Source organism: Aquimarina aggregata, assembly GCF_001632745.1.
Taxonomy (GTDB): domain Bacteria; phylum Bacteroidota; class Bacteroidia; order Flavobacteriales; family Flavobacteriaceae; genus Aquimarina; species Aquimarina aggregata.
In genome coordinates this window covers 1-922,746 of sequence record NZ_LQRT01000002.1, presented here as the reverse complement: position 1 = coordinate 922,746, position 922,746 = coordinate 1, and the positions used below count along the sequence as shown (strand labels likewise).

The 922,746-nt window shown below is 31.6% G+C and carries 835 protein-coding genes, 4 tRNA genes, 1 other RNA gene and 1 pseudogene; 347 read left to right on the top strand and 494 right to left on the bottom strand.

All coding sequences use genetic code 11. The features are described from left to right. The first annotated feature begins 188 nt into the window (after nt 1–188). Nucleotides 189–1,229: a threonine aldolase family protein gene (locus AWE51_RS05830; protein ID WP_066310777.1), complete on the top strand. Its 1,041-nt coding sequence runs from the start codon at nt 189–191 to the stop codon at nt 1,227–1,229. A gap of 41 nt (nt 1,230–1,270) precedes the next feature. Here AWE51_RS05830 and AWE51_RS05825 read toward each other — a convergent pair whose 3' ends face one another. Then, on the bottom strand, nt 1,271–1,591 hold the full coding sequence (locus AWE51_RS05825) for a YegP family protein (RefSeq protein WP_066310776.1): 321 nt from the start codon (nt 1,589–1,591) through the stop codon (nt 1,271–1,273). A gap of 487 nt (nt 1,592–2,078) precedes the next feature. Between AWE51_RS05825 and AWE51_RS05820 the strand changes: the two genes are divergently transcribed. Next, complete coding sequence (locus AWE51_RS05820; protein ID WP_066310774.1) at nt 2,079–3,182, top strand: OmpA family protein; 1,104 nt, start codon at nt 2,079–2,081, stop codon at nt 3,180–3,182. A gap of 49 nt (nt 3,183–3,231) precedes the next feature. Here the strand turns inward: AWE51_RS05820 and AWE51_RS05815 are convergent, their stop codons facing one another. Together AWE51_RS05815 and AWE51_RS05810 are read right to left on the bottom strand one after the other, a co-directional pair. Then, on the bottom strand, nt 3,232–3,678 hold the full coding sequence (locus AWE51_RS05815; RefSeq protein ID WP_066310772.1) for a thioredoxin family protein: 447 nt from the start codon (nt 3,676–3,678) through the stop codon (nt 3,232–3,234). 42 nt (nt 3,679–3,720) lie between these two features. Continuing rightward, nucleotides 3,721–4,047, bottom strand: a complete 327-nt coding sequence (locus tag AWE51_RS05810; RefSeq protein ID WP_066310767.1) for a YbaB/EbfC family nucleoid-associated protein — start codon at nt 4,045–4,047, stop codon at nt 3,721–3,723. A gap of 144 nt (nt 4,048–4,191) precedes the next feature. Between AWE51_RS05810 and AWE51_RS05805 the strand changes: the two genes are divergently transcribed. From AWE51_RS05805 to AWE51_RS05795, 3 genes are all read left to right on the top strand, one after another. Further along, complete coding sequence (locus tag AWE51_RS05805) at nt 4,192–6,327, top strand: S9 family peptidase (protein WP_066310765.1); 2,136 nt, start codon at nt 4,192–4,194, stop codon at nt 6,325–6,327. Between the two features lie 86 nt (nt 6,328–6,413). Further along, nucleotides 6,414–7,454: a PLP-dependent cysteine synthase family protein gene (locus AWE51_RS05800; RefSeq protein WP_066310763.1), complete on the top strand. Its 1,041-nt coding sequence runs from the start codon at nt 6,414–6,416 to the stop codon at nt 7,452–7,454. Nucleotides 7,455–7,728: 274 nt separating this feature from the next. After that, nucleotides 7,729–8,988, top strand: coding sequence for an aminotransferase class I/II-fold pyridoxal phosphate-dependent enzyme (locus tag AWE51_RS05795; RefSeq protein ID WP_066310759.1), 1,260 nt, complete (start codon nt 7,729–7,731; stop codon nt 8,986–8,988). 74 nt (nt 8,989–9,062) lie between these two features. Here AWE51_RS05795 and AWE51_RS05790 read toward each other — a convergent pair whose 3' ends face one another. The 3 genes from AWE51_RS05790 to AWE51_RS05780 form a co-directional block, all read right to left on the bottom strand. Beyond that, nucleotides 9,063–9,281, bottom strand: a complete 219-nt coding sequence (locus AWE51_RS05790) for a hypothetical protein (RefSeq protein WP_066310757.1) — start codon at nt 9,279–9,281, stop codon at nt 9,063–9,065. A gap of 233 nt (nt 9,282–9,514) precedes the next feature. After that, a complete protein-coding gene (locus tag AWE51_RS05785) occupies nt 9,515–10,633 on the bottom strand; it encodes a GTP cyclohydrolase (protein WP_066310754.1) in 1,119 nt (372 codons plus the stop codon). 137 nt (nt 10,634–10,770) lie between these two features. After that, a complete protein-coding gene (locus AWE51_RS05780) occupies nt 10,771–12,441 on the bottom strand; it encodes a transporter (protein WP_157766025.1) in 1,671 nt (556 codons plus the stop codon). A gap of 100 nt (nt 12,442–12,541) precedes the next feature. On the opposite strand from AWE51_RS05780, the gene AWE51_RS05775 reads away from it, so the two are divergent. From AWE51_RS05775 to AWE51_RS05760, 4 genes are read left to right on the top strand one after another with little or no spacing between them, the layout of a single operon-like run. Beyond that, nucleotides 12,542–12,811 carry a DUF4834 family protein gene (locus AWE51_RS05775; protein WP_066310746.1) on the top strand — a complete coding sequence of 90 codons (270 nt, stop codon included), beginning with the start codon at nt 12,542–12,544 and terminating at the stop codon, nt 12,809–12,811. Nucleotides 12,812–12,844: 33 nt separating this feature from the next. After that, nucleotides 12,845–15,286 (top strand): YfhO family protein, encoded by a 2,442-nt coding sequence (locus AWE51_RS05770; RefSeq protein WP_066310737.1) that lies wholly within the window; start codon nt 12,845–12,847, stop codon nt 15,284–15,286. Between the two features lie 9 nt (nt 15,287–15,295). Continuing rightward, nucleotides 15,296–16,579 (top strand): glycosyltransferase family 4 protein, encoded by a 1,284-nt coding sequence (locus tag AWE51_RS05765; RefSeq protein WP_066310735.1) that lies wholly within the window; start codon nt 15,296–15,298, stop codon nt 16,577–16,579. A gap of 46 nt (nt 16,580–16,625) precedes the next feature. Then, complete coding sequence (locus tag AWE51_RS05760; RefSeq protein ID WP_066310732.1) at nt 16,626–18,080, top strand: polysaccharide biosynthesis C-terminal domain-containing protein; 1,455 nt, start codon at nt 16,626–16,628, stop codon at nt 18,078–18,080. Nucleotides 18,081–18,179: 99 nt separating this feature from the next. Here AWE51_RS05760 and AWE51_RS05755 read toward each other — a convergent pair whose 3' ends face one another. Further along, nucleotides 18,180–19,514, bottom strand: coding sequence for a hypothetical protein (locus AWE51_RS05755; protein ID WP_066310723.1), 1,335 nt, complete (start codon nt 19,512–19,514; stop codon nt 18,180–18,182). 323 nt (nt 19,515–19,837) lie between these two features. On the opposite strand from AWE51_RS05755, the gene AWE51_RS05750 reads away from it, so the two are divergent. From AWE51_RS05750 to AWE51_RS05735, 4 genes are all read left to right on the top strand, one after another. Continuing rightward, complete coding sequence (locus AWE51_RS05750; protein ID WP_157766024.1) at nt 19,838–20,428, top strand: hypothetical protein; 591 nt, start codon at nt 19,838–19,840, stop codon at nt 20,426–20,428. 64 nt (nt 20,429–20,492) lie between these two features. Further along, a complete protein-coding gene (locus tag AWE51_RS05745) occupies nt 20,493–21,011 on the top strand; it encodes an RNA polymerase sigma factor (protein WP_066310718.1) in 519 nt (172 codons plus the stop codon). Nucleotides 21,012–21,077: 66 nt separating this feature from the next. Further along, complete coding sequence (locus AWE51_RS05740; RefSeq protein ID WP_066310715.1) at nt 21,078–21,998, top strand: FecR family protein; 921 nt, start codon at nt 21,078–21,080, stop codon at nt 21,996–21,998. Then, nucleotides 21,995–24,667: a TonB-dependent receptor gene (locus AWE51_RS05735; RefSeq protein WP_066310713.1), complete on the top strand. Its 2,673-nt coding sequence runs from the start codon at nt 21,995–21,997 to the stop codon at nt 24,665–24,667. The genes AWE51_RS05740 and AWE51_RS05735 overlap by 4 nt, the downstream gene beginning before the upstream one ends. A gap of 21 nt (nt 24,668–24,688) precedes the next feature. Here the strand turns inward: AWE51_RS05735 and AWE51_RS05730 are convergent, their stop codons facing one another. From AWE51_RS05730 to uvrA (AWE51_RS05715), 4 genes are all read right to left on the bottom strand, one after another. After that, the gene (locus AWE51_RS05730) at nt 24,689–25,783 is read right to left on the bottom strand and encodes an amidohydrolase family protein (RefSeq protein WP_066310712.1); all 1,095 of its coding nucleotides are present in this window, start codon (nt 25,781–25,783) and stop codon (nt 24,689–24,691) included. 234 nt (nt 25,784–26,017) lie between these two features. Next, on the bottom strand, nt 26,018–26,674 hold the full coding sequence (locus AWE51_RS05725; RefSeq protein ID WP_066310710.1) for a hypothetical protein: 657 nt from the start codon (nt 26,672–26,674) through the stop codon (nt 26,018–26,020). Between the two features lie 134 nt (nt 26,675–26,808). Beyond that, on the bottom strand, nt 26,809–27,453 hold the full coding sequence (locus tag AWE51_RS05720; protein ID WP_066310708.1) for a peroxiredoxin-like family protein: 645 nt from the start codon (nt 27,451–27,453) through the stop codon (nt 26,809–26,811). An 83-nt stretch (nt 27,454–27,536) separates the two neighbouring features. After that, on the bottom strand, nt 27,537–30,317 hold the full coding sequence (uvrA, locus tag AWE51_RS05715) for an excinuclease ABC subunit UvrA (protein WP_066310707.1): 2,781 nt from the start codon (nt 30,315–30,317) through the stop codon (nt 27,537–27,539). A gap of 240 nt (nt 30,318–30,557) precedes the next feature. On the opposite strand from uvrA (AWE51_RS05715), the gene AWE51_RS05710 reads away from it, so the two are divergent. Continuing rightward, the gene (locus tag AWE51_RS05710; protein ID WP_066310704.1) at nt 30,558–31,142 is read left to right on the top strand and encodes an RNA polymerase sigma factor; all 585 of its coding nucleotides are present in this window, start codon (nt 30,558–30,560) and stop codon (nt 31,140–31,142) included. A gap of 233 nt (nt 31,143–31,375) precedes the next feature. Here AWE51_RS05710 and AWE51_RS05705 read toward each other — a convergent pair whose 3' ends face one another. Beyond that, complete coding sequence (locus AWE51_RS05705; RefSeq protein ID WP_066310700.1) at nt 31,376–32,044, bottom strand: endonuclease III domain-containing protein; 669 nt, start codon at nt 32,042–32,044, stop codon at nt 31,376–31,378. Between the two features lie 155 nt (nt 32,045–32,199). Here AWE51_RS05705 and bcp point away from each other — a divergent pair, with 155 nt between their 5' ends. After that, a complete protein-coding gene (gene bcp, locus AWE51_RS05700; RefSeq protein WP_066310695.1) occupies nt 32,200–32,649 on the top strand; it encodes a thioredoxin-dependent thiol peroxidase in 450 nt (149 codons plus the stop codon). A gap of 43 nt (nt 32,650–32,692) precedes the next feature. Here bcp and AWE51_RS05695 read toward each other — a convergent pair whose 3' ends face one another. Continuing rightward, nucleotides 32,693–34,141: a nicotinate-nucleotide adenylyltransferase gene (locus tag AWE51_RS05695; RefSeq protein ID WP_066310688.1), complete on the bottom strand. Its 1,449-nt coding sequence runs from the start codon at nt 34,139–34,141 to the stop codon at nt 32,693–32,695. Nucleotides 34,142–34,306: 165 nt separating this feature from the next. Here AWE51_RS05695 and AWE51_RS05690 point away from each other — a divergent pair, with 165 nt between their 5' ends. Together AWE51_RS05690 and AWE51_RS05685 are read left to right on the top strand one after the other, a co-directional pair. Continuing rightward, a complete protein-coding gene (locus AWE51_RS05690; RefSeq protein WP_066310686.1) occupies nt 34,307–35,068 on the top strand; it encodes an MBL fold metallo-hydrolase in 762 nt (253 codons plus the stop codon). A 3-nt stretch (nt 35,069–35,071) separates the two neighbouring features. Further along, entirely contained in the window at nt 35,072–35,569 is a 498-nt protein-coding gene (locus tag AWE51_RS05685; protein ID WP_066310685.1) for a hypothetical protein, read from the top strand. A 98-nt stretch (nt 35,570–35,667) separates the two neighbouring features. Here AWE51_RS05685 and AWE51_RS05680 read toward each other — a convergent pair whose 3' ends face one another. Further along, the gene (locus AWE51_RS05680) at nt 35,668–38,532 is read right to left on the bottom strand and encodes an esterase-like activity of phytase family protein (RefSeq protein WP_066310682.1); all 2,865 of its coding nucleotides are present in this window, start codon (nt 38,530–38,532) and stop codon (nt 35,668–35,670) included. A 320-nt stretch (nt 38,533–38,852) separates the two neighbouring features. Here AWE51_RS05680 and AWE51_RS05675 point away from each other — a divergent pair, with 320 nt between their 5' ends. The 4 genes from AWE51_RS05675 (at nt 38,853) to AWE51_RS05660 (ending at nt 43,620) form a co-directional block, all read left to right on the top strand. Then, nucleotides 38,853–41,258, top strand: coding sequence for a glycoside hydrolase family 31 protein (locus tag AWE51_RS05675; RefSeq protein ID WP_082832320.1), 2,406 nt, complete (start codon nt 38,853–38,855; stop codon nt 41,256–41,258). A gap of 44 nt (nt 41,259–41,302) precedes the next feature. Beyond that, nucleotides 41,303–41,893, top strand: coding sequence for a YdeI/OmpD-associated family protein (locus tag AWE51_RS05670; protein ID WP_066310681.1), 591 nt, complete (start codon nt 41,303–41,305; stop codon nt 41,891–41,893). Nucleotides 41,894–42,002: 109 nt separating this feature from the next. Continuing rightward, nucleotides 42,003–42,479 carry a hypothetical protein gene (locus tag AWE51_RS05665; protein WP_157766023.1) on the top strand — a complete coding sequence of 159 codons (477 nt, stop codon included), beginning with the start codon at nt 42,003–42,005 and terminating at the stop codon, nt 42,477–42,479. A gap of 358 nt (nt 42,480–42,837) precedes the next feature. Beyond that, nucleotides 42,838–43,620, top strand: coding sequence for a hypothetical protein (locus AWE51_RS05660; RefSeq protein ID WP_066310675.1), 783 nt, complete (start codon nt 42,838–42,840; stop codon nt 43,618–43,620). 87 nt (nt 43,621–43,707) lie between these two features. Here AWE51_RS05660 and AWE51_RS05655 read toward each other — a convergent pair whose 3' ends face one another. Further along, nucleotides 43,708–44,904, bottom strand: a complete 1,197-nt coding sequence (locus tag AWE51_RS05655; protein ID WP_066310673.1) for a DUF6786 family protein — start codon at nt 44,902–44,904, stop codon at nt 43,708–43,710. Nucleotides 44,905–45,086: 182 nt separating this feature from the next. Between AWE51_RS05655 and AWE51_RS05650 the strand changes: the two genes are divergently transcribed. Continuing rightward, the gene (locus AWE51_RS05650; protein ID WP_066310670.1) at nt 45,087–45,869 is read left to right on the top strand and encodes a hypothetical protein; all 783 of its coding nucleotides are present in this window, start codon (nt 45,087–45,089) and stop codon (nt 45,867–45,869) included. 14 nt (nt 45,870–45,883) lie between these two features. After that, nucleotides 45,884–46,639: a hypothetical protein gene (locus tag AWE51_RS05645; protein WP_066310668.1), complete on the top strand. Its 756-nt coding sequence runs from the start codon at nt 45,884–45,886 to the stop codon at nt 46,637–46,639. Between the two features lie 73 nt (nt 46,640–46,712). Here AWE51_RS05645 and AWE51_RS05640 read toward each other — a convergent pair whose 3' ends face one another. Next, complete coding sequence (locus AWE51_RS05640; protein ID WP_066310665.1) at nt 46,713–47,372, bottom strand: alpha/beta hydrolase; 660 nt, start codon at nt 47,370–47,372, stop codon at nt 46,713–46,715. A gap of 175 nt (nt 47,373–47,547) precedes the next feature. Between AWE51_RS05640 and AWE51_RS05635 the strand changes: the two genes are divergently transcribed. Further along, complete coding sequence (locus AWE51_RS05635; RefSeq protein WP_066310664.1) at nt 47,548–47,898, top strand: hypothetical protein; 351 nt, start codon at nt 47,548–47,550, stop codon at nt 47,896–47,898. Nucleotides 47,899–47,904: 6 nt separating this feature from the next. On the opposite strand, the gene AWE51_RS05630 is transcribed toward AWE51_RS05635, so the two are convergent. The 3 genes from AWE51_RS05630 to AWE51_RS05620 are packed head-to-tail and all read right to left on the bottom strand — an operon-like array spanning nt 47,905 to nt 51,468. Beyond that, complete coding sequence (locus tag AWE51_RS05630; RefSeq protein ID WP_066310662.1) at nt 47,905–48,234, bottom strand: DUF4870 domain-containing protein; 330 nt, start codon at nt 48,232–48,234, stop codon at nt 47,905–47,907. Nucleotides 48,235–48,292: 58 nt separating this feature from the next. Continuing rightward, nucleotides 48,293–49,546 carry a dihydroorotase gene (locus tag AWE51_RS05625; RefSeq protein ID WP_099098768.1) on the bottom strand — a complete coding sequence of 418 codons (1,254 nt, stop codon included), beginning with the start codon at nt 49,544–49,546 and terminating at the stop codon, nt 48,293–48,295. After that, entirely contained in the window at nt 49,543–51,468 is a 1,926-nt protein-coding gene (locus AWE51_RS05620; protein WP_066310657.1) for a vWA domain-containing protein, read from the bottom strand. The genes AWE51_RS05625 and AWE51_RS05620 overlap by 4 nt, the downstream gene beginning before the upstream one ends. A gap of 478 nt (nt 51,469–51,946) precedes the next feature. Between AWE51_RS05620 and AWE51_RS05615 the strand changes: the two genes are divergently transcribed. The 4 genes from AWE51_RS05615 to AWE51_RS05600 all read left to right on the top strand — a co-directional run bounded on the left by AWE51_RS05615 (nt 51,947) and on the right by AWE51_RS05600 (nt 56,152). Next, nucleotides 51,947–53,089, top strand: coding sequence for a sterol desaturase family protein (locus AWE51_RS05615; RefSeq protein WP_066310654.1), 1,143 nt, complete (start codon nt 51,947–51,949; stop codon nt 53,087–53,089). Between the two features lie 194 nt (nt 53,090–53,283). After that, the gene (locus tag AWE51_RS05610) at nt 53,284–53,985 is read left to right on the top strand and encodes a hypothetical protein (RefSeq protein ID WP_066310647.1); all 702 of its coding nucleotides are present in this window, start codon (nt 53,284–53,286) and stop codon (nt 53,983–53,985) included. Beyond that, nucleotides 53,972–54,730, top strand: coding sequence for a hypothetical protein (locus AWE51_RS05605; RefSeq protein ID WP_066310644.1), 759 nt, complete (start codon nt 53,972–53,974; stop codon nt 54,728–54,730). Before AWE51_RS05610 ends, AWE51_RS05605 begins: the two co-directional genes overlap by 14 nt. Nucleotides 54,731–54,919: 189 nt before the next feature. Then, nucleotides 54,920–56,152, top strand: coding sequence for a DEAD/DEAH box helicase (locus AWE51_RS05600; RefSeq protein WP_066310642.1), 1,233 nt, complete (start codon nt 54,920–54,922; stop codon nt 56,150–56,152). A gap of 3 nt (nt 56,153–56,155) precedes the next feature. Here the strand turns inward: AWE51_RS05600 and AWE51_RS05595 are convergent, their stop codons facing one another. The 3 genes from AWE51_RS05595 to AWE51_RS05585 form a co-directional block, all read right to left on the bottom strand. After that, nucleotides 56,156–56,581 (bottom strand): RDD family protein, encoded by a 426-nt coding sequence (locus tag AWE51_RS05595; RefSeq protein ID WP_066310639.1) that lies wholly within the window; start codon nt 56,579–56,581, stop codon nt 56,156–56,158. Between the two features lie 125 nt (nt 56,582–56,706). Beyond that, entirely contained in the window at nt 56,707–57,255 is a 549-nt protein-coding gene (locus tag AWE51_RS05590; RefSeq protein ID WP_066310636.1) for a porin family protein, read from the bottom strand. A gap of 216 nt (nt 57,256–57,471) precedes the next feature. Continuing rightward, complete coding sequence (locus AWE51_RS05585) at nt 57,472–58,014, bottom strand: porin family protein (RefSeq protein WP_066310633.1); 543 nt, start codon at nt 58,012–58,014, stop codon at nt 57,472–57,474. 229 nt (nt 58,015–58,243) lie between these two features. Between AWE51_RS05585 and AWE51_RS05580 the strand changes: the two genes are divergently transcribed. Continuing rightward, nucleotides 58,244–59,809 carry an NAD(P)/FAD-dependent oxidoreductase gene (locus tag AWE51_RS05580; RefSeq protein ID WP_066310630.1) on the top strand — a complete coding sequence of 522 codons (1,566 nt, stop codon included), beginning with the start codon at nt 58,244–58,246 and terminating at the stop codon, nt 59,807–59,809. Here the strand turns inward: AWE51_RS05580 and AWE51_RS05575 are convergent. Then, nucleotides 59,806–61,014, bottom strand: coding sequence for a GAF domain-containing sensor histidine kinase (locus AWE51_RS05575; RefSeq protein ID WP_066310629.1), 1,209 nt, complete (start codon nt 61,012–61,014; stop codon nt 59,806–59,808). The genes AWE51_RS05580 and AWE51_RS05575 overlap by 4 nt on opposite strands. A gap of 437 nt (nt 61,015–61,451) precedes the next feature. On the opposite strand from AWE51_RS05575, the gene AWE51_RS05570 reads away from it, so the two are divergent. Then, nucleotides 61,452–62,996 carry a PhoX family protein gene (locus AWE51_RS05570; RefSeq protein ID WP_066310628.1) on the top strand — a complete coding sequence of 515 codons (1,545 nt, stop codon included), beginning with the start codon at nt 61,452–61,454 and terminating at the stop codon, nt 62,994–62,996. Nucleotides 62,997–63,077: 81 nt separating this feature from the next. Further along, nucleotides 63,078–64,895 carry a cytochrome c peroxidase gene (locus AWE51_RS05565; protein ID WP_066310625.1) on the top strand — a complete coding sequence of 606 codons (1,818 nt, stop codon included), beginning with the start codon at nt 63,078–63,080 and terminating at the stop codon, nt 64,893–64,895. 19 nt (nt 64,896–64,914) lie between these two features. Here the strand turns inward: AWE51_RS05565 and AWE51_RS05560 are convergent, their stop codons facing one another. The 3 genes from AWE51_RS05560 to AWE51_RS05550 are packed head-to-tail and all read right to left on the bottom strand — an operon-like array spanning nt 64,915 to nt 68,849. Then, nucleotides 64,915–65,688: a TIGR02757 family protein gene (locus AWE51_RS05560; protein WP_066310623.1), complete on the bottom strand. Its 774-nt coding sequence runs from the start codon at nt 65,686–65,688 to the stop codon at nt 64,915–64,917. A gap of 6 nt (nt 65,689–65,694) precedes the next feature. Further along, complete coding sequence (locus AWE51_RS05555) at nt 65,695–66,357, bottom strand: ABC transporter ATP-binding protein (protein ID WP_066310620.1); 663 nt, start codon at nt 66,355–66,357, stop codon at nt 65,695–65,697. A gap of 56 nt (nt 66,358–66,413) precedes the next feature. Beyond that, on the bottom strand, nt 66,414–68,849 hold the full coding sequence (locus AWE51_RS05550) for a DUF5916 domain-containing protein (RefSeq protein WP_066310617.1): 2,436 nt from the start codon (nt 68,847–68,849) through the stop codon (nt 66,414–66,416). Between the two features lie 148 nt (nt 68,850–68,997). On the opposite strand from AWE51_RS05550, the gene msrA reads away from it, so the two are divergent. From msrA to AWE51_RS05535, 3 genes are all read left to right on the top strand, one after another. Then, nucleotides 68,998–69,555 carry a peptide-methionine (S)-S-oxide reductase MsrA gene (gene msrA, locus AWE51_RS05545; RefSeq protein ID WP_066310614.1) on the top strand — a complete coding sequence of 186 codons (558 nt, stop codon included), beginning with the start codon at nt 68,998–69,000 and terminating at the stop codon, nt 69,553–69,555. 5 nt (nt 69,556–69,560) lie between these two features. Continuing rightward, nucleotides 69,561–70,157, top strand: a complete 597-nt coding sequence (folE, locus tag AWE51_RS05540; protein ID WP_066310612.1) for a GTP cyclohydrolase I FolE — start codon at nt 69,561–69,563, stop codon at nt 70,155–70,157. Between the two features lie 64 nt (nt 70,158–70,221). Then, nucleotides 70,222–70,521 (top strand): hypothetical protein, encoded by a 300-nt coding sequence (locus AWE51_RS05535; protein ID WP_066310609.1) that lies wholly within the window; start codon nt 70,222–70,224, stop codon nt 70,519–70,521. A gap of 138 nt (nt 70,522–70,659) precedes the next feature. Here AWE51_RS05535 and AWE51_RS05530 read toward each other — a convergent pair whose 3' ends face one another. From AWE51_RS05530 to AWE51_RS05490, 9 genes are all read right to left on the bottom strand, one after another. Then, nucleotides 70,660–71,910 carry an NHL repeat-containing protein gene (locus AWE51_RS05530; RefSeq protein ID WP_066310606.1) on the bottom strand — a complete coding sequence of 417 codons (1,251 nt, stop codon included), beginning with the start codon at nt 71,908–71,910 and terminating at the stop codon, nt 70,660–70,662. A gap of 312 nt (nt 71,911–72,222) precedes the next feature. Next, a complete protein-coding gene (locus AWE51_RS05525; RefSeq protein WP_066310591.1) occupies nt 72,223–72,420 on the bottom strand; it encodes a hypothetical protein in 198 nt (65 codons plus the stop codon). A gap of 43 nt (nt 72,421–72,463) precedes the next feature. Beyond that, nucleotides 72,464–73,633, bottom strand: coding sequence for a helix-turn-helix domain-containing protein (locus AWE51_RS05520; protein WP_066310586.1), 1,170 nt, complete (start codon nt 73,631–73,633; stop codon nt 72,464–72,466). Nucleotides 73,634–73,779: 146 nt separating this feature from the next. Beyond that, nucleotides 73,780–74,301 carry a DUF6787 family protein gene (locus tag AWE51_RS05515; RefSeq protein WP_066310584.1) on the bottom strand — a complete coding sequence of 174 codons (522 nt, stop codon included), beginning with the start codon at nt 74,299–74,301 and terminating at the stop codon, nt 73,780–73,782. 31 nt (nt 74,302–74,332) lie between these two features. Beyond that, nucleotides 74,333–74,761, bottom strand: a complete 429-nt coding sequence (locus AWE51_RS05510) for a DUF6146 family protein (RefSeq protein WP_066310582.1) — start codon at nt 74,759–74,761, stop codon at nt 74,333–74,335. 72 nt (nt 74,762–74,833) lie between these two features. After that, the gene (locus AWE51_RS05505; RefSeq protein WP_066310575.1) at nt 74,834–75,472 is read right to left on the bottom strand and encodes a DUF937 domain-containing protein; all 639 of its coding nucleotides are present in this window, start codon (nt 75,470–75,472) and stop codon (nt 74,834–74,836) included. Between the two features lie 182 nt (nt 75,473–75,654). Further along, the gene (locus tag AWE51_RS05500) at nt 75,655–76,605 is read right to left on the bottom strand and encodes a D-2-hydroxyacid dehydrogenase (RefSeq protein ID WP_066310572.1); all 951 of its coding nucleotides are present in this window, start codon (nt 76,603–76,605) and stop codon (nt 75,655–75,657) included. A 50-nt stretch (nt 76,606–76,655) separates the two neighbouring features. Beyond that, entirely contained in the window at nt 76,656–77,720 is a 1,065-nt protein-coding gene (serC, locus tag AWE51_RS05495) for a 3-phosphoserine/phosphohydroxythreonine transaminase (protein ID WP_066310570.1), read from the bottom strand. Between the two features lie 125 nt (nt 77,721–77,845). Then, the gene (locus AWE51_RS05490; protein ID WP_066310569.1) at nt 77,846–78,907 is read right to left on the bottom strand and encodes an acyl-CoA reductase; all 1,062 of its coding nucleotides are present in this window, start codon (nt 78,905–78,907) and stop codon (nt 77,846–77,848) included. Between the two features lie 66 nt (nt 78,908–78,973). Here AWE51_RS05490 and AWE51_RS05485 point away from each other — a divergent pair, with 66 nt between their 5' ends. From AWE51_RS05485 to AWE51_RS05470, 4 genes are all read left to right on the top strand, one after another. After that, a complete protein-coding gene (locus AWE51_RS05485; protein ID WP_066310567.1) occupies nt 78,974–79,324 on the top strand; it encodes a 4Fe-4S dicluster domain-containing protein in 351 nt (116 codons plus the stop codon). Between the two features lie 115 nt (nt 79,325–79,439). Further along, entirely contained in the window at nt 79,440–80,060 is a 621-nt protein-coding gene (locus tag AWE51_RS05480; protein WP_066310564.1) for an outer membrane beta-barrel protein, read from the top strand. 100 nt (nt 80,061–80,160) lie between these two features. Continuing rightward, nucleotides 80,161–81,030, top strand: coding sequence for an alpha/beta hydrolase (locus tag AWE51_RS05475; RefSeq protein ID WP_066310563.1), 870 nt, complete (start codon nt 80,161–80,163; stop codon nt 81,028–81,030). After that, a complete protein-coding gene (locus AWE51_RS05470) occupies nt 81,023–81,841 on the top strand; it encodes an alpha/beta hydrolase (protein WP_066310561.1) in 819 nt (272 codons plus the stop codon). Before AWE51_RS05475 ends, AWE51_RS05470 begins: the two co-directional genes overlap by 8 nt. Before the next feature lie 26 nt (nt 81,842–81,867). On the opposite strand, the gene AWE51_RS05465 is transcribed toward AWE51_RS05470, so the two are convergent. After that, complete coding sequence (locus AWE51_RS05465) at nt 81,868–82,215, bottom strand: hypothetical protein (protein WP_317041820.1); 348 nt, start codon at nt 82,213–82,215, stop codon at nt 81,868–81,870. Nucleotides 82,216–83,015: 800 nt separating this feature from the next. Next, nucleotides 83,016–84,716, bottom strand: coding sequence for an alpha-amylase family glycosyl hydrolase (locus tag AWE51_RS05455; protein ID WP_066310554.1), 1,701 nt, complete (start codon nt 84,714–84,716; stop codon nt 83,016–83,018). 261 nt (nt 84,717–84,977) lie between these two features. Here AWE51_RS05455 and menA point away from each other — a divergent pair, with 261 nt between their 5' ends. The 6 genes from menA to AWE51_RS05425 all read left to right on the top strand — a co-directional run bounded on the left by menA (nt 84,978) and on the right by AWE51_RS05425 (nt 91,135). After that, nucleotides 84,978–85,877 carry a 1,4-dihydroxy-2-naphthoate octaprenyltransferase gene (gene menA / locus AWE51_RS05450; protein WP_066310552.1) on the top strand — a complete coding sequence of 300 codons (900 nt, stop codon included), beginning with the start codon at nt 84,978–84,980 and terminating at the stop codon, nt 85,875–85,877. A 58-nt stretch (nt 85,878–85,935) separates the two neighbouring features. Continuing rightward, nucleotides 85,936–86,616 (top strand): metal-dependent hydrolase, encoded by a 681-nt coding sequence (locus AWE51_RS05445; protein ID WP_066310550.1) that lies wholly within the window; start codon nt 85,936–85,938, stop codon nt 86,614–86,616. Continuing rightward, entirely contained in the window at nt 86,617–87,657 is a 1,041-nt protein-coding gene (locus tag AWE51_RS05440) for an o-succinylbenzoate synthase (protein ID WP_066310547.1), read from the top strand. A gap of 12 nt (nt 87,658–87,669) precedes the next feature. Beyond that, the gene (locus tag AWE51_RS05435) at nt 87,670–88,569 is read left to right on the top strand and encodes a CPBP family intramembrane glutamic endopeptidase (protein ID WP_066310540.1); all 900 of its coding nucleotides are present in this window, start codon (nt 87,670–87,672) and stop codon (nt 88,567–88,569) included. A gap of 75 nt (nt 88,570–88,644) precedes the next feature. Beyond that, nucleotides 88,645–89,748: an AMP-binding protein gene (locus tag AWE51_RS05430; RefSeq protein ID WP_232517345.1), complete on the top strand. Its 1,104-nt coding sequence runs from the start codon at nt 88,645–88,647 to the stop codon at nt 89,746–89,748. 70 nt (nt 89,749–89,818) lie between these two features. Then, a complete protein-coding gene (locus AWE51_RS05425; RefSeq protein WP_066310534.1) occupies nt 89,819–91,135 on the top strand; it encodes a M24 family metallopeptidase in 1,317 nt (438 codons plus the stop codon). Nucleotides 91,136–91,207: 72 nt separating this feature from the next. On the opposite strand, the gene AWE51_RS05420 is transcribed toward AWE51_RS05425, so the two are convergent. The 8 genes from AWE51_RS05420 to AWE51_RS05385 all read right to left on the bottom strand — a co-directional run bounded on the left by AWE51_RS05420 (nt 91,208) and on the right by AWE51_RS05385 (nt 98,452). After that, nucleotides 91,208–91,408, bottom strand: a complete 201-nt coding sequence (locus AWE51_RS05420; RefSeq protein ID WP_066310531.1) for a hypothetical protein — start codon at nt 91,406–91,408, stop codon at nt 91,208–91,210. Between the two features lie 162 nt (nt 91,409–91,570). Beyond that, nucleotides 91,571–91,882 (bottom strand): hypothetical protein, encoded by a 312-nt coding sequence (locus AWE51_RS05415; protein ID WP_066310528.1) that lies wholly within the window; start codon nt 91,880–91,882, stop codon nt 91,571–91,573. 57 nt (nt 91,883–91,939) lie between these two features. Further along, a complete protein-coding gene (locus tag AWE51_RS05410) occupies nt 91,940–92,662 on the bottom strand; it encodes a TapB family protein (protein ID WP_157766022.1) in 723 nt (240 codons plus the stop codon). A 4-nt stretch (nt 92,663–92,666) separates the two neighbouring features. Beyond that, nucleotides 92,667–93,368 carry a VWA domain-containing protein gene (locus AWE51_RS05405; RefSeq protein ID WP_066310523.1) on the bottom strand — a complete coding sequence of 234 codons (702 nt, stop codon included), beginning with the start codon at nt 93,366–93,368 and terminating at the stop codon, nt 92,667–92,669. Nucleotides 93,369–93,414: 46 nt separating this feature from the next. Beyond that, nucleotides 93,415–94,044, bottom strand: coding sequence for a hypothetical protein (locus tag AWE51_RS05400; RefSeq protein ID WP_066310522.1), 630 nt, complete (start codon nt 94,042–94,044; stop codon nt 93,415–93,417). Nucleotides 94,045–94,184: 140 nt separating this feature from the next. Continuing rightward, complete coding sequence (locus tag AWE51_RS05395) at nt 94,185–94,934, bottom strand: LytR/AlgR family response regulator transcription factor (protein WP_066310520.1); 750 nt, start codon at nt 94,932–94,934, stop codon at nt 94,185–94,187. Nucleotides 94,935–94,959: 25 nt separating this feature from the next. After that, nucleotides 94,960–96,690 (bottom strand): tetratricopeptide repeat protein, encoded by a 1,731-nt coding sequence (locus tag AWE51_RS05390; protein WP_198403800.1) that lies wholly within the window; start codon nt 96,688–96,690, stop codon nt 94,960–94,962. Between the two features lie 133 nt (nt 96,691–96,823). After that, entirely contained in the window at nt 96,824–98,452 is a 1,629-nt protein-coding gene (locus AWE51_RS05385; RefSeq protein ID WP_066310516.1) for an acyl-CoA carboxylase subunit beta, read from the bottom strand. Nucleotides 98,453–98,693: 241 nt separating this feature from the next. On the opposite strand from AWE51_RS05385, the gene AWE51_RS05380 reads away from it, so the two are divergent. The 7 genes from AWE51_RS05380 to AWE51_RS05350 all read left to right on the top strand — a co-directional run bounded on the left by AWE51_RS05380 (nt 98,694) and on the right by AWE51_RS05350 (nt 105,925). Then, complete coding sequence (locus tag AWE51_RS05380) at nt 98,694–100,130, top strand: DNA/RNA non-specific endonuclease (protein WP_066310511.1); 1,437 nt, start codon at nt 98,694–98,696, stop codon at nt 100,128–100,130. A 304-nt stretch (nt 100,131–100,434) separates the two neighbouring features. Beyond that, nucleotides 100,435–101,892 (top strand): DNA/RNA non-specific endonuclease, encoded by a 1,458-nt coding sequence (locus tag AWE51_RS05375; RefSeq protein WP_066310509.1) that lies wholly within the window; start codon nt 100,435–100,437, stop codon nt 101,890–101,892. 227 nt (nt 101,893–102,119) lie between these two features. Next, entirely contained in the window at nt 102,120–102,302 is a 183-nt protein-coding gene (locus tag AWE51_RS05370) for a CAL67264 family membrane protein (RefSeq protein ID WP_066310506.1), read from the top strand. A gap of 51 nt (nt 102,303–102,353) precedes the next feature. Beyond that, complete coding sequence (ettA, locus tag AWE51_RS05365; protein WP_066310503.1) at nt 102,354–104,045, top strand: energy-dependent translational throttle protein EttA; 1,692 nt, start codon at nt 102,354–102,356, stop codon at nt 104,043–104,045. An 88-nt stretch (nt 104,046–104,133) separates the two neighbouring features. Then, on the top strand, nt 104,134–104,826 hold the full coding sequence (locus AWE51_RS05360; protein ID WP_066310497.1) for an HAD family hydrolase: 693 nt from the start codon (nt 104,134–104,136) through the stop codon (nt 104,824–104,826). Beyond that, entirely contained in the window at nt 104,826–105,455 is a 630-nt protein-coding gene (locus tag AWE51_RS05355) for a chloramphenicol acetyltransferase (RefSeq protein WP_066310495.1), read from the top strand. Before AWE51_RS05360 ends, AWE51_RS05355 begins: the two co-directional genes overlap by 1 nt. Before the next feature lie 8 nt (nt 105,456–105,463). Then, the gene (locus AWE51_RS05350) at nt 105,464–105,925 is read left to right on the top strand and encodes a hypothetical protein (RefSeq protein ID WP_066310492.1); all 462 of its coding nucleotides are present in this window, start codon (nt 105,464–105,466) and stop codon (nt 105,923–105,925) included. Here the strand turns inward: AWE51_RS05350 and AWE51_RS05345 are convergent. After that, nucleotides 105,884–106,513 (bottom strand): pseudouridine synthase, encoded by a 630-nt coding sequence (locus tag AWE51_RS05345; protein WP_066310490.1) that lies wholly within the window; start codon nt 106,511–106,513, stop codon nt 105,884–105,886. The genes AWE51_RS05350 and AWE51_RS05345 overlap by 42 nt on opposite strands. A 301-nt stretch (nt 106,514–106,814) precedes the next feature. Between AWE51_RS05345 and AWE51_RS05340 the strand changes: the two genes are divergently transcribed. Next, nucleotides 106,815–107,258, top strand: a complete 444-nt coding sequence (locus AWE51_RS05340; RefSeq protein ID WP_066310485.1) for a cold-shock protein — start codon at nt 106,815–106,817, stop codon at nt 107,256–107,258. A gap of 67 nt (nt 107,259–107,325) precedes the next feature. Here AWE51_RS05340 and AWE51_RS05335 read toward each other — a convergent pair whose 3' ends face one another. Beyond that, nucleotides 107,326–108,126, bottom strand: a complete 801-nt coding sequence (locus AWE51_RS05335; RefSeq protein WP_066310481.1) for an MBL fold metallo-hydrolase — start codon at nt 108,124–108,126, stop codon at nt 107,326–107,328. Between the two features lie 101 nt (nt 108,127–108,227). Continuing rightward, nucleotides 108,228–108,983: a sulfite exporter TauE/SafE family protein gene (locus AWE51_RS05330; RefSeq protein WP_066310479.1), complete on the bottom strand. Its 756-nt coding sequence runs from the start codon at nt 108,981–108,983 to the stop codon at nt 108,228–108,230. A gap of 125 nt (nt 108,984–109,108) precedes the next feature. Between AWE51_RS05330 and AWE51_RS05325 the strand changes: the two genes are divergently transcribed. Next, nucleotides 109,109–110,869, top strand: coding sequence for a SulP family inorganic anion transporter (locus AWE51_RS05325; protein ID WP_394332230.1), 1,761 nt, complete (start codon nt 109,109–109,111; stop codon nt 110,867–110,869). Nucleotides 110,870–110,885: 16 nt separating this feature from the next. Here the strand turns inward: AWE51_RS05325 and AWE51_RS05320 are convergent, their stop codons facing one another. Further along, entirely contained in the window at nt 110,886–111,851 is a 966-nt protein-coding gene (locus AWE51_RS05320; protein ID WP_066310475.1) for a peptidase associated/transthyretin-like domain-containing protein, read from the bottom strand. Nucleotides 111,852–112,247: 396 nt separating this feature from the next. On the opposite strand from AWE51_RS05320, the gene AWE51_RS05315 reads away from it, so the two are divergent. Further along, complete coding sequence (locus AWE51_RS05315) at nt 112,248–113,078, top strand: DMT family transporter (RefSeq protein WP_232517343.1); 831 nt, start codon at nt 112,248–112,250, stop codon at nt 113,076–113,078. Between the two features lie 4 nt (nt 113,079–113,082). Here AWE51_RS05315 and AWE51_RS05310 read toward each other — a convergent pair whose 3' ends face one another. Then, nucleotides 113,083–113,334 carry a hypothetical protein gene (locus AWE51_RS05310; RefSeq protein WP_066310470.1) on the bottom strand — a complete coding sequence of 84 codons (252 nt, stop codon included), beginning with the start codon at nt 113,332–113,334 and terminating at the stop codon, nt 113,083–113,085. Between the two features lie 266 nt (nt 113,335–113,600). On the opposite strand from AWE51_RS05310, the gene AWE51_RS05305 reads away from it, so the two are divergent. The 3 genes from AWE51_RS05305 to AWE51_RS05295 all read left to right on the top strand — a co-directional run bounded on the left by AWE51_RS05305 (nt 113,601) and on the right by AWE51_RS05295 (nt 116,575). Next, nucleotides 113,601–114,512 (top strand): hypothetical protein, encoded by a 912-nt coding sequence (locus AWE51_RS05305; protein ID WP_066310468.1) that lies wholly within the window; start codon nt 113,601–113,603, stop codon nt 114,510–114,512. Between the two features lie 31 nt (nt 114,513–114,543). Beyond that, entirely contained in the window at nt 114,544–115,830 is a 1,287-nt protein-coding gene (locus AWE51_RS26070) for a nuclear transport factor 2 family protein (protein ID WP_082832319.1), read from the top strand. 118 nt (nt 115,831–115,948) lie between these two features. After that, nucleotides 115,949–116,575, top strand: coding sequence for a DUF6624 domain-containing protein (locus tag AWE51_RS05295; RefSeq protein ID WP_066310467.1), 627 nt, complete (start codon nt 115,949–115,951; stop codon nt 116,573–116,575). 13 nt (nt 116,576–116,588) lie between these two features. On the opposite strand, the gene AWE51_RS05290 is transcribed toward AWE51_RS05295, so the two are convergent. From AWE51_RS05290 to AWE51_RS05270, 5 genes are all read right to left on the bottom strand, one after another. Next, the gene (locus tag AWE51_RS05290; protein ID WP_066310465.1) at nt 116,589–117,302 is read right to left on the bottom strand and encodes a LytR/AlgR family response regulator transcription factor; all 714 of its coding nucleotides are present in this window, start codon (nt 117,300–117,302) and stop codon (nt 116,589–116,591) included. Further along, entirely contained in the window at nt 117,295–118,251 is a 957-nt protein-coding gene (locus tag AWE51_RS05285) for a sensor histidine kinase (RefSeq protein WP_157766021.1), read from the bottom strand. The genes AWE51_RS05290 and AWE51_RS05285 overlap by 8 nt, the downstream gene beginning before the upstream one ends. Before the next feature lie 173 nt (nt 118,252–118,424). Then, entirely contained in the window at nt 118,425–119,117 is a 693-nt protein-coding gene (locus AWE51_RS05280; RefSeq protein ID WP_082832318.1) for an FRG domain-containing protein, read from the bottom strand. A 170-nt stretch (nt 119,118–119,287) separates the two neighbouring features. Next, the gene (locus AWE51_RS05275; RefSeq protein ID WP_066310461.1) at nt 119,288–120,439 is read right to left on the bottom strand and encodes a PQQ-dependent sugar dehydrogenase; all 1,152 of its coding nucleotides are present in this window, start codon (nt 120,437–120,439) and stop codon (nt 119,288–119,290) included. A gap of 77 nt (nt 120,440–120,516) precedes the next feature. Next, nucleotides 120,517–120,957, bottom strand: coding sequence for an SRPBCC family protein (locus AWE51_RS05270; protein ID WP_066310454.1), 441 nt, complete (start codon nt 120,955–120,957; stop codon nt 120,517–120,519). 232 nt (nt 120,958–121,189) lie between these two features. Here AWE51_RS05270 and AWE51_RS05265 point away from each other — a divergent pair, with 232 nt between their 5' ends. The 4 genes from AWE51_RS05265 to AWE51_RS05250 all read left to right on the top strand — a co-directional run bounded on the left by AWE51_RS05265 (nt 121,190) and on the right by AWE51_RS05250 (nt 127,677). Beyond that, nucleotides 121,190–124,024 carry a tetratricopeptide repeat protein gene (locus AWE51_RS05265; RefSeq protein ID WP_082832317.1) on the top strand — a complete coding sequence of 945 codons (2,835 nt, stop codon included), beginning with the start codon at nt 121,190–121,192 and terminating at the stop codon, nt 124,022–124,024. A gap of 146 nt (nt 124,025–124,170) precedes the next feature. Continuing rightward, nucleotides 124,171–124,905 carry a hypothetical protein gene (locus tag AWE51_RS05260; RefSeq protein WP_066310450.1) on the top strand — a complete coding sequence of 245 codons (735 nt, stop codon included), beginning with the start codon at nt 124,171–124,173 and terminating at the stop codon, nt 124,903–124,905. Between the two features lie 273 nt (nt 124,906–125,178). Further along, nucleotides 125,179–126,585: an RICIN domain-containing protein gene (locus AWE51_RS05255; protein WP_066310449.1), complete on the top strand. Its 1,407-nt coding sequence runs from the start codon at nt 125,179–125,181 to the stop codon at nt 126,583–126,585. A 189-nt stretch (nt 126,586–126,774) separates the two neighbouring features. Further along, nucleotides 126,775–127,677, top strand: a complete 903-nt coding sequence (locus AWE51_RS05250; RefSeq protein ID WP_066310447.1) for a hypothetical protein — start codon at nt 126,775–126,777, stop codon at nt 127,675–127,677. 89 nt (nt 127,678–127,766) lie between these two features. Here AWE51_RS05250 and AWE51_RS05245 read toward each other — a convergent pair whose 3' ends face one another. Continuing rightward, nucleotides 127,767–128,540, bottom strand: coding sequence for an SGNH/GDSL hydrolase family protein (locus AWE51_RS05245; protein ID WP_066310444.1), 774 nt, complete (start codon nt 128,538–128,540; stop codon nt 127,767–127,769). A 183-nt stretch (nt 128,541–128,723) separates the two neighbouring features. Between AWE51_RS05245 and AWE51_RS05240 the strand changes: the two genes are divergently transcribed. Next, nucleotides 128,724–129,200: a hypothetical protein gene (locus tag AWE51_RS05240; RefSeq protein WP_066310442.1), complete on the top strand. Its 477-nt coding sequence runs from the start codon at nt 128,724–128,726 to the stop codon at nt 129,198–129,200. A 45-nt stretch (nt 129,201–129,245) separates the two neighbouring features. Here AWE51_RS05240 and AWE51_RS05235 read toward each other — a convergent pair whose 3' ends face one another. Together AWE51_RS05235 and AWE51_RS05230 are read right to left on the bottom strand one after the other, a co-directional pair. After that, on the bottom strand, nt 129,246–130,244 hold the full coding sequence (locus AWE51_RS05235; protein ID WP_066311005.1) for a PorP/SprF family type IX secretion system membrane protein: 999 nt from the start codon (nt 130,242–130,244) through the stop codon (nt 129,246–129,248). A gap of 35 nt (nt 130,245–130,279) precedes the next feature. Beyond that, nucleotides 130,280–134,281 carry a T9SS type B sorting domain-containing protein gene (locus AWE51_RS05230; RefSeq protein ID WP_157766020.1) on the bottom strand — a complete coding sequence of 1,334 codons (4,002 nt, stop codon included), beginning with the start codon at nt 134,279–134,281 and terminating at the stop codon, nt 130,280–130,282. A 252-nt stretch (nt 134,282–134,533) separates the two neighbouring features. Between AWE51_RS05230 and AWE51_RS05225 the strand changes: the two genes are divergently transcribed. The 5 genes from AWE51_RS05225 to AWE51_RS05200 all read left to right on the top strand — a co-directional run bounded on the left by AWE51_RS05225 (nt 134,534) and on the right by AWE51_RS05200 (nt 143,513). Then, nucleotides 134,534–137,389 carry a carboxypeptidase-like regulatory domain-containing protein gene (locus AWE51_RS05225; protein ID WP_066310431.1) on the top strand — a complete coding sequence of 952 codons (2,856 nt, stop codon included), beginning with the start codon at nt 134,534–134,536 and terminating at the stop codon, nt 137,387–137,389. A 4-nt stretch (nt 137,390–137,393) separates the two neighbouring features. Then, entirely contained in the window at nt 137,394–141,971 is a 4,578-nt protein-coding gene (locus AWE51_RS05220) for a TonB-dependent receptor plug domain-containing protein (protein WP_066310428.1), read from the top strand. A gap of 476 nt (nt 141,972–142,447) precedes the next feature. After that, complete coding sequence (locus tag AWE51_RS05210) at nt 142,448–142,678, top strand: hypothetical protein (protein ID WP_066310423.1); 231 nt, start codon at nt 142,448–142,450, stop codon at nt 142,676–142,678. A gap of 282 nt (nt 142,679–142,960) precedes the next feature. Further along, nucleotides 142,961–143,131 (top strand): hypothetical protein, encoded by a 171-nt coding sequence (locus AWE51_RS26860; protein ID WP_198403799.1) that lies wholly within the window; start codon nt 142,961–142,963, stop codon nt 143,129–143,131. Next, entirely contained in the window at nt 143,124–143,513 is a 390-nt protein-coding gene (locus AWE51_RS05200; protein ID WP_066310413.1) for a YchJ family protein, read from the top strand. Before AWE51_RS26860 ends, AWE51_RS05200 begins: the two co-directional genes overlap by 8 nt. Before the next feature lie 4 nt (nt 143,514–143,517). Here the strand turns inward: AWE51_RS05200 and AWE51_RS05195 are convergent, their stop codons facing one another. Both AWE51_RS05195 and AWE51_RS05190 read right to left on the bottom strand, forming a co-directional pair. After that, a complete protein-coding gene (locus tag AWE51_RS05195; protein ID WP_066310411.1) occupies nt 143,518–144,603 on the bottom strand; it encodes an adenylate/guanylate cyclase domain-containing protein in 1,086 nt (361 codons plus the stop codon). A 181-nt stretch (nt 144,604–144,784) separates the two neighbouring features. Further along, on the bottom strand, nt 144,785–145,870 hold the full coding sequence (locus tag AWE51_RS05190; protein ID WP_066310409.1) for an adenylate/guanylate cyclase domain-containing protein: 1,086 nt from the start codon (nt 145,868–145,870) through the stop codon (nt 144,785–144,787). A gap of 188 nt (nt 145,871–146,058) precedes the next feature. Here AWE51_RS05190 and AWE51_RS05185 point away from each other — a divergent pair, with 188 nt between their 5' ends. Further along, on the top strand, nt 146,059–146,637 hold the full coding sequence (locus AWE51_RS05185) for a carboxymuconolactone decarboxylase family protein (RefSeq protein ID WP_066310408.1): 579 nt from the start codon (nt 146,059–146,061) through the stop codon (nt 146,635–146,637). Nucleotides 146,638–146,643: 6 nt separating this feature from the next. On the opposite strand, the gene AWE51_RS05180 is transcribed toward AWE51_RS05185, so the two are convergent. Both AWE51_RS05180 and AWE51_RS05175 read right to left on the bottom strand, forming a co-directional pair. Then, entirely contained in the window at nt 146,644–147,996 is a 1,353-nt protein-coding gene (locus AWE51_RS05180; RefSeq protein ID WP_157766019.1) for a glycoside hydrolase family 113, read from the bottom strand. Between the two features lie 250 nt (nt 147,997–148,246). Then, a complete protein-coding gene (locus AWE51_RS05175; protein WP_066310404.1) occupies nt 148,247–148,981 on the bottom strand; it encodes a hypothetical protein in 735 nt (244 codons plus the stop codon). 438 nt (nt 148,982–149,419) lie between these two features. Between AWE51_RS05175 and AWE51_RS05170 the strand changes: the two genes are divergently transcribed. The 3 genes from AWE51_RS05170 (at nt 149,420) to AWE51_RS05160 (ending at nt 153,688) form a co-directional block, all read left to right on the top strand. Further along, on the top strand, nt 149,420–151,831 hold the full coding sequence (locus AWE51_RS05170; RefSeq protein WP_066310401.1) for a T9SS type A sorting domain-containing protein: 2,412 nt from the start codon (nt 149,420–149,422) through the stop codon (nt 151,829–151,831). 145 nt (nt 151,832–151,976) lie between these two features. After that, nucleotides 151,977–152,885 (top strand): DUF6268 family outer membrane beta-barrel protein, encoded by a 909-nt coding sequence (locus tag AWE51_RS05165; RefSeq protein WP_066310398.1) that lies wholly within the window; start codon nt 151,977–151,979, stop codon nt 152,883–152,885. Between the two features lie 236 nt (nt 152,886–153,121). Then, nucleotides 153,122–153,688 carry a hypothetical protein gene (locus tag AWE51_RS05160; protein WP_066311004.1) on the top strand — a complete coding sequence of 189 codons (567 nt, stop codon included), beginning with the start codon at nt 153,122–153,124 and terminating at the stop codon, nt 153,686–153,688. Here the strand turns inward: AWE51_RS05160 and AWE51_RS05155 are convergent. After that, nucleotides 153,685–154,566, bottom strand: a complete 882-nt coding sequence (locus AWE51_RS05155; RefSeq protein WP_066310395.1) for a pirin family protein — start codon at nt 154,564–154,566, stop codon at nt 153,685–153,687. The genes AWE51_RS05160 and AWE51_RS05155 overlap by 4 nt on opposite strands. Before the next feature lie 646 nt (nt 154,567–155,212). On the opposite strand from AWE51_RS05155, the gene AWE51_RS05150 reads away from it, so the two are divergent. The 7 genes from AWE51_RS05150 to glgB all read left to right on the top strand — a co-directional run bounded on the left by AWE51_RS05150 (nt 155,213) and on the right by glgB (nt 163,499). Continuing rightward, entirely contained in the window at nt 155,213–156,532 is a 1,320-nt protein-coding gene (locus AWE51_RS05150) for a cation:proton antiporter domain-containing protein (RefSeq protein ID WP_066310394.1), read from the top strand. A 3-nt stretch (nt 156,533–156,535) separates the two neighbouring features. Then, nucleotides 156,536–157,240, top strand: coding sequence for a helix-turn-helix transcriptional regulator (locus AWE51_RS05145; RefSeq protein WP_066310390.1), 705 nt, complete (start codon nt 156,536–156,538; stop codon nt 157,238–157,240). Between the two features lie 81 nt (nt 157,241–157,321). Beyond that, entirely contained in the window at nt 157,322–157,714 is a 393-nt protein-coding gene (locus tag AWE51_RS05140; RefSeq protein ID WP_066310388.1) for a hypothetical protein, read from the top strand. 134 nt (nt 157,715–157,848) lie between these two features. Continuing rightward, entirely contained in the window at nt 157,849–158,652 is an 804-nt protein-coding gene (locus AWE51_RS05135) for a DNA alkylation repair protein (protein ID WP_066310387.1), read from the top strand. Nucleotides 158,653–158,845: 193 nt separating this feature from the next. Further along, nucleotides 158,846–160,258 carry a glycogen synthase gene (locus AWE51_RS05130; protein WP_066310385.1) on the top strand — a complete coding sequence of 471 codons (1,413 nt, stop codon included), beginning with the start codon at nt 158,846–158,848 and terminating at the stop codon, nt 160,256–160,258. Between the two features lies 1 nt (nt 160,259). Next, a complete protein-coding gene (locus AWE51_RS05125; protein ID WP_066310383.1) occupies nt 160,260–161,531 on the top strand; it encodes a glucose-1-phosphate adenylyltransferase in 1,272 nt (423 codons plus the stop codon). A gap of 54 nt (nt 161,532–161,585) precedes the next feature. After that, a complete protein-coding gene (gene glgB / locus AWE51_RS05120) occupies nt 161,586–163,499 on the top strand; it encodes a 1,4-alpha-glucan branching protein GlgB (RefSeq protein ID WP_066310378.1) in 1,914 nt (637 codons plus the stop codon). Between the two features lie 101 nt (nt 163,500–163,600). On the opposite strand, the gene AWE51_RS05115 is transcribed toward glgB, so the two are convergent. Further along, complete coding sequence (locus AWE51_RS05115) at nt 163,601–165,400, bottom strand: glycoside hydrolase family 15 protein (protein ID WP_066310373.1); 1,800 nt, start codon at nt 165,398–165,400, stop codon at nt 163,601–163,603. 82 nt (nt 165,401–165,482) lie between these two features. Here AWE51_RS05115 and AWE51_RS05110 point away from each other — a divergent pair, with 82 nt between their 5' ends. Both AWE51_RS05110 and AWE51_RS05105 read left to right on the top strand, forming a co-directional pair. Then, on the top strand, nt 165,483–167,675 hold the full coding sequence (locus AWE51_RS05110; protein ID WP_066310368.1) for a bifunctional alpha,alpha-trehalose-phosphate synthase (UDP-forming)/trehalose-phosphatase: 2,193 nt from the start codon (nt 165,483–165,485) through the stop codon (nt 167,673–167,675). A gap of 368 nt (nt 167,676–168,043) precedes the next feature. Next, the gene (locus AWE51_RS05105) at nt 168,044–170,446 is read left to right on the top strand and encodes a glycoside hydrolase family 31 protein (RefSeq protein WP_066310367.1); all 2,403 of its coding nucleotides are present in this window, start codon (nt 168,044–168,046) and stop codon (nt 170,444–170,446) included. A 6-nt stretch (nt 170,447–170,452) separates the two neighbouring features. On the opposite strand, the gene AWE51_RS05100 is transcribed toward AWE51_RS05105, so the two are convergent. From AWE51_RS05100 to AWE51_RS05085, 4 genes are read right to left on the bottom strand one after another with little or no spacing between them, the layout of a single operon-like run. After that, on the bottom strand, nt 170,453–174,334 hold the full coding sequence (locus tag AWE51_RS05100) for an NACHT and WD repeat domain-containing protein (protein ID WP_066310365.1): 3,882 nt from the start codon (nt 174,332–174,334) through the stop codon (nt 170,453–170,455). Next, nucleotides 174,331–176,115, bottom strand: a complete 1,785-nt coding sequence (locus tag AWE51_RS05095) for a hypothetical protein (RefSeq protein ID WP_066310363.1) — start codon at nt 176,113–176,115, stop codon at nt 174,331–174,333. Before AWE51_RS05095 ends, AWE51_RS05100 begins: the two co-directional genes overlap by 4 nt. Nucleotides 176,116–176,150: 35 nt before the next feature. Next, nucleotides 176,151–176,981, bottom strand: a complete 831-nt coding sequence (locus AWE51_RS05090) for a gasdermin (RefSeq protein ID WP_066310358.1) — start codon at nt 176,979–176,981, stop codon at nt 176,151–176,153. Beyond that, nucleotides 176,962–179,868, bottom strand: coding sequence for a caspase family protein (locus AWE51_RS05085; protein ID WP_066310355.1), 2,907 nt, complete (start codon nt 179,866–179,868; stop codon nt 176,962–176,964). The genes AWE51_RS05090 and AWE51_RS05085 overlap by 20 nt, the downstream gene beginning before the upstream one ends. A 431-nt stretch (nt 179,869–180,299) precedes the next feature. Between AWE51_RS05085 and AWE51_RS05080 the strand changes: the two genes are divergently transcribed. The 14 genes from AWE51_RS05080 (at nt 180,300) to AWE51_RS05015 (ending at nt 191,824) form a co-directional block, all read left to right on the top strand. Continuing rightward, nucleotides 180,300–181,121, top strand: a complete 822-nt coding sequence (locus AWE51_RS05080) for a M48 family metallopeptidase (protein ID WP_198403798.1) — start codon at nt 180,300–180,302, stop codon at nt 181,119–181,121. A gap of 137 nt (nt 181,122–181,258) precedes the next feature. Next, nucleotides 181,259–182,581: an MFS transporter gene (locus AWE51_RS05075; RefSeq protein ID WP_066310353.1), complete on the top strand. Its 1,323-nt coding sequence runs from the start codon at nt 181,259–181,261 to the stop codon at nt 182,579–182,581. 214 nt (nt 182,582–182,795) lie between these two features. After that, nucleotides 182,796–183,284 (top strand): lipocalin family protein, encoded by a 489-nt coding sequence (locus AWE51_RS05070; RefSeq protein ID WP_066310350.1) that lies wholly within the window; start codon nt 182,796–182,798, stop codon nt 183,282–183,284. Nucleotides 183,285–183,303: 19 nt separating this feature from the next. Beyond that, the gene (locus AWE51_RS05065) at nt 183,304–183,996 is read left to right on the top strand and encodes an OmpA family protein (RefSeq protein WP_066310347.1); all 693 of its coding nucleotides are present in this window, start codon (nt 183,304–183,306) and stop codon (nt 183,994–183,996) included. Nucleotides 183,997–184,078: 82 nt separating this feature from the next. Next, nucleotides 184,079–185,212, top strand: coding sequence for an NAD(P)/FAD-dependent oxidoreductase (locus tag AWE51_RS05060; protein WP_066310344.1), 1,134 nt, complete (start codon nt 184,079–184,081; stop codon nt 185,210–185,212). Continuing rightward, entirely contained in the window at nt 185,206–185,928 is a 723-nt protein-coding gene (locus AWE51_RS05055) for a methyltransferase domain-containing protein (RefSeq protein ID WP_066310341.1), read from the top strand. Before AWE51_RS05060 ends, AWE51_RS05055 begins: the two co-directional genes overlap by 7 nt. 12 nt (nt 185,929–185,940) lie before the next feature. Continuing rightward, the gene (locus AWE51_RS05050) at nt 185,941–186,993 is read left to right on the top strand and encodes a type III polyketide synthase (protein ID WP_066310338.1); all 1,053 of its coding nucleotides are present in this window, start codon (nt 185,941–185,943) and stop codon (nt 186,991–186,993) included. A gap of 40 nt (nt 186,994–187,033) precedes the next feature. After that, nucleotides 187,034–187,825: an SDR family oxidoreductase gene (locus tag AWE51_RS05045; RefSeq protein ID WP_066310336.1), complete on the top strand. Its 792-nt coding sequence runs from the start codon at nt 187,034–187,036 to the stop codon at nt 187,823–187,825. Between the two features lie 51 nt (nt 187,826–187,876). Further along, the gene (locus AWE51_RS05040) at nt 187,877–188,368 is read left to right on the top strand and encodes a hypothetical protein (protein ID WP_232517342.1); all 492 of its coding nucleotides are present in this window, start codon (nt 187,877–187,879) and stop codon (nt 188,366–188,368) included. Nucleotides 188,369–188,378: 10 nt separating this feature from the next. Next, entirely contained in the window at nt 188,379–188,816 is a 438-nt protein-coding gene (locus AWE51_RS05035; RefSeq protein WP_066311002.1) for a 3-hydroxyacyl-ACP dehydratase FabZ family protein, read from the top strand. 5 nt (nt 188,817–188,821) lie between these two features. Continuing rightward, nucleotides 188,822–189,721 (top strand): alpha/beta hydrolase, encoded by a 900-nt coding sequence (locus AWE51_RS05030; protein ID WP_066310332.1) that lies wholly within the window; start codon nt 188,822–188,824, stop codon nt 189,719–189,721. Then, nucleotides 189,714–190,988 (top strand): beta-ketoacyl-[acyl-carrier-protein] synthase family protein, encoded by a 1,275-nt coding sequence (locus AWE51_RS05025; RefSeq protein WP_066310329.1) that lies wholly within the window; start codon nt 189,714–189,716, stop codon nt 190,986–190,988. The genes AWE51_RS05030 and AWE51_RS05025 overlap by 8 nt, the downstream gene beginning before the upstream one ends. Before the next feature lie 45 nt (nt 190,989–191,033). After that, entirely contained in the window at nt 191,034–191,288 is a 255-nt protein-coding gene (locus AWE51_RS05020; protein ID WP_066310328.1) for an acyl carrier protein, read from the top strand. Beyond that, the gene (locus AWE51_RS05015) at nt 191,285–191,824 is read left to right on the top strand and encodes a 4'-phosphopantetheinyl transferase superfamily protein (RefSeq protein WP_066310326.1); all 540 of its coding nucleotides are present in this window, start codon (nt 191,285–191,287) and stop codon (nt 191,822–191,824) included. The genes AWE51_RS05020 and AWE51_RS05015 overlap by 4 nt, the downstream gene beginning before the upstream one ends. Before the next feature lie 19 nt (nt 191,825–191,843). Here AWE51_RS05015 and AWE51_RS05010 read toward each other — a convergent pair whose 3' ends face one another. After that, complete coding sequence (locus AWE51_RS05010; RefSeq protein WP_066310320.1) at nt 191,844–192,443, bottom strand: YceI family protein; 600 nt, start codon at nt 192,441–192,443, stop codon at nt 191,844–191,846. 319 nt (nt 192,444–192,762) lie between these two features. On the opposite strand from AWE51_RS05010, the gene AWE51_RS26370 reads away from it, so the two are divergent. The 8 genes from AWE51_RS26370 (at nt 192,763) to AWE51_RS04975 (ending at nt 199,468) form a co-directional block, all read left to right on the top strand. Continuing rightward, nucleotides 192,763–192,933, top strand: a complete 171-nt coding sequence (locus AWE51_RS26370) for a hypothetical protein (RefSeq protein ID WP_157766018.1) — start codon at nt 192,763–192,765, stop codon at nt 192,931–192,933. Nucleotides 192,934–193,129: 196 nt separating this feature from the next. Continuing rightward, entirely contained in the window at nt 193,130–193,537 is a 408-nt protein-coding gene (locus tag AWE51_RS05005; RefSeq protein WP_066310318.1) for a DUF983 domain-containing protein, read from the top strand. Beyond that, complete coding sequence (locus AWE51_RS05000; RefSeq protein WP_066310316.1) at nt 193,530–194,162, top strand: Crp/Fnr family transcriptional regulator; 633 nt, start codon at nt 193,530–193,532, stop codon at nt 194,160–194,162. The genes AWE51_RS05005 and AWE51_RS05000 overlap by 8 nt, the downstream gene beginning before the upstream one ends. Before the next feature lie 73 nt (nt 194,163–194,235). Continuing rightward, on the top strand, nt 194,236–195,966 hold the full coding sequence (locus AWE51_RS04995; RefSeq protein ID WP_066310314.1) for a SulP family inorganic anion transporter: 1,731 nt from the start codon (nt 194,236–194,238) through the stop codon (nt 195,964–195,966). A 72-nt stretch (nt 195,967–196,038) separates the two neighbouring features. After that, nucleotides 196,039–197,451: an MBL fold metallo-hydrolase gene (locus AWE51_RS04990; protein ID WP_066310311.1), complete on the top strand. Its 1,413-nt coding sequence runs from the start codon at nt 196,039–196,041 to the stop codon at nt 197,449–197,451. A 104-nt stretch (nt 197,452–197,555) separates the two neighbouring features. After that, entirely contained in the window at nt 197,556–197,945 is a 390-nt protein-coding gene (locus tag AWE51_RS04985; RefSeq protein ID WP_066310304.1) for a rhodanese-like domain-containing protein, read from the top strand. Nucleotides 197,946–198,033: 88 nt separating this feature from the next. After that, complete coding sequence (locus AWE51_RS04980) at nt 198,034–198,633, top strand: Crp/Fnr family transcriptional regulator (protein ID WP_066310999.1); 600 nt, start codon at nt 198,034–198,036, stop codon at nt 198,631–198,633. A gap of 172 nt (nt 198,634–198,805) precedes the next feature. After that, on the top strand, nt 198,806–199,468 hold the full coding sequence (locus AWE51_RS04975; RefSeq protein ID WP_066310302.1) for a peroxiredoxin: 663 nt from the start codon (nt 198,806–198,808) through the stop codon (nt 199,466–199,468). Between the two features lie 54 nt (nt 199,469–199,522). On the opposite strand, the gene AWE51_RS04970 is transcribed toward AWE51_RS04975, so the two are convergent. Continuing rightward, the gene (locus AWE51_RS04970) at nt 199,523–200,398 is read right to left on the bottom strand and encodes a sterol desaturase family protein (protein WP_066310299.1); all 876 of its coding nucleotides are present in this window, start codon (nt 200,396–200,398) and stop codon (nt 199,523–199,525) included. A 332-nt stretch (nt 200,399–200,730) separates the two neighbouring features. Between AWE51_RS04970 and AWE51_RS04965 the strand changes: the two genes are divergently transcribed. The 5 genes from AWE51_RS04965 to AWE51_RS04945 all read left to right on the top strand — a co-directional run bounded on the left by AWE51_RS04965 (nt 200,731) and on the right by AWE51_RS04945 (nt 205,356). Then, entirely contained in the window at nt 200,731–200,937 is a 207-nt protein-coding gene (locus AWE51_RS04965; protein ID WP_066310297.1) for a YgaP family membrane protein, read from the top strand. 218 nt (nt 200,938–201,155) lie between these two features. After that, a complete protein-coding gene (locus AWE51_RS04960; protein ID WP_066310294.1) occupies nt 201,156–202,217 on the top strand; it encodes a YncE family protein in 1,062 nt (353 codons plus the stop codon). Nucleotides 202,218–202,331: 114 nt separating this feature from the next. After that, entirely contained in the window at nt 202,332–203,246 is a 915-nt protein-coding gene (locus AWE51_RS26065) for a DUF302 domain-containing protein (protein ID WP_082832314.1), read from the top strand. Between the two features lie 271 nt (nt 203,247–203,517). Then, nucleotides 203,518–204,825: an NAD(P)/FAD-dependent oxidoreductase gene (locus AWE51_RS04950; protein ID WP_066310291.1), complete on the top strand. Its 1,308-nt coding sequence runs from the start codon at nt 203,518–203,520 to the stop codon at nt 204,823–204,825. A 69-nt stretch (nt 204,826–204,894) separates the two neighbouring features. Beyond that, the gene (locus AWE51_RS04945; RefSeq protein ID WP_157766017.1) at nt 204,895–205,356 is read left to right on the top strand and encodes a methyltransferase family protein; all 462 of its coding nucleotides are present in this window, start codon (nt 204,895–204,897) and stop codon (nt 205,354–205,356) included. Here the strand turns inward: AWE51_RS04945 and AWE51_RS04940 are convergent. Beyond that, nucleotides 205,348–206,556, bottom strand: coding sequence for a multidrug effflux MFS transporter (locus AWE51_RS04940; protein ID WP_066310287.1), 1,209 nt, complete (start codon nt 206,554–206,556; stop codon nt 205,348–205,350). The genes AWE51_RS04945 and AWE51_RS04940 overlap by 9 nt on opposite strands. A gap of 219 nt (nt 206,557–206,775) precedes the next feature. Between AWE51_RS04940 and AWE51_RS04935 the strand changes: the two genes are divergently transcribed. Both AWE51_RS04935 and AWE51_RS04930 read left to right on the top strand, forming a co-directional pair. Continuing rightward, nucleotides 206,776–207,291 (top strand): hypothetical protein, encoded by a 516-nt coding sequence (locus AWE51_RS04935; RefSeq protein WP_066310284.1) that lies wholly within the window; start codon nt 206,776–206,778, stop codon nt 207,289–207,291. Between the two features lie 102 nt (nt 207,292–207,393). Then, on the top strand, nt 207,394–207,966 hold the full coding sequence (locus AWE51_RS04930) for a DUF4251 domain-containing protein (RefSeq protein ID WP_066310278.1): 573 nt from the start codon (nt 207,394–207,396) through the stop codon (nt 207,964–207,966). Between the two features lie 17 nt (nt 207,967–207,983). Here the strand turns inward: AWE51_RS04930 and AWE51_RS04925 are convergent, their stop codons facing one another. Then, the gene (locus AWE51_RS04925) at nt 207,984–209,102 is read right to left on the bottom strand and encodes a helix-turn-helix domain-containing protein (protein ID WP_066310274.1); all 1,119 of its coding nucleotides are present in this window, start codon (nt 209,100–209,102) and stop codon (nt 207,984–207,986) included. 207 nt (nt 209,103–209,309) lie between these two features. Between AWE51_RS04925 and AWE51_RS04920 the strand changes: the two genes are divergently transcribed. The 4 genes from AWE51_RS04920 to AWE51_RS04905 all read left to right on the top strand — a co-directional run bounded on the left by AWE51_RS04920 (nt 209,310) and on the right by AWE51_RS04905 (nt 216,220). Then, nucleotides 209,310–210,950 (top strand): serine hydrolase domain-containing protein, encoded by a 1,641-nt coding sequence (locus AWE51_RS04920; protein ID WP_066310272.1) that lies wholly within the window; start codon nt 209,310–209,312, stop codon nt 210,948–210,950. 449 nt (nt 210,951–211,399) lie between these two features. Beyond that, a complete protein-coding gene (locus tag AWE51_RS04915) occupies nt 211,400–212,050 on the top strand; it encodes a hypothetical protein (protein WP_066310266.1) in 651 nt (216 codons plus the stop codon). A 5-nt stretch (nt 212,051–212,055) separates the two neighbouring features. Continuing rightward, entirely contained in the window at nt 212,056–212,772 is a 717-nt protein-coding gene (locus tag AWE51_RS04910; RefSeq protein ID WP_066310264.1) for a pentapeptide repeat-containing protein, read from the top strand. A 556-nt stretch (nt 212,773–213,328) separates the two neighbouring features. Further along, a complete protein-coding gene (locus AWE51_RS04905; protein ID WP_066310261.1) occupies nt 213,329–216,220 on the top strand; it encodes an NACHT domain-containing protein in 2,892 nt (963 codons plus the stop codon). A gap of 1,247 nt (nt 216,221–217,467) precedes the next feature. Here the strand turns inward: AWE51_RS04905 and AWE51_RS04900 are convergent. Beyond that, the gene (locus tag AWE51_RS04900) at nt 217,468–218,142 is read right to left on the bottom strand and encodes an NAD(P)H-dependent oxidoreductase (RefSeq protein WP_066310258.1); all 675 of its coding nucleotides are present in this window, start codon (nt 218,140–218,142) and stop codon (nt 217,468–217,470) included. Between the two features lie 220 nt (nt 218,143–218,362). Here AWE51_RS04900 and AWE51_RS04895 point away from each other — a divergent pair, with 220 nt between their 5' ends. Then, on the top strand, nt 218,363–218,707 hold the full coding sequence (locus tag AWE51_RS04895) for a winged helix-turn-helix transcriptional regulator (RefSeq protein WP_066310254.1): 345 nt from the start codon (nt 218,363–218,365) through the stop codon (nt 218,705–218,707). Nucleotides 218,708–219,006: 299 nt separating this feature from the next. Further along, nucleotides 219,007–220,236, top strand: a complete 1,230-nt coding sequence (locus AWE51_RS04890) for a serine hydrolase domain-containing protein (protein WP_066310253.1) — start codon at nt 219,007–219,009, stop codon at nt 220,234–220,236. A 101-nt stretch (nt 220,237–220,337) separates the two neighbouring features. Here AWE51_RS04890 and AWE51_RS04885 read toward each other — a convergent pair whose 3' ends face one another. From AWE51_RS04885 to AWE51_RS04855, 7 genes are all read right to left on the bottom strand, one after another. Further along, nucleotides 220,338–221,150, bottom strand: a complete 813-nt coding sequence (locus AWE51_RS04885; protein WP_066310250.1) for an SDR family NAD(P)-dependent oxidoreductase — start codon at nt 221,148–221,150, stop codon at nt 220,338–220,340. Then, nucleotides 221,143–222,057, bottom strand: a complete 915-nt coding sequence (locus AWE51_RS04880; protein WP_262482899.1) for an LLM class oxidoreductase — start codon at nt 222,055–222,057, stop codon at nt 221,143–221,145. Before AWE51_RS04880 ends, AWE51_RS04885 begins: the two co-directional genes overlap by 8 nt. A gap of 125 nt (nt 222,058–222,182) precedes the next feature. Next, complete coding sequence (locus tag AWE51_RS04875) at nt 222,183–223,028, bottom strand: enoyl-CoA hydratase/isomerase family protein (protein ID WP_066310246.1); 846 nt, start codon at nt 223,026–223,028, stop codon at nt 222,183–222,185. Between the two features lie 133 nt (nt 223,029–223,161). Beyond that, entirely contained in the window at nt 223,162–224,022 is an 861-nt protein-coding gene (locus AWE51_RS04870) for a helix-turn-helix domain-containing protein (RefSeq protein ID WP_066310992.1), read from the bottom strand. A 214-nt stretch (nt 224,023–224,236) separates the two neighbouring features. Continuing rightward, nucleotides 224,237–226,246: a serine hydrolase gene (locus tag AWE51_RS04865; RefSeq protein WP_066310245.1), complete on the bottom strand. Its 2,010-nt coding sequence runs from the start codon at nt 226,244–226,246 to the stop codon at nt 224,237–224,239. A 98-nt stretch (nt 226,247–226,344) separates the two neighbouring features. Then, nucleotides 226,345–227,199 (bottom strand): hypothetical protein, encoded by an 855-nt coding sequence (locus AWE51_RS04860; RefSeq protein WP_066310241.1) that lies wholly within the window; start codon nt 227,197–227,199, stop codon nt 226,345–226,347. Between the two features lie 172 nt (nt 227,200–227,371). Further along, nucleotides 227,372–229,201 carry a serine hydrolase domain-containing protein gene (locus AWE51_RS04855; RefSeq protein WP_066310235.1) on the bottom strand — a complete coding sequence of 610 codons (1,830 nt, stop codon included), beginning with the start codon at nt 229,199–229,201 and terminating at the stop codon, nt 227,372–227,374. A gap of 216 nt (nt 229,202–229,417) precedes the next feature. Here AWE51_RS04855 and AWE51_RS04850 point away from each other — a divergent pair, with 216 nt between their 5' ends. Both AWE51_RS04850 and AWE51_RS04845 read left to right on the top strand, forming a co-directional pair. Next, nucleotides 229,418–230,419, top strand: a complete 1,002-nt coding sequence (locus AWE51_RS04850) for a sensor histidine kinase (protein ID WP_066310232.1) — start codon at nt 229,418–229,420, stop codon at nt 230,417–230,419. Then, nucleotides 230,419–231,114: a LytR/AlgR family response regulator transcription factor gene (locus AWE51_RS04845; protein ID WP_066310229.1), complete on the top strand. Its 696-nt coding sequence runs from the start codon at nt 230,419–230,421 to the stop codon at nt 231,112–231,114. The genes AWE51_RS04850 and AWE51_RS04845 overlap by 1 nt, the downstream gene beginning before the upstream one ends. A 132-nt stretch (nt 231,115–231,246) precedes the next feature. Here AWE51_RS04845 and AWE51_RS04840 read toward each other — a convergent pair whose 3' ends face one another. Together AWE51_RS04840 and AWE51_RS04835 are read right to left on the bottom strand one after the other, a co-directional pair. Then, a complete protein-coding gene (locus AWE51_RS04840) occupies nt 231,247–232,161 on the bottom strand; it encodes a hypothetical protein (protein WP_066310227.1) in 915 nt (304 codons plus the stop codon). 103 nt (nt 232,162–232,264) lie between these two features. Beyond that, nucleotides 232,265–233,326, bottom strand: coding sequence for a helix-turn-helix domain-containing protein (locus tag AWE51_RS04835; protein ID WP_066310224.1), 1,062 nt, complete (start codon nt 233,324–233,326; stop codon nt 232,265–232,267). A 369-nt stretch (nt 233,327–233,695) separates the two neighbouring features. Between AWE51_RS04835 and AWE51_RS04830 the strand changes: the two genes are divergently transcribed. Then, nucleotides 233,696–235,573, top strand: coding sequence for a hypothetical protein (locus tag AWE51_RS04830; protein ID WP_066310222.1), 1,878 nt, complete (start codon nt 233,696–233,698; stop codon nt 235,571–235,573). Between the two features lie 167 nt (nt 235,574–235,740). Here the strand turns inward: AWE51_RS04830 and AWE51_RS04825 are convergent, their stop codons facing one another. Beyond that, nucleotides 235,741–237,333 carry a TAXI family TRAP transporter solute-binding subunit gene (locus AWE51_RS04825; protein WP_066310216.1) on the bottom strand — a complete coding sequence of 531 codons (1,593 nt, stop codon included), beginning with the start codon at nt 237,331–237,333 and terminating at the stop codon, nt 235,741–235,743. Between the two features lie 442 nt (nt 237,334–237,775). Between AWE51_RS04825 and AWE51_RS04820 the strand changes: the two genes are divergently transcribed. From AWE51_RS04820 to AWE51_RS04795, 6 genes are read left to right on the top strand one after another with little or no spacing between them, the layout of a single operon-like run. Beyond that, complete coding sequence (locus tag AWE51_RS04820) at nt 237,776–238,954, top strand: glycosyltransferase family 4 protein (protein WP_066310213.1); 1,179 nt, start codon at nt 237,776–237,778, stop codon at nt 238,952–238,954. Beyond that, on the top strand, nt 238,947–239,822 hold the full coding sequence (locus tag AWE51_RS04815) for a hypothetical protein (RefSeq protein ID WP_066310210.1): 876 nt from the start codon (nt 238,947–238,949) through the stop codon (nt 239,820–239,822). The genes AWE51_RS04820 and AWE51_RS04815 overlap by 8 nt, the downstream gene beginning before the upstream one ends. A gap of 10 nt (nt 239,823–239,832) precedes the next feature. Then, on the top strand, nt 239,833–240,240 hold the full coding sequence (locus AWE51_RS04810; RefSeq protein ID WP_066310207.1) for a hypothetical protein: 408 nt from the start codon (nt 239,833–239,835) through the stop codon (nt 240,238–240,240). A gap of 9 nt (nt 240,241–240,249) precedes the next feature. Then, complete coding sequence (locus AWE51_RS04805) at nt 240,250–241,371, top strand: glycosyltransferase family 4 protein (protein ID WP_066310204.1); 1,122 nt, start codon at nt 240,250–240,252, stop codon at nt 241,369–241,371. After that, a complete protein-coding gene (locus AWE51_RS04800) occupies nt 241,368–241,913 on the top strand; it encodes a hypothetical protein (protein ID WP_066310202.1) in 546 nt (181 codons plus the stop codon). The genes AWE51_RS04805 and AWE51_RS04800 overlap by 4 nt, the downstream gene beginning before the upstream one ends. After that, on the top strand, nt 241,913–242,752 hold the full coding sequence (locus tag AWE51_RS04795) for a hypothetical protein (protein WP_066310201.1): 840 nt from the start codon (nt 241,913–241,915) through the stop codon (nt 242,750–242,752). Before AWE51_RS04800 ends, AWE51_RS04795 begins: the two co-directional genes overlap by 1 nt. A gap of 107 nt (nt 242,753–242,859) precedes the next feature. Here the strand turns inward: AWE51_RS04795 and AWE51_RS04790 are convergent, their stop codons facing one another. The 3 genes from AWE51_RS04790 to AWE51_RS04780 form a co-directional block, all read right to left on the bottom strand. After that, nucleotides 242,860–244,722, bottom strand: coding sequence for a carboxypeptidase-like regulatory domain-containing protein (locus AWE51_RS04790; RefSeq protein ID WP_066310199.1), 1,863 nt, complete (start codon nt 244,720–244,722; stop codon nt 242,860–242,862). A 451-nt stretch (nt 244,723–245,173) separates the two neighbouring features. Then, nucleotides 245,174–246,028 (bottom strand): LamG-like jellyroll fold domain-containing protein, encoded by an 855-nt coding sequence (locus AWE51_RS04785; protein ID WP_082832310.1) that lies wholly within the window; start codon nt 246,026–246,028, stop codon nt 245,174–245,176. A gap of 234 nt (nt 246,029–246,262) precedes the next feature. After that, a complete protein-coding gene (locus tag AWE51_RS04780) occupies nt 246,263–247,666 on the bottom strand; it encodes a serine hydrolase domain-containing protein (RefSeq protein ID WP_066310196.1) in 1,404 nt (467 codons plus the stop codon). A 292-nt stretch (nt 247,667–247,958) separates the two neighbouring features. On the opposite strand from AWE51_RS04780, the gene AWE51_RS04775 reads away from it, so the two are divergent. After that, a complete protein-coding gene (locus AWE51_RS04775; protein ID WP_066310194.1) occupies nt 247,959–249,674 on the top strand; it encodes a helix-turn-helix domain-containing protein in 1,716 nt (571 codons plus the stop codon). Nucleotides 249,675–249,721: 47 nt separating this feature from the next. Here AWE51_RS04775 and AWE51_RS04770 read toward each other — a convergent pair whose 3' ends face one another. The 3 genes from AWE51_RS04770 to AWE51_RS04760 all read right to left on the bottom strand — a co-directional run bounded on the left by AWE51_RS04770 (nt 249,722) and on the right by AWE51_RS04760 (nt 252,823). After that, nucleotides 249,722–250,813 (bottom strand): helix-turn-helix domain-containing protein, encoded by a 1,092-nt coding sequence (locus tag AWE51_RS04770; RefSeq protein ID WP_066310192.1) that lies wholly within the window; start codon nt 250,811–250,813, stop codon nt 249,722–249,724. A 300-nt stretch (nt 250,814–251,113) separates the two neighbouring features. Next, nucleotides 251,114–251,788: a LytR/AlgR family response regulator transcription factor gene (locus AWE51_RS04765; protein WP_066310191.1), complete on the bottom strand. Its 675-nt coding sequence runs from the start codon at nt 251,786–251,788 to the stop codon at nt 251,114–251,116. Between the two features lie 9 nt (nt 251,789–251,797). Next, nucleotides 251,798–252,823, bottom strand: coding sequence for a sensor histidine kinase (locus AWE51_RS04760; RefSeq protein ID WP_066310189.1), 1,026 nt, complete (start codon nt 252,821–252,823; stop codon nt 251,798–251,800). 202 nt (nt 252,824–253,025) lie between these two features. On the opposite strand from AWE51_RS04760, the gene AWE51_RS04755 reads away from it, so the two are divergent. The 3 genes from AWE51_RS04755 (at nt 253,026) to AWE51_RS04745 (ending at nt 255,426) form a co-directional block, all read left to right on the top strand. Beyond that, nucleotides 253,026–253,895, top strand: a complete 870-nt coding sequence (locus AWE51_RS04755) for a hypothetical protein (RefSeq protein ID WP_157766016.1) — start codon at nt 253,026–253,028, stop codon at nt 253,893–253,895. Between the two features lie 85 nt (nt 253,896–253,980). Then, complete coding sequence (locus AWE51_RS04750) at nt 253,981–254,694, top strand: hypothetical protein (protein WP_066310184.1); 714 nt, start codon at nt 253,981–253,983, stop codon at nt 254,692–254,694. A 3-nt stretch (nt 254,695–254,697) separates the two neighbouring features. Next, on the top strand, nt 254,698–255,426 hold the full coding sequence (locus AWE51_RS04745; RefSeq protein ID WP_066310183.1) for a M23 family metallopeptidase: 729 nt from the start codon (nt 254,698–254,700) through the stop codon (nt 255,424–255,426). 51 nt (nt 255,427–255,477) lie between these two features. Here the strand turns inward: AWE51_RS04745 and AWE51_RS04740 are convergent, their stop codons facing one another. The 14 genes from AWE51_RS04740 to AWE51_RS04675 form a co-directional block, all read right to left on the bottom strand. Continuing rightward, nucleotides 255,478–256,179 carry a LytR/AlgR family response regulator transcription factor gene (locus AWE51_RS04740; RefSeq protein ID WP_198403795.1) on the bottom strand — a complete coding sequence of 234 codons (702 nt, stop codon included), beginning with the start codon at nt 256,177–256,179 and terminating at the stop codon, nt 255,478–255,480. Beyond that, complete coding sequence (locus tag AWE51_RS04735; RefSeq protein ID WP_066310179.1) at nt 256,160–257,206, bottom strand: sensor histidine kinase; 1,047 nt, start codon at nt 257,204–257,206, stop codon at nt 256,160–256,162. The genes AWE51_RS04740 and AWE51_RS04735 overlap by 20 nt, the downstream gene beginning before the upstream one ends. A 44-nt stretch (nt 257,207–257,250) precedes the next feature. Further along, the gene (locus AWE51_RS04730; protein WP_066310176.1) at nt 257,251–258,522 is read right to left on the bottom strand and encodes an amidohydrolase family protein; all 1,272 of its coding nucleotides are present in this window, start codon (nt 258,520–258,522) and stop codon (nt 257,251–257,253) included. Between the two features lie 126 nt (nt 258,523–258,648). Continuing rightward, complete coding sequence (locus tag AWE51_RS04725) at nt 258,649–260,094, bottom strand: nicotinate phosphoribosyltransferase (protein WP_066310173.1); 1,446 nt, start codon at nt 260,092–260,094, stop codon at nt 258,649–258,651. Nucleotides 260,095–260,204: 110 nt separating this feature from the next. Then, on the bottom strand, nt 260,205–260,933 hold the full coding sequence (locus tag AWE51_RS04720) for a metallophosphoesterase (protein ID WP_066310170.1): 729 nt from the start codon (nt 260,931–260,933) through the stop codon (nt 260,205–260,207). Beyond that, on the bottom strand, nt 260,930–261,481 hold the full coding sequence (locus tag AWE51_RS04715) for a 2OG-Fe(II) oxygenase (RefSeq protein ID WP_066310988.1): 552 nt from the start codon (nt 261,479–261,481) through the stop codon (nt 260,930–260,932). The genes AWE51_RS04720 and AWE51_RS04715 overlap by 4 nt, the downstream gene beginning before the upstream one ends. Before the next feature lie 4 nt (nt 261,482–261,485). After that, nucleotides 261,486–262,034: an RNA 2'-phosphotransferase gene (locus tag AWE51_RS04710; protein ID WP_066310165.1), complete on the bottom strand. Its 549-nt coding sequence runs from the start codon at nt 262,032–262,034 to the stop codon at nt 261,486–261,488. After that, nucleotides 262,015–262,542, bottom strand: coding sequence for an O-acetyl-ADP-ribose deacetylase (locus AWE51_RS04705; RefSeq protein ID WP_066310162.1), 528 nt, complete (start codon nt 262,540–262,542; stop codon nt 262,015–262,017). The genes AWE51_RS04710 and AWE51_RS04705 overlap by 20 nt, the downstream gene beginning before the upstream one ends. Nucleotides 262,543–262,545: 3 nt before the next feature. Then, complete coding sequence (locus AWE51_RS04700; RefSeq protein WP_066310158.1) at nt 262,546–263,022, bottom strand: macro domain-containing protein; 477 nt, start codon at nt 263,020–263,022, stop codon at nt 262,546–262,548. Continuing rightward, nucleotides 263,019–263,654: a DUF4291 domain-containing protein gene (locus AWE51_RS04695; RefSeq protein ID WP_066310152.1), complete on the bottom strand. Its 636-nt coding sequence runs from the start codon at nt 263,652–263,654 to the stop codon at nt 263,019–263,021. The genes AWE51_RS04700 and AWE51_RS04695 overlap by 4 nt, the downstream gene beginning before the upstream one ends. Nucleotides 263,655–263,659: 5 nt before the next feature. After that, on the bottom strand, nt 263,660–264,205 hold the full coding sequence (locus tag AWE51_RS04690; RefSeq protein WP_066310150.1) for an NADAR family protein: 546 nt from the start codon (nt 264,203–264,205) through the stop codon (nt 263,660–263,662). Further along, the gene (locus tag AWE51_RS04685) at nt 264,202–264,660 is read right to left on the bottom strand and encodes a nucleoside 2-deoxyribosyltransferase domain-containing protein (protein ID WP_066310148.1); all 459 of its coding nucleotides are present in this window, start codon (nt 264,658–264,660) and stop codon (nt 264,202–264,204) included. The genes AWE51_RS04690 and AWE51_RS04685 overlap by 4 nt, the downstream gene beginning before the upstream one ends. Beyond that, on the bottom strand, nt 264,660–265,481 hold the full coding sequence (gene prs / locus AWE51_RS04680; RefSeq protein ID WP_066310145.1) for a ribose-phosphate diphosphokinase: 822 nt from the start codon (nt 265,479–265,481) through the stop codon (nt 264,660–264,662). Before prs ends, AWE51_RS04685 begins: the two co-directional genes overlap by 1 nt. A 213-nt stretch (nt 265,482–265,694) precedes the next feature. Continuing rightward, a complete protein-coding gene (locus AWE51_RS04675; protein WP_066310142.1) occupies nt 265,695–266,375 on the bottom strand; it encodes an NUDIX hydrolase in 681 nt (226 codons plus the stop codon). A gap of 264 nt (nt 266,376–266,639) precedes the next feature. Here AWE51_RS04675 and AWE51_RS04670 point away from each other — a divergent pair, with 264 nt between their 5' ends. The 4 genes from AWE51_RS04670 (at nt 266,640) to AWE51_RS04655 (ending at nt 272,393) form a co-directional block, all read left to right on the top strand. After that, nucleotides 266,640–268,403, top strand: coding sequence for a serine hydrolase (locus AWE51_RS04670; RefSeq protein WP_066310139.1), 1,764 nt, complete (start codon nt 266,640–266,642; stop codon nt 268,401–268,403). 197 nt (nt 268,404–268,600) lie between these two features. Beyond that, the gene (locus AWE51_RS04665) at nt 268,601–269,152 is read left to right on the top strand and encodes a toxin-antitoxin system YwqK family antitoxin (protein WP_066310137.1); all 552 of its coding nucleotides are present in this window, start codon (nt 268,601–268,603) and stop codon (nt 269,150–269,152) included. A gap of 13 nt (nt 269,153–269,165) precedes the next feature. Continuing rightward, nucleotides 269,166–269,795, top strand: coding sequence for an SCO family protein (locus AWE51_RS04660; RefSeq protein WP_232517340.1), 630 nt, complete (start codon nt 269,166–269,168; stop codon nt 269,793–269,795). A 315-nt stretch (nt 269,796–270,110) separates the two neighbouring features. Continuing rightward, a complete protein-coding gene (locus tag AWE51_RS04655) occupies nt 270,111–272,393 on the top strand; it encodes a lytic polysaccharide monooxygenase (protein ID WP_082832309.1) in 2,283 nt (760 codons plus the stop codon). Nucleotides 272,394–272,561: 168 nt separating this feature from the next. Here AWE51_RS04655 and AWE51_RS04650 read toward each other — a convergent pair whose 3' ends face one another. After that, nucleotides 272,562–274,754 carry a T9SS type A sorting domain-containing protein gene (locus tag AWE51_RS04650; RefSeq protein WP_066310133.1) on the bottom strand — a complete coding sequence of 731 codons (2,193 nt, stop codon included), beginning with the start codon at nt 274,752–274,754 and terminating at the stop codon, nt 272,562–272,564. Nucleotides 274,755–275,186: 432 nt separating this feature from the next. Between AWE51_RS04650 and AWE51_RS04645 the strand changes: the two genes are divergently transcribed. The 10 genes from AWE51_RS04645 to AWE51_RS04605 all read left to right on the top strand — a co-directional run bounded on the left by AWE51_RS04645 (nt 275,187) and on the right by AWE51_RS04605 (nt 287,440). After that, a complete protein-coding gene (locus tag AWE51_RS04645) occupies nt 275,187–275,996 on the top strand; it encodes a hypothetical protein (protein WP_066310129.1) in 810 nt (269 codons plus the stop codon). A gap of 7 nt (nt 275,997–276,003) precedes the next feature. Then, complete coding sequence (locus AWE51_RS04640) at nt 276,004–278,169, top strand: NAD(P)-binding protein (protein WP_066310126.1); 2,166 nt, start codon at nt 276,004–276,006, stop codon at nt 278,167–278,169. 606 nt (nt 278,170–278,775) lie between these two features. Then, nucleotides 278,776–278,961: a hypothetical protein gene (locus AWE51_RS04635; protein ID WP_066310123.1), complete on the top strand. Its 186-nt coding sequence runs from the start codon at nt 278,776–278,778 to the stop codon at nt 278,959–278,961. A gap of 346 nt (nt 278,962–279,307) precedes the next feature. Further along, nucleotides 279,308–281,701: a TonB-dependent receptor domain-containing protein gene (locus tag AWE51_RS04630; protein WP_066310117.1), complete on the top strand. Its 2,394-nt coding sequence runs from the start codon at nt 279,308–279,310 to the stop codon at nt 281,699–281,701. Between the two features lie 81 nt (nt 281,702–281,782). After that, nucleotides 281,783–281,929: a hypothetical protein gene (locus AWE51_RS26855; protein ID WP_162900333.1), complete on the top strand. Its 147-nt coding sequence runs from the start codon at nt 281,783–281,785 to the stop codon at nt 281,927–281,929. Nucleotides 281,930–282,051: 122 nt separating this feature from the next. Continuing rightward, complete coding sequence (locus tag AWE51_RS04625) at nt 282,052–283,338, top strand: cupin domain-containing protein (RefSeq protein ID WP_066310114.1); 1,287 nt, start codon at nt 282,052–282,054, stop codon at nt 283,336–283,338. 62 nt (nt 283,339–283,400) lie between these two features. Then, the gene (locus AWE51_RS04620; protein ID WP_066310110.1) at nt 283,401–283,751 is read left to right on the top strand and encodes a hypothetical protein; all 351 of its coding nucleotides are present in this window, start codon (nt 283,401–283,403) and stop codon (nt 283,749–283,751) included. Nucleotides 283,752–283,847: 96 nt separating this feature from the next. Further along, on the top strand, nt 283,848–286,073 hold the full coding sequence (locus tag AWE51_RS04615) for a peptidase domain-containing ABC transporter (protein ID WP_066310108.1): 2,226 nt from the start codon (nt 283,848–283,850) through the stop codon (nt 286,071–286,073). Further along, nucleotides 286,066–286,482, top strand: coding sequence for a hypothetical protein (locus tag AWE51_RS04610; protein WP_066310106.1), 417 nt, complete (start codon nt 286,066–286,068; stop codon nt 286,480–286,482). The genes AWE51_RS04615 and AWE51_RS04610 overlap by 8 nt, the downstream gene beginning before the upstream one ends. Before the next feature lie 58 nt (nt 286,483–286,540). After that, a complete protein-coding gene (locus tag AWE51_RS04605; protein WP_066310104.1) occupies nt 286,541–287,440 on the top strand; it encodes an EamA family transporter in 900 nt (299 codons plus the stop codon). 37 nt (nt 287,441–287,477) lie between these two features. On the opposite strand, the gene AWE51_RS04600 is transcribed toward AWE51_RS04605, so the two are convergent. Then, on the bottom strand, nt 287,478–288,632 hold the full coding sequence (locus tag AWE51_RS04600; RefSeq protein WP_232517339.1) for an MBL fold metallo-hydrolase: 1,155 nt from the start codon (nt 288,630–288,632) through the stop codon (nt 287,478–287,480). Between the two features lie 429 nt (nt 288,633–289,061). Between AWE51_RS04600 and AWE51_RS04595 the strand changes: the two genes are divergently transcribed. The 5 genes from AWE51_RS04595 (at nt 289,062) to AWE51_RS04575 (ending at nt 293,301) form a co-directional block, all read left to right on the top strand. Beyond that, the gene (locus AWE51_RS04595; protein WP_066310102.1) at nt 289,062–289,739 is read left to right on the top strand and encodes a CPBP family intramembrane glutamic endopeptidase; all 678 of its coding nucleotides are present in this window, start codon (nt 289,062–289,064) and stop codon (nt 289,737–289,739) included. A gap of 115 nt (nt 289,740–289,854) precedes the next feature. Continuing rightward, nucleotides 289,855–290,451, top strand: a complete 597-nt coding sequence (locus AWE51_RS04590) for a Crp/Fnr family transcriptional regulator (RefSeq protein WP_066310100.1) — start codon at nt 289,855–289,857, stop codon at nt 290,449–290,451. A gap of 72 nt (nt 290,452–290,523) precedes the next feature. After that, a complete protein-coding gene (locus AWE51_RS04585) occupies nt 290,524–291,903 on the top strand; it encodes a 2OG-Fe(II) oxygenase (RefSeq protein WP_066310098.1) in 1,380 nt (459 codons plus the stop codon). Between the two features lie 20 nt (nt 291,904–291,923). Continuing rightward, nucleotides 291,924–292,520 carry a Crp/Fnr family transcriptional regulator gene (locus AWE51_RS04580; RefSeq protein WP_066310095.1) on the top strand — a complete coding sequence of 199 codons (597 nt, stop codon included), beginning with the start codon at nt 291,924–291,926 and terminating at the stop codon, nt 292,518–292,520. Between the two features lie 55 nt (nt 292,521–292,575). Beyond that, the gene (locus AWE51_RS04575) at nt 292,576–293,301 is read left to right on the top strand and encodes an acyl-CoA desaturase (RefSeq protein ID WP_066310093.1); all 726 of its coding nucleotides are present in this window, start codon (nt 292,576–292,578) and stop codon (nt 293,299–293,301) included. Nucleotides 293,302–293,433: 132 nt separating this feature from the next. Here the strand turns inward: AWE51_RS04575 and AWE51_RS04570 are convergent, their stop codons facing one another. From AWE51_RS04570 to AWE51_RS04540, 7 genes are all read right to left on the bottom strand, one after another. Further along, nucleotides 293,434–294,483, bottom strand: coding sequence for an AraC family transcriptional regulator (locus AWE51_RS04570; protein ID WP_066310090.1), 1,050 nt, complete (start codon nt 294,481–294,483; stop codon nt 293,434–293,436). Nucleotides 294,484–294,582: 99 nt separating this feature from the next. Further along, nucleotides 294,583–295,692: a type 1 glutamine amidotransferase domain-containing protein gene (locus AWE51_RS04565; protein ID WP_066310086.1), complete on the bottom strand. Its 1,110-nt coding sequence runs from the start codon at nt 295,690–295,692 to the stop codon at nt 294,583–294,585. A gap of 159 nt (nt 295,693–295,851) precedes the next feature. Continuing rightward, nucleotides 295,852–296,757, bottom strand: coding sequence for a helix-turn-helix domain-containing protein (locus tag AWE51_RS04560; RefSeq protein ID WP_394332229.1), 906 nt, complete (start codon nt 296,755–296,757; stop codon nt 295,852–295,854). A 100-nt stretch (nt 296,758–296,857) separates the two neighbouring features. Then, complete coding sequence (locus tag AWE51_RS04555; protein WP_066310082.1) at nt 296,858–297,703, bottom strand: SDR family oxidoreductase; 846 nt, start codon at nt 297,701–297,703, stop codon at nt 296,858–296,860. 264 nt (nt 297,704–297,967) lie between these two features. After that, nucleotides 297,968–298,633, bottom strand: a complete 666-nt coding sequence (locus AWE51_RS04550) for a hypothetical protein (RefSeq protein ID WP_066310080.1) — start codon at nt 298,631–298,633, stop codon at nt 297,968–297,970. Continuing rightward, nucleotides 298,630–300,789: an SIR2 family protein gene (locus AWE51_RS04545; protein WP_066310077.1), complete on the bottom strand. Its 2,160-nt coding sequence runs from the start codon at nt 300,787–300,789 to the stop codon at nt 298,630–298,632. The genes AWE51_RS04550 and AWE51_RS04545 overlap by 4 nt, the downstream gene beginning before the upstream one ends. 238 nt (nt 300,790–301,027) lie before the next feature. Next, nucleotides 301,028–302,356: a hypothetical protein gene (locus AWE51_RS04540; protein ID WP_066310074.1), complete on the bottom strand. Its 1,329-nt coding sequence runs from the start codon at nt 302,354–302,356 to the stop codon at nt 301,028–301,030. A gap of 297 nt (nt 302,357–302,653) precedes the next feature. Here AWE51_RS04540 and AWE51_RS04535 point away from each other — a divergent pair, with 297 nt between their 5' ends. Further along, a complete protein-coding gene (locus AWE51_RS04535; protein ID WP_066310073.1) occupies nt 302,654–303,037 on the top strand; it encodes a BlaI/MecI/CopY family transcriptional regulator in 384 nt (127 codons plus the stop codon). Further along, a complete protein-coding gene (locus AWE51_RS04530) occupies nt 303,030–304,394 on the top strand; it encodes a M23/M56 family metallopeptidase (protein WP_066310071.1) in 1,365 nt (454 codons plus the stop codon). Before AWE51_RS04535 ends, AWE51_RS04530 begins: the two co-directional genes overlap by 8 nt. Before the next feature lie 84 nt (nt 304,395–304,478). On the opposite strand, the gene AWE51_RS04525 is transcribed toward AWE51_RS04530, so the two are convergent. The 6 genes from AWE51_RS04525 to AWE51_RS04500 form a co-directional block, all read right to left on the bottom strand. Beyond that, entirely contained in the window at nt 304,479–304,772 is a 294-nt protein-coding gene (locus tag AWE51_RS04525; protein WP_066310069.1) for a putative quinol monooxygenase, read from the bottom strand. 187 nt (nt 304,773–304,959) lie between these two features. Further along, nucleotides 304,960–305,712, bottom strand: coding sequence for a LytR/AlgR family response regulator transcription factor (locus AWE51_RS04520; RefSeq protein WP_066310067.1), 753 nt, complete (start codon nt 305,710–305,712; stop codon nt 304,960–304,962). Beyond that, entirely contained in the window at nt 305,693–306,775 is a 1,083-nt protein-coding gene (locus AWE51_RS04515; RefSeq protein ID WP_232517338.1) for a sensor histidine kinase, read from the bottom strand. The genes AWE51_RS04520 and AWE51_RS04515 overlap by 20 nt, the downstream gene beginning before the upstream one ends. A gap of 10 nt (nt 306,776–306,785) precedes the next feature. Next, nucleotides 306,786–307,586: a hypothetical protein gene (locus AWE51_RS04510; RefSeq protein ID WP_066310062.1), complete on the bottom strand. Its 801-nt coding sequence runs from the start codon at nt 307,584–307,586 to the stop codon at nt 306,786–306,788. Beyond that, complete coding sequence (locus AWE51_RS04505; protein WP_066310059.1) at nt 307,579–308,004, bottom strand: ABA4-like family protein; 426 nt, start codon at nt 308,002–308,004, stop codon at nt 307,579–307,581. Before AWE51_RS04505 ends, AWE51_RS04510 begins: the two co-directional genes overlap by 8 nt. A 183-nt stretch (nt 308,005–308,187) precedes the next feature. Further along, on the bottom strand, nt 308,188–308,403 hold the full coding sequence (locus AWE51_RS04500) for a hypothetical protein (protein WP_066310057.1): 216 nt from the start codon (nt 308,401–308,403) through the stop codon (nt 308,188–308,190). Nucleotides 308,404–308,684: 281 nt separating this feature from the next. Between AWE51_RS04500 and AWE51_RS04495 the strand changes: the two genes are divergently transcribed. After that, the gene (locus AWE51_RS04495) at nt 308,685–310,571 is read left to right on the top strand and encodes a M57 family metalloprotease (protein WP_066310055.1); all 1,887 of its coding nucleotides are present in this window, start codon (nt 308,685–308,687) and stop codon (nt 310,569–310,571) included. A 166-nt stretch (nt 310,572–310,737) separates the two neighbouring features. On the opposite strand, the gene AWE51_RS04490 is transcribed toward AWE51_RS04495, so the two are convergent. Then, complete coding sequence (locus AWE51_RS04490) at nt 310,738–311,304, bottom strand: hypothetical protein (protein WP_066310051.1); 567 nt, start codon at nt 311,302–311,304, stop codon at nt 310,738–310,740. Nucleotides 311,305–311,356: 52 nt separating this feature from the next. Further along, complete coding sequence (locus tag AWE51_RS04485) at nt 311,357–312,100, bottom strand: trypsin-like peptidase domain-containing protein (RefSeq protein ID WP_066310050.1); 744 nt, start codon at nt 312,098–312,100, stop codon at nt 311,357–311,359. A 214-nt stretch (nt 312,101–312,314) separates the two neighbouring features. On the opposite strand from AWE51_RS04485, the gene AWE51_RS04480 reads away from it, so the two are divergent. The 3 genes from AWE51_RS04480 to AWE51_RS04470 all read left to right on the top strand — a co-directional run bounded on the left by AWE51_RS04480 (nt 312,315) and on the right by AWE51_RS04470 (nt 315,063). After that, entirely contained in the window at nt 312,315–313,340 is a 1,026-nt protein-coding gene (locus AWE51_RS04480; RefSeq protein WP_066310047.1) for a sensor histidine kinase, read from the top strand. Between the two features lies 1 nt (nt 313,341). Then, nucleotides 313,342–314,043 carry a LytR/AlgR family response regulator transcription factor gene (locus tag AWE51_RS04475; protein ID WP_066310044.1) on the top strand — a complete coding sequence of 234 codons (702 nt, stop codon included), beginning with the start codon at nt 313,342–313,344 and terminating at the stop codon, nt 314,041–314,043. 147 nt (nt 314,044–314,190) lie between these two features. Further along, entirely contained in the window at nt 314,191–315,063 is an 873-nt protein-coding gene (locus tag AWE51_RS04470) for a tetratricopeptide repeat protein (protein WP_066310042.1), read from the top strand. Nucleotides 315,064–315,114: 51 nt separating this feature from the next. On the opposite strand, the gene AWE51_RS04465 is transcribed toward AWE51_RS04470, so the two are convergent. Further along, a complete protein-coding gene (locus AWE51_RS04465) occupies nt 315,115–315,825 on the bottom strand; it encodes a LytR/AlgR family response regulator transcription factor (protein ID WP_066310040.1) in 711 nt (236 codons plus the stop codon). Then, a complete protein-coding gene (locus AWE51_RS04460; RefSeq protein WP_066310038.1) occupies nt 315,822–316,835 on the bottom strand; it encodes a sensor histidine kinase in 1,014 nt (337 codons plus the stop codon). Before AWE51_RS04460 ends, AWE51_RS04465 begins: the two co-directional genes overlap by 4 nt. A 203-nt stretch (nt 316,836–317,038) precedes the next feature. On the opposite strand from AWE51_RS04460, the gene AWE51_RS04455 reads away from it, so the two are divergent. Then, entirely contained in the window at nt 317,039–317,893 is an 855-nt protein-coding gene (locus AWE51_RS04455; RefSeq protein WP_066310036.1) for a DUF5694 domain-containing protein, read from the top strand. Nucleotides 317,894–317,964: 71 nt separating this feature from the next. On the opposite strand, the gene AWE51_RS04450 is transcribed toward AWE51_RS04455, so the two are convergent. The 7 genes from AWE51_RS04450 to AWE51_RS04425 all read right to left on the bottom strand — a co-directional run bounded on the left by AWE51_RS04450 (nt 317,965) and on the right by AWE51_RS04425 (nt 322,188). Continuing rightward, the gene (locus AWE51_RS04450; protein ID WP_066310034.1) at nt 317,965–318,339 is read right to left on the bottom strand and encodes a DoxX family protein; all 375 of its coding nucleotides are present in this window, start codon (nt 318,337–318,339) and stop codon (nt 317,965–317,967) included. A gap of 38 nt (nt 318,340–318,377) precedes the next feature. Next, nucleotides 318,378–318,770, bottom strand: coding sequence for a hypothetical protein (locus tag AWE51_RS04445; RefSeq protein ID WP_066310032.1), 393 nt, complete (start codon nt 318,768–318,770; stop codon nt 318,378–318,380). Between the two features lie 9 nt (nt 318,771–318,779). Continuing rightward, nucleotides 318,780–319,433, bottom strand: a complete 654-nt coding sequence (locus AWE51_RS04440) for a peroxiredoxin-like family protein (protein ID WP_066310030.1) — start codon at nt 319,431–319,433, stop codon at nt 318,780–318,782. 98 nt (nt 319,434–319,531) lie between these two features. Next, nucleotides 319,532–320,395: a helix-turn-helix domain-containing protein gene (locus tag AWE51_RS04435; RefSeq protein WP_066310028.1), complete on the bottom strand. Its 864-nt coding sequence runs from the start codon at nt 320,393–320,395 to the stop codon at nt 319,532–319,534. Nucleotides 320,396–320,458: 63 nt separating this feature from the next. After that, on the bottom strand, nt 320,459–321,280 hold the full coding sequence (locus tag AWE51_RS04430; RefSeq protein WP_066310022.1) for a GNAT family N-acetyltransferase: 822 nt from the start codon (nt 321,278–321,280) through the stop codon (nt 320,459–320,461). 12 nt (nt 321,281–321,292) lie between these two features. Then, nucleotides 321,293–321,466, bottom strand: coding sequence for a hypothetical protein (locus AWE51_RS26365; protein WP_157766015.1), 174 nt, complete (start codon nt 321,464–321,466; stop codon nt 321,293–321,295). Between the two features lie 11 nt (nt 321,467–321,477). After that, nucleotides 321,478–322,188, bottom strand: coding sequence for an aspartate/glutamate racemase family protein (locus AWE51_RS04425; protein ID WP_066310020.1), 711 nt, complete (start codon nt 322,186–322,188; stop codon nt 321,478–321,480). A 168-nt stretch (nt 322,189–322,356) separates the two neighbouring features. Between AWE51_RS04425 and AWE51_RS04420 the strand changes: the two genes are divergently transcribed. Next, nucleotides 322,357–323,241, top strand: a complete 885-nt coding sequence (locus AWE51_RS04420; protein WP_066310013.1) for a LysR family transcriptional regulator — start codon at nt 322,357–322,359, stop codon at nt 323,239–323,241. 42 nt (nt 323,242–323,283) lie between these two features. On the opposite strand, the gene AWE51_RS04415 is transcribed toward AWE51_RS04420, so the two are convergent. The 13 genes from AWE51_RS04415 to AWE51_RS04355 form a co-directional block, all read right to left on the bottom strand. Further along, nucleotides 323,284–323,622: a hypothetical protein gene (locus AWE51_RS04415; protein ID WP_066310010.1), complete on the bottom strand. Its 339-nt coding sequence runs from the start codon at nt 323,620–323,622 to the stop codon at nt 323,284–323,286. Then, nucleotides 323,619–324,185 carry an RNA polymerase sigma factor gene (locus AWE51_RS04410; protein WP_066310008.1) on the bottom strand — a complete coding sequence of 189 codons (567 nt, stop codon included), beginning with the start codon at nt 324,183–324,185 and terminating at the stop codon, nt 323,619–323,621. The genes AWE51_RS04415 and AWE51_RS04410 overlap by 4 nt, the downstream gene beginning before the upstream one ends. Further along, nucleotides 324,178–324,504 (bottom strand): DUF6249 domain-containing protein, encoded by a 327-nt coding sequence (locus tag AWE51_RS04405; protein ID WP_066310005.1) that lies wholly within the window; start codon nt 324,502–324,504, stop codon nt 324,178–324,180. Before AWE51_RS04405 ends, AWE51_RS04410 begins: the two co-directional genes overlap by 8 nt. 10 nt (nt 324,505–324,514) lie before the next feature. After that, nucleotides 324,515–325,630: a serine hydrolase domain-containing protein gene (locus AWE51_RS04400; protein WP_066309998.1), complete on the bottom strand. Its 1,116-nt coding sequence runs from the start codon at nt 325,628–325,630 to the stop codon at nt 324,515–324,517. Between the two features lie 133 nt (nt 325,631–325,763). Then, the gene (locus AWE51_RS04395) at nt 325,764–326,870 is read right to left on the bottom strand and encodes an alanine racemase (protein ID WP_232517337.1); all 1,107 of its coding nucleotides are present in this window, start codon (nt 326,868–326,870) and stop codon (nt 325,764–325,766) included. 64 nt (nt 326,871–326,934) lie between these two features. Beyond that, on the bottom strand, nt 326,935–327,384 hold the full coding sequence (locus AWE51_RS04390) for a YybH family protein (RefSeq protein ID WP_066309992.1): 450 nt from the start codon (nt 327,382–327,384) through the stop codon (nt 326,935–326,937). A 28-nt stretch (nt 327,385–327,412) separates the two neighbouring features. Next, a complete protein-coding gene (locus AWE51_RS04385) occupies nt 327,413–327,829 on the bottom strand; it encodes a nuclear transport factor 2 family protein (RefSeq protein ID WP_066309987.1) in 417 nt (138 codons plus the stop codon). A gap of 18 nt (nt 327,830–327,847) precedes the next feature. Further along, the gene (locus AWE51_RS04380; protein ID WP_082832308.1) at nt 327,848–328,612 is read right to left on the bottom strand and encodes a type 1 glutamine amidotransferase domain-containing protein; all 765 of its coding nucleotides are present in this window, start codon (nt 328,610–328,612) and stop codon (nt 327,848–327,850) included. Between the two features lie 101 nt (nt 328,613–328,713). Further along, the gene (locus AWE51_RS04375) at nt 328,714–329,760 is read right to left on the bottom strand and encodes a helix-turn-helix domain-containing protein (RefSeq protein ID WP_066309981.1); all 1,047 of its coding nucleotides are present in this window, start codon (nt 329,758–329,760) and stop codon (nt 328,714–328,716) included. 94 nt (nt 329,761–329,854) lie between these two features. Beyond that, the gene (locus tag AWE51_RS04370) at nt 329,855–331,255 is read right to left on the bottom strand and encodes an alpha/beta hydrolase family protein (protein ID WP_066309978.1); all 1,401 of its coding nucleotides are present in this window, start codon (nt 331,253–331,255) and stop codon (nt 329,855–329,857) included. A 93-nt stretch (nt 331,256–331,348) separates the two neighbouring features. Then, nucleotides 331,349–331,963: a hypothetical protein gene (locus AWE51_RS04365; protein ID WP_066309977.1), complete on the bottom strand. Its 615-nt coding sequence runs from the start codon at nt 331,961–331,963 to the stop codon at nt 331,349–331,351. A gap of 4 nt (nt 331,964–331,967) precedes the next feature. Next, a complete protein-coding gene (locus tag AWE51_RS04360) occupies nt 331,968–332,453 on the bottom strand; it encodes an RNA polymerase sigma factor (RefSeq protein ID WP_066309976.1) in 486 nt (161 codons plus the stop codon). A gap of 228 nt (nt 332,454–332,681) precedes the next feature. After that, nucleotides 332,682–333,503, bottom strand: a complete 822-nt coding sequence (locus AWE51_RS04355; protein ID WP_082832307.1) for a universal stress protein — start codon at nt 333,501–333,503, stop codon at nt 332,682–332,684. A 259-nt stretch (nt 333,504–333,762) separates the two neighbouring features. Here AWE51_RS04355 and AWE51_RS04350 point away from each other — a divergent pair, with 259 nt between their 5' ends. Then, complete coding sequence (locus AWE51_RS04350) at nt 333,763–334,647, top strand: hypothetical protein (protein WP_066309972.1); 885 nt, start codon at nt 333,763–333,765, stop codon at nt 334,645–334,647. Nucleotides 334,648–334,694: 47 nt separating this feature from the next. Here AWE51_RS04350 and AWE51_RS04345 read toward each other — a convergent pair whose 3' ends face one another. After that, entirely contained in the window at nt 334,695–335,039 is a 345-nt protein-coding gene (locus tag AWE51_RS04345; RefSeq protein WP_066309970.1) for a hypothetical protein, read from the bottom strand. Nucleotides 335,040–335,414: 375 nt separating this feature from the next. On the opposite strand from AWE51_RS04345, the gene AWE51_RS04340 reads away from it, so the two are divergent. Beyond that, nucleotides 335,415–336,503, top strand: coding sequence for a zinc-dependent metalloprotease family protein (locus AWE51_RS04340; RefSeq protein WP_066309968.1), 1,089 nt, complete (start codon nt 335,415–335,417; stop codon nt 336,501–336,503). 59 nt (nt 336,504–336,562) lie between these two features. Here the strand turns inward: AWE51_RS04340 and AWE51_RS04335 are convergent, their stop codons facing one another. Together AWE51_RS04335 and AWE51_RS04330 are read right to left on the bottom strand one after the other, a co-directional pair. Next, nucleotides 336,563–340,189 (bottom strand): ABC transporter permease/M1 family aminopeptidase, encoded by a 3,627-nt coding sequence (locus tag AWE51_RS04335; RefSeq protein WP_066309966.1) that lies wholly within the window; start codon nt 340,187–340,189, stop codon nt 336,563–336,565. A gap of 64 nt (nt 340,190–340,253) precedes the next feature. Beyond that, complete coding sequence (locus AWE51_RS04330) at nt 340,254–341,132, bottom strand: ABC transporter ATP-binding protein (protein ID WP_066309962.1); 879 nt, start codon at nt 341,130–341,132, stop codon at nt 340,254–340,256. A gap of 206 nt (nt 341,133–341,338) precedes the next feature. Between AWE51_RS04330 and AWE51_RS04325 the strand changes: the two genes are divergently transcribed. From AWE51_RS04325 to AWE51_RS04315, 3 genes are all read left to right on the top strand, one after another. After that, nucleotides 341,339–342,541 carry a sensor histidine kinase gene (locus tag AWE51_RS04325; protein ID WP_232517336.1) on the top strand — a complete coding sequence of 401 codons (1,203 nt, stop codon included), beginning with the start codon at nt 341,339–341,341 and terminating at the stop codon, nt 342,539–342,541. Continuing rightward, on the top strand, nt 342,538–343,242 hold the full coding sequence (locus AWE51_RS04320; RefSeq protein ID WP_066309960.1) for a LytR/AlgR family response regulator transcription factor: 705 nt from the start codon (nt 342,538–342,540) through the stop codon (nt 343,240–343,242). Before AWE51_RS04325 ends, AWE51_RS04320 begins: the two co-directional genes overlap by 4 nt. Nucleotides 343,243–343,362: 120 nt before the next feature. After that, nucleotides 343,363–344,931 carry a M28 family peptidase gene (locus AWE51_RS04315; RefSeq protein ID WP_066309952.1) on the top strand — a complete coding sequence of 523 codons (1,569 nt, stop codon included), beginning with the start codon at nt 343,363–343,365 and terminating at the stop codon, nt 344,929–344,931. A gap of 64 nt (nt 344,932–344,995) precedes the next feature. Here the strand turns inward: AWE51_RS04315 and AWE51_RS04310 are convergent, their stop codons facing one another. Both AWE51_RS04310 and AWE51_RS04305 read right to left on the bottom strand, forming a co-directional pair. Next, on the bottom strand, nt 344,996–345,733 hold the full coding sequence (locus AWE51_RS04310) for a LytR/AlgR family response regulator transcription factor (RefSeq protein ID WP_066309950.1): 738 nt from the start codon (nt 345,731–345,733) through the stop codon (nt 344,996–344,998). Then, on the bottom strand, nt 345,730–346,866 hold the full coding sequence (locus tag AWE51_RS04305) for a sensor histidine kinase (protein WP_066309946.1): 1,137 nt from the start codon (nt 346,864–346,866) through the stop codon (nt 345,730–345,732). The genes AWE51_RS04310 and AWE51_RS04305 overlap by 4 nt, the downstream gene beginning before the upstream one ends. A gap of 254 nt (nt 346,867–347,120) precedes the next feature. Between AWE51_RS04305 and AWE51_RS04300 the strand changes: the two genes are divergently transcribed. Both AWE51_RS04300 and rlmF read left to right on the top strand, forming a co-directional pair. Continuing rightward, a complete protein-coding gene (locus AWE51_RS04300; protein WP_066309944.1) occupies nt 347,121–349,559 on the top strand; it encodes an outer membrane beta-barrel family protein in 2,439 nt (812 codons plus the stop codon). Between the two features lie 88 nt (nt 349,560–349,647). Then, nucleotides 349,648–350,505: a 23S rRNA (adenine(1618)-N(6))-methyltransferase RlmF gene (rlmF, locus tag AWE51_RS04295; RefSeq protein ID WP_066309942.1), complete on the top strand. Its 858-nt coding sequence runs from the start codon at nt 349,648–349,650 to the stop codon at nt 350,503–350,505. A gap of 1 nt (nt 350,506) precedes the next feature. Here rlmF and AWE51_RS04290 read toward each other — a convergent pair whose 3' ends face one another. The 10 genes from AWE51_RS04290 to AWE51_RS04245 form a co-directional block, all read right to left on the bottom strand. Then, nucleotides 350,507–352,060, bottom strand: a complete 1,554-nt coding sequence (locus AWE51_RS04290) for a DEAD/DEAH box helicase (protein WP_066309937.1) — start codon at nt 352,058–352,060, stop codon at nt 350,507–350,509. Between the two features lie 133 nt (nt 352,061–352,193). Further along, the gene (locus tag AWE51_RS04285) at nt 352,194–352,766 is read right to left on the bottom strand and encodes a uracil-DNA glycosylase family protein (protein WP_066309935.1); all 573 of its coding nucleotides are present in this window, start codon (nt 352,764–352,766) and stop codon (nt 352,194–352,196) included. Nucleotides 352,767–352,921: 155 nt separating this feature from the next. Then, nucleotides 352,922–353,974: a helix-turn-helix transcriptional regulator gene (locus AWE51_RS04280; RefSeq protein WP_066309934.1), complete on the bottom strand. Its 1,053-nt coding sequence runs from the start codon at nt 353,972–353,974 to the stop codon at nt 352,922–352,924. A gap of 132 nt (nt 353,975–354,106) precedes the next feature. Continuing rightward, nucleotides 354,107–356,293, bottom strand: coding sequence for a TonB-dependent receptor (locus tag AWE51_RS04275; protein ID WP_066309932.1), 2,187 nt, complete (start codon nt 356,291–356,293; stop codon nt 354,107–354,109). 58 nt (nt 356,294–356,351) lie between these two features. Beyond that, nucleotides 356,352–356,669 (bottom strand): DUF6660 family protein, encoded by a 318-nt coding sequence (locus AWE51_RS04270; RefSeq protein WP_066309929.1) that lies wholly within the window; start codon nt 356,667–356,669, stop codon nt 356,352–356,354. A gap of 89 nt (nt 356,670–356,758) precedes the next feature. Continuing rightward, nucleotides 356,759–356,950 carry a cold-shock protein gene (locus AWE51_RS04265; RefSeq protein WP_066309925.1) on the bottom strand — a complete coding sequence of 64 codons (192 nt, stop codon included), beginning with the start codon at nt 356,948–356,950 and terminating at the stop codon, nt 356,759–356,761. A 95-nt stretch (nt 356,951–357,045) separates the two neighbouring features. Then, nucleotides 357,046–358,356 carry a DEAD/DEAH box helicase gene (locus AWE51_RS04260; protein WP_066309922.1) on the bottom strand — a complete coding sequence of 437 codons (1,311 nt, stop codon included), beginning with the start codon at nt 358,354–358,356 and terminating at the stop codon, nt 357,046–357,048. Nucleotides 358,357–358,379: 23 nt separating this feature from the next. Continuing rightward, on the bottom strand, nt 358,380–359,693 hold the full coding sequence (locus AWE51_RS04255) for a DEAD/DEAH box helicase (protein WP_066309919.1): 1,314 nt from the start codon (nt 359,691–359,693) through the stop codon (nt 358,380–358,382). Nucleotides 359,694–359,747: 54 nt separating this feature from the next. Beyond that, the gene (locus tag AWE51_RS04250) at nt 359,748–360,272 is read right to left on the bottom strand and encodes a GNAT family N-acetyltransferase (RefSeq protein WP_066309917.1); all 525 of its coding nucleotides are present in this window, start codon (nt 360,270–360,272) and stop codon (nt 359,748–359,750) included. A gap of 76 nt (nt 360,273–360,348) precedes the next feature. Next, nucleotides 360,349–360,885, bottom strand: coding sequence for a Crp/Fnr family transcriptional regulator (locus AWE51_RS04245; RefSeq protein WP_066309915.1), 537 nt, complete (start codon nt 360,883–360,885; stop codon nt 360,349–360,351). Nucleotides 360,886–361,496: 611 nt separating this feature from the next. Here AWE51_RS04245 and AWE51_RS26360 point away from each other — a divergent pair. Next, complete coding sequence (locus AWE51_RS26360) at nt 361,497–361,754, top strand: hypothetical protein (RefSeq protein ID WP_147405078.1); 258 nt, start codon at nt 361,497–361,499, stop codon at nt 361,752–361,754. A gap of 23 nt (nt 361,755–361,777) precedes the next feature. Here AWE51_RS26360 and AWE51_RS04240 read toward each other — a convergent pair whose 3' ends face one another. Continuing rightward, nucleotides 361,778–362,518: a toll/interleukin-1 receptor domain-containing protein gene (locus AWE51_RS04240; RefSeq protein ID WP_066309912.1), complete on the bottom strand. Its 741-nt coding sequence runs from the start codon at nt 362,516–362,518 to the stop codon at nt 361,778–361,780. Nucleotides 362,519–362,679: 161 nt separating this feature from the next. Here AWE51_RS04240 and AWE51_RS04235 point away from each other — a divergent pair, with 161 nt between their 5' ends. Beyond that, nucleotides 362,680–363,105, top strand: coding sequence for a DUF4231 domain-containing protein (locus AWE51_RS04235; protein ID WP_066309909.1), 426 nt, complete (start codon nt 362,680–362,682; stop codon nt 363,103–363,105). A gap of 253 nt (nt 363,106–363,358) precedes the next feature. Continuing rightward, complete coding sequence (locus tag AWE51_RS04230) at nt 363,359–364,129, top strand: N-acetylmuramoyl-L-alanine amidase (RefSeq protein ID WP_066309907.1); 771 nt, start codon at nt 363,359–363,361, stop codon at nt 364,127–364,129. A gap of 63 nt (nt 364,130–364,192) precedes the next feature. On the opposite strand, the gene AWE51_RS04225 is transcribed toward AWE51_RS04230, so the two are convergent. The 3 genes from AWE51_RS04225 to AWE51_RS04215 all read right to left on the bottom strand — a co-directional run bounded on the left by AWE51_RS04225 (nt 364,193) and on the right by AWE51_RS04215 (nt 367,736). Then, a complete protein-coding gene (locus AWE51_RS04225) occupies nt 364,193–365,644 on the bottom strand; it encodes a metallophosphoesterase family protein (RefSeq protein ID WP_066309904.1) in 1,452 nt (483 codons plus the stop codon). A 91-nt stretch (nt 365,645–365,735) separates the two neighbouring features. Continuing rightward, complete coding sequence (locus tag AWE51_RS04220; RefSeq protein ID WP_066309902.1) at nt 365,736–367,346, bottom strand: D-arabinono-1,4-lactone oxidase; 1,611 nt, start codon at nt 367,344–367,346, stop codon at nt 365,736–365,738. 6 nt (nt 367,347–367,352) lie between these two features. Next, nucleotides 367,353–367,736 (bottom strand): hypothetical protein, encoded by a 384-nt coding sequence (locus tag AWE51_RS04215; protein ID WP_147405079.1) that lies wholly within the window; start codon nt 367,734–367,736, stop codon nt 367,353–367,355. A gap of 555 nt (nt 367,737–368,291) precedes the next feature. On the opposite strand from AWE51_RS04215, the gene AWE51_RS04210 reads away from it, so the two are divergent. Further along, on the top strand, nt 368,292–369,845 hold the full coding sequence (locus AWE51_RS04210) for a leucine-rich repeat domain-containing protein (protein WP_066309894.1): 1,554 nt from the start codon (nt 368,292–368,294) through the stop codon (nt 369,843–369,845). A gap of 376 nt (nt 369,846–370,221) precedes the next feature. On the opposite strand, the gene AWE51_RS04205 is transcribed toward AWE51_RS04210, so the two are convergent. Beyond that, a complete protein-coding gene (locus AWE51_RS04205) occupies nt 370,222–370,578 on the bottom strand; it encodes a hypothetical protein (protein WP_066309892.1) in 357 nt (118 codons plus the stop codon). 112 nt (nt 370,579–370,690) lie between these two features. Between AWE51_RS04205 and AWE51_RS04200 the strand changes: the two genes are divergently transcribed. Then, nucleotides 370,691–370,900 (top strand): hypothetical protein, encoded by a 210-nt coding sequence (locus tag AWE51_RS04200; RefSeq protein ID WP_066309890.1) that lies wholly within the window; start codon nt 370,691–370,693, stop codon nt 370,898–370,900. A gap of 97 nt (nt 370,901–370,997) precedes the next feature. Here AWE51_RS04200 and AWE51_RS04195 read toward each other — a convergent pair whose 3' ends face one another. Together AWE51_RS04195 and AWE51_RS04190 are read right to left on the bottom strand one after the other, a co-directional pair. Next, the gene (locus AWE51_RS04195) at nt 370,998–372,317 is read right to left on the bottom strand and encodes a S41 family peptidase (RefSeq protein WP_066309887.1); all 1,320 of its coding nucleotides are present in this window, start codon (nt 372,315–372,317) and stop codon (nt 370,998–371,000) included. A gap of 121 nt (nt 372,318–372,438) precedes the next feature. Further along, nucleotides 372,439–373,227, bottom strand: a complete 789-nt coding sequence (locus AWE51_RS04190; protein ID WP_066309885.1) for a helix-turn-helix transcriptional regulator — start codon at nt 373,225–373,227, stop codon at nt 372,439–372,441. Nucleotides 373,228–373,396: 169 nt separating this feature from the next. Here AWE51_RS04190 and AWE51_RS04185 point away from each other — a divergent pair, with 169 nt between their 5' ends. Together AWE51_RS04185 and AWE51_RS04180 are read left to right on the top strand one after the other, a co-directional pair. Further along, nucleotides 373,397–374,506 carry a hypothetical protein gene (locus AWE51_RS04185; RefSeq protein ID WP_066309884.1) on the top strand — a complete coding sequence of 370 codons (1,110 nt, stop codon included), beginning with the start codon at nt 373,397–373,399 and terminating at the stop codon, nt 374,504–374,506. Nucleotides 374,507–374,536: 30 nt separating this feature from the next. Beyond that, the gene (locus tag AWE51_RS04180) at nt 374,537–375,595 is read left to right on the top strand and encodes an Ig-like domain-containing protein (RefSeq protein WP_066309881.1); all 1,059 of its coding nucleotides are present in this window, start codon (nt 374,537–374,539) and stop codon (nt 375,593–375,595) included. Nucleotides 375,596–375,755: 160 nt separating this feature from the next. Here the strand turns inward: AWE51_RS04180 and AWE51_RS04175 are convergent, their stop codons facing one another. Next, entirely contained in the window at nt 375,756–378,977 is a 3,222-nt protein-coding gene (locus AWE51_RS04175) for a M14 family zinc carboxypeptidase (protein ID WP_066309877.1), read from the bottom strand. Between the two features lie 132 nt (nt 378,978–379,109). Next, nucleotides 379,110–380,000 carry a CPBP family intramembrane glutamic endopeptidase gene (locus tag AWE51_RS04170; protein WP_066309874.1) on the bottom strand — a complete coding sequence of 297 codons (891 nt, stop codon included), beginning with the start codon at nt 379,998–380,000 and terminating at the stop codon, nt 379,110–379,112. A 214-nt stretch (nt 380,001–380,214) separates the two neighbouring features. On the opposite strand from AWE51_RS04170, the gene AWE51_RS04165 reads away from it, so the two are divergent. Further along, on the top strand, nt 380,215–381,252 hold the full coding sequence (locus AWE51_RS04165; RefSeq protein WP_066309870.1) for a sensor histidine kinase: 1,038 nt from the start codon (nt 380,215–380,217) through the stop codon (nt 381,250–381,252). Continuing rightward, on the top strand, nt 381,249–381,974 hold the full coding sequence (locus tag AWE51_RS04160) for a LytR/AlgR family response regulator transcription factor (protein WP_066309868.1): 726 nt from the start codon (nt 381,249–381,251) through the stop codon (nt 381,972–381,974). Before AWE51_RS04165 ends, AWE51_RS04160 begins: the two co-directional genes overlap by 4 nt. A 20-nt stretch (nt 381,975–381,994) precedes the next feature. On the opposite strand, the gene AWE51_RS04155 is transcribed toward AWE51_RS04160, so the two are convergent. Continuing rightward, on the bottom strand, nt 381,995–382,759 hold the full coding sequence (locus AWE51_RS04155) for an SDR family NAD(P)-dependent oxidoreductase (protein WP_232517335.1): 765 nt from the start codon (nt 382,757–382,759) through the stop codon (nt 381,995–381,997). A 177-nt stretch (nt 382,760–382,936) separates the two neighbouring features. Between AWE51_RS04155 and AWE51_RS04150 the strand changes: the two genes are divergently transcribed. Then, nucleotides 382,937–384,460: an aldehyde dehydrogenase family protein gene (locus tag AWE51_RS04150; protein WP_066309866.1), complete on the top strand. Its 1,524-nt coding sequence runs from the start codon at nt 382,937–382,939 to the stop codon at nt 384,458–384,460. 12 nt (nt 384,461–384,472) lie between these two features. Next, complete coding sequence (locus tag AWE51_RS04145; protein ID WP_066309864.1) at nt 384,473–384,850, top strand: DUF779 domain-containing protein; 378 nt, start codon at nt 384,473–384,475, stop codon at nt 384,848–384,850. 63 nt (nt 384,851–384,913) lie between these two features. On the opposite strand, the gene AWE51_RS04140 is transcribed toward AWE51_RS04145, so the two are convergent. After that, a complete protein-coding gene (locus AWE51_RS04140) occupies nt 384,914–385,345 on the bottom strand; it encodes a lipocalin-like domain-containing protein (protein WP_066309862.1) in 432 nt (143 codons plus the stop codon). 1,076 nt (nt 385,346–386,421) lie between these two features. Here AWE51_RS04140 and AWE51_RS04130 point away from each other — a divergent pair. Together AWE51_RS04130 and AWE51_RS04125 are read left to right on the top strand one after the other, a co-directional pair. Continuing rightward, nucleotides 386,422–386,847 carry an SRPBCC family protein gene (locus AWE51_RS04130; protein WP_066309857.1) on the top strand — a complete coding sequence of 142 codons (426 nt, stop codon included), beginning with the start codon at nt 386,422–386,424 and terminating at the stop codon, nt 386,845–386,847. After that, on the top strand, nt 386,837–387,160 hold the full coding sequence (locus tag AWE51_RS04125) for an ArsR/SmtB family transcription factor (RefSeq protein WP_066309855.1): 324 nt from the start codon (nt 386,837–386,839) through the stop codon (nt 387,158–387,160). The genes AWE51_RS04130 and AWE51_RS04125 overlap by 11 nt, the downstream gene beginning before the upstream one ends. Before the next feature lie 8 nt (nt 387,161–387,168). On the opposite strand, the gene AWE51_RS04120 is transcribed toward AWE51_RS04125, so the two are convergent. The 28 genes from AWE51_RS04120 to AWE51_RS03985 form a co-directional block, all read right to left on the bottom strand. Beyond that, a complete protein-coding gene (locus AWE51_RS04120) occupies nt 387,169–387,573 on the bottom strand; it encodes a hypothetical protein (RefSeq protein WP_066309850.1) in 405 nt (134 codons plus the stop codon). 156 nt (nt 387,574–387,729) lie between these two features. Beyond that, a complete protein-coding gene (locus tag AWE51_RS04115; RefSeq protein WP_066309847.1) occupies nt 387,730–388,479 on the bottom strand; it encodes a hypothetical protein in 750 nt (249 codons plus the stop codon). Between the two features lie 43 nt (nt 388,480–388,522). Next, the gene (locus AWE51_RS04110) at nt 388,523–388,978 is read right to left on the bottom strand and encodes a hypothetical protein (protein ID WP_066309844.1); all 456 of its coding nucleotides are present in this window, start codon (nt 388,976–388,978) and stop codon (nt 388,523–388,525) included. A gap of 4 nt (nt 388,979–388,982) precedes the next feature. Beyond that, entirely contained in the window at nt 388,983–390,911 is a 1,929-nt protein-coding gene (locus tag AWE51_RS04105) for a hypothetical protein (RefSeq protein ID WP_066309841.1), read from the bottom strand. A 15-nt stretch (nt 390,912–390,926) separates the two neighbouring features. Continuing rightward, complete coding sequence (locus AWE51_RS04100) at nt 390,927–391,334, bottom strand: carbohydrate kinase family protein (RefSeq protein WP_066309838.1); 408 nt, start codon at nt 391,332–391,334, stop codon at nt 390,927–390,929. A gap of 26 nt (nt 391,335–391,360) precedes the next feature. Next, entirely contained in the window at nt 391,361–392,794 is a 1,434-nt protein-coding gene (locus AWE51_RS04095; RefSeq protein ID WP_066309836.1) for a PKD domain-containing protein, read from the bottom strand. 1 nt (nt 392,795) lies between these two features. Beyond that, nucleotides 392,796–394,250: a hypothetical protein gene (locus tag AWE51_RS04090; RefSeq protein ID WP_066309834.1), complete on the bottom strand. Its 1,455-nt coding sequence runs from the start codon at nt 394,248–394,250 to the stop codon at nt 392,796–392,798. Further along, the gene (locus AWE51_RS04085; protein ID WP_066309832.1) at nt 394,247–394,987 is read right to left on the bottom strand and encodes a hypothetical protein; all 741 of its coding nucleotides are present in this window, start codon (nt 394,985–394,987) and stop codon (nt 394,247–394,249) included. Before AWE51_RS04085 ends, AWE51_RS04090 begins: the two co-directional genes overlap by 4 nt. A gap of 4 nt (nt 394,988–394,991) precedes the next feature. After that, nucleotides 394,992–396,041 carry a hypothetical protein gene (locus AWE51_RS04080; RefSeq protein WP_066309829.1) on the bottom strand — a complete coding sequence of 350 codons (1,050 nt, stop codon included), beginning with the start codon at nt 396,039–396,041 and terminating at the stop codon, nt 394,992–394,994. 12 nt (nt 396,042–396,053) lie between these two features. After that, nucleotides 396,054–396,752, bottom strand: a complete 699-nt coding sequence (locus tag AWE51_RS26850) for a hypothetical protein (protein ID WP_066309823.1) — start codon at nt 396,750–396,752, stop codon at nt 396,054–396,056. Further along, nucleotides 396,739–397,032, bottom strand: a complete 294-nt coding sequence (locus AWE51_RS04070) for a hypothetical protein (RefSeq protein WP_066309821.1) — start codon at nt 397,030–397,032, stop codon at nt 396,739–396,741. The genes AWE51_RS26850 and AWE51_RS04070 overlap by 14 nt, the downstream gene beginning before the upstream one ends. A 1-nt stretch (nt 397,033) precedes the next feature. After that, complete coding sequence (locus tag AWE51_RS04065) at nt 397,034–397,282, bottom strand: hypothetical protein (protein ID WP_066309819.1); 249 nt, start codon at nt 397,280–397,282, stop codon at nt 397,034–397,036. 2 nt (nt 397,283–397,284) lie between these two features. Then, nucleotides 397,285–398,016 carry a hypothetical protein gene (locus tag AWE51_RS04060; RefSeq protein WP_066309817.1) on the bottom strand — a complete coding sequence of 244 codons (732 nt, stop codon included), beginning with the start codon at nt 398,014–398,016 and terminating at the stop codon, nt 397,285–397,287. A gap of 12 nt (nt 398,017–398,028) precedes the next feature. Next, on the bottom strand, nt 398,029–399,345 hold the full coding sequence (locus AWE51_RS04055; protein ID WP_066309814.1) for a hypothetical protein: 1,317 nt from the start codon (nt 399,343–399,345) through the stop codon (nt 398,029–398,031). Beyond that, nucleotides 399,338–399,913: a DUF6046 domain-containing protein gene (locus tag AWE51_RS04050; protein WP_066309811.1), complete on the bottom strand. Its 576-nt coding sequence runs from the start codon at nt 399,911–399,913 to the stop codon at nt 399,338–399,340. The genes AWE51_RS04055 and AWE51_RS04050 overlap by 8 nt, the downstream gene beginning before the upstream one ends. A 27-nt stretch (nt 399,914–399,940) precedes the next feature. Next, nucleotides 399,941–400,420, bottom strand: a complete 480-nt coding sequence (locus AWE51_RS04045; RefSeq protein ID WP_066309809.1) for a hypothetical protein — start codon at nt 400,418–400,420, stop codon at nt 399,941–399,943. A gap of 3 nt (nt 400,421–400,423) precedes the next feature. After that, nucleotides 400,424–400,648 carry a hypothetical protein gene (locus tag AWE51_RS04040; protein WP_066309806.1) on the bottom strand — a complete coding sequence of 75 codons (225 nt, stop codon included), beginning with the start codon at nt 400,646–400,648 and terminating at the stop codon, nt 400,424–400,426. Between the two features lie 304 nt (nt 400,649–400,952). Beyond that, the gene (locus AWE51_RS04035; RefSeq protein ID WP_066309803.1) at nt 400,953–401,306 is read right to left on the bottom strand and encodes a hypothetical protein; all 354 of its coding nucleotides are present in this window, start codon (nt 401,304–401,306) and stop codon (nt 400,953–400,955) included. A 57-nt stretch (nt 401,307–401,363) separates the two neighbouring features. Next, nucleotides 401,364–401,978, bottom strand: coding sequence for a hypothetical protein (locus AWE51_RS04030; RefSeq protein WP_066309800.1), 615 nt, complete (start codon nt 401,976–401,978; stop codon nt 401,364–401,366). Nucleotides 401,979–402,006: 28 nt separating this feature from the next. Then, nucleotides 402,007–402,588: a hypothetical protein gene (locus AWE51_RS04025; RefSeq protein ID WP_066309797.1), complete on the bottom strand. Its 582-nt coding sequence runs from the start codon at nt 402,586–402,588 to the stop codon at nt 402,007–402,009. 28 nt (nt 402,589–402,616) lie between these two features. Then, the gene (locus tag AWE51_RS04020; protein WP_066309794.1) at nt 402,617–405,811 is read right to left on the bottom strand and encodes a C40 family peptidase; all 3,195 of its coding nucleotides are present in this window, start codon (nt 405,809–405,811) and stop codon (nt 402,617–402,619) included. 10 nt (nt 405,812–405,821) lie between these two features. Beyond that, nucleotides 405,822–406,439 (bottom strand): imm11 family protein, encoded by a 618-nt coding sequence (locus AWE51_RS04015; RefSeq protein WP_157766013.1) that lies wholly within the window; start codon nt 406,437–406,439, stop codon nt 405,822–405,824. Nucleotides 406,440–406,466: 27 nt separating this feature from the next. Next, the gene (locus AWE51_RS04010) at nt 406,467–408,746 is read right to left on the bottom strand and encodes an AHH domain-containing protein (protein ID WP_066309790.1); all 2,280 of its coding nucleotides are present in this window, start codon (nt 408,744–408,746) and stop codon (nt 406,467–406,469) included. Between the two features lie 7 nt (nt 408,747–408,753). Beyond that, nucleotides 408,754–409,116 (bottom strand): hypothetical protein, encoded by a 363-nt coding sequence (locus AWE51_RS04005; RefSeq protein ID WP_232517334.1) that lies wholly within the window; start codon nt 409,114–409,116, stop codon nt 408,754–408,756. A 72-nt stretch (nt 409,117–409,188) separates the two neighbouring features. Beyond that, nucleotides 409,189–409,614 carry a hypothetical protein gene (locus AWE51_RS04000; protein ID WP_066309787.1) on the bottom strand — a complete coding sequence of 142 codons (426 nt, stop codon included), beginning with the start codon at nt 409,612–409,614 and terminating at the stop codon, nt 409,189–409,191. Between the two features lie 25 nt (nt 409,615–409,639). Then, entirely contained in the window at nt 409,640–410,908 is a 1,269-nt protein-coding gene (locus AWE51_RS03995; protein WP_066309786.1) for a DUF2586 family protein, read from the bottom strand. Between the two features lie 112 nt (nt 410,909–411,020). Continuing rightward, a complete protein-coding gene (locus AWE51_RS03990) occupies nt 411,021–411,200 on the bottom strand; it encodes a hypothetical protein (RefSeq protein ID WP_066309784.1) in 180 nt (59 codons plus the stop codon). Nucleotides 411,201–411,246: 46 nt separating this feature from the next. Next, nucleotides 411,247–411,939 carry a hypothetical protein gene (locus AWE51_RS03985; RefSeq protein WP_157766012.1) on the bottom strand — a complete coding sequence of 231 codons (693 nt, stop codon included), beginning with the start codon at nt 411,937–411,939 and terminating at the stop codon, nt 411,247–411,249. 173 nt (nt 411,940–412,112) lie between these two features. Here AWE51_RS03985 and AWE51_RS03980 point away from each other — a divergent pair, with 173 nt between their 5' ends. Both AWE51_RS03980 and AWE51_RS03975 read left to right on the top strand, forming a co-directional pair. Then, nucleotides 412,113–412,478: a helix-turn-helix domain-containing protein gene (locus AWE51_RS03980; protein WP_066309778.1), complete on the top strand. Its 366-nt coding sequence runs from the start codon at nt 412,113–412,115 to the stop codon at nt 412,476–412,478. 134 nt (nt 412,479–412,612) lie between these two features. After that, a complete protein-coding gene (locus AWE51_RS03975; protein WP_066309775.1) occupies nt 412,613–413,041 on the top strand; it encodes a hypothetical protein in 429 nt (142 codons plus the stop codon). A gap of 47 nt (nt 413,042–413,088) precedes the next feature. Here the strand turns inward: AWE51_RS03975 and AWE51_RS03970 are convergent, their stop codons facing one another. Next, a complete protein-coding gene (locus tag AWE51_RS03970; protein WP_082832306.1) occupies nt 413,089–413,688 on the bottom strand; it encodes a hypothetical protein in 600 nt (199 codons plus the stop codon). A gap of 205 nt (nt 413,689–413,893) precedes the next feature. Here AWE51_RS03970 and AWE51_RS03965 point away from each other — a divergent pair, with 205 nt between their 5' ends. Then, nucleotides 413,894–415,156, top strand: a complete 1,263-nt coding sequence (locus AWE51_RS03965; protein ID WP_066309770.1) for a response regulator — start codon at nt 413,894–413,896, stop codon at nt 415,154–415,156. Nucleotides 415,157–415,163: 7 nt separating this feature from the next. Here the strand turns inward: AWE51_RS03965 and AWE51_RS03960 are convergent, their stop codons facing one another. Next, the gene (locus AWE51_RS03960; RefSeq protein ID WP_198403792.1) at nt 415,164–416,111 is read right to left on the bottom strand and encodes a peptidoglycan DD-metalloendopeptidase family protein; all 948 of its coding nucleotides are present in this window, start codon (nt 416,109–416,111) and stop codon (nt 415,164–415,166) included. 326 nt (nt 416,112–416,437) lie between these two features. Between AWE51_RS03960 and AWE51_RS03955 the strand changes: the two genes are divergently transcribed. Both AWE51_RS03955 and AWE51_RS03950 read left to right on the top strand, forming a co-directional pair. After that, nucleotides 416,438–417,271 (top strand): OmpA/MotB family protein, encoded by an 834-nt coding sequence (locus AWE51_RS03955; RefSeq protein ID WP_066309768.1) that lies wholly within the window; start codon nt 416,438–416,440, stop codon nt 417,269–417,271. 121 nt (nt 417,272–417,392) lie between these two features. Further along, nucleotides 417,393–417,803, top strand: coding sequence for a DUF2541 family protein (locus tag AWE51_RS03950; RefSeq protein WP_066309766.1), 411 nt, complete (start codon nt 417,393–417,395; stop codon nt 417,801–417,803). Between the two features lie 68 nt (nt 417,804–417,871). Here the strand turns inward: AWE51_RS03950 and AWE51_RS03945 are convergent, their stop codons facing one another. Then, entirely contained in the window at nt 417,872–419,089 is a 1,218-nt protein-coding gene (locus tag AWE51_RS03945) for a class I SAM-dependent rRNA methyltransferase (protein ID WP_066309763.1), read from the bottom strand. Between the two features lie 291 nt (nt 419,090–419,380). Here AWE51_RS03945 and AWE51_RS03940 point away from each other — a divergent pair, with 291 nt between their 5' ends. Both AWE51_RS03940 and AWE51_RS03935 read left to right on the top strand, forming a co-directional pair. After that, nucleotides 419,381–419,692: an ArsR/SmtB family transcription factor gene (locus AWE51_RS03940; protein WP_066310970.1), complete on the top strand. Its 312-nt coding sequence runs from the start codon at nt 419,381–419,383 to the stop codon at nt 419,690–419,692. Between the two features lie 37 nt (nt 419,693–419,729). Beyond that, a complete protein-coding gene (locus AWE51_RS03935) occupies nt 419,730–420,515 on the top strand; it encodes a PhzF family phenazine biosynthesis protein (protein ID WP_066309760.1) in 786 nt (261 codons plus the stop codon). 17 nt (nt 420,516–420,532) lie between these two features. Here the strand turns inward: AWE51_RS03935 and AWE51_RS03930 are convergent, their stop codons facing one another. Next, the gene (locus AWE51_RS03930; RefSeq protein ID WP_082832304.1) at nt 420,533–422,047 is read right to left on the bottom strand and encodes a DEAD/DEAH box helicase; all 1,515 of its coding nucleotides are present in this window, start codon (nt 422,045–422,047) and stop codon (nt 420,533–420,535) included. Nucleotides 422,048–422,216: 169 nt separating this feature from the next. On the opposite strand from AWE51_RS03930, the gene AWE51_RS03925 reads away from it, so the two are divergent. The 5 genes from AWE51_RS03925 to lpdA all read left to right on the top strand — a co-directional run bounded on the left by AWE51_RS03925 (nt 422,217) and on the right by lpdA (nt 426,120). Beyond that, nucleotides 422,217–423,086 carry an alpha/beta hydrolase gene (locus AWE51_RS03925; RefSeq protein ID WP_066309757.1) on the top strand — a complete coding sequence of 290 codons (870 nt, stop codon included), beginning with the start codon at nt 422,217–422,219 and terminating at the stop codon, nt 423,084–423,086. Between the two features lie 71 nt (nt 423,087–423,157). Then, the gene (msrB, locus tag AWE51_RS03920) at nt 423,158–423,652 is read left to right on the top strand and encodes a peptide-methionine (R)-S-oxide reductase MsrB (protein WP_066309754.1); all 495 of its coding nucleotides are present in this window, start codon (nt 423,158–423,160) and stop codon (nt 423,650–423,652) included. Further along, nucleotides 423,645–424,040, top strand: coding sequence for a peptide-methionine (R)-S-oxide reductase MsrB (msrB, locus tag AWE51_RS03915; RefSeq protein WP_066309751.1), 396 nt, complete (start codon nt 423,645–423,647; stop codon nt 424,038–424,040). Before msrB (AWE51_RS03920) ends, msrB (AWE51_RS03915) begins: the two co-directional genes overlap by 8 nt. Before the next feature lie 27 nt (nt 424,041–424,067). After that, nucleotides 424,068–424,568 (top strand): hypothetical protein, encoded by a 501-nt coding sequence (locus tag AWE51_RS03910; RefSeq protein ID WP_066309748.1) that lies wholly within the window; start codon nt 424,068–424,070, stop codon nt 424,566–424,568. Between the two features lie 160 nt (nt 424,569–424,728). Further along, the gene (lpdA, locus tag AWE51_RS03905; RefSeq protein ID WP_066309747.1) at nt 424,729–426,120 is read left to right on the top strand and encodes a dihydrolipoyl dehydrogenase; all 1,392 of its coding nucleotides are present in this window, start codon (nt 424,729–424,731) and stop codon (nt 426,118–426,120) included. An 82-nt stretch (nt 426,121–426,202) separates the two neighbouring features. Here the strand turns inward: lpdA and aroQ are convergent, their stop codons facing one another. From aroQ to AWE51_RS03890, 3 genes are all read right to left on the bottom strand, one after another. Then, a complete protein-coding gene (gene aroQ, locus AWE51_RS03900; protein ID WP_066309745.1) occupies nt 426,203–426,625 on the bottom strand; it encodes a type II 3-dehydroquinate dehydratase in 423 nt (140 codons plus the stop codon). Beyond that, a complete protein-coding gene (locus AWE51_RS03895; RefSeq protein ID WP_082832303.1) occupies nt 426,622–427,248 on the bottom strand; it encodes a porin family protein in 627 nt (208 codons plus the stop codon). Before AWE51_RS03895 ends, aroQ begins: the two co-directional genes overlap by 4 nt. A 119-nt stretch (nt 427,249–427,367) precedes the next feature. Continuing rightward, nucleotides 427,368–427,958, bottom strand: coding sequence for a porin family protein (locus AWE51_RS03890; protein WP_066309740.1), 591 nt, complete (start codon nt 427,956–427,958; stop codon nt 427,368–427,370). Nucleotides 427,959–428,255: 297 nt separating this feature from the next. Between AWE51_RS03890 and AWE51_RS03885 the strand changes: the two genes are divergently transcribed. The 4 genes from AWE51_RS03885 (at nt 428,256) to AWE51_RS03870 (ending at nt 431,722) form a co-directional block, all read left to right on the top strand. Then, nucleotides 428,256–428,837 (top strand): outer membrane beta-barrel protein, encoded by a 582-nt coding sequence (locus tag AWE51_RS03885; RefSeq protein ID WP_066309739.1) that lies wholly within the window; start codon nt 428,256–428,258, stop codon nt 428,835–428,837. A gap of 99 nt (nt 428,838–428,936) precedes the next feature. Continuing rightward, nucleotides 428,937–429,833, top strand: a complete 897-nt coding sequence (gene xerD / locus AWE51_RS03880) for a site-specific tyrosine recombinase XerD (RefSeq protein WP_066309736.1) — start codon at nt 428,937–428,939, stop codon at nt 429,831–429,833. Continuing rightward, nucleotides 429,811–430,788, top strand: coding sequence for a hypothetical protein (locus AWE51_RS03875; protein ID WP_157766011.1), 978 nt, complete (start codon nt 429,811–429,813; stop codon nt 430,786–430,788). Before xerD ends, AWE51_RS03875 begins: the two co-directional genes overlap by 23 nt. Then, the gene (locus AWE51_RS03870) at nt 430,781–431,722 is read left to right on the top strand and encodes a leucine-rich repeat domain-containing protein (protein ID WP_066309732.1); all 942 of its coding nucleotides are present in this window, start codon (nt 430,781–430,783) and stop codon (nt 431,720–431,722) included. Before AWE51_RS03875 ends, AWE51_RS03870 begins: the two co-directional genes overlap by 8 nt. Before the next feature lie 64 nt (nt 431,723–431,786). On the opposite strand, the gene AWE51_RS03865 is transcribed toward AWE51_RS03870, so the two are convergent. Beyond that, nucleotides 431,787–432,659: an anti-sigma factor gene (locus AWE51_RS03865; RefSeq protein WP_082832302.1), complete on the bottom strand. Its 873-nt coding sequence runs from the start codon at nt 432,657–432,659 to the stop codon at nt 431,787–431,789. Nucleotides 432,660–432,771: 112 nt separating this feature from the next. Then, nucleotides 432,772–434,307, bottom strand: coding sequence for a bifunctional ADP-dependent NAD(P)H-hydrate dehydratase/NAD(P)H-hydrate epimerase (locus AWE51_RS03860; RefSeq protein WP_066309727.1), 1,536 nt, complete (start codon nt 434,305–434,307; stop codon nt 432,772–432,774). A 339-nt stretch (nt 434,308–434,646) separates the two neighbouring features. Between AWE51_RS03860 and thrA the strand changes: the two genes are divergently transcribed. The 4 genes from thrA to thrC are packed head-to-tail and all read left to right on the top strand — an operon-like array spanning nt 434,647 to nt 439,705. Then, entirely contained in the window at nt 434,647–437,091 is a 2,445-nt protein-coding gene (gene thrA / locus AWE51_RS03855) for a bifunctional aspartate kinase/homoserine dehydrogenase I (protein WP_066309724.1), read from the top strand. A 7-nt stretch (nt 437,092–437,098) separates the two neighbouring features. Beyond that, nucleotides 437,099–438,028 (top strand): homoserine kinase, encoded by a 930-nt coding sequence (locus tag AWE51_RS03850; protein WP_066309722.1) that lies wholly within the window; start codon nt 437,099–437,101, stop codon nt 438,026–438,028. 1 nt (nt 438,029) lies between these two features. Then, on the top strand, nt 438,030–438,392 hold the full coding sequence (locus AWE51_RS03845) for a RidA family protein (protein WP_066309721.1): 363 nt from the start codon (nt 438,030–438,032) through the stop codon (nt 438,390–438,392). A gap of 23 nt (nt 438,393–438,415) precedes the next feature. After that, entirely contained in the window at nt 438,416–439,705 is a 1,290-nt protein-coding gene (thrC, locus tag AWE51_RS03840; RefSeq protein WP_066309713.1) for a threonine synthase, read from the top strand. Between the two features lie 50 nt (nt 439,706–439,755). Here the strand turns inward: thrC and AWE51_RS03835 are convergent, their stop codons facing one another. Continuing rightward, nucleotides 439,756–440,640: a M28 family metallopeptidase gene (locus tag AWE51_RS03835; RefSeq protein WP_066309711.1), complete on the bottom strand. Its 885-nt coding sequence runs from the start codon at nt 440,638–440,640 to the stop codon at nt 439,756–439,758. Nucleotides 440,641–440,736: 96 nt separating this feature from the next. Between AWE51_RS03835 and AWE51_RS03830 the strand changes: the two genes are divergently transcribed. From AWE51_RS03830 to AWE51_RS03815, 4 genes are all read left to right on the top strand, one after another. Next, a complete protein-coding gene (locus tag AWE51_RS03830; protein ID WP_066309708.1) occupies nt 440,737–441,324 on the top strand; it encodes a hypothetical protein in 588 nt (195 codons plus the stop codon). A gap of 90 nt (nt 441,325–441,414) precedes the next feature. Then, nucleotides 441,415–442,446 carry a glutathione synthase gene (gshB, locus tag AWE51_RS03825; RefSeq protein ID WP_082832301.1) on the top strand — a complete coding sequence of 344 codons (1,032 nt, stop codon included), beginning with the start codon at nt 441,415–441,417 and terminating at the stop codon, nt 442,444–442,446. Continuing rightward, the gene (locus AWE51_RS03820) at nt 442,439–443,269 is read left to right on the top strand and encodes an N-formylglutamate amidohydrolase (RefSeq protein WP_066309700.1); all 831 of its coding nucleotides are present in this window, start codon (nt 442,439–442,441) and stop codon (nt 443,267–443,269) included. The genes gshB and AWE51_RS03820 overlap by 8 nt, the downstream gene beginning before the upstream one ends. 66 nt (nt 443,270–443,335) lie before the next feature. Next, nucleotides 443,336–444,493 carry a flavohemoglobin expression-modulating QEGLA motif protein gene (locus AWE51_RS03815; RefSeq protein ID WP_066309694.1) on the top strand — a complete coding sequence of 386 codons (1,158 nt, stop codon included), beginning with the start codon at nt 443,336–443,338 and terminating at the stop codon, nt 444,491–444,493. Nucleotides 444,494–444,500: 7 nt separating this feature from the next. Here the strand turns inward: AWE51_RS03815 and AWE51_RS03810 are convergent, their stop codons facing one another. The 9 genes from AWE51_RS03810 to AWE51_RS03770 all read right to left on the bottom strand — a co-directional run bounded on the left by AWE51_RS03810 (nt 444,501) and on the right by AWE51_RS03770 (nt 458,166). Then, on the bottom strand, nt 444,501–445,079 hold the full coding sequence (locus tag AWE51_RS03810; protein WP_066309692.1) for an NUDIX domain-containing protein: 579 nt from the start codon (nt 445,077–445,079) through the stop codon (nt 444,501–444,503). A gap of 135 nt (nt 445,080–445,214) precedes the next feature. Then, nucleotides 445,215–446,516 (bottom strand): M20/M25/M40 family metallo-hydrolase, encoded by a 1,302-nt coding sequence (locus AWE51_RS03805; RefSeq protein ID WP_066309689.1) that lies wholly within the window; start codon nt 446,514–446,516, stop codon nt 445,215–445,217. 63 nt (nt 446,517–446,579) lie between these two features. After that, a complete protein-coding gene (locus AWE51_RS03800) occupies nt 446,580–449,372 on the bottom strand; it encodes an alpha/beta hydrolase family protein (RefSeq protein ID WP_066309687.1) in 2,793 nt (930 codons plus the stop codon). 192 nt (nt 449,373–449,564) lie between these two features. Next, nucleotides 449,565–450,794 carry an IPT/TIG domain-containing protein gene (locus AWE51_RS03795; protein WP_082832300.1) on the bottom strand — a complete coding sequence of 410 codons (1,230 nt, stop codon included), beginning with the start codon at nt 450,792–450,794 and terminating at the stop codon, nt 449,565–449,567. A gap of 51 nt (nt 450,795–450,845) precedes the next feature. After that, nucleotides 450,846–452,330, bottom strand: coding sequence for a RagB/SusD family nutrient uptake outer membrane protein (locus tag AWE51_RS03790; RefSeq protein WP_066309680.1), 1,485 nt, complete (start codon nt 452,328–452,330; stop codon nt 450,846–450,848). Nucleotides 452,331–452,340: 10 nt separating this feature from the next. After that, nucleotides 452,341–455,862: a SusC/RagA family TonB-linked outer membrane protein gene (locus AWE51_RS03785; RefSeq protein WP_082832299.1), complete on the bottom strand. Its 3,522-nt coding sequence runs from the start codon at nt 455,860–455,862 to the stop codon at nt 452,341–452,343. Nucleotides 455,863–455,948: 86 nt separating this feature from the next. Next, on the bottom strand, nt 455,949–456,926 hold the full coding sequence (locus AWE51_RS03780) for a FecR family protein (RefSeq protein WP_066309679.1): 978 nt from the start codon (nt 456,924–456,926) through the stop codon (nt 455,949–455,951). 75 nt (nt 456,927–457,001) lie between these two features. Continuing rightward, nucleotides 457,002–457,529 (bottom strand): RNA polymerase sigma-70 factor, encoded by a 528-nt coding sequence (locus tag AWE51_RS03775; protein ID WP_066310964.1) that lies wholly within the window; start codon nt 457,527–457,529, stop codon nt 457,002–457,004. Between the two features lie 202 nt (nt 457,530–457,731). After that, complete coding sequence (locus tag AWE51_RS03770) at nt 457,732–458,166, bottom strand: DUF3052 domain-containing protein (RefSeq protein WP_232517333.1); 435 nt, start codon at nt 458,164–458,166, stop codon at nt 457,732–457,734. A 221-nt stretch (nt 458,167–458,387) separates the two neighbouring features. On the opposite strand from AWE51_RS03770, the gene gcvT reads away from it, so the two are divergent. From gcvT to AWE51_RS03755, 3 genes are all read left to right on the top strand, one after another. Beyond that, nucleotides 458,388–459,470: a glycine cleavage system aminomethyltransferase GcvT gene (gene gcvT / locus AWE51_RS03765; protein ID WP_066309675.1), complete on the top strand. Its 1,083-nt coding sequence runs from the start codon at nt 458,388–458,390 to the stop codon at nt 459,468–459,470. A 75-nt stretch (nt 459,471–459,545) separates the two neighbouring features. Then, nucleotides 459,546–460,361 carry a sugar nucleotide-binding protein gene (locus AWE51_RS03760; protein WP_066309672.1) on the top strand — a complete coding sequence of 272 codons (816 nt, stop codon included), beginning with the start codon at nt 459,546–459,548 and terminating at the stop codon, nt 460,359–460,361. 63 nt (nt 460,362–460,424) lie between these two features. Beyond that, a complete protein-coding gene (locus AWE51_RS03755; protein ID WP_066309671.1) occupies nt 460,425–460,838 on the top strand; it encodes a thiol-disulfide oxidoreductase DCC family protein in 414 nt (137 codons plus the stop codon). 21 nt (nt 460,839–460,859) lie between these two features. Here AWE51_RS03755 and AWE51_RS26355 read toward each other — a convergent pair whose 3' ends face one another. Both AWE51_RS26355 and AWE51_RS03750 read right to left on the bottom strand, forming a co-directional pair. Then, nucleotides 460,860–461,000, bottom strand: a complete 141-nt coding sequence (locus AWE51_RS26355; RefSeq protein WP_157766010.1) for a hypothetical protein — start codon at nt 460,998–461,000, stop codon at nt 460,860–460,862. A gap of 318 nt (nt 461,001–461,318) precedes the next feature. After that, the gene (locus AWE51_RS03750; protein ID WP_066309666.1) at nt 461,319–461,507 is read right to left on the bottom strand and encodes a hypothetical protein; all 189 of its coding nucleotides are present in this window, start codon (nt 461,505–461,507) and stop codon (nt 461,319–461,321) included. A 386-nt stretch (nt 461,508–461,893) separates the two neighbouring features. On the opposite strand from AWE51_RS03750, the gene AWE51_RS03745 reads away from it, so the two are divergent. Next, nucleotides 461,894–463,672, top strand: coding sequence for a DUF4139 domain-containing protein (locus tag AWE51_RS03745; protein WP_232517332.1), 1,779 nt, complete (start codon nt 461,894–461,896; stop codon nt 463,670–463,672). Here the strand turns inward: AWE51_RS03745 and AWE51_RS03740 are convergent. After that, nucleotides 463,669–464,073, bottom strand: a complete 405-nt coding sequence (locus tag AWE51_RS03740; protein ID WP_066309661.1) for a hypothetical protein — start codon at nt 464,071–464,073, stop codon at nt 463,669–463,671. The genes AWE51_RS03745 and AWE51_RS03740 overlap by 4 nt on opposite strands. Nucleotides 464,074–464,193: 120 nt before the next feature. After that, the gene (locus AWE51_RS03735; RefSeq protein ID WP_066309659.1) at nt 464,194–465,639 is read right to left on the bottom strand and encodes a pyridoxal phosphate-dependent decarboxylase family protein; all 1,446 of its coding nucleotides are present in this window, start codon (nt 465,637–465,639) and stop codon (nt 464,194–464,196) included. 93 nt (nt 465,640–465,732) lie between these two features. Between AWE51_RS03735 and AWE51_RS03730 the strand changes: the two genes are divergently transcribed. Beyond that, nucleotides 465,733–466,614 carry a LysR substrate-binding domain-containing protein gene (locus AWE51_RS03730; RefSeq protein ID WP_066309657.1) on the top strand — a complete coding sequence of 294 codons (882 nt, stop codon included), beginning with the start codon at nt 465,733–465,735 and terminating at the stop codon, nt 466,612–466,614. On the opposite strand, the gene AWE51_RS03725 is transcribed toward AWE51_RS03730, so the two are convergent. The 6 genes from AWE51_RS03725 to AWE51_RS03700 all read right to left on the bottom strand — a co-directional run bounded on the left by AWE51_RS03725 (nt 466,615) and on the right by AWE51_RS03700 (nt 478,141). Continuing rightward, on the bottom strand, nt 466,615–467,943 hold the full coding sequence (locus AWE51_RS03725) for a dicarboxylate/amino acid:cation symporter (protein WP_066309655.1): 1,329 nt from the start codon (nt 467,941–467,943) through the stop codon (nt 466,615–466,617). Between the two features lie 110 nt (nt 467,944–468,053). Further along, nucleotides 468,054–469,118 carry a chorismate synthase gene (gene aroC, locus AWE51_RS03720; protein ID WP_066309650.1) on the bottom strand — a complete coding sequence of 355 codons (1,065 nt, stop codon included), beginning with the start codon at nt 469,116–469,118 and terminating at the stop codon, nt 468,054–468,056. A 189-nt stretch (nt 469,119–469,307) separates the two neighbouring features. Further along, on the bottom strand, nt 469,308–470,654 hold the full coding sequence (locus tag AWE51_RS03715; RefSeq protein WP_066309648.1) for a GntP family permease: 1,347 nt from the start codon (nt 470,652–470,654) through the stop codon (nt 469,308–469,310). A 6-nt stretch (nt 470,655–470,660) separates the two neighbouring features. Further along, the gene (gene gndA / locus AWE51_RS03710; protein ID WP_066309641.1) at nt 470,661–472,577 is read right to left on the bottom strand and encodes an NADP-dependent phosphogluconate dehydrogenase; all 1,917 of its coding nucleotides are present in this window, start codon (nt 472,575–472,577) and stop codon (nt 470,661–470,663) included. A gap of 5 nt (nt 472,578–472,582) precedes the next feature. Further along, on the bottom strand, nt 472,583–474,871 hold the full coding sequence (gene bglX, locus AWE51_RS03705) for a beta-glucosidase BglX (RefSeq protein WP_232517331.1): 2,289 nt from the start codon (nt 474,869–474,871) through the stop codon (nt 472,583–472,585). Between the two features lie 396 nt (nt 474,872–475,267). Then, nucleotides 475,268–478,141: a T9SS type A sorting domain-containing protein gene (locus tag AWE51_RS03700; RefSeq protein ID WP_066309639.1), complete on the bottom strand. Its 2,874-nt coding sequence runs from the start codon at nt 478,139–478,141 to the stop codon at nt 475,268–475,270. A 430-nt stretch (nt 478,142–478,571) separates the two neighbouring features. Here AWE51_RS03700 and AWE51_RS03695 point away from each other — a divergent pair, with 430 nt between their 5' ends. The 3 genes from AWE51_RS03695 to miaE (AWE51_RS03685) all read left to right on the top strand — a co-directional run bounded on the left by AWE51_RS03695 (nt 478,572) and on the right by miaE (AWE51_RS03685) (nt 481,474). Further along, the gene (locus tag AWE51_RS03695) at nt 478,572–479,426 is read left to right on the top strand and encodes a UDP-2,3-diacylglucosamine diphosphatase (protein WP_066309636.1); all 855 of its coding nucleotides are present in this window, start codon (nt 478,572–478,574) and stop codon (nt 479,424–479,426) included. Between the two features lie 46 nt (nt 479,427–479,472). After that, nucleotides 479,473–480,771: an esterase-like activity of phytase family protein gene (locus tag AWE51_RS03690; protein ID WP_066309634.1), complete on the top strand. Its 1,299-nt coding sequence runs from the start codon at nt 479,473–479,475 to the stop codon at nt 480,769–480,771. Nucleotides 480,772–480,886: 115 nt separating this feature from the next. After that, nucleotides 480,887–481,474 (top strand): tRNA-(ms[2]io[6]A)-hydroxylase, encoded by a 588-nt coding sequence (miaE, locus tag AWE51_RS03685; RefSeq protein ID WP_066309633.1) that lies wholly within the window; start codon nt 480,887–480,889, stop codon nt 481,472–481,474. Here the strand turns inward: miaE (AWE51_RS03685) and AWE51_RS03680 are convergent, their stop codons facing one another. Together AWE51_RS03680 and AWE51_RS03675 are read right to left on the bottom strand one after the other, a co-directional pair. Continuing rightward, entirely contained in the window at nt 481,475–484,405 is a 2,931-nt protein-coding gene (locus AWE51_RS03680; protein WP_066309631.1) for an FAD-binding and (Fe-S)-binding domain-containing protein, read from the bottom strand. Then, nucleotides 484,395–484,880, bottom strand: coding sequence for an Lrp/AsnC family transcriptional regulator (locus AWE51_RS03675; RefSeq protein ID WP_066309628.1), 486 nt, complete (start codon nt 484,878–484,880; stop codon nt 484,395–484,397). The genes AWE51_RS03680 and AWE51_RS03675 overlap by 11 nt, the downstream gene beginning before the upstream one ends. Before the next feature lie 161 nt (nt 484,881–485,041). On the opposite strand from AWE51_RS03675, the gene AWE51_RS03670 reads away from it, so the two are divergent. Both AWE51_RS03670 and AWE51_RS03665 read left to right on the top strand, forming a co-directional pair. Beyond that, nucleotides 485,042–485,854, top strand: a complete 813-nt coding sequence (locus tag AWE51_RS03670; protein WP_066310958.1) for a DUF1338 domain-containing protein — start codon at nt 485,042–485,044, stop codon at nt 485,852–485,854. Between the two features lie 94 nt (nt 485,855–485,948). After that, complete coding sequence (locus AWE51_RS03665) at nt 485,949–486,437, top strand: hypothetical protein (RefSeq protein WP_066309627.1); 489 nt, start codon at nt 485,949–485,951, stop codon at nt 486,435–486,437. Nucleotides 486,438–486,476: 39 nt separating this feature from the next. Here the strand turns inward: AWE51_RS03665 and bshA are convergent, their stop codons facing one another. Both bshA and rnpB read right to left on the bottom strand, forming a co-directional pair. Then, the gene (bshA, locus tag AWE51_RS03660; RefSeq protein ID WP_066309625.1) at nt 486,477–487,604 is read right to left on the bottom strand and encodes an N-acetyl-alpha-D-glucosaminyl L-malate synthase BshA; all 1,128 of its coding nucleotides are present in this window, start codon (nt 487,602–487,604) and stop codon (nt 486,477–486,479) included. 296 nt (nt 487,605–487,900) lie between these two features. Further along, nucleotides 487,901–488,217: RNase P RNA component class A (gene rnpB, locus AWE51_RS03655), an RNA gene on the bottom strand. Nucleotides 488,218–488,330: 113 nt separating this feature from the next. On the opposite strand from rnpB, the gene AWE51_RS03650 reads away from it, so the two are divergent. From AWE51_RS03650 to miaE (AWE51_RS03635), 4 genes are all read left to right on the top strand, one after another. After that, nucleotides 488,331–490,118 (top strand): DNA polymerase III subunit gamma/tau, encoded by a 1,788-nt coding sequence (locus tag AWE51_RS03650; protein WP_066309623.1) that lies wholly within the window; start codon nt 488,331–488,333, stop codon nt 490,116–490,118. 222 nt (nt 490,119–490,340) lie between these two features. Continuing rightward, nucleotides 490,341–490,553: a hypothetical protein gene (locus AWE51_RS03645; RefSeq protein ID WP_118501442.1), complete on the top strand. Its 213-nt coding sequence runs from the start codon at nt 490,341–490,343 to the stop codon at nt 490,551–490,553. Nucleotides 490,554–490,563: 10 nt separating this feature from the next. Further along, nucleotides 490,564–491,253 (top strand): hypothetical protein, encoded by a 690-nt coding sequence (locus tag AWE51_RS03640; RefSeq protein ID WP_157766009.1) that lies wholly within the window; start codon nt 490,564–490,566, stop codon nt 491,251–491,253. Nucleotides 491,254–491,412: 159 nt separating this feature from the next. Further along, nucleotides 491,413–491,994, top strand: a complete 582-nt coding sequence (gene miaE, locus AWE51_RS03635; protein WP_066309616.1) for a tRNA-(ms[2]io[6]A)-hydroxylase — start codon at nt 491,413–491,415, stop codon at nt 491,992–491,994. 51 nt (nt 491,995–492,045) lie between these two features. Here miaE (AWE51_RS03635) and AWE51_RS03630 read toward each other — a convergent pair whose 3' ends face one another. From AWE51_RS03630 to AWE51_RS03605, 6 genes are all read right to left on the bottom strand, one after another. Further along, a complete protein-coding gene (locus tag AWE51_RS03630) occupies nt 492,046–492,771 on the bottom strand; it encodes a DUF6733 family protein (protein ID WP_066309614.1) in 726 nt (241 codons plus the stop codon). Between the two features lie 2 nt (nt 492,772–492,773). Further along, nucleotides 492,774–493,652: an alpha/beta fold hydrolase gene (locus AWE51_RS03625; RefSeq protein WP_066309612.1), complete on the bottom strand. Its 879-nt coding sequence runs from the start codon at nt 493,650–493,652 to the stop codon at nt 492,774–492,776. A gap of 2 nt (nt 493,653–493,654) precedes the next feature. Next, nucleotides 493,655–495,241 (bottom strand): class I adenylate-forming enzyme family protein, encoded by a 1,587-nt coding sequence (locus tag AWE51_RS03620; protein WP_066309602.1) that lies wholly within the window; start codon nt 495,239–495,241, stop codon nt 493,655–493,657. A 150-nt stretch (nt 495,242–495,391) separates the two neighbouring features. After that, nucleotides 495,392–495,670, bottom strand: coding sequence for a phosphopantetheine-binding protein (locus AWE51_RS26845; protein WP_066309599.1), 279 nt, complete (start codon nt 495,668–495,670; stop codon nt 495,392–495,394). A gap of 7 nt (nt 495,671–495,677) precedes the next feature. Continuing rightward, on the bottom strand, nt 495,678–496,955 hold the full coding sequence (locus AWE51_RS03610; RefSeq protein WP_066309596.1) for a type III PLP-dependent enzyme domain-containing protein: 1,278 nt from the start codon (nt 496,953–496,955) through the stop codon (nt 495,678–495,680). A gap of 146 nt (nt 496,956–497,101) precedes the next feature. After that, nucleotides 497,102–497,647 (bottom strand): YybH family protein, encoded by a 546-nt coding sequence (locus AWE51_RS03605; RefSeq protein ID WP_066309590.1) that lies wholly within the window; start codon nt 497,645–497,647, stop codon nt 497,102–497,104. Between the two features lie 254 nt (nt 497,648–497,901). Here AWE51_RS03605 and AWE51_RS03600 point away from each other — a divergent pair, with 254 nt between their 5' ends. Further along, entirely contained in the window at nt 497,902–498,546 is a 645-nt protein-coding gene (locus AWE51_RS03600) for a Crp/Fnr family transcriptional regulator (RefSeq protein WP_066309587.1), read from the top strand. A 25-nt stretch (nt 498,547–498,571) separates the two neighbouring features. Here the strand turns inward: AWE51_RS03600 and AWE51_RS03595 are convergent, their stop codons facing one another. The 4 genes from AWE51_RS03595 to AWE51_RS03580 form a co-directional block, all read right to left on the bottom strand. Beyond that, the gene (locus tag AWE51_RS03595) at nt 498,572–499,135 is read right to left on the bottom strand and encodes a porin family protein (protein WP_066309584.1); all 564 of its coding nucleotides are present in this window, start codon (nt 499,133–499,135) and stop codon (nt 498,572–498,574) included. A gap of 87 nt (nt 499,136–499,222) precedes the next feature. Continuing rightward, nucleotides 499,223–500,122, bottom strand: coding sequence for a Ppx/GppA phosphatase family protein (locus AWE51_RS03590; protein ID WP_066309581.1), 900 nt, complete (start codon nt 500,120–500,122; stop codon nt 499,223–499,225). Nucleotides 500,123–500,127: 5 nt separating this feature from the next. Further along, nucleotides 500,128–502,233 (bottom strand): polyphosphate kinase 1, encoded by a 2,106-nt coding sequence (gene ppk1 / locus AWE51_RS03585; protein WP_066309573.1) that lies wholly within the window; start codon nt 502,231–502,233, stop codon nt 500,128–500,130. Continuing rightward, complete coding sequence (locus AWE51_RS03580) at nt 502,233–502,718, bottom strand: SixA phosphatase family protein (RefSeq protein ID WP_066309569.1); 486 nt, start codon at nt 502,716–502,718, stop codon at nt 502,233–502,235. The genes ppk1 and AWE51_RS03580 overlap by 1 nt, the downstream gene beginning before the upstream one ends. A gap of 384 nt (nt 502,719–503,102) precedes the next feature. Here AWE51_RS03580 and AWE51_RS03570 point away from each other — a divergent pair, with 384 nt between their 5' ends. Then, entirely contained in the window at nt 503,103–505,304 is a 2,202-nt protein-coding gene (locus tag AWE51_RS03570) for an OmpA family protein (protein ID WP_157766008.1), read from the top strand. Nucleotides 505,305–505,350: 46 nt separating this feature from the next. Here the strand turns inward: AWE51_RS03570 and pdxH are convergent, their stop codons facing one another. The 7 genes from pdxH to rpsA form a co-directional block, all read right to left on the bottom strand. After that, nucleotides 505,351–505,998 carry a pyridoxamine 5'-phosphate oxidase gene (pdxH, locus tag AWE51_RS03565; protein ID WP_066309555.1) on the bottom strand — a complete coding sequence of 216 codons (648 nt, stop codon included), beginning with the start codon at nt 505,996–505,998 and terminating at the stop codon, nt 505,351–505,353. A 46-nt stretch (nt 505,999–506,044) separates the two neighbouring features. Beyond that, nucleotides 506,045–506,950 (bottom strand): ribonuclease Z, encoded by a 906-nt coding sequence (locus AWE51_RS03560; RefSeq protein WP_066309552.1) that lies wholly within the window; start codon nt 506,948–506,950, stop codon nt 506,045–506,047. Nucleotides 506,951–507,011: 61 nt separating this feature from the next. Further along, nucleotides 507,012–507,476: a thioredoxin family protein gene (locus AWE51_RS03555; RefSeq protein WP_066309549.1), complete on the bottom strand. Its 465-nt coding sequence runs from the start codon at nt 507,474–507,476 to the stop codon at nt 507,012–507,014. Between the two features lie 45 nt (nt 507,477–507,521). Next, a complete protein-coding gene (locus tag AWE51_RS03550; protein WP_066309546.1) occupies nt 507,522–507,854 on the bottom strand; it encodes a ribonuclease Z in 333 nt (110 codons plus the stop codon). Between the two features lie 4 nt (nt 507,855–507,858). Beyond that, nucleotides 507,859–508,788: an aspartate carbamoyltransferase catalytic subunit gene (locus AWE51_RS03545; protein ID WP_066309543.1), complete on the bottom strand. Its 930-nt coding sequence runs from the start codon at nt 508,786–508,788 to the stop codon at nt 507,859–507,861. Between the two features lie 37 nt (nt 508,789–508,825). After that, nucleotides 508,826–509,365: a bifunctional pyr operon transcriptional regulator/uracil phosphoribosyltransferase PyrR gene (gene pyrR, locus AWE51_RS03540; RefSeq protein ID WP_066309538.1), complete on the bottom strand. Its 540-nt coding sequence runs from the start codon at nt 509,363–509,365 to the stop codon at nt 508,826–508,828. 199 nt (nt 509,366–509,564) lie between these two features. Continuing rightward, nucleotides 509,565–511,388, bottom strand: a complete 1,824-nt coding sequence (rpsA, locus tag AWE51_RS03535) for a 30S ribosomal protein S1 (protein WP_066309536.1) — start codon at nt 511,386–511,388, stop codon at nt 509,565–509,567. Between the two features lie 449 nt (nt 511,389–511,837). On the opposite strand from rpsA, the gene AWE51_RS03530 reads away from it, so the two are divergent. Continuing rightward, on the top strand, nt 511,838–513,016 hold the full coding sequence (locus tag AWE51_RS03530; RefSeq protein WP_066310955.1) for an HYR domain-containing protein: 1,179 nt from the start codon (nt 511,838–511,840) through the stop codon (nt 513,014–513,016). Nucleotides 513,017–513,138: 122 nt separating this feature from the next. Here the strand turns inward: AWE51_RS03530 and AWE51_RS03525 are convergent, their stop codons facing one another. The 13 genes from AWE51_RS03525 to hisG all read right to left on the bottom strand — a co-directional run bounded on the left by AWE51_RS03525 (nt 513,139) and on the right by hisG (nt 527,303). Continuing rightward, nucleotides 513,139–515,238, bottom strand: a complete 2,100-nt coding sequence (locus AWE51_RS03525; protein WP_066309534.1) for an OmpA family protein — start codon at nt 515,236–515,238, stop codon at nt 513,139–513,141. Further along, the gene (locus AWE51_RS03520) at nt 515,239–516,156 is read right to left on the bottom strand and encodes a PorP/SprF family type IX secretion system membrane protein (protein ID WP_066309532.1); all 918 of its coding nucleotides are present in this window, start codon (nt 516,154–516,156) and stop codon (nt 515,239–515,241) included. It lies immediately after the preceding gene. 3 nt (nt 516,157–516,159) lie between these two features. Beyond that, complete coding sequence (locus AWE51_RS03515) at nt 516,160–518,967, bottom strand: gliding motility-associated C-terminal domain-containing protein (protein WP_232517330.1); 2,808 nt, start codon at nt 518,965–518,967, stop codon at nt 516,160–516,162. Between the two features lie 70 nt (nt 518,968–519,037). After that, nucleotides 519,038–519,634 carry a bifunctional phosphoribosyl-AMP cyclohydrolase/phosphoribosyl-ATP diphosphatase HisIE gene (gene hisIE / locus AWE51_RS03510; protein WP_066309529.1) on the bottom strand — a complete coding sequence of 199 codons (597 nt, stop codon included), beginning with the start codon at nt 519,632–519,634 and terminating at the stop codon, nt 519,038–519,040. Nucleotides 519,635–519,718: 84 nt separating this feature from the next. Continuing rightward, a complete protein-coding gene (gene hisF / locus AWE51_RS03505; protein ID WP_066309525.1) occupies nt 519,719–520,474 on the bottom strand; it encodes an imidazole glycerol phosphate synthase subunit HisF in 756 nt (251 codons plus the stop codon). Beyond that, nucleotides 520,474–520,992 carry a DinB family protein gene (locus AWE51_RS03500; RefSeq protein WP_066309522.1) on the bottom strand — a complete coding sequence of 173 codons (519 nt, stop codon included), beginning with the start codon at nt 520,990–520,992 and terminating at the stop codon, nt 520,474–520,476. The genes hisF and AWE51_RS03500 overlap by 1 nt, the downstream gene beginning before the upstream one ends. Before the next feature lie 2 nt (nt 520,993–520,994). Then, on the bottom strand, nt 520,995–521,723 hold the full coding sequence (gene hisA, locus AWE51_RS03495; protein ID WP_066309519.1) for a 1-(5-phosphoribosyl)-5-[(5-phosphoribosylamino)methylideneamino]imidazole-4-carboxamide isomerase: 729 nt from the start codon (nt 521,721–521,723) through the stop codon (nt 520,995–520,997). Continuing rightward, complete coding sequence (hisH, locus tag AWE51_RS03490; protein WP_066309516.1) at nt 521,720–522,301, bottom strand: imidazole glycerol phosphate synthase subunit HisH; 582 nt, start codon at nt 522,299–522,301, stop codon at nt 521,720–521,722. The genes hisA and hisH overlap by 4 nt, the downstream gene beginning before the upstream one ends. A gap of 92 nt (nt 522,302–522,393) precedes the next feature. Continuing rightward, the gene (gene hisB, locus AWE51_RS03485; RefSeq protein ID WP_066310948.1) at nt 522,394–523,530 is read right to left on the bottom strand and encodes a bifunctional histidinol-phosphatase/imidazoleglycerol-phosphate dehydratase HisB; all 1,137 of its coding nucleotides are present in this window, start codon (nt 523,528–523,530) and stop codon (nt 522,394–522,396) included. A gap of 43 nt (nt 523,531–523,573) precedes the next feature. Then, complete coding sequence (gene hisC / locus AWE51_RS03480; RefSeq protein ID WP_066309515.1) at nt 523,574–524,623, bottom strand: histidinol-phosphate transaminase; 1,050 nt, start codon at nt 524,621–524,623, stop codon at nt 523,574–523,576. Nucleotides 524,624–524,660: 37 nt separating this feature from the next. Next, a complete protein-coding gene (hisD, locus tag AWE51_RS03475) occupies nt 524,661–525,950 on the bottom strand; it encodes a histidinol dehydrogenase (RefSeq protein WP_066309513.1) in 1,290 nt (429 codons plus the stop codon). Nucleotides 525,951–526,014: 64 nt separating this feature from the next. Then, nucleotides 526,015–526,434, bottom strand: coding sequence for a GNAT family N-acetyltransferase (locus AWE51_RS03470; protein ID WP_066310946.1), 420 nt, complete (start codon nt 526,432–526,434; stop codon nt 526,015–526,017). Nucleotides 526,435–526,445: 11 nt separating this feature from the next. Then, entirely contained in the window at nt 526,446–527,303 is an 858-nt protein-coding gene (hisG, locus tag AWE51_RS03465) for an ATP phosphoribosyltransferase (RefSeq protein ID WP_066309510.1), read from the bottom strand. 349 nt (nt 527,304–527,652) lie between these two features. Here hisG and AWE51_RS03460 point away from each other — a divergent pair, with 349 nt between their 5' ends. Together AWE51_RS03460 and AWE51_RS03455 are read left to right on the top strand one after the other, a co-directional pair. Further along, a complete protein-coding gene (locus AWE51_RS03460; protein WP_066309508.1) occupies nt 527,653–528,573 on the top strand; it encodes an OmpA family protein in 921 nt (306 codons plus the stop codon). 13 nt (nt 528,574–528,586) lie between these two features. After that, nucleotides 528,587–529,132 carry a hypothetical protein gene (locus AWE51_RS03455; RefSeq protein WP_066309506.1) on the top strand — a complete coding sequence of 182 codons (546 nt, stop codon included), beginning with the start codon at nt 528,587–528,589 and terminating at the stop codon, nt 529,130–529,132. 80 nt (nt 529,133–529,212) lie between these two features. Here the strand turns inward: AWE51_RS03455 and AWE51_RS03450 are convergent, their stop codons facing one another. The 13 genes from AWE51_RS03450 to AWE51_RS03390 all read right to left on the bottom strand — a co-directional run bounded on the left by AWE51_RS03450 (nt 529,213) and on the right by AWE51_RS03390 (nt 547,682). Further along, the gene (locus AWE51_RS03450) at nt 529,213–533,034 is read right to left on the bottom strand and encodes a fibronectin type III domain-containing protein (RefSeq protein ID WP_066309499.1); all 3,822 of its coding nucleotides are present in this window, start codon (nt 533,032–533,034) and stop codon (nt 529,213–529,215) included. Between the two features lie 197 nt (nt 533,035–533,231). After that, on the bottom strand, nt 533,232–534,050 hold the full coding sequence (locus AWE51_RS03445; RefSeq protein WP_066309496.1) for a prohibitin family protein: 819 nt from the start codon (nt 534,048–534,050) through the stop codon (nt 533,232–533,234). Nucleotides 534,051–534,069: 19 nt separating this feature from the next. Then, nucleotides 534,070–536,100 carry a vWA domain-containing protein gene (locus AWE51_RS03440; RefSeq protein ID WP_066309493.1) on the bottom strand — a complete coding sequence of 677 codons (2,031 nt, stop codon included), beginning with the start codon at nt 536,098–536,100 and terminating at the stop codon, nt 534,070–534,072. An 8-nt stretch (nt 536,101–536,108) separates the two neighbouring features. Beyond that, entirely contained in the window at nt 536,109–536,855 is a 747-nt protein-coding gene (gene fabG, locus AWE51_RS03435; RefSeq protein ID WP_066309490.1) for a 3-oxoacyl-[acyl-carrier-protein] reductase, read from the bottom strand. A gap of 125 nt (nt 536,856–536,980) precedes the next feature. After that, nucleotides 536,981–539,962 carry a M16 family metallopeptidase gene (locus AWE51_RS03430; RefSeq protein WP_066309487.1) on the bottom strand — a complete coding sequence of 994 codons (2,982 nt, stop codon included), beginning with the start codon at nt 539,960–539,962 and terminating at the stop codon, nt 536,981–536,983. 165 nt (nt 539,963–540,127) lie between these two features. Then, on the bottom strand, nt 540,128–541,000 hold the full coding sequence (gene sucD / locus AWE51_RS03425; protein WP_066309485.1) for a succinate--CoA ligase subunit alpha: 873 nt from the start codon (nt 540,998–541,000) through the stop codon (nt 540,128–540,130). 101 nt (nt 541,001–541,101) lie between these two features. Next, nucleotides 541,102–541,509 carry a nuclear transport factor 2 family protein gene (locus AWE51_RS03420; RefSeq protein WP_066309484.1) on the bottom strand — a complete coding sequence of 136 codons (408 nt, stop codon included), beginning with the start codon at nt 541,507–541,509 and terminating at the stop codon, nt 541,102–541,104. Next, the gene (locus AWE51_RS03415; protein WP_066309481.1) at nt 541,502–542,440 is read right to left on the bottom strand and encodes a UDP-3-O-(3-hydroxymyristoyl)glucosamine N-acyltransferase; all 939 of its coding nucleotides are present in this window, start codon (nt 542,438–542,440) and stop codon (nt 541,502–541,504) included. Before AWE51_RS03415 ends, AWE51_RS03420 begins: the two co-directional genes overlap by 8 nt. A gap of 140 nt (nt 542,441–542,580) precedes the next feature. Then, nucleotides 542,581–543,147: an elongation factor P gene (gene efp / locus AWE51_RS03410; RefSeq protein WP_066309478.1), complete on the bottom strand. Its 567-nt coding sequence runs from the start codon at nt 543,145–543,147 to the stop codon at nt 542,581–542,583. Nucleotides 543,148–543,196: 49 nt separating this feature from the next. Next, the gene (lpxA, locus tag AWE51_RS03405) at nt 543,197–543,979 is read right to left on the bottom strand and encodes an acyl-ACP--UDP-N-acetylglucosamine O-acyltransferase (protein WP_066309476.1); all 783 of its coding nucleotides are present in this window, start codon (nt 543,977–543,979) and stop codon (nt 543,197–543,199) included. Between the two features lie 24 nt (nt 543,980–544,003). Next, nucleotides 544,004–545,407 (bottom strand): bifunctional UDP-3-O-[3-hydroxymyristoyl] N-acetylglucosamine deacetylase/3-hydroxyacyl-ACP dehydratase, encoded by a 1,404-nt coding sequence (locus AWE51_RS03400; protein ID WP_066309475.1) that lies wholly within the window; start codon nt 545,405–545,407, stop codon nt 544,004–544,006. Continuing rightward, the gene (gene lpxD, locus AWE51_RS03395; protein ID WP_066309474.1) at nt 545,400–546,428 is read right to left on the bottom strand and encodes a UDP-3-O-(3-hydroxymyristoyl)glucosamine N-acyltransferase; all 1,029 of its coding nucleotides are present in this window, start codon (nt 546,426–546,428) and stop codon (nt 545,400–545,402) included. The genes AWE51_RS03400 and lpxD overlap by 8 nt, the downstream gene beginning before the upstream one ends. A gap of 24 nt (nt 546,429–546,452) precedes the next feature. After that, complete coding sequence (locus tag AWE51_RS03390) at nt 546,453–547,682, bottom strand: HD domain-containing protein (RefSeq protein ID WP_066310943.1); 1,230 nt, start codon at nt 547,680–547,682, stop codon at nt 546,453–546,455. Nucleotides 547,683–547,823: 141 nt separating this feature from the next. On the opposite strand from AWE51_RS03390, the gene porX reads away from it, so the two are divergent. From porX to AWE51_RS03370, 4 genes are all read left to right on the top strand, one after another. Beyond that, nucleotides 547,824–549,374: a T9SS response regulator signal transducer PorX gene (gene porX, locus AWE51_RS03385; RefSeq protein ID WP_066309473.1), complete on the top strand. Its 1,551-nt coding sequence runs from the start codon at nt 547,824–547,826 to the stop codon at nt 549,372–549,374. 30 nt (nt 549,375–549,404) lie between these two features. Then, entirely contained in the window at nt 549,405–549,812 is a 408-nt protein-coding gene (gene tsaE, locus AWE51_RS03380; protein WP_066309470.1) for a tRNA (adenosine(37)-N6)-threonylcarbamoyltransferase complex ATPase subunit type 1 TsaE, read from the top strand. Nucleotides 549,813–549,896: 84 nt separating this feature from the next. Further along, nucleotides 549,897–551,102, top strand: a complete 1,206-nt coding sequence (locus AWE51_RS03375; RefSeq protein WP_066309469.1) for an alanine dehydrogenase — start codon at nt 549,897–549,899, stop codon at nt 551,100–551,102. 78 nt (nt 551,103–551,180) lie between these two features. Further along, a complete protein-coding gene (locus AWE51_RS03370; protein ID WP_066309466.1) occupies nt 551,181–551,555 on the top strand; it encodes a DUF4258 domain-containing protein in 375 nt (124 codons plus the stop codon). Between the two features lie 3 nt (nt 551,556–551,558). On the opposite strand, the gene AWE51_RS03365 is transcribed toward AWE51_RS03370, so the two are convergent. From AWE51_RS03365 to AWE51_RS03355, 3 genes are read right to left on the bottom strand one after another with little or no spacing between them, the layout of a single operon-like run. After that, nucleotides 551,559–552,080 carry a GNAT family N-acetyltransferase gene (locus AWE51_RS03365; RefSeq protein WP_066309463.1) on the bottom strand — a complete coding sequence of 174 codons (522 nt, stop codon included), beginning with the start codon at nt 552,078–552,080 and terminating at the stop codon, nt 551,559–551,561. Between the two features lie 3 nt (nt 552,081–552,083). Beyond that, nucleotides 552,084–552,389, bottom strand: coding sequence for a DUF1272 domain-containing protein (locus tag AWE51_RS03360; protein WP_066309460.1), 306 nt, complete (start codon nt 552,387–552,389; stop codon nt 552,084–552,086). Nucleotide 552,390: 1 nt separating this feature from the next. Then, nucleotides 552,391–553,056, bottom strand: coding sequence for a pyridoxamine 5'-phosphate oxidase family protein (locus AWE51_RS03355; protein ID WP_066309458.1), 666 nt, complete (start codon nt 553,054–553,056; stop codon nt 552,391–552,393). Between the two features lie 183 nt (nt 553,057–553,239). Here AWE51_RS03355 and pdxR point away from each other — a divergent pair, with 183 nt between their 5' ends. The 4 genes from pdxR (at nt 553,240) to AWE51_RS03335 (ending at nt 563,272) form a co-directional block, all read left to right on the top strand. Next, nucleotides 553,240–554,727: a MocR-like pyridoxine biosynthesis transcription factor PdxR gene (gene pdxR / locus AWE51_RS03350; RefSeq protein WP_066309456.1), complete on the top strand. Its 1,488-nt coding sequence runs from the start codon at nt 553,240–553,242 to the stop codon at nt 554,725–554,727. A gap of 488 nt (nt 554,728–555,215) precedes the next feature. After that, entirely contained in the window at nt 555,216–558,239 is a 3,024-nt protein-coding gene (locus AWE51_RS03345; RefSeq protein WP_066309455.1) for a SusC/RagA family TonB-linked outer membrane protein, read from the top strand. 17 nt (nt 558,240–558,256) lie between these two features. Then, on the top strand, nt 558,257–559,783 hold the full coding sequence (locus AWE51_RS03340; RefSeq protein WP_066309449.1) for a RagB/SusD family nutrient uptake outer membrane protein: 1,527 nt from the start codon (nt 558,257–558,259) through the stop codon (nt 559,781–559,783). A 123-nt stretch (nt 559,784–559,906) separates the two neighbouring features. Then, nucleotides 559,907–563,272: a VCBS repeat-containing protein gene (locus AWE51_RS03335; protein WP_066309446.1), complete on the top strand. Its 3,366-nt coding sequence runs from the start codon at nt 559,907–559,909 to the stop codon at nt 563,270–563,272. Here AWE51_RS03335 and AWE51_RS03330 read toward each other — a convergent pair. The 4 genes from AWE51_RS03330 to AWE51_RS03315 form a co-directional block, all read right to left on the bottom strand. Next, the gene (locus tag AWE51_RS03330; RefSeq protein ID WP_066309445.1) at nt 563,269–563,667 is read right to left on the bottom strand and encodes a ribosomal maturation YjgA family protein; all 399 of its coding nucleotides are present in this window, start codon (nt 563,665–563,667) and stop codon (nt 563,269–563,271) included. The two genes, AWE51_RS03335 and AWE51_RS03330, sit on opposite strands and share 4 nt — an antisense overlap. Nucleotides 563,668–563,676: 9 nt before the next feature. Beyond that, a complete protein-coding gene (locus tag AWE51_RS03325; RefSeq protein WP_066309442.1) occupies nt 563,677–564,246 on the bottom strand; it encodes a pentapeptide repeat-containing protein in 570 nt (189 codons plus the stop codon). A 72-nt stretch (nt 564,247–564,318) separates the two neighbouring features. Continuing rightward, nucleotides 564,319–564,699, bottom strand: a complete 381-nt coding sequence (locus AWE51_RS03320) for a VOC family protein (protein WP_066309440.1) — start codon at nt 564,697–564,699, stop codon at nt 564,319–564,321. Between the two features lie 18 nt (nt 564,700–564,717). After that, a complete protein-coding gene (locus AWE51_RS03315; protein ID WP_066309437.1) occupies nt 564,718–565,890 on the bottom strand; it encodes a proline dehydrogenase family protein in 1,173 nt (390 codons plus the stop codon). Nucleotides 565,891–566,056: 166 nt separating this feature from the next. On the opposite strand from AWE51_RS03315, the gene aroB reads away from it, so the two are divergent. Then, nucleotides 566,057–567,127, top strand: a complete 1,071-nt coding sequence (gene aroB, locus AWE51_RS03310) for a 3-dehydroquinate synthase (protein WP_066309434.1) — start codon at nt 566,057–566,059, stop codon at nt 567,125–567,127. Between the two features lie 50 nt (nt 567,128–567,177). Beyond that, entirely contained in the window at nt 567,178–567,888 is a 711-nt protein-coding gene (locus AWE51_RS03305; protein WP_066309431.1) for a hypothetical protein, read from the top strand. A 13-nt stretch (nt 567,889–567,901) separates the two neighbouring features. Here AWE51_RS03305 and AWE51_RS03300 read toward each other — a convergent pair whose 3' ends face one another. The 3 genes from AWE51_RS03300 to AWE51_RS03290 all read right to left on the bottom strand — a co-directional run bounded on the left by AWE51_RS03300 (nt 567,902) and on the right by AWE51_RS03290 (nt 571,936). Then, entirely contained in the window at nt 567,902–569,344 is a 1,443-nt protein-coding gene (locus tag AWE51_RS03300; RefSeq protein WP_066309429.1) for an SLC13 family permease, read from the bottom strand. After that, complete coding sequence (locus AWE51_RS03295; RefSeq protein ID WP_066309428.1) at nt 569,341–569,868, bottom strand: hypothetical protein; 528 nt, start codon at nt 569,866–569,868, stop codon at nt 569,341–569,343. The genes AWE51_RS03300 and AWE51_RS03295 overlap by 4 nt, the downstream gene beginning before the upstream one ends. A gap of 118 nt (nt 569,869–569,986) precedes the next feature. Further along, nucleotides 569,987–571,936, bottom strand: coding sequence for a M12 family metallo-peptidase (locus tag AWE51_RS03290; RefSeq protein ID WP_066309426.1), 1,950 nt, complete (start codon nt 571,934–571,936; stop codon nt 569,987–569,989). A gap of 598 nt (nt 571,937–572,534) precedes the next feature. Between AWE51_RS03290 and uvrA (AWE51_RS03280) the strand changes: the two genes are divergently transcribed. From uvrA (AWE51_RS03280) to AWE51_RS03265, 4 genes are all read left to right on the top strand, one after another. After that, a complete protein-coding gene (uvrA, locus tag AWE51_RS03280; RefSeq protein WP_066309417.1) occupies nt 572,535–575,375 on the top strand; it encodes an excinuclease ABC subunit UvrA in 2,841 nt (946 codons plus the stop codon). A 13-nt stretch (nt 575,376–575,388) separates the two neighbouring features. Then, on the top strand, nt 575,389–576,075 hold the full coding sequence (locus AWE51_RS03275; protein ID WP_066309415.1) for an LOG family protein: 687 nt from the start codon (nt 575,389–575,391) through the stop codon (nt 576,073–576,075). 151 nt (nt 576,076–576,226) lie between these two features. Further along, nucleotides 576,227–579,067, top strand: coding sequence for a gluzincin family metallopeptidase (locus tag AWE51_RS03270; protein ID WP_066309412.1), 2,841 nt, complete (start codon nt 576,227–576,229; stop codon nt 579,065–579,067). A 177-nt stretch (nt 579,068–579,244) separates the two neighbouring features. After that, complete coding sequence (locus tag AWE51_RS03265; protein WP_066309408.1) at nt 579,245–581,659, top strand: alpha-ketoacid dehydrogenase subunit alpha/beta; 2,415 nt, start codon at nt 579,245–579,247, stop codon at nt 581,657–581,659. Nucleotide 581,660: 1 nt separating this feature from the next. On the opposite strand, the gene AWE51_RS03260 is transcribed toward AWE51_RS03265, so the two are convergent. Genes AWE51_RS03260 through AWE51_RS03250 form a run of 3 tightly spaced genes read right to left on the bottom strand, consistent with a single transcriptional unit; the run spans nt 581,661 to nt 584,060 of the window. Continuing rightward, the gene (locus AWE51_RS03260; protein WP_066309405.1) at nt 581,661–582,284 is read right to left on the bottom strand and encodes a hypothetical protein; all 624 of its coding nucleotides are present in this window, start codon (nt 582,282–582,284) and stop codon (nt 581,661–581,663) included. 58 nt (nt 582,285–582,342) lie between these two features. Further along, nucleotides 582,343–583,167, bottom strand: a complete 825-nt coding sequence (locus AWE51_RS03255; RefSeq protein WP_066309403.1) for a hypothetical protein — start codon at nt 583,165–583,167, stop codon at nt 582,343–582,345. A gap of 50 nt (nt 583,168–583,217) precedes the next feature. Then, a complete protein-coding gene (locus tag AWE51_RS03250; RefSeq protein WP_198403790.1) occupies nt 583,218–584,060 on the bottom strand; it encodes a 1,4-dihydroxy-2-naphthoyl-CoA synthase in 843 nt (280 codons plus the stop codon). A gap of 170 nt (nt 584,061–584,230) precedes the next feature. Between AWE51_RS03250 and AWE51_RS03245 the strand changes: the two genes are divergently transcribed. After that, nucleotides 584,231–584,671 carry a hypothetical protein gene (locus tag AWE51_RS03245; protein WP_066309401.1) on the top strand — a complete coding sequence of 147 codons (441 nt, stop codon included), beginning with the start codon at nt 584,231–584,233 and terminating at the stop codon, nt 584,669–584,671. A gap of 7 nt (nt 584,672–584,678) precedes the next feature. Here AWE51_RS03245 and AWE51_RS03240 read toward each other — a convergent pair whose 3' ends face one another. From AWE51_RS03240 to AWE51_RS03215, 6 genes are all read right to left on the bottom strand, one after another. Further along, nucleotides 584,679–585,632, bottom strand: coding sequence for an ion transporter (locus AWE51_RS03240; protein WP_066309399.1), 954 nt, complete (start codon nt 585,630–585,632; stop codon nt 584,679–584,681). A 117-nt stretch (nt 585,633–585,749) separates the two neighbouring features. Then, nucleotides 585,750–586,583, bottom strand: coding sequence for a CvfB family protein (locus tag AWE51_RS03235; protein WP_066309396.1), 834 nt, complete (start codon nt 586,581–586,583; stop codon nt 585,750–585,752). 169 nt (nt 586,584–586,752) lie between these two features. Then, nucleotides 586,753–587,094 (bottom strand): DUF2853 family protein, encoded by a 342-nt coding sequence (locus AWE51_RS03230; RefSeq protein WP_066309394.1) that lies wholly within the window; start codon nt 587,092–587,094, stop codon nt 586,753–586,755. A 105-nt stretch (nt 587,095–587,199) separates the two neighbouring features. Continuing rightward, nucleotides 587,200–588,921: a 2-succinyl-5-enolpyruvyl-6-hydroxy-3-cyclohexene-1-carboxylic-acid synthase gene (gene menD / locus AWE51_RS03225; RefSeq protein ID WP_066309390.1), complete on the bottom strand. Its 1,722-nt coding sequence runs from the start codon at nt 588,919–588,921 to the stop codon at nt 587,200–587,202. Nucleotides 588,922–588,976: 55 nt separating this feature from the next. After that, nucleotides 588,977–590,059 carry a chorismate-binding protein gene (locus AWE51_RS03220; RefSeq protein WP_066309387.1) on the bottom strand — a complete coding sequence of 361 codons (1,083 nt, stop codon included), beginning with the start codon at nt 590,057–590,059 and terminating at the stop codon, nt 588,977–588,979. 1 nt (nt 590,060) lies between these two features. Next, a complete protein-coding gene (locus tag AWE51_RS03215) occupies nt 590,061–590,486 on the bottom strand; it encodes a PaaI family thioesterase (RefSeq protein ID WP_066309385.1) in 426 nt (141 codons plus the stop codon). An 88-nt stretch (nt 590,487–590,574) separates the two neighbouring features. Here AWE51_RS03215 and AWE51_RS03210 point away from each other — a divergent pair, with 88 nt between their 5' ends. Genes AWE51_RS03210 through AWE51_RS03200 form a run of 3 tightly spaced genes read left to right on the top strand, consistent with a single transcriptional unit; the run spans nt 590,575 to nt 592,636 of the window. Continuing rightward, nucleotides 590,575–591,138 carry a TetR/AcrR family transcriptional regulator gene (locus tag AWE51_RS03210; RefSeq protein ID WP_066309378.1) on the top strand — a complete coding sequence of 188 codons (564 nt, stop codon included), beginning with the start codon at nt 590,575–590,577 and terminating at the stop codon, nt 591,136–591,138. A 3-nt stretch (nt 591,139–591,141) separates the two neighbouring features. After that, entirely contained in the window at nt 591,142–591,990 is an 849-nt protein-coding gene (locus AWE51_RS03205; RefSeq protein WP_066309377.1) for an alpha/beta hydrolase family protein, read from the top strand. Between the two features lie 16 nt (nt 591,991–592,006). Further along, entirely contained in the window at nt 592,007–592,636 is a 630-nt protein-coding gene (locus AWE51_RS03200; protein ID WP_066309369.1) for an alpha/beta hydrolase, read from the top strand. 32 nt (nt 592,637–592,668) lie between these two features. Here AWE51_RS03200 and AWE51_RS03195 read toward each other — a convergent pair whose 3' ends face one another. From AWE51_RS03195 to AWE51_RS03165, 7 genes are all read right to left on the bottom strand, one after another. Beyond that, nucleotides 592,669–593,832, bottom strand: a complete 1,164-nt coding sequence (locus AWE51_RS03195) for a leucine-rich repeat domain-containing protein (protein ID WP_066309359.1) — start codon at nt 593,830–593,832, stop codon at nt 592,669–592,671. 128 nt (nt 593,833–593,960) lie between these two features. Continuing rightward, nucleotides 593,961–595,076 (bottom strand): helix-turn-helix domain-containing protein, encoded by a 1,116-nt coding sequence (locus AWE51_RS03190; RefSeq protein ID WP_066309356.1) that lies wholly within the window; start codon nt 595,074–595,076, stop codon nt 593,961–593,963. A gap of 22 nt (nt 595,077–595,098) precedes the next feature. After that, entirely contained in the window at nt 595,099–595,479 is a 381-nt protein-coding gene (locus tag AWE51_RS03185; protein ID WP_066309353.1) for a nuclear transport factor 2 family protein, read from the bottom strand. A 65-nt stretch (nt 595,480–595,544) separates the two neighbouring features. Then, nucleotides 595,545–596,057 carry a DinB family protein gene (locus AWE51_RS03180; RefSeq protein ID WP_066309350.1) on the bottom strand — a complete coding sequence of 171 codons (513 nt, stop codon included), beginning with the start codon at nt 596,055–596,057 and terminating at the stop codon, nt 595,545–595,547. 105 nt (nt 596,058–596,162) lie between these two features. Next, on the bottom strand, nt 596,163–598,748 hold the full coding sequence (locus AWE51_RS03175) for a phosphoenolpyruvate carboxylase (RefSeq protein WP_066309349.1): 2,586 nt from the start codon (nt 598,746–598,748) through the stop codon (nt 596,163–596,165). 151 nt (nt 598,749–598,899) lie between these two features. Further along, entirely contained in the window at nt 598,900–599,379 is a 480-nt protein-coding gene (locus AWE51_RS03170) for an Lrp/AsnC family transcriptional regulator (RefSeq protein ID WP_066309347.1), read from the bottom strand. 75 nt (nt 599,380–599,454) lie between these two features. Further along, nucleotides 599,455–600,612 (bottom strand): M14 family zinc carboxypeptidase, encoded by a 1,158-nt coding sequence (locus tag AWE51_RS03165; protein ID WP_066309345.1) that lies wholly within the window; start codon nt 600,610–600,612, stop codon nt 599,455–599,457. Between the two features lie 381 nt (nt 600,613–600,993). Between AWE51_RS03165 and AWE51_RS03160 the strand changes: the two genes are divergently transcribed. From AWE51_RS03160 to AWE51_RS03120, 9 genes are all read left to right on the top strand, one after another. Continuing rightward, nucleotides 600,994–601,470: a helix-turn-helix domain-containing protein gene (locus AWE51_RS03160; protein ID WP_066309343.1), complete on the top strand. Its 477-nt coding sequence runs from the start codon at nt 600,994–600,996 to the stop codon at nt 601,468–601,470. A gap of 70 nt (nt 601,471–601,540) precedes the next feature. Beyond that, nucleotides 601,541–601,918 (top strand): DNA topoisomerase IV, encoded by a 378-nt coding sequence (locus AWE51_RS03155; protein ID WP_066309340.1) that lies wholly within the window; start codon nt 601,541–601,543, stop codon nt 601,916–601,918. Then, entirely contained in the window at nt 601,918–602,724 is an 807-nt protein-coding gene (locus tag AWE51_RS03150; protein ID WP_066309338.1) for a TerC family protein, read from the top strand. The genes AWE51_RS03155 and AWE51_RS03150 overlap by 1 nt, the downstream gene beginning before the upstream one ends. 156 nt (nt 602,725–602,880) lie before the next feature. After that, complete coding sequence (locus AWE51_RS03145) at nt 602,881–603,894, top strand: hypothetical protein (protein ID WP_066309337.1); 1,014 nt, start codon at nt 602,881–602,883, stop codon at nt 603,892–603,894. A 19-nt stretch (nt 603,895–603,913) separates the two neighbouring features. Beyond that, complete coding sequence (gene ribA / locus AWE51_RS03140) at nt 603,914–604,426, top strand: GTP cyclohydrolase II RibA (protein WP_066309335.1); 513 nt, start codon at nt 603,914–603,916, stop codon at nt 604,424–604,426. Nucleotides 604,427–604,573: 147 nt separating this feature from the next. Further along, the gene (locus tag AWE51_RS03135) at nt 604,574–605,014 is read left to right on the top strand and encodes a thioredoxin family protein (protein WP_066309332.1); all 441 of its coding nucleotides are present in this window, start codon (nt 604,574–604,576) and stop codon (nt 605,012–605,014) included. Nucleotides 605,015–605,104: 90 nt separating this feature from the next. Then, entirely contained in the window at nt 605,105–606,001 is an 897-nt protein-coding gene (locus tag AWE51_RS03130) for an FAD:protein FMN transferase (RefSeq protein WP_082832332.1), read from the top strand. Nucleotides 606,002–606,078: 77 nt separating this feature from the next. Continuing rightward, entirely contained in the window at nt 606,079–606,513 is a 435-nt protein-coding gene (locus AWE51_RS03125; protein ID WP_066309327.1) for a lipocalin family protein, read from the top strand. 146 nt (nt 606,514–606,659) lie between these two features. Continuing rightward, on the top strand, nt 606,660–607,238 hold the full coding sequence (locus AWE51_RS03120; RefSeq protein WP_066309324.1) for a PhnA domain-containing protein: 579 nt from the start codon (nt 606,660–606,662) through the stop codon (nt 607,236–607,238). Between the two features lie 76 nt (nt 607,239–607,314). Here AWE51_RS03120 and AWE51_RS03115 read toward each other — a convergent pair whose 3' ends face one another. The 3 genes from AWE51_RS03115 to AWE51_RS03105 are packed head-to-tail and all read right to left on the bottom strand — an operon-like array spanning nt 607,315 to nt 612,746. Next, nucleotides 607,315–609,963: a DNA gyrase/topoisomerase IV subunit A gene (locus AWE51_RS03115; RefSeq protein ID WP_066309317.1), complete on the bottom strand. Its 2,649-nt coding sequence runs from the start codon at nt 609,961–609,963 to the stop codon at nt 607,315–607,317. Between the two features lie 21 nt (nt 609,964–609,984). Beyond that, on the bottom strand, nt 609,985–610,869 hold the full coding sequence (locus tag AWE51_RS03110) for a M48 family metallopeptidase (protein WP_066309308.1): 885 nt from the start codon (nt 610,867–610,869) through the stop codon (nt 609,985–609,987). Nucleotides 610,870–610,883: 14 nt separating this feature from the next. Continuing rightward, on the bottom strand, nt 610,884–612,746 hold the full coding sequence (locus AWE51_RS03105) for a DNA topoisomerase IV subunit B (RefSeq protein WP_066309302.1): 1,863 nt from the start codon (nt 612,744–612,746) through the stop codon (nt 610,884–610,886). A gap of 345 nt (nt 612,747–613,091) precedes the next feature. Between AWE51_RS03105 and ahr the strand changes: the two genes are divergently transcribed. Then, entirely contained in the window at nt 613,092–614,102 is a 1,011-nt protein-coding gene (gene ahr, locus AWE51_RS03100) for an NADPH-dependent aldehyde reductase Ahr (RefSeq protein WP_066309301.1), read from the top strand. A 35-nt stretch (nt 614,103–614,137) separates the two neighbouring features. Continuing rightward, on the top strand, nt 614,138–614,545 hold the full coding sequence (locus AWE51_RS03095; protein WP_066309297.1) for a Dabb family protein: 408 nt from the start codon (nt 614,138–614,140) through the stop codon (nt 614,543–614,545). A 68-nt stretch (nt 614,546–614,613) separates the two neighbouring features. Here AWE51_RS03095 and AWE51_RS03090 read toward each other — a convergent pair whose 3' ends face one another. Further along, entirely contained in the window at nt 614,614–616,491 is a 1,878-nt protein-coding gene (locus AWE51_RS03090; RefSeq protein ID WP_066309290.1) for a M61 family metallopeptidase, read from the bottom strand. Nucleotides 616,492–616,623: 132 nt separating this feature from the next. On the opposite strand from AWE51_RS03090, the gene AWE51_RS03085 reads away from it, so the two are divergent. Then, nucleotides 616,624–617,391 carry an alpha/beta fold hydrolase gene (locus tag AWE51_RS03085; RefSeq protein WP_232517329.1) on the top strand — a complete coding sequence of 256 codons (768 nt, stop codon included), beginning with the start codon at nt 616,624–616,626 and terminating at the stop codon, nt 617,389–617,391. 3 nt (nt 617,392–617,394) lie between these two features. On the opposite strand, the gene AWE51_RS03080 is transcribed toward AWE51_RS03085, so the two are convergent. The 3 genes from AWE51_RS03080 to ychF all read right to left on the bottom strand — a co-directional run bounded on the left by AWE51_RS03080 (nt 617,395) and on the right by ychF (nt 621,866). Further along, complete coding sequence (locus AWE51_RS03080; protein WP_066309288.1) at nt 617,395–619,602, bottom strand: tetratricopeptide repeat-containing hybrid sensor histidine kinase/response regulator; 2,208 nt, start codon at nt 619,600–619,602, stop codon at nt 617,395–617,397. A gap of 155 nt (nt 619,603–619,757) precedes the next feature. Beyond that, nucleotides 619,758–620,654, bottom strand: coding sequence for a DMT family transporter (locus AWE51_RS03075; protein ID WP_066309286.1), 897 nt, complete (start codon nt 620,652–620,654; stop codon nt 619,758–619,760). Between the two features lie 117 nt (nt 620,655–620,771). Beyond that, complete coding sequence (gene ychF, locus AWE51_RS03070) at nt 620,772–621,866, bottom strand: redox-regulated ATPase YchF (protein WP_066310937.1); 1,095 nt, start codon at nt 621,864–621,866, stop codon at nt 620,772–620,774. 209 nt (nt 621,867–622,075) lie between these two features. On the opposite strand from ychF, the gene AWE51_RS03065 reads away from it, so the two are divergent. The 5 genes from AWE51_RS03065 to AWE51_RS03045 all read left to right on the top strand — a co-directional run bounded on the left by AWE51_RS03065 (nt 622,076) and on the right by AWE51_RS03045 (nt 630,213). After that, nucleotides 622,076–622,594: a hypothetical protein gene (locus AWE51_RS03065; protein WP_066309279.1), complete on the top strand. Its 519-nt coding sequence runs from the start codon at nt 622,076–622,078 to the stop codon at nt 622,592–622,594. 163 nt (nt 622,595–622,757) lie between these two features. Beyond that, nucleotides 622,758–625,388: a TonB-dependent receptor gene (locus AWE51_RS03060; RefSeq protein ID WP_066309277.1), complete on the top strand. Its 2,631-nt coding sequence runs from the start codon at nt 622,758–622,760 to the stop codon at nt 625,386–625,388. 256 nt (nt 625,389–625,644) lie between these two features. Then, the gene (locus AWE51_RS03055) at nt 625,645–628,485 is read left to right on the top strand and encodes a TonB-dependent receptor (RefSeq protein ID WP_066309275.1); all 2,841 of its coding nucleotides are present in this window, start codon (nt 625,645–625,647) and stop codon (nt 628,483–628,485) included. Between the two features lie 183 nt (nt 628,486–628,668). After that, complete coding sequence (locus AWE51_RS03050; RefSeq protein WP_066309271.1) at nt 628,669–629,913, top strand: mechanosensitive ion channel family protein; 1,245 nt, start codon at nt 628,669–628,671, stop codon at nt 629,911–629,913. A gap of 27 nt (nt 629,914–629,940) precedes the next feature. Further along, nucleotides 629,941–630,213 (top strand): DUF3817 domain-containing protein, encoded by a 273-nt coding sequence (locus AWE51_RS03045; protein WP_066309269.1) that lies wholly within the window; start codon nt 629,941–629,943, stop codon nt 630,211–630,213. A 48-nt stretch (nt 630,214–630,261) separates the two neighbouring features. Here the strand turns inward: AWE51_RS03045 and AWE51_RS03040 are convergent, their stop codons facing one another. Then, nucleotides 630,262–632,307 (bottom strand): HD family phosphohydrolase, encoded by a 2,046-nt coding sequence (locus AWE51_RS03040; protein WP_066309267.1) that lies wholly within the window; start codon nt 632,305–632,307, stop codon nt 630,262–630,264. Nucleotides 632,308–632,542: 235 nt separating this feature from the next. Between AWE51_RS03040 and AWE51_RS03035 the strand changes: the two genes are divergently transcribed. From AWE51_RS03035 to AWE51_RS03000, 8 genes are all read left to right on the top strand, one after another. After that, nucleotides 632,543–633,721, top strand: a complete 1,179-nt coding sequence (locus tag AWE51_RS03035) for an acetyl-CoA C-acyltransferase (protein WP_066309265.1) — start codon at nt 632,543–632,545, stop codon at nt 633,719–633,721. Nucleotides 633,722–633,782: 61 nt separating this feature from the next. After that, nucleotides 633,783–634,532 (top strand): C40 family peptidase, encoded by a 750-nt coding sequence (locus AWE51_RS03030; RefSeq protein ID WP_066309263.1) that lies wholly within the window; start codon nt 633,783–633,785, stop codon nt 634,530–634,532. A 310-nt stretch (nt 634,533–634,842) separates the two neighbouring features. Beyond that, nucleotides 634,843–636,432 carry a T9SS type A sorting domain-containing protein gene (locus AWE51_RS03025; protein ID WP_066309259.1) on the top strand — a complete coding sequence of 530 codons (1,590 nt, stop codon included), beginning with the start codon at nt 634,843–634,845 and terminating at the stop codon, nt 636,430–636,432. A 662-nt stretch (nt 636,433–637,094) separates the two neighbouring features. After that, nucleotides 637,095–642,521, top strand: a complete 5,427-nt coding sequence (locus tag AWE51_RS26955) for an Ig-like domain-containing protein (RefSeq protein ID WP_066309256.1) — start codon at nt 637,095–637,097, stop codon at nt 642,519–642,521. 109 nt (nt 642,522–642,630) lie between these two features. Then, complete coding sequence (locus AWE51_RS03015) at nt 642,631–643,158, top strand: GNAT family N-acetyltransferase (RefSeq protein WP_066309254.1); 528 nt, start codon at nt 642,631–642,633, stop codon at nt 643,156–643,158. Nucleotides 643,159–643,238: 80 nt separating this feature from the next. Beyond that, nucleotides 643,239–643,820, top strand: a complete 582-nt coding sequence (locus AWE51_RS03010) for a TetR/AcrR family transcriptional regulator (protein WP_066309252.1) — start codon at nt 643,239–643,241, stop codon at nt 643,818–643,820. A gap of 60 nt (nt 643,821–643,880) precedes the next feature. Then, nucleotides 643,881–644,630 carry an SDR family NAD(P)-dependent oxidoreductase gene (locus tag AWE51_RS03005; protein ID WP_066309251.1) on the top strand — a complete coding sequence of 250 codons (750 nt, stop codon included), beginning with the start codon at nt 643,881–643,883 and terminating at the stop codon, nt 644,628–644,630. Between the two features lie 590 nt (nt 644,631–645,220). Further along, nucleotides 645,221–645,973 carry an SDR family NAD(P)-dependent oxidoreductase gene (locus tag AWE51_RS03000; RefSeq protein ID WP_066309247.1) on the top strand — a complete coding sequence of 251 codons (753 nt, stop codon included), beginning with the start codon at nt 645,221–645,223 and terminating at the stop codon, nt 645,971–645,973. Nucleotides 645,974–646,029: 56 nt separating this feature from the next. Here AWE51_RS03000 and AWE51_RS02995 read toward each other — a convergent pair whose 3' ends face one another. The 3 genes from AWE51_RS02995 to AWE51_RS02985 all read right to left on the bottom strand — a co-directional run bounded on the left by AWE51_RS02995 (nt 646,030) and on the right by AWE51_RS02985 (nt 648,158). Next, nucleotides 646,030–646,392, bottom strand: coding sequence for a hypothetical protein (locus AWE51_RS02995; protein WP_147405050.1), 363 nt, complete (start codon nt 646,390–646,392; stop codon nt 646,030–646,032). A gap of 4 nt (nt 646,393–646,396) precedes the next feature. Further along, nucleotides 646,397–647,386 carry a type I glyceraldehyde-3-phosphate dehydrogenase gene (locus tag AWE51_RS02990; RefSeq protein WP_066309240.1) on the bottom strand — a complete coding sequence of 330 codons (990 nt, stop codon included), beginning with the start codon at nt 647,384–647,386 and terminating at the stop codon, nt 646,397–646,399. A gap of 91 nt (nt 647,387–647,477) precedes the next feature. Next, nucleotides 647,478–648,158, bottom strand: a complete 681-nt coding sequence (locus AWE51_RS02985) for a DUF2461 domain-containing protein (RefSeq protein ID WP_066309238.1) — start codon at nt 648,156–648,158, stop codon at nt 647,478–647,480. A 189-nt stretch (nt 648,159–648,347) separates the two neighbouring features. On the opposite strand from AWE51_RS02985, the gene epsC reads away from it, so the two are divergent. The 5 genes from epsC (at nt 648,348) to AWE51_RS02960 (ending at nt 654,169) form a co-directional block, all read left to right on the top strand. Beyond that, nucleotides 648,348–649,139 (top strand): serine O-acetyltransferase EpsC, encoded by a 792-nt coding sequence (gene epsC, locus AWE51_RS02980; protein ID WP_066309236.1) that lies wholly within the window; start codon nt 648,348–648,350, stop codon nt 649,137–649,139. Continuing rightward, entirely contained in the window at nt 649,139–650,023 is an 885-nt protein-coding gene (cysM, locus tag AWE51_RS02975) for a cysteine synthase CysM (RefSeq protein ID WP_066309232.1), read from the top strand. Before epsC ends, cysM begins: the two co-directional genes overlap by 1 nt. Nucleotides 650,024–650,203: 180 nt before the next feature. After that, nucleotides 650,204–650,890: an aquaporin Z gene (gene aqpZ, locus AWE51_RS02970; protein ID WP_066309229.1), complete on the top strand. Its 687-nt coding sequence runs from the start codon at nt 650,204–650,206 to the stop codon at nt 650,888–650,890. 111 nt (nt 650,891–651,001) lie between these two features. Then, nucleotides 651,002–653,113 (top strand): DNA helicase RecQ, encoded by a 2,112-nt coding sequence (recQ, locus tag AWE51_RS02965; protein ID WP_066309226.1) that lies wholly within the window; start codon nt 651,002–651,004, stop codon nt 653,111–653,113. A gap of 15 nt (nt 653,114–653,128) precedes the next feature. Further along, complete coding sequence (locus tag AWE51_RS02960; RefSeq protein WP_066309223.1) at nt 653,129–654,169, top strand: 2-dehydropantoate 2-reductase; 1,041 nt, start codon at nt 653,129–653,131, stop codon at nt 654,167–654,169. Nucleotides 654,170–654,194: 25 nt separating this feature from the next. Here AWE51_RS02960 and AWE51_RS02955 read toward each other — a convergent pair whose 3' ends face one another. From AWE51_RS02955 to AWE51_RS02945, 3 genes are read right to left on the bottom strand one after another with little or no spacing between them, the layout of a single operon-like run. Beyond that, nucleotides 654,195–654,992, bottom strand: a complete 798-nt coding sequence (locus AWE51_RS02955) for an aldose epimerase family protein (RefSeq protein ID WP_066309218.1) — start codon at nt 654,990–654,992, stop codon at nt 654,195–654,197. A gap of 41 nt (nt 654,993–655,033) precedes the next feature. Continuing rightward, the gene (locus tag AWE51_RS02950; protein WP_066309210.1) at nt 655,034–655,675 is read right to left on the bottom strand and encodes an MOSC domain-containing protein; all 642 of its coding nucleotides are present in this window, start codon (nt 655,673–655,675) and stop codon (nt 655,034–655,036) included. A gap of 4 nt (nt 655,676–655,679) precedes the next feature. Continuing rightward, complete coding sequence (locus tag AWE51_RS02945) at nt 655,680–656,465, bottom strand: tRNA pseudouridine synthase A (protein ID WP_066309209.1); 786 nt, start codon at nt 656,463–656,465, stop codon at nt 655,680–655,682. A 149-nt stretch (nt 656,466–656,614) separates the two neighbouring features. Here AWE51_RS02945 and AWE51_RS02940 point away from each other — a divergent pair, with 149 nt between their 5' ends. Both AWE51_RS02940 and AWE51_RS02935 read left to right on the top strand, forming a co-directional pair. Then, complete coding sequence (locus AWE51_RS02940; protein ID WP_066309206.1) at nt 656,615–656,992, top strand: LysM peptidoglycan-binding domain-containing protein; 378 nt, start codon at nt 656,615–656,617, stop codon at nt 656,990–656,992. Between the two features lie 262 nt (nt 656,993–657,254). Further along, nucleotides 657,255–660,575 carry a reprolysin-like metallopeptidase gene (locus AWE51_RS02935; protein WP_082832290.1) on the top strand — a complete coding sequence of 1,107 codons (3,321 nt, stop codon included), beginning with the start codon at nt 657,255–657,257 and terminating at the stop codon, nt 660,573–660,575. 149 nt (nt 660,576–660,724) lie between these two features. On the opposite strand, the gene cmk is transcribed toward AWE51_RS02935, so the two are convergent. After that, the gene (cmk, locus tag AWE51_RS02930) at nt 660,725–661,423 is read right to left on the bottom strand and encodes a (d)CMP kinase (RefSeq protein WP_066309198.1); all 699 of its coding nucleotides are present in this window, start codon (nt 661,421–661,423) and stop codon (nt 660,725–660,727) included. Between the two features lie 327 nt (nt 661,424–661,750). On the opposite strand from cmk, the gene mreB reads away from it, so the two are divergent. Continuing rightward, nucleotides 661,751–662,791 carry a rod shape-determining protein gene (mreB, locus tag AWE51_RS02925; RefSeq protein WP_066309196.1) on the top strand — a complete coding sequence of 347 codons (1,041 nt, stop codon included), beginning with the start codon at nt 661,751–661,753 and terminating at the stop codon, nt 662,789–662,791. 46 nt (nt 662,792–662,837) lie between these two features. Here mreB and lon read toward each other — a convergent pair whose 3' ends face one another. Beyond that, complete coding sequence (lon, locus tag AWE51_RS02920) at nt 662,838–665,288, bottom strand: endopeptidase La (RefSeq protein WP_066309195.1); 2,451 nt, start codon at nt 665,286–665,288, stop codon at nt 662,838–662,840. A gap of 202 nt (nt 665,289–665,490) precedes the next feature. On the opposite strand from lon, the gene AWE51_RS02915 reads away from it, so the two are divergent. The 5 genes from AWE51_RS02915 (at nt 665,491) to AWE51_RS02895 (ending at nt 669,338) form a co-directional block, all read left to right on the top strand. Further along, complete coding sequence (locus tag AWE51_RS02915) at nt 665,491–666,066, top strand: RNA polymerase sigma factor (RefSeq protein WP_232517328.1); 576 nt, start codon at nt 665,491–665,493, stop codon at nt 666,064–666,066. Further along, a complete protein-coding gene (locus tag AWE51_RS02910; RefSeq protein ID WP_066309193.1) occupies nt 666,063–666,623 on the top strand; it encodes a hypothetical protein in 561 nt (186 codons plus the stop codon). Before AWE51_RS02915 ends, AWE51_RS02910 begins: the two co-directional genes overlap by 4 nt. After that, a complete protein-coding gene (locus AWE51_RS02905) occupies nt 666,604–667,695 on the top strand; it encodes a DUF4097 family beta strand repeat-containing protein (protein ID WP_066309191.1) in 1,092 nt (363 codons plus the stop codon). The genes AWE51_RS02910 and AWE51_RS02905 overlap by 20 nt, the downstream gene beginning before the upstream one ends. 29 nt (nt 667,696–667,724) lie before the next feature. Beyond that, the gene (locus tag AWE51_RS02900) at nt 667,725–668,456 is read left to right on the top strand and encodes a head GIN domain-containing protein (RefSeq protein ID WP_066309189.1); all 732 of its coding nucleotides are present in this window, start codon (nt 667,725–667,727) and stop codon (nt 668,454–668,456) included. Between the two features lie 144 nt (nt 668,457–668,600). Further along, on the top strand, nt 668,601–669,338 hold the full coding sequence (locus AWE51_RS02895; RefSeq protein WP_066309187.1) for a tyrosine-protein phosphatase: 738 nt from the start codon (nt 668,601–668,603) through the stop codon (nt 669,336–669,338). Here the strand turns inward: AWE51_RS02895 and AWE51_RS02890 are convergent. The 4 genes from AWE51_RS02890 to AWE51_RS02875 all read right to left on the bottom strand — a co-directional run bounded on the left by AWE51_RS02890 (nt 669,335) and on the right by AWE51_RS02875 (nt 675,642). After that, entirely contained in the window at nt 669,335–671,689 is a 2,355-nt protein-coding gene (locus AWE51_RS02890; protein WP_082832289.1) for a GumC family protein, read from the bottom strand. The genes AWE51_RS02895 and AWE51_RS02890 overlap by 4 nt on opposite strands. 7 nt (nt 671,690–671,696) lie before the next feature. After that, nucleotides 671,697–672,485, bottom strand: a complete 789-nt coding sequence (locus AWE51_RS02885; protein ID WP_066309181.1) for a polysaccharide biosynthesis/export family protein — start codon at nt 672,483–672,485, stop codon at nt 671,697–671,699. An 89-nt stretch (nt 672,486–672,574) separates the two neighbouring features. Further along, nucleotides 672,575–674,512 carry a polysaccharide biosynthesis protein gene (locus tag AWE51_RS02880; protein WP_066309179.1) on the bottom strand — a complete coding sequence of 646 codons (1,938 nt, stop codon included), beginning with the start codon at nt 674,510–674,512 and terminating at the stop codon, nt 672,575–672,577. Then, nucleotides 674,509–675,642 carry a DegT/DnrJ/EryC1/StrS family aminotransferase gene (locus tag AWE51_RS02875; protein WP_066309177.1) on the bottom strand — a complete coding sequence of 378 codons (1,134 nt, stop codon included), beginning with the start codon at nt 675,640–675,642 and terminating at the stop codon, nt 674,509–674,511. Before AWE51_RS02875 ends, AWE51_RS02880 begins: the two co-directional genes overlap by 4 nt. Before the next feature lie 681 nt (nt 675,643–676,323). On the opposite strand from AWE51_RS02875, the gene AWE51_RS02870 reads away from it, so the two are divergent. Together AWE51_RS02870 and AWE51_RS02865 are read left to right on the top strand one after the other, a co-directional pair. Next, complete coding sequence (locus AWE51_RS02870; protein ID WP_066309174.1) at nt 676,324–677,775, top strand: MBOAT family O-acyltransferase; 1,452 nt, start codon at nt 676,324–676,326, stop codon at nt 677,773–677,775. A gap of 16 nt (nt 677,776–677,791) precedes the next feature. Then, the gene (locus tag AWE51_RS02865) at nt 677,792–678,757 is read left to right on the top strand and encodes a hypothetical protein (RefSeq protein ID WP_066309172.1); all 966 of its coding nucleotides are present in this window, start codon (nt 677,792–677,794) and stop codon (nt 678,755–678,757) included. A 30-nt stretch (nt 678,758–678,787) separates the two neighbouring features. On the opposite strand, the gene AWE51_RS02860 is transcribed toward AWE51_RS02865, so the two are convergent. From AWE51_RS02860 to AWE51_RS02805, 12 genes are read right to left on the bottom strand one after another with little or no spacing between them, the layout of a single operon-like run. Then, complete coding sequence (locus AWE51_RS02860) at nt 678,788–679,936, bottom strand: GNAT family N-acetyltransferase (RefSeq protein WP_066309165.1); 1,149 nt, start codon at nt 679,934–679,936, stop codon at nt 678,788–678,790. Beyond that, nucleotides 679,933–681,021, bottom strand: coding sequence for a GNAT family N-acetyltransferase (locus AWE51_RS02855; RefSeq protein WP_066309164.1), 1,089 nt, complete (start codon nt 681,019–681,021; stop codon nt 679,933–679,935). Before AWE51_RS02855 ends, AWE51_RS02860 begins: the two co-directional genes overlap by 4 nt. 38 nt (nt 681,022–681,059) lie before the next feature. Continuing rightward, nucleotides 681,060–682,652, bottom strand: coding sequence for an FAD/NAD(P)-binding protein (locus AWE51_RS02850; protein ID WP_066309161.1), 1,593 nt, complete (start codon nt 682,650–682,652; stop codon nt 681,060–681,062). 5 nt (nt 682,653–682,657) lie between these two features. After that, entirely contained in the window at nt 682,658–683,302 is a 645-nt protein-coding gene (locus AWE51_RS02845) for a NeuD/PglB/VioB family sugar acetyltransferase (protein ID WP_066309159.1), read from the bottom strand. 37 nt (nt 683,303–683,339) lie between these two features. Next, a complete protein-coding gene (locus tag AWE51_RS02840; RefSeq protein ID WP_066309157.1) occupies nt 683,340–683,945 on the bottom strand; it encodes a sugar transferase in 606 nt (201 codons plus the stop codon). 55 nt (nt 683,946–684,000) lie between these two features. Then, nucleotides 684,001–684,243 (bottom strand): acyl carrier protein, encoded by a 243-nt coding sequence (locus AWE51_RS02835; protein ID WP_066309154.1) that lies wholly within the window; start codon nt 684,241–684,243, stop codon nt 684,001–684,003. 10 nt (nt 684,244–684,253) lie between these two features. Beyond that, nucleotides 684,254–685,750: an AMP-binding protein gene (locus AWE51_RS02830; protein WP_066309150.1), complete on the bottom strand. Its 1,497-nt coding sequence runs from the start codon at nt 685,748–685,750 to the stop codon at nt 684,254–684,256. Between the two features lie 23 nt (nt 685,751–685,773). Next, on the bottom strand, nt 685,774–686,883 hold the full coding sequence (locus tag AWE51_RS02825) for a hypothetical protein (RefSeq protein WP_066309149.1): 1,110 nt from the start codon (nt 686,881–686,883) through the stop codon (nt 685,774–685,776). A 21-nt stretch (nt 686,884–686,904) separates the two neighbouring features. Further along, nucleotides 686,905–687,510, bottom strand: coding sequence for a sugar transferase (locus tag AWE51_RS02820; protein WP_066309148.1), 606 nt, complete (start codon nt 687,508–687,510; stop codon nt 686,905–686,907). A gap of 11 nt (nt 687,511–687,521) precedes the next feature. Next, on the bottom strand, nt 687,522–688,829 hold the full coding sequence (locus AWE51_RS02815; protein WP_066309146.1) for a CoF synthetase: 1,308 nt from the start codon (nt 688,827–688,829) through the stop codon (nt 687,522–687,524). 20 nt (nt 688,830–688,849) lie between these two features. After that, nucleotides 688,850–689,902: a sugar-transfer associated ATP-grasp domain-containing protein gene (locus tag AWE51_RS02810; RefSeq protein ID WP_066309144.1), complete on the bottom strand. Its 1,053-nt coding sequence runs from the start codon at nt 689,900–689,902 to the stop codon at nt 688,850–688,852. 21 nt (nt 689,903–689,923) lie between these two features. Continuing rightward, nucleotides 689,924–691,075, bottom strand: a complete 1,152-nt coding sequence (locus AWE51_RS02805) for a glycosyltransferase family 4 protein (protein WP_066309142.1) — start codon at nt 691,073–691,075, stop codon at nt 689,924–689,926. 293 nt (nt 691,076–691,368) lie between these two features. Between AWE51_RS02805 and AWE51_RS02800 the strand changes: the two genes are divergently transcribed. Further along, nucleotides 691,369–693,504: a right-handed parallel beta-helix repeat-containing protein gene (locus tag AWE51_RS02800; RefSeq protein ID WP_066309139.1), complete on the top strand. Its 2,136-nt coding sequence runs from the start codon at nt 691,369–691,371 to the stop codon at nt 693,502–693,504. An 83-nt stretch (nt 693,505–693,587) separates the two neighbouring features. On the opposite strand, the gene AWE51_RS02795 is transcribed toward AWE51_RS02800, so the two are convergent. The 24 genes from AWE51_RS02795 to AWE51_RS02680 form a co-directional block, all read right to left on the bottom strand. Further along, entirely contained in the window at nt 693,588–694,505 is a 918-nt protein-coding gene (locus AWE51_RS02795) for an SGNH/GDSL hydrolase family protein (protein WP_066309135.1), read from the bottom strand. Between the two features lie 3 nt (nt 694,506–694,508). Further along, nucleotides 694,509–695,921, bottom strand: coding sequence for an MBOAT family O-acyltransferase (locus AWE51_RS02790; RefSeq protein WP_066309134.1), 1,413 nt, complete (start codon nt 695,919–695,921; stop codon nt 694,509–694,511). A gap of 7 nt (nt 695,922–695,928) precedes the next feature. Continuing rightward, the gene (locus AWE51_RS02785) at nt 695,929–697,332 is read right to left on the bottom strand and encodes a phenylacetate--CoA ligase family protein (protein ID WP_066309132.1); all 1,404 of its coding nucleotides are present in this window, start codon (nt 697,330–697,332) and stop codon (nt 695,929–695,931) included. Between the two features lie 2 nt (nt 697,333–697,334). Further along, on the bottom strand, nt 697,335–698,468 hold the full coding sequence (locus AWE51_RS02780; protein ID WP_198403789.1) for a glycosyltransferase family 1 protein: 1,134 nt from the start codon (nt 698,466–698,468) through the stop codon (nt 697,335–697,337). A 5-nt stretch (nt 698,469–698,473) separates the two neighbouring features. After that, nucleotides 698,474–699,364 (bottom strand): glycosyltransferase family 2 protein, encoded by an 891-nt coding sequence (locus AWE51_RS02775; protein ID WP_066309128.1) that lies wholly within the window; start codon nt 699,362–699,364, stop codon nt 698,474–698,476. A gap of 21 nt (nt 699,365–699,385) precedes the next feature. Further along, nucleotides 699,386–700,483, bottom strand: a complete 1,098-nt coding sequence (locus tag AWE51_RS02770) for an EpsG family protein (protein WP_066309125.1) — start codon at nt 700,481–700,483, stop codon at nt 699,386–699,388. Nucleotides 700,484–700,523: 40 nt separating this feature from the next. Continuing rightward, entirely contained in the window at nt 700,524–701,450 is a 927-nt protein-coding gene (locus AWE51_RS02765; protein WP_066309118.1) for a hypothetical protein, read from the bottom strand. A gap of 4 nt (nt 701,451–701,454) precedes the next feature. Further along, a complete protein-coding gene (locus AWE51_RS02760; RefSeq protein WP_157766007.1) occupies nt 701,455–702,819 on the bottom strand; it encodes an MBOAT family O-acyltransferase in 1,365 nt (454 codons plus the stop codon). Nucleotides 702,820–702,910: 91 nt separating this feature from the next. Next, entirely contained in the window at nt 702,911–703,150 is a 240-nt protein-coding gene (locus tag AWE51_RS02755; RefSeq protein ID WP_066309113.1) for an acyl carrier protein, read from the bottom strand. A 32-nt stretch (nt 703,151–703,182) separates the two neighbouring features. Next, nucleotides 703,183–704,667 (bottom strand): amino acid adenylation domain-containing protein, encoded by a 1,485-nt coding sequence (locus tag AWE51_RS02750; protein WP_066309107.1) that lies wholly within the window; start codon nt 704,665–704,667, stop codon nt 703,183–703,185. 16 nt (nt 704,668–704,683) lie between these two features. Beyond that, nucleotides 704,684–705,256, bottom strand: a complete 573-nt coding sequence (locus AWE51_RS27165) for a serine O-acetyltransferase (protein ID WP_066309105.1) — start codon at nt 705,254–705,256, stop codon at nt 704,684–704,686. Nucleotides 705,257–705,266: 10 nt separating this feature from the next. Continuing rightward, nucleotides 705,267–706,388: a glycosyltransferase family 4 protein gene (locus tag AWE51_RS02740; protein ID WP_066309103.1), complete on the bottom strand. Its 1,122-nt coding sequence runs from the start codon at nt 706,386–706,388 to the stop codon at nt 705,267–705,269. 1 nt (nt 706,389) lies between these two features. After that, entirely contained in the window at nt 706,390–707,499 is a 1,110-nt protein-coding gene (locus AWE51_RS02735) for a glycosyltransferase family 4 protein (RefSeq protein ID WP_066309101.1), read from the bottom strand. Between the two features lie 2 nt (nt 707,500–707,501). After that, nucleotides 707,502–709,055, bottom strand: coding sequence for a lipopolysaccharide biosynthesis protein (locus AWE51_RS02730; RefSeq protein ID WP_082832287.1), 1,554 nt, complete (start codon nt 709,053–709,055; stop codon nt 707,502–707,504). Nucleotides 709,056–709,083: 28 nt separating this feature from the next. Then, nucleotides 709,084–710,253 carry a glycoside hydrolase family 88 protein gene (locus AWE51_RS02725; RefSeq protein ID WP_066310930.1) on the bottom strand — a complete coding sequence of 390 codons (1,170 nt, stop codon included), beginning with the start codon at nt 710,251–710,253 and terminating at the stop codon, nt 709,084–709,086. A 21-nt stretch (nt 710,254–710,274) separates the two neighbouring features. After that, on the bottom strand, nt 710,275–711,207 hold the full coding sequence (locus AWE51_RS02720; RefSeq protein WP_066309099.1) for a hypothetical protein: 933 nt from the start codon (nt 711,205–711,207) through the stop codon (nt 710,275–710,277). A 1-nt stretch (nt 711,208) separates the two neighbouring features. Further along, a complete protein-coding gene (locus AWE51_RS02715; RefSeq protein ID WP_317041813.1) occupies nt 711,209–712,555 on the bottom strand; it encodes an MBOAT family O-acyltransferase in 1,347 nt (448 codons plus the stop codon). A 117-nt stretch (nt 712,556–712,672) separates the two neighbouring features. Then, nucleotides 712,673–713,866, bottom strand: coding sequence for a polysaccharide pyruvyl transferase family protein (locus AWE51_RS02710; RefSeq protein ID WP_066309092.1), 1,194 nt, complete (start codon nt 713,864–713,866; stop codon nt 712,673–712,675). Between the two features lie 35 nt (nt 713,867–713,901). Next, nucleotides 713,902–714,909, bottom strand: a complete 1,008-nt coding sequence (locus AWE51_RS02705) for a glycosyltransferase family 2 protein (protein ID WP_066309090.1) — start codon at nt 714,907–714,909, stop codon at nt 713,902–713,904. After that, a complete protein-coding gene (locus tag AWE51_RS02700) occupies nt 714,906–716,027 on the bottom strand; it encodes a glycosyltransferase (protein ID WP_157766006.1) in 1,122 nt (373 codons plus the stop codon). The genes AWE51_RS02705 and AWE51_RS02700 overlap by 4 nt, the downstream gene beginning before the upstream one ends. A gap of 23 nt (nt 716,028–716,050) precedes the next feature. Further along, nucleotides 716,051–717,181, bottom strand: a complete 1,131-nt coding sequence (locus AWE51_RS02695; protein ID WP_066309086.1) for a glycosyltransferase — start codon at nt 717,179–717,181, stop codon at nt 716,051–716,053. Between the two features lie 19 nt (nt 717,182–717,200). After that, entirely contained in the window at nt 717,201–718,481 is a 1,281-nt protein-coding gene (locus AWE51_RS02690; RefSeq protein WP_066309083.1) for a nucleotide sugar dehydrogenase, read from the bottom strand. Between the two features lie 33 nt (nt 718,482–718,514). Then, nucleotides 718,515–719,513, bottom strand: a complete 999-nt coding sequence (locus AWE51_RS02685) for an SDR family oxidoreductase (RefSeq protein ID WP_066309082.1) — start codon at nt 719,511–719,513, stop codon at nt 718,515–718,517. 255 nt (nt 719,514–719,768) lie between these two features. Further along, entirely contained in the window at nt 719,769–721,775 is a 2,007-nt protein-coding gene (locus tag AWE51_RS02680) for an alpha-ketoacid dehydrogenase subunit alpha/beta (RefSeq protein ID WP_066309080.1), read from the bottom strand. Between the two features lie 253 nt (nt 721,776–722,028). On the opposite strand from AWE51_RS02680, the gene AWE51_RS02675 reads away from it, so the two are divergent. From AWE51_RS02675 to AWE51_RS02660, 4 genes are read left to right on the top strand one after another with little or no spacing between them, the layout of a single operon-like run. Further along, the gene (locus tag AWE51_RS02675) at nt 722,029–722,979 is read left to right on the top strand and encodes an isopenicillin N synthase family dioxygenase (RefSeq protein ID WP_066309079.1); all 951 of its coding nucleotides are present in this window, start codon (nt 722,029–722,031) and stop codon (nt 722,977–722,979) included. 12 nt (nt 722,980–722,991) lie between these two features. Continuing rightward, nucleotides 722,992–723,321 (top strand): translation initiation factor, encoded by a 330-nt coding sequence (locus tag AWE51_RS02670; protein WP_066309077.1) that lies wholly within the window; start codon nt 722,992–722,994, stop codon nt 723,319–723,321. Between the two features lie 14 nt (nt 723,322–723,335). Then, complete coding sequence (locus tag AWE51_RS02665) at nt 723,336–724,274, top strand: DUF1835 domain-containing protein (protein WP_066309075.1); 939 nt, start codon at nt 723,336–723,338, stop codon at nt 724,272–724,274. Between the two features lies 1 nt (nt 724,275). Further along, a complete protein-coding gene (locus AWE51_RS02660) occupies nt 724,276–725,157 on the top strand; it encodes a nucleoside phosphorylase (protein ID WP_066309073.1) in 882 nt (293 codons plus the stop codon). A 97-nt stretch (nt 725,158–725,254) separates the two neighbouring features. Here AWE51_RS02660 and AWE51_RS26350 read toward each other — a convergent pair whose 3' ends face one another. Further along, a complete protein-coding gene (locus AWE51_RS26350; protein ID WP_157766005.1) occupies nt 725,255–725,401 on the bottom strand; it encodes a hypothetical protein in 147 nt (48 codons plus the stop codon). A 148-nt stretch (nt 725,402–725,549) separates the two neighbouring features. Between AWE51_RS26350 and AWE51_RS02655 the strand changes: the two genes are divergently transcribed. Beyond that, complete coding sequence (locus tag AWE51_RS02655; RefSeq protein ID WP_066309070.1) at nt 725,550–726,401, top strand: substrate-binding domain-containing protein; 852 nt, start codon at nt 725,550–725,552, stop codon at nt 726,399–726,401. A gap of 275 nt (nt 726,402–726,676) precedes the next feature. Beyond that, entirely contained in the window at nt 726,677–726,856 is a 180-nt protein-coding gene (locus AWE51_RS02650; protein WP_066309069.1) for a hypothetical protein, read from the top strand. Here the strand turns inward: AWE51_RS02650 and AWE51_RS02645 are convergent, their stop codons facing one another. Beyond that, nucleotides 726,857–727,522 (bottom strand): uracil-DNA glycosylase, encoded by a 666-nt coding sequence (locus tag AWE51_RS02645; RefSeq protein WP_066309066.1) that lies wholly within the window; start codon nt 727,520–727,522, stop codon nt 726,857–726,859. Between the two features lie 88 nt (nt 727,523–727,610). Between AWE51_RS02645 and AWE51_RS02640 the strand changes: the two genes are divergently transcribed. From AWE51_RS02640 to AWE51_RS02615, 6 genes are all read left to right on the top strand, one after another. Beyond that, nucleotides 727,611–729,782: an endonuclease MutS2 gene (locus tag AWE51_RS02640; RefSeq protein WP_066309065.1), complete on the top strand. Its 2,172-nt coding sequence runs from the start codon at nt 727,611–727,613 to the stop codon at nt 729,780–729,782. A gap of 149 nt (nt 729,783–729,931) precedes the next feature. Continuing rightward, on the top strand, nt 729,932–732,430 hold the full coding sequence (locus tag AWE51_RS02635) for a PIG-L family deacetylase (protein WP_066309064.1): 2,499 nt from the start codon (nt 729,932–729,934) through the stop codon (nt 732,428–732,430). 164 nt (nt 732,431–732,594) lie between these two features. Next, the gene (locus AWE51_RS02630) at nt 732,595–734,292 is read left to right on the top strand and encodes a sodium:solute symporter (RefSeq protein ID WP_066309059.1); all 1,698 of its coding nucleotides are present in this window, start codon (nt 732,595–732,597) and stop codon (nt 734,290–734,292) included. Beyond that, nucleotides 734,282–735,262 carry a Gfo/Idh/MocA family protein gene (locus AWE51_RS02625; protein ID WP_099098759.1) on the top strand — a complete coding sequence of 327 codons (981 nt, stop codon included), beginning with the start codon at nt 734,282–734,284 and terminating at the stop codon, nt 735,260–735,262. The genes AWE51_RS02630 and AWE51_RS02625 overlap by 11 nt, the downstream gene beginning before the upstream one ends. Before the next feature lie 111 nt (nt 735,263–735,373). Continuing rightward, nucleotides 735,374–735,841, top strand: coding sequence for a hypothetical protein (locus AWE51_RS02620; RefSeq protein WP_066309056.1), 468 nt, complete (start codon nt 735,374–735,376; stop codon nt 735,839–735,841). Next, nucleotides 735,831–736,031, top strand: coding sequence for a helix-turn-helix transcriptional regulator (locus AWE51_RS02615; protein WP_066309054.1), 201 nt, complete (start codon nt 735,831–735,833; stop codon nt 736,029–736,031). Before AWE51_RS02620 ends, AWE51_RS02615 begins: the two co-directional genes overlap by 11 nt. A 66-nt stretch (nt 736,032–736,097) precedes the next feature. On the opposite strand, the gene AWE51_RS02610 is transcribed toward AWE51_RS02615, so the two are convergent. After that, nucleotides 736,098–736,940, bottom strand: a complete 843-nt coding sequence (locus AWE51_RS02610) for a DUF2911 domain-containing protein (protein ID WP_066309052.1) — start codon at nt 736,938–736,940, stop codon at nt 736,098–736,100. A gap of 121 nt (nt 736,941–737,061) precedes the next feature. Between AWE51_RS02610 and AWE51_RS02605 the strand changes: the two genes are divergently transcribed. The 6 genes from AWE51_RS02605 to AWE51_RS02575 all read left to right on the top strand — a co-directional run bounded on the left by AWE51_RS02605 (nt 737,062) and on the right by AWE51_RS02575 (nt 741,622). Next, a complete protein-coding gene (locus AWE51_RS02605; protein WP_066309049.1) occupies nt 737,062–737,721 on the top strand; it encodes an MIP/aquaporin family protein in 660 nt (219 codons plus the stop codon). Nucleotides 737,722–738,208: 487 nt separating this feature from the next. Then, nucleotides 738,209–738,565 carry a hypothetical protein gene (locus tag AWE51_RS02595; protein WP_066309044.1) on the top strand — a complete coding sequence of 119 codons (357 nt, stop codon included), beginning with the start codon at nt 738,209–738,211 and terminating at the stop codon, nt 738,563–738,565. A gap of 83 nt (nt 738,566–738,648) precedes the next feature. Further along, a complete protein-coding gene (locus AWE51_RS02590) occupies nt 738,649–739,143 on the top strand; it encodes an SRPBCC family protein (protein WP_066309041.1) in 495 nt (164 codons plus the stop codon). 13 nt (nt 739,144–739,156) lie between these two features. Beyond that, complete coding sequence (locus tag AWE51_RS02585; protein ID WP_066309039.1) at nt 739,157–739,855, top strand: SDR family NAD(P)-dependent oxidoreductase; 699 nt, start codon at nt 739,157–739,159, stop codon at nt 739,853–739,855. A gap of 2 nt (nt 739,856–739,857) precedes the next feature. After that, nucleotides 739,858–741,165, top strand: coding sequence for a cryptochrome/photolyase family protein (locus AWE51_RS02580; protein ID WP_066309038.1), 1,308 nt, complete (start codon nt 739,858–739,860; stop codon nt 741,163–741,165). A 91-nt stretch (nt 741,166–741,256) separates the two neighbouring features. Next, nucleotides 741,257–741,622: a SnoaL-like domain-containing protein gene (locus AWE51_RS02575; RefSeq protein ID WP_066309035.1), complete on the top strand. Its 366-nt coding sequence runs from the start codon at nt 741,257–741,259 to the stop codon at nt 741,620–741,622. A gap of 67 nt (nt 741,623–741,689) precedes the next feature. On the opposite strand, the gene AWE51_RS02570 is transcribed toward AWE51_RS02575, so the two are convergent. Together AWE51_RS02570 and AWE51_RS02565 are read right to left on the bottom strand one after the other, a co-directional pair. After that, on the bottom strand, nt 741,690–742,319 hold the full coding sequence (locus tag AWE51_RS02570; protein WP_066309032.1) for a porin family protein: 630 nt from the start codon (nt 742,317–742,319) through the stop codon (nt 741,690–741,692). 163 nt (nt 742,320–742,482) lie between these two features. Beyond that, nucleotides 742,483–743,367 (bottom strand): LysR family transcriptional regulator, encoded by an 885-nt coding sequence (locus AWE51_RS02565; protein ID WP_066309030.1) that lies wholly within the window; start codon nt 743,365–743,367, stop codon nt 742,483–742,485. Between the two features lie 95 nt (nt 743,368–743,462). Here AWE51_RS02565 and hutH point away from each other — a divergent pair, with 95 nt between their 5' ends. The 6 genes from hutH to AWE51_RS02535 all read left to right on the top strand — a co-directional run bounded on the left by hutH (nt 743,463) and on the right by AWE51_RS02535 (nt 750,894). Continuing rightward, on the top strand, nt 743,463–745,043 hold the full coding sequence (gene hutH, locus AWE51_RS02560) for a histidine ammonia-lyase (RefSeq protein ID WP_066309029.1): 1,581 nt from the start codon (nt 743,463–743,465) through the stop codon (nt 745,041–745,043). Between the two features lie 45 nt (nt 745,044–745,088). Beyond that, on the top strand, nt 745,089–746,336 hold the full coding sequence (gene hutI, locus AWE51_RS02555) for an imidazolonepropionase (RefSeq protein ID WP_066309028.1): 1,248 nt from the start codon (nt 745,089–745,091) through the stop codon (nt 746,334–746,336). A 51-nt stretch (nt 746,337–746,387) separates the two neighbouring features. Beyond that, a complete protein-coding gene (locus AWE51_RS02550; RefSeq protein WP_066309026.1) occupies nt 746,388–748,391 on the top strand; it encodes a urocanate hydratase in 2,004 nt (667 codons plus the stop codon). 14 nt (nt 748,392–748,405) lie between these two features. Continuing rightward, entirely contained in the window at nt 748,406–749,356 is a 951-nt protein-coding gene (hutG, locus tag AWE51_RS02545) for a formimidoylglutamase (RefSeq protein WP_066309024.1), read from the top strand. A gap of 656 nt (nt 749,357–750,012) precedes the next feature. Continuing rightward, nucleotides 750,013–750,489 carry a hypothetical protein gene (locus AWE51_RS02540; RefSeq protein ID WP_066309022.1) on the top strand — a complete coding sequence of 159 codons (477 nt, stop codon included), beginning with the start codon at nt 750,013–750,015 and terminating at the stop codon, nt 750,487–750,489. A 213-nt stretch (nt 750,490–750,702) separates the two neighbouring features. Then, nucleotides 750,703–750,894 carry a cold-shock protein gene (locus tag AWE51_RS02535; RefSeq protein WP_066309019.1) on the top strand — a complete coding sequence of 64 codons (192 nt, stop codon included), beginning with the start codon at nt 750,703–750,705 and terminating at the stop codon, nt 750,892–750,894. A gap of 84 nt (nt 750,895–750,978) precedes the next feature. Here AWE51_RS02535 and AWE51_RS02530 read toward each other — a convergent pair whose 3' ends face one another. The 11 genes from AWE51_RS02530 to AWE51_RS02480 all read right to left on the bottom strand — a co-directional run bounded on the left by AWE51_RS02530 (nt 750,979) and on the right by AWE51_RS02480 (nt 761,642). Continuing rightward, complete coding sequence (locus AWE51_RS02530) at nt 750,979–751,443, bottom strand: MaoC family dehydratase (RefSeq protein ID WP_066309018.1); 465 nt, start codon at nt 751,441–751,443, stop codon at nt 750,979–750,981. Nucleotides 751,444–751,475: 32 nt separating this feature from the next. Beyond that, entirely contained in the window at nt 751,476–752,213 is a 738-nt protein-coding gene (fabG, locus tag AWE51_RS02525; protein ID WP_066309017.1) for a 3-oxoacyl-ACP reductase FabG, read from the bottom strand. 11 nt (nt 752,214–752,224) lie between these two features. Next, nucleotides 752,225–753,202, bottom strand: coding sequence for an NADPH:quinone oxidoreductase family protein (locus AWE51_RS02520; protein ID WP_066309014.1), 978 nt, complete (start codon nt 753,200–753,202; stop codon nt 752,225–752,227). Between the two features lie 88 nt (nt 753,203–753,290). After that, nucleotides 753,291–754,295 (bottom strand): NADP-dependent oxidoreductase, encoded by a 1,005-nt coding sequence (locus AWE51_RS02515; protein ID WP_066309013.1) that lies wholly within the window; start codon nt 754,293–754,295, stop codon nt 753,291–753,293. Between the two features lie 36 nt (nt 754,296–754,331). Next, the gene (locus AWE51_RS02510; RefSeq protein ID WP_066309010.1) at nt 754,332–755,087 is read right to left on the bottom strand and encodes an SDR family NAD(P)-dependent oxidoreductase; all 756 of its coding nucleotides are present in this window, start codon (nt 755,085–755,087) and stop codon (nt 754,332–754,334) included. A gap of 81 nt (nt 755,088–755,168) precedes the next feature. Continuing rightward, nucleotides 755,169–755,804, bottom strand: coding sequence for a transglutaminase-like domain-containing protein (locus AWE51_RS02505; RefSeq protein WP_066309008.1), 636 nt, complete (start codon nt 755,802–755,804; stop codon nt 755,169–755,171). Between the two features lie 20 nt (nt 755,805–755,824). Further along, a complete protein-coding gene (locus AWE51_RS02500; RefSeq protein WP_066310928.1) occupies nt 755,825–756,877 on the bottom strand; it encodes a phosphotransferase family protein in 1,053 nt (350 codons plus the stop codon). A 78-nt stretch (nt 756,878–756,955) separates the two neighbouring features. Continuing rightward, complete coding sequence (locus AWE51_RS02495) at nt 756,956–758,179, bottom strand: acyl-CoA dehydrogenase family protein (protein WP_066309005.1); 1,224 nt, start codon at nt 758,177–758,179, stop codon at nt 756,956–756,958. A 51-nt stretch (nt 758,180–758,230) separates the two neighbouring features. Then, a complete protein-coding gene (locus AWE51_RS02490) occupies nt 758,231–759,007 on the bottom strand; it encodes an SDR family NAD(P)-dependent oxidoreductase (protein ID WP_066308998.1) in 777 nt (258 codons plus the stop codon). A 52-nt stretch (nt 759,008–759,059) separates the two neighbouring features. After that, a complete protein-coding gene (locus AWE51_RS02485; RefSeq protein ID WP_066308997.1) occupies nt 759,060–760,874 on the bottom strand; it encodes an acyl-CoA dehydrogenase in 1,815 nt (604 codons plus the stop codon). Nucleotides 760,875–761,069: 195 nt separating this feature from the next. Continuing rightward, nucleotides 761,070–761,642 carry a Crp/Fnr family transcriptional regulator gene (locus AWE51_RS02480; protein WP_157766004.1) on the bottom strand — a complete coding sequence of 191 codons (573 nt, stop codon included), beginning with the start codon at nt 761,640–761,642 and terminating at the stop codon, nt 761,070–761,072. Nucleotides 761,643–761,901: 259 nt separating this feature from the next. Between AWE51_RS02480 and AWE51_RS02475 the strand changes: the two genes are divergently transcribed. Further along, nucleotides 761,902–763,776 (top strand): sensor histidine kinase, encoded by a 1,875-nt coding sequence (locus AWE51_RS02475; protein ID WP_066308991.1) that lies wholly within the window; start codon nt 761,902–761,904, stop codon nt 763,774–763,776. Nucleotides 763,777–763,794: 18 nt separating this feature from the next. Here AWE51_RS02475 and murA read toward each other — a convergent pair whose 3' ends face one another. The 7 genes from murA to AWE51_RS02440 all read right to left on the bottom strand — a co-directional run bounded on the left by murA (nt 763,795) and on the right by AWE51_RS02440 (nt 770,579). After that, a complete protein-coding gene (gene murA / locus AWE51_RS02470) occupies nt 763,795–765,108 on the bottom strand; it encodes a UDP-N-acetylglucosamine 1-carboxyvinyltransferase (protein WP_066308989.1) in 1,314 nt (437 codons plus the stop codon). A 51-nt stretch (nt 765,109–765,159) separates the two neighbouring features. After that, on the bottom strand, nt 765,160–765,810 hold the full coding sequence (locus tag AWE51_RS02465) for a DUF4290 domain-containing protein (protein WP_066308988.1): 651 nt from the start codon (nt 765,808–765,810) through the stop codon (nt 765,160–765,162). Between the two features lie 106 nt (nt 765,811–765,916). Continuing rightward, nucleotides 765,917–766,201, bottom strand: coding sequence for a DUF493 family protein (locus AWE51_RS02460; RefSeq protein ID WP_066308987.1), 285 nt, complete (start codon nt 766,199–766,201; stop codon nt 765,917–765,919). A gap of 84 nt (nt 766,202–766,285) precedes the next feature. Continuing rightward, entirely contained in the window at nt 766,286–766,900 is a 615-nt protein-coding gene (locus AWE51_RS02455; RefSeq protein ID WP_066308985.1) for a nucleotidyltransferase family protein, read from the bottom strand. Beyond that, the gene (locus AWE51_RS02450; protein WP_066308982.1) at nt 766,878–767,930 is read right to left on the bottom strand and encodes an XdhC family protein; all 1,053 of its coding nucleotides are present in this window, start codon (nt 767,928–767,930) and stop codon (nt 766,878–766,880) included. Before AWE51_RS02450 ends, AWE51_RS02455 begins: the two co-directional genes overlap by 23 nt. Nucleotides 767,931–767,942: 12 nt before the next feature. Then, entirely contained in the window at nt 767,943–770,096 is a 2,154-nt protein-coding gene (locus AWE51_RS02445; RefSeq protein WP_066308980.1) for a xanthine dehydrogenase family protein molybdopterin-binding subunit, read from the bottom strand. A 21-nt stretch (nt 770,097–770,117) separates the two neighbouring features. Then, nucleotides 770,118–770,579: a (2Fe-2S)-binding protein gene (locus tag AWE51_RS02440; protein WP_066308978.1), complete on the bottom strand. Its 462-nt coding sequence runs from the start codon at nt 770,577–770,579 to the stop codon at nt 770,118–770,120. A 174-nt stretch (nt 770,580–770,753) separates the two neighbouring features. On the opposite strand from AWE51_RS02440, the gene AWE51_RS02435 reads away from it, so the two are divergent. The 5 genes from AWE51_RS02435 to AWE51_RS02415 all read left to right on the top strand — a co-directional run bounded on the left by AWE51_RS02435 (nt 770,754) and on the right by AWE51_RS02415 (nt 775,295). After that, a complete protein-coding gene (locus AWE51_RS02435) occupies nt 770,754–771,290 on the top strand; it encodes an AAA family ATPase (protein WP_066308976.1) in 537 nt (178 codons plus the stop codon). Between the two features lie 2 nt (nt 771,291–771,292). Next, nucleotides 771,293–773,200, top strand: a complete 1,908-nt coding sequence (locus tag AWE51_RS02430; protein ID WP_317041810.1) for a RecQ family ATP-dependent DNA helicase — start codon at nt 771,293–771,295, stop codon at nt 773,198–773,200. After that, complete coding sequence (gene fmt, locus AWE51_RS02425) at nt 773,197–774,144, top strand: methionyl-tRNA formyltransferase (protein WP_066308971.1); 948 nt, start codon at nt 773,197–773,199, stop codon at nt 774,142–774,144. The genes AWE51_RS02430 and fmt overlap by 4 nt, the downstream gene beginning before the upstream one ends. A gap of 187 nt (nt 774,145–774,331) precedes the next feature. Continuing rightward, entirely contained in the window at nt 774,332–774,604 is a 273-nt protein-coding gene (locus AWE51_RS02420; protein WP_027391128.1) for an HU family DNA-binding protein, read from the top strand. A gap of 130 nt (nt 774,605–774,734) precedes the next feature. Next, nucleotides 774,735–775,295, top strand: a complete 561-nt coding sequence (locus AWE51_RS02415; protein ID WP_066308968.1) for a YqgE/AlgH family protein — start codon at nt 774,735–774,737, stop codon at nt 775,293–775,295. A gap of 17 nt (nt 775,296–775,312) precedes the next feature. Here the strand turns inward: AWE51_RS02415 and AWE51_RS02410 are convergent, their stop codons facing one another. Then, a complete protein-coding gene (locus AWE51_RS02410; RefSeq protein WP_066308967.1) occupies nt 775,313–776,158 on the bottom strand; it encodes an aminotransferase class IV in 846 nt (281 codons plus the stop codon). Nucleotides 776,159–776,221: 63 nt separating this feature from the next. Further along, nucleotides 776,222–776,614 (bottom strand): START-like domain-containing protein, encoded by a 393-nt coding sequence (locus AWE51_RS02405; protein ID WP_066308965.1) that lies wholly within the window; start codon nt 776,612–776,614, stop codon nt 776,222–776,224. Between the two features lie 201 nt (nt 776,615–776,815). Here AWE51_RS02405 and AWE51_RS02400 point away from each other — a divergent pair. Then, nucleotides 776,816–776,889, top strand: a tRNA-Met gene (locus AWE51_RS02400). Nucleotides 776,890–777,047: 158 nt separating this feature from the next. On the opposite strand, the gene AWE51_RS02395 is transcribed toward AWE51_RS02400, so the two are convergent. Beyond that, on the bottom strand, nt 777,048–778,721 hold the full coding sequence (locus tag AWE51_RS02395) for an endonuclease/exonuclease/phosphatase family protein (protein WP_066308964.1): 1,674 nt from the start codon (nt 778,719–778,721) through the stop codon (nt 777,048–777,050). Between the two features lie 464 nt (nt 778,722–779,185). Between AWE51_RS02395 and AWE51_RS26945 the strand changes: the two genes are divergently transcribed. The 3 genes from AWE51_RS26945 to AWE51_RS02380 all read left to right on the top strand — a co-directional run bounded on the left by AWE51_RS26945 (nt 779,186) and on the right by AWE51_RS02380 (nt 783,115). Next, complete coding sequence (locus AWE51_RS26945) at nt 779,186–779,719, top strand: hypothetical protein (RefSeq protein WP_232517326.1); 534 nt, start codon at nt 779,186–779,188, stop codon at nt 779,717–779,719. A gap of 611 nt (nt 779,720–780,330) precedes the next feature. Further along, entirely contained in the window at nt 780,331–782,103 is a 1,773-nt protein-coding gene (locus tag AWE51_RS26840; RefSeq protein WP_198403788.1) for a DUF7452 domain-containing protein, read from the top strand. Nucleotides 782,104–782,512: 409 nt separating this feature from the next. After that, nucleotides 782,513–783,115, top strand: coding sequence for a short chain dehydrogenase (locus AWE51_RS02380; RefSeq protein ID WP_066308955.1), 603 nt, complete (start codon nt 782,513–782,515; stop codon nt 783,113–783,115). A 67-nt stretch (nt 783,116–783,182) separates the two neighbouring features. Here the strand turns inward: AWE51_RS02380 and AWE51_RS02375 are convergent, their stop codons facing one another. Both AWE51_RS02375 and hisS read right to left on the bottom strand, forming a co-directional pair. Further along, on the bottom strand, nt 783,183–783,686 hold the full coding sequence (locus AWE51_RS02375; protein WP_066308954.1) for a hypothetical protein: 504 nt from the start codon (nt 783,684–783,686) through the stop codon (nt 783,183–783,185). Nucleotides 783,687–783,778: 92 nt separating this feature from the next. Continuing rightward, nucleotides 783,779–785,146: a histidine--tRNA ligase gene (gene hisS / locus AWE51_RS02370; RefSeq protein WP_066308952.1), complete on the bottom strand. Its 1,368-nt coding sequence runs from the start codon at nt 785,144–785,146 to the stop codon at nt 783,779–783,781. A gap of 207 nt (nt 785,147–785,353) precedes the next feature. Here hisS and AWE51_RS02365 point away from each other — a divergent pair, with 207 nt between their 5' ends. After that, nucleotides 785,354–786,589 (top strand): ABC transporter permease, encoded by a 1,236-nt coding sequence (locus AWE51_RS02365; protein ID WP_066308950.1) that lies wholly within the window; start codon nt 785,354–785,356, stop codon nt 786,587–786,589. Between the two features lie 18 nt (nt 786,590–786,607). Here AWE51_RS02365 and AWE51_RS02360 read toward each other — a convergent pair whose 3' ends face one another. Continuing rightward, complete coding sequence (locus AWE51_RS02360; RefSeq protein ID WP_066308947.1) at nt 786,608–787,081, bottom strand: DUF6495 family protein; 474 nt, start codon at nt 787,079–787,081, stop codon at nt 786,608–786,610. Nucleotides 787,082–787,290: 209 nt separating this feature from the next. On the opposite strand from AWE51_RS02360, the gene AWE51_RS02355 reads away from it, so the two are divergent. Then, the gene (locus tag AWE51_RS02355) at nt 787,291–788,532 is read left to right on the top strand and encodes a M20/M25/M40 family metallo-hydrolase (RefSeq protein ID WP_232517325.1); all 1,242 of its coding nucleotides are present in this window, start codon (nt 787,291–787,293) and stop codon (nt 788,530–788,532) included. Nucleotides 788,533–788,607: 75 nt separating this feature from the next. Here AWE51_RS02355 and AWE51_RS02350 read toward each other — a convergent pair whose 3' ends face one another. The 4 genes from AWE51_RS02350 to rpsF all read right to left on the bottom strand — a co-directional run bounded on the left by AWE51_RS02350 (nt 788,608) and on the right by rpsF (nt 793,078). Continuing rightward, nucleotides 788,608–791,838 carry a TonB-dependent receptor gene (locus AWE51_RS02350; protein ID WP_066308941.1) on the bottom strand — a complete coding sequence of 1,077 codons (3,231 nt, stop codon included), beginning with the start codon at nt 791,836–791,838 and terminating at the stop codon, nt 788,608–788,610. Nucleotides 791,839–791,973: 135 nt separating this feature from the next. Then, a complete protein-coding gene (rplI, locus tag AWE51_RS02345) occupies nt 791,974–792,423 on the bottom strand; it encodes a 50S ribosomal protein L9 (protein ID WP_066308938.1) in 450 nt (149 codons plus the stop codon). 16 nt (nt 792,424–792,439) lie between these two features. Then, a complete protein-coding gene (gene rpsR / locus AWE51_RS02340) occupies nt 792,440–792,736 on the bottom strand; it encodes a 30S ribosomal protein S18 (protein WP_066308935.1) in 297 nt (98 codons plus the stop codon). Nucleotides 792,737–792,739: 3 nt separating this feature from the next. Beyond that, nucleotides 792,740–793,078, bottom strand: a complete 339-nt coding sequence (gene rpsF, locus AWE51_RS02335; protein ID WP_066308934.1) for a 30S ribosomal protein S6 — start codon at nt 793,076–793,078, stop codon at nt 792,740–792,742. A 216-nt stretch (nt 793,079–793,294) separates the two neighbouring features. On the opposite strand from rpsF, the gene AWE51_RS02330 reads away from it, so the two are divergent. Together AWE51_RS02330 and AWE51_RS02325 are read left to right on the top strand one after the other, a co-directional pair. Further along, complete coding sequence (locus AWE51_RS02330; protein WP_082832284.1) at nt 793,295–794,005, top strand: LytR/AlgR family response regulator transcription factor; 711 nt, start codon at nt 793,295–793,297, stop codon at nt 794,003–794,005. Between the two features lie 264 nt (nt 794,006–794,269). After that, nucleotides 794,270–794,977: a LytR/AlgR family response regulator transcription factor gene (locus tag AWE51_RS02325; RefSeq protein WP_066308929.1), complete on the top strand. Its 708-nt coding sequence runs from the start codon at nt 794,270–794,272 to the stop codon at nt 794,975–794,977. Here AWE51_RS02325 and priA read toward each other — a convergent pair. From priA to nadC, 7 genes are all read right to left on the bottom strand, one after another. Then, entirely contained in the window at nt 794,974–797,427 is a 2,454-nt protein-coding gene (gene priA, locus AWE51_RS02320) for a replication restart helicase PriA (RefSeq protein WP_066308928.1), read from the bottom strand. The two genes, AWE51_RS02325 and priA, sit on opposite strands and share 4 nt — an antisense overlap. 230 nt (nt 797,428–797,657) lie before the next feature. Continuing rightward, nucleotides 797,658–798,224, bottom strand: a complete 567-nt coding sequence (locus AWE51_RS02315) for a chalcone isomerase family protein (RefSeq protein WP_066308927.1) — start codon at nt 798,222–798,224, stop codon at nt 797,658–797,660. Between the two features lie 108 nt (nt 798,225–798,332). Further along, nucleotides 798,333–798,761, bottom strand: coding sequence for a DUF2147 domain-containing protein (locus tag AWE51_RS02310; RefSeq protein ID WP_066308924.1), 429 nt, complete (start codon nt 798,759–798,761; stop codon nt 798,333–798,335). An 86-nt stretch (nt 798,762–798,847) separates the two neighbouring features. Continuing rightward, nucleotides 798,848–799,408, bottom strand: a complete 561-nt coding sequence (locus AWE51_RS02305; RefSeq protein ID WP_066308923.1) for a chalcone isomerase family protein — start codon at nt 799,406–799,408, stop codon at nt 798,848–798,850. 143 nt (nt 799,409–799,551) lie between these two features. Then, a complete protein-coding gene (locus tag AWE51_RS02300) occupies nt 799,552–800,112 on the bottom strand; it encodes a chalcone isomerase family protein (RefSeq protein WP_066308922.1) in 561 nt (186 codons plus the stop codon). A 31-nt stretch (nt 800,113–800,143) separates the two neighbouring features. Continuing rightward, a complete protein-coding gene (locus tag AWE51_RS02295) occupies nt 800,144–801,067 on the bottom strand; it encodes a YihY/virulence factor BrkB family protein (RefSeq protein WP_066308917.1) in 924 nt (307 codons plus the stop codon). A gap of 10 nt (nt 801,068–801,077) precedes the next feature. After that, the gene (gene nadC / locus AWE51_RS02290) at nt 801,078–801,935 is read right to left on the bottom strand and encodes a carboxylating nicotinate-nucleotide diphosphorylase (RefSeq protein WP_066308914.1); all 858 of its coding nucleotides are present in this window, start codon (nt 801,933–801,935) and stop codon (nt 801,078–801,080) included. A 141-nt stretch (nt 801,936–802,076) separates the two neighbouring features. On the opposite strand from nadC, the gene rlmH reads away from it, so the two are divergent. From rlmH to AWE51_RS02275, 3 genes are all read left to right on the top strand, one after another. Then, entirely contained in the window at nt 802,077–802,550 is a 474-nt protein-coding gene (gene rlmH, locus AWE51_RS02285) for a 23S rRNA (pseudouridine(1915)-N(3))-methyltransferase RlmH (RefSeq protein ID WP_066308910.1), read from the top strand. Nucleotides 802,551–802,613: 63 nt separating this feature from the next. Next, on the top strand, nt 802,614–803,516 hold the full coding sequence (locus AWE51_RS02280; RefSeq protein WP_066308909.1) for a geranylgeranylglycerol-phosphate geranylgeranyltransferase: 903 nt from the start codon (nt 802,614–802,616) through the stop codon (nt 803,514–803,516). Nucleotides 803,517–803,519: 3 nt separating this feature from the next. Continuing rightward, complete coding sequence (locus AWE51_RS02275) at nt 803,520–804,116, top strand: Maf-like protein (RefSeq protein WP_066308907.1); 597 nt, start codon at nt 803,520–803,522, stop codon at nt 804,114–804,116. A gap of 128 nt (nt 804,117–804,244) precedes the next feature. Here AWE51_RS02275 and AWE51_RS02270 read toward each other — a convergent pair whose 3' ends face one another. Continuing rightward, on the bottom strand, nt 804,245–804,958 hold the full coding sequence (locus tag AWE51_RS02270) for a TenA family transcriptional regulator (protein WP_066308905.1): 714 nt from the start codon (nt 804,956–804,958) through the stop codon (nt 804,245–804,247). A gap of 254 nt (nt 804,959–805,212) precedes the next feature. On the opposite strand from AWE51_RS02270, the gene AWE51_RS02265 reads away from it, so the two are divergent. The 5 genes from AWE51_RS02265 (at nt 805,213) to AWE51_RS02245 (ending at nt 808,715) form a co-directional block, all read left to right on the top strand. Further along, nucleotides 805,213–806,148: a septum formation inhibitor Maf gene (locus AWE51_RS02265; protein WP_066308902.1), complete on the top strand. Its 936-nt coding sequence runs from the start codon at nt 805,213–805,215 to the stop codon at nt 806,146–806,148. A 61-nt stretch (nt 806,149–806,209) separates the two neighbouring features. Next, the gene (locus tag AWE51_RS02260; RefSeq protein WP_066308899.1) at nt 806,210–806,500 is read left to right on the top strand and encodes a 4a-hydroxytetrahydrobiopterin dehydratase; all 291 of its coding nucleotides are present in this window, start codon (nt 806,210–806,212) and stop codon (nt 806,498–806,500) included. A gap of 118 nt (nt 806,501–806,618) precedes the next feature. Then, nucleotides 806,619–807,341 (top strand): YebC/PmpR family DNA-binding transcriptional regulator, encoded by a 723-nt coding sequence (locus AWE51_RS02255; protein WP_066308895.1) that lies wholly within the window; start codon nt 806,619–806,621, stop codon nt 807,339–807,341. Nucleotides 807,342–807,606: 265 nt separating this feature from the next. Then, nucleotides 807,607–808,107, top strand: a complete 501-nt coding sequence (locus tag AWE51_RS02250; protein ID WP_147405086.1) for a hypothetical protein — start codon at nt 807,607–807,609, stop codon at nt 808,105–808,107. A gap of 101 nt (nt 808,108–808,208) precedes the next feature. Beyond that, nucleotides 808,209–808,715 carry a hypothetical protein gene (locus AWE51_RS02245; RefSeq protein WP_099098758.1) on the top strand — a complete coding sequence of 169 codons (507 nt, stop codon included), beginning with the start codon at nt 808,209–808,211 and terminating at the stop codon, nt 808,713–808,715. Here AWE51_RS02245 and AWE51_RS02240 read toward each other — a convergent pair. The 4 genes and pseudogenes from AWE51_RS02240 to AWE51_RS02230 all read right to left on the bottom strand — a co-directional run bounded on the left by AWE51_RS02240 (nt 808,712) and on the right by AWE51_RS02230 (nt 812,868). Beyond that, nucleotides 808,712–809,266, bottom strand: a complete 555-nt coding sequence (locus AWE51_RS02240; protein WP_066308890.1) for a 1-acyl-sn-glycerol-3-phosphate acyltransferase — start codon at nt 809,264–809,266, stop codon at nt 808,712–808,714. The genes AWE51_RS02245 and AWE51_RS02240 overlap by 4 nt on opposite strands. Before the next feature lie 23 nt (nt 809,267–809,289). Then, the gene (locus tag AWE51_RS26940; RefSeq protein ID WP_066310923.1) at nt 809,290–810,351 is read right to left on the bottom strand and encodes an iron-containing alcohol dehydrogenase family protein; all 1,062 of its coding nucleotides are present in this window, start codon (nt 810,349–810,351) and stop codon (nt 809,290–809,292) included. A gap of 75 nt (nt 810,352–810,426) precedes the next feature. Next, a pseudogene (kdsB, locus tag AWE51_RS26935) lies at nt 810,427–811,137 on the bottom strand (3-deoxy-manno-octulosonate cytidylyltransferase); the annotation flags it as partial. A 303-nt stretch (nt 811,138–811,440) separates the two neighbouring features. Continuing rightward, on the bottom strand, nt 811,441–812,868 hold the full coding sequence (locus AWE51_RS02230) for an ATP-dependent DNA helicase (protein WP_066308888.1): 1,428 nt from the start codon (nt 812,866–812,868) through the stop codon (nt 811,441–811,443). Between the two features lie 136 nt (nt 812,869–813,004). Between AWE51_RS02230 and AWE51_RS02225 the strand changes: the two genes are divergently transcribed. The 3 genes from AWE51_RS02225 to AWE51_RS02215 are packed head-to-tail and all read left to right on the top strand — an operon-like array spanning nt 813,005 to nt 814,995. Continuing rightward, a complete protein-coding gene (locus AWE51_RS02225) occupies nt 813,005–813,649 on the top strand; it encodes a hypothetical protein (protein WP_066308885.1) in 645 nt (214 codons plus the stop codon). Continuing rightward, entirely contained in the window at nt 813,630–814,457 is an 828-nt protein-coding gene (locus tag AWE51_RS02220; protein ID WP_066308883.1) for a DUF3822 family protein, read from the top strand. The genes AWE51_RS02225 and AWE51_RS02220 overlap by 20 nt, the downstream gene beginning before the upstream one ends. Before the next feature lies 1 nt (nt 814,458). After that, on the top strand, nt 814,459–814,995 hold the full coding sequence (locus AWE51_RS02215; protein WP_066308881.1) for an RsmD family RNA methyltransferase: 537 nt from the start codon (nt 814,459–814,461) through the stop codon (nt 814,993–814,995). Between the two features lie 9 nt (nt 814,996–815,004). Here AWE51_RS02215 and AWE51_RS02210 read toward each other — a convergent pair whose 3' ends face one another. From AWE51_RS02210 to AWE51_RS02170, 9 genes are all read right to left on the bottom strand, one after another. After that, nucleotides 815,005–815,460 carry a hypothetical protein gene (locus tag AWE51_RS02210; protein WP_066308876.1) on the bottom strand — a complete coding sequence of 152 codons (456 nt, stop codon included), beginning with the start codon at nt 815,458–815,460 and terminating at the stop codon, nt 815,005–815,007. A 240-nt stretch (nt 815,461–815,700) separates the two neighbouring features. Then, nucleotides 815,701–816,603, bottom strand: a complete 903-nt coding sequence (locus tag AWE51_RS02205; protein WP_066308874.1) for an aldo/keto reductase — start codon at nt 816,601–816,603, stop codon at nt 815,701–815,703. Nucleotides 816,604–816,646: 43 nt separating this feature from the next. Continuing rightward, on the bottom strand, nt 816,647–819,571 hold the full coding sequence (locus AWE51_RS02200; RefSeq protein WP_232517324.1) for a glycoside hydrolase family 3 N-terminal domain-containing protein: 2,925 nt from the start codon (nt 819,569–819,571) through the stop codon (nt 816,647–816,649). Nucleotides 819,572–819,578: 7 nt separating this feature from the next. Continuing rightward, the gene (locus tag AWE51_RS02195; RefSeq protein WP_066308872.1) at nt 819,579–820,064 is read right to left on the bottom strand and encodes an ABC transporter ATPase; all 486 of its coding nucleotides are present in this window, start codon (nt 820,062–820,064) and stop codon (nt 819,579–819,581) included. Nucleotides 820,065–820,195: 131 nt separating this feature from the next. Next, entirely contained in the window at nt 820,196–820,987 is a 792-nt protein-coding gene (locus tag AWE51_RS02190; RefSeq protein ID WP_066308869.1) for a (Fe-S)-binding protein, read from the bottom strand. A 62-nt stretch (nt 820,988–821,049) separates the two neighbouring features. Further along, on the bottom strand, nt 821,050–821,496 hold the full coding sequence (locus AWE51_RS02185) for an LNS2 domain-containing protein (RefSeq protein WP_066308866.1): 447 nt from the start codon (nt 821,494–821,496) through the stop codon (nt 821,050–821,052). Nucleotides 821,497–821,557: 61 nt separating this feature from the next. Next, the gene (locus AWE51_RS02180) at nt 821,558–822,886 is read right to left on the bottom strand and encodes a (Fe-S)-binding protein (protein ID WP_066308863.1); all 1,329 of its coding nucleotides are present in this window, start codon (nt 822,884–822,886) and stop codon (nt 821,558–821,560) included. A gap of 10 nt (nt 822,887–822,896) precedes the next feature. Then, complete coding sequence (locus tag AWE51_RS02175; RefSeq protein ID WP_066308862.1) at nt 822,897–823,847, bottom strand: MlaD family protein; 951 nt, start codon at nt 823,845–823,847, stop codon at nt 822,897–822,899. Nucleotides 823,848–823,933: 86 nt separating this feature from the next. Beyond that, nucleotides 823,934–825,061 carry an N-acetylmuramoyl-L-alanine amidase family protein gene (locus AWE51_RS02170; protein WP_066308861.1) on the bottom strand — a complete coding sequence of 376 codons (1,128 nt, stop codon included), beginning with the start codon at nt 825,059–825,061 and terminating at the stop codon, nt 823,934–823,936. 202 nt (nt 825,062–825,263) lie between these two features. On the opposite strand from AWE51_RS02170, the gene AWE51_RS02165 reads away from it, so the two are divergent. Together AWE51_RS02165 and AWE51_RS02160 are read left to right on the top strand one after the other, a co-directional pair. Continuing rightward, entirely contained in the window at nt 825,264–828,089 is a 2,826-nt protein-coding gene (locus AWE51_RS02165) for a putative LPS assembly protein LptD (RefSeq protein WP_066308857.1), read from the top strand. A gap of 60 nt (nt 828,090–828,149) precedes the next feature. Further along, nucleotides 828,150–828,530, top strand: coding sequence for a RidA family protein (locus AWE51_RS02160; RefSeq protein WP_066308854.1), 381 nt, complete (start codon nt 828,150–828,152; stop codon nt 828,528–828,530). Between the two features lie 77 nt (nt 828,531–828,607). Here the strand turns inward: AWE51_RS02160 and AWE51_RS02155 are convergent, their stop codons facing one another. Continuing rightward, nucleotides 828,608–829,186: an RDD family protein gene (locus tag AWE51_RS02155; protein ID WP_082832283.1), complete on the bottom strand. Its 579-nt coding sequence runs from the start codon at nt 829,184–829,186 to the stop codon at nt 828,608–828,610. Nucleotides 829,187–829,377: 191 nt separating this feature from the next. Between AWE51_RS02155 and AWE51_RS02150 the strand changes: the two genes are divergently transcribed. Continuing rightward, complete coding sequence (locus AWE51_RS02150; RefSeq protein WP_066308853.1) at nt 829,378–829,662, top strand: hypothetical protein; 285 nt, start codon at nt 829,378–829,380, stop codon at nt 829,660–829,662. A 259-nt stretch (nt 829,663–829,921) separates the two neighbouring features. Here AWE51_RS02150 and AWE51_RS02145 read toward each other — a convergent pair whose 3' ends face one another. The 3 genes from AWE51_RS02145 to AWE51_RS02135 all read right to left on the bottom strand — a co-directional run bounded on the left by AWE51_RS02145 (nt 829,922) and on the right by AWE51_RS02135 (nt 835,753). After that, on the bottom strand, nt 829,922–830,284 hold the full coding sequence (locus AWE51_RS02145) for a methylglyoxal synthase (RefSeq protein ID WP_066308851.1): 363 nt from the start codon (nt 830,282–830,284) through the stop codon (nt 829,922–829,924). A 34-nt stretch (nt 830,285–830,318) separates the two neighbouring features. Then, nucleotides 830,319–831,305, bottom strand: coding sequence for a 6-phosphofructokinase (pfkA, locus tag AWE51_RS02140; RefSeq protein ID WP_066308848.1), 987 nt, complete (start codon nt 831,303–831,305; stop codon nt 830,319–830,321). A gap of 65 nt (nt 831,306–831,370) precedes the next feature. After that, on the bottom strand, nt 831,371–835,753 hold the full coding sequence (locus AWE51_RS02135; protein WP_232517323.1) for a translocation/assembly module TamB domain-containing protein: 4,383 nt from the start codon (nt 835,751–835,753) through the stop codon (nt 831,371–831,373). A 126-nt stretch (nt 835,754–835,879) separates the two neighbouring features. Here AWE51_RS02135 and tsaD point away from each other — a divergent pair, with 126 nt between their 5' ends. Both tsaD and AWE51_RS02125 read left to right on the top strand, forming a co-directional pair. Further along, nucleotides 835,880–836,902: a tRNA (adenosine(37)-N6)-threonylcarbamoyltransferase complex transferase subunit TsaD gene (gene tsaD, locus AWE51_RS02130; RefSeq protein WP_066308845.1), complete on the top strand. Its 1,023-nt coding sequence runs from the start codon at nt 835,880–835,882 to the stop codon at nt 836,900–836,902. Next, on the top strand, nt 836,902–837,606 hold the full coding sequence (locus AWE51_RS02125; RefSeq protein ID WP_066308842.1) for a 16S rRNA (uracil(1498)-N(3))-methyltransferase: 705 nt from the start codon (nt 836,902–836,904) through the stop codon (nt 837,604–837,606). Before tsaD ends, AWE51_RS02125 begins: the two co-directional genes overlap by 1 nt. A 76-nt stretch (nt 837,607–837,682) precedes the next feature. Here AWE51_RS02125 and AWE51_RS02120 read toward each other — a convergent pair whose 3' ends face one another. Continuing rightward, the gene (locus AWE51_RS02120; RefSeq protein ID WP_082832282.1) at nt 837,683–839,368 is read right to left on the bottom strand and encodes a T9SS type A sorting domain-containing protein; all 1,686 of its coding nucleotides are present in this window, start codon (nt 839,366–839,368) and stop codon (nt 837,683–837,685) included. Nucleotides 839,369–839,560: 192 nt separating this feature from the next. Here AWE51_RS02120 and AWE51_RS02115 point away from each other — a divergent pair, with 192 nt between their 5' ends. Continuing rightward, the gene (locus AWE51_RS02115) at nt 839,561–840,718 is read left to right on the top strand and encodes an esterase-like activity of phytase family protein (RefSeq protein WP_082832281.1); all 1,158 of its coding nucleotides are present in this window, start codon (nt 839,561–839,563) and stop codon (nt 840,716–840,718) included. Between the two features lie 23 nt (nt 840,719–840,741). Here the strand turns inward: AWE51_RS02115 and AWE51_RS02110 are convergent, their stop codons facing one another. From AWE51_RS02110 to AWE51_RS02010, 21 genes are all read right to left on the bottom strand, one after another. Beyond that, the gene (locus AWE51_RS02110; RefSeq protein ID WP_066308837.1) at nt 840,742–841,674 is read right to left on the bottom strand and encodes an alpha/beta hydrolase; all 933 of its coding nucleotides are present in this window, start codon (nt 841,672–841,674) and stop codon (nt 840,742–840,744) included. A gap of 29 nt (nt 841,675–841,703) precedes the next feature. Further along, nucleotides 841,704–842,651, bottom strand: coding sequence for a hypothetical protein (locus tag AWE51_RS02105; protein WP_066308831.1), 948 nt, complete (start codon nt 842,649–842,651; stop codon nt 841,704–841,706). Between the two features lie 117 nt (nt 842,652–842,768). Next, the gene (locus AWE51_RS02100; RefSeq protein WP_066308830.1) at nt 842,769–843,287 is read right to left on the bottom strand and encodes a GNAT family N-acetyltransferase; all 519 of its coding nucleotides are present in this window, start codon (nt 843,285–843,287) and stop codon (nt 842,769–842,771) included. A gap of 89 nt (nt 843,288–843,376) precedes the next feature. Beyond that, entirely contained in the window at nt 843,377–843,889 is a 513-nt protein-coding gene (locus AWE51_RS02095) for a GNAT family N-acetyltransferase (protein ID WP_066308829.1), read from the bottom strand. A gap of 89 nt (nt 843,890–843,978) precedes the next feature. Continuing rightward, entirely contained in the window at nt 843,979–846,318 is a 2,340-nt protein-coding gene (locus AWE51_RS02090) for a glycoside hydrolase family 3 N-terminal domain-containing protein (RefSeq protein WP_198403787.1), read from the bottom strand. A gap of 231 nt (nt 846,319–846,549) precedes the next feature. After that, complete coding sequence (locus AWE51_RS02085; protein WP_066308823.1) at nt 846,550–847,212, bottom strand: CPBP family intramembrane glutamic endopeptidase; 663 nt, start codon at nt 847,210–847,212, stop codon at nt 846,550–846,552. A gap of 116 nt (nt 847,213–847,328) precedes the next feature. After that, nucleotides 847,329–848,150, bottom strand: coding sequence for a LytTR family DNA-binding domain-containing protein (locus AWE51_RS02080; protein ID WP_066308818.1), 822 nt, complete (start codon nt 848,148–848,150; stop codon nt 847,329–847,331). A gap of 87 nt (nt 848,151–848,237) precedes the next feature. Beyond that, nucleotides 848,238–848,849, bottom strand: a complete 612-nt coding sequence (locus AWE51_RS02075) for a MarC family protein (protein WP_066308816.1) — start codon at nt 848,847–848,849, stop codon at nt 848,238–848,240. 3 nt (nt 848,850–848,852) lie between these two features. Then, nucleotides 848,853–849,362, bottom strand: a complete 510-nt coding sequence (locus AWE51_RS02070) for a DUF3124 domain-containing protein (RefSeq protein ID WP_066308814.1) — start codon at nt 849,360–849,362, stop codon at nt 848,853–848,855. A 239-nt stretch (nt 849,363–849,601) separates the two neighbouring features. Further along, nucleotides 849,602–850,558 (bottom strand): bifunctional helix-turn-helix transcriptional regulator/GNAT family N-acetyltransferase, encoded by a 957-nt coding sequence (locus tag AWE51_RS02065; RefSeq protein ID WP_066308810.1) that lies wholly within the window; start codon nt 850,556–850,558, stop codon nt 849,602–849,604. Nucleotides 850,559–850,705: 147 nt separating this feature from the next. After that, a complete protein-coding gene (locus tag AWE51_RS02060) occupies nt 850,706–852,580 on the bottom strand; it encodes a sulfatase family protein (protein ID WP_066308805.1) in 1,875 nt (624 codons plus the stop codon). Nucleotides 852,581–852,688: 108 nt separating this feature from the next. After that, on the bottom strand, nt 852,689–853,135 hold the full coding sequence (locus tag AWE51_RS02055) for a GNAT family N-acetyltransferase (protein WP_082832279.1): 447 nt from the start codon (nt 853,133–853,135) through the stop codon (nt 852,689–852,691). 154 nt (nt 853,136–853,289) lie between these two features. Next, nucleotides 853,290–854,327 (bottom strand): alpha/beta hydrolase family protein, encoded by a 1,038-nt coding sequence (locus tag AWE51_RS02050; protein ID WP_066308800.1) that lies wholly within the window; start codon nt 854,325–854,327, stop codon nt 853,290–853,292. A gap of 139 nt (nt 854,328–854,466) precedes the next feature. Then, a complete protein-coding gene (locus AWE51_RS02045) occupies nt 854,467–855,309 on the bottom strand; it encodes an SDR family oxidoreductase (RefSeq protein WP_066308798.1) in 843 nt (280 codons plus the stop codon). A 63-nt stretch (nt 855,310–855,372) separates the two neighbouring features. After that, on the bottom strand, nt 855,373–855,867 hold the full coding sequence (locus AWE51_RS02040; protein ID WP_066308795.1) for an anthrone oxygenase family protein: 495 nt from the start codon (nt 855,865–855,867) through the stop codon (nt 855,373–855,375). A gap of 4 nt (nt 855,868–855,871) precedes the next feature. Then, nucleotides 855,872–856,219 (bottom strand): hypothetical protein, encoded by a 348-nt coding sequence (locus tag AWE51_RS02035; RefSeq protein ID WP_066308792.1) that lies wholly within the window; start codon nt 856,217–856,219, stop codon nt 855,872–855,874. A gap of 95 nt (nt 856,220–856,314) precedes the next feature. Continuing rightward, on the bottom strand, nt 856,315–857,169 hold the full coding sequence (locus AWE51_RS02030; protein ID WP_066308789.1) for a helix-turn-helix domain-containing protein: 855 nt from the start codon (nt 857,167–857,169) through the stop codon (nt 856,315–856,317). A 97-nt stretch (nt 857,170–857,266) separates the two neighbouring features. Further along, a complete protein-coding gene (locus AWE51_RS02025; RefSeq protein ID WP_066308785.1) occupies nt 857,267–858,541 on the bottom strand; it encodes a DoxX family protein in 1,275 nt (424 codons plus the stop codon). Nucleotides 858,542–858,620: 79 nt separating this feature from the next. Then, nucleotides 858,621–859,724, bottom strand: a complete 1,104-nt coding sequence (locus AWE51_RS02020; RefSeq protein ID WP_066308783.1) for a serine hydrolase domain-containing protein — start codon at nt 859,722–859,724, stop codon at nt 858,621–858,623. Nucleotides 859,725–859,726: 2 nt separating this feature from the next. Further along, nucleotides 859,727–860,167: a T6SS immunity protein Tdi1 domain-containing protein gene (locus tag AWE51_RS02015; protein ID WP_066308770.1), complete on the bottom strand. Its 441-nt coding sequence runs from the start codon at nt 860,165–860,167 to the stop codon at nt 859,727–859,729. A gap of 214 nt (nt 860,168–860,381) precedes the next feature. Continuing rightward, nucleotides 860,382–861,101 (bottom strand): DUF1223 domain-containing protein, encoded by a 720-nt coding sequence (locus AWE51_RS02010; RefSeq protein WP_066308768.1) that lies wholly within the window; start codon nt 861,099–861,101, stop codon nt 860,382–860,384. A gap of 46 nt (nt 861,102–861,147) precedes the next feature. On the opposite strand from AWE51_RS02010, the gene AWE51_RS02005 reads away from it, so the two are divergent. Genes AWE51_RS02005 through AWE51_RS01990 form a run of 4 tightly spaced genes read left to right on the top strand, consistent with a single transcriptional unit; the run spans nt 861,148 to nt 864,651 of the window. After that, nucleotides 861,148–861,792 (top strand): DUF4159 domain-containing protein, encoded by a 645-nt coding sequence (locus AWE51_RS02005; protein ID WP_066308765.1) that lies wholly within the window; start codon nt 861,148–861,150, stop codon nt 861,790–861,792. 8 nt (nt 861,793–861,800) lie between these two features. Then, entirely contained in the window at nt 861,801–862,316 is a 516-nt protein-coding gene (locus AWE51_RS02000) for a TrmH family RNA methyltransferase (protein ID WP_066308764.1), read from the top strand. Between the two features lie 54 nt (nt 862,317–862,370). Then, nucleotides 862,371–863,459, top strand: coding sequence for an AI-2E family transporter (locus AWE51_RS01995; protein WP_066308761.1), 1,089 nt, complete (start codon nt 862,371–862,373; stop codon nt 863,457–863,459). A 13-nt stretch (nt 863,460–863,472) separates the two neighbouring features. Next, nucleotides 863,473–864,651, top strand: coding sequence for a THUMP-like domain-containing protein (locus AWE51_RS01990; protein WP_066308759.1), 1,179 nt, complete (start codon nt 863,473–863,475; stop codon nt 864,649–864,651). Between the two features lie 4 nt (nt 864,652–864,655). Here the strand turns inward: AWE51_RS01990 and AWE51_RS01985 are convergent, their stop codons facing one another. The 3 genes from AWE51_RS01985 to AWE51_RS01975 form a co-directional block, all read right to left on the bottom strand. After that, entirely contained in the window at nt 864,656–865,099 is a 444-nt protein-coding gene (locus tag AWE51_RS01985) for a hypothetical protein (RefSeq protein WP_157766003.1), read from the bottom strand. 141 nt (nt 865,100–865,240) lie between these two features. Continuing rightward, the gene (locus AWE51_RS01980; protein ID WP_066308754.1) at nt 865,241–866,248 is read right to left on the bottom strand and encodes a hypothetical protein; all 1,008 of its coding nucleotides are present in this window, start codon (nt 866,246–866,248) and stop codon (nt 865,241–865,243) included. Between the two features lie 84 nt (nt 866,249–866,332). Then, entirely contained in the window at nt 866,333–867,928 is a 1,596-nt protein-coding gene (locus AWE51_RS01975; protein WP_066308747.1) for a hypothetical protein, read from the bottom strand. 260 nt (nt 867,929–868,188) lie between these two features. Here AWE51_RS01975 and AWE51_RS01970 point away from each other — a divergent pair. From AWE51_RS01970 to AWE51_RS01955, 4 genes are all read left to right on the top strand, one after another. Next, nucleotides 868,189–868,272: transfer RNA gene (locus AWE51_RS01970), tRNA-Ser, on the top strand. Between the two features lie 17 nt (nt 868,273–868,289). After that, nucleotides 868,290–868,364: transfer RNA gene (locus AWE51_RS01965), tRNA-Pro, on the top strand. A 15-nt stretch (nt 868,365–868,379) separates the two neighbouring features. Further along, a tRNA-Arg gene (locus AWE51_RS01960) sits at nt 868,380–868,453 on the top strand. A 147-nt stretch (nt 868,454–868,600) separates the two neighbouring features. After that, a complete protein-coding gene (locus AWE51_RS01955) occupies nt 868,601–869,884 on the top strand; it encodes a phage integrase SAM-like domain-containing protein (RefSeq protein WP_066308745.1) in 1,284 nt (427 codons plus the stop codon). 18 nt (nt 869,885–869,902) lie between these two features. Here the strand turns inward: AWE51_RS01955 and AWE51_RS01950 are convergent, their stop codons facing one another. The 6 genes from AWE51_RS01950 to AWE51_RS01925 all read right to left on the bottom strand — a co-directional run bounded on the left by AWE51_RS01950 (nt 869,903) and on the right by AWE51_RS01925 (nt 879,394). After that, nucleotides 869,903–870,571, bottom strand: a complete 669-nt coding sequence (locus tag AWE51_RS01950) for an HNH endonuclease (RefSeq protein WP_066308742.1) — start codon at nt 870,569–870,571, stop codon at nt 869,903–869,905. A gap of 4 nt (nt 870,572–870,575) precedes the next feature. Continuing rightward, complete coding sequence (locus tag AWE51_RS26025; RefSeq protein ID WP_082832277.1) at nt 870,576–871,805, bottom strand: AAA family ATPase; 1,230 nt, start codon at nt 871,803–871,805, stop codon at nt 870,576–870,578. A gap of 140 nt (nt 871,806–871,945) precedes the next feature. Beyond that, entirely contained in the window at nt 871,946–873,706 is a 1,761-nt protein-coding gene (locus AWE51_RS01940; protein WP_066308740.1) for a hypothetical protein, read from the bottom strand. Continuing rightward, nucleotides 873,703–875,631 (bottom strand): BACON domain-containing protein, encoded by a 1,929-nt coding sequence (locus tag AWE51_RS01935; protein ID WP_066308737.1) that lies wholly within the window; start codon nt 875,629–875,631, stop codon nt 873,703–873,705. Before AWE51_RS01935 ends, AWE51_RS01940 begins: the two co-directional genes overlap by 4 nt. Before the next feature lie 3 nt (nt 875,632–875,634). Next, nucleotides 875,635–878,910, bottom strand: coding sequence for a phage tail tape measure protein (locus AWE51_RS01930; RefSeq protein WP_066308733.1), 3,276 nt, complete (start codon nt 878,908–878,910; stop codon nt 875,635–875,637). Beyond that, nucleotides 878,903–879,394 carry a hypothetical protein gene (locus AWE51_RS01925; protein WP_066308732.1) on the bottom strand — a complete coding sequence of 164 codons (492 nt, stop codon included), beginning with the start codon at nt 879,392–879,394 and terminating at the stop codon, nt 878,903–878,905. Before AWE51_RS01925 ends, AWE51_RS01930 begins: the two co-directional genes overlap by 8 nt. Before the next feature lie 155 nt (nt 879,395–879,549). Between AWE51_RS01925 and AWE51_RS01920 the strand changes: the two genes are divergently transcribed. Beyond that, nucleotides 879,550–880,392 carry a hypothetical protein gene (locus tag AWE51_RS01920; RefSeq protein ID WP_066308729.1) on the top strand — a complete coding sequence of 281 codons (843 nt, stop codon included), beginning with the start codon at nt 879,550–879,552 and terminating at the stop codon, nt 880,390–880,392. A 12-nt stretch (nt 880,393–880,404) separates the two neighbouring features. Here the strand turns inward: AWE51_RS01920 and AWE51_RS01915 are convergent, their stop codons facing one another. The 27 genes from AWE51_RS01915 to AWE51_RS01795 all read right to left on the bottom strand — a co-directional run bounded on the left by AWE51_RS01915 (nt 880,405) and on the right by AWE51_RS01795 (nt 899,519). Then, nucleotides 880,405–880,908 carry a hypothetical protein gene (locus AWE51_RS01915; RefSeq protein ID WP_066308728.1) on the bottom strand — a complete coding sequence of 168 codons (504 nt, stop codon included), beginning with the start codon at nt 880,906–880,908 and terminating at the stop codon, nt 880,405–880,407. Continuing rightward, nucleotides 880,901–881,638, bottom strand: coding sequence for a hypothetical protein (locus AWE51_RS01910; protein ID WP_066308727.1), 738 nt, complete (start codon nt 881,636–881,638; stop codon nt 880,901–880,903). Before AWE51_RS01910 ends, AWE51_RS01915 begins: the two co-directional genes overlap by 8 nt. Further along, nucleotides 881,635–882,171: a hypothetical protein gene (locus AWE51_RS01905; protein WP_066308725.1), complete on the bottom strand. Its 537-nt coding sequence runs from the start codon at nt 882,169–882,171 to the stop codon at nt 881,635–881,637. Before AWE51_RS01905 ends, AWE51_RS01910 begins: the two co-directional genes overlap by 4 nt. 130 nt (nt 882,172–882,301) lie before the next feature. Beyond that, complete coding sequence (locus AWE51_RS01900; RefSeq protein WP_066308723.1) at nt 882,302–882,826, bottom strand: hypothetical protein; 525 nt, start codon at nt 882,824–882,826, stop codon at nt 882,302–882,304. Between the two features lie 13 nt (nt 882,827–882,839). Further along, nucleotides 882,840–883,676: a hypothetical protein gene (locus AWE51_RS01895; protein ID WP_066308716.1), complete on the bottom strand. Its 837-nt coding sequence runs from the start codon at nt 883,674–883,676 to the stop codon at nt 882,840–882,842. 40 nt (nt 883,677–883,716) lie between these two features. After that, complete coding sequence (locus AWE51_RS01890; RefSeq protein WP_066308712.1) at nt 883,717–884,655, bottom strand: DUF6712 family protein; 939 nt, start codon at nt 884,653–884,655, stop codon at nt 883,717–883,719. Beyond that, complete coding sequence (locus tag AWE51_RS01885; RefSeq protein WP_066308709.1) at nt 884,652–885,974, bottom strand: hypothetical protein; 1,323 nt, start codon at nt 885,972–885,974, stop codon at nt 884,652–884,654. The genes AWE51_RS01890 and AWE51_RS01885 overlap by 4 nt, the downstream gene beginning before the upstream one ends. Nucleotide 885,975: 1 nt before the next feature. After that, the gene (locus AWE51_RS01880) at nt 885,976–886,320 is read right to left on the bottom strand and encodes a hypothetical protein (RefSeq protein ID WP_066308706.1); all 345 of its coding nucleotides are present in this window, start codon (nt 886,318–886,320) and stop codon (nt 885,976–885,978) included. Nucleotides 886,321–886,568: 248 nt separating this feature from the next. Continuing rightward, a complete protein-coding gene (locus tag AWE51_RS01875) occupies nt 886,569–887,849 on the bottom strand; it encodes a hypothetical protein (protein WP_198403786.1) in 1,281 nt (426 codons plus the stop codon). 250 nt (nt 887,850–888,099) lie between these two features. Continuing rightward, a complete protein-coding gene (locus tag AWE51_RS01870) occupies nt 888,100–888,663 on the bottom strand; it encodes a hypothetical protein (protein WP_066310906.1) in 564 nt (187 codons plus the stop codon). Nucleotides 888,664–888,720: 57 nt separating this feature from the next. Next, a complete protein-coding gene (locus tag AWE51_RS26345; RefSeq protein ID WP_157766002.1) occupies nt 888,721–888,858 on the bottom strand; it encodes a hypothetical protein in 138 nt (45 codons plus the stop codon). A 93-nt stretch (nt 888,859–888,951) separates the two neighbouring features. Beyond that, nucleotides 888,952–889,128 carry a hypothetical protein gene (locus tag AWE51_RS26340; RefSeq protein WP_157766001.1) on the bottom strand — a complete coding sequence of 59 codons (177 nt, stop codon included), beginning with the start codon at nt 889,126–889,128 and terminating at the stop codon, nt 888,952–888,954. Between the two features lie 186 nt (nt 889,129–889,314). Next, on the bottom strand, nt 889,315–889,878 hold the full coding sequence (locus tag AWE51_RS01865; RefSeq protein ID WP_066308699.1) for a hypothetical protein: 564 nt from the start codon (nt 889,876–889,878) through the stop codon (nt 889,315–889,317). Between the two features lie 3 nt (nt 889,879–889,881). Continuing rightward, nucleotides 889,882–890,664 carry a hypothetical protein gene (locus tag AWE51_RS01860; protein WP_066308696.1) on the bottom strand — a complete coding sequence of 261 codons (783 nt, stop codon included), beginning with the start codon at nt 890,662–890,664 and terminating at the stop codon, nt 889,882–889,884. Between the two features lie 14 nt (nt 890,665–890,678). Beyond that, nucleotides 890,679–890,966 carry a hypothetical protein gene (locus tag AWE51_RS01855; protein ID WP_066308694.1) on the bottom strand — a complete coding sequence of 96 codons (288 nt, stop codon included), beginning with the start codon at nt 890,964–890,966 and terminating at the stop codon, nt 890,679–890,681. A gap of 20 nt (nt 890,967–890,986) precedes the next feature. Further along, nucleotides 890,987–891,313, bottom strand: coding sequence for a hypothetical protein (locus tag AWE51_RS01850; protein WP_066308692.1), 327 nt, complete (start codon nt 891,311–891,313; stop codon nt 890,987–890,989). 4 nt (nt 891,314–891,317) lie between these two features. Then, a complete protein-coding gene (locus tag AWE51_RS01845; RefSeq protein ID WP_066308690.1) occupies nt 891,318–891,611 on the bottom strand; it encodes a hypothetical protein in 294 nt (97 codons plus the stop codon). Nucleotides 891,612–891,752: 141 nt separating this feature from the next. Continuing rightward, nucleotides 891,753–892,433, bottom strand: coding sequence for a hypothetical protein (locus AWE51_RS01840; RefSeq protein ID WP_066308686.1), 681 nt, complete (start codon nt 892,431–892,433; stop codon nt 891,753–891,755). Nucleotides 892,434–892,872: 439 nt separating this feature from the next. Then, nucleotides 892,873–893,697: a DNA adenine methylase gene (locus AWE51_RS01835; protein WP_066308683.1), complete on the bottom strand. Its 825-nt coding sequence runs from the start codon at nt 893,695–893,697 to the stop codon at nt 892,873–892,875. 11 nt (nt 893,698–893,708) lie between these two features. Beyond that, nucleotides 893,709–894,440 (bottom strand): hypothetical protein, encoded by a 732-nt coding sequence (locus tag AWE51_RS01830; protein WP_066308681.1) that lies wholly within the window; start codon nt 894,438–894,440, stop codon nt 893,709–893,711. 98 nt (nt 894,441–894,538) lie between these two features. After that, nucleotides 894,539–894,835 (bottom strand): hypothetical protein, encoded by a 297-nt coding sequence (locus tag AWE51_RS01825; RefSeq protein WP_066308680.1) that lies wholly within the window; start codon nt 894,833–894,835, stop codon nt 894,539–894,541. Next, nucleotides 894,813–895,394: a hypothetical protein gene (locus AWE51_RS01820; RefSeq protein ID WP_066308677.1), complete on the bottom strand. Its 582-nt coding sequence runs from the start codon at nt 895,392–895,394 to the stop codon at nt 894,813–894,815. The genes AWE51_RS01825 and AWE51_RS01820 overlap by 23 nt, the downstream gene beginning before the upstream one ends. 2 nt (nt 895,395–895,396) lie before the next feature. Continuing rightward, complete coding sequence (locus AWE51_RS01815) at nt 895,397–895,966, bottom strand: hypothetical protein (protein ID WP_066308675.1); 570 nt, start codon at nt 895,964–895,966, stop codon at nt 895,397–895,399. A gap of 4 nt (nt 895,967–895,970) precedes the next feature. Next, nucleotides 895,971–896,999 carry a hypothetical protein gene (locus tag AWE51_RS01810; protein WP_066308670.1) on the bottom strand — a complete coding sequence of 343 codons (1,029 nt, stop codon included), beginning with the start codon at nt 896,997–896,999 and terminating at the stop codon, nt 895,971–895,973. A 19-nt stretch (nt 897,000–897,018) separates the two neighbouring features. Further along, nucleotides 897,019–898,320 (bottom strand): S49 family peptidase, encoded by a 1,302-nt coding sequence (locus tag AWE51_RS01805; protein ID WP_066308667.1) that lies wholly within the window; start codon nt 898,318–898,320, stop codon nt 897,019–897,021. Nucleotides 898,321–898,384: 64 nt separating this feature from the next. Beyond that, nucleotides 898,385–898,897, bottom strand: a complete 513-nt coding sequence (locus AWE51_RS01800; RefSeq protein ID WP_066308664.1) for a hypothetical protein — start codon at nt 898,895–898,897, stop codon at nt 898,385–898,387. A 139-nt stretch (nt 898,898–899,036) separates the two neighbouring features. Next, entirely contained in the window at nt 899,037–899,519 is a 483-nt protein-coding gene (locus tag AWE51_RS01795; RefSeq protein ID WP_066308661.1) for a hypothetical protein, read from the bottom strand. 119 nt (nt 899,520–899,638) lie between these two features. On the opposite strand from AWE51_RS01795, the gene AWE51_RS01790 reads away from it, so the two are divergent. Then, nucleotides 899,639–899,944: a hypothetical protein gene (locus AWE51_RS01790; protein ID WP_066308660.1), complete on the top strand. Its 306-nt coding sequence runs from the start codon at nt 899,639–899,641 to the stop codon at nt 899,942–899,944. Here AWE51_RS01790 and AWE51_RS01785 read toward each other — a convergent pair. The 17 genes from AWE51_RS01785 to AWE51_RS01700 form a co-directional block, all read right to left on the bottom strand. Continuing rightward, nucleotides 899,927–900,703, bottom strand: coding sequence for an SOS response-associated peptidase (locus tag AWE51_RS01785; protein ID WP_066308658.1), 777 nt, complete (start codon nt 900,701–900,703; stop codon nt 899,927–899,929). The genes AWE51_RS01790 and AWE51_RS01785 overlap by 18 nt on opposite strands. An 11-nt stretch (nt 900,704–900,714) precedes the next feature. Beyond that, a complete protein-coding gene (locus tag AWE51_RS01780) occupies nt 900,715–900,939 on the bottom strand; it encodes a hypothetical protein (RefSeq protein ID WP_066308656.1) in 225 nt (74 codons plus the stop codon). Nucleotides 900,940–901,380: 441 nt separating this feature from the next. Beyond that, the gene (locus AWE51_RS26020; protein WP_082832275.1) at nt 901,381–901,539 is read right to left on the bottom strand and encodes a DUF1737 domain-containing protein; all 159 of its coding nucleotides are present in this window, start codon (nt 901,537–901,539) and stop codon (nt 901,381–901,383) included. Nucleotides 901,540–901,936: 397 nt separating this feature from the next. Beyond that, a complete protein-coding gene (locus AWE51_RS01770; protein ID WP_066308649.1) occupies nt 901,937–902,461 on the bottom strand; it encodes a hypothetical protein in 525 nt (174 codons plus the stop codon). Then, entirely contained in the window at nt 902,448–902,753 is a 306-nt protein-coding gene (locus tag AWE51_RS01765; protein WP_066308647.1) for a hypothetical protein, read from the bottom strand. The genes AWE51_RS01770 and AWE51_RS01765 overlap by 14 nt, the downstream gene beginning before the upstream one ends. Nucleotides 902,754–902,775: 22 nt before the next feature. Next, the gene (locus AWE51_RS01760; protein WP_066308644.1) at nt 902,776–903,636 is read right to left on the bottom strand and encodes a DNA adenine methylase; all 861 of its coding nucleotides are present in this window, start codon (nt 903,634–903,636) and stop codon (nt 902,776–902,778) included. Further along, nucleotides 903,633–903,818 carry a hypothetical protein gene (locus AWE51_RS01755; protein WP_066308641.1) on the bottom strand — a complete coding sequence of 62 codons (186 nt, stop codon included), beginning with the start codon at nt 903,816–903,818 and terminating at the stop codon, nt 903,633–903,635. The genes AWE51_RS01760 and AWE51_RS01755 overlap by 4 nt, the downstream gene beginning before the upstream one ends. 26 nt (nt 903,819–903,844) lie before the next feature. Beyond that, nucleotides 903,845–904,510: a hypothetical protein gene (locus tag AWE51_RS01750; RefSeq protein ID WP_066308639.1), complete on the bottom strand. Its 666-nt coding sequence runs from the start codon at nt 904,508–904,510 to the stop codon at nt 903,845–903,847. A gap of 35 nt (nt 904,511–904,545) precedes the next feature. Then, the gene (locus AWE51_RS01745; RefSeq protein WP_066308636.1) at nt 904,546–904,860 is read right to left on the bottom strand and encodes a hypothetical protein; all 315 of its coding nucleotides are present in this window, start codon (nt 904,858–904,860) and stop codon (nt 904,546–904,548) included. Nucleotides 904,861–904,872: 12 nt separating this feature from the next. Continuing rightward, nucleotides 904,873–905,127, bottom strand: a complete 255-nt coding sequence (locus AWE51_RS01740; RefSeq protein WP_066308630.1) for a hypothetical protein — start codon at nt 905,125–905,127, stop codon at nt 904,873–904,875. Beyond that, nucleotides 905,124–906,455 carry a hypothetical protein gene (locus tag AWE51_RS01735; RefSeq protein WP_157766000.1) on the bottom strand — a complete coding sequence of 444 codons (1,332 nt, stop codon included), beginning with the start codon at nt 906,453–906,455 and terminating at the stop codon, nt 905,124–905,126. The genes AWE51_RS01740 and AWE51_RS01735 overlap by 4 nt, the downstream gene beginning before the upstream one ends. Nucleotides 906,456–906,462: 7 nt before the next feature. Then, nucleotides 906,463–906,849, bottom strand: a complete 387-nt coding sequence (locus AWE51_RS01730; protein ID WP_066308624.1) for a hypothetical protein — start codon at nt 906,847–906,849, stop codon at nt 906,463–906,465. 480 nt (nt 906,850–907,329) lie between these two features. Then, on the bottom strand, nt 907,330–908,397 hold the full coding sequence (locus AWE51_RS01720) for a nucleoid-associated protein (protein ID WP_066308618.1): 1,068 nt from the start codon (nt 908,395–908,397) through the stop codon (nt 907,330–907,332). A gap of 11 nt (nt 908,398–908,408) precedes the next feature. Further along, nucleotides 908,409–908,636, bottom strand: a complete 228-nt coding sequence (locus tag AWE51_RS01715) for a hypothetical protein (RefSeq protein ID WP_066308615.1) — start codon at nt 908,634–908,636, stop codon at nt 908,409–908,411. Nucleotides 908,637–908,757: 121 nt separating this feature from the next. Next, nucleotides 908,758–909,012 (bottom strand): hypothetical protein, encoded by a 255-nt coding sequence (locus tag AWE51_RS01710; RefSeq protein WP_157765999.1) that lies wholly within the window; start codon nt 909,010–909,012, stop codon nt 908,758–908,760. 71 nt (nt 909,013–909,083) lie between these two features. Then, nucleotides 909,084–909,365, bottom strand: coding sequence for a hypothetical protein (locus AWE51_RS01705; RefSeq protein ID WP_066308609.1), 282 nt, complete (start codon nt 909,363–909,365; stop codon nt 909,084–909,086). Continuing rightward, complete coding sequence (locus AWE51_RS01700) at nt 909,362–909,583, bottom strand: hypothetical protein (RefSeq protein WP_157765998.1); 222 nt, start codon at nt 909,581–909,583, stop codon at nt 909,362–909,364. The genes AWE51_RS01705 and AWE51_RS01700 overlap by 4 nt, the downstream gene beginning before the upstream one ends. A gap of 208 nt (nt 909,584–909,791) precedes the next feature. Here AWE51_RS01700 and AWE51_RS01695 point away from each other — a divergent pair, with 208 nt between their 5' ends. Then, nucleotides 909,792–910,202 (top strand): hypothetical protein, encoded by a 411-nt coding sequence (locus AWE51_RS01695; protein WP_066308601.1) that lies wholly within the window; start codon nt 909,792–909,794, stop codon nt 910,200–910,202. On the opposite strand, the gene AWE51_RS01690 is transcribed toward AWE51_RS01695, so the two are convergent. From AWE51_RS01690 to AWE51_RS26335, 3 genes are read right to left on the bottom strand one after another with little or no spacing between them, the layout of a single operon-like run. Then, the gene (locus AWE51_RS01690; RefSeq protein ID WP_066308599.1) at nt 910,203–910,460 is read right to left on the bottom strand and encodes a hypothetical protein; all 258 of its coding nucleotides are present in this window, start codon (nt 910,458–910,460) and stop codon (nt 910,203–910,205) included. After that, nucleotides 910,457–911,245: a hypothetical protein gene (locus tag AWE51_RS01685; protein ID WP_066308594.1), complete on the bottom strand. Its 789-nt coding sequence runs from the start codon at nt 911,243–911,245 to the stop codon at nt 910,457–910,459. Before AWE51_RS01685 ends, AWE51_RS01690 begins: the two co-directional genes overlap by 4 nt. After that, nucleotides 911,223–911,399, bottom strand: a complete 177-nt coding sequence (locus AWE51_RS26335; RefSeq protein WP_157765997.1) for a hypothetical protein — start codon at nt 911,397–911,399, stop codon at nt 911,223–911,225. Before AWE51_RS26335 ends, AWE51_RS01685 begins: the two co-directional genes overlap by 23 nt. Nucleotides 911,400–911,905: 506 nt before the next feature. On the opposite strand from AWE51_RS26335, the gene AWE51_RS01680 reads away from it, so the two are divergent. The 4 genes from AWE51_RS01680 to AWE51_RS01665 all read left to right on the top strand — a co-directional run bounded on the left by AWE51_RS01680 (nt 911,906) and on the right by AWE51_RS01665 (nt 913,944). Next, nucleotides 911,906–912,427: an SHOCT domain-containing protein gene (locus tag AWE51_RS01680; protein ID WP_066308592.1), complete on the top strand. Its 522-nt coding sequence runs from the start codon at nt 911,906–911,908 to the stop codon at nt 912,425–912,427. A gap of 173 nt (nt 912,428–912,600) precedes the next feature. After that, nucleotides 912,601–912,852 (top strand): ribbon-helix-helix domain-containing protein, encoded by a 252-nt coding sequence (locus AWE51_RS01675; RefSeq protein WP_066308589.1) that lies wholly within the window; start codon nt 912,601–912,603, stop codon nt 912,850–912,852. Beyond that, nucleotides 912,839–913,123, top strand: coding sequence for a type II toxin-antitoxin system RelE/ParE family toxin (locus tag AWE51_RS01670; protein ID WP_066308586.1), 285 nt, complete (start codon nt 912,839–912,841; stop codon nt 913,121–913,123). Before AWE51_RS01675 ends, AWE51_RS01670 begins: the two co-directional genes overlap by 14 nt. 293 nt (nt 913,124–913,416) lie before the next feature. Then, entirely contained in the window at nt 913,417–913,944 is a 528-nt protein-coding gene (locus AWE51_RS01665; RefSeq protein WP_066308584.1) for a gamma carbonic anhydrase family protein, read from the top strand. 124 nt (nt 913,945–914,068) lie between these two features. Here AWE51_RS01665 and AWE51_RS01660 read toward each other — a convergent pair whose 3' ends face one another. The 4 genes from AWE51_RS01660 to AWE51_RS01645 form a co-directional block, all read right to left on the bottom strand. Continuing rightward, complete coding sequence (locus AWE51_RS01660) at nt 914,069–916,504, bottom strand: discoidin domain-containing protein (protein ID WP_066308582.1); 2,436 nt, start codon at nt 916,502–916,504, stop codon at nt 914,069–914,071. Between the two features lie 187 nt (nt 916,505–916,691). Then, nucleotides 916,692–918,662, bottom strand: a complete 1,971-nt coding sequence (locus tag AWE51_RS01655) for an OmpA family protein (protein ID WP_232517322.1) — start codon at nt 918,660–918,662, stop codon at nt 916,692–916,694. A 36-nt stretch (nt 918,663–918,698) separates the two neighbouring features. Continuing rightward, nucleotides 918,699–919,655 carry a PorP/SprF family type IX secretion system membrane protein gene (locus AWE51_RS01650; RefSeq protein ID WP_066308576.1) on the bottom strand — a complete coding sequence of 319 codons (957 nt, stop codon included), beginning with the start codon at nt 919,653–919,655 and terminating at the stop codon, nt 918,699–918,701. A 65-nt stretch (nt 919,656–919,720) separates the two neighbouring features. Then, nucleotides 919,721–922,746: gliding motility-associated C-terminal domain-containing protein (locus AWE51_RS01645; protein WP_066308573.1), on the bottom strand; the 3,026-nt coding region annotated here is incomplete at its 5' end.

Here is a 922,746-nt window from a genome sequence, read left to right as displayed (position 1 = left end):
TTCTGTACCAAATAATATTATTTGTAGTCATTTGTTGGCCTTCTCGATGTTGTTTAAAGAAGAACTGTTAATGTTTTTTAAGAAACTTTGATTTTGGATTGCTTTATTTTTTTAATTATAAAAGTAATATTATTTTTATAAGTTCCATGTAACAAACTATAAATCATGTTTTTTAACATTAGTAATAAATGAAAATAGACCTTAGAAGTGATACAGTCACCAAACCAACACCAGAAATGCTTCAAGCAATGATGACTGCTGACGTAGGAGATGATGTATATAAAGAAGATCCAACAGTAAACGCTTTAGAGGAAAAAATTGCGAATATGTTTGGAAAAGAACAAGCGTTGTTTTTTCCGTCAGGTAGTATGGCCAATCAAGCAGCAATTAAACTACATACCCAACCAGGAGAGCAATTAATAGCAGATAAGTATGCGCATGTGTATAATTATGAAGGGGGAGGAGTATCTTTTAATAGTGGAGTTTCTTGTAAACTTTTAGAAGGCAATAGAGGTATGATCACATCATCGCAGGTTGAGGCTGCAATAAACCCTCCTGATTTCTATCATAGCCCTCTAACAAGCCTAGTGTGTATAGAAAATACAACAAACAAAGGAGGGGGAGCATGCTATAATTTTGAAGAAATTAAAAAAATAAAAAAAGTATGTAATAATCACAATCTAGGATATCACCTAGACGGTGCAAGATTATGGAATGCCTTGATTACAAAAGAAGAAAGTGCTGTAGACTATGGAGAAGCTTTTGATACCATATCCGTGTGTTTGAGTAAAGGGTTAGGGGCACCAATTGGATCTGTGTTAATTGGTAATGCAGAAATTATGGAAAATGCCATTCGCGTAAGAAAAATTTTAGGAGGAGGCATGCGGCAAGTAGGGTATTTAGCTGCTGCCGGAATTTATGCATTAGATCATCATTTTGATCGACTTAAAGAAGATCATAGAAGAGCAAAGGAAATAGGAAGCGTTCTTCAAAACTTATCCTTTGTAAAACAGGTCGAACCCATAGATACAAATATTATCATATTTACTATTGATGGTAATGAAGAAAACTTTATATCAGAAATGGAAGCAAAGAATATATACTTTTATGGTATGGGGCAAGGAAAATTAAGATTTGTAACACATTTAGATTATACGCAAGAAATGCATGAGTATTTCTTGAACCTTCTGGCATCTTTTAAACTAAATAAAGCTGTTTATGAACTATAAACAGCTTTATTTATTCTAATTTTTATAAAAACACTTAAAAATTATACTTCCTTAGTTTTTGCATCTGGAGCATTTTCTCTAACAGAATTAATTCCATTTTCCATTCCAGATTCAGAAGAATACATTTGACTGCTTCCTATTACTTGACCGTTACCGGCTTTTAGGTTAAAAAAGAATTTACCATTTTTTGCTGTTTTACGCTCATATCGTCCATCTTCTGAAGCATTTTTCTTTACAGACTCAATACCGTTTTCTGCAGCTGCTTTACTATTATAAACTTCACTACTTAAAATGACTTGACCATTCTTAGCTTTTAATGTGAAATGATAACTAGACCCTTCCTTATTTTTGAGTTCAAACATAGTCTTAATTGTTTTAGTTAATTTTTAGCTTTTGCTAAAATTATAGAATTAAAAGGAAAAAGAAAAATGTATTCCATCAGAAAGGTTACCAATACTCTAAAAAAATCATCTTTTAAATGATAGATACATTATTATGTATTTGTTAAGTCTAAGATTTTATAAAATAATAGTAATTAGAGTTGCAGTCTAAATAAAGCTTTATTTGATGAGTTAAGGATTAGTTTTAAAACAACACAATAAAAAATATTAAAGTTATACTATGGTTTTCCGTAAGGAGAGGACTAGTATTAATTTATAAATTAGTAATTCAAGATACAGAAATTCTGAAATGTGTACTATTCATTTTGACATGGTATTTTATCGAAAAAAGGAACAAATCGTCGAAAATGTTAAAATAATGTGAATGTGAATTATTTATGTTCGCATGGTCAGTCCTTAGTTTTGTATACTATTAATAATTAAATATTTACATTCTAAACCATCAATTATGAATAAAGTTATCTTAGGGGGAGTTCTTATTTTTCTCGGCGCAAACGTATATGCTCAACAAGATTTGCCGCAAAACCCAGAACCAGGGAAATGTTATGTGCGTTGTACAACACCTGATGTATATGAAAATCAGACAGTACAAGTTAAAATTACACCCGAGTATAAGAAATTAAAAACATTTCCGGCAACTTATGAAACCGTTACCGAAAAAGTGATCGTAAAAGAAGCATCAAAAAAACTAACAGTGGTGGCTGCTAAGTACAAAACAGAAACAGTTACATTTATGAAAAAACAGGGGGCTTCTACTTTAAAAGTTATTCCTGCTAAACTGGGTCCAAGTTCAGAAAGTGTAGAAATTAAGCCCGCTTATGCTCAATGGGAACTAGGATCTCCTGCTCCTGATTGTGCATCTAGTAATCCCGATGATTGTAGGTATTGGTGTTATAAAGGTTATCCAGCAGAATTTACTACTATACCAGTAAAGGTCTTAGGTTCGGATGCAACAACAACCAGTTCATCTATTGCAGAACAATCTGCAACATATACAAAAAGAGTATTAGTAGAGCCAGCAAGGGTAATAGAAGAAGAAATTCCTGCAGAGTATGGGACTATTACTAAAACTGTATTGGTAAAAGATGCATACACCGAAGAAGTGATTGTGCCGGCAACATTTAAAGATGTTACTAAAGAAGTATTAACACAAAAAGGTGGTTTGACTACATGGAAAGAAGTAGAATGTTCTCTTGTTGAGTATTCTGCGTTACCTATTAATTGGAACCTAGGAAGCGCAACACTAACTGCACAAGCTAAAAGTATTATTGATACAAGATTAATGCCCGTATTAGCAAATAATCCAGGTGCTAAAATGGAAATTGCGTCTCATACAGATGCAAGAGGTTCAAAATCAAATAACAAAGAACTTTCTGATAGAAGAGCACAATCTGTTGTAAGTTATCTTATTACTAAAGGTATTAATGCTAGTAGATTAGTAGCTAATGGTTATGGCGAAACTAGACTTAAAAATAGATGCGCAGATGGCGTTACTTGTACAGAGAGACAACATGCATCAAACAGAAGAACAGAATTTAGATTAATTCAATAATTCATTTCAATCATAAAAAAAAGCCTGATATCATCTATCAGGCTTTTTTTTATTTGTTATTCTCTAACAATTCAAAATAATATTTTGGATCTCTAAGAGAGCTATATCCAGAGGCTTTATCTAAAACTTTACCTTTATGATTTAGTATATTAACTAAAGGAAATACTTTACCTGGATTATATGTGTCAAGGAGTTTATAGTTTTCTGTTTTTTGATTTTCTGTAAGTAAATCAGCGTTTCGTGGTATATCGATTTTTAGGAATACAAAAGAAGATTTATAAGCATCTAATTTTTCATTTTCAAAAAAATCTTCTTTAAGAAGCATGCAAGGTTTACACCAATCACTACCTGTAAAGTATAAAACAATTGGTCTTTTTTCTTTTTTTGAAATGGTAATGGCTTTTTCAAAATCCGTAGCCCAAAATCCGCTATCTGTTTTTTCCTGAGAAAAACCTAGAAGACTAATAAAACAAAAAATCAAATAAATAGACTTCATATTAGAATATTAAGATTTAGAATACTTGTAAAATACCAAAAACTATTCCATAAAATTACTTAACCCAGGAATATTTGGCATTCCTTCTTTTGCAACAGCTGCTAGTTCAGTTTCATTTACTTTAGTAGCTTTAGCAATAGCTTTATTAAGTGTAATAATTAAGTAGTCTTCTAATTGTTCTTTGTCGTTAAATAACTCATCTGCAATAGTTATACTTTTTACTTCTCTGTTTGCGGTTAGTGTAATTTTTAACAAATTATCAGAACTACTCTCGTCAACTAATACAGTATCTAGACGTTTTTTTGTTTCTTCAACTTTTTGTTGGGTCTCTTTGAGTTTACCCATCATTCCCATCATATCTCCAAACATATCTTTGGTTTTTTAAAATTTACATCAACAAAATTAGTATTTTGGATTTTAATAAACTAATAATATATATGTCTATCAAATGACCATATTTTGAGTTATATTTCGAATAAATATCATGACTAATTAATGAATTAACAGAAATTGATGAAAACTTCGCACATTATATTCTTACTTTCAATTACTTTTGCAACTTCTTGTAAAAATAATACCAGTAAAACCTTGGAAACAAAAACGAAACACCCAATAGCAGATAAGAAACCAACAAATCTAGAAAAACACGATGATGTAAGGGTTGATAATTATTTTTGGTTAAATGATAGAGAAGATCCAGAAGTAATTGATTACTTAGAGCAAGAAAATGAGTATAATGATATAATAACGGGGCATACCAAAGATTTTCAAAAGGATATTTTTGAAGAAATGAAAGGTAGAATTAAAGAAGATGATTCTTCTGTTCCTTATAAACTTAATGGGTATTGGTATATAACAAAATACGAAAAGGGTAAGGATTACCCGATTTACTCAAGAAAAAAAGAAACGTTAGAAGCTTCTGAGGAGATCATATTTGATTGTAACGAAGAGGCAAAGGGGCATAACTATTTTAGAATGGTTGGTTTAAGTGTAAGTCCGGATAATAAACTTGTTGCATTTGGTGTAGACACAGTAAGTAGACGTAAATATACAATACGAATTAAAAACCTGGAAACGGGAGAAATTTATCCTGAAACACTTGAAACTACTTCAGGAGGTAGTACTTGGGCTGCTGATAGTAAAACCTTGTTTTATACTAAGAAAGATGATGAAACACTAAGGTCTGATAGGATTTATAGACATGTTTTAGGTACTAATGTATCAGAAGATGTAGAGATCTATAATGAAAAAGATGATACTTTTTATACGTTTGTATATAAAACCAAGTCTAAAAAATATCTTGTTATCGGTTCGGGAAGTACTCTTACATCAGAATATAGAATTTTGAGAGCAGACGATCCTATGGGAGAATTTAAAATTTTTCAACCAAGACAAAGAGGATTAGAATATGGCATAGCACACTATGATGATCATTTTTATGTGTTAACAAATGCCGACAAAGCTAAAAACTTCAAATTAATGAAAGTCTCTGAGGAGAACACATTAAAAGAAAATTGGAAAGATGTGATACCACATAGAGAAGATGTTCTACTTGAAGATATCGAGATTTTTAAAGAATATTACGTGATTAGTGAACGTAGTAACGGCTTAAACCTCATTAATGTGAAACGTTGGGATAAAAAGGCCGATTACTATTTACCTTTTGATAATGAAACATATACAGCATATGTAAGTACCAATCCTGATTTTGACACAAAAACACTTCGGTATTCTTATAATTCATTAACAACGCCTAACTCTGTTATAGATTTTGATATGGAGACAAAGGCGAAGGATGTCAAAAAAGAACAAGAGGTTTTAGGTGGAAAATTTGATAAAAATAATTACACATCAGATCGAGTATGGGCAACAGCCAAGGATGGTACAAAAGTACCCATGTCTTTGGTATACAAAAAAGGTATTGTAAAAGACGGTAGTAATCCCGTATTGCAATATGCTTATGGTTCATATGGTTCGACAATAGATCCTTATTTTTCTACAGCTAGGTTAAGTCTATTAGATAGAGGTTTTATTTATGCAATTGCACATATTAGAGGAGGAGAGTATCTGGGGAGAGCCTGGTATGAAGAAGGAAAACTCTTTAATAAGAAAAATACATTTACAGATTTTATTGATTGCTCAAAATACTTAATTGCAGAAGGATATACGTCTAAAGATCATCTTTATGCAATGGGGGGATCTGCAGGAGGTCTATTAATGGGAGCAATTGTAAATATTGCTCCGGAATTGTATAATGGTGTTGTAGCCGCTGTTCCATTTGTAGATGTAGTTACAACAATGTTGGATGATAGTATTCCTTTAACAACGGGAGAATATGATGAATGGGGTAATCCAAATGAAAAAGAATACTATGAGTATATGAAATCATATTCTCCATACGATAATGTTGTGGCTCAGGACTATCCAAATATGCTTGTAACTACAGGCTTACATGATTCTCAAGTACAGTATTGGGAGCCAGCAAAATGGGTAGCAAAGTTAAGAGAGTTAAAAACTGATGATAACATATTATTATTACATACCAATATGGAAGCTGGTCATGGTGGAGCATCAGGTAGATTCGAAGCTTTAAAAGAAGTTGCCGAAGAATACGTGTTTTTATTAGATTTAGAAGGTATAAAGAAGTAATTAAAAAAAATAATGTAACTTCGTACCGTTTTTGTAACATTTTGTGGATACTTATTAAATTCTACAAACTTGTTTAATACAACTATATGAGAGAAGAAATAAGGGCTTATAATAATGTTCTGGAGCTTATCGGTGATACACCATTAGTAAAGCTAAACAGAATTATAAAAGGCTTACCGGGTAATTACTATGCCAAAGTAGAATCTTTTAACCCGGGGCACTCTACCAAAGATAGAATTGCACTTTATATTATTGAAGAAGCTGAAAGAAAAGGCATTCTTAAACCCGGTGATACAATAATAGAAACTACTAGTGGTAATACTGGTTTTAGTTTAGCTATGGTAAGTGTTATTAAAGGTTATGATTGTATTCTTGCAGTAAGTTCTAAATCATCAAAGGATAAAATAGCAATGCTCAAGAATATGGGCGCTAAAGTTTATGTGTGCCCTGCACATGTATCGGCAGATGATTCAAGATCTTACTATCAAGTGGCTAAACGATTACATGAAGAAATTAAAGGTTCAGTATACATAAATCAATATTTTAATGAATTAAATATTGATGCGCATTATAATTCTACAGGCCCGGAAATTTGGGAACAAACCAATGGAAAACTAACACATTTCGTAGCTTGTTGTGGAACTGGAGGAACTATTTCTGGTACAGCAAGATTTTTGAAAGAAAAAAATAGTGAAATTCGTGTTTTAGGAGTAGATGCATACGGATCGGTAATTAAAAAATATCATGAGACACGAGAATTTGATGAAAATGAGATCTACCCTTATAGGATAGAAGGACTAGGCAAAAATTTAATTCCTACAGCTACAGATTTTGATGTTATTGACAAATTTGAAAAGGTTAGTGATGAGGATAGTGCACATACAACAAGAGAACTTGCAAAAAAAGAAGGTCTGTTTTTAGGATATACTAGTGGAGCGGCTTTACAAGGCATCAAACAATTCGCAGAGCAAGGAGAATTTGATGAAAACAGTAATGTCATTGTCATTTTACCCGATCATGGTTCTAAATATATGAGTAAAGTATTTAGTGATGAGTGGATGTCCGAACAAGGATTTTTTGATAGCAAGAATGAAATTGATGCACAAAAAGTAGAGTTTATTAAGTAAAACTTCTTTAAAATATAAGATTTATAAGCATCCCAATTCTTTGGGATGCTTTTTTTATAGTTGTTTGATCATCGTAATGTGCTATTTCCCCAATTGTTGGAGTCAATTATATTTACTAAATTACAGGAAATCAATAAAATAATTACTGTAGAATACTTTTGCAAAATTGTGATTTGTTAAAATTAAACTTTGTAAAAGTGAATTTCAATATAATTATGCCATCAAATCAATTTTCCGTATTTTCGCAAACTTATAAGAAACAATTTTTTGATAAATGAGAGATTTATTTGATAAAATTTACAAAGACAAAGGGCCATTAGGAAAGTGGGCAGATAGAGCTGAAGGATATTTTGTTTTTCCTAAGTTAGAAGGTCCAATATCAAATAGAATGAGGTTTCAAGGGAGAGAAGTTATTACCTGGAGTATCAATGACTATTTGGGATTAGCTAATAAAGAAGAAGTACGCAAAGTAGATGCAGAAGCTGCAGCTGCTTACGGTTCTGCATATCCTATGGGAGCAAGAATGATGAGTGGTCATACCGATCTTCATGAACAATTACAGGATGAACTTGCCGAATTTGTAAATAAAGAAGCTTCTTACTTATTAAATTTTGGGTACCAAGGTATGGTGTCAACAATAGATGCCTTGGTTAGCAAAGACGATATTATTGTATATGATGTAGATGCTCATGCATGTATTATTGATGGAGTTAGATTACATCAAGGGCAACGATATACCTATCGACATAATGATATTGAGAGTATAGATAAAAACTTGATGAGAGCCACTAAAATGGCCGAAAAAACTGGAGGAGGAATTTTGTTAATTTCTGAAGGTGTTTTCGGTATGCGTGGAGAGCAAGGTAGGTTAAAAGAAATAGTTGCTTTAAAAGAAAAATATAATTTTAGATTATTTGTAGATGATGCTCATGGTTTTGGAACATTAGGAGCTACAGGAGCAGGAACAGGAGAGGAGCAAGGGGTTCAAGATGACATAGATGTATATTTTGCAACTTTTGCAAAATCTATGGCAAGTACAGGAGCTTTTATAGCAGCAGATCAAGAAATTATAGATTATTTAAAATATAATTTGCGTTCGCAAATGTTTGCAAAATCATTGCAAATGCAACTTGTGGTAGGTGCTCTTAAACGTTTAGATATGTTAAGAACTATGCCTGAGTTAAAAGCAAAACTATGGGAAAATGTTAATGCATTGCAGAATGGATTAAGAGACCGTGGTTTTGATTTAGGAACTACACAAAGTTGTGTTACACCTGTTTATTTAAAAGGAAGTATTCCTGAAGCAATGGCGTTGGTTAAAGATTTGAGAGAGAATCATAGAATTTTTTGTTCTATAGTAGTATATCCTGTTATTCCTAAAGGATTAATCTTATTAAGACTAATCCCTACGGCCTCACATACTATGGAAGATATTGAAGAAACACTTGTTGCTTTTTCTGCGATTCGTGAACGATTAGAAAACGGAACGTACAAACGTATGTCTGCATCTGTTGCTGCTGCGATGGGGGAATAAAGATATTAGGTGAAATCATATATAAAAAAAACCGCTAAAAAACATTTTAGCGGTTTTTTTTATTGGGTCATTTTCTATCTGCAATGTGTGCTAGGACCTTTTACACATTTTCCATTGATACATGTACATCGTCCATCTGCATTTGTTGAACAATCTAATTTAAATGGTCCAACGAAGCAAACAGGACCTTGTGATCCATTATCTGGAAATGTTGCATCACCTCCATGGATATTCTTTTGTTGCCGTTTTGCTAGTTTTTGAACTCCTTGTAATTTTAAAATTTCTTTTAACATTGGAATGGGTTTTAAGATTTATTGCTTTTACGAGACTCTTGGTATTTAAATCTCAATAATTACTTTTTAAATATACTAACATATCTAAATGCACTTTGTTAAATATAAGTTATATAATATGTGTATACTGATAAACTTATAACAAAAAAATAGCGTTCAACTATTCCAATAGAATTTAAGCTAGTTTGTTTTTGAAGTAAAAATAATTGTTGAGAGTAGTTCGAATTTAAAGATTATAAGCTTTTTCTAAAAGTTCTTCTTATCTTATGTTGTTCGTGTTCATAATCGCTCCAAAGTGCCTGAATAGCCTTGTTTTCTTCTAATTCTGGATTTGTTTCTACCATTTCAATTCCATTTCGAAGAAAAGCTTCGTTCATTTCCTTGAAAATAAGAGCGGTAACACCTTTGTTTTGGTACTCAGGATCAATCCCGATAAGATAAAAAGCAGCAGTATCATTTCTGCGTTGTGCTTTTAAGATGTGTAAAAATCTAAGTGGATATACTTTTCCGTTCATTTTTTTCAGAGCCTTAGAAAATGAAGGCATTACAATAGAAAAAGCAATAAGCTTATCGTTTTTGTCAACGATACAGGTAATATATTCAGGATTCAAATAGGGTAGGTATTTCTTCTTATACATGTCTATTTGATACTGTTGTATCGGAACAAAAGTTTGTAAACTACTATATGTTTTATTAAGTAAATCAAACATATCGTCGGCATACTTAAGAATCTCTTTACTTTTCTTAAATTTTAGAAGTTTAAGTTGATAACGTTCCTTAATTACTCTTGAAAATTTAATAACTTTTTCTTTAGTCTGTTTAGGAATCTTAATTTTATACTCTACCCAAGTAGCGGCAGGTTCAAAATTAAGTTGCTCCATATGTTCGGCATAGTAAGGAAAATTATACCAAGTGATCATTGTATTAAGCTCATCAAATCCTTTAATTAGAATCCCAGCTTTATCCATGTTGGAAAACCCAACAGGCCCTTCCATATATTCTAAATTATGCTGGGCTCCGTATTCAGAAACTTTACTTAAGAGTGCTTTGGTGACTTCGATATCGTCAATTACATCAAACCATCCAAAACGTATTTTAGATTTCTTTTGTTCTTTTACCTCTATCCAATTGATAATAGCAGCAATACGACCAACAATATTATTGTCTTTATAGGCTAAAAAATACCTTGCTTCTGCATTTCTAAAGACAGGGTTTTTTTTAGGATTCATTACATCCACCTCTTCTTTAATGATGGATGGAACATAATATGGGGAATTTTTATATAATTCAAAAGGAAACTTAACAAACGTGGTTAAATCTCCTTTAGATGTAATTTCTTTAATCGTAATCATATATCATCTCTAATTCATAGCAAATATATAACCCTTTTATTAAATATTAAGAATGGACACAGATCATTTTGTTAACTATGATCGAGTTTTTGATATAAATATTTCTGAAATTTCTAATTTACACCTTATCAAAATAATTATATGTCGAATTTTTCTAATTCTTTCTCTATTTCACTATCGTCACTTTCTTGCTCTTTCTTTTTGTCTTTTTTGCCTTGAGCTTTACGTTTACTTTCTTCTTTCTTTCGTTTCTTCTCTTCTTTTAAACGTTTTTTATCCTCTTTCTTTCTTCGTTTTTCTTCGTCTTTCTTTTTCTTTTCCTGTTCTTTTTGATACTTATCATACTCGGCATCTACATCGACTTCCTCAGCTTTTTCTACTTCTTTTTTCTCAACTTCTTTCTCTTTTTGTTCTTCGGCATTTAGGTCATTTTCCATTTTTTCAAGCTCCTTGAGTTGTTTGTCTAAATCTTCAAGTTCTTGGTCAACACCTTTGTCTTCTTCCATTTTGTCAAGTTCGGCATCTATATCTTCAATCATTTTAGCCTTTTCTTTTTCGGCTTTTAGTGCCGCTTTTTCAGCAGCTCTAGCTTCTTTAGCTTCACGTTTCAGACGTCTCGCTTCTTCTTTTTTGAATTTTTTACCTTGTTTTTTGTCAACTTTTTCTTGCTCGATACGCTCACGTTCTAATCGTTCGTCTGTTCGTCTTTGATCAAGATCTTGTTCCATTTCATCTCTAAAACTATCATCTTCGAAATCATTGATAAATGATGTTTTTCTAGGTTTAATACTATCATTTTCTTCTTCTCCTTCTTCAAGCTCTCCTTCAAGACCTTCTTCACCTTCTAGTTCTTCTTCATCCTCTTCCTTATCTTTTACACCACCTTCAAGGCCTGGTTGTTCAATAATTTCATCTTTCTTGTGCCAATCAAATCGATAAGATGCTCCAAAGCTACAGGTGAAAATAGAAGGAGTATCTTTAAAATTAAATGCAATATTAGCATCGAATTGTAAATCTTGGTCAAATAAATAGGCACCACCAAGTCTCATGATATTATCACTATAAAAATCACTCTTTTGAACTTCATATTCTATAAAACCGGCCCAAGTCTCATTTATAGTATGCGTAGCGGTTAATATAAGGCCAAAAGCAGGGTTGTCGGTTGTGACTTTATCTACAATAAGATTGGTGACAAAAGCCCAATCTCCACCATAATTTGTAGTCCAGTTATTTTGTGCAGCAATTACAAATTTAGGACTTATTGAGGCGTCACCTGGGAAAGTAAAGGGATTATCAGATGCTATAAAATTTACTCCCGCATACGCAGATACAGCAGGAATTAAAGTTTTCCATCTAAATTTATAGTGTTCTTTCCAACTTTTTAGTTTCTCGTAATTAAGAGAATCATTTTCTTTAGGTCTTTTATAAGGGTCGTAAATGAGATATTTAGCACCAATTGTATTAATCTCAAAATTACTTCTATTTATTTTTTGTTGATTAGCTCCAATAGTTTGCGTTACCCCATCGGCTCTATATCGACCATTTAACCTGATTTCAAGTTGCTCTATAAGAAGGCCATAGCGTACAGAGTAGTCGAAGTTAAAAACATTAGTTTTGGTGTCTAAAATTTTGTGCTTTTCTTTCCCAAAGCCAAAGCCACCTTCTAATTGTAAAACATTATTACCAACCGAAAAAGCCCCTTGTGAAGTACCAGGTCTATTTGAATTAATTTTTTCGGTATATTGTGCGTTAGCCAATACTCCCAATAAAAAAAAGGAGACTAACAGCAGAATAGATTTAGGGCTCATATTCGATATATTTGGTTCAAATATAGCAGATTTTATCATTTTTTTAGGATTGAATGGGGGTAATTGTATATAGAGTTCCTTATTTTTGAAAAAAATTAATATGCAAGAAGCTTCTGTGACAGGGGTGTTAAAGGTAATTTTCATTCTTGTTCTTATATATTATGGACTAAAAGTACTAACGCGTTTATTTGGTCCTGTATTGCTTAGATATGTAACAAAGAAAGCTGGAGAGAAATTTCAACAGCAATTTAACCAGCAAACACCACCACGTCAATCTACAGATGGCGAAGTTACAATTGATAAGAAACCAAAACAAAATTCTTCTAATAAAGATGTAGGAGAATATATCGATTTTGAAGAAATTGATTAATTTGGCGCTTCAATACGTAAACTTGCACAAATCATGTCTCACATCAAAAGAATAGTACCACACATTCTTGTTATTTTAGGTTTTATTATTGCCTCGTTGGCCTATTTCACTCCTGTGCTTAGTGGTAAGATGTTGTACCAAAATGATATTAAGCTGTATGAAGGTATGGCAAAACAACAAAAAGATCATAGGGCATCTACGGGAGAAGAGACATACTGGAATAATTCTGCATTTGGTGGTATGCCAACATATCAAATAGGAGCTCGATTTCCACATGATTATATGGATAAATTAGACCGCTTGATCCGTTTTCTACCAAGACCTGCAGATTATTTATTTTTATACCTAACTTGTTTTTATATTTTAATGCTTGTTATGCGTGTTCCTTGGAAAATAGCAATTTTAGGAGCATTAGCTTTTGGGTTTTCAGCCTATTTAATTATTATCATAGGAGTAGGGCATAATTCTAAGGCACATGCTATAGCATATTTCCCATTGGTGCTTTCAGGTATTTTATTAGTATTTCAAAAACGATATATAGTAGGCTTTTTGTTAACCGCTATAGCCATGGGGCTAGAGATACAAGCCAATCATTATCAAATGACATATTATCTTGGATTATTAACATTAGTGATGGGAATAGTCTATTTTATTGATGCTTTCAAGAAAAAAGAAATTCCGCATTTCTTTAAATCTGTTGGTATATTAGTTGTTGCCGTGGCTTTTGGGTTAGCTACTAACGCAACTACATTATTGTCAACTTCAGAATATGTAGACACTAGTATACGTGGTAAGAACTTATTAGCTGATGAAGGCGCAACTTCGTCTGAGAAAAATGGCTTAGATTATGAGTATATAACTCAATATAGCTATGGAAAATTAGAATCACTTAATCTTTTTGTTCCTAAATTAATGGGACTTGGTCGCGCATCGGATTTAGGTACCGATTCTAAATTTTACCAAGAAATACTGGCATTGGGTCATTCAGTAAAACAAACTGAGTATTATGCGAGTAATACTTTTTTATATTGGGGAGCACAACCTTTTGTAGAAGCACCTCCTTACTTAGGGATTACAGTAGTATTTTTAGCATTATTAGGATTGCTATTGATTAAAGGAAGACTTAGGTGGTGGCTTTTGGCAGGAATGATTTTATCTCTAACATTAAGTTGGGGTAAAAACTTAGAGTTTCTAACACGCTTTTTTATAGATTATGTCCCTCTTTATAATAAATTTAGAGCAGTTTCAAGTATTCAGGTTATTTTAGAATTATTGATTCCTATTGCTGCAGTTCTTGGTATTCATAGTTTTTTTAATGATAAAATTTCATTTGAAGAACGAAAGAAGAAGTTTTTAATTGCCATTGGTACTTTTGGAGGATTGTGTTTGATTTTTTGGCTTTTTGGAGGAAGTTTATTTTCTTTTAAATCTCCTTCAGAATTGCAATTAGCAATAGAGCAACCTGCCATTTTTGATGCGATAAAAGAAGATCGAATAACTATTATGAAAAGTGATAGTTTAAGGTCTCTACTATTTATTATTTTAATTGGAGGAGTGCTATGGTTTACATTAAAGAAAAAGGTTTCTGAAAATATAGCATTGATAGGAATTGGGTTACTAATTTTAATAGACTTAGTTGCGGTAGATAAACGAAGTGTTAATGATGAAGGTTTTATCTCAAAAAGAGAATATAAAAATTATTTTCAAGCGACAGCTGTTGATAAAGAAATATTAAAAGATAAATCATATTATAGGGTTTTAGATCAAGCTCGAGGTTTTAATAATTCACATACGAATTATTTCTTTAATTCTATAAATGGATATACTGCAGTAAGACCAAGAAAAATGGAAGATTTATACTTTGGCCATATTGCAAAAGGTAATTTGGAAGTAATCAATATGCTTAATGTAAAGTATGTGATTCAACAAAACAAAGATCGAAAGTTAGAAGTGCAGCAAAACCCTTCGGCAAATGGAGCAGCTTGGTTCGTAGAAAAATTACAATTTGTAAATGGATATAAAGAAGAATTTGAGTCACTTAATACTATTGATACCAAAAAAACTGCTGTTATTCGAAAAGATTTCCAAAAAGATCTAGAAGGTTATAAACTGGTAAAAGATAGTGTATCCACGGCTGCTATCTCTAAAACTTTACCAGACCATTTAGCATATAATGTGTATGCTGCTAATCCTGGTTTTCTTGTTTTTTCTGAAACTTATTATAAGGATGGGTGGAATGCTTATATAGATGGGGAAATACAAACTATATATCCTGTAAATTATATGCTTAGAGGATTAAAAGTACCTGCAGGGAAACATAACATAGAGTTTAAGTTTGAACCTAAAGTAGTACAAACAGGAAGCGCCATTACTCTTACAAGTTCTATTATTCTTCTCATACTTATTATAGGAGCCTTGTTTTTTCAGTACAAAAAGACAGGTAGTTTATTATCTTTATCACAAGTTGATAAGTAAGATGATAGTTTGAAGGTTTTAATTATTACATATTATTGGCCACCGGCAGGAGGCCCAGGAGTTCAACGCTGGCTTAAATTTGTTAAGTACTTTAGAGAATTTGATATAGAACCAATTGTATATGTACCTGAGAATCCAACATATCCTTTGAATGATGATTCTTTGTTGACCGATATTCCTAAAGATATTACAATAGTTAAACACAAAATATTTGAGCCTTACCGTTTTGCAGAATTTTTTTCAAAAAAAGAAGCTAAAATGATTAGTAAGGGTATTATAACAGCTAAGAAGAAACAGTCATTTATCCAAAGAATATTACTATATATTCGTGGAAACTTTTTTATTCCTGATGCCCGAAAATTCTGGGTAAAACCTTCCGTAAGCTATCTGAAAAATATCATTTTAGAACACGATATTACTACAGTTATAACAACAGGCCCCCCTCATAGTGTACACTTAATAGGTCTTGCGCTGCAAAAACAAATTAAAGTTAAATGGGTTGCAGATTTTAGAGACCCTTGGACGACTATTGGATATCATGATAAGCTTAAATTAACAAATAGATCAATTAAGCGACATAAATTTCTAGAGAAAGAGGTTTTAAAACAAGCAGACAAGATAGTAGTCACTAGTTATACTACAGCAAAAGAGTTTCGTGAGATCACAAGCAAACCGATTGATGTAATTACTAATGGATTTGATATTGAAACTACCTCAGAAGTAATTTTGGATTCAGACTTTACAATATCTCATATCGGTTCATTACTATCTGGACGTAACCCTAAAAATCTATGGAAAGCGTTATATGAACTAACACAAGAAAATAGTTCCTTTGCCGAATTGTTTAAACTACAACTTGTTGGTGCTGTAAGTGATGAAGTGCTGTTAACTATAAAAGAAGCAGGATTATCAGATTTTGTAACTCTAAAAGGATATGTTTCACATAAAGATGCTATTTTAATACAAAGAAGTTCTCAAGTGTTATTACTTATAGAGATTAATAGTGCCGAGACACAATGTATAATTCCGGGTAAATTGTTTGAATATATGGTTTCAAAGAGACCAATAGTTGCGCTTGGTCCAAAAAATGCTGATATCCAAAAGCTTATATCAGAAACAAATTCAGGGTATTTTTTTGAATATCATGAATACGAAGAGCTTAAAAAACAAATCTTAGCGTATTTTAAAATGTTTCAACAAGGTAAATTAACCTCAAATGTTCGTAATATTGATAAGTATAGTCGCAAAGAACTTACAAAAGTAATGGCGGATTTACTTAAAGAATCTAAATAGTAATGTATCAAGTTAAAACTTTTTACATTTATAATTTACTTAATGAATGGGAGTTGTAGTTAATCAATCTATAAAAAATGTAATAATTACTTGTCTGGGCTTTGGTGTGGGTGCAGTAAATACGTTGTTTTTGTTTACCAATTTTATGGATGAGAAGTATTATGGTATGATTACCTACCTGATTTCTGCTTCTAACCTTATATGGCCATTAATGGCTTTTGGAGTGCATAACACACTGATAAAGTTTTTTTCGTCATATATAAATAAGGATCAACAAGACAGGTTTTTGAGTCAAATGTTGTTGCTTCCTTTTTTTATAGCCATTTTTCTGGGACTTTTAGGAATACTGTTTTATAACACTATTCTTAATTTTGTAAGTGATGAAGATGCTATTGCAAAACCATATATATGGACAATTTTTGTTTTAGCTATCGCTATGTCATATTTTGAGGTGTTTTTTGCATGGTGTAAAGTGAAACTTAAAAGTGTCTTTGGAAACTTAATGAAAGAATTATTTGTTAGAGTTTTAACTTTTATTCTTTTGTTCTTTGTCTATTATCAAGTGATAAGTGTAGAGCAATTTATTTATGCTTTAATTACTGTATATGTCTTAAGAATGTTAATCATGATGTTCTATGCTTTGAGTTTGCATTCTGTCACTTTTAAACTTGCTTTACCGAACAATTATATATCGGTGCTAAAGTATTCTTTTCTTATACTTATAGCTGGTTCTGTTGCTTCGATGCTTATAGATCTAGATAAAGTTATGATAAAGCAGTTTCTTGCGATAGAGAATGTGGCTAAATATGGTATTTGTGCATATATAGCCAGTGTTATAATTATTCCTTCTCGTGCGATGCACCAAATAACATATCCGTTAACGGCAAAATTAATTAATGAACGAACTTATGATCAACTAAGAGAATTGTATAAAAAAAGCTCTCTAAATCTTTTAATTATTAGTGGCTTACTATTTATTCTTATTATTTGTAATGTCACCGCTTTATTCAATGTCATTCCTGATAATTATGAATTACTTATTTGGGTAATTATATTGATAGGAAGTTCTAAGTTATTTGATAATTTTTTGGGTAATAATAATTCTATATTATATAATTCTGATCATTATAGACTTGTATTGTATATTGGGGTAGGGATGGCGTTACTATCATTTGTGTTAAATATAGTATGTATTCGACAATTTGGTATAACCGGTGCTGCTATTGCCACTTTTATTGCAGTATTTTGTTATAATGTTGCAAAATTATTGATAGTAAAAAGTAAGTTCAAAATGCATCCGTTTTCAAATCATACTTTTTTCACAGCTTTTATAATTATAGCTTTTGTATTTGCATTTTATTTTTGGGAATTTCATTTTCATCCTATAATAAATATAATTTTAAAAAGTATTCTAATAGGGATTACCTATGGTTTCGTAGTCTATGTTACTAAAATGTCAACAGATTTAAATAAATTGATCAATAACATATTTAAAAGATAGATTATAACCATAAAGAAAATCCCCCGAGGTGCTTAAGCATACAACTCTAGGGGATTTTCCAACTAACCAACCAAAAAATTAAATGTTGTTATATATTTTCTAGCTTCTACTTCTTGATGTACGAGATCTACTTGTACTTGAAGATCTTGCTGATCTATTTGAAGTATTACTTCTTTGTTTATTTGCATTTGATCTAGAAGAACTTGTTCCTCTACTTCTATATTGACTGTTATTAGAACGTTTTGTTACATTACCAGCGTAATTTCTATTTGAAGTTCTAGCTTTTTGTGTCTGACTTCTGCTTGGACTCTGTGACCTTCTAGCTGTTGTACTTCTTGTTCTAGTTGTATTTGGTTTATTATATCCAGAAGATGATGTACTTCTTGGCTTAGACTGTACTCTTGATCTTGCAGGAGAACTTGTTCTGGTTCTAGTATTATTAGAGGTTACAGAACGGGTTCTTGTATAATTTCTTGAGTTATCATTATTAGCCCTACTTCTGGTAGTATTTCTCGTACCATAAGTACCATTGTTACCTCTACTTCTTGTAGTGTTTCTTGATCCATAAGAATTTGATCTACTTGAGTTTCTTGTTCCATAAGCATTGTTTCCTCTACTTCTAGTCGCATTTCCTGATGCATAAGAATTTGATCTACTTCTATATGTCTTACTATAGTTACGATCATTTCTTTGATACATTGCCGCTCTATGATCTCTGTTTCTATAACTAAGATTTCTAGCAGAATTACCTCTATACCCTCTATGGTAACTAGTTACTCTGTTGTACGGTCTGTAATAATCACGACTTCTGTACGGTCTGTTATAGTATCCATTATAATAATTAGATCTATACACACTATATGAACATCTGTAAGGAGAATAATATCTTCTGTATGGTCTATCATATACGATACATCTGCTAACTACAGGTACTGTAAAGTAAGCGTGAAAAGGTCTATAAACGTAATGTCTATTGTAACGATTAATAAACCCAGTACAGTTTAAAAAATTACCATAACGGTTGTAGTGAACATATAAACCTCCAACTCTAGAAATACGACCATAATTGTTATAGTTTATAAATACATCACCTGCCTGTATGATCCTTCCATAATGATCATAAAAAATAGGAGTTTCTTCAACTTGCACAACAGCTCCATAATCATCATATTGTACATAAGCATCATAGTCATAACCAGAATTAAAACTAATATTTACTCCAGGTGTATTTACGCCAACACTAATTCCTCCTCTTCGTCCATTAAGATAGAAATCAAATTGGCCATCTGCATAAATAGAGAAATCAACTCCCCCTTCAGAGAAAATAAATGATTTTCCGTAGTTATACCGAGTATAAGACTCGTTAGTTGTTGATGCATTAGCAGTAAACGTTGCTAATAATAAACCTGTAAAAAGTAAAACAAAATTTTTCATAATTCTTGATTTTAAGTGAGGATATCAATTTGTGATTTGATACTCACTTGTATAATATCAAGCAACGTGCCAAAATTGCTACGCATTAAAAAATAATACTTAAAAAGAGTTGTAAGGAATATTTAAATAGCTGTTAATTAGTTATTTATTGGATTTTTTTAAAAATTTTAGAGTTTTTGCTCTTGACTAAATATGATCTCTAGGATTAAATTAATACCCTTATTTAAAAATATTTGAGCTTTTTTTAAAAATTTGGTAGGGTATTTATTCATTGGTTTGTTTTAGGGGTGTAAAGTTTATTGTGATATAATAAATAGGAGTGTATGAAAAAAATTACGCTAAGTATAATTACAATGTTAATGGTTTTATCGATCAAAGCACAAAATAGAAGTGTTGTAGAATTGGAAAACCGTGAATTTATATCAAAAAATAACATTAAGTTTTCGCCCATTAATGCATTGGTAGGCGAAATAAGTCTTAGTTATGAAAGAGTAATACATCCAAAAAGAACATTGAATTTTACCTTGTCACAAGCGTATACCAAATCTAATTTGGTAACTAATGAAAGAGGTTTTATGTCAGAATATAATGTATTGTTAGAATCTGAAATTAGATTTTACCTTTTAAAAGCGAAGAAAGCACCTCAAGGCTGGTTTGCAGGTGTAGGAGTTTTGAAATTTTATGATTACTTAAAATATAAAGATATCATATTGAAAATAGATAAAACTATTGAAGTTTTTGGAACAGGAGGGTTAGTTATGACTGGGTATCAATGGGTATTTATACAAAGCTTAAAAGGCTTTATTATAGAAGTAGCAGGAGGAATAGATAGTAGAATTTCTATTTCTAAAGTTAAATATAGAGATGAAATAGTTAACCCAAGATTAAAATTCTTAATAGGATATTCTTGGTAATAGTTGTAAATTAATCAAAAGAAATTAGATTTTTACGTAAATATGCACAACTTAAATATTTAAAATGCCAGAAAAAGAGATCAGCGTTTGTGAAGAAAAGGTATATGAACAATTATATAGAGAGCATGCAGAAAAAATATGCTATTACCTTTATTATAAATATGGTGATATGGAAAAAGCACAAGATATAGTTCAGGATAGTTTTGCTAAACTATGGGTGAATTGCTCAAATATTATATTTGGAGCGGCAAAAAGTTTCTTGTATAAAATAGCAAAAAATGCATCTATTAATGCTGTACTTCATCAAAAAACAGTTTTAAAGTATCAATCTATTGAGCAAAAAACATACACTAATGAATCTCCAGAATTTCAAATGGAAGAAAATGAGTTTATGGAGAAGTTAAACAATGCCATTAGTGAATTAAGAGAAGGACAGCGAGAAGTATTTCTTTTAAATCGTATAGAAAAGAAAACGTATAGAGAAATTGCTGAAATGCTAGATATATCAGTAAAAGCTGTAGAAAAAAGAATGCATTTAGCATTAGTGTCATTACGAACAAAATTAAAAACCTCTAACTTATAATTTTATGGTTTTATTAAAAATATACCCCCAAAATAAATCAGTAGACCAATTTTTAAAGAAAAGTTTATGAAAAAAGATATGAATGAAGATGATTTCTTAGGAAGATGGTTGGCAGATGATCTTTCTAGTGAAGAAAAAGATATGTTTGAAGATTCAGACGATTATCTTGCATATAAAGATATTGTAAAAGCTGTAGATCGTTTTGATCGACCCGTATTTGATATTGATAAAGGTTTAAAAAACCAAAAAGAGTTTAATAAGACCTATAAAGAGCCTAATGCACCTAAAGTGATTAAACTAAGAACATGGTTGTATAGTGCTGCTGCCGTTGTGGTTGTTTTATTTGGTTTACGTGTCATGTTTTTTGATGCTTCAGAAATAAGTACTGATATGGCGCAAACAAGAATTATCAATTTACCGGATAATTCTATAGTTACCTTGAATGCTGATTCTGCTATTACATATGATAAAGATACATTTGAAGAAGATAGAGTGCTTACACTAAAAGGAGAGGCATTTTTTGATGTAGCTAAAGGGTCAAAATTTACAGTACAAACTAAAAATGGGAATATAGCTGTTTTGGGTACAGAATTTGATGTCTATGCAAGAGATAAAAAGCTAGAGGTGCATTGTTTCGAAGGAAAAGTTCAGGTGACAAAAGATAAAAGTGTAGTTGTGCTTACTGCAGGTAAAGGAACAAAGTCTAGTGGACAAGAATCGTTACTACTTTTTGATGTTACGAGATTGAAGCCGGATTGGCTAAATGGAACAAGTAGTTTTGATCAAGTTCCTATATCCGAAGTCATACAAGAATTACAAAGACAGTATAATGTTAAAATAAATACTCAGGATATAGACTTAAATCGATTATTTACCGGATTCTTTGGTCATGACGATCTTAAGAAAGCTTTAAAAACTAGTTTTGAACCTATGAATATTCGTTATACCTTTAAAAATAAAAAGACTATAGAGTTACAAAATAAGTGATAGATTTTAAATTCATTTTTTTTTTAATAGTTTTTGGTAAATTTTCTTGTTATGCACAACAGGAGAACAGAAGTATCGATGTCAATAGTGAAGAGTCTATATCAAATCTATTTGAGGCATTTAAAAATCAATATGGATTTAGTTTTTCTTTTGATGTTGAGTTGATTAAAGAGATCAATGTTAAAACAGAAAGAAACAAAATTTCTATAGATCAACTAAAAACGATAATAAAAAAACAAACCAAATTTTTATTACAAGAAGTAGATACATCCAGTTATATCTTGGTTGAAAACCCAACTGTAATAGATGTTTGTGGGGTGGTTATCGACAACACTTCAACATTTGAACTTATACAGGCAGATATCATAAAGAGCAATAAAACAATAGATGTCACCAACGAAAAAGGGATTTTTAAACTACAATTAAAGCCTTGGGACTCTATTGCTATATCATATTTAGGGTATAAGACTAGAAAGATGAGTGTTTCTGATTTTAGATCTGGTGCATGTGATACGATTCGATTAATTCCAGAAATTCAGAGCTTAGACAAAGTAGTTATCCAAGAATATTTAACTACCGGGGTTCAAAAAAATGAAGATGCCTCTATAAATGTATCGACTAAAAAACTTCGTATTTTACCAGGATTAGTAGAACCTGATGTCTTACAGAGTTTACAACTCTTACCTGGCATCAGTAGTCCGTCTGAAGATCCTGCAGGTTTACATATTAGAGGAGGTACACCAGACCAGAATTTAGTATTATGGGATGGTATAAAGATGTATCATAATGGTCACTTGTTTAATCAAATATCCACGTTTAACCCTTTCATTGTTAAAAACGTAACGGTCTATAGAGGAGGTACAAGTGCACGTTATGGAGATCGAATATCGGGTGCCGTAATAATAGAGTCTGATGATGATCTATTTGATCGAGTTAAAGTGGGTGGGGGAGCTAATTTCACTCATGGGGATCTTTTTGCTAAAGTGCCTATATCAGATAAAGTTGGTATCATGCTAGCAGGTCGAAGATCTACTACAGATATATATCAAAATATTACCTACAATAATTTAGTTAGAAAAGTATTTCAAAATACTCGTGGTGATATTCCAGATATTAATGAAGAAGTAATTGATGAAAATGAAACGAGAGAAGATAATTTTTCTTTTTCAGATACTAATTTTAAGTTGATATGGAAACCTGATGACAAGAACGAGGTTAAGTTTAGTACAATATTTGCAGAAAACAGATTAAACAATACGAGAAATACAACAGGGATTACAGCAATTTCAGGAGCAAATTTGGATGAAGTAAATGATATATTTAAGATACGTAATGCAGGTGCTAGTTTTAATTGGGTTAATAAATATTCCACAAATGTAATTCAAAAAGCTAATGTATATTTTTCTTCGTATGATACTAGATATGTGAATACAGCTAGTGGTGTGGATGAAGCTAGTGGTGTGAATACTACTTTTGATTTTTCCGAAAATAACATTGTAAAAGATATAGGGGCAGAGTTTTCTCTTGATATACCTATAGCAAAAAAACATGCTATAGGAGTAGGATATCAATTTGTTTATAATGAAGCAAAGTATAAATTGAAGGAGTTTTTTCTTTCTGAAGATGGGGTTTCGGTAGATCTTGTCGAAAGTGAAAGCGATATTAATGGTAGTGGTAATAACCATACTTTTTATTCGGAGTATACCTATACATCTTCTAAATCATATATCAATCTTGGTATTAGGAATTCATATTTAAGTAATACAGATCAATTTTTTATTGAACCAAGAATTTTTGCTTCAAAAGAAGTTTTTAAAAATTTTAGACTTACAACTTCAGTCGAACTAAAAAATCAACAACTTAACCGTTTTCAAACTTTTGGTACACTCTTAAACGAGGTGAGTAGTTTACCGGTAGCAGATAATGCATGGGTACTATCTGGCAAAATAGGAGATGATTTTGATTTTGAACTCCCTGTTATTAAAAGTAGGCAATTTACTATAGGTTCTTTATATACTTACAAAGGATGGAATTTTGATTTAGAAGCGTATTATAAAAAACTTGTTGATATTACATCAATCAATAATTTTTTTTTAGGTCTAATAGACGATGACAATGAAGTTGATTTTCAAACGGGAAAAGAAGAACGAATAGGTTTTGATCTTTTGATAAAGAAAAGAATTAAAAATTATAGATTCTGGGTAGGCTATTCACTTAGCAAGACTTTAGTTACGTTTCCTGGTATACAAGAAACTTCTTTTCCAGGAAATTTTGATCAACGTCATGTATTTAATATTTCTCAAACTTTAAAATTAAATAAGCTGGAACTTGCTCTAGGGTGGAACTACGCCTCTGGAGTTCCTTTTACAGGACTTATTCGCACTATAGGTGAGGAAGATGGCGTTAGCATAGATTCAAAAGGAATTAATGCTAATAGGTTTAAAGATTATCATAGATTAGATGCATCTGCTTTATATCGTTTTAATTTAAATAAGAAAAAAGATTGGAAAGGTATGGTAGGCTTATCTTTTAGAAATATTTATAACAGAAAAAATATAATTTCCCAAGGATTATCAAGAGATCAAGATGTTGATGGAAACTTTGTGAGAACTTCTCAAAATAGGTCTTTAACATTTACTCCAGATGTCATCATGCGTTTTAATTTTTAAAATTTTTATGTCGTGTTGATTTTACTTCGGAAACAGACTTTTATCTATATTAGGAATTACTTTTAAAGCATTTTGATAGTATAGTTTTTTTAAAACCTGATCGTCAAGATCAAGTCCATACATTTTCCAGAAAGCATGGTACCTTTTATAATAAGGGAAATATTCATCACTAGATTCTAATACTCTAAAATAAGTGTAGTATTCTTTGGGTTTCCATGAATCTTTCCCAAACATTACTCGATCCTGATATTTGGTAAGAAAAGCTTTTGCATTTCTTGGTTGGCGGCCTAATTCGGCTATAACAGCTCCTATTTCGGTATACATATTTGGTATTTCATCCATCAGTTTAGCTAATTTGGCTAGATCATTTCCATACCACCCTAAATGTGCATTAATAAACTTAGTGTTTTTATGTCTTTTAAAAATGTTATGTTGTTCACTAATAATTGTTTCCCAAGATCCCGTAACATTGGCATCTCTTTTTCGCCTTGAGCGTAATTTAAGTTCTAACCAACGTTCATTTTGATTGTCATGGGTATCCCAAAATGGCTTAGGGTCTGCTGCATGAATAAGTACCGGTATACCTAACTCACCACATTTTTCCCAGACGGGACCAATTCTAGGATCATCAATTTTAATACGGTTTCCTTTACTGTCTTTATTATCCATACCTTGACTTTTGTAGATCTTAAGTCCATTGGCACCCATGGCGACATCCTTTTCGATTTGAGTCACTGTTTTCGATGTCCAATCAGGTTCGTCTATACCATTAAGGTTGATGTTTGTGAAAACAATAAAACGATTAGGATGATTGGTTTTTACATTTTCTAAGGATTTTATAAGATGTTCATCAGATCCACGTCCTCTTCCTGAAAGATTCACCATCACTGCCATATTCAATTTATCCATCTCGGATACTACTTCTTGAAGATTCTGAGTAGGCATACTAAATTGATGGTTGTGAACATCAATAAAAGGAAATTTTGCTTTTTTAATTTCGGTACCAGGTACAACTAGGGTAGAAGGTGGGTCATAATCTTCAAACTCCATTTTTTGTGCAGTTGCTTGTAAAGAAAAAAGGATAAGAAGAAGTAAAATTATCTTATAGGACTTCATGTCTTTTAGAATTAACCATTATTTTATAAATATATAATAATGGTTAATTCAAATAGAATCGTTAACAACAATTTATAATGAATTGTATAGAGGCAGTGTATTACCGAGCCACAAAAAGCGATTGAGTCGTAAATATGGTTGAAAAGAGAATATTATAATATCGCAAAATAAAATCCCGTTACCAGGGGATTAGGTAACGGGATTTAAACAACTAACCAACAACTAATTTATGTCTTAATCATTATCATCATGATCGTCATTATGGTGATATCTCTTTTTTCTTTTTCTATCCTTGTAATAATGATCTCTATAAGGTTTTTCAAAACTTCTTGGTTTCCAGTTTTGGTTGTAATACGGAGCATGAGTAATTGTACAACCATTAATTCCACAATATCCACATCCATCATAGTGAACATTACCTTCAACGTGTTTTATAGCGTTGTAGCTATTGTAATAGATATGTAATCCTCCAACCTGATACAACAAACCTCTTCGGTTATATCTTATATTAACACTTCCAATTCTTCGTACTCTATCATATCGGTCATAAGAAATGTAGTTTGACCCTACTTTCTTTAACCTACCATAATAATCATACTGTACAAATCGGTTGTTTGATCTGGAATATCCATAGTAGCCTCCTGGCGTATTAATTGCGCCATGACTACTCCAATTTCTGTAGGGACTGGTTCTTGATCTAAGAATTTTGTAATCAATACCACCTTCTGGATATACAAAGAATTTAATACCACCTTGTATAAAGATGATCGGCTGTGCGTGTTGATAGCGTTTTGTAACCCTATCATGGTGATCTGAATGCTTATGATCGGTTGCTTGTGCAGTTATTCCAGTTAGGAATATCACTGCGAAAAAAAGTACCATTTTTTTCATAACTCAATAATTTATGGGTTAAAAGAAGTTTAAAACTTCTATACCTACTCATTAGCTTTTCGGCTTCCGCTATTGGTGTAGTAGTAACCAAATGGTGTGCCAAAAATTATTGAGTTATGAAATATATTATGTAACTATTTGTTTTTTAAAAACTTAAGTATTTCTTCTGGATCTGCTCTTTCTTTGTAATCTTCTTTAATAAAATCATAAAGTATAGTTCCGTCTTTGTCAATAATGTATGTTGCAGATAGTGGTAGTTCTTGATTTGTGTTTCCATTACTCGAATTTAAATCAATACCAAAACCATTATATACTTCGATTAAGTCTTTTGGTAAGGTGAAAACCAAGTTAAATTTTTTCGCAATTGCATTATTGGTATCAGAAAGAACTTCAAAACTAAGATTATTCTTTTCTGATGTACTTAGAGAGTTATCTGGAGTTTCTGGGCTAATAGCAACTAATGTTGCTCCATTCTTTTCAAATTCTGGTAGTGCTTGTTGTAGAGCTTTTAATTCTAAATTACAATATGGGCACCATCCTCCTCTATAAAAAGACAATACCACTTTATTTTCTAATAGTAATTCTTGTAATGAAATAGTTTTATTAGCTGCATTTGGCAAAGTAACTTCGGGTATTTTATCTCCAGTCTTTAAAGCCTTTTTTACGAGCCCTTCTTCTCTTAAAATAGCTATACCATTATTCATTATGGCATGCGTAGTTTCAGGGTACTTAGTTGCTGATTGTTCTGCTCTAGCTTTTAATTCTTGAGTAAGTGACATTTTTTTGATTTTAAGTTTATTGCCCCTTAGCCGAAAACATGACTTATACATTACATAATAAATGCTATAAAACTGTTAAGTTTTTATAGCTTATCTTTTAAATATTTACCAGTATATGAATCTTTAATTTTAATAAGTTCTTCTGGAGTGCCTTGTGCTAAAATTTTTCCTCCATTTTTTCCTCCTTCTGGCCCTAGATCAATAATGTAATCAGCACATTTAACAAGATCTAGATTATGTTCGATAACTAATATAGAGTGTCCTTTACCTATTAATTCATTAAATGATTTTAGAAGTTTTTTAATATCATGAAAATGCAGTCCAGTTGTAGGTTCATCAAAAATAAAGAGTGCTTTGTCTTTTGTGTTTCCTTTTACTAAAAACGAAGCTAATTTTATACGTTGTGCTTCTCCGCCAGATAGGGTAGAAGAGCTCTGTCCTAATTGCACATAACCTAAGCCAACATCCTGTAAAGGTTGAAGTTTTCTTTGTATTTTGGTTTGATTATGGTCTTTAAAAAAGTCTATAGCATTGTCTATAGTCATTGTAAGAATGTCATGAATATTTTTATCATGAAAAGTAACTTCTAAAACATCTTTTTTAAAACGTTTACCTCCACAGGTTTCACATTCTAAATGTACATCTGCCATAAACTGCATTTCAATAGTTACTTCACCTTCGCCTTTACATGTTTCACATCTTCCTCCGTCTACATTAAATGAAAAATGTTTTGATTTATAATTACGAATACTTGATAATTTTTGATTTGCAAAAAGAGCACGAATATCATCATACGCCTTTATATACGTAACCGGGTTGGAACGTGATGATCTACCTATAGGATTTTGATCTATAAATTCCACATGTTTGATATTGCTGAAATTACCTTTTAGTTCTGTAAACTGTCCAGCTTTTTCTCCATATCCGCCTAGTTCTTTTAAAACAGAAGGATATACAATTTTCTTTACCAAGGTACTTTTACCACTTCCTGATACTCCTGTAATAGCAGTAAACATACCTAACGGAATTTTAACATCTATATTTTTAAGGTTATTCTCTCTTGCTCCTATGATTTCCAAATAATACTTAGACGTTCTACGTGTTTTAGGAATTTCGATTTCTAATTGTCCGTTAAGGTATTTTGCAGTTAACGAATCAGCTTTTAAAATGCTTTCAAAAGTTCCTGTAGCAACAACATGACCACCATAGGTTCCTGCTTCTGGACCGATATCAATAATTTCATCGGCTTCTTTCATAATATCCTCATCATGTTCTACTACAATAACCGTATTACCCAGGTCCCTCAAGGATTGTAGAACTTTGATAAGTTTTTCGGTATCTTTTGGATGCAATCCTATACTTGGTTCATCAAGAATATACATAGATCCAACTAAGCTACTACCCAATGAAGTGGCCAAGTTAATACGTTGAGATTCTCCTCCTGATAATGAATTAGATTTTCGATTAAGCGTTAGATAGTCAAGTCCTACATTTTGTAAAAAAGTTAATCTACTATTTATTTCTTTTAATAAACGTTTGGCAATTTGAGCATCATATTCGTTAAGCGTAATGTTTTTGAAGAAATCTGCTAATTCATTAAGTGGTTTTTCTACTAATTCTGTGAGAGTAGCACCAGAAATTTTTACATTATTGGCTTCTGGCCTCAGTCTTTTCCCCTTACACGTTGCACATCTTGTTTTTCCTCGATAACGAGATAACATGACTCTGTTTTGTATTTTGTATGCTTTAGCTTCTAACTCTGCAAAAAAATCATTAATTCCTTGAAAGTATTCATTTCCGTTCCAGAGTAATTCTTTATCACTTTCGGATAGTTCGAAATAGGGTTTATGGATAGGAAAGTCGAATTTATAAGCGCTATTAACTAGTTGATCTTTATACCACCCCATACTATCTCCACGCCAAGGAAAAACGGCACTCTCATAGATGCTTAATGCTGTGTTCGGAACAACTAAATCTTCGTCAATCCCAATTACATCACCATACCCTTCACATTCAGGACAAGCCCCATAAGGGTTGTTAAAACTAAATAAGTGTACATTAGGTTCAAGAAAAGAAATCCCGTCTAACTCAAACTTATTGCTGAACTGCCTTTTTTCTTGATCAGAAAGACGTTCTATATAACAAGTACCTTTACCTTCAAAAAAAGCAGAATCTACTGCATCAGCGAGACGATTATAAAAATCTTCATCATCTTTTTTTACAATTCGATCTACAACAAGAGCGACACTATCTTTTTCATTGATGTCGGCTTCTTCAATTCTAGATATTACATCATTTATTTTAACACGTGCAAAACCTTGTTGCTGTAAAACTTTCAGCTTTCCCTCTAAAGTTCTACCACTTTCTATAATAATAGGAGCTAGGAGGAGTAACTTTTCGCCTTCTTCAAAGGATTTTACATATTCAATAACATCGGTTACCCTATCTTTTTTAACCTGGTTGCCAGAAATTGGAGAATATGTTCTTCCGATTCGGGCAAAAAGTAACTTTAGATAATCATAAATTTCTGTTGTCGTACCTACGGTTGATCTTGGGTTGGTAGAGTTTACTTTTTGCTCAATAGCAATTGCAGGAGCGATACCTTTTATAAAATCTACTTTCGGCTTATTAAGACGTCCTAAAAACTGCCTAGCATATGATGATAAACTTTCTACATATCTACGTTGTCCTTCTGCATATAAAGTGTCGAATGCTAAGCTTGATTTACCAGAACCTGAAAGTCCTGTAATAACAACTAACTTGTTTCTAGGGATTACAGCGTCCATATCTTTTAGATTATGAAGCTTGGCACCTTTAATAATAATATTGTCTTTAGGATCTAGGGTTGTAATATCTTGAATCATAGTAAAAATGCGGTATGAGCGCAAAGATAATGATTACTAAATAAGTAATGTAACCTATTGATAATGAAAGTTAAGTTAAAAAAATTAACAGAAAATTGTTTGTTTTTCAAGGATAGTTACTATATTAGCCCCTCGTAAGAACCAATTTTAAAAAACCAAACTGCCTATAGCATACTTTTACTTTTTAAGTTTAACATAGCACGAGCCCCAAGCTTGTTTGTACTAAAATTAAGTCGAAGTATGAAAAATTACACACTCACAGACGCAGTTCTGGTGAACAATTACATTAAAGGAGAAGAAAGCGCCCTATCTGTTCTAATCGAACGACATAAGCAACGTATTTACAGTTTTATTTATTCTAAGGTTTTTGATAGAGATGTATCAGAGGATATTTTTCAGGATACTTTTATTAAAGTTATTCGTACTCTAAAAAACGGGAAGTATAATGAAGAAGGTAAATTTTTACCATGGGTAATGCGTATTGCTCACAATTTGGTAATCGATCACTTTAGAAAAGGAAATCGTATGCCTAAGTTTGAAGATAATGGTGAATTCAGTATTTTTTCTGTTATTAGTGATGGAAATTTAAATGCAGAAAGAAGAATCATTAAGGATCAGGTAGAAGAGGATTTACGTAATCTAATACAAGAGTTACCAGAAGATCAAAAAGAGGTTTTGGTAATGCGTATGTACAAAGACATGAGTTTTAAAGAAATTTCTGATAAAACAGGTGTTAGTATTAATACAGCACTAGGAAGAATGAGATATGCTTTAATCAATCTGAGAAAGGTTATAGAAAAAAATAATATAGTTTTAACAAACTAATAACATTTTAATACAATAAAGTATATTAAGCCCCGTTATACTCTTAAATAACACATAAATTTAAGATTCCTAATATGGCAAAATTTTACTTTAAGTCTTCAAAGAAAGAAGAAAATCATTTAGTACCAAATAGAAGAACAATAGACTTTCTTCTAAGCTATTCAAAATCGTTAAAAGTTGTAGAATACAACAACTTGAAATTTGAAACGATTTTAAACTAAACTTATAAAGGCCTATTTTTTAATAGGCCTTTTATTTTTTTTATACTCTTCTAGCACTGTCTTTCTACCTATTGTTTTGGTAATAATATCTTTTTCTAAATCCCATCCTCTTGCAGGAGAATATTCACGACCATACCATATAATTTGAAGATGCAAATCATTCCAAAGTTCTCTTGGAAAAAGCCTTTTAGCATCTTTTTCTGTTTGTGTAACGTTTTTACCATTTGTAAAACCCCAACGGTACATTAACCTATGAATATGAGTATCAACAGGAAAAGCAGGAACACCAAAAGCTTGAGACATAACTACACTTGCGGTTTTATGTCCAACTGCTGGCAACTCTTCTAAAGCTTCGAAACTTTGTGGTACTTCGCCATTATATTTATCTATTAAAATTTGTGATAAACCATGAATACCTTTTGATTTCATAGGACTTAGCCCAACAGGACGAATAATGTCTCGAATTTCTTCAACGGTTAATCTAACCATCGCAAATGGATTGTCTGCTCTGTCAAATAATAAAGGAGTAATTTTATTTACGCGTACATCGGTACTTTGTGCACTCATTAATACGGCTATAAGCAAGGTGTATGGATCTTTATGGTCTAGCGGAATTGGTATTCGGGGATATAGCTCTTGTAATGTTTTGATAGTAAAGTCTATCTTTTCCTGTTTGGTCATATTATGAGAAATAATTTATGCTAAAATATTAAATTATTAAAGGAGTCTAATACGAGATAATCATTAAATTTTTGATAAAACTAAAATCAAATTCCAATTTTTGTTTTATTTTTATCTTCAAATGTTAAACAAAACTTTTTAAATACATTAATATAATGACAACATTAAAAACAGGGGATAAGGCTCCAGAATTTTCTGCAGTAGATCAGGATGGCAATACAATAACGCTTAATGATTATAAAGGAAAGAAATTAGTAGTGTTCTTTTATCCTAAAGCAAGTACCCCTGGGTGTACAGCAGAAGCTTGTAATTTAAGGGATCATTATCAGACTTTTCAAAATCAAGGGTATGAAATTCTTGGAGTAAGTGCTGATAGTGAAAAACGTCAGCAGAATTTTAAAAATAAATATGAATTACCTTATCCATTATTAGCAGATGAGGATAAATCGGTTATTGAAGCTTTTGGTGTATGGGGCCCTAAAAAATTTATGGGGAAAGAGTATGATGGTATTCACCGAACAACATTTGTTATAGATGAAAACGGAATTATTTCAGAAGTAATCTTAAAGGTGAAGACCAAAGAGCACGCTGCTCAGATATTATAAATTTTAAAAACGCCTACAAATACTATTTGTAGGCGTTTTTTTGTTATTCAGCAATCTCTTGGGTTTTATATCCGAAAAAATTATTCGCTTTAATCATTTCGGGAATAAGATCTGGTAATTGCTCTTCCCATCCTGGTTCCATATCTTGAATTTTCTGTAATACCTCTCTAGAAAAGATATCCATAATCGTGGGATCGTAATCTGTAATATCTTGTAGTTTCCCATTGTATTTAAAGAACTTGTATAATTCTTTCATACGTGGGTGTACTTTTAGATTGTCACTATCAGTAAGACTGCCTGTTTTATGATTTTTAAGAGGATATAGATATACTTTTAAATCTTTAAAGAATAATTTGCCAAATGCTTCTAGTATACCACCGCTAAGGTGTCTGTAATACTTTTCATCAAATATATCAACCAAGTTATTTATCCCCATTGCTAAGGCCATTCGTTCTTTGGTATAATTTGAGAAATACTCTACTACTTTGTAATATTCTCTAAAGTTTGAAATCATAACTGTTTGTCCCAAAGAGCACAATAGTCTTGCTCGCGCCATGAAATCTTCTTCATCAATTTCGCCTTCTGCTCTAAGATTAGATAAAGTGATTTCAAAAATCACAACAGTCTTATCCTTTTTTACCTTATTCTCGTTCAAAAACATGTTGAGCGATTTCTTGTAAATATCCATATTAACCTTTGTAACAGGCCTAAAACTTCCTCTTAAGGCTAGAATATTTTTTTTGTATAGTATAGCAGCAGGTAAGATGTTGTTACCATCAGGACCAAACATAACCGCTTCAGTCATACCATTTTTGACTAATTGTAAGCTCATTAGTCGATTATCTACCTTGGTAAATCGAGGTCCAGAAAAATTGATAGTATCAATTTCTATTTGATCTTTATCTAAATGATCATAAAGATATCGTAATAACTTTTTAGGATTATCATATTTGTAATATGCTCCATAAATCAAGTTAACCCCTAAGATACCCAAAGTCATTTGTTGTAATTTGGCATCATTTTCATGGAAACGAATATGGAGTGTGATTTCGTTGTACCCCTCATTAGGCATTGTTTGGTAGCGAATTCCTACCCAGCCATGGCCTTTATATTTTTTTGCAAAATCAATAGTGGCTACTGTGTTTGCATAACTAAAGAAAAGTTTATTAGGATGTTTTTCACGAGTAATTCTTTGTTCAACAAGGCCTACTTCATGTTTTAGCATTTTTTTTAATCTAGCCTCGGTAACATATCGTTTATCATTTTCGATACCATAAATGGCATCACTAAAATCTTTATCATAGGCACTCATTGCTTTTGCAATTGTACCTGATGCACCACCGGCTCTAAAAAAGTTTCTAACAGTTTCTTGGCCGGCGCCAATTTCGGCAAAAGTACCGTAGATGTTTTGGTTAAGGTTTATACGTAAAGCTTTACTCTTTATTGAAGGGACAGATTCAAATTCTTTATCTCCCATTATCGTAATAGGCATAGTAAAAAGGGCTTTTTTTGTTTAACGTAAAGGTAGTAATACCGTAATAATTAAAAAAACTTGGGCGTAATTTTCTATAGTTTATATTATGAATAAATAATAATTAGGAGATTCACATAATTATTGCCAAAAAAATATAATTACATTTGCCATAATCTTAGTCTTATGGATATAACATTTCTTGGTACAGGAACATCACAAGGTATTCCAATAATAGGAAGTACGCACCCTGTTTGTTTAAGTAATGACCCTAGGGATAAACGCCTTCGTGTTTCTGTTTTAATATCTTGGGAGGATTACAATTATGTTATTGATTGTGGTCCAGATTTTAGACAGCAAATGCTCTCTAATAATGTATCGAAAATCGATGGTATTATTTTTACTCATGAGCATGCAGATCATATTATGGGATTAGATGATATACGCCCCTTTTTTTTTAGACAAGGTGATATTCCAGTATTTGCTCATAAAAGAGTGCTTGATTCTCTTAGAATAAAATTTGATTATATTTTTGCATCAGAAAATAAATATCCGGGAGCGCCCAGCGTTGTGGAGCACCAACTAAATAACCAATCCTTTTCGCTGGGCAATCTTGATGTAATGCCAATTAATACAATGCATAATCGTTTGCAAGTATTTGGATTTAGATTTAAAGATTTTGCTTATTTAACAGATGTAAAAACAGTAGAAGATGAGGAAAGAGAAAAACTAAAAAATTTAAAAGTACTAGTGGTCAATGCTTTAAGAATTGAGCCCCATCATTCGCATTTTAATTTAGAAGAAGCATTAGAATTTATAAAAGAAATTAATCCAGAAAAAGCTTATCTCACTCATATAAGCCATATGTTGGGATTTCATGCTGAAGTTGAAAAATTATTGCCAAAAAACGTATTTTTGGCCTATGACAATTTAAAAATTACTATATAAAATATGAAAAGTAAAATTTTTCTATATCTATTTATTTTTACTGCATTATTCGTACTTTTTCAATTCATGAATGCTAAAAAGGCTAAAGAATCTTATGACGCAAAAATTGAAAATTTACAAGCTAAAATCACGACCAAAGAAACAGTTATTGATTCTTTGGTAGAAGTTACTTTGGATCAGACTTATTTTTCTTTAGAAAGTAATGAAGATGCCGCAGCCTATTTTGAAGAATTAGGGTATGAGCCTGGTAAATTGGCATTAACTATAAGTGATCAGATTATTGGTCAAAACAAACCTGGTAAGGATAATCCTATTGTACCTTTTGCAGGTATGGAAGGAAGTATGGCTATTAATAAAGTACGTTTACTAAACCATAGGTGGATAATTGCCGATTTTACAGATGGTGTGTATTGGGGCGAACTTTTTATTTCTTATGAAGTTAGAAAAGATGGAGTTGTTGATTTTGAGGTAGAAAAGTCATTTTTATATCCCAAAGATTAAATTACAATATAATTTATAGATAAATAAAAAGCTGCTTTGTGTAAAAGCAGCTTTTTTTGGTTTGTAAATGTGTTAGGATTGATTAGGCAGTATTTTCTTTATTTTTTAATGAGTTTCTTTTTTGTAAATACTCCATCAATTTCGATAATAGCAATATAAATGCCTTGAGAAACTTTTTGATTTAAGTCGTTTGTAGCATTCCAGATAAAACTTGAAGCATCCGTGCTTTTTTCATGAACCAAAAGCTTTTTAACTACCGCTCCAGAAATATCATAAATCGTTATAGATACATCATTGCCTTTACTAATGTTTGAAAACGTTACCTGTTCATCAAATGTATTTGGATAGGCTTTTATATCATTAACCATTGTCTCATTTTTAATGCCTTTAGGATTTCTCCAACGTCTCCCTAAGGGTTGGTCTAGCCATAAAAGAATAAACTCATTATCATCGGGTAATCCTTTACCAACATGTCTACCCACACTAAATGGATAGTTGTTGTCATTTAATACTCCTATCAAAAATGGATTAAAAACCACGACACTTTCTATAGTCACAAATGGAAATGCAAAGTCTTTTCCGATACCTATATCGCCTTCTAAACCGGGAAGAGAAATTTTACGTCTATCATTTATTTTTAATAAATCAACATTTAGTCTTTTTTCAATTTGTCTTTTATTTTGATCTAATTGGATTTCATATATAGCTTTAAATCCATTTAAATCTCCTTGAGAACCATCACGTTCGATAATTAGACCTCTAGTATTACTAAACATAATGAAATCACCTATGGCACTTGCTTTTTCATTTAATGGATAATCAAATGAATTACCATTATATTTTTTACTTTCCAAGTCAAACTCATGAATTAGTAAACTGTTTGAGCTAGAACCTTCTAATGGTTTTTCTAGTAAAGGAAGAAGTTTTGTGCCATCTGTACTTAATGCCATACCTTCAAAACCACCACTGCTTTTTATACGAAATGGAGTTTCTTGACTTGTATTTCTGTAGGGCCAGTATAAGCCTGCTAACCAAGGCGTATTTTGTCCATTTTGATCTTGTAAATTTGTTCCATCTCCAGCATCTCCAACTTTAGGGAAATCACCAAACAAGCATACTGTTCTAATTTCAGGATACTGTTTATGAGCAATTAATAAGGTTCTAAAGTCAAAACTTTGTATATCTGCACGATCAGTAAGGTTGTTGGCTACGATTACATCTGCAATCGCTTTTGTGAAGGTTTCTGGATCTACAGTTCTATCAGAAAAGATGTCACCGCGATCATCTGTATCTGTTCTTGGGTTTATTTTTGTTTCGATATTAAAACGAACTTTCGAAGCATTTTTCCAGCGTTTAGATGCTTGGTTTGTAGTACTACCTGGTCCATTTTTATAATATTCAATATAAAAAGAAACAAAATCAAACAATTGTTGTAATGATGGCATTACATAAGGATCTATTAATTCGTTCTGTTTTGCAAAAGCAACTGCTACAGGAGATAAAGTTAAATCATTGGTCTGAGCTGGTCTACCGTTTAAGATTTTATCTGCAATGAATGTTTTTTGAATTTGGTCAAAAGTTAAATCTTTTACTAATACTTCGTCATCAAATTCATAGGTGGTTCCATCTGCTTTACGAGTTTTGGACGCTTCTATATGTGGATCATGGTCTAGAATAGGTACACCGTCTAGAGTAATTCCGCAATCAGTTTCAAGGGTAGGCATCAGAAAATCCAGTGCAGCTTCCATTGCTGGTAAGGTGTTTTCTGGACGTAAATTCCTTGAGCCTCTATGTCCTTGAGCATCAAATATATTAACATCAATTAATCCATCCGCGTCTATATAATCCGGTTGTCCGTCTTTGTTTTTGTCAAAATTCTGAACAGCTTCTAATAAGATATCAGGACGATCAGATATAATACCTTGTACACCTAATTCAAGAAGTAAGTTCATATTCTCAAGATCATTTACGGTGTAAACAACGACCTGATGTCCTGTCTTGTTTAAAGAAGAAACATTATGTAGCTCGCTGGAAGCTTTTTTAAGCCCTGCAGGTGGGTTTTCTCTACTGTTAACACTAGTGTTTTCATTATTATCATCTAGCATTACAAACCAAGGAGACATTACAGGTGATTTACTTCCGTTTATTTTAGCATGGGCACGCATGGCATTCATTATTCTAAGTGCACTTGATTCTTCGCTAAATGGGTTTTGTTTGGCTCTAAGTTCTTTTCCTGGGTTTTCATAATCAGGCAGAGGAATAGGAGGATCTAACAAAACTCCATCTTTATCAAAATGTAATAAAAATGGTCCAAATTCATCACCTATCCAATAATCACCATTTTTAGTCCTTTGAACAGATTCTATATCAAAGTCAGCACCAGTCAATACTCTAGACTCGCTAAAGTGATTTGTTATAGCAAATGGTATTAAATTATTTGGATCTCTTAATTCTATAAAGCCTTTGGTTTCAATTGTTCCATTTCCGCTTAAAAAAAAAGTTTTAAATTTTGGTTTAATGCGATACAACCTTAAGTTGTAATCTGATGAATTTTCAATACTACCAAAACCATTGTCAGATAACGCCATAAAGGTACCATCATAATTATTTACTACTGCAGAAAAACCTTGTATAGGTTGTTTGTTTAAAAAAGGAACTGGTTGTTGATTGATTAATCCTGAACCTATGTATTGTCCCGAGGAAGGTCCTTCAGAAAAACTAGCAGCGGGTAGGATAGCTCGTGCTACTAATATATCTCCAAAGTTAAAAAAGGACTTCCCAGTTCCTTTTGGATGTACGGCATTATTAAAATAGGTGTCTTTAGGAATATTGAAATCTAATTTTTCTTCTTTTTTAGAAGAAACTTGGGCGTGGGCCAACTGCACAAAAGTAAATGCTGTGCATATGAGCAAGAATAGCGAAGGGCTGGCTAGTATCTTACCAGAAAAAAAATGACGTTTCATGTGTTATATATTAAGATTTATCAGGTTAATTATACCCTAAAATTAAGGCTATTGTATGACACAATTGTTTAGCTTTTTTAAATAAATTATTAGCTAAATGTTATCTGCTTTATGATTGTGTAATCGACCTGTATTTCAGTAAATTGTAGACTCATTTTTTTACGCAATCGTTGTAGTGATATTTTGTCATTTATAAGCTATCTAAGACATTTTGTTGAAAATTTGATAATTCCACGCTACTATATCTTCCTTTATTATAGTTTTATAGGGATTCTCTTATATTTGATTGCTTTTCAGTAAACATTAAATAGATTACTTTTATGAGAAAGAAGATTAATACCTGTTGTGTTTTATTAACAGTAATAGCGCTGATCATATGTTCTTCTTGTAAAGAGAAATATGAGGGAGAATATCAAGGTTATAAGGTTAATGATAACTCTATCGAAATTTTTAAAGATTCTGGGAGATATCTCATTAAATATTACTCAGATAAGATTGTAGAAACGTCTTTTATTCCGTTAGGAGAGACATTTAACCCCACGTCTCATGCAGTCGTTAAAGAACAATTGAAGACTAAAGTGATTGTGCATGAAAATGATAGCATATTAACTATAGAGTCAAATGGTATTGATATTCATGTTAAAAGAAATCCTTTTGTTATATCGTATACGTATAAAGGAAAGAAACTAATTTCAGAAAATAGAGGATACCAAAAAACAGATTCTACAGAAGTATTAGATTTTATGCTTGATGACACCGAAGTAATTTACGGAGCAGGATCAAGAGTTGTGGGAATGAATAGAAGGGGGAAACGATTACAACTATACAACAAGGCACATTATGGATACGAAACACAATCTGAATTGATGAATTTTACAATGCCATTGGTGTTATCATCCAAAATGTATGCAGTGCATTTTGATAATGCTCCTATAGGGTATTTGGATATAGATAGTAAAGGGGATAATGTTTTACAATATGAAACTATTGGCGGAAGAAAAACATACCAAATAGTTGTAGGTAATGATTGGAGAGATTTAATAGATCAATACACCGATCTTACAGGTAAACAACCATTGCCGCCACTATGGGCTTTTGGTAATTTTGCAAGTAGGTTTGGATATCATTCAGAGAAAGAGACAAGAGAAACAGTTGCCAAATTTACCCAGGATAGTATTCCGTTAGATGCAGTGATACTAGATATTTACTGGTTTGGTAAAGATATCAAAGGACATATGGGGAATCTTGAATTTCTTAAAGATTCGTTCCCTACACCAAAAAAAATGATTCATGATTTTGCTGAACAAGGAGTAAAAACAATATTAATTACGGAACCATTTGTACTAAGTTCTTCTAAAAAATGGGAAGAAGCTGTAGAAAAGAAAGTTTTAGGGAAAGATAGTACTGGTAATCCTTATACGTATGATTTTTATTTTGGAAATACTGGTATTATAGATATTTATGATCCTAAAGGGAAAGAATGGTTTTGGAATGTGTATAAGAAATATACCAAAGATTTTGGAGTCGCCGGTTGGTGGGGTGATTTAGGAGAGCCAGAGGTGCATCCAAAAGATTTGCTGCATGCTACCGGCAAAGCAAATGAAGTTCATAATGTTTATGGTCATGATTGGGCGAGATTAGTACAAGAAGGGTATCAAAAGGATTTTCCAGAACAAAGGCCTTTTATTTTAATGAGAGCAGGATATTCCGGTTCGCAACGTTTTGGTATGATCCCTTGGTCAGGAGACGTAAATAGAAGTTGGGGAGGACTAAAACCGCAAACAGAAATCGCATTGCAAATGGGTATGCAAGGTATGGGATATATGCATTCTGATCTTGGTGGTTTTGCTGGAGGAGAAGTTTTTGACCCGCTATTATATACGCGTTGGTTACAATATGGAGTATTTCAACCTATATTTAGACCTCATGCCCAAGAACATATTGCACCCGAACCTGTTTTTCATGATAAAAACACTAAAGCATTGGCTAAAAAAAGTATAGAGTTAAGGTATAGTTTACTACCATATAATTATACGATCGCCTTTGATAATAATCAAACAGGAATTCCTTTAATGAGACCATTATTTTTTGATGAACCTGAAAATAAAGAACTCTTAGAAACTAGTTTTTCGTATTTATGGGGAGATAATTTTTTAGTAACTCCAGTCGTACAATCAGATATAGTATCTATGGATGTGCCTTTTCCTAAGGGTAGTAATTGGTTTGATTTTTATACCGATAAACAATATGCTGGTGGTGTTTTTAGATCTGTAGAAGTAGTAGAAGACCATATTCCTGTGTTTGTAAAAGGTGGATCTTTTATACCTATGATAAAACCAATTCAAACGACCAAACAGTATACGACTAAAGAGCTAGTTTTACATTACTATCATGACGCTTCTATAACAAACAGTACAGGAAAAATGTATGATGATGATGGTAAGACTCCTAATGCTTTCGAAAAAGGAGCGTATGAAATACTGAATTTTACAAGTAGGTCAACTAAAGATCAATTAACTATTGAACTGTCTGCAGAAAAAGGAGCGTCTTATAATCCTATTGAACGCAGCATTGCAATAAAAATTCATAATATCCAAAGTAAACCAAAGGCTTTATTTATAGCTGGAGAGAATTCTTTGTTTAAATGGAATAAAGATAGTAAGATCTTGATAGCTATCATATCGTGGAAATCTTCAGAAGTTAAAACGGTAGAAATTTCTTTGTAAATTTAACATAATGGTAAATGGTTAAATTTATATGGAGATGAATCATGGAAAAAAATAAATCAGTAGAAGAGTATATTGAGAGAAAAACTGAATGGAAGGACGCTCTTGAATTATTACGTTCTATTATGCTTTCTACAGAAATGAAAGAAACTATTAAATGGGGTAGTCCTGTGTATACTGTTAATGGCAAGAACGTTGTAGGCTTAGCAGCTTTTAAATCTTATGTAGGCATTTGGTTTTATCAAGGTGTGTTTTTAAGTGATAAAGAAAAATTGTTGATCAATGCTCAAGAAGGAAAGACAAAAGGATTGCGACAATGGCGTTTTATTGCTAAAGACGAAATACATCGCGATGTAGTACTTAAGTATGTTAAAGAAGCTATCCAAAATCAAAAGGATAATAAAGAGATACTACCAGAAAAGTCTAAAGTAATTGCAATGCCTTTAGAATTAAATATCTTATTAACTTCGAATAAGGATTTAGAAAAAAGTTTCAAAGAATTGACTCCATTTAAACAAAAAGAGTACATCGAATATATAAGTAATGCAAAAAGAGAAACAACGAGATCTACAAGGTTAAAAAAAATAACTTCGATGATATTAGAAGGTATTGGGTTAAATGATAAATACAGATGATATTTTGAGAATTTTGATCTTCAAAAAGATAATATTAAGACTATTTTGCTGTTGTTTTTTATTGCTGAATAATGCATGCGCTCAAGAAAATCTAAATCCATTAACCGAGTTGCCTCTTCAAATAAAATTAGGAAAAACTACCTATTCAGAAATAAAGGATAAAGGAGATTGTTTTAGAAAAAAAATGATCAATCAAAACGATATCTGTATAACGATGTCTGTTGATATGGATAATGAAAGATACACTCTTAGCTTAGATGATGATCAAAGAGTAAATACTTTATATTTTTCTGACGAAAATAATATTACCAAAGCCTCAATACTACCAAAAAATTGGAAAAACCTCGGTTTGTTTTTAAGAAAAGGAGATAGTGGTAGAGGTACTTCTAAAAAAGATTTTATTACAATTATAAAAAGTCTAGGTATTAAGGATTTTATAGAAAAATGCGAGAAAGAGGATTGTAAATTTATATATGTAAGATTTAAGCTAGATAATGTATACTATAGTGCTATTTTCCGACAATATTCTACATGGGGTTTTGAACCAGGTCTTAAATCATTCTACATTAGCACAGTATCTTATTAATATTTTTTTAATATACCGATAGGCATTGTATTCTTGAACTAAAGGTTTGTTTTGTTTCTAATTAAAAATAGATTAACATTTTATTTGTAGGAAAAAAGCGTACGTTCGCTTTTGGTTCTACTTTGTCTTGAGTAGTGTGAAATTATGGTTAATTTTATGCAGTATTTAGATTACGGTAAATATAATCAAATCCTTATTTTAAATAAGGTTAAAACGTAACTTTGTCATGTAAATGTTAAGATATGATTAACTCCTGTTTTTAATTACGTTGGACCCTTGTTTCGTCATTGTAAACTATTAGATTAGTAGTGTGGTTGTAGGAATTTTGACAACTGCGCACCCAAAATAAAGTTTAAAAATGACAAAAGTAGAACATCACAAAGTGAAAGAGATTAAAGAAAACTCTCTATTCGAAAAAAGAATGTACAATTTATTTAGCGCTTCAATAAGCGATCAGGTTTCTCTACCGGATTTCAGAAAATTATTTTCAAAGTATGAGAAAATGGATGCTTATATTATGAAGAAAAATGGCCAGGATATTGGCATGTCTTATTTTATGCTATGTAAAAACCCAAATCGTAAAAAAGATATATATGTGCGTTTAGGTTTAGGTATTATAGAAGAAGAAAGAGGAAGAGCACATTTTCCTAAAAAAATAATTTTGAAAACAATGCTTAAAACTAAATTTCAAAATTTATTTAAAGACGTTTTTATGGTAGGAATAACAATGAATCCAATTGTGTATTCTGCAACGTGTAAGTATTGGAAATACTCGTATCCAAGTCCTGTATTAGAAAAATCAGCACCTATAAAACAAGCTAAAAATAGAATACTGAGTAGGTTTCATATGAATGAAGTAGCAAACGATGTTATTGGAGTGCCTTTTCGAATCACTGAAGTTGAAAAAGTTAAAAAACAGCTCTCGGTTGTTCAGAGTACTAACCCATATATTAAATTTTTTAATTCTAAAATAGGAAGTGATGAATGCGATAAGGGATTATTAAGTATTGTACCAATTGATACAGCAAATTTATGCATAGCGGCTAAAAGAAAAACAAAAGCGGATATAAAGAAGTTTTATGATAAAGTATTTGAAGAAAAACTGAAACCCATGCTAAAAGAATATAGTGCGGCCGGTTAAATTTTGAATGCTCCAATAATTACCCTTGTTAATTTGTTAATAAATAGCATTCTGTATCTTAATGATGCAGGATGCTATGCCTATTATTTATTTTAAGAAAAGTAACGCCTCTTCTAAATCACAATGCAGTAATTTTTTGCTTATACTATTTAGTTTATGTATTGGGCCTTCAAAATGATACGTATTGTGGATATGGATTATCTGCTCTCCGGTTTTTAATGCTTTTCCCGATGCAGTAGTTTCTAGTTCAAAAAATGTGGATACTCCTTGATTTCCATCATTATTATAAGAGTTGATTACATCCCCACCAAAAAGGATAGGGGAATTTTTTTCTGTACTACTTAAAAATTTTCCAATAGGATTAAAAGAAAATGTTACTATGGTTAATACATTATTTTTTGCATCAAAATTTCCTAGTATTGGAATTACATTCTTAGATTTAACTCCAATTTTACTTCGATAAGAACCATCTGTTTTAAAGTAAATGACTTTATTGTTAATAAAGACTCTGTCATTTCCAAATTCACTTAAGTATTTTTGTACAATTACAGTAGAATCATTAGCAGAAGTATACGGAAAAATACCTACAGATTTTTTATTTCCTTTAAACATTCCTAATACCCAAGGTGCAATTAATCCTTTAGATGCATCCCAATTTTCACCAATATTAGTTATACTATTTTTTGAACCAAAACCAACATATGAAATGGATTTTGGGATTTTAATCTTTAATTGTTCTTCAATTGTTGATTTTGAAAATAATGAAACATAACGCTCTATTTTAATCATAAACGAAGTACCTATATTATTTTTAATTACTGCTTGTTTATTAAATGTTGCTGTCGTATCCGTTTTGTTAATTAAGTCAAAAGCTTCGATTTCCAGGAGTTTGGGGATAGTCCAATTATTTGATTTAATTTCTTTTTGATCATAATATAATGTAAAAGAACTTCCTAAAGGATTTAACCAAAAACGATCCTCTCCGCCATATGATTTTTTAGCAGTAGTAATTGCATTAGATCTAAGAGTATTTTCGTTTAACCACCCATAACTTCTTCCTTTTATGCCTTTTGAAGTACTAGTTAGTACGCGCCCTTGATACTTAGGGCTAACTAATATTTGTGCTTGGTTTTTGGTAAGTACGATACTATTGTTCTCTGATGTTTTTACCAGTTCCACGTCATATCCAAAGGTATTCTTACCATATCCCTGCGCTAGAATTGAATAATTATGGTATACTGAAAATAACAATAAGTTGTATAAAAACAATTTTGATATATACATGAAAGATAAGGTGATTTGTGAAAATGTAAAATACTAAAATAGAATAGATTAATAGTATATGCTAGGTTGTAAAAAACGATTAGTGGTATAAAATGAGTAAAATGTTCTACAAGTACATTATCTTAAATTTTAAATTAGTAGCAATTGAAATTTAGTCATTTCGAAAGTGAAATTTTTAATCTATGAAAAGAATTATTGCCATTTTACCAGACTTCATTTCTATTGGGTTTAATTCATTTTCCTTGAAAACCGAAGAGGAACAGTTTTGGAATTGGTTTATAAAAAACCAAGAAAAATTGTATAGCGATGAAGTACGATCTGATTTGAAAACAAAACTGAATAAAGAGTTATCTAATAGACTTAAACGATTTGGTTCTAGTATAAAGGGAGTTTTAAAAGTAAAAAACACAAACGGAATTAAAGAGTTGATTATATCAGCGCAAGGAGTAGAGGAATTTTTTCCTAAAATTGCTAGATTGGTAAATAATTCTCCAACATTAAACAATTGGAAGTTTACTGCTCTTATACAAAGAACCTCAATAGAATCACTAATTAAATTTAGATATCCTCAGGCCACACATCAAGCTGTGCTAGTTAATAAAAATATTAAATGTAGACCCTTAGATATTGTGTTCGGTTTTGAAGATATACGATTTACGTATACAGAAGTTTCTAATCGGCTAAATTTAGATGTATTTATACCTAGTTATAATGGTGATGAACATAAGTATAGAATTAAAAGACTTTTAGATGATTTATTGGGTGAATATGACTTCGCGATAGAAATAGGTGTTATTAATTGTATTTCGTTAAAAGAAGGGGATGAGGCTATGGGATATCCTATTGGTCATTTAAGAACGGTAGTTGACCAAAGAAAGTTAGAAAGAAAAAAGAGAGATTATCCGCCTGTAATTAATATGGTGAATACACATCCTTTACATAAGGAATGTAAATCTTTTCTGTAGGATTTGTATTTGTTATGAAAAGTAAAATCTGCATACTGGGATTATTTTTTTTACCATTTGTTTTTGGATCATTAAGGGCGCAAACTACTGAAGATCGTTTTTGGAATTGGTTTGTTAAGAATCAAGATGTGTATTATAGTCAGACTTTTAAAAGAGTTGATAATATTTCAGGATATAAAGACTATAATGAAAGAAATAAAAATTATAAAAGGTTATCCGATAAACTTAGTCAAATAGATCCGTATTTGATTCCTGTTTTTCGACCGGTAGACACGAATGGAATTAAGGAATTGTTAATTTCTGCAAATGGGTATAAACCTGCTTTTCCTAAAATAATAAAACTTATTAGAAAATCTCCGAAGCTTAAAAATTGGAAGATTACTGCATTTGAACAGAGAAACTTAAACGATTCTATTAAAGTGGGATATGCCAGTAAAGAACGTGCCGTAGTGGTGATTGACAAAGATACCCTACAAGGTGGGTATATAAGTATACAAATAGGTTATGAGGATGTCTTTTTTAAATATTCGAATCAATCAAAAGAATTGGATTTAAATATCTACGTGCGTAATTATGAAGAAGGTTTGATAAAGCATGGAAGAAAAAATGCAGTTAAAAAGCTTTTAAAAAATTTACTTGGCGAATATGATCTAGAAATGGAGATAGATTGGATTAATTACATCAAATTAGATGAAAATAATATGAATGGACTATATCCAATCATTCGACTCAGAGAATTAATTGACAAAAGAAAATTAGAAAGAAAATGACTATTTAATACTTCGCAGAATTGAGATTAAAATTCGTTGTTCAAAATTAAAAATATTAAATATTGTTCATAAACTAAATTCTTGCGCTTAGCCATTCTTTAAATTGATAAAAATTTTTTGGAGCTACACCATGACCAACAGGAAATTCATTTAAATTAGTAGTTATTCCAAGTTCAGCAAAGCGTATTGGAGCTTTTCTTGCCCAGTCAACAGGTATTACTTGATCAACACTACCGTGTGAGCAGTAGATATTTAGCTTCGCGAAATCATTTTTTTCATAATCTTGTTTTAAAATATCTTCATTTAAATATCCACTTAATGCAATCACATTTTTTATTTTTTCAGGATAAGAAAGAGCGACAGAATAGCTAAGAATGGTACCTTGACTAAATCCTAACAGGGTTACATTTTGAGAATCTAATTGATAAGCCTGTACCGCTTCATCAATAAAACCAGCTATTTTATCTCTAGATTCAATGGCTTGTTTGTCATCACTAAACTTACCTTGGGTATCATCAAAATAGATGGCATACCAGGCATTACCATATGGCTGCATCGGATATGGTGCACGTACTGAAATAATAAAAAGCTCTTCTGGAAGTTCAGGAGCAAAAGAAAAAAGATCGTTTTCATCGCTTCCATAACCATGAAACATAAATAATACAGGAGTTTTTTCTTTTTTGATTGTTGGTTCCTTAATGATATGGTGTAGAGATAGTGTTTTAGTCTGCATTTTTTTTCTTTTTATATCAATCAAATTTGATAAAATCTAGATTGATAAAGCTTGTAATTGTTTAAACTTTTAAATATGAAAAAATGTATTGTTTTTTCTTAAATATAAGTCTAGATTTTGGATTTTATTTCTTAACTTTTAAATACACAAATAAACAATATTTAAGCCACTAATTATGAAAAAAATTACTTATTTATTTTTCTTATTTCTCGTCCATTTTGGTTTTTCTCAAACACAAGAAGATTTCGAAAAAAATATGAAAACTATTGTAGAATCAATGAAAATAGATCAAACTGACAAGATTTTTGATATGTTTTCTGCCGATTTACAAAAAACACTCACCAAGGAAAAACTAAAAGAAATCGTAGGTGCTGCAATCAAAGAATTCGGAAAACCAATAGAATTTGACTTTATGTTAGACGACAATGGATTACGACGTTATCTTATCCAAACAGATAGGGATTCATTTATGCTTGATGTGGCCATGTCGGCGGACCTAAAAATAAATAAGTTACAGATAGAGTAATTTAACTTATTTAATAAAATTAAACCATTGCTGGAAATACTTTCCTAGTATAGGCACTTCTTTTTGTTCTTCTTTTATAGCTGTTATAAGACCATAAACCCATAACACTAAAATAAAAATATAGAATGCAGAGGATATAAGGATAGAATCAAAAATGGTAACCAATGCACCTAATATGTAAAAAGATATGTTTACTCCAAGTGCTTGTCTAATATGAAAGTTAGCGAATAAATTTTTATCATCCTGATTCATAAAATAAGCTATAATAGTACCAATAATAGTAATGTAGGCTACTATAGCAGCTGTTTTTCCTTGTTTTGCGTAGTCAGATTGCATGATTGATGTATTTGCGTTAATATCTAAATTCTTACTTGTATATAGCGCATATGTACTATTACTTAAGGATCATTTTTTTGTTTGCAATAATACCATATGATTGACCTTTTAAAGATTTTCCCAAAAAAGCACTATTTTTTGATGTGGATAAGATGTCCTTTTGATCGAAAATCAGTTCTTTTTTTGGTGAAAATAAAGTCAAATTTGCAGTACTACCTTTATCAATGGTGATATCTTCAATTCCAAAAATTTCTTTACCATTGGTTAGTAAATTTATGCAGGTTTCAATATCAAAGATAGAGTTAAGTACTCCAAAAGAGCTTTCTAAGCCTATTGTTCCGTAGCTGGCACTATCGAATTCTACTTTTTTATGTTCAATATCAATAGGTTGGTGATCACTCGTTACCATATCAATTGTTCCTTCTTGTATTCCCTTATGTAAAGCAGTGATATCTTTTTGCGTTCTTAATGGTGGTTGCACTTTGTAGTTAGCATCAAATTTTACAAGCTCATTATCTGTTAATTTAAGATGATGAGTAGTAACACTACAAGTAACTGCTAATCCTTTTGTTTTAGCTTCTTTAATTAAGGCTACAGATTTGGCCGTAGAAATAGTCGGAATGTGTAATTTCCCTCCGGTATACTCTAATAGAAATAAGTCTCTAGTTACTTGTAATTCTTCTGCAAGAGATGGTATACCTTTAAGACCTAATAGTGTACTTTGTTCTTCTTCATGAACCATTCCTTTTCCTGCTATACTATTATCTTGAGGGAAAGATTGTACTAGTCCATTAAAATTTTGAGCATAAAGTAGTGCTATTTTTAATAAATTAGGATTTGCAATAGCCTTTTTGTAATCACCAAATGCAACAGCACCAGCTTGTTGCATATCATAAAGTTCTGCTAGATCTTTTCCTTCAGATTTTACTGTAAGCGCACCAATCGGGTAAAGATTTACAGCATGTTGTTGTGATTTTACAGTAAGAAACCCAATAGATGCACTAGTATCTGTGATGGGTAACGTATTTGGGTTTAATGCAATACTTGTAAAGCCACTTTTAGCGGCAACATCAAGACCATGTAAAATAGTTTCTCTTTCTTCATAACCAGGTTCTCCGAAACTAACGCTGCTATCAAACCAACCTCGAGATACATGTAAGTCTGCAAGGTTTATTTCTGTAATATTTGGTATTGATTGTAAAGTAGAATCTATATCCGTAATAATACCATCTTCAATAAGAATATCTACTGTTTTATTATTGAAAGGTGATGTAGAATCAATTACAGTAGTAGACTTTAGTAAGATGTTCATTTTAGAAATTTTAATAATAATATTTCGATTAACAGGAATATCAGCGCAAAAATAACAAACCATTTCCAAAGTTCATTAATACTAGTCTCTTCTTTTATTTGATCAAAAAGTTCTGTTACCGAGCTATTTAAAGTATAGTTCTCGTTAGAGCTTAGCGAATAATATTGTAAGTCACTCTCTGAACTATCATAATTATAGCTAACATATTGAATAATTTTATTCTTATCCTGTAAAGAATAAATTCCGGATTTTGCGGGGATATCTTCTGTTGTAATACGCACCTTTGTAGGAAAACTTTGCTGTAACGGGATGCTGTTTTCTTGATCTGAAATCAACGAGATAATGCCATCCTGTCCCAGAGAAATAGGCACATCATAAGAGTTTGAACGACCAATAGTATAAGAGATATCACTTAATTGTAAACTCTGTTTCCCTATATTGTAAAGCGTAGGAACAATTAAAGGAGAATTTTTAAAATTTGAGTTCTTAGTGTTTATTGCAGCTGTAAAAATGTATAATGAATTGGTCTTGTATAAAAATGGACTATTATCTTCAAAAGACAATACAACATTTGTAGCGTTGGCTTGATAATAACTATTTACTTTTGGGTATTGAAAATTTGTTATAGTTTTATCAAAAACTCCTTTATAAAGTGGGTGTGAAAAATTAATTTTTGTAATTTTTTTCTCTTGAACTTTAGGAGCTAAAAGGCTCTGAGCAGAAAACGAATTTATAAATTGCTGATATGATACTAAATCTCCTTCTTCAGAAGGGATAATACATACTGTACCCCCTTGTTCAACAAAAGGTTTTATAGCATTGATTAATGATATCGGAATTTGTTTTACTTCATTAATTATAATAAGATTAGCATCGCTAATATCATTATAATTAAAAGACTCTGTTGCATTACTAACCAAAACAAATTCATCGGTTGTAAAAATGTTTTTTATAAAATTATCATTTTCACCGTTTATGGCTACAACCTTAATCTTTTCAGGTGCATTAATCGTAAAAAACCTAGAATTATCAAATGTAATAGCAGGGTCTTCAAGAGTAACTCGACCATTAATTTTTATACCTTCATCTAAACGAAATTCGGTAGTGGCACTGCCATTTCTAGGAATTGAAACGGCCGTTTTTGCAATTAGCTTATCATCATTATACAGTGCAATTGATGTATTGTCAGCATTAGCATCTGTATCACTTACAAGCACTTTAAGAAAAAGCTCATTATCTGTATTTCGCTGTAAAAATAGACTGTCGATAGAGATATTTTGTTTTGTTACAGGTTTTAACTGTACAAGATTTGTCTGTGAACTTGCATCTGTTGGTAAAGAAAATGGCTCTTCTTTTTGTTGAAAATCAGAAATCATAATAATTCTTTTATTCGTTTCTGATGTCAATCCTAAAGTTTGTTTCGCCTTAAGAAACGCGGCATTATATGGTATTTGATTTGAGCTATATTCTAATTGAAGCAAATCATTTTGAATATCTTTTTTTGTAACATTGGTGAAAGTCTCTGTATTCGTAAAAATAGATACAGTTTCATCTTCGGGGAGCTCACTAAGAATGTCTTGAACAGCTCGTTTAAGTAAAGAACCTTTTGATCCTTTAGCCTGCATACTAAAAGAATTATCAAGGTAAATGGCAGTTTCATTCTTCTTTCCAACAACCTTTTCCGAAGCTAAAAATGGTTGAGCAAAAGCAATAATAATTCCAGTTAATGCTAGCAATCTGGCTAGAAGCGTTAGCCATTTCTTGATCTGTGAACTCTTACGAGTCTGAATTGTAACAGATTTAAGAAATTGAACATTGGTAAAGTCAACTTTTTGAAAACGTCGTAGCTGAAATAAGTGAACTAATATAGGAATGATAAGCGCAAAAAGAGCATAAAGAAATTCTGGGTGTTTAAATTGCATTCTTATAAAGTTAATATATATGATCAGTGTATTAGTTAGTTATAAAATACTGAAAGTAATTCTATAAACAACTAGTAAACGATTTCCTCTAAATTGAGGAATAAACTCGTTTTAGAGTAAAAAGTATATGTAAATATAGAGAAATTAAAGATAGTGACAGCTTAAGGGTATAGTAATTTATTTAGCTTTAAACAAGGTTAAAATAGTATTGCAAAGCGTAACAAAGATTAGAGCAATTATTTGGCTAAAAAAAGTTTTTTTAATTATCTAATAACTAGTTCAATAAAGAGATGAGTGTTTCAGAAACTAACTAATTTAGAAGATGGAAATGATTTAAATTAAACAGATTTTAAAATGTGGATATACAAATGTTTACCAATTTATCAGAAATATAATTAACTTGGTAACTCCATTATTTTTTTAATAATAATGGTATTTGTTTAATAATTAACGAACGTAGTAGTGTAAAGAATAAGAAATGAAAAAACAAAATAAGCGAATGCGAGTAGGAGAAGGAAGAATTAGTGGTGCCATATCAATTTTTCTTGGTTCTTTATCCTTAACTAGTATTTTATGTTTCAAATTTCCAGAACAGTTAACAACACCAGAGTTTCGAGAAGTGTATACTGCAGATATGGTCGAGAATTTAATGTTTGGAGCCATTATAGCGACTTTTCTTTTTGCTTTAGTGAGTATCCTTCTTAATAAAAATAAGAGTAATGCGGTTATAGGTATTATTCTAGGGGTATTAGCTATAGCTGTTGGTGGACTAACTGTTGAAGGAAGAGCCGTAGAAAAAGTAAGTTGGAGTATTGGTTTGGATTGGCTTATTCTAGATCTGTTTATTATGGCATTATTGTTTGTTCCTATAGAATTAGCTTTTCCAAAAAACAAATTGCAATCCAAATTTCATGATGAATGGCGAACTGATCTTATTTATTTTGGAATAAGTCATTTGGCTATTCAATTGTTTGGAGTTTTAACTAAAAAACCTGCTGTAGCCTTTTTTGGATGGATGAACCTGGAGCAGGTACATGAATGGGTTTCTGGATTACCCTTTGTAATTGAGTTGTTTTTGGCTTTACTTGTTACTGACATCTTTCAATATTGGACACATAGATTTTTTCATTCTCATCATTATTTATGGCGATTTCATTCAATACATCATTCAACACAAAATATGGATTGGCTTGCAGGTTCAAGAACTCACTTTATAGATATATTTTTTACACGAAGCATGTCATATATTCCACTTTATGTACTAGGATTTTCAACACTAACATTTAATGTATATATTGTATTTATAGCAATTCATGCAGTTCTGATTCATTCTAATACAAGTATTAATTTTGGTATTTTAAAATATATAATAACAACTCCGCAATATCACCATTGGCATCATTGTGAAGAACCAGAACATTATGGGAATAATTTCGCGGTTGTGTTTCCTTTTATTGATAAAATTTTTGGGACCTATTATTTACCTGGTAAAGAATGGCCCAAGGGTACTGGATTAATTGACGCCTCCTTTCCTAAAGGATTTGTTAAACAATTAGCTTTTCCTTTTACTAAAAGCCCATTTAAAAATGATCTTTTGCCAGAAGAAAAAAGTAAGAGATAGAGGAAATAAATTATTATATAAATAAATGTCTTAAAGGGAGTTTATATAATGATATCATATAAACTACTTCAATATAAACGTTGTTATAGTAACAAATTTGGTATTCTCATGACTGCGTAATTTGTTTTAAGGTAACAAATAGGTCTATAAAGGTACATATATTTAGTATTGCAAATAATTCTTAAAAACTAAAAATGAATGAAAATTTAATAGCCATAGCATTACTCCTGATATATTTTTCACCTGTATTTTACCAATTGATCATAGTTATAAAAGAAAATAAAAAGGGAAATAAAATTCCATTGAAGAAATTTTTCAAGTTTGTCAAGTATAGTTTTTTGATTTTAATTCCTTTGTTCATTGGATTAATAGTTTTAAATAATAATAACTATTTGAATTATGAAAGCCCCTTAACTTTTGATAAATATGATGAAATAACGTTTAAAAATTTTAGGGGTTTAGAATTTTTTAAAAAATCACTATACGGTAACGAAAGGTTTGCTTATGTTGTTACTTCAATTGAAAGTGAAGTCAATGATAATTCTGTAATTGTTCAATCCTTATTTTATCCTTCACGTTCATTTGTTTATAAAAAAAACACTAATAGTAAAGAGCTTTTGAACCATGAAAAATACCATATTAAGATAACGGAATTGTTTGCTCGAAAAGCAAAGAAGAATATATCTAATTTAAGCACTTTTGATAAAGATGTTATAAAGAAAATAATTGAAGACGCAAAAACAAAAGAAAGAATTTTCCAAAAAGAATATGACTATAATACTTTTCACAGTTATGTTTTAAGTGAACAAAAAAGGTATGAGAAAATAGTAGACAGTTCATTAACTTTGCTAAGCAAATATAAAAAACCAAAAATCATAATTAATGATAATAATTAGATACTTCTTTTTAGCATTTCTTTGCTTAACCTTAATTAACTGTAAAACAGAAGATCATAAATTTCCTTTAGACAAAAGATATTGGGATACAAATGATTATAATGATGTAATTATTGAATTAAGATTTGGTTATAAGAAAGATGAAAAGAAACCAACATTTGATAATCCAGAGAAAAGAATGATTGTTCAAAAATTAACGGATGAGCAAAATTTCAAAATAGTACTTGATGATAAAGAATTAGGCATAAAACACAGAAGTAATATTGCCACAGAATTCTTTAATCAGTGGAAGGATATGCATCAAATTTATCAACAGACTGATCGTAAAGATAAATACCTTTACGATATTGAAATGTTAGCTGTTTGGCAATTTGGTTTGGACTTACAATTAGATTATTTTAAACTGGGAAATGATGATATTAAAGAAAGATCAGATGATCCAAATTCGCCAAAAGTGAAAAGTGTTATTAATTCGAATATAGGAACTCTTATTGAGAATTATACAATTTACTTAGATGAAATTAATAATGAAAAAGCTTTTTCTGAAGAAGGAAAGGTAAAGCTTGGAAAAGGAATAGATATTTACTTTTCAGAATTGATTAGAATCTATCCTAATGCAAATTATAGTGGGATAAAAAGGAAAGCAGAATTAATGCTTAAGAAAAGTAAAAATGATAATGTAAAATCATCTTTAATAAAATTAATTAAGTTAATCAATTCTACGAAAAATAAAGACAACACATAATAACCCTTGTGTTGAGTTTATATCTGGTGCTTAGAATTAATTATACTTGTTTTTTGATAATAGTTTTTTAAAATAATCTTTTAGATTAAGTATAAACGATTGTATCCTAAAAATTAACTGTACATTTGCAGGCACATTCAGAAATGGCATTTAAGTAGTTAAGTATTGTTGTTTCTTAAACGATATACTATGTCATTTAATACTTTAGGTTTATCCGAACCCTTGTTACGTGCTGTTCAAAAAAAAGGATATACAACACCTTCTCCGATTCAAGAAAAGGCTATTCCACCAATTTTAGAAAAGAAAGATGTATTGGCGTCTGCCCAAACAGGAACAGGAAAAACAGCAGGATTTACATTACCTGTTTTACAACTGTTATCACAAGGACAACAGCTTAGAAAAAGACCTGTGCGTGCTTTAGTATTAACACCTACTAGAGAATTGGCTGCTCAAATATTAGATAATGTAAGAGCTTATAGTGAGTTTTTAGATGTACGATCAATGGTGATTTTTGGTGGAGTCAATGCTAAACCGCAAATAAGAGGTTTGCGTAATGGTGTGGATCTTTTAGTAGCAACTCCTGGTCGATTATTAGATTTACACTCCCAAAAAGCACTTTCTTTATCTAAAATAGAAGTATTAGTTCTCGATGAAGCTGATCGTATGCTTGATATGGGGTTTCAAAGAGATATCAACAAAATTTTGGGGTTGTTGCCTGAAAGAAGACAGAATCTTTTGTTTTCAGCAACATTTTCTAAAGAAATTAAAAAATTAGCAAACGGAATATTACATCATCCTGTATCTGTAGAAGCGGCTCCGGAAAATACAACCGCAGAAAAGGTAAAACAAAAAATATATAGAGTAGATAAAAGCAAAAAAACAACGCTTATTATCAAATTCATTACAGATGGAAACTGGGAACAGGTACTTGTTTTTACACGAACAAAACACGGTGCTAATCGTCTTACTGAAAAAATGAATAAGAATAATATTTCGGCAGCCGCTATTCATGGTAATAAAAGTCAAGGAGCAAGAACGAAAGCCTTATCAGGATTTAAAAAAGGTACAATACGAGTATTGGTTGCTACAGATATAGCAGCACGAGGATTGGATATCCCTTTGTTACCACATGTTGTAAATTTTGAATTACCTAATATTCCTGAAGATTATGTGCATAGGATCGGTCGAACTGGTAGAGCAGGGGCTAGTGGTGAAGCTATATCCTTGGTTAGCGAGGATGAAGTGGCCTATGTAAAAGGAATAGAAAAACTTTTAGGAGAAAAATTAGAAAATAATGTTGTAGAAGGGTTTGAACCCATTATGAGCGCTAGAGATGTAAAACAAGGCCCTAGAAATAATAACAACAGAAAACCTAAGGCAAAAAACAAATCTAGAAATTATAAAAGAAGATCCGGCAGGTAATTGTTAAGGTTTGCTATTTTGTTTCGCGCTATATACTACAATTGATCCTGCAAATGAATCATGAATAGCTTGTTTTTTTTCGTTACTCGATACAGTTAGTAATGAAATCCAACCCAATAAGGCTTTTACAAGATATCTTAAAATGGCCATGTGAAGTAAGATGTTTTTTTCTGGATTATCTAATTGCTTAACACGAATTCCTATGACTTTATGTCCAATGGTACCTCCAAAAAAGCTGGTAAGTATAGGGTCATACAATCCAAAAATAATAATAAAAGCAATAATTCGGGCACTATCAGGGATATGTTCAAAAGAAGAAAAAATATCAGTTACTACTACCATTAAAATTATTAAAATAATACTATCCACTATAATAGCTTTTACACGATCAAAGATACTAGGGTATTCAGTTTGAGTAATAGTATTCATCTGTAGTGCTTTATAAATTAGTTAAGGTAAGATACCTCTATTTTAATACAATAAAAAATAGAATAACTTTTGATCATATATAAAGAGGAAGCATAACTTCCTCTATATATATTTATACTTTAACATTAGAATATATAGAATCCTACAGATATTTGGAAATTAGAATTTTTTCCATCTCTACCGTTTATTATTTCTGTTAAACCAAGGTTATACCGAGCTTGCATAAAAAAGTCATTATACTCAACACTTCCACCAAAGGCAAACCCAAAATCAAAAGTTTCTGCTTCTAAAAAAGATACATCTTGTAAACCTTCAGTAGCATTTTTAAAACCATCATTAACAATAAAACCAAATTGAGGACCTGTTTCGACGCTAAAAAACTTAGCAAATTTAAGCTTTGCCAAAACTGGAATATTGATATAATCAAGATCGATATCGTCAGTTCCTTGTGCAGAGTACAAAAGTTCAGGTTGAATAGCAAAGGTTTCTAGTATACTCAATTGAAGTACGGTACCCAAATGAAACCCTGTTCTTCCATCTATTTGATCACCTACATCATTACCATTAATGGTTGCTAAATTTATACCGCCTTTGAAACCGAATTTAATGTCTTGTGCTTGGGAGTTAAAAGTAAAACTGATTATAGCAAGTGTTAATAAAAATACCCTTTTCATAATTGTAAATTTAGATTTGTTTGATTCTGTAAGTTATAATAGCTGGAGTAGCCAAAAACTATACCATTACTATAATGATTTTTACGCTATCAAAAATACTCGAGTATATGTTTGATTTATTATTATAATTTTCGAATTAAAACGAATGTCATTTAACTTTTAAGCATAAAAAAAGAGGAAGTAAAACTTCCTCTTTATATAATATAAATAGTATTACTAGAAAATATAATATCCAACAGATACTTGAAAATTAGAGTTTCTACCATCAAAGTCATCCACAACATCAGTAAAACCGTAGTTGTATCTAAGTTGACCAAAGAATCCTCCAAATTCAACACCAGCACCGATAGCAGCACTTAAATCAAAGCTTTTCGCTTCAACACCAGCTTCTACTGATCCTGGAATATCCTCAAATCCATCATTTACGACAAACCCAAATTGCGGACCTGCTTCTACACTAAAAAATTTCGCAAATTTAAGTTTTGCTAAAACAGGGATATTAATGTAATCAATATCAGTATCATCAGTACCTTGAGCAGAGTATAAAAGTTCTGGTTGAATAGCAAATGTCTCTAAAATACTTAATTGAAGTACAGCACCAATATGATATCCCGTTCTTCCATCTATTTGATCAGCTACATCATCTCCATTAATGGTTGCTAAATTGATCCCACCTTTGAAACCAAATTTAATGTCTTGAGCTTGTGAGCTAAAAGTAAAACCGATTACGGCAATTGCTAATAAAAATAGCTTTTTCATAATTGTAAATTTAAGGTTTGTTTAAGTTCAAAGATAGGAAGTAATATCTTAAAAAAAGGTTAAACATCAAAAGAATTGGTTCCTTTGTCGATGTATTTTGGTTGTTTGTCCTTAATGCGATTGGTGAAAGTTAGAGGTGATAATATTGATTTTCAAATAAAATATATGAATTTTTGAAGTAAAGAATATTGTATCTTCGCTCGAAAATTGGAAATAAATACTCGAGTGCATGCAACACGAATTTACCATACAAGTTTCTCCAGAAATTGCAGCAAACCCTGAACAATTAAAAAATGATGTAGCACGTAAGAATGGGATTCCAATAGATGATATTAAACATATTAAAATTGTCAAGCGTTCTATTGATGCAAGACAGCGCAATATTAAGGTTAATTTGAAGCTAAATGTATATGTTCAAGAAGAATATATTTATCGCCCAATAGAGTTACCAGATTACCCAGATGTGTCTAATGCACCAGAAATAGTGATTATAGGCGCAGGTCCAGCAGGTTTGTTTTCTGCATTACAGTGCGTCGAATTAGGTTATAAACCTATCGTTATAGAACGAGGTAAGGATGTTAGAAATAGACGTAGGGATTTAAAAGCTATTAATCAAGACCATATTGTAAACGAAGATTCTAACTATTGTTTTGGAGAAGGAGGAGCGGGAACGTACAGTGATGGAAAATTATATACAAGATCAAAAAAGAGGGGTGATGTACAACGTATACTGAAACTTTTAGTGGGTTTTGGGGCTACAGATCAAATATTAGTAGAAGCGCATCCTCATATCGGAACAAATAAATTGCCAAATATTATTGCCGCCATTCGTGAAAAAATAATAGCGCAAGGAGGAGAAATACATTTTGAGACCCGAGTTACTGATTTTGAAATAAAAAGCTCTAAGATACATGGTGTAACATTGTTAAATGGAGACAAAATAGCCACAAATAGGGTCATATTGGCTACTGGTCACTCTGCAAGAGATATTTTTGAACTCTTATATCATAAAAATATAGAGATTGAGGCAAAACCTTTTGCATTAGGTGTTAGAGTAGAGCATTCTCAAAAACTGATTGATCAAATACAATATAAATGCGAAGATAGAGGTCCATATTTACCTCCTTCTCCTTACAGTATTGTAAAGCAAGTAGATGGTAGAGGAATGTATTCTTTTTGTATGTGCCCTGGGGGCGTAATTGCTGCTTGTGCTACAAGTCCTGGTGAAGTTGTTACCAATGGCTGGTCTCCTTCAAAGAGAGATCAACCAACTTCTAACAGTGGTATTGTAGTTGAGTTACGAGAAGAAGATTTTAAACCTTTTTCTAAATACGGACCTCTAGCGGGAATGTATTTTCAAAAAAGTATAGAACAAAAAGCATGGAGTGTTGGAGGAGAAACACAACGTGTTCCTGCGCAACGCTTAATAGATTTAGTAGAAGGAAGAGTTTCTTCAGACCTTCCAGAAACCTCGTATGCACCTGGGTTAACATCTGCAGATATGGGTATGGTCTTTCCTAAATTTATACATAGTACATTAAAAGAAGGGTTTAAGGCTTTTGGAGATAGTATGAAAGGGTATTTGACCAATGAAGCTGTGGTGCATGCTCCAGAATCTAGAACATCTTCACCAATACGAATTCCTCGGGATTGGCAAACATTAGAACATACTCAAATAAAGGGGTTGTATCCGTGCGGAGAAGGTGCAGGGTATGCCGGTGGTATTATTTCTGCGGCTATTGATGGTGAGAAATGTGCTATAGCTTGTGTTAGATCTATCGAAAAAAAGAATTAATTATATTTTTTAATATAGAAATCAAAGGTAGTTTGAACTTTTTCTGTAGAGGTTACTTTGATTGAACCTCCAAGCTTACCTACAAGCTTTTTAACAGTAGATAACCCTATACCATTACCTTTATTACCACTTCTATCTGTAGTATTAGCGGTGGTAAACAAATCAAAAATAGTATCTAACTTATCATTTGGAATACCCATTCCGTTATCGGTAATTCTAAAAAAATAGAAATTTTCATCTTCATTGGCGTCAATAGATATTTCTATTTGCTCTTTATCATTATACTTAATACTATTAGCGATTAGGTTAAAAAACACTTGTTTCAGTACCAATTTGTTAGATTCAATTATAGTATTGGCAGTTGGAAAATTAATAGTGAAATCTGGTTTAATACTTAAAAGATCTACAATTTCTTGTAAAAGCTCATTCAAATCGAACTTTTCGGGTTTGTTTTGTAATAAGCTATCACTCTCATAATGATCTAGTACATCACTAATGTAACTGCTCATAGAGAACGAAGAAGTTTTTATATAGTCAAAGTATTCAGAACTTTCTTCATCCAGCTTACCGTTAAGGATAAGTTTTAGCAAGTCTGTAGTTGTAATGATATTTGCCAAGGGCATTTTTAAATCATGAGATATTACTCTAGCAAATTCTCTTAAAGAATCATTTCGTTTTTTAAGTTTAGATTGCACTTTTTCTAAATCAGTATTCTTTTTATTTAGTTCAAAAAGCATGACTACTTGATTAGCCAAGGATTTTAACGATTCTAATTGTTTTTTGGATAATGTTTTAGGTTTACTATCAATAACACATAAGGTACCAAGAGCAAAACCATTTTTATCAACTAAAGGAATACCTGCATAGAAGATCACTAGTTTCTCAACCGTAGTCAACGGATTGTTCTTAAAACGATCATCTTTACGAGCATCTTCTACTATTAAGGGATTTTCGGGATCAAGAATGGCGTGCGCGCAAAAAGAAACATCTCTGGGAGTTTCGCAAACATCTAAACCATGTTTAGATTTAAACCATTGTCGATCGCTATCTACTAGAGAAATTAATGCAATCTCTGTATCACACAAAAATGCAGCAAGACTTGTAATCTCATCAAATTCTTTTTCTGATGGAGTATCAAGAATATTTAAAGACCTTAAAGCTTCAAGCCTAAATTCTTCATTTATAGGTATAGTTGCTGATATCATTCTAAATCCAGAGAACTGTTTTTTTGTAATACAATTCTTAATAAAATTAACAAAAATAAGTTACATATTACCAATTAATTAACATTACGTATTAATTTTGTGTGTTAACCGTAAAAAATACAAATAAGCAATCCAAGGTATACCTTGGTTTAGGCATAAATTGTATTATTTCATTTTAAATATGAGTTTGCGTTTGTATAGAACGAATATTTTAAACGAATCGTATTAAATAGACTTTTTATTACTCTTTTAATAGATAAACTATCAGTTGAGTGTGTAAAACCCGTAATTCATAATCATTCTAATTATTAACGATTAGGTAAACATTTAACCTTAAGTTAAGTTTAGGATAACGTAATCAAAATTATCAATTAACAATGTTTCTGAGTGTGAAAGATACTTTTACGAAAAAGTAATAACACATTAAATTTCAGAAAATGAAAATTTCACACAAAACGATTTTTAAAATATTTATGGTATCCATGATTGGGGTATTTTTTATGGCTTGTGACCCAGAAGATGGTAGAGATGGAGTAGATGGTAGAGATGGGGTTGATGGAGTAGATGGAGAAGATGGAGAAGATTTCGAACCTGAACCAACAATGTTTGCTGATAAATCGGCAACAAAACCATTAGTGGCATTGGCGCCTCAGTTTAATTTTGTAGAAGCATATTCATTAATAAGTACACCGGATGTAATTGATGGTAGTTTTCAATTAGCTGGTTCTGCAGATGGAGCTGGTTTTTTGAAAAATGAAAATGGTGGTTATGTATATGTAGTAAACTGTGAGGATAGTTATGCAGTTGCAAGAATTAATCTAGATGAAAATTTAATTCCGACATCAGGAGATTATTTATTAAACTCTGGAGTATCTGATTTTGCAAGACAATGTTCTGGAACGATGTGGGAAAAAGATATTCATGGGGGAACTAAAGATATATTTTTATCAGCTTCAGAAAGTATTAATTATGATGTAAAAGGAATTGACCCATTTATTGTAACTCCTACACCAACAGCAGATTTCGGATTAGATGCTCTTGGAGAATTTTCATGGGAAAATGCAGTTCCTCTTCCGCAAAACTCATATGCAGGAAAAACAGTTATTATAGGCGGAGATGATGATTCAAGTGGATCAGAAGGGCAAGTTACTTTATATTATTCTGAAAACGGAGATGCAGACTTAGACAACGGAAAAATATATGTATTAAGATTGAAACAATTTTCTGATGGAGCCGGTGGAGTGCAAAACGTAACTGCAAATACTATATATAATGAAGGACAACTTGACTTTGGTAGTACCTATGATGTTGAATTTGTAGAGATTCCTAATGGAAAAGATTTAACAAAAGATGAGATGGAAACTGCTTGTACAGGTGTTTTTGCATCTCAGTTTATGAGAGTAGAAGATGTAGACTACCAAAAAGGGAGTGATGCAAATGGTAGAAATGTATTTTTTGCTGTAACTGGTAGAGGTCCAGGTAGAGGAACTTATAATGACTGGGGTACTGTTTACAAATTAGAATTAGACGCAGCTTCTCCATTAACAGGTAAGCTTACTCAAATCATCAGTGGTAATACTGATACTAATAACATGGATGGTAATTTGGCAGCATTGCAAAGCCCTGATAACATTTGTGTTACAGAGAATTTTATATATGTTCAAGAAGATCCTAACTCTTTTGATAGAGGTCATGCAGCTCAGATTTATCAAACAGATATTAATGGTAATAACCCAAGTACTGTATTAGAATTAGTCGTACGTCAGGATTTAGATCCTAATAATAGTACTGGATTTAGCGGAGAATTTGGATCATTAATAGATGTTTCTGATAAAGTTGGTGTTCCAGGAACTTTCTTATTGGCAGTACAACCTCACTATTGGGAAAGTCCAGATTTTATGAATTTAGATGGTCATACTAATAGTGCAAGAGAAGATGATCAAGCGTCTCAAATTGTAATTTTAAAGGGGCTTCCTAGATAATTTTTTTGAATTAGTCATACTTCAAAAGATCTCCATTTTTTTAAATGGAGATTCTTTTATTTATAAAAATGTAGTACCAAAATGTTTAAAATATCAAAACTAATATTAGTTATAGGTAGTTTTTGTATATGTATGTTTTCTTGTAAAAAAGAAGAAAAATATATTGAAAAAACGAGTCTGGATTGGAAGTCAACACAGGATTTTTATTTGCAAAATATCACAAAATCAATAACACATTTAGATGAACTTTTAAGTCATGGCGTAGATGGAGATCAAGCAAAAGAAATCTTTATTCAAGCAAGGATAGCATTTAAAAAAGCAGAACCCTATGCATCTTATCTTAATCCTGCTGTTGGACATAGAGCCAATGGTCCTGCATTACCCGTATATAAAGAAGATAATGGAAAAATTTTAAAACCTGTTGGTTTTCAAAAAATAGAAGAGAGTATCTACGAAGGAGAGGTTAGTAAGGAAGAATTTGAAAGAGAAGTAACTATTACTAAAGGTTTATTAATAAACCTTCAAAAAGGGATTAAAAAAAGAGAATTAAACCCACAACGTTTTTTTGTAGCAACTCATCAACAATTATTTAGGATTATTAGTCTAGGTATATCCGGTTTTGATACCCCTGTTAGTCATTTAGGAATTAATGAAACGATAGTTTCACTTGAGAGTCTTGAGCATGTATATCAAGAAAGTATTGCCTTTTTAATTAAAAAGAAAAACCCAGATTTAGATCAAAAGTTTAAAACTAGTATAGCATCAGCAATACAATTTATTCAAAGAAATACAGATTTTGAAAGTTTTGACAGATATACCTTTATTAGGGATTATATGAATCCTGTAACGCGTAATTGGGTTTCTATAAGAAAAGAAAGCGAACTATGGGAAGGAGTAAATACATTTCCTTTTAATTTTGATGCTCCAACATTTTTTGAAACAGATTCTTTTAATGTTACTTATTTTACACCTGCAACGAATCGCAACCCTTCCGAAAAAAGAATTGAACTTGGTAAAAAGTTATTCTTTGATAAAAATCTTTCTAAAAAAGGCGAGATGGCTTGTGCTACTTGTCATATTCCCGAAAAAGCATATGCAGACGGACTAGTAGTAAATCTAGATAATAATGGAAATAAATTAGTTAGAAATACGCCGACCTTAATAAATACAGTATTTCAAAAAAGTTTCTTTTGGGACGGCAGATCTCCAACCATATTAGATCAGATTTCATCTGTATTTACTAATGATAAAGAGTTTGATGCTGGTGTACATCAATTTTCTGATGCAATTTTACAAGACACCACTTATGTTCGATTGTTTAAAGATGCTTATGGCACGATATCCAATAGAAATACAGATGTGATAAAAGCAATTTCTTCGTATATATCAACATTAAATGGTTTTAACTCTAAGTTTGATAAAAACATGCGAGGAGAAGAAAATACGTTTACAGCAGAAGAAAAACAAGGCTTTAATTTATTTATGGGTAAAGCACTGTGTGCTACTTGTCATTTTGTACCCTTAACCAATGGAACTGTTCCTCCTTTTTTTACAGAAACTGAAAAAGAAGTTATTGGAGTGCCTAATAAAGCTGATAATAAAGAATTAGATAATGATCTAGGATTTTATTGGAAATTTAAAGAAGAACTGCACAGAGGAATGTTTAAGACCCCAACCGTGCGAAATGCAGCACTAACAGCGCCATATATGCATAATGGAGTATATTCTACCTTAGAACAGGTTATGGAATTTTATAATCTTGGAGGTGGTGGTGGAATGGGATTTGATCTAGAACATCAAACATTACCTTTTGATGAGTTAAAACTTACAGATCAAGAATTAAACGCTTTAGTAGCCTATGTAAAGACACTTTCTGATGGTATCTCAGAAACATATTAGTTTGAAGAAAAGTTAATGTCTAAAACTTTTCAAAAACACCTAATCCAAATAAAGCATAATCATACTTTACAGGGTCTATTGGGTCTAATTTTCTGAGATTTTTGTCTAATTCTGCTAGAGCTTTTCCATCGTTTTGTTTTCGTTTAAGTAAACCCAGTTTACGGGCGACATTACCAGAATGTACATCAAGCGGGCAAGATAATTGAGCAGGTGTTAGGGTTTTCCAAATACCTAAATCTACACCTGCACTTGCATCTCGTATCATCCATCTTAGAAACATATTAATACGTTTTGCCGCAGAATTTTTATGTGGATCGCTAACATGTTTTTCTGTTCGTACTTGATGGGGTAGAGAGAAAAACTCTTGTTTAAAACAATGAATAGCGTTCTGAAGATCTTTTTCTGTATTAAATTGATTAAAAAAGGACTCCATATCACCATATTTGGTATACAACTCTTTTAATCCTACAATGAAATAAGACAAATCAATACTGTTAAAAGTTCTATGTACAAAACCTTCTAGGTTTTCAAGGTCTGTTTCTTTATGATTCATGATATAGTCATAAGGACTGTTACCGAGCAGTTTAATGAGTTTATGAGCATTAGTTAATATACTTTTTCGATTGCCCCAAGAAATGGTAGCAGTTAAAAAACCAGAAATTTCGATATCCTCTTTTATTGAAAATAAATGCGGAATCTGAACAGGATCAGATTCTATAAATTTGGGTTGCTCATAAAAAGCAGCTTTTTCGTCTAGAAATTCTTTAAGTTCTTTGCGATTAAGTTTCTTCACTCTAAATTAGTTAATTATCTTTCCATCAACCATCTCAAGCTTTCTATCGGCCATGTCTGCTAACTCTTTATTGTGAGTTACAATCACAAATGTCTGTCCAAACTCATCTCTTAATCTAAAAAATAATTGATGTAAATTTTCTGCAGCTTCACTATCTAAATTTCCAGAAGGTTCGTCAGCAAATATTACTTTGGGGTTATTTATTAAAGCACGAGCAACCGCTACACGCTGTTGTTCACCACCAGATAGCTCACTTGGTTTATGATCGTATCTATGGGATAGTCCTAAGAAATTTAAAAGCTCTTTTGCCCGTTGTTCTGCCTTAATCTTAGGTGTTTTTTTTATAAAAGCTGGTATACAAACATTTTCTAAGGCCGTAAATTCAGGTAACAATTGGTGAAACTGAAAGATAAAACCAAGTCGTTCATTTCTAAACTTCGAAAGTTGTTTTTCAGATAATGAGTTTATATTAGAATCATTAATTTGTAAGTCACTTTCTTTAGCTTCATTGGCACGATCTAACGTTCCTAAAATCTGTAACAACGTAGTTTTTCCTGCACCAGAGGCACCTACAATAGATACGATTTCTCCCTGCTTGATATGAAGATCAACACCCTTTAAGACATGAAGTTCTCCATAATTTTTATGAATATTACTAGCTTTAATCATTTTGTTTTTGAACTTAAAGAAGTGAAAGTAATCAATCTCTATAGAATCCCCAAGTCTTATCCCTTTGAAGAACGTTTTAAGTTATTCACATCCAGAAAATATACGATTCTAAGAGATAATGTATGTCGTATAGACTGGTTAAACAGATTGTCAAGACTTTCAGTGTAATTTAACGTTGATTGTTCATCATCGTTAAAAATCTGATTACGATAGAGTAGGGTGGCCTCACTTCCTGGAGCAAATCTCCAGTTAAAACTTAAATCAAGATTCCAAATATTAAAATTGGTATTTGGATTATCTTCTGAGATATCATAATCTATTTGCGACCTTGTTCCATCAGTATTTAGTCTATAGAATATATTATCGGCATAATCGGCAGTACTCCAAAAGTTTCTGAAACGTAAATTAATGGCCTTATAAGAATCAAAATTATAACTAGCACTTAGAGAGTTTTCAAGAGATACAATATCTCGTTGTCCAAGAAATACATCTGTGCCATCATCATCGATATACCCAAAATTATTTGGTCTATTAAAGTATTCTGATCGCCATATTAATAACAAATTATCAGAAAATCGATATCTAGGTGAAACTTCAACTCTGTATATTTTTTGTCCATCATTAAACCACTGTCTTGTTCCGATACTAATATCATAAGCAAACTTTTTTCTAAAATCAGAAGATACGAATGCTCTACCACCGGCACTAGAATTAAAAGTAACAAATCGTCCTTCTAATCTAGGTTCAAAATAATCTTGAGTTTTGGAATTTAAAGACCCTCTAACACCGAATGCAAATCTTTCTCTAGTAACAAAAAATGAATCGAAACCGACCAGATTTCTAGTTTGAATACTAGGGTCAAACAATCGTTCGTGTCTTGCAAAAACATTAATTCTAAAACGATTAAACTTCCCTGTAGGTTCAAAAATTTGATATGAGGCATTCACTCTAAAATTATTGAAATTATTTCTAAAGTTAACACCAAGGTCATTTATATCATATGTTTTGTCTGCCAGATCGTGTCCAAAACCATATCTAATTTTACCTTTTATACGATCAAAATCGAGTTCTGAAGCAAACCCTCCTATATTTTCTTCAGGTAAGTTAATTTGACTTACAATAGTCCTTCCTGTTAAGCGATAAGAATTAGCTTTATTAGCAAGGTTCCAAACCAATCCAGATACATTAGAATCACGAAATTCACTTCCTTTTCTGATGACACTTGTATTTATAAGTGATATTGATGAATTCTTATTGAATTGTTGATCCAATACCAAAATGTTATAGTTAGCCAAAGGTTCTACGACAGCTTTACGAATATCCCCAGTAATTGTGTCGGTAATATTTACTTCAGTTCTTTCGGTTATCGCATTAAAAACCCCTATTCCTAGGTTACCTTTAGTTCTTCCTGATATTTTGAGAGCATTTAATAAATTTACTTTTGAAGGATTATCTGCGGCTATTTCATTTGTATTTAAATCATCTTCTGATATTGATGTTGAAGGGCCACTACCAACTCTTCTAGAGAAAAAGATATCTCCTTTATTAAATAATTCTGTGCCCTCTGTAAAAAACTGTCGATTTTCTCCAAAAGTTTGTTCAAAAGGTCCAAGGTTAAGTCGTACTTCATCAAACGCTGCCTGACCAAAATCAGGAATAAGTGTTGCATCTAATGTAAAACTATCGCTAAGTCCATATTTAACATCCATACCTGCACTAAAATCAGTTTCTGTTTTTCCATCAAAGTTTGATACTAAACCTTGTACAAAAGGAAAAAATGTAAGCCTAACAGGGGGATCAATATGCTGTACTCCTTTTACTAATCCATTATATTGTGTTCGCTGTCCAACTTTGTTATCAATAAAGTTCCAACTATGTGTTTGATTACGATGCTGTAATCGTCTATAAAAGTTAATACTCCAATCCTGTACGTCAACTTCAGGAAAACGAAGGGCGTTATATGGAATTTTAAACTCTGCATACCAGCCTTTTTCATCAAAAGACACTCGGGCATTAAAAACTACATTATAACTAAAATCTTCATTAAATTGATCGGCTCTGGCATCACCAATTGTACCAGCACTCGTGATAAAAAAACGAGTTTCATTAATACCATCATTATAGGTGTTAATAGCAATACTAAAGAAATCTGCTTGCACAAATATATTATCCCTTTGACTAAATTGGCGTAATACTTTATCCGGTTCATTATCATGGAGATAGGCGGCAAAATAAATAGCTTTATCATCATAAACCATTTTTACCTCGGTTTGCAGTTCTTTAGAAATTTCTCCTTCATTACCTGGTTGCCACATGTTGAAGTCACCAGACGATTCTACAGATTGCCATACAGTATCATCTAATATCCCATCAATTTTTGGAGGAGTATCTATTCTTTTAGCATTAATATTCTTCTTTTCTTGTGCAAAAGAATATATTGTGAAAACCAGTGAAAATAAAATACTAGTTTTGAGGTGTAATTTTATATTCATGAAGCTGTAATAAAAACCTTACTTTTTTAATCCGCTGCAAAACTATGGGTGTAGAGTTAGATGTGGTACTAATGAAAAGTTAAAAAGAATAAAAAGTGTTTAATATATATGTATTTTCGTTCAACAGAAAAATTGTTTTAACATTCTTATGGGAAAAATAAGTCAAGAAATAGCTGTTTTGGCTGGAGGTTGTTTTTGGTGTACTGAAGCAGTTTTTCAACATGTTGAAGGAGTAGAAGAAGTTATTTCGGGTTATACAGGGGGGAATATTAAAAATCCAGCCTATAGAGAAATCACCACAGGTAGAACAGGTCATGCAGAGGCTATAAAACTTATATTTGATCCAGCTATTATTACTTTTAAAGAACTACTTGAAATTTTTTTTACCACACATGACCCGACTACATTAAATCAGCAAGGAGCAGATAAAGGCACACAATATCGTAGTGCTATTTTTTATACAAATGAAATTCAACAAACTACTGCAAACACAGTTATAGAAACCTTAAATAATCAAAATGTGTTTGAGAGTCAAATTGTTACGCAAGTAACAGAATTAGGACCATTTTATAAAGCCGAAGAGTATCATCAAAATTATTACAATCAAAATAGTAGTCAAGGGTATTGCCAATTTGTAATAAACCCAAAACTTAGTAAGTTACAGGAGAAATTTAAGACCAAACTAAAGAAAGAAATACAGAAATAAATACTATGCCATATAGAAACTTTGAAGAATACAATATAAAGGTTACCGATGATGTCAAAGACAAGTTTGAATCTATTATTGAAAACTTGGGTGAAGATACTACAAGAGAAGGAATCGTGAAAACACCAGAACGTGCCGCTAAAGCAATGCAATTTCTTACTCAGGGTTATCATCAAGATCCTGCAGAAATCCTAAGAAGTGCTATGTTTAAAGAAGGATACGATGACATGGTAATAGTTAAAGATATTGAGTTGTATTCATTATGTGAACACCATATGTTACCATTTTTTGGAAAAGCCCATATCGCTTATATACCTGATGGACATATTGTAGGGTTAAGTAAACTGCCAAGAGTTGTAGATGTGTTTGCTAGACGTCTTCAAGTACAAGAAAGATTAACACACGACATTTTAGAATGTATTAATAATACCCTAAAGCCAAAAGGGGTAGCTGTTGTGATTGAAGCTTCACATATGTGTATGATGATGAGAGGGGTTCAAAAACAGAATTCTGTTACTACAACTTCTGGTTTTAGAGGTCAGTTTGAGAAAATTGAAACTAGAACAGAATTTTTAAGATTGATTACATCGGATCTTACATAAATTTTTTGGAATACTCTTTGCTTTATTTATTGTATATTAATCTTAATTGAATTTAACCAAAAATATGGCAGATAAGAAATACAAAAAATTAGCGCTTAGCTTATTGTTTGATGGACTGGGTATGGTAACGTATGTAATCCCAGGCATCGGCGAGTTCGGAGATGTACTCTGGGCACCTTTATCAGGCTGGCTAATGACAAGAATGTATAAAGGTAATATCGGTAAAGCAGCTGGTGTTTTTACATTTGTAGAAGAGGCTTTACCAGGTTTTGATATCGTACCCACTTTTACTATAATGTGGTTGTATACCTATGTGTTAAAAAAGGAAAAAGCAGATAAAATAATTGATATCGATATTTCTTAATGCTACTGCTTTTTTTGTCAATACATAAAATTTTATAGGTTTAGAAAATAGACTTTAGTGTCGTTTCAAAAATTAAAATTACATTATACAAGAAATAAAGACTGCCATAAACGACAGTCTTTATGATCTATTTTTTTATTAGATTCTTTTCATTATTATTTTTCTGATGGCTCCAATTGCGTCTGTTATATATACAATTTTACCATCTGGAGTTGCTTCTATTCCATTTGGGTTTTTAAAGGTGGCTTGAGTTGCAGTTCCATTATTTTGACCTTCTTCACCAGTACCAATAGTATCAATGATATTTCCTTCTAAATCTAATCTAAACACTTTATGCTCCTGCCATCCGGTAATGTGTAAATGGTTATTCGCATATGACATATGACCAATAGAAGCAGGTGTTTTTGCAATTTCAGTTAAGGTATTATCAGTATCAACTAAAAATATTTTTCCGTCTTTAAAATTTGCAATATAAATATTGTCTCTATCTTTATCATAGGTCAAGCCTACAGGTCCATTTAATAATGGACTGGAGATAAATTCTTCGACGGATCCTTCTTTGATTTTGAATATTTTTTGTACTGCAAAAAAAGTATTGTAAATGTCTCCATTATTTGTAATTATAATACCACCTCCACCTACTAAAATTGGATTGTTAATTAAGATAGAATGATTGCCGGATGCATCAATTTTGTTAATGTTTGTACTTTGGAAATTAGTTACATACACTGCATTGTCATCACTTACAGTACAACCAACCGGAAAATTCATAGCATTAGATAGCTCGATGGCATTTCCATTTGTATCGATTTTATAAAGAGTTGATGTATTAAGACTACCTCCATTAACGTATAAATTTAAATCTTTGTCAATTGCAATATCTTCGGTTGCTTTAATAGTTCCAGATTTTAGTTTTAGTGTTGTGACTACTGTTTCGTTTTTAAGTTGAAAGTTTGTTTTACCAGTATGCAATATGGTATTCTGTTTATTGTCACGAATAAGTAGGTGAGGAGTATAGTTGATACCTTCTGTAATAGCAGTTCCTTCACTATCTAATAATATCTCGTCTATGTTTAAGTTTACTATTGCTTCGATTTTTATTTCATACAACGCTTCATCGGTTAATTGCACGGCTTCTGTTTCTGTAATAGATTGATTCTCTTTTGTAAATAAAATATGAAGCGTTTCTATGTCAGATACCCCGTTCGAAACCTGAAACTGAAAACCAATATCCCTACTGTTATTATTATTTGCAATATCATTTACAGTGATTTCTGAGAATTCGATAGTATCTATATCCGTAGAAGGAATTGTTTCATCATCGTTTTTATTGCAGGCTATGAAAATAAAAATGATAAATATTGAAGTAATAATGATTTTAATATTCATTTTATAAAAGTTTAGGTTTTAAAGTAATGATCAACGTGCACGAAGATTTGTTTTGAAAATTCTAAACAAATAAAATAAAGAATTGATTGGGTTGCGGCTCAATTTTAGAAGTTGGTACCCTTTTTAAGAATTAAGTATACGTGTATCTTTTATACCCGTAATAATTACTTCTATTAAGTATAAAAAAATATGTGTTAATGAAGTTCTACCAAAAAAATAATAAGAAGGATTGCGGCGTTGACAGAAATAAAGATTAAAAATATTCTCCCAAAATTAAATTGACAGAATATTTTTAATCTTAAAGGTCATTTTTCAATTTTTGAAAAATGTACAAGTTCCATCTGGTTTGCAAGTACCTTGATAACAATATTGAATGGATCCGTTAGAATAAGCACAACATTTATCTGGTCCAGCACAAAATAATCCGTTTAATCCTGATGCTCCTTTAATGTTTTTTTTAGCATCTCTAGAAAGATGAACAATTCCTTTTAAGTTTAAGATTTCTTTCATTTTTTTATTTTATTGGTTAATACTTAACAAATGAAATAAAAGTTTAATTTAATTTAGACCCGATTTCAGAAGTTGACACTTGTTTTTGGGTCAAAAATTCACTTGGGGTTATAGATGTATGTTTTTTAAAAATTCGATTAAATGAAGTTTTACTATTAAAACCTACATCGTGAGCTATTGCTATAAGGGTCAAGTTTTTATATTCGGGTAAAACAACTCTTTTTTTAAATTCATTTACTCTATATTGATTTATAAAATCATAAAAATTTAAACCTAATTCTTTATTAATTTGGTCTGATAAGGTATGAGAAGGGGCATTCATTAGACTTGCTAAATCATGAAGTTTTAGTTCAGGATTTAAATATGGTTTTTGATTAAGCATAAGATCTAATAATTCATCAAGATGTACTTGTTTTTTAGAAAATTTAAGCTTTGTTACCTTATTTTTCTGAAGTACAAATAATAACCTTTCTGGTTGTTGAATAGTTATTATAGCGATTACAATTAAGAATAGAGAATTTAATATGTGGATATATATTTCTAATTTATATATTTTGATATGATAGTTGTAATCAATGATAAAGAGAGACATATGCGTAATTATACACAGTCCAAAAATGTATGTAATAAGTTTAAAACGACGCAAGTAATTAATAGTGGTATCAGATAAATTATTTTTTAGTGTTTTAATTTTTGTATTTATTAATCTAAATGCTATAAGTACATAAGCTAGCGTAATTGACTTTTTTAACAAAACGCTAATCAATATTGTAAAACTGAGGGTGTAGTTTTCTTGGCTATAGATATACGGAATGGCTTCTATTTTTTGATATGCTGGCAGATTGATATAATCCCAATTTCCTGTAAAAAATAACAAATAAAAGAAAAACGAAAGATGAATAAAGTCATACCACTTCAAACCTCTATCCGGTGAAATTAAAAATAAGGTGTAGAAAAAAAATAATGGTCCAATAAGCCCATTAAAAGAAAAAAATAGAAGAGTGATATGTGCAAATTGATAATATAGTCCAGAAAAAACGATGAAATTCTGAAAAATAATAAGACTTTGTGCCAATAATAACGCAAATAAAAACAGATTGGCTTTTTTAGACCCTTTTCTTAAAAATAATAAGTTTATTGCAATTAGAAATCCTTGAAAGGTACCAATGCCAGTAGCTACAGATGCAAATACATCAGACTGTCCAATTTCCATCTTTTTTAAATTAATATATGACTGACAGGTACTAAGCTATAAAAAAGATAGATTTTTAAAGGAAATAAGACAGGATAAAAAGTAAATATTATGAGATCATTAAAAATATGCCTACTTCAATAAACATACACTATTGATTAGCGGATTTAATCTTTAAGAAATCTAGCAAATCCCATTCTACTCAACATTTTCTTTTCAAAATTCCAGAAAAACTTAAATTGACCAAAGAGCCAACCAACAATTAGCAAAAGTATTTGGTAAATTGGAAAAATCAGCAATATTCTAACAGGCCAATACAACCAACCCGTTGTTGTAGATTTATTAAGACCTATAAAAGAAATTATGGGGTCAGAGATTCGTGCGGCTGTAGAACCTGTAATCGCAAATACCATAAAAATAGCAATTAACTCCCAGCGATATGTAACGACCCATCTAGTTTCGAGTATTTTAAAAAGTTTTAGGGTGATAACCAATAATAAGGAAGCAAAAAATATGGTTAACGCAATAATAGAAATATTGTATATGGTATCAGTTTGAAGATATCCAAATGATTTTAATATAGACTTGCCAATCAAGTAACCCGAAAATAGCAAACTAGTTAACCCAAGAAACGGAAAAAGTAGTTGCCAACCGGATTGTATTTCCCAGCGATCTTTAAATTTTTGCATGCAGCAAAAATACAATTAAAAAATAGTCAAATCAAAATCGACCGCCCCTAGTTGCAATAAATCTTTGTCTATATCGCTGTTCAAAAAAGCGAAAGTAATTAAAGAGTAAATAATTTACTTCATAGCCGTAACTTATGTTTTGTTCGTAATTTATTTGCTGCATATATACGTTTGGATTAAATCTTTGTGGTTGTAAAACACGTTGATTAAATTCAATTACATATTGACGGTTTCTAATTTCTAAAAATCGCTCTCCATAAAAACCTCTAGGAGGTTGAGTGACTAACCATTGAGTGAAACCGGGTTCAATAATAAGAATTTCGTACTCTAGGCTATCATTGGCAATTCGTAAGGTATCTGAAGTAGTATCAATTGAAGCCGTATCCATATCTTTTGTCTTTGTTGTGGCACAACTAGCAATAAATAAAGCAATTATACATGCGTAAATAAGGTATTTCATTATTCCAATTTATTTCAAAATACAAAAAAGCCGAAGAATTACCCTCGGCTTTAACCATTATTTAGGATTGTATTATTTTCCAAAAAGTCCTCCAAGTAGACCTCCAAGTCCGCCTTTTTTCTGTCCACTACCACTTAATAGCATTCCAGCAACATCATCAAGTACGCTACCATCTCCGTCAGCATCAAGAAAAGACTCTATAAGGGATTGTTGCTTAGATCCTTGTCCACCACCAGATAGTGATCCAAGAATATTTGCCAGACCGTTAGAATCGCTTACATTATTTTGGGACGCTTGTTTTCCTAGAACTCCCATAAGAATAGGGGCCGCCACCTTAAGAATTTGACCTACAGAACCTGCATCCATTCCAGCTTTTTGACTTAAAGCATTTTCTACTGCTGGTTGTTTACCACCTAGAATATGCCCAAGAATTCCTGCACCATCATCGGTTACACTTTGATCTACGCCTCCTTCAAATAAGCCACCAAGATTATCTAATATTCCTCCTGAGTGTTTACCTGAGATTGCATTTAATAATCCAGAAGCTCCCTCTGGTGTTGAAGCATTACGTTGCATAGCTCCCATTAGAACAGGCATGGCCATACTTAATAAATTTCCTGTTTTATCGGCTGATTGTCCAGTTTGTGAACTTACACCGCTAATAATCTGCTTACCCATTGGGCTATTTAAAAGATCTAAAATTCCAGACATGTTAGTTGTTTTTAATTAGTACATCTAAATTTACACTTTTATAACTATGATCGAAAGAAAGGAATGGTATTATTTCATAAAATCAAGATGAAATACTTGTTTTGCTGTTAAAATACACAAAGGCACTATTTTCAACAGAAAATAGTGCCTTAAAAGGTAATTTTGATTTTTATATTTTATAATTACTGTAAAATAGTAATTATTTGATCTGCTAGTTCTTGACCAATACGATCTTGGGCTTCTCCCGTTGCCGCACCAATATGTGGGGTTAATGATACTTTAGTATTCATTAACACTTTAATTGCCGGACTAGGTTCATTTTCAAATACATCAAGTCCTGCAAAACTTAATTTCTCTTTTTCTAAGGCATCTACAAGTGCTACTTCATCAACTACACCGCCTCGAGCAGCGTTTATAATCCCAGCACCATCTTTCATTTGTTCTATTTCAGGTTTTCCAATTACATATTCCTTTTGCGCAGGAACATGAAGTGTAAAGAAATCTGCTTTTTTAAGAACTTCTTCTTTAGAAACTGTTTTAATTTTGAAAGTAAGTGATTGTCCGTCAAAAAATTCAACAGGAATCTCAACTTCTTCGATATATGGATCATATGCGATTACATTCATTCCAACACCGATTGCAATTTTTGCTGTTGCCTGCCCAATTCTACCAATACCAATAACACCAAGAGTTTTACCTCTTAATTCTGTACCGCCAGCATATGCCTTCTTTAAGTTTTTAAATTTACTATCTCCTTCTAGTGGCATGTTACGATTAGCGTCATGTAAAAAACGAACACTACCATACAAGTGAGCGAAAACTAATTCGGCTACAGATCCCGAAGAAGCTGCCGGTGTATTGATAACATGTAATCCTTTTTCTCTAGCATAGGCAACATCAATATTATCCATACCTACACCACCACGACCAATAATCTTTAAAGAAGGGCAATTATCAATAATATCTGTTCTTACTTTAGTGGCACTACGTACCAGTAAAACAGAAATTTCATTTTCATTGATATAGTTTACTAACTGATCTTGAGCTACAGTTGTAGTTAAAACTTCAAAACCTTTATTTTCTAATGCGTCAATACCACTTTGAGATACTCCGTCGTTTGCTAATACTTTCATTAGTTTTTATTTTAAATCAATTCTGCAACAAAGCAGAGTTTTATATATTATTACGCTTTTCTTTCTAAATCTCCCATGATATCTACAAGAGCGGCAACGCTTTCCATTGTCATGGCGTTATACATACTTGCTCTATATCCACCAACACTACGATGCCCATTAACACCATTTATACCAGTTTCTTTACACATTGTATCAAATGTTTCTTTTAGATCTTCGTTTACTAGTGTAAAAGTAGCATTCATATTAGAACGATCTTCTGTAGCTGCGAATCCTTTAAATAAAGGGTTTAAATCTATCTCAGAATAAATAAGTTTTGCTTTCTTTTCGTTCAATTCTTCAATAGCCGCAACACCACCTAGTTTTTTAAGCCATCTAAGTGTGAGCATAGATGTATATACTGCAAAAACAGGAGGGGTGTTAAACATACTTGCTTTTCCTAAATGTACTTTATAATCAAGCATAGAAGGAATTTGTCTTTCAACCTTGCCAAGTATATCTTCTTTGATAACCACTAAGGTAGTTCCTGCCGGACCCATATTTTTCTGAGCACCTGCATAGATTAAACTAAATTTTGAAAAATCCAATTGTCGTGAAAAGATATCACTACTCATATCACATACCAGAGGAGCATTAGACGAAGGAAATTCTTTGATCTGTGTTCCAAAAATTGTATTGTTACTTGTACAATGTAAGTAATCCAAATCTGTTGGAATTTCGTATCCTTTTGGTATGTAATTAAAATTAGAATCTTTAGAAGAAGCTATTTCTGCAACTTCTCCAAAGAGTTTTGCCTCTTTAATTGCTTTGTCACTCCAGCTACCAGTATTTATATACCCTGCTTTAGTTTGCAATAAGTTGTAAGCAGCCATCAAAAATTGTGTGCTCGCACCTCCTTGTAAAAATAATGCCTTGTATCCCTTACCCTCAAGGCCCAATAACTCTAAAGCCAGACTTCGGGCTTCTTCCATGATATCAACAAAATCCTTACTACGATGTGAAATTTCAATAATGGAAAGACCGGAGTCATTATAATTTAATACAGCTTGTGAAGCTTCTTTAAATACTTCTTGTGGTAAAATACAGGGTCCAGCGCTAAAATTGTGCTTTTTCATCAGTAGTTTTTATGATTATTTAATATTCCAGTTATATAATTTTTTGACCCATTAAAGTGAGTTAAAAAAACATCACAAAGGTGCTAATAATCTTATACAATTTCATTATCAAAATGATAAATTATTTAGCTAATTTTTGACAAAAATTTAATTATATCGATGCCATCAGCATAATCTGAAAGTTTTGGACATTGTGTTTCTCCAAAATTCACACTATTCTCTATTATATTATCACTAATGATACATTGTATTTTATCTTTATCTAGCTCTAATTTTTCGGTTAGTTCACTTTTAGAATTATATGTTTCATAAAATAATGTAGCTATCGGAGAAGCGTAGCTTTCATCTTCTTTTAACATTAAAAAACCATTTTCAAGAAGCTTATAATTACTCATTAAGTAAACAGCTTTATTATAATCGTAATTATTGGCATATTTAGCACCATTAATAATATCATTGTATGGATATAAAGCTTTAAAAAATTTATCGAAATCATACCCTTCAGGAATCATTAATTTTGAAACACTTCTGCATCCCAAGCCATAGTATCTAAAAATATCTTCTCCTAAACTAGTAAGTTGTGATTCTGTTTCTTTTCCTGTTAGAATTGCTACAGAATTTCGATTTTGACGAATAATATTTGGAACTTTACCAAAATAGTAATCAAAATATCTCGCCGTATTATTACTTCCGGTCGCTATTACTGCATTAAAATCTGTTAATCTCTCTTTGGTAAAAGAGATATACTCTGCAAATCTAGGCTCTATTGCAACTAGATATGAAGCTAAATAAGAAAGCAATTGATCATCATTTGATGATTGTTTAGCTATTATTTTGTGTCCAGAGAGCAATACTGATATAAAGTCATGAAAACCAACCAAAGGGATGTTACCAGCCATTATTACGGCTATAGTTTTTGGATTGTTATGCTCTAAATTGTACACTGAAACCCAATTATGAAGCTTTTCCTTTGTTAGGATATCAGCCCATTGTTGAATTGAAAAAAGAACGTTTTCTACTGTAAACCAACCATTATAATGATGTGCAGACATAATTTTATTGTCCATTCCTTCAAAAAAATCATCATTCTTTAAAACGGTATTAATCTTCTCATTACCAGTAGTTTTAAATTGCTTTAAGAAGTTCCCTAATTCAGAAAAAGCATGGATTCGATCATTTAATAACATTTCTTATTTGTTTATCACTAGTTTACAAGTTATTTTTGTGTTGCAAATTTAGAATAAAAAAGAGCTATGGCAATTATAATAACAGACGAATGTATAAACTGTGGTGCATGTGAACCAGAATGTCCAAATACTGCAATTTATGAGGGGGCAGATGATTGGAGATATTCTGATGGCACAGATTTAGAGGGAGATGTTGTTCTTCCTGGTGGTAAAGGAGTAAATGCAGACGAGGCACAAGAACCTGTAAGTGATGAGCTTTATTATATTGTACCTGATAAGTGTACAGAGTGTAAAGGATTTCATGAGGAACCTCAGTGTGCTGCTGTATGTCCAGTTGATTGTTGTGTACCTGATGAAGATGTTGTTGAAACTGAAGAGTTTTTACTGGAGAAGCAAGCATTTATGCATAAAGAATAAAATATTGTACTGAAGAACATAAAAAACCTATCGTATGATGGGTTTTTTTATGGGCATGTTTTAAATTTTACTATTTTCGTCCTACAAATACAACCTCAAATCTAAACATGATATTATGAAAAAAATAGTTTTTTTTATTTTCTTAACCGCTCTTTGTACATCTTCTTATGCTCAATATCGCTGGGAAGTGTCGGCAGGCCCAACTTTTTCTAGTCTAAGTCTGGATTCTCCTACTGCAGTTTCAGATGGTACGGGAACAGGTTTTTATGTAAATGCTGGCTATGGGTATGTTACAGGAGTAAGGGCTAAAACAAGTTTTGTTTTTTCGCTAGATTTACTTCAAAGAAATACAGAGTTAACAAGTCGTATTGTTGATCCTGAAACAACTTTAGATGTTAAAGTACTACAAATTGGTTTAAACCCAAAATTTAGATATTTATTTGGACAAGGAAAAGATAGGTTCCGTGCTTTTGTAAATGTTGGGCCATCTTTTAGAGTAAATGCAAAATTCGAAATAGGAGATGTAGAACTTGATGATGAACAATTTGAAAAAATTGTTATTGGTGGTGTTTATGGAGCAGGATTTTCGCAGATGGTAGGTGAGATGTTTGATATTATGGCTGAAGTAGGAGTGATGAATGATTTTGTAGACAATCTTGTTGATACGGACAGTAAGTTTTTTGATTACTATGCAAGAGTAGGTGTTCGTTTTAGAATTTACGATGCAAGACGTTAGATAATCATAAAATATAAATTAAGATCCTGCCTTGGCAGGATTTTTTTTATACAATTAACTTTAATTTTTTGTAAATTAGTTACTTACAAAAAGTGAGCGTATGCAAAATTGGGGATACATAGTTGTTATTTTTTTGGTAGCATATCTTATTGCGAGCATAATTTTATATTACTTACAAGAATATTTTATTTTTAAACCCGAAAAGCTAGACAAAGATTTTCAGTTTCATTATAATAATCAAACTGTAAAGGAGTATAACTTAGAAACAAGAGACGGAGCTATAATTAATGGTTTGCATTTTAAAGTAAACAACCCAAAAGGGGTAGTTTTATACTTAAAAGGAAATTCTAAAAGTATAAAAGGTTGGGGCAAGTTTGCAGTAGATTTTACTAGGCATGGATATGATGTTATAATGTTAGATTATCGAGGCTTTGGTAAAAGTACTGGTAGACGTTCTTTTAAGGCTATTAAGAGAGATCTTCAGTTTGTGTATTCCAAGATCAAAGAAAAAGTTAATGAGAAATACATCATTTTATATGGTCGATCTATGGGATCTGGATTTGCAGCAAAATTAGCATCTATCAATAACCCTAAAATGTTGATTCTTGATGCGCCATATTACAGTTTAAATAAAGTAGCAGCAAAGTATATACCTTTTATGCCGATATCCTTAATTATGCGATACCCTATTCCCACGTATAAATGGCTTAAATACGTAAATTGTCCGATTCATATTATTCACGGTACACAGGATAAGTTAATTCCTTTTAAATCCAGTATTAAATTATCTAAAATAAGACCTAAACTTACTCGTTTGTATACGGTAATAGGAGGGGGGCATAAAAATTTAAATAATTTTGAGTCCTATCATAAAATGCTAGGAGAGATTATTAATTCTAAAATGAAACGCCTTAATCTTTCTGATACGAGTATTAGAGTATTACATTCATCTAAAAAATTAAATGCGTAGATTTAAAAAGATAGTATACTGGTTAGTACTTTTATACATAGCTGCTCTTTTAGGGTTGTATTTTTATCAAGAAAAAGTCCTTTTTCAACCCCAGGAGTTACCACAAAATTATACCTATTCATTTAAGAATAATTTTAATGAGTTTTTTTTAACTGCTAAAGATGAAGTAGCTCTTAATGGAATTCATTTTAAAAGTATTTCTCCTAAGGGGGTTGTTTTATATTTCCACGGAAATGCAGGAAATTTAAAAAGATGGGGAGAAATTGTATCACTCTTTGTAGACAAACAATATGATGTGATTATAATGGACTATAGAGGGTACGGTAAAAATAAAAGCACTATTACCGAAAAAAAATTATACACCGATGCTCAATTATTTTATAATTATGCCGCGGAGAAATATTCTGAAAATGATATAATTGTTTATGGACGATCACTTGGAACAGGAATAGCTGTAAAAATAGCTTCAGAAAATCATCCTAGAAATCTAATACTAGAAACACCTTATTATAATCTTAAAGATGTAGCTAAAAACTGGTTTCCATATTTTCCTGTCGGACTACTTTTAAAATATAAGATTCCGTCAAATCGATTTATTCAAAACGTTAGATGCCCAATTGCCATTTATCATGGAACCAATGATAAAGTAGTACCTTACAGTTCGGGAAAATTATTATTTGAAAGTATTCCCGGATCAAGTAAAGAAATGTTCACTATAGCTAATGGATCACATAATAACCTAAATACGTATAATGAATATACAATGACTATTGATAGGGTACTAAATAATCGAATCGGTAAAGGATATTAAAATTTATATTTCTAAAAAAATATAGTTTAATAGGCCATAAGGGCATCTCTATATTCTCTTAAATCAGAAATATTCATTTTATTCTTAACACTTTTAGTTAGGGCTACCATGTATTTAAGGCTTTCTATTGGATCGACTGTTTCTTCCTTTGCGGTAGTAGTACCTTCCTCTTCTTCGTCTATAGGCTCGTCATCTGGTATTGGTATAAGAAAAGAGTCATTTTCTTCAATGTGTTCATACGTATACCTCAGTACCTTCACTACTAGAGGTATTTGTTCTTCTAAAGCATATTCTCTTAACTTTTTTAGATCGTCTATCAATGAATCAGTATTGATTCCGTTTGCATCAAGATCAACTAGGATCTTATCTATCAATTTGATTGCCTTTTTATTTTCCAAAGGAGTAAAATTATGTGGTGTTAAATAATAATCAGTGCAAATTTAATTTTTTCCTGAATTATGTCGCCATCATTATGATTTTTTATTTAAACAAAGTTGTTTTTTTCTGTTTACAATTATTTAACATAATTACGGTTTTTTAAATAATTAACTGATTATCAATTATTTACAACGGTAAAAGGGGTAAAATGGTACTATTCCAGCTAAAGTTTGAGGTAAAACCGTAACCGCATATGCCTCAAACCTCTTTATCTTTGACAGGTATTCCAATTACAATTTTTCCCTTACTTTTTTTGTTTTCCCCAACACTTACCTCCTTAATCCTAAGGAGGTAAGTTCTTCTTTGGACCTTTCGTAATTCTCCTAGAGGAACAACTTATTCTAGAATTTCATAATTTATATTTATAAAAAAACCTTATTTTAAAGGGTGTACAAGCATGTTGTATAAAATTAACAAGTCTGTATCAATGTCGTAATTCATCATCAAAAATGTTATATAGGTAATGAATACCAATTTTAATATTCATATTTATACGCATAAATGCTTTGTAAAAACTTTTCAGTTGTATTGCATTTTTTTTACTTAATTCAAATCTACAGAAATCTAAAATCATATCAATTACGGAAACCCATAAAAATTTTAAAGTTAAAAAGAGTCTAAATAATAATTTACACATTTAATAATTGTTACTCGTACATATGTATGATCTAACAACAAGTAAAACGCCAAAATCTAAGACTTTGGCGTTTTACTAATTCGACATTGTTAGTAATATTTATTTCTTTGCTGCTAATAGTACAATAGTAAAGTCAGAATTAATTGTTACGCTATTTTTGGTTACTATAGCTTCTTCGCCAGAATAGTGATCAACTAATACTGTACCTTCAGGAAAAACAGCATTAATACTTAATGTTTTTTGTCCTTTGGAAAGATCAAGACCTATAATTACTTGATCAGAAATCCCATTTTTATTATAACTTCTTGAAAAAGTATATGGTGATTTAGAGATCATTTTATGTTTTCCAGCGCCAATAGAGGGATGAAGTTTTCTAAATATCCCTAATTTTGACCAGTGATTATATAATTTTTTAGTACTGGCTACGGTAAGTGAATCCCAATTCATATTGGATCTAAGAGTAGCGTCACCTATAGTACCTTCGACAACAAGTGATCTCGCGGTTTCATCACCATAGTACACTTGCGATATTCCAGGTGTTAACAATAGCTTTGTTGCTGATTCATAGGTTTTGGTTCTGTCTTTGTCAAAAGGCGATCCGTCATCATGAGAACTTATGTAATTCATGATACTTTTGCCTACTAGATTAGTGTTTAAAACATCACTATATTTTTTGAACAAACCTTCATAGTCTTTTTGGGCTGCATCATATTTAAATTGAAAATTTATTAAGTTGTTAAATCCGTGAGCAAAGTAATCTACTTTACGATCTCCAAAATCATAATACCTTTTTCCATCTATTCCATATCCATACAATTCTCCTATCATATAAAACTCATTGTCATCTAGAACTTTCTCAGGGTTTTTTGTTTTCCATTCTTTGAAAGCTGATTTTGCTTGATCAGCAAGTACGCTCCAAGCTCCTTCTTCGACATGTTTCACGGTATCGACCCTATATCCATCTATACCTAACTCTCTTATATAATCTGTAAGCCATTTTATAATGTAGTTTTTTGGAGATCTCTTTAAACCTGTTTTCACAAAAAAGACATCTAATTCTGCAAGTTCGATTTCTAATCGCCCTTCTGATTTCCATTTATTTATAAGCATTTCTGGTAATTCGACTTCTTCGTCACTTTCAGTTTTAACATCGGGTAGGTTTTCGACTAAAGTGCAGGTTACTGCAGAAGTATAATCTTTATAGGTGCATTTTGGTGCCGTACGCACCCATTTTTCGGGCCATACAGGATCTTTTTCTGTAACAGGCCCTGTATGATTTAACACAACATCCATTAAGACGCGTATACCATTTTTATGAGCAACTTCTATTAACTTTTTAAGATCTTTATAGGTACCGTAGTTTGGATCCAATTTGGTCCAATCCTTTGCCCAGTACCCATGAAACGCATAAGTATTTCCGGTACCCTCATCAACACTTTCATGAATTTGTTCGACAACAGGGTTAAACCATAATGCATTAATTCCTAAATCATTAAAATAACCGTCTTCTATCTTTTGTATAATCCCTTTTATATCTCCACCTTCAAACCCTCTTAGTTTTCCTGTTTCTTTGGTTCTATCAAGGACACTATCATTTGTTAGATCACCATTATAAAATCTATCTGTTAGAAGAAAGTACACATTGGCGCCTTCCCAAACAAAAGAGTTTTTTATAGCTACGGTTTCGGATTCCTCTTTTTCGGTATCAATTGCCGGAGTTTTGTCTTTTTTTATTTCACTTTTACAAGAAATGGTTATGTATAAAAGTAAAAAAACTGTAGTTTTTAGTAATTTCTTCATAAGAATTTAGTGGTTTGAAATGCTAATCTATAAAAAGTATGGATAAGTTAGAATGATAAGTATATGAGAAATTCGTAAAAATAATTTAGTCGATTACAGTTTTAAAATGTTAGGCATTTCCTAGGAAGGGGTTTTCTATGCCTTAGAAAAGAAGGTGTTTCAAAGAAAGAAATTTATAGTATAAAGTTAAAGTAAAGAATAGATGCAATTTAGTTTTATTTTTTAGTAAAATACTGTTCCTTTGAAGACTAAATTATTGAAATGACTAAAATCAAAGCTTGGGTTTCGGCGGCAAGACTTCGTACCCTTCCTTTATCAATATCGGGAATTATTGTAGGTTCTTCTTTGGGGAATAATGATTTTTTTAATACTAAGATCTTTTGGCTTGCAATTGCAACAACTTTAGGACTTCAGATTTTATCGAATTTTGCAAATGATTATGGAGATGGTGTAAAAGGAACAGATAACGAAGATCGAGTAGGGCCGACTAGAGCATTACAAAGTGGTGTCATTTCCAAAAAAGAAATGTTTAAGGGTATTGTCATAACATCTATTATTGCACTTTTATTTGCTATTACTTTAATTTATGTCTCTTTTGGTGCTGCTCATTTTTTATACTCATTAGTTTTTTTCGTTTTAGGGATTACTGCTATAGCTGCCGCCATTAAATATACCGTAGGTAAAACAGCGTATGGATATCGTGGTTTAGGAGATGTATTTGTATTTATTTTCTTCGGGTTGGTTAGTGTAGTAGGGTGCTATTTTTTATATACAAAAACCCTAAATATATTAGTTGTCCTTCCAGCAATAACTATAGGTTTATTAAGTACTGCAGTCTTAAATCTTAATAATATGAGAGATTATGAAAGTGATAAGAAATCAAATAAAAATACTCTGGTTGTTAAAATAGGAGTAAGCAAAGCAAGAAAATATCACTTTAGTTTGATTGTAGTTGCAATGATTACGATACTTTCTTTTTCTATACTTAAATATAGTTCTCCAATTAATTTATTGTTTCTAGTCGCGTTTATTCCGTTAAGTATTCATCTAAAAAAAGTTAAGGATACAAATGATACCAAATTGTTAGATCCAGAACTAAAAAAAGTGGCTTTAACAACTTTTTTACTAGCGATCCTATTTAGTCTGGGTCAGATTTTATAATTTAGATTAACATAATTTGTAACAAGTCTGTGTTAAAAAAGTTTAAATAGCTTCTCAAATGGAAATCACATTTTACGGTCACAATACATTATTACTAGAAATAGGAGATACTAAGGTACTTATAGATCCATTTATTACAGGAAATCCATTGGCCAAAGATAAAGTGACTCTAGATAGTATTAAAGTAGATTATATTTTGCTCACACATGCGCACCAAGATCATATTTTGGATGTAGAAGAAATAGCAAAACAGAGTAATGCAATTATCGTTTCGAATTATGAAATTGCGACCTATTATCAAAATAAAGGGTTTGAAGTACACCCTATGAATCATGGTGGTAATTGGAATTTTAATTTCGGAAAAGTAAAGTATGTAAATGCGATACACACAAGTAGTTTTCCTGATGGAACTTATGGGGGTCAGCCTGGTGGATTTGTAATTGAAGCCGATTCTAAAACCATTTACATAGCAGGAGATACAGCATTAACAATGGATATGAAACTAATTCCTTTGAGTCATAAGATTGATCTTGCGATATTACCATTAGGAGATAATTTCACAATGGGGGTTGATGATGCTATTATAGCAAGTGACTTTGTTGAGTGTAACAAGGTTTTAGGCGTACATTATGATACATTTGGATTTATTAAAATTGATCATAAAGAGGCAAAACTGAAATTTACAGAAAAGAATAAAGATTTAATATTACTAGAAATAGGAGAGAGTATCAGTTTGTAAATGAAAGCGACTTATCACAAATACATTCTTAATTTCAAAAGACCAAGTGGTACTTCTAGAGGTGTCTTAAAGACTAAAGAAACATGGTTTATTGTTATTTCTAATGACGACACTAAAGGTATAGGAGAATGTGGAATACTAAGAACGCTTAGCATAGATGATCGACCAGATTATGAAAAGAGGTTAAAATGGACATGTGATAATATACATCTAGGAGAAAAAACACTTTGGGAAGCATTAAAAGAGTTTCCTAGTATTCAATTTGGAGTAGAAATGGCTTTTAAATCTTTAAATAGTGAATCTCCATTTCTATTGTTTCCGTCCTTTTTTGTTAAAAATCAAGACTATATACCTATTAATGGATTGATCTGGATGGGAGATAAGGAGTATATGAAAGAACAAATTTCAGATAAACTGAGTCAGGGATTTGATTGTATCAAAATGAAAATAGGTGCCATTGATTTTAAAACAGAATTAAATTTATTAGCTCATATTAGAGAACAATTTTCTGCAAAAGATATAGAATTGCGAGTAGATGCAAATGGAGCTTTTACTGCAAATGATGCCTTAGGTAAATTGGAGCGATTAGCAGACTTTGATTTACATAGTATCGAACAACCTATAAAACAAGGTCAATATCAATCTATGAAAATCTTATGTAGTAAAACTCCTTTACCTATCGCCTTAGATGAAGAATTAATTGGTGTTTTTGATGTAGCAGAAAAAGAAAAATTATTAAGAACCGTACGACCACAATATATTATTTTGAAACCTAGTTTAATTGGTGGTTTTAAAGGAACCAAAGAGTGGATCAATATTGCAGAATCTTTAGGTATTGGTTGGTGGATAACAAGTGCTCTGGAAAGCAATATAGGATTAAATGCCATAGCACAGTTTACATATACACTACAAAGCAAATTGCCCCAAGGATTGGGTACAGGCGGTCTGTATACTAATAATTTTGAGTCCCCGTTAATGGTTCAAAATGGAACCCTAACCTATAATCCAGCATTGGATTGGGTCGTTAAATATTTAAATTAATAAGAAACATATATGTTTATAGAACAAGGAAGAGAAGGAAAATTAGGAATGTGGAAATATATTCCGATACCATTAGGATTTTTTGCACTTATGGCATTTAACTATTTAGTGACTACAATGACAGATATGGATACAAATGCCGCTATGGAACAACAGATTGATCTCATCGGTAAAAAAGGGTTATTCTTGCTTTTATTGGCTCCTTTTGTGGTTTTTTTAGGTGGTTTGTTGTTTTGGGTAAAATTTGTGCATCAACAATCGATAAAATCTCTTACGACGTCTAGAAAGAAAATAGATTGGAAAAGATTTTTTTTCGTTTTTGGTCTTATGGCTGCCTTTATAATTATTTCTATTGGAATTAGTTATTTTGCGAGCCCCGAAGATTTTATAGTAAATTTTGATCCGGTTTCATTTGCGGTACTATTTGTAATGGCTATAATTTTAGTTCCAATACAAACAAGTTTTGAAGAATACCTTTTTAGAGGATACTTGATGCAAGGTTTAGGACTAGCCACAAAAAGTAGAGCAGTAGCTTTAATTGTTACTTCTGTAACCTTTGGTGTAATGCATCTTGGTAATCCAGAAGTAGAAATGCTAGGTCCAATGATCATGGTGTATTATATTGGTACTGGTTTGTTTTTAGGAATAATGACACTTATGGATGAAGGCCTTGAATTAGCTTTAGGGTTTCATGCTGCAAATAATTTGATTACAGCACTGTTAGTTACAGCAAACTGGACGGCCTTTCAAACAGATTCTATTTTGGTTGATATTTCTGATCCCACAGAAAGTGCTGGATATGAGATACTATTTCCTGTATTTGTTATCTTCCCTATATTTTTATTTATCTTATCAAAGAAATATAAATGGACTGGTTGGAAAGACAAGCTTTTTGGTACTGTAAAACAGTAACATATTTATAATATAATTTTTACAGTTTGATAACATAATTATCTGTAATATGGTAGAAATTTGGGTATGCAAATCATGAATACATTTTCTATCCCCGAAATACATGAAGATTTTACGATTAACGGAAAAACTGTAGACGTTGATCGCCTTAAACGTATGTCTCAAAATCTTATTAAAACAGGTGAGGTGTATGAACAAGAAGTAGGACATTTTTTGTTAGAGTGGTTAAATGATAAAGATTATATCGTTGTAAAAACTTCGGGATCTACAGGGAAACCTAAAAAGATTAAAGTATATAAAGCCCATATGGTAAATAGTGCCAAAGCTACTGGTAAGTTTTTTAAAGTAGAAGAAGGAACTACTGCACTTCTTTGTCTATCGGCTAATTACATTGCAGGTAAAATGATGTTGGTAAGAGCATTAGTGCTAGGATGGAAAATTGATATTTTACCTCCTAGAACAAACCCTTTGGATAATGTATACAAGCAATATGATTTTTGTGCAATGGTTCCACTACAATTAGATAACTCGCTTAATAGGCTTCATTTGATTAAGAAGCTTATTGTTGGTGGAGGAACAATTTCAGAGCATTTAAAAACATTAATACAAGGGGTCAAAACCAAAATTTTTGAAACATATGGTATGACCGAAACAGTTTCTCATATTGCAGCTAGAAGGGTAAATTCTAAGAAAAGAGAAAAAAAGAGTATCTACTTTAAAGCATTGCCAAATATTACATTGGGGGTAGATGATAGAAATTGTTTGGTTATTAAGGCTCCATTGTTAAATAAGGAAACTATCATTACAAATGATGTTGTTGAATTAGAGACTTATAAAAGGTTTCTCTGGAAAGGTAGGTATGATAATGTCATTAATAGTGGTGGAATAAAACTCTATCCTGAGCAAATAGAGACCAAATTGCAGCTTCTTATCGGTCATCGTTTTTTTATCGCAAGTATACCTGATGACGCTCTAGGTGATAAAGTTATTTTGATTGTTGAGCGTGACTATGATAAAATTGCAAAATTAGCATTGCAAAACGGTCTTCAAAACCTCAAAAACCTTACTAAATACGAAGTGCCAAAAGACATATATTTTCTCCCACAGTTTATCGAAACAGATAACGGTAAGGTGCAAAGAATAAAAACGCTAGAATTAGTTGTAAATATGAAGCACTAGTTTTAATAGCTGTATCTGTTTTTGTAGTACCTTAGTTTCTTCTTATAATTAATGATTCACAATTGTCAAAATGAAGAGACTACTTATTCTTTTAATGTTTATACAGACTATTTCTAACGCTCAAATCCTTCCACAAAGAGAACGAGCGGCTGTTATTGATATGGTCTTAGAGGATCGATTTAATAATCTTTTACCTCAATTAATGGATCGCACTAACTTTGATATGTGGATCATAATATCAAGAGAGTATAATGAAGACCCGGTGCTTAGAACTATGTTGCCTGCAACATGGTTAAACGCCAGAAGGAGAACCATTCTTGTTTTTTATAGAGATAAATCTAAAAATACAATAGAAAAATTAGCAGTTGCTAGATATAATGTTGGTAAAAATATTGAATCAGCTTGGGATAAAGAAAAGCAACCAAACCAATGGAAGGCTTTAATGCAAATTATTCAAGATAGAAACCCTAATAAAATAGGTATTAACTTTTCTAAAGACTTTGGAATTGTTGATGGTGTTGTAAAGACGGATTATGAAGAATTTATACAAGAATTACCAGAGGTCTATAAAAATAAAGTTACCTCTGCAGAAAAATTAGCCATTGCTTGGATAGAAACTCGTACGTCTCAAGAAATTGAAATTTATAAAGACCTTGTAGACATAACTCATACTATTATTTCTGAAGCCTTTAGTACAGCGGTTATAAGACCAGGAACCACTACAACTGATGATGTAGTTTGGTGGTTACGACAAAAAGTAACTGATATGGGGCTAAAAACATGGTTTCATCCTACGGTTGATATTCAACGAACTGGGGAAGATTTACAAAATCATATTGTTTCTTTTTCGAATAGACCGAAGGATAAGGTGATCCGGCAGGGAGATCTTATTCACTGTGATTTTGGTATTACGTATTTAAGACTAAATACGGATTGTCAGCAACATGCTTATATTCTAAAAAATGGAGAAAACAAACCACCAGTATTTTTGGTTAATGCTTTTAAAGATGGAAACAGAATTCAAGATATTTTTACTGCTAATTTCGAAACTGGTAAGACAGGAAATGAAATATTAATTAAATCATTAGAGCAAGGTAGGGCAGAAGGACTTAAACCTGCCATATATACACATCCTTTAGGTTTATATGGGCACTCATCAGGTCCGACTATAGGAATGTGGGATTCACAAGAAGGTGTGCCCGGTACAGGAGACTATCCTTTGTTTGAAAATACAGTGTATGCTATCGAATTAAATACAACTGTTACTATTCCCGAATGGAAAAAAGATATTCGAATTATGTTAGAAGAAGCAGGGTTCTGGGGAAAAGAAGGGTTTAAATACGTAAATGAAAGACAAACAGATCTAATAACTGTTCCTAAACGATAATACAATTAAAATCAGAGCTAACTTTGCTAAAGTTAGCTCTGATTTTAAAATTCTTACTTTTTGTTGTTTTTTTTAGAATGCACAAAGATCAGGTATATAAAGATCCTCTCCATTATTGTTTACTGTTACACCACAACCACCGCAAGCGCAATCACTATCTCTCCAGCAAGGCTGAAATTGAGGGCAATTGGCAAAAAATCCTGCGTTAATAGCTTTTTGTTCTCCTTTTTTAAGGATAGTAACACTGTCTAAGTTTAAAATGTTCTTAATCATTACATGAAATTTAGATGTTAATTTTGATTAGTTTCCCTTACTAATTTTGAACATACCTAAATATCGTTTTTTTGTTGACCGAAAAATAGTCATTAAGGACACAAGTTGTTATACTTTGTTCTTGACATTTATAAATTTAGACTTCATTTTTACTAACCTAGATTAAATAAATTGTTTGATTAGCAGTACTATACTTATTCCACCAAAAATAATCCCCCAGTATTCCATCTTAATCCAGAATAAACTATGATTTGGCTTTAAAATAATTTCTTGACCAGTATTTTTGTCAATAACAGTTCTACCTTCTGGTTTATTCCATTTTTTACCCATAATCCAACTAAAAATTCCAGCAATAAAAAGTCCAATGACTAATGCATAATCTCCTTGTTCTTTTGGTATGAAATTTAAAAGCACTACATAGACAATGACTAAAATTATAAGAGAAAGGAATCCCCTTCCTGACCATACTATCATATCGTTTTTGTTATTTGTTACTACTATTTGTTTGTTTAATTGAAGATTTCTTTTTTGCTATAGAACTTTTGTGAGTTCGTGGTAACCGATTAGTTTACCTTTTTTGTTATATGATTCTGATCGCACAACCATAACATCATTATAATACCATTCTACTCCTGATCCTCTTATATTTAAAATCCCGAACTTTGATTCAAAATCAAAAGTTACTTTTTTGCACTTATATGTTCCCGCTGGGGTAGTAATTTGTTCTTCTCCTACAATCTCTCTGTTTAAAACATCAAAACTTAGTGTAACCAAAGTAAAGGTATTGTCTTCATTATTGATTTTAATATTTATTGTTCCATCATCAAGATCATCTCCTGGTTTCATTTGATATGGAAATTCAAGTACATCTCCATCAATCTTAATGTTAAGGTTGTTTTTGTTGTGTTCTGATAGTTTATCAAAATCAAAAAACCGCAACATATCTACACTAAACAGGCCATTATTACATTTTACATTGTAATCTGTACTATACTTGTCTTTATTCTTATTATCAACTACTGTTGCTTTGATTACAGCATTAACGATACCATCTGTAGAAGGTGATATAGCTGTAGTTTCGTGGCGAGTGGTACCTTGTAGTTTTCCTTTTTTGTTGTAATCGGTATATTCTAAAACTGCTCCGACTTTCATAAAAGGTACTGCGTTACAGTCTTGTGCTTTTACCTCTGTATAAACAATACATTGCAATAGAAGTAGGAATATTACCGTTTTGATTGTGATCTTGAAATTCATTGTTTTACATTTTGGATGTAATAAATGTCCCATTATTTTCTTGGGCTAATGTGCGCATAAAATTATGATCTGCGTCTTCTCCAAAAGCAATTGTATGAATAATAACATTGTTAGTATTGGTTTTTCGAATTTCTTCTAAAACTGCTTCTGGCCCCCCATTAGGTAACCCATCACTCATTAAAACAATTTCTTGTACTCCTGGTGTTGATATTGCTTCGATTAAACCTTTGGCAGTATTAGTTCCACCGCCGGCTTTAAGGTTTTCAACAAAAATATTAGCAGAAGTTCGGGACATATTACTAGCTACTCGAAGCTCTATAGATTGTTTGGTAACATCATTATTATATGCAAAAACTGTAAATTTCTTACCATCGGGTAACCCTTTAATAGCAGGAATTAATTTTCGTTTTACAGCACCTAATTTAGTTGCTTGTTTGGTTACTTGTTTACCTAGTATATTGCCAATTTTGCCCCCTATGGCATTACTTACTACATTGCCAGCTTTATTACCGGCTTCTCGCATTACCTGATCTTTTATTGATCCTTCATCTATACCTTCCATACTACCTGAAATATCAATAAGATATAAGGTGTTTTTAGTTGAAGTTTCGATACCAAAAAATTGATCTGATTTTTTCATGACATAGCAAGACTGAAACATCATAAATACAGTACAGATTGATAGTAATAATTTTACTTTTTTCATTTCCAAATTTTAAATATAATTTATGTGTAATAGGGGATAGTTTTTATTAGTTTATATCGTTTAGAACTCCTAGTTTTATTTGATCTACTGCTTTTTTTAATTGCTCTACAGGTATACTTTGTCCTTCTAGAGAGACAATAAAACGTTTTGAAATTAAAAGATCGATTTTAGAATTTAGGTCATCACTATAGTCATCTTCTTCTACTTCCTCTATAGCTTTATACCCATTAATTTTAGTTGATTTTTTATAACCTCTTTCACTTTGTTCTTCAAAATCACGAGCAAAACCTAAACGTGCCAGGGTAATCATTGCACTTCCTGTTTCTCCGGCTCCATCCATAATTGATAATGAAATAATATTTCCATTTTCGTTTTCATATTCTGCTTCTGCCATTGCTACATCTGGCATAAATTGATTTCCTATTGTAAAGGTCTTTCTTGTAAATCCAATCAATTCTTCTGATAGCAGGGCTTTCAGTTTTTCGTTAGATATCGGTGTTGCTTTCAGAAGTTTGTCATTTTCTTCTTCTAAATTTTCAACTTCTTTGGCCATTTTATTAAGATCAGAGATTCCTTCAATAGCATCAAGTAATCCAGGCTCTTTGTCTTTGCTTTTATCCTTTCCACAGGAAAAAAATAGCGTTATGAAAATTAGGATTAAGAATATTTTGTTCATTATCTGTTGTATTTTAATAAGTTGTTTAATAGTAGTTCTTAGAACTAAATTAAACCTTAAATGAACAGAAATACGAGTAAATGAGAATTTGGGTAGTAGTTTTTAGGAATACAAGAGTTTTGAATAGAATTTGATAGAACTTATAAATGATTTTCGATGTATTCGATCAAATTTTTTCTTCGACTTTGTGCTACAGGAATAGTGTATTCTTCTTTTAAGACAACTTCTTCATCACGTTTATTAAACGAGGAAACATGACTTAAGTTAATTAAAAAACTTTGATGTACTCTGAAAAAATTATATGGTGTTAACTTTTCATCAAAGGCTTTTAGAGGTTTAGAAATCAATATTTCTTTTCTGTTGTTGAGCAGAAATGTAGTATAATTGTTATCAGATTTTGCATATAAAATATCTTCGGTATTTACAATGTGTATGGTTTCGGTAGTTTTTAGAACAATTTTTTTAGGACCTTCTTTAGTAGAAAAGTTTTGAAGTAACGTTTTTAATTGAATCTGATAATTTTCTTTATGGATATCTTTAGAGACTTTTTCAAGAGCGTTAATCATTTCTTGTTTATCATATGGCTTTAATAAGTAGTCTAAAGCACTAAATTTAAAAGCATCTACGGCATATTTTGCAAAAGAAGTGGTGAATATAATCTTAAATGATATGGTTTCGAACAAGGCAAGGAATTCAAAAGCATTACCATCTGTTAAAAAAACATCGAGTATAATAAAATCAGGTTGTAACTTTTTTATAGCATCAGCAGCATTATGAATACTGTCTGAAGTACCTAGAACGTCTATGTTTTCATATTGTTGAAGTATGTTTATGGCATATTCATATGCTTGAGGGTCATCTTCTACAATAAAACAGCTTATATCGGTCATATGCTAAAAATACGATACTTTGATGTTATTTAGAGGCAAAGCTTAAGGTAACTTTTGTACCACTTTGAGATGGATGTATACTAATATCTCCATTAAACCCTTTTGAGGTTCTATTTAAATTTTCGAGTTGTTCTTTTATAATGGTCATACTCATTGACTTGTGCAGTTTTTTTGATTCCTCACTTTTAACCTCAAATCCTTTTCCATTATCCTTTATAGAAACAAATAATATAGCATTCTCTTTGTAGTAGCTAACCGCAATATTGCCATTAGTAACATTTTTTAACCCATGTAGAACAGCATTTTCTACAAATGGTTGTGTTATTAAAGTAGGTAAGGTGTCAAAATCTTCATCTACTGTATTTTCTACAGTCACTGTATATGAAAATGAATCATTTTGATTTAACTGCTGCAGTTTGAGGTAGGATTCTATTGCTAATTGATCATCTGCAACACTCGTAAAATTATCATCCGATTTTTCTAATACTAGTCGTATGAGCTTAGAATAACTGCTTAAATAAGAACTAGATTTTTCTTTATCATTTTTGTAAATAAAATTTTGAATACTCTGTAGTGCATTAAATAAGAAATGTGGATTTAACTGGGTTTTTCTTAACTTTTGTTGTAGCAATACTGTGTTTAGCTGTTGTTTTGTTTTATAGTTTTGGAAACCAAAATATCCTAGAATTAGAAATAATAAACCAAAAGCAATCAAAACTATTAATAAATACTTTTGCTGAGAAATAGTAAGTGCCTGTAATTCAGTTTTGGTGTCTAGAATATCAATTTGTTGTTGTTTCTTTTCTGACTCAAATTTCTCTGTTAACTCTGCTACTTTTTCTTTTTGTTGTGCATTGTTTATAGAGTCCTTAAGTTGATCCTTTAAATCAGCATATATTATAGCTTTCTTAAAATTATTAATACCTTCATATGATTCTTTTAAATTGTTATATACATAAGATTTTAAAAGACCCTGTGACTTTGGCAAAGCGCTATCTAAATACTTAATAGCTGTTTGATATTGTCCTTTTCTTAAATACGAATGACCTATATTATTATAAGGTAATCCAAGAGAGTGAATAAGATTTAATTCCTTCTTAATGGCAACGGATTTTTTACCATACGTAATGGATAGATCATAATCAAGTTCAGGGTTATTTAGAGCATCTTCACTATAATGTGTAGAAAGATTATTGTAGATAGCTGACAAAGACCTTTTAGATTTATATTTCTCAGCAAGTTGCTCAGCCTCTAATATAGTACTACTAAATTTTTTATAAAGTTTTTGTTCTTTGTATATATTACTTAAGTTGACTAAAATTTGCAGTCGAAGAATTTCGTTAAATTCACTTAACGGTAGTGCTCTTTCAAGGTATGTTGTGGCGTTTTTGAAATTCTTTAAAATTGAATTGATCGTTCCAATATTTGTATATGTATTTACAAGAAGCTTAGAATTATTTACTTTTTCCATAGTTTTTGCCGCTTGCAAATATATATCCAAAGCTTTTTCAAAATCTTGTTTATAATACTGTATAGTGCCCAGATTGTGCAAAGTCTGTCCCTCTATATGTAATGGTAATCTTTTTGTTAGGTTACCTTGAAGTAGTGAGTCAGCTTCGTTAAATCCTTTTTTAAATATAAGAACACTACTTTTTTGTATGTTGGCTTTAGCTAGCAAAGTATCGTTATCGATCTTTTGGGACAGCAATTGGGCTCGATTGGCATAGAAAAAAGAGCTATCTAGATTTTTTTGCATAAAATCTTTCGAGCTTTTTAGATTCTGTTCTATGATATCGATCTTTTCAGAGCTAGATTGAGCGCAAATAGTTAATATATTACCTAACAAGAGGCTAAAAAGAATAGTATAAAAAAATCTCATGCAGTATTTATTATGCTTGTATCACGCCTAAATTAAACTTCTTTTCAATAGGGGAGTGATTGGCAGCTTCGATACCCATAGAAATAACGTTTCTTGTTTCTAACGGGTCAATAATACCATCTGTCCAGATTCGTGCTGCAGCATAATAAGGAGAAATTTGTTTGTCATATCTAGCTTTAATTTTATCAAACAATGCTTTCTCATCTTCTTCTGATAATTTTTCTCCTTTCTTCTTAAGAGAAGCAGTTTCGATTTGTAATAAAACTTTTGCAGCTTGAGCACCACCCATTACAGCTAATTCTGCACTTGGCCATGCATAAATAAGTCTTGGATCATAAGCCTTACCGCACATTGCATAATTACCAGCGCCATAGGAGTTGCCAATTACGATAGTAAATTTAGGCACAACACTATTACTTACAGCATTTACCATTTTTGCACCATCTTTTATAATGCCACCATGTTCACTTTTACTACCTACCATAAACCCGGTAACATCTTGTAGAAATACTAAAGGAATTTTCTTTTGATTGCAATTTGCAATAAAACGAGTGGCTTTGTCGGCAGAGTCAGAATAGATCACACCTCCAAATTGCATTTCTCCTTTTTTAGTTTTTACAATTTTACGTTGATTAGCTACAATACCAACAGCCCAGCCATCTATACGCGCATATCCTGTAATTATACTTTGCCCATAGCCAGCTTTGTACTCTTCAAAATCAGAATCATCTACTAATCGTTTTATGATTTCCATCATGTCATACTGCTCATTTCGAGCTTTGGGTAAAATACCATAAATTTCTTGAGGATCTTCTTTTGGTTTTACAGCTTTAATACGGTTGAATCCAGCTTTATCAAAATCTCCAATTTTCGACATAACATTTTTGATGGTGTCTAATGCATCTTTGTCGTTTTTGGCCTTATAGTCTGTAACACCAGAAATTTCACAATGTGTTGTTGCTCCTCCTAGAGTTTCATTATCAATAGTTTCTCCAATAGCAGCTTTTACCAGATAACTACCGGCAAGAAAAATACTTCCCGTTTTATCAACGATAAGTGCTTCGTCACTCATAATGGGTAAATAAGCACCTCCTGCAACACAACTTCCCATTACAGCAGATATTTGAGTAATCCCCATACTGCTCATAACCGCATTGTTTCTAAAAATTCTACCAAAATGCTCTTTATCAGGGAATATCTCATCTTGCATAGGTAGATATACCCCAGCACTATCAACCAAGTAAATAATCGGTAGTCTGTTTTCAATAGATAACTCCTGCGCTCTTAAATTTTTCTTTCCAGTAATAGGAAACCATGCACCTGCTTTAACAGTGGCATCATTTGCTACAACGATACATTGTTTTCCACTTACATATCCTATTTTAACAACTACACCTCCGCTAGGGCATCCACCATGTTCTTCATACATGTCTTCTCCGGCAAAAGCTCCTATTTCTATAGACTTTGAATCTTTGTCTAATAAATATGAAACTCTTTCTCGAGCAGTCATTTTACCTTTTGCGTGTAGTTTTTCAATTCGTTTTTCGCCACCACCTAATTTAACTTTAGCAAGTCTTTGGCGTAAATCAGATACTAATAACTTATTATGATCTTCGTTTTTATTGAAGTTTATATCCATTTGTATGTATTGTGTGTATTGTCTGCACGAAAATACAAAAAAGGTACAGTATATGAAGTGTGCAAAAAGAATTTAAGTGTCGTGAAACTAATGTTTCCGTAATTTTATTTTATGGTTATTTAATTGTTTGGTTATTAATTATTTAGTAACATTTTTTTGGCAAGTGATTAACATTGTTACGAGGCATTTGGGGTTATTTTGATTTTAATCTTACACAAATCAATAACCTAAAAATTCAACTATGAGACTATTAAATGTCAATTTTATTATTCTTTTTATTGCTACAACACTTCTAATTACATCATGTAATACTAATGATGATGATGTTTATGAACCTATAGTATCTATGCCATTAACAATTAATGGAGAATTAGATGCAGCTACCAATTTTTATGATAATCAAGGCCCTCATGAACACAATTTTTCAGGTAAAAGATCTTCTGGTTTTACAGAAGGGTATGAATCAGGCTCTAAACCAAGATATGCCACAGGAAATGTAACACTTTCTTCTTCTGGAAATTGGACTTTTAGTGATGCTTTGATCGGAACACTTTCTAGAGATAGGAAATTTGGTAGAAAATCTGTTAGAATGAGAAATACAGGTTATGTTGTTATGTCTTTTAATATGGATAATGGGGCGAGAACAGTTCGAGTTCGTCATGCAAAATATGGTAATGATGGTAATTCGTCTTGGAGATTAATAGCGTCTTATGACAATGGAGCTTCATGGTCTTTTGTAGGCACAACGGTTAATACTGCGTCAACTACATTAAATACAGTTTCTTTTGAGGTAAATGAAACTCGTAGTGTACGTTATGGAATTTCCAAAACCTCTGGTGGAAGTAACAGAATTAATATTGATAACTTAGAAATTGTTACAGAAGGTACAGGTGGCGGTGATGGTGATGGTGGTAATAATGGAGGTAGTGGTAGAAATAGTAATATAGCCTTTGGAAATCCTTCAAATGCAAACTCTTCGGCGAACAACTATTTCTTGTCAAAACCAGAGTTCACACTTTCTTATAATAACAATAACGGAACTCCAAACTGGGTGAGTTGGCATTTAAATTCTGATTGGTTAGGAAATAGAGGCCGCTGTAACTGTTTTCAACAAGATAGGTCTTTACCCAGCTCTTTTAATAGAATAACAGAAAATGAGTATAGAGGTTCTGGTTTTCATAGAGGTCATATCTGTCCGTCTGCAGATAGAACGGTTACTGCTCAAGAAAATGAAAACACTTTCTTTATGACAAATATGGCTCCGCAAGCCCCAAGAAATAATACGAGACCATGGGTTGGATTAGAACGATACTTAAGAACTTTGGTTAATAACGGTAACGAAATTCATATCATATCTGGTGTTTCTGGGACTGGTGGTACGGGAAGTAATGGGTTTAGAACAACTTTAAGTAATGGTAGGATAAATGTTCCTGATTCTTTTTGGAAAGTTGCCCTAGTATTGCGAAATGGATCAAATGATATTAATAGAGTAACTACTTCGACTAGAATAATTGCTATAAACGTACCAAATGATCAGAATGTAAGTAGTGACTGGAGACAATACACGACCACAGTGGATGCTATTGAAAGTCTAACAGGTTATGATTTATTTGAAAACATACCTAATGATATCGAAGCTGTTTTAGAAGCAAGATTAGCAAATAGATCTTTTAACTAAACGAATACGCTATTCATATTACGAATACTAGAATATACTCCTTAGATTCGATTTGTATAAAGTAGTATTTTTTTAATAAACCCCGTAATACTATATGATTGTAATTTTATATGATAATCATTGGGTTACGGGTATTTTCATTAATGGTATTATTTTTTGTTCATAGAAATTCGGTTTTATTTGGTGCACCAATAATTAAAGTTTACATATCGAATACTAATCTTTGAAATATTAATTATGCGGATTGAAATACTTTTAAGGTTTTCATAAACACAAACTCAATTATTAATTTAACAATTCAATCATGAGATTTTTTAAAATTAATTTTAAACTCATTTTCCTAATTACAACACTGTTTATTATAAGTTGTGAAACTTATGAGCCAGTCGATGCACCTGTAGAGTTCGTTCCACTAGAATTAAACTCAGAAGTTATCGAGGCAGAAACTAATTATTATGATAATCAAGGCCCACATGAATATAATTTTTCTCCTAAAGTAAGCTCTGGATTTACCGAAGGTTATGAATCGGGAACAAAATTTACATATGCTACACGAGACATAGATTTGACTTCTGGTACTTGGCGTTTTAGCAGTGCTAAAATAGGTACATCATCACGAGATAGAAAATTTGGTAGAAAAGCAGCTCGGTTACGAAACAACGGATATGTGATCATGTCTTTTAATATGGATAATGGTGCAAAAACAGTAAGAATTAGACATGCAAAATATGGTAGCGATGGTAATTCTTCTTGGAGATTAGTAGCTTCTTATGATAACGGTGAGAATTGGTCTTTTGTGGGAGAAACAGTAAACGTAAACTCTACAATATTAAATACAGTATCATTTGAAGTAAATGAAACAAGAAGCGTTCGATATGGTGTTTATAAAAGTTCTGGTGGGCGTAACCGCATAAATATAGATAATATAGAAATAGTTACTGATACTACCGATGGAGGTGGTGATGGTGGCGATGGTGGCGATGGTGGCGACGGCGGAGATGGTGGTGGAGATAATGGAGGTAATGGTAGAAATAGCAACCTTACTTTTGGTAATCCTTCAAATGCAAATACAGATGCAAATAATTATTTTGTAATAAGACCAGAATATACTTTATCATATAATAGCAGTAAAGGAACTCCTAATTGGGTCAGCTGGCATTTAAATAGTGCATGGATCGGAAATAGAGGTAGATGTAATTGTTTTCAGCAAGATACATCATTACCGTCTTCATTCTTTAGTCCTACAGAAAATGATTATCGTGGTTCGGGGTTTCAAAGAGGTCATTTATGCCCATCAGCAGATAGAACTGTTACAGCTCAAGAAAATGAGAATACATTTTTTATGACAAACATGGCACCTCAAGCCAGAGATAATAATACAGGTCCTTGGGTTGATCTTGAAAGGTATTTAAGGTCTTTGGTAAGAAGAGGAAATGAGGTTCATATTATAGCAGGTGTTGCAGGAACTGGGGGAACTGGAACAAGAGGTTTTAGAACAACTACTAGAAATGGTAGAATTAATGTACCAGATTCTTTTTGGAAAGTAGCTTTAATTTTACCAAATGGTTCAAATGATATTAGTAGAGTTACAAACGCTACACGAGTAATAGCTGTTAATATGCCAAATGATCAAGGGATTTCTAGTAATTGGAGAAATTTTAGAACATCTGTAGATGATATTGAAGCGCTAACAGGATATGACCTTTTAGAAAATATACCCGATGCTATTGAAACAGTGATTGAGTCTCGAGTAGGAAATTAATCTATTTCACATTAGATAACTATTTACGATCAAATAAGGATATTCTTAATAGAATATCCTTATTTTTTTTATTAAAAGTTAATTTTAAATCATTGTAATACAGAAGGTAAACAAGAATCGAATCTTAACAACCTTATAAAAAATAATATTTTGATGATAAAATAACGATATTTGCATTTAATTACCCCTAATTTTAAAACTAACCACACTAAACTAAAAAATAATTTATGGGAATGAATAAAAACACAGTATTAGCTTGGGCAACTTTTATAATGATATTGGTAGGCCTCTTGCTTATCGGATTAGGAGCGTTTAGATACCGCGATGTATCTGGTTGGGGTTTTGCAGCTGTTGGATTAGGTTTTTTCGCAAATGCTTGGGTTTTTAATGCTTTAAAAGGAAGAGTATAATTCTTCTAAGTTTCACATCATTTTTATAATATAACAAAAAAATAAGGGCTTATGTCAGATGATAAAAAGGTTATCTTCTCAATGTCAGGAGTTAGCAAAACTTTTAAAACTGCAAATACTCCAGTACTTAAGAATATCTATTTAAGTTTTTTTTATGGAGCAAAAATAGGGATCCTTGGACTTAATGGTTCTGGTAAATCTACGTTATTAAAAATTATAGCAGGAATTGATAAAAACTATCAAGGAGATGTTGTATTTGCACCAGGTTATACCGTAGGGCTTTTAGAACAAGAGCCTCAATTAGACCCAGATAAAACAGTGTTAGAGGTTGTTAAAGAGGGTGTTGCAGAAACGGTAGCAGTACTGGATGAATATAATAAAATCAACGATATGTTTGGTTTGCCAGAGGTATACGAGAATCCTGATAAAATGCAGGAGCTTATGGATAAGCAGGCAAACTTACAAGATCAGATTGATGCAAGTAATGCTTGGGAACTAGACACCAAACTAGAAATAGCAATGGATGCCTTACGTACTCCTGATTCTGATAAAAAAATAAGTGTGCTCTCTGGGGGAGAAAAAAGAAGAGTAGCACTTTGTCGTCTTTTACTAAAAGAACCAGATGTATTGTTATTAGATGAGCCAACCAACCACCTTGATGCAGAATCTGTGCACTGGTTAGAACATCATTTGCAACAATATAAAGGTACTGTTATTGCCGTTACTCACGATCGTTACTTTTTAGATAACGTTGCAGGTTGGATACTAGAATTAGATCGAGGAGAAGGTATACCTTGGAAAGGAAATTATTCGTCATGGTTAGATCAAAAGGCTAAAAAACTGGCTCAGGAACAAAAGCAAGCTTCTAAACGTCAAAAAACATTAGAAAGAGAGCTAGAGTGGGTTCGTATGGCACCAAAAGGACGTCAGGCTAAACAAAAAGCACGTTTAAGTAATTATGATAAATTACTTAGTCAAGATCAAAAACAGGTAGATGAAAAGCTTGAGATTTATATTCCAAATGGACCTAGGTTAGGTACTAATGTTATCGAAGCCACAGGTGTTAGTAAAGCTTTTGGAGATAAGCTGTTATATGAAGATTTAAACTTTAATCTTCCGCAGGCAGGTATTGTTGGAATAATCGGTCCAAATGGAGCTGGTAAAACAACAATATTTAAAATGATTATGGGTGAAGAAAAACCGGATAAAGGAAGTTTTAATGTTGGTGATACTGCAAAAATTGCATACGTAGATCAAAGTCATAGTAATATTGATACTGAAAAAACTATTTGGCAAAACTTTAGTGACGAACAAGAGTTGGTCATGATGGGTGGAAAACAAGTTAATTCCAGAGCATATCTAAGTCGTTTTAATTTTAGCGGTAGTGAGCAGAATAAAAAAGTTTCTATGCTTTCTGGTGGTGAACGTAACCGTTTACATTTAGCTATGACCTTAAAAGAAGAAGGTAATGTATTACTTTTAGATGAGCCAACTAATGATTTAGATGTTAATACGTTAAGGGCTTTGGAAGAAGGTTTAGAGAACTTTGCGGGATGTGCTGTAGTAATTTCTCACGATCGTTGGTTTTTAGACAGGATTTGTACACATATTCTGGCGTTTGAAGGGGATTCTCAAGTATATTTCTTTGAGGGGAGTTTTTCTGATTATGAAGAAAATAAAAAGAAACGTTTAGGTGGTGATTTAATGCCAAAACGTATCAAATATAAGAAACTAGTTAGGTAGTAATTTTGATTAGAATGGTTTGTACATAGTATAGTAATTTATTGTGCTACGACACCCTTTTATATAAATTACTTAGCAATCGTAATATATGCCATTAAGTAAAATTAAAGTCATAGCCTTTGACGCAGATGACACACTTTGGGTAAATGAAACTTTTTTTAGAAAAGCAGAAGAAGAATTTTGCGAACTTTTAGAAGATTTTATGCCTAAAGAGGAAGCTAATAAACTTCTTTTTGATGTTGAAATGAAAAATCTTCCTTTGTATGGTTATGGCATTAAACCTTTTACATTATCATTGATAGAAGCGGCTATTACCATTTCTAATGGTAGTACTACTGTAGACTTAATACAGAAGCTTATCGAAAAAGGTAAACAAATGCTTCAGGAACCTATAGAATTGATAGATGGAATAGATGTTACATTAGATGTACTTTCTAAGAAATACAGATTGGTGATGGCTACTAAAGGGGATTTGTTAGATCAAGAACGAAAACTAATAAACTCAGGATTAGAAAAATATTTTCATCATATCGAAATTGTTTCCGATAAGACCGAAAAACAATATAGTAAGCTAGTCAAGCATTTAGATATTAATGTAGAAGAGTTTTTAATGGTCGGTAATTCATTAAAATCTGATGTTTTACCTGTTTTGAATATTGGGGCACATGCATTTCACATTCCATTTCATACTACTTGGGTGCATGAAATGGTAGAAGAAGAGGTGAGACATCCTAATTTTAAGAGTTTTACAAAAGCAAGTCAACTACTTGACTATTTATAATGAAAACAAAACTAGATCTTAATACCTGGAACCGCAAAGAACATTTCGAGTTCTTTGGCAATTTTGATGAGCCTTTTTTTGGAATTAATACTACGGTAGATTTTACAAAAGGATATCAAAAGATAAAAGATCATGGCTATCCGTATTTTTTGTATTATTTGCATAAGTCGCTTCAGGCAGTTAATGCTATAGAAGCTTTTAAGTATCGTATTGATGGTGATGAAGTATTTATATATGATACTGTGCATGCTTCTGCAACGATAGGAAGGGATGATCATACCTTTGGATTTTCTTTTATCGAATTTAATGAAGATTTTGAACGCTTTATTAAGAATGGTCAAGAAGAAATCGAAGCTGTAAAAAACAGCACAGGTATTCGTCATACTGCTAATGCGAAACGTGTTGATAGTATACACTATTCCTCGATACCTTGGTATACATTTACAGGTTTAACCCATGCTAGACATTTTAAATATAAAGATAGCGTTCCAAAAATCTCTTTTGGAAAATATACCAAAACAGGTGATACATTAAGTTTACCTATAGCAATTTATGTAAATCATGGATTAATGGATGGGTTCCATATTGGACAATATTTAGAAGAGTTTCAACGATTATTAAACGAATAATAATAAAAATGAGTGGTGAAGCAGGAGCTGGCATCAGCTCAAAATATTTTAAAATGTATTTTTCTTCAGGCATGACTGTTAGTGTTGCTATGCCTCCTGATTTAGAAGATCACCCTAATTATATAGAAGATTACTTTAAAGAAGCTAGTAAACCCTTTGAAACAAAGCTAAAAGATGTTCTTCCTAGAGTAGATCAAAGTTTTGAAACATTAATACAGCAGCATGGTTTTCCGATATCTTTATATGATCCTAAAGCTGTATTTGTTGCCGATGCTATTATAGAAGATGTCGATTTAGGTCATGAAAATAAATCAACGCGAAATTTATTAGTAAGTAGTGGGGCAGATGTTAACTTGTCATTTTTTACAAGATCGTTTTCCAAAATAAACTTATCTATAACAATTAATAAACAGATAAAAAGATCAGAGTTAAATACTATTAGAGCTCAAATTATAGAAATATTTGATTGATGTAGGATCTACTTGTTTAACTTCTCCTACGTTCAATGTATCTAATTTTATGTTTCCAACTCGAACGCGAACAAGTCTTAATGTAGGAAACCCAACAGCTGATGTCATTTTACGAACCTGTCTAAATTTGCCTTCTTTTAATGTAATAGAAACCCAACTCGTAGGTCCATGACGATCATCTCTTATTTTTTTTGATCTTTCGGGGAATTTTGGAACCGTATCAAGTTTAACAACCTTGCATGTTTTGGTATTGTATTTTTTACCATCAAAACCTATTTTAACACCATTAGCCATTTCTATAATTGCTTCAGGAGTTATTTCTCCGTCTACTTGCGCATAGTATTCTTTTTCTATAGCGCCACTATTAATGCGGTTGCTTAATTTCCCATCGGTTGTGAGTAATAATAAACCTTCAGATTTTTCATCTAATCTACCAATTGACATTGTGCCTTCTGGAAATTTGTATAACTCGCCTAAAAGTTTTTTAGAACTTTGTTTTTGACCATTGTTTACAAATTGACTTAAGTATCCATAAGGCTTGTATAGTAAGAAATGTTCATGTTCATTCTCTTGGATATTACTATTCATTGAAGATGTTTTAAGGTCAAGTGTTACCAAAGCGAAATTAGAAGTTTATTTCTAAATTTGGGGAAAAATGGTTAATTAACGAAAGAGTTTTCTTAAATTAAAAATGAAAACTTACCTTTGTAGAGATTTCAGTAGATTTTAAAGAAAGAAAACTGTTACCAGTTATTGTAGTGACTAGGTAGATTTTGAGGTAAATCTAAGATATTTAGATTTTCTGATTATTCGTTTAGTATTTCAATGACGGCTTTTGTATTAACATGCAAAAGTTATGAATAAGTAAATAAACTAGTAAAGATAGCGAATGGCAAAATCACAACAGACATTTAGTAAAATTGAAAAAGAAAAAAAGAAATTAAAAAAACGCGAAGAAAAGCAAAAAAAGAAGGCTGAACGCCTTGCTAATTCTAACAAAGGTAATGGGTTAGATAGTATGATTGCTTATGTGGATGAAAATGGTTATTTAACAGATACTCCACCAGACCCAAGAAAAAAGGTGAAAGCTGAAAATATTGAAATCGGCGTTCCAAAAAGAGAGAAAGTAGAATTTGACCCAGTGCGTAAAGGTAAAGTAGCTTTTTTTAACGACTCTAAAGGGTATGGGTTTATTAATGATGAAGAAACTCAAGAGCGTTACTTTGTGCATGTAAATGGATTAACTCAAGAAGTAAAAGAAAATGATAGAGTTAGTTTTGAGTTAGAAAAGGGACAGAAAGGAATGAATGCTGTTCGAGTTAAGAAGATTTAATATAATAGGTATACTACTTCATATATAAAAAAGCCTAGTTAATACTAGGCTTTTTTATATTTTTATTTTAACGCTTGGGGTACCAATCTAGCTGTACTACTTCGATATCAGCATTTTTCGAAACGATTTCTTTAAATTTTGAAACGCTACTAAATCCGTTGGTACCACGATAGTGGTATGGATATACTTGTTTTGGTTTAAAAGCTAATACTGCATCAGCAGCTCTTTCTACAGTCATTGTATACGGTAGGTTCATACAGACAAAAGCTTTATCTATATACTGTAATTTTCGCATTTCAGGAATATCTTCCGTATCTCCGGAAAAATATAAGCGTTCCTTTCCTAAAGTAATTACATACCCATTTCCGCGACCCTTTTTGTGAAATTTTAAAGCTTCTTCACGTAGATTATACATTGGTATAGCCTCTATGGTAATGCCTTCTATCTCTTTGATTTCCCCATTGTTGATAATAACAAGTTGCTCTGTGTAGTTAGCGGGTAGTTTTTCTGCTACGGCCTGCGGAACTATAATTTGAGATTTTGCTAGATCTAGACTATCTAGAGTGTCAATATTCATATGATCACCATGTATATCTGTAATCAAAACTAAATCTGCCGTCTTTTTGCCTGCAAAAGCTTTAGCCCCACCAGTAGGATCAATATAAATGGTTTTTCCTTTCCATTCTAAAATTAATGTAGCATGTTGTATTGGGATAATGGTAATATCACTTTTCTTTTTTTCAATAACTTTTTCAGGTAGGGGATCAGATACTGTCTCTTCGACAACTTCTTTTTCTTCATTTTTTTGAGACTTGCAACTTATAAAAAAAGAGCAAATCAAAATGATAATCAAAACATTACGTTTCATTTTTAGACGATTTTGTGGTTGTATGATTGGTATAAGATAAGAATAATACTGGGTACCCAAAAAGAACTCTATCTATAAATCTGCATTTTCGTATACAAAATTTAATTATCCAACCATAGCTTGATCGCCATAGCGACAACCATAATAACTAAAAAAACTTTTACAAGCCCATCACCTTTTTTTACAGCCCATCTACTTGCGATCCATCCTCCTGTAGCGTTACCTAGTGCAAGGACAATACCGTATAGATAGTTAATCTGTTGGTTATATGCAAAAATGGCCAGTGCTGCTATGGTGTAAATAAAAACTACTAGTACTTTAACAGCGTTAGATTTAACAAGACTTAGGTAGTTTATCGAGGTTAGGGCTAATAAAATAAAAATACCTACTCCAGCTTGGATAAAACCACCATAAATTCCTATAAAGAAAAAAGCTACTATAGATATCCAAAGGTGTTTGCCTTGTATTCTTTCTATTACATCATTAAGTTTTACTTTAGGCTTGAACACCATAAAAAAAACGATAAATACCATTACTATGGCTAAAATCTTATTAAATGTATCTCCTTTAATATCAACAGCGATTTGCGCTCCAATTATAGATCCAATTAAGGCAGATATTCCTAAGTAAACACCAAAAGATGTAGGTTTTATACCTTTACTTTTGAAACCTGCAATAGAGGTAATACATTGAATAAAAATCCCAATACGGTTTGTTCCGTTTGCCACAGCAGGAGGTAACCCCATAAAGATTAGCATGGGTAATGTTAAGAGAGAGCCACCACCAGCGATAGTATTAATAACACCAGCTATAAAACCTATGATAGCTAAAAGAAGAAGGAGTAGTATTTCATTCATTAGATTATTGCTAAAAATGTGGATTTCTGATCAAAAATAGATAAAAGCAAGAAAGGATTCTATGAATATGAAATTCTTTTGGGATAAATTATCAACTGTTGTAGATTTACAGTATTAATCAAACTATTGATAACGTTAAAGCACTACATAAAATAATTCCGTTTTTTCAATTTTTTTCTGATAAGAAGTATACTAAATCTACTTTTTCGTCAGATGTTGTTGCGGGCCTTACAGTTGGGGTGATTCTAATTCCACAAGCCATAGCTTATGCTTTACTAATGGGAGTGCCACCTATTTACGGTCTTTATGCTTGTTTGGTACCGTTAGTTTTATATGCTTTTTTTGGGTCCTCTATGCAGCTAAGTATAGGTCCAGTGGCTATCACAGCAATTTTGGTAATGAGTAGTGTGAGTCAACTTGCAGAACCTTTTAGTGCTAAGTTTGTAGAATTAGCGTTGTTTGCAAGTTTTTTGATTGGAGTACTACAAATTATAATGAGTATTTTGAGGATGGGGTTTCTTGTAAACTTAATCTCTCAACCCGTGATTTCAGGCTTTATATCTGCAGCAGCAATTATAATTATTGTCTCGCAGCTAGAGGAAAGCCTAGGAATTGGGATTCCTAATTTTAAGTATACACATCAAACAGTTTGGTATAGTTTACGTCATTTATCAGAAGTAAACTGGATTACGATATTGATCTGCGTATCTTCCATTATAATTATTGTAGCTTTAAAAAAATGGAAACGCTCTTTTCCCGGAGCACTTACCGTTTTGGTAATCTCTACTTTACTGACTTATTTTTTTAAGCTAAATGAAAATGGAGTATCCATAATTAAAGATGTTCCTAGTGGTCTACCATCTTTCAATATACCCGAAATGGAGTATGCTACTATGATGTCACTTATTCCAGCAGTATTAACAGTTACTTTTATTGGTTATGTTGGTAGTATTGGTATTGCCAAATCTATGGAAATGAAAAATAGAGATCATGTGGTTAGACCAAATCAAGAATTATTTGCATTAGGAATAGCAAAAGTGATCGGTGCCTTTTTTCAGGCAGTACCCTCATCAGGAAGTTATAGTAGAACAGCTATTAATGATGAAGCAGGTGCCAAGACTACTGTGTCTTCTATTATTGCTGCAGTATTAGTATTACTTTCTTTACTGTTTCTAACATCATTTTTTTATTATATTCCTAAAGCTGTATTGGCTGCAATCATACTTGTCTCTGTTTTTGGATTGATAAATTTTAGTGAAGCTAAACATTTGTTTGAACTTAGAAGGCGTGATTTTATCGTTATGATCATTACCTTTTTTGGGACCTTAATCTTTGGTGTTGAAAATGGTATATTTATAGGGGTTATTCTATCATTTGTATTTCTGCAGTACTATAGTTCGCGACCACATATAGCAGAATTAGTAAATATTCCCGGAACTACCTATTATAGAAATATTAATAGGTTTCCAGATGCACTTCAATCTACCGAATATTTAATTATCCGTTTTGATAATCAATTATATTTTGGAAATGCAAGTTTTTTTAAAGATACCATTCAAGAATACATTACAAAACGAAAGCCTGTACCAAAATTTTTGATTTTAGATAATACGAACATGCATGATATAGATAGCACAGGTTTACATGTTTTAGAAGATATTTATCAGTATACGCAGGGGTTAGGAGTTCAGTTGTTAATGGTTGGTACGATCGGTCCTGTAAGAGATTTTCTTAAAAGATCAGGGTTTACTGATAGATTGGGAGTTTCTTATTATTATTTAACAATATCCGATGCTGTGGATTATGCAGAAAACAGAACAATTCATGAAACAAAACATGAGGCAGCAGTACAATTCAATAAAAAAAGAAGGTCATTTTTAGAATAAGATCTTGCAAAACAATTTATTTATCTTCATATAGCCTTAATTTTAGACCCATTCCGTAATTTGTATTATTGCTTTTAATAAGGTTGTTGTTTGTGCTATATTTTCTGTCAAAACGTTGCCAGGTGCGATTTTTGTAAAAAATTCTGCGTGTAAAAGTATGATAGTGATCAAATTTATTTGTGAATGGTAATAAAGGTCTAAATGTAGTTGAAACTTTTACAAGACCTTTTCTAGTTTCTACTTCGTGATATTTTCTTGTTTGTTGAAGTTTACCATTTTTGTCTGCGTATCCTAAAACTTGTACAGAAATAAAGATCCCTTCTTTTGGGATGTACACTTTATATTCTGAAACGTTCAGTTCAAAATTAGATTTATCTTTTTCGGTTATTTTGAATATGATATCTTCATAAGCCAGCCTTTTACCAGGAAACCCTTTTTCATTGGCGTAGAATTGCATTTTAAATAGCGTAGAGAATGGCTGTTCTTTTCCAGAATGCTTATTCGAACTTTCTACTTTAACAGGTAGAAAGACAGAAGATATGCTAGTGGATTTTTCTGATTCTTTAGGAAAAAAGACTGCTATTTCTGATTCTACAGTAGGAAGCCAACATCTAAAATAATCATTATGTACAGTAGAGGCTAGTCTCTTGGTTTTGTATTTTCTTTTCTTTTCGGCGGTAATATATACTTCCTTTAATTCTGCGATATTTTGCTCTAAAAGTATAGTCTTGGGGATCGCATTTGTGGAAATAGTGATCTCTTTATACCCTAATGCAGAAACGTAAAGAGAATCTACTTTCGGATACCATTTTTTATAATACTTAAAACGGCCATCGGCATCCGCAAAGGTTCCGCTTCCGTTACCAAAAGAAATAGTGGCATATGAAACAGGAGTTTTGTTCGCTGCATCGAGTATCGAATATGCCTGCGAATATATAAATTGCGATAAAAAAAGCAGTAGTAGGGCAAACAGCTTTTTCATAGGTGTGATTGGGGATTAAATAACTAATGTACTAAAATAATTTATAATAGAACTATTATCATGCCAAAGAGCACCGTTTACTAGATTTAAGTTTTATGAACTAAATACTTATAGAATAGGAATAAAAAAAACATTCTACTTGTCATTTTTCAAAAACATAAATATCTTATTTTTAATTACTTAAATAAACTTACTTGTAGTTTTTATTTATATTGATAAAATCTATAATATATTATTTTGATATGATACCATTTCGTTGAAGATGATTAAGAAATTAAGGTAAAAAATCAATTATGATAGATTAATACATTGATAATTAAGAAAAATATAAAAAATACATAGGAAGTCAGTTTTAAAGCGTTAATTTTTGATGAAACGCTTATCTTTGGAGCCTTTATGAAAAAGGCGATATACTTTATGCTCTTAAGCGCCGTATGTTTTACGGTAATGAATTTACTGGTAAAGTATTTATCTCATTTTGGAGGAGGAGAATTAGTGTTTTTTAGAGCAATTGGTTCTTTGTTTTTTACAATGAGTTATTTAAGATACCATAAAATTTCAATTTTCGGGAATCAGAAGAAGTTATTAATCTATAGAGGACTGGCAGGGGTTACCTCTATGTGTTTGTTTTTTATGTCTGTAAATTACTTACCAATAGGTTCTGCAGTTTCGTTACGATATATTTCTCCAATTTTTGCTACAATTCTAGCTGTTTTTTTTCTTAGAGAAAAAGTGAAACCTATTCAGTGGTTATTTTTTTTAATGGCGTTCGGGGGAGTTTTAATGATTAAAGGCTTTGACCCTAATATTAATTCATATGGATTACTTCTAATTCTATTTTCTGCTTTATTTAGTGGTGTAGTGTATGTTTTGATAAACAAAATAGGACAAAAAGACCATCCAGTAGTGATCGTCAACTATTTTATGTGGATTTCTGTAATTGTAGGAGGTATACTATCAATATTTAATTGGAAAACACCAATAGGGATAGAGTGGGTTATACTGCTTAGCTTAGGTATTTTTGGATACTTTGGCCAATTATTTATGACAAAAGCATTTCAATCCCAAGCTACCAATAAAATAGTTTCTCTAAAGTATATAGAGGTTATATTTACTATGATAGCAGGGGTATTTTGGTTTTCAGATGTTTATCCAATAATGAGTTTGATAGGTACTCTACTTGTTATCACCGGACTTATACTTAATATTATATATCGCAGTAAATAGTATTCTAGTTAAAATCTTCTGTCATATAATAAATCATTTTTGCCTTATCACTAAAACTATTAATAGTGATAATATCTCCAGTAAGTTTATTGTAAATGACCTCTGCAAATAACAGATCTATATAAAAGATACTATATTGAAAATCACGGTTTTTATCGTCTATTGTAAATAGATGGATACCTCTGTTCCAGATATCATTATACTTCAGGTCTAGTTTTCGAGCGTTGAATTTTCGCTCAAGAGTAGTTTTTTGCATAAGTAGTCAATTTTATATTGGGAATCCTAAATTACGGAAAAACCATAATATATGCAAGTTTTTTTTGTATCTAGTGGTAAGTAGGGGTATTTCTATCACTAACATGATATACTCGATAAAAGGCATGATATCAGGTTTTTACTATATGTCGAGTGAAATATTGTTTATGTAGTATAGTTGAAGTTGTTGAGCAAAAATATTTATTTGGGATACTAGATTATGATACTTTAGATGCTCTAATGAATCTGTTGATTATCTATTAAATTATGAACTCAAATTTTCTGTTTTTTATAAGTTTATTGTTTGTCACTACTGTATTTTCTCAACAAATAACCGATACTCTTTATAATCCAAAGATCTTATCTAAAGCATACCAAGATAACTCTGGCCCTTTATTGTATATAGATGAGGGGCATCATAATTTTCATACCAAAAATAATCGTTTTTCTCCTTTTTCTAAAGTTTTAACCGAAGATGGTTATCGAGTAGTTGGTTTTAATGGGAAGTTTGAAAAGCGAAAGCTAAAAGAAGTAAGAATACTTGTTATTTCTAATGCATTGGCGCCAAATAGTAGACCTCCATTTGTCACACCTACAAAAACTGCTTTTTCTAAGAATGAAATTGAGAATATAGAAGAGTGGGTTTATAAAGGAGGTTCTTTATTTCTTATAGCCGACCATATGCCATTTGCTGGTGCTTCTGCCAATCTTGCTCATATTTTTGGTTTTGAGTTTTATGATGGTTTTGTATTAGACAAAGATGATAACGGAATTTTAGATTTTTCTTTAGAAAACATGATGCTAAATAAAAATAGTATAACCAATGGTCGTAACAATATGGAGACTGTTAGGCATATAAGAACATTTACGGGTCAAGCATTCAAGATTCCTAAAAAGGCATCTTCTATTTTAAATTTGAAAAGAGAATATAAGGTGTTCATGACTGATACAATGTGGAGATTTAATAGTAAAACACCAAAATTTCCGGCTACCAACTTGTCTCAGGGAGCTATTTTAAAACATGGGAAAGGTAGAGTAGCTGTATTTGGAGAAGCAGCTATGTTTACGGCTCAAATTGCAGGAAGAAATAGAATTAAAGTAGGAATGAACTCTGATAAAGCTACCGAAAATTATCAACTACTATTAAATGTAATACACTGGTTAGATCATCTTTATTAATCAAATTATAAGTCAAAAAAAGTATACCTATATGAAACGCATCGTCGATATTACTATATGTTTTGTATTTCTTTTATCACCGTTATCGCATTTTTCGCAATCTAATAATCAAAAAGAAACAATTACAAAATATTTTAGACATTTAAGATATAATCATGTATCGCCTCATGTTCCATTAAAAGGTATTCATGAGATAAGCAAGGAAACAGCTTCTAAAACATCACACTATGTCTTTAAGTATGCTAATTCAAATAAATTAGTAGAGATTGTAAATTATAATTATCATGGCAAGAGACACCATCCTTTAGCGACTATAGGAGCTCACAAAATCGTTTTTAATTATACAGATCATGATGTTACTCGCATTTTTCTAGATATCAACGGAAATCGAATGACAAACGATAGAGCGGTGTATAAAGAAGTATATAAGTTTGATAAAAAGAAATTTATATATGCCCTGGATTTTTATGATTTAGAAGATAAACCTATGGAGTCTAATTGGAACATTACTAAATATAAATGGACGAAAACTAAAAATATGGTAATTGAGCACCGTTATAATTTAAAAGATAAACTGGTTGATATTTCTCCGTATTTTGAATTTGGAATCACTGGTATTGTATATCGTAAAGATGGCTCTCCAAAAATCAATTATAATCTCAATGAAAAGTTAGAAATACGAGAAAACTCAGTTGGAGTTGCATCATACCGAGATACTTATGACAATAATGGTAATCATATCACTTATTCTTATCATAATAAAAAAGGTGAATTAACACTAAATCCTTGGGGATATGCGGTTGCAAAACAAGAGTTTGATGAATTTGGATATCATACAATGCGCTTGCAATATGATGAAAACAATAAATTAATAAAGAAGTTCAAATACCCAAACATAAGAAAAATATCTGTTGCAAGTCCCGCTAGCGTTGAGGATACTCTCGCAATTAAAGAAATGTCATTAGGGTATCTAATTGCTTTGCAGAAACTTAAACCAGAACTCATGAAACGAGTGTTTCATAAAGAATTGGCTAAAAGAACAATAGGGTATGATCGGGATAATAAAAAGCAGATCATACGCGAAACGAGTTATGATCAAATGGTATCATTTGCAGAATCCTGGAACCAATCGGGCACTAAATTTCCGCCTAAACCGAGTAATAATATTAAAATACTTGATATATACGATCATATAGCTACCGTTAAACTTTTTTCAGATAATTGGGTAGAGTATCTGCATTTAACTAAAACAAATGGGCAATGGCAAATCATTAACCTGTTATGGCAAGATAAGAATAGTAGCAGGTATGCAGATTAACACTAGCTAAAATAGCTTAGATGTAATGAGAAAAATAACAATTGAAACGCTCCCCAGATTTTATTAATTCTGTTTAAAATCTAATAATTAACAATCAAAAACGAGTAGAAACAGTACTATGAAAAGAATAATTTACTTAATCATCATTGGAATATTCATCGCGTCCTTCCAAACTAAAGCCCAAGATATACCCCAAATTAAATTAGATTCTTTAAAAATGAAACTGGAAACATTATTTATGAAGGATCAGATTTTTAGAAGGATGTATAAAGATGTTGAGAAAAGGTATGGACAAGAATCTGATGAAATTGAATATTTTTGGGAAGTGGTGGAAAAACAAGATAAAGTTTTAGAAAAAGAAGTTGTCGCCATCATCGAAAAATATGGTTGGTTAGGAATATCTCAAGTAGGTAGACTAGCCAATACTACGATATGGGGAGTCTTGCAACACGGCTCGGTAGCTTCAAAAGAGAAATATGCGCCATTATTAAAAGAATCAGTACTTCTAAAAGAATCACAACCCAAACATTATGCAAGACTAATAGATAGAATGTTAATCAATTCTGATAAGCCCCAACTATACGGAAGTCAGTTTGAATATGGTCTAGATGGTAAAGCTACCTTTTTTCCAATTAAAAATCCAGAGACTGTAAACAAGAGAAGACAGGATTTAGGACTAAACACTATCCAAGAATTTGCAAAACAAAAAGGAATTGAATTAGGAGCGGTGCTAAAGACTAAATAAGGGTATTTGCATATTACCTCCAACCTTTTTTTCCAGTTAGATATATTTTTTTCATAGCATTTTCTCGATAGCTACGTCCGATCGGTATAGAATGTTCTTCAATAGTTAACATATTACCTTCTATTGCGTTTACATATTGATAATTGATAACGAACGATTTATGTATTTGGACAAAATGAGTATCTGGTAATAAGGCTAATACTCCTGAAAGTGTTTGATAGGTTACAAAGGATCTATCTTTTAAAACTACTTTTATATAGTCTTTTAAACTTTCTATAAACAGAATATCTATGTAATGTACTTTGATTTTTTTGTTTTCAACTTTAAAAAAAGCAGCATTTGTATCTTCTATTATTTGTGTCGTAGTATTTGTTCTTTCTTTTATCTTTTCTATTGCCTGTACAAACCTGTAGAAAGGAATGGGTTTAACAAGATAATCTACAGCATTTAACTCAAATCCATCAACTGCATAATGCCTGTGTGCAGTAGTAAAGATGACAGTGGGAGGATGAGAGAGTGCTTTTAAAAAATTGATACCATCCAGCATAGGCATTTGTATATCAAGAAATATCAGGTCGACTGATTCATTATTAAGAAATTTGATTGCAGATAAAGCATCATCAAACCTCCCAACTTCTGCCAAAAAGTCTAATCGTTCAATATAATCAGAGATCACATCCTGTGCCAATGGCTCATCATCAACAATAATACACTTTATCTTATTCATTTAACTCGATGGTTAGATCAGTATAAAACTTTTTTTCTCTTTCTTCTAATTTAAAGATATGCTTTTGGGGATAGATAATTTCTAATCTTTTAGACAAGTTTTTAACACCAATACCATGTTTGTTATCTGACTTAATAGTATTGCCTACAGGGTTTATAGTACTGATGTAGATTTTGTCTTTATCTACTTGTATTCTTATTTTTATATTGATATTTCCTCTTTCATTAAGAGAACAATGTTTAAAAGCATTTTCTGCAAGTGGAATAATAATCATTGGTGGTATCATAACTGTATTAAAATCACCTATCATTTCCAAAGTAAGATCAAGACGGTTTCCAAAACGTAGTTTTTCTAATTCGATATAATCATTAAGATGATGGATTTCTTTTTCTAAAGAAATTTTATCTTCTGTACCATCATATAACATATAAGATAATAAATTAGAAAGCTGCAGTAGCGCTTCTGGTGTTTTTTTAGATCCCTTTAATGCTAGTGAATATAGATTATTAAGTGTGTTAAAAAGAAAATGAGGGTTCATCTGTGACTTTAAGAAATTTAACTCACTAATTTTTTGTTCTTTCTTTATTCGTTCTAAATTCACCTTATCTTGATAATAATCTCTTAAAATTTTAATTGCAGTAGGTGGTCCAAACCATAACAATATACTTCTTGCTAAACTTAATACCCTTGGAAAAGACATGAAATTCTCAGGAAGATCTGTAATCTCAAGAAAAACAGGAAAAACTACATGGTAGTTTAAAAGGCGCACTAGATAGGCATTAAGTAATACAAGTGGAAGGAAAAAAGCAAAGTAATACAAATAGCGTTTTGTAGTAATATATTTAGGCCATAGGTAATACATATGTATGTAGTAGAAGGGAATTTCTAAACCACATCCAAGATAATTAAACAATGCTCTTTTAAACGGAAGACCGTATATGACATCCATTAATACCCAAATAAAAAGATAAAATATCCAAAATATAGTATGTGTTACAACCCTGTTTTTTTGTAATACTTTAATAATCATGTTTGTATTAATGGAAAATAAATAGGTAATATCGTTAATTAAGTTGTCTATTACTAGGCTTTTCTCTAAACGACATGGATTTCTCGATGAAATTAAAACATTTTAGTTTCCAACCATTTCAGGTCTCTAGCAACACCATCTAGGCCTGGATAAATTAATCGCTGATTAATTCCATATTTAAATAATGTCTTTTTAATAGTAGATTTTAGTTGTTTAGGGATGACGACTTTTTTAAGTTTATCATGCTCAAAAGGAGTATCAGGAGTGTTATGAACAGTAAACAATCCTGCTTGATTTTGAATTCTGGCAGAAATATAAGGAGGTCTGTATTTAAATACTTTATCTAACTTATAAGGATTTGTTTTATCAGGTATTTGGATGGTTGAACACCCAGATAGTATATAAATAGCAGCATCGTTAATAGGAGTAGATTCTACAGCAAAATAAGTAGATACTAGTGGGTTATATGTCCAATCTAGTAGGCGAGTGGGTAATCCATAGTGCTGTGCCACAGCTAGCCATTCTAACTCATTATTAGGCTTATGTTCAAGATAAGGGATAGAAGATTCTTTGAACAATTTTATTAGTCGAGCTTCTAAACGCTCTATAGGTTTACCCATAGCAGATTCACAACGCCCCAATGAAGTAATAAGCTCGTATGATGTATTCGAAACGCCCCTGTAAACAAAGTTTTGCCCTGCTTTTTGACTTTCAAAGGCCTCTAATAATTCGTCAAATTTTTTAATCTCTATTATTTCCATAACTAGTTTCCATAAAGGTATCATTTTTTAAGAATTCCGAATATAGATTTTGTATGAAGTTTATGTAGTTTCAGTATTTTTTTTAATAGATTTTATTATCAAATGTGTATAAAAATAATAGCTCCAAGTTTTAACTCAGAGCTATATAAAGTTATATTCATAAACAAGCTTTAATGTTTTATTAAAACTAATTCTTACTCAATTTTATTGATCTCTATAATGCTATGTGTATTGCTGTTATCTTGATAAGAAGTACCGTTTGTGGCAATAAAAACGCGTCCAGAAGGAGAAATAGCGATATCTCTAAGACGCCCGTATTTACGATCAAAAAAGGTTTCTTCGTTTATAACCTCGGTACCATCGGCATTTAATGTAAGTGCAATAACTTGTTGTTCCTTTAATACAGTCATGACCAATTTATTTTTCCATTCAGGAATACGATCACTAGTATAATATATCAAATCCGACGGTGCAATTGTAGGTGTCCAGTTATATATTGATTCAACGGTTGTGGTAGTATTAGCAAAAGCTTCTTCATTGGGAGTATCGATTACTCCACGAATATCAGGCCAACCATAATTTTTACCAGCTTCAATTCGGTTTATTTCGTCATCAGAGCTGGGTCCGTGTTCGGATATATACAAACTACCATTAGGATGAAGGACTAGGCCCTGAGCATTTCTATGGCCATAACTGTAGACATAACTACCTGGCGTTGGATTATCATTTGGGATACTACCATCTAAGTTTAATCTAAGGATCTTACCTGCCAAGGAGCTCATGTCTTGAGAAGAGTTCGCACTACCGGCATCTCCAGTGGTCATGATTAAATGTTCATCTGGCGTAATAAGTAGGCGAGAACCATTATGAATAGAATTTGCAGGAATATTATCCAACAATGTCGTTTCGTTAGAAAGCGCATTGTTTTCAAATCGATATCGAACTAATCTTTCTAGCAAACCGCTTGTGCCGTTATCATATGTATATACTACATAAACAAACGGATTAGTATTAAAATCCGGATGATGTACCATTCCTAATAAACCACTTTCCTGTACTTGAGCGACACTTGTAATTTCCATTACTTCGGTTTGTTTTCCAGAATCGGGATCGATACGACTAATCTTTCCATTTCGTTCTGTTACCCATAAAAAATCGTCAGGTCCCCAAATAAGTTCCCAAGGAACATTTAATGTGTTTATTAATGTGGTAACTGCTTCTACAGGTTCACCACCACCATCTGGGTCTGGGTCTGGATCGGGGTTTGTGCTATTGTCACTATCAGAACAATAAAATAATAGTGATGATATAAATATAATCCCAGTTATTTTAAATATTTTCTTCATGATGCGCTATTTGGTTACGTGAAACTATCTTATAATAACTCAATAGTCTATGAATTTATTTCATAAGAAACCTTGTTTTATTGTTGCTCTGCGAGGGTCTTAAAATTTTTCATCCACCGTTCACCTGGTTTGCGATACATACTAGGAAATAGAATAGCAATGAGTTTGGGCATTACCCAATTAATCCGAGTATATTCAACTTCAGTTTCATACCTCGTTTGTTCATCACTTAAAGCAGTAAATGTTGTTTTCATAGTATTATCCATATGTTTATGGTGATAGAAAGCTTCAAAAGTATGGGGTAAACGATTGGCAATAATGGTTTCTGTTAGTTCCATCTCATGTTTATCACTTTTATAGTACAATTTAGAAACAGTACCATCTTGTCCTTCAGTTCCTTTTATCAATTCTTTTTTCTGAAACCCATCCTGATATTTTACAAGATTTTTAGAATCAGCAAAAAGAGCAGTAACAATTGCCAAGGGTTGATTAATATCTATAGATCCTTTATATTTCATGATAAAGCGATTTACTATTCTATTGCTTAAAATACGGATTTTTAATGTAACTACAATTTTAAAGAATAAAGGACCTCTTTATTTTTATAGATATGATTATACAGTTATCCAATAAAAAAGTAAAATTCTAAATTAGTTCTGCTAGACTATACTTGTTTAGACATATCCTTTTGTCTAAATTTATATGATATAAATAAAGAATGGATTCTTAATTATTTGATACTATTTTCTTATGAAACAAATCCTTTTCTCAATATTTTTGGTATCTCATTCCATATTATTTTCCCAATCAGAAATTGATAGTCTTCTTAATTCGTTATCAACTATGAAAGAAGATACCACAAAAGTAAACAAGTATCTTACCCTATGGGAAAAGTATAAAAGAATAGATCAAAATAGCGCATTAAATTTTGCAATTGAAGCAGAAAAACTATCTAAAAAACTAAAATTTAAAGATGGTCTAGGTGAAGCAAAATATAGAAGAGGTGTAATCTTGAGAGATAAAGGACTAAATGTCGAATCACAGAAGTATTTAGAGGAAGCCTTATCTATATTTTCAGAACTAGATGATCTTCGTACAATAGGTTTTGTGAAAATAGATTTAGGTAAACTTAAGCAAAATCAATCTAAGCATAAAGAAGCATTATCCCTTTATTTAGAAGTTCTTCCGATAGCAAAAAAAAATAACGATAAAAATACAGAGGCGAGAATATACAATTACATTGCGGCCATTTATGCGACTCAAAAACAATATGTCGAGGGAATTAAAAATTATGAACATGCTCTTAAATTAGTAAGAGAAATTAATCATTTACCAGGTATTTCGGCTTGTCTGCTAAATTTAGGGACTGTATACGCTACTATTTTAGAAAATGATAAAGCATTACCTTATTTTAAGGAGTCTTTGGAAATAAAAGAAAGCATAGGAGATAAATTAGGTGCGAGTAGAATTTGGTATAAACTTGCAATGATTTATCTCGAAAAAAAACAATACAATCTAGCAGAAAATAACATTAAAAAAGCCTATGATTTAGTGATTGCGGTAGACCATCCTAACCATTTTTTTGATGTGCAATATGGTATGGCTTTGATTTTCTTAGAAAAAGGAGAGCACAATAGAAGTATTGACATTGCAAAAAAGATTTTATCTAATGCCAAAGCTTCAAAATACACAACACTTTCTATACGAGTTCATAGACTATTACACAAAGCATATAATCAAAAAAAAGAATACGAAAAGGCATACAATTATGCTCTAAAAGTAATTGCTATATCAGATAGTTTATATAATCAAAATATACTTTCTGTTACGAATGATATGGAAGCCAAATATCAAAATGAACAAAAAGCTACAGAAATTGCTTTGTTAGCCTCAGAAAATAAATCAAAAACAATCACTCTTGCAAAACAAAAGAATGAACGTAATGCGATTATTGCTTTTTCTATTATAATACTACTATTGGCTATGTTACTCTTTAGTCAATATCGTCTTAAACAAAAAAGTAACGATAAATTAAAAGAATTAGATCGTTTAAAATCGAATTTTTTTGCTAATATTTCTCATGAGTTTCGAACACCTTTAACACTTATAAAAGGACCCATAGAAAAATTAGAAAAGGATCCTAATACACCATTAAGTATTGAAAGCGTTAAAATGATAAAGCGTAACTCAAATCGATTGCTAAACTTAGTAAATCAATTGTTAGAACTTTCTAAACTAGACGCCGGTAGTTTGAAACTGGAGCTTAAAGAAGGTAATGTTTACAAATGTTTACGCGTTGCAGCTACATCGTTTGATTCTCATGCTGAACAGCGAAATATCTATTTTAAAATAAGTATTCCTGATACTGTTTTATGGGCATTATTTGATAGAGATAAACTCGAAAAAATTATCTACAACCTTTTAAGCAATGCGTTTAAATTTAGTGAGGATAGTTCGGTAATTATCTGCAAAGTAGATTGTATAGATACATCTTTACGAATAGAAGTAATCGATTCTGGTTGTGGTATTGCTAAAGAGAATATACCTTTCATATTTGATCGATTTTATCAAGTAGATAGCAGTACAACCAAAGAAAGAGAAGGATCGGGGATAGGGTTATCATTATCCAAAGACCTAGTTACTTTAATGGGTGGAACTATACTATGTACAAGTGAAATTAATCAAGGGTCTTGCTTTACCGTAACTATTCCTATTCATGAAATTAAAGTGAAAACAAAAATAGATGTAACATCATCAAATGAGATGATCATTACTGATACTAAGATCGAGACATTTGAATTTCACAAACATGATAGTAGAGATATCCCTACAATTCTTGTCATAGAAGATAATTTGGATATGAATGAGTTTATTACACAAGAACTTATTAAGAAATATAAAATTGTACAAGCTACAAATGGCAAAGATGGTTGGCAAAAAGCATTATCTAACCCTCCTGATCTTATTATTACGGACTTAATGATGCCTGGGATCGATGGTATAGAATTATGTGCAAAAGTAAAAACAGAGATACATACAAGTCATATACCTGTAATTATGCTTACCGCAAAAGCAGGATTAGATAATAAAATTGAAGGGCTTGAGACCGGGGCTGATGATTACTTAACAAAACCTTTTGATGTGCATGAATTACAAACCCGAGTAGATAACCTAATTAAACAACGTCAAAAATTAAGACATCTTTTTAGAAATACAACAACGCAGATAGATCCTAAAAAAATAACAGTTACTTCTTTAGATCAGAAATTTTTAGAAGAAGTATTATCTCTATTTGAGGCTAATTTTTCGGATCCAAGTTTTGGTGTTCCCGAAATGCAAAAGGCTTTAGGAATGAGTAAAACTCAGCTGCATTCTAAATTGAAAGCACTTACAAACGAATCTCCAGGGCAATTACTTCGTAATTTCCGCCTTAAAATTGCAGAGCAATTATTATCCCAAAAAGAAGATAATATAACTCAGATTGCGTACAAGGTTGGATTTAACAATCTATCCTATTTTGCTAAATGTTTTAAAGAACGTTACGCTGTTGTTCCTTCAGCATATTATATACATAAAACAAAATAAAACGAATTAATTCTTTAGTAATTAGTGAATTAATTGGTGATTTAGAACTATGTTGTTACAATTTAGAACTCTAGTTGTAGTATAAAGAGTAACAAGATACTAGCTTTGAAGTAAGAAAAAACAAATCAACTTAAATTCTAAATTTTATGTCAATTTTAATATCTCTTAAATCTTCTTTGATAGTACTAACTCTAATTCTCTTAGTTTCTATATTTATATATTCACGAATAAGAAATGCAAAGAAGAAAAAAAACAGAAATACTAATTTCGGAAATGATACCTTGGATTATGATGAAAGCAAGTTTGAACTTATATCTCCCCAAATTCACAATTATCATAATGCTAATGATACTAATGGAGCTGATAAATGGAATAGTGATATAGCCACCTATTTAAAAAATAATGACCTGCAAATACCTGGAACAATATACGAATGGTTTTATAGAATTGCCATTGGTACAGGTGATAAACCAAATGGTGAGAGTAGAGATAATATCAATGCATTTATAAGTTTAAACACAAATAAAGGTACAATATATCACAAAATCAATCTTGAGAACACACATCGAAAGGGAATAGATAATTACTTTATTAAAGTACTATCTGTAGATAAAATAGAATGGGTAGAAATAAAAAGTGCTTTCTTTAAGATAGATGGGGATATAAGGCATCCTGATGACTGGTTTATGGAATCTGTAGATATTTCATTATGCCCATTAGATCAAACACAATCTACTGATAAAAATAGTTACTCTTACATAAAATTAAAACCAAATACATGGTTAGCAGATCAAAGTGATACCATACCCAATAGATATCATACAGGTAACGTTGGTAAGGGTAGATTAACTTTTGTAAATGGTCAGTTTTTCCCTTTGTAAATCATTAATATAAAAGAAGGGATTTTAATATTCCTTTTGAAATTTTAAAATTCTATCCTTGAAACAAAAGCGATAGTGATCAACTATGCATATGTTTTCCTGAAATAATATGGCTTAAATTCTATACACAGTACCCATTTACATTACCCATTAGTATCTAACATAGTAGCCTATTGACTATCATGCTATAGTTAGTGTTGCAAAATAATTAATCAATAAATAAAAGAACTCAAGATGAGTTGAAATATGTACTAATAATCTAAATCAAATATTATGATAAAAATATCTTTAGAAAAAATCAAATGTAATGAGGAAACCAATGAGGTAGGATCAGATGAACCTTATGTTTTAGTAACAGCCGTAGATTATTCAACTACACCTCCTGCTTTTGAAGTAGTTAGATATGGTCCATTTAACGATGTAGATCAAGGAGAAACCCATAAAGTATTGCCTAATTCACCAGTTTTTTGGGGTTTAAATAATAAGGAAGCACAACTTACAAATTCAAACGATGCTGTTTTTATAGTAGCATTGATGGAAAATGATGATGGAGATGCAGAGACTTTGCGGGGAATTGTAAAAGGAATTGTTGCTTCATCTGTCTTAGGAAGCCTTAACTTTAGTCGAGCAGAGAGAGTTTCTAAACTCATAAATGATATTAATTCGGCGACAGGAACACCTACAGGTGCTCCAAATTTTGATGATAGGGTGGGCAAACCTAAAGAATTACGTTTTACAAATCAAGAATTACTATTAGCACACAGTATTTTTAGTATTAAAAAAGAAATGATATTTGTAGGAGATGGAGGGGTATACACATTAACCTTTGAGGCACAAAACCCAAAGAGTGCTATTGGAAATAGAAGTGGATTTAAAATTATACAAGCCAGTAGTAATCGATTTTTTGATGCTCATACATCAGCAGCTAACGATTTTTCTTTAGTCACTCGTACGGCGCAAAACAATAACACACAACTTTGGGGATTAAAATTAGTAGGTGCTGTATATACCATTCAGCAAAAAAGTAATGGTAGATTTATAGATGCCCATGTATCATCAAATAACGATTTTTCTGTCGTTACCCGTACCGCTCAAAATAATGATACGCAACGATGGGTGATTATGCCAAGTACAAATGGTACATCAACTATACAACAATTATATAATGGCCGATTTATAGATGCTCATACATCAGCAGCTAACGATTTTTCTTTAGTCACTCGTACCGCACAAAATAATGATACACAACGGTGGGTCATAAGAAATATAGGTAGTAACAACTATACTATAAAACAAAAAAGTAGTAACAGATTTGTAGATGGGCATGAAGCATCTAGTCATGATTTTTCTGTAGTAACACGCACCGCACAGAGTAACAATACACAACGTTGGATCCTAACTCAAGTAGGAGGTGTATATACTATTCGACAAAAAGCTAATGGGCGGTATGTGGATGCTCATGTATCATCAAACAATGATTTTTCTGTGGTAACACGCACCGCTCAGAATAATGATACACAACGATGGGTAATTATACCAAATATAAATGGTACATCAACTATACAACAATTGTATAATGGTAGGTTTGTAGATGCTCATGTCGTATCTAGTAAAGACTTTTCTATAGTCACACGTACAGCACAAAATAACGATACCCAAAGATGGATTATTACCATATAAAAACTTGGTATTGTAATTAAGACATCTCTCTTCTCGGTGTGGTGTAACAATTATTACATTTTTCAAAAACATATAAAACTATACTGTTTGAGGTTAACCACTCTTAAAACAGAGTTTGTTTTGTTAACAATAACCAGTAACATTTAATTATAACTAATATCAATTCTTTAAATCCAAAAAACAGAAATCATGAAAAAATTATCAATCGCATTATTACACTTTATACTTTTGACAGTAATCATCTCTTGTGAAAAAGATTCTATCGAAAATCAAGAACTTTACGAGTTTAAAAAAGCAAAGGAATCTATAAGTATATCAAATACAATAAAAGCTAATACGGGAAACATATTTGGCGTAAGTCTTAATAAGAAAGATATTTTCAGATACAATAACTCACCTAATAATTGGTCTAAAATTGGCGGAGCTGGTGCAGACTGGGTATGGGCAAATGGGAAATTATATGGGTTGTCATCAAACAAAAGTGGTGTATATGAATATACCGGAGTAGGGCAAAATTGGCGTAAAATAGGTGGACCCGCCAGTAGAATATTTGGAGGTAACTTTTTACTCGCTACAAACCCAAATACTGGCGATATTTATCAATTTAAGAATAACAATTGGTCCAAAATCGGGGGAGCTGGTGCCGATTGGGTTTGGGCTAACGGAAAATTGTATGGACTATCATCTAACAAAAGCGCAGTATATGAATATACTGGATTAGGACAAAACTGGAATAGAGTCGGAGGACCGGCTAGCAGAATATTTGGAGGTGATTTTTTACTTGCTACAAATCCTAATTCTGGGGATATCTATCAATTTAAGAATACTAATTGGACAAAAATTGGTGGACCTGGTGCTGATTGGGTTTGGGCAAATGGAAAACTGTATGGATTATCATCTAATAGAAATGCCGTATATGAATATACTGGTGTAGGTCAAAATTGGAATAGAGTTGGAGGAGCTGCAAGAAGAATATATGGAGGAGTTGTTCTTTGTGCCACAAACCCAAGTTCTGGGGATATCTATCAATTTAAGAATAATGTATGGGCTAAAATTGGAGGGCCAGGAAATAAGTTTATTATAAGAAGATAATTTCTTAGATACTATTAAATCAAAAGGCTGTTTTTTAAAAGACAGTCTTTTTTTATTTAAACAGTTATTATAAGATATACCAATAACGATTAATTGCGGGGTATGACTATTTTCTTAACCACTTCTGTAAAAAATGTAATATCTAAATTATCAAGATACATTAAGTACACCGATTCTCCTTGACTATCATTTGTACTGTATATTCTAGAGAGTGACCCAGGCATCTCTCCTGTAATAGTAGTAGCAAAGGTATAGGCAGATAAAAAAGCACCTAACCTAGAAGGGTGAGTGCCATCAGCATCATACAATTTAATAGTTGGTCGCAATTGCTTCGCTAACTCCCAAGCGCGACCTACAGGAACAATTGTAGCTTCATTTGCAGTAGCTACTTCTTCATATACTTTAGCAATGGTTTCTTGATGTTGCGGAACTTTTTCTCTTGCCCAGGTTTGATATAAATAGGGTTTAGCACCCTTATCTTTAATTAAATCACAAAACAGTTTGGCGTATTTACGAATGCTATCAGATTCATATATCGTCCCTAAGCTCCATTCTTGAAGTACTACAATATCAAATTTATTTTTTTTGATGATCTCTTTCGTTTTTAACCCCCTGTTACCAAGCCAGTGATCTCTTAATTTCGCACCACCAATAACACTTTTCTTAGTAATTAGTTTTGTTTGTAAACTATCCGAAATTATAGATGTGATTTGCGGTATGTTTTCTACATATGTATAACTATTTCCAACAAATAATACTTTAAGTGTCTTTTTTTTGCTTTGTGCCAGTACTGATGAACCAAAACTCAAAAATACTAGTAGTAGGGTGGTAAATATAGAGTTAGATAAGTGACGTATTTTCATTTGTATTTTGATTTGTCTTAATAAAGATAATGTTTGAAATAGCTTAATGTGAGCGTTATAAATATAATACTAATTTTTAGTCGTAAAGAGGTTCCAAAAAAAACAAAAGATTTGCAATACTAACGCAACCTTTTTTAAGGTACATAATCTATATAATATATTGATCGTATTAAAATATACATGATGAGAAAACTTGCTATCTATATATTCATCTTATATTCCTTCTTAAACTGCGGAAATGATAGCACTAAGGATACCTTAGTATCAAATGGAAATATACTAAATGGAAATAGCCGAGATTGTAAAAACATTATTGTAAACGAGTCTTTGTATAGTGCGGCTTTAGTAGATGATTTTAAAATCAATAAAGCCTTAATTGAAGATGATTTTTTAAAACTGGATGTACAGTACGGGGGAGGTTGCGGAACCACAAATTTTGAACTTCTTACGACACATTTGTTTTTAGAATCTGATCCTGTTCAATTAGAGGTAATCGTATCATTTGAGGATAATGATTCTTGCGAAGCTTTAATACAAGAACAAGTTTGTTTTGATCTTTCAGCACTTGCAAAAATTTATAAAGATAGCTATCAAACTAACAGCGGGACTATTATTCTTAGATTTGGTTCCAAAAACTCAAATTTAAGGTATGATTTTTAAAGTCTAAATTATATACTTATTTATTATCAAAATAAGATGTCAAATCTAATTCACAGCAGGACAGTAACAAGCATATCGTTTTTTTCTACAAGAGAAATCAATTCCTAAAGTTATTTGATGAAAGCCTCCGTTATTAAAAGTCACAGGGTTCGATTGATAAGAATAAGTATAGGCAAAAACATACTTGCCATAGTTAACTCCGACAAAAGGAGTGATATAATTTAGTTTTTGTGTTTTCAGTTCAGCACCATCTACAAAATCAATATCATCAAGACTCGTTCTATACGATAGACCTCCCCAGATTTTACCCACACTTACATTGCGATAAAATTTAATATTGAAATCAACAGAGGATTGTTTCACTCCATCTCTATAAGAATAGAGCAAAGAGGGTTCAAAAGACCAGTCTTTATTTCCTCTTTCAAAAACATAACCTACAGACACCAATAAATTTCTGAGGTTAGTTGCGGGTTGTAAATCAGAATTAATCCCAGAGTTTTCTAGAACGTTTTTCATTGTTACATGTGTATAGAAATTATAGAGGTTGTATGACATACCAAAGTCTATATTAAATTCTGCGGAACTTAAGGAACCACTTGATATTAGCGGGTCTCCGTTAGGAATAAAACTACTTTGGTCAAGTCTATACTGTATTACTCCGGCACTTAAGCCAAAGGATAACATATTTAAATCTACTTCACTTCTCGAAAACATCAAATGATGTGCATATGTGAGATAACCTCCTGTTTGAGAAAAGAATCCGTTTTTATCGTTGTATGCTGTTGCCCCTATAGCAGATTGATCATTTATTCTACCATTATATGCTGCCGTAAAAAGCCCAGGAGTATCTTCTTCGCCAACCCAATTTCTTCTGCCTGTTAAGCGTACCTGAGAACACTGTGATGCTCCGGCCATAGAGGGGTGAATAAGATAATAGTTATCTGTAAGGTAATCTGAGTATATAGGTAATCCCTCTTGGGCATAATTACTATGTATAGATACTACTATAAATATACCGATAAGGAGAATGTCTTTAATTTTCATGTGAATACTATTGATATAAAATATTGATGCCACAGTTATCTTTTTAATGTGAAATGACTGCGGTAGGTCTGTGATCCATCTTCGAGTTGAGCAGTAAACCAATAATCTGTAGAGGGTAGTACTTCTCCGTTATAAATTCCATCCCATCCACTACCTTTTGGGTCGAGTTGTTTTAAAAGCTTTCCGTATCTATCGAATATGTAAATAATCATTTCAGGTAAGTTCTCGTCTGCTATCACATTCCATGTGTCATTAAAGCCATCATTATTTGGGGTAAAGAAATTTGGAAAACCAATAACAAAGATATCTTCAGTAAGGGTTCCACAACCGTTTACATCTCTTACAATTACTTGATGAAGACCCAAGGCAACATTTCTAAATACATTATCAGATTGAAATGATCCATTGTCTAAACTAAATTCATGAGCGCCGTCACCAACAACAGTGGCGATAATGTCATTACTCTCTGCAAAAGAACCGGAGGACAATGATAATTCAAGACTTTGAGGGCCTCTAGATGCGTTTATAGTAACACTGGCTGTATCAGAACATGTAGAAACAATATCCGTGTAGGTAACCGTATATGTGCCTGGCAATAGTGTTTCTATTCCCGATGATGTTTGTCCGGGAATTATGGTTCCTTCAAAACTCCACACAAATGTGAAATCAGATGGGTCTAAAAAGGTATCTATAAAAGGAAAATCATTATCAGGTCTAGGAATTCCGTTTTCTGTTACGCATATTACATTTTCATTAGCTAATTCTACTTGAGGAGCAGTTACAATATCAAAAGATACATTAATACGATCGCTAGGACACTTTTCTGTAGTATCAAAAGCTTCTACACTGTAGGTATAATTTCCAACGGCAGTCTCAGTAGGAGTATAGGTAGTTGTATTTTCTGCTAGTAATGTGCCGTCAGGAGCGTACCAATTTGCGGTTTGTCCAGTTAACACTGTCACAGATAATGCAGGATTAGGGCTACCTACACATATTCTTTGATTTGTTGGGCTTGTAGGTTCTGCAATATCTGGACAAGTGCAATCAGGGGCAATTATATCTAAAATATCTTCACATGTAGTATTAGCTGGATTACTAGCGGTGATACTAAAATTTGTACCTGCTGCTATATCCGTAATCCTAGCATTTGCAGCATCTATCGTACCTGCGCTAGGAGGATCAATAGTAATAGTCCAAGTTCCGTTTGTAATAAAAGAAACAGAATAACTATCGCGATCATCAGAACAAGTAGTGCCATCAAAAGCAAGATTGGGAGTAGTTTCTATTGCAACTGTAATGACTGCAGAATCTGGCGTAGGACAGGTTGTTGTAGATACAGTGTAGGTATAATCACCAGCAAGTGTTGTAGGGTCAGACGGATCTATAGTACCTCGATCTGTTGTTCCAAAAGGATTACCGTTAGGATCAGTCCATGAACCTCCCACATCTGGGGTAGTTCCTAAACTATCAAAGAGATCAGAAGTACTATCGGTAGAACAAAAAGAAACTGTATCATCATCACCCGCATTTGCTCCCGTATTAATGGTAACTTCTACGTCTACACTTTGACTACATCCCGTAACACCCAGTGTATAGGTATATGTACCTGATAACGCTCCCATTACTGAAGGGTCTAAAACACCTTGATCTGTTGTTCCAAAAGGATCTCCATTAGGATCTGTCCATGATCCCCCTGGATCTGGTGTTCCTCCAATTCTTGTAAATAAACTAGTAGGTGCTGCGGATATACAGGTATTTAAGGTACCGTCTGTTCCAGACACAGGAACATTTACTATCGACACGGTCACTTCTCCTTTTCTAGGAGGACATGCTCCTATGATGGGTAGAGTATAGGTATATACTCCCGCAACATTGGTTGTTGCACTAAAAGTACCTAACTCTCCACCTGTCAATGCACTTGGTCCTGTCCATGTACCACCAGGTATAGCAGCCAGTTCAAGACTATCAAATAGATTAATAGTAGGAATTCCGCTAGCACAACCACCTGCGGTTTTCTTTTCATCTATTTCTGTAAATGCTTCTCTAAAATCTACATCGTTACCTGGGGGATCGGGAGTGTTTGGGTTATGATTATCAGGTAGATCGGTTGGTAATTCACCACCATCAGTAGGATTTGTTACTGCCGTTGTCGCATCAAGGGGTACCGTATCAAAGGCATTATCTAAACCGTCATTATCTGTATCGCCTCCGGCAGGAACAATATCGGCAATACCATCTTGGTTAAGGTCATGAGCTTCAATGGTATCACTTAAACAATCATCATCAGAGTTTACGTCTAAATAATCTGGTATTGTATCTGCATCAGTATCTACTGGTGATATAGCACCAGTACCCTCATAAGCATCATCAACACCGTTTTTATCAAAGTCATTTCCGCTAGGCGCAATATATGTAGCTGTAGGCTGTCCTTCCATATTGTCTTGTATACCATCATTATCAGAATCGATATCGAGATAATCAGGTACTGTGTCTGTATCACTATTTATGGGCGTTAATTTACCAGCTACGGCAAGTGGTACACCATTTGCATCAACACCAACATCTGCTATTCCGTCTCCATCGGTATCTATAATTCCATCTACGATTCCGTCATTATTTGCATCTAAATCTCCACGACCAGCTTCTACAATATCAAAAATACCATCATTATCACTATCAAGGTCAAGGAAATTTGGAACTTCATCTCTATCAGTATCGCACTCTAGGGGAGCAAAACGAATATTATCAATTCCCATATCATTACCATTAGAACCTTGAAGCTGTTGATTTCGTATTCGTAAGGTTAGAAATGTATTGGTAGGCACCGTAATCTTATCTAGTAAAGTTCTCCAAATATCATCATTGGCCACGCCTAATGCTGCAGAAGTGGTAGTTAATATAGTGGCGCCACTATTTTGATCTATTATTTCGAGATCTAGTGCAGGGACATGTGCACAACCTTGATCACATAGACCTACCATATCAATTCTAAAGTTATATTCTATTCCGGCAGAAATGGGAATATCTTTTAATTCATATAAAACTTGATTTCCAAAGTTAGATGCAATGTTGACTGCTAAAAATCTTCCATTGGTATCACCTCCTCCGTCAGAATGGGGTATTGGATTTTGATCTGTAGTTACAAACCATACATCAAAATTAGCCGAGTTAAACATGTATAAAGATGTAGCTACGTTATAGAAACCATCATCTGGCCAGTTTGGGTTATGTTGATGTCCTATAATATTAGGATCTGTTGTAGGGGTATCTCCTGTACCGAAATCGATATCTACTACAGGGCTTGATTCTGTTAAGGTAGCGGGTGTACAAGCAGCGTTTTCATCTGCATCCAGTATTCCGTCATTGTCATCATCAAGGTCAGTAGCATTGGGAACACCGTCATTATCAAAATCATCATTAAAACATTCTTTAACCACCACACGAGATTCACTATCAGAACATGGGGAAGTAGCAGATACCAGGTATCTATATACTCCAGGTGCATCGGTACCAATAGTAAAAGTACCTCTATCTCCATTGGCTAAAGGGGGATCCCAAGTACCTCCTGTATCAGGGCCACCTTGTAACAAAGTAAAAAGATCAACATCTCCGGTTTTATTACAAAGAAGAAGACTTCCTTCGGTACCAGGATTAGCGGGTTGTTGTACAATAATATCTATAGTCTCTGATAAATTACCGCCAGTACCGCCAAAAGCTTCTACTCTAATAGTTGTATTTGTAAGTAATCTATCGGCTCCAGTAAATTGATGAAAAGTACCTGCATTACCATTTTCACCTTTTATAAACTGACCAGTGGTTACATTAGTCCAATTATATCCAGTAGCTCCATTGGGTGGGGTAATATCTAAGTTAACCTGAATGACATCTCCTCTACAAATCGTATTTGAAGGCGCATCAGAGCTTAATGTTAAAGTCTGTGCAAATAATCCTTTTGACATAGCCAATAGGAAGACTAATATCAAGTATGTTTTTGTGTTCACTATAGTTTGAGTTTGTGTGAGTTTTACTCTTTTCACCTTTTCTTATGTTAGAATAGATTCAATTAAATAAGCCCTTTGAGATCATATTCTATTTATAAAAACAACTAAAACATCAAATATCCTTTTAGAAACTACAAGTATTTTTAATTATATCATTTAAGGGTAAATGATCTTGCGTAAATAATCATGAAAAAATCAGTTCCCTCATTAGAATGTGCGTTTCACTCATTTACTATTTTCGAATTGTTGATACCGTAGTACTTTTAAAACACACTAAAAGGAACGACTATGAAAAATCAACTACTCTTGAGGTATATAGGTATATTGATACTACTGAATTCTCAATGCATATATGCTCAACAAGGAATTGTCTCTGGCACTCTTAAAGATGAAGAAGGGTTACCATTACCAGGAGTTAATATTATAATCAAAGGGACTACAACGGGAACGCAGACAGATTTTGATGGTAATTACAATATATCATGTGCTATCGGAGACGTTTTAACATTTAGCTATGTGGGTTTTGGGCAAAAAGAGATTTTAGTAACTGCTAAAATGTTTGGTGGAAATGATAGTACAGAGATTATCAAAAAGCAAGCCGTAGAACCCATAAAAAGTAAGTCTTACGGGAAAGCGATAACGAATAACCGGACGACCGGTTTTATGATTCCGGATATTGGAAATGATGGTTATACGTATAATAAGGATGGCCCCAACTACTTTAACCATTATAGAATTAAGGATATTGTAGTTGACAATTCTGAAACAAAAGTAAAACTAACTTATTTTACACCTGATATTTTTTATGAAACGGGTTGGAATAGTACTCTTGCAATGCAATTTATTCAAAACAGTAATTTACCTAGACTCCAAAAGGAATTTAGTCAAGGTCAACCTTTTAATAATCAAAATACATTTTTTGGACCAGAAAGCGGGGTTCCATTTTCATACGGACCTAGACTAAGTACTCTAAAATTTGATGGATTAAGTAATCCCTTTGATCAAAATGGAAGGTTAATACCTAATACTAATAATGATGGAGCTATTGTAAACGCATATGATAATGAAATATTAAGAACTGTAGTAAAGACAGGTAATGATTTGTTTTTTAATGTTTCAACACAAAATCATTTTATAGGAATACTTTTTAATAGCAAAAAAAACAGGGATATTTTTAATAGAGAAAATAGTCGATTTGAAAAAGTAACATTAAACTATAATAATGCGAAAAATAGTTCTAAAAAATTAATTTGGGACACGTTTATTACATACACTAACACAATTGATAATCAGCCTAATTTAAATGGATTTTTAAACACATTGTTGCTTAATACATGGGCTACACCAACAAGTTTTGATAGTAAACAAGGTACCATACTACCCGATAATAAACAACGTACGTTTAGTGCAAATAATTTTAATAATCCTAATTGGCTCTTAGAAAATAATAGAAACCGAATAAGAACTAATGATTTTGTTGCCAGTTTACAAAATACTCTGGAGCTCTCAGACAACACTTCTTTATACGCTAATACAAATTATACCAGTACAAAAAATACGCAAGAATTTGGTTTAATACCAGATACTATTGGTTTTTTGGATGGATATGGTAGCACAAAAGATTTTAATAGTGATGCTTTTAATTCGCTGATTAACTTTAAGTTCAATTCAAATGGGAATAAAAATGAATTAGAATTAGAATCGACAGTACAGTATACTTATAATTCTTTAAAGTACTCTTTAAAAGAAGAAACAGGTTTCCCCCCTTTTTCTTTTAATAATCCAAATAGTACGACAATTATTGAAAAAAACGTAGTCAGAAATACGGTACAGTTTACGAATAGTTTGAGTTATTCTTTTTCCGAGTATGAAGCAAAGGCTTCAATAACTCACAATGCAATTACTTCATCGATTCAAAATAATAAATGGTTTTTACCAAGTTTTCAATTTGAAATAGATTTGTCTAACTTTTTAGATAGTTACTGGCTATACGACATAAAACTACATACAAGTACTTCTTTTGAAGCTCAGCAAACACCTTTATATTATGCAAATCAAAGTCATAATAGTTTAGATATTACACCGATTCAAAGTCTTGGCCTGATAGCAAATGATGACTTATTTGTAAGTAATGATATTGAATTAGAAGAAAAAAACAGTTTTACTTTAGGAACTAACCTAGTATTTGAACTTTTTAATAGGCCAGCTACTCTAGAAGCTAATTATTATAATTATAAGCACAAAAAAAGTGTATTTCCGGTTATAAATGAAAACCAATTTCAATTAAAGAATGTAGCAGATATTAATCAATATGGTTTTGAAAGTACGTTTAGTTTTCCAATATATTTTAAGTATAACTTTTCGTATACCCCAAAACTTGTATTTTCTACCTATCGCAATAAAGTATCTAAAATATACGGAAACAATGAAAGAATTCCTATTGCAGGTTTTTCTACAATCTCGAAAAACTTGATTAAAGGGCAACCAGCAGGAGTTTTGGTTGGGTCCGCATATGCCAGAGATAATCAAAATAACATTATTATAGATCAAGATGGATTTCCTTTGATTTCATCTACTCCACAAATTATAGGAGATCCAACTCCAGACTTTAGTCTTGGTTTTTCAAATTCATTTGACTGGGAGAGATTACAATTTAGTTTTCTTATAGATTTTCAGAAAGGAGGAGATGTATGGAATGGCACACAAAATGCACTTAATTACCTGGGAACCTCACAACAATCTGCAGAAGAAAGAGAAATATCACAATTTGTATATGATGGTGTTGATCAACAGGGGCAAATAAATACTATTCCTGTAGATTTTGCCAATCCAGAAAATGATATTCAGGACAATAGGTTTGTGCGATATGGGTTCGAAGGAGTTGCAGAAGAAGCTATAGTAAAAGGAACCTACCTTAATTTAAAATCTATTCAATTATCATATCAATTTAGAAGGGATACTGATAGAGACTTTATACGACTTTTAGATATAGGAATTTATGCCAAAAACATATTTACCTATACAAAATACAGAGGCGCTTCACCTTACAGTAGTCTTTTTGATCACAGTTCAGGTCAACAACTTCAATTTTTTAATACGCCACTAACGAGTGAAGTTGGTCTACAAGTTAAAATCAAAATATAAGCATATGAGAACTATTACAAACAATAAATACATCGTTCTTGTCATACTAATACTAAGCGTTACTTCTGTTTCATTTACTATTTATGATCAAGAACAAAAATTGATTGAAGATATTTATACGCATACCGATCGTTCATTCTATTTTCCAGGAGAAACCATTTGGTTTAAGTCTTATGTTGTGGATACAGATCATAATATAACCACTTTAAGCGATGTCATGTATGCAGAATTAATATCTCCAAAAGGTACAGTGGTTGAGCAGTTAAAAATAAGAATTAATCAAGGTTATGCTTACGGTAACTTTGATACCAAAGAAGAATGGGCAGGGGGGGTGTATACTTTAAAAATGTATACGCATTGGATGAGAAACTATGGGGAAGAGATTTTCTTTACAAAGAAACTTACAATTCAAAAAGTAGTTCAACCCAATGTATTGTTTACTCTTAAATTTGAAAAAGAGGGCTATGGTAAAGGAGCTGAGGTTGTTGCTGATTTTAAGGTCAAAGACTTAAAAAACAAACCGTTATCTAATAAAGAGTTACGATATGAGGTAGCGGTAAAAGGTGAGAAAATTATATCTGATAAATTTAGTACCGATGCAAAAGGAGTTGCAAGACCAAGGTTTATGTTACCTATGGATTTATCTACGGCAGATGTAGTATTTACAGTTTTAATGCCCTATAACGGTACTACAGAATCTATATCCCGAAGTGTTCCTGTCATATTAGATACAATAGATTTACAATTTTTTCCTGAAAGCGGTAATATTATTGCAGGAGCTACCAATCAAGTTGCGTTTAAAGCTTTGAATGAGTTTGGAAAACCAGTTGATTTATCAGGAGAGATTATTGATAGTAATAATGAGATAATTACTCAATTTAAAAGTTATCATGACGGTATGGGTGGTTTTTCATTGTTAGCACAATCAAATGTCAAATATTATGCGCGTATAACCTCACCGTTTACTTCAAAAAAGAAATTGCCTTTACCATTAATTAAAGAAAAAGGAGTAACATTTTCGGCTACTACAGATAGTACATCCACAATACTTAGACTATTTTCTAATATAGACGAAGAGTTACAATTAGAAGTTTCAAATGGATCAAAAAAACTTTTAAATCAATCTATAGCAAAAGGTGAAAAAGTAGTAAAAATATTTACAAAAGATATGCCCATAGGTATAACTCGCTTTACAATTAAAAATCAAAACAAAATCCCAATAGCAGAACGGTTAGTATTTTTAAATAAAGACAGACAACTAAACATAGAGATTAGTACTGATAAAGAAAATTATGAAACTCGAGAAAAAGTTACAGTTCATCTTAAAACAATGGATAAAAAGGGTAAGCCTATTCCATCTAACATTTCATTAGCCGTAGCAGATAATAAATTACTTTCATTTGCAGATGATAAACAAGATAACATATTGTCGTATTTATTAATGTCTTCAGAATTGAAAGGAAAAATTTATAAACCTATTTTTTATTTTGATAAAACAGAACCTAAAGCAACAAAAGCTTTGGATTATGTAATGCAGACACATGGGTGGAGAAATTATTTGACCGAAGCAGTAATCACAAAAAATAATGTAAGATTTTTACCAGAGCAAGAAGATATTCATCGGGGAGTCGTATTAAATAAGTCAGGAAAACCCGTAAAAGCACATTTATTGTTATTTGATGAATCAGGAAATAAGGTGTTAGTCTTTGATACCAATGATAAGGGACAATATCTATGTAAGCTAGGAAAATCAAGAAGTTACACCTTAATAGCCTATACCGATACTAAAGAATCACTTCGTATAGTTGAGACTGCTTCAAAAAGAGGGTATTATGCTTCTAGACATCAAACAAATAATGGTAAAGATACTAGAAGAGTAAAAGCGTTTGTTGGTAATACACTACCAATAAAGAAGCCAATTAAAAAGAAAGCTACGGCTTCTGTAACTTTAGATGAGAGTAGTGCAGCGTTAGAAGAAATTGTTATTGTTGGTTATGGTATCGATCGTAAAAAATCACTTGGTGGTTGTATTTCATATATTAAATCAAATGATATTACAGAAAATTCTAATGTCATTGAACTTTTACAAGGTAATGTAGCCGGTGTTAGTATTGTAAATGCAGATGGTATATATGGCAGTGCACATAAAATTCATATACGAGGAAATGCAACTATATCGGGTAATAATCAACCCCTTTTTGTTATAGATGGTGTTGTTGTTTCTTCAGAATCTATGATGAACATGGATACAGCAAATATTGAGTCTATTACAGTTTTAAAAGATGCTGCCGCTACCTCGCTTTACGGAAGTCCTGGAACTAACGGTGTTGTTATAGTCTCATCTAAAAACAAAAAACACATTTCTAACAGTTGGAAAAAGAAATTAAATAATTCAAGAAGATATAGTAATTATAGTTTTCATAGTATATATAATAACAACTCAATTACATATTATACGCCAAGTCAATTTTATGTTCCGATATATGACAGTGAATTGGTACCTCAAAAACGTACGGATTTTAGAAAAACTATTTATTGGAATCCCGTAGTGCAAACTGATAGTAATGGAGAAGCATCTTTATCATTTTATAATTCTGATGCCATTACTTCTTTTAAAATTACAGCAGAAGGGATTGGATACAATGGACTTGTAGGAAGAAAAGAAAAGGATTATAGCACCAAAAAACTCTTATCTATAGATGTAAAAACACCTAATTATATGGCACTTAATGATACGGTCATATTACCTTTTACGATTAAAAATGAATCTCGTGATACTATAACTACAACTTTAGGGATAATTGTACCAGAAGGAATAGAACATATCGCCTCTGTAGATAACCAAATTAAAATTTATCCAGGAACTGCATTAGTACACGAGGTAAAAGTTCGACCATTTAAGACAATGAAATTGGGGACCATAAGAGCATCAGTCTCTACAGAACAAGGGTATAGTGATATCGTACATAAAGATATATCAGTTATAAGTCCTTATTTCCCAACAGAAACATCAATATCAGGTTCAAAAAATGAATCATTTACTTTTGATGTAAATCATGTTGTTCCCGGGAGTGTTACAGCTAATTTTAAAATATATACGGATATCGTAGGTGATGTTATGAATGGTGTAGAATCTCTAATAAGAGAACCTCATGGATGCTTTGAACAAACATCATCAAGTACATATCCAAATATTTTAGTACTTAAATACCTTCAAGAAACGGGTAAAACTAATCCTGCTATTTCTAAAAAGGCGATGCATTATATACAAGAAGGGTATAAGCGATTAATAAGTTTTGAAACCAAAGAAGGAGGTTTTGAATGGTTTGGACATACACCGCCTCATGAATCATTAACCGCTTATGGGGTGCTGGAATTTACTGAAATGAAAGAGATTTACCCAGAGGTAGATCAGAAAATGATCAATAGAACTGTAGATTGGCTGTTAAGTAGAAGAGATAGTAAAGGAGGGTTTAAAAAAAGTAAAAAAGGATATGATAGCTTTGCAAGTTCTCCTAAAGAAGTAGCCGATGCTTATATCGTGTATGCAATTAGTGAAGCGGTACCTACTGCAGCTATTACTAAAGAATATGATGCGACTTATGCCAAGGCATTACAAACTAATGATACCTATAGAATGGCCTTGTTAGCTCTTTCTAGCTTTAACTTAGGTAAAACAGATAATAGTGCACTACTGCTATCGGCACTACAAGAAAATATAGCAACCCATGGGTTTGATAATTTACCTGTAGAAAATACAATAACAAGATCATATGCCAATTCAAAGAACATAGAGACAGTTGCTTTTACGCTATTGGCACTTATGAGAGATTATAAAAAAAATGAACTTCTTATTACTAAAGGAATTGAATATTTAGTAAGTAAAAGAAAAAATGGGCGTTTTGGAGCTACACAATCTACATCCATAGCGCTTAAAACCTTAATTGAATATACCAAAAGACAGAAGTCAGAAATTATAAATAAAGATCAGACACTAAAGCTCACTATAAACGGTAAAGAATTAGTTAAGAAATTAGAAATAAATGAAAAAGGACAGGTTGTTATACAGAACCTTAATAGCTATATAAAAGAGGGTGAACAGCAAATAGAAGTATATTTTTCTAATCCCAAACAGACGTTTCCGTATGAGATGATTGTAAAATGGGAAAGCACCTTACCAGACACTTCTAATTTATGTAAAATGCAACTAGAAAGCATAATTAAAGATCAGAAATATGCAGTAGGAGATAATGTGAGAATGATAGTACAGGTATCAAATACATCTTCAATAGGAGTGGGGTTGCCAATGGCTATTATAGGAATACCATCAGGAACAACAACGCAACCATGGCAATTAAAGGAATTACTAGAAAAAAAGGAAGTTGCTTATTATGAGATATTTGAAAATTACTTAGTGTTGTATTGGCGAGAATTTGCTGCAAAAGAAACTAAAGCTATTGCATTAGACCTTAAAGCAGATATTGCTGGAGCGTATACCGCACCAGCCAGTACAACATACTTATATTATGAAGATGAATATAAACATTGGATACCAGGAAACACGCTAGAAATTGGGCGTTGATAAGATGCTAGAATAAGTTTGTGTTGTATTAAGTTAATGATGGGAGTATTTCATACTCCCATCATTAACTTAATAATTTTACTTTACGACTATTTCCTTATTATGGTTTCTACATTCTTATTAATAGTTTTTAAGATATCAATACCATTAACGAATGACTCCACATCAAGTATATTATTTTTCGTACCTCTATATTCAAATTCTAATATTCTGCTGAGGTTATATAGAAGAACATCCATAGGTCCTTTTTGTACATTATCATTAATCAAATTATAGTATTCTAATAATTCTATCTCCTTGAATTTCTTTTATAATTAATATTTACTGCTATGCTAGCAAATAAATTATATTAACAATTATACCATCGAATGTGAAACTTTAATTATAGAATCGTTAAAGTGCAGTCTAGTTATACCTAAAGCAGTAAAAGCATCGTTAATTGAATGCTGACTTGCGTAATAAAAATTCCCCTGACAATGATGGTGATTGATGGCATCATCATTGAAACACCCTTGACTACTCTGGTAGTGGAGGGTGTTTTTTATTTATTACTATTCTTTAAGGAAGGAAAAGCATTATTTTGGTATGATAAAACAGGAGGTAAGATTGAGTTTTTTACTAAAGGTGGAAAACATCCAACAAATGGTAAAGTGCTAAGACCGGCTACCCAAAAGATCATTCGTAAATATGTATTTGGAGAAGAATAATCACATATGAATTCTTATAGGAAATTTAAGGAGTATTTCTTATCTTAATTGTATACAAATACAAACCTTAAAACAGCACTTATTATGGAACTTATGGAAATTATAGACAAAGATGAAAAGATACACTACATCAATCCAAGTCACATATCAGCAATTTGTGAGATAGACAATCAATGCAAAATTAATTTAATGGGACAAGATTATATGTTGACCAAAAAATCTATGAAAGAAGTAAAAATTCAACTGATGTCTTTTAGGCATTATTAATAGATATATTTGCATATGGCTAAAAAAGGAAAAGAAAAAAATACGCAGAACAAAGCCAAACATGCTAAGTTGATGAATCGTAAAAAGAATAAGCTACGAAAAGAAAAAGAGACTAGGGCAGCTCGCTTAAAAGAACTAGTGCAAAAAATGAATCAACAACAAGATAAAACTGCTTCTAATGAGTAATTGTTATTGCGGTAGGTCTTTCTCGTATGATTCATGTTGTGGTACAATACATCAAGATATTTCAACAGTAACTACTGCAGAGAATTTAATGCGTTCGCGTTACAGCGCTTTTGTTTTGGCTAATGGGGATTATCTTATGCAAAGTCATCATTCTTCTACTAGACCTTCGTCTAAAGAAAAGAAATCAATTGTACGATGGGCCAAATCAGTACAATGGGTTAAGTTAGAAGTGGTAAGAACTACTTTAGGAAAATCAAATGATACAGAAGGAACTGTTCATTTTAAAGCATTGTATTATGAAAATGGTAGTTTGCAAATGATCGAGGAACATTCCAAATTTGTAAAAGAGCAGGGGTATTGGGTATATTTAGATGCATTGTAATAATCTAGGCTATTTGATTTATAGCATGAATACCTACTTTTTCTTGTTTTCCTTTAAGTAAAACACTACCTAAAAATTGCGACGTTATATGTGCGCTCACTTTTAGATCCTGCATTATCTTTTCTGATATTAAAAAAGGAACTTTATAGGTGTTACATTCGCCTTGTATGCGAGCAGAGGTATTAATCACATCACCATGGTATGCAATTTCTTTCTTAATCACACCTACTTCTGTTACCATTAACTTACCTCCATGAAGTCCCGCTTTAAATTCTGGAATTACACCATATTTATTTTGATAATACTCTGATTTACGTTGTTTTTTCTGTTGAAAAGCAAAAAATAAATCAATACAATTATTATTGGCTAATCCTTTTTTATAGGGCCAGCTCAGTACAACTTCGTCACCTACATATTGATAAATCTCAGCATTAAATTTTGGTACTACAGCATTAAGATCATAAAAACAATCTTGTATAAATTCACTGTATTTATAATGTCCTAAGTTTTCTGCAATAGCAGTAGAGTCTTTTAAATCTAAGAACATAAATATTCTTTTTTCTTCTTGCGGAGTTTTATATTTTCCTAGTAATAGTTTAAGAAATGTACCTTTTCCAAATTTTTCATTTGCCATCTTAATAAAAGAAAACACAAATGAAGCTACTACAATATATAAAATAGCTGTCCAAAATGATTTGTTTTGTGCCCACCATCCAGAATCTGTGTTTACATTGGTGTTGTTGAAATCCGAGAATACATCTGTTACCATGGTAAAAACAAAGATTGTAGTCATGAAATGAAATAAAGTTCTAATAACCACATCATTGGTAAGAGATATTCTTCGGGCGGCAAATGCATCAAAAATAAAGTCTATAGTAGTGTATAAAGCACCGATTAGTATACCGATACTAGTTAATTTTAATAAAGAATATAATATTCCTAGAGTGCCACTATATGAGGTAACAACAGTAAAATGATCTTCTTCATCTATTCCGTAGTATCTTAATATCGAATATAATCCCATGGCTACAGACCAAAAAAGAACTGATTGCGATAGTAGCTGTGTATATTGTTTCAACTTGCGATTCATAATAGTATAGCTTTAATTGATTTACATTGACATCGAATCAAATGATTATCAGATGCTTTCTATACCTAAAACAAACAAACGGAAAAATCCCCTACTTTTTTATTTACATTTTATTTTTTAAAAGAGTTTTTAATTGTGTAAAACATTGAATTTTAATAGCTATTTGTTCTTTTTGAAAGTATTAACGAACCTTGTTAATAGTGTGAATATTCACTTTCTCTTGCTTTCCTTTAAGTAAAACACTTCCCAAGAATTTAGAAGTTAAATGAGTGTTTATTTTTAGATCCTGTAATAGTTTCTCTGAAATTAAGAGTAACACTTTATAGGTGTTACATTCGGCTTGAATACGCGCAGAAGTATTTATCACGTCTCCGTGATAAGCAATTTCTTTTTTTATGACTCCAACTTCAGTAACCATCAATTCTCCACCATGTAATCCTGCTTTAAACTCTGGGATAACACCATACTTATCAAGATAATACTCGGATTTCTTATGTTTCTTTTGTTGAAAAGCAAAAAATAGATCCACACAATTATTGTTAGCAAGTCCCTTTTTGTAAGGCCAACTTAAAACCGCTTCATCACCTACATACTGATAAATTTCGGCATCGTATTTAGGAACTACTTCATTAAGGTCATAAAAGCAATCTTGTATAAATTGACTGTATTTGAAATGCCCAAGATTTTCTGCAATGGTAGTAGAGTCTTTTAAATCCAAAAACATAAAAATTCGTTTTTCTTCTTGTGGCTGCTTGTATTTACCCATAAGCATTTTAAGAAAAACGCCTTTTCCAAACTTCTCTGTAGCGATTTTGATAAAGGAAAAAATAAAAGAAACAAAAACAATATATAATATCGTTGCCCAAAATGATTTGTTTTCTCTCCACCAACCAGCTTCAGTATTTAGATTGATGTCATAAATACTAGAAAACAAATCCATAATAACTGTAAATACAGCAATAGTGGTGATAAAGTAAAAGAAAGTCCTAATTATCAAATCATATACAAGGGATATTCTATTGGAAGCAAAACGATCAAAAACAAAATCTATGGTAGCGTACAAAAAACCTATTAAAGTACCGATACTAGTAAACCCCAGTAAAGCTCGTAAAGTTCCTTGCAGACCACTATACTCTGTTATAACCTGAAATCCTTCTTCTTCCTCAATACCATAATATCTAAATATTGAAAATAACCCCATTACCACAGACCAAAAAAGTACAGATTGCCATAAAAGCTGCAGGTATTGTTTCAACTTACGATTCATGATTGAGTATAACTTTAAGTTCTAAAAATAGAATAGTATTACGGATTAAAGATATAAATATTATCCTAGTATCATAAACTAGAAACCTTTTGAGTATTGCATCTATTTCTTTTATTTTTTTTTCATCCATAGTGACATTGTCGAGATCATTTAGTAACTTGATAACACCAACTTAAAAATATGATACAATGAAAACAATAAGTTCAATTATTGATGATCCAATTACAACTCCCGAATTAGAAAAGACTTTTGAAACTGTTAAAGAAGAACTGGGAGCTCCATTTGTTCCACATTTTTTTCAAGTATGGGGAGACTCACCGATGGCATTACAGGGTATTGTACCACCAATGAAATTTATATTAGGAAGTGGCGAACTCGACCGAAAAGTCAAAGAAATGATTATGATAGCTGTGTCTTCATATAGACATTGTGACTATTGTGAAGCAGCGCATCATGTGTTTTGTTCTAGTATGGGTGCGGTACCTGAACAAATAGATGCTTTAGTGAATACGTATACGTTACCAGAAGATGATAATCCTAAAGACAAAGCAGCCATAGATTTTGCAGTGAAACTTGCAAAAGACTCTAAATCTAGTAGTGAAGCAGATTTTACAAAGCTTAAAGATTTAGGGTATTCTAAATCAGAAATCCTTGAAATCATTGCAATGTCCGGTATGGCAGTTTTTTATAGTCATCTTGCTGATGCAACGAAAATTACGATAGATAAAGGTTTTATTGATGCTTTGTCTAAAAAAGAACTGTCCTGATATATATTATTTACTGTACCATTTTGCAATAGTGTTTTGGGCAGGTTTAAATCTAGGTGAGAAATTAAGACTTTTTGGTGCGCTTTCTTTTGTCGTTCGAGTATCCCACTCCCAAATATATGTTCCGGCGAACCATTCTTTATTCCACAAAGATTCAAATAAGGCTTGATAGGCTAGTTGTTGTGTACGGTCAGATTTTTTTTGGTACAGTATACTAAAATAAGACCCCCATTCCCATGGTTTTATTGTGGCAGATGTTTCACTTTTATAACCTACTTCGGTAAACAGAATAGGTCTTTGATGGTTTCTAGATAAATTCTCTAGTGTCTTGATATGTGTATTCCACCCTTTTTTTATAGATGCTAAATCAGGATTTACTTTTTGCGTTAACGGAAAATAAGCCTGTATACCTATATAATCAAGATCTGACCAAAAGTCAATGATCTCATATTCTCCATCCCAATTTGCAGCATAAGTCAATTTACCAGAATAGATAGCTTTTATTTCTTTGACTAAAGCTTTCCATTGCCTTGGTTGCCGTTCTAACGAAGATTTTAACTCGGTACCAATACAAAATAGTGATGCGCCGCTTTTCTCTGCCATATGTGCATAGTGTAGCATGTTTTTACGATATCTTTCAAACCAAATTTTCCAATCCGAATCAGATGAAAAGTCAATTTCTGATCGCCATCCATCGATTACCCAAAGGTGAGGTTTTAATTGCACATGAATTCCTTTGTTTTGTAGTTGTTGAATAGTATTGATAAAAGTTGAATCTCTTTTAGACCATTGACCAATACTATCTGGCATACTTATTTTTGTGGTATTGTTATCTTTTTGAGAAATAAAAGGTATGACTGCTACCCATTCTATATTATTTTTAACCAATGAGGCAATGGCTTCGGTATTATCAGGTTTCCAGCCAAAAACACTCATTCCTCTATGTTTACCGTCATTTTTATATAAGTTTTTAGAGTGTTCATTAGTGTTTTCGATACTATGATCCCATTGATAAATAAAATCTTCTGAGCTGTTAGTATAAACTATAATTTTGTAAAGACAAACAATAACAAAAATCGGAATTATAACACTATATAAGACTCTTTTTCCCATAATGTGTATTCCTTTTTTATAATAGAGTCTCTTGAAATATCGAATAAGTAAAAAAAGAACGCACAGGACAATGAAAAGTACATGAATGCTGATTAAGAAAGAAGTATAAGCTAAGGCTTCAATAAGGTTCTTAAGTACTGCTTTAAAGGAAATATCAGTGCCTAAAGCGAATAGAAGAGGTACAACAAATACAATCCCCCAAGTAATGATGTATATTATAATTGCAATGACTACTGCTCTTTTCATAGTGTATTATCTAAATACATATGTATTAGAAGTAGAATCACAAAAAATGTTACATTTTTAAACCTAAAATAGACTTATAGAAAGGATAAATAATTTATGTAAGCTAAAGAGGCTGCTTTAGAAAGAAAAATCTCACTTGGTGTAGAGTTAAAGATAATATAATGACTATCAATATTCTCAACTCATTTTAGTGGGATATTTAGTTATGGGTATTCTTTTTAAACAGCCTCAATTCAAATAGTTTTTTTAATTAGAAATTTAATCTTCCGGATTCGTTGGCACTACAGTAAAAATTATCCCAATTGGTACTTTTATCACTATCTAACCATACATTAGGATGTGTCCAAAAACCAGAAGATCCAGTGGTAGCAATGGCTTGATCTTTGGATAATAATTGGCAAATAAATTCTTCGACAAACCATCCATCTGTTCCCTTGAGGTATAATCGACCATTATCGACTTCGACCCATTTTATAGCTCTATCAGGAAAAGAAGCAACAAATAGATAAGCATCATAACCCCCATCTAAATTATCTCCTGCATCGTCCATCTGATTAAATGTAGGTCTGTAAGAGCCAGCACTAGTTGTAAATTGAATATAAGCTCCTCTACACCCAGTTGTCTGGTTATTGATCTTAGTTCCTGTTTTTACCCAGAGGCGATATACCCATTCTGTACCAAATCCTTTTTGATGTTGTAAGGCATTGTTCGTTATATATGTATGTACCGCATTATCAAATTGTAACATTGCCTCTTTTTGAGGAACGTCTTTTTCAAAATGCATTTTTACAACAGGTCTGGTAATTTCCGATTCGATTATATGAAAAGGGTCATCATTGGCACTTGTTGTACTTTTGTAACCTTCTTTTTGTTCTATTTTAAATAAATGGTCTTCTTTATTGATATCGGTTTTTTCATAAGAACCCAAAAAAAGAAACCCAATGACTATGGGTATTATAATCCCTAGATTACTAAATTTCTCCATTTGTTTTAGTTTTAGAGTTAATATACTATTAAATAGGTGTAAGCCATTTAGTTGGTGTTCTTAAGTATTTTTAAACCTGTAGAACATGCTTGAACAAAATTATTTTCTTTAAAAGACTAATAGAAGAGGGATATACCCCGTTTTTTATTTAAATAGCCCCTTTTTAAAGGGGGGAATTTCACCTTTTATTACGTATATTTAATACGGCAAACCTGTAGATTTTAAGTCTAGAGAATTATGTTTTTTTTAGCATTTAAAAAATCTCTTCGGTATGTTTCTTGATGCATTAAGTTTTATGTAATGCCTTTAGTATGATCTAAATAGATCATTGATGTAGTTAAAATATATTGCGTTCAATACGCCAACTTTTGAACAAGGGTACTATAGGATCAGTTTCCTGTAGGACAATTATATATTAATTTTTTAAAACCTATTCTAATGGAAATTAAAACGATTACACAAGTCAAAATGCTTGTGTTAGCAGTTGTTTGTTTCGCTTTTTCGCCAAGCACATTGTTATCACAACAAAATCCAGCAATGACTAAAGCAGCCGAAGATTTACATGCTTATATTAAACATTATAATCAAAGCGCAAATAAGAATACCATTTCTAAACAAAGCACTGCAACAAGTACTACAACTTGGCCAAAAGGAGTAAACCCATTTAATAGTTATTTTGGGGATAATGGAAGTTATAAGGAATGGAGCAATTATTTTTATAATGAAGCTCAAGCGATTAAAGATCGTACCGTTAACAAGAAATTGAGAATGACTGTTATTAATGAGGTCGAGGGTGATAATCAGAGTATAAATGATACCCAAGCTTCGGCCCAAGCTATAGCTAACTTTGGTAGTGGTACTTCAAATAATAATAGAATAAATATAATTGGAGGCTTAACAACACAAACAATTCCTGAGTTAGAAACAAGTATAACTACCGTTGATGAAGATAACGGTGCTATTCCTGTAGCTACATCGTTAGATTTTGATGGGCCGTTTAAAAGTGTTACTGCTACTTCTACCTTTGGAGATGGTCCTCATGGTAGTGCGGGATCAGGATCAGGAGATACAGATTTTTATGAGGTCGATCTAAAGGCTGGAGATCTAATAGAATTTAAAGCATCTGCTAGTGAAGGCTCTATAGTAAACCCCGTTACAGTGCTTTATAATGCAGCAGGACAGATTATTACTTTTGATGTAAGTCCTACACCTGTTACTTCGGTAAACTTTTTAGCTCCTGAAGATGGTTTATATTACTTTGGATTATATGATTTTAATATGTTGATCCAATTAACACCTGCTACCGTTACACCATTTAATTCTGGTGGAGGAGTAGGTATTGGCTTAGAAGGAGATTATGAAGTAGAAGCAAATTATTTTGGACAGACAGAATCTGATTTTTATTCTTTTCAACTCAAAAAAGGAGATGTTTTTGGTATCGCAGTTAATGCCCGATCAAATACAACTGCTAGATTGTTTTTTCCTAACGGAGAACAGGCAATCGGTACAAGTGGTTTCGGAAACAGAGGAGTAGAGGGGTCTCCACTACCTCTTAATGGAGAAACTTCACTTTCATACATTGCTCCAGAAACAGGAACATATAGAATATCTATAAATGGTAATATAGGTATATATGCTGCCGAAATTGTTGCCGCTAGGCCTGGATTAGAAATTAACAAAGGTCAAAAACAGATCATTTATCTAGATTTTACAGGATCTGATTTTAAACAAAGAGACTTCTTTAATGTGCCAGATAGTGTTTCTGTTGGTGATCCCGAGTTAGATAAAGAACGTTTTTTATCTCCTTTTGGAGATTTTCTTGAAAATTGGGGTATAGAAAATAATAGGTTAAATAGAACTCGAATTACTGCTGATATTACTGATGTGGTGAAAGAAAACCTTCAAAGAGATTTAATAGCATCTGGTATTAATTTTAATTTTAATGTAGAAATTGTAAGTGATTATGGTAATGCAATATTAGGAGATAGAATCCCTAAACTTCTTGAAGCTAGGGGAGTACCTTACGGAAGAGTAATTATTGGAGGTACAATTGAAGAATCAGGAATAGGAACCATAGGAATCGCAAACTCTATAGATCCAGGTAACTATAGCCTTACAGATGAAGCTTTAGTATTACTAGATGTCTTAAGTGATGTAAATCCAAATGCAGGAGCTTCTATAAATAATATCCCTAGAGCAGATGGGGTACCAATAGAAGATTTGGTATCACTTGTTGTTGGTAATGTTACCGCACACGAAATAGGGCATTATATAGGTAATTTTCATACTACAGTTACCAATGATGTGTTTTCTATTATGGATGAAGGAGGTAATATTTTGTCCCTCGTAGGTATTGAAGCTGGAGCAGCTTTTGGTGATCCTAGTACGGTAGATGTAGATTTTTCTCAGGATACGTATAGCCTTAGGGAATTATTCGAAGTAGAAGGCGTGGATCTTACAGATGTAAATAGTGCTTTTGCTTTTAGTTTTTTTCCATCATTTTTTAGAGAAAAAGATGTTCTTACGTCAAATATAGATGCCCTAGAAAGTAATGTGTTGGCAAAACTGGATAAACAATTCCCAGCTAAAGTTTCTAGCTATCCAAATCCTCAAAAGAGGATAGAAACTTCTCGTTTGATATTTTCTTCAGAAAAGAGTGGTCCTGCAAAAGTAGTACTCTATAATATTCAGGGTAGTACCGTAGGTACCATATATGATGGTTTCTTAGGTAAAGGAGAAAATAAAGAAATACTTTTAGACCCGACTAGATATAATCTTACTAGAGGAATTTATATATACAAAATACAAACTGCAGAAGGTGAAACAAATCATCAAATCGCAATAAAATAGTGTGTTGTTAATTAGATTTTATTTAAAAGACGCCCTTTGCATACTGCTGGGGCGTTTTATATTTAGAAAAACAGTATTGTAAAGTATAAAAGAATAATTGTATACTTGCTGATATAAAACAAACTATAAATTTATAAAACCTTGTATGATAAACAGATTGTGTACAATTTTCATTGCTTTATTTTTTTCTCAACTATTGGTAGCCCAGGATTATATAGATCTTGTAAAAGTTAATTACGGCTCTATTCTTAATGCTTCTTTTGATAATAGTGATGAAGAGACTAATGTGTCTTTACTAGATATAAATGTAACCTATCCTATAAAAATTAATGATAAATTAGTAATTGTCACAGGAGTCGATTACACCCAACATACCTTAGATTTATTACCAAATGCAGCATCAACAAGTTTAAAAAATATAACGCTTAAAGCAGGGTTTAATATTAAACATAGTGATAAATGGACAGGGACTTATGTGTTTTTACCTAAAATTGCTAGTCAGGATTTACATACAGATGGTGATCATCTATTTTTTGGTGGATTGGCACTTTTAAAATATCAAAAAAATGACCACATGCAATACCGTATTGGTGCATATGCCAGTAGTGAAGGCTTTGGTACTTTTTTAACACCGATTTTAGGCCTTTATCATTTAAGCGAAAATAAAAAATGGGAGGTTTCGGCTAGCTTACCAATTAATGCCGATGTTAATCATCGTTTTAATGACGCTGTAGCTATTGGTTTAGGGTTTCAAGCCTTTGTGCGATCATTTAGTTTAGAACGTCAAGATAATGCACCAAGGTTATATGCGCAAATGTCAAATATAGAGCTGGGGCCTTATGTACAACATAGTTTTTTAGATAATAGCATATTGGTACAATTACAAGGAGGATATTCAACAGCTTCATATGAAGTTTTTCAGGAAAATGATACATTGCCTATTCGTGTTTCGGCATTTGAGTTTGGAGATGATCGTAATCAACTTAATCCAGAAATGACAGGAAACCTTTTTGTAAGAATTGGGGCAACGTATCGCTTTGACCTTAATAAATAAGAGGATCAAAATTAATTGTTATATTACTGCTTGATTCCTTTTAAATGGTTGTGTAGGAATTTCCTCATATTTGTTTATTTTAAATTATGAGAAGGTATAAAAGACTATTTAAATACTATGTGTAAGTTGAATCATATTTGATTTAAAAACGCTCTTCATAATACAATGTTAAAAACTTGTTTTTACTTTTTCAATAAATTGTGATTTCTTTGCCAGCGGGAAAAAAATACAAGACATTGGAACATCAAGAAAAGGAAACTGTTAAGGTATATACGCGCTATAACTTTTTTAATAAGACATATTGTGTGTTTAAAGGTGCGCCATTATGGGAAATTAGAAAAAGAAAACCTAATTACCGAAGTGAATCAGGGAGCACCTATTATTATACAAAACATGGTGTCTATAGAATGTCTAACCATTGGGGAAGAGCAGCAAAATGCCAATGGCGTTTAGTTTCAGATTTTCCTGCAGAGATTGATGATCTAAGACTTGGGTATGCAGATTGGGCAGATTTTAGAGAAAACTTAGACCCGGATATCGATGCTTACTATATTTCTGTAGATTTTGAGACAAAGAAAGTAAGTTATATGCATAAGGATAATCCGGCATATGATAATATAGCTGTATTGCGCTCTGCAGATGCTACCCGTAAGCTTATCAAACAAATAAAAAACCTTTTGGAAAATCATAAATGGGCAAAATATTATGATTATGAAGATCTTGAAGAGTTTAGAGAAGAAGTGGTGACTAGATTAATAAACAGTACAATCTCACTAAACGAATTACGTAGAGAATTGGTTTAAAAACCTATTTCTGGTAAAGGTACATAAGTATCATCTCCTTTAACTATCGGAAATTCGTGATTTTTCCAGCGTTGTTTGGCTGTTTCTATTTTGTCTTTGCTCGTTGAAACAAAATTCCAGTAGATGTGCCGTTCTTCAGGAAATGGTATGCCTCCAAACAATAGAATATGTGTATTAGGTTCTAAAGTTATCGCACAACTATCTTCTGTTTTAGATACTAACATGTTTCCCTTTTCAATACGATCATTACAAGCAACAATAGCGCCTTTTACTATACAGATGCCTATCTCACCTCGCAACTGACCCTTGATTTCTAATTCGTAGGCTGTTTTAGATTTGATTTCAATCATAAATAATTCCGAATGAACAGGTAGAGGAGAGGTTTTACCATAACCTGTGCCCGCAATTAAACGAAACGTAGTTTCTTTATCTTTCCAACTAGGTAAATCCGAAGCATTGATATGATGAAACTCTGGAGCTATATCTTCTAGTTCTTTTGGCAAGGCTACCCATATTTGATACCCATGGGCGATGAATTCAGAACCATCCCTTAGATCATTTGGTGTACGTTCTGTATGAGTAACACCTTTACCGGCTACCATCCAATTTACAGATCCTGGAGAAATACGTTGATGTGTACCAATACTATCTTTATGCATTAGTTCGCCATCAAGCATATATGTTAATGTAGACAGTCCAATATGTGGATGCTGATCTACATCCATGTAATGCCCTTTTTTTATAGTTGTTGGCCCCATATGATCAATAAATATAAAGGGACCTACCATTCTTTTCTTTCTAAAGGGAATCAATCTACCTACTAAAAAGTCACCTATGTCACGACTTCTTTCTTCTATAATTAAACCTTGATTAGACATTATTAGTTTTTTAATACGGCTATTAAAAGTATAGTTTTTTGAGTGAGATTACGTTAAATATTTATTAAGGTGAAATTTTGAAGATGAAACTTGAAAGTAGTCAAACATTTCTAATAGATTTTCGAAGAAAATAAAAAGCGAAATTACTAAGTAGTATTTCGCTTTTTAAATTTTTACTTTCCAAATTAATAATTTGGAATCACTAATTATGTCATTCATTTGTAAAACTTTTTATCGCTGTATTGCATATGCAGACGAAGCTGGAAGAGTTTTTAAAAATTTCATAACTGTTGTTAGATCTAATCTAAAATTTGAGTAAAAGTTTTTCATAATATTTTTTTTTAATCTTATAAAAACAAAGTTATAGAAGAACAGCATCTCTTTTTGGTGATAAAAGTCACCGTAACACGTTAAAAAAGTGTTATTTTTTAATCTTAGTGTAAGGTTTTAATCAGTTCATTATAAGTTAGTTCTTTAGCTTTTTTTCATATTGTTATTTTATTTTTTAAGTCTTAATTTTTTGTTTGCCCTTTGATTGTTGTTGAATAATACCGCATAGCTATATTTTTAAGGTTAAAATAATTTACTATCTTTTCAATCGTTAAAAGATCTATATCAAATAACATAATCAACCTTAAACCTACTCATGGAAATTTTTTCTTCTTATAATGTAATCATTGGGATTTCATTAACTATAATATTATCTTTTATATTTAATGGTGTTGCCAAAAAAACCAATGTACCCGCTGTATTGTTGTTAATTATATTAGGAATAGTTGTACAGTATATTCTTAAAGCGTTTGGTGGTGAGACAACCTTTTTTACGCCTATGCTCGAAGTATTAGGTATTGTTGGTTTGATTATGATTGTATTAGAAGCGGCACTAGAGCTAGAGCTTAAAAGTGATAAATTGATGCCAATTCTTAAGTCTTTAGCAATAGCATTGATAGGGCTAGTTGCATCGACCTTTATTGCAGCGGTAATTCTAAAGGCTTTAGTAAAAGACATGAGTATGCAATCTGCCTGGTTGTATGCAACACCATTATCCATATTATCTAGCGCAATTATTATACCTAGTGTATCAGGTCTTAAAGAAGCTAAAAAGGAGTTTCATATTTATGAAAGTACGTTCTCAGATATTTTAGGAATTATGCTCTTTTATTTTTTAACCGGAAGGTTAAATCCTGCAGAGGATGCAGGGGTAGGAGGCTTTTTTTTAAACCTTATTCTAACAATAGTGATTTCATTGATCGCTAGTTATGCTATTATTTTAATATTCCAAAAAATTAAAAGCCAGGTAAAGTTATTTCTATTAATAGCAGTACTGTTATTACTTTATGCCCTAGGAAAGAAAATGCATTTATCATCTTTAATCATAATTTTAATCTTTGGTTTAGTGATTGCAAATATGAAATTGTTTTTTCAAGGACAACTAAGACAATATTTGGATTTTGAAAAGGCTAAATCTATTTATCATGAGTTACATGTAATTACTGCAGAAACAGCTTTTGTTGTTCGTACGTTGTTCTTTGTTATTTTTGGAATTACAATTGTTTTATCATCGCTGTTAAGTTTAAAAGTGACTTTAATTAGTCTTTTAATATTAATTTCTATTTATGCTATTCGTTATGGTTTACTTCGTCTTTTTTTAGGTAAAGATATTTCGCCACAGGTATTTATAGCACCTAGAGGGTTAATTACAGTGTTATTATTTTATGCAATACCTGCAGAAGCAATGGTAGAAGGTTTTGAACCAGGAATACTATTGTTTGTTATCATAGGAACGAGTCTAATTATGACAGGAGGTATGATTAGAGATAAGAAATTAAATCCACCAGAAGATTTAGAAAGTATTGAATCTAAAGAGGATACAAACGAAGAGACCGAGTATTTTATTAATAATGCAACAGATCTTAGTGAACTTGATGAAACTAAAAGCTCACCAGACGAAAATGAAATAGAGTAAGTAATGAAGCGTTTACATCGATTAACTGCTATATTGGTGAAGTTACAATCAAAAAAAGTGGTTCAAGCAGCAGAACTCGCAGATAAGTTTGAGGTTAGTTTACGAACTATTTATCGGGATATGCAAGCATTAACTGATGCTGGCGTACCAATAGGTGCAGAGGCGGGAACAGGATATTTTCTTGTTGACGGATATTCCTTACCCCCGGTTATGTTTACAGAGAAAGAAGCCAACGCCTTATTAACGGCAGCTAAAATTATTAATACAAATAACGATCAATCCTTAATAAACGAATACAAAGAAGCGATTGATAAGGTTATTGCTGTACTTAAAACTACGCAAAAAGAAAAACTAGAAATTCTCGAGCAAAGAATTTTTACCTATACTAGAACCAAAGATAACCCTAGTAATACCCTATCTGTAATACAGCAAGCAATAACTGATTTTAGAGTTTTAGAAATTCAATATACTGCGGCATCTAAACAATTTACCAAAAGAAGAGTAGAACCACTCGGAGCATATTTTACTAATAACGTATGGGTAATGATCGCGTATTGTAGATTAAGAAAAGATTACCGCGAATTTAGAACCGATCGTATTATTAATCTTATTGAAACTCAAGAATTTTTTCCGCCACAAGCATTTACATTAGAGGATTACTATAAAAGATGGACAGAAATGTATAATTCATCATCTTCTTCTCAATAAAAAATACTACTGACATAAGGTTGTCATAGACAGGTTTTAGTTTTGATGAAAACATAGTTAGCTATGTTAAAATCAATACTCATGAACAAGTTAATTTTAGTAATCATGGTAAACTTATTATTTAATTGTACCACAAAACCTGATCAAAACAATTCGTCAATGAAAACAACACCAAAAGTAGTAGAAGTCGTATTATTTGAAGCCTATCCAGGGTATTCAAAAGAGGATGTAAAAACAGCATTAGCCTCATTAAATGATATTGTGAAATTGTATCATGGATTTGTAGAACGAACAACAGCAAGTAATGGAGATGGTAAATATGTAGATATTGTATATTGGAATGATATGAAATCTGCTAAAGCAGCAGCAGAGGATCTAACCAAAAACCAAGATGCTGCTGCAGTATTTAATATTATAAAGCCAGAATCAATCCAAATGTATCATTTTGATGCCTTTAATCAATTTGAAGAATAAAGGTACACTTAAACTAACACACACTCTCTCTGTAATTAGGAGAGAGTGTTGCAATTTGTAAAATTCATAGTATATGGTGTTCCCTATGATTTAACTACATTTGATACGCCAATATTTGCAATAATAAATCACTTATGATTCCCGAACATATCCAAAATAGAAAAGGAGCTCGTAGTTTTAATAATCTTGATCAAGAGGTCATTGATTATCTTAATCAAGGAAAAATAGAAACTGCAAATCTAATCGAATGGTTAGCTGTTGATCAATTAAAATTAGTAAAATTGATTTTAAAAGATTTAGATAAGAGTCATTGGTATGATAGCTTTTATGAAGCTATTTCGGCACAAAAAAAACCTACAGCAAATACAAATACCAAAATAATTGGACTTACGTTTATGCAATTATCTACTGATCAGTCTATATTTGAGTATCTTTCGAATCATATTTCTGATGTGCCTAGATGTTGGGCAACATATTGGGCTGCAATGCAAGAAACAGAAATTATAAATAGATTAAGGGTAATAGAGCAATACGCTGGTGATTCACATTTTGGAGTTAGAGAAGTTGCAATTTTTGCTACAAAAGACCTTATTATTGATAATTTAGATAAAGCACTTAATTTTTTACTTACTTGGGTTTCAAGTAAAGATGATAATATTCGACGATACGCTATAGAGGTCATAAGACCAATTGGCGTGTGGACAAAAAAAATAGATGATTTGAAAGAAAACCCAGAAAAGGGACTCCCACTTTTAACTGCTCTTCAATCCGATTCATCTAAATATGTAAGAGACTCTGTTGGAAATTGGTTAAACGACGCTAGTAAAACCAGACCAGAATGGGTGCAACAGATTTGCAATGATTGGGAAAAACAATCAGCTACAAAAGAAACTAAATATATCATAAAGAAAGCATTACGTTCTCTTAACAAGGCATAATGTGATTTATTTAATTTTAGCAATATTTCGTGATTTATGCAAAAAGCAAATTTTTTGTGTAATATTTTTATTAAATTTTTATTAAATACCCTTCTTTTTAGGAGAATAAGAGGTTGTTTCTAGGAGCTTTTTTATAGCTTTATGTGATTTTAAAATTCAGATAATAATCGCATAATAGTACACCCCCTTTTTAATGAATATTCTTCACATAAGTATTGAGTGTTACCCCATAGCAAAAGTTGGAGGACTTGCCGATGTAGTAGGTGCTTTACCAAAATATCAAAAAGACCTAGGAAATGATGTACTCGTTATTACACCGTTTCATGATAATCAATTTACAAAGGATGCTACTTTACAAGAAGTATATTCTGGCACAATAGTAGTAGGTAATGATGAACATCGGTATACAATTCATAATCTTGTATCCCCTGATTTAGGTTTTACTGTTAATCTTGTGCACATTCCGGGGTTATTGGATAGAGAACAAGTATATGGTCATAAAGACGAAATAGAGCGTTTTGTGGCTTTTCAAATAGCAGTTTTAGACTGGATAAAAGATAAACAATATATCCCAGATGTTATTCATTGTCATGATCATCATACAGGTTTAATTCCTTTTATGATTAGTCATGCTAACGCCTACTATTATATAAGAGATATCCCGACTGTTTTTACGATACATAATGCACAGTATCAGGGTCAAATACCCTATGATAGATTAAACTATTTACCTGATTTTGATCACTCTAAAATTGGGCTGTTAGATTGGGATAATCAAATTAATCCCTTGGCAACAGGGATAAAAAATTCTTGGAGAGTTACTACTGTTTCTCCAACATACATGAAAGAACTTCAGCAACGTGCAAATGGATTAGAAGGTTTATTAAGAGATGAGAAGAAAAAGTGTATAGGTATTTTAAATGGCATTGATACGGTTACTTGGGACCCAGAAACAGATCCTATGCTTATTAAAAACTATGGTGTTGGTTCTGTAATTTCAGGAAGAAAAGCAAATAAGAAATGGATATGTGAGAGTTTTGGACTATCCTTAGATAAACCTCTTTTTGGGTTTATAGGTAGATTAGTTTCAGAAAAAGGTGCTGATTTATTACCAGATATTATCGAAGAATCGTTAAATACTACAGACGTTAATATTTTTATTCTAGGTTCTGGTAGTCCTGAGACCGAAAATCGTTTAAGGGCTTTAAAAGAAAAATTTCCAGATCGATATCATGCACATATTGGGTATGACGAGAAATTGTCACATATAGTCTATGCTGGAGCGGATTTTTTACTGATGCCATCAAGAGTAGAACCATGTGGACTCAATCAGATGTATGCCTTACGCTATGGGTCGGTGCCAATTGTTAGAAGAACTGGTGGTCTTAAAGACACCATTATAGATATAGGAGAAGGTGGTTTTGGAATCTGTCACGATCAGGTCTTGGTTTGGGATGTTTGTTATTCTATAAAAAGAGCTATTGGATTTTATGAGGACGAAAAAATGTATAAGAAATTACAAAGACAAATCATGAAAATTGATCATTCCTGGAATCGATCAGCACAAGAATATACCAATTTATATATTACCCTTATAAACAACTAAAATGATCAACAAAAAAGTATTAGCAATTATTTTGGGAGGAGGCCAAGGAAGCCGATTATACCCATTGACCGAGAAAAGATCCAAACCTGCAGTTTCTATTGCAGGAAAATATCGATTGGTTGATATTCCTATTTCTAACTGTATTCATTGTGATATTAAAAGAATGTTTGTACTTACACAGTTCAATTCAGCATCTCTAAATAGACATATTAAGAACACCTATGTTTTTAGTAATTTTAGCGATGCTTTTGTTGATATATTGGCTGCAGAACAAACCCCAGACAATAAAACCTGGTTTCAAGGTACCGCAGACGCCGTTAGACAATCAATGCATCACCTTTTAAATCATGAGTTTGAATACGCTTTAATATTATCAGGAGACCAATTGTATAAAATGGATTTTGATGAAATGCTTAAAGAACATATGAGTAAAAATGCAGATATATCGATTGCAACCTTGCCCGTAAATCCAAAAGATGCTACACAATTTGGCATATTAAAGACAGATGACAATAATTTTATATCCTCATTTACAGAAAAACCTAGTTTAGATAAATTACCAGGTTGGGAGTCTGAAGTTGGAGAAGAAATGAAAAAAGAAAATCGACATTATCTAGCTTCAATGGGGATTTATATATTTAATAAACAATTATTAATTGATATACTTTCGAATCCAGATACTATCGATTTTGGTAAAGAAATAATACCAAATTCTATAGAAAAACATAAAGTGTTAGCGTATCAATATGAAGGATACTGGACAGATATTGGTAATGTGTCTGCATTTTTCGAGGCAAACCTTAGCCTTACTGATGACGTTCCACAATTTGATTTATTTAATAAAAGAAGTACGGTACTCACTAGACCAAGAATACTACCACCAGCAAAAATATCTGGAACTACACTAAATAAATCGATGATCGCAGAAGGATGTATTATTAATGCAAAGGAAATTGAAAATTCTGTAATTGGCATTCGATCAAGAATAGGAAAAGATACGGTAGTAAAGAATACTTATATGATAGGAAGTAATTCATATGAGGATCTAAGTGATTTGGATGAAAATCATAGCAAAGGCATTCCAAATACAGGTGTTGGTGATCGATGTAATATTAATAATACGATTATTGACAAAGATGCTAGAATTGGTAATGATGTAGTAATCAATGGAGGTAGTCATTTAGAAGACGCAGAAGAAGAATCCTATGTAATAAAAGATGGAATCGTAGTGATTAAAAGTCGTTCTGTAATTAAAGATGGGTTTAAGTTATAACTTTAAAAGGTTAAATGACTCCTTAGTAAATAACAATTAACCAATAATCTTTGGATGAGTAATGTAGTTGCACACAGTTTATTTTCAGAATTTGATGTTAATCTTTTCAAAGCGGGAAAGCATTATCGATTATACCAAAAATTTGGATCTCATATTATCACGGTAAATGGAATAAAAGGTACTTATTTTGCCGTTTGGGCTCCTTCGGCAAAGTCCGTTTCTGTAATTGGAGATTTTAATTATTGGACCCAAGGCGAACATAATTTAAATGTACGATGGGATGGTTCAGGTATTTGGGAAGGTTTTATTCCAAGTGCTGGAAAGGGAAGCACTTATAAATATAAAATCCAATCACATCATAATGATATTGTTACAGAAAAAGCAGATCCATATGCCAGACGTTGTGAGCATCCGCCAAAAACTGCTTCGGTGGTTTGGGAAGACAACTATCATTGGAAAGATGATGAATGGATGGATAAGCGCAAGCAGCACAATGCAATTGATGCCCCTTTTTCTGTATACGAAGTGCATTTAGGTTCTTGGAAAAAAAAGATAGATGAGAATCGATCGCTTTCCTATTTGGAACTTGCAGATGAATTGGTTGCATATATAAAAAAAATGCAGTTTACTCATGTAGAATTAATGCCTATTATGGAGTATCCTTATGATCCTTCATGGGGGTATCAACTTACAGGGTATTTTGCTCCAACATCACGATTTGGATATCCCGAAGAATTTAAAGTATTAGTGGATACATTACATCAAAACAATATTGGTGTTATTCTAGATTGGGTACCATCTCATTTTCCTGAAGATGCTCATGGGTTAGGGTTTTTTGATGGTTCACACCTTTATGAACATCCCGATAGACGTAAAGGATTTCATCCAGATTGGAACAGTCTGATATTCAATTATGGTCGCAATGAGGTAAAGAGCTTTTTGATTAGTAATGCAATATTCTGGTTAGAGCAGTACCATGCAGATGGATTACGTGTAGATGCGGTGGCTTCAATGCTTTTCTTAGATTATTCCAGAGAAGAAGGAGGGTGGGAACCAAATGAATTTGGAGGAAGAGAAAATCTTGATGCTATTGCTTTTATGAAAGAATTAAATACAGAAGTATATGCCAGTTTTCCAGATGTGCAAACTATTGCCGAAGAATCCACCTCTTTTCCAATGATATCAAAACCAGTACATTTAGGCGGTTTAGGTTTTGGAATGAAGTGGATGATGGGATGGATGCATGACACATTACAATATGTAGCCAAAGAACCTATTTATCGTAGACATCATCAAAATGATCTTACTTTTAGCATGACGTATGCCTTTACCGAAAATTTTATGCTACCATTATCACATGATGAAGTTGTGCATGGTAAAGGAAGTATTATGTCAAGAATGCCTGGTGATGAATGGCAACGTTTTGCTAATTTAAGATTGCTCTACAGTTATATGTTTACACATCCAGGTACCAATTTATTATTTATGGGTGCTGAATTTGGTCAAAATAATGAATGGAATTTCCTTGGCAGTTTGGATTGGCACTTACTGCAGTATGATTATCATAAAGGAGTACAAAATTTGATTATTGACCTTAACATTTTATATAAAAATTATGCGGCATTATATCTGCGACAATTTGATCACGAAGGTTTTGAATGGATAAGCTATGATGATTATGAAAATTCGGTAATAAGCTACATACGGAAAGGAAACGAAGAAGAAGAGTCATTGATTGTAATTTGCAATTTTACACCAGTACCAAGATCTCCTTATCGTTTAGGATTGCCGCATGGTGGAGTCCTGTCGGAAATATTTAATAGTGATGATAAAAAGTATGAGGGTAGTGGTTTAACGACCCAGAAAGAATTGAAGATAGAAAATAAGAATTGGAATGGCCGTTCGAAATCTGTAGAAATTATTGTTCCCCCATTAGGTACTTTGGTGTTTACATTAAAAACAAAGTAAGTAAAGATCAATACATGAATTAGTCATTATTATGAAATTAATAATGACTAATTTATTATAAATAGCTTCAAGAAAATGTTGAAAAAACAGCCTATAGATATTTAGGACAAAATATCTCTAATTTTTTCCTCTTCAGTAATTTTTGATAGATTAATCGCAGTTTCTATCAATGCCAAGTGCGAATAAGCTTGTGGAAAATTACCTAACAAACGTTTTGTTTTAAAGTCTAAATCCTCGCTAAAGAGACCAAGATGATTGCTATAGGATAACAACTTATCAAATTGTTTTATAGCTTTTTGCTCTTCGCCAATTTTATATAAACTATTAATAAACCAAAAGGTACAAATAGTAAAAGAGGATGATGGCAAACCAAAATCATCTTTGTTTTTATAGCGATACAACAAACCATCGTTAGATAGTTCACGTTCAATAGCTTTTACAGTACTTACATATTTTGGGTGTTTAGCATCTATAAAACCATAAGATTCCATCAACAATACAGAAGCATCTAGATCATCAACACCATACGCTTGTGTAAATGCTTGTGCAGAATCGCTCCACGCGTGTTCCATAATATCTTGACGTATAGCTTCTTCTAGTAATTGCCAACGAGCTAATTTTGAGGTTTTGCCCAACATTTTAGCTACTTTAATGGCTTTGTCGACAGCAGTCCAGCATAGTACTTTAGAAAAGGTAAAATGCTGATCTTCAGATCTAAATTCCCAAATACCTTTGTCTGGTTCTTGCCAATGTTTACTCACAACCCAAACAATACCCTTGGTAATACCCCACAGTTCTTCACCATTTTCAATATCATTATTAAAATTTAATAATAACTGATGAATTACATCCATAAGAATCCCATAAATATCATTCTGTTTTTGTTTATACGCAGCATTTCCAATTCGTACAGGACTAGAATTTTCATATCCAGACAAATGATCTAAGGATTCTTCAGTCAATTCCTTCTCTCCATTAATTCCATACATAATCTGAAGTTTCTCATCTTTATCTGTTATCAAATTGATGATAAATTCTAGGTATCGTTTTGCAATATTCTTGTGTCCTAGTTGAGAAATTACTTTAACTACCATAGAAGCATCACGAATCCAACAAAAACGATAATCCCAGTTCCTAACTTCTCCTATAGTTTCAGGTAAAGAAGTAGTAACTGCTGCCAAAATTGCACCCGATCTGTCGTAACTCAACAATTTTAAAGTCATTGCACTTCGGGCTATATAGTTATTATAGCGCTTATAACTAGGTGTACGCTCCATCCAATTCAACCAATATATCTTGGTACGCTCGTATTCTAGTATTGCTTTTTTTAGATTAGGGGTAAATAATTTCTCATTATAGGCTACCTGAAAAAAATGATCCGAAGTTATGGTCAAATCATGTCCTTTAACAATTGCGTCTTTGTCAAAATCTGTATATAAAAATAGGGAGTCAAAAGCTTCATTACTAGTTAGACTCACTACAAAATCATTTTTAATATAAGTAGATGTTTCCCCTTTTGCATATTCTAATTTAGGGTCATAAATAACTTTTAAGCTTGGTTTTCCAGCAACATGTTTGATGTATCTAATAAATTCAGGGGGAGAATGGTAACTTCCGTTTTCTTTATAATATCTAGGCATAAAATCCCTAACCTCAAAAATATCAAGACCATTACTAAAAGTAGTTACCAAAATCACAGTGTTTTCAATATAACTTTGTTTAATGGTATAACTATCATCTACGACAAATCCAAAAGAACCTCCAATCTCTTTGTCAAGCAGCTTACCAAATACTGTTGGGGAATCAAATTGAGGTAAACAACACCAGTCTATTGAACCTTGTTTAGAAACCAAAGCAGCACTCCTACAATTACCTATTATTCCATAATCTAAATTATTCATCAAACTATTTTCTTTTTAAGGGATAACTCACGAATTTTTATTTAAATTAACAAAATCATACCCGTTCAACCAAATTATCTATATGAATAAAACAATAATTGTTTCTAATCGCTTACCGTTACAAGTATCTATAAAGAATAATTCATTAAAAATAATTCCAAGTGTAGGAGGTTTAGCAACCGGAATGAAGTCTGTTCATGCCGAAGGAAATGGAATTTGGATTGGTTGGTCTGGAATTCCGGAAGAAGAACTAGATTCAGCCCTTTCTAAAGAGGTTGCTCAAGAAATACAAAAAGAGAAATGTGTTTCTGTACCCTTATCTATAAAAGATATTGAAGAATATTATGAAGGCTTTAGTAATAAAGCATTATGGCCATTATTTCATTATTTTATGGAATATACAGAATTTAAAGAGCAAGAGTGGGAAGCTTACAAACGTGTAAATCAAAAATTTGCAGAAGTTATATTAGAAAATATTGAAGACGGAGATACTGTTTGGGTACATGATTATCAATTATTATTGTTGCCTCAACTTATTAAGGATAAAAAACCAAATACTACCATAGGTTTCTTTTTACATATTCCTTTTCCATCATATGAGATTTTCAGAACATTTCCTTGGCGTAAAGAAATTCTCACTGGCATGATTGGCGCAGATTTATTAGGTTTTCACACTTACGATTATGAACGACATTTTTTGAGTTCCGTTAAGCGAATTTTAAGATTAGAGGTTAATTTCAATCAAATAAGTTATCAAGATAGACTCATTATGGTAGATTCTTTTCCTATGGGCATCGATTATGACAAGTTCTACAATGCTGCTCTTGAACATAGTAGTACGCCTCAAGAAAACCGAGAATTTTATCAAAGACTGCAGGAACATACATCAGAGGACAAAAAGCTAATTTTATCGATTGATCGAATGGATTATACCAAAGGTATTCCGAATAGAATAAAAGCTTTTGAATATTTTTTAGATAAATTTCCCGAATATAAAGAAAAGGCAAGATTGGTTATGTTGGCTGTACCATCACGTTCTAATGTTCCACAATATCAAAAGTTAAAAAGAGAAACCGATGAATTGGTAGGTCGCATTAACGGTAAATTTGCAACCGTAAGTTGGACACCAATCTGGTATTTTTATAGAGCTTTATCTTTCGACGATCTTATAGATTTATATATATCATCAGATGTGGCTCTTATTACACCTATAAGAGATGGAATGAATCTCGTAGCCAAAGAGTATGTTGCTACAAGAACTAAAAGTGATGGAGTGTTGATTTTAAGTGAAATGGCGGGTGCATCTAAAGAAATGAATGAAGCGTTACTCATCAATCCAAACAGTTTTGAAGACTTTGCTGATAATCTAAAAAGGGCCTTGTGTATGCCATTAGATGAGCAACAAAAACGTATGAAGTTTTTACAAAAACGTTTAAAGCGTTACAATGTCGAGAAATGGGCAAAAGAGTTTTTAGCATCTTTGGAAACCACAAAACAACTTAAAGGAGCAATTATAGCTAAAAAGTTAACTGGGGATTATGAGAAAAAATTATTGAGTGATTATCATCAAAAGAAAAAAAAATTATTGCTTTTGGATTATGATGGTACTCTAGTAGGTTTTAAAGACGATCCTCAAGATGCAAAACCAGATGCTAATCTTTATAATCTTTTGGATAAAATTCAAGAACAAGAAAATACAACAGTAGTACTAATTAGTGGAAGAGATAAAGAAACCTTTAAAAAGTGGTTTGGTCATAAAAATTATGACTTAGTCACCGATCATGGGGTCTGGATATATCAAAACAATGAATGGATAATGCTGGAACGCATTAAGACAGACTGGATGGAAAGTATCAGACCGATTTTGGAAACATTTGTGGATAGAACGCCTGGAACTTTCATAGAAACCAAAAATTATTCGCTGGCATGGCACTATAGAATGGCAGATCCAGAACTTGTTAAAATTCGTACTATAGAGTTAAATACAGTCCTGACCAGTATGGTTGAGAATAATGATTTAATGGTTTTAAAAGGTAATAAGGTCATTGAAATAAAAAGTAGTAATGTTAACAAAGGTAGAGCTATGAGTCGCTTGATAATACAAGAGGATTATGATTTTATGACCGTAATTGGTGATGATTGGACTGATGAGTACATGTTTGAAGAAGCCCCAGAATGGGCTTATACTATTAAAGTAGGGTTTGCTAAAACCAAAGCCATGTATCAGGTTAAAGATCCAGAACAAGTTACAGAATTGCTTACCAAAATGTTGTAAAGTACTATGATGTAGTGTTATTTCGAAGATTACTAATATAATTTTAGAAAATAAACATTGAACTGACTATTTAAATTAAACAAAAATCGTGATTCCTTCTTTGGGAGTTATAATTTTTAAGATCAAATCAAAGCAATACTGCAATTGTGTAAATTAGATATTTTATAATAGAAAATTAACTCATTGTTAATTTATTTTAATTCAAACGTTTTCGTTGATTTTTCTTGATAAATAGTAGTAAAAATGATTTTTAAATTGATTTAGATATTGTTCTTTTACAATAGAAGTATTCTTGATTTTAGTATAAATTATAAGTACTGGACCATGAATAACTTTAATACCTAAGTCTAAATGAAAAAGATAACAATATGATCACTAATACAGAATTAGAGCATAAAGGAAACCTATTTCCAGGTAAAATAACTTCATTTTCTCAACATGTAGATAAAATTAATTTTACAACAGAAAACGGAGTCATTTTACAAATTACAGTTTTAAGAGGTAGTGTATTACGTTTTAGATATGCAACTGATTATAACTTTGAAAAAGATTTTTCTTATGCTATCAGTGAAGATGGAGCAAGAGGATATAGTAAACTTGAAGTAGAAGAACACGACTCCGAATATTCAATTCTTACAGCACGTATTAAAGTAATTGTTAATAAACAAACTCTTAATATAGCGATTTATGATCTAGAAGGAAATGTGATTTGTAAAGACGATTGGGGTTTTCATTGGGAACAGAGTTATGAATACGGTGGTAACATTGTGAAAATGAGTAAATCGGCTCCCCAAGGAGAATGTTACTATGGGTTAGGAGATAAACCTACGCATTTAAACTTAAAAGGAAAGCGATTAGAGAATTGGGCAACAGACCAGTATGCATTTGGTAAAGATCAGGATCCATTATATAAAAGCGTTCCTTTTTATATAGGGATGTATGAAGAAAAAGCATATGGTATTTTCTTTGATAATACATTTAAAACATATTTTGATTTCTGTCATGAAAGGCGAAATGTAACTAGTTTTTGGGCACAAGGAGGAGAAATGAATTACTATTTCTTTTATGGGCCAAATATGCAAGAGGTTGTAACACGATATACAGATCTTACCGGTAAACCCGAACTACCACCACTATGGGCATTGGGATATCACCAATGTAAATGGAGTTATTATCCAGAACAGAAAGTAAAAGAAGTTACGAGTAAGTTCAGAGCGTTAGAAATTCCTTGTGATGCTATCTATTTAGATATTGATTATATGGAAGGCTTTAGATGCTTTACCTGGAATAAAGAGTATTTTCCAGATCCAAAGCGTATGGTTAAAGAACTTGCAGAAGACGGTTTTAAAACTATCGTTATTATAGATCCAGGAATTAAAATTGATGATGAATATTGGGTTTACAAAGAGGCAATAGAAAAAGATTATTTCTGTAAACGTGCTGATGGCCCGTACATGAGAGGAAAAGTATGGCCTGGAGAGTGTTTTTTTCCAGACTTTACAAACCCTGATGTACGAGAATGGTGGGCAGATCTGTTTAAAGAAATTATCGACGAAATAGGAGTGAAGGGAGTTTGGAATGATATGAACGAACCTGCCGTTATGGAAGTTCCAGGAAAAACATTTCCAGATGATGTACGACATAATTATGATGGTAATCCCTGTAGTCACAGAAAAGCTCATAATATTTACGGTACCCAAATGGCAAGAGCTACCTACGAGGGGGTAAAAAAATTCTCGTACCCTAAACGACCATTTATAATTACTAGATCCGCATATTCTGGTGCACAACGTTATACATCCTCATGGACAGGAGATAACGTTGCTACTTGGGAACATCTTTGGATAGCAAATATCCAAGCGCAACGTATGAGTATGAGTGGTATGTCCTTTACAGGTAGTGATATTGGTGGTTTTGCAGAGCATCCAACAGGAGAATTGTATGCTCGTTGGATACAATTGGGAGTTTTTCATCCTTTTTGCCGAACCCATTCTTCTGGAGACCATGGTAATCAAGAACCATGGACTTTTGGAGACGAAGTAGTAGATGTTACTAGAAAATTTGTATCACTACGGTATCAATTATTACCCTATCTATATACGATGTTTTGGGAATATGCTGAAGATGGTATTCCAATGTTAAAACCATTAGTTTTATTTGATCAGGAAGACTGTCAGACACATTATAGAGCGGATGAATTTGTTTTTGGAAATCAAATTTTGGTATGCCCTATACAAGAACCTAATGCTAAAGGAAGAAGAATGTATATACCAAGAGGAAGTTGGTATAATTACTGGACTAGAGAATATGTAAAAGGAGGAATGGAGCAGTGGGTTGATGCCGATTTGGATACGATACCATTATTTGTAAAAGATGGCGCAATTATTCCAAAATATCCAGTACAACAATATGTTGGTGAAAAGAAAATAGAAGAACTAAAATTAGAAGTATACTATAAATTAGGTAATAAAGAAGTATCAAAAGTTTTTGAAGATGCACAAGATGGCTATGATTATGTAAAAGGAAGGTATTGTTTAAGAAACTTCTCTTTTACAGGTAAAGAAAATGAAATTATTATTCAGCAGCATAAAACTGGAACATATGTTACAGAATATGAGGTTTTTAAAATTGAGTTTATAGGACTTCCTTTTGTGATTAAAGAAGTTGAAATAGATAATGTGATTGTTTCTTTAGATAGTATTCAGTTTAATAAAAAAGAACAAACTATAGTAGTTCCAAAAGATTTTACAGAGTTGCATATTATAGCATAATACAAATTATTCAAAGACTTTATCGGGAGTAAAGCTGTATGTTCTAGAGTTTACAATAGAATCAAATTTGGTTAGATTCCATTTTTTGATATTCCCTTTAGTGTCACCAGAAACGATATAACGACCATTAGGAGAAAAGGTAGCGGCAGTAACACCATAATTGTGTCTAATTAGACTCGGTATTTGTGTAAAGTGTTTTTTACCTTTTTCCTTTTTGTAAATTTGTACAGTATTATCACTACTTGCGGTTAATAGTAATTCATCTTTGTAAAAAGCAACATCTTCAATATCACTTGTATGCGCTGTTAACGTATCTAAAGGAATAAAGGTATTATTTTTATTAATTTCCCAAATGATAGCTCTATTGTCTTTGCTTCCAGATACCATATAATTACCACTTTTTGAAAAATCAATATCTATTACTTTGTCTGTATGCGCCAAGATTACATTTGTCTTCTTTTCATCAAAATCATACATATAGATATTATTGTTGTCAGAAGCAATTGCTAAAACTCTCTTATTAGCACCATTGTATCGTATAGAGTTAACCCCTCTAATGGTATCAGAATTTGGTAACACTAAAATTTTATCTTTAGTAATATTGAGACCATTAATGATTTCATGATCACTTCTAAACCTAGAGATATTCTCTTTTATGTTATCGGCATTTATAGAAAGATCACTTTTTAGTCTAGCAATTTGGCTTTCCTTTCTTTTACCATGTACTAAGAGAATTTCATTTTCATTTTTAAAATAAATTTGAGAAATTTCTCCTTTAACTTTATTTGTAGATAGGGCCACAGGAGCGATATTCCATATTTTTATAGTTTGATCTTCACCACTGGTAATCACATAATCATTATCTATAAAAGAAACATTACGTATAGCAGCAGTATGACCAAATAGTTGTTTTAAAAGTCGACCGTTGGCATTCCATAAGGTTGCAGTTTTATCATAACTCCCTACTAATGTTTGGCTATTGTCAATATCAATCGCACTAATAACTTTGTCATCAATAAAGTTTTGTTTGTATAGATATGTAGAATCGGGTCCGTATCGTTCGATTTTACCGTTTAACCCTAATAATATAGACTTATCCTTTAGTACTTTAAAGGTGTAAACAAAGTCGTCTGTAATGTTTTTACTGTCAAGAATATCATCTACAGTATCATTACTTTTGTATAATTTATTGTCACCATATAATGCAAAATAATTTTTATGATCATCAGGAAAGACTTTTATTCTCCGAATTTCTTCGGATAGGACTTTTAGCCGTTTAATAGAATTTCTATTTCCATTATTCATTCTATAGCCTAAATTAACTTGAAACATTTCATTATCAATACCTATTAAAAAAGAATAATTATCTTGATGTTCTATATCTCCTAATTGATTTCCGAAAACAGTAATTTTGGTGCTGCCATTACGATCCAAAATGAAGGGTTTACCTTCTATATTTAGTAATTGCAGGTATATGTTTTCGCCTCCGGCTAATGTCTTTGAAGCTATAAATGTCATTAAATTACCTTCTTCATCAATAAAGGGTTCAAAGGCAATAATGTTATTTTCTTTAAAAATTTCTTTACCTCGATCATTCTTTTTTTTATACAACAAAGATCTGGCTATTAATTTGTTAGATGCTGTTAATGCAAATACGTATAATGTCGAATCATTATACTTGAGTCTTCGGGTTTTTGTTTTTATAATATGGCCTTCTCCAAGAGAAATACTGTTAAAATAGAAGGGTGCTTTTACATAATCTTTAAAAAGGTCATTTTTAAAGTTTCCTAGAAGGTCAAATGCTTTTGGGTCTAAACTATCGATATTTTCTAAAAATATAGCTTCTGATTTTTGAAAATAATTAAAAGAACTTGTTTTGTCTACTTTATATTCTTTAAAGGCTAACCCTGTAAATTTATTAATCTTATCTGTGATTTCTCTTTTGGACTTTTCATTAAACCAATTATTCTTGGCATTTCTAATATCCTTATAATTATATGCAAGAATAATAAGAGAAATTAGCATTAATACAGATATAATTCTGGAGTAATTAAAATATTTTCTAAGTTTTATATTTTGTTTTTCTTTTTCGCGTTTTTCTTTTTCTACCTCAATTATACTTTCGTCAAAAAATTGTTGTTTTAAAATAAACGTGTCTTCATTTTCGTCACTAACTATAAAATCTTTGTATTGCCTAATCCGCATTATCTTTTGAAGATTTAACAAATCTTCTTTTCTTCCGGTATCCTCATATATGGCAAAAGAAGAATCAAAATCTTTTTTGATCAAAGATCTAAAGTCATCTTCGGTTCTTATATTGCTAATCACTTTTGCAATTATATCATGACTTAACTCTGCATAATCTGTGCTAATTTTCTGATCGGTACTTACCTTAAGAATCCCTTTATCGGTCAATTCTTCAATAATCTCAGAAATAGTTTCTTTATATTCTTCTTCATTTATATTTCCCCAAATATCTGTTTGTATATCATTAGATATTTTTTGATCATCAATAACATAGTACTTGTCTTTATTCGTAGTACGAATTGGGACTCTTTTTTTAAGATCATCTCTTGTTTTGAAATGTCTTAAAAATTTAATGACACTATCTTTATGTTCGACTCCATTATTAAGTTTATTGTTGGTGTTTTTTATGATTTTATCGTTTACCTCTCTAATGTAACTTTCTAAAACATACTCTATGGATCCGAACTCCTTTATCTCTTCTTGCTTAAACTCTAATGGTGGATAGTTTTGCGTTTCTTTTGTAAGATTACTATCAAAAGTACGGTCAAAATCTACCTTATACAACCGATCTAAATACACCTGAAGAAAAGGGAGGTGATAACTATAAGTTTCGTTATTTTGAATTTTGATTTGATCAAGGATAAGTGCTATACGCTCTTGTTTTTCTTCTTGGGATAAAAACTGCTCAGAATGATCTTTGTATTGATTGATATTAAATTCTTCAAAAGACTTTTCTATTATATTTTTAACAATCTCTTCATTTGGGTGAGCTAAACGTATTTTTTTATAAAAAATATGTGGCACATACGATTGTAGTTGGTCGATGTGGCCAAAATATTCTTCGCGTAACGAAATGATTATATTAAAAGGTATTTTATAATCAAACACTAGTTTTAAGAATAAACCAAACTTATTGATTTCGTCTTTAGAACCATATACAAATAACTCTTCAAACTGATCAAAAATAATTAAAGGCGAGAATAAGGTATTAGATTCGGACTTGCCGAGATTAATGAAATACTCATAAATAGTGTTAGAAATAGCGTTGATTGCTGTGTTTTTTTCTCTAAGTTTTTCTAATAAAGCTTTTCTTTCACTACTAAATTGTCGTAATCGTTCTTTATATTTTTCTAATATAACTTTAGGATCTTCTTGCGTAGTATCAGATGTTTGATCGATTGATACAATATCTGACTTCTTCTTATTTTGTCTTAACCTTACGGTTTCTTCTTCTACATCAAGCATCATTCCTTCGATATGCTCTATCGATTTTAAAACTCTATTAAGATCATAATGGGCAGTTAGAAAATCATCTATTAATTGCGGTTGACAGCTTTGAGGATCTTTGTTAGTCGTATCAAATTTAAAGAGGTTTTTCTTAATAGACTCAATAATATTATCATCTCTTCTGATACTTATAACCTTTTTTCCCTCACTAATTTTATTTAAGAGACCACAATAGATCAAACTTGTTTTACCAGAACCAGAAGGTCCATGAAGGATCATGATTGAGGAGTCTTTATACAATTCAAAAAGTTCCAGACTTTCCTTATCTCTTCCAAAATAACTATTAATGTCGTTTTTCTTGTAAGAATCTAGAAACTTAAAAGGAGAAAGTTTTTTGGTATTTAGTGAGATCATGAGTAGGAAATTAAATTCTTTATATATTCAAAATGATCTCGTATTTTTTTCTTTTCTTCAATCTCTATGATGTCTTTTTTGCCGTCTTTATATAGGCCTAATATCATGTCTTCATTAAGAGGTACTTCAATTTCTTCGCCTAATTTGTTTTTTTTAGAAGCATCATTTCTATATACTTTTGCATTGATAACTTCTCTATAAATAAGTTTATCTGTTGCTTCAGAATATCTATCAAGATAGTATAACTTTATTTTATCTTTGGCTACCGATGTAGAGTTTACATCGAGATAAAAAGGAGATAAATTTAATTCTCTTTTTGGTTTTCCGTTATTGTTTAAAGTGGTGCATATATATACCGAATGTACATCAATATCTATTGCTCTTTCATTATCGTTTACTTCATGCACAACACTTTTCTTTGTATCTAATGCAGTAGGTCTATTACTTACCGGGTAATAAGACCTATTGATAATATAAGAACGTTGATCATCATATTTAAACTGATTATAGAAAACATCATATATAGATTCTATGGCCAATGATCTTAGGAATTTAAAATTTCTTAAGAATTTTTCAAGGTAAAATTCTGTTTTAATATAGTCATGTTTACTTTTATCGTTATGTTCAAGATATTCAGAAAAGAAATCAGACATTTCTTTAAATAGCGATTGATTTTGTAGGACTGATGTTTTTAATTCTTTCCAAAGGGAGTTATTTTCTAAATACTCGTCTGGAATATTAGTATAAATATAAACTAAGTGTTCGGATATTTTGTCTTGCACATAAGACCCCCATCCAATTTCCAGGTTTTCTCTAAGTATTTCTTTTAACTGATCGGTTAACTTTTCTTTAAATTCGGGACTTTCTTTTGAGATAGACCATATGATAGAGTAAGCCGAAAATTTAAGAAAATTCAAAAACTCTTTAAACATACTTCGTATTACCCAATATCGTTCTTTACTTAGTTTTTGGTAAATACTATTGTTTATATCATCAAAGTCAGAAAGAATTTCTAAATGAATACATAAAAAGTAAGGATAATATTTATAAAGATCTTCACTTAATTTTTCTTCGTTACGTATTTCGTCTATTAATGATTTAAAACGATTTCTAACAGGAAAACTATCGGGATCGGCATAATATGTCAAACGTTGTTCAAAGTCTTTTGCTTCATTGTTGATCTTAAAACTATAATTGTTAACTCTCTTGTCTATTTCATCTGCGGCCATTGGCCCTCTTTCTTGATCGTCAGGATTTTGGTAATGTCCTTGTAAGAAACCTTTTGCTTGCTTAAAAATTTCTGAAATTAAATCGCTGTTTTTTAAGTTATCCTTTTGGTTTAAGAGTAATTCATAAAATCTGGTAGATAAAGTTTTTGCAAAATGATCATACACAGGAGTAGTAGTGCCTATTACTATTGGGACATTATGTAAGGCCTCGACAATTTTTTGGGTAGAACACCCATTTATAAATACAATCTTTAATTTTGGTGAATTGTTTAAAATTTCAATAAGTCCTTTATCGTTAAAAATTTCATCACTAAGTTTAAGAGCTCCATCGGTATCATTATGGTGACCACTAAAATGAAAGATGGTCATATCATTTGTTAGTAATTGTAATTTACTTATAAAACCATCGATACCTTCGTTAGGGATGATTTCTTTATTAAAAACATCATTATTTTGAAGCAAAAGAACATCTATTGCTTTTCGCTCATCATCTAAATAATTTAGTGGTGCCTGAGCATCATTTTCAAATATCCCAACAAAATATTCTTTCATGATTTGTGTGTGTTTTGGTTTAAGAGTTTACTGAGTTAAAATTCTATCAGTAAAGGATTCGCTTGATTTTCATCAAGTATCAATTTAGGAATTTTTATTTGCTTAACATCAGATAAGGGTTTACTATTTACCGATCTAATAGTATCAAGCCATTGTCCTCTAGAGAATTTTCCAGTTTCTGGATCAATATTTATTTCTACACAGGTAAATGCATAAGTTAAAGGTGTTTCTCCTTTAAATTTCACTTCATTTTCAGAAACTTTCTCTATAGTTAATCCCGTTTCTACATTTCCTAAATAATCTTGTATTAACGGAATATTTATTTCGGCACTAGTTTCATTATCCTTGTAAGTGGATAATGAAAAGTCGGTACTCGTTAGAACATCAGTAATTAAGGCGAGTTTAACGTCTTTGTTTTTAGAAATTTCTTCTATAAAAATATTATCTGGATCACCTTTTATATCATTTGCCACTAAGACTTGCCCTAACTCTAGGGTATCCACATATTTACGAATTACATTGCCAAAAGAAAATGATATCTTTCCTGACCCCTTAACCGACGCTCCTATAGCGGCCGGATCTAGTCCAAACGCCTTAATAAAGTTTCCTAATATGTCAAACCCTATCTTGAAATCTATTTTTTTAGTTTTTACGTTAGACACTTGTGAAACCTGAGCTGTATTTATGGTAATGTCATGCTCAAAACCATCTTTTACCAAGAACTTAAATTCTCCTAAATATTTTGGTTTATTATCTTTTATCTCAAGCATACAAAGAGGCTGTATACGCGCTTCTGGTACTCTAACAGGATTAGCGTCAAAAAGATCTCTAATCTGATCGGTGATATTATTTTTGCATATTCTCATGATACTTATATTCTAGTTGATTTATAGCTTCTAAAAATCTATCGCCTACCTTTTTAAACCCATCATCATTTGGATGTATTTCATCATACCATTCATCTTTTTTGACTAAAGTACGCATATCAAGGTATGTAGCGTTTTTGTGTTTTTTGGTAACTCTTTCTAACAGGGCATTAAATTCATCTATAAGATAGTTAATTATGTTGGTTCTATCTTTAATTTTTGTAACTCCTTTTTCTATTAAATACCTATTTACCCAACCGTTTTTAATAGTTTTCTGGCTATGATCTGTTCGTACGTAATCATATCCATGAACAAATACTTGTTTAACATAATCAAATTCATGTATTCTATTAAAAAAGTAGTTATATGTTTCTTCTATATCTTGTGTTTTTTTCTTGTAAAACTCATTTAGATAAGAAGAGGGATCGAGACCAGAAGGCATTTTGTTTTTTAAAATAGCCACAATTGCAGGACCAATAATATCATTACCTCCACCACTTATAAGCACATATTTAGGGCGCTCTTTTTGAATTTCTTTGAGAAGTTGACCACTATGTCTATAATTTTGTATTTCGTCTCCTGCTGCAGCAATACTGCGCAATGGATATTTCTCCATTACATAATCTAGAGTATCTTTAACTAAAAACGGAAATAAAAACCAAGAATCTCCTTCTGCTACTATTATAGGTTGTTTTGGAAATAGTTTTTTTGATTTTTTGTATCGACGATATCTACGTTTATCATCCAGATAATTTCCGAGTTTAAGTTTTAAATTTTCTAAACTTTTACTTTTAATATCTGAAACTTCAGAAACATTAGGAACATCGGAAACTGTATCTACTATAAAACCATTTGATTGTTGTTTGGTATAAATACTATTAATAAATGGCGCAAGTATATCATGATCAGTATACCAGCTTAACTCATTAAGCAATTTTTGGCTGATCCTATTATACGAAGGGTTTATAAGGTTTAAATCTGTAGAATATACATCCCATTTTGGCGATTCTGGAAGAAAATCAGAAATGGCACCATGACCCATTAAATTGCCCAAATGTGTAATAGGTGGAAGCAATCCATTTTGTAACATATCTGGAATCGAAGTAGTTAAATCCTCTTGATCATTTACAATAAATAGATATCGCAACCAATCTTGTTTCCAGTTGTAAATTTCTTTGTATGTATCTAATGACCAACCAGCATAAGGAGCGCTGCGATGTTCATAAAACATTATAGATTGACCAGGTGCCAATTCTTTGGTTAGATTATCTAATGGATCGGCAGAAATGCCTAAATCAGAACTTAGTAACAAAGCTGTGACATAAATAGTTTCTTTTGAAATATTAGAAACATTGATTTGATATTTTTGAAAATATTCGTCCGTTCTAGTTTTTTGATGTTCAATTGTCATAAGATCTAAACCAGTACCTGTTATATCAATCCAAGGCTGAAGGTGATCACTTCTAATCTCTATTTTAATTGGGATTTCATCAAAACCACTATCTGGGTTTTTTAATGTAGAATAATAGTTCCATTTTAATAATGATTTTAGTTGACGCTCTAATGTTTTATAAATTACATCATCTTCAGAATCCAATAAATCAATTTGTTTAGCCAATGGTTGGTAAGGGGTTCCCGGAAGGCTTATATAAACAGTTTGATTAAAAATCGTAAGAAAAAAAGAAGAAGAAATAGAGCTACTAAGTTCAATATTTCCTAGTTCTTTACATAATGAAGTAATAAGAGATTCTGCATTCTGATCCTTATCCAAATTATTAATATAAAGATGTAAAGGAGTATAAGTAGTGGTTGTGTTTACCTGATAGGATTGTTTAAAATCTAATGAAACACCTAATTCTAAAGGATCTTTTATAAGAGCATCTTCAAGTGATACTTCTATGATTTTTGTTGTAAACTCATTGTTTTGATCAATTTTAATAGTGATCTCTGTACCTTTTTTGATGCCAAATAATTGCCCTTTGTTATAATACCACCCCTTTTTATTATTAAAGGTTATCTGGCCATTCTCATTCAAATTCTGTTTAGGATATAGGTTTAACCAAGAAGAATAATGATCGATTTTCCCTTTACCTTGAACACTTATAGTAGGCGTTTGTTTTTTATTGGTAATATCCTTTAAACTTATTTTGGCCCATTTGGTAATATCTAAATAGCTTAATTTATTATTTCTGGCTTTAAGTAATTGTAACAGGTATCGCGTAAAAACTCCACCTTTAGCATCCTCCCATGAAGATTCAGAAGCCATACAGGCAGAAATTGTAATGGCATTTTTATACGGTATTAAAGAAGTCAATTTAGAAGACTTAATACGTTCTTCACTAATTTCTTTGGAGAAAATGAAATTATCATAATCTCTTGATGAAAATATACTATTGATTTTTCTTTGCCTTGAATCATCGTTTTTCTGAAGAGTAAATGATCTGGTAATATCTCCAGAATGACAACAATCAAAAACAGTTATCAAATTAGGATCATTTTTAAATTTTGAAAATAAATACCGTAACTCTTTATCCGCTAATAGGTATGTACCGCTTTTTTCTTCTTCATCTCCATAACAAACGATGCATTCTATAGTTCCCGAATGTGCATCACTAAACCTATTTGAGCTTTGTTCTAGAGCCCCATGACCACTATAATATAAAAACACGACGTCATTATCCGTTGCATTGGCTTGTAAAGTCTGAATGGAATCTACTATATTGCCTTTAGTAGCACTTGAATTAATGAGTTTTTTAATCGAAACATTGTCGTAATTTGATTGCAATGTGTTTAAGTATGACTCAATTTTTGTTACATCACCTACACATTGTTGTAGTGGACTAGTAGTGTATTTATTTATCCCAATAAGTAATGCGTAAAGATTCATGATTGCATATTCTATATGTGTTAATAAACAAGGCTTACTTTTTTATAAAGTAAGTGTATAAATAAATCTTGTAATGTTTTGTAAATAAGAGCTTTAAAATGGGGTGGGTGATGCCTTATTTCTTTAAAAAAATGCTATTTATTTAGTAATCAATTTAAATAGTAATGTGAAATTAACAAAAAATATCATTTTTTGATCAATAAAAACCCCCCAAATAAAAGGGGGTATTTACCCTAGTGAAGTAGTAGTTATACAAATAAATGAAAAATTATACCTATAATTAATTAGAATTAAGGGCTTATATGTGTAGAATAACGATCAAAACGTGATTTCATCGAAAAAAAAGGGATACAAAAAGTGTCAATGGATTATAAGTAACAAGATTTTTGATTATTTTTAACAATCATTATAAAAAATCCTTAACTACGATTATGAATATCAAAAAATCTATTGTGAGCATATGTGTTGCATTACTGTTTATATCATGTGCAACAAACCCTTTTACAGGTAAATCTACGTTGGCTTTAGTTCCAAATTCTCAGATATTACCAATGGCTTTCCAACAGTACAATCAGTTTTTGGGAGAGAATAAAGTGGTAAAAGGTACTTCAGACGCAGAAATGATAACTAGAGTTGGACAAAGAATTTCTAAAGCATCAGAAAGATGGTTAAATGCAAATGGTTATCAGGGGTATCTCAAAGATTATAAATGGGAATACAACTTGGTTGATGATAAAACGGTAAATGCATGGTGTATGCCTGGTGGTAAGATTGTTTTCTATACGGGAATTTTGCCAATTGCAAAGGATGAAACAGGAATTGCTGCCGTTATGGGACACGAAGTTGCTCATGCACTTGCAAATCATGGTCAACAAAGAATGAGTGCTGCTCAAATACAGCAAGTTGCTGGCGTAGCTACGGCGGTCGCGGTAAGTGGAAAAGATGATAAAACACAGCAAATAGTAGGAACAGCTTTTGGATTGGGAAGCCAATTTGGAGTTATGTTACCTTTTAGCAGAAGTCATGAAACTGAAGCCGATCGTATCGGTTTACAACTTATGGCAATAGCAGGTTATAACCCTGATGAAGCTGCTAACCTTTGGAGGCGTATGAAAGCAAATAGTGGTGGGCAAGCTCCACCAGAGTTTATGAGTACACACCCTTCTAGTGATACCCGAATAAATAACCTTACCGCTTGGGCTCCCGCAGCTAGGGCAGAAGCAAAGAAATTTGGCGTAACCACTTTTAAATAATTGTAAAGTTTACGTTCTTAAAAAGATTATACTTATTTTAGAAGCTGTTCTGATTAACATTTCAGGGCAGCTTTTTTATTGAAAAGTAATATGCTTTAAAATCACAATTTATTTTATATAATTTTCACACATACTAAATGAGTAAAATATTACCTAAAGGACATAAGAAGCTATTAAACGCTTGGGCATTTTATGATTGGGCAAATTCAGTTTATAACCTTACGATATCTTCGGCCGTTTTTCCAATTTTCTGGGGAGCTTTGACTATAGTAAGAAATAATGATGGAGATATCATCAATGATACAGTACGCTTTCTAGGGTATGATTTCAATAATGATTCTTTAATAAGCTATGTTACTGCTTTAGCTTTTTTAACGGTATCATTAATAAGTCCATTATTATCCGGTATTGCTGATTATGTTGGAAATAAGAAAAATTTCTTAAAATTCTTTTGTTACTTAGGAGCCCTTTCTTGTATTGGATTGTATTGGTTTAGTTTAGATTTTCTCTGGTTTGGACTATTATGCTACTTTTTGGCTTTAATCGGGTTTTGGGCAAGTTTGGTTTTTTATAATTCTTATTTACCAGATATAGCATTTCCAGAACAACAAGATGCGATAAGTGCCAAAGGATATTCATTAGGATATATAGGAAGTGTTATCTTATTAATTGTAAATTTAATAATGATCCTGAAATTTGATTGGTTTGGTTTTGAAGATGAAGGAGTTCCTACGCGATTATCGTTTGTTATGGTCGGGATATGGTGGATAGGATTTAGTCAATATACGTATTACTATCTCCCAAAAGGAAATAAGAAAGATGTGTTAACCAAGGCTGTTGTGTTTAATGGGTTTAAAGAGCTTAAAATGATATGGCACGCCTTAAAGAGTAATATCCGTTTACGAAGATATCTTAGTGCATTTTTTGTGTATAGCATGGCAGTGCAAACGATTATGCTAATAGCCACATATTTTGGGATAGAAGAACTGGACTGGGGAGATCAAAACCCTACAACAGGTCTTATTATTAGTATATTGCTAATACAGTTAGTTGCAGTTTTAGGTGCATATTTAACTTCAAAAGCTTCTGCAAAATTCGGAAACATACAAACACTAATCACTATTAATTTTATTTGGGTTGCTATATGTATTTATGCATATAGTATTAGTACTCCAAATGAGTTTTATATAACAGCCGCAATTGTAGGTTTAGTAATGGGGGGTATTCAAGCTTTGTCAAGGTCTACCTATTCTAAGTTTTTACCTAAGGATGCAAAAGATACAGCATCTTATTTTAGTTTTTATGATGTTTCAGAAAAAATAGGGATAGTAATTGGTATGTTTTCATATGGAATTATAGCTCAACTTACTGGTAGTGTACGTAATTCAATACTTTTTCTTATTTTATTTTTTGTAGTTGGGCTACTATTACTATTTAGAGTGCCTAGAAGTAATCCTTAAAATAATACTAAATAAATTATATAAATGTAATTACAGTATACATTCATCGTTATTCTATGTATAAAGGTATTGATTAACACTTTATCTTATTTTTCTACCCTTGATCTAATTTTATAAATGTATTTTTTGCAGTTTTTATACAATCATTTTGAAATATAATACTATTGGATACGTTAACGAGATTAGCTATTTTTATAATATAAAACCAACAACAATGAAAAAACTTATGGCAGTGCTGATAGTTGTACTATTAGCTTCGTGTAATGCAACTCAGCAAGCACACAACAAGACAGTAATTTCAGCTAAAAAGACTTTAAAAGGAGAATGGTCATTAGATAAAATCACATACGACCGTTCTGGTATATTTGATGTAAATCTTTATGGTGATGCTTCTGCAGAGTGTTTTACAGGAAGTACTTGGAAATTTATTCCAAATAATAATACAGGTACATACGCGGTAAATCAAAGTAGTTGTACATCTACGGGTGCAAGAAATTTTAGATTTACTATTCCTAAACCTGAAGCGAATGGCGAATATAGTTTTATGTTTAAGCCTATTAATGCAAAAAAGAAAAGTACAAATAATAATGCAGGATATAGAATGGCACTACAACATCTTGATGATGCAACTATGACTTGGGCCATGACTGTGAGCCTAGAAGGGAAGCCTTTTGTAATTACAATGAACTTTAATAAACTATAATAACTCAAATCCATAAATGATGAATACAAATCTTAAAAAAATAACAGTGGCTTTAATGGCAGTTACCCTTTTAACAGGTTGTGATGCTGTTCAAAATGCAAATAATACTCAAAAAGGTGCAGTAATAGGTACAGCTGCTGGAGCAGTATTAGGTGGTATTATAGGTAATAATGTAGGAAAAAGAAACTCTGCGCTAGGTGCCGTATTAGGTGGTGTAGTAGGTGGTGTTGCTGGTGGTGTGATCGGTAAAAAAATGGATAAGCAAGCTCAAAAAATCGAATCAGAGATTCCAGGAGCAGAAGTAACCAGAGTAGGTGAGGGTATCGACGTTGTATTTGATGAAAATAGTGGTGTCTTTTTTGATACTAATAAGTCTAATATCAATGCTAAATCAAAAGCAAATCTAAATAAATTAGCAGGTATATTTAAAGAATACCCAGATACTAATATTATTGTCGAAGGTCATACAGATAGTTCTGGAGATGATGCATATAACATGACATTATCTCAAAAAAGAGCAAATGCAGTATCTGATTATTTGGTTTCTCAAGGTATTAACAAAAGTAGATTGACAATTTATGCCCACGGAGAAACACTTCCTAAATACGATAATGGTACGGCAGAAGGAAGAGCAAAAAATAGAAGAGTAGAATTAGGTATCGTAGCAAACGAGAAAATGAAGAGAGATGCCCAAAACGAAGTTAAACAATAGTTATATTTGTAATGATTTATTAAAAATCCCGACTGTTCTAGTCGGGATTTTTTTATGCCCAAAATTTATGTATCTTCATTAAATGACTACAGAATCATACGTACTAATTATTGGTGGGGGATTAGCCGGTTTAACCAGTGCTATTCATTTAGCTAAAGAAGGTGTTTCAGTCATTTTAATCGAAAAAGATAGTTACCCCAAACATAAAGTGTGCGGGGAGTATATTTCTAACGAAGTATTACCATATTTTAACTACCTTGATATAAACCCTGAAAAGATTGGAGCTGTAGCTATTTCAAAGTTTGTCATTACAACACAATCTGGTAATACAATTAAAAGTAAATTACCATTAGGTGGATTTGGTATTAGTCGATATAGTCTTGACCACTTTTTATGGCAAAAAGCTGCTGCACTAGGAGTAGTATTGATCAATGATCAAGTACTAGATGTGCAATATAAAAATGATCTTTTTCAGGTATATACACAAAATAAAGGACAGTTTACAACTAAATACGTTATTGGGGCGTATGGCAAACGTTCTATTCTGGATAAAACATTAAATAGAGGTTTTAGTACCAAAAAATCACCATGGTTAGCGGTAAAGGGGCATTACAATGCCGATTTTGATGTGGATACCGTTGCTTTGCATAATTTTGAAGGAGGGTATTGTGGTTTGTCAAAAGTCGAAAACAATCGAGTGAATGCCTGTTATTTAGTTAATTACGAGAGTTTTCAGCGTTATAAAGATATTCAGGTTTTTCAAGACGCAGTAATGAAAAAAAATAAACATTTAAATACCTTTTTTAACGAAGCGCAATCAATATTTGATAAACCTATTACCATAAGTCAAATCAATTTTGATAAAAAGAAACCGGTAGAAAATCATGTGTTTATGACAGGTGATGCTGCAGGGCTAATACATCCACTTTGTGGAAACGGTATGGCGATGGCAATTCAAGGCGGACAAATAATATCAAAATTATTAACTGATACCTATTCAAAAAAATTGGAAGTGTCAAGAGCAACCATAGAAGAGATGTATCTAAAAGATTGGAATACAGCTTTTTCAAAACGATTGTATGCAGGTAGAGTGCTGCAGAAGGTACTACTAAATTCAAGCTTGCAAAAAATGTCATATACTATAGCCAATATGGTTCCAGGCATTGTTCCAAAAATCATTAAACAAACCCACGGAGAACCATTAGTCGTATGTTAACTAGCTTAAAATATAGAAGTAACGAAGAAGAACTTATGGATGATCCTGAGATTGATGACATAGCACTAAACACCGCCTTATCAGATATCTCTAGAGTGAATAAAATGCTGGGAGGGAATGCGATTACAATAAAGGCAGTTCATAAATTACTACATGATCAGAATCAGGAAAGAGAGTTTACTATATTGGATTTAGGATGTGGAGATGGAGAAATGCTAAGGGCGATTTCAGATTCATTTAAAATTAAAAAGAAAAGGATACGATTGATAGGGGTAGATTTGAACGAGAAAAGCATATCTTATGCTAGAAAAAAAAGTGCATCATATCCTGAAATTGAATTTTCAACATTAGATCTTCTCGAGATTGATGCTTCAAAGCTTTCATGCGATATCATTATTTGTACATTAACATTACATCATCTAAAGTGTGAAGAGATTAAAAAAGTAATGAAAAAGTCTGTAGAACTTGCTAAAATAGGAATAGTGATCAATGACTTGCAAAGAAGCCCAATAGCGTATTATCTTTTTAAACTCTTTAGTTTCTTTTTTATTAAAGGATATATAGCAAAAAATGACGGTTTAGTCTCTATAAAAAGAGGTTTTAGAAAAAAAGAATTAGTAAACTATGCCAAGGCACTAAGACTAAAACATTATAGAATAGATTGGAAATGGGCTTTTAGGTACAGATGGATCGTAGAAACAGGTCATACAAATTAAAAAGAAAAAATATTGGATGTAAAAATTGCTACGGTAGCTAAACAGTTACCAAAATATGTAAGGGAAACTAAAGAAATATTACCTTTCGTTTCGCAGTGGTTAGATGGTCAAGAAGAACGATTTAAGCGTAAGGTGCTCAAAATTTTTGAAAATGCAGCAGTAGACAAGAGATACGGCATAATGAGTATTGAAGAAGTGTTTAGTGCAACATCTTTTGAACAAAAAAATGATATTTACATTCGAGAGGTTAAAAAACTAGGAACTTCAGTATTAGAAAAAGCCCTTAATAAAGTAAATTGGGACCCAAAATCTCTAGATTATATTATTACGGTAAGTTGTACAGGTATTATGATACCTTCATTAGATGCTTTTATTATTAATGATCTTAATTTAAGACAAGATATTGTAAGACTACCTGTTACCGAGATGGGGTGTGCAGCTGGAGTGTCTGGTATTATTTATGCTAAGAATTTTTTGCAAGCCAATCCAGGAAAAAGAGCAGCCGTGATCGCTGTAGAATCGCCTACAGCAACGTTTCAGTTAGACGATTTTAGTATGACTAATATGGTGAGTGCGGCAATCTTTGGCGATGGTGCAGCGTGCACATTATTATCTTCTGAAGAGGATATCGAAGGACCTAAAATAGTAGGGGATGAGATGTATCATTTTTATGAAGCTACGACAATGATGGGTTTTAAATTGACAAATGGCGGATTACAAATGGTGTTAGATCCAGAAGTACCAGGTAAAATTGCCAATCATTTTCCTAATGTTATTCACCCATTCTTAAAAAAATACAACAGAAGTATTGATGATATTGATCATCTCGTTTTTCATCCAGGAGGAAAAAAAATTGTACAAACTGTAGAAGAATTATTCGGGCATTTGGGTAAAAATATAGACGACACTAAAGCGGTATTAATGGAGTACGGTAATATGAGTAGTGCAACTGTCCTATACGTACTTGAACGATTTATGGATCGTAAGCCTTCAAAAGGAGAAACCGGATTAATGCTAAGTTTTGGACCTGGATTTTCTGCACAACGGATTTTGTTAGAATGGTAGATAAATAGTAATTTCATTTTAGAATATATAAACCTAAATTATGTACAAAGACTTTGCTGATAAAAATGAATGGGCTCTTATACTTGGTGGAAGCAGTGGTTTAGGTCTTGCGACAGGAAAAAAACTGGCAAAACATGGTATGCATATTATCATTGTTCATAGAAATCGAAAAAGTGAAATAAATACCATAAAAAGCGATTTTAAAGAAATTCTTGATCACGGAGTACAATTATTAACATATAATACCGATTTATTAAAACCCGAAAAACAGGCAGAAGTTATAGTCGATATAAAAGAAAAAATAAAAGACGGAAAAATAAAAACTCTGATACATAGCATTGCCAAAGGTAATTTAAAACCTATGGTGAATTCAAAGCACATCTTAAAAAATCATGATTTTCATTTAACAATTGATGCTATGGCTATTAGTCTTTATGATTGGGTAAAATTAGTTTTTGATAAAGATTTATTTGCTAAAGATACTAGGGTTATTTCTTTTACTAGTGAAGGAAATACAAAAGCTTGGGAAAATTATGCAGCTGTTTCTGCTGCCAAAGTAGCTTTAGAAGCGATTACTAGAAGTATAGCCTTAGAGTTTGCTCCATATGGTATTAAAGCCAATTGCTTACAACCTGGTGCAGTAGATACACAATCGTTGCGTATGATTCCTGGTTATGAACAAATTGTAGCACATAGCATTGATCGCAATCCTTTTAATCGTATTACTACAGCTATAGATGTGGCTAATACAGTATATTTATTCTGTAAAGATGAAGCAGCATGGATTAATGGATGTGTAATCCCAGTAAATGGAGGTGAACATTTGAACTAACGATAGTCTAAGTCTAGTAATGACAGTTTTAGAGAATAAAAAATGAAAAAAATGAAAAGTATACTCATCTTACTCTTACCAATACTATTTTATATAGTATCATGTAAAGAGGATAATACCATGGATATAGCAGACAATAACCCGCCAATAACTAATGATAATACTGCAGCAGCTGTAGTTAGTGTTTCTGTGAGTGGAAATGAAAATTCGTACTCTTTCAGTGTTGGGATTAAAAGCCCTGATACAGGATGTAATCAGTATGCTGATTGGTGGGAAGTAATTACAGAGAATGAAACATTGCTATACAGAAGAATTTTGGCGCATAGTCATGTAAATGAACAGCCTTTTGTAAGATCCGGAGGTCCCATTTCGATAACTAAAGATCAAGTGGTAATTATACGAGCGCATATGAATACTAGCGGATATGGAGATAAAGTATTTAAAGGAAGTGTATCTACAGGATTTAAAGAGGAAGATTTAGAAAAAACCTTTGCTAATGCTCTAGAAACAGTTGCACCATTGCCTAGTGGGTGTGCTTTTTAATTTTGGACTTATGACTAAAAAGAATATTGTATCTAAACTACCGTATACGAAACCTTTCTTGTTTGTTGATGAAATTATTGATGTTAATGAAGAACACATTAAAGCACATTATACGTTTTTAGAAGATGAGTTTTTCTATAAAGGTCATTTTAAAGATAATCCAGTTACTCCAGGAGTTATCTTGACAGAATGTATGGCGCAAATTGGTATGGCCTGTCTTGGGATTTATTTGTTAAAAGATTCTTGGGATGATGAAAATTGGCAGGTGGCAATGACCAATAGCCAAGTAGATTTTTATAAGCCCGTTTTTCCTGGAGAAAAAGTAATAGTAACTGCTAATAAAATATATTTTAGATTTAATAAACTAAAATGTGATGTAGTGATGCATAATGCAAATGATACTATTGTAGCAAAAGGAACAGTAGCCGGAATGGCATTTAAAAAATAAAACAAATGAGTTTAGGGTATTCACTAGTAAAACTATTTCTAAAGTTAAAAGGAGAGAAGAAATCATGGTCAGAAGACCCTATAAACTATGTAAAAAAAAGGAAACAAGATATATATAAACCAAGTAGTTTTCTATTATCTGGTTGTAGTTTTAAAACTAAAAAAATAGCCGATAGTTCAGTAACATTTCTTGAGCCTAAACAACTAAAAAGTGATTTTTTGTTAATCTATTGTCATGGTGGAGCATTTGTCTATGGACCAACAAGAGAGAATTGGGTGGCACTAGCTAAAATAGCTAATCAATCTAAAATTTGTGCTTGGATGGTAGACTATCCTAAGGCACCAGAAAATAAAATAGAACATATTACAGATAGTGTGTTCAAAGTATATACAGAAGCTACAAAATCATATGATCCCTCAAAAATAATAGTAATGGGTGATTCTGCTGGTGGAAGTCTTATACTTACACTCGCTCAGCGTCTTGTTAGTGAGGGTAGCACGTTACCAAATAGACTTATCGCAATCACGCCTGTTGTGGATGCTAGCGTCTCTAATGTAGATATTCCTAAAGTTGATCTTATTGATCCTATACTTAGTTTAAAAGGTGTTCGATCTGCAAATCTTATGTGTGTAGGTGAATTACCGTTAAAAACCCCATTAATATCGCCACTCTACGGTGAGTTTAAGGGGTTGCCTAGTATTCATTTGTTTATGGCTACAAATGATATTCTTACTCCTGATCAGGAATTGTTCGTCGAGAAAATACGAAATAGTAATGGAGAGATAGAAGTGATTAGAGGAGAAGGAATGCCTCATGTATGGCCAATTTTACCTTTTATGCCAGAAGCAAAAACAGGATTAAAAAAGATAATATCAATTATAAATTCTGCTGTAGATAATGAATAAAAGGAGAGTTGTAATTACAGGTTTAGGAGTTGTTTCTCCAAATGGAATGACCGTTTCAGAATTTAAAAGTGCGATGTATAATGGTGTAAGCGGTATACGATTTATTGAACAGTTAAAAGAGTTAAAGTTTTCATGTCAAATTGCTGGTTTACCGAATTATAATAAAGATTATTTAAATAATTACTTTACGTCTATTCAACAACGTGGTTTGAATGCTTCTGGTATGGAGTACGGAGTAATTGCTGGTCTAGATGCTTGGAAAGATGCTGGCCTATCTACTAATGATTCGGAAATACCTTTATGGGATGTTGGAGTAATATTTGGTACAGGGATTTTAGGAGTAGATAAGTTTCGAGATGCCATTTATAAAGTAGATGATGGTAACGTTCGACGTTTAGGAAGTACAACAGTAATACAAACAATGGCTAGCGGAATTAGTGCCTTTTTAGGAGGTATGTTAGGTTGTGGAAATGTAGTAACCACAAATTCTTCAGCTTGTAGTACAGGAACAGAAGCTATTTTAATGGCATATGATAGAATTGCTAGTGGTAATGCCGAAATTATTCTTGCCGGTAGTACCAGCGATAGTGGTCCGTATGTTTGGGGTGGATTTGATGCTATGCGTATTTTGCCATATAAATATAATGACAATCCTACAGAAGCTTCTAGACCCATGAGTGCAACTGCTAGCGGTTTTGTTCCCGGTAGTGGAGCAGGGGCATTAGTGGTAGAAAGTCTCGAAAGTGCGCAAAAAAGGGGAGCAAAAATCTATGCAGAAATTTTAGGTGGCCATGTAAATAGTGGTGGACAACGAAATGGAGGTAGTATGACTGCTCCTAATAGTGAGGCGGTGCAATACTGTATTAAAAAAGCTGTACAGAATTCGAATATTGAAGCAAAAGATATAGATCTCATTAATGGTCACCTAACGGCTACAACAAAAGATAGTTCCGAAATCTTGAATTGGTGTGAGGCTTTAGGAGTTAGTACAATAGATTTTCCGTATATAAATTCATTAAAAAGTATGATAGGTCACTGTTTAGCTGCATCTGGTAGCATAGAAAGTGTGGCTACTGTTTTACAACTAAATGAAGGATTTGTTTTTGGAAATATTAATTGCGAAGATCTTCATCCTGATATAAAACCATTGATTGACAGAGATAAAGTACCTACTCAAACTATTGATTTTAATGTAAAAATAGCGGCAAAAGCAAGTTTTGGCTTTGGAGATGTTAATGCGTGCATTATTTTTAAAGAATATAGCTAATTTGCGTCGTCTTATTTTATGAATAAAAAATAGAATATTAATACTATGAATAAAGAAGAATTACTTTCAAAATTAAAAACAATTATAACTCCTTATGTTCAGAATCAAGAAGGGCTCGAAAACCTTACAGAGGATACTGATTTTATACAGGATTTAGAAATCAATTCAGCAAATTTAGTTGATGTGATTCTCGATGTAGAAGATGAGTTTGATATTGAAATTGATAATGAGGCAATGGAAAAAATGTTAACAGTTAAAGCTTCTTTGGTAATTATAGAAGAAAAATTAAATGAAAAATGATCGGTAATGATATTGTAGATCTAGAGTTAGCCAAGAAACAGAGTAATTGGCAACGAAAAGGATGGTTACAAAAAATCTTTACCGAAACTGAACAGCAGCTTATTTTAGATTCATGTAAACCCGAGTTACAAGTTTGGAAATTCTGGAGTATGAAAGAAGCCTGTTATAAAGCACATCAAAGGTGTTTGGCACATTCACCAAGGTATAATCCATTAAGTTTTGAGTGCGCATTAAATGGTCTGATTAGCATTCAAGGAGAACAATATCGATCAATTGTAGAGTCAACAGGGCAGTATGTATATAGTGTTGCAAAGAAAATTCCGCTGCCATATACCTCTAAAATATTTGACACAAAAGTAGACTTGAAAGTTAAGTTGTCAGAATTTGTAACTATGAGTTCAAATAATATTTCTTCTGTACATATTACAAAAGATCAAAATAATATACCCCAATTACTAGTGAACGCTAAAACTATGAAATATCCTTTTTCATTTACCAATCATGGTAAATATGCTGCATTTGCGATTACAATTTAAGAATGATTAAATGGCATTGCTATTTAAGAAAAGGGAAGTGAAATTGTATCTCTAGCTTATTTTTCTCACGCTCATCATGAATGTTAACACCAAAATCACTAGTGTGAATGATCGTATTGCCTAGTAATTTATTATCTCCAAGAGAGAATGTAATGATTACCTCTTTTGATGTTCCCTTAATAGTTAAGGTACCTATAACCTTAAAAGTATTTTCATTAAAAGCTACTACTTGCTTGCTTTGAAAATCGATTTTAGGATACTTTTTTTTATGAAAGAATTTCTGCCACATTAAATGGCCATCTCGTAAAAAGTTATCAGTATCAATCGTTTCAACCAATGCTGTCCCCTTAAAAAAGGCATTATCTACATCATTAGGATTAAAATCAATTCTGAAATCTAATCCGCTGATTGTACCAGACGTATCTTCTTCTGTAAAGACGAATGATATTTTCGCATTTTTTTCATCAAAATCTAATCCTTTAAAATCGTTGATTAAGGTATAATCGGTGTCAGAATAATTAATCTCAATTTGTTGTGCTGTAATTTCAGGATTCAATTGCTGACCAAATCCTAATGTCAAACTACATAAGCAAAATAAAAAACTAAAAGAAAACTTCATAAAAGGGGGTATGTTTAAGTGACAATATAAAAATAATCAATAATCATTCCAAAGGATTAGGATATTTTACCCCTTTTAATACGGGTTAATTAACGCTAATTAACTTTGTTTTAATCTTATGTATTTGATCTGCAACACTTTTAAAGTAATATGTATATGGTTTTGCGCAGATTGTTTTAGACTTTGTAGGATTTAGGATTACATAGATCATAAAATAAATATAAAGTCATATCAACAGATAGTCTAAAATTAAAAAAAGTAATAAATTTAGAATAGGGAAGATTGATAGTCAAGACCAATTAATCTAAAATGTTGAGTTATGAGTAAAGAAAAACCCACCAAAAAAAGAATTTTTGCAGATTTTCAAAATAAGTATAGAAGATCATCAAACTTTGGATATGGATCCAAAAGAGATCGGTTTGCTATAGCCGGTAACGGAGAGTTACTGCCATCAGAAAGAGATGAAAATTCAGAAAATCAAAATCACTAAGTATTGTTTAAAGTTACTTTGTTGTAAATAAATAGCTTTTTTAGTATTGTTTTGGATACTTCAAAACAAATTTCTTATGTGCTTTTTTTAAGTTAAAATCTCTAAGTATGTAACTTTTGTTACTGTACAAAGAGAGTTTCAAGTATACCTTTACATATCTAATTTCAAGCAAAAGTTTTGCTATAACATAATAGATATGATCGGTAAAGGAACTAAACTATATAGTATTTTAAGAATGAAATGTCCCAGATGCCATGAAGGCGATTTTTTTGAAGGACATCCTTATAACTTGTCAACAATGGGTAAGGTTAAAAGTCATTGCCCAAAATGTGATGTAAAGTATTCTATCGAACCTAGTTTTTATCAAGGGTCTTATTATGTTGTCTACAGTTTAGGAGTTGCTTTGTTTATTGGTATTTGGGTATTAAAAGCTATTTTATTTCCCGAAGCCGGTCCAGGGATATTATTGTTATCTATTTTTGGTTCTTTGGTGTTATTATCTCCACTGTTATATGCATTATCAAAAATTATTTGGGCAAACCTTTTCTTTACATATGAAAAAGAAATCACTAACAAAAAGATTGTAAATTCACAAAATGATTAAAGAACTTAAGGATAGCTATGGGCACCTTTTTGAAGATGCCTTACTTGATGAAATCAGTCGTGTTGGAACGTTTAAAGAGGTTCCTGAAGGGTTTAAACTTATGGAGATTGGCCAATATATTAAAGTAATGCCATTGCTGATTAGTGGGGCGATTAAGATACTTAGAAATGATAATGACGGAGATGAATTGTTGTTATACTTTTTAGAACGTGGTGATACTTGTGCTGTAACCCTTAGTTGTTGTCTTGGCGAAACTAAAAGTCAGATACGAGCCATTGCAGAAATGGACACTAAGTTGATTATGATTCCGATAGGAAAAATGGAAGAATGGGCTGCTAAGTATAAAAGTTGGAGACGTTTTGTGTTTCAAAGCTATCATGAGCGCTTACTAGAGATGTTGTCAACCATAGATAGTATTGCTTTTTTAAAAATGGATGAGCGTCTCTTAAAGTACTTAAGGGATAAGGTTAATGTAAATAAAAACAATGTTATTCATAATACCCATCAAGAGATAGCATATGAGTTGCATACTTCTCGCGTTGTGATATCAAGATTATTAAAAAACTTAGAAAATCAAGATAAAATTAAATTACACAGAAACAATATAGAGGTGATTTCAATTTAGTGTCGAGTTTTTGTAACAAATGTTACTGTTGATGCCCTTTGACCGAATTACTTTTGAGAAAGAATAATACACTATGTTGAAACGATTTTTCCCCATTTTTGATTGGCTTTCTACCTATAAAAAAGAATATTTACCTGGTGATCTTTTTGCTGGACTTACGGTTGGGATTATGCTAATTCCTCAAGGTATGGCCTATGCGATGATTGCAGGTTTACCGCCTATTTTTGGATTGTATGCATCATTGATTCCTCAAGTTATATATGCTATAATGGGGACTTCAAGACAACTTGCTGTTGGTCCTGTTGCTATGGATTCGTTACTTGTAGCTTCGGGTTTAGGGGCATTATCTTTATCTGGTATTGATGAGTATGTTTCAATGGCAATATTTTTAGCTCTTTTTATGGGAGCAATTCAGTTGTTTCTTGGTGTATTACGAATGGGGTTTCTTGTAAATTTCCTATCAAAACCTGTCATTAGTGGGTTTACATCGGCAGCGGCTATTATTATTGCGTTAAGTCAGTTAAAACATATTTTGGGAATTGATATAGCTGGGGGTAACCGAATTCAGATTGTTTTCAAAAATACTTTCGATAATATATCCGATATCAATTGGTGCACTCTATGTATTGGATTGGTAGCAATAGTATTGATCAAAGGCATAAAAAAAGTGAAGAAGACTTTTCCTGCGGCTTTGGTTGTCGTGGTCTTAGGGATTGTGTTAATGTACTTTAGTGGTTGGAGTACTATAGGTGTTAAAATAATGGGTGAAATTCCGCAAGGATTACCCAAATTTCAGGTTCCTAATATAGAATTTTCAAGAATTTCAGAACTACTACCTATTGCAATGACTCTAGCACTCATTGCATTTATGGAAGCAATTTCTGTAGCAAAAGCTGTTGCCGAAAAGCATACCGATTATGAATTGGATTCGAATCAAGAATTAATAGCGCTAGGTACTTCTAATATTATAGGTTCCTTATTTCAGTCATATCCAACCACAGGTGGTTTTTCAAGAACAGCAGTTAATGAGCAAGCTGGAGCTAAAACAGGTATAGCTCCAATAATAAGCGCAATAATTGTTGGCTTAACATTACTGTTTCTTACACCTCTCTTTTATTATTTACCTAATGCTGTTTTGGCAGCAATTATTATGGTAGCAGTATTTGGATTAATAGATGTTAAGTATCCTATGCAACTTTTAAAATCAAGAAAAGATGAATTTGCATTATTGCTAATTACCTTTTTAATAACACTAACAGTAGGAATTAAAGAAGGAATTATTTTAGGAGTCTTAATTTCTTTAATAGTTGTTATATATAGAACATCTAAACCTCATATGGCTGTATTGGGTAGAATTGAAGGAACAAATTACTTTAAAAATATAAATCGGTTTAATACAAATGACAAGGAGCGAGAAGATGTTCTTATTGTAAGATTTGATGCGCAGTTATTCTTTGGTAACAAAGATTATTTTAAAAAACGACTTCAGAAGCATATATTGCGCAAAGGATTATCGCTAAGAACTATTATTCTTAATGCCGAAGCAATTAATTATATTGATAGTAGTGCTACTCATATGTTGATGCAATTAATAGATGAATTAAAAGCTAAAAAAATAAGACTTATTATTGCAGGAGCAATCGGACCTACAAGAGATATTATATTTAGTAGTGGTATGATTGATAAAATTGGTTTAAACAACCTTTTTGTTAGAACCTACGAAGCAATGGATGAATTAGACGGGAAAGAAGAGAAAACAAAAATTCAAGAAAAAATCAGCCAACAAACAAAAAGTGCTGTGTAACAATTGTTACTGCACTTCTTTTTAATATAAAATACATTTGTAACTATAATTTAAGTAGTAAAAGAAAACGATATGCAAATAGAACAGATATATACAGGATGTTTAGCACAAGGAGCTTATTATATAGAAAGTCAAGGTGAAGTTGCTATTATAGATCCATTAAGAGAAATTACTCCTTATGTAAATCGTGCAAAACTTGATAATGCCAAAATCAAGTATATTTTTGAGACTCATTTTCATGCTGATTTTGTAAGCGGACATGTTACTTTATCTAAAGAAACTGGTGCTCCCATAATTTATGGACCTAATGCTGAGCCTTCTTTTGATGCTATTATTGCTACAGACGGTCAAGAATTTACAGTTGGAGAGCTTACAATTAAAGTATTACACACTCCAGGGCATACGATGGAAAGTACGTCGTATTTATTAAGAGACCATAATGGGAAAGATCATGCTGTTTTTAGCGGTGACACCTTGTTTTTAGGAGATGTTGGCCGTCCTGATTTAGCACAAAAAGCAGCAGATATGACCCAAGAACAATTGGCCGAAACACTATATGATAGTTTAAGAACCAAAATAATGCCTCTTGGAGATGATGTTATTGTATACCCAGCTCACGGTGCGGGTTCTGCATGCGGAAAAAATCTGAGTAAAGAAACAGTAGGAACTATTGGTGGTCAAAAGGAAACAAATTATGCGCTAAGGGCTAATATGACTAAGCAAGAGTTTGTAAAAGAGGTAACAGATGGGTTATTGCCTCCACCACAATATTTTCCGCTAAATGTAAAAATGAACAAAGAAGGGTATGAAGATATTGATGCAGTAATTAAAAGAGGAACTAGAGCTCTTAGTCCCGAAGCATTTGAGATAGCTGCAAATGAAACCGATGCGTTAATACTGGATGTGCGTAGTCAAGAAGAATTTGCTGAAGGCCATATACCAAGATCAATTTTTATAGGAATCGATGGTGGTTTTGCCCCTTGGGTCGGTGCATTGATAGGAGATGTGCAACAACCCATATTATTGGTAACCCCAGAAGGAAGACAAGAAGAAACAATAACCCGTTTGTCAAGAGTAGGTTTTGATAATACAATAGGATATCTTGAAGGTGGTTTTATGGCTTGGAAAAAAGCGGCAAAAGAGTATGATAGTGTATCATCTATCCCCGCAGCCCGTTTTAAAGAAATTATAGAAAAAGAAGAAACTCCTATTTTTGATGTTCGTAAAAATGGTGAGTTTACATCAGAACATATAGATAAAGCTCATAATACGCCATTAGATTTTATAAATGACCATTTACCAGAGTTTCCATCAGATAAAACCTTTTATGTGCATTGCGCTGGTGGCTACAGAAGTATGATCGCTGCTTCTATTTTAAAAAGCAGAGGAATCCATAATTTAATTGATGTGGCTGGTGGATTTAAGTCTATTAAAGAAGCGGGTATTCCTGTAACAAATTATGTTTGTCCGTCAACATTAAAATAGAATGGTTATACAATAAAAGTGTACAGTTTAGTACTTGTATAATTTCTATAACACTATAAAAAGGAAGTGCTTTCAAAAGCACTTCCTTTTACAATTTTTAAAAAATGATAAAAAGATATTTACCATTCTTCATTTTACTTTTATTTATATGTGCAATTGATGCTCAAGAAGCTCCTAAGGTTTCAATTATTGATATTACAGTTTTTAAGGAAGCTGTTATTGGAAAAGATGTTCAATTAATAGATATTAGAACTTCAAAAGAGTATAGTGCAGGCTATATTGATGATGCCAGAAATATTAGTATTACTGATATAGATAACTTTAATGCCCAATTTAGTAAACTAAACAAAGAAAAACCGGTGTATTTATACTGTTATTCTGGTGTTAGAAGCAATCGTGCTAGTAAAAAGTTGTTAGCTATGGGATTTAAGTATGTTTATGATTTTAAGGGAGGATACAAAGCCTGGAGTAATCAAGTCACTATAGATAAATAAGTATGTTAAACTATTTATTAAATTAGTAAGCTAAAACTATATTTTGATCTCAGAAGCCTTAAATACTTATTTTCCTAAATTGGCAAAAATGCCAAAATTAAAAGAAGAGCTTATAGCCATTAGTAGCATCCATAAATTTGATGCGGGTACTGTAATTCTTAAACAAGGTTCGTATATAAAGGTAATTCCGTTAGTAGTTTCTGGATTAGCAAAAGTGTTTAAAGAAGAACCTGTTAACGGAAACGAGGTATTACTGTATTATATAAAACCAGGAGAAAGTTGTGTAATGTCTGTAACAACCTTAGTAAGAAATGAAACGAGTAGGGTTAAAGCAGTTATAGAAGAAGATTCTGAAGTAGTCATTATACCTGCTGATAAGGCATTAGAAATTGCTAAAAAGTATCCTAAATGGAATGAGTTTATTTATGATTTGTTCAATTTTAAGTTTGAAGAGTTAATTAATGTTATTGAGATACTAACATTCTCAAATAAAGATAAACGACTTCTAGAATACCTTAAGAAAGAAGCTCGTTTAAAAGGAAGTTTTATGTTGCACACTACGCATCAGCATATAGCCTATGATCTTGGTTCGTCAAGAGAGGTCATCTCAAGATTACTAAAAAAACTAGAACAAGACGGTTTAATTACACTTAGACAAGGTGTAATTGAGCTTCTACATACTACCTAAATTGCGATACAGATTGTACTGTTAAACTTTCATTAATAGTATTAGATGAAATTTATTAATCATTTGATAATCAAATGATTAAATGTTTTTATCTGAAGTGATTTTGTTGTGTAACTTAAGTTGCTGATACTATTGATTAGGGAGCTTATCTTAGTTACAAAATCATATAATTATGGAAGTTACCGAACAAAAAATCACCACGATTCCTAGAATAGGAGATATGGCTCCTGATTTTGAAGCCATGACTACAAAAGGCAAAATTAAATTCTCTGAATTTGCAAAAGATAAATGGATTGTCATGTTTTCTCATCCAGCAGATTTCACTCCTGTATGTACTACAGAAATGAGCGGTTTTGCAATTAGAAAAAATGAATTTGATGAGCTAAGTACAGAACTAGTTGGTTTGAGTATTGATAGTATTCATTCACATTTAGGGTGGGTGAACAATGTGAGAGAACATACAGGAGTATATTTTGATTTTCCGATTATTGCGGATATTGATATGAAAGTTTCAAAATTATACGGCATGCTACAGCCAAATGAAAGTGAAACAGCTGCTGTTAGAGCCGTATTCTTTATCGATCCAAAAAAGAAAATTAGGCTTATTATGTATTATCCGCTTAATATCGGTAGAAACATGGATGAAATACTACGCTCTTTAGAAGCTTTACAAATTTCTGATAAGCATAAAGTAGCGATGCCATTAGATTGGAAAAAAGGAGATAAAGTAATCATTCCTCCCCCAAAAACATTAGCAGAGATGGATGCACGAATAAACGATGATACTTGTGAAAAAGTAGATTTTTATTTAGCCAAAAAAGAGTTGTCAAATTAATGGTTTCACAAAGATATGATGGTAGCAGTGCTGCCATCATATTTTTTATATGACTTACTTTTTATCTTTCTTAAAACCGTAGGTCATTTGCCCAATGAAATCTTTAGGAAACTTGTCATCGCCTTCAAACCCTAGATCAATAGTGCCACTATCTTCGGGTATATAGTGTGTTTTAAAAATGTAATCCCATAAACTTAAACTTATTCCGAAATTTACACCGTACTTACCTTCAGGCAGTGTATAAGCGTGATGATATAAGTGCATTACAGGATTGTTAAGTATATATTTTAATGGACCCCAGGTAATTTTAATGTTAGAATGATTAAAATGACCGATAGTAATGGCTAAAAAATGTACGATATAAGCTTGTTCTGGTTCAAAACCACCAAGTATCATCACCGCAAAAGTCTTAAGAGGTTTGTATAATAGGTTTTCCATCCAATGATATCTTAAATGTGCCGCAAATCCCATTTCTTTAACACTATGATGCACTTGATGATAACGCCATAGTATTGGAAACTTATGTAGTAAAATATGTGTAAACCACTGTACGAAGTCTAAAATTATAAAGAAAACAAGTAGTTGAGACCACATAGGCCAATTAGCAATATGGAGTAGGGATAAACTTTTGGTTGTAATCCCAATATCTAAAAAGAAAACGCTAAGTAATTTATAGATTCCGCTAATAGCGATAGAAAATATAAAGAAGTTAAAGAACATATAGAATCCGTCCATCCAAAAATCCTGTCTAAACATAGATTGACGTTTTCGCCATGGGAAAGCCATTTCTAACAACCATACAAACAAAGAAATAATAGTAAGTCCCCAAAAATAATTTTCATAATAGGGTACTTCAAATAGTATAGATTTTAAAGTCCAATCTAAAGTTCCTTGAAAGGCATTAACAAACGCATCTACATACTTTTCCATATAAAACAAAAATACATTTATTCTATTTTGCAACCTGTAACAAAAGTCACAAAACTACAAACAGGTTTAAATACATACATAGTCGACAATAGAATCATACTATTACACGTTGATATAAAGTATCCTTCAATCACTATACAGAATAGATAGTTGTAACATGTGTCACATGATTTGTATAGCTATCATTATATTTTTGTTTAAATAATCGATTAATAATACCGAAATGAAAATCCATAAAGGATTTAAATTACTGATTGTATGCGCTCTTTGTGCTAGCCTAGTCGTCATAGCAATCATAATTATAGATTTTTTTAAACATTAAAAATAAAATTATGAAAAAGAATATGGGCGGCTTAGACCGTATTATTCGGCTGTTTGTTGCTGCTATTGTAGGTGTTCTATATTATACAGGTGTTATTCAAGGTACTTTAGCATATGTACTTTTAGGACTTTCTACAATTTTTGTACTTACCAGCTTTATCAGTTTTTGTCCGCTATATGCATTAGTGGGTCTTAATACTTGTAAGGTTAAGGCTTAATACCAAATTTGGGAAGCTGCCTTAAAAGCAAAACTTCGATATATCTTACTGTATTTAAGTTGGATATAATCGTCAAAATGTGATATATAAACTCAATAGTTAAAGGGTCTAATATGCACAATGAAGTGAACTTTCTAGGCAGCTTTTAAATCTTTGACCTTTTAGGGTCGAAGCCAAAGCAGATTAACTCATGAATTCCAACTTAAATACACACACAAATGAAAAAAATACTCATATTATTAGGAATCACGGCTATAGCATTCACATCTTGTGAAACGGATATAGTGAACTCAGAAAATGAAATACAAAATACAGAAGACGCTTCTTTAAAATTTGGATACTATACAGGCAATGAATATTTTATGGTAGCCAACAGAGGGGCTTCTACAGTTTCTGTTTTTAATGCCAGAACTACAGATTTTGTACAAGATATTGCCTTGCCAGACGAAGGTGCTCAACCTACATATCTTGCTCACAGTCGCATTAACAATAATGTATATGTTGGGGATTTTGCGAATAAAAAAGTGGTATACTATGATGGAGCCTCTTTTGAACAAAAAGGAGAAATTGAAATAGAAGAAGGGGCCTTTCATATGTGGATCAATGATTTTGCAGGACAATTATGGATAAATAATATAGTATCTAAAACTACCTCTGTTATTGATTTAAGATCAAATACGGTAATTAAAAATATTCCCTTACCCACACCAGAACAAATCCCAGGCTTAACAGAAAATGCCGTCCAACACGATGTTACACTTTCACCAAGTGGTTATGCTGCTTATGTAACAGTTTTAGATGGTCCAGATACTAGTTACGTGGTTATGTATAATACACGAACTCTAGAGTATATTAAGCATGAAACAGTAGGAGGTGATGCACATTTACTTCCTGTTGGGACGAAATTATATGTTCCTTCTCAAAATAGTAGTTTACTTACTGTATTTAGCAGATTTAATTTAAATAAACTAGATGAAATTCCTTTTGAATCTACTCATGGTGTAGCAAATAGCCGTCGTTTTGTATTTACTACGGGCATTGCAGATAATAAAATAGGTGTTATAGATCGTTTTAGAAATAAGGTAGTGTCTGAAATTGATACTGATTTTAATACTCCACATAATCTTGCTGTAAATAGACGGGGTACTATTTTATTCTTAGCACATTCTGGAGGTACTGCAACAAAAGTTGTGTTTTATAAGGTAAAGCGCAATGGTAAACTTGAAAAAATATCTGATTTTGATTCAGGATTAAATCCTTTTGGAGTGCTTAGGTATTAAACACCCGCATTAATATATAATACCCATTTGCCATGGTAAATGGGTTTTACGTACTCATCAATCCTTCGCGTTAGTAAAGTATTAACATAACACAAATCATAAAACCCAACTACAATGAAAGCAATTACAATAGTATTAGCCTTTTTAATGATAAGTACTTCATGTAAAGATGATGATGACATGTCACCTGGTACTAATCCACCAGAAGTCTTAGGAATGTCGTTTACACAAAGTTCAATAGTTTTTGATGAGTCGTATACCGCTTTAAAAAGTAGTATCGATGCAAACAATAATATTAATATCATTGCAGAAGTAAATCATACCATGAATGCCACATCGGTAGGATTAACACTTAATCCAACAAGAATAGTGTTTTTTGGAAATCCAGCTCTAGGAACCCCATTAATGCAGCGTAATCAATTAGCGGGTTTGGATTTACCTCAAAAAATATTGGTTTATGAAAATGACCTAAACGAGGTATATTTAGGGTTTAATAATACAGCTTATTTATCTGCAAGACATGGATTAGATAATGTAACTACTTTACCAACAATCGAGGGTGCACTCACTAATTTAAGTACCGGCGCCGCTATGGGAGAATTAATGGCTCCTCAAAATAGCATGCCAGATCAAGGTGAAGGTATTGTTACAAAAACCAGTAACAAAACTTTTGAAGATACGTATGCTAGTTTACAAATGGCAATTGATACAAATCCTAATTTAAGAATTATTGCAGAAGTAAATCATGAAATGAATGCAATGGGAGCGGGAATGGATTTGAATCCTACAAGGCTTATCATTTTTGGAAATCCAAATCTAGGTACACCACTAATGCAAAATTCACAAACAACAGCATTAGACCTACCTCAAAAAATGTTAGTATGGCAGGATGATGCCGATGTAGTTCATGTATCTTATAACGATCCCGCGTATTTAGTAAAAAGGCATGGTATCACCGAGAATGAAAATATACTTAGTACAATCACTATGGCACTAGATAATTTGTCTAACGTGGCTATTATGAATTAAATATTATTGTAATAGGAATAGTAAACCCATTATGTATTTGCTTTTTTAAACTGCAAAGGCACAATGGGTTTACTATTTATTGTGTTTAATAGCTTTCAACCGTTTCTTTCATGACCTTAGGTCTAATTTACTTTTCGATAAATATCTTATTTTTCTTTTGAAAATATGTGTTTATACGTGTAAGAATTATTTTAGACTATGTAACAAAAGTTACAAGAATTGGTGGTGCAATCCAGTAGTTTTATAAAGTTTATCTAAAAAAACAACTTTTATGACTACACATCATCAAGTATTAATAATAGGAGGAGGCACTGCGGGCATTATGGTTTCGGCACAGCTTCTTAAAAAGGATAAGAACCTTGATATTGCAATTATTGAACCTGCAGAAACACATTATTATCAACCCGCATGGACATTGGTGGGTGCAGGAACATTTGATTTTAGTAAAACTGCAAAAACTATGGCATCTGTAATACCACAAGGAGTGCAATGGATTAAAGATTATGCAGTATCATTTGATCCTGATGTAAATACAGTGATCACAAAATCCAAAGGCGATATTACATATGATTATTTAGTGGTAGCACCTGGACTGGTATATGACTTTTCATTAATAGATGGACTAAAAGAAGCTATTGATAAAGGAGTAGTATGCAGTAACTATACTGATCCAAATCACACTTGGGAGGTTGTTAAAAACTTTAAAGGAGGAACGGCATTGTTTACACAGCCAACTACACCTATAAAGTGTGGGGGAGCTCCACAGAAAATTATGTATCTAGCAGAAAATCATTTCAAAAACAAAGGATTGAAAGCTAAAACGGATATTATTTTTGCGACACCAGGTTCTGTGATTTTTGGAGTAAAACCTATTGCAAAAACATTAATGGAAGTGGTAGATCGTAAGGATATAAATGTACGATTTCATCATAAATTAATGCGCATAGATGCTGATAAGAAAATAGCTTGGTATGAATTGGCTAAAACTATAGAAGAGAATAAATGTGTAATTATATCCGATAAAACCGAGGGAAAAATCTTAGACCCATCGGTTCAGCATAATTACAAGAATGTAAAAATGACTATTGAAGGTAATCGTTATGGTATTCATTATGATATGTTGCATCTGGCACCACCATCAGTGGCTCCAAAATTTGTTCAGGATTCATCTTTGGTAAATGATGCCAAATGGTTAGATGTAGATCATCATACCATGCAACACAATACGTATGACAATATTTTTGGATTAGGGGACGTAGCAGGGTTGCCAACAGCAAAAACAGGTGCTGCAATACGTAAACAAGTGCCTATAGTGGTTGATAATATTGCCTTACTCATGAAATATAATAAAATTGGAAACCAATCGTATAACGGATATTCATCTTGTCCTTTAGTAACAGATTATGGAAAAATGGTATTGGCCGAATTTGATTATGATAAAAACTTTATTCCTGATCCTAAGTTAAAACAATTAATGATCAATGACTCATCAAAAGAGCATTGGAGGTTATGGATGCTTAAAAAATATATGTTACCATATTTGTATTGGAACAAAATGCTAAAAGGTCTTAATGTCTGATACCTGTTTCTAAACTTGTGAAAGAGGCATTATCTTAAGTGTTTTGCCTCTTTTATGTATCGTATTGCTATGAAATTAAAGTTAAAAGATTATATGTTTGTTGGTGTTCAAGGAGTGTTATTTCTTATGTATCTCCTTATGCCAAATGTGATACCTTTTACTACAGGGGTATCCTTAGCATTTTTTGGGATATGCCTTGTTAGCATAGGGGTAGTTATCTTAATAATCGCAATGCTGCAGCTACATAGCAGTATTTCTCCTTTTCCTACTCCAAAATCTAATGCTACTTTAATTCAAAACGGAATATTTGCCTATATAAGACATCCTATCTATACAGGGATTTTGTTGAGTACGTTTGGTTATGGTTTATTTGTAGGAAGTTTATTTAAAATACTAGTAATGTTAGCTTTGTACATTCTTTTTCATTTTAAGTCGGTATACGAAGAGAAACGCTTAAGGCTAATGTTTGATCAATACGCCTATTATCAAAAGAAAACAGGAAGGTTTTTTCCGAGGATACGATTACGCTAAGACCTCTTTTTTGGCCGAAGTTTTCAGGTAGTATAAAATTGCCATAGAAAGTACCGCACATACCAAAAAACCAATAAATAAAGGAAGTGTGGAGCTACTCACAAATTTTCCGATATAAATACTGATTGGCACAGCCATGATAGTAGAAACAAATCCCGTTATAGCAGCTCCTATACCAGCAATATGCCCAATAGGTTCCATAGTCATTGCGCGTAAATTTCCGAATAAAAAACCAATAGAAAAGAACTGTAATCCAAAGAATATCAATAAAATAACAATATTTGGATTGGGTGTGTTATAAAACAATATAATGTATGTCAGTGAAATACCAAAAAACGCAAGGAGGGAAGTAGTTATCAATTTTTCCATCCCATACTTTAGTACTAGAGTTCCGTTTAAATAAATGGCACTTCCGATCGAGATAGCTAATAGTCCAAATATATACGGAAATTCATTTTTTAAATGATATTGCTCTTCAAAAATCTGTTGAGAAGCACTTAGGTAAACCATAAAAGAGCCCATGATAAAGCCAGAAATTAAGGTGTATCCAATAGTAGTTTTATGTTTTAGTAATTCTTTTAGGCCGTTACTAAAAATAGAAGGTGTAAATGCGATACGTTTTGAAACCGCTAAGGTTTCTGCTTGTCGTTTCCAAAACCAAGCCGATACCAAGACACTAAACAATAGCTGTACATAAAAAATAGCTTTCCAATCGTAATGATCTAACACAAACTTCCCCATAGCGGGAGCGATAATGGGCACCAAAATAAAAACAACGGTTATAAAAGACATAATTCTAGCCATATAATCACCGCTATAAATATCTCTGATCATAGCAATACTAATAGTTCTGGGTGCAGAAAGACCGATACCTTGTAAAATCCTGCCTACGACCATCATTTCTAAACTGGTAGCAAATACACAAATTAAACTAGCCACAATAAAAAGTGCAAAACCCATATATACCACAGGTTTTCGTCCGATACTATCTGAAATAGGACCAAAAAATAAGGGTCCAATACCTAATCCCAGAAAAATCATGGTAATTAATAATTGATTATCTGCAGGATTTGTGGTGCCTATAGTGATTCCTATAATATCAAGAGCTGGTAATAGAGCGTCTATGGCTAGAGCTACTATAGACATTAGGGATGCCATTAGCGTAATAAATTCGAATTGAGCCAGCTTCTTTTTTAACATCCCGCAAAAGTACACTATTATCTCATATCAATATTTATAGATCTTGTATATTGTTGTAACGTAATGCTCTTTTTTTAAGTCCTTTAGGATAACCAATACTAAAATAGTATGAAAAATGAATATTTTTTAACCAATATCTTTAAAACAAAAAGAGTAAACAAATACTTTTAATTAATTACTTTAACTATTTTATTATTAAGTATTTGTAATAATTATAATTTGTTTTCTCAACAAGAAAATCCGGTTGATAAAGATCCAAAAGTATCAATTTCTGATGCATCCTATGTAGATAAGTTAAACCCTGGGCAATATGCTACATTTACGATGGATTATAAAGTGAATTCTAATTTGTTTTTGACTTTAAGAGGTGAATTAAGATCGCACGGTTTTGTGCAAGTATTTAAAGTACCGCTTATGGCAAAGCAGTATGTCACTAAACAGTTTTATATTTTAGGAGGTGGAGAAGTCGAGATCACTAGAAATTTAGTGGATCCTAGGTTTTTATCTGCTGAGGAAGGAGAAGAATTTGAAAACGCAGAATTAGAGATAGAAAATTCAAGAAATGACAGTCCGAAACCATATTCTGCAGAGATTTATTTTAAATACGGATTTGGATACGAGGTAAATTCTAATTTTTCCTTAGAAGCAACTCAAGAATTGTTTTTTAATAGTGATAATTTTGGTGCTTTTTCAAACCCAAATATGTTTTCTCTAAAAGGTAAGTTTAAGTTCTAAATATCTAAAGGTTATAAGGTTAAATGACTAATTATTAGTTAAATAAAAATATGTGATCTTTGATTTTTGTACATTGTAAACTAGTAGGAAAAATTTATACGTATGAGATTTCTTTTTTTAATCGTTCTAGGAGTGTTGTTTACTGCTTGTGGTAGTACAACATCGACTGTTGTTGATGCCGAGAAAATCAAAGCTTTAGATGCTTTGGTAGCACAAAAGAATTTTGAAATAGTATCAGATTGGGCATATCCATTGGCAAATGCTAATGTTAATGCTGTTGCCATTAGTGGATTATTACCACCGGGAAGTAATGCTAATTCGATTAGTTTGGTAGGAAATCCTAATCATTTAAGAATACATGGAGATAGCGTATCCATTTCTTTACCATATTTTGGAGAACGACAATTACCGGGAAGTTACAATCCCAGAACCATCGGATTTGAGTATGACGGGATTGCAGAACGCCTTAATGTAAAGTATAATGAGAAAAAACAACGCTATCTGATTAATTTCTATATTAAAAACAGAGAAGAATCTTGTAAAGTGATGTTGATACTTTTTCCTGATTTAGAAAGTGATCTAATTATTAATAGCAGCCATCGAACAACAATTAGCTACAGAGGAAATGTATCGCAGCATTCAGAAAATACGACTACCATTACAGAAAATGAATAATTAGACGCTTTAAGTTTTTACGATTTTTCAACCTTTCTGATATATTCTGTAGGTGTAAAATTTGTTATCTCTTTAAACGCTTTATAAAAGGTAGACTTGGAATTGAATCCAACTTCAAATGCAATAGAAATTAATGTAAATTCTTTATGCTTATTTTCATTTATTCTTTGTAAAAAACACTCAACTCGATATTCGTTAACCAGTTCATAAAAAGTTTTTTTGTAGGTATTGTTTAGAACCCACGATAATTTATTGGTAGTAGTATTAATTTCATTTGCTAGAATTGACAAACTCAGTTCTGGTCGGCAATAGCCTTTCTTTTCTTCTAAGAAAGTGTCAATTAGATTTTTAATCTTAATTATTTCTTTTTCATCAAGCTTATTCTTTTTTTTAGATTCGTTTTCCTTGTTTAAAGGAAATCTAATTTTAAATACTTCTGGGTGTTTTAAATTATAAAAACCTACTATATAAATTTGTATACCAAATATTAAGCATGATATATCCCAGATCATTCTGATATCGATTGGTAATTTAACAACAAAGCGTTCAACAATACCTAACAACCAAAAAATCATATAGACCAACAAGCAAACAAGCATGATCTTTATATACTTTATAATGGTTTGATTAAAGGATAGTTCTTGTTCTTCATTCTTCTCATAGTAATTTAGTAATCTATTAGATTTGAATAAATAAGCCGAAATAACAATGAAAAATACGACATCGTTAAAAAACAATAATGTATTAAAATAACGGCTTAAATCCTGTATTGAATCATAAATATAAACATGAAAAAAACAGTATCCTAAATACAATAGTGCTGGCAAATAGTGATAGTATGCTAACTGATAATTTCCATTCTTATAAAAGAGTAAACGCCTAATATAGGTGTAAACTAAAGGGCCAATAAAAAGATAAAAAGTATTAATGATATTACCATACAACCTCAAAAAATCTCTTTCAAATTGATGGCCCATAGCTCTTTCGAATAAAAAGAGACTATAAATTGCCAATAAGTATTGTATAGCTCTGTTTGCTCCTGTATGCTTTTTAGGGATATACTGAATGGCAAAAACCAAAAACACACACTGACCAATAACCAATACCAAAAAAAGCTCATATAGCGATACATTCATGCAATTAGAATTTTAGCATTGCTGCGTTTTAATATAAAAAAAAAGAGTTTACTATTTTTTTATCATTTCAGTTAGTTAGAATCTGATTTTTATTTATGTACGGACTAAAAAAATAGTCTGATACTATAGTTTAGGACATCTAATGACGAAAATGGTTACATCTAATGATAAAAAATAATTTCCTTTACAAGAAACCAAATTACGAATATGAAATCTAATTATTTATTTATCCTTATTACATGTTTATTACTATCATGTAAAAACAGTGGTCAATCAAAATCGAGCAATACATCATCAAACGAAATTGAGAACTTATTTTTTTCAACAGTAGACTTTACAAAAGCTAAAATTTCTTCTGAAGCATATTCAAAAAACTTCGATTTACATAACGACAACTTCCTTAGTATTGTTTTCACCTTAGATAAACCATTGATAAAAAGTCTTCAAGAGTTGGCACCAAACCTGTCTGAAGAAGAATTGTTAAGTAAAGGGAATTTTCAGTTTTCATATTTGATAGATGGAAAATTAATTTATGTAGAAAACTTAAACACTGGAGCTGGACCAAAAACTCGAAAAACAGAGATGCTTAAACAAGTAGTGCCATTAGTAGCACCAGAACGAATCGGTTTTTGGGGCTGGTATATGTGGCAAAGATTTATGAAAGTTAATGGTGGGTTAGATGCGTTTACCGAAGGAAATCACACGTTAAGTATAGAAATAAAACCTTATTTAAAGGATGGTACATTAAAAGTTGGCCCTCTTTTGGCAAAAGGAAGTATTGCGGTAAAAGTGCCTAAAATTTATATAGATGAAAATTTAGTTCCTGTTCAGAAAATACAACCAAATAGTGGTTGGGAAATCGCTAAAGATAATTTTGACAACAATAAAATTGAAGCACTCAATAGAAAAATAGTAGAAGGTAGGTTTGAAGATATTAATAGCATTGTGGTGATAAAAGATGGTAAACTTTTAATAGAAGAATATTTTAACGATGCAACAAGAGATAGTTTACACAACCCTAGGTCGGTAGGAAAATCATTTGCCTCTACAATACTAGGAATTGCTATTAAAGATGAATTTGTAAAAGATGAAAACGCTTTGCTAAAAGATTTTTATGATCTAAAATCATATAAAAATTATAGTGCAAAGAAAGATTCTGTAACATTAAAATCACTTTTAACCATGAGTTCAGGATTCCTTGGTAATGATTGGGATAACGACAGTCCAGGGACAGAAGATAAAATGCAATCTACTGATAACTGGGTGAAGTTTACTTTAGATTTACCCATGCATAAAGACAAAATCATAGGCAAAGACTATAATTACTTTACTGCTGGTTCTAATTTGTTAGGAGATATTATTCATAAATCCGTTCCAAACGGACTTGTTTCTTATGGAGATAAAAAATTATTTGCCCCATTAGGCATTACCGAGTATAAATGGTTTCATACCCCTCAAAATGTTGCATATACAGGCGGTGGTATAGAACTACGAGCTATTGATTTTGCTAAATATGGACAACTTTATAAAAACAAAGGACTTTGGAATGGTAAACAAATCTTAACTAAGGAATGGGTAGAAAAAAGTTTAGCCAAACAAGTATCACAGAATTACGGAGGAATAAAAGGGATGCATTACGGTTACCTTTTCTGGAATAGAGTATATACAGTCAATGATAAAGATTATGAAGTGTCTTTTTGCACGGGTAATGGAGGCAATAAGATTTTTATTTTTAAAGATATTCCTTTTGTTATTGTCATTACGGCTTCGGCGTATAACAAACCTGGATCTCATGCCAATGTTGATAAAATGATGATTGATTATATATTGCCTGCAATACTTAAATAATAATCAATATCACAGTCGAGGTAGCATTAACAGAAAATCATTTCTCATATTTTATCAAAAGTTATGTTCTTTCCAAAAATATTAATATTTACATTACAAGTATATATACTTAAACCAAAGTCTAATAAATTAATTGGAACTAATATGTTAACAATTAATGATGAATCAATTGAAAATGAAAACAATCAAAAAGGAGAAATAAAAAAGGAGACATAAGTGATTTAATCTTAGAGAAGTGGGTAATTTCAGGAGAGTTTATTAAAGAAGGGGTAGATGACATAATGATTATGATACAGTATAGACTTGTTTAGTTAACTTTTTACAGAATAAATTCGTGTATATGTTGTAAATGCTGAGAAAGTGTTTTTGTAATATAAAAAAGGTTCCACATTTTAAATAATTACAAATTGTATATACTAATTTTACTCTAACATACTATTATTATTATTATGAATAACTCTGAGGAAATTAACGCTCTGAAAAAAGAAAATGAGGGTTTAAAAAAAATAATTGCAAAAAGAGAGAAGAAAGAGAGCCAACAAAAAAGTAGAAGGAATTGGTTTTTAAAAAAAATTGCAACACCAATAATTGGGTTTAATCTAAAGAAAAGTATAGTTAATTCAATTGATGAATTTAATGAAAAAAAGGTTTTATCAAAAGATACTCTTGCAGATTTAGGAGCAAATATTATATGGAGAATTACAAGAATAGGAATATTTGCCGTTATTATTGGTGTTTTTCCAACTGTTTTATTTATACAACAGAATAAATTATTAAGAAATCAGAATAAAAAAATAGAACAACAAACAGGTTTATTTGAATCTCAAAATAAATTCATAGAGCAGCAATCGTTTTTATCTGAAGCATCAAGGAGGTCTACACAAATGATTATTCTAGGTGATATTTTAAGTGATCTAAATAAGGAGCTTGAAAACAAAAACAATCTACAAAAAACTCTGTCCAGCACATTAGTTGGAAGGATTATAAGTATCAGCTCTGTAATGAAACCCTACTTATACTTAGAAAATGGAGAATTGATAGATAAACCGTTAAGTCCAGAGAGAGGACAATTATTAATTTCACTAATAGCAGCGATATAGACACGATGTTTTTTAAACGAAAGATACTCAAGAAATGTGACTTTTCTTATGCCGATTTGCAAAATACAACTATACAGAACGCTTATTTAAATGAAGCAAAATTATCAAATTCAAGTTTTAAAGGAGCAAAAATATTTAACTCTGATTTTAAATTTGCTGGATTATCCGGAAGTGATTTTAGTTCTTGTTTGATTTTAGAAAGTAATTTTAAACAATCATTTCTAGCGAATACTACTATAAAAAATTCATTAGTTAGACATTCAAATTTTGATAACGCTGAAATGCTTAGAGCAAATATTTACAAAACAAGTTTTAGGAATTCTAATATTAAAGGTGTGAATTTTAGGAATTCTATTTTATATGATATTGACTTTATATGTGTTGATATAGGAAAATCAATTTATGTTGATTCTAGAAAATCAATTAAAGATTCCGATGATTTTTTTTCCAAGCCTCGTTCTACAAATACAAGTTTTGAAAATGTGAGATATATGAATAAAATAACGGTTGACAGGAAAGATTGGTTGAATTATGCAAAAGATAGCCTTAAAATAAAAGGTCTGGACAATTTAACTATTACTACAAGCATAGGTGATGAAAGTGATAATTTTGGACATATACATGACCACGAAGGGAAAAAGATTGAGATGTTCATTTTAAGTGTTGAGGACTCTTTGGACAATAAAATTAATGATTTATCAAAAGGTTTTTTTGGTAATTAAGTTAAAATTTCTGTTGACCTCATAAAACTTTGGCTAAAGATTGCTCCAGTGGAGGAATTATTATAGCTGCAAGATGATTCGGAACGGATAGTACTATTGATTAAGCAAAACGTTATAAATCGCCAACATACCAGCTCGCTTACAAAATCAAAAGTCTACTAGATTTTCAATCGTTAATAAGTCTAAAGATTCTCAATCGAATATCTATGTAAAATATAAGAGAAAAGTTCTATCCGCCGTTTTACTCATAATAACGTATTTGTACTATAATGTACTTGCGTTATGTCACTTTGCTTTGGGAAAAGAAAAGTTTATTACTTCTACATTTGCTTTAAAAGTTTTCTAACGAAAAGTTCCTTTAAAAAAAGCAATGGAACACTTATTACCCGAAACGACAGTAGGAGAGTAGGGGAATGTGTGTGGAATGGAGTTATTGTCGATAACGTTAAATTAGAGCGAATAAATTATAATTATACTCTTATTTATTACACAAATAAAATTACTTTTATGTAATATTTATTAATTATCAATTAATCTATTTTAACCAAATATCTAAATGGAGTCAGAGAAAAAAATAGAAAAACTAAAAAAATTAAAATTCACAGAATTAGCAGAACTTGTAATTGCGATATTTCAAAAATTAGATTATAAAAATTTAAGTATAAAAAATGAAAGGTGCATTATTGGAGATATCAAAGCAGGAATAACAACCGATAGACACGGTTTATTGTTATTCAAAGATGCATATACTGGTTCGAAAGCTGATCTCACAGAGTTTATAAAAAAAATAACAGATAATGCAGAAAAATATGATTTTCATACTTGTTATATCATTAGTACAATGAATATTTCTCGTGGTTTTAAGCGAAAAGTTAACTTGAAATATAATATTGAGTACGTTGATAGAGATTCATTAATAAAATTGGTAGATGAAAATTTATCAAATTTCTGGAATCACCAAGATATAGAATTACTGGAGTATGAAAAGTATTATTTGGAAAATATAGCTAAGGAAGATGAGCTTAAAAGATTAAAAATTTCGCAAAATACTTATGAAAAATTATTGAATATTTTCATTGAGCCTAGAATTTATCAATTAAAAGAGGATAAAGAATCTAATATGCCAATGCAAATAAAATATGATAGTAAAAAAATATTAAATATAAAGACACCTGCTATAATTTCAGGAGATACAGGAGCTGGGAAATCTACTTTTTTAAAGAAAATAGGTGAGAATTGTATTATTGAGGGTGATAGTAAAGAAAGAAGGAAAATACCAATCTATGTTTCTGCAATAGATTTAATATCTAATGATTACGATATTGAAAAATCTGTCAATGCTATATTAAATGGTTTTTTTAAAGGTAACTATGAAGTTGCATTGGAAACCAGTAATATTTTGATATTAGTAGATTCTATTGACGAATTCGATTTAAAAGTTCAAAAGAAAATAATAGTAGATTTAGAAAATTTATATATAGAAGATAAATTAAACTATTTTGTTGCGACAAGGCATACGGATAGCAGCTTTAATGATTTTATCAATCAAAAAGTTTCATATTTTAATATTGAAAAATTCAATAATCATCAGATAAAAAGCTTTATTACAAGATTTTTTCCTGATAGTTCCTCAAGGGCAGAGAACTTAATTAATGCATTAAAAGAAAATAGAATTTTAGAACGGTTACCGATTACACCATTATCTATTTCTTTGATATCCATTCTATTTGAAGAAAAAAACTTTGAAATTCCAGCAACAATTTCAGATATCTATGATAATTTTAATCAACTTCTTTTAGGTAAAGCAAATGTAGAATCACGTTTCGAATTTATAGATATCAATTTTAAGGAAAGAATACTTTCTCTATATGCTCTAGAAATTATGTCTAGGGAAAATAAAGTTCCTATGAATAAGGATGAGTTTATAGGTTATTTTGAAGAATATTTTTCCAACAAGACACAGCCACTCCCAGAGAATAAGCTCCAAGAGTTTCTATTATACTTAATAGGAAATACAGGAATATTGTTTTTAAAAAATGGAAGCTATGTACAATTTAAGCACGATTCTTTTATGGAATATTATTGTGCAATAGAAATATTCAAACATCAAAGAGAGAAAGAACATTTATTGATTAATAACTTTTTTGATCCAAATTGGCAAAACTCTGCTATATTTTATGGAGGAAAATCAAGAGATATGGCTAAGTTTTTAGAACAAATTACTGATAAAGTAAAAAACGCTAATAATCTCAATAATTACTTTAGTGGAGTTATGGGAATTGGTTATTTGTTACAGGCACTTTACCAAACGGATAATGTTTTAAGAAAAGAATCTTTGCTTGTTGCTTTGAATATAAATATAAAAAGCTATGAAATACTTACCAAAATCGCATCAGATGAACAGGTAGTAACTTTCAAAAATGCAAAGTTGCCTTTTATTGCTATGATTAATCTATTTTTCTTTTTTGAAAACTTCAATTCAATTACAATCAAAACGCCTTTGGAACTAGCTTTTGATGATACATTTAAGCAATATCAAGAAAATTACGACGATTCTACACTAGGATATAAATCTTTAAAATTAGCCTTAACCTTAAATTCTTCTAGAATAAACTCAGATTCGCAATTAGAAAAATTGATATATGATTCTTCGTTTTTAAACAACCCATTACTTAATGTTTTAGCTGATTTAGGAGTCTCATTATTTAAAGGAAGTAATTATAATGATCTTAAAAAAGAGATCGGGAAGCATTTTAAGGGAGATAATAAAGTAGCTTCTTTACTTTTAGATACACCAGCGAAAAAATTACGATTTACTGGGCTTGATCAAATTAGATCTAAAAGAAAAGTAAGTATTTATACTGAGGGAAAAACAGATGCAGAAATAATAGAGCACGCTTTTATGAAATTAACTCAAAACTCTGATCCATATTGGTCAATAAAATCAAGTGGAAATTTGAGTGGAGGAGCTACAGAATTAAATGGATTTTTAATGAAATGTTCACCTAAAGTTGAAGATGATGAAATTGTGATAGGTATATTTGACAATGATGCGAAGGGTATAAGCGAGTTTAAAGGGTTGAAAGAGAATATTTACAAATTAGTAGATGGCTCTAATAGAGTGAAAAAACATATTAATAAAAATATTTATGCTATAAAATTACCTATACCTGGATTTAGAGAGCAGTACGTTATGCAAGATCAAGTTTTTAATTATTTCTGTATTGAACACTATTTTGATGATCAAATCTTAAATCAACAAAAGATGATTAAGCCTACAGTTATTCCAGATATTTTCGAAATAAGTAGCTCAAAAAGTGCAAAAAGTAAGTTTTCTGCATATATCAGAAAGATAAATGATCCTAAGGTATTTAGCAACTTTAGATTTTTATTTCAACAGATAGATTCAATAACGGGAATAGATGAAATAGATTATCAAGATGAATAATAACATTATGTAAAATAGAACCTAAAAATTTAAAAACGGCCTCAGAAAACTTTGGCATAAACAATAGGCAAAGGAGCGTATCTATTTTAGAGGTTTAGTACAAAGGTTTAATCAAAGCTATACATATTGATTCTTGTTGTTAGTAATCTTATGAGTTAGAATGCTTTCTAAAATATAGCGATTGAGCGCCAACGCCACAGGCTCGCTACTCACTAAAAATGTCTCCCAGACATTTTCTTAACGTTCGTCCGTGTTTCCAAAGTTTTATGCAGCCTTGATTTTTTTGTTTAGCTCACAAGGTTAATATTTTTTTAGAGGAGTTCGTGAATCTCCTAAAGTCGATTTCTTTTTGTATCAAGAAAAAAAGATAAGCATTATTAACAGCATGTGCATAGAAATTATCTCGTCAGAGTAATTTTATGCTTATGCGGGAACCTTCACGAGAATCGCGTAAAAACTTTTTTTACGGATGTTTTATCGAATAAGCGATTTATAGGCTACCTAAAAGTGTTTGGTTTTTTTTGGTGCGGGCTATGTGGTTGGATATTGTGTGTAGAGAAAGATGCCATAATTGGTAGCAAACCACATCAACTCGCTAATAATTCAAAAGATTCTCAATCTTTAGAATTATTCCGTACATAACGGCAAATTATAGCTACAATACGTGACAAAAGAAATTATCCATTGGATGATTACTTTTGGTGGCGAGATGATGCGGCTGCGAATGTTTCAGCAATAGTTTTTTTTGGAATTATGATGACCCCAGTAGCTAATATTGCTATGAAATAGAATTATTGTGGGATTATTTTACATAGTATTACATTATAGCTACTAATGTAACGGGCGTGTCGTAAAACGGCTTTGACATAATATCTATCGATATAATACGCTGGCGCGTACTTATATCTGATATTATATCAAATACGTGGTATTCGCCGTTTTGCTTCAATAAATACATTTGTACTATAATTTATATTATGTAAAATAGAATATTTCCAACCACTCCTGCACAACCTTTTCTTTTCAATTTCTTTTCAATATGATTTTAAGTCAAACAAACAACGAATACTTTACTTCTCATATAACTTCATTAGAATTTAATATTTCGCACTACAATCCAGAAAATTTTAAATACGCGATTCTCAGCGATCGACATTTTGCCATAATTTGTACAGAATATTTCTCATAGCTATAAATCGCGTATTTGATACTTAGTTTTAAATTTTATCTAATTTTTATACCATGTTTTATTTCCAGGTAATGATGTCTTCAAAAGCACGTCTAGATTTTGGGAATGCTGGATCTGCTTTTCGGTAACCAAAAGCCAACATAAATGATAATCCGTATTTATCTGTGTCTACATCAAACTTTTCTCTTAATACTGCTTCTGCTTTTTCTTGATGAAAACCTTCTATGGGACAAGAATCAATTCCTGTTAATGCAGCAGCAGTCATCATATTCCCTAAAGCAATATAGGTTTGTTTAGAAGACCAATCGAATAACTTCTTGTCTGTATCTAAATTAAAATCACGGTCCTGAAACTCTCTGTAAAACTTGGAATACGTTTTAATAACATCTTCTGGAAATTGTTTTACATCTTTCATCATATGCCTAATATAATCAGCATCGTGTTTTACCATTGGTGCTTTCATGCTTAAGCCTAATATAAAATGGCTAGCTGTATCTAATTTTAAAGGGGCTCCCCAAGCAACAGGTTTTAATAACTCGCGTAATTCTTTATCCTGAACAACTATAAAATGCCAAGGTTCGAAACCAAAAGAACTTGGTGATAAATTCGCTGTTTTTAGGATAAAATTAATGTCTTCGTCTGATACTGTTTTGGTAGCATCAAATTCTTTGGTTGCATGTCTATAAGTAAATGCATTTAAAATTTCGTCTCTGGTAATATTTGGTATGTTCATTATTAAATGGTATAAGTTTAAAATATTTATACTATCAAAAGTATAGTTAGTTTTGATTTCTTACAATAACTATCAAAAATGATAGTATAAATTCTGAATAAAAAATCCAATTAACCAATTGTATATCAGGTTATTATGAGTATGTTAAATTTACTATAAAAAGTATAGTTGTATTATTTATTATAGTGTTGTAATTTTGTAGCACTCAATACAATATCTTATGTATACATTTAAAGGAAAAGAATATCCATGTTGCGCAAGTCTAACTATGGGCATTATTGGCGGAAAATGGAAAACGGTTATATTATATCATTTAATTGAAGGTCCATTACGCTATAACGAGTTAAGAAAAGAGATGCCAACAGTTACAGAACGTACGTTAAGTTTACAGCTAAAGACGTTAGAAGAAGATGGAATCGTTAAAAGAAAAGTTTATACCTCTAAGCCGCCTTTAAAAGTAGAATATTCGTTAACCGATTTTGGAAAAACCCTAATTCCGGTAATCATATCTATTGCAGATTGGGGTGTTTATGCTGTTGAGAATAAAGGAGAACTGGCAGTATAAAATCATCTAGACCAGAACTATACTATCCCATACCATACATAGTACTCCCCTCCTAACGTTTCTTAGATGATAAGCCGTTCTGTTGCCTCATCATAAAGGAGTTCATAAACCCTCTATTTCGTTTATAAAAGAATAAACAAAATCACTTAGGGCTCTGTCAATATGGAATGTATTGTAAACTTTTTGAGGATAAATTACTCTGTAATTTGATAATAATCAGGATTAGTACGTGCATAAGTGTAACAAAACGACCAAAATTCTATCTTATAGTTTATAAATCAATCAAAAAATCATTAAACATGTCTAATCAACAAAAAACAAAATTGGTACATCTTATGGGTACCATTTTTTTAGCTGCACTATTTTCTATACCGTCTTATGCAGCTTTGCCTACTATAGCTGTAGCTCCTGTGATAACAAAAAAAGACCAACCAACCGATTCATTAGTATATAAACAGTTAGATGATTTGAGTCTAAATCAGTCAAAAACTCGTATGGATAAGGGTGTTATTCGCTCTTTTAATGATCATCTTATTTCTAAATCTGAAATGGATGCTTTTATAAAACAGCAAATGGACTCACTTGATATACCAGGATTGTCTATAGCATTTATTAATGATGATAAAATCGTATATCACAACGCATTAGGTGTTAAAAACAACGAAACCCTAGAAAAAGTAGGCAATGCTACAATTTTTGATGCCGCCTCTATATCTAAAACCGTATTTAGCTTTTTTGTTATGAAAATGGTTGATGACGGTCTTTTGGATTTGGATACACCATTATATACGTATATGGAATATCCAGATATTGCCTATGATGAGCGTTATAAATTAATTACTGCTAGAATGGTGTTATCACATACTAGTGGATTTCCGAATTGGAGATTTTTGGATCAAAATGGAAATTATAACCCCAATGGCAAACTTACCATACAGTTTGAACCAGGAACAAAATTTCAATATTCGGGAGAAGGCTATGAATATCTTGCTAATGTTGTTGCACATCTAAAAGGTGTGGACAAAAATGGATTACAGCGTTTAATTAACACGAGCATTTTTAAACCTCTAGCAATTAAACATACAAGTTTTGTTTGGAACGACTATATAGAAAATCATCGTGCAGATGGTCATTTAAAAGGGAAACCAAATAAAGGATATAGCAGTAACGCCAAAGATCCTAATTTTAAGGCATCGGCTAGTTTACAAACAGAAGCAAAAGAATTCTCAAACTTTTTATTGGCTCTTATGAATGCTAAAATCTTATCAGAAAAAAGCCATCAAGAGCTATTAAAAATACAGTCAAGCTCTGTAGCAACTAAGAAGTCAAAAGCTCGTAAATATGGATTGGGTATTGCTATAGAAGAATCTGATTATGGTACGAATTACTTTCATGGAGGCGATAATTTGAGCAGTACTGCATTATATATGTTTAATAAAGAAAAGAAAGTGGGTTATGTTTTTTTTACCAATTCAGAAAAAAGAAATAGCTTTAATAAAAATCTACGAGACTTTCTTTTAACGAAGTAATTATCTAGATACCTACTTAAAGCTCCAAAGCATGTGTTTATGCTTTGGAGCTTTTAAAGTATTGTTAAGTATGGGCATTACACTCCCCTCCTCTTATCGATTTATGGCTGATTGATTAATTGCTTTGTACGTTCTATTAATTTTGAAATTAAAACGTCATCATAAGCATCTGGATGTGCTTTTGCAAACTCCCCTTTTGGGTTGCCTTTATCGTTATCAAAATAGCGTCCAGTTATGTCATTGTATTCTTCAGAAACAGCTAATTCGTACAGTATATCCGATCCTTTTGTTGCTGGCGACCAGTGCTGGCCATAGGCTTCATTAGCCATGCGTGTATTTAACAAAGAACCTGGGTTAACAGCTAGTACCGAAATATCATGATACTGTTTCGCTAAATCAAAACTCCACATCGTTAATGCCAATTTACTTTGTGCATATGCTTCACTAACAGTATGCATAGCTAACCCGGCTAATGTAGCATCAGTAACATGGGATTGTGCTGCGGAGCTTAAATTAATAATTCTTGGTGTCTCTGATTTTTTTATAATTGAAAGAATCTTATTGGTTAACACATAAGGTGCCAAATAATTTACAACTAATCTAACATCAAATCCTTTAGAACTACTGGTCGAAGTCTTAAATATACCGGCGTTATTAATCAATACATCTAATTTAGGTATTTTATCATTGATCTGAGCTGCCATTTTTTGAACATCATTTAAATCTGAAAAATCAGCAACAAAGCCATCGATTTTCTCGTTGTTTGATAGTTCTTTAATTTCTAAAACTACAGCGTTTAGTTTTTCTTTATTTCTTCCGTGAACATAAATGGTATATCCATCTTTAGCCAGCTTTATGGCTGTTAACTTTCCGATTCCGTCTGTGCTTCCTGTGATTAAAATCGTCTTATTCATCTTGTTTTGTTTGATCTTTTGAATGAAATTCTGGCAATACATTTTTAGAAATTGCTTCTAAAGTTTTCTCTATATTCATCGTGTTAAAACGCAAGTTTAATGCTAAATGATTGACACCAATACTTCGTAATTTATCTAAATAATCGGTTAGATAATTTATTCCTAATCTAAACCCTAACTGAATCGGTTGTGGTTTGGCATTAGGATCTTTTAACACATCTAAATACATGGGTTGCATAAAAGGTTTGTCGTACTCTTGCGTTTCAGCCACCAATTCTCTGTATTGTCTAATTGTATTATTTTGGGTATATAAATCTCTTGGATAATTCATCCAACCATCTGCATTTTTAGCATTCCACTCTAAAGTTTGCCTGCTACTTCCTGTCATTAATAACGGAATTTTATGGGTTGTTGATTTTGGTAACATATCAATATTTCCTTGTAGAACACCGTGGTTCTTTGTTTCATAAATTGGAAAATCATTCTGAAGTTGTCGTATGTAGTTAAATGATTCTTGAAACAGTTCACTCCTATTTTCATAATCGATCCCCATTGCAGGATATTCATCATATCGGTCTCCAGATGCAACTCCTAATACTAATCTTCCATTAGATAATTGGTCTATTGTTGTTGCGGATTTTGCAATATTTAGAGGGTGGTGTAATGGTAAAGCAATACTTGAAACACCTAGGCTTATTTTGGTAGTTTGTCCTGCCAAAAATCCTAAATAAGTAAACGGATCAAAAGTTTGACCTGCATCACCAAATGCGGGAACATGAAACGGAATATCTCTAATCCAGAGTGCTTTAAACCCTAAAGCTTCAATCTGTTTAACACGTTGTACATGATCTTGCATGGTTGGAATTGCGCTTGTCGAATAATTTTCGATAGGCACCACTACACCAATACTCAGTTCATTTTATTTAAAAGCGGAATTATAAGCCTTATTTATCTTTTCAAATTTCATATAACGATACAATAAAAACGGATGTCATAATTTTAAATAGAGCATCCGTTTTGAAAAAAATACTACTAATTAATTTCTTGCAAATCAATTAACATAGATTCCCAATTTTTTTGATTTTCATGATCAAATTGAGCTCCATTTTCATCAGCAATTGTAAAACGTTTAATCGCTGGTGTTTTACTTGTCGCTTGGAATAATTGATAAGCTTCTTCTTTTAAAGCTTCCTTAATAGGCAAATCAATTGAAGCATATACTGCGCGTTTACAAGCAGTAATTGAGTTTGCGGGAAATTTTGAAATACGTTCTGCCAAAGCATCTACATAAGGTCCAATTTTATCTGAATCGAGTGCTTTATTAATTGTACCATATTTTTCAGCTTCATCTGCATCCCAATCTCTGGCTCCTAGAATAATCTCTAGTGCTTTACCAAGGCCTGCTTGTCTAGCCATACGTGATGCACCTCCACCACAAGGTAAAATCCCCATACCGACTTCCATTTGCATGAATTTAGCTTTTCCTCTAGCGGCAAAACGCATATCAAGGGCTAATGCCATTTCGTGCCCGCCACCTCTGGCAAAACCTTCAATTTTAGCTATGGTTGCTTGGGGTACATTGCTTAGTCGCTCTAATACTGACTGTAAGTCTAATAGTTCTACTTCGTTTCTTGGCACTGCTTCGGTAGACATATCTCTAAGTAAATTAGTATCATAATGACATACCCAATAGCCAGGGTTTGAAGATTGAAAAACGACTACCTTAACACTTCTATCTCTCTCTAATCGTAAACATAGACTATTTAAGTCCGCAAGCATCTCCTGTCCTTGTACGTTTACAGGTCCAAAGTTGATATCGATTATTAAAATCCCGCCTTTTTGCTCGGCTGTAAATGTTTGAAAATTTTTATACTCCATGATTTATGGATTTTTAAGTTACTACTGTTTTATTATGTGATAATTACAGTACAAACTTACCTTAGAAACCCAGGGTTTATTTGGTAGAAAACCATGTGTTATTAGTAAAAAAAAAGGTTTGTAATAAGAACCCCTAGACTAAATTAGCTTTAAACTCACTAAGACTAATATTTTTATAGGTTTTAAAGGTTTTATTTAGGTGGCTAGAATCTGTGAAACCAAGTTCTAAAGCAATTTCTGAATCTTGAGAATCGGTATATTTTAATCTAGTTTCAACGAGTTTCAATTTATAGTGAAGAATGTATTTTTTTAATGAAACATCGGTGTGCTTTTTAAAGTACTCACTGATATAATTACTGGCGATATGAAATTCATTTGCCAAATTTTTAGTAGATAACAACTCAGGATTGTAAATATTAGAATGAATGTAGTTTATGATTTGCTGGATTTTTGAAGACTTAACTTCCTTTATCGTTTCTATATTTATATACTGAATATTTCTAGCAATTAAATGAAGTATAACAGATAACGAATTTTCAATGATAAAGATATCAAAAGACTGTCTATTCAGATATTCGTTAGCTACCATATTTACAAGAGAAACTAAATGTTTTCTGTCAGGATCTGATTCAAACTGCATTTCTCTAAGCTGATGGCTTTCACTATTTAAAATTTCTTCAATTTTACGAAACCAATGATTAATGGGTAAACGTGTATTTTGAGAACTAGAGTTTCTAAAAAAACTCTTTAGGAATTTAATAGCAGTAACTGTTGTTGGTGTTTCTGCTTGAATTATGTAAATGTCATCTGGTACAAAAACGAAAATACTGCTTGCCGAATAACTAACTTTTTTACCATTTATTTTTATGGCACCATTCCCTTTTTCAATATATACAATTTCAAAAAAACGTATCGTCGTATATTTACAAAATGTGAAAAATGTTTCCTCTTTATAGTGATGAATTACGATATTTTCGATAATGGTTCTTGGCACACCATAAATATATAACAAAATTCAAATTAGGAAAGATGTTTCTAGACTAAAGCCACTCAACAAACACCCCACTTCACTACTATTCAGGCCTAAGGTTCTGAATGATATGGAGATATACTAAATGTCTCCTGCTTCTTAAAAAAGTAACTGTTTTCTAGCGATGAAAATCATTTAAGTATTACAGGACGATACGTTTTTATTATTGTTTATTTTCTTATTTGATATTCTTAATAAAAGCGGGTAAAATTCGTTCTGCGATTATTTGCAGGGTGCTGTTATCGTTTTCATGAGAAGTAACTACAATTACAAGGTCAAGTTCCTCAATCAAAATGATATATTGACCACCACCACCTTGGGCAGATCTACTGAAATAACTTTTTTTGCCAGATTTTAAATCTGCACTCCACCAGTAATAACCGTATCCCTGATTAGAAACATCTTTACCTCCTCCATAAATATCATCATCACCCGTATATAGAATTTTATATGTTGCTTTGTTTATAAATGCTTCTGGTACGAGCTGTTCTCCATTGTATTTACCTTTGTTAGCGGTCAAAATCCCCCATTTAACCATATTTCGTGATGTCATACTTGTGCCACTTCCTGATCTTGGCAGACCACTGATATCGGTTTTCCAATCATAATTTGTGATGCCCATTTTGTCAAGAAGTTCATTTTTAATGAAGTCTTTGGCAGATCCGGGCACAACGGCATCAAGAACCTGCATCGCCAATACTGGATCAAATTGATATTTAAAACTTTGAGATGTAGCAGTAATAGGTGCACTATGCTCTAGGTAAGCTTGTACTTGGCCCTGACCTTTTAATTGATTTGGGTTTTTCTCGATTTCCTCACTCTGTTTTTTACTAATACGGATACCAGAACGCATAGTCATTGCCTGATGTAATGTGATTTTTTCTACACCTTTAACAAATTTTGTTGGATCCAGATCTTTGAGAAAACTTACAAGGGGTTTGTTTAGATCTTCCATAGACAGATATCCTAATTGAATGGCGCGACCGATCGCTAAACAGGTATACGCTTTAGTGGCCGAAGCTTGGAAATGAGGCAGATTAATACGACCTTTATTATAATAGGATTCAAAAATTAACTTGCCTTTGTGAGCAATAAGAAAGCTGTCAAAAGGATCATGCTTGTTGTCTGCGATCTCCTGTGCCAATTTAAGAATCATCTCTTTATTACCGCCATCTACACCTAATTTACCAATAGGAATACCGTCTTTTATATCTTCTGGTGTTGTACTGATATATGCATTGTTAAGCTGCGGAATTTCCCAGAAAGAAATTTCATTGTTATTACTTGAAACATGACTCATTAAGGATGATAACCAAGCGACACTGCGAACTACTGTCATAGGGAATGCAGTTTGATGAGTACCATCAATCACTTCTCTTAGTACGGATAACCCATCATCTCTTCTATTTTTTAAAAGACTAACAAACTCCTCGATAGGTTCCATCTCTTCTTCTAATGAGCCATATGAAATAAAAACATTGGCATTCAGGCTACTACTTTTATCTGATGCCTTATAAGGTCCGAATTTCGTATTAAGTTCGGTGAGATACTGAACTTCATTTTTAATCGATGGACTGCCAAGAATATAATTATTAAAGGTATCGGGTTGAGTTAACAGTATATAAGCGCCAAATTCCCCACTCATTGAATATCCAAAATACGTACGACTGTTCGGATCAGTTCGATAGGTATTCTCAACATACTTAATTACATCATTGCGAATAAAATCCAAATGTTTATCAGCTTGTCCCAATTGGTATTTTTCTTGAATTTCAGGTTTATTTGATTTACGAAAGCTGTAATCTCGGAACCGACTCACATGCACTCCTATTTCTTTTTTCAGGTTTTCATTTATGTCTTTCTGCCAAGAAATTCCAACTAGAATCACATCTTCTAACATGTATTCTGTTGCTCCAGATAATATTTCGAGATGCCACATAGCGTCTGTATAATATAGAACAGGATAAGTTTTATTATTGTTCTCAGAATAATCTTCAGGCAATTCTATATAAAGTTCATAGTTTCTTTCTGTCGTAGTATCTTTTATTGGAACAACCTGAATATGAGGTGACACCAAGGAAGTTCCTTCTCTATTTGAGGTAAACTCTTTTATACTATTTTCTTGTGCAAAAGTAATATTTGTCAGTATTAGAAATAGTAAAAGGAATAGTCTTGTTTTGTTTATCATAATTTTAATTATGTTTAAATATTTGCTTTGCTATTTCATTTGGTTTTATGACGTGGTTGGTACTCTATTTTTTGAAATAATTGTTTAGTTTTTAAGAATTATTGTTTGGGTCTTAGGTTCTCGATAACCTGAGCATCTACCCAATAAGGGTTTCCAACCAAATATTTACTTCCATCTGCTCTAACTTTTTCATCTCCCTTATAAAAAAACAAGTATTTACCGTCGGGTGTCACTCTAGGGCTCTGGTCATACAATCCTGTGTTTATGGTATCGCCCATATTAATTGCTGCTCCCCATGAACCATCTTTTTGTCGAAAACTAATATAGATATCTGCACCATAATCACCTTCTTTCTCAACATCCCACATTAAATAGGATTCATCTGGAGCGATAAAGGGGTGGGCAACCCATTTTCCGGTATTAATCACTTTATCTACTGGTTTAGGAGCTTCTCGCACACCGTTTATAAGTTGAGAATATTTAAGAACGCCATCCCCTTCTCTAGTATATTCATCAATATAATAAGTTCCTTTATCCGATACCGACAAACCATGAATAGGGATATCTTTAAAAGGATCAAGACTTTTCATTTCTGACCAACCAGGATTGAATTTGTCCCTGTATTTTTCTGTATCTGTTGATAAGACAGATGCACTGCTCCATTTATGATTTTTATATTGCATAATGAACAATGTGCGCTTTTTATATTTTCCACCGTATCTACTAAAATAAAACTCTTTCATATCTGGTGTAAAATCACCACCAAATTCTACATACTCTTCTGTAGAAACAATACCAGGAGCAAATAACTCCGGAATCAGACCTGGGGGTTTTTGGCCAAGGTAGCGATCTTCTAAAGCTGGGAAATCAGGGTCATTTACACTACTTTTTTGAGCAAAAGCATTGTTTAACCAAATAAAAGATGTAAATAATAATATTTTAGTAATTTTCATTGTTTGCGTTTATATACTTGTGTTTGTAATTTTTATAATTCTAACTTACTAGATTGACTTGTTCACTAAAAGAGCTACTTCGTTATATTCTAAATCTGCTACCCTTTTTACATTTCATAATCTTTATCATTATTAATTACTTGATGGTCAGATTAACATATAGGAATTTGATTTATTGATTTTTTTGTAATTCATTAAGCCTGTGCTTGACTTCGTTATTTTTAGGATTTAATTCAAGTGATTTTGAGTAATTTAAAATGGCAAGATCAATTTCTCCTATTTTTTCACAGGCTTTTGCATAACTTTCATATACTTTGAAACTATTTGGATAGAGCATCATATTTAATTTGAAAGTGTTTTGCGATAGTTTCATTCTGTTATCATGGTAAAAATCATACCCTACATCATTAATGTGATCTTCAGTTACTTTAGGGTTATTAGGGTCATGTTCGATTAAAGTTCTATATGCTTTAAATGCATTTTCAAAATCATCTTCAAGAAGGAATTCTACAGGATCTTTTTTATCAGTATCTACCTTGGCAAAAGTTGAAGTTATTGTTCCATCGTCGCGATTAACATAAAGTAACTCGAGCGTTTCATTTTCAGAATTTGGTTTAAATTGTATAAGCCGACTTGAATTTCTTCTAACAAAACTACTATCCGAGACTTTGACTAGTTCTTCAGTTTCTACATCAAGTATATTTTTATAGAATAATAGATTGTCCTTTTCAAAAACTTCTACAGTTGCTACATCAGATTGGTATCTACCAGTAATTTCATCAACTAAAGCTTGCTCAATTTGCATTTTTTCATATATCGGAACATACGCATCCCAATTATACGTTTGGGCTACAGATCGAATCACTTCTGCATTAAACTCTGGAAAAGTAGAGTTAGTCATGACAACCACACCATATCCTTTGTCTCTATGAGCCACAATTTCAGCATAGAAACCTGTGTTCCATCCGTGATGCCTTAAGTAGATTTCTCCCTTTCTATTTAAAAGCTGAAACCCTAATCCCAATGTAAATGACCAAGCAGTATTACTCACTCCATATGGTGTACCCATTAATTCTGTCAGATCTTTTGATAATCCTTTAGTATTCTTACCTTCTAGCGTTTGCTGTACGTTGGTTAGAAATTTTGCGTAATCCTGAGCAGTTGTCCATAATCCAGCAGAAGCCATTGATGGCTGAATCTTTCTTCTACCTTTTACCATAGAACCATCGGTTAAATAACCAGTTGCTGCCTTCGTTAATTGCGCTGTTGTAAGCGATTGGTTAAACGTACTATTGTTCATTTCTAAAGGTTGTAACACGTGTTCGTGCATGATCTCTGGGAATGTTTTTCCTTCAACATCCAGCATCATTTGTTGAATAGGTACATAGCTAGCATATGCAAAACGAACACTTTCACCAGGCTCTTTGTTAGTAGTAATTGGTTCATTTTTAGCTGGATAAGTTCCGTTTAAAATATCTACAAGTGTTGGGGTTTTTTCATTTGCATTATATGATCCGGTTCCACGAGGGTATATTCCGGCAGAATGATTTAAAAGATTTTTTATGGTTACTTTCTTTCCTTTAGTAAATTCATTTTCTGGTACTTTCCAGGATTTTAAGTACCTGTTAATGTTTTCATCTAAGACTACTTTATTTTGTTCAACAAGGCGTAATGCACCGTAGGCTGTTACCGGCATACTAGTTGCCGCTGCCTGGAAAAGGGTTTGCTCTGTAACAGGAACTTTACTTTCCTTATCCATCACACCATACCCCTTTGCCCAGGCAATTTCACTATTATGTATGATTGCAATACTCACACCTGGAATACCATAGTGTTTCATTCGTTCTTCTATAGACCATGTAGAATCACCCTCTATATGCACCCGAGTTGTAAGACCAGTTTCTACCTCTTTAATTATATCAATTTTGGTATCAGTATTTGATTTTTCTGCACATGATTGAAATAGAATTATGGTTAAAAGAACCGAGATACATTTTTTCATACTAATGATTTTTTATAGAATGATTGATTGTTATAAGACTTTACTTTAATTAAATGTTCAATAAAAATATAGCATAATTCATATCATATACCTTAAATTGGATGAAGCCAACAATTAAATGATAAAACCATTTCGTCATTGATATAAGGCTTTGGTAAAGAAATTATGGCGATTTGTATTTATAGGTATTATCTTTATTTTTTAATAAAAGAATTTATGATTAAAAAATCTTTGAAACACGCCATACTCATTAATATAGGAGCTTTCTTGTTGGTTTTTATACTTGAAACATTGAGTAATTTGTTTTTTAGAGATAATTTTGATACTAGTTTTTCTTTTTATGTACATGGACTTAATTATACTGTTATGATAATGGGTTTCATTTGGTTAAATCATTTTGTTCTTATTCCTTATTTCTTAGATAAGAAAAGGTATTTTGCATATGGAATACTACTTATCGGGAGTATGCTTATTTTTTCCTACTTAAGAACGAAAAATTGGTCTGGTACTTCTAAAATATTCTTCTTTCTTCTTTATACAACAGGAGCTGGTATGGCTGTTTTTTTCTTAAGAAGAAATATGATCATCCAAAAAAAAAATGAGGAGAAAGAAAAATTACAAAAAGAGATGGAGCTTAACTATTTGAAGGAGCAGGTGAACCCTCATTTTTTATTTAACTCTTTAAATAGTATTTATTCCCTTTCAAGGCAGCAATCACCAGAAACTTCTGATGTTGTAATGCAGCTATCAGAATTAATGAGATACCAGCTAGAGAGCTCTAAAAAAGATACTGTTTTATTAAAAGAAGAGCTTGAGTTTATAGAAAATTATTTGTTAATTGAAGAAAAAAGATTAAGTAAACGTTGTACTATTGAATTTTTAATTAAGGGAGATGTATTAGAATTAAGTATCGCTCCAATGCTACTTATCCCATTTGTCGAAAATGCTGTGAAACATGGTGCCCAAAGTACGAATGAACAGAGTACAATTGATATTTCTATCACTATAAAAAACACCACCCTTTATGTTTGTGTAGTTAATTCAAAACCCAATATGGTTGCTGCATCAAAAAGAGAAGGAATGGGTCTTGAAAATGTGAGAAGACGTTTAAATCTATTATATCCTAATTCTCACGTATTAGAAATTGATGATATGGAAAAATTATATCGTGTAAATTTATCTATCGATTTAACAGCTTCGATATTAAAAAATAGTTAATGATTAAAATTGGTATCATAGATGATGAAATACTAGCACGTAAAGTGTTAGAAGAGTATTGTGCTAAAATTGATAATTTTGAATTAGTATTAAGTACAGGGAATCCATTGGAATTTATAAATTTTATTCAACAAAATGAAGTTGATCTCATTTTTCTGGATATAGAAATGCCCGAACTTAATGGCATAGAAATTTTGCGTTCTATGATCAATCCGCCTAAAGTTATTTTAACTACGGCTTATTCTGAATATGCATTAGAAAGTTATAACTATGGTGTTATTGATTATTTATTGAAACCTGTAAAAATTGAACGTTTTTTGAAAGCCATAAACAAAGTTTCTGCTTCAAAAATAATACAACCTAAAAAAAATAGTGGTACTAAAGAGCTTCAAATAAAACATGATGGTATGCCTGTTAATATTTCATTTCAATCAATTCTGTATATTCAGAGTTTTGGAAATTATTTAAAAATATTTACAGATTCAAGAATGTACCTGATCTCTGAAACACTGACTAATATCAATACCTTATTATCTGAAAATTTTCAGCGTACACATAAATCATATATTACCAATTTAGATAGAGTCACAAAGGCAACCAGAACATATTTGTTAATAGACAATAACAAAGTACCGGTGAGTGCTACATACAAGATTATTGTTTCTGAAAAATTAGAAGTTTTAGCAAAATCATAAAATGATTTATGTTGATTGTAAGACGCACCACTGATACATGCAATTTGAAAACAAGGTTTTTTAATTTCGGATGAAAAACAAAATTTCATCCGAAATATTTACTTTAATTAAACAAAATTCAAAATACCTTAACTATTCTATTCCAAATGCCTCACTAAGCCCCTGTTTAAAAAAACCAAAAAAAGGTGTATCATGACCTCCGTTTCCTGTTAATATGTTGGCGTTTTTCGACTCTAAAAAGGCAACTTCTTCTGCCGTAAGACTACCTACAGCTTGGTCTGTTGCTCCATAAATGTAAGTTAAGTTGGATAAGTCATTAACAGTATTGAGAAGTTGCGTATATCGATTCATACCTAATCCAGCGGCCAATCTACCGATATTTCTTTCAATCACATCCATACCTGGTTCAGGATCTACTATGGGAGTCACTCCATTTTCAAAAAAACCAAATCTTCCTTCAGAAAGCCCTTGCCAAACAACATCATTTATATCTAATCTTCCTGTAATAATTAGATATTTATCGGCACTATCTATTCCCTTTTTGGCAATAAGTTCTTGTGTGATAAAGGCACCAAATGAAATTCCTAAAACATAAACGGTTCTACCCTGATCTTTAAAATATTTGATAACTTGATATAATGGTTCTATACTTTCGGTATTAAAACTAACGGCTTGAGCTAATGTTATATCATTGCCTTGTAAAATAGTTGGGTTAAGTGTTTGTGCTTGGTGTACATTTACAGTTAAAATATCGGTAGTATTAAAATTTTCAAAAATGTTATCTACTAAATCTGTACCGAGTTCTATATCGGGGCCTGCTTGGGCATTGATTAGAACTGTAGGTGCACTTTCATTTCCTTTAAAATAAATTAAATCCTTAATTTCTTGCGATATTCCAACAGGAGTTACTGGTGTAGGATTTGCAGGTGACTGATCATCATCCTTAGCACAGGAACATATAAAGATTGAAAAAAATGCAATTAGAATTAAATTGGTAACGAAATGATAACAATTAGAAATTTTCATTTTTGAGGATACTCTTTTCATTAATGTATATTTTTTAATTTATTAACGTAAAAGTATAGTTGTCAATTAAATAAAAAAGTCTTTTTAGTGCTGAAGAAGTACTAAAACGATAGTATCATACGAATCAGGACGTTTTTTGAAGTTTTCTAAAAGCTCCAGGGGACATTTTTAAACTCATCTTAAAAGCACTATAGAATGCACTCTTTGATTTAAAACCAACTTCCATACCTATAGCTTCAACAGAATATTTATTAAATACGGGATCATGCAATAGATCTTTAGCTGCTTCAATTCGATACTCATTTACAAATTGGATGATACTTTTATTGATTTCCTGATTTACAATTTGTGATAAGACCCCTTCACTTATTCCTAAGAGAATTGCTAGTTCTAACCTACTTAATAGAGGGTTTTTGTATAACTCCTCCTCTTCCATTAACTGATAAAGTTGAGTAATGATTTTTGAAGTAGTCGCGCTTTTTATTTTCCTATTGATCTTGAGGCTAGATGTCTTTTTTGAAACTAAATACTCATGTATTTCTTCCTTTTGGGCTATTATTTGTAGTTTAAATACTCCATAGTACAAAATCCACCACAAGAATAAAGAAAGCAATATCCATAACATATAAATAGTATATACTGAATTGAATATGTAAAATTCTATTCTAGTAAAAATCCAATTTATAATAATACCTATAATAAAAAGGTTTACTCTTAACAACCAACGTCTTTTATCGTCTGAAATACGAGTAGCATTTTTTATTAATTTTCTTCCCCAAAAAATCAAAAATATATTTAATGCAAAGGATGTTAAATCTTTAATGTAGTATATCAAAATATCAAAAATAGAACCATACAGATCAAGTAAGAACATAGAAATTTCAAGAAGAACAGAACAAACGAAAGGAAGATACATCCATTTATATCTATTGTTATTTAGAAGCTCATGCTTAATTTGAATTATAAAATAGGTGAATAATGTAGCTGCAAATAGCATATCTAGCATGAAAAGGTTTAAAATTTCAAAAGCGATATTATCTATGGTAACCCCAAGCAAATCTAAAAGGATTAAGGTAGCAATTAGGAATAAGGATAGCGAGAGATAGTTATTGGCGCGACTTTTATAAAAAGAAGTCGTAATTAAAGCGATACTTACAAAATATCCCATAATGGCACTTGCAATCATGGCAAAGTTTAGAATTGTTATATCCAATATTTGTGAAATTAATTATAGTAATATTCCCTAGTTATAATATAAACTGATTATTCATTTACAAGAACAAAACTAGTTTTTTCATGGAATTAAACGGTAGTATCCTTAATAAATACTACTAAAGAGTAAACATTTATAGCGTACATATTTAAATTATCAATTGATAATTAGGTGTTCATATAGCGTTTCGCATGTAGTACAATAACTCAAAATATTCCCGTCAAATCCCCATTAAAAAAAGGGGGTTATGTCAAAAAAATACAGTTAAAGGTCTCTTTTTCAAAATGTTGATAGATTATATTTTTGAGAATATTAACAAATTAATCTTAAAAATTATATAAAATGGGGTTTATTCTAAAGGGAAATCTGACGGGGGAAATATGCAAAGATTGTAAAGAACCATTATTTGGTTCTATTGTACGCTTTTACAGAGTAGAGAATCTAGATATTGATGTTGTGACACAAGTATCAGCAAATCCAAAAGATACGTTGCAAATTTTGGGAGAAAAACAAATCAAAGCTAAATCTAAATTATTGTTAGCTGAAGCAGAAATTGATGAAAAAGGAAATTATGAAATCGAATTAAAAGGAAAATATGCTGAATATGATGGACCTATTATGATCGATATTGTAACAAAACGTGTTTATAATCAAAAAAGTAAAGACCGTGATTCTATTCAGTTTACACTTACTACATTACAACCAAGATGGAGACAGACTGAACAGGGGGTTGTATTTTACTGGAAACATTGCATTAACAGTCGTTTTTGGTGTAGAATACGTGAATTATTTGATGCTTGGGTAATTTGCGGAGTATTACTGGATTGTAAAAATGACAATATTCCAATTCCTGGGGTTAAAGTAATTGCAATGGATGATGATTGGATTCATGATGATGAATTGGGATCGGATACTACAAATAGTAACGGACATTTTAGAATAGATTATAGCAGTAAAGATTTTAAACAAACATTTCTTTCTCCTTTGATCAATATAGAAACACCTTTTCCACCTTTTAATAGCGGACCGGATGTATATTTTAAATTAGAATACAATGGTAGTTCTATAGAGTTCGAAAAACCATCTGATAAAAGAAATAATGTGGGGCCATGTCTTTGTGTAAGGCTTTGTTTAGAAGAAATCGTGATTACTGAAATTCCAATTCCAGCATCATTTACCAATATTGGGTTAACCCGAAGAATTAAAATACAAGATGAAATTAATACCGCAAACGGAAAAACATTGCGGGCAGGGTTTAATGAATACGCGTTTTATAATACTATTAACCTTATCGGTACCATTACTCAAAAATTAAATGGCAATCAAATGGAATATATGTTTGAATACCAAGAGGTTGGTGCGCCTAATAATATTCCTATATCAGGAGGTTGGCTTCCTGTAACACCAGATATGATTCCTCCTACAACCATCGGTAATCATATTACCCTTACCGGAGATCCATCAAATCCAGTATTAAAAACACCATATATTACAGATGGAATTGCTCCCGATATTAATTTTAACGGAAATTGGATTCCAGTACCAGAAGAAAGTAATTTTGAGCCACATCAAGATACTACAATTCTTAAACTTAATACTGTTTCGCTAACCAATTTGACATCTTTGAATATGGCATCACCTACATCAGATATTGGTACAGCAACTGTTTCTGCAGGAAGACCACATACCAGAAATCGTTATTTCGCCATTCGAATGAAACAACGTGAATTAAATAATATAGCAACAGAAGTTATAGCTGGAACCTCTAAGCCTATTGCGATTTTTAATGTTGAATATAATAATGTAAATAAACACGGTAATTGGGCACCAGACATAAAAAATAATCAACGTGCTTCTGTTTCGGTCAATATTGATGAAATTGTTTCTGCAACTACTGGTTGTAATAAAATTACTAATGCATTACATGTAAAATATCATGCTAGAAACGAAAACTTGTCTTCTGTATCTCTATCCATAACAGGACCTAAAAAACCAGGTCAAAATTTTGGATTTGCTGCCATACCATTAATGTTGGCACCAGAAACATATGGATCTGCTCAACTTATTAATTTACCAGAATCAAATCCAATTAGTCTATTTGATGTCAATGACTTATTACCTTGTGCATATACTGTACATTTAAGCGCAAAAGTGAAGCTAACAACGGGAGATGGTGAGCCCGGACCAATACAGGATTTTATTTCGTTCTGTAAAGTATAAGTGTATATCAACCAAACTTTAAACTAAAAAGAGGTACTATACTTTTAGTATAGTACCTCTTTATTATATCTTGAATAAATTACTTATAATATTATTAAGCCTAGGTAGTTTTTGAGATATCAGGAATACTGATTATTTCATCTAAATACTTAATTTTATCTAGTTACTTATTTTTTAATTTCGAAAAATTCAGATAATCTTTCATAATCACTACTTTTCAGAAACCCCGCAAAGAAGTAGCTACGTAATTCTTCCAGCTTGATAGTTTCGCCATCGCTTATAGCATGAAATAGCCTTCGGTGTAACCCATTATTGAAATCTTCAACTATTACATGAAATTCCTTTAATAAATCTTTATAATCATTTTCTGTTATTGCTCCTATTTTGTAATCTGAAAATGCATTGTTAATAGTTTGAAGTACTTTTTGAAACCCTAAACAAAGTTCTGATACTCTGTTTAAAGAGTTATTATTTAAAATTGGTGTTTTTATACCCCTAGTTGCATTGGTTATTTCATATTCAAAAGTTAAGTACTCTTGATATATTTCAGTAATTACTCGATAATATTTTGATATTTTCAAGCGTGAAATTGAAGTAATTAAAAATAAAATTATAATAAAAGAAGATATGGAGATTGTTAAACAGAATAAAATAAAACTTTGAAGCAAACTAGTCTTTTCTTTATTGAATTTATCAATTTTTGAGTCAAATTCAATTTCATCAAGTTGACCAATTATATCTTGATCTATTTGTCCAGAAGAAACGGACATTTTAAATGCTGTTTTACCTTTTTGAAGTAATTTAAGTACCTCTATGATTGTATTGTTAGTAATATCCTTTGATGCGATTAGATTTACATAAGACCCTGTTGTAGTTATGACTTTTACATCTTTAAAATTATATTTTCCCTTAAAATCAGCAAATCTTAGATTGAGATTATAAGTAGAATTTACTTTTACTATTAATGCTGGGTCTATACTAATCATACCATAATTGTCATTTTTTACTAGTTCTTTAAACCATGGAATCGGATCTCCAACAAGAGAGAACAAAATATCTATATCTTTTTCTTCCATGAGATGTTTTTTACCATCTTTATTGTTATATGAGTAAAGGGGTTTTGGATCAAAATCTTCAATTGTATTTAAAAAGTATGAAGTTAAAAGCCTTGTTCCACTGCCATGTGGACCACCATTTATTCTCGCATTATTCAAAAATGCTTTTGTAAATATATCTGTTTTAAGCTTTAGAACAGGTTTCTTTGAAGTTGCGGCTATTTTTGAATCAAGTTTACGAACTGATTTTTCAAATGCATCTTTTCTATAGAAAATATGTAATCTTTCTAGATAAAGTGGAGTAATATAATTTGCTTGTGAACGAGAATAATCATTTGGAGGAGCAGTCACTTCGTTCACCAATCCAAAAGAATTAGATCGTGTAATGACTTTATTTAAATTATCTAATGAACCAGCAGTTTCCTTTGACTCTACAATGAAATCATATTCTTTTTTATTCAAAGTTTCTGTTTTCAAATACTCGCCTATTTTAATATAAAAACCGCCAGGAGCACCAGAATAAAACTTGAAGTTTTTACTTTGGCCAAAATACATAGTAAGAAAATTTTCAGCTGGAGCTTTATATTCAAAAGTAAAATGATATATTCCTACTGAAACAAAAATTGCAATGATTTTGATAGCATTACGAAGTTTAAAAAACCTCTTTATAGACTCTAAATTAGTTGGTAAATCAGATAAATTCATAATTAAGAAGTTTAATAATATTAACTATCCTTATCATTTAGTTAATAAAGAAAAAATAATGATTTATATACTTCAGTTGATTTAAAAATCATTCATTAAAGGATGGTTAAAAGTCTTTGTCAATACGAAATAAATTTATTGATATCAGATCTATAATAAAATACCTGTTAGTGGGTATTTATGATGTTTAGTAGATTTTCTTTCCTCACATATTACCACTTCACACCTATTTGATTTTTTGTATACTTGTAGATATGCGTCTCATATAACATGAATTCTATGCCTCATTCTCTCAAGGGTTTGATTCATTTGTATGGATAGTCAATTAATTAAATTCATGTCACAGTCAATTTGCAATTCTAATTGTGTTTTCAGCTTTTCTAATGCATAAAAAAGGAATTAGATGACAAATAGATATTATATTTAAAGCATATATTATAATATGATTACTAAACCCGAGTATGTATATATTGCATTTGATTTATTTCCTTCGCAAAAAGGCGCTGCAACACATATCAACCATTGTTTAAAAGCTTTACAAAACACGTTTAAAACCGGATTACTTATCTGTTTGGGAAATGATGACATGCCTGTTTTTCAATTTGATAAAGAAAGAAATCTTTATGTGTATCGGTGGAAAGAAAAGGTAGTTAATTTTTTAGAACGCACTCAAAAGTTTCAAGCAAGTGTATTAGAAATTTTAAAAATTCCGCTTTGCCAGGCAATTAAACTTATCCATTTTAGAGATATCTGGGGTGGAATTCCGGCGTTAAAAACAGATTTAAATTGTAAAACTGTATTTGAGGTTAATGCGTTTTCGCATATAGAATTGCCAAATCGATATCCCAATATTAGTGAATCGGTATTACAAAAAATTAAAAATTTTGAAGACTATTGTATTACTAAATGTGATGTAATAATAACTCCTTCAAACGTAACCAAACGATTTATTAAGGATCATTTTAAGATTAAGTCATTAAAAATTAATGTGATTCCAAACGGTGTTCAGTATTATGATTCAAATATTTTAGAAACCAAATACGACTCTCCTCACCCCTACATCCTATATTTTGGAGCGTTACAAAAATGGCAAGGCATTAAAACACTTCTAAAGGCCTTAAAAGAAATTGATGATTTAGATATTAGACTACTTATCTGTGCTTCGGTTCCCGAGAAACGTACACTAATTTATCATGATTTAGCCAAAAGTATCGATGTTTACCATAAGGTAGATTGGTTATATGAGCTAGACAAGCAACTACTAGCTTCAAAAATTAAAAACGCTCTACTTACTGTTGCACCACTTTCATCCTGTAATCGAAATATTATACAGGGCTGTAACCCACTTAAAATCTTAGAATCTATGGCATATGCTACACCTGTTATAGCCTCTGATATTCCTGTTGTTCGTGAACTAATAAATGATCATAAAACAGGATATCTAGTACCTTCTGACAGACCAGAATTATTAGGTAGAAAGATCAGAACCTTACTAGAAGTACCTAAAGAATTAAAAAAAGTAGGTTTAAATGGAAAAAAAGAAATTGAAAAAAAATACCTTTGGGATTATCAGGAAGATAAAATGAAGAACATATATAAAACAGTACTTTTACATGATTAGAAAAGCACTACAGCTTGACGGCCAACGGTTTCGTAAAACAAAACAGTTTAAAGCAAAAAGGCCAAGTGAATACTGGTTGCTGTTTTTTAAGAAACATGTATTGTTAAAGGAAAAATGGAAATTTAAAACATTTCATTTATTAGCATTAGTTCCCGTACTTTTGATATTCTTGTTTTATACTACTACGTCAGACAGTGAAACTACAATTGTAGTTGGTTTTATTAGTACGTTTATTACAATAGCGGTATTAACTTTTTTAGCAGGTAGTTCCCCTAAAGCATTTGTTCCTATTGATGAATTTGCTGAGTTGGCTAAATTTATAATTTATACTAAAGGCGATATTTATAAAAACATTATCAGTTTACGTCTAAATGCCGGACAAATTGAAGATGCCGCAAATCTACTTAAACCAGAAGATATAGGATTTAAAAATAGTTCAGGCACCACATATAAACCATATCAATTAGAGCGTTTTTTTACTCAATTTGTATTTAAAGAGGGAAGTTCTTGCATGGTATCTCTTTATCAAATTTCATTACGAGTATCCTCTACAAAACGAAGAAGCAGCGGTAAAGTCAAAACAAAAATAAAGCACAAGCACAAGTTTTTTTATCAATTGATTTTAAAATTAAAAGAATCGGATTACTCGATCTCTGATACCTTTTCAACAGATACCTATGATATAACTGTGAAAAATGAAAATGGCTTCAATTTAGTAAAAGTAAAATGTAAAGAAAAAGTGAGTCAAATTGCTTCAGAAGTAAATAGTGCAAATAAGCACGGTATGTCAATTTATACGAAAATGCTAAAATATCTAGTTCATGAACAAGTACTAGTTCCAAAAAGAAATCAAAAACTAATAAATTAAACACGCGATTATGAATTGTCAACAAAAATCTGGTGTGTTTTTAAATTTAGATTGCAAAAATGCAAAAGCACATACTTGTAATAACTGTAAAAAAGATATTTGCGAAGCACATACACACACACTTGAATCAAAACACCTGTGTGAAGACTGTTATTGGGAAACGTATCTATTTAGTACTAAAAAACGTGATGTTTATGCAGACGATAACTATATAAATGATACTTATGTAAATTATGATAGTACATCACAAACTTCATCACCACCATCAGGTTTTGATGGCGGATTTGGAGGAGGAAGTTTTGGAGGCGGTGGTGCTTCTGGTACTTGGACAGAAGGTGATATGCAAAGTTTGAATGATACAAATACAGGTGACACTTTGGGTATGTTAGGAGCGGATGATACGTTTTTTTATAGTTAATTGAAACGAATGATTATAAGTTGGTTTACCGAAAATTACCCTCCAAATAAAGGAGGTATGTCTAGAAGTTGTGATCGTATTATTGGTAACTTACGCAGGCATCACACGATACATGTGTATCATTTTACAAATAAAAATAAAGCATTTAGTATTGAAGCTCAGGTAAATGGAGAGTATACAGCCATTCCTGTTTTTGAAGACAGCTCACATACACTTAATATGTTATGGGCATTTATTAAGAATAAAACAACAATCTTAGAAAGTGATATTCTAGTTAGTTTTGGTAGTAATTTATGTTTAAAAGGAATGCCACAAATAGCAAACTGGTTGCAAAAACCTGTAGTAACTTGTTTTCGAGGCAACGATTTTGATTCTGCAATTTTTTCTAATAAAAAACAAGATCTGCTTTATGCTATTCAGAATTCAGCAGCAATAGCTTGTGTTACTAAAGAAAAGGTAGACCGCATAAAACATATGAAGCTAAATACTAATGTGTGGTACACACCTAATTCTATTCATATAGAAGATTGGAAAATATTACAATCAGATATTAGATTAGCGGCAAAATACAAGACAGCATTAAATACAGATAAAAAAAATACGGTCATTGGATTAATCGGATTTTTAAAACAAAAAAAAGGAATCGATTTCTTTATTTCTAGTTTACAAAAATCTCAATTTGCAAACACAGTTCATTTGCGTATAGTCGGAGAAATAGAGCCACATATGGAGATGTTATTGATTTCAAAAAATATTGATTATTCTATAATAGTCCCAGAATCTCAGACAGAACTAATAGCCAATTACTTATTGTGTAATTTGATTGCAATTCCTTCAATTTATGATGGTATGCCTAACGTTATTTTCGAGGCAGCAGCATTAGAAATACCTATTTTAGCTTCTAATGCAGGAGGTATTCCTGATATATTAAATCAGGATAATGCGTTTATCTTTGATGTGTTATCAGAAAACTCATTATTAATGGCTTTATCTAATTTTGAAAATAGCTCTAATACTAATTTAGAACTGAAAATTAAACTTTTAAAAAGTAGATTAGAAAAAGAATTTACTCCAGATCAAGAAAGCAAAAAATATTTAGATATATTTAAAAGTATAAAAGAACAAAAATGAAATTTTACACGAAAATAATAAGTCTTTTATTGCTAGTAGTAATTACTGCTGCTTGTAAAAACACAGAAAAAAATACAACAAACCCTAGTACTTCAAATGCTGTGAATCATGATGTAAATTACACATCAAAAATGACTAAGGCTGATAAAAAGAAGTTTTATGATGCTAATAATAACGTAGTTTATGAGATAAAATATAAACCAGATGGTTTTAAATTAAGAACGGCTTCATCTAAACTTTTATGGAAAATAAAATTATATGATGCTAAGATCAAAATTAGTGACAATGAAGAAAATTTGAATCCTTATGAGATCAAACTAGTAAACGATAATACAGCTAAGTTGGTGAAAAATGATACTAAATTGGCAAGGTTAACGTATACTGCATCATCCAATACCCAAACGATAACCTCTACAAATGGATTAGAACCAAAAGAAATAAAGGGAAACTACGCTCCTAGCCTACTAATAAATATGATTTCTGAAATTTCTGAGGATCAAAAAAAGATTATAATTAATGAATTGGTTTTAAAAGGTTTTTAATGCATGTTTTTTATGCACATGGAGGTGGTTTAGGTCATTTAACACGTATTAGTAAGCTTATAAAAATTCTAGAAATTCCAGTTAATGATGTACTCATTATTACTCCATCCACTTTTACTAAGTACTTTAAATCGTATACGTTTGTTAAAATTTTATGGAACGAAACTGTTGCTGAATGGTCAAACACGATAAAAAATACTATTGAATCTTATACTATAACAACCTTTTATGTTGATACTTTTCCGTTTGGTATAAAAGGCGAACTCAGCTCAGTTTACACTGCGTTTCCTAAACTTGAATATGTTTATGTTTCCAGAGTATTAAAATGGCAAAACTATCTAGATGCGATTCCTGTAAAAACTGCAATTAAATTTTCGAAAACAATTATACTAGAAATAATGTATGATGAACATATGATCTGGATAAAAAATAATTCTAAAAAGATTAAACAGATCATGTTACAAAACAAACAAGTTTCTTCTATTTCCTTTCATGATAAACCTTACATTTTAATAGTACATTCTGGAGGAAAAGAAGACGTATTAAAAATTTGTAATCGAGCTAGTAATGATTATCACAATAAACCAGAAATAGTAATGGTAGTTTTTACTCAAGTAGATATTAACATAAAAGATTCTAGAATACTACTACATAAAGATATATATCCCGTTTCTCAATATTTTGAACATGCCGAAAAAATATATACTGCTGCAGGATTTAATAGTATACAAGAATTACAATCATATAATGATAAACATGTTGTAATACCATTAAACAAATTATATGATGATCAGTTTTTTAGATACGAAAACAGATTGAAAAATGATAGATTGCAATAGTTTTAATAAAAAGAGACTTAAAAATGAATATCAAATCCATCTTTAAGCCTCGAGATAATTTAAGTATACTCATACGTATGTGAAATCATACTCATAAAGTTATTGTATTAATAATCCCTATAAATACGAGCTTCACCTTGAATAGTATTTGTAACACCGTTATAATCTACATAATTACCAGAAAAATCAATAGATATATACTGACCGATACCTCCAGGGCCTGGTGTAATGGCTATTAAGTCAAAGGTCATAGGCGTAGCAAGAGCCATAGTTGCACTTGCATTTAAACCATTTACATGGCTTAGATTTTCTATAAACATAGCGTTAGGTCCAGTACCAAATGGATACCCAGTACCTAATGTTAATGTATTACTATATATGTATGTTGTACTTGTGCCATTTGATGCTTGCACAAGCGCACCTGTATTTCTTATAGCACCGAAAGGTTGTAGTAAGTCATACTGATAAGGACCTGTAGTTGTATTTATACGGTATCGTATATACTCACTCGCTAAGCCACCACAAATTACTATGTTTTGAGTATTTGCACCCGGATTTACGGTTGTAGTTGTTGTAGAACCTTGTGCAGTAGATAAGTCTACCGCTGCAATGGTAATATTTGATGGTAAAGTGCAACCAATACCGGCATAGCTATACGTACCCCCAGTTACTGAAATACCCGTAATAAATTGTCCTGATAAAGTATGTGTAAGTGTAACATAACCATTAGTTACAGGTGCAGCAGTACAATCGGTAACGGTTCCCGATAAGTTAAATGATTGAAGAGGATTTGGTGTTATTGGAATTGTAACATTAGTTGTAGTAGTAAATGGTCCAAAAGCAGGATCCAGATATAATACATTTCCACAAATATCAAGTATGGTAATAGTCATTGTTTGATTAGATGGTACTTTTCCGCTTACTAATCCTGTTGCATTTGTAATAGCAAATCGTGTAAACCCACTATATGTAATTTCAACACGCAATCCTGCAAGAGGATTTGAAGTTATGGCATCAATAACAGTAGCTGAAAAATTGACAACTGGAAAAGGAGCATCACAATTCCAGAAAGAGAAATGCGATACTTCTGCAACATAGCGGTTTCCATCTTTATAGGCTATCGCTTCTTCATACCATACTCCTGCATGTTCATTAAAAGACCACATCGGTACTTCGTTTGCAGCAGTGGCTATTTGATCAGGATGTATAGGTAGAATTATTTTTGCAGGGTCAATGATTTGTAGTTTCTCTCCGGATTCTCCTCTTAGTTCTACTTGTACCATACCATAAGAACCGAGAGCAACTTGGTCAAAATCTCTTGTAATACCATATAAATCCCCAGGCATTGTGTTTGCAGTATCTGGATTAAGAGGATTTAGGTAATTAATGCTTACGGCAACTTCACCATTATATGGGTTGCCCGATTCATCAGTAAATCCAGAGTTAAAATATACAACACCTTCACCTTTATCGGATTTAAAACTTACTTTACCTCCTTTTTTTGAGTGTATACGGCCTACTTGATTAAATTTAAACAACTTTATGGTAAAATTGTTTTGGTTACCTCTGTCTAGATCAGGCACCATAACCCTAGATCCTTCGAGATATCCGTCAGCAAAAGCACGTATATACGCAAAATATTGTTGTACTTGAGCGTTTGAAAAGGTTACAATTCCGTTTTCGTCGGTTTCCTTTTCTTGTCCTCCTAGGGTAACTCTTGCTCCTTCTATAGGTTCATTGTTTTCATTTATTATTCTACCTATAAAATTGGCCTTAACAGATTCTCCATTATATTTTTTGGTATACTCGGCCAGAACATGATCTATTTCACTGGGTTCGGATTTTTCATGTGAATAGTTGGCATTTATGTTTTCAGTATTTTCAATTAGATCAGCATCTTTGTCGCAGGCTGTAAAAGAAAAAACGATAACGAGTACATGGAGGATTTGTTTTAATAACACTTTTTTCATGATAATAATATTTAGTTGTTAGTCTTGATAAGTTATTGATTATCAGAAGCGATAACTGGGGGCTTTGAACTTGACTTTCTAAGGAAAACAACTGGAATTTAGTAAGGAATTCACGTATATAGTAAAGACCATTTTACTAGTATTATTATGTATTGAAAAGGTAGTTGTACCTTTTTATTCGACTTTATACCGACTTACAGAAGATTTTGAATATCAATAAAAAAATCCAAAAGTTAAAAAAGTGTTCTTTTATGAAAAGAATGAATAGACATCCAAAAGAACAAACTCTTTAATTTATTCATTTAGGTTTTTAATTTATGAATCGAAGCTCTATTCTTAAATTGACGATGTAGAACTATGGATTTTTGTATATACTACCCTATTTATACAACACGTTTCACGGTACGATACGCTATTTACATCACACCTTTTTAAAATAAGATTATCTATATTACTTGAATAGTGTTTTTATACCATTTTTTAATTCGAAAATGGTTTTTACCTCATTGTTATCTAGAGATTTATCAAAAACAGTAAGCTCATCCATCAAACCAATGTAGCCTAAACCAAGCATGATTTTAGCATTTTCTTCTTCCCATGTAAATGGATCATTAATATCTTTTATCTCACCTATAAATTTACCATTAAGGTATAATTTAAATACAGATTTGGTAGTATTTACTTCTGAAAAAGTAATAGCTATATGAGTCCATTTTTCATTTTCGAAAGGAGGTTGTTTTACCGTAACAGTGCGTTTATTCCACTTGGTGTCATCATTTTTATTTTCTAGATTCCATACATTTAAATCTCCTAATGCACCTAATCTAAATTGCCTTGGATCATGATCTGTAAAATCTACCCATAAGGCCGCATCGTTATATCTAACATCTGTAATACATATTGGGTCGCAATAGCCTGGCGCTAGGTCTTTGTTGGGGTCTAATTGTAACCAAAATGATACAGTACCACTCCATGATGTATTACTATACCGAACATTTTTAGTCGCCTTATAAAAAATGGCTGATTTATTTGCCTTTTTAAAATGAAGAGCATCACCTGTAAGACCTTTGTTTTTGGCTAAAACAACATCTGGGTTATGTAAACCAGGTTTTGCACTATCAGATTTATTATAATTCTCAGCTGTATATATCATCGCATCACCAATAGCGATATCGGCAGATGTTTTTCCATTAAAAGAGCTATAAAAAGTTATGTGGTCTTTTAATTCTTTGTTTTGGGAAAAAGAAATACTAGTAATGAGAAAAAAGAATACTTTCGATATCGATAATAACATATTAATTTTCATGACTTTTGATTAAAGATTTATATTTAAAGTGATCATATTTATAATCATTTTAGTAAAAATCACAAAGTTATGATGAATTAATAGTCTCAAATAGTTTTGAAATTGAGATATATAAAATTATAACTGAAATATTTTCAACTATAAACGTATCTAAACTATTCTTCTAATGTTCTTCACTATATAACATTATTACTGCAATTGTATTAGACTATACTAAATCCTTAATAGTTATATCTATTTATTTTTTAACATAGTAATCTTTTTAATCATCGTTTTTGCATTACCATTTGTTCCTCCTAATTCGACCGCTTTTTTGTAATTTTTTAAAGCTATATCGTATTGTTTTTCTATAAAATAAGTTTCTCCTAGACTATCATATGCATTGGCATGGTTTGGGAATTCTAATATTAATAATTGAAATATTTTTCTTGCATCCTGTATTCTATCAAATTCTAACAGTTCATAACCAAGCTTAGTTAACTCTCTTGGATTATCGAATGTATATTGATTTGCAGTATTACTGTTTTTTAAATTATAATACGCTTTAATACCTAAATCCACATTTTTAACACACTCTTTTTTAATCGCCTCACCTACCGATTTATAAGGTTTGTCTAGCAAAATATTGTGTATTGTGTGAGCTTTAGGTATTACGTTGTTTCCGTTATTAGATAGTAGTATGATCGTTATATTGTTTTTAAAATCATTTAAATAAACAGACTTAAACTTATATGATGTGCCATCGTGTCTTTGAAGTTTCAATTCTTCAAAATACTCTCCGATAGATGCTGTTTTTCCATCCACATATGGATTTTTAAGTAAAGTGTCAAATGATTCTTGTGTTATCAATATATTAGAATTCATGGCATTAATCCATTTATTTAGGTTGTTTATATCTGTCCATAACCAACCACTTATGAACTCTATTTCCGGACATGAAACCTTATTGGCGTCATAACAAGATGTTCTGTTTGGGTACCCTGTTTTTGGGTCAAAAACGACGTTAGTTAACTTTAATGGTCTAATTATATTTTCTGTAACAAAGTCTTCAAATGATAGACCAGTAACACTTTCTATAATTCTTTTTTGTAAAAATACGTTACTGTTGTCGTACAAGAAATCACTTCCAGGTTCAAAAAAAAGGTGATCACTTTTCCGAAGTATCTCCCAAGCAATTTTATCACTTTTTGTTGTTAAAAAATCTATTTTGGCAATACCACTTGTATAGTTTAATAAATGTTTAATCGTTACCTTTTTAGACCAATCGGGTAAGTTTAAGTTAAACTTTGAAATCGTATCATTTATAGTTAACAAACCTCTTTCTTGAAGCATCATTATTGCGACACCATTAAACTCTTTGGCTATTGAACCAATATTAAAAATAGAGGTATCATTAAGTTTAATTTTTTGTGATGCATCTGTATATCCAAAAGATTTTTGATATATAACAGTATCGTTTTTAACAACAAGCACATTACCATTAAACAAATCTCTGTTATAAGATTTTATCATTAAAGAATCTATAGTATCAACGTATTTAAGTTGATTTTTTAAAGTGTTATTTACAGGTTCACAGCTACAAAAAACTGTTATAATCATTCCGAAAATTGTACTTTTAACGATGTTTTTCAAATTCATAAAGAATAGTTTTTTAAATCACTTTTATTTAAACTCAAAACAAACATATTGGGAAATTTGAATTCAAAGCAAGTCAATACTGTCTGTTTTCCACGAAATAAGCCTAGTAAAATTTAGTCAAAACAAATTCTAATAATATTGTAATTAGTTTAATTTCAGTTGTTTGTTTGAAATAAATAAGAATTATTTATCAATAAAGGACACAAGTGGAATCTGTATGCTAATTAATTGCTATTTTTCAGAAAATATTACATTTTCCAATCCATAAATTAATATCCTATTGGTATATAAAATGAGAAAGGTTGCAACTATCATTATTCTTTTCTTGATTATATTGAATTACCAACAAATTCATTCTCAAAAAAGTATTTCTAAAAAATCAACGCATTCTTTGGTATCTGAACGCTATGAAAATCTTTTTCAAATTTTTGAAGATTCTAAGAATGATATTGAAACTGCTGAGCGTTATGCAAAAGCGTTCCTTTTGAAAGCAAAAAAAGAAAACGATACCATTAAAAAGGCAGAAGGATACTATTTATTAGCTAGAATGCTGTGTAGAATTCCGGATTATGATAAAGCATCCATTTATTTAGATTCGAGTATTACTGTTTCAAAAGATAAAAATGACTTTGTTTACCCTGCTAAATCCCATATCCTTAAGGCTAATATTAATGGCTCGCAAAGCAAGTACCAGCAAGTGATGGATGAATTAGGAAAGGCTAATGGGTATATAAATATCACTAATAATGAAGATCAGAAATACGAAATTAAATATCTCTTTTCCTTATTGCAAAAAAACTTAGGGGCCTATGAAAAGAGTATAGAAATTCTTAAAGAAGTTATAGTTTATTATGAAAAAAAATATCTTGTAGATAAAAACTATGAAGATGATTACATATTGTCACTATACGCATACAGCAGTGCCCTCAACTATTTGAAAAGAGCTGACGCTGCAGATGTAATTAATAAAAAAAATACGCGATTAAGCTTAAGAAGTAAAGACAGCATTCTTTATGATAGGATATTATTAGCTTCTGCCATTACGCATTATTTAAAAAAGGAATACAAATCTAGTTTAGATAGCATACAAAAATCGAAAAAAGTAGCTAAAAGTAAAACAAAGCGGATTGGTACCGTGGTTACTACAAACTATTATTTGGGCAACATTTACTTAGAACAAGGAAATAACGAATTAGCCATTAAACATCTTAAAAAAGTAGATTCTCTTGCCTTTTCTGAAAAGTATTTTCCTCCTGGATTAAGAAAGAGTTATGAACTTTTAATTAAATTTTATAAAGATAAAAATGACGCTTCCAAACAATTATTTTATATAGATAGACTATTAATCGCAGATAGTATCATGGATAATGATGTTAAGTATCTATCGCGTGAAATGAATGCAGAATATACTACACCGAATTTAATTTTAGAAAAACAGCGTATTATTGATTCATTAGAAAAGAGTAAAAACAGAACCATATCTGTATTTGTTATTTTATCTATCTGTTTACTCCTGCTTTTTCTATGGAATCGAAAGAAACAAAAATTGTATAAAAAACGTTTTCAAGAACTTCTTGAAAAAACATCATCACCAGAAAATAAAGAGATTTTAATAGAAAATGATCAACCAAAAAATAATACAATCCCAGAAGATGTGGTGCAGGATATTCTTTTAAAATTAGAAAAATTTGAAGCTAAGAAAGGATATTTGAAAAAAAATCTAACCGTAGTAAAATTAGCTAAACAACTGGATACCAATTCTAAGTATTTCTCAAAAGTAATTAATACGTATAAAAACAAGAGTTTTACGAATTACATCAATGAACTACGAATTTATTATGCTATCGAAGAACTAAAGATTAATCCTAAATTTAGGAAATATACGATTAAAGCAATAGCAAATGATATTGGGTTTAATACTACCGAGGCTTTTTCAAAGTCATTTTATAAAATCACAAATATCTTTCCTTCATTCTTTATTAAAGAACTAGAAAAACGAGATCTGTAAAGACCAGTTTATTATAAACGACAAAATTAGTGTTGATATATATATAATTAGGAGGTTTTTTGAAATTTTCTATATGCCCCTGGAGACATTCCTAAACTACTATTAAAGGCATTATAAAAAGCACTCTTTGATTTAAAACCAGATTCCATACCGATAGCTTCGACAGAATATTTATTGAATACAGGATCATGCAATAGTTCTTTTGCCGCTTTGATTCGATATTCGTTTACAAACTGAATAACATTTTTATTGGTTTCCTGATTTATGACTTGTGACAAATCTCTTTCACTCGTTCCTAACCTAGTGGCTATATCTAATCTACTTAAAAGAGGGTTTTTATACAATTCTTCCTCATCCATTAATTCATATAACTTTGAAATTATATTAGAAACAGTAGCTTTGTTTATTTTTCTTTTTGTCGAAGTACTATTTGCTTTTTTAGTTACTAAGTACTTATGTATTTCGTCTTTCTGAACGATTATTTGTAGTTTGAACACTCCATAGTACAATATCCACCACGATAAAAAAGAAAGCGATATCCATAGCAAATTTGAAGTATATTCAGAATCGAAAACGTAGAATTCAATGTTAGATAAAAGCCAACTTAAAATAATGCATATTATAAAAAAATTTAGCCTTAATAACCATCGCTTTTTATCTTCTGAAATGGTATTGGAGTGCTTTACCAATTTTCTACTCCAAAATATTAAAAATACATTGTATATAAACGATGCATTATCCATAACATGAAATATAAGATCATTAAAGACCGAATTATAAATATTAAAAATAGAATCTAAATAGACTATCGTTTCTATAATAAATGAAGCAATAAAAGGAAGATAAAGCCATTTGTACCAACTTTTTTGAAGGTATTTATGTTGAATTTGAATTAGAAAATAAGAAAATAAAGTAACCGCAACTAAATACTCTAATACAGGGTTGTTTAAAAAATCCAAAACAGTGTTTTCGATGTCAAACCACCCTAACAAGGTTAAACTTGTTAGTAAAAATAATGATAGTGAGAGATAATTGTTTGCACGATTCTTATAAAAAGAACTACTAATTAGTGAGATACTCGTAAAATAGCCTATAATTCCACTTGCAATAATGGCAAAATCTAATATGTTATTATTCAATTTTAATAGAAGTTAATTATACTAAATAACTTAACAATAAGTCTAATGTTGCTAAAAAAACAATAAAACCTAGATTCTTGAAAACATTTAGATTAATTATTGATATAAATCTATCAATTTTAGACTTTTAACGACATTTATAAGCTTTTCTTTCTGAGTTTCATCAAAGTAGAATAACTGAAAACTCCGGACAAAGAAATATTGAGATATAAACCAGTTCAATCCAACTATTCACTAAATGTTATTGACTTAAGAATTACTTTCTTACTTAAGGTATTTTACTGTTTTATGAAATTGAATTTAAAAACTATTTAAAACTACTTTTTTCAGTCGAACACTTATAGGAATTTTATACGCTCTTATAATAATTTGGTTTTCTATTATTGTATCTACCTTAAATTTTGATACTATATACGATTTATGAGTTTGTATAAAATCATTATCTGGTAATTGATCTTTAAAACTTTTTAAAGACATATGTGTCACTATAGTTTCAGTTATCGTTACTATTTTAATATAATTCTGCATTGCTTCTGCGAATAAGATATCATTTATCTGAATTTTTTTTAGTTGTTTATCACTTTTCACAAACAATACTTCATGTTCGGGTGTATGAATGTAATAGTTACTGATTTTATTAACAGACTGCAAAAATCGCTCGAATGATATGGGCTTTACTAGATAATCCAAAACATTATAAGTAAAACTTTCTAAGGCGTACTCTTCATAAGCAGTGGTCATAATTACAGTAGGAGAATTTTTTAAACCCTTTAACCATTCAATACCCGATACTATAGGCATATTAATATCCAAAAAAAGTAAATCGATTTGATTATTTTCTAGATAATGATTAGCCTGTAGCACATTTTTACATAGTGCAATCACATTTAAGAACGAAATCTCTTTGCAATATTCGGCAATAGCCTCTCTGGCTATAGGTTCATCATCAATAATTAAACAGTTAATTCGTTTCATTTTAGTGTATTACAAATTAATAGATAACTCTACACTATGATTAGTGTTGTCTTTATTGATTTTTAGTTGATGTGTATTGGGATATAATAACGATAATCGCTTTTGTACATTAACTAACCCAATCCCTCCGGCACTATTTTTATTGATTTGATCATGGCTATTTATAACATTTAGATTAAGCTCCCCTCCTTTTTCCTCAATTTTTATTTTAATTGTATTGGTGGTATTGTCAATGTGATTACTACAATGTTTAAAGGCATTTTCTATAAAAGGAATCAATAGCAAGGGTGCTATTTTTAATGTGGAATCCTCTGATTTAATATCATAATTTAATTGAAGATCCGAGCCTTTACGAGTTTCTTCAATTTTAATGTATTTTAATACATAATCCAGTTCTTTTTCCAATAAAATATGAGCATTACTTTCATATAATTGATAGCGAAGCAAACCCGAAAACTGAAGCAATGTTTGTTTAGCCAAGTCGTCGTTTTTACCAATTAAATGATAAACACTATTAATTCCATTAAATAAAAAGTGAGGATTTAATTGAGCTTTCAAGTATTTTAATTCTGTTTTATAGGTTTCTTCTAAAAGTTTCTGTTTTGCTTTTTCTGATTTTTTGTGTTCTAATTTAAAAATGTAGTAGAACCCAACGATACTATATAATAAATTAATTGCTGTGTTTCCAATAAGACTTCCCACAAACGCATCTTCTATATAGATTTTGTAAATACCTTGAAGGATAGAATCAAAATGGGCCTCGATTACAGAAATTACAATGATTATGGTAAAAGAAATTACATAAAATTTCAGTTTTTTATTTTGTATATATAGTTTTGGGACTAACCAAAAGACTTGTGTGTAAAATAATACGGCATTAAAAAAAAGTCCATAGGCATAGGCATAAGCTAAACTACCAAAAGGAGATATAAAACCATTCCAATCAAGCTCCATTCCAAAGGCAATTAACGCATAATTGAATAGCCAGAACAATAGATGTCTTGCAACAATTAATACTGTATTCGGTCTATTCATTTTTGAGAATTTTAAGCAAAGGAAAGCATAATTTATATATGTTATACTGTTTTTGAACGTTCGTCACTGATTATGCAACGCTTATCAAGTTATTATTTTTACAAACATTTATTTGCATTGTTTTGTTTTCAGATTTTACTCTCAACAAATAAAAAGCTCACGCTAATGTTGTCAAGAGATAATTTAAAAAAACGAGATGGTAATGATAAAAAAAGTAAAATTAATTCTAGTAGTATGTACAACAATCTTTATAAGTTCTTGTGCTAACGATGATGAAAAACCTAATAGCTTAGAGTCAAATGTAGGAATATCACAAGAAATTAAAGATTTAATTGTTTTCGAAGGAGATCAAGATGCACCTATAGTAATCGTTAATGCGCAAGCTGGCGCAGACGATGAGCTGCATAGAGATGATGTTGAAGATATTATTTCAATTTTGGGCGATACAGGGTTTTTAGCAGTAAATGTGCATCAAGCGCAAACCATAAATCCAGATTTAATTAATCGTAGTGATATAACGTTAGATCAGGCCATCAGTATGAATACACAAAGTATAGAAATGCTTTATAAAGTTATTAAATACTTTAAAGATGATGGTAGAACAGTTTATGTTTTTGGAAGCTCATTTGGTGGTTTAGTAACTCAAGGTCTTATTGCTAAAAAAGGAATAGATGTAGCAGATAAATATCTAATTGTGGCAAATAGATTAGATATAGATGATATTATTTGGCAAGGACTAAGTGAAGGAAGGTTTGGTTTTTTTGAAAACGGAATCAATCCTGTGGTCTCTCCAAATCCAGAGGAAAACGTTATCGAACGAAATACTGCCAGAATAATTGCAGGATTTACTATGTATAGATACACAGAACTATTTAAAGATTATAATGACTTATCCAAAATTACATATGTTTATGGAAAAACAGACGAAGTCGTTGGTCGCCTTACACCAGCAGAAATTGAATTTATGGAGTCAAAAAAAATTAGGATTATCGAAGGAAATGGAAATCATGATCAAACAACCAGCGGGGATACTATAATCCCAATCTTTACAGATTTATTTGGGATGAAATAACGATTAACAACAATAGGCTTTATTAAAAAACCATAGATAAATTCCCTATAGTTTTTACAATTTTCTTTTACTTAAGTTACTTTCTATGAAAACAAAACTGTTTTTTTTAATATCAGTTTTTATACTTTCTTATACTACTGTATTTGCCCAAACAAAAATCAATGCTAAAAAAAATAACTTTGAGTTTTTTATAGGTTATAATTCGGGGGCTTTGAAAAATCTAATATTTGCTCCTGTTAGACGCTATGATTATAATGCACTAAGCTATCAATTTGGATATACCCGTATCACTAAAAGAGAAAAACTGTTTGAAGTGCAGTTGAATTATTTGAGTTCAGCATTAGAAACTAATATTATTGCGGAGCCTAACCCCGAATATTCGAAAATTGTATTGAATTTTTCCTCATTAAAACAAATCCATAAAAGCGACAAACTCAAAATTCATGTAGGCTTACAAACCCAAACAAATGTTTCTTCTTATTTTGATTGGAAACAATATGATTTTCAACAAAAACTTGGAATAGCAGGTCGATTTACCTATCTGATAAATGATACACATTCATTATCCTCTAAACTAACATTACCTTTTATCATGTGGAGAACTTCAACTTTTGAAGAAAACCTTTATACTATAAACCGATACCAAAGTGTGTTATGGTCTACCGAATACAAATACAGGATTTCAAAGCATTTAGATTTCAAAGTGAACTATAATTTTAACTATGACAGGCTTCAAATTTCTAATGCATATAGAGAATTACAACATCAGATTAATTTGGGTATTAACTTTAAATTTTAAATTATGAGACTTCTAACATTAGTGATATATTTTGTATTCATTTTAATAATTACATCTTGTACAGATGCTTTAATAGGAGATGAAGGAAAACTAGATGAAGATATTTATCTAAATTATCAAACTGTTACAAGTTTAGAATTACCGTTTGATGAGGAATGGTATGTAGTCAATGGAGGAAAAACGCATGAAGAAGGTGCACATCATTTTACTAGTCGTGGCGGAGGAGAACGGTATGCTATTGATTTTCTTATCGTAGTAGATACCGTATTAAGTAATGGTGCAATAAGAAAGATACATTTTTCAGGAAATTGGAGAAAAAATGAAAATCATTATTGTTTTGGAAAACGTTTAAATGCCCCAGGGAATGGTAAAATTATAGAAGTAGTTAACAACATTGATGATAACCAACCAGGTACTATAAATAGGGATCAGCCTGGTGGTAATTACATTATAATAGATCATTTAAACGGTGAAACTTCAATACTGGCTCACTTAAAAAAAGGGTCAATTATAGTTTCTGTAGGAGACACAGTTGTTAAAGGGCAAGAAGTGGGTAAAGCAGGAAATAGTGGTGCTTCTGATACGCCTCATCTACATTATCAATTACAAGGGACATCTGGTAGATTAGGTGGATTAGGACTTCCTGCACAATTTTTGAATTATTATAAAAATGATATACTTATAGAAAGAGATGAACCAATAAGAGGTCAAGAAGTTAGAAAAAACAATTAAACTATTGTCTTATTTCTAACACATACACTAATTTTTAATCTAATAACATTATCATCGTTCTATGAGTTTATTGCCAATAATAGCTTCATAAACTTGACTTCTAAGGGTTCTGCTTATTTTGATTTTATTTTTACCTAAATAAATAAGATTCCCTTCTAGTTTAGTGATGTGATTATATGCTACCAAATAGTATCGGTGAACTCGTATAAATTTTTCCTTCGGTAATTCTTTTTCTATCTGTTTTAATGATACTAAAGTAAGATATGTACTATCTTTTGTATGAATTTTTATGTAATCTTTTGCGGTTTCTATAAAAGTGATATCATTAATCAAAACTTTGATAATCATCCCATCACATTTGATAAAAATGTGGTTTTTAATTTCTTCTTTTTCTGTTTTTCTGTGATCAATGGCAATTGTTTTATCTACTGCTTTTAGAAATCGACTGTATGAAAATGGTTTTAATAAAAAGTCAACTGCATTTAGTTCGAATCCATCTAAAGCAAATTCGCGATGCGCTGTAGTAAATATTACTTGTGGTGGATTTGAAAGAGCTTTCATAAACTCGATACCAGTCATATCCGGCATCTGAATATCCAAAAATAAAATGTCTATAATATGTTGCTTTACGTACTCTAATGCTTCAATAGCTGAAGAAAAAGACTTAACATGCTCCAAAAATGGAGTTTGCTGTATAAAATCCTCTAGACCATTTCTTGCTAATGGCTCGTCATCAACTATTAAACATTTCATTTTCATTGAGTTGTATTTTTAAATTTACTGTAAATTTATCGCTTTTAGAGACGATGTTAATTAAATGTCTGTTAGGATAAATTAATTCTAATCTTCTTTTAACATTTGATAAACCAATACCTTTATTCTCTTTGTCTGAATTTTCTAAGCTTTTACTCGAAACTGTATTTTCGATTTTAAAATTGAGTATATCTTTGAATTCGATGTTGGCCTGTACACTTATACGATAGCCTTTACTACTCTGTCCGTGTTTAAATGCATTTTCAACAAGAGGCAATAACAACATAGGGGCTATTGTTAATTCTTCTTCACTATCAGGTAAAATACATTCTACAGTAACCAGATCTTCATGCCGTATTCTCTCAATAGCTATATAATTTTTTAAATTCTGAAACTCTCGTTCTAGCCCTATACTTTTTTTGCCATTTTCATACAATTGATGACTCAAAATATCAGAAAATTGAAGCAACATTGTTTTTCCACTTTCTAAATTCTTTCCGAGCATAATATAAATACTGTTTAGAGAGTTAAATAAAAAGTGAGGATTGATTTGATGCTTTAACAAATTCAATTCGGTTTCTAATTGCTTTTGTTCTATTTCTCGTATCGAACGATCCTTTCTGTACCATTCATCTAATAAAAAAAGTGTCATTGATAAACATAAGGATAAAATCACTTCGGTCATTAAAGCTATTTTCCCAGGAAGGCTTGCAAAAAATAATGAAGTAGGTACATAAACATTGATGTTTTTAAAGTAAAAATGCAGGTAATAAGACGAAAACAGCGTAACACTTATAATACTGATTATCAAAAGAACCACATAACTAATGATTCTTTTTTTTAATAGAAATCTAGGCATCAAAAAATATAGATTAAAGTAAACCAAAATAGCATAAGGAATAAATGCGAATAGATTGGTTTCTATATTATCTAATATATCCGCATGGTAATTGAAATCATGAATACTCCACAAAAGAAGAAACAGTATCCAAAAAATACTATGCTTAATTATTTTGCCATATGCCATACATCTATACTTTTGATTTAAAGCTTAATATTATTGACTGAGCATCATTTTAAAATCACTCCCTGTTTTACTCTTGTAATAATACTTTGATGAATATTTGAAATATCCTTTATCGGATTCTTATTCAATACTAAAAAACTAGCTTCATATCCTTCCTTTAATTTTCCGATTTTTCGAAATGGAAAAATTGTATTTGTGGCATTTTCTGTCCACATCTTCAATAGTTCTAGATTGTTAAAGATATTTAATTGGTGCAAAATTTGAAATTCTCCTGATGAATTATCATTGTACATATCTGATCCTAAAGCTAAAGTTACCCCTTCATTTTTTAAAAGTTTTAAGTTAGCAGTAATATTATTTAGCAAATCATTATAATTAGCACTCTTTTTTCTTTTGGTAACTAATGATACTGTGGTTACTACTACAATACCTTTTTCTTTGGCTATAATGACATCTTTTTTATCAAGGGGTTTTCCATTTTTTATTTCTGGAAGGTGAGCAATTTCATCTACACCTGCGTTAACAGCTACATGAAAATCATAAGCTGTTTCGACATGCGCACTTACACGTAAACCTTTATGATGTGCTTTTTCAACAATAGGGATAATTAACTTGGGGTTCAGTCCTTTTCTCCCAAAAAACGCAGGATCATTTTTTCGTTTTTCATATTCTTCAGAATGCAATAGGTTTAGTTTGATAAAATCTGGTAAAAATGACATAATACTATCCCATTTATTTTCTAGATCTGCTTTATTATCAATATTTACATAACCATGAAATTCTATATCTTCAATAGTATTAAACAACCCTTCAAAATAGCCCTTATCCAAGTACTTTTTTCTTAAAGCAACTGGATGACCTCCACTAGCGGTTAAAGGCGCATGAGCTAAACTTATATCGATTCCCTCTGGCTTATTGTAATTAAGCATTAAAGGAGCAATTCTTTTTTTTATTGATGAAAGGTGTTTTACATAAAAGACACCATTATCTAAGTACGAATCGATTCTTTTGTTCAAATCATAAGCACTTTCAAGATTGTGATTATGGGCTTCTGCAAACGGAGGAATTACATATTTTCCAGCTAAATCTATAATGGTATCAATCTTTTTATCAGGACTTTTAAAACGAATAAGACCATCCTGAAGCCAAACTGTTTTATTTTGAAATAAGGTACCATTAAACCATTTTCCTTTTATGAGTTTTATAACCTTAGCATTAAGATTCTTTTTAGCGTATATCGTTTTTTTTATATGGTTTTGAGAATTACAATAACTGCCTAAAAATATAAAAAGGATTAGTATATAATATGATTTCATATATGACAATATTTACGATTGTAATAAAGAAATGATATTTGGTAATGTTATTAAAAACTAATCGCTAGCCTGAGTATAGTAATAGACAGAAAGTATTGCCTGATAGATAAACTAATTCTAAACATTCTAACACTTTAATCGTTCTCTTATTTGTGTTAGATGATCGTCTACAATCAATTTACCATCTATAAAGACCGTTTTTAACAATCCTAAATCCTCTTCTGCTTTAGACACTTGATCTTTAAGGGTTATTTGTCCATCTATTTTGAATAATTGCATTAGTCCTTTAGCAGATTTTTTAGTACCATCATCTGTTATAGGGTCTTTAAATATTTCGCGACCTTCATTATTAACTTCGACATAAGTAGCTTTCATTGCGAATCCAAAAGTATCCCGAGTATTATATTGGTAAGTAAAACTACCAATCCCCAAAACCACATTTGTAGAAGCGAACCCTTTTTGTTTAAGACGTTCACAGATTTGCGTAGCTCTGTCTATTGTTATACTATCACCATAAATTGCTCCAATTTTTGGATTTAGAACTTTGTATCCTTGATTATTTATAGTGCCGCCAAATTCATCCCACAATAATTCTATAACTCCTTTTGATACTATTGGGTTTTCGTGTGCACATCCGCATATGATATCTACGGGGTCTCCAGAATCAGGTCTAATGACTAACTTACCGTCACGTTCTAGAATTTCTTCTTTTAATATTGGTAAATACTCGGTAAGTACCTTCCATAAATCCCAAGTGTCAGAAACTATAGATAGTATACCTGTTGGGTAGGTTTCTAATAATCTTCTAAATGTGCCTATTTCATCATCTTTACTACCAGCACACATTACGCTATGCTCTGTAGCATTTACGCTACCGATCACTAGTTCTTTGGTAACATCTGTATTATAAAAAGTTTCGAATGCTTTAGCTACGGGAAGTGTATCACTGCCAGAAAAAGATAACGCATGCCCCATTCCGCTTAAAATTGCAGATTCGGTTCCAGACATTCCTCTCATAGAGAAGTCATGACCTTGCCAAGTAACAAATTCTAAATTTTCTTTATCTGTTTGAGAAGCAAACTGAGTTAATATCTTTCGGTATTGTTTAGCAATAGTAGCGGAAGTACAGGGTTGCCAGATAACACTTGACAGCAATGTTTCTAAGTAGTTTGTTAACCAAAAGAATTCTGGTTTAGTATTTACTAGGGTAAACATAGGAACTCTAATAGGTACTTCAGTTCCCTCGGGTAGTGCTTTAATTTGAATTGGTAAATAGCCTAAGTCGTGCAATGCTTCTATATGTGATATGTTGTAATCGATACCTAAATAGTTATCTACATATTTTTTATATTCTAGGGTAACTATGTCTTTTGGTTGATTAAAAAAATCTTTATTAAACCGTTTTATTAAATACTCTTTAATAAAATATTGTAATCCAAAAAAGACTACATTATCTATACCTTCTACTCTACTCTTTCTGGGAGTCCAGTTAGAATATACGACTGTCGTTCCTTCTGGGTATTGTTCTTTATGACCTAATTTATAACCGTCTGTTAATAGTAATGGATTCATGTATAGTATATATTGCGTTATTTGTACGCAAATATATAATTCTTCTTTTAAACCAGCACTATATTTTGCGTGTTTTTTACATAAAAATAAGTTCTAACCCTGTAATACCTTTAATTCCTACCTTTTTCTTCTGGGTACAACATGGGTAGCACATCACTTTGCCAATAGTTCTTTGTATCGATATCAAGGATTGTTAGTTTACCTGTAAAAGCAGCTCCTGTATCGATATTCCAGAGTTTATATGCCTTGATTGGGGTGGTTTGATCATAATTTGTAGTGGGTGTATGACCAATATAAATTTCAGAATAATGTTTAAATCTTTCTGGGGGATAAGAATTCAAGGTTTCTTGATTTACCTTAGCAGCAAGCATAGCGGCTTCCCAAAGTGTTCGATCCCAATAATAATTAGATTCATATTCTTCTTTACCTACTCCGTGCATAGATGTAAAACCTGCATGTACAAACAAACGATTATTTTTATCCAAATAATAATCCTGTAAGTTGTTAAAAAATCTTTTGTGTGTGTCTTTGGTTACATAACCTGTACGGATATAACTTTGAATAGTTTCTTGCCCACCATGTGCTAACCAAACAGGATTAGTTGTGCCTCTTTCTAACCATAATCCACACCAAAGGTCATGATTACCTTTTATAAAAACACAGTTATTGGATAGGGATAGTTCTATTAGTTTTTCTATTGTTTCGGCAGATTGACTCCAACCATCTACATAATCTCCTAAGAAAATCAGAGTATCCCTGGAGGTGATTTTGGCTCTATCTAATACTTGAAGTAAAGCTTTATGCCCGCCATGTATATCCCCTATTACAAGCGTTCTCATTGTAATTGATAGATTATATCAGTTCTCAGTACGTATTTAATTCCTGAAATAATTGGTTTGCCTTCATGTCGTAAAGGATGATGAAATAATAAAGCATCGCCAATTTGGGGCTTTATTGTAATTCCTTCTTCAAAATAGGTTTCCCCTCCTTCAAAATCTTCATTTAAATATATCAGAAATGAATAAAAACTACGTTCTTTCGTGTTTCGTTCATATTTACCATCTCTATGCATTTTGAATCTTTCACCATTTTCATATTTGTAAATTCGAAACATCTCATTTATTCCAATAGCTTTATAGCCATCAAAAATCTGTTTTACGTGGGGTTGTATTTGTAGCCAGATCTTTTGTGCTAGATCTATATCTTCAAACAGAATACGCTTATTGTTACGAATACCTTTAAACATAACTTGCTTGCCATCAATATTGACCTTGGCTTCTTTAAAAGAAACTCTTTCTCCTTTCACTATAAAATGATCACACATTTGTTTTGAAAGAAAATTTTTAACCATAAAAATTTCAGGATGTAATTCAATTTTTTTGATCATTCTTTTAATTTTTAAACTCAATATACTCTGGTAAAACATGATCGGTTAACCAAACACCATTATCTGATTGAAAGAATTCTACACCATTTGTATGCATTGCTCCGGACCTTAAAGTAAGAACAATGGGTTTGCCTCTTCTTGATCCTACTTTTAACGCTGTTTCTCTGTCTTGGCTAAGATGTACATGATGTCTACTCATTTTCAATATTCCTTTTTCTTTGATGGCATCTATAAATTTAGCAACAGTACCATGATATAAGAACTCTGGTGGTTGTTTTGGTATATAGCCTAAATTAATGTTTACAGAATGTCCTTGATTTGCTCTAATTTTAGATTGATCATCATTAAAGGCAAATCGTTTTTTATCATTATTCTGAACAATTTCTTTTAATAAATCAATGTCTAAATTAGGGCTATGGTTTTTACTTTTTGATAGTAATTCTGTTACATCGGCCCATCCATTATCATCTAATTGTAATCCTATTTTGGCAGGATTATGTCTTAAAATTAGGCTTAAAAATTTACTTATAGGTTTATGATTTGTTTTCATCATTCTTTATTATTTTTTTATAACACTCGAAATTCTCAAGATCAAAACAAACAAATATGACTTCTTTAAATTTGTAAGCGTCTTTATGATTTCTGACTGTCTGTATAGCAATTCTAGCAGCAAGTTCTTTAGGAAACTTATAGATACCTGTACTGATATTTGGAAAAGCTATGATTTTAATTTCATTTTCTATTGCTAACGCTATAGAATTTGTATAGCAATTAGCCAATAATTGTTCTTTTTCTATACCTCCTTGATTCCAAACAGGGCCAACAGTATGAATCACAAATTGACTTGGCAAATTACCTGCAGTTGTAATAACGGCTTCACCAACCTTACATTTTCCTTGTTTAGAAATAATGGCTCTACAAGCATTCAATATTTCTAATCCTCCTTTACGATGTATAGCACCGTCTACTCCACTACCACCTAATAAAGAAGAATTTGCAGCATTAACTATCGCATCAACTTTTATTGTAGTAATATCGGCTTGAATTATCTTTAATTTCATTTTTTACTCAAAATCATAAACAAAAACGTTTATACCTTTTTGGATTAAGGTTTCTTCAATTATTGGCTCTATTCTTTGCCATTTTCCTCCCGCGAGCCCACATCCTATTCTTGGCATATGTATACTCGCATCTAGCTTTTCTGCTTCTAGGGCTATCTTTTCTAAGCAAGTTTTAACTGCTTCATATCTAATAGGTACACCATTACTACCCGTTTTCACTCCTTGTTGCGCTATCATATTACCTACGTAAATATATTCAGAAACTTTTACGACTTGAATTGCTCCTAATTCAAAATCATTTTTTGCTCTATTACGATGCCATTGTCTATACAATTTCTCTGGTTCGGCCCATCTTTTAGAAATTGCCAAGACAAAACCTTTACCCCAACCCCCCAGATTATTACAAACATGAACTATAATTTTAACTCCTTTAGCTTGAGGTGCTGTAGCATCTCCTTTTAAATAATTAATCCTTTTCATTTCAACATTAAATATTTATTCAAGTCGTCATTCTGAAAAATTAACGGCTTTTCATCAGGAATTAATAACGCTGTTAAATCATTTGATTTTACAAACTCATATTGTTCTTTAACAAATTCTGAAATATCCTCTATCTGGATAATATCATCCTTAGCATAAGATTTTATAAATTCATTTCTTAAACCAATTTGTATAGCTCTACGATCCAATTTAGTTCCATAAGGATCATGATCTGGATCCCATTGTAATCGAACATTAGATTTTTGTATATCTTCTTGCCAAACATTATATGAATCATATAATTCTGGTTTAAAAGAAGAATACACCGCATTTTGTACATAATTTTCGAAAGCTTCCCTTTTAAGGTGTATTGCTAGTACAACTTCTTGTCCTTCTTTTGTTCCCCACCCATTACGAAACATCATCCATAAAAAATTTGGTTTGATCCAAGTCATTCGATTTAAGCTAAATTCACCACCAAAATATTGATTTTTTGCTGCAAAATTCCCAATATCTGGTCGATAAGATTGATAGACTATGATCTTCTCTTCACTATATTGTGCCATTATATGATAACCACTTTGCGGCCAGTCATTTTGTTGTTCTATATATTTTTTTAATTGTAATTTCATTTTACTTATTTTAACTCATCTCTCACTTCCATCAAGGCAAAACCCAGAAGGTTCTTTCCTCTCCATAAATTAGGATTTTGAGCTTTTTCGTTACTCTGCCCCATCCCTATACCCCAAATTCTATCTCTAGGACTAGCTTCTACTAAAATTCTTTTCTTTGTGTTTAATAAGAACTCTTTTAAATCTTCATGTTGAGAAAACTTATATAAGTTCCCTTTTTTTACGATTTCATATTTATGATGATCCCAAATCACTGGATCAAAATTTTTTACTTTTCTACCAAATTGTTTTGCTTCCATAGGATGATTACAAACAATTATTTCTTCCAAAACTTTATGATCTTCAAATAACCGAGCTTTCTCAGCCATCATCCAATGTTCTGCAGTTTTATAGCTGACACTTTCAACTTCAAAAGAAGAAGGCCACCATTGACTAAAACAACTCTTACCAATACTTCCGTCTTTGTTTGGTGTATGTCCCCAAAAGAAAAGGTATTTTAGACTTTTTCCTTTGTTAAATCGTTCTTTTGTATTTTGTAATGAATACTTCATTTCAGTTTCTTTCTAATTTCTTGAACTAAATGTTCTAATTTACTTACTTGTTGTACGTCATAGCGTTCACAAACAATATCCACGTTTCCTTTTCTCCAAAAACCATCAGGGCAGCATACAATAAGTTTTCCACTATTGGCAAACAATCCTAATTCTAGTAAAGATATTGGAGATTTTGCCGATGGATCAAAATACATTATGATCATATCTGCTTGTTCTAATGCTTCTAGTTCCCAAGTTACCTGTTCTTTAAACTGAACATTACTAATTTCTTGTTTCCAACTATTATCCCAACTTGATCGTCTTGGGTTAAATAAGGTTACGTTTTCTTCTGATAATTTTTCAATTATATTATCCTGCCATCGTATAGCTGTATCCCCTTCAATACTACCTGCAAGAAAAACACTGATTTTACCTTCTATGACCAATTTCTCTGTCGCTTGTATTACCTTCATTATAGTACAGGTATTTGAGTTATTACTTCTTGATCAATGTCTTTACACGAATTTGTAGTGTAAATGGCATCAAATTGTTTTCCCAGTTGTTCAAAACCATTGCTAAAGATTCCATGACTTATAGCTAAACTTAGTGTACCTGCATTTTTTTGTTTTAAGGCTTCTGCCAATCCAAGAAAAGTACCTCCCCCATCACATATATCATCAACAATCAAACAGTGCTTTTCTTTAAGATCTTCTTCATATACTCTAAAACCTGATAATCGTCCAGTTTTAACATCTCTTTTTTTAGAACATTCTATGACCTCAATGCCACCAAGATACTCAGATACTTTATAAATCTTTTTTAAAGCTCCTCCATCAGGAGAAACCAAAACTACTTCTTCCTTAATCTCTTTTATGCTTTCTTTTACAAACTCATAATTCGGAATCACTTTTACGTTGTTTAGTAATGCGGGAGTTACTTCAGAGTGTGGATCAAAAATGGTGACCCTATTGTAATTTTGAGTATTGATGATATCTGCATATACTTTAACACTTAATGATTCTCCTGGAACCATAACTCTATCTTGTCTTGCTGCAGGAAAATACGGAATAAAAGCATTGATCACCTTTACATCCATTCTGCGTAACGCGTCTGTAGCTAATAACAATAGGCCTAAATCATTGAATGAGTTAATACGGTGTGTAATTGTAACTGCATCTTCTAAACCTTGTTCTAGAATTTTTATATGTGGTTCCCCCCCTGTAAAGGTAAATGATTCAAAATCTATTGATTTATCATATGGTGCGAACGAAGGATCTAAATGTAAATATTTCATCTGGATTTTTTTATTTCTTAAGTATTGTCAGATAAAATTCGCCATTAATAAATATGGTATTGGTATTTAAATTAGTACTATGGCTCATTTTATTATTGTGTTATTTTTACGCAAATTTATGTTTCAAGAATGAAACCACCAAATATTTTGCGTAAAAAACACATTAAATAAACTAAAACCCTTCGATAATGTTTGTTAGAGCTTTAAAATCAGCTATTTAATATCAAAAAGAAATCCTTCTTTTTTATGTATAAAGTATTGTTTTTTATTAAATTGGAATAAATTAGCTGGTCTACCTCTACCCTCGGATACCTTTTCGTCTAATTCTTCGAGGATATTAAAGCTAAGTATTTTTTTTCTGAAATTTCTACGATCAATTTGTTTCTCAAGAATTGTCATATATAGTTTTTCCAGATCAGAAAATAAGAATTTGTCGTCTAACAGATCAAAACCAATAGGTTCGTATGTTAGTTTATTGCGGAGTCTTTCTTTTGCTTTCTCTAGTATTATTTTATGATCAAATGCTAATTCAGGGAGCTTTTGGATATCAAACCAAGCAACATCTTTAGCGTCGGTATCTGCTTTAATTTCATGATGTTCTGGTTTTACTAAAGCAAAATATGTAATACTAATTACTCTATTTCTAGGATCTCTATTTGGCTGTCCAAATGAATATAACTGTTCCATATAATCAACAGTTACATTAGTCTCTTCTTTCAGTTCACGTTCTACCGCATGTTCTAGACTTTCATCTTCTAAAACCAAACCGCCAGGTAATGCCCAAGAATCTTTAAAAGGATCTATATTTCTTTTAATTAATAATACATTAAGGGATTTGTTCTTATACCCAAAGACTACTGCGTCTACTGCTACTTTAATATTTTGGCGTATCATATACGCAAAACTATGAATTTAACTGAAAAATTGATAACTAAAATGTAAGAAGTTTGTAAAAATAATAATCATGAAATAACTATTATGTATTATGATTAATAGATTTTCTATTATTTGATATCTAATTGGTATGAGTGCAAAAATTAGCAGTATTTTTAATGAAATTGCCTATTAAACTTACAAATGACATCAAGGTGACATCTAAATGTCGTTATAAAAACATGGGCGTGATCGTAACTTTGTAGTATCAAAAAAACGAAAAACATGAAAACCAGTTCAATCGGAAAAAATTTAATCTATCAAAGAAAATTAAAAGGCCTCACACAGGAACAATTGTCTGAAAGTACCCAAGTCACAGTAAGAACCATTCAACGTATAGAAAAAGGGGATGTAAACCCACATCTACAAACAATAAAACTACTAGCTAATGCTTTAGATATAGAAGTTAATGATCTTATTGTTTTAGAAAACCCTAAAGAAGAAGACATACAAAAGAAGTGGCTTATTTTACTACATAGCACACCTTTTTTAGGATTCATTATTCCCCTTTCTAATATTTTACTTCCACTATTTCTATGGATTCATAAAAGAGAAGACAACAGTATTTACGATACGCATGGCAGGAAAATCATTAATTTTCAAATTAGTATGACTTTTCTTTACCTTTTAAGCTTAATTGCTTTAGTAACTATTGAAAAATGGGGATTTTTCCTTTTTATTGCGGTCATTCCATTTGGAATTTTAGTTATGCTTATTAATATCATAAAAGTAACAAGCTCCCAAAAATGCTTTTACCCATTGTCATTTCCATTCATAAGAAAAAAGAAGAAGAATAAATCATCCATATTATCTAGTTTGGTAATTATTGGACTATTATTTTTTACTAGTTGTAATCAAACAAATATCAATACTATAGAACGTTTAGATGGAAGCTATGTTTCTAAAGATTCTTTAACAAAGAAAATAAACCAACTTATAAAAGACGCACAAGTGCATGGAATGGCTGTTACAGTATTTAATCATAAAAAACCTATTTATCAAAATACTTTTGGATACAAAAATGTCCCGAAACAACTTATTCTTACAGATTCTACTAATATCTATGGTGCTTCCTTAAGCAAGGCTGTCTTTGGCTTACTTGTTATGAAATTAGTAGAAAACAATATAATTGATTTAGACATACCCCTTGAATCGTATTTACCAAAGAAAATTTATGAATATGAGCCGCAAACTCGTTGGCACGATAACTATTCAGATTTAAAAACAGATAGTTTATATCATAAAATAACAGCAAGAATGTGTCTAGCACATACCGCTGGGTTTAATAACTGGAGGTTTTTTGAAACTGACAGAAAATTAAGAGTGAATTTTGAACCAGGTTCTAAATATTTCTACAGTGGCGAGGGCTTAGTATATCTACAAGTGGTTATAGAAAAACTAACAAACAAACCTCTTGAGGAACTAGCTCAAGAACTTGTTTTTAAACCTTTAGAAATGAACAATACATCATACCAATGGCAACCAAGATTTATGAATGATTTTGCTCATGGTCATACTACAAAAGGCAAAGTCTATGATAAAGATATTGATAATGAACCCAGATCTGCCAGTACTCTTGAAACCACAGCAAGTGATTATACAAAATTCTTAACGGCTGTGTTGAACAAACAAATTCTAAATACAGAATCTTATAATGAAATGTTTAGCTCTCAAATTAGAATTAGATCTTTGGCACATTTTGGTCCTAATTCTAAAACACCAACCAATAAATATGATGCTATTAACTTGAGTTGTGGGTTAACTTGGCTAAATTTTGATACACCTTACGGTAAAGCTGTGACTAAAGGCGGACATGGTGATGGATTTCAACATTATTCAATTTTATTTCCAGAAGCTGGTAAAGGAATATTGATCATGACTAATAGTGATAACGGAGAAAGTATTTATAAAGAATTATTAGAGATTGCATTAGCGGATATTTATACCCCTTGGGAATGGTCCAATTTTATTTCTTACACCAAAAATTAATGCAACATTCTTTTTATTAGTTCTTAATTTAAGGATGAATACATAAAATGACACCAATTTTTCTTGACAAACATGGGATTTAAATTAACATAAGAAATTATAATTACAAAACCTTGATTCATAAAAAAGTTACAAAACGGTATAATATAAAATTGTATTTTTAGTTTAATAAACCGACTAAAAAACTCAACCTTTTAATGTATCCTATTCTAAAAATAAGATATTTACTTTTTCTTTTTTTTCTTAACGCTTGTGATTCTGAGGTAAATAATCTGAATATCAATGATAAAAATTTGGCTCTAGCTAATGGGGTGATGTATTATAAAAATATGCCCTATTCAGGAACACTTTCTTCTAAAATTGATACACTTATTGTGAATAGAATAACATATTTGAATGGAAAGAAGCATGGTAAAGAACAAAAGTTCTTTTTCAACGGTGAGTTAGCAGCAGTACGCTTTTATACCGACGGTAAAAAATCCGGAACTCATAAAGGATGGTGGGATAATGGACAACTAGAGTTCGTTTATCATTTTGATGATAATGGAAATCAAATCGGAATGCAACAAGAATGGTATAGTAATGGGCAGTTAGCCAAAGAGTTTAACTTTACCAATGGCAAGGAAGATGGCACACAAAAAAAGTGGGATTTTAAAGGTAAAATTATAGCAAATTACCTTGTCATAAATGGTGAACGTTTTGGCTTAATTGGATCTATAAATTGTAAACCTGATAACTATGTTGATTAAAAAAATAAGCATTTTGATAATTTTTTTAGGAAGTTTTTTTATTTCCTGTAAACAAGAAACAACGACTAAAATTGATAAATTACCGTATTATAACACTTCTGACTTTACTCCTACCTGGTTATCAAGCGAAGATGAACTAAAAAAGTTTCACAAGATTCCGAACTTTAAGTTTACAAATCAATTAGGTAACGAGGTAACCAACACTAATTTTAAGGGATATATTTATGTAGCTAATTTCTTTTTTACTACTTGCCCAAGTATTTGTATAAAACTTACTAATAATATGCATATGCTGCAGGATATTTATTCTAAGGATGAAGAAATTAAATTAATTTCTCATACTGTTTTTCCTAGTTATGACACAGTAGAGGTTTTAAAAGAATATGGTGATTTAAGAGATGTAAATCCTAAAAAATGGCACTTGGTGACTGGTGAGAAGGAAAAGATATACAAATTAGCAAGAGAGGCCTATTTTGCTGACGAAATTTATAACGAAACGAATGACGAAAATGGTTTTATACATACCGAAAATTTAATATTAGTAGATAAGGACGGCCATATACGAGGTGTTTATAAAGGTACTTTGCCTGAAGAAATCAAACGTATTGAAAGACATATTGAAATTTTAAAAAAAGAGTCATAGCATATACTACCCTCAAAATATAATTCTTCATTTTTTTGTAAAGAAAAATTCTTTTTCTTCCTGATTATAAGCTAAATAGAAAAACGAATTAGATCATTCTATTAAAAATTTAAGTGTTTTTTTAGTTATCTGTTAAAAAATTACCTTTTTAATAAAGGAGTTTGTACTTTTAAGTTGTTATACTATAATAGGGATTCATGAACCTCTTATTCCCCTAGAAAATTTTGTAGAAAATAATAACCAACTCAATGATTAATACCTTGGTATTGATTGAATTTGATTTTCACACATAATTTTTAACTTAATCTTAGTAGTATGAAAAAAACCGAACTAACTAACAAAACTCAACTTGGGATTATCATCCCATTTAAAAGATGGCTTACTCATATTTTGGTCTGCGTCACCTTTTTATTAGCTCCGATTCAATCCATTTTTACTCATGGTACTGTAACAAACCCACCTAGTCGTGTGTGGATTTGTTTTCAAGAAGATCCGCAAAGCCCTGATTCTCCTGCTTGTGAAGCATCAATTATCGGTTGGGGAACACAGGCATTCTATGACTGGAACGAAGTTGCAAGAATGGATGCGGGTGGCAGACATAGAGAAATTATTGCAGACGGTAATCTAGCCAGTGCAGGACGACCTGATAAATACGGTGGATTAGATCAAGTAAGAAATGATTGGGTTACCACACAGGTTACTCCAGGTCCTTACACCGTTACTTGGACCAATACAGCACCACATCAAACTTTGTATTATGATGTATATATAACAAAAGCAGATTGGACACCAGATCAACCACTTACTTGGGATAGCTTAGAACTTCTAACACGTACAGGCCCAAGGCCGGCTTCGGCAACCGATAATATAGATGTTGTATTACCACAAAGAACAGGTAAACATGTAATCTATAGTATTTGGCAACGCTCACTTACCCCAGAAGCTTTTTATTCTACAAGTGATGTTGATTTTGGAACTACATCATTACCTAATCAACCACCAGTTGCTAAATTTATTACTGATAATGGCCGTTGTGGAGGTCCTGATGTTACTTTTGATGCCTCTGATTCTTCTGATCCAAATGGTGATACATTGACATATACATGGGATTTTGGTGATGGAACTACAGCTCAAGGTGTTAATGTTTCTCATACCTATGCTAGTTTAGATAGCGCTACTGTTACATTAACTGTAAGTGATGGTGAGTTTAGTAGTGGCTCTGTCGAGACGATTAGTCTAGTTGTAGATCCAAATTGTGAAGAAATTCCTTGTCCTTTTGACACTCCATTACAAACAGCGTTACCATCAATAAATGCTTCATTTAGTAACGTATATGTTCTAGGTGGCGGTGGTCCTGATTTAAGCACGGTAACTGACTTTACAATTAACTGGGATGCTATTAATAATGGATTATATCAATTATCCATAAATACGAATAACGGTATACCAAATTGGTGGAATAATTTATTAGAAAGTGCAACATATACTTTTAATGCTGCTAATCCTGAAATTACGCTTACTGGTACTGGTTTTGCAGGTCTAGATGGCACTTATGCTGTAACAATTGATAATGGTAATTTTGTTATGGTTTCGCAAACTGAAGGTTTTACTATTTATTTCAGTACTTCTAGTACAGCCCCTGATTGTGAAGGTGTAACAACTCCTCCTACAAATAGTGCTCCTGTAGCTTCTTTTATTGCTTCTGCTTTAACGGGAACAGACCCATTCGAAGTAAGTTTTGATGCCTCAGGATCTACTGATGCTGATGGAGATCCATTAACATTTAATATTGATTATGGTGATGGAACTTTTGGAAGAGAACCAATATCTACTCATACATATTCTGCAGGAGAATACACTGCAACCCTTACCATAAGTGATGGAAAAGGTGGTGCTGCTACGGCTTCAGTTTCATTAGTAGTTGATGGTGATATTGTAGTAAATCCTCCAAGTGGTGATTGTGCGTTTGAAACACCATTAAGTGCACCTTTAGAAACAATATTCACTTCGTTCAATAATGTTCATGTTTTAGGTACCGGTGGTCCAAATATGGAAAGTGTTACCAAGTTTACTGTAAACTGGGATTTAGCAAACAATGGTTTGTATCAATTTTCATTTGACTTAAATGTAGCACCATGGTATATTAATTTCTCAGAAAATGTTCAAAGTTTTAATGAAGCGAACCCTGGAATTTCTATAACTGGTTCGGGTATAACTGGATTGGATGGAGATTACTTTGCAGCTATTGATAATGGAAACTTTGTATTAGTTGCAGATGGATATAGTATTTATTTTAGCAATACTGAAACAGCTCCTATTTGCGACCCTAAAGTATCAACAGCTAAAGATGATCAAATATCTTTTAAAATGTTCCCTAACCCTGCAGTTGAAAAAATTTCTATACTAAATCAGACAGATTTAAAGGATAATTTAATAACTATTTCAGACCTTACCGGGAAGAAAATAAAATCACAGTTAGTAAAAGAAAGTACAAACACTGTGACTATAGATGTTTCTGGAATTGAAACGGGATTATATTTGGTAAGAATTTTAGATCCTTCAGGATCAAGTCGTACATTAAATCTATTAGTGAATTAGTAAAATCTTGTTTGAAGATAATTCAGACTTGTATTAAATACACAGATTAAAATGTTTCTGTTAAAAAAACAACCTTCTAAAAATTAGAAGGTTGTTTTCTTTTACCATAAATAAAAGATGCTTCAGGTACAAAACCGAAGCATCTTTATAGTATAAATTTATTCTTTTTTAGTTAATGATTAGTTTTTTAACGATTTCCTCACTTCTTTCAGATTTGATTTTTACAATATAAATTCCAGAACTTAGTTCTAAGCTATTGGCAGAGAAATTATTTATTCCAGATTTTAATTTTGTTTCATATTCCTTTTGCCCTAAAGTATTAAATATCTTTACGATCGTATTTTTAGTGTTTTCAGAACTTACATTAAGAGAAAATTGATCATTTGTTGGATTAGGATATAATGTTGCAAAAGAAGATATTTCTTCATCATCTGTACCTAAAATTGGAGTTACCTTACCAAAATCACTAGGTATTTGTGTAATTAAAGCTCCTCCACAAGTACCTTCATAAATTCTAACATTAGAGAATGTAGAGTTATTTCCAGATCCTGCATCGTTATCATTAATAAATACTAATCTGTCCATAGATCCAGTATAGAAGTTTCCAACAGGGATAATGTATTTAGTAGTGCCCGAAGAATAGTTATCATAGTTAGTTACTCCATAATTTTGAGTACCATGTACTTTAAAATAACGAGATGATGTTAACGAATTGTTGTCTTCGAAACCTAATCCATGTATTTCTCCTTGATTTGTGCTACTGAAATCAAATTCAATTACTGTATTTGCGGTAACATCATAATTCATTAAAATGTATTTCCAAGTATTATTTGTTAATGTTAAGGCATTACCATTGTTACCAATAGAGAAATCACCTGCTCTATCTTGAGTAAAAGGATCTATTGTAAAATCGTTAAAATTTAATGCCTCACAAACTGGATCTGGTCCACCCCCTGATCCGTTTTGGATACTTATTGCGTCTATTGCTATATCACTTTGCCATCCACTATTACCAGAACCTGTTACTACATTAAAACGTAATTGCACACTTGCATTTCCTGCGTATGCTGCAAGATCAACATCTGTAGCAATCCAGTTGTTACCTTGTGTTCCATTTTTACTAAAAACAGTTGTCCAAGCACCAGTATTATCTGTTCTGGCTTCAACTTCCAGGCTATTGATTGCACTACCGAACATATGATACTGAAATGTAAGAGTTGGTGTAGTTAAACTAGTAAAGTTTAAACAAGGCGAATTAAGGATAGCGCTTTTGTTAGGAAATCCAGAATTATTTCCTGAAGCTTCTACGTAAACATAAAAATCACCATCAGCTCCATTACTAGGACCCGTTTGACTAGAAGGAGTACCACCAGAATCTCTTGTCCAATTGATATCATCTCCTGAGGTCGCATTAGACCAAGCACCAAGATTAGTTTCAAAACTTTCGTTATACGGGAACGATTCTATAGTAGTAGTACATGCCGTTGGATTTGGATTTGTACCTATTTCTCCATCAATATCAAATCTAGAAAAGAATTTCCATATTTCTTCAGAAGTATTTACATTTCCTCCATTCCAGCTATGTCCTTTACCCTGGACTCTAATAAATTCTGCTGTGACACCATTATCGCCGTTATCCCAAATAGATCGTGTTGATCCACCACCTAATTGAATAACTTCTGGTGTAGCGTCACCATTGTTATTCGCAGACCAGTACTCCATAACATCTTGTATTGGTTCATTAGTTCCATTACCGTTTATAGAAATAGTATTATCTCTAGTCCCCGTAATTTGCAACACAGCAGTTGGATGCTGTGGTTGACATTGATTTCGGTCTATCCATCGTCGTGTCATACTACCTGCTACAGAAGCTACGGCGGCAATTCGTGGACTTAATTCGCAAGCCAGTCTATAACTAAAAAAACCACCATTAGAAAAACCAGTAGCATAAATACGTTTCGGATTGATATTAAACTCGCTTTCAATTTTATCAATTAAAGCATTTGAAAATCCTAAATCATCTTCGTTGCCACCAAAGTTATTGTTTATTGCCCATCCAGCAAGAAAACCTAAACCTTGTGGTGTAACAAAAATAAATTGATTGTCTTCTGCAAGTTGTCTAAAATCGCTCTGGTTATATTGTACGTTAATATTATTTGTAAAACCATGAAAATTCAGAATTAGAGGTGCTGGTTTAGAGGCGTCATAGCTAGCCGGAATGTAAAGACGATATTGTCTTGTTTTTCCATCATGTTGCAATGTTGTATTTATTACTTGTTGGGCATGTATGGCGACAGTAGTAACAAATGTAAAAATCAAAAGCCATAAAGTTTTTTTGGTAAACGTTAGTTGAGTTTTCATTTTAAAGTTTTAAGGGTTAGTGTGAATTTATTTATTTAAACATATTATTCATGCATAGTATTTTTATTTGCAATAATCGAAAAAAAATAGCATATAATACGTTTTTTTTATGAAAAAATGTTAATTTTTTACGAAATTCATTATAATTATCGAATAAAACATATTTGCTCTACTTTTAATATATGAAAACACTTTAGTCAGTTCTTTAATCTTTTTTGTGACTTCTCTTATAAATAAATCTACTTCTACCCTATTTTTTAATATATAAAAACCTGGTTTGATGTCTGTTTTACTACTGTTATTAATTCGATATTTTTTGAAGTATTTATACGAAATTTAAATAGCTATTTTATCTCCTTTCATTGTCATATTTTCTATACTTTTAATGTTTTTCTATAAAAACAGATCGTTTAAAACAATGAAGTCTTTTTAATGAATTCTATATCAACTTTAAAAGAAGAAATAGATTTAATCTGTTCAACCGTAGTAAATTCTCCAGAGGGTAGATTAAACCTAAGAAAGAAGTTTTATCTAAAGTATGGATTCTCTAAACTAGCTAAATATGGTTATGGTCAATCAGAGATAGATTTTATTGAATGGGAAATTAAGAGAGGTGTTCTAAATGATGTCGATGATATTCATAAAAAAGGAAGTGTTTGGTGGAGGAAAATGAATATGCAAATAATTCATGACAGTGAATTTGCTCGATTGCTTTTTGAAACAAATTCAAATTTTAAATCGATTTCGGAGTCCGTTAAAAATTGGTTAAATTATCTTAATAAACCAGATTCAAAATCTTGGTATCAAGCGCATAATGGAAGTATAATCAATGCATGTTTTCAGTTTAGTAAGGAAATTGAAATTGAGTCACATTATGAAAAAATCTTTATTAAGGATGTTTTGATGCGAGTTTTGTTTGCCCAAGCAATGGTTGAAGGAAAAGAATTTGCTTTTGGTAAATTAGGGAAAATTCTTGCTAATCCCATATTACCAGCAGTTAAAATTATAACAAGAAGGCAGAAACTATACCCAATTAGTTATCCGTTAACGCAAGAAAATTATAGTTCTAATGAAGTTTTTTTAGAGCATCATATCAGAACTTTTGTTAATAAATATGTTATTGATAAGAATGAAAAAAAGTTATTCCAGTTTGCTGCAGAACTAATAGGAATTACAGAAAGAACAGAATTTATAATGTATTGGATGTCAATAATAAATCAAGAGTCTGTAGCTCGATTATAAACTTATAATGAAAAAGAAAATAAGTATTTTAGGAGGAGGTATTGCTGGACTAACAAGTGCCTATGAACTAACTAACGAAGACAACTGGCAAGATAAATATGACATTACTATTTATCAAATGGGATGGCGATGTGGAGGAAAAGCTGCTACAGGCTTAGGAAAAAATGGTAGAATAGAAGAAGTTGGAGTTCATATCTTTCAAGGTTGGTATCACAATGCTTTTAGAATGGTTAAAGAAGTTTATAAAGAGATTGAAGAAAATAATTTAGCTCCTGATACCCCATTTAAATCATGGCGGGATGCATTTATTCCTAATCCGTATACTTTTAATACTGAGTATGATAAAAAAAATAAATCCTGGCATAATTGGACCATGGTTTTTCCTAATAATACCTATACTCCAGGTACAGCAATACAAACTGATTTTTTTACCTTAATTAAAGAAGGATTAGGTATTGTAATAGCAACCTTAGTTGGATCACCTTTTCAAAAGAAAAAGAATGGGAAAAAGAAAGTAATTTCTAAAGTACTTCAAAAAATGTTTTTTAAGGTAAATGTGCCTGAAAGAGAAGAAAAGAATCCAGAAAACAAATCTAATACGATTACAAATTACATTTTAGGAAAAGTATCCAAAAGTTTAGAATTGATTATTGTAAAACTGACCACATATCGGTACAGGAAAAATAAATCTATTTTTATTAACCTATTAGTTAAGGTTTATAGAGGATTAAAGAACTTTTTTCAAATAGGAGCCAAACATTGTGGAAACAAAACCAAAAAATTGAGAAGGGTTTTAAGAATGATTGAACTTGGTTTAGTATGTGTAGAAGGCATCTACACAGATGTTTATGATTCAAAAACTGGCATTTACAATTGGGATGCAATTAATGATTATGATTTTCGCGAGTGGTTATGCAAACACGGTGCTTCGAGGGAGTTATTAGAATTCTCAATTGTACGATTTATATATTATGGTACATTTGGTAATGTTTATGGTGGTAACGGCACTATTGAACAAGGTAAGATTGGAGCCGATATAGGTGTAAAAATGGTAACAAAAATATCTAATTATAAAGGATGTTTTGTTTGGTACCTGGCTGCCGGTACAGGAGGCACTTTTTTAGCTCCATTAACATTGGTGTTAAAAAATAGAGGAGTTAAATTTGAATATTTTCATAAGGCTACTAAAATCGCATATTCTGATAACGAAAATATTCAGGAAATTGAAATTGATGTTCAAGTAGATTTAAAAAAAGAAATTTCAGAATATAATCCTTTCATTATTCAAAAAGGAATTCATCAATGGACCTCTGAACCCGATTTAAGCCAAATAGATCCGGTACAAGCAAAACGTATCGAACAAGAAAATATAAATTTAGAATCAAGTTTCTCAGATTGGAAACCTGTGGGTTCTAAAATTCTAAAAAAAGGAAAAGATTTTGACCTAATAATTTTAGCAACCTCAATACAACCCATAAAATATATCGCCAAAGATATTATTTCCAAAAATCTGCAATGGAAAAATATGGTAGATAACATTGCAACTACTCCAACTTTAAATGTTCAATTTTGGCTAAATAAAACTGATAAAGAACTTGGTTTTGATCACGGGCAATGGGGTATGCAAGAAGGACAATATGCCAATACAGTTATTTATGAAGATTATTTATATAGCTGGACATCTATGTCTTATCTCGAAAAGATCGAAAACTGGAAAAATCATGAACCCCATCAAATTTCTTATTGGTGTGGTGTATGGCCAGAAAATACAGGAGTAAAAAATCATGGAATTCCTGCTCTAAAAAATCATACACATAAGTGGATGAACTCTAATATGGAATGGTTTTGGCCAAATGCAATAAAAAATGACGAATTTGATTACAATCTTCTATGTTCGAACAAAGAGACTCTGTCTGAAAAATTTGACGATCAGTTTTTTCAAATCAATGATGACCCTACAATGCAATATGTTTTAGGTAGACCCGGTACTAATCAATTTAGGATCAAATCTGATGAAACGGGATATAAAAACCTTTTTTTTGCAGGTGATTGGACCGATTTTGGTCTTAATGTTGGCTATATGGAAGGTACGGTACAGTCTGGAATTCAATGTGCTAATGGTATAAAAAGACGCTTTTATAATAATATACTTTCTCAACGAAACTTATTATAATAAAAGGTTTAAAGGTATATTCTAAATAGATATGCATCTTTGACATAATCTCCTTCTCCTACTCTACATCTAATTATTTTTATACTCTGCAGTTATGTAAACCCAATTACTCAGAGATATTTGGGGTAATTTATTACTCAATTTACCTACATTTAGTATAGCTCATATTTGGTATATGCTATTATTAAGATTTTTTTAACCATTTTTAATATTTTTTATAAAAAAAATATTTTTCAAAGTTGAAAAATTGAGGTTTGTATTATAGACTAACACTTTTAAAAACTTGTAAAACAATAATTATCAAGTAATTAATGAATAAACAATCAACAGATTTATATTGATTAACCATCATGATTTTACGGGTAAAATCGTGTAAATCAACTTCTCAAAACAAGTTTTTTACTTATAAATAGATAGAACTGTACCAAATTATAATTTGGGTCTTGCTTTTTAGTGCCAAATTATAACTTGGTACTCATCCCTGCACATTCTAAAGTAGTTTTAACATGTGATTATTGAGATATTATCTAAAATGAAACACAAAACATTTATGATAATACAATATGTTTCAATTGAACACTAAATCATTATTAAAACTCTAAAACCATGAAAACCTTCAGTACACCTTCATTATCCTTAAGTGTATCTATAATCGTATTGTTTTTGACCAATAGTAATAACGATACAAAAATCTCCAGAAAAGCTGATATTACGAATTCTGTTAGGGATTTAAAATCACCTATTTTGATTAATAAATCAGAATTAGATATTTCGAAAAATTTTGAAACCTAAAACATAAAATAGCGTGCATCAGCACTTATACATTTAGTATTATACTATAAATACCTAAGCTAAACTTCCCCTAAGAAGGTTTGTCATCTACAAAAAAGACTATAACCTGATTTAAACGCTGACCATTTATATTATTAATAATACGTTTCTTTTTAAATTTTTTAAAAGAAAATAGTCATCTAAAAAACATAGAATATTAGTGTCTTATTGAAATAAATAGATCAATTCAGCATCTTTTAATAAAAACCTTAATACAAATAGAAGTGTTAAATAGCTCCATATAATCAACACTTTTTATTGTCATCAATATTCATTCGAAAATAACTAGTATCCAGAAAAAAAATAAATGAAAAATCTTATTATCGGTTTAATTTTCTTGTTAGGAACTCAAATAATTTTCTCTCAAAATTTTAAGGGTCGCGTTGTCAACTCTTTAAATAAGCCTATTGCCTATAGTAATGTAACGGCACAATATGTTGATAATAATGCACTTATCAAGGGAACAATTACAGATGATGAAGGGCGTTTTTCCTTATTAATTAATGCAGAAAAACCCTTTTACATTACTATAAGCTTCATAGGATACAAAGCATGGGTTTCTCCTAATTTTTATACTACAGGACAAAACTTAGGAGTAATCATTCTTAAAGAAGATAAAACAGAACTAGAAGAAGTCCTTGTTACCGCCAATAAAGAATTGATAATACGAAAAGGGGACAAAATACTAATGAATCTTGGGAGTAATATCCTCACCAAAGGCAAGAATCTAACAGAAATACTAAAATATGCTCCAAATGTTTGGGTCGATCAAAGTAGTAATGAAATCAATTTAAAAGGCGTATCCGCTATTATATTAATCAATGGAAAAAAAACGAATATGTCTAGAGAAAGTTTAATGAACTATCTAAATACATTATCCGAGAAACAACTAAAATCTATTGAAATCATATCTAATCCTTCTGCTAGATATGATGCCGAAGGTCAAGGGGGTATCATTAATATTATTACTAAAACCTCCAATACTAAAGGAGTAAGTGGATCTGTAAATTCGATGTTAAATTTCTCTAAATTATTAAGTTACGGAACTTCATTGCAATTAAACTCTAAAATAACTAAAAAACTATCTCTAAACTCTTATCTGTATTATCAACAAAATGAATATAGAACAGACGAAAATAGAGTCGAAACTATTTCCCTCCCGAAAACTATTTATGAATATGAAAAAATAGACAGTACAAAAAGCATAGATAGACTTGCTAATTTTGATTTACAATACGATTTTTCAGATAATGATCAAGTTATCTTACAATACAGAATCTTTGATAAGGACTTTAATAGATCACAGAATAATGACCTAATAATAACAGATGATCAAGCAATACAATCGAATGGATTATATTCTAATCTTGGAAAAAATAATTCTTCTGCGTTTGGAATTAATTATAACAAAACTATTGATTCTCTAGGGCAAAATTTAAAGACGATTTTTGATTATTATACTTCTGAAAACAGTAGCGACAATGATTATTTAAACCTGTTTTTCGATTCGAATACAGCACTTATAAATTCGAATACTAGAAGATCAAGTGCATTATCATCATTTAATATTATTTCGTCTCAAATAGATTATCAAAAGCCTATTACTAACAAACAAAACTTAGAAATTGGCGCAAAATATGGATATGTCAAAAGTCAAAGTAACTCTATTTTTGAAAATCTAATTAATGGGATATATATAAGAGATGAAAATTTCTCGAATAAGTTTGATTATGACGAACAAATCATTGCACTATACAGTTCTTTTGCTGCAGAAAATATATTCGATTCTAAACTAAACCTACAAATTGGATTTAGGGGTGAATATACCAAAGGAAATGGTGAAATTTTAGCTACAGAGTTTACCTTAAATAAAAATTACTTTGATGTATTTCCTAGCTTATTTATTTCCAAACCATTAAAAGATAAATCAAGTATTGGTTTTTCGATTTCCAGAAGAATAAACAGACCTAATTATAGATTATTCAACCCAACTATTTTTTATCTAACAGATTTTACCTCACAAGTAGGAAACCCAGATCTAAATCCTTCATATACCAATGCTTTAGAGTTAAATTATAATTCGTCTAATTTAAATCTTCAATTATATTTTAATGATATTAAAGGAGAACCACGGGAAATCTTGACACAATTATCCAATACTGAATTACAATATCAATGGAGAAATATCGAAAAAACTTCAATCTATGGTATTTCATTATCATATAATCGTAAACTAACCAATTGGTGGACATTTTTTGCTAGCTCTTCTTGGTACGGCAAGAAATACATTTCTACTTTTGAAGATGCAGTAGAAAATATTGAGACTTCTAAAGGTACAATTCAAACCCGTATAGCTACTGCATTCAAACTTCCATCTCAGATTACTACCGAAATTTCATTTCAATATAACGGTCCTGAAACCTACGGACAATTCGAATCTGGCGAGAATTATGCATTTTATATAGATCTGTCTAAAAAAATCACAAACAGCTTATCTTTTTATCTACAGATAGTCGATCCTTTTGATAGGCTGAGATATCAATTTACAAATACCCAACAAAGAATTCAAACAATACAAAATAGAAACAATTTTAGTAGAGCTCTTAATTTTTCTATACGATATGACTTCTCAAAAGGTAATAAGACCAAAAATGTGAAGTACAATCGGAGTAGTCAAAATGCAAAAAATAGATCTACTTAAAAATATTATTGCGCAGTAATGAGGTGGAATCCGAAAAACCTTAAAAAGAGTAGGAAACAAATTATTTAAATTTTTACTAAAATGAAAAACGTTAAAAAAAGTCCAGCAGAATTTTTAGGAGCTAAAGTACTTTCACCAATGGATCAAGACAAATTAAAAGGTGGGTTCGTTACTCGTACAGGAGGACAGCAACAACAACAGCAACAACAACAGCAAGTTGCTGTTTAAGGCTAGTAAAGAAGAAAGAGAGAGAATTCTCTCTTTCTTCAACTAAAATAGTACAGGTACTAAAATTGAGTGCTTAAAACAATTGCTATAGTACCTGCATATAACGCTAAAATAAATAAATAATGTTAGTTAAAGAAAACATACCAAAACAGCAAGAAAAGTTTGATTCTGATTGGTGGAAAAATACTTTTCTAAAAAACACAGATACGCTTAATAAAACTTCTGTTTTTAGAGATTGTATTTCTAGACAAGAAACAGCGGCTATGCGATTAGAGATCATGGATATTTTAAGAACTCTTTGTGAGTTAAGAACCGATCAATTTGGGTTTCGTGTATTTGTTGAAGGTAAACAATTATATAATAAAGAAATGGATTTGGTTTATGATTCACCTCCTAAAAAAAAGGAAACTATTAATGATTGGACAAAGCGAACTTTTAAGAACAAAAAGTTTGGAATGATTATTAATAGAGGTGAGAAGATAAACAAATTGTTGGCCCAAAGGATCGCGCACAAAATATCTCCCCTATTACCGCAAGTAGGCATCCCATTAATGGGAATTAATTTTACCATATTCATTGGTAATTATGGTTGGACACCATTAGGTATACATACAGATGCTCCAGGAGAGAGCGTTACTCATTTTCATCTTGGTCCTGGTGACAAGACAATGTATACATGGGATAAGAAAACATACGAAAAAAAAGCCGGTGATCATAAGTTTAACAATAAAGATGTAGAACAATACTTACCACTGGCAAATGTTCACCCTTTCAAAGAAGGAGATCTCTATTACATGCCACCAAATGAATATCATATTGGTAAATCAGACGAATTGTCTATGGGGTTAACGATGTGGTTTAATAACCATATGAAAAGGGATTTGGCAAAAAAAATATTACAAGTTATTGTGGATCAATATTTAGACGAATGTACAGAAACAATGCTTCCTGATAAAAGAGAAATAGATGATTTAAGTGCTGCACAACAAGCTATTGAGTTGTTTAAGATACCTCAAGATCTTGCGCAGTTAACATTTAAAGATTTCATACAAGAAACATTTAAAGATTATAGATATTCTATGTATAGTAATTCTGGTTTCTGGACAAGGCCATTTCCGAAAGAAAAAGAGATTGAATATACTAAAAAAGACAGTATCATCCTTGAAAAACCTTTTGAGATCAAGTACTCTGATTCATTAGATAAAGAAAATCTTTTAATTTATGTAAGAGGTACAAAGCTCGTATTTCATAATCATGATGGAATAAAAAAACTAATTAATGAGATCAATAAAGGAGAAGAAATGACCGTAGCTAAAGCGCTTTCCATTTTAGACAAAGATTGGGATGAAAGTATTGGTATATATATCCTTACACTTCTTGATACACATAATGGAATTAAAAAAATATAGCATCATGATATATAATAAATTCATTATTAGCATACCATTTAAACTTTTAAAACTAATAGAATATGGAAAAGAATATTATACCACCAGCACCATTGGCCGAAGCTAACACTACAAAATCAAATATTGTTTATGCTAAATCAAAAACGAATCATTCATATTCATTTTCATGTACATTCGATTCAAAATTTATGGATAGAATAGTAGATATCATCACTAGAGCATATCATGAATACTCAAGTGATTACATAAATGAATACTATATCCAAATACAAGAAAACCAATATTGCTTTACCATTGAGTTAAAAAGTTCTGAATTGAAACTAGACTATAAGTTTGATCATCCTAGTGAAGAAGATCAAAAAGAAATCACATTAAAATTTGATCAAATGGAGGCTTCTATTTTAAAATTATAGAGGTACATAAGTAGATTAATTTACGTTCATTAAGTCTATTTTCAAATCCCTTTTTAATTAAAAAGCATTTTATTTTTTATTCAAAGCACATATCCAATGTTATTTCGACGCAATTTTAAATTCTTACCCCAACATGACCAAATGGATTGTGGTCCGGCATGTTTACAAATGATTGCTAGGTATTACGGTAAGAGATATTCATTACAATACTTAAGAGATCTTTCTTCTCTTACACGTGATGGGGTAAGTTTGCTAGGAATAAGTAAATCGGCAAATGCTATTGGGTTAAAATCAATTACATTACAGATGGGTTTGGAAGACCTCGTGCTCCAGATTAAGTCTCCAGCAATTTTACATTGGAATCAAAACCATTTTGTAGTTCTCTATAAAATAAGAAAGAAAAAGATTTCAAATGAAAATGAATTTATTATAGCCGACCCTGGACATGGTATCATTAAGTTAAGTGAGCATGAATTCAAAAAACAATGGTGTAATGCTAATAATGAAGGGGTTATTTTATATCTAGAAACTACAGATAAGTTTTATAATAAGAAAGCAGTATCAAAAGATACCAATGATAGTTCATCTTTCCTTCTATCATACTTAAAATCATATCAATGGGAAATAACTCAATTATTATTAGGAGTTTTTGGAGGATCTTTAATTACACTAATCTTTCCTTTTTTGACCCAAGCATTAATTGATAGAGGTGTCAAAGATCAAAGTTTAGATATTATAAAAATTATCTTGTTTGGCCAGTTATTTCTTTTTTTAGGCTCTGCGATAATAGAAATTATAAGAAATTGGATTACCCTATATATAGGAAGTCACGTAAATATCAAGATCATTTCCGATTTTTTGATGAAATTAATGAAACTTCCTATTAAGTTTTTTGACACTAAAATGATGGGGGATTTTACGCAGAGAATTAATGATCATGAACGAATTGAAGAATTTCTTACGTCACAAAGTTTACTGACACTTTTTTCACTCATTAATCTTTTAGTATTTCTTGTTGTATTAGGTATTTATGATTTAAAAATTCTTATAACTTTTTCTATACTAACTTCTGTTTCTATTTGCTGGATTTTGATATTTCAAAATAAAAGAAAAATATTGGACTATATTAAATTTCAATGTAAAGCTCTAAACCAAGACTCAGTATACGAATTGATCAATGGGATGCAAGAAATTAAATTAAATAATTTTGAAAATCATAAGCGAAATGAATGGGAAGATCTTCAAGTAAAACTTTATAAAATAAGTACTAGAATATTAAAATTAGATCAATATCAGACAACAGGCTATACTTTTATTAACCATTTTAAAAATATACTAGTTACTTATTTTGCAGCCAAAGAAGTTATTTTAGGAAATTTAAGTTTGGGGGCAATGCTAAGTATAACATATATAATAGGCCAAACGAATTCTCCTTTAAATCAATTAATAGAGTTTATTAGATCCTTTCAAGATGCAAAAATTAGCTTGAATAGACTTAGCGAAGTACATGCTCAAAGAGAAGAAGAGCAAATTGACAATAGTCCACAGATACTAAAAAGTAAAAACTTTGATAATCGATACGGTATTCATTTAGTTAACCTTTCATATTCGTATGATGGAGTTCAACAACAAATTCTCAATAATTTAAATTTGTACATTCCTAAGGGAAAAACTACCGCTATAGTTGGAGCAAGTGGTAGCGGAAAAACAACATTAATAAAACTACTACTTAAGTTTTATACGCCCTCAGAAGGAGATATTTTTATAGATAACAAAGGGTTGAAAAGCATATCTCCTAAAGAATGGAGAAGTAAAATAGGAACTGTTATGCAGGATGGTTTTATTTTCTCGGATACAATAGAAAGAAATATCGCTACAAGTGATGAAGAAATAGATAAAAAACAACTACAATATGCTATAAGAGTAGCAAACTTAACAGAGTTTATTGAAGGATTACCAAACAAGCTAAAAACAAAGATTGGAGCTTCTGGTAACGGAATTAGTGGGGGACAAAAACAACGTATTTTAATTGCACGGGCAGTGTACAAAAATCCAGATTTTATGTTTTTTGATGAGGCGACAAGTGCTTTGGACACAGAAAATGAAAGAATTATTATGAAAAATATAAATTCATTTATTAAAGACCGCACGGCCGTAATAATTGCGCATCGATTAAGTACAGTTAAGGGTGCTGATCAAATAGTTGTTTTGAATAAAGGTAAAATAGTAGAAGTAGGTACACATAAAGACTTAGTTATCAAGCAAGAATACTACTTTAATCTTGTAAAAGATCAACTTGAATTAAATAAACAAAATGTCTAATAGAAAATTTGAAATATTAGTATTAGAAAATCGAAATGGATTATCTAAATATGGGGGGATTATCTCACTGGTTATCATTGGATTATTAGTTTTTGGTATATTTTGGGTGAAAATTCCAGAGTATCAAAAAGTAATAATTACTACTAACAGTGTTGCTAAAGTAACTCTAAATCAAAGTAATATTTCAAAAAAAAGTGGAGATTCTATTGTGGTTAGAAATGATAAACAAGAGTCTAAGGTATTGATTATTGACACGATCAATATCCAGAATGGAAAAACTACTCTTTTTTTTAAACTATTAGATTCGGATCTCGAGACAGCCGCTTATAAGTTAATTGTAAAAGAAGTTTCATTATTCGAAAGCCTTATTTCACCGTTCTTTAAAGCCGAAAATCCTTCTAAGTCTTAGTCTAGATTTATTCGCGATTTTTCATTTATAAAATAGGGTAAAAACTTATATTCGCGCCATGTGGATGTATTTGGGCTTATTGGCGGCACTTTTTTTGGGTTTACACAATTTATGTAAGAAACATGCAGTACAAGGAAATGAGGTTTTTCCTGTACTTTTGGGTACTATTGGATCAGGTTTTTTAGTACTCCTCCCCTTTTTTATAGGTTCACTCTATTTTCCCGAATATACCAAACAAATAGGGTTGTATATTACTAAGATTTCTTGGGCTACTCATGGTTTTATTTTTATTAAATCTATGATTATGGCTGCGTCATGGGTTTTAGCTTATCAGGCATTAAAACACTTACCAATAACTATTGTTACTCCAATACGCTCGGCAGGCCCGTTTTTTACTTTTATTGGTGCTATCTTAATTTACCAAGAAAAACCTAACTCTTTACAATGGATAGGATTTTTTCTTATTATTTTTTCAGTGATACTATATTCTAAAATAGGAAAAAAAGAAGGTATAAACTTTAAGAGAAACAAATGGATATTTGCCATTATTGGTGCTACATTTTTAGGAGCTTCTAGTGGTTTGTATGACAAATTTCTAATTCAAAATTTAGCATTAAATCCACAAACTTTACAATTTTGGTTTTGCACGTATACCGTACTAATTTTGTTTTGTATTCTATGTGTAACATGGTTTCCAAATACCGAAAAAAGAAAAGCTTTTAAATGGCGTTGGACTATTGTAGCAGTTGGTATTTTATTGCAATTAGCAGACTATTTTTATTTTAAAGCTCTGCAAGATCCAGATGCATTAATTATGTTATTATCCGCCATAAAACGAAGCCAAATACTTATTGCGGTCGTTATTGGAGGACTCGTTTTTAAAGAAAAAAATAAACGTAAAAAATTAGTTCCCTTATTCGGTATTATGGTGGGAGTTTTTTTGATTTTGTATTCATAGCAAAATCATAATATCATTTTTTAAAAAATCTTTCGAATTATTCTAAGGTTTGCCACCACTTATCATTAACAGTAGTATCAATAGAATCATTTTCTTTTAAAAAAATTGATTCTCCTATTTTAGGTACAATAATATCTATATTTAATTCTTTTGCTGTTTTGGTAACTCGTTCTATAGGATCTGTCCAAGAATGCATTGCTAGTTTAAATGCTCCCCAATGAATGGGCATAATTTTACGCGCTCTAATATCTAATCCAGCTTGTGCTGTTTCCTCTGGAAACATATGCACATCTGGCCATAGTTCATTATATTGACCACATTCTATCATTGCAAAATCAAAAGGTCCAAATTTTTCACCAATTTCTTTAAAATGATCGTCATAACCACTATCACCACTAAAAAAGATATTTTCATTATCTGATTTTATGATCCAAGAACTCCATAAAGTTTTTGTTCTATCTGTTAACCCCCGACCTGAAAAATGTTGAGCAGGGGTGCAAATAAAACGTAATCCTTCTAAACTTATATCTTGCCACCAGTCTAGTTCAATAATCCTTTCTTTTTCTAATCCCCATTTCTGTAAATGAACACCAACACCTAATGGTGTATAAAACATTTTTACTTTATTTTTTAATTTCTTAATGGATCCATAGTCTAAGTGGTCATAATGATCATGAGAAATAAGCACAGCATCTATTTTTGGAATTTTTTCAATTTCTATAGGTAACTCTTTACTAAAGCGCTTACTACCTAACATAGGATGCGGAGCGGGGACATCTCCAAACATAGGGTCTATTAAAATATTTTTATGATCTATCTGTACTAAAAATGTTGAATGTCCAAACCAAATAAGACGTGTCTTGTCATTATATTCTGCAATATTTGTAGAATCAATTTTGCTTACCGGAAGTTCTTCTTTTGGGATTGTTTTAGGTTGCGGACTAAAATACCCTACTAAGCTTTTACCCATATCACGAAGACTCATATCTAGCTTTACTTTATGTTTATTAACAAATCTATCGTCTTTATAGTTTTCTGAGGTTTTATAAAATGCTTTTTGTTCGTCTGTTGCTTTTCCTCCAAACTCTGGGCTTAAATTAATAAACAATACTATAACTACTATTAATACGGTAATAATGACACCTATACTTATAATCATTCTTTTAAAATATTTTAAAAATTTATTTTTCATTTTTTAAGTATACACTTTAATCTTATATTTTTTGTTTTGACCTAATCATTTCCAATAAAGATTTTTCTATGAACACCTTTATCTTAAAAGAACTGTAAATAATACTATTTTTTCAAGTTTAATGTATGTAATAAAACATTTTGCATCTATTTAACATTAAAAGAATAATTGATTCTTAAAGTTAAGCTTATCATTTTAATTCTTTTAACATTGAGATCTTGCCAATTTATTAAACACTTTAAAGTGATCAACTGGTTTTTTTTAGGTATGTAAAGTTCTATACAGGTGATAAACTTATTTTATCCTTTTGTACTTATTTTCTACAACTATACTCTAGCTATTCATCACTTAAGCTTATTCTCCCATAGTCTAAATAATACTTTAGTATCAAGAAAAAAACATAAACAATATTTACTAATACTTCATAAAATGAAAGACAAAATTTTCACCATATTATCTAAAAAACACATAGTTGTTCTTACAATGTTACTTACCCCTTTGTTTGGTTTTATTGATAGAAATTTAGTTTTCTTTTCGGCATTAGGTGTTGCTTTTTTAATTTTATGGGGAAGTAATTTTAAGTGGTCTGATTTTGGTTTTGGTAAAAGAATAACTACGAATATGACTTTAAAAAGTTTTCTAATTGCCTTATTCCTTGTTTTTATTTTTTATACCATAGAAGCATTCTTAGAAATTTACTTTGGTAAAATTGATATTTCGTCACTTGATGATCTTAGAGGTGATATTGTAAACTATAGTATCACTTTAATTATAGTCTGGATTTTTGCAGCATTTGGAGAAGAATTCTTATTTCGTGGGTATTATATGAAACGATTAGCTATATTATTTGGAAATGGTAATAAAGCTTGGTTATTCTCTGCAATTATTGTTTCAATTTATTTTGGGATATCACATTCGTATCAGGGTTTAGCAGGAATCATAGGAATTACACTATGGCATTTTTGTGTTTCTTTAATTTTTTACAAAGACAAAGAAAATTTGATATCTGCTATATTAATACACGGATTTTATGATACTATAGGTTTGACACTTCTTTTCTTTAGTCAAGAAAGATTAATTTATGATTGGGTGCTACAGTTGGTATAATATAAGATATATAAATTGTAGAATTTTCACTTTATTTAGATAAGATCAACTTTAAATTGTATTAAATTAAGAAGTTCGTAGTTTTGCTATGTTGCATATGAATCCTTTTCTATAAATGAACACTCTACAAGAATATCAAAAATTAACTGATTTTATTTCTAAATGGATAAAACCATCAGACGAAGATCTAGAGCAACTTCATTCAAAACTTGTGATAGAAAACTACGGTAAAGGTGACGTTTTAATAAAACAAGGTCAGATTTGTAGTTCTTTAAAATTTGTGATTTCTGGAGTGTATAGGGTATATCAATTAAATAATGGAAAAGAAATAACAAGTTACTTTAATTATGAATCTCGAAACCCTTTTATAGCCTCATTTGTTAGTCTTCTAAAAGCACAACCCAGCAATGAAATCATCGAATGTATTGTTCCGGGTAAAGTACTATCGATCAAATATTCATATTGGACCGCTCTATACAACATTAGTCAATCTTTTAATACTTTTGGGAGACTGATGGCAGAGTTTAATTATATTCTAGCTATTGAAAGAATAGAATCATTACAATATCTAAGTGCATCAGATAGATACGAAAAATTCATAAAACTATATCCTGATCTTCTTAACATGATTCCGCATCATTATATCTCTTCTTATTTAGGAATTACCCCTGAATCTTTAAGTCGTATTCGAAAAGTAGCATTAAAAAAGTAAATCTTATCATACATCAATGCAAAAGCTTTTCATTTCTAAGAACTTTGATTTTTAGAAATTTAAAACTTATATATGTATACCACTACAAGGATAAATAACTTACCAATCATTGAAATTGAAAACTTTTTGACAGACAAAGAGTTAAATGAAATTTTAAACCCACGAATATTAAATTTTGAAAAAGCAATCAGCCACTATCCCAGTTACTACAGGAATAATGATCGTCTTGTAGAGGATAACCCAGAGTTATCAGAAATGTTGTATGACAAATTAAAGCAACTTGATATCCTTGATAAAGAAACAAAAACAAAAAGTATTGGTCTTAATGAAAAGCTTAGGTTTTGTAAATATCAAAAGGATCAGTTGTTTTCTAAACATCAAGATGGTATTTACTATCCCGATGCTTTTTCTGAATCCAAATTCACTTTCTTACTTTATCTTAATGATAATAAAGGTTTCGAAGGAGGAAACACGGATTTCTACACGCTAAAAACAGATAATAACCCCATCAAAACTATTGTTCCAAAAAAAGGAAAACTAATTGTGTTTGATCATCGACTATGGCATAAGGGAGCACTAGTAACCAAAGGGAACAAATACATACTTAGATCCGATATTATCATTAAAAGACAGACTAAAAACACACATCATGATGGGTATATCTGGAATTTAGTTAAGTTAAATAAAAATCAACTTTTAAGTTGTGGGCGAGACACTTCAATAAAGTTATGGGACACCAATCTTCAATTACAAAAGAGTCTTAAAATACACTCAAAATCAGTTTTAAAAGTGGTACGTCTTACTGCCACCGAGTTTATTTCCTGTTCACGAGATTTTACTTTAAAATGCTGGAGTATATCTGGTCAAATACTAGCCAGCACGACTCTTGACGAAATGATTTTAACTATTAAAATTAACGCAGATAAAAACATCATTGCGGCTGGAACCAGTGGTAAATTATATCTATTAAATACAGCATTGTCTGTAATCAAAACTATAAAAATTCATAAAGGTTGGATTTGGGGATTATCTATTAAAGATAACGATACTGTTCTTACTTGTGGAGAAGATGGAACAGTACATTTTACAAACACAAGGCTAGAAAAAACCACATGTATCTATAAGAACAAACAACCCTTATTTTGTTTAAGCATACTTAGGAAAAATATGATTTTTGTAGGATCCCATGACGGGACTATAATTCAAATTTCTTTAGACACTCAGAACATCTATAAAATAAAAGCTCATGATGATAGTATTAGATCGATTATATATTATGAAAACAGTATTACAAGTTGTGGAGAGGATAACAAAGTAGTAACAGTCGATTTACAATCGTACAAAGTAGAAGAAATATTTAAATCTGATAATTTTGTACAAGATATAATTCGAATAAAAAATATAGTTTATATAGCCGGTTATAATGGAATGATTACAACTAAATCATTGTAAATTGAGTATCTTTCAGCATTATGAACTTAGACCCCAAAACGACCTTAGGATTAGTAAGAAATCATTTGCAACAATTTGCAACCGTATCTGATAAAGATTGGGATTTTTTTTCTTCTAAGCTTATTAAACATGATATTCCTAAAAAAACCGCTTTTTTAAAATTAGGTAAAGTCGAAAATTATATTTCATTTATTATATCTGGATTGGTTCGTTTTTATATACCTAATGCTGACCCTGCTAAAGAAATTACATTTGGATTTTCTTTTAAAGAACAATTCATAAGCGCATATGATTCTTTCTTAAGTCGAAGACCTTCTCTTTATGAATTAGAAACACTTACTCATACTACCATTTTAAGTATAACATACGAGGATTTACAAAAAGTATATCAAACTACCCAAATAGGAAATCTTATAGGAAGACTAACAGCAGAAAGACTTTTTCTTATAAAATCTAAAAGAGAACAAACTTTACTTCAATTTACGGCAAAAGAACGCTATTTAAATCTATTTAAAGATCACCCAGAGGTTATCAAAGAAATCCCATTAAAATATATAAGCTCATATATAGGTGTTACACCACAAGGCTTAAGCCGGATTCGCAAAGAAATTAGTTAACATAGATTCATTGTTATATCTATATTCTAGAAGTAATTTTGCAAAAAAATATGTTATGGCAATATTACTTTTAGTTTTGCTTTTATGGTATTCAGGATTATTTTTTCAGTCTTTTTTTCTTCATAGATATGCTGCTCATCAGGTGTATACTATGTCTAAAAGAACTGAAAAAATCACTTTTTTCCTTACCTGGCTTTGTCAAGGGCCAAGTTATTTAAGTGCTTATGGTTATGGTGTTATGCATAGAATGCATCATGCATATACCGATACCGAAAAAGACCCTCATTCGCCTAAATATGATCATAATTTATTTGCGATGATGTGGAAAACAAAAAATATATACGGAGACATAAACAATAAGCGTATAGAAGTTGATCAAAAATTCACAAAAAATGTCCCACAATGGAAAAATTTTGATCGCTTTGCCAGTTCTCGTGGTTCTCGAATTGCATGGATTGTTATTTACACAATCATATTTGTATTCTTAGTAACAGCTTGGTGGCAATGGCTATTTTTGCCAATATTATTTTTAATGGCCCCAATTCATGGAGTGATTATTAATTGGTTTGGTCATATTTATGGGTATGTAAATTTTAAGACTACCGACACATCAAAAAACCTATTTAGATTTGACTTTTTAATGATGGGTGAAGGATATCATAATAATCACCATAAACATAGTTCTAGAGCCAATTTTGGAGGAATACATTGGTATGAAATAGATGTTACTTACATGATTATGCGTTTCCTTAATAAATTAAATATTATAAAACTTAAATAATGACTTAACTTTTATAATGAAATGAGTCATCATGCTGAATATTGAACCTTCAAAATAGTAACTAATTATACTAGTTTAGTATATAGGTAAGCCATTTTATATACAAGAGAAATCTAATCTAAATTCGTATGATTAGATCTTATTTTTTCGATAAGATGAAGGTGTTAGACCTTCAAATTTTTTAAATGCACTATTAAAAGAAGAAAGACTACTAAAACCAGTGTCAAAAGCAATTGATGAAATAGTATATGCATTATTTTCTGCTTTTGAAAGTAGTACTTTTGCCTCCTGAATTCTGTAAAAATTAATGAAATCATTAAAGTTTCGATTGGCATATTGATTAATAATTAATGAAGTCAATTGAGGGCTTTTTCTAATTATCTTACTTAATTTAACCAAAGAAATATCAGACTCAAGATATAATTTTTCTTTTTCGACATGTTTCAAAATTTCAGTAAATATATATTCATCATCATTTGTTTTAAATACATCACCATCAAGATCCGTAGATTTAAGTACTAAAGCTTTATAACTTAAAAAATAGATTACTAACGAATATACAATTGGTCCTACTATATAAGGAATTGTTTCATCCAAGATATTTATCACATAAGATATCCATATAAATACAAAACCTATTAGTAAAAATTGTAACCATTTTAATATAGCTTTTTGCGATTTTGTTTGTGATTTCTTTGAATATTGTTTTTTTGTTTGGTGTAATACTCTCCAGGCTATACCTATATAAAATGCCAGATGTAGATATATAAAAATAAGTCCACTAGAAAAAATGACAATTACGAATTTACTGTTTTCATACCAGTCTCTGGTAACAAAAAGACTAGCAATAAAAATTAAAATAAAAGGAACAAGTTCTAAAATATAATGTCTTGGAAGTTTAAAGTTAGAACGTGTAATTCCAAAAATGTAAAATTTTAAAAATGGTCCTATTATTAATAAAAATGTTAATCCTAAAAAAATAAATATAGGTTCTAAATCGTCACCAAAATTTAGCATAACAGATTTTCCTATCCTAAAAGCCATAAAGACAAGAATCCATCCCAACAAAAAATTGGTTAAAGACTTCTTGTTTTTGAAAATCATTAGATACAAGGCAAATAGTACTCCATGTAATAATCCAGCACTGCTAATAATAATTAATAAGATATCTAAAAAACTCAAATGACTGTTTTTATGAATAGAAAAAATATGAAGTTTACAAAGAAAGTAGACTACTCCATAAATTGTTGTTTTACTACTATAAAGAAACTACACATATTATTAATACGCAATATCTTTTGTTTTTTTCTTTGCGTAAGCAGTTAAGCCTATAAGGTTGTAAAAACGACTAATATCACCTCTCATCACTCCAACAACACTATGCATGGCAAGAAGTTGTCGGGCTAATGGTTTACGATCTATCTCACAAATTTGTTCAATCAATTGTTTTGCTTTATCTACTCCATGATCTTCATACATCTGCAAAACACGTATTGCATTTTCTTCGGCAGTAATTTCTCTATACTTAGGGGTGTAGCCTAATTGTTTAATCATAGTTTCAGCTAATATCCAAGTTGACCAAGGGTTTTGACCTGTTACTAAATTATTGTCATGACTAATATTTTCTAAATACATTGTTCCTTCATTAAAACGTGCTCCTTTTGCAACTAAGCCATCTTGTAAAAGAAAAGGGAAAATTTCTCTAGCATCCGAAATTAAAAGTAGTTCTTCTTTATTAGTAAAACCACTTACTGTTTTGTTTTCTAACAACGGGCGTCCGTTATCTAAAGTTACATTTACCAAGGCAGCGGGACCATGACAAACAGCTCCTATAACTTTATTGTCCTGGTGTAACTCACGCACTACTTTTTGAATATCCTTATTATTAGGGAAATCAAACATAGCTCCCTTGCCTCCTACAAAAAAAATAGCTTCATATGCTTCTGTATTAACATCTTTTACCGCAATCGTATGTTTGATTTTATGTTGTGCAATACTGTCATTTAGAAATGCAAAATCAAACGCTCCCATATCTTCATCATCAATTACTATAGGCGGTGTTCCCCCAAGTGGACTAGCGATATCAACTTCGAAGCCATTCGCTTCAAAAACATAATATGCCCGGGACAATTCGGTTAATTCGTACCCCGTTTTTTTATCTGTATCCCCCATTTTATCTGTACTGGTTACTATAGCAAGAATTTTTCCTCGTGATGATATTACATTTTGAGATAAATAAGGCAAATCTGAAACTTGTGTCTTGGATACATTGGCATACATCTCTTTTGGAGGTAAAAGACTCATAAACCACCATCCAAATAGTAAAAGTAAGATAACTATACTGGTAACACTTATGAGTATCCATTTTAAGGCTTTATATTTTTTAAACATGACATAAACTTTTATGATTATACCACGAAGTACTATCTAAATGTCCATAAAAACTGACGAAATGATAATTCTGTCAGAGTAAATTATTAATTAAATAGCCTATAATTGATAATTTGATGTGTCAATAAAAAATGTAGTTTTATAATTGCAAAGGTCATTTTAATTAAATGATTTTCTAAAAGCAATGGGAGTAACAGTAGTTTTATTTTTAAACAATTTACTAAATGATGCAGGATACTCAAACCCTAACTCAAAGGCAATTTCACTTATACTAAGTTCTGTGGTTGATAATTTTTCTTTAGCAACTTCAATTAATTTATTATGAATATGTTGTTGGGTACTTTGCCCACTAATTGTTTTTAGCATATTGCTTAAATAGTTAGGAGAAAGGTTTAAATCATTAGCAATTTGTACAACAGTAGGAAACCCATTAATCAGAGTGTTCTTTTTACTAAAATAACTATTCAAAGCTGTTTCTAATTTTACTAGAATTTCGTGATTTGTAATTTTTCTGGTAATAAACTGACGTTGGTAATAACGTTCTGCGTAGTTAAGCAGTAGTTCAATTTGAGAAATAATTATATTTTCACTGAATTTATCAATATTGGATTGATATTCCCTTTTAATATTTTTTAGTAGCTCTACAATAATACTTTCTTCTTTTTTAGAAAGAAAAAGTGCTTCATTGACAGAATAACCGAAGTAATCATAGTTTTTTATCGATTTTGCCAATTGTGTATTCCATAAAAAATCTGGATGGATGAGTAATAACCACCCAGATGCATTTGCTGTTATATTTTGTTGTATTTGAATTGTAAGAACTTGTTTTGGTGCAACAAAGGCTAATACCCCTTCATCAAAATCATATTTTTGTTGCCCATAATTAAACTTTTCATTTACATTCCTCTTTAAGCCAATAGAGTAAAAATCTTGCATCCATTTAATTTCATTAGAATTCGTGGGATAATTGACTTTACTATAATCTACTAAACTAATTAATGGATGTTGTGGTTTAGGCAGATTACTATATCTATGAAATTCACTAAGCGTTTTAAATCGATACATATTTTTCATACTTGAAATTTAATAATCTGTTTTCTTTATACAAAACCATTCTTGTACGATAAATAATTACATTTTAAAATTCTATTATTAGCTACATGCATTAATCTTTAAATCCTGTTGATGTTCCTAATTCTTGATGTGCTTTCATTGCCTTTTGAATGGTCTCTATTTTAAGATTTGCATAATGATAAGCATCTTTTCCCATGAAAAAATGTACAGGTGGGTTTTCTTGTTCACTTAGTTTAATAAGTACTTCGGCTGCCTTTTTTGGATCATTTGGTTGATTTCCATTTATTTCCTTCAGATGTACTTCTTGCATTTCACGAGCCAATTTGTACTCTGTAATTGGCTTAGACGGAGTTTGAATAGATCCCTTAGACAAAAAGTTTGTTCTAAAATAGCCTGGGTAAACTAAAGTAGTATGCACTCCAAAAGGCCTTATTTCTTCAGCTAATGCTTCTGTAAACCCTGCCATCGCAAATTTTGTAGAACAATAAATACCAAATCCTGCAAAGTTACCTGTATAACCACCTACTGATGCAATATTGAAAATATGTCCTGAATGTTGTTTCCGTAAATGAATTGACGCATTCCGGATTACGTTTAGTGAACCATATACATTTACTTTAAAATTGTTTTCAACCTCTTCTTCTGAAAGCTCTTCTAATGTTCCTATTTGACTATAACCAGCATTATTTACAATAACATCAATTTTACCAAAATATCTAATCACAGTATTAATACTGTTTTTTACGTTTTGGTTGTTCGTTAAATCCATCTCTATTGGTAAGAATTTTTTGTTTTCTGTTCCAATTTCCTTAATTAAAGATTCTTTATTTCGTGATGTTGCTGCAACATTAAAACCGTGTTCCAGTAATTTCTTAGTAATTGTTAACCCCAGACCTTTAGACGCTCCAGTAATAAACCACACTTTTGTTGTATTCATAAGTATTTAAATTTATATTCGAATACAAAGGTGGTTTTAAATAAACCTATTCACTTTTCCAAATCTAAGAAAGCCATAGTCAAATCTACTTTTAGGGTACATTACTATTTACAATTTTGCGAGTAATAAATTGACGCTTATAAAAATGGTAACTATAACTTAATGTTAATTATATTAATGAAATAATTATACCTTTACTAGAATCGTCTATAACTGATTTGTTGCATTATACAATATGAAAATGAAATAAGTTTACTTCTAATTTCATATTATTTTGAACCCGTAATTATATATTTTATGAGCACTAATTTTTTTATAGTTGTTTTCGCGAAAGATTATTTGGTATTTCCCATTACTTTTATGTTCAATATCAAATAAGAAACTTTTAATTTTTTTTGGTTTATAATCAGACTTATATACAAAAATTCGTAATCTACCAGAACTAAAAAAATTACCACTATCGGGATGATCATTAAACAATTTCAATAAATCAATTTCTGCATCTTTTTCACTTTCATACTCAAATTCTTTAGTTATTCTTTTGAGAACTCTATGATGCCAATTAGGATGTTTACCGGTACTTAGGTTTTTTCGGGGATGATTTTCAATTGGGATTTCAACATTTTCATGATAAATATCGTAATAATAAAATTTTCCTAATTTAAGTTTTTTTACTCCTAATTTTATATAATTACCATAATATCCTTGTTCTTTAAGATTTTCAATATTATAATCTCTAACCCAAAGGATCAATTCATTTTCTATATTATAAAAAATAGTATTTGGATTACTTGTTTCGAATTTGTTTTTAAAGAACATAAGCTTGCTTATTGCTTCATCATAAGATCGAAATCTATATATACGTGGTATTGTAAACAGTGAACGAATTTCTGGAGTATAAATACTTGGAATTATTTTGTTTATTTTCATTTCTCTTTTTTTTCAATGGTTTTCATAGCTTTAAAGTATTGATGGGGTTTACAATTTGTTAATTTTATTTGTTCTTTGATATGTTGAAAGTTAAAATCATCATTGTTGTTTCTATAAAAAACATAACAGTCTGTTAAGACATTTATCAAATTATAATTACTTTCATTTTTCGATAATAGGTTAGTAGATTCTTTAAGTAATTTTTCAATTAAAAATCTATTATCATTGTTCTCTAGCATTTCTATATATGCTTGATTATTTAATAATATTCCCTTTGCTATTTCATCTTTGTTTGGTAAAACAATACAATTAATTTTTTCATTGACTTTTTTTAAATTGTTTTCTTTTACAAATATCTCTGCATGATAAATATTATTTAAGAATTTATTTACCGAATCTTCTATGTTCGAAAAATGAGAATCTGACTCATTGAGAAAATGCTTAGCTTTACTTATTCGGTCTGTTACTAAAAAATAACACGATTTTATTTGACATATTTTTCCTAGTATTTTAGGTTCATCCATTACTATTTCTATCTCTTTGTCTACTTGATTTAATAGACTCTCTGCATGTTCATAGCGCCCCTTTAATAGATATATAAAACATTTCGTTAGATTACACAATAAGTGATTTCTTTTCCATTTTAAAAATGTATGTTCAAAACTAGCTGTTATTGATAAGAACATAGAATTCTTAATATGTTCTAAAGCTTCATTAAATTCATCTTTGCTAATTAGAATTTCAGCCAAAATTCTTTTTGTTTCTGCTATATCAAATTGTATTTCTTCATTTTTTTGTGGTAACTGTGTGAAATGAGACAATGCAAATTCAAGTAGTTTTTTGGATTCTTTAAGTCTATCTAACTTATAATAGGAAAGCCCTAATTTTTTACCAACTTTGGCTTTCAATTCAGAGGAAATATCAGGTTGGATTATAATTTCATATGCTTCTTCTAATAAGGAGATAGATTTACTAAGTTCCGCTTTAGAAATTCTTTCTTCTGCTTTTAGTGCTAAATCATAAGCCGTTTGCGGATTGTGATCGGGATAATCAACCAATTGATACATAATAAATTTATGTTGTTCTTTGGCTGTATTCAATAAATCTGATCTGTACTTCGCAAAACGTCCATTTTTCTTATTTATCGAATTACATAATGATAGAATAAAGGAGTCTGCATTAAGTTGTAGGTCTGGATCCGAATTGACTATTACGAACGTTTTTAACTTAGGACAATTATTTAGAAACTTAATTGCTTTTTTATCTATATTTTGTTCTCCTAAGTAAGGAATCCAATATAAGTTTCCTCTTATTAAATTTGGATTACTATCGTTCCATTCCTTTAACGTTTGCATTATCATATCATCCCATCCAGAATATCCAATAACTATTAAGCTAGAATCAGAAATATGTTTTTCGAAAGCTTTTTTTAATTCTTGATTATACCATTTTTCAACTTCCTCTTTAGTATTCAATAAATTATAGCCAGTATGTCGACCATGAAGGTGGACTATTTGTGGATAAGAAGGTGACTGCGAAGGTTGTTCACTAGACTCTACTTCTCCAAAAATTCTAGCAGTATGGTTTAGAGAAAGAATTGAGGTCAGAAGTAAATCATCAAAATTAGTTGTATATACGGTATCTCCCCATTTTGGGTAATCTTTAAGTAAACCGGCTAATCCTATATGAGCTACATTAATACCCCTTACACGTTGTATAATACTTGTCAAAAAATAATGATGATCATTTTTATACCTTAATAAATGAGTAAATAGTTTTTGATAGCAATTTGGACTTTCTCTATCAATATTTTCAAAATTTTCTGTTGTCTTTAACCAAGAATATGCTTGATCGATTAATTCGTTATACCTTTTGTTGTTAGTTTTTTTTAATTCGTAATACCAATCTAGATATGATTTCAATTGTTTCTGATCATATCCAAATCCAATTAATTCGTCCTCAAAATCATCCGCTCTAACATCTCCTATATATTCATAAAGAACTATAATATGACTAACTTCTTTAGCCAAAGGAATTCCTGCGCTTTGACTAAAACCAGCGCCAATTAACCAAGTAAACGGAATAGGTGTTTCAGTATTAATATCTCTTTCTATCCTAGAAAGAAATTTTCTTAATTCAAGTAGTTGATAGCCCATTAAAAAGATATTTTTTTTCAACAAAAAACTAGATTACGAGTAGCATAACTACTTAATCTAAAAAATATAAATACAAAAAATGGGATTATTTACTTGAGTACGAAAAGCATAACTAATATAATAAAAATTACCTAACTATCTATAAATGAGAATAAATAAGTAATTCTAAAAGCGGTAATTACACTTTAAAAAAACAAATTATTTGAATTGTTTAATCCTTATTTACTCAAACTATTAACTATCTTGAAGATAATGGAGTGAAAATTGTACCAATTTTCTCAAAATCAAACGCTTTTGATAGAGTAGCAACAAAGAAGGGCCTAGGATTAAAAGCACTATTAGTCACTTCAGCTTGTAAAGTTACACCAGACTTAGGCTCGGTAATCCATGCCCTACCGGAAAAAAATAAATCACTTTGTTGAACCAATATTGAAGAATTTGAATTACTCTTTTCAAAGTCTATAAAATAATTTGAAGCATAACCAACAGAACCATGTACACGAACGCTAATCTGTTTATTTTCTAATGCTAAAAAAATCCCTAACACTCCTAAATTAAATGAATATTCATTAAAAGTATCGTTTCGTGGTGATGGTAAATTTTGTGGACGAGCTGTTTCTTCATTTATATCTCCTATTTTTGGTATAGTATCTAATTTTGGAGATCCAAAGTCACTAATACTTGTTTTTGTTCTTCTATAAATAAACTCAAGAGATGGTGAGTAATATAAATTAAGGGTACTATTAGGTGATTTTTTAGAGGTAATTTTCCATAATGGACTAATATAAGCTCCTAGGTTATCAGAAAAACGAGTACGTCTAATGCTTCTTGTTTCATTAATCACTTGATAAGATGTATCACTAACAGCTTCTACAGCAACAACTCTTTTCAATATACCCGAAGAGTCAATTTGACTTAATGCTCTATTACCATAAAGGCTGAGATAAAATCCAACTTTTTTCTTTAGTGTTTGTTCTGGGCTTTTAAAAATATTAGCCGCAAAAAACAGATCCTTTGCCTGTATACCTTCGACTAAATCAAAATTAGTGCCTATATATCCCAAATATTCATAACCATTAACAATTCTTATTGGCTTTATATTGATTAAAATAGACTCAAAATCACCTATATTCGGTATTTTTGCTATTGAATCTCCTTTGAACAACCTTATGTTTAGTTTAATTGTTCTTGTTCTATCAGACAACGTATCTTTCTTTATTTTAATAAATATTTTTTCTTTTTCTTTTAATTTAGATGCCAAAGTTGGTTTATAATAAATTTCATAATCTTTTGAAGATAATGTTGTTTCGTCATTATCAACTTGAATTATAAGTTTATAATCCTCTTGATTCTTAAGTTCCTTAATATCTGTTCTAAAACTGATTGACTTGATTTGATCTGTTTTTTGTTTTCTAAAAGAATTAGATATTGTGTCAAAACTTATATCTACGTATTCTTGATTATATCCATTAAATGATATTAGTGTTAGTAAACTACAGAAAGTTAATTTACTCAACTCTTTTTTTTGTAATACAATTATTAAAGAAATTGTTTTTTTCAGTTTCATGAGAATGATTTTTAAATTAACATAATTTGTATAGGCATTGTTCTGACGAATTAATATTGTATTTACATGTCTATTTCTATCTGCTAATAATGATTCTAGGGCAGTAATATTTGTCAAAAATCGATAAATCAAACTATGAAAAACATACCCATTTCGGGGTATTTCTTAAATAAACAGTCAAAAACTAATTGATAATAGTTAAATGTTTAGGTAAGTATTAACATTAGTTTATGACTATATTTATAGTTATACAACTATATTTGTAGTCATAACTAAAAACAGTCATACATTTTACCTATGAATGAATTAACAAAAGCAGAAGAACAAGTAATGCAATACGTCTGGAAACTTGAAAAGGCTTTCTTAAAAGATATTGTGGACCAATTTCCTGAGCCGCGTCCTGCATATACAACTATCTCTACAGTGGTAAGAGTTCTTGTTAAAAAAGAATTTTTGGAATTTACCACCTACGGAAAAATACGTGAGTATTATGCTACTATTTCAAAAGATAACTACTTTAAAAGACATATGAAAGAAGTAATCGGGAACTTCTTTAATGGCTCAACAAGTAAGTTTGCATTATTTTTTGCTAATAACGAAGATTTGGATCTAACCGAACTTGAAAACATGAAAATGTTGTTAGAAGATAAGATAGAACAATTAAAATCTAAAGATGACTAACTTATTCTTATATATTATACAAACAGCTTTTATATTTTCTGTATTGTATATATTGTTTGTGTTATTTTTAAAGCAACTAACTTTTCATCATTTAAATAGGATTATACTGTTATTACTGTTGCCTATTTCTCTATTAATTCCATTAACAAAAGGTATATTTCCTTCTAGTTTTTCAGATGTGATTATCGAAGTTCCTCTATTTGATCAGGTAGCAATGATAAATACAGATATTGTTGATATACAGGATATAAAAACTAATGATATAAACTCTTCATTTAATTACTTAGGTATACTCATTACGATCTATTTAATTGTTGTCGCTATCTATTTACTTAGATTTTTCTTAACGGCTAAAAATCTATTTCTTTTAAAGCGAAGGTCTTTTACAAAAAAAGAAAATGGTTATAAACTAGTGATAGCAGATGTAGCAAATATTTTTTCTTATTTCGATTCTATATTTATTCCTAAGCAAAAAATTAAAACTTATGATGAATATGTGTTAGCACATGAAAGGATGCATATTAAATTAAAACATTCTATAGACGTCATAATAACCGAAATTTACATTGCATTTTTTTGGTTTAACCCATTGAGCTATTTATATCGAAAGTCTTTAAAATCTGTACACGAATTTCAAGCAGATAAAGGTGTATTACAAAAAGGAGTAAAAACTTCTGATTATATGCAATTATTAATGCAAACTCTGGAAGTTCAGAAACCCAACAATTTATATAATTATTTTAAACAACCCATTCTAAAACAAAGAGTAATCATGATGACAAAACCAAAGTCCAACAACCTAGCAAAACTTAAGTACAGTATACTTTTACTCATGTGCATATTTTTAATTTCTGCATTTACCAAACCTAATATTTCGAATAAAAATAGTAATGATATAGAGTTTGTAACTATTTTAAATGTTTTAGATGCGTGTGACATCTTAGAAGACGAAACTTTACCTCCCTCTCTATTCCCTGTTCAAAATGGAACAAAAGAAAATATCACATCGCATTTTGGAGTAAAACGAAAGCACCCAAAAATTAATAAAGGTGTTGCTCACGGGGGTATTGATATTAGAGCTACTCCTGGTACTCCTGTTATTGCAACTGCAGATGGTATTATTTCAAAAGCATCTCTTGAGGGTGATTGGGGAAACCTTATAATAATTTCTCATGCAGATGACCATGAAACATGGTATGCACATTTACAAGGATTCAACATCAAGAAAGAACAATCAGTTAAAAAAGGAGATATTATAGGTTATGTTGGAAACACTGGACTTTCTACAGGACCGCATTTACATTATGAAGTAAAATATAAAGGAAAAAGAGTAAATCCTTTGGACTACATTAACTAATAATCTAATGCAGGCAAGAGCACAACAAAATGTACTCTTGCTTGCATTACTTTTTAAAGATTTTACTTAGAGTCCATCTTAAAACTACCCTATTGCGGTCATTTCGTGAAGTGAAAATTCCTCTACAGCACCATCAGTAGCTTTCATATACTCTGCTAAATGTTTATTATTCATATGCTCTTGCCATAATTCACGACTCTCCCAATTTTCATAAAACAAAAACAAATTTTCATTCTCATTATCTTGATGTAAATCATAGTTAATACACCCTTTTTCTGCTTTGGTAATATCTATTAGTTTTAATAATTCAGTTTTTACTAGTTCTCTTTTTTCTGTTTTAGCCCAAATTTTAGCTATAATAGTCAATTGATTACTCATACGTCTTTTTTGATTTTATTTTTTGATAACTTGTTTGTGTTTTGTTTTACAAAGATAACGTAAGTGAATACTATAGAAGACAACTAAAGATATAGACAATAAGAGCATAGTATAAAAAGTCAAACTAAAATTGATAATGAAGCATTTGGATCATTAAAAAGAAGCCTACTTAAGATAGTTACATCATTTATGTATTCATCCATACCTTAAATTCACTTGTCTTTGGCCTACTAACAATAAATTCCTGATCACGAGGGTTTAAAATAGAAAGTTTTACTCTATGGTTAAAATAAGGTTCAATTTTCAGTATTGCTGTTTTAGCAATAATTTGTCCACGATTTATTTTATAAAATTGCGCTGTATCTAATGAAGTATAGAGTTGATCAATGGTCTCATCAATTATGTATCTTTTTTCTTTGGTAATACCGAAAGTCATACTTTCTTCTGAATAAACATATAGTAAATCTGAAATCTTAAGTTGAATAAATCCACTACCCTCTTTAACCAAAATTCCTTCTCGTTTAGGTGTAGTATTCATACTGTTAAGAAGTTGTTTTAAAACATCAGGATTGACAATATTATTACTGTTTGACTTATTAAATTTATGTAGTGCCAACGCCAACTCTTCTTGCTTAATAGGCTTTAGTAAGTAATCAACACTATTAACCTTAAAAGCCTGAATTGCATACTGATCAAAGGCGGTTGTAAAAATAATAGGTGCTTCTATCTCTATTTTTTGAAATACTTCAAAACTTAACCCATCTGCCAACTGAATATCCATAAATATTAGATCCGGTGCAGTATTTTTTTGAAACCACGATACAGTATCCTCAACAGTATCAATAATATCCAAAAGTTGATATTCGAAATTACAAGCTTTTAAAATACTCTGTAGTTGATTTGCCGCTCTAGGCTCATCTTCAATTATTAATACGAGCATAATGATTCTTTTTGTCTGATGAATTTAATAATGGAAGAGAAACCTCAAATCTAGTACCATCATTTTTAACTTTAATAGGGATACTAGAGATTAATTTATACCTTTTTTCAATGTTTTTTAAACCTACTTTTGTTGAAGGTAATTGAGTAGATTTTGACTGAATTTTATTACTAACTACCAAGTGATCATCGATTACTTCTACATGTATAACTAGTGGTTTGGCCTTAGAAATAATGTTATGTTTTATTGCATTTTCTAATAAGAGCTGAAGACTCATCGGTACAATCATCTTATCTAATTTATTATCTGGAATATTCCAGTTTAGTTGTAGGTTGTCTCCAAATCTTTCGGATTGTATATGAATATAGGCTTTCGCAAACTTCAATTCATCTTTTACCAGAGTTAGATTAGCATTTCCAGACTCTAGGATGAATCGATACACATCAGATAGTTTATCTACAAATTGTTTAGCATCTTCTTTAGAGTTTTGATCTATGATATCACGCAACGTATTTAATGTATTAAATAAGAAATGAGGCTGTGCCTGATTTCTAAGTGTATCTAATTGCGCTTGCACAATCACTTGTTTTGCTTGTTCTTCTTCTCTAATTGATTTCTTAAGGCGTATATTATAATAAATAGCCTCATATATCGCCATGGTCATTGTACTAATAATGATAATAGGTAATAGCACTATCGACGAACTTATTGATTTATAGTTTTTACTAAAAATAGAAGATAATATACTATTACCTATAATATCAACTAGTATTACGGTACTTACAATAGCAACAAATAATAAGATAAGTCGCTTAATATCATCATCAAAATTTGGGTATTTTTTTCGCAAAAGAATTATAATAGCTCTAATAATAAACCAATCACAAATAGTAAAAAATAAGGAAACACTCCAGTTAATAAGCGCTTCTATAAATGGAAAGCGAAAAAAAGAATTATTAAAAAGATAATCCGTTATATAGCTAAGTACAAAAACGCCTATGACAAAAAACCAAAAGTCATCAAAACCTAAATATTTTATGCGTTTTTCCTTATTGAATATCATTATATCTTAGTTATAATTTGATAAGTGGCATACCTTGTTTTGCCTGAAGGAATGTAAAAGCGATCCATCCTGCATAGCATAAGCCAAAAACAGTAACAGCCATAATCTGATTTCTATCTTTAGTTTTCCATTTACGAGATAACCATAATGCGAATAACGGAATTATTTGTATGCCATGCAATCCAAAGAAGTGAGCAATCCTAAGATCACCGGCGATCGTGCTCCAATTTACTAATGGTAACCCCGTTCCCCCATCTGCAACCCCAACATTATGGGCCATCTGACTTATCATTTGCCCTCCTACCCAACTTCCAAAAAGAACTACAGACCATCCCATGAATAAAGCAACTCGTATTGATGTAGGAATTTTAACTTTTAACCTGGCAGAATCTATAATAAATAATACCATAATAAGTACATTCACAGCAATTAATAACCCCATTGCAGCAAATAACAACCCATCAAATAGTGTAGATTGGTTGTAGTGAGATTTAACTCCCCTAGCTGCTTGATATAAAATAATTCCTATTTCTAATAATAATGTCCATGAGACAAGGTTATTGATTATATTTTTCTTTCGTGAAGAATAGGGATAAATAGTCATTAGATACCCCACTGTTAAAATATAAATCCCTCCGGAAATAGAAAATTTTAAAGGTTTGACCCAGACGTTTATTCCCATTAAGGTTCTATCATCTATTAAAAGGCCTAATAGACACCCAATAGCGGCAATAAAATGAAATAATACTATACTATATAAAATCGGGCTTTCTTGCCGTACAATACTGAATACTTTTTTGATACTATTCATGTTTTTTTTGTTTTAATGTTTTTAGAATGATAAATAATAGAAAGCCTACTGGGCCGAACATGAATGTTCCAAAAAGACATGGTGCCATTAGCAACTGGTGTATTCCTACTTTTTTATTTTGATCTAACATCCACATCCCAACGATAAGGTCAAACGCTAAATAATGCACCCAGCCTGCCAATACTGCGTTTTCTTCTGTGAACAGAGCCATTACAGATGTTAAACTGCCAAAATCCATCCACCCTCCTATTAGTATTGCTTGAAAAATGTAAATAGCATAAATCACTGACAAAAAAAGTGGGATCACTTTATAATCAATTAAAAACCGTGTTACTTTCCACTTTGGTAAAAAAATCATTAAAACCCACATAGGCATTGCAATCATTCCTACCATTGAAAAAACTTGTGTTGGAGTCATATTAGAAATATTTATTAGCTCGTTTTTTGATTATTGATGACTCAAATATGATATATATAGACAGAAAATGAAATCACTTTATGTTGAATCGTCGTTAATCACAACTGAACTGTCAACATTTGAGTATTAAAACAAAAAAACCACTCCGAAGAGTGGCATATGCTTTATGATCTATGTAAAACTCTATAACGCTATAGGGTCTGATAGGCCCACTGTGACATGGTGACAACAAGCATTCCATGTTGTAGAATAAAAATACCCCGTAGGGCATGCATTTGGGGGAAATCTATCTGATTTATGACATACCAAGTTGTCAGAATTAGGACGAAGCCCTCCATTTATCATTTTTTGTTCTGTTTTGTTTAAAACCGACCCCAATTTTGAAAATTTTTGAAACATATTATATTGTTTTTATTATTAATCTGAATCTAAACTAGTCTGAAAACTAAAACAACTTGGAAATCATATGTTCGGATACCGTATATGTACAAGAAATAGTTAGAAATACTTACCTATTAGTGCATTATCTAATTTTTTTAGAGCTCCAAAAAAAACTATAAAAACAGCTTAACTGAAAAGACAGAAATATTATTTAATTAATAACGATAACATTCACTTTAAAATTTAATTGATACTTAGTTTTACAACTTATAATCTACAACCAATTAAATATAAGTAAAATGAAAATTATCAAATTAACAATCAAACTTTTAATGATAACCTTTATCATTTATTCATGTAGTAAAGATGATTCTTTAGAAGAGTTACGTACGACAAATTCTACTACAGCTGATGAAAACGACCTTTTAATTAAAGAGTATCTATTCAAAAACGGATTAGCCTCTGAAAACGATGACATTTTAATTACTAAGGAAGATATTTTAGCCGGTGATATGGTTTATAGCAGAGCATATTTAGAACTGCAAATGTCTGAACAAAAAAGCAATGAAAAACAATTGGCGTACTTTGATCCATATCGTATGAATTATGGAAATGCTGCAAATATTTTATTTTATAACGGTATACCACAATCTCAACCACAATGGCGTGCAGCATTAGTAAGAGCCGTTAATATCTGGAACGATGCTAACTTATGTTTAAATGTTCGTATATCATTCATTAATTCAAATTCTCCTTTTATCCCTAAAACCAATGTAGTACTTGCTAATCCTGGAAGCTTTTCAAATCCTACTAGTGTAATTGCAGATGCAAGACGTCCAGAAAATGGTAGAGCTGGTAAAAGAATACGAATTAACTTTCAAACTTTTAATGCCTCAAATACTACAGATGAGGCAATGACAAATGTATTGGTTCATGAAATCGGACATGCTATTGGTTTCGGACACACTAGATTAAGTCGAAATGTGGTTACAACAACTCATATACCCGGAACAGCTACAGGTGCATCAGGGGATTTTAGTTCTGTAATGTGGGCAAGCGCTTCGACAAGTACTACAACTGTAAAGCCTTTTTCTAATGGAGACATTATTGCTGCAAGAGCGTTGTATCCTTCAACTGCAATGAATAGACAACAATACAATCTAAGTGGAGCTATTGATCAAATAACACCTGTTGATCATAATGGTGATGGACAAGAAGGATTTACAGTCTATGCTCCATCAGCCCAACGAATTAATTTTTACGATGTGCAAGGCAATGGTTTTGATTTTATTTCTAATTCTAATGCAGGAATTGCTGGTTTTGACTTAAAAAGTGGTAAAGATCGAATTGTAGCTCTAGATTATGATGGTGATCAGGATGATGATCTATGTTTATACAGACCTGGAAACCAGGTGGTATATATAGCTAGATCTAATGGAAACGGAAGCTATACTAATATTGTTGCTAGTCATGGTGGTTTAGCTGGTTTTGATATGAAAAGTAACATAGATAAAGTGGTTTCTTTAGATTATAATGGAGATGGTAAAGATGATTTATGTTTTATTAGACCCGGAAGTCAGGTAGTATATATCGGAAGATCAAATGGAAATGGAACTTTTACTAATGTAGTTGCAAGTCATGGAGGTTTAGCTGGTTTTGATATGAAAAGTGGCTTAGATCAAGTTGTTGCCTTAGATTATAATGGAGACGGTAAAGATGATTTATGTTTTTACAGACCTGGTAGTCAGGTAGTATATATAGGAAGATCAAACGGAAATGGAACTTTTACTAATGTCGTAGCTAGTCATGGCGGTCTGGCTGGTTTTGATATGAAAAGTCGTTTAGATAAAGTTGTTGCATTAGATTATAATGGAGATGGTAAAGATGATTTATGTTTTTATAGACCTGGTAGCCAAGTTGTATATATAGCCAGATCTAATGGAAATGGAACTTTTACTAATATTGTAGCCAGTCATGGTGGTTTAGCTGGATTTGATATGAAAAGCACTATAGATAAAGTTGTCGCTATGGATTATGATAATGATGGTGATGATGATATCTGTTTTATAAGACCAGGAAGCCAAGTTATTTATATAGCAAGATCAAACGGAAACGGAACTTTTACTAATTTGGTAAGTAGTCACGTTGGCGTGGCTTCTAACTATACTGGGAATTGTATCAATTAAGAATTAGTTTCAAAAAAATAAATACAAAAAAAGAGATTGTCCTTATGGGCAATCTCTTTTCTTTTTAGTAAACTACCTCGGGGCAAGCCCGCGAGGCATCGGTTTGAAAATAATTTTGATTTCGAGGCAAGCCTCGGAGCATTTAAATCTCGATTATCGAGTAAAACTAATCTTTCCAGCCCCATGGTGCCTCAGGTATAGTAATAGGATTCTGCAAATCCATAGCTATTTTAAAAACACGTTCTGTACCTAATCTTCTAAGGTTATATGTAAAAACATCTTCATTAATAGTTATCCACCAAATATTAGTAGCTGCATCAGGGATCATAGATTGTGTCTTACTATCTGCAGGAAAAAATTGAACATTGGCTTTTCCTATATTGGTAGAAATCCCTCCATAAAAATTGATTTTATCTTCTTTTCCATCTTCGTGTCTATGATCATGTTTTAAAGAAATACGATCATTTTGATACGTTAATATCCAAGTTCTGGATTTATCATCTCCTACGTAAAAAGGAATTTTAATTTCTGTTTCATTACAAGCACGTAGATGCATCACTAATTTTTTGCCACCGAAAGCTTTATCTTCTTTAGGGAATATCAAAGTTCCTTCATATGCTTTACCACAATGAGTTTGTAATGTATTCCAAAATTGCTTGGCCGGATTTTCTTCTTGTGCACCAACAACTATTGAAAATAAACAAAACCAAATCAAAAACTTAACAGTATGCATTATATCTACCTTTTTCACAACCGAAGAAAGGTACTAATAGTTATCCCAAAAGTTAATGTAATTTAGAAATAAATTGAAAAGCATTATCCAAACTTGTAGCTTGCAGCATAATATTTTTTGTTTCTTCATCTTCTCCACCAGAAGTGACTAAGCCAACAACATATCCCCTCTTGTCAATTATCGGGGACCCGCTTAGTCCTCCTAAACTTTCTGGCCCTTTAACTTGAACAAGGTTATGATAATCACCCTCAGTATTTAAAAATGTATACTCATAAAATCTTTGTTTCCCAATGGTATCGGCATATGACCAACCTACTACGTATAAAGGTTCATCTTTCTTGAGCGGTTTTTTTCTAAATTTTAAGGGTTTATGATTTGTTGTGTTTTTTTTGATCGAAAATACTAACCAATCATTATAGGTATCCCAATTGGTATCCATATAACTCCATGTAAGTGAATCTTTTTTGTTTGTATTTAACAGCTTATCTGTTAAAACATAGGATGAACTATCGTTTTTTGGATGCATTTTCCATTCTTCTAACTCACCCTCAAAATCAACGAATTTCATATTATCAGTTTTAGATATCATTAGAACATGCTTTGCTGTAATGGCATATTCCTTATTATTATGTTGTACTAAAAAGCCATTAGATGCATTAGGATTATTAAACTTAGTATCTATATAAGAGACATTATTAATAAGACCAATAGGTTTTTCTTTTAACCTATTAACAGAAGCACAATTTACAGTAAGGCTAGCTATAAGTATAATTATCAATGTATTCCTAATTCTCATGTTATTTCGTTTTTTGAATAGTTAATCACGATAAACTTAATTGGTAAAACTACTTATATCTTAAAAAATATAAGAAACACAAGTAACCGGATATGTATAAAACGTTTACCATCATTTTTTTGTTTTTTATACGGTTTCTTTTATTCCATATACACTTATGCACTGTACAGTGTTTTATTTACTAAAGTGAAATTAAAATTATTATATTTCATGCATGAGCTTTCATAAAAAAACATTTGGACATATTCTTTTTTGGATTGGGGTTTTACTATTTTATATATTCTCTTCTATGAGTCCAGAATTATTTGGCCAATCTGTAGAAACTACCTTGTTTAGACTTCCGTTATTAATGATTGCTGCATATACCTTTAATTATTGGCAAATTCCATTTTATCTAAAACAAAAAAAATATCTAGTTTTTGGTTTGTCTATGTTTTTTATGATCATAGTGTTGACTATTATCTATCGTATCATAGGGTATTATTATTTGGATAAATATTGTGAAGATGGACCTTATCCTTTAATTAGTTTAGAAGATTTCCCATTTTACATGTTATCCTTTCATTTTCCTGCGCTAATTATGTATTTCTATAAAACGAATAAGGAAAGGGAATTTGAAAAAGAAAAAATGTTTCTGTTAGAGAGTGAAAAAATATCTACAGAACTCAAATACTTAAAAGCACAATTAAATCCTCACTTTTTGTTCAACACATTAAACAACTTATATTCTTATGTAATAACCAAATCTCCAAAAGCACCTGATATGGTATTGCAACTATCAGAGATTTTAGATTATATCTTATATAAAAGTCAACGAGATACTGTGCCTTTACTAGAAGAAATCAATACAATAGAAAATTATATTGCTCTAGAACGTATTAAGTATGAAAAAAGATTAACAGTAAGTTTTAAAAAGGAAATTTTAAATGATCAACAAAAAATTGCACCCCTCTTACTGTTATCTATTGTTGAAAATGCATTTAAACATGGTGTTAGTGGCAACATAATTAAACCAGAAATTAGAATTTCTATTTTACAAACGGCTTCTCATATTCAATTTAAGGTTTGGAATACTAAAACAACTGTATTAGATAGTAATAAAACAGATGATTATAAAAACGGTATTGGACTCACAAACATTAAAAGGCAACTGGACTTGTTGTATACTAATAAACATGAGTTTGAGACAGAAGAGACAAATACTTTTTTTAATTTAAAATTAAAATTAAATACAGAATAATATGGTTAGATGTTTACTTATTGATGATGAATCTCCAGCAATTAGTTTGCTTAAAAATCATATAGAAATGCTAAATGATCTAGAAGTAGTAGGAAGCTGTCATAGTGCTATTGAAGCTTTCGAGATTCTTAAAAAAAAGAGAGTTGATTTGGTTTTTTTGGATATTGAAATGCCCGTTTTAAAAGGGATTGATTTTTTAAAAACACTTAAATCACCGCCAAAAGTTATAATTACTACTGCCTATAGAGAATATGCGTTAGAAGGATATGACCTGGATATTGTAGATTATTTATTAAAACCGATATCATTTGACAGATTTATAAAAGCAGTAGACCGTTACTACGAACGAACACCTGGTGTTTCTACAAATCCGGTTGAATTGACATCAAATGATGCCTTTTTCTTTGTAAATGTAAATAAGAAGCATATTAAGATATGGTATAATGATGTTCTCTATATAGAGAGTTTAAAAGACTATATAAAGATTCATACAACTCATCAAAAAATAGTTGTAAAGAGTAATATCGGCAAAATAGAACCCCAACTTCCTGAAGAACATTTTGTTCGAATACACAGGTCATATATTATAGCAATTGATAAGATTACTGCCTATACTCAAAAAGATATTGAAATAGATAATATCGAAATCCCTATTGGATCTAGTTATGCTGCAAAAGTTTTTGCACTTTTATCGCATACTTAACTATAAATAGCGAGTATTAGTATATAAACAGTATTCTTATATACATTTCTGCCTTCTATCATTGTTTATACATGCATTTTCTACTTTTAAGAAATGACTTTTGTTTCCTTTATAATTTGGCTTTCAAAATAGTTAAAACATATTAATATGAGCCGTATACTACATTTAGTTACTTTAAGTCTTTTACTAGGTTTCTTTTCTTGTCAATCTCAAAAAACAGAACGTCAATTAGAAGATGAATTTGTGCAAAAGTATGCTCCCGAAAATTTAAATACACATGGGTTTACCTTAGCTGTAGATTCAAAAGTTCCGGAAGTACATCAACTTTTTAATGATTTAGAAGCAAATTTCTTTTTCTATGGAGATAAAAAAGAATTCGAAAAAAAAGCAGAAAGAATAATAGAATTAGATCCCAATTATCCCAGTGGTATTTTGATGAAATCATTTTATGTAACTGATACTACAGAATACAAAAATATGGTTACCAAAGCGTATTTATTATCGAAAAAATCAACATTGAAATCAGAACAATATATATTACAAGCAGAATATTCTCTATTAGTTGAAGACGATTATAAAAAAGCACAAAAGTATTTTCAGAAAGTAGTGGATTTATATCCAAAAAGTCCTGCCGCAATATGGTCATTAGGTATGGCATATTATTATAATAAAGAATATGATAAAGCTTTAGAATGTTATCGAAAAAGTACAGAGTTTATTCCTCACCTACCTAAAGGATATGAGTTTATGGCAGCAGTTTATTATCGTAAGAAAAACTATCGTAAAGCTATCGAATATATAGAAAAGGCTAAAAAATATGGAGCAAAACCTCAAAACGACATCTATTTTGCAGAGTTTGAAAGTTTTATTTATTACCGAAATAAACAATTCAAAAAAGCTATGCAATATGTAGAAAAAGTTCGTGAGTATGGAGAAATCTTTAAAAACAGCAAGGATTTAGACAGAGCTTATAACTTATCCAAAGCCAAATTAGATTCTATCAAATTATCAAAATCTTAAACAATTAAGTGATGACTAGTTATAGAAGCTAAATGCTGTAACTAGTTATCACTATAATATATTCTTATCAATTTTCTTAAAAAAATCAGTTTTATAGGTGTTTCCCAAGGGTAACTCGTTTCCATATATCTGCACAGTAGTAGAACTTGTTTTATCGATATGCGCTATAGAAACTACATATGACTTGTGAATTTGAATAAATTTGTGATTGGGTAACGTTTCATATATATGTTTTAAGGTATTATATGTAATTATTTGCTTATTTGTTAAGTGAATTGCTACATAATTTTTTAAACCTTCTATATATAAAATATCATCTACATATACTTTTTCAAGATTGTTTTTACCATCTGTTTTTATAAATACATAATTTGTTGCGGAGGATTCTGTATGTTTAACCTCCGTATGAGGTTTCAATTTTGACACAGCTTTATAAAACCGTTCAAAATCAAAAGGTTTTAATACGTAGTCTATTGCATTTAAATCATAGCTTTCTAAAGCAAATTGGGGGTAAGCTGTAGTAAATATTATTTTGATTTTAGAATCTATAATTTTTGATAATTGAATGCCTGTTAAATTTGGCATTTGAATGTCTAGAAACAACAGATCAACATTTTGCTTTTCCAAAATTTCTAAGACGGCTAAAGAATTTGTAGTTGTAGTGATCAATTCCAAAAAGGAAACTTTAGCTATATGTTTTTCTAAAAGCCTAATTGCAGGTGGTTCATCATCTACTATAATACATTTAATTTTTTCAATCATAAAGGAATTTTAAGATATGTACTAAAATATGGATGATTCGTAGTATAGTTCAAGCTGTAATTACCGTTGAATAATGTCGTTAGTCTTTTTTGAATATTTTTAGTGCCAATTCCCGATTCCATATGTTTATCCGAAGATGTCATTTTATTTTTTGTGGTCAATTCTAGGCTTTTTTTCGTGATATTAATTTCAATTTGCGCTGGAGCTTCTTTATCATTTATAACACCATGTTTAAAAAGGTTTTCTACAAAATGTATTAAAATCAGCGAAGGTATTTGTTGACCTGTAACCTCCCCTTTTAAACTAAAGCTAACAGACAATTCATCCTCATAACGTTTCTCAAAAAAGTGAATATAATCTTTTAAAAATATAATTTCATTTTCTAAGGAAACAAAATCTTGTTGAGATTCATAGGTAACATAACGTAAGAGTTCTGATAATCTGTGGATATCTTTGGCTGTATTAGGTTTATCTTCTATCAATTCTACATAAAAGGCATTTAATGTATTAAATAAAAAGTGAGGGCTTATTTGCGATTTTAATAAATCAAGTTCAGCCCTGCTATGATCCTTTTCTTCGATAAACTTAATAGTCAAATATATTAATGTACTATAAAGAATAGTTGATATTGCATAATATGAATTATCAAAAACATAATAACTTAATTTTCGAGAATCTTCATAATAATTATGCATTCCTGTAAATTGAAATAAAACAATTTCTTGAAGAAAGTATCGTACTCCGGCAAAAAGTAATATCAGTACTAAAAGAGCTATCCCAAATTGGAGAATGCTCTCCTTTTTTAGATATTTAGGACAAGTAATTCTAAAATTAAGAAAATAGATTACTATTGAAGATATATAAAAAGTAACATTTAAAGCTAAATATATTGGTTCAAAGTTTTTTAAAAGGCGTTCTTTTCCTCCTAATACAAAATCTTCAAAATACCCCATTAACAAAAGCACCAAAGCAATTGCTATATGATATAACCATTCTTTTTTTAATTTCATATAGCTAAGTTATTTTTAAAAAATGAATTGAATAGGTTTTAAGGACAAACATATTACTATACATGACAAAACCATAATGACACACAACATAAATATTCGTTTTGTTTACGTCACCTTTTATAAAGTACGTTATATCGTTGGTATTAAAAGTATATAGTCTGTCTATTTACCAAGTAGTTTTGAGGTAAACAATACTATATATTATGAAATACTTATTCTTCTACATCACTTTACTATTAGTTTCTTGTCACCCCAATAAAATCGAAGAAAAATCAGATATTCTTCAAGAATCAAATAAAGATAAGCTACAAGTATTGCTTATTGGTTCAAGCCATTGGAACAATTATCAAAGTGAAGGTCTAGACGTGGTACAAACCAATGAAGTAGATATACTATCTAAACAGTACCAAAATGATTTAGAGCTAATAGTTAGTAAAATCAAAGCTTTCAATCCAGATAAAATTTTCGTGGAAAGAACAATTAATTATCAACCTAAACTAGATTCTTTATACAATTTGTACAAGACAACAAATTGGGGTGACAGAAGGCGAAATGAAATATATCAATTAGGTTTTAGGACAGCCAAAATGTTGGGACATCAAAAAGTATACGGAGTTGACCATAGAAATACGTCGTTTCCTTATGATAGTTTGATAAAAACAATGAAAAAGGCAGGGCAAACAAAACTTATTACAGCTTTTAATGAAGATATCGAACAATATGAAAAAACATTTAATACATTTATTTCTGAAAAGAAATCATTACAAGAAATACTCTATTTCCTTAATGATAAACAACAACGTAAATCTAATTTTGATTGGTATCTAAGTGGTGCAAATAAAGGAGGGGGTATAAATGAAAATGTAGGTTCTTTTCTTACAGCAGAATGGGTGAAAAGAAATATCTATATTTATGGATCAATTCAAAAATATACCGAACCAAAAGATCAACGGATAATGGTTCTCATGGGGGCTGGTCACATAGCAGTTCTCGAAAGTCTAATGTCTCAAAGTAGTTCAATGCAAATAATTGAATTAAAGGATCTTATGAATAATTAGTTAATTTATTAGTTTAAATGTAATTTATATCCTCATCTACTTAAGTTTTTAAATAGATGAGGATAAAAAACCTAGTTAGTTTTTGCTCTGTTTACAAAAACTTTACGTTCATAAATTCTAGAAATTAGTATAGTAACGATTGCAATTATTGAAGGCATCCACTCCCCGTCTCCAATCATTTGATGAGCAAAAAATGCCAAAACAGCATCAAAAAAGAAACCTGCATAAGCCCATTCTTTTAAAAGCGTAACTTTTCTACTTAGAATAGCTATTAATCCTAAAATCTTTGCAATAGCCAAAGGATAAATTAACCATGTAGGAAACCCAAGGTTTTCAAAAAAACCAGAAGCCCTTTCATAATTAAACAAATACATCCCTGCAGAGAAAGAAAATACTAGAGTCATTAACCCTGTAGCAATCCAATATATTATTTTGTTCGTTTTCATTATATTCTATATTTAATTCAAATCTTATTATTCTATTTTTAGTCAATTGCCTGCGAAAAAATCACTTCTCGTGTCACTTGCCAACGATCATCTTGCCAAATAAGATCAATACTAAGTACCAATTTTCGTTCTTCTTCTGTAAGTTTAACTTTTCTTGTAATCAAACAATGAGCAGATGTTTCATTAGCTTCAATATGATTAAATTGAGCCCAAGTATTTAGGGGATCTTCATTATTATCACGTTTTGTTTGAAATAGGCTTTTAAATGCATTTTTATCTGCCATCATTAGTTCTCCTTGTTCATCGATCATAATAACCTGAAGATCTTTATGATAAATCACCTCTAGTTGATCTACATCAAAGCTTGTTCCTGCTTTGATTAAGTTTTCTATAGTTTCTTTTACTGCAATTGTATGTTTATTCTCGTTCATTTTGTTCTTTTATTTGTTTCTATTATTTTTTATAAACTCTATTAATTCTTTGGGTTCTAATCTTGTCATATGGTTTTCTTCGAAGTATCTAAATACAATTTCAAAATCTTTGTTTATTACATAAATTGCTGGTACCGGAAGCTCGAAATTGTAATTATTGTGTCTGGTAGTTAGGTCAATACCAAAGTTGACATATTCTTTTTTTAACGCATCATTTAATGTAAATGCGATTCCCATCGCCTTCATCATAGTAGCATTAATGTCACTTAACACGGGAAAGGATATAGAATTTTTAGTAGAAGTTTCTAATGCAATTTCAGGATTTTCTGGACTAATAGCTATAATATCCGCTCCAGCAGATATGAAATCTTGTCTTAAATTTTGATACGCTCTTAATTCTAAATTACAATATGGGCACCAACCACCACGATAAAAATTTAGAATCAAAAAATCATGATGCATAAACTCACTAAGACTTCTTAAATTGTTATTATTATCTAAGAGCTTAAGGTTTGGAACAATATCCCCTTCTTTAAGGCCTTTTTGCTTGAGTTTACTAGATTTTATCTCTTCGATACCATCCAATAGAACCCGTGCAATTGCTTTAGGTATTTTCTCAAAACCAGTATCGCTTATTTGTGTCAATTGTTGTTTTAATGTCATCTCTTTTTTTTTGATGACGCAAAACTAACCCACAAATAAGGGTCAAGCGTAACCTATCTTAGTTTTAAAATAGTCAATCTATAACCGCAAATATAATTTTAGATTTGTTTTTCGAATCTATTTGGTGTAGTGCCTGTAAATTTTTTGAAGAAACGAATAAAATTAGATGGTTCACGAAAACCCATTCTAAATGCTATTTCTTGAGTAGTATATTTTTTCTCAGAAAGATTACGTTTTATTTCGAGCAGTAACCAATTGTCGATAAAAGCTTTTGCTGTTTTGTTTCCTAATTCTTTGCAAATGTCATTAAGATACTTATAAGATACCCCCATATGCATAGCGTATTCCTTTGCATTATGGTTTTCTTGATAATGCTTGCTTATTAATACTTTAAATTGAATAAAGTCTTTAAATCGCTTACTTTCAAAAGTCTCATGTTGATATACTGTTAGCCTTTTAATCTGTATAAGTAATGAAACAAAAATAGTTCTAACAAAATCCGATTTAAGATTATTATTTGTGCTTTTCTGCACTTGTAACAATAAATCGATAAAAGGAAGAAGGTAAGAAACATTCTCCTGGCCAATAAGTAAATTAGAGGTGTGATATAAATGAAGAAAATGAAAGAGGTTTTTTTCACTTATATTTTCGGTCATAAAGGATTCATCAAATGAGATGATATATCCTTCAACCAAGAGTTCTTTCTTAAAGAAATGAACTTGATCTTTTACCAATGGTATCAATACTCCGGGAGATAAAATATGCTCTTTAAAATCCGCAAAGTGAACACTTCTTCCATTAGTTATGATCATCAATGCATTAAATTTAATTCTATGTGAAGCAAATAAGTCTACGGTATGATCTTGAAAGCGGTCATAAAGTTCTTTAAAAGAAAGAATCTCAAAAGGGATTGGTTGTCTGGCAACTTCTGAATATAGTATGTTTTCTATATGTTCTTCCAATTAATCTTATGAAATAAGTGACTCATTCAAATATACTGTAATGTTAAAGATATACAAGTTCTTTTAAATTCTAAGGTCCATTTCAAATTGATCAATAGTATTAAGTATACCCATACTTTTGATAAAGCTTAGTTTAGAATCTAATGCTTCGTCAACATTATTTATTTTTATGCTATTGGTCATACGTTTAATAGCAGAAAATAGCCTAATCCAATTATCCTTTTGATCTATAAAAACATCAAATTGTGCCAAATATCCATTAGTTGAATTTATTACGAAATAAGCTATTTCATTTTCGTTCATAACAAGACTATAATACTCATAATCTCCTCTTTTTAATGTTTCTATGTGATTATCCCAAGAATACATCTTTTGTGGTATTGTATGCCTATCAAAAAAAGAAACATCTACTTGTTTTAGTTCAAAATCATTTAGTTGATCTTTTAAAAGTAACTCTCCATTATAACATTTGTAGCTTTTACTAATCCTGAACCCAATACGTTTATAGGCTTTTACAGCAATTGTGTTATCCTTAATGACTTCTAAAGAACATTTAGTAACACCATTTTTTTTAAACTTTGGGATAGCATGCTCATATAGTTTGTACACTATACCTTTTCTTCTATACTCTGGAATTATACCTGTACCCGTATTAAAAGCTATCAAATCCTTATCTCGTTTGTCTATAGCATTAATAATAAAACCAACTATTTTATCATTATCAAACATTCCAAAAGATAAATCAAAGCAAACATTAGCCATCTTCCAACGATTTCTATAGTATTGATGATCTTCTGGCATTTTCATATAGTAATTTTCAAATGCTTTTAAAAAACAATTCATCAAAATTTTAAAATCAATAGTATTTAGACTTTTTATGATCATCAGAATAATAGATTATTTATAAAACGTACGTTTTTTATCCTTTGTATTGTTAGCATATGCACAACAATCTGCATATAATAATCCAGACATTCTAGCGATATACTCTCTTAAAAAAGCACATATTACCTTTCTAAGTTTAGTAAAAATACTTGAATATTGCCGTTTTGGTTCTATTATTTTCATCATTATACTTGTGATTAAGTTAAAGAAACTGCCCATTCTACTGCCTTATACGCATGGATTTTGGCGGTATCAAAAGTCGGGATACTTAATGCTTGATCAGCAATTAACATCGGTATTTCTGTACATCCTAAAATAGCACCTTCTGCTCCTTTACCCTTCGAGCCTTCAATAACTTGGCATAAATACTTTTTAGACTTTTCTGTAAATATTCCTTTTACTAATTCATTGTAAATAATGTCATGAATAGTTTGTCTTTCCTGAGTTTCAGGAACCATTACTTCAAGACCGTATTTATCTTCTAAAGTACTAGTATAGAAATCTTTTTCCATCGTATATTTAGTTCCTAAAAGCAGTACTTTTTGCAATTTCTGCTGCTGTATTTTTTCTCCAGTGGCATCTGCAATATGTAGTAAAGGAATCGCTACACTTTCTTTTATTTTATCACTAACCAAATGAATCAAATTGGTACACAATAGTATACTATCAGCTCCTGCTTTTTCTAGTTGCTTAGCACTTTTAGCCATTACAACTCCGATACCTTCCCAATTGTTCGCAAATGTCATTTTTTTGATCTCTTCAAAATTTACAGAAACCATGATGAGTTTTGCAGAATGAGAATCACCCAAAACCTCATTCATTCGTTTATTGATTATTTCATAATACAGTTTAGATGATTCCCAGCTCATTCCACCAATTAATCCTATTGTTTTTGATTGCTTTTTCATACTAAATGGTTTTATAACACATTATTACTATTTGATTTATTGACTTTATACAGTGTAAATTTATTGTAGAATACACGTATAAATCAGATTGATCATTGAGTACTTTTGTAGTTGTGATTGATTTTTTTTCAACTACTGCCAAATCGATTGTATTGTATCTTTGTATTTATGGAATTAAAATATTTTAGACTTATAAAAACGATTGTAGAAGAAGGTAATATAGCTAACTCTTCAGAACGTCTATTTTTAACTCAATCCGCTTTAAGTCATCAATTAAGAGAGCTTGAGGACAGATTAGAGTTTAAAGTTTTTTATCGTTCACGAAATAAATGGCAATTAACAAAAGAAGGACAAGAACTTTATACCTTGGCAAATACTCTGTTTAGTGCTATTGACAAAAGTTTTGATAGGATAAGTCACCTAAATGCAGGATCTAAGGGAAAAATAAAATTAAGTGCAGAGTGTCAATCATTTTTTCATTCTATTCCTAAGTTTATACAAAAAATGGGGATTCTTTATCCTGAAATTGATATAGAATTAAGCCTGGGTGCTACACATCAAACTATTTCGCAAATATTAGCAAATGAGATAGATATTGCTATTGTTACTACTAAACCCATATCAGAAGAATTGTCGAGTACAGAAATATTTAAAGATGAAATTTTTGTATTAATGCACAAAGAGAACCCATTAAGTACTTTACCGTATTTAGAAGCCAGCCATTTTGCTAATGTTCATTTATTAATAAATTCTTTCCCGTTAGAAGGTGTTTTTGTTTATGAAAATTTTTTAAAACCAAACCAAATCAATCCTATCAAAATTTCTGCGATTCCCTTTACTGAAACTTCATTATCTATGGTAAATGCTAATATGGGAATTATTTGCGCACCTAAATGGCAACTAAAACCTTTTAAACTATCTGATGACCTTATTTATAAGCGTATTGGAAAACATGGTTTAAAAAGAAAACATTATGTCGTTGTAAAGCAGGAACAAAGAAGTAAAAAATATATCCATGATTTTCTATCAAACTTTGAAGATGACTTTCTATAAATCCTTAAGAATCTTTATTACTGCTTCTACTTTTTAATTTTATTATTTGTTCAATACAGTTTTCTTAGTACTCAGCTTCACTAAAGTATTAATATAGTACAGAAACACTGTGGTAACTATAAGAAAAATAGGCATTTTAGGGATATTACTGATTGATCCTAAAAATCCATTTTCTACATGAATAAGCTTAAAAAGAATAAACGTTAGAATTAATACCAATGCGGTACAAGCTATAAATACAGTTTTAAACGACCACCAGATTGAAGGTGATTTGGCAGAGTGCTTATCTTCTATAGTTTGCATTAAGTTATTAATAAAATCATCTGATGTATTAATTGTACTTTTCTTAAGCAACTGTCTTAATTTTTCTTCTTCGTTCATAATAAATTTTTTAGATCATTCCCTAATATTTTTTTCAATTCGGCATACATATTCTCTCTTCCTCTATGCAAATCGACTTTAATCTTTGAGCTCTTAAACCCTGTAATATTTTCTATCTCTTTAATACTAGATTCACATAGATAAAAAAGCCTAAGTACTAAAGCCTCATCAGGTCGTAGTTTTTCTAAAGCGAGATTAATATACATTTTTTGATCAGACTCAAGCGTTACATCTTTTCCTTGCGTATCTAGATTTATAGTAATAGCATCTATTGTTACGGTATGTTTTTGCTTTTTTAGCTCATTATAACTCGTATTAACAACAATTCTATACAACCATGTTGAAAATGATGCTTTAAACTTAAAAGTATTTAGTTTAGCATACACTTTAATAAATACCTCTTGTAGTACATCTTCGGCTATTGTTTTATCTTTCAAAATAGAACATGCAAGAGAAAGTGATACATCTTTGTACAAATAGACCAATTGTCTAAATGCAGTTGTATCACCTTCATTTATTTTACGAATTAACTCGTAATCGTATTGTTTCTTAGAATTACTCAAGTTTCTTTCTTATAAAATGAGTAATCACGGATCCTGCAGCTCCAAAAATTAGAATTGTTCCCCAAACCAATAGGTCTGTAGTATCTTCAGATAAATTGAACATCGTAAAAATCGATGATACTAATAAACCAACTCCTAAACCAAAAACAATACATCCAATATCCAAATACTTATACTTAGTATTGTTTTGTTCTAGGTTTATACCTTTATCTATCATTGCTTTTTTTATTAAATAGGTATATCGCGCTATAATAAAAACAACAAGTATGGCTGTTACAGAAAGTAATACTAATCCAAAAAATTCATTTAATTCATTCATATCTATATTTTTAAAAGTGTGTGCCTATAATTTTTTCTAAGGTTTGTAATAACGGAAATAAGTTGTCAGAGTTTGCAAACATTACAAACCCATATTTTTGTTTTGGAATAAACATACTGTAAGCTTGAAAATCATGATTATTACCTGTATGCAGGTGCATTAATCCATTGGGAGTAGGTTTTTGTGCAAATCCCAAACCCCATCCTGTTTGTCCTGTTTCTTTTAAAAGTTTACTTTCTTTTTTAAAATGATTATGTTCTTTAAGCATTTCATCTCTAGTAGATGTTTTAATGTTTTTAGGGTTCATCATTTCGATTAAAAATAAAGCATAGTCTTCTGCATCTGATTGTAAACTATAGCCTGGACCAACTTTTTTATCTCTATGAATTTCTGGATTTACTTTACCTTTCATGTGTCCTTTGGCTACATTCTTTTCAAGAACATCGTTCCATGTATAAAAACTTCTATCCATACCTATCGGATGTGCTACTTCTTTAAGAAATAGACTATCTAGTTTACTTCCCCAACCAATACCCATTTTTGTTCCAAAGGCAGCACCTAAATGTTGGTAAGCCTCGCCTGAATATGAAAAATCAGTACCTGGTTCAAAAGCAATTGTAATAGGTTTTCCTTTTACCCAATTTGGGATCCCTGTGCCATGAGATAATATGATTCTTGGTGTTAATTTTTGATATGCCTCAAAGGATTCTTTAGCAATTACTCCGTCAGGAAAAATAGCCTTAAGATAAGGATATATTGGTTTATCAAGATCCAGATCTCCATTCTCAACCATTTTCATTAAGAAATACGCAAAAAGTGGTTTAGATAAAGAAGCTCCTTCAAAAATCGTATTCTTCGTTACTTGTTCTTTTGTTTTTAAACTCGTTACTCCAAAAGTATTATGATAAACAATATTATGATCATTAATAATTGCTATGGAGAGACCTGGAACTCCAATAGAGTCCATTGCAGATTTAATATACGTATTTAGTGTAGTGATTTTTACATTATCGCCATTAGGAGTTTTTAAAGTCGAAGTAATATTTTGACCTATACATCCACCTATACTAAAGGTAAAAAACAATACAAGATATAGATATTTTGATTTTCTTTTTGATTGATTCATCTTATTAAATTTTAATGTGAGTACTATATTTTTGCGAATTCACATGTATTTGACAAGATGACTTTAAAAAAGGTTACAAAAGTTATGAAATCTCTTAAGATTTGCTTGTTTTATGGGCTTTTGAGAAGTTAAATTAAATTGTGATTTTTCTTTTTCTAGCAGTGATATCCCAACTATCTATCTTTTTTGAGTGTACAATTACAGAGACTTCATCATATAAATTTATTGTTGGACAAATATGATAAGGAACTCCATAAAGAACATCTCCAACTTTTATGTCATTCCAATTTTGCACGCTAAGCACACCATGTTCTTCACTTTGAGATATCAATTCATAATCAAAGAGGTTTAAAAACTTAACTCTACTATCTATAGGATTTTCTGATGCTATTGCTTTATTCCCAAGATCAATAGTAATGACATTCTTTTTAGGTTTTGAGATAACTCTGGTAATTACTAGAGCTGCGTATTTGTACTCTTGTTCTGTAAGTTTTTGGTCATATCCCCAATCCCAAAGTATGCAGGTTCCTGGGCTACAAATTCTATCTTTTTCAGTTAAATGCGAAGTAAAAGAAGGTGTCCCTCCGCTTATTATCTCTATATTGGGATATTTATGTTTAAGGGTTTCAAAAAAGGTGGTAATATTTTTAAACCCTTCTTCTACCCTATCTTTTCGCTGTTTAAAGTCAGGGGTTCTTAAATGTCCATCGTACACATGAAATCCCAAAAAATTCAATGATAAGCATTTATCTATTTGCTCGATAAGATTTTCAAGACCTATACCTATTTCAATACCAGAACGATCCATACCATTATTAATATCGATATAGATATTAATATTAATTGCTTGCTTTACAGCTTCATGATGTAATTTCTTGGCTGAATCAATATTATCTACTATGGTAGAAAATCGGGTATTCTTAAATGTTTTAATTAACTCTATAAAACGCATTACTTTAGATCCTACTAGTTGATGTGCTATCAAAACATGTGTAGCACCTTCAACTGCTGCAATTTCTGCTTCGGCAATAGTTGCTGTTTTAAAACTTTTAATGCCAAGAGTGATCATTTGGCGAATCACTTTTGGCATTTTATTCGTTTTAATATGAGGCATTAACTTAGACAAATCATTATCCACCATAGTAATCATGGTGTTTAAGTTATGCTTTAAATGGTCTTCATATAATACTATAGAGGGAGAATCAATCTCATCGATATTTAAGATGTTATACCATTTCATATTGTTATGCATTTATATTTACCAAAATTGAAATATAAAAATAGTACAATCCTTTATGATATGATTAAATACCGTTCCAAATATCTAAATACATTTTCCAATCATCACCAATCTTTTTCCAAACAATCACATATTTGCCCTTCCAGGAGATTTCTTTATCATTACTTTTTTTGGTTTTACCTTCATAATATCCATAATCATAGGCTGTATCGTCTACAATGGTAATTTCACTAGGTTCAATCTTATGGTATTTAATTTGCACATCTTTTGGCAATTCCCAATATTTTACAATCGATTCTGTACCTTCAATAATTTTACTTTTGCTAGGAAATATTTTAGCGTCTTTAGTGTACGATTTTCCGATCATATCATAATCTGAAGCCATTACATACTTCGAGAAATTTTGAGCATTCTTTAAAATTATATTGATGTCATTTTTATCTCCGTTGTATATCTGACTAAACCCCAGATTATACATTAACATTATGATAAATAAAGTTTGTATTGATTTCATTACTGTTCGTGATTTAAATTTGATGATATTACTTCTTTGATCTATAAAATATTTTGTTGACTATTTTCCACTCTCCATCGATCTTAAGCAAATTCATAAAATCAATAAAGGCAAAAGTATCATAATCGATTCTTAGTTTTGCCTGAGCCGAAGTACCCTCTACATCTATAGAGACCACTTTTGTTTTTCTATTTTGTTTTGGACCCGGCTTTATTGCCTTTTTAAAAAACTCTAGTGCATTTACCTCTTTATACCCCGCATTAGAAATAAATTTCATGGTGGCATCTTTATGAAAAGCTTTCTTCAATGTTTCAAAATCATTGTTTGTTCCCCCTTCTAAATAATAAGATACTGTTGCTTTTACCTGATCATGCTCAGGAGTTTGAGCATAGGTTGCTATTGTACCTAAAATAAAAAGTAGTACTGTAAAAATTGTTTTTTTCATGTCTTAAGTTTTAATGTATTAATTTTCTTGTTTTTTGAGTGTTTCTACTATTTTTTGAGCCACAACAATAGAAGCCGTTGGATCTTGTCCTGTGATTATTCTACCATCAACCTTATGATATGCATCCCAACCATGCTTAGAATAGATAAAATCACCTCCGTTTTGATTTATAGTTTCTTCTATAGAAAATGGAAACTCTTGATAGTATTTTGCGTCTTTATTCTCAAACATATCCGGAAAACCATTTATCTTTTTTCCTTTATAGACATATTCTCCACTGGGGTCTTTTAGATTTATTATTCCTGCAGTACCATGACAAACTGCTGATATAACACCATTGTTTTCATAAATTTTCATGGTAATATCTTGTATTCTTTTATTTTCAGGAACACCAAACATTGCCGCACCACCACCACTATAATATACGGCTTTATATGATGAAACATTAATCATATCTGGTGTAAGTGTATGTTTAAGAAGATTCATAAACTTAGCATCATAAATATACTTTTTCTGGATACTGTCTGAAGTTTTTAAGTAGCCAATAGGAATAGCCCCTCCGTTTGGGCTCACAAAATCAACTTGAAAACCTGCTTTGATAAGCACATCATAAGCCAATACTATTTCTGCAAAATGATTGGCAGTATTCATCTCTGTACTACCATATGTATGTTGATTTGAAGTTACAAATAAAATTTTAGGTTTCTTTGTTGTATTATTTTGAGACATTGTACATCCTGATAATATCAAGATGATGAATACCACAATACAAATATTTCTCATGTGCTACTAATTTTAAAGCAATTTGAAATATCTAATGAAGTTATAGATTTGATGTTATAAAACCGAAGTTCGGATTTATAATTCAGTACCGAATGTCTATACTAGGGATTAGCGTTATTTTTGAATTTTGTTGGTGTAACACCCGTTATCTTTTTAAAAGTAGTAAAGAATGTAGATTTAGAATTGAATCCACATTCATACCCTATAGCCTCGGTTGTATATTTGTTATTTGGATTTAACAACAATCGTTTAGCTTCTTCGATTCTATATTCATTAATAAATACAGAAAAACTTTTGTTTAAATTATCATTTAAAAATTGAGAAAGATAATGTGGAACAATGTTTAATTGACCTGCCACATCATTTAGTTTTAAGTTTGAGTTTTTAAATAGTTCTTTTTCTACAATAATATCATCTAAACGTTTTTGAAGAGATTCCGCTTCACTATTATGAATTTTTTTATTTGCATATTTTATATGTTCTTCAAAAAACAAGAAATTCTTTTTTCGTCTAAAAACCCAAAATAAAACTAAAAGGTAAAATACAAATGAAAAGGAAAAAGCACCAACGATATATGATGTGTATGATCCTATATTATACCCAATCCAAATAATGGTAACTCCGACAAAAATACTGATCATCCAAATTTCGAGATCTTTTATTTTTACATTCTTAGAGACTAGTTTCTTTAAAACATCTTTTAAGCATATCCCTGTTATTACAATATAGATCAACCATTGTAAATAGATTAACCTTACGATTGTGCCAGACCATAGACGTTTATATGACCAATATGGGTATACTAGTCCTAGTATTGTTACTATTAAAATAGCAGGAATAACATGAAACATCCAGCTACTATTTATTTTATTATGCTGTACTATAGCCGTACTATATAAATATAAAAACGGACCTATCAATACGCATGCTGATAATCCTATTTGTATAAAAACTTCTGATAAATTAGGATTAAAATAAAAAAACACTGATTTAATAATACGTATACTAAGCATAAGTAAAAGAGCAGCAAGGAAATAATTGGATATAAGTTTCTTTTTTGAGAAAAACGCAAAATAAATACTTAAAAAAAATCCATTAAAAGCTCCTAACGCACTAAAAAGAAATAGTAATTGCTGTTCTAAATCCATTTAAATTGAAAAGAAGTAAATATATAAAGTATAAATTTATTATTGATATCTATACCCCTTCAATTTTAGTAAAACTATCTCTATTAGAATTATACTATTCTACACGAGTCAAAATCCAATCAGATAATATAGCAAGAGCTTTAGAAGAGAATGTTTCTTCTATTTCTGAGTATTCATTCATATTACCTGTTTTTGCATTTTGAAACAAATGATTTAAACCTTCTAGTTCAATAATTTTAAAATCTTTATTTTTTCCTTTTATCAACGCTTGTCGCAATCCAGCTTGATTTATTTTAGCCGGAACCTGGGTATCAAGACTCCCATTTAAGGATAAAACGGGTATGTTTAATTTTTCGTATTCTACCGCAGGATTATACTCATAAAAATATCGTACCCATTTTGTAGTACGCATGGCTACAAGACTATTTAATATTCTATCTATCTCTATATCGGGAACACTTAGGTTTTTAAGTATTGGCGCAATGGTTTCTTGATAATGTTTTTTTAATTCTAATTTGATAATAGGTATTTTTTTATCCTGTTTTGCTATTTCTATAGCTCGCCTAATTGCCTGTTCATATATTTTTTCATCAAGTACAGGAAATGGTCGTAACGTTTTTGATTGCATTATAGAAAGTTCTGTTCCCGAAATACCTGTACCGGCTAACGATATGATAAAAGCTACATCTTTTGATTTATTAGCTGCTAAAGGTGCTATAATTGCGCCTTCACTATGACCAATAAGTCCTATTGCATTTTTGTCTATATCATTGCGTGATTTCAGATACTTAACAGCACTCAATACATCTGTTGCAAAGTCATATGTTGTTGCTTCTGAATGTATTCCTTTTGACTCTCCAAATCCACGATCATCATATCGTAATACAGCTATTCCTTTTCTTGTTAAGTAATCGGCAAGAATCAAAAATGGTTTATGCTTTGATATGGTTTCATCTCTATCTTGAGGGCCACTTCCACTTATCAAAATTACAACAGGAAATTTTTTATTTCCAAATGGTTTTGTTAACGTACCTGCTAAACGTATTTGATCTTTATTATTTTCGAAATAAACATTTTCTTCTAAATATGGATAGGGTTTGATAGGTTCTTGTGGTCTATTTAATGTATTATTAGTTTTTATTTTATCTCGCTTTAGATTTAATACAAAAGAATTTAGCCCTTCTGTAATCCTTCCTTTGATTTCACTGTAGTTGGTTTTAAAAACTCCTTTATAGAACATTCCAACATTAGAAAAATCAATAATCAGACTATCTCTTTTATAATTTGTTGATTGTGCTTTTATTCCTTTAATTCTTTGAGTCGGAATGTCTATTATCGTGCTATAACTTTGTCCTTCTTTGGTAATTGTAAAAGTGAAATTTATGGTTTTATTTTCTCCTACATTTATCCCTCCGCTCCAGATTCCTTTGATTTCCTGGGAAAATGAAACTAATGAAAAAAATAAGAAAATGATTGTTATATATCTAGTTTTCATACTTATAATTTTAAAAATAGTGTGTAGTGTATCCTGCCAACTTTTTTGGCTATTTTTTAAACTTTATTTTTTGTAGTGATTAAGTTTCTTTTTCTAACTCAAAGTTTTGGGTTCCTGAAGCTCCTCTAGGATTTTTGTTGCAGAAGCAGTTAGTCGTTTGTATTTACCATATCCCCACTTAGAAAAGAAAATTAAAAATAGAGTCATGATAGGGATATACCAGTACAACACTTCAACATTAGTAACAAAAATATCTTCATCTTTAAAAAGTTTTATAATAACGGGAAGACTTACTATCATTAAGATAAAGTTTAGGTATATCCCTAATCGTTGCGAAAACAAAAACTGTTTTCTATTCTTTGCGTACTCTATAAGAGTTTCTTTATACGTATTAGAGATAATATTTATCCGCTTCATAGTATTAATAGATCTTAAAATATAAATAGGTAAAAATATCAAGTAAGCTATAGTAAAAATACCAGATATTAAAAGGTACCATGTGTCTAGTTTTGAAAGTTGAAATAGGATTAAAATAGCCGCTGCAAAGCATATTAATGCTCCCATACCTTCATATTTTGAAATTATTCCTATTTTATTTTTAAATCGTTCTTGCGTCATTTCCATAATAAGTTTGTTTGTTAATTTTTTTTGATTTTCAATTTGATCACTCATTTGGGACCATATTGCTTGCATTTCTTCCAATTCCATATGCTTATTTTTTAATGATGTATGTCTTTAACTTTTCCTTTATTCTTCCCATCCGGGTACCCACATTACTTACTGTTAGTCCTGTAATCTTTGAAATTTCTTCATACTTTTTTCCTTCTAGAAATAAAATGATGATTCCTTTATCTATATCTCCTAAATTTTTTATTTGAGAATACACTATTTTCAGTCGTTCTTCGAGTACAGGATCATAATTCTCTTCTTTTAGAAATACATTGTCCAGAGATATATTATATCCTCTTCTCTTTTCTTTTTTTGAATATAACAACGCCGTATTTAAAGCAATACTATACATCCATGTACTCACTTTAGCATCTCCTCTAAAAGAATCGAACCCTTTCCATAGTTGATAAACAATCTCCTGATATAGATCTTTTTGATCATTACTAGTATGGGTATATACTTTAGTAATCTTATAAATGATCCCTTCATTCTTTTTTATCAATCTAATAAATGTTTCTTCTTTATTCATTAAAAATCAGTTATACTCTATTAGTGTTTGCTAATATTAAAAAAGCACAAAAAATTTAAATTATTTTTTCAGATCATATAAATTAGACCATTACTAGGGTAAAACAAATACAATTTAAATCGTTTTATGTTCAAGTTAGGTATAACACAAATAAAAACACCTTGCTTATTATAAACAAGGTGCTGACAACGTATCAATAATCCAGTATTACGTTTTACTTATTCATGATTATCTCAAAAAAAGTATTGGGATATTTAATTTATTTATTACTCCTTTTATTGGAGTTTCTACCTTACCTAATTTTAATAAAGTACGATCATTTGTAGAATTTCTTGGTATACAAAATAATTGCGTATTCGTTTTAGAGACATAAGAAGCTATAGCATCTAAAGTATTAGCACCTTCAGAAAAAACATAGGATACAACATTTCTTTTATTAGGCAACAATTCATTTTCTGATTCTTTTTTATTACCTATATTAAAAATACGAGTTGGTTTTGTTCCTTTCTGATTTAAATCATTTATAATTTGAAAACCATGTTTTCTCAAAGTTTTACCGTATATCCCTAATGAAATATCCGAATATGAATGAAATCTATAACTTTCTCCTGCTATAAGAATATTGGATGTACTGTGTTTTAAAACAAATTTGGTAATACCGTTACTTAAAAAGTCAATGAATTTGGATTTTCTTTTACCTAAAAGAATAATATCAGGTTGTACTTTATCAATATGTTCTTTAATAGCTATTTTAATATTACCATATGCCATTTGATATTTAATATGGATATGGTTTTTCTTTTCTGCATTAGTAATAATATTTCGTAATCTTAACATTGTATTATGATAATCTTCATGAATCTCGGTGATTGCAGAATATTGATTTTCGTATCTAACTACATCTGTAGGTGCCTTCACATGAAAAACTTCTACATTACCATTAACCACTTCTGCCAATTGTATTGCATTATCTAATGCTACAAGAGAAGCTTTTGATAAATCCATTAATACTAATAAACGATATTTAAAATATGATTGTTTAGTATGCATAGTTATATTCTTTAGGGTGAACGAGCTATTTAAAATAAACAGCACAACTACTTAACAATGAAAGTTATACAACATAAATATAACACTATTACTATCAATATATAATAGTTTAACTTTTGATTAATATAATTCTAACGTATACAGGACTATACCTACAAAACCGGCACTTAACTATTTGTTATAGTATATAAGTGATATGATCTCTTTTTCAGTACAAACCCCTGTAAATTTGTCTATTATATAAAAATAGTAACCAATTATGAAAACTAAATTCTTTACATTAATTTCATTAATAATACTTTTTTATCAAGGTATTGGGCAAGATCACAATACTATAAACTATTTTAACGCTGTACCCCCTCCAAATGATTCTATTGTAATTTTTGCAAAAGGAATTGTTTCATTAGATGACAGATGGGAAGAAAAAATATGTTTTTCACCTGATGGTAAGGAAGTATTTTTTGGAAGACATCCTGATGGAAATAATAATTATTTTAAACCTCGTACCATGTATTCCAAATTCGAAAATTCTAAATGGTCTACTCCAGATACAGCAGTATTTTCAAGAAAAGTAATAGCAGGTTATCCAATATTTAACCCTGATGGAAATATTCTATACATGGAACAACCTATAAAACCTACAAAAAAAGGAGTCACTGGACAAATCGTTTTTTCTAAAAAGAAAAATAACGAATGGTCAACACTAAAAGTGATATCCCCAAATGTAACCGCTAAAGAGGGGTTTGGACTTGCACAAATAACAAAAGATAGTACGTTTTACTTTCATGACAGATTTGATCGTGTGGCATATTCTGCTAAAATTATTAATGGCAAAATAACTGCTCCTAAACCACTCCCCTATATGCTTAATCCAATTGTAGAGTTTTTTGTTTCACCAGATAACGACTACATCATATTTATGCCACTAAATTGGTCAAATCAATTTCATATAACCTTTAAAGTTAAGCACAAATGGTCTATGCCCATTCCTTTTAGTGCATACTTCAAAAAGGAAAAAGGATGGGATATGCGTGGTTATGGCCCCTATGTGTCACCTGATGGTAACTATTTCTTTTTCGGAAAAAAGGGAGATATTTATTGGGTGAAAGCCGATTTTATAGAAGGGTTAAGAAAGAAAATCTAACACGTTACATTTCTAATAAAAAGACACTTAACCTATAAAAAGTGTTTTTAAATTTTTCTTTCTTTAATATCTATTAAGATAAGTCTTTTTTTAAACTGTTTTACTTCTACATCACTCTTAGATGATTTGTCATCTACTTCGATCGTATCAATCTCATAAGTAATTATAAAGGTCTTTCCAATATATTCTTTTTTATTTAGATCATACTTAGAGACTGCCTTTTTACTAACAAAAGTAATTTCCATCACTTTTTCTGTATCTGTAGTCGTAAAATAATAAGCCTTATCTGATTGACCATTAAATTTAACTTCTACTTCTTTGATTTCATTTGCACTAATAGTACTAAAACTAGAAGTTAATACTATGATTAGGGTTAAGAGAATATTTTTCATAATTTAAAAATTGGTATTTCTAAAAAAACAAATTTAACCATTTTTTAAATAAATTCAGCTTAAGTATTCTAACATAGTTTATTCTTATTTTTTAATAAAGCCAGTATTATTATAACAACGATTAGAATTTTAAAATATGATTTTAACTTTTTCTTCGTATTACTTTAACTATGTTATATGCTTAATTCAATATCTTTATACTTATGAAAGGGTTTTTAGTTCCTAAAAAAACCTTTTTTAATCATTCCTACCCCTTTTTAGTATAACGATCGATACTAAAATTCTCATTTAAATTAAAACATACTAGTATAGGAGAATTACTTGTCCCGAACACTCCTTAAATCAAAGTAGGGCGTCATATAAATACTCTTAAAAATGAAACAAGCACTTAAAAACCTGTTTGCATTAGGTTTATTTTTTGTCATTATCCTAACAGGATGTTCAGAAGATAACTTAATAGAAGATGATAATGTAACACAAAATGAAATCCCTACAGAAAATGATTCGGTATTACAAAGTATTCGTAATTGGGGGTTTTCAGAAAATGTTATCGAAGATCTTGGAGATCGTTATTTAGTCGACGGCGATATTACTTTTTACAAAAACAAAAAATATCGTTCTCCTTCGAATACAAATACAAAACAAAGAGAACATCCCAATTCTGTAACAATAAACGACATCAATGTTTATTTAAATCCAGGTATGAATACTGCTTGGAGAAATGCTTCAATTTCTGCAATTGGTCGCTGGAATGCTATTAACTCAAGCTTAAACTTAACAGTTACTACATCTATTGCCAATGCACATATTCAAATTATGTATGATACGCATGATTCAGGGGTTAATTTAGCTAGTAATGTTTTTGGACGCGGTGAATTTCCTGCAGCTAATGGTCTACCAGGTGTTGGAATTTGGATAAATCCAGATTTTAATTCTAATTTGTTTTGTGGAGGACCTATTACTCAAAACATGAGAATTTCTAATGTTCAACATGAACTGGGACATAATTTAGGTATAACACACACTAATCAGTCTTTTGGAACTCTAATTCCCGGAACTCCAAGCACAGATTCACAATCTGTTATGAATGGTGGACAAGCATGCACCATAGATAATTTTAGTTCTGGAGACATAACTGCTATAGAATACTTATTTCCAATTGTTTGGGTTGGTTTACCAAGAGCATACACTAGATTTCCTGACCCAACTATTTGTACCAATGTTTTTGTACAATCAGATCCATATAGACTTCCGGTATCTCCAGGAGCAGACACTTATGAACTTACGTCTAATTCTCCCAATTTGTTTGTTGACACCGTCGTTTTTCCAGGACATGAAATAACAATGATTGCGAATCAACCAGGTAATTATACGATTACACTTAAGACTACAAACCAGTATGGTAGTAGTTTTGCTACAATTTATGTAACAGCAAATCAGTGTGGTGGCGGAATTGGATTTTAGATTATAATCTTAGTATATACCCTGCAGTCAATTAAAATGATTGTAGGGTATATATATCATTATTTTTCGGTTAAATGCATCACATTATCATCTACATTTTTATCTATTAGTATATGTTTAGGATCTATCCCTGCACTTACGGGTTTTTTATCCACTAAAATTTGTAATACTGTATTTCTATTTGTGATTTTATGTTTTTGTAAGTATGTAATTTCCTTATAGCCATTGTCTTCTGTATAAATACCTATATCTATCCAGTCATTAATACCAATCGGAACTTTTATCCCTAAACTATCAACTTTATATTTTTGTGCTTCGATCGTTATATTTACAGCGTATTTTTTATCCGAAACCTTCTTGAAATTGGCTTTCTTTACTCTGTTACTATATAAAGTAACAGTTTCAAAGAGATCATTTATAACATATTGCATACTATCGGGGGTTACTTCCTTAAAATATTTTAATAATTCTAAAGTAGTAGGATAGTTTTTTGTGTTCTTCTTTTTAATCCCTTCAAAACTATCCCAATCTCTTATAAAACGTTTTAAAGCGATATTAACGCTGTCTTCTGTAATATAATCTTGAAAAGCATACATGTTTAAAGCTCCCTTTCCGTAATGGATATATTCTTGCCCAGACTCTACCAAATATAGTGGCATTTCTTGTCCTTTTTCTGCTGCCCTACCTTTTAGATAACGCTTTCTTTCAGTCTCTATAAATTGCCGTACTTTTTCTTCTGGATATTCTTGTTTTAGTACCATTATTGCCGCGTATTGCGCTAGTGTTTCTGAGAGCATTCCTCTTCCTTGTACATCGGCAGGATTAACTTGATGCCCCCACCATTGGTGAGCCATTTCATGAGCAGTAATATAAAAAGGCATATCTACATCTTCTTCATCGTTAATATCCATTATAAATCCAATACTTTCTGAAAAAGGAACAATATTCGGAAATGATTGTGCCCTTTTCTTGTAACTAGTAGATTCTACTATCCGCATTTGTTTGTATTGATATGGACTAAAATGTTTTGTGAAATAATCGAATGACTTTTTCATGCCATTCATCATTCTATTCAAATTATATTCATGACCTTTATGATAATATATTTCAAGATCTACCGCTTCATCTGTATTTAATGAATTCCATTGATCTTTTTTGACTTGATATTCTGCAGAAAGTATCGAATAAAAATTTGACATGGGTTTATCCATTTTATAGTGGTAATATTTGCGATTACCATCTATCCATTCTTTTTGCAGATATCCCGGCGCAACACCAATTTGATCACTTTCGGTACCAATGATAATTTCAAAATTAATTTCTTCGCCATCACCTCCAGACCTACCTTGAAGCAACGCTCTGGAATCGTTTATTTTTGCTCTTCTAATTTTTGGCTTCAGATTATGTTTTTCTCGCTCCTTATCATCATCTAATTCTATGTTATCATTATACCCTATTGTCGGAAAATAAAAATTATTAAAAAAAGTACCATTATAAACAATGTCCGTATTAGATTTCTCTGTGAAACCTTGGTTAACATAATCTTGTTTAAATTTCATTTTAATAGAATCCCCAGGCTTTAAGGGTTTATGAAGTTCGTAAATATGATAACCATATGTTTCATATTTAGTATTAAGATTATACCCACCTTCAAAATCTACATACGTTAAGTTTATTTGTTCTTGAGGTTTTTTTTGAACATGAATTTCATTGATTAAAAGATCATGTGTATTGACTAATATAAAATACCCTTTGGCCTCGAAACTTCTTTTACTTGGATATAAGTCAATTACTAAATTAATGTCGACAATTTTAGGTTGTTTTAAATAAACATATTTTTTTAAGTTTTTTTCGTACTCAGCTCTGTGAATATTCTCTGTAGCTGTAGTTGAATATATATTTAAAATATTAGTATTGTAGAATATATACACTCCAGAGATGCCAAAAACAAGTACACAAATTATAGTTAATATTTTTAGCCGTTTGCTTAATCTTATTTTAACAACCTTACATCTGGATATTATATTTGTTTCAGCTCCACGTATCGAAATTAGTGCTGCAAAAATAAAGAGTACTAAAGAAAATGAAATCCAATATATTTTAAACCAAATAAAAGGTTCAATAAAATGGCCATAACCATTCATATCTGAATATGCACCTAAATCAGAACCTCCAAAAGAATACAACCCATGATCGTAACCTAAAATATTGAGTAAAATTGTCGAAACGAATATAAATGTCACAACTATTATATGTGCCAAAAACTTATGGTTCAAAAGAGCTTGAATTAAGAAACATATAATACTTAGTAGAAAAAGGAAAGGAAAAACTTCGACAAAAAAACCTATAAAATAAAGGTCAAGTTGATAATTATAATATCCTTTTGCAGTTTGAAAAATAATACCAGAGCTTATAATAATAAATATCAATATAGTCGTAGCCGATAAAAGTGCAATAAGCTTAGCCGATAAATTGACAAAGTCTGATATAGGTAAAGTATCTGATATACCATTTATATTATTATCTCTATCCTTCCAAACTAGTTCTCCTGAATAAAATATAATGATGAGCAAAAAAAACAGTACTGTATTTTCTATCAATTCACCAATCACAATATAGGTAGTAGGATAACTATCAACTCCAAAAGAAGTTCCTAAATCAAAAGAACTTAAGAGAATTATCCCCAAAGCACAAAGCACAATTGTCCAAAAAGGAAGGCCTTTAATAATAGATTTAAAGTTAAATAGGGCTTGTGTTAGTAGTTGTGTAGTTTTAAACTTTATACCTTCTGTTGAATTCATAGTTAAAGAAGGAAGTCTAACATTATTATAGTGATCTACTATCTCCTTAGTAACATCTAAAGTGATCAAAGCTTGTTGTTTTTTAATTTTATCACTTATCACTGTAAATTTAAACTTATAATACCCAATAATTAATGATATAATCCCGATAGTTATCCAAAACAAACGATTATACATTAAAATCCCTTCAAATGGTATTACTAATGAATTACGCTCAGCAACACTCCAAAATTGAGTTGTTATACTAATGTTTTGAAAAGTGAATGGGTCAATAAATGCGGTAAATAGATTATAATCTGAATCTTTAGCCAAATTAATAGTAAGCAGATATATCATTAGAAAAAAGATACCTTGGGTATAGACAACAATTAATTTGCGACTTAAAGCCCCGGTTACAAAAAATATAGCTCCTCCAAAAAAAAGTGTAGGTACTACTAAACAAATAAAAGGTTGAAAGTAATGCCAGAAATTAAAGGGTAAAATAGTATTTTGATCTACCCATGGCATAATATCTCCTAAGATCATACCGCCAAGTAATCCACTAAAAATGAAGAGTAAAATTACTAAAGAGCCTAAAAATCTACCTAACAAATAATCCTTTTTATTAATTGGGTTAATGAAAATTAAAGACGCTATACGATGATCAAAATCTCTTAAAGCCGCTACCCCCATAATCATCGAAGTAATCATCATAAAAAGAGCAGAGATAATACCCATAGTTCTTGCAATTACAATAGGTGCATTTCTCTGAATGGGATCCAAATTACCTTCAAAAAGAAAATCTACAGCAATGATTGCATACAAGAAAACAATACCAAAGTATATATAAGTATCTGGTCGTTTAGCTCTGTATTTAAGTTCAAATTTGAATATTTCGTACCACATAAAACTGATTTGTATTTATTAGAAAAGAAGTATTAAAAAAATAGTTTAGAATGCCATTATAAGATTACTCAGTTTTGGCAAAGATTTGTGAGAAATACACGTCGCTTAATTCTGCTTTTATCGGGACAAAGTCATCCTTGGGATCAGTATCGCTTAAAATATGTATGATAGGTTTTCCAGATAACAATTTTTCTGCAATAACATTATACTCCTCTTTATACTGTTTAATTTGTTGTTTTTCTATTGTTTTAGCATATACTTTATCTTGAATATCAGCAATAGTTTTTGACGGACTGCCCTGTAAGAGAACCTTACCTCTATTAATTATTGCCATGTTAGGGCATAACTCTTTGACATCATCTACAATATGTGTAGATAAAATTACGATAGTGTTTTCACCAAGCTCACTTAATAAGTTATAGAAACGATTTCGCTCTGCCGGATCAAGTCCTGCTGTTGGTTCATCTACAATAATCAGTTTTGGATTAGCTAATAATGCTTGCGCAATACCAAAACGTCGCTTCATACCTCCCGAAAATCCTCCTAAATTCTTGTTTCTATCTGTATAAAGGTTTGTTTTATACAATAGTGCCTCTACGATTTCTTTTCGTTCTTTTCTGTTAGAAATACCTTTAAGTACGGCTAGATGTTCTAATAAACTTTTGGCAGACACCCTTGGATACAAGCCAAATTCTTGTGGTAAGTATCCTAAAATTTTACGAACTTCATTTTTTTGAGTTAGTACATTTAATTCTCCAAGGGTGATTAAACCTTGATCTGGTTCTTGTAATGTAGCGATAGTTCTCATTAATGTAGATTTACCAGCACCATTAGGTCCTAATAATCCAAACATACCTACGGGAATAGTTAAGGATACCTTGTCTAAAGCTTTGACACCATTGGCATATGTCTTTGATAGGTTAGAAATTAGCAGACTGTTCATATTTTGATTGATTTTTGTTTTGATCAAACTTATATCTATAATGAGTACTGTCTAAATAATTGTGATTAACTATTTACTAATTAGGATATAAAACAATCTAATGACGAGTAAGTGATTTCATGCCATTTTTATGAACGTTTATACCTAGATATCGTTTGTTTGTCAACTTGTTTGGAAGTACCATTTTTATCAAGTAATATTGAACTATGGCCTTACTAAAAGAAAATTATAATCGCGTTTTTATTACTGTTTTTCTCTTCTTGTTTTTTCTAATAACAGGAGCATTTGCAATCAAATTAAATATAAAATTTGCAGGAACATTGATGATGATGATGGCTATTAGTTTAATTGGCTATTTATTGATATTTTGGTTTTTAACCTATAAAAATTATATCAAAGACTTTGGAAAACTTACTGGTAAGGAAACTAAATGGCTTTCAATTTTAATGGGCATACTCTATCTAATTGGAATTCTTGAAGCCGACCCTACACATGCTCTTATAAGCATATTATTCACTTTAGCACTATTGTCAATAATTGCATTCCTATTTATGTACCATAGAAGTATCAAAAAAGGAAAAAACATCATACGCTCATGGAGTATTTCTAAATTTTCTTTCTGGTCTTTAATAATCCACATAAGCACAGTTTTAGTATTTATTATCTCATATACATTTGAGACAAAGGCCACTTCTGAAGGTAATTTAGTACTCCTGGAAAATGATGAGTTGGTAATGGACCTACTATTTCCTATGATATTCTTTATGATTATTGTGTTTTTTATAAGTTGGTTAATTAGACAAATTAAATCGATAATCGACTTAAAAAATGAAAAGAAAAAAACCGAGTTGTTACATTTAAAAAGTCAAGTAAATCCTCATTTCTTTTTTAATACCTTGAATAATTTATATGGATTGGTTGAAGAAGACAAACAAAAAGCTCAAAAACTGATTCTAAAATTGTCTGACATGATGCGTTATAGTATTTATGAAGGACAACGTGATTTTGTTACACTAGAACAAGAAATAGAGTACCTAAAGAACTATATAGAATTGCATAAAATGCGCTATCATAAACAGACAAAAGTAAATTTTGATTATAATGTAAAAGATAAAACATCTGTTATTATGCCTTTATTATTTATAATACTTTTAGAAAATGCATTTAAACATGGTATTGAAAATCTAAGAAAAGAAGCTTATATCAATATTCAAATCAGTAGCACTTCAAATCAGATAGATTTTAGTATAGAAAATAACTTTGATCCCGCAGAAGTTACTTCTGAAAAAGGAATTGGATTACAAAACTTAAAACGAAGACTTGAACTCGTATATCCCCATAAACATTCCTTATCTTTTACTGTGATTGAAAATTTATACAAAGCACAATTAACATTACAATTAAAATGATCAGATACATAATTATAGATGATGAACACATAGCACATGGTATTATTAAACGTTATTGCGATCTTTTGCCTAACATGAAATTAATGAAGAATTGCTATGATGCTCTTGAAGCTTTTGAATATTTAAGTAAAAATGAGGTAGAATTAATTTTTTTAGATCTTAATATGCCAAAACTAAAAGGTTTCGATTTTCTAAGAACGCTTCCCCACCCTCCAAAAGTTATTGTGACCACAGCATATAGTGAATTTGCTTTAGAAGGATACGAACTTAATATTATAGACTATTTACTTAAGCCCTTTAGTTTTGAACGCTTCTTAAAAGCCATGAATAAGACCATAGGTACTTCTCCAAAAGAAAAAAACTTTGTCACTGCCACAAATACTACAAACTCTACGAGTAAAAGTGTTTTTCTTCGACAGAATAAAAAATACATTCAGATTAGTGTAGATGATATTCAATATATTGAGGCAGCAGGTAATTATGCCAAAGTTATCACAATAGCCGAAACAATAACCATACGTGAAAAAATTTCAGAAATTTTGGTTTTGCTATCAGATGATGATTTTTTACAAGTGCATAAATCCTTTGCTGTTGCTAGAAAACATATTAAAAGTATAGAAGGAAATCGGATTTCTATTGGTGATGCTATTGTGCCTATCGGTAAAATGTATAAAATAAAGGTTATGGAATTACTTAAATAATAATTACGTTATAAGCACATTTTAAATACGGTATTAATTTTTGCAATCGATTAACACAAAGCCATATATTTTCTTGTACTTTTACGACCATACACATTTATTATTTACACATTTTTTATTATGAGAAAATTACTTTCAGGTATTGTAATAGCACTATTTATTGTGGCTTGTGGTACTGCAAAGAAAACAACAAGTCAGGCATCTAAAGAAACGCCAAAAAAAGCAAATGATCCTAAAATTTATGCTAATACAATAACTGCAGAAGATTTAAAAACTGCATTATATACTTATGCTTCTGATGAATTTCAAGGAAGAGAAACAGGAAAACCTGGACAAAAATTAGCAATTAATTTCTTAAAAGATCATTACATTAAATACGGAATCCCGGCAGCAAAAGCAGATGGAAATTACTTTCAAGAAGTTCCTCTTGATATCATAAACACTCCAGATGTAACTTTGACTGTAAATGGTAAAGATTTTAAATATGTTGAAGATTTAGTTTCTGTGGCAACAGCTGGAACGGGGAAGATTACTACAAAAGAAATTGTTTATGCAGGTTTTGGTATCGATGACCCAAAGTATTCTAATTATACTGATATCGATGTAAAAGATAAGGTAGTACTTATAAAATCAGGAGAACCAAAAAACGAGGATGGTACATATACAATTTCTGGTTCTACAGAGGCCTCTAAATGGTCTAATATGAGACAACAGTTTGCAAACAAAAGAGATATTGCAAAAGTTAAAGGAGCTAAAGCCGTTTTATTTTATTACCCAGAAGTATATGATATGGTTGCCAGTCGTTTTGGAAATGCTTCTGGAATCATGTCCCTACCAGGTAAAGTAGAAACTTCATATTTTTTTGTTGTAGGTACTAATCTTGCCAAAAGTTTAGTCAATGATATTGATACAAATGGTAAGAGTAGTATCGTTGCAACCGATATGAGTCTTAACTATAAAAATAATTCTGATAAAATTTCTTCAGAAAATGTAGCTGCATTTATTAAAGGATCAGAAAAGCCTGATGAAATTATTGTTATATCTGCGCACCTAGATCATGAAGGTGTTAAAGATGGAGAAGTATACAATGGTGCCGATGATGATGGTTCTGGTACGGTTGCAGTGGTAGAAATTGCAGAAGCTTTTGCTAAAGCGGTTAAGGATGGTAATGGTCCTAAACGTTCTATCTTATTTTTAAATGTAACAGGAGAAGAAAAAGGATTATTAGGATCACGTCACTATACAGATATTGATCCAATATTTCCTTTAGAAAACACTGTAGCTGATCTAAATATTGATATGATTGGTAGAGTTGATCCAGAACGTAAAAGCGAAAATAGAAACTACGTATATTTAATTGGAAGTGATAAGCTTAGTACAGAACTGCATACAATTTCTGAAGAAATGAATGCGAAATACATGAATATCGAATTGGATTACACTTATAATGATGAAAATGATCCTAACCGTTTTTACTATCGTTCTGATCATTATAATTTTGCCAAAAATAATATTCCAATTATATTTTATTTTAATGGAACACATGCTGACTATCATAAACCAACCGATACTCCAGATAAAATCCAGTATGATTTATTAGAAAACCGAACAAGATTGGTATTTTATACTGCCTGGGAAATAGCAAATCGTGAAAAACGTATTGTTGCAGATAAAGCTGAAGTCAAATAGCAAACAAATTTTATATTTATATACAAAAGAGTTGTGATACTAAAGCAACTCTTTTTGTTGTTATTTATATTGTATTTGTTCCCCCACTCCATAACTTATTTCCCAAAATTTTTGGAAATACCGTTTTCTTATAATTACGACTTACCGGTATTTTAAAAGTTTTAATTTGTATTTCATGGTTTTCTATAGTATCTATTTTTGAAAGAGCAACTATGTAGGATTTATGAACTCTAATAAAATCTGTCGAATTTAATTTTTCTTCGACATTCTTAAGAAACAAAAGGCTTACATATTTCCTTCTATTTGTTTGAATAATAACATAATTCTGCATTGCTTTTACAAACAAAATATCATTTAAATATATTTTTTCATATTTGCCATCACATTTTATAAAAAAACAATCCTCTTCTTCTTTTATTAATTTTTGAGTATTACTATTCTCTGTAAGTTGATGTTGTTTTTTAGCCTTAGTCACTGCAGTAAAAAACCGATTAAAAGTAATTGGCTTTAATAAATAATCTAAAACATCAAGATCAAATCCATCTAACGCATAATTTGGGTATGCTGTAGTTAGAATTGTCATAGGTGTTTTTGATGTCATTTTTAAGAATTCTAGCCCATTCATAATAGGCATTTGTATATCTAAAAAAAGTAAATCGACATCTTCTTGATCTAATACCGTATTAATTTCTAGTGCATTTGTGCAACTTCCTACGCAAGTAAGAAAATCAACTTGATTGATATAATTTATGATACACTCTCTTCCCAAGGGTTCGTCATCTACTACAAGACATTTAATCATGCTGTAATTCTTTTTAGTTGTACATCAGGCTTTACTTGTAAATTTAGTTTTAATTGAACAGCGTAGGCATCTTCATCTTTAGAAATTAATAATGTAAAATTATCCGGATATAAAATATCTAAACGGCGTTGTACATTTTTTAATCCTAAACCACCATACATTTTTTCATTTAATTGATAATCCCGAACATCATAATTTGCGCTGTTAGTGAGATTAAAAATCAATTCGTTACCTAATACGTTAATAGTTAATCTAATCCATTTTTTTAGTTTTTTGTCTTCAGAAAGGTGTTTAAAAGCATTTTCAATAAATGGTATTAAGATGAAAGGCGCGATTACTAAATCTTTATCAAGTGTTTGAGGAAATACCGTTTCCAGATTAAAATTTTCATTTTGCCGTAAACTTTCAAGCTCCATAAAACTTGCTATATAAGAAAGTTCTTTTTCTAAAGGAATAGTACTTGTATTACATTCATATAGCTGATACCGTAGTAAACCAGAAAATTTAACTAATGATTCTGATGCCATTTCTGTGTTTTTATCTATCAATACAAAAATTGAATTAATAGTATTAAACAAAAAATGAGGGTTAAATTGTGATTTTAAAAACTTAAGTTCTGTTTCTAATTTCTCTTTTTCTAATATCTGTTGGCGTTTTTGAGATTCTTGCCAGTTTTTGGCAAGTTTAATACTCATTCCTAGTGTCATAGCAGCCACAGAAGAAGGAAACGCATTTTGTTTAAAAATTGTAACAAATGAAGCTGGATGTATATTAAAAAGTTCATATGTTGATTTTCCTGCAATCCATCCACTTATATAATAGTTCGTACTTATACAAATTGATGTAACAATTATTGTTAAGGTTAATAACCCCACAAATATCAAATATTGGCGTTTTTCTAGATAACGTGGTATCAGAACATACAAACAAAAATAAACTGCAAAAGCCTGAAATATCACGTATCCAAGATATTTCACAATACTATAAGGTTGTTCAAACGTTTCTAAAACTCCCCAAATACTTCCGGTATAAATAGACCACCAAGCAAAATGATATATAGCCCAAAAAGCAATATGATGACCTTTATATTTAGTTATAGTTTCGATTAGGGTTTTTCCTATAAAATCAGACATAGCTCTTTATTGTTATCTACAAAGTACAAATCTTACTACATTCTCTTATAGTTTTTGTGATTAAACTTGATAAGTGGTTGTATTTTATTGACAAAAGGTTAGAATAGCCAAATATCCTATTTTTATTACTGAAATTATTAACTCTAGACCTAATAATGTTTACTAAAAACCCGTTATCAATAATACGATACATCTAAGCATATTGATTTTTTGATGCATATTTTTTTAAAGTAATTGCCTACAAAACAATTCATATGTGCAAAATTTTCTTTACGCTAATTATTTTATTATTTACTTTTTCAAGTCATGGTCAAGTATCAGGCCGTATTCTCAATCAGTCAGAAATGCCAATTCCTTTTGCAAATACTATGTTATTTGCTTCTAACTCCAACACCTTATATAAAGGTACTATTACAAATGATGATGGTAAATTTAAAATTGACGACATTAAACCAGGAACTTACGTACTACAAGTAAGTCTACTCTCTTATCAAACATGGGTATCCAAACCATTCACAGTATCGGATATAGAAAGCATAAAACAATTTCCCACAATAACACTTTTAGAAGAAGCTACTAGTTTAAGTGAAGTGTCTATCGTTGCTAAAAAAAAATTAATTGAACAAACTAAAGAAGGAAATATAATTAACGTACAACAGAGTGTACTAACCAAAGGAAGTAACGCATTACAAGTACTAGAGCGATCTCCGGGAGTGATATTAGATCAAAGAAATAACAATTTTTCTTTGAACGGAAAATCAGGTACGACTATAATGATTAATGGAAAACCAATGCGAATGCCTACTGCAGATCTTATTACTATGCTTAGCGGTATGAATGCCGATAACATAAAATCAATTGAATTGCTCACAAATCCATCTGCTCGGTATGATGTAGATGGTACAGCAGGAATAATAAATATTGTTCTTATAAAAAATGAAACACTAGGCACCCGAGGCACTTTTAATACAACTAGCGGTTATGGCATAGGTCCTAAGCAAACTACTAGTTTTTCTTTACATCATGGTCACAAAAAGTTTAATACATATGCAACGTATTCTTTTTCTTATGATGATACTTTTAGTCAATGGTCCGGTATTGGTTCTACAGAAAATCCCACTTTTGGAGGAACTACTTTTATTTCTTTCTCTAGTAAAACCGAACAATTAAATCGTAGTCATAATGCCACAGCTGGTATTGAATATATTGTTAATGAAAATACATACTTTGGAGCAAACATCTTAGTAAACCATGCAAACCCAACAATAATTACAAATAATCAGGGGTTTTACGATTTTGAAACAGATCCGTATTTAGAAGCTCAAATTTTGTTGCGTGGACAAGGTAAATGGAATAATTTTACAAATTCAGTATTTTTTGAGACTAAGAAAAAAACATCAACCATAGGGCTATCTGCAGATTATATAAGCTATAATAACAAAACACCAAATCTGGTAAAAAGTACATACTTAGATGAAAACGGAGAAGAATTTATCCCTGACAATGATATCTATAATACTGAAAATCGTGGTATCAATGAAACCGATATTAAAATTGGAGTTTTAAAAGCTGATTTTAAAAAGACAATCAATAATAATTTTGATTTAGAAATGGGTATAAAAGGATCCTTATCAAAAACTAAAAATCAAGCCAGAATTGAAATTTTAGAAAATAATGAGTTTATTATCGATGATAGATTTATTAGCAATCGTCAAATTGATGAAACAATAGCTGCAACGTATGGTATTTTAAATCACAAAATCAATACAACAATAACTGCACAATTTGGTATGCGTTATGAATATTGGAAACGTTCTTTTGATGACACTTCTCTGGATCGCAATTTCGGAAAACTATTTCCTTCAGTTTTCCTGACAAAAACCATATCTGATACTCAAAATATTAATTTGGTTTATACAAAACGCATTACACGTCCAAATTATTCTGATTTAGCATCGTATCTAAGTTACAACTCTCCTACTTCGGTTTTTAGTGGGAATCCTCAATTACTTCCTGCAATATCAAACACGGTAAGCTTAAGTTACACATATAAGTCTACTAATTATTCTATTGCATTTACAAATGAAGATAACCCTATTGCTCGTTTTCAAGTAGAAGAAGATCCTATTAGCGATTTAGCAGTTATCGCACCTCAAAATCTGCAATATCAAAATAGTCTTGATTTTCAAATAAATAAACCATTTAAATTTAATAATTGGTTTAATCTAAATTTAAACGGTACAATAGGTCTACGAGAATTTAAAATTTTGCATACTCCTCAACCTTTTACACATGATTACATTCATTTTAATCTAAACGGAAATCAAACTATCAATTTCCCTAAACAACTTTCTTTTGAACTATCAGGGTGGTATACATCAAATCACTTTAACGGAAGCTCTAAAGTTTTTGGCTTTGGTTCATTAAATATGGGGGTAAAAAAAGAATTTAAAAATGGTAGCACTCTGCAGTTCTCAATTACAGATGTTTTAGAAAGTATTACGATTAAATCAAAAATAGGTACTTTAACAACCGAAGCATATAATAATATATTCGATGTTGAGTATTCACCAGAATCAACAAATTCAAGAATTTTTAGACTGAGCTATTCTTATACTTTTGGTAATAAAAAAGTGAGGTCCACTAAACAAAATACGAATGCCAACGAAGAAAAATCACGAATACAAGAATAATCTATAAAGTTATAAAGTAAAACATTGATACTTCAGATTCAATTATAATCACATCTATAACTAGTATCTTTGACTTAAATTTCTAGCTGTGCATCCAAAAAACATCCACAATACACCTTATGACTTTTTAGCATTAATTAAATCTTTGGCTACCTTAGAAAAATTTGTTTTCACTAATAAATTCGGAAACTTGACTTTAGATTTTTCTAATCCCGAAGCTGTTCTTGAGCTCAACAAAGCTATTTTAAAGTATTATTATGCAGTTCATAATTGGGATATACCAAAAGGGTATTTATGCCCTCCTATCCCAGGAAGGATAGATTATATTCATCATATTAATGATCTTTTAGAAACTAATGCGTCCAAAAGTATTAAAGGTTTAGATATTGGCACAGGAGCTAATTGTATTTATCCTATTCTAGCTGCAAAGGTATATAATTGGACTATGGTAGGATCAGACATTAACAAAACTGCTATTGCGGCTGCCAGACAAAATATAGAAACCGATTCTGAATTATCAAAAAAAATCGAAATAAGGTTTCAAGAAAGTAATGCCAATATATTTGATGGTATTATAAAACCTGATGAATATTTTGATTTTACGATTTGTAATCCTCCTTTTCATAAATCAAAAGAAGAGGCACAAAAAGGAACCCTTAAAAAATTACAAAATTTAAAAGGGACCAGTGATTTACAACTTAATTTCGGAGGCCAATCCAACGAACTTTGGTGCAATGGTGGTGAAGCACTCTTTATAAAACGTATGATAAAACAAAGTATAAGCTTTGCAAATCAAGTAGGAGTTTTTACTTGTCTTGTTTCAAAAAAAGAAAATCTACCCAAGATCGAAAAACAATTAAATAAAATAAAGGCAGATCATACAATCATTGAAATGTCACAAGGAAATAAAAAAAGTAGATGCATTACCTGGAAGTTTAAAACCTAGATTAATCTTCTGGCGGTCTACCATGAATTTCTTCAAACAAAGTGTCAAAATCCTCTCTTAAGTAAGCATTAAGTTTTTTTCTGTAATCATCTTTTAACCATGATAAGAAATTGTGGGTACTTTTACTTATACACTTAGCATATTCTTTTATACGATGATCAATGTCTTCTCCCAGCATTTTGGCTAAAGCCAATGCATCATATAAATCTTCGCTATTTTCTACACAAATTTTTGCATGCTGCGCAATAGAACGCTCTAATACAACTTTAGATGATTCTCCCTTCTTAACAGAATCTATATACGTATCCTTAATATCAAAATATACCTCTTCAGAATTAGCAAATTCTGCTCTTAATTCTGCCGGCATTTCATGTTTAAATTTCCCCTCTATCTCCTCATCATTAAGGAGTTTATCCATATAATAGTTTGGAGAATTAAATATCTTTTGCCAATCTAAATCGGCTCCCCAAGGTCCAAAACGATAGAGATTATTTCCTAAATCAATAACAGAAAATTTAGATTTGTTCTTTAAAATTCGGGAACCACGACCAATCATTTGATAATACAGGGTTAGCGATTTTGTAGCTCTATTCAAAATTATAGTATCTACTGTAGGCTCATCAAATCCTGTCGTTAATATACTCACAGAGGTTAAAATGGCATCTGGAGTTTCTTTAAACCATGTTAAGATTTGTTTTCTTTGTTTCTTAGTAGCAGTATTATCTAAATGTGCTATAGGAAAACCTGCTGCTCTAAATGTATCAAAAACATGTAATGATGTATTAATTCCATTATTAAAAATCAACGTCTTTTTTCCTAAAGAGTGTTTTTTGTAGGCATCTAATAACTTGCCTAGCATATCACTATTAGTATATAAATCTTCTGATGATTTTACGGTGTAGTCCCCATTAGAACCAACTTCTAACGAAGTTAATCCCATATTGTATGCAAAAACTTCTGCTCTAGCCAGAAACTCGTTTTCTATTAAAGATTCAATAGTTTCTCCTGTAATAAGTTCATTGTAATTATCCTTCATGGGTAATTTCATATTAGAACTTAAAGGGGTCGCGGTTACTCCTAAAATAAAGGATTTTTCAAAAAACTTAAACAACTTGGTAAAAGAATTATAGTGAGCCTCATCAATTATTACTAGCCCAATATCAGATATATCCAGTTTGTTTTCGTTTAATCTATTGTTTAAAGTTTCAACCATAGCCACAAAACAACTATAGTCTTCTTGATCATCAAGATTTGCCTTACTATCTACAACCTTATTAATTACACCAAATCCCGTAAGCATACTAGAAGTTTGCTTACACAATTCTATACGGTGCGTCATTACCAGGACTTTCTTGTTATGATGCTTAAGATATTGTCGAACAATTTCAGAGAAAATAACTGTCTTACCACCACCTGTAGGTAATTGATATAATAAGTGATAATCTTCTGGAGCATCTTCAAAACTTTTAAAAATTTTGTTTATAGCGCCTTTTTGATAACTATAAAGCTCTTTACCTGTTTTCTTCTCTTGTGGTTCTGTAATTGTCTCCGACATATCCTTTTTCTTTTTTAGGGTTGTAAAATTAAGGCTTTAAAGGCTTTTTAAAAGATTTTTAACGCTAAAAATGCAAATATTTTAATCTTTCTTCCTGTAAAACTCTCTATTTACCCTTTAAAAATGCGGTATATCATAAATTTAGGCTATTAATTTTTTCTTTTAAAACAGGTAACACTTCCTTTCCAAACCATTCATTTTTAGCTTGCCATATATTATTTCTTGGAGACGGATGCGGTAATACAAAATGATCTGGTAGGTATTCTTCAAAATTTTTAACGGTTTCTGTTAGTGTTCTTTTAGATTTCTCTTTGAGATAATAATCTTGAGCATATTTTCCTACCAGTATTGTCAGTTTTACCTCTTTCATCTGATTTAATAGTAAATCATGCCATAATGGAGCACATTCTTTTCTTGGCGGCAAATCTCCTGATTTCCCTCTACCTGGGTAACAAAATCCCATAGGTACCAACCCAACTTTGTCTGCATCATAAAATGTTGTAGTATCTACACCGAGCCAGTTCCTCAAATTTTCTCCACTTTTATCATCCCAAGGCACACCTGTTCTATGTACTACCGTTCCTGGTGCTTGACCGATAATTACTATACTACTCTTTTTGCTTCCCGAGACAATAGGCCTAGGCCCTAATGGCAGATGCTCACTACATACTGTGCATTTATAAATATCATCTAATAATTTCTTCATAAAACTAAGGTAAAAAACTAAAGCATATCAATCAATTACATATCAATATGCTTTAGCAACTATCAAATTAACTATTCTGTATTTATTTTATTAATTCTAATAAATACAATACAAATATGATAATGAATTCATATTTTAAGGCTATAAAAAAGTCTCTATAAATTGTACTTTTCTTTTTTATAGGAAGAAGGTGGTGTACCTACATAATTTGTAAAGAAAGATGTAAAATGATTAGCCTCTTCAAAACCAAGGGTATGTGCTATGTTTTTTACACTTTCATCCTTTTCTAGCATTGTTTTTGCCGACAATATAATTTGTAACCGAATTAATTGTCCTAAAGAAACATTCATTTTTTGCTTTACTTTTTTTGACAAGGCCTTTACACTAAGATTCATCTCATTTGCATAAAAACCTAGAGCGTGTTCTTCTTTGTGAAACAATTGAATAAGCTCTACTAAATCTTGAGAAAAGGTATCACGATTTTTATAATCAAAACTATCTCTAAATTGCTTAGGCGTTTGCCCTATTCTATTTTTGAAATCTCTATTAAAATATGCAGGATCTTTATAACCTTGTTCATAGGCTATTTCTTGAATACTTTTATCTGTAAAGGCTATATCTTTTTGACTTTCTGTAAGTCGCTTATTATTTATTAATTTACTTATAGATATGCCTATCTTATTCTTTACTAGATGCTGTACATTATACTGGGTGTTTACTAAATGATCTACTAAAGATTTTGAATTTATTTGATTTGTAAATTCTGAATCAATAAAATCCTTAACATCAAAAATTACTTGATATTCTTCTTTATTTGCCTGAAAGGGATTTTGCCAATACCATTGTTCTGTAGAAACATCTATTAGATTCGTTAGTTTATCATTAAAAACAGTATTATTTAAGAACGTTTTACAATCTTCACATTCGTTAAAATTGATATACCCCAATGAGATTAGGTGTTTAAATAAAATTCGCACATCTTTTGACTTAAACAATATTTCATCCGGAAAGTCAATAAATCTAACTACAAAATCATCAGACATAAATTTGATATACTGTCCTTTTTCCAGGTAAATTGCCTTATCCTGCCAATCATAGTAATTCTTGAAATCTACTTGAATATTTCCAGTACCCTCTAGAATATGAATTAAAGTGTATTTATTAATAAAATAAACCTTATTGATTTCGGCATTGATCTTATTTACCATTTGAAAAAATTCTTTATACCTATTTTACAAATATAATTATTATGGATAATTATATTAAACTTAGAACCACAATAAGGCCATTTGTTTGACGACCTTATCATGAAGAACTTACTACTATTTATCAAAATTTAATTAGTGACCTTTGTTACCAAATGGTTTTAATATTACACCTAAACTGACTATAAATCCATCGGTTGGAGCATAAATTTCTGTAAATGTAGGGTTATCATTAGGTGGTAATACCAGAGGAGAATATCTACTTTGCCTTCTATCTGTAAAGTTTTCAAAATTAGCAAAAGCGCTACCCCATTTAAAGTTTTTCATAGCTAAAAAACCCATTGTTATAAAATCTGTAGTCTTATCGCTATTAGATAAAATCTGTTTACCAGTATAATATGTTTCAAAACCAAATCTCCACACTGGGGATTCATACATAACAACGCTACCTGCATTATGTCGAGCAGTAAGTGGTTTTTGGGGGTTACCATCTAAATAATTTAATCTAGTATCTATAAGTGCATAATTAAGAAACCATCTAAAATCTTTATATGTAAATTTTATATTGGTCTCTGCTCCTTTGCTTAAAATTTTGCCATCTGCATTTTCAAATGCAAAAAAACCTGTTCCTTCTGTATTTAATATCAGTCCATTATCTATCATTGTTGTATAAAACAATTGGTTTATAGAAAAACCAAGTTCTTCAGTTAATTGAGCTTGATAATTAAAATCCAAATTGATTCCATAAGAACGTTCTGCTTTTAAAGCATCTTTATCAATGGCCAATACATTATTAAAACTAATAAATTCGGCCTCTTCTGTAAAAATATCTGGTATCTTATATCCTAATCCTCCACCGATTCTACTGGAGAAATTAGTTTCTGATTTATATAGTAAAGAAACTCTTGGTAAAGGAAAAAATCCCCAATCAACAGCATAATCTGTTCTTAATCCCGCTTCTATAATCCAGTTTGTAGAAAGATCATAAGTTGTATTGGTAAATACTCCTAAAGTAACATCATCTTGATCTCTTTGTAAAGTGCTATTATCATCTTCATTAAAATTAACAGTATATAAATTTGCACCAAAAATCCAATCTAATGCTCTTTTTTGTGTTCGATAGGTAGCTTCTGTAAAGGTATTTATTTGTTTACCACTAAAATTTAGATCTGGAATGGTTAAATCTCTATCAAAAAAAGAAATACTGTTTTTTATATTTATTGATTTTGTATCATCAATGTTTGAAGTATAGACTGCTTGACTACTTAAACGTTTTGAAATGTTTTCTTCGGTATAACGATTGATTCCGTCTCTTCCATCTTCAATTCTTACAATATCTCCTCCTGTCCTATCATCATAGGTACCATTAAGTCCGAACCAAAAAGTAGTATTCTCAGACGGATAGTAAAATAATTTAGGATTTACAGTAACGGATTTTGTTAATGGTAAATTACTGAAACCATCATCTTCTGGATCGTATGCTTTTTGATAGTTACCAGAACTATACATTGTAAGACCAAATTTTTCATTGCGCTTACTATAAAAAATACTGGCAGTACTTCCAAGTGCTTGTGTTTGGTTTAACATAATGTCTAAGTCCGCTTCATAGTCTGGAGTTTTAGATATTATATTTACTAAACCCGCAATTGCACCTCCACCATAAAGTGTAGATGAACTTCCTTTGATAATTTCAAATTGTTTTAAATCTACCGGAGGGATTTGAAGTATACTTAAACCACTTGAAAAGCCTCCGTACAAAGGAAAACCATCTCTGAGTAATTGGGTATAACGACCATCTAAGCCTTGAATACGAATATTACTATTACCACTACTTAAGGATGTTTGCTGCATTTGTATTCCTGTACTTTCACGCAACACCATAGAGATATTAGTTGGGTTCATCATAATTTTTTCTCCTAGTTCTTCTCCACCTATATATTCTATTCTGGTAGGTATTCTCTTAATGGTTCTTGTACTTCTAGTTGATTGTAAAACAACTTCATCTAGTTCATTACCCTCTGATTTAAGAAAATAAACAAGGTCATCTGTACTTGGTACTTCTATCTTGGTATGTATAGTTGTATATCCTAAAAATGAAATTGTAATAGTATATGTTCCGTGTTCAACATCTTCGAATCTGGCTATACCATCAGCATCAGTAATTACACCCTTATCGATCTTTTTAATATATACCGTTGCTCCTATTAGAGGTTGTTTTTCGTTTTCTGAGTATACTTTTAAACTAACAGTTTCTACCGTTTGCGCATATATTGATATGCATGACAGTATCATGAGCATTATGCTCAAAAATATTTTATTCATTTGTATGTATTAATCTAGTTAAACTAAAATTTGAAGTTTTGGCACATGCCAAAATACGTTAGCTTAACATTTGTGGCGGTTGCCATATATTGGATAGATAAGCAAATGTATATTTAGAGACATATACATTACTAATTTCTGTAGAAATATTAGAAGAAGGTTCTATGTCATAATATTTCGGAGCATCAAAAGTAATTGTAACTCCACAGCAATAACAAATACACATAGATGGACAAGAATCATCTGTATCTTTTGAATGATCATGATTTTTTTCTATAGCCATATCATCCAAATGTTCTTCATTATCTCCATCAGAACATGGTTTCAATGCTAACACTAGCATAAGAATAGACAATATGAATGTAGTTGCTTTCATGTATACTTCAAATATACAATAATACAAAGTTTTGAAAACAAAAAAGCCTATCAAATATTGATAGGCTTTACCAAAGAAATAAGTATATATTAGATAACTTTTACGTTTACTGCGTTTAATCCTTTCTTACCTTCCTTTAGATCAAATTCAACTTCATCACCTTCACGAACTTCATCTATTAATCCAGAAATGTGCACAAAATGCTCTTTGTTTGAACCTTCTTCTGTTATAAAACCAAAACCTTTGGCATCATTGAAGAATTTTACTGTTCCTTTACTCATTGTTATAAATTTAATTTTTAATAATTACTTTAACTATGTCAAATATGATGCCATAAAACTAAAAGCAACAAAATGTCATATTTCACCATATCCAATCATACAATAGCTATTCTTACTTTTTTCTTCTTTAACCTACTGTTATTTAAATTCTTCACCAACTCATCTGCGATTTCTATAGGAACTGCGACGAATGTACAATCTTGCTTTAATTCTATAATTCCTAATTGATCTTTATTGATTTTACCCTGCTTAAAAAACAATCCTGCAATATCACCTTTAGATATTTTATCTTTTCTACCTCCAGAGATAAATAATGTCTGCCAATATTGTGGACTTCTAACCGATTGTCTAGTAACTTTAATTTCTTCAGTATTTTGAATAAATTCTGGTAATCGTTCATCTTGAGCTTTTAATACATATGCTGTTCCTTCTGCATTTACTCTAGCGGTTCTACCGTTTCTATGTGTAAATTCTTCGACCTTTAATGGCAATTGATAGTGAATAATAAACTTTATCTCTGGAATATCAATTCCCCTAGCTGCCAAATCTGTTGCTACTATTATTTGATGAGTACCATTTCTAAACTTTATAAGTGAACGCTCTCTATCTTTTTGCTCCATACCACCATAAAAGCAGCCATGGTTGATCTTATTTTTGAACAAAAAATCGCTTACTACTTTAATAGTGTCTTTTAAATTGCAAAAAACAATTCCTGGTTGATCTCCTAATTCAGATAGTAGGTCTACTAAAGTATTAAGTTTATTTCTTGAAGGAGATACTACAGTTTTTACTTCTAAATTAGAAACCCCTTGATCCAGATAATTGATAACCTCTAGGTGTTCTAATTTTACAAAATCAGGAATATCTATTTCTTGAGTCGCTGATGTCAATATTCTTTTATGAACATTAGGCAATTCATTGATAATACCTCTCATTTCATATTCGAAACCGGTTTCTAAAGACTTATCAAATTCGTCTAAAACCAAGGTTTTTATATTTTCTTTAGAAAAACGTTCTCGTCCAAAATGATCTGCTATTCTACCCGGAGTACCGATAAGAATTGCTGGTGCATGCTTTAGTTCTACTTTATCCTTAGACATAGAACGCCCACCATAAACTGCATTGACCTTAAACCCAGAGCCCATCTCACGTACTACTTGTTCTATTTGAATTGCTAATTCTCTTGAAGGTACCAAAATTAAAGCCTGTATGTCCTGACAATCCGGATCTAAATCGTTTATAACTGGTAATAAAAAGGCCAAAGTTTTACCAGTACCTGTAGGCGACAGTATTATTGTATTTTCATTATTTTTAATAGTAGCTAATGCTTCTTCTTGCATTGGATTTAGATTGTCAATATTCAGTTTATTTAGAATACTATCTTGCCCTTTTATTTGGTTAGCCATTTCTATTGGTGGTATTATTTGATTTAGTTCTTTTTGTCACTAGTATTTTGTTGTGACCAATGGTTCGACAACATTTTCTCTATCAATTCATCTTTAGTAAGGTGATGAAATATTGTTTTTATCTTTTCTTTATACGCACTAGAAAGTTCGCGATTAGGTTTTGTCTTAAATATTCTCTTTGCCCACAAAAGACCATTGTTTTCATCTATACTTTGTTGATCAGCTTTTTTAAAGCTTTTAAAATCAATTCCTAATACATCAGAAAACTCAGCAATATCAACTTCTTCTTCTTCTTGAATCACAGTTAAAGAAATACCCTTAGCTCCTGCCCTAGCAGTTCTTCCACTTCTATGTACATACGTATCATAAACATCTGGCAAATGATAGTTTACTACATAAGACACCTCTTTAACATCAATTCCTCTTGCAGCTAAATCTGTAGCAATTAGTATATTAATATGTCCTTCTCTAAATTGCTCCATAATTCTGTCTCGGATAGGTTGAGATAAACTTCCGTGAAGTGCACCTGATGAAAATTTATGTATCGCAAGATTCTTTGCCAGTTTATTTACTGCAGCTTTAGTTTTGCAAAATATTATTCCACGTTCTCCTTCTTTTGTGTTTAGAAAATGCATTAAAACCTGTAGTTTCTCTATTGGTTTTACAATAACGTATTGATGATCTATACCTTGATGGCCCAATGTTTCCATATTAACACTTACCTGTGTTACATGCTTAGACATATAGTTTTGGACCATTTGCTTAATTGTTCCAGGCATTGTTGCAGTAAACAAAAATGTTCTTCGGTTTTTGGGCAATACCTTAACTATTTCATCTAATCCATCATTTAAAACGCTTATCATTTCATCTGCTTCATCAAGAACCAGATATTTAGTACTATCTAATTGTATAACCTGTCTTTTAATTAAATCGATTAAGCGGCCTGGTGTTGCTACGACAATATGTGTTGTATTAGTTAATCTTTCTATTTGTGGTTTAATAGGTATTCCTCCGCAAATACTTGCTATAGAAATATCTTCAAGATGTGTGGAAAAGGAAAGTAAATTCTCATATATCTGATGACCCAACTCTCTAGTAGGAACTAAAACGACGGCCTGTATTTTAGGATTGGTGATATCGACAAGTTGTAAGAGCGGCAGTCCAAAAGCAGCTGTTTTGCCAGTACCTGTTTTTGCAAGTCCTACAAAATCATTTTTCTCATTTAATAAAACCGAAATTGTTTTTTCTTGTATTTCTGTTGGTGTAGTAAAGTTTAAATCTGCTAAACCTTTTTGTAATAGTGTTGAAATTCCTAGATCGGAAAACTTCTTTGACATAAAATCTTTTATGCAAAGATAGTTCTATAAAACGAAAATATGATTTGATTATGGTTACTTAAAAATTTTTCCATAATAATTTAGATCAACGATCTCTCCTTTGGTAGTTTTATAATCATATCTTATTGTTCCTTCGAGTTCGAAACCACTTTTTAGAGCAACATTTATACTTCTACTATTTCTATTAGATATTCTACATAATAATTTCTTAAACCCATGTTCTTTTACAATTTCATCGATTAAACCTGAAACTGAATTGAAAACAATTCCTTTACCTTCAAAATTACTATCAATAAATGCCCCTAATTCTGCTTTTGGAATACTCCAATCTATATTTTTTACATCTATAAGTCCTATAAACATTTTAGTCTTTTGATCTATAATCATATAAGGAAAGTAGGTTTTTTCTTTTATTTTGGTTTCTATCTCTGCACAATATTCTTTAGTATCTTCTAACGTCAAAGTTCGTGCTACGGTGCCAGCAAAAAAATCCTCCAGTCGATTTCTATTGGTATCAATAAGGTGAAAAAACAAATCGCTATTACTCTTAGTTAGTAATTCTACTTTAAAGTCTTGCATCTTTTTCTTTTGATTTATATATACTATGTTAAGGACAAAAATAATGACATCCTTAACATAAAAAGATTGACTGAAATCAAGATTTTTTAATTCTCGATAATGTCTCTGGAGCCATACGTAGGTATGAGGCAATGTATTTATGCGGAATTTCTTGAAACAACTCAGGCCTTCTATCTAAAATTCTTTGGTATCGTTCTAAAGGAGATTTAATATGAAGATCTATTTCTCTTTCTATTTGTAACTGAATAAGTTCTTCTAAAATCTCATGCCATAATTGTAAATTTTCTGGATTCTTACTCATATATGTCATGAAATCAATTTTGGAAATATAGATTACTCTGGTTTTTTTTATGGCTTGAATTTGTAATATTGAAGACTTAGCAGAAAAAAATGAATCCAATGCAGTAATCAAAGACTTTTTGTATCCGAAGTATAAAATATGCTCTTCATACTCATTCATGAAAAAGACTCTTAAACTACCCTGCAAAACAAAATATAAATTTGTATTAATTGTATTTTCCTTTTTTAAAAATTGGTCACGCTCGATCATAATAGTTTTTGAGAGAATACCATCTTCTTCTAAAATGTTTTTTAATCTTTGAATTGCTGTCATGCTATTTTCTTGATGCTTTAGAGCCAAATAAATGTAATGTTTTTAACAAACATCTCTTTTAATTCACAACTATATTTCTACTATAAAGATTATTATAGAGGCTTTATAAGTAGATCAATCTACAGTATTCTAACTAGAATAAAAAGGGGATATTTCCCTCAATTTTACGGTTTTACCTCATTGTATATGTGAAAAATAAAAAGTAAATTTGCATTGTAACAAATTATAAGAATTATGAACGATTCATTTCTTTACTTTTTTGTTCAATTCTCAATATAGGGACATAGTTTGGTTTCCCTATCTCGGGAAATTGCTCAAAAATTATGTTTTTCAAGTTTTCTAATCTATAGATTCTATGATTAGAATACCCCGCTAAAAAACATATATATTTAAATATAAAAAATGAGTAGCTTTTATTAAGTAAGGCTCATAATTTTAGGATGTTTACTTGCTAATTCTTGATGAAATTCAAGGAAATAGATGCATATTGAAAATACTTTTTATTTATAACTTTTTGCTACTAAAAGTTATTTGTCTAAAAGTCAGTTTATGGCATAAATTTTGGAGTAAAAAATTTAAGTTTATTATATTAATTTATTAATTATTTAATCATGTTCAAACCAAACATACATTTACGACTGAGCACCCCTACTGGTCCGTTGGCAGTAAATCAATCTTTGATTGAACTTTTTCTAAAAACTGTTTATTGGATCACCAGAGATGACGAATCGTATGGAGGAATAACAATAAGAGTTATAAACAATGTAAGAGAAAGTTTAAGAAGTATTGGTTGCCAATTGAGTTCGTATTTGAGTTGGTTTGCTTTATTCCGTCTCGCTCAGGACGTAAAACATGAGTATATAAGGTAAACCAACCAAGTATTTAAATCGAACTATAATAGTGCATGCTCAGAAATAAAATTGTGCCCTAAAGATGTTAGTTTATAATAGGTTATATTACCTTTCTTGCTCTTATCTAATATTTGTAATGCTTCTAATTCGTGTATTACACGAATAACTTCTTTGCGTTTATCTATATTAGACAAGGTATAGATTTCTTTTATTGATAATCCATCTATATTTTCAGTTTTACTAAAAAGAATATTCATAACCTTTACCCTTATGAAAGATGCTTTTAAAACATCTATAGATGTTGGAATATTATGGTTATGTGGCGTTACGGTATCCGAAGATAAAACTCGCTTTACTTCTCTTGTGACTTTAACAAAAAGAGCATCAATCTGTCCCTCATCCATTACAGTTAATGGTTTCGTAGGTGGGTTAATGGTTTGAAACTTAGAGATGGCTTCTATATCTGAAAACATACAATGGCTCACAATGATCGGAAAAATATGAGCTCCTTCTTCTTTAGCCGCAGCCAAAAGGGCTGGCAGCTCTTCATTATTTATAAATTCTGACGATAGAAAATTAGCACTAACCATTAAAATGGCAACTTTAGTAGCACTTATAGCTTTATTTATTTCTGTACGCCACTCTGCTCCTACTTCTATCTTTGAATCTTCCCAAATAGTAAGCTTATACTCACGTTCTAAAAAGCTTAGATGTACTCTTAAATAGTCTAACCATTTAACATCTTTTTTACTATAACTAATAAAAACTCCGTCTCTCTTCATATCGGTTTTAAGGGTTGAAATACAATGAAGGTTAATATTAAGCGAATTAAATAAAAATTACACATAAGTATATACTCTTTATTAAAAAATGTATGTTGAATTTATACTATAACAATTAAGATTACTAAATTTAACTTCAATTTTGACAAAAATAAAAATAGATGCACGAAGATGAATATTTAAAGGAAAGAGTTGAAGTCCAAATACGGTGGTATGACAAAAAAAGTGCAAAAAATAAAAAGCTGCATTTTACAATACAAGGTTGCGTAATAGTTTTTTCTTCTCTTATTCCATTCTTTTCTGGTTTCTCAAAAAATGGGCCCGATTACATAAATTATGTTATTGGTTCTCTTGGTATGTTAGTTGCTATACTTGCAGGAATTTCTGCATTAGTCAAATATCATGAGAAATGGGTTAAGTATCGTACAACATCTGAATCATTAAAACATGAAAAATTCATGTATCTTACCCGCTCTGGACACTATAAAGATGAAAAAAACTACTTTAATGTATTTGTAGGACGTGTTGAAGCTTTAATTAGTTCTGAAAATTCTACATGGAGTGATATCATGAAAGAAGATGTTTAAATACCTGTCTTTTCATTTTTTTTAATAAAAATTTCATACAATAATTTCAGCGGTAACGCTATATTAGCACTAGTATTTTTAGTATATTTATTTAGTAAATTTTTTAAGCTGTGTTCTTTCGAACAAAAAACTCCCCACTATTACTATTTAGATTAGATTTTTTACCTAGTAAACATCTAATAAATTAAAAATCAAAGCTTATTTTCTTAAGTAGCTCTTGATACGTAATTATATAACATTAAATAAAAAGTAAATGAAAGCATCAAGTATTCCAGCGCATGAAAAATCATTTTTAAAAAATGGTAGGGACTCTTTAGAAAAGCAATTTATATTAACTCCCGAATCCATAGCAACTGGTGATGGAGGCACAATGGATTATTTGGATTGCGTGCGAGAAAATAATGATGATTCTTTTTATTATAAAGAGACCGTCACTAAAAATAAAATTGTCTTGCATTTTACTGCTGGTTATCTAAAAGGAGATATGGCCCAACTTACAATGCCTTCTAACCATGTTTCTACTCCTTTTGTAATTGCTCGTGACGGAACCATATTAAAATTATGGTCTTCTGGATTTTGGTCATATCATTTAGGAAGAGGTGCTGTTGGAGGCAATACTATTATGAGTAAGCAAACGATAGGTATAGAGCTTTCTAATATTGGTTTTTTAAGAGAAAACGGCCCAAATCTGGTGTCTTCATATTCAGATTCTGATGTGTATTGCAGTAAACAAGATACGCGTTTTTATACTAAACTTAATACTCCTTTTAGAGGTGAGCAATATTTTGCAACATTCACACAAAATCAATATAAGAGCCTGGCAGTATTATTAAAATATCTAACCAATGCGTATAATATTCCACGTGAGTTTTTACCACCAAATAGAAGATATGAAACTTTAGGCAAAAGTGAAATTGAGAATTTTAATGGTATTGTATCCCATGTAAATTTTAGAAAATCAGGTAAATGGGATATAGGAGAAGCTTTTGATTGGGACAGACTTATTGATGCCGTAAATAACTAAAAAAACACCTATACTTTTTAGTTATATTAAGTATAGGCGTTTAAAATTTAATAGTTTAACATACTATATATTTACTGCATCTGGTACAGACGACCATTTTTTTATTGGTGTTCTGCTAGTATTTGATACTTCATAAAAGGTTTCAAAAAGTTCTTTATTATTAATCTCTAGGATTGCGAAACCGTTTAAAACTCTTAATTTTTGAGTTGGATCAGGATTTGGGGCATTCATAGGGGTATGCGCATAGTATAAAACATCGTCTATTACTTTTCCATCTACATTTAAACCAGAAGCATTACCAAAGGGTATAGCTGCATGGCCACAACAACGAAGTTTGGAAGGATTACCACCTATTGTTTTATAACTATTAGTAATATCAAGATCTTCTTTATAAACAATTCCATTATGAATATGTCCCCAATACCATACATCTGGAGCTGCACCTCCTAGTGCGCCAATAACCTGATCCCATAACGGGTTATTAAGTTCACTGGCATCATATGTGATACCATTGTGATGGGTCATTAGGATCAATTGTTTTTGTTTATTGGCCATTTCGGTCAAAAACTTTATTTGAGAGTTATTCTGTACTTTAGAATTAGTCAACGCCCCTTTTAGGTACAAATTACTCTCATCATAATATGCAGAATCTAAGGCAACAATTATCCAATCATTTATCTCTATGGCAAAATAACTAGTTTCTGATTGTTGTGTTAAAAAAGATGAGCTCAAGGCTTCATTAAAATATCCATTAGCACCATTATACATCTCATGGTTACTATTTAATGTAAATACCTTATTCTTATACTCATCTGGCAACATATTTACAAAGTTTTTTAATTCTTCATTTTCTGTACCAGCATAATAAACATCGCCCAAGTGAATAATGATATCCGGCTGCTTTTCTAAATTTTTAAGGCCATCAATTACCAACTGAGCAGGACAATACTTTTCATTCCCATCTTCCCAAACGCCGGTTCCCCAATCACCTATAACCGCAATAGAAATGTTTGTAGGTAATGGTTCAGAATGAGCCGGTATAATAATATTAGCTTCTTTAAAATCATGAACTCCTTTTGGATCCAAATATTTATACCATAAATAATCCAGAAGTGAAATAAACCACCCTGGATCCAATGCTGCATATTTAGAAATAGCATACAAACTTCCATCTCCACTTAACCAACCTTCATCTTCTATATCTTTGATCAGTTTATCAAAATCAATGCTACTATCTGGCATTTTATACATCCTTTTCAATAAATTTGTTAGAGAAGAAGGAATTTCATGATTAAGCAAATACAGAGCAAATCCATACTCTTTATCATATCTATCTTTTTCTAAAGGAAAATGACGATCATTTAGAGACTTTTCACAACCAATTAGAAATTCCCAAAATTGAGGAATCTTAGAAATAATATCTTTTGATAAATTCTGATCAAAATGTGAAGATAATTTCTTCTCCATTTCTTTTAAAAACTCTTGCTGGTCTTGGCTAAACTTGATTTGATTCATAATTAAAAGGATTTAAAAGTCTGTTATATATAAAATGAATTATTATACTACTGTACGCTTAATTTCCTATTAAAATTACACCTAACCTTTTTTATGTTATCGATGCAATTAGTTCTTCATCTACGACATTGGTGTTTGAGGCATCATATAGCTTTATTGTTTTCAAAAAATCATTAGAAAACACGTTTAACATCTCTTTAGACAACAGGTTTTCTCTGTAATTCTTCCATTCATCAGCTTTGGCGCCATACATGTCTTTTACTAAATTAGGGAATCCCCAATCCGAATTTTTTCCCCAATGTATTGTAAAATCAATACTATTTTGTTGTAATACCTGAATCATTCTGCGCGAGAATTCTTTTAAACTCATTAATTGATTACTTTTTTTCCATAATACGCCATCAATTTCTATCATACAGGTAATCGGGAATTTTGTGAATCCCAGTGTAGCTTCTGTTTTCTTGACAAATCTCATTGCATAAATACCAGGAATGGGACCTTCATTGTTTGTTAAATCAACTAATAATTGCAATGCTTTCTTTGAATCTTTATGATCAACTCCAAAAGAACAGGCAAAAGCTGGTCCTTGGTATGGTGCATCCCAAAAGGTTTCATAAAGTGTTCCTAACGATTCTTCATCTACATCGGGTAAAATTTGTTTTTGTAATCGTTTTATAAACCAAGGTATTTTTTTTGGAAATCGTTCGCTTATTTTTATCAAAAGATGAATTAGATCCTTATAAACTGATTTTTCAATTGTAGTAAAAGGATCAGGGTAATTATTTGTGTACGTCTTTTTATACATAGCCTCAATAACATATGTATCCTCTGACGTATAAGGATTAATAAAAACTTTGTAATGATATGGTCTTTTTCCTCTTCCGTTTGCATCAACTTCGTTATCAATTTTAAAATCTGAGTTTGCAAAATCCATTGTTGTAGCAAGTCTCAAAGCTGTATTCTTATCTATTTTTCTTACATATCTTTTTAATAAAAATTGATCTTCTGCTTCAATGGTTACGCCATGTATAAATCCGAATGAGCCCAATCCTACCAATGCTGCATTAAACAATCCATCATTACGAATAATTCTTGCTTTAATTTTATCTGCAAAGGCATCATTTAAAGCTGGTTTGGTATGTCTTTCTATATATACAATATCTTCAGGCTTAGGCCCTAAAATTAAATTAAGACCAATAACATAGTCCTGAACTGATCCGACATCAAGAGCAGATCCATGAACACCGGTACCAATACAACCCGCAATGGTTTGCCCATTACTTGCACCACTAGTTTTTAAGGATTTGCCATGTGCTCCTAACGCCTGAGAAATTTCTTTTATAGTATTACCACATTCAAAAAAGAATATATTAGATTGTTCATAAACCGTTTGATGATGAAGATCTCTTGAAGAGATTTGTAAATCTAAATTCATAAAAACATTATAGTGCATTCTATCTTTTTGATGTGCTATACTAGACATCGACCAACGCGCTCCATATGCTCTAAAACCCTCATTGTTATCCAATGCATCTTGTAAAAGATGACGAATTTCAGCGGCAGCATCATTATACCTATCAATTTCAGAAGGCATATTAGCTTTTCCTTCTAATTTTGTTTTTTGTAATAGCTTTAATGGAAAAGGGCCATTATTATGTAGTGTATCCCAGTGTGATATGTGATGAGAAGTAGTATTTGCCATAATTTATTAATTTTCTGGTTTCATACAGACGTATTTGATTTTTACTTTTCGCTTGCTTCCAAAGGTTGCGATATATAAAAGAGACCCTCCCAGAGTATTTTTATACTCTACAGAAAATATTTTTCCACTCTCACACCCCAATCTTTGTATTCGCATCGTTGCGTCATCAACAGCCGCTCCGGTTTTTATAACCGTATCAATAACGATGACTCTTTTATCTCTGTAGTAATTCCCCAATCCTTCAGGACATTCAACATCTACCCCGGTTTGACATGGCATTGGCGCACCATTGGTACTAACAAGTCTTACAGAGTAACATGAATTAAATAACAAAATAATACCACAGATTAATAGTATTTTGTGTACTATATTTTTAGAAAATATTGTCATAACAAATATTTTAAACAACTTCATGTTTTTACACATTAAAGCTATTGGTAATCAGATTAATAAAGCTATGAGGGCATTATGACAATTAGAGGAGTTTAAATTTAATTATTATTATTCGAAAATAGAAATAGAATTTTTAAAATTGACCTAATTAAGCTTAACTTATATTTTTCACTTCTTGTTAGGTATAATAAAAACAAGGGTATAGAGAAGTTATAAATAAAATTTAACATACGTATAGTTAAATTAATCACCAAAATAATTGGGGTATATAACTTTTAAAAATTAGGGGTTTTCACCCTTACATTACAATTTTAATCTAATTCCAATTCAACATAATGTTAATCAAACCTAAAATTTGATCATTTAAAAGTAGAAGAATATATTTTTTTATTAACAATTCATATATTTTCTTGATTTTTATATTGCAAAAAATCACGATTAATTATTTCATATCTACCGAAAAATTAAGGGGTTTCGTAATATTGATAGTCTTAAAAATTGCATTTTAACAAAATTTAACTATTTTTGCCTCAACTTAACCTAATTTTTATTATGAGGAGACTTGAATTGGAATCAAGAGATATATTCTCTAAGTCAGCTTTCATACTATTATTTTTATCTGTATTACTTACATCTTGTAGTAGTGGCGGAGATGATACTAGTGGAGAAGAATTAAAAAGTAGTGATAAAAGGATAACGAGCTTTTTATTAGCTACGGCGAACAATGCCACCTTGAGTCAAAATATTACGGGAACAATAAATGAAGATAATAAGACTATTGATTTGGTAGTTCCATTTGGAATTAGTTTAACGTCTTTAGCTCCTAGTATTACGATATCTGATAAAGCTCAGATTTCTCCAGATAGTGGTATGCCAAGGAATTTTGCTTCTCCAGTTACGTTTACAGTAACCGCAGAAGACGGAACCGAAGCAACGTATACTGTTACAATAACGAATGCACAAAATTCTGAAAAAAGAATTACAGCGTTCTCATTTACAGTAGACATGAATCCTTCTGTTAAAGAAGATATAGATGGTACGATAGATGAAAGTAATAAAACTATAACTTTAAATGTGCCATTCGGTGCTGCGATAACGGCACTTATTCCAACAATCGAATTATCAGACGGTGCATCCTCTACTCCATCATCAAATACGGCAATAGATTTTTCGTCTGCAGTAAACTTTGAAGTTAGTGCTCAGGATAATAGTACAACAAGTTATACAGTTACTGTTACGAGAAACGAATCAGATTATGCAACGTTAAAGGCTATATATGATGCTAATCCTGGTAATACATTAAGTTGGGATTTTAATAATTTAGACATTAGCACCTATGAAGGCGTAAATTCTGAAAATGATAGAGTTACTGCATTGACACTTACTGCTAAAGGACTTACTGTTCTTCCTTCGCAAATAGGAGATTTATCAATGTTAAGTTTATTGTATTTGCAAAATAACGGTATAGAGTCCATTCCTGCAGAAATTAGTAATTTATCGCAAACATTAACTCAATTCCTTCTAAGTAATAACCCGCTAAAATCTATACCAGCTCAGATAGGAACACTAACCAATCTAGAATTTTTAGATTTATTTAATACGGATATTACTACGATACCTTCAACTATTGGTAATCTAAATAATCTTATTAGTTTAAATTTAAGTCAGAATTTTGATCTTACAGGTTTACCATCTGAAATAGGTAACTTAGATAATCTTACACGATTAAGTTTAATAGGAGCTAATTATCCTATACCAACAGAAATTGGTAATTTAAGTAATCTTACTTTCTTAAATCTATCCAATGCAGACTTAAGTTCTTTTCCAACACAAGTACTAGGGCTTACAGATCTTACAGAGCTGTATTTGTCTGGAAATACCATTTCAACGGTACCAACTGGAATTGGAAACCTAACGAACTTATCAAAACTATTCTTAGATAGTAATTCATTGACTTCTTTACCTACGCAGATTGCTAACTTATCAAATCTTACAGAACTAAATATTACAAATAATACATCTTTAATAAGTATACCGCAAGTTATTTGTGATTTAGCAGACGCTGATACCACTATCAATAAAGATGCAGCAACCAGTTGTATGTAATAATTTATAGAACAGAAAAATTTAAAACCTCTAGTAAAGAATACTAGAGGTTTTTTTTATAGTTATGTAGAATGTCTCTTTTCTAAATCAGATTGTTCACGCATACTACTCTACAATCCTTAATAATAACAAGGATTTTTTTTAAGGCCTATTTAAACTATCTATGATTTCAAAGGTTAAATGTTTGTATAAATACAAAAATACTGTAATTAACTATCAGAAAAATACCCCATCTCGATGATCCATTTCTGCTTTCTGTTATTATAAACACACGTATAAGTGTACTTTTTTACGATCAAAAAAAAAGAAAGGTCATAAATTAGATTTATGACCTTTCTTAATAACATAGGTTAGTTCAGGGTATTGATAATACTTTTTAGTCTCCCGCTAGAAGAACATAATCATTTGTAACAGGTGATATACTGTAATTTTTCACATTATTCTTTCTTTTTAAATACTTATCAGCTTCTTTAAACGCTGTTTCTAAAGCACTTAATTCTGAATTCTTAGCAACTATTATTGTTTTAGAAATCACACTTCCATTAGTGTATTCAACAGTCATTCTCCATTTCTTAACAGAATGCATGTTTTTATTCTTAGATGATCTGTCATCAGATTTCTTCTTTTTGTCATTCTTTTCATTCTTCTCCTTAATAATACTGTCTCCTGTAAAAGAAGGAGCTGCGTTTCCTAAAGTTGCGCATAAAGCCAAAGTTGCCAATAAAAGTTTCATAGTCGATGATTTGAATTAGTATTTCACGAATATACATATAATGTTTGAATAATCAAATATTTTTTTAATAAAAATTTATTTGTATATTTGATTCCTTTTTACATATTTTACTATGGTTAACAGAAAACTAAAAAAACTCCTTAAAAAAAGTAAAGGAGCAAAAACGGTGTATGGAATTTCAAAAGTTCTTGGCGTTAGTCCGCAAGCGGGAGATTATGTCGTTAAGAAAAAAGACTTGTTAAAAGATTTTGAACGACTACAAAAAATTGCCGATTATATGGATGTGGATATAAAAGATATTATTGATTATAAAGAAAAATAGGCCACACAGGTTGTATACCTATGTGGCCTATTTTTTAAAGCACACTTAAAATGAATAAGTCTCTCGACTTATTTTAAAAAAAAAGCTATAACAGTAATTATTTTATACTCTTCAACATTCTTTTGGCATTACTACCAGTATCACCTTCGGGATCCATCTTAATTGCCTTATTATAATATTTAATTGCCTTTTCTTTATTATTTAATTCTAAATAGCTTTCTGCTAAACTATCCCATGTATTTGCAGAGTCAGGAAACAATATTGTATTTACTTTAAAAATAGTCGAGGCGACTGTAGTCTTTTTTTGTTGAATATAGGCATATCCTAAACTATTTATGCCTCCTTCATCTAGCATATTACTTTTGACTAATACTTCAAATTGTTTTGTTATCTTATCTTCTTTTTCCTTTGTGATTTTTTCTTTTTCTAAAGTCAATAATGCTTTTTCTAAAGGTTTAAACATTGAATCTTTGTATTCCTTAGATTTTATCAAAGCCAATTCTTTGGCTTTTTCCTTAGCATTCTTTGCAGGTATTTTTATATCTGGTTGCACCCCAACACCTTCCCAATTCGTTTTGGTTACAGGATTAATCGTTCTTGCAAATGGGATACCGATAGTATAACCTTTATCAAGTGGAAAACCGCGGGTGGGGTGTGCTCCACCTCCAGTTATCTCACCTATAACCGTAGCTCTACCTCTACTTTGCATGGTATATGAAAAGTCTTCGGCTCCAGAAAAAGTTGATTGGCTAGTTAAAATATATACTGGAACCTTTGGTCTCTTTACCCCTTTTACATCTGTAACCCACATTTCTTCTGAGTGATCGTTTGCTCTAGAATATATAGTGTTTAATAATAATTTTTCGCTAAAAAAATAACTAGACAAGTAATTAACTGTAGTCGGACTACCCCCCGTATTTCTTCTCATATCAATAATGATTGCATCTGCAGCTTCCATAGCTTTCATAGCCACGTCTATCTTAGCCAAGTGTATTTCGGCTCCACCAAAAAAAGCAAGATCAATATAACCAATGTTTGAATCCATTAATTGAAACCCTCTTAGCATCGGTGATCTATAACGAGATAAATAATTTGTAAATGAGTTCTCTTTGTTTTTAGAGGTTCTATCTCTATTCGGAGCGGAAAATCTAAGATGTTTATCCTTCGTTATTTTTCTTAACTCTTTGGTAAGTGAAGTGGCAAAATCTAAAGGTTCTTTATTCTCAAAATATCCTTTTTTGATAAGCTGATTTAAATGTGCATTAGTTTCTTTGGCTTTATCTAAGAAAATATAATTCTCTTCTAATAAACCCTGAACTTGTTTGACTATGTCATTATTAGACTGCGCAAAAAATAATGTTGTTGTGAAAAGAAATGCGATTACTATTATACTTTTCAAATTGACTGTTTGTTTCATGAATTGTGATGAATGATTACTAATATCCTGATATTGAAATCTATTACTTTTATTTGAATTGTAAATTAATAAAGAAAATCAGTTAAAAAATAGGATGAAATTAGCGTATCACAAAAAACTTCTATAAATGTTTAAACTCATTAGGTTTAAATCCCGTGTTTTGTTTAAATATTTTTGAAAAATGGCTTTGATCAGAAAAACCACATAGAAAAGTAATTTCGGTTAAAGATTTATCAGTATGCTTTAAATACAAAATGGCCTTTTCTATTTTAATTCTTCGCATATACTCACCAAAAGAACACTTAAAATATTTTGAAAAGTATTTTGAAATCGTAACCGGGTGCACATTAAGCTCATTAGAGAGTTCATTAAGCGTAATGAATTCATCCCAGCGATCGCATAGTATTTCTCTAATTTTATCCACCCAAGGTGGTCTTTGATTTAAAACGGAATTATAATCAGAAAATAGCGTAAGTAAGGATGTATGTATTGATGCTGCCGAGGAAACATCATTTATATGTAACTCTTTATATATTTTTAATAGCCCAAATTGAACCTCTACATTTTTAACAATCGAATTTTGAAAATCCGAAGTAGAGAGCTCATTTTTCGCAAAGAAATCATCATCAATTTCTATGTTTAAATTTTTTGAAGGAAATGCTGTATGTCTATTACGATGTACAATTTCCTTATCATAAAGCACAATACTACCCGGTAGAATTTGAATATCCTGTCCTTTTCGTGACTCTAAATTTCCCCCTTGTAACACCAAAGAAAGATGATATTTTTCATGAGAATGCCAATCCTCTGATACCGGTTGAAGGTAGTTTACCATAGAAATATCATATTCTCCAAAAGAAAACTGTTCTGTTGTTTTACCTAAAAACTCTTTTGTTTTTAATGCAATCATGTTGATACTTTTCTGGATAGTAATTATAAAACTACTACTATTTTTCAACAAATATAATGCCAGTACTAAGTCTTTGTAAAACCTAACTCATATTGGCATTTTTTTAACTGTGCTCATACTACTTTTTAATTACATTTAGAGCCAATGATCATTCTATAAATCACACATCATGAAAACATTAGTCACTTTAGCGCTTTCTTTGACCCTTTCCTTTTGTATAAATGCAAATGAAAAAAACAGCTCCTTAAAGGCGAATTTTGAAATTGGAAATCCTGAAATCACATCTATAAATGTAATGACATTTGGACCAGAAAACATACTGTTTATTGGGGATAGTAAATCTGCACAAATAATAGCAATTGATGTTAGCAAAGATCCAAAAACAGACAACAGTAAAGTTAAAATTGATCTTCTGGATAAACTCATCGCAGATATGCTAGGTGCAGGAACAGACGAAGTTCAAATTACAGATATGGCTGTAAATCCAGAAAACAATAATATTTACATCTCTGTTCATCATAGTTCTGGTAATGCAGTATTATTTAGAGTCGAAAATAATACTCTAAAAAAAGTGTCGTTAGAGACTATTTCACATAGTAAATTATCATTAACCGATCCCGTTGCTATTGATGCTAAAGATAAAAGAGGTCGAGAACTTCGCAAATGGGCGGTCGCAGAGATGAAATACAATTCGGGTAAAATCTTTTTATCAGGTTTAAGCAATAAAGAATTTGCTTCAACCTTTAGAGCTATTGATTTTCCTTTTAATAACAAACAAAATCAGACATCCTTAGAAATATATCATGCAGCTCATGGGCAATATGAAACCCATGCTCCTATTAAAACATTTATCCCAACAACAGTTAAAGGTAGTAAAGCAATTATTGCAGGGTATACTTGTACCCCATTAGTGGTTTTCCCAATGGATAAGATTAAACCTGGAACCCATAATAAGGGAAGAACAATTGCTGAATTGGGAAATGGAAATACTCCTGTCGACATTATAGAGGTCAAAAATGAAGACAAACGTTATCTTTTGATAGCAAATACCAACAGACCTCTTATGAAATTAGATTTTACTGATCTAGAATCTTACAATGAAGAACTGACTACTCCTGTCACTAAAAAAGGAGCTTCTGCCGGTGTAGCATATGTAAATCTTCCATATGTAAATGTGCAACAGTTAGATACTTTAAAAGATATAGGTTTTTTAATGATTCAAAGAGAATCGAGCGGAAATCTTGCTCTAAAAGTGGGTAGCAATTGGTGGTTCAAGTAGTATTGCCGAAGAGATCAATATTGAGGTATTATGAAGAAAAGTATTATTGTTGTAGTAGTTTGGCTCTTTTCTATACACTTAGGAAATAGCCAAACTGGTACTGACTTTGCTTTTAACAGATATAGTGTTACCGTTAAGCGAAATTTAAATGAATCAAATACATTTAATTTATATCGTGGTCAAATTAGTGTCGAAGAAACTGAGAATGCCAATGCTATACTTGGTGAGGTCATAACTAATGATACCATATTACGCTTTATACCTCTTGTGCCTTTGGGGTTACATCAAGATTATACTGTTATCTACAATAATCATATTACACATTTTTCTTTAGATCTTCCTAAATCTTATGAACTTCAAACAATAACTGATATTTACCCTTCTTCAAAAAAGTTACCTTCAAATGTATTAAAATGGTATATAAAGTTTGCTAATCCCATAAATGAAACTAATGTATACAATCATATACGTATACTAAATCAAGATGGAGATACACTTTCACGCACTTTTCTGAACATAGAAAATGCCCTTGTAAATACCGATGGAAGACTTTTAACCTTGTGGATAGAACCTGGTCGGCAAAAACGTGGGTTGATACCAAATCAACAATTAGGTTCCGTTTTTCAGCCAGGAAAATCATACAAATTAATTGTCCTAAAAACACTAAAAGACAAACAAGGTGTTTCTATGTCTAACGATTTTATACATTCTTTTCAAATTACCGAAGATGATCGCAAAAAACCTGATATTAATTTATGGGAAATAGTATCTCCCGAAACATCTACTAATGATCTTATCATGCATAGTAATGAACCTTTGGATTATGGAAGTGTTTTGGGGAGTATTATCATCTTAGACGCTGATAATAAGGAAGTTTTTGGTAATTGGAAATTTACAAACAATGAAAAAACATTAATTTTTAAGCCTACAGATATTTGGAGTAAAGGAAAGTATCGCATCTTTTTTAATACACGTATAGAAGATCTTGCCGGGAATAATTTAAAACAATTGTTTGATAACAAAATTGATGATAAAGATCAGTTAGTTCATAAAAATACAGAGTACATTTTAGAATTTAATATACATTAAAATCAAAAAGAAGTTGGCCAAAAAGTATCAAGAAATTCGAATTATCAGTCTAAGCCTGTCGAAGACATTTTGAAAATCCTAGTTTTAAAAACTTCGACAGGCACAGTTTGACATAGATACATTATTTTTTGGACAACTTCATTTACTAAATAGATTTCTATTACTTGGTAATAATAAATCCTTTTGTGATGCTTTCTTGTTCGGTATTAATTTCTAAAATATACATTCCCAAAGCTAATCCACTTACATCAATCCTATCTTCTAGTAAGTTACGATTCATCACAGTTTGACCTGTATAACTTATAATTTTGTAAGATATATTTTTAGATGACAATCCACTAATAAATAAGAATCCTTCCTTTACTGGATTTGGATATAAAATTACCTTATTTAAGGTATTTATATCGTTACTTTTTGCCACTGCTGGAGCGCCTATATTTAGAGTATAGTCTTCAACTTCTCCATATGCAAAAGTTTCGCAAGGAGTTGACGCTGCATTATATTTCATAGCGACTCTCATTCTTGTGTTTCCGGATAATGCAGTAGTAGGAACAGTAAAATTATAATCTAGATTTGCATCATTTTGAGTAGAAGCAGATACAATTAGTTCTGTACTTTCAAAAACTCCATTCTGATTATAATCTATCCAAACATTCCAGAATTCATTATAAGTCGTATTGGCAAAACCTACACTAAGTGTTATCGTATTTTCTCCATATGGCAAGTTACCAACTTGGCTAGTAAAATCGGCATATCCAGAATTTGCACCAGTAGTATTAGTTATTCCACCTAAACCTACATAATCTATATATTCAAAGTTTGAATTGTTCCCCTTACTATCACAATATGATATCGTTTGGTCTAATGTTGTTATAGTAACTGTATTACTAGCAGTAGAACTATTTCCGGCCGCATCTTTGGCAACTACAGAAAAAGTATATGATGTATTTGGTGCTAATCCTGTTACAACACTATTCAAATTAACTTCTGTAGTTAATAAAGTTGTTCCTTGGTATATTTCATATCCGGATACTCCCACATTATCTGTAGACGCATTCCATGATAAACTAACTCCAGTTGCGGTTACAGATGATGATACAAGGTTTGTAGGTGCAGTAGGAGCTTCTGTATCTGGAGTTGAAGAAAATATTTTGATATTATCTATAGCCATATCACTTCTAAAACTTGTTCCCGTAGTACCTTTAAATTGTAATTTAATTACAGATCCTGCATATGCTGTAAGATCAATAATGGCTTGATTCCAGGTATTGCCTAGATCTCCACTCTTAGTCCATACCGATGTATATGAAGCACCATCCGTAGTACTTAATAACACCTCCATAGTTCCCATATTTGCACCGTACATATGATAACCAAACTCTAAGGAAACTGAACTAAGTCCGGATAAATCAACACAAGGACTGTTGAGCAATGCTATTTTATTTGGACTTGCATTACCAGAGGCTTCTGTAAATAAATAAAAAGCACCGTCTTGACCATTAGTAGGTCCTGTTGAAGTTGAAGGAGTTCCTCCTGAATCTCTAGTCCAGTTTATATCATCATCTGTGGCATTACTCCATTCACCTAAACCCGATTCGAAACTTTCGGTATAAGGAAAGTTACTAATTCCCGTACAAGCAGGGGTTTGAGTAGTTGTAAAGTTAATAGAATCACTATATGGCGAACTTGTGCCTCCAGCACAATTACTTCTTACCTGTGCTTCATAATTGGTTAACGCAACTAACTCACTAACTACTAACGTATTTGTAGTAGCCGCAACAGTTGTCCAACTAGCTGTACCTATTACTCTATATCGCACATCATATGTCGCTCCTGAAGTTCCTTGCCATGAAAGCAAAGCAGATGTTGATTCTATATTAGAAGCTGCAAGTGATGTTGGCGCACCTCCTCCTATTGGTGTTAATTGAACATTTTTAACAACACTACTATAATCAGAGATTGTCACTCCTGTAAGGGTAACCGATTGATAACATTCTGCTTCATACAAAATATCATATGTTCCTGCTTTTACTGGTCTATAATAATCACCTTCTGGCAATTCTGTTGGCACCCAGGATTCATATCCTTCTTTACCAACAATGGTAATCTTGGCCTGAATAGGTTGATTGCTTATGGCATCTGTAACTACTCCTGTAAGGCCATAGTTTACTTGCTTTAAAAATGCAATGAGTGCATCTTTGTTATAATTCCAAAAATTTACCAGTTGATTAGCAGGAGGTGTTTTAGCATTAGACAATTCAACCGTTAACTCTCTTCCTTTATGATTATAGATTTGATAATCTTGCCTTCCTCCTTGTACTTCATACCAAGCATAACCATTGGTAATACCATTATTTAAATCATCAAAGTAACCATTAGGACTATTTGATTGACATAGGTCTCTGTATTCTTCTGAAACATGTACAAAATAATCTTCATCTGGATGTGCTCCGGCGTATGTATCCCATGGGTAATTAATAAGCTCTATTCCGCCATGAAAATTAGCAGACAATACAAAATGTTTTGAAGCTGCAAAATTCATAAACGCTAATGTTTCTGTTTGGTACGCATTACCATCTGGATTTGCCCCATCATCTGGATCTGGGTAATTTCTATTTAGATCTACATTATTCGCATTACCACGGGTAGCATTTGCAACCGATGTATTATTAGCACTATTTCTAAACGTTCCATCGGGGTTGGCTAAAGGATTAATCCAGACTTCGCTAGTGTCTAAAAGCGTCTTTATCTCAGCATGTCTAGGATGACTTGTATCTTTATATGCAGTTAATAAATAATCAATCAAATCCAACATCATAGGGTAACCTGCTATTTCATCACCGTGCATAGAGGATGTATACATAACTCGTGGTTCTTGCTCATCACTTCCTACATTATCAGAGAGTTTCACAAAAAGTAATGCTTTATCACCTTCTGTTGTAGCGCCTATATTTTCTACTTTACACAAAGTAGGATTGTTAGTAGCAAACTCATTCATCATGGTCACATAATCTGCATAGGTTGGATATGCCGTTAAAGGAAATGTAGCTGCTTTATTACCTAGATCAGAAGTCATTAACCTTTCACCAGTAACATTATCTTTTACAGTAATATTAAAAGGGATTTTTTTCTGTAAAAACGTATTAAATTGTGACTGGGTTGCCATTGCTTTAACCGTTTTGGTATCTTCATCATAGTGAACTATAGATACTTCTTTTGTTATTGTACTAAGTTCTGAGTGATTATCTATTACAAAAGAAAAAATTACTTCTCCTTTTGAATTTAGATACTTATTTGCGAGTTCTACATCATTTTGTTGTGCAAAGAGAGGAATGCTAATGGTAAAAGTTACCAAAAGCATTAACAATAAACTATTTTTCATGGTTTTAAGAGTGGTTTAAATTGAGTTAATATTAGGTTTAGATTTATGTGTAATAAACAGTTAAATCTAAAGATAATATAAAATGATGAACATTTCAATTTAGGTACAATTAAAACGCATAAAACCAATGTATTAATCCTCCAAAACTTTTCCTTTTACATTTCTATAAGATACTAAGTGCTTTTTTTTCTTTGATTTCAAATAGAAAACGATAAAAAGAACAATCAAAGTTATTAATGAGAATATAGAATCTTCTATTCCCATAGCCGAACCTGTTACTATTTCAGATCCACTAAACTCTGCCTTAAACAACACACCAAATTGATCTAGCCCCGTTAGATTACTGCCAAAGATTGGTTGTGCCAAATTCCATCCCAAATGAAATGAAAATGGTAACCATATTCGTTTAGTATAGGTAAACATTATCCCCATTAACAATCCAAATACAATACCACCAATAGATCCTATAACGGCCACATTGGGATTTAGTAAATGTGGAAGTTCAAAAAGTACTCCAGAAACAATAAGAGCGACGGTAGTTCCTTTCCATTGTTCTAAAATTCTATACAAAATCCCTCTAAAAACAAGTTCTTCTAGCATTGCTGCCCCAATTAAAAAAGTAAAGGGAGCTGTTAAAAGATCGAACCCTTCGAAATCTAGAATTTTGTAATTGCCAATACAAAAAAGAAGAAAGAATTCTAGTGCAATTACCCCTAAACCTAACGAAAATCCACCAAATAGCTCAAGAAAGGATGACTTAAAGGATAATTCGGTTACTTCTCTTTTTTCATAATATTTAGTAAAAAAATAATAGGTCAATGTCATTACCAAAGTACCTAGTAATGTCACGAATACCTTAATTAGAGTCTCAGATTGAATAATTGAACTAAAAAAAGGTTTTGTTATATAACTTTTGATTAATCCTGTTGCTGATACAACTATAACCATACTCAAGATAATTCTAAAAATTGGATGATAAATTAGTTTCATTATCATACTGTCTCTATGTTCTAAATGTTCCATAATGTTTGTTATTTTGAAACGAAGAAAAAGAGGTTTGAGACTAGTTCCTACTTTATTTAACCAACCCTATGATTTTAATCCATAATCAAAAATATATTGATTATAAACTATGTTCATGTAGACAAAATCTATGTTTATTGATGAAAATGACATGTTCATTAAATGAATTGTATTTGTATACTTGCTTTTATTATTTTAGATTAGAAATATCACAATGAAGCAAAAAAAGATTAACACTATATCTAAAAAAATTATAGTTCATATTTTAGTTATCCTGACTATTGTACTTATGATTTCTATAATTTATTTCTTAAGTAGCTTAGGTACAGAAAAAGAACTATCCTTTCATATATATTTTTTACAAGCATTGACAGGAATCATTTTGTTTATTTTACCACCAATATATTTTAATATTTACATCTGTATTCCTAAACTATTAATAAAACATAAATATGTTCTTTATGTATTAGCCCTTATTATGGTTATTCTGATTTGGGGATTCATTATTGGTTATATTGAGCCTTGGATTGATACATATTGGTTCGATCAGCCTTCTGAAAAAGCTACATTGCAAAGCGGAATACTAGTAATGGTATTCATTATTGGAATATCAACACTGTTACATTTATCTTTTAGATGGTTTGTGCAACTTTCAAAAGTAAAACAAATAGAAAATGATCGTTTAACTTATGAGTTATCGATGCTTAAAAATCAAATAAAACCCCATTTCTTTTTTAACACCCTAAATAACTTATATGCATTGGCTTTAGAAAAGGCAGAAGAAACTCCCTCTGTTATTTTAAAACTGTCCGAAATGCTACGATATACTATTTATGATTGCAAAGCTGCAAAAGTTTCTCTAGCCAAAGAGGTTTTGTATATTGAAAACTATATAGCTTTACAAACTATAAGACATTACAACAGAGGTAAGATCGTTTTTAATAAATCGATATCTAATCCTTCTATAAAGATAGCTCCAATGATTTTAATTGTATTTATAGAAAATGCGTTTAAACATGGTTATGAAAAAATGGATCAGAATGCTTTTTTAGATGTAACACTAACCACTAGTGAAACTGAGGTTTCATTAATCGTTAAAAACAATTATGACCCCGCTCAATATCAATCTAGCGACGGATTAGGTCTTAATAATGTTAAAAGGAGATTATCATTATTATATCCTAATCAAAATGAATTAAGTCTATCAAACAAAAATAACCAGTATACAGCGGCCTTAAAGATAAATTTATGATGAATTGTATTATTATCGATGATGAACCACTTGCCCATAAGGTGATAAAAAACTATAGTGAGAATCTTTCTTTTCTAAATATTGTGGCAACATTTCATACTGCTGTTGATGCTATCGGTTTTTTGAATGATAATACAATTGATCTGATTTTTCTGGATATTAATATGCCCAAATTAAAAGGATTAGATTTTTTAAGGATACTAGATAACCCTCCTATTATAATTATCACTACCGCGTATCAAGAATTCGCATTAGAAGGATATGAATTAGACGTTTTAGATTACCTATTGAAACCATTTAGTTTTGAACGTTTTGTAAAATCCACAAATAAAGCTCTTCAGCGATATAAAGTTATGAATGCTGCACAAAAATCTCACAATGATAGTGCAGAAAATACAGTTACAAACAAAAGTAGTCCGGAAACTATCTTTATAAAATCAGACAAAAAAACACATCAAATTAGACTTGATAAAATTCTATATCTTGAGAGTTATGGTAGTTACGTAAAGATTCATCTCGAAAATGAGGTTATCGTTACATTAGACCGCTTAAAAAACTTCGAAACATCTCTCCCTAAAGCATACTTTCTAAGAATTCATAAATCATATATAGTGTCAATTGCTAATATTCAAACTATTGAAGGAAATAGACTATTGATTTCTCAAACTTATATTCCAATAGGAAGTGTTTACAAACACAATATAAATCGAATTATAAAATAGTTTAATGTAGGATTATATACTCAACGTATATGGCTTCCTGCATTTACATCAATAGTCGCACCAGTAGCATGATCCATCAATCCACTACACATCATACCTATTAACGGAGATATATCTTTGGGCGTCGTAAGCGTATTTAGAGCGATTTCATCTAATACCTTTTGTTCACCATGATCTGCTATAAATTGTTCTGCCATTTGAGTACGTGTAAATCCTGGGGAAACAATGAAAGATTTGATATTACGTTTACCAAAAGAACGAGCTACACTTCTTGCCAAAGAAACAATCCCACCTTTGGATGCTGCATAAGCTAAATATTCCTCTGTCTCTCCTCTAAAAACTGCCCTACTGCCAATATAAATAAATCTACCTTCTCCATTTTCAAGAAAATGATCTAAACCCAATTTTGTTAATAACCCTACAGAATTTAAATTTACATCCATTGTTCTTCTCCAGGTAGAAAACCATTCGCATGTATCTTCACTGGTAGGATGAGACAAAAACACGCCCGCATTTAGTATAATAACATCTATCTTACCAAAGGATTTTTTTACTTCATTAAATAGGTCACAAACTTCTTGCTCATTTGACAAGTCTGCTTTAAAAGCCTTAGACGCTGTCGTTACATAGGTAGCTACCAAAGCACCTGCAGAAGTTGTATTAGAATTATAGTGTACAGCCACCTTTGCTCCCATTTGCATCAAAAAATCTGCTGTTTCTTTTCCTATTCCATCTGATGCTCCAGTGAGAAGCACAGTTTTATTTTTAAGATCTATATCTATCATCAAAATGCCGTTTATCTATATAAAAATAAGAGAATTTATGCAGAATATTAACATGGTCTTAGTTAAGAAATTTACAAAAATGCACTACCTTAGAGGAAGACCTTTTCTTGTCAACATTTCACTTTTTGACAAAACGTACACACTTCATTTCATAACAAACTTTTAATACTAATTCTTATGAGTATCTCACAAGCATCTCCTAAAAGCAAATTGGAAAAACCAAGTTTTAAGGACAAATACGATAATTATATAGGTGGTAAATGGACATTACCCGTAAAAGGACAATATTTTGACAATATTTCTCCAGTAGACGGAACCAGTTTTACAAAGATTGCTCGTTCTACAAAAGAAGATATTAATTTGGCTATTGATTCTGCATGGAAAGCCGCGCCAGAATGGAATAATTCTTCAGCCACTTTTAGAAGCAATTGTTTATTAAAAATTGCAAATATTATAGAAGAAAACCTAGATACATTAGCTCGTGCTGAAACATGGGATAATGGAAAAGCATTACGCGAAACTTTAGCTGCAGATTTACCCCTAGCGGTTGATCATTTTAGATATTTTGCTGGAGTTATTCGAGCAGAAGAAGGATCTGTTAGTGAACTTGATTCAAATACAGTATCGTTAAATATGCAAGAACCTTTAGGAGTTGTTGGCCAAATTATTCCATGGAATTTCCCTTTATTAATGGCTACATGGAAAATTGCTCCAGCTCTTGCTGCCGGAAATTGCGTTGTATTAAAACCAGCAGAACAAACACCTGTGGGTATAATGATTTTAATGGAATTGATTGAAGGAATACTTCCTGACGGAGTATTAAATGTTGTAAATGGTTTTGGTGTTGAAGCTGGTAAACCATTGGCATCTCATCCAAGAATTAATAAAGTAGCATTTACTGGTGAGACAACTACGGGGCAATTAATAATGCAATACGCTTCTAAAAACATTACCCCAGTAACTCTAGAGCTTGGTGGTAAATCCCCAAATATATTCTTTGAAAGTATTATGACTGCAGATGATGAATATTTTGACAAAGCTATAGAAGGAGCAGTAATGTTTGCTTTAAACCAAGGAGAAGTATGCACTTGTCCTTCTCGAATTTTAATTCAAGAAAATATATACGATGAGTTTATTCAAAGAGTTATTGAAAGAACTGAAGCTATAAAACTAGGACACCCTCTTGATCCGGAAACAATGATGGGAGCTCAAGCATCTAATGATCAATTTGAAAAAGTACTAAATTATATCAATATTGGTAAAGACGAAGGTTGTGAAGTGTTAACTGGCGGTGAAGAAGCATATATCGAAGGGCTTGAAAATGGATACTACGTGAAACCAACATTGTTAAAAGGAAATAATAAAATGCGTGTTTTTCAAGAAGAAATTTTTGGACCAGTAGCCTGTGTTACCACATTTAAAGATGAAGCAGAAGCTATAGAAATTGCCAATGATACTCTTTATGGATTAGGCGCTGGAGTATGGACTAGAGATATGCATCAAGCGTACCAAGTATCTAGAGCTGTTAAAGCAGGTCGTGTATGGGTAAATTGTTATCATAATTATCCTGCACATGCACCGTTTGGCGGATATAAAAAGTCAGGAATTGGTAGAGAGAATCATAAAATGATGCTTAATCATTATAGACAAACTAAAAATATGTTGATCTCATACGACAAAAAATCTCTTGGATTTTTTTAAGGATTATTACCTATGATTAAACGAGTAAAGGTAACACAGGCCGCAAAAGCCGTAATAGATACCCTAAAAAAAGAACACGGAGAGCTTATGTTTCATCAAAGTGGAGGATGCTGTGATGGTTCCTCCCCAATGTGTTTTGAAAAAGGAGAACTTATGATCAATGAAAATGACATTTGGTTAGGAACCATCAACAATTGTGATTTTTATATGTCAAGTGATCAATTTGAGTATTGGAAACATACACAATTAACTGTCGATGTAGTTAAAGGTCGTGGAGCAAGCTTTTCGCTTGAAATTCCTATGGGAATACGATTTATTATTAAATCAAGACTATATACAACAGATGAGATGACAGCCTTAAGCCCGATTCATATCGGAGAGGGGTTTTAAATTGAACGAATAACTTATAAAACTTAAGTAATCTCTATAAATAGAGATTACTTAAGTTAAAATCTATAATCTAGTATAATACGTTTTAATAGATAAAATTTCGTCATCTCTGGACATTCTATTATTATTTTCAAAGACATACGTATACTGAACTGTGGTTCCACTTGAAGGGCCATCTGTAAAAGTTATATCATATACCCCATCACTTATTTTAGTCCATGTTGCATTTCTTACTAAAGCTACTTCACAATTGTTAGTGGACGTACTTATGTCCATAAGAGTGGAAATAAATCTATTATCTGATGTAAACTCTATAGTAGTCGTCTTAAAGCAATCTGAAAGACTCTCTTCCACTCCATCATTAAAACGTTGGTCGATTTGCCATTTACCAATAATAGTATCATTATTAGCTTCACCCGAATCATCATCACTAGAGCTACATGACGCTAGAAGGGTTATTAAACAAATAACAAAGTAATACTTAATATTTTTCATAATTAATAAGGTTAAAAGAGAAATACAAATTTAATCTATTTTTAAGAATAGTAAAATCTAAAATCCTATTCATATTGGTTAAATATGTTAAGAGATCTACTCTTTTCATAGTTTAAAATGTTAATAATTGTTAAAATAGTACCTTTTTATACATAGTACTGTAACGAAATAGATTTATGGGCGTCTAGTAGATATAATAACATAAATAAATAGAAATAATGAGAACACTAAACAACAATCAAATCACTGCAAAAGTAACAACAACAAAAGGATTTATCTGGAACACTAAAAGAAGATACAGATAATTCTAAAACAACAATAAACTAACTTTAAAATAGAAATTATGAGAACTTTAGACAACAATCAAATAACTAAAAAAGCAACAACAACAAAAGGATTTATCTGGAACGCTAAAAGAAGATACAGATAATCTTACTACAACAATAAACTAACTTTAAACCAGAAATTATGAGAACTTTAGACAACAATCAAATAACTAAAAAAGTAGCAACGACAAAAGGATTCATTTGGAATTCTAAAAGAAGATATAAGTAAAATTCAAATACGATTAAATATTAAAAATGAAATTATGAGAACTTTAGATAACAATCAAATTACGGCAAAAGTAACAACAACAAAAGGATATATCTGGAACACCAAAAGGCGTTATAGGTAGTTATAAGTTAAACCATCAAAAAATAAAATTATGAAAGCTTTAAAAAATATTAAAAAGAGATTTAATGTTGCAAAACTCAACCAAAATATACTTTTGGATAGCACATTCACCATCTATAATCATGAACACAAGATTCATAAAAGAATAAAATGTTATGCTTATTAATAAAACAAATGTATGAAAGCCGGGTTCAAATTTAAACTCGGCTTTTTTCTTACCTCTCCTACTCCCATTTTCTAAAGAATTTTTACTCTTCAATTATATTTGTTTTATAAAACGAATATATTACGCAACTAAAAAGTTGCATTTTTTGATTTTCTTCTTATATTTGCAACCATATAGTTGCATATCGATATTCAAATACTATATATTTAATGTTTAACTCATAAATATATCAACAATGAAAGATGTAATTCGAAAAGAACAAATATTTAATCATTCTATTGAAAGTGTATGGAATGCCATTACAAAGCAAGAAGAAATATCTTCATGGTTTATAAAAGCAGATTTTAGAGCCGAAAAAGGATATCAATACACCTTCAATTCTGATGGGGAAAATTGTTCCCCGATAAAAGGTGAAATTAAAGAAGCTAGTCCTTACACGTTAGTTTATACTTGGATAGTTACAGAAAATCCTGTAGAAACTACCGTTAAATGGCTCTTAGAAGAAGTTGAAACTGGAACAAAGTTATCTCTAGAGCATTCTGGAATATCCCAATATAAGGGCGAAACCGCTATTACAATGTTTGATAGTTTTAATGGTGGTTGGAATAATTGTGTTTCGAGTCTTATCACATATCTAAAACAAGCTGTACATGCAGGATAAAATAACAACCATATTAAAAGCAATAGCAGATCCTACCAGACGTGAAATTTTTCATGCTCTGGTAGTAGCCGCTACTGCCTTACCTATTACTCAGATTTCTAATCAATTTGAAATTAGTCGTCAAGGAATTACAAAGCATTTAAAAACTCTTGAAGATGCTGGTTTGGTGGAGATTAACACAAAAGGTAGAGAACGATTTTGTTATGCTAATACAAAACCATTAGCCGAAATAAATAATTGGCTGGCCTTTTACGAAAAATTCTGGGATACTAAGATCAATAGTTTAGAACAACATTTAAATAAAAAAGGGTAACATGATACCTAAGATAATTGTTTCATTACCCATGTTTTTGCCTTTTCAAGATTTTCAAAAGTAAGTATGCCGTCTTGATAAAACATATTTTCTATTCTTACACTTGTTTCTTGAAATCTATTATAGATAACAACGGTAAACACTTTAAGATTAGGAAATACCTCTTTAATTCGAAGGTAATCTGTTGGTTCTGTTGAATACGAATTAACTCTATGCGAGATATATCCAAAAGGACGATCTTCAAAATGCAAATTGGTTAATTTAGACAGTTTTTCAGCTTTATCATAATCAAAACATATACCTTCAGCCACTTCAATAACAAGAAAGTTCTTATAAAAAATGACCTTTCCCATCTCAAGATCATAGGTCTTGATTATATCTTCTCCATCGGTAGTCTTTGGTAATCTAAACATGTAGGGCTTATGAACAGTTGAGTTCTACCAAATATAAGGTTAAATTTTTTTAAATAACAACAATATGTTGAAAAAAACCACAGTATGCACGTACTAAAAATATGGTTTTACCGTTATTGATAACCATAATTTATTGATATTCAAATATTTTTAATACTAAAATGTTCCCTTTACTACTCCAGACATTACCGGTTGGATTGAGATATCAAAAACACTTAAATTAGTAATTATAGCACTACTTGCATTAACAATACCAGATCTATATGCCTCGGTAACAAATAATGTAGAGAATGCTCTATTAGTTGTTCCATCATTACCTACATATATCCTAAAATCTGATGCAGCCCCATTATCTGTTAATGTAACGGTTTGGATATTATTACCACTCTGACTGGTTTTTGTAACAAATGTTTGCACCCACCCATTGGGGTTATTTAAATATCCTGAAACATGATATTCATCCATACCACTAGCATGTGTGTATATTTTAAATTTAATTGAGAAATTTGTTCCTCTAAAAGGGATTTTTATTTCATAATACCCTACTAAACTTTGTTTTAATACCAAACCACTAGAGATGGGAGGGACTTTTTTAATGCCTCCAGAACTATCAACTACTAGATTTTGATCCGAAGAAGAACCATTTGGTATTGATCTCACCCGTAAATTACCACTAATATCTAATGTCGATGACGGTAAATTAGTACCAATACCTACTCTACCATTTGTATATATTGCATCATTAATTGATGATGGTTTTGTGCCGTTTACATTTAACCAATCAGAATCAGAATTTTCAGATATACTATCCTTGTGATTTGGGTAAATATCATTTTTTGTGATTTGTGTCTTACCTAAACCGTAAGTTCCTTTGCCTGTTTTTAAGAAATAACTTTGTAATGCCATAAATACAGCTTTCTTTTTAAGTGTTTTTTCAGAAAATTAAATTTCAACTTCGAATATCTTCATCTGTCAACATAATAGGTTCATTCTCGTTTAGAATTTCGTCAGAAATATCTATTGCTGTTATTGTTTGCAAATCAAATTCGAATATAACCTGTTCATTATCAGACACTACTAAAGGGGGAGCTAGTTTATTAATAGCATCAACAATTGCATCTTCTTCTGTCGGTAAAAGTCTAGACCTTGAATATCGTATAACTCCAAGATTAACCACTCTTATCGTATTGTTTTGGTCGGTATGATCTGATGGTTTAGGAATTGTAAATGAAGAGCCATTTGATAAAGAAATCACCTGATTTCCTAGACGATCGACAACTACATTTGTAACAATAACACCACTATCTACATGATGATAACTATCTATAAAATCACTAAACTGTTGTTCTGTAGGTTTATCTCCTGTCTCAAAATAGGTCTTTAGTACTTCTTTTGGCTGTTTCATATAGCTATCTGATTCTTTCTATATATGTTGCGTAACTATTTCTTCTAAACAATAAACTTTGATTTTGACCATTTGCATTTGTAGAATCATCATAATTTAATGTTAGTTTTATCCTTGGTCTTAGTATTACTTCGGATGGAATTAATGTACCTGTATTTGTTGAATTTCTTAAGACTCCCCCACCTTGCGAAGTTGTAAGTACCCCATCAACTGTTACTTTTCTTTCAAAGGTAAGAGTGTTCCATCCGTTTTGAGGATCTGTAGTAAGCTGACTTACTGCATTGATGACAGTACTAAAATCTATAACTCCTTTTAGACTAGTTCCTTCTATTGAACCAACAAGTGATTCGGTAACGGGATTACTTCCTGCTGTATTAGAAGCAAAAAAACCATTTTGTATGTCTAAGAAATACTCAGTTTTGTATGAAGATGGTGCTATTGTTCCTGTATTTCCGGAAGCTACAAAATTTATATATTCTCCAATAATAGTTATTCTTGATAGACCTCTATTATTAAAAGCTCCTTGTAAACTATTCCTTAAACTAATTTCTGAAGAATCATTTGTATTAGCATTAATATTTATTTGAGAAATACTTGTATAATTATAAACTTTTAAATTAACAAACTGTTGTAAAGAAAGTCTTTCAATTTGATTATCAGAGTTGATCATCAAAACATTATCATTAAAACTTCCTGTATTTAATCGTGTTAATTTTAATTTCTCTATTTCTATTTCTTTAGTACTAAGATCTCCTTGTATAGCATTACCTATATTTAAAGAATTATTGATATTAAAACCACCTATATCAACATTTGCTCCTAAAACTATGTTATTACTTCCGCTACCATCACCTTGTACAGAATTACCGCCGATAATTACATTATTATCACCTTGTACTCTATCTGTTGCAGTTTTAGAACCTATTACAACATTATTGTCTGATCCATTATTTCCATTTGTTCCTAAACCACTAAAAGCTTGAGAACCTAAAATAACATTATCATTACCAACACCATCAAGTATTGAACCTTTGCCTACAACGACATTACGTTCTCCTCTTATTTCTCCTATAGAATCTGGTGTTTCTCTTGTTCCTAAAAGTATGTTTGTAGTATCGGATTGGGCATCTGTTAAATCATTTAATCCTAGTACAGGAGTATTTCCATTTATAAATGATGAAAAATCAACTGTAAAAGTAGAGTTATCATCCCTAGCAAATGTTGCAATTCCTGTATCTGAGTCTACCACACCGCTTGTTAGCCTAGATAAGTTTGTATCATCTATATATAATGATAAATCTTCAGAGTTAATCTCCACACCATCTTTTAATAGTTTGAGTGCGTTTGATTGAATATCGATAGTATATTCTGGTAGTACAGGTAATGCATCTACGTCTTCTCTTTGATATGCTAAGAACCACGTAGTATTATTGGGCATAAAAGATCCTAAGTTATCATAAGCATATGCATTTGCTGGCACATAATCACATCGATACCATACATAATTACCATAAGCTACTTGTGAATCACCTGTTACTTTAAACCTCCTATTTCTTGTTGTAATGGATGAAGATTCTGCTGAATCTTTAATAAATACCGTTGTATTCTTGAAATCTACTGAAATTTTAGAAGTATCAACAAGTAAACGACCGATACCATTAGCTTGATTATAGTACATAGGAAAAGTGCTATAAGAAGCACTATTAGAAAAATCTTCTAATAAGTCATATGTAATCACAACTCTATTATAAAATACTGCTTGTTGTAAATTTTCTACTTTCCTTCTTAAACGTTGATTATCTGTAACCAATTCTTCTAAAAAAGAAAGATCAGGAGTACGATGATTTACATATACATCATCTACATTAATTTGATTATTTCCAAGACCATACGTTCCTTTTCCTGGTTTTAAAAAATAGCTATATGCTTTCATAAACTAAAATGCTTTTTAGGTAAATATTGGTCCATCTCCTTCTCCATCACCTTCTCCAAAACGTCTGACATCAAATTCGAAAATTATATTTTCATCATCAGCCACTACCAATGGGGGATTTAATCTATTAACTGCATTTACTAAGCTGGCTTCGATACTTAATTCTGCTGCGGTAATAGTACCTAAATCAACAATCCTTATTTTATTATTTTGAGAAATATGATCTGTTGGCTTTGTAATTGTTACTACTGTACCATCAGAAAAATTTAAATTTTGATTTCCTTGTGCATCACTTACTACCGAAGTAACAATTGTCCCGCTATCTAAATGATGATAACTATCGATAAGATCACAGAACTGCTGTTCTGTAGGTTTATCACCTGTCTCAAAATACGTTTTAAGGATTTCTTTTGGTTGTTTCATAGACTTACTTATTTAAAAAATAACAACTATTTAATTACATCAATTGGTTGTTGGTTTCTATTTCTTATTATTTCTGCATTATGAACAATAAATCCTTGTATCATATAGTTATCAATGTTTTCAACATCTAAAACTCCTATTTCTAATTTTTTACGAATAGTTTTTTTTGATTCAATCTCCTGTGTTTTACCATCTTTATCAATTAAGAATAACCCGCTTCTAAGTTCAGATGGTTTAACCCATGATACTTCCTTTCCATCTTTACTTACTAAAAGAGGGTGGTCTTTGGTTATATTTAAAACTGTTTCATCAATCATTGTTAATTCGACATAGCTATCAACAGTCTTGACTAACATATCCTTTACTTCTACATCTGTTATCGTAGCTTTTTTAAGCATTCCAGACCATTTAGTATATGTATCACTATTCGCATCAATCCGATTTGGAAAATTATATCCTCTTAACTTATCTCCAACTTTGATATTTTTCAATTTTTTACTTCGCCCATTAGCCAATGTAACATCTGATTCTAAATCAAAGCACCCAACTCCATCATAGTTATCATCATCTTCATTACGCTCCGCTTTTTGACTCCAAATCAAGTTAAAGACTTTATCTTCTGCTTTAAATTCGACAATACCTTTTAAAGGTCCACCTGAATTATTTCTATGGATTCTTACCGTAACTTTTTCATTACCTCTTCCGCTAGAAGGGCTAACACTAGAATTTCCTTTTCCTAATGCATACCACTCGGTATTACTTTTTACATTAACTTCAAAAGTAGTTCCTAAAGAACTGATATTAAGTTTTTCTTTGGGTGAGGTACTAATTTTAATAGCCTCTTTAGGCTTTACATAAATAGTTACATTACTAGCTGCGCTAGCTCCTTCATTATCTGTTGCGGTTAACTTGAAAATATAATTACCTGCCTCTAAATCTTTTACTTTTGTAGATAATTTATTTGGATTTACAATTTTTGCTTTTCCTCCGCTTATTTTAGACCAATTTACCGATACAATTTTACCATCTCTATCTGTTGCTTTACCTAATAATTCGGTCGAATTATTAGGTAAAGCAACGGTTTGTTTTTTTCCAGCATAAACAACCGGTGGAATATTTTTATTCGCTTTATATTCTTTTGATAAATCATCAAACTTTTTTTGTAGTACAGTAGTATTTTCTCCCAACCTTTCTGCCAGAATTAAATCTGAAAGTACTGATGATAATTTTTGCTTAACATTAAGTATCTCGGTTTGTTTTTGAAAAGAATCAATCATATTTTGATCAACAACAAGATCAGAAAGGTTTTCATCCCATTTTGTAAATCCTGTAGCTTTTTCTAAAAGCTCATCATAACGTTCTTTAGTTACTGCTTCAAATCCTTTCGGCAGTTCATTTCCATCAACAAATTCGGATATCGCTTTTAATTGACCTTCAACTATATTTATACCGTATTTCATATCAATTAATAATTTGAATTCTTATTTTAACAAACTGATTTAATCCATGATCACTAACTTCTCTAAAAATAATATCCATACTATTACTTCTTAAATTGTCGAATGTAAGAATTGCATCATTTTCTCTATTAAAATTGCTATTTCCATTAACTTGACCATTACTCTCAATTATTACTATAGGAACATAAGTTCCAAATACACTTTTAGAAAAGTTCACTCTGTAACAAGAGTCTGGGCCATCTAAATGTATAGCAGTAACACCTGACAAATCTCTAGTTACCGTCGTATTGGTCGAACCTATTCCATTTATCAAAAGTTCTCCATAAAGCTTTCTTTGAGCATATGTGGATATTCCTAAGTAATAAGGACTTACTATTTTATTACGATCCGCAAATTCACCATCATCAATTTCATTTCTAGTAGCTATCTCTGCAATACCCGCTCTGGCTGTTGTAGCGGTTGGTGGGGTTAGTATATTTTGACTTGCTACTCCCAAATCACCACTTGAGTTCAATACTAATGGTCTTTCTTGATTTACTGTAACTTGTCTAAGATTACGTAATCTTAAAAAATTATTCTCGGCATCGACATCTAGGTTTCTTACAGGATCAGTTACTTTAACTCCTACTTTTCCATCTGTTTGCACCCTAAACTGTTCTTTCCAAGGTGATTGTCCAGATACAGCTCCTCCAATAGTAAAAACATCTTTAGAGTTCGTTTGCGCATTGTCTCCAATATTTACTCTTAATTCTGTAATGTCAGAAGAGGGAGTATGCTTGCTTATATATACTTCGTCTGTATTAGCGAAAGTACCTCTAAAATATAATCGATTACCTTCTTGATTTGGAACAAATGCTGGTTTATGTTCTCCTAAAACCAATCCACCCGTCATTGGTTTAGACCCATCACGAGGTAAATAATCTTCTTTTATTAAATCAATATCAGCATTAATATTCGAAACATCTGTTGTTAATTCAATAATTGTTTTTAAAGGAATTAGATTTGTAATAATCTTATTCTCAGGACGTGTAGGGCTATTTACATATTGTCCTAACCACTCCTCATACACCCTTTTAGGTTGACCATCAGCGTATTCTAAATACCCATCACCGCTTGTATCGGGTGAACCATCTGGTAGAAATTCAGCTCGAACATCTAAAATTTCTATAGATCTCTTTGCTCCTCCATTAAACTTCAATCGTATTAATTCTGGCTTTGTTACGGTATAAGGGGTGCCAAGCTCTGCATTAATTTCTTCTCTTGTGATTGTCGTAATTATCCAACCGTCATCTGTATCACTAGTCGCCTGTTTGATACGATAATTTTGTGTTGGATCAATTCCCCAATGTGCCATTAGCGCTTCTAACATATCGTTAGCATACGCCCGTTGCAGATGGATTAATGTCTCTTGTTCAAGAGGAAACCCTCCTTTATGTCCAAAATTGACTCTTTTCATTGTTCAATTGTTTTTAATGAAGATTCTTCACTATTCTCATATGTATACCGTCTGGTTTCATAACTTTTTGCAACCAATTTGTAAAAATTAACTACTTTATGAAATTTTGGGGTTTGTATTTTTACTGCATTGGGATGACTTGTATATGGGTGCGCACCTCCGTATATCAACTTATCACTAAGTTTTTCTAACATTTTCTCCTTTTCATTTTCTGGATAATCAGCATCTATAATACCCTGAACTAGATTTTTGTATTCTTCTCTAGTACATAAAACATCTATCGTATCAGGTATATTGATCCTAAAATTGAAATATTCTGTACTACTAAAATCCAAATCGCTAGATAGATATAAAAAGTAACTAAAATCTTTTTGTTCTCCGTCTCTTGTATACGTTATAATTGCCGGTTCACCATTCTCTATTTCATCATGAGTAAATAAGTATTGTACTCTTGGTCTATCTGCATCTTCTATAAATATGAGACCATTATCTGCCTTTTGCTGTGTTTGCATATAGGGCTTATACTCTCGTTCTTTATTGAATAGTTCATTTAGCACTTTTTCGAGATATATCACCTGACCATTATGCTGCATTTTATACAAAGTATCTTCGTAAATACTGGATAAGGGCCTAAGCAATATTTGTAACCATAATGCATGGTTTTTCTTTCTTAAAACGGGCGGCATTAACATGATTAATGTTCTTTGCCAATCTATCTGTGTATATTTTCTTAGCATTATATTACAGATTAAAACTTGGATCGGTTTGTAAGTTGTATGGGAAATAAGTAACAATTATTCCTCCTTTATTATCATCTGCTTCAAAATCTGTATTAAAATAACCCGAAGTTGGTACAAAAAATGCAGTTTCTTTAACACCATCTGTATCATTATAAACGTCAACTCCAGAGGTGTCTAAATCTCGATTATATGGAGCGATTTTTATTGTTCTTAATACCGGCAATCGTACACCTTCTTGTTTTTGTATTTGATCTATTAAAAAGGTAGGTACAAAAGCTCCATTAAATTCAAGAGTTTCGATATAATTTTTGATTGTTTCTTCAACTGGTTTTCTAGATAAATCTTTTACAAGTCTACCTTCATTATCGCCATCTGTATACATAATTAAAGGATCCACATAAACCTCTAGACGTATTCTAATTTTATCTCCTGTTGTGGATACTACTCGGATCTGAGTTCCTGCATCTTTGATTTGATTCATATACGCTTGAAAAATTGTCCTTTCTTGTGTGGTTAAAGCTTTAGGAAGACCATTAATTCGTTTTGCAACCTTCATCGTAACGATACCAACCTGGTTATAATAATATTCGCGAATCAATGATTCTGTATCTTGAGTAGGATTGTTATTAGTTTCATTTTGTTGTCCATCATTTGGAAAAACATCACTAAATAAACGTTCTGAAATCGCACAATGATTTATTATTTTGGCTTCTTCAATACTAGGAATTCCTGTTGTGTCAAATTGAAAATACCCATCTTTCCATATCAAATCTGCACCAGCGATATAATTTAATGCCTGTTCTCTATACCAAGCCAAAGTATGTGGCCTGGATAATAATGCATTGCGCTCTACAATTTTTTCGTGCATCCAAATGGCAGTAGCAACAATATATACCCATAGCCTCCATATTGAAGTTTTTGATGTACTCGTTAATTCACTTTCTAAGGTTTGTTTCTCATTTGGTGTGAGTATTTGTAAAGCATCAAACTGTCCTTCTTTTGCTTTTTGATCTAGTATCTCTTGTTGTATTTCAGCAATGGTACGCGCCATGAATTGTAATTTTTAAGATTCTTGTAGTGCTACAAAAAATTTAACATTAAAGTTTTTTCCTTCTGAAAGTGCTTTGAGAACTTGTGATGAATTAAATACATTAATACTTTCTCTTGTCTTATCAATGGGTATAGAAACCGCTACATTAATAGGAGTTTTTTGACTTGCAGCCAAGATTTCATATGTAGCATTTGCTTCAACAAAAATCGAAAACTCGAGATTATAAGGAGTTATATTATCTCCTTCAAACCTTGAAAAAGTTATTATCTTAGGTAGTTCATCACTACCAACTTTTCTGTAACCTATATTATTTTGCAATAGTTTAAGGCTAATTCCTTCTCCCGAAATCCCCCCAAATCCTTTTATTTCTTGTAATTTTGGTTCTTCCTCATCTGCTGGACAAACAATAAAATCATCTGCAATGATCATGCAACCAATTCCTTCACAATCCTTATCAGGATCTTCTAACAATGCAAATTCTGCATTGGTACCATCGGTTGCCGGCTTAATATTTCTTGCGATATAAAATTCTTGAATTTCTCTTCTGGTAGGTGAACTTATAATTTGCAAATCTTGATATACCGATAAAGACATATCTACTTGATCAATAGTATTATCATCAAGAAGATCAAATAGTCCTTCGATACTACCATACTCTTGGAGTGCCATATCAAAAATACTCTGATTCTCTTGTGGTTTAATAGTTTCCATCGATATGTATATTTTCTAAATTATTTACGTCCAAATCTTTAATAAAGAAATTATCGTATTCTAATTGATTACTAATCTCATTTTCTAGTCGTAAACGAGAAATAATCTCAGGACTTTTAAGATAATCTGTTATACCTACACCGAGAATCGGATGTTCTTTAAAACTACCTTTATGACTAAGTAATAATAGTTCGATATTCTGCTGATCTGTATCGCCTATAGCAAAATCTCCATTTTTAATTACCAAATCTCTATTATTATCAAGTTTAAAATCTTTCATGCTAACTAATTACTGTTGAGTTTGATGTAACGGGAGCTCCGTTATTTCCTAATCCGCTTGATGTTACTTTTAAATTATTTTTAATATGACTTACTACTGCTGTTGCAATTGCACTAGCCATATCATCAATATAGCTGTCAATTTTTGATTGTGCATCACTATTACTAGTTGGAGCACTACCTCCTATATCCACATTGTTTTTTAAAGCAGTTTTTATATCATTTGCTAATAAAGTTGCATTTAAAGGCATAATTATTCCATTATTTCGTTAATTTTTGCGTTGATATCAGCAAGCGCCCCTACATCTGGGCTTACTCCTTGTGCTACTACGATTTTTGATATTTCTGTTATCAAGTCATTAAGTTGATCTTTTAAGTTATTCTCGCCTACCTCTACTTTAAACTTATCTCCCATTGCAAAGTTCAAACCTTTGGCTTCATGATTAAATACAATTGATTCATCTTGTATTACAGCTTGATAACCTTGACCTTCTGAAAAATCAATTTTAACTTCATCTGATGAATACCCTATACTTGATATATCTTTAAACAGCGGAGGTGTATTTGTAATAGGGTTACCCTCAGATTCTAATCTTTTAAACGACAATCTCGATCCATTTCCTCCCGTTTGCATCTGAAAATAGGTGTCATCATCATTGCGTATACGTAAAAATATTTTATCTATTTCAGAATATTGAGAAATAAAGGCACGGGTTTCTGTAGTTTCAATAATTGATGCCAAGACCCAACTACCAACTTTAGGAATACATATAATCCCTTGCTCCTTATCCTGTAAAGATGCTTTTAATCTTACATGTGAGATCTCTGCACCATCTGCTCTCATAACATCTACTGAGTATGCATCTTCATCCTCTGGATGTAATGCATTTTCATCTCTATTTACTCTAATTACTTTGGCGGGATACGTGTGTATTTTTTGCCCTTCAGTAGCTATTTTCTTTATTATGTTTGCGATTTCTGCCATAAATTACTCTTTCTAATCTTCTACTCGTCTACCCACGCTAATTATCTGTCTGTAACCACTAGTACCATAACTTCTCTTTACTTTTTTTACCTGAAAAACTCCATTTTTTTCTTCATCCTCTGCATCTTCAAGTATTATTCTATCTGTTGGCCTCATAAATGGTTCTCCAAAAGTTTCAAAACTACCTGTAAGTCCTGTTTGTTTTTCTTTAGCTAATCGAAAACCAAGAAATGTATTTAATTCTGCCTTTACTCGTTGTTCTTCTTGTTGAAAAAGAGCATCTTGAGTAGGTAGTTCATTTTCATTATCATGTAGCGTGTATGTTTCTATTAATTCTCCATCTCCAGGATCCCCTAATTCAACAAAAATTGGAGTATTAGAATTTATAAAATATTTTTCTGCGCGCATTCTAATGGCAGTAACTTGTTCCCGATTAACCTTAAGTTCATCACGAATAATATTATAAAAGAACCTAAATCTTCCAATTCCTATAAACCCGTCATCACGACTAAAAAAATCTAGAACATCTCGAATTCCTAAAATTGATATTGCTTTATTAAGTAATGCTTGAGGTATCGGTATTTCATCTGATGGGGTATTTTTATAAAGCTCTGTGAAATTCTGTATTTCTTCAATTTTAAAAACATCAGGATTATTAGTAACATGCAACTTACTACAATCATTTTCTAACTTAAAAAATGAATAGATTTTATATTGATCTTTTAAGCATTTTAAATAATTAGCTACAGATGATTTCCTATCGATTATTAATGCACTTAAATTATCTTCAATTTTAAGTTCTTCATAAACAACTCCTAATTCTTGAAGTTTAGTTTCTAAAATCGGTTTGATTTGACTGGGCATTATTGTTTGTGACGGGTTTTGTGAAATCCTATTTTGAGGGTCTTCATTATCCGAAGTACCATCAATAACCATTTTGGTTTTTTTAAGCAGATACATCATATCCTGACATGTAATACATACCGGAGCATCACCTTTTACCTCTGTTATATACCCTCTAAACGCCGGTTTAAAATCACCATTATACCCAAGAAATATTTCTATATAATTATCTTGCTTTAAGTATTCATAAATACTCTGAATTTTTGGACCAATAGGCAACTGTTTTAATACTTCAAACCCAAGTGTACTATTTAATTGATTTACTATTATTTTTTTAGGAATCTTTATAACTGCTGTATCTGTAAAATTATCATATGATGATTCTATCTGAATATCATAAGCATACCCAAACTCATACACCCGATCTGTGGGTATCAATTGGTCATTGGTCTCAAAGACCTTTATTTTACAATTTAGGTTAAGCATTATCCCGAATGATTAGTTCTAATGGTTCATCTGATATTGCCTGAGCTGAAAATTTCTGAATATTTTTAACCCCTTCTATGGATGGGATACTGTATGATTGTATGACAATCTCATGTACCCCTAGTCTATTTAGGATTGCATGAGTGATACGCAAAGAATACGGAGCATTAAGAAATTGTTTTAATAAAAACAGCTTACCTTTTGGGTAATCTTTTGAAAACTCATCATCTGCAATAAGTCCATCTATATTTATTGAAAAATCACCATTAGAAATATGTTCTTTTATAGTATGATTGCGCCCTTCTATTGCAGTAGTTTGAATGTTTTTTGATCTATTAACAGAAATAGTGACTGCATCGATTCTCATAAAAGGAAGTACTAAGTCTCTTTTTATCAGAGGTTCAAAAACCAATGGCGCAAAAACAGGAAGATTAAACTCACCTCCTTTTTTATCTATAATAAAATCTTTAAACTCTGTAACCCCTAGATTTGCTGCTTCATCAACCGCAAAATCTATAAGTCCATCGTATTGATCTAATGCATTTTTTAAATTAATATTAAAACCCATAATATCTTTCTTATCGCTATCTTTTTACTATTGCATCGTATTACCAAATGTTTTTACCAATACATTGGCAATTGCAAATTCTAGTTGTTTGTTTTTGTGATCTTGAAGCCATAATGCTTCTGAAAGTAATTTATAAAACTCATCTACTCCTAAATCATAAGGATCTACATTAAAATAATGTCGTACTAAAGCCGCTGATTTTTTTATTTCATCTTTTCCAGTTTCACTATTGATAGAGATACTTTTATCTGTGATAACTTTTTGTACCAACGATTTACCTGCTGACAACAAAAACTCATCTTCATACTCATTATTTTCTAAAACGCAAGCATTAAACAAGAACTCTAGTGCTTTATACACATCATTCTCTTTCATATCGTTATACGTATCCAGCACCGATAATGTAGGAGTTTTAAAATACGCTACTTCGTCATCATCAGATTGTATCTTTATGATTTGTTTATATTCTTTTTTCCAAAGCAATATTTGATCACTATCTTTTTTCATGAACTACCCTGTTATTGACGTATCTTTTCTGGCTTTAAGTAATTTATCCTCTATAGATTCCTGATCGCTTGCATTTGTAATACTACTCACTATAAAATTGCCTATAGTAATAGTAGGTGCTGTTGTATTTCCGCCTAAAGCATTAAGAATACCAGATGTATCCGGTATTTTAGGGTTTTCATTAAGGTTTAGGCCACCTCCTAAGTTTTTATTTCCTGAATCATTCATAATCAAAAAATTACAATAACTCTATTTTTATAGCACATGATTATGCAATAAACTAGTTACAATACTTCTTAAAAATAGGAAACGCAAATGCTTTACCATGTAAAGAGTATGCATGGTTTTCTGTGTTTGCAGTAAATTTTCTGTAAATAAAAAAAGCTCAGTCTTTTAGGACTAAGCTTTATGCTTATATTTTATATACATATCGTTAACTTGTTCGTAGAAAACCTAACTTATCAAATTAAAAACATACAAGAGATACATAGTTTACTCAGGGCTCAGACGGACATCTAATAATAGTATGAACCTATGGCAATCCAGGGAAACTACCTACAGTTTGTATTTTGATATCTGGAAAACTTTCTGTGACATATACTTTTAAATCGGCTTGATTGGCAAACTCTACAACCTGCCATTCGCCGCATTTATCGGGAAAACTCTCTACAAATTGCACCTTAAGATCAGGAAAACTATTTACAATCTGTACTTTGATATCGGCTTGGTTGGCAAACTCTACAAATTGTATTTTGCCATATAGTTTTTTACCATTAAAGTCGCAAGTATCTAGTTTTTGAGTATTATTTACTTTAAGGTGATTATCTTTTTCCATAGTAAAAGATAACGACATGAATACTACAAATAATATTATAACAGATTTCATAGTAGATGTTTTGAAGTAGTTATATCAATTACCTTGCCATTTGAAGCGTTAAAAAAGTTACAATCCATAACCAACATTTTCAACTTTAATACCATCAATCGGTATCTCAATTATTTTTTCCGTTTTTCTGTCGGCACGCCAAGCTTTATAAATGGTGGTTAGAAATTCCTCATTTTCATCATATTGAGCAATAGCAATAATTTCTTGATCATTTTCGCCATCTTTATAACAAAAATGAATGTATAAACTTTTATCCTTATCAGATAATAATCCGTATTCCTTTCCTGTAAGGTTTAAAGTATCTAAAATTTTATATTGTACATCGGATTCAGACACAAGAGCCTCGTTAAAAATCACAAAACTATCAAGACCTTCTTTTATTTGAACTGTATTGATTGAGTATTCTTTATTATTATATATTTCGCCTACACTAGCTCCTCCTGGACTATAGTAATTTTTGAACTCATTTACATCTTCTATATCACTATATATCCTACCAATTAAATCTTTCTCGACACCTTTTAACTCTTCATTTTTAATAAAAGTATTATTGGCAGAATATATTACCTGAGTATTGCTTTCTTTCTCAAGCGAAATTGAAGTCTGCTTCTTCTCACTTTTACAAGCAATAATAAAAATAAAAAATAGTATACATAAAGAATTAAATTTCATTTGATTTAATATTCAATTTCTTTCAATATTAACCAACTCCTATAAACTTAACAATCTTTATCACACCATTGATTTCTTGTATATTATATATTTCAGTACCTAAGCCGAATTGCACATAATAGCATGAAGAAACATTTTCCATTTCGGTATAAAATATTTGTATATTATCGAAAGTAGAAACATCTTTGAGTTCGCCATTTTCATTAAACACCTCTAATCCGAAAAACTTTTCAAAAGCTTCTGAATCAGAAAATTTATCAATAAAAACAGATTCGTTAGAGATTTCTCCATGAGAGAATATATCTATAGGGAATTTTATTTTTGTAGATAATTCTTTTACATTAGAATTTTCAATATTACTGATAAGATTTCTTATAAAATTTTCTACTCGCTCGTTTTCAGTACTTTCATCGAGACAATTAATATCAGTACTTAAAACATTATTTTTCTCTTTTTTCAAATTAATTTGGGTCTCAATGCTATCATTTTCTGATGATAACCCTTCTTCTCTAATTGGAGTTTTTTTTAAGAATTCTTCTTTATTTGCTTCAGAGTTTTTACAACCAATTACAATTGTCAAAAAACTAATTATTAAAAATGTGCTTCTCATTTTACTTAATTTTCAACTAATTTAATATTTATTTCGTTTTGGGTGCTCCTTTAGCATTCTCTGAAATTATTTTAAATAACTTATTTACTTCATCATCACTTTCATAGTAATCCTTTTTCGTTAACTTATCTATTGATTTTATACTATATTCTATTGGAACAAAAAAACCATTAAAATCTAAACTTCCAGATTTCTTTTTACCAAATGTAGAAAACTTAATAGTATCACCTTGATTACCTCCTAACAAAATATAATCGCCATTTTTATCCAATCCAAATAACATTCCCACATGACCAGATTTTGTATTTGTTCGCCTTGTGTAAACTGTGATCGCACCAAAAATAGGATAAGAAATTCGTTTATAGAGTTTACCTTCATTTTCTACTATATGTTGTGAACGAGTATTATTTGGAATCTTGTAATTAGCTTCTTTAACAACCCATGTAGTAAATGCAGCACACCATTGACCAAAATCATCATTGTCTGGAGAGTATGGATTCCCAGCAGCCTTTAAATACCTATACCCCATAGATAACATTGGCTCTTTTCCTTCATGTGTCCCTAAAGATTTTACTGCTTCTTCAAGTGCTATTTTCATCCAAGGAGATCTAACTAGTAAATCAACTCCTTCTGGTAAAACATCTCCTTCCTTAAAACAAAGTAATATAAATGAATTTTTAATAATTTTTTCTCCCTCTAACGATTCACTACTGAAGTAAAAATACTTGAATTTCTTGTGATTTTCTTCTAAATTTTTAGGTAGAGTTAACTCTAAAATGGCTCTACCATCTGTTCCAACTATTACTTCCTCTGCCAATACTACTTTACTACTATTGGAATAATCTTGTGATGGGACATGGTAAAAGTTCGTTTTTAGTTTTTCTCCTATCATGTTTGGGGCTTCAATAACAGCTTGAATTCTTACTCCATAAGGTACAGCATGTTTTAAAGGGGATATTACTTCTCCTCTATAAGCAAAATATGCCATTGTTATAGATCTTTCTTTAATTACATATATCTTGTTATTAAACCTTACATTACTTTTCTTAAAGGTATATCCAACAGCTTCTATTGTAAAAGATAATAATCCAGCTTCAGAATTTCTAAACTTTACTTTTTCATTAAATAAATTCTCAATACCGAAATCCTCTAAACATACTTCTTCTTTTATACCACCATGATTATCTGTTGTAGTAGTATATGTATACAATAATTTATTACCACTATATAATTTAATTAGTGCTTTTGAATTATGGTAGTAAGGAATTTTTGCAGAAATATAATTTACTTCATCCTTATATCCCGAAGAAGGTTTAATTACCCCTCTACTATCTGTCCATTGCGCTTCAATAATTTCAGGATGAACCACCATTACTGTTGTAGAAGCCTGTTTTTTTCCAAAAATAGGGTCATTTACATATGCAGTAACTTTATACTCTCCTTCTTTAATTCCTTGTGTCTGTTCAACAATAAACTTTTCTCCTTTAAAAGGTTTACCAATTATTGCTTCATTTTTCGTAACAACCCAAGTAATCGCTTCTTTATCTATATGAACGTTTTTACCTAACTTATAAGAAGATGGCACAAAAGCAAGTGTATCTGATGTATTAAAGAGGACAAAATTCTTCTTATTCACCTCTTTAATCGTTCTAATATAATTACCACCAACGGTAAAAGTAGTAGTACTAATTTTTTCTCCAGACTTTGCTACAATTTTATAACAACCTGCTTTATTAAATTTTGTTTTGAGAACCACACCTTCTGTCACCACATCTTTCTCTAATTCTTCATAATTCTTTTGTGCTACGGTATTTTTATAAAACTTTTTCCAAGTGATTGTACTTAAATCTTCCACCTTTCCTACATCTGCTATGGCTTTAAAACTATATTCTTTCTCGTTATTAAATACAATATGTCCTTTGTTTTTTAAACCTTTTACTTTTACCCTCTCAAGCTCTGGTGTTTTAATATGAATAGCAATATAATTGCTTCTTAATTTTAAGTTCTTAGCCTTTTTATATTGTCCTTTTTTATTTTTATATACTGCACTTGATCCATATGCTTCAATAACAAACTCTCCGTACTCTTTAAAAATATAGGTAAAAGTTTTTCCTTCATCTACATGAGTGCTAAGCAATGTGCCATCCTTTTTATATACTTTCCAATTTATATTTACATTATCTCTATTGGCTGTAAATACAATTGGCGTATCTATTAAATGTTTTAATCCTTTTTTATCTTTTGTTACCTTGGATACAGATTTCCCTGTTTCATCTTTAAGTTTACCTAGTCTTACATAAATAGTATCTTTTCCTATCTTAGGATACACGTTTTTAGCAGTAATCTTCTTTAAATCAATAGATAAATTATCAAATTCACTGGGCATTAATAAATCTATGAACAAAAACAATTCCTTATGTTTTTCAAGAATATCTTTAAGAGCAATATTAGAATTATTTAACTTCCATAAAATAGATTCCCAAAAGCTTTTCTTTTTAGGCTCTAATTTTTCATCTGAAATGTACTTCTCTTCGATCTCTTTAATCATTCGCTTACGCAATACTTCTGGCGTTAGCTCTTTTTTAGGTTTTGAAGCAGATATCACTTCTTTATACAACTCTTGAAGACTTAAATTATCAGAATTTTTAACAAATGTATCAAGATCAGTTTCTTTTTTTATTTGCTCAATAATCCCGTTCCATTTGTCAACTTGTGTAGCATCATAATCATCTGAGCTTTCTGTAAGATATTTTTTAGTGATTTTTTGGATCAGCAGCTCTTTATCATTAACAGTAGCTATGTTATTTATGGTTTGATCAGGAGTTATATTGTCAGTAGTAGCTACTGCTGTATCAATACTTTCTATTAAAGACGTCTCTTTAGACTCTTTTGTTATCGAAGATTCTTGAACGTTCTGCACACCAGACGGTGAAACACCTGCAGTACTACCGGTACTCTGCTTGTAAACATTTGTGTTATTATTTTGTTTTGTTGTACCACCAATAGTCCTAGGAATGGTATTGCGATTATTTGCTGTACCACCACTACTCTGATTAGTCAGAAATGCAGTAGTCGTATTTTTATTTTTGACGTGCTTATTTAGCACCTCTTGCATGGCTTGTTGCAGGCGTTGCGCAACATACTCACTAGTTTCGTGTGTAGCTAGTTCTTTGATATCTATATCAAAAGTACCAATGTCTATATTTTTATTAGGCTTGATCACTTACTAAATTTTATCCACTCACTTCTACTTCTTCAAACTCACATCCTTTTATATTTGCTGCTTCTAATGCATTTTTTGCTTGTTCGGACACAAATAACTTTGTTGCACTTTCATCTAACCGAAATAATGGAGGAAAGCCTTTTTTAGGCCATTTCAAAACCAACTTGTCAATATCTCCTACTTCATCTGGATCTAAAAAATCTTCTTCATACTCAGAATTTTCCCTATCAAATACATCCGTATAATCTAATAGCTGAATTGCTATATAATCTTCATTTCTTCTTTGTAAGTCTTCAAGTAATTCACCTTGTTCTATATGGTAGGCTTCCATTTCCTTATGATCAAACATTATAACCGGTATCTCATTATATTTAAAGTCATCTAAATCCTTAAATACCGATAACATTTTTTGACTTAAAATATCTAAATTTAAATCATTATGAGGATAATCTATCATGGGAATTATACTAAAATCTGAGGCAAAACATATTTGGAACGGAAAATCTACTATTTTAATATCCATGGTGTTCAAACGAATATAGTCATCTCCTTCAAAAGGAACATGTATTGCTCCTTCTTGATTCTTCATAAAATCTATATGCCCCCAGGCATCTTTGCTCCTTTTCAATATAAAAGCTTTTTGCTTCATCATACTTTATTCTAATTTTATGCCACTTGGAAGGCCGTTCATCTCTTTCAACAACTTCTTCTCTATACCCTCTAACGAAAGTTTCATTGCTTCCTCTGTAACCGGAGGGATATCTAGTTTTCCGAATTTCTTTATTAATCTTCTTTCATACTCTTCGATAACACCTGTAGTAAGCTTATCCCACTCCTTATGATTTCCTTTATGCAAAGGCAATTTACTAGACATTCCTGTTGGATCTTTTGCAAAATCTTCTACGGTTTCTGCTAAGCTAATACCGTTACCCTTTCTATCCAAATCATATAGATCCTTTTTTCTTGCCAACGTATGTAATTTACTTTTCTGTACAACGTTATCGGCCACTAAATGATGTGCTTGGTGCCCATCTGGCGTACCTAGTATACGTCTAAGTTTACCAGAGACACTTATACGGTTGTTTTTAGGTCCTTTATACTCTATAATTTCTCCTTTATCATTTACCGTAAGTTGAGGCGTATTGGGATTATCTGCATCTAGTCTTTTTATCTGTTTTCCTTTTTTAGTCTTAACAATCTGGTATCCATCAGGAGCTTTTTTAAGATCATTAATCTTTTTATTTAATAAACCAGCTGCTTTTGTATCGGCTATATTTTTTCCTTTGGTACCACTGGTAAAATCATTTGCGACTTTCTTTTTAGGACTTGCTTTAAAATACACATCATAAGTACCAGGCATGCCAATCTCGGGAGGAAAGAAAAATTTTGCACCAGGAAGAGGTTTCGCCAAGAAAAATAAATCTGTTTTAAGTTGACTTAGAGTTGCTCCTACTTCATCAAGTGCGAGGGTTTTTGCTCTTACAAGGTTTAATATGGTTTGCTTTAAAACTCTATTTTTTTCATTATCATCATAATCCCCTTTTCCGTTTTTATTTTTAAACTTTTTGGGGACTTTATCACTTATTTTATCAATAAGTTTTTTATTCATTTTATTAAGTGGCCCTAAAACATCATCTCCCACCTTAGCAATTGTCTTTGCTACTTTGGCAAATTTTCCTAATTTACCCGCCCATTTTGCAGCGTTAGCTGCACCACCAGTAAAAAATGCCAATACTACTTCTAGTAGTACCATGCCTATGATCTTACCGATCACTCTTCCTTTTTCGAAAGCAGATAGTGTACTAAAATTCTGTATTTGTGATATCAATCCACCGCTAATAGCGTCTCCTAATTTTTTAATGTCTTCCCATGATAAACCAATCATCATGGCATACATTTTTTTAAGATCTTCTATAAAAGTGCCTTGCACTAATTTTTTAATCACATCTATTATAGAAGATACCAGATCAACTAAACCAACCAATGCATCCCATATCCCAACTACAAAACCTTCTATGATACCAACAATAACTCCGGCTATACCTGCTGCAACATCTACAATGATCTCACCTACATTGATCATTTCATTAACCAAATCGGGACGTTGAGAGAGCTTGCCTATTTTTGCCAAATACTCGATATAGGCAGCTGTTGGAATACGTAGTACAGTATATAAGGGCACTTGTACAGTTTTATATAATTCTCTAGCTTTTTGAAACCAAGGATCATGTGCATCTATAACACCGCTATGTACTTTTTCAAAGATTCCTTTTTCTTCTTGTTTAAAATAGAGTCCGTGATCATGATCGCTACTTTGATTTAAAAAAATCAAAGCCTCTGCTATAGTTCTTTTGTCTTTACCCCTCTTGAAGTTATAATTGGCAAAATAGGTATTGATAATACTTTCTAATCCTTCTCCTTCTTGTTTGACGTAATGATAGGCCTGTGTAAAATTATCAAGAATTGCATTCTTCTCAAGGATCATGATATGATGGCGTTCTATATGCCCTTGTTTACCATCATTGGTTTGTATAAAAGCCCAACCTTTTGCGTTTTGAGAAGGGCCGATATATAAGATTTCTTCTCCTGGTTTATAAATTGTTGTGGCAATATTAGTTGCGCTGACATTTTTACCACTTCTAGCGGATACATATTCTGTATCATGTGGACTAGCTGTTTTATGAAGGCGTATACCAGAGGAAGCAATAATAAAAGCTCTTGTATTAGTAATAGTTCTAGCTGTAACCACTACTTCGTCGAGCTGCAATGACCATTCGCCATTTAGATACATATATGTTTGTCCTTGTATTTCCCTAGTTTCGAACTCTTCGGGATACATGGGTACCATAACATACTCCAGCTTTCTTTTAAAGTCTTCTACCGCTTCGTCAAGAGTGTTGCCACTTGCCTGGAGTTTGTTAATATATGTTGCCATAAATTGTTTATAAAACCTCTATCTTAACAGGTTTTGGTTGTATAAAATCTGAAAAAGAAGTCGTGATGTTAAGTCGTAGATCGTCATCATCTTCGATATCGGTATCACCTCCTAAATAACAGTTTTTAAACAAGACTTCTAATGCCTTAAATTCGTCCATTTTCGATGCTTGCAGTACCGCTGAACGTATATCTATTGTTGGTTTTCTGAAATATGCAAATAAAGTAGTGCCGTCATCATCTTCTACAGATAATTTAACCACTCTTTTATATTGGTATTTCCAACGCTTTAATTGTGCATCGGTGATATTACCGTCTAATAATGCAACTTGAGCTGCAGTTTCTGTATTTTCCATAGCTTCTAAAAGCATTATGTTAAAAACAAACCCCAAAACAATTAATACCGTCTGGGGTTGTTGTATTCTATATTCTAAAAATTCTTTCTAGTTCCACTCGATATGCGAAACGATCAAATCTATTGAAACTTCAATTTTTGTATCACCCTGACTCATGTTTCGGTTATTAGATTTAAACTCACAATTACGAATAACATGCGTAATTATGGCATTACTTTCATCTAAAAAACTAACTTTTACATCAAAAGGTGGTGAATCCATTAATCGCTGTCCTCTGGGTAATGCTGCTTGTATTGCTTCAACTTCGTAGTTATACAGTGTCATCGACGCATTAGCTTCGTATTTCCCTCTACCTCTATGTACTGGCATATTACCTGCACCATAATGGTTTTCTTTCATTTCTGTATCGTCATAACTAATAGACGTAATCCCGGTAACGATGCGATCTAAAAGATTTACTTCTATAGAGGACCAACTATGTCGTTGGCCGTTTATTAATGGTAAATGTGACATATTTCTTATTTTATACTATTATTATTTATGATGCCGCCGCAGCGTTAATTTGAAATGGGTTCTTAAATCCTAGATCAACTACAATTTTACGTGCCGTTCCTAAAGGCACAATTGCAATCTTTATATTTAACTGAGAATTTGCTAGGATATCCTGATTAGGATCTACAAAAACATCTATATCTGAAGCTTCCTCATTACTTATCATGCGCTCTAATGCCGATCTACAAAGAGTTTCATAACCTTTTACTACAGAAGGAGGTAGTTTACCTGTTTCTGGATCAACCAATACTGGTGAATTAAGTTTTGGAAGTAGTGCTGTCCGTGAAATTCTGGCAGCTTTATTAATTGTTCGATTAGCTTCTATAAAAGCAAAATCGTCTGTTTCTAAAGTGCATGTATGACTGTCATTAAAATAAACTCCAGGAATACCAATATGTTTACGACTAAAAATATATCCAAGATTATTTAAGGTTCCTTGATCACCTTCTGTAGGTAAATCTAAACCTCCGACATAACCTACTGATCTAAAGCCTTCTCCGGTAAGATTAAATTTCTCTATCCAAGCTATATTTTCAGATACTTTTGCTCTTGACACTGCTCCTAACAAAACACCTACCGCTGCCGTATTTTTAAAATTACCACCGGTTTCGTTAGCTTTTTCAGGATCCATAGCAATAGTTACTGATACGTTAGGAGCATTAAGTCCTCTTAAGTTTTCTGCAGTTGCGACACCAGGACCACCATCTACTATTAACTCCCCAAAACCTTTACCTTCTAAAAGGATTTCTAATGGTCTATAATCTGTTTCAAAAGCTTTTCTAGTTATTGTTGCTGCTACACCCACAGCACCAGTAGTTTCTGCAAATGTTGTAGTTAATTTACCAAATGAAACAGCAAGTTGTCTAATTTCTCCGTTTGCTTTTGTCAATAAATTGTCAGTTTGTGCAACTAAATTCTGATAGGTATCCTCAGTGTTATCACCAATAGCAACAGAATTATCAACTCCCATTACTAATAAATCTCCAGAAGGATTAATTCTGAAAAACTGTGCTATTTGATAATAAACAGAACAGCCATTTTTATCTATAGAACTTACAAATCCTGAACCCTCTGCATCTTCTAATGACGCAAATCTATATAAACGTCCTACTTCTATATTTGGGTTTTCACTTTTCTTTGTTCCTGAAGGAGATAAATCAAATAATAGTCCAGAAACCATATCCCTATCAGGAGTCCTACGGCCTAAACCACCAGACAATTTGTTGATAACAACGTCATTTAATAAATTACCCATTATGTATGAATTTAATTTAAGTTTATACTTTATAGTGTTTAACACCTAAAGATAAAATAGCAAACTAAAAAAAATGAAAAACACGTATTACAAAAACAGTAGTTTCAGTAATTTATGCAACTTCAACCAAAATAGGGCTCTGATTTAGTATGTTGTAAATTGTGCGCTCTGATAAAAACAATCGTTCAGAAAGTTCTGCAACAATAAGCTTCATTTGCTTATCTTGATTCTCTAAAACGTAATTTTGAACGTATCTTCTTCTTTTTTCTAGCAAATCATTTTTTCTTTTCATATTTACTTTATTTGTGAGCTTAGTTTTTTAAAAAAATTAATTATGATTAAAGTTCTACATCCTTATTATTCACAATAAGATGTTCTTCTACATTTTTATATACTAATAATTTTTTTCCATTATATTCAACTTCGTTATAATCATCTAAATCGTATCCAATTTCTTTAAGATTCTTTCTTACCAATTCTTTATCTTCATCTATATCATTTTGAACAAAGAATTCATTAGAAATCATCGTATATCGTTTTTTATACTCTTTCTCTATTAGCGTAGTACTATAATTAATTTCCCAGATGTAATAATTGTTTTTTGCCCAGTGATCATCCTCTACAGTATATTGTCCTTCTCGCACTTTTAATGCAGAATTTGTAATCAATGGTATAGTAGTTACACCATTCAAAATATCTTGTTCATTCTTAGTTCTTTCACTTTTATTAGGATGAATTAGAATGGCTTGATCTATTTTACGAGCCAATTCAAAGCTTTCTAAATAATCATTTGCATAGGAAGGCGCTAGTATTACAAAGACACTAAAGTCAACATCGGCTTTATATTCTTTCTCGGAAGAAGTATTCCAGACAATATTATTATACTTAAACAAGATAAGTGGGTATGTAACCCCAGTATCCTCAAAAACATTATCATTAAATAAACGCACAGTATCATTTTGCGTTTGACCCGGATTTATGATCTCATGTATCTTTTTTTTCTTTTGCTCGTAAAATTGCTGTAAGACCATAATTATTGATTTAGTAAATTTAATTTCTTTCTTTTCAGTTCTTTCTTCTTTTGAAAAACCATTATTCAATTTATTTTGTATACATTTATTGTGTAGATAATTACCCCTTAAATATACCAACATATTACCGAATACAAAAACATTTTACAGAATATTGCTGTTAAATAATTATTATGGATTCAATGGATATTCATAAAAGAGTTAAGGAAATAATTGAGGAATTAGACTTGTCGAACAATTCTTTTGCTGCCAAAATTGGCGTTACCAGTACTACTATTGATAGTATTACGGGAGGGCGTTTACAACCAGATGGAAGCAGAAAAAGAACAAAACCTGGATATGATATTTTAAAAAATATTATTGAAATTTTTGATGTAAACCCTTATTATTTATTTGACATGAGCCAACAAATGTTTCGAGACAAAGAATTAGAGAAAATTGATTTATCTGCACTTACAAGTGATCTAGATTTAATAAAAAAGCGTTTAGAAAAACTAGAAAGTACAAAAACTACTAACGGTTCTAGTTTAAAAACTTAATTACAATCTTATTCCTAATTCTACAGTAGTAAGGTCTGATTATTCTGTGAAATTTTATTCATAAAACAGGTGATTTGTATTTTATGAGGTTTCTGGGTATCTTGTTATGACAAACAACTAAATAACAAATTATCATGAAAATCGCCAACAAACCTCCTATTTGGTTCTGGATTATTGCAATTCTTGCCTTACTTTGGAATATAATGGGTGTTCTTGCCTATTTGGCTCAAGCATATATTACAGATGAAGCTATAGCTTCTTTACCAGAAGCAGAACAAAGTTTCTATAATAACATGCCTGCGTGGGTAACTGCTGCCTTTGCCATTGCTGTATTTGCAGGTGCTCTAGGGTGTATTTTATTACTTTTAAGAAAAAAAATAGCATCAATTCTATTTATACTTTCTTTGATCGGTATAGTTATGCAAACAACCTACAATTTCTTTTTACAAGATTTTATTGTTCTGTCAGGAAGTAGAATGGTAATGCCTATACTTGTGTTGCTTGTTGCAATCTTTTTAATCTGGTTTTCAAAAAAAACCACAGTAAAAGCTTGGATTTCATAATTTGCAAAACTATTTAAGAAATACAGGATTATGAGTGATCTTGATAATTATTCTTTTACAACAATCATAGTTGCTTTTACTCCTGTAGTAAGATTCCACTCATTTCCCGTTATTAGGACACCTTGATCATCATAGAGCTGAAATTCTGCAGTATTGGGACCTGATTCTCCTTGATTTAAAGCCTGAATATCTATTTTATTAAATCCTTTGGTCAAATTGATTTTAATACCTTGAAAAGCGCTAGATAGATAAATTTTAGATCTAATCACATCATCATTTATAAAGATGCGTACCTGATCTCCATCTACATGCTCATGATCTCTGTATACAAGATGAACAAATTTGCCTGAACTTTTGAAATCTCCTAGATACTGATCACTTTTAAACTCATCTTTGATAGCTTTATCTTTTTTAAACCACTTAGGCGTAATTTCTGTATTTGGTTTAAAAAAACCATCATCGCCATTCATATTAAAGGGTCTCTTAGGTCTTCCATATTCAGATAATTCTTTCGGAAGGCTATATAGCGTAATTTTACTATCCGATTTAGGTGTTTCTAAACCAGTTGATAAATCAAATTTACTAGCTTTAAGATCACTCTCTCTATCTATTTTAATTGACGAACCCGTTTCCACTTGCCCATTCACAAATGAACAAATACAAATCGAAAAACATAAACAAAACAGTGATCTCATACTCATAAAAACATCAACTAATGTGCCATAAAGATAAATAATATACTATATTATGGCTGTTAATAATATAAAAAAACTTTTTCGGATTTCAATATTTTGGGGAAATCCTCACTACTTACTTATTAGATATACATTATCTTTGTCGTAAAAAGGTTCTATGACTTACTATATCATCGGAGGAATACTTCTATCTATAATTCTCTTTTTGTTGATACAATATTATGGTCTTAAAAAATCACTAAAGAATAAGGATAGAGAGTTAAAGTCTTTACAAAGGGAAACAAAAAAACAAATACATAGACAACAAGACTACATTACTGTCCTTAGTCAAGAATTAAGAACTCCATTATACGGCATTATGGGATTAACAAATCTTATTGCCGAAGAATATCCAGAACTTAAAGATGATAAAAAACTAAAATCTCTGAAATTTTCTGGAGATTACTTATTAAATCTTATTAATAATGTACTTCATATAAATTATTTAGATGTTGAAGGTATTAAGTCCCAAAACAATTTGTTTAACCTTCAGGAAGTGACTCAAAACCTTGTAAATTCATTTAGTTACGCAACAGATAATAGTGATAATACATTGCATTATGATTTCGATCCCGAAATTAATCCAATGGTCATTGGCGATGCTTCTATTCTATCACAAATTTTGATGAATCTTATTAGTAATGCCTTACGATTTACAAAAAATGGAGACGTATATTTTTCTGTACATTTAATTAAAAGTAAACATAACAGTAATAATATCTCTTTTAAGGTTAAACATAATGGGGATGATATTTCTTCAGAAGATCAAAAATCTATATACCAAGAATTTATTAACGTTGAAAGTGCAAAGAAATCTTATTTAGGTACTGGTATTAACTCAAGAATAGTTAAAGGCTTAGTAAATGTGATCAATGGTGATATTATCATTCAAAAAAATGCACAAGAAGGTTCTGAATATGCTCTTGTTTTAGACTTACAGGTACAGGACGATAAAAACGATAATATCGAAGACCATAATAATAGCAATGAGGCTAATACAAATACCAAACGAAAAGCTCTTATAGTAGATGACAATAAACTAAATTTATTAGTAGCCGATAAAATTCTTTCTAAAGAGCATTTTGAGTGTACAACGATCGATAATGGTTTTGATGCTATAGAATTGGTGAGAGAGAATCGATATGATGTTATCCTTATGGATATTAACATGCCTAAATTAAATGGAATTGGTACTACTAAAAGAATAAGAGAATTTAATCTTAAAACTCCTGTTATAGCATTAACAGCTGTTGATATTACTCAATTAAACAGACAAATTATTCACGCAGGTTTAAATGATTATATTCTTAAGCCCTATACCAAAAATCATTTATTAGAAATAATCAATAAACATCTTGAAAATCCAATACTGAATCAATAGTTATTTTTTAATTCACGATAATTTGCTGCCCTATTTTTAAAACGGCATTATATTTTATCGAATTTTTCTTACAAATTTCTGATACAGCTAACCCATGTCTATTAGCTATTCTATGTAATGTATCTCCCTTTTTAACGATGTACGTCTTTTGTTTTTGCTCTTCTTGTATTGTTATATCATCAATAGTTTTATGAACAACAACATTACTTTTACGAGTAGATCTGTGATATCTGGGATTCATCCACTTACGAGTTACATAAAGTATATCTGATCGGATTTTAGCTTCCTTTGTAAATTCAAATAAATATTCGGGATTTACACTTTTTCCGTGATATCTTACTTCTAAATGCAGATGACTCCCTCTAGAGTTACCTGTTATTCCTCCTTTTCCTATAGCCTGCCCTTTTTTGACTTCTTCGTTTTCTTTAACAAGATACTTTGATAAATGTGCATAAACAGTTTCTAATCCATTACGGTGTCTTACAATAACAGTTTTTCCATGTCCCCCATGATAACCAACATAGCGTACTTTACCATCTAATACAGATTTTACACTATCGCCGATATGCAGGTCTATATCTATCCCTTGATGTGGTCTTCCTCTTCTTAATCCATAACGTGAGGTAACCACCATTTTACGATCTACTGGAGAAGAAAAATTTGTAGACTCGAATGCTAATTGAAACGGGTACGTTATCTTTTCTCCGCGATAAGGGTTGAAATTTTGATTATCCCACTTTGCAATAAATTCCTTATTAGAAGGATTTGGAATAACGTATTTTGGTAAGAACTGTTTTTTGTTTTTGTATATCGGAAGATATACAAAAGAACCATTAATAATTAACTCTTTATATTCCTTTACATCAAGTTTTTTTTGTTGACTAAATAAAACTTGTATTGGTATTAAAAAAAATAAAATAATGACAATTAAAGATATTTGCCTCTTACAATTCAAAAACATATTATTAAAAATTTAAGTAGATCTGGGCTGATATCTCTTTTTTACAATATGACCATAAAAATAATACGTTGTTACAATAAAACAATAATTAATTTTAAAAAAAATCTTCGACACAAGTATATCAAAAATCTATACTTTTGATTTACAGTAAATTAGAAAATATATTATATGCAGTACTAACGTAATTATATTGTGGGATATCTATTAAAGTTAAATTTATTAACATTTTTTAAGAAATTGATGTGAAAAAATTAATAGATAGACAAGCAATAAAAAAAATATGCAATAGTTAAAAGAGCATAATAATTAATTGAATAACCATGAAAAAATCATTTGCATTTATTGCACTGTCGGGGGTCATTTTAATGACATCATGTGTATCTAAGAAAAAATATGTAGCTCTAGAACAGCAACTACAGGATACTCAAAGTACACTACAAAGAACAGCTGTAGAAAAAGAAGAGCTAGAAGGTAAATTTGCGAAGATTGAAGCAAGAGTAGCCGATTATAACTCTAAAATTAATTCTTTAAAAGATTCTAATAATGAAAAAATGGTAATGGTAGATGGTATCGCTGCTATTTCTAACAACACCAAAGCTAAAATGGGAGAAACTTTATCAAAAGTTGATCCTCAAAAATTGCAAGGAGCAAAAACTCTTAAGGATTCAATGAATTTAGCAGTATCTCATAATTTAAAAAGTTCATTATCTGATAACCTTAAAGAAGATGAGGATATTTCTATTAATATAGATAATACCGTTGTTATGATTTCTATATCAGATAAAATGCTATTTAACAGTGGAAGCTTTAGAGTTAGTAATAAAGCAGACGACATCTTAAAAAAATTAGCCGATGTAATTAATTCTGAACCAAGTTTAGAAGTAATGGTTGAAGGACATACTGATCCTAGAACTATTAGTACTGCTGTGGTACAAGACAACTGGGATCTTAGTGTTAAAAGAGCAACGTCTATTATAAGAAAATTACAAAATTCTTATAATGTAGATCCTGCTAAATTAATAGCATCTGGTAGAAGTAGTTATAAACCTCTTGTAGAAAATGATACACAAGAAAATATGGCTATAAATAGACGAACAAGAATTGTTTTATTACCAAATATGGACAAATTTTTTGCTATGCTTTCTTCTAACTAGAAGTCACATTTCAAATTATTTTAAAAAAAAGGAAACAAGATTTGTTTCCTTTTTTTTGTTTCTACATTAAACCTTTTATCGCGTTCATAGTCAAAATAGTAAATCAATAAATTTAAAAACTATGAAAGCAATAACATTACAACGAGTATCGGTTACCTCAATTCTATTAGCTTTATTTCTTATTACAAGTAGTTTTAGTTTTACTAAAATTGAATGGGATCACTTAGGTTCTAGAACTGTAAACTATAGATTAGATAAAGATGTAATACATGTAACAGCCAAAAAAGGAGGATTTAAGAAATTAAAGATCAAAGTCACCAATGGGGCTATTAACATGCATAAAATGGTCATTGAATATGGTAATGGCAAAAAAGATATTATACAGCTTAGACATAACTTTTCACGTAGAAGTACCTCTAAAACAATAGATTTAAAGGGAAATAAAAGAGTTATTAAAGATATTACATTCTTTTATGACACAAAGAACCTATCTCGAAAAAGAGCAAAAGTTCATGTTTTTGGAAAACATTAATATAATAAACAGGAAAAGCGAGAACCCCTTAAATAATTCTCGCTTTTTTCATTTTATGATAATATACATCACTTCATTTTATAATATCCACATTTAAGATAAGCTCCCTCCAGAAAACTAATAGGGTGATCAATATCATGAAATGTTTTTTCCAACACATCAAATGCCATCCCCAACTCCAACATACTCGTTTCTGAAATTTCAAAAAAATCATCTGCTGTTACTCTTGATGAACATGATGCTAGTACAAGTGTGCCATTTTTAGATACTAATTTTGATCCTAATTTTGCTAATCTAGCATAACTGTTTTTTGCACCCATAATTTCATTCTCTCGCTTAGCGAAAGATGGTGGATCAATAATTACAATATCAAACTTTTCTTTTCTATTAATCAGATTTTGTAACCCTTCAAATGCATCTGCTACTAAAATCTCATGCTTTCCCTTAGGGTTGTTTAATAAAGCATTTTCTTTTGCCATTTCTAAAGCTTGTTTGCTTATATCTAAACTTACAACTCTTGTAGCTCCTCCTGCAAGTGCATGAACAGAAAAGCCTCCTGCGTACGAAAAAACATCTAATACATGCTTATCTTTTGAAAGCTCTCCTACTCGTTTTCTATTATGCCTATGATCCAAAAAATATCCCGTTTTATGACCTTTAATAACATTCGCAGAGAATAATATTCCGTGTTCTCTAAAAACAACCACTTCGTTTTCTAATTCACCATAAATCACAGAGCCATCTTTTAATCCATAAGATTGATTCTTAGATTGAAGTAAACGACTTAATCTAAGTACGACAGTTTCACAACCAGTAACTTCAATTAAATTAGAAATAATACTATTCAAGTAGGGAAACCAAATATGTGAATATAACTTAACAACTAAAATGGTATCATATATATCCGCAATGCAACCTGGTAAATTATCATTTTCTCCAAAAAGTAATCTATAACTATTGGTATCAGTTTTAAAAAGAGGAATTCTTATACTATAAGCTTCCTTAATCCTTTGTTTAAACCATTCGTCATTAATTTGAGCGGTCTTTTTGAATTGAATAAGTTTAATACGTATAGGAGAATAGGGATCATATAATCCGCAAGCCAAAAAATTATTCTTCCTTACATCGTAAATAATAGCCAAATCTCCTGCTTTTCCCTCAGCACTTTGTTTTGCAATGCTATCTTCAAAAATCCAAGGATGCCCTCTTTTCACCATTTTTTCTGCTACGGGCTTTAGTTTAATGGCTATTCTTTTGGTTTGTATATCGGGAATAATATTAATCATGTGCAAGAATAGTAATAATTTTTCTTCTCTTAAAGCTATATGATTTTAATATTTTATAAGAAACAAAGAGTAGGATTAATCTTAAAGTTAAAAGCACCTATCTCAAGAAGTATCAAGATAGGCGCTCTTATTGTATCGTTAAAACTAAGTCTTGTATTAATCAATTACAACTTTTTACTTAGCTCTTTATATACTAGACGTTTATGTTTTAAATTTGTTACAATAAATCTTAATTATTTTTAAAATTAAATTTTTAACATATTTACATAATTAAATATGTATATTTATTATATGATAAATAAAAGAATACTGGATATTAATAAAGCACTCTCTAATGCTACTAGAATCAATATATTAAAGTGGTTAAAGGATCCCGAAGGTAATTTTCCCCCTCACAAAGATTTAGGGCACTTTAATGATGGGGTTTGTGGGCAAAACATTCAAATAAAATCAGGATTATCTCAACCTACAATTTCCCACTATTTATCTGGTATGCACAGAGCTGGTTTATTAATTAGTACCAGGCACGGAAAGTGGACTTATTTTAAAAGAAACGAAAAAGTAATTAAAGAATATTTAAACACTTTACATCAAGAATTATAAATGACAATAGTTATAACGTTCTGCCAATCTTAATACTATGAAAATACCCATATATCAAATTGACACTTTTACAAAAAAACTTTTTGGCGGTAATCCTGCAGCTATATGTCACCTACCCTATTGGCTTGATGATGAATTATTACAAAATATAGCTATAGAAAACAACTTGGCTGAAACAGGTTTTTTTGTAGAAAAAGAAGAATATTATGAAATAAGATGGTTTATGCCGCATGCAGAAATAGATTTATGTGGGCATGCCACATTAGCATCTGCATATGTTATATTTGAATACATAAATCCAAAACTTAAAAAGATTGTATTTTCATCCCAAAGTGGTGTTTTAAAAGCTAAAAAAGAAGAAAACGGGTCTATTACCCTTGATTTTCCTTCACGACCACCTATACCTGTAACTATACCTGAAGAAATTCATAATGCATTAAGCGCTGAACCTATAGAAGCCTTTGCTGCTAGAGATTTGATAATTACCTTATCTTCTGAAGAAGAAGTAATACTTGAAAAACCCAATTTAAAGCTGCTAAAAAAATTACCCTATTTATGTATTATTATTACCTCAAAAGGAAATAAAGCAGATTTTGTTTCAAGAGTTTTTGATGCTAATGCAGATATTCTTCCAGAAGATCCTGTAACCGGATCTGCCCATTCCTCTTTAGTTCCTTTATGGGCCGCAAAGCTTAACAAGACACAATTGAAAGCTTTTCAATTATCAAAAAGAGGTGGCGAACTGGATTGTAAAATAAAAGGTGACCGCGTGTTTATGAGTGGATATGCAGTACCTTATCTCCTTGGTCAAATTGATATTTAAGTCAGCATCATTTTCTATTAATTATCCATAAATAAATGGTTAATCTTGGTTCTCAATTTTCGTTTATAATCTTCTTCTAACCAATCTCGGTAATTTTTAGTGCTTTTACTAATACAATAAGAGTACCGTCTAACTCTAAATTCTATATCTCTATCTAACAATTTACTAAGAATACGGGCATCAAATACATCTTCACTATTTTCGACACACATTACCGCATGCTGTTCTATAGATTTTTCTAAAACAGTAAGGCTTCTTAAATTAAACCTCTTGGTTTTAGTGTACTCTTCTTCTATATCAAACGTTACATCTTCAGATTTTGCGAATTCTTTACGAATATCTTCTGGCATCACATATTTGAAATTTCTTTCAATCTCTTCATCTCCAACCAAATTATCATAATAAAAATCTGGGGATCTAAATATTGATTGCCAATCTACTTCTGTGTTCCACAATCCAAATCTAGCCGTATTATTACCCATATCGATAATAAAAAACTCTTTCTTAATAGGTAAAATTCTAGATCCTCTTCCGATCATCTGAAAATAAAGAGTTAACGATTTTGTAGCCCTGTTAAGTATGATACTTTCTACAGTAGGTTCATCAAAACCTGTTGTCAAAATACTTACCGAAGTTAAAATAGCATCTTTTGTATGCTTAAACCAATTAAGAATATCTTCTCGTTCTTGTTTACTATTTGTATTATCTAAATGTCTTATGGGGTAGCCAGCCTTCTTAAACGTTTCGTATACATAGACCGATGTATTTATTCCATTATTAAAAATAAGTGTTTTTTTACCCTTTGATCGTTCTTCATAGGCATGTAAAAGTTTATCCTGCATCAACATATTAGTATATAACTCTTCAGATGATTTTACTGTATAATCACCATTCATACCAATTTTTAAAGAAGACAAACCTACATCATAAGTAAATGTTACTGGTTTTGCCAAGAAACCACTTTTTATCAAAGAATTTATAGTATCCCCAACAATTAGTTCATTATAATTATCCTTCATAGGTAATTTCATATTAGAACTAAGCGGGGTTGCAGTAACACCAAGAATAAAGCAATTTTTAAAAAATCTAAACAGTTTTCGAAAAGAATTATAATGGGCTTCATCTATAATTACCATTCCGATATTGTGCAACTCTAACTGATCATCATTAAGCCTATTATTCAATGTTTCGACCATAGCCACAAAACATGTATACTCGTCTTGGTCATTAAGTTCTTTAACAGAACTATTTATGATTTTATTCTTGACCTGAAACTCTGTAAGCATTTTAGAAGTCTGATTGCAGAGCTCTATGCGATGGGTAAGAACGATTACCTTTTTTTTAGTAGTTTCTATATAGCGTCTTACAATCTCTGAAAAAATAACTGTCTTACCTCCTCCTGTTGGAAGTTGATACAACAAATTATAGTTCTTCGGAAACTCCTCAACACGACCAAAAATTTTATCAATATCCCGTTTCTGGTAATCATATAGAACTTTTTGTTCTTTCTTTTCTATTTCTGTGGATGACAATATCGAGGGTTTATAAAAATAAGCTACAAAATTAAACACTTTACAAGGTTATATAAAACAAATGATGGAATATATTTTTTTAATTTTGGGCTTTAAATGTTAATTATTCTTAATTCCTAGAGTAAAAGTTTCTCTTACTTTAGTTTTGAAAATATCTTAACCACTATAAATGAATAAAAAGGATAAAGATTTAATTCCGGTTCAAGCCTTACTTATACCGAAGTCTATATTATATACAGGAAAAATACTTAATTGGATCTCGCCATTTTTAGCTTCAAGATTTGCAGCAAGATTGTTTTTGACACCTTTTGGTTATAAAATGCCCGAAAGAGAAAAAAAAATGTTTGCAGAAGCTCATAAAGAAAAAGTATATATTGATAAAATAAGGAGGAGTGTTGTTGTTTATACTTATGGTACTGCAGAAAAAAAAATACTCCTTAGTCACGGTTGGTCAGGAAGCGGAACCCAACTATCAAAAATAGCAGAACAATTATTAGAAAGAGGATATACTACAGTTAGTTTTGATGCTCCTGCACATGGAAAATCCCCTGGTAAGAGGACCATCATGCCCCATTTTATTGAAACTATTCATCATTTAGAAAAATCACACGGACCTTTTGAAGCCGCTATAGGGCATTCATTAGGCGGAATGTCTCTTCTTAGAGCAACCAAAAATGGATTATCTATCAAAAAATTAGTGATTATAGGCACAGCAAACAGTATAACTGCAATAACTAAAAACTTTGCAAAAAATCTTCAATTAAACAATAAAGTTGGTCAATTATTAAAATCATATTTTGACAAAAGATTTGGTGAAAATCTGGATAATTATTCTGGGGCTACATCTGCAAAAGAAGTAAAAATACCAACATTGGTAATACATGATAAAAATGATGTAGATGTGCACTACAGTGCAGCTCATGAAATAATAAAAGAATTAGAGAACGGACAGTTAATCCTTACAGAACAACTAGGCCATCGCAAAATTTTAGGAGACAAAAAAGTACTAGTTCAAATCCTCAATTTTATTTTGGAATAGTTATTGCTATGTTATACTCAAGGGATTAATACGACTATTAGAAAAACTTTATTAAATTTAATTAAAAAACTATGAAACGTTTTATTCTATTATTTATAGGAGTTCTTGTAATAAGTTGTACAGGTAACGCACAGAAAAAAGAAAAAAAAGAGGAAAAATCCTATGCTGTTTCTAAAACAAACGCAGAATGGAAAAAAATCCTTACCTCAGAGCAGTATTATATTTTGAGACAGGCTGGAACAGAAAGACCTTTTTCTAGTGTCTTAAACAAGCTATATGCCCCAGGTACATTTCATTGTGCAGCGTGTAATACCCCTTTATATCAGAGTGAACATAAATTTGATAGCGGCACAGGATGGCCAAGTTTTGATAGAGCTGTAAAAAATAATGTTGATAAAGATGTTGACTATAAATTAGGATATGCCAGATCAGAATTATTATGCAGTACATGTGGAGGACATTTAGGTCATGTATTTAATGATGGACCAAGAGAAACAACAGGTATGAGACATTGTATTAATGGAGATGCCTTAGTATTTGTTCCAAAAAAAACAACTAATGAGTAACTATCCAATTAAAAAAACTGAGGCTGAATGGAAAAATCAGCTCACAGAAGAAGAATACAGAGTGCTTAGACAAAAAGGTACAGAAAGACCTTTTACAGGCAAATATAATATACATGCAGAAGAAGGAACATACAAATGTATGGGATGTAACACAGCCCTTTTTGAAAGTACTTCTAAATTTGACTCTGGTTGTGGTTGGCCTAGTTTTGATGAATCTATAGAAGGAACTGTAGAATACATCAGGGATACAACACATGGTATGATAAGAACTGAAATATTATGTGCCAATTGTGGAAGCCACTTAGGTCATGTTTTTGATGACGGACCTACAAAGACTGGACAACGATATTGCGTAAACTCTGTAAGTATAGATTTTGACGAAAAATAAATTACTATTAATAAATTATTTACACTTATGAAAAAGATACTCACCCTATTTTGTTTAACTGCATTACTATTAACTTCTTGTAATAATGATGACGATTTTGATAATGACACATTTGCAAGAACATTTGAAGTCACACGGACTTTTAATGCCGCTAATAATTTTGCTGATGAAGCTGTTGTTCCCAATAACGTAGAAGTATTTGATGCTGATGTTGCATTAGTTTTTATTTTAGACCCTATAAGATCTGCCGCAGAAGGAGGTGATGTATGGGAACCTTTACCTAAGACTTTTAATTTTGCACCAGGAGAATTTGCTAGATTCAGTTTCAATTTCATCTTTGATGAACGAACAAATAAGGCTAGTATAGAGTTTGTACTTGAAAGTGATGATTTAACTAGCTTAAATTCGGACATAACTGATAATCAGGTTTTTAGAGTAGTTATAGTACCTTCATCTTTTGCCAGTGATTCAAAAGTAGATTTAAATGATTTAAATGCTGTTAAATCCGCACTGAATTTAGAATTTTAAAAACATTAATTACGCATATACATGCTGTTTAAAAAACGCTATCGAACTGATAGCGTTTTTTTTATTCTATTGCCAAAAATCTAATTGTTAGGGAATATCTAATTCCTTTTTTGGTTCATGAATTATCCTTAAATTCGTGACTTCAAAAAAATCGACATTTATGAGCACATATGATATTATCGTTTTAGGAAGTGGTCCTGGGGGATATGTAACTGCAATTAGAGCATCGCAATTAGGTTTTAAGACTGCAATTGTAGAAAAAGAAAGCTTAGGAGGCGTATGTTTAAATTGGGGGTGCATACCTACAAAAGCATTGTTAAAAAGTGCGCAGGTATTCGAATATTTAAAACATGCATCTGATTATGGATTAACTATAGAAAAATTTGATAAAGATTTTGATGCTGTAGTACAAAGAAGTCGCGGAGTAGCAGATGGAATGAGCAAAGGAGTTCAATTCCTAATGAAAAAAAATAAAATAGATGTAATTGAAGGTTTTGGTAAGTTAAAAGCTAGTGACAAAATAGAGGTTACAGATGCAGACGGAAAATCTTCAGTTTATGAAGCTAAACACATAATTATAGCAACAGGTGCGAGGTCTAGAGAACTTCCTAATTTACCTCAAGATGGTAAAAAAGTTATCGGATACCGTGAAGCCATGACCTTAAAATCACAACCTAAAAAGATGATTGTGGTTGGTTCTGGTGCTATTGGAGTAGAGTTTGCTCATTTTTATAATGCAATGGGTACAGAAGTAACTATTGTAGAATTTTTACCTAATCTAGTACCTCTTGAAGATGAAGAAGTATCAAAACAATTTGGTAGAAATTTCAAGAAAGCAGGTATCAAAGTAATGACTAATTCTTCAGTAGAAAGTGTTGATGTGAGTGGTGATGGTGTAAAAGCTACTGTTAAAACCAAAAAAGGAGAAGAAATCCTTGAAGCTGATATTGTTCTTTCTGCAGTTGGAATCAAAACAAATATTGAAAACATAGGTTTAGAAGAATTAGGAATTGCTACGGATAGAGATAAAATCATTGTTAATGATTGGTATCAAACCAATATTCCAGGTATTTATGCTATAGGAGATGTAGTACCTGGGCCAGCATTAGCTCATGTTGCATCTGCAGAAGGTATTACATGTGTTGAAAAAATTGCTGGTATGCATGTTGAAGCAATAGACTATGGTAATATCCCAGGATGTACCTATGCTTCTCCAGAAATTGCAAGTGTAGGAATGACAGAAAAACAAGCTAAAGAAGCAGGATATGAGCTTAAGATAGGTAAATTTCCTTTTTCAGCATCTGGTAAAGCAAGTGCTGCTGGTACCAAAGATGGTTTTGTTAAAGTTATTTTTGATGCAAAATATGGAGAATGGCTAGGATGCCATATGATCGGAGCTGGTGTTACTGATATGATTGCAGAGGCCGTACTAGGTCGAAAATTAGAAACAACTGGCCATGAAGTGTTAAAAGCTATCCACCCTCACCCAACGATGAGTGAGGCCGTTATGGAAGCTGTTGCCGATGCCTATGACGAAGTAATACATTTATAATAGTATAAGTGTATTTTAAATAAAAAATCACCCCAAAATTCAGAGAATTTTGGGGTGATTTTATTTTTATGTTGAAAAAATACTATGATTTATTCAGAAAACTATGAATTGCTAATTCATAACTCTGTAAACCAAAACCTAATATTACACCATGTGCATTCGGTGAAATATAAGATTGGTGTCTAAACTCTTCTCTACCAAATGTATTAGAAATATGTACCTCAATTACTGGTGTAGTTACTGCTTTAATAGCATCCCCAATACCAATAGACGTATGCGTATACGCTCCCGCATTTAGAATTACCCCATCAAAATCATCATCTGCTTCTTGAATTTTTGTAATTAATTCTCCCTCAATGTTAGATTGAAAATAGGTTAATGAAATATCAGAGAATTTCGCTTGTAATGTTTTAAAAAAATCTTCAAAAGTCTGGTTTCCATATATACCAGGCTCTCTTTTTCCCAACATATTTAAATTTGGGCCATTTAGTATTAATATTTTCATTGTGATATTGGTTCCTGTCTTCTGTTATTCTTTGTTTTAAATAAATAGCCAATAGATAATTGTAGTAATGAATTAGTATTATTAATACCATCTATATTAGATACATTACTAAGCCCTAGCCCATAGTGTAATTGAAAAAACATACCGCTTTCTGCTTTGTACCCTGCTCCTATCATCCAACTAAAATCAACATCATTAAAAGCTTCAAAAAACTCATCTTCGGTATCTTCATCACCTATTGATCTTGAACTACTTGCCAATGTTGATAATCTCGGTCCTGTTTCAAAACTAAACTTTGGTGTGAAATAAAATTTTGTTAATACAGGTAAACTTAAATAATTAAGACTAATTTTATTTTCCTCTCCATTTTCATCAATCGTAAATCCTTGTGCAGAATACAATACTTCTGTTTGAATATAAAATCGCTGAGAGATAGGGAACTCTATTACTGCTCCTAAATGAATTCGTGTTCTTGCATCTGCATTATCAATGTCTCCAGTTAGATTACTATAATTAAGTCCCAGTTTAAAACCTGCTCTAGTATATAATGGATCTTCATCTTGTCCCTGTACATTGAACACAATCATGAATACTGCAAAAAATAGATATATGTATTTTTTCATAATGATAATATATAACTAACCAAAAGTAGTTTTATTTTTTAAAATACTAGAAAATATAGTGTACAAAAAAAGCGTCCGATAAAATGAACGCTTCTTAATATCTGTACTACTAAAATACATTAAAACTTATATCCTACCGATAATTGGATTACAGAGTTTTTAATTTCTTCACTAACCCCATCAATATCATTAATATCTGATAAACCAAGGTTATAACGACCTTCAAAAAATATTCCTGCCGCTAATTGATACCCAAGACCAAAGTTAAGTCCAAAATCTATTCCTTTAATAAACTCATCTGCATCTATTTCCACTTCTACACCGTCTCCTTCTGTTTTAGACTTAGCAGAAGCTAAAAAACCAATTTGAGGACCTGCTTGTAAACTTAACCCTTGAGCAATATAATACTTCGCCATTAATGGAATATTAATATAATTCAAGTTAAGCTTAGAGTCAATACCGCCATCCTCTTCAGAAGAACCCTGAGAAGAATAGAGTATTTCTGGTTGGAAAGCAAATTTTTCAGAAATAGGAATTTCAACAATAGCTCCTAAATGAAAACCCGTTTTACCATCTACATCATCTGTACCATCTCCTGTAATTGTTGCAAAGTTAACCCCTGCCTTGGCTCCAAATCTTATACCCTCTTCTTGGGCAGTAGTTACTAAACTAAAAGAAGCTAATACAGCTACTAATAAAATTTTTTTCATAATGATTGATTTAAAATGAATGTTTATTTATTTGTAATTCATCGATAAAATTATACTTTTTAACGACAAAAACATGTTTTTTATATATTATTTTTGTTATGAATCTAGATACAAATTGATTACCCCTTGTAATACAATACTTTAAAGTTTTAAAAAGAAGTCAAAACCTTAATCTAAAGCATAAAAAAACTAATCTGTTACTAAAAAGAGTACTAAAAACACTTAAAATTGAGAGTATTTTAACTTTTTATACAAGTATATTCTATAGTTTAGTCCCAACTTTAAACAACAATTATTATGAAAAAACTGATTTTAACTGCAATAGCAGTATTGGCTTTTAGTGCTGTACAAGCACAGGACGAAACTACAGAAGGATTTACAAAAGGAGATGCCTTTATTTCAGGCTCTTTTGGTTTTAATTCTTCATCTACAGGTGATGACAAGACTTCGTCATTCTCTGTATCTCCAAGAGTTGGATATTTCGTTTCTGAAAATATTACCGTAGGAGCTAGGATTTCGTATCAAACAATATCTCAAGAAAACGGTGCTATTGACACAGATACAAATACTATTACTGCAGGAGCTTTTGGGAGATATTATTTTACTCCAGCAAGTAAATTTTCAATCTTTGGTGAATTTGGCATTGATTATCAATCAATTAATTTTGATAACGGCACCACTGATTCTACTACAGATGGGTTCGCACTAACATTGCGTCCAGGAGTAAGTTATTTTTTAAATAACAATTTTGCACTAGAAGCAGCTTGGGGAGCTTTATCCTATGCAACAGCTAATCCCGATCAAGGTGAGTCTAGCGATAATTTTTCGATTGGCCTAAACTTAGACAATATTAACTTAGGATTAGTCTATAAATTTTAACTTAGTATCAAATCAGTAATAAAAGCCACCTCAAGAGATCGAGGTGGCTTACTTTTTATATCTTAGTACTAATAATTCTGAAAATCTATTGAAAAGCAGATGAAATGGGAACATGCTATTAAAGATTATATTCACTATTTAAGAATTGAAAGAGGTCTTTCTGAAAATTCTATAATTAATTATCATCTAGATCTTAAACGTTTACTAGGATTTCTTGAGGCTGGTGAGATAGATACTTCTCCTTTACAAATAGAAAAGGAAATATTACAACAGTTCATTTTTGAAACAGCAAAATTAGTAAACGCCCGTTCGCAATCAAGAATTATTTCTGGTTTAAAAAGTTTTTTTAATTACTTAGTTTTTGAAGATTATCGAGAAACAAACCCTATGGAGTTAATAGAATCTCCTAAAATTGGCAGAAAATTACCCGATACTTTATCTGTCGAAGAAATCGATCATATTATTGCGCAAATTGATCTTAGCAAACCAGAAGGTGAACGTAACCGAGGAATTATAGAAACTTTATACGGTTGTGGATTAAGAGTTACAGAACTTATTGAATTAAAATTATCTAATCTATTTTTTGAAGAAGGTTATATAAGTGTTACAGGAAAAGGAGATAAACAAAGGTTTGTTCCTATTGGAGAAACTACACAAAAGTTTATTACCATTTATACTCAGGAAATACGTAACCATATCGACATTAAGAAAGGTTTTGAAGATACCCTATTTCTAAATCGCAGAGGCAGACAACTCACACGAGCCATGATATTTACTATTGTAAAACGACTAGTCGAAAAAGCAGGTATTCATAAACAAGTAAGTCCGCACACCTTTAGACACTCTTTTGCTACCCATCTATTAGAAAACGGTGCGGATTTAAGAGCCATACAACTTATGTTAGGTCACGAAAGTATTACGACTACAGAAATATATATGCATATTGACCGTAGTCATTTAACTCAAGTTATGAATGAATTCCATCCACGAAGATAATATGAAGCACTCATTTGGCATCATAGTAATCTTTCTTATTTTTTTTAATGCCCCTCAACTGTTAGCGCAAAAGTTTAAGGCTAATGGTGGTGTCTTAGTCAAAGCTGAAATTACATTAGGAAATCAAAATCAATGGCTTAAAGTTGGGGTATCTGGTTTAGGAACTTTAAGCTATGGCGATATTGCTTTAGAAAGCGGATTATCTTTGGCTTCTTATGCATTCTTAAAAAGACATACTTTGAAAACAGAGGGATTTGCTTATTACTACGAATTCTTTGGTCTAGCTGGGGTTGGAAAAAACAGTAATTTACTTGGAGCTACTGTATTTAATACAAATACAGCACTTTTATTTAACCCTTTAGGGAAAGGGGGATTTAACGGATTAGGATTTGGGGTTAGCAAAGAGGTATTACCAAATAATTTAAAATCATATGGACTTAAAAGAGGTGCTTTATTAATGAGATTCAGTAATGCAAATCACAATTTCCATTTTGCATTTAGAAATGACTTAAAAATTGGTTTATTCAATGGAGCAGGAACCGATTATGGTGTTACAGGATCTCTAGATCTTGGATTTACTAAAATAAAAGGACCCGAAACTATTTATCAGTTAGGGTTTGGTATAGATCTATTTACCCCCAGACCTGATTATAGTAGATCTCCAAGAAATCCTATAAATTCAGATAATGGTCGCAAAAATGTTTGGTACACCTTACCCCCTATTGTAGATCTCTTTTATGGAAATGTATATGTATATGGTACATACCAAGAAGAATATGTATCAGTACACTCTAAAATAGGATTAAATAGTCAAAAAACGGGAGCTTATATCCAAAATACCTTACATGATGGTTTGGGGCTAAATCCCCGTTTTCCTTGGCAAGTGGAAACAAAAAATAAATTGTACATTGAAATTAGTGGTAATGTATTGAAAAAAGAAGTTTCTAATGAGTAGGAGAAGTTATACATATATTCTAATAGTTACCTTGGCAATCTTTAGTAATAGTTGTTCTACATATACTAATTTTTATAGCCCAACATTCTCTAAAATTGAACAAAACAATATTTCAAAAATACATCGATTAGATTTAAGTAATCAAAATCTAAAATCACTTCCAGAATCCATTAAGAAAATAAAAGATCTTCGAATGCTCGATATAAGTTCTAATCCTGAATTAGATCTACAACAAGTATTCGAACAATTAGCACAATATAATACTATTGAAATTTTAATACTTGATAGTCTAAGTATCGAAAAATTACCAGAGTCTATTAAACAGTTATCGAAACTAAAACAATTATCACTGGCATACAATCCAAAAATTGATCTAGAATATAATTTTGACCTTATTGCCGAATTGCCCATAGAATTTCTTAACCTTAAAGGAAACGAACTTTCTAAGCTCCCTGAAAACATCAAAACTATACCCACCATCAAAGATCTAAATTTATCTTTTAACACGATAAAAACTGCCAGAAACTTTGAATTACTAGGGATGCTTCCTAATTTATATTCTTTATGGTTGGATCACAATCAACTAGATAAGTTACCGCCCGAAATTAGCAAAGTTAATCAGGTTAGATTTCTATATATCGATCATAATCGGTTACAAAAATTACCTAAAGAAATGTCTAAAATGAAAACTTGGGTAATCCATGCAGGGTATAATGAATTCACTCAATTACCAAAAGTATTCACGACTATGAAATCCCTTTTTATGGTCCACATGAATAATAATAAAATTAATACAATCCCAACAGTATATGAAGCCGAAAAGTACTCACTAGCTGGATTAATTTTAGACAATAATCCAATTACAGAAAAAGAAAAAATTAAAGCAAAGAAGTTATTTAAGGGGTTTTTCTTGCTTTCTTTTGAGCAAAAATAAGGTAAAAAAACAGCCTCTCAAAATTCTTATATGAGAGGCCGTTTGTATATATTCTATTGTTTATTTATCTAACAACTCTGCCAAAAGGCACATTATTGTTAGCTGTAAGAGTGTTTATTGCGGGTGCAACATTTTGCTGTGCTGTTCCTGTAAGAGGTTTTATAAAAAAGGGAGTCGCTTGATCATAATCTGGAGATGGCTCTACAGAAATTACTACCATTTTACCTCTCACATCACCATCCTCTGGAAATGTTAACCCTTGTGGTGCACTATTAATAAAATCTTCACCTGGGTAATCAGGAGCATTACCATTACCACTATATGGCGAAGCATCATCAAATGTTGTTTCATCACTAAATGTACCAGTAGAAACAGGAAATGATGTTCCATTTTTTGTTAACACAACCCAACCTTCATATTTCCATCCATCGGCAAGTGGTGGTAAGTCTAAACCTGGAGCTACCTGAATCCCACTTGGGTCTTCAAACCAAATTCCAAATTCATCATTATCCGATACATTATCAGTTGGTGTTGCCATTACAAATTTTCCTGAAACAGAAGAAAAATCGGCCATTACAGTGGTTGAAACTACCTGTGCAACGCTTCCCGTAAAAGTACCTGTTAAAATTCTTGTTTTAGACGGTTTTGGATCAGCATCATTTGGTGCTTCTATCGATAAGAAAAACTCTGTTGCACTCTCTAATGTTGTTGTTACTACTGGAAAAACTGTAGTAGTTCCTACACTAGAAAATTTATTAATCGATACCGGTTCTCCGTCTACCACAAGCCAAGCTTCATAAGACGCTCCCCCTGTTAATGGTTCTAATCCGATTAGTTCAAGAGTCAAATTAGATGTAGGCGGTCCATCATCGCTAGAACATGAGGTTATGAATAGCGATGCAATACTCAGGGCTACTACTAAAATTCTTTTTGTCATCATTTTGTTTTTTCAAGTTATCAATTAAGAATATCAAGGTTACAATAATTAACTCTAAAACAAAGACAAAATTGTATGTTAAAACCACATTCTTTTTACATATAATCTACGTTTAAGATTGTTTTTGAACATTCTGATCAGGGGATCTAAATAGTTCTAGAAAAGCATTTCCAATATTTGAGAGAATATCACTTGCTATTACTGCCTCAAAACCAGATTTTTGGGCAGCCAAATCCCCAGAACTTCCATGAAGATAAACTGCAAAAACAGTAGCATGTAATGGATTATATCCTTGAGATAATAATCCTGTAATCATTCCTGTAAGTACATCTCCGCTCCCTGCAGTAGCCATACCCGGGTTACCTGTACTATTTACATACATAATATCTTGATTAATAGTGATTGTATTGGCTCCTTTTATAACAATTATACAATGATATTTCTTCGAAAACGCTTTCGTCTTTCTTAATTTATCAAAATCATCGTCCCATTTACCAATCAAACGTTCTAACTCTTTAGGATGCGGAGTTAAAATTGTTTGTTTAGGAAGGTGTTCCAAAAATTCTTGATGTTTCGCCAGTATATTTATCCCATCTGCATCGATAACAAGAGGAAAAGTAACATTCTTCAAAAACTCTTCAAAAGCTTTTACGGTCTTTGTGCTAGTTCCAAGCCCGATTCCAATTCCAACCGCTGCTGGTGTGATATCAAGATTAATTTCTGCTAACTCATCATCATCGTCTGTTATAACCATAGCTTCGGGCACAGCCGTTTGTAAAACTTCATAACCACATTCCGGGATATATGCTGTTGCTAAACCTGTTCCTACTTTTAAGGCCGATTTTGTAGCCAACGTAACGCTTCCCATTTTTCCATAGCTACCTCCGATTAAAACACAATGCCCATATGTACCTTTATGACCAAACTTATGTCTGGGACGATATAATGGTAATATTTCATTTTTAGTTATTAATTCTGCTATTCCGGCAGTATTCATAATAAAATTTCTATCAAGGCCAATATCTATTACTTCTACATCATTAGAATAGATTCCTGTTTCTGGTAAAAAGAAAACTAGTTTTGGTAACTGAAATGCTACCGTTACATCGGCAAAAATAACTCCATTCTTATCTTCAGGCCCTTTGTCAGAATATAGACCAGACGGAATATCAATAGACAACTTAAAAGCTCTTGTTTTATTAATATGTTTTATTAAAGAAACTACCCAAGGCACCATAGGTCTATTAAGACCAATCCCAAAGATCGCATCTATAACCATATCTTCATTTTTTATCTTTGGGAAATCATCTTCAGATTTAAGTTGTGTTGGCCATGTTGTAACAATTTCTTTAAGACGATCATAGTTTATCAAAAAATCCTTGGATCGATTATCACTAAAATTAACAATATATGTTTGTACCGTATACCCATGCTGCACCAATAATCTAGAAATTACTAATCCATCTCCCCCATTATTACCAAGACCACAAAAAACATGAATAACAATAGGTGATCCTTGTAATTTCTGATGTATTAAATTAAAAGTTTGTGTGGCAGCTTTTTCCATTAGGTCTAGAGAACTAATCTTCTCTGAAGTAATAGTAGCTTCATCTGCCATTCGCATTTGTTGTGCAGAAAATATTTTCATTTGATTTAATTAGGAATTATATAATGAAATATGAGATAAATTATTGAATTAACAAAAGTTTATACATTGTATTGATTTAATTTTCTCTAAAAATAAAAAATTATACATTTGATCTCAAATCAAGATAAACTAATGTTTAGTACCGTTTTCATCTCGGCTATATTAATCTCTTTAGGAACAGCTATTGTGTCTGGGATTACTTCTATTACGCGTACTACAATTATTATTACCCTTAGGGGTTAATTATTTATATATCACCAAAGAAAGTACGTAGTTTATTAGAATTATAAGCTACCGAAGACAAGTTTATCAATTAATTTATTACTTAAAAAATATATTATGAACGTTCTAAAATTTGGAGGTTCTTCTGTAGCTAATGCTACTACCATAGAGAATGTAATAGAAATTATTAAAGAACAATCTCGGGAAAAAGCACTATTTGTAGTTGTCTCGGCAATGGGTGGTATAACCGACTTGTTATTAAAAGCTGGTGAGGAAGCTTCTACAAATAATGAGAACTATAAAAATACATTAGCAGAAATAGAGAAAAGACATTTAGATACAGTTAAGGCTCTAATTCCAGTGATTAATCAAAGTGCTATAATAAGCAAAGTAAAAGCGCAGCTTAATACTTTAGAATCACTTTGTGAAGGCGTGTATTTATTAAGTGAGTTATCTGATAAAACTGCTGCTGTAATAGCCAGTTTTGGTGAAATGCTTTCATCATATATTATAACCGAAGCCGCGAAAGTAAAAGAATTAGATATTACTTTTAAAGATTCTCGTGAAGTTATTGTAAAAACGGATAGTACTAAAATTGCTATTGATTATAAGGAAACAAATACTAAAATTCTCTCCTTTCATAAGGAAAACACACATAGAATATGTCTTTTTCCTGGTTTTGTAGCCAAAACTCAAGATGGCGAACCTACAACACTAGGAAGAGGTGGATCTGATTTTACGGCAGCCATTTTGGCAGCAGCAATTGATGCTGAACAGTTACAAATTTGGACAGATGTAAGTGGTATGTATACTGCTAATCCGAAATTAGTGAAACAGGCTAAACCTGTATCACATATCTCTTATCAAGAAGCGATGGAGTTATCACATTTTGGAGCTAAAGTAATTTATCCTCCTACAATACATCCAGTATTAGATAAAGATATTCCAATAGTTATTAAAAATACCTTTAAACCATTAGACAAAGGTACAGCTATAACTAGAAAAGTAGACCAGAGACAAAAACCTGTAACCGGAATTACGCATATAGACAATATAGCTATTATTTCTCTTGAAGGTAGTGGTATGGTAGGAATTCCTGGATTTTCTAAACGATTATTCGAAGCTTTATTTCTTGATAATATTAATGTAATTCTGATTACTCAAGCCTCTTCAGAGCATTCTATTTGTTTAGCGATAGAATCTGTTGATGCAGAAAAAGCTAAAAGTATTCTAGATCGTACTTTCGAATTTGAAATTTCTAAAAAGAAGCTAAATCCCGTAAAAATTGAAAATGAGGTAGCTATTGTTGCCCTTGTTGGTGATAACATGTATCATCATCAAGGATTAAGCGGTAAGATGTTTAGTACTTTAGGAAAAAACAATGTCAACATTAGAGCTATTGCACAAGGTGCTTCAGAAAAAAACATATCCGTCGTCATTGAAGAAAAGGATATTAAAAAGGCGCTCAACATATTACATGAACGTTTCTTTGAAGTTAAAACAAAACAACTAAACCTTTTTATTACAGGAGTAGGAAATGTTGGAAGCAAGTTATTAAGTCAATTAGAGCAACAAAATAAATATTTAAAAGAAAAACTTCGATTAAAAATTAGAGTTGTTGGACTCTCTAATTCAAGAAAAATGGCTTTTGATGAAAAAGGAATCGATCTTAATTCTTGGGAAAAATTTCTAGTAGATGGAGAGCCTGCAAATGCTGAGCAATTTTTTAAAACAGCACAAGAAATGAATTTGCGTAATTCTATTTTTGTTGATAATACTGCCAATCCTGATATTGCTAAAATTTATAAACATTATTTAGCAGAAAGCATGGCGGTAGTTACATGCAACAAAATTGCATGTGCCGATGAATATACAAATTATGAAGAACTACAAAGTTTGTCTAGAAAATTTAGTGCTTCATTTTTGTATGAGACGAATGTGGGAGCAGGTCTGCCTATAATTGATACCCTTAATAATCTAATAGCTTCTGGAGATAATGTACATAAAATACAAGCGGTACTTTCTGGAAGTCTTAATTTTGTATTTAACAATTATAAAAAAGGGGTTACTTTTCATGAAATTGTAAAACAAGCTCAACAAGAAGGTTATACAGAGCCTGATCCTAAAATAGACCTTAGTGGTATCGATGTAGCCCGTAAAATTCTTATTCTAGCGAGAGAGAGTGGTAAAATAATGGAGCTTGAAGATATAGAGAACGATTCTTTCCTTCCGCAAGATTGTCTTGATACCACTACAGTTGAAGATTTTTTAAATTCTGTGAAAGAACATGAAAATCATTTTGGTAAAATTTTGGAAGATGCGGAGCAAAAACAATGTCGATTAAAATATGTCGCCCAATACGAAGATGGTAATGCAAAAGTAGGATTACAACATATTCCCGTTGATCACCCATTCTACAACCTAGAAGGAAGCGATAATATTGTTTTATTTTACACTGATAGATATCCAAAACAACCACTAATTGTAAAAGGTGCCGGTGCAGGTGCCGATGTCACTGCTTCAGGTATTTTTGCAGATATCATTAGAATTGGAAAAAAATAGCATACCAATGAATAAAAGTATTAAAATATTTGCTCCTGCTACGGTAGCTAATCTATCTTGTGGATTTGATGTACTTGGATGCTGTTTAGATACAGTTGGAGATGAAATGATTATTTCATTAACATCTAATCCAGAAGTAAAAATCACAAAAATAGATGGGGCTAACCTTCCGTTAGAAACACACAAAAATGTTGCAGGTGTGGCTGTTGAAGCTTTACTTAAAGCTTATAAAAAGGAAATTGGTGTTACCATAGAAATCTATAAAAAAATTAAAGCAGGAAGTGGTATTGGAAGTAGTGCCGCTAGTAGCGCCGGCGCTGTTTGGGCAGTAAATTATTTATTAGATTCTCCTTTTTCATCACAAGAATTAATTGCCTTTGCCATGGAAGGAGAAAAACTCGCGAGTGGAAATGCCCATGCAGATAATGTTGCTCCTGCCCTACTTGGTGGATTTACATTAGTTCGTAGTTATAAGCCTTTAGATGTTATTAAATTAAATACACCAAAAGATTTAATGATTACTGTTATTCATCCACAAATCGAAGTAAAAACTTCTGATTCAAGATCTGTTATCAAACACAACGTATCCCTACAACAAGCTATACAACAATGGGGAAATGTAGGAGGTTTGGTTGCAGGATTATTTACAGAAGATTATGAACTTATAGGTAGAAGTCTTGAAGATGTCATCATTGAACCTTTACGATCTATATTAATTCCCGAATTTACTGCTGTAAAAGAAGCTGCTCTTTCAAGTGGAGCCTTAGGCTGTGGAATTTCTGGATCTGGTCCTTCTATTTTTGCATTAAGCAAAGGAGATAAAACTGCTACCCTTGTTGCAGACGCAATACGTAATGTTTACAGTAAAACGGGTCTCAAATTTGATATTCATATATCTAAAATTAATAATGACGGTATTAAAATAATTGAAGTTTAATATGAAAGAAATTAAAAAAATAGCGACAGGTTCTCCATGGGAAGATATTGTTGGATACTCCAGAGCTATCAAAATTGGCAATACCATAGAAATTTCGGGCACTACAGCTCCAGGAAAAGATGAGTATGAACAAACCATAGAAATCATAAAGATTGCCGAAAAGGCTCTTAATGATCTTGGTGCCGACCTGTCTAATGTCATAAGAACTAGAATTTACTGTACCGATATTTCTAAATGGGAAAATATTGGTAAAGCACATGGAGCGTATTTTGGAGCTATAAAACCCGCTACGGCAATGGTCGAAGTATCCAAATTAATTTCGCCAGAAATTTTAGTTGAAATTGAATTCTCTGCAATAGTATAAACATATAATTCGAATAATTCATAATGCAATATTATAGTTTAAATAATGAAGCCCCTAATGTCTCTTTTTCTGAGGCGGTTATTAAAGGGCTTGCTCCTGATCGAGGATTATATCTTCCTGAACATATTACTCCACTACCAAAATCTTTTTTTGAAAACATCGAAAACCTAGATAATGTAGAAATAGCTTATCAAGCAATTCAGCAATTTGTAGGAGATGAAATCCCAGAAATAGAACTACGGGATATTTTAGAAGATGTTCTTAGCTTTGATTTTCCTGTAATATCCGTTGAGGAAAATATTGGAACTTTAGAGCTTTTTCACGGCCCCACTATGGCATTCAAAGATGTAGGAGCCCGTTTCATGGCACGATGTCTTGGATATTTTAATAAAAACAATGAAAACCATGTTACTGTTTTAGTAGCCACATCTGGTGATACCGGAGGTGCAGTAGCCAATGGATTTTTAGGAGTAAAAGGTGTTGATGTAGTTATCCTATATCCAACCGGTAAAGTCAGTGAGATACAAGAAAAACAACTAACAACATTAGGCCAGAATATTACAGCGCTTGAAGTAGATGGTGTTTTTGACGATTGTCAAGAAATGGTAAAATCGGCATTTCTAGATACTAGTATTACGGATCACAAACAGTTAACATCGGCAAACTCAATCAATGTAGCTAGATGGTTACCACAATTATTTTATTTCTTGTTTGCATACAAACAGATTAAAAACAAAAACAAGAACATTACTTTTTCGGTACCGAGTGGAAATTTTGGTAATATTTGTGCCGGAATTGTTGCCAATAAATTGGGATTACCCGTAAAACATTTTGTAGCAGCAACAAATATTAATGATACCGTTGTTCGATATTTAGAAAGCTCTACATATGAGCCTAAACCTTCTAAAGCTACAATTTCTAACGCTATGGACGTTGGTAACCCTAGTAACTTTATACGTATTCAAAATCTCTTCAATAATGATTTTTCTTCATTAAAAAATAGTTTTTCTGCATATAGCTTTAATGATCAAGAAACTAAAGAAGCAATGAAAGTGATATTTAATGAATCTGGTTATGTTGCAGATCCACATGGTGCTGTAGGATATCTAGGATTAAAAAAGCAATCTTTAGGAGAAGATGATTATGGTATTTTTCTGGAAACTGCCCATCCTGTAAAATTTTTAGATGTTGTAGAAGAAACTTTAGCCACTCAAATAGAAATTCCAGAACGAATTCAAAAAGTAATTGATAAAGAAAAGAAAAGCATTTCTATAGATAGTTATAAAAAACTAAAGGAGTTCTTATTACAATAAGAACTCCTTTTGATATATTATATATAATCTACTAGTAAACCTGATTTATTTTATTGCGATGCTAAAGCCTTCATTACTTTGTAGGTAATATCGGTTGTAGATGCTAAGTATTTAAAATTTACTGTAGTGTATTTATCTTCACTTTGACGAACAAATGGTGAATTATCAGCATTTTTAAGCTCTGCCGTTAATGTTACTGTTTCATAACCAAAGTTAGAAAAGAATCTACTTTCTGGAGTAGCAACAGTTCTTTTATAAATTGGTACTGGAGATTCTATACGATACAAAGATTCTAAACTTAAATTAGATGCTAATAATTCAATCGCTCTATCTTCATCATTATCCCATCCCATATAATCAGCTCTGTGCATTGAATGTATATTAACGCCATCTTTTTGAAGCTTTTTGGTAAACATTCGCGTACCTATCATATTGCTTTTCCAATGGTCAAAGAAAACAACCATGAAATTTTTATTACGATTTTCTAATTCTGCAATTTTTTTTGCCACATAAAATGCTATAGCTACACCTGTTGCGTTATGAACTGCTCCTGGGCTATTTTCGACAGTATCATAATGTGCGCAAATAATAACATATTCATCACTACCATTGGTAGCAGGTATATTTGCAAAGATGTTTGTACCGGCAAATTGATTTCCTTTTTTATCTTGCACATTGTATGAATCTCTCTCTGGTTTTAACCCAGAATCTTTTAATTCATTAAATAAAAAATCTGCTGTAGCTTTTCGTTCTGATTTAGTCGATCTACTCGCTAATTTTTTCTTTCCTTTAATAGGTTCATGTCCTGTTAATTTTGCCACAATATTTCTTTGGACATTAATAATCTCGGCTTCTATTCGATCTTGTTCAGATTGAGCTGGGGCTAACTGAACTATAAAAACGAATGCTAGTAAAATTGTTCTATAATACTTCATTTTGTAGGTTTTGTATTCCGTTTACAGTTGTCAAATTTAGGAAATTTTTATTATATTCTAATTTAGTACTTTTATTTCTAAAATAATACTTCAAAAATGAAATTTGCAAAAACCATACCCTTTTTTATATTCATATTATTATTTTGTCAATGTAGTAATGAGAAATCCTCAAAGAATCGACTAATTGTACCTGAAAATTGGAGAACAGAAGTTCTTGATTTCCCTATAGAATTTGCTCCAAAACTTGATTATACTGGTTTTGAAAATGTTTGTTTTGCACCAGGTTGGGGAACAAAAGGAAGCCCTGAATATTTTTCATGTGCTTTTTTATGGGTTGTAGATGAAAATCCTAAGTTATCAGCAAAAAAATTAGAACTCGAAATAGAAACTTACTTTGACGGCTTAATGCAAGTGGTTTCTTCATCAGATCAAAATACATCTATACAAATTCCTAAATCAAAAGCATTTTTTGAAAAAGTAAAAGATAACTATTATGTAGGTAAGTTGTTAACCTATGATGCATTTACTACCAAAAAAGAGCTAAAACTCAATTTTATAGTAAATACTAATTATTGCGGTGAAGAAAAAAAACATCATGTGTTTTTTAAAATATCTCCACAAGATACTGAGCATCCTATTTGGAAAAAGATGAATACCATAAAAAATAACATTGTTTGCAAATAAACATATAGTCTCATTATAATTTTATTTTGAAGTTTTTTCTTGATTTTCTGATAAAAAACGTAAATTTTTACTCTCTAAAAATAATTTATAATGAATGTATGCTTCTTAATGTACCCTTGGGAAGAAATTAATCCTGAAAAAGACACTTCTTTAACTTTGATTCATGAATTTGCTAAACGAGGTCATGGAGTGGCTATTGCTACTCCTTCCAATTTAACTATTCGAGATAGCGTTACCTATTCTTTTTGTAAAGTAATTAATAGAGTAGAAAAAGTCTCATCTTCAATGAAGTCATTTCATATGAAAACTACATTTAGAGACGAAATGCTACCCTTGGCTGGATTTGATGTGATTATCTTACGAAGTAATCCCCCATTAGATATGATCATGCTTAATTTTTTGGACTCTGTTAAAGATGATGTATTTATTATGAATGATATTGATGGAATCCGTAGATCCAATAACAAACTTTATACTGCGGCTTTTGACGATATTGAAACTCACTTCATTCCAAGCACTCACGTTACTAAAAACAAGGACTATTTAATTAAAATGATTAAAGAATCACCTTCTGATAAAATGATTTTGAAACCTTTGAATGGTTTTGGTGGTTCTGGAGTAATTCTAATTGAAAAAAGAGCTATGACGAGTATTCGTTCTTTACTTGATTTTTATATTGATAATAAAGATGGTACTACAAATTATGTTATTCTTCAAGACTATATAGAAGGTGCGGATCAAGGTGATGTTCGTATTCTTATTCTTAACGGAAAACCAATAGGTGCCATGCGTCGTATTCCAGGAGAAGATGATCATAGATCTAATGTTACCGCAGGAGGCTCTGTGGTAAAACACTCTTTAACAAAACAAGAAAAAGAATTATGTCGAAAAATTGGTCCTAAATTAATAAAAGATGGACTCTATTTTGTTGGTATAGATGTTATTAATGGAATGTTAGTTGAAGTAAACGTTATGAGCCCCGGAGGAATTACATATATCAATAAAAAATACAAAATTAAACTTCAAGAAAAAGTCATTGATTTTATTGAAGACAAAGTAGTACAACGTGTAAGTAGGTTTGACAGAAAGGCCAAACTTAGAAAAACAGTAGACGATGCTTAAGTTATCTATAGACCAGATTGTATCAAAAATAAATAACGAAGAAACATTTCATGCCGTTTCAAACGACTACTCTTTTACTATAAAAATAGATGCATATACTTACTACGTCTGCGCAGCGGTTCATGATGGTCATCAATTTCGTAAAGAATTATGGAGTACCTGTTTACATTCTGAATATGAACGGTGGTATGAAGAAGATCCGTCTACCAAACAAATGATTCAAAATCATCCTATAGTTATTGCCGGATGTGATTCGCGTTTCGAATATGATCTTAATAGAGCTCCAGAAAGTGCTATTTACGAAGATGCTTGGGGTAAAAAACTATGGAGCAAACCTTTGACATCAAGTGTCAAGAGTATTTCTCTTCAAAAACATGACAACTTTTATAAAGTAGTTCATGCCCTAATTTCTAAAATAGAATCTAAACATGGTGCCGCTATTGTTTATGATATACATTCTTATAATTGGAAAAGATGGGATCGTGAAGTACCCGTGATCAATATCGGTACTACCAATATTGATCAAATCAAATATGCTTCATTCGCAAAGTCATGGTGCTCTATGTTATCTCAAATTTGGTTTTCTGATAAAATTAAGACTACATCCGCGATTAATGATACTTTTAAAGGTAATGGGTATTTTCTAAAATACATATCCAAATGTTTTACCAACACCTTAGTGCTAGCAACAGAATTTTCTAAGGTATACTGTGATGAATTAGAATATGTAGTATTTCCTGAGGTTGTATCTGCTATAGAGCGAGGGTTGTTTCAAAAAATTCCAGAACATGCAAAAACATTTTATAGTAAATTTATTGGCTAATTCCTCTTTTTTGGAGTTAGTTTGTATTATTTATCATTAAAGTGATTATAAAACCAACACACTAACATGTACGAAGATGTAGTAGAGATTTATAGTGATCTTTTTGAAATAGATCAAAATCTAAATAGATTGGTTAAGAATATAGAACTTCTTAACTATCTAAATCCATTAAACATAGAGCAAGAAAAAAAGAACTTTTTTGCTTGTAAATACAGAAAGAACCCAACTTTTAAGTACCGTAAAATTAAGTTTAACCCTTATAAATTACAACGATTAATATTTAATCAACGTCTAGAACGAATAAAAGATGATAGCATTCGAAAATTGTATCAAGATATTATATATGAGTATTCTGGGTTAATACAATGCATTGAAACCATCGGAGAGGGTAAGAATTTTTATTATAATTCTCTAAAAGTATTTGGTACTCCTAAAGAACGTGATGTAGAAAATGCCAAATTTATTCTTCATTTTAAAGATGATAAAGAGGGTGATACAATTGGAGAACAATATACCGCATCTGATGCTGAGTCTTACTTTAGAGAATTTAGTGAACGGTATACTTTTAATTTTAAGATTAAAAAGTCTACAAATATTTCTGCTGCTGCTATGGTTCTTAATGCTTCAGAAACATTAGTATTAAAAAAAAATCATACGTTTAGTAGTAATGATTTAATGGTATTGGCAAATCATGAAATTGGAGTACACATGGTAACTACATTTAATGGTAAAAGTCAACCATTAAAAATATTCTCGAATGGATATGTAAACAATACAGAAACTCAGGAAGGTCTTGCGGTATTTAGTGAGTATATGTCTGGTTGCCTTACTCTTAAACGAATGAAAGAACTGGCATATAGAGTAATTGCTGCAGATAGCTTAATTAAAGGATATGATTTTAAGGACACATTTGATCTCTTATACAGTCAGTACAAATTAGATCGTAATACAGCATGGCAAATTACCTTACGTGTGCATAGAGGCGGTGGATTTACAAAAGATTATTTGTACTTAACAGGACTTAAAAAGATATATGATTACTATTATTCTAAACAGGATATGAATATACTGTTAACAGGAAAAGTAACTCTTGAAGATAAAGCAAGCATTCTTAGGCTTCAAGATTTAGGACTAGCCCACAAAAGTTTACATATAAGTGACTCTTTTGATCAAAATTTAAACACCAACACTAAACTAGATTTTATATTAAGAAATTTGAAATAGTATCATTTTACTTTTGTTTCAAATTATTAAGTTTAAACCATTGTAAAGCAATAATTGTTTTAGAATCTACAATTTCAGTACAAAGTAATCGATCTATTTCTGAGGTTGGATATTTACATAGTTGAATATCTTCTCCTTCGTCTTGAAGTCCTCCTCCTTTTGTAACTTGATCGTTTTCAGAAACCTCTGCATAATATAATAACATACGTTCAGTTGATCCTCCGGGAGTAGAATAACATGTTGTAATGTGTTTTAAGTCAGATGATATTTTATAACCTGTTTCTTCTTCTACTTCTCTAATTGCACATTCAACAGGATCTTCTCCTTCTTCTATTCCGCCAGCGGGAATTTCTAAAATCCACCCATCTCCATATTTTACAGTAGGATATCGAAATTGCTTAATAAACAGTAATTGATCTGTATCTCTTTCGTAGATCAAAACTGCTGCAAAATCACCTTTATCAACTAATTCTCGTTCACATTCTAAGGGTTTGTCATTACTAAAACGATCATGGCTAATTATAGCTTTTCTAATCTTAAGAAATCCATCGTGTAGTAATTCTTCATTAAGTACTTCGTATTCCATAAAAATAAAAATAGAGATTATTTTGAGTAATTTTTCAAAACAATCCCTAAAGTTTTGTAAACTTATTTTACAATCATTAAAATATAATAAAATGATATAATCGTTACACAATTCACAAATTAAATATCGATATTTTTAATTTACTATACCAGATTCTGCAAGTGTAATTAACAATGCCATTTTTATATTTTTTGTAGCATCAGGAGTATTCGTCCATGTCTCGTCTAATGCATGTGCTCTTCCGCCCTTTCCTCCTCTACTAATGGTAATTGCAGGTATATTCTTAGCAATGGGAATATTACTATTGGTAGATCCTGTTCTTAATTTAGGTGAAATCCCCAAATATGAAGCAACAGCTATAGAACGTTGTATTAAAGGTAACTTATCCGATAATGTTCCTGAAGGACGATCTCCTATTGGTACCAATTCTAATGTTACTTTATCTTTTATGCCAGAAGCATTATAAGTTACTTCTGCTTTTCTCATACTCGCTTTAAAAATGCCATCAATTTCTAGTAATCGTTCTGGACTTAAAGAACGCATATCAACCTCAGCCCAAGATTCAAAGGGTATTGAATTTACAGATGTCCCACCACCGATGCGACCAATATTAAATGAAGTTTTAGGTCCTTTTTGTGCTACGTACTTTGACGCTTCTTCTACGAAAAGTGTTATCCCTTTTCCTAAAGCATGGTGAGGATTTGCTAATCCAAAAGCTCCCCATGAATGCCCTCCTTTTCCTTTAAAAACAGCCTTATATCGTTTAGAACCTAATCCACCATTAATAATACGCGAAGGACCTCCCCCATCAATAGAGATCCAAGAATCAATTTTAATACTTGATTTTTTACTAAACAGATGCTTAACTCCTCTTAAATCTCCTAATCCTTCTTCTCCAACTGTACCCACAAAAACAATATCCGCATCTGTACTAATTTTTGCTTTGTTCATTCCTTTTAGCACAGCTATCAGCATAGCCATTCCTCTTGTATTATCACCAATACCTGGAGCGGCATATGTTGATCCTTCTATTTTTACAGTTACATCTGTTTCTTCGGGAAATACAGTATCAATATGTGCATCTAGAACTACTGTTCTTTCTCTCTTTTTTCCTTTTCTTAGTGCCAATACATTACCAACAGCATCTATCCAAACACTATCAATTCCTGTTTGAGAAAACAATTCTACAAACCTCTTTGCCCTTTTAGTTTCTTTAAAAGGTGGTGCAGGAATTTCTGTTAGTTCTATCATATTCTTGATAGTTTCTGAATCAGACATATCTATCTCATTAATAGCGATTTGTACAGATTTATCTGTTGTTAGTTTTTTTATTTCTTTAGTGAATTCTTTCGTTGCTATTACTCCATCTTGAGCAAAAGTAGAACCACCCAAGAGTAAAGAAACTCCTAGGATACATCGTAATAAATTTGTGTGCATTTTACTTACTATTAGTGTTTGAGTGAATCAATTATTATTTTTTTAGAAGTATTAGTAGAATAATTACCCCTTATCAAGTCCATAACCAAAGTCTTTACCTTTTTGAATTCTAGGAACCCCTTTATTCATCCATTCTGGTGCAGGTTGATCTTTTAGGTAATGATCAAAAAATTGCATCATTCTAATCGACAAATCTTTTTTATTCTTCACTTTTCTAAGATTATGAGCTTCATCATTATATACTAATAACCAAACTGGTTTTTGTAATCTTCGCATTCCCATAAACATTTCTATACCTTGATAATATGGTACTGCTCCATCTTTATCATTATGCATCATAAGCAATGGTGTCTCAATCTTAGGGATACCAAATAAAGGTGAGTTTTCTATATATAAATCAAAACCTTCCCATAAATTCTTACCTATACGACTTTGTGTTTTTTCATACTGAAAAGCTCTACTAAGTCCTGATTGCCATCGAATCCCACCGTAAGCCGAGGTCATATTACTCACAGGTGCACCGGCCATTGCTGTTTTAAATTTATTAGTAACCGTTATCAAATATGCCACTTGATATCCTCCCCAACTTTGGCCTTGAATAGCCAAATTATTGCTATCAACATAACCCAATTCTTCTACTGCCTCTACTCCAGAAACAATACAATTATATGCACTTGGACCAGGCTTTCCCTCTTTATAAACGATATCAGGAACGAACATGATATAATCATTACTTACCAAATATGCTGCATTTACCGTTGATGCACTGGGTTGTGGAGCATGATGTTTATGATAGGTATCCGATCTTTTTTCATAAAAATAAGTGATCATAGGATATTTTTTTGAAGGATCAAAATCTTGTGGTTTATAAATGATTCCTTCTAATGGTGTTCCATCATAAGCTTTCCAAGAAAAAAGTTCTGCTGTACCCCATTTGAAATTTTCTTGATGTGGATTTATCTGCGTTATCTTTTTAACAGTAGTAAAATCATTTTTAGAAACATGTAAATCCGGATATGTTTTAAAGTTTTCTTTTCTATATGTAAAAACATCAGCATTCTTAGCTTTCTTAAAACTACTTATTAGAAAATCACTTGCTTTTATTTTTTCTACAAGCTTATCTTTTTCTAAAACAAAAACACCTGAGGCCTTAGTGCTCTTATCAAAACTTGTAACCACTAATTTTTTATTGCTATAAGATGCATTATTCTTATTTTCTGAATCTAATCTTTCTGTTCTGTATTCTACATTATTTTTTCTTCCATTCTTAGTAATATTAATTGGCTTTTCTTTTCCGTTTAACGCTATTTTCCAGATATCATATTTATCAAAAACCAAAGCATATCCTTTGCTGTCAAAACCACCAAAACCATATGGTCTTGGTAACATAGGACGATCATTTTCTTCATCATAAAAAGCTACTGGTATTTCTTTGGTAAGATTGGTTTTTGTTAAGGTTTTTAAATCAAGAGAAAACCAATGGCCTGTATTTATGTCAAAATGCAATCCATATTTATAATCAGGTGATAAAAAAGGTTTTAAAGCAGTATTTTTTAATAAAAGACGTTTCTTTCCGGTTTTAGAATCAATAACAAAAAAATCTTTCCATGTAATATCCCAAGAGCGTTGTACATCATAAGGAGAACTTGTGGCCCCAAAAATATAAGGTTGTTCTTTTTTCTTATCAAAAATGAGATCATCGGTATCTTTATCTTGTAAGTGAACATAAGCATTTCTTTCAATATCAAAATATGATATGAAGGCTTTTTTATTTAGCTCTTTAAATTTTGATTTTTGTTCTGGTTGGATCATTTTATCTTTCCAATGCCAGACGTCTACTTGAGGAATTTCTTCTTCTAAAAGAGTCGTATCTTTTCTATATTGCTTCATAGGTCTGGAATAAAAATATAACCTATTACCACTTTCTGAAAAGAAAGGTGTTTGTTGACCACTTAACTCCCAATGGTCATTGAGGTGTTTTACGGAACTGTCTACTATTTTTTTAAGTTGATTATCTTTAAAATAGTATAATTCGTATTTAAGGTATTCTATATTTACAGAATCTTTTATTGCGATAAAAGAAAGTTCAGTACCTGTATCATTCGTAGCTAATTTTTTATAAATGTATTTGCCCTCGTCTATCGTTTCGCTAATTCCCGAAGTCAAATTATATTTATAGATTCCGTTATCTCTAGGAAGCGCTACATTATCTTTTTTAGGTTGTTCTTTACTACTAGTGGTATAATAAAGTTGTTTTCCTTTATTTGATAACACAAAATCTTTTATTTGATATATAGTATCTTTTTTCTTTGTATTTAAAGTATAAACTAAAGCATAGTTTTGCTTAGAAGCCTTTGATTTTATTTTAATCAGTGTATCCTTTTTCTTACTCTTATATTTTTCTATAACTACCCATCCCGAATATTCTTTAGGTAACTTGTATTTTTTTACATTTAGAATAGAGTCATGGATCTTATTGTTTTTTACATCGTAAATAAATAATGCATCCTTAGTTCGATTTGCTTCTTTGAGTTTTTTCTTTTTTTCTTTTCTAGTCTTTTGATAAGCCGGTTTTCTTTTAAAAACTACATATTTTTCGTCGTGGGATATTGAAGTTTCATATCCATTAAAAAAAGTAAATTTCTTTCCACTTATTGTGTTGTAAATCTCAACATATCCATCTCCCATTTTTGTAGAAGTTTTTATAGTTGAAACGACTAATTTGCCTTGTTTAGATATTTTGACATCACTCATGCTTTTCCACAAGTCATAATCATCATGTGTGATCACTTTTTTTTGAGCAAAAGATAGTGTTACACTAAAAAAGAATAGAAAAGTGATTGCTCTATGTATCATTATTAGATTTTTTGGAAAGGAAATTTATAAAATTTCACTTATTAAATTTTCTTTAAAGTTACAAAAGAAAAGAGTACGTAGTTAAATACGTTCAATGTAATGTTGTTTAGTAATTAAGGTTCTTAAAAATCAATCCGGTACCGTATTAAAACTACCGGATTGATTTTGATCTATAGCTGATTCAAATTTATGCTATTTTAGGAAAGTGATAATTAATTCTGGTGCTGCATCACCATCAAAAGTCTCTGCTTCCCTTCCGGCAGATGTAGAAGTAACATTAAGTGATGCACCTGAAGGTTTCATAATAATATTCAAACTATTTCCACTTGTCCAATCACTCCTATTTACAATCTCCTGTATAATCGAAGATATATCCACCGTTTTTTGTGCTTCGGACTTATCTCCTTCGGTTACCCACTCAGGAATATTCCAAACTGCATTTGCCATTGTTAATGTTCTTGCAGATAGATTACCATTAGTATCTGTATATGTGGGTGCATTACCAATATTTTCTCCAAAAATTGTCATCTCCACTGGATCTGATCCATCATTATCGGCAGTAAACTGAATGCTAGCTGAAGATATAACAGCACCATTGGGTATAGCTATTTCATTAAATCGAAGCCCAATATTTGGTAATCCAAAATCCGGGGTACCTGCTCCATCTATTTCACCAATTTCAAGATCTCCACTTCCTAATGACATTTCACCAACTTCATCTCCAATTAAAGCTTCCTCAACATCATCTGAGGATTCATTTATAGGTACTGTTACTGTGACAGCTTCAAGAAGTGTGAAATCAGGGCCTATTACTTCTACTCCCTGAACAGATACTATGATAGGAGCTGTTCCTACTGGTGTTCCAGAAGGAATTGTAAATGTAATCGATGTTGTTGTGGCGGTACTAACAGAAATGTTTTCAGATCCATTAATTTTAACTTTATTCTCACTTGCTAAAGGGCTAAAATTTGTTCCCATAACAACAATTACAGCACCTTCTACTGCACTAGTTTCTGAAACACTTGTTATTGTTGGTGCTGGATAAGTAACGGTAAAATCTGCTCCAGAAGTTTCTTCGCGATTAGTTGTTACCGTAACTACTCCTGTAATTGCTCCACTAGGCACCGTAGCCGTAATTGAATTAGAAGACGAAACAGTAACTACTCCATTAACGACTCCATTAAGCCCTGTAAAAGCTACTACATTATCTTTTGGTGTAGTACTAAAATTGGTTCCTCTGATGGTAATTGTCGATCCAACAAGAGCACTACTGGGCTCAATATTGGTAATAGTAAGAGGATTCACTCTTATCGATGGATCAAATGATGCATCATCATTATCATCACATGACCATAATAAAACACAAGCAACTAAACCTATACACATAGTTGATTTTGTGATAGTCATTATTATATTTTTCATTCTATATATTTTATATTAAAAGATATCTTTTATGCATTGCAATCATTCGACCTAATCATTTTGCTTTAACAATGGATTAGCGTTTATTGCATCTTGAGGGATTAACCATTGCCAACGATCATCTCCTGCAGGTATATCAAGTTCAACAGCTAATGAAGGGATATGATTAGCACCATTTCTGTTAAGAGGTAAGTCCATACGTTTTAAATCGTACCATCTAAAACCTTCTCCCCATAACTCCCATCGTCTTTGTAATAAAATCTCATCTACTAATGCTGTACCAGTATTCGTAGACAACATGTAAGAAGGGTCTCGTACTATTGCATAATTAAACAATACATTAGCAGCCGAAGCATCACCCATTCTGGCTTTAGCCTCTGCTTCGATCAGATACATTTCTGATACTCTCATATAGGGTACATCCATTCTAGAATCATCTGTACCTTCTGCAATAAATTTTTGACTCGTATAAGGTTTAAGAACTCCACCTGGAGGTAATGTTACACCTGCAGGTAAGTTTAAATGTTCTCCTGTTGGATCAAATAATAACTTCCGAATATCTGTATCTGGTATGGCATCATACAAAGTACTATTGATAGCTTTAGGATTTCGTCTTATGTTATTAGAACTAAAATTTCTGGAAATATGGGACCCATAAGAAGAAAAGAATGTAGTTTGATCTTCTTGTATATGACTACCCCACATCCATTCATCACTAGTAAAATCAGAAAAGTTATTAAAATAATCATCTCTAGACATTAATGCATATCCAACTCTTGCTATTTCTGCAAACTGAGCTGCAGTAGCATAATTACCCTGTACAAGCGCTATTCTTGCTTTAAGACCTTGGGCAATACTTTTATCTAAATGTGATTTATTTGGTCTAGTATATCCTTCAAGCGCAATAATTGCATCATCTAAATCCTTATTAACTTGAGTATATACAGCCTCTACTGTTGGGCGTTCTGCTGGTTCCTGATCTACAGTTAAACTAATAGGAATACCCAGTTGAGAATTCGTCTCCCCAGGAACATATCTTTTAGCATATAACTGAACCATTTGAAAATGAGCCCAAGCTCTATAAATTAATGCTTGACCAACTGCTGCATTTCTTTGTTCTATAGGACCAACTGCTTGATCTGCACCATTAATTATAGTATTAGCATTTCTAATTATTCTATAATATACTCTATACGGAAATAAATTATCAGAATCAGAAGCATCCCGATTATCAATCCATTTATAAAAATTAATAAATCTATTATTTCCACGATCAGTCATTACGTAATCCTCTCCTAAAGCTTCGACCTGCATCATAAAAGCTCCGACACCTCCTCTTCTATTACTACCATAAGTAATATATAGTGACCTGTGAATACCATTAACTACCAGAAATAAGTTTTCTGTAGTTTCTGTAGCTGTTTCAGAAGCGATATCCTCAGTAGGTACTTCCTCTAAAAAATCTTTTTCACAAGAATTAAAAAAAACACTTGTGAACACTAAAATTAATAGAATTAATCTGTTATTCGTTTTCATCGTTTTCTTTTTAAAATGTTGCGTTAAATCCTAATGTTACAATTCTGGCAGGTGTAAACCTGTTTGAGGTAGTACCTGCAAACCTTTGTGCAGGTTCTAATCCTTTTCGAGCATTTAATACAAATAAATTTTCTCCGCTCATATATATTCTTGCGCTACTCAATCCTAATCGTTCGGTTAATGTTCGATTAAAATTGTAAGCCAAATTAGCTTGTCTTAAAGCAAGAAAATCTGATTTAACCAACCATCTATCAGAACTGGCTCCAAAATTGCTTAATTGCTCTACATCTAACCTAGGCACATCAGTAATGTCGCCAGGGTTTTGCCAACGATCTCTAATATCTATATGAAATGAATCTCCGAAATCTCCAGAATGTAATAAACTTCGATATGCGCTATCAAAGGTCTCACCCCCTAGTTGGTATGTACATGTAATCCCTAATTCAAAATTTTTATATTTAAAACTATTGGTAAAAGATCCAAAAAGATCAGGAGTTGCAGTACCTACAATATCAAAGAGTGCGTCATTCTGATTTGTTGTAACAATCGTACCGTCTGCGGTAGTTCGTACATCGCTATCCCCTACTGCACCTTTATCAGGATCTAAAATATAAAGAGCAGATCCATCTGCTGGATCTACACCATACCAATCTCTTAGGAAAAACGAAAAAATATCACCGCCTACAAATAGTTTCTTTGTACCATTAATAATCTCTTCTTGCGGTAATTCTGTAATTTCGTTTTTTAAGGTAGATGCATTTACGTTTAAGTCCCAGCTAAAATTAGTAGTTTTAATAATTCCTATATTCAAATCTAATTCTAATCCACTATTTACTAAACTTCCTATATTGTCGGGTCTATCGTCTAAACCATTTTCAAGCTCTAAGGGAACTTCAAAAAGTAAATCTTTAGACTCTCTATTGTAATATTCTAATGTTCCAAAAACTCTATTATTAAACAGACCAAACTCAATTGCAACATCAGATTGTATATTTGTTTCCCAAGTTAAATCAGGATTTCCAGATGCTGAAGCTAGTATTCCTCCTTCAGGTCCGTTATTATTATTTAAACCAAACAATGCTTGACTTATATAAAAACTACCTAATCGGTCATTCCCAACTTCACCATAAGACGCTCTAAGTTTAAGGTTATTAATCCATTCTATAGAATTCATAAACTCTTCTTGATTTAATCTCCATGAGCCCCCAACAGAAAAGAAATCCCCCCATCTATTATTCAGAAATCGCGAAGAAGCGTCTCTTCTATAAGATCCAGAGATGTAATACTTATCATTAAAGTCATATGTAATATTACTAAAATATCCTTCTCTTGTTAATCTTCCTGTATCAGAATTTAAATCTGTCGTTGTCGTAAAGTTAACAAGCTCATCAATTCCTTCTGCAATAACTCCAGTTCTTTGTCCCTCAAAGAAATTATTTTCTTGTTCAAAACTTTCATGTCCTAATAACACGCCTAGAGTGTGTTTGCCAATATCTTTACTATATCTAAGTAATTGATTATAATTTATTGCACTACGAATAGATGTTTGCTTGGTAAGCCTTCCTGCTCCTTGTGCATCTCCAACAATAGGGTTTTCGAATTCTACACCTTCTCTGAAACGTTTATCAAGTGCAGCATTTATAGTAAAAGTAAAATCTTGCAGAAATTTAAATTCTGCGTACACTCTACTATTTAAAGAAAAGATCTCATCTACATCTCTATTCAATAATGTTTCTTGTATTACATTTCTACCTCCTGCACCTGCTCTTGGACTGGTAAAATCATATTGTCTATTTCCTTGGGAATCTAATAAAAACGCTCCGGTAGTTTGATTATGCAAAAAAACGGGATAAATAGGAGCAATAGATCTTGATACATTAAATGGGTTTACACTACCAGTACTAGTACCATCTGAAGCATTATTTGCTGTTGTGGTAGATACAGACAAATTAAGTCCTGTTTTAAACCATTTTTTTAATTGACTATTAACATTTATACGACCTGTGATTCTCTCAAAATCAGTCTTAATAAGGTAACCATCTTCTTTTAAATACCCTATAGAAGCAAAATAGTCTGTTTTTTCTGAAGCTCCGCTATAAGAAAAATTCAGATTGGATCTAAACCCAGTTCTTATTAAAAAATCTTGCCAGTCTAAATCGTCTGTATATAATAATTCTGCTGCAGGATTAAGGCTACCATCGGTCAAAACGATTTGATCATTAGGAACATTAAAAGGGTTGATTCCTAAATTTCCGAAAATTTCATCACTAGCCCTTTGATTAGCTTCGTCAAGAGGAATATTATCTGAAATAGAAAAACTGTTTCGTAATGCTTCCCACATTAATGGATAATACTCTCTGGTACTTACTCTTTCATATTCCTGAATACCTCTAGTGCTAACTCCCTGGCTAACATCGAGTGTAAAAGTATCTTTTCTGCCTTTTTTACCTTTTTTTGTGGTAATTAAAATTACTCCATTTGCAGCTCTACTACCATATAAAGAAGTAGAAGCAGCATCTTTTAATATGGATAAACTTGCAATATCATTTGGGTTTAAATTTGAAAAATCACCTGTAAACTGTACTCCGTCAACTACAATTAAAGGGTCACTTGAAGCATTTACAGAACCGATACCCCTAACTCTAATAGTAGGACTAGAACCTGGCTGTCCATTTGCAGGAGTTAATCGAACTCCCGCTGCGGCGCCATCTAATGCCGTAAGAACATTTGTTACTGGTCGTTCTGTTATTTCTGTAGCCGTAATTTGGGTCACTGACCCTGTATAGGTTGATTTGCGTGCAACACCATATGCTACCACTACTACTTCATCAAGAGTTGATGCATCCTCTTGTAAGGTAATATTTATTGTAGTACTTGTACCAATAATAACTTCTTTAGTAATAAGTCCTATATAAGAAAAAACTAAAACATCTCCTTGGTTAGCTTCCAACTTGTAATTACCATCAAAATCGGTTTGAGTACCATTATTAGTGCCTTTGATAACAACATTAACTCCTGGTAAAGGCACATTATCTTGAGCAGTAACTACCCCACTAACCATATTTTGTAATGCAGCTATATTTTTTTTCTTTTTAGGCTTTTTTAAGTTCGATACCTTTTTTGATTCTTTTTCATCTATAGAATTCAATAACTTCTTTAATACCTGTTCTGACGTTTTTGTGTTTTTTGGAAACAAAACCACTTGATTCTTATAAATTTTGAAATCTATATTAGTTTTAATCAATAGTTTACCAAGTACTTTTTTCAGTTTTTCATTAGTTGCTTTTAATGAAACCTTTTTTGAAATATCTATCAGGTTATTATTATAAAAGAAGCGATATTCACTTTTTTCTTCTATTTCATTGATTGCAATCTGTAAGGTAACTTCTTCTAATGAAACTGAAATATTTTGTGAGTATGTATTAAACGAAAATAGCTTCGAAATAGTAATACATATAAGCAACGAATATATTTTCATAATTCTTATTAGATGTTTTCTGGATAAGAAAACTTCCGAAAAGTTTTTTTTCATAATTTTGTGTGATTTTAATTATTCTTATTCTGAGTCTAATTAAATTGTTTTAAGAAGAGAGTGTTGCAGCACTCTCTTCTTTAGTTTTATTCTGGGTCAAGCATAATTTTATTTTCTTCATATTTATAATTTATAGGTGAGGATATTTTTAATAGCTCTAATACTTCTTCTAATTCCAGGTTATCAAATTCTCCTGTATATTTATACTGAAGGAGAGAATCTGATTGAATAACAAACTCAACATCATACTTTCTATTTAAATCCAGTACTACTTGTTTTAAAGGAGTATTATCAAAAATCAATTTACCATCTTGCCAAGCGACAATACGATTAGAATCTACTTTATCAACTTTAATATTACTCTTTTTCTTATCAAAAACAGCTCTTTCTGAAGGCTCTAAAACTATTGGATTTTGTTCAATATTTTGTTTATGAACCTCTACTTTACCAGTAACTAATGTAGTTTCTATTTTCTCGTCTTTAGGATAAGACTTCACATTAAAAGAGGTTCCTAGCACTTTAATCTTAAGGTTTTCTGCTTCGACTATAAAGGGCTTATTTATATTTCTTTTGATATCAAAAAAAGCTTCTCCTATCAATGTAACTTTTCTTAAACTATCGGTAAACTCTTTAGGGTAAGAAATAGAGCTATTTGCATTAAGAACAATGGTAGATCCATCTGGCAAAATAACAGTCTTAAATCCACCGTGCTCTGTTGATACTGTTCGTGTACCAAACTTTAAATAATTTGTGGTGTTTACAATTAAATCATTGTTAGAAAACGATGAATAAAAATACAGCAGTAAAAACGGCATCATTACTGATGCTACTATAGCTGTATAGTAATACGTTTTCTTCTTCGTTTTCTTGGACGAAAAACGTTGATAAGACTCATTAACATCGGTTGTATTTAATGAATCTAAGGTGGCAGCAACATATTGCGCTTTTAGTAAATTAAATTGTTTTTGATGTTTTTTATCTTTTCGAATCCATTCTATGATGGATTTTTTCTCTTCAGGACTTGCATCTCCTTTAATATATTTCTTAAGGTCTTTGTCTTGCATTAAATATAGTCTTATATATATAAAGACGTATAAAAATGTAACACCCCCTAGTTGCTTTTAATTTTTTTTAAAATATTAAAATAATGATAAGAATTCTTTTAGATGAAATCGCATATGCCTAATAGCTTTTGACATGTGATTTTCTACAGTTTTAATAGAAATATCTAACTCATTAGATATTTCTTTATTCTTTAGACCTTCTATTCTACTTTTTACAAATACTTCTTGGCATTTTTCTGGAAGTAATGAGATACTTGCCTGAATTCTTAGCTCCAATTCCTTTTCTAAAATTGTAGATGTATCTTTATCCGACAAAGCATTATGATTTAAAAATGCCTCAAGTTGAACCATATTATTGGTTCTACTAAGTTTATGTTTTTTGGATCTTAAATAATCCAGACAAGAGTTTTTCGTGATCTTAAATAAGTATCCGTTTATATTAGAAGTAATTTTCTTTCTTTTTTTCCATGCTTTTAAAAACACATCCTGAATAATCTCTTCTGCATCTTCTCTATTTGATATATAACTTTGGGCTAAGTACAATAATTTACTGTAGTATAATTCAAAGACAATTTTAAAGGCCTCTTCGTTACCTTCATTCATTTTTTTGATTAAAAATTCATCTGTTATATGTGATTCCCTCTTCATCATTATTGTAATTCCACAACCAAATATAAATGATTTTTATTTAACTTCATGACAACAAATAATTAACATTAAAACTTTAATTATTATAAAAAAATCGTTTTATTTCTAATTATCTTCTAAGAATTGCTAAAATATAGAGAAGATATATTATTGTACATCATCTATCTTTTGTTCTGTATACAAACTTTAAACCACTCCAATCATCATCGATTGCAGCCACTTTTACATCTACCAATCCAATGTGGATTAAATATTCTCGTATCATATCCCTTTTAAGGTCTGTTACAATTTTTGAACTTCCTTTTGGCCAACTCACCCATAACATACCATGCTTTTTTATGGCAGGTTTGTACTTTGTGACTATGCCACTAAGTTCTATAAATGTGGTACAAAAAAGATGCGCAAAATCTACAGTCTCTTTTCCTAATACATCAGTATTTATAACATTTTCAGGTAAATCTGAAAAAAGATCAAAATAATAATCGGGTTGATTATATAAGGCTATAGTATACCCCTCTTTAATTCCTAATTTTTTTGATAAAGCCGTTCCTGAATATCCTGCTGCCATTACTACTACTATTAATATGTACACAAAGGTTCCTTATAAAATTAACAAAACTTATACATATATCTACTTTTCAAATTGTGTGAAATAGTAAAATAAACAATGTAAATTATGAATTTGATAATTTTAGCAGAAATTGATTTTATAAAACTGACATTTTATTAAGATTATAACAAAAAACCATTGTTTACCAACACAAAGTTTTTTACTTTCGGCCTCACTAAATCATAATATTAAATCATCTAATTATGCAAAATACAGCTTTAACAGAAACTCATATTTCACTTGGCGCAAAAATGGTTCCTTTTGCGGGTTTTAACATGCCTGTTTCATATGAAGGTGTAACTGTAGAACATGAGACGGTACGTAGGGCTGTTGGAGTTTTTGACGTTTCTCATATGGGTGAGTTTTTGATAACAGGTCCTAATGCATTAGACCTTATACAAAAAGTAACTACTAATGATGCGTCTAAATTAACAGAAGGAAAAGCACAATATAGTTGTCTACCAAACGACAAAGGAGGAATCGTAGATGACTTGATTGTATATAAAATAGCGGATGAAAAATACTTATTGGTCGTAAATGCTTCGAATATAAAGAAAGATTGGGATTGGATTAGTAGTCATAATACTATGAATGCAGAAATGCGTGATCTTTCTGACGATTATTCTTTATTGGCAATTCAAGGGCCTCTAGCAGCTAAAGCTATGCAATCGTTAACTTCTGTAGATCTTGAAGGAATGAAGTTCTATACATTCGAAATAGCTGATTTTGCGGGTATTGAACACGTAATTATTTCTGCAACGGGATACACAGGAAGTGGTGGTTTTGAAATCTATTGTAAGAATTCTGAAGTACAACAAATCTGGGATAAGGTATTTGAAGCGGGAGCTGATTTTGGTATAAAACCTATCGGACTTGCAGCTCGAGATACGTTAAGATTAGAAATGGGGTATTGTCTTTATGGAAACGATATTAATGATACAACTTCTCCTATAGAAGCTGGATTAAGTTGGATTACTAAATTTTCTAAAGATTTTATTAATGCCAAGGCATTGGCCGAAGAAAAAGAAAAAGGAGCCAATCGAAAATTAGTGGGTTTTGAACTTGACGAGCGCGGTATTCCCCGTCATGATTATGATATCGTTGATAATCAAGGAAATGCAATAGGAATAGTTACTTCTGGAACAATGTCTCCATCTCTTGGAAAAGGAATCGGATTGGGATACGTTCCTACTGATTTAGCAAAACCAGGTACTAAAATTAATATTCAAGTTCGTAAAAAAGCAATTCCTGCAACAATCGTTAAATTACCCTTTTATAAAGGTTAATTTTTATAATAAAAATAATAATGTTAAGTTTCAAATAGGTTTATTATTTGAAACTTAATTTTTTATAAAACAATTTTGAAAAAAATTCTAATCATAGGAGCTAGTGGTTTTATAGGAAATGCACTCTATAAAGAGTTAAATTCTTATTTTGATACCTATGGCACCTATAGAACAGATAATAAACTACTAGAAAAAAATCAAAAATTCTTTCAGTATGATATGGAACTAGAAGATATTTCTATTCTTCTAGATAATCTGAAACCTACGATAATCATTTCAGCGCTTCGTGGTAATTTTAATTCTCAATTAGATGTTCATCAACGTATTATTAATTGGATAAAGGTTCATAAATGCAAACTCGTATTTGTTTCAAGTGCAAATGTATTTGACTCTTTTAGTAATTATCCATCTTATGAATATGATAAAACATTAAGTGATAGTGTTTATGGCCGGTTTAAGATAAAAATCGAAAACGCCCTTATGCGATTACCTACCAATAAATATGTAATTACTAGAGTACCTATGATTTTCGGAGCAACTACTCCAAGAGTGCAAGAACTTAAAACCTTACACGATCTTAAAGCTCCAATAGAAGTATTTCCTAATGTCATTATTAACGTAACTTCTATTGCTAAATTTACACAACAAATACATTATATCATAAATCGCAATAAAAAAGGAGTATTTCATTTGGGGAGTACAGATCTTATTTATCATTTAGATCTAATTAAAGAAATTTGTGATACACTACAATTAGATGACCCTATATACAAACAAGTCTATGACTCTAATAGTGATCGATATCTTGCGGTATTACCTAAAGACAATAAGCTTCCTAAAAATTTACAGATTACTACTCAAGAAGTAATTGATTCTGTAGTAGTAAATTAACTCATAAGGTTAACAAATTCCTAAATCCTAAACGTAAAAAATTATTCGTTGTATCTTTGTAGTATGATTAACGAAGGCGAAAAAATTATCCTTTTTGACGGTGTTTGTAATTTATGTAATAGTGCTATAAATTTTATCATTAAGAGAGACAAAAAGAGTATCTTTAGATATGCCTCTTTACAAAGTGAAATAGGTAAAAAATTGATTGCAGATAGAAATATTGATATTTCTAAAATAGATTCTATCTTATTAATTGATCCTAAGATTGCCTACTATCATAAATCAACTGCTGCTTTGCATATTGCCAAGGAATTGTCTGGATTATACCCTATACTTTCTGTTTTTCTAATACTACCAAAATTCTTTAGAGATTGGATTTATGATATCGTAGCCAAAAACAGATATAAGTGGTTTGGCAAGAAAGAAAGCTGTATGATTCCGACTGCCGAACTCAAAGCTCTTTTTATAGATCAATAATCAACGTGTCTATTTGTTTTCTTAAATAGCTATATTGTTATCCTTTACCTCTTCTTTTACAACGGCTCTTTTTTCAAGTTTATCCATATTATCCATATGTACATAACTTAAGCAGAATATTGTAAAACATATAAGAACTAAAGGTAATAAAAACTGTTTCATATTATTTTATTTTGGGATTAAAACAAATCAGTATTATAAACCGTAATTAATTTACGGTTTAAATGTAATCTTATAAAGGAGTTTATATAGTAGTCTATTTAGAATTCGTTGACATCCAATTAGAATTCGTTATCCCAATTTAGAATATGTAGTAAAAAATCAATTTAATTTATGACCGTTTTTTAATGTAAAGACGACATTTTTAAATAATAACAGCTACTCTACATATTGTAAAGCAGCTGTTTGGCATTATATCCCTTACTTTCAGTTTTCCCTATATTATACAATTTCTTTAAAGACGGAATCTCTTTTAAATTTTCATTTTGTTTTTGGTAAATCAGATGTCGTATTTACATCTATACTATTTTGTACATTAAGTTCTGTTTGTTGTTTTTTTCTAAGCTCTTTTGATTGAGCATCTAACTTATTTACGTTGTCAACATGTACTATACTAAGACAAACTACTGCAAACGCAATAAGAACTGTGGGTAATAAAAGCCTTTTCATAATCTTGGTATTTTAGTGTGTGATACTAGTGAATACCAAAGGTAGATATAAGCTTAATGTTATATAAGGGGAGTTTAACTGAAAATGAATAGGGGGAAAATCCCCTACTCTAAATATGGTATTTACATATTAAAGTAAATAATCTGTAAAAATAGTTTACTCAATGAAAAGAGTACTTCACTCAATTGACATTGTTTCAAATTAGATACAAACTTATTTTTAGAAAGATTAACCATCCATGCATATTGCAGTATTTATGTGTTTAACGTGGATATAAAACTATTTTGATATGAGAATTTATACATTATTTTTTTTACTATTACTATCATCACTAGTATGCGCAAACACTGGTAAAAAAAACCAAATCATCCGTTAAAGAAGTAACAGTGTATCTTACAGGGGCCCAAATAAAAAGAATTGCTCCAATATCTGTAAAACCTGGAATTAATGAAATTTTATTCGTCGATTTATCTCCAGATATAAAAGAAAATAGCGTTCAAATATCTGGATTAAAAAATACTACAATTCTTTCTACTAATTATAGTATTGATTATCTAACGCATAAAAAAGACTCTGAAGAATTAGAAGCATTAAAAAATAAATTAGATGATTTGTTATTTAAAAAGAATAAAATAGAAAATCTGTTATCCGGATTTTCTCAAGAAAAAAAGATCATTGATAATAATCAAAGGTTAAGCAATGATACAACCCCAATATCTTTATCAAAAATTCAGGAAATATCAACATATTATAGAGAAAGATCTATAATTATACAAAATGAAACATATGCTCTTATTCTAAAAAAAGATAAAATCAATGATCATATACATGACGTACAAAATGAAATTCAAAAGCTCGATGATAATAAACAAAAGAGAGGTCAAATAAAATTAAAACTTGATGCTCCTGTAAATACCAATTTAACCTTAGAAATACGATACACGGTTGATAGTGCAGGATGGTTTCCTATTTACGATATCAAATCAAAAAGTATTGAAGAACCTTTACAAATAGCATATAAAGCTAATGTTTATCAACAAACAGGAACAAATTGGGAAAACATTAATATAATTCTCTCTACAGGAGATCCTAATACTAATAATATCAAACCGGACTTAACTTCTAAATTTTTAAACTTCACATATGGTGGTTATAAAAGAAGAAATAGTACAAATAGATATACCTATAAATACAACCCAACCGTTAAAAATGTTACTGGTATTGTTAGTGATTCTAATGGACAACCATTACCCGGCGTTAATGTTCTTGAAAAAGGCACTTCTAATGGGACACAAACAGATTTTGACGGAAGATACAGTCTTACTATTCAAGGCGGCCGAGAACTTTCATTTTCTTATGTCGGTTTTTCAAACGAGATTATTCCGATACATTCTTCTTTAATACATACAAAACTAGAAGAAAGCACTGCAGAATTAGAAGAAGTAATTATTGCTGGATATGGTACTTCTTCAAGATCAAATAGAAATTCCTACAAAACTAATAGAGAAAAAAAGAAAAAACAAGAATACAATCAAATTGTGGAACAAAAAGAAGAAGGGATCACGAATACAAGGTTTAAAATTAAAAAAAAGTATAATATCCCTTCTAATGCAGATATCACAACATTAACTATAGATAATTTTGTTATAAAAGTTGATTATCAGTATTATGTTGCTCCTGAGCTTAATGAAAATGTATTTTTAACTGCAAAACTAAAAGATTGGGGATATCATAGTCTATTAGCAGGAGAAGCAAATATTTATTTTGAAGGTAATTATGCAGGTAAAACTAATATCGATCCTTCTTCGACTGCCGATAGCTTAACCGTATCTCTAGGTATCGATCAAAATATTATTGTAGAAAGAAAACAACTCAACAATTTTAAAAGTAAATCATTTATCAGCACTAATAGTATATCCAATTATTCTTACAATATTAGTGTCAAAAATAATAAGCAAAATAATATAAAAATTATTGTAGAAGATAGAATTCCTGTTTCTCAAAATAAAGAAATAAAACTAAACAACGAGATTACTCAAGACGCAGCTTACAATTCTAAAACAGGAATTTTAACCTGGAAATTAAATCTAATCCCAAATACAAAACAAGAAAAACAATTCTCTTATCAAGTCAAATATCCAAAAGGCAGGAGGATAAACCTTTAACGTCTAAAAACCACTCTAAAACCATCTCTAAATTGTTCGTTAATGATAAATTCATCATTGGTCATTTCAAAAGTACCTCGATTAATATCATTGACGATCAATTCTTTAATACTTTCTTTATCAACTATTGAATACGAATAAGTCCCTGAAGGTAATATATCACTAATGGTAGTATCGGTGTTATTATTAGTAACAGTGACCGTGTTATTTGTTTCATTAAAATCCCATACTATTGTACCATTGGCAAAATCATGATCTATTCCTGTAAAACCACCAGATATATTTACCAAATTCCATTTTCCATTTAAACCCGAAGCAATTGCGTCGTTAGAATCGTCATCATTACTACAACTAATCATTGATAGTATTAATACCACATAAACACTAAATAAAGGTTTCATATTATTGAATTATTGGTTAATACATTATATAACTACAGATGGCATACCTTTAGTGTTCGTTGCGTGAATAAAGTGTTAAAAAAAACCAAATAATAAGTTATTTATGTGGTTTATTAGATTCTAGATTGACGCTCCTACGTGCTCTATTTCTTCTAAAAGAGCATCAAAGTCCATTTTTGTTGTTAATGGGTTCATAATTGTACATCTTAGATAAAGGTCTCCTTTTATTCGTGTTTGAACAATATAAAACTTACCAGAAGAAATTAGGCTTTCTCTAATTTTAGCGTTAAGAATATTTAAATCGATAGCACTGTTTGTTTCTGGGTTATATCTGAAGTTCACAATATTAGCTTGTGGTTGCATTGCCAACTCAAAATATGAACGTTTCTCGATCATTTTAGCAAACTCATTGGCCATGTCGTATAATCGATCAATATTGTTTTCGAATATTTCCTCTCCATGAGCTTTTAATATGGTATATACTTTAATCGACATCATGAACTTGGTACATTCAAAAGTTCTTTTACCAGAATTATACCATTCTCTTGTTTCTTGAGAATCCCATAAATACTGAGCCTTTTGCTGAAAAGTTTGATATGAATCATTTGCATTTTTAAAGATTAAACCTGTAGTTAATGCCGGTGTCATTAACATTTTATGAAAATCCAATACAACAGAATCCGCTCGTGAAATGCCATTTACCAAATGTTTATAGCGTTTTGAAAATACAACTCCGGCTCCATGTGCCCCATCAACGTGAAACCAAATATTATTTTTTTCTGCAAAATCCGCAAGATTTTCTAGGTTGTCATACGATCCAGTTGCGGTAGAACAAGCAGAACCGATTACAGCTATTACATGAAAACCATTTTTAGTAGCAGTATCAAAAGCTTGATTAAGTAAAGTTGTATCTATCTTAAAATTACTGTCGACGGGTATTTTGATTATTCCATCATTACCAAAACCAAGAATACGAGCTGCTCTATCAACACAGTAATGTGCTTCTTCTGAAACCATAACCGCTAACCTTTCAACATGACCATCTTCCCAAACAGCAGAAGGTGATTTTGCTTTTCTAGCTGCCAATAATGCCGTTAGATTGGCTAGAGTACCTCCAGAAGTTAAAAAGCCAGAAGCCTCGCTAGTGTATCCGATTTTGTTTGCAACAAGATCAGTAATTATCTTTTCAATAGCATTAGATGCCATTCCCATTTCATATACACCTGTTCCATTACTAAGCAAATCCGACATAAGGCCTCCGAGTCCAGAAACCAATGCAGGGACAGATACTTGATGACCAATACATCTAGGATGATGTACGCTTATAGAATGTTCTAGAATATTCTTAAAAACGTCGCTAACCTCTGAATCTGACGATAAATCTTGTTTCCAATACTCTAATTCATCTTCAGGATCTCTATAGGATAATACAGGCTCATTTTTATCATTCTGTACTTTTTCTAGATGATCTGCCAGCAAATCAATCACTTGATGTCCTAGTGTTCTAAAATCATTAGGGTCATACGCTTTTTCTAGTGCATCTTTAGTAGGTATTACGTCTTTCATATTCCAAAAAATTAAGTGATACCTCAAAATTAGTCATCTTTATTAATAATAAAAAATACTTAATTTTGATGAATTAATAACAAAAATGAATTAATGACAATTCAACAGCTAAAAAATGTAATTGTACTGTCCGAGAAATTGAACTTTACTCGTGCTGCCGAAGAGCTAAATATTGTACAACCTGCATTAAGCAGACAAATTAAACAATTAGAAGAGGAAATTGGCATTGTTATCTTTAAAAGAGATAAACGTAATGTAGAGCATACTACAGCCGGCATTTATTTTATAAAAGAAATTAAAAAACTACTTTCTCAATTCGACAGAATTAACGCGCAAAGTGTTCAAATACATAATGGAAAAGCTGGCGAAATACGAATTGGCTTTACGCATTCTATCATGCAAACTATTCTTCCTGAAATTTTAAAAACAATTAATAAAAAAACTCCTGGCATAAAGGCTGTATTAAAAGAAATGAATAATCGCGATCAATATCTCGCTTTACAACAAAATGAATTAGATATTGGTTTTGCCACAAATCCTATGGTTCCATTTAACTTAAAAAGTAAAATTTTACACATTGACAACTTTGTTGTTTTGCTACCTGATCACCATCCTGTTAATGAAAATAATTACATTGACTTTTCTGTTTTTGCGAAAGAAGAGTTCATATTTCCTACTGTATCTGATGGTCCAAATTACGTACACATCTTAGAATCTATTTGTGTCGATGCAGGCTTTACGCCAAAGGTCGTTCATGAAACAGATTCTGCAAGTACAAGTTTTAGACTAATTGAAGCTGGCTTAGGTATAACACTAGAGCCTATTTCTTCATTACACGGACATGAGTTTCCTATAAAGAGTATCGAGTTAAAAAATATTAAACAAAAAGCGAAACTTACTATGATGTGGAATCCCGAAAGGGAATCTGAATACCCAGAACTCTTTGAGCTACTTAAAAATTGGAAAGTAAACTAATTACTTTACAGCATCATAATGATCATCCCATTCTTTAACCTTAGGCTCTCCTAGCTTTCCAACGGATTTTGCAACGATCATAGATACTGTAGCATCACCTGTAACGTTAATAGTAGTACGAAGCATATCCAAAGGTCTATCCACAGCAAAGATTAATGCTAGACCAATAGGTAATTTATCTGAGGGAAAACCTATCGCTTCCAGTACAATAACCAACATTACCATACCTGCTCCAGGTACAGCTGCTGAACCAATCGAAGCCAATAAAGCTGTTAAAACAATAGTTATCTGATTACTAAATGTAAGTCCTTCTGGCCATAAAACCTGCATAATAAATACCGAAGCTACAGCTTGATACAAACTTGTCCCATCCATATTTATGGTCGCTCCTACAGGTAACACAAAACTGGATACTTCTTTATCAACCCCAATATGTTCTTCTACTCTTTCCATCGTTACTGGCAGGGTAGCCGCACTAGAACTTGTCGAAAATGCTAATAATTGTGCTGGACTAATTTGTTTTAAAAACCAAAACGGAGATTTTTTCGTGATTACAGAAACAAGAATACAATAAAATATAATCATCAATGACAATCCAAATACTACAACACCTGCATATCGTAACAGTGCCAATAATATATCTGGGTCATCAGAAGTTACTACCACGTTAGCCAATAATGCAAAAACAGCATAAGGTGCTGATAACATTATCAAATCTACCATTTTTAGTACTACATCGTTAAGGCTATCAAAGAATTTTTTAAGAGGTTCTGATTGTTCAGGTTTTATCAAAAGCATACTTATTCCAAGGAAAATAGCAAAAAAGATAACTTGTAACATCATTTTATTATCGCTCATTGCTTTAATAGCGTTTTGCGGTACCATATCCACTACAAATTGTAAAGGGCCACTTTGTTTTTGTCTACCCGCCTCGGCAATACGTTCTGAAATTTTAGAATTACCAGCATATTCAGTAGTTAACTTTTCAATAGTTTCTGGAGTGATACCATTACCTGGCTTTAAAGCATTAACTAACAATAAACCAATAGTTATTGCAATTACTGTTGTTAGTATGTAAATTACAATAGTTCGACCACCAATTTTTTTAAATTTTGAAATATCTTTTAAATCAGATATACCTTTTATTAGAGATGCCAATATTAAAGGTACTGCTATTAGCTTAAGAAGGTTTACAAAAATAGTACCTAATGGTGCTATCCAATCACCTGTAAACCCCTTACCCCATGAGATTGTTGTCATAATAAATCCAAATACTATACCTAATAGCATTCCGATCATGATTTGCCAATGCAATGCGATTTTTTTCATGTGAATATTTTAAAATTTAAGCCAAACAGCGTCGAAGATATAAATTAAAAACAAAAAAACGGTAACCTATATAAGATTACCATAAAATATTAACTTGTGTTCTTCTTTTTCTATTTCTTAATCGTTCGATTCATCAACCAATAATCAACAAGTACTAGTGCAGCCATAGCTTCAACAATGGGTACCGCTCTTGGCACAACACAAGGGTCGTGTCTACCTTTTCCTTGCATATTTACAATATTACCATCCTTATCTATAGTTTCTTGATCCTGCATTATCGTAGCCACTGGTTTAAAAGCCACATTAAAATAAATATCCATTCCATTAGAAATACCACCTTGAATTCCTCCAGAAAGATTTGTTTTAGTCGTGCCATCAGAATTAAACAAATCATTATGTTCACTACCTTTTAATGCTGCCCCTTCAAAACCACTACCGTATTCAAAACCTTTTACCGCATTGATTGAAAGCATTGCTTTTCCTAATTCTGCATGTAGTTTATCGAAGACAGGTTCTCCTAATCCTATGGGTACTCCTGAGATAGCACAACTTACTACACCTCCCACAGTATCTCCTTCTTTACGGATCTGTTTGATATAAGTTTCCATCTCGTTTGCCTTTTCTGTATCAGGGCAACGTACTATATTACTTTCTGTTAAAGAAAAATCTAACTCTGTATGTGCTTTGTTTAGCTTGATAGCTCCAACACCACTCACATAAGCATTAAAACTAATTTCAGATAACACTTGTTTGGCAACTGCACCTGCTACAACTCTACTGGCTGTTTCTCTTGCAGAAGAACGACCTCCTCCTCTATAATCTCTTACTCCATATTTTTGATCATAAGTATAATCTGCATGCGAAGGCCTATATGAGTCTTTTATATGCGAGTAATCTTTAGATTTTTGATTTGCATTTTTTATCACGAAGCCAATAGGCGTTCCTGTAGTAACTCCTTCAAAAATTCCAGAATAAAACTCTACTGTGTCAGGTTCTTTACGTTGTGTTACAATAGCAGACTGCCCAGGTTTACGACGATCCAGTTCAGTCTGAATAGCCTCTAAATCTAAAGCTACTCCAGACGGGCAACCGTCAATTATACCTCCAATAGCTACTCCATGAGATTCTCCAAAAGTGGTTACTTTAAATAAGTTACCAAATGTATTTCCTGCCATTAAACCTTACTTAATAAATTAAAATAATTTTACGCTAAAATAATTTTTAATCTTCAAAAACAAGGTAGTAATATGATATAAAAAGTAAAGTTTCCTGAATAAAAATTTAAGATTCAGTTAGAAAAACTATTATTTTTTCAGTTTTTACCAGTTCTCCGTTTTGTTTAAAATGTAAGTCTCAAAATATTCTTAAAAAAAATACCATAAAATTAAAGACATTATTACCCCGGTAATTCCAATTAAAGAGGTCATTATTGTCCAGGAACGAAATGTTTGTTTTTCTGTCAATCCTAAATATTGACCTACCAACCAAAAGCCACTATCATTTACATGTGATAAAACTGTGGCTCCAGATGCTATAGAAATTACAAAAAGTGCTATTTGTGCAGCACTAAAATCACCTGCTAGAATTATAGGAGATGCTATACCAGCAGCTGCAATCATAGCTGTAGTTGCAGATCCTTGTAAAACTCTAATCAAAGCCGCTACAATAAAAGCGAATAACAATGGGTGTAAGTAGGCATCTTGTAAAGAAGATGCTAATAATTCACCTGCCTTAGTATCTACCAATATTTGTTTAAAGGCTCCCCCTGCTCCAGTAAGTAAAATTATGGCTCCTGCTGGTTGAAATGATTTTGTTGAAATTTTTAATAATTCATCCCGTGTTGTTCCTCGTTTAATACCTAGCACATACCAGGCTATAAGATTGGCAATGATCAAGGCTGTAAACGGGTGTCCTAATAATGAAATTGCATATACTAAAGACCGCGGAAACATTTCTTTTTCAAACCAATCTCCTAATAATACTGTTTTTAAAACGATTAATAAAATAGGTAACCCTATGATTGTAATTATGGTAATTGGATTAGGGTATGATTCTATTGTTGACGACTTTACTGTTGTTGCTTCGGGTAAAGCAATATTGATTTTATTCGATATATATTTAGCAAATAATGGTCCGCTAACTATTGCAGCAGGTATTCCAGTTATGAAACCTAAAATAATTACCCATCCAAGGTTTGCACCAATAATATCAGCTACTGCTACTGGTCCTGGAGTTGGCGGTATAAAACTATGAGTAATTGCCAAACCAGCTAATAGCGGTATAGCGTATAACAAAACTGATTTTTTAGTCTTTCTTGCAATGGCATAAACCACAGGTACCAATATGATAAAAGCTACATCAAAGAATACCGGAATAGCAATAATAAAACCTGTTATAACCATTGCCCAAGAAGCATTTTTTTCTCCTGCCAATTTTAAAATATATGCTGCCAGTCCCTGTGCTCCACCAGAATGTTCTAGTAAACCCCCGAATAATGCTCCCAATCCTACAACTGTAGCCACAAAACCAAGAGTCCCTCCCATACCGTTCTTAATACTATCCAGAATCATTTCTGGTGATAAACCAGCAACAATTCCAACTAGAATACAGACAATAAGTAGTGCTATAAATGCCTGGATCTTTAATTTTAAAATCATAAAGAGCAAAGCAAAGATGCCTACTCCTACAGCACTTAATAATTGATAATCCATAAAATATTAGCTTTTCCAGTTTGTATGAAAGTATTCATCTATAGGTTTGTCTACCCTTTGATATGTATGTGCTCCAAAGTAATCTCTTTGTGCCTGTATAATATTAGCAGAAGATTGCGAAGATGTGTATGTTAAAAAATAATTAGTAGCAGAAGATAAAACGGGTAATGAACATCCAGCACTAAATCCTTTTGAAACAGTATCTGTAAGTCCGTCTATTGCGCCTTTCATTACTGTAATAATATCAGGTGAAATTAATACTGAAATGTCATTATTTCCTAAAAACGAAATACTAATTTTCTCCATCAAATTACTGCGAATAATACAACCGTTAGTCCAAATTCTAGCAATCTCTGACAAATTAAGATTCCAATTATACTCTAGAGATGCTTGATGCAATAAATCAAATCCTATAGAGTGATTAATAATACTTGCCGCTTGAAAAGCGTTTTTTAAATTTTCTAAAAATACATTCGTATCGTCTATCGTACTCGTAGTAGTCATTTGGTATGCTTCTGCAACTTTTATTCTTTGTGATTTCATGCCAGAAAGATTTCTCGCCATAACAGACTCTGAAATCGTTGATAACGGAACTCCTACATCTAGAGCAGCAATAGTAGACCAACCACCAGTACCTTTCTGTCCAGCTTTATCTAAAATTTTATCGATTAAAAATACATCACCTTCTTTTTTGTAAAGAATATCCTCAGTAATTTCTAGCAAATAACTATCTAAGTCATCTTTTCTCCATGATCCAAAAATAGCAGCTATTTGATCAGGTGTTTTTTTGACAAAAAATCGTAATAAATGATAAATTTCAGCCAACAATTGCATTTCTGCGTATTCTATCCCATTATGCACCATCTTTACATAATGACCAGCTCCTTCTGGGCCAATATAGGTACAGCATGCCTTATCATTTTTATCTTTAGCAGCTATTGCTTCTAAAAATTTTCCTGATTGCTCATATCCCTCTTTTGACCCACCTGGCATTATAGACGGTCCTTTTAATGCTCCTTCTTCTCCTCCAGAGATACCAGTACCTAAAAAGCATATTCCTTTTTTTGATAATTCCTTTTCTCTTCTTAATGTGTCTTTATAATGTGAATTGCCTCCATCTATAAGACAATCTCCATCATTTAAAAAGGGTATGATTGCATCAATTACCATATCGATAGGTTTCCCTGCATTTACCATCATAATAATGGTTCGCGGTTCTGTTAAAGACGAAACAAATTCATTCATATCATCAAAACCCAATACCTCGTGATGTGAAGACTCTTCTTTTACAAAATTCTGCGCAACATCAATCTCTTTGTTTGCAACCTGCCTATTATACACAGATAAACTAAAATTTTTTGATAATAAGTTTTTAGCTAAACTTTTTCCCATTACGCCCAAACCTATTAATCCTAGTTCTGTTTTTTGATTATTCACTTTTGATTTTATTTTCATTATAATTTCTGAAACGCTTTGATTTATATCCACAGTAATTCCTGATTGTGGTTTTTGTAAAGCTTCAAATTGAGACACTAACATTTCTTTCTTAAAAAAATGATCTTTTCTTGCTGCCATTCGATTTGAGATTAAATCATAACTACCATCAAGAAAAATCCACTCTATAAATTGAGGGCTTATCGACTGAAGCTTGTCTCTATACTTCTGCTTTAATGCAGAGCATGCTAGTACTGCTCCCTTTAAATTATGCCAATTTCTAATTTCATTTGCTATTTTTTCAAGCCAAGGGTCTCTATCATCATCATTAAGAGGGAATCCTTTAGACATTTTTTTAATATTCCTTTCCGGATGAAAATCATCTGCATCATAAAACGGAATATTAAAATCTTTAGCTAAATGTTGGCCTATAGTTGATTTTCCACAACCTGATACACCAAATACAATATATACTTTACCCGTACTCAATATGTTTATTCTAAAGTGAATTCAATTTCGTTTGTTTCATCATGAGCATGTTTAGCGACCCATACTTTAAAATCTCCTGATTCTGTAATCCATTTTTTGTCAGGACCATAAAATGATAAATCTTCTGTAGAAAACTGGAAATCTATTGTTTTTGATTCTCCTCCCGCTAATTCTATTTTTTCAAAACGTAATAATTCTTTAATGGGTCTTGTCAAACTTCCTACCATATCTCTAAAATATAGTTGTACTGTTTCTTTAGCTTTTATCTCTCCATTGTTTGTCACTTTTATACTTACAGTAATTGTATCACCCATTTTTGGGGTTTTTGAAGAAATATTTATATCAGAATATGTAAAGTTAGTATAACTTAGGCCGTATCCAAAAGGATATTGAGGCAAATAGCCCGCATCAAGATAATGTGATGTATTACCTAAAGAACTTTGCCATGCTGCAATCGGAATGGAATCCATATGAACAAATTCTTCTGGAATTACTGGACGCCCTGTATTTTTATGATTATAATGCATGGGTATCTGTCCTACTTCTTTTGGCCATGTTACTGGTAATTTGCCCGATGGAGTAACTACACCTGTTATGATATCTTTTAAAGCTGGACCACCCATAGTACCAGGATGCCATGCCATAACAACAGCATCTACTTTGTCTAAAATATTTCCTAAAGTAATCGGTCTTCCTGCCATTATAACCAAAACTATTGGTTTACCTGTTTTTTGAAGCTCATTAATAAGTTCTTCTTGAGCTCCTGGTAAGTTAAGATTAGCTCTACTATGCGCCTCTCCTGATAAAATTGCTTCCTCTCCTGCAAAAAACAAAACTACATCTGATGATCTTGCTATTTGTATTGCTTCTGCAAATTTCTTATTTGATTTATCTCTACTATATGATAATCCATCACTATATAAGATTTTATATGATTCATCTTTCTTAAAGGCATCTAATGGTGTAACGGTATGTTCTTTTTCTCCATCAAAAGTCCACGTTCCTAATTGTTCATGTGGAGCATTGGCTAATGGTCCAATAATAGCTATTTTTTTAGATTTTGATATCGGAAGTATATTGTTGTTATTTTTTAATAATACTGTACTTTCTAAAGCAGCTTCTTTTGCTTTGGATAAATGATGCTCACTATATAATATATCATCTTTAGGATCGAAATACGGATTGTCAAATAATCCTAATCTAAATTTGATTCTAAGAATGTTCTTGACCATTACATCTAATTCGTTTTCAGAAAACTTCTTTTCTTCGATGAGTGTTTTCATATGATCCTGATAAGAGGTACTTGTCATCTCCATATCTAACATTGCATTTGCTGCTTTCTTTGCTGCTTCTTTTTGATCTTTTGCAAAACCATGATTCACCATTTCTATAATTGAGTTCCAATCACTAACGACAAAACCATCAAACCCCCACTTATCTCTTAATATATCTTTTAATATATACTTATTTGCCGAAGCTGGCACACCGTTGAGATCATTAAAGCTTGTCATAAAAGTAGCAGAACCAGCGTCAACAGCTGCTTTAAAAGGCTTTAAATATGTATTATGTAATGAATTTTCATTGATATTAGCAGTATTATAATCTCTACCTCCTTCTGCTGCGCCATATCCTATAAAATGTTTAGCACAAGCAGCTATACTTGTTGGGGAAGATAAATCATCTCCCTGAAAACCATTAATATAAGCTTTTGCCATTATACTAGTTAAATAGGGATCTTCTCCAGCAGATTCTGCGATTCTTCCCCATCTTGGATCTCTCGAAATATCTAACATTGGAGCAAATGTCCAACGTATTCCACTTGTGCTTGCTTCTGTAGCTGCAATCCTAGAGCCTTCTTTTACAATTTGTGGATTGAAAGATGCTGCCTGCCCTAAAGGTATTGGAAAAATTGTCTTAAAACCATGAATTACATCTCTTGCAAATATCAAAGGAATCTTACTTGGACTTTCTTCTACGGCAATGCGTTGTAATTCCTTAGCATCATTTTTATCCATGATATTAAGAAAAGATCCTATTTCACCTTTTCTAACTGCTTCTTTAAGCTCTGACGGTAATTCTTTAACCCTACTAGATTTGCCCCTTTGTGCTGTTTGACCTATTTTTTCTTCTAAAGACATTGAAGCGACAATACTGTCTATTTTTAATTCTAATACGTCTTTCTTTTCAGAACTATCTCTAGGCGTCTTCGTTGAACAACTTGCTATTAAATATGGTACTATAAACACTAAGTATAACCAATTATAACTCTTTCTTTTTTTCAAATTTGTATCCAAAATAGTATGATTAAAGTATTGTTTCTTTACTTTTAAGTAAGAAACTTGTTAAGATTTAAGAGGTGAATTTAGTCATACTTAGGCACAAGTAAAAAACAAAACAATGTCATAAAGTTATTGTTAAGAAAGAATATAGAACTGAAACTTTTAATTGTTTAATTATACTTTCTCTTTTTTAACGTTCTGTCATATTATAATTATGAGCAAATCTTATGGCTTTTACTCCAATATATCAAGACAATAACTTCTATACTCTATTATAATATATATGCAAAAAAGCTTCGAAAAATGATTTCGAAGCTTTTTATTTTTAAACATAGTTGTGACAAACACAAATTATTTAGACTAAATGGGATGTGATAAGTATTTTATCTACTATCCCAAAGAATCTATCATTTATTTTTTTGAAAATCTTAATACATTTTTATTCTGATTTTCTAAAATAGTAACAAAATAAATTCCGGATGTAAGGCTTGAAACATCTATCATCCTCTCTGAAGTATCTACAGATTTTGTTTTGAAATTAACTATTTTACCCGAAATATCTAATATAGATATACGTGCTTGTTTAGAAACACCTGTCAACTTCATCACATCCTTAACCGGATTAGGGTATAATATTGCACTAGTATTAAAAACTGCATCGTCATTACTTAATTTTTCAGGCTGATAGGTAATCACCAATTGCGGAACAGTAGCTGCGTTATTTTCTTTTGAAGCTAATGCAAAATCATTTCCTCCTGTAGTATTAAGTACAAGAGATATAGTGTTTCCTGAAATAGCATTTGCTTGAAGAGTTACAGTTTCGGTAGCACCAATGTTATATGATTTATTTAATGATCCTAACAAAGTTCCCAATGCAGGTTTATTAGCATTAGACAAGTTATTTTCATTCCAATTATTAGAAGTTCCTAAATTAACATTTAGGTTTCCACTTCCTGCATCACCTGCTACTGTAAATTTTAATTTCGCATCTGTAATAGCACCTTTAATACCCGAAATATCAAACATAAGATACCCTACTCTTTTACCATTTTCGATTCTTACAATATTACTATTATAATTAGTAGCACCTTGCAGATATGCATCTTGTACAGGAGATAAAACAGTTGTTTCAGGATTTACCGTTCCTCCTGAAGTTGTACCTGTAATTGTTACCAATTCGGTAGAACCTGGCGATGATCCGCTACAAAGTGCTCGAAATACTAGATCGTAAGATGTATTAGCTTGTAAATTGCTCATTGTAATTTCTGTACTACCTGCTGGTGCTGCAGCAAAACCAAGACCACCAGTGTTGATATCCCCATTAAACCCTCCTTTAGGAAAAGCTCTTAGTTCAAAAGTTCTAGTATCATTAGCCGCATTATCAAAAGAAAGTTTTACTGTAGTATTCGTAACATTAGATACCACTAAACCTGAAGGGGCTACACTACAATCTGCTGTTGATGTATCTTCTACAAGAGATAACAAAATTTTAAATCGATAGTTTCTAGTAAGTGTCGTTATGGTATTTAGACCACCTGTTGGAGCAGTTCCTTCAGAAATATTACCAGAATTACTTGAATCCGGACCACCAGAATACCAAATCTGATCGGCTGGTGCATTACTATCAAAAGGAATAACAGACCCGATGTTTCCACCAGCACCATTAGCATTAGCATCAAGAAAACCAGATGCAATGGTTTCTCCGTTAGCAAGTGTTATTTCTTTCGTAGTTCCTGTGGCAAATGCAAATGAATTTTCTCCTGTATTATATGCATTCGAAGTACGAGCTGTTCCCGCTGCAAGCACAGTAAAATTGTTATCACCATTTACTTTGACAACAAAAGGAGTAACAGGATCACCTTTTCTTCCGGCATGAAATACAAATTTTTCAATTTTTAAAGTTTGTGATGCTCCTGTAGTATTGGTATATGTATCCGTTTCATTAATCACCATATTAGATTTCCAACCATCCAAAGTAGCATTCGTATTAGTAGGGTTACCAATAACAATATCTCCATCCGGTCCAGGAGGTGTAACAACATTTCCATCAGTTTTAGCAATAATTTGTGTATCTGAACCTCCAATTGGACGGATATCTGCTACTACCGAATAGTTCCCAGCGGGAAGAGATTGACCTATTGTAGCCACATACTTATTTTTACCAAATCCTTCTAAAGCATTTATTTTTTTTCTAAATACTTCTCTACCATTAGCATCATTTAAATGGATAACTAAGTCACGATCAAGATTAGCCTTATATTCATATACAATAGTAATTTTTTTAGTTGCTACATTTACAGAAGGATTTCCTACCCATTTTATATCTTCTTTAAAGATGGCAGGTTTTGTAGGTCTATTTGAACCATTTTGAAATTCAGGTTCAAAAATTGGAATTAATCTATAAGATCGAATCCAATCATAGTAAGATGTATTAATAGCATTATTGGCCAATTGCGCATCATTAGGGTATGGCTTTGCCCAATTGTAAGTCTCTGTCACCATATTTATTCCCATTGGTTCTGTAAAAGGAGAATCTACTACATCTCTTCTGATATTAACTGAACCGGCAAAATTATCATCAACATAAAAATCTACTTCTTTATCATTTTTCCAATAGCAACCATAAGTATGAAAATCTTCCCAAGATTCACTGCCGACAAGGTCAGCGTTCGCTTGTTGCCCATTTCCTTCTACCGCATTATTACCTGCAGAGTAAAATTTTTCAGGATCTCCATTACAATTCACATAACGATAATGAGTATTAAAATTCATCTGAGTTCTAAATTTAGAACCTCCATTAAATCTACCACCTATGCTTTCACAAATATCTAACTCCTGGCTCCATTTATCTTTGGCACAATCACCACTGAGTTTAGTAGGTCCAATAATATTTTTTTTGGGATTTGACATCCAAAAAGTAGTCGACATTGATATTCGAGACGCTTTAAATTTACATTCATAATAACCAAAGTAAGCTGTTTTTTCTAGTGATTGCACAGCTCCTCCGCCAATAGTATAAGGCCCATCGCGTCTGGGTAACTTTTTATTTCTTATTTGCATGTTTCCATTTCTTAATGAAATGGTAGAAGGGTCAAATTTTGCAGGAGCACGACCTTTCCAACCCTTAAAAGAGTCTCTCCATTTAGAACGATCAAGTTCGGTACCATTAAATTCATCAGAATATTGATCCCATAATACCCAACGGAAACCTTCTTTAGGTGTGGGAGGTTGTGCAAATGACATAGCCGTCATAAACAAAAATAAAAATGCGATTAAGTTTTTCATAGTGTTAGTGTAAGTTTAAGAGTTAGTGTGTTAAAAATTAAAAAACAATGTGCTTGTCAAACATTATTTAATAGGGTGAAGTTCTGTTTATTGTATACTTATTAGGGTACTATTTATTTCAAAGAAATAATTATAAAGTATGCAGAGAATACTAAATCTTCAATAGTACAACAACCTCACTATCATATTTCCTTTAGAAATTACCACTTTTTTCATTAAAAAAATTAACGTACTGATAATAAATGCGTTAAATTTTTTAAAGAAATAGAATTCTTTATTAATCTTATATCTATCATTTTTTATTCATAACCTCTTTTTAACATTAAAGTAATAGATAAAAGAAATAATTAAGAACAGGTAACAATAACCTGACAATAAGTTAATTATGGATTAAAACATCATATATTAAATTTGTAGGATAAGCTATTCTATGAAAAAGCGTACTGTAGAACTTGTTGTTATTTCAGATGTCCATCTGGGAACATATGGCTGCCAAGCCAAAGAACTTCTAAATTATCTAAATAGTATTAAACCCAAAACATTAATTTTAAATGGTGATATTATTGATATTTGGCAATTTCGAAAACGATATTTTCCAAAATCACATTTAAAAATTATAAAAAAAATTATCGCATTTGCATCAAAAGGAACTGAAGTTATTTATATAACTGGTAATCATGATGAGATGTTACGCAAGTTTAGCGATACTCAAATAGGAGATTTTAAACTAGTAGATAAACTTGTGATAGAATTAGATGGTAAAAAAGCATGGTTTTTTCATGGTGACATATTTGATGCGTCAATTCAAAATGCAAAATGGCTTGCAAAACTTGGCGGTTGGGGCTATGATCTCCTTATTATGCTTAATCAATTGATCAATTGGTTTTTAATACGACTGGGTAAAGAAAAGTTTTCACTTTCAAAAAAAATCAAGAATAGCGTTAAAAAAGCAGTCAAATATATTAATGATTTTGAAGATGTCGCGGCTGAGTTAGCGGTTCAAAACAAATACAGTTATGTTGTTTGTGGGCACATCCATCAACCGCAAATGAGAGAATATACCAATAAAAATGGTTCTTGTCTTTATTTAAACTCTGGTGATTGGATAGAAAACCTTACCGCTTTAGAGTATGATGAGGAAGAGTGGAAATTAGTACACTATGAGAATAAACAAATGGAAGCTTTTGCTGAACAAAATGAGGAATTCGAAATGAATATTGATCTGGAAGGGCTACAAACTTCTTTTATGACAAATCAACTATTAAAACCTTTAAAAAGATCATAACTAAACACAAATACTTCACACCTTATTTAACCAAAACACCAATAACATGCGAATCACAAATAAAGTACTGATCTTTATATCACTGATCTTACTATTTTCTTGTCAATATATTGACGATCACACAGGAAATCCTATTTCTGTACCTCCACAATTGGTACTAGAAGAAAACATACAATACCAATTACCTTTTACGATACTATCCGCTATTGAAAATGATATTGAGATCAGAAATGGAGGTTATGGTTCGGCTGCTACGGCACATCCAAGAAATAAAGGAGAGTTTTATGCGATAACTGATAGAGGGCCAAATACAGACTTTTTAGATGGTAAAAAGTTTCCAGTATCCAGCTATACTCCTAGAATTGGTTTATTCGCTATAACTGCAAAAGCAGAAATCATATTGAAAAAAGAAATCCTTCTAAAAGATCCGGTAGGCACCCCAATTTCTGGTATTCCTAATCCTGAAGGAAAAGGTGCCACCGGTGAAATTCCTTATGATATTAATGGTAATCAATTACCTTTTGATGATTTTGGTCTTGATTCTGAAGGTTTAGTTGCCTTGCGTGACGGAACATTTTGGGTATCCGATGAGTATGGACCTCATATCGTTCACTATTCTGCAGAAGGCATTGAATTAGAGCGTATTTCTCCAATTGGTGTAAATGAAGGAAACGGCGGAAGAAAACTTCCTGCTGTTTTTGCAAAAAGAAGACCAAACCGTGGTATGGAAGGTCTTGCTATTACTCCAAATGAAAAAACACTAGTTGGGATAATGCAATCTACACTGTATAATCCTACACGAATACGAACCGATCTTACTCGTATCATAACTTTTGACCTAGAAACCGGTGAAACTAAACAATATCTATATCGACAAGAAAAAAGCAACCTTTCAAATTCAGAAATTGTGGCGCTATCAAGTTCTGAGTTTTTGGTAGTTGAACGTGACGGCAAGTTTTCTGGAGAAGGACCAGTACAAAAGCATATTTATAAAATCAATATTTCTAATGCAACAGATGTAACCGGAAATGATATTAATGCTGAGTTTGGTTTACTTATCAATACTAAAACACTAGAAGAATCTACTTGGGCCGAAATAGGAAACACTGGTATTAGGCATGTAACAAAGACTTTAGTTGCAGATATTGTAGAAAAAACAGGATATCCTCATGATAAACTTGAGGGTATTTGGTTGATTGATGAACATACGTTAGGTTGTATTAATGATGACGATTTTTCTGTTACCGACGTAAATAATGACGGTATTATAGAACAAAAGATACTACCAAATACAGATCAAAAAATTGATGCAGGTTCATTATACATGATTAAAGCTAATTTTTAGTTCGACAATTTCTTTACACCACATGTCAAAATGGGATATAACGCTATATGTTATATCCCATTACTTTTGAATCGTAATATGTATCTTTGAGACCAATACAAAAAAACTTAATAACATGCTGGGTTTAAAATTAGCAACAGACCCTCGTTGGGCAAAAATTGCAGAATCAAATATTGAAGAAATATTAACTGACCATGCATGGTGCGAACAAAAAGCGGCTACAAATGCAATTACTATAATTACTATGAATTCTGAGCATACAGATTTGGTAACTGATCTTATTGTTTTGGCACAAGAAGAATTACAACATTTTCAAATGGTTCATAATATCATTAAAGAAAGAGGGTATACACTGGGTCGAGAACGAAAGGACAGCTATGTAAATGAGCTTTTTAAATATAAGGTAAGCGGTGGTGATGGTAGCCGTGTTCAAGGTTTGGTGAGACGCTTATTATTCTCTGCTATGATCGAAGCAAGAAGTTGTGAGCGATTCAAACTTCTTTCTGAAAAAATAAAAGATCCCGAATTATCTAAGTTTTATCATGAACTTATGATTAGTGAAGCTGGACATTACACTACATTTATTGGTTTTGCCCGCAAATACGGAAAAGATGTAGATGTCGATAAACAATGGGAAGATTTACTGCAGTTTGAAGGTGAACTCATACAAAGATATGGTACCTCTGAAACCATTCATGGATAATTAAGACTGCTCTTTTAAAGCTTTTCTTAAAATACTAACAGGATGTAATGCCTCTCTTTTTGTACCGTCTTTTATTTGATGTCTACAACTTGTACCCACTGCTGCAATAACAATATCCTTTGCCGTTTTTCGAATTGTCGGAAATAAGGTCTGCTCCCCTATTTGCATACTTATGTCATAATGTTCTTTTTCGTATCCAAAAGAACCTGCCATACCACAACATCCCGATGGAATAATAGTAACTGTAAAATTCTTTGGAAGATTTAGATATGCAAATGTTGTTTGAATATTTGATAGTGCTTTTTGGTGACAATGCCCATGTAATTTTATTCGTATAGTATCTTCTATAAATTGATCTGCATTTATATTTCTATTTGCAATTTCTGTATTCAAAAATTCGTCAATTAAAAATGTATGATCACTTAACTCTTTGGCAAACTCTACATTATCCGCTAACCTAGGATACTCGTCTCTTAATGTCAAAATTGCAGAAGGTTCAAGACCGATCAATGGTGTTTCCTTGGATAAAAGACCATTAAACGCTTTTATATTTTTGTTTGCAATTTTTTTAGCTTGACTTAATAGTCCTTTAGAAATAAAAGCTCGACCACTTTCATCATGATTAATGAGCTTCACTTCATAATTTAGTTTGGTTAGTAGTTCTATTGCATCAATACCTATTGAAGCATCAAGATGATTGGTAAACTCATCAATAAAAAAATAAACCTTTTTGATAGGGTTTTTAGGTGTTATTTTTTTAAGATTAGTTTTACACCAAAAGCGAAGTGATTGTTTACTAAGCAATGGTAAATCACGTTCTTTAGCAATACCTAAAGATGATTTTATAACGCCCGAAGTTACTTTGTTTTTAAAAATAAAATTAGTCAACCCTGGAGTTAATCTCCCCAAATGATTTAATTTATTATTGTACGCAAAGAGCTTAGTTCGTAGAGAAATACCATTTTCTTTTTGGTACTGATATTCAAATTCTGCTTTGAGCGTTGCAATATCAACATTTGATGGGCATTCACTAGAACAACCTTTACAACTTAGGCATAAATCAAATACTTCTTTGAGCTCTTTACTATTAAATTTATTGGTTTCATTTCCATTGGTTAAAAATTCGCGTAATGCGTTTGCTCTTCCTCTGGTTGTATCTTTTTCGTTTTTTGTTGCTCTATAACTTGGACACATTGTTCCTCCAGCTTCCACAGATTTGCGACAATCACCACTGCCATTACATTTTTCTGCAGCCCGTAAAATCCCTAACGAGTCTGTGAAATCTAGAATTGTATTAATCTCCGGTTCTTCTCTATCAATATCATATCTAAGTTTTTGATCCATAGCATAGGCATCTACAATCTTACCTGGATTAAATATATAATTGGGATCAAAAACTTTCTTTATTGTTTCGATGATCTTATAATTCTTATCCCCAATCATAAACGGAATGTATCCAGCTCTTACAATACCATCCCCATGTTCACCACTCATAGAGCCATCATACTTTTTAACTAAAGTAGCTACATCATCGGTTATCTTCTTGAACAAAACCACGTCTTCGCTTTTTTTCAAATCTAAGATTGGTCGTAAATGTAATTCGCCTGCTCCTGCATGCGCATAATAAACGGCTTCTTGATCATGCTTTTTCATTACATCGGTAAATTCTGAAATGTAATTTGCTAAATCTGGTATTGCAACCGCAGTATCCTCTATACAAGCGACAGCCTTTTTATCGCCAACAATATTTCCTAAAAGCCCTAACCCAGCTTTACGTAGCTCTAGTGCCTTGTTAATTTCTGATCCTCTCAAAATAGCGTTGGCATAGCTTAATCCTGAATCTTTTAATGTATCTAACAGTGCATTTTTTTTATGCTCTAAGTTATGTTCATCATTTGCCTTTAATTCTAACATTAAAATGGCTTCTGGATCATCAACAATAAAAAATCTATTTTTTAGCTGTTCAATATTATTCTTAGTGCAATCAAGAATAGTTTTATCCATCATTTCACAAGTAAATAACTCATGTTGCATGACTGGTTCAACTGTTTTCAGACAATCGTTAATACTATTAAAATGAGCAGCTATCATTAGAGTTCGTTCAGGAGGCAATTCATCTAGTTGTAACGTAATTTTGGTTGTAAAAGCCAATGTACCTTCACTTCCCGATAGAAGTTTACACATATTAAACTTTGTATTTTCTTCAGAAAAAACTTCAGAATTAATAAGCTCATCTATTGCATACCCCGTATTTCGACGATGAATCTCTGGTTTGGGAAAATTGGCCTTTATTTGTTCTTGTACTTCTTTTGTAGATAGTTCTGCATATAGTTTATCGTAAATTTTTCCCTCTAAAGTTTCTAATTTGGTTTTTTGTTCAAATTCTTTTTTGGTTATTTCAGAAAAAACAACATCATTACCATCAGACAATATAGTGTGCATTTCTAATACCTTATCCCGAGTTACACCATATTGAATAGAAGTAGTACCACTACTATTATTACCCACCATTCCTCCTATCATGCAACGATTAGAAGTAGAAGTATTTGGTCCAAAAAACAATCCGTGGACTTTTAAAGCCCTATTAAGGTCATCACGTATTACTCCAGGCTCTACGGTTACAGTTTTTTTCTCTGAATCTATAGCTAATATATTAGTGAAATGCTTAGAAACATCAACCACTATACCATCTCCAACACATTGACCTGCTAATGAAGTCCCAGCAGTTCTGGGTATCAATCCTATTTTGTTTTGGTTGGCAAAGGCAATTAAAGTTTTTATATCGTTAGTAGATCTAGGAAATGCCACCGCCATGGGTGTTCTACGATAAACAGACGCATCGGTAGCGTACAATGCCTTCGATAAATTGTCAAATTTAATTTCGCCTACTAAATCATCACTCAATGACTTAAGTGCATTGCTATCTATCATATTTCTCTTTCTTTAACATAGTATCTAATGACACTGGTCTTTTAAAATTAGTATCAAAACATATAAAACTATCAGTTCCTGCCACACCGTCAATTTGATGAACCTGCTCATATAAAATCTCTCGTAAATGTTGATTGTCATATGCAAAAATAAGGATGAAAATTGCATAATTACCCGATACATAATTACATTCTAAAATTTCAGGAATTTCATTTAACCCTTGAACAACTTGTTCTGCATATCTAGCTTCTCTAAGACGAATACCAACATAAGATTTGGTTCTAAAACCAATTTTCTTTTCATTAACTACAAATTCAGCTTGCTCAATAACTCCACGTTGCCTCAGTTTTTTAATTCTTTGATGTACTAAAGAATTAGAAATTTTAAGTTCTTCTGCAATTTGTGAAAACGGTTTTCTTGCATCTTTGCGTATTTGTAATAATATCTGTTGGTCTATATAATCAAAGTGATCCATAAGTATTGAGAATTTTGTGTATCAATCCTAATATTTATTTTTTTAACTAAAAATAAAACTAAATTGACATTAATTTGGGTGTTTATAAATTAAATAACAATTTAATTTTAGTAATTATAGTCAAAACTAATAATTTTGTTTTAAATAAAAACACAACTAAAATGAATTCTACTATTTTTTTTGAAGAATTATGGAAACAATACACTTCAAAAACTCCATCTGCTAAAAAAGTAAAATCATTATTTGAAGCAAAGGGTAATACTATTGTTAATGATCATATTGCTATTCGTACATTTAATGACCCAAGAGTATCAATAGATGTTTTAGCCAAACCTTTTATTGCTATGGGCTATGTATCTAAAGGTGAATATTACTTTGAAGCTAAAAAACTGTATGCACAACATTTTGAACATACAACAGATACTAATGCTCCTAAGATTTTTATAAGTCAATTACTGCTGGAAGAATTCTCTGATGAGTTACAAAATACAGTTCAAACTATTTTAGATACAGTAGATAAAGATATATTCTTACAAGAAGATCTTATTTTAAAAGGCAAAGTGTGGTCTCAGCTTTCTTTTTCTACATATAAGAAGTTATTACAAGAATCAGAATATGCTGCATGGATGTATGTTAATGGATTTTGTTCGAATCATTTTACTGTAGATGTAAATAAACTAGAGACTTTTAATACTCTTATTGAAGTTAATGATTTTCTGAAAGAAAATGGTTTTAAAATGAATTCTTCTGGAGGAGAAATAAAAGGAGATGCCACAGTATTCTTAGAGCAATCTAGTATTTTAGCTGATGTTATTAAGGTAGAATTTAACGAAGGAATTCAAGAAATAACCTCTTGTTATTATGAGTTTGCTTTTCGTCATAAACAGCTTAACGGAGAACTATTTACTGGGTTTATAGCGGGGTCTGCTGACAAAATTTTTGAAAGCACAGATATGGAACTTCAAGGGAAGTAGTTAATCGAAATTAACAAAAGTTTAAGATTACTACTTACAGAATAGAAGAATTGTGACGTTATATTCGAAAACTGAATATAAAAACCTATTTACAATGACGAAACGTTTTTTAATTATTGCGGCTTTTTTATTAGGTGCAATACCAACAATCCAGTCTCAAGAAATATCAAAAAATGCCCTAGGACTTAGACTTGGAGATAATGATGGATTTGGAGCTGAAGTTTCCTATCAAAGAGGACTAAGTGGAAATAATAGATTAGAGTTTGATTTGGGATGGAGAGATTTTGATTTTGCAAATGCTATAAAATTTACAGGACTTTACCATTGGGTTTTTAATCTAGATAAAGGATTTAACTGGTACGTTGGTCCTGGTGGTGGAGTTGGAATAGTAGATTATGATAATGATTTTCCTGGAGATGATAGTAGTGACAGTTTCTTTTTCATTGCCGGAGATATTGGTATAGAATATAATTTTGATATCCCATTACTGCTTTCTCTTGATCTACGACCAGAAATTGGTTTTGGAGACTTTAATGATGATTTAGATTTGGATATTGCCCTAGGTATTCGTTACCAATTTTAAGTATCAAAATACAAACACATAATATTTTAGAAATCGTTCCTAAGATATTGCTAATGCGCTTTCGTATAATGCAATATATTTAGGAACGATTTCATTTACATCAAACTTTTGCGCTTCTGCATACGCTCTTTGTTTAAATTGTTCCAATACTACATCATCTTTTAGGATTTTTATTGCATTTTTAGACATGTCCTGTATATCTCCAACATTACTTAAATACCCCGAAACCCCATGATTATTAACCTCAGGAATTCCACCAGCATTACTTGATATTACAGGTACTTTATTTACCATAGCTTCTAGAGCCGCTAACCCGAAACTCTCTCTTTCTGACGGTAATAAAAACAAATCAGAAAAACATAATATTTTATCTATTTCATTACTATTACCTAAAAAGATCACTTTGTCTTTAATCCCTAATTCTTTGCATTTTTGCTCTGCAGGTTTGCGCTCAGGACCATCTCCTACCATTAGCAACTTAGCAGGCATCTCTTTTTGTATATTATAAAATACATCTACAATATCTGTAATACGCTTTACTGCTCTAAAGTTACTTATATGGGTTACGATTCTTTCTTCTGGTAAAGCCATTACATCTCTTTGACAATCTGTAAAGCTTGTTTTTTGATGTGTTAAATCTATAAAATTGGGGACTACTTTAATTTCATTAGTAATATCAAACAAACGTAAAGTATCATCTTTTAGATTCTGAGAAACAGATGTTACTATATCACTATTATTTATACTAAAAGTTACCGCAGTTTTATAAAATGGATGATTACCTACTAAAGTGATATCTGTACCATGTAGCGTTGTCACCATAGGAACATATATACCTTCTTCTTCTAACATTTTTTTTGCCATATATCCGGCATACGCATGGGGAATTGCATAATGCACATGAAGAACATCTATTTCATATTTTTTAATAGTATCAACTAACTTACTAGACAAAGCTAATTCATAAGGTTGATAATGAAAAAGTGGATAGGTAGGTACATTAACCTCATGAAAATGAATATTAGGGTTTAATAATTCTAACCGAACGGGTTGCTTATATGTTATAAAATGAACTTCATGGTTTAATTTGGCAAGGGCAATTCCTAATTCGGTGGCCACAACTCCACTACCTCCAAAAGTAGGATAACAAACTATAGCAATTTTCATGTATTATCTTTGATTTTTTCCTTTTAGTTAGACGAAACTCATTAGCAAACATTTCTTAATTTATGCTCAATTAATACTTTTAAGAGTTTCTTTCACTACATTTTCTTTTGGGACAAGGTACAAGAAAAATAGTATAGCATTTTGTTAAAGTAGTTGTAAAAAAGCACTTTGTTTTAGAATAGTATTTTGAGAATAAACAATAAAGATTAAAAACACATAAAAGATAAAAGCAATTTTCATTTTCATAATGATTAGTTTATGAAAAACCGCATCAAACAACATCCCAAAATCTAAATAAAAAAAGCAGATCATAAGCCGGATTCTGTTTCCTCGTCGAAACGAATATCCTTATCATTTATCTAGACTAACAATTACTTATTAGCTCAAACCGTCTACCCTCCAACGTTGGGCGCGCAACCCTTAAAGCTGGTTTACATGACGTTGCACCGCATAGAGTTTACCTGGTTTCACTACAGCATTACCTGTACATACTTTCTGCTGCACTTGTCCTATCTCGAGTAATCAAGATGACGGGAGTTACCCGCTATGCTACGCTATGGTGTCCGGACTTTCCTCTTTATATTTTACATAAAGCGATAAGGTGATCTGCTTTTTGCAAAAGTATTACAATTCTAAATTTAGAACTATTTTTTTGCTGTTAATAACTAAATATAAAAAGCGAATACTATAATTTATTATTTCTCTGCAATTTTTAACTTTGCAGTAATGGAGCATTTCATAGTATCAGCACGTAAATACAGACCTCAAACATTTAAAGATGTTGTGGGGCAACAAGCTATTACAAATACATTGCTGAATGCTATTGAAAATAATCACCTAGCACAGGCGCTTCTTTTTACTGGACCACGTGGAGTTGGAAAAACATCTTGTGCCAGAATATTGGCAAAAACCATTAATCAAGATGGAAACGAAGATCCTGATGAGGATTTTGCTTTTAATATTTTTGAATTGGATGCTGCGTCTAACAATTCTGTTGATGATATAAGAAGTCTAATTGATCAGGTACGTATTCCTCCTCAGGTAGGAAAATATAAAGTATATATTATTGATGAGGTGCATATGCTATCACAAGCAGCTTTTAATGCTTTTTTAAAAACATTAGAAGAACCGCCTAAACATGCAATCTTTATATTAGCAACAACCGAGAAGCATAAAATAATACCAACCATCTTATCGCGCTGTCAAATATTTGATTTTAAACGAATAACTGTTACAGACGCTAAAAATCATTTAATCGAGGTCGCCAAACAAGAAGGAATAACTGCAGATGAGGATGCTCTTCAAATTATTGCTCAGAAAGCTGATGGTGCCATGAGAGACGCTTTATCTATTTTTGATAGAGTAGTGAGCTTTAGTGGAAAAAACTTAACGCGACAAGCTGTAACTGAAAACCTAAATGTATTAGATTATGAAACTTATTTCAAAACTACTGATCTAATACTACAAAACAACATTCCTCAATTACTTATTGAGTTTAACGAAATTTTGTCTCTAGGTTTTGATGGACATCATTTTATCGCAGGACTAGCTTCACACTTTAGAGATTTATTAGTTTGTAAAAATCCTGCTACCGTTACACTCTTAGAAGTTGGAGAACAAACAAAAGCAAAGTATCTAACGCAATCTCAAAATGCATCACATCAATTTCTGGTGCAAGGTATAACATTGGCAAATGATTGTGATTTAAAGTATAAAACCAGTCGCAACCAACGACTGCTTGTTGAGCTTTGCCTTATGCAGCTTGCCTCTATCCTACTTCCGGATGGAGAAAAAAAAAATGACAAACCTTACATAATTCCTCCTTCATATTTTAAAGAAAAAGGAATAACTGCTGTCAAAATTTCTTCTGAAGTAAAAGAAAAAGCATTAGAACAGAAAAAAGAAGTTATACAAGAACAACATATTGTTCAAGAAAGTAATGTTGATACACCGACAGCCCCCGCGTCAACAAATCAAGAAGTAATAACAGCCACAAATACTGAAGTCAAAAAACTGGAGACGATAGCAAAAAAAGTTAATATCCTTCAACGTGAGCGCAAGACTTCTGGATTGTCACTAAGCAGTATCAAAAGAAAAAAAGAGCATCAAGAAAATAAAGAAGAAAAAGTAATTGATCCTACAAACCTTCCAAAAGAAGGGTTTACTGAAGAAAAAATGCAAGAAGGATGGGCAGAATATGGTAAAATGCAAGACAAAAAAGGAGAACGTATTATTGGTTCTATGTTTGCCATGAATATTCCAACATTAAACGGAATGGAAATTTGTTTAGAATTACCAAACCAATCTATGAAAGTTGATTTGGAAGCTGCACAATCCGGATTGCTTCAGTATCTATATAAAAAACTAAATAATTATAGCATTACTTTAAAAATTACAGTGAACGAAGAAGCTTCTAAGAAATATGCTTTTACACCACAAGATAAGTATGAAAAGTTAAGAGAGAAAAACCCTCTTATAGATAAACTGCGTAGCGATTTTGATTTAGACATCTAAATTACAGTTTCTCATATTATCATTATTCACTTACTATTTTATTATAGATATACTACTTATAAATGCCAAAATTGCGTTTATTTAAAATTAACTGACTGTTATGGTAAAAACACACAAACGTTACCAATACTACCGTAACTCATTAAAACAAAATGCTTTACGTAAAATTTTAATCAAAAAATTAAGTATCTTAGAATAATAATAACCTATACCACTATTATTATGAAAAAAATATTTTTAATCCTCATGGGAGTAAGCTTTTTTTCTTTGGCTTGCGTCGATAAAAAAGCTGAAGAGGAAAAGAAAAAGGCAGCTGAAGCAGAATTAAATAAACAAGTAGAAGCTGTTGAACAAGAAATTGATAAAGATTTTGAATCCCTTGAAAAAGAAGCGAAAGAAATCGATGATGCTTTAAATGAACTAGACAATCTATAAAATCAAAATCATGAAAATCTTAAAGTATTTATATATAGCCGTGTTGATGATAGGCTTTATCGGGACTGCCCATGCACAAAAACCAAAAGAAGTTGCCAAGCAACGTAAAGAGACCATCAAGCAACAGAAAAAAGAAATGAAGGTCAAGCGTACCGAAATGAAGGAGAAGAAAGAACAAATAAAAGCTAAAAAAACTGAAATAAAAGAAGCCAAAAAAGAGCTTAAAGCAGAAAAGAATGCCATTTTAGGAGAGCACAAAGAAAAAATGAAAGGGATGACTCCCGAAGAAAAAAAGGCTTATCTAAAGGAAAACCCAGATCTAAAACAAAAATTAAGTGCTTTTAAAGAATCAGCAAAAGAAAAAAGAGAAGAGATTAAAGCAAAAAGAATTGAATTCAAAAATGAAAAAGTCAATGCGGTTCAAAATAGAATAGAAAACAAAAAAGAAAGGTTAACCTTTCTAGAAGAGCGAAATAGCAAAGGAACAGATAAAATCGAAAAAACAAAAAACCGATTACTATCACAAAAGGAAGCAGGAGAAATTACAGAAGAAGAATACTCAGAAAAAATGGCCAAATTGACAAAAATTGAAGAAAAATTAAAAAAACACGAGAGCAGGGTTAGCAAAGTAAAATCTGGTATTACCAAAGGAGAAGAAAAATTATTAAAGCTCGATTCTAAAAAAGAAAATAATAATTGATTTACTTATTTAGTAGCATAAGTTATCTATAACTTACCAGACGAATCTATTGATACTGTCGTTTTAATATTTTAACTGGGTAGATTTATTTAACAGTACTTATATCGAGAGTTAACATTAGTTTTAGTTAATTTTACATTGTAATTCAAATAGTAAAAAATGCTCGGTTTAAAACTTCCTACAGACCCACGATGGGTGAATATCGTCGAAAAGAACATTGAAGAAATACTAACCGACCACGCCTATTGTGAGCAAAAGGCAACGTCGACCGCAATATCACTAATTGTAAGCTTTCCAGAATACACCGAATTGGTACAAGAAATGACTAAGCTAGTAAAAGAAGAGATTAGTCATTTTAAAATGGTACATGATAAAATCATCGATCGCGGTTGGATACTTGGGCGAGATCGAAAAGATGAATATGTTTTACAATTGGTTACTTTTTTCCCGAAGGGAGGAAGTAGAACTACGCAACTCGTGCATCGATTACTTTATGCTGCTCTTATTGAAGCAAGAAGCTGTGAGCGCTTTAAGTTATTGTCTGAAGAGTTAGAAGATAAAGAACTTGCCGATTTTTACCGAAGTTTAATGGTTAGTGAAGCCAATCATTATACTATGTTTTTAAACTTTGCCAGACAATATGGTGAACGTCAAGAAGTAGATAAAAAGTGGGAAGAACTACTGGTCTATGAGGCAGAAATCATGAAAGGGTTAAGTAAAAATGAAACCATACATGGATAAGAAAAACACCAAATTATGTACATAATTTGGTGTTTTTAGTTTTACTATAATTTATAGCGGAATAAAAGCTGAAACCTTATAGAATTCATCTGATGTACCTGCGTCAGTATTGAGAGTGGCTCCTGCAGAAATTCTAAATGCAATTCCTTTATCAAATTTTAATTTAACAGAGCCTCCTAACCATTGATATACTAACAAGGGATCTGCATCTTCTTGCCGTGTAATTCCAAATGATTCATAAAAAGCTCCCAAAACAATTCGCTTGTTTACATTTATTCCCGGAGCCATCCAATTCAGTAAATAATCTTTGGTAATGATATCATCATCTTCTCTAATTGACTTGTAATAGGCAATGTAACCTTCAAAGTCTAGTAATCCTTTCTGATAATTAATATAGAGACTTGGCACAACACCTTCTGCTATTTTAGTTCCTGTACTATTTGAAGAAAATTTACCACTTGTAATACCAAAAGATGGATTTACATATAATGAATTATTTAAGAATTTAAACCCTAAACCTACTGAAGTTTCTAATAACAAATCACTCCCTGACTGTAAGTTTCCAAAAGCTGGGTTTGTCCAAAAAATAGTATAAAATGTTATATCATAGTTTTTATTGGTTTCAAAATTACCAAAGAAAATTGGATAAAACCCTGCAACACTATTATGGATAATTTTTGTTGCAAAAGTTGCTTTATTTTCTTCTTCGGTTTCTTGTGCATTTAAGCTACATAGCGTAAGTATGCTTATTAAAATTAGTATTATATACTTTTTCATAATTAAAATTCTATTTGTAAAAATTGTTTGATTAACGTGACTATTTCATTGTGTTTATCTTCTAAATGAAGATGATGACCTCCATCAATCCAATGGACTTCACGATGCTTAAACTCATTGAGTCTTTCATTGAACATTCCATCAGAAAAGAGTCCTTGATTTCCCAAAATTATTAATGTTTCACATGTGATTTCTCGAATAAACAGTTGTGCTTGTACCTCTGTCATTCTATAACATTCTGGTAGTACAATTCGTGGATCATAACGCCAACGATATCCTTTAGGTGTCTTATATAAAGACCGTTCTGTAAGGCACGATGATGACTCATATGAAATTGCTCCTATACTTGTACTCATTCTATCATGTACCGCTTCTTCTTTTGTAGTAAACTGGTGTTCATTAGAAGAAGAAAAACCATATAACTTGGTTTTTTTTGCCATTTTTAACTGCTTTATAGATCTTTTAAAGTTTGAAACAATATTCTCTTGTTCTACTACAAAAGGAGCTCCTAACCCGTCAATAAAAATTAGTTTATCTATTAGGTTAGGCATCGATCCTGCAACTATAGAAGCGATGCCTGTCCCCATAGAATGTGCCAGAATGGTAAACTTTTTCCATCCAAGTATTTCGGTTATATTAATAATATCTCGAGCGTAATCCCACAAATAATATGCGCTGTTCACAGATCTATGATCAGATAAGCCATGGCCCGCTAAATCAATGGCAACCAAATACAAATCAGAAGAAAGTAATGGCCCCAATTTATCAAAGGTGTTAGCGTTATCTAACCAACCATGAATTGCTAATACTGGAGTGCCACTAATATCCCCCCAGGTTTTAGCTTTTAGTCTAAGACCCTCTATATCAAATATTAACTCCATGATTATGTATGTGCTATTTGTGTATTATTAGTAGCAACAGTTTTTAATGCTTGGTCTTTTAGTGCAATAACATTAAATTTACCATTAGGTGTTTTTGGAATTGTTTGGATAATATTCACATACTCTGGAACCTTATACACTTCTAAGTTCTTTGCACATGCAGTTATAATATCGTTTTCTGATATAGATTGTCCTTCATTTAGCACTACGAATGCAAACAATGCTTCTCCATAATCTAAATGTGGAACTCCAGTGACCACAACTGCATTAACTTCTGGTATATTTCCAATATAATCCTCTACTTCTTTAGGGCTTACTTTAATACCTCTTGAGTTAATCATATGATCCATTCTACCCTTAAAATAAAGGTATCCATCAATATCAAATGAGCAAAAATCCCCAGTATACAATACTTTTTCATTTGGATATGCTCCTTGCTTAAGTTTTTCAGCGGTTTTTTCGGGTTTATTCCAATATCCTTGCATAACTGTTGCACCACGTATAACTAGCTGTCCTATCGTATTTGGCGCGATTATCTTATCGTTGTTTTCATCGACCAACCATAATTCAGTATTTGGTATTGCAATACCAATACTATCTGGTTTTAGATCAATATCTTCTGGAGGTAAGTACGTACACCTTTTGCATTCTGTAAGACCATACATCGAGAATATCTGTGCTTTCAGAAAAGAAATTTTTATCATTTCTATATTACTTCTTGTAAGAGCTGCTCCTGTATTTGTAACCAACCTTATACTTGATAAATCTAATTGGTATTTTTTGTTTTGCTCATGCAATAACATTACCATTGTTGGTACTGCTGGCAGTATTGTAATCTTCTCTTTTACTATTTTCTTTAAGAGAAATATAGGCCATGTTGATTCTGTTTCTAGTACCAATGTAGCTCCTCTAGAAATACTCATTATCATTTGATATAAACCATAGTCAAATGACAAAGGCAATGCACACAATACTTTATCTTCTTTTTGATATCCCAAATACGCATTTAGTGAATTTGTAGCCGTAATCATATTTTGATGTGATAACATAACTCCCTTAGGTTCTCCTGTCGAACCAGAAGTATAAATAATTGCAGCTAAGTCAATACTTATCAAGTCTGATTTTCTTAAAGTTTGACCATTTGTTTTTAACACATCATAATAATCCTCAAACAACGCTTCTATAAGTTCGTTTGATTTGTGCGGAACAATAACTTTTTTAAGTCCTGATGAGAGAAATATCTTTTTATTTTTAAGTGAAATTTCATTATTTGTTACTAATACACTTGCTCCAGAATCTTTTAAAATATATTCTATCTTATTTGATTTAAGCTCTACTCCTACAGGAATTACAATTGCTCCTACTTTTAAAATTGCCCAAAACGATATTATTGTTTCAATTGTATTTCCTAATAGTACTACAACCCTATCTCCTCTACTAATCTCTAAATTTTGTAAATAGGCTGCTAATTCATTAGATCGATGTTCTATGTCAGAAAATGTATATGTTTCTCCCGCAGTTTGAACAGCTATACTTTTAGGGTATAGACGTACAGTCTCTGCCAAGAAATTTTGCATTTTTGGTATCATTTTTTAATATTTTTAAATTGATTATTTAACCTCTATGTATATCTCAATAGTTATCGTCAAAATGATGATAACTATTGAGACCATATGTATGAAGAATAAAAGCTTCTAAGATCATTATCTGTTTGTTGTACAGATAAAAAACAGAAGTTATTATGTATTTAATACTGGGATTTTAATGTTCATTTCAGAAAGTACGTACTCAAAAATGGTTTGTAATGTATTAAAATGCCTAGCTTCTATGGTATCGGCATTTACCTCAAAACCAACGATATTATCTTCTAAGTATGTTAGAAAAAACATTGATGAAAGTGAATCTATTCCTAAATCATTTTTAAGATGCGCATCTAATAAGATTTGTTCTTTTGTAATATTTGGAATACTATCTAGTAATCCTTCTTTTATAATATCTAAAATTTTATTTGTATCCATTTTGTAATTAGTTAAGGATTAATTCATTTTTTTTAAAATCAACCATTATTTGTTTATTAATGATATCGTCCGTAGAGTCTTTTGATCTAATCAAATAGGATTCTCCTTGATATAATAATATTTCTGCAGGGTACCCATGACTATGAAAAAGCCCTGGTGAAGATGTAGGTCCATACGCCCCAGATAATTTAACTAATAAGATATCTAATACATTAATTTCTTTAAGTTGGATATTTCGACCAATTATATCATCAGGACTACAAAGAGGTCCAGATACTTGGTACTTATGTTCTTGTGCAGTAGGTAGTGCTGATATGTTTTCCATAGGAAAATTTCTTTTGACCACTCTTCCTGAACCAGCCGCGGCAGAATGACAATTTGTTCCGCCATCGGTTACGGCAAAAATTTTGCCATGATTTGTCTTCATATTATTCACCTGAACAGCCATACATCCTGATGTTCCTATGATGAGCCTTCCAGATTCCATAATAATCCTTGTTTCTGGATATTTCTTATTAAAATTTGTAAAAAGAGGTACCATAAGGTTTCTAAATTCTTGAGTATCTAATTCTTCCTGATTTTGGAAATATGGTACTCCCATTCCTCCTCCTACATCAACCATCGTAAATTTGCAATTATATTTTCGAACTATAGTCTCATATAACTCTAAAATATACTTAGTGTTTTCATACACTGATTTCGCTTCAAGAATGTTTGTACCATTGTATACATGAATTCCTCTTACATTAATATTTGGTGTGTCTAAATACACCTGAAAATTTTCTATAGCATGTTGTTCTTCAATACCAAAATGAGTAGGTCGTCCTCCCATTTTCCAAGGCGAACCTTCTGCAGAAAAGTCTGGATTGATTCGTATCGCTACATTAGCTATAATATCCATTTCTTTTGCAAATGCTGATACTCTCTTTAATTCTATCTCAGATTCAATTACAATAGCAAAAATATTGAGTTCGATTGCTTTTTTAAGTTCATAATCTTTTTTACATGGTCCTAGATATACTATATCTTCTGGTGTAGAGCCAGCCTTAAGAGCAATTTCCATTTCTGTTATAGAACATACTTCGGTACAAGCTCCATTCGACCTTAACAATTTTACTAAAGATACATTTGGGTTTACTTTTAAAGCATAAAACACATCAACACATTCAGGTAAAGCATTGACTAAGTTCTTATAATTTTGTACTAGTTTCTCTCCATCATAAATATAAGATGGTGTGCCAAATTTTTGCACAGCAGATAATATCTCTGAATTATTTTTATTCATTTTTATTAATAATTATTTGCAACCAAATCATTTTTGGGTGCATAAGGGAAGTGCTTTATTACATTATATAAATAAGCACATCTCTGGGGTTATAGGTTTTAATTTAATTTGTCTGTGGTTTTCTTGTTTGAAAAGAAATATGAATTCTATTTATCAGAATTAAACATATCATACTCAATTAACCAGGCTCCATTTTCTTTTTTCCAAAGAATAACATAAGAACCTTCAAAAATTGGTGATTTGTTTGTATTCACGTATCCCAACATATGACACCTTTGAAATGCTACATCCATTTCTCCAAAAAATTGCAGTTCATCTTGAAAGAATTCTACACGATCAACTGATTTTACGCTTAAAGAAAATTCTTTCTCAATCTCTGCTCTACCTAGTCTAGGCTTGGTTCCTGGTTTCATAAATACAGCTCCTGTAGTAGTGTATTCTTCAGAAATTCCTTTGGGATCTTTGTTTACCCATTTAGATTCAAAACGACGATCTGCAATGTCAATCAATTTTGCTTCTTTTAAAAGATCTTTATCAGTTATAGACTTATTACCATAGTAGCTTACTACAGAGTCCTTATAACTAATTTGCGGGTTTTTAGAGTTATTACTTGTGACAAATGACAATAGCAAACATGCTATTGCACAAACAACGAGTAATGGTAATACTTTTTTTAAACTAATTGCCTTCATTTCTTGTGTGAGTTATGAGTTAATAATAATTATTTGTGAAACTCGAAATTATAGTAGGCACCTAATTTTTGATATAAATTTTCTAACATAAAGTCTAGTTTATTTTAATTAAGAAAACAATAGAACGACATAATTACCATAAAAAAAATATGTGTAACTAATAATCAAACGTCAAATTTTATGTTAACATCATATTATTTTAACATTTCAAATGAAATATTACAAAAAACTTAAGAGTAAGATCGTTGTTTTCTATGAGCCTTGAATTATTTAATATTCTTATAAAATCTAAGGAATATAGACGCAGCTATTATTGTGAAAAAGAAATCATTACAGCCTCTGAATACTATGATAAAAAAATCTACCTCATAGAAAACGGGATCGTAAAAATTAGTCGACTCACAGAACAAGGTGAAGAAATGATACTTGTTATATTAACCTCTGGACAAGTTTTCGGCGCCAATCTTATTTTAGAAGAGTTTCACCCTAATTATATTTGCGAATCTTTAAACTCGGAAACGGTATTATGTGAATTTGATATTGAATGTGTAAAAAGAGTTATAGAAAAAGATCAACACACTGAGTTTGATCTATTGTCAATTATAGGAAAACAGTTCTCTGAAATGGAAAGAAGAATAAAAGTTCTTTGTAATAATTCGGCAGAACAAAGACTAGTCGATGTATTAAAAGAATTTAAAGATAAGTTTGATCATTTATCTGATAATGAAGAAAACATTATTATAGATATGCCCTTAAGTCAAGATGAGATATCAAATTATATTCGAACCACCAGAGTTACAACCAATAAATTAATCAATAAGTTAAAAAACAATTTATTGATTGAATACCAGCAAAAAAATATAATGCTTAAAAAAGATTTTTTTAAGCATTATAAGTAATTATAAAAAATCTCTTAAAAGGTTCTTATAGTTTATAACCAAAAGAGAGTTGTATATTTCTTGTATTTCCATCTAAACTAATAGGAAGATCTTCATCATCAAAAACATTTGATAATCCAAAACCATATCGTAAATCAGCGAAAAAGTTTTCTGTTAGGTTCACACCTACACCAGCAACAGCGCTAAAATTAAATGTATTAAAATTAGCTTCACTACCATTATTATCTTCCCACTCCCATATTTTTAACCCAATTTGTGGCCCAATATGTATATTAAATCTAGAACCGAAATTGTATTTAACGAATACAGGTAATTGCAAATAATCTACACGTAATGTTTCATCGTCATTTCCCAAAGAAGAGAATTGAAATTCTGGTTGAATACTAATTTTTTCTGTTATTGGATATTCTGCCAAAAACCCTGCAACTATTCCAAAACGGCTATCTTCTAAAGAATCAGGAATATCATCAGAACTAATAGAACTCAGGTTTGCTCCAAGTCGAATTCCATAACTGGCTTCTTTTTGAGCTTGTAATGTTAAAATTCCAAAAATTAATAAAATCGAAAGACAATGTAATTTTTTATTCATAGCATAAAAATATAGGTTATTGAGTACAATTTAACACAAATTAATGACTTAAAAAATAAAGGAGACATTACGAAGTAGAAATATTTTTTAACGATTATTAAGTTTGTCATTGTAAAGAGACTTAATAATCCCGTCAGACAACCCTATTTTTGGAACATAAATTTCTCTTGCTCTACTCCATTTCATAGCAGAAAGATATATTCTAGTGGCGGGAACAATTACATCGGCTCTATCTTGATTCAAATTTAATTGCCAAATTCTTTCTTCATATGTTAATGAATTCAACAATTTATAATAAGAACTTAAATACAAGAAAGAAAGTGGTTTACCGTTACTTTTTCCACTGTTTTTAAAGATATTATTAATATTACCACCAGATCCTATAAGAGATATTCGAGAATAGTTTGATGTATGTTCATGAATCCATGACTCTACTTCGTTCCAAACATTTTCTGAAACCAATCCATTAAGCAATCTTACAGTTCCCAATTTAAAAGATCTAGATGTTATACTTTTTCCATTATGATATAAAGTAAACTCGGTACTTCCTCCTCCAACATCAACATACAAATAGGTTTCATTTCTATTAATAAGCTCATGAAGATCGGTCATAGCAATAATTGCGGCTTCATCTTTACCATCAATAATATCAATTTGTATTCCTGTCTTTTCTTTGATTAAGGCTACCAGTTCTTTCCCATTTTCTGCTTCTCGCATAGCAGAAGTAGCACAAGCTTTATAGCTTATCACATTATGAGTTTTCATTAAAAGTTGGTATGCTTGCATTGCATCAATCATTCTGGCAATGTTTGCTTCTGATACTTTATTTGATTTAAAAACATCTGCACCTAAACGTATAGGTACGCGAACAAGGCTTGTTTTTTTAAATCTTGTAGTCTGTCCTTCTTCTTCATGGATACTACTAATTAATAATCTTACGGCATTAGAACCAATATCAATGGCTCCATATTTTTCTATAGTCAACAAAATAGTTAGTTTGCAAGTTTTTTTAAATAATAATCATAAGTGGCTATTTGTGATCTAACCTTATCCTTATCGTTTCGAATGTACGCATTATCTTGATCTTTAGAAAGCCTTCTTCCTTTTACATTGTCATTCCAACAAATGTCAAAAGTATCCATAAGTTCTTCCTTAATATCCTTGTCATAAATAGGGCAAGAAATTTCAACTCTTCTATCTAAATTTCTTGTCATCCAATCGGCTGATGAAATATAAACCTTAACGTCACCAGCATTCGTAAAAATAAATAACCTAGGATGTTCTAGAAATTTGTCTACCACGCTTATTGCTCTGATATTTTCACTCATTCCAGGTATTCCCGGAATCAAGCAACAAATCCCTCGTATAATCAAATCTATCTTAACACCCGCTCTACTTGCTTCGTAGAGCTTATCAATCATATCATAATCACTTAAACTATTTAATTTTAGCCTAATACCTGCTGGTTTACCTTCATTTACATTTTTTATTTCTTTATCAATTAATTTGATTAATGAAGATCTAGTATAATGTGGAGAAACTAATAGATGTTTGTATCTGTTTATCTTATAATTGATTTCAAAAAATTTAAAAACCTTATTCGTTTCTTTTAGTATTGATTCATTTGTAGTAAACAATGTATAATCGGTATATATTCTGGCCGTAGATTCATTAAAGTTTCCTGTACTTATAAAACCATATCTTTTTAGTTTACCTTTTTCTTCTCGTTCTATAACACAAGCTTTGCAATGTACTTTTAGTCCTGTAACTCCAAAAATCAAATTAACTCCTTCTCTCTGCATTTTTTCTGCATATCGAATATTTGCAGCTTCATCAAAACGTGCTTGCAGTTCTATTTGAACTGTAACTCTCTTGCTGTTTTTTGCAGCATTGATGAGTGAGCTGGCTATATGGGATATAGAGGCTAATCGATAAATTGTTATTTTAATGCTCTTCACTTTCGGATCAATGGCAGCTTCTCTTAAAAACTTAACTGTATACGAAAAAGTGTGATATGGTGTATATTGCAAAAAGTCTTTTTTTGCGATTTTATCTAAAAGACTACCTTGTAGTGCCAATCCAGGGATAGCTAATGGAGTAATAGGATGGTATATTAAATCCCTATTCCCTAAATCCGGAAAGCTCATATAATCTCGACGGTTATGGTATTTTCCTCCGGGAATTATACTATCTGTATTATCAACTCCCATTTTTTTCATTAAAAAATCAAGAGTATCTTTTTCTATATGCTTATCATAAACAAACCGCACTGGTTCTCCGTCCCTTCTAGACTTTACACTACTAGAAATTTTTTGAATAAAACTTTTACTTAAATCATTATCAAAATCAAGTTGCGCATCTCTCGTAATTTTAATCATATGAGCAGATGCACTTACATAATCAAAAATACTGAAATTGATATGCATACAATATCGTATTAAATCATCGAGGATAATAATGTATTGTTTTCCATCTTTTTTAGGAAGCACAACAAAACGATCTGTATTTTTTGGTATTTCTATTAGTGCATAAATACGTTCCTTTGCTGTTTGTTGTAGAATTTTTGAAATTCTACCTTCTTTAGGAACTTTTTGTTTTAAAACAAGTTTGACCGCTAAATAGGCTACACTATCTTTAAGATGTGGAAATTTATCAAGATCATTTAAAATATAAGTAACCAATGCCGGGCTAACCTTACTAACAAAATAATTACGAATAAATGCGTCTTGATCTTGTGTTACCTGATTTTCATTTATAATAAAAATATCATGTTGCTCTAATTTGTCTTTAATTGTATTAATAGTCTTGAGACTCTCTGCTTGTTGTTTAATAACAATGTTTGTTATTTTTTCCAGTAAATTACTAGCTGTAGTTCCTTTTAGTACATTTTTTCCATCTTTTCCAGCTAAATCAATCCTTTTAATAGTAGCATAACGTACTTTGAAAAATTCATCCAAATTATTCGAGAAAATACCAATAAACCGCAACCTTTCTACTAATGGAACAGTATCATCGGCAGCTTCCTGAAGTACCCTAGCATTAAATTGTAACCAACTTAATTCTCTATTAATATATTGATTAGTACGAGTTTCTGACATTATTTTAAGGATTTTGGGGTAATAATTAATACGGTTTTTCCTACATTTACATTTTTCCAGCTATTTGTATCAAATTCAATACAAACAACACCTGTAGTAGGTAGATTATCAATAACTTCACTACCAAAAAAATTTGCTATTGATGTAAATGCATGATTATGTCCAAAAATCATTAAAGTATCTACTGTATCGTTACAATTTTTTATAACCTCAATCACTTGTCTTCCGTCAAAATCATAAAGATCAGATTCTAAAACCAATATCTCTTTAGGCAAATCGAGATGACTAAGAACTATTTTTGCTGTAGTATGTGCTCTTTCTGCTGGACTGCACAACACCAAATCTACTGGCTTTACCTGTTTTTTCAGGGCTTCTCCCACCAAATCCGCATCCTTTAAGCCTCTTTGATTAAGTGGTCTTTTATCATCTAACACGTCAAATTCCCAAGAAGATTTTGCATGCCTAATCATATATAAAGTTTTCATGAGCTTACTACAATTATTTACTATAAATACGTTATTAATTACAAGTTTAAGAATTCGATTTTACAATTCTTAAATATTAGAATATAAATATGGATTTTATTTATTTTATATACAAAAAAGCACTTAGTGTACGTTTACAATTAAAGTATGTATCGAAATGTTAAAGTAATCTAAAAAAATGCTAAATCAATGAAAATGAACATCATATAGATATGTTTTTAATCGGAAAAAAAAGAGATTATGTCGAAAAACTCTTTTTTTTCTTAAAAAATCAAATGTTAAAATCTAACTTTACATACGGTTTTCCCTCAATTAAAAATGTTTTCCCGGAACATTATGTACACAAATTTATCATAATATTATTAGGGTTAAAAAAAATAAGAAGTGGAAAAAGACATGAATATGAAAGGAAATCTTAGACGATTTCAATACAGAAACCTACTTATCTTGTTATGCGTATTTTGTTCTTCAATGATGCATAGCCAAGTAGAGGTACCCCTAAAGAAACGTACAGAGTTTACTTTTAAAGGGGATTTTAAGTTTGTTTCAAACACTATATTAGGAAAAGTAAGTAACGATGATGGAACTGGTATATTTAATCCTAATAAAAGTTATAACGACGGTGGTTTGAACAATCAATTCCAGATGGGATTTATTGATATAGATAACGATCCTTCTACATTTAATTCTAGTAGTGCTGATTTAGTAATAGATGCCGAATGTAATGCCATTAAACATGTTGGCTTGTATTGGACCGCAGCTTATGCTGATGAGAATAGAGCACATGATATTACCTCAGTAAAAATAAAATACCCTGGTCAAAAATCATACACAACTATAACAGAAGGACAAATCATTCATGATTATTACAATGATGCGGATGCTTTATTTAAGCAATACTCATGTTATAAAGATATTACAAGCGAAGTCTTAAAATTAGATAACCCTCTAGGAACATATACTTTAGCAAATATACCAGCTACGACTTCTGCTGTTAACAATGATCAAACGCTAGGAAATGGTTTAACGGGTGGTTGGACTATGGTCGTTATTTATGAAGATGATACGAAACCAAGAAAAAGATTTTATGTCTATGATGGTTTTGTAAATATTGATTCCAAAGCTAAACCTGTTGCATTTTCATTTGATAATTTCCAAACAATACCTAACGGAAGCGTTCACGGGAGAATTGGTGTAATTGCTTTTGAAGGAGACAAAGGAATTAGAGGAGATCGTTTTCAGGTAATGTCTAATGAGACTAATAAATATAAGAGTCTTGCAGATGGTACTAATCCAATGAATAACTTTTTTAATGCCAATATTACAGAGAATGGTAGAAATGTTAAAACAAGGGTTCCAGCAAGTCAGAATACTTTAGGATATGATGCTGATCTTTTTGATATCAAAAACATAAGAAATAGTATTATTGGAAACAATCAAACTGAAGCTAAATTTAGACTCTCTACAGACAATGATGGATATTCTGTTATGGCTGTAGCCTTTAGTGTAGATATATATGAACCTGCTATACATGTTTTGAAACGATCAAAATATACGGATAATGGCAATTTCATTCATCCTAACGATATTCTAGCTCCTGATCAGGAAATAACATACAAACTTACCGTATATAACGATGGTAATGACAATGCTAAGAATACCATCATTAAAGATATCTTACCTAAAAATGTTATCTTTTCAAGAAAATCCTTAGTACTACCTTCTAAAAAAATTAAGGTAAAATTTGATGAATCTTCAAGAATGCTAACACTATCTATACCTAACAAAATGGTAAAAATTGATAGTGAACCATTCGATATTAGTTACAATGTAATAGTAGATACTACTTGTGAGTCTATTGAATCTATTGATGATATTTTAGTAGTAGATCAACCTGTTACAGCAGAGTTTAATGGTTCACTAAATGAAACTATAAAATACTCTAAAGGTTACAATCACATTAACAAGTGTGATTTACCAGATTATTATCAATTTAAACTAGCAATAGATGTTAGTAATCTCAATTGTCCTTTTGCTAACCGTTTAGTTGAGTTACCTAAAAAGAAGCTCGAAGGTCAAGTTGCACAAGTGCAACCTGGTGATTACGACAATACAAAAAGATCAAATAATTCTGACAGTGGAGGTATTAAACCAAATGATATATTAAAATCCAACAAACCTCCAAAATCATCATTAAATTCTGATATAAAACTTAGTAAAACTATTAATGATCTTATTAATCTGAATGAAATTTATTTTGATTTTGATAAATGGGATATTACTGCTAAAGGATCTAAAGAATTAGACAGAGTTGTGAGTATTATGACCGAGAATTATCCTGAAATGGTTATTAAAATAGAAACACATTCTGATAGTCGTGGTGGTGAGAATTATAATTTAACATTATCTCAAAAACGAGCAGAATCTATTTATAACTATTTAATTGGTAAAAACATTTCTAAGAATAGAATCTTATCATATAGAGGTTTTGGAGAAAGTAGACCTGTTAATGATTGTAAAGATGGACAGGATTGTTCTGAAGACGAATATCAAAAGAATAGACGTTCTAGTTTCGTTATCATGTAATTTGCACTTAAAAATAAAAATTTAAGTATAATCTTACTTTTTTTTATCAAGGTGATAATCTAAAGGATTCCCAGATATTAGCATTTTTTACCGAATAAAGAATACGATCATGTAATCTATTTGGTCTCCCCTGCCAAAATTCGAATGATATTGGCTTAATACAATACCCGCCCCAAAAAGATGGCTTAGGGATTACTATATCTGTGTATTTTTGATCAAGTTCTTTTAATTTTTCTTCTAAAACCTCTCTAGACTCAATAACTTTACTCTGATCAGAAGTCCAAGCTCCTAATTGGCTACCTCTAGGTCTTGAATGAAAATACGTAGTACTCGCCTCTTCCGAAGTTTTGCTTACTACACCTTTAATGATTACTTGTCTTTCTAAATTAGGCCAAAAAAAGGATATACACACATGGTTATTATAAGCCATTGCCTTTCCTTTTTCAGAATTATAATTTGTATAAAAAACAAAACCATTTTTATCAAAATGTTTAAGTAATACAATTCTAGCTTTAGGAAAACCATCTTCGGCAATAGTTGTTAGTGTCATAGCATTAGCTTCATCAACTCCTTCTGATTTATCTGCAGCTTCAAACCAATTATTAAAAAGTGTCAAAGGTGAGTCTGGAAGAATAGATTCTTCTAAAAAATCCTTTTCATATGACTTTCGGTAATTTGTAAGATCCCTATTCATATTAACAAAATAAAACGCAATTTACTTATTTGTTGGAAAGTATTCATTAAAATTCGAAAACTTTACCATCATCTGCCACTTCGGTATTTTCAAAAACTGTTTTGGCTTCTTCTTTAAACAATTCAATATTACCATATCGTGTAGAATAATGTCCTAAAATTAATTTTCCAACTGAAGCTTTTTTTGCTATCGTCGCTGCTTCTATTGCAGAACTATGGCCTGTTACTTCACATAAATGTTTGTGGCTTTCTAAAAAAGTGGATTCATGATATAAAACTGTAGTATCCTTTATGATTTCAATTTTTTCTTCATTATATCTTGTATCACTGCAATATGCATAACTTTGTATTGGGTTTGGGTCGCCTGTTAAATCCTTATTAGACAGCACTGTCCCATCATCTAAAATGACATCTTTCCCCTTTTTTATAGACTTGTAATAAGCTTTATCGATTTGGTATTTACCAACTTGACTCATTAACAATTTTCGATCACCTAATTTTTCCTGAAATAAAAAGCCATTACAATATATTCTATGCTGTAATGGTATTGTCTTAACAATAACTTTTTCATCTTCAAAAACCACTTCGGATTCTGTACTCGTTAATTCATGAAAATGCAAGGGATAATCTGTCCAAGAATTAGATAATTTAAGTTGTAGTGTTATAGCTTCTTTGATTCCTTTTGGGCCATAAATATGAAGCGGTGTATCTCTATTTAACATTCTAAATGTAGAAACTAATCCTACTAGACCAAAAAAATGGTCTCCATGCAAATGCGAAATAAAAACATGTTTTATTCTTGCAAATTTAATTTTATTTCGTCTTAACTCTACTTGTGTACCTTCTCCACAATCAATTAGAAAAATATGGTTATTGATTTCTAAAACTTGAGCACTAGGATTCGTAAATGTTCGTGGCGTTGCAGAATAGCAACCTAAAATTGTAAGTTTCAAATTGTTTTTACTCTTAAATATATTTGTGATCAATATAGTTTAATCCATTATATAAATCAATCTATTCTCCAAAAGCATCAAAGGATGTTAATAAAGAAATATACCCGTGTACATCTAAATCATTTCTATACCCGGTAGCTCCTAAAACCATACCTTCTTTATTTAAAATTAGAATTGCAGGAAAAAGTTTACGCTTATTGTATTGTTTTGCTAGCGCTGCATTTTTTCTTTTCTGATCACTTGAAATAGAAGATTTATTCTTTCTACGTCGAGGAAAATCCGCTTTTAGCCATACATATTTTTGTTTGGCAAATTCTTCAAATTCTTTACTAGAAAGAACATTTCGTTCTAACTTAATACAAGGAGGACACCAGTCGGACCCTGTAAAAAACAAAACAATTTTTTGGTCTTTTTCCTTAGCCAAATCCTTGGCTTCTTCTAAGTCATATTTCCAATCTTGCGCTGCACTATTGTAAGTAAAAAACAAACAAAGAAATATGAATAATAATGGGGCTAGTCTATTCATAGTACTTATGACGTAAAGTATTATTAAAAATTACAAAAAAAACAGTTAAAAACCGAGATCTCTTTCTATTTCTTCCATTTCAACTAAATCATAAGCCTCTTGTAATGTGGGTACTATTGTAATATCACCAGGAACATCATCATATGTTATCTTATTTGTGACGATAACAAAAGAGTGTTTAGATGTTTTATGTTGATTAGAAATTCTCAAAAATTCATTGATATCATCTACTGATATATGATCCAATGAGAACAAGTTGATAATAATATTATCATTTTTTAGGGTGTCATATCTATCTTCAACACCTTTAACAAATTCAACAATAGTAGTTTTTTCTTGTGTAATGATAGTTGTAGCGCCTTCTTTGTTAAAAATCATAGATTTATTGTTTAATTTTTGAAGCTAAAAGATATATTACGGCCATACGCACTGCTACCCCATTTTGTACCTGATCCAAAATAATGGCCTGGTCAGAATCAGCAACATCACTCGTGATTTCAACTCCACGATTGATTGGTCCTGGGTGCATTATTACAATCTCTTTATCTAAACTATTTAATATTTCTTTATTTACACCAAATTGTTGGGTATATTCTCGAGTAGAAGGAAAATAACTAATTTCCATTCTTTCATTTTGTACTCGCAACATATTAGCAATATCACACCAATTTAATGCTTTTTTCAGATTTGTTTCTACTTGAACTCCTAGTTTTTCTATATATTTTGGAATTAAAGTCTTTGGTCCACAGACTTTTACTTCTGCTCCTTGTAGTTTAAGAGCAAAAATATTCGAAAGTGCAACCCTAGAGTGTAAGATATCTCCAACAATTACAACTTTTTTTCCTTTTACCTCTCCTAATCGTTCGCGTATCGAATATGAATCTAACAAAGCTTGTGTGGGATGTTCATGTGCTCCATCACCAGCATTAACTATACTTGCGTTTACATGCTTTGACAAAAAAACACCTGCTCCTGGATTCGGATGTCTCATTACTACCATATCCACCTTCATAGAAAGAATGTTGTTAACAGTATCTATAAGGGTTTCTCCTTTTTTAACGGAAGAAGATGCAGCAGAAAAATTAATCACATCTGCTGAAAGTCTTTTCTCTGCTAATTCAAAAGACAATCTTGTTCTCGTACTATTTTCAAAAAAAAGGTTAGCAATAGTTATATCTCTAAGCGATGGAACTTTTTTGATAGGCCTATTAATTACTTCTTTGAAATGATCTGCTGTTTCAAAAATAAGATTAATATCCTGTTCTTTTAGATACTTAATTCCTAGTAAGTGGTTTACACTTAATTCGCTCATTTTTATACTTAAGTTTACAATGTACTGCCGTACAGGTTTATTTATTAATCAAATACACAGCATCTTCACCTTCATTCTCGTCCCAATGTACTTTTACTTTTTCTTGATTTATTGCATCAACCTGTCGACCTCTATAATTTGGTTGTATTGGCAAATGCCTACTAAATCTTCTATCTATTAATGTTAACAGCTCTATCTCTTGCGGTCTCCCAAAAGATTGCATCGCAGTTAAAGCGGCTCTAATACTTCTTCCTGTATACAAAACATCATCGATAAAGACAATACGCTTATCTTCTACAATAAAATCAATATGTGTTTTATTAGCTTCTAAAATTTTTTCTCCACGTCTAAAATCATCTCTATAAAATGTAATATCAAGATATCCTAATTTCACATCTTTAATTTGATAATCATCTACTAAGATCTCTTTAATTCTATTCGCTAAAAAAATCCCTCTTGGTTGGATACCTATAAGTACTGTATCCTTAAAATGGGTATGACTTTCTATTAATTGACAAGCCAAACGGTGCAGAATAATATCTATTTCTTTTGCACTAAGTAGTAATTTTTGACTCATAATCTCCAAATAGACATTTGGTGTACAAAAGTAATGAAAATTTGTAATTATACCATTTATGATCTGAAATTACTGGAAATAATTATATACATTTTAAACTAATTCGAATGTTATCTCTCATTACTAGAAATTTATATAGCAAAAAAAAGACCGCTCATATAGAGCGGCCTTTACTTATTATCAAAAAGGAAATTAAAATCTACTCTCCTTTTTCCATTTTAGCTTTAAGATCAGCTAATGCATCAATATCACCAAGCGTTGTTTTCTCTGCAGAACTAGTTGCAGCTTTCTTCGCAGCTTGTTTTACAATCTTAGCTTCTTCTTCTTTGAACATAGCTGTATGAGAAGCAACCACTCTTTTGAATTCTTTACTAAATTCAATGATTTGGAATTCTGCTTCATCACCTTTCTTAAGTTTGCTTCCATCCTCTTTTTCAAGATGACGAGAAGGTACAAAAGCAACAATATCTTCGTTAAATTCGATAGTAGCACCTTTATCAACAATCTCAGCAATTGTTGCTGTATGTTTAGTACCTAAACCGAATTCAGCTTCATATTTATCCCAAGGGTTATCTTCTGTTTGCTTATGACCAAGACTAAGTTTACGTCCTTCTACATCAAGCTCAAGAACAACAACATCTAAGGTATCACCAACATTAGTAAAGTCAGACGGGTGTTTAATTTTCTTAGTCCAAGAAAGGTCAGAGATATAAATTAATCCATCTATACCTTCTTCTAATTCTACGAATACACCAAAGTTTGTAAAGTTACGTACGATACCACTGTGTTTAGAACCTACAGGATATTTAGTTGTAATATCTGTCCAAGGATCTGGAGTTAATTGCTTAATACCTAGAGACATTTTACGCTCTTCTCTATCTAAAGTGAGGATTACCGCTTCTACCTCATCACCAACTTTTACGAAATCCTGTGCAGAACGTAAATGCGTAGACCAAGACATTTCAGAAACGTGAATCAATCCTTCAACACCTTCTTCTACTTCAATAAATGCACCGTAATCTGCGATTACAACTACTTTACCTTTAACCTTGTCACCTACTTTAAGCTCGTTATTAAGAGCTTCCCATGGGTGAGGTTTTAATTGTTTAAGACCTAATTGAATACGTGTCTTCGCTTCATCAAAGTCTAAGATTACAACATTCAATTTCTGATCAAGCTCAACAATCTCATTTGGATGATTAATTCTTGACCAAGAAAGATCTGTAATATGAACAAGTCCATCAACTCCTCCAAGATCAACGAATACACCGTAAGAAGTAACATTCTTAACAGTACCTTCTAATACTTGACCTTTTTCTAATTGACCAATAATTTCTTTTTTCTGCTCTTCGATATCTGCTTCGATAAGCGCTTTGTGAGAAACTACAACGTTTTTGAATTCGTGGTTGATTTTCACAACTTTAAATTCCATTGTTTTTCCTACATATGCATCATAATCACGGATAGGTTTAACATCGATTTGAGAACCTGGCAAGAAAGCTTCTATACCAAATACATCTACGATCATACCTCCTTTTGTTCTACATTTTACGAAACCATTTACGATTTCACCTGTATCATGCGCACCATTTACTCTATCCCATGCTTTGATTACACGAGCTTTACGGTGAGATAAGATTAATTGACCTGTAGCATCTTCACGCACATCAATCAATACTTCTACCTTATCACTTACTTTTAGATCAGGGTTGTAACGAAATTCGTTTAATGAAATAACACCTTCACTCTTTGCGTTGATGTCGATGATAGCATCACGATCAGTAATATTAATTACTGTTCCCATTACTACTTCATCATTTAGAGTATCTACAAAGTTTTCTGCAACTAACTTCTCGAATTCTTCTAATTTAGAATCTTCGATAGGATCAATTCCTTCTTCGTAATTGTGCCAGTTAAAATCTTTTAAGAATTGCTCTGGATTTTCTTGTTGAGGAGATACGGCAGGAGCTGCTTTTGTAGCTTCCACTTCTTTAACCTCAGTGTTTTTTGTTTCTTCAGACATTGAAGATAAAATTTGTATCCTGTATCTTATTGAGAATCAAAACGAAATGATACAGAAGCGTTAAATTAAATTATTTTTAATCCTTTTCAAATTCTCTTACTCGTTAAAAAGGAGTGCAAAATTACGATTTAATTCACTAGAAAACAAAGATTGACAAGATATTTTCATATGCCCTACAAGCGTATTTAAATTATTAAAATTGACATAAACCTTGTGCTCTTTCTTATCAAAATTTACAACGTTTGTATTGAAAACCATAAACCAAGATAAATTGATCTATTTAAATTATTAGCAAACAAGGAAATTATAAGCAATTTAAGCAATTAGCCAATGTATTTATGATATTGTATCTACTTAAATAGCGCAATAAAGAACATATGTCATCCGTTAAAAAACATATGTTCTTAAAAACAAACCTTATGCTTTGTAATTTTACACAAAACACCCAGATGAAAAAGAAACCTTCAATAAAATTACTGCTTTTATTACTGATCACTCTAAACACATCAACAACTAGTTGTAGTAATGACAATAACCCAGAAACAGAAGAAGCTGTAGATACCATAAATCCTACTATAGAATGTATTTCAAATATTAATGAAACTGTAGATGCCTCTTCAAATGGTAAAGAAGTAACCTATACCGCCCCTGTAGGTACAGATAACAAACCAGGAGCAATAACAACACAAACAGCGGGATTAGCTTCTGGAGCAATGTTCCCTGTTGGGACCACCACAAATACCTATGAGGTAAAAGATGTTGCTGGTAATACTACATCTTGTAGTTTTGAAGTTATCATAACAAGAAACCAACCCCCATCTAATAATGTTCCATATTTTACAGGGGAAGACCCAGCTCCTTCTGGTAAGTCGTGGAGTAAGGTAGAAAACTTATCTGATGAGTTTAATGATGGTACTTTTGATGAAACTAAATGGTTAAACACAGACCCAAAAAGGTGGATTGGTAGAGCTCCAGGAATTTTTAAACAAAACACGGTAACAGAAACCGATAATAACCTTAAACTAACCGCTTATAAATTAGATACTCCAGAGGTAGTAAATGGCAATACATTTACACATGCAGGCTCTTATATTGGTTCAAAAGTAGCCGCACAAGTTGGATATTATTTCGAATGTAAAATGAAAGCTAACAAAACTTTTATGTCTTCTACCTTTTGGTTAATTAATCATAAAAATGAAGGTACTGGTTGTGATAGAAGAGTTACAGAGTTAGATATTCAGGAATGTGTAGGCCAAGTAACAGCAACTGCCGATTGGGCTCTTAAGTTTGATGAAACTATACACTCCAATACACACAGCAGACAGGCAGATTGTACAGATACGCCAACTGGATCTGTTGGAGGCAATACAGAATTAGGTGGAAAAGCCTGGGCTGATTATCATATCTATGGTGCTTGGTGGAAAAGTCCTACCGAAATAGAATTTTATCTGGATGGCGAAAAAGTATATACCGCTACTCCCAAAGCAAATTTTGATTTACCAATGTATTTAAGAATGGTTGTCGAGACCTATGATTGGAATTCTGTTCCTGCTGATGGAGGTATGACAGGAACTGAAGAACAAAGAACAACTTCTTATGATTGGGTAAGAACTTGGGAGCTAAAATAGAAAGAGCGCCGAAATAGTAATCAATATAAAGGTTTTGCCTTTTTGTAATTTAAATACAATATTATAAGTACAAAAAGGCAAAATTATTTTTTTAGCAAACCTTCAATACTTTTATCAATAATTTAATATTGAATAATCTCAAACTCACTTCTTCTGTTAGTTTGATGTTCTTCTTCGGTGCAGATTTTATCGTCACAGTCTATAATAGGTTGAGATTCTCCAAATCCAATAAATTGCATTCTACGAGCATTAACATATCCTTCTAGAGCTAGATAGTTTCGAGTTGACTCTGCCCTTTTTTCTGACAAAACTTGATTATAAGAATCAGTACCCCTACTATCTGTATGTGAAATAATTTTAATATAAACCGTCTTATACTTCTCTAGCTTACTCGCCAGTTTATCTAAGACTTTTTTAGAATCTGATCTGATATTCCATTTATCATAATCAAAATGTATGGGAGGCATTTTAAAATATAATTTTCCATTTTTCTCGATTACCGGCGGTCCATCTTTATCAGCAAGAAGCATTTCTCTCAGTCTGGTTTTTGAAATTTCTTCTTTATTTCTGGTACTATTCGTTTCTGTTCGAATATCTGTTACATTTATTTTTTCTTTAAAAGATGTACTATCTTTTACTGTTGTATTATTTTCATTTGTGACAGTACTTTCGTCTTGTTTTATTTTCTTTCTATCTAGATAAATCACATACGTAGCCTCATCTTTTTCTTTTATACTAATAGGTTTAGTTTTTGTTCTATACCCTGTTGCTGATGCTTTAAAGTTATATCTCCCAGGAAAAACTCTAATATCAAAACCTGCAATACTGTCTAATTGACTTTCATAAACAATTTTGTTATAATCGTCATAAAGCACAACGTCTGAATCTTTTATGTATTGATCAGATCCATAATCTCTTACTTCAAACCTAACTTTATATTCTCTTGGAAAGATTTCTCCAATTTGTGAAAAAGTATAGATATCATCTCCTACATCTTTACGGTTAGATGCAAAAAATCCATCAGTTTCATTATAGTAGGTCAATGAAAAATCATCAAAACTAGAATTTATAGGCGCTCCTAAGTTTAAAGGTCTAGTTAATCTTTCTTCTTTTAATTCTGATACAAAAATATCCATCATACCCAGTCCTAAATGACCATTTGAAGAAAAGAACAAATTACCTTCATTACTTACATAGGGAAACTGTTCTCTATTTTCTGTATTTATTTCTTCTCCAAGATTAATTGGTTTACTATATGTTCCATCAAGATCGACATCTACATAGTACAAGTCAAAATCACCATAGCCTCCCGGCATATTTGATGAAAAATAAAGCTTAGTACCGTCTGCATTTAAAGATGGATGTTCTATAGAAAAATGTACATCGTTAAAGGGTAATTTTTCTGGTTCACTCCATTCTCCATCAACATTTATCGATTTATATAAGTATATCGCATTTGTATTAATACTATCAAATTTCTTTTTTCCTTTTTCAGAATTACTTTTTGAAAGATAAATGGTTTTACCATCATTTGTAAAACAAAAATTACCTTCATGAAGCTTAGAGTTTATTTCTTTTGAAATTTCTTCAATTTCAGATATTGGATTATTGTCTTTATCCACTACAACTTTATAAATATCTAAAAAAGGTCTATGTGTCCATTTATATTTTTTATCTAATAAACTATGTGGATATCTGTCTGTCGTAAAATAAACTAGACTATCTTTTCTTATCGCACCAAACTCTGAAGCTTTAGAATTAAACCTAACTGGTTTTATTGTATAATCATCATCTTTCAATTTAAAGTCTTCTATTGTAGTGACAGCAGTCGTGCTATCAAATTCTTCTTCAGAATTGAACGATTTGTATTTTTCTAAAAAATTTAAGGACTTTTCGTATTGCCCCAAAGCCGATAGCACTTGATACATCATAAAATTATATTGATTATCATATGATTTATCACGCTCATAAAATTTACCCGAAGTCAAATACTTAAGATATCGATATGCTTCTCTAAACTGAAAAGTATTATAATATGAAGACGTTATGTTTTCTAAAATATGCTTGGTATATCCTTCTTTATTTAACTCTTCTTCATACTGTAGAGCGGCATTTATATAATCTCCTTGATCAAAAAAGCGATCTGCTCTGCTTTTGTTCTGAGCAAAGGTAATTTGTGTAAGTAAAAGTGTTACTGTTAATATTATCTGTGTCTTATTCATCTAGAAAAATCTTGGAGAAGTATGTTTATTACCAAATTTTAAAAGGTCGAAGTTGTATAACAATACAACTTCATGACTTCCATTATTATACCCACTTAAATCACTAACACTAAAGTCATAAGAATATCCTATTTTTAGATTTTGCGTAATATTAAACCCTGCTAGTGCGATAAAAGCATCTGTATAGCGATAAGAAACGCCTAACTCAAATTTATCATAAATCAATGAGTTAAGAGAAAGATCAAAAGTCAAGGGAGAGTCTATCACTTGTTTTACAACGAATGAAGGTTTTAATTTTACTTCACTTACAAAATCAAATACATATCCCGCGACTCCATAAATGTGGGTTTTGGTCTCTGCAACTCCTATACCATCTATATCGACATCGCTAGGTAATAAATTTGGTGAGGATACCCCTGCATAAAAATTGCTCGTAAACAAATACAAGCCTGCTCCTATATTTAACTGAGTTGTCGCCGAATTATCAGAAAAAGCGGGATCATCTGCTACGTCAGATCTTGAAGGATCAATTTTAAAACTATTGATACCAGCTTTTAATCCATAAGATAATTTTATACGATCGGATATCCTTGTAATATATGCAAAATCCATATTTACATAATCATTATTTACAGGAATCGCATCTCCTATCCTATCATTTACATAATTTACACTTAATTCGATTTTTTCGCTTAATGGTATATTTCCAAAAACATTTGCGGTTTGTGGTCCTCCTTCTATCCCTGTCCATTGTCTGCGATACAAAAGTCCGGTAGAAATCAATCCACTTTGTCCTGATGCATATGCTGGATTAACAGTACTCATATTATACATGTATTGAGAATACTGAGGTTCCTGCTGTCCATAAATTGCCGAGCAGAAAACTATTGTTATTATAAAAATTAATTTTATTTTCATCGGTTATCTGCTTAGGTATATACTACCTTGTATTGGTAAGTTATTTTCAAAATTTGGTGTAAAAATATAGAAGTATGTTCCTGACGGAAGGTCATCTCCTAATCGTACGGAAGTATTACTCTCTCCTCTAAACTCTTGTGTATCTCGTCGACCTTCATAAACTAGGCTACCGTATCTATTGAATATCTTTAAATCAAAATCAGGAAATGCTTCGGGTAGATTATACACTTCATCAATTCTTAAATCAAAGGTATCGTTTTGGTTATCGCCATTTGGTGATACCCCATCTTGAAAATCAAGGGTGCATAACTCTCCTGTAGATGATCGCTCTCCTGTATTTAAAATAGTAATAGTGACTCTAAGACGTTCTGACTCACAATTATCTGCATCAACATTAGCAATATAATATACTTGATTGTCCAACAATATAGGATTGTCTACAATAGGAATTTCACTTTCTAACGTATCATACCAATTAAAGTTAAGTACATCTACCTCTACATCGTCTAATCGTTTAGCATCTAGAATACAAAACTCTGGATCTGGAACTACTGGAATTGGTAAATCCACAATTTGAACAGAAACAATTAGTGAAGATTGGTCACAAGGTAATGTATTAGTAACTACATATCTAAAATTATAAATCCCGTTAGTTAAGGTTTCAAACTCTAAAACACCATCAGCACTAAGAGCTCCAGTATTATCTGTATCTTCAAACGTTCCCGTACGCGTTGTATCTCTATCCAGAAGCGAAAACAAATTAACACGGCCATCTAGTTTACAAAAAGTTTCGCTTCGATCCGTACCTATTTCTTCGGGTGTAACTAAAGTAATATTTACTGTGGCTTCATCTGCATCCGGACATCCTGTATTTGCAGGAACTGTATATGTATATATTCCAGGTCCTAAAATAGGTAACATATCATCACTAGCATCAAAAACACCTAAATGATCGGTCGAAATATACCCAAAAGGTCCTGTCCAAATACCTGTTGTATCAGGTTCTCCTTCAAGCAGATCAAAAAGAGTAATCGTTAACTCATCAGAGCATACTGCTGCATCGCTACCCTCTCCTGCATCTGGTAATTTGTCAATTGTAAAATCTAATTTAGAACTCTCTATACATCCTTCGCTTGTCGTTGTTGTATACGTAAAGCTAAAGTCTTGAGAAGTCGTTATCGTTGGAAAAACAAAATTATTATCAATCACATCACCTACAGAATTGGTCCAAACTCCTGTATCAACGATAGGATCTATTCCATTTGTTTCTAATAAGCTTCTAAGGTCTACCGATCCCAGTGATGAACATAAATTAATATCAGATGTATCTTCTCCTGTATAATCGAAAGGCAAAATTTCTATAGTAACTCTAGCTTTAAGGACATCACACGGATTTTGAGAAAATGTTGGATCTCCTGGTGGTGCATATGGATCGCAAATCTGATTTGGCGAAGGGCAATTTATATCTGGTGTGACACCATATTCAAAAGTATAAATCCCTGCAGGAGCAAATGATAGGTTTATAGTTCCCAAATAATAATCAATACTAGGGTTAAAATCTTCTAACCTATCCGGTTGTGGTATAAGTCCCAAATTCGAAGGTCCTGATACTAAACGCCAGTTTACATAAAAACTATCATCATAAACAAAATTAGTAGTACCAGTTCTTGTAAAGTTTAACTGATCAAATAAGTTTAATGTCCCTGCAGCATTTCTGCATACTCTTGGTGTAGGATTTGGTTGACTAAACGGTCTAAGCTGTTCATAAATTGTAAAGCTTACAGTAGTGGTTTGATCCATACAAACTGCAGATCGATCTTCTACAGAATATACAAAATCATACGTTTCACAACCAAACCTTAAGTTATTACCACTATCAATCAAATCATTATATATCGTTCTAAGGTTGATTCTTGAGTCTATTTCATTCTCTATTTCTCCTGTTGGATCTAAATCAGTAAGCCATATCCCCTCTTCATCTTCTTCTCTTAAGTATTGATCATCTCTCAAATCAATCTCTACATCATAAACTCCAGCCAAAATATCATCCTCACATATTTCTGTAGGTTCAGAAATACCAGATTCTACTTGCCTTACCATTGCTATTCTAACTGTTGTTTGTTCTATTCCAGAACAACCTAAAGTACCTGAAACTGTATATGTAAGTTCAAAAACTTCTTGATCCACTAAATCTACAGGATCGTTTGGTATCTCTACAAATAATCTAGACCCCACAACTCCAACAAAATTAGGACTTGTACCATTATAACTCCATACACCATTAAGATGTGGTGAAGGTATTTCACTATTTAAAGCAAACACAGTAAACAGATCAAAACCAAAGATATCCCCATCACACCCCTGTCCATTTACATCTAATGGTGGACCTGATGAGGGTAATGCTACTCCAGAATATGGTCCAAGAATTAACCTTGCTGTTCTAAATGGTTCATCACCACAGCTAGCATTTTTTAATTCGAAAAAATAATCATTTTCGGTACCCAATACTGTAGAATTTTTTAAATCCCACATAGATAAATTACCCGTGGTAGCATCAAACGCTGTATCAAATTTAGGATCTATCATCCAGATCCCATCTGCCGTAGTAGTACCAGTTTCTGTATATAAATTTATAATACCGTCTGGTGCACCATCGGTATTAAAATCAACATTTTCCATATCGCATTGTTCTATGGTAATCAACCCTAGATTACATTGCGAGTATATTTGATTGTAAGACAGCAAAAATGCTATGCATACAATGACTAAAGAATTCCCCAAAATCCCTAGTCGTTTACACTTTGTTTTCAATATATGATGGTTTAGTTATACTAAAAAAATTACTCAATTACATTCTCCAATACACTAATAAAATAATTACTTAAGCTCTAGATTTTAAAACATTAACAATATCATTAAGTTTATATCCTTTTGCTTGTAATAAAATTAAATAGTGAAATAATAAATCTGCACTTTCATTCAAAAAAAGTTCTTCATTATCATCTTTTGCTTCAATTACTACCTCTACTGCTTCTTCACCTACCTTTTGCGCTACCTTATTAATTCCTTTTCGAAACAAAGAAGCTACATAAGATTTAGAATCTTCTTGATTCTTTTTTCTATCTTCTATAACACCTTCTAATTCAGACAAAAAGCCAAAAGATTGATTATTATCTTCATTCCAACATGTATCTGTTCCTGTATGACAAGTTGGACCTTCTGGATTTACAAAAATCAATAGCGTATCATCATCGCAGTCATTCTTAATGTCGACAAGGTTCAATATGTTACCACTTTCTTCCCCTTTTGTCCATAATCTTTTTTTTGACCTGCTATAAAAAGTCACCTTTTTGGTTGTAATTGTCTTATTATATGCCTCTTCATTCATATATCCTAGCATTAGCACATTTTTTGTTGATGCATCTTGAATAATTGCAGGCACTAGTCCATCATTATTTTTATTGAAGTCTATTTTCATCTATTTTTTATTTATCATATTACTTAAGTACTGTATCATTCCTCATTTAACATACATGTACAATACTCTACGGTTTAAAGGGTATTATAATCGTACTGGAATATTTTTATCTTGTAACTCTTTTTTTAAGTCTTGAATTTCAATTTCTTTAAAATGAAAAACACTTGCTGCCAATGCTGCATCTGCTTTTCCTTGTACAAAGGTATCTACAAAATGTTTACTATTTCCTGCTCCACCAGAAGCTATTATAGGAATATTGAGTTCTGATGATAATCTAGCTAGTGCTCTATTGGCAAAACCATCTTTTGTACCATCGTTATCCATAGAAGTAAAAAGAATTTCTCCTGCCCCACGTTGTTCTACTTCTTTTGCCCAATCAAATAAATTGAGTTGTGTTGGAACCTTACCTCCTACTAAATGTACAATCCATTCTCCTTCTATTTGTTTAGCATCAATGGCAACTGTTATACATTGACTACCAAATTTTGCAGCTAAATCATTAATTAACTGAGGGTTTTTAACTGCCGAAGAATTTACTGACACTTTATCCGCTCCATTTTGTAATAAAATATCAACATCTTCTACAGACGAAATCCCACCTCCAACAGTAAAGGGGATATTAACTTTTTCTGCCACTCGAAGCACAAGATTCGCCAATGTTTTACGTCTTTCTTCGGTTGCAGAAATATCTAGAAACACTAGCTCATCTGCTCCTGCTTTTGAATATATATCTGCTAGCTCTACCGGGTCACCAGCATCGCGTAAATCAACAAAGTTCACTCCTTTTACCGTACGACCATTTTTGATATCTAAACACGGTATTATTCTTTTTGTTAGCATTAGCTTTTTTTATTTTTAATACTTAGGTCTATTCCATCGTAAAACCCTAAACTTTTTTTGTCCTTTAATTGCTTTATCCAAAATGCAATTTGCCCGGTATGGTATGAATAATGCTCTGTGACATGTATTAAGATACCAATACCAGAAAATGTAAACCCTTGCACTTCTCTTTTTCTTAATAGCTCTTCTTCTGAAATATTCTGAATAATTTCTTTTGCTCTATATAAAGTAGACTTTAACTTTTCTAAAAGTTGCTCCTTTGAATGTGTTTTCTCTTCGGAGAATTCCTTATCCCGCTCTCTATTATCTTCTAAACCTCCTAAAGAGGCAATAACATATTGAGTTATGTTTCCGCATAAATGAACTATTAGGTGCCCTATACTATTAGAATTAGTATTTGGACGTTTCCAGATATCTTCTTCTGGTAATTGATCAAAACAAAGTGATATCATTCTTGTACTTTCGTTTAAACGATATATAATTTGTTCTTTAAATTCTTTGTTTACCAATTCGCTCATGATTACGCCTTAGATAGAATATAATCTTCTAATTGTTTTAGGCTAATTCTATTCTCGTAAATAGCTTTGCCTATAATTGTTCCTTCACACCCTAGATCTTCCAATTTAGGTAATTCATCAAAGGTAGAAATACCTCCTGAGGCTATCAATTTTAAATCTTTGGTTTCTTTTAGTATCCTTGCATATAGATCAAATGAAGGGCCTTGTAACATCCCATCTTTACTAATATCTGTACAAATCACATACGACACTCCTTCTTTCTGATATTCTTGAATAAATGGGATTAATTCTTTGTCACTTTCTTCTTGCCAACCACTAACGGCAATCTTTTCATGATGTGCGTCTGCTCCTAAAATAATTTTATCTGGTCCAAACTTTTGTATCCATGCTTTAAAAACATCGGGATCCTTAACTGCTATACTTCCGCCAGTAATCTGAGATGCTCCACTTTCAAAAGCAATTCTAAGATCATCATCTGTCTTAAGTCCTCCTCCAAAATCAATTTTTAGAGCAGTTTTTGATGCTATTTGGTCTAAAATTTTATGATTTACTATATGCTTAGATTTAGCACCATCAAGATCTACTAAATGAAGATATGTAATCCCATGTGCTTCAAATTCTTTTGCTATTTCTAACGGGTTTTCATTATATATTTTTTTGGTGTTATAATCTCCTTTAGAGAGTCTTACACATTTTCCGTCTATAATATCAATTGCGGGTATTATTCTCATAACTCTAAGAAGTTTTTTAATATTTTTTCACCAACTACGCTACTTTTTTCTGGGTGAAACTGTGTCCCATAAAAATTATCTTTATGAAAAGCAGTACTATACGCTATCCCATAATCAGTTTTGGCAACAGTATCTTTTGTTAATGGAGCATAATAACTATGTACCAAATAGATATATTCTTTTTCATTAATTCCTTTAAACAAAGGTGAGGTGAGTGATGTTATCTGATTCCATCCTATTTGTGGAACCTTAACCGTAGTATCAAATCGTAAAACATCAACATCAAAGATTCCTAAGCCTGTAGTATCACCTTCTTCTGTATGATTACACATTAATTGCATCCCCAAACATATTCCCAAAACTGGCTGTTTTAATTTTGGAACTAGTGCATCCAATCCTGAGTCTTTTAATTTTTTCATTGCGCTACTTGCTTCTCCCACTCCCGGAAATATAACCTTATCTGCAGATTCTATTTCTTTAGGATCATTACTTAAAATTGCATCATACCCCAATCTTTGAATTGCAAACTTGATTGACTGAATGTTTCCTGCTCCGTAATTTATAATTACAATCTTCATTTTATTATACTTATTGCGTCTTAGCGCTCTACTATTTTTTACTCAATTTTAGTAACAAAAATTAAAGTTTATCAAAAACTTAAATTAATGTACTATAACATTCCCTTCGTACTTGGTAAAATCATTTTATCAGCATCCCGCTTTACAGCCACTTTAATCGCTTTAGCAAAGGCTTTAAAAATAGCTTCAATTTTATGATGCTCATTAGTACCTTCTGCTTTTACATTAAGATTAGCTTTTGCTCCATCTGTAAATGACTTAAAGAAGTGAAAAAACATTTCTGTTGGCATTTTACCAATCATTTCTCTTGTAAATTCTGCTTCCCAAACTAACCAATTTCGTCCTCCAAAATCAATAGCTACTTGGGCCAAGCAGTCATCCATAGGTAAACAAAAACCATAACGCTCTATCCCTAATTTGTTATCCAACGCTGTACTAAAAACCTCTCCAAGGGCGATAGCGGTATCTTCAATAGTATGGTGTTCATCTACTTCTAGATCTCCTTTTACTTTGATCTCTAAATCCATTTGCCCATGTCTAGAAATTTGATCTAACATATGATCAAAAAAATCAAGACCAGTACTAATATTACTTTTACCTGTACCATCTAAATTAAGTTTGATATAAATATCAGTCTCATTTGTTTTTCTAGAAATTTCGGCTACTCGGTCTTTTAATTTTAGAAACTCGTAAATTTTCTGCCAATCATTATTTTCTAAAGCGATATATTTATCTAACTCATCTCGTTTTACTGTAATTTCTCCTGTTCCGAGGTTTGTATTATCGTTTATAAAAATCCCTTTGGCACCTAAATTTTTTGCCAACTCCATATCGGTTAATCGATCTCCTATCACAAAAGAATTCTCTAAATCATATTCTTCAGAAAAGTATGCTGTAAGTAAACCCGTTCCTGGTTTTCTTGTATCTGCATTTTCATGTGGGAATGTTCTATCCAAAAACACTTTATCAAAAACAACACCTTCGTTTTCAAAAGATTTCATTATAAAATTATGAACAGGCCAAAATGTATCTTCCGGAAAAACATCAGTTCCTAAACCATCTTGATTCGTAATCATTACTAATTCATAATCTAATTCTTGGGCGATTTTACCTAAATACGTAAAAGCTTTGGGATAGAATATCATTTTTTCAAATGCATCAATCTGTTCGTCTACGGTTTCCTTGATCATAGTTCCATCACGATCAATGAATAATACTTTCTTTTTCATTTTTAATAATCCATTATACATTCGGGATTTTACCAAAATGTAATTATATGTTTGTTATTATTTTTATTAATCTCTTATTCTCTTCAACTGTACCCACAGTAAAACGCAATGTATTCTCACATAAAGGTTGTGTACTTCTATTTCTTACTACAATACCTTCTTCTAGTAATTGATCATATCGTTTATTAGCATCATCGACTTTGACTAAAATAAAATTAGCATCACTCTTATATACTTTTATCACAAAAGATAATGCAGACAACGTTTTCTCAAGATAAGTTCTTTGCTCTAATATTTCTGACACTTCTTGTTTCACTTGCTCTTGATTTAGAACACGCTCCAAAGCTCTTTGTTGTGTTAACTCATTTACATTATAAGGAGGCTTTATTTTATTCAAAACAGCAATAACATCTTCTGAGCCATAACAAACTCCGAGTCGTATCCCTGCCAATCCATAGGCTTTAGAAAGTGTTTGCGTAACAATAAGGTTTGGATATGATTTTATCTTAACAATCCAAGATTCTTTATCCGAAAAATCGATATACGCTTCATCTATTACTACTAATCCCTTAAAACTTTCTAATATTTCTATTATCGTATTTTCAGGAAAAGAGTTTCCTGTAGGATTGTTGGGAGAACACAGGAAAATAATCTTGGTGTTTACCGTAACTCTATTAAGAATTTCTTCAACATTAGGTTCAAAGTTATCCGAAAGAAGTACTTCTTGTTCTTCAATATTATTAATATTTGCCAATACTTTATACATTCCGTAGGTAGGAGGCAGTGTAATAATATTATCTTTTTTTGGTTCGCAAAATGCTCTGAATAAAAGATCTAATACTTCATCACTTCCATTTCCTAGCAAAATATTTTTAACCGACACTTTTTTTTGTTCTGCTAATACAGCTTTTAGACTTCTTTGTTGAGGATCGGGGTAACGATTTACCCCATTCTCGAATGGATTTTCATTTGCATCCAAAAAAATCATATCAGATCCATCGCTAACGTACTCATCCCTAGCCGAAGAGTATGGTTTTAAACCTTTTACATTTTCACGTATTATTTGGTCTATATTAAAATCTACTTTATTCATTCTTATTTAAGCTTATGTATCTAATACAATTAGAATACTATCCTTTTTTTAAACTCTCTAATCGTAAGGTAACCGCATTTTTATGTGCTTGTAATCCTTCTGCTTCTGCCATTAGTTCGATGGCTGTTCCTATATTTTGAATTCCTTTTGCCGATATTTTCTGAAAGGTCATAGATTTCATAAAACTATCCAAATTTACTCCACTATACTGCTTTGCATATCCATTTGTAGGTAGTGTATGATTTGTCCCAGACGCATAGTCTCCAGCACTTTCTGGTGTATAATCCCCTATAAAAACTGAACCTGCATTTGCAATGTTATTTATATAAAAATCTTCGTTTTTTACACAAACAATAAAATGTTCAGGACCGTATTCATTAATAAGATCAAGGGCCAACTCATCATTCTCTACATATATTAATTTTGAATTTTCTATTGCTATTCTAGCAATATCCTTTCTTGGTAATATTTCTAGTTGTTTTTCAATTTCTTGCTCAACACCGTCTATCATTTTTTTAGATGTTGTTACCATAATCACCTGACTATCTTTACCGTGTTCAGCTTGACTTAATAAATCTGAAGCTACAAAAGCGGCATTTGCATTATCGTCTGCAACGACTAGTAGTTCACTAGGTCCTGCGGGCATATCTATAGCAACACCAAACTTTGTTGCTAACTGCTTTGCAACTGTTACGAACTGATTACCTGGTCCAAATATTTTATATACTTGAGGGATCGATTTTGTACCAAAAGTCATTCCAGCTACAGCTTGAATACCTCCAACTTTACATATTTTTGTTACACCACAAAGATTTGCGGTATATAAAATAGCGGGGTTAATCTTACCTTCTTTGTTAGGTGGAGAACATAATACGATTTCTTGACATCCCGCTAAATTTGCAGGTATAGCTAACATTAAAATCGTAGAAAATAGAGGTGCAGTTCCTCCTGGAATATATAGTCCTACTTTTTGAATAGGTCTTTTTTCCTGCCAACAGGAAACTCCATCAACAGTTTCGACTGAAATTTTACTTGTTTTTTGGGCTGCATGAAAAGTTTCAATATTAGATTTTGCAAGGCCAATTGCTTCTTTTAATTCTTCAGAAATTATATTTTTTGCCTCTTCTATTTCTTCAACTGATACTAAAATTTCGTCTAATAATACGCCATCAAACTTTTGAGTAAACTCATTAATTGCAATATCACCTTCAGATTTAACCTTGTCAAAAACATTGAGTACGGTATTTTCTATATCGGCAACAGTTTGCGTTGGTCTTTTAAGCACTTCTAACCAAGTAGTTTTATCTGGATTGTATATCTTTTTCATATCCTATTCTGCACTGTTAATACCTCTTAATAATCAGAGAATAACAGCTTGTTTTATCTTTAAACTATAATTCTTTTTGAAAATGATATGCTATAATATCATACCCATGATTTTTCCAAAATTTATGCCCCGCTTTATTATCTATATAACAATTTAACTCTGAAGCTACGCACCCTTTAGATTTGGCATATTCAAAAATCCAATTGATTAAAAGCTTACCTATTCCTTTTCCTTGATATTCGGGTAAAATAAAAACATTATCAGGTTCTACATGTTTACCTACGTAATATTTAGTTAAAAACCACATCCCTGAAATCCCTATCAATACTTTATCATCATATACTCCAACACATTCATATCCCTGAATTAACATTTGATCAAGTCTATTTTTTAATGTATCCTCATCTATATTGGGATTAAGTTTTCTTAATAATGGTAAAATACTTTTTATGGCGTCTTTTGGAATAATCTTTATGGTATACATATATTCTACATTTACAGTACCATTTTTTCTATTGGGCAAACTAAAATCCCCTCTGCGCCTTCTTCTTTTAATTCATCAAGAATATCCCAGAATTTATTTTTTTCTACTACTGTATGAATAGAACTCCATCCTTTTTCTGCTAATGGTAATACGGTTGGACTTCTCATTCCAGGTAATATTTTTACAATATTTTCTATCTTATCATTAGGCGCATTAAGTAGTACATATTTAGAGTTTCTAGCTTTTAAAACTGATTTTATTCTAAATTGTAATTTTTCAAGAAGTTTTCTATTTTCTTTCGAAATTTTAGGAGATATTGCCAATACAGCTTCAGAAGTAAGCATGACTTCTACTTCTTTAAGGTTATTCTTAAATAAAGTACTACCACTAGATACGATATCACAAATTGCATCTGCCAAACCTATATTGGGTGCAATTTCAACTGATCCTGATATTTGGTGTAACTCGGCCGAAATTCCTTTTGTTTCTAAATATTCGTTCACTGTATTTGGATATGAGGTAGCAATCCTTTTTCCATCCAAATCTTTAATTGAATTATATTCAAAATCTTTTGGAACAGCAAGTGAAACCTTACACTTAGAAAAATTAAGTCGCTCTGCAATAGCTATATCTTTTCCTTTTTCAATAAGTACATTTTCTCCTATAATAGCTATATCTACTACTCCATCCCTTAAGTATTGCGGAATATCGCCATTTCGTAAAAACATAACTTCCATAGGAAAATTACGGGTCTCTGCTTTTAATTGATCTTTTCCATTATCAATAGAAATACCACAATCTTTAAGAATTTTTACAGAATCCTCATTAAGTCTTCCACTTTTTTGAATAGCAATTTTAATTTTTGACATTCTCTTTTTTGTTGTTGAGTTTGATCAATTTAAAACGGGATAATAACATAAAAAAACCCGCTTGAGTTGCTCAAACGGGTTATTAATATTATTATATAAATTATATACATATCATACCTACCACGCCTGAGCGAAAATATAATGGTGATGATGATGTAGAAATAAGTTTTTCATTGAATTTTTAAATACTCTGCGAATTTATAAAAAATATTTTTTTTAAAAACGTATTTCAGCTTAATTTTTTGCAATTAATCTTTTTTCTGTTATTTATTTTTAGAATTTAAAGTTCATAATAGGTTGATTATAAACATTTTTATAACTTTAAAAGACTAACACTAATCATTAACATATGAAAAACTTTATCTCACTGCTTATTTTTATACTATTTGCGTGGTTAGGAATATGGTGGTATTATTCTTGTAATTGGTGTATAAAAGATACTGGAAAAAGCACTACAGTTAACAAGCAAAAAAATGCCGAAGCTGAGGCTATTGCTAAAAAAGCATATGAAGACAGTATTGCGGCAGCTAACAAAGCTATTGGGCTTTTTGCTAAAGGTAGTGATGGTCAGGATATATTTACATACCCAGAAAATCTTCAAATTAACAACACTAATGGCAATGTTTTTATCCCAAGCAACTTAGGAGGTTTTATTGATCAAGTAGCCTTTTATCTAGGAGAGCATCAAGATCAGGAGCTAGTCATTACAGGATTAGAGAATTCCATAGAAAACAAAAATGAATCAGGACTCGGGATTTCAAGAGCAACGTATATCAAAAATGTTCTGGTAAAAGCCGGAATAAACCAAGATCGCATTGTTGTTAAGACTAAATCTGAAGATTATACCTATAATAATGATGGTATTTACAATGGAGGTATTCTTTTAAATTTTGGAACGTTGGATGAATCACGTCTTGCAGTTGTTGAAAAAAGTGTAGCAAATAGAACTCTATATTCTGGATTTGGTCAAAAAACTTTCAAACCCGATGCTACGCTGGTAAATTATGCTTTAGAACTTAAAAATTACTTAAATAAATATCCTAATAAGAATATTCAAATTATCGGACATACAGATAATGTTGGTAGTAATGAAGCAAATTTATGGTACGGACAAGAAAGAGCAAATAATGTAAAGAAATATCTTATTGCTCAAGGTGTTGAAGAGAATAAGATTAAAGCTTCATCAAAAGGAGAATCTGATCCCATTGCACCAAATGATAGTGATGAAAACAAAGCAAAAAATAGAAGAATAGAAATAATAGTAAACTAAATAAAATACAACTATGTTAGAATTTTTAAACGAAGCAAACTGGTGGTGTCTATTGATATTGTTGATCCTAGCCTTTTTACTAGGTTGGTTTTTATCAAGATGGGCACTAAAGGATAAGTATAGAAAAGAGCTTGATGATTGTAAAAAAGAGAATACTAAGTTAAAAAATGTAAGCAATGCGCATGCAAAAACAACATTTTCAAATCCAACCACACCAGAAACTAGTGCTTCAAACAATGACATAAAAGCGATAAAAACTAGAGATCATGGCGGAATCCCTGTAAGTTCTCAAAAACCAAGTAGCGACAAAAAACCAGAACTTGATTTTACGAGTTTTGGAAAAGCTGATGCCTCTCAAAAAGATGATTTAAAACTAATAAGTGGTGTTGGTCCTTTTATTGAAAATAAACTAAATGGCATCGGTATTTATACCTTTGAACAGATAAGTAAATTCACAAAAAAAGATATTGATACTGTTACAGAACTTATTCAATTTTTCCCTGGACGTATAGAACGGGATAACTGGAAAGATCAAGCAAAAAAACTGATGAAGGAGTAAGCCATTGGATACATTTGGAGTATAAAAAAACCGGACAAATGTCCGGTTTTTTTTATTTTAATATAAATAAGACTGTTATATTAATTTCTCACAAACGCTTTTACGCTTTTTTCAAAATTATCTGTTGTCATTTCCATAAAGTATGTACCTCTCGATAAATCCTGTATGTTAATGCTTCCATCATTTGAAGTTCCATTTCCTACAACTTGCCCTACCATATTCATTATCTTATAAGTTATAGTAGATGACGTCTGAGCTGTAAAATATAATGTATTTCCTGTTGCAGGATTAGGATACACTTTGAAGTTAAATGATAAATTTTGAATTTCATTTAAACCAGCAGTTGTAACATTAGATGTAGTTGTTGTTCCACAAGCACCAAGATTCACCCAACCTGTTGCTGTTCTTTCATATAAGTCTCCTCGAAAAGTAACTCTATCTCCAGCTACATATCCTTGACCAGTACCATTATATGGTGCTACACCTTCACAAATATCTGTAGGAGTACTAGTTCCTCCTGTTGAAAGAGCTATTGTATCTACAGCCATATCACCTTGCCAAGAACTTCCTGAAGTTCCTACGAAACGTAGTTGTACTGAATCACCCACATAACTTGTTAAATCAACATTTGCACTGTTCCATGGTGCACCTTGATCTCCAGATCTACTCCATACTTGAGTCCATGAAGCACCATTATTACTACTTGCTTCTAATTTTAATTCTCCAACAGCATTTCCTGTCATTTGATATCTAAATGTAAAGCTAGCAGCTGTTTCACCTGCTAAGTTAAAACATGGTGAATTTAAGATTGTAGTTTTACTTGGATTATTAGGGTTTGATGTTTCTACATATACATAAAAACTACCTTGATCTGCAGATGATGGCCCTGTACTATTTGATGGGGTACCTCCAGATTGACGAATCCAATCAAAATCATCTCCCGATCCTTGAGTCCAACCTCCTAATCCGCTTTCAAATCCTTCATTATAAGGAAAAGAAGATACTCCTGCTGTACATCCAGAGGTTCCCCCTCCGCCAGCGCTTGCTGTTGTAACAGCAACACTATTACTGTTTCCAGAAGTATTACCTGCTGCATCTGTTGCTCTTACTCTAAAAGTATATGAAGTATTAGCCGTTAGTCCAGATACTGTTGTATTTGTTCCTGTAACAGAACCAAGCACTGCACCATCTTGTAGTACTTCATATCCAGATACTCCAACATTATCGGTTGAAGCCGACCAACTTAAATCTACTGTTGTTTGCGTAGTATTTGACGCTGTTAAATTTGTTGGTGCAGATGGAGCCTGCGTATCAGCAACAGAATTAGATGTAAATGAACCTGTAAACACTCCACGACCATATGTAGAAGCTATAATTTTATTATTATTATCATCTCCATTAACAGCCCAATAATCAAATGATGTTACGCTTGCATCACTCATTCCATTATATGCTTGACTCCAGTTAGGATTAGTTGCATCAAAGTTTTTAGTAACCCATACTCCTAATTGAGTGGCTAATATAACCTCTGTTCTATCTAATGGATTTTGTAAAATATCTCTTACAGGGATATCTGGTAAATCTCCTTCTTTACTAGTCCAGCTTGTACCCCCATTAGAAGTAAGCCAAACACTGGTTACACCATAATTATGTATTGTTACCATGATATCATTTGCAGTAGCTCCTAGTCTAACAGAAGAAACTGAACCTACAAATGGTGTTGTAATTTCTGTCCAATTTGCCGAACCTACTCCTACTCCTGTAAGTCTTAAAAGACCTCCTGCTGCGGTTCCAACGTACCATGTCGCGTTTGCAAATGGAGAAGCAATAAATGCAGTTGGTTTACTTGTTAATAACGCATTAGTAATATTTGCATTACGATTATTTGCAACATCGATTGTTTTAATAGCAAAAGTACTTGTGTTATCTGCATTACGTACCGTAGCATTTGACAATAAATAGTCACGATCACTATCATATCCCATCTGATTCACAAAATCTCCAGAATTTTCTCTTAACAATGTGGTTGCTCCACCTTGACGTCTGCCTCTACCATCCCATGGTAGATTAAATCTATAAATATTGTTATTTGTAAAGGTAGCGGTCATATACTCACCATCTTTATCTACAAAAGTATAGAAACCGTCACCATCAGAAAGTTCTTCAGAACCATTAATTCCTGCGGAAGCGTTTCTAAATGCCTGTGATCCGTTATCCTGTGCTCCAGCAGAGAAAATACCTACAACATCACCAGTACCGTTAGGTCCTATTCCGGCTTTAACATATTGAGTTACATTATAGTTGTTATTTCTAGCACCAAAAACATTTGAACTTGATGCTGTAGATAAACTAGAGGCATAAAATATACCACCATCATTTCCAAAAATTGCCTGATTAGAATTTCCGGGTCTAAAAGTCATTGCATGTTGATCGGCATGAACCAAAGAAACTGGTAAACTAGCTAAACCTGAATTGTTTGACCATTTCGAGATTTGAGACCAAGAATTACCACTATTTGTAGATCTAAAAAGATCAATACCACCTACATATACTATATCATCATTATTAGGATCTGCCTCTATCATTAAATCATAAAACGCTTGTCCTCTTGTAAAATCATTATCAGGAATTCCTGCATCTGCATCATTTGGTAATGCTGTCGCTGTCACGTTTCCAAATTTATTGGTTGTTCTATAGATATGTATAGGATCTGAAACCCCTTGAGTCAGTGCATAAATTTTATTTGCATCAGTAGTAGAAGTTTCTAATTCAACTCTATTTGCATCTGCTAAAACGGTAACCTGAGTCCATGTTGCACCGTTAGTTGAGCTAAATACTCGTCCACCACCATCTCCTCCAATTCCCGGAGTTGTTATAGTACCCATCCATAATGTATTATCTGCTCCAATTTCAAAATCATTTGGAATATATGAATAGTCTGTACCTCTAAAATCAAATCTCATGTTTGTAGATTCAATTCTGTTCCAAGTACTTCCACCATCAATTGAGCGATACAATCCTGCAGTTTGAAAACCTAACCAGTTTGCTGGTCCGGCTGCATCACCATATGAGTGTGCTCCTACTCCAACGAATAATTCTGTACGATTTTGAGCTGTATTATTCCAAGCTACGATGTCATTAACATAAAAAATACCTGAAATAAAAAGGTTATTAGCGTTAAAATTAATGTTTCCGCCACCTGCAGCAGGAATGGTAAGTGCTTGCCAGCTACTACCACCATCTACAGAACGATAAACCCCATTACCTACTACATCACCTGCAGTATACTGCTCTCCGGTTCCCATGTACCAAATATTTGAATTTCGAGGATCCACGGTAAGAGAAGTAACAGATAAATTACCTGGGACATTTTGTACTCTACTCCATTGAGAAGTAGAAGAAGTAATATTATTATTAACCCATAAACCACCACTAACTCCACCAGCATACACTCGTCTATTACTGCTGTCGTTAGGATCAAAAAGGATGGCTCTAGTACGACCACCAATATCATTTGGCCCTCTTTCTATCCAAGGGTTACTTTGAGAATCACCGGGAGCGCTTTTAGCGTTTCCTCTTTTTGATTTCAATTCTTTTTGAAGGTTTTGAATATTTTCTGGTGATGTTTTACCAGTTTGTGGATTAATTGTTAACTCCCACATTTGTTCGAAATATTGTTTAGGAGGGAGTCCTTTAGCTTTTCTTTCTTTTTTAGTAAGTTTAATAGTCTCTTTAAATGGACTATTTGCTAAATGTTCTGAATGTTGCTTTCTTAAGCTAACAATGTCTTCTTGATTGCTACTTTGTTTTTCATCATTTTTATTCCGGGGAGGTAATACTAATAGAGATAAAGTAACCAAGCTTAAGCCCACTATACATGAGCCAACTAATTTTTTAGTCATATTATTAAAGTTGAGTTTGAGGTTTAAAAGTAGTATTTTTATGGTGTTTAACCTATTTTTAACACATTAATACTTAAATTTTAACATTTCAACTATCAAATTAATATTCCCAAAAACCCTCTAAAAATAAGGATTTAAATAAAAAAACTGCTTATTTAATTAAATAAGCAGTTTTGTACTAAAATTGTGTGTAAATTTTATTGATTTCCTAAAATTAGAGGCATCCCATCTTTTCCAGATCCAACAACAATAACTTTTGCATTAGGAGATTTAGAAAGCTCTAATGTAGCTTCAATACCTTTTTCTTTAAGAATTTTATCCGTTAGCGAAGCACTTAAAATTGTATTTGCAGCAGCTTTACCTTCTGCATCAATTCTTTGTCTTTCTGCTTCTTTTTTAGCTTTTTCAATTCTGAATTCATACTCTAAGGATTCTTGTTCTTGTTTTAATTTACGTTCTATCGCTTCTTTTATAGCTATTGGTAAGGTTACATCTCTTACTAAAACAGCGTTTAATTGAACATATTGACCATCTACTTTCTTTTTTGTTTCTTCAAAAATTTCATTTTGTATGGCATCTCTTTTCGTAGAATATAATTGCTCTGGTGTATATCTTCCTACTACACTTCTAGCTACTGCACGAATTTCAGGAACAATAACGATATTAAGGTAGTCTTCACCTTTAGTTTGATGTAGTAAACCTAATTTTTCCATTTTAGGTTGATATAAAACAGATACATCTAAAGATATTTCTAATCCATTAGACGATAATACCTGCATTTTCTTTTCGAAAACTTCTTGTTGTTTAGTATTGTATACATAAACCTTATTCCACGGTGCTATGATATGAAACCCCTCTCCTAGGGCAGGTTCATCCGTTACTACACCTCCGCCAAAGGTTTTAAATAAGACTCCTGCTTCTCCATAACCTATATTAACCGAAGCTTTTGAAATAAAGACAATTAACAATACAATAATAATAAGAATAGGTAATCCTATTTTTGGTAATCTTTCCATAATAATTTTGAGTTTAATTTTAAATAAGTCCGTTATATTTTCTTGCAAACCATTCTATCGCAAGTAACAAAATAACTATTGCTAGAAGATATTTCCAATCTATTAAAGATACTACATTTTCTTTGCTTTTCTGAATCACTTGGTACCGCTGATCTTGTATCAAACTATTCATTAAATCATCTTGCTGATCTAAATAACTTATCTTTCCATTTGTATTAGTAGCAACTTGCTTAAGTTTTGTTACATCAGCATTAAGAAATTGTTGTTCTACATTATACTCTAGTACTGCAAAACTTCCTGATCTTGCTATGTTTTCACCAATAGCGGTCACTGTATATTCGTAATTACCAGTAGATAAATTACTCAAATCAACTTCATATGAGTTGTTTTTAAGAATCATTGGTATTGTTTGTGTAGCTTCTGAATCTGTATTCTTAATAGTAATACGTAAATTACCTCTTCTGTCGAATTCATAGTTCTTGGTGAAGTATTCTGCCTTAATCTTAATATTTGCATTACCATAATAAAAAGATTCTGAAGTTGTATTTAATCTACTTTTTCTCTTACTGGATGCTAAATATTGTACAATTTTCCCAAAAAAATCATCAAAACTTTCAAATCCCTGAGTATTTAGATAATTTTGTGCACGCCAACGCCATATACCTTCTCCAAACAACACCCCTTCACGCACTCCGTTTTCTTCTATCGTAATTAATAAAGGTTCTTGGGTTTCTATATTACTAATTGTTCTAAACAATAATGTGTCAAAATTTACATTAACCTTTATTTCTCCGAAAGCACCAACAAGCGGAGGATAATTTTGAAAACCTATATCATCAAACAAAAATGATCCGTAATTACTATTAAATTTTGGAATGTAATACTCGCTTTGTCCAGTAATTTCTTGTCTATATTTATTCTGTATTCTATTAATAAATCCCCAATCTGTTTTAGCCCCAGTTATTGTAAAATAATTCTTTTTCGAAGCTTTTAATTTATCATACAAATTTTTAAATCTAGCGTTAGGCTGATATAAAACAACTAATTGATAATCTTCTAAAGCCTGTATTTCTGAAGGTCTTTTGATAGTTAAATCACGCCTTTCATTACTTTCAATACTTTTTTTAAATGCGCCCAGATCTGGATGTGAAATATCACTCACTATCAACACATTGGTTTTTTGATCAATAACTTCTACTGCAAAAACTTTACGGTTATTGATTCTATTTTTTTCATTGGCCAACGGAATCAGTTGCGCCGTATATTTTTGTACACCTGCATTATTTGCTGGTAAGCTAAAGTTTATTATTGTAGAATTATTTTCTTCAGAAAATGAAATATCTTGACTATACAAGACACCATTTCCTGATTTAATTTCGAATTTACTCTTTACTTCTTGATTGCCTGAATATGTAAGAATAACTTCTACCGGAAACTTATTTTTTAAATATGCGTACCGATTTACATTTAATTGTTGGATTTTAGTGTCTACGACTGTTGTTGTATCACCAATTACAACTGGGTATACTGCCTGCTTATACTTTTTACTGGTATACTGATAATCTTTGCCATAGGTTTGATTACCATCTGTTAATAATAATGTAGGGGCAATAGTGTTTTTATAAATCTGATTTAAGTCTTCTAATGTTTTTGAAATATTAGTTTGCTTTTCTAAGAAAGAAAAATTCAGACTATCATTTAATTCAGAAGAAAATGTATAATATCTAATATTAAATCTGTTGTTGAGATCTTTATGTTCTTCTAATTGTTGAACAAGTTGACTAACTTCTTGTTCTTGCTTAAGATGTTTGATAGATGCTGAGTTATCTATAGCAACAACTAATGTTGGTTTTTCTGTATAATATGTGTTTTTTTTAAAAGTTGGATTAATCAATAATACTAATAGAGAGAAAACACTTAAAAAACGTAAAAAAGCAAAGAATAGATTCTTCTTTTGTCTATTCTTTGCTTTATACCAATATTGAAACAAGGCTATTACCATTGCTATGATAAAAGCTGCTATAATCAATAAAATAGTTTGTGTTTGCATTCTTAAAATCAAGTAAGCATTCCGCCATCAACAGGAATTACTTGCCCTGTTATATATGCACTTAAATCACTAGCTAAAAATAAACAAGCGTTTGCTATATCTTCTGGAGAACCTCCTCTTTTTAGTGGGATTGCATTTCTCCATCCTTCAACAACTTTTTCATCTAGTTTTGCAGTCATTTCGGTTTCGATAAAACCTGGTGCAACAACATTACTTCTTATATTTCTCGATCCAAGTTCAAGAGCTACCGATTTAGAAAAACCGATAATACCAGCTTTAGAGGCTGCATAGTTAGCTTGCCCAGCATTACCTTTAATACCGACAACAGAGCTCATATTAATAATACTTCCTTTGCGTTGCTTAAGCATAGTTCTCTGTACTGCTTTAGTCATATTAAAAATACTCTTAAGGTTTACCTCTATTACTTTGTCAAAATCTTCTTCGCCCATACGCATTAAAAGATTATCCTTTGTAATACCAGCATTATTTACCAAAATATCAATACTTCCAAAAGTTTCTAATACATCTTTAGCTAGCTCCTGTGCCTGATCATAATTAGCTGCATTACTTTGATAACCTTTTGCCTTGATACCTAAATCATTTAATTCTTTTTCTAATTTTTCTGCAGCTTCTACTGAAGAACTATATGTAAAAGCAACATTGGCCCCGTTTTGTGCAAAAACTTCTGCTATACCCTTTCCTATACCTCTTGTGGCACCTGTGATAATAGCCGTTTTTCCTTGTAAAAGATTCATTCGCCTTAATTATTTTTGTGTTATTTAATGATTAGATCAAATATAAGAATTACAAACTGGTGACCAACAATAAACCCTGTGATTTCTCACAGGGTTTATTACAAAATTTTTCTAAAAATAAAATTTTAAAGCTTAACATCTTTACTTTCTTTTTCATAGTTAAAAAGATAATCTATATCCATCTCTTTAACTTCTCCTAACTTAGACAACGATTTAAAATCTATATCTTTTTTATTACCAATAACTAGAACATTATAATTCTCTCCTTTAATGTTCTTATTAAAGAATAGTTTAAGATCGTCTAGCGTCATGTTTTTAATTGTATTATATATTTCTTCTCTATTATCATTATCGATTCCTCTTTTCTTAAGGCTTTCATAGGTCCAAAAAATACTTGATTTTGTTATTCGCTGAGCTGCAATCTTCTTCAAAGTAGCTGTTTTAGCTTGATTAAATTGCTCTTCTGCTTCTGGCATGTTTGTCATTAACTCCATCATTGCATCTACAGCCTGAGGCATCTTATTTGCTTGTGTACCAATATATGCATATACGACATCTGATTTTCCTTTCTCTGAAGCTTGTGCATATGATGAAAAAGCAGAATATGCCAATGATTTTGATTCTCGAATTTCTTGAAAAACTATCGATGATAATCCTCCACCAAAATAAGTATTAAACAATCTAGAAGCAGCCATTTTTTTAGGATCAAATTCTGCACCTTTGGCTAACAACAACATTTCACTTTGAACCATATCATAATCTACAAAATACACATTACCTCCAGTTTCCTTTTGAATATAGGTTGTCTTTTCAGGGTAATCTTGTAATGATCCATCAACAACATGATGTTTATCTAATGATGCTATTGCTCCATCTAAATCTTTACCATAATAGAATATACGTTGTTTAAAATTACGTAATTCTTTTATTTTACTTACTAAATCCTCTGGATTCATATCTTTTAATTCAGAGATAGAATAAATATTACGCAATCTTGAATTTTCTCCATATTGTCCATAACTCATAAGTCCAGACCACAGTATATTTCCTTTTTGAGTTTTACTATCCTGTCTTCCTTTTAAGATTTTATCTACATATTTATCATATGTTTCTTGATTTGGAACAGCGTTATTCCAAAGATGCTCTAATAAAGTTAAACCTGCGTCAAGATTTTCTTTTAATCCAGAAATACCAACATAAGTTTTATCAGCAGATGCATTTACATTATAGCTAATTCCTATTTTATAAAACTCTTGCTTTAATTGTTCAGGTGTATACTTATCTGTCCCTAGATAATCTAAATATCCTGCTGCTAAAGATACTTTACGATCATGATCTCGTCCCATATCAAAAATAATATTAAGACTAAAAATATCATTGTTTGGGTTTTCTATATAAGAAACCTCTAGGCCGTTACTTGTCTTACTTTCTTTAATTGCCGTTTTATAATCAATAAACTGCGGTGTTAAAGCTACAGGTTCTACCTTATTCAATTCTTTTAGAAAAGCGGACTCTTTTCCTCTATTCAATTCTATTGGCGTGATACCTGGCTTATCTACTTTTACTATATTTTTATCTTCGCCCTTAATCTTATGTACTTCTACGTAATTATTAGCATAAACCTTATTTGCCAAATCAACTACTTGTTGCTTTGTAATTCCTTTCATTTTGTCTAACATTTCTAAACGACTTTTCCAGTCTTGAAAACCTATAAAAGCATTTAGATATGAGTAAGCGGTAGAAGAAGCATTTTCATATTGTTGAATTTGCGATAATCTAAGATCATTAATCACGGCTTCTATTAACCAATCTTCAAACTCTCCTTTTTTTATCTTCTCTACTTGTGCTAATAAAAGTTCTTTAACTTCATCTAAAGTCTGATCTGCTTTTGGCGATCCGTACAAAATATGAAACCCATAATCATTATCAAAATTTGTAAATGATGAAGCATTTTGTACCAATTGTTTTTGGTTAAGATTTAAATCTATCAAACCTGCTTGCGCATTGGCTAACATATAATCAATTAATGTTATCATGATCTCTTGTTCAGATCCTTTTCCTTCTGTTCTAAACGCTACATAAATAGACTCTGCTGTTGGTCCGTAAACTTCTTTTTTAATCGGAGAAGTTATTGGAGCCTCTGCCTTAAATGTTGGATGCTCGACTTCCTTTTTTTCATACCCTCCAAAAGCATCATTAACCTTTTTGATTGTAGTATCAAAATCAATATCCCCTACTAAAATAACTGCCATATTGTTTGGCACATAATACTTGTCAAAATATGCATGAATCGCTTCCATAGAAGGATTCTTTAAATGTTCTGATTTACCAATAGTAGATTGAGTACCATATGGGTGATTAGGAAATAACCCTTCTAGTACTGCAAAGTATTGCTTACGACCATCACTATCTTGGCCTCTATTAAATTCTTCATAAACTGCCTCTAACTCTGTATGAAACAAACGTAGAACCAACTGACTAAATCGTTCACTTTCTACCGTTAACCATTTGTCTAATTCGTTTGTTGGTATTTTATTTACATAAACCGTTTGCTCATTAGATGTAAATGCATTTGTTCCTTCTGCACCTAAGGATGTTAACATTTTGTCATATTCATTGGCAATAGATACCTTTGATGCTTCTTGAGAAACTTCATCAATTTTTTTATAAATCTCTTTTTTCTTCTCTGGATCGGTTTCTTTTTTATGTTCTTCGTATAAATCAGAAATTTGTTTTAAGAACACTTTTTCCTTTTCAAAATCCTGAGTTCCTATCTCATCAGTACCTTTAAAAACCATATGCTCTAAATAATGAGCTAAACCTGTATTATCTGCAGGGTCATAAGTCGAACCAGCTCGCACAGCAATTAATGTTTGAATTTTAGGTTCTTCTTCATTTTGACCTAAATATACTTTCAATCCATTATTTAAAGTATATAAACGTAATCCTGTAGGGTCATTTGTAACCGTCTCATACGTAAATCCTGCTGCGTCTGTATGTTGTTCTACAGCAATTTCTTTAGATTCATTTGTTTTTGATGATGAATCTTTACAATTACTTAGTAGCATTGTCAATGACAACAATAAAAAGGTGTTTAATAATTTCATATGTCCAACTAAATTTATTTTATTTTTTCACAGTGTAAAGAAGTAATATTAATCTGGGAAAGAGTAGAATTATTTTAATTTTTAATAAATTTTTAACATTTGTTTTTTTTCAAAAAAAAACCCCTAAGTACGTAACTTAGAGGTTCTGATATCTTGTTAAAGCTATTATCCAATAACTTCTGCTACTTTTTTTCCTATTTCTGCTGGAGAATCAACAACATGAATACCACATTCTCTCATAATAGCTTTTTTAGCTGCAGCAGTATCTTCGCTACCGCCTACTATTGCTCCTGCATGTCCCATTGTACGTCCTGCTGGTGCAGTTTCACCTGCTATAAACCCAACTATTGGCTTAGTAGTACCGCTTTCTTTTATCCATTTTGCAGCATCGGCTTCAAGCTGTCCACCAATTTCACCAATCATAACAACACATTCTGTTTCAGGGTCATTTACTAAAAGCTCAACTGCTTCTTTTGTTGTAGTACCAATGATAGGATCTCCTCCGATTCCAATTGCAGTAGTAATTCCTAAACCTTGTTTTACAACCTGATCCGCCGCTTCATATGTTAATGTTCCTGATTTAGAAACAATACCAACTCTACCTTTCTTGAATACAAAACCTGGCATAATACCAACTTTTGCTTCTCCAGGTGTAATTACTCCCGGACAGTTAGGTCCAATAAGTCTACATTCTTTACTCTTTATATAATCTGAGGCCTTGATCATATCAGCCACAGGAATACCTTCTGTAATTGTAATAATAACTTTAATACCAGCATCTGCTGCTTCCATTATAGCGTCTGCAGCGAACGCAGGTGGCACAAAAATTATTGTAGTATCAGCACCTACTTCTTTAACAGCATCTTCTACCGTATTGAAAACAGGTTTATCAAGATGTACTTGTCCTCCTTTACCAGGAGTAACTCCACCAACAATATTAGTACCATATTCAATCATTTGCGTAGCATGAAATGTACCTTCACTACCTGTAAATCCTTGAACAATAATTTTTGAATCTTTATTTACTAAAACACTCATTGCGTTATTATTTTTTTAATTTCTTTTAGAGTTTCAAAAGTAAGCTTTTGTATACTATCGTTAAAATGAAAATCAAAAAAAATTTCTTTTAATATTATTTATTATTGAGAAATAAATGACTTCATACTTTCTGGGGTATTATCACCTTGTTGACTAATTTGGTACCCTTTATAAAGTTTACCTTCCTTAAGTTCCCAAATAGCAATAAAATGAGCAATAGCATCCTCTTTATCAGGGTTTTCTATAGTTTTTGCAAAGTATGTATATCGAATTGAAACTTGGTTTTCTTCTGCAATAAGATGACTAATCTCACACCTAAACGTCTCAAACGACACAGCCATGTCGGTAAACATCTTTTTAATATCTTCAAAATTTTTCTTGCTGAACCCAAAGCTACTATTCCAATATAGCTCTATATCAGGATGTAAATACTTCGAAAAAGCTTCAGCGTCGTGTATTAGATCAGCTTCATAAAAAGACTTTACTATATCCTTTCCTGTTTTACCCATTCTCTTTTAATTTTTCTATTAGATCAGGAACTTGCCTTATTGCTGCAATTTCCTTGTATTTTTTCCTAAAATCATCTGCTGGTGTTCCAAAGTAACTTTTATTTCCTGGTAAAGATTTACTTACACCCGATTGGGCCGAAATAATAGCTTTCTTTCCTATAGTTACATCACTGGTGATACCTACTTGTCCCCAAATAGTAACTTCATCCTCAATAACCACACATCCAGCAACACCAACTTGTGATGCAATTAAACATTTTTTACCAACTACAGTATCATGCCCGATATGCACTTGATTATCAATCTTCGTTCCTTCTTTAATTGTAGTATCTCCTGTAACCCCTTTATCAATAGTACATGACGCTCCTAAATCGACATTATTTTCTATAACAACTCTTCCTCCAGAAAGCAACTTATCAAAACCTTCGGGTCTATTTTTATAATAAAATGCATCTCCACCTAGAACCGTTCCTGAGTGGATTGTTACATTATTTCCGATACTTGTATTGTCATATATACTAACATTAGCATGAATAAGGCAATTATCACCAATAGTAACATTATTACCTATAAAGCTTCCTGGTTGTATAATTGTATTTTTTCCAATTTTAGCCGAACTTGAAATTAGACTATTTGATTTTTCAAAAGGTTTGAAATAATTAGTTAATAAATTAAAATCTCTAAAAGGGTCATCAGAAATCAACAAAGCTTTCCCTTCTGGACACTCTACTTTTTTATTAATCAACACGATTGTAGCAGCACATTGTAGAGCCTTATCGTAATATTTAGGGTGATCAACAAATACAATATCTCCAGGAGTAACTACGTGAATCTCATTCATTCCTAGTACAGGAAAATCAGGATCCCCGATGTATTCGCTAGAAATTATAGTCGCTATTTGCTGTAATGTATGTTTTTGCGGAAATCTCATTTGGTTAATTGAAAATATTAATCTTTAGGATTAATACGTTAATTTTTTATGTTTTGCACAAACTTATATTTATAAAACAATAAAACCAAAGGTTTTGCCTTTGGTTTTTAGAGTTATTCTATTTTAATAGTCTATATTAATTATTCTTTAATACGTTCTTTGTAAGTACCTTTTTCTGTTTCAACTTTAATTTTATCCCCTTCATTTATAAATAGAGGTACCATTACTTCTGCTCCTGTTTCTACTGTAGCCGGTTTTGTTGCATTTGTTGCCGTATTTCCTTTTACACCAGGTTCTGTTGCTGTTACTTCAAGAATTACGCTTGCTGGCATTTCTACAGATAATGGCATTTGATCTTCAGAATTGATTATCACGGTAACTACTTCTCCTTCTTTTAATAATCCTGGAGCATCTAAAGAAGACTTTTCTAAAGTAATTTGATTATAATCTTCAGTATTCATGAAGTGATATGTATCTCCTTCGGCATACAAATATTGAAATTTATGTGTTTCAACTCTAACATCTTCAATCTTGTGCCCTGCAGAAAATGTATTATCAACCACTTTTCCTGTAGTAACACTTTTAAGTTTAGTTCTAACAAAAGCAGGTCCTTTTCCTGGTTTCACATGTAAAAACTCAATAATTTTATAAATGTCGTGGTTGTATTTAATACACAATCCATTTCTGATATCACTTGTACTTGCCATTATTCTATTTCTTTATTTTGCTGTTATTATTACTTATCGACTTATTCTCTTAATTTGAAAAATAGCCTTTCATAATTCCTCTTTGAGAATTTTTAATAAATTCTAAAACTTCATCTCGCTCAGGTGTAGCTTCCATTTCTGCTTCGATAATAGCTACTGCTTGAGTGTTATTATAATTTTGTTGATACAAAATTCTATATATGTTCTGTACTTCTCTAATTTTTTCTGTTGTAAATCCTCTTCTTCGTAAACCAATAGAATTAATTCCTACATATGATAATGGTTCACGAGCTGCTTTTACATATGGAGGAACGTCCTTACGAACCAATGACCCACCTGTGACAAAAGCGTGATTTCCTATACTACAAAATTGTTGTACTGCTGCCATACCTGCAAGCACTACATAATCACCTACATTAATATGTCCTGCTAGTGTACTATTATTTGAAAATATACAATTATCCCCAACAATACAATCATGTGCAATATGGCAATAAGCCATGATCCAACAGTTTTTACCAATTTTGGTTTTCATTCTATCGGCTGTACCTCTATTTATAGTGACACATTCACGAATAGTTGTATTGTCTCCTATTTCTGTTATCGTATCTTCGTCATTAAATTTCTTATCCTGAGGTGTTGCAGAAATAACAGCTCCCGGAAAAATACTACAGTTTTTCCCAATACGGGCACCTTCCATAATCGTTACATTAGAGCCTATCCATGTACCCTCTCCTATTACTACATTATTATGAATTGTTGTAAAGGGTTCTATGACAACATTTTTTGCAATTTTTGCTCCCGGATGAACATATGCTAAAGGTTGATTCATTGGTTATGTTTATATTTTATTAATTTATTTTGATTTGACAATTTGTGCCATGAGTTCTGCCTCGGTGACTAATTTACCATTAGCATAGGCAAATGCTTGCATATGACATATACCTCTCCGAATTGGTGTTATTAATTCTAATTTAAAAATCAAAGTATCACCAGGTAATACCTGTTGTTTAAATTTTACCTTATCTATCTTCATGAAATAGGTAAGATAATTTTCTGGATCAGGTACTGTACTTAAAGCTAATATACCCCCTGTTTGTGCCATTGCCTCTACTTGCAATACTCCTGGCATAACGGGTGCTCCAGGAAAATGTCCTACAAAAAAGGGTTCGTTCATGGTTACATTCTTTAAACCAACCACATGTTTATCTGACATCTCTAAAATCCTATCTATTAATAAGAATGGTGATCTATGCGGTAACATATCCATTATCTTATTAATATCCATTAACGGAGGCTTAGAAAGATCAAACTGCGGAACTTTATTCCTTTTTTCAATCTTTATTATTTTTGAAAGTTTCTTGGCAAATTGGGTATTTACAAAATGACCTGGTTTATTTGCTATTATTTTACCTTTAATCCTAGTTCCGATAAGTGCTAAATCACCTATAACATCTAATAACTTATGTCGTGCAGCTTCATTAGGATAATGTAAAGTAAGGTTATCTAAAATACCATTTGGTTTAATTGCTATAGAATCTTTTCCGAAAGCAACTTTAAGTTTTTCCATGGTATTTGGACTTAACTCTTTATCAACATAAACAATGGCATTATTTAAATCGCCTCCTTTTATTAATCCATGCTCTAAAAGCATTTCTAATTCGTGTAAAAAGCTAAATGTTCTTGCATCGGCTATTTCTGTTTTAAAATCAGAAAGTCTTTTTAAAGATGCATTTTGGGTTCCTAAAACTTTAGTCCCAAAATCAACCATTGTAGTTACCTGATATTCTTCTGAAGGCATTACAATAATTTCACTTCCAGACTCTTCATCTGTATATGATATTACATCTTTTACGACATACTCTTCTCTTTCTGCATCTTGCTCGACTATATCTGCTTTTTCTAAGGCCTCGATAAAAAACTTACTAGAACCATCCATAATAGGTGGCTCTGATGCATCTAGCTCTATTAAAAGGTTATCAATTTCTAAACCAACACAGGCAGCCAGAACATGCTCAGATGTTTGGATACTAACCCCATTCTTTTCAAGATTTGTGCCTCTTTGTGTATTTACCACATAATTAGCATCTGCTTCAATGATAGGATTTCCTTCTAAATCAACTCTGCAAAATGCATATCCATGATTTTCGGGTGCAGGTTTAAAAGTTAACGTTACTTCTTTTCCTGTATGTAATCCTACTCCAGTAAGGGTTACTTCCTTTTTAATGGTTCTTTGTTTGCTTACAACAACATCACTCATTATTACTTATCTTTTTCTCTAGTTTGTATACTCTATCTACTATTTTAGGTAGATTTTTAAAATGTACATATGATTTATTGTAATCCGAATATCCTAAAGCAGGAGATCCTTGAATAGCTTCACCATCTTTAATATTTCTTCCAATACCTGATTGTGCTTGTATTCTTACTTTATTGCCTATAGTTAAATGTCCAGCGATACCTACTTGACCTCCAATTAGGCAATACTTACCAATCTTAGTAGATCCAGCAATACCGGTTTGTGCTGCAATAGCAGTGTGTTCTCCTATTTCAACATTATGAGCTATTTGTATCTGGTTATCTAATTTAACGCCTTTACGTATGATAGTAGAACCTAATGTAGCTCTATCTATTGTTGTTCCTGCACCAACATCTACATAATCTTCTATAATAACATTACCTGTCTGCGGAACTTTACTATATTCTCCTTTTTCATTAGGTGTAAATCCAAACCCATCTGCTCCAACTATTGCACCACTATGTACGACGCAACCCTTTCCTATTACAGTTTCTGAATATATTTTTGCTCCTGAAAAAACGACAACATCATCTCCTATTGTAACATTATCACCGATATATACGTTAGGATAAATTTTAGCATTTTGACCAATCTTTACATTTTCTCCTAAATAAGAAAAAGCTCCAAAATATATATTATCACCATAAGAAGCCGTTTCTGAAATAAAGCTAGGTTGTTCTATCCCGCTTTTATTCATCTTAACCATATTATAGTACTCTAATAATTGAGAGAAAGCTTTGTAGGCATCTTCAACTCTAATTAATGTGGTCTTAATACCTGATTCAGCTTCAAAGGATTTATCTACAATAGTAATTGAAGCATCTGTTGAATATATGTACTGAGTATATTTAGGATTGGACAAAAAAGTAAGTGACCCTTTAGTTCCTTCCTCTATTTTAGCTAGCTTAGATACTTCAACGGTCTCATCACCTTCAATTTCACCGTTTAAAATACCCGCAATTTGTGTGGCTGTAAAAATCATTCTAGCAAAAGTATAAAAAATGTGTTAATGTTTGTACTTTGGAGAGCACATAAAATATTTCTTAACAGGTTTTGACAAAGCCTCAAGATTATACTCATCTGTTGCTTCGACGATATCAACAATCTTTCTTGATTTAAAAAGAATATTTATATTCTGTTTATTTTGATGATAAGCTTGATTCGAAATTGTTCCCTCAAAAACAAAATAACGTGCATCTTCATCAGAAATTTGATATTTATCTTTTATTTTTTCAATCTGTTTTTGTTTACTTTCCGTTTTAAAAGGCTTTTTCTTGATTTTTATTTTCAACAAATCTCTCTCTATAATCATTGCTGATAATGTTTTTAATACAAAATCATCAGAATACACCCATTCTTTCATTGCAGAAACTACATCGTAGTCGTCTAACCTTGAAAACAATTCTAGTACTTCTGGTGTAAAATTATCAAATGTAATTCTGTTTTCTAAAAAAAACGATAATGCCTTGCTAGCCGGCAGTTTTACTCCACTATTAACAAGTTCTTTTGCTCTCTGTAAAACTCTTATCAATAAATTCTCGGCTACCAAACTCGTCTTATGCAAGTAAACTTGCCAATACATCAATCTCCTGGCTAATAAAAATTTCTCAACAGAGTAAATTCCTTTTTCTTCAATAACTAATTCATCATTTACAACAGTAATCATAGTGATTAATCGTTCACTATTAATATTACCTTCGGATACTCCTGTATAAAAACTATCTCTTTTTAAATAATCTAATCGATCCATATCCAATTGTCCAGAAATTAACTGATGCAAAAAGTTACGATCGTATTCTCCTTTAAAAATTTGAATAGCAAGCGTTAAACTACCGTTAAATTCTTCATTAATTTTCTCCATAAACATCAGAGAAATTGATTCGTGATTAACTTCGTTTACTATGCTATGTTCCATTGCATGTGAAAAAGGACCATGTCCTATATCATGCAATAAAATTGCTACATATAATGCTTCTTCTTCTTCTTCAGAAATGTTAACCCCCTTAAAACGAAGAACTCTCACTGCTTTCTGCATTAAGTGCATACAACCTAAAGCATGATGAAAACGTGTATGATGTGCCCCAGGGTAGACTAAATACGATAATCCCATTTGAGAGATGCGTCTTAATCTTTGAAAATATTTATGTTCTATAAGATCAAAAATAAGTTCATTAGGTATGGTAATAAAACCGTAAATTGGGTCGTTTAATATTTTTAGCTTATTTCTTTTTTTCAAGTTTACTTTACTTTTACAAAAGCAAATATACATATATGCAGTTCATATAGAACATTTCGAACCAAATTTAAGTCGGCTGGCAATATAAAAACATAGAGATAAGTTATACATTGAATTTTCAGATAATTAAAATTAGAATTAATGAGTAAAATAAAGATCCTTTGGGTAGATGACGAAATTGATTTACTTAAACCACATATATTATTTTTAGAGAAAAAAAACTACGAAGTTACCAAATGTCAAAGTGGAACTGAAGCTATAGAAATTATAGATGACCACAATTTTGATATTATTTTTTTAGATGAAAATATGCCTGGTCTCTCTGGACTAGAGACTTTATCTGAAATTAAGGAAAAGAAAGATAGTATTCCTGTTGTCATGATCACTAAAAGTGAAGAAGAATACATCATGGAAGAAGCTATTGGTAGTAAAATAGCAGATTACCTTATCAAACCCGTAAATCCAAATCAAATATTATTAAGTTTAAAGAAAAACTTAGATAACTCTCGTTTGGTTTCTGAAAAGACCACATCAAACTATCAACAAGAATTTAGAAAAATTGCTATGGATATGGCCATGGTGAATTCTTTTGAAGAGTGGTCAGAATTTTATCAGAGATTATTGTATTGGGAAATGCAATTAGAAGATATCGAAGATACGGGAATGTTTGAAATTTTAGAATCTCAAAAAACAGAAGCAAACTCACAATTCTGTAAATTTATAGACAAAAACTATCCAGATTGGTTTGATGGCAAAAATCATCCTCCTGTAATGTCTCATACATTATTTAAGGAAAAAATAATGCCCGAGATTAGCAAGGATCAACCTACATTACTAGTTGTTATTGATAATCTAAGATATGACCAATGGAAAGCTTTTGAACCCACTGTTAACAACTACTACAAAAAAGAAAGAGAAGAACCATATTACAGTATTTTACCTACAGCAACTCAATATGCTAGAAATGCAATTTTTTCAGGTTTAATGCCATCAGAGATGAAAAAAAGACATCCTGATTTGTGGTTAGATGATACTGATGAAGGTGGTAAAAACATGCATGAAAATGACTTTTTGACTGCACAAATTAAACGTTTGGGCATGAATATCAAACACGAGTATTACAAGATCACTAATGAAAGGTCTGGTAAAACACTAGCTGCAAATTTTAAAGGATTAAAGGACAATGATCTTACGGTAGTAGTTTATAATTTTGTGGATATGCTTTCTCATAGTAAAACCGAAATGGAAGTTATTAAAGAATTAGCTTCTAATGATAAATCATATCGATCTCTTACCCAAAGCTGGTTCAAAAACTCTCCATTATTAGAAATGATACAGCAGGCACAACAAATGGGCTTTAAATTAATCATTACCACTGATCACGGAACTATAAATGTAAAAAACCCTTCTAAAGTCATTGGCGATAAAAACACAAGTTTAAATCTTAGATATAAAACAGGAAAGAGCTTGACCTATGAAAAAAAGGAAGTTTTAGAGGCTACAAATCCAAAAACTGTACATCTTCCGTCAATAAATATGAGCAGTTCTTTTATTTTTGCCAAAGGAGATTATTTCTTTGCCTATCCAAATAACTATAATCATTATGTTAGTTATTATAGAAATACCTACCAGCATGGTGGCGTTTCTTTAGAAGAAATAATTATTCCATTTGTAGTTTTAAATCCAAGATAGTATTTCACTTTCTTGAAGTATACTTAAAAAATGACCATAGAATATACTCTTGAAGATCTTCCTATTGTAGCTAAACAAATATTGACCAATGTAAGTACAAAAATTGTTTTGTTTGATGCTGATATGGGAATGGGAAAAACAACATTGATTAAAGAAATATGTAAACAACTTGGGGTTCAGGATATCATTTCTAGCCCCACATATTCTTTAGTAAATGAATATGATACCGAAACAGGGCCTATTTATCATTTTGATTTTTATAGAATTGAAGATGAAGAAGAAGCATATCATATTGGTTTTGAAGAATATCTAGATAGTAATAATTGGGTTTTTATAGAGTGGCCAGAAAAAGTATCAAACATACTTCCAAAAGACGTTTCTATAGTAAAAATCAACCTTTCGAATAATGACAAAAGAATACTTTTATTAAATAGTTAAAGTAAAACTTGGTTTTTAAAAATTTAATACTATTTGTTTTGTTGGCTTTTTTATTCGTAATTTGAGATACAGAATTTCACACAAATGAGTACATCCAAATCTCCTTTTACCAAAGAACAACTTCTACCACAGGAGGAAATGATTGAAGTTGCGCCTAAAAAAGGAAAATTGTTTATCGGAATCCCAAAAGAGACAAGTTATCAAGAAAAGAGGGTATGCCTTACTCCAGATGCAGTTGCAGCATTAACCGCTCATGGTCATAGAGTTTTATTAGAAACCAATGCAGGCATTGGAGCTAGTTTTACAGACAGAGATTATAGTGAAGCTGGAGCAGAAATCACTAATGATAGAACTAAAGTATTTGGGTGTCCTATTATACTAAAAGTAGAACCGCCGTCTCTGGAAGAACTTGAACATGTAAATCCGCAAACAGTTTTGATATCGGCTTTACAGTTAAAAACACAATCTAAAGAATATTTTCAAGCCTTAGCTAAAAAAAGAATTACTGCCTTAGGTTTTGAATTTATCCGAGATGCAGATGGTGCCTACCCTGCCGTAAGAGCATTAAGTGAGATTGCAGGGACCGCTGCGGTACTAATTGCATCAGAGTTAATGAGTAGCGCTACCACATCTCAAGGATCAGGACTAATGATGGGTAATATTAGTGGTGTACCCCCCGTAGAAGTGGTTATTTTAGGAGCCGGCACAGTTGGTGAGTTTGCTGCTCGTTCTGCAATAGGGTTAGGCGCTAATGTAAAAGTATTTGATAATTCTATTACCAAATTGCGATGTATCCAGACTAATGTAGGAAGACCTTTATTTACCTCTACAATTCAACCTAAAAATCTACTAAAAGCATTACGCAGATGTGATGTGGTTATTGGAGCGGTAAGAGGAAAAAATCGAGCTCCCGTTATCATCACAGAAAACATGGTAGAATGTATGAAAGCTGGTGCAGTTGCAATTGATGTAAGTATTGATATGGGCGGATGTTTTGAAACCAGTGAAGTTACATCTCATGATCACCCTACATTTATTAAACATGGTGTTTTACATTACTGTGTACCCAACATTCCATCGCGATACGCCAGAACATCTTCATTATCCATAAGTAATATTTTTACTCCTTACCTATTACAAATTGGTGACGAAGGAGGTATAGAAAATGCTGTAAGATTTGATCGAGGTTTAAAAAATGGATTATATTTTTATCACGGTATTTTAACCAGTAAACCCATTGCAGATTGGTTTGATTTATCTTACAGAGATATTAATTTATTAATTCTTTAAAAAACCGGATAACTCTATAAAATCCTTATCATTTATTCAATAAACTTTACTTACTTTTGGGCTCATATTTTTTAACATATGAAATTAGCTCATCGTTTATTTTACTACTTAGGTGGATTTGGAATTGGACTTATATTGTTATTTTTCTTTTTAGGAGGCAAAAAAGCATCATGTGACTATGGCCCATCATCAAGAGTTTTAAAAAATATCAGGATAAAAGAGAGAGTCTTTTCGAAAATGGTTCAAAATAGTATTCAAACAAACCAAATTGATACAGCAGATATATCTTATCTTTTACTTGAAGGAGATGTCGATTTTTCAAAAAGTAATACGAAACTGGATTCTTGTAGGACTTATTTTATAGAAGGCCTTGTTAAAGAGAAAATAATATCAATGCTAATTGAAAACTGCGATTCTATTGCTCGAATTAACACTATACAAATCTCAGAGTAATTACTACAGTTTTTTACGCATAGCCCAAAACTCAAAGGTTTCCTCGCCGATAGTAAAATTATGCTCTCCTACCATATCGTAACCTTTGCCTTTATAAAACATTACCGCTTCTTTTTTAATTTTTAAATTAGACAACCACAAATTAGTATACTTTTTTTCTGTTACCGTCTGTATAATACATTCATGAAGTTTACTACCAATACCCTGACCTTCATACCCTTTTAGCAAATAAATGCGATGTAGTTTACATGTGTTTTGATCTTTAATAAATTCTGAAGGCGAGTCCAATTTTAGTTTAGCATACCCAATAGCTTTAGCTCCTATTTTATCATATACTAACCAATATACGTTTTCCTGTTTTGCCAAACTGTTTTTTATTTTTTCGGTAGAAAAAGAAACATTTACATAACTATCAAGATTAGTCTTTTCTTTAAAAAAACCGCCATAAGACTCTATAAAGGTTTCCCTTCCTAAAAGAGAAACTTGCTCAGTATCGTCTATTGTTGCCCGCCTAATTTCAATCATAAATTACCTTTTTCTAGGTGCAATATCGATAAAAAAATCTAATACCTGTTTAAACTTATCTTTAACAATAGGTTTATACACTATTTTAGTAGACACAGGGTACTTTTCTGTACAGTTACCTGTTAAACAATTAACTGGACGTGTAGGTCTCTTCTCAAACCCTCCACCACAATTTGGACAAACATTATGTAAAATGGTATCAACACAATCTTTACAAAACGTGCATTCAAAAGAACAAATCATAGCCTCCGAGCTAGTGTTTGGCAAATCCTTTTTACAATTTTCGCAAACTGGTCTTATTTCTAACATATCAAATTGATTTATTTTTACTTACATAAAGCTTTACAGCTTCTGGTACTTTAACATCAAGAGGTAAATTCGTATCAGAAATAGCGTCATATGCGACTTGTTTTATAGGTACTACTCCTGCCCATATAGGCAAATCATGATCTTCTTGTTCATCATTTACTCCTTCTGCTCTAATTTTGGCTGATGCAGTATTTATTTTTATTTCTAAAACCAAGGTTGCATTAAACTCCTTAGTATTTGGGTGTCTAACATTGTCCCAATGCCCAGGAACCATATGATTTAAAATATAGGCCAAGGCTTCCATTTTTTCATCAGAATCATCAATTTTTCTAACACTACCAAAAATAGAAACTGATCTGTAATTAGCTGAGTGATGAAAAGCAGAACGCGCTAATACTAAACCATCTAAATGTGTTACAGAAACACTTGCTACACCAGCATCTAACAAACTAAGCATCATTCTATTCTTTAGTGATCCATGAATATAAATAACATCACCTTTTCTTGCATAAGCCGTGGGGATTACGATGGCTTGACCTTTATAAACATAGCCTACATGACATAGAAAAGAATCATCTAAAATCGAATTAATTGTATCTATATCATAATTAGCTCTTTTTGGACCTCGCTTTACTTTGTTTAATTCTGAAATTGAATATTCTGCCATAATTATCTATATATTAATGTTTCTTTACAAATAGTTTCTTCTCTTTAAAAGAGAAGAAACTAAATCTCGAAATAATACTAAAGCAATACATCTTAAATAAAACTTGTTTTATTTCTTGTTCAAAAATATTAGTTTTATGGTGTGTTGTAATAATCCAGTTTGTAAATATATAATAGTCCAGTTTTGTTTCCATTTAAAAATAATATCACTTTAGAGCGTAAAAATAATCGCAATCTGTATTTACAAATTTGTGATCAAATTATCGGATTTATAAAATCAGGTCAACTCCCCCCTTCTGCCAAACTACCAAGTTCAAGAAAACTTTCTGAAGATCTTAATGTTCATCGTAAAACAATAATAGCTGCGTATGATGAATTAATTGCCCAAGGATGGGTAGAAACTCTACCTGCAAAAGGAACCTATATTAAAAGCTCTTTACCTGTAATAAAACAACAATCTTTTGGCAAAAACAGCTTACAAACCAACTCTAAAACTAAAAGTAATTTCTCTTTTATACATCGTCCTCATTTAATTCGTAAAGAACAGAAAATTGATTCATTAGAATTAAGAATAGACGATGGAGTACCCGACAATAGATTAGCCCCAATAGAAGAAATTGCTAAAACCTATCGCAATATTACTAAAAGAGCATACTACACAAAGCTCTTAGGGTATGACTCTATATATGGCAATCTTGAACTTAGGAAAACTCTTGTTAACTACTTAAATGAAACACGTGGTTTAAACATTTCTCTAAATAACATATTAATTACTAGAGGAACCCAAATGGGAATGTATTTAGCAGGTCAACTTCTTCTTAATGATACTACAAATAGGATTATAGTAGGAACAACAAATTATATGACATCTGATAACACATTTACTGAAGCTGGTGGCATTATAGAACGTGTACCAGTTGATGAAAATGGATTAGATACGAATGTAATTGAAAATATTTGTGAAAGGAAAAAAATAAAAGCAATTTATGTAACTTCACATCACCACCACCCTACGACAGTTACATTATCTGCAAAAAGAAGGATGCACTTATTACAACTTGCAAAAAAGTACAATTTTGCAATTATTGAAGACGACTATGATTATGATTTTCATTATAGCAACTCCCCCATTCTACCTCTGGCCAGTAATGACAACTATGGAAATGTAATTTATATCGGAGGTTTTACCAAAATAATAGCTCCAGCTATGCGTATCGGATATATGATCGCGCCAAAGGATTTTATCGATGAAGCAGCTAGATTAAGGTGTATAATAGATCGACAAGGAGATATGATTTTAGAACAAACTATGGCACGTATGATTATTTCTGGTGACATTCAAAGACATAGTAAAAAGGCATTAAAAATCTATAAAACACGTAGAGACTTATTTTGTGCTCTTTTAAAAGAAAAATTAGGGAATTATTTCGACTTTCAAATCCCCAAAGGCGGAATGGCTGTTTGGGTATTACTAAATAAAAAATACAATTGGGATACCGTAATTTCAAAAGCCCAACTCTTAAACATTGAGTTTAATGCCGAATGGAAACGCTACGATAATGATAACTCTGGTCATAATGGAATAAGGTTTGGTTTTGCATCTTTAAATGAAGAAGAAATTCATGAAATAATTCATAGACTTACTAAAGTCATGAAATCTATAAATTGTTAGTTTTAGCAAGATATTGCCAAAATAATTATTGCATCAAAAGTGTTTTTTAATTCATTTTTATAATTCAAAATCATTTGTTATAAGTTTCAAACCATATGACACACTTAAGGAAGAGTGCATTGTAAATATTTACATTATTAACCAATGAACATCTTATTAAAGAAAAACACACAAATGAATAGCAACAATAAAGACCATTAGTATACTCAAAATATGTTAGTCGTTAAAAAAATCTTCAAACGATTAGCAAATTTCTTAAAACTTTTACTTTTCTAAAATTTTGAGTATAAAATTTATACAAACTAAGTAATAATAGGTTCTATTTAGTAATACTAACTTGACAACACTTGTTAGTTGTTCTTTGGTAAATGCTTTTGTTAAAAAACATTTAAACATTAATTGACATACAGTGTCGTGATTACTCGAAAACGAATTTTTAGTGAAGGAATGGAATACTTTATTAATTTTTTCAAATTCAAATTATAATCATGAAAGAACAGTCCAGTAAATTATTAAAAAAGTGTTTCATTACCTGTTTACTCACACTAATAATAGGTATATCCGATGCACATGCACAACAAACAATAACAGGTAAAGTTGTAGGCGAAGATGATGTAGGAATTCCTGGGGTAAATATTTTAGTTGAAGGAACATCGACAGGACAAATTACTGATTTTGATGGAAATTTTAGCATTTCTGCCGATACCGGAGATCAACTTATAATATCATATTTGGGGTTTATAACTCAAAAAATAACAATTGGCAATACAACAAACATCAACATTAAATTAATTGCAGATGTGCAATCCTTAGATGATGTTGTTGTTATTGGTTATGGTACTGCAAGAAAAAGTGATCTAACCGGTGCTGTTACACAAGTATCTGCAAAATCCTTTGAAGATCAACCTTTAGCCCGTTTAGAAGAGGCTTTACAAGGTAGAGCCGCAGGTGTTACAGTTGCTAAAGCTAATGGAGCTCCTGGTTCTGCTATTAAAGTAAGGATTCGTGGTGCAAATTCTATTAACCGTAGTAATGATCCACTAATTGTAATAGATGGTTTTATAGGTGGTGATTTAAGTACTTTAAACCCTAACGACATTGCTTCTATAGATGTCTTAAAAGATGCTTCTGCAACTGCTGTATATGGATCTAGAGGGTCTAATGGTGTTGTTTTGATAAGTACTAAAAAAGGTAAAGGAGTCGCAAAAATTGATATAGACTTCTTTACAACGATCTCTGCGGTTCCAGAATTACTTCCAACTTTAGGAGCCGCTGATTTTTCGAGGATAGAAAACAGCAGAAGAATCCGAGGTGGTGGAACAGCAATATTTACCGATGCAGAAATTGCCGGTTTCGAAGCTAATGGAGGAACCAACTATCAAGACGAAATTTTTCAAACAGCTATAAGTCAAAATCTTCAACTATCTGCGAATGGATCTGAAGGAAAAGTTGGATATTTTATATCGGGTAACTACGTTAATCAAGAAGGTGTGGTTATTAATACAAATTATGAACGATATTCGTTGCGATCAAATCTAAATGCAAATATCTCAGATAAATTTAAAATTGGCTTTAATATTTTTGGTAGTCGAACCACAACCATAAATGATTTAAACCAATTTGGGCGATTTCAAGGAAGTGTGGTACTAAATGCGTTGTCATGGGACCCCACTACTCCTATTTTTGACGAAAACGGAAATTACAACAACCTATCCAACCGTAGTCTGGCTTCTTTAAACTATAACCCTGTTGCCAACTTAACACTGGCAAATGTTGAAAATATAAGTGATCGTATTGATGCCAATATAAACCTTAGTTACAATATATTAGAAAATCTAACCTATACATTAATTGCTGGGGTTACTACTTTTAACGGATCTAGTGAAAGTTACAGAACATTTAGAGCTGATCCACCAACTGCTACTTTTGGTAATAACAAAAACACTACACATCAAATCAGTAATATCCTTTCATGGCAGAAAGAATTTGGTAAGCATAATTTAAAAGCGACCGGAGTTTATGAATTTTCAGGAATTCAAAATCGTTTTAATGGCTATACTGCTGCTCGTCTTTTTGTACCAGGTGGATTTTATTTTGCAGAAACCGCTCCTAGTTCTAGTCAAACCGTTTTTAACAATTTTTCAGAAAGAAGTATTCAATCTTTAATGGCACGTAGTGAATACATATACAACGACGCTCTATTTGTAACAGGTACGGTTCGTATGGATGAATCTTCTGTGTTTAGATCAGATAACAGAAGAGGGTATTTCCCTTCAGTGGCTTTAGCATATTCATTCGATAATATGCCATTTATAGAAAACAGTACTATTTTTAGTAATCTAAAATTGAGAGCTGGCTGGGGTCAAGTAGGTAATGAAAACATAGACCCGTACACCACTTTTCCTAATGTACAAAATGCAAACTTCTCTTTTAATGGATCAGATGCTACACCAGGCGTAACACCTGATAGTTTTGGTAATCCAGACCTAAAATGGGAAACTACCACACAAACAAATGTAGGTGTTGATCTTACATTTCTAAAAGGAAGAATCAATTTCTCAATTGATGCATACCAAAAAAATACCACAGACCTACTTTTAGATGATCCGATTATCCCTTCTAATGGTGGTAATGTAACAATTTCAAAAAACATAGGAGAAGTTGAAAATAAAGGAATCGATATTGCTATTGCAGCAGATGTAGTCAATACGGATAATTTTAATTGGAATTCTAATTTTAATCTGTCACATAGTAAAAATGAAGTAACTGACTTAGGTGGACGTGATGAAATCCAAGGAACCTTTGGTAGTATCGATGGACAAGGCCGAATTTGGAATATCATCCAAGTAGGCCAACCACTTGGTCAATTTAATGGAACTACATTTTTAGGTACTTGGAAAACCTCTGAAGCTGCAGAAGCAGCTACTTTTGGGAGAATACCTGGAGATGCTAAATATCTTAGAGATGAAAATGGTGAAATTTTATTTGGAGCTATTGGTAATGGTACTCCAACCTTAACATGGGGATTTAATAATACGATTACTTATAAAAATTGGGATTTAAATGTATTCTTTCAAGGGGTACATAACTTTGATATTCTTAATGCTGTACAAGGTGTTATTGTAGGTAACACTGGAAATCAAAGAAGTTTTTTGGCTCCTGAACAATTAAACCAATGGACTCCACAAAATGAAACTGATATACCCGCAGGAGGTCCAAACGAAGCTGGATCCACTCGTTATGTAGAAAAAGGTGATTTTATAAGACTTAGCAACCTTACTTTGGGATACACTCTTAAAGACGTAAAACACATAAATGCTAATGTGAAATTATACGTGACTGGGCAAAATTTATTCTTAATCACAGATTATACCGGTTATGACCCTGAGCTTACATCTGTACCTGCAGATGATAATGCAGGGAATAAAAGTGTAGATGTCGCTGCTGGTATAAATGCCGGAGCTTATCCCAATCCAAGGTCATTCATTTTTGGAGTAAAAGTAGGATTTTAATACAAAAAACAAATTTTATGAAAACAACATATAACAGAAACCGATATAATATAAGATCCATATTATCTTTTCTGATAATAGCATCTGCTTTTTGCAGCTGTGCGGATTTAGATGAAGACCCAACAATTGCACAATTAGCTCCAGGTGCATACTCCAAAATTCAAGAATTAGAGCTTGGAGTTACTGGGGTACATGCAAAACTAAATGATGCTTCTTGGATGACAACTTTTTATGCTCCAGCTTGGGCTGGAGATGATATTACTACGCATATTGGAAGTAATAAGGCAGAATTTAGAGAATTTGATCAACGATTAGTTTCTCAAGCCAATTCAAGAGTACGAAATAACTGGGAAGCAATTTACAGTACTATTCGTGCAGCAAATACTGTTTTGGCAAATAATGAAGGTTTAGTTCTTACCGAACCAAGTGAAATAGAAACTCAAAATCGACTCATTGCCGAAGTGTATTTTCTAAGAGGTGTAATGTTCTTTCATTTAGCCAGAATTCATGGAAGAATACCTTTACCTATTATTCCAGACCCAGATCAACAATTAGGATTAGCAGAACAGATTGATGTTTATGAACAAATTGAGTCAGATCTTTTAAAAGCCGAAAGTGGATTACCCGATATATATCCAGGAGTAAATGCTGGAGCTCCCAGACCAAACAGCGGTTCTGCAAGAGCATTACTAGCAAGATTATATCTAGATTGGGCAGGATTCCCGGTTAAGGATAATGCCAAATATACTGATGCAGCTTCTAGTGCAAAACAAGTAATTGACAATAGTGCAGCGCATAATTTTACGTTACTTGAAGATTTAGAAGATTTATGGACTTTAGAACATCGATTTAATGACGAAGCGGTTTGGACCATTCCTTATTGCCGAAGTTGTGGTCAACCTAATCGTAAATTCGGAAAGTTAGGTAATCCGTCAGATCTTCAAGGATGGCAAGAAACCTTTGCAGAAATTAGATTTTTTGAAGACTTCCCAGAAGGTGCAAGAAAAGAAGCCACATACAGAACCGAACTTGATTGGAAGAACTTTAGCGATCAACCAACACCGGTTTTTAAGAAAATTGTAGGTCCTATTGACGATATCCCATTATCAGATTTTCAAACTGATAGAAATGACTTCTTTATACGCTATGCCGAAGTTCTTTTAATCTATGCTGAAGCTTCTGCCCGATCAGGAAACATTACTCCAGAATCATGGGAAGCTTTAAATATGATTAGGCGAAGATCTGAAGGGCTTCCTTTTAATATTCCAGATCCATCGGTAGATGTAACTACAGGAGACCTTGCAGAATTAGCATTTACCGAAAGAAAATGGGAGTTTGCTGGTGAATATTTACGCTGGAATGATTTAGTGCGAATGGAACGAGTTGAACAGGCACTCTCGGATCGAGCACCACAAACCTCATTAAATAACAGTGGTGAATTGTTACCCGAACCAAATCCAATAAAAGGATCTCTTGGCACAGATAATTACTTTACTCCTATTCCGCAACGAGAAATAGATCTTAACCCAAGTATAAACAATTAAACAAAAAGAAATACAATAATTTTGAATTAGTTATTTTTAAACACAACGGTAGAGTCTTACGTAACTTTATCGTTGTGTACTTTATATTCCACAATTAAATACGATTCTAGATAACAACAAAGCATGAAAACTTTTGAAATAAAATCATTATTAAGAAATATAAAAAGTATCGGTCTAGTGTTTATAACTACTACGCTCTTTCTTGCTTGTTCAGAATCAAACAATTCTGCCATTTCTAAACATAAAACAGAAACAAAAAAACTCTTTACAGCAATAACGTCTACTATATCAGGTATTGATTTCGAAAATAAATTAATAGAAACATTAGAATCTAATTATTACCAATACATGTATACCTACATTGGTGGAGGTGTTGCGGCGGCAGATTTTAATAATGACGGATTAATGGATTTATTTTTTATTTCTAACACTCATGACAATAAATTATATCTAAATCAAGGTGATTTTCGCTTTAAGGATATTACAAAAAAGGCTGGTATACAAAAAAGAAAAGGTTTCGATTCTGGAGTTGCCGTAGCAGATGTTAATAATGATGGCTTTGTTGATATTTATATTTCTCGGGGTGGTTGGCAAGAAGAGGATAATAAATTTGCCAATATGCTTTATATAAATAATGGTGACCTTACGTTTACAGAAAAAGCTGAAGCTCTTGGTCTGGCAGATAAAAACCGTACAATACAAGCTACTTTTTTTGACTATGACAATGATAATGATCTTGATGTATATATCTCTAATACCCCTGATATTACAAGTAGATCAAAAGTTGTCGATCTAAAAGCTGTTGAAAACGATCCAAAAACATTACAACTTAAAGGAAGTGATAGACTTTATAATAATGATGGAACAGGACATTTTACCGACGTTTCTGAAAAATCAGGACTAGTATATGATATAGGATTTGGTCTTAATCCTCAAGTTGGTGATCTTACTAATGATGGATTATTAGATATCTATGTATGTAATGATTTTAATGTACCAGATTTAGCATATATTAATAATGGAGATGGAACGTTTACAGAATCTAGGGATAAATTATTCAAGCATATGTCCTTTAATAGCATGGGTAGTGATATTGCCGATATTAATAACGATGGATTACCAGATTTAATGACATTAGATATGAATCCAGAAGACTATATTCGGTCAAAAACAACAATGGCAATGACTTCTATTGAAAAATTTGATAAAATGGTTGCCAATGGATATCATCAACAATACATGCACAATATGCTCCAACTTAATAATGGTAATAACTCATTTAGCGAGATTGCCCATATGTCTGGCATAGCAAATACTGATTGGAGTTGGTCCCTATTAGCCGCCGATTTTGATTTAGACGGTTATAAAGATATATACATCACTAATGGAGTTTACAGAGATGTTATAGATAGAGATAAAAACAACGAAATACTCCAGATATTAAGAAAAAATGGTAGAAAACCAACTCAAGAAGACTTCTTCAGTTTTGCAAAAATGCTACCTCAACAAAAACTTACCAATTACTTCTTTAAAAACAAGGGTAATAAAACATTTCAAAATACATCATCAACATGGGTAGATACTACAGCTACATTTTCTAATGGTGCCGTTTATGCCGATTTAGATAATGATGGTGACTTAGATATAGTTGTAAATAATATAAATGATAAAGCCAATATTCTTAAAAATAATGCTATCGAATTACAAAAAGGAAATTTTGTAAAAGTTAGACTAGAGGGACCAAAAAAAAACAACTTTGGTATAGGAACAAAAATTAAAGTATACTTTACAAATAATACAATACAATCTCGTCAATTAATAAATACAAGAGGTTTTCTGTCATCTGTTAGTAATGTTTTACATTTTGGATTTAAAAAACAAGATACAATCTCAAAGATTGAAATCACATGGCCAGACGGAAAACAACATGTGTTACAAAAGGTTTCAAGCAACAAATTAATAACGGCAAAATATGCTAGTGATACCTCACTTCAAGATACATTTACAGAAAAGACAACAACAAAAACAATTTTCAAAAAAACAACTTCAAGATTTGGTCATATTGAAACTGCCTTTAACGATTATGACCTACAGATACTATTACCTCATAAACTCTCTCAAACTGGACCTGCAATAGCAAAATCAGATGTGAATAATGATGGCTACGACGACATTTTTATCGGTGGTGCGCATGGATACGTTGCACAATTACTATTAGGGAATAAATCTGGCGATTTTAAAGCTTATTCAAATTTAGATTTTAAAAAAGATAAACAGCGTGAAGATGTTGGGGCCTGCTTTTTTGATGTAGATAATGACGGAGATCAAGACTTATATGTCGTTAGCGGAAGTTATGAATTTAACAATACTCCAAAACTATTGCAAGACAGATTGTATCTAAACAATGGTGCCGGGCAATTTTCAAAATCAAAAAATCAGTTACCAGAAATGATAACTGCAGGATCAGTTGTTGTTCCTAATGATTATGATAATGATGGTGATATTGATTTATTTGTTGGCGGACGTGTCATACCCGGTAAATATCCCTATGCTCCTTCTAGCTATTTATTAATAAATGATAATGGAAAATTTATTATCCAAACACCAGCTCTAGCGCCTGGCCTACAAGATATAGGTATGGTAACCGATGCCGTTTGGGTAGATATTAATAATGATAAAGCCACTGATTTAGTGGTAACTGGAGAATGGATGGGTATCGAGGTTTTTATCAATAAAGACAACAAATTATTAAAAAGTGATCATTATGAAACACTATCCTCAATAACAGGTTGGTGGAACAAAATAGTAGTTGCTGACATTGATAATGATGGAGATCAAGATATTATAGGTGGTAACCTAGGGTTAAATTATAAATTTCATGCTTCTAAAGAAAAACCTTTTCATGTTTATACACGTGATTTTGATTTTAACGGGAAAGAAGATATCATACTGGCCAAATTTTATAATGAAAAACAAGTGCCTGTTAGAGGGAAAGTTTGTACCGCCCAACAAATACCACATTTAGCAAAAAAAATAACCACGTACAATGAATTTGCAAACAAAGACCTTGGTGGAATTTTAGGTAAAGGTATTACCTCTGCATTACATTATCAAGCTATAGAATTTCGTTCGGGAATATTTAAAAACAACGGCAATGGAGCATTTGAATTTTCTCCACTACCTATCGACGCACAACAATCGCCAATCAATAGTATTTTATTTGACGATTTTGATGGAGATCAAATAAAAGATCTGTTAGTAGCGGGTAATAACTATCAATCAGAAGTAGAGACTACAAGAGCCGATGCAGGGATTGGTTCTTTTTTAAAAGGTAATGGTACAGAACTATTTAGTCCTATTTCTAATCAAAAGTCCGGTTTTTTCACCAATAAAGACACACGACACATGCTGTCTATAAAAAATGAGAAAGGAAAGTTTATAATAGTAGCAAATAATAATGATTTACTAGATATTTTTAAAGCATACTAATCATTTTTTACATCCAAAAATTTACGAAAAGACGAAGTGTTTTCTAGCCATACGATCAATAAAAAGCCTAATGTATATGCCAGTATATCCATCCAAGAAAAGGAGCTTCCGATAACAATTCTAGCTAGTTTTGATTCTTGTAGACCTAAAAAATAGATGACCTTAAAATATTGCATTATTTCGACAAAATAACAGAATAAAAGAACAAACAAAGCTGTCTTTAGTACTGGTAAATTGAAAAAAGTTTTAACCCCATAATATAAAAGGAATACAACCAAAGTATCTCCAAAATATGGTCTTATTATAGCATCATCAATATACATGGCAATGATGATTTCTATCAAAAACACTAAAATGGTTAAAATGAAATACTTTTTATGAAACCTTAACATCATATTACCTTCTTATTCTATATCCAAATCATACTTACTCAGTAATCCTAAGAGACCAAACTTACTAAATTTAGCTTTCTTTAAAATGTTATTATCCGGATCAATACTATAGTTTTTGGCTGTTCTAAAATCTGTTTTTTCAGCATTGGTATTATCAAAAACGGTCTTTGCCATATCACACTGATCAAATACAGCTCCTTTAATATTAGCATTCGTAAAATCAACTTCTTTTAAACTACAGCTTTTAAACATAGTATTCTTCATTTCGAATCCAAAAAAAGATGCATAATCAAGATTACAATGATCAAACACTACCGAAAACATAAATGTATTACATCCACTAAAATCTAAGCCAAGCATTTTACAACCAGAAAACAGAACCTCTTGAAATGAGGTCGCTTTCATCAATATAGATCCAAAATTGCAGTTATTAAATTCACATTCTAAAAAAGTAACAACAGAAATATCAGTGTCAGAAAAATTACAATTTATAAAAGTACAATTGTCATATTCTTTTGACTCTAATTTTTTACCAGAAAAATTTTGACTGTCAAAAGTTTGATCAAGTATTGGATTACTCATATTTCTTATTGATTGTTTCTACCAAAATTTAAAAGTAGCGTATTGTATTTTTATAATCAGAAACATGACTAACTAATTACCAATCCTCCACGGCGGGTTTTTTCTGTTGTCTCCTGCAAAATAAAGGATTACTTGATTTCCATCAGGGTCTTTTAATCTCGCTTCACGCCAAAGCCAAGTTTGATCTTTTGGCAATTGATCAAATACTACTCCATCTTGAGTAAGTCGTTTTACCTCATCATCTAATTTAGATGTTTCAAAATAGATGTATGCTCCCTCTCCTTCAGAAAGTGTTTCTACCAAATGAATAGAAAAAGTTGCGTCTCCTTCTACACATTCAAACCTAGCATAGTGAGGCAACGCTTTAACGATTAAACGCAACCCTAGTTTTTCATAAAAAGAAATAGATTTTTCTATATCTAAGGATGGCACTGTTACTTGATTTAAGTTCATAAAGCCTATACAAGGATTTTATAGTTTTCTACGTTTTTTTTCTTGTGATAAAAGGTTTAACTCACGACTTGTTTGCCCAGCTACAGAAGTATTTTCTTCTGCTCTTCGTATCAAATAAGGCATTACATCTCGTACTGGTCCAAAGGGTAAATATTTTGCTACATTATAGCCTTCTGCTGCTTGATTAAAACTAATATGATCACTCATACCATATAGTTGGCCAAACCAAACTCTAAAATCATCTTTAGCGATAGACAGATCATCCATCAATTGCATGGCTAAATAACTACTATGCTCATTATGTGTACCTATAAAAACTGAAATATCTTCTATATTTTCAAGAATGTATTTCATAGTAGTATTAAAGTTTTCGTCGGTGTGTTCTTTACTTGCACAAATTGGTGTAGGATATCCTTTTTCTTCTGCACGTTCATTTTCTTTTTCCATATAGGCACCTCGCACTATCTTTACTCCTATTTTAAAACCATATACTCTTGCTTCTTCATGCAAACTCTTTAAATACTCTAAACGATCATGTCTGTATAATTGCAATGTATTATAAATAATAGCTTTTTCTGTATTATACTTACGCATCATTTTAGCAACTAAATCATCAGCAGCGTCTTGCATCCAACTTTCTTCTCCATCAATCAATAATGCAACATCACAATCAAACGCTTTTTGACAGACTAGTTCAAAGCGCTTTTCTATACGTTTCCATTGTTGTTGTTCTTCTTTAGTTAAAGCTTCACCTTTTGTTTTCTTTTCGAAAACCGAAAATCGTCCCAAACCTGTTGGTTTAAATACACTAAAAGGCATCGCGTCTTTATGATCTGCAAATTCAATCAATTCTATTGTTTTTAGAAGAACTGCATCAAATTGAGACTCGTCTTCTTTTCCTTCAACAGAATAATCTAAAACCGAACATACTCGTTTTTCGAACATTTTATCTACTACAGGTAAGCAATCTTCTTCACTAACTCCTCCACAGAAATGATCAAATACAGTTGCGCGTATCAATCCTTGTACTGGCAAATGAGCTTTAATAGCAAAATTTGTTACTGCAGTACCGATTCTTACTAATGGTTCATTAGAAATCATTTTAAACAAAAAATATGCTCTTTCTAATTCTGAATCGCTTTTTAACGAAAAAGCTTTTTGTGTATTCTCAAACAAGTTATTGTGACTCATCAAAAAAATAATTTAGATTATCATCAGTTTTATACTAGCATTCCTATAAATATGATCGATTTACAAGAATACTTTGTGTTTATTTTATGATATCTGCAAATATAGAACTTGCGAGTTTATTTTAATCTAAATTCTACTTAATTTCGCTCTCATAATTTAACTACACATGAAGCCCATAGTTTCTAAAGAATCAATAGTATATTTTGGTCAGGAATGTTATACTGCCCTAAACACTTACTTAGAAAAAGCTAACCACTCTAAAATAGCCATTCTCGTTGATAGCAATACTCACGAATATTGTTTGTCATTACTAATGAGTACAATCGAAAAAGAATATGATATAGAGGTTATTGAAATTGAACCTGGCGAAATTCATAAAAATATTGAAACTTGTAGTGGTATTTGGAATGCTCTTTCTGAATTAGGTTTTGATCGTAAGAGTCTTCTAATTAACCTTGGAGGAGGTGTAGTTACTGATCTTGGAGGTTTTATAGCCTGTACATACAAAAGAGGTATTAACTATATCAATATACCAACTACTCTATTGGCCATGGTAGATGCATCTGTTGGAGGTAAAACTGGTGTTGATCTTGGCAATCTTAAAAACATGGTTGGGGTAATTAGTGAATCTGAAATGGTATTAATAGATACAGAATATTTAGGTACGCTCCCCGTAAATCAAATGTGTAGTGGTTTTGCAGAAATGTTGAAACATGGTTTAATTCAAGATCGTGAATATTGGAACAAAATTAGTGATCTCTCTCAATTAGATATTGAAGAATTAGATCAAATGATATATGATTCTGTAGTGATTAAAAATAAAATTGTTACTGAAGACCCTACAGAACAAAATATTAGGAAATACCTTAATTTTGGTCATACTCTTGGGCACGCTATAGAATCTTTTTACCTAACGCATCCAGATAAACCTGTTTTATTGCATGGTGAGGCCATTGCAATTGGTATGATTATGGAAGCCTATATTTCATCCCAGTTACTATCATTAACAGAAGAAGATTTACAACATATTAGCGATGTTATTCTTGCTACATTTCCAAAAATTGATATAGAATCTAAGGATTACCAAGAAATTATGAATCTTTTGATTCATGATAAAAAAAATGAAAAAGGAACCATTTTGTTTGTATTATTAACTTCTATAGGTGCTGCAAAATATAACTGCACTGTTGATGATGATTTGATTTTAAAGTCTTTTGAATATTACAAATCTCTTTAATACAATTTCACTACATTTAGTTTACCATACGAACTTAAATTCGCAACCTCTTGAAAAAGAAATTCTTTAAGCTATTCAAAATATTAGTGTTGGGCATACTAACTTTGATTATTATTGTAGTTGCTTCACTTTATTTTTCTTTGAATGAAAAGATGCCTGAAGGTGAAACAGGTAGTAAAGCAGATCAATTTGCTTTAAAAATACAAGAAGCACTGCACTATCAAGCGTATCAAGATACTGATTACCTGCAGTGGACATTTAGAAACAAGCATCATTACCTCTGGAATAAGCAACAACAAACTGTTCAAGTTAAGTGGGATGACCATACTGTACATCTTAATCTTAATAAACCACAAAAAAGTTATTTAGAAAATAAAAATGTAAACGAAAAAGAAAGAAAAAAAATTCTTTCTACAGCTCTAGCCTATTTTAACAATGATTCTTTTTGGGTAGTTGCTCCTTTTAAACTATTTGATACTGGTGTTACCAGAAAATTAGTAAAGTTAGATAATAATAGCCAAGGCTTACTTATAAACTATAGCTCTGGCGGAACAACCCCTGGAGATTCATATCTTTGGAAAGTTGATCAAAATCACATCCCTACTAGCTACCAAATGTGGGTTTCTATACTACCTATAGGAGGAATAGAAGCTACTTGGAGTGACTGGAAAAAAACAGAAAGTGGTACTTACTTATCGCAACAACATAAATTACTAGGCTTTGGAATTCCTATTAGTAATCTTAGAGCCTGGAACGATTAAGTTTCACATAGTATTAGAAAAATAGTGATACATAAAATTTAAACAACAAAATCAACAATAACACCGAGATCACATTCAAAATAAAGCCAACTTTAACCATTTCTGATACTTTAACATAACCACTTGCAAAAACTATTGCATTGGGTGGTGTAGCCATAGGAAGCATAAATGCACAACTAGCAGCCATAGTAACAGGAATTAACATATGAAGCATTGGTACATTTAAACCTAGTGCAATACCTGCAACAACGGGAACAAATATGGCTACCAAAGCCACATTGCTCATTAACTCGGTCATAAAAAGCATAAAAACAATTAATAATGCCGTGACTACTACTAAACTTAATCCTTTATTTTCTGCTATAGTATTTGCTACTAACTCTATTAAACCTGCATGTGACAATCCGCTTGCTAGAGCTAAACCTCCACCAAATAAGATTAAAATTCCCCATGGCAATTTTTGAGTATCTTTCCATTCTAAAGAAAACTCCCCTTTACTTAATCTAAAAGGAATTACAAACAAAGCAAAAGCTCCCATCATACTTATTCCTGTATCAGAAAGCTTTAAATCAGGAAAAAAACCATTAATTGTCGTTCTAGATATCCAAAGTGCAATTACTACACTAAAAATAACAAGTACTCGACGTTCTTGTTTTGAAATCTTACCTAATTTTTTTAACTCTTCGTTGATTATATTTTGTGAAGCATTAAAACTTTTAATATGATTAGGATAAATCCATTTTACCATCACAAAATAAATAATAGTAATCATCGTCACCGAAAAAGGAAAAGCAAGTAACATCCAATTTAAAAAAGATATTTCTATTTGATATTCGTTTTCAAGAAATCCAACCAACACAGAATTAGGTGGTGTACCTATAATGGTTGCCACTCCACCAACATTGGCAGAAAAAGCAATTCCCAACATTATGCTTAATGCAAAATTTTTATCATTTTTTGTAAACCCATCTTTATCATCAATTAATAACTGTATCACTGATAAAGCAATAGGCAGCATCACTACTGTACATGCTGTATTGCTAATCCACATACTCATAAAAGCAGTAGCTATCATAAAACCAAGAATAACCCGATCAGGGCTTGTTCCGGTAATTTTTATAATGGTTAATGCTATTCTTTTATGAAGGTTTACTTTTTCTAAGGCCAAGGCCATTACAAAACCTCCAAAAAACAAAAATACAATAGGGCTACCATAACTCTGAGATACGGCTTTTAAGTCTAAAACTCCTACTAGAGGGAATAAGATTAATGGTATTAATGCTGTTACAGATATAGAAACAGCTTCTGTTATCCACCAAACTATCATCCAAACAGCAACAGATATAACCTTATCTGCTACTTCTGAGATGAATATAAAAGGTAAGTTGATCAATACCAAAAACAACAGAGGTCCTAGAATTAATCCTATTTTTTTAACAAGAGGGTATTTACTCATTTATTTTTAGAGCTATCCCCAACAAAGTGTTGAGATTTATTCTTAAAAAGCACATTAAATGTAGTCAAACTACCATAAATTCTCGTGATGTATTGTTGCAAGTCTATTTTGTCTTGTTGATCAAGGTTAGAGCTATTAATCTTCTGTTCCATCACTCGAATTCTATCCCTAACCATCACAATTTTATGAAAAAATTTATCAATAGGTAAATCTTTAGAAGTTAAATTCTGATCTCCAGGTTGCATTATTAGCTTACCTCCCTTCCACTTATCCGCGATAGGTACAATTTCTGAAATATCACTATATCGCTTTAAAAGATCTTTTACTACTTTTTCTACTTCATAGAAGCTAACCGTATCGACTTCATCTTCTACTCCATCAATGATTTCAAATTCATCGTCTACATTTACAGTTTCTAATCCATTATCTATAAAAGTTACCCAATACATTTTCGAAGTTACATTGGTTACTACGCCCAATCCAAATTCAGGATGTTTTATTCTGGAGCCTATCCCTAAAATCATAATTATAATTTTTAATCTAAAGTAGTAAGATTCGTAATAATTAGAAAATTAATACTATATAAAAAGGGTGAAGTTATTTACTTCACCCTAGTAGCCTAATTTTATATATACTCGAATATTATTCTATAAAAACTTTTTGAGTAATTATTGTATTAGAATTTGTAATCTGAACAAAATAAACTCCTGTAGCCATATTACTAAGATCAAGTACTTGAACTCCATTTACTTTAGCTTCATTACTTACAGCTGTTGACTGTAAAGTTCTACCGTTAATATCTTTAACCAACACTTTTGACATTTCATCTGCAAATGTCCCCATCGTAATAGTTAATAGGTTTTTTACAGGATTAGGAAACATTGCTATTTCATTCTGCAAACCAGCTACCTGAGGTATAGCGGTATTATTTCTTAATCCATTTATTGTAAATTTCTCCCAAGAACCTATCCTTGTTCGATTACAGGTTATTGGAGCTCCTCCATTCTCAGAAGAAACATACTTTCCATTATTTCCTTTTAGAGCTTTTTTACCTCCACCTGCATCTACTATAGTGAATTTCTCCCAAGAACCTATTCTGGTTCGATTACATGTCATGGGAGCTCCTCCATTTTCAGATGAAACATACCTTCCATTATTTCCTTTTAATGCCACTTGTCCTCCACCCGCGTCGACAACAGTAAATTTTTCAAAAGAACCTACAACTGTCCTATTACATGTCATTGGATTACTTCCATTTTCTGAAGAAATATATCTATTATTATTACCTTGAAAAGTTACTGATCCATCATTACCCGGACCACCATCACAAGTTTGCACACAGCTTTTTGAATTTATAGTTCTTTGAATCAAAGCTTTTGGCTGTGGACCAAAGCCTTTATTAAAATTAATACCAACATTAGTAAGGTGACAATAACTCATAATAGTACCTCCGCCAGATGGTAATCCAGGTCTTGCACAACCGCCTTCTGTTCCATAACAGCCATCGATAGCGGTATTATTATTATTCCACTTACAAGCTTGGGTATGTGGAGATCCTAAATTATGTCCCAATTCGTGAGCAACTACCTCTACAGACCATGAGTATGTAGGTACGTTACTAAAAGATTTTCTAATACCGGAAACTGCATATTTGTAAGAACCACATAACGCATTGACCCAGGCAACACCTCCAGAAAAGTTATAGGTTACAAAATGTCCTAAATCACCATTAAAACTATTTCGATTTCTATAATTTCGATAATTAGTTAACCCATCAAATGGGGCTACACTGGTCCAAGCTTTTACTCCAGAAAGACGAATACTAATATCATCATTTGCATACAATACTGAAACCTGATTAAAAATAGCTTCAATAAAATCTGAAGCCCCCTGTGCACCTCCTTTATCACGAACAATATCATTTGCAATATCGAAGAATATTTTAGGGCATTTTACTGCTGCTTTACCTTGGGTATTATCTTGAAGTTGCTCGCTCTTTTCAGGATTATCTTCTATCCTACAAACAAAATCATTAAGGTGTCTTATGTCCTTATCTTCATAAATGATCTGTTCGTTACTATTTTTAAGCTTACCAATCACTAAATTGCTTGGTTTATCACCAATACTAATAATACCAGATATTTCTTCGCTTAAAAAACTTATAGCAACAACAGAATTAGGTACTCCTTTTACAATACCTCTATAATGTAGTACATTATTATCTGGTGTTACGATTTTACCAGAGGGCATTTCAATAATTTGATAATCATCTGTGGTTATTTTTGTTTTTACAAGTTCTAATAACATTGCTTTCTTTTGGCCAGGAATAGTAAGAGTCATCGCAACAGGAGCTTTAGATTTAAAAGCGGCCTCCTTTCCTTTATCAAAAGAAAAAAGAGTATAGTCTTTTAATTCTGATGGGATTTTAGTTTTTGACTTTTGTTTATTAACTGTCGTAAAAAGGTCTTCGTTTTCAAATACAGTACCATTAGTTTTTTCTTGCTGTATTCTCTCACTAGGATTGTGGGGTTGCTTCTGTGCAAAACCAATTGCCGTTATTAGGGCAAACACAATTGTTAAAATGTTTTTCATCGTTAGAAGTTTTAATTTTGAAGATGAAGAATCTTGATGCATGTAGGCCAAATATGTTATCAAAATCCAAATACTTCAATGAGTTTGTATAACCTTAATTTACAAACTTTTAAACACAACATAGACAACCTTTGTGAACAAATCTAAAGCTGGCAGAAGAGTAGATTTCTTAGCGGTTTTAATAAAAATATAAGCCAAAAAACAGTATTCAAAATCAAAAATAAGAACCTTCTATACTCATGATCTTAAAAAAAAAGTCTTATTTAATTATTCTGAAATGCAAAAAGGCTACTAACTATGGTTCACAAATTGTTAAAAAAAAACAAAAAAAACACCTACAAAAAACTTACATAACATTTTCCGAAAGAAAATTACTACTAAGCATAAGCCTTATAAACAAAGAGGTTTTACCATTATATCCTTAAACAATCGTTATAAAACGACGATAATTTATCAATAAAAAAGTGATGTAAACTTGAATAACTTCAGAAAATACATTTTTATTTCAAAAAATATTCTTTAAATACTAAAACGGAAAGGGTACTCATTTTACAAAACGCTATCAAATACCTACATTTGCAATCTTGGTTAAAATTTTATGGTAGTATCAAAAGAAAATATTGAGGTTTTAGGAGCACGAGTTCACAACTTAAAAAACATAGATGTAACTATACCCCGAGAAAAATTAGTAGTTATTACAGGCTTATCGGGATCTGGTAAATCTTCTCTTGCATTTGATACGATTTATGCAGAAGGACAAAGAAGATATATTGAGACTTTTTCTGCCTATGCACGTCAATTTCTAGGAGGTTTAGAAAGACCTGATGTAGATAAAATAGATGGGCTATCTCCAGTAATCGCTATCGAACAAAAAACTACCAGTAAAAGTCCGAGAAGTACTGTGGGAACAATCACAGAAATATATGATTTTTTAAGGCTGCTCTTTGCAAGAGGAAGTGATGCCTACAGCTATAACACAGGAGAAAAAATGGTGAGTTATAGCGATGATCAAATTAAAGATCTGATTCTAAAAGATTTTAATGGAAAAAAAATCAATATCCTTGCGCCTATTGTACGATCTAGAAAAGGACATTATCGTGAGCTTTTTGAGCAAATTGCAAAACAAGGATTTGTTAAAGTTCGTACCGATGGCGAGATAAAAGATATTACTAAAGGAATGAAACTTGATCGCTACAAAACTCATGATATCGAGATTGTTATAGACAGACTCAAAGTTTCTGAAGATCAAGAGAATTCTAAGCGTTTAATGGAGACCATTAATACGGCTATGTACCATGGTGATGACGTTCTTATGATTATTGAACAAGAATCTCAGGAAGCGCGCTTTTTTAGTAGAAACTTAATGTGTCCTTCAAGTGGGATTTCTTATCCTAACCCAGAACCTAATAATTTTTCATTTAATTCTCCAAAAGGGGCATGTCCAAAATGTAATGGTATAGGTAATCTTTATGAAGTAAATATCAATAAAATTATTCCTGATGATTCAAAATCCATTAAAAGTGGTGGTTTAGCGCCGCAAGGACCTCAAAAAAATAATTGGATTTTTAAACAATTAGAACTCATTGGTCAACGCTTTGACTTTAAACTCAGTGACCCTATTAAAAAAATTCCTAAGGAAGCTATGGAGATTATTCTTCATGGTGGAAAAGAAAAATTTAGTGTTGATAGCAAGACTTTAGGAGTTAAAAGAGAATATAAAATTGATTTCGAAGGTATTGCAACTTTTATAGAAAATACATACAATACCAATGATTCTACTTCTTTAAGAAGATGGGCTAAGGAATTTATGGATAATATTCAATGTCCTGAATGTAATGGATCAAGACTGTGCAAAGAATCTCTGTATTTTAAAGTTAATGAAAAAAATATTGCCGAGTTAGCTTCGATGGATATAAGTGAGTTAACAGATTGGTTTAAAGAACTACCTGTTAAATTAAGTGAAAAGCAAAAGAAAATTTCTGGTGAAATTTTAAAAGAGATTAATGCGAGATTACAGTTTTTGATTGATGTAGGTCTTACCTATTTATCTTTGAATCGAAGTAGTAAATCTCTATCTGGTGGTGAGGCACAGCGTATACGACTTGCAACGCAAATTGGTTCTCAATTGGTAGGTGTACTTTATATATTAGATGAACCTAGTATTGGATTACACCAAAGAGATAATGAAAAACTTATCAATTCTCTTATTCAATTAAGAGATATTGGTAACTCTGTTATTGTGGTAGAGCATGATAAAGACATGATAGAACGTGCAGATCATGTTATAGACATTGGACCACATGCAGGAAAACACGGTGGAGAAATTATTAGTGAAGGAGATCCCTTAGATTTAAAAAAACACGATACCCTAACTGCCGACTATTTAAGCGGAAAAAGAAAAATAGAAGTCCCTACTAAAAGAAGAAAAGGAAATGGTAAAACTATTTCTTTAAAAGGAGCTACAGGAAATAACCTAAAAAATGTTTCTATTACTATTCCTTTAGGAAAAATGATCGCTGTTACTGGAGTATCAGGTAGTGGTAAATCAACTTTAATTAATGAAACATTATACCCCATTCTTAATGCGTACTACTTTAACGGTGTCAAAAAACCAATGCCTTATAAAAGTATAAAAGGGTTAGAACATTCTGATAAAGTTATTGATGTAAATCAATCCCCTATTGGTCGTACTCCAAGATCAAATCCTGCTACTTATACAGGTGTTTTTTCAGAAATCAGAAGTCTATTTGCTAAAACTCCTGAAGCCATGATCCGTGGGTATAAGCCTGGGCGATTTAGTTTTAATGTTCAAGGAGGTAGATGTGAGACCTGTAAAGGTGGCGGATTGCGTGTAATAGAAATGAATTTTTTACCTGATGTATACGTAGAGTGTGAAACCTGCCAAGGTAAACGATTTAATAGAGAAACATTAGAGATAAGATATAAAGGAAAATCTATTTCTGATGTATTAGAAATGACCATAAATGAAGCATGCAACTTCTTTGAACCTATTCCTAAAATTTACCGAAAACTAAAAACTATCCAAAATGTTGGTTTAGGCTATATTACACTAGGACAACAATCAACAACACTATCAGGTGGTGAAGCGCAACGTATTAAATTGGCTACAGAACTATCCAAAAGAGATACCGGAAATACATTTTATATTTTAGATGAACCAACAACAGGGCTTCATTTTGAAGATATTAGAGTATTGATGGAAGTTTTGAATAAATTAGTTGATAAAGGAAATACAGTATTAATTATCGAACATAATCTTGATGTAGTTAAAATGGCTGATTACGTTATTGATATTGGATATGAAGGCGGTAAAAATGGTGGTCAAGTCATTGCAAAAGGTACACCAGAAGAAATTATAAAAGAAAAGAAAAGTTATACCGCGAAGTTCTTAAAGAAAGAACTTGGCATTTTAAATTAAAAGAATAAATTTTATGGAACAACAACATCATAAGGGCTGGAATGAAATAAAAACTAATGACTCTTGGGCTATCTTCAAGATCATGGGGGAATTTGTTAATGGATTTGAGAAAATGAGTAAAATAGGACCTTGTGTATCTATTTTTGGATCCGCTCGTACAAAAACTGATGACAAATACTATCAGTTAGCAGTAGATGTAGCTAAAAATATTGTAGACAATGGCTATGGTGTCATTACTGGTGGTGGACCTGGTATTATGGAAGCCGGAAATAAAGGAGCCCATTTAGGAGGCGGAACCTCTGTAGGATTAAACATAGACTTACCTTTTGAACAACATGACAATCCATATATAGACAGTGATAAAAGTCTTGATTTTGATTACTTCTTTGTACGTAAGGTAATGTTTGTAAAATACTCACAAGGATTTGTAGTAATGCCTGGAGGTTTTGGAACCTTAGATGAATTATTTGAAGCGATGACATTAATACAAACCAAAAAAATAGCAAAATTTCCTATAATTCTTGTAAGCACAGAGTTTTGGGGTGGACTTATTGATTGGGTAAAAAGTACATTACTAAATAAATTTGGAAATATTAGCCCTGGTGATCTTGATCTTATTCATGTCGTAGATACGCCCGAAGAAGTACTTACTATTTTAGATAAGTTCTATGGTGAGTATAATTTAAGTCCAAATTTCTAAGTAATATCTTTGAACTTTAGACAATTATCAAATTCACACAAAATAAAATGCTTAAAACTAACTCAATTTCAGTATCAACCAATTCGTATGATAGCTTAGCGAAAGCTTCTTCTTATCTATTATTAATCAATTTTTCTAATATATAAAAAGAGTGAATCTCGCTAAAATATATTATTCCGTAATTGCATTTTTTATATGCTTTGTTACTCATAGTCAACATAGTATTAAAATTGATGCAAGTCTTGATACCGAAAAAAAGATAGTATCAATTGAGCAAGAAGTTGTATTTACCAATACTTCTGAGCATGTATTAAAAGAAGTGTTTTTTCATGACTGGGCAAATAGTTTTGCAGGTAAAACGACCCCCTTAGGAAAACGATTTTCTGAAGATTTTTTGAAACGATTTTACTTTGCAAAAGATCATGAACGAGGTAGCACAATCATTCAAAAAATTAGCGATAACGCAACTAACGCCTTACAATGGAGTCGACACGAAGGGATAGCCGATATTATCAAAGTAATATGTACTAAACCTTTACTTCCTGGAGAGAGTCAAACATTTATTTTAAAGTATCAGATAAAAATTCCAAGTAGTAAATTTACTCGATATGGGTATCATGACAACGGTAATTTTGATTTAAAGTATTGGTACATTGTTCCTGCCGTATATGACACAAAATGGAATATCTATAGTCATAAAAATCTAGATGATCTTTACATGGAACTAAGTGATTATGAAATCGTTTTTACAGTTCCTGAAGAATACCATGTGGTAAGCGAATTAACTCAGAAAGAAATAGCTAGAAATTTACCTGAAGAAGAAGACCAAAATTTAAAAATTATAACACTTAGTGGCGAGAATCGAGGAGAAATAAATTTACATATAGGGAAACAGCCCAGTTTTTATAGTTTTCCTGCGGGAGATTTTATATTCATTAGCAATATAGACGATAACAATCTAATGCCAAAAATGAAATCTGTGGCTACAGAAAGGATTTTAGATTTCTTAAAGAAAAAACTAGGGCCTTATCCATATAATAAGATTGTTATTTCTGAAAGTGATTATAAAAATAATCCTGTTTATGGCTTAAACCAATTACCTGATTTTTTAAGACCATTTCCCGATGGCTTTCAATATGAAATTAAACAACTCAAAGCCATTACAGAAACGTATTTGGATAAAACATTATTGGTAAACCCCAGGCATGATACATGGATAAAAGATGCTTTACATATTTATCTAATGATCTCGTATACTGAACAGTTTTATCCCGATATGAAAATAATCGGTAAACTAAGCAAGGTTATTGGTATACGCTGGTTTCATATAGCAGATTTAGATTTTAATGATCAATATTTTTTAGCCTATAAAAATATGGCTAGATTATTTTTGGATCAACCCCTGTCGACTCCACAAGATAGCTTAGTAAAGTTCAACAAAAATATTGCTAATGCATACAAAGCTGGTGTAGGATTTAAATATCTAGAAGATTATCTCGAAAATGATAATGTTTTAGATGAGACTATAAAAGAGTTTTATTCCAAAAATGTACTTAAACATACGAGTTCTGAAAAATTTAAAGACATACTTCAATCTATAGCGCAAAAAGACGTAGAATGGTTTTTTAAAGATTTTGTAAACACAAACAAAAAACTGGATTTTAAAATCAAATCTGTAAAAAGAAAAAAAGACTCTTTAGAAGTTACCATAAAGAACAAAAAAGAGAATAGTATGCCTATCTCTTTATATGGATTAAGAAAAAAAGATGTTGTATCCAAAACATGGGTTACGGATATCGTAGGAACTAAAAAAGTCATGATACCTAATGATAACATAACCAAACTAGTATTAGATTATGAGCAAAATGTTCCCGAGATTAATAGAAGAAATAATTATAAAAATTTAAAATGGATACTCAATAAACCTATCCAGTTTAGATTATTAGAAGATGTTGAAGACCCTAGGTATAGCCAAATATTTTTTATTCCTGAGTTTGAATTTAATGTATATGATGGGTTTACTATAGCTTCAAAATTCTACAATAGTACAGTGATAAGACGTAACTTTGAATACAATATATCACCTGCTTATGGATTTAGGTCACAAAAAATACTAGGCTCGGCTGCTTTCTTTTTTAGAAATCAAATAGCAGAACATGGACTATATCAGATTCGTTATGGTGTAAATGGAAGTATGTTTAGCTATGCTCCCGATTTATTATTTAGAAGGTTTTCTACCTCTGTAAGCTTCAATTTTAGACCAAAAGATTTAAGGTCTAATGAAAATCAACGATTAACGATTAGAAATGTAAATGTTTTTAGAGAGAGAGATGAAATAAATCCCGTTGTAACTCCAGATTATAATGTTTTTAATGCCAGATACGGCTATTCAGATTTCAATCTTACTGATTTTTTAGGATACAGTTTAGATTATCAAGTTTCCAAAAATTTCAGTAAACTTTCTACAACAATAAACTATAGAAAATTATTCTTAAACAATAGACAGTTAAACTTACGATTGTTTGCAGGAGCGTTTGTTTTTAATGATACAGAAAAAGATGGTGACTTTTTCAGCTTTGCGCTAGACCGCCCTACAGATTACTTGTTTGATTATAACTATCTAGGAAGAAGTGAAGATACAGGATTTACAAGTCAGCAAATTATTTTAGCAGAAGGTGGATTTAAGTCAAGACTGGATTCCCCGTTCGCAAATCAATGGATTACTACATTTAATGCCAATACGAATATCTGGAATTGGATATATGCATATGGAGATGCCGGTATTGTTAAGAACAGAGGAGAATCTGCCAAATATGTTTATGATGCTGGAGTAAGATTAAGTTTAGTTGCTGATTTTTTTGAACTCTTTTTTCCAGTGGTATCAAACAAAGGATGGGAAATTGCACAACCAAATTATGACGAACAGATAAGATTTATTATTACGTTAAGTCCCGAAACGCTTATTGGACTTTTTACTAGATCATGGTACTAAAAATTGCAAATGTGAAAATTTTGAGCATTTGTTAATCAATACTTAAAATATTACTCAAAAACGATGATTTATCAATAAAAATCCACTTTTGATGTATTATACTCAAAACATTTAAGAGTTTAGCACTTGCAATTGGTCTGTATTTTGACTAAATTTGCAAACCTAAACTTCGTTCGTATGCAACCAGAAATAGTAAGCTCATCTAATATCTCATTTGAAGAATATAGAAATCAAATACTTAAAGATTACAAAATTGCAACTATAAGTAGAGAATGTAGCTTATTAGGCCGAAGAGAAGTACTAACAGGAAAATCAAAATTCGGAATATTCGGAGGCGGTAAAGAATTACCACAATTAGCAATGGCTAGAGTATTTCGCAATGGAGATTTTAGATCAGGGTATTATCGTGATCAAACTTTTATGATGGCCATTGATCAATATACAATTGAGCAATTTTTTGCTGGTCTCTATGCACATACCGATATAAACAAAGAGCCTTTTGCTGCAGGTAGACAAATGGGAGGGCATTTTGCCACGCATAGTCTAAATGAAGATGGCAGCTGGAAAAATCTTACGCAACAAAAAAACTCAAGTTCTGACATCTCCCCCACTGCTGGGCAAATGCCACGATTACTTGGTCTTGCACAGGCATCTAAAGTTTTTAGAAACGAAAAAAGTGTCTCTGATTTTTCTGATTTTTCTGTAAATGGAAATGAAGTAGCTTGGGGAACAATAGGTAACGCAAGTACTAGTGAAGGATTATTTTGGGAAACTGTAAATGCAGGTGGCGTACTACAAGTACCTATGGTTATAAGTATTTGGGATGATGAATACGGTATTTCTGTACATGCTAAACACCAGACTACAAAAGAAAATATTTCTTTAATCCTTGAAGGCTTTAGACGTGATGAAAATCATGAAGGATATGAAATTATAAAAGTTAACGGATGGGACTATGCTGCATTAATGGATGCCTATGAAACCGCTGAAGAGTTAGCTCGTGAAAAACATATTCCTGTAATTATACACGTTAAAGAACTAACTCAACCTCAAGGGCATTCTACTTCTGGATCTCATGAAAGATACAAAAGTGAAGAACGTTTAAATTGGGAAAGAGAGCATGATTGCAATAAGAAATTCAAAGAGTGGATCATCGATCACAATATTGCTACTACAGAAGAGCTTCTAAATATTGAAAAAGAGGCTAAAAAAGCCGTGCGTAAAGGCAAAAACACAGCATGGAACGCATATCTTTCTGAAATTAAAAATGAGCAAACAGAAGCCATTACTCTTCTTAAAGCTGTTGAAGGAATAAGTAAAAATAAAAATTTCATATCCCCACTAATAAGCGTTCTTGAATCAAAAGAAGAGCCTATTAGAAAAGATATACTAGAAGCTACAAGAAAAACACTTCGTTACATCACTAAAGAGAATTTTATAGAAAAAACCAATTTACAAAATTGGATAAATAGTTATATAAAAACTACGCAAGGAAAATATAGCGATCATTTATATAACGATTATGATTCTAAAGTGATAAATATTAACGAGGTTAAACCAGAGTATGACGAAAACTCTGAATTAGTCGACGGAAGAATCATCATTCGTGATAATTTTGACAATATATTTGATAGAGTTCCTGAAACACTAATTTTTGGAGAAGATAGTGGTAAAATCGGAGATGTAAACCAAGGATTAGAAGGGTTACAAGAAAAATTTGGAGAAATTAGAATTTCTGACACTGGTATTCGTGAGGCTACAATAATAGGTCAAGGAATTGGTATGGCCATGAGAGGACTTAGACCCATTGCAGAAATACAATACTTAGACTATATTTTATACTGTATACAGGGACTAAGTGATGATCTTGCAACATTAAGATATAGAACTTTTGCTAAGCAAAAAGCTCCTCTAATTGTTAGAACGAGAGGACATCGATTAGAAGGAATATGGCATTCTGGATCGCAAATGGGAGGACTTATCCATTTATTAAGAGGTATTCATTTACTTGTACCTCGAAATATGACTAAAGCAGCAGGTTTTTACAATACACTATTAGACAGCGATGAACCAGCAATAGTTGTAGAATGTCTTAATGGATATCGTCTTAAAGAAAAAATGCCTGCTAATTTGCCAGAAACAAGAACTCCAATTGGTATCGTTGAAACAATAAAAGAAGGTACCGATATTACTTTAGTTTCATATGGATCTACATTAAGGTTAGTAGAACAGGCTTCAAAAGAGTTATTAGCGGTTGGAATTAATGCCGAAATTATAGATGTTCAATCTTTACTCCCTTTCGATCTTAATCATGATATCGTAAAGAGTGTTGCCAAAACAAATAGAATTTTGGTTATTGACGAAGATGTACCTGGTGGTGCTACTGGTTATATTTTACACAAACTAATCGATGAGCAAAATATATATCAATATCTAGATAGCAAACCTCAAACATTAAGTGCACAGCCACATAGGCCTGCATTTGGTACCGATGGAGATTATTTTAGTAAACCATCTGTAGAAGACATTTTCGAAAAAATATATGATATAATGCATGAGGCTAATCCAGAAAATTATCCAAAACTAAGATAATTTACCGGTAATCCTCTATTCGAATACGTTTACCATCTTTATAAGATATAACGAAGATTCGTTTATCTAATATTCCAGACTGAATCAGTGTTTTTCTGAAATCTTGCGCTTCCGATAACGTTTCAAAAATACCTAAACTCAGTTTGTACAAAGATGCATCACTATACACCAAGGTATTGGTAAATTTCTGAGAAATTGAAGATATTTTCTTATTGTTAGCAGCTTTAATTTGAACAGAAAATACCGTGTCTCTGCTTATTAAACTTCTATAAAGATATAAGTCTTGTATTTCTTTACTCGTAGCTTTTTCCTTTTTAAGGATCTCCAATTCATTTTTTGCAATATTTAACTCATTTTGTAATGCTAAAATTTCTTGGGCATACTTACTATTAGCTTGTGATTTTTTAGAAGTAGATTTATTAGAATAAAAGGCATTTGCTATTAAGAATACTGCTAATAACAAGAAAACAACAGAAAAGGATCCAAATAGTCTATTTGATTTTCTTGTTCTCCTTAACTTTTCTGCTTCTATTTCAAGAAGATCTTCCAATTTTTTTTGTTTTATCTCGGACTTTTCTATCTGATAATGTAATGATAGTAAATCCTCATCTTTAAGAACTTTCATGGTTGGGGGAAATTTATGAAGTTTTATGTTACACTAAAGATTATAAATCATACAACGCTTAAAGGAGTTTTTGTTGAGATATTTTATACACAATATCATTATTGGTTTCTAAGATTAAAACAGGTTGGTCTAAAATAATCTTTTGAAAAGCTTTTAATGGAAATCCATTAGATATTTGATTAATTTTATCAATCTTCACTCTCACTTTATCGTCCAGTTCCAGAATTCTTGATGATGAATTCTTGTTATGAATATAATAATTATTATACAAAAAATACAATGTATCTCCCTTTTTATCAATATCATACTCAGCTTCTCCGTATTCTTTTGCTTTTTTCACAGCTAACCTTCCTTTATAAAACTCTATAAAGTCTACTTCAACAAAAATGGCATCGTTACTTTTAAAAGCCTTTTTAACATAACCGTATTGCCTTTTAAATTTACGCTTTGATTTATTTAGAGAATCCTTATCTGATCCAATACTATCATTAGCTACTACAATTCGCGAACCTGAGCTATCATACATATATACTTCTGAAGAATCCTTAGTACTATTCATTTCTTCAGAGATTCCTTCTTTTAGTTTTTGTACTTCTTGTTGTAATGAATCATTAATCATAAGAAGCTTCTTCATTTCATTAGAGTTTTCAACAGATGGTGCATCTGAAGGAAAAATCATATTATTTTGAATCAAATAAAAACTACCAGCAATCATAAGCAAAATTAGCCCGATTATAAGCACGAAATACATATTTCTAATACGCTTACTCTTCTTTAAATCTTCTGAAATAGACTTAAGACGATCTTCAAATTTTTGCTGCTTAATATCAGTTTTTTCAATCTGATAATGCATTGACAACAGTTCTTCTTCTTTTTTATCCATTTTATAAACAGTTATACTTTTAACAAAAAGTAATTAAAAGCTATTTACAATTAAGGCTGCCACTTTATATCCTTAAAATTAGGTTTTCTTTTTTCTAAAAAAGCATCTCTTCCTTCTTTTGCTTCATCAGTCATATAGGCTAGTCTCGTTGCTTCTCCTGCAAACACTTGCTGTCCGACCATACCATCATCGGTAAGATTCATTGCAAATTTCAACATTTTTATAGAAGTAGGAGATTTTTCTAATATTTCTTGCCCCCACTCATAGGCTGTACTTTCTAGGTCTTTATGAGGGATTACAGCATTAACCATTCCCATTTCATATGCTTCTTGAGCTGAATAATTTCTTCCTAAGAAAAATATTTCACGAGCCTTTTTCTGTCCTACCATTTTTGCTAAATATGCTGACCCATACCCACCGTCAAAGCTAGTTACATCTGCATCTGTCTGCTTAAAAATTGCATGTTCTTTACTAGCAAGAGTAAGATCACAGACAACATGTAAACTATGTCCTCCTCCTACTGCCCATCCAGGTACAACTGCGATCACAACTTTAGGCATAAACCTTATAAGTCTTTGTACTTCTAAAATATTCAATCTATGTCTTCCATCATCTCCAACATACCCCTGATGCCCTCTCGCCTTTTGGTCTCCTCCACTACAAAAACTATATACTCCATCTTTTGTAGATGGCCCTTCTGCAGACAATAAAACAACACCTATTGACGTATCTTCCTGAACATCATAAAAAGCATCATACAATTCACTTGTTGTATTAGGTCTAAAAGCATTTCTAACATTTGGTCTATTAAATGCAATCCGTGCTACACCATTTGCTTTTTTATAGGTTATATCTTTATACTCTTTTACCGTTTTCCAATCTATTGAACTCATTATACTATTATTTTTTCACAATCAAAAATACTACAATATAGCTTACCACACCACATCAATCACAAGGCAAATCTAAGAAAATCATAAAATTTTGTGTTTTTTTAGGTTTACAAAGAAGATTTAGCATAGTTTTTGATATAATTTTATATATTGATAGAATATTTATAATTATGAGAGGTTTTTTAGTTGTACTAATAGGGTGTTTTTGCAGTATTTCTTATGGACAAGAAACAAAGAGTAAATCTATTATTATAGAAATAGAAGATATTCAGTTAGAGAAACTAGGTGCTCCTTTGTCTTTTATAACAGAAAACACTCCCGAAACCAGCAAGTACCAACTACAAAAGGTAGATCTAAGTATTGACCTGCGTGAGCAATATCTTAGAAAAAAGAACAAGGTTACAACAATGTATTTACCAGAAAATAAATTTGTTAATGCTAAATACAATGTAGCAATACCACAACCTCAAACAAAAAGAACATCATTTAGTATATCAGGAAATGGTTACGGTAATTCTAACACCAATTCTAGCGGTATAAAAAATATTGCTTATAAAGATGCTTCCCTATATAGCGGAGCTTTCTGCCCTATTACTGGTTTGGCATATTAATTTTCTTTTAAGACTCACCGTTACTATAATATTTGGCATTTTCTTTTAAACTTGAATTTGATTTTTCTTCATCGTAGAGATGTGTTAATACTCCTAGTTCTTCTTTTATAGAATCAACCTTATCTATTAATAGTTTCATTTCATTTTCGAGATTCGTGCCATTCTCTTCATTCTTACGCTTTACTTTAGCTTTCATTTCTATCTCTGTTTTAGTTTCATCCATTCCGTTCACTATCACTCCAATAAAAAGATTAAGAACCACCATAGTACCTATTAAAACAAAAGATACAAAAAACATGGACGCCAAAATAGGAGAGCTTTTGGGATTGACACATAATGCTTCGTTACCATCATATCCATATGAATCACACCCATACATATTGATATACATGATATCTGTCCAATCTTCTAAAGTAATCACCCTAAAAAGAGACAGTATACTTCTCTGCAAGTTTTCAAAATGAATTGGGTCATTTTCTCCAAATAAGAATACAGCCATAGCACCATATATATAAAACAACATACCTAGCAATAAACTGATATAAGCCATAGATGGTATACTTCTTAATAGTGCACCAACGATTAACTGTAACTCTGAAAGTGCAGTAATTAATTTAAAAACTCTAAGAATTCGAATTAGCCTGAGTACAGGAAGAAACTCTGCATTATCTCCTAAAAATGGCCCAATATAGCAGGCAACAACTATAAAAAAATCAAATAAATTCCAGGGATCTTTAAAATAATTTTGAGGTTGACTTCCTTCTGCTGTAATTTTTATTAGAACTTCAACAGTAAAAATGATTAAAATTATCCAATCAAGTTTATCAATAATAGTTGTCCAGTGCGCAACTTTTTCACCATAAGTTTGTATGCCTACCAAAACTCCGGCAAGTAAAATAACAACAATTATAAAGTTTTGGAACCACTTAGAATCTGCAATTTTTTTGCATAGTAAGACCATTAGAAATAAAAGGTTAAGTTGTTGAAATTATTTAGTTTGAGAATATAAATTTAAAAAAATAAATCATTTATGAATTTATAGTCAACTACTTAAACAAATTTCAGTTCCTTTTATTGCTTATTCTAACAATCGTATTCCATCTTTTTCTATTGAGATTTTTCTAGCTTTATATAGTGTACCAATTGCTTTTTTAAAACTCTTTTTACTCAATTGAAAAACAGCTTCAATATCTTTAGGGTCTGATTTATCATTTAAATCTATAAAACCGCCACTTGACTCTAATTCTTTTAAAATTTGCTGAGCATTAGGCTCAATACCTCTAAATCCGTGTCTTTGAAGGGTAATATCTATTTTTCCATCGGGACGAACCTTTTTTACAAATCCTTTTAACTGATCTCCCACACTTATTTTTTGGAAAATCTCGTCGCTATAGACTAACCCAAGGTATTTTTGGTTTACAATCATATTCCACCCTTGAGGAGAAGGATGAGATGCTATTAGGTCTACCTCGTCAAAAGGTGATAATAATACTAAAGAATTATCAAGAAATTTATTTGTTTTACTAGAAGCAAGCAACCTATTTGTTTCTTGATCTAAATAAACATACACAAGGTACCAACTACCTTTTCGCATCTTTGATGCCTGCTCTTTAAAGGGCACAAAAAGATCTTTTTCTAAACCCCAATCTAAAAACGCCCCAATTTCAGCAACACTAGTACATTTTAAATAAGCAAAAGATTTTACTGTTGCATAGGGTTCTAGTGTAGTAGCTACAATACGTTCAGAACTATCTAAATATACAAATACCTTAATTTCATCTCGAATTTTAAATTCTTCAGGAACATATTTATTAGGCAATAAAACTTCATCTCCTTCTTCATCACAGAGATAAATTCCTTGATCTCTTTCTCTTACTACTTCTAAAGTATTATATACGCCAAGTTTTAGCATTTCTTAAATTTTTGTGCAAAGATACTTTTTTAAAATTATGAATACAGATAAGACTCATGTTTTTAATTTATCCTAAAAATTGATGGAGTAAAAAGAAACCTCGGTAGTTTTATACTACCGAGGTTTCTTTTTCACAATAAATTGCTACAATCTAGGGCACTTATATCCCCTATTTGTATACAGATTCTTTTTTGAAATGTTTTGTCAAAAGATAATAAACAACAGCTCTGTACTTATTGCGGTTAGATTTACCATAAGCATCGATAACTGAAGCAATAGCCTCGTCTAACTTAGCTCCGTCTGCAAGACCTAACTTTTTAATAAGAAAATTTTTCTTTACTGTTTCCAATTCTTTTGGATCACTACCAGATACTGTAGCTGCATCAGCATTATAAATTGATGGTCCGCATCCTATTGTAACTTTAGTTAATAGATCCATATCAGGTGTCTGACCTATTTTATCTTTGATGTCAGCAGCGTACTTAGTGATTAGTTCATCTCTCTTACTCATAAGGTGATTATGTTTTAGGTTATTAGTTAATTATTACTTGTTTATCCAAAGATAGATGAAATATAAATGAATAAATAACTAATAAAGTATATCCAACATTGCTTATTAGATGAAATGCTTAAAATAATCGATTAAAGTACTGTCGTTTTCTTTTCTAGGCGTAAAAATCTCTAATAATTGAGGTACATTATTATTTTGATACAGCAATTGCATCTTTTCTCTAACCTCTTCATTATCGCTTGCGCTATGATATTTAAAACCATACATTTTACATAAATGTATCGCTGTAAGATTATGAGTCGTTTCAAAATATGTACTAAAATTTGTATTTTCTTCTTTCCCAGGCAGTATTCTAAAAATGCCCCCTCCCTGATTATTTATTATAATAATTTTAAAGTTAGAAGGGATGTAATTATTCCATAAAGCATTACTATCATAAAAGAAACTTAAATCCCCAGAAATTAAAGTAGTTGCCCCAGATATTAATGATGCTCCTATAGCTGTCGATGTACTGCCATCGATACCACTAGTACCTCTATTGCAAAATACTTTAAATGACGGTTTTAATGAAAATAACTGGGCATAACGAACAGTTGAGCTATTACTCAATTGTATCATTTGATTCTCTGGAATTTCACTGAATAGTGTTTCAAAAACTTTAAGATCACTAAACACAATATCGTTAAGATATATTTTATGCTTATCTCTTCTTTGATCTCGAATAGAAATCCATTTTGATTTATAAGTACTTTTTATGGGTAATGTATCGGGTAAAAAATCTTTAAAAAAAGAATTAGGTTTTAGTTTTATATGCTCTGTTAAACAAAAATATGTATCAAACGCCTTTTTATCATCTACATGCCAATGTGATTGTGGTTGGTATTTTCTTAAAAAAGCTTTAATACGTTTAGAGACCACCATTCCTCCTATTGTTAATAGAACATCAGGTTGGAGTTCTTCAAACTCTTCTGCCGATAAAGATGTTATTAACTGGTCAATACAATTAATATGACTCGAATGATAAATATTTGATGTAGTTTCTGTTAAAACCAAAACAGAAGGATCTTTTGCTAATAACTCTATCCATTCTAGGTCTACTACCTCTGGCGAGTTAACCCCTATAAGGATCATTTTACGTTTTGATGTGCTCCATAAATCTACCATTTCTAAATGAACATTTTTTGCAATATGATGTTCTGGATATTCAACCGGTATATTTTTAGGAAACACAGAAGGTTTGGTTATTTTATCATACAAAGGTTCATAAAAAGGTACATTAATATGAACAGGTCCCTTTTGCTCAATTGCCTTATTTAAAGCGAGGTTAATCTCTCTCTCGTTATGCTTTTGCGCTTCATGTTGCTTTTGCTGGACTTTAATATCATCAATTTTTTTCTCTGTTACAATCTCTGAGTAAAGATTTGCAGAATACAAAATATGATTTTCGAATACATTTTTTTGTCGTATGGTCTGACCATCCCCTATATCAATGCGTTCTATCGGTCTATCTGCACTTAGCACCACTAAAGGGATATCACTATAAAATGCTTCAGAGATCGCAGGATAATAATTTAACAAAGCACTACCAGATGTACAAACCAATGCTACCGGTTTTTTTATCTGTTGCGCGATTCCTAATGCAAAAAAAGCTGCACAACGTTCATCAACTATACTATAGCATTTCATGTCAGGATGCTCGCTAAAACCTATAGTTAATGGAGCATTTCTTGATCCTGGTGAAATAACAATATGATATATATCTTTAGCCTCACATAAAGAAACAATGGTTTGTGCTAAAGGGATTTTTGAATATAAGCGTGTTTTCATTCGAAAAGCTAAATTACAATATCATACTAATTTACACTAGCGTTTTTGTAGTAATTTACAACAAAACATTTTTCATTGTTTCGGTTTTTCTTACGGTTTCTTCCCATTCTAATTCTGGAATAGAGTCTTTTGTAATTCCTCCTCCTACATAAATACTTGCTTTATTTTCCGAAATAGACATACATCTAAGATTAACATATAAATTTGATTGCATCTCCTCGTTTGAGGCAAAACTAATCTCTCCCAAAAAGCCTGTATAATACTTTCTATCATAACCTTCTTCTTTTAAGATAAAAGACTTGGCATTATCTTTAGGCAATCCACAAACAGCTGGTGTTGGGTGTAACACATTGATAATATTATGAAATTGTGGTATCATTTCATTACTTATACCGCCTTGAATATCTGTTCGCAAATGTAATAATGTACCGGCCTTATGGGTATATCTTTCAGAAGATGAAATATTCTTTATCACTGATGAAAGTTGTTTTAGTACGAAATCAGTAACCATTGCTTGCTCTTCTTTCTCTTTATCCCCCCATTGTACATCTATCGTATCTATATATGGTTGTGTTCCAGCTAAAGCCATTGTGTGAAAGCTCCCTTCTTTAGTTTCAACCAGTGTTTCTGGAGTAGCTCCTAACCAAAGCCCTACTTTAGGATGATACCAACAATACACAAAGGCATTAGGATATTTATTCAACAGTTTAGAAAATACATCTAACAAATTATTATTAGTAAAATCAACTTCTTCTTTACGTGATAGTACTACTTTTTTTAAAATACCGGATTTAATTTCTTGAATACCATTATTTACTAATTTAATGTGCTCTTGTTTAGAAAGATCATTAACTGTTCTATTTTCTCGAAAACTATCAATATTCTCAGGCGCAACTAATTTAGCTAAGGCGCACTGGTAATGTTCACTATTTTTAACAGGAATAAGAATTGATTTTGATTTGTTATCAAATGGTGCAAAAACAAAACCAGAAGTATCATAAGAATCCATTTGATGTAATACATCATTCTTTTGTAAAAGACATTTTAATATATCTTCACCCGGTTTACGATAAACTACAAAAGGTAATTTGTCTTGGTATTGTTTATTGATTTTAGTAAAAACATCCTTTATGTTCATACTATTTTCTTTTTGGAAGTGCTATAGTAGTTAATTTTACAATAGATATTAGATTTTCTTCTTCGTCTCTAATTTTAATATCCCATAATTGAGTCGTTCTTCCTTGATGAACTACCTCTGCGCGAGCAAATACATATCCACTTCTAATACTCTTAACATGATTAGCAGAAATTTCTATTCCCCGAATACTAAACTCTTTACTATTCAGAAACATCTGAGTTGCAGCACTACCAACACTTTCTGCCAAAGCCACCATCGCTCCGCCATGTAACACTCCATCTGGTTGATGCACTCGAGGTGTAACTGGCATTTTTGCTATTAAGTAGTCCTTACCTACTTCGCAAAAAGAAATCTCTAGTGTTTCCATAAGAGTATTTTTACACATTTTTGCGCATTGTTCCAACACTTCTTCTTGTGTTAATTTCATAGTGACATAAAATTTTAAGTAAAAATAAACAATGGCACTAAAATATTCTAACTATATTTATTTATTATTTTAACGAACGTTCAATAAAATGCCATCTATAAAAACATCTAAAGAAGAGTTATTGCAAAAAGTCATACCGGTGCTAAGAGTTAGAGGAGTACACAATAGTAGTTTAAGTGCATTGGCTAAAGCATGTAACATTCAAAAGTCTCATTTTTATTATTACTTCAATAATAAAGAAACACTAATAAAAGAAGTATTAGATACAGTGTACAGTTACTTTAATTACAATTTCTCTCGAATTATCAAGAATGATGAGTTAAGTCTAGATCAAAAACTTCTTAAACTAAAACAATTACTGTATAAAGTATTTAGCATATCCGATGGGGGTTGTATTATGGCAAATACCGCATTAGAGACTATCCATCTTGATCCAATTTATAAAACCGAAATACGTCTTTTCTTTCAAGATTTCATTTCAGGAATACAGGTATTGCTAGAACATCACCATTCTTCAAAAGACTCTTTAGTACTTGCAGAACAAATTGTTCAAGATATTGAAGGTGGTATTTTATTAGTGCAAGTGTATGATGACCAAAAATATTTAAAGAATGCTATTTCCAGAATGGAAAAATTAATACTAAACAAATAATTGATGACAACACATACTATCAACTCTTTTGATAATTATCCAATTGTAGTTCATGAATTTAAACCTCAAACTCCGAATCAAAAAACTGTAGTATTCGCCCCTGCTGTTGCTGTTCCTCAAAAATTTTATTTCAATATGGCTAAATATTTAGCTAACAAGGGATGTAATGTATTTACATTTGATTATCGCAGTATTGGTTATTCACGATCACAAAATATTAAATACCTAAAAGATCATGGTTATTTTTCTTGGGCTTTAGATTTTAAAACCATCTCGAAATATGCAAAAGAAAAATTCCCAAATAATCAACAATACATGATTGGGCATAGTTATGGTGGGAACAGTATTGGTTTTAGTGATGCCCATCAATATTATGACAAATACTTAACAATAGCCTCTCAATTTGGGTATTACAAGCATTTTTCTTTAAAGATGAAATTACTTATTCATCTAAATTTTAGGTTATTCGTACCAATCACGACAACCCTTTTAGGATACTATCCCTCTAATTGGTTTGGGCTAGGAAGTCCACTAACTACAAAAACAGCAAAAGACTGGGCTACATTCTTACTGCATCCTGATTCTATGCTGCATTTTACCAAAGGAAACAACACTACATATTATGAAGACATCAAAGCTCCAATGTTATTGATAAGCATTGAAGATGATCTTTTTGCACCAAAAAAATCAGTTGATATTTTAGGTAAACGGGTATATAACAATGCTAACATCACAAGAAAACACATTACGCCTTCGGATTATAATTTAAAAACTATTGGTCATTTTGATTTTTTTAGAATAAAAAATCAAGATATCTTGTGGCCTCTTATAAACGAATGGTTTCAGTTATAAAATCACAATACTAATTATGCAAAAAGAAGCAACATATCAATCTATTAACACCTATGATACGTTAAACGAATTAACTTCTAAAACAAAAAATGTATGGTTGGTATTTCATGGTATTGGATATCTAAGTCGATATTTTATTCGTTTGTTTGAGAGTTTAGACAAAGAAGAGAATTATATCATTGCACCTCAAGCTCCTTCGAAATATTACAAAGGAGAAGATTACCGACGTGTTGGCGCTAGTTGGCTTACCAAAGAAAATACAAAAACAGAAACCCAGAACGTACTTAATTATATTGATGCTGTTGTAGCTGCCGAAAACATACCAAACACTACAAGGTTTGTTATTTTAGGATATTCGCAAGGTGTTAGTATTGCGAGTCGTTGGATAGCCAGTAGGAGAAAGAACTGCCACGCTATTGTAATGATTTCTGGTGGTTTTCCTCAAGAATTGTCCAAAGACGATTTCACATTTATGTCAACAGATACCAAGGTAACACATATTCTAGGAGAAAAAGATCCTTATTTCGAAATAGAAAAGGTAAATGCCGAGAAAGAACGTGTAAAACAAATCATACCACAAATTGAATTTAGAACTCATTCTGGTGGACATGAATTAGATCCAAAAACACTAGTTAATGTCCTCTGATATATTCGATTATCATTTTTTATATTTTATAATTAATCTTTTAAAACCCTACTAGGCTCTGTCTGAAATATTGAATTTATCTCATAAGCTAAATCTTCTACATTTTTCCCTTCTGATTTCATTTTAGAAATTACTATTTTATTCTTTTTCGCTTTTAACGGATTATTAAACAGCATTACATCTGTAAGATTTGTAAGGTGATATAAAGGCCATAAATTGTTTATATGATTTCCTTCTAATGCCAACCATCTTAAATCCGACATATTTGCTACAGGAAGTAAAGATTTTATTTGATTTCTAGAGATCAATAGTTTTTTCATCTTTACTAAATCAACTAAAGCAGAAATATCTTTCAAACTATTATCTCTAAGATCCAGCCATTCTATACTATCCATATTTTTTATAAAAGATAAATCAATTATACTGCAGTTTTTAAGAGTTAAAACTCCAATATTTTTCAATTTTGATAAAGGAGAAAAATTTTTGATCTCATTATCTTCCAAATTTAATTGTACAACATTAGCTAATAGACTAATAACCTCGATATTTGAAATATAATTGTTTCCAAGAATAAGTATTTCTAGCTTTGATAATTTTGCCAATACGCTTATATCTTTCACTTTATTATTCGGGACCCAGATTCCATGTAAATCTACTAATTCAGATAATGGAGATAAATCTTCTAACATATTAAATGCCATATTAAAATGCGTTAGCTCTTTCCAATTTTCTACAACAGATATATTGCTTATTTTATTAAAATTAAATGTAACTCCCTTTAAATGCACAAGCTTATCTAGTTTTCTTAAGTCATATATTTGATTTCTATCCATTGACAAATTCTCTAAATTAACCAGATTTGAGAGTGATTTTACATCAGACACTAGATTTCCATTTAAGCTAAGTTTTTTAAGACTTTTAAGCTCTTGCAAAGGCTCTAAGTCTTCTATTTTGTTGTTATCTAGATACAATGTTTTCAGGTTTTTAGCATATTCTAATCCTTTAAGGTTTACTATTCCTTTTCCGATAGCTACAAATCGTGTTAAAGATTCAAGATCATCTTTAGTGATATCCCCAGTAGGTTTATCTTGAAATTCTCGGATAGCTTTTTCTAAATAAAAATCTGGAATATCTATTTTTTCTGATTTGCTATATACTGCAGATGATGCAATTAATAGAACTACTAGAAAACTCATTCTTTTTTTAAAACTCATTACTAAACTTATCATAACTATATTATTGGTGAGCAAGCAAAGCTATTTTGATATTAAACAGAATTAAAAAGAATTAGGATGAAATATGTTCCAAAATATAATTTGGAACTTTATTTTTGAGAATTCAATGTTTTAAGGTAAGATTTAGGTGTGTGCGAAGTGAATTTTTGAAAAGCGCGATAAAAAGTTGTTTTAGATTTAAAACCAGAATCTTGTGCTAGAGCCAATAAAGTAAACTGACCGCTTGAGTTAGTATCTAATTTATTTTTCACTTCTTCTATTCGATATTTATTAACAAAATCGTTAAAAGACACTTTAAAATCAGTATTAATGATCTTGGATACAACTCCCGTAGTCGTATCTAAATCTTCTGCCAAAATACGCAAAGAGAGATCCGGATTAAGAAACATTTTCTTAACCTCCATCGCTTCTATAATTTTATTAGAAATCGCATTATCAATTACAGGGTAATTACTTACTATAAATTTTGAATAAGAGGCATACCCAATTACTGATATAACATACACTATTATAGAGTAATATATTTTAATAAGAATAGTAAATGAAATTCCTAATAATTCATCCAAAGGGCTTCCTTTCCAATAACCATAAACTTCTCCTATTACAATGGAAACAAGGTCTAAAATAGCACCTGCCATTAAGAAAAAGAATAAATATTTTAACCATTTATAAAACTGCAACTGGTTCTTAGAAAGCCTATAGTTCTTAGCTTTGTTTATTAATTGATAGGCAAACCAAGTATAGATTAAAAGCATTAACAACAAGGAAACATCATGCGCATATTTAATTTGAAAATAATAAAAAGTTAAAGCCACTGCGCCCTTTGCTTCTAAAGAATGATCAATAGTATTAATCCATAATATGATACTATAAATCCAAAATACGAAAGGAAAAACAAGGTGTTTTAGGTCTGGTATACCTATTTTAAAATCTGAAACAAAAACCGATTTAACATACAAAAACAAAAGAGGAAATACAAAAATAGAAAGACGTACAGGTAAAAACATCAGGTTAGGATTATTTTGAATTATTCCTGAATTACCTAAAAATGTAGGCAAAATTGACAATCCTAATACTCCTAAAATCGAAATCAATAACTTATTTTGAATTTGCTTCCTATTTCTTGTTATAAGTATAAGAAGAATCATTACTATACTTTGAAAAATCCCAAAAAGTAAAAGTACACTTGTTAGTGTCAAATTCATTATCGTATGTAATTGTTATAATTTATTGAACTTTACGCAATTCTTTAAGAACATCTCTACTATGGACTGTGTCGTATATTATCGTAAGTTTCTCTATCTTATTTTCTGAATTTAGCTCAATAATATCCACAACCTTAAATTGTACATTTTCACCAGTCTTTAATTTCCAATCATAATCAAAAAGTAAAGAAATTCTATTTGATTGTTTCTCAAAAAATAATCCATCAAATGTTAATATAGATTCAGTGGTATCTGCAGCTAAAGCTTTATAAAAATCTTTTGCAGGCCTAGTACCATACAATGGTGATACTACAAGACCATCGTCTGTAAATAAATCAACTACCCTGTCTATCTCGCCTTTTTCTAAAAAAGAAAGATATTTTTTAGCTACTTGTTCCTTCATTTTCCAATTTAATTATATTGCACCTCTAAGCTACAAAGCTTAGAGGTACAATTTGATTATTTTTTTTACAAATATCGCTCTTCAATAACCTCAAAATGATGTACTTGATGACCTAAAAGAATATAACCTGCTGCTCTTGCACTCATTGGACTACCACTAGCTTCTCCTATCATTCCTAACATTTCGTCTGTAAAGCTTCTAAATAAAGCAATAGAACTATTACGCATAGCTTCAAAATCAGATAGTATATCTTCTTTACTATAATTGTTAGCATTTGAATACGGTACATAGTTATCCTGATCAAATCCAACAATTGGTGTTTTGTCATTTCTAGCAAAACGCAGTGCACGATACGAGAAAATACGTTCGGTATCAATTAAATGTTGCAACACTTCTGCAACTGACCATTTGCCATCTGCATAAGCATATGACCATTTTTCTAAGGGAATAGCATTAACAAAATCTGTAAATTCTTTTTTACCACTTTGTAGGCCTTCTACAATATCAGCATGTGATGCTTTTGATATGTAAGTACCATAATACGGATTGTATTCTCCTTCTTTTACTTGAGATAACATAAGACAAACTATAATAAAAGTTATTGTAATTAAAAATGAGGTAGAAATTTAACAATTCCTACCTCATTACATTATACTCTTAACAGTACTTTATAATTCTCTTCTTTATGCAGAATTACGACTTGCATTTATATTTCCGAATAATGAGCGTGTTACCATTTTCTCATAAACCTCCAATTCATCAACGTCTACATTTCCTCCTCTTTGGATTTCTTGAATTTTCTTGAGCGCATATTGCTGTATCGTAAGTAATGGCAAAACAATATTTTCTCTAATATCAATCGACGCTTTTCCTGCCGGTTCATTTTGCATTAGCTCAGAATAACCAGTCAACTTAAACAACAATCGTTTTGTCAAAAGGTATTCATCATGAATAATATCCCAAAATGCTCCATATTGCTCATCTTCTTTCATATAAGCGGTTAACTCAAAGAATGATTTTGTAAGACTCATCATACTATTACCAACTAAAGTTCTAAAAAACGGAGAACCTTTGTAAAGTGATATTACTTTATCAAATTCGCCTTTATCTTCATATACCTTTAGAGCTGTTCCTACTCCATAAAATCCAGGAACATTTTGTTTTAACTGACTCCAACTACCCACAAAAGGTATTGCACGTAGATCTCCAAAATCTAGAGTTGCACTTTTACTTCTTTTTGAAGGTCTACTTCCGATATTCGCTTTACCATAGTATTTTAAAGTACTCATATGTTCTAAATACGGTAGAAACTTTGGGTGATTTTTAAAGTCTACATAAGCTTGGTAACTTGTATCTGCCAAGTTCTGCATTGTTTCCTTATTCTCTGCAGAAAACAAATTACCCTCATTATTAGTCAATTCGTTTTCTACACCAGCTCCCAGCAACTGTTCTAAGTTATACTGACAGGAATCTAAAGTTCCAAAATTTGAACTAATAGTTTGCCCTTGTACTGTTAATTGAATTTCTTCATCTTCTACTGTTGGGCCAAGTGAGGCATAGAATTGATTTGTATTTCCTCCTCCTCTTGCCGGTGGTCCTCCTCTACCATCAAAGAACACAACTTTTACATCATATTTTCTAGAAACCTCTGTTAGTGCTTCTTTAGCTTTAAAAATCCCCCAATTTGCCATTAAATATCCACCATCTTTAGTTCCGTCAGAGAATCCAAGCATAATGGTTTGTTTCATCCCACGACGCTTAAGATGTGCCATGTAGACAGGACTACTATACAGTGATTCCATTACTTGATGCGCTACTTGTAAATCAGGTACAGTTTCAAAAAGCGGAATAACATCTACAGTAGGTAACTCCCAATCACAAAGTCTAATTAGAGCAAAAGTTTCCATAACGTTAAGCTCATTTCCGTTATTACTAATAATATAACGGTTTGCAGCACGTTCACCATTCTTTTCCTGAATAGTTTTTATCGCATAAATAGATTCTAATGTAGCTCTAGTAATATCTTCTTCAAAAACCGAAGGGTCTAATTTACCGTTTGCTTTTGATAATATTTCAATTTGTTCTTGATCGGATAAAGACTCATAATTTTCAGGAAAAATATTTAATCCTAAAGCAATACTCTTTCTAACTACATCGGTCAATACTTTATGATGAATTCTTGAGTCTTGACGTATATCAAGAGTAGCAAAATGAAAACCAAAGATTTTTACCTTATTAATCAAATTTTGCAATTCTTCTAAAAACAAAGATTGGTGTTCTGCAATCAATTCTTCTTTTACCTCTAATAAGCCATTCATTAACGTTTCAATTGATAATGGTTCTGCTGTTTTTGCGTAGTAAAAGTTGTCATATAATGCCGTCTCTAAGACTCCTATTTTTTCTTGAAGGTTTCCGAAAGTAATCCTTCTCTTAAGATTTCTAATATCCCTGTAATAGTTGATCAAAACAGTTTTACGTAATCTTTTTGCAACTTTAAGAGTAGTTTCTGTGGTTACAAATGGATTTCCATCACGATCTCCTCCTGGCCAAAACCCTAAATTGATCAAATCATTCTCCATATCCTCACCTTCAAAGATATTTTGTTGAATATAATTGTAAATAGTACCTGCAGAGTGATAAAATACATTTTCTAAATACCAAATCAAACTTACAGCTTCATCATATGGTGTTGGTTTTTCCTTTTTAAAGAATGCGGTTTTACCTAATTGAGCCAATAATTTTTTAATTCTTGCAGAATCATTACCTCGAATTGCTTTATCTAAATCATGAATAATCCCAAGAACAGTTCCTGGATAAAATTGTGTGGGATGCGCCGTTAATGTGGGACGAATTTTAAATCGTCGAAGATATTCTTTAAGTTCTTCTAATTGTCCCTTTGCTTGTGCTTCTTCTTTTATACTTCTTAATGTCCCTCTACCATCCATATTATTTACAACTGGAAAAGCGGCATCTTCTATAGCATCAAACAATACTACTTGACGCTCGATGTATTGTATAAACCTAAACAATAAATCATGTTTTTCTTTCTCAGAAGGATTGTCCTGATACAGGTTAAAAAAGTTTTCTACAATCTCTGTTGGATTTTTGTGGGCATCATAGCCTTTTTCACATACTTCGCTAAATAGTGGCAAAAGTACACCTGTATTTGTAATAGTGTCAAACGGCAAAGTCATGAATATACTATTATAGATCTGATACTTTGCCAGAACATTTTCATTAAAACGTTCTATTTTTGGAATTCTAGCCATTTTTGTGGTGGTAATTGTGGTTTGTGGTTATATTTAAATACATATTACAAGAAATAATATAGCTATCAATTCTTTGTTTGTATTTCTTAAACTTAAAAAAACCCTCTAAGAAACTTTCTTAAAGGGTTTATATTATATCAATAGATACCCTTTACATATCCTGAAAAATAGAATGCATTAAGCGTTTCTTATCATTAATACTTTCTTCTAAAGAAATCATAGTTTCTGTACGATATACTCCATCGATATCATCTAACATAAAAATAATTTCTTTTGCATGATTAGTATCTTTTGCTCTTACTTTACAGAAAATATTAAATTTTCCAGTAGTAATATGAGCAACAGTTACATAAGGTATTTCATTAATTCTTTGTAACACAAACTTAGTTTGTGAAGTATTTTGTAGATATATACCTACATAAGCTATAAATGAATATCCTAATTTTCTGTAATCCAATGTTAATGAAGAGCCTTCAATAATTCCTGCTTCTTCCATTTTTTTAACTCGTACATGCACGGTACCTGCAGAAATCAATAATTTCTTTGCAATATCCGTAAAAGGAGTACGCGTATTTTCAATCAACATATCCAAAATTTGGTGATCTACTTCGTCTAATTTAAATTTTGCCATAGTAATTCATATTATTTTTCCCGATTATTTACATTGCAAAAATAACAGAAAAATAAAGTTTTCATACATTTTATTTCATCTTTTTATCGATTCTATTGAGAATAATTCAGAATCTAAGTAAAATTTTAACAAGTCAATCTCTGGAACTATCTCTACTCTAAGGTTTTCGTTACGTATTGTTCTCTTTTCACCCTTAATTTCTCTGTGTCCGTAAAATTTTCGTAAGTTTTCAATTTTAACAATCTTTGGTACGAATTTCACATTATTTTCAGATAATTTCTCAGTATACTGTACCGCTATATCTACATTCTTGTCTTTTAAAATAACGTCTCTTATAATAACGTCATAGAAGCATTTTCCATTCTCAGGAATCAAAAAATATGCTTTATACTGGTCTCCTGTTATATGATCATAAGTAATACAATGTAAAGAAGTCATTAAAGCATAGAAAATGTATGCTCTAGTCTCTTCTCGGTCATAATCGTTGGGATAATGCCCAGCCTCAAATAAAATAGTTGGTATTCCTATAGACTCTAATGTATCTCCAACACAATTAATATTAAAACCATCATCATATCGTCCTACTTGATCAGGTATACACTCTTGTAACACCGTATTCATTTTGGCTATCACTTGCATCGCTATTTTTCTACTTAACGTTATTGAACGCTCTTTATCGCCTGCAGGGGATAAAAATGATACTGTTGCAGGTAAATTAGTTTCTCCTGCACTAAAAATAGTACGTTGACCATGAAGGTTAAAAGAGAAATCAGGCTTAATAGTAGTTATGAGTTCATGCAAAACAATACTTTCCTTTTGTGTTTTTGTCTGAGCATCTCTATTTAAGTCAACATTATTATAATTAAGTCTGGTATATGCCATTGCACCATCTGGACTTAATATAGGAACAATATATAGAGTACATTCTTTTAATACTGATGTAGCAAATTCGTTTGATGTATCTGTAAGAACATTTAAAAGATCAAAAACAGCTTTTGTAGTTGTACTTTCATTTCCATGCATCTGTGACCAAAACAAAAGTTTCTTGGATCCAGTACCTAATGTTATAAGATGAATAGGAGCATTATTTTCTGAAGTCCCTATTTGTTTTACGCTTGTTTTAGTTGATAATTTATCTAGTAAAGGAGTAATATGATGTAGGTTAATATAACGCCCAAATAAAGATGATTCTTTATGTTTATTAAACAAATTCTGTAATGTACTTATCTTCATAATGTATGTAGTCAAACAACAAAATTAGTATTGTTTATCCAGTATTCATAACAATAAAAGAATAAGTTACAAATGTAACACTAACTATAGTTTACAAATGTAACTACGCTATATTTACATTTGTAAACATTCTGATTTATAGGTTTTGTTTCTAATTGTAAACAGCTTATAAACCCGAATTTCCAAATGTATCTAAATAAATATTAAGATGTTTATTAAATTACTTAATTAACATTCAATACGTTATAAATCAATTATTTAAATATAGTTATTTTAAGTTATAATTTACACTAAAACTTTCTTGATTTACATTTGTAAACCTATTGTTTTACGTAAATTGTTTACATTTGTATTCAAGTTTTAATTAAACAATAGTTTACAATGGTAAACACTACAGACTTTGGAAAAAGAATCCAAAAAATAATGGATCACTATGCTGTATCAGCTTCTTCTTTTGCAGATTATATGGGTGTTGGTAGATCCTCTATTTCACATATTTTATCAGGAAGAAACAAACCAAGCTTAGATTTTGTTATGAAAATAACTGAAGCATATACTGATGTAGATTTACAATGGTTGCTTTATGGAAAAGGTGCGTTTCCAAAATCAGAAGAATCTATTATTGAACAAAAAGAACCGATTATAGAATCCCCTATACAACCAAAAACCTCTACTCTGTTAGATACATCTGATCAAGATTTATTTTCACAATCAGATGTTCCAGAAAAGGAAATATCAATAACCGAATCTCACATAGAACAAATTCCTAAGACTTCAGTAGGAGATACAACAATAGATCGCATTGTCATTTTTTATGTCGATGGAACTTTTAGTTCTTACCAAATGAAAAAAACTTAACAACTTTTTCTCATCTGGCTTTATACTCTCTGGAAATAAATTTATTTTCGTTCTCTAGTTAAATTATCATATGAAGCAAATTGCTTTTATAGGGCTCCTAAGCTTACTTTTTACAAGTTGTTATCAACAAGAACGTAATTGCACCGATTTTAAAACAGGGACATTTGAATTCGAAACTTATCTTAACGGAGAATTAGTCAAGACCACTTTTGTGCGCAATGATACTCTAGAAATAGACTATTTTCAAGGTAAAAGTGATACCTCAAGTATTCGGTGGATTAATCCATGTGAGTATATCGTAAAAAAAATACATCCAAAAAATATGGCTGAAGAAAAGGCGATACATATGAAAATCTTATCAACCGATGATCAAACCTACACTTTTGAATACGGACTTGTAGGAGTAGCTAAAAATAAACAACGTGGAACCGCAAAAAAAATAAAATAATGTTTGAAATTTTCGCATCAGCAGATGCCTGGGTAGCTCTGCTAACATTAACTTTTCTAGAAATCGTTTTGGGTATCGATAATATCATATTTATTTCGATAGCATCCAGCAAGTTACCTCAAAATCAACAAAAAAAAGCTACTAACATAGGACTATTATTAGCCATGGTGATGCGTATTGTTTTACTTTTTGGTATATCATTACTTGTTGCTATGGAAGCTCCGTTTTGGCATATCAATTTGCCATGGATTGAGGCTGGTATTAGCGGACAAGCCCTAATCTTATTTGGAGGAGGTATTTTCCTCTTGTACAAAAGCGTACATGAAATTCATGAAAAAGTAGATGAAAAAGGTGAGGAAGAAAAAGAAATAGCAGCTAAGAGCTCTTCTACGCTCTCAAATGCTATCGTGCAAATTACATTAATTAATGTTGTTTTTTCTTTTGATTCCATACTTACTGCCGTTGGTATGACCAACGGTCTTAGTGAAAATCCAAATGATGCTTTAATATTAATGATTATTGCAGTTGTAGTCTCTGTATTAATTATGATGTTGTTTGCAACACCGGTAGGTCGTTTTGTGAATAAACATCCTTCTGTACAAATTTTAGGGTTATCTTTTTTGATCTTAATTGGGTTTATGTTAATCGCTGAAGCTGCACATCTTGCACATTTACAAATATTTGATAGTAAAGTAGGTACAATACCTAAGGGGTACCTTTACTTTACCATAGCTTTTTCTTTATTTATTGAGTTTTTAAACTTTAAACTGCGTAAAAAAGGAAAGCTTAGTGGACAACAGAATTAAAGCTCAACACATAAAATAGAACATAAAACAGAAAGTTACTTTTATAAGTAGCTTTCTGTTTTTTTTAAATAAAAATGTTACTTCCTAAAGTAACATTTTCTGTACCTAAAACATATACTAGTATAGTATTAACAGAAAAGATTCTAAATTATAAAAATGAAAAAGACCATTTTAACACTAATTAGCGCAACATTAAGTTTTTTAGGGAGCGCACAAATAACAGAATTACCAAACGGCCATGTTGGGATAGGAACTACCGCTCCATCTGAAAAACTAGATGTAAGAGGTATCATTAAAGTCGGAAAAGCTAATAATCAGGATAACAACTCTCCTGGATTAACAGCTGTTAGTAATGATGACTTTCTTTATGATGGAGAATACATTAATCAATATGGTTTTGGATTTCATGGCTTTCAAGACGGCACAACAGGTTTTGTAAACCCTATGAATTCTTATATTTCAGGACATTTTGGTATTGATTTCTTTGCGGCATCGGCAAATAGAATGAGGATTAGTAGAAATGGTAATATCGGGATAGGAACAACAGATACAGATAATGGGTTATTAACCTTAAACGGAACCAACACTAACTTATTACGTCTCGAAAATGATGGTTTAGGCAATGAGGCTACTTTAAGATTTAGATCCAAAAGTAACTCTGGTGGTATGTTGCACTCAGACATATCTCTATATACTACTGCAAATAATCAAGGATATTTAGGTTTCAAAGTTCCACATAATAATACAACCAATTCTGGTTATGATATGATTATTAATCATGAAGGAAATATTGGCATAGGAACAATAAACCCTGGTTCATGGAAACTAGCCGTAAATGGTAAAATAAGAGCTAAAGAAATAAAGGTAGAAACCGGTTGGTCTGATTTTGTGTTTTATGATGACTATAAACTCCCCTCTTTATTAGATGTAGAAAATCATATTAAAGAAAAAGGACATCTTAAAGATATCCCTAGTGCTAAACAAGTAGCAAAAGATGGTATCTTTCTTGGGGAAATGGATAGTAAATTATTACAAAAAATAGAAGAGCTAACCTTATACACCATTCAACAAGAAAAGAAAATCAAAAAACTTGAAGAAGAAAACAAAGAATTAAAATCTTTATCCAACAGACTCACAGAAATAGAAAAAATACTAAATTCAAAAAAATAAGCCGATTAAAAAACATATCATGATTGTAAAAATTGCAGAAGGAAATTTAAAAACAAAATTTGGAGAATATCATGAAATGATGTTTTACGATGGGCAAAAGGAATCTTTTGCCCTCGTGATGGGTGATGTAAAAGATGAAAATGACATTTTATGTCGTGTACACTCCTCTTGCATATTTGGACATCATTTTAATAGTATCGAATGTGATTGTAGAGAGCAAATGGAAATCTCTCAACAACTTATACAAAAAGAAGGCAAAGGAATCGTTATTTGGTTAGACCAAGAGGGTAAAGGTAATGGGCATTATGCTTTGTTAAAAAGTGCAATCTATAAAAAACAAGGAGTTCCTCAAGCAGAGGCCTATGAAGCCGTTGGCTTTAAAAAAGACAATAGAGATTTTAGAAGTGCTGCTGATATTCTAAAAGAAATCGGAGTAAAATCAATTAAAATGCTCACAAACAATCCAAATAAAGTAAACACATTAACTGAACACGGTATTATTGTTACAGGAACACAACCTACGATACTCTAAATTTCAAGTAGGCCTTCTACTCTATTTGGTATAAATATTGTACTTATAGAGTACAAAGATTTTTATCTTTATACTTTAAATTATGTAAGATTGTATAAAAAAAACAGTCTATTTATATAATTATGATCATTTAAAACATCACGCATAATGTATAGATTTTTAATCATAGCCTTGTTATTTACTTTTACAAGCACTACCCTTGAGGCACAAGAATGGACTACTAATTTTGAAAAAGCTAAAATTAATGCTGCTGAACAAAACCGAAATATTATACTTGTTTTTCAAGGCTCTGATTGGTGTGTTCCGTGTATAAAATTAGATCGAGAAATTTTTAATTCTGAAGAGTTTAAATCCTATTCAAAAGATCATTTTATTATGGTACAAGCAGATTTTCCAAGAAAAAAGAAAAATCAATTGGTTCCAGAGCTGCAAGAGCAAAATAATAAATTGGCCGAAAAATATAACAAGAATGGTTTTTTTCCTTTTGTAGTGGTTATGGATAAAAATGGGACTGTACTTGGCGAAACAGGATATAAAAAAACAACACCTTCAGCATACATTAAATTATTAGAATCTTTTAAAAGTTAATTATTGAGAGCTTATACAAGTATTGTTATATTCATTTTTTTGCATGTATTAGGTTTTGCACAGCAAACACACAAACGTACTCTTCTACTTATGGGAAGCCGTTTTGATATTACTGTAGTAGCCCAAGATACAATACAGGCTAATCAATATATAGATATAGCAGTAGCAGAGATTTCGAGAATAGAAAAACTTATTTCTTCCTGGGACCAAAGTTCTCAAACCTCATTAATCAATAAAAATGCTGGTATTCGACCTGTAAAAGTGGATCAAGAGTTATTTGATCTTATTAACCGATCTATAGGTATATCTAAACTTACCGACGGAGCTTTTGATATTACATATGCATCTATGGATAAAATTTGGAAGTTTGATGGCAGTATGACTAAAATGCCTACAGAAGAAAAAATTAAAGCTTCGGTAGCAAAAGTTGGATATCGACATGTTGTTTTGGATAAAGAAAACTCTACTGTTTTCTTGAATAAAAAAGGAATGAAAATTGGTTTTGGAGCAATCGGCAAAGGATATGCCGCTGATAAAGCAAAGGCATTACTTATTCAAAACAAAGTAAGCGCTGGTATTATTAACGCCTCTGGTGATATGAATACTTGGGGAAAACAACCTGATGGTAACGATTGGAAAGTCGCAATCACCAATCCTCTAAATAAAACAAAGGCTTTTGCGCTGCTACCCATTGTAAACGGTGCTGTAGTCACTTCTGGTAATTACGAAAAATTTGTATCTTTTAATACTAAAAGATATTCACACATTATAGACCCTCGAACGGGGTACCCTTCTAGTGGTATTATAAGTGTGACAGTTTTTGCTCCGAAAGCAGAATTAGCCGATGCCCTAGCTACATCAATATTTGTAATGGGAAAAGAAGTTGGTATGAATAGAATAAATCAATTGGCACAGATAGAATGTATAATTATTAGTGATAAAGGAGATATTTATACATCTGATCATATACAAATTGATAATAATTAGTAATTTAGAATTTTAAATTAAACCCCAAATAATAAAGATTGTATTAAATTATTATCTTTATCCAAAACAAATCTAAAATGAAAAGAACCTTAACCTTAAGCTTATTGATAGCTTTTTTTACGTTATCCTTAAGTGCTCAAGACGCCTCGACCCTAGTAGGAAATTGGAAAGAAGACATGAAAAATACTAAGAGTAATCAATTGCTTCATGGTGCTCAATTCAATTTTAAAAGTGATGGAACTTTCAGCAGAATTAAATCTGAAAATTCAAGTTTAGGTACTTGGAGTATTAAAGACAAAACTCTCGTGCTGGAATATAAAGAAAGAACTTCTTCTAAATTACCAAAATTAACTAAAAACAATAGTGATAGCGATAGAATCGAAGTCGATATAATAGAACTATCACCTAGTAAGTTAGTCCTAAAGTACGGAGATAAACCATACACATTAGTAAGAGGAAGTAATACCAGCATTAGCACTGCTGCAAAAGCAAAACCTGAACCACAAAATTAAATCTATAATTTCATATTTAAAATCTTAGTATTTCTAACGGAATACTAAGATTTTTTTTTAGAAATATATTTTTTATTGGAAATTCGCATTTTAAACTAATGTGGATATATTCTAAAGTATAAAACTATACAATTAACCAATATTAAATGAACCTAGAAAGAGAACTACAAAAAAGAAGCGGATCTGTATGTGAATTATCAGGAGTAACTGAAAATTTGAAAATTTATGAAGTGCCCAAATCTCCAGGTACTGGTTTGGATGCGCATATCCTTATTTCTCAAACATGTATAGAACAAATTGAAGACCCTGATGAAGTAGATCCTAATCATTGGCGTTGTCTTAATGATAGTATGTGGAGTGAAGTTCCTGCAGTACAAGTAATGGCTTGGAGAATGCTAAATAGACTACGCGCAGAAAGTTGGCCACAAGATCTACTTGACATGATGTACCTTGATGACGACACTTTAGCATGGGCAAAAGCAACTGGTGACGGGGATGATGATAATGACACTATTAAACATATAGATGCAAACGGTGCTGTTTTACAAGCCGGTGATAGTGTGGTGCTTATTAAAGATTTAAACGTTAAAGGAGCCAATTTTACGGCAAAGCGCGGTACTGCAGTTAGAAATATCTCATTAGTTCATGATAATCCAGAACATATTGAAGGCCGTGTGAGTGGCCAGCACATTGTTATTTTAACCAAATATGTGAAAAAATCGTAAAATACTATTTTAAAAATTCATTAAAAAGCCTGATTACTTAAGTGTAATCAGGCTTTTTTAAATCTATAAATATTATCTAGAACAGACTTCCTTGCTCTCCTTTGTCTTTTTCTGACTCGTCAGAGGTGGCATCGTTTTTTTCTTCTGAAGAAACATTTTCTTCTTCTACAACTTCGATTTCTTCTGCAGGCAGTTCTTCTGGTTCTTCATAAGGCAATGAATCTAATAAATTAACCTGTTTCACTTTGTGTGTTGTTAATTGATTACCTTGCGCCTTTACCCCTTTTATAGCAATAAAATCCTCAAAATTCAATTCTTCGTTAGGTCTTTGATCCTTACCTCTAATTTTTGTAAATACCAATTCGGCTATAGGTTTATAATCTGTTGATACCACTTCCAAAAATGATTTTGGATGTTCTGTAATAAACACTTCTTCTTTTTCTGGATTCTCCATCAAAAATCGCTTGACATAATAGCGTTCCTTCTCCCCATCCCAATAAATTGCAGAAATAGGTTTTTTAGGCTTCCATTTTTCTAGGACAATCATATCAGAACTGAAATGAAGTGTCATTTCTGGTATCAATGTTTTTGCAATACCATTTTGCGTGATTACTAATAAACGATCCTCGCCTCTAAACTCTCCTAAAAGATCACCTCTTCCATCTACATTGAGGCGTTGTACAGAATCATCAAACCATATTTTGCGAGGTTTTAATGTAGAGACTCCTTGTTCTTTTAATTCGATTCTTTTAATATTATACTTTGTAACTATATTCCCTTTAACGCCTCTACCTTTTATAAGTAGATCAGAAAAGTCAAGGTCAAATTTCAGTTTTTTAATACTACCTGCTTGACGTAAGAATATTGAAACAACTTCGGCTTCTCCGTTTGGATTAGCAGAGAAATACGAAATTTTAGAGCCTTTTTTTCCTTGAGCTAAATCATATTCTTTATCTCGAGTGACACTAGTTACTGCAAATCGTTTTACATAAGATGCTCCTCCTTTACCATCTTGATAAATCAGATTATAAATAGTACGCTTATCTTTTTTCTTAAACACAGCTACATGAATAATATCTTTACCAATAAATGTTTTTGCATCTACCTTAGTTATCATTAATTTACCTTCTCTAGTAAAACATATGATATCATCAATATCAGAACAGTCGGTCACATATTCATCTCTTCTTAGAGAAGTTCCTACAAAACCTTCTTCTCGATTTACATACAATTTTGTGTTACGAATAACTACTTTGGTAGCTTCAATATCATCAAAAATTCTAATCTCAGTTTTACGTTCTTTACCTTTTCCATAGGTCGTTTTCAAACGTTTAAAATAATCTATAGCAAACTCTACAAGATGCTCTAAATGATGTTTTACTTGAGCGATATCATCCTCTAAAGCTTCGATTTTTTGCTGTGCTTTATCTATATCAAACTTAGAAATACGCTTAATTCTAATCTCGGTCAAACGAACAATATCCTCTTCTGTAACTGCACGCTTTAAATGTTTGATGTGTGGTTGTAAACCTTTATCAATAGCCTCGATAACTCCTTCCCAAGTATCTACTTCTTCTATATCACGATAGATACGGTTTTCTATAAATATTCTTTCTAAAGATGCAAAATGCCATTGTTCTTGTAATTCATCTAATTGAATCTCTAGTTCCTTTTTTAATAAAGCTAACGTATTATCGGTAGAACGACGTAACATTTCAGAAACACCTATAAAATCAGGCTTGTTATCTTCTATCACACATCCTAATGGCGAAATAGATATCTCACAATTGGTAAATGCATACAGAGCATCTATTGTTTTATCAGGTGAAATTCCCGAAGGTAGATGAATTAATATTTCGACATTTGCAGCCGTATTGTCCTCTATCTTCTTAATTTTTATTTTCCCTTTATCATTCGCTTTAAGAACCGAATCTATCAATGACGTAGTTGTCGTAGAAAACGGAATTTCATTAATTACCAACGTATTTTTGTCAACTTGCGAAATTTTTGCACGTACTCTTACTTTCCCACCGCGATTACCATCATTATAATTTGTAAAATCTGCAATACCAGATGTAGGGAAATCAGGTAAAATAGTAAAGCGTTTTCCTTGTAAATGTTTTATAGAAGCATCTATAAGCTCTATAAAATTATGAGGAAGAATCTTAGTACTTAATCCTACTGCTATCCCTTCTGCACCTTGAGCCAATAGTAGTGGGAATTTTACTGGTAAATTAATAGGTTCTTTCTTTCTTCCATCATAAGACAGTTGCCAATCGGTAACTTTAGGGTTATAAACTACATCTAAAGCAAATTTTGACAACCTAGCTTCGATATATCTTGATGCTGCAGCTCTATCCCCAGTAAGGATATTACCCCAGTTTCCTTGCATATCGATTAACAATTCTTTTTGTCCAACTTGTACCATTGCATCAGCAATACTGGCATCACCATGAGGGTGATATTGCATTGTATGTCCAACAATATTAGCTACTTTATTGTATCTACCATCATCTAAGTCTTTCATAGAATGAAGAATACGCCGTTGTACAGGCTTCAAGCCATCTTCGATTGCAGGTACCGCTCTCTCTAAGATTACATAAGATGCATAATCCAGAAACCAGTCTTTATACATTCCTGTGACTTTGGTAATCACTTCTTGCGGTTGGTGATCTTCTTGAGATGATTCGTGATGTAATTCTTCGTTTTCGTTTTCTTCTGACATGTAATATTACTCTAATTTACATTAAAATTTAGGCATAAATCGTTGGTGATCATCACCTTTACTTTTATTTTCAGTTTTCACTTCTTGCACTTCAGAAGTAGTTTCATTTATTTGTTGAATTTCAGGTTTTGCAGTGTCTATTTTAGTTCTTTTATTATCTGAGTATCGAAAAGAATTAAAATTAACACGCAACATTTCTGGTGTTATTCTTTTTGATAAATGAGGGTGAGTAGACAATTTTTCTGAAAGCCAAACCCAAAAACTATCTGTAATTTCTATTTGTTTTGTATATGCTTTCGTATCCATTTTATTATACAAACGTTTTCCTGAGGCTAAAAGTTTAATACCATCTACAGCACCTCTTGGACTAATTGTATATCCAACACTATCACACGTATATTCACAAGCTCTAGAATACGCTTGAGCCAAAAACGGGACTAGTAATGAAGGAAAAACGTACATCTTTTTATATACATGATTTCGTTTTACATGGCACAGTTCATGAGCAATAATAAATTCTACGATATCCTTTCTACCATCCAATATCACTTCGTACAAATCGCTGTAGATAATCAGATAATTAGCTCCAACAAATTTTGTAGCCATAGCATTTAATAACCCTCCAGATTCTACAATATAAATTTCAGGAGCTTTTTTTATTGCTAATTTTTGACATTGATCAGTAACAATATCATATAAATCAGAAAATTGATCTTTACTCACTCGTACAGCACTTCCTTTTATATATCCTATAAAAAGGCCAGTACTTATTAGTATAAAAATCCCTACAAGTAAAAGATACGGCAAAAACAAAAGACCGGGAATACATAAAAGTATGGTAAATACAATCATTAGATTGTAATAAAACTTTTCTTTCTTGTGTACTTTAACTGTAATTTTTTCCATTCTTATAACGCTACTTATACCCCTTCTTCTTCTATAGTGTCTAATTCAACCTTAAGGTTGTCTATGATAAACTCTTGTCGTTGTGGAGTATTTTTCCCCATATAAAAAGATAATAATTCCTCAATCGTCTTTTCTTTATCCAACATTACAGGATCAAGACGAATATCATCACCAATAAAATGCACAAATTCATCAGGAGATATCTCTCCTAATCCTTTAAATCGAGTAATTTCTGGTTTCCCTGATAGTTTTTGTATCGCGTCTCTTCTTTCCTGTTCTGAATAGCAATAGATTGTTTGTTTTTTATTTCGAACTCTAAACAACGGAGTTTGTAATATAAATAAATGTCCTTCTTTTATTAACTCAGGGAAAAACTGAAGAAAAAAAGTGATTAATAACAATCTAATATGCATCCCATCGACATCGGCATCTGTTGCGATAACAATATTGTTATACCTTAGATCTTCCATTGATTCTTCAATATTCAATGCTGCTTGTAAAAGATTAAATTCTTCATTTTCATACACAATTTTTTTACTCATATTATAGCTATTCAGTGGTTTCCCACGTAAACTAAATACAGCTTGTGTATTTACATCTCTGGACTTGGTTATTGACCCACTTGCAGAATCTCCCTCTGTTATAAACAAAGTACTTTCTAGATTACGATCTTTTTTACTATCGGTAAGATGAATACGACAATCTCTAAGTTTTTTATTATGTAAACTGGCTTTCTTTGCACGTTCGCGAGCAAGTTTACGGATACCAGATAAATCTTTACGTTCTCGTTCTGCTTGTAATATTTTGCGTTGTAAACTTTCTGTTGTATTTGGGTTTTTGTGTAAGAAGTTATCCAGATATTGTTTTACAAAATCATTAATATAGGTTCTTACAGTAGGCAAATCTCCTCCCATATCTGTAGATCCCAATTTAGTTTTGGTCTGACTTTCAAATACAGGTTCCATAACCTTTATACTAATAGCAGACACAATAGATTTACGAATATCACTAGCTTCATAATTTTTACCGTAATATTCTCTTATCGTCTTTACGATAGCTTCTCGAAATGCTGCTTGATGTGTTCCTCCTTGCGTTGTGTGTTGACCATTTACAAAAGAATGGTATTCTTCACTATATTGTGTTTTACTGTGCGTAATAGCGATTTCAATATCATCACCTTTTAAATGTATGATATCATATAATCTATCTTCAACATTAATATTATCAGAAAGTAAATCTCTTAATCCATGCTCTGAAAAATATTTTTCTCCGTTAAATATGATCGTCAGTCCAGGATTAAGATACACATAGTTCTTAAGCATTTTAGCTACATACTCTGTACGATACTTGAAATGTTTAAAAATAGTATTATCTGGCACAAAAGATACTTTAGTACCTCTTCTACGAGAAGTCTCATCTAACGTTTCTTGATTGGTAAGGTTACCTTTTTCGAACTCTGCAGAAGCAGACTTGCCATCTCGGGTAGATTCTACTCTAAAAAATGTAGACAAAGCATTTACCGCCTTTGTACCTACCCCATTAAGTCCTACTGATTTTTTAAATGCTCTGGAATCATATTTACCTCCAGTATTCATTTTAGAAACTACATCAACAACTTTACCCAAAGGAATTCCACGACCGTAATCTCTCACAATCACTTTATCTCCTTGAATAGATATCTCAATAGTCTTACCAGCTCCCATCACATATTCATCGATCGAATTATCTAATACTTCTTTTACAAGAATATAAATCCCATCGTCGGCAGATGATCCATCGCCTAGCTTACCAATATACATCCCCGGTCGCATACGGATATGCTCTTTCCAATCGAGGGATCGTATATTATCTTCGGTATATTTAGTTTCCTTACTCATAAATTTTAGGGTAGAATGCTTGCTAATATAAGATTTCACTATCTAAATTAAAACAGCCTCTCTACAAAGTAATTAACAAATCCATAACGAATTTTGTTGACTATTTGGTATACAAGGAATTGACCAATCATGTATGCACTAATTCTCAATCACAATTAAAAGGATGATAACACTAAGAAATAAGAAAATAATTATATAAAATTGGGTAAGCTTAAGAACAACAAACGAATTACTCGGGTTACTAAATTTTCTTTATAATTTAAAATTGGTATTATGCAATTTCAGAATTTGAAATTTTGTAATTTCAACTAATCAAATAATTAACACCCAAAGTACAAAAATAGTATGGATCCTGTACATGCATTTGCAGCAAAAGAAGTTGGAGGTAAACTAGAGCCTTTTCAATATGATTTATCTAAAATAGGCCTTGAAGAAGTTGATATTAAGGTACATTATTGTGGCATTTGTCACTCTGACCTTAGTATGCTTAATAATGATTGGGGGATTACACAGTTTCCTTTTGTTCCCGGTCATGAAATTGTTGGTGAAGTTACCGCTATAGGAGCTCAAGTAAAGCATATTTCTGTTGGAGATCTTGTAGGTTTAGGATGGTTTTCTGAATCATGTATGTATTGTGACCAATGCATGAATGGTAGTCATAATCTATGCGCTACAAAAGAAGAAACTATAGTTGGCCGTCATGGTGGATTTGCTGATAAAGTACGTTGTCATTGGTCATGGGCCACTGCGCTACCAAAAGGAATTGATCTAAGCAAAGCTGGTCCATTATTATGTGGTGGAATCACGGTTTTTAATCCAATTCTAATGGCTAATGTTAAACCTACAGATAAAGTCGGAGTTATTGGCATTGGAGGGCTTGGTCATATGGCTATAAAATTCTTAAAATATTGGGGATGTGAAGTCACAGCATTTAGCTCAAACCCATCTAAAAAAGATGAAATAATTGCTATGGGAGCTCATTCGGTAATTAACTCTCGAGATACCCTTGAAATGGAAAAAATCAAAGGAACTTTAGATTTTATATTAAATACTACTAATGTAACTTTAGATTGGCCTGGTTATCTTAAAACTTTAGCTCCAAAAGGAACTTTACATACTGTAGGAGCTGTTTTAGAACCTATTGGGGTTCCTGCATTTAGTTTAATTGGAGGCGAAAAATCAGTCTCAGGAAGTCCTTTGGGGAGTCCTGCTTTAACAAGAAAAATGCTCGATTTTTGTATAAGACACAACATCTATCCTATTACACAAGAGTTCCCATTAGAAAAGGTAAATGATGCCATAGAACATCTTAAAACTGGTAAAGCTCGTTATAGAGTAGTATTAAAAGTAATTTAAAAAGTGTTTATTAACTCTAAAAACATAATCGCAATATGAAGTTTAAGCTCGCAATATTGATATGCTTATTTATAAGTTTTTATAGTGTTGCTCAAAATCAAAAAAAACAAGATCACACAAAAATGATAAAAGGAAAATTAATTCATACAGTATTTTTCTGGTTGAACAACCCAGACAACGATAAGGAAAGAAAAACATTTGAACAAGGTGTTTCTAGATTGTTGAACGAGTGCGAACACATTACATCAAGTCATTTAGGAACACCCGCTAAGACAACTAAAAGGCCTGTTATTGACACTTCTTACACTTACTGTATTGTGGTAACATTTGAGTCTATTAAAGAACATGACTTATACCAAGAAGACCCTATTCATTTAAAATTTATTGAAGAAAACAAAAACCTATGGAAAAAAGTTCAGATATATGATTCATCTAGTCTTTAACTTTAGATGTAATACATAAAAAAGGCTTCTGTTTAGAAGCCTTTTTTATGTACTATATTTTTTTGAGATTAATTTTTTAACCACACTTGTTTAAGATCTTCTTGCTCTTTAGAAGGGTTCTCTAATACCACAAGTTTCTTACCTTTAGTATACGATTTAGTAATTTTAGTTTTAATTACTACCTCTTCACCGGCTCTATTCAATTTAACTTCTAGATCATCTCCTTCTTTCCATTGAAAGGTTGCTCCTAAAACCTGATTTACGTTTTTAATAGACAATTTAGTGCCATTAATTTCTATAATATCGTCATTAGCTTTAACTCCGTTATCTGCCCAAAAGCTATTATCCTCAACAGCCTCTGTAAAAAAGATAGATCCAGTAGCTTGATTTCCTGCAAATATTAATTCGCCCGAATTTTGAATATAGTTCGTTTCTATTTTTTCAGCTTTCATTGCCAGACCAACCTTGTTAAAAAACTCATCATAGTTAATAGGTGTATTTCCTTCAACATGAGTTTTCAAAAATTTACCTACAGAAGGATAACTCATTGCTATAATTTCTTCTATTATTTTATCATCTTCAAAAGGTTTGTTTTTTCCGTATTTTGAAGACAATTCTTTCATTAAAGATAAAATCCCTCTATTTCCATCACTAGCCTCGCGCATTAGTATATCAATACACATTCCTATTAACGCTCCTTTCTCATATACATTAGCATAATTTGGAGCATAAGGTTGCTCTAATATATTTTCACTCATTTCAGTAAAACTCATATTATCATCATATGCATTTGCATTTTGAATCTTACCCATCATTTTACTAAAAAAGTCTTCTTCTTCAACCAATCCTTGATTTACCTGAAATAATGATGCAAAATACTCTGTCACACCTTCGTACATCCATAAGTGTTTAGAAAAAGTAGGATCATTATAATCAAAATAATGTACATCTTCAGAATGTACACTAAGAGGGGTTACAATATGAAAAAACTCATGAGAAACTACATCAATCATTGCAGAGGCTAAGGCTTCGTCTTCCATTTGTTCTGGTAATACAACCACAGTAGATGTATGATGTTCTAATGCTCCAAAACCTGTAGGAGAATTTTCTACGCCTTCAGCTAAATATAAATATATATCATATCTTGGAGTGCTATTCACATCTCCTAAATATGCTTTCTGTCCTTTCATCATCTTAAAGACAGTTTCTTTTATTTTTGCTGCAGTATGAACTTTATTAGGAGAATATACACTTAACACTATCTTAATATCACCTACATTAAACTCTTCTACATCAAGCTCTCCGTACATCATTGGGTTATCGGTAATTTCAAAATACCTGCTAGCAAAATACGAATCTGTTGTATTTTGACCATCCTCACTTGTCTCAGAACCTACCTTTTGTAAGGCAGATGTTCTTTGTAACGCTGTAGGAGCCTTAACTTTTAATCCATACTGATTGTTTTTTAAAATATCAAAATAACCAATAAATCCATGTAGGTTCAACACATAGTTTTTTGGATCTATATTTGTTCCAGAAGGAGAAAAAGGAGCACCAATAGTGATATTTTCTATATCATAAGTATCATTTACTTTATATTCTAGTTTATCTAATTGTTTTGCATTCGCAATTAACCATGAATTTTCATCTAATTTTTCGATTTTAAGCTCATTCCCTTCATAATCATAAGCTTTAAAGTCATCTACATATTTCCCGAAATCACTTACAGAATATGTCCCTTGTACTACCTTAGGCAGAAAGTATTTTACCGAGTCTTGAACAAAACGTCCGGGATTTATACTAACAGGAACCTTATCTTCTACAACTTTTGTTAAATCTATTGTCGTGGCAATAGGAAGGTTTGTTGCAATGTCATTCGAAGGATTCTTCACTCCACATCCTACCATCAATAAACCAATTGAAATTTTGGTTACAATTTTTTTCATTTAATCAAATTAAAGTATTTATTAGTGCTAGACGTAAAAAAGACACTAGCGTTACAATTTTCGACATGCAAAATATACAATTTGTATTGACTTTAGCTTATTTTTAGGACTTTTTAATGAAATCACACAAATTTGGATGTTATAATTAACAAACATACGATACGTCTGTCTAAAGACCCTGAATTATTAGATCCTAACAAATCTACAATCATCTTTTTACATGATTCTCTTGGTTGTATTAAACTTTGGAAGGATTTTCCCGAAAAATTAGGCTTAGAAACAGGCTTAAATGTGCTTGCATATGATCGTCAAGGGTATGGTGAGTCATCTCCTTTTACTATTCATGAAAGAAGTACCCATTATTTAAAAAATGAGGCTGAACTATTAGAGAAATTATTGGATCAACTAGGATTAACAGATGTTTTGCTATTTGGACACAGTGATGGAGGTAGTATTGCTATACTTGCTGCTGCATTGTTTCCAAAGAGAATAAAAGGTATTATCACGGAAGGAGCTCATGTATTTGTGGAAAAAGAAACTATTACCGGTATCAAAAAAGCAGTAGAGGCTTATACAAATACCAATCTTAAAGAAAAGCTTATACGATATCACGGAAATAAAACTGATGCCGTTTTTAGAATGTGGACACAAACATGGTTATCTGATAAGTTTCAATCCTGGAATATAGAGTCATATTTAAGTCAGATACAATGCCCATTGTTAATAATTCAAGGAGAAAAAGATGAATATGGCACTTTAGATCAAGTGACATCTATTACTACAAATACTAAGGGTGAATCTACTGCTTTAATACTTCCTAATATTGGGCATACACCACATAAAGAAAACGCTAAATTAGTAATCGCAAAAACCAAAAGTTTTATTCAGGAAGTTTCTTAAATTTTAATATTGAAGGTTTTTAGTAATTATATTTCTTAAGTCATTTTTGTTTAGAGGTTTGTTAATGATATCATTCATTCCAATGGCCAAACACTCTCCTTTTACTTCGCTCAATTCTGAAGCTGTAAGGGCTATTATGGGCGTTTCCTGATCAAACTCTCTAATACGTTTTGTAGCTTCTATACCATTAAGGTAAGGCATATTAAGATCCATAAGGATCAAGTCAAAATCCTCTTTTTTGACCATTTGTAAAGCATTGAACCCGTTTTCTACAATAATACAATCATAACCAATTAAATTTAATAGATTTTTAGTCACTATTTGATTGATCTTATTGTCCTCTGCAACTAAAATTCTGCGATAAGATTGGGCAGTATTAGTATTATCTATATCTAATTGATTGTTGTCGTTTTCGTCTATGACTTCTAGTTCTAAATCAAAATAGAACTTCGTACCTCTTCCCTCTTTACTATCTAAATGAATTTGACTGCCCATAATATCCAATAGATTCTTCACAATAGACAACCCCAAACCAGTACCTTCGGATTTGTTAACTTCTCTTCCGACTTGAGAAAATTTCTCAAAAACAAACTCTTTTTTATCATCTGGAATCCCAACTCCACTATCCTCAACTTCGTATCTAATTATAGTGGTATCTTTTTCAATTGATTTTACTTTGACTCTTAACCATATCGTACCATTCTCTGTAAATTTAGAAGAGTTACCTATCAAATTTATTAATATCTCTGATAACTTTAATGAATCTATATTTACCACTTCTGGCAATTCTTTTTGAATATCCAGAACAAGTTTATTGTTTTTATTTTTTGCTTGATATTCGAATGAATGTAAAAGATTTTGTGACAGTAATGCTAAATTTGTAGGTGTTTTTGCCAGTTCTTCTTTATTTGACTCTATCTTACTTATTTTTAATACTTTATTTATTAAATCAAGTAAATAATCTCCTGAAAATTTTAAAGAATTTAGTAATTTTTTATGCTTTGCCAAGATATCATTATCCTCTAACAATAAAGTAGTAATACCTACTACACCATATAAAGGGGTTCTAAGTTCATGACTCACTGTAGAAATAAATTGAGACTTTACATTAGTAAGTTTTTCGGCTTCAAGTTTTGCCTCAACTAGTTCTTTATTCTTTTGTTGTAGTGTAACATTTAACTTTTGTTTTGATCTATATCCCAGATAAAAGAAAAACACACTTCCTACCAATAAAACGAGACTAATAGATGAAATGATAATAATTAAATTACCTCTTTCTATTTTAGCCAAATATTCTTCTTCTTTTTTAGAATTTTCTATTTCTCTCTTGAACTCATTTAAACTATAATTTACTTTAGCAGTTTCTATTTGTCTTAGCTTTTCTTCATCAAGTAAGTGATCCCTATAATACAAGTGTTTTTTTACGGTATAAAAAGCAGAGTCCTTATGCCCCATTTCTTCAAAAGTATCTGATTTAGCTTTATATGTATTTGATAAAATAGAGTAGATTTCTTTTTCTTCGGCTAATTGAATTACCTCATCAAATAACTTATTTGCCTTTTCATAATTATTCTTATGAGCATAATATTTCCCAAATAAATACTTTATATCATTAATGGCTATAATGCTTACTTCACCAGGATGGTTTTCAATAATATTCTGAGCTTGATTTAAATAAGGGAACGCAAGATCATACTTTTTTTGATCAACATACGCCCATCCTATATTTAATATTGGTGCCATTTTTTTACTTTGATCCTTTAGCTTTTCGGCTATTGCAAGTGACTCATTAAAGTACTTAATACTTTTAGCTAAGTCTTCATAACCATCAGAATACACACCTCCCAATACATTAAGACTATACACTATAGCAATAGTGTCTTTTGTCTTTCTAGCATATTTCAGAGCCTCATTTCCATGAAACTCCATGTTTTTAAAATCATGCACAACTTGATAATTACTGGCCATCATATAATGACCTCTATATTTATAATTATCGTTATTTAATTGGTGTGCAAGATCTATTGTTCTAATAGCGTAATCTAGGGATTTTCGTATTTTGAAAGCAGCACGAAACTTTTTAGATTCAGACATAAAGTGTTGCAGGCTATCGTTAACTGTATTAACCGCCTTATCCTGTCCATAGGTATCCCCAATACCTATTGCTACTAATAATGAATATGTAAGTAATATGATTCTAAAACTTCCCAAACTATGAATTTAAGCTTATTTATTAACCAAAAAACATCATATTTACCCCCAAGTAAATAAGAATATACTACTTTTAAGTATGTAAATTAAGCAAAAAAATATTAAGAATCACTAAAAAAAGTACTGATAGTCTTTGCTTTATAATATTTTCTATGCTATTCTGTTCTCTTAGTCACAATATATATCCCCAAAATAACAACAAGAGTTCCTACAATTTGAATTAATGAAAGATTTTCTCCCAAAAAGAAATATGCCAGAATAATTGTTGAAAACGGCCCTAAACTAGCAATTATAGAAAAATTAGATGCTCCAAGTTTTGCGATTGCTGCAGAGACTAAATACGAGGGGATTATAGTTGAAAAAATTGCCATTGCAATGCATATCAAATATAATTCTAATGGATAACTTAATATGTCTGTTCTATCAAAAATAACGTATTGTAATATTATACACAAAGAAGATACTATCATTGCATATGAAGTAAATACAATTACTCCAAATTTAGGGATCAACCAACCACTTCCAACTATATAAATTGCGTATGTAAGTGCGCTCATAAAAACAAGTATTGCACCCAAATATAAATTACCTGTATTTTCTAATTGAAGTTCTCCCCAAAATGTAATTAAAACACCAATATAAGTAATCAAAATAGCTTGTAATTGCCTATTTGATATCCTTTTGTTTAAAAAAACTTTTGATATAATAATTACTAATGTAGGATACAAGAAAAGTATTATTCTTTCTAGCCCTGCTTTGATATATTGTAAACCTAAAAAATCAAAATAACTTGCAAGATAATAACCAATTATACCAAAAAATAAGATCCATAAATAATCTTTTTTCCTAGCTTCCTGACTGTTTTTTCGTTGCTTAATTAATACTACTCCTATATAAAATGGTAACGAGAACAGCATTCTAAATAATAATAGGTGTTCTGAACTTATATCATACTTATATGCCAATTTTACCAAAACTGCTTTAGCAGAAAATAATACTACTCCTATAATAGCAAATATGATCCCGTAGGATGAAAGTTTTGTATGTTTCATTAATCAAAAATAACAGTATCCCTTTTTTGAAAATAAAGGTTTTATTCAATTTCTACGATGTTCAAAAAAAAACCTCTCTAAATATTTAGAGAGGTTTTTTTGATTCAAATATTTTTGTTATACATTAAATAAGAAATGCATGACATCCCCATCATTAACGATATAACCTTTACCTTCAACTCCTAATTTTCCTGCATCTCTAGCTTTAGCTTCGCTTCCATACTTAACAAAATCATCATATTTTATTACCTCTGCTCGGATAAAGCCCTTTTCAAAATCGGTATGAATAACTCCTGCTGCCTGTGGTGCTGTTGCACCAATAGTAACCGTCCATGCTCGAACTTCTTTTACTCCAGCAGTAAAATATGTTTGTTGATTTAAAAGTTTATAGGCTGCTCTAATTAAAACAGAGGCTCCGGGTTCTTCTAACCCCATATCTTGTAAAAACATCTGGCGCTCTTCATAATCATCTAACTCTGTTATATCTGCTTCGGTTCCTACAGCCAAAACAATGACTTCTGCATTTTCAGACGCTACTGTTTCTTTTACTTTCTCTACATAGTCATTTCCGTCAACAGCCGCATCTTCATCTACATTACATACATAAAGTACTGGCTTATCAGTAATAAATTGTAATGGTTTTACATAATTTACACGATCATCTTCAGAAATATCGATTGCTCTAACAGATGTACCAGCCTCTAATCCATCTTTAAGTTTCAATAAAATGGCTTCTTCTTTTTGAGCCTCTTTATTTCCTGTTTTAGCAGCACGTTTGACTTTATCTAACTTTTTTTCTACACTTTCTAAATCTTTTAGTTGTAGTTCTATATCAATAGTTTCTTTATCTCTAATAGGGTCTATCGAGCCATCTACGTGTACAATATTATCATTATCAAAACAACGTAGTACATGTATAATTGCATCTGTTTCCCTAATGTTTCCTAAAAATTGATTTCCTAAGCCCTCTCCCTTACTAGCTCCTTTTACTAATCCAGCAATATCTACAATATCAACTGTAGCAGGAATTACGCGCTCTGGATCTACTAACTCTTCTAATTTTTCTAATCTTGGATCAGGCACATTTACCACTCCGATATTGGGTTCTATGGTACAAAAAGGAAAATTAGCACTTTGCGCTTTGGCATTAGACAAGCAGTTAAATAATGTTGATTTGCCAACATTTGGTAATCCTACAATTCCGGCTTTCATAATAATTATAATATAATCGAGAAAATTAAAAAATTCTCTAATTTTTAAGAGTGCAAAGATAATAGTATTAATACGTACCAAACAAATACTGGTTCATAAGATTATAGAATAATTGTATAAACTTAAACCCATACCGTTAGATAACGAAAATTATCAATTTTAGCAGTTTCTGTATTTTTTGTAATTTTAAATCCCAATACGTAAACATTATGAAAACCCTAAAAACTCTCACTACACTATTATGCTTCGGTTTTGCTTGTACTGGATTTGCACAATCTGAAGAAACCGATGCTAAAGATAATTTATCGACAGAAACAGTAACCAAAATCATTAGGATAAAAGGAGCTAATGGCGAAGAAAAAGTGATTAAAAAAGAAGAAGTTATTACTAAAAGAAGTAAGATTAAATTTAATCCCGAAGATGAAGATAAAGTAAACCAAACTGCCACCTATTCTGATGCAGAAGTACAGGTTCAGAAATCTAATAGCTCAACAGAGATCGCTAGTTACACCATGATAACCGATGGAAAAGGTTATCGCATGACTTTTCTAAACAAAACAGGAAACCAAGTATCAAAAGTTAGGCCTATTAGTAATAACTATTACATTGTAAATTTAGGAGAAAAAAATAACGGAGTTGGACATTTTGATGCAGACAAAAATTTTATTCTAGAGATGTATGATGCGCAATCAGACGAGATTATGACCACCATCTATAAAGCCAAATAAACTATCTTGTTGTAAACTTCACATCCAAAATACTATAAACTTAAACCAAACATAAATGTTTGGTTTTTTTATGCTCTATAAAAAATAAGTCTCATTTTAAACAAATTAGCCTTGTTTTTGGATATATTTATAGTAACAATCACCACAAAATAAACATACTCACATGAAAAACTTAACACTCATTTTATTTAGTTTATTTACTAGTGTATCCTTTTGTCAACAAATTGTTACTGGTACTGTTACTGATGAATCTGGGGCTCCTCTTCCTTTTGTAAATATTATTGAAAAAGGAACAAGTACAGGAACCACTTCAGACGAACAAGGTAATTATACCATTGCTGTTGATGCAAACGCTACACTTATATTTAGTTTTGTAGGTTTTGAGACACAAGAAATTGTTGTTGGTACCTTAGAAAAAATAGATGTTGTTCTATCTGGAGGAGAAATTCTAAGCACTATTGTTGTTGTTGGCTCCAGAAGTCCTAAACGTACGGCCACTGATACCCCTGTAGCTATAGATATTATTGACATGCAAGAAATTATCACTAAAAGTGGTAAAGTTGAGATTAATGAATTATTACAATACACAGCCCCTTCGTTTAATGCAAATAAACAATCTGGATCAGATGGTGCGGACCATATAGATCCTGCAACACTGCGTGGTCTTGGACCTGATCAAACATTAGTATTAATTAATGGTAAAAGAAGACATTCTTCTTCTCTTATAAATGTATTTGGAACACGAGGTAGAGGAAACTCAGGAACAGACCTTAATGCAATTCCTGCATCGGCAATTAAAAGAATTGAAATACTTAGGGATGGCGCTGCTGCACAATACGGTTCTGATGCCATAGCAGGCGTTATTAACATTGTACTAAAGAACAATGTCAATAAATTAACTGGTAGTATTAGTTACGGAGCATATAATACAAATGCCAAAGGTGATTTTCCCAATGGTACTCCAAATACAGATGGAAATCGTTTGGACACCAATAATGATGGTAACCGATTAGCAGATGATAAAAGTTTTGATGGAGGATCTGTAAAAATCACAGCTAATTACGGGGCTGAAATTGGAGAAGATGGCTTCATTAATTTTACTACAGAATACATAAGTAAAAATAAAACATTGCGTCCAGGTTTTGATTTTAGAAGAGGTTTTGGTGAAGCTGCTATAGATGGATTTAATTTCTTCGCAAATACAGTGATTCCTATATCTAAAAAAACAGAGTTTTACGCGTTTGGAGGAAGAAACTATCGTGACACAGACGCTTTTGCCTTTACTCGTAATGGAGGCGAACGTGTTGTTTCTGAAATTTTCCCTAATGGATTTACTCCTAGAATAACATCAAATATTATTGATAATTCTGTATCTGCCGGGATTAGAACCGAAACAAGTGATAATTGGAAAATAGATATTAATAATACATGGGGTAAAAATAATTTTCATTACTTCATACAAGGAACATTAAATGCATCATTGCTAGCCTCTTCCCCTACAGATTTTGATGCTGGAGGTCATAGTTTAAGTCAAAATACGTTAAGTTTAGATTTTTCTAAGTATTATCCAAATACTTTAAAAGGATTAAATATTGCTTTCGGAGCGGAATATAGAACCGAAAACTTTATAATTTTTGCAGGTGAAGAAGGTTCGTATGCTACATACGATATAAATGGTCGTCCAATTATCGACCCAGCAACACAAGTACAGCCAATATTTACAGATCCAGATTCTGGAGCTACAACACCCAGACCAGGAGGTTCACAAGGGTTCCCAGGTTATAGTCCTGCTAATGAGGTAGATCGTTCTAGGTCAAATATTTCTATCTACACAGATGCAGAATTTGATATTACAGATAGTTTTCTTTTAGGAGCGGCAGCAAGATTTGAGGACTATAGTGATTTTGGTAGTACTATTAACGGTAAACTGTCATTTAGAATTAAAGCAACAGATGATATTAATATACGTGGATCTGTTAGTACAGGGTTTAGAGCTCCTTCTTTAGCGCAGATTTATTACAATTTAAGGTTTACAGATTTTCAAGGTGGTACTGCTTCAGAAACATTATTATCAGCAAATAATAGCCCAGTTACTGCTTCTTTTGGAATTGAAGCATTACAAGAAGAAACCGCAATTAATGCTGCTATTGGTACTACAGCTTCTTTTGGTAAGTTTACTGCAACCATTGATGGATACTTTATCAATGTAAAAGATAGAATCGTATTAACAGGTACTTTTGCGGCGCCTCAAATACCAAATGTAAATGAGGCTCAATTCTTTGCTAACGGAGTAGATACAGAGACTGTGGGTCTTGATATCATATTATCTTGGAAAGAAAGTTACAATTTCGGAAATCTCTCTGCTACACTAGCAGGGAACGTAAACAATATGTACATAAAAAGTGTAAATACAGATTTAGATGAAAGCATATTTTTTGGAGAAAGAGAAAAGGCCTTTTTATTAGCTTCTGCACCAGAAAGCAAATTCTCATTTAATGCCAATTACAGTAAAGATAAATTTAATGCGGGTATTGGATTAACCCGTTTTAGTGAGATTGTTCTTATTGATTTTGCAGATACCGAAGATATCTATGGCGCAAAAATTACTGCAGACCTAAATCTTGGTTATAAACTTTCTGACGCTTTTAAATTAACTATAGGTGGAAACAATATCACTAATGAATATCCTGACCAACAAAATGATGGAGAAACTGAAGCCGGAGGATATTGGGATGCAGTACAAATGGGATTTGGAGGAGCATATTATTATGCCAGGTTAGATTTTAATTTTTAAAAAAATATATTAAGAAACTTATTAAAAGCATTATATCCACCAGATATGATGCTTTTCTTATTTATGAGATTCAAATTATAAAAGATTGGTACGCCAAAAGCCAATTTTTTGAAAAAAATAAAGTAAAAAGTATATTCTGTTAATTATTTCATTTTTTATTTACAGTTATTTAAAAGAAAATTAAAACATCATGTTAAAAAGAAAAACCTTTTAAATATATTTAAGGCAACAATCATCTTAAATTAAAACTTTTTACATGAAAAAACTAACATTCATTTTATTCGTATTATCCGTTTGTTTTGGGTTTTCCCAGCAAACAGTCACTGGTGTCATTAGGGATGCCGACGGTTCTCCTTTACCCGGAGTAAATATTATCGAAAAAGGAACCAGTAATGGAGCTACAACCGATTTTGACGGTAAATATAGCATAGATGTCAGTAACGCAGAAAGCATATTAATCTTTAGTTATGTTGGCTTTAATACTCAAGAAATTTCTGTAAACTCTAAAACCGTAATTGATGTGACATTGGCGAGCGGAGCGCAATTAGAAGAAATTATATTAGTAGGATCCAGAGCATTACCAAGAAGTAATACTACATCGTCTCTTCCTGTTGATGTTTTACCAGCAAATGAATTAGTGTCTACTGGTCAAATTACATTTGACAAAGCATTACAGTATAAAATACCTTCATTTAATACCGTACAAACACCAGTAAATGATGCTACATCATTATTAGACCCATATGAAATTAGAAATATGGGACCAAGTAGAACATTAATTCTGGTTAACGGTAAACGTAAAAATTTAAGTGCATTACTGTACACACAAACTTCTCCTGGTAGAGGTGAAACTGGCGCAGATATCTCTGCAATACCAACAGATGCTATTAAACGTGTTGAAATCTTAAGAGATGGAGCTTCTGCCCAATATGGTTCTGATGCTATTGCAGGAGTTATGAATATTGTTCTTAAAGATAACCCAGAAGAAGGCTCTGTAACTTTTAGATCGGGAATCACTTCTGAAGGAGATGGAGAAACAATAGGTATTAGTTTAAACAATGGTGCTAAAATAGGAGATGACAAAGGATTCTTTAATTACACTATTGATTTCTCTAAAGTAAGTTTAGCAAATCGTCCCGGTGATGTAGATGCCGAAGGTGAATTTTCTGATTTTGGTGGTACACGAGTAGGAGAAAGACTAGAAGACATTCGTGATTTTTTATCTAGACGTCCTGATGCAGGAAACATTAATGGATCTCCTGAAACAGCAGCATCCAAGTTTTTAGTAAATGGAGGGTATGATATCAGCGAAAACACTGAAATCTATATGAATGCGGCTTACGTATATAAAAAGGTAAATAGCTTTGCCAATTTTAGAACTCCATATTGGAGAGATATTCAGGATTTTCCGTATTTAGCAGATTTCTTCCCTAATGGTCCTGGAGGATCTTATGAAGGGTATCTTCCTACTTTTGAAGGAGATCTAAACGATTATAACGCAACAGTAGGATTTAAAACTAAAAAAAATGGTTGGAATTATGATCTTAGTTACACTACTGGTGGAAATACGCAAACCTATTCTGTAAATAATACACATAATGGAAACTCTGTTTTGTCTCCATTAACATGGAATGATGCAAATAATGATGGTATCGTAGATCCTGGAGAAGTCATTGGAGGTGCCGATTTATATAGAGAAAGAAGTCCTATCTCATTTGATCCGGGAGGAACAAGATTTTCGCATAACGTAGGAAATATTGATATTGCAAAATTACTTTCTGATCAAGTTAGTATTGGTTTTGGTGCAGAGTTTAGAAATGAAACTTTTGAAATTATCGAAGGTGATCTGGCATCATATGATGGAGGAGGTTCTGATTCTTTTGCCGGAAATAGACCAGAAAATTCAGGAAAATTTAATCGTTATAATTTTGGTGGTTATTTTGATATTTCTGCTGATATTACTGAAGATTTTTTAGTAAATGGAACTATTAGATTAGAAGACTATAGTGATTTTGGAGAAGCTTTCGTTTGGAAACTAAGTTCTCGTTATAAATTTCTAGAAGATAAATTAACTTTAAGAGCATCTGTATCTACAGGGTTTAGAGCTCCAACATTACATCAAATCTTTACACAAAGAGCACAATTTAGTTTTGTTCCTGGTCAAGGTATACAGGTCGGAGGATTGATTAATAATGTTTCTCCGCAAGCAAGATTATTAGATATTCCACAACTGGATGCAGAAGAATCAACCAATATTACCGTAGGTATTGGGGCTAAGATTAATAGAAATATTAATTTCACCATAGATTACTATAATATTGCCGTAGATGATAGAATTGTTCTTAGTACAGAAATTGGAGCTACAGCGGCCGGAAATACACCTTTGGACGATGTATTAACAGACAATAATTTATCAGATGTAAGTTTCTTTGTAAATGCCATTGATACTAGAACTTCTGGTATAGATCTAGTTGCTAATTACAAAAATATCGAATTAGGAACAGGAAAACTTGGTTTTAGTCTATCTGGTAATTATACATTAGAGAACGAAAGAGATGGGGATGTTAAAAACCCTGCTTTGGTAGCACAAGCTGGTCAGTCTGTAGTTAATGATACTCAAGAAGCCTTATTCTTTACTTCAAGACCCGAATTTAAGGCAATACTAGGAGCCAATTATGATATTGGTAAATTTGGTTTTTCATTAAATAATACGCTATTTGGTCCTACAAAATTTAGAAATCAAGGTTTGCAGGACTTAGAAGGTCTTGTTGGAGGTGATGCAGCAGATAGCGACGGAGGTTCTGATCTTGGAGTTGAGTTTATGACAAAAGTTGTTACCGATTTAGCAATAAACTATAGCGCAACAGACAAATTAACAATTGCATTAAATGTGAATAACATACTAGATGTATTACCAGAATGGGAGTTTGAAGCACTTACACCTACAGGAACAGCAGTACTTAACGATCCTGCAGCCGAAAAAACGGCTTTCAACTTAATTACATTTAATGGGCGATATTCTCAAATGTCGTATGATGGATATCATTTTAGCCAATTAGGTACTATGATTAATTTATCTTTAAATTATAAATTGTAAGTATTAGAAATTATATTTGATTGTCTAATCACCCTATTTATTTTTGATAAATAGGGTGATTTGATTTTAGTAATAGCAAAACCTCTTTTGTAAGAAGAAAAAATGATGTTTTATTTGCTTAATTACCTGTTATACTACTAATTTTGCAAAGCCCAAAAATGGATTCATCGGATATCAATACAAATGAAGGAATTAACTCGTTATTTTTATAACATTTTTATAGACAAAGGTATTTCGAAAGACCTATCAGAATATCTAAATATCCTTATTGGATTATCAATTCTCGTTTTTATTCTTTTCTTTATATATATTATCTTGAAAAGGGTCTTTCTTACTATTTTTAAAAGTTATGCATCAAAATCAAGGAATACTTTTGATGATTTTCTGGTAAAAAATAAGACGTTTGATTACTTAGCACATATTGTACCTCTTTCTTTAACTATTTGGATAGTACCCATGCTATTTATTTCTTTTCCAACAGCAGAGAAATATTTGGAAATTATATTTGACATAATGGTTATTATACTAACCATATGGGTGTTACGAAGTATCCTAAGAACCTTTAGAGATTACCTTAAGTCATTATCTTCATTTAAAGATAAACCTATCGATAGTTATGTTCAAGTGTTTATGATATTTGTTTGGACTATAGGGGGGATATTTATTTTTTCATCGATGACAGGAAAATCAATATGGACTTTTCTAACTGCATTGGGTGCTATGTCGGCTGTAATACTTTTAATCTTTAAAGATACAATCTTGGGCTTTGTAGCTAGTATACAAGTTGCGGTTAACGATACAGTAAGAATTGGTGATTGGATTACAATGGAAAAATATGGAGCAGATGGAGATGTTGTCGAGATTAATTTATCTTCTGTTAAAGTTCAAAATTTTGACAAAACTATTACCACAATACCAACCTATCATCTTACTTCTGAATCTTTCAGGAATTGGCGTGGTATGATGGATTCGGGAGGAAGAAGAATAAAGAGATCTTTACTAATAAAAACAGGAAGTATTTCTTTCTTGTCTAATGATGATATTGAACGATTAAAAAAAGTAACTCTTATTGGTGAGTATCTTGAAAACAAACAACAGGAAATAAGTCTATATAATCAAAATAATAATATCGATAAATCTAATCCTGTAAATGGAAGAAATTTGACGAATATGGGAGTTTTTAGAATTTATGTAGCATCATACCTTGAGAATCATCCATATATCAATAAAGAAATGACCATTATGAGTAGGCAGCTAGCGCCATCTGCTCAAGGTATACCCTTAGAAATCTATGCTTTTAGCAATGATAAAGTTTGGAAAAATTATGAAAACATCATGGCTGATATTTTTGATCATCTGCTCTCTGCAATTCCTTATTTCAATCTTGATGTATTTGAATTAAATTTTGATATAACTAACAAAGAATAATAATTATTTATCTTATAATAATTGCCTATGATTACCAGTTTCAGAATAATTAGCTACCTAGAAGGTATTTCTTACCTCCTAATTTTATTTGTTACCATGCCTTTAAAATACATGTTTGATTCTCCAGAACCCAATAAAGTAATTGGTATGGCTCACGGTTTTTTATTTCTTATATATATTGTGTTTGCATTTCTTGTTAAGCCAGAAAAAAAATGGAACACAAAAACTCTTGCTATAGTATTACTATGTTCAATTATCCCTTTTGGAACCTTTTGGATGGATAAAAAATATTTAAAATAACAGATTTAAAAAAAGACGTTTATAAATCACATAGGATAACATATGATGCTATTCTGGATATTCTATTCGCAAATGATAGATATTGGTTAGTTTACGTTTGAATACCTTTTTAATTTGTTGAATTTCTTTGAAAGTGATATTTGCATTGATAAATTGATCGTCATCCATTTGTTTACTTACAATTTTTTCTACAAAAGAATCTATTAAGCTACTTGTTGGATTTTTTAAACTTTTTGAAGCCGCCTCTACACTATCGCTCATCATTAAAATAGCGGTCTCTTTAGAAAAAGGTTTAGGTCCTGGATACCTAAAATCTTCAATGTTTACATTTTCATTACTTTCTTTCTCTTTTGTATAAAAATAATATACCGTACTAGTACCGTGATGTGTTCTGATAAAATCGATCACACGGTCTGGTAATTTGTATTTTTTCGCAATTTCTATACCTCTAATTACATGATTAATAATAATTCTAGCACTTTCTTTAGGAGATAATACATCATGAGCATTTCCAGACGTAGATTGATTCTCTGTAAAGTAAGTTGGATTTGCCATTTTACCTATATCATGATAAAGAGCTCCTACCCTAACAAGCATAGCATTTGCACCAATTTCATTTGCTGCAGCTTCTGCAATATTAGCTACATTAAGAGAATGGTGGAAAGTTCCAGGCGCTTTATTAGACAATTCTTTTAATAATATTGAATTCGTATCACTAAGCTCTAATAAAGATACATCAGATATTAATCCAAATAATTTTTCATACGCATAAATCAGAGGGTGAACAATTAAAGTCGCAAATCCACTAATAACAAACAAGACCACAGTTATCCAATCAATATTACTTATACTTCCTTCATGAATAATGTGAAATGATATATAAGCAAGGATATAAACTACCGTAATTTGTCCTACCGAAATAAATAAATTTGCTCTTTTAAACGATTCAGAGATAGTAAGTATAGTTACTATTCCCGCAATAATTTGTAAGAACGTATATTCATAACTATTAGGAACTACAAATCCCAAAATCAAAACCGTAACCACATGTGTAAATAAACCCAATCTAGAATCAAAAAAGGCTTTTAACACTAATGGTAATATACATAAAGGAACAACATAGATATAACCAGATCTATATTTTACCACCAAGGTGGTTATCAAAACCATAAAAAGTATATTGAAAAAAATAAAAGTGACCTGAGTATTATTATCATAGATCTCTGTTCTGTATTTTCTAATAAATAATAATAGCATCATTAATGCCAGAGATACCAAAAGACTATACCCTAAAACAATCCAATAAAAATTCTTGTCACTCCAAACCTGAGACTCATACTCTGCCTTTAAAGAACTTAAAATTTGTAATTTATCTCCTTCAACAACTTCTCCTTTAGCTATAATCCTACTATCACGAGATACCCCTCCTCTAGTCGTTAAAACCTTGGCTAGTTCATTTTCTAATGTACTTTCGGTTAATTTATCATTCAACCTAACATTAGGTTTTACCAAATCATAAAACAAGGCCACAAAACCACTTTTAAACTTTGTATATTCACTTTTATCAATTCTTGAATTAATAAGACGGGTTATGGCATTGGGAGTTTGTATTTGACCATATGTAACAGCTTCAGCTTTGTTTCCTTTATTTAAAAATATTTGTCTATTACTACTATAAGAATAGGTTTCTTGCAAAACACCATATCTATATATATCATTTAATAAAATTCTTCCAAAAAGTTTAGCTTGATCACGTGTACTACTTTGATTTAACGTAGGAAGGTTACTTGCAAACATTTCTTCATACAACTCTTTTGCAGTATTCGCAATTATTGTATCATACTCGAAATACGGAATAATATTATCTGTGATTCGTTTTTTCTCATCCTCAATTTCTTCTTCTGTTTTAGCTATTGCAAAATCAAAGGGAGCATACAAGTTTTCATATTGCCATGGTTTCCCTTTGGTAAACTCGTACTTAAAAATTCCTCCTTTAGGGAATAGATACACGATTAGTGCAGTAGTAATTATAAAAAGAAATATCTTATAGATAGTTGATTTTCTTTTATACAGGCTGTCTAAAATTCTTTTCACAAATTGAATCAATTAATTACTCAAAAGTACTAAATCAAAGTTAGATGTATATCGTTAAGAAAGTAACAAACAAAATAACAAGTCAAAAATAGCTTTTAAAATCGTAATTTATTGAAAAGTAACTCGACAACTATAAAATAAAAGTTTGCGGATTCTACTTTGCACTTTCTTATGTTTATCCTGCAAAAAATCCTTAAATTCGCAACAAATAATACACATATCTAAAAAAAATATAATGAGTAAAGAAGTTGTAATTGTTTCTGCTGCAAGAACACCTATAGGAAGCTTTTTAGGAAGTTTATCCACTGTTCCTGCAACCCAACTAGGTGCTACTGCAATTAAAGGTGCATTAGATAAAATAAATCTTGATCCATCGTTAGTTCAAGAAGTGTTTATGGGTAATGTAGTTCAAGCTGGGAATGGTCAAGCACCTGCCAGACAAGCTGCTTTAGCTGCTGGAATAAGCGATACGGTGCCTTGTACTACTGTTAATAAAGTCTGTGCCAGTGGTATGAAAGCCGTTATGCATGCTGCCCAAGCTATTGCCTTGGGGGATGCCGATATTATTGTAGCCGGTGGTATGGAAAATATGAGCTTAATTCCTCATTATGTTAGACTTAGAACAGGTCATAAATTTGGACCTCAAACTTTTGAAGATGGCATGCAAAGAGATGGATTAGTAGATGCTTATGATAATAATGCAATGGGAGTATGTGCCGACTTATGTGCTAATGAATATGAATTTAGCAGAGAAGATCAAGATGCTTATGCAATACAATCATACGAAAGGTCTGCTAAAGCTTGGGCAGAAGGTAAATTTGCTAATGAAGTTGTACCAGTTGCTGTTCCTCAACGTAGAGGCGAACCTATACTGGTAACTGAAGATGAAGAATTCAAAAACGTGAAAATGGAAAAAATACCAGCTTTGCGTCCTGCCTTTAGTAAAGATGGTACTGTTACAGCCGCAAATGCTTCGACTATTAATGATGGAGCAGGCGCAGTAGTTGTAATGAGTGCAGAAAAAGCTAAAGAATTAGGTTTAAAACCTCTTGTAAAAATCAAAAGTTATGCCGATGCTGCTCACGAACCTAAATGGTTTACAACTGCACCTGCGAAAGCTTTACCAAAAGCTATTGATAAGGCAAATATAGCTTTAGAAGATGTAGATTTCTTTGAATTTAATGAAGCATTTTCTGTTGTAGGTTTAGCAAATATGAAAATATTAGGCCTTACAGATAAAAATACCAACGTAAATGGTGGTGCTGTATCTTTAGGACACCCGTTAGGTTGTTCGGGTGTAAGAATATTAATTACATTAATGAACGTTCTAGAACAAAATAATGCTAAAATAGGTGCCGCTGCAATATGTAATGGCGGTGGTGGTGCTTCTGCAATGATTGTAGAACGTGTTTAACTGTACTAAAATCAATATTTAATATCAGCGAAACTTCGTTTAAATTTTCTATATAAAATTCATGCAATACGGTATTTGTAATCTGAGTATTGTCCCATTACGCTTTGAACCAAAAGACACCAGTGAAATGGTTTCTCAAGTATTATATGGTGACCATTTTAAAGTAATAGAACAACGAAAAAAATGGAGTAAAATTCGTCTGGCCTTTGATAAATATGAAGGTTGGATTGATAATAAACAGTATTTGGAAATTTCTGAAACCGATTATAAAAATTTTGATACCCAACATCAAGATTTGGCAGGGGATTTAGTAGAGTTTATTAGTTGCGCAAAAAATCAATTAATGCCCGTACCTTTAGGAGTATCTTTAGGTAGTTTGGATTTTTTAGAACACCAATATGAAGGGCTTAGAATTACAGAAAAACGGACTAAAGATCAGATTGTCGAAACTGCGTTTTTATACTTAAACACTCCCTATCTTTGGGGAGGTAAAACAAATTTTGGTATTGATTGTAGCGGTTTCACTCAAATGGTTTACAAACTTAATGGATATAAATTATTAAGAGATGCGTCTCAACAAGCAACTCAAGGAGAACCTTTAAGTTTTATTGAAGAAAGTGAAGCTGGAGATCTTGCATTTTTCGATAACGAAGAAGGTGCTATTATTCATGTAGGTATTATAATGAAAGATAACTATATTATCCACGCGCATGGTAAAGTGCGTGTGGATCGTATAGATCATACAGGTATTTATAATGCAGAAAGACGTACGCATACACACCAATTAAGAGTAATCAAAAGGATTATCTAATCAAACCTGTTTTTTACAGGTACTACTCCCCTTTTCTTGAATAAACCCTACAATAAATATTTGTAAATAATTTACAATCCGCTCAATGTAAATTGCCAATATCAATTCGTGAAAAGCGATTTATATCCATTTTAAAAGCTCTAATTTAGGAATACACAAAGAGTACATGGAGTACAAATGGTATACATAAAGCACCTACTCTTCTTTTTGCATAACATCTTATTGCAATTACACTTCATGTAATAATACATTTGCAACACCTTTCGAGGTAATAACTACTCAATTAAATTAACTCTTAAAAACACAAATCATGAAATTTAAAACTCTTATTTTTCTAAAGATGATCTTTTTGATCACATTTTCTAGTGCCTTTGCACAACGTCCTAGTTTTAATAAAAACAAAGATATTTTGATCGCTTGTTTTGACATTAGACCTGATCCAGATGATATTCATGCAGTAGCAGCTCTTGGTAGTATGCTTGCACACCAAGATTTAAGTAATGTAAATTATTTTGCCGTTGCTGGTGCTTATGGTAATCAAGGTGGAAGATACCTTCAATCAAATTCACTTTTCAATATGGCTTTTGGAAACAACTGGACCGATGCACATAATAACAGGTCTGCAGCCATAGCAGCCATAACCAATAAAGTAACACCTATCCTCAAAAATGGTGGGAAAGTTTGGGTACAAGAAGGAGGTCAATCAGATGTAACAGCAGATTGGTTAATGCCTTTAATTAACGCCAATAACGGCATCAGTTCTACAACAACTAAAAACAATGTGATTTTAGTTCAACATGATGATGGTTTTAATGAAGGTAAAGCAAATCAATCCAAACTCAGAAATGTAAAAGCAAACACAAGATACTTTCTTCTTGATGATGGAAATGCAGGTTGGAATGACGGATGGGGAGATCATGGACCATGGTCAACACCTATGTATCGAAATCGAAGCAATTCATTTGTTGATCAAGCTAAAAACTCCCCTAATAGTGTAGCCAAAAGACTATGGACAGAAGCTGATCGTATTTTTAACAATTATTTTCCTAATGGATTTCCTCATGACTGGTCATTCTTCTTCACAGATGGTGTTGACTATTCTGATTGTGTTGAAAATTGGTGGATTTTTGAAATAGGTACAAAAGCAGATACTCATGCCAAATTTTGGTCTAGGTACGTAATGAATACTACAGGAAACAATCCAGATCCGGATCCAGATCCTAATCCAAATCAGCAATTTTTTATAGTAAACCGTCAAACGGGGAAAAAATTACAGCCTCAGAATAATTCAGATGCAGTTACATTGATCCAAGTTTCGTCAAATACTACAAGTAATATAGTAAAATGGGAACAAGTAAATACTTCTAATGGTTATTTTTACTTAAAAAATGTAGAAACTGGTAAATACTTTAGACCAGTAGGTAATAATGATGGTTCTGCTCTTGAACAAAGACCTACTAGTTATGGTGGTAACTATACACAATGGAAAAAAGTAAACTCTTCTAATGGATATTTTTACTTACAAAATAGACAAACGAATCACTACTTTAGACCTAGTACTGATGCTAATAATAGTCCTATGGTACAACGTCCAACAACATATTCTGGTAACTATACCCAATGGAAATTTGATGCCGTAGGTTCTAAAAGTAACACTATAGAGTCTAATAAATTAAATTTAACTATATATCCTAATCCTGCAACAAATGAACTACAGGTACTAGGCGCAGATATAGAAAGTAATGTATCTATTAAAGATATTTCTGGAAGAACAGTAATACAGGAAACTACCACAGGAAAAAACATGAAGTTTGATATATCTCATCTTCAAAAAGGTATGTATTTACTAACTGTAAAAAATACTATTGAAAATAAGACTATTAGATTTATTAAAAGATAAATCGTCGTTTAAATATTTAGAAACGCCATGTATTAATACATGGCGTTTTTTTATTAGTTTCTTTCAATCAAAAAAAAAGAGAATTAATATCATTTAACCTCATTTTTCTAATCATTACTTATAATTATTGTACTAAAAAAGAAGGGGCATAATAACATAAATTTTAGTTCTAAAAGGTTCGATAAAATTCAAAATTATAATCATTTTTTCTTGTTTATTGTTCTAATTACAAGCCCCTAAAACCATTTGTTGCAATCCAAATTTTCGATTTAGGATACCCTTATAACAATAACTCATGTTTTAACTACCATTAGTATTCTAATAGTCTTTTTGGTTTTTTGTTTGGTAACATAAATAAGCCAACTTCATAATGATATCAGGGTGTTTCTTATTCTTTACCTAATATAATATTAATACATTTTTCAAATATTTTAGGCTTCAAAAAGGAATTAACACTATTTCTATTCTTAAACAAACTAGGGTACATTTGGGGTACATAGAGTACAAATGGTATACAAAATCATATGTCATTGATTTTTACTTAGTATAGTTCTCCTTTCCTTTTGTACTAGTATATATTTACGCTTGCTTTAGAGCATAACTAAACTCAAAAGCAAAAAAAAACTCATTAACTAAAACTTTTAACTCAACAAACACAAATCATGAAAAAAAGAAAAACCCTATCATCATTATGGGCTATAATGATGATAATGGTCATGTCCTATATGGGGCATGCTCAATCCGTAAATGTCAGCGGAACACTTCAAAAATGGCATAAAGTGGCCGTTTCTCTAACACTACCCGGTGGTAATTTATCAGAATCTGAAGGTACATTTAGAAACACAAGGATGGATGTTATCTTTACCAGTCCAAGCGGAACGACTATTAGAGTACCTGGTTATTTTGCTGCAGATGGTAACGCTGCTAACTCAAATGCTAAACAAGGTAAGGTATATAGAGCATTCTTAAGACCTAATGAAATAGGAAACTGGAGTTATAGAGTACTTTATTATACAGGAAATAACGTTGCAATAGCATCTGTTAATAATTTACCTTCTCCTGTACATAATTTAACAGGAGCTATTAATGGGATTGTCGCTTCTAACAAAACAGCTCCAGATTTAAGAGCAAAAGGCCGTTTAGTGTATAAAACTACTGGTACAGATAGTGAGCGTCGTTATCTTCAATTTTCTGAAACTGGAGAGTATTATCTGAAGCTAGGTCCAGATTCTCCTGAAAACTTCTTAAACTATAACGATTTTGATGCCGACGTTGCAGGGAATATAAACTCTGGATTTACTCCTGAACACCAATTTAATCCACATGCATCAGATTACAACAACACTGACCCTACTTGGGATGGTGGAAAAGGTAAAAACATTATTGGCGCCTTAAATTACCTTAAAAATCAACGAATGAACTCTGTTTCTATGAGTCTTTTTGGGGGTGACGATAAAAATGTATATCCATGGACAACTGCCAATGCTAAATTTGTTTACGATGTATCTAAGTTAGAACAATGGGAAATTGTTTTAAATCATGCTGAGCACAATGGATTATTATTACACTTAAAATTAGCCGAAAATGAAAATTGGGATGCCTTAAATAGTAATCAAATAAAAACATACTACCGTGAAATGATCGCTCGTTTTGGTCATCATTTAGCAGTAGAATGGAACTTCTCTGAAGAATATCGTGGAACCCCTGCAAGTGCTATAGAACGTATTGATTTTATGGCCGCTAATGATCCTTGGCAAAATCATCGTGTGATTCATACCTATCCTGATGAGCATAACAAGTACACAACTTGGTTAAATCTAAATGCTAAATTAACAGGAGCTTCTATTCAAAGTTCTAGCAAAAGTAATTATGCATCTGCTTACAATGGACCTGATGGAATATTAACTTGGATTAACAATTCTAAAAATAATGGAACTCCTTGGGTAGTTGCTTCAGATGAGCAAAATCCTGGAGGAACAGGAATTTTTACGTCACAAAACATTTCGAGTAGTGCTGTTAAAACAGAAGCTAGAACCCGTATTCTTTGGAAAACTATGATAGCCGGTGGACCTGGTGTAATGTGGTATGGCGGTGGACAAGGTGATTTTAAAACGGAAAACTTCAACCGTTTTAATACATTATTTACTTGGTCACGTTATGCCGTAATAGATTTTTTCCAGAATAATAATATTGAATTTTGGAAAACCTCTAATAATGATAATCTAGTATCTGGTTCTGCAAATTGTTTAGCAGAAGCAGGAAGAACGTATGTAATTTATTTAGAAAATGGAGGTTCTACAAACTTGAACTTAAATGGACAATCAGGAGATTTTTCTGTGCAATGGTTCAATCCACGTAGTGGTGGAGCATTATTAAATGGTAATGTAACACGAGTTTCAGGAGGTGGTAACAGAAGTATTGGTAACCCTCCAAATTCGGCTAACTCTGATTGGATAGCCTTAGTAAGACAAAATGGAACAGATCCTGTTTCTGGTGTAAGTATAACACAAGCATCTGTATCTATTAATGTAGGAAGAACATCAAACTTAACAGCTACAGTAAGTCCTTCATCTGCTGCCAATAGAGACGTAACATGGAGCTCTAATAATACAGCAGTAGCAACAGTAAATGCTAATGGAGTTGTGACAGCTATAGCAGAAGGTACTGCAACAATAACAGTGACTACTGTAGACGGTGGTTTTACAGATACTTCTACTGTTACTGTTACTCCTGCACCAGTAGTATCAGGTGCTTGGGTAGAAAATGATGGATATTTGGTAATTGAAACTGAATCACTTGATTTCCCAACAAACTCACTTTGGTCAAAAAAGACAACTGGAGGAAATCAGCCATTAGGTAATGGTTACATGCAATATGATGGTCCAGATCGTCAATTTGTTGACCCACTTCCTGATGGAGTATTAAAGTATAATATCAAAATAAATACTCCCGGTACTTATCAATTTATTTGGCGTACAGGGTACGGTTTCAATTCAACAACTTTTGACGGGGCAAACGACTCTTGGTTAAAAGTAAACGGAACTGATTTTTATGGAACTAAAGGAGGTGCTAAAACCGGAAGTTTAAATGAATGGATGAAAGTATGGGTACAAAAAGATGCCTTTGTGAATGAATGTACAGGAGAACATGCAGGTGTAAATGGATTGACTATTTTTGCCGACTTTGATACACCTGGTTATTATTCGATTGAAGTGGCAGGGCGTTCAAAAGGTCATGTTATCGATAGACTATTCATGTTTCAAGACGGAAAACGTCCTATAGCTTTAAACAATAGTACTCCAGAATCTCCACGAGAAGGTAATACCAATCCTATAGCAGTGACTGGTGTTTCTGTATCACCTGCAACAGTTTCAATTAATGCAGGACAAACTAGTGCTTTAACACCAAACTTTACCCCTTCAAACGCAACGAACAGAGCGGTAACTTGGGAATCAAATAATCCTTCAATTGCTACAGTTAATACTAGCGGTGTAGTTACAGGTGTAGCGGCTGGTAGTGCAATTATTACTGCAACTACAGCCGATGGTGGATTTACTGCTACAAGTACTATTACTGTAGGAGGAGGATCCTCTTGCTCTAATGTAACCCTAGGTGCTGTAAGTGATTTTTCAAACTTTGAACTTCCAGGATTTGCTCCGGGATATGTAGATAACGTTAGAAATGCCTTAGCAATCGATGCTTCTCAATACAAAGATCAGTTTGCTGCTGCTACCACTTCTTTTAGTGGAGAAGCAGGAACTTATGATGTAGTGATTAACACTCTTGCCGAATTAGATGGTGAGAGTACCTATAGAGTATTCATTGATGAAGTATTAATCGGAACATTCCAAAACCCAACTACTACTGTAGATTATTCTCCTGCTAGCCAAACGTTTAGTGGTATTACTGTAGCCAATGAAGCTGTACTTAGAGTAGAATTTAATTCAAACTCTAATGGACAAGTACCAGAAGGAGGAGGATTTGCTTTTTCTAGAGGTCGTTGGACATCATTAGAGTTTAAATGTACTGATAGTACAACTCCAACTGTAGATTGTAGTGCAGCACCAACTGGTTTGGCAGTGTCTAGCGTAACTGATACATCTGTTACATTATCTTTTGATAATACAGCTACAGATACAAGAACTTTTGAGTTAAGAGCATTCCCTGAAGGTGGATTTACAGGAAATATTAATACAGGAGGTGTTGGTTTTGCAGCGGCAGCGGCAGGTAGTTCGAGTGTAACTATGACTGGTTTAGTAGCTGGTACGGCATATGACTTTGTATTTCGTGCTTTATGCCCTGGAGGTACTCCAGGTACAAGTCCTTTAGCTCCAACAGTTGTAGGAACTACTTCTGGAGGAACCACAACAATTGCAGTAACAGGAGTAAATGTTTCTCCTGCAACGGTCACAATTGATGTTGCTCAAACAAGTACTTTGACTGCAACAGTAGCGCCAGTAAACGCTACAAATAAAAATGTAACATGGAGTTCTAGCAACACAAGTATTGCAACAGTTAGTGCCGCTGGTATAGTAACTGGAGTAGCAGCTGGAACAGCTACTATTACTGCAACTACTGCTGATGGTGGATTTACTGCTACAAGTAGTGTTACTGTAAATACTGTTTCTACTCCAAACACTTTTGCTATCCCAGGAACTATTGAAGTAGAAAACTTTGATGCTAAAAGTGGTGATGTAAAAGCCGAAAATACTCCAGGAACAAATGGAGGTCAAAATTTAGGTTTCATTAAAAATAATAATTATACCGAGTATGATATTGATGTAGCCACAACTGGAACCTATACACTTACTGCTTTTACTTCTTCTAACGGTGTTGGAGGTAATATAGTAGCTTCTGTTAAAGGAACTGATCTAGGTACAGTTGCTGTCCCTGTAAATAACGATTGGCACAATTACAGTACTCCTATCACTACTGAAATACAATTAACCGAAGGTACTCAAAGACTTAGATTGACATATACAGGAACTGCAGGTTTCTTATTTAATTTTGAACGAGCTGAGTTTACATTAAATGCTACAACACCAACAGCAGATTGTAGTGCACCACCGGCTAATTTAACAGTATCTAGCACAACAAATACTTCTGCTACTATAGCTTTTGATAATACATCTAATGATACAAGAATAATAGAAGTAAGAGCTTTTAATGAAGGTACTTTTAATGGTGCTTTATCCGGTGCTGTATCGTTTGCTTCTGGAAACAACGGAGCTACTTCTGTAACGATTAATGGTCTTACTGCAGGAACAACATATGATTTTGTTGTTCGTTCATTATGCGGACCTGGTGGAAATGGCCCAAGTGCTACAGCTACCGTTTCAGGAAAAACAACAGGAGGTAATACTTCTACACCAGTAACAGTAGATTTAAACCCAGTAGACGATGCTTATATACAAGCAAGTAATAATTCTACCATAAATAATAATGTGCTTTATGTAGATGGAACAAATCGTGTTTCTTACTTAAAATTTGATGTTTCAGCTATTAGTGGTACTATAGCTTCTGCAAGCTTAAAACTTACAGGAAGTACTGATTCTGGTAATGGAGTAATTGATGTTAACCTAGGAACAAATAGCAATTGGACAGAAACGAATTTAACTTCTGCCAATGCTCCGGGAAAAGGTGTTGCATTAGGTAATGTAAATGGTCCTTTTTCTAAAGATACCGTTAAAGACATTGCACTAACTGGTGTTACTAAAAATGGTAACTTCTTAACCTTAATCGTTAGTCAAGCTAATGGCGCTGATGCTAACTTTAGTTCTTCTGAAGCTGCTACCGGAAAACCGGTTTTAACAATTACGTACAATTCAACAACAGGAGCTAAAGATGAATTAAATGCTAATCTTATAAAGGCGTTCCCTAACCCTGTACATAATGTTTTAAATCTTAGTGGTCTTTCTGAAAAAAGTTTGATAACTATAATAGATTTAAGAGGACAAACAATCTTGAAAGAGAGAACGTCTGCTTCTAAAAATGCGCAATTAGATGTTTCTCAACTTCCTAAAGGAATGTATTTTGTGCAAGTTCAAAACGGTACTAGTAATTTTAACCTTAAAATTTTAAAAGACTAGGACAATTTAATGAAGTCCCATTATAAAACTAAGAGTGACACTTAATCGGTGTCACTCTTTTTTTTGAACATAAATATTATTGTATTTTTAAGAAGTATATTATAAATAGATGAATTTAGAAAAAATAAGATTGACAAAAGTCACATTACAAGATGCTCCAAAATTGCAAAATATTGGGCAACAAACTTTCTATGACACCTATGGCCCACCCCTGAATACAGAAAAAAATATACAAATTTATATACAGAAAAACTTTGAATTAGATCAGCTTAATATTGAACTTCAAAATCCAAACTCTTGTTTTTACTTTGCAAAATTAAATGACCAAGTGGTAGGATATTTGAAATTAAATTGGGGAAATGCACAAACAGAAAAAACAACAGAAAATACACTGGAAATTGAAAGAATTTATGTTGTAAAAGAATATCAAGGAAAAAAGATTGGTAATATATTAATACAAAAATCTATCGAAATTGGTAAATCTAAAAATATCGATTATCTCTGGTTAGGTGTATGGAATAAGAATACAAAAGCAATTAAATTTTATAAGAATAATGGTTTTTTACCCTTTAATAAACATGAGTTTTTATTAGGCACAGAATCACAAGTCGATATTATGATGAAACTATCCTTTTAGTAAATTTAAAAATTTATGATTTTAGTAACAATTGCCTATTCATATTTTGATTATTTTTGAAACGTTCATTTCAGTAAAGAATGCCAAAAGTAGAAACATTTAACAGACAACAAGTATTGCATAATGCAACTGAAGTATTTCATAAAAAGGGATACAACGGTACTTCTATGCAAGATTTGGTCGATGCGACGTCTCTTAATAGATCGAGTATTTATAATTCTTTTGGAAGCAAATTAGGTATTTTTATGGATGTTCTTTCTTATTATCACGCCACTTATAAGCGACAAATAGGAAAAAAGGTAGTTAGTTCTCATAATGCATCAGATACACTTAATGGTATTTTTGACATTTACATTAACGATATTTTAAACGATAACGATGAAAAAGGTTGTTTGATTTTAAATTCTAAATCAGAAATGACAAATCAAGATCTTACTATAAAAGCATTTATAGAAGAAAATCAAGAACAAACACTTGCTTTACTTGAAGACATAGTTTACAATGGTCAAATGGAGAAAATATTTAATAAAAATCAAACTCCCGCACAATATGCATTGTATTTATTTACTGGGATACAAGGCTTTAGAATGACAGGGATATTAAATAAAAATCAAGATGATTTAAAAAATCTTGCACAAACTATTATCAAAGTACTTTATTAATTTTTTTTTAACTTAATTTGAAATGATTGTTTCAAATAAAACTATAAATATCAAAAAACAATGAAAAAATTACAAGACAAAGTTGCCGTAATTACTGGAGCTAACAGTGGAATTGGATTAGCAACAGCCAAATTATACCTAAAAGAAGGTGCTAAAGTTGTACTTTCTGGTAGACGTAAAGAGGCCTTAGATGAAGTTGCTAAAGAATTAGAAGGTGATTTCATAACGGTTACGGCAGACGTATCCCAAGCATCTGATAACAAAAAATTAATAGATGAAGCTACTGCCAAATATGGTAAGATTGATGTGTTATTTCTAAATGCCGGTATCGCTCCCCCTATTCCAACTCATGAAATATCTGAAGAACATTATGATACTTTATTTAACACCAACGTAAAAGGGCCCATTTTGGCAACTAAAGAAGCTTTGCCACATATTAATGATGGTGGAACTATTCTTTTTACCAATTCTGTAGTGCACCAAAAAGGGTTCGATGGATTAGGAGTATATTCTGCTACCAAAGGTGCATTAAGAGCCTACCAAAGAGTGCTTACATCAGAGGTGAAATCAAGAGGAATTAGAGTTAACGCAATCGCTCCAGGGCCTATTGAAACACCTATTTATAGTAAAATGGGATTACCTGAAGATGTAGTTGAAGAAATGGGAAAAGGGTTCGCGCAACAAGTACCATTAGGTCGTTTTGGAACATCAGAAGAAGTAGCTAAGTCAGCACTGTTTTTAGCTTCAGATGATGCTTCATACATTAATGGTGTAGAATTAGAAATAGACGGTGGACTAAGTCAGATTTAAAAATAAGTCCTTTAGAAATAGTAAAAGCTGATTATGAGAATAATCAGCTTTTACTATTTTTTACATCATCACTTTATTCCTATTTTATACAATAACAATAAAACTCACCATAATAGTTTTTTGTATAAAAAACACATTATTCGTATATTACATTCATTAAAATCTATTATTTATATAATTTTTAAGAATTTTTCATCAAATTCCCAAATCCCTCCCATTTGGCATATAACATATTGAAAGTATATTATGGGACACGAAAACGATAATTACAAGTGGTATTCGCAAATAGAATTATCCAAAGATTTATTCAAATTATTTTTTTTCGTTAAAATAAACGAAACTTACTTTTATACTGGTGATACCCCGAAGATCACAAAGAAAGAATAAGTCTAAGACTACTATTTTGGATAAAAAGTACAACTTGTGATTCCAAAAACACTTACTTAAGATAGATAATTCCAAAGTAAACACAATCAATTGCAAATCTATTTTTTTAAGACTCAAATGCGAGTTCTATAAAAACAACTCTATTTAATTGTAATACCAGAAATAATTGCTTCAAATAAAAATTTACAAATAAACCTAATAGAATGAAAAAATTACACAACAAAGTAGCCATCATCACAGGAGCAAATAGTGGAATCGGATTAGCAACAGCCAAACTATATTTAAAAGAGGGTGCCAAGGTCGTACTTTCTGGCAGACGTCAGGAAGCGTTAGATGAAGTAGCCACAGAATTAGAAGGTGATTTTATTACCGTTACTGCAGATGTATCTATAGCAGAGGATAACAAAAGATTAATCAAGGAAGCAACAAATAAATACGGTAACATTGATATTTTGTTTCTTAATGCTGGTGTTGTCTTAGCACCTACTCCAACTCATGAAATTACCGAAAAACATTATGATGAGATATTTAATATTAATGTAAAAGGGCCAATATTAGCAATAAAGGAAGCCTTGCCATATATAAATGATGCAGGAACAATTTTATTTAATAACTCTGTAGTTACACAACGAGGTTTTGATGGCCTTGGAATATATTCTGCAACAAAAGGTGCATTACGTGCCTATCAAAGAGTATTAACATCTGAAGTAAAAACAAGGGGTATTAGAGTAAATTCTATTGCTCCAGGGCCAATCACGACTCCCATTTTTGACAAGATGGGGTTACCCAAAGATACTACTGCAGAAATGGGTAAAGGTTTTGCCCAACGAGTACCATTAGGTCGTTTTGGAACATCAGAAGAAGTAGCTAAGTCTGCTCTTTTTCTAGCTTCGGATGATGCATCTTACATTAATGGTATAGAATTAGAAGTAGACGGAGGATTAAGTCAAATCTAAACTAATTTAGATCTTTTAATAAAAAAGGATGATTTTAAAACAAATCATCCTTTTTTTTATTTACACTTCTTTTTTTTCGGTTTTGGAACGTTTCCTATCAGTTCACTATGTTCTTTTATTAACTCTGAGACTTTAATCATACCTTCTTCAAAATGATCAGAATCTGCGGGTAATAACATCCATGTTTTAGGCCCAAAATCTTTTATAATTCTAACATCCTTAATCTGTTTTTTTAGTTGTTCATGATGTTCCAACTTAGTTGCAATCCATATTCCATTATCATGAGGGTTTTTATCTTTTTCACGTAAAGCGAAAACAATTTTCTCTTCATAATAAAAGGCATCAACTCCAAACATTCTATGATGTCTTAATTGAATTGGGAATAATGCATCTAAAATAAACTCATAAGGATATAGCACCTATCTATAATTCTTTAATTTGTCTTATCATTTGATTGGTAAACCCCCATTCGTTATCATACCAGATCATTATTTTTACCAGGTCACCATCAACTACTCTAGTCATAGATGCGTCTACAGTAGAAGCATAAGGGTTTTGTTGAATATCTGAAGATACAATGGGTTCATAAGTAACATCCAATACATGAAGATATCGATCAGTCTTTGATTCTTTTTCAAGTATCGTGTTAATTTCTTCTGCCGTAGTGTTTCGTTCGGCGATAAATGTCACATCACTTACAGATCCCACAGGAACAGGTGTTCTTATTGCCACACCATCAAATTTACCTTCATATTGTGGTAATGCCTTTGTAGTTGCAATTGCAGCTCCCGTAGAAGTTGGTGTTAAATTAACTGCTCCTGCTCTACCCATTCTAGGGTTCTTTTTAGACGGAGAATCAACTAGAGTTTGTGATGCAGTATACGCATGTATCGTATTTAAAATCGCTTTTTTGACCCCGATAGTTCTTCCTAAAATTTCTACAACAGGACTTATATTATTAGTTGTACAACTTGCACAAGAAAATATTGCTGTTTTACCATCTTCAGTATTTACACCATGCACTACCGTAGGTGTATCCTTGCTTTTGGTTGGTCCCGAAATCACAACATTTGTAGCTCCCGCATGTATATGTTTTTCGGCATCTTCTCTATTTGTAAAAAACCCTGTACTTTCAATTACAATATCAATCTTATTTTCTTTCCATGGCAATTGTTCAGGATCTCTTTGGTTACAATATAAAATCTTCTCATCTCCAATTTGCAGATAAGAATTATCAATACTCACCTCTTTATCATATATGCCATATACGCTATCGTATTTTAATAAATACTGAGCATTTTCGATAGACATGAGATCATTAATTGCTACTACTTGTAATTCTGGATCATCCAGAATTACTTTTAGGGCTGCGCGTCCTATTCTACCAAATCCATTAATAGCTATTCTCTTCATTTTGTTATGTTGATTTATGTGGTTAAAATATTAAACTATAGTCGTAAAAAACATGTAAATATTACTGTTAAAAGAGAATTTTATGTTTTCATCAATCTAGTAACGAAACTCCATTTAAATCTGTAGTAAGTACATCACTCATATAATCAAAATATGGTCTTAATAATTCATAATGATAGATAACTTTTTCGATAAAGTCAGGAGCAAAAACTTCTGCATCGGTAAAATTGTGTTGAACAAAAAATGATTTATTTTTAATTAAATCTATTGCATGATGTTCTTTGTTAAAACCCTTAGGAGCTGTTTTAACTTGATAATCGGTATTAAAACCTCCAAAAGCTCTCTTAAAATCTTTTTGTGATAAAATAGCTCTTATCTCCTGATCATCCATTTCAAATTCTTTTCTTATCCGCAGTAAATCTGCAGGTTGCGGGCTAAAAAAACCTCCTGCCATTAAAGAATTCCCTGGTTCTAATCTTAAATAATATCCACCTCTACGATGCGCACTTGCTCGCATAAAACTTACACTACGATGTACATTATAAGGTGTTTTATCTTTACTAAATCGTATATCTCGATTAATTCGAAAAACCTTTGTTTTTTCTATTTCATCTTTTTCATTTAACCTATCAGCTATAGTAGCATAAAACGCTTTCAATATTTTTTCATTGGCTTGATATTCCTTTTTATTTTCGGTCATCCAATCTCTATGATTATTTTTTTGTAGTTTTTTTAAAAACTCAAATGCTTTTTTAGGTACGGTATTATTCATAAGGTTTACTTTGAACCTAAAAATACTAAAATCTCATAGCAAGATTATAGTTTAACTAAAAATTATGCATAAATCGAAATTTTAGAAGTAGGATGTTATTATTATCTGAAAAATGTAAGGATTTAAGTGTAATTAAGACTTATGTATTCTTAATTCTATATATTTACTAGAGTTTTCAAATAGAACGTAATGACAAAAGAACGAGATCGTATTGTTGCTAAGATCGAAGAACAAAAAAAGAATCCAAACCTAAAGTTAAAACTAAAAGAGAGAACCGAATATTTTACAAATCTACTTTTTTATACCCTATTTGATACCGATACAGAAGTAGCCAAAAATATCGATCTTCTTGAAAAAACTTTTGAAGAACTTATAGATTTAGCATGTTGGGAAACAGAAAAGCCTTGTAGTAAATTATGGCAATCTTATTTGGAAAAACTACCTATTATATTAGAAAAATTAAATCTAGATGCCCAAGCATTTATGAAAAGTGATCCTGCTGCTAATTCTATTGAAGAAATTTATATGGCATATCCAGGATTTTATGCTATTGCAATATATAGGTTAAGTCATGAGCTTTTAAAATTTGGTTTACCTTTAGTTCCCAGATTAATGACCGAATATTCTCATCGTTTAACAGGAACTGATATAAATCCGGGAGCAGAAATTGGAGATTCTTTTTTTATTGATCATGCCACTGGTATTGTAATCGGTGAAACGGTGATCATTAAAAACAATGTAAAAATATATCAAGGTGTTACTCTTGGTGGATTGTATGTTGATAGAAAATTAAGAAATGTAAAACGCCACCCAACTGTAGAAGACAATGTAACTATTTATGCTAATGCCACTATCTTAGGAGGTAGTACAATTATTGGTGAAAATAGCACAATTGGTGGTAACGCATGGATTACCTCATCGGTTCCCGAAAATTCAATCATATCCAACACTTCAGAAATTAAGATCAAAAAAGTAGTATAATGTCAAATAGTATTTTAGACCTTATAGGAAACACGCCTTTGGTCAAGGCTACCTCTTTAATAAAAAATCCTAATGTAACATTATATCTAAAACTAGAAGGACATAATCCTGGAGGAAGCGTAAAAGATCGTGCTGCATATAATATGATCAAATCGGCCTTAGATCGAGGAGATATAGACCGAAACACTAAACTTATTGAGGCAACAAGTGGTAATACAGGTATTGCCTTGGCTATGATTGCTGGTATTTTTAAACTAGACATAGAATTAGTAATGCCAGAAAATTCTACTAAAGAACGTGTACAAACAATGCGTGCTTATGGTGCCAAAGTTACACTTACTTCTTCAGATATAGGTATTGAAGGAGCCCGTGACTATGCTGAAGCTAAAGTCAACAATGAAGGATATATAATGCTTAACCAGTTTGCAAATGATGATAATTGGAAAGCGCATTACAAAACTACAGGACCAGAAATTTGGAGAGATACCAAAGGTGAAATTACTCATTTCGTATCGTCTATGGGAACTACCGGAACAATCATGGGGACTTCGACTTTTTTAAAAGAACAATCAAAAAATGTTCAGATTGTGGGAGTACAACCCACAGATGAGTCAAGAATTCCAGGAATTCGTAAATGGCCCGCAGCGTATTTACCAAAGATTTTTAATCCTGATAAAGTTGACCAAGTTATTGAAGTTAGCCAAGAAGAAGCTACAAAAATGGCCAAACGACTTGCCATAGAAGAGGGTGTTTTCTCAGGTATGAGTAGTGGTGGTTCGGTAACTGCAGCTCTAAAGCTTGCCGAAACTCTTAAAAGCGGTGTTCTCGTAGCCATTATATGTGATCGTGGAGATAGATATTTAAGTTCTGACTTGTTTGAGTAAACTCGATATACTAATTGCTTTCAATCTACAACTTTTCGAATTTCAAAATGTATTTTGTATTTTACTACTAATACTAGTAGATATACTTCAAAAACCTATTCGTAAAAACGCAATATTTTCCTGAGATAACTATATCTATTTAGTAATGGTTATATTTATAATACACTAAAACTAAATAATATGAAAAAATTAATTTCAGAATTTATTGGAACACTTTGGCTGGTATTAGGAGGCTGTGGGAGTGCTGTGTTAGCTGCCGGATATCCTGAATTAGGTATTGGATTTGTTGGCGTTTCTCTTGCCTTTGGTTTAACTGTTCTTACTATGGCATATGCTATAGGACATATTTCAGGGTGCCACCTTAATCCTGCTGTATCTATTGGACTTTGGATAGGTGGACGGTTTGACAAAAAAGAGCTTATTCCATATATTATAGCTCAAGTTTTAGGGGGGATTGCGGGAGCAGGTATTTTATATCTTATTGTAAGTGGAAAATCTGGTTTTGAAATAGGTGGATTTGCTGCAAATGGATATGGAGAGCACTCTCCGGATGGATACTCGATGATATCTGCATTAGTTACCGAAATAGTAATGACTTTTATGTTTTTAATTGTTATTTTGGGAGCTACGCATTCTAAAGCACCAAAGGGTTTTGCTGGTTTATCAATAGGTTTAGGACTAACATTAATTCATCTCATAAGCATTCCTGTAACAAATACTTCTGTAAACCCTGCAAGAAGCACAAGTCAGGCTATTTTTGCCGGAGATTGGGCTTTAGGCCAGTTATGGTTATTTTGGGTGGCTCCAATTATCGGGGCAATTTTAGCCGGATTTATATATAAATATATATCTCCAGAAGAAGCATAAACAAATTCTATTATATAAATAAAGGCAATGGTAATTTTAACCATGCTATTGCCTTTATCAAAACAACAATCAAGGTCTATTTTTTCGTGCTATTTTTGTTCCTTTGCAACTATGCCAGATCAACAACAAATCCTAACAACGTTAAAAGAGTATTTTGGATATGATAGTTTCAGACCATTACAAGAAGAAATTATATCATCTATTTTTAAAAGTAAAGACAATCTAGTTATCATGCCAACTGGAGGCGGTAAGTCTATATGCTATCAACTTCCGGCTCTATTACTTCCTGGGGTTACTTTAGTAATTTCTCCATTAATCGCTTTAATGAAAGATCAAGTAGATGGTTTATCTGCCAATGGTATTAATGCAGCTTTTATCAATAGTAGTCAACACGAAAACGAACAACAAGAAATTTATCAAAAAATTCTAGATAAACAATTAAAGCTTCTATATGTCGCACCAGAAAGTTTAAGTTTTTTAGATACAGTACTATCACAAGTAGTAGTAAGTTTAATAGCAATAGATGAAGCGCATTGTATATCATCTTGGGGGCATGATTTTAGACCAGCATATACGCAATTAGGATACCTTAAAAATAAATTTCCTAAAACTCCTGTAATTGCCTTAACTGCAACTGCTGATAAAGCTACAAGGCAAGATATTTGCAATCAATTAAATATCCCTAATGCTACACAACATCTAGCATCTTTTGATAGAAAAAACCTAAGTCTTGAAGTACGGCCAGGAAATAAACGTATTGAGCAAATTTTAAATTTTCTAGAAGAAAGGCCCAATGAAAGCGGAATTATATATTGCTTAAGTAGGAAAGCAACAGAAACAATAGCCGAAAAATTACAAAATCAAGGATTCAATGCACAAGCATATCATGCAGGTATTGATCACCAAAAAAGGGCAACTGTTCAAGAAAATTTTGTCAATGACTCTCTACAAATCGTTTGCGCAACTATTGCCTTTGGTATGGGAATTGACAAATCCAATGTACGCTGGGTTATTCATTACAATCTACCTAAGAATATCGAAGGTTACTATCAAGAAATAGGTCGAGCTGGTCGTGATGGCTTACCATCTTCTACTCTACTGTTTCATAGCTATGCAGACGTGGTACAACTACAAAAATTTGCAGACATGTCTGGAAATAAAGATGTACAACTTGCAAAACTTGATCGTATGAAACAATATGCTGAATCGTTAAGTTGTCGTCGTAAAATATTATTAAGTTATTTTGGAGAGCTTATCGTTGATGATTGTGGTAATTGCGACGTATGCAAAAATCCGCCAACATTTATTGATGGTACTATACTAGCGCAAAAAGTATTGTCAACTGTAACTAGAATTAAAGAGCAAGAACCAATAGGCACTGTAATTGACGTTTTAAGAGGGGCGCAAAATGCGACTGTATTTGATAAAGGATATCAACATTTAAAAAGTTATAAAATCGGTAATGATATCCCTTGGAAGGATTGGCAGCAGTATATCATACAATTAATAAATCAAGGGTATCTTGAAATTGCATTTCATCAAAATAACAAAATAAAACTTACATCACTTTCGAAAAAAGTGTTATTTGAAAATGAAAAAATAAGTCTTGCTCACCTTAAAGATTTCGAAAAAGCGAAACAGATCATTACTGAGGTTTCATCTAAAACAAAAGCAAACTCGTTATTTGATAAATTACGTGAATTACGCTTAACTCTTGCAAAAGAAGCAGGAATACCTGCATATCAAATTTTTAGTGATGCTACATTAAAAGAGATGGAATTGCACCGACCAATGAGTGATGAAGAATTTATCCAAATTAATGGTGTGGGACGACAAAAAATGCAGAACTATGGATACCAATTTATTAAAGAAATTATAAATTTCTCTTCTACAAAAACTAAAAAAAAGAAAAAGTCTAACAAAGGAAATACACATAAAGAAACATTAAGTTTATATCAAGAAGGGCTCTCTATCGAGGAAATTTCTATTAAGCGACAGCTTGCTACGTCTACTATATTTTCTCACATTATGAAACTTTATAATGAGGGTGAAAATATTGATTTGAAACAGTTTATCAGTAAAACAGATATTAATTCTGTCAAAAATGCCAAACAAGAACTAAATACACCTGAAGGATTAAAACCTTATTTTGAACATTTTGAAGGAGCAATTGATTATAACACTATAAAACTTGCTTTAACTATTTTAGAGAATGAAAATTAAATTAATAATGGACTAATGCAATCACATGTCATTTTTGGAGCAGGGTTAATTGGTAGTTTTATAGGTAGCGTTTTAACTTCTTTAAACATCAAAACTACATTAATTTGTCGTCCATACATTAAAGACAAATTAATTGATGGTGTCTTGCTTACAGACTATTTAGAGCATCAAATTACAGTCGATCGATTGACTTTTTTTGATCCAGAAGATTTAAAATCTAGCACTTTAGACATAAGTCATTGTGATTTTCTTTGGATTACTGTAAAATGTACCGCAATTAAAGAAGTAAGTAAACAAATTGGACCTTTTATAGGCTCTAATACGATAGTATTATGTTGCCAAAATGGTTTAGGGTCTGATGATATTATTAAACAATGTTTTCCTAATACAAATGTACTTAGAGTTATGATTCCTTTTAATATAGCAGAACCAAAACCTGGTCATTTGCATAGAGGATCAGAAGGTTCCCTATTTCTAGAAACTAATAAATCTGTGCATTCAAAAATAATGGACTTAGTAAAAAAATTAGATTCTTCTATAATGCCTGTTAACTATACTCAAGAAATGACTGCTTTACTATGGGCTAAACTTCAATTAAACTTAGGAAACAGTATTAACGCTCTTGCTGATATCCCTGTAAAATCAATGTTAGAAGAAAGGGCTTATCGCATAGTAATCTCCGAATTAATGACAGAACTGCTTTCTGTCACAAAAGCCCTAACAATAAGACTTCCTAAATTAACTGCTGTACATGCACATTATTTACCTTTTGTTTTAAGGTTACCTAATTTTATATTTAATCGAGTTGCCAAAAAAATGTTAGCTATTGATCCTACAGTTAGGACATCAATGTGGTGGGATTTATCACAAGGTAAATTAACAGAGATAGATCATCTTAACGGGGCAATTGTAACAATTGCAAAAAAACTAAATATACCTTGCCCTGCTAATCATTGTATCATCGGTCTCATTAAAAATGCAGAACAACAAAACTCTAAACATCAAAACACCACAATATCCGGCAAAACACTATTAAAACTTGTAAAAGGTCAATAAAAAAGTTTTTTTTATAAACTCTTAATTAAGAACTTAACCTTGGAGTGATCGTTACTTCAAAATTTTTCTGATCATTACTCATAAAATCGAAACCTTTATGTAAATCATTTGTGCTTACGCTATAAGGATAAAAAGTAATAGGCTCTATACAAACCATATTTTTTACTTCTGTCCAGAGCATAATATGTATAAAATTGCTAGTTTTTATATCAACGATAAGTTCACCATTATTTTTAAGGCTTAACTCTTTAGTTTTTTCAACCAAAAGGGCCGAAGAACCAGCATCAAGAATATTTTTTAATGATATATTCTTATTTTTCGTTTTAAACTCAGGATTGGAGCCATTAATTTTAAATGCGGGATGAAAACCTAACATAAATGGCATACCCTCTTCTGATTTTACTTTAAAAGAAACCTTTAAACAATGATCTGTTAGTTCAAAAGTCTTTATAAATTCAAAATCATATGGCCAGTCTAACCATTCTTGAGATGATTTATTCGGGTATTTAGGGTTTTTAACTTTAGTATTTGCTTTATATTTTTTACAAAAAGAAGCTTTATTTTTTTCGGATATAACAGGAATATATTTCATGGCTCGCAAGATCCCATGTTGATCTAATTTCGCCTTTCCTTTTGGTGTAACCACTGTAAAATCATTTTCTTTGGTAGGACCAATAATAGGAAACATTTCAATTTCAGAATTACCCCATCCTGGATCTCCTTTTTGATGTATAATTTCAATATTATAAGCCTTATAACTAACTAATTCACCATCTTGAATTAAAACTGTAATTTTTTCGTTATTGCAATATAATTTAGTCATAATAGACGTATAATATTCTGTTTAAAATTATTTGAAAAAAATTAGGCCAAATGCTTTTTAAAGTACTTTTTATCACCCTCAGCCACTAAGGGATCATTAACTGCTGTTCTTAATATAGTACTATCCGTTTCCTTATTATAATGAAACAATAATGTATTTAATTCTTTTATCGATACGCCATTCTTATTTTCTTCTTCCAATATAAACTCATCTCCAGTCGAAACCTCTCCTGATTTTAGAACTCTAACATATACTCCAGAAAATAATGAATCAATAAATTCTTTGATTATTTTTTGATTCTCAAAACGAACACCCAATTTATAACAGGGTTGTCTTGGTCTTGAAATTTGAACCAAAGCACCTCCAAGTTTGTATACATTTCCGATTTTAATACTACTTTCATCAAATCCCTCAACTGTAAGATTTTCTCCAAACATTCCATAATTCCATTCAAGATCTGGGTATTTTTCTTTCCAATACGGATAATGCTCTACTGAATATAGGTAACAGGCTTTGTCGACTCCTCCATGATATCTCCTATCAATTACATGATCATCTTTTACATCTTCTTTGTCTAAATATATGGATTGATCAACAGGGAATTTATAAATTCCAGTTTGTACATCTTTGCCTCTCCATGAAATGATTTTTGGTTCTGCTATATTTGTAGATATTACTCTCATACTATTATATAAATTCTATGGTGTTTAAAATTAATCCCGACCCAGGAACGATATGTTCTAAGACAATTTCTTCGGCTTCGGGGTTAAGCGTTTTTTTTATGAAATCTAAATTGACTTTTCCTTTTCCTAAATCTAATAACACTCCCATCATTAATCTAATTTGATTTCTTTTAAACCCTTCTCCTTTCACACGTAAAAGATAACTCTCTTTTGGGAAAAAACTAGCAGTATAAACATCATTTTTTGTAATTTCACAAAGTACGATTTCTCCTTCTAAAATAGTATGCGCAGAAGGACGGTGACAATAAGATCTAAAATTATGTTTACCTTCAAACAGTTTGGTCGCCTCCTGCATTATCTCGATATCTAAATCTTCTAAAATGTTATACATAAAAGGAGCAGAAAAAGGATGAAATTTCTCTCCAAAAGAAAACAAATAAATATATTCCTTAATTTTTGGAGATTGAATAATATTAAAATGTTCATCTGTTTCTTCAATCCTCAAACTTCTAATATCCTGAGGTAAATTTTGATTAAACAAGGGATAAAACTCTTCTAAATCTAATGGCTTATGATCTACAAACAATTCTATATACGCTTGATTAGCAGAAACCTTTGCATCTGTTCGTCCAGATGCAAGGACTTTAAAGTCTTTATGCTCTAAGACATAAGCAACTGTTCGCTCTACCATTCTTTGTAATGTATTTACTGTAGGCTGTTTTTGCCATCCGTGATACCTAAACCCTAAATATTGTAATTCAATAAGGTAATAGAACCTTTTTCTAAACATGTAAAAATCTTTAAAATCTGTCCGAATATAGATAAATTATGTATTTCATCGATATTTGATAATTTAATAATCTTACTAATATGTAAAAAAAACATGATTATTCGTTATATTTGGGTAAAACTAATTAATAATTTAAAATCAACTTAGTTATGGTTAAAGCTAAATATCAAGATGTTTTAGATCTAGGCGAAAAATTAAAAATTCAAAATGGTGACGTATCTGAAGATAATGGAACCTTAAAAATAAAAGGTACTGCAGGAACACAATATGAAAAAAACCAGCTTTGGGATAAAATAAAGGAAATAGGTGGTGAATCTCCTTCTGATATTGTAGCAGATATTGATGTAGCAGACAGTTCTGTATTTCACAGACATACTGTTAAAAGTGGAGAATCACTAAGTAAAATAGCTAAGCATTACTATGGAGACCCAATGAAGTATAAAGCTATTTTTGAGGCTAATACTAATATTCTTAAAAATCCAGATGTAATTCACCCTGATCAAGAATTAATTATTCCGAATCTATAAGTACAATCTATAACTATCATTAAAAAGTCGCTTTTTCTAGCGGCTTTTTTTGTTTATAATATCTACATATCCCCTCTATTATTGATCTCATAATTACTTCCTAAGAGAAACCTCTTGAATTACATTATCCCTATTTATTTTCTTATTTTTTTTATAAAAAAGTATTACTAATAACAATAGACAATATAATTGTTAAATAATTCACAGAATATCTGATAATATTTTTACATTTGCAATCGCTAACTCAAATTATTTTTCAATTATGAAAACACAATTATCATTATTTGTGGGCTTATTCATGATAAGCTTTGGGTTCTCTCAAACCAGTTCAAATCCTTGGACAAAGAGAACCACAGTTCCAAAAAGTCTTTCTGTTATAACTACACAAAAAGACTTACCTAGTAAAAACATTTACAGTCTTAATGTAGATGCAATGAAAGAAGCCTTAAAAGGTTCTCAAATTCTAGGAAAATCAAGTGGTATTTCAAATACCATTTTACAATTTCCAAATGTTAACGGTCAAATGGAATCGTTTCGAATCGTTGAAACTCAGGTTTTGGCTCCAGAATTAGCTGCTAGATACCCTGGCATTAAATCATATGCAGGTCAGGCTATGAATGGAGTTGGATCGATAAGATTTAGTCTTTCGCATAAGGGACTAAGTAGTATGCGTCTTTCTGGGGAAGATGGTGCTGTTTTTATCGAGCCATTAACAAAAGACGGCTTATATACCGTGTACAAAAGGTCTGATAAACCATCTATTGGTGGTTTAAAATGTATGGTAGATGAAAAAACGCCTAATTTTACAGGAAAATCTTCATCTAACTTTAAAAATGCAGACGATAGTACTCTAAGAACGTTTAGACTTGCCGTATCTACTAATGGAGAGTATACCCAGTTTCATGGAGGTACGAAAGCTGATGCGATTGCGGCTATAAATACAACAATGACACGTGTTAACGGTGTATTTGAAAATGACTTCGGTGTTACTATGGTCGTTATTGCTAATACTGATGATGTTATTTACACCAATGCAAATACTGATCCTTATTCTAACGGAGGATTTAACAGCCAATTGCAATCAACCTTAACAAGCGTTATCGGTGAGGCAAATTATGATGTAGGTCATTTATTTGCAAAAGCCGGAAACAATGGTAATGCAGGATGTATTGGATGTGTATGTAGAGACGGAGATAAAGGAAGTGCATTTACTTCTAGGGCTAACCCTATTGGGGATCCTTTTGATATCGATTATGTAGCTCATGAATTGGGTCATCAATTTGGAGGTAATCACACTTGGACTCACGGTGGTAATGAAGGAAGAAATGTACAAATGGAACCCGGTAGTGGTTCTACAATTATGGGGTACGCTGGAATTACAGGAGCTACTGATGTACAACAAAATAGTGATCCTTACTTTCATTCGATAAGTATTCAACAAATCACAAACTATGTAAAGTCTACAAGTTGCCAGACGAATACAAATACAGGTAATGCTATTCCAACTGCCAATGCAGGATCAGATTATACTGTGCCAAGAGGAACTGCTTTTGTTTTAACAGGTCAGGGATCTGATGCCAATAGTGGTGATGTATTAACATACTGTTGGGAACAAGTTGATGAAAACAATGCAGCTACAACCTATCCTAGCGTAACAGCTACTTCTGGTGTGGCTTTTAGATCGTTTAATCCTACAACATCTGCTCAACGTTATTTTCCAAGATTAGAAACTATAAAAACAGGAGCAACTTCATGGCAATGGGAAGCAGTTCCTAATGTTACAAGGGCTTTAAATTTTAGACTTACAGTTAGAGATAATAAAGCTGGTGGTGCTGGTAATAATAGTGATAACATGAGAGTAAATGTTACCGCTAATGCCGGTCCATTTGTTGTTAATATACCTAATACTAATGTTAGTTGGCCTGCTGGTTCTACACAAACTGTAACATGGGATGTGGCTGGTACTACTGGAAATGGGGTTAACGCTGCCAATGTTGATATTTTATTATCAACAGATGGAGGTAATACATATCCTATAGCTATAGCTACAGCAGTTACAAACGATGGTTCGCAAAGTATAACAGTACCTAATGCTCAAGGAACACAAAACAGAATTATGGTAAGAGGTTCAGGAAATGTTTTCTTTGATATCTCTAATACTAACTTCGAAATTACTGGCGGTGGAACAGGTGATACAGAGGCTCCTTCTACTCCTGCCGGATTAACAGCTTCAAATGCAACTCAAAATAGTATTGATCTTTCTTGGAGTGCATCAACTGATAATGTTGCAGTAACAGGATACGATGTTTATCAAGGAAATACTGTTGTCGGTACTGTTGCAACGACTTCTTATCAAGCAACAGGATTAGCTGCTGGTACTTCATACTCTTTCAGAGTTAAAGCAAAAGATGCTGCCGGTAATGAATCTGGATTTAGTACTACCGCAACCGAAACAACCTTACCTGGTACTCCAGGAGGTGGATGCACTGGTGGAATATCATCTTTTCCTTATAATGAAGGATTTGAAAATACTTTAGGAGCTTGGACACAAGCTACTAATGATGATATCAACTGGACAATTGATTCTGGCGGAACACCGTCAAACGGAACTGGACCTTCTAGTGCAAGTCAAGGAACATACTATTTATATATTGAAGCTTCTGGGAATGGAAATGGTTATCCTAATAAAAGAGCTATTGTAAACTCTCCATGTTTTGATCTTAATAGTGCTTCACAAGCAACATTTACATTTAAATACCATATGTTTGGTAATAGTATTGGAACTTTAAATCTAGAAGCTAGTAAAGATAATGGTGCTACCTGGACTTCTGTTTGGAACAAATCAGGAAATCAAGGGAATACGTGGCAATCTGCTAGTGTAAATTTGGCATCATATACTGGTTCTGGAGTTCAACTTCGATTTAATGGAGTTACAAGTACATCATGGAGTGGTGATATCACCATAGATGATATTAGTTTAACAACTGGAACAGTTAACCCTCCTTCTTGTACGGATGTTAACTTATCTATTACTTTTGATAACTATCCAGAAGAAACTAGCTGGGAAATTACAAACAGTAGTAATCAAGTAGTTGCTTCAGGTGGAACATATGGTACACAACCTGATGGATCAACTCTAAACGTTACAGAATGTCTTAATGCTGGATCATACACATTTACAATAAGTGATACTTATGGAGATGGTATCTGCTGTTCATTTGGAAATGGTTCATATACCCTTACTAGTGGAAGTACAACTTTAGCATCAGGTGGATCATTTGGAAGAACAGAAGCTACTACATTTAGTATCGGAGGAACATCTAGAGGACCTGAAGTACAAAACTTTGTGACAACTGAACAAGTTACAATGTCTGTATTTCCAAACCCAGTTACTAATGTATTACAGATCGCAACAGTTAAAAACAATGTTAATTTTGCTATTAGAGATATCTTAGGAAGAACTGTTTTACAAGGAGCAGTAGTTAATAAAACTATTGATTTTAGTTCTTTCGAAAAAGGTCTTTATATGGTTACATTAGAAACTCAAGGAAAATCTTCTGTATTCAAAATTGCAAAAGACTAATAATAAATAATGACTTAAACATCTTATCATTGATGTTTGATGAATTGAAAAACCACCAAATTTAGATTTGGTGGTTTTTTTCTATATTATAAACAATGATTCAAACTAAAAGTTCATTTTAAAATTCTCGCAAAACATATACTAAAGTATCATGCATTTTCTATAGCCGTTTGAGCGAGTTTTAATATTTGATCAAATTGTTGTTGTAATGTAAGATTGGAGTTATCTATTTTTATTGCATCACTCGCTTTTCTAAGTGGGGAGTCTTTTCTTGTGCTATCTATATGATCTCTATTAACAACATTCATTAATACATCCTCATACGTAACATTCTCTCCTCTTTCTTTAAGTTCGATATATCTTCGTTCTGCTCTATCCTTAGCGGTTGCTGTCATAAATAATTTAAGTTCTGCATTAGGAAAAACAACTGTACCAATATCTCTTCCGTCCATAACAATTCCCTTGTCTATTCCCATATTGTTTTGCTGTTCTACTAATTTTCTTCTTACCGCAGAAACAGCCGCAATCTTGCTAACGTGCTTAGATACTTTAAGTGTTCGAATTTCTTTCTCAATGTTCTCATTATTAAGTAAAGCTTCTGCCAATCCAGTATCCGGGTTAATTTCAAAATTTATAACAATTTCAGGTAAATCCTTTTCTAATTTCTCTTGATCAAAATGAGATTCATCTATATATCCTTTTCGCATGGCGTATAAAGCAATTGCTCTATACATAGCACCAGTATCTACATATATATAATGTAATTTTTTAGCCAACTGTTTGGCTACTGTACTTTTCCCTGTAGATGAGTGTCCATCTATTGCAATAATTATTTTTTTCTCGCCCAAATTAAAATGTTTTGTATTAACAAGGTATTGTCTTGGTTCAAAAGTAGTCCAAAGTATTTACAAAATATTGTCTCTTTTAAAAAAGTTTTATGAATTCAAAATTAATTAATTCTCGTTTTATACTTTTCTCACCTTATCTATAACCATAGGGTATCGTTGATAATTTAATATAATCTATACAGAAAAATAATATCAAAATACAACTTAATACTAGTACAAAACTATAAAGTGTACAATAATTACACTTTATCGAAGTTATTCTACCTTTAAACCATTGTTTACTTTTTTTACCTAAATCACACATAATTAACCCTAATCCAATACACTATGGGCTTTTTTGATTTTTTAAATGAAAAAATTGCAATAGATCTGGGTACTTCAAATACACTCATCACGCATAGAGGAAAAATTGCTATTGATAATCCTTCAATCATAACTATTCATCAAATCACAGGAAAAATCCTTGCAGTTGGTAAAGAAGCAGGTATGATGCGAGGAAAAATCAATAAAAATATAAAAACTATTTACCCATTTAAAGATGGCGTAATTTCTAATTTAGATGCGACAGATAAAATGCTAAAAACATTTATTAAAAGATTATCTTCTTTTAATGTTTCGGTATTCACATCATCCTACAATATGATTATTTCAATTCCTTGCGGTAGTACTGAAGTTGAAATGAGGGCTGTTCAAGAATCTGCTAAAAGACTTAACGCCAAAAAAGTTTTTCTGATACATGAACCTATTGCTGCGGCAATTGGGGGTGGTATAAATGTTCTTGAACCTAAAGGAAATATGATTGTGGATATTGGTGGTGGAACTACAGAAATTGCTGTAATTTCATTAGGAAAAATTATTAGTGGACAGTCCGTAAAAATAGCAGGAAACACATTTAATGAAGATATTATTCAATATATACGAGAGTATCACAACTTACATATTGGAGAATCAATGGCAGAAAAAATTAAAATTCAAGTTGGTTCTGCTGTAAACTCTTTAGAATCACCTCCAGAAAAGATGAAGGTTGAAGGTCGAGATCTTTTAACAGGGAAACCTAATCAGATAAAAATATCTTATACAGAAATAGAAAAAAGTTTAGACAAATCAATTACACACATCGAAAATGCTTTACTGGAAACTTTATCTGAAATACCTCCTGAAATTTCTGCGGATATTTACAATACTGGTATTTACCTTACTGGTGGAGGATCATTATTAAGAGGGCTTGATCGACGTCTATCTCAAGCTACAGAATTGCCAGTGCACCTTGGTGAAGATCCTTTAGAAACTGTAGTAAAGGGTAGTGATATTGTACTTAAAAATCTTGATAGATATGTTAATGTTCTAGTTACAAAGAAGCGATATTAGTAACTAGATAAAAAAAGCGATACAAATTGTATCGCTTTTTTTATTCTTATAACTTTTTAGCATTCTTAACTTTAGTAGTGGTTAATGCTAATTTTAGAACTTCGCTCATATCTTTTACATAATGAAACGTCAATCCTTTTAAATATTCTTGTTTAATTTCTTTTATATCACGTTCATTATCTGCACACAATAAAATTTCTTTAATATGTGCTCTTTTTGCAGCAAGGATTTTTTCTTTAATCCCTCCTACTGGTAATACTTTACCTCTAAGAGTTATCTCTCCTGTCATTGCTATACTTTTCTTCACTTTACGCTGCGTAAATAAAGACACTAAAGATGTAAGCATTGTTATCCCTGCACTTGGACCATCTTTTGGTGTAGCTCCTTCGGGTACATGTATATGTACATTATATTTATCAAAAATATCAGAATCAACACCTAATTGATCTGCATTTGCCTTAATATATTCCATGGCAATTGTAGCAGATTCTTTCATCACTTTACCTAAGTTACCAGTAATCGTAAGGTTACCTTTTCCTTTAGAAAGTATTGACTCTATAAACAAAATATCTCCACCTACACTTGTCCAGGCCAGACCAGTAACTACTCCAGCTACTTCATTATTCTCATATTTATCTCGTTCTAATTTTGGGCCACCTAGAACTTCGATTATATCGTCATTGCTAATCTTTACATTATACTCCTCTTCCATCGCTATATTCTTCGCAGCATAACGAACCATTTTTGCGATTTGTTTCTCTAAACCACGAACTCCAGATTCTCTTGTATATCCCTCTACAATTTTTTCTAGTTGTGATTTCCCTATCTTAATATGTGATTTATTTAAACCATGCTCTTCGAGTTGTTTAGGTAATAAATGTTGTTTTGCAATTTCAACCTTTTCCTCGATAGTATACCCTGTAACATTAATAATTTCCATACGATCTCTAAGTGCAGGCTGTATACTTGCTAAACTATTAGAAGTAGCAATAAACATAACTTTTGAAAGATCAAATCCCATTTCCAGAAAATTATCATGAAATTCAGAGTTTTGTTCAGGATCTAAAACTTCTAATAAAGCTGAAGAAGGATCACCTTGATTTCCGATAGATAGTTTATCTATCTCATCAAGAACGAATACTGGATTACTTGTCCCTGCTTTTTTAAGGCTTTGTATGATTCTACCAGGCATCGCCCCTATGTACGTCTTTCTATGTCCTCTTATTTCCGACTCATCACGTAACCCCCCTAAAGAGATTCTAACATATTCTCTACCTAAAGCCTCTGCAATTGATTTCCCTAGTGAGGTTTTACCAACTCCCGGAGGTCCATACAAACACAATATTGGTGACTTCATATCATTACGAAGTTTCAAGACTGCCAAATATTCGATAATACGTTTTTTAACTTCGTCTAAGCCATAGTGATCTCTATCTAAGACCTTCATAGCTTGTTTTAAATCAAACTTATCTGTACTAAATTCATTCCAAGGTAAGTCAAGAAATAGATCTAAATAGTTACGTTGTATAGAGTATTCTGCAACTTGGGGATTCATTCGTTGCATTTTAGAAAGCTCTTTATCAAAATGTTTTTTAACTTTCTCGTCCCATTTTTTATCCTTACTTCGCATACGCATCTCTTCCAACTCATCTTCATGAGAAACACCTCCAAGTTCTTCTTGGATAGTTTTCATTTGTTGATGTAAAAAGTATTCGCGTTGCTGTTGGCTCATATCATGCTGAACCTTATTTTGAATATCATTTTTAAGTTCTAATTTCTGGAACTCTTCATTCATATGGCGCAAAGTGGCCAATGCTCTTTCTTTAAGATCGTTTATTTCTAAAAGTTTTTGTTTTTCTTCAACGGGTAGATTTAAATTTGATGAAACAAAATTGATTAGAAAAGAATTACTCTCTATATTTTTAATAGCAAATGAAGCTTCAGAAGGTATAGTAGGACTTTCTTTTATAATTTCTAGGGCAAGATCTTTTATTGAATCGATAATTGCACTAAACTCTTTATTCTCTTTTGCAGGTCTAGCTTCGGGTACATCTATAACCTTAGCTTTTATATAAGGATTTTCTTCTACAACATCATCTATCTTAAACCTCTTTTTTCCTTGTAGTATCACTGTTGTATTACCATCAGGCATCTTAAGTACTCTTAAGATTCTGGCCACAACACCAACCCTATTAATATCATTAAGCACAGGGTTCTCTACTCCTTCTTCTTTCTGAGAAACAACACCAATAGTCTTATTTCCATTATTTGCATCATTCAGAAGCTTTATAGATTTATCTCTACCTGCAGTAATAGGAATTACAACACCAGGAAATAATACAGTATTACGCAAAGGTAATATTGGTAATATTTCTGGTAATTGTTCTTTATCAATTTCTTCTTCATCTTCTGGCGTTAATAAAGGAATTAATTCTGCATCCTCATCTATTCCTTGAAATGACAAATTGTCTAATGTCGTAAACTTAGTTTTGGTCATAAGTATATATCAAAGTCATTTTGTCATTACTACAAAATGACATCTTTTTTTAAAATTAATCTAAAGTACCACAAAACCTTATAAAACCTAGAAAAAAATACGGTTTTTAAGGCTTATTTTCTATGTCTATTTCAATTGTTATGCCATAAACTTCAAAAAAAAAATTAAAAAACTGTAACAAAAGTGATCTATACATATCTTTATGAAAAGTAAATTATTTTTTTTGTCACTAACCAAACTAAATACCGAAGAGCTAATTGCTAAATGTCGCAAGCAGGATCAGAATGCCCAGCTCGAAACATATAATAGATACTATAAAGCTATGTATAATACAGCTTTTAGAATTATTAAGGACACTGCAGAAGCAGAAGATGTTATGCAAGAGGCATTCCTGACAGCATTTACTAAGCTCTCTATGCTTGAAGATGACAAAATGTTTGGTGCATGGTTAAAGAAAATTGTTGTGAACTCTAGCCTTACGGTATCTCGTAAAAAAAGTACGAATAGAGAGGTAACGTTAGAAACAATCGAATATACACTTACCGAGGATAATAGTGTAGGTGTAATAGAGGAAGAATTAACCTCTATAAAAGCAAATACAATAGTAAGCACATTAAATGAGCTTAAAGATAGTTATAGCACAGCACTGTCATTGTATCTTATAGAGGGTTATGATTATGAAGAAATCTGCCAGATTATGAATATATCATATTCTAATTGTCGTACGCTAGTGTCGCGCGCAAAGGAAAGTTTACGACAAAAATTGCAATTTGTATGAAAAAGGATAAAGTAGAAAAGTTATTTGAAGTTATGAAGGATCAATTAGATATACACGAACCTTCGGTTGATCACAGAGATCGATTTTTAGAAAAACTGAAACAACAAAATAAGGTTGTACAGTTACATCCAAAAAAACGAAATTGGTACAAACCCTTATCAATAGCCGCATCTGTAGCACTATTGATAGGAATAATGACAATGTCTTTAAAATTTTCTCCTGAAGAAAAAGCTGATTTAGCTAGTGTTTCTCCACAAATGGAAGAAACTCAAAGTTTTTTTACTGCCGCAATTCAAGTTCAATTAGAAGAAATCGATAAAATTTCTTCTAAAGAGACTAAAAAACTAGTGGTAGATGCTATGCAGCAACTAGAAAAACTTGAATCTGATTATGAAGCATTAAAAGAAGATTTAGTACATAGCGGAAATGATAAACGCGTAATCAGTGCTATGATTAAAAATTTTCAGAAACGTGCTAATTTATTAGAACAAGTACTTCAAAAAATTAACAACATTAACGAATTTAAATCATCAAGAAATGAAAACTTTATACTATAAAATCATATTGTTAATGCTCGTTCCAACTCTGGTACTAGCTAATGATGGAAGATTAAAAGGAAAGTACAATAAAGAAAAAACTTTGAAAAAAGAATTTTCAGTTAATAGTGATGCACTATTAAAAATAAGTAATGATTATGGAAACCTTGATATTACATCATGGGATGAAAATCGTATTGTAATGGAAATCGTTATTAAAGTAAGTGGTAATAATGAAGAAAAAGTTATCAAAAAACTTGAATCTATTGATGTTCAATTCGATTCTTCTGCGCAAATGGTAAGTGCCAAAACAACTTTTAATAAAGACAACTCATCCTGGTGGGATAAATGGTCTAGTGGTTGGAACAATAATTTGAATATGAAAATCAACTACACTATCAAAATGCCTGTTAGTAATGCTGTCGATCTTAATAATGACTATGGCAATATTACACTAAATAAAATCAAAGGAAATGCAAAAATAAATTGTGACTATGGTCAAATTATATTGGGTGAATTGTTAGGTGATGATAATTATATCAATATAGATTACACCAATAACAGTTCTATAAAGTACATGAAATCAGGAAAAATAAATGCTGACTATTCTGATTTTGAGATTGAGAAAAGTGATAAAATAATTCTTAATGCCGACTACACACAATCAAAATTTAAAGCTGTAAAAGATCTAAATTATAATTGTGATTATGGTGGCTTAAGAGTAGAAAACACATCCAAAATTGTTGGGATTTCTGATTATGTTAGCACCAAAATAGGAAATGTATCTAGAGAACTTAATATTAGTTCTGACTATGGTTCCATCAATATTAACTCCTTAAAACAATCCATAAAGAATGTAACCGTAAAAACAGACTACACTAGTGTAGATGTAGGTTATGAAGATGGATGTAATTTTGATTTTATTATTAAAGCTTCATATGGCGGTATTAAAGTTGACGAAGGTTTAACTGTGCAAAAAAAATATGTAAAAGACTCTAAAAAAGACTATCAAGGATATACAGGAACACAAAATAGTGGCAATATCGTAACTATAACATCGAGCTACGGCGGAATTAAACTTAGAAAAAAATAATTAAAAGTAACATTAACAATTCAATCAAAATGAGAAGAGCAGCAATAATTTTAAGCATAGCATTGTGTAGTATTACAACTTTACATGCGCAATGGGGCAACAACAAAAAAGTACAAGGTGACGGTAACGTGGTTACTAAAAACAGAAACATCTCTGAATATGATGCTATTAAACTAAAAGGTAGTTTAGATGTGTCTTTAGTTTCTGGCACCGAAGGAAATATATCTATTCAAGGTGAAAGTAACCTAATCCCTTATATTATAACAGAAGTTGAAGGGAATTCATTAAAGATTTATGTAAAAAAGGGATATTGGCTTAAGCCATCTAGAGGAACAAAACTTGAAGTAACTGTACCTTTTAAGGACTTGAGTAATGTTACCCTATCTGGATCTGGCGATATTTACAGTAAGGATGTTATAAAGGCCACAGACTTTAAAACTGGTATTTCTGGATCTGGAGATGTTAACCTGGTAATTGATGCTGAAAATACAGAAGGTTTCGTTACCGGAAGTGGTGATTTAGTATTAAGCGGTTCATCTACGAGTTTTGATTGCAAGGTTACAGGATCAGGAGATCTTGAAGCGTATAACTTAAAATCTAAAGAAGTAGTTGCTTCTGTAACTGGTTCTGGAGATGTGCAAGTAACGGCAACTGCATCGATTAGAGCTCGAATCACAGGATCAGGAGATATTATGTATAAAGGAAATCCTGAAATAGAAGATAAAAAAGTATCAGGATCTGGAGATATCACTCGACAATAACCCATAAAACAATAAAATAGAAACTGTTTAAGGAAATCCACATCCTTAAACAGTTTTTTTTATGTACATAAATCTCTATTTTTACATAATTATTACAAGTAATACTATAATTTTATAAATAATTCACCCCAAACAACACTTATATTGCCATTTTTATCAAAAAAAGAAATCCCACTTATCGAAATTATTCCTGACGGCTATGTAGATATTCATTCGCATCTTATTCCAGGAATAGATGATGGGGTGAAAACTATATACCAATCAGCATATATTTTAGAACAATTCGGAAAATTAGGAATCAAAAAAGCAATTACTACTCCACATGTAATGCAAGATGTATGGCCAAATTCTACTCAAACAATTTCTGACGGTTTAGAAGATTTACAAACTATTCTTAAACCCTTAAAAGTTTCAATTCATATTGAAGCAAGTGCCGAGTATATGATGGATGATTTATTCTTTCAACGCATTAAAACCAATGATATCTTACCTTTATACAACGATTACATTTTGGTTGAAATGTCTACATTTTCACCTCCGATTAACCTTACCGAAATTCTTTTTGAAATCAAATTGGCAGGGTACACTCCTATATTAGCTCATCCCGAGCGATATGCTTTTTATCATCAAAATGATCTAAAAAAATATAGTGAACTGAAAAAGCAAGGTTTTTTGTTTCAACTTAATCTATTATCGCTATCTGGTTACTATGGAGATAAAGTAAAGGATATTGCTAAAAAACTAATGGAACAAAACTATATTGATTTTACAGGATCAGATATTCATAATTATCATCAATTAGGAATACTAGAAGTAGGTTTTATTCCAAAAGTAGCAGAAAAATTATCTAAACTATTACCTAAAAACAAAGTCTTTGCTTAGGATTTTTTTCCATAACCATATCCATAATTATAACCAGCCTGACTACCAGCAGAATTAAGTAACACAGCAATATTTGGAAGGCGCTTATCTTTATAAAAATTTTGTGGTATTTGTAATAGTTTTTTATCCGAATAATTTTCTCTTACTATATATATACACAGATCAGCAAAATGACCTATTAATAATGTATCAGCTACCAAACTAACTGGTGAGGTATCTACAACTACATAATCATAGTTTTCTTTAAGATATTCAAATATTTCTCCTACCCTATCGTGCATCAATAATTCTGCAGGGTTTGGTGGAATAGCACCCGATGGGATAAAATCGAATGAATTTTCTTCTTTATCTTTATATATAATATCTACAGGACTTAACTCTGTATCCATGATATAGTTCGTTAATCCTTTAGTATTTACACCTTCAGGAAGGTCTACAAATTTATGAAACTTGGGATCTCGCAAATCTGTACCTAAATAGATTACTTTTTTTCCTGTAATAGATAATGTTTTAGTAAGATTTGAAGAAATCATCGTTTTTCCTTCCCCAGAAATTGTAGAGGTCACAAAAATAACTCTTCCCGAAGATTTAGTTGTTCCTGCCATAAGAAAATCAAGATTCGTTCTTAAAATTCTAAAAGCTTCTGCTGCTCCAGATCTCTCATTCTTCGAGATTATAATTTTATTTTTGGCTTTCACTTTAGGTATAGAACCAATGATAGGCATCGAAAGCACCTTTTCTAGATCTTCTCTAGAACTAATTTTTACATTTAATAGATCCGACAAATAAATAGTCATAAATGGAAGTATAAAGCCAAGAAACAAGGCTCCTGCATAAATAATTTTTTTATTTGGCGATACTGGATATGAATTTAATGTAGAAGCTCTATCGATAACTCTAGCACTAGAAACTGTAATATGACTTGTAAGCTCGGCTTCTTCTCTTTTTTGTAAGAGGTACAAATACAGTTGTTCTTTGATTGTTTGTTCTCGTTCTATTACTCTTAAATCTTTTTCTCTTATAGGTGCATTATACAATTTACCACTAAAATATTGATCCTGAGTTCTAAGACTTTTTAATCTAATATCTATAGAGCTTTTTAAACTATTTAAACTACCTATAAGCACTTGTCTTAATCCATCAATTTGTTGATCGATGTTTACAACCACAGGGTTCTGTTCACTAGAGGTTTTTAACAAACGCTTTCTTTGAAGTGTAAGTCCATTATATCGTGTTACTGTATTTGTAATTGAAGCATCTGCAAAACCTAGATTCGCAGGAATTAAATCATATCGCCCATCTTGACTTAGGACAAACCTTCGCATTGATTCGATTAAATTAATCTGCGTGCTTAATTGCGCAATTTCTTGTACATTTCTTGAATCTATATCGGCAACACGTTGCGTTTGGGCATCTACGTCACTTGTTAAACCAAATTTTGATTTATAACCTGCCGCTTCATCATCAACTTCTGATAAATCCCCAGATATAAGGTCTAGACGCTCATTAATGAAATTTGCTGTTCTTGCAGAAATTTGTTTTTTACTTTCTACAGTAGCTATATTATATTCATCTACTAAATTGTTAATAATATCTTTTGCCTTCTCACGAACAGGGTCATTTAAAGATATTCCAACTATAGATGAACCTCTTGCAGGAAATACCGCTAATTTATTTCTGTACGCTTCGACAACAAATTTAACCGGTGTAACTACAATTTTAATAACTTTTCCTGAATGGGTATCCAAGTTATCTACCGAAGGGGTTATTACAACATCTCCTATATTAGTGGTTACAGTATTACCAAAAGAATGATCGCTTAATTTTGTTCCTTCTTTATCTAAAAAAGTAAACGATGTACTTGAATTAATCCTAACATTAAAAGTAGCAGACTTTGTATGTACTATAGAATCATGAGATAGAAAATTAATCTCAATTAATGATTTCGGATAATTTTCAACTTCTAAAATCCTTCCTTCAGAAAAATAACGAACATTAAGCTTTAAATCGTTTACGATATTTGTGATTAATGTTCTAGATTTTAATACTTGAATCTCATTCTCTAATTTACTTTCTTGAGCATTTTGCAGTAAACCTAAATCTTTAAACGCAGCTAATTCAGACCCTGTTACACTTTCATCTTGGGCAATCATTATTGTAGATGAAACATTATATTGAGGGATTGTATAGCGTATTTTCATATACGCTAAGCTTACGAATATCGCGATACAAAGGGCAAACCAGTACCATTTTTTTAGATAGGGTACTAGCATTCCTCTTAAATCAAAACCCAAAGGGGAAGACGATTCAAATGTATTAGTATCAGTAGGTGTATTGGGATTGGAGATCATATTACTTTTATCTTGTGGCAAATGTAACTATAGATAAAGCAAGGCCAACTACACTTATTACAACACCAAGTATATTATTTCGTTGCACAGATTCTTTGACTCTAGCTTTATTCGGTTCAACATAAAGAACATCATTTTGAGCTAAATAGTACACTGGTGATTCAAAAATAGATTTAGAAGTAAGATCTACTCTATTATATGTATTAACTCCATCACTCTCTCTTATGATCATGACATTATTTCTCTTTCCTCTTATCGTCATATCGCCAGCCATTCCGAGAGCTTCTATTAGTGTTACTCTTTCATTAGGTATAGAATATGTTCCTGGACTAGAAACTTCTCCTAGAACTGTAAATTTAAAATTCTTAAGTCTTACGCTTACTATAGGATCTTTGATATAAATTTTTAGTTTTTCCTTAATCATTTCTTTTAGCTCTATACGAGTTAATCCCGAAATTTTCAAGGTTCCTAAGACAGGAAAATCTATATTCCCATCTTCATCAATTAGATAAGTTGGTTCTGGTATAGCTCCCGACCCTGCACTTGCTCCTGCTTCTCCTGTTGGTGTAGCTATTGAGGCTCCTTGCATTAAATTAAAAGGCCTAGCTGCATCCATATCCGTTGCAGAAATAAATATGCTTACAATATCATCTACCTGAAAAATAGGGGTAAAAGAATTACTAGATTTTATTTTTTCTAAGTTTTCAGCATTCTGAAAATAAACTACATCTGTTGGAGTTTTACATGAAAAAAAAGAGATCAATAATACAAAGAATAACAAAAATCTTGATAGCATATGACTAATACATTAAAAGTATACATTATTAATACCGTACAAAGGTATAACTTTATTTAAATTAATAATAGGGGTTTTTCTTTTACGGCTTAAATAAGTACTTTTTCTTTTTTAACAACTTTTGTTGTGTTATTCATCTTATCTATACTCTCAAATGTAGAATTGTTTGATATGTATTCCGGAACAATCTCTTTAAGTTTTCCTACTATTTGATGATCATGATTAAGTAAATTCATAATACATAAATCATCTATTTTATCTTTAATATTTGCACAGTTATTATCTGTGTCATCAAACCTGCTAATCATTATCTTTTTATGATAAGTTGGCAGTGTATTTTCTGTATCAGCTAATAACTCTTCATACAGTTTCTCTCCCGGTCTTAAGCCTGTGATTTTAATATCGATATCATTTGGATAATTTAAACCAGATAATCGTATCATCTTTTTAGCTAAATCAAAAATCTTTACAGATTCACCCATATCAAAAATAAAGATCTCGCCACCATTACCCATGGTTCCAGCTTCGATAACTAATTGTGAAGCTTCAGGAATTGTCATAAAGAAACGAGTTACATCTTTATGCGTTACTGTTAAAGGTCCTCCTTTTTGGATTTGTTTCTTGAATAAAGGAATCACAGAACCATTTGATCCTAAAACATTACCAAATCTAGTTGTTATAAACTTAGTCTTACTTGTTTTATGAAGGCACTTGATATACATCTCTGCAACTCTTTTAGTTGCCCCCATTACATTGGTCGGATTCACTGCCTTATCCGTAGATACAAAAACAAACTTATCAACTCCATACTCAGACGATAAATCAGCTAATCTTCTTGTTCCAAGAACGTTAATTTTGATAGCTTCACAAGGATTTGACTCCATTAAAGGTACATGCTTGTAAGCAGCTGCATGAAAAACCATGTTCGGTCTATATTTCTGGAATATAGTTTCTATTCTTTGATGATCTCTAATATCTGCAACTATCGGTACAAATTTAGTAATTCCTTTGCTTAGTAATTCTTGCTGTAGGTCATATAAAGCGGACTCAGCTTGGTCAACAAGTATTAAATTACTGTAATTATAATAAGATGCTTGACGCACTATTTCACTACCTATAGAACCTGCTGCTCCCGTTATCAAAATTACTTTATCATTAAGCTCTTTCTTAATATTCTGATTTTCCATATTAATAGGAGCTCTTTCTAGTAAATCTTCTATTTGTATCTCTTTAATCTGAGAAACTTTTAATTTACCATCGATCCAATCGTTTACTGCGGGTATAATCTTTACTTTAACTGACAATTTCAGTAAATTATCAGATATTTGTGATAATCTCTTTTTACTAATATGAGGAATTGATACTACAATCTCCTTAATATTATTTTTGGTAATAAAACTTTGTGTAAGTTCTTTAGAAGAATACACTTTTATACCATTTATTGTTTTTCCATTTTTTCTAGAGTTATCATCCACAAACCCAAAAACAGATAATGATCTACTAGAATCATTAGTTATAGCTGCCAAAGTAATCAATCCTGAATCACCAGCACCATAAATTAAAATCCTAGAAGTTTCTCCAATCTTTGATTTAATATAATAATAGCAGTACTTAAATATCAAACGACTTGTAGTTAGTGTAATGATATTTAACATATAGTGTATGCAAATAATTGAAACCGGAATGTTTAACAATTCAGGCACCAATGCAGATCTACTAGATACCATTAAAAATGATGTAAGTGCTATAATCACTGTTACTGAAAGAAACAAATTATAAGCATCTCTCATACCTGTATGTCTAACTACCCCTTTATAAGAACCAACTAGTAAAAAACTTACTGCTGCTAGTCCTGCTACAACTGGTAGTTGATAGATTAGATTACTTGTATCAAACTTTAGTGTAATTCCGAATCGGATCACATATGCCAAGAAAAAATTAAACATAATTATGGCTACATCAATTGCTAGGACTAACCATTTTGAGGCATGCTTGTGCGAATTATTTATAAGGAAATTCTTTATCATTTCAATACTTTTTTAATTACCGATACGATTCTATACAAATCTTCTTCTTCGAGGTTTGAGCCACTAGGCAAACAAAGTCCTCGATCAAATAAATCATCTGAAATTCCATTAAGATAAGTCGCACAATCTGCAAACACAGCTTGTTGATGCATAGGCTTCCATAATGGTCGTGATTCAATGTTCTCATCGGCTAATGATAACCGTATCTTCTCTCTTAGTTCATATGAACTAGTTTCTATACAAGTAAGCCATCTATTGGCAAAATATCCTTGAGGTTCCTCCAAAAACTTTATTTCTGATGAATTTTCAAGGTGTTTTTTATAAAAATCAAAATTTCTTCTTCTATTAGCTACATGGCTATCTAACACTTGCATTTGACCTCTACCTATACCTGCAGTAATGTTACTGATCCTATAGTTATATCCTATTTCAGAATGTTCATAATGCGGAGCGTTGTCTCTTGCTTGTGTTGCTAGAAAGATTGCTTTCTCCCTATGTTTTGGATCTTTAGAAATTAAGGCTCCCCCTCCCGAAGTAGTGATTATCTTATTGCCATTAAACGATAAGATTGCAATATCTCCAAAAGTACCACACTTAACACCGTGATATGTACTTCCAAATGCTTCGGCACTGTCTTCTAGTATAGGGATTCTGTATTCTGAGGCGATACTATGAACAGCTTCTACATTATAAGGCATCCCGTATAAATGTACTGCTACTATAGCTTTTGGTTTTTTACCTTTAGCAATTCTATCTTTTATTGCTATTTCAAGTTGTTCTGCGCAAATATTCCATGTATCCCTTTCGCTATCTATAAAAACCGGCTTGGCTCCAAGATAAACAATTGGATTAGCAGAAGCGGCAAATGTCATACTCTGACATAAAACCTCATCTCCTTCTGAAACTCCTAAAAGTTTCAATCCTAAATGTAGTGCTGCTGTTCCCGAACTTAATGCCGCTACATGGACATCATTACCTAAGTAGGATTGTATATCCTTCTCAAATCCGTCTACGTTTGGCCCTAAGGGCGCTACCCAATTTGTTTCAAAGGCTTTCTTTACGAAATCTTGCTCTGTTCCACCCATATGCGGCGAAGAAAGCCATATCCTTTTTGAATCAATTGCATTCATATTCTCCCATTAAAAATGAACAATAATTCTGGACTGATTATAAATCAACTATTGATATATAATCAAATCCTTCTCATGACAATCTAAATAAAACGCTGGAAGAAGGGGGTAGAAACTTCCTAATTTTTGTATTACTTCTGTACTATTATTTTCCGATAGCTAAAATAGTTTAGTTAAATCAAATATCAACTTAAATCTTACTTTTTTAGACAGAATACTCAAAAAAAACGTTTAACGGCTAAAATTGCAAAAATTACTCAGTATGAATACGTTAAACCCGTAAGAAAAATATTATACCAATAATGAAATTTTACTAGTAATACTACATAAAAAAACACTACAAATTTATTTTTTCTGATTACTAAGGTCTAAAAACATGCTATTATTTTCATGTAATTAGTTGCGATTATAAACCGTCATATTGACATTACAATAATACCCTAATTATCATGGAAAAACCTCAGTTCTATCACTCATATTCAAAGGGGGATTTCCCCCTTTTAAGATTAAACAATCACCCCTTCCTGACTGATTATCAATAAGAAATAAAAATTGAGTAAATAAATTTTGATTTATCTAATTAATTATATAAAATTTATAACTTAAAATTTATAGAATACCTTCAAGTTATACTCGTCTATAAATTCTCTTTACAAATTAGCACAAATCAATTATCTATAAATGGTATTTAATTCTTTAGATTTTTTAATATTCTTACCAATAGTTTTTATATGCTATTGGTTTCTTTTTTCTAAGAAAATTAAAATCCAAAATTCATTCTTACTATTGGCTAGTTATTTGTTTTATGGATTGTGGGATTGGAGGTTTTTATTTCTCATTTTTGCTAGCACATTAGTTGATTTTATTATTGGTCAGGCCATATATAACAGTAACTCGGATAAAAAGAGAAAAACGTGGTTATGGTTTAGTGTTATTTTTAATGTAGGGCTACTTGGCTTTTTTAAATATTATAATTTCTTCATTGATTCATGGGTGGATTTTATTTCTGTTTTTGGATATGACCTTAAGAGTTCTTGGACGCTACAAATTATTTTACCTGTAGGTATTTCTTTTTACACTTTTCAAACCATGTCATACTCTTTAGACATCTTCTATAAGAGATTAAAACCAACAAAAGATTTTATATCATTTGCCACATTTGTAAGTTTTTTCCCCCAGTTAGTGGCAGGACCAATTGAGCGCGCTTCTAATTTATTATCACAAATAACAACTAAAAGAACATTTGATTCTAAACAATGTATTGAAGGTTTAAAGTTAATTCTTTGGGGAATGTTTAAAAAAGTAGTTATTGCAGATTCTATCGCTCCTATCGTTGATGATATATTTGCTAATTATACAGACTATCCTGCTTCTACATTAATTTTAGGAGTATCTCTTTTTAGTTTTCAGGTTTATGGTGATTTTAGTGGATATTCTGATATTGCCATTGGAACTTCTAAGTTATTTGGTATAGAATTAATGTCAAACTTTAAATTCCCTACATTCTCAAGAAATGTTGCAGAGTATTGGCAACGATGGCATGTATCTCTGTCTACATGGTTTAGACATTATATATACATACCCTTAGGGGGAAATAGAGTTGGCAAGATCAAATCTATTAGAAATATTATAATCATCTTCTTGGTAAGTGGATTTTGGCATGGTGCAAACTGGACTTTTATAGTATGGGGAGCAATACACGCTGTTCTATATATCCCTGTATTTTTAATGGGAAGAAACCGAATTTACATGAATACTGTTGTTGCCGAGAATCGATGGTTTCCATCATTGACTGAAATAGCTCAGATCATACTTACATTTTCATTGGTCACATTTTCTAGAGTGTTTTTTAGATCAGAATCTATTACAGATGCCTTTGGCTTTATTAAACAAATAATTTCTAATTTTAATTATGAAAGCTATCAACACCCTTTAGGGTATCGTATGATAGATTATTTTATTTTACTCGGTCTTTTTACAGTATATGAATTTAGAATTAGGAGAGATGAAAGAGCTCCCTTTAAGTTTAATTCGAAGATTGTACGATTTATAACTTATACCCTAGTTATTTTAGGGATGCTATTGTTTTATGACGATCGCATCGACCGATCATTTATTTATTTCCAATTCTAAAAACTATAACCGTTAAATGAAAAAAATAATCATCAAAAGCATTATATACCTTTTTCTAGTAATCATTGTACTAGAAGGTATTGTGCGTGTTTTTCATTTAGGAAAAGATACCCCTACTCGATTTCTAGATTCATACGAAGTTGAAAAATGGGTTCCGAATCAAAACGGTTTTTCGGTAACCGGAAACAGAAGACAAAACTTTTCTGAATATCATATTAATAAATCTGGGTTTAATTCTTACAGAGAATTTATCCCAACTAAAGAAGGTATTGAAATTGCTTTAGTTGGTGATTCTTTTATTGAGGGTTTTCATCAAGACTATTACAATTCTATCGGAAAAAAAATAGAAAAAGAAATCCCTGAAATTGAAGTCTATGAATACGGGTACGCAGGATATGATTTTGCAGATCAGTTACATCTTATCCATTCATACAAACAACAATTTGACCTTATTGATAATGTGATTTTAGGAATTAAGTTTTCTAACGATTTAACTCGAGGTGAATATCAAGTCGCTACCGGGAGATTATCTCTTGAAAGTCCTATAAATAAATTATTAAAGAAAAGTAAATTATTAGTTTACTGCAAGAGTATCGGAATTTTAGACCCTCCTCAAGAATTATTGTATCGTATAAAGACTTTAGCACGACCTAGTCAACCAAAACAATCTATTAGTAAAGAAGAAATACTAAAAATTAAGCAAAAGAAGGAAAAAAAGTATTTAACAAATTTTGAGCACTTAATTTCCAAATATGGTTACGATAAAAAGAGGTACACCCTACTTCTAGATTCAAGAATAACAAGTCCTTTATTTATATCTTATTTACAAAAACATAACTTCGATTATATCGATTTTGCACAACTTTTTGAAAGCTCTAAACACAATACTACTTTAGTATATGATAGACACTGGAACAATCATGGACGAGAGCTTATTGCAAAACTAATAATAGAGCATATTAAGAAAAAAAACAACCCATAATCTGACTTAACAAAAAATAAAGCATCACTCTTAAAAAGCAATTTTTTGCATCTTAGATTTACCTAAAATCAGATATGTTTTCTCTTCTTTTGGCACTTCAACTACGCTTACATCTTTTACATTTTCAATACTAGAATACAAAAAATCAAAAACATTATTTCTCAAGAAGTCATATTCCTTTGTTGTAAAATCAACACTAGGATAATCCTCATTATATTGAATATTCTCTATAGCAGACGCTTTAAAAGTAGGCTCTATTTTATCGCTTTTTTTACGTTTTGATTTGTATTCTTTATACTTAACATAAGCTAGCTTAAAAATAAATTCTTTTACACTCACTTTCATCATCTCTAAACTAGCCTTAAAAGAAGCTATTATTGATTTTTGAGGATAGATTACCTGATGTTCAAAGTTATAAATATGATTACACCATTCTCTTTTATAAGTGAGGTCGCCCATCCCCATTTCATATGAAACATGATCGTTTGCTAAACACCAATCTAATTTTTTATATATCTCTACACTTCCCAAACTAAATTTACCATAGTCAATATCATATGATGAGATAGCACTAAACAATCTCTTTTCAAAATGATGATTCAGCGAAACTACAATGGGAACATTATTTTCTAAAACAACAAATAAAGATGCCTTTTTTTCATTGATCAAGGAAAAATACATCTCTTTGTATCGATCCCATTGCGTAAGAGTCTGACTTACATCATTACGTTGTTCGAATCTTCTAACCAACATCTCGTGCAAGCAATCCATAAAAACATCATACTCTTCTTGTTTTATGTTACCATAATATGTTTTGTAGGAGATATCAAAACAGGTTTCGAGTCTTTTAATTCTTCTTCGGATACCTTTTGCATTACTTCTGAATCTAAATTTTATATATGCGTCTGCACTTTCAAAACCATCTAAAAAGATAGCATATCCTTTAAAAAATTGATCTACTTTTTTTAGTTTGAATAACTCGGTACTATAAATAGGCTTTAAATAATCCGGAATAAAAAAAACTGAATATATTTTATTGAGACCTTTTATCTCATTTTCATCATAATTAGGATTAGCAATAGTATCCCTTTCTTCTGCCCCCTCTATCCCCGAAAAAAGTTTAGGAATCGAACTATTTTCAAAAATTTCAAAAAAATAATCTACATGATCTATTTTCATACACTCATTCTATAATATGGAAAGAAATAAGATTGCAAATCTTCTTTATTTAAGTTTGCATAATCTTTATTAGAACTTAGACATAATTCATCATACACCTTCTTATTAACTACCTTTCTACCTGTATAAAAGATAGCATCTTGGTCTTTTGGGAAAAGTGATTTTTTATTTTTATACAAACCATCACCATCTTTCATACCACCTCCCAGAACATAGTATTTCATTTTATTTTCTATAGCCCATTCAATAACTTTTACCCTTAAAAAATCATTTGGTCTATAACTAAAATATTCTGCGTTTGTACCTCCTAAAAAAGCAAAAAATGTTTCATTATAATTAATAACTAATTCTACAGAAATTGGTATATCATTATAATAAACAATTGGTATCGAAAAATTATTGACGTTAGATAGTATTAAATCTTTGAAATAATCAAAGGAGAAAAAATAAATAGGATCTGCCGAGTTCCGATTCATTGTCTCTACATAAATATCATTGAATATTTTTATGATTTCTTCTGTAATTTCTTCTTTATGATATACTTTAAAAGTTAAATCATAATTTACTGCTTTTCTAAAGTTATTTCTCACTTTTGGTAAAAACGCCGTCCACTGATCTTCAAAGTTCTCTAAAAGACATCCTCTAACATTAGAAAGTGACTTAATAAGCGTTCCTGAATAGCTGCCAGAATTTTCGTTTAGACTAAACCGCACAAATTCTGAGATTACATTATTTTCTGAATACCATTGATCTACACACGCCCAAAAACAAGAAAGATCATCCTCAGTGATAGAATCATCAAATAAAGGTCCACTATAACCATAAGGACTTATTACATCATAGTACGGATAATCTTTTCCCTTAACATTAATTTCTCTAAAGACAAAAGGCATTAAAACGATAGGCTTCTCGTCTTTTTCTAACAAAAAATATTTCAAAGTATCTGATTCTTTTTCAAAATACTTTAAATGCTCTATAGCGTAGTACACGTTATTATTCCATTGTTCTCTTAATAGTGACTTATACTCTAATATATCAGAACTTTCTTCAAGGTTTTTAGTGTGTAGTTTGTAGTTTTGCTTCAATGCTTTTAGGGTATTAGATTAGACATAGGATTTAATTGTTATAGGGGGTGTTTATTCAATTTATTATTGTTAATGAAATAATCATTCATTTTTTTTGACAACACATGTGACAACCATATGATTCTTCCACAATGTTCTAAATGCCAAACAGCTTTTCCTTCAAATATGTTTCCTGCAACTAAAGGTCCAGTTATATGCAAATTTTCAAAAGATTCTAAGGACTCATTTACTTCAAAGCCAATTTTAGAATCATTTGGTTTACAATAGCCTTTTGCTATCATATTCTGTAATAGCTGTGGTATATCTTTTTGCGTTAGGTTTGTACTTCCAACACAGTTAATTACAAGATGTATCACATCATCGTATATTTTCTTTTGACCCGAAGCAGTATCCAAATATTCTAATTGGTATAGGTTTGCGTCGTTTTTAAAAATTGATTCAAACCTACCTGCAATGTGATCAAAATGTTTTTCGTTTTTTAATTCTTCTACAGTTTTTGAGTAGTGAAAACCTGCACATCTTTGTCTTCTTCCAATTTCATTTCCATAAACACAGGCAAATTTCTTGAGTTCTTCTCGATTAAGTTTACCTAGTAAAGCACCAAAAGATTTTGAAATAATTTCTACCGTAGACGCTGCTCCCAAATTAATTTCTTCTGCTTGATCTAAATCTTTAAAAGTAGCATCTGCTATACTTTTTGCAGTGAGATCATTTTTTTCTTTTAATGATTGTAAATTAAAAGGAACATACTCTTTTTTGCGTTCTTTATCTATAACTGCATCAGGCAATAATCCTTGAGTAGAAAGAAATGTAAACTTATTTATATTTTTCTTAATATCATCTAAATCGTTTAATTTGTAGAGCATTTCCAAACCACTAGCATTTGCTCCTACAATTAGAGCGTTAATCTTTTTACTAGATTGTTTCGTAAAAAAAGTATTTATTCTGCTCAGCACTTCACTTAATTCTGGCTCATAAGGTTCATTTACAAAAAGTAAACTCTCTTCTTCTATTATCTTCTCTTGTTTCCAAAGATGATTAACCGGCAAAGAACCTACCGATAGTACTACCTTTTCGGATCGTATAGTTTCGCCATTTTTTAAGCATAGTTTATATTGGTCATTTATTCTTTCAAGATCAACAACTTCTCCAACAATATATTCTACAGCAATTAGTTGTTTTTTCTGAAACTCTTGTAGTCTATTTTTTACTTTTTGATCTATGTATTCTCCAAAAAATCGACGAGGAATAAAAAGGTCTTCCCATTCGTTATTTTCTATTTTTTCTTTATGAGTAGAAATCCAATCTTGTGATAATAATCCACCATCAGTTTTTAAGCGATCTATTAGCCATTTCTTATTTTGATTAAGCCATAGGATAAACTTGCTTAATTCTGGTTCTGGCAAAAAGTTTTTAAGAGAGGTTATAAGGTGAACTGAAAAACCAGACCTTGCACCATAGGGAATACCAGTATGAAATTCTTTATACTTATCAATAATACTGATATTTAACTTTGTTGTTTCTTTATTACTTTCTAAAAGATCTAAAAAATGTAAAATAGTAAACGACGATGAAATACCTGAACCTATAAAGGTAATATCCGATATTTTTATTTTAGTTTCAGACTGCATGAGTACTATGGTTGTTTGGTTTTAATTACTCGAGCTGGATTACCCACTACTGTAGCATATTCTGGAACATCTTTAATGATCACAGTACCTGCTCCTACTAATGTTTCTTTTCCAATCTCTTTTACTCCAGTCATTGCTGTGACTCCCATTCCAATATATGCATTTTCTCTTACATTTATCAAAGCACCTATATTTACTCCAGAAGACATAAAGACTCCATCTTCTAACGTTACATGATGTGCAATAGTACTATCCATATTAATCATAATGTAATTACCGATAGTAGTATGTGGCATAACTATATTACCTGCAAGCATATACACTGCTTCACCTATAGTAACATCTGGCGCAATAGACACTGTGTGGTGTAAAAAACCAGGGATACCATACCCCTCTTTTTTTAAAGTTGATAAATACTCTGCTCTTACAGAGTTAACCCCAATAGGACAATATACATCTTGAATTTTACTTTTGAAGTCTTCTAAAAACAAGTCTTTATATTTACCCAATACAGGGATCCCAATTACTTCTTTATTTTCTAGATCAGGATTATCATCGATAAAGCCAATTATATTTACTCCTGCCTCTTTTAGATAAGAAGCATAAACTTGGCCCTGTGTTCCTGCCCCTATGATTACTGCATTTTTCACTGGTTATAGTTAAGGTTTTAGTGGTTTAATTTATTGGTCAATTATTGCCTGTAAAAGTAGGCATATTTAGATTTTCACCGCTATTAATGTCTTCCTTAAAAAAGACCTTTTTTATGGTTAATAAAATTATTTTAACATCAGTTTTAAAACTAACATTTTCTGTATACCAGACATCTAACTTAAATTTTTGATCCCATGATATGGTATTTCTACCATTTACTTGAGCCCAACCTGTTATACCTGGTCTAACATTATGTCTTTGTTTTTGAAAATCACTATACAAAGGTAAATACTTAATCAACAAAGGCCTAGGACCAATTAAACTCATATCTCCTTTTAATACATTAAAAAGTTGCGGTATCTCATCCAAAGAGTATTTTCTTATAAATTTCCCGACTCTAGTAATTCTTTGTTCAAAGGGTAATAATTCTCCATTCTCATCCTTTTTATCATTCATACTTTTAAACTTCATGATCTTAAAGATTTTTTCATTTTTACCAGGACGAGTTTGAAAAAAGAAAGGTTTTCCATTATTAGTTACGGTTAAAAAAATCATTAAAAACAATAGTATTGGTGAAAGCATTACAATACCAATAAAGCATAATGAAAAATCTAAAAAACGCTTTATAAATGGATTATACATATATTACTAGTTTTCTTCTTAATCTATTATTTTAAAGTCAAAAAAATCAAAATTATTATTCTAACTCTGAAGTTATTGTATTTAAAAGGTCACCTACATTATTCATATTCATCAAGTCCATAAGTTTAAATTTTATATTAAACACTTTCTCAACCTCTGTAATAATCATCATATGGGTTATCGACTCCCAACCATCCACATCATTTGCTGTAGTATCATCTGTAAGTTGAAAGTTTTCATGCTCTAATACAGATACAAAAGCTTCTTTTACTTTAGATAAAATTTCTTCTCTACTCATTGTTATTATTTTAGTTTATATCAAAATATGTTTTCAATTCTTTTCTATTAATTTTTCCATTAATACTATGTGGAAATTCTTTAACAAACCTAGTGTGCCCTGGAATCATATAATCTGGCATTTTTGTTCTCATATAATTAAATATTTCTTCAGTATCAAAAGACTCTCCTTCTATAGCCAATCCTAATTCTGCATTACCCAGGTTATTAGGAATATCTAAAGCCACCATATTAACTTTTTTAGGCGATTTTACTTTTGCATGAAATTCTATTTCTGCTAATTCTACTCTATAACCTCTAATCTTAACTTGAAAATCGGCTCTACCAGCGTATAAGAAGTCTCCATCCTCATCCTTAATACATAAATCTCCGGTCTTATAATATCGTACTTTTACACCATTTTCTTCTCTATTAAAAAAACTAATGGCATTACGCTCTTCATTTTTCCAATACCCAGGAGTAATTTGTGGTCCAGCCAAACATAATTCACCTGTAACTCCAATAGGAACTTCTTGATTCTTATCATCCACAACAAGGTATAAAGTATCCTTTTGCGGAACCCCTATAGCTATAATTCCATTATTGGCTTTTTGATGTGTTTCTTTATGATATGGATAAAAACCACTGTAAACCGTAAACTCTGTTGGCCCATAGTAATTAAATATCTTACAATTTGGTAGGCAATCACTCCATTCTTTTGCTATATCACTATGCAATGCTCCTCCTCCAAAACTACAGTAACGTACATCTGGAGCATTTATCTCGGGAAAGTATGGCCTTAAATAATTAATAATAGACGGAACCATAGTAAGCACCGTTAGCTTTTGCTCTTTAATAAGTTTGAAAATATAGAAGTACTTAATTGTATTTTTTGGTATAGTATAAATACACGCTCCTGCTAATAACGGAAACAAATATGTAACTACAGAAAAATCGAATGTAAGTTCAAACATCTGCAAACATCGATCAGACGGAACTAAATCAAACTCTGGTTCTGCATCAATAGCGTTAACTAATGCATCTACATTATTAAATGTAATAGGCACTCCTTTGGGTTTTCCTGTTGTCCCTGATGTAAACAGAATGTATGCTAATTGATCTCCAGAAAAGTCTTTTACTTCTAGGTTTATTTTAGTATCTACTAAAGTTTTTGTGGCTATTACTGTATGATCTGTATAAATAGAAATATTAGAAGAATCTAGTACGTATTTAGTTTCTGTTGATTCAAAAACCTGAATATTTCGTTCTATTGGTGTTGATGGGTTTACAGGAACATACGCTTTTCCTTCTAACCATAACGCTAATATACCGGCATACGTTTGCAGGTCATCATTAGTTACTAAACCTATTAACTTTTCTTCATCTTCAACCGTACTTACAATTGCAGCTCTAATTTTTGAGATTTCAACAGCAAAATCATTATAGGTATAAAAAACATTATTAATGCACAATACATTATGATCCGAATGTTTCTCTATTGATCGTTGTAGTTCTTTTACAAATTTCATATCGTGGTTAGTTATACTAGTGTTTAATAAAAGTGTCCATCTCTATTTGACATATATGCATTTTCAAAATCTAATTCAGTATTATCATGTGCTAATGCCTTCTTATTAACTTTATGGGTAAAAATGGTACGATATCTCTTCGTTATATTATCCGACAGCTTGGTGTCGTCTGTAAAGATAAAAGTTGCCTTATGAGCATTAAAATTCTGAATTAAAGCATCCACACACAAATCATAATACTGCTCTTCTTTCACTAAAAAATATTTTGCATTAAACTCATTAAAATTTATGATATAAGATAAGAAACCTATTAGCTCTCCATCTTTACTAATTTTAAGGTTATGAATATGTATGTTATCACTAATTCCTGTTTGTAGTGCAGTATAAGGGTGTTTACCCAAAACCGGAACTTGTGTATATTGGTTATTATTAATTTGCCAGTTTACATATTCTTTTGTTTTATAAATCAAATCATCAACACATAATGGCGCTATAAAACTCCATGTTTCATCATCTATTTGAGTAACATAATCATAAGATAAAGATGCCGTTCTTTTCTTTACTTTAGATGTATTAACAAATTTTACAAGGGAACCGACGAAAGCGTCTACTTTATTTAAAACAAACCTAAAAGATTTTAAAAATCGAAATCTACCTATAAGCATAGAAGCGTCTACGCTAAAAAATATAGTATGTCTTAATCTAGAAGTTATTACTGTAAATGGTTGCTTCTCATAAAAAGCATTAACATTTTCTGCATAAGACTTTATAAGCACTCGTTTACCTGTTAAGTTTACTGCTTCATTATAAATATATGTACCAAAAACGGTATCTTTATATGATGAATGTACCCACCAAGATATCATCCAATACACTTTAGTATACTCTTTATCTTGATTTTTGTCTTTTGCTTTTAGAAAGTCAGGGAACATAAAAATGAAAGAAATCATTTTTTCATCTTCGTACCCTAAAACTCCACAATAATCATCATCTTCAATTCTGGTATTAGCAACTAACCAAAGTGCTTTACTTTTGGGTAATGGTGCCAAACCATCTTTCCAATATGTATTTTTTTCAATTCCATCCCTCAACATTTTCTTAGTTAAGGCAATTACTTCCAAATTTTTAGCCATTTATCTTTACCTTGAATATAACTAATTTTTACCGTTAAAATACTCTGATGTAAGTTCTTCAGATAAATTTACATCTTCTTTTTGTATTACTTTTTTTAGAGTTAATCCTATAATTTTAGCATCTAATAAAAAACTACAATTTTCTACATACCACACATCATACTCAAATTTCTTTTTCCAAGTAATAGAATTTCTTCCATTTATTTGAGCCCAACCCGTAATACCAGGTCTAACATCATGACGTTTTTTTTGCGTTGTATTATATATAGGGAGATATTCTATGATTAAAGGTCTAGGTCCTATAAGGGACATTTCTCCTTTCAAAACATTTAATAATTGGGGGATTTCATCTAAAGAAGTCTTTCTTACAAAAGATCCTACTTTAGTTAACCTATCCTTATCTGGCAGCAATTGACCCTTATCATCTACCCTATCATTCATTGTTTTAAATTTTATAATACTAAAAATTTTTTCATTTTTACCTGGCCTTCTTTGCACAAAAAAAGGTTTACCATTATTGGCAATAGCCAGAAAAACAATAAGTAATATAAATATAGGGGAGATCAAAATCAACACAATAAGTGATACACAAAAATCTAGGCTTCTTTTGATAAAAAATTTATACACAATATAGAAAATTAAGAGTTAATCATTTCATTAACCATAACTCTTCTTTTTCCGGACGCAAGTAACGGAATTTCATCAACATATTCTAGAGTTATATTAGCATCTTCGCCCAAATACACTTTAAATTCGTTAAGAAACTCATCTTCTCTAGTAAACTCACCTTCTAAGTTTAGTTTAAAATGATATTTCCCTGTTGCTTTTTGGATAAGCTGACACTGTTTTAATTCTGGGTAATTATTTACTAATAATACCAAGTTTATGGTTATAATTTCGCCTTTGGTATTATAGATAACATCTATTTTTCTTCCACTAACCTGAGTAAAGACGGGCATATTATTTATAGTATCCTTGATACCAATATCACCTGTGTCATATCTAATCATAGGAATACAATAATTATATAAATCTGTAATTACAATTCGTCCTGGTTGACCTTCTTCTACTCTTTTATTGGAGTCTAAAGCTAAAATCTCAACAAAATAACTGGCTTCATTAATTTCAAAATATTTTTTATTTCCTAGCGGCTGCTGTGCAAGAATTCCATTTTCTACATTAGAATACCTTGAAACCACTTCACAATCAAAATATTTTAATATGGTTTCTTTAGTATAATCATTAAGTCTCTCTGACATTGCAATCACAGATTTTAGTTTATTGGGTATTGGTTTGGATTTATGATCATCTAAATACTTACATATTGATTCATATGCCGAAGCATACCCCAACCAACTGTTTGAAGCTTTACTTCTTGATATTTCTTTAATCACATCTTCTTTTACACTATCGTTTTCTAATTCAAATACATCAATAGGATTAATATTTTGAAGTATTTTGGCTACTATACTTTTCTTTTCAAAAGCATTCCATAATCTAAAATAAGTAAGTTTATTGCCTATACTAAACCCTGCTCGTTCTGAAAAGAATATGGTATCTACCATGTTTCTTAGCCTTTTATTTGCATTTTGGTGCACTTTAAAAGGCGTTCCTGTAGAACCACTAGTACTAAAAGTAAATTTAGGTTGATCTATAAATTTTTTAGATTCAAAATTTTCAAAATCATCTCGTATAGTATTTTTATTCACTACTGGAAAATCTTCTATTGAAGTAAAGTTGTTATCTAGCGTTTTATAATTCTCGGTTGACGATACTGCGTGCTCTAGTAACTTTTGAAGGGTGTTTTTTTTATGATCTATCGCTTTTTGAGAGGTTGGATTTTCGATGATAAATTTAATCTCATTGTAGTGCTTTTTCTTTTTACCTCCTTTTAAAGCATCCACAATCCAAAAGGCTTTATTTCTTAATAATTCAAATACTTTCATTATTTACTTCTGCTTTTCCGTTACTTAGCTTCTTCCATAATTTCTTTAAACAATGGGTGTTTTAAATATCCACCATAGGCAATATCAGGAGTAATAAAAGAATTGTTATCATTTCCTTCAATTATCACAGGACCATTACTACCAATAGCAATATCCCAACCTATAATTCGATCCGGAACATAACTAACTGCTTTTTTCACCAATTCACAAGACTCTTTAAAATAAGGTATTTCGTAATTGTCGAATACTACCCCTGTATCCGGGTGTTCTTTAAGTTGTCCTCCCCCATGCTTCATTAATTGATGACTTTTTCCTTTTAAAACACCTTTTTCGAGATCAACCGATAAATAAAATCCACCAACACTACCATTATCTACAAAACTTCCTCCTCTTCCAAATCTCATAAAAGCAGAAAGGATATGAATTTTGTTATTCTTATCTATATAGGTATCAAATCTAATTGTATTTACACTTTGTGCATATATCTTATTTATCAATTCATGCTGATTAACAACCTCTTGATGAATACAATCGTTTTCTAAAATATAAGAACCATATTTTTCAATTTCCTCCTTTAAATTTTGTTTGGTAATCAGAAAAGACCCTATTCCACCCATTTCTGTAATATCTTTTACAAAAACACTTACTTTCCCTGTAGCTTCAAACATTGAATTAAAGTAGGTAAACAAATCACTAGTATTTTGAAGTATACATTCTTCTGATTTTTTAAAAAATCTATTTTTAAAATTATATCCAACCATTAAAGGAACTGGTAATTTGTGTTTTTCCATGTATATGGCAAAAGATAACTTGTTCCTTAATATAGACGCATATTGAAAATGATGCAGGTTTTTAGAAAGCGTAATTTTATCGACTTCTCTACTACTTAAATAATCTTTATAATTTTTATTTTCTTTACGGTACAAAAACTTTCCAAAGTAAAAATTCGGAAATTCGTTTTTTGCTATCCAAAACAAAATTGCTTCTCGAATAATTTGTAAGAACGGTTTACGGTTGGAATCTTTAACAATAACCGACACTCTTTTTTTTAATGATTTCAATTTTGATTTCATACAACACGTTTATAGATATGATCACTTGATAAGTGAGTCATATTCTTTCAATAATTCTTCCCAAACATATTGATTTTTATACCTGTCTGTAATAGAAGCTCTAGAACGAGAAGCAATATCATTTCTCATATTATCATTTTCTACAAGCTTATATAAACTTTCAAACAATATCTCTTCATTTTTAACAGGAACTATTATTCCGTTATCTTTATTTGAAACAATTTCATTACATCCATTGATATCTGTTACAACACTAGCAATTCCCATAGCACCTGCTTGCATAACAACATTTGGAAATCCTTCTCTATAACTTGGGAAACCTAAAATATCTGAAATAGCAAAATATGGTCGCACATCTGTTTGCCAGCCTGCAAAAATAATATTTGAGTTCGTCTTTATTTCTTTTTCTGTCTCTGGCAATAAGGGATCTAGATCATTCTCAAAAATCCCTACTAAAAGTAATTTTACATCATTTCTTGTTTCACATATCCTTTTAAAAGCCGAAACTAATTCATTAATACCTTTATCCTTAACTAATCTACCGACATAAATAATTACTTTATCCTCCGTATTTATTTTTAATTCTTTTCTTAAAGCGAGTTTATCTTCATTACTGTACAAATCAGGATCAAAATGAGAGGTATCTATACCATTTGAGCTTCCATTAGCGATAACTTTAAGTTTTTTAGAAGATGTATATTTATTTTCTAATATAATATCTTTTAACCCAAAAGAATTGGGATAAATCATTGTAGCGCACCAATATGTTAGTTTTTCTACAACATCTAGCAATATTCTTTTGGAGCCTTTAGCTTCTAACAATGGTAATCCTGCAATAGTATGTAAACGATTAGGGACTCTAGCAAGTCTAGCAGCAAACATTGATAAAGTACCTGCTTTAGGTGTATGACTATGAACAATATCAGGTTTTTCTTTCTTAAAAACTTTATACAGTTCCAAAACAGCTTTCAAATCCTGTATCGGTGTTATCTTACGTGTCATTTCGACAGCGATTACTTCTACATTCTCCTCTTCTGCAACTCTATCCAATCTACCTTCTCCCTCACCAGACACTCCAATAATGGTATAATGTTGTGACATGAATTTTAATTGCCCTTTAAGCAATCCACCAAGAGATTTTGGTATTGTGGTGACTCTTATTATTTTATGCATTATGATATGTAGAATTTATCCCTGAAAAATTTAAATGCAAATATAAATATTAGATTCTGTGTTTTATATTAATGTAATTATTTTATTTTAGTCGCGACATAAAAGCAAACAATATCAAAATAAAAACTCGTGAATCATAGGTGTTTTACGGCTTTACCACAGTTCTTTAAGGCTTTAAATATCAATATTTTAAACTTTACAAAAATTTAACATTTTTTTATCGATTGCATGCAATTATTACCGACAAACTACGTTATTTTAGTTATGAATAACCAAAATATAATCCCCCAAAAATGAAAAAGTTACCTTATTATTTAGTGATTTTATGTATCGCTTTCTTTGTTTCCTGCAGCAATGAAAGCTTTGAAGAAGTTGTTCCAGATACTACTGGAACAGACGGTGATAATCCAGATCCTGATACTGATCCAGATCCGGATCCAGACCCTGAAGATCCCGGAAATACAGCTACAGACCCTTGTGATTTTGATTTATCAGATGTTACTTCTGGTAAAACTTATGTAATTAACTGTGTTCTAGATTTAAACAATCAAACAATTAATCTTCCTGATAATGTGACTTTTGAGTTCGATAAAGGAGATATCATTAACGGTACTCTTAATTTTTCGAGTGGTGGAAAAATTGATGGACGATTAATGAGTTCTAAGCTTGACTTAGAAGGTGATGTAACGTTAATTGATCCAACTTTTCAGTTTTTCCCTATACGATGGGAAATTGTTGAAGGTAGAGTCGCACAACCTGTTGCTTTTCAAAACCACAAAAACATTCAAAAAGTTGTGGATTTAGTAAAAAGCTTGGGAGCAGAAACATTCAGTATAAATAAAATGGACGCATTTTTTGATACTGAAGATGTATTTACCAATACAGTTCGACTTCCGTCTAACTTCCACTTTAAGATGTCTGAAAACACACATATGCGTGTTCAACCATCTAATCAAAATTATGCTACCAAATTGTTCATGATACAAAATGCTGAAAATGTAACACTTTCTGGAGGTTTCTTGCATGGCGAAAGAGATACACATACTGGACCTCCAACTGGTTCTGGAACATTGGTAAACATTACCAGTGGTACTAATATACTAGTAGAGAACGTTCACATTAGTGATTCTGGAGTTTCAGGATTAACTATAAACAGTTTTAAATTTGCTACTGATCCAGAATATAGTCCAAGTAGAATGATTCGTATTAGAGGATGTACTTTTGACTCAAATAGAAGAAATAATATGTCTGTAACCGACGGTACGGATATCATTATAGAAAATTGTAAAATCTACAGAGCTGGTATTGATACAGAATTTTCTATAGGTAGTAGACCAAAAATAGGTATCGATGTAGAACCTACAGAATTACAAAGAATCGATGGCGTTATTATACGTAATTGTGAAGAAAAAGAAGGTGCGGGAGCTGCCCTATTAGCAGCTGGTGGAAATAACGTGACTTTTGAAAATAATACTACACAGTCAACAATAGGATGGAACATTGCATCTAATGTAAAAATCCTAAATAACACAATTGATGGTAGTGGTATTGGAGCAGGACTTAAAGATCCTGTAGGAAGACGTACCAGTAAAGGAAATATCATTTCTGGTAATACTGTTAGTAATGCCATAACTGGTATTGCTGCTACAAATGGAGATACTCAAATCTTTAACAATACGTTTATCAATTGTAAAGTAGCAATGATTATAAATGCACTTACTAATGCTGATATATACGAAAACACAATCCGATCTGATAAAGAGTCAAGTTTTGGTTTCACTATCCAAGATTATGCTGATGATGTTGTTTTTAGAGCAAATAAAGTAAATGTGACTGGAAGAGCTATATTTTCAGACTTTCCAAATTTTGATGATGATGAGCTAGATTTTAAGATTAGTTTTATTGATAATACTTTTGAAACTACAAAATTTGCTCTTATTAATGGTACCGTAGGAATGACATTGACTGGAAACTCATTTAATAATGGTGTTAGAATAGACGGTTCTCGAGATATTTTATTTGACAACAATAACGTTGTAAGTGGTCCTCCTTTTAGTATTGAATTATCAAATAGCGAGGTATCTAGAAATGTTACAATATCAAATAATACAATTGAAAATACAGATACTGGTGGAACAGGAAATGGAATTAAAACAAGCTCAAGTAGTGATGTAAGAAATGCTACAGGAATAGTAATAGACAATAATACTATTAAAGTAAGAGGAACCAACAATTGCATAAGAACTACCAAGTTTGATAATATGACAATTACGAATAATAAAAGTGGTAGTGAAGCGCAACCAACTATATTTTTCAGAGGTGATAATAGTGTTATAAGAGATAATGTTGCTACTGCAGGACCAACAGATACGGTTGATGTAGAAGGTAGTAATAATACAGTTTCAAATAACACTACTGCCAATAACTAATAATAAGGTATAATTTTATTAAAAGAAAAGGTCTGGTTTATACCAGACCTTTTCTTTTTCATTTTACTAAGATATTAAGTAATTTATTTTACGATTTTTAGTGCCACATCTCTTGAAAATAATCTAGCACCAGTATCATTAAGGTGTGATGGATCATGGAACAATTCTAGTTTATTAGTAAACTCTTTATGATTAAAATAATTGATTAAAGGAATTTCTTTTTCTTTAGCAATATTTTTGATTTTATTAAAAGAAACATTATTCACATCATCTACCTGATTTAATCTTGGAGAGGTTACAAAAACTAACTTTATATCATTATCAATAGCAGTGGCAATAAATTGGTATAATGCGTTCACAAAGTTATCATCAAGATCTTGTTCTTTATTAGTTTCATTTATTATACTCGAATGCTTTTCAATCTTTCCAAATAAAGGTCTATACCCGAGATAATCTAATTGAGGAGAAGCAAAATATCGTAAAACATGCATTATTGTTGAATTAGTTTGATATGCATTAAAAAACAGCTTTACATCAACTAACTTAGACTCTAACCCTAAAATAGGTCTTAATTCTTGGCGATAATCCGAGTAATAAGGGTGTAAATCGCTAAGTCTATCATACGCTTCTTTTGAGTAATACAGAAAATCTTCATCAATATTTAAAATAATTATTTCAGGTTTAACACGCTTTACAATCATTTGCTGCATTGCTAAATGATACAGTAACTGTTGTCCTTCTGCTCCAGCATTATAGGTCGTTTTATTAAGGTTTTTTTCAAAAACTTCAGGAACATAATGTCGATGTGCATGAGAGCTACCAAAAATTAATACTTGTGCGTTAGTATTCTTAACCGCCTGAATAGATCTTGCATATTTACCTGTTTCTTGACTAAAAAATAATTGTTTAGAAACAATACCCAATCCGAAATCAACAATTAGAAAAATTAAAAGAAATTTACCTAATTTGATCAATGATAACTTATATTCTTTTTTGACCATACTCTAAAATTGAAAGTAAATAAATTGACTTTTACCAAACACCCCAAAATACAATATCATATAGATTAAAACCGCATAACCAAATAATCGAACCGATTCATATTTATTATTAGAAATTGAAAAAGCAGTATTAAAAAACTCTTTTTTCGTTTCAATTACAACTAAAATAGCAATTGCAAGAGTAGCATATAAAGACGCTGTGATATCATCACCACTTCCTATATACAATCTACCTGGAACGGTACAGATTCTTTTAATAATAAAGAATGCATCATTAATAGTATTAGCTCTAAAAAATATCCAGGCAAAATTAATAAGGATAAAAGTGATTCCTATATTTAATATTCCTTTTCTCTTCTTTTTCAAGAATAGGACTTCTAAAATAAGATACACTCCATTTAACCCTCCCCATACTACAAAAGTCCAGTTTGCTCCATGCCATAAACCACTTATTAAAAAGGTAATAAACAGATTAAATAACCATCTTGGTTTTTTAACTCTATTTCCACCTAGTGGGATATAAAGATAATCTCTAAACCATGTTGATAATGAAATGTGCCATCGAGTCCAAAACTCACTTACAGATGCCGAAAAATAAGGACGTTTAAAATTTGTCATTAAATCAAAACCAAAAAGTTTAGAAGTACCTATAGCAATTAAAGAATATCCAGCAAAATCTCCATAAATCTGAAAAGCAAACAATACCGTAGCTGCAATAAAACTTAAACCATCGTGATTATCTATGTTATTATACACGGCATTAACATAAATAGCTGCTCTATCTGCCACTACCAATTTTAAGAAAAATCCCCATATCATTAGTTTGATTCCGTATGAGAAAGTTTTATAGGTGAATTTTCTGGTAGTTAGAAACTGAGGTATAAGATTTGTTGCTCTTTCAATAGGTCCAGCAACTAATTGAGGAAAAAATGAAACAAAAGTTGCAAATGCAATAAAATTACTAGTCGGCTTTAATTTCCCTTTATAAATATCTATCGAGTATGATAACGTCTGAAAAGTATAGAACGAAATACCAACCGGTAAGATCACTTGTAATGTCCAGCTACTTTCTACGGCATACCCTAAAGACGCACAAAGGTCAATCCATGAATCAATGAAAAAATTATAGTATTTAAAAAAACCTAGCATCCCTAAATTAAAAATGATACTTAACCATAACCATTTCTTTTTTGTAGAGGAATCCTTAGATTCGTGTATCTTCAACCCTGCTGTATAATCTATTAAAGTGCTTAATGCAATCAATGATAAAAATCGCCAATCCCACCAACCATAAAACACATAACTAGCTATCAGTAATATTATATTTTGAAATTTTATACTCTTATAGGCAACAAACCAATACAGTATAAAAACAATTGGTAGAAAGAAGAAGAAATCAAAGGAGTTAAAAAGCATAATATGTCTATAATTCTATTTTAAAATTCCTTTTTACAGCATCAAATTTACCATTAGGTCCAAGAGGAATATCTTCTACCGTATTGATCTTGTACAATATATTTTCACCAAGTCTTGTTTTTAAATTATGAACAAGGTTTTTTTTCATAATATCATCGAATTGTTGATCGGCAATTAGATTAACAATTATTTCTTTTGGGCTTTCTTGAATAATCTGACTTTTTACAATCCCTTCTAACCCCTTATAAGCAGTATCCATTCTACCCACATATCCTTTTTCTTCGGTCCAAAGAATATCGTCTTCACGTCCTGTTAGTTTTTCGATTATTGGCATTTCACAACCACAAGTACATTTCTTATTATTTTCTGATAACAAAACTGTATCTTCTATATTATATCTAATTAAAGGTGTCTTAAGGTTTGTAAAACTAGTAACTACTAATTGCGCAACTTCTCCTGCTTTTGCTGTTTCTCCTTTTGTGTTTATAAATTCAAAAACACCCGAATCTAAATTAAGATGCAAATTACCTTCTACACATTCTGTTATAAACGGACTACCTTCACTAGATGCATATTGATTAAAAACATGGCAATTAAATGCCTTTTCAATTTCTAATCTTTGATAATCATACAATGTCTCTGCGGTTACGGCAATTGCTTTGGGTGTAAAACTTAATTTAAGATCGTTTTGATTTATATACCTACTTAATATATAAATTGCAGATGGGTAACCATCTAGCAATATTGGTTTAAACGAATTCAATTTTTTAACGTAATGTCCCAAATTATTATCTGTTAAGTGATATGTGGACATTAGCAACTGACGTTCAAAATAATTATACACCCAAAAAGGTGGTTTTTTAGCATCAGGGCGTACCATTAGTCTTCCTGAAAAACGCACTTGTCTCACTTTTTGGGTATCTAACCCTATTGCTTTATGAAACCTTCTCCATAAAGCAAAAGAGCGATTTATGGATTCAGAATCAAGATAATTTATTGTGGGTGAACCTGATGTGCCACTAGTATATCCAACCCCATCAGTATTTCTGCCTGTATTTACTATTTTATCGGCATTTGTTTTTCTTTCTGATTTTTTAAGAATAGGCATTTTAGCAAGAGCTTCATGTGGATTTTCCTGAATAGTCTTCAAGGTTATTCCTAATTCTTTCATTTTTTCGCTATACCAAGCAGAATGTTCATACGCCTCGGATAACAAAACAACTAATCTTTCTTTCTGATAATTCTTAATTACTTCTGAATCGGCATTCCATAATGCAATATATTCTTCTAAAAAAGCATGAAATTCTTTAGTATATCGTTGTTTTGTGTTCTGAAATGCTTTAATGTTAAGCAATACAAACTTAAAAGGGTATGGTAAATTATTATAGACCTTCTCTTGAAATTTTCCCATAATTAGTTGGCTATTTGTTGGAAATAAAACTCTTCAATTTTTTTTGTATTTGAGATGATATCATAATCACCGTCAATAATTTTTTGTACTTGGTCCTCTTTTTTAAATGTTTTTATTTTAACTATTTGATCTACCCATTGTTTTGTAGTATCATCTATTGGCAGAAATTTGATATTATCTGTTAAATGTACTTCTTTAGTTATCGTATTAGAAGCTAATATCTTTAAACCAGCAGCTTGTGCCTCTATCAAAGTTACAGGTAGTCCTTCATAAAATGAAGGAAAAACAAATACATCTAGCATTTGGCATAATTCGGGAATATCGGTGCGAACACCTAAAAAATGAATTTTGTGTTCGATTTTAAGGTTTTTTGCCATGTTTTCCATTGATGCTCTTAAAGGACCATCACCAATTAAAACCAAACTAACATCAGGTTTCACTTTCAGCAAGTCAGCAAAAACATCTAATAAAAATGCATGGTTTTTTTGACTAACAAAACGCCCTACATGCCCCAAAACCAAATCGTTTTGTAAATCAAACTCTTTTTTATATTTACTTTCTAAAGATTCATTATACCTAAACTTTTCTGTATCTATGGCATTGTTCATTGTCGTAAATGAAGCATTATCAAACAACCAATTACCTGCTTTATCTCCGCAAGAAAAAAGATGTGTAGCATGATTTTTAACCTTCTTTTTCAATTGAAGTTTAACTAGTTTTTTAATAGTCTCTTTAAAATTTTCTTTTGACGATAAGAGTGTTGCCAAAGAAACTTTGTCAATTGCAATATGGGCGTGAGCAATCCGACAGGACACTTCAAATTCTTTAGCGATTTTTAAAGGAAAGCTACTAAAAGTATTTAAATGAGAATGTACTATATCATATTCTGGATGTACTTTAAAAAATGCTCTCAATTCGTTATAATACTTTTTTGGAAAAAAAGGACTTATAGGATCGAATCTGTATATTTTACCCCCAAGACTTTCGATCTCGTCATCGAATGCTGCTTTTTCTTTTCTATGTACTAAAAAATCAAATTGAATTTTACTTCTATCTATTTTTCGATAATAGTTCATGATCATGGACTCTGCACCTCCCCGATTCATTACTGTAAAAACTTGTAGTATTCTGATCATCCCCATTAAAATTCACCTTTTGTTTTATATCTGATGTACAAATTCAATGCTATTCCAAAAGGAATGGCTAAAAATGTTATAAATTTCTTTGGAGATTCTTTAAAAAACAAGCCATTTTTGATAAACATTGAGCTAGAAACGTAATGAATCGCATTTTTAAATTTATCTTTAAAATTCTTAGCCAATTTCATTCTACTCTTTCTAGAAAAAGCAAACCCCCTTGGATGACGTCTATATTGTTTTAACATATTCATACTAGAACCGTCTGTCATATACTCTACAACACATAAAACTTCGTTAAGAGGCAGCAATTTATAGTCTTGATCAATTAGCTGATAAAGATATCCAAGTGGCACAAAACGTTCTCCTTCAAAAATTGGGTAAGCAGGGTACTGCTTAACCACTTCGGTTTTATATACTAATTTTTTATCACCCAAGACTCCATGAGTGTTATAAAGATCATATAGGGTTGTTTCTTTAATATGTTCAGGAATTTTTGTCCCAATCAATTTCCCATCCTGATCTTCATCTAACGCAACTAAACCTGCAAACTTAGGTTCATCTTTTATAAGCTGCCATGAATCTAATATTTTTTGAACTGCACCTTCTGCTATGCTATCGTCACTATCTATACAAACATTAAGTGGTGTCTCTATAAGTCTATATGCTGCATTATGCCCTCCATGCATTCCTAAATTTTCTTGATAATGATATTGAATAGCTATTTTGTTATCTTTTATCCATGACTCAACAAGTTCTTTTGTGTTATCTCCGGATCCATCATCTATAATCAACCAAAGAAAATCCTGATTTGATTGTTGAACTAGGCTTTCATAGCATTTATGTAAGCAATAAGCTCTATTATAAGTTGGCGTAAAAACCGTTAGTGTTTTCATTTTTAGTTATTTAGTTAGTTATTATCCCCAATATAAATAGTACATGAAATAGGTGAATGAAAAATAAACTAGCATTACCAAGCCTATTATAAAATGTTGGTTTTTAAAAAATCGTTGCTTAAGAAAGGGGTAAATTATAACTAATGACATCATAAACCACGATAGATATGCAAACCTATTTGAATAATTAGCTCGAATTACCAGAACCCAAAAGCCATTACAAATCAAGTACGTATTTAAAAGTTGAAAGTAAAAAGGATCTTTAAATTGCTTTTTATATATAAAATACCAACCTGCAAATATTGGAAAGGAACTATAAAATAAAAAGTCCCACCTAAAACCGGTACTAGCAAAGGTACCTGCTTCTGCTTGTGAAGTAAGGTATCCAGAAAGTCTATCATCGCCTCCAAAACCAAGAGAAGCAAAAAGAGAAATAAAAATCCCCCCTAATATTAAAGATGCCGGGATACAAAAAAGCCACCCTTTAAAAAGCACCTTAGGGTTATTATAAAAATAGGTTAGAATAAATGCAAAAATTGGAAGATATAATGTCTTATGAAATACTGTGGCCCACAAAAAGAATAATGCCATTACCACCTTATTTTTTCGATAGCATAACCCCCATAAAAATATAGAAGTAGCTGCTCCGTTACGCATACCATTTACAGAGTAAGTCCAAAAAGAAAAAGAAACAACGAACAAAATAAACGAGTAATACCAATATTTATCAAATAAACTTTTGGATATCTTATACATAGGAAATATGTATATAAAACAAACAATAGTAAAAAATGTATGCGGAGTAACGATAGTGGCTAATGTCTTCATAAACAAATGCCAACCATAATCATTTACTTTTGGTATTTCTGCACCATAACGATATCCATCAAAAGTGACAATATAATTCATCATATCACCAAACGCCATACTTATAGGCCTTTGACCAATATACAATATCAAAGAAATCAGCAATATATATCCCGATACATTTATGAATGCAAGGTTTTTGTTATCATTAATACTTAAAACCCTTGTATGCAACAACGTAAAGAGGACTAAAAATAGGCATAAATTAATATACACCGGATAATACATTTGTGGTGATATTAAAGATCCCATACGCTACTTTTTTTTATTAATACAATAGAATAGAAACGTCTCATTTTAATTTTACAGAATTAAGTATTAAATCACACAATGCTTTAGTAAATTCTTTACCTGCAAACTTATCAATATGATGCCCATCATAAGTGTTATATTCTTTACCAATAGAATTAAAATCGATATACTCAATCTTCTTTGTATCGGCAATAGAATCTACAATATGTCCAAATCTAGGATAGTATTTATCCTCGTTACTTAAAAACTCTTTGCTAATTGGCATTCGAATTAAAAATACATTTCCTCTTTCTTTTAAGCCCGTTATCAAATCTCCTAAACCTTTAATTCTTGTATTGGATAATTTTAAATCTTTAGAATCTTCTAAAAACAAATCTATTTGATTTTTTTTCCAAAGTTTGAAGACCTCTTCATTTTCTGGTAAGTTAGATTCTTCTAATCTTCCATTTTTATATACTGTCGTTTTCTTTTTAAATGCTCCTTTAAAATGAAAAAAAGTTAAGTTTTTTATTAAATATTCATAATTTGGATTAACATCTACAAATTTCATATTATGTGGCGGTTGTCCTTCTTCTCTAAACTCTCCTTTTTCATTGTCATAATCTTTATGAGAAGTCAGCATTTCTGGAGTAATAGAAATAATAAAAATCCCATTTTTAGATGATGAATCTTTTAGTTTGGCAAAAATACTAGCATTATATAAAGGTCCCATAATAGCTTGCCCTATAGTAAAACTGTAATTTAGCATGGGTAGATCGAAGCCTTTACCTTCAAAATATTTATCTATAACTTCTGGATGAATCCCTTGAAAACTTCTAGAATCCCCTATAATCATCGAATTCGTTTTTGGGGTAGTAAACTTCTCATAAAAAAAATCTACATTACCTCCATAATTCATCAATACATAAGTTACAATAGCTAAACTTATTGTAAAGAAAACACCCAATTTTATGATTAATAATTTCATCTGACTAAAATTGAAAATATATAAATGTCTCAGCACTTCTTCCAAAAAACAATATCAATATAAAAATAAAGATATAAGAAAACCATCGTATGTAAATATTGTATTTACTGATCTCAAAATCATGTTTTTTCTCTCGATTTATCCACTCTATACAAACATAGAGAGCGATTAACAACGTTGTAAATAATACTGTACCATTTAACAACGACGTAGGAAAATCAAACAAACTTTTAGAAAAGATCTTCTTCAAGTACTCGAATGCTGTACCTACATTACTAGCTCTAAAAAAAACATCGGTTAGCATAATAAGCACAAACAATGATAACATTTTTAGTAATTCTTTTATTGAGGGCAACCATTTTCCTATAGCCACAATTTCTGATGTATTCATTTTACCTGAATACACTAGCGGTATAAAATAGATACCATGTAAAAAACCATAAACTACAAAAGTCCAATTTGCTCCATGCCAAAATCCTACTAATACAAAAGTTGTAATAATTGAAAGTATAAGTCCTCTTTTTTGCCATCTTCTCCAGGTAAAAGATAATGGCGTAAAAACATAATCCATCATCCAAGTTGTTAATGAAATATGCCATTTTCTCCAAAAATCACTAATATTTGTTGAAAAGAATGGAGTAGAAAAATTACGCATTAACTGAATGCCAAATAATTTGGAGACCCCTATAGCCATATTTGAATATCCTGAAAAATCAGCATATAACTGGATAGCATAAAAGAAAGTCCCTAATATTAATGCGCTACCTGGTTCATTCTCATAATTATTATATATTAAGTTTGCAACAGTAGCACAATTTTCTGCGATAACTATTTTGGCAAACAAACCCCATAGTATTTGTCGTAAACCATCAACAAAGACTGGGTATGAAAATGATCTTTTTTCTTGAAGTTGCGGAATAAATGCTGCTGCTCTCTCTATTGGTCCTGACAGTATTTTTGGAAAAAAAGTTACAAAAATCGAAAAATCAAGAAGATTTTTACTGGGTTCTATTTCTTCATTAAATACATCTATTAAATATCCTAAAGTTTGAAATGTAAAAAAGCTTATTCCTAGTGGTAATAGTATTCTTAGAGCACTGTATTCTGATGTATTTCCGAAAGCACTTAAGAGTTCAAAAAAACCTTCGTAGAAAAAATTAAAATATTTAAAATATAACAGAAGCCCTACATTAAATATCAATCCTAAGTATAAAAAAACACTTCTTTTTCGATCTTCTTCACTTTCATGTATTTTTAATCCTAGAAAAAAATTAAGCAATGTACTTACAACCAACAAGGCTAAAAATCTCCAATCCGCCCAAGCATAAAAAAATACACTTGCTCCCAGCAAAAGAATATTTTGAGACACACAGGATTTTTTTAAGACAAACCAGTATACTAGAAGTACCGGTAGGATAAAAATTACAAAATCAAAAGAATTAAAAACCACTTTGTTTCAGTTATATTTTACTTTGAATTACAGAAATCAAAGATCCCATATTCTTTAATTTATTTAAATCTCTAAGCTTAAAACGAATATTAAAATGCTCTTCAATCTCAGTTATAATCATCATGTGCGATAAAGAATCCCACCCATCTACATCCTTAGCCGTAAGTTCGTCATGCATCTCGAAGTTATTGTGTTCTAATACAGAAACAAGAACATCACTTACTCTTTCTTTTATTATACTACTTTCCATGATATCGTAATGTTACTTTATATATCCTAATTTTAATTAAACATTTCCTTTAGTTTTTTCCTATCTGTTTTTCCATTTGTATTTAATGGAAAACTATCAATGAACCTTATTTGTGTAGGTATCATATATTGTGGCAATCTATTTTTTAGATCCTCTATGAGTTGTTTTGTATCAAAAGCTGTTGATTCTATAACTAATCCTATTTCAGTATTATGAATACTATTTATAAATGCAACAGCTACACTGTTTTTTTTATCTAAAACTGTTTTAGCATGAAATTCTATTTCGGACAATTCGACTCTGAAACCTTGAATTTTTGCTTGAAAATCAACTCTTCCTAAATATAAAATATCCCCTTGATCATCTACAGTACAAAGGTCTCCTGTTCTATAAAACCTAACTTTTTTCCCTTCATGTTCTTTATCAAAGAAAACTTCTTTGTTTTTTTCTTCATTTTTCCAATATCCTGGTGTAAGTTGAGCCCCACTTAAGCAAAGCTCCCCTTTTTCCCCTATTCCTACTTCATTATTATCTTCATCAACAATAATTGTAGTTGTATTCTTCATATCCTTACCAATAGTCAAAACACCATTATAGGTTTTGTTTTCACTATCCCGTTTATAGGTATAATCTGTACAAAAAATCGTGCACTCTGTTGGACCATACACATTTGCAATAGTTGCATTAGGTATGCACTGACTCCACTCTTGAGTAACATCCAAAGGTAATGCTTCTCCGCAAAAAAGACTAAACTTCATCGCCGGACAATTAATTTCATCAAAATAAGGGCGTAAATAATGTAAAATTGAAGGAACCATAAGTGCAAATGTAAGCTCATGATCTTCCATTAATTCAAAGATGTAACTATATTTTATTTCATCTTTTGGTATGGTATAAATACACGCTCCTTTAAGTATGGGAGCTAAATACGACATTACAGATAAATCAAAAGTTAGCTCAAACATCTGCAGACATCTATCTTTATTGGTTATTTCATAACCAAGGTCCCAAAATGCATCTATAAATCCAGATAAATTACCAAAGGTAATAGGTACCCCTTTTGGCGTTCCTGTAGTCCCAGAAGTAAAAAATATATACGCTAATTCATTTGGTCCTATTTGACGAGGTGTTAAGTTAATTTCTGCAATATCTAATGTATTAGATTGGATAGTTTTAAACTGGTCAAAAACTTTATCAGTTGAAGAATCTAAAATCGAATTAATTTCAGCTTGTTTTATAACTGTATGATTTCTACTCTCAGGAAATTCAGGATTTAGCGGAACATAAGCTTTACCTTCTAACCACAAAGCTATAATTGAAGCATATGTCTCGATATCATCATTTGTTATTAAACCTACTGTACTATCATTCTCACTAATATGATCTTGTATGCCTTTTCGAATATTAGAAATCACTTGTGCAAACTCTTTATAGGTGTAAAAAGTATCGCCAAAATAAAAAGCATTCTGGGTATCGTTTTTTTCTATAGCTTCTTGTATGTCTAAAAGTAAGTTCATCACATTTTAATTAGTCTTACACTCGTTTTCCGTCTCTTTTAACAATTTTGGCAGGGTTTCCGACAACAACACAATTATCTGGAATATCTTTTACTACAACCGATCCTGCACCTATGTCACAATTATTTCCTATGGTAATATCACCAATTACAATAGCTCCTGTATAAATTGACACATTATCCCCTATAGTTGGCCTTTTTCCTTTAACAGCTCCAACTGTAACTAAATGATTCACGAAAAAATTTTCTCCTATGTGATCTGCATTTAAAATTGTACTATATGGATGCCCTGTTAAAACCCCACCTCCTAATTTTGTGGTGATGTCAATTTTGAAATACTTTTCTTTTCTACAGTATAAATTAAGTATATGCGCAACAATTCCTCTTGTTCTAAAATAAAAAATAGACCTAAAATCTGTTGAATTAGTCAATAACGTCAATAGTATAGAAACAGAACTTCCTTTAAGGCTCTTTTCCATTTTCCACCTATTTATATCCTTATCTATAATAGCTTTATTACTACTTAGTTTATAAAGAATAATGTGTGGTATCAAAAAAAACTTATATAAATTCGAAATTAATCTTCTCATTTTTTAAATTTTATTTTGTTTTTATTTCTGTAAACATCTTTTCCCAAAGATTCATTACTTCATCTAATTTATACTTAGCAGCATTCTCCCGTGCCTTCTTCCCCATTTCTTTTAACCGTTCATCATCATCTATCAGTATTTGTAATTGATCTGCAAAGACTACATTGTTATATATAGGTATTAATATACCATTCTCTTCATTAATAATATTTCGGGGACCATTAGGGCAGTCGAAAGAAACAATAGGTAAACCACAAGCCTGAGCTTCTAATAATACAAGAGGAAAACATTCATTATGGGAACTCATTGCAAAAATAGAAGATGCTAACATTTTTTCTTGTATTTTATCGGTAGAACCTTTTAATACCACAACCTCTTGCAAACCATAACCCTTAATTTTGTTTTTTAACATTTGCACATAATCCGGCTCACCTTCTCCATAAATATGCAATTGCCAATCTTTATTCTTTTGAAAAAAGATAGACCATATATCAATCAACAGATCATATCCTTTTACGTGTGCTATTCTTCCTGCAGCAATAACAACTTTATTAGATAATGCCGAAATTGTTTTAGGGTAAAACGTTAGTGGGTTAGGAATAACAGTTGTATTATTTGATTTATAATATCCAACCTCGTCCTTATTTAAAACCACTAACTTGTCGTATTTACGCTCTACAAAATCTGCAAATTTTAAAAAGTACTTTTTTTGTAAATTTCGTGGATTCTCCCGATGTACTAATTCTATTGATTTTGAGTAATGAAACTCTTTAACCTTTGGGATTTTTTTATTGATAAACGGAATAAAATAAGTATCCGTACTATGACTACATACAACAACTACCTCTGGATTGATTTTTTTAATCTTTGATTTTAATCTCTTTATATGACCAGGGACTTTTTTTAAATTGACTGGGTGAAAATATGATTTTCGTCTGTTATAATTTACATTAAGATCATAAAACGCAATTGTATCTTCAAAAAAATAACAAGATTCTTTATCTTTTTGTTCTGTAGTAATGATATGAACATCATTGTTTTCGTTCATAGCCAGGTAGTTTGCTTTAATAGAAAGAACTCTTTCAATTCCACCATGCAAATACACCTGATCAATAATGAAAACTATTTTCATTTTACTTATTCTTAATCAAATTAGTAAATAATTCATCCCATTGTTTCGCTATCTTCTCTGGAAGATATTTCTCTATATCTTTTCTAGCATTTTCTCCCATTTTTTTCCTTTTATCACTATCATTTATTAACGATTCTATGCCTTTTGCTAATCCTTTAATATCCCCATTTTCTACTAATATTCCGTTTTTATTATCTGAAATAATATCAGATGGGCCAAATGGACAATCAAATGATACACAAGGTACGCCATATGCCATTGCTTCTATCAAAACCATTCCAAAACCTTCATATCTTGACGGCATAACATAAACTGATGCCTCTTGGTATTGTTTTTCTATAGTCTTTGTAGGAGGAAAAAACGATACGCTTTCGCTTATTTTTAAGGAATCAGCCAATTCCTCTAATTTTTCAGAAGGTTCTATTTTTCCGTAGATATCTAATTGCCAATCTGGATATGTCTTATTCACTATTTCCCATGATTTTAGCAATCGATCATATCCTTTTTGGTAACATTGCTTGCCTACTGCTAATACTTTTTTATTGCTCAAGTTACTAATATTCTTTTCTGGATAAAAAGAGAGTGGATTAGGAATAACTTCGAGGTTTTTTAGATTCCAATCATTGATATTACCATTAGTTAATACAACGAATTTATCAAATCTCTTGGCTAAACTATTCATTAAAGTATTTTTTAGTTTAACTGAAAGTTTTTTAATAAAAGATGCCGATTCACTTTGTAACGCTACATTTTTAGACACATGTCTTTCATATACTTTAGGGCAAGGGTTTTTTATAAGAAGCGGCAAAAAGAATCCTTTCAGTCCATCATCACATACTAAAATCACGTCTGGATTTACCTCTTCAACAATCGCATTAATTTTTTTCTTGTATGTGCTTAAATATTTGATTGGATTGCCCACAACAGCAATGTCATGATACTGTAGTTTAGTACTAAAATCGTAAAAAAGTGCTTCATCTCCTTGATTTAATGTTAGAATATGCACCTTATACCCGTAATGATCTGCTAAATAACTAGCTTTGATAGACAATACTCTTTCTAGTCCACCTGATCCACATATTTGATTGGTTATGTATAGTATCGTCTTCAAAATCAGTTCTTCTTAATTTTCTTTGTTATCGAATAATATGATGCCATGAATGTCTGCGTAACTTTTGCAAACTCTGGAGTTTTTCTATAAAATAGTATGATTATAAGATTAGGAATTAGTAAGCAAAGAATTGCTTTAACTATTAAATTGATCAAAATTGAAAAGTCACAAAAAAGAGCTAGATAATATGTTAGTGCACCAGCAAAACTAATCACGCCAATGTATATTAAAAACTTCTTTAAATATACAATAGGGGGTATTTTTAACCCCAGTTTAAATACAATATATGGATCATACCAAAAATTAGTAACTAATCTAGATAAAGCAGTTGCCAATAAGATCCCTAACAATCCATACCAGTGGCCCAGTGTAAACGAAAAAGCTAGATTAAGGATCGCTGTTAAAATCACTAAATACTTTCCTTCATTAAAATACCCATAGGTAGTTTTAAACGTCCAAATAGCATTTTGCATTCCTACCATAAAAAAATTAATAGCCAACATTACTGCTATAGATAGCGGTAGCGTAAAATCTTCACCAACCCATAGTGTAATAAAATCATTCATTAGGATAATTATACAAATACTACAAAAACCATAAATCCAAAAATTTGCGAGATTTACCATATTAAAAATCTCGTATTGTTTTTCTTGACTTTCTATAGCATTTACTTGTGCAATACTTGCAGAGATATTTGTAAAAACCTGAGATATAAATGTTGACAAAAGGCCTATAAGCATTGTATAATTAGACATATATCCTAATAATACCAATCCCGAAAAATAATTAATAATAATATTATCGGTATTGTTGACCATAACACCACCAACTCTAATTAAAAATGTTGCTTTTGCATTAGAAATGATTTGTGATTTAATAACTTTATCAATCTTTTCCTTTTTAAATTCTTTTAAAAACGGATACATTTTATCTACTATAAAAGATATAGTAACGTTACCTAAAAATTGTAAAATAAGCTGAGTAACCAAGTAATAAATAAAATTCTGGGAAACTACTAATACAATAATCTGTATAATATTTTGAACTATATAAAATGCTGCATAATTAACAGCAACTACATAGTTACGTTGGTCTGCATTAAGCAAAGCTGTTTTGTACGAAAAAAAGTAAGTAGATGCTGTATTAAATAGAAAAAACAAATAAAGCAGTGATAAATCCTCTACAACAGTAACAGGTTTTTCTTCAACAATTTGATTTAAAAAAGGAATGACACATAATCCAATAATAAAAACCGCTAGTCCAATACTTACGTATACCTTTTTATACAACCTCATTATGGTTGCAATAGCCTGCTTGTTTTTCTCTGCAAGAGGTTTGTATAAAGAGTAAACAAAAGCCGTTCCTATACCTAACTCTGTTAAACTTAATATCGAAAGTATACTACTAAAAAGTCCATTTATTCCTAAATACTCAACGGCTAAGTAGTTTATAAAAACTGTTCTGCTCACAAATCCAACCACAGCTTGTAGTAACTGGCCTACAAAGCCAGCGCCTATATTGCGGATTGAATTCATTGTTCGAGAATCAGTATTCATAAAATATCAATTAGTTGATTAACTTTCTCTATTTTTTTGTTGTATTCTCTAATTCGGTTGTTAAACGAATTACTAGTCCTTGTACAAATGGCATTAGATCAAATGTTTCTGCATAAACCCCAATTCCTTTGGTATCTCCTTGACAAAAGTCTACAACTCCATCTCTTCTGGTAACTTTCATAAGGCTTGTAACACAATTATCCGCTGCTTTATAGTATTTCTCTTCTCCTGTTATCTTGTAAGTAGTTAGAAACAACAGCCCAGCGAGTGTTGTTATCGACGAGTCATGTCTGGTTTGAATACTTAATACAGAATGGAAGCTGCCATTTGGTTTCTGGAAATTAATTAAATCTGCTGCAGTTTTAAGAATCAATTCTTTGATATATTCTCTATCAACATGGTCTTCTGGCAATTCTGCGTATGTATCTATAAGCCCAATAATAAACCAACCAGAACCTCTACCCCAACCATAAATACCCAAGGGCATATTTTTTTTAATCTCAAAAGCATGTGCTGGTAAAAAAGGTTTTTTAAGTAGTGCTTTTTCTACATAAGACTTGATTTGTAATATGGCAAGGTCAATATACTTTGGTTCATCAAAATTTTTACCATAAAAAGTAAGGAAAGGACAAATAAAACCTATCGTATCTACAAATCTAATGTCTGGAATAAAATCTCTATAAAAAACCGTTCCGTCATCACCTTTACAGTTTTCGATTAATGTAATAATTTCATCTAAAGCAGGTTTAAGTTCTATAGCATTTTCTGTAGTCTTAGTGAGTGCATAGGCTAATATTGCACCATCTACATGTTGTGGAATATTTTTCCATTTCCTTGTATTTTTATCGATTCTAGCGTCAATAAAATATTTTGTTTGTTCTTCTGCATTATCTGTTAATAAGGCTCCAAATAATACTCCTGCTTCTTGCCATGATTGGATCGTCGTGCTTCTATAAAGTCCTTTGATCATATCCTTAACAACATACCGCTCATTATCGGTTAATTTAACCGTAGGCGTTTTCTTTAACCATTTAAGATTAACTGCCTGTATATTTTTAAGCCAATTGGAGCGATCTGTCCATCTTCCTATTTTTATTCGATAAAAAACACTACGATAATACAAGAATACATCTACTCCTACTATTGTTATAAGCAATAGAGATATTAACACAAAGAAACCACAAATAATATATATCATAATCATTAATTATTCTTTAATCTATTTTCCAAATATTTCTTTTGATATTAAATCCGAAAAATAATCAGATCCAATACCACTTAAATGATGGGGGTCTTTATAATAGTTTTTATCAAGTGCTAATTCTGTATAATCATATACCAAAACTTGATGTTGTACTAACTCTTTTTTTAAGCCTTCGAATTCGTTAAGCATTTTAGTATTAACACAATTCTTGTAATTTGTTTCTAAAGGAGAGGCTATCAGATGTAGCTTAATATTTCTTTTAGAAAGCATATCTTTTATTTTAAAAAGATAAGCAGTTTGTACCTTAGAGTTTTTTTCTTGTCTTCCATACTTCATACAAGCATTCTTAATAATTATATCATTCTCCTTTGCCGTGATTCTACCATACCTTTTGTAGCTACCCACAAAAGGTAGGTCATGAATACTAATTTTCCCTCGAAGATATTTAAGATTAAGTTTCATCGTTTTAAAGCTCGGAAACCCTAATTTCCAAACTAAAAAATTATAGGTATAAAACTCTGATGTTTCAAAATCTTGAGAAGGAGTGTCATCTATTTCAAAAAGCGCATAACGTGTTACAAAAGTTGTATAATTAGTATTACTAGCATCTAGAGTAATGCTATCTTGTCCAACTTGAAAATTATGATATGAAAAACCTAATAAAACGTCTTTTATATTATTCTTATTTTCTAATAAATACTTTAGTTTATAATATGTTAAGCTATAGGGTTCTGATGAATTGGCAATATTGTAAGCATTATTAAACTTGTTAGGATCTAAAGCAACTTCTAGATGAGAATCTCCCAAAATTAAAGTTTCAGTAGTACTTAAATTAATTGCTTTTTTAACAGCCTTTTTAAGGATATAGCCATTAGCTAGTGATATAACGATAATAAATACACCGGTATATAAGGCAAAAACTGCTATTTTTTTTAAAAACAACTTCATATTAAAACTGAAAATAAATAAATTCTGTTTGTTGATTTTCCATATACTTTGTAAATACCAAAATGATGAATAGTATATAAATCACATACCGTATTGGCAGTGCAACTTTATATTTTTTAATTAGTAAAAACGGATTTTGATCATTTTTACTTAACCACTCTAATCCAATTAAAAGTCCTATCCAGATAAACCACATATTGTATGTTGCTTCTCCCACAACACCTATTTCACCAAATGATTTTGTAAACATATATCCTATATACTCAAAGGCACTACCTACAGTTTCTGCTCTAAAAAACACCCAAGCTATGGTAACACTAACAAACGTATACGCCATAGAAAACATATTCTTAAAAGAGGGCAGTAACCCTGTTTGGTCATCAAGGTTATTTCTGTTTAGGTTAAACAAAAACAATGGTATATAAAGCACTGCATGAATAGCTCCCCATACAATGAAAGTCCAGTTAGCACCATGCCAAAAGCCACTTACCAGAAATATAGCTGCTATATTTCGAAGTGTAATCCATTTCCCAAATTTACTTCCTCCAAGTGGTATGTAAAGATAATCTCTAAACCATGTAGATAAAGATATATGCCATTTTCTCCAGAATTCTGCAATATCTCTCGCAAAATATGGCATTTTAAAATTGGTCATTAAATCAAACCCAAACAACCTAGCGGTACCAATAGCAATATCCGAGTAGCCTGAAAAATCTCCATAAATCTGGAATGCAAAACATACAGCTCCTAAAATTAAAGCACTAGAAGATACATCTTGATAGTTCTCAAAAACACTATTAACAACAATAGAACAGTAGTCTGCGATTACTACTTTTTTAAACAATCCCCAAAGAATTAGTTTTAACCCTGAAATGGCTTTATTATAGTCAAATCTTCTTTTTTCATAAAACTGTGGAAGTAAATTAGTTGCTCTCTCAATCGGACCAGCTACTAATTGTGGAAAAAAACTTACAAACGCAAAAAACATGACAGGGTCTTTACAAGGCTCTAACTTTCCTCTGTAAACATCTATCGAATAACTCATTGTCTGAAATGTATAAAAAGATATACCTACAGGCAGTATAATATCCAGAGTTAATGTATCAAATTGATATCCTATACTGTTAAATGCTTCTGAGAATGAATCTGCAAAGAAATTAAAGTATTTAAAGAATCCTAAAAAACCAAGGTTGACCAATAAACTTAGGCCCAACCATCTCTTTTTTTCCTTTTGAGAAGTACTTCTAGATATTTTTAATCCACTGGTATAATCTATAAAAGAACTAAATGCTATAAGAAACAGAAATCGCCAATCCCACCAGCCATAAAAAACATAGCTAATGACCAAAAGATATATATTCTGAGATGCTATTTTTTTAACAAAAATCCCCCAATATAACGCAAAGGAAATTATCAAAAAAATGAAAAAATCTATAGAGTTAAATAACATAAATGAGCTATAACATTATTTGATAAGGTCTGCTATTTCTCTTGCCGCAGGTACTACTCTACCTTTATATTCTGGCATCATTTTAATTAAATGTTCTCTAACATCATTTTCTCTTACAGCAAAAGATTTGAACTGTTTAATCAGATCGTCCTTTTCTTTTAATGACTGTACCGGAAAAACATATCCTTCTTGGGTTCCAAATAAATCATGTGCAATACCTCTAGCTTTAACAGAATATCCAACCACTAATGTAGGAACACATTGAGAGTATGCTGCAATAGATGCATGTGTTCTTGCTGTAATAAGAATGTTACATTTAGAAATCACATACTTAAGTTGCATCGAGTTTAAACTATCGTCTTCCGCGACAAAAACCAATCGACCTGAATCTTTGAATTTATCATACAGTCTTTTTAACGGAATTCTATCATCATTATGATCCCACATTACATGAGGAATAAGCGCTATTTGATGATCTGTTTCATTTATTAAATAATTGACAAGCTCAGTGTAATTTTCGAATGCAGCTCCACCTTTAGTTTCGTATTTCGTAATTAAAGGACTCAAATTAATTCCTATGGTATTTCCTTCTTGAAAACCTTTTGGAAGATCCATTTTTTGAGTTTCTAACAAAAATGCTGGATCTGGGCAAAGTCTTGCTCCTGTTACTCCTTTATCTAATAATGCATTATAGGTAATAGTCTCTCTTGCATATACAAATTTGTATTGTTTTAGATCATTAACCATTCGCTCATCCATAGCATCAGGCTCTATTGAACAACCCCATAAAATAGTATTTGCGCCGTTTTCACGAATATGATTATTCATAAAATAAATATGCTCTGGAGAACCGTAACAATAATTATCACCCCCAATAGATAATGCAAGTGTATTTGGGCCTGCATTTTTAAAAACATTTCGGTACGCTACTCTATCAAAGTAGTCTTTATCTCCTAATAGTTGTCTTTTAAATGTACCGATAATATAGTCCGAAGAAAATTTCGAGTTTAAAGGAACAAGTTCCTCCATTATTTTACATTCTTTATCAAGACCTGCACTTTCATCTTCATACTTTCTTCTTGAGAATAAAATATTCTCTTTAAAAGTATTTGGCATGGCCTCTGACATTATGTTTAGGGTAGATCTTACAATAGCCTCACATCCGTGGTTACCACTCCCTCCATGTGGGTACATAATAAGCTTGTTCATAATAAGTTGTTTAATTGATCGTCTTTATTTTTTATCTATAATAATTTTGTAATAAATAAATAAGGCAAGGATAATTTATGTTTCATTAAAAAAACTATCCAGTTTGCATATTTTTTTGGTTCAATAAAAGTGTAACTTTCTACTAAAGAGGGGGAATTTAATAATTTTTTTAATTTACTTTTCTTTTCGCTAAAACTTAAAGATGAATCTCGAGGGATCGCAGCAAAGTCATTATAACCACAATCAAACATTCTTTGATGCAGTAATGCTTTAAAACGAAGACTATCCATTTGTTTTGTCTTTAAAAAAGTTAAAATTTCAGCATGTAATCTTTCTACAATTTGAAATTTATCGTCTAATCTTTTACTTGATAACGAGTTAGTATTATCTTGAATATAACACCAATATACTTCATTTGTAATAACCACCTTAGATATTAACCTTAAATATTCTAAATTGAATAATAAGTCTTCACCATATGAGAGTGAGATATCAAAGAGTATATCATTTTCAAGTAAAAGCTCTCTTTTAAATAACTTATTCACAGGTCCAAACATCAAGAACTTATCAAATAATTGAAAAAACACATCTTCATCAGGGTGCTTTAAATCAATTATATGATTTCCTGCTTCTTCATAACCTAATTCTTGTAATTCATTATTTAAAGATTTTATTCCACAGATTACAAAGTCAACATCATCTTCCTTTTTTATGCAATTATATAGTACCTCTATATATTTGGGAGTCATAAAATCATCACTATCCAAGAATTGAATAAATTCTCCTTTTGCAGCTTTAAGTCCAGTGTTTCTGGCATTAGAAACACCTCCATTAGGTATATCTATGATTTGAATCCGAGAGTCTTTTTTTGCGAAATTCTCACAGATAGATAAACTCTTATCTTTTGAACCATCATTCACTAAAATTACTTCTAAGTTGTGATATGATTGATTACATATAGAATCTATACATCTATCCAGATATTTTTCTGAATTGTATATCGGTACAATTACACTTATTAAAGGAAGCTCCTGAGTACTCATTCCCATAAAGTTTTTATTTGATGAATAGTTTCTTCGATATCAAAATCTTTACTACGCTTTATACTTTTCTCTTTATAAAACTCGATAAGTGATTGATCGTCCAAAATTTTCTTCAATCCAGAATACAAAGCCTCTTCATTATTTTCGGTAATTAATCCATACACATTATCCCCTAGCAATTCACTCATTCCTGAACAATTGGTTGCTAGTATAGGTTTTTCTAAAATAAGAGCTTCTGTTACTACAGTACTAAAACCTTCTGAACGAGAAGAACAAATAAACATATCTGAAGCTTTAATAAAGGCATATGGGTTTGATTGAAATCCATGAAGCGTTACAATACTATCTAAATTATGTTTTTGAATATATGTTTCTAATAGCTCTCTTTGCGCTCCTTCTCCTAATATCCAAAGTTCAAATTTATACCCTTCATTATTAAGGCGGTTAACGATACTTAATAAACGATCATATCCTTTTTGATCCTCAAGTCTTCCTACTGTGACCAATCGTAAAATTTCTTTTTCTGGAAGAGAAATTTTTTCTTTGGATTTATTTATAATCTTTTTTTGATCAACAGGATTATATCTTACCGTAAGTCTATCTGTAATATCAAATTTTCTTGAAAAAGCATCTTGAACACTTTTGGAAACGCTTACTATATGATCAAATTTCTTATAACAAATTTGTTCTTGTTTTAAATCTTTATAAGCAATATCTGTCCAATGATTGGCTTCTAAATCAATATGTACCCAAGCTATTTTTTTTGATTTAGTATTGGTAGATCCGCTAATTATTTTTGTACTGTATCCCTCTATAAAAGCTACTTCTACGTCATAAGTTCCTTTTACAAACCATTTATAAAACAAAGTAGGAGAAAAATTATGATAAGAAAACGAAATAAACTTATTAAGCATTTTAAAAAGTAGTTTATTTAAAAAATTCTTCTTAGTAAACCCTTGATAAATTGTTCTATACGTTACATCTGAAGGATAAATAGATGCATCAAAAGAATTATTTAAAACACTATACAATGTGATATCGTATTTGTCTTTATCTAATTTGCCTAATAAAGTTTGGAGTACTTTTTCTGCTCCACCTCCATAAAGGCTATTAATCATAAATACTATCTTAATTTTTGAACTCATAACAATTCTTCGATATTATTTACCATAGTTTTAATATTAAAACCTTTACTTCTTTCTTTACTTTTTATGGCATAATGTGTTCTTAATGATTCATCTTCAAGTATTTTTTTTAAATCCACATATAAACTTTGGGTATTATTTTCAGTAATGATACCATATTCATTATCATTTCCTAGTAATTCTTTCATCCCAGAACAATCTGTGGTAATAACAGGTTTTCCTAAAATCAATGCCTCTGTTACTACGGTACTAAATCCTTCTGATCGTGAAGAGCATACAAATACATCTGAATTATTAATAAATGGGTATGGATTCTTTTGAAATCCTTTTAGTTTTACAATATCTTGCAACTTATATTCTTTGATATAATCTTCTAATATTTTCCTTTCTGGTCCCTCCCCTACAATCCACAATTCAAAATCTAAACCATCAGATTTCAATTTAAAAATCACTTCTAACAAGCGATCATATCCTTTCTGCGGTACGAGACGTCCTACAGTAATTAATCTTACCTTATTATTATTTTCATTAAATGATTGTTCTTTTGCCTTGTCAATAATACTCTCTCTATCTATAGGATTATATTTAACAATTAGTTTTTTTGTAATATTAAATTTTTCAGAGAATGCCTTCTGTACGCTCTCTGCTACACTCACAATATGATCATAACAGAGATAGGCATTTTTTTCTTCTTGTAAATTTTTATACTGTGTTTCTGTCCAATTATTAACCTGCAAATCTGTATGAATCCAGGCTATTTTTTTTGATTTTGAATTTGAAGAACCAGCAATAATTTTGGTAGCAAAACCTTCTATAAAGGCTATTTCGATATCAAATTTTTCTTTAAAACAATAGGAATAAGCAGTTTTTGGAGGTAGTTTTCTTATAAGTTTATATTTGAGACCATACCATTTTTTTTGTAATGTTGTTTTATAACTACTTTCTGGAGCCAAAACACTTTTATATGTACAAATGTTGGATAGGTAGTCCTTATACACTCCTATATTGACCAAAGAACATACGGTTATATCATATTTAGATGCATCTAAATTAGCAACGAGATCTGTAAGAACTTTTTCAGCTCCTCCTCCAGAAAGACTTTCTACAAAAAATAAAACTTTTTTCATTTAATAAACAAGAGTCTATTTATAATCTTCCGTGTACCTCTTCTCCTAAAATTCCTTTTACATCATATAAAACACCATTAGGTACTAATAATTCTTGAAGGTCAATATCTAAAAATTCTTTATGTGCTACCGTTAAAACAACCGCATCGAACTTTTTATTTGGCAATTTGGTTGTGGTATCAAGATTATATTCATGGTTTACCTCTTCTGGATTCGCCCATGGATCAAAGACAGTTACATTTGTACCATAACTTTTTAGATTCTCTATAACATCTACTGCCCTAGTATTTCTAACATCTGGACAATTTTCTTTAAAAGTGATTCCTAAAACCAACACATTAGCTTCTTTAATTCTAATATCATGCTGTACCATCAATTTAATAACCTCTGAAGACACATATTGCCCCATACTATCGTTTAATCTTCTTCCTGCTAGAATTATCTCTGGATGATACCCAAATTCTTGAGCACGTTGTGCTAAATAATATGGGTCTACACCTATACAATGACCTCCTACAAGACCAGGCTTAAAAGGAAGAAAGTTCCACTTAGTCCCAGCGGCTTCAAGGACATCATTTGTGTCAATATCCATTAGATTAAAAATCTTAGCTAACTCATTAACAAATGCTATATTGATATCTCTTTGTGAATTTTCTATTACTTTGGCAGCTTCTGCTACTTTTATAGTAGGTGCTAAATGGGTACCTGCCGTAATAACTGAAGCATATAATGCATCAACTTTTTTTCCTATTTCTGGTGTTGACCCCGCTGTAACCTTTAGAATTTTTTCTACAGTATGTTTTTTATCTCCTGGATTAATTCGTTCAGGAGAGTAGCCTGCATAAAAATCTTTATTAAAAGTCAAACCACTAACTTTTTCTAGGACAGGTATACATTCTTCTTCTGTTACCCCAGGATATACTGTAGATTCGTAAATTACAATATCTCCTTTTTTTAAAACCTGCCCAACAGTTTCACTAGATTTATATAATGGTGTAAGGTCTGGCCTGTTATTTTTATCTACTGGAGTAGGAACTGTAACAACAAAATAATTACAATCTTTTATATCTTCTAAATTATTAGAACAAAACAAACCAATAGTATCATTTGCTGAAGTTTTCAAAACTTTTTTTAATACATCGTTTTCTACTTCTAATGTCGCATCTAATCCAGAATTTAATTCGTTAATTCTATTTTCATTTATATCGAATCCTACTACTGAGTATTTAGTTGCAAACAATCTTGCTAGAGGTAATCCTACATATCCTAATCCAATAATGGCAATTTTAATATCCTGCATGTAACCGTATTTATTTTATAAGAAATTTAAAGATTATTTAAGGTTCTCCCAATACCATTTTACTGCTTCTTTTAAACCTGATTTAATATCAAATTCAGGAGCATAACCAAGAAGATTTTTTGCTTTATCAACAGATGCCAATGAATGTGGCACATCTCCCTTACGTTCGGGTCCAAATTTTACATCAACATTTGCAATATCGGCATCATACTCAGACAAATATTCTTTTAACAATGTTGTTAACTCATTTAATGTAGTACGCTCTCCAAAAGCAGTATTATAAACATTGTTTAACGCCTCTGAATTATCAGAAACTATTGCTCTTAGGTTCATTTGGACAACATTATCAATGTATGTAAAATCTCTTGAAAATGATCCATCGCCATTAATCATAGGAGATTCATATTTCATAAATTGCATAACAAACTTTGGAATTACGGCTGCATATGCTCCATTTGGATCTTGTTTACGTCCAAAAACATTAAAATAACGCAGTCCTACAGTATCTAGATCATAGGTTTTTTTAAAATTATCTGCATACAACTCATTTACATATTTCGTTATGGCATAAGGTGATAATGGTTTTCCTATTTTTTCTTCTACTTTAGGCAATGCCTTAGAATCGCCATAGGTCGAAGAGCTAGCAGCATATATAAAACGTTTTACTCCTTTATCTCTAGAAGCCACTAACATATTAAGAAATCCACATACGTTTACATCATTGGAAGTAATAGGGTCATTAATTGATCTTGGCACTGATCCTAATGCTGCTTGGTGTAAAACAAAATCTACATTATCACAAGCATTTAAACAATCATCCAAGTTTCTAATATCACCTTCTAAAAAGGTAAAACTAAAATTACCTTGCAGATCTGCTATGTTCTTTCTGTGACCAGTAGCAAAATTATCAAAACCTACTACAGTACTCCCAATTTCTAAAAGTGCTTCACAAAGATTAGACCCAATAAAACCGGCAGCACCGGTCACAAGTATTTTAGAAGAACTAAGTAGTTCTAGTTGTTTAGCATTCATAAATTATATTTTAACTCCCTGTTTTTAAGTCCCAAAGACTACAATAAATTATAGTCGCCGCGAAATTAAGATTTCCATGACTAACAAACAACATAAGTTAAAGGGGATTTTACCCCTAATTAGAATTCGTTTGGTTTCATATACAAAACGTTGTGCGCAAGAACAAAGAACTGAACACAAAATACTATAAATCAGTATTTTAAATAGAAACGCGTTTTTTATTAACAATAACGTTTTCATAAATTAGAATTAGAATTAGTAAGCGACCAAATTCAATAATTCTTCTTCAAATCTGCGCTTTCCTAAATACTGTTCTTCTAGATTTTTATCAAAAGGGATCGGTGTCTCTAAACTTCCTACTCTCTTGACCGGAGCATCCAAAGAGGTGAAGCAATTTTCCATAATTAATGCAGAAATATCAGAAGCTATACCACCAAATAAAGAATCCTCTTGTAAAATTATGACTTTTCCTGTTTTATTAATTGATCCAAAAATTGCAGTTTCATCTAAAGGTTGTAATGTTCTTAAATCCAAAAGATCAACAGAGATTTGTGGATGTTTATCAAGTATTTCTAATGCCCAATGTATACCTGCACCATAACTAATGATAGTAATATCATCCCCTTTTTTAACTAAAGCAGCTTTTCCCAGAGGTAGATTGTAATATCCCTTTGGAACTTCTTGACGAATAGTCCTGTACAAAGCTTTGTGTTCAAAAAACAATACCGGGTTAGGATCTTCTATAGCAGTGGCAAGAAGCCCTTTTGCATCAACAGGAAATGCAGGATATACGATTTTAAGTCCTGGAGTTTTTGTAAACCAAGCTTCGTTAGTTTGACTATGAAACGGACCTGCGCCTACTCCTGCTCCACAAGGCATTCTGATCACTACATCTGCGGATTGCCCCCATCTATAATTAGATTTTGCTAATAAATTAACTATCGGATTAAATCCTGAAGACACAAAATCTGCAAACTGCATTTCAATTACAGCCTTACTTCCATTTATAGCCAGACCATATCCTGTAGAAACGATTCCAGACTCACAAATAGGCGTATTACGAATACGTTGTTTTCCAAATTGTTTTACAAAACCCTCGGTTATTTTAAAAACACCTCCATATTCTGCAATATCTTGCCCCATAATAACGAGGTTATCAAAACGCATCATTGACTCACCAAGACTATCTGAAATTGCATCAATTAATCTAAGTTCATGAGTCTGATTTGATGCCGGAATATTATAATACTCAAAAGGACTAAAAACATCACCCAGTTCCCTATCTAAATCAACATCAACAGTAGTTTCATTATTTGCCTTTTCCCAATTTGAATCAATTTCTTTTTTTATTTTTTCACGATATTCCTGATCATTTTTTTCTGAAAGAATATCATTATTTAAAAGGTAGTTCTTATAATTCTCAATCGGATCTTTTAACGCCCATTCGGCTATCAATTCATTAGGAACATATTTAGTACCACTAGCTTCTTCATGACCTCTCATTCTAAACGTCTTAAACTCTAGCAAAATTGGTCTGGGATTTAATCGCATGCTTTTGCAAAGTGTATTTACTTGATCAAAGACCTCTATAATATTATTACCATCAATAATATGTGACTCGATACCGTACCCTTTACCTCGGTCTGCAAGGTTTTCACAATTGTACTGTTCTTTGGTAGGTGTCGACAACCCATAACCATTATTCTCAATACAAAATAAAACTGGCAACCCCCATACTGACGCAATATTTAGTGCTTCATGAAAATCACCTTCACTAGTACCTCCTTCTCCTGTAAATACAGCAGTAACCTTTTTATCCTCTCGTAACAAATTACCCAAGGCAATACCGCAAGCTACTCCCATTTGAGGCCCTAAATGAGATATCATCCCTATAGTTTTATATTCTTGAGTACCAAAATGAAACGAGCGATCTCTTCCTTTGGTAAATCCACTTAATTTACCTTGCCATTGTGCAAAAAGACGATAAAGAGGAATATTTCTTGTTGTGAATACACCCAAATTGCGATGCATTGGTAACACATACTCATCTTCATTTAGCGCAGAGGTAACCCCAACAGATATTGCTTCTTGCCCTATACCGCTAAACCATTTAGAAATTTTACCTTGTCTAAGCAATACCAACATTTTTTCTTCTATCAACCTAGGTTTAAGCATTTTCTGATAGAGCGATACTAGTTGATCATTGCTATATTCTTGTCTATTAAAATCTAATTGTATTTTTTCTTTTGAAATATGCTCCATAAGAGAAAGTTAGTTACGTAAATGTAATTATTTTTATTTCAGAACTTATTGCAGTATGTGATTATTATTAAGTAGTTGTTAATTTAACCTAAACAATTCTACGAATTAGTTAAATTTACTATTATTTTCGGATTATAGATTCTGAAATAGTTAATTTGATTGATAACAACTGTTGTTAAATTTTTTGAAGACAATAAAGTATTTTTACACAAAATACACTTATTTTTAGTTCTTCAATATTAAGAATAAACAAATGAATAATATACCAAGTGTTGATTTAGCTGATTTTTTGGCTGATGACCCTTCACGCAAACAGAAATTCGTAAATGAAATAGGAAAAGCCTATGAAGATATTGGTTTTGTTGCTTTAAAAAATCATTTTTTAAGTGACCAACTCGTAGATAACTTATACAATGAAGTTAAAGCTTTTTTTGCATTACCTCTTGAGACTAAAGAAAAGTATGAAATAGAAGGACTCGGTGGTCAACGAGGTTATACTTCATTCGGAAAAGAACATGCCAAAGGAAAAAAAGAAGGTGACCTTAAAGAATTTTGGCATTTTGGCCAAGAAGCTTCTGCAGATGCAAATTTAACAGAAGAATATCCTCCTAATGTTTCTGTAAATGAATTAAAAGATTTTAATGCTACTGGAATGGAAGCATATAGAATGCTTGAAAAAACAGGTATTTACGTCTTACGAGCTTTATCTTTATATATTGGTCTTGATGAACATTATTTTGATCATTGGGCGAGTAATGGTAATAGTATATTACGCCCTATTCATTACCCCCCAATAAAAGAAGAACCAAAAGGAGCCGTTCGGGCTGGTGCTCATGGAGACATCAATCTAATTACTCTTTTAATGGGTGCCTCTACAGGAGGGTTGCAAGTACAACGTAAAGATGGAGAATGGATCGATGCTATTCCGCAAGAAGATGAATTAGTTATTAACGTTGGTGATATGCTAGAGCGTCATACCAATAATAAGCTAAGATCAACAATACACAAAGTAATAAATCCACCAAAAGAACAATGGGGGCAACCTAGATATTCTATTCCTTTCTTTATGCATCCAAGAAGTGATATGAAATTAAACTGCCTTGAGGAATGTATTTCTGAAGAAAACCCTAAGCAATATGATGATATTACTGCTGGAGACTTTTTACATCAACGATTAGTAGAAATTGGGTTAATTAAAAAATAATATATAGTATAGATGGATTTAAAAGATCAATTAAAAAATCTATTCCCCGATCATAAAGAGGAAAAAGAAATTTCAAATGATGACCTACAGGATCAAATTTGGATGCAAGAAGATCCCATTATCTGTAAATACGAAAAACGCAAAGGAAAACCTATTACTATATTAGAAGGATATACTGGTGCAGATGAAGACTTTAAGAAATTAGCTAAAGACCTAAAAACTCGACTTAGCGTTGGTGGAAGTTTTAAAAATGATAGTATAATTATTCAAGGGGATTACAGAAATCAAATCATGGATATTCTTAAAGAAAAAGGTTTTAAAGTTAAACGAGTAGGCGGATAAATACATTTTGAATTTTGGGGGCAAAAACATTACATATTACCAACGGGGATAGTCTTACGGATAGGATAAAGGAACTAAAATTAGTAAAAGGAGATTTTTTTACCTGGCGAGAAATGCTATGTGAAGGCCCTACAATAATAAAAGTAGAGACCGAAGAATCTATCAAAATAAGAGAGAAATTCCTTAAGAAATACTATAGAATAGGCTCTTCAGACTATCAAGAGAAGTTTGTTTCTCAACTGCAAAAAATAGATACACTTTCTCAATATAATGAAATTGTGTTATGGTTTGAGTATGATTTATTTTGCCACATCAATATGATAGCAGCTATCAGTCTTTTATTAAGAAAAGGAATTAACGATACTCCTGTTTATCTTGTTTGTAGTGGTCGTATTGAGCATGAAAAGAAAATGTTTGGGCTTTGTGATTTATCCGAAGCTCAATTAAGAAATCATTACAAAAACAAAATCCTATTAACTAATGATGATCTTGAACTAGCATCACATATATGGACGCTATATTGTGAATCAAAGCCTCAAAAATTGGCTGGACAGATCAAAAAGCATTCTTCTTTTGAATACTTATCCATATGTTTAAGAGCGCATCTACAACGTTTCCCTAATATGCTAACAGGTCTGAATGTACTAGAACATAATATTTTAGAAATGATAGACAATTATCAAATCAAAAACATTAAGCAACTTATGGGATACACCCTAGAGTATCAAGGATATTATGGATACGGAGATATGCAAATGAAACGAGTACTTGCTAGACTTTTTCAATTTTTGGATCAAACAAAAGATAGATTACAATTGTCTGAAAGAGGCAAACTAGCTTTAAAACAAGAGAAAAATTTTTATAATACTCAAATACTAGATTGGCATTATGGAGGCGTAAAAAAATATGATTTCCTTTATAACAATGACACTCACACCTTATTAAAATTATAATATGGCAATAGCCGAATCAGAACTTATTTTAAATGATGATGGTAGTATCTACCATCTACACCTAAAGCCTGAAAACTTAGCACATACAATAATAACTGTTGGGGATCCTGATCGTGTTGATCAGGTTACTCAATATTTTGATCAAGTAGATTTCAAAATTCATAAAAGAGAATTTCACACACAAACAGGAATATATCGAGGAAAAAGAATAACTGTAATCTCTACAGGTATTGGTACAGATAATATCGATATTGTTTTTAATGAATTAGATGCATTAGTTAATATCGATTTTGATACTCGTGAAATAAAGAAAGAACATACTTCACTAAATATTATTAGAATAGGAACATCCGGTACAATACTTCCTGAAATTCCTTTAGATAGTTTTATCGTATCAGAAACGGCCATTGGTTTTGACAGTCTAATGCATTTTTATGATAGCGCGCACATTCAAAAACCTGAAATATCCAAAGCACTTCAAACACATTTAAATTGGGATAAAAACAAATCAGTTCCGTACGCAATTAAATGTAGCACCACTCTTTTAAACCAAATGAATAGCGATTCTGTACAAAAAGGTATTACAGTTACTAATGTTGGTTTCTACGGACCGCAAGGAAGAGTTTTAAGACTAGCATTACAAGATAATTTGTTAAATCAAAAATTACGTTCTTTTGCATTCGATACTCAAAAAATAACCAATCTAGAAATGGAAACTGCCGGTATTTATGGTATGGCAAAAATGCTTGGGCATAAAGCAATATCAATGAACGCAATATTAGCTAACAGGGCAACTGGCGAGTTTAGTACATCACCAAAAAATACTATTGACAAACTCATTACATATACCTTAGAGAAAATCATTTCACCTACAAAATCATAGATAAAAAAAAGGATAGAAATACATTCTATCCCTTTTCAACTCTCAACAATAATAATATCATGAATATTTAAAAACAGTTCTAATTCATTTTTGAGCCTTAACTAAATAATATTTTAAGGCTTATCAATAGATTGGTTAGCAATAACACTGCAATAAAAACAACAATTCCATTTTCTACTGGGTTACTTTTCAACTTTGCAACCTTTACGAATGTGTTTTTATTTCTTAAAAAATCCTTTTTCATAGCAATATTGTTTTATTTTGTGTTAATGCTTTTCAAATGTAATTCTCTTTGAAAGAATTATATTTCAAATATAGAAAAACATTTTACTATTATCGCTAAAAAACACAAATAATCGATAAAATACACAAAAAATTAACAAAACAACATTATGAGTACTGTAAAAATTGGTGGTGTCCCTGAGCATTTTAACCTACCATGGCATCTTACCATAGAAGAAGAAAGCTATTTAAAACATGGTATAGATCTAAATTGGATAGATTTTCCTGGAGGAACTGGGGCTATGTGTGAGGCGCTTAGAAATTCTGAAATAGATATTGCCATTATTCTAACAGAAGGAATCGTAAAAGATATTATTGCTGGTAATCCAAGTAAAATTGTACAAACTTATATTCAAAGCCCTTTAATCTGGGGGATACATGTTGGTTATAAATCAAAATTTCAAAGTATCGATGATTTGATTAATACCAAAGCGGCAATAAGCAGATATGGCTCAGGCTCACATCTCATGTCATATGTAAATGCACAAAATCAAGGTTGGGAAACATCAAATCTTAAATTTGAAGTTATTAAAAATCTTGATGGAGCAATCGAGGCGTTAACTAATGAAAAAGCTGATTATTTTATGTGGGAACATTTTACTACAAAACCATTAGTAGACAACAATACTTTTAGAAGAGTTGGTGATTGCCCTACTCCATGGCCTTGTTTTGTGATTGCTGTTAGAGAAGAGATGTTAACAGAAAAAGCTAACGATATACAAGTAATTCTTGATATTATAAATACAACTACAGCCGATTTTAAAAATATACCAAGTATAGATAGAACATTATCTTATAGGTATGACCAACAGTTAGAAGATATTCAAAAATGGTTGCAATTAACTGAATGGAGTCAATCTCAAATACAAACAAAGACACTTACTAAGGTTCAGGAACAATTATTCGAATTAAAAATTATTGATAAAATAGTGCCTTCAGAGGGATTATGTTACACAATTTAAGTAAAAATAGAGATTAAGGGGTAGGGTATCTTACTGTTTATGTGTTTTATAGTAAAGAATCTTTTAATAAATTAAGATGAACATTATAAATTTATATAAACAACTATACAAAATATTAAGAAATAGTTATTTCTTATGTTTAAATAGACAAAACATATTAACAAACAAAATATTTTTGTACATTTGCCCTTCCTACCCCAGTAAACTAATTATTAACGCATAAGCAACCATATTAAAATAATTGCATCTAATAATTAAACTAACAAATCCTATTTATGATCACATTTTTCTTAATACTAGCCGGTTTAGTATCTTTTAACTTTATTCTTTTAAAGTTTAGTATGCAATCTGTGGATACTAATAAGAAGAAAACAAAAGCCAAAGTACAGATTAATCATATCTCAAACCAAGAGGCTGAAAAAGCAAAGAATGCAGAAATCCCTACTGCTGCTTAATTACCAATTAATATTGGTTTCACCCTTACTTTTAAGATAGTCATTCGTCTTACTAAAATGTTTGTTACCAAACCAATATCCTCTATTTGCACTTAAAGGAGAAGGATGACCACTGGTTAGTACATGATGTTTAGTCTTGTCTATTTTAATTCCTTTTTTCTTTGCAAAACCACCCCAAAGCAAGAAAACTACATTCTCTTTTTTATCAGAAATTACTCTTATTACTTCATCTGTAAATTGTTCCCAACCTCTTTTTTGGTGTGATCCAGCTTGATGAGCCTGTACCGTTAGTGTAGCATTTAACAATAAAACTCCTTGTTTGGCCCAACGTTGTAAATTTCCATTTGAAGGGAAAGGAATACCTAAATCAGTTTCTATCTCTTTAAAAATATTAATTAATGAAGGTGGCATTGCAATGTTCTCATTAACAGAAAAACATAAACCATTAGCCTGTCCTATTCCGTGATAAGGATCCTGACCAATTATAACAACCTTAGTATCATCAAAACTACAATAATCAAATGCGGCAAAAATATCTGCTCCTTTAGGATAGCATGTGTTTTTAGAATATTCTTCTTTTATAAAGTTCGCGAGCTGCTCAAAATATGGTTTTTCAAATTCACTTTTTAATTGTGTTTTCCAACCAACTTCAATATTTACATTCATATAGATATCAAAAATTATCTCAATTGTGTACTTTTGTTTCGTTCAAAATTTGAAGAAAGATAACCCAAAAATAGGGTAAATAAAAAGTATGATTCGTATTTCTAAAAAAACATTAGACGATCTTGAATTTGACACTATACTTGATCACATTGCTGACCTGTGCAACACAGATTTAGGAAAATCAAAGGCAACACTCATAACGCCGTATAGCTCTAAAGAAAAAGTATTGATTGCTTTGCAAGAGGTTTCTGAATATAAATCCTCATCTGCAAATGATGTTCGTATCCCTAATCATGGATTTGATAATATCACTAAGGAAATTCAATTATTAAATATTGAAAACACGTTTCTTGAAGCTTTTAATTTAAAAAAACTTGTTGCCATTAGTAACACTACTAATGAGTTATTAACTTTTTTCAGAAAAAACAATGAACTATATCCCGTTCTATATAATAGTTCAAGCGCAGTGCCTTTTACAAAAGAAATTACCTCTTTAATTGATGCGGTGGTAGATAAGTTTGGAGAAGTAAAAGATAATGCCTCTTCTACTCTACTTCGGCTTAGAAAAGATATCAATATCGTTCAAGGAAAATTAAATGGCAGTTTTGGAAAAGACCTTACGCGGTATAATAATTTAGGATATCTAGATGAAATTAAAGAAAGTGTTGTAGATAATCGTAGAGTCCTAGCTGTTACTGCAATGTATCGTCGCAAGGTTAAAGGTGCGATTATGGGTAGTTCAAAAACTGGAAGTATTGTATATATAGAACCAGAGGCCACATTACAATATAGCAGAGAATTGAGTAACCTTCAGTATGAAGAACGAGAAGAAATTGTAAAAATACTCAAAGATCTTACTAATAAATTAAGACCATTCACAGAGTTATTTCAACAATATCAAGAATATTTAAGTGATATTGATTTGGTTTCGTCCAAATCAAAATATGCGAATCAATTAGATGCTGTACTTCCTAAAATAACTGAAGATAGAGAACTATCTTTTAAAGAAGCCTATCACCCATTATTATTTCTTTCAAATAAAACAAAAGGAGAAAAAACATATCCGCAAACAATAACATTAGGTCAAAACAATAGAATCATTGTGATCTCTGGACCAAACGCAGGTGGAAAAAGTATTACCCTTAAAACCATTGGACTACTGCAAGTAATGTTACAAAGTGGTATGTTAATACCTGTACATGAATATAGTAGAACCTGTTTATTTGACACTATATTAACCGATATTGGAGATAACCAATCTATAGAAAATCACTTAAGTACCTATAGTTATCGTCTCAAAAACATGAATTATTTTTTAAGAAAATGTAATAACAAAACATTGTTTCTTATAGACGAATTTGGTACCGGTAGTGATCCGGAACTGGGAGGTGCATTAGCCGAAGCTTTCTTAGAAGTTTTTTATGAACGTGAATCATTTGGAATTATCACAACGCATTATGCGAACTTAAAAATGCTCGCTAATGAATTGCCAAACATCAGTAATGCGAATATGCTTTTTGATGCAAAAACTCTAGAACCTCTTTTTAAGTTGTATCTAGGAGAAGCTGGTAGTTCTTTCACTTTTGAGGTAGCTCAAAAAAATGGAATACCATATAGTCTTATTAATAAAGCTAAGAAAAAAGTAGAACGAGGAAAGATACGATTCGACAAAAGTATTGCCAACCTTCAAAAAGAAAGATCAAAACTTCAAAAAACTACTGCTGGATTAAAAACAAAAGAACAAAAAGCAGAAGAAGAGAAAGAACGTCTGGAAAAGATTAATGATCGAATGCAAAAGAAGCTAGAAAGTTATCAGGAACTATATGACAGTAATCAACGCATGATTTATTTGGGGCAAAAACTTGATGATATTAGCGAAAAATACTTCAATAATAAAAAGAAACGTGAGTTGATTGATGAATTCATGAAAATTGTGCAAGTAGAAAATTCGAAGCGAAAAAAACAATCTTTTAAACAACGTAATGCAACAAAAGCAAAAGAAAAAAAAGTAGTTGAAGAAGTTGTAAAAAAGGTCAAAGTTATTCGAGAAAAAAAGAAGGAAGAGAAAAAGAAGGAAGAGAAAATAAAAGAAGCCAAACCAAAAGTGACTTTAAAAATTGGTGATAGAGTTCGAATGATTGATGGTAAATCTATAGGAAGTATAGATACTCTTGAAAAAGGAAAAGCTGTTGTTAATTATGGTATTTTTACCACCAATGTTGCCACAGAACAATTAGAATTTGTAGAGCGCCCAAAATAATTTATTCTACTACACAAGAGATCCTTAATATACCAACGCATATGAATTGGTAACAAAGGGCGTCTCTGTTAAAGTATCCTTAAACCATAATTCTGAGAATTTTATCTTTATATATTTGGAACATTACTTAAAAAATTGCTTCCATTATTATGCGAAAATTACTTTTTGTAGTCAGTTTTAGTCTACTAATTCCATGTGTTTCAATAGCACAACAACCCCAAAAACCAAATGCTTCAGAAATTCACCAATCTATAAAGAAATTAAACTTTTTAGGTTCTGTTTTATATGTTGCTGCTCATCCTGATGATGAAAATACAAGGCTTATCTCTTATATGGCTAACCATGTAAAAGCAAGAACAGCCTATCTATCACTTACTCGTGGAGATGGTGGTCAAAATTTAATAGGTCCAGAAATAAGAGAGCTTTTAGGAGTAATAAGAACACAAGAATTATTAGCTGCTCGAAGAACTGATGGAGGTGAACAAATGTTTACGAGAGCAAACGATTTTGGATATTCAAAACATCCTGATGAAACACTTTCTATTTGGGACAAAAAAGAAGTTTTAGGTGACGTCGTTTGGGCTATTCGCAAATTTAGACCAGATGTGATCATTAATAGATTTAATCACAGAACTCCGGGTACGACGCACGGTCATCATACTTCTTCGGCAATGCTTAGTGTAGAAGCATTTGATCTTGTCGGAAATTCATCAATTTATCCTGATCAGCTTAAACATGTGAATGCTTGGCAACCTACCCGTTTATTTTTTAATACCTCATGGTGGTTCTACGGAAGTAGAGAAAATTTTGAAAAAGCAGACAAAACAAACCTATTATCATTTGATACTGGGGTTTATTATCCTTCGTCTGGTCTATCAAATACCGAAATAGCATCATTAAGTAGAAGTCAACATAAATCTCAAGGTTTTGGTAGCACCGGTAGTCGCGGTAAACAAACAGAATACATTGAACTTATTAAAGGACAATTACCAAAAGATAAAACCAATATTTTTGAAGGAATAGATACTTCTTGGAATCGTATTAAAGGTGGTAAAGCTATTGGCGATATTTTATATCAAGTAGAGAAAGGTTTTGATTTTAGAAATCCATCAGCTTCTATACCACAATTAGTTAAGGCTTATAATTTAATTGAACAATTAGAAGATGAGCATTGGAAAACCATTAAATCTAAAGAGATAAAATCTATTATAGCTAGTGCCTCAGGATTATATTTAGAAGCAGTTGCTACTGCTCCCAACATAACTAAAGACGGTGAGGTTACAATTAAAGTAGAAGCTATAAACAGAAGTAACTCTAATATAGTTTTAAAATCCACAAAAATTGATGCTATCAATATTAATGATACTTCTGAAAAAAACTTAACTAATAATACAAGACAAAATTTAGAGTTTAAAGGAAAAATCCCTAACTCTTTAGAATATACAAACCCATATTGGCTTAATAACAAAGGTACCTTAGGAATGTATAAGGTTGAAGATCGCAAATTAATCGGAAAACCCGAAACAGATCATAAAATCAAAGCCACATTCACGGTTGCTGTTGAAGGTGTGATTATACCATTTACTAAAGAAGTTGTTTATAAAACTAATGATCCTGTAAAAGGAGAAGTGTACAAGCCTTTTGAAATTATCCCTGTTGTTTCTGCAGGGATAAAGGATAAAGTAATCATTTATGCAAATGGACTTTCAAAAAAAATACCTATTACTATTAAAGCAGGGAAATCAAACTTAAAAGGTAAAGTTTCACTTGCTCATCCAGATGGTTGGAGTGTATCCCCTAAAACAATTGATATTAATCTAACACAAAAAGGAGAAGAAAAAACAGTAATCTTTACGTTGACTTCTCCAGAGCAGCAAAGCCAAGGATACATATCTCCAATGGTACAAATTGGTGATAAAACATACGCTAAAGAAGTAGTCACTATAGATTATGACCATATACCGTATCAAACAGTTATTCTACCTTCTGAAACCAAAGTAGTACGCTTAGATATCAAAAAGAAAGGTCAAAATATTGGCTATATAGAAGGTGCAGGAGATGTTGTTCCTGAAAGTTTGAAACAAATTGGATATAAAGTAACTACTATAGATCCTGAAACAATAGCTCCTGAAAGTCTTAAAACATATGATGCAATCGTAATAGGTATAAGAGCTTATAATACAATCGAGGCACTTAAGTTTAAACAACAATATCTTTTAGAATACGTAAAAAATGGCGGTAATTTAATTGTACAATACAATACAAGCCATAGATTAAAGGTAAGTGATAATCTTGGTCCATATCCTTTAAAATTATCTAGAGACCGTGTCACAGATGAGAATGCCGAGATTACTTTTTCTGCTCCAGACCATCAAGTATTAAATTCTCCAAATAAAATTACATCAAATGATTTCACAGGATGGGTTCAAGAACGAGGTTTATACTTTCCTAATGAATGGTCAAAAGAATATACAGCAATCTTAGAAGCCAACGACAAAGGAGAATCTAAAAAGAAAGGACCTCTATTAGTTGCCAAGTACGGAAAAGGATATTATGTATATACTGGATTAAGCTTCTTCAGAGAATTTCCTGCTGGAGTTCCCGGGGCTTTTCGTCTTTTTGCAAATATGCTATCTTTAGGAAAATAAAAGGAGCATTCTTATGGAAGAACCAAAAGAAAAATTAGTCTGGAAAAAACTGTATAGTGCTGTATTAATAGCTAATATAGCATACATACTTATATTCTATTTAATTACAAATAGTTATTCTTAACTATCAAATCATTTATTAATAAATATTACATTTTCTGCAAATGCAACTTATAGATTGGATTGTTCTAGGTGGAACCCTTTTGTTTATCGTTTTATATGGAGCGTGGAAGACTAAAGGTAGTGCTACAGTAAAAGATTATATACGTGGTGGTAATGAGGCAAAATGGTGGACAGTAGGACTGTCTGTTATGGCTACCCAAGCTAGTGCTATTACATTTCTCTCTACACCAGGACAAGCATTTCATAGCGGTATGGGGTTTGTTCAATTTTATTTTGGACTTCCTATAGCTATGGTAATCATTTGCCTGGTATTTATTCCATTATACCACAAATTAAAAGTATATACAGCATATGAGTACCTTGAAAGCAGGTTTGATCTAAAAACAAGAACACTTACTGCTATTTTATTTTTGATTCAGCGTGGTTTAGGCGCCGGAATAACAATTTTTGCTCCTGCAATAATATTATCGGCAGTTTTAGGATGGGATCTCACATATTTAAACATTGTTATAGGAATCTTAGTTATAATTTATACTGTTTCTGGCGGAACAAAAGCCGTAAGCGTTACCCAAAAACAACAAATGGCAGTAATATTTGCAGGAATGTTTATTGCTTTTTTCTTGATCATTAGCTATTTGCCAGACGGAGTAACATTCTCCAAAGCACTTGATATTGCAGGTGCAAGCGGCAAAATGAAAGTATTGGATTTCTCTTTTGACCTTACCAATCGATATACAGTTTGGACAGGAATACTAGGAGGCACATTCTTGATGTTATCCTATTTTGGTACTGATCAAAGCCAAGTACAACGATACCTTTCAGGTAAATCTGTTAAAGAAAGTCAACTAGGGTTACTTTTTAATGGATTATTAAAAGTACCAATGCAGTTTTTTATTCTTTTGGTAGGTGTTATGGTGTTTGTGTTTTATCAATTCAATACGGCTCCTTTAAATTTTAATCCAATGGCTGGTGAAGCCATTAAGAAGTCAGAGTATACTCAAGAATATCAAAAACTAGAAAACGAGCTATCACAAATTCAAAATGAGAAAGAAAAACTTATAAATAAGCAAATTAGCGCCAATGATACAGGCAGAAGTGAGATAACTAGTCAATTAAAAACATTAATGGACTCCGAGGTTCAAATTCGTACATCGGCAAAAGAATTAATTAAAAAAGCCGATCCTGACGTAGAAACGAATGATAAAGATTATGTTTTTATACATTTTATCTTAAATAATCTTCCTAAAGGTTTAATAGGATTATTACTCGCTGTTATTTTATCAGCTGCTATGTCCTCAACGGCCTCAGAATTAAATGCTCTGGCATCTACAACGGCTATAGACTTGTATAAGCGAAACGTAAAAGAAGAAAAAAGTGAACAACATTATGTTAATGCATCTAAATTTTTCACATTAATCTGGGGTATTTTAGCAATTTTTGTAGCCTGTTTTGCTAACTTATTTGACAATCTTATTCAATTAGTAAATATTATTGGATCGATTTTTTACGGAAATGTACTTGGCATCTTTTTACTTGCATTCTTTATAAAATTCGTAAAAAGTAATGCCACATTTATAGCTGCACTACTTACTCAAATGATAATCATTTTTGTATGGTGGCAGGACTGGCTTCCTTTTCTATGGCTTAATGCATTAGGTTGCGGAATTGTGATGTTTTTAGCTATCCTGTTACAAGAATTAATACCAACTAAAAATAACCAACCACAACATGAACACTAACAAAACTATTAAATGGGGAATCTTGGGGTGCGGCAATATCGCGCACTACTTTGCTCAAGATTTAGGATCGATACCAAATGCCAAATTACATGCCGTAGCTAGTAGAAATTTACAAAAAGCTAAGGATTTTGGGGAAAAGTATGATGCCCCTCAAGCATACGGAAGTTATGAAGAACTAAGTAAGGATAATGAAATTGATGTGATTTATATAGCTACACCACATGTTTTTCATCATGAAAACACTATCATGTGCCTTAATAACAATAAAGCCGTGCTATGTGAAAAACCATTTGCAATGAATATTTCACAGGTTGAAGAGATGATTTCAATTGCAAAAGAAAAGCAAATTTTTTTAATGGAAGCTCTATGGACCTATTTCCTTCCTCATTATGACCATGTATTAAAACTAATTGGCTCTAAAGAATTTGGAAACGTTAAAACAGTTACTGCGGACTTTGGTTTTGCAGCAACATTTAACCCAGATGGGAGATTATTTAATAAAAAATTGGGTGGTGGTAGTCTATTAGATGTCGGTATATATCCTTTGTTTGCTGCACTAAGTATTTTAGGTTATCCTGATAAAATTGAAGCAAATGCTACATTCGGAAAAACAGGTGTAGACGAAACTTGTACTATGAAGCTTGAGTATAGTAACGGAACTTCGGCTTCATTATTTAGCGCAATTTCAAAAGACACAAACACTGAAGCCATAATTGAATTTGAAAAAGCTACAATCAAAATCAATACACAATTTCATAAACCGTCATCTATTACTATTCTAAAAAATGGAGTTTCCGAATCTTTTGAATTTCCTGTGACAACTAATGGCTATAATTATGAGGCAATCCATGTACAAAACATGTTACTTCAAAATCGTACAGAAAGTACGATAATGACTTTTGATAAAAGTCTTCAACTGATCAAAATGTTAGATACTGTAAGAGAAAAAATCGGATTACAATATTCATAAAGTCTATAAAATAATATACCGAATAGTTCTTTATTCGATAAAATGTAAAATAAACTTTACTTTTTGTAAATTTTACTTTACATTTATAACATCAATTAAAAATCGAACAAGATGAAATATTTAGTATCAAACAAATTCAAAAAACCAGGTTGGCTTCTTTTTGTTACAGGAATTACCTTAGGAATTATTCATTCTGTAAATGATTATGAATCCAATTTACTAATCACGAAAACGGTTTCACTATTTCACTATGAAACCATGTTTCCAAATGAAAATGGAATATTTAGAATAATCGAAAATAGCATTATAGACGAATTAATTACTATAATTATTATTGTAGGTGGATTACTGATAAGTTTTTCTAAAGAAAAGATCGAAGATGAGTTTATATCCAAAGTCAGACTAGACTCCTTAGTTTGGGCGATCTTAGTAAATTATGTCATTTTACTATTCACAACGGTTTTTATATATGATATCAGGTATTTTCATACCATTATCTACAATATGTTTACTCCACTAATCATATTTATACTTCGATTTAATTATGTTGTTTATAAAAAGTCTAATCATGAAGAATAGGATTAAAGTAGAAAGGGCAATATATAATTTAACTCAGGCAGATTTAGCAAAGAAAATCGGAGTTAGTAGACAAACCATTAATGCTATGGAAAAAAACAAATATGTTCCCTCTACAGTATTAGCGCTAAAGCTTTCAAGAGTGTTTAAAAAGAATGTAGAAGATATTTTTTTCTTAGAAGATAGTGACTAAAAACAAAAAAGCGTTCCGTTAGGTGCGGAACGCTTTTTCAAATGATTTGTGTGTGAAAAAGAGTGTCTATTTTGCTCCCCACTCTGAAAGGGAGTCTTTGTTTAACTTTACATAGTCAGCATTTCCTGCTTTCTCTGCTAATGATAACGAAGTTTTTGCAGCTTTTATTGCCCCAGCCTTATCTCCTGTACCCGCATAGATCAAAGATTGTTGTCTATGAAACCAAAATGCAGGATCTTTACGTAGGGATACAGCTTTGTCGATATATTCTTTTGCCTTAGCAAGATCTTTTATCTCTTTATGAAAAACAGCCGCTTGATAATAATCATTCGCAGTTGGACCAGCTAATGCAGTTTCAATACTAGCTATTGCCTTTTCTTTAGAAGGAACTTCTACTGTTATTGAAGCCTCTGTCTCTTCCCAAAAGATATTCAGTAAAGCAGAATCCATTTTAAAATCACTAAACATAATAGTAAAAGTTTCAACTTTAAAAGGTATTTTATTTGACTTAACAGAGAACTTAGCTGCTACTTTAGCGTCATCCCATTCTCTAGGAGTTCCCCAGTTGTTAGCATCTGCATAAAACAATACTTCCCAGTTTTCTTTACCTGGTTTTGTGAAAATTGCATATGTTCCTTTTTTAAGCTCTTTACCACCTACTTTTACATCATCACTAAAAGTAATTTGAGTATTTTTATTTGCTCCAGTTCTCCATAATTTATCGTAAGGAACTAAGTTTCCAAAAATAGTTCTTCCTTTCATACTAGGACGAGAATACTCAACAGTAATATCTGTTAATCCAACAACCTGCTCTATTTTAGAACTAGGACTTGGTTGTGGAGTTTTAACCTGAGCCTCAACACCTAACGATATTAAAGCAACAGAAAGAAATAAGACGATCTTTTTCATTGTGTTTTATTTAGTTTGTTTTGAATTTTTCTGTAACGAAAATAAGAAATACACATACATTAAAAGTTAACAAAACCTTAAAATAAGGAATGGTATATTTGTCAACATATTTCTAAAAAACATGCGTAAATATATTTCAGAAAGTATAGGGACTTTTAGTATGATCTTTTGTGGTACTGGAGCAATGACTATTAATGAAGTCACTGGTGGTGATGTATCCCACGTGGGGATTGCAATTACATGGGGGTTAATTGTTATGGCAATGATTTATGCCTTTGGAGAAATATCAGGAGCACACTTTAATCCGGCTGTTACTATTGCATTTGCTTATGCTAAAAAATTTGAATGGAAAGAAGTTCCTAAATACATTCTAGCCCAATGTATAGGGGCTGTAGCAGCGAGTAGTATTTTACTTTTTCTATTTCCTGATAGTGAATTTTTAGGAGGTACAATACCATCAATAGACAGTTCAAAAGCTTTTGTTCTTGAACTGATACTTACTTACTTTTTAATGGTAGTTATCATAAATGTATCAACAGGCTCGAAAGAAACTGGAACTATGGCTGGTATAGCGATCGGTGGCGTAGTATTGTTAGAAGCTATGTTTGCAGGTCCTGTTACTAATGCATCTATGAATCCTGCGAGATCATTTGCACCCGCTCTTCTCTCAGGCAATTGGCAACATCAATGGTTATATTTTATTGCTCCCGTCATTGGAGCTTTGTTGGCGGTTTTAACTTGTAAACTTGTGAAACCAGATAATTGTTGTGATGATTGTTAATACTATTGATTTCGATTTATTATATTTAAGTATGATTAACCATCTTAAATTATCTAATGGAATTAATATGTATAGATATTGTAGTTTTCCTACTGTTAATTTATGTAAATTATAGAAAATACAGGTTTTCTTCCGATTTTAATATCAAGCAAAATACTGGTTTAGCTACGATTTTTTTTGTTCTTGTTATGTATGGTATAACAATGCCATTCATACCCGCTTTTATACTATTCTCTTTCGATATAAAACCAGATCTCACCATATTATACGATACTTATATACAGTTAAGATTTAAAATATATTGGATACTTGGTGTAGTACAATTGATATACTTATTTATGATTAATTCTAGAATTAAATCAAAACAATTATAAATTTGATTAGAGTGCTAGCATTAAAACTTTAATTTATTTCTTTTTGAGTCGTTCATTTCCAATTTTATTGGTTTTAACATATATTTACCATTGAATTATGAATGGTAGTTTAAATGAGCGAAAAATTTGATAAATTTTATGAATTAGAGTTTTACGATACCTTCGTTGTCGTTACTGTTTATAAAGATGTACTTCTAACATTAGAAAAAGCAAGTAAAATAAGGGAAGAAATCAAATTACACTTCAAATCTCAAGATTTCTTGATGATCACTTATAGAAAATTTCAACATGAAGTTGTCAAAGAAGTTTTTCAGCAAGGACTTCCTCAAAACATGAAAGGGCTTGCTATTGTATCTGAAGAAAAAACAGAGCGTGATATTGCACTTCAGCAACAAAAATTGTTTGATAAATCCTTTGCTTTTTTTAGCACTCTTGAAGAAGCTAAATCTTGGGCAGAAGGTTATTTTTAATTTTAAAAATTATTTTTTGTTTAACAATTATATAGTTATAGTTAAACAAAATAGATGTATTTTTACTTCAAACTTATTAAAGTATGAAGATATATACCTTGAAAGCTAAGCAAAACCTACCAATATCCTTAGATGAGGCTTGGGAATTTCTTTCCGATCCTCGCAATTTAAAAACTATTACTCCTGACTACATGGGGTTCCAAATTTTATCTGGCGCAGATCGAAAAATGTATTCAGGTCAAATCATACAGTATATCGTTACTCCCATCGCAGGAATAAAAAGTAAATGGGTTACAGAGATTACCCATACTAAAGACAAACATTATTTTGTTGATGAACAACGCTTTGGTCCATACGCACTTTGGCACCATAAACACTTTTTAAAAGAAATTCCTGGTGGTGTCGAAATGGAGGACATTATTGATTATAAAGTCCCTTTTGGTATTTTAGGTCAATTAGTACATCCATTTATGGTAAAGCCAAAACTTAAAGAAATTTTTGAATATCGCGAAAAAAAACTAATTGAATTATTTGGAAATCATGAGAGTTCATCAGATAAAAAAATTGAATTTATATAACTATTAAAGATACATGAGAAAAAACATACTACTTATCGGAGGAAGTCATGGTATTGGTTTCGAAATTGCTTTAAAACTTTATAGCGAGCATAATATATATATTGCGTCAAGAACATCAGAGAATCTCGGGAATCTTGAAGTAACACATATTCCTTATGATGTATCCAAAGACGAAATAGATTCCTCTGTATTACCCGAGAGCATTGATGGTTTTGTCTATTGTCCAGGAAGTATTAACCTAAAACCATTTAAAATGCTAACACCAAAAGCATTTGAAGATGATATGCAAATCAACTTTATGTTTTTAGTAAAAATCATTCATCAACTCCTTCCAAAACTTAAAAACTCTGACCAAGCTAGTTTAGTCTTTTTTAGTACAGTTGCTGTTAAAGTGGGTATGCCATTTCATACAAGCGTAGCAGCCGCAAAAGGAGCCATAGAAGGTTTTGCGAAAGCTCTTGCTGCAGAGTATGCGCCTCATTTTAGAGTAAATGTCATTGCTCCTTCACTTACAGATACACCATTGGCTAAAAGATTGTTAGGTAATGAGAAAAAAAGAGATTTGATGAATAGTAGACATCCTATGAAACGTGTGGGGCAAGCAGAAGATATTGCTAACATTGCTACATTTTTATTAAGTGATGAGAGTAGTTGGATCACCGGACAAGTTTTGGGTGTAGATGGTGGTATGTCAACATTAAATATCAATTAATAATGAACAAGAAAATATCTATTTTCTGGTTTAGAAGAGATCTAAGGTTAAATGACAATGTTGGTTTACTAGAAGCCTTAAAAGGTGAATACCCTGTTTTACCTATTTTTATTTTTGACAAAAATATACTGGATCATCTACCAAAAGATGATGCTAGAGTAACATTCATTTTCGAAAGTTTAAATAAGATAGATCAAACATTAAAGAGCAAATATAATAGTACAATACTACAATTGTACGCAAATCCTAAACAAGCCTTTACACATCTTATCTCTCAATTTGATATACAGAAAATATATTCAAATCATGATTATGAACCTTATGCCAAAAATCGCGATACCGAAATTGAACACTTTCTCAAAACGCATCAAATAACCTTTCAAACTTTTAAAGATCAGGTAATCTTTGAAAAAAGTGAAATTGTAAAAAATGACGGGACTCCTTATGTAGTATATACCCCATATAAAAATAAATGGAAAGAAATCTTTAAATCAGATAACATTATATCGCATGACACGAGTAACTATCTAAAAAATTTAATCCAAGATGTCGTAACTCCTAAGGTATCACTTGCCGAAATGGGATTTGAGCAATCATCAATAAAAGTACCTAATTACGATGCATCTCCAGAGGTTATTCAGAATTATGAAAAAACACGTGATTATCCTGCAATTACAAAAGGCACCTCGTTATTAGGGCCACATCTTCGCTTTGGAACAGTAAGTATTAGGGCAATGGTAAGAAAGGCTATAGCAGAAGAAAATGAAGTATTCTGGTCTGAATTAATATGGAGAGAATTTTTTATGCAAATACTTTATCATTTTCCTCATACACAAAATTCATCTTTTAGAGCAAAATATGACCGGATTGAATGGAGAAACAATGAAGAAGAATTTGAGAAATGGAAAAAAGGTGAGACTGGTTATCCATTAGTTGATGCAGGGATGCGACAGCTAAACAAAACTGGTTATATGCATAACAGAGTACGTATGCTAGTTGCCAGTTTTTTGTGCAAACACCTTCTTATAGATTGGCGCTGGGGTGAGGCATACTTTGCAGAAAAACTATTGGATTATGATATGTCTGCGAATGTTGGAAATTGGCAATGGGCCGCTGGCTCTGGAGTAGATGCCGCTCCGTATTTCAGGATTTTTAATCCCACTACACAAATCACTAAGTTTGATAAGGAATTAAAGTATATTTCAACATGGGTAACAGATTTTAATGAACTTACTTATCCGCAACCTATGGTTGAACATAAAATGGCTCGAGAACGCTGTCTCAAAACTTATAAAAATGCTGTAGCTTAAACAATAAATGTGTATCATTTTTTTATCATTCAATTCAAGTTTTTCGTAAATTAATTGCGAAAAGCATTTTATAACCTAAAAATTGAAACCAATGAATACACAACAAGTTGCAAATCGCTTGGTAGAACTTTGCCGTATAGGTGAAAACATGCAAGCTTTAAACGAGTTATACGATCAAAACGTGATTAGCAAAGAAATGCCTGGTTCCCCTAACCCTATTACCAATGGCAAAGAGGCTGTTATTAAAAAAAGTGAAGATTGGTATGCCTCTGTAGAAGAATTTCATGGAGGTGAAATTTCTGATCCGTTAATTGCAGAAAATCATTTTAGTTGCACTATGAAGATGGATTGTACTTTTAAAGGTCAAGGTAGAATGCAAATTGAAGAAGTTGCAGTATATCAAGTTAATAATGGTAAAATAACCGAAGAGCAGTTTTTCTACAATATGCCTAGTTAACAATTAAAAAATAAGCTCCACCATATATATGTATATAGTGGAGCTTATTTTTTAGAATTTTATAAATTTAAAACTTAAATCCAGTAGAAAACTGAAATACGGAGTGTTGTTGAGAAACTTCTAATCCTTCAATATCAAAAACATCAGTAATCCCTAAATTATATCTAGCTTGAATAAAAGCTCCGATCTCTAATTGATACCCTACTCCCAAATTAAATCCAACATCTATACTTGAAGTAATATCTTTAATATCTGTATCCGAAGTTTCAGTGATTCCTCCGTCAAGATTATTTCTACGTTCGAGTACGGCAGAGGTTAAAAAACCTACTTGTGGACCTGCTTCTAAACTAAGACCAGGAACTACATAAAAAGGATAGTATTTCACCATTACAGGAAGATAAATATAATCTAACTTTGTACTTTCTTTTTCAAAATTAACTTCTTCACTTTCTGTTTTAACACCTTGAAAAGTGTATAATAATTCTGGTTGTATTGCTAAAATTTCATTGATAGGAATTTCAGCAGCCAATCCAACATGTACACTTGTTCTTGGGTCTAAATTATCGGTTTCTTCGCCTTTAAAATCGGCTAGGCTAAACCCTACTTTAAAACCTATTTGAAAAGATTCTACCTGAGCACTTACCGAATCAGAAATCAATCCGACAAATAAGGTAATAAAAAACAGCTTTTTTATCATAGTTTATAAATTTGGAGCATTACTATATTAAAGCGACCATTCAATCGTATTTCATAGTAATTTACTAAGAAATAAAAATAAAATGACAGCACCAAAAGTAAACAACACTATCCAGAAATAAAAAAAAATCTAATCATACTAGTACAAATCCAGCAACATCCATTTAAATATTCATCAAATTTAATAGCTGTTGTAATGCTGGATTACGATTATTTTCTTTCCAAATTACTGATAATACTGCTTTTTGCGGAATTTTAGGAATTTCTAAAAATTTAACCCCTAAATCGAACCCATACTGCAACGAACTTGGCACAATCGCAACACCTAAACCACTTTCGACAAGCTTGTATATGGTTTGCCCGTGCACTGATTTATGAGACACCTTTGGTGTAAACCCTTTATCCTCACAAATACTCATAATTTTATCATAGTAAAGAGAACTATATCGAGATGAAAATAAGATGAAATTTTCATGTGATACTTGATCAATACTTTTAAAATTATCTATATTAAGATAATGATCCTCAGGAAGTACCAATGAAAAAGTGTCTTTAAATATCGTTTTCATTTTTAACTCTTTAGAAACCCTTGCCAATCTTACAAAGCCAAGATCTAACTGATCTCTTTCAATAGCTTCAACCTGAAGATAATTAGACATCTCTTCTAAACTAAATTGTATATTAGGGAAGTTTTCGTTTGTTTTAACCAATAATTCAGGGATCACAGTTTGCATTGCCGAACCCAAAAATCCTATACGTACCTCACCATCACTACCTTGATCAATCAAACGAGTTTGTTTTATGGTAAAATCGATATGATTAAAAATGTAATCTAATTCTTTTTTAAGGTATCTACCAGATGCTGTTAAGTCAACATTTCGTTTATCTCTTATAAAAAGTTTTGCTCCTATAATCTCTTCCATCTGTTTAATCTGTCTACTTAATCCAGGTTGAGAAATATATAAACGATCTGCAGCTTTTCTAAAGTGCAGTTCTTCAGCCACGGCCAAAAAATATGTAAAATGTCTTAATTCTAACTGATAACTCATGGTTATTAATTAATGATAATATTAGTATTTCTAATTATTAAAAATACATATTAATTTAGTGCTAACAAATCAATTTAAAATTTCGCACTGAAACAATGTCTAATATGGCCGATCATTTTTTATACGGAGAAGATTATTTAACAGCAGGGATAGCTCTTAAAATAGCTAAAGGAGAAACAAAAGGTATTATTTCAAAAATTTCAAGAGAGAAAATAAAAGAAAGCAGAAAGGTTGTTGAGAATATTGTAGATAAAGGACATCCTGTTTACGGGATTAATACCGGATTTGGCCCCCTTTGTACCACTAAAATTTCTAAAGAAGAAACAAAAATTTTACAAAACAACATTCTTAAAAGTCATAGTGTTGGTGTTGGTGATCCTGTAGATAATGAGATCGCTAAACTTATGATGATTTTAAAAATGCAATCGTTATCTAAAGGATATTCTGGTATTTCAGAAAAAACATTAGATAGAATTCTTTGGCATATTGATAATGATGCCATTCCTATAGTTCCAAGTCAAGGATCGGTTGGTGCATCAGGAGATTTAGCTCCTTTATCGCACTTATTCCTGCCATTAATTGGTTTAGGAAAAGTGGTATACCATAAAAAAATAATTACTACTAAAGAGTTATTTAAGACTACGGGGCTATCACCTCTTGACCTTGGGCCAAAAGAAGGTTTAGCTCTTATTAACGGAACTCAGTTTATTGCTGCTCATGCAGTCCAAATTGTCTCAAAACTTCATAACTGCCTCTCTCAAGCCGATATTATTGGTGCAATGATGATAGAAGGTCTTCAAGGCTCTGTAAAACCGTTTTATAGAGAATTACATAATTTACGCCCTTTTAAGGGCAATATACATGTTGCTTCTAGAATCAAATCGTTATTAAAAGGTTCTGAAATTATGGAAGACCATGTAGATTGTGATCGAGTTCAGGATCCATATTCATTAAGATGCATGCCACAAGTTCATGGAGCATCAAGAAATGCGTGGTTACATCTAAAAGAACTTCTTGAAGTAGAGCTAAACTCTGTCACTGATAATCCTATAATTATTAATGAAGAACTTACTATTAGTGGAGGAAGTTTTCACGGGCAACCCCTTGCTATGGCAATAGATTATGCTTGTCTAGCTGCTTCTGAACTTGGTAACATTTCAGACCGAAGGATATATCTTGCCTTAGAGGGTAATTCTCCTGGAGTTCCTAAACTATTAATGAAAGATACCGGTATTAACTCCGGATACATGATATTGCAATATACTACAGCAGCTTTAGCAAGTGAAAATAAAGGATTATGTTTTCCTTCTAGTGCTGATAGTATACCCACATCTTTAGGTCAAGAAGATCATGTAAGCATGGGATCAATAGGTGGGCGAAAAGCTATAAAAGTTATTGAGAATCTTGAGAAAATACTAGCTATAGAATTATTAACCGCATCTCAAGCTTTTGAATTTAGAAAACCTTTAAAATCAGGAGTTATTGTAGATGAAATACATAAAGCTATTAGAACTAAAGTAGCTTTTGCAGATAAAGACAGAGTATTTGCTCATGATATCGAAGAAGGAATTAATATCATCAAGAATAAAACCATCATAACCATTGTAAATCAAATATCTAAAGAAAAAAATATTTCTGTTGAAACAGAATTTTCTAATGAATTTGAGGTATATTAAAAGAACTCTTTAATAAAGAGATTAGGAATAAATACAATAACTGATATGTCTAAATACAAATTAATAGGTCCAATTTCACAACTTATATCGATGAGAGAATTACCAATAAAAGGTGCTCTCAAAGATGAGAATTTACATATTTTAGAAAATGCAGGAATTCTAATAGAAGATGGGAATATTAAGAATATCGAGACGTATTCGGATTTATTAAACAATTACAAAGCTCTTGATTTAGAGATTATAGAATTAAAAGCAAATTATGTTTGTCTGCCTGGTTTTATAGATGCTCATACTCATATTTGTTATTGTGGTTCGAGAGCAAAAGATTATGCCATGAGAAATTCTGGCAAATCATACCTAGAAATAGCGCAAGCAGGTGGCGGAATATGGGATACAGTAACCCAAACTAGAAAAGCAGAACAGCAAGAGTTAATGTATGGCATTGTAAAAAGAGCAAATACGCATTTAAAAAACGGGGTCACAACCATAGAAGTTAAAAGTGGTTATGGGTTATCTGTTCCTGAGGAGTTAAAAATGTTAAGAGCCATAAAAGAAGCTGAAAGAAACACTGAAGCAGATCTTATCGCTACATGCCTTGCAGGGCATATGTTACCAAAAGATTTTGAGGGAGATCATGAAACATATTTGGATCACATAAGCACTACTCTATTTCCTATTCTTCAAGAAGAAAAACTAACAAATCGGATAGATGCGTTTATAGAGCAAAGCGCTTTCTCCCCTTCTAACATACTTCCCTATTTTGAAAAAGCAAAATCAATGGGATTTGATATTACGGTACACGCAGATCAATTTAGTACAGGAGGTAGTGAAATTGCAGTTAAAATGAATGCCATAAGTGCGGATCATTTAGAAGCTAGTACAGATAACGAGGTAAAAATGTTAGCCAATAGCAATGTCGTTTCTATTGCTTTGCCTGGTGCATCAATTGGATTGGGATGCAGTTTTACTCCTGCAAGAAAAATCTTAGATTCGGGAGGAGCGTTGGCTATAGCTAGTGATTGGAATCCTGGTTCAGCTCCAATGGGAGACCTGCTCACACAAGCATGTATTTTAGGTACTTTTGAAAAGTTATCAAACACAGAGGTATTAGCAGGTATAACCTACAGAGCAGCGGCAGCTCTCAACCTTCAAGACAGAGGCCGATTAATGCCTGGAATGTTAGCAGATTTTAACCTTTTCAAAACAGATCATTATAATGAAATCTTTTATCATCAAGGTAAGCTAGTTCCTTCACAAATATGGAAACAAGGAAACCTGATTTATACCAGTTAACTAAAACTTGTAACTCTTTTATACATCTACTCAAGTACTATAAATTAAAATATGACTTTTAAAGAACAAATACTACAGGGTATCCCCGAAAAATTACCTCCAAAAAAAGCATTAAACCCTGATATAAGTCGTGCTCCAAAACGGAAACAAATTCTTTCAAAAGACGAAAAAAAACTTGCTCTTAGAAATGCGCTTCGTTATTTTCCTGAAGAATGGCATAAAGAACTTGCTGAAGAGTTTTTGGAAGAGTTAAATGTATTAGGGCGCATATATATGTATCGTTTTATGCCCACATACGAAATGTATGCACGTCCAATAGACGAATATCCTTCAAATACCGTACAAGCAGCAGGGATTATGCTAATGATACAAAATAATTTAGATCCTGCAGTTGCACAGCATCCATATGAATTAATTACATATGGAGGTAATGGTAGCGTTTTTCAAAATTGGGCACAGTATAGTATTACCATGAAATATCTTGCCACAATGACAGAAAAACAAACTTTACATATCTATTCAGGGCATCCTATGGGCGTATTTCCATCTTCAAAAGATGCACCAAGAGTGGTAGTCACAAATGGTATGATGATTCCAAATTACTCTTCTCCCGATGATTGGGAAAAATATAATGCACTAGGTGTTACACAGTATGGACAAATGACAGCAGGAAGCTATATGTACATTGGACCACAAGGTATAGTGCATGGAACTACTATAACAGTAATGAATGCATTTAGAAAAACATTACAAACGGATGAATCATGCGCTGGTAAAATATTTTTAACATCAGGTTTGGGAGGAATGAGTGGTGCGCAACCAAAAGCAGGAAATATAGCTGGTTGTATTACCATATGCGCAGAAGTAAATCCTAAAGCTGCACAAAAACGTTATGAACAAGGATGGGTAGATGAAATCATTAGAGATTTAAATATTTTAGTAAGCAGAGTAAAAAAAGCTGTAAGCCAAAAGGAAATAGTATCTATAGCATATCAAGGAAATATTGTAGACGTCTGGGAACGATTTTATGATGAGAATATTTATATAAATATTGGATCTGATCAAACCTCTTTACATAACCCATGGTCTGGAGGATATTATCCAGCTAGCTTAAGTTATGAACAAGCCAATACGATGATAAGTAATGAACCTGAAAAATTCAAATTAGAAGTTCAAAAATCATTACGCCGACATGCTACTGCAATTAATAAACATACTTCTAAAGGTACCTATTTTTTCGATTACGGAAACGCCTTTTTATTAGAAGCTTCAAGAGCTGGAGCAGAAATAATGGCTAAAAATAAAATTGATTTTAAATACCCTTCTTATGTACAAGATATTTTAGGGCCTATGTGCTTTGATTATGGATTTGGGCCATTTAGATGGGTATGTACCTCGGGAAAAGCTGAAGATCTAGATACAACCGATCAGATTGCTTTAGATGTTATGCTGTCTATTAAAATGGACGCTCCAAAAGAGATTCAGCAACAAATGCAAGATAATATCACATGGATAAAAGAAGCAAAACAAAATAAACTTGTTGTTGGTTCACAAGCGCGTATTTTATACGCAGATGCAGAAGGTAGAGTTAAAATCGCATTAGCTTTTAACAACGCTATAAAAGAGGGGTTGATCTCAAAACCTATAGTTTTGGGTAGAGATCACCATGATGTAAGTGGTACAGATTCTCCTTATCGCGAAACAAGTAATATTTATGATGGCAGTAAATTTACTGCAGATATGGCAATTCATAATGTGATTGGCGATAGCTTTAGAGGCGCAACATGGGTCTCTATTCATAATGGTGGCGGTGTTGGTTGGGGAGAAGTAATAAATGGTGGTTTTGGGTTAGTATTAGATGGTTCTAAAGAAGCTTCTGAACGGTTAAAACAAATGTTATTTTATGATGTAAATAATGGAATAGCAAGAAGAAGTTGGGCTAGAAACAAAGAGGCCCTATTCGCTATTAAAAGAGAAATGCAACGTACACCAGAATTGAAAGTAACTATTCCTAAAGAAGTGAATACTGTTATTTTAGATCGGTTATTTAATTAACTTGATATACTCTTATGAAAATAGAAAATTATCAAAAACCAAATACAAAGTTATGGACAGGTAGAATTTCTAAAGACAAGATGTATTTACATGAAAAAATCCAATGTATCCCTCTTGATATAAAACCTCTCAAAATTTCGAAAGAAAAAACATTTGCTTTTTTAGGATATCAGTGTGATGAAGGAGTTCTAAGAAATCAAGGTAGAATTGGCGCTTTTAAAGGTCCAGATATGATTAGAAAAATGTTGGCTCCTCTTGCAAATCATTTTACTGATCAAGTAGAACTTTTGGATGTTGGTAATATTATTTGCCCTACAGGAGATCTTGAAAAAACTCAACAAGAAACATCAATAACAATAGCAAATTTATTGAAGCATCAAATTTTCCCTATTATTTTAGGTGGTGGGCACGACCTCGCTTATGCCCATTATTCTGGTATAAAAAGACAATTACCTCATCAAACGATAGGAATCATAAATTTAGATGCACATTTTGATCTTAGAAAAAAAGTCAACTCGGCAAACTCTGGCACTCCATTTTATCAAATAGCTAGTGAAACTAATAATTTTAATTACCTCTGTCTTGGTATACAAAAAGCTGCAAACAATAAAGAGTTATATAAAACTGCTAATATTCTAAATGTACAATATGTTGAGAATACTGAATTTACTATTGGAAATAAAAAGGAGATAGATTTAATACTTAAAAAATTTATCGAATCAGTTGATTACCTATACTTGACTATTGATCTAGACGGTTTTTCATCTTCTGTAGCACCTGGCGTTAGTGCTCCTTCTCCTACTGGTTTTCTGGTAGATATTGCAATGGATTCTATACACACCGTTTGTAAATCCAATAAACTAATTAGTGTTGATATCGTAGAACTTAATCCCAAATATGATATTGACAATTGTACAGCAAAACTTGCTGCTAGATTAATCTACAATATCATATCTTTTATATAAATACTTTGAAGTAAAAAGGTATTTCTTGATCTTTCCTACTATTTAAGCTTTCATATAGTTTCTTTTTTCAAAAAAAATACCCTTCAAATAGAAAATGAAGGGCTTAAGGGCAAAAACACAAACTCAAGATATTCTAATCATTCTTGAAAATAGTGCCAAAACAAAGTACTACGAGTTTATTCAAGAAAAATCTATTGGTATTATTATTTACGAATTGCATAACTAGATGCTTTAGGTAGTTGTTTCATAAAATTCACAAAGCCTGCGAAATTAAGTCCGAACATGGAGTATAAATTATTCATGATTGTGGGATTTAAAATTAAGTTGCAGCAAATTAACAACTTATCAACAATAAAACAAATAAAATGTTTATTATTTGTTAATAATTTGTTTAAAAGTATTATTTTCACGATATAATGGATATTTTATACATTATTATGAATATTTAACACGTAAAAACCTACTTTAATTGTTAATAACTCAATTTTCGTTAAAAATAATCCAGAAAAGGTCTTCGTACTTCCATAAAATATCCAATACATCTTTGCCTGATATATAAAAGTGAAATTATTGATGATAAGTACGGGTTGAGAAAATCATACATTTTAAATACAATCTACAATAACAAATAAGCTATTCTTACTACATTGCACCTTATGAAAACTGCTACCGTAAGAGAATTAAAAAAAGAACTAGAACATAGTTCACACGAAGAATTAATGGCATTATGTCTTCGTTTATCACGTTTTAAAAAAGAAAATAAAGAATTGCTTACGTATTTATTATTTGAGGCAACAGATGAAGAAGGTTACATTCAAAGCGTAAAACAAGAAATTGATGAGCAGTTTAAACTTATAAACACCACATCTTATCATTATATAAAAAAGAGTGTCCGAAAAATTTTAAGAAATATTAAAAAACATATTAGGTATTCATCTAGTAAAGAAACAGAGGTCGAATTACTTCTCTTTTTTTGTGATACATTAATTCATTACAGACCTTACATAAACAATAACTCTGTTTTAAAAAATATTTATTTTAGAGAACTAACAGCATTAAAAAAGAAAATAACAACTTTACACGAAGATTTACAATTTGATTACTATCAAGAATTGGAAAAGCTTCCGAGTTAAAATCGTTTTTCCTTATCATCTAATTACAGTAAATATCTATCTAATTCGTCTCAATAAATTAATTTTTAATTGATTAATTAATATTTTTTTATACATTTACTTGTAATAAACACTTAAATTTTGTGTTTAGACAACAAGTAAAAGCTATTGATGATGTTGAATTAAATATTTGGTTTTATCTTTAGGTTTTATTAACTAATTTAAATTATAACAATGAGCAAAGGAACAGTAAAATTCTTCAATGACTCCAAAGGTTTTGGATTTATCACTGAAGAAGATTCGAACAAAGAACATTTTGTACACATCTCTGGATTAATTGACGAGATTCGCGAAGGCGACGCAGTAGAGTTTGATTTACAAGAAGGACGAAAAGGATTAAACGCAGTAAATGTAAAAGTAATTTAATATATACTATTTAATTTTTTTTAAAGCATAAAGCCTATACACTTTAGTATAGGCTTTTTATTTTAATAAATTTTGACTTTTATACTATTCAAACATTAATGAAACAAATTCTGCGACACAGGCTGGTTTTTCTGTGTTTTCAATTTCAACAGAACAATTCCAAGTGATTTTCAATCCATTTTTACCATATTCTTCTATTTTAGCAATACTGCTATGTAAACGCACTTTACTATCTACTAATACGGGGTTTGGAAACCTTACTTTGTTTAATCCATAATTCACCCCCATCGTCATACTATCGACAACAATTAAATCCATAAGCATTTTAGAAAGTAAGGATACTGACAAAAAACCATGCGCTATTGGTTTTTTAAATGGTGATTCTTTCTTTATTCTTTCGTGATCCACATGAACCCATTGAAAATCTAGTGTTGCTTCGGCAAAAGCATCAATCATTTTCTGAGTTACTAATAACCAATTTCCTGTAGGAAGTGATTGCCCTTCGTTTGCTCTAAATTCAGAAAAATTTTTACATATTAACTTATCCATAGTATATAAATAAAATTTTTATTTCCTTAAAATTACCTTGATACACCCCCGTCTATTGTTAAACAAATTCCAGAAACAAAAGACGCTTCATCAGACGCTAAGTATAAATAACCGTAGGCTATATCTATTGGTTTAGCAGCTTTCTTAAGAGGTATTTGATTTTTAATTCCATCCAAATGCTCTTGAGGAATCTGTTCTGTCATCTCGGTAAGCGTAAATCCCGGAGCTAGTGCATTAGCTGTAATACCATATTTACCTAACTCTACCGTCCACGTTTTGGACATTGCAATAACGCCGGCTTTAGTAGCTGCATAATTAGTTTGTCCAAAATTTCCTCTTAGACCTACATTTGATGCAGCAGATACGATACGACCATAGCCTTTTTCCTTCATGTATTGCGAAACAACTTGGGTACAAAGAAAAACACCTTTAAGATTTACATCGACTACGGCATCCCATTCTTCTTCGCTCATTTTATGCAAAGTTCTATCTTTTGTAATACCTGCATTATTAATCAATATATCTATTTTACCATACGTATCATTAATTCTCTGTGCTTCTGCATCTATTGCAACTTTATCCGTCACTGAAATATTAGTAAACTCTGCACGTTGACCTTTTTTTACAATAGTATCGGCAACACTTTGCCCTTCTGGCAATACATCCCAAATAATCACAATAGCTCCTTCATGAGCAAATAATTCTGAAACAGCTTTACCTATTCCTCGGGAACCTCCTGTTACAATAGCTACTTTATCTTTTAATCTCATTGTTTATTTTTTTAGGAACATTGTATAACCGCTTTACCTTTTACTTTTCTACTTGCAATATCTTCTAAAGCAACTGAAGCATCTGCTAATGGATATATTTTATGAATATGGGGTTTAAGTTTTCCTTTTCCATACCATTGCATTAATTCCATTGTATTTTCCATATTTTTCTTAGGGGTCTTCATGGCGAAACTTCCCCAAAACACACCTACAATTGCACAACCTTTAAGCAAGGCCAGATTAAGTGGTATTTTAGGAATATCTCCGGCTGCAAACCCAACTACCAAATAACGCCCTTCCCAGGCCATACTTCTAATAGCTGGTTCTGCATAATTACCACCAACAGGATCATATACTACATCAACTCCTTTTCCTTTGGTAAACTCTTTTACTTTTGTTTTTAAATCTTCTTTGGTATAATTAATAATTTCGTCTGCTCCATAAGATTTACATAATTGTAGTTTATCATCTGTAGATGCGGCTGCAATGACTGTGGCTCCCATAAGTTTACCAAGTTCAACGGCTGCTAAACCAACTCCACCAGAAGCCCCTAAAACCAATAATGTTTCTCCTTTCTGAAGTTTTGCTCTATCTTTTAAAGCGTGATAAGAAGTCCCATATGCCATCATAAACGAAGCGGCAATAGGGAATTGCATCATTGGTGGCTTTTGAAAACATGCATTGCCAGGAACCACAACCTCTTGTGCATAACCCCCATGCATTACAAAACCAAATACCTCATCTCCTGGCTTAACATGATTAACCTTTTCTCCAACTTCTTTTACTATGCCTGCAATATCACTACCAGGTGTAAAAGGTAATTGAGGTTTAAACTGATATAATCCTTGGATTATTAGCGTATCCGGAAAATTAACTCCACAAGCTTTTACTTGTACTACAACCTCATTATCTTTAGGTTTAGAACTTTCTACCTCTTCTAAAACCAAAGTAGATGGTGGTCCAAATTCTTTACAAACTATTGCTTTCATATATTATCTTATAATTCTTTAGTATGAAATGGTTTAACATTTTTAAGACTCTTCCTAATTACGTCATCAATACCCATCTTAAGCAGATTTAATCTTCTATCACCTTTAATACTAATTTTCCCATTTTATCTCCAGAAAACAAGCGTAAAAATGTTTCGTGAAAATTTTCGATACCATCATAAACATCCTCTTTACTTTTTAATTTACCTTGAGCCATCCAAGCTCCCATCTCCATTGCTGCTTTACCAAAATCTTTAGTGTAATCTAAAACTACCATTCCTTTCATTGTGGCTCTATTTACTAAAAGAGATAGATAATTTGATGGACCTTTTATTGCAGTTTTATTATTATACTGTGAGATAGCTCCACAAATTACAATACGTGCATGCATACGGAGTCTAGCCAAAGCAGCATCCAGAATTTCTCCACCAACATTATCAAAATAAACATCGATACCTTTTGGACATTCTCTTTTTAGTGCTGCATTAATATCTTCAGATTTATAATCAATTGCACCATCAAAGCCTAACTCATCAATAATATATTTACATTTATTTGCTCCACCTGCAACGCCTATTACTCGACAACCTTTTATTTTTGCTATTTGCCCTACAATACTACCAACAGCACCGGCTGCTCCAGAAACAAGTACAACATCACCTTCTTTAATTTCGCCTACTTGTAGAATCCCAAAATAGGCTGTCATCCCTGGCATTCCCAAAGTACCGATATACATTGGCAAAGGAGCTAGCTTTGGATCTACAGGATACCAATTATCTCCATTTGTTACACTATATTGCTGTACACCACCCCAGCCAGTTACAAAATCACCTTCTTTTAATTTTGGGTGATTGTTTGCTTTTATTACTTTCCCTACTGATCCAGCTCTCATAACATCATTTATTTGAACAGGTTCTATATAAGATTTCCCTTCATTAATCCAACCACGCATTGCAGGGTCTAAAGAAATATAATGTTGTTGAATTAATACTTCACCTTCTTTAGGTTCTGGGATTGGATTTGACTCTAATTGCCATGTAGTAGTATCAGGAATGCCTATTGGACGTTTTTTTAATATGAGTTGTTTATTCATTTTTATTGTTTTAATTGTGTGTAATATGTAAAAAAATTATAAAGAAGTTCCACCATCTAGAGTTATTGTTTGCCCCGTGATGAACTTAGTAGTATCCGATGCCAACCAAACCACTGCCTCTGCTATTTCGTCTGCTTGTCCATAACGTTTCATTGGGATAACACTTTTTAGCATCTGATCCATATCTGGTCTTACTGATAATAGTTTTTCTAATAGGGCAGATTCTGTATATCCAGGACAAACAGCATTAATACGTATATTTTTCGTCGCATATTCTAAAGCTGCAGACTTGGTCATACCAACTACTGCAAATTTACTAGCGCTATATGATAAATTATTAAGCGAAGCTTTTAACCCTGCCAATGATGCAATATTCACAATATTTCCCCCACCTTGTTTCATCATTTGTTGCAATGCCAATTTCATACAATAAAAAACTCCGGTTTGATTTACAGCAATTACGCTATCCCAATCTTCTAATGTATATTCTCCTGTTTTAGCCATATTTCTAGGTCCAATTCCTGCATTGTTAACTATAACATCTAACCTACCAAACTGATCTACCGTTTTAGCGATAAGTTGTTCTACATCTTCAAAATTGGCTACGTTAGCTTCAATGGCAACTGCACTTCCTCCTTCTTTTGTAATCTCTTCAACTACAGTTTGGGCTTTCTGTTTTTTTATATCAGAAACTATAACAGTAGCATTATATTTAGCAAAATGTTTTGCTGTAGCTGCTCCTATTCCAGAACCTGCACCTGTGACAATTACGATCTTATCTTTTACTTCCATCTTATATTCTTTAAATAAAATTTTATTGTTTTAAACAATACTACTGGTTATATACTGTCTTACTTTATTCTTTTTTACTACCTAAAGTATAATCTCTTTTTTTCCTTCAAATTGTTTAACAATATCTGGGTAATGTACGTTTAGGTTTTCCAGAATAAAATCAAAAGGAACATCGTTAAAATGACCATAATCATCTAGATATTCCATAAAAACATTCCCTTCATTATTATATTCTTGAAAAATAGAGTCATTTTCTCCATCAAAGTCTAATGGAGCCACATTACACTTTCTACATAATGCTTTATTAAATGCTGGTGATATTTTAAGCCATTGATCATTCAGTAACACATTAACCATACCATGCGGTGTTAATTCATTTGTTCCGAATTTTTGAATTAATCGTTCAACACCTATATGATTTTTGACTTTAGCCAGGTGAATTCGAGCAGGAATTCCTAATCCTCTTAAGCAAGCAACTAATAAGATAGATTTATCTACGCAATGGCCCTTAGACTTTTTAGCTATAAAACTAGCTTTAAAACACTTTTTAGAAAGGTTAATATGATAAGCATCGTATCGCCAATCATCTCTTATTTTCAGGTATATTTTTATTGCCTTTTCTTTCTCTGTCAATTCTGTTGTATCATATTCTTTGATCAACTTTTGAATCTCTTCTGTTTCATAATCAAAATAATATGTTGGTGTTAAATAATTCATTTTATTCTTATTATATTATTCTAATCTATTTTTTTTGTCTGGATAACTTGTAACGCTACATTACAAAGTAGCTCTGAAGCTTTATTAAGTTCTGCAAAACGAGGGTCAGTCGTCAAACTCTTACTATATCTATAATAAATCTGTTGTGCTATCACCGCTATTTTAAACAATCCAAAAGCGTAATAAAAAATTAAATTATTTACTTTTCTTCCACTTTTTTGTAGGTATAGTTCTACTATTTCACTTCTTCCCGGATTACCTTCCATGATTGTAGGTGAAGGAATCCCTTGTTGTACGAACGCATGATCAGTAGTCATTGTCCAGTATCCTAATGATGTTCCTAGATCCATTAATGGGTCTCCTAAAGTAGCCATTTCCCAATCTAAAACAGCAGTAACATCGTTCCATTGGTCATCTTTAAAGACAATATTATCATATTTAAAATCATTATGAACCAAACTATAATCATATTTCTTCGGTTGATTATCTTGCAACCATCTCATAACCTTTTTTGCAGTTAACACATCTTCTGTAGCCGCTTTGAGGTATTGTTTTCCCCAATTGGTAACTTGTCGTTCTACATACCCTTCTGGTTTTCCTAAATCTATCAATCCGGCTGCTTTATAATCTATAGCATGCAGCTCTACAAATGTATCTAACCACGAATGTGCTATAGTTTTAAAATCTGATGAAGCTATAGTCCTTTTCTTTGCTTCTTTTACATTAAGAATTATGCCATTTACTTTTTCCATAATATAAAATGGGCATCCCAGTATAGTATCGTCTTCGGTATAAGAATACATTTTTGGAACCTTAGGAAATGACCGATATATATTAGACTGCACATTGAATTCTCTTCCCATATCATGCCCTCTTTTTATAGCACCAAAAGGTGGTCTACGCAGCACATATTCTTTGTCCTCTATTTCTAACAAATACGTGAGATTAGAATAACCGTGTGTAAACTGCGTAACCTGCCAATCACTAAGACTATTAGTAATCAAACCTTCTCGTTGAAGAAATATCTTTAATTTCTTTTCATTTAATTCTTCCCCTTTACGTACGTTTTGCATAATTTCTTGCCCTAGAATAACAACCAATACTATAGAATGGTTATTTTAATTTTTATTTCTTATTAAATTCAATGATACTTAGGTTTTATTTTTGGAATAAGCGTTAATAACACTTTTTCCTAATTGATACATATGCACCTCGTCTGGTCCATCTGCCAAACGTAACATTCGTGCTGCTACAAAAAAGTGTGATAATGGGGTATCCGGTCCTACTCCTTTTCCACCATGAATTTGTATAGCTCTGTCGATGACATTTAATGCCATTTTAGGTGCTACAATTTTAATCATAGCTATCAAATCTTTAGAGGCTTTATTACCTTTCTTATCCATTTTATCTGCAGCCGACAAGGTTAACAATCTTGCTTGTTCAATATCACACTGAGACTGAGCTATTTCTTGTCGAATACTACTATAATCTTTAAATGTTTTTCCAAATGCGATACGTTCGGAAGCTCTTTGAGACATCAATTCTAAAGAACGTTGTGACATGCCTATCAAGCGCATACAATGATGAATACGTCCTGGTCCTAAGCGTCCTTGAGCAATTTCAAAACCTCTGCCTTCTCCTAGTATTAAGTTTTCTTTAGGCACCCTTACATTTTCTAATACAATTTCTGCATGCCCTTCTGGAGAGTCATAAAAACCAAAAACTGATAAAGGTCTTATTATTTTTAACCCTGGAGTATCCATAGGAACTAAAACCATACTTTGTTGTTGGTGTCTTGGGGCATTTGGATCTGTTTTACCCATAACAATAGCGATTTTACAATGAGGATCCATTGCTCCAGAGGACCACCATTTTCTGCCATTAATGATATAGTCGTCTCCATCTCTGATTATAGAAGTCTCGATATTTGTTGCATCAGACGAAGCTACTTGAGGTTCAGTCATTAAAAAAGCTGATCTAATATCACCATTCATCAAAGGTTTTAACCATTGTTCTTGTTGTAGAGGCGATCCATATTTTGCCAAAACCTCCATATTTCCAGTATCGGGAGCATTACAATTAAAAACTTCTGAAGACCATAATACTCGCCCCATAATTTCTGCTAATGGAGCATATTCTAGATTTGTAAGACCAGGACTCAATTCACCATAACTCTTATGTAAAAAAAGATTCCATAACTCTGCTTCTTTTGCCTTTTCTTTTAGATCTTCTATTCCTGGCCAACGTTTCCATCTATTTTCTGCGCTGTAATTAAATGTTGTTACATGGTCTTCTATGGGCAATATATGTTCCTCAAAAAAGGTATTTATTTTTTTTTGAAGGGTTATTATTTTTTCTGAGTATTCAAAATTCATTTCTTATATACTTTTAACACCTCATACAGATTTTACTAATCAATGAATAATTTATCCTGCAATCATATATCCGCCATCGGCATTATAAACGCCACCAGTCATATATGCACCTGCTTCTGAAGATAATAAACACACTATCCCTGCCATCTCATCGGGCATTCCCATTCTAGAAGTAGGTAGTGTTTTTTCTATTTTTTGAAGTAATTTTTCATTTTGCCAGAGCGCAGCACTAAATTTGGTTTTTATCAACCCGGGACAAACAACATTTGCTCTTATACCATATTGTCCCCATTCTTTTGCTTGGTTTTTTGTTAACATCAATAATGCAGCCTTACTTGTACTATACAACCCTAATCCTGCTCCTGGGTGTAAAGCTTCTACAGACGCAATATTAATAATACTACCTCCTCCTCTTTCTTTCATTGAAGACAATACTAGATTAGATAACATCCATGGTGCTTTTACATTAACATCCATTATTTTATCAAAAACGCTCTCTTCAGCATCCTCAATAGGGCCATAAATAGGGTTAATTGCCGCATTATTTACCAAAATATCTATGCCACCAAAAAGTGTTATTGTTTTTTCTATAAGACTTTTTCTTTGTTCAGCTTTTCCTATGTGACATGCAATACCAATAGCTTCCCAACCCGCTTTTTTAAATTCTTCTGCCACTTCATCAACTGCATCCTGATTTCTACTACTAATAACTACTTTGGCTCCTTGCTCAGCTAAAGCTTGAGCAATAGCTTTTCCTATTCCTTTACTAGAACCTGTTACAATAGCAACTTTTCCTTCTAAGTTGAATGATTGTTTTATACTACTCATTATAGATAAATATGTTATAATTTTAATTTAATAAGAAAACCGATTCTTTAAATTATCCAAGAAACTCCTTTTCAGTAGCAATCGTAAGCACCTCGTTATCAAAAAGAATCTCTGCAAGACCGGTAGTTTTGGGTAGTTCATATTTGAAATAAAACCTCATCGCATGAATTTTACTTTCATAAAAGTCTTCAGAATGATTTTTTGATCCTGAGATGATGGATTTTTTTGCATTAACAGCAATTTCTAACCATATCCAAGACATCGTTATTGTACTAAAGAATTCCATAAAAGGTGTAGCATCAGAAAGAAAACGTTCAAAATCTCCTTTCTTAGCGTATGCTACTAAGGAGCCTATAACTTTTTGAGTTAGTTGCAACTTTTCTCCAAGTCTATTAGCATATGAACGTATATCATCATATTTTGATGCATCTTGTATAGTTTTCATCACTTCTTCTGTTAAGAGCTGTAAAGCTTTACCATTTTCCATAAGCAATTTTCTTCCTAACAAATCTTGGGACTGTATCCCTGTTGTACCTTCATAAATTGGAAAAATTCGAATGTCTCTATAATACTGTTGTAAAATAAAATCTGTACAAAAACCATATCCACCTAACACTTGTAATCCATTTGAAACAGCTTCTGCGCCCATCTCTGAAGGATAGGTTTTCACCATAGGAATAATTAATTCGAGTAGTAAACTATATTTTTCTATTTCTACTTTATCTTGTAATGTTTCCTTAAGATCAAAATACTTTGAAGCTAATAGTACTAAACTTAAAGAACCTTCTGCCACAACTTTTTGTTGCATCAACATTCTTCGCACATCGGGGTGGTTAATTATTAAGGTTTGTCCTTGTTCTGGATTTTTCTTTCCTGTACTAGTAAGTTTTCTACCTTGCGGACGTTCCTTTGCATATTGTAAAGAAGCTTGATACGCTGCAGTAGCAATTGCCGCAGCACCTCTACCAACAGCTATTCGAGCACCATTCATCATCATAAACATGTATTTAAGTCCTTGATGAGCTTCTCCTACCAACCAGCCATGACAATCGTTTGTATCACCAAATCCCAAGTGAGTAGTACAATATCCTTTTTGTCCTAATTTCTGAAAATCAGCAACTGTAGTAACATCATTAGAAACAAGATCATCTTTATCGTCAAAACGTTTTTTAGGAACTACAAATAAAGATATACCCTTGGTACCTGCAGGTGCACCTTCTATTCTAGCTAATACAAGATGAACAAAGTTATCTGCGTACTGATGATCACCTCCAGAAATAAATATTTTTTGTCCAGAAATTTTATAATACTCACTATCTGTAGGTATTGCTTTTGTTACCACATCAGATAGTGAACTACCTGCTTGTGGTTCTGTTAAACACATAGTTCCTCCCCATTCACCTGAAAGCATTTTAGGAACATATTTGTCATTAAGTTCCTTATTACCGAAATGTACAATTAACTCAGCCGAGCCTATTGTAAGTCCTGCATACCCAGGTAAGTGATTATTTGCAGCATCTTGAATAAAAGCAGATGCAGTATATGCCATCATTGGTAATTGTAATCCACCAGCATCATAATCAAAAGTACCAGAAATTAATCCCATTTCTCCTCCTTTTTTCATCATTACCCCAACTTGCTCATGAACAATTATCTCACCATCTTTATAGTAGGCAGGATGGTCATCCATCTCTTTTATAAAAGGAAACAATTCTCGATCAGAAAAATCCTTTACCGCATCTATAAACAACTCTAAAGACTCTTTATCATGATCAACAAAACGATCTGCATCCAATACTTCTTCTAATTGATGTACATCATACAAAAGGTACTTAAGAGTTTCAATATCTATATATTTATCAGCCATTGTGTGAAGTTTTAAAACATTAAGTAATAATACCTCAATAAAGTACGTAAATATTTAATAGATTCTCATTAAACTAGTTTAATAAATGCCGAAATTTAGATACCATTAACTATTTTTAAATAAGACATACAATAGCTACATAGTTAAACACAACTTACCTGTGCACAATAAACAAAAACGAATTAGTTTGTATTATTAACTCTTACTAAGTCTCTTTTTAATTTTGGATAAGCCTACTGGTGTCAATCCAAGGTACGAAGCTATTAGGTATTGTGGTACTCGTTGAAACAATGAAGGGCGTTTTTCTAACAATTGTAAGTACCTTTCTTGATTAGAAAGGTTTCTTAATTGATTAATTCTTTGAAAATTAATCACAAAAGTTCTCTGCATAGATAATCTTCCAAAACGTTCTAATTGATGAGAATGATCGTATACTTTTTGCTGATCTGATTTTGAAATTGTGTATATAATAGAATCTTCTAGAGCTTCAAGATATGATTCTGAAGGAATATCTTGAATAAAAGCATATAGATCTGTAAAAAAATAGCCTTCAGTAAAAAACTCCATTACTCTTGTTATTCCTTCTTCTACAGTATAATAGGATATACACCCCTTTTGCATAAAGTAAAATTCATTTATACACTGGTTAGGTTTTAGTAATAATTCTCCTTTTTTTATTTTTCTAATTTTGAAAAACTGAAGTCCAAATTCAATATCTGAATCACTTACTTTAGTAAAGGATCTTATTTTTTTCTTTAAGTCTTCCAAGGGATATGATCTTTTTAGCGAAAAAACAAAATATTTGACGATTAGCAAAAAGTAAACCATAAATCTACAACACTCCTCACCTTCTAGTATGTTTTTTTATAAAAATTATTCGCTCTAAATTATAGATAAATTTACGGTTTAACCGTAATTATAATTTATCAATAGTTCGTAGCTTTAAACGACTTAAAAAAACCTAAACACTTACAATTCTGTTATACTTTAAAAAGTAAGCACAATTTTCTTTATAGCTACCATTTATATGGATACATTAAACTTTTATCAAATATCAATATTCTTATTACAAGGTTTAATTGCCGGGGCTATGATACTTACACTATTCAGGTTAAGAGGAATGTTTGGTTTAAGTTTGTTATTTACTTCTCTTGGGCTTTTTCAGTTCATACAGGTTTTTCTAGCAAGTACTTTGTATTTTAAAATCTCTGAGCATTTTTTAGTTTCACCAGGATCTACAGTTTTATTTTCTGCTTCGATGTTTGCTGTGCTATTGATATATATTAAAGAAGATGCAATGACAGCCCGAAAACTTATTTATGCATTGGTTATAGCCAATATTGTACTATGTTTTTTACTGTTATCATTTAGATTAAATATTGAAGGCTCATATAGCTACAATCCATTTGATATTTCAACAGAATTCTTCTACACCAATGTATTTGTTCTATTTATCGGCACAGGTATTCTTTATCTAGATTCTTTATTAATTATTTTTCTGTATGAATTCATATCCAAACGTACCTCGCATTTATTTCTTAGAATTTTAATAACAATGGTATTGGTATTGGCTTTTGATGCAGTAGCTTTTTCTGCTGGTTCTTTTTGGTATTTTGAAGATGTAGGTACTATTCTTTATTCTGGTTTAGTTGCTAAAGTTTTTATGGCAATCTTTTTTAGTGTTTTATTTACTATTTATTTAAAGTTTTTTGAAAAAGAAGTATATCAAACAAACTATTTAACTTTTAAAGATATTTTTTATTCACTTACCTACAAACAAAAGTTTGAAGTTGCCGAAAAAGCAGTACAACTTACAGAAAACAGGTATCATACTTTAACTAACCTTATCCCAGTTGGAGTTTTTATGACTAAAGCTGATGGAAAAACGACTTTTGTTAATGCAAAATGGTGTGACCTTTCTGGATTAACCCAAGAAGAAGCATTAAATGATGGTTGGCTTAATGCTGTGCACCCCGAAGATAGAATACGATTAAAAAAGGGGTGGTATGATGATGCTGAAAAAAGAAAAGATTCGGATGCCGAATATCGTTTTCTAAGAGATGACGGGACCGTAATCTGGGTATTAGGACAGGCTATTCCCGAATACAATGAAAAAAAACAAATTATAGGTTATGTAGGTACTCTAACCGATATTACTAATATTAAACTTTATGAATTAGAATTAAATCGTTTAAAAGAAAAAGCAGAAGAAAGTGACCGCCTTAAATCTGCTTTTCTTGCAAACATGAGTCATGAGATAAGAACACCTATGAATGGTGTTTTGGGATTAGCAGAACTTTTAAAAGAGCCCAAATTAACCGGAGATGAGCAGCATCTATATTTAGACCTTATAAAAGAAAGTGGTGCACGAATGCTTAATATTATTAAGGATATTATTGATATTTCAAAAATCGAAGCTAATCAGGTAAGTATGTTCTCTAACCAGATAAACATAAATGAACAAACAGATTATTTATATAACTTCTTTAAACCAGAAACAGATACTAAGGGGATTACACTAGTATTAGAAAATGGATTACCTACAGAAAAAGCTGTTGTAGAAACTGATAAAGAAAAATTTAATGCTGTATTGACAAATCTTGTGAAAAATGCTATTAAATATACTAATGAAGGAACTATATCTTTTGGATATCATCTAAAGAATGATTTTTTAGAGTTTTACATAAAAGATACGGGTATTGGTATACCTCAAAATAGACAAGATGCCATTTTTGATCGTTTTGTACAAGCCGATATTGAAGATCGATATGCCTTAGAGGGTGCGGGTATAGGTCTTTCTATTGCTAAAGCTTATACAGAAATGTTAAATGGTAAAATCTGGGTCGAAAGTGAAGAAAATAAAGGATCTACATTTTATTTTACCATACCTTACACTATATAAGCTCTTATAGAAATATCACTAATCTTTTCTAACAATTTTAGCACCAATAGCACGTAATCGTTCATCTATATTTTCATACCCTCTGTCAATCTGTTCTATATTATGAATAACCGATGTTCCTTTAGCACTTAATGCTGCGATTAATAATGAAATCCCTGCTCGAATATCGGGAGATACCATTGTCGTAGCTTTTAACGTAGACTTAAAATCATGACCTATTATAGTTGCTCTATGTGGGTCACACAAAATAATTTTTGCTCCCATATCGATAAGTTTGTCTACAAAAAACAAACGACTTTCAAACATTTTTTGATGTACCATTACCTCACCTCTGGCTTGTGTGGCAACCACAAGCACAATACTCAATAAATCCGGAGTAAACCCTGGCCAAGGTGCATCTGCTATGGTCATAAATGAGCCATCGATATAACTTTCTATTTGGTATCCATTTGAATGTGCAGGAATAAAAATATCATCTCCAACTTTTTCTAAAGTTATCCCTAATTTCCTAAATGTATTTGGAATAACACCAAGGTTTTCCCAACTTACATTTTTGATTGTAATCTCACTTTTAGTCATCGCTGCTAGACCAATCCATGAACCTATTTCAATCATATCAGGTAATACACGATGATGACATCCTACTAAACTCTTTACTCCTTCAATGACTAATAAATTAGACCCTACTCCACTAATATTAGCGCCCATAGAGTTTAGCATCTTGCATAATTGCTGCAAATAAGGTTCGCAGGCGGCATTATATATGGTAGTTTTTCCTTTAGCTAATACTGCAGCCATAACAATGTTCGCAGTACCAGTTACAGAAGCTTCATCTAATAACATATACGTTCCTGTCAAACCGTTTGGAGCCTCTACTCCATAAAAACGTTCTTCTTTGTTATATCTAAACGTAGCACCTAGATTAATAAAACCTTCAAAATGTGTATCTAAACGTCTTCTTCCTATTTTATCTCCTCCAGGACGTGGAATATATCCTTTACCAAATCTTGCCAATAATGGACCAACAATCATAATAGATCCTCTAAGGCCACTTCCTTCTTTCTTAAATTGTTCGCTTTCTAAATAATCTAAATCAAGAGCATCACTTTTAAAGGTGTATGTTCCTTTATCAACTTTTTGAATTTTTACTCCTAAATTATTAAGAATACCAATAAGCTTATTAACATCTCTAATATCAGGTATATTAGAAATTGTTATTTCTTCAGGAGTTAATAATACTGCACAAAGAATTTGAAGAGCCTCATTTTTTGCTCCTTGTGGCGTAATCTCACCTTTGAGCTGATGTCCCCCTTCGATCTGAAAAGTCCCCATGTAATTGTTCGTAAGTTAGTCGTTAGTAATCGTGTAGTTGGTGCTTTTTATTTAGTAACGTTTTTTTCCTCTACTTCTATAGTTCTTTTTACCACCAGAATTATTGCTAGAGTGTTTTTTCTTATTGTTTCCTCTTAATAAGTTTGAGGCTTCAATTAGATCTTCTGTACTACCTTTTAGATTAATTTTACCATCACTAAGTTCATACAAGTGATTAAAAATAGCCATATCCTCTACTGTATCTTTATTCCAATTAAGATAACATTTTTTCATATGATTAGCTATAGTAAAAGTCAAAGCTGTCTTTAACTCTCCATCTTCCCAACTATTCGCTACATCTATCATTCTCTTAATATTATTTCCATAAAAACGATATTTTGGAAAATTTTGTGGGTAGTCTAATGGTTCAGGACGTTCTTGAAGTTTTTCTTTAGTTAATACTGGAAATGGAGTATCAACATCAAGTTTGAAATCACTCATAATAAATAGTTGATCCCATAACTTATGTTGAAATTCTGGAACATCACGAAGGTGAGGTTGTAAATTACCCATTACCGCTATGATTGACTTTGCTACTTTATTTCGCTCTTCTTTATCTTCAATAGCAACAGTATGATTTATCATTTTCTGTAAATGACGACCATACTCTGGTATAATAAGTTTTTCTCTTTCTGTATTATATTCTAAATTATCAATTATCATGAAAAAAAATTTAAGTGAAGTATTTGCGACGATTACGTAACAATATCATTCGCTTCGCAAAATACTAAAATAAAACAAGTATGTTATCCTGAGTGGAGAAATTTATTTACAATGATATAACACCTTCAACCTTAACAGCTATTTCTTTATATTTAAGAATCACCTGATCGGGGTTTTTCATTCGCACATTAACAGAAACACTTGTGTATTTACCATTACGTGATTGTTTGGTACTAATTACTGCTCCTAAATTATCAAATATAGTTTCTATTTGCTCTATTTTTGTAACATCGGTAGGGACAATAAACTTATATAAATATGCAGTTGGCCATAAGGCCGTATCTGCTAATTGTAATTTTAATTTTTTATAAAACTCTTCTTGATTTTTCATATATGCTTTAACGCAAATTTCGCACCAAAGATAAGTGATCTTGTTTATAAAATAAAGTTGAAAAGCCAAAGTATTACTTTCTAATTAAGAAAATTTATCTTTAAACAGAGTATCATATTCTTCTATCGTATCAATATCGTTCCCTTTGCCTATTGCCGAGACTTTTTTAACGTTATTAATATGTTTCTTTATAATATATCGAGCCCCAAAATCCTCTTTCAAATTTGTTAATTCATTAAAAATAACACCTGAAAATATGGCAGGAACTCCTATCCTATCTCCGAGATCTGATGCAATTATAGCATGGTTATTCTTTTCAAACTCTAAAATCAAATCATGCAAATATTCCTTTTCAAGTAACGGTTGATCTACCAAAGTAATTAATATCGCATCATAAGATTCATCTTCATTAAGAATCGTATTAACACCAAAACTTATTGTAGTCCCCATACCAGCACTCCAATTAGAATTTTTTAATATAGTGACTTGAAAATGGGCTATTTCTTGATAAACTAAATTATAATTTGCTCCTAAAACGACATAAGTGGATACATTTTCAATTTCCAGAGTTTGCATGATAGCATGACTTATTAAGGTGGTATTTCCCCATCGTAATAATTGTTTTGGAGTCCCCATTCTGCTAGAAGACCCTGCTGCCAAAATAAGGTGAGCAATCTTAGGTTTTATTTGAAAGGACATTTAAATGTTTTCGTTTTACATCATCATGAATAGCCCCTTTCTTGTCCTGTAATGGTATTGGTTTCTGGTTTCTTATTACCGATAGAATTTCTGCTATTATCGCAATTGCTATTTCTTGTGGAGTCTCTGCCCCTAAATTTAATCCTGCTGGACCATGTAAAATATCTAAAAACTCTTCTGAAATCTCTGGGTGGTACTCTATAAATGCTGAAATTAATTTTTCTCTACGTCTAGCAGGACCTAATAAACCTATATAAATTGGATTATACTCTTTTAAAGCCTGTAGATACAATACATCTTTTGCAAAATTATGAGTCATTAAAATAATTGCTGTTTGATCATCAACATGATCAAGCTTTACATCTTCGGGTCCACAATTATGAATTTTATTGGCCCCTGGAAATTCTTTAAGTTGTTTAGGGCTCTGAGGAGTACTAACAACCTCAATTTCCCAACCAGTAACAGAAGCTAGTTGACATAACACTACCGCATCGTGTTCTGCCCCTATAATAATCAAACGAAAACAAGGTTCCATTATTCTTTGAAAACAAGGCAATGCGGTTGTCTGTGGTAAGTTGCTTGAAAAAGAGATTTTCTGCTCTTCTTCAAACTGAATCACAGACCCCATATTTTTATTCGTTTCCGTTTTCGAAAAATACGATGTGATTTCAAAAGGTTTTCTTGAACTTAAATGTTTTTTTATTGAATCAATTACAGTTTCATCAATATCAAAGGGTTCTATAAGTATATATAGAATACCTTCACAACCAAGACGGTATTTACCATCATAGGTCATAATTTTTGGAATTCCAGATTGAAAAACCGATTGTGATTGGCGCAATACTTCTTTCTCTACGCAACCTCCACTAACAGCTCCTTTGGCAACCCCATTTTGTAAAATTAACATACCTACTCCTGGTCTTCTGTATGAAGAACCTTCTACATCAACCACAGTAGCCATAACAGCAAGAATTCCTTGCTGTCTGGCTTTTTCATAAGATGTTATAATTTCTTTAAATTCGTGCGTCATATATACCCAAATCTACCCAAGAGGGGCTTTAGTTTTCATATGTTTAATAAAGGGTTGTTTATACAAACGAATTCCTTTTGCTGCTTTAATAGCATTGGCAACAGCGGCACCTGCTGGCGGCAATGTAGGTTCTCCTAATCCCGTTGGTGCTATATCGCTCTCAATAAAGTGGGTTTCTACTACAGGAGTTTCATTAATTCTTATTAATCGGTATGTGTTAAAATTTACATCCTGAGGCTCTCCATTTTTAAAAGAAAAATCACCATACATAGCATGACCAACACCATCGATGACACCACCTTCTATTTGGTTCTTAGCTCCTAAAGGATTTACAACGATACCACAATCAACAACGCATGTAACCTTTTTTACTACAGGAATATCATTCTCTAGAACCACATCAGCTACTTCGGCAACATGCGTATTATGACAATAATATGCACTAAAACCTTGATAAACCCCTTCTTTAGCATTACCCCATCCTGATTTATCTACAGCAACTTTTATGACTTTTTCTAATCGTTCAGGAGAGTACTGAATACGCTCATCTGTAGTTCCTTTAACCTTTTGTAATAAATCTAAACGAAGCTGAATACGATCTTTTTCTAAGATTTCTGCCACTTCATCAAAGAAACTTTGTTCTGCAAATGACAAGAAATTAGTATATGGGGCTCTCCAGGCACCTGTAGTAATTTTGCTATTATAATTTGCTACATCAACTTGGTAGTTTTCTACTGCACCTGCAGGAAAGAAATTCGGGATTAATCCATACATATTTGAATTAACAGATGCTTCTTTAAGATGATATCCTGTAATTTCGCCATCTTTTATAGAAGCTGCTATTCTATATTTAATTGCCGGTCTATAAATTCCTGCAGACATGTCATCTTCTCGAGAATACACTACTTTTACAGTTTTTTTTGCCAAATTAGAAATCTCTGCAGCTTCCAAAGCAAAATCCCCATACAATCTTCTTCCAAATCCTCCTCCCATTCTTGTCATGTCGACTGAAACTTCTTCTGGTTTTCTATCTAGTAATTCAGCTACTCGTCTTGCCGTTCCTGCTGGAGTTTGAATAGGTCCTACTAAACGAACTTTATCTGTTGTCACATCTGCAAAGAAGTTCATAGGCTCCATACAGTTATGTGGTAAAAATGGAGATTCATATGTTCTTTCTACTATCTGATCTGCTGCTGCAAAGGCTTTTTTAACATCACCATCAGATCTCATAGTGTTAAACTCTGAGCCTCCTAAAAGATCTGTTAAAATCTTATCATGATCTTCAGTATTCTCAAGTTTATCATCAGATGTCCAATTGGCTTTTAGTGCTTTCTTCCCTTTCATAGCTGCCCATGTATTAGTGGCTAAAACAGCTACTTTATCTCCGAATTTAATTACATCTTTTACACCATTAATAGCTCTGGCATCTGTATCATCAAAATCAACAAGTTTATTACCAAAAGCAGGAGGTCTTAATACCACAGCATATGACATACCTTCTTCCTTATAATCTAATCCATACAAAGGTTGACCTGTTGTAATTTTTTCTACATCTACATTACTTGCATCTTTTCCTATTATTTTGAAATCTTTTGGTTCTTTTAACGCTACTTTTTCTGGAACTTCTAAAGCGGCGGCTTCTTTTACAACATCTCCATATCCTAAAGTATCACCATTAGTATTGGTAATTACTCCATTTTCTGTTTTACATTCTGATGGTGCTATTCCCCATCTTGCAGCAGCTGCATTCACCAACATTTGTCTGGCAGTTGCACCGGTTTGACGTAATGGTTCCCATCCATGTCTTATGGATTGACTTCCACCAGCTACTTGACGCGTAAAATTTTTAGTATCTAAAGCCCCTTGTACGACATGCACTTTATCCCATGACACATCAAGTTCTTCTGCAATAAGCATTGGCATAGAAGTTTTGACTCCTTGCCCTATTTCAGGGTTTGGCGAAAAAATTGTAACCATACCATTGTCGGCTATTTTTATAAATGCATTAAAATCATTAAAGTTCAATTTGGCGATATCAACAGGTGGTGCTACTTCAGGTTTACACGCTTGAAAAAGATTAAAACCAATCAACATTCCTCCACCAGCAAGGGTAGATGTTTTTATAAAGGACCTTCTGCTAAAAGAAGGTGAAACACTTTTCTTCATTTTTTGTGAAATTTAAATTGATTAGCTCATTTTACTAGCTGCAAGTTCTACCGCCTTTTCTATTCTATTATACGAAGCGCATCTGCAAATATTCCCACTCATAGCATCTCGAATTTCTGATCTATTAGGGTTCTTTTTTTCATTTAAAAATGCCGTTGCAGACATTATTTGTCCAGCTTGACAGTAACCACATTGTGGCACATCTATTTCTTTCCAAGCTTGTTGTACAGGATGCGTACCATCTTCAGAAATACCTTCAATAGTGGTAATTTCGCTATCTTCTATCATCGATACCTGAAGTAAACAACTTCTAGTAGCAGATCCATCGATATGCACAGTACAAGCACCACATTGACCGATACCACAGCCAAATTTAGTTCCAACCATATCTAAATGATCTCGAAGCACCCATAAAAGAGGGGTATCCTGATCGGCTTCAATGGCATGAGCTTTTCCATTTATTTTTAAATTATAAACTGGCATGAGTTTTGATTTTTTATGTTTAACTAGTCTAAATAAAGCAATTAACCATGAATTGCTACTTAATGTACTAAAAATTCATTTTAATGATTTCAACTTTAACAGACCTTTATAGTTCTATTAATACTATTTTCAAAATCCCTTTATAATTCCGAGATTTGCATTAAAACCATTCTTTTGACAAACAAGAAAATTGTTATTACTGGCGGGCCATCTACAGGTAAAACTACTATTATAAAACATTTAGAAAGCATTGGAGAAAAGTGCCTTCATGAAATATCGCGGCAAGTTACTTTAGAAGCTCAGGAACAAGGGGTTGAACAACTGTTTCTTGAAGATCCAACTTTGTTTAGCAAAAAACTTCTTGAAGGACGTGTTCAACAATTTATCGAAGCTCAAGAACTTATTTCATCACGAATATTTTTAGATAGAGGTATTCCTGATGTACTCGCATACATGAATTATGCTAATGAAATAAATCCTCCTAGTTTCGTAGAAGCCTGTAAAAAACACAAGTATGACACTATCTTTTTGCTTCCCCCTTGGGAAGATATTCATGAAACAGATAATGAACGATATGAAAGTTTTGATCAAGCTTTACAAATACATCATCACCTTTATGAAACGTATACCTCATTTGGATATGATTGTATTGAGGTTCCCTTTGGCAAAGTAGATGATCGTAGTAATTTCATTATAGAAAATGTTTTATAATTTTGATAAACTCACCTCTTCAAATATTAGAGCAGTACTGGAAACATAACAGTTTTAAACCTTTACAGGAAGAAGTAATTAATTCTGTTTTAGAAGCAAATGACACCTTTGCATTATTGCCAACAGGTGGAGGAAAATCTATATGCTTTCAAATACCCGCTCTACTTAAAGAAGGGATTTGTATTGTAATATCACCATTGATTGCCCTTATGCAGGATCAGGTTTCAAACCTCCAGGCAAAAGGAATTAAAGCCATTGCATTACCAAGTGGTATCAAATACTCTGAACTAGATACCTTACTTGACAACTGTATTTATGGAAATTATAAGTTTTTATACCTCTCTCCAGAAAGATTGCAGCAAGACATCGTTAAAGAGCGATTAAAGCAAATGAATATTAATCTTATCGCAGTTGATGAAGCGCATTGTATTTCTCAATGGGGAAACGACTTTCGCCCATCCTATAAAAAAATAAAAATTCTTAAGGATTTAAAACCAACCGCTCCTGTTATAGCATTAACAGCGTCTGCTACATCTCGAGTAGTTGATGATATTATTTCTGAACTAGATCTTTTTCAAACGAAAATATTTAGACAATCTTTTTTTAGATCTAATTTAGGGTATTGGGTTATTAAAGCTGAAGATAAAATATACAAAATAAATCAGATATTAAATAAATACCCCGGAACTTCTATTATTTATGTAAGAAACAGAAAAACAGCAGTAGAACTAAGTGACTTTTTAAACTCTAGCGGGTCCAGTGCTTCATATTATCATGGGGGCGTAGACGCTATAGAAAAAACAAAAAGATTCAAACTATGGCATAAAGAAGAAATTCGTGTTATGGTAGCAACTAGTGCTTTTGGTATGGGAATTGACAAACCCAATGTACGCACTGTAATACATTATAATATCCCAGAAAGTATCGAAAGTTACTTTCAAGAAGCAGGAAGAGCCGGAAGAGATGGCAAAAAGGCCTTTGCGTTTCTTTTAAAAAACGAAACAGATAACAATAGACTGAACAATCAATTTATAAAAGTATTACCAGATACCGATACCGTTAAAATCGTATATAGAAAATTAAGTAATTACTTTCGAATATCTTATGGAGAAGGCGAACAGTCTATCCATGAATTTGATTTCAATACTTTCTGTAAAACATACGATATCAATACACTTGTATCTTATAATGTGTTGCAATTTCTTGACCGTTGTGGAGTTATACGATTCACACAGCGATTCACAAAAAAAAGTAGTCTACAAATACTCACCACTGGGAACCAATTATTAACGTATATAGAGAACAACAAAAATTACGAAATAGTGCTTAAGACTATTTTGAGAACTTATGGAGGTATCTTTGATGAAAAAATTGCTATAAATATCCCTGTTATAGCCTCCAAAGTCAATTTAGATGAAAAAGAAGTGATTATGTTATTACAAAAACTTCATGCTTCTGAATTAGTCGATTTTAACTATAAGCAATATGATGCAGAAATCATCTTTTTGGTTCCGAGAGAAGATGATCATACAATTAATAGAATTAAACATCATTTAACCGAACAGAATAACGAAAAAATTAAAAAGGTAAATGCAATACTCAAATTCTCAGAAAACAATAGTCAATGTAAAAGTGTACAGTTACTAAATTACTTTGGAGAAAAAGAAGCTAAAGAATGTGGTATCTGTAGTTTTTGTAGTAACAAACAAAAAAATCATAAAAAACACGATATAACTAAAATACAAGAAGATATTATAAGGCTTTTACGAGAAAAAAAATTATCTTCAAGAGATTTGATAGCTATGTTAGCTTATCCAGAAGAAATTATTCTCGACGTTTTACGTGAAATGAATGCACATCAAATAATAAAAATAAATCACAACAATAATTACCAACTACTAAAAAAATGAGAGATTTACGAATCATATTCATGGGAACCCCAGATTTTGCTGTCGATACTTTAAAAACTATCGTTGAAAACAAATACAATGTTGTTGGTGTTATAACTGCACCTGATAGGCCTGCTGGCAGAGGTAGAAAATTAAAAGCTTCTGCCGTTAAAGAATATGCATTAACTAAACATCTAAATATATTACAACCAACAAATTTAAAAGATCCTGATTTTATAAAAGAACTAGAAGCTCTTAAACCAAACCTTAATGTAGTTGTAGCGTTTAGAATGCTTCCAAAGATAGTTTGGGATATGCCAGAATATGGCACATTTAACTTACATGCATCTCTGTTGCCAGATTACAGAGGAGCAGCTCCTATAAACTGGGCTGTTATTAATGGAGAACAAAAAACAGGTGTGACTACTTTTTTTATTGATGAAAAAATAGACACAGGTCATATCATTTTACAAAAGGAAGTGGCTATTGATGATAATGATACCGCTGGAGTACTTCATGATAAACTAATGACAGAAGGATCATTACTTGTATTACAAACTTTAGAATTAATTAAAGAAAACACTTTTACTATAAAAGAACAACCTAAAGAAGCCAAGTTTAAAACTGCATACAAATTAAATCGTGAGAATACAAAAATAGATTGGAATGATGATATTAATATCATTAATAACCTTATTCGAGGTTTAAGTCCGTATCCAGCTGCTTGGTGTGAACTACAAAATAATGGTATAACACAAAACATAAAAATATATAATGCAATACCCCTAACGGAAGTTCATAATTTTGAAGTGGGAAAAATTGTGATCGAAGATACTATGATCAAGGTAGCAGTTAACAATGGGTATCTAATTATTACCAAATTACAACTCCCTGGAAAAAAAGCAATGGAAAGTAATGCCCTCTTAAATGGATATACTTTTTACAGAGACGCTAAAATGGTCTGAGGCTAGAGTATAGTTAGGATTTAAAAATCATCAAAAAACTTTATTGTTTATTAACAATCCCCTTGAGTTATCAACAAAACCCTGTATTTACTGGGCTAATCCTTGCACAAATCATAAATCCGTATAAATTTGTAGAGCGTTTAACATAAAGATTGGTTTAACCAACAATTAATTTAAAAACAGAATTATGAACAAAACAGAATTAATCGATGCAATGGCAGCTGATGCTGGAATCACAAAAGCAGCGGCTAAAAAAGCCTTAGAATCTTTTTTAGGAAACGTTGAAGGTAGCCTTAAAAAAGGTGATCGTGTTTCTTTAGTAGGATTCGGATCTTGGTCAGTTTCTAAAAGAGCTGCAAGAGAAGGTAGAAACCCACAAACAGGTAAAACTATCAAAATTGCTGCTAAAAACGTTGTTAAGTTTAAAGCTGGTGCTGATTTATCTAGTTCAGTAAATTAATCAGCTCTTTTCGATATTATTTAAAGCCCTTGATAATCAAGGGCTTTTTTTATTGATTACCAACAAAAACACCAAACAGCTTTGATTATTAGAAATATTTATTTAGCTTTAAGATAATCAAAGCCATCATATGATATCACTTCAACCATCAAAAGGACATCTATTAATTGCCGAACCATCTATAATCGGTGATGTGTCTTTTAATCGCTCTGTAGTACTTCTTGCAGATCATAGCGAACATGGTTCTATTGGTTTTATAATGAATAAACCTCTTGATTATCGATTAGCAGATCTTGTTCCTGAAATTGAATCGGAATTTAAAATTTATAATGGCGGTCCTGTTGAACAGGATAATTTATATTTTATTCATAAAGTTCCTGATCTCATACCAAATAGTGTAGAGATATCTTCAGGAATTTATTGGGGAGGAGATTTTTCTGTTGTTTCTGTACTCATTTCAGAAAACAAAATAACCCCTAATGAAATACGATTTTTCCTAGGGTATTCTGGATGGGACTCTGAACAATTAAATCAAGAGCTTGAAGCCAATTCTTGGGTAATTGTAGAAAATAGTTACAAGAAAAACATATTCGTAAAGTCATATGACACCTTTTGGAAAGAAAAAATGATTGAATTAGGAGGCGACTACTTACTTTGGTCTAATGCTCCAGAAGATCCAACATATAACTAACTACTTATAATATAATTTTACGTATTCAATCTTATTTTGGTATTTAATATACCCAATAATCGTTTGCTTATTTCTACAGTATACTCCTTTTTCCTAAATTTAGTAATAGGTACAATTCCTTGTATTACATTGGTAACAAATAATTCATCTGCCTTTTGCAATTCAAACGGAGAAATTGAGGCTTCTAGTACCTCATAATCTTTTAGTTCTTTAAGTATTCTCAACAATTGTGTTCTTAGTACACCTTTAAGACAACCATCAACTATTGGCGGTGTTTTTATAGTATTTCCTTTTACTAAGAATAAATTTCCATTTAAAGCTTCGATAATCATTTTATTCGAATTCATCAACAAGCAATTGTCAAACTTATTTTCTTTAGCAAATATACCAGCCAAAATATTGGTTATCTTGTTATTAGTTTTTAAGGTAGAAAGTAAATCTGCCGCTACATAATGATCTTTAAAAAGAGTCACTTCACACAAAGTTTCAGGTATATGATAAAAACCAGAATCTAGGGACGATACGGATATAGAGTATTCTACTTCATTTGATTTTGGAGTATATAAACCACCAGAGATCCTATGTACAATAATTTTGATTCTGGCGGCCTTTTTCTCCAGACCACTCTCTTTTATTAATTCTTTAATTTCTTGTTCTAAAAGCTCCGGAGTAAAACGCATGGGTATTTGCATTCTTAATATACGCATTGAGGCCATCAATCTAAAATAATGATCTTCCCAAAATAAAATATCACTGGCATTTACACGTATAGTTTCAAATACAGCATCTCCATATGCATATCCTCTATTTTTATACAAGCTTTCGTCTGTATCTTTTACAAGATTTCCATTAATATTGATCATAAAAAAAGTCCCATAAAATTTGAATTTCTATGGGGAATAAAAAAGTTAATAAAATAAAGGCAATTATGCTGACCCCAATACTTGCTTAAGGTTGCTTATCATATTATCCCACAGCATTTTACTCTCACTCATCTCATCTTCTTCAGAATAATCGGTTACCATTAAAGAAACATCTTTAGTTATTTCGTCAACCTGTATGCGCAATTCAAAAAAGTAATCGTTTCCTTCATCTTCATCTTCGGTCCATCTAAATTTAATACGCTCACCGCTTTTTTTACTTAAAAGTTTTGCTTCCTCTTCAGAATCATCCCAAATAAACGTGAATAATTCACCTCTCGAATTTACATTATCAGCAAACCATTCTGAGAGGCCAGATGGAGTAGATATATATTGATATAATAGTTGCGGCGAAGACTGTACCACAAATTCAAGTTCATATTTTGTTTTTTCAGACATATCATTAATTGTTGGTAAGCCAATATATAGATTAATTGTCGACTTTAAAAGGACAATGAAAAAAAAATTAATTATGCATTATTGTTTGCGGCATTCCATTTTGTTTTTATATTTGCACCCTCTTAAGGAATTCTTCAAAAAGAGTTCTGAAATAATAGAACGAATAAAAAGGTTTTATTGTTTAAAAAATAAGAGAATTAAGGCGAGGTAGCTCAGTTGGTTAGAGCGTCGGATTCATAACCCGGAGGTCGGGGGATCGTGCCCCCCTCTCGCTACATATGAAAGAAAAAGTCGAGATTTACATCTCGACTTTTTTTATTTTAAGATTAGTGATTCTACTATTCTTCAAATTTTTTTGAACAAATATTAATTAAATAGATGTAAAATAGAGATTCTTTGATTTAATGACACACTTTATTTTGTGCTAAAAGCACTATTTTATAAAGATAAATTCTCTATAAATAGTTCCGTACTCATCCGTAAATTGAAATATATAACCACCTTTTGGGAAATCTCTAATCGAGATTTTAGTATTCCTTTCTGCACTAACGTTAACTCTTTTTTTAATTCGGTTCACCATATCTATAATTGTAACTTCTCCCCTTATATTTTCGTTGCGGGAAAAATTAATATTATCCACTGTAGGGTTTGGCCAAACGTTGAAGGAAAGACTTTCATTTGAAAATCTTGCAGTAGTATCAATCGGACCAGTTTTATCTATTGAGTTGTCAACACGAACATCATTATTTATTCCAGTTTTTAGCGTTAAGTCATCAAAATAACCATCATTAGACGTACCGCTATTTCGCTGACTAAATAAACTCACTTTTATTTTACGAGTACCAACGGGAGCTATTCGTTCATCATTTATTTGTTCCCAATTACTACTAGTGTTTCTCCAATCACTGTCATAAGTATCTAATACAATTTCACTATCACTTATATATGCTACTTTAATTCGACTTCTATCGCGACCACGATATGATCTAGTAAAGCCATTAAATAAAAAGGATTGTTTGCCTGCATCGATAGTGGCTCTATATTTTTCGACATCTATATTCTGATAGATTTCACCCGTACCAGAATTACCTAACCAAAAAAAATAGTCTTTATCTTTAGCATCAGGATAGCCACTTTGCCCTCCCTGAACACGTTTACTGGTCCCTGATACTTGGATCCATGCATCAAGATTACTTTGCTCTGCACTACTTTGTTTTATCAAATTCTCACCGTAGCTTATATTCCCTCCATTATCAGGTTTTGGTATTTCATAGAAAACCATCATTGCTCTATGATCACTAGCATAATTATTTAACAATATTTCTGCTTCATCACCAGTTGGTCCATATCGTACGGCCTTTTTAGCGATAACATTTTCTCCTCGATGATAGATAATATCGATTCGATCATAAACCTCATTTGCTGATCTATTAGGAGTCCATGTATTACCAGGATCTAATATTTCATTAGGGTAAACTATGCGCCATGAATCTTTCAGGCCAATACTAGTTGCGCGTTGACTTGTTGGCCAATTTACTTTCATCATATGAATTCCTTCATCTGCTGCACGTTGTGTCCAATCTAAGTGACTAGGTTCATTAAAATCACCAGTAAAAAAAACTGGAGTTCCAGAAGGCACCATTTTTTGTATCTCATTCACTATTTTTATCATTTGAGCCGAACGTGCTCTATTAGCTGAGTTAATAGCTTTTAATTCTGATGTAATTTGACCATCGCGTATATCATATGGCCCATAGGGATATGATGTCAAATGGGCATTAAAAACAAAAACTTCTAATCCCTCTGGTAGTTTTACTTTAACACCATATGTATTGGTAGAAATAATAGGGTAACGAGAAATAATCGCTTCACTCTGACTATTTGTATGATAATAAAACCCTAAAGAGTTAGCCACACTTCGTGCTGCTCCATACGACTCTTGAATTCCAATAATATCTGCATCAGACGATCTAATAACATCAAGTACTGTTCTAGAACTTGTTGTAAATAATTTATTAAAAGTCATTACTTTCAAAGTACTTTGTCCTTGAATTAGGTTAATAACACAAAGTAATACCAGACTTGATAATACGTATTTTCTTTTCATTTTCACTATAATTAATTAGGTTTTAAGCATAACAGTTTCTCTGTTATATCCTAGTGAAAATATTTTATTTTAAACCTAACTATACTAAGTCTCAATTAAACTTCTGTTAAGTTAAAAGTCGGATTGATTTTATCTATTAAATTACATATCAACTCTATATTAAACTTTATTTCTGATCTTATAGTCTTAATCTAAGGAGGTTATTTACTTTGCTTTGATCATCATTTTTTGATGCTATTTTTTTTATCTTTACTTCTCGTTATAATGCTATCAATTATTACCCCATAATTAGCCTAATTTTATAAGTCATTATGTGGTTTTTAATTTCTATTCTTACCTTGGAGCTTTTAGCAGCTATCGCTGGAACGCTTTACATCAGAAAACGTCGTGTTACTAAACGATCTATACGTTATTTAGTCTATTTTTTATGGTTCACAGTTTTTGTTGAATATGTATTTGGTCTGATGCCTTATTACATAGAACATATCCCCTTATTAGTTAACTTAAAAAATGGATTTTTTTCGACCAATGTATGGGTATATAATGTTTACACTATTATAAGTGGCTTGTTCTACATCTATTTTATAGAACAACAAACACATATCCGGTGGATAAAAGGGTTTTTACGAGTATTAATACTACTCTTTATTTGCATTTGTGGTACCCAATTGGTGACGACGGATGGTTTTTTTGTTGAATTTCATAGATTACTTTATGCATACAATATTCTATTTGTTCTGATCGCAGTGATATTACTGCTTTACGATTACATAATGACTGATGAGATTATACCCATTCTTGACATTAGTATATCTGCCAGTATTGGAATATTTGTGTTTCACACTCTAGAGATACCATTAATAGTATATCGTTATATTGATTCGATAAGTGGCAGAGCTGCTTTTATATTATATGGCTTATTATCTGTAGCATGTCTATTTCTATATGGTCTATGTATTATCGGCTTTATATTAGGTTTGAAAAGAAAGGTGGATTGATTTATCAACTAGTCTTATTCATTATAATGTTATCAATAGAGGGTTATATACCCCAGAATCGATCAGGTAAAAGACTGTTACTGTAAATTTTATTACGATAGAATCATCAATGATTACTAGTAACTATCAATATTTAACAATTTATTTAGTTTTTATTTCCTTTAGATTATTATATTTAATTCACTTAACGTCAACCACTTATTACTTACATCATATATCAACCCCGTTTTCAAACATTGATTTGAAAACGGTTTTTTTGTGTGCATTTCGAACATAAAAAAAGGTAAAATGTAGGTATATCACTTAGAACAAAAAAATCAAATAAATACGTGCATTAAAACCCTATGTAAGTAGTATTCCCTCTATCTGAATCCAATGGTAATCAGAGTAAACATCGTATCCCTAATTCATTGGTTGATTTCAATGGCTATTGTCATAATTAAAACCCTAAACCTAGACATTTAAAAATATGGTTTGAAACCAATTCTGAATAACATTTAGTAACACTGCAAATATCATAAACATATTAAGTAATGCACTTACTAAAACAAGTAGATCTTAATACAATAGTAAAGGGGGTAATTATTTTAACTTTTAAAACTTACAATATTATGAAAACAAAAAAAACAAGAATTAACACATTTATAGACTGGACTCGTTATCTAGTTTTTATGATCTTATGTTTTGGATATAATGGATGGAGCCAACCTGATATATTCAAACACATTGCCACCACATCAAATATTAGTGGTAACACTACCACGATAGACAATCCTACAACTAACGGAAAACCGAATGCAAAAGTATTTGTTACTCATGATTATGGTTCTGGTCCATATCACACTTCTCCTATTGGTGTCTATTATTCTGGTGGTAAATGGAAAATTTTCAACCAAGACAGAAGTGCTATGACAAATAATACGAAATTTAATATCCTCGTAGGGCCAGATTCTCCAAGAAGAGCTTTTGTGCATTCAGCCACTTCTTCTAACACTAATAGCCATATTACTACCATTGACCATCCAACTACTAATAATAGACCAGATGCTAAAATTATATTAACACAGCATTGGACAGGAACTTATAACCCCCATTCCTTGGGTGTATATTATGCTAGCGGGAAGTGGAGGATCTTTAATCAAGATTTTGCAAGCATGCCTGTAGGAGCAAAATTTAATATCCTTATCAACAATTCCAGAACCTACGTACACACAGCTTCATCAGCTGGAAACAGTCATATCACAATTTTGGATAATGCTCAAAGTAACAATAAGCCCGGAGCTTTTGTTTTTGTAACCAATAACTGGGGAACTAGTGGTCCTTATAATCCTCATGAAGTTGGAGCATGGTATAACGGCAGTAAATGGACATTATATAATGAGGACACACAACCAATCCCTGCAAATGCAAAATTTAACGTAATAGCTTACAATCCCTCAGCTTCAAACTTGAATGGTCATTTTGAGGGTAATGACAATGGTCATTATTATGTTAGACAGGTCGGAAAAAATATATATTGGTTTGGAGAACACCCCTCGGGTAACTGGGCCAATGTTTTTATAGGAGAAGTTAACGGAACTCAAATTCACGGTGAATTTTATGATGTTCCTAAAGGTCGATTTCAAGGAAGAGGAAAACTCATACTAGAAACTAATGTAAGCGAATCTATAATTTATAAACTTTCTGGTTCTAATTTTGGTGGATCAAGCTGGTCAAAAGAAACGAGACCTTCTAATCTACCAGGTAGTAGAGTTGCAGGTTTTCAATCTAACAGCACCTTAACTGGAAGGTGGCGAGGAAATGATAATGGTTTTTATTATATAAGACAAATCGGCTCTATTGTCGTATGGTATGGCGAACGTAATTTTAGTTCAGGAATACCAACATGGTCTAACATTGCGATAGGATCCCGTTCTGGAAATACAATTAATCTTACTTGGGCAGATGTCCCAAAAGGAAATATTAATAATCATGGAAACCTTACTTTAAGAGTCAACAATATCAATCAACTTTCAAGAACTGCAGGAACAGGAGGCTTTGGGGGATCGTTATGGAATAGAAATAATCGGTCGCTAGTACCTTTATTGGCTAAAAATACTCAGGATATCAAAAGCTCAGTTGAAAAATCATATACCGAATTATCTAATAGCCCTAATCCTTTTTCAGACAAAACAGTTATTAAAATTCCTGATATTGGTACTTATAAAAGTGGAGAACTTTTGGTCGCTAATAGTAAAGGACAAAAAATATTAACTATCCCGATAAGAAAAGATCAGCACGAAGTTTCACTTAAAAAGGAGAATCTAAATCCTGGGGTTTACTTTTACTCATTAATAATAAATGGTAAGATAGTAGGGACACGTAAAATGATTATAATTAATTAGTAGTCTTACCTTTCTCATTGCCTCCTTTACTTTTATATAACAGATAATATAAAAAAAATGAACTATCCAGTACTATTAAATCTGGGTAGTTCATTACCAATCAAAAATAAAAAAAGGTGCAGGTTAGGGCTGCACCGATTAAATCTATATGTTTACGTTAAGGGTTATCCCCTTTTGCAATTTTGACTGGAACAAACTTACGGTAAAACCGTAAATTAACAAAATATTTTGATATTTTTTTTAAAAATATTTTTTTTACGACACTTATTCCTTTGAAAACCAGTTACAATTTCTGTTTTGATAATAATACTAATTCTACCAAATAAAATTCAGATGTAATGATTAACTTAGGTTCTCTTTTTTTTTTTGACAAAACTCTTTTTTAACAACCTAATATTTAAAAAATCATATGAAAATACTAATCATCGGGGGAAACGGTACCATAGGTAAAAAAGTCTCATCATATTTTGCAAAAAAACACGAAATTATTATCGCAGGAAGAAGTAACGGTGATGTAAATGTCGATATTGCCAATAGTGACTCTATAGCGGCAATGTTTGAAAAGCTTGGTAAGGTAGACGCTATACTGTGTATCGCCGGAGAAGCGAAATGGGCTAATTTTAATGAATTAACCGAAGAAGATTATTATATTGGTTTAAGAAGTAAACTAATGGGACAAGTCAATATTGTTCGCATAGGTCAACATTATTTAAATCCAAATGGGTCGATAACCCTTTCTACTGGTATTCTAGCTGATGATCCTGTTGTCAAAACTACTAGTGCTGCAATGGTAAATGGAGGTATCCATAGTTTTGTACAAGCTGTAGCTTTGGAGGTAGAAAACGGAATACGTGTTAATGTTGTTTCTTTAGGAATGGTAGAAGATGCCTATGAAAAATACAAGGATTACTTTCCTGGACATAATCCTGTACCAATGAATAAAGTAGTTAACGCTTATGCAAGAAGTGTAGAAGGAAAAACGAACGGTCAAATTATACGATTTTATGAATAAATCTTTATAAAAAAACCATCTTAAATCTAGATTTAAGATGGTTTTTTTATATTATATCTTTTTAGGGCTACATCTGAGCTGATAACGCATTCATTTGTTTTGATTTTACCTGCATATATTGACTTAACTTCTCTATTTCTTCACCAGGTAGCTTATTTATAAGCAAATCATACTGTTTTGTAAGACTATTACTTGCAGAATTTAACTTAAGAAAAGAGTCCATATCACTTGCTTCGACAGCTTTTTTATAATTTGACATATATTTCTCATAATCCCTTATATACTTTTGAACGTCGGCATTCTTTGTACTTGCAGACGTACCAGGGATTCGAACAAGTTTGGTGCTTTTCTTATTTTTTTTAGCTCCGCTCTTTTTAGAACTTTTTTTCTTTGTTGATTTTTTTTTCTTTTGAGATATTGCTTTTTCTTTTAATGCTTCTTCTGCAGCAATAGCAGTAGAATCTACAGCGGTTTCAACAATGTCAACTTTATCCGATTTAGGGTCTTTCTTACATGAAACGACTATCACCAACATTAAGCACAAAAAAGTAGCAAAAATGTTCTTTTTCATAATTTAAATTTTAAAATAATAAATAGCTATCTAAAAATATCTATCTATAACGATAAGGTTTAGCTTGAAAGTATTAAATTAATAATTTTTTATTACAACAGTGCTTTTAATTCATCAAAATTCATTTCGTTTTGGGTACCCGACTCCATGTTCTTGACAGTAAACGTTTCATTCTTTAATTCAGAATCACCCGCAAGTATAACGTATTTCGCACCTTTTTTATTAGCGTAATTCATTTGCTTTTTCATTTTAGTCGCATCTGGATATAACTCTGCTAATATCCCTTCTTTTCTTAATTTATTAATTGCTTTTAAAGAATATAATGCTTCGGCTTCACCAAAATTAATAAACAACGCCTTTGTTACTGGTGCCACTGTTTCAGGAAATAAATCTAATTCTTCCAGTACTAAATAAATCCTATCTAATCCAAAAGAAACTCCTACTCCACTCACATTTTTTAATCCAAAAATACCTGTAAGATCATCATAACGTCCACCGCCACCGATGGATCCCATTTTTACGTTTTCGGGAGCCGCAACTTCAAAGATAGCTCCGGTATAATAATTTAAGCCTCTTGCCAAAGTAACATCTAAGTCCAAAGTAGCGCATTGTAGAGGAATTGTTTGAATAGCCTTTACGATAAACTCTAATTCTTTTACGCCTTGCATACCTTCTTCAGAAGAATTTAATAAATCTTTTAATTTATTAATTTTTTCTGTTGTATTTCCTTCAAAATTAAAAAGTGGTTGTACTTTAGTTATTGCATCTTCAGAAATCCCTTTAGACAACATCTCTTTCTTAACTCCTTCTTCTCCTATTTTATCAAGCTTATCAAGAGCAACAGTAAAATCTATTAGTTTATCACTGGCTCCAATAACTTCTGCTATACCTGATAATATTTTTCTATTATTCATCTTGATGGTAACTCCATCAAGCTTCAGTTTTGAAAAAACGCTATCATATAATTGAATAAAGTCTACTTCTTGCCATAGAGACTTACTTCCAACTACATCTGCATCACATTGAAAAAATTCTCTAAACCTACCTTTTTGGGGTCTATCGGCACGCCATACAGGCTGGATTTGATATCGCTTAAAAGGAAAGTCAATTTCATTTTGATGTTGTACAACATAACGTGCAAAAGGTACGGTTAGATCATAGCGTAAAGCTTTTTCACTAATTTTACTCGTCATTTTTGTACTATCCTTACTATCGTACAATGCATCATCAACTTTCTTTAAATAATCACCACTATTTAATATTTTAAAAATTAATCGATCACCTTCTTCGCCATATTTGCCCATAAGGGTATCGCTATTTTCAAAACTCGGAGTCTCTATTGGATGAAAACCAAACAATTGAAACTGCTCCTTTATGGTATCAATAATATAATGTCTTTTTGCTACCTCGATAGGTGAAAAATCTCTAGTTCCTTTTGGTATTGAAGGTTTTTGTGCCATTGTATTCTTTTTAATTTAAAGGTTTTTAATTGAACTACTGATTATCAAAAACTTAAATCAGAACAATAAAAATTAAAAACCATTAGGGCTGCAAATATCTAAAAAAACTACAAAGTCATTTCTTCTAAACACAAAAAATCTAGTTTTTTAAGTAACTTTAATTGCTTTTTGTAGTCATATACTAAAAACACATTTTATACACCTACTATGTTTTCACTTCTTAGAGAAAATATTCGTATTGCAATGGACTCTATAAAAGGGCAAGTATTAAGAACCATTCTTACGATTTTAATTATAGCAATAGGTATAACTGCATTAGTAGGTATCTTAACATTTTTAGGCGCTTTAGAAAAAACTATAACAGGTGACTTTGCCTCTATGGGAGCAAATACATTTAATCTGCAACGGTATGAGTTTAATACTCGTAATAATAGGGATAGAGAAAAAATAAATCCTATTATTAACTATAGAAATGTAAGAGCATTTAATGACAAATTTCAATATCCGTTTTCAAAAACGTCAGTATCCTTTACAGGAACCAGAGGAGCTGAAGTAAAATATGAAAATGAAAAAACAGATCCTGAGGCTTCTGTTCTTGGTGTTAACGAGAATTATCTTGAAAACACGGGTACAGAAATTGATAAAGGTCGAAACTTTACGTTTTTCGATATCCAGAATAACAATCATGTCTGTTTAATAGGTTCTGATTTTACAAAAAACTTATTTAAAAACACAAATCCGATAGGAAAGACAATTAGCATTCGCGGTGTGAAATTTAAAGTAATTGGACTTCTAGAAAGTAAAGGAGCGACTTTTAGAAATAATCAAGATTTAAAGGTATTAATTCCTTTACAACTAGCACGGTCTATATTTACCTTACCAAATATAAATTATAACATCAGTGTTAAAGTTGATGATAAACAATTCTTAGAAGGCGCCCAAGATGAAGCCATAGTTACATTTAGAAATATCAGAGGACTTAGTCCTGTTGAAGAAAACAATTTCGGTTTAGAACGTAGTGATGATCTTATCAACAGAATATCGAACATTACTTCGTACCTCTATTACGCAGCATGGATTATAAGTATTATTACAGTTTTTGGATCCTCGATAGCATTAATGAACATTATGCTTGTATCGGTAACAGAGCGTACTCGAGAAATAGGGGTTCGTAAAGCACTAGGCGCTAAAAAACATACTATTTCTGGTCAGTTTTTTCTAGAAACTGTTATCATAGGGCAATTTGGAGGTCTTATAGGTATAATTCTAGGTATTGCAGTTGGTAGTCTTGCTGCATCTATATCAAATTTTGAATTTACCATTCCTTGGCTTGCTATTGTAGCAGCCGTGGTTACCTCATTTTTGACTGCAGTAGTTTCTGGATTGTATCCGGCTGTAAAAGCAGCTAATCAAGATCCTATTGAATCGCTTAGGTACGAATAATAACATTAATTATTCTTTTCAATCTTCGACTAATTTGGCAAAATAATTGAATAATTGACCTTTTGTAATAGAAGCTCCTTTTTGTATTAGTGTAAATTTATCAAGATTTTTATCATCACTATATGCCTTAGAGGCATTATAAAATACGACTTCATCATTCAATAAATTATCACGCAACCAGTCATACCCTGCCTGTGTAGTGACATCTATATCTTCATTATTAATTTTGATAGCAATCAGAAGCATTTCATTATCCTTAAGTTCAAACAAATGAATTTGATCTTTAGAAAAATGCTCAAGATATTGGGCATTGTCTAATACTTTTTCCCAAACTAAATCACTAAAAATATCAATCTCTTCTTCTGCTACATCTGGTTTATTAGCTTTAATATCACTCCATTCATCAGCAGTAATAGATTGAGTAGCTAAGAAATTAATAAACTCTACATGTAGTTCTTCTAACTGTTCTTTTGTTAATCTAGCGTATTTCATTTTCTAAAAAAATTGACCGCAAAAATAACTATAAAATCAGGATTCATAAAACAATTAAGAGGTTCTTATTAAGGTTTACATTGAAAACCAATGATCTTTGCACTTTAAAGTTCTTATCTTTATATTTTACACGCAATACTTTCTTAATTATGACTAGATCAATTAAAATTTCGATCTTATACATCTTTTTATTTTTTCTAATAAATACTATGCAGGCTCAAAAATTATCTAACATTGAAAAGAACATCATCGCATCTGTAGAAACTAATCATAAATCTGCACTATTATTTTTAGAAAAAGTAGTAAATCTTAACAGTGGCACCATGAATCATTTAGGTGTTAAAGAAGTCGGAAATGTTTTTAAAAAGGAATTCGACAATATTGGGCTGGATACGAAATGGATAGAAATGCCTAAAAAAGTAAATCGTGCTGGACATTTATTTGCTAAAACAAAGGGTACAAAAGGAAAAAAAATATTGCTCATTGGTCATCTAGACACTGTTTTTGAAAAAGACAGTCCTTTTCAACAATTTAAAATTGAAGGAGATACTGCTTATGGCCCTGGAGTAAACGACATGAAAGGAGGTAATGTAATTGTATTATATGCGTTAAAGGCATTACACGAAAGTAATTTATTAGAAAATGCTCAAATAACTATTGCATTTACAGGAGACGAAGAAAGTACTGGACAGCCATTAGACATTAGCCGAAAAGATTTAATCGAAGCTGCAAAAAACAATGACATCGCGCTAGGTTTTGAAACGTCAACAGGATTTAATTATGCTACTGTTGCTCGAAGAGGATCTTCTGGATGGAAACTTGAAGTTAAAGGAAAAAGAGCCCATTCTTCAGGTATTTTTAATGAAAATATTGGAGCTGGAGCAATTTTTGAAGCTTCAAGAATTTTAAACTCTTTTTATACAGAAGTTAAAGGAGAAGAATTTTTAACCTTTAATCCCGGGGTAATTTTAGGCGGAACTGATATTGATTTTAATAAAGAATTAAATAAAGGAGAAGCTTTTGGTAAGAACAATGTTGTAGCGCAAACAGTTATAGTAAAAGGAGGATTACGTTTTATATCAGAAGAACAAAAAGAAAATACTCGATCAAAAATGAGTGCCATTGTCGAAAAAAACTTACCTCATACTTCAGCAAAAATAAGTTTTACAGATAGTTATCCCTCTATGCAACCTACCGCAGGAAATCTCAAATTATTAAAAATATTAAATGCTGTTAGTAACGATCTTGATCAAGGAGAAGTAAAAGCTTACGATCCCGGAAAAAGAGGAGCTGCCGACACTTCTTTTGTTGCTGATTATGTAGATTGTCTAGATGGGCTTGGTACCATGGGTAAAGGAGCCCATACACCCAAAGAATCTTTAGATTTAACAACTTTTGAGGCGCTTACAAAACGTACAGCATTATTACTTTACAGACTAATCCAAAATTAAATTTCCAGATATAAAAAATCCATCGCTACAACCATAGCGATGGATTTTATTAAATCAATTACAAAATTTGCCCAATTAATTAAATATATATCGTAATCCAACTTGTGCTTGCCATCTTGAATCAAGACTAAAATCATTTGCAAATGTTTTAGTTTGTGACGGGTCAAAAGTATAGATTGGATTTGTTCTTCCTGGGTCTGCTACTGCATCAAAAGAAACTCCAATAGGTTGATCATTAACAGGGATTTCTATTACTCCCCAATCAGAACTTAATAAGTTTCCAAAATTTAGAATATCCAAACTTAATTGAATCGTGTTGGTTCGTTCTCCCACTTGTATATCATAATCTTGTAGAAATTTAACATCCCATCTTCCTCTCCAAGGACTTAAAATAGCATACTTTTCTGCATAACTACCTCTACGTCCACTTAAATATTCATCTTGCTGAATATATGCTTCATACGCCTGTCTTTGTGTTTGTTGTTCTGCGGCCGTTCCACTAAAATTAAATGTTGCCAAATCGGCTTGTGTAGGAATATAAATCAAATCATTAAGTGGCGAACCGTCTCCGTTTATATCACCAGAGTATGTATATGAGAACCTTCCACCTTGTGCATATTCATAAAAAGCACCGATAGAGGTTCTCCATTGTTTATTTTTACCATAGCTAAAGGATTTATTAAGTTGCCCTACAATTCTATGTTTATCTCCATATCGTGCCGTTGAACTAACAGCCTGGTTCACATTACCTAAAGCCGGATTTCTATCAAATGCATCACTAGAAATTTCTGCATCTAGAGAACTTGCATCTTCAGCTTCTAAGTAATTATAGGCAACACTGGCAAATATACCATTGCTAAAATTCTTTTGTAGTTTAAAAGACCAATTAAAAGAATACCCTACATTAGTATTTGTAAAAACATATGCGTTTGTTGGACCTCCAAATTCATTTACTGCTCTATCAGAAAGTTGATAAATAACCCTATTATCAGCTCCAGTGAGTGTACCAGTAGGAGTTCCTAAACCAAAATTTCTTACCATTTGAGCATTGATATCCTCTGTATAAATTACATCTGTTGATGCTACTATACCATTTTTAAATCTATAATCGATTCCTAAACTATTTCTAAATACCTGTGGAAACTGAAAATCAGGAGCTGAAGTTGTATAAAAAAAGAAATTTGGATTTGCCACTTGGTTTCCTATCCAAACAAAAGGTAAACGCCCTGTAAAAATACCCGTCCCCCCTCTTATTTGAAAAGTTTTATCTCCTTTAACATCATAATTAAAACCAAGTCTAGGAGACACTAATAACCTTCTTGTTGGTAAATCCAAACTATTTAATTGTGTTGGACTACCGTTTTGATCAAAATACGTGATTCCTGGCTGGTAATTACCATCTGGGAACGTTCCCCCTGCTCCTCTTTCAATATTTTCTGCGATCTTATCAACGGTGTCAAAATACAGTGGCTGATCGATTCTTAAACCATAAGTTAGCGTAAACTTATCGTTCATTTTCCATTTATCCTGAGCATAAAAGGCAAGTTGACCAACATTTGTTTCTGCCAAAGCCCAATTTCCTGAGGCATTGTTAGTATCAAAAACGTTTTGAGCATTTGCTAATGCAGCGGCTATAGTTCCATTATTAACAGCATCTTCAAAACTTGTACCTGGATTAGTTGGATCAATCCTCACACTCTGAAAAGCATCAAAAAATGTACTTACAGGACCTTGACCAGCTGCAGGATTTGCTGCTAAATCATATACCCCAAGATTAAAAGAATTATCGAATTCAAATCTCTCGAAACTAGCACCTAAAGTAATTGTATGATTTCCCGTTACAATATTTAAGTTATTTGTAATCTGATATACTTTTTGTTTCAAATTATTATTAATTGAAAAAGGCTCGTGCCCAGCTACGATATATCGAACTCCTTCTTGCTGAATATTAATTGGTGGTGCTGGTGTAGAAAAAGGATCTCGACTGTCATCAAAAGAAGTATAACCTGCCTGAAATTTATTAGATATATTTCCTCCAAAATTAGAATTTAATTCAACTAAAAATGAACTAATCTTATTATTGATTTGATATCCTGAGTTTCTAAATTGCAACGTAGTTAAGTCTGGTCCCCTTCTACCTATTGCTTCTCTATTTGCTGGTAAATCTCTAGACGCATTTAAAAAATTATACACTATAGCCATTCTATGATTATCGTTTATATTCCAATCTAATTTAAGAAGACCCTTGGTAGACTCGGTATCATGAGTATACCCTTCGTATGCACCTGTTTCATATCCTAATGTTCTTAATTGCTCTGATACAAAATCTAAATCTTCAGCAGATACTCTAGATACATTTGCTCCTGTTAATCCTGGTCTAGCGGCTAAAAAATTTGAACCTAAATCTTCACGATCATCTTTTTCAAAATTTCCAAAGATGAAAAGTTTATTCTTAATAATAGGCCCTCCTACACTTACTCCATATTGCGCTTGTGTTAGATCTGGAACAATTATATCATCATCTCCAACTTTATCACCTGTCATATCTTGATTACGATAAAACCCATAAACAGTACCTTTCCATCGATTCGTACCACTTTTAGTTACAGCATTTACCGATGCTCCTGTAAATCCTGCTTGAGTCACATCATAAGGAGCTGTAGCCACTTGTATTTGATCAATTGCATCTAATGAGATTGGCTGGGCATTTGTTTGTCCACCTGGTGTTGCTGCATCTAACCCAAATGGATTATTAAAAATAGATCCATCTAAACTAAAATTATTAAACTGGTCATTTCTTCCTCCAAAAGAACCATTACTGGATGCGGTAGGCTCTAATCTGTAAAAATCAGCTGCTGACCTAGTAATTGTAGGCAGCGATTTTAATTCTCTACTACCAATACTAGTTTCTGCTCCTGTTCTTTCACTACTAAAAGTTGTACTTTTATTTGATGTAATAATAACTTCTTCGAGTTGATTATCATCCTCTTGTAATATTATCTCTGCATTGAAAGTTTGTCCCAATTGCAAAAAAACATCATTTATAACATGTTTTTTAAACCCAACATAGCTTATTGAAATGGTATAAGGTCCACCAACTCTTAAGTTAATTAAATCGAACCGTCCGTCAAAATTAGTTGTCCCACCATAACTTGTTCCTGTAGGTTCATGAAGTGCTGTGATATTTGCCCCTGGTAATAATTGTTTTTCTAAATCATAAACGACACCAGAAATATTAGAGGTAGTGACTTGAGCATTACTAATAATACAAGTCAATACAAAAATTGCCATGAAAATTTTTTTCATTGAATTTGTAAATTTATGTGAATAATGAATTGTGCATATAAAGTAAAATAAAAAAATCGCTCGAATGAGCGATTTTCTTTTATATTATAAAACAGTTATTAACCGTATGATAACTAGTTATTAACCATTTATTAATTATTTCTGAGGAATAACTTCAAAAGCAACAGGAACAACTACTTGTCTATGAAGACGAACAGACGCTTCATATTGTCCTAAACGTTTGATAGTTCCACCAGGTACAGTTATAAATTTCTTTTCTAACTCAACACCTTCTTTACCAAAAGCTTCAGAAACATCTGCGTTAGAAATAGATCCAAATAACTTGTCTCCAGATCCTACTTTAGCGGCAATTTTAAACTCGAATGAACCAAGTTTTTTTGCAACTTTTTCTGCATCTTCTACTTCTTTCTTTTCTTTAAAAGCTCGTTGTTTTAAAGTCTCAGCTAATACTTTTTTCGCAGAAGGAGTAGCTAAAACAGCAGCACCTTGTGGGATTAAATAGTTACGTCCATAACCATTTTTCACTTCTACTACATCGTCTGCAAATCCTAGATTCTCGACGTCTCTCTTTAATATAAGTTCCATAGTGTTATGACGAATTTTATTTTAATAAATCACCAACGTATGGCATTAAAGCTAAATGTCTTGCTCTTTTTACAGCAACACTAACTTTACGTTGATATTTTAATGAAGTTCCTGTAAGACGACGAGGTAACAATTTACCTTGTTCATTTACAAATGCTATTAAGAAATCTGGATCTTTATAATCAATATATTTAATACCAGATTTTTTGAAACGACAATACTTTTTGTTTTTAGTAGTATCTATATTAAGAGGAGTAAGATATCTGATCTCTCCGTCTTTTTTTCCTTTAGCTTGTTGTTCTATAGATGACATATCTTAAGCTTTTTGTTTGTTTCTATTTCTTCTTTTCTCTGCCCAAGCAATAGCGTGTTTATCCAAACGTACAGTAAGGTAACGCATTACTCTTTCATCTCTTCTGTACTCAACTTCTAATGCGTTGATTACTTCACCAGGCACCTGGTATTCAAATAAGTGATAAAAACCACTTTTTTTGTGTTGGATTGCATAAGCAAGCTTTTTAAGCCCCCAATCCTCTTTGGATATCATCTTGGCACCGTTAGAAACAAGAATGTCTTCGTATTTCTTAACTGTTTCCTTTATCTGGTCATCAGATAAAACGGGATTCAAGATGAAAACAGTTTCGTAATGATTCATAAAAATCTATTTTAAATTAAAAATTGGCTGCAAAAGTAATGTTATTTTTTGTAATATTCAAAATGATACGTAAAAGAGTTCTCTATTTTAGCACTGCAAAATCTTCAAAGGCATTCAATTCATCGTTATAAAGCACAATTCATCGATAAAATACACTTTTGCTCATGTTTTAAACAAAAATATCATTACTATTGTATTATCATAAAACCAAATACAATGAAAAAGCCTCAAATAAAATGTGCCGTTGTTGATGATTCCCCTACACAACGTTTAGCAATTACAAATCAAATTAAAAAATATTGTCAATTAGAGCTTGTTGGAGTATGGAACAATGCTATTGAAGCTAAAAATGCTTTACTTGACGTAAAAGCAGATGTTTTATTTCTTGATATAGAAATGCCTGTCTTAAATGGTTTTAAATTTCTTGATGACTTAGAAAACAAACCACATGTTGTTATTGTTACTGGAAAGTCAAAATATGCTCATAAAGCATTTGATTATCACGCTATCGATTTTTTAAAAAAACCACTAAGATCAAATCGTTTTGGAACAGCAATAGAAAAAGTTTTACAAGTTTATAATTCAAAATCGAACATAGAGCCTAATACATATTTTCCTTCAATATTTATTAAAAGTGGCACAAAACAGCATAAAGTGTATCTGAATGATATTTTATATATTTCTGCTATGGGAGACTTTGCAAAAGTTCATTTAGAAGGAAACAATTCATTAGTAATTACAGGAACCATGACATATTTAGAATCATTACTTCCTAATAAAAAATTCTTTAGAGCACACAGATCATTTATTGTAAATCTAGAAAAAATCGAAAACTTTACGACTAGATATATGGAAATCAAAAACGAAACGATACCTATTAGTCGACAAAAAAAACAGGAATTAAAGGACATTTTAAATTTTATGTAATCGGTTTGAACAAAATTCTAATTATATAATGCAAGTATTTTGTTCTTAATTTTGTTAAATAGATTGATTGACAACACGTAACAGCTAAGCTTAAAAATAGCTGTAAAATAGGGAGTTATACCGATTAACCAAGACAAAACACTATTCATAAACAAGGCTACTAGCTCGATGAAACACTAACTTTTATCGACAAAAAACCCAAATTGTTTGTTGGAATAATTTATATTCATTAATATTGTAAATAGAATATATAACACTACACAAGTGGAACAATCTCAATTAAAATGTGCGGTAGTAGATGACTCTCGCCTTCAAAGACTCGCTATAGTCAAACTAATAGATGAACATTCTTCACTAGAATTAGTGGCAGAATGGAATAATGCTATTGAGACTAAGAATGGATTATTAGATACTCAAGTAGATCTTTTATTTCTGGATATTGAAATGCCAATACTTACTGGTTTTGACCTTTTAGATGATTTAGAAAATAAACCTCATATCATTTTTGTTACAGGAAAAACAAAATACGCTTTTAAAGCTTTTGATTATGATGCAGTAGATTACTTAAGAAAACCATTAAAAAAGGATCGTTTCAACGCGGCAGTAGAAAAGGCATTAAGTATGTCTCGTTTAGGGACTGAAAGTGCAGTTGTAGAGGATGATGATTATATATTTGTAAAAAGTAATTTAAAGAAAAGGAAGATTTTTCTTAGTCAATTAAAATATGTCGAGGCTTTAGGTGATTACGTAAAACTTATTATGGAAGAAGGAGATCCAATTGTAGTTTTAGCTACTATGAAATCTTTTGAAGCACAATTACCAAGTGATCGATTCTTAAGAATACACAAGTCTTATATAGTTAACCTTGACAAAGTTGAACGCTACAATAGTCGTAATATAGAAATTGCAGACGAAAAAATACCCCTTAGTAGACATAAAAAACATTCTTTAATAGAAGCGTTAAACAACTAGTAATTATCTACATTTATAATAATTCTTACTCCTGAAAACTCTTTTATAGTTGCAAAAGAAGTATGTATCTTTTTTATAATGTCTTTAGTTTTTGATAAAGATTGTTTTTGTGGTATTTTAATCAATATATTTTTATGATATTGATTTCTTATTCTTGATATTGGAGGAAATTCTGGTCCTAAAACATTTTCATGAAATGAATTTCTAAGAGAACGTGCAAGCCAGTCTATTGCACTATTGACTTTATTATAGTCTTTATGTTTTCCTGTAATTTTTATGATTCTAAAAAAAGGAGGATACTTGTATTGATGTCGTTCTTCTATTTGATCTTTGTACATCCCCTGGAAGTCATTTATTGATACTTGTTGAAGAATTTGATGATACGGATTATATGTTTGAATTAAAACCTTTCCTCTTTTCTTTGTTCTTCCGGCTCGTCCTGCAACTTGTTGCATCAATTGAAAACTGCGCTCATGTGCTCTAAAATCTGGAAAATTAAGCAAATTGTCTGCATTCATTATACCAACAAGAGTTACATTTCTAAAATCCAAACCTTTTGACAACATTTGCGTACCAACTAAAATATCAATTTCTCCTTGTTCAAAACTATTTATGATCTTTTCATAACCATATTTCCCCCTGGTAGTATCTTGATCCATACGACCTATCTTATAATCAGGAAAAAGTTCTTTGAGCTCTTGTTCTATCTGTTCTGTCCCAAAACCTTTAGTCTGTAGTTCTGTACTATTACAAGCCATACATTGCAACAACATTGCCATATTATAACCACAATAATGACACCTTAATTGATTTCTATGATTATGATAGGTAAGACTAACATCACAGTTTGGACATTGTGGAGAATGCCCACATGTGTTACATTCTACAACAGGAGAATATCCTCTTCTATTTTGAAAAAGAATAACCTGTTCTTTTTCTCTCAAAGCATCTTGAATTCCTTCTAATAGTGTATCACTAAAATGCCCTGTCATTTGTTTCTTCTTATACTTCGTCTTTACATCGACTAAATTGATATCTGGCATAAGAACATTACCAAACCTTCTAGTCAGTTTTACTAAACCAAATTTATTCTTTATCGCATTATAATAGGTTTCTAATGAAGGTGTAGCAGACCCCAATAGCACTTTTGCCTTAAACATATGGCCTAATACAATAGCAGTGTCTCTTGCATGATATCTCGGTGCAGGGTCATATTGTTTAAAGGTACTTTCGTGCTCTTCATCAACAATAATGAGACCCAGGTTTGTAAATGGCAGAAATATAGCTGATCTGGCTCCAATAACTATTTGAGCCTTTGATTTAGCACCTTTGACATTATTCCATGCCTCTACTCTTTCGTTTACAGAATACTTAGAATGATACACAGTAAGTTTTTCTCCAAAATATTGTTGCAACCTACTAATAAGCTGAGTTGTCAAACCTATTTCTGGCAATAAATACAAAACCTGTCTACCTTGTTTAATAGTTTCCTCTATAAGTTTTACATATATCTCTGTTTTTCCGGAAGAAGTAACACCGTGTAACAAACAAACATCTTTTGTATTAAAAGACTCTTTTATCTCCTTAAAGGCTATATCTTGATATTCATTAAGCTTTTTACTTTCGTACTGAGTATCGGCTTCATAATGCACTCTATCGGTTTGAACATGATACTCTTCTAGAATATTTTTATCAATTAAAGTCTTTATAACTGCACTGGAGCTATTTGATTTTTTAACAAGTTCAGTTACTTTAATCGGTTTTGAAGTTTGAGCTTCTAAAGTAAATAATTGCATCAATACTTCTCGTTGCTTTGGAGCCCGAGTAAGCGAATCAAGCAATAATTTTAAAGCTTCTTCTTCTTTATACTCTTGATCAAGTTTAATATATCTAACAATCTTTGGTTTATATTGCTCATAAATCTCTTCTTGTACAGTAATTACTTCCTTTTCTAGTAATCTTTTTATAACCGGAAGTACATTTTTCTTACTTACAATATTCATTATTTCCTGAATTCTAAGTAAACTTTGATATTGTAATGCCTCAAAGACTAAGAATTCATCATCTTTTAAAAGAAGTTCATCTACCGTATTGTTCTCGTTTTTAAGAACAATAGTTTCACTTTCGAGCAAGAAAGCGCTTGGTAAGGCAGCTCTCATCACTTCTCCTTTAGTACACATATAATAACTAGAAATCCAAGACCAAAGCTTTAGTTGATCCTTTGTAACAATAGGAGATTCGTCTAAAATATGTTCTATCTCTTTTGCTTCATAAACAATAGGAGGTGTTTGATGCACTACAGTAACCAGAGCAGCATAAATTTTACTTTTTCCAAATTGAACTGCTACTCTCATACCTGGCTTTACAAAAGCTGCTTCACTACTATTTATACTATAAGTAAACTCTTTATCGAGTGGTATAGGAAGAATTACATCTATAAAGTATGACATTAACGAGGTATAAAGAAAAAATAGACTAAACAGGTTCTAGCCTACAAAAATACAAGTTTAGTCTCTAGAAAGTCAAATAATATGTCTAGAAGTCATTTTTAGTTACTTTATTACTGATTTACGCTATTCTAACATAGAAATAAAATAAATAAAGTCTACTCTCATAAAATACGAAAATAGCCTGATCATGATTTGATCAGGCTATTTTCGTATTTTATAAAAATCTATTTTTATTTCGTTTCTCCTAGCATTCCTCCTTTAATTATTTCGCATGCTGGTTCATTTCCAAGCCATATTTTAAATAAAGCGTACTTAAAATCACGGCCTTTAATAAAACCTAGTTCTTCTCCGTTTTTATATGTTTTGATTCCTTTTCCTTTTAGATACACTAAATCATAAAAATCATTAATCTTCATTGGAGAATCAAATAACTTAAGAAAATCTTCGATTCTTACATCTAGACTTTGAGTATTTCCAAACATAGCATCATCAAAACCTTTTCTGAATACTTTTATCATTCTTTCATTAGTAACCTTTTTAGAAGCAATATTTAATCGAATAGCCATTGTTTCATCAGATTCTAATACTTTTTTATCTTCATTATACTTTTGTTGCGTATATAAAGTACCTGCGTAAGTTTTAAATGACAGCACTTTTCTCATACCACCACCATTAAACACTAACTCTTCTCCATCAAAATTCACTTTCTCAGGGACTACAATATCTCCAATTCTAACTTGGGCAGATGCTATTGAACTGAATGTCAATGCAACTATTAGGGTAATTATTTTATTCATGGTTTAGTTTTTTTAAAGTTTAATTATACGTTTAGTTCTATAAAACGCCAAAAACTAACGTTAAAAAGTGTTAAATTTTTAACTCCTCTCTAAAACTGCTATGAAAAACTATACTTTTAACCACTTTTGTGTCCTGTATAAAAAGGCAATATACCCTCTTACATTTAATACTTTAGGGTTATCTTCATCGACCCATATTTTACAACGATACACCTTTCCGTTTTCTGGATCTAAGATAGTACCATCTTCGTATTCATTCCCGTCTTTTTCTAATTCATTGATTATAACCATACCTTCTATTGGTTGATTATGTTCTTCCCCATTACATTCAATACATAATTTACTTCTATCTTCTTCTTTCAATATTCTTTTGATTTTACCATAGAATTTGTCTCCTTCTTTGTAAATCTCTACTATAGATTTTGGTTTTCCTGTAGTATCATCGATAGTTTTCCATTCACCTACAATTTCTTGTTGTGCACTAGCAATACTAGAAATCAATAGTAATAGTGTAAAAAGTGTTTTGAAAATGTTCATGATAAATTGATAATTTGATTAGTGAAATTAAGACTAGAAAAGCTATCTGCGGCTCTGCAGATAGCTTATATATTAATAGAACTAGGTTATTGGATACCTAACATCCCTTTTTTTATACCTTCACTTGCAGGTTCATCTCCAAGCCATATTTTAAACAAAGCATACTTAAAATCACGACCTTTTATGACACCTAATTCTTTCCCGTTTTTAAAAGCTTTTACTCCAACATCTTTTATATAAACTATGTCGAAAATATCATTCTTAACTATAGGTTCGGAAAAAAATTTAATAAACTGATTAATTCTTTTATCTAGAGGTTTCGTATTACCAAAGGTAGCTTTGTGAAAACCATCTCGCACTGCTTTGATCATTTTCTTTTGTGTTACAAAACCAGAAACTATATTTAATTTTATAGCCATCGTTTTATCAGATTCTAAGATCATCTTAGGATCTTTACTTTTACCTTGTAGATATAATCCACCAGCATACAAATCTATCCAAAGCATTTCTCTCATTCCTGCTCCGTTTAATTTTAAATCTGTATCTGCAAAATTTTCCTCATATGGTAAAATTGCTTTACCAACTCTTATTTGTCCAATTGCAGTAAAAGAAAAAAAGGTAATAAGTATTAAAATAATTTTCTTCATGTTAATTAAGGTTTAATTGGGGCTTATTAGATTTTTTTAACATTTTGTTGGCAAACAAATATAAAAAAATATTATGCACGCACAACATTATGACGAATGCCTACCTTAATTTTAACAAAAATACAATTATATTTTATTGATTTCTAATTACCTAGCATTTCTTTCTTAAGTCCCTTATCCGCTGGTTTATTTCCTAACCAAATGTTAAAAAGAGCCACCTTAAAATCTAAACCAGTAACGTATCCTTTTTCTACTCCGTCCTTATAAATAACACTTCCTTTACCTTTTTCATACACAATATCATATACTTGATCAACCTCGATTTCATTATTAATAAAACCGATAAATTTTTCTATTCGTTCTTGATAAGGTGCCAAATTACCATTTGTAGATTTTTCAAAACCTTCTCTTAATGCATTAGCCATTTTATTTGTAGACATTAGCCCTGATAAAATGTGTAGTTTAATAGCCATGGTTTCATCAGCCTCTGCAATTGCACTTGCACTTTTATTTTTCTTATTAAGATATAATCCTCCAGCATAAATATCGATAAAGAGTTTTTCTCTTAATCCTCCTCCATTAAAGACGAGACTTTCTTTATTGAATGTTACATTATTTGGTAAAGTTGCATCCCCAATTTTTACTTGTCCTTGTACGGATATAACCGTTACCAATGCTAAAAATAATACGCTTAGTTTTTTCATACTTAAAATTATCTGTTTGTGTTAAATTAAATTACTTATCAAAATTCTTTCTTAATTGGTTTAATGAGGCATTAAGCTCAAAACCCAACAATAATAGATTGGCATTGAGCCATATATACAGCATTAATATTAATACGGCTCCAATAGATCCATATAATTTATTATAATTTGAAAAATTATCTATATAAATTCCAAATAAATATGTAGTAATAATAATCAAAAAAGTAGTCATAAAAGCACCTGGAGAAAAGAATTTATTATTTCTTCCTTCTGAAGTGCCAAAATAGAATAGTGTCGCTACTATAATAAATATCATAAAAACGAACAACGCGTATTGACCGATTGTTAGCCAAAACAACGTATCATCTACCATTCCTATCTCATTTAAATTATTCACTAAATATGTAAAATACAATGTACCTATTACCGTAACTAACAATAAGGATGCCACGATTATAGATACTCCAAGTGCCACAAGATACTGTCTTACAAAATTTCTATTTAAATTGACGTGATAGGAATACTCAAAACCAGAAAAAACTGCATTTATTCCGTTTGTCATAAATAAGATTGAAAGTATAAATACAGTTGATAACAACCCTCCTCTTGGATTTGAGGCTATATCATTAAAAATCCCAGAAAAAAAAACTGATGTTTGTTTTGGTAATGCTCCATTTATAAACTCGAAAAAATTATTTTCAAAATTATCAATAGGTACATAAGGGATAAGATTTAAAAGAAAAAGCAAAAATGGAAATAATGAAAGAAAGAAACTCCATGAGATAGAACTTGCTCTTGCTGAAAAGGTTCCTTTTATAATTCCGATGACATAGATTTCAATCAAATCATATACCGACAATCCTTCAAAACCAGGAAGAACAAGTTTTTTCCCTAACTTAACCAAAAGATTAATCACAGGAATTTTACTTAACTTATCTTCAATTGCTTTTGACATATATTTTAGCTTATATCGCTTTTAGGCTTAAATCTAAATTATATACAGAGTGAGTTAACGCCCCACTACTTATATAATCAACACCACATTCTGCATATTTTCTAACGGTATCTTCATTAATACCTCCACTAGATTCTGTTAAACAGGTATCACCTATAAGCGCTACAGCCTTTTTAGTATCTTCGTAATTAAAATTATCAATTAATATCCGATATACTCCTGGAGTTTTAAGTATTTCTTTAATTTCATTAAGATCACGGGCTTCTACAATGATTTTAAGATCTAAACTATTATCTAATAAATACTGTTTTGTTTTCTCGATTGCCTTTGTAATACCTCCTGCAAAATCGATATGATTATCTTTTAGCATAATCATATCATAAAGTGCAAATCGATGATTTTCTCCTCCCCCAATTTTTACTGCCCACTTTTCTAATGCACGAATTCCAGGAGTAGTCTTTCGGGTATCCAAAATCTTTGTTCCTGTTCCATCTAACAGTTTTACAAAATGATTTGTTTTTGTAGCTATAGCACTCATTCTTTGCATAGCATTTAAAACTAATCGTTCTGCTTTTAGGATAGATTGTGATTTTCCTGACACATAAAAAGCGATGTCTCCGAATTTCACAGAAGCTCCATCCTGAATTTTAATGTCTATTATCATTTCGGGGTCGACATAATTAAATACCTGTTTTGCAAAATCTACTCCTGCTAAAATTCCATTATCTTTAACCAAAAGTTTTGCTTTTCCAGACACAGAACCAGGAATACATGCCAGCGAGCTATGGTCTCCGTCACCAACATCTTCTCGAATAGCATTGGATATAATCAAATCAATTTCTTTATCAAATTGGGCTTTACTAATCATATTGAATGGTTATTTTTGCTAATGTAAAAAAAAGAAGTCGGAAGTACGAGGTTCGAAGCACAAGGTATTTTTATGAACATAAAAATCAACAAAGTACAATGAAACAACTTTTAAAAAAAATACAATTATTTAGTATAGCACATGACCATTAAATTACTTGCAATAGGTAAAACTGACGATAAACAACTTGAAGAGCTTACTCAAAAGTATATCAAGAGGTTAGGGTTTTATGGTAAATTTATTTTTGAAGTAATTCCCGATCTTAAAAACTCAAAAAACCTTAGTGAAGCTCAGCAAAAAGAAAAGGAAGGTTCTTTAATTTTGAGTAAAGTAGAAAATTCTGATATTTTGGTAGTATTGGATGAAAATGGAAAACAATATGATTCTGTTCAATTTTCTGAAGCCTTACAAAAATATATGAATAGTGGGATTAAACAATTAATTTTTGTAATAGGAGGACCTTATGGATTTAGTCCTGAAGTCTATCAACGTGCTAATAGCAAATTATCACTATCAAAAATGACGTTTTCTCATCAAATGGTTCGTTTATTTTTTGTTGAACAATTATATAGAGGTTTTACAATATTAAAAAATGAACCTTACCATCATCGTTAGACAGTCATTTCTTTACTTAATTTTAATTACTACATTTACCAACCTTAAATATAATCTTACACTATGTTACCTTACCTAAAGCTTATTAAGTTTGACAACCTACTCATTATTGCTTTAGCACAAGTATGTATTAAATATGGGCTTTTTGAGCCTTTTGGTATTGCGATAACACTCAATAGTTTTGGCTTAGCTTTATTAATTGTTTCAAGTATTTCTATTGCTGCTGCAGGTAATATTATTATTGAAATTTACGATCGTGAAAATCTAGGAATAAAAGGCTTGTTATATGGATCAATAACAGAAAAGAGTGCCAATAGATTATTTATTATTTTTAATGTAATTGGAGTTGGTATTGGGTTTTATTTAGCTAACTTGATCAATAAACCAGGCTTTGTTGCTCTTTTTATAATTGTATCGGGAGTATTTTATTTATACGCTTCTTATTTAAAAGAAATAATAGGTCTTAAGAACATTACCTTTAGTTTACTAGCGGGATTAAGTCTAGTGGTAGTTGGGATTTTTGATCTTTTACCTGCTATAACTCCAAAAAATAAAGAATCACAAACTGTACTGTTTTCTATTGTATTAGACTACTCGATCTTTGCTTTTATGATTACTATGCTAAGAGAGTTAATAAAAGACTGTATTCATATAGATCGGGATCATAATAACGAGATAAAAACAATACCAATATTATTAGGTAAAACCAGAACTTCTAAATTAATTGGGGTATTGACAATTTTTCCGATACTTGCTATTGTATATTATATTTATACCTATTTATTTTCTAATAGTACTGCTGTAATTTTAATATTATTTTGCTTGGTTGCTCCTTTGCTATATTTCATGATTAAAAGTTTTTCTGCACAAACAGATAAACAATTTTCACTTTTAAAAAATATCCTAAAAATATTGTTTGTTGTAACTGCCATTTCTCTATTACTTTATCAATTTATATTATTATAAATTATGCTAAAAGATATTTTAAAAGAATACAATATTATTCTTGCCTCGGGATCTCCAAGAAGACAACAGTTTTTCAAAGATTTAGATTTAGATTTTAAAATACAATTAAGAGAAATTAATGAAGTATATCCTGATCATTTAAAAGCAGAAGAAATATCAGATTATCTAGCCGAACTAAAATCAAAAGCTTTTACTGATCTTAACCCTAAAGATCTCCTAATAACTAGTGATACGATTGTTTGGCACAACAATAAAGCTTTGGGGAAACCAAGAGATACAAATGAAGCAAAGGAAATGATTGCCTCATTATCTAATGATACTCATAAGGTTATCACATCTGTGTGTTTTAAAATGGGAAATGAGATCAGAGTTTTACATGATATCACAGAAGTTACTTTTAAGAAATTGAACCAAAAAGAAATCGAGTATTATGTCAACACTCATAAACCCTTAGATAAAGCAGGTGCTTATGGTATACAAGAATGGATTGGCTTTATTGGAATATCAAATATTAAGGGTAGTTATTTTAATGTAATGGGATTACCCACCCATATCGTTTATCAAACCTTAATCGATATTGCCGTAAACAAAAACATTTAATGTTTTTGTATTTTTGTTGATTAAATTAATCACTTAGAGTACTATAGCGTTACTTATTTTTTTGGAAAATTTTTAATCTCTATAATAGGTCTATATATCTCTTTTTTAACAAAACCAGATACAGCATCTTACAATAATTGTGTATTAAATTTTGTTTTGGTCGCGGTCATAAAATTTAGGTATTCATAAGTCATTGCTTTTGTATAAATATCGATTGCAATACTTTCATTTATTACATGCTTTTTTTGGTATTCATTTAGAAAATTTCCCATAGCATAAGCACCTTCAAAATCATCATTTCCTGTAATCCAAGGAGCATAAAGGTTACCTGTTTCTGGTGGTGTTAATTGATTTCCCAGCCATGCCCATAGATATTCGCAAGGTATCATAACTATCAAAGCATAAATTGATTCCATTTGTGATACTACGTTAGATTCATACTCTGCATACTCCTTACAAGCTTTGCTAGGTACAATTCCATTAGCGTCCTTGATATGCCATATATCCGGAAATGTCTTATTATATTTCTGATAGCTTTTGTGTTTTTTTAATAAAAATGCCTGAAGACCAGGGTTGGTTGCTTTTTCTGCGGCTGTTAAGTAATCTTGTTCTCCATTAAAACAATAATATGCATCACTTACATTAAATCCACCATATGTTACTGGATCGAGTGTTCCATCTGCAATTCCTTGAATAAAATCAGTATTTAAGGCATCATCTGCAATTTGCATACAATCATCCCACATTTTCCAGAAAAGGGAATTTGCTGGAGGTGGTGCCGTAGATAATTTATACTCAACTAAAAAGCTTTTATCTAATTCTATTCTTCTGTTGTTTTTCATGATTAAATAATTTTAAAATTCTATTAGTAAAACATATCAAATTATGCAATAACAATACATTATAAATTCATGACCTTATCAATTAACTACTTAATCTATAAGATTAATAGTCTATTGTAAATTAGGGTTTACTCATTAAAAAAAATATTTCATCCTATTTCATTTTATTTTTGGGAACAAAACAATTTTATAAAATGTTAATCGATATTGATAAATTATAGGTTTATTGTAATTTGCATATTAAAATTAATGCTATGAAAAGGTCTATATTATTATTTGGGATTTTAGGATTATTTGTAATTATTGCTTGTAGTAACATAAAAGCCGATAATATCTCAAAAACAGTTATAACAGAAGCCTCTTATACGGATACAGAGTCCAATACACTTTCAGAGGATTTCAAAAAATACTGGTATAATGGCACTGCAGAAATATCATCATATCAATTAGAACAAGCTAGATATGGCGAGATAAGAAAAGGGACATCTGTTCTCATATTTGTTACAGAAGATTTCTTACCTAATGAACAAGTAAAGGCGGATCAAAATAGTTCCAATAATATTCCGGTATTAAAATTAAATGCTACAAAAAAATTTAACACAGGTATTTATCCATATTCGATAATGCAAAGCACATTTTATCCTGTATCAGATAATAGACATGCTATAAAAGTATCTAGCTCAATGCAAGAATGGTGTGGTCATGTTTATGCACAACTAAATAACAGAGATGAATTCGAAATTATGTCACATTCTTATTTTCAAAATGAAGCTGATCAAGAATTTAAAATAGATAAGGCTATCTTAGAAAACGAACTTTGGACAAAAATTAGAATTAATCCAAGTAACTTACCTGTTGGCAACAAAATGATAATTCCGTCTTTAGAGTATTCAAGGTTAAGGCATAAAGAAATAAAACCTTTTAATGCAAAATGTTCATTACAAAAAAACGACGCAACGAGTACTTATACTATAGAATATCCTGAGCTAAAGCGAAGTTTAAGCATAACTTTTACAACTAAGTTTCCTTATGAAATAGAAAGTTGGACAGAAACTTTTAAAAGCGGTTATGGTTCTAATGCAAAAGAATTAATGACCACTGCCACTAAAATAAAACAAATTAAATCTGCTTATTGGGGTAAGAATCGTAATAAAGATGAAGTGCTAAGAACAGAGTTAGGGCTTCAATAACAATTTACAACAAGAACAAGAATTTAGCTTAAAAATATATCCAAGCAAAAAAATAATTACCATGATAAAATTATCTGAATCAGAAATACAGAAGAAACTTAAAGAAGTTGATGGGTGGGAATACAATGAAAATGCACTACATACAACTTTCGAGTTCAACGACTTTAAAGATGCTTTCTCTGTTATGACTCGTATTGCTTTTGAAGCAGAACTCCAACAACATCATCCAGACTGGTCTAATGTATATAATAAATTACAAATTAGTCTTTCTACACATGATGCTGGAGGAATAACAGAAAATGATTTTGTACTTGCAAAAACAATTGATAAGATTATTGAAGGAGATTCATAATCTTACCTTTAATCTAGTACACTATAATTTTTAGAATTTTACGAATCGAAGTCTAACAAACATTTGTCAAAAACTTGGTTTCTACTTATGTTTGTATTTACAATTTAAAATTATCGCAATGGGAAGAGCTTTCGAATTTAGAAAAGCACGTAAGATGAAACGTTGGTCAGCAATGGCTAAAGCGTTCACTAGAATAGGTAAAGATATCGTCATGGCTGTAAAAGAAGGCGGGCCTGATCCAACTTCTAATTCTCGTTTAAGAGCTGTAATACAGAACGCCAAATCTGTAAACATGCCAAAAGACAATATCGAACGTGCAATTAAAAAAGCATCTGATAAAGAACAGGGCGATTACAAAGAAGTACTTTTTGAAGGATACGCACCTCACGGAATTGCAATTCTGGTAGAGACTGCCACAGATAACAATAACAGGACCGTAGCAAATGTTAGATCTTATTTTAATAAATGCGATGGAAATTTAGGAACCTCTGGATCAGTAGAATTTATGTTTGATCATACCTGTAACTTTAGAATTAATGGTGAAGGTCTAGACCCAGAAGAATTAGAATTAGAGTTTATTGATTTTGGAGCAGAAGAGGTATTTCAAGACGATGATGGGATACTAATTTATGCCCCTTTTGAGAGCTTTGGGGCCATTCAAAAGGAACTTGAGAGCCGGGAAATAGAAATTTTATCTTCTGGATTTGAACGCATTCCTCAAGTAACAAAAAAACTAACCCCTGAGCAAGCAGCCGATGTAGAGAAGCTTTTAGAGAAGATCGAAGAAGATGATGATGTACAGAATGTTTATCATACAATGGAAGAATCTTCTTCTGAGTAATGAAATATACCGTTTTAATATATAAAAGAGTTTGATTTTCTTATCAGACTCTTTTTTTATGTGAATTATTCTTTTCAACCTATTCTAATAATTATTATTTTAAATCCTTATTAAGTAATTTCCTTTATTTGAATTGAGCTAAAACTTTACTCATTAGTTTTAATATTGTCATTTATAAATAGTTAAAAAAAAGTTAATAAAATTTTTCATTTTTTTATTTTTTTTCTATTTTCGCTGCAAAATTCATAAAAACCCCGAAATGATTATGAAAAAAATCACCTTCCTATTTTTTCTGACTTCTATGTTAATTTTCCAATCTTGTTCTAGTGATAGTGATGAGGATAGTGGAGCATCATTACCTGATGAAATAACTTATGGTCGTGAAAAAGTTACCATTTCTTCTGCTTTGATTGAAGATTTCGGAAATGGATTTAATGGATATAATTATGACTTCACACTTAAGGGAACTCTTGATGGAAAAGAATATAGTTTTTATGTAGAATTGTACTCTCCTGTAATTGAAAATGACAATCGTTTTAGAAGTGGTATATTCTCTTATAATCCAAATCCTACAGAGCCTGCTTTCTTTTTTGATGATGCCTATATTACTGTTGATGGGCAAAGAGTAAATGTTACTGGAGGAAAAATTACGGTTAATGCAAATAGTGATACAAATTTTGAATTTACTACAGATGTAAGTATCGAAAATGGAAAATCCATGTCGGTTCTCTATGATGGACAATTTACTGTAGTAAGCGGTAGATAGTTTATACCTTATATAAACATAACAAAAAGGACGTATTGATCAATACGTCCTTTTTGTTATGTTTTATTTATATTTCCGACTTATATCTAAAACCTTCACTTATGAAATTATTAGCAACTATAATCTTATTCGTATTTGTATCAGCTAGCACGTATGCCCAAGAAATGGATAACAACAAATTACAAGAAATTATTTATAAAAATGCGGATACTTTAAATGGTGTTTCGGGTAACTGGAAATTTTTGTATAAAGAGGTTCCTATGCTATGTGTTACAGATCAAACCAATAATAGAATGCGTATAATTTCGCCTATTGCCGAATCGAAAAAATTAGATAAAGATCTTTTATTAGATGCTATGACAGCTAATTTTCATTCAGCATTAGATGTTAAATATGCTATTTCAAATGAAATCCTTTGGTCTGTATATATACACCCTTTAAAAGAATTATCTAATGAACAAGTTGAAAACGCGATATCACAAGTATATTATGCTGCTAAGACATTCGGAACAACATTTTCTAGTACCGAATTAATTTTTGGAGGAGGTCAAGTAGAAGAAAAACCTAAGGATGATAAAATAATAGAAGAAAAAACTCGAAAATTTTAATCCACATTAAAACTATATCCAGGTATTTTTCCTTTTACACCTTTGAAAAAGTTATACATGTATTCAAAATCTTTTTCAATACTATTTGTTGGATAAAACGGTTCTGAAATTACATTTTGTTTTTTTCCAAAGTCAAAAGTAATCATAATTATAGGCACTTCTGCTTCTTTAGCAATATGATAAAAACCGGTTTTCCATTCTTTTACTTTCTTCCTAGTTCCTTCTGGAGCAATGGTAAGACGCAATTCTTCTCTTTTTTTAAACAATTCTGCTATTGCTTCAACTTTATTTTGACCAGGTGTTCTATCTAAAGGAATCCCTCCTACTTTTTTAAAATACCAACCCAAAGGCCATTTAAAGAGTTCTTTTTTTCCCAAAAAACTAATTTTAAGATTAACCAATTGTCGGATTAACAAGCCTATATAAAAGTCATGCCAACTCGTATGCGGCACTGCAATAACAACACATTTCTTGATATGGTCGGCATTAAAATCACCAATAATTTTCCAACCTAGTATTTTATAATAGATAAAAGATGATAAACGTTTCATAAAATACTAAGTTGAAAATATATTTATAAAGAACGATAAATTTTCTTTAATACCTCTGCATTAACTTCGGATTTCCAATCTTTACCCAAAGCATTTTCCCATAGTGGTTCTAAACTAAGTGCTACTTCGCACATAGTATCCAACTGTTCTGATGTGATATCAGCACAAACTCCAACAGGCAATGTTATATTATGATATTCTTTCATTTTTTTAAATATCGCAACTCCTTCTGGGTAATATTTTTCTAATTTATCAAATACAATGCAATTTCCAACACCATGTTTTGTTCCTAAAACATATGCCAATCCATAACTCATTGCATGAGCAACACCCACTTGTGAATATGCTATACTCATTCCTCCGTGCCAGGAAGCCATCATTAATTTTGAATCAGCATCTTCTTTTTCTAAATCGTTTTCTAGAAAAATTTCTTTACACAAATCCAATGCTTTCTCACCATAACTTTGGCTAAAAGCATTCAAATATGTACCATTTAACGACTCTACACAATGAATATAACAATCCATACCTGTATAAAACCATTGATTTTTAGGCACATTATTAATTAATTCTGGATCTAAAATAACCTGATCAAATGGTGTAAAATCTGAATTAATACCTAGTTTTCGTTCTGGTCCAGTTAATACGGTAGTTCTAGACACTTCTGCTCCTGTTCCAGATATAGTTGGAATCCCAACATGATAAACAGCTTTGTTCTTAACCAAATCCCATCCTTGGTAATCCGCCGCACTTCCTGGATTGGTTAACATAATAGCTACAGCTTTTGACAAATCAAGTATAGAACCTCCACCAATTCCTATAATACCGCTTGGCGCAAACTGATAGGTACTATTAATTCTATTCACCAATTCATCTACTTGAGATGTTTTGGGTTCTTCTTCAGTTGATACATAAATTATTTCATCCATTGAACGTAATGGAATTCTATCTTCAATAAATGAGATATTATTTTCAAAAACACTATCTATTAAATAGATAAAAGGTGCAATACCATTTCGTACTGGAGAAATTATTTCTCCTATTTGGTCAAAAGCTCCTTTTCCAAATACTACTTTAGGAACCATTGGGAAGTTTTTATGTAAAGTAGTTTGTTTTTTATCGGAAGTAATCAAATAGTTTGTTTCCACTACATTTTCTTTTTTAATTATTTTCTTAGCTCTTTCTAAATCTTCCGGGGTATCAATTTCAACACCTTCGTGTCGAGTTTCAATCATTTTTATATTCTTACCATATTCAAGGTATCTAATACATTCTATTTTTTCAGAAGCTTCCAGTTGTTTCATTGGTAGCTTATAAAAATCCAAAATAGCTTGTTTTCTAAAAGCATAAACTCCTTTATGCTTATGATATGTATAATTTAATTCTTTATCTCTAGGATACGGAATTGGTGATCGTGAAAAATACAATGCATAGTTATTTTCATCTACAATAACCTTTACACTATTAGGATTCATAATATCATTCCAGTCACTAATAGGTGTCATAAGGCTTGCCAAATCGATTTTATCCGAATCATCTTCATAAAATACATTTAAGACTTTTTCAAGGCTTTCTCGATCAGTAAATGGTTCATCTCCTTGAACATTTACCACAATATCCACATCCAAACCTTCAACAGCTTCAGCGATTCTATCACTACCACAACTATGTTCTTTAATACTCATAATTGCTTCTCCACCATTAGAAACTATTTCTTCATAAATAATATCACTATCAGTGACTACATATACTGCATCAAATAATCCAGAATTAATAGTAGCTTCATAAGTTCTTCTGATCACTGTTGTTCCTTCAAGGTCTTGCATTAACTTACCAGGAAACCGCGTTGCAGCGTATCGCGCAGGAATCATTGCGATAATCTTAAGTTCTTTTTTGTTCAATGTTTGTTGCTTTTTGTAATAGCAAAATTAGCTTTTTTAAATCAATTTTCGAGCCAAGCTTTATATTTAGTTATCTATATAAATCTTAAAAAAATCATAAATATCAGCCAAAGAAAAGCTTATCAAATTTTTCTTTGTTTTATTTTACATCGATCTAAGAATAAAGAGCCTTTTATATAAAACACTTCAATAATAAAATACCCTACTATCTACTTAATTCTTTTTTTACCACTTTATATAATCAAATAATTCAATCCGTTAAAATAAAACAACTTAGCTTTCAATAAAAAAATCGTTCTTAAATCCAATAAGATATAATTTCTTTTTGGCTCTAGTTACGGCTGTATAAAGCCAGCGTAAATAGTCTTTATTAATACCATCTGCCAAATAAGGCTGTTCTATAAATACGATATCCCACTGACCACCTTGAGATTTATGGCAAGTTATTGCATACGAAAACTTAACCTGTAGACTATTAAAGTACTTATTATTTTTCACTTTTAAAAATTTCTTATACTTAGATGTTTCATCTTCATAATCCTTCATCACCTCTTGATATAAAGTATTTGATTCTTCATAAGATAATGATGGGGTTTCAGATGTTAATGTCTCGAGAAGTAAAACTGTTTCAAAAGATTTTTGATTTGGATAATCAACCATGCTAATTTTGACCTCTGCGAACCTAAATCCATACAGTTCTTTTATGGCATAAATTTCTAGAATCTTAATGATATCACCATTCGCAATAAATCCAGCTTCGCTTTTGTTATCAAGCCAAAAATAATTATTCTTTACAACCATTAAATAATCTCCTGCAGAAAGTTCCTCTTCTTGAAAAAGAATTCTTGATCTTATTTGTTGGTTATAAATATTCGCTCTTTTATTTGATCGAAGTATAATCACAGATTCTTCATGACCAGAATCTGAGTAAGCTTCATTTAAGGCATCCATAATTTCATGACCATCGATACATCTAATTATATCGGTATATCCTGATATATTAAATTGAAAAGTATCATAAAAACCACCATTAAGCTGCTCTCTTAAATTAGTTGCATTCATTAAGATACCACTATTTTCGGCTTGCCTTACAACTTCGTCTAATTCTATCTGGGTCACATCCTTATTAAAACCCATAGATAGATTATCTGGATTAAGAGCAGGACTGACTTCCAGTTTTACTGGTGGTAATTGTGCTGTATCGCCTATAAAAAGGATTTTGCAATTATATCCTGAGTACACATACATCATCAAATCATCTAACAAAGAGCCATTTTCGAACAATTTACTGTCACTAGGAGTATCAGGAATCATAGATGCTTCGTCAACTATAAAAAGAGTGTCTCTACTTTTATTTTGTTTAAGCTGAAAAGCTAAACCACCGGATTGATTCTTTTTTGGATAATAAATGTTTCGATGGATCGTCTGTGCGTGCTTGCCAGAATAATTGCTAATTACTTTAGCTGCCCTTCCTGTAGGAGCAAGTAATACTGCTTTCAGCTTCGCTTTCCATAAATTCTTAACCAAAGTACCTATTAATGTTGTTTTTCCTGTTCCTGCATAACCCTTAAGAAGAAAAAGAGCATCTTTGGATCCCTCTAAAATGAAATGAGATAACTTCTGAAGTACAACGTCCTGTTTTAGAGTGGGTTCAAAAGGAAAATCTGTTTTCAATAATTCATAAAACTCTTTTTCCTTCATTGATTTATTTTAAATATAAACATCTAACTTAAGTTAATAAATCAAAGATAGGGATGATTTTTTGGCAATAAACTTTTACGATTAAAAAAAAATTGTAGATTTGCGTATACACTAATGTTTAAAGCTAAATCATAAAATGAAAATTGTTATTCAATTAGTTCTTTGGGTAGTTATAGGGTTTTTAGGATACTTGGTATTCAATTCTGTTATGGGACCTGTAAGATTCAACAAAGTAAAAGAAGTAAGATATGCTAAAGTCGTTGAAAATCTTAGAGATATACGTACCGCTCAATTGGCTTATAGATCTATAACTGGAAAATTTGAAAAAAATCCAGAAAAACTCATCACATTTATAGATACCGCTAAATTCACACTAACACAAAGAAGAGATTCTAGTTTTATAAGATTTAATAAAATCCTGAAAATTGACGAACCGAAAGATACTGTTGTTGTTGACACACTAGGGTATGCTTCAGTAAAAGATTCTTTGTTTAAAACTGGTAGTCATAAATCAATGTTGAAAATTCCTATTGCAGGCGTTGATGCAAAATTTGATTTAGATGCTGGTTTTATTAATAAAAATGACCTGAGAATCCCTGTTTTTGAAGCTAAAGTAGCAAAAGACGTACTTCTTCATGATCTTGACAAAGATTTGCTTGCTCAAGAGAAAGAAGTTGTTTCTGTTGATGGTGTTAATGGGGCATTTTTATCTGTTGGATCAATGATTGAAGTAAAAACATCTGGTAACTGGCCAATGACCTATGGTGCAAACGACCAATAATAATATAGATAATACATCTAAAAAATTGTCCATTCAGGTAAGCTTGAATGGACTTTCTTTTTGTACGAGAGACGCTATTGATCATACAATACTAACTGTTGAACAAGAAAATTTTGGAATACAATTAACTCCCGAGCAAATTTTAAATAAAATCAAATATACTTTTGATACAAATTCTAATTTAAAAGAAAACTTCGAAACAGTAGAAGTTATATATCAAAATGATCTTTATACTTTAGTTCCGAAACCTTTATTTGATGAAAATCAAGCAAAGGAATATTTAAATTACACTGTTAAAGTCTTCGATAATGATTTTATAGCATTTGATGAGTTAAATCAACATGATATTATTACAGTCTATATCCCTTATGCAAATATTCACAATTTCTTCTTTGAAACTTTTGGTTCTTTTACATACAAACATTCTACCACCATTTTAACGAATGCTTTGCTCTCACAAGAAAAAAATAGTGATGATATAGCTGTTTTTGCTAATATGAATTCAAAGTCTTTTGATTTATTTGTAATCAATAAAGGACGGTTAATTCTAAGTAATACATATAGTCACGAGACTAAAGAGGATTTTTTATATTATTTGATGTTTGCTACAGAACAATTACAATTAAATCCAGAGGAATATCATTTGGTGTTTCTTGGTGATATAAAGAAAAACAATGATTACCATAACATTGCACATCAATATATAAGAAAAGTTAGTTTTAGCAACCATCTGTTGGATTTAAAACTATCACCAGACATTCGACCTATAGAGCCCCATCAACACTTTGTTTTACTAAGTCTTTTTTAATATGCGTATCATTTCAGGAAAATATAAAGGAAAAATACTTTATGCTCCAAAAAAATTACCTGTTAGGCCTACAACTGATATGGCAAAAGAGGGATTGTTTAATATCTTAAATAATCATTACAATTTTTCTAATTTATCTGTAATTGATTTATTTGCAGGCACAGGTAATATTAGCTATGAATTTGCTTCAAGAGGCACAAAAGATATAACCGCGGTAGATGGGCATTATGCATGTTTGGGGTATATAAAAAATGTTTCTAAAGAACTTAATTTTACTATTGAGACTATCAAGAGTGACGTATATAAGTATCTCGAAAAATCAAGCAGTAAGGCCGATTTAATATTTGCTGATCCTCCTTATGATTTTGAAACAGAAAAATTTTCTAAAATAGCTATTCTCGTATTTGAAAAAAACCTTTTAAAAGACGATGGAGTTTTAATCATAGAACATTCAAAACATACTTCTTTAGAAGAAACTCCACATTTTAGCCATTCGCGAAAATATGGAGGCTCTGTATTTAGTTTTTTCGAAAAGTAATACTAATAATTATTGATTACTCATAACCGAAGTTCTTATAGAGAATTCGTCTATAGTAGTTAGATTACTTAAAGAGTCTATTTGATAAGAAGCATTACTTATGATATCTTCATAAAAAGACAGTACTTTAGCATCAAATCCAGGTGTATCCTCAGCAGTTAGCTTAAAAATATCCATCTGATAAATAAAATTATTTAAAATGTGATGACTTGAGCAAAGCATAGCCTTATAAATATTAAGCTTTGCATTTTCCAACTGTACCTTTTTACTATTTCTACGCATATCGATAAAAAGGAAAACGCAAAAAATTAAAAATGGAAAAATTAGTTCGTCTATCTCTAAATAATCAAAGCTTTTTAAGAAGGTAATGAATTGATCAAATAAATCTAACTCAAGGAGTATTGTCGACACATAAATAAAGGAGGAAAATACTAACCCTAAAAGCGTTAGTTTGTACTTATTCATTTGGTTAGGGGATTATAAAGTTAGGGAGTTGTGATTTGTGAGTTTTACTAGGGTTACGATTTAAATTATTAACAGAAAAAAATATACGTTTAGGGGTCCGACCAAATAAATATAAGCAAAATGACGTATTGGAATATTTATTTTACGAGTATTTTAACATAATTTTTATGATGAAAACCCATAATCTTATTAGTATAATGATTTAGATACTCTTTCTACTTTAAAAACCTTGTTTAAAAATTACGCAACTTCCTCACCTTTAGAAGCTTCCCATATCATAAACCATTCTTCATTTGTAATATCAACTTTTAAGGCCTCTACTGCAGATTGGATTCTATTAATTTTTGTTGATCCAATTATTGGTAAAATACGTGAAGGATGTTTTAAAATCCATGACATTAATATCTGATCCAAGCTGGCATTGTATTTTTCAGACAATTCAACTACAATTCCATTAATTCTCAATACACTTTGATCAAGTTCTTTTGCAAAGAACTTTCCTCCTTCTAAAGTAGAATACCCCATTGGACTTATCTGTTTTGTAATGCATTGGTCTAAAGTTCCATCTTCGAATGGCTCTAAATGTAAAGGAGAAATCTTAATTTGATTTGTTACTAAGGGAATAAAAGCGTTTAACATCTCAAATTGTGAAGGTGTAAAATTAGATACACCAAAATGCAATACTTTACCATCTTCTTTTAATTTCGAAAAGGCTGATATAATCTCTTCTGGGTTCATTAACGGACTTGGCCTATGAACCAATAATAAATCAATATAATCAGTTTCTAAATTCTTTAAAGATTTCTCTACTGATCTAAGTATATAATTTTTATCTAAATCATATGATTTAATGCCATTATCAGGCCTGTTTGGCGTTACTAATTTTATGCCGCATTTGGTAATTAGTTGCATTTTTTGCCGAAGAGCACTTTGGTTTTTTAAAGCATTCCCAAATAGTTCTTCAGTAGTATAGTGACCATATATATCAGCATGATCAAAAGTGGTTACCTCTATATTTAAGCAGTCTTCTATTAGTTTTTGAGTTTGGCTTACAGTTAGATTAGCGCCCCATTCTCCCCAATTCATGCATCCTGCCACTATACGTGAAAATGTTGGGCCTTTTTTCGAAACCTGAATTTTCATATTTAAAGTTTTCAAAAGTTAATGTGTTATACTATAAGGACGATTAATAATCTATTGCATCATAAATCACTCTTTGTATCTCTGATCGAATATCGTTAGAAATCAGTTTACGATTTGCCGAATCAGGAAAAGTACGGTTACTTAGAAATACATAAACAATTTCTTCTTCTGGATCTGCCCAGGTAAAGGTACCTGTAAATCCACTATGACCAAAGCTTGTCTTTGAAATACAGCCACATGTAGGTCCTATATCTCCTAATTGTGGCTTATCAAAGCCCACTCCCCTACGTACATCTCTATTACAATAATAGCACGTATTAAACTCTTCTAAAGTTTGACTTTTAAAATATTGCTTTCCTCCATAGCTACCTCCGTTTAAGTACATTTGCATAATTTTAGCAACATCATTTGCATTAGAAAACAGCCCAGCATGTCCGCCAATTCCACCAAACATAGCGGCTCCTTGATCATGCACATAGCCATGGATAATCTCTTGTCTGAAGGCACCATCATTTTCTGTAGGTACAATTCTCTTTTTCTTAAATTTATTAGATGGCAAATAAGATGTATTGTTAGCACCTAATGATCTGTAAAAATGTTGTTGTGTGAGCGCATCTAACGAGTTTCCGTAATGATTTTCAATATATTTTTTTAATAAGTAATACGGTAAATCACTGTATTTATAACGTAGTCTTTTTCTTAATTCACTATCTCTTATTCTTAAAAATAAAGAATCGCGCATATCACTACGAAAATAAAGGTTCTCTGTTACTCTTATATTAAATTCATCTGAAGATTTAGTCCTATAATATTTTTTATCTGGCTTTTGTGTAACACTATCAAGAGTCTTTAAATAGAAAGGTATCCATGCTCTAAGTTTTGCATAATGAGAAAGCATCGACCTAATCGTAATATCTTTTTTGTTAGAATCTTTAAAAGAAGGTAACATTTCACCAACACGTGTATCCAAGGAAACGATTCCTTTATCTTTCATTTCTATAACAAGTGGTAAAGTGGCTAGTATTTTTGTTAATGATGCTAAATCATATATATCAGTTCCTTTAACTTTTCTTAGCTTATTATAGGTGTGATATCCATAATTTTTATTAAAAACAACTTTTCCTTTTCTTGCGACGATTAATTGCAATCCTGGAGCCATTTTTTCTTTTAATGTACGATCAACTATAGAATCTATTCTTTTTAACTTGTATGAATTCATTCCTACACTTTCTGGCAGGCCATAAGTCAATCTGTTTAATGATCTTGTCTCAATTCCAGTCCCTACCGGAAAATCTTCCCCTAAACTAACAGGAAGCTTTCCTTTTGCCCCTATTCCTCCAAAAAGCATTTGTGCTGCTTTTTCCTGAGAGACTTCACTGTTTTGATATGCCATTAAGATCCCTTCAAAATTTAAAGTCGTCAACATATCCAACATAGCATAGGGTCTCGCAAAAATATTTAACACTGTTGTGTTAAGCCTTGCAATTTCATACAACCAGACTAATTCTTTGTCAGTGAACTTATAATCTTTCCAAGGAGAAGCATTAGATTTATGAAAACCTATTACCACATAATTATAATTACGCAACTGATCGATCATCTCACTTAATTGATTTGCCTTAACCCAGTCGACTTTTGCATACTTATTAAGCTCTTGATAAAAAGCATCTCCAGAATCATCACCCATAGATACGTAGGCAACTTTTTTTAAATCTAGATTTTTGACGGGCATCACAGCTCTATCATTCTTTAAAACTGTTAATGAGTTTTCTACCAAACTATGATGAAGTGTTTTGTTTTTAACACTATTCAATTCTTCATATAAAAAAGCAGTTTCAACGGGCTTATACTTATGAAGTCCCACTTTATATTTGGCTAATAATATTTTTCTAACAGAGTGAGCTAAACGTTCTTCTGTTACAATTTTTGAATAGTAGGCAGAAATTATTTTTTGTGAAGCCAGAGGAACATCTTCTGAAATTAACAGTACGTCGTTACCTGCTAAAAAGGCAGCTAAATCAATTTCTCCGGGGCTTTTAAAATCAGAAGCGCCTTTCATATTTAAAGCATCTGTAAAAATAAGTCCTTCAAAACTTAAGCTATCTTTAAGTAAAGTAGTTACTACCCCTTTAGAAATAGAAGAAGGGTACCCAACTCTAGATTCTAAACTCGGAATATTAAGATGTGCAACCATTACACTTGATAAGCCTTCTTTAATAAGTTGTTTATACGGATATAACTCAATACTATCTATTCTTTGTGCATTAAAATTTATTGTGGGTAAAGTTTTATGAGAATCGCTATCTGTATCACCATGACCAGGAAAATGTTTGGCACTTGCCATAATTCCTTCTTTCTGCATTCCTTTCATAAAGGCTAGTGATTTTTGAGTCACCATTTCTTTACTTTCGCCAAATGAACGATTTCCTATAATTGGGTTTTTAGGATTTGTATTGATGTCTACTACCGGAGCAAAATTTATATGAATTCCAAGGCGTTTACAATGTCTAGCAATTTGTCTGCCAGTTTCTTCAATCAAATCATTATTTTGTATGGCTCCCAAAGTCATATTCCATGGAAAAGCCTGAGTAGAATCTAAACGCATTGCGAGTCCCCACTCTGCATCCATACCAATTAATAAAGGTACTTTAGAAAGCTCTTGATACTCGTTATTTAATTTTGCTTGTCTATTAGGTCCCCCTTTGGAAAAAATTACTCCTCCGATATGATATTCTTCTATGAGTTTTTTTATTTTGTCTGTATCCTTTTTGGGTTTAGAAGAAAACACATCCACCATAAAAAGTTGTCCAACTTTTTCCTTAAGCGTCATTTTACTATACACACTATCCACCCAGCGTCTTTGAGCATCTTCATCTTCAGTAATTAGAGGGTTCTGAAATTGAGAATATGCACTAATCGTGATAAATAAAACAATAAAAGAAATATACTTTTTAATACTATGCCACACGAAAATTTTAGTTTAAAAACCGGTTGTGCCAACTATCTTTTGCTGGGACTTCCCAATTGGTTCGATATTCGGCAATATTAGTCACTAGGTTATTGAAAACGATAGTATTTGGGGATACTGATCTTTTTTTGGCCATCATCTTAAAATCTGATAGCGTTTTATAAGCTACAAATTCTCCTTGTTTAAAGGAAACATTCATCTTATCCATCAAATCAACACTATATAGTTGTTCTAAATCTTGGATAAAATGTACTGAAGCATCTATTGAGCAACCAGTAGCAGGATTAAGTCCTTGATCTAATCCTATTGTTATGAATCTTTTATATTTAATTTCATAACTAGCTTTAAGATCCGAACCATGTGCTGTCCATTGCTCTAAAAATTCGTTTAATTTATTTTTAATTTCTTCCAATTCCTCTTGAGAAAATGATCTATTTGCTTGATAAATCCACACTCTAGATGTTTCAGGAAGTTCATTGAAGTCTACCAACATTACCTATCTTTTTACTTTTTTACTAAAATAGCAAAAACTATTACTATTTCCCTTTAGAATCTATTTAAAAAAAGAGTTAATATGAAAAACATATTAACTCTACTTAAATTGTACTTTATTTGATAAATATATTATAAATCTTGTGCATTAGCTATAAGCTCTGCAACATCCATAACATCAATACTATCTTCTTTTTCTTTATTCTTAACACCATCGGTCATCATAGTGTTACAAAACGGACAACCAGCGGCAATTATATCGGGTTTTGTCTCTAAAGCATCTTCTGTTCTTTCGATATTTACATCTTTATTACCTGGTTCTGGTTCTTTGAACATTTGAGCACCTCCAGCACCACAACATAAACCATTTCGTTTACAGCGTTTCATTTCAATCAACTCAACTTCTAATTTTTTAAGTAAGTCTCTTGGTGCTTCATAAACATTATTTGCTCTACCCAGGTAACATGGATCATGAAAAGTAATTCGTTTCCCTTTAAATTTACCTCCTTCTACAGTTAATCTACCTTCATCTAATAAAGACTTAAGAAATTGGGTATGATGCATAACATCATAATCACCTCCTAAGACTGGATATTCATTTTTTAAGGTATTAAAACAATGAGGGCAGGCTGTTACAACCTTTTTTATTTCATATGCATTCATTACCTCAATATTGGTAACTGCTTGCATTTGAAATAAAAATTCATTTCCAGCTCGTTTTGCAGGATCTCCTGTACAACTTTCTTCTGTTCCTAAAACTGCAAAATCAACATTTGCACTATGAAGTAGTTTTACAAATGCTTTTGTAATCTTTTTCGCCCTATCATCAAAACTACCTGCACAACCTACCCAAAATAGCACTTCGGGTTTTTTACCTTCGGCCATATACTCTGCCATTGTGGGTACTTTTATAGTTTCGCTCATATTTAATACTTTATTTTTCTTAATTCCTTATTTAAAAGAAGGTGGATAGGAAAACCACTTATTTAATCGTGTTTTCCGTCATCAAAAACCTCTATAGTCACCACTCTCTCTACCAATTCTGTAAATTTACCTGTGTATCGAGTTGCTTTTACTAAGTGATTATCAATCCAATGATAATTCCCTCCTCTTGGTTTACCCATTAACAGGCTATGATACTTAAATCCATGTTTATTTAACCAAGATTCTGTTACTCCTCTATGTTCTTCTGTTCGCGATGTAAAGAAACATATGATATGTCCTTCATCAAACCATTTGTTTAATGTTACTAAAGCATCTGGAAATGGTTCACATGTAACCATACGTTCTGGTTCTTCATTCGGTACATCTTCTGTAATTGTACCATCGATATCAATTAAATAATTTTTGATACCTTCTGGAAGTACAGGGCTAATATGCTCTCCTGCCTCTACTTTATCGTGTAGTAATTTTTCTACTTCTTCCTTCTTCATAACTATTATTTCTCTTTAGTTTAAATGGTTAATTGGTTAATTTAAATTAATACGTGATCATTTATTCTTTACTCCAGTTTACTCTATCCATTTGGTTAAATGGCCATGGAGCTCCGTTATTTTCTATATTAGACATCATATTATTTAGATCTGTTGGTGCTGCACTCTCTTCCATTACTAAATAACGTCTCATATCCATAATGATTGACAATGGACTTATGCTTACAGGGCAAGCCTCAACACAAGCGTTACAACTTGTACATGCCCATAGTTCTTCTGTCGAAATATAGTCGTTTAATAATTGTTTACCATCATCGACAAAACTACCATTCTTATCAATATTATCTCCCACTTCTTTAAGACGATCTCTAGTATCCATCATTATTTTACGAGGAGAAAGTTTCTTTCCTGTTTGATTTGCAGGACATTCACTAGTACAACGCCCACACTCGGTACAAGTATAAGCATTAAGTAATTGTGCCCAATTAAGATCCATAACATCCGAAGCTCCAAACTTTTCAGGTTCACCTTCTTCTGCCTGATCTTCTGCAGGAGCTGCAAACGGATCAGCATTAGGATCCATCATTAACATTACTTCTTTGGTAACTGCTTCTAGATTATCTAGTTGCCCTTTGGGTTTTAAATCTCCATAGTATGTATTCGGGAAAGCTAATAAAATATGCAAGTGTTTAGAGAAATATAAATAGTTCAAAAACACTAGGATTCCAAGAATATGCAACCACCAGGCTCCTCTTTCTAAAAGTATAAGGCTTCCTTCTGACATTCCTTCAAAAAGCGGAGAAATAAACTGACTTATTGGATATGATCCTGCGCTGATATAATGCCCAGAACCTAATTCTTGTAACTGTAGATCAGCAGCATTCATAACCAAAAATAAGGTCATTAATACCATTTCGAAATACAAGATAAGATTACCATCATTTTTAGGCCATCCTTTCATCTCGGGGTTCCAAAAACGTTTAAGTTTAATAACATTACGACGTGTCCAAAATAAAATAACTCCTACAAATACTAAAAATGCTAAAATCTCGAATGAGCCAATCAGAAAGTCATAAAGTGGTCCTAAGAATGAAAATATTCTATGCGTACCAAAAATACCATCGATAATAATCTCGAGCACCTCTATATTAATAATAATAAAACCTATGTAAACCACGATATGTAAAATACCTGCTATTGGTCTTCTTACCATTTTAGACTGCCCTAGAGCAATCATAGCCATATTTTTAAATCGCGCTGCTTTATCATCTGACCTATCTACATCTTTACCAAGGCGAATGTTACGAATAACCTTACGGATATTCTTTATAAAATATCCAATCCCAGCCACTAAGGCAATTACAAATAAGATATTAGGTATGTATTGCATAATCTATTAATTAATTTATTGAGTCTGTTGGTTTTTCGTATGGTGCATTTTTCTTTCCAAAAACAGAAATATGAACGTAACGTTTTGGATTTAGTCTTAAGTCCTGAAGTAAAAGCTCTAATTGTTTACTTGTCTTTTCTAAATTATCGTATAATTTATCATCCTTCAACAATTTTCCTGCTGTACCTTTTCCTGACTTTAAATCTTGTGAAATTTTATCAAAATTAACTAAGACAGCTTCCAATTCCTTTCCTATTTTACCAATATTGATATTTGACAATGAATCTGACACTTTATTTAATTTCGTAGAAATTTCATCTGCATTTCTAAATGCATTACTCAATTTATCTTCATTAGCTATCATAAGGTTATTTAACCTTCTTGATGTTCCTTTAAAGTCTTTTACGCTCTCACTTAAATCTTTAAAAATAGTATTAAGGTTATTTTTATTATCTACATTAAGAATACCGTTAACAGATGTCAACAATGTATCTGCATCGGTTATAGCGGCTTCTAACTTTTCTTGTAAAGGTGCTAACTTATCATTTACCAATTCTAACAAACCAGCTTCTACTCTGCCTGGTAACGTATCCCTATCTTTTGCTTCAAGTCCTTTTTCATACTTTGGCATTATTGCTAAAGATTTTCCTCCTATTAAGCCTCCGCCATATACTTTTGCTTCACTATTTTTAGAAAATGAAAAATCATTACCAACTGTAAACTCTACGACCAAATTACCTTCGGTATCAGCAAAATCGATAGATACTACCTGACCAACCACTAAGCCATTTATAGTAACGGGGGAAGATGGTATTAATCCCTCGACATTTTTATAGACTGCATATAATGTTCTATCATTTTCGAGAAGATTTTTCCCTTTTAAAAAGCTATATCCAAAAATCAAAAGTGCTATAGCGCATATCGCTAAAATTCCTGTTTTAACTTCTCGAGTAAATTTCAAAATATATTATGTTTTAGGACACAAATTTAGAATAAAAAAACTTTTCTACTACCTATTCTTTGAGGAATTCTTAGTATTTATTTAGATTAATTAGAAGAAATATTAGCTTTTAGTGCTTCTGTTAAAGGAATTGCTTCATTATTCCGAAAAGCTGCTATAAAACTAGAATCGTATCCTTTTCCTGTTGCAATTTCTTTAAGCTCCTGTATTAGAGTATAGTTAGAGGTACTTCCAAAATAATATTTATACAAGTCCCCAGACTTAATTTTTGACAATTGATCAAGCCCGTTAAAGTTAAAGGGTTGCAACTCTATATCGGTTGAACCGGCAGCAATTTGCACTTTAAAAACAACATCTTCGTACACCTGTCCTCCTTCTATTTTAGGTGTCTTCGTTTCTACTACCTTAGGAGTCTCTGTTTTTGGAACATAATATATAGCATCTAGACTTTCTTTATAATCTATTATAGAGGTTACAATAGATTTTGCCATTTCGGCCTGTCCTTTCTTAGAATTTAAAAATTTACCTTCTTTATTATTGGTTAAAAAACCAAGTTCTATAAGAACACTAGGCATATATGTTTGGTGTAGTACTACAAATCCAGCTTGTTTTACTCCACGACTTTTTCTACTTAATGTCTTTTTAAACCTGTTTTGAACAAAACTGGCGAGTGTAAGGCTTTGGTCCAAATATTCTTCTTGCATTAATGTTAGCCCTATTATAGATTCTGGAGAATTAGGATCAAAACCATCATAATTGGCTTCATAATTATCTTCTAAAAGAATAACTGAATTTTCGTTTTTAGCCACATTAAAGTTTTCATCATTTGCATGCAATCCTAAAACAAATGTTTCTGTACCGTAGGCTTGGGAACGGTGAGAATTGCAATGTACAGAAACAAAAAGATCTGCTCCTGCCTTATTGGCAATACTACCTCGTTCATGCAACTCTATAAAATTATCAGTTTTTCGGGTATATACAACCTTAAACCTAGGGTCTTTTTCTAATGCCTTACCAACAGATAACACTACATTTAAAGAAATAGTTTTTTCTTCATATCCGTTTCCTCTATTACCAGAATCATGTCCCCCATGTCCTGCATCTAAAACTACTACAAATTTCTTTTTTTCTTGTAAAGTTTCGGGATTCTGAAACCCGTATATTATAAAAATTACAACTCCCAGAAAAATACTATATGTTATATTTCGTTTCATCAACTACAAATAATTTACTATAAAATTGAAACATTCCATTTTTGTTCCCGTATTTAATAACAGACATGAAAAAATAATAATTATATGCTTCATAAAAAAGATACTATAACCCAACTATTTAAATGGGTTTTAAAATATCTAAATAACATATTTTTTTATTTTTTTACCAATTACAATCTAGGCATCAAAAATATATGTAATTTTGGCACTTCAAAAACTAAGCCATAGTTTCACAAAAATAGGATTTAAACCATTGCAAACAAAGGTACGACAGATAGTTTATTCACTAAGTTTTTCACTTTTTTGTTTTTGTCAAGTTACTGCACAAGAAACAAATGAGACTACAGAGGTACCTATTCCTGCTGTTAAGGATTCGATTTCGGGGATAACCCCTATAAACAAAAAGGATTCGATAATTACTCAACAAAACGGGATTAAGATTAACCCAGAAAAACTCTTAAGTGAAAAAGCTCAGGATACAACAAAAAAAGACAGTTTAGCTGCAGAATCACAGCTCTTAACGGATAAAGTTGATTACAAATCAACTGATTATATGCGTTTAAGTCGTAGAGAAAACAAAATGTACTTATACAATGAGGCAGAAATCATCTATGGTGATATGCAGATTAATGCTGGATTTATCGTTGTTGATAACGAAAAAAATGAAGTTTATGCTTATGGTATTAAAGATTCTTTAGGCAATTATACACAAACTCCCATATTCAAACAATCACAAAATATAGTAGAACCAGATTCTATTCGATTTAATTTTGATACAGAAAAGGCTTTAATCTATAATTCCAGGACCGAGCAAAATGGTTTTAAAATCAAGAATGAAGTTTCAAAGAGAGAAAATGACTCTGTTGTTTATATGAAAAATGTAAAATTTACAACTTCAGAAAATATAGAAGATCCTGAGTATTATTTCTACGCTAGACGTATCAAATTTGTTCCTAAGAAAAAAATTGTTACGGGATTAGTAAATATGTTTATTGCTGATGTGCCAACTATATTAGGTTTGCCCTTTGGTTATTTCCCGCTTACAGAAGATAGAACATCGGGTTTTATTATCCCTAATCCTGGTGAAGAAAGAAATCGTGGCTATTTTCTACAGAATGGTGGGTATTACTTTGCACTTAGTGATTATGCAGATTTGACACTCCTAGGAGATTATTATACTAATGGGAGTTATACTTTAGCCGTTGAATCAGCATATGCAAAACGATATAAATTTAGAGGAAACTTAAGGTTTAGATACGAAAACAACCTTACAAGTGAAAGAGGTTTTCCCGATTTTGCCCAAAGAACTACTTATAACATACAGTGGACTCATAGCCAAGATGCTAAAGCGAATCCTAATTCTCGTTTTTCTGCTTCTGTAAATTTTGGTAGTAGTGACTTTTTTCAACAATCAACTAATCAACTTAACACGGGTAACTTCTTAAATAACCAGATTAGTTCTTCTATATCATATTCGAAAACTTTTCCTGGAGACCCACAGGTTAATTTTAATGCAGCTGCTACGCATAACTCTAATACAAATACAGGTACTGTAAATATGACTTTACCTAATATTAATGCCAGTGTATCAAGAGTTTTTCCTTTTGCTCCAAAAGTAGGTGTCAAAAAAGGGATTATTCAAAATATTAATACACAATATAATGTTAGAGCAGAAAACAGAATTACTACTACAGATGATGACTTATTCTCAGCTCGAATGTTCGACGAAGCTAGAGCGGGAATACAGCACTCTATACCTATAAGTACAAATTTTAAAATTTTTAGATATATCAGTGCTAGTGCTGGAACAAATTATCAAGAAAATTGGGTCTTTGAAACCATAGATCAAGAATTTGATCCTGAACTTAACAATGGTCAGGGAGGCGTACAAAGAGACACCATAAAAGGCTTTGATTCCTACCGTACATATAATTTTTCTACAAGTCTAGGGACTACTATATATGGTACTTTTAATTTTAAAAAAGGTAAAAAAATAGAGGCTATTAGGCATACCATGAGACCGTCTATAAGCTACAGCATCAATCCTGATTTTGGTCAGTTTTATACATCTTATGAACGACCTATTGAAGATAACCCTACAACTCCAGAAATTGAAACAGGAGTTGAAGATGTAGTGTATTCGAGATTTGAAGGTGGCTTTTTTGGAGCTCCAAGTAACGTATTTTCAAGTAGTATTGGTTTTTCTTTAAGTAATAACTTAGAAATGAAAGTGCGCAGTAAGGATTCTACTGCTCTTGAAGCGAAAAAAGTAACAATATTAAATAATTTAAATATTAGTACGTCGTATAATATAGCTGCTGATACCCTTAATCTAAGTCCTATTGCAATATCAGGAAATATCCCTATTGTCCAGAATAAATTAGACATTAATTTTAATGCTCAGTTAGATCCATATGCCTTAGATAACAATAACCGTAGAATTGATGTTTGGAACATCGATAATGGGGGGAGTTTATTTAGACTTACACGAGCTAGTGCAAACTTTGGATATTCTTTTTCAAGTAAAGATTTTGAAAAAGGAAAATCAAATGAAGACCCCTTAGAAAATCAAAACTTTAGAAACGAAGGTAGGCCTGATAATCTTTTTGGGGGCGTCACAGATTTTGGAGAGAATAGATCATACGATAAGGATAAAAGCAAAGACACTAATCAGGACGTTCAAAATTATAATTACAAAATCCCATGGACCTTGCGGATCTCATATAATGTAAACTACAGTAATAATGCAAGGCAAAATGAAATATCATCGAATTCAGTCATGTTTTCTGGAGATGTAGAACTTGCTCCAAGATGGAGTGTTGGTGTATCATCGGGATATGATTTCAGAAACCCTGGTTTTACTTTTACTAATTTTAGATTTCAAAGAGATCTTGAAAGTTGGGTTATGAATTTTAACTGGATTCCGTTTAGCGAACGTACCTCATGGAATTTCTTTATTGGTATTAAATCTAATGTTTTAAGTGATATCAAATGGGATAAACGACGTGAACCTGATAGACAGTTGTAATAAATTCTATTACAATTTAGATATTTAAAAATTGAATAACACCTTTAATCTCTTCTCATAATGAAAAAAATAATTACCACTGCTAAAGCTCCAGCCCCTATTGGACCTTATAATCAAGCTATATTAAACGGAAATACATTGTATACTTCTGGACAAATTGCAATTAATCCAGACACAGGAGAATTAGTACTTGATGATATTAAAACGGAAGCAGAACAAGTTATGCAGAATCTAAAAGCTATTCTTGATCAAGTTGAAATGACTTTCGAAAATGTAATCAAAACCACAATTTTCTTAAATGACATGAATAACTTTGCTCAAGTAAATGAAGTTTATGGTGGGTATTTTAACGAGGATACTGCCCCTGCAAGAGAAACAGTTGCTGTAGCTGCTTTACCCAAGTTTGTTAATGTTGAGATTTCTGTTATCGCAGTAAAATAGATAGTATTTCTTTTAATATGTAAGACATTACCCTTCTAAAGTATATTTGATTTACTTTAGAAGGATTTATAGTTATATCATTTATTTACAACCTTTGTCTTAGAAAGCGTATCATGCCACCCAGTACCTTCACCTAAAAATGAAAATGCATCAAAAGGGATATAACGACATAGACTTCTTAGTAAAATTGTTCCCGCCTCGGGCACATTTCCTTGCTCATCAACAACTTTAGTCCCTGTAATTATCTTACCCATTGTTCTGCTAGTAGTCATCTCAAAGAACGTATAATATGTTACACCAATTACAAATCCAAATACATAATTTAGTATGGGATTTTCTTGTTCTAATGCATACATGGTTTCCGGTGAGAATAAAGCCAATAAAATTCCTGCAACGAAACTAAAAATAATGATAAATATATAATCAATAATTAAATTAGCAAATCTTTGTCCTTGACTGGCCTCTTTATGATTTAAGGCTCTCTCTAATTCTTGAACTTTTTCTTTTTCTTTAAGGGTTACATCCTCTTCATAATGCTCACAAGTTTCTTGAAAATCTGCTACCGTATTGGTTAATTCGCAAATTACTCCTTGTTTCATATCAAATTTTTGATTTTTACAAACTTTGCAAAACACAAGTTGTTTTTGTCTATTCATAATTGATGGTTTATTTAGTTTTCCTTTTTATTCATGTCAATTGATCAGGAATTGTTACCATCTTATATGACATTTTAAATCTTAGACATCAATTTTAGTTTGACAAATCAGAAAAGTATACCTTATTAATTACTCTTATCTTAGGGTGGGGTATTCTTGTACTTATTTGTTTTAGGAAAAAGGAAGATATTATGAAAACTACGCTTATTTGTGTTTTTACATTTTTTAGTGTGATTATGTGTATTGCGCAAAGTACATCTACCAACTATATTTTTGGGAACTCACAAAACAGCACATATCAAAGTGGTAATTTTATGAGTTTGGCAAACAATCTTAATAACAATACTACTCTAAACTATACTTTTAATAAACCTTTTGTTGTTCGTACTACACAAAATAACTATTATTCCCCCATATTAACAAGACCAATAAAACTAAACTACTCTATAGGATTTAACCTAGCACAACTCACTTAAGTCCTTCATTTTTCTATATAATATCCAATAAGTCAGGAAGCAATGCTTTAAACCCAGGAGCTTATATACTGTTTGATTTAGGTAGAAACAATATATATGATGAATTATCAGCATCAGAAATAGTGGTTGGGAGTTTTATTCAAGTATTAAATATAATAAGTTGTTTTCAAATTTAGGAAGAGTTTTTATGAATTAAGTCCTATGCTTAAATTCAAAATTTCTTTATCATTGTAATGGTTCTATTACTTTAAGTTACCCACTATAAGCCTTTAAGTAATAATTCTGCTGTAGCTGGATTTGTTGCCAATGGCACATTATAAACATCGCAAAGGCGCATTAACATAAAAATATCTGGCTCATGTGGATGCTTAGCTAATGGATCTCTAAAAAAGATAACCATATCAACTTTTTTTTCGGCAACTCCAGAGGCTATTTGTGCATCACCTCCAAGTGGGCCTGACAATAACGCATCAACCTCAAAACCTGCTCTCTTCGCTTTTTCGCCTGTAGTTCCGGTAGAAATTAATTTTATGTTTTTTGAATGTAATATTTCTTGATGTTCATTTAAAAATTGAACCATCTCTGCTTTCTTACCATCATGTGCTATAATTGCAATTGTCATTTCTAACTTTATATTTCTTATTTATAATACCTTCTTATGTCGAAAGAATATCAGATATTCTTAGTAATTCTTTATTAATCCCATGATCTTCTTTTAATCCGGTATCAAAACTAGTAGCTGCTATTTCGTTATTAATTATTCCTACCATTATATTTTTTTCGCCATCTAACAATAACTCAACCGCTTTAACACATAATCTACTAGCTAATGTTCTATCAAAACACGAAGGAGACCCACCTCTTTGCATATGACCTAATACCGTTACTTTTACTTCATAATCCGGTAAATTTTCGGTTACATAATCAGCTAGTTCATACACATTTTTACCTATTTTATCTCCTTCACTTACCACGACAATACTTGATGATTTACCAGAACGTTTACTACGCTTTAAGGATTCTAACAGTCTATCTAATCCCAAATCTTCTTCAGGAATTAAGATTTCCTCTGCTCCTGCTCCGACACCAGTGTTTAACGCAATAAATCCGGCATCTCTACCCATTACTTCAATAAAGAATAATCGATCATGTGAACTTGCTGTATCTCTAATTTTATCTATCGCCTCGATAACTGTATTTAGAGCAGTATCATAACCTATAGTGAAATTTGTTCCTGCAATATCATTATCTATAGTTCCTGGTACTCCTATAACTGGAATATCGTACTCTTCACTAAAAATCTGTCCACCTCTAAATGTACCATCTCCCCCAATTAATACCATTGCATCAACACCAATCTCTTTGAGGTTATCTGCTGCTTTTTTTCTACCTTCTGGAGTTCTAAAATCTTTTGACCTAGCAGATTTTAATATCGTTCCTCCTTGACTAATAATATTACGAACGCTACGTGCATTCATCATACAATAGTCTCCCTCTATCATTCCTTGATAACCTCTGTAAAACCCTATACATTTTACATTGTAATATGCACATGCCCTCGCTACGGCACGTATTGCAGCATTCATACCTGGGGAATCTCCGCCGGATGTCATAACACCGATTGTTGTAATTTCTCTGGCCATGTATTTTTGTTTATTGTCTATTATGTAAAATAGTCGTAGTTTTTCTACTTCACCACTACCTACATTTATTTATTTTTTTCTGTAAAGTTAATAAAATCTGGTTTTTCAATTTTGATTGTATCTTCTGGTTTTGCGATAGAATCTTGAACTTTTTTAGTTTTAAAAATCTTAGTCCATAATTCATTAAAATTATCAAAATCTACCGAGTATGACAAGCCAACTCCTTGTTCATAGATTTGATTTCCTGCACCGATAAATTGAATATCGTTTTGACGATTAAAGACTTTTCCTCTTAACGATCCATCTTCATTAAATAGATATTCTATTTCTACATCTCCTATTACTCCAGAATCATTTGCACCTCCTATAGGTACTCCTACTCGCCCATTTATTAATATTTTATTATTGATTTGTGTCGAAAGTGTTAATCCGAATTGATCTGCATTTTCTTGATCTAATGTTCGAACTCCTTGTACATAATTAAGTCCTACTTGAAATTTATCATCTTCGTCAGAAAAAATACTATTAAAAAGACCCGAAACTCTTTCGGCAGCAATACCACCTGTAATGGCATTGGCATCCAAAGTACCACTGTAAAATTGCCCAGATGATACTAAAGATAATGCTTGCAATTCTTTAGTTGATTGATCACTTAGTCTGTAATCTAATTCACTTTTTGCTACAGAACTAAGGTTAGGAAATTCTATATTAAAATTGATATTAGGTTGAATTAACTCTCCTTGAAGATCTACCACAACTTCTACCGGTATTTTACGGTTTATAGAAGCACTTTCTAACAATATTGCAGGGTTTGCTTCGGTTTTATATACAGCACTAAGGTCTAAAACGGCTCTAGTTGGACTTCCTGACCAGTTTATAGTTCCCCCATCTCGTACTGTAAATAGTTTTTCTACAAATGGTCCATATCTAAAGTTATACGTTCCTTCATATGCCACAAAATCACCCCACATTTTAAACTTTCCATTGGTATTAATTTCAATCAGTAAGGTTCCCGCTCCTCGACCTTTTAATGAGCTTCCTGTATTTTTATCAATTACAATTTCTACTTCTGCGTTATTATTTACATCAAGATCAAAATTAAGTTCTAAACCTTTTACATCTTCTAAGACAATCTCTTTTCCTTCTAATCGGGCTCTTTTCTCCTCTTGACTAAGAAAATGTATGTAGCTATTATCACCAATAGATTCTGTTTCATTTAAAGGTATTTTAAAACTAGTACCTTTTTCTGTGGTAGCATTAACATCAATCACCAAACCGTCTGTAGGGCCTTTTATTTCGGCTTCACCACTTATAAATCCTGTACCATAATATAAGGATTCTTCATCCTCTTCTGTATCTAAAACTAACAACCTATCGTTAGCCAGCAATTTAAGTCCTAACTCCCATTTCGAGAAACGTCGATGGGCTATAAAGCCTGACAAGACACCTTTTGTATCGTATTTTGTATCTGTAATATTAACATTATCAAAATCAAATTTCTGTTTACTAAGTAGGACTTTTGAATCTTCTTCAAAATTAAGATCAACATTTAAATAAGGAACTGTAAGACCCGATTTATTCAAAGTTAGAACACCATCAATATTAGGGTTTTTATAACTACCAGATATTTTTGCTTGTCCAGAAACAAACCCTCTTATATTAGAAACCACTATACCACCTAAAGCACTAAACCCAGAAATATCCACCTCATCTAAGTCAACATCTACTGCTATAGATGAATTTTTATCCGAAACATTTATTAAACCTACTGCAGAAAGGATTTGCTTCTCTTCACTACTTAGTTTAGTATCTATATTATACTTTGTTAAGTCAGAGTTACCATCTACCTTAAGCTGTAACTGTCCTAGTAATGTTTCATTTACAGTTAAATCATTTATAGTAATTTCGGTATTGGGTAAGTACAATGAATTTTCCTGAATGATTGCTAACTCCCCATTTATCTTTCCCTTTAAATTTAAACTATCTATACGCGGAGTCACTTTGTTTAAATCTACATTGTCAAACGTAGCTGTTAGATTTTTGTAATCTTTACCTCTAGTAACTCCATCTATACGTATTGCCTCATCATTATAATCAAGCATTATAGATTGAATACTTATGTTTTTAAAATCATTATCAAAAACGATCTTATTTTTATCTCTACTTTTCTCTCTATTTGCATACCAGGTATACCCTTTATACGTAAAATCAGACTTTCTAAAACCTACAACAGAGTTATTCTCTTCGTTAATTGTATGATAGAACTCAAGATTGAAATTATCATCATTATTTTTACCACCTTTAAATTCTGAGTGAATAAACAAGGTATCTTTTAAAGTCACATTAATTAGACTAAACTCTGATGCATCATAATACTTTGAATCAATACTATCTATTGCCACGTATGTATTAAAAAGAGGGTTTTTATTATCAACTTGCACATCTATATTCTCCATATAGTTATCATATGCAGTAATCGATGGAGATTTAAAAGTAAGCTTAAATTCTGAATCATCACTCTCTACTTTTCCTTTAATAATAGTATTAGGGGCAAATTGTATTTCGGGAAAAAACACACCTATAATTTTATTATAAATACTAAAATTAAATTCCATAAACTCATGATCGGTGATCTCGGTTGCTTCAAAATTAGTATATAAACTACCTATAGAATTTCTAAATAGATCATAGACGTTTTCAAATCTAAAAACACCTTTTACATTTCCTTCGATAATATCTGGGCTATTAATTTTAATTGTCCTTACATTATCCTTATCAAAATCTGAAGTAATATCAAAATCTTCAAAGTAATATCCTGCATTTTGATTTCGATATAATGTTTTTGCAAAAGAAATTGTCCCAAAAGCATCATTTACTCCAGTTCCTTTAATATTCATATATACATCTCCATTAAATACAGAAACACTATCCCTTGTGAAAATATTTAATCTATGGAGATCAACATGATCCACATTTGCTACAAAATCATAATTATTGACTTCTTCTGATAAATCTGCGACGCCCTTAAAATTAAATTGCGCATTAGGGTCTCGAGAGCTCATATCCCCATCAAAAACCCGATCTTTAAGGTTTCCTATTGCTTTTAAATTCGTGTAGGTATATCCATTAAAATCCAGTTTATTGATATCTCCTTCTATTTTGGTATCAAGACTTTCTAAGGTAAAGCCACTCCCGTCAACATGTATATCAAAAGCTGCATTACCTATCGATTCTCGATCAACTAACTGACCAACATTAAAGTTATTAGAGATAATATTTCCGTTATATGTAGCTTTCGTTAAATCATTTAGATTTTCTAATAAAACAAAGGCATTTACTTTTCCTAATTGGGAAAAAAGATTCATATCAACATCAACAGCTTTTCTAGTAACTATAGCATTACCTATAGCCATAACACTTCCAAACTGATGTATTTGTTTTGGTAAAGAGTTTCCTAAAACGTTTGGCAATAGATTTATTAAATCATAATAATTCGTAGTTACATTATCAAAATCGCCATCTAGTTCAAAATTTGTAACATTTGTGACCGCATTTCGAATTCTTATATCTCCTTTAATACTAGATCTATCAAGCCCAGAAATATTGGCATTTAAAACCCTAAAATCATTAAGTGTACCTCTAACAGAAGTGTTTTTGAGTTTGAAATTATGGTTTTTTCCAAATTCTTTGTAAAATGGAATAAGATCATTTGTAGACACTGTAGCTTTATTAAAGATAGCATTGATCTTTACTTTATTAACAAAATCAGACAACCCTCCTGGTTTATATGAGAATTGAATATCTCCTTGAACATTAGAATCTGGAGTTTCTATACTCAGTTCCTGAAAATTCATTTCTTCGGATTTGATAGAAAAGCAAGTTTGTAACTTTGAAATACGTAATCCCCGCTTATCTTTAAATGTTAACGCATTAATATTTAAATATACATCTGCATCATCAACCATAAGGTTATCTGCAGCTAAATTAATTGCGCTATAATTAATTACTTCTGGACTACTTAGATTTTCATCTATAAAATTATATCGCCCTTCATTAATACTAATATGTTTAGTAGTAAGTAAAAACTTCTCTTTTGAAGATGACTTATTGGTACTATTAAATTTACGGATGAAAGTCATAAGATTATCACTACTCTCATCCTTATAAATTTTCATATTAAAAATTAAATCTTCTATTGCAACATCACCAAGTTCTGGTTTGTTATTCGCAATATCGGTTAAACTACCAATAGATGTTGTAATTCCCGAAGCATATAGCAGCGTATCTTGATGATGATCTTTGACAAAAATTTCTTTAAGTCTTACACCTCCTGCATATGTTAATCCAATTCTTCCTATAGCGATGTCAACACCATAATCTTTATTAAGTTTATTTGTGATTTTTTTTCCTAAATATGTTTGCACCGCAGGTACAGAAAATACAATCACTAAAAATGCAAAAAGTGAAAAAAGGACATGAAATACCCTTAACAATATTTTCCTTAATTTTTTGATACGTTTTATTGTTTTAACTTTGTAGACAATATTAACAATTTCTATGCCCTTTTCCTCATAATGGATCAACAAAAAATATACATTTTAGGTATTGAGTCTTCTTGTGATGATACCTCTGCCGCCATATTATGCAACGGAAAAGTTTTATCTAATGTGGTAGCCTCTCAAAAAATACACGAACAATATGGTGGAGTTGTGCCCGAATTAGCTTCTAGAGCTCACCAACAAAACATTGTTCCTGTAATTGATCAAGCTTTAAAACAAGCAGGTATTGACAAAAAACAGTTAGATGGTATTGCCTTTACAAGAGGTCCAGGGCTTATGGGTTCATTACTCGTAGGAACCTCTTTTGCTAAATCATTAGCACTAGCTTTGGATATTCCGCTTATTGATGTAAATCATATGCAAGCACATATTCTTGCACATTTTATTGAAGAAGAAGAATTTGATAAACCCGAGTTTCCCTTTTTGGCAATGACCATTAGTGGAGGTCATACGCAAATCGTTAAAGTAGACAATTACTTTGATATGGAAGTAATTGGAGAAACTCTGGATGATGCCGTGGGAGAAGCCTTTGATAAAAGCGCTAAAATATTTGGACTTCCTTATCCCGGAGGTCCCTTAATTGATAAGTATGCAAAACTTGGTAACCCAAAAGCTTTCTTATTTCCAAAACCTAAAGTAGGAGAACTCAATTTTAGTTTTAGCGGATTAAAGACTTCTGTTCTTTATTTTACCCAGAAGAAATTAAAAGAAAACCCAAATTTTATAGAAGAAAACCTTAATGATATTTGTGCCTCATTACAACATACAATTATTAATATTCTTGTTGATAAGTTGAAAAAAGCTTCAAAACAAACAGGCATAAAACGTATTGCCATTGGTGGTGGAGTATCTGCTAATTCGGGTATTAGAGCTGCACTAAAAGAAGGAGAACATAAATTTGGGTGGAAAACATTTGTTCCTAAATTTGAATATACTACTGATAATGCCGCAATGATAGGAATTGTTGGATATTTGAAGTTTTTGAAAAAAGACTTTACAGACATGAGCGTTGTAGCTAAATCTAGAATAAAATTCTAATGCAACTATTTTATAATGATACCTTAACAGAAACGAGCACTAGCATAAAGTTCTCGCGAGAAGAAAGTAAACACATCTCTAAAGTTCTTCGAAAACAAGAAGGAGATACATTAAATATTACTAATGGCAAAGGTCTTTTGTTTACTGCCAGTATTACTTTCTCTAACCCTTCGCAATGCCATGCGACAATAGATTCGTATACCCTAGAAGCTCGTAAACCATATCGATTACATCTAGTGGTAGCCCCCACCAAAATGAATGATCGATATGAATGGTTTTTAGAAAAAGCTACAGAAATAGGTATTCATGAAATAACTCCGATAATTTGTGACCATAGTGAACGAAAAGTAATCAAACAAGAGCGCTTTGAACGTATTTTACTAAGCGCAATGAAACAATCTTTGCAATGCTACTTACCTAAGCTCAATCCCGCAATATCATTTTCTAATTTTATTAGCACTACTAATCATGATCAATTATACATTGCTCATTGTGAAGAAACAAAAAAACAATCGCTAAAGGATGTCCTTAAACAAGGTTCTAGTTATACTATACTTATCGGTCCAGAAGGAGATTTTTCAACTAAAGAAATCGAATTAGCATTAACGTCTGGATATACGCCTGTTACTTTAGGAGATACTAGACTAAGAACTGAAACAGCAGCTATGGTGGCTACTCATAGTGTAGCTTTTATAAATTCATAGATTATATAATGAGCCACTTTACAAAACTGTATAGTAGCTCATTATTGCTATTTTGAAAATGTGATAATTAATAACCTTATTCTTTAAAGAATTTTTTTACTAAAGTTTCTCCATTTTCTGTTTTTAGTTTAACAATATAAACTCCAGGTTCAAGGGTTTCTGTTGCCACAATTGTTTTTCCCGTTTCGCCTATTTGGATATTTTGGATTACTTCTTTACCCTGAATATCAAAAACTCCACCATAAGTTGTTTTTGATTTTCTTTTAACATCTATAGTAAGAAGGTTTTTGGCAGGGTTTGGAAAAAGCGACACCCCTGATTCTTCATTAATATCCTTGATATCGTCTGTTTTGCCACTAATTGCAATACCACATCGATCTTGCTTGTACTCCATACGAATAACTTTTGGATCAATTTTTCTAAATTCATCTACAAAAATCTGTTCGGCAATTTTAGTCAGGCAAGGCTCATGTTTAAATACTTCTAATTTAATTTCTCTCTCACATTGTGGCGTAGATTTTCCTGTATCTGTTGTTTCTACAAGGTAAATATCTGTAGCTCCTGCTCCTATTGTTGTTGTATATCCTGTAAAAGCAAAACCTTTGTCAAAATCATCTCGTACTAATTCTGTCCCCATTTCCTGACCAGTTCGCCCATAATTATACCCCCATAAGAAATTACCACCTGCATCTGCCTGAAACAATAATGCTTTTCTAGTTGAAGTAAATTGGTCTCCAACTATAGTATAGAGAGGGCTTCCTGTTGCACTTGCTGTTATTTGCAAACTACGACCATATTCGTTTCTCTCTGTACCATACGTTTTCATACCCATAAAATCTCCATTACTTCGTAAATACATTAGAAAAGCATCAAATGAATTATTAATACCAAAACTATTCGTATAGCCAGTTAGCACATAATTACCGTTACGACCTTGCTTTATACAAGTTCCCACATTTAAATAACGTCTCATGGGATCTAACTCTTTTGGATACCCAATAACTCTTTGCCACTCTATATTTAAATCTGGCTTAAGTTTTACTACAAAAATATCTGTTGGTGGGTTAACCAATGTGGCACTACCTCCGCAATCAAAATCTGTACTAGATCCTGTAATAATGTATCCTCCATCACGAGTTTGTTCTATCCATAAGCCACGTTGATCCCCTTTGCCTCCAATAACGGTTGCTCTTGTTAGATTCCCTTGATCATCTGTTCTTACAACGTACATATTTGTTCTTGGTAATGATTGAGAATAACTTCTTGTTTCTCCAACCATAATATAGCCAGGCCTACCATTTTCGTCTTTGATATTTTGTACACAATGCGCTGCATCATATTGATCTCGACCATAAACTTTAGAAAAAACAGGAGCACCATTAACATTAGTTCCTATGAGTAGGGCATCTCCCCCACCAAAACCAAAGCTTCTTGTGATACCAGCGGCTACATAAGCAGCAGGATTATTTGGGCTAAAATTTGTTGATTGCCTTACCGAATTAAAATATTCGAAATCTTGCCCCCCATAAACCCGAGACCAAATTTGATTACCATTTAGATCGGTTTTGACCAAGGTAGCTTCTAGGCTTCCTATGAAGTTTCTTGAAGTATATCCAGCTACTAAATACCCCTTTTCAACCTTTTGTAGTTGAGTTAAAGATCTACCCATTTCAGATTGTTCAGTTCCAAAGGAATGTTGAAACTGTGCTAAACCGATGTTTATCATCAAACAGCAGCTAACACAACATAAAAGTTTTTTCATGATTTTGTGTATTAAATGGTTAATTATAAATTGATTTATGTAACTAAGTACTAGAATATATATGAAAAACAAAAGAGCTAAACAACTGATAAACAAGGGTTAAAAACCTATAACGAAGTAAGGTTTTACTATCGAAATTAAAGACTTAACAAATGCTTAAACCTCTAATTTAAATTATAAATCGATACCTTTATGCCCTCAATTATTACTACAATGTTTAAGACACTCTACATCATTTTCTTCTTGTTACTTTTAAGTTGTTCATCTAATACAAACTCTACTAGTGTAACTAAACCTATAGATCAAGAAAACTCTATTAGTGAGTTAACTTACATAGATGAATTTGTAATACCCAGTCAAGATATAGAAGGTGTTCCTATTGGTGGTTTTTCTGGAATTGATTATCAAAATGGAAAGTGGTATATTATCTGTGATACTTCTATTCCTCCTATTAGATATTACGAAGCTGACATTTCATATAATGAAACTTCTTTTACAAAGGTAGATATTACTAAAATGCATATTATTAATGATGCGACTGGTACTCCACTAACACAAGGTGTAGTAGATCCAGAGAGTATTAGGGTAGACACTAGCTCCAATACGCTTCTTTACACTAGTGAAGGATCTATTAATAATGCTATAGACCCAGCATTAATAGAAATATCTGCTCAAGGAAATCAATTAAGAAGCTTCACCCTTCCTGATAACTTTAGAGCTCAACTTGAAACTGATTCATCGGGTCCAAGACATAATGGTGTTTTAGAAGGTCTTTCGATAAGTTTTGATACTAAAGGATATTGGGTATCTTTTGAATTACCTCTAATAGAGGATGGCCCAGAACCTACAACAACAGATACAGAATCTCCTGTTCGTATTACATTATTCAATAAATCATCTGGAGTTGCAGAACGACAATTTGCTTATGAACTTGACCCTGTAGCAAAAGAGGCTGCATTAGGTACCTCTTTTGAAGTAAATGGTCTTGTAGAAATACTTGAATATGATAAAGACAAATTTTTGGCATTAGAACGTTCTTTTTCTTCTGGATATATAAATGGTGGTAATACTGTTAAAATTTATAAGGTAGACGCTTCAAACGCCACAAATACTATTGATATGAATGCTTTATCTACAGGCTCATATACTAAGGCAACAAAAACATTACTCTTTAATTTTGAAACTATTCGGGGGCAATTAACGAATACTACAGTTGATAATCTTGAAGGGATCACTTTTGGACCAAAATTAGCCGACGGAAGTCGAACATTGGTCATAATCTCGGATAATAATTTCAATACTTTTTTCCCACAACTAAATCAACTTATTGTTTTTAAAGTAACTCCTTAAAAAGAGATAGCGATACTAAATTTTTATTTCAAACTGGTCAGCCATTCATCTAAGCGTGTTGTCCAATTTTGTAAATACCCTTTCCCGATTGCTAATCCGAAACCATGTCCTCCTTTAGGATATATATGCATTTCTGTATAGACTTTTTTTTCGATAAGGGCTGTATAAAAAGAAATGCTATTAAGTGCAGAAACAGCTTTATCATCTGAAGCATGGACTATAAAGGTTGGTGATGTATCCTTATCTACATACAATTCGTTAGAAAAATAGTCCACTAATTCTGGTTTTGGAGAATCTCCTAACAAATTATCCTTAGATCCTTGATGTGTAATATTTTCTTTCATAGAGATAACAGGATATACTAATACCATAAAATTTGGTTTTGCGCTTATTGTGTCTAAAACATCAACTTTTTTATATTCTTTGTTTCTATAATGAGTGCCTAAAGTTGCTGCTAAATGTCCTCCTGCAGAGAACCCCATAACTCCTATTTGGTCTCTATTTATATTCCATTTTTCAGCATTACTTCGAATTATTCTCATTGCCCTTTGCGCATCTTGCAATGGAGCTTTATATCCAACATTAACTGACTTAGACTTTGGTAATCTATACTTGAGTACGAAGGCTGCTATCCCTTTAGAATTTAACCATTTTGCAATATCTGTTCCTTCCCAATCATACGCAAGTCCTCCATACCCTCCTCCAGGACATATCATTATTGCTCTACCAGAAGCATTTTGTTTACTTGGCAAATAAATTTCTAAGGATGGTTTTTGTACTTTTCTAATCCAGAATATGTTACCTTTCTCTCTTGTTTCTACCTCATCAGAGATCAAATAATTGGGTATCAAATCTTGCCAAATAGGCAAAGTATCTTGACTTGAACAAATTGTACTATTCAAGAACAACAAAATACTAAGAGGTACGTAAAAGATATTTCTAAGGATATTATACATTTTTTTATTTTAATTGATCATGTTTAATTTTATAAAGGTTTGCTTCTTATTATTACGTTTTCTAAGCTATCCAATGGTTTTATTTTTTTATTCTCGATTCCACTTTTAATTTGTGAATTTACGATATAGTGATACTTATCATTTCCTATTTCTCCAGTAGTACTGGAATCAAATTCTTTACCCGTATCAAACACCTCAACATTGGTAATCTCTGTAAATTCGTCGTTTACATAAAATTTAGAAATCTTTGTGCTCTGATGTCCTATAAAGTAGTTTTTATAAAATGATAAGCCATCAATAACTTTAGCATTTATATTTGGCGCAACTTTAAGTAAGCTTTGTTCTTTTGTTTGTATATCAATTTTTACAATACCTTCATTAGTGGATACGAACAATAATTGTTTCGGTTGATAAAAAGTAATACCATTAGGAAAACTAAAATTAGTTAACTCTATATAAGGTTCTAATTCTTTTTTGGCAGCATCGAATTTAAACAATCGGGCATTTGCAGTTTCTGTAATAATTACATCGTCATTTGGTAATACAGTCAAATCATTAAAAAAGCTCCTTAGGCTATCCTTTACTATATAATGTTCCTTTTCATTAGTACGAACATTATACCGCATTAAACCTGTCTCCCATCTATCTTGATTTGTTTGATTTACAATAGGTGCTAATGCTAAATTAATCCACAAGTCATGTGATTTCTCGACAAATTCGATACCTATCGGGCTTAAATCCCCAAAAACCTCTTTCGTTATCAGGTCTTTATATGTTCCGTCTGATTGTATCTCTATTATTTTTTGTTTATAAATGGCACCTACATATATTGATTTTGAATTGGTATTATATGCGACACCTTCTGGTATTAAATCTTTATTTAAAAGTATATCTGTTTTTTCTGATGCCTTTGGGGTACATCTACTTAACAAAATAAATACTACCAATATAACAAAGCTATTTATGTACTTTTTCATGACACCTTATTTACTATTATGTATTGTTTTCTGTCTCATAACGAACAAGGTAATAAGTCACAATTAGTGTTTATGTTAATTTTACGGTAATCTTTACTAAAGTAAACCATACCTTATTTATGTTAGTTTTAAACTCATTCTATGCATACCTCTTAATTCATCTTTGAAATGCGCTATTTCTAAACGTGTTTTGCTATGAAATTTAAAACCTATTTTTTTATAAAAACTAATCGCATTGATATTTGTATCTATTACACATAAAAAGAGTACTTTTTTCTGTTTTTTCTTAATCAAGCCTATCAATTCTATCATTACTTTTTTACCAATACCTTTACCACTAAACTTAGGAAGTACATAGATTTTTTCTAATTCGCAATTGTTTAATTCTGATAATTTATAAGATGATTTGTAATTAATTTTAAGAAAGCCAATATTTTCATTTTCAACAATAATAAAGTAATATGCAATAGAAGAATCTATTAACTCTGCGCTTAAACGCTTATCTCCAAACTCTCTTTTTAAATAAAGCGTTAAACCGTTCTCGGTCCAATGATCTGCAAAAACTTGTGTATAGGATTCTTTACAAACTTTTTGTAGCGTTAGAATATCTTGTAATACTGCCTTTTTTAACTTCATATATTTTTAAGTAACTAAGTATTTCGTAACATTTCTATATTTAGAATACTTATGATTTTGTATACAACACATTGGATGAAATAAAATCATTAATCAGAAAACCAATGTTTTCTATCCAACTTATATACTACACATTCGCTTTTTCCAAAAAATCTATTTTCGACATAATGAAACCCGATTTTTTCATAAAAACGAATCGCTTTAGTATTCGATACCAGTGGGTCAATTAAAATTGTATTTACATTATCATTATTAAAACAGTAATCAATCGCTAGTTTCATCATCTGAGTACCATAGCCCTTACCCAAATCTTCTTGTTCTCCTATCCAAATATCTATTGCTCTTTGATTATCGGGAACATCACCCCAATACTGCGAATCTTCTTTCTTTGGATCAATGATTTGAATAAATCCAATAGCCCTTCCGCTTATTTCTGCAATAAACTGTGCTCTCCAATCTGGAAAACGATTAAGTTCATATTCCCAATCCCAATCATCATCTGGGTCAGAATCAATAACATGCTGTTGTTGATCCCAATATTTTACAAGTTCCAGATCTTTGTTTGTTGCTATTCGTAAATTTACTTGTTCATTGGTATTCATAGTATTTTGCCAACGATTTTTATTTTTTACAATATTCTAAAGTACTATAAAACTTAAAATGTATTTATTTTACTAATTTATAAAATTCGTTACTCAATACTATTTTCAGAAAACAGTACATTTCGTTGATTAAGTATTTTTTTATTTCCTTTCAATTCTACTTTTCCAGATAATCTAATATCGGTTGAAGAAGCTCCTATCTTAAACTCGTACATACCAGGTTTAATAATCCATTTGCCATTTGCATAATAGGCCAATTGTTCTGGAGAGACTTTTATTGTAATTTTCTTTTTTTTCTTTTTCTCTATAAACACTCTTACAAATCCTTTTAATTCAATAGGCTCTAATTCCTTAATTTCTTTTGGTGGACTTACATACAATTGTGCAATTTCTGCACCATCAAAATCTCCTAAATTTTCTATTTCGAAGGAAATCGATATTTGCTTCTCTTCGATACTATAACTTTTAGGAATCTTGAGGTCTTTATACTTATATGTGGTATAACTTAATCCATATCCAAAAGGGTACATAGGTTGATCCAATGAATCATACCCTTTACTATACCAAATAGGCGCTTGTTTATTTGTGCGTGGATATGTTAGTGTTAATTTACCAGAGGGGTTTACTTTACCCAAAAGAATATCTGCTAATGCGTTGCCCCCTTCTTCACCTGGGAACCATGCCTGTAAAATAGCAGCACATCCAGATTCTATATTTGTAATAATTTGCGGGCGACCACCAAATAAAACCAAAATTACCGGTTTACCTGTTGCTATTAACTGTTTTACAAAATCTTCCTGTTCTCCTGGCAATCGAATATCTTTGCGATCTCGTCCTTCTCCTACAAGGTATAATTGTTCTCCCATTGCTGCAATAATTACATCGCTATTGACAGAAATTTGAATAGCCCTTGATACATCGGGTTTAGGTAAGTCTTTTATATTTAAATATTCTAAGTTTTTACTTCTTTCATCTCCCAAAGCGTTATCTACTTTTTCTATCTCATCATTCATTGACTTAGTCCAATCACATCCCCTTTCATATGTAATTTCTACTCCTTTTTTTACATTAGCTTTGAGGCCATCGAGTAATGTTACAAGTTTTGGATTTTTAGGATCTACAGGGTATTTCCACCAATAAGCGGCTAATGATTGATAAGAATAGTCACCAAGTAAAGATTGTACTGCTGCAGCATTTGGACCAACAACTGCAATTTTTTTTATATCTGTAGAAATAGGTAGTACACCATTATTTTTTAGCAAGACGATAGATTGACAAGCTGATTCATAGGCTCTTTTGCGGTTTTCTGGCGGATCAAAGTCTATTTTCTTTTCTTCAAAAGGTAGTATTTCATTATTCAATAAACCCAATCGTTCTTTTAAAAGTAACACTCGCTGCACTGCAGTATCTATTGTCTTTTGATCGATCAATCCTTCATCAAGAGCTTCTTTTAAATATGGAAAACTCATTCCGAAAGGTAATTCAACATCTAATCCAGCAGTAATACTTTTAATCGCAGCATCTTTATCGTTTTTAGCATATTTATATTTTGTATATACTTGTTTAACTGACCAAAAATCTGAAATTACAACACCATCAAACCCCAATTTTGTACGTAAAATATCAACCAAAAGTTCTTTGTTTGCAGAACATGGAATCCCTTTAATGGTATGATAACCGGCCATCGCACTTTGGACATTGCCAAATCGTACCGTTGCTTCATGTGGTAATAAAGTCTCTTCAAAAAAAACTTTTTCATTATCTGTACCTCCTGCATAACCAGCAAAATGTTTTGTAGTAGCCGCTACTCCCTTAGAAAGATCTTCTCCTTGCAATCCTTTTACAAAGGCAAGTCCCATTTTTGCAATGAAATATGGTTCTTCCCCAAAACTTTCTTCGATCCGGCCCCAGTGTGAATTTCGACAAATATCAAGCATAGGAGAAAGTGCCTGAGTAGCTCCCACTTTTCTCATAAGTTTTGCAGACATTGCAGTATTCTCTCTTAAAAGATCTGGATTCCATGTGCATCCAATACCTATCTGTTGGGGTAAGGTAGTAGCTCCTTTTGCAGCAAATCCAGAAATTGCCTCTTCATGAAATATGGCTGGTATACCATTTGGAGTCTCATGTATTAAATACTGTTGTAAATCCCATATTACTTTTTTTAGTTCATCGGGGTTTAAATCTGTTGAAGATGAGAATTGTGCCAAATGCCCAATCCCATATGGTATTTTTTTTCTGCAAGAATCTAATGAAAGGCTTTTTCCATCTAATAAATCTCTGAGCCAAGCACCTTGTAACTGAGAAATCTTTTCTTCGGTCGACATTTTAGCAAGTAATAGGTGCCTGTTTTTTTCTTTCTTTGAAATTGTTTCAGAATTAGGTTTTGGTTGACAAGAAATTGAAATAAACAAACCTAAAATGGTCATGAACTTAAATATTTTAATACTAGTGTGAGACATATTGCTCTTTGTTTTTCATAAATTAGTGTGCCTAAATTTATTCTGAAAAACCTACAGACAATACATCAAATGGGTAAAACAATAACATTAACTATCTTTTATAACCTTTATGATTTTACCCATTTGGCATAACCGCTTTTTTTAAGTACCTGATGGCTTAATTTTTAAGCTATTTATTCTTAATTTATTTTTATCATTTCAAATCCAACACTGATAAATTGCAATCAAAGCAATTGTATCAAAAAATCCATGTATAGCAATGTTAAACCATAAATCATAACTACGTTTATAAAAAATTAAAACCAATGTTGACCCTATAATTCCTGTAATTATTTGTCCATTTATCCCCTGATAACCATGTAAATAACCAAACAAGATGCCAAACAATACTATATTAATCGTTAGACTTAATTTACCATCTCCAAAAAACTTTGTGAATTGCTTCATGAAATAGCCTCTCCAAACAATCTCTTCTCCAAACGCGGCAGATATCCATATAAAAGGTAATACACTCAAAGAACCAATAAAGTTTCCCCTAAGCTTATCAAAATTAGAAAAATCAATATAATCACCTGTAAAATGACTCACTCCTGGAATCAAAACAAAATAGTATAGTATAAATAAACCAATAGCTATTAAAGGAGTGTATATTAAAAGTGGAATTACCTTAAATTTATGTTTTTGAAACCCTAGTGACTTAAGCATGCCTTTTTTGAATTCTATGGCACTTGCAATCAAAATAATTATAGCGGCTATGATAGTTTCAAAATAATCAAAGCCTAAAGGCAAAAGCCAAATAAAAAAGACACTAATAATAGCTAGAAGAGGAATAATTTTAGTTCGTAAAGTAATCGTATTCATTTTTTTTGTATTTAAATTTCAAAAACGAAATAACGATCAAACTCCCATAAAATCAACCAAAAACAATACCCTATATCTGAATGGTAGCAAAATTTTGACTGAATAGTCTTGAGAATTTATAGTTTGTGCTCGAACCAATCTATAAATTCTTGTTTCTTATACCTACTAATTATATTTTTTGAGATGTTCTTACCAAAAGTACCTGGTTTAAGACTCACGGATAATTTTCCATTTTCTATCTTTTCAATCTCATCTACAGCACGTGCATGAAGAAATGTTTGCCTATTGGCTCTAAAAAATAACTTTATATTAGTATTACTTTCTATTTCATTTAAAGAAAAATCGGTCGCCAAAGTATCTCCGTTCATTAAAAGAACGTATACAACTTTATCCTCACTAAAAAAATATCCTATTTCTTTGTAGGTGATTAATCTTCTTTTTCCTCCTTTGGTAATACTAAGTTTGCCTTCAATAGTTTCTAATTTATGAAGATCATAAATATCCTGAGCAAACATTACAACAATAAAAATTAAACTTAACATGAGAGTAATTACCAAACCTGTAAGTAAATAATAAAACTGGTAATCGGCGTCTATTATCCAGCCAAAAATATAATATACTGGTATATAAATCAACACAATGTAGCCAAGAGTAGATAACAGAAATAAGCCCAAAACACGAACATTTAGCTGTTTTAGAAAATACTTATTCTTATATCGTTTAAAATTCCTTTCTGCAATTAACATAACTGCCGTACCTATTACCATCGTAGTAATAATTGAATATAAAGGGAAATTATATGAATCGCTAAGTGGAAAATGATCACTTTGCGTTAAATGATTTGCAATTACAGAAATTCCCAGCAAGCCGAGTGCTTTTTGCAAATGAGGTTTTTTAAAACTAAACGTTGTCTTTAAAATATCTCTTAGTATTTTCATTTAAAGAAGGTATTAACAACCTTATTTATTAAACAAGAACTTTATAATTATATTAATTTTTAATGAACCATTTGTGAGTCAAAAAAATCAAGATCCACCAAAATAATTACTAATTCCACTTAATATACTTTGAACAGCATATGAAGCTAGTATTAAACCCATTATTTTACTAATAACAGTAATCCCATAACTACCAATCTTTTCTTGGACCAAATTTGCCCCCAAAAGTATTAAAGTCGTTAAGCTTATTACGATTAATACTAGAAATGTAGTAATGACTTGTTGTTCTATTGAATAAACATGATTATCAGTCAATAAAACTACCGCCATTATCGCTCCGGGAGATGCGATTGAAGGAATGGCAACAGGAAAAATTGTAACATGCTTGTAATCTGTGATTTGACTTTTCTCTTTAGCTGGTTTACCATCTCCAAAAATCATGGTAAGAGCGAATAAAAACAAAATAACTCCACCTGAAATTTGAAAAGCATCAAGAGAAACGGACATGCCTTCCAATATTAATTGTCCTATTACAATAAAAAAAAGTAAAATCATAAATGCAATACTCGAAGCTCTAATTGCGATTTTCTTTTTATGAATTTTATCGAACTCTTTTGTTGCCTCAAGATATACAGGTACAGAACCTAAAGGGTCTATTACAGCTATTAGGAAAAAAAATGTGGTAATAATTTCTGTCATAAATTATTTTATGCGTTTTGCTTGTGTAGTAAATGATAGGCCTTGTTGTCCCATTGTAGAACTCATAACTCCTTCAAATAATGGTTCGGGACAATTTTTAGGGATTTTCCATTCAAATATAAAATTTGAACCAGTGCCTCCCGATATATCTATTTCATCAATTATAATCTCTGTTGTTTCCATTGGTGCCAAATAAATCGGTTCTTCAAAGTATGTTCTTACTACTTTACCGTGAGTGTCAAAATATTGAGCTTTTAAAACAAAAATAGTATCTACTGTACTAGTATTTCTCATACTCGCCATAGCCGTGAGATTATGTTTTGTATCCTCCGTCAAACTATATATCTGCGAATAAATTGAAAGATACGATTTACCAATTTCAAGAGAATCTTTTTCGTTTATAGTCGCTTTTCGTTTTGCCCAGTTTTCTGGATTGATTGAATTTGCTTCTTTTTTTTCGCTACAACTAAAAACTACAATTACTATTAAAAAGATTAGATATCCTTTTTTCATTTCTGATTAACTTTATTAGTACTCAAAATACGTGTTAAAGATAAGTATTGAAAATGAATTTTTGATTTTAAAAATGCATTCAACATAAATCAATTTAACTTTACTAAAATATTGATAAATTAGATTTAATGATTTATTACGATGTGAACCATTACTATTTTGAATTTATAAACAAATTAATTGTAGATAATAAACAGTACTATGTTTTTTTGGTTACCTATGAAATACAAAAATTTTAATTAAATTTCTAACAACAGTTCCATCTGGATATTACATCTTTCATATGGAGTATCTATACCCACAACTTTTTGAAACCCTAGTTTTTCATATAATGATATGGCAGGTTTTAATATTGTATTACTTTCAAGATATATACTTTTGGCTCCCATTGATTTTGCTTTTTCAATGCTAGATTTCCCTAACAGATAGCCAATACCTTTACCCTGTGTTTTAGGAGAAACAGCCATTTTAGCAAGTTCATAATCATACTTTTTATTTTTCATTTTAATCAAAGCACAAACTCCTAGAACATTTTGATCTTGAATTGCAACTAAAATTTTACCTCCACTATCTAAAATATATTTTTGAGGATCATCTAATGCTTTTCTATCGGCATCTTCTATTTTAAAAAAAGTTTTGATCCATTCTTCATTTAGTTCTTTAAATGCAGTGTGATATTTTGATGTGTAATCTATAATTTCTACAGTTGATGACTCTCTAATTTTCTTTTGTTCAATCACACGCTTTAAAAGAGATTTTTCGTTTAATAAGTATTCAAATTCTTGGATAGCTAACCAAATATTATGTGTGGTTTGATTTAATGTAGTTTTAACTGCATTTTCAACATCTTTATATTGTTGTTGTATTTGTATAGACATGTCTATACCCTTAGGAGTTAACACAATGTTGTTTTTACGTTTGTCCAGAGTGTCTTTTTGTTCTAAAACGAGTCCCACTTTAGACATTTCTCTAACAATTTTAATGACAGAGGGGTGCGAATGACCAATTTCATTAGCGATTGCAGTAATTGATTTTCCTGTATTTTGATTAGATAAAAAATAGAAAACAGGAAACCATTTAGGTTTTAATGCGACACCATAAAGATTATAAATTCGTTGGGCATCTTCTGAAACTATAGTACTAAGAGCTCTTAACCTACTTCCTAGAGCCATTTCTCCGATTTTATCAAAATTCATTTTAATATGTATTTAAATACGTAACTAGTTACAAATATATTAAAAATATTACAACACATCTGTAAATTTTGAAATAGGGCTCAGAAAATAGAATGTTCTCTAAGTTTCTCTTTCATTCAACAAAACTACTGATACCTTACATTTAAACTATAATACTTCTAAGTATTCCAATCTACTTTTAACTTCAGAATTTTCGCTTACAACTTCTTCGATATTCTTTAATTGTATATCAAACTTGTAATTATATCGCTTGGATTGCATTACTATAATTGAATTTAATATCAATAGCGCTTCGGCAGGTTTTTTAGAATTATAAAGTGTATTTATCATAACAGCAGAAGGGTTTTCGGCATTAATTATTCCTAAATATTCTGCAGCTCGTACACGATTTAAATTTTCTGGATCATTACTTGCAATTGTTCTTATTATGGACTCTAGAGCGCTAGCATCTTTTTTAAAGTTACTACAAGTAATTAATCCCCAATATCGTTGCCATGGGTCTTTTGAGGTTAGACTATTCATCACCTCTTGTTTTACACTTTCAAATTTTGATAGACATAAGTTTGAAATGTCTATATACTTATGAATCTCTTTTTTGTGCTCTTTTCCGTATTGTACTGGGTTTTCAATTGCTTTTTCAATTAAAAAATGTTCTGGGAAAAATGACAAATCTGGCATTTCTTTCACCCATTTATCAAGACGCTCTCGCAAATCGTTAGAAATAGTATGATATTTTGGTTGTGAAATCAGATTTTTAGTCTCATATGGGTCGGACTCTATATCAAAAAGCATTTCTGGGGTGCGCTCTTTATAAAAAGCAGCTTGTATATCATTTAACTTACCTTCTTCATATAAAGACTGCCATTCTTTAAAGGCTAGTTGTTTATATCTATAATTATTTAAAATACCATCATAATTAAAAGGTTGATAATTTCTGATATATTTATATTTCCCTTTGCGAATTGCACGTACTTGATCATATTTTTCATCAAACCTATCAGCATAACTGTAGGTTTCATCTCTAGTATTTACCTCATCTATGCTAATATTCTTTCCTAAAAAAGCTCTTCCATCAATTTTTTCAGGGATATGTATTCCTGCCAAGTTTAATACTGTTGGCGCTAGATCAATAAAACTAACAAACCCTTTATTGACAATCCCTTTTTCATTGCCAGCTAAATGTTTGTATTTTTCAGGTACATGAACAATAAGAGGCACATGAAGTCCCGTTTCATATAAATATCCTTTACTTCCGGGTAATGCTCCACCGTGATCTCCGAAATAAAATATAAATGTGTTCTCTAATAGTCCATCCTCTTCAAGTGCTTTAACAACCTCACCCACTTTAGTATCCATTTCCTGCATCTTATCGCGATAAAGTGCATTGGTATATCTGAAAATTTTAGTATTTGGATGGTTTGGTTGTACTTTAAATGTATTCTCTCCAGTTTTGGTAGAATTCAACATCATTTCTTCTTTTGTAAAATGCAGACTTCCTTCATGGGTAATACCTATATTATAGACATGAAAAAAGGGTTGTCCTAGTTTTCTGTTTCTCCATGAGGCATTCTTAGAAGAATCATCCCATACACTATCTCCTTTTTTAATATTATAATCTTCTTTGTTATTGTTAGTTGTATAATATCCTGCATTTCTTAAATATGCTGGAAACATCATCAAAGAATCTGGCATGGGAACCATTTTAAGTTTTCTATGATATTGTGCTCCTATTCTTGGTCCATAACTTCCTGTAATTATAGCCGAACGAGCCACACTACAAACCGGGGCATTTGAAAATGCTCTACTATATGTTATGCCATGATTTGCTAATGATTCAATATTAGGAGTCGCAACTCCATTATCATCAAACATCTTTAGATAATGTTTTGAATTGTCTTCTGAGGTTATCCAAACTATATTTGGTTTTTCAATTTTAGTCTTCGTTTTATTACATGAAATAGTAGAAGTTAATAAAACAAGTAGTATTGGTAAGATTAAACATAACCTTTGAAAATATTTCATAATTTGTAATGTTAGCACCATTCTAATTCTTAACCAGTCTATAAACTTGTTACTTGACTATCAAATTATATATCAAGATAGTCGAAGCTAATGATTTTTTTACTCAATTTATAATACCTCTTTATATAGAAGTATTACTTTTTTTCCATATTTATTATCCGAATTGCACCAATTAAGCTTACTAATTATTTCATCAGGCACTTCTTTGTTCTGAAATTTCTTAAATCCAAACTTAGCATAAAAATCATGTAAATTTTCAAAAGGTAAACACCAAATTGCAACTTGTTTAAAAGGTTTTTTGTTACATAGTTCTCTTACTATAGCATCTGCAACACCTAACTTTCTATAATCAGGCAACACATAGATTCCTCCAAGTTCAATATTAGTAGGGTCGATTTTAACTAACCTACCAATTCCTGCATTTTCATTTCCGACTTTGGCTATAATGATAAATTCATTTTCGAAATTAGAACTCACAAAATTGATAGTATTATATTGAGAATTCACCCAATTAATATCTTCTTTTGCTGCTTGTTTTACTGTTATTGCTTTCATAATAAACCATTATACTCATACACAAAATGTATCTACTAAAATAGGGGTACCATATTAATTGAGCAATATATCTAGATATTAAAATTCAATAAAAAAATCGGTTAACTTTTTTATTTGGTTGTAAAAATCTACTCTAGGTTCTAGTGATATTGTTTCACAGCGTATTCTTAAAAAAATCCAAGGCTAACACTAACGTCTCTTCATGTATAGCTTTTCTGCTAACTGTAGGCTTATCAATTGTAATTTCGGGTGCTATTTGTTTTCCAAATTCTGTGGATTCATTTAAAAAAACATAATGTCCTACATCTTTACCAAACAAATGTATTTTACTTGTTTTAATTAAGTCATTATACTTTACTGCATTATTTTTTACAGATGTATTTGCATCACCTTTTCCTGCTACAATAAAAACAGGAGCAGATATTTTATTTGTTTGTTCTTTAGAATGAAATCCAAACCCAATTGCGGGCGCCATTACAAAAAATGCTTTAATCCTATCATCTTTTACATGATCTTTATAGGTATGATATGATGAAACGATTAGGCTATCTGTATCAAAATCTATGATTTCGTCTGTTTTAGGAAACTCAGCAGGCATTTCTCTTTCTGCATCATTTTCATCACCTTTAACTTGTCTATCAACATACCCACCTGCTAATGCAATATTAGTATAGCCGCCTAAGGAAAAACCTACTCCGCCAATTCTTGATGTATCCACTTTTGTACCAATTTCATTATCTTTAAGAACATTTGTGAGAACAAATTGAACATCAATAGCACGTTCCCACCATTTTACAAATTCTCTAGGTATTTTATTAAAAGTAGAGTTTCCATAATGGTCAAGGGAGACCACAATATATCCTTCTTTTACCATTCTTTCGATAAACCATGTTAGCGAAAATCTGTTACCTCCCGTTCCATGCGATACTAAGATTAGTGGAAACTTTTCGTCAGAAATAGTGGCATTGGGTATTGTTTCTATAGTTTTAAAAAGTGCTTTTCTACTTTCTTTTGGTTCTTTTTTGATCACACTATCTAAGGTAGGATACCATATTTCGGTTAATAATGGTCTATCTCTTGATTGATCTATAAAGGTTACTGATTTTTGCCCTATTCTAAAAGGTTTCGTTTTTGATTCAGTGCAGGATACAAATAAGGTTATTATACTTAAAATAAAAAGTGTATTTTTCATCTATTGGTTTGTCAGTTTACCGTAAAAGACAAACCAAATCATAAATTGTTACAGTGTCGCCATAAATTAAAGTATAATCAATACTAATATTTAGAAATCCCTAAGAATAGCTGTATTAACGATTCTTAGGGATGATTAACTATACTGTTTCTTTTAAGCTATTCCAAACGCCTGTAGCTGCAACTTTTTCTGCATATTCGGTAAAACTGATTGGTTTTCTTTTAAGCACTTGTTCTATATCATTTGTTATTTCTGAATTCTTCGGATTCCCCAGTACTTCGGTAAACAAATACTCTATCAGCCAGATAAAGTCTTCTGGCACATTTGCATCTCTCATACCCTGAGAGTATTCTTGTATAGAAATAGGTACAAAAGTTATTGCACGATTACTTGCGTTTGCAATGGTAGCAATAGCTTGCTTAAAGGTCAACAATTCTGGACCAGTTAATTGATAAATTTGCCCATTATGTTTGTCATCTAGAATTGCTTTAACTGCTACTTCTGCAATATCATCGGTATCAACAAATGGAATTTTGACTTCTGCTTGAGGAAGCGCTACAACTCCATCTAAAACTGGATCCAATAAAAAGTTCTCATTAAAATTTTGATTAAACCAACTTGCCCTAACTATGGTATAATCGATTCCCGAATGAATCACTACTTGTTCGCATAATTCTGCTTCCCGCTCTCCTTTTCCTGATAAAAGCACTAGCTTTTTTACTGATGATTTTCTAGCTTGATTAACCAATTCTTCAATTGCTTCTAAAGCACCTGGTACAGCTAAATCTGGTTGGTATGTAATGTATACTTTATCCATACCTGAAAGGGCCTTTGACCAATTTCCTGGTTGGTGCCAGTCAAAAGATGGCTGGGCCGATCTGGAGCCCACTCTTACATTATGACCGCTCTCTTTAAGAAGGTGAACAATTTTTCTTCCTGTTTTTCCTGTTCCTCCTATTACTAAGATGTTTTCTAATTTCATTTTTATTTGCTTTAATATTAATATTTATTTTATACTTATTTGATTTAAAATCTTTTACGACTTTCACTTTATAAACAGCAGTCTTATTAGTAGTAATGAGAACGAGATAAAAGAAGTAAGTGTTCTCACCCAATGCCAACGATTCCAAGGTCTCTCAAAACTTTTACGTAAATCAGATAATTCTAATTCGGTCATTGCTGTTAAAATTGTCTTATCTAAGGTTTCGTTAAGAGGCACATTTTTAAAAACTGTAACCAGACCAATCCCTACAAAAAAGAGAATAGCAGCGCTAAAGAATACCCAAAAGACTGCAGGGTTTTCGTTTCTACTTAAATAAACATTTAAAAAAAGTAGGATGACTGGACCAAAAAACACAATCAAGAAGTTGGGATTAATAATAGCCCTATTCATAGCCTGAAATGATTCTAGAAATGTAAGGTTATCTAATCTCCCTATTCCTGACGTTATCGCATTCGACCATGTAAAGCATAGACCTGCTGTTAATCCTGTTCCTAGAAGACTTAAAAAGAGCACTGTAGATTTTAAAGATAGTTCCATATACTTATTTTTTAGTGGATGTAATCCAGTTAAGTAAATTTTGATATTCTTCGCTGGTAAGTTTGATTTTCTTGCCTTTTGGCATTCTTTTTTTAACAAATACTTGTTTATAGACATCATCTGCCAATGAGTTCATGTTTTCGAGAGTAAATAATCGTCTTCGATTTCGTTTAGCATGACACACGTTGCATTTGTTTTCAAGTATTTGAAAGCTTTTAATTCTAATTGAATCTGCAACGTTTATTTCTGTAGAAGACATCGAAGCATACCCAACATTGCTTACTTGAGAAGTTGTAAACCCAGTATTATGATATAAACTTAATGCTACAATAAATTTTAATAGTACTGCCATCATTCAACATTTTTAATTGTTTGATGTAGCAAATGTCTATAGAAATTGATGCAATAATTTATTCGAAAAGAAGTATGATTTGTTCGAAAAGTTTGTTACTTAATTTGACTAGGTCTATAGCCAAACTTTTTAGCAAAAGCATTAGAAAAAGAACTCAAGCTGTCATATCCAACTTGCCAAGCTGCTTCCTGTACGGTTGCTTTTTTATCACGTATAAGTTTATGAGCATTTGATAAGCGTTCATTTTGAAGATATTTGAACACTGGTACCCCAAAAACTTCTTTAAATTCTTTTTTAAGTTTAGTAGTATTAAGTCCAATTTGTTTAGAAAGTTCTGTAAGTGAAGGAGGGTTTTCTAGGTTTGTCAACAAAATATCCCGTACCTCATTAAGCTTATCTCGATGAGTTGATTTTAATTTAGGTTCTTGCATTAAAGCTAGTTGTCCAAAAAAGTGAGAAAGTAGCGTGGTAATTTGACTCCTAAAAAACATCATCTTCGTTTTACCTTTATATTGATTAGCAAAAATCGAATCTATAATTTGTTCCATCTCTGGTGTCATAAAAAAACTTGGTCCTTCTACATAGTGATCCCTAGGTTTTACTAATTCTGCCAAAAGTTCTCCAAAAATTTCGCCTTCTTGGTTAGGTAAATGATCTAGATTATGTATAGCAGTAGCGACCACTATACATTTTAAGTCTTTATCTGGAGCTATCGTATGTTCAAATTCAACCTTTTCATCTGCGTAAAAAGAAAGCGTTAATCCTTTGGTGTGCTGATATTCTTTTCTTTTTTGTCCATATTTTACTGAAAGATCAACATTACCTGATCCATAAAAAGCAATCGCAATTAACGGTTCTTCAAAATAACAAGAGTCCACCTCTATGGTTTTTGCACTTGCTTCTTCAACAAGAATAATAAAGTCATTGATATGAATAAAATCTCGAGTCATGGAAATGCTTTCAATGCTAAAAATACAAAATGACTTCTTTTTTAGAAATAAAAACTGGCGCTATTATAAAATAATATATATCCTTTATTTTATAAAATTACTTTTCATCTGTAATCCATTGGATTCCATTTTTTGTTAATCGATAATCTTTTAAAGTTTTAACTTTTGTTTTGATCAAAATCGAATCTCCTTTATGAGAACCTTGAAAAACAAACGTCTCACTAGGCAATTCTTTATATCGAAATTTATATATATCATCTAAAGTATCCTTAATAAGTTTGAACATTATAGTTTTCTGAATTGTATCCACACTAAAAGAATAGGTATGTTTTTTATTATTTATACTTATTATTTTGAGTGATTCAGGTCTTCTTGAGTTTCCATTAAATGATATGCTTTTCCATCTATGTCCCATTGAACTAGGTATTGTATCTCCATTAATTTTTTGTACTTCTACATTATGAAAACCAGTCATATAAGAATATTTATTTCTCTTTTGAGAACGAATTCTATTAGAATAGGTAAAAAAACATGAAATAATAAAATACAACAATATAGAGCCTTTAATTAAGTAACCTATTTTCTTGATCTTTTCATTAGAAAATAAAGGCGATTCAATTATGGGGTCTACAGGTTTATTAAATACAAAAAAGTTGAGCAGTCTTTTAATATCATTACTAATTAATAGAATGGTCATTAATAAAAGATGAATAGCAAACATCTTTACTCTAACATCATAACCTATATCTATTATTACTACATTTATCATTGCTATGAACAAAATGAATGCTCCGAGAAAAGTAGATTTTCGAAACAACAACAAAATTCCTCCTATTACTTCAACCCAACCTGTAAACATAGTATATACCTTAGAATGGCTCATGAAAATCCATAAAAAGCCCATTCCTGTATGATCTCCTACCGTTCTTTCGAGTGTATCCAGATCCATTTCTCCAAACTGAAGCATAAAAACCTTTGCCAATCCATAAATTATAAGGGTTAACCCTACATGATACCTAAGAATTGTCCTAGTGAGAGTTTTTAACTTTGAATCATACTTAAATTCAATTTTTGAATCTATATATACCCAAATAGTAGCGCCGAATACTGAAAGTAAAGTTATTAGCAAAAACCTGCTATAGTCATATTTAGAATCAAAACCATTAAGAAGGTATTCTTTATCAAACTCCCAACCAAGAATAAATTCTCCAAACCAAATAGTAATATCTTTCCAAAAAGAAATATCATCTGTATTTAACTCATTAACATACTCAAAACCATAAGGGTATATATAAAATATAAGATATAAAAATATAAATCTAAGAAAAAATTTATTTAAGAAACTCTGCCTAGTTTTTTTTAAATTAATCATTTAACATTTTTAGTTTTTCTACAATAATTTAAAATAAAACCTCTAGTTTGATTATATATCATATATCTGTAAAACATATCTAATACTCCTTTTCGAAATAATCCCATACTTCATTGCCCAACTTTTCGCCATTTTCAGAATTTGTAAAAAGTACATATCCCCATTTTTTTTCTATATCCATTAAATACCAACATGTAAAACCGTCATTGCTGCCACCATGAAAATATGTTGTATTATACGGCTTATCGGCCGTTACAAAACCTAAAGTATAATAAATATTCATCCCAGAGGATAATGTTGATACTGTTGAGTGATGTTTAAACAATTCCTGATAGCTTTCTTCAGATAAAAGCTTCTTGTTCATCGTTGCAATCATCCATTTAGAAAAATCTAATGGTTCAGAATGAATAGATGATGCTGATACGAATTTATCCTTATCTTTTTTATACCAATAATTGTTTTTCCAATCTATCCATTTTTTTTCGTTAGTATAAGGCTCTGCTTTATGTTCATTGACATAAGTAGTTGGAATAAAAGTTGTGTATTTCATCCCTAGAGGTTTTGCAATCTTATTTTGGAAGATTATTTCTAGGCCGTGCCAATCGGTTTTTTCTAAATGCTTCAATACATTTGATAAATATTGATATCCCTCTCCAGAATATTCGTATGCTGTTCCTGGTTCAAATTTAATTTTAAGCTTTTTATCTTCTTCATTTTCTCTCCAATTAGGAAAACCGGACCTATGACTTAATATCATTCTAGCCGTAATCTTTTTATACCTCTCATCGTACTCAATATCTGGATAATTTAAATATTGGAATAATGGTTTATCTAAATCCAATTTACCCTCTTCGACATATTTCATAATAAAAGATGCAAAAACTGATTTAGACATTGATGCTCCTTCAAAAATAGTAGTATTAGTAACTGGTATTTTCTTTTCAAGATTTGCATATCCAAACGTTTGATGATACACCACTTTACTATCATTTATAATCGCAATTGAGAGTCCAGGGATATTTAAGGTATCCATTCTAGATTTGAGAAAAAGACTTATGGTATCTGATGAAATTTCAAATCCTTTTAGATTTTTAATTACATTTTGGTTCTGAGCTATGCAACTTGTAGTTATTAGAACTAAATAAAAAAAGTAAATAAATCTCGATGTTTTGTTTTTTGTCATCTTCATTTTTTTAAATGTTTTACTTCCATTTTTATTTTTTGTCCATCTTTTAAATCTTTAATTTGAAAACCTAAATCTCCACTTAAAGAAATAAGTTTCGAAAAGCTTATCTTCCCAAGATTAGATTTTTCATATTGCCCACCAATTACAGCTGCTAATTTTAGACAATATTTTTGATCATGCTCTAATTCGCCAAGTTGACCTTTTGCTATTTTAACCAAATTAGTCATTTCCCAATCTTCAATAAATTCAGATGCACTGGAAATTTTAATGAATTCAGATTCGTTGTTTGCAACTTTTTCACAGCTAATTTCTTCAGGACAAAGTCTCCAATATTCATTTTTATCAGTTTTGAAAATAATATTTCCAAATTCATTTGTCCGAATTACTTCAATTGCTGTAAATCCTTTCCAATTCCATGAGTTATTTATTTCTGCAATCATATTTTCTAATTAGGCATCTGTAAAAATACATACATTACCATTTGCAAACATATTATTATATTAAAATTATAGATTGTTTTGTTCGAAAAATAATCACTATTAATGTCTTAAAAAAACGAAAAAGAATTCAAGTTTAGATTATTTTAATTAAATAAAAAAAGCCGATCAATTATTTTCGTAATTGATCGGCTTTAAGCAAATGCATATTGTATAACTAGATATCCACTTTTGTAGCTCCTGTAGTTCTTAAAGAAGTATCTTGTGTGTACCCTATAATTGATAATTTATCATTTTTATTAACCCAATTCGGGATTGTAATTGCAACCATCCCATTAGTATCCCTTTTTACTGTTCGGGTTGCCACGATGTTGGTGTTTTTCAATTTTCTATTACGATTCTCTCCTCTAGCTATATTTGTTGTACGTTCAGATACTACTAAAGCTAAAGTAATCGTATTAAAATCAGGCCCATTCACCTGATAATCAAAAGATAGTGAATTTCCGTTTTGCTTTAGATTATTTACGTTTATACTATTTGTTGTTTTGGCTTTTGTATATTTCTTAAGTGCATCACTAGCTTTATAGCGGTTGGATCCTGTAAAATGTTCGCTTCCGTTAACCACTAGCTGTGGAGTATATATAGATCTACTGCGAAATTGTGATCCATAATCTCTTTGGTAATCGCTAAACTCTTGCGTACTAAAAGGGTCTCTCCAGCCCAAACGGTTCCAATAATCAACATGATATGATAAAACAAAAACATTCTGATCCTGATATTCTTCTCTAATTTCATCGAGCAATTCATCTGCCGGAGGACAACTACTACATCCTTGAGATGTAAATAACTCTAACACCACAGCAGTATCATTATTACTTTGTGCACTTAGAGGCAAAGAACAAATGCTTATTAATATCATCAAAAGCTTCTTTTTCATCAACATAATTTTAGTACTTTTAGATTTTATTATTTAGACGTTTTCTATGAGTAAACTTACAGGGTTATTGATTTTACTACTATTATCAAGTACATTGCAAGCGCAGGATATAGCTGTAATACAATATAAAGGTGGTGGTGATTGGTATAGTAATCCTACAGCATTACCCAACCTTATTAAATTTTGTAATCAAAACATAAATACTCGTATTACTGCTAAGCCCAAAACAGTTAAACCAGAAAGTGTAGATATTTTTCAATATCCATATTTACATATGACTGGTCATGGGAATGTTTTTTTTACTGATCAGGATGCAGAAAATCTAAGAAATTATCTTCTTAGTGGTGGTTTTTTGCATATTGATGATAATTACGGGATGGAACCTTATATTAAAAAAGAGTTGGTAAAAGTATTTCCTGATAAAGAATTAAAAGAAATACCAGTATCACATCCTATTTTTTCTTCGAAATATGATTTTCCTGAAGGCTTACCTAAAATTCATGAACATGACGGAAAACGTCCACAAGCATTAGGTATCATACATGAAGATCGTCTTGTATTACTTTTTACTTTTGAAAGTGATCTTGGTGATGGTTGGGAAAACCCAGAAGTACATAATGATCCGGAAGATGTTCGTTTGAAAGCCTTAAAAATGGGAGCGAATATTATTAAGTATGCCTTTGAGAATTAAATTTATACATGAGTGAACAATTACATCATGGTAATCAAATATTTACCAAAAAACAGTTTCCAATAACTTTAATTTGTGATCAAGTAAATTCACCTGCCAACATAGGGAGCTTATTTAGAATTGCAGATAGCTTTGGAATTGAACAAATTTACTTTTGTGGTAACGATATAAAGGTGACTAGCAAACGCATGCAACGAACAGCAAGATCTACTCACGAAATTGTTCCTTATCATAAAGCCGAAAAAACTATTACTATCGTAAAAAATTTAAAGGCTAAAGGGTATACTATAATAGCATTAGAAATTACAGGAAGCAGTATTCCTGTCTCTCTTATAGACGCCAAATTGTCAAAAAAAATAGCAATAGTACTAGGCGAAGAAAATTTTGGAGTATCCGAAGATGTGTTAAACCTTGCAGATCAAAGTATTCATATTAACATGTATGGTAATAATAGTAGTATGAATGTGGCTACAGCTACAGGAATTGCGCTTTATGAAATCACAAAACAAATGCTTACCCCCTAAAAAGCAATAAAACTTTGTAAATTTGAGTATTCATCACTCATAAACGTAAAAAAAATGAATTCTAAAACACTGGCTTATGGCATATTAAGAGCAGTTGCTATCATAGTAGGGATACTAATATTACTATGGTTTTTATATAAAATACAATCTGTTCTTATCTATATTGCCTTTGCTGCAGTAATCTCTCTAATGGGACGACCATTAGTCTCTTTTCTAAAAAGGAAACTTAAGTTTAATAATACACTTGCCGTTGTATTTACCTTATTTATTACTATAGGATTATTCTTCAGCATTTTTATGCTTTTCGTTCCTATCGTTGTAGAGCAAGGACAATTAATAGGAGAAATAGATGTAAATAGACTGGGCGATGATGTAGATCGGTTTAATCAGGAAGTAAGCGATTACTTTAATGTTGAAAAATTAAGCCTTTTAGAACTTATCAAGAAAACAGATCTAATGCAGTTTTTTGATCTAAAAGCTATTCCTGATACTATTAATTCTTTTTTAAGCGGTTTTGGTGCAGTTTTAATAGGTACATTCTCTGTTCTTTTTATCTCGTTTTTCCTACTAAAAGACAGTTTATTACTAGAAAATAGTTTATTGGTTTTTGCTAAAAAAGAAGATGAAAATAAGTTTATGAGAGCATTTACTAAGATCAAGGATTTATTATCTCGTTATTTTGTAGGTCTTCTTCTGCAAGTATCTATTTTATTCATATTATATACTGTTTTACTATTAATTTTTGGCGTTCATAATGCCATCGCCGTAGCATTAATAGCTGCAATTCTTAATCTAATCCCCTATGTTGGACCTTTATTCGGAGCAGTTTTGGTACTAATTTTAGCAGTAACCAGCAACCTAGGATCTGATTTTTCTACCATAATACTACCCAAATTAAGCTATATATTAATTGGGTATTTGATTATACAACTCATTGATAATTTCTTAAATCAACCTTTGATTTTTGGGACAAGTGTAAAATCACATCCTTTAGAAATTTTTCTTGCTATTCTAATTTTTGGTTTATTGTTTGGAATAGGGGGATTAATTGTTGCTGTACCTTTTTACACTGCTATTAAAGTAATTGCAAAAGAATCGCTATCAGAATATAAAATTGTAAAAAAACTTACTAAAGATTTATAAGAAAGTTTCTAGATTGAATTTAAAGGTTTTACATAAAGAAGTGCAACAATTTATTTTTGATAAATCAAATACGTCAATTGATTTAAGCGCCTTGATTTTAAAAGGAAGTCCTTTTGAAGATATTACATCTCAAGAACTTGCACAGCAGATCAGTGGTCGCTTAAAAGCCAAAGAAAAACTACCTACTTGGTCTTCAAAATCTGGAATTTATTATCCTCCAACATTAAATCTAGAGCAGACTTCATCCGAAAAAACTGCGTACTATAAAAGTAAATTAGTTTCTGGTGACACTTTAATCGATCTTACTGGTGGTTTTGGTATTGATGATTACTTTTTTTCTCAACAAATGAAACATGTAATTCATTGTGAATTAAATCCAGAATTAAGTCATATTTCACATCACAATTTCTCTGTCCTAGAAGCCATAAACATAACATCTTCTGTTGGGGACGGATTAGAAACACTATCCACATTAGATACTGTAGATTGGATTTACATTGACCCATCAAGAAGACATGAACACAAAGGTAAAGTTTTCTTTCTTGAAGACTGCATTCCTAATGTACCTGTTAACCTTACGTTTCTTTTTAGTAAAACCAAAAATATAGCCATTAAAACCTCCCCATTATTAGATATTAATAGTGGTTTAAAGTCATTACAATTTGTTAAAGAAATACATGTTATTGCCGTTAATAATGAGGTCAAAGAATTACTTTGGATTTTAGATAGCACTTTTGATGGTGATTGTACAATGATCACAAAAAACATAAAGAAAACTGGCGAAGAAGAGTTTATTTTTCTCTTAAAAGATGAGCCAAAACAATTATTATCTTTAGGAGATCCTGAAACGTATTTATACGAGCCTAATGCTGCTATTTTAAAAAGTAGTGGTTTTTTAAGTATCGCTAGTGCTTTTGGATTAAAAAAGCTTCATCAACATTCGCACCTATATACAGCTGACCATAAAATTGATTTCCCCGGCAGGTGTTTTAAAATTGAATCTATACATCCTTATCAAAAAAAAATACTTGCTAAGTTAGGAATTCAAAAAGCCAATATCACTACCCGTAACTTTCCCGAATCTGTAACTCAAATAAGAAAAAAACTTAAAATTAAGGATGGAGGAGAAAATTATTTATTTTTTACGACGGATATGAATAACAAAAAAATAGTTATTCATTGTAAAAAATGAATCATTAAGACTTAGAAAACACATCAGAGTGCGCTATAAACCCTTCTATATATTCTTTTAAGTACATTGAAGAAATAGATGCTACATTATCAAGTATAAACTTTTTATCCTCTTCAATATTTTTATAATACCCTATTATTTTAGGAGCATTTGATTGAATACTAAGTCGAATCATCCTAAGCTCTATGTTCTTTGGTTCTAAGTCAATAGATTTATCGATCATCTTTTTACCTTTATTAAAATAAGACATTTTATTAAAAGGATTCCAAGAATTGGCAGCCTTTAAAGCTAATGCAGCTCCATGATAACCCTTATAAATAGCACCATCATTTTTTAATGCTTTTTCGGTTAGCTCATAAAATCGCTCTGCATGTTCTGAAGATTGATCACATACTTTATAAGAATCACGTATTTGTTCTACACTAACAATCTCATTAGTAGAATTCATACACAAAATAGAAAATATAAAAATTAAATACTGCATGAAAAAATTATAAAGTTATATTGTCTTAAGAACGGTTTATTTAGAAATAAGTTGCAGGGTTAAGAAGAACTTGAAAAAAAACTCTTAACCCTACTAAAAATGTATCTATTTGATAATTTTAGCGAATCCTTTTATATCTGAATCTGTTAAATTATATGAACCTTCTTCTTTTAGATAGATAATCTCACCTGTTAAGCTATGTATAATAGAAATTATCTTTTTTTGATTAAATTGAGTATGCATTAAGTAATAAAAATCTTCGCCATTAATGATTTTATTGCTTAGTTCTTCATTATCTATAATTTCATATTTATGATTATATTTTCCAAATATATCTTCAGCCGTTCTGGTTTTACCCCAAGTGGCGGCTAATGCATTATATTTCTTTAATATCCATTTAGGTGCATATAATGTCTTTTCTTTTAATTCTTTAATCTTGTCTTCTTTTTTTATCCCATCTTCGATTACTAAATTTTCAGAATTAGACAGTCTTCTATTTAACTCTTGAAAATAATTTTTTATGTACCCCATATTAAAATTATAAAAGCCTGGTTCTTCTCCATATTTTGCATTAATCTTATCCATGCTTCCTATTCGCATTTTGGAACTTATATCCTGACGATATCTAATATTGGGTGTAAAGAATATTTCGGCTACATTAAGATAGTCGTATTTCAATTTTCCTTTTTTTCCTTTTTTGATATTTTCGTAATTTGAAGTCATCATAAATTTAAAAACGATATACTCTCCAACGGTTCTTGTTCCTGGGCCCATAACTCCGCCCGTTTTTTGTTTTGTATATCCATTGTCAATTAATTGAATAATTGAATTACCCTGTGAGATATATTTTTCTAAATTTTCCTTGAATGTATCTTGATCTACAAAAAGAGTTTCATTGAAATTCCAAACTTCAGAAATTAGTGCTTTAAACTTTTCTGCATCCACTACTTTTGGAACTACAAATAATGTTTTTGCACTTTTAACTTTATCAAAAACACCTTGCTTATGTTTTGATACATATAAATTAATAGGGGACTTACTTTTACCAATATTTATTTGCGCGTGCGACGTACCAATACAAGCCAATAATACGGCTATTATAATGTTTTTCATAGTTGATTTTGTTAGTTTTAGAATAAATGAATAGTATCTATACTATTTCACAATGTTTATTTCACGAAGTAAATAAATCCGGATTTATTTTGCTAATGAAATTTTAAGTAATAGGTTATTTTTTTTACCATCAAAAGCCTCAAGAATAATATCTTTATTGGGTAAAAAAGGCGCTTTGGTAAGCTCTAACACATCTAATCTTGCATTTCTTATATCACTTCCTGTTAAGATAGCCTCTTTTGTTGCCTCTCCGGTTGCATCATCAATAATATAAGAAGTTAAATAAATAAACTCTTTTTTTCCATCAAAATATCGCGTAGGAGTTTCTTCAAAAGATCGTTTTAGGTTTGTAAAATCGTCTATAAAAAACAGATAATGTTTACCTGCATTTACAAAATTCATATATGACATACTTCGTTTACCAATAGTTCCTAATTGATATTTTGGTAGTTTATGCATCCATGACATTTGACCTTCTTTTGTTGCTTTAAATGCAAAAATATCTCTGTAGTAGTATTTATATGTAGTTCTTGAACCAGAAGAACTAGAAGTTGTAAAAGCCTCTACAAAACGTTGCTCACTAAATACCGTAACACTGCCGTCACTATTAAATAAAACATCATTAACTCTTAAATCTTCTAAATCTTTTTTATCATTTTCTTTTTGAGTTCCTTCGTTAATACGAGCTTCCCTATTTACTATAAGGGCTTGTATCTTATCATCAGGAATATCACTTTTTATGAGCGTACTTATTGTACCATCATCTGTTAAGCGTGCAGAAAACACTCCAGAAGTTTCGGCTTTATTATCGTTGTTAGCATAAAGTCCTGCTACTCTTACTACTCCACCTTTATCTGCTTCTACTACCCCATCGATAATAGATTTTCCTGGGATATCGATTTTACTTCTAACAATTTCCTTCTGTTTTTCGGTAATCTTAAATACTTCTGTATGATATGTCGACTCTAATTTATTTTTTTCTTCAAGAGATTCATTAAAAATAGAAGCAGTCATATAGAAATCACCTTTATTATCTATCATGAAGTCTTCATTCTGAATCTTATCGGATGCATACGGAAGTATAACTTTTCTTCTCCATAAAAGATTGAGTCCATCACTAAATACAGTAATTCCTATTTTATCCGCTTTACGATCACTTGTTTCTACTCTAAATAGTACTAATAACTTTCTACCATCAGGAGATTTTTTAAATGCAAACTTATTAATCCTTCCTCCTGCATCAAACCCATAAGTACTTTTAAAACCAAAATCTCTATCTATATTCTCCTTATCACTAACTAGTAGTATTGGTTTTTTTGCAATAATTCCCGTTGGAGATATTTTTTGACCATAAGCTCGATCTTTGATGGTATAAAAAACAACTGCATTTTCTCCTAGTTTCATTACGGATTGAAAATTCCCTTTATCTTCTATAACTTGTCGTTTTTTTATATCTTCTTTAAGATCATCAAGGTTATATCTTTGGATCGTCATATTTTTTCTACCTTTCTTAATAGAAACCATCCTATTTCCTGAAGCAATATTATAGGTATTGGAACTTTTGATTCTCTTGTACTTCTCTCCTACTTTAAATGTAAAATCTTCTAATAATACAGGTTTCTGAGCAAAAACAGAAGTTGTAAGAAAAAGCGCTAGTAAGAAAATAAATTTGGGATTCATTTTTGTGTCATTTTTATAAATACTCATAACATCGTATAATAGGTCAATAGTATACAAATATATAAAAAGAGTTTCTTTAGGTAATTTTAGTACAAACTATATACCATAAAAAAAATATGAAAAAACTGATTTTCAACTTTTTAAAAAAAACTTGAAATTAAATAAAAAATAATGCTAAAAAAATGTTGCATTGTAGATACATAAAAGCTACATTTGCATCCGCATTTGAAATATTAATGCGGAGTTCTTAACAAGATTTTGGAGAGGTGCCAGAGTGGTAATGGAGCAGATTGCTAATCTGTCGACGCGCAAGTGTCGCCGGGGTTCGAGTCCCCGTCTCTCCGCATTTTTGTTTTTTTCTCGGGGTGTAGCGTAGCCCGGTTATCGCGCCGCGTTTGGGACGCGGAGGTCGCAGGTTCGAATCCTGCCACCCCGACTACAATAGAGTTACGGGCTCGTAGCTCAGCTGGATAGAGCACCTCCCTTCTAAGGAGGCGGTCATAGGTTCGAATCCTATCGGGCTCACAAGTACAAACCTACTGATTTTCAGTGGGTTTGCTTGTTTTTAGGCAATTCTTAATACACTTCTTTTTATGCGAAATAGTCCAAATTATAGTAATTTATAGTAAAAAATACTAGATTTGTTCGACAATTGTTAGACAATTTAGAATCATGATTGAAGCCAGTATAATTGTAGAGACTAAAAGAAAAACCGCAAAGGGTTACCCTATTAAGATAGAGGTTTATTCTAAAAGGAAATACAAATATATTGGATTAAAAAAATATCAAAATAGTAAAACCCTAAAAATAGATTCTGAAATAGCTAATAGACTATCAAACCTTGAGAAAGAAGTTGAATATTGTAACAAGCTAAACTTAGATCTAGATTCTTCAGTAGAAATTATCCAAAAGGGTCTAAATAATAATCCAGAATTAGAAATTTTTCTACTCAAACAAAGAATACAACAAATACAAAATGATTCGGGTATTAAATTCTTAGAGTTTTTTGATACACGAATTCATGAACTTGAAGAACTATCTAAATCAACTAAGGCTTATAAAGAAACTAGAACACAAGTAAAGTACTTTTTGGAATATGAAAATGAAAAAGATGTACTCATAAATAATATTGATTATGAATGGTTAAATAGTTTCATAAGATTTAAAAAAACTACAACTAAAAAAGGAGCTGGAGGTGTAAATTTTTACCTAAAAAAAATGAGGGCTGTTTATAAAGAAGCTCAGAAAAGAGAATCTTTAAATATCAAAAAGGACAACCCTTTTCTTGGCATCATAAATAACACTACAACAAAAGAAGTTATTGATATTTCTATCGAAGATATAAAAAAACTATTTCCATTATTAGAAGAATACAAGCTTTTTACCGAAGAAGGTGTTAAACTTGATAACAATACAGGAATTACTAAAAAAAATGCTTTATCACGCATTAGAGCTATAGAATTGTGGTTATTTCAAATAGCCCTAGGAGGTTTTGATTTTGCAGACATAACGAATCTAAAATGGAAGAACATTAATAAAACTAGAATATCATTTAAGCGCTATAAAAATAGAAATAAACCAAATGGTGGGCCTACAGTTGATAATCTATTATCTCATTACGCTTTATATGTAATAGAAAAGTACGGAGACAAGACAAATGAGAATATTTTCTCATTCATTCCAAGTTTAGACACAGAACATTATACAGAATTTAGAAATAATATCAGCAAGATTTTAAGTAGAGTATCTGAAAAACTTGAATTTAAAGAAAAAATTAAAACTAAGTCACCAAGGTATATATACCGATCTCTATCCGGAGAGTTATTAATAGACACATTAGTTATTATGCAAATTCAGGGCCATAAACCCGAAGGTGTCACTTATAAATATCAAAGAAAATTACCTTATAACGTAATAGACAAAGAGCATAAAAAGGTATTGCAGATAATATTTTAATTAGTTTTAAATAGATAATTAATCAAAGTATTGTTCAAATCTCTCTTTGAACGCTTCATTTTCTTTGATTATCCCTCTTTTAAAAGATGTGAAATTTGACGATTTCTTAAGATGCCTTTTTATGTTAGCTAAAAAGTATTCTTTATCATCTTCTTCAAAACCCTCTTCATAGTAATCAAGCAAACATTTTTGAAATTCCAATATTTCGCGTAGAACCTTATTTCTTAAATTACTAGCTTCAATCGTTTTTAATTTGGTTGTACCATTAAATACCTCATTTAGTAATTCTACAGTCGTATTTGTTGATAAACGCTCATCTAAAGCTTCTATTCTCACACTCTCTTTTGGAAATGGGAGCATTATAATTTTAATACGATTCTCAATATCTTCGTTTATGTCAGTACAATCTATCATGTCTTCAAAATTATCACGTTTAGTATTATTGCAATGACTACACGACCAAAATAAATTATCCCATGAAAACATTAGGTCTTTATTTCCTCTATGTGGTCTAAAATGCTCGACATTAATAGTTACAGGTTCTTTAAACTCACATATATAGCATTTATTTTTAAAATCCGCTTTTAGTTTTTCTAATACTCCTTCGCACTTATAGTCACCTTGAGATTTTTCTTTTTGCTGCTCCAAACATTCTGGTGCTGGTTGAGATTTTTCAAAATAAATCATATAATTATTTCTTTTTTTTCTTAACGATTTCCTTTAGTTTAATCTCTTGAAGTTTTACCAATAGTTCAGGAGATAAAAATTTTGGTGAATGATCAAAATAATGTCTTAATTCTCTTAAATTTTCTAATTCATTTTCATTTAATTCGGATTTGTCTAATAAAATTTCATACTGAGAAACCTTTGATTTTACTTCATTGGAGTATTTATCAATTCCAAAATAACTTTCTATTAAGGCATCATACGAGTAACTAGTAAGGTCATTAGTAACAAGTCTAAATTCCAAATCACAAATAGTTGCATTTGAAATAGAGGATAAAACAAAAGGGGAGTGAGTAGTTACTATAAATTGAATTCTAGGAAAAAAATCTATTAGAAATGGTAATACAGCTTTCTGTAATTCCACATGTAAATGAGTTTCAATTTCATCAATAATTACAACCCCTTCTAAATCATAAGCTTTACTACCATAACCTTCCATTCTTAAAAGTAATTCTGACACAATACTTATAATTGCCGAATAACCATCTGATAAAGTATTGAAATTAAACGGTTCACCTTGCCCTCCTTCAATAGTATAATTGTACTTTTTTCTATCGAACTTCAATTTCAAATTTTCATCATTGAATAACGTCTTTAATCTATTTTCAAACCTAACAAACCATTCATCGATTTTTAATACCACATCCTTTTCATTATCATCTCTTGCAAATGATCTATCTGCCGTTAGATTAACTATAAACTGTATAAAATCATTATTAACCTTTTCGTGTAATTGATATCTTTTTTTTAGATCTAGTTTTTTAATACCATTTGGGACATCCATCTTTACGTCTCTTTTAGCAGAAAAATATGCTAAAACGAATTCTCCCTTAAAAATTTTTTCTTGAATTTTCTCATAAGTATTTGAAAAATCAATCATAGTTCCACCAAACTCCCTCACATAACTTTCAAATAAAAAAATATCGTTTCCTTTACTAACATTATTAGATTCGAAAAAAGCTTTTTTATCAAAAGATTCTTTGAAATGAATAATTTTTTGAGAATTTGATGGATTTTGGCCTAAAGCATCTAGTCTATGTAGAAATTTTCTCACTTCTAAAAGTAAACTAGTCTTACCACTGCCATTTTTACCAGTAATTATTAAATGTTGTCGTTTATGAGAAGAAAGAGGAATCTTTAGATCATTAACATTTCTTGCAGACAAAACATCTATTTCATTAATAAAATTTTCCATTTATGTTTTTACTTATAACAAACTATATGAAATAAAAGTTATATCATTTAATTTTCATATCTCGTTTAAAAATCCAAATTAAAAAATAATCTTTTAATAAAATTGAGGTTTTCCTTAGTTATGAATTCTAAGTAAAAACATCATAAAACTTCACTCTCGACCCTAACCTCCCAAACATCTCTATCAATCCTACGTTTACTAATTTTTTTGACAAGTTGTTTCTTGTTGTATTTATACCTTCCTTCGTTTGTATTAAGATCCTCATAGATATCACATTTAAACTTATCTTTTATGGTTTCAGAATGTATTCTAAATCGTATCCAGTTTTTCCATAAACGATTATACATACTGATTAACGAAATATCTTGATCATCGATAGAACTTACCGCAACAGGTAAACCATTTTGTAATCCATCATAGAGTAATACTCTAAATTCGCTATTCTCTAATCTTCTCGCGGTAAAAACTTCTCTATTATTTTCTATCTTCATAACAGACACCCCCGTATTAATCGTAACTATGTTTTCTTTTTTTATTTTTGACAAGTCTTTAACAATACCACTTTTATCAACATAAATAGTGTCTTGAGAATCTTTTAGTTCGTACCCCTTATTTTTATTGGATTTCTTACTGTACTTCTCAGCTTCCAAATGCGTTTCATCTCTAAAAGTAGTTTCCAGAAATTTTTGCTCTACGTAATCAATCGTCACCGTATCATATTGAAAATCGATATCCAGATTAAACCAGTTTTTAAGTTTATTTAAAAAAGTAGAAAATGTCATACTTGGCATCACATCTGCCAAAGTAAACGAATCAGGAAATACATTTAATTGCCCGTCATTGGACCAGAAAGTGAAATTATTGTATTTAGACACATCGTCTATTGAAGTAACCTCATTGTAACGCACAATAATCATTTTCAATTCTAGCACTCCAAAATCTTCTACCTTTTCCATATTAATAGTTAGCAACTTATCTAGCCTTTGAAGACTACTTTCATAGACTACTTTTCCCTTAATTGAAATAGTATATTCCCTGACAAACATATCATCTGGTAAGTTCAAATACGCTTTAATGGTATAACTACCCAAAGAATTAATATTGACAACACTTCGAAAAGATGATACTACATTATTTCCTTCAATCACGTTTGTGATAGCTCTACCAAATCTAAAACTTGGTGGTAATGGAGAGAATAACTGTTCAAGAAAAATACCTGTATCCCATATCAACTTACTGTTTAATGGATCACTAAAAAAGTCACCTGCATACGATAATCCAGCATGTTCAAAACCAACCTTAAGAATTTCAAGAATATAGGGGTATGGCGTTATTACGTTTCTATTGTAAATAATTTCTTCATCACCTGTAACAACTCTTGAGTTTCGAACATAGGCGGTACCCGTATATTTATTTAATATTCCTTCAAAATTTTCATAATTTGTTTTTTGGTCAAATTCTTTATCTATGATCATTGGAAAGTTATAGCCTACTTCTGGAAAACCTTTTTCAATTACACTTTTTGCATGCACTTCAATATCTTCCGTACTAATAACGGGGAATGGTAAATCTGATAATTTCGTATCCAACAATGGTATTGTTTGATTTCCGTACACAAAAGATCCAGATAGTCGTTCACCGTCATATTCATCCAATACTAATATTGCAGGGCTAAAACTACCGTCTTGTTGTAAAACACCTTGGTATCTGGTTTCATAATCTGTTATATTATTTTCACTTACAAAACCAAGCTGTAACGCCAATTCATCAGAAATCAATATCGAAAATGGCAATGAATACCCACTAACGAAATAATCAAAAAATAAAGAGTTCTCTTCGACAAAGGTAATTTTATGGTCCGTCAAATCTAATTGCCAATCTTCTGTTATAAATACAATCATCTTTTAGATTTTTCGAAGGTTAGTTTAAATGATTTCTTAAATCTTCTGGTTACATAGTTATTAAAAGAAGTAGTTTTATTAATAACCTCTATCAATTCACCATCAATGAGCAAGAAAATATTTCTTGATTGTAGCAAAGTTTCTAAATACAATACTTCTGCTTGACTATACAACCAACCCGTATCAATATCAAATCCTCCGATAGTATCGGTTTCTAACACTTCTTTAACCAGAGTATTTCTATTTTTATAATATTCTTCTGTGGTATACCCATATTTGTTTCTTGCTCTAATCTGGCCAGTACATTCAAAAGTATCCCAGCATCCCCATTGATTTTCCCAAAAAATAACGCAATGGTCTATTCCTGAAGGTTTAATCTGTACCGTGGTTTCTACTCCAGATACGGAAACTTTAAATTCATCTCCAAGGTTTAGACCTGATATAGAATGAATAGGCAGCAAAACTGAATAGAAATCATTTCTAGTTATAGACACAGGTATACTTTCCTGTACATCTCCACTTATAGTAATAGCATTGGGAACCGTATTCTTTTGTTCTAAAAAGGAATATGACAAAATACCTTGCTTGGTCATGAATACCTTTTCTGGAAGCATGGTCAGTTTATTTGTAGGTGGCGTAATACCTTTAATAAAACGAATGTCGTTTAACTGAACTCCTCTAAGAATGACATCACTATAGATTTTGTTTTCGGTAATATCAAAATCAGTTAACATCGACTTGTAAGGCGCATATACTGTTGAAATAAAAGTACTTGATACATCGGGTGGCGATAACTTACCAATGATCTTTCTGAGTTCTCCACCTATATAGGTTGTACTTATACCTCTAAAAAATGGGATAGCATATTTAAATCTGAACAACTTATTTCTGTTCCCTGCTTTTATTAAAACCGATAGTTGAGAATTACCACCACTTGATACCAATTCTATTTTATTATCATCATCAGTAAAATACAATGTATCCGAATCAAAAAGATTTTCAATAAATTGTGATATATCTACTTTTACAATGACCTTAGATACTATATCACCAAGTTTGAGCACAACCTCAGAAACAAAAACACCTATACCTAATATATCAGCATCGCTATTGATATCGATATCAAAACTTAAAGTATTTTGGTTTCCAGAACTTTGACTAACAGCTATCCATGAAGCTTCGGTTTCAATAGAAAATGGACCAGAGGCATTTACAGAAATGTTTCTGGACGTTGGAAGAAAACCAAATCTTGTATATTCAAAATTGATTTCATTAGGAGTAGTAAAAAGAAAATCCTCACCACCTAACTGACCATCCACTACTAGGGTTACAGGTATAGAAATTGTACCTATACCATCCTGTAGATTTACTAAACCATTATACGTACCAGGTACGAGCCCTTGAACACTCACTCCTACTTCGATAGTAGCATTACCGTTTGCATTATCAGGAGTAACAGTAATCCAAGGCTGATCTTTTGTTACGGTAAAAGGTTTTTCAGATGTTACAGATAAGTTTTGGTTTACAGGTAAAACAGCATTTCCAACTTTATGATAAAAATCAAATTCTAATGGTGTTGCAGCTATTGGTTCTCTAGCTGATAAAATTAAAGAAACATCAAAAGTACCAATAGTATATTCTTCAAATATCAAATCAGGTTCTGGAGGAAATCCAAATCCAACTAATCGTCTACCATAAACAATTATAGTTTCATCATAAGATCCAATGGGTTGTACATTTATATTTACATTAATAGCTATAGACAATGTATCATTAATCCTATCTGATGCTATAGTTAACCAATTTGGTTTTTGAAATGAAATTATATCACCTTCTAATCCCGTTTCTTCTGGTAGATTATATAATAGTATTTGAGGTTCTGGAATTGGATCACCTTTTTTAAAAGTAAAATTGATATCTGCCATGTGTTATTGTCTTTTTGCGTTATTTCGAGAAGTCTCAATTTTTTTCAATCGTTCATCAAATCGTTGTATTTCATCATCTCCAATGAGAGATTTTGCCATCACACCTTCTTCTACTAATCTTGTGAGAACTTCTGTAAGATCTTTCATAACATTTGACGAGTCTTTTTCTTCCACATCAGTAGTACTTTGTTGATCTTCTTGGAAAATTGGCGGTGGTGTGCTCGTAAAACCACCATCGTTAAAACTACCTAGCTTCATTTTTCTTTTTGTCTCCAGATAATCCATTATTTGAGGGATTGCAGGATCGGTACTATTCATTACAAATTCAGGAATTACATATTCATTCGCATGTACAGTTCCTGCAACTTCGTGTCCAGTTTCATCCCTATATCCTAAACCCTCTGTAAAACCACCTTGAGCATAGTTGTTCTTATCTGGCAATGGCGTTGCTAAAATAGTACCAACCTGAAAAGCTCCCATAGCTCCAACGATAGCCGCTGCAATAGACCCCTTGACAGGACCTAACTGAGCATATGATTTAATAATAGCTAATGAAGTATTTACAATCGCGCCCATAATTGCCATTGCCTTTTCTCGCTTCGCCTGCTTATATTCTATTTCAGCTTTCTTTTTAGCTAATTCATCATCTAACTTATTAACTTCTTTGTTATAAGTTTCTTGATCTATTATTCCTGAATCTAGCTGTCTCTTTAAAGATTCTTTCTTTTTATTATTCGATTTCTCAAAGTTTGAAAGTGCTTTTTTTTCATTAGCAGCTAGAAAATCATTATACATTCCCCATGCATTCTGCAAAGCGCCAATTACGGCTTCGGTAGCCGCCAATTTATCTTTTGATGTATCTAAATTGCTAAAAGTATTTTCCCAATCATCAAGAGAAAGCCCAAAAATATCTACACCACCTCCAAGTCCATCGATTTTGGGTTCTTCGGTTTCTTCGCTTTTTATAACACCAATATCAGAGAGCTTTAATTTGACCTCCTCTATTCTTTGTTGTAATAGTTCTTTCTGCTCTTCAGTTAATAATTTATCTGCTAGATTGATCCCTGTGTTTTCTTCGCCATTTAGGACAGAAGTCATTAACTCAATTTGCTTATTTAGAAATTCTCCTTGATGCTCTAATTCTTTAGTTTCAAAGTTTCTATGAAGTGCATTTTTTGCCTCTTGTAAGGTTTTGATCTCTGATAATTCTTTATCTGAAAGTGTACTTTTTAATAATGCCTTGGCTTCTTCTAAACTTTGTATTCCTGCTATCTCATTATTATGATCAGTCTCTCTGAGAATAGCATCCCGGTCATATGACTTTTGAAGTTTATCAAGGTGATCGCGTATCGCTTCATTCTCTATTTTAGCAATATTGGTTTGATGTTGAAGCTGCAACACCTCCAAAGCATTCAGCTCTGTGGATGTCATATCTTTTTTACTCTTCCCAAATAGGCCGGCTTTTTTCAAACGATCCTGAAATGCAGCTTCCTCCTGTTCTAATAATCCTTTACTATTTAGAATTACCAAATTGCGATACTCTCGTTCCTTTTCTAATTTTTTCTGTAGTTCTGCTAATTGTTTTCGAGTTATATGCGATCTTCCGTTTTGTAACTCTTCTTCGGCTTTTTGTTGTGCTTCCAACGCTTCCTTATCGATAAAACCTTGTTTTCTGGATTCAAATTTTAGATCAATCTTTTTTGAAGCTTCTTCCCTTAAGGTCTTAATCTGATCTATAACATTCCCTGTTGAATCTTTTACATTATCCCATGCTTTGCCAACACTCTCTGAATACTTATTTGCAGCCTCTTTTGCTCCTTCAAAATCAAGACTAAAAATTTTATCAAAAACAGACCCTAAATTTGTGGCCGCTCCAACAAGAAGTTTGAAACTATCTATGATATTTAAGAAATTCTGTTTTACAATTTTAGGAAATGCCTGAATAGTGATCATCGCAACCACAAATTGTTTAATCAAAAACTGTGTCCAATCTGTGAATTGAGTTCTTAAAAAAGCAAGGCCTTGGAAAAACATTGTTTTTATCTTCACCCAAAACAATTCAATTTCACTCGCAAAAACTATATAATCATCAGATCGTAAAGCCTCATCTTTTGCCTCTGCTAATTCATGATGTGCATCTGTAGTTTCTTTTAGGGTTTGTTGCAAGGGAGTAAGCACCTTATCCTGCTCCTCTAAAGATTTATTAATAGCTTCAAAAATTTTTAAAGCTCCGCCTGCATCCTCGCCCGCTCCTTTAAACAGATCTGCCGTTAATAATTGTTGTTGCTGAACACTTAAACCATACTTTTTACTTTGATTTACTATATCCTGTAAAGCTTTTTTTGTAGTGACAGTACCATCCCTTATACCCTTAAATAACTTATCGGTGAACTTAGTACCAAAAGCATTATCTATAGCATCTCTAGTCGTATCCGTTTGCTCTGTCATAGCTAAATGGAACTCCTTTAGCGCATCCGGTAGTTTATCCTTAAACACTCCTAAATCATAACCTGTTGCAATGATATTTTTAAACTCAATAACACTATATCCTGCATCTGCTAAAAATGGAGCATACTCATTTAGACTTTCTAAATACTCTTCGTTTGCGACACCTCCTTCTATTAATCCATCCTGTATCGTATCCAATGCTTCTGTCCATCCTATTTTAAATTTCTTAACTAAAACATTTGCTGTTTCTAAAGTCTTTTTATAGTCTTGATCAAAGACCTCGGATATAGCTTCGGCATGTAATCTAACTTCGTGTACTTGATCTCCAACTAAACCGGTTACCTGTTCAGTCAGCTTAGTTGACTCCCGTACAATATTGTTATAATTTATCCACTCCTTAGTGGCTAAACCTATTCCGGCTAATAAAGTAATTGCCGCTCCTATTGGACTGGTAAATAAAGAAAGTGTCGCTTTCCCTACTCCCTTAATACTTGTAGTGATACCATTAAAGCCTGCTTTAATTTCCTGATAATTACCTTTCCTAAACCCAGAAAATAAGGCTCCGATACTATCAGTAAACTCATTGACTACTTCTTCATCAGAGCGCATTTGATCAATAAACTCTTCCTGATCCTTTTTCGCATCATCCATCAAGTTTTTATAAAGTGATAGATTTTTTGCAGCTTGCCTCCAATTATCCGAACCAATAGGACTTTTGTCAAGTTGCCTTTTTGCTTTGAAGTATTCTTTCCTGAAGGTCGCAAACGTATTTTCGACTTCATTACCGTTTACTTTAATTTTAAACCTTAACTCTGGAGCGTTATTATTCATTCGAGGAAAGTGTTATTATGAGGTTATTAAATTTTTCCTGAAAGGATGCCGATCTGGTGTGAACAAGATGTTTTGACAAATAATCTAATACGCCACTATCTTTATAAAGATTCTTAAATATGGATCGATCTCGAACATCGAGAATATGTGTCTTACGATTGGTAAATTCACTCTTAAAGCGGTTGTGCGAAAAACGCACTAAGCCACCATCTCTATTTCCTTTAAAACCATAATGATGCATAAATGCATATTTGTTTGAAGTAGCATCAAGACCCAACAAAACAAAATCCCCCATTTTGGGACGTACTTTTGTGGCTTTAAGCATGGGTCGTATCTTTTTTCCTTGAAAAATGCCCCCTCTGTTTTTAACATCAAATGCTCTATTGATGTTTTTCTGAAGATGCCGTGTTGCTAAACGAGAAGCTTGTCTACCAATTTTAGCTTCTTTTTCTCGAATAATTTTTTGCTGTACCGAATGCGCCATCTTTTTTTATGCAAGATGAACGACTATAGAAATTTAAAAAAGGACATTTAAATTATCGTTTTAAGAAGATTAAAATTCCCCTATATCAATTCATGTTAAAAATTACTAGATTTGTTTCTTACACAAAAAAATGATTAACCCAATATTACCAACACATGGAAAAGATCTGTTTTATTATTATGCCAATAAGTAATCATCCCAATTACTCTGAAGGTCATTTTAAAAGAGTATATAACCATATTATAAAACCAGCCTGTGAAAGAGCGAATTTTCATCCCTTAAGAGCCGATGATATATCAACTACAAATCATATCGCCATAGACATTATCAAAAAAATTATAGAATCAGATATGGCAATTTGCGATCTGAGTTCACAAAATCCAAATGTTTTGTATGAACTTGGTATAAGACAAGCTTTTAATAAACCTGTTGCTTTAATTAAAGACATAAAAACAAAAAGAATTTTCGATATTCAGGGATTTAGAGATCTTGAGTATGATGAAAATTTAAGGATCGATAATGTTGAGGATATAATTGAGGCACTTGCAGAGACTATTACATTGACATATGAAAACCATGAAAATGAAGTAAACTCTCTTGTAAAATTGCTTGGTATAAATTCAGCAGAAATAGGAGAAGGAACTAAGATATCAGCGGAAGGTAAATTAATTTTGAACAATATTAATGCAATGCACAAAAGATTAGGCTTACTTGAAAAGAAAAGTTTACCACGTCAAAATGAAACCGTATCAATTAGCGAAGAAGCTAATGACGATTTTGATGAGGAATATGCCCTTTCACTCAAGGAAATTTCAAATTTACAAAGAGGAGAAATAGTAAGCCATAGGAGATTTGGTATTGGAAAGGTGCTAAAATTAATTGGTAGTCCCAACAATTTGGATGATTTTGGTATTTCAATCGATTTCCCTAAAGTAGGCATAAAAACATTATTAGTAAGATTTTCTAGATTATATAAACAAATAAATTTAGATGAATAATTTTTGTTAAAATTATTCATCTAAATCACTCCAATCATCAATGTTTAGTGTCAATGGCTGTGGGGTTTTAAGGGTAAAAGAAAACTCCATTCCAACTAGACCTCTAGAAGATTTTAAACGAATTTCATTGAACTCTACAGTATTTTGATCAAAATTTTTGTACAACCATTCTGAATCTTCCCTTCTACTGTCATAATATATTCTTGAAACTATTGAAAATCCTATATTCTCACATTCACCAATAACCTGCGACTCCATATCAAAGTCATCTTTCTTGACATCTTTTAATATCGCAAAATGAATTACTCTACCCGCTAAAGTCCTTTGGTTATTACCATTTAGTTGTCCTTCGTATTTAAAAAGCACCATAAGCACTCCTTCGGGACCACATTTTTTATTTAGTTCAATATGTAATTCTTGCTCATTAAAACCTAAAAAAGTATCTACCTTAGAATATGCATCTGCCTTGGCCTGTAAATATCGTTTTACCTTATGATAGTCTAAACTATTATCCATTGTTCCTTTTAAATTCCTGTTGATCCGCTAACTCGTCATTTAATATATTCATGAAGTCATATACATTTGCCTCTTTGGTAGTATATAAATGTCCAAAAGGTTGATTGTCGCTTCTGGCCATATTGAATACAATCTTATCAAAAGAGTTATAACTACTCCCTCCAGACTCTTTTGAATTTTTAAAAACATACGTAAAACTATCAGTCAATAATTTTCTACTTCCCATATACGCCAATACAACTGCTAATTTTTTATCCTTTGGCATTAATTTGACATATATGGAATGTCCCAAATCTTCTCTTGAGAATTCTTGACCTTTTGGCGAATACAGAATAGATACCAATCGATTTAATTCTTTACTATCTCTAGTTCTACACCAACGATAATAAAACACATCTGCTATAGAAAATTGATCAATAGTCAAATTTGACATTCGAGAACTAGGTCCATACAACTTAATAAACCCTAGTTTCAAATACTTTGGAAAATCTGTTCGCCCTATACTTGTATTTAAAAATTCAGTATATCTATAAAGTTCATTAAAAGGAACACGCGCTATTAAATATCGAATCTTAAAATATTTCCACAGACTCTTTTTACCAGTAAACAGTATATAAACCAGACCATGCTTAATTCTTTTATCGGAATACCCACCAAATAATAAGGAAGCTACTTTTGCTAACTGCCAATCATTTAATCCATTCCAATTAGTTGCTATTGTGTAATTCATGTATTAGGTTTTGATGGTTCTTTAAGACCTCTTAAATCGAGGTTAACATTAAACTTTTTAATAGCATCAATGAAACCAACTGGTGGAAATTTACCTTTAGTAATAATGTATGAATTCCAAAAAGCACTACCGGCAGGATACAGGAAAACAGCCAATCGTAGAACAATAATCGTATAATTCTTAACGAATGAATCTCCTTGCACTATATAGTTAATTCCTTCAAATAAAAAACCTACAGTTACTACAAGTCCAACTTTCTTAATTAAACCAATCAGGTTTTCTTTTAATGAAAAGTCTTTTTCAACAAATAAATGCTTTAGTGTTCCTAGTATATGGTCAACTACAATTGCTCCTAAGACAAAAACTACATAAGCTTCATTTTCTAAGGTCCAATTTGTTATTTTTTCAATACCATATGCAAATGGACTTAATGACAAACTAAGCGATAGTAATGATTTTAATTTAGCAATAAGAGTACCTTTATGGATAATCAATAAATGTCTGGTTAGAAATTCTATAATTTTCAAAAACATATTTTTAAGTTTAGTTAGTTTAGATTTTGACTTAGACCACTATTTATTTTAAAAGTTTCTAAAACTGAAACACTATTATTCGTTAGCTTACTTTAAAATCTTTTCATTATTTCTATTCTATTTGGGGTAGCTATTCATTAGTGAGATATGTTCCACAAACTCTTATCCTTCCAAAAGTGAAGTCTATATTTTGAATTCCTGTTACCGCATTTGTCTTATCTAAAAATTGGATAGTTCCATTTTTTCTAATCAACGGAACAAGATTTTCAATACCTGCATATGTAGACCCCCCAAAATTCCCCAATATTCCCATGGTGATATCCCTAGCAGAATATGTAAATCCCCCAAGCGTTAAAACACCATTTGGAGTGCCCGAAAACTCTATAGCACTTAGGAATACATTGAAAAAAACTAAATCCCCAATTTTATATTCAGTAGCCACCGATTTATCGAACGAATAACTGGCACCATTAGCAGTCAATGTTGGCTGAAAAGTTTTACCAATAGGAGGACTCATAAAAAGATCATTCAGCTTATCTGATGGCAAACGTGTTACGCGACCTTTATCATTAATTGTTAAGATTTCATCGGTGATTTCTGCCTCAGGAACATCTCCGATTCCTAAACCTCCTTGATGTAAGGTTATTTTTCCCATTGTTATAAAACTTTTAATTAGTAATGAGTACTGTTTTTTCTGCACTACAACCACTTAAAGTATTAGTTGCCTTTACTGTATACTCCCCTTGTGCAAAAACATTTATAGGGTTTATACCTTCAGAAAATCCAGTCCATGTAAAAACCATATTAGAAGTACTCGAAATTGCTCTTAACGTTACCTGCGAATCGCCACTAATTGTACCGCTTGTTGTTATTGTTAAGTCAGGAGGAATTGAACAATCATAGGTCATAATATCTCCTTCAGTTGTACTCCAGCTTTCTCTTTTTTGGGGATCTCCTGAAATATAAATACCTGGTTTTAAAAAGAATCCGTCACCGGTAAAACCATATCCAAAATCACCAGATTCCCAAATAGTATCATTAATATTTCCGGAGACTTTAAAACGTAAAATCTTACCATGCTTTATTACTTCAATTCCCCCCGTATTACCAATAGCCTCATATATTTCAGTGATTTCTTGTTGCAATCCAGCTATATTTGGAATCGTAAGATTTTGCAAATCTTCTTTGTTCTGCTTAATAAAATCGACAACCTCCTGAAGTTCGTCTAAATTGGTGTCGTCACTAGTAAGTATGGACCATATGTTATCGATAAGATTCTTTAATATTAGACCTTGATTTGCAGATAACCCGGCATTAGCAATCGGAGTTGTTAAATCATCAATAATTCTAGGTACACTAACAAAATCAAGTTTCTTATCAATGGCATCTGCATGATCGTTTACCACTTCTTTAATATGGTTAAAATCTTCAGCAGTAGCTTGTGATACAGCATCAATAATAGGCAGCTTGTTTGTTTTATCCTGATATGTAATTTTCTTTGGCATAGTTCAAAATTGAATATTCATAACATTGTAAAAAAGGACATTAGAGCGCTAACCCAGATTTCAATTTTAAGATGTTACCGGAGGTATTAGAAACATTTGAAATATAATTTGGAAATATCTCTGGGTTTTCCTGTAGTAGCGTTTTTAGTTTTTTTAGATATTCTTCCCCAGCATTCTGTTTCGCTTCTCTAAGTTTTTCTAAACGCTCATCGCTATACTCGCTTGATTTCTCCCATGGTAATTGTTCCCATCTATAGATAGCTGAACTGCCAGTCATAATAAATGCACCAGAATCTACAGATTTAGCAATTGTCAAAGCTACCTCTGCCTTTTGTGCTAATTCCAAAGCACGCATAAGAACAGGTATAACACTCCTTCTTTTTATAAGATCCATAGTCTCTTTGCCTAGCATAGGTAAAAAATACTGTTCTTCTACTTCACGAATAATAGGCTTTAGCGCGATAAAGGTTTTTCTGGAATTACTAATATTAAAGTGTCGCTGAAACTCATCTGTGCGCTTATTAAAATTCTCATCAAAAATGGTAAAGGCTTCGGAATCCCTCCAATCTGGAAATTTATCCAAATACAACTCCATTGCCTTTAATGCATCGTCTAAGGCCTCAAACCCTGCCTGTACATATGTCCGCTGTAAATCTCTACGTGTTGCCCAGTCTACAGCATTAGTATTTTCTAAATCAGTCTGAACTGTTCCATAATTCGTAACATGTACCACTAACTGAGTAAAACCTAAATGAAAAGCTAGATTAGAAGAGGCTTCCGTTAATAATGTTTTTATTTTTAGTATATCGGCATCGGTTATAGCATCCGATAACAACCTATCGTATTCCTTTTGACTAATATTAGGGATGATATATTTCCGTTCTGCCCTTTTAATAAAGGGTTTTACCAAATCAAAATCAAAATTATGAGAAACATTTACATGTTCTTGTAATTCTAAAGTGTCATTTACTAAATTCATACGCCTGTTTGTTGTCCGTTGGGGTTTTTATCCAAGGTGGTTAACATGATATTTTCAAAGCCTGCTTGTAATTCGACATCCCACCCATTCCAATCTTGTAGTAATTCCCATATTTCTAAAGTGGTATCCCTTTTGGTTTTGAACAATGCAGAAAGTATAGAAAAAGCAATACGTTTATCACTACCAGAACCTGAGCCCATATTTCCTCCTGGTACACCCGCGCCAATTAATGAGGCATCCACACCCATAGAAAATAATATTTCAGTATTAGCCGCCGATGCATCAGGCAAATACGAACCATCCTTCATCTTATTATCAATAGCTTCAACCTCTATTCCTTTTTCCCACTTACCATCGGCTGATTGAATCTTTTTTGCATACATACTGCGTCCGGAAGATTTATTACCTGATAAATGATCATCAATGGCTTTTATCGTTTCTTCGCGGATCGTTTTTCGTTTGTCTGCTTTATACTCTTCCCATTCATCACCGTATATCTGTTCGAAATACTCATCTGCGATGTATACTACAAATTTGATATTCAATTGATTTTCAAACAGATGTTTTTTGTATTTAGGTATGGAATTCGACACTTCTAACCATCCGTTATGATAGATAGCATGCCACGTTAGCTTTGGATAATAAGCTTCATCCATCATCCCATAATGAATAGGGAATACAAATTCATATAGCTTTTTTTGTGCGCAATACTCCTTGATTTCTTCCATGCACCACATAGGATCAACGGATGCTATTTTAGATGCTCTGCTAGTTTCCTCATCATCCCAAAGGCTTTTAAAATAAACCCGCTCAGAAAATCCACTACTAGGATTTGCCAACTCCCGACGACCCCAAGCCGTTTTTTGTCTTGTTGCTTTTACAATCTTTTTAAAATCCTTGCTTATAATAAATGAAGGAAAGGCAATGCCAAAAGTCTCTAAGTCCCCAATTGTCTCTATGAAAAACTTATTCAGCTTGTTCCGCTTATAGAATAAATTAAGCTCTGGATGATCTTCTCTATATGAAATTACCTTTTCTCGCTTACCAGTAGTTTCTGACTTTTCATTTTTGTAAAACGTTAATCCATTACCATAATGTGCAGATTTCAATAAATTTAAACCTCCGGAAGCAGCACCATTTAAACGAATGGCATCAATGAATTTTTGAGGATATAAATTATCTTCTCCCCATGGAGCAATTACTCCTTTCTTATATTCTACTTCTCCTTTGGGAACTACCAAAGTAGGTTTGATATGACTATCATTACTAACAAGGGATACCGAAGCATTCCCAAAATAAACACCGTGTGATTGTTTCATACTAATACACTACTTCTATTCCGTTAAACTTTGTGATGGTAAGTACATTCACCTTTACAATACTGTGATCATGCAATTCTATATTTCGAGTATAGTTGTCATGATGGTTTGGCTTTTTACGTTTTCGTGGTTGTTGTTTTTGAGATAATACTTTCTCCCAATTCTTCACCTTACTATTCTCAAGCCTAAAACACAAAATTGCATTATCTGCTTTTAACAACCTACCCCCCATTTTGTTTTGATTGTTCCAAGTTCTCCACTCTAAAGAAAATGGAACCGCTTCGCCATTTTGATCGACTTGTCGCATTTGCTCTAAAACATTTTTGAGAAGTAGTACTTTTTCCATACCACGAAGATCATTTTTAAGCCAATTCTAAAAAAGGACACACCTATTTCGACTTTTTTTTAGGGTGGTTTTCTCATTTTCAAAAAATCAATATTTTGATTATCAATTATTTACACCTAAAAACATTTATAATTTTCTCATTTTGTACACGATAAGCCCGCAGTGCCCTATAGAGAATCTTCACTTTCCCATACTGAAAATGACGGATATATGAATATCCGCCACTGTATATCCAGTAAAAAGAATGCTTAGTTTACAAATAACGGAATGTGCCCACCCCCAGAGGTAAGCTTGTTACTGATGAGTCGCTCGACCTTATCTTTGTACCTCCAGAACAGCGGTAAGTCGAAGGTATCAGATAGGTGCGTTGCATGTTCTTGAGGGATTACCTTGGAGCGTTCGCTCCTCTTATCCTTCTCGATACCTCGCTTACCTTCCTTAGCTGGTGCAGATTCTAAAGAAACAGTAAGATCGTAGGCATTATGCTTATTGATCCCAATCTCTGGTAAACCCTGTGTCCCTCCATGTTTAAGTAGGTAATTAATCACCACAAACTTTTCGTTATGTGGTGGGTCAACCGTGCGCGGAGTCTTAATAATGACCTTCCACCCCGCTAATTTTAATGCATTGATCGCTTGTTGTGCTAAAGTGATACGACTGTTTGGAACCCTGTTGTTACCATTACGATCGTAGTATAGGTAGATAGTTTTGTTTCCATGACTGGAATAATAGGGATGAAACTCTTCATTAATTAAGTCATCAATAATCTTTGGACTCTTTACCCAAAAGGTTTTTAATGCCTTATACTTACCGGCTACATCCTGAGACACCTTCATTGAATTAAATACACCCCAATCAATAGATAGAATCAATGGTTGATTATTTATTCTATCACTGTCTTGCTTGCAATCAAAGGAAGCAGCGCCTCCTTCAACTCCAACACTTTCTAAATAAGAATTATTGAAGTTTTCATAATAATGCTCTTCAGGATCTAATTGAGGATAGAAGCTTTCTAGGTTAAAGTTGGGACGTATGTTTAATATTTCCGCATCATAATGCAATTTGCTAGGAGAGTTATGCAACATCCGAGAAAACCAATCCTTGGTTAGATTCATTGCATTTGCAAAAGCATTAGCTTTTAAAAACAGGTATTCATGAGGTTTTTTGATCTTTTTATTAATGCCTTTATGAGCATCAATAATCTCCTTCTCTTTATTTACAAACCATTTGCCCTCCTGAGTCATCGGTGTTGATGAAGCAAATATTTCTGCGTTAAGGAGTTTACACTTTTCGAATTCTACCTTCTTAGCTCTATTGGTGGTCTGAACATTATTAAACAACTTAACAGGGTCCAATAGCGCAGCCTCATCACCAATAACAATATACGAATTGATCCCTCGACCACTATTTGGATTGTCTAATGATACCAGAATTAAAATAAATCCATTTCTAAAATGAATTACATTTTCCCATTTACTAGGCGACTGAAAAGGCATTGCAAACCCTAGTTTTTTACCATGCCGTCCCACAACATAATCAATACCTTCATAAAGTCCAAACATGGACAATCCTTCTTTGGTAGAAGGCAAGGTTCTTGACAGTATTTGTTGATAGGTTTGCCCCACTAAAACACCTGTTGCACAGGGCAGTTGATAAGCAGCTTCTTTGACTATCCAACCTAAAATAGTGGATTTTCCTGTACCACGCGCCCATTCTAAAAACAAATATTTGATACCAACGCTTAAAGCATCAATAGCAGCCATTTGCGGTCCATTAACATTAACCTTCTTCTTCATTTACCTCCCTGAATTCTATATCCTCAACATTAGGATAAGCATTAAAATCTACTACACCTGTTTTGAACTGCTCGCGCATAATAGAACGCACCTGTTTGTCAATTACGATATTGTAGTGATGCGCTTTAAGTTTACCTTCATCAATATCATCTTCTTTAATATTGAAGTCAAATAGTTCTCTGTAACTATCAAGAATCTTCTTTGCTACTTCGTATTTCTTATCATCAAATGCAGATTTATATAACTCTAGATAATACTCCCTAAGTACTATTTTTTCTGCCTTGATATCGGTTACATCAATATCACCAAATACATACATTGCTTTTTGGTAAATACGATATGCTGTGGCCTGACTGCAATCATATTCTTGTTGTAGATGTTCTATTGTCTGAGCTGGAGTATATCTTTCTTTAAGACGTAAGCTAAAGGCAAAGCGGATCTGTTCTTTTATCTTTTGCTGCTTATTGGTAAGCTCAATAGTATCATCCAGAAAGGATGCTTTTATTTTTTGTAATGGTGAGTCTTGGTTAAACCTAACAATTGACATGTATTGCATTTTGATGCAATGTCAAAAATTTAATGTTTTAGGAAAAGGACAAGAATATTAACAAAGGAATAACCTAGAGCCCACTCCAGTACATTCGGCTGTTTCTCCACCTTTTATTTGTTTGGTTTGTAAGGAACTTAATTTGGTAATTTTAATTTTCTTCAATTCTATCTTTTTGGAATTTATTTTTTTCATTTTAATAATTTTTAAGTTTTGCAATATAAAACTAACAAAACAACAGGTAACTCAATACAAATTAAGAAATTAAAATTCCTTAAACACATCGTTTTATTTAACTTTTGATTTAAAAAGAATAATAGTTAACCCTAAGAAAAACAAAATTGATCCAGAGAAAAGTAAAAAATACAATCCAGGCCAATGAAGTATTTGAAATAATATTCCTAAGCCAAAGAATGCACCTCCCAGAATCGATAATACTATTCCCATAATAACTAATTTATTCATCGTTTATTTAGATTTTAATTTTTTATAAATAACTCTCATTATCGATTCCTTTTTATGAAATTCTTTTCCACATCCTTCACATAAAAGAGGTAAAGGATCTGATACTATTCCAAATTTTTCAGCACATGATTTACAAAATAAAGCCATAGTTTTTTTGAACTTTGTTTATTCACAAGATATAGTTAACTAGTCACATTCTTTTAAATAATACTTAACCACATTTTCGACATTGTATCTTTTAAAATATTTATTGGAAATTTTTTGTAGTAAATCTGGACAGTCCTGAAAATATTTATTGGCAACTCTTTTAAATTTTCTTGAGTAAGTATTGCCTATTCCTAATCTTCTGGCGGTATCTTCTCCCTTTTTTGATATATAGTATATTTTTGCTTTATCACCGAATGAGTTAGGTTGCATTATTAATTCGAGATATAGATTCACTTTATCATTAATAATTACCTGAAGCAACTTAATCTCACCTATAGAACTCCCTCCATCGGTTGCAAGTTTGTATTCAAATGTTCTTTTTGTCTCTTTTTCAAGAAAAGTAATATTTTTTACAGTTTTATAATCATAAATTACTTTTTCTCCATCTTCAGTATTCCTAAAGGATATTTTATTATTTAGTTTTACCCTCCCGTAACCGTTGATTACACTTCCATCTCTTTTTGTAACAACAACCTTCTGTTGAGCAAGCAAACTATTGATTATTAGAAAATTTATGACTATTAATATTATATATTTATCCATCGTTCATTTGAACTTTACAATATTTTGAACTTTGTACAATTTCTGTTTATCCGTTAGAGGAGGCAGATTATTCCAATTAATCATAATTTGATTAAAATCTAGCCTCATATGTTTATTATTTTGATCAAAGAAAAACAAAGTATTCTCTCCATGAGTCCAACAATAAAAATCAACTTTATGTCTTTTACACAACTCTTTAACTTTCAATAACCTTTCTTCCTTTATAATTTGTTCATAAATTAAAAGCGAATCCCTTAGATTTTCAATTAACCAAACTGTAACATCATTTATTTTATCTACAATATAACTAGCATATTTTTCTACCTCTTTAGTAGTTGCTATATAACCTTTATGAACAATTTTGTTTCTAAAATTTTTCATATTCCCATTTTCTCGCCATTCTTTTTTAGCAATCATGAAATAGAGAGTACAAAATGCTCCGTATTGTCGTTCAGACAACCCTAACTCTTTCCAGTATTTTTTTATGTCTTCATACGGAATTTTATAATTAATCAAATTAACTTTTATGAATAATTCAAAAACACGTTCAAGAGCAGCAGAAAAACTTAAAACACTTTCTGATAGGTTTCCCGATACCATTGATTGAATAGCAGAATAATATAAGAACTCGAAACGATAATCCTCTTGAAAACATATCGACACATGTTCTTTACTGCATTTACAAACCGCAATAAAATCATTGTTTATATCTCCTTCAGCCGTTACTGCTGCAACTCCTTTTGTTGGATCCGGGACACAAATAGGACATATAAGTTTATATTTCATCGTTTATTTAAACTTTAATTATAGATAGCTGCTCTCCAATCTAATAAGATTGCAGCTACTTTAAGATTTTTAGAAGGATTTGATAATAATCCAATATCATTTTTTTCAGTTCTATCTAGATATTCGGCAATTTTGATTTGATCAGCATCAGCTTTTACCAATTTGAATACTTGTGGTAAATATCCATGATATTCATCTCTAGCTCCAGGAATATCTTGAACTCCAATTGGATCCCAAACATAATGTAAGATCTCATCACACCTTTTATAAAATTCATTATCTTTTTTATCTCGTAATTTCAAATCAATCGTTTATTTAGACTTTAATCATTTCGAACTTTTCCTTTGTATCCCCATAATTCCTCTTCGCTAATACTTAGAATTATTTTTTTAGAATTACTACAAATGTATCGTACTCTATCTTCTGTTAAATTATTATGACTTGCTATTGCCCTAGTGCTTCTCCAAGCAGCCCCTTTTTTAACCCCATCTTCCGCAGTATGTTCATCAAGCCAAGATTCTACCTTCTTCCTATCTATACGCATAAAAATGTAATTCTTGATTCCTGTAAAAATTGGTATAAAAATAGCGGCTATAATACCTCCTGTTCCCGCTATAATTATACCCTCTTTAATAACTTTAATATCCATTGGTTTATTGAACTTTTTCTGATTCTTCCCTGGAGTCATTGATTACTATAAAATTATTTAAAACTCCTATCGACCTATATACTGTGGGTGTCTTAAAATGTTTTCTCTCTCTATTAATTTCAAAAATCGAAAACAGAAAAAAATTAGCTGTTCTTCCTCCAAATTCTTCAACATAATGTTTTGAATTTCCTTTTGCTATTAGATATTCTTTAAAATCTGAATTATTTGGATTAGTAATAACTACAATTATAAAAACCGTTATAATAATAAGAGTTCTTTTGTTTTTTAATAAATTCATACTTTAATTTTTGCCATAGTTTTCTTATACCCTCTTCTTTCTAAATTGTAGATTTTATATTCTATAGTTTCTTTATATTTCATTTTTTTATCGAACTTTTAACGGTTTGTGTATAGCTCGTTTTTACTGGTAGTTATTGATTCAATATAAATTTTCGTTGAATCCTGTGAACTTCGATATTTGACCTTGGTATTTATTTTTAGTACTACCACCTTTTACTATCTTCTCTTCTTGAACGACAGATCCAATTCGAATATCTACTGAAAATCCAACATCAGCTTTTTCCATAAATTCTTTTTTATTTTCTTTGCTCAAGATAAAGTTATTTTCATAAAGATGTGAATCCTTATTTTTAATTGCTCTATTGTATGCTGACATAGATTCTTCTCCATTTTGTGGGTTAGCGATAAATCTTTCTATATAGTCAATTGTATAATCTAATTCACCAATAAACTGATTTATGTAGAAGCCCATAAAGATTGGTTTTTCAATTTTGTCGTAATATCTGATTTTAAATGCATTTTGTAATATTTCTATGAAAACAGTGTCAAATTCTAAGGTCACGTCATTATTAACTTTAGATAGAAGTTTTTTGAGTGATTCAAATCTGTCTAAATGGTAATTATATTTTTCCTTTTTTTTGAGATTAAATACAATTAGAGCTTTCAGATATTTTTCGACAGAAGTACTCGCAAGTGTTAGTCCTTGAATTATTAAATGGTTATTAAGCAAGAAACGAGCAGCAATATAATCGCGATAACCAAGGTCCATTAGCCAATGTCCTTTATAAAGTCTTTCCGTCCATGAAATTGAATTGTCCATAATATTTTTACTCAAAACTAAAATACAACTGCGTATTCATTTTGCGTACTTTCATTAAATAACTTATTTAAACAGACTACCCCTTACCTAAAGAAATCCTCGGATATGGGGTAGTTTATAAATTTTCATCCATTCTAAATTAGCCAAATAAAATTAAAGAGACTACTTTTCCTTTCGTTTATTTATGCCTTTTAGGAATAGATGTTTATCCTAAATATAAATTTACAAATCAAATTTTAAAAATGAATGTGAAAGAGAGCATCAACAAATAACAGATCATTTCATTTAAGTATTGATTGGTAAACTCAGGGAATGAACCGATTTATTGAACTTAATAGTTTCTACCTTCTCTTTTTTAGTCAAAAACTCAATAAAACCAACATTTTTCTAGTGTTTTACTCGTTTACTCCCAGACCGATATTATCATTGTCTGGTTTCATTATATAGGATAATTTGAAGTTAGCACTTCTACTTTACGTTTCCTCTTTGCTATCTTAGAACCATTACCCGCACATAATGGCTTTTCTATACCTCGAGTATACCAACCATTTTTCTTAATATACTCATCTAAAATCTCACTAGGATAAGTACTTAACAGAAACTTTCCTTCCATATTCGCCAATGCATCTAAATCTCTTCTAAAATGATCATGGGTATAGCCACCGTAATGGCCTTGATTAGAATCTATATATGGAGGATCTGCATATACGAATGTATCTTTTGAATCTCTACTGGAAATCACCTTGCTTGCTTCATTACATTCGACCTGCGTATTGCGCAATCGATTGGTAAGTTCTTCTTTAAAAGCTTCGACCTTATTTGAAATGGTATGTGCTCTCTTTTCTCTATCATAACCCCAATTACCAATTTTACAATTAAAGCCTTGGTTAGTCACTACCCAAAAAGCCCATGCTCGTATGGTTCTATCAAACAAAAGCGGTAATTTATAAATAACTAACGCCTGCTTATAGGTTTCTCTGCTGTGAAGTGTAACTTCAATTTTCTGTCTTAAATTGAAAAAATCATGTTTTAAGACTTCGTAAAAATTAGTGATGTTCCCATTAACATCATTTATTACTTCACATTTAACCGAAGCCTTAGCCCAGAAAACAGCACCTCCTCCAAAAAAGGGTTCTACATAAATCTTATGTTCAGGGATTAACGGAAGAATATGCTTAAGCATTGATTGTTTACCTCCATAATAGCTTATCGGTGTCTTTAATTTTGTGGTACCTGGAAAAACTGTCACATCTTTCTTTTTCATAATTGTGTTTATTATTGATTATTAATTAATGAATTCAATGTTGTGATATCGATGTTAATTTGTGCTATTTTACCTTTTTGATTATCGATACGAGATTGTAAAGCCAACTGTTTTTCTTTTGGTGTATCTACGAGTTTTAACAACCATTTATTCAATGTCTTTTCTCGCTTACTTCTAGATTGATACAAACGCTGTCTGGTTTTTACCTTATCCATAGCCGATAAATTAGCGAAGTCTTTTCCTTTGGGCATTAATTTCTTATGCTCCATATAGTAATCCAATTCTTTCCAAATGGCATCTATTAGCTGTCTTAATTTCATAATCTCAGCGATTAAAACTCGAGCTTTTTCTACATCATCTTCAGCTACTGCATTGAGCTTCTTTTTTAGCACCCAATGCGTATAGAAAGCGTTGTTTTTTTCAATAAAACGTTGCTGTAAATAGGCATCAGGCAACATATGAATTGTGATCTTGGTGTTTGATCTTTTAACCGATGTAATAGCCAAAGCTTTTGTATCTGATACTTTTTTAGAAGTTTGCACCTTTTTTTTAGTAGGAATTGGAACCTCTATATTGGTATTCCTATACTTATTTAACTCATACTTAAGCGCTGCCAAATTTCGTTGATTTTCTTTAGCGCCTTTTAACCTTAAATACATGCGTTGGTTTGCTCCACAAGCAGCTTTAAGTAATACCAACCCTTGTGCATACGTGCCTTTATTTAAAAACCATTGTTCGATCATATTTCAAAAATGCGGTTTTCCTTACCTTAGCAAAAGGACACAAAAAAGCCCTTCTCTATAAAAAGAAGGGCCTTCCGAACATGGCTAAAAAAGAACAATTACAACTCCTTTATTTTTTTCGAGTCTGGTTTAGCAGCTTTTAAAATTGATATTTCTTCCGGACTATTTGCTTTATGTATGAGTTTTATTATTGTTTCTACTTTCTCCTTTGAAAGTAACTCTTCTGCTCCTGGTATCGGTTTGATATATGGGAAATTAATATCCTTGTACCACAATAACGCTTGTTCATCTGTAAATGGCTTGGTAAGATCAATCCTACCAAGCCTTGGATTGATGTAGACATGGGGAATACCTACAACTTTAAAATAAGTATTATGGGGTTGGGGTTGGGTCATCTCCTTTAAGTTTTATATTTCCTTCATAAATTAGAGCTAAACGTCCGTTTGATGTGCTAACCATAATCTGAAATCCAGCATCATCGTCTGGCCCTTTTCCTGTTGTACCTTCACCTGATTCAAAATAAGCAGGGGAAATTGTAGAACCAATCTTTCTCAATCTTCCTTGCTTATCCATTGCAAACATTACTAAAGGAACATTTTTGAAAATATCAACAAAAGAAATATGTTCAGGACTGGTATCTGTCAAAAAGAATTCAAAAGAAGATTTACCCTTTTTATTTCCTTTATTACCACCAAGACTATCTTTAACTTCACCAGTTTCAGTTTGGACCCTTAATTTACTAAAATACCTATCTGCTTTTAATACAATATCCTCAGTTAGAACACTTGCCGTTTTTAAAGAAAAGCCTAAATCCCCAATTTTTGGAGGAAAGACGTCGGCTTCAATATGATCTACAGGAATATAATAGATATTCGTTTCACTTATACCAGAAGTTATATCTTCATTAATGAAGCCTTCTAGGTTTTCCATTGGAATATTATCGAATTCACTCATAACTAATCATTAAATATTTGTTGTACATAGGTGCAGTTTCCAAAAACAAGCTGCTCCATAGCATCCTTATCTTTTAACCACTCTTCTTTTGCTTTTACCTGATTATTAAACCTGAATTTATCAGGAGTAAATTCTGAAAAACAATACTTTCTACCAGAATCATCTTCATAAAAAGTTACAAGTCCGTCTAAAGCTTTTTCTGTATTGAGTGCTTCTGTAATATCCAAAGATTGAGAAGTATCCTCCTCCTGAATATCCGGTTGTTCCTCTCCTATCGATTCATTTGCACTAGGCAACCCTTCCTGTAACCCATTTATATTAGGCGCTTCACTCTCTTCCTTCGAAATTGAATCACCTAACGATTTTGATATCTCTATATTAGGAATCTCACCTTCTTTCTCTAAAGATAAATCGCTAGTATTCAGGTCAATTTCTTCTGAAACTGCTTTATCTTCTTGTGCCTTTTCCTTCTTAGCTTTAGACACTGCTTTTTGTAATTCGTTGTACGCCAAAGACTCGGCATTTTCAATACCGAGTTCTTGAGCGACAACTAATAAATCTTTTTGAGTCATAAAATTAAGGTGTTACTGGGGGAGCTGTTATTTTTTGTTCTCTAGGGAAATACAATTTCATTTGATCCTCATCTCCCAAACCTCTAACAGCACTAGTGAAGTTAGCAACGCACACTGCCTGATTGATAAGAAAATCATATCCTTTCCAAAACTCCATGAACATTTTCACTTTGTAATCTAATACTTGTACGTCCGTGAATTTTGGAGGATTATCAATTACATCGATTAAATTCAAGATGTTACCATCTAAGGTGGCAAACATGATATCATCACTTAACCCTTCATGACCAACAATCTCACGCTTTTTTAAAGGTGATTTTGTCTTATCAGAATCTTTAAATGAAGGATGATGTCCAAATCGATCGAAATAAGCAGTTTCATAACGTTCTAAGTTATTTAGACTCGTATGAATCACCTTAAACTTGTTCTTCATTCCTTTAGGTAACCCACGCTCAAACTTGCGCATTTCATCTATGATGTTATCATCTGTAAATACGTTTAAAGGAATTTTAAACACAGGATTCTCGGCATCAGCCAAAGCATTTTTAACGATTTGCTCTAAACCATTTAAAGAATAACCAAAAGCACCGTGTGCAGCATCAGCATCATAAATACCACCAATGGATAAGTTTTCTAAATCATCCTGAACCTGAGTCAATAACCATTCTGTGATCTTTTTAGCGATCATCTTGTCCGTTGGCTTCTTATCCTCCTCGTACCATTCTGCTAAAAAGCTTGACATTACATCATCAGGTACAAAACCAAAATTTACTTTTTGACGGTAGTTTTTCAGCTCTTTACTCTTGGCTGCAAAAGCACCAAGTTCTTTCCATTCTGCTTTAAAACCTTGCACGACATGTGTCATAATAGAATGTAACACATGGTAAGATCCTTTAATTTTTGTTACTTTTTTACAAAATTTGTCCAAAGTAACTGATGTAGCTCTCGCAAAATCTGCCTTAGCCACATCTTTATTAATTACAGTGTGCTTTTTTAAAGCATCACCGACTAATTCTACACTAATATTTCCCATCGATTATAAAAATTACGAGTTAAATTGAATCCATAATTGCGGTAGACTCACCTTCTCCAGTATCTCTATCCCCTTTAGAAATAACTTTAGTTCCTTCACTACCTGCCTGAGCTCCATACTCTTTTACCTTTGTACCTAATTGGGTTATGGAAGCATTTATATCTTCTCCTGCTTCTAAATCCGCAGTCTCTAAAGCATTACTTACTGAAGTTTCTATAGTTGCTGCTGTAGCTTCTAAAGTGGTAACCTCCTTTGTTTTTTCGTCAACTGCTTCAAGAGCTGTATTTAAAGCACTATCATGACCTTCTAGTTTTTGTTCTAACAATTCTAATTGTGATTGTGTTAGAAATACTCCTTTTTTACCACTTAGAATCTTAGAGGATAATTTTAATTCCTCCTGACCAGTAGCAGCAGCTATCTGACCGTAATTTTTGTTTTCTCCAGACATATCCTGATTATTTTGATTTTGATTATTTTGCTCAGCTAATGCGAATACACGATCAATAGCGTATTGCTTATCTCCAATAACATCTATTAAACCAAGCTCTTTAGCCTGATCCATACTTGAAGTGTGATGGCCATTGAGGTTTTCTTTTATTACTTGCGGCCTATACTCTAATACTTCATTATGAAAAACCTCATTGATCGGATCTAATTCTTCCTTGATCATTGGTTTTAAATCACCTTCTTTAGCTTTTCTGAAGGCGTTATTTTTATGAGTTGATTTTGTTGCATAGACCTCAATAACCTTTGCTCCCATTTTCTCATAATACCCGTCTATATCAAGATATTTGATCATAGTGCCAATACTACCAATGCAATCAGCATGAGAATTAGCTATGATTTCATTAGTGGCAGAAGCAATGTAAAATGCAGCACTACAAATCATACCATCTGTGTAGGCTACTATAGGTTTTTTATAGTTATGCAAATAGTGTGCAAACTCACCTGTTCCTGCAACCTGACCACCTCCCGAATCTATATCAAGTAATACACCTACTACATTTTGATCATCAGACCATTTTTCTAGGATATTCACCATAGACTTTGTGCCCTGCGGTCCGCAAAATTGAGAATACTTTAAGATCGGTCCTTTAATACTCAAAACAGCAACATACTTTTGATCCGTATCAGTTTCCTCTGATACAATACCATCGGTAGACATATACACAAAACCAGTTGGTTTTGTTTTATTGCTTTCTGGTAAATCTCCTTTCTTAAGAATATTGATAAGATATGGAGCTAAAGAATTGGCAAATTGATCTTCGATCATCCATTTGCCAGCAAGTAAAGAATATAGATTGCCTAAATTATTATCCATAAATAGTGTACTCGGTTTTATTCAAGTACAATGATAGTTGCTATCTAAAGGGATAAAAAGGACATCAAAGCGATGTCGCAAGCCATGAAGCAAGGGCTATAGGGTTATAAAAATCAAGAGTGTTAATAGTATTACTAGGTCCATAGGTATCGCCTTTAACCAGTAATTCATGACCTATCAATTGTATGTTATCTGTAGATTCTACATCCTTATATGTAAAGGATAAAGGCTGATCACTATTACCATATACATAAATATGTCCATTAGTGGCTTCAAGACAAGTAATTACCAAAGCATTATCATAACCATTTAGCTGTTTTCTAATGGTATCATTTTGCGCGTTAATATCTAAAGCTATCCTATGGGACCAATATGCGCCAGACTTACCTGTCTTTTGACCTGAAGTAATCTTTACATTTTCAGGTATAACAGATACCTTCATGTACTCCTGAATTCCTTCAATGCCAGAAAATGAATTCTTAAGTACTTCACCTAAAGAAAAAGGAACAGCAGTACTAAATATAAAATGTGCAGTTTTAATTGTTTTTACAAATGGATTATTATTTGTGATTGTCATCTTTTTTAGTTGTTATTTTTATTGGACAATTTGGCTCAAATTCTTGGACAAATCGGCATTTTAAATTTTGAAAATCTTACGGACAATTTGGCTCAAATCGCTGGACAAAATGGTTCTATTATTTTTTGTTACAATATTATTAGGCTGCATTATTATCAGATTCATAATTTATTTTCTTACGTGTAGTTTTTGGATAACTACATTTTCGTTTATAATCTCTATACAAAGAATCATAATTAATGTCGTCCTCAGTGATATCCATTTCGAAAAGACATTGTACCATTGCCGGATATGAATTATCCTTATCTAACTTTCGATTCATGTCCATATGAAAAAAAACTTGTCTTCTAAAAAAACTATCTATGGCCTTATTTAAAGAAACACATTCCTCCCATTCGATAAGGTTACCCAATATTTTTACTTGATAAGCTTTCAATTTTATTGTGTAGATATCATCGCATTTCACAACAACACGTTTTCTATATCCTTTTTTAAACACACTAGTGATAAGCTTTCCAAAGAAATCTTTTTGATTAAAAGTATATGTACTCCCAAAAGTATATTTCAGATACTTTTTGATATGAGAAGAAACAGGTATTTCTTTAGTAATATATACGCTCATATTCATCTAATTTTGACATAAATTTAATAAATAAAATCTATACTTTAAACTAAAATAATAATAAATATTTATAATATTAATATTGGATTTATTCCTATTTTTGTAGGAAATATTCCTAAATGAATTATACTACCGAAACTGTAATTATAGATGAAACTTTCATAGATCTTATGATCGAGCGTTGTTATTCCATTAATGAATCTGTAATTGTTAGGAATTTAGGCGCATGTTATGCCAAACTGCACTATGGAGAATATACCTATAGAAGCACTACTGGGGAATACACAGAAGAAAAAAAACTTATTGAATTAAAATCTATCTTTCACAGGTTAATTAATAGACATCTAAGCTTCGAACATGAAGGGTATAGCTATTGTTTTAGTCGTGGTAGTTGGACTAAAATGAAACTAGAAATCGAAGAATAATCCTAATTCGGGATACTCTACTTTATTAGTTATTTCCTCTCTATTACCCATATACTGCTTACCTCTTAGTCTATCTACAGTTCGATATTCTAATGCACCTGCTGAATATGGTTGTATGAGTTCCTGAATTCCTTTTTGATCTAGGTCATCATTTATTGGTAACAGCCAATTATCTGCTAATTCATCAGGAAGAATGACAGGCATTCTTGACTCTTTTGCTTTGGGATTGTTATGTATTTTAGTCATTAGACTATTAGCAGTTGTGGTAACAATAGAGAATGTATTCATTAACTCTCCTGTTTCTTTATCTAGCCAATCATTCCATAGTCCTGCGACAATAAGAGGCTCTTGATCTTCTCTTGATATGTAAAAAGGAATCGTACTTTTATTAATATGATGATGCTCGTAAAAACCATCTAAATAAATTAAACAGCGTTTACTAGTTGCTGAACTACGAAATGAAGGTTTCTCGAATATGGTCTCACCTCTGGCATTTAAGGTACTATTCCAAGATCTTTGCTTTTGTTCTTCATCTTTTACCCAACTTGGAATAAGTCCCCAGGTAGAAACTGTAGGATAATGTGAATTCTCATTGGTATAAATTAGTAGTTTCTTATGTGAATGTCCCTGCGTATGGTACAAAGGCAAATCTGTTTGAGGCACCAACTTCTCTTCTATTTCCTTAATAGCTTTTTGGTTGCCGTAATGTTTAGCTCTTTTTAATTGAGATTTCAAACTCGTCTTAACATCGTAACACATAGAACAAAGTTTTATTCAGATATTAAACCACCTAACAAATTAACCTTTTGCGAATACCTTTCTATGTACTTTATTCTTCTTTTTAGTACATCGTAAGTAATATTTGTAATAATTGTTAAGTCCTTGTTTGTTGTAAAGATTATTCTGTATTCTCTAATATCACTTATTCCAGCAATAGCATCAGGTCGTACCGAATGTCTGTTACCTTCGATATCTAGTATTTCTATAAATCCCATATGTTTTTGTTTTCCTTTTACAATATACGAATTGGAAATTAAGATTTCTAGAATTTTCTGAGAGATGAAATACTATTAATATTTATTTTTCCTAATGTAGTCGTTTAACCAAAGTCCAAATATCCAGACTATAACAAACACAATTATATGCCACCACTCGAATTGGTAATCACTCATTAAATATGCTATTTATTAGTTTCAAATATAACCATCCTTGGATAATTTATACACTAATGAAACAATTGTCCGAGCTCCGAATCTTTCTTTTAAACGTCTTACTCTATCCTCTATAGAGCGTATATGATTAGGCTTAATTTTCTCTTCTTTTAAATAATTGGAAATTTCCGCTTGTGTTAAACCAATTTTTAACTTATCAAGAATTAATTTTTCAAAAGAGTTTATGGTGTTGTTGTTAATATTCATAATTAATAGTTGGTTATATTATTCCTTTGTGACAGGTTGAAAATACCTGAAACCCAATTCTCCTCCATAGTTTAATACAGTCATACTTCCTGTCGGTTTCCAATCATCATCTAAAAATATATTAACCTTGTCTTCTAATTTACTTTCAGTTTCCGCAGATACTATTCTATACTTCATATAGTGGTTATGCTTTAATTAAATAAGTTGGTTAGGAACAAATGTATTTCAAGTTTCTGTTTTTTTATTACGGGTTACCGCAATACAAAAAAAACCTCCCAATAGTTTGTTGAGAGGTTTTCTCGAGAAGAACAATCTAATAGCAATAGATTACATTTTTAAATTCTTCTTTTCCTTTTTATGGCCAAGGGTAGCAAGCATAACAAAGAGAACATGGCGCCAAGAAAACAGGATAATGAGTTTTCCCACACAAAGCATCTGAATCGACACCCCCGTTAGTTTTTGATTGTTGCTTTTTACTTAGAGTTTTTATTCCCTCAATTTTCAAAATTGATTTCATAATACTTATATTTAATTTTTCCCTACTCTATTCCCTTTTCGGGTTCCGGTTTTATTTCTATACTAGTTTAATATCTTCCTTTATTATTTCAGCAATAAATACAGACCATAATTCATCCCAGAACCTTTGAAAACTAGGCTCTATAGAATAAACCATATCTGGACATTGATCTGTCATATCCATTAGTAAATTGCTTTCATACATCTTATGAATGAATTCGTCTTTGCCGTCACTCAATTCTAAATATGACAACTCCTTTTTTAAGCCATCTTTTAAGTCCTTGTCTTGAGCATAATCATTAACATGCTCTCTTAAACCTTCGATTGTTTTATCTAAATCGAACCATTTATCTGCCCCTACTTTACTAGCGAAATAATCAATGTTTAACTTTTTCAGAAAGTCTTTAAATGGCATTCCGCAGGCACTCCAGTAGTTTTGCCAATTTCCGAAATCAGATGCTATTTGTATTCTTCCCTTATTTCCTGAAGCATCAATAGTAATATCTGCCCAATAAAAACTATCACATCTTATTTTATAACATTCTACTGTCGATTTCGATACTTTATAATCAATACTTTCCATTAGTTTTCAGTTTAATTTTATTAGTTATTTGCTGTAATAAATATTCTGGAATAAAACCGTACGGTTGACCTTCACAATGAGGTATAGTAGGTTGACAAATGAAGTAATACCCTTTCTTGTTTTTCTTTACACTCAAGTAGTATCCAATGTCTTTTAATTTGTTTGGAAGTTCTTTCACAAAAATGGTATCCGATACATGACGGTTATCTTCTGTAAAATTTTTCCTGATCTTGTGTTTTGTATTAGTTTCTTCTAATACTTTAATTGCGTATTCTTTGAATTCTTTTAGCATAGTTTAGTATTTAATAAGTTTATTAAATTGCCTTTTCAAATAAATTTAATTGTGCTTTATGGCTTCTGCTTTCAGGATAGTTAAACCAAATCACTTCCTGAACTTCTGAAGACCTGATATTGTTCTTTTTCTTTGGTAATTTTATTCTAGTCCAATCGCTATACAGTGAGTTCATTAGATCACACGAATACCCGCTAATCATTCCATATCCTTTGGTATTATGTGCTATATCTGCTAGTTTCTTATGATCATCATCGGTAAATTCAAATCGGTAATCATGATAGCTTTTACGGCATTCTTTTGGGTATGGGGGATCGTAGTAAAAAAATGTATATGGAGTATCTGTTTTTTGAATTGCTGTTTGATAGTCTTCATTTAAGATTTGAAATTCATTTCGTAAAGCTTCCGCTACTTCAAATAACTTAGGGATAGCATTATTCCATTTACTTACAGTTTCACCTCCTTTTGCATTGACTTGTGATTTTGCCATATGCCAGCCTTTATTTTTCCGCTGAGCTCCCAATCCATAAAATGATTGACGGACACGCACAAAATAACGTCTTGCATTCTCAATGTTATCTGTGGGGTGATGCGACCAACATTTATCATATTCTTCTTTACTACACGGTGTGAGTAATAACCGTTCGATTAACTGATCGGTTTGATCTCGTAAAACGGTAAAGAAGTTGGTTACTTCTCCGTTAATTTCATTAGCAGTTTTTATAACATTACCTCTATAGTTTAAACTCATTGCAAAAGAGCCTGCAAATACATCTACCAGGTGTTTAAACTCAGCAGGGAAATACGGGTATATTCCATCACAATGGGAGAACTTTCCACCGAAATAATTAAAGGCTATTAATTTTGAATTATTACCACTCATACTGTGTGTTTCTTTTCAATTAGGTAAGAGTTCAATTCTCGAAGTCCATCAAACTCAAATACTTCTTTCTCTTGACTAAACAATACTTCCCACTTTTCGAGTAATGGAGAGTATTGTAAACTGATGATTTCGGTTTCTTTTCTGACTAAAAATCTAATGACATTGTCTACTTCTTGTAACATGTCTTTTGGTTTTAAGAGTTAATAATCTAATCTGGTATTACTTCTTCAAATTCAACTTTGATTTCGGTTAATTTAGGTTTACACTTATGAGCATTAAAGGCATTTTGGTTCTTAAATACCCTTGAACATTCATCGCAACACACTTGGTTTTCTTTCGCTATTTCTTCCTCTAGTTCGCTCTTGGCTTGCTTTATTTCGTTAACCTTTCGCTTTAATTCGCTTAGCTCTTCCTTATGTTCTGCTATTTCTAGCTCTAGATTTTCTTTTTCCAGCTTCCTTTCTTTAGCTTTTTCAGTTTCTTGATATTTTTTCACAAACATTTTAGAAAACACATATTCAACAGTTGCTAAAAGCACAGATAGAAAGATTCTTTTTACATATTCTGACCATGGTAAAAAATCTTCGTTGATTACTTCAAAAACAAACAAGAGCATCACACCGGAACAAACGGCAAATACAATCGGAAAAGCATTGGTTTCAAATAATTTTGCATTAACACTTACAGCTAATAAGGTTAGTGATACAGTAATACCTAATAGTATCGATGCAGCTAGTTTTAATTCAGGTACTGGAATTTTAAATGTCGTATAAAACAATGCAGATAACTTGATAGAAAAAGATATGATCAATAACAACATTGGAATCGTTACCGCATAAATTGAATTCAGGAAATCTTCTACTGGTGTTTTCATAGGTTTAAGGATCTAAAATGTTTATGTACTATTGTTTAAGTCAATTCCTTGTTTAGGAAATTCTTTAGTTGCAATACTACATTCCACTCATATACACCTAAATTTGCATTAAAGTCCTGTAGAAACATCTCGAGATAATATGCTTCGTGGTAGGATAACTTAAAACTCATTTTGTAGTTTGCAGGATGTGTATTTATACTTCTACCTGTAAGTCTTTTAAATACTGGAAGCAATATGCTTCTTGCCACTCTTCTTTGGGTATCCTGTAGTACACTATTATCTTCTAAAGAGGATAAATTCAATAGCACATTAATTTCCAAGGTGTTGATTTTAAGATTGATTTTTTTCATGTGAGTATGGTATTAATTTACACGGACACCTCTTTTATATTTTGCTAGTTCTGCTCCATTAAGTTCGTTGTCATAGATTATCGCTGTTTCAAATTTTGCTTTAAAAGTCCCAGTTAGCATTTTATCTAATCTGCGCATTCCAAGGGCTTTATCTTGTTTAGAGTTTTTGTGTTTTTTATCTAGACTATAAAATGTGTGGACATTACCGTCATTGAAGTACACAATACATTTTGTCAGCGAATTGGTTTTGTCAATGTTTGCTATCATTTTAAATGTTGGATTTGTAAATATTTATGAATTAGATTATGATATTCTCTGTTTAGGTTTTCATCTTTGATCTGTGAAATTCGTTTTTTCTGGATCTCAAAGAGCTGCAGACGTGATTTCTGTTTGTACCTGCCATTACCTTTTCCATAGTCTTCCCATTCTTTTCGAGCCTTTTGAAGTATTAAGTCATTTCGTACAGCTGCCTTCAATGCTTCCTGTTTCACATACCATTTGTAAGTCTTGTTAAAGCCATTTCTATCATTGTTAGGGTTAAAGTATACCTCAGGTACAGGTATCCAACGATGAGGGCTTCTATCTAGCCATTTTGCAACCATGTCAATTCGTTTTTCGAATATTTTCTGACTGTCTTTATAGTCTTTTATCGTTCCTTTTCCTCTGTGTTTAAAATTCTTATATACCGATATCCGTATCAGATTTAGAATTTGTTCATTTTCCACATCTGACAAAATCATTTCTGGATAGAGAATATTCTTAGCATAAAACCAGAATTGCTGTACAAGGCCCAATAAAAAAGACATATCCGGGGTATCACTTTGGCGGGTAACCTTTGGTTTTATCCCCGGATTGCCAAATTTGGAAGAAGCCGAAACTAGTGTATTGGTAGTAGCACCAGTTTCAGAATCAATACTTCCACTCGTTTCTTGATTTTGGCGCAAAATTTCCGCGCCACCCTTAGTTTTTCTATTTTTTTTGTTTGTACTTCCACTCGTGTTCCTGTGGTGTTCTTGTTTTGTCCCTGTACCGAAGGTCACATCGTCGGGAGGAGTCGTCAGACGACGTTCCTTATTATCCACACTGCTATTAATATTCTTTTGTTCTTGTTGTACATGAACTAATGGGTGAAAATTTTTCACTTCTCCCCTATTTTTAATATTTTCAATTGATTTTTTTGATTCTGAAAAATCATAGTTTTGGGTTTGTTTTCCCAATGAAAAAACATCTTCACTAATCAACAATTCGACTCCCATGGCACCGTGATTTATCTCCGCAGTAATGAAACCTGCGCTTTTTAGCCGCTTTTTATGATTCATGATAGTACGGACTGTACACCCTTTTAAAGTTGCCATAGAACTGTTATATGTTCGAAACCCAGGTAGTTCTTCTAATGAATCTCCTAAGGCTAGTGCATTATTTAGTTGCTTGGCGTATAAGCGTGTAATCATTTCCGCTGTAGCCCTATGATTGGCATTTAACTTGCTCTTAAGCTCTATCTGTGATTCATTATGGCTATCGATAAAACTTTTAGTTGCCATAAAAAGCTTTGAGAAATCAAATGTGTGTCGGGGTAATCTCATTGTTTTTGACATAGTAAGCTTATTTAAGTGCATTAGTATCCCATGTTAAACCAGTGAAGTAGCCTTTATTTTGTACATACTCAATAGTATCACTCTTTGATTTTAACATATATATATCTTTAGGAGTTTCGATTGTTAGGATCTGGCCAGTTGTTGTCTTAATCTTCAAAACAAACTTCTGTTGATGACCTTCTAAATAAGTTATAGCCAAGGTTGAATTAGAATTTGACATATGCGTTATTTTAAAGTTTGCATGATGTTTTATATCTGGTTTATACACTACGCAGCCTGTGCGAATCTCCTTATCAGCTAGTACACCATCCATAACAATAAAGACCAAGACTATAAAGGCAGTACAAATTATGGCTATCATTTTTCGATATTCTATTTTGTTCTCCTTTGTCATTGCTTAATGTGTTTGAAAATGTGTTTTGAAATAATTCACTTCATTACTCGTCAGTGCTACTGAACTGATAAGGAATTTATTCCGGACAGTTATATAAGTTTTTGCATTTTGGTTTGTGGTTGAGACTATAATCTTAATCTCGCTCCCGTTGGACCTATAGACAAAAAATACATTATGGTCGATCGCACTGGGCATAATTGCAAATTCTTCTTGATTCATTTCACTTGAGTCTGACATCTTATTTTAAACTCTTGTAAAACTGATCTACCTTATATGCTTTATAGGCTAGTGCTAGCACTAACAAAAAGCTTATGCTTATCATTATCATCATAACAAATAGTTTTAAATTGATTTATAAATTGTAGATGGCTAGGTAGGGTTTGAACCTACACGTATCCGTGCACTGGGGGGTAATATGCATTAGATACTGAGACTTGTTCAATCTCACGCGTCTAACATTTTCGCCACTAGCCTATTATATTATTTCACTTCCTTATTGAAATACACTAAGTAGTAGTACATTTCTTTTTCCTGATCCCACCCTTTCTCAATAAATCGTTCGGCTGATTCAGGGTTTATGAAATCCATTTTAATCTGCACATTAGTATCAAGATTGATAATGCTCTTGATTTTCTTTCTGGCATCGGATACCGCTTTGTCAGCTATTGGAAAGGTTGTTAGATCCTCTATACTATACTTTGGTGCTTTCTCTACTTTGTAGTGTTTGAATTCTGGTACCAAATCAGGATTATCAATTACTTCATTTAAAAAGGCAGATTCTTCAAAATCATCATTAGATGCAAAGTGATTAACCGCACGATTCATAAACATTACCTCTTGCTTTTTATCTTCTGAAGGCAGGACTACATCTTTGGCAAAGTCTTGACAGAATTTTAGATATCGTTTAGTGTAGAAATGATCATCTTCAAATTCTTCTACTCCTAGAAATGAATCTAACCAGTATTTTGTATCATATTTATTCGCATCTATAGACAGTACCTTATAACCTTCTTCTCCTTTGGTATTGAATATTAAACAACCTTTATCCAACCTATTTAAATTAACTCCTTGCTGTAGTAATAGATCAATTGACGATGTGTCATTTACTTTTTCGGGTGAGAATTGTAAAAACTCTTGTTTTATTTCTGATTTGAAAATACCAAGCGCGGAGACTTTTTCATTGTCTATAGTTATATTCTCAAGATAAGCTACATAAATCTCTCCTCCTTTTATATGTGGATGATTGGATTGCTCAAATAAATGCCTAGCAATATCTCTAGATTTTTCATGAACTAGATCTGGATTATCAAAAACAGCTCCAGCAATATTATAGAGTACATTAAACTCCAAGTCAATATCATGCGTGAATTTGAAATAATTTTCTTCCTTCTCTCTAAAGGGCTTAAATAAATACTCCTTTAAAATTGCCGTGAGCTCGTCATTTAAATTATGGCGAAAATCTGAAATAAAAAGACCTCCATTTTTACTCTTGTTCCCGACCATATGAACAGAAAACGACTCTATCTGTGTGTTGTAAAGATTTAGCATGTTCTTTAGAATTAGTTTATGATTTCCGCATTTTCTATAATGTGATTTTGATATAATTCTCTAAATGGAACTACTCTTTGTTCTTCTGGAGAATAATAGCCCATCATCCCGCTAACAAATCGAACTAAACCGTCGAATTCCTTAAACCCAGACTTTTCTGCATTATCCTTTAGTTTAAACTTTAATTTTTGGCCATCTTTTATAAATCGACCTTTCTTGTCTCTGTATGCTAGTTTCATATTAAATTGTTTTAATAAAGAAGAGCGGGAGTAAAAAATGTAAATTGACAACTACTAACCCAAATAACCTCCCGACTCTTCTTTGAAGATTAATACTAAGTATTCCAACCCCTATAGTATTTTAAAAGACCTTTTGTTCTTTTTCGTGATTTAACTCATATGGTGTGATGACTACGGATAACTTCTCAAGTATATTTCCTGTACCGTCATATAGAAACACCACTTTTCTTTGATGACCATCAACAATATCCTCGTCAGGATTAAATACTTCTATATATTGCTGAGAATGGTCCAATAGTTTTTTTCGCTCTACCTTGTATCCTGCTCCAATCAATTGTTTTTCTTGTTTTGCAATTGTTGTTATTGGGACAATCAATGGATCTATATTATCTGAAAGGCTGTTATTTTCTGTCATTATTTTTTGACTTTTGATTATTTCTAAATCTTTCACTTTAACCGCTCTCTTCTCTTTTGTTCTTGCTCTAAGGAATCGGTTATATAACTACCATTTACTGTTGATCTTCGTATTAAACATTTAGGATCATTAAGAATGTTATAAAAAGTAGATTTACTACACCCCATGAATTCTAAGCTTTCTTTCAGGCTAGAAATACCCTTTCTTTTACTCTCCCTCATTTCAGAAGCTATCCTATAAAGCATATCATTAAACACCTGCTTATCAACAATAACAACATCATTTCCATCTATGTTAATCGTTCTTGAGTTCATATTTCAAAAAGCTTGTTTAATTGTTCTATTTGTTCTTTTACAACACTCTCTAGCATCTCAATAACAACTGAATGATATTTCTCTGGAACCGAAAAAAAACCCGAAAACCAATGACTTTTTAAAGTTCCTGGTACTTTTTCTAACCTTATGGCAACCGACTCGATAAACTTCTGTTTATCATATACATTGGCATATAAAGTTTGGATTCTTTCTATCATTTTAATTGACATTATAAAATGACAAAATAGATAGCTCATTAGATTGAGGCTTAACCGTAAGGCAATCACATATTTTATGGATAGATTTCATATATTTGCTTAACTGTTGTTGTTCGACACAACAAATATAGAGAAATACTCTATTTAAAAAAACAAAATATAGAGAATTTACATATTTTAACATTTATAATTAGAGTAAAAGTATATTATGAACGTAAAATCAAGGCTTAAAGAGTATGTGTCTTATAAGAAATTATCTATAAGACAGTTCGAAAATTCTATAAATGCATCAAATAGTTATGTGAATAGTATATCTAGAAGTATTGGAGTGGATAAACTTGAAGCTATAGTAGAGAAATACCCTGATCTTGATTTAAAATGGCTTCTTACAGGCAAAGGAGAAATGTTATCTAGTCAAAACGATCCTTTTATTAGTACAGAGATATTGACTAAGTATTTATTTGAAAATAATGCCGAATTAATAAAAAGCCCAATATTTAGAGAATATATCAATAGCAATATAGATATATTGCAATTAGAGAAAAAACAGCAAGAGTTAGAAGAAAAGAAAAATAGGGTTAAAGAAGCTATGCTAAAGAAATTAAACAATAAACTTTAATTAAATTATCTCTTCACTAATCAAAGAATTATATAGATAATGAATTTCACTAACAGTATAGAGATTTTCAGTGTCCTCAATAATTTCAAGAAAAGCATCCATTTGAGAGTTTTCTTTATCAATTTTTTTAAGGCTTTCTTTAGTCTTTTGCTTTTTTCTGATTATTTCCGTTAGAAGATCATAATCACTAGCGTCTTTCTTTTCTTCGCTGATAAATTTTCTATCAAAAAGCTTTTTAATTATCTTTTTAAAACTCATCGCCCAACTAATTTTGAAAGTTCCTCTTTAGTTTTATCTTCGAACTCAATAATATCATTAATGGTTTCTTCTTCATCAACTTCCATGGCTCGAATTGCAACTTTTTGAAAATGATCATTACGGACGTCCAATATAAAATTAACAGTACTCTTAAGTTTCTCTAATATTGTCTTTTTATATACATAATATAGAAATGAAGAAATAGATATAATGAATGAAACCGTTATTATCATCCAATGATATCTATTTACATTATAATCTACCTGAATAAAAAATGCCCAGTTAATAAAATACAGTGAAACTAACAGAGATATGAAACCACACCCAAATAAAGCCAAAGAAATTGGTTTGTCAATTTTTTTAAGTAAAATAGATGCAAAAATAATTATCAATGAAAGAAATAATATAAAAATAAAAAGACCAATGTTATACATAAAATCTCTCATATTATTAAATCCTAGAACTTTTTGTTCTTCTTTTAAAACTGAAAGTTTCTTATTTTTCTGTACAACTTCATTTTTCTTTTCAATATATTCACTCCCTATTTTACCCAGTTCTGAATCTGGATTAGATTTAGCATAAGTCATTAATTCATTGATCAGCAAAGATCTTTTTTCGTTCCTACTGTCCCTTAATCCATCAACTATAGATTGATCATGAATTATCTCTTGTGTATTTCTGCTAAAATTAATATGCCAAAATGGAGCTGAAGAAAATATAACAGCACCAAATATTAGCAATACAAAATTTTTAATATCTTTTCTAGTCGTCAGTATCCCCTTCATCGAGAGGTCCGCTTCCTGGAGACCCAGCATCCCCTTTATCCGTGCTATAAATTTCTTCAAGTTCGATTCCTGATTGTTCATTGATATCATCATTTTTCTCACAGCTTACAAATGACAATCCTAAAACTATAATTACAAACGCTAACTTATTCATCTTATCTATATTTTGGTTTATTACAAAGTTACTCTGTAAACCGAAAATACTACAAGATTTTACCAAAATATAGCAACTATATAAGTTACAATAGTAGAATTACATCATATAAACGTGTTTATTAATTTCTAAGTTACAAATCTAGTCAATAAAACAGTTTGTTGTAATACGGTTTAACCACAAAAAAAGCTCTAAACCTTTGATTATATTACGGTTTCCCGTAATTCAAGTATAAATACTTTGCTTTATTTTTTGTAAAAAATACTGGGGTAGGAATCGTAAATATAGCAACAAATATTATACCTAATAAGCCAAAATTTATAAAAAATCTACTTAAAAAAATAACTTCCTTAGAATGAAACAATTGAATTCTAAGAATTAAATATCTTATGCTTTTACATATGTTAAACACATAGAATTACTGAGGTTCTTACTGGGTTCTATGAGTAATTATTTGACTAATTTTGATCTATTAACCAATTCAAATATTATTAAATATCTACACTATGAAAAAAATTACATTTCTACTCATTATTGTTTCTTTATTTATTTCAAACATTGGAAATGCACAAAAAAAAGTACAAAAGTTAACAGAATATAAAGCTTCAAACAATGTAACCTATAAAGTAGGTGATAGAATTAAAATGGGACAAGGATCTTCGGCTGATGGAAATTTTGTGTATCTAAAAATGGCTGGTTGGATGGCTGGTTCTCCAGATGCAGTCCCTATTGGTTCTGCTTATGCTAGTATGGAATTAAAAATTAAAAAAATTAAAAGGTACAATCAAAAAATGTTTAAGGGAGTTTACTTTACAATTGGCGGTGGAAATCTTGTTAATTATAATTTAGACATTGAAAATGCTATTTCAACTTGCGAGGTAGAAAACTGTACTAAAAAGACCGAAGCAAAAGTTGTAACTGAAGACAAATATGATCAATTGAAGAAAATAAAGAAATTATTTGATGATGGCATCCTTTCTGAAAATGAGTATAACACAGAAAAGACCAAAATACTATCTAGCAATTAAAGGAATCTAACCTTATTCTTATTAACCACTAATGCGTTAAATGTTCTATTATTTTAAAGAAAACTACTCTTTAACTTTTAAAATATTAATTATAAATTTTACATGTGATGCATATTTGGTGTATATTTACACCTATTTGTTTTTTAAGCTATCTAAAATAAAAATGCATTACCATGAGTAGACAAAGTATCACATTAACAGAACCAAATAACGAGTGGTTAAAAACGCAAGTGGAAAATAAAGAGTATACTAGCAAAAGTGAGTTAATTAATGATTTAATTCGACAAGCGAGAAATCAACAAAGAGAGATTGATTTTGTAAGAGCTAAACTTATTAGAGCAGAACAAAGTGGTTTTACTAATAATACTCCAGACGAAATTCTTAAAAAATCAAAAGAAAGGCTGAGGCAAAATGGGGATCTATAAATTAACAAATGAAGCTGAATCTGATTTAATAAGAATACATCAATATGGAGTTCGTAAGTTCGGAGAAGATCAAGCTGATAAATATTTTTATGCGTTTTTTGAACAATTTGAATTAATAGCAAAACAACCTCATTTGTATCCTTCAGTTGACTATTTTCGTAAAGGATATCGTCGCTGCGTTTGTGGAGTAGACAGTATCTATTACCAAATAAAGCCTGATGTAGTAGAAATAATCGCAATAATTGGAAGACAGGACCTAAAAAGTTTTTAAATATTATAGGTAAAAACCCTGAATTAGATCTAAAATGTTCGACAATTGTTAGAAAATTCAATAAAATTAAAACATAATTAACTGATTATCAAATATAAAATTCCTCCCTTCTAAGGAGGCGGTCATAGGTTCGAATCCTATCGGGCTCACAAAAAGCCATACTAGTTTTAGTATGGCTTTTTTGTTTTTATATAATTCATTATGAAAAGCCCAAATAGTCCTTCAATAATTACTACATTAGAAATAAATCTTCGTAAACATTAAAAGAAGTTCTAGTAATAAAATTAAAAACTATGGTTTACTCTCTAAATGAAGACAAGGTAACGTTAATTGGCAATCATCACTTTATAGCCGATAATGCAACTGTAATTGGAAAAGTATCAATTCAAAACAATTCGAGCGTTTGGTTTGGAGCGGTGATACGCGGTGATGAACAAATACTAATTGGAGAAAACACAAATATTCAAGATGGTGCTGTTTTACATACAGATCCAGGAAATATTATGAAAATAGGTAATGGTGTAACTATTGGTCATAGAGCAGTTGTACACGGTTGTACGATTGGCAATAATACCCTTATAGGGATTAATGCTGTAATTCTTGACAATGTAGAAATTGGCAATAATTGCGTAATCGGAGCAAATTCTTTAGTAAAAGAAGGAACTATTATTCCTGATAACACTATGGTTGTAGGTTCTCCTGCAAAAATCGTAAAAGAATTAAGTACTACTCATGAAAAAATGCTTAAAACTGCTTCTGATATTTATGTTTCTAAAATTGATAAATACACACATGGATTACGGGAGCAAAAATTGAGTTAGTTTAACCTAAATCAAAAAAAGTATATTACCATCTAATATCATTTCTCGGTAGAATTTAATGTTATTAAATTCTACCGAGAAATGATAACTATTATTAGACTTGATTACATATTAATTTAAAGCCTTATTGTTTAACTATTTTTCTAAAAACAGTTTGTTGTTCCCCTTCTAGCTTTATAAGAAAAATTGAACCTTTAAAATACTTTAATGAATCAAATTTCACAAAGTTAGATCCGAAGATTGAATATTCTTGAATCAATTGTCCTGAAATACTAAATATACTTGCTTTATTAAATTTGTGATGTAGTGGTAAACTTAAATGTATCTGATCCAAGAATGGATTTGGGTATATAAATACCCTATCTAATATTGCAAGCTCCTTAACAGGCTCATCATCTAATTCATCTACTATATTATTTTGAGAACTAAAAAATATTGCCTTTGCAGTTGTATTTTCGTATATTCTTATATTTCTAAAAAAGCTTGTATTACCACTACCATTATCTAAATCATTAACGAGAATAAGGTTCATTGCATTTCCTGTATAGTATTGTCCTACAGGTATAATATATCGTTTATAATTATTTGAAGGGTTATAGGTATCAAAACTTCTAATACCCCAATTTTGAGTCCCATGAACCTTAAAAATCCTATTACTACTCAATCCATTATTTTCATCAAAACCGATACCATGAATTTCTCCTTCTACAGTGCTTTTAAACTCAAATTCTATAACTGTATTTGCTGTTATCGAATATGTATTTATTGATCGTTTCCATGTATTATTAACCAAATGAGCTGTGCTACCATTATCTTCTATAAAAAAAGTGCCATCAATATCTTGATTAGCATACGACTGAATACCTGCAGCATTAAAATCTATACAAACCGCACAACCAGTTGGAGGGTTAGAAGTATCAGGAGGGCCAAGAAGTTCTATCTCACTAATTTGAGTCATACTTATGTTTCCCTTATTTTTAGTCGTATTTATACGATAGTAACTATAACTATTTGTATTTATAAAACTCAACATTTTTTTTTCAAATCGATTTACCCAGCTTTGCCCAGACCAACTAGTAATAGTTGTCCAATCGTTTCCATTATTTGACCCCTGTATATTAAAATCCTCGGGGTCTCTATCAGGAACATCATTAGCACTTGTTACCGTAATAGCATTTACGATTACTTCTTCAGGTAATTTAATTTGGATCCAACTAGGGTTTGTTGTACCAGGAACTCCTCCATTATCAAGCCATTTACTCCAATCTACATTTTGAGTTCCACTAACAAATAGATTATCAAAAGCTTTAGTTGCACTTTCTGCATTATTAATTTCTGCTCTAGCTGTAATCACACCTCTTCCTACAGGATTTGTATGATCAACAGTACTAATTGTATTTGTTCTAAAACTCCATACTGGACCTGTTGTAGTTCCAAGTGTATTTACTTCATCTATTCTCCAATAATAAAGCGTATTTGGATTTAAATTCCCTGGATTATAGGATGAATTGGATTGGTTTCCTTTAAAATCTCCAGATCCCAAAGTAGCATTGGTTCCTAAATAAACATTATGCGTATTAGTACCTGATCCTGCAGTCCAACTTAGGGTACTATTTATATTTACATTTGTTGCAGAATTAGCAGGTATTGGAGAGTTTGCAACGCCAGGAACACTGCCAGGAGATACTGCTGTATTAATTGCATTGGCATATGCTGCAACTGCAGAACTATTATCAAAATCATCATAAATCCACATAAATCCCCCTGTAATGCCGCAGTTACTTTGCCACGTGTTCATTCTACTTTCTACCGTAGATGTGCTCGATTGACCAGAACCGCCCCATAAACCAGGATATACCGGAATTCCAAAATCCCATGATGATGAACATGGATTATTACCTCCCCCACCTGCATAACATTGTAAATATGTTCTATCAATATTACCAGGATAACTAGTATTAACTTGATTTACTAGCGTTCTCCAGAAGTTACTATTCGTATAAGGCACAATGGCATTTTTAAAACCTAGCCCTGCAAGCATTTTTGTAAAAGCTACGGCAGATGGCGCATGGTATGTACTTTCATCATCATTATTAAAAGCATCTATTGCTGGGATTGCTGTTTTTAATGCTTCAAAATTCTTATACAAGGTTGTACCTGGTCCAAACCCTTCTGAATTATAAAAGTTTTGTACAGCAGCAAAAGTTCCTGAACCGGCTGCACTTAATCCAAATTCTACTCTAGTAACAGATGTTGGTACTGTTTTTAACATAGCAACATCTGCTGGGAAATTTGGGTATTGCTGATTACCTACATATACTCCATTTTTTACTAAAGGAAATTCACCATTAAAACCTAAATCTCCATTAGCTTCTATATGTATCGTCCAAACTATTACAGTAGTATATCCAGAATTGCGCAGTTCATTAATAGAAATATTTCTATTATTATAAATAGGTCCTCCTGCGTAGATTGCAGACTCTTGTGCCAAGAGTACCATATTTATTGTCGTTAAAAAAAAGCATACTAGTCCTAAGAGAATTTGTGTGTGTGTTTTCATGATATATTTGGTTAATGTTGAGTTATCTTACTAAGATATTGTTTTAAGATAAAACACCTCCATTTTTAACCCACATTTCTGCTGGTAACCAAACTGTTATAATCTAAAACACAAAATCATATTAAAATACACGTGCTTTAAATCATAAGCAGAATTCTTATCTTTTTATATCAGATAGACATTTCATTTAATCAATTAAAATAAACTCGCTACGTCTATTTAATTGATGTTCTTGATCTTCGCATGGTATCGCATTAGCACATTTATTGATTAAATTAGTTTCACCATATCCTCTTCCTGTAACTCTAGAAGGATCTATTTCTCCTTTTTGCAGTATATATTTAACTGTACTTTTTGCTCTCCTTTCACTTAAATACATATTGTAATTATCATCTGCTCGACTATCTGTATGTGATCTTACATCAATCTTAAGTTCTGGATATTCTTTTAACGCAGCGATTATTTTTTGTAGTTCTACCTCTGCATCTGGTCTAATAAAAGACTTATCAAGATCAAAATAGATAGGTTCTAAATCTAATAATAATGCAAGATCATCTCCTTTTTTATATTCTTTTTTATCATCAATACTACCTGTAGAAATTTGTAAGGCCAAATTATGCTCGTACTCAAGAGCATTATTGGTAGAAAGAATTGCTTCTGTTGGGCTGTAAGACGTTTTTGTCGCTCTAACGATATATGAGGTTTCACATTCTAGATCAAACTTATATCTTCCTTTATTATCTGTGGCTACAAGTCCTATTTCTTTGTTATTATCATCCATTAGCATCACTTCTGCATTTGCTAACACCTCTTTTGAAACTGCATCGGTAACAACTCCTGTCACATACTGATTACACTCTGTTATAAGATCTTCGGTTTGCTTAAAGCTATAAATATCATCATTTCCTTTTCCTCCTCTTCTGTTACTTGCAAAATACCCTATCTTAGTATTTTCATTAAGTACAAAAGTAAAATCATCTTCGTCACTATTTACCGGTTTCCCAACATTATATGGTATAGAAAATTCTCCTGTTTCTTCTGGTACACTTACAAATACATCCAATCCCCCTAAACCGATATGTCCATCACTGGCAAAATACAATCGTCCAGAATCACTTATATACGGAAATGTTTCTCTTCCTTCTGTATTAATTTTATCTCCAAGATTTCTTGGAGTTCCAAAAGTGCCATCCTGATTTATTGCTACTTCGTATAAATCAGAAAGTCCCCTACTATCAGCCATATCACTAGCAAAATACAGTTTAGTTCCATCTGCACTTAATGCAGGATGGGCTACCGAATATTCATCACTATTAAAAGGCAATTCTTCGATATCAGTCCATTTATCCTCTTTTAATGTGGCTCTATATATTTTCAAAAGTATTGTTCCTTCTGTATTTGTACCTAACTTTCTTTTGGTATAATTGTTTCTTGTAAAATAAACGGTTTGGCCATCTTTACTGAAAGACGTAGAGGATTCATGAAATTTTGTATTGATCTTTCCTTTCATTTTTTTAGGAGATTGAAGAATTCCGTTAGCTTCAATTATATCCGAAGAAAATAAATCTAAAAAAGGCATCTCATTCCATTCATGTAAAACTTTTGTCATTCCACTACCCGCTCTAGATGAAGCAAAAACTAATTGTCCAAGGTGATTAAAACTTGGTGCATATTCAGAATATTTAGAATTAACACTTAACTTTAAAAGCCTAAATTTTCCAGATTGCATCTCGATAAATTTAAGATAGTCACGAGTATTCATAAAATACTCGGCTCTTTGATCATTACCTGTGATAACATTAAACTTTTCCATTACTTGATCAGCATCATCATATCGCTCTATGCTCTTTAAACTTTGAGAGTATCTAAATAAATATTCAGGATCAATTTCTTCATTATATTTACTAGTAAGTTTTTCGTACCAAGGAACAGCATCTTCTAATTGCGCATTGAAATAATAAGAATCTCCTAATTTTTTGAATAATTCACGTGATTCATATCCACTTTCTGCAACTTGGAGATAAATTTTACGCGCATCTACAAAAGCAAATCGATTAAAGTTTTCATTAGCCTTTTCGAGACGTTTATTCTGAGCATACAAACTACATGAAATGAATATGCATATAGCTGTAAGTATGACGTATTTATTAAAATTCATTTTGATCATATTTTTCACTTTCTTTAGGAACTCCTACTAAAAGAAACGCGGAGTTAGCATTCTATTGTATTTTTTAAAGAGTTCGAATCTTAACATGACTTCGTAACTACCGTCATTAAATTGGGATCTTCCCAACTCTGTAGTTTCTCTATCATAAGCAAACCCAATCATTAAAGCATCAGAAATTTGGAAACCTACCTGACCTGTAACTGCTGCACTCCATCGATATGCAACTCCTAATGTTAATCGTTGGTACAATAAGAAATTGGCAGAAACATCAACCTGCAAAGGAGCCCCAAAAACTAATTTAGTTAATACTGCTGGTTTAAATTTTATATCATTACTAATGTCAAATACATACCCTGTAATACCGTAATAATTAATTCTTTCTTCTGCTAAAAAACTTACAGCATCGCTATCACTACTTGTGGACCCCTCATCAAAATGATCTGTTTCTAACATATTGGGAACACTTAGTCCAAAATAAAACTTATTGGTATGATAATACAATCCAACTCCTACCTGTGGACTAAACTTATTATCAATGTTTGCATTAAACAGGTTATCATTGGCATTAAATTGCCTTAATTCTTGAAAATCAATATTAAGTAAGTGAGCTCCAGCTTTCAAACCGAAACTTAACTTCCCTCGTTCGGAAGTTGGTATCGTATATGAAAAATCAACACTAATATACGTTTCATCTGTAGGCCCAATTTCATCATTGACCACCGATAAACCAAGTCCCATTCGTTCTTCACTTCCTAACGGAGTATTAAGTGTTAATGTCTGTGTTCTTGGAGCACCTTCTAGACCTACCCATTGACTTCTATGCAATCCCATTATACTCATAACACCTCTACTACCAGCATAGGCTGGGTTGACACTAATGGTATTATACATATACTGTGTATATTGAGCATCCTGTTGTGCATAGTTATAATAAAACGCAAAGCTCAAAAGGGCTGTGATAATTTTTGCGTGTAGTTTTTTCATCCGCTCTGATTTACATTTTTGATTAAACCCATAGAGTACGTCTATGGGTACTTTGTTTTTATTAATTATCTATTTATATACAAGTATCCTGCTCTATTTTTACTTTCTCCAGATTGGAGAACATATTCTAAAACATAATAGTAAGTACCAGCTGGTAGTTGATCTTTTTCCTCTACTGTGGTTCTTCCTGTAGAAATACCCTTGAAGAAATTATTGTTCCGGCCATAATTCTTAGACCCATATACTTTTACTCCCCAACGGTTGTATATTTCTAGTGTATTCTCAAGGTTTTCTATTCCTTGAATTACGAAAATATCATTGGATCCATCTCCATTTGGAGTAATTCCTGTATAAACGATGACTCCATCTTCTGCATCGGGATCAACGTTATTTGGTTCAAGGTAATCAGGAGTACCATTACCATCTGTATCTCTAGCGTCTTCTGGATCACCATCCCCGTTAGGGTCTGGAGATTCGTTTTCGGTTAAAATAGTATCATTGTCATCATCTATATCTAAATAATCAGGAGTACCATCACCATCTGTATCTGTATCAGTAGGATCATTATTAACATCATAATCCTCTTCTACTGTATTTACTGTATCACCATCATCATCTATATCTAAATAGTCTGGAGTACCATCATCATCCGTATCTTGAGTATTTCCTGTAGTAGGATCTATATCTCCATCTGGATTAGGGTTTTCATCAAGAGTAGGCACATTGTCACCATCGTCGTCTATGTCTAAGTAATCATCAATACCATCTCCATCGGTATCTTGTGTAACTCCTGTCATAGGGTCTCCGTCTCCATCTGGATTTGGATTTTCTGCGATTGTACTTACACCGTCTCCATCATCGTCAATGTCTAAATAGTTGGGGATTCCATCTCTATCTGTATCATCATCAACCGGATTACTATTAATATTAACATCTTCATGGATTGTATCTACTCCATCATTGTCATCGTCTATATCTCTATAGTCTACTTCATCAACGGTGTCCGTATTTTGTGTATCGTCTGATCCATTATTCAACTCATCATTGGTATCAAAACCATCATTAATATCACTTCCTTCATAATCATCTAACAGTCCATCACCATCTGCATCACCAATATCATTCGCTTCTATGAATCCTGCTTCTGTAGCATCCAAAACACCATCATTATCACTATCAAAATCAATATAATCAGGTTGATCTATTCCATCTGTATTTATTGCAGTAATACCCTGATCACCTGTTCCTTCATACGCATCGTCTAATCCGTCCATATCCAAATCTATACCTGAAGGTGGAACATATCCCACAGTAGGCTGACTCTCAACATTATCCGGGATACCATCATTATCTGAATCAATATCCTGGAAGTTTGGAATACCATCACCATCACTATCATTTTCTCCCGGAGTCCCTTCTGTGTAGGGATTATTATCACCATCTAAATTGGGATCTTCAGCAGTATCCAATATTCCGTCATTATCATCATCTAAATCTAAACTATCAGAAATACCGTCATTATCTAAGTCATCATTATCCAGATAATCTGGAATTGTATCTCCATCTGTATCTACTGCATCATCTGGATTACCATCTGTATTTGGATCTGGTTCTTCATTAATGGTGTCTATACCATCATTATCGTCATCGGTATCTAAATAATCAGGAGTACTATCACCATCTGTATCTTGATCGGTTGGATCATTATCTCCATCATAGTCCTCTTCTACGGTATTTACACTATCTCCATCGTCATCTTCGTCTAAGTAATCAGGAACACCATTACCATCAGTATCTTGAGCATCAGGAATACCATCACCATTAGTATCTGGATTACCATCACCATCTGCATTCGGATTCTCATCTATTGTAGGTATATTATCTCCATCATCATCTGTATCCAGATAATCAGGAATTGTATCATTATCGGTGTCTTGTGTTATTCCTGTATTAGGATCTCCGTCACCGTCTGGATTTGGATTCTCTTCAGAAGTATTTACCCCGTCTCCATCATCGTCGATATCTAGATAATCAGGAATACTATCACCATCACTATCTTGATTGGTTGGATTGTTATCTCCATCATAATCTTCTTCTGCTGTATCTACACCATCGTTATCATCATCAAGATCTCTATAATCTACTTCATCAATAGTGTCTGTATTTTGTGTATCATCTGATCCATTGTTCAATTCATCATTAGGATCAAAACCATCATTAGGATCACTACCTTCATAATCATCTAGTAAACCATCACCATCGGTATCTGTAGTATCATTTGCAAGGTCAAACCCTGCTTCAATAGTATCATTTACACCATCTTGATCACTATCTAAATCAATATAATCTGGTGTATCAACTCCATCTGTATTTTCTGGAATAATTCCTACATCACCGCTTCCTTCATAAGCATCATTAAGACCATCATTATCTGCATCTGCTTCATTAATAAATGTTGAAGGGTCATCTACTAATGGTTGTATATACCCTGCTGTAGATTGTGCTTCTACATTGTCAGGTATTCCATCATTATCTGAATCAATATCTTGGAAGTTTGGAATACCGTCATTATCGCTATCATTTTCTCCTGGCGTTCCTTCTGTATATGGATTATTATCACCATCCAAATTCGGATCTTCGGCAGTATCTAATATTCCATCATTATCATCATCTAAATCTACGCTATCAGGAATACCATCATTATCTAGATCATCAGCATCTCTATAATCTACATCTCCACCTGTTAATGCATCACCATCTGCATCAGGTGTGTCTAGTGACCCATTATTTAGTTCATCATTAGCATCATTATCGTTTATCGTTCCTCCTTCAAAACCATCATCTAATCCATCACCATCTGTATCTGTTCCTATTAAAGTTCCTTGATTGGCTTCTATTACATCTAAAACACCATCACCATCGGCATCGGTATCTATATAATCACCACCACCGGTACCATCGATATCAACAGTATCAGGATCTAATGCAGTACCGTTAGTATCATAAGCATCATTTACTCCATTACCGTCAGTATCTGATTCATCAATTAATGGTGTGGCTGGGTTATCTACAATAGGAGCGATATAACCAA

Bases quoted from the DNA above. Each gene is read 5' to 3' on its own strand.
- AWE51_RS05830 (WP_066310777.1), top strand. From the start codon at position 189: ATGAAAATAGACCTTAGAAGTGATACAGTCACCAAACCAACACCAGAA.
- AWE51_RS05825 (WP_066310776.1), bottom strand. From the start codon at position 1,591: ATGTTTGAACTCAAAAATAAGGAAGGGTCTAGTTATCATTTCACATTA.
- AWE51_RS05820 (WP_066310774.1), top strand. From the start codon at position 2,079: ATGAATAAAGTTATCTTAGGGGGAGTTCTTATTTTTCTCGGCGCAAAC.
- AWE51_RS05815 (WP_066310772.1), bottom strand. From the start codon at position 3,678: ATGAAGTCTATTTATTTGATTTTTTGTTTTATTAGTCTTCTAGGTTTT.
- AWE51_RS05810 (WP_066310767.1), bottom strand. From the start codon at position 4,047: ATGTTTGGAGATATGATGGGAATGATGGGTAAACTCAAAGAGACCCAA.
- AWE51_RS05805 (WP_066310765.1), top strand. From the start codon at position 4,192: ATGAAAACTTCGCACATTATATTCTTACTTTCAATTACTTTTGCAACT.
- AWE51_RS05800 (WP_066310763.1), top strand. From the start codon at position 6,414: ATGAGAGAAGAAATAAGGGCTTATAATAATGTTCTGGAGCTTATCGGT.
- AWE51_RS05795 (WP_066310759.1), top strand. From the start codon at position 7,729: ATGAGAGATTTATTTGATAAAATTTACAAAGACAAAGGGCCATTAGGA.
- AWE51_RS05790 (WP_066310757.1), bottom strand. From the start codon at position 9,281: ATGTTAAAAGAAATTTTAAAATTACAAGGAGTTCAAAAACTAGCAAAA.
- AWE51_RS05785 (WP_066310754.1), bottom strand. From the start codon at position 10,633: ATGATTACGATTAAAGAAATTACATCTAAAGGAGATTTAACCACGTTT.
- AWE51_RS05780 (WP_157766025.1), bottom strand. From the start codon at position 12,441: ATGAGCCCTAAATCTATTCTGCTGTTAGTCTCCTTTTTTTTATTGGGA.
- AWE51_RS05775 (WP_066310746.1), top strand. From the start codon at position 12,542: ATGCAAGAAGCTTCTGTGACAGGGGTGTTAAAGGTAATTTTCATTCTT.
- AWE51_RS05770 (WP_066310737.1), top strand. From the start codon at position 12,845: ATGTCTCACATCAAAAGAATAGTACCACACATTCTTGTTATTTTAGGT.
- AWE51_RS05760 (WP_066310732.1), top strand. From the start codon at position 16,626: ATGGGAGTTGTAGTTAATCAATCTATAAAAAATGTAATAATTACTTGT.
- AWE51_RS05755 (WP_066310723.1), bottom strand. From the start codon at position 19,514: ATGAAAAATTTTGTTTTACTTTTTACAGGTTTATTATTAGCAACGTTT.
- AWE51_RS05750 (WP_157766024.1), top strand. From the start codon at position 19,838: ATGAAAAAAATTACGCTAAGTATAATTACAATGTTAATGGTTTTATCG.
- AWE51_RS05745 (WP_066310718.1), top strand. From the start codon at position 20,493: ATGCCAGAAAAAGAGATCAGCGTTTGTGAAGAAAAGGTATATGAACAA.
- AWE51_RS05740 (WP_066310715.1), top strand. From the start codon at position 21,078: ATGAAAAAAGATATGAATGAAGATGATTTCTTAGGAAGATGGTTGGCA.
- AWE51_RS05730 (WP_066310712.1), bottom strand. From the start codon at position 25,783: ATGAAGTCCTATAAGATAATTTTACTTCTTCTTATCCTTTTTTCTTTA.
- AWE51_RS05725 (WP_066310710.1), bottom strand. From the start codon at position 26,674: ATGAAAAAAATGGTACTTTTTTTCGCAGTGATATTCCTAACTGGAATA.
- AWE51_RS05720 (WP_066310708.1), bottom strand. From the start codon at position 27,453: ATGTCACTTACTCAAGAATTAAAAGCTAGAGCAGAACAATCAGCAACT.
- uvrA (WP_066310707.1), bottom strand. From the start codon at position 30,317: ATGATTCAAGATATTACAACCCTAGATCCTAAAGACAATATTATTATT.
- AWE51_RS05710 (WP_066310704.1), top strand. From the start codon at position 30,558: ATGAAAAATTACACACTCACAGACGCAGTTCTGGTGAACAATTACATT.
- AWE51_RS05705 (WP_066310700.1), bottom strand. From the start codon at position 32,044: ATGACCAAACAGGAAAAGATAGACTTTACTATCAAAACATTACAAGAG.
- bcp (WP_066310695.1), top strand. From the start codon at position 32,200: ATGACAACATTAAAAACAGGGGATAAGGCTCCAGAATTTTCTGCAGTA.
- AWE51_RS05695 (WP_066310688.1), bottom strand. From the start codon at position 34,141: ATGCCTATTACGATAATGGGAGATAAAGAATTTGAATCTGTCCCTTCA.
- AWE51_RS05690 (WP_066310686.1), top strand. From the start codon at position 34,307: ATGGATATAACATTTCTTGGTACAGGAACATCACAAGGTATTCCAATA.
- AWE51_RS05685 (WP_066310685.1), top strand. From the start codon at position 35,072: ATGAAAAGTAAAATTTTTCTATATCTATTTATTTTTACTGCATTATTC.
- AWE51_RS05680 (WP_066310682.1), bottom strand. From the start codon at position 38,532: ATGAAACGTCATTTTTTTTCTGGTAAGATACTAGCCAGCCCTTCGCTA.
- AWE51_RS05675 (WP_082832320.1), top strand. From the start codon at position 38,853: ATGAGAAAGAAGATTAATACCTGTTGTGTTTTATTAACAGTAATAGCG.
- AWE51_RS05670 (WP_066310681.1), top strand. From the start codon at position 41,303: ATGGAAAAAAATAAATCAGTAGAAGAGTATATTGAGAGAAAAACTGAA.
- AWE51_RS05660 (WP_066310675.1), top strand. From the start codon at position 42,838: ATGACAAAAGTAGAACATCACAAAGTGAAAGAGATTAAAGAAAACTCT.
- AWE51_RS05655 (WP_066310673.1), bottom strand. From the start codon at position 44,904: ATGTATATATCAAAATTGTTTTTATACAACTTATTGTTATTTTCAGTA.
- AWE51_RS05650 (WP_066310670.1), top strand. From the start codon at position 45,087: ATGAAAAGAATTATTGCCATTTTACCAGACTTCATTTCTATTGGGTTT.
- AWE51_RS05645 (WP_066310668.1), top strand. From the start codon at position 45,884: ATGAAAAGTAAAATCTGCATACTGGGATTATTTTTTTTACCATTTGTT.
- AWE51_RS05640 (WP_066310665.1), bottom strand. From the start codon at position 47,372: ATGCAGACTAAAACACTATCTCTACACCATATCATTAAGGAACCAACA.
- AWE51_RS05635 (WP_066310664.1), top strand. From the start codon at position 47,548: ATGAAAAAAATTACTTATTTATTTTTCTTATTTCTCGTCCATTTTGGT.
- AWE51_RS05630 (WP_066310662.1), bottom strand. From the start codon at position 48,234: ATGCAATCTGACTACGCAAAACAAGGAAAAACAGCTGCTATAGTAGCC.
- AWE51_RS05625 (WP_099098768.1), bottom strand. From the start codon at position 49,546: ATGAACATCTTACTAAAGTCTACTACTGTAATTGATTCTACATCACCT.
- AWE51_RS05620 (WP_066310657.1), bottom strand. From the start codon at position 51,468: ATGCAATTTAAACACCCAGAATTTCTTTATGCTCTTTTTGCGCTTATC.
- AWE51_RS05615 (WP_066310654.1), top strand. From the start codon at position 51,947: ATGAAAAAACAAAATAAGCGAATGCGAGTAGGAGAAGGAAGAATTAGT.
- AWE51_RS05610 (WP_066310647.1), top strand. From the start codon at position 53,284: ATGAATGAAAATTTAATAGCCATAGCATTACTCCTGATATATTTTTCA.
- AWE51_RS05605 (WP_066310644.1), top strand. From the start codon at position 53,972: ATGATAATAATTAGATACTTCTTTTTAGCATTTCTTTGCTTAACCTTA.
- AWE51_RS05600 (WP_066310642.1), top strand. From the start codon at position 54,920: ATGTCATTTAATACTTTAGGTTTATCCGAACCCTTGTTACGTGCTGTT.
- AWE51_RS05595 (WP_066310639.1), bottom strand. From the start codon at position 56,581: ATGAATACTATTACTCAAACTGAATACCCTAGTATCTTTGATCGTGTA.
- AWE51_RS05590 (WP_066310636.1), bottom strand. From the start codon at position 57,255: ATGAAAAGGGTATTTTTATTAACACTTGCTATAATCAGTTTTACTTTT.
- AWE51_RS05585 (WP_066310633.1), bottom strand. From the start codon at position 58,014: ATGAAAAAGCTATTTTTATTAGCAATTGCCGTAATCGGTTTTACTTTT.
- AWE51_RS05580 (WP_066310630.1), top strand. From the start codon at position 58,244: ATGCAACACGAATTTACCATACAAGTTTCTCCAGAAATTGCAGCAAAC.
- AWE51_RS05575 (WP_066310629.1), bottom strand. From the start codon at position 61,014: ATGATATCAGCAACTATACCTATAAATGAAGAATTTAGGCTTGAAGCT.
- AWE51_RS05570 (WP_066310628.1), top strand. From the start codon at position 61,452: ATGAAAATTTCACACAAAACGATTTTTAAAATATTTATGGTATCCATG.
- AWE51_RS05565 (WP_066310625.1), top strand. From the start codon at position 63,078: ATGTTTAAAATATCAAAACTAATATTAGTTATAGGTAGTTTTTGTATA.
- AWE51_RS05555 (WP_066310620.1), bottom strand. From the start codon at position 66,357: ATGATTAAAGCTAGTAATATTCATAAAAATTATGGAGAACTTCATGTC.
- AWE51_RS05550 (WP_066310617.1), bottom strand. From the start codon at position 68,849: ATGAATATAAAATTACACCTCAAAACTAGTATTTTATTTTCACTGGTT.
- msrA (WP_066310614.1), top strand. From the start codon at position 68,998: ATGGGAAAAATAAGTCAAGAAATAGCTGTTTTGGCTGGAGGTTGTTTT.
- folE (WP_066310612.1), top strand. From the start codon at position 69,561: ATGCCATATAGAAACTTTGAAGAATACAATATAAAGGTTACCGATGAT.
- AWE51_RS05535 (WP_066310609.1), top strand. From the start codon at position 70,222: ATGGCAGATAAGAAATACAAAAAATTAGCGCTTAGCTTATTGTTTGAT.
- AWE51_RS05530 (WP_066310606.1), bottom strand. From the start codon at position 71,910: ATGAATATTAAAATCATTATTACTTCAATATTTATCATTTTTATTTTC.
- AWE51_RS05525 (WP_066310591.1), bottom strand. From the start codon at position 72,420: ATGAAAGAAATCTTAAACTTAAAAGGAATTGTTCATCTTTCTAGAGAT.
- AWE51_RS05520 (WP_066310586.1), bottom strand. From the start codon at position 73,633: ATGGAAATTGGACAGTCTGATGTATTTGCATCTGTAGCTACTGGCATT.
- AWE51_RS05515 (WP_066310584.1), bottom strand. From the start codon at position 74,301: ATGCAAAAATTTAAAGATCGCTGGGAAATACAATCCGGTTGGCAACTA.
- AWE51_RS05510 (WP_066310582.1), bottom strand. From the start codon at position 74,761: ATGAAATACCTTATTTACGCATGTATAATTGCTTTATTTATTGCTAGT.
- AWE51_RS05505 (WP_066310575.1), bottom strand. From the start codon at position 75,472: ATGTCTGGAATTTTAGATCTTTTAAATAGCCCAATGGGTAAGCAGATT.
- AWE51_RS05500 (WP_066310572.1), bottom strand. From the start codon at position 76,605: ATGAAAGTATTAGCAAACGACGGAGTATCTCAAAGTGGTATTGACGCA.
- serC (WP_066310570.1), bottom strand. From the start codon at position 77,720: ATGAAAAAGCACAATTTTAGCGCTGGACCCTGTATTTTACCACAAGAA.
- AWE51_RS05490 (WP_066310569.1), bottom strand. From the start codon at position 78,907: ATGTTATTAAATGATCGAATCCATGCTTTTTCTGAATTAGGGAACTTC.
- AWE51_RS05485 (WP_066310567.1), top strand. From the start codon at position 78,974: ATGGCAATTATAATAACAGACGAATGTATAAACTGTGGTGCATGTGAA.
- AWE51_RS05480 (WP_066310564.1), top strand. From the start codon at position 79,440: ATGAAAAAAATAGTTTTTTTTATTTTCTTAACCGCTCTTTGTACATCT.
- AWE51_RS05475 (WP_066310563.1), top strand. From the start codon at position 80,161: ATGCAAAATTGGGGATACATAGTTGTTATTTTTTTGGTAGCATATCTT.
- AWE51_RS05470 (WP_066310561.1), top strand. From the start codon at position 81,023: ATGCGTAGATTTAAAAAGATAGTATACTGGTTAGTACTTTTATACATA.
- AWE51_RS05455 (WP_066310554.1), bottom strand. From the start codon at position 84,716: ATGAAGAAATTACTAAAAACTACAGTTTTTTTACTTTTATACATAACC.
- menA (WP_066310552.1), top strand. From the start codon at position 84,978: ATGACTAAAATCAAAGCTTGGGTTTCGGCGGCAAGACTTCGTACCCTT.
- AWE51_RS05445 (WP_066310550.1), top strand. From the start codon at position 85,936: ATGGAAATCACATTTTACGGTCACAATACATTATTACTAGAAATAGGA.
- AWE51_RS05440 (WP_066310547.1), top strand. From the start codon at position 86,617: ATGAAAGCGACTTATCACAAATACATTCTTAATTTCAAAAGACCAAGT.
- AWE51_RS05435 (WP_066310540.1), top strand. From the start codon at position 87,670: ATGTTTATAGAACAAGGAAGAGAAGGAAAATTAGGAATGTGGAAATAT.
- AWE51_RS05430 (WP_232517345.1), top strand. From the start codon at position 88,645: ATGAATACATTTTCTATCCCCGAAATACATGAAGATTTTACGATTAAC.
- AWE51_RS05425 (WP_066310534.1), top strand. From the start codon at position 89,819: ATGAAGAGACTACTTATTCTTTTAATGTTTATACAGACTATTTCTAAC.
- AWE51_RS05420 (WP_066310531.1), bottom strand. From the start codon at position 91,408: ATGATTAAGAACATTTTAAACTTAGACAGTGTTACTATCCTTAAAAAA.
- AWE51_RS05415 (WP_066310528.1), bottom strand. From the start codon at position 91,882: ATGATAGTATGGTCAGGAAGGGGATTCCTTTCTCTTATAATTTTAGTC.
- AWE51_RS05410 (WP_157766022.1), bottom strand. From the start codon at position 92,662: ATGAATTTCAAGATCACAATCAAAACGGTAATATTCCTACTTCTATTG.
- AWE51_RS05405 (WP_066310523.1), bottom strand. From the start codon at position 93,368: ATGAAAAAAGTAAAATTATTACTATCAATCTGTACTGTATTTATGATG.
- AWE51_RS05400 (WP_066310522.1), bottom strand. From the start codon at position 94,044: ATGAACAAAATATTCTTAATCCTAATTTTCATAACGCTATTTTTTTCC.
- AWE51_RS05395 (WP_066310520.1), bottom strand. From the start codon at position 94,934: ATGACCGATATAAGCTGTTTTATTGTAGAAGATGACCCTCAAGCATAT.
- AWE51_RS05390 (WP_198403800.1), bottom strand. From the start codon at position 96,690: ATGCAAAAAAATCTAGATAGCTCTTTTTTCTATGCCAATCGAGCCCAA.
- AWE51_RS05385 (WP_066310516.1), bottom strand. From the start codon at position 98,452: ATGGATATAAACTTCAATAAAAACGAAGATCATAATAAGTTATTAGTA.
- AWE51_RS05380 (WP_066310511.1), top strand. From the start codon at position 98,694: ATGAGACTATTAAATGTCAATTTTATTATTCTTTTTATTGCTACAACA.
- AWE51_RS05375 (WP_066310509.1), top strand. From the start codon at position 100,435: ATGAGATTTTTTAAAATTAATTTTAAACTCATTTTCCTAATTACAACA.
- AWE51_RS05370 (WP_066310506.1), top strand. From the start codon at position 102,120: ATGGGAATGAATAAAAACACAGTATTAGCTTGGGCAACTTTTATAATG.
- ettA (WP_066310503.1), top strand. From the start codon at position 102,354: ATGTCAGATGATAAAAAGGTTATCTTCTCAATGTCAGGAGTTAGCAAA.
- AWE51_RS05360 (WP_066310497.1), top strand. From the start codon at position 104,134: ATGCCATTAAGTAAAATTAAAGTCATAGCCTTTGACGCAGATGACACA.
- AWE51_RS05355 (WP_066310495.1), top strand. From the start codon at position 104,826: ATGAAAACAAAACTAGATCTTAATACCTGGAACCGCAAAGAACATTTC.
- AWE51_RS05350 (WP_066310492.1), top strand. From the start codon at position 105,464: ATGAGTGGTGAAGCAGGAGCTGGCATCAGCTCAAAATATTTTAAAATG.
- AWE51_RS05345 (WP_066310490.1), bottom strand. From the start codon at position 106,513: ATGAATAGTAATATCCAAGAGAATGAACATGAACATTTCTTACTATAC.
- AWE51_RS05340 (WP_066310485.1), top strand. From the start codon at position 106,815: ATGGCAAAATCACAACAGACATTTAGTAAAATTGAAAAAGAAAAAAAG.
- AWE51_RS05335 (WP_066310481.1), bottom strand. From the start codon at position 108,126: ATGAAACGTAATGTTTTGATTATCATTTTGATTTGCTCTTTTTTTATA.
- AWE51_RS05330 (WP_066310479.1), bottom strand. From the start codon at position 108,983: ATGAATGAAATACTACTCCTTCTTCTTTTAGCTATCATAGGTTTTATA.
- AWE51_RS05320 (WP_066310475.1), bottom strand. From the start codon at position 111,851: ATGAAAAAGCTGTTTGCCCTACTACTGCTTTTTTTATCGCAATTTATA.
- AWE51_RS05315 (WP_232517343.1), top strand. From the start codon at position 112,248: ATGAAAAAGGCGATATACTTTATGCTCTTAAGCGCCGTATGTTTTACG.
- AWE51_RS05310 (WP_066310470.1), bottom strand. From the start codon at position 113,334: ATGCAAAAAACTACTCTTGAGCGAAAATTCAACGCTCGAAAACTAGAC.
- AWE51_RS05305 (WP_066310468.1), top strand. From the start codon at position 113,601: ATGAACTCAAATTTTCTGTTTTTTATAAGTTTATTGTTTGTCACTACT.
- AWE51_RS26070 (WP_082832319.1), top strand. From the start codon at position 114,544: ATGAAACGCATCGTCGATATTACTATATGTTTTGTATTTCTTTTATCA.
- AWE51_RS05295 (WP_066310467.1), top strand. From the start codon at position 115,949: ATGAAAAGAATAATTTACTTAATCATCATTGGAATATTCATCGCGTCC.
- AWE51_RS05290 (WP_066310465.1), bottom strand. From the start codon at position 117,302: ATGAATAAGATAAAGTGTATTATTGTTGATGATGAGCCATTGGCACAG.
- AWE51_RS05285 (WP_157766021.1), bottom strand. From the start codon at position 118,251: ATGGATGTCATATACGGTCTTCCGTTTAAAAGAGCATTGTTTAATTAT.
- AWE51_RS05280 (WP_082832318.1), bottom strand. From the start codon at position 119,117: ATGATACCTTTATGGAAACTAGTTATGGAAATAATAGAGATTAAAAAA.
- AWE51_RS05275 (WP_066310461.1), bottom strand. From the start codon at position 120,439: ATGAAGAAAATATTTAAAATAACTGGGATTATATTTATATCATCACTA.
- AWE51_RS05270 (WP_066310454.1), bottom strand. From the start codon at position 120,957: ATGAAATATAAAGGATCTATAGATATTAATCAACCCTTGGCAATTGTT.
- AWE51_RS05265 (WP_082832317.1), top strand. From the start codon at position 121,190: ATGAAACAAATCCTTTTCTCAATATTTTTGGTATCTCATTCCATATTA.
- AWE51_RS05260 (WP_066310450.1), top strand. From the start codon at position 124,171: ATGTCAATTTTAATATCTCTTAAATCTTCTTTGATAGTACTAACTCTA.
- AWE51_RS05255 (WP_066310449.1), top strand. From the start codon at position 125,179: ATGATAAAAATATCTTTAGAAAAAATCAAATGTAATGAGGAAACCAAT.
- AWE51_RS05250 (WP_066310447.1), top strand. From the start codon at position 126,775: ATGAAAAAATTATCAATCGCATTATTACACTTTATACTTTTGACAGTA.
- AWE51_RS05245 (WP_066310444.1), bottom strand. From the start codon at position 128,540: ATGAAAATACGTCACTTATCTAACTCTATATTTACCACCCTACTACTA.
- AWE51_RS05240 (WP_066310442.1), top strand. From the start codon at position 128,724: ATGAGAAAACTTGCTATCTATATATTCATCTTATATTCCTTCTTAAAC.
- AWE51_RS05235 (WP_066311005.1), bottom strand. From the start codon at position 130,244: ATGAAAATTAAAGACATTCTCCTTATCGGTATATTTATAGTAGTATCT.
- AWE51_RS05225 (WP_066310431.1), top strand. From the start codon at position 134,534: ATGAAAAATCAACTACTCTTGAGGTATATAGGTATATTGATACTACTG.
- AWE51_RS05220 (WP_066310428.1), top strand. From the start codon at position 137,394: ATGAGAACTATTACAAACAATAAATACATCGTTCTTGTCATACTAATA.
- AWE51_RS05210 (WP_066310423.1), top strand. From the start codon at position 142,448: ATGATGGTGATTGATGGCATCATCATTGAAACACCCTTGACTACTCTG.
- AWE51_RS26860 (WP_198403799.1), top strand. From the start codon at position 142,961: ATGGCTAAAAAAGGAAAAGAAAAAAATACGCAGAACAAAGCCAAACAT.
- AWE51_RS05200 (WP_066310413.1), top strand. From the start codon at position 143,124: ATGAGTAATTGTTATTGCGGTAGGTCTTTCTCGTATGATTCATGTTGT.
- AWE51_RS05195 (WP_066310411.1), bottom strand. From the start codon at position 144,603: ATGAATCGCAAGTTGAAACAATATACACAGCTACTATCGCAATCAGTT.
- AWE51_RS05190 (WP_066310409.1), bottom strand. From the start codon at position 145,870: ATGAATCGTAAGTTGAAACAATACCTGCAGCTTTTATGGCAATCTGTA.
- AWE51_RS05185 (WP_066310408.1), top strand. From the start codon at position 146,059: ATGAAAACAATAAGTTCAATTATTGATGATCCAATTACAACTCCCGAA.
- AWE51_RS05180 (WP_157766019.1), bottom strand. From the start codon at position 147,996: ATGAAAAGAGCAGTAGTCATTGCAATTATAATATACATCATTACTTGG.
- AWE51_RS05175 (WP_066310404.1), bottom strand. From the start codon at position 148,981: ATGGAGAAATTTAGTAATCTAGGGATTATAATACCCATAGTCATTGGG.
- AWE51_RS05170 (WP_066310401.1), top strand. From the start codon at position 149,420: ATGGAAATTAAAACGATTACACAAGTCAAAATGCTTGTGTTAGCAGTT.
- AWE51_RS05165 (WP_066310398.1), top strand. From the start codon at position 151,977: ATGATAAACAGATTGTGTACAATTTTCATTGCTTTATTTTTTTCTCAA.
- AWE51_RS05155 (WP_066310395.1), bottom strand. From the start codon at position 154,566: ATGTCTAATCAAGGTTTAATTATAGAAGAAAGAAGTCGTGACATAGGT.
- AWE51_RS05150 (WP_066310394.1), top strand. From the start codon at position 155,213: ATGGAAATTTTTTCTTCTTATAATGTAATCATTGGGATTTCATTAACT.
- AWE51_RS05145 (WP_066310390.1), top strand. From the start codon at position 156,536: ATGAAGCGTTTACATCGATTAACTGCTATATTGGTGAAGTTACAATCA.
- AWE51_RS05140 (WP_066310388.1), top strand. From the start codon at position 157,322: ATGAACAAGTTAATTTTAGTAATCATGGTAAACTTATTATTTAATTGT.
- AWE51_RS05135 (WP_066310387.1), top strand. From the start codon at position 157,849: ATGATTCCCGAACATATCCAAAATAGAAAAGGAGCTCGTAGTTTTAAT.
- AWE51_RS05130 (WP_066310385.1), top strand. From the start codon at position 158,846: ATGAATATTCTTCACATAAGTATTGAGTGTTACCCCATAGCAAAAGTT.
- AWE51_RS05125 (WP_066310383.1), top strand. From the start codon at position 160,260: ATGATCAACAAAAAAGTATTAGCAATTATTTTGGGAGGAGGCCAAGGA.
- glgB (WP_066310378.1), top strand. From the start codon at position 161,586: ATGAGTAATGTAGTTGCACACAGTTTATTTTCAGAATTTGATGTTAAT.
- AWE51_RS05115 (WP_066310373.1), bottom strand. From the start codon at position 165,400: ATGAATAATTTAGATTATGGAATAATAGGTAATTGTAGGAGTGCTGCT.
- AWE51_RS05110 (WP_066310368.1), top strand. From the start codon at position 165,483: ATGAATAAAACAATAATTGTTTCTAATCGCTTACCGTTACAAGTATCT.
- AWE51_RS05105 (WP_066310367.1), top strand. From the start codon at position 168,044: ATGATCACTAATACAGAATTAGAGCATAAAGGAAACCTATTTCCAGGT.
- AWE51_RS05100 (WP_066310365.1), bottom strand. From the start codon at position 174,334: ATGATCTCACTAAATACCAAAAAACTTTCTCCTTTTAAGTTTCTAGAT.
- AWE51_RS05095 (WP_066310363.1), bottom strand. From the start codon at position 176,115: ATGAAAGAATATTTTGTTGGGATATTTGAAAATGATGCTCAGGCACCA.
- AWE51_RS05090 (WP_066310358.1), bottom strand. From the start codon at position 176,981: ATGAGAATATGCAAAAATAATATCACCGATCAGATTAGAGATCTTTTT.
- AWE51_RS05085 (WP_066310355.1), bottom strand. From the start codon at position 179,868: ATGAATCTTTACGCATTACTTATTGGGATAAATAAATACACTACTAGT.
- AWE51_RS05080 (WP_198403798.1), top strand. From the start codon at position 180,300: ATGAATATCAAAAAATCTATTGTGAGCATATGTGTTGCATTACTGTTT.
- AWE51_RS05075 (WP_066310353.1), top strand. From the start codon at position 181,259: ATGAGTAAAATATTACCTAAAGGACATAAGAAGCTATTAAACGCTTGG.
- AWE51_RS05070 (WP_066310350.1), top strand. From the start codon at position 182,796: ATGAAAAAACTTATGGCAGTGCTGATAGTTGTACTATTAGCTTCGTGT.
- AWE51_RS05065 (WP_066310347.1), top strand. From the start codon at position 183,304: ATGAATACAAATCTTAAAAAAATAACAGTGGCTTTAATGGCAGTTACC.
- AWE51_RS05060 (WP_066310344.1), top strand. From the start codon at position 184,079: ATGACTACAGAATCATACGTACTAATTATTGGTGGGGGATTAGCCGGT.
- AWE51_RS05055 (WP_066310341.1), top strand. From the start codon at position 185,206: ATGTTAACTAGCTTAAAATATAGAAGTAACGAAGAAGAACTTATGGAT.
- AWE51_RS05045 (WP_066310336.1), top strand. From the start codon at position 187,034: ATGTACAAAGACTTTGCTGATAAAAATGAATGGGCTCTTATACTTGGT.
- AWE51_RS05040 (WP_232517342.1), top strand. From the start codon at position 187,877: ATGAAAAGTATACTCATCTTACTCTTACCAATACTATTTTATATAGTA.
- AWE51_RS05035 (WP_066311002.1), top strand. From the start codon at position 188,379: ATGACTAAAAAGAATATTGTATCTAAACTACCGTATACGAAACCTTTC.
- AWE51_RS05030 (WP_066310332.1), top strand. From the start codon at position 188,822: ATGAGTTTAGGGTATTCACTAGTAAAACTATTTCTAAAGTTAAAAGGA.
- AWE51_RS05025 (WP_066310329.1), top strand. From the start codon at position 189,714: ATGAATAAAAGGAGAGTTGTAATTACAGGTTTAGGAGTTGTTTCTCCA.
- AWE51_RS05020 (WP_066310328.1), top strand. From the start codon at position 191,034: ATGAATAAAGAAGAATTACTTTCAAAATTAAAAACAATTATAACTCCT.
- AWE51_RS05015 (WP_066310326.1), top strand. From the start codon at position 191,285: ATGATCGGTAATGATATTGTAGATCTAGAGTTAGCCAAGAAACAGAGT.
- AWE51_RS05010 (WP_066310320.1), bottom strand. From the start codon at position 192,443: ATGAAGTTTTCTTTTAGTTTTTTATTTTGCTTATGTAGTTTGACATTA.
- AWE51_RS26370 (WP_157766018.1), top strand. From the start codon at position 192,763: ATGAGTAAAGAAAAACCCACCAAAAAAAGAATTTTTGCAGATTTTCAA.
- AWE51_RS05005 (WP_066310318.1), top strand. From the start codon at position 193,130: ATGATCGGTAAAGGAACTAAACTATATAGTATTTTAAGAATGAAATGT.
- AWE51_RS05000 (WP_066310316.1), top strand. From the start codon at position 193,530: ATGATTAAAGAACTTAAGGATAGCTATGGGCACCTTTTTGAAGATGCC.
- AWE51_RS04995 (WP_066310314.1), top strand. From the start codon at position 194,236: ATGTTGAAACGATTTTTCCCCATTTTTGATTGGCTTTCTACCTATAAA.
- AWE51_RS04990 (WP_066310311.1), top strand. From the start codon at position 196,039: ATGCAAATAGAACAGATATATACAGGATGTTTAGCACAAGGAGCTTAT.
- AWE51_RS04985 (WP_066310304.1), top strand. From the start codon at position 197,556: ATGATAAAAAGATATTTACCATTCTTCATTTTACTTTTATTTATATGT.
- AWE51_RS04980 (WP_066310999.1), top strand. From the start codon at position 198,034: ATGCCAAAATTAAAAGAAGAGCTTATAGCCATTAGTAGCATCCATAAA.
- AWE51_RS04975 (WP_066310302.1), top strand. From the start codon at position 198,806: ATGGAAGTTACCGAACAAAAAATCACCACGATTCCTAGAATAGGAGAT.
- AWE51_RS04970 (WP_066310299.1), bottom strand. From the start codon at position 200,398: ATGGAAAAGTATGTAGATGCGTTTGTTAATGCCTTTCAAGGAACTTTA.
- AWE51_RS04965 (WP_066310297.1), top strand. From the start codon at position 200,731: ATGAAAAAGAATATGGGCGGCTTAGACCGTATTATTCGGCTGTTTGTT.
- AWE51_RS04960 (WP_066310294.1), top strand. From the start codon at position 201,156: ATGAAAAAAATACTCATATTATTAGGAATCACGGCTATAGCATTCACA.
- AWE51_RS26065 (WP_082832314.1), top strand. From the start codon at position 202,332: ATGAAAGCAATTACAATAGTATTAGCCTTTTTAATGATAAGTACTTCA.
- AWE51_RS04950 (WP_066310291.1), top strand. From the start codon at position 203,518: ATGACTACACATCATCAAGTATTAATAATAGGAGGAGGCACTGCGGGC.
- AWE51_RS04945 (WP_157766017.1), top strand. From the start codon at position 204,895: ATGAAATTAAAGTTAAAAGATTATATGTTTGTTGGTGTTCAAGGAGTG.
- AWE51_RS04940 (WP_066310287.1), bottom strand. From the start codon at position 206,556: ATGTTAAAAAAGAAGCTGGCTCAATTCGAATTTATTACGCTAATGGCA.
- AWE51_RS04930 (WP_066310278.1), top strand. From the start codon at position 207,394: ATGAGATTTCTTTTTTTAATCGTTCTAGGAGTGTTGTTTACTGCTTGT.
- AWE51_RS04925 (WP_066310274.1), bottom strand. From the start codon at position 209,102: ATGAATGTATCGCTATATGAGCTTTTTTTGGTATTGGTTATTGGTCAG.
- AWE51_RS04920 (WP_066310272.1), top strand. From the start codon at position 209,310: ATGAAATCTAATTATTTATTTATCCTTATTACATGTTTATTACTATCA.
- AWE51_RS04915 (WP_066310266.1), top strand. From the start codon at position 211,400: ATGAATAACTCTGAGGAAATTAACGCTCTGAAAAAAGAAAATGAGGGT.
- AWE51_RS04910 (WP_066310264.1), top strand. From the start codon at position 212,056: ATGTTTTTTAAACGAAAGATACTCAAGAAATGTGACTTTTCTTATGCC.
- AWE51_RS04905 (WP_066310261.1), top strand. From the start codon at position 213,329: ATGGAGTCAGAGAAAAAAATAGAAAAACTAAAAAAATTAAAATTCACA.
- AWE51_RS04900 (WP_066310258.1), bottom strand. From the start codon at position 218,142: ATGAACATACCAAATATTACCAGAGACGAAATTTTAAATGCATTTACT.
- AWE51_RS04895 (WP_066310254.1), top strand. From the start codon at position 218,363: ATGTATACATTTAAAGGAAAAGAATATCCATGTTGCGCAAGTCTAACT.
- AWE51_RS04890 (WP_066310253.1), top strand. From the start codon at position 219,007: ATGTCTAATCAACAAAAAACAAAATTGGTACATCTTATGGGTACCATT.
- AWE51_RS04885 (WP_066310250.1), bottom strand. From the start codon at position 221,150: ATGAATAAGACGATTTTAATCACAGGAAGCACAGACGGAATCGGAAAG.
- AWE51_RS04875 (WP_066310246.1), bottom strand. From the start codon at position 223,028: ATGGAGTATAAAAATTTTCAAACATTTACAGCCGAGCAAAAAGGCGGG.
- AWE51_RS04865 (WP_066310245.1), bottom strand. From the start codon at position 226,246: ATGATAAACAAAACAAGACTATTCCTTTTACTATTTCTAATACTGACA.
- AWE51_RS04860 (WP_066310241.1), bottom strand. From the start codon at position 227,199: ATGAAAATTACTAAAATATTATTATTTACATCTTTTATTTGGTTAAAC.
- AWE51_RS04855 (WP_066310235.1), bottom strand. From the start codon at position 229,201: ATGAAAAAATGTATCTCGGTTCTTTTAACCATAATTCTATTTCAATCA.
- AWE51_RS04850 (WP_066310232.1), top strand. From the start codon at position 229,418: ATGATTAAAAAATCTTTGAAACACGCCATACTCATTAATATAGGAGCT.
- AWE51_RS04845 (WP_066310229.1), top strand. From the start codon at position 230,419: ATGATTAAAATTGGTATCATAGATGATGAAATACTAGCACGTAAAGTG.
- AWE51_RS04840 (WP_066310227.1), bottom strand. From the start codon at position 232,161: ATGAAAAGAGTATCCTCAAAAATGAAAATTTCTAATTGTTATCATTTC.
- AWE51_RS04835 (WP_066310224.1), bottom strand. From the start codon at position 233,326: ATGATTGCAAGTGCCATTATGGGATATTTTGTAAGTATCGCTTTAATT.
- AWE51_RS04830 (WP_066310222.1), top strand. From the start codon at position 233,696: ATGGGGTTTATTCTAAAGGGAAATCTGACGGGGGAAATATGCAAAGAT.
- AWE51_RS04825 (WP_066310216.1), bottom strand. From the start codon at position 237,333: ATGAATTTATCTGATTTACCAACTAATTTAGAGTCTATAAAGAGGTTT.
- AWE51_RS04820 (WP_066310213.1), top strand. From the start codon at position 237,776: ATGATTACTAAACCCGAGTATGTATATATTGCATTTGATTTATTTCCT.
- AWE51_RS04815 (WP_066310210.1), top strand. From the start codon at position 238,947: ATGATTAGAAAAGCACTACAGCTTGACGGCCAACGGTTTCGTAAAACA.
- AWE51_RS04810 (WP_066310207.1), top strand. From the start codon at position 239,833: ATGAATTGTCAACAAAAATCTGGTGTGTTTTTAAATTTAGATTGCAAA.
- AWE51_RS04805 (WP_066310204.1), top strand. From the start codon at position 240,250: ATGATTATAAGTTGGTTTACCGAAAATTACCCTCCAAATAAAGGAGGT.
- AWE51_RS04800 (WP_066310202.1), top strand. From the start codon at position 241,368: ATGAAATTTTACACGAAAATAATAAGTCTTTTATTGCTAGTAGTAATT.
- AWE51_RS04795 (WP_066310201.1), top strand. From the start codon at position 241,913: ATGCATGTTTTTTATGCACATGGAGGTGGTTTAGGTCATTTAACACGT.
- AWE51_RS04790 (WP_066310199.1), bottom strand. From the start codon at position 244,722: ATGAAAAAAGTGTTATTAAAACAAATCCTCCATGTACTCGTTATCGTT.
- AWE51_RS04785 (WP_082832310.1), bottom strand. From the start codon at position 246,028: ATGAAAATTAATATGTTATTATCGATATCGAAAGTATTCTTTTTTCTC.
- AWE51_RS04780 (WP_066310196.1), bottom strand. From the start codon at position 247,666: ATGAATTTGAAAAACATCGTTAAAAGTACAATTTTCGGAATGATTATA.
- AWE51_RS04775 (WP_066310194.1), top strand. From the start codon at position 247,959: ATGAGAAAGGTTGCAACTATCATTATTCTTTTCTTGATTATATTGAAT.
- AWE51_RS04765 (WP_066310191.1), bottom strand. From the start codon at position 251,788: ATGAAACGAATTAACTGTTTAATTATTGATGATGAACCTATAGCCAGA.
- AWE51_RS04760 (WP_066310189.1), bottom strand. From the start codon at position 252,823: ATGAATAGACCGAATACAGTATTAATTGTTGCAAGACATCTATTGTTC.
- AWE51_RS04755 (WP_157766016.1), top strand. From the start codon at position 253,026: ATGATAAAAAAAGTAAAATTAATTCTAGTAGTATGTACAACAATCTTT.
- AWE51_RS04750 (WP_066310184.1), top strand. From the start codon at position 253,981: ATGAAAACAAAACTGTTTTTTTTAATATCAGTTTTTATACTTTCTTAT.
- AWE51_RS04745 (WP_066310183.1), top strand. From the start codon at position 254,698: ATGAGACTTCTAACATTAGTGATATATTTTGTATTCATTTTAATAATT.
- AWE51_RS04740 (WP_198403795.1), bottom strand. From the start codon at position 256,179: ATGAAATGTTTAATAGTTGATGACGAGCCATTAGCAAGAAATGGTCTA.
- AWE51_RS04735 (WP_066310179.1), bottom strand. From the start codon at position 257,206: ATGGCATATGGCAAAATAATTAAGCATAGTATTTTTTGGATACTGTTT.
- AWE51_RS04730 (WP_066310176.1), bottom strand. From the start codon at position 258,522: ATGAAATCATATTATATACTAATCCTTTTTATATTTTTAGGCAGTTAT.
- AWE51_RS04725 (WP_066310173.1), bottom strand. From the start codon at position 260,094: ATGAATCCATTACTATTAACAGACGGTTATAAATTAGGTCATAAAGAA.
- AWE51_RS04720 (WP_066310170.1), bottom strand. From the start codon at position 260,933: ATGAGAACGCTTGTAATAGGGGATATACATGGCGGGCATAAAGCTTTA.
- AWE51_RS04715 (WP_066310988.1), bottom strand. From the start codon at position 261,481: ATGATCAAAAAAATTGAATTACATCCTGAAATTTTTATGGTTAAAAAT.
- AWE51_RS04710 (WP_066310165.1), bottom strand. From the start codon at position 262,034: ATGATGAAAACAAATCATAAACCTATAAGTAAATTTTTAAGCCTAATT.
- AWE51_RS04705 (WP_066310162.1), bottom strand. From the start codon at position 262,542: ATGAAATTAAAGATAATTCAAGCCGATATTACTACAATAAAAGTTGAT.
- AWE51_RS04700 (WP_066310158.1), bottom strand. From the start codon at position 263,022: ATGAAAAGGATTAATTATTTAAAAGGAGATGCTACAGCACCTCAAGCT.
- AWE51_RS04695 (WP_066310152.1), bottom strand. From the start codon at position 263,654: ATGAAATTACAATTAAAAAAATATATAGAACAACAAAATGACTGGCCG.
- AWE51_RS04690 (WP_066310150.1), bottom strand. From the start codon at position 264,205: ATGAAGTATTCATTACAAAATACAAAAGAACGATTTAACAAAGGAAAA.
- AWE51_RS04685 (WP_066310148.1), bottom strand. From the start codon at position 264,660: ATGAAGGTAATACAAGCGACAGAGAAATTGGTCATAGAAGGTAAAATC.
- prs (WP_066310145.1), bottom strand. From the start codon at position 265,481: ATGAAATATTTACATTTAGATCCTTCGTTCGCACCATATGATAAATCA.
- AWE51_RS04675 (WP_066310142.1), bottom strand. From the start codon at position 266,375: ATGATACGCCAAAATATTAAAGTAGCAGTAGACGCAGTAGTCTTTGGG.
- AWE51_RS04670 (WP_066310139.1), top strand. From the start codon at position 266,640: ATGAAAACCAGTTCAATCGGAAAAAATTTAATCTATCAAAGAAAATTA.
- AWE51_RS04665 (WP_066310137.1), top strand. From the start codon at position 268,601: ATGTATCCTATTCTAAAAATAAGATATTTACTTTTTCTTTTTTTTCTT.
- AWE51_RS04655 (WP_082832309.1), top strand. From the start codon at position 270,111: ATGAAAAAAACCGAACTAACTAACAAAACTCAACTTGGGATTATCATC.
- AWE51_RS04650 (WP_066310133.1), bottom strand. From the start codon at position 274,754: ATGAAAACTCAACTAACGTTTACCAAAAAAACTTTATGGCTTTTGATT.
- AWE51_RS04645 (WP_066310129.1), top strand. From the start codon at position 275,187: ATGAATTCTATATCAACTTTAAAAGAAGAAATAGATTTAATCTGTTCA.
- AWE51_RS04640 (WP_066310126.1), top strand. From the start codon at position 276,004: ATGAAAAAGAAAATAAGTATTTTAGGAGGAGGTATTGCTGGACTAACA.
- AWE51_RS04635 (WP_066310123.1), top strand. From the start codon at position 278,776: ATGAAAACCTTCAGTACACCTTCATTATCCTTAAGTGTATCTATAATC.
- AWE51_RS04630 (WP_066310117.1), top strand. From the start codon at position 279,308: ATGAAAAATCTTATTATCGGTTTAATTTTCTTGTTAGGAACTCAAATA.
- AWE51_RS26855 (WP_162900333.1), top strand. From the start codon at position 281,783: ATGAAAAACGTTAAAAAAAGTCCAGCAGAATTTTTAGGAGCTAAAGTA.
- AWE51_RS04625 (WP_066310114.1), top strand. From the start codon at position 282,052: ATGTTAGTTAAAGAAAACATACCAAAACAGCAAGAAAAGTTTGATTCT.
- AWE51_RS04620 (WP_066310110.1), top strand. From the start codon at position 283,401: ATGGAAAAGAATATTATACCACCAGCACCATTGGCCGAAGCTAACACT.
- AWE51_RS04615 (WP_066310108.1), top strand. From the start codon at position 283,848: ATGTTATTTCGACGCAATTTTAAATTCTTACCCCAACATGACCAAATG.
- AWE51_RS04610 (WP_066310106.1), top strand. From the start codon at position 286,066: ATGTCTAATAGAAAATTTGAAATATTAGTATTAGAAAATCGAAATGGA.
- AWE51_RS04605 (WP_066310104.1), top strand. From the start codon at position 286,541: ATGTGGATGTATTTGGGCTTATTGGCGGCACTTTTTTTGGGTTTACAC.
- AWE51_RS04600 (WP_232517339.1), bottom strand. From the start codon at position 288,632: ATGAAAAATAAATTTTTAAAATATTTTAAAAGAATGATTATAAGTATA.
- AWE51_RS04595 (WP_066310102.1), top strand. From the start codon at position 289,062: ATGAAAGACAAAATTTTCACCATATTATCTAAAAAACACATAGTTGTT.
- AWE51_RS04590 (WP_066310100.1), top strand. From the start codon at position 289,855: ATGAACACTCTACAAGAATATCAAAAATTAACTGATTTTATTTCTAAA.
- AWE51_RS04585 (WP_066310098.1), top strand. From the start codon at position 290,524: ATGTATACCACTACAAGGATAAATAACTTACCAATCATTGAAATTGAA.
- AWE51_RS04580 (WP_066310095.1), top strand. From the start codon at position 291,924: ATGAACTTAGACCCCAAAACGACCTTAGGATTAGTAAGAAATCATTTG.
- AWE51_RS04575 (WP_066310093.1), top strand. From the start codon at position 292,576: ATGGCAATATTACTTTTAGTTTTGCTTTTATGGTATTCAGGATTATTT.
- AWE51_RS04565 (WP_066310086.1), bottom strand. From the start codon at position 295,692: ATGTTTAAAAAATATAAAGCCTTAAAATGGATACTCATAAGTGTTACC.
- AWE51_RS04560 (WP_394332229.1), bottom strand. From the start codon at position 296,757: ATGTATCGATTTAAAACGCTTAGTGAATTTCATAGATATAGTAATCTG.
- AWE51_RS04555 (WP_066310082.1), bottom strand. From the start codon at position 297,703: ATGAATACAACAAAAGTGTGGTTTATTACTGGAGCGTCTAAAGGTCTG.
- AWE51_RS04550 (WP_066310080.1), bottom strand. From the start codon at position 298,633: ATGAAAATAAACAAAATAATTCCAAGTATTTATACTCCAGAAATTCGT.
- AWE51_RS04545 (WP_066310077.1), bottom strand. From the start codon at position 300,789: ATGGGCTATCAACTACTTGAATTAAGAAAATTTCTTTCTAGGATAGAA.
- AWE51_RS04540 (WP_066310074.1), bottom strand. From the start codon at position 302,356: ATGAAACTGAAAAAAACAATTTCTTTAATAATTGTATTACAAAAAAAA.
- AWE51_RS04535 (WP_066310073.1), top strand. From the start codon at position 302,654: ATGAATGAATTAACAAAAGCAGAAGAACAAGTAATGCAATACGTCTGG.
- AWE51_RS04530 (WP_066310071.1), top strand. From the start codon at position 303,030: ATGACTAACTTATTCTTATATATTATACAAACAGCTTTTATATTTTCT.
- AWE51_RS04525 (WP_066310069.1), bottom strand. From the start codon at position 304,772: ATGAGTAATCAATTGACTATTATAGCTAAAATTTGGGCTAAAACAGAA.
- AWE51_RS04520 (WP_066310067.1), bottom strand. From the start codon at position 305,712: ATGCTCGTATTAATAATTGAAGATGAGCCTAGAGCGGCAAATCAACTA.
- AWE51_RS04515 (WP_232517338.1), bottom strand. From the start codon at position 306,775: ATGATATTCAATAAGGAAAAACGCATAAAATATTTAGGTTTTGATGAC.
- AWE51_RS04510 (WP_066310062.1), bottom strand. From the start codon at position 307,586: ATGAATAGTATCAAAAAAGTATTCAGTATTGTACGGCAAGAAAGCCCG.
- AWE51_RS04505 (WP_066310059.1), bottom strand. From the start codon at position 308,004: ATGACTCCAACACAAGTTTTTTCAATGGTAGGAATGATTGCAATGCCT.
- AWE51_RS04500 (WP_066310057.1), bottom strand. From the start codon at position 308,403: ATGTTTCAAAAATTTTCAAAATTGGGGTCGGTTTTAAACAAAACAGAA.
- AWE51_RS04495 (WP_066310055.1), top strand. From the start codon at position 308,685: ATGAAAATTATCAAATTAACAATCAAACTTTTAATGATAACCTTTATC.
- AWE51_RS04490 (WP_066310051.1), bottom strand. From the start codon at position 311,304: ATGCATACTGTTAAGTTTTTGATTTGGTTTTGTTTATTTTCAATAGTT.
- AWE51_RS04485 (WP_066310050.1), bottom strand. From the start codon at position 312,100: ATGAGAATTAGGAATACATTGATAATTATACTTATAGCTAGCCTTACT.
- AWE51_RS04480 (WP_066310047.1), top strand. From the start codon at position 312,315: ATGAGCTTTCATAAAAAAACATTTGGACATATTCTTTTTTGGATTGGG.
- AWE51_RS04475 (WP_066310044.1), top strand. From the start codon at position 313,342: ATGGTTAGATGTTTACTTATTGATGATGAATCTCCAGCAATTAGTTTG.
- AWE51_RS04470 (WP_066310042.1), top strand. From the start codon at position 314,191: ATGAGCCGTATACTACATTTAGTTACTTTAAGTCTTTTACTAGGTTTC.
- AWE51_RS04465 (WP_066310040.1), bottom strand. From the start codon at position 315,825: ATGATTGAAAAAATTAAATGTATTATAGTAGATGATGAACCACCTGCA.
- AWE51_RS04460 (WP_066310038.1), bottom strand. From the start codon at position 316,835: ATGAAATTAAAAAAAGAATGGTTATATCATATAGCAATTGCTTTGGTG.
- AWE51_RS04455 (WP_066310036.1), top strand. From the start codon at position 317,039: ATGAAATACTTATTCTTCTACATCACTTTACTATTAGTTTCTTGTCAC.
- AWE51_RS04450 (WP_066310034.1), bottom strand. From the start codon at position 318,339: ATGAAAACGAACAAAATAATATATTGGATTGCTACAGGGTTAATGACT.
- AWE51_RS04445 (WP_066310032.1), bottom strand. From the start codon at position 318,770: ATGAACGAGAATAAACATACAATTGCAGTAAAAGAAACTATAGAAAAC.
- AWE51_RS04440 (WP_066310030.1), bottom strand. From the start codon at position 319,433: ATGACATTAAAACAACAATTGACACAAATAAGCGATACTGGTTTTGAG.
- AWE51_RS04430 (WP_066310022.1), bottom strand. From the start codon at position 321,280: ATGATCATAAAAAGTCTAAATACTATTGATTTTAAAATTTTGATGAAT.
- AWE51_RS26365 (WP_157766015.1), bottom strand. From the start codon at position 321,466: ATGATGAAAATAATAGAACCAAAACGGCAATATTCAAGTATTTTTACT.
- AWE51_RS04425 (WP_066310020.1), bottom strand. From the start codon at position 322,188: ATGAAAAAGCAATCAAAAACAATAGGATTAATTGGTGGAATGAGCTGG.
- AWE51_RS04420 (WP_066310013.1), top strand. From the start codon at position 322,357: ATGGAATTAAAATATTTTAGACTTATAAAAACGATTGTAGAAGAAGGT.
- AWE51_RS04415 (WP_066310010.1), bottom strand. From the start codon at position 323,622: ATGAACGAAGAAGAAAAATTAAGACAGTTGCTTAAGAAAAGTACAATT.
- AWE51_RS04405 (WP_066310005.1), bottom strand. From the start codon at position 324,504: ATGAATGAATTAAATGAATTTTTTGGATTAGTATTACTTTCTGTAACA.
- AWE51_RS04400 (WP_066309998.1), bottom strand. From the start codon at position 325,630: ATGAATCAATCAAAAAGAAAATCAAAATATCTATATCTTGTATTGTTT.
- AWE51_RS04395 (WP_232517337.1), bottom strand. From the start codon at position 326,870: ATGAAATGGTATAACATCTTAAATATCGATGAGATTGATTCTCCCTCT.
- AWE51_RS04390 (WP_066309992.1), bottom strand. From the start codon at position 327,384: ATGAAATCAATACAAACTTTATTTATCATAATGTTAATGTATAATCTG.
- AWE51_RS04385 (WP_066309987.1), bottom strand. From the start codon at position 327,829: ATGAAAAAAACAATTTTTACAGTACTACTTTTTATTTTAGGTACAATA.
- AWE51_RS04380 (WP_082832308.1), bottom strand. From the start codon at position 328,612: ATGAGAAATATTTGTATTGTGGTATTCATCATCTTGATATTATCAGGA.
- AWE51_RS04375 (WP_066309981.1), bottom strand. From the start codon at position 329,760: ATGGATTTAGAACAGCAATTACTATTTCTTTTTAGTGCGTTAGGAGCT.
- AWE51_RS04370 (WP_066309978.1), bottom strand. From the start codon at position 331,255: ATGAAAACTAGATATATAACAATCATTTTCTTATTTTTTTCATTAGTT.
- AWE51_RS04365 (WP_066309977.1), bottom strand. From the start codon at position 331,963: ATGGAATTGGAAGAAATGCAAGCAATATGGTCCCAAATGAGTGATCAA.
- AWE51_RS04360 (WP_066309976.1), bottom strand. From the start codon at position 332,453: ATGAATAAAGAAGAAACATTTATTAGATTGATAAAAAAGAATGAAGGG.
- AWE51_RS04355 (WP_082832307.1), bottom strand. From the start codon at position 333,503: ATGCATACTAAACAATCATATTTTAAATATCGTTTATTAGTATTAATG.
- AWE51_RS04350 (WP_066309972.1), top strand. From the start codon at position 333,763: ATGAAAACTAAATTCTTTACATTAATTTCATTAATAATACTTTTTTAT.
- AWE51_RS04345 (WP_066309970.1), bottom strand. From the start codon at position 335,039: ATGAAAAATATTCTCTTAACCCTAATCATAGTATTAACTTCTAGTTTT.
- AWE51_RS04340 (WP_066309968.1), top strand. From the start codon at position 335,415: ATGAAACAAGCACTTAAAAACCTGTTTGCATTAGGTTTATTTTTTGTC.
- AWE51_RS04335 (WP_066309966.1), bottom strand. From the start codon at position 340,189: ATGTGGTACGAAATATTCAAATTTGAACTTAAATACAGAGCTAAACGA.
- AWE51_RS04330 (WP_066309962.1), bottom strand. From the start codon at position 341,132: ATGAACAGTCTGCTAATTTCTAACCTATCAAAGACATATGCCAATGGT.
- AWE51_RS04325 (WP_232517336.1), top strand. From the start codon at position 341,339: ATGGCCTTACTAAAAGAAAATTATAATCGCGTTTTTATTACTGTTTTT.
- AWE51_RS04320 (WP_066309960.1), top strand. From the start codon at position 342,538: ATGATCAGATACATAATTATAGATGATGAACACATAGCACATGGTATT.
- AWE51_RS04315 (WP_066309952.1), top strand. From the start codon at position 343,363: ATGAGAAAATTACTTTCAGGTATTGTAATAGCACTATTTATTGTGGCT.
- AWE51_RS04310 (WP_066309950.1), bottom strand. From the start codon at position 345,733: ATGATTAAATGTCTTGTAGTAGATGACGAACCCTTGGGAAGAGAGTGT.
- AWE51_RS04305 (WP_066309946.1), bottom strand. From the start codon at position 346,866: ATGTCTGATTTTATAGGAAAAACCCTAATCGAAACTATAACTAAATAT.
- AWE51_RS04300 (WP_066309944.1), top strand. From the start codon at position 347,121: ATGTGCAAAATTTTCTTTACGCTAATTATTTTATTATTTACTTTTTCA.
- AWE51_RS04290 (WP_066309937.1), bottom strand. From the start codon at position 352,060: ATGTCGGAGACAATTACAGAACCACAAGAGAAGAAAACAGGTAAAGAG.
- AWE51_RS04285 (WP_066309935.1), bottom strand. From the start codon at position 352,766: ATGAAGAAATTATTAGATGATATTTATAAATGCACAGTATGTAGTGAG.
- AWE51_RS04280 (WP_066309934.1), bottom strand. From the start codon at position 353,974: ATGGTAAATAAGATCAATGCCGAAATCAATAAGGTTTATTTTATTAAT.
- AWE51_RS04275 (WP_066309932.1), bottom strand. From the start codon at position 356,293: ATGAATAAAATATTTTTGAGCATAATGCTCATGATACTGTCATGCATA.
- AWE51_RS04270 (WP_066309929.1), bottom strand. From the start codon at position 356,669: ATGAAAGCAACTACATTCATATTGTCTATTCTTATGCTAGTGTTAGCA.
- AWE51_RS04265 (WP_066309925.1), bottom strand. From the start codon at position 356,950: ATGAGTAAAGGAACAGTAAAATTCTTCAATGATGCCAAAGGTTTTGGT.
- AWE51_RS04260 (WP_066309922.1), bottom strand. From the start codon at position 358,356: ATGGCTAACCAAATAAAAGGGCAAGATAGTATTCTAAATAAACTGAAT.
- AWE51_RS04255 (WP_066309919.1), bottom strand. From the start codon at position 359,693: ATGTCAAAGAAGTTTTCCGATCTAGGAATTTCAACACTATTACAAAAA.
- AWE51_RS04250 (WP_066309917.1), bottom strand. From the start codon at position 360,272: ATGCAAGACTTTAAAGTAGAATTACTAACTAAGAGTAATAGCGATTTG.
- AWE51_RS04245 (WP_066309915.1), bottom strand. From the start codon at position 360,885: ATGACAGCAATTCAAAGATTAAAAAACATTTTAGAAGAAGATGGTATT.
- AWE51_RS26360 (WP_147405078.1), top strand. From the start codon at position 361,497: ATGTTCAAACCAAACATACATTTACGACTGAGCACCCCTACTGGTCCG.
- AWE51_RS04240 (WP_066309912.1), bottom strand. From the start codon at position 362,518: ATGAAGAGAGACGGAGTTTTTATTAGTTATAGTAAAAAAGATGTTAAA.
- AWE51_RS04235 (WP_066309909.1), top strand. From the start codon at position 362,680: ATGCACGAAGATGAATATTTAAAGGAAAGAGTTGAAGTCCAAATACGG.
- AWE51_RS04230 (WP_066309907.1), top strand. From the start codon at position 363,359: ATGAAAGCATCAAGTATTCCAGCGCATGAAAAATCATTTTTAAAAAAT.
- AWE51_RS04225 (WP_066309904.1), bottom strand. From the start codon at position 365,644: ATGAATCAAATCAAGTTTAGCCAAGACCAGCAAGAGTTTTTAAAAGAA.
- AWE51_RS04220 (WP_066309902.1), bottom strand. From the start codon at position 367,346: ATGGCAAATACTACTTCTCATCACATATCACACTGGGATACACTACAT.
- AWE51_RS04215 (WP_147405079.1), bottom strand. From the start codon at position 367,736: ATGACAATATTTTCTAAAAATATAGTACACAAAATACTATTAATCTGT.
- AWE51_RS04210 (WP_066309894.1), top strand. From the start codon at position 368,292: ATGAGGAGACTTGAATTGGAATCAAGAGATATATTCTCTAAGTCAGCT.
- AWE51_RS04205 (WP_066309892.1), bottom strand. From the start codon at position 370,578: ATGAAACTTTTATTGGCAACTTTGGCTTTATGCGCAACTTTAGGAAAC.
- AWE51_RS04200 (WP_066309890.1), top strand. From the start codon at position 370,691: ATGGTTAACAGAAAACTAAAAAAACTCCTTAAAAAAAGTAAAGGAGCA.
- AWE51_RS04195 (WP_066309887.1), bottom strand. From the start codon at position 372,317: ATGAAACAAACAGTCAATTTGAAAAGTATAATAGTAATCGCATTTCTT.
- AWE51_RS04190 (WP_066309885.1), bottom strand. From the start codon at position 373,227: ATGATTGCATTAAAAACAAAAGAGTTTTTAGGTAAAACAACAGAACAG.
- AWE51_RS04185 (WP_066309884.1), top strand. From the start codon at position 373,397: ATGAAAACATTAGTCACTTTAGCGCTTTCTTTGACCCTTTCCTTTTGT.
- AWE51_RS04180 (WP_066309881.1), top strand. From the start codon at position 374,537: ATGAAGAAAAGTATTATTGTTGTAGTAGTTTGGCTCTTTTCTATACAC.
- AWE51_RS04175 (WP_066309877.1), bottom strand. From the start codon at position 378,977: ATGAAAAATAGTTTATTGTTAATGCTTTTGGTAACTTTTACCATTAGC.
- AWE51_RS04170 (WP_066309874.1), bottom strand. From the start codon at position 380,000: ATGGAACATTTAGAACATAGAGACAGTATGATAATGAAACTAATTTAT.
- AWE51_RS04165 (WP_066309870.1), top strand. From the start codon at position 380,215: ATGAAGCAAAAAAAGATTAACACTATATCTAAAAAAATTATAGTTCAT.
- AWE51_RS04160 (WP_066309868.1), top strand. From the start codon at position 381,249: ATGATGAATTGTATTATTATCGATGATGAACCACTTGCCCATAAGGTG.
- AWE51_RS04155 (WP_232517335.1), bottom strand. From the start codon at position 382,759: ATGATAGATATAGATCTTAAAAATAAAACTGTGCTTCTCACTGGAGCA.
- AWE51_RS04150 (WP_066309866.1), top strand. From the start codon at position 382,937: ATGAGTATCTCACAAGCATCTCCTAAAAGCAAATTGGAAAAACCAAGT.
- AWE51_RS04145 (WP_066309864.1), top strand. From the start codon at position 384,473: ATGATTAAACGAGTAAAGGTAACACAGGCCGCAAAAGCCGTAATAGAT.
- AWE51_RS04140 (WP_066309862.1), bottom strand. From the start codon at position 385,345: ATGAAAAATATTAAGTATTACTTTGTTATTTGTTTAATAACCCTTCTA.
- AWE51_RS04130 (WP_066309857.1), top strand. From the start codon at position 386,422: ATGAAAGATGTAATTCGAAAAGAACAAATATTTAATCATTCTATTGAA.
- AWE51_RS04125 (WP_066309855.1), top strand. From the start codon at position 386,837: ATGCAGGATAAAATAACAACCATATTAAAAGCAATAGCAGATCCTACC.
- AWE51_RS04120 (WP_066309850.1), bottom strand. From the start codon at position 387,573: ATGTTTAGATTACCAAAGACTACCGATGGAGAAGATATAATCAAGACC.
- AWE51_RS04115 (WP_066309847.1), bottom strand. From the start codon at position 388,479: ATGGCATTACAAAGTTATTTCTTAAAAACAGGCAAAGGAACTTACGGT.
- AWE51_RS04110 (WP_066309844.1), bottom strand. From the start codon at position 388,978: ATGAAACAGCCAAAAGAAGTACTAAAGACCTATTTTGAGACAGGAGAT.
- AWE51_RS04105 (WP_066309841.1), bottom strand. From the start codon at position 390,911: ATGAAAGCATATAGCTATTTTTTAAAACCAGGAAAAGGAACGTATGGT.
- AWE51_RS04100 (WP_066309838.1), bottom strand. From the start codon at position 391,334: ATGAAACAACCAAAAGAAATCCTTAAAACGTATTTTGAGACAGGTGAT.
- AWE51_RS04095 (WP_066309836.1), bottom strand. From the start codon at position 392,794: ATGAAATACGGTATAAATATAGTTGAAGGTCAATTAAAAGCGATATCC.
- AWE51_RS04090 (WP_066309834.1), bottom strand. From the start codon at position 394,250: ATGAAAAGAGTCAATTTTGGACATAAAGGAGGGTTTCCTCTTGAACAA.
- AWE51_RS04085 (WP_066309832.1), bottom strand. From the start codon at position 394,987: ATGCTAAGAAAATATACACAGATAGATTGGCAAAGAACATTAATCATG.
- AWE51_RS04080 (WP_066309829.1), bottom strand. From the start codon at position 396,041: ATGGCGCGTACCATTGCTGAAATACAACAAGAGATACTAGATCAAAAA.
- AWE51_RS26850 (WP_066309823.1), bottom strand. From the start codon at position 396,752: ATGGAAACTATTAAACCACAAGAGAATCAGAGTATTTTTGATATGGCA.
- AWE51_RS04070 (WP_066309821.1), bottom strand. From the start codon at position 397,032: ATGAAAGATTTTAAACTTGATAATAATAGAGATTTGGTAATTAAAAAT.
- AWE51_RS04065 (WP_066309819.1), bottom strand. From the start codon at position 397,282: ATGCCTTTAAATGCAACTTTATTAGCAAATGATATAAAAACTGCTTTA.
- AWE51_RS04060 (WP_066309817.1), bottom strand. From the start codon at position 398,016: ATGGCAGAAATCGCAAACATAATAAAGAAAATAGCTACTGAAGGGCAA.
- AWE51_RS04055 (WP_066309814.1), bottom strand. From the start codon at position 399,345: ATGCTTAACCTAAATTGTAAAATAAAGGTCTTTGAGACCAATGACCAA.
- AWE51_RS04050 (WP_066309811.1), bottom strand. From the start codon at position 399,913: ATGGGTTTTAATATTAATTTAAAAAATGCATTAGATCAATACGATGGA.
- AWE51_RS04045 (WP_066309809.1), bottom strand. From the start codon at position 400,420: ATGAAAAAAGATAGTGATCAAATATTGCTTTGGAAAAAAGAATATAAA.
- AWE51_RS04040 (WP_066309806.1), bottom strand. From the start codon at position 400,648: ATGAATGATTCAGGAAATAAAAACTTAGGAGGTGGCCTAAACCTTAAT.
- AWE51_RS04035 (WP_066309803.1), bottom strand. From the start codon at position 401,306: ATGAAATCTGTTATAATATTATTTGTAGTATTCATGTCGTTATCTTTT.
- AWE51_RS04030 (WP_066309800.1), bottom strand. From the start codon at position 401,978: ATGAAATTTAATTCTTTATGTATACTATTTTTTATTTTTATTATTGCT.
- AWE51_RS04025 (WP_066309797.1), bottom strand. From the start codon at position 402,588: ATGAGAAGCACATTTTTAATAATTAGTTTTTTGACAATTGTAATTGGT.
- AWE51_RS04010 (WP_066309790.1), bottom strand. From the start codon at position 408,746: ATGGCAACATATATTAACAAACTCCAGGCAAGTGGCAACACTCTTGAC.
- AWE51_RS04005 (WP_232517334.1), bottom strand. From the start codon at position 409,116: ATGCTTTTAGAAGCTATGGAAAATACAGAAACTGCAGCTCAAGTTGCA.
- AWE51_RS04000 (WP_066309787.1), bottom strand. From the start codon at position 409,614: ATGTCACATTTACCATTAATAAACGGCCAACGACATAGTTGGTCCTCT.
- AWE51_RS03995 (WP_066309786.1), bottom strand. From the start codon at position 410,908: ATGGGTAATTTATTAAATGACGTTGTTATCAACAAATTGTCTGGTGGT.
- AWE51_RS03990 (WP_066309784.1), bottom strand. From the start codon at position 411,200: ATGAAAAGAAAAAATGATTTGCTAGAAAAAAGAAGAAGATACGTTCAA.
- AWE51_RS03985 (WP_157766012.1), bottom strand. From the start codon at position 411,939: ATGGTCTTACAGCAATTTTACGAGCAAAAGAAAAAAAAGATACATGAG.
- AWE51_RS03980 (WP_066309778.1), top strand. From the start codon at position 412,113: ATGGATTCAATGGATATTCATAAAAGAGTTAAGGAAATAATTGAGGAA.
- AWE51_RS03975 (WP_066309775.1), top strand. From the start codon at position 412,613: ATGAAAATCGCCAACAAACCTCCTATTTGGTTCTGGATTATTGCAATT.
- AWE51_RS03965 (WP_066309770.1), top strand. From the start codon at position 413,894: ATGACTTACTATATCATCGGAGGAATACTTCTATCTATAATTCTCTTT.
- AWE51_RS03955 (WP_066309768.1), top strand. From the start codon at position 416,438: ATGAAAAAATCATTTGCATTTATTGCACTGTCGGGGGTCATTTTAATG.
- AWE51_RS03950 (WP_066309766.1), top strand. From the start codon at position 417,393: ATGAAAGCAATAACATTACAACGAGTATCGGTTACCTCAATTCTATTA.
- AWE51_RS03945 (WP_066309763.1), bottom strand. From the start codon at position 419,089: ATGATTAATATTATTCCCGATATACAAACCAAAAGAATAGCCATTAAA.
- AWE51_RS03940 (WP_066310970.1), top strand. From the start codon at position 419,381: ATGATAAATAAAAGAATACTGGATATTAATAAAGCACTCTCTAATGCT.
- AWE51_RS03935 (WP_066309760.1), top strand. From the start codon at position 419,730: ATGAAAATACCCATATATCAAATTGACACTTTTACAAAAAAACTTTTT.
- AWE51_RS03925 (WP_066309757.1), top strand. From the start codon at position 422,217: ATGAATAAAAAGGATAAAGATTTAATTCCGGTTCAAGCCTTACTTATA.
- msrB (WP_066309754.1), top strand. From the start codon at position 423,158: ATGAAACGTTTTATTCTATTATTTATAGGAGTTCTTGTAATAAGTTGT.
- msrB (WP_066309751.1), top strand. From the start codon at position 423,645: ATGAGTAACTATCCAATTAAAAAAACTGAGGCTGAATGGAAAAATCAG.
- AWE51_RS03910 (WP_066309748.1), top strand. From the start codon at position 424,068: ATGAAAAAGATACTCACCCTATTTTGTTTAACTGCATTACTATTAACT.
- lpdA (WP_066309747.1), top strand. From the start codon at position 424,729: ATGAGCACATATGATATTATCGTTTTAGGAAGTGGTCCTGGGGGATAT.
- aroQ (WP_066309745.1), bottom strand. From the start codon at position 426,625: ATGAAAATATTAATACTAAATGGCCCAAATTTAAATATGTTGGGAAAA.
- AWE51_RS03895 (WP_082832303.1), bottom strand. From the start codon at position 427,248: ATGAAAAAATACATATATCTATTTTTTGCAGTATTCATGATTGTGTTC.
- AWE51_RS03890 (WP_066309740.1), bottom strand. From the start codon at position 427,958: ATGAAAAAAATTTTATTAGTAGCTGTATTAGCTTCTTTTAGTTTAGTA.
- AWE51_RS03885 (WP_066309739.1), top strand. From the start codon at position 428,256: ATGAAAAAACTGATTTTAACTGCAATAGCAGTATTGGCTTTTAGTGCT.
- xerD (WP_066309736.1), top strand. From the start codon at position 428,937: ATGAAATGGGAACATGCTATTAAAGATTATATTCACTATTTAAGAATT.
- AWE51_RS03875 (WP_157766011.1), top strand. From the start codon at position 429,811: ATGAATTCCATCCACGAAGATAATATGAAGCACTCATTTGGCATCATA.
- AWE51_RS03870 (WP_066309732.1), top strand. From the start codon at position 430,781: ATGAGTAGGAGAAGTTATACATATATTCTAATAGTTACCTTGGCAATC.
- AWE51_RS03865 (WP_082832302.1), bottom strand. From the start codon at position 432,659: ATGACAAAAAGAATTTTAGTAGTAGCCCTGAGTATTGCATCGCTATTC.
- AWE51_RS03860 (WP_066309727.1), bottom strand. From the start codon at position 434,307: ATGAAAATATTTTCTGCACAACAAATGCGAATGGCAGATGAAGCTACT.
- thrA (WP_066309724.1), top strand. From the start codon at position 434,647: ATGAACGTTCTAAAATTTGGAGGTTCTTCTGTAGCTAATGCTACTACC.
- AWE51_RS03850 (WP_066309722.1), top strand. From the start codon at position 437,099: ATGAATAAAAGTATTAAAATATTTGCTCCTGCTACGGTAGCTAATCTA.
- AWE51_RS03845 (WP_066309721.1), top strand. From the start codon at position 438,030: ATGAAAGAAATTAAAAAAATAGCGACAGGTTCTCCATGGGAAGATATT.
- thrC (WP_066309713.1), top strand. From the start codon at position 438,416: ATGCAATATTATAGTTTAAATAATGAAGCCCCTAATGTCTCTTTTTCT.
- AWE51_RS03835 (WP_066309711.1), bottom strand. From the start codon at position 440,640: ATGAAGTATTATAGAACAATTTTACTAGCATTCGTTTTTATAGTTCAG.
- AWE51_RS03830 (WP_066309708.1), top strand. From the start codon at position 440,737: ATGAAATTTGCAAAAACCATACCCTTTTTTATATTCATATTATTATTT.
- gshB (WP_082832301.1), top strand. From the start codon at position 441,415: ATGAATGTATGCTTCTTAATGTACCCTTGGGAAGAAATTAATCCTGAA.
- AWE51_RS03820 (WP_066309700.1), top strand. From the start codon at position 442,439: ATGCTTAAGTTATCTATAGACCAGATTGTATCAAAAATAAATAACGAA.
- AWE51_RS03815 (WP_066309694.1), top strand. From the start codon at position 443,336: ATGTACGAAGATGTAGTAGAGATTTATAGTGATCTTTTTGAAATAGAT.
- AWE51_RS03810 (WP_066309692.1), bottom strand. From the start codon at position 445,079: ATGGAATACGAAGTACTTAATGAAGAATTACTACACGATGGATTTCTT.
- AWE51_RS03805 (WP_066309689.1), bottom strand. From the start codon at position 446,516: ATGCACACAAATTTATTACGATGTATCCTAGGAGTTTCTTTACTCTTG.
- AWE51_RS03800 (WP_066309687.1), bottom strand. From the start codon at position 449,372: ATGATACATAGAGCAATCACTTTTCTATTCTTTTTTAGTGTAACACTA.
- AWE51_RS03795 (WP_082832300.1), bottom strand. From the start codon at position 450,794: ATGAAAAATATAATAATGACTATCACAAAATCAACTATGTGTATAGGT.
- AWE51_RS03790 (WP_066309680.1), bottom strand. From the start codon at position 452,330: ATGAAAACGAATAACAGATTAATTCTATTAATTTTAGTGTTCACAAGT.
- AWE51_RS03785 (WP_082832299.1), bottom strand. From the start codon at position 455,862: ATGAAAAAAAACTTTTCGGAAGTTTTCTTATCCAGAAAACATCTAATA.
- AWE51_RS03780 (WP_066309679.1), bottom strand. From the start codon at position 456,926: ATGCAAGACAAAGACCTTAAGAAATATATTAAAGGAGATGCAAGTCCT.
- AWE51_RS03775 (WP_066310964.1), bottom strand. From the start codon at position 457,529: ATGAATGAAGGTAACGAAGAGGCCTTTAAAATTGTCTTTGAATTATAC.
- gcvT (WP_066309675.1), top strand. From the start codon at position 458,388: ATGCAAAATACAGCTTTAACAGAAACTCATATTTCACTTGGCGCAAAA.
- AWE51_RS03755 (WP_066309671.1), top strand. From the start codon at position 460,425: ATGATTAACGAAGGCGAAAAAATTATCCTTTTTGACGGTGTTTGTAAT.
- AWE51_RS26355 (WP_157766010.1), bottom strand. From the start codon at position 461,000: ATGAAACAGTTTTTATTACCTTTAGTTCTTATATGTTTTACAATATTC.
- AWE51_RS03750 (WP_066309666.1), bottom strand. From the start codon at position 461,507: ATGAAAAGGCTTTTATTACCCACAGTTCTTATTGCGTTTGCAGTAGTT.
- AWE51_RS03740 (WP_066309661.1), bottom strand. From the start codon at position 464,073: ATGAAACCTTTATTTAGTGTTTATGTGGTATTAATACTATCAATGATT.
- AWE51_RS03735 (WP_066309659.1), bottom strand. From the start codon at position 465,639: ATGAAAGACGTAATACCTACTAAAGATGCACTAGAAAAAGCGTATGAC.
- AWE51_RS03730 (WP_066309657.1), top strand. From the start codon at position 465,733: ATGACAATTCAACAGCTAAAAAATGTAATTGTACTGTCCGAGAAATTG.
- AWE51_RS03725 (WP_066309655.1), bottom strand. From the start codon at position 467,943: ATGAAAAAAATCGCATTGCATTGGCAAATCATGATCGGAATGCTATTA.
- aroC (WP_066309650.1), bottom strand. From the start codon at position 469,118: ATGGCAGGAAATACATTTGGTAACTTATTTAAAGTAACCACTTTTGGA.
- AWE51_RS03715 (WP_066309648.1), bottom strand. From the start codon at position 470,654: ATGGATTATCAATTATTAAGTGCTGTAGGAGTAGGCATCTTTGCTTTG.
- AWE51_RS03700 (WP_066309639.1), bottom strand. From the start codon at position 478,141: ATGAAAAACTTAATCGCATTTTTATTTTTGTTTATGACGGCTATGTCA.
- AWE51_RS03695 (WP_066309636.1), top strand. From the start codon at position 478,572: ATGAAAAAGCGTACTGTAGAACTTGTTGTTATTTCAGATGTCCATCTG.
- AWE51_RS03690 (WP_066309634.1), top strand. From the start codon at position 479,473: ATGCGAATCACAAATAAAGTACTGATCTTTATATCACTGATCTTACTA.
- miaE (WP_066309633.1), top strand. From the start codon at position 480,887: ATGCTGGGTTTAAAATTAGCAACAGACCCTCGTTGGGCAAAAATTGCA.
- AWE51_RS03680 (WP_066309631.1), bottom strand. From the start codon at position 484,405: ATGATAGATAGCAATGCACTTAAGTCATTGAGTGATGATTTAGTAGGC.
- AWE51_RS03675 (WP_066309628.1), bottom strand. From the start codon at position 484,880: ATGGATCACTTTGATTATATAGACCAACAGATATTATTACAAATACGC.
- AWE51_RS03670 (WP_066310958.1), top strand. From the start codon at position 485,042: ATGAATTCTACTATTTTTTTTGAAGAATTATGGAAACAATACACTTCA.
- AWE51_RS03665 (WP_066309627.1), top strand. From the start codon at position 485,949: ATGACGAAACGTTTTTTAATTATTGCGGCTTTTTTATTAGGTGCAATA.
- bshA (WP_066309625.1), bottom strand. From the start codon at position 487,604: ATGAAAATTGCTATAGTTTGTTATCCTACTTTTGGAGGTAGTGGAGTT.
- AWE51_RS03650 (WP_066309623.1), top strand. From the start codon at position 488,331: ATGGAGCATTTCATAGTATCAGCACGTAAATACAGACCTCAAACATTT.
- AWE51_RS03645 (WP_118501442.1), top strand. From the start codon at position 490,341: ATGAAAAAAATATTTTTAATCCTCATGGGAGTAAGCTTTTTTTCTTTG.
- AWE51_RS03640 (WP_157766009.1), top strand. From the start codon at position 490,564: ATGAAAATCTTAAAGTATTTATATATAGCCGTGTTGATGATAGGCTTT.
- miaE (WP_066309616.1), top strand. From the start codon at position 491,413: ATGCTCGGTTTAAAACTTCCTACAGACCCACGATGGGTGAATATCGTC.
- AWE51_RS03630 (WP_066309614.1), bottom strand. From the start codon at position 492,771: ATGAAAAAGTATATAATACTAATTTTAATAAGCATACTTACGCTATGT.
- AWE51_RS03625 (WP_066309612.1), bottom strand. From the start codon at position 493,652: ATGGAGTTAATATTTGATATAGAGGGTCTTAGACTAAAAGCTAAAACC.
- AWE51_RS03620 (WP_066309602.1), bottom strand. From the start codon at position 495,241: ATGATACCAAAAATGCAAAATTTCTTGGCAGAGACTGTACGTCTATAC.
- AWE51_RS26845 (WP_066309599.1), bottom strand. From the start codon at position 495,670: ATGGATACAAATAAAATTTTAGATATTATAAAAGAAGGATTACTAGAT.
- AWE51_RS03610 (WP_066309596.1), bottom strand. From the start codon at position 496,955: ATGAATAAAAATAATTCAGAGATATTATCTGCTGTGCAAAAATTTGGC.
- AWE51_RS03605 (WP_066309590.1), bottom strand. From the start codon at position 497,647: ATGAAGGCAATTAGTTTAAAAAAAGTATTACCATTACTCGTTGTTTGT.
- AWE51_RS03600 (WP_066309587.1), top strand. From the start codon at position 497,902: ATGAGCCTTGAATTATTTAATATTCTTATAAAATCTAAGGAATATAGA.
- AWE51_RS03595 (WP_066309584.1), bottom strand. From the start codon at position 499,135: ATGAATAAAAAATTACATTGTCTTTCGATTTTATTAATTTTTGGAATT.
- ppk1 (WP_066309573.1), bottom strand. From the start codon at position 502,233: ATGTCAGAAACTCGTACTAATCAATATATTAATAGAGAATTAAGTTGG.
- AWE51_RS03580 (WP_066309569.1), bottom strand. From the start codon at position 502,718: ATGAAAACTTTATATATGATTAGGCATGCAAAATCTTCTTGGGAATTT.
- pdxH (WP_066309555.1), bottom strand. From the start codon at position 505,998: ATGAATAGGGATCTTACAAATTACCGAAAGTCATATGAAAAGGATTTT.
- AWE51_RS03555 (WP_066309549.1), bottom strand. From the start codon at position 507,476: ATGAATAGACTAGCCCCATTATTATTCATATTTCTTTGTTTGTTTTTT.
- AWE51_RS03550 (WP_066309546.1), bottom strand. From the start codon at position 507,854: ATGATTTTTAACAAAGAAGGCGCTACAACTATCATTACACAAGAAAAA.
- AWE51_RS03545 (WP_066309543.1), bottom strand. From the start codon at position 508,788: ATGAGCGAATTAAGTGTAAACCACTTACTAGGAATTAAGTATCTAAAA.
- pyrR (WP_066309538.1), bottom strand. From the start codon at position 509,365: ATGAGTCAAAAATTACTACTTAGTGCAAAAGAAATAGATATTATTCTG.
- rpsA (WP_066309536.1), bottom strand. From the start codon at position 511,388: ATGTCTGAAGAAACAAAAAACACTGAGGTTAAAGAAGTGGAAGCTACA.
- AWE51_RS03530 (WP_066310955.1), top strand. From the start codon at position 511,838: ATGAAAAAGAAACCTTCAATAAAATTACTGCTTTTATTACTGATCACT.
- AWE51_RS03525 (WP_066309534.1), bottom strand. From the start codon at position 515,238: ATGAATAAGACACAGATAATATTAACAGTAACACTTTTACTTACACAA.
- AWE51_RS03520 (WP_066309532.1), bottom strand. From the start codon at position 516,156: ATGAAAATAAAATTAATTTTTATAATAACAATAGTTTTCTGCTCGGCA.
- hisIE (WP_066309529.1), bottom strand. From the start codon at position 519,634: ATGAAAATAGACTTCAATAAAAATAATGATGGACTAGTGCCTGCAATT.
- hisF (WP_066309525.1), bottom strand. From the start codon at position 520,474: ATGCTAACAAAAAGAATAATACCGTGTTTAGATATCAAAAATGGTCGT.
- AWE51_RS03500 (WP_066309522.1), bottom strand. From the start codon at position 520,992: ATGAGCGAATTGGTAAACAAAGAATTTAAAGAACAAATTATATATCGT.
- hisA (WP_066309519.1), bottom strand. From the start codon at position 521,723: ATGAGAATAATACCCGCAATTGATATTATAGACGGAAAATGTGTAAGA.
- hisH (WP_066309516.1), bottom strand. From the start codon at position 522,301: ATGAAGATTGTAATTATAAATTACGGAGCAGGAAACATTCAGTCAATC.
- hisB (WP_066310948.1), bottom strand. From the start codon at position 523,530: ATGAAAAAGAAAGTATTATTCATTGATCGTGATGGAACTATGATCAAG.
- hisC (WP_066309515.1), bottom strand. From the start codon at position 524,623: ATGAATAAAGTAGATTTTAATATAGACCAAATAATACGTGAAAATGTA.
- hisD (WP_066309513.1), bottom strand. From the start codon at position 525,950: ATGAAAAAGATATACAATCCAGATAAAACTACTTGGTTAGAAGTGCTT.
- AWE51_RS03470 (WP_066310946.1), bottom strand. From the start codon at position 526,434: ATGTATACCATAAAGATTATTCCAAAAGACGCCATAAAAAGTATTTTA.
- hisG (WP_066309510.1), bottom strand. From the start codon at position 527,303: ATGTCAAAAATTAAAATTGCTATTCAAAAAAGTGGAAGACTTAATGAG.
- AWE51_RS03460 (WP_066309508.1), top strand. From the start codon at position 527,653: ATGAAAAACTTTATCTCACTGCTTATTTTTATACTATTTGCGTGGTTA.
- AWE51_RS03455 (WP_066309506.1), top strand. From the start codon at position 528,587: ATGTTAGAATTTTTAAACGAAGCAAACTGGTGGTGTCTATTGATATTG.
- AWE51_RS03450 (WP_066309499.1), bottom strand. From the start codon at position 533,034: ATGACTAAAAAATTAGTTGGCTCATGTATAGTGGGCTTAAGCTTGGTT.
- AWE51_RS03445 (WP_066309496.1), bottom strand. From the start codon at position 534,050: ATGGAAAGATTACCAAAAATAGGATTACCTATTCTTATTATTATTGTA.
- AWE51_RS03440 (WP_066309493.1), bottom strand. From the start codon at position 536,100: ATGCAAACACAAACTATTTTATTGATTATAGCAGCTTTTATCATAGCA.
- fabG (WP_066309490.1), bottom strand. From the start codon at position 536,855: ATGAATCTTTTACAAGGAAAAACGGCTATTATCACAGGTGCCACAAGA.
- AWE51_RS03430 (WP_066309487.1), bottom strand. From the start codon at position 539,962: ATGAAATTATTAAACACCTTTTTATTGTTGTCATTGACAATGCTACTA.
- sucD (WP_066309485.1), bottom strand. From the start codon at position 541,000: ATGAGTGTTTTAGTAAATAAAGATTCAAAAATTATTGTTCAAGGATTT.
- AWE51_RS03420 (WP_066309484.1), bottom strand. From the start codon at position 541,509: ATGGGTAAAACAGGAAAGGATATAGTAAAGTCTTTTTATGAAGCTGAT.
- AWE51_RS03415 (WP_066309481.1), bottom strand. From the start codon at position 542,440: ATGAGATTTCCGCAAAAACATACATTACAGCAAATAGCGACTATAATT.
- efp (WP_066309478.1), bottom strand. From the start codon at position 543,147: ATGGCAAGTACAAGTGATATCAGAAATGGATTGTGTATTAAATACAAC.
- lpxA (WP_066309476.1), bottom strand. From the start codon at position 543,979: ATGAATCAACCTTTAGCATATGTTCATCCGGGAGCAAAAATTGCAAAA.
- AWE51_RS03400 (WP_066309475.1), bottom strand. From the start codon at position 545,407: ATGAGTGATGTTGTTGTAAGCAAACAAAGAACCATTAAAAAGGAAGTA.
- lpxD (WP_066309474.1), bottom strand. From the start codon at position 546,428: ATGATTTTTACAGCCACACAAATTGCGGGTATTTTAAACGGTGAAATT.
- porX (WP_066309473.1), top strand. From the start codon at position 547,824: ATGAGTAAAATAAAGATCCTTTGGGTAGATGACGAAATTGATTTACTT.
- tsaE (WP_066309470.1), top strand. From the start codon at position 549,405: ATGACCATAGAATATACTCTTGAAGATCTTCCTATTGTAGCTAAACAA.
- AWE51_RS03375 (WP_066309469.1), top strand. From the start codon at position 549,897: ATGAGTACATCCAAATCTCCTTTTACCAAAGAACAACTTCTACCACAG.
- AWE51_RS03370 (WP_066309466.1), top strand. From the start codon at position 551,181: ATGAAATTAGCTCATCGTTTATTTTACTACTTAGGTGGATTTGGAATT.
- AWE51_RS03365 (WP_066309463.1), bottom strand. From the start codon at position 552,080: ATGATTGAAATTAGGCGGGCAACAATAGACGATACTGAGCAAGTTTCT.
- AWE51_RS03360 (WP_066309460.1), bottom strand. From the start codon at position 552,389: ATGTTAGAAATAAGACCAGTTTGCGAAAATTGTAAAAAGGATTTGCCA.
- AWE51_RS03355 (WP_066309458.1), bottom strand. From the start codon at position 553,056: ATGGCAGAATATTCAATTTCAGAATTAAACAAAGTAAAGCGAGGTCCA.
- AWE51_RS03345 (WP_066309455.1), top strand. From the start codon at position 555,216: ATGAAAGAACAGTCCAGTAAATTATTAAAAAAGTGTTTCATTACCTGT.
- AWE51_RS03340 (WP_066309449.1), top strand. From the start codon at position 558,257: ATGAAAACAACATATAACAGAAACCGATATAATATAAGATCCATATTA.
- AWE51_RS03335 (WP_066309446.1), top strand. From the start codon at position 559,907: ATGAAAACTTTTGAAATAAAATCATTATTAAGAAATATAAAAAGTATC.
- AWE51_RS03330 (WP_066309445.1), bottom strand. From the start codon at position 563,667: ATGATGTTAAGGTTTCATAAAAAGTATTTCATTTTAACCATTTTAGTG.
- AWE51_RS03325 (WP_066309442.1), bottom strand. From the start codon at position 564,246: ATGAGTAATCCAATACTTGATCAAACTTTTGACAGTCAAAATTTTTCT.
- AWE51_RS03320 (WP_066309440.1), bottom strand. From the start codon at position 564,699: ATGAACTTAAATCAAGTAACAGTGCCATCCTTAGATATAGAAAAATCT.
- AWE51_RS03315 (WP_066309437.1), bottom strand. From the start codon at position 565,890: ATGAGTCACAATAACTTGTTTGAGAATACACAAAAAGCTTTTTCGTTA.
- aroB (WP_066309434.1), top strand. From the start codon at position 566,057: ATGAAGCCCATAGTTTCTAAAGAATCAATAGTATATTTTGGTCAGGAA.
- AWE51_RS03300 (WP_066309429.1), bottom strand. From the start codon at position 569,344: ATGAGTAAATACCCTCTTGTTAAAAAAATAGGATTAATTCTAGGACCT.
- AWE51_RS03295 (WP_066309428.1), bottom strand. From the start codon at position 569,868: ATGATTTTAGGGATAGGCTCCAGAATAAAACATCCTGAATTTGGATTG.
- AWE51_RS03290 (WP_066309426.1), bottom strand. From the start codon at position 571,936: ATGAAAAACATTTTAACAATTGTGTTTGCCCTAATAACGGCAATTGGT.
- uvrA (WP_066309417.1), top strand. From the start codon at position 572,535: ATGGTAGTATCAAAAGAAAATATTGAGGTTTTAGGAGCACGAGTTCAC.
- AWE51_RS03275 (WP_066309415.1), top strand. From the start codon at position 575,389: ATGGAACAACAACATCATAAGGGCTGGAATGAAATAAAAACTAATGAC.
- AWE51_RS03265 (WP_066309408.1), top strand. From the start codon at position 579,245: ATGCAACCAGAAATAGTAAGCTCATCTAATATCTCATTTGAAGAATAT.
- AWE51_RS03260 (WP_066309405.1), bottom strand. From the start codon at position 582,284: ATGAAAGTTCTTAAAGATGAGGATTTACTATCATTACATTATCAGATA.
- AWE51_RS03255 (WP_066309403.1), bottom strand. From the start codon at position 583,167: ATGGATAAAAAAGAAGAAGAACTGTTGTCAATGCATTATCAGATTGAA.
- AWE51_RS03250 (WP_198403790.1), bottom strand. From the start codon at position 584,060: ATGAGTTCAATAGATTGGAAAACGGTAAAAGAGTATAAAGATATAACC.
- AWE51_RS03245 (WP_066309401.1), top strand. From the start codon at position 584,231: ATGAGAGGTTTTTTAGTTGTACTAATAGGGTGTTTTTGCAGTATTTCT.
- AWE51_RS03240 (WP_066309399.1), bottom strand. From the start codon at position 585,632: ATGGTCTTACTATGCAAAAAAATTGCAGATTCTAAGTGGTTCCAAAAC.
- AWE51_RS03235 (WP_066309396.1), bottom strand. From the start codon at position 586,583: ATGCTAAAACTTGGCGTATATAATACTTTAGAAGTAGTAAGAGAAAGA.
- AWE51_RS03230 (WP_066309394.1), bottom strand. From the start codon at position 587,094: ATGAGTAAGAGAGATGAACTAATCACTAAGTACGCTGCTGACATCAAA.
- menD (WP_066309390.1), bottom strand. From the start codon at position 588,921: ATGAAAACACGCTTATATTCAAAAATCCCTTTAGCACAAACCATTGTT.
- AWE51_RS03220 (WP_066309387.1), bottom strand. From the start codon at position 590,059: ATGAACATAAAGGATGTTTTTACTAAAATCAATAAACAATACCAAGAC.
- AWE51_RS03215 (WP_066309385.1), bottom strand. From the start codon at position 590,486: ATGAAATTAACACAAGAAGAAGTGTTGGAACAATGCGCAAAAATGTGT.
- AWE51_RS03210 (WP_066309378.1), top strand. From the start codon at position 590,575: ATGCCATCTATAAAAACATCTAAAGAAGAGTTATTGCAAAAAGTCATA.
- AWE51_RS03205 (WP_066309377.1), top strand. From the start codon at position 591,142: ATGACAACACATACTATCAACTCTTTTGATAATTATCCAATTGTAGTT.
- AWE51_RS03200 (WP_066309369.1), top strand. From the start codon at position 592,007: ATGCAAAAAGAAGCAACATATCAATCTATTAACACCTATGATACGTTA.
- AWE51_RS03195 (WP_066309359.1), bottom strand. From the start codon at position 593,832: ATGAGTTTTCTAGTAGTTCTATTAATTGCATCATCTGCAGTATATAGC.
- AWE51_RS03190 (WP_066309356.1), bottom strand. From the start codon at position 595,076: ATGAATTTGACACTAACAAGTGTACTTTTACTTTTTGGGATTTTTCAA.
- AWE51_RS03185 (WP_066309353.1), bottom strand. From the start codon at position 595,479: ATGAAGGAACAAGTAGCTAAAAAATATCTTTCTTTTTTAGAAAAAGGC.
- AWE51_RS03180 (WP_066309350.1), bottom strand. From the start codon at position 596,057: ATGTTATCTCAAGTAAAAGAAGGAGAATACAATCCGTATTATGGTACT.
- AWE51_RS03175 (WP_066309349.1), bottom strand. From the start codon at position 598,748: ATGGCTAGAATTCCAAAAATAGAACGTTTTAATGAAAATGTTCTGGCA.
- AWE51_RS03170 (WP_066309347.1), bottom strand. From the start codon at position 599,379: ATGGCAAAATTTAAATTAGACGAAGTAGATCACCAAATTTTGGATATG.
- AWE51_RS03165 (WP_066309345.1), bottom strand. From the start codon at position 600,612: ATGAAGATAAGTACATTACAGAATTTGTTTAATAAACATAAAGAATCA.
- AWE51_RS03160 (WP_066309343.1), top strand. From the start codon at position 600,994: ATGGTAAACACTACAGACTTTGGAAAAAGAATCCAAAAAATAATGGAT.
- AWE51_RS03155 (WP_066309340.1), top strand. From the start codon at position 601,541: ATGAAGCAAATTGCTTTTATAGGGCTCCTAAGCTTACTTTTTACAAGT.
- AWE51_RS03150 (WP_066309338.1), top strand. From the start codon at position 601,918: ATGTTTGAAATTTTCGCATCAGCAGATGCCTGGGTAGCTCTGCTAACA.
- AWE51_RS03145 (WP_066309337.1), top strand. From the start codon at position 602,881: ATGAAAAAGACCATTTTAACACTAATTAGCGCAACATTAAGTTTTTTA.
- ribA (WP_066309335.1), top strand. From the start codon at position 603,914: ATGATTGTAAAAATTGCAGAAGGAAATTTAAAAACAAAATTTGGAGAA.
- AWE51_RS03135 (WP_066309332.1), top strand. From the start codon at position 604,574: ATGTATAGATTTTTAATCATAGCCTTGTTATTTACTTTTACAAGCACT.
- AWE51_RS03130 (WP_082832332.1), top strand. From the start codon at position 605,105: ATGGGAAGCCGTTTTGATATTACTGTAGTAGCCCAAGATACAATACAG.
- AWE51_RS03125 (WP_066309327.1), top strand. From the start codon at position 606,079: ATGAAAAGAACCTTAACCTTAAGCTTATTGATAGCTTTTTTTACGTTA.
- AWE51_RS03120 (WP_066309324.1), top strand. From the start codon at position 606,660: ATGAACCTAGAAAGAGAACTACAAAAAAGAAGCGGATCTGTATGTGAA.
- AWE51_RS03115 (WP_066309317.1), bottom strand. From the start codon at position 609,963: ATGTCAGAAGAAAACGAAAACGAAGAATTACATCACGAATCATCTCAA.
- AWE51_RS03110 (WP_066309308.1), bottom strand. From the start codon at position 610,869: ATGGAAAAAATTACAGTTAAAGTACACAAGAAAGAAAAGTTTTATTAC.
- AWE51_RS03105 (WP_066309302.1), bottom strand. From the start codon at position 612,746: ATGAGTAAGGAAACTAAATATACCGAAGATAATATACGATCCCTCGAT.
- ahr (WP_066309301.1), top strand. From the start codon at position 613,092: ATGGATCCTGTACATGCATTTGCAGCAAAAGAAGTTGGAGGTAAACTA.
- AWE51_RS03095 (WP_066309297.1), top strand. From the start codon at position 614,138: ATGAAGTTTAAGCTCGCAATATTGATATGCTTATTTATAAGTTTTTAT.
- AWE51_RS03090 (WP_066309290.1), bottom strand. From the start codon at position 616,491: ATGAAAAAAATTGTAACCAAAATTTCAATTGGTTTATTGATGGTAGGA.
- AWE51_RS03075 (WP_066309286.1), bottom strand. From the start codon at position 620,654: ATGAAACATACAAAACTTTCATCCTACGGGATCATATTTGCTATTATA.
- ychF (WP_066310937.1), bottom strand. From the start codon at position 621,866: ATGAAAGCCGGAATTGTAGGATTACCAAATGTTGGCAAATCAACATTA.
- AWE51_RS03065 (WP_066309279.1), top strand. From the start codon at position 622,076: ATGAAAACCCTAAAAACTCTCACTACACTATTATGCTTCGGTTTTGCT.
- AWE51_RS03060 (WP_066309277.1), top strand. From the start codon at position 622,758: ATGAAAAACTTAACACTCATTTTATTTAGTTTATTTACTAGTGTATCC.
- AWE51_RS03055 (WP_066309275.1), top strand. From the start codon at position 625,645: ATGAAAAAACTAACATTCATTTTATTCGTATTATCCGTTTGTTTTGGG.
- AWE51_RS03050 (WP_066309271.1), top strand. From the start codon at position 628,669: ATGAAGGAATTAACTCGTTATTTTTATAACATTTTTATAGACAAAGGT.
- AWE51_RS03045 (WP_066309269.1), top strand. From the start codon at position 629,941: ATGATTACCAGTTTCAGAATAATTAGCTACCTAGAAGGTATTTCTTAC.
- AWE51_RS03035 (WP_066309265.1), top strand. From the start codon at position 632,543: ATGAGTAAAGAAGTTGTAATTGTTTCTGCTGCAAGAACACCTATAGGA.
- AWE51_RS03030 (WP_066309263.1), top strand. From the start codon at position 633,783: ATGCAATACGGTATTTGTAATCTGAGTATTGTCCCATTACGCTTTGAA.
- AWE51_RS03025 (WP_066309259.1), top strand. From the start codon at position 634,843: ATGAAATTTAAAACTCTTATTTTTCTAAAGATGATCTTTTTGATCACA.
- AWE51_RS26955 (WP_066309256.1), top strand. From the start codon at position 637,095: ATGAAAAAAAGAAAAACCCTATCATCATTATGGGCTATAATGATGATA.
- AWE51_RS03015 (WP_066309254.1), top strand. From the start codon at position 642,631: ATGAATTTAGAAAAAATAAGATTGACAAAAGTCACATTACAAGATGCT.
- AWE51_RS03010 (WP_066309252.1), top strand. From the start codon at position 643,239: ATGCCAAAAGTAGAAACATTTAACAGACAACAAGTATTGCATAATGCA.
- AWE51_RS03005 (WP_066309251.1), top strand. From the start codon at position 643,881: ATGAAAAAATTACAAGACAAAGTTGCCGTAATTACTGGAGCTAACAGT.
- AWE51_RS03000 (WP_066309247.1), top strand. From the start codon at position 645,221: ATGAAAAAATTACACAACAAAGTAGCCATCATCACAGGAGCAAATAGT.
- AWE51_RS02990 (WP_066309240.1), bottom strand. From the start codon at position 647,386: ATGAAGAGAATAGCTATTAATGGATTTGGTAGAATAGGACGCGCAGCC.
- AWE51_RS02985 (WP_066309238.1), bottom strand. From the start codon at position 648,158: ATGAATAATACCGTACCTAAAAAAGCATTTGAGTTTTTAAAAAAACTA.
- epsC (WP_066309236.1), top strand. From the start codon at position 648,348: ATGACAAAAGAACGAGATCGTATTGTTGCTAAGATCGAAGAACAAAAA.
- cysM (WP_066309232.1), top strand. From the start codon at position 649,139: ATGTCAAATAGTATTTTAGACCTTATAGGAAACACGCCTTTGGTCAAG.
- aqpZ (WP_066309229.1), top strand. From the start codon at position 650,204: ATGAAAAAATTAATTTCAGAATTTATTGGAACACTTTGGCTGGTATTA.
- recQ (WP_066309226.1), top strand. From the start codon at position 651,002: ATGCCAGATCAACAACAAATCCTAACAACGTTAAAAGAGTATTTTGGA.
- AWE51_RS02960 (WP_066309223.1), top strand. From the start codon at position 653,129: ATGCAATCACATGTCATTTTTGGAGCAGGGTTAATTGGTAGTTTTATA.
- AWE51_RS02955 (WP_066309218.1), bottom strand. From the start codon at position 654,992: ATGACTAAATTATATTGCAATAACGAAAAAATTACAGTTTTAATTCAA.
- AWE51_RS02950 (WP_066309210.1), bottom strand. From the start codon at position 655,675: ATGAGAGTAATATCTACAAATATAGCAGAACCAAAAATCATTTCATGG.
- AWE51_RS02945 (WP_066309209.1), bottom strand. From the start codon at position 656,465: ATGTTTAGAAAAAGGTTCTATTACCTTATTGAATTACAATATTTAGGG.
- AWE51_RS02940 (WP_066309206.1), top strand. From the start codon at position 656,615: ATGGTTAAAGCTAAATATCAAGATGTTTTAGATCTAGGCGAAAAATTA.
- AWE51_RS02935 (WP_082832290.1), top strand. From the start codon at position 657,255: ATGAAAACACAATTATCATTATTTGTGGGCTTATTCATGATAAGCTTT.
- mreB (WP_066309196.1), top strand. From the start codon at position 661,751: ATGGGCTTTTTTGATTTTTTAAATGAAAAAATTGCAATAGATCTGGGT.
- lon (WP_066309195.1), bottom strand. From the start codon at position 665,288: ATGACCAAAACTAAGTTTACGACATTAGACAATTTGTCATTTCAAGGA.
- AWE51_RS02915 (WP_232517328.1), top strand. From the start codon at position 665,491: ATGAAAAGTAAATTATTTTTTTTGTCACTAACCAAACTAAATACCGAA.
- AWE51_RS02910 (WP_066309193.1), top strand. From the start codon at position 666,063: ATGAAAAAGGATAAAGTAGAAAAGTTATTTGAAGTTATGAAGGATCAA.
- AWE51_RS02905 (WP_066309191.1), top strand. From the start codon at position 666,604: ATGAAAACTTTATACTATAAAATCATATTGTTAATGCTCGTTCCAACT.
- AWE51_RS02900 (WP_066309189.1), top strand. From the start codon at position 667,725: ATGAGAAGAGCAGCAATAATTTTAAGCATAGCATTGTGTAGTATTACA.
- AWE51_RS02890 (WP_082832289.1), bottom strand. From the start codon at position 671,689: ATGATCTCCAATCCCAATACACCTACTGATACTAATACATTTGAATCG.
- AWE51_RS02885 (WP_066309181.1), bottom strand. From the start codon at position 672,485: ATGCTATCAAGATTTTTGTTATTCTTTGTATTATTGATCTCTTTTTTT.
- AWE51_RS02880 (WP_066309179.1), bottom strand. From the start codon at position 674,512: ATGATAAAGAATTTCCTTATAAATAATTCGCACAAGCATGCCTCAAAA.
- AWE51_RS02875 (WP_066309177.1), bottom strand. From the start codon at position 675,642: ATGAATGCAATTGATTCAAAAAGGATATGGCTTTCTTCGCCGCATATG.
- AWE51_RS02870 (WP_066309174.1), top strand. From the start codon at position 676,324: ATGGTATTTAATTCTTTAGATTTTTTAATATTCTTACCAATAGTTTTT.
- AWE51_RS02865 (WP_066309172.1), top strand. From the start codon at position 677,792: ATGAAAAAAATAATCATCAAAAGCATTATATACCTTTTTCTAGTAATC.
- AWE51_RS02860 (WP_066309165.1), bottom strand. From the start codon at position 679,936: ATGAAAATAGATCATGTAGATTATTTTTTTGAAATTTTTGAAAATAGT.
- AWE51_RS02850 (WP_066309161.1), bottom strand. From the start codon at position 682,652: ATGCAGTCTGAAACTAAAATAAAAATATCGGATATTACCTTTATAGGT.
- AWE51_RS02840 (WP_066309157.1), bottom strand. From the start codon at position 683,945: ATGTATAATCCATTTATAAAGCGTTTTTTAGATTTTTCATTATGCTTT.
- AWE51_RS02835 (WP_066309154.1), bottom strand. From the start codon at position 684,243: ATGAGTAGAGAAGAAATTTTATCTAAAGTAAAAGAAGCTTTTGTATCT.
- AWE51_RS02830 (WP_066309150.1), bottom strand. From the start codon at position 685,750: ATGAAATTTGTAAAAGAACTACAACGATCAATAGAGAAACATTCGGAT.
- AWE51_RS02825 (WP_066309149.1), bottom strand. From the start codon at position 686,883: ATGGCTAAAAATTTGGAAGTAATTGCCTTAACTAAGAAAATGTTGAGG.
- AWE51_RS02815 (WP_066309146.1), bottom strand. From the start codon at position 688,829: ATGAAAGTATTTGAATTATTAAGAAATAAAGCCTTTTGGATTGTGGAT.
- AWE51_RS02810 (WP_066309144.1), bottom strand. From the start codon at position 689,902: ATGAAATCAAAATTGAAATCATTAAAAAAAAGAGTGTCGGTTATTGTT.
- AWE51_RS02805 (WP_066309142.1), bottom strand. From the start codon at position 691,075: ATGCATAAAATAATAAGAGTCACCACAATACCAAAATCTCTTGGTGGA.
- AWE51_RS02800 (WP_066309139.1), top strand. From the start codon at position 691,369: ATGAAAAAGTTACCTTATTATTTAGTGATTTTATGTATCGCTTTCTTT.
- AWE51_RS02795 (WP_066309135.1), bottom strand. From the start codon at position 694,505: ATGGTCAAAAAAGAATATAAGTTATCATTGATCAAATTAGGTAAATTT.
- AWE51_RS02790 (WP_066309134.1), bottom strand. From the start codon at position 695,921: ATGCTTTTTAACTCCTTTGATTTCTTCTTCTTTCTACCAATTGTTTTT.
- AWE51_RS02785 (WP_066309132.1), bottom strand. From the start codon at position 697,332: ATGGGAAAATTTCAAGAGAAGGTCTATAATAATTTACCATACCCTTTT.
- AWE51_RS02780 (WP_198403789.1), bottom strand. From the start codon at position 698,468: ATGATCAGAATACTACAAGTTTTTACAGTAATGAATCGGGGAGGTGCA.
- AWE51_RS02775 (WP_066309128.1), bottom strand. From the start codon at position 699,364: ATGAAAACACTAACGGTTTTTACGCCAACTTATAATAGAGCTTATTGC.
- AWE51_RS02770 (WP_066309125.1), bottom strand. From the start codon at position 700,483: ATGGGATCTTTAATATCACCACAAATGTATTATCCGGTGTATATTAAT.
- AWE51_RS02765 (WP_066309118.1), bottom strand. From the start codon at position 701,450: ATGAAATTATTAATCATAAAATTGGGTGTTTTCTTTACAATAAGTTTA.
- AWE51_RS02755 (WP_066309113.1), bottom strand. From the start codon at position 703,150: ATGGAAAGTAGTATAATAAAAGAAAGAGTAAGTGATGTTCTTGTTTCT.
- AWE51_RS02750 (WP_066309107.1), bottom strand. From the start codon at position 704,667: ATGAACTTACTTTTAGACATACAAGAAGCTATAGAAAAAAACGATACC.
- AWE51_RS27165 (WP_066309105.1), bottom strand. From the start codon at position 705,256: ATGAGAAGATTAATTTCGAATTTATATAAGTTTTTTTTGATACCACAC.
- AWE51_RS02740 (WP_066309103.1), bottom strand. From the start codon at position 706,388: ATGAAAATAGTTTTCATTATTGATCAGGTGTATTTGCATGGTGGAATT.
- AWE51_RS02730 (WP_082832287.1), bottom strand. From the start codon at position 709,055: ATGAATACTGATTCTCGAACAATGAATTCAATCCGCAATATAGGCGCT.
- AWE51_RS02725 (WP_066310930.1), bottom strand. From the start codon at position 710,253: ATGATATATATTATTTGTGGTTTCTTTGTGTTAATATCTCTATTGCTT.
- AWE51_RS02720 (WP_066309099.1), bottom strand. From the start codon at position 711,207: ATGAAGTTGTTTTTAAAAAAAATAGCAGTTTTTGCCTTATATACCGGT.
- AWE51_RS02710 (WP_066309092.1), bottom strand. From the start codon at position 713,866: ATGAACAAGCTTATTATGTACCCACATGGAGGGAGTGGTAACCACGGA.
- AWE51_RS02705 (WP_066309090.1), bottom strand. From the start codon at position 714,909: ATGAGTACTCAGGAGCTTCCTTTAATAAGTGTAATTGTACCGATATAC.
- AWE51_RS02700 (WP_157766006.1), bottom strand. From the start codon at position 716,027: ATGATTAATAGCCTTTATGGAGGTGGAGCAGAAAAAGTACTCCAAACT.
- AWE51_RS02695 (WP_066309086.1), bottom strand. From the start codon at position 717,181: ATGAAAAAAGTTTTATTTTTTGTAGAAAGTCTTTCTGGAGGAGGAGCT.
- AWE51_RS02690 (WP_066309083.1), bottom strand. From the start codon at position 718,481: ATGCAGGATATTAAAATTGCCATTATTGGATTAGGATATGTAGGATTA.
- AWE51_RS02685 (WP_066309082.1), bottom strand. From the start codon at position 719,513: ATGAATGCTAAACAACTAGAACTACTTAGTTCTTCTAAAATACTTGTG.
- AWE51_RS02680 (WP_066309080.1), bottom strand. From the start codon at position 721,775: ATGGAGCATATTTCAAAAGAAAAAATACAATTAGATTTTAATAGACAA.
- AWE51_RS02675 (WP_066309079.1), top strand. From the start codon at position 722,029: ATGAATAATATACCAAGTGTTGATTTAGCTGATTTTTTGGCTGATGAC.
- AWE51_RS02670 (WP_066309077.1), top strand. From the start codon at position 722,992: ATGGATTTAAAAGATCAATTAAAAAATCTATTCCCCGATCATAAAGAG.
- AWE51_RS02660 (WP_066309073.1), top strand. From the start codon at position 724,276: ATGGCAATAGCCGAATCAGAACTTATTTTAAATGATGATGGTAGTATC.
- AWE51_RS26350 (WP_157766005.1), bottom strand. From the start codon at position 725,401: ATGAAAAAGGATTTTTTAAGAAATAAAAACACATTCGTAAAGGTTGCA.
- AWE51_RS02655 (WP_066309070.1), top strand. From the start codon at position 725,550: ATGAGTACTGTAAAAATTGGTGGTGTCCCTGAGCATTTTAACCTACCA.
- AWE51_RS02650 (WP_066309069.1), top strand. From the start codon at position 726,677: ATGATCACATTTTTCTTAATACTAGCCGGTTTAGTATCTTTTAACTTT.
- AWE51_RS02645 (WP_066309066.1), bottom strand. From the start codon at position 727,522: ATGAATGTAAATATTGAAGTTGGTTGGAAAACACAATTAAAAAGTGAA.
- AWE51_RS02640 (WP_066309065.1), top strand. From the start codon at position 727,611: ATGATTCGTATTTCTAAAAAAACATTAGACGATCTTGAATTTGACACT.
- AWE51_RS02635 (WP_066309064.1), top strand. From the start codon at position 729,932: ATGCGAAAATTACTTTTTGTAGTCAGTTTTAGTCTACTAATTCCATGT.
- AWE51_RS02630 (WP_066309059.1), top strand. From the start codon at position 732,595: ATGCAACTTATAGATTGGATTGTTCTAGGTGGAACCCTTTTGTTTATC.
- AWE51_RS02625 (WP_099098759.1), top strand. From the start codon at position 734,282: ATGAACACTAACAAAACTATTAAATGGGGAATCTTGGGGTGCGGCAAT.
- AWE51_RS02620 (WP_066309056.1), top strand. From the start codon at position 735,374: ATGAAATATTTAGTATCAAACAAATTCAAAAAACCAGGTTGGCTTCTT.
- AWE51_RS02615 (WP_066309054.1), top strand. From the start codon at position 735,831: ATGAAGAATAGGATTAAAGTAGAAAGGGCAATATATAATTTAACTCAG.
- AWE51_RS02610 (WP_066309052.1), bottom strand. From the start codon at position 736,940: ATGAAAAAGATCGTCTTATTTCTTTCTGTTGCTTTAATATCGTTAGGT.
- AWE51_RS02605 (WP_066309049.1), top strand. From the start codon at position 737,062: ATGCGTAAATATATTTCAGAAAGTATAGGGACTTTTAGTATGATCTTT.
- AWE51_RS02595 (WP_066309044.1), top strand. From the start codon at position 738,209: ATGAGCGAAAAATTTGATAAATTTTATGAATTAGAGTTTTACGATACC.
- AWE51_RS02590 (WP_066309041.1), top strand. From the start codon at position 738,649: ATGAAGATATATACCTTGAAAGCTAAGCAAAACCTACCAATATCCTTA.
- AWE51_RS02585 (WP_066309039.1), top strand. From the start codon at position 739,157: ATGAGAAAAAACATACTACTTATCGGAGGAAGTCATGGTATTGGTTTC.
- AWE51_RS02580 (WP_066309038.1), top strand. From the start codon at position 739,858: ATGAACAAGAAAATATCTATTTTCTGGTTTAGAAGAGATCTAAGGTTA.
- AWE51_RS02575 (WP_066309035.1), top strand. From the start codon at position 741,257: ATGAATACACAACAAGTTGCAAATCGCTTGGTAGAACTTTGCCGTATA.
- AWE51_RS02570 (WP_066309032.1), bottom strand. From the start codon at position 742,319: ATGATAAAAAAGCTGTTTTTTATTACCTTATTTGTCGGATTGATTTCT.
- AWE51_RS02565 (WP_066309030.1), bottom strand. From the start codon at position 743,367: ATGAGTTATCAGTTAGAATTAAGACATTTTACATATTTTTTGGCCGTG.
- hutH (WP_066309029.1), top strand. From the start codon at position 743,463: ATGTCTAATATGGCCGATCATTTTTTATACGGAGAAGATTATTTAACA.
- hutI (WP_066309028.1), top strand. From the start codon at position 745,089: ATGTCTAAATACAAATTAATAGGTCCAATTTCACAACTTATATCGATG.
- AWE51_RS02550 (WP_066309026.1), top strand. From the start codon at position 746,388: ATGACTTTTAAAGAACAAATACTACAGGGTATCCCCGAAAAATTACCT.
- hutG (WP_066309024.1), top strand. From the start codon at position 748,406: ATGAAAATAGAAAATTATCAAAAACCAAATACAAAGTTATGGACAGGT.
- AWE51_RS02540 (WP_066309022.1), top strand. From the start codon at position 750,013: ATGAAAACTGCTACCGTAAGAGAATTAAAAAAAGAACTAGAACATAGT.
- AWE51_RS02535 (WP_066309019.1), top strand. From the start codon at position 750,703: ATGAGCAAAGGAACAGTAAAATTCTTCAATGACTCCAAAGGTTTTGGA.
- AWE51_RS02530 (WP_066309018.1), bottom strand. From the start codon at position 751,443: ATGGATAAGTTAATATGTAAAAATTTTTCTGAATTTAGAGCAAACGAA.
- fabG (WP_066309017.1), bottom strand. From the start codon at position 752,213: ATGAGATTAAAAGATAAAGTAGCTATTGTAACAGGAGGTTCCCGAGGA.
- AWE51_RS02520 (WP_066309014.1), bottom strand. From the start codon at position 753,202: ATGAAAGCAATAGTTTGTAAAGAATTTGGACCACCATCTACTTTGGTT.
- AWE51_RS02515 (WP_066309013.1), bottom strand. From the start codon at position 754,295: ATGAATAAACAACTCATATTAAAAAAACGTCCAATAGGCATTCCTGAT.
- AWE51_RS02510 (WP_066309010.1), bottom strand. From the start codon at position 755,087: ATGGAAGTAAAAGATAAGATCGTAATTGTCACAGGTGCAGGTTCTGGA.
- AWE51_RS02505 (WP_066309008.1), bottom strand. From the start codon at position 755,804: ATGAATTATTTAACACCAACATATTATTTTGATTATGAAACAGAAGAG.
- AWE51_RS02500 (WP_066310928.1), bottom strand. From the start codon at position 756,877: ATGCAAAACGTACGTAAAGGGGAAGAATTAAATGAAAAGAAATTAAAG.
- AWE51_RS02495 (WP_066309005.1), bottom strand. From the start codon at position 758,179: ATGAATTTTGAATACTCAGAAAAAATAATAACCCTTCAAAAAAAAATA.
- AWE51_RS02490 (WP_066308998.1), bottom strand. From the start codon at position 759,007: ATGAGTAGTATAAAACAATCATTCAACTTAGAAGGAAAAGTTGCTATT.
- AWE51_RS02485 (WP_066308997.1), bottom strand. From the start codon at position 760,874: ATGGCTGATAAATATATAGATATTGAAACTCTTAAGTACCTTTTGTAT.
- AWE51_RS02475 (WP_066308991.1), top strand. From the start codon at position 761,902: ATGGATACATTAAACTTTTATCAAATATCAATATTCTTATTACAAGGT.
- murA (WP_066308989.1), bottom strand. From the start codon at position 765,108: ATGGGGACTTTTCAGATCGAAGGGGGACATCAGCTCAAAGGTGAGATT.
- AWE51_RS02465 (WP_066308988.1), bottom strand. From the start codon at position 765,810: ATGATAATTGATAATTTAGAATATAATACAGAAAGAGAAAAACTTATT.
- AWE51_RS02460 (WP_066308987.1), bottom strand. From the start codon at position 766,201: ATGAAAAATCAAGAAGAGTTTTATAAAAAATTAAAATTACAATTAGCA.
- AWE51_RS02455 (WP_066308985.1), bottom strand. From the start codon at position 766,900: ATGTCCTTTCAAATAAAACCTAAGATTGCTCACCTTATTTTGGCAGCA.
- AWE51_RS02450 (WP_066308982.1), bottom strand. From the start codon at position 767,930: ATGACGCACGAATTTAAAGAAATTATAACATCTTATGAAAAAGCCAGA.
- AWE51_RS02445 (WP_066308980.1), bottom strand. From the start codon at position 770,096: ATGAAGAAAAGTGTTTCACCTTCTTTTAGCAGAAGGTCCTTTATAAAA.
- AWE51_RS02440 (WP_066308978.1), bottom strand. From the start codon at position 770,579: ATGCCAGTTTATAATTTAAAAATAAATGGAAAAGCTCATGCCATTGAA.
- fmt (WP_066308971.1), top strand. From the start codon at position 773,197: ATGAGAGATTTACGAATCATATTCATGGGAACCCCAGATTTTGCTGTC.
- AWE51_RS02420 (WP_027391128.1), top strand. From the start codon at position 774,332: ATGAACAAAACAGAATTAATCGATGCAATGGCAGCTGATGCTGGAATC.
- AWE51_RS02415 (WP_066308968.1), top strand. From the start codon at position 774,735: ATGATATCACTTCAACCATCAAAAGGACATCTATTAATTGCCGAACCA.
- AWE51_RS02410 (WP_066308967.1), bottom strand. From the start codon at position 776,158: ATGATCAATATTAATGGAAATCTTGTAAAAGATACAGACGAAAGCTTG.
- AWE51_RS02405 (WP_066308965.1), bottom strand. From the start codon at position 776,614: ATGTCTGAAAAAACAAAATATGAACTTGAATTTGTGGTACAGTCTTCG.
- AWE51_RS02395 (WP_066308964.1), bottom strand. From the start codon at position 778,721: ATGAAAAGAAAATACGTATTATCAAGTCTGGTATTACTTTGTGTTATT.
- AWE51_RS26945 (WP_232517326.1), top strand. From the start codon at position 779,186: ATGCCTTATTACATAGAACATATCCCCTTATTAGTTAACTTAAAAAAT.
- AWE51_RS26840 (WP_198403788.1), top strand. From the start codon at position 780,331: ATGAAAACAAAAAAAACAAGAATTAACACATTTATAGACTGGACTCGT.
- AWE51_RS02380 (WP_066308955.1), top strand. From the start codon at position 782,513: ATGAAAATACTAATCATCGGGGGAAACGGTACCATAGGTAAAAAAGTC.
- AWE51_RS02375 (WP_066308954.1), bottom strand. From the start codon at position 783,686: ATGAAAAAGAACATTTTTGCTACTTTTTTGTGCTTAATGTTGGTGATA.
- hisS (WP_066308952.1), bottom strand. From the start codon at position 785,146: ATGGCACAAAAACCTTCAATACCAAAAGGAACTAGAGATTTTTCACCT.
- AWE51_RS02365 (WP_066308950.1), top strand. From the start codon at position 785,354: ATGTTTTCACTTCTTAGAGAAAATATTCGTATTGCAATGGACTCTATA.
- AWE51_RS02360 (WP_066308947.1), bottom strand. From the start codon at position 787,081: ATGAAATACGCTAGATTAACAAAAGAACAGTTAGAAGAACTACATGTA.
- AWE51_RS02355 (WP_232517325.1), top strand. From the start codon at position 787,291: ATGCAGGCTCAAAAATTATCTAACATTGAAAAGAACATCATCGCATCT.
- AWE51_RS02350 (WP_066308941.1), bottom strand. From the start codon at position 791,838: ATGAAAAAAATTTTCATGGCAATTTTTGTATTGACTTGTATTATTAGT.
- rplI (WP_066308938.1), bottom strand. From the start codon at position 792,423: ATGGAACTTATATTAAAGAGAGACGTCGAGAATCTAGGATTTGCAGAC.
- rpsR (WP_066308935.1), bottom strand. From the start codon at position 792,736: ATGTCATCTATAGAACAACAAGCTAAAGGAAAAAAAGACGGAGAGATC.
- rpsF (WP_066308934.1), bottom strand. From the start codon at position 793,078: ATGAATCATTACGAAACTGTTTTCATCTTGAATCCCGTTTTATCTGAT.
- AWE51_RS02330 (WP_082832284.1), top strand. From the start codon at position 793,295: ATGAAAAAGCCTCAAATAAAATGTGCCGTTGTTGATGATTCCCCTACA.
- priA (WP_066308928.1), bottom strand. From the start codon at position 797,427: ATGTCATACTTTATAGATGTAATTCTTCCTATACCACTCGATAAAGAG.
- AWE51_RS02315 (WP_066308927.1), bottom strand. From the start codon at position 798,224: ATGAATAAAATAATTACCCTAATAGTTGCATTGACATTCAGTTCAATA.
- AWE51_RS02310 (WP_066308924.1), bottom strand. From the start codon at position 798,761: ATGAACATTTTCAAAACACTTTTTACACTATTACTATTGATTTCTAGT.
- AWE51_RS02305 (WP_066308923.1), bottom strand. From the start codon at position 799,408: ATGAAGAAAATTATTTTAATACTTATTACCTTTTTTTCTTTTACTGCA.
- AWE51_RS02300 (WP_066308922.1), bottom strand. From the start codon at position 800,112: ATGAAAAAACTAAGCGTATTATTTTTAGCATTGGTAACGGTTATATCC.
- AWE51_RS02295 (WP_066308917.1), bottom strand. From the start codon at position 801,067: ATGTCAAAAGCAATTGAAGATAAGTTAAGTAAAATTCCTGTGATTAAT.
- nadC (WP_066308914.1), bottom strand. From the start codon at position 801,935: ATGATTAGTAAAGCCCAATTTGATAAAGAAATTGATTTGATTATATCC.
- rlmH (WP_066308910.1), top strand. From the start codon at position 802,077: ATGACCATTAAATTACTTGCAATAGGTAAAACTGACGATAAACAACTT.
- AWE51_RS02280 (WP_066308909.1), top strand. From the start codon at position 802,614: ATGTTACCTTACCTAAAGCTTATTAAGTTTGACAACCTACTCATTATT.
- AWE51_RS02275 (WP_066308907.1), top strand. From the start codon at position 803,520: ATGCTAAAAGATATTTTAAAAGAATACAATATTATTCTTGCCTCGGGA.
- AWE51_RS02270 (WP_066308905.1), bottom strand. From the start codon at position 804,958: ATGAAAAACAACAGAAGAATAGAATTAGATAAAAGCTTTTTAGTTGAG.
- AWE51_RS02265 (WP_066308902.1), top strand. From the start codon at position 805,213: ATGAAAAGGTCTATATTATTATTTGGGATTTTAGGATTATTTGTAATT.
- AWE51_RS02260 (WP_066308899.1), top strand. From the start codon at position 806,210: ATGATAAAATTATCTGAATCAGAAATACAGAAGAAACTTAAAGAAGTT.
- AWE51_RS02255 (WP_066308895.1), top strand. From the start codon at position 806,619: ATGGGAAGAGCTTTCGAATTTAGAAAAGCACGTAAGATGAAACGTTGG.
- AWE51_RS02250 (WP_147405086.1), top strand. From the start codon at position 807,607: ATGAAAAAAATCACCTTCCTATTTTTTCTGACTTCTATGTTAATTTTC.
- AWE51_RS02245 (WP_099098758.1), top strand. From the start codon at position 808,209: ATGAAATTATTAGCAACTATAATCTTATTCGTATTTGTATCAGCTAGC.
- AWE51_RS02240 (WP_066308890.1), bottom strand. From the start codon at position 809,266: ATGAAACGTTTATCATCTTTTATCTATTATAAAATACTAGGTTGGAAA.
- AWE51_RS26940 (WP_066310923.1), bottom strand. From the start codon at position 810,351: ATGGTTCCTAAAGTAGTATTTGGAAAAGGAGCTTTTGACCAAATAGGA.
- AWE51_RS02230 (WP_066308888.1), bottom strand. From the start codon at position 812,868: ATGAAGGAAAAAGAGTTTTATGAATTATTGAAAACAGATTTTCCTTTT.
- AWE51_RS02225 (WP_066308885.1), top strand. From the start codon at position 813,005: ATGAAAATTGTTATTCAATTAGTTCTTTGGGTAGTTATAGGGTTTTTA.
- AWE51_RS02220 (WP_066308883.1), top strand. From the start codon at position 813,630: ATGGTGCAAACGACCAATAATAATATAGATAATACATCTAAAAAATTG.
- AWE51_RS02215 (WP_066308881.1), top strand. From the start codon at position 814,459: ATGCGTATCATTTCAGGAAAATATAAAGGAAAAATACTTTATGCTCCA.
- AWE51_RS02210 (WP_066308876.1), bottom strand. From the start codon at position 815,460: ATGAATAAGTACAAACTAACGCTTTTAGGGTTAGTATTTTCCTCCTTT.
- AWE51_RS02205 (WP_066308874.1), bottom strand. From the start codon at position 816,603: ATGAAAATTCAGGTTTCGAAAAAAGGCCCAACATTTTCACGTATAGTG.
- AWE51_RS02195 (WP_066308872.1), bottom strand. From the start codon at position 820,064: ATGTTGGTAGACTTCAATGAACTTCCTGAAACATCTAGAGTGTGGATT.
- AWE51_RS02190 (WP_066308869.1), bottom strand. From the start codon at position 820,987: ATGAGCGAAACTATAAAAGTACCCACAATGGCAGAGTATATGGCCGAA.
- AWE51_RS02185 (WP_066308866.1), bottom strand. From the start codon at position 821,496: ATGAAGAAGGAAGAAGTAGAAAAATTACTACACGATAAAGTAGAGGCA.
- AWE51_RS02180 (WP_066308863.1), bottom strand. From the start codon at position 822,886: ATGCAATACATACCTAATATCTTATTTGTAATTGCCTTAGTGGCTGGG.
- AWE51_RS02170 (WP_066308861.1), bottom strand. From the start codon at position 825,061: ATGAAACGAAATATAACATATAGTATTTTTCTGGGAGTTGTAATTTTT.
- AWE51_RS02160 (WP_066308854.1), top strand. From the start codon at position 828,150: ATGAAAAAAATAATTACCACTGCTAAAGCTCCAGCCCCTATTGGACCT.
- AWE51_RS02155 (WP_082832283.1), bottom strand. From the start codon at position 829,186: ATGAATAGACAAAAACAACTTGTGTTTTGCAAAGTTTGTAAAAATCAA.
- AWE51_RS02150 (WP_066308853.1), top strand. From the start codon at position 829,378: ATGAAAACTACGCTTATTTGTGTTTTTACATTTTTTAGTGTGATTATG.
- AWE51_RS02145 (WP_066308851.1), bottom strand. From the start codon at position 830,284: ATGACAATTGCAATTATAGCACATGATGGTAAGAAAGCAGAGATGGTT.
- pfkA (WP_066308848.1), bottom strand. From the start codon at position 831,305: ATGGCCAGAGAAATTACAACAATCGGTGTTATGACATCCGGCGGAGAT.
- tsaD (WP_066308845.1), top strand. From the start codon at position 835,880: ATGGATCAACAAAAAATATACATTTTAGGTATTGAGTCTTCTTGTGAT.
- AWE51_RS02125 (WP_066308842.1), top strand. From the start codon at position 836,902: ATGCAACTATTTTATAATGATACCTTAACAGAAACGAGCACTAGCATA.
- AWE51_RS02120 (WP_082832282.1), bottom strand. From the start codon at position 839,368: ATGAAAAAACTTTTATGTTGTGTTAGCTGCTGTTTGATGATAAACATC.
- AWE51_RS02115 (WP_082832281.1), top strand. From the start codon at position 839,561: ATGCCCTCAATTATTACTACAATGTTTAAGACACTCTACATCATTTTC.
- AWE51_RS02110 (WP_066308837.1), bottom strand. From the start codon at position 841,674: ATGTATAATATCCTTAGAAATATCTTTTACGTACCTCTTAGTATTTTG.
- AWE51_RS02105 (WP_066308831.1), bottom strand. From the start codon at position 842,651: ATGAAAAAGTACATAAATAGCTTTGTTATATTGGTAGTATTTATTTTG.
- AWE51_RS02100 (WP_066308830.1), bottom strand. From the start codon at position 843,287: ATGAAGTTAAAAAAGGCAGTATTACAAGATATTCTAACGCTACAAAAA.
- AWE51_RS02095 (WP_066308829.1), bottom strand. From the start codon at position 843,889: ATGAATACCAATGAACAAGTAAATTTACGAATAGCAACAAACAAAGAT.
- AWE51_RS02090 (WP_198403787.1), bottom strand. From the start codon at position 846,318: ATGACCATTTTAGGTTTGTTTATTTCAATTTCTTGTCAACCAAAACCT.
- AWE51_RS02085 (WP_066308823.1), bottom strand. From the start codon at position 847,212: ATGAATACGATTACTTTACGAACTAAAATTATTCCTCTTCTAGCTATT.
- AWE51_RS02080 (WP_066308818.1), bottom strand. From the start codon at position 848,150: ATGAAAATACTAAGAGATATTTTAAAGACAACGTTTAGTTTTAAAAAA.
- AWE51_RS02075 (WP_066308816.1), bottom strand. From the start codon at position 848,849: ATGACAGAAATTATTACCACATTTTTTTTCCTAATAGCTGTAATAGAC.
- AWE51_RS02070 (WP_066308814.1), bottom strand. From the start codon at position 849,362: ATGAAAAAAGGATATCTAATCTTTTTAATAGTAATTGTAGTTTTTAGT.
- AWE51_RS02065 (WP_066308810.1), bottom strand. From the start codon at position 850,558: ATGAATTTTGATAAAATCGGAGAAATGGCTCTAGGAAGTAGGTTAAGA.
- AWE51_RS02060 (WP_066308805.1), bottom strand. From the start codon at position 852,580: ATGAAATATTTTCAAAGGTTATGTTTAATCTTACCAATACTACTTGTT.
- AWE51_RS02055 (WP_082832279.1), bottom strand. From the start codon at position 853,135: ATGAAAGCAATAACAGTAAAACAAGCAGCAAAAGAAGATATTAATTGG.
- AWE51_RS02050 (WP_066308800.1), bottom strand. From the start codon at position 854,327: ATGAAAAATACACTTTTTATTTTAAGTATAATAACCTTATTTGTATCC.
- AWE51_RS02045 (WP_066308798.1), bottom strand. From the start codon at position 855,309: ATGAAATTAGAAAACATCTTAGTAATAGGAGGAACAGGAAAAACAGGA.
- AWE51_RS02040 (WP_066308795.1), bottom strand. From the start codon at position 855,867: ATGGAACTATCTTTAAAATCTACAGTGCTCTTTTTAAGTCTTCTAGGA.
- AWE51_RS02035 (WP_066308792.1), bottom strand. From the start codon at position 856,219: ATGGCAGTACTATTAAAATTTATTGTAGCATTAAGTTTATATCATAAT.
- AWE51_RS02030 (WP_066308789.1), bottom strand. From the start codon at position 857,169: ATGACTCGAGATTTTATTCATATCAATGACTTTATTATTCTTGTTGAA.
- AWE51_RS02025 (WP_066308785.1), bottom strand. From the start codon at position 858,541: ATGATTAATTTAAAAAAAACTAGGCAGAGTTTCTTAAATAAATTTTTT.
- AWE51_RS02020 (WP_066308783.1), bottom strand. From the start codon at position 859,724: ATGACAAAAAACAAAACATCGAGATTTATTTACTTTTTTTATTTAGTT.
- AWE51_RS02015 (WP_066308770.1), bottom strand. From the start codon at position 860,167: ATGATTGCAGAAATAAATAACTCATGGAATTGGAAAGGATTTACAGCA.
- AWE51_RS02010 (WP_066308768.1), bottom strand. From the start codon at position 861,101: ATGAAAAAGAAGCTTTTGATGATATTAATAAGCATTTGTTCTTTGCCT.
- AWE51_RS02005 (WP_066308765.1), top strand. From the start codon at position 861,148: ATGAGTAAACTTACAGGGTTATTGATTTTACTACTATTATCAAGTACA.
- AWE51_RS02000 (WP_066308764.1), top strand. From the start codon at position 861,801: ATGAGTGAACAATTACATCATGGTAATCAAATATTTACCAAAAAACAG.
- AWE51_RS01995 (WP_066308761.1), top strand. From the start codon at position 862,371: ATGAATTCTAAAACACTGGCTTATGGCATATTAAGAGCAGTTGCTATC.
- AWE51_RS01985 (WP_157766003.1), bottom strand. From the start codon at position 865,099: ATGAATTCTACTAATGAGATTGTTAGTGTAGAACAAATACGTGATTCT.
- AWE51_RS01980 (WP_066308754.1), bottom strand. From the start codon at position 866,248: ATGAAAAACATTATAATAGCCGTATTATTGGCTTGTATTGGTACGTCG.
- AWE51_RS01975 (WP_066308747.1), bottom strand. From the start codon at position 867,928: ATGAATCCCAAATTTATTTTCTTACTAGCGCTTTTTCTTACAACTTCT.
- AWE51_RS01955 (WP_066308745.1), top strand. From the start codon at position 868,601: ATGATTGAAGCCAGTATAATTGTAGAGACTAAAAGAAAAACCGCAAAG.
- AWE51_RS01950 (WP_066308742.1), bottom strand. From the start codon at position 870,571: ATGATTTATTTTGAAAAATCTCAACCAGCACCAGAATGTTTGGAGCAG.
- AWE51_RS26025 (WP_082832277.1), bottom strand. From the start codon at position 871,805: ATGGAAAATTTTATTAATGAAATAGATGTTTTGTCTGCAAGAAATGTT.
- AWE51_RS01940 (WP_066308740.1), bottom strand. From the start codon at position 873,706: ATGATTGTATTTATAACAGAAGATTGGCAATTAGATTTGACGGACCAT.
- AWE51_RS01935 (WP_066308737.1), bottom strand. From the start codon at position 875,631: ATGGCAGATATCAATTTTACTTTTAAAAAAGGTGATCCAATTCCAGAA.
- AWE51_RS01930 (WP_066308733.1), bottom strand. From the start codon at position 878,910: ATGAATAATAACGCTCCAGAGTTAAGGTTTAAAATTAAAGTAAACGGT.
- AWE51_RS01925 (WP_066308732.1), bottom strand. From the start codon at position 879,394: ATGGCGCATTCGGTACAGCAAAAAATTATTCGAGAAAAAGAAGCTAAA.
- AWE51_RS01920 (WP_066308729.1), top strand. From the start codon at position 879,550: ATGGAAAAGATCTGTTTTATTATTATGCCAATAAGTAATCATCCCAAT.
- AWE51_RS01915 (WP_066308728.1), bottom strand. From the start codon at position 880,908: ATGGATAATAGTTTAGACTATCATAAGGTAAAACGATATTTACAGGCC.
- AWE51_RS01910 (WP_066308727.1), bottom strand. From the start codon at position 881,638: ATGAATTACACAATAGCAACTAATTGGAATGGATTAAATGATTGGCAG.
- AWE51_RS01905 (WP_066308725.1), bottom strand. From the start codon at position 882,171: ATGTTTTTGAAAATTATAGAATTTCTAACCAGACATTTATTGATTATC.
- AWE51_RS01900 (WP_066308723.1), bottom strand. From the start codon at position 882,826: ATGGGAAAAATAACCTTACATCAAGGAGGTTTAGGAATCGGAGATGTT.
- AWE51_RS01895 (WP_066308716.1), bottom strand. From the start codon at position 883,676: ATGCCAAAGAAAATTACATATCAGGATAAAACAAACAAGCTGCCTATT.
- AWE51_RS01890 (WP_066308712.1), bottom strand. From the start codon at position 884,655: ATGAATTTAGTAAATGACACTTTAGAATTACAAGAACATGTAAATGTT.
- AWE51_RS01885 (WP_066308709.1), bottom strand. From the start codon at position 885,974: ATGAAACAATCACACGGTGTTTATTTTGGGAATGCTTCGGTATCCCTT.
- AWE51_RS01880 (WP_066308706.1), bottom strand. From the start codon at position 886,320: ATGGAAAAAGTACTACTTCTCAAAAATGTTTTAGAGCAAATGCGACAA.
- AWE51_RS01870 (WP_066310906.1), bottom strand. From the start codon at position 888,663: ATGTCAATTGTTAGGTTTAACCAAGACTCACCATTACAAAAAATAAAA.
- AWE51_RS26345 (WP_157766002.1), bottom strand. From the start codon at position 888,858: ATGAAAAAAATAAATTCCAAAAAGATAGAATTGAAGAAAATTAAAATT.
- AWE51_RS26340 (WP_157766001.1), bottom strand. From the start codon at position 889,128: ATGAATAAATTAGTTATTATGGGAATAGTATTATCGATTCTGGGAGGT.
- AWE51_RS01865 (WP_066308699.1), bottom strand. From the start codon at position 889,878: ATGGATAAATATATAATATTAATAGTCATAAATTTTCTAATAATCAAT.
- AWE51_RS01860 (WP_066308696.1), bottom strand. From the start codon at position 890,664: ATGAAATATAAACTTATATGTCCTATTTGTGTCCCGGATCCAACAAAA.
- AWE51_RS01850 (WP_066308692.1), bottom strand. From the start codon at position 891,313: ATGGATATTAAAGTTATTAAAGAGGGTATAATTATAGCGGGAACAGGA.
- AWE51_RS01845 (WP_066308690.1), bottom strand. From the start codon at position 891,611: ATGAATTTATTAAAAAACAAAAGAACTCTTATTATTATAACGGTTTTT.
- AWE51_RS01840 (WP_066308686.1), bottom strand. From the start codon at position 892,433: ATGGACAATTCAATTTCATGGACGGAAAGACTTTATAAAGGACATTGG.
- AWE51_RS01835 (WP_066308683.1), bottom strand. From the start codon at position 893,697: ATGAAAAAGAAAGATGTGACAGTTTTTCCAGGTACCACAAAATTAAAG.
- AWE51_RS01830 (WP_066308681.1), bottom strand. From the start codon at position 894,440: ATGATCGAACAATGGTTTTTAAATAAAGGCACGTATGCACAAGGGTTG.
- AWE51_RS01825 (WP_066308680.1), bottom strand. From the start codon at position 894,835: ATGACCCAACCCCAACCCCATAATACTTATTTTAAAGTTGTAGGTATT.
- AWE51_RS01820 (WP_066308677.1), bottom strand. From the start codon at position 895,394: ATGAGTGAATTCGATAATATTCCAATGGAAAACCTAGAAGGCTTCATT.
- AWE51_RS01815 (WP_066308675.1), bottom strand. From the start codon at position 895,966: ATGACTCAAAAAGATTTATTAGTTGTCGCTCAAGAACTCGGTATTGAA.
- AWE51_RS01810 (WP_066308670.1), bottom strand. From the start codon at position 896,999: ATGGGAAATATTAGTGTAGAATTAGTCGGTGATGCTTTAAAAAAGCAC.
- AWE51_RS01805 (WP_066308667.1), bottom strand. From the start codon at position 898,320: ATGGATAATAATTTAGGCAATCTATATTCTTTACTTGCTGGCAAATGG.
- AWE51_RS01800 (WP_066308664.1), bottom strand. From the start codon at position 898,897: ATGACAATCACAAATAATAATCCATTTGTAAAAACAATTAAAACTGCA.
- AWE51_RS01795 (WP_066308661.1), bottom strand. From the start codon at position 899,519: ATGAGCGTATATATTACTAAAGAAATACCTGTTTCTTCTCATATCAAA.
- AWE51_RS01790 (WP_066308660.1), top strand. From the start codon at position 899,639: ATGAATTATACTACCGAAACTGTAATTATAGATGAAACTTTCATAGAT.
- AWE51_RS01785 (WP_066308658.1), bottom strand. From the start codon at position 900,703: ATGTGTTACGATGTTAAGACGAGTTTGAAATCTCAATTAAAAAGAGCT.
- AWE51_RS01780 (WP_066308656.1), bottom strand. From the start codon at position 900,939: ATGGGATTTATAGAAATACTAGATATCGAAGGTAACAGACATTCGGTA.
- AWE51_RS26020 (WP_082832275.1), bottom strand. From the start codon at position 901,539: ATGAAGTATAGAATAGTATCTGCGGAAACTGAAAGTAAATTAGAAGAC.
- AWE51_RS01770 (WP_066308649.1), bottom strand. From the start codon at position 902,461: ATGGAAAGTATTGATTATAAAGTATCGAAATCGACAGTAGAATGTTAT.
- AWE51_RS01765 (WP_066308647.1), bottom strand. From the start codon at position 902,753: ATGCTAAAAGAATTCAAAGAATACGCAATTAAAGTATTAGAAGAAACT.
- AWE51_RS01760 (WP_066308644.1), bottom strand. From the start codon at position 903,636: ATGAGTGGTAATAATTCAAAATTAATAGCCTTTAATTATTTCGGTGGA.
- AWE51_RS01755 (WP_066308641.1), bottom strand. From the start codon at position 903,818: ATGTTACAAGAAGTAGACAATGTCATTAGATTTTTAGTCAGAAAAGAA.
- AWE51_RS01750 (WP_066308639.1), bottom strand. From the start codon at position 904,510: ATGAAAACACCAGTAGAAGATTTCCTGAATTCAATTTATGCGGTAACG.
- AWE51_RS01745 (WP_066308636.1), bottom strand. From the start codon at position 904,860: ATGAAAAAAATCAATCTTAAAATCAACACCTTGGAAATTAATGTGCTA.
- AWE51_RS01740 (WP_066308630.1), bottom strand. From the start codon at position 905,127: ATGATAGCAAACATTGACAAAACCAATTCGCTGACAAAATGTATTGTG.
- AWE51_RS01735 (WP_157766000.1), bottom strand. From the start codon at position 906,455: ATGTCAAAAACAATGAGATTACCCCGACACACATTTGATTTCTCAAAG.
- AWE51_RS01730 (WP_066308624.1), bottom strand. From the start codon at position 906,849: ATGACAAAGGAGAACAAAATAGAATATCGAAAAATGATAGCCATAATT.
- AWE51_RS01720 (WP_066308618.1), bottom strand. From the start codon at position 908,397: ATGCTAAATCTTTACAACACACAGATAGAGTCGTTTTCTGTTCATATG.
- AWE51_RS01715 (WP_066308615.1), bottom strand. From the start codon at position 908,636: ATGAAACTAGCATACAGAGACAAGAAAGGTCGATTTATAAAAGATGGC.
- AWE51_RS01705 (WP_066308609.1), bottom strand. From the start codon at position 909,365: ATGAACTCAAGAACGATTAACATAGATGGAAATGATGTTGTTATTGTT.
- AWE51_RS01700 (WP_157765998.1), bottom strand. From the start codon at position 909,583: ATGATAGAAAGAATCCAAACTTTATATGCCAATGTATATGATAAACAG.
- AWE51_RS01695 (WP_066308601.1), top strand. From the start codon at position 909,792: ATGAACGTAAAATCAAGGCTTAAAGAGTATGTGTCTTATAAGAAATTA.
- AWE51_RS01690 (WP_066308599.1), bottom strand. From the start codon at position 910,460: ATGAGTTTTAAAAAGATAATTAAAAAGCTTTTTGATAGAAAATTTATC.
- AWE51_RS01685 (WP_066308594.1), bottom strand. From the start codon at position 911,245: ATGAAGGGGATACTGACGACTAGAAAAGATATTAAAAATTTTGTATTG.
- AWE51_RS26335 (WP_157765997.1), bottom strand. From the start codon at position 911,399: ATGAATAAGTTAGCGTTTGTAATTATAGTTTTAGGATTGTCATTTGTA.
- AWE51_RS01680 (WP_066308592.1), top strand. From the start codon at position 911,906: ATGAAAAAAATTACATTTCTACTCATTATTGTTTCTTTATTTATTTCA.
- AWE51_RS01675 (WP_066308589.1), top strand. From the start codon at position 912,601: ATGAGTAGACAAAGTATCACATTAACAGAACCAAATAACGAGTGGTTA.
- AWE51_RS01670 (WP_066308586.1), top strand. From the start codon at position 912,839: ATGGGGATCTATAAATTAACAAATGAAGCTGAATCTGATTTAATAAGA.
- AWE51_RS01665 (WP_066308584.1), top strand. From the start codon at position 913,417: ATGGTTTACTCTCTAAATGAAGACAAGGTAACGTTAATTGGCAATCAT.
- AWE51_RS01660 (WP_066308582.1), bottom strand. From the start codon at position 916,504: ATGAAAACACACACACAAATTCTCTTAGGACTAGTATGCTTTTTTTTA.
- AWE51_RS01655 (WP_232517322.1), bottom strand. From the start codon at position 918,662: ATGAATTTTAATAAATACGTCATACTTACAGCTATATGCATATTCATT.
- AWE51_RS01650 (WP_066308576.1), bottom strand. From the start codon at position 919,655: ATGAAAAAACTACACGCAAAAATTATCACAGCCCTTTTGAGCTTTGCG.